The 652043-nt window shown below is 56.7% G+C and carries 553 protein-coding genes, 14 tRNA genes, 2 rRNA genes, 2 other RNA genes, 9 pseudogenes, 1 CRISPR repeat array and 2 riboswitches (2 of these 583 cut by a window edge); of the genes and pseudogenes, 226 read left to right on the top strand and 354 right to left on the bottom strand.

Annotation, left to right across the window (positions count from 1 at the left end):
• The 3 genes from ACUZ79_RS12930 to ACUZ79_RS12920 form a co-directional block, all read left to right on the top strand.
• Window positions 1–1676, top strand: a 23S ribosomal RNA gene (locus tag ACUZ79_RS12930); it begins 1258 nt to the left of the window's first position.
• A gap of 46 nt (window positions 1677–1722) precedes the next feature.
• Window positions 1723–1837, top strand: a 5S ribosomal RNA gene (gene rrf, locus ACUZ79_RS12925).
• 1062 nt (window positions 1838–2899) lie between these two features.
• Entirely contained in the window at window positions 2900–3403 is a 504-nt protein-coding gene (locus ACUZ79_RS12920; RefSeq protein ID WP_449251837.1) for a prolyl-tRNA synthetase associated domain-containing protein, read from the top strand.
• Between the two features lie 161 nt (window positions 3404–3564).
• On the opposite strand, the gene ACUZ79_RS12915 is transcribed toward ACUZ79_RS12920, so the two are convergent.
• Window positions 3565–4698, bottom strand: coding sequence for a DUF362 domain-containing protein (locus ACUZ79_RS12915; protein ID WP_449251836.1), 1134 nt, complete (start codon window positions 4696–4698; stop codon window positions 3565–3567).
• A gap of 515 nt (window positions 4699–5213) precedes the next feature.
• On the opposite strand from ACUZ79_RS12915, the gene ACUZ79_RS12910 reads away from it, so the two are divergent.
• Window positions 5214–5753, top strand: a complete 540-nt coding sequence (locus ACUZ79_RS12910) for a flavin reductase family protein (protein WP_449251835.1) — start codon at window positions 5214–5216, stop codon at window positions 5751–5753.
• 36 nt (window positions 5754–5789) lie between these two features.
• Window positions 5790–6287 (top strand): nitroreductase family protein, encoded by a 498-nt coding sequence (locus ACUZ79_RS12905; RefSeq protein ID WP_291445033.1) that lies wholly within the window; start codon window positions 5790–5792, stop codon window positions 6285–6287.
• Window positions 6288–6400: 113 nt separating this feature from the next.
• Here the strand turns inward: ACUZ79_RS12905 and ACUZ79_RS12900 are convergent, their stop codons facing one another.
• The 4 genes from ACUZ79_RS12900 to ACUZ79_RS12885 all read right to left on the bottom strand — a co-directional run bounded on the left by ACUZ79_RS12900 (window position 6401) and on the right by ACUZ79_RS12885 (window position 10246).
• Entirely contained in the window at window positions 6401–7066 is a 666-nt protein-coding gene (locus ACUZ79_RS12900) for a type 1 glutamine amidotransferase domain-containing protein (protein ID WP_240825196.1), read from the bottom strand.
• A gap of 126 nt (window positions 7067–7192) precedes the next feature.
• The gene (locus ACUZ79_RS12895; protein ID WP_449251834.1) at window positions 7193–7777 is read right to left on the bottom strand and encodes a TetR family transcriptional regulator C-terminal domain-containing protein; all 585 of its coding nucleotides are present in this window, start codon (window positions 7775–7777) and stop codon (window positions 7193–7195) included.
• Between the two features lie 299 nt (window positions 7778–8076).
• Entirely contained in the window at window positions 8077–8898 is an 822-nt protein-coding gene (locus ACUZ79_RS12890; protein ID WP_449251833.1) for a phosphodiesterase, read from the bottom strand.
• Window positions 8899–8902: 4 nt separating this feature from the next.
• Window positions 8903–10246, bottom strand: coding sequence for an MFS transporter (locus ACUZ79_RS12885; protein ID WP_449251832.1), 1344 nt, complete (start codon window positions 10244–10246; stop codon window positions 8903–8905).
• A gap of 309 nt (window positions 10247–10555) precedes the next feature.
• On the opposite strand from ACUZ79_RS12885, the gene ACUZ79_RS12880 reads away from it, so the two are divergent.
• Entirely contained in the window at window positions 10556–11653 is a 1098-nt protein-coding gene (locus ACUZ79_RS12880; RefSeq protein ID WP_449251831.1) for a LacI family DNA-binding transcriptional regulator, read from the top strand.
• A gap of 66 nt (window positions 11654–11719) precedes the next feature.
• Here the strand turns inward: ACUZ79_RS12880 and ACUZ79_RS12875 are convergent, their stop codons facing one another.
• Window positions 11720–13438 carry a hypothetical protein gene (locus tag ACUZ79_RS12875; RefSeq protein WP_449251830.1) on the bottom strand — a complete coding sequence of 573 codons (1719 nt, stop codon included), beginning with the start codon at window positions 13436–13438 and terminating at the stop codon, window positions 11720–11722.
• 271 nt (window positions 13439–13709) lie between these two features.
• On the opposite strand from ACUZ79_RS12875, the gene ACUZ79_RS12870 reads away from it, so the two are divergent.
• Window positions 13710–14069: an ArsR/SmtB family transcription factor gene (locus ACUZ79_RS12870; protein ID WP_276612909.1), complete on the top strand. Its 360-nt coding sequence runs from the start codon at window positions 13710–13712 to the stop codon at window positions 14067–14069.
• Complete coding sequence (locus ACUZ79_RS12865; protein ID WP_449251829.1) at window positions 14066–17983, top strand: MFS transporter; 3918 nt, start codon at window positions 14066–14068, stop codon at window positions 17981–17983. Before ACUZ79_RS12870 ends, ACUZ79_RS12865 begins: the two co-directional genes overlap by 4 nt.
• A 165-nt stretch (window positions 17984–18148) precedes the next feature.
• Here the strand turns inward: ACUZ79_RS12865 and ACUZ79_RS12860 are convergent, their stop codons facing one another.
• Window positions 18149–18790, bottom strand: coding sequence for a LysE family translocator (locus ACUZ79_RS12860; RefSeq protein WP_449251828.1), 642 nt, complete (start codon window positions 18788–18790; stop codon window positions 18149–18151).
• Between the two features lie 331 nt (window positions 18791–19121).
• On the opposite strand from ACUZ79_RS12860, the gene ACUZ79_RS12855 reads away from it, so the two are divergent.
• Window positions 19122–19802: an IS1595 family transposase gene (locus ACUZ79_RS12855; RefSeq protein ID WP_449251827.1), complete on the top strand. Its 681-nt coding sequence runs from the start codon at window positions 19122–19124 to the stop codon at window positions 19800–19802.
• 8 nt (window positions 19803–19810) lie between these two features.
• Here the strand turns inward: ACUZ79_RS12855 and ACUZ79_RS12850 are convergent, their stop codons facing one another.
• The 3 genes from ACUZ79_RS12850 to ACUZ79_RS12840 form a co-directional block, all read right to left on the bottom strand.
• Complete coding sequence (locus ACUZ79_RS12850) at window positions 19811–20089, bottom strand: hypothetical protein (RefSeq protein ID WP_449251826.1); 279 nt, start codon at window positions 20087–20089, stop codon at window positions 19811–19813.
• A 312-nt stretch (window positions 20090–20401) separates the two neighbouring features.
• Window positions 20402–20935 carry a lysozyme inhibitor LprI family protein gene (locus ACUZ79_RS12845; RefSeq protein ID WP_449251825.1) on the bottom strand — a complete coding sequence of 178 codons (534 nt, stop codon included), beginning with the start codon at window positions 20933–20935 and terminating at the stop codon, window positions 20402–20404.
• A gap of 71 nt (window positions 20936–21006) precedes the next feature.
• Window positions 21007–21696 (bottom strand): LexA family transcriptional regulator, encoded by a 690-nt coding sequence (locus tag ACUZ79_RS12840; protein WP_240825184.1) that lies wholly within the window; start codon window positions 21694–21696, stop codon window positions 21007–21009.
• A 209-nt stretch (window positions 21697–21905) separates the two neighbouring features.
• On the opposite strand from ACUZ79_RS12840, the gene ACUZ79_RS12835 reads away from it, so the two are divergent.
• The 5 genes from ACUZ79_RS12835 to ACUZ79_RS12815 all read left to right on the top strand — a co-directional run bounded on the left by ACUZ79_RS12835 (window position 21906) and on the right by ACUZ79_RS12815 (window position 27028).
• A complete protein-coding gene (locus ACUZ79_RS12835; protein WP_449251824.1) occupies window positions 21906–22352 on the top strand; it encodes a LexA family protein in 447 nt (148 codons plus the stop codon).
• The gene (locus tag ACUZ79_RS12830; protein WP_240825181.1) at window positions 22333–23661 is read left to right on the top strand and encodes a Y-family DNA polymerase; all 1329 of its coding nucleotides are present in this window, start codon (window positions 22333–22335) and stop codon (window positions 23659–23661) included. Before ACUZ79_RS12835 ends, ACUZ79_RS12830 begins: the two co-directional genes overlap by 20 nt.
• Window positions 23662–24110: 449 nt before the next feature.
• A complete protein-coding gene (locus ACUZ79_RS12825; protein WP_449251823.1) occupies window positions 24111–25319 on the top strand; it encodes a quaternary amine ABC transporter ATP-binding protein in 1209 nt (402 codons plus the stop codon).
• Window positions 25309–26148, top strand: coding sequence for an ABC transporter permease (locus tag ACUZ79_RS12820; protein ID WP_240825179.1), 840 nt, complete (start codon window positions 25309–25311; stop codon window positions 26146–26148). The genes ACUZ79_RS12825 and ACUZ79_RS12820 overlap by 11 nt, the downstream gene beginning before the upstream one ends.
• A gap of 13 nt (window positions 26149–26161) precedes the next feature.
• Complete coding sequence (locus tag ACUZ79_RS12815; protein WP_449251822.1) at window positions 26162–27028, top strand: glycine betaine ABC transporter substrate-binding protein; 867 nt, start codon at window positions 26162–26164, stop codon at window positions 27026–27028.
• 76 nt (window positions 27029–27104) lie between these two features.
• On the opposite strand, the gene ACUZ79_RS12810 is transcribed toward ACUZ79_RS12815, so the two are convergent.
• The 12 genes from ACUZ79_RS12810 to ACUZ79_RS12755 form a co-directional block, all read right to left on the bottom strand.
• A complete protein-coding gene (locus ACUZ79_RS12810) occupies window positions 27105–29762 on the bottom strand; it encodes a ComEC/Rec2 family competence protein (RefSeq protein ID WP_449251821.1) in 2658 nt (885 codons plus the stop codon).
• Window positions 29763–29864: 102 nt separating this feature from the next.
• On the bottom strand, window positions 29865–30320 hold the full coding sequence (gene smpB, locus ACUZ79_RS12805) for an SsrA-binding protein SmpB (RefSeq protein ID WP_192113878.1): 456 nt from the start codon (window positions 30318–30320) through the stop codon (window positions 29865–29867).
• Entirely contained in the window at window positions 30317–32089 is a 1773-nt protein-coding gene (gene ptsP / locus ACUZ79_RS12800) for a phosphoenolpyruvate--protein phosphotransferase (protein WP_449251820.1), read from the bottom strand. The genes smpB and ptsP overlap by 4 nt, the downstream gene beginning before the upstream one ends.
• A 1-nt stretch (window position 32090) precedes the next feature.
• Window positions 32091–32381: an HPr family phosphocarrier protein gene (locus ACUZ79_RS12795; RefSeq protein WP_449251819.1), complete on the bottom strand. Its 291-nt coding sequence runs from the start codon at window positions 32379–32381 to the stop codon at window positions 32091–32093.
• Window positions 32382–32453: 72 nt separating this feature from the next.
• A complete protein-coding gene (locus tag ACUZ79_RS12790) occupies window positions 32454–33203 on the bottom strand; it encodes a PTS system mannose/fructose/sorbose family transporter subunit IID (RefSeq protein ID WP_240825175.1) in 750 nt (249 codons plus the stop codon).
• A gap of 180 nt (window positions 33204–33383) precedes the next feature.
• Window positions 33384–34241: a 16S rRNA (cytidine(1402)-2'-O)-methyltransferase gene (gene rsmI / locus ACUZ79_RS12785; RefSeq protein ID WP_449251818.1), complete on the bottom strand. Its 858-nt coding sequence runs from the start codon at window positions 34239–34241 to the stop codon at window positions 33384–33386.
• Entirely contained in the window at window positions 34183–34572 is a 390-nt protein-coding gene (locus ACUZ79_RS12780; RefSeq protein WP_240825205.1) for a YraN family protein, read from the bottom strand. The genes rsmI and ACUZ79_RS12780 overlap by 59 nt, the downstream gene beginning before the upstream one ends.
• Before the next feature lie 62 nt (window positions 34573–34634).
• Entirely contained in the window at window positions 34635–35408 is a 774-nt protein-coding gene (locus tag ACUZ79_RS12775) for a ribonuclease HII (RefSeq protein ID WP_240825173.1), read from the bottom strand.
• A gap of 288 nt (window positions 35409–35696) precedes the next feature.
• Entirely contained in the window at window positions 35697–36044 is a 348-nt protein-coding gene (gene rplS / locus ACUZ79_RS12770) for a 50S ribosomal protein L19 (protein ID WP_022658201.1), read from the bottom strand.
• Window positions 36045–36122: 78 nt separating this feature from the next.
• Window positions 36123–37430, bottom strand: coding sequence for a tRNA (guanosine(37)-N1)-methyltransferase TrmD (gene trmD / locus ACUZ79_RS12765; protein ID WP_324835481.1), 1308 nt, complete (start codon window positions 37428–37430; stop codon window positions 36123–36125).
• Window positions 37431–37485: 55 nt separating this feature from the next.
• The gene (locus tag ACUZ79_RS12760; RefSeq protein WP_449251817.1) at window positions 37486–38334 is read right to left on the bottom strand and encodes a 4'-phosphopantetheinyl transferase superfamily protein; all 849 of its coding nucleotides are present in this window, start codon (window positions 38332–38334) and stop codon (window positions 37486–37488) included.
• Window positions 38335–38445: 111 nt separating this feature from the next.
• The gene (locus ACUZ79_RS12755) at window positions 38446–40509 is read right to left on the bottom strand and encodes an elongation factor G (RefSeq protein ID WP_449251816.1); all 2064 of its coding nucleotides are present in this window, start codon (window positions 40507–40509) and stop codon (window positions 38446–38448) included.
• A 223-nt stretch (window positions 40510–40732) separates the two neighbouring features.
• Between ACUZ79_RS12755 and ACUZ79_RS12750 the strand changes: the two genes are divergently transcribed.
• Entirely contained in the window at window positions 40733–41464 is a 732-nt protein-coding gene (locus tag ACUZ79_RS12750) for a hypothetical protein (protein ID WP_449251815.1), read from the top strand.
• A gap of 114 nt (window positions 41465–41578) precedes the next feature.
• On the opposite strand, the gene ACUZ79_RS12745 is transcribed toward ACUZ79_RS12750, so the two are convergent.
• Window positions 41579–41965: an acyl-CoA thioesterase gene (locus ACUZ79_RS12745; protein WP_240825204.1), complete on the bottom strand. Its 387-nt coding sequence runs from the start codon at window positions 41963–41965 to the stop codon at window positions 41579–41581.
• 99 nt (window positions 41966–42064) lie between these two features.
• Here ACUZ79_RS12745 and ACUZ79_RS12740 point away from each other — a divergent pair, with 99 nt between their 5' ends.
• The 3 genes from ACUZ79_RS12740 to ACUZ79_RS12730 all read left to right on the top strand — a co-directional run bounded on the left by ACUZ79_RS12740 (window position 42065) and on the right by ACUZ79_RS12730 (window position 45281).
• A complete protein-coding gene (locus tag ACUZ79_RS12740; RefSeq protein ID WP_240825164.1) occupies window positions 42065–43168 on the top strand; it encodes an MltA domain-containing protein in 1104 nt (367 codons plus the stop codon).
• A gap of 752 nt (window positions 43169–43920) precedes the next feature.
• A complete protein-coding gene (locus ACUZ79_RS12735; protein ID WP_240825162.1) occupies window positions 43921–44280 on the top strand; it encodes a helix-turn-helix domain-containing protein in 360 nt (119 codons plus the stop codon).
• Between the two features lie 242 nt (window positions 44281–44522).
• Window positions 44523–45281 carry a DNA alkylation repair protein gene (locus ACUZ79_RS12730; RefSeq protein WP_276612913.1) on the top strand — a complete coding sequence of 253 codons (759 nt, stop codon included), beginning with the start codon at window positions 44523–44525 and terminating at the stop codon, window positions 45279–45281.
• Window positions 45282–45427: 146 nt separating this feature from the next.
• Here ACUZ79_RS12730 and ACUZ79_RS12725 read toward each other — a convergent pair whose 3' ends face one another.
• The 3 genes from ACUZ79_RS12725 to ACUZ79_RS12715 all read right to left on the bottom strand — a co-directional run bounded on the left by ACUZ79_RS12725 (window position 45428) and on the right by ACUZ79_RS12715 (window position 49697).
• On the bottom strand, window positions 45428–46813 hold the full coding sequence (locus tag ACUZ79_RS12725; protein ID WP_240825159.1) for an aminopeptidase: 1386 nt from the start codon (window positions 46811–46813) through the stop codon (window positions 45428–45430).
• 39 nt (window positions 46814–46852) lie between these two features.
• Window positions 46853–48289, bottom strand: a complete 1437-nt coding sequence (gene selA / locus ACUZ79_RS12720; protein WP_449251814.1) for an L-seryl-tRNA(Sec) selenium transferase — start codon at window positions 48287–48289, stop codon at window positions 46853–46855.
• A 115-nt stretch (window positions 48290–48404) separates the two neighbouring features.
• Window positions 48405–49697, bottom strand: a complete 1293-nt coding sequence (locus ACUZ79_RS12715; protein WP_449251813.1) for a bifunctional folylpolyglutamate synthase/dihydrofolate synthase — start codon at window positions 49695–49697, stop codon at window positions 48405–48407.
• A gap of 215 nt (window positions 49698–49912) precedes the next feature.
• Here ACUZ79_RS12715 and ACUZ79_RS12710 point away from each other — a divergent pair.
• Window positions 49913–49989 (top strand) — tRNA-Arg (locus ACUZ79_RS12710).
• A gap of 210 nt (window positions 49990–50199) precedes the next feature.
• Here the strand turns inward: ACUZ79_RS12710 and ACUZ79_RS12705 are convergent.
• A complete protein-coding gene (locus ACUZ79_RS12705) occupies window positions 50200–50634 on the bottom strand; it encodes a YqaA family protein (RefSeq protein WP_449251812.1) in 435 nt (144 codons plus the stop codon).
• Window positions 50635–51227: 593 nt separating this feature from the next.
• Here ACUZ79_RS12705 and ACUZ79_RS12700 point away from each other — a divergent pair.
• Both ACUZ79_RS12700 and ACUZ79_RS12695 read left to right on the top strand, forming a co-directional pair.
• Window positions 51228–53129, top strand: a complete 1902-nt coding sequence (locus ACUZ79_RS12700; RefSeq protein ID WP_449251811.1) for a methyl-accepting chemotaxis protein — start codon at window positions 51228–51230, stop codon at window positions 53127–53129.
• Between the two features lie 444 nt (window positions 53130–53573).
• Entirely contained in the window at window positions 53574–54353 is a 780-nt protein-coding gene (locus ACUZ79_RS12695; RefSeq protein ID WP_227118222.1) for a DUF169 domain-containing protein, read from the top strand.
• Between the two features lie 104 nt (window positions 54354–54457).
• Here ACUZ79_RS12695 and eutC read toward each other — a convergent pair whose 3' ends face one another.
• The 5 genes from eutC to ACUZ79_RS12670 all read right to left on the bottom strand — a co-directional run bounded on the left by eutC (window position 54458) and on the right by ACUZ79_RS12670 (window position 59977).
• Window positions 54458–55285 carry an ethanolamine ammonia-lyase subunit EutC gene (gene eutC, locus ACUZ79_RS12690; RefSeq protein ID WP_449251810.1) on the bottom strand — a complete coding sequence of 276 codons (828 nt, stop codon included), beginning with the start codon at window positions 55283–55285 and terminating at the stop codon, window positions 54458–54460.
• Between the two features lie 70 nt (window positions 55286–55355).
• On the bottom strand, window positions 55356–56714 hold the full coding sequence (locus tag ACUZ79_RS12685; RefSeq protein ID WP_449251809.1) for an ethanolamine ammonia-lyase subunit EutB: 1359 nt from the start codon (window positions 56712–56714) through the stop codon (window positions 55356–55358).
• A 14-nt stretch (window positions 56715–56728) separates the two neighbouring features.
• On the bottom strand, window positions 56729–58069 hold the full coding sequence (locus ACUZ79_RS12680; protein WP_449251808.1) for a TRAP transporter large permease: 1341 nt from the start codon (window positions 58067–58069) through the stop codon (window positions 56729–56731).
• Between the two features lie 59 nt (window positions 58070–58128).
• Window positions 58129–58779 (bottom strand): TRAP transporter small permease subunit, encoded by a 651-nt coding sequence (locus ACUZ79_RS12675; RefSeq protein WP_240825152.1) that lies wholly within the window; start codon window positions 58777–58779, stop codon window positions 58129–58131.
• A 142-nt stretch (window positions 58780–58921) separates the two neighbouring features.
• The gene (locus ACUZ79_RS12670; protein WP_192112831.1) at window positions 58922–59977 is read right to left on the bottom strand and encodes a TRAP transporter substrate-binding protein; all 1056 of its coding nucleotides are present in this window, start codon (window positions 59975–59977) and stop codon (window positions 58922–58924) included.
• 672 nt (window positions 59978–60649) lie between these two features.
• Here ACUZ79_RS12670 and ACUZ79_RS12665 point away from each other — a divergent pair.
• Complete coding sequence (locus ACUZ79_RS12665; protein WP_240825149.1) at window positions 60650–61429, top strand: DeoR/GlpR family DNA-binding transcription regulator; 780 nt, start codon at window positions 60650–60652, stop codon at window positions 61427–61429.
• Window positions 61430–61578: 149 nt separating this feature from the next.
• Complete coding sequence (locus ACUZ79_RS12660) at window positions 61579–62586, top strand: phosphotransferase enzyme family protein (protein WP_449251807.1); 1008 nt, start codon at window positions 61579–61581, stop codon at window positions 62584–62586.
• A gap of 112 nt (window positions 62587–62698) precedes the next feature.
• On the opposite strand, the gene ACUZ79_RS12655 is transcribed toward ACUZ79_RS12660, so the two are convergent.
• The 5 genes and pseudogenes from ACUZ79_RS12655 to ACUZ79_RS12635 all read right to left on the bottom strand — a co-directional run bounded on the left by ACUZ79_RS12655 (window position 62699) and on the right by ACUZ79_RS12635 (window position 69913).
• Window positions 62699–64126 carry a sodium:proton antiporter gene (locus tag ACUZ79_RS12655; protein WP_449251806.1) on the bottom strand — a complete coding sequence of 476 codons (1428 nt, stop codon included), beginning with the start codon at window positions 64124–64126 and terminating at the stop codon, window positions 62699–62701.
• A 270-nt stretch (window positions 64127–64396) separates the two neighbouring features.
• The gene (locus ACUZ79_RS12650; protein ID WP_449251805.1) at window positions 64397–66136 is read right to left on the bottom strand and encodes a HAMP domain-containing methyl-accepting chemotaxis protein; all 1740 of its coding nucleotides are present in this window, start codon (window positions 66134–66136) and stop codon (window positions 64397–64399) included.
• 487 nt (window positions 66137–66623) lie between these two features.
• Window positions 66624–66875, bottom strand: a pseudogene (locus ACUZ79_RS12645) (IS3 family transposase); the annotation flags it as partial.
• Window positions 66876–67169: 294 nt separating this feature from the next.
• Complete coding sequence (locus ACUZ79_RS12640; protein ID WP_240825145.1) at window positions 67170–68207, bottom strand: EF-hand domain-containing protein; 1038 nt, start codon at window positions 68205–68207, stop codon at window positions 67170–67172.
• A 269-nt stretch (window positions 68208–68476) separates the two neighbouring features.
• Complete coding sequence (locus tag ACUZ79_RS12635) at window positions 68477–69913, bottom strand: histidine-type phosphatase (RefSeq protein ID WP_449251804.1); 1437 nt, start codon at window positions 69911–69913, stop codon at window positions 68477–68479.
• 257 nt (window positions 69914–70170) lie between these two features.
• Here ACUZ79_RS12635 and ACUZ79_RS12630 point away from each other — a divergent pair, with 257 nt between their 5' ends.
• The 8 genes from ACUZ79_RS12630 to ACUZ79_RS12595 all read left to right on the top strand — a co-directional run bounded on the left by ACUZ79_RS12630 (window position 70171) and on the right by ACUZ79_RS12595 (window position 77650).
• Window positions 70171–70719, top strand: a complete 549-nt coding sequence (locus ACUZ79_RS12630) for an N-acetyltransferase (RefSeq protein ID WP_240825143.1) — start codon at window positions 70171–70173, stop codon at window positions 70717–70719.
• Window positions 70720–70779: 60 nt separating this feature from the next.
• Entirely contained in the window at window positions 70780–71802 is a 1023-nt protein-coding gene (gene argF, locus ACUZ79_RS12625; protein WP_449251803.1) for an ornithine carbamoyltransferase, read from the top strand.
• A 507-nt stretch (window positions 71803–72309) separates the two neighbouring features.
• Window positions 72310–74265, top strand: a complete 1956-nt coding sequence (locus ACUZ79_RS12620) for an NADH-quinone oxidoreductase subunit 5 family protein (protein ID WP_449251802.1) — start codon at window positions 72310–72312, stop codon at window positions 74263–74265.
• Window positions 74265–75116, top strand: a complete 852-nt coding sequence (locus tag ACUZ79_RS12615) for a respiratory chain complex I subunit 1 family protein (protein WP_192112842.1) — start codon at window positions 74265–74267, stop codon at window positions 75114–75116. The genes ACUZ79_RS12620 and ACUZ79_RS12615 overlap by 1 nt, the downstream gene beginning before the upstream one ends.
• Before the next feature lie 12 nt (window positions 75117–75128).
• Complete coding sequence (locus ACUZ79_RS12610) at window positions 75129–75689, top strand: NADH-quinone oxidoreductase subunit B family protein (protein ID WP_022658252.1); 561 nt, start codon at window positions 75129–75131, stop codon at window positions 75687–75689.
• A gap of 18 nt (window positions 75690–75707) precedes the next feature.
• Window positions 75708–76184, top strand: coding sequence for an NADH-quinone oxidoreductase subunit C (locus ACUZ79_RS12605; RefSeq protein WP_022658253.1), 477 nt, complete (start codon window positions 75708–75710; stop codon window positions 76182–76184).
• Complete coding sequence (locus tag ACUZ79_RS12600) at window positions 76181–77263, top strand: hydrogenase large subunit (RefSeq protein ID WP_215647835.1); 1083 nt, start codon at window positions 76181–76183, stop codon at window positions 77261–77263. The genes ACUZ79_RS12605 and ACUZ79_RS12600 overlap by 4 nt, the downstream gene beginning before the upstream one ends.
• A 3-nt stretch (window positions 77264–77266) precedes the next feature.
• A complete protein-coding gene (locus ACUZ79_RS12595; RefSeq protein ID WP_240825140.1) occupies window positions 77267–77650 on the top strand; it encodes a 4Fe-4S binding protein in 384 nt (127 codons plus the stop codon).
• A gap of 181 nt (window positions 77651–77831) precedes the next feature.
• Here the strand turns inward: ACUZ79_RS12595 and ACUZ79_RS12590 are convergent, their stop codons facing one another.
• The 8 genes from ACUZ79_RS12590 to ACUZ79_RS12555 form a co-directional block, all read right to left on the bottom strand.
• Complete coding sequence (locus ACUZ79_RS12590; RefSeq protein ID WP_449251801.1) at window positions 77832–78338, bottom strand: Fur family transcriptional regulator; 507 nt, start codon at window positions 78336–78338, stop codon at window positions 77832–77834.
• On the bottom strand, window positions 78316–78954 hold the full coding sequence (locus tag ACUZ79_RS12585; protein WP_449251800.1) for a DUF3299 domain-containing protein: 639 nt from the start codon (window positions 78952–78954) through the stop codon (window positions 78316–78318). The genes ACUZ79_RS12590 and ACUZ79_RS12585 overlap by 23 nt, the downstream gene beginning before the upstream one ends.
• A gap of 14 nt (window positions 78955–78968) precedes the next feature.
• Window positions 78969–80240 carry an ABC transporter permease gene (locus ACUZ79_RS12580; protein ID WP_449251799.1) on the bottom strand — a complete coding sequence of 424 codons (1272 nt, stop codon included), beginning with the start codon at window positions 80238–80240 and terminating at the stop codon, window positions 78969–78971.
• The gene (locus ACUZ79_RS12575) at window positions 80237–81025 is read right to left on the bottom strand and encodes an ABC transporter ATP-binding protein (RefSeq protein WP_449251798.1); all 789 of its coding nucleotides are present in this window, start codon (window positions 81023–81025) and stop codon (window positions 80237–80239) included. The genes ACUZ79_RS12580 and ACUZ79_RS12575 overlap by 4 nt, the downstream gene beginning before the upstream one ends.
• Window positions 81026–81030: 5 nt before the next feature.
• A complete protein-coding gene (locus ACUZ79_RS12570; RefSeq protein WP_449251797.1) occupies window positions 81031–81660 on the bottom strand; it encodes a DUF2796 domain-containing protein in 630 nt (209 codons plus the stop codon).
• Window positions 81661–81816: 156 nt separating this feature from the next.
• Entirely contained in the window at window positions 81817–83076 is a 1260-nt protein-coding gene (locus ACUZ79_RS12565; RefSeq protein WP_449251796.1) for an MFS transporter, read from the bottom strand.
• Between the two features lie 77 nt (window positions 83077–83153).
• On the bottom strand, window positions 83154–85718 hold the full coding sequence (locus ACUZ79_RS12560; protein WP_449251795.1) for a PEP/pyruvate-binding domain-containing protein: 2565 nt from the start codon (window positions 85716–85718) through the stop codon (window positions 83154–83156).
• Between the two features lie 78 nt (window positions 85719–85796).
• The gene (locus tag ACUZ79_RS12555; RefSeq protein ID WP_449251794.1) at window positions 85797–88508 is read right to left on the bottom strand and encodes a sigma 54-interacting transcriptional regulator; all 2712 of its coding nucleotides are present in this window, start codon (window positions 88506–88508) and stop codon (window positions 85797–85799) included.
• Window positions 88509–88760: 252 nt separating this feature from the next.
• Here ACUZ79_RS12555 and ACUZ79_RS12550 point away from each other — a divergent pair, with 252 nt between their 5' ends.
• From ACUZ79_RS12550 to ACUZ79_RS12505, 10 genes are all read left to right on the top strand, one after another.
• Window positions 88761–89066: a DVU0150 family protein gene (locus ACUZ79_RS12550; RefSeq protein ID WP_192112853.1), complete on the top strand. Its 306-nt coding sequence runs from the start codon at window positions 88761–88763 to the stop codon at window positions 89064–89066.
• A gap of 17 nt (window positions 89067–89083) precedes the next feature.
• Entirely contained in the window at window positions 89084–90148 is a 1065-nt protein-coding gene (locus tag ACUZ79_RS12545; protein ID WP_449251793.1) for a sulfite exporter TauE/SafE family protein, read from the top strand.
• Between the two features lie 13 nt (window positions 90149–90161).
• The gene (locus ACUZ79_RS12540) at window positions 90162–90758 is read left to right on the top strand and encodes a DUF4881 domain-containing protein (RefSeq protein ID WP_240825129.1); all 597 of its coding nucleotides are present in this window, start codon (window positions 90162–90164) and stop codon (window positions 90756–90758) included.
• 92 nt (window positions 90759–90850) lie between these two features.
• Window positions 90851–91162: a hypothetical protein gene (locus ACUZ79_RS12535; protein ID WP_192112856.1), complete on the top strand. Its 312-nt coding sequence runs from the start codon at window positions 90851–90853 to the stop codon at window positions 91160–91162.
• Between the two features lie 59 nt (window positions 91163–91221).
• Entirely contained in the window at window positions 91222–92127 is a 906-nt protein-coding gene (locus tag ACUZ79_RS12530; RefSeq protein WP_449251792.1) for a hypothetical protein, read from the top strand.
• 169 nt (window positions 92128–92296) lie between these two features.
• A complete protein-coding gene (locus ACUZ79_RS12525; protein WP_022658268.1) occupies window positions 92297–92809 on the top strand; it encodes a YchJ family protein in 513 nt (170 codons plus the stop codon).
• Window positions 92809–93195: a hypothetical protein gene (locus tag ACUZ79_RS12520; RefSeq protein WP_449251791.1), complete on the top strand. Its 387-nt coding sequence runs from the start codon at window positions 92809–92811 to the stop codon at window positions 93193–93195. The genes ACUZ79_RS12525 and ACUZ79_RS12520 overlap by 1 nt, the downstream gene beginning before the upstream one ends.
• A gap of 41 nt (window positions 93196–93236) precedes the next feature.
• Complete coding sequence (locus tag ACUZ79_RS12515; protein WP_449251790.1) at window positions 93237–94577, top strand: glucose-6-phosphate isomerase; 1341 nt, start codon at window positions 93237–93239, stop codon at window positions 94575–94577.
• Between the two features lie 263 nt (window positions 94578–94840).
• Window positions 94841–96331, top strand: a complete 1491-nt coding sequence (locus ACUZ79_RS12510) for a sensor histidine kinase (RefSeq protein WP_449251789.1) — start codon at window positions 94841–94843, stop codon at window positions 96329–96331.
• 8 nt (window positions 96332–96339) lie between these two features.
• Window positions 96340–97719 (top strand): sigma-54-dependent transcriptional regulator, encoded by a 1380-nt coding sequence (locus ACUZ79_RS12505; protein WP_192112861.1) that lies wholly within the window; start codon window positions 96340–96342, stop codon window positions 97717–97719.
• A gap of 568 nt (window positions 97720–98287) precedes the next feature.
• Here the strand turns inward: ACUZ79_RS12505 and ACUZ79_RS12500 are convergent.
• A complete protein-coding gene (locus tag ACUZ79_RS12500; RefSeq protein ID WP_449251788.1) occupies window positions 98288–99544 on the bottom strand; it encodes an NAD(P)-dependent malic enzyme in 1257 nt (418 codons plus the stop codon).
• Between the two features lie 327 nt (window positions 99545–99871).
• On the opposite strand from ACUZ79_RS12500, the gene ACUZ79_RS12495 reads away from it, so the two are divergent.
• On the top strand, window positions 99872–100660 hold the full coding sequence (locus ACUZ79_RS12495) for an FCD domain-containing protein (RefSeq protein WP_449251787.1): 789 nt from the start codon (window positions 99872–99874) through the stop codon (window positions 100658–100660).
• 145 nt (window positions 100661–100805) lie between these two features.
• On the opposite strand, the gene ffs is transcribed toward ACUZ79_RS12495, so the two are convergent.
• The 9 genes from ffs to tolQ all read right to left on the bottom strand — a co-directional run bounded on the left by ffs (window position 100806) and on the right by tolQ (window position 108534).
• Window positions 100806–100891, bottom strand: an RNA gene (gene ffs, locus ACUZ79_RS12490) — signal recognition particle sRNA small type.
• A gap of 32 nt (window positions 100892–100923) precedes the next feature.
• Window positions 100924–101757 carry an amidohydrolase family protein gene (locus tag ACUZ79_RS12485; RefSeq protein ID WP_449251786.1) on the bottom strand — a complete coding sequence of 278 codons (834 nt, stop codon included), beginning with the start codon at window positions 101755–101757 and terminating at the stop codon, window positions 100924–100926.
• A 9-nt stretch (window positions 101758–101766) separates the two neighbouring features.
• Complete coding sequence (locus ACUZ79_RS12480) at window positions 101767–102735, bottom strand: D-2-hydroxyacid dehydrogenase (RefSeq protein WP_449251785.1); 969 nt, start codon at window positions 102733–102735, stop codon at window positions 101767–101769.
• A gap of 347 nt (window positions 102736–103082) precedes the next feature.
• Complete coding sequence (gene pal / locus ACUZ79_RS12475; protein WP_192112865.1) at window positions 103083–103550, bottom strand: peptidoglycan-associated lipoprotein Pal; 468 nt, start codon at window positions 103548–103550, stop codon at window positions 103083–103085.
• Between the two features lie 231 nt (window positions 103551–103781).
• The gene (locus tag ACUZ79_RS12470) at window positions 103782–105095 is read right to left on the bottom strand and encodes a translocation protein TolB (RefSeq protein WP_240825117.1); all 1314 of its coding nucleotides are present in this window, start codon (window positions 105093–105095) and stop codon (window positions 103782–103784) included.
• A gap of 32 nt (window positions 105096–105127) precedes the next feature.
• Window positions 105128–106354 carry a TonB family protein gene (locus tag ACUZ79_RS12465; RefSeq protein WP_449251784.1) on the bottom strand — a complete coding sequence of 409 codons (1227 nt, stop codon included), beginning with the start codon at window positions 106352–106354 and terminating at the stop codon, window positions 105128–105130.
• Window positions 106355–106403: 49 nt separating this feature from the next.
• Complete coding sequence (gene tolA, locus ACUZ79_RS12460; protein ID WP_240825115.1) at window positions 106404–107375, bottom strand: cell envelope integrity protein TolA; 972 nt, start codon at window positions 107373–107375, stop codon at window positions 106404–106406.
• A 9-nt stretch (window positions 107376–107384) separates the two neighbouring features.
• Window positions 107385–107837: an ExbD/TolR family protein gene (locus tag ACUZ79_RS12455; protein ID WP_022658281.1), complete on the bottom strand. Its 453-nt coding sequence runs from the start codon at window positions 107835–107837 to the stop codon at window positions 107385–107387.
• 1 nt (window position 107838) lies between these two features.
• The gene (gene tolQ, locus ACUZ79_RS12450) at window positions 107839–108534 is read right to left on the bottom strand and encodes a protein TolQ (RefSeq protein WP_192112869.1); all 696 of its coding nucleotides are present in this window, start codon (window positions 108532–108534) and stop codon (window positions 107839–107841) included.
• Between the two features lie 553 nt (window positions 108535–109087).
• On the opposite strand from tolQ, the gene ACUZ79_RS12445 reads away from it, so the two are divergent.
• Both ACUZ79_RS12445 and ACUZ79_RS12440 read left to right on the top strand, forming a co-directional pair.
• Window positions 109088–110521 (top strand): TolC family protein, encoded by a 1434-nt coding sequence (locus tag ACUZ79_RS12445; RefSeq protein WP_449251783.1) that lies wholly within the window; start codon window positions 109088–109090, stop codon window positions 110519–110521.
• A 43-nt stretch (window positions 110522–110564) separates the two neighbouring features.
• Window positions 110565–112223 (top strand): ribonuclease J, encoded by a 1659-nt coding sequence (locus ACUZ79_RS12440; protein ID WP_449251782.1) that lies wholly within the window; start codon window positions 110565–110567, stop codon window positions 112221–112223.
• Between the two features lie 312 nt (window positions 112224–112535).
• Here ACUZ79_RS12440 and ACUZ79_RS12435 read toward each other — a convergent pair whose 3' ends face one another.
• The 6 genes from ACUZ79_RS12435 to pdxR all read right to left on the bottom strand — a co-directional run bounded on the left by ACUZ79_RS12435 (window position 112536) and on the right by pdxR (window position 119002).
• Window positions 112536–113240 carry an ABC transporter ATP-binding protein gene (locus ACUZ79_RS12435; RefSeq protein WP_022658285.1) on the bottom strand — a complete coding sequence of 235 codons (705 nt, stop codon included), beginning with the start codon at window positions 113238–113240 and terminating at the stop codon, window positions 112536–112538.
• Complete coding sequence (locus ACUZ79_RS12430; RefSeq protein WP_324835390.1) at window positions 113233–114018, bottom strand: ABC transporter ATP-binding protein; 786 nt, start codon at window positions 114016–114018, stop codon at window positions 113233–113235. The genes ACUZ79_RS12435 and ACUZ79_RS12430 overlap by 8 nt, the downstream gene beginning before the upstream one ends.
• Window positions 114018–115238: an ABC transporter permease subunit gene (locus tag ACUZ79_RS12425; RefSeq protein WP_240825112.1), complete on the bottom strand. Its 1221-nt coding sequence runs from the start codon at window positions 115236–115238 to the stop codon at window positions 114018–114020. The genes ACUZ79_RS12430 and ACUZ79_RS12425 overlap by 1 nt, the downstream gene beginning before the upstream one ends.
• 2 nt (window positions 115239–115240) lie before the next feature.
• The gene (locus ACUZ79_RS12420; RefSeq protein WP_240825111.1) at window positions 115241–116149 is read right to left on the bottom strand and encodes an ABC transporter permease subunit; all 909 of its coding nucleotides are present in this window, start codon (window positions 116147–116149) and stop codon (window positions 115241–115243) included.
• A gap of 120 nt (window positions 116150–116269) precedes the next feature.
• Window positions 116270–117400 (bottom strand): branched-chain amino acid ABC transporter substrate-binding protein, encoded by a 1131-nt coding sequence (locus ACUZ79_RS12415; RefSeq protein ID WP_449251781.1) that lies wholly within the window; start codon window positions 117398–117400, stop codon window positions 116270–116272.
• Window positions 117401–117580: 180 nt separating this feature from the next.
• A complete protein-coding gene (gene pdxR, locus ACUZ79_RS12410) occupies window positions 117581–119002 on the bottom strand; it encodes a MocR-like pyridoxine biosynthesis transcription factor PdxR (RefSeq protein ID WP_449251780.1) in 1422 nt (473 codons plus the stop codon).
• A gap of 156 nt (window positions 119003–119158) precedes the next feature.
• Here pdxR and ACUZ79_RS12405 point away from each other — a divergent pair, with 156 nt between their 5' ends.
• Window positions 119159–120178 carry a DMT family transporter gene (locus tag ACUZ79_RS12405; RefSeq protein WP_449251779.1) on the top strand — a complete coding sequence of 340 codons (1020 nt, stop codon included), beginning with the start codon at window positions 119159–119161 and terminating at the stop codon, window positions 120176–120178.
• A 295-nt stretch (window positions 120179–120473) separates the two neighbouring features.
• Here the strand turns inward: ACUZ79_RS12405 and ACUZ79_RS12400 are convergent, their stop codons facing one another.
• The 3 genes from ACUZ79_RS12400 to ACUZ79_RS12390 form a co-directional block, all read right to left on the bottom strand.
• The gene (locus tag ACUZ79_RS12400; protein ID WP_449251778.1) at window positions 120474–122069 is read right to left on the bottom strand and encodes a (Fe-S)-binding protein; all 1596 of its coding nucleotides are present in this window, start codon (window positions 122067–122069) and stop codon (window positions 120474–120476) included.
• A gap of 11 nt (window positions 122070–122080) precedes the next feature.
• Entirely contained in the window at window positions 122081–123019 is a 939-nt protein-coding gene (locus ACUZ79_RS12395; protein ID WP_449251777.1) for a respiratory nitrate reductase subunit gamma, read from the bottom strand.
• Between the two features lie 496 nt (window positions 123020–123515).
• Window positions 123516–123932 carry an RrF2 family transcriptional regulator gene (locus ACUZ79_RS12390; protein WP_449251776.1) on the bottom strand — a complete coding sequence of 139 codons (417 nt, stop codon included), beginning with the start codon at window positions 123930–123932 and terminating at the stop codon, window positions 123516–123518.
• A gap of 333 nt (window positions 123933–124265) precedes the next feature.
• Here ACUZ79_RS12390 and ACUZ79_RS12385 point away from each other — a divergent pair, with 333 nt between their 5' ends.
• The gene (locus ACUZ79_RS12385) at window positions 124266–124814 is read left to right on the top strand and encodes an RrF2 family transcriptional regulator (RefSeq protein ID WP_022658296.1); all 549 of its coding nucleotides are present in this window, start codon (window positions 124266–124268) and stop codon (window positions 124812–124814) included.
• Window positions 124738–125091: a response regulator gene (locus ACUZ79_RS12380; protein WP_240825102.1), complete on the top strand. Its 354-nt coding sequence runs from the start codon at window positions 124738–124740 to the stop codon at window positions 125089–125091. Before ACUZ79_RS12385 ends, ACUZ79_RS12380 begins: the two co-directional genes overlap by 77 nt.
• A 186-nt stretch (window positions 125092–125277) precedes the next feature.
• Here ACUZ79_RS12380 and hmcF read toward each other — a convergent pair whose 3' ends face one another.
• The 10 genes from hmcF to ACUZ79_RS12330 all read right to left on the bottom strand — a co-directional run bounded on the left by hmcF (window position 125278) and on the right by ACUZ79_RS12330 (window position 143057).
• Entirely contained in the window at window positions 125278–126663 is a 1386-nt protein-coding gene (gene hmcF / locus ACUZ79_RS12375; protein ID WP_192112877.1) for a sulfate respiration complex iron-sulfur protein HmcF, read from the bottom strand.
• Window positions 126664–126705: 42 nt separating this feature from the next.
• A complete protein-coding gene (gene hmcE, locus ACUZ79_RS12370) occupies window positions 126706–127386 on the bottom strand; it encodes a sulfate respiration complex protein HmcE (protein ID WP_192112878.1) in 681 nt (226 codons plus the stop codon).
• Between the two features lie 47 nt (window positions 127387–127433).
• Window positions 127434–127841, bottom strand: coding sequence for a cytochrome c3 family protein (locus ACUZ79_RS12365; protein ID WP_240825100.1), 408 nt, complete (start codon window positions 127839–127841; stop codon window positions 127434–127436).
• A 117-nt stretch (window positions 127842–127958) separates the two neighbouring features.
• Complete coding sequence (locus ACUZ79_RS12360) at window positions 127959–128243, bottom strand: hypothetical protein (RefSeq protein WP_022658301.1); 285 nt, start codon at window positions 128241–128243, stop codon at window positions 127959–127961.
• A gap of 839 nt (window positions 128244–129082) precedes the next feature.
• On the bottom strand, window positions 129083–133252 hold the full coding sequence (gene rpoC / locus ACUZ79_RS12355; RefSeq protein WP_240825099.1) for a DNA-directed RNA polymerase subunit beta': 4170 nt from the start codon (window positions 133250–133252) through the stop codon (window positions 129083–129085).
• Window positions 133253–133370: 118 nt separating this feature from the next.
• Window positions 133371–137507: a DNA-directed RNA polymerase subunit beta gene (gene rpoB, locus ACUZ79_RS12350; protein ID WP_240825098.1), complete on the bottom strand. Its 4137-nt coding sequence runs from the start codon at window positions 137505–137507 to the stop codon at window positions 133371–133373.
• A gap of 481 nt (window positions 137508–137988) precedes the next feature.
• A complete protein-coding gene (locus tag ACUZ79_RS12345; protein ID WP_449251775.1) occupies window positions 137989–139329 on the bottom strand; it encodes a hypothetical protein in 1341 nt (446 codons plus the stop codon).
• Window positions 139330–139453: 124 nt separating this feature from the next.
• Window positions 139454–141697 (bottom strand): SpoIIE family protein phosphatase, encoded by a 2244-nt coding sequence (locus tag ACUZ79_RS12340; RefSeq protein ID WP_449251774.1) that lies wholly within the window; start codon window positions 141695–141697, stop codon window positions 139454–139456.
• Between the two features lie 77 nt (window positions 141698–141774).
• A complete protein-coding gene (locus tag ACUZ79_RS12335) occupies window positions 141775–142071 on the bottom strand; it encodes an STAS domain-containing protein (RefSeq protein WP_240825091.1) in 297 nt (98 codons plus the stop codon).
• 170 nt (window positions 142072–142241) lie between these two features.
• Complete coding sequence (locus tag ACUZ79_RS12330) at window positions 142242–143057, bottom strand: MerR family transcriptional regulator (protein WP_449251773.1); 816 nt, start codon at window positions 143055–143057, stop codon at window positions 142242–142244.
• A 123-nt stretch (window positions 143058–143180) separates the two neighbouring features.
• Here ACUZ79_RS12330 and ACUZ79_RS12325 point away from each other — a divergent pair, with 123 nt between their 5' ends.
• The gene (locus tag ACUZ79_RS12325; protein WP_449251772.1) at window positions 143181–144407 is read left to right on the top strand and encodes an efflux RND transporter periplasmic adaptor subunit; all 1227 of its coding nucleotides are present in this window, start codon (window positions 143181–143183) and stop codon (window positions 144405–144407) included.
• 3 nt (window positions 144408–144410) lie between these two features.
• Window positions 144411–146924, top strand: a complete 2514-nt coding sequence (locus ACUZ79_RS12320) for an efflux RND transporter permease subunit (RefSeq protein WP_449251771.1) — start codon at window positions 144411–144413, stop codon at window positions 146922–146924.
• Here ACUZ79_RS12320 and ACUZ79_RS12315 read toward each other — a convergent pair.
• From ACUZ79_RS12315 to ACUZ79_RS12285, 7 genes are all read right to left on the bottom strand, one after another.
• A complete protein-coding gene (locus ACUZ79_RS12315) occupies window positions 146906–148141 on the bottom strand; it encodes an ISL3 family transposase (RefSeq protein WP_096152604.1) in 1236 nt (411 codons plus the stop codon). The genes ACUZ79_RS12320 and ACUZ79_RS12315 overlap by 19 nt on opposite strands.
• Entirely contained in the window at window positions 148083–148832 is a 750-nt protein-coding gene (locus tag ACUZ79_RS12310; protein WP_449251770.1) for a PAS domain-containing protein, read from the bottom strand. Before ACUZ79_RS12310 ends, ACUZ79_RS12315 begins: the two co-directional genes overlap by 59 nt.
• 301 nt (window positions 148833–149133) lie before the next feature.
• The gene (locus tag ACUZ79_RS12305; RefSeq protein WP_449251769.1) at window positions 149134–149877 is read right to left on the bottom strand and encodes an energy-coupling factor ABC transporter ATP-binding protein; all 744 of its coding nucleotides are present in this window, start codon (window positions 149875–149877) and stop codon (window positions 149134–149136) included.
• Window positions 149870–150631, bottom strand: a complete 762-nt coding sequence (gene cbiQ / locus ACUZ79_RS12300) for a cobalt ECF transporter T component CbiQ (RefSeq protein ID WP_346770015.1) — start codon at window positions 150629–150631, stop codon at window positions 149870–149872. Before cbiQ ends, ACUZ79_RS12305 begins: the two co-directional genes overlap by 8 nt.
• 9 nt (window positions 150632–150640) lie before the next feature.
• Window positions 150641–151345 (bottom strand): cobalamin biosynthesis protein CbiL, encoded by a 705-nt coding sequence (locus ACUZ79_RS12295; RefSeq protein ID WP_449251768.1) that lies wholly within the window; start codon window positions 151343–151345, stop codon window positions 150641–150643.
• Between the two features lie 17 nt (window positions 151346–151362).
• Complete coding sequence (gene cbiM, locus ACUZ79_RS12290) at window positions 151363–151974, bottom strand: cobalt transporter CbiM (RefSeq protein WP_192111358.1); 612 nt, start codon at window positions 151972–151974, stop codon at window positions 151363–151365.
• A 127-nt stretch (window positions 151975–152101) separates the two neighbouring features.
• Window positions 152102–152872 (bottom strand): DUF4198 domain-containing protein, encoded by a 771-nt coding sequence (locus ACUZ79_RS12285; protein WP_240824777.1) that lies wholly within the window; start codon window positions 152870–152872, stop codon window positions 152102–152104.
• Between the two features lie 469 nt (window positions 152873–153341).
• On the opposite strand from ACUZ79_RS12285, the gene ACUZ79_RS12280 reads away from it, so the two are divergent.
• Entirely contained in the window at window positions 153342–154040 is a 699-nt protein-coding gene (locus ACUZ79_RS12280; protein WP_240824776.1) for a glutamine amidotransferase, read from the top strand.
• 80 nt (window positions 154041–154120) lie between these two features.
• Window positions 154121–155098 carry a glycosyltransferase gene (locus tag ACUZ79_RS12275; protein WP_449251767.1) on the top strand — a complete coding sequence of 326 codons (978 nt, stop codon included), beginning with the start codon at window positions 154121–154123 and terminating at the stop codon, window positions 155096–155098.
• A 100-nt stretch (window positions 155099–155198) separates the two neighbouring features.
• Here the strand turns inward: ACUZ79_RS12275 and ACUZ79_RS12270 are convergent, their stop codons facing one another.
• Window positions 155199–155654 carry a hypothetical protein gene (locus tag ACUZ79_RS12270; protein WP_240824774.1) on the bottom strand — a complete coding sequence of 152 codons (456 nt, stop codon included), beginning with the start codon at window positions 155652–155654 and terminating at the stop codon, window positions 155199–155201.
• Between the two features lie 236 nt (window positions 155655–155890).
• Window positions 155891–157174 carry an O-acetylhomoserine aminocarboxypropyltransferase/cysteine synthase family protein gene (locus tag ACUZ79_RS12265; RefSeq protein WP_449251766.1) on the bottom strand — a complete coding sequence of 428 codons (1284 nt, stop codon included), beginning with the start codon at window positions 157172–157174 and terminating at the stop codon, window positions 155891–155893.
• 234 nt (window positions 157175–157408) lie between these two features.
• Here ACUZ79_RS12265 and ACUZ79_RS12260 point away from each other — a divergent pair, with 234 nt between their 5' ends.
• Window positions 157409–158680 carry a competence/damage-inducible protein A gene (locus ACUZ79_RS12260; protein ID WP_449251765.1) on the top strand — a complete coding sequence of 424 codons (1272 nt, stop codon included), beginning with the start codon at window positions 157409–157411 and terminating at the stop codon, window positions 158678–158680.
• 94 nt (window positions 158681–158774) lie between these two features.
• On the opposite strand, the gene ACUZ79_RS12255 is transcribed toward ACUZ79_RS12260, so the two are convergent.
• The 5 genes from ACUZ79_RS12255 to ACUZ79_RS12235 all read right to left on the bottom strand — a co-directional run bounded on the left by ACUZ79_RS12255 (window position 158775) and on the right by ACUZ79_RS12235 (window position 163126).
• The gene (locus tag ACUZ79_RS12255) at window positions 158775–159107 is read right to left on the bottom strand and encodes a DUF190 domain-containing protein (protein WP_233482686.1); all 333 of its coding nucleotides are present in this window, start codon (window positions 159105–159107) and stop codon (window positions 158775–158777) included.
• Between the two features lie 9 nt (window positions 159108–159116).
• The gene (crcB, locus tag ACUZ79_RS12250; protein ID WP_240824771.1) at window positions 159117–159506 is read right to left on the bottom strand and encodes a fluoride efflux transporter CrcB; all 390 of its coding nucleotides are present in this window, start codon (window positions 159504–159506) and stop codon (window positions 159117–159119) included.
• A gap of 152 nt (window positions 159507–159658) precedes the next feature.
• A riboswitch (Fluoride riboswitch) is annotated at window positions 159659–159717 on the bottom strand.
• A 65-nt stretch (window positions 159718–159782) separates the two neighbouring features.
• The gene (locus ACUZ79_RS12245) at window positions 159783–160724 is read right to left on the bottom strand and encodes a symporter (RefSeq protein ID WP_449251764.1); all 942 of its coding nucleotides are present in this window, start codon (window positions 160722–160724) and stop codon (window positions 159783–159785) included.
• A gap of 154 nt (window positions 160725–160878) precedes the next feature.
• On the bottom strand, window positions 160879–162510 hold the full coding sequence (locus tag ACUZ79_RS12240; RefSeq protein ID WP_449251763.1) for a bifunctional metallophosphatase/5'-nucleotidase: 1632 nt from the start codon (window positions 162508–162510) through the stop codon (window positions 160879–160881).
• Window positions 162511–162577: 67 nt separating this feature from the next.
• Window positions 162578–163126: a cysteine hydrolase family protein gene (locus tag ACUZ79_RS12235; protein ID WP_449251762.1), complete on the bottom strand. Its 549-nt coding sequence runs from the start codon at window positions 163124–163126 to the stop codon at window positions 162578–162580.
• Between the two features lie 167 nt (window positions 163127–163293).
• Here ACUZ79_RS12235 and ACUZ79_RS12230 point away from each other — a divergent pair, with 167 nt between their 5' ends.
• The gene (locus ACUZ79_RS12230; RefSeq protein ID WP_449251761.1) at window positions 163294–163953 is read left to right on the top strand and encodes an FmdE family protein; all 660 of its coding nucleotides are present in this window, start codon (window positions 163294–163296) and stop codon (window positions 163951–163953) included.
• Between the two features lie 10 nt (window positions 163954–163963).
• Complete coding sequence (locus tag ACUZ79_RS12225) at window positions 163964–165250, top strand: glycoside hydrolase family 3 N-terminal domain-containing protein (RefSeq protein ID WP_449251760.1); 1287 nt, start codon at window positions 163964–163966, stop codon at window positions 165248–165250.
• A gap of 332 nt (window positions 165251–165582) precedes the next feature.
• Here the strand turns inward: ACUZ79_RS12225 and ACUZ79_RS12220 are convergent, their stop codons facing one another.
• The 4 genes from ACUZ79_RS12220 to ACUZ79_RS12205 form a co-directional block, all read right to left on the bottom strand.
• Window positions 165583–167142, bottom strand: coding sequence for a c-type cytochrome (locus ACUZ79_RS12220; protein WP_449251759.1), 1560 nt, complete (start codon window positions 167140–167142; stop codon window positions 165583–165585).
• Between the two features lie 2 nt (window positions 167143–167144).
• Entirely contained in the window at window positions 167145–168497 is a 1353-nt protein-coding gene (locus ACUZ79_RS12215; protein ID WP_449251758.1) for a cytochrome C, read from the bottom strand.
• A gap of 3 nt (window positions 168498–168500) precedes the next feature.
• Window positions 168501–169364: a c-type cytochrome gene (locus ACUZ79_RS12210; RefSeq protein WP_449251757.1), complete on the bottom strand. Its 864-nt coding sequence runs from the start codon at window positions 169362–169364 to the stop codon at window positions 168501–168503.
• 352 nt (window positions 169365–169716) lie between these two features.
• Window positions 169717–171777, bottom strand: a complete 2061-nt coding sequence (locus tag ACUZ79_RS12205; protein WP_449251756.1) for a sigma 54-interacting transcriptional regulator — start codon at window positions 171775–171777, stop codon at window positions 169717–169719.
• A gap of 34 nt (window positions 171778–171811) precedes the next feature.
• On the opposite strand from ACUZ79_RS12205, the gene ACUZ79_RS12200 reads away from it, so the two are divergent.
• The gene (locus ACUZ79_RS12200) at window positions 171812–173053 is read left to right on the top strand and encodes an ISL3 family transposase (RefSeq protein ID WP_449250523.1); all 1242 of its coding nucleotides are present in this window, start codon (window positions 171812–171814) and stop codon (window positions 173051–173053) included.
• An 8-nt stretch (window positions 173054–173061) separates the two neighbouring features.
• Here ACUZ79_RS12200 and ACUZ79_RS12195 read toward each other — a convergent pair whose 3' ends face one another.
• The 53 genes from ACUZ79_RS12195 to ACUZ79_RS11935 all read right to left on the bottom strand — a co-directional run bounded on the left by ACUZ79_RS12195 (window position 173062) and on the right by ACUZ79_RS11935 (window position 221502).
• The gene (locus tag ACUZ79_RS12195) at window positions 173062–173295 is read right to left on the bottom strand and encodes a hypothetical protein (RefSeq protein WP_449251755.1); all 234 of its coding nucleotides are present in this window, start codon (window positions 173293–173295) and stop codon (window positions 173062–173064) included.
• A 63-nt stretch (window positions 173296–173358) separates the two neighbouring features.
• On the bottom strand, window positions 173359–174642 hold the full coding sequence (locus ACUZ79_RS12190) for a molybdopterin molybdotransferase MoeA (protein ID WP_449251754.1): 1284 nt from the start codon (window positions 174640–174642) through the stop codon (window positions 173359–173361).
• Window position 174643: 1 nt separating this feature from the next.
• Window positions 174644–175357 carry a formate dehydrogenase accessory sulfurtransferase FdhD gene (locus ACUZ79_RS12185; RefSeq protein WP_449251753.1) on the bottom strand — a complete coding sequence of 238 codons (714 nt, stop codon included), beginning with the start codon at window positions 175355–175357 and terminating at the stop codon, window positions 174644–174646.
• 68 nt (window positions 175358–175425) lie between these two features.
• Window positions 175426–177624 carry a formate dehydrogenase subunit alpha gene (gene fdhF / locus ACUZ79_RS12180; protein ID WP_449251752.1) on the bottom strand — a complete coding sequence of 733 codons (2199 nt, stop codon included), beginning with the start codon at window positions 177622–177624 and terminating at the stop codon, window positions 175426–175428.
• Between the two features lie 394 nt (window positions 177625–178018).
• Entirely contained in the window at window positions 178019–180217 is a 2199-nt protein-coding gene (fdhF, locus tag ACUZ79_RS12175) for a formate dehydrogenase subunit alpha (RefSeq protein ID WP_449251751.1), read from the bottom strand.
• A 108-nt stretch (window positions 180218–180325) separates the two neighbouring features.
• Window positions 180326–180832 carry a 4Fe-4S dicluster domain-containing protein gene (locus ACUZ79_RS12170; RefSeq protein ID WP_449251750.1) on the bottom strand — a complete coding sequence of 169 codons (507 nt, stop codon included), beginning with the start codon at window positions 180830–180832 and terminating at the stop codon, window positions 180326–180328.
• A gap of 252 nt (window positions 180833–181084) precedes the next feature.
• Entirely contained in the window at window positions 181085–181558 is a 474-nt protein-coding gene (gene hycI, locus ACUZ79_RS12165) for a hydrogenase maturation peptidase HycI (RefSeq protein ID WP_449251749.1), read from the bottom strand.
• Window positions 181555–181974, bottom strand: a complete 420-nt coding sequence (locus ACUZ79_RS12160) for a formate hydrogenlyase maturation HycH family protein (RefSeq protein ID WP_240824756.1) — start codon at window positions 181972–181974, stop codon at window positions 181555–181557. The genes hycI and ACUZ79_RS12160 overlap by 4 nt, the downstream gene beginning before the upstream one ends.
• A complete protein-coding gene (locus ACUZ79_RS12155; protein WP_449247433.1) occupies window positions 181967–182785 on the bottom strand; it encodes an NADH-quinone oxidoreductase subunit B family protein in 819 nt (272 codons plus the stop codon). The genes ACUZ79_RS12160 and ACUZ79_RS12155 overlap by 8 nt, the downstream gene beginning before the upstream one ends.
• 2 nt (window positions 182786–182787) lie before the next feature.
• Complete coding sequence (locus ACUZ79_RS12150; protein WP_240824754.1) at window positions 182788–183312, bottom strand: formate hydrogenlyase complex iron-sulfur subunit; 525 nt, start codon at window positions 183310–183312, stop codon at window positions 182788–182790.
• Window positions 183306–183440, bottom strand: coding sequence for a hypothetical protein (locus ACUZ79_RS12145; protein WP_324837183.1), 135 nt, complete (start codon window positions 183438–183440; stop codon window positions 183306–183308). The genes ACUZ79_RS12150 and ACUZ79_RS12145 overlap by 7 nt, the downstream gene beginning before the upstream one ends.
• A gap of 17 nt (window positions 183441–183457) precedes the next feature.
• Entirely contained in the window at window positions 183458–185197 is a 1740-nt protein-coding gene (locus ACUZ79_RS12140; RefSeq protein ID WP_240824753.1) for a hydrogenase large subunit, read from the bottom strand.
• 1 nt (window position 185198) lies between these two features.
• Window positions 185199–186839 (bottom strand): hydrogenase 4 subunit F, encoded by a 1641-nt coding sequence (locus ACUZ79_RS12135; protein ID WP_449251748.1) that lies wholly within the window; start codon window positions 186837–186839, stop codon window positions 185199–185201.
• A gap of 3 nt (window positions 186840–186842) precedes the next feature.
• Window positions 186843–187502: a hydrogenase 4 membrane subunit gene (gene hyfE / locus ACUZ79_RS12130; protein WP_227117667.1), complete on the bottom strand. Its 660-nt coding sequence runs from the start codon at window positions 187500–187502 to the stop codon at window positions 186843–186845.
• A 2-nt stretch (window positions 187503–187504) separates the two neighbouring features.
• The gene (locus ACUZ79_RS12125) at window positions 187505–189001 is read right to left on the bottom strand and encodes a hydrogenase 4 subunit D (RefSeq protein WP_240824751.1); all 1497 of its coding nucleotides are present in this window, start codon (window positions 188999–189001) and stop codon (window positions 187505–187507) included.
• 18 nt (window positions 189002–189019) lie between these two features.
• Window positions 189020–189997 (bottom strand): respiratory chain complex I subunit 1 family protein, encoded by a 978-nt coding sequence (locus ACUZ79_RS12120; protein WP_276612869.1) that lies wholly within the window; start codon window positions 189995–189997, stop codon window positions 189020–189022.
• A gap of 8 nt (window positions 189998–190005) precedes the next feature.
• Window positions 190006–192042 (bottom strand): hydrogenase 4 subunit B, encoded by a 2037-nt coding sequence (gene hyfB / locus ACUZ79_RS12115; RefSeq protein ID WP_449251747.1) that lies wholly within the window; start codon window positions 192040–192042, stop codon window positions 190006–190008.
• Complete coding sequence (locus ACUZ79_RS12110) at window positions 192035–192664, bottom strand: 4Fe-4S dicluster domain-containing protein (RefSeq protein ID WP_449251746.1); 630 nt, start codon at window positions 192662–192664, stop codon at window positions 192035–192037. The genes hyfB and ACUZ79_RS12110 overlap by 8 nt, the downstream gene beginning before the upstream one ends.
• Before the next feature lie 183 nt (window positions 192665–192847).
• Window positions 192848–193738, bottom strand: a complete 891-nt coding sequence (gene focA / locus ACUZ79_RS12105; RefSeq protein ID WP_240824748.1) for a formate transporter FocA — start codon at window positions 193736–193738, stop codon at window positions 192848–192850.
• A gap of 846 nt (window positions 193739–194584) precedes the next feature.
• On the bottom strand, window positions 194585–194965 hold the full coding sequence (rplL, locus tag ACUZ79_RS12100) for a 50S ribosomal protein L7/L12 (protein ID WP_240824747.1): 381 nt from the start codon (window positions 194963–194965) through the stop codon (window positions 194585–194587).
• A 51-nt stretch (window positions 194966–195016) separates the two neighbouring features.
• Window positions 195017–195541, bottom strand: a complete 525-nt coding sequence (rplJ, locus tag ACUZ79_RS12095; RefSeq protein ID WP_022658432.1) for a 50S ribosomal protein L10 — start codon at window positions 195539–195541, stop codon at window positions 195017–195019.
• Between the two features lie 168 nt (window positions 195542–195709).
• Complete coding sequence (gene rplA, locus ACUZ79_RS12090) at window positions 195710–196417, bottom strand: 50S ribosomal protein L1 (RefSeq protein WP_240824746.1); 708 nt, start codon at window positions 196415–196417, stop codon at window positions 195710–195712.
• A 170-nt stretch (window positions 196418–196587) separates the two neighbouring features.
• On the bottom strand, window positions 196588–197010 hold the full coding sequence (gene rplK / locus ACUZ79_RS12085; RefSeq protein WP_022658434.1) for a 50S ribosomal protein L11: 423 nt from the start codon (window positions 197008–197010) through the stop codon (window positions 196588–196590).
• Window positions 197011–197076: 66 nt separating this feature from the next.
• Window positions 197077–197649 (bottom strand): transcription termination/antitermination protein NusG, encoded by a 573-nt coding sequence (gene nusG, locus ACUZ79_RS12080; protein WP_240824745.1) that lies wholly within the window; start codon window positions 197647–197649, stop codon window positions 197077–197079.
• An 8-nt stretch (window positions 197650–197657) separates the two neighbouring features.
• On the bottom strand, window positions 197658–197897 hold the full coding sequence (gene secE, locus ACUZ79_RS12075; RefSeq protein WP_022658436.1) for a preprotein translocase subunit SecE: 240 nt from the start codon (window positions 197895–197897) through the stop codon (window positions 197658–197660).
• A gap of 22 nt (window positions 197898–197919) precedes the next feature.
• Window positions 197920–197996, bottom strand: a tRNA-Trp gene (locus ACUZ79_RS12070).
• Window positions 197997–198040: 44 nt separating this feature from the next.
• Window positions 198041–198190: a 50S ribosomal protein L33 gene (rpmG, locus tag ACUZ79_RS12065; protein WP_008684737.1), complete on the bottom strand. Its 150-nt coding sequence runs from the start codon at window positions 198188–198190 to the stop codon at window positions 198041–198043.
• 3 nt (window positions 198191–198193) lie between these two features.
• Window positions 198194–199387, bottom strand: coding sequence for an elongation factor Tu (tuf, locus tag ACUZ79_RS12060; RefSeq protein ID WP_240824744.1), 1194 nt, complete (start codon window positions 199385–199387; stop codon window positions 198194–198196).
• 215 nt (window positions 199388–199602) lie between these two features.
• Window positions 199603–199678, bottom strand: a tRNA-Gly gene (locus tag ACUZ79_RS12055).
• Window positions 199679–199778: 100 nt separating this feature from the next.
• Window positions 199779–199864: transfer RNA gene (locus ACUZ79_RS12050), tRNA-Tyr, on the bottom strand.
• 46 nt (window positions 199865–199910) lie between these two features.
• A tRNA-Thr gene (locus ACUZ79_RS12045) sits at window positions 199911–199986 on the bottom strand.
• Window positions 199987–200121: 135 nt separating this feature from the next.
• Window positions 200122–200988: a peptide chain release factor N(5)-glutamine methyltransferase gene (gene prmC, locus ACUZ79_RS12040; protein ID WP_449251745.1), complete on the bottom strand. Its 867-nt coding sequence runs from the start codon at window positions 200986–200988 to the stop codon at window positions 200122–200124.
• Window positions 200989–200993: 5 nt separating this feature from the next.
• Entirely contained in the window at window positions 200994–203594 is a 2601-nt protein-coding gene (lon, locus tag ACUZ79_RS12035) for an endopeptidase La (RefSeq protein WP_449251744.1), read from the bottom strand.
• A 26-nt stretch (window positions 203595–203620) separates the two neighbouring features.
• Entirely contained in the window at window positions 203621–204313 is a 693-nt protein-coding gene (locus ACUZ79_RS12030) for a JAB domain-containing protein (RefSeq protein WP_240824742.1), read from the bottom strand.
• Window positions 204314–204500: 187 nt separating this feature from the next.
• Window positions 204501–205544 carry a DNA polymerase III subunit delta gene (locus ACUZ79_RS12025; protein WP_240824741.1) on the bottom strand — a complete coding sequence of 348 codons (1044 nt, stop codon included), beginning with the start codon at window positions 205542–205544 and terminating at the stop codon, window positions 204501–204503.
• A gap of 234 nt (window positions 205545–205778) precedes the next feature.
• Entirely contained in the window at window positions 205779–208301 is a 2523-nt protein-coding gene (gene leuS, locus ACUZ79_RS12020) for a leucine--tRNA ligase (RefSeq protein ID WP_449251743.1), read from the bottom strand.
• 14 nt (window positions 208302–208315) lie between these two features.
• Window positions 208316–208813, bottom strand: coding sequence for a transcription antitermination factor NusB (gene nusB / locus ACUZ79_RS12015; protein ID WP_449251742.1), 498 nt, complete (start codon window positions 208811–208813; stop codon window positions 208316–208318).
• Between the two features lie 3 nt (window positions 208814–208816).
• Window positions 208817–209287, bottom strand: a complete 471-nt coding sequence (ribH, locus tag ACUZ79_RS12010) for a 6,7-dimethyl-8-ribityllumazine synthase (RefSeq protein ID WP_022658445.1) — start codon at window positions 209285–209287, stop codon at window positions 208817–208819.
• Between the two features lie 77 nt (window positions 209288–209364).
• Complete coding sequence (locus ACUZ79_RS12005) at window positions 209365–210045, bottom strand: riboflavin synthase (protein ID WP_449251741.1); 681 nt, start codon at window positions 210043–210045, stop codon at window positions 209365–209367.
• Window positions 210046–210054: 9 nt separating this feature from the next.
• The gene (ribD, locus tag ACUZ79_RS12000; RefSeq protein ID WP_449251740.1) at window positions 210055–211197 is read right to left on the bottom strand and encodes a bifunctional diaminohydroxyphosphoribosylaminopyrimidine deaminase/5-amino-6-(5-phosphoribosylamino)uracil reductase RibD; all 1143 of its coding nucleotides are present in this window, start codon (window positions 211195–211197) and stop codon (window positions 210055–210057) included.
• Window positions 211190–211681, bottom strand: coding sequence for a deoxycytidylate deaminase (locus tag ACUZ79_RS11995; RefSeq protein ID WP_240824736.1), 492 nt, complete (start codon window positions 211679–211681; stop codon window positions 211190–211192). The genes ribD and ACUZ79_RS11995 overlap by 8 nt, the downstream gene beginning before the upstream one ends.
• Before the next feature lie 457 nt (window positions 211682–212138).
• A complete protein-coding gene (glyA, locus tag ACUZ79_RS11990) occupies window positions 212139–213377 on the bottom strand; it encodes a serine hydroxymethyltransferase (protein ID WP_449251739.1) in 1239 nt (412 codons plus the stop codon).
• A 92-nt stretch (window positions 213378–213469) separates the two neighbouring features.
• Window positions 213470–214717: a beta-ketoacyl-ACP synthase II gene (gene fabF / locus ACUZ79_RS11985; protein WP_240824734.1), complete on the bottom strand. Its 1248-nt coding sequence runs from the start codon at window positions 214715–214717 to the stop codon at window positions 213470–213472.
• Between the two features lie 61 nt (window positions 214718–214778).
• The gene (gene acpP / locus ACUZ79_RS11980) at window positions 214779–215012 is read right to left on the bottom strand and encodes an acyl carrier protein (protein ID WP_022658452.1); all 234 of its coding nucleotides are present in this window, start codon (window positions 215010–215012) and stop codon (window positions 214779–214781) included.
• Between the two features lie 69 nt (window positions 215013–215081).
• Entirely contained in the window at window positions 215082–215846 is a 765-nt protein-coding gene (gene fabG, locus ACUZ79_RS11975; RefSeq protein ID WP_240824733.1) for a 3-oxoacyl-[acyl-carrier-protein] reductase, read from the bottom strand.
• Between the two features lie 164 nt (window positions 215847–216010).
• Window positions 216011–216997, bottom strand: coding sequence for a beta-ketoacyl-ACP synthase III (locus ACUZ79_RS11970; RefSeq protein ID WP_449251738.1), 987 nt, complete (start codon window positions 216995–216997; stop codon window positions 216011–216013).
• Between the two features lie 15 nt (window positions 216998–217012).
• Window positions 217013–218047, bottom strand: a complete 1035-nt coding sequence (gene plsX, locus ACUZ79_RS11965) for a phosphate acyltransferase PlsX (RefSeq protein WP_192111392.1) — start codon at window positions 218045–218047, stop codon at window positions 217013–217015.
• Window positions 218047–218229, bottom strand: coding sequence for a 50S ribosomal protein L32 (gene rpmF, locus ACUZ79_RS11960; protein ID WP_022658456.1), 183 nt, complete (start codon window positions 218227–218229; stop codon window positions 218047–218049). The genes plsX and rpmF overlap by 1 nt, the downstream gene beginning before the upstream one ends.
• A gap of 107 nt (window positions 218230–218336) precedes the next feature.
• Entirely contained in the window at window positions 218337–218906 is a 570-nt protein-coding gene (locus ACUZ79_RS11955) for a YceD family protein (RefSeq protein WP_449251737.1), read from the bottom strand.
• Between the two features lie 46 nt (window positions 218907–218952).
• The gene (gene bla / locus ACUZ79_RS11950; protein ID WP_449252179.1) at window positions 218953–219864 is read right to left on the bottom strand and encodes a class A beta-lactamase; all 912 of its coding nucleotides are present in this window, start codon (window positions 219862–219864) and stop codon (window positions 218953–218955) included.
• A 109-nt stretch (window positions 219865–219973) separates the two neighbouring features.
• Entirely contained in the window at window positions 219974–220621 is a 648-nt protein-coding gene (locus tag ACUZ79_RS11945; RefSeq protein ID WP_449251736.1) for a LysE family translocator, read from the bottom strand.
• Window positions 220615–220890 (bottom strand): GIY-YIG nuclease family protein, encoded by a 276-nt coding sequence (locus ACUZ79_RS11940; RefSeq protein WP_449251735.1) that lies wholly within the window; start codon window positions 220888–220890, stop codon window positions 220615–220617. The genes ACUZ79_RS11945 and ACUZ79_RS11940 overlap by 7 nt, the downstream gene beginning before the upstream one ends.
• Before the next feature lie 21 nt (window positions 220891–220911).
• Window positions 220912–221502, bottom strand: coding sequence for a hypothetical protein (locus ACUZ79_RS11935; RefSeq protein WP_449251734.1), 591 nt, complete (start codon window positions 221500–221502; stop codon window positions 220912–220914).
• 166 nt (window positions 221503–221668) lie between these two features.
• On the opposite strand from ACUZ79_RS11935, the gene ACUZ79_RS11930 reads away from it, so the two are divergent.
• Both ACUZ79_RS11930 and ACUZ79_RS11925 read left to right on the top strand, forming a co-directional pair.
• Window positions 221669–222343: a tetratricopeptide repeat protein gene (locus tag ACUZ79_RS11930; protein ID WP_449251733.1), complete on the top strand. Its 675-nt coding sequence runs from the start codon at window positions 221669–221671 to the stop codon at window positions 222341–222343.
• Window positions 222344–222595: 252 nt separating this feature from the next.
• On the top strand, window positions 222596–224692 hold the full coding sequence (locus tag ACUZ79_RS11925; RefSeq protein ID WP_449251732.1) for a methyl-accepting chemotaxis protein: 2097 nt from the start codon (window positions 222596–222598) through the stop codon (window positions 224690–224692).
• Window positions 224693–224779: 87 nt separating this feature from the next.
• Here ACUZ79_RS11925 and recJ read toward each other — a convergent pair whose 3' ends face one another.
• The 7 genes from recJ to ACUZ79_RS11890 all read right to left on the bottom strand — a co-directional run bounded on the left by recJ (window position 224780) and on the right by ACUZ79_RS11890 (window position 230396).
• The gene (recJ, locus tag ACUZ79_RS11920; RefSeq protein ID WP_449251731.1) at window positions 224780–226513 is read right to left on the bottom strand and encodes a single-stranded-DNA-specific exonuclease RecJ; all 1734 of its coding nucleotides are present in this window, start codon (window positions 226511–226513) and stop codon (window positions 224780–224782) included.
• 4 nt (window positions 226514–226517) lie between these two features.
• Complete coding sequence (locus ACUZ79_RS11915; protein WP_240824723.1) at window positions 226518–227372, bottom strand: tetratricopeptide repeat protein; 855 nt, start codon at window positions 227370–227372, stop codon at window positions 226518–226520.
• Window positions 227373–227391: 19 nt separating this feature from the next.
• The gene (gene pyrF, locus ACUZ79_RS11910) at window positions 227392–228102 is read right to left on the bottom strand and encodes an orotidine-5'-phosphate decarboxylase (RefSeq protein ID WP_240824722.1); all 711 of its coding nucleotides are present in this window, start codon (window positions 228100–228102) and stop codon (window positions 227392–227394) included.
• Between the two features lie 172 nt (window positions 228103–228274).
• Window positions 228275–228883, bottom strand: a complete 609-nt coding sequence (gmk, locus tag ACUZ79_RS11905; protein ID WP_240824721.1) for a guanylate kinase — start codon at window positions 228881–228883, stop codon at window positions 228275–228277.
• A complete protein-coding gene (locus tag ACUZ79_RS11900) occupies window positions 228883–229137 on the bottom strand; it encodes a DUF370 domain-containing protein (protein ID WP_136400130.1) in 255 nt (84 codons plus the stop codon). The genes gmk and ACUZ79_RS11900 overlap by 1 nt, the downstream gene beginning before the upstream one ends.
• A 2-nt stretch (window positions 229138–229139) precedes the next feature.
• Window positions 229140–230021, bottom strand: a complete 882-nt coding sequence (locus ACUZ79_RS11895) for a YicC/YloC family endoribonuclease (protein WP_240824720.1) — start codon at window positions 230019–230021, stop codon at window positions 229140–229142.
• Window positions 230022–230135: 114 nt separating this feature from the next.
• On the bottom strand, window positions 230136–230396 hold the full coding sequence (locus tag ACUZ79_RS11890) for an FmdB family zinc ribbon protein (protein ID WP_192111405.1): 261 nt from the start codon (window positions 230394–230396) through the stop codon (window positions 230136–230138).
• Window positions 230397–230705: 309 nt separating this feature from the next.
• Between ACUZ79_RS11890 and ACUZ79_RS11885 the strand changes: the two genes are divergently transcribed.
• The gene (locus tag ACUZ79_RS11885) at window positions 230706–231287 is read left to right on the top strand and encodes a DJ-1/PfpI family protein (protein WP_240824719.1); all 582 of its coding nucleotides are present in this window, start codon (window positions 230706–230708) and stop codon (window positions 231285–231287) included.
• Between the two features lie 125 nt (window positions 231288–231412).
• Here the strand turns inward: ACUZ79_RS11885 and ACUZ79_RS11880 are convergent, their stop codons facing one another.
• Window positions 231413–232885 carry a MiaB/RimO family radical SAM methylthiotransferase gene (locus ACUZ79_RS11880; protein WP_240824718.1) on the bottom strand — a complete coding sequence of 491 codons (1473 nt, stop codon included), beginning with the start codon at window positions 232883–232885 and terminating at the stop codon, window positions 231413–231415.
• A gap of 59 nt (window positions 232886–232944) precedes the next feature.
• Here ACUZ79_RS11880 and ACUZ79_RS11875 point away from each other — a divergent pair, with 59 nt between their 5' ends.
• Window positions 232945–234054: a M15 family metallopeptidase gene (locus ACUZ79_RS11875; RefSeq protein WP_449251730.1), complete on the top strand. Its 1110-nt coding sequence runs from the start codon at window positions 232945–232947 to the stop codon at window positions 234052–234054.
• Window positions 234055–234251: 197 nt separating this feature from the next.
• On the opposite strand, the gene pgl is transcribed toward ACUZ79_RS11875, so the two are convergent.
• From pgl to ACUZ79_RS11850, 5 genes are all read right to left on the bottom strand, one after another.
• Window positions 234252–234998, bottom strand: coding sequence for a 6-phosphogluconolactonase (gene pgl / locus ACUZ79_RS11870; protein ID WP_240824715.1), 747 nt, complete (start codon window positions 234996–234998; stop codon window positions 234252–234254).
• A gap of 118 nt (window positions 234999–235116) precedes the next feature.
• Window positions 235117–236175: a translation initiation factor IF-2 gene (locus ACUZ79_RS11865; RefSeq protein ID WP_449251729.1), complete on the bottom strand. Its 1059-nt coding sequence runs from the start codon at window positions 236173–236175 to the stop codon at window positions 235117–235119.
• Window positions 236172–236933, bottom strand: coding sequence for a class I SAM-dependent methyltransferase (locus ACUZ79_RS11860; protein ID WP_449251728.1), 762 nt, complete (start codon window positions 236931–236933; stop codon window positions 236172–236174). The genes ACUZ79_RS11865 and ACUZ79_RS11860 overlap by 4 nt, the downstream gene beginning before the upstream one ends.
• 193 nt (window positions 236934–237126) lie before the next feature.
• Window positions 237127–237507: a RidA family protein gene (locus ACUZ79_RS11855; protein WP_449251727.1), complete on the bottom strand. Its 381-nt coding sequence runs from the start codon at window positions 237505–237507 to the stop codon at window positions 237127–237129.
• A gap of 198 nt (window positions 237508–237705) precedes the next feature.
• Window positions 237706–238644, bottom strand: coding sequence for a bile acid:sodium symporter family protein (locus ACUZ79_RS11850; protein WP_240824711.1), 939 nt, complete (start codon window positions 238642–238644; stop codon window positions 237706–237708).
• A 199-nt stretch (window positions 238645–238843) separates the two neighbouring features.
• Here ACUZ79_RS11850 and ACUZ79_RS11845 point away from each other — a divergent pair, with 199 nt between their 5' ends.
• The 11 genes from ACUZ79_RS11845 (at window position 238844) to ACUZ79_RS11795 (ending at window position 251900) form a co-directional block, all read left to right on the top strand.
• A complete protein-coding gene (locus tag ACUZ79_RS11845; RefSeq protein WP_449251726.1) occupies window positions 238844–240292 on the top strand; it encodes a sigma-54 interaction domain-containing protein in 1449 nt (482 codons plus the stop codon).
• Window positions 240293–240657: 365 nt separating this feature from the next.
• Window positions 240658–241638, top strand: coding sequence for a TAXI family TRAP transporter solute-binding subunit (locus ACUZ79_RS11840; RefSeq protein ID WP_449251725.1), 981 nt, complete (start codon window positions 240658–240660; stop codon window positions 241636–241638).
• Window positions 241638–243623, top strand: a complete 1986-nt coding sequence (locus ACUZ79_RS11835; RefSeq protein WP_449251724.1) for a TRAP transporter permease — start codon at window positions 241638–241640, stop codon at window positions 243621–243623. Before ACUZ79_RS11840 ends, ACUZ79_RS11835 begins: the two co-directional genes overlap by 1 nt.
• A 25-nt stretch (window positions 243624–243648) precedes the next feature.
• A complete protein-coding gene (locus ACUZ79_RS11830; protein ID WP_240824707.1) occupies window positions 243649–244572 on the top strand; it encodes a dihydrodipicolinate synthase family protein in 924 nt (307 codons plus the stop codon).
• Window positions 244573–244620: 48 nt separating this feature from the next.
• On the top strand, window positions 244621–245013 hold the full coding sequence (locus ACUZ79_RS11825) for a PPC domain-containing DNA-binding protein (protein WP_192111415.1): 393 nt from the start codon (window positions 244621–244623) through the stop codon (window positions 245011–245013).
• Between the two features lie 17 nt (window positions 245014–245030).
• Entirely contained in the window at window positions 245031–245216 is a 186-nt protein-coding gene (locus ACUZ79_RS11820; RefSeq protein ID WP_240824706.1) for a hypothetical protein, read from the top strand.
• Between the two features lie 125 nt (window positions 245217–245341).
• Entirely contained in the window at window positions 245342–246256 is a 915-nt protein-coding gene (gene trxB, locus ACUZ79_RS11815) for a thioredoxin-disulfide reductase (protein WP_449251723.1), read from the top strand.
• 91 nt (window positions 246257–246347) lie between these two features.
• A complete protein-coding gene (locus tag ACUZ79_RS11810; RefSeq protein ID WP_240824704.1) occupies window positions 246348–246668 on the top strand; it encodes a thioredoxin family protein in 321 nt (106 codons plus the stop codon).
• A gap of 128 nt (window positions 246669–246796) precedes the next feature.
• Window positions 246797–248059, top strand: a complete 1263-nt coding sequence (locus tag ACUZ79_RS11805) for an L-cysteine desulfidase family protein (RefSeq protein ID WP_449251722.1) — start codon at window positions 246797–246799, stop codon at window positions 248057–248059.
• A 482-nt stretch (window positions 248060–248541) separates the two neighbouring features.
• Window positions 248542–250224 carry an energy-dependent translational throttle protein EttA gene (ettA, locus tag ACUZ79_RS11800; RefSeq protein ID WP_240824702.1) on the top strand — a complete coding sequence of 561 codons (1683 nt, stop codon included), beginning with the start codon at window positions 248542–248544 and terminating at the stop codon, window positions 250222–250224.
• Between the two features lie 68 nt (window positions 250225–250292).
• Complete coding sequence (locus ACUZ79_RS11795) at window positions 250293–251900, top strand: DUF4139 domain-containing protein (protein WP_449251721.1); 1608 nt, start codon at window positions 250293–250295, stop codon at window positions 251898–251900.
• A gap of 146 nt (window positions 251901–252046) precedes the next feature.
• Here the strand turns inward: ACUZ79_RS11795 and ACUZ79_RS11790 are convergent, their stop codons facing one another.
• The 3 genes from ACUZ79_RS11790 to ACUZ79_RS11780 form a co-directional block, all read right to left on the bottom strand.
• On the bottom strand, window positions 252047–252760 hold the full coding sequence (locus tag ACUZ79_RS11790) for a LysE family translocator (RefSeq protein WP_449251720.1): 714 nt from the start codon (window positions 252758–252760) through the stop codon (window positions 252047–252049).
• A 33-nt stretch (window positions 252761–252793) separates the two neighbouring features.
• Window positions 252794–253675: an AraC family transcriptional regulator gene (locus tag ACUZ79_RS11785; RefSeq protein ID WP_449251719.1), complete on the bottom strand. Its 882-nt coding sequence runs from the start codon at window positions 253673–253675 to the stop codon at window positions 252794–252796.
• 94 nt (window positions 253676–253769) lie between these two features.
• Window positions 253770–255059, bottom strand: coding sequence for a molybdopterin molybdotransferase MoeA (locus ACUZ79_RS11780; RefSeq protein WP_449251718.1), 1290 nt, complete (start codon window positions 255057–255059; stop codon window positions 253770–253772).
• Between the two features lie 599 nt (window positions 255060–255658).
• On the opposite strand from ACUZ79_RS11780, the gene ACUZ79_RS11775 reads away from it, so the two are divergent.
• The 10 genes from ACUZ79_RS11775 (at window position 255659) to ACUZ79_RS11730 (ending at window position 265676) form a co-directional block, all read left to right on the top strand.
• Window positions 255659–256549 carry a formate dehydrogenase accessory sulfurtransferase FdhD gene (locus ACUZ79_RS11775; protein WP_449251717.1) on the top strand — a complete coding sequence of 297 codons (891 nt, stop codon included), beginning with the start codon at window positions 255659–255661 and terminating at the stop codon, window positions 256547–256549.
• 31 nt (window positions 256550–256580) lie between these two features.
• On the top strand, window positions 256581–257348 hold the full coding sequence (locus ACUZ79_RS11770; protein WP_240824696.1) for a 4Fe-4S dicluster domain-containing protein: 768 nt from the start codon (window positions 256581–256583) through the stop codon (window positions 257346–257348).
• A gap of 81 nt (window positions 257349–257429) precedes the next feature.
• Complete coding sequence (locus ACUZ79_RS11765; protein WP_449251716.1) at window positions 257430–259538, top strand: aldehyde ferredoxin oxidoreductase; 2109 nt, start codon at window positions 257430–257432, stop codon at window positions 259536–259538.
• A 13-nt stretch (window positions 259539–259551) separates the two neighbouring features.
• Complete coding sequence (locus ACUZ79_RS11760) at window positions 259552–260562, top strand: hypothetical protein (RefSeq protein ID WP_449251715.1); 1011 nt, start codon at window positions 259552–259554, stop codon at window positions 260560–260562.
• A gap of 97 nt (window positions 260563–260659) precedes the next feature.
• On the top strand, window positions 260660–261670 hold the full coding sequence (gene hmcB / locus ACUZ79_RS11755) for a sulfate respiration complex iron-sulfur protein HmcB (protein ID WP_449251714.1): 1011 nt from the start codon (window positions 260660–260662) through the stop codon (window positions 261668–261670).
• Window positions 261664–262842: an NrfD/PsrC family molybdoenzyme membrane anchor subunit gene (gene nrfD, locus ACUZ79_RS11750; RefSeq protein WP_297145638.1), complete on the top strand. Its 1179-nt coding sequence runs from the start codon at window positions 261664–261666 to the stop codon at window positions 262840–262842. Before hmcB ends, nrfD begins: the two co-directional genes overlap by 7 nt.
• 13 nt (window positions 262843–262855) lie before the next feature.
• Complete coding sequence (locus ACUZ79_RS11745; protein WP_022658500.1) at window positions 262856–262981, top strand: hypothetical protein; 126 nt, start codon at window positions 262856–262858, stop codon at window positions 262979–262981.
• Window positions 262982–262994: 13 nt separating this feature from the next.
• The gene (locus tag ACUZ79_RS11740; protein WP_449251713.1) at window positions 262995–263567 is read left to right on the top strand and encodes a hypothetical protein; all 573 of its coding nucleotides are present in this window, start codon (window positions 262995–262997) and stop codon (window positions 263565–263567) included.
• 35 nt (window positions 263568–263602) lie between these two features.
• Window positions 263603–265249, top strand: a complete 1647-nt coding sequence (locus tag ACUZ79_RS11735) for a cytochrome c3 family protein (RefSeq protein ID WP_449251712.1) — start codon at window positions 263603–263605, stop codon at window positions 265247–265249.
• The gene (locus ACUZ79_RS11730) at window positions 265242–265676 is read left to right on the top strand and encodes a cytochrome c3 family protein (protein ID WP_449251711.1); all 435 of its coding nucleotides are present in this window, start codon (window positions 265242–265244) and stop codon (window positions 265674–265676) included. Before ACUZ79_RS11735 ends, ACUZ79_RS11730 begins: the two co-directional genes overlap by 8 nt.
• A gap of 95 nt (window positions 265677–265771) precedes the next feature.
• On the opposite strand, the gene ACUZ79_RS11725 is transcribed toward ACUZ79_RS11730, so the two are convergent.
• The gene (locus tag ACUZ79_RS11725) at window positions 265772–266830 is read right to left on the bottom strand and encodes a 4Fe-4S binding protein (RefSeq protein ID WP_449251710.1); all 1059 of its coding nucleotides are present in this window, start codon (window positions 266828–266830) and stop codon (window positions 265772–265774) included.
• A 354-nt stretch (window positions 266831–267184) separates the two neighbouring features.
• On the opposite strand from ACUZ79_RS11725, the gene ACUZ79_RS11720 reads away from it, so the two are divergent.
• Genes ACUZ79_RS11720 through ACUZ79_RS11710 form a run of 3 tightly spaced genes read left to right on the top strand, consistent with a single transcriptional unit; the run spans window position 267185 to window position 269685 of the window.
• Window positions 267185–268165, top strand: coding sequence for a methionine ABC transporter ATP-binding protein (locus tag ACUZ79_RS11720; RefSeq protein ID WP_449251709.1), 981 nt, complete (start codon window positions 267185–267187; stop codon window positions 268163–268165).
• Entirely contained in the window at window positions 268162–268857 is a 696-nt protein-coding gene (locus ACUZ79_RS11715) for a methionine ABC transporter permease (RefSeq protein WP_449251708.1), read from the top strand. Before ACUZ79_RS11720 ends, ACUZ79_RS11715 begins: the two co-directional genes overlap by 4 nt.
• A 51-nt stretch (window positions 268858–268908) precedes the next feature.
• Window positions 268909–269685 carry a MetQ/NlpA family ABC transporter substrate-binding protein gene (locus ACUZ79_RS11710; protein ID WP_240824687.1) on the top strand — a complete coding sequence of 259 codons (777 nt, stop codon included), beginning with the start codon at window positions 268909–268911 and terminating at the stop codon, window positions 269683–269685.
• Window positions 269686–269793: 108 nt separating this feature from the next.
• On the opposite strand, the gene ACUZ79_RS11705 is transcribed toward ACUZ79_RS11710, so the two are convergent.
• Complete coding sequence (locus tag ACUZ79_RS11705; protein ID WP_240824686.1) at window positions 269794–270015, bottom strand: YgdI/YgdR family lipoprotein; 222 nt, start codon at window positions 270013–270015, stop codon at window positions 269794–269796.
• 212 nt (window positions 270016–270227) lie between these two features.
• On the opposite strand from ACUZ79_RS11705, the gene ACUZ79_RS11700 reads away from it, so the two are divergent.
• Window positions 270228–271106 (top strand): PhzF family phenazine biosynthesis protein, encoded by an 879-nt coding sequence (locus tag ACUZ79_RS11700; protein ID WP_449251707.1) that lies wholly within the window; start codon window positions 270228–270230, stop codon window positions 271104–271106.
• Between the two features lie 124 nt (window positions 271107–271230).
• Here ACUZ79_RS11700 and ACUZ79_RS11695 read toward each other — a convergent pair whose 3' ends face one another.
• From ACUZ79_RS11695 to ACUZ79_RS11575, 25 genes are all read right to left on the bottom strand, one after another.
• Entirely contained in the window at window positions 271231–271800 is a 570-nt protein-coding gene (locus tag ACUZ79_RS11695; RefSeq protein WP_449251706.1) for a hypothetical protein, read from the bottom strand.
• 99 nt (window positions 271801–271899) lie between these two features.
• The gene (locus ACUZ79_RS11690; RefSeq protein WP_240824683.1) at window positions 271900–272931 is read right to left on the bottom strand and encodes an acyltransferase family protein; all 1032 of its coding nucleotides are present in this window, start codon (window positions 272929–272931) and stop codon (window positions 271900–271902) included.
• A gap of 151 nt (window positions 272932–273082) precedes the next feature.
• Window positions 273083–273325: a thioredoxin family protein gene (locus ACUZ79_RS11685; protein ID WP_240824682.1), complete on the bottom strand. Its 243-nt coding sequence runs from the start codon at window positions 273323–273325 to the stop codon at window positions 273083–273085.
• A gap of 18 nt (window positions 273326–273343) precedes the next feature.
• Window positions 273344–274486, bottom strand: a complete 1143-nt coding sequence (locus tag ACUZ79_RS11680; RefSeq protein ID WP_449251705.1) for a permease — start codon at window positions 274484–274486, stop codon at window positions 273344–273346.
• A gap of 71 nt (window positions 274487–274557) precedes the next feature.
• Window positions 274558–274908 carry an ArsR/SmtB family transcription factor gene (locus tag ACUZ79_RS11675; protein WP_240824680.1) on the bottom strand — a complete coding sequence of 117 codons (351 nt, stop codon included), beginning with the start codon at window positions 274906–274908 and terminating at the stop codon, window positions 274558–274560.
• Window positions 274909–275053: 145 nt separating this feature from the next.
• Window positions 275054–276985 (bottom strand): methyl-accepting chemotaxis protein, encoded by a 1932-nt coding sequence (locus tag ACUZ79_RS11670; protein ID WP_240824679.1) that lies wholly within the window; start codon window positions 276983–276985, stop codon window positions 275054–275056.
• A 124-nt stretch (window positions 276986–277109) separates the two neighbouring features.
• Window positions 277110–277586 (bottom strand): multiheme c-type cytochrome, encoded by a 477-nt coding sequence (locus tag ACUZ79_RS11665; RefSeq protein WP_449252178.1) that lies wholly within the window; start codon window positions 277584–277586, stop codon window positions 277110–277112.
• A gap of 834 nt (window positions 277587–278420) precedes the next feature.
• Window positions 278421–278852, bottom strand: a complete 432-nt coding sequence (locus ACUZ79_RS11660) for a EutP/PduV family microcompartment system protein (protein ID WP_449251704.1) — start codon at window positions 278850–278852, stop codon at window positions 278421–278423.
• A gap of 7 nt (window positions 278853–278859) precedes the next feature.
• Entirely contained in the window at window positions 278860–279207 is a 348-nt protein-coding gene (locus ACUZ79_RS11655; protein ID WP_192111443.1) for a BMC domain-containing protein, read from the bottom strand.
• A gap of 138 nt (window positions 279208–279345) precedes the next feature.
• Entirely contained in the window at window positions 279346–279897 is a 552-nt protein-coding gene (locus ACUZ79_RS11650; RefSeq protein ID WP_192111444.1) for a BMC domain-containing protein, read from the bottom strand.
• A 17-nt stretch (window positions 279898–279914) separates the two neighbouring features.
• Complete coding sequence (locus tag ACUZ79_RS11645) at window positions 279915–281240, bottom strand: 4Fe-4S dicluster domain-containing protein (RefSeq protein ID WP_449251703.1); 1326 nt, start codon at window positions 281238–281240, stop codon at window positions 279915–279917.
• A 201-nt stretch (window positions 281241–281441) separates the two neighbouring features.
• The gene (locus ACUZ79_RS11640; protein ID WP_108702565.1) at window positions 281442–281720 is read right to left on the bottom strand and encodes a BMC domain-containing protein; all 279 of its coding nucleotides are present in this window, start codon (window positions 281718–281720) and stop codon (window positions 281442–281444) included.
• A 45-nt stretch (window positions 281721–281765) separates the two neighbouring features.
• Window positions 281766–282095: a hypothetical protein gene (locus ACUZ79_RS11635; protein ID WP_449251702.1), complete on the bottom strand. Its 330-nt coding sequence runs from the start codon at window positions 282093–282095 to the stop codon at window positions 281766–281768.
• Between the two features lie 29 nt (window positions 282096–282124).
• Window positions 282125–282697, bottom strand: coding sequence for a BMC domain-containing protein (locus ACUZ79_RS11630; RefSeq protein ID WP_240824675.1), 573 nt, complete (start codon window positions 282695–282697; stop codon window positions 282125–282127).
• Window positions 282698–282700: 3 nt separating this feature from the next.
• Window positions 282701–282988: a EutN/CcmL family microcompartment protein gene (locus ACUZ79_RS11625; protein ID WP_022658524.1), complete on the bottom strand. Its 288-nt coding sequence runs from the start codon at window positions 282986–282988 to the stop codon at window positions 282701–282703.
• A 7-nt stretch (window positions 282989–282995) separates the two neighbouring features.
• On the bottom strand, window positions 282996–283589 hold the full coding sequence (locus tag ACUZ79_RS11620) for a hypothetical protein (protein WP_449251701.1): 594 nt from the start codon (window positions 283587–283589) through the stop codon (window positions 282996–282998).
• Between the two features lie 58 nt (window positions 283590–283647).
• Window positions 283648–284469 carry an ethanolamine utilization protein EutJ gene (gene eutJ, locus ACUZ79_RS11615; protein WP_215647776.1) on the bottom strand — a complete coding sequence of 274 codons (822 nt, stop codon included), beginning with the start codon at window positions 284467–284469 and terminating at the stop codon, window positions 283648–283650.
• Window position 284470: 1 nt separating this feature from the next.
• Window positions 284471–285142: a phosphate propanoyltransferase gene (locus tag ACUZ79_RS11610; RefSeq protein WP_192111450.1), complete on the bottom strand. Its 672-nt coding sequence runs from the start codon at window positions 285140–285142 to the stop codon at window positions 284471–284473.
• 210 nt (window positions 285143–285352) lie between these two features.
• Window positions 285353–285640 (bottom strand): BMC domain-containing protein, encoded by a 288-nt coding sequence (locus ACUZ79_RS11605; protein WP_022658528.1) that lies wholly within the window; start codon window positions 285638–285640, stop codon window positions 285353–285355.
• 127 nt (window positions 285641–285767) lie between these two features.
• Entirely contained in the window at window positions 285768–287279 is a 1512-nt protein-coding gene (locus ACUZ79_RS11600) for an acetaldehyde dehydrogenase (acetylating) (protein ID WP_449251700.1), read from the bottom strand.
• Between the two features lie 3 nt (window positions 287280–287282).
• The gene (locus tag ACUZ79_RS11595) at window positions 287283–287822 is read right to left on the bottom strand and encodes a BMC domain-containing protein (RefSeq protein WP_276612867.1); all 540 of its coding nucleotides are present in this window, start codon (window positions 287820–287822) and stop codon (window positions 287283–287285) included.
• Between the two features lie 56 nt (window positions 287823–287878).
• Complete coding sequence (gene cutD / locus ACUZ79_RS11590; protein WP_449251699.1) at window positions 287879–288811, bottom strand: choline TMA-lyase-activating enzyme; 933 nt, start codon at window positions 288809–288811, stop codon at window positions 287879–287881.
• 57 nt (window positions 288812–288868) lie between these two features.
• Window positions 288869–291427, bottom strand: a complete 2559-nt coding sequence (gene cutC / locus ACUZ79_RS11585; RefSeq protein WP_240824670.1) for a choline trimethylamine-lyase — start codon at window positions 291425–291427, stop codon at window positions 288869–288871.
• A 58-nt stretch (window positions 291428–291485) separates the two neighbouring features.
• Window positions 291486–292937 carry an aldehyde dehydrogenase family protein gene (locus ACUZ79_RS11580; protein ID WP_240824669.1) on the bottom strand — a complete coding sequence of 484 codons (1452 nt, stop codon included), beginning with the start codon at window positions 292935–292937 and terminating at the stop codon, window positions 291486–291488.
• A gap of 20 nt (window positions 292938–292957) precedes the next feature.
• Complete coding sequence (locus tag ACUZ79_RS11575; protein ID WP_192111456.1) at window positions 292958–293554, bottom strand: BMC domain-containing protein; 597 nt, start codon at window positions 293552–293554, stop codon at window positions 292958–292960.
• A 495-nt stretch (window positions 293555–294049) separates the two neighbouring features.
• Here ACUZ79_RS11575 and ACUZ79_RS11570 point away from each other — a divergent pair, with 495 nt between their 5' ends.
• Window positions 294050–294898, top strand: coding sequence for a MerR family transcriptional regulator (locus tag ACUZ79_RS11570; RefSeq protein ID WP_240824668.1), 849 nt, complete (start codon window positions 294050–294052; stop codon window positions 294896–294898).
• Between the two features lie 184 nt (window positions 294899–295082).
• Here the strand turns inward: ACUZ79_RS11570 and ACUZ79_RS11565 are convergent, their stop codons facing one another.
• The gene (locus ACUZ79_RS11565; protein WP_449251698.1) at window positions 295083–296657 is read right to left on the bottom strand and encodes an outer membrane homotrimeric porin; all 1575 of its coding nucleotides are present in this window, start codon (window positions 296655–296657) and stop codon (window positions 295083–295085) included.
• 659 nt (window positions 296658–297316) lie between these two features.
• Between ACUZ79_RS11565 and ACUZ79_RS11560 the strand changes: the two genes are divergently transcribed.
• The 3 genes from ACUZ79_RS11560 to ACUZ79_RS11550 all read left to right on the top strand — a co-directional run bounded on the left by ACUZ79_RS11560 (window position 297317) and on the right by ACUZ79_RS11550 (window position 301458).
• Complete coding sequence (locus ACUZ79_RS11560) at window positions 297317–299203, top strand: alkaline phosphatase family protein (RefSeq protein ID WP_240824666.1); 1887 nt, start codon at window positions 297317–297319, stop codon at window positions 299201–299203.
• Window positions 299204–299294: 91 nt separating this feature from the next.
• Entirely contained in the window at window positions 299295–299843 is a 549-nt protein-coding gene (locus ACUZ79_RS11555; protein WP_449251697.1) for a hypothetical protein, read from the top strand.
• A gap of 610 nt (window positions 299844–300453) precedes the next feature.
• Window positions 300454–301458 carry a hypothetical protein gene (locus ACUZ79_RS11550; protein WP_449251696.1) on the top strand — a complete coding sequence of 335 codons (1005 nt, stop codon included), beginning with the start codon at window positions 300454–300456 and terminating at the stop codon, window positions 301456–301458.
• Window positions 301459–301484: 26 nt separating this feature from the next.
• On the opposite strand, the gene ACUZ79_RS11545 is transcribed toward ACUZ79_RS11550, so the two are convergent.
• Window positions 301485–302903 carry a sigma 54-interacting transcriptional regulator gene (locus tag ACUZ79_RS11545; RefSeq protein WP_449251695.1) on the bottom strand — a complete coding sequence of 473 codons (1419 nt, stop codon included), beginning with the start codon at window positions 302901–302903 and terminating at the stop codon, window positions 301485–301487.
• A 205-nt stretch (window positions 302904–303108) separates the two neighbouring features.
• Here ACUZ79_RS11545 and ACUZ79_RS11540 point away from each other — a divergent pair, with 205 nt between their 5' ends.
• From ACUZ79_RS11540 to ACUZ79_RS11495, 10 genes are all read left to right on the top strand, one after another.
• A complete protein-coding gene (locus ACUZ79_RS11540; RefSeq protein ID WP_298992649.1) occupies window positions 303109–303546 on the top strand; it encodes an OsmC family protein in 438 nt (145 codons plus the stop codon).
• Between the two features lie 8 nt (window positions 303547–303554).
• Window positions 303555–304982, top strand: coding sequence for a dihydrolipoyl dehydrogenase (lpdA, locus tag ACUZ79_RS11535; protein WP_449251694.1), 1428 nt, complete (start codon window positions 303555–303557; stop codon window positions 304980–304982).
• A 4-nt stretch (window positions 304983–304986) separates the two neighbouring features.
• Entirely contained in the window at window positions 304987–305388 is a 402-nt protein-coding gene (gcvH, locus tag ACUZ79_RS11530; protein WP_022658546.1) for a glycine cleavage system protein GcvH, read from the top strand.
• A gap of 11 nt (window positions 305389–305399) precedes the next feature.
• On the top strand, window positions 305400–306464 hold the full coding sequence (locus tag ACUZ79_RS11525; protein WP_449251693.1) for a DMT family transporter: 1065 nt from the start codon (window positions 305400–305402) through the stop codon (window positions 306462–306464).
• Window positions 306461–306718, top strand: coding sequence for a hypothetical protein (locus tag ACUZ79_RS11520; protein WP_449251692.1), 258 nt, complete (start codon window positions 306461–306463; stop codon window positions 306716–306718). Before ACUZ79_RS11525 ends, ACUZ79_RS11520 begins: the two co-directional genes overlap by 4 nt.
• A 558-nt stretch (window positions 306719–307276) precedes the next feature.
• The gene (locus ACUZ79_RS11515) at window positions 307277–307978 is read left to right on the top strand and encodes an ABC transporter ATP-binding protein (protein ID WP_022658549.1); all 702 of its coding nucleotides are present in this window, start codon (window positions 307277–307279) and stop codon (window positions 307976–307978) included.
• A 16-nt stretch (window positions 307979–307994) separates the two neighbouring features.
• Window positions 307995–308807 carry an ABC transporter permease gene (locus tag ACUZ79_RS11510; RefSeq protein ID WP_240824658.1) on the top strand — a complete coding sequence of 271 codons (813 nt, stop codon included), beginning with the start codon at window positions 307995–307997 and terminating at the stop codon, window positions 308805–308807.
• 4 nt (window positions 308808–308811) lie between these two features.
• Window positions 308812–309684: an ABC transporter permease gene (locus ACUZ79_RS11505; protein ID WP_449251691.1), complete on the top strand. Its 873-nt coding sequence runs from the start codon at window positions 308812–308814 to the stop codon at window positions 309682–309684.
• 18 nt (window positions 309685–309702) lie between these two features.
• Window positions 309703–310470, top strand: coding sequence for an ABC transporter ATP-binding protein (locus ACUZ79_RS11500; protein WP_449251690.1), 768 nt, complete (start codon window positions 309703–309705; stop codon window positions 310468–310470).
• A gap of 203 nt (window positions 310471–310673) precedes the next feature.
• The gene (locus tag ACUZ79_RS11495) at window positions 310674–311762 is read left to right on the top strand and encodes an ABC transporter substrate-binding protein (RefSeq protein WP_192111468.1); all 1089 of its coding nucleotides are present in this window, start codon (window positions 310674–310676) and stop codon (window positions 311760–311762) included.
• Window positions 311763–312052: 290 nt separating this feature from the next.
• On the opposite strand, the gene tolR is transcribed toward ACUZ79_RS11495, so the two are convergent.
• From tolR to ACUZ79_RS11440, 11 genes are all read right to left on the bottom strand, one after another.
• Window positions 312053–312484: a protein TolR gene (gene tolR / locus ACUZ79_RS11490; RefSeq protein ID WP_449251689.1), complete on the bottom strand. Its 432-nt coding sequence runs from the start codon at window positions 312482–312484 to the stop codon at window positions 312053–312055.
• Between the two features lie 2 nt (window positions 312485–312486).
• Window positions 312487–313176, bottom strand: coding sequence for a MotA/TolQ/ExbB proton channel family protein (locus tag ACUZ79_RS11485; protein ID WP_240824655.1), 690 nt, complete (start codon window positions 313174–313176; stop codon window positions 312487–312489).
• 118 nt (window positions 313177–313294) lie between these two features.
• Window positions 313295–315880, bottom strand: coding sequence for a dipeptide ABC transporter ATP-binding protein (locus tag ACUZ79_RS11480; protein WP_449251688.1), 2586 nt, complete (start codon window positions 315878–315880; stop codon window positions 313295–313297).
• Complete coding sequence (locus ACUZ79_RS11475; protein WP_240824653.1) at window positions 315877–316947, bottom strand: ABC transporter permease; 1071 nt, start codon at window positions 316945–316947, stop codon at window positions 315877–315879. Before ACUZ79_RS11475 ends, ACUZ79_RS11480 begins: the two co-directional genes overlap by 4 nt.
• The gene (locus tag ACUZ79_RS11470) at window positions 316944–318041 is read right to left on the bottom strand and encodes a microcin C ABC transporter permease YejB (protein ID WP_449251687.1); all 1098 of its coding nucleotides are present in this window, start codon (window positions 318039–318041) and stop codon (window positions 316944–316946) included. The genes ACUZ79_RS11475 and ACUZ79_RS11470 overlap by 4 nt, the downstream gene beginning before the upstream one ends.
• Window positions 318041–319975: an extracellular solute-binding protein gene (locus tag ACUZ79_RS11465; protein ID WP_449251686.1), complete on the bottom strand. Its 1935-nt coding sequence runs from the start codon at window positions 319973–319975 to the stop codon at window positions 318041–318043. The genes ACUZ79_RS11470 and ACUZ79_RS11465 overlap by 1 nt, the downstream gene beginning before the upstream one ends.
• 21 nt (window positions 319976–319996) lie before the next feature.
• The gene (locus ACUZ79_RS11460) at window positions 319997–322501 is read right to left on the bottom strand and encodes a hypothetical protein (protein ID WP_449251685.1); all 2505 of its coding nucleotides are present in this window, start codon (window positions 322499–322501) and stop codon (window positions 319997–319999) included.
• Window positions 322502–322707: 206 nt separating this feature from the next.
• Window positions 322708–324021 carry a DUF4857 domain-containing protein gene (locus tag ACUZ79_RS11455; RefSeq protein WP_449251684.1) on the bottom strand — a complete coding sequence of 438 codons (1314 nt, stop codon included), beginning with the start codon at window positions 324019–324021 and terminating at the stop codon, window positions 322708–322710.
• Complete coding sequence (locus tag ACUZ79_RS11450; protein ID WP_449251683.1) at window positions 324021–324689, bottom strand: hypothetical protein; 669 nt, start codon at window positions 324687–324689, stop codon at window positions 324021–324023. The genes ACUZ79_RS11455 and ACUZ79_RS11450 overlap by 1 nt, the downstream gene beginning before the upstream one ends.
• 66 nt (window positions 324690–324755) lie before the next feature.
• On the bottom strand, window positions 324756–325652 hold the full coding sequence (locus ACUZ79_RS11445; RefSeq protein ID WP_449251682.1) for an ABC transporter ATP-binding protein: 897 nt from the start codon (window positions 325650–325652) through the stop codon (window positions 324756–324758).
• Window positions 325652–328564, bottom strand: a complete 2913-nt coding sequence (locus ACUZ79_RS11440; protein ID WP_449251681.1) for a M16 family metallopeptidase — start codon at window positions 328562–328564, stop codon at window positions 325652–325654. The genes ACUZ79_RS11445 and ACUZ79_RS11440 overlap by 1 nt, the downstream gene beginning before the upstream one ends.
• A gap of 1288 nt (window positions 328565–329852) precedes the next feature.
• On the opposite strand from ACUZ79_RS11440, the gene ACUZ79_RS11435 reads away from it, so the two are divergent.
• Complete coding sequence (locus tag ACUZ79_RS11435; protein WP_449251680.1) at window positions 329853–330140, top strand: hypothetical protein; 288 nt, start codon at window positions 329853–329855, stop codon at window positions 330138–330140.
• Window positions 330141–330304: 164 nt separating this feature from the next.
• Window positions 330305–330517 carry a hypothetical protein gene (locus ACUZ79_RS11430; protein WP_449249585.1) on the top strand — a complete coding sequence of 71 codons (213 nt, stop codon included), beginning with the start codon at window positions 330305–330307 and terminating at the stop codon, window positions 330515–330517.
• A gap of 339 nt (window positions 330518–330856) precedes the next feature.
• Here the strand turns inward: ACUZ79_RS11430 and ACUZ79_RS11425 are convergent, their stop codons facing one another.
• On the bottom strand, window positions 330857–331123 hold the full coding sequence (locus tag ACUZ79_RS11425; RefSeq protein ID WP_022658563.1) for an RNA recognition motif domain-containing protein: 267 nt from the start codon (window positions 331121–331123) through the stop codon (window positions 330857–330859).
• A 304-nt stretch (window positions 331124–331427) separates the two neighbouring features.
• On the opposite strand from ACUZ79_RS11425, the gene ACUZ79_RS11420 reads away from it, so the two are divergent.
• Window positions 331428–331724: a hypothetical protein gene (locus ACUZ79_RS11420; RefSeq protein ID WP_240824645.1), complete on the top strand. Its 297-nt coding sequence runs from the start codon at window positions 331428–331430 to the stop codon at window positions 331722–331724.
• 290 nt (window positions 331725–332014) lie between these two features.
• Window positions 332015–332695: an outer membrane protein gene (locus ACUZ79_RS11415; protein WP_240824644.1), complete on the top strand. Its 681-nt coding sequence runs from the start codon at window positions 332015–332017 to the stop codon at window positions 332693–332695.
• A gap of 331 nt (window positions 332696–333026) precedes the next feature.
• Here the strand turns inward: ACUZ79_RS11415 and ACUZ79_RS11410 are convergent.
• From ACUZ79_RS11410 to hisD, 5 genes are all read right to left on the bottom strand, one after another.
• Window positions 333027–333118 (bottom strand) — tRNA-Ser (locus ACUZ79_RS11410).
• A 308-nt stretch (window positions 333119–333426) separates the two neighbouring features.
• Window positions 333427–333567: a hypothetical protein gene (locus ACUZ79_RS11405; protein ID WP_449251679.1), complete on the bottom strand. Its 141-nt coding sequence runs from the start codon at window positions 333565–333567 to the stop codon at window positions 333427–333429.
• A gap of 83 nt (window positions 333568–333650) precedes the next feature.
• Window positions 333651–334421 carry an enoyl-ACP reductase FabI gene (locus ACUZ79_RS11400; RefSeq protein WP_449251678.1) on the bottom strand — a complete coding sequence of 257 codons (771 nt, stop codon included), beginning with the start codon at window positions 334419–334421 and terminating at the stop codon, window positions 333651–333653.
• A gap of 224 nt (window positions 334422–334645) precedes the next feature.
• Window positions 334646–335527, bottom strand: coding sequence for a phosphoribosylaminoimidazolesuccinocarboxamide synthase (locus ACUZ79_RS11395; RefSeq protein WP_192111476.1), 882 nt, complete (start codon window positions 335525–335527; stop codon window positions 334646–334648).
• Between the two features lie 27 nt (window positions 335528–335554).
• Window positions 335555–336859, bottom strand: coding sequence for a histidinol dehydrogenase (gene hisD / locus ACUZ79_RS11390; RefSeq protein WP_240824640.1), 1305 nt, complete (start codon window positions 336857–336859; stop codon window positions 335555–335557).
• 206 nt (window positions 336860–337065) lie between these two features.
• Between hisD and grpE the strand changes: the two genes are divergently transcribed.
• Window positions 337066–337719, top strand: a complete 654-nt coding sequence (gene grpE, locus ACUZ79_RS11385; RefSeq protein WP_449251677.1) for a nucleotide exchange factor GrpE — start codon at window positions 337066–337068, stop codon at window positions 337717–337719.
• Between the two features lie 66 nt (window positions 337720–337785).
• On the opposite strand, the gene ACUZ79_RS11380 is transcribed toward grpE, so the two are convergent.
• Complete coding sequence (locus tag ACUZ79_RS11380; RefSeq protein WP_449251675.1) at window positions 337786–338766, bottom strand: LysR family transcriptional regulator; 981 nt, start codon at window positions 338764–338766, stop codon at window positions 337786–337788.
• 105 nt (window positions 338767–338871) lie between these two features.
• Here ACUZ79_RS11380 and ACUZ79_RS11375 point away from each other — a divergent pair, with 105 nt between their 5' ends.
• On the top strand, window positions 338872–339258 hold the full coding sequence (locus tag ACUZ79_RS11375) for a carboxymuconolactone decarboxylase family protein (protein ID WP_449251674.1): 387 nt from the start codon (window positions 338872–338874) through the stop codon (window positions 339256–339258).
• A 99-nt stretch (window positions 339259–339357) separates the two neighbouring features.
• Here the strand turns inward: ACUZ79_RS11375 and ACUZ79_RS11370 are convergent, their stop codons facing one another.
• The 5 genes from ACUZ79_RS11370 to ACUZ79_RS11350 are packed head-to-tail and all read right to left on the bottom strand — an operon-like array spanning window position 339358 to window position 344044.
• Window positions 339358–340455, bottom strand: a complete 1098-nt coding sequence (locus ACUZ79_RS11370) for an HD-GYP domain-containing protein (protein ID WP_449251673.1) — start codon at window positions 340453–340455, stop codon at window positions 339358–339360.
• On the bottom strand, window positions 340452–341048 hold the full coding sequence (locus tag ACUZ79_RS11365) for a PqiC family protein (RefSeq protein WP_240824635.1): 597 nt from the start codon (window positions 341046–341048) through the stop codon (window positions 340452–340454). The genes ACUZ79_RS11370 and ACUZ79_RS11365 overlap by 4 nt, the downstream gene beginning before the upstream one ends.
• Complete coding sequence (locus ACUZ79_RS11360) at window positions 341048–342016, bottom strand: MlaD family protein (protein ID WP_240824634.1); 969 nt, start codon at window positions 342014–342016, stop codon at window positions 341048–341050. Before ACUZ79_RS11360 ends, ACUZ79_RS11365 begins: the two co-directional genes overlap by 1 nt.
• Complete coding sequence (locus ACUZ79_RS11355) at window positions 342013–342933, bottom strand: ABC transporter ATP-binding protein (protein WP_449251672.1); 921 nt, start codon at window positions 342931–342933, stop codon at window positions 342013–342015. The genes ACUZ79_RS11360 and ACUZ79_RS11355 overlap by 4 nt, the downstream gene beginning before the upstream one ends.
• A 1-nt stretch (window position 342934) precedes the next feature.
• Window positions 342935–344044, bottom strand: a complete 1110-nt coding sequence (locus ACUZ79_RS11350) for an MlaE family ABC transporter permease (RefSeq protein ID WP_449251671.1) — start codon at window positions 344042–344044, stop codon at window positions 342935–342937.
• Between the two features lie 112 nt (window positions 344045–344156).
• Between ACUZ79_RS11350 and polA the strand changes: the two genes are divergently transcribed.
• Window positions 344157–346943 carry a DNA polymerase I gene (gene polA, locus ACUZ79_RS11345; protein ID WP_449251670.1) on the top strand — a complete coding sequence of 929 codons (2787 nt, stop codon included), beginning with the start codon at window positions 344157–344159 and terminating at the stop codon, window positions 346941–346943.
• 882 nt (window positions 346944–347825) lie between these two features.
• Here the strand turns inward: polA and tilS are convergent.
• From tilS to ACUZ79_RS11320, 5 genes are all read right to left on the bottom strand, one after another.
• Window positions 347826–348956, bottom strand: coding sequence for a tRNA lysidine(34) synthetase TilS (gene tilS, locus ACUZ79_RS11340; protein WP_449251669.1), 1131 nt, complete (start codon window positions 348954–348956; stop codon window positions 347826–347828).
• 288 nt (window positions 348957–349244) lie between these two features.
• Window positions 349245–349583: a hypothetical protein gene (locus ACUZ79_RS11335; RefSeq protein WP_449251668.1), complete on the bottom strand. Its 339-nt coding sequence runs from the start codon at window positions 349581–349583 to the stop codon at window positions 349245–349247.
• On the bottom strand, window positions 349583–350875 hold the full coding sequence (hemA, locus tag ACUZ79_RS11330) for a glutamyl-tRNA reductase (RefSeq protein ID WP_449249599.1): 1293 nt from the start codon (window positions 350873–350875) through the stop codon (window positions 349583–349585). The genes ACUZ79_RS11335 and hemA overlap by 1 nt, the downstream gene beginning before the upstream one ends.
• A gap of 13 nt (window positions 350876–350888) precedes the next feature.
• The gene (ccsA, locus tag ACUZ79_RS11325; RefSeq protein ID WP_192111486.1) at window positions 350889–351716 is read right to left on the bottom strand and encodes a cytochrome c biogenesis protein CcsA; all 828 of its coding nucleotides are present in this window, start codon (window positions 351714–351716) and stop codon (window positions 350889–350891) included.
• Complete coding sequence (locus tag ACUZ79_RS11320; RefSeq protein WP_449251667.1) at window positions 351703–352398, bottom strand: precorrin-2 dehydrogenase/sirohydrochlorin ferrochelatase family protein; 696 nt, start codon at window positions 352396–352398, stop codon at window positions 351703–351705. The genes ccsA and ACUZ79_RS11320 overlap by 14 nt, the downstream gene beginning before the upstream one ends.
• Before the next feature lie 232 nt (window positions 352399–352630).
• Between ACUZ79_RS11320 and ACUZ79_RS11315 the strand changes: the two genes are divergently transcribed.
• Together ACUZ79_RS11315 and ACUZ79_RS11310 are read left to right on the top strand one after the other, a co-directional pair.
• Window positions 352631–353911 (top strand): glycosyltransferase family 9 protein, encoded by a 1281-nt coding sequence (locus tag ACUZ79_RS11315; protein ID WP_449251666.1) that lies wholly within the window; start codon window positions 352631–352633, stop codon window positions 353909–353911.
• Window positions 353911–355197 (top strand): CgeB family protein, encoded by a 1287-nt coding sequence (locus tag ACUZ79_RS11310; protein WP_449251665.1) that lies wholly within the window; start codon window positions 353911–353913, stop codon window positions 355195–355197. The genes ACUZ79_RS11315 and ACUZ79_RS11310 overlap by 1 nt, the downstream gene beginning before the upstream one ends.
• 122 nt (window positions 355198–355319) lie before the next feature.
• Here the strand turns inward: ACUZ79_RS11310 and ACUZ79_RS11305 are convergent, their stop codons facing one another.
• Entirely contained in the window at window positions 355320–356339 is a 1020-nt protein-coding gene (locus ACUZ79_RS11305; protein WP_449251664.1) for a hypothetical protein, read from the bottom strand.
• A gap of 461 nt (window positions 356340–356800) precedes the next feature.
• Between ACUZ79_RS11305 and ybgF the strand changes: the two genes are divergently transcribed.
• From ybgF to ACUZ79_RS11285, 4 genes are all read left to right on the top strand, one after another.
• Window positions 356801–358126 carry a tol-pal system protein YbgF gene (ybgF, locus tag ACUZ79_RS11300; protein WP_449251663.1) on the top strand — a complete coding sequence of 442 codons (1326 nt, stop codon included), beginning with the start codon at window positions 356801–356803 and terminating at the stop codon, window positions 358124–358126.
• 42 nt (window positions 358127–358168) lie between these two features.
• Window positions 358169–359569, top strand: a complete 1401-nt coding sequence (gene dprA, locus ACUZ79_RS11295) for a DNA-processing protein DprA (RefSeq protein ID WP_449251662.1) — start codon at window positions 358169–358171, stop codon at window positions 359567–359569.
• Complete coding sequence (locus ACUZ79_RS11290) at window positions 359566–360684, top strand: tyrosine recombinase XerC (RefSeq protein ID WP_449251661.1); 1119 nt, start codon at window positions 359566–359568, stop codon at window positions 360682–360684. The genes dprA and ACUZ79_RS11290 overlap by 4 nt, the downstream gene beginning before the upstream one ends.
• A gap of 185 nt (window positions 360685–360869) precedes the next feature.
• Window positions 360870–361787, top strand: a complete 918-nt coding sequence (locus tag ACUZ79_RS11285; protein ID WP_240824625.1) for a manganese-dependent inorganic pyrophosphatase — start codon at window positions 360870–360872, stop codon at window positions 361785–361787.
• Window positions 361788–362254: 467 nt separating this feature from the next.
• On the opposite strand, the gene ACUZ79_RS11280 is transcribed toward ACUZ79_RS11285, so the two are convergent.
• Window positions 362255–362977: a hypothetical protein gene (locus ACUZ79_RS11280; protein ID WP_192111493.1), complete on the bottom strand. Its 723-nt coding sequence runs from the start codon at window positions 362975–362977 to the stop codon at window positions 362255–362257.
• A 175-nt stretch (window positions 362978–363152) separates the two neighbouring features.
• On the opposite strand from ACUZ79_RS11280, the gene ACUZ79_RS11275 reads away from it, so the two are divergent.
• Entirely contained in the window at window positions 363153–364343 is a 1191-nt protein-coding gene (locus tag ACUZ79_RS11275) for an HlyD family secretion protein (protein ID WP_449251660.1), read from the top strand.
• A gap of 779 nt (window positions 364344–365122) precedes the next feature.
• Here ACUZ79_RS11275 and queD read toward each other — a convergent pair.
• The 4 genes from queD to ACUZ79_RS11255 all read right to left on the bottom strand — a co-directional run bounded on the left by queD (window position 365123) and on the right by ACUZ79_RS11255 (window position 368982).
• Window positions 365123–365479, bottom strand: coding sequence for a 6-carboxytetrahydropterin synthase QueD (gene queD / locus ACUZ79_RS11270; protein WP_449251659.1), 357 nt, complete (start codon window positions 365477–365479; stop codon window positions 365123–365125).
• 8 nt (window positions 365480–365487) lie between these two features.
• Complete coding sequence (queE, locus tag ACUZ79_RS11265) at window positions 365488–366126, bottom strand: 7-carboxy-7-deazaguanine synthase (RefSeq protein WP_449251658.1); 639 nt, start codon at window positions 366124–366126, stop codon at window positions 365488–365490.
• A 334-nt stretch (window positions 366127–366460) separates the two neighbouring features.
• Complete coding sequence (locus ACUZ79_RS11260) at window positions 366461–368209, bottom strand: YcaO-like family protein (RefSeq protein WP_449251657.1); 1749 nt, start codon at window positions 368207–368209, stop codon at window positions 366461–366463.
• Entirely contained in the window at window positions 368206–368982 is a 777-nt protein-coding gene (locus tag ACUZ79_RS11255) for a class I SAM-dependent methyltransferase (RefSeq protein ID WP_449251656.1), read from the bottom strand. The genes ACUZ79_RS11260 and ACUZ79_RS11255 overlap by 4 nt, the downstream gene beginning before the upstream one ends.
• 225 nt (window positions 368983–369207) lie before the next feature.
• Between ACUZ79_RS11255 and ACUZ79_RS11250 the strand changes: the two genes are divergently transcribed.
• Entirely contained in the window at window positions 369208–370056 is an 849-nt protein-coding gene (locus ACUZ79_RS11250) for a 50S ribosomal protein L11 methyltransferase (RefSeq protein WP_449251655.1), read from the top strand.
• 2 nt (window positions 370057–370058) lie between these two features.
• Window positions 370059–370388 carry a hypothetical protein gene (locus ACUZ79_RS11245; protein WP_449251654.1) on the top strand — a complete coding sequence of 110 codons (330 nt, stop codon included), beginning with the start codon at window positions 370059–370061 and terminating at the stop codon, window positions 370386–370388.
• 99 nt (window positions 370389–370487) lie between these two features.
• Here ACUZ79_RS11245 and ACUZ79_RS11240 read toward each other — a convergent pair whose 3' ends face one another.
• Window positions 370488–371339, bottom strand: a complete 852-nt coding sequence (locus tag ACUZ79_RS11240) for a M23 family metallopeptidase (protein ID WP_449251653.1) — start codon at window positions 371337–371339, stop codon at window positions 370488–370490.
• A 122-nt stretch (window positions 371340–371461) separates the two neighbouring features.
• Between ACUZ79_RS11240 and ACUZ79_RS11235 the strand changes: the two genes are divergently transcribed.
• The 4 genes from ACUZ79_RS11235 to ACUZ79_RS11220 all read left to right on the top strand — a co-directional run bounded on the left by ACUZ79_RS11235 (window position 371462) and on the right by ACUZ79_RS11220 (window position 375228).
• Complete coding sequence (locus tag ACUZ79_RS11235; RefSeq protein ID WP_449251652.1) at window positions 371462–372322, top strand: pirin family protein; 861 nt, start codon at window positions 371462–371464, stop codon at window positions 372320–372322.
• 87 nt (window positions 372323–372409) lie between these two features.
• Window positions 372410–373456: a metal ABC transporter solute-binding protein, Zn/Mn family gene (locus ACUZ79_RS11230; protein WP_449251651.1), complete on the top strand. Its 1047-nt coding sequence runs from the start codon at window positions 372410–372412 to the stop codon at window positions 373454–373456.
• Complete coding sequence (locus ACUZ79_RS11225) at window positions 373446–374372, top strand: metal ABC transporter ATP-binding protein (RefSeq protein ID WP_240824614.1); 927 nt, start codon at window positions 373446–373448, stop codon at window positions 374370–374372. Before ACUZ79_RS11230 ends, ACUZ79_RS11225 begins: the two co-directional genes overlap by 11 nt.
• Window positions 374365–375228, top strand: coding sequence for a metal ABC transporter permease (locus ACUZ79_RS11220; protein WP_240824613.1), 864 nt, complete (start codon window positions 374365–374367; stop codon window positions 375226–375228). The genes ACUZ79_RS11225 and ACUZ79_RS11220 overlap by 8 nt, the downstream gene beginning before the upstream one ends.
• 118 nt (window positions 375229–375346) lie before the next feature.
• On the opposite strand, the gene tpx is transcribed toward ACUZ79_RS11220, so the two are convergent.
• Complete coding sequence (gene tpx, locus ACUZ79_RS11215; RefSeq protein WP_240824612.1) at window positions 375347–375850, bottom strand: thiol peroxidase; 504 nt, start codon at window positions 375848–375850, stop codon at window positions 375347–375349.
• A 255-nt stretch (window positions 375851–376105) separates the two neighbouring features.
• On the opposite strand from tpx, the gene hslU reads away from it, so the two are divergent.
• Window positions 376106–377419 (top strand): ATP-dependent protease ATPase subunit HslU, encoded by a 1314-nt coding sequence (hslU, locus tag ACUZ79_RS11210; protein ID WP_192111507.1) that lies wholly within the window; start codon window positions 376106–376108, stop codon window positions 377417–377419.
• Window positions 377420–377579: 160 nt separating this feature from the next.
• On the opposite strand, the gene ACUZ79_RS11205 is transcribed toward hslU, so the two are convergent.
• Window positions 377580–377655 (bottom strand) — tRNA-Lys (locus tag ACUZ79_RS11205).
• Window positions 377656–378152: 497 nt separating this feature from the next.
• Here ACUZ79_RS11205 and ACUZ79_RS11200 point away from each other — a divergent pair.
• From ACUZ79_RS11200 to ACUZ79_RS11180, 5 genes are all read left to right on the top strand, one after another.
• Window positions 378153–378239 (top strand) — tRNA-Leu (locus ACUZ79_RS11200).
• 175 nt (window positions 378240–378414) lie between these two features.
• A complete protein-coding gene (locus ACUZ79_RS11195) occupies window positions 378415–379062 on the top strand; it encodes a hypothetical protein (protein ID WP_256267551.1) in 648 nt (215 codons plus the stop codon).
• Window positions 379063–379222: 160 nt separating this feature from the next.
• Complete coding sequence (locus ACUZ79_RS11190) at window positions 379223–379507, top strand: hypothetical protein (RefSeq protein ID WP_449251649.1); 285 nt, start codon at window positions 379223–379225, stop codon at window positions 379505–379507.
• Window positions 379508–379561: 54 nt separating this feature from the next.
• On the top strand, window positions 379562–380302 hold the full coding sequence (locus tag ACUZ79_RS11185) for a hypothetical protein (RefSeq protein ID WP_449251648.1): 741 nt from the start codon (window positions 379562–379564) through the stop codon (window positions 380300–380302).
• A gap of 29 nt (window positions 380303–380331) precedes the next feature.
• Window positions 380332–381567 carry an ISL3 family transposase gene (locus tag ACUZ79_RS11180; RefSeq protein ID WP_096152604.1) on the top strand — a complete coding sequence of 412 codons (1236 nt, stop codon included), beginning with the start codon at window positions 380332–380334 and terminating at the stop codon, window positions 381565–381567.
• Window positions 381568–382356: 789 nt separating this feature from the next.
• On the opposite strand, the gene ACUZ79_RS11175 is transcribed toward ACUZ79_RS11180, so the two are convergent.
• The 40 genes from ACUZ79_RS11175 to ACUZ79_RS10980 all read right to left on the bottom strand — a co-directional run bounded on the left by ACUZ79_RS11175 (window position 382357) and on the right by ACUZ79_RS10980 (window position 422136).
• Window positions 382357–393300: a PLxRFG domain-containing protein gene (locus ACUZ79_RS11175; protein WP_449251647.1), complete on the bottom strand. Its 10944-nt coding sequence runs from the start codon at window positions 393298–393300 to the stop codon at window positions 382357–382359.
• A gap of 24 nt (window positions 393301–393324) precedes the next feature.
• On the bottom strand, window positions 393325–395010 hold the full coding sequence (locus tag ACUZ79_RS11170) for a hypothetical protein (protein WP_449251646.1): 1686 nt from the start codon (window positions 395008–395010) through the stop codon (window positions 393325–393327).
• A gap of 9 nt (window positions 395011–395019) precedes the next feature.
• Window positions 395020–395916 carry a hypothetical protein gene (locus ACUZ79_RS11165; protein WP_449251645.1) on the bottom strand — a complete coding sequence of 299 codons (897 nt, stop codon included), beginning with the start codon at window positions 395914–395916 and terminating at the stop codon, window positions 395020–395022.
• Window positions 395917–396001: 85 nt separating this feature from the next.
• Complete coding sequence (locus ACUZ79_RS11160; RefSeq protein WP_449251644.1) at window positions 396002–396667, bottom strand: hypothetical protein; 666 nt, start codon at window positions 396665–396667, stop codon at window positions 396002–396004.
• 3 nt (window positions 396668–396670) lie between these two features.
• Window positions 396671–397219, bottom strand: a complete 549-nt coding sequence (locus ACUZ79_RS11155) for a hypothetical protein (protein ID WP_308586267.1) — start codon at window positions 397217–397219, stop codon at window positions 396671–396673.
• Window positions 397209–397826, bottom strand: a complete 618-nt coding sequence (locus tag ACUZ79_RS11150; protein ID WP_308586269.1) for a hypothetical protein — start codon at window positions 397824–397826, stop codon at window positions 397209–397211. Before ACUZ79_RS11150 ends, ACUZ79_RS11155 begins: the two co-directional genes overlap by 11 nt.
• The gene (locus ACUZ79_RS11145) at window positions 397816–399600 is read right to left on the bottom strand and encodes a hypothetical protein (RefSeq protein ID WP_449251643.1); all 1785 of its coding nucleotides are present in this window, start codon (window positions 399598–399600) and stop codon (window positions 397816–397818) included. Before ACUZ79_RS11145 ends, ACUZ79_RS11150 begins: the two co-directional genes overlap by 11 nt.
• Entirely contained in the window at window positions 399600–400001 is a 402-nt protein-coding gene (locus tag ACUZ79_RS11140) for a hypothetical protein (RefSeq protein WP_449251642.1), read from the bottom strand. Before ACUZ79_RS11140 ends, ACUZ79_RS11145 begins: the two co-directional genes overlap by 1 nt.
• A complete protein-coding gene (locus tag ACUZ79_RS11135; protein WP_308586277.1) occupies window positions 399998–401047 on the bottom strand; it encodes a reverse transcriptase/maturase family protein in 1050 nt (349 codons plus the stop codon). Before ACUZ79_RS11135 ends, ACUZ79_RS11140 begins: the two co-directional genes overlap by 4 nt.
• A 289-nt stretch (window positions 401048–401336) precedes the next feature.
• Window positions 401337–401750 carry a diversity-generating retroelement protein Avd gene (gene avd, locus ACUZ79_RS11130; RefSeq protein WP_449251641.1) on the bottom strand — a complete coding sequence of 138 codons (414 nt, stop codon included), beginning with the start codon at window positions 401748–401750 and terminating at the stop codon, window positions 401337–401339.
• 10 nt (window positions 401751–401760) lie between these two features.
• Complete coding sequence (locus ACUZ79_RS11125; protein ID WP_308586282.1) at window positions 401761–402078, bottom strand: pseudouridine synthase; 318 nt, start codon at window positions 402076–402078, stop codon at window positions 401761–401763.
• 9 nt (window positions 402079–402087) lie between these two features.
• Window positions 402088–402492 (bottom strand): hypothetical protein, encoded by a 405-nt coding sequence (locus ACUZ79_RS11120; RefSeq protein ID WP_449251640.1) that lies wholly within the window; start codon window positions 402490–402492, stop codon window positions 402088–402090.
• Window positions 402485–402754 (bottom strand): hypothetical protein, encoded by a 270-nt coding sequence (locus ACUZ79_RS11115; protein ID WP_308586289.1) that lies wholly within the window; start codon window positions 402752–402754, stop codon window positions 402485–402487. Before ACUZ79_RS11115 ends, ACUZ79_RS11120 begins: the two co-directional genes overlap by 8 nt.
• 71 nt (window positions 402755–402825) lie before the next feature.
• Entirely contained in the window at window positions 402826–404718 is a 1893-nt protein-coding gene (locus tag ACUZ79_RS11110; RefSeq protein ID WP_449251639.1) for a tail fiber protein, read from the bottom strand.
• Window positions 404719–404803: 85 nt separating this feature from the next.
• Window positions 404804–406453 carry a hypothetical protein gene (locus tag ACUZ79_RS11105; protein WP_449251638.1) on the bottom strand — a complete coding sequence of 550 codons (1650 nt, stop codon included), beginning with the start codon at window positions 406451–406453 and terminating at the stop codon, window positions 404804–404806.
• The gene (locus ACUZ79_RS11100; RefSeq protein WP_449251637.1) at window positions 406450–407010 is read right to left on the bottom strand and encodes a hypothetical protein; all 561 of its coding nucleotides are present in this window, start codon (window positions 407008–407010) and stop codon (window positions 406450–406452) included. The genes ACUZ79_RS11105 and ACUZ79_RS11100 overlap by 4 nt, the downstream gene beginning before the upstream one ends.
• A gap of 8 nt (window positions 407011–407018) precedes the next feature.
• Window positions 407019–407732: a phage adaptor protein gene (locus tag ACUZ79_RS11095; RefSeq protein WP_449251636.1), complete on the bottom strand. Its 714-nt coding sequence runs from the start codon at window positions 407730–407732 to the stop codon at window positions 407019–407021.
• On the bottom strand, window positions 407732–408184 hold the full coding sequence (locus ACUZ79_RS11090) for a hypothetical protein (RefSeq protein WP_291442779.1): 453 nt from the start codon (window positions 408182–408184) through the stop codon (window positions 407732–407734). The genes ACUZ79_RS11095 and ACUZ79_RS11090 overlap by 1 nt, the downstream gene beginning before the upstream one ends.
• 15 nt (window positions 408185–408199) lie before the next feature.
• Window positions 408200–409231 carry a N4-gp56 family major capsid protein gene (locus ACUZ79_RS11085; protein WP_449251635.1) on the bottom strand — a complete coding sequence of 344 codons (1032 nt, stop codon included), beginning with the start codon at window positions 409229–409231 and terminating at the stop codon, window positions 408200–408202.
• Between the two features lie 21 nt (window positions 409232–409252).
• Entirely contained in the window at window positions 409253–410158 is a 906-nt protein-coding gene (locus tag ACUZ79_RS11080; RefSeq protein WP_449251634.1) for a hypothetical protein, read from the bottom strand.
• Window positions 410159–410386: 228 nt separating this feature from the next.
• Window positions 410387–412504 (bottom strand): hypothetical protein, encoded by a 2118-nt coding sequence (locus tag ACUZ79_RS11075; protein WP_449251633.1) that lies wholly within the window; start codon window positions 412502–412504, stop codon window positions 410387–410389.
• Window positions 412505–412702 (bottom strand): hypothetical protein, encoded by a 198-nt coding sequence (locus ACUZ79_RS11070; protein ID WP_308584454.1) that lies wholly within the window; start codon window positions 412700–412702, stop codon window positions 412505–412507. It abuts the gene before it with no gap.
• Window positions 412702–413244 carry a hypothetical protein gene (locus ACUZ79_RS11065; RefSeq protein ID WP_449251632.1) on the bottom strand — a complete coding sequence of 181 codons (543 nt, stop codon included), beginning with the start codon at window positions 413242–413244 and terminating at the stop codon, window positions 412702–412704. The genes ACUZ79_RS11070 and ACUZ79_RS11065 overlap by 1 nt, the downstream gene beginning before the upstream one ends.
• Window positions 413244–413831, bottom strand: a complete 588-nt coding sequence (locus ACUZ79_RS11060) for a glycoside hydrolase family 108 protein (protein WP_449251631.1) — start codon at window positions 413829–413831, stop codon at window positions 413244–413246. The genes ACUZ79_RS11065 and ACUZ79_RS11060 overlap by 1 nt, the downstream gene beginning before the upstream one ends.
• A gap of 110 nt (window positions 413832–413941) precedes the next feature.
• The gene (locus ACUZ79_RS11055) at window positions 413942–414169 is read right to left on the bottom strand and encodes a MerR family transcriptional regulator (RefSeq protein WP_449251630.1); all 228 of its coding nucleotides are present in this window, start codon (window positions 414167–414169) and stop codon (window positions 413942–413944) included.
• Window positions 414170–414171: 2 nt separating this feature from the next.
• Window positions 414172–414735, bottom strand: a complete 564-nt coding sequence (locus tag ACUZ79_RS11050) for a hypothetical protein (protein WP_449251629.1) — start codon at window positions 414733–414735, stop codon at window positions 414172–414174.
• A 111-nt stretch (window positions 414736–414846) separates the two neighbouring features.
• Window positions 414847–416316, bottom strand: coding sequence for a phage terminase large subunit (terL, locus tag ACUZ79_RS11045; RefSeq protein WP_449251628.1), 1470 nt, complete (start codon window positions 416314–416316; stop codon window positions 414847–414849).
• Window positions 416316–416879, bottom strand: coding sequence for a hypothetical protein (locus ACUZ79_RS11040; RefSeq protein ID WP_449251627.1), 564 nt, complete (start codon window positions 416877–416879; stop codon window positions 416316–416318). Before ACUZ79_RS11040 ends, terL begins: the two co-directional genes overlap by 1 nt.
• Window positions 416872–417036 (bottom strand): anaerobic ribonucleoside-triphosphate reductase, encoded by a 165-nt coding sequence (gene nrdD, locus ACUZ79_RS11035; protein WP_449251626.1) that lies wholly within the window; start codon window positions 417034–417036, stop codon window positions 416872–416874. Before nrdD (ACUZ79_RS11035) ends, ACUZ79_RS11040 begins: the two co-directional genes overlap by 8 nt.
• Before the next feature lie 132 nt (window positions 417037–417168).
• Entirely contained in the window at window positions 417169–417468 is a 300-nt protein-coding gene (locus ACUZ79_RS11030) for a hypothetical protein (protein ID WP_449251625.1), read from the bottom strand.
• Window positions 417452–417706 (bottom strand): hypothetical protein, encoded by a 255-nt coding sequence (locus ACUZ79_RS11025; protein ID WP_449251624.1) that lies wholly within the window; start codon window positions 417704–417706, stop codon window positions 417452–417454. The genes ACUZ79_RS11030 and ACUZ79_RS11025 overlap by 17 nt, the downstream gene beginning before the upstream one ends.
• Window positions 417700–418248 (bottom strand): RusA family crossover junction endodeoxyribonuclease, encoded by a 549-nt coding sequence (locus ACUZ79_RS11020; protein WP_449251623.1) that lies wholly within the window; start codon window positions 418246–418248, stop codon window positions 417700–417702. Before ACUZ79_RS11020 ends, ACUZ79_RS11025 begins: the two co-directional genes overlap by 7 nt.
• Window positions 418249–418259: 11 nt before the next feature.
• Window positions 418260–418778, bottom strand: a complete 519-nt coding sequence (locus ACUZ79_RS11015; protein ID WP_449251622.1) for a hypothetical protein — start codon at window positions 418776–418778, stop codon at window positions 418260–418262.
• A gap of 38 nt (window positions 418779–418816) precedes the next feature.
• Complete coding sequence (locus ACUZ79_RS11010) at window positions 418817–419806, bottom strand: hypothetical protein (RefSeq protein WP_449251621.1); 990 nt, start codon at window positions 419804–419806, stop codon at window positions 418817–418819.
• The gene (locus ACUZ79_RS11005) at window positions 419799–420062 is read right to left on the bottom strand and encodes a hypothetical protein (RefSeq protein WP_449251620.1); all 264 of its coding nucleotides are present in this window, start codon (window positions 420060–420062) and stop codon (window positions 419799–419801) included. The genes ACUZ79_RS11010 and ACUZ79_RS11005 overlap by 8 nt, the downstream gene beginning before the upstream one ends.
• Window positions 420063–420070: 8 nt before the next feature.
• Window positions 420071–420409 (bottom strand): hypothetical protein, encoded by a 339-nt coding sequence (locus ACUZ79_RS11000; RefSeq protein ID WP_449251619.1) that lies wholly within the window; start codon window positions 420407–420409, stop codon window positions 420071–420073.
• Window positions 420409–420687, bottom strand: coding sequence for a hypothetical protein (locus tag ACUZ79_RS10995; RefSeq protein WP_449251618.1), 279 nt, complete (start codon window positions 420685–420687; stop codon window positions 420409–420411). Before ACUZ79_RS10995 ends, ACUZ79_RS11000 begins: the two co-directional genes overlap by 1 nt.
• Before the next feature lie 2 nt (window positions 420688–420689).
• Window positions 420690–421163 (bottom strand): hypothetical protein, encoded by a 474-nt coding sequence (locus tag ACUZ79_RS10990; protein ID WP_449251617.1) that lies wholly within the window; start codon window positions 421161–421163, stop codon window positions 420690–420692.
• A complete protein-coding gene (locus ACUZ79_RS10985) occupies window positions 421130–421663 on the bottom strand; it encodes an XRE family transcriptional regulator (RefSeq protein WP_449251616.1) in 534 nt (177 codons plus the stop codon). Before ACUZ79_RS10985 ends, ACUZ79_RS10990 begins: the two co-directional genes overlap by 34 nt.
• Window positions 421664–421893: 230 nt before the next feature.
• Entirely contained in the window at window positions 421894–422136 is a 243-nt protein-coding gene (locus tag ACUZ79_RS10980) for a hypothetical protein (protein ID WP_449251615.1), read from the bottom strand.
• 98 nt (window positions 422137–422234) lie between these two features.
• Between ACUZ79_RS10980 and ACUZ79_RS10975 the strand changes: the two genes are divergently transcribed.
• The 4 genes from ACUZ79_RS10975 (at window position 422235) to ACUZ79_RS10960 (ending at window position 424016) form a co-directional block, all read left to right on the top strand.
• A complete protein-coding gene (locus ACUZ79_RS10975) occupies window positions 422235–422597 on the top strand; it encodes a hypothetical protein (protein WP_449251614.1) in 363 nt (120 codons plus the stop codon).
• A 23-nt stretch (window positions 422598–422620) separates the two neighbouring features.
• Window positions 422621–423100, top strand: a complete 480-nt coding sequence (locus tag ACUZ79_RS10970) for a hypothetical protein (protein ID WP_449251613.1) — start codon at window positions 422621–422623, stop codon at window positions 423098–423100.
• A 28-nt stretch (window positions 423101–423128) separates the two neighbouring features.
• The gene (locus ACUZ79_RS10965; protein WP_449251612.1) at window positions 423129–423575 is read left to right on the top strand and encodes a hypothetical protein; all 447 of its coding nucleotides are present in this window, start codon (window positions 423129–423131) and stop codon (window positions 423573–423575) included.
• A gap of 111 nt (window positions 423576–423686) precedes the next feature.
• Window positions 423687–424016, top strand: a complete 330-nt coding sequence (locus tag ACUZ79_RS10960) for a hypothetical protein (RefSeq protein ID WP_308584401.1) — start codon at window positions 423687–423689, stop codon at window positions 424014–424016.
• A 15-nt stretch (window positions 424017–424031) separates the two neighbouring features.
• Here the strand turns inward: ACUZ79_RS10960 and ACUZ79_RS10955 are convergent, their stop codons facing one another.
• A complete protein-coding gene (locus tag ACUZ79_RS10955; RefSeq protein WP_449251611.1) occupies window positions 424032–424400 on the bottom strand; it encodes a hypothetical protein in 369 nt (122 codons plus the stop codon).
• 505 nt (window positions 424401–424905) lie between these two features.
• Between ACUZ79_RS10955 and ACUZ79_RS10950 the strand changes: the two genes are divergently transcribed.
• The 19 genes from ACUZ79_RS10950 to ACUZ79_RS10860 all read left to right on the top strand — a co-directional run bounded on the left by ACUZ79_RS10950 (window position 424906) and on the right by ACUZ79_RS10860 (window position 441180).
• The gene (locus ACUZ79_RS10950; protein ID WP_449251610.1) at window positions 424906–425112 is read left to right on the top strand and encodes a hypothetical protein; all 207 of its coding nucleotides are present in this window, start codon (window positions 424906–424908) and stop codon (window positions 425110–425112) included.
• A 334-nt stretch (window positions 425113–425446) separates the two neighbouring features.
• Window positions 425447–425668 (top strand): hypothetical protein, encoded by a 222-nt coding sequence (locus tag ACUZ79_RS10945; protein WP_449251609.1) that lies wholly within the window; start codon window positions 425447–425449, stop codon window positions 425666–425668.
• On the top strand, window positions 425665–425916 hold the full coding sequence (locus ACUZ79_RS10940; protein WP_449251608.1) for a hypothetical protein: 252 nt from the start codon (window positions 425665–425667) through the stop codon (window positions 425914–425916). The genes ACUZ79_RS10945 and ACUZ79_RS10940 overlap by 4 nt, the downstream gene beginning before the upstream one ends.
• Window positions 425917–426155: 239 nt before the next feature.
• Window positions 426156–426232 (top strand) — tRNA-Pro (locus tag ACUZ79_RS10935).
• A 20-nt stretch (window positions 426233–426252) separates the two neighbouring features.
• Window positions 426253–426432, top strand: coding sequence for a hypothetical protein (locus tag ACUZ79_RS10930; protein WP_449251607.1), 180 nt, complete (start codon window positions 426253–426255; stop codon window positions 426430–426432).
• Window positions 426433–426650: 218 nt separating this feature from the next.
• The gene (locus tag ACUZ79_RS10925) at window positions 426651–427427 is read left to right on the top strand and encodes a PD-(D/E)XK nuclease-like domain-containing protein (protein WP_449251606.1); all 777 of its coding nucleotides are present in this window, start codon (window positions 426651–426653) and stop codon (window positions 427425–427427) included.
• Between the two features lie 10 nt (window positions 427428–427437).
• Window positions 427438–428625: a recombinase RecT gene (locus ACUZ79_RS10920; protein ID WP_449251605.1), complete on the top strand. Its 1188-nt coding sequence runs from the start codon at window positions 427438–427440 to the stop codon at window positions 428623–428625.
• A 3-nt stretch (window positions 428626–428628) separates the two neighbouring features.
• On the top strand, window positions 428629–429552 hold the full coding sequence (locus ACUZ79_RS10915) for a DUF1351 domain-containing protein (RefSeq protein WP_449251604.1): 924 nt from the start codon (window positions 428629–428631) through the stop codon (window positions 429550–429552).
• 84 nt (window positions 429553–429636) lie between these two features.
• Entirely contained in the window at window positions 429637–431070 is a 1434-nt protein-coding gene (locus ACUZ79_RS10910; protein WP_449251603.1) for a hypothetical protein, read from the top strand.
• A 203-nt stretch (window positions 431071–431273) separates the two neighbouring features.
• On the top strand, window positions 431274–431858 hold the full coding sequence (locus ACUZ79_RS10905; protein WP_449251602.1) for a 3'-5' exonuclease: 585 nt from the start codon (window positions 431274–431276) through the stop codon (window positions 431856–431858).
• A 108-nt stretch (window positions 431859–431966) separates the two neighbouring features.
• Entirely contained in the window at window positions 431967–432965 is a 999-nt protein-coding gene (locus ACUZ79_RS10900) for a hypothetical protein (RefSeq protein WP_449251601.1), read from the top strand.
• A gap of 74 nt (window positions 432966–433039) precedes the next feature.
• Window positions 433040–434131 carry a DUF5131 family protein gene (locus ACUZ79_RS10895; protein WP_308584368.1) on the top strand — a complete coding sequence of 364 codons (1092 nt, stop codon included), beginning with the start codon at window positions 433040–433042 and terminating at the stop codon, window positions 434129–434131.
• A complete protein-coding gene (locus ACUZ79_RS10890) occupies window positions 434128–434562 on the top strand; it encodes an ASCH domain-containing protein (protein WP_449251600.1) in 435 nt (144 codons plus the stop codon). The genes ACUZ79_RS10895 and ACUZ79_RS10890 overlap by 4 nt, the downstream gene beginning before the upstream one ends.
• Window positions 434563–434817: 255 nt before the next feature.
• A complete protein-coding gene (locus ACUZ79_RS10885; RefSeq protein WP_449251599.1) occupies window positions 434818–435213 on the top strand; it encodes a hypothetical protein in 396 nt (131 codons plus the stop codon).
• A gap of 229 nt (window positions 435214–435442) precedes the next feature.
• On the top strand, window positions 435443–435784 hold the full coding sequence (locus tag ACUZ79_RS10880) for a hypothetical protein (protein WP_449251598.1): 342 nt from the start codon (window positions 435443–435445) through the stop codon (window positions 435782–435784).
• Window positions 435738–436259 carry a phosphoadenosine phosphosulfate reductase domain-containing protein gene (locus tag ACUZ79_RS10875; RefSeq protein WP_449251597.1) on the top strand — a complete coding sequence of 174 codons (522 nt, stop codon included), beginning with the start codon at window positions 435738–435740 and terminating at the stop codon, window positions 436257–436259. Before ACUZ79_RS10880 ends, ACUZ79_RS10875 begins: the two co-directional genes overlap by 47 nt.
• 395 nt (window positions 436260–436654) lie before the next feature.
• Window positions 436655–437749, top strand: a complete 1095-nt coding sequence (locus ACUZ79_RS10870; protein ID WP_449251596.1) for a tyrosine-type recombinase/integrase — start codon at window positions 436655–436657, stop codon at window positions 437747–437749.
• Window positions 437750–438111: 362 nt separating this feature from the next.
• Entirely contained in the window at window positions 438112–439911 is a 1800-nt protein-coding gene (locus ACUZ79_RS10865; RefSeq protein ID WP_449251595.1) for an AAA family ATPase, read from the top strand.
• Window positions 439912–439944: 33 nt separating this feature from the next.
• Window positions 439945–441180, top strand: a complete 1236-nt coding sequence (locus ACUZ79_RS10860) for an ISL3 family transposase (protein WP_096152604.1) — start codon at window positions 439945–439947, stop codon at window positions 441178–441180.
• Between the two features lie 644 nt (window positions 441181–441824).
• On the opposite strand, the gene ACUZ79_RS10855 is transcribed toward ACUZ79_RS10860, so the two are convergent.
• The 4 genes and pseudogenes from ACUZ79_RS10855 to ACUZ79_RS10840 all read right to left on the bottom strand — a co-directional run.
• Window positions 441825–442712 carry a ParB/RepB/Spo0J family partition protein gene (locus tag ACUZ79_RS10855; protein ID WP_449251594.1) on the bottom strand — a complete coding sequence of 296 codons (888 nt, stop codon included), beginning with the start codon at window positions 442710–442712 and terminating at the stop codon, window positions 441825–441827.
• Between the two features lie 523 nt (window positions 442713–443235).
• On the bottom strand, window positions 443236–446142 hold the full coding sequence (locus tag ACUZ79_RS10850; protein WP_449251593.1) for a DUF927 domain-containing protein: 2907 nt from the start codon (window positions 446140–446142) through the stop codon (window positions 443236–443238).
• A gap of 723 nt (window positions 446143–446865) precedes the next feature.
• Window positions 446866–447138: a winged helix-turn-helix domain-containing protein gene (locus tag ACUZ79_RS10845; protein WP_449251592.1), complete on the bottom strand. Its 273-nt coding sequence runs from the start codon at window positions 447136–447138 to the stop codon at window positions 446866–446868.
• Between the two features lie 175 nt (window positions 447139–447313).
• Window positions 447314–448397 (bottom strand): annotated as a pseudogene (locus tag ACUZ79_RS10840) (ISL3 family transposase); the annotation flags it as partial.
• A 28-nt stretch (window positions 448398–448425) separates the two neighbouring features.
• On the opposite strand from ACUZ79_RS10840, the gene ACUZ79_RS10835 reads away from it, so the two are divergent.
• Together ACUZ79_RS10835 and ACUZ79_RS10830 are read left to right on the top strand one after the other, a co-directional pair.
• Window positions 448426–449142 carry an efflux RND transporter permease subunit gene (locus ACUZ79_RS10835; protein WP_449252177.1) on the top strand — a complete coding sequence of 239 codons (717 nt, stop codon included), beginning with the start codon at window positions 448426–448428 and terminating at the stop codon, window positions 449140–449142.
• 46 nt (window positions 449143–449188) lie between these two features.
• On the top strand, window positions 449189–449725 hold the full coding sequence (locus ACUZ79_RS10830; protein WP_449251591.1) for a GNAT family N-acetyltransferase: 537 nt from the start codon (window positions 449189–449191) through the stop codon (window positions 449723–449725).
• A 94-nt stretch (window positions 449726–449819) separates the two neighbouring features.
• Here the strand turns inward: ACUZ79_RS10830 and dpaL are convergent, their stop codons facing one another.
• The 3 genes and pseudogenes from dpaL to ACUZ79_RS10815 form a co-directional block, all read right to left on the bottom strand.
• Window positions 449820–451037 carry a diaminopropionate ammonia-lyase gene (gene dpaL / locus ACUZ79_RS10825; RefSeq protein WP_449251590.1) on the bottom strand — a complete coding sequence of 406 codons (1218 nt, stop codon included), beginning with the start codon at window positions 451035–451037 and terminating at the stop codon, window positions 449820–449822.
• Window positions 451038–451779: 742 nt separating this feature from the next.
• A complete protein-coding gene (locus tag ACUZ79_RS10820) occupies window positions 451780–453015 on the bottom strand; it encodes an ISL3 family transposase (protein ID WP_096152604.1) in 1236 nt (411 codons plus the stop codon).
• A 60-nt stretch (window positions 453016–453075) separates the two neighbouring features.
• Window positions 453076–453869, bottom strand: a pseudogene (locus ACUZ79_RS10815) (IS3 family transposase); the annotation flags it as partial.
• Between the two features lie 307 nt (window positions 453870–454176).
• Between ACUZ79_RS10815 and ACUZ79_RS10810 the strand changes: the two are divergent.
• From ACUZ79_RS10810 to ACUZ79_RS10770, 9 genes and pseudogenes are all read left to right on the top strand, one after another.
• Window positions 454177–454878 (top strand): ERF family protein, encoded by a 702-nt coding sequence (locus tag ACUZ79_RS10810; protein ID WP_449251589.1) that lies wholly within the window; start codon window positions 454177–454179, stop codon window positions 454876–454878.
• 160 nt (window positions 454879–455038) lie between these two features.
• Entirely contained in the window at window positions 455039–456013 is a 975-nt protein-coding gene (locus ACUZ79_RS10805; protein WP_449251588.1) for an IS30 family transposase, read from the top strand.
• A 31-nt stretch (window positions 456014–456044) separates the two neighbouring features.
• Window positions 456045–457207 (top strand): IS3 family transposase gene (locus ACUZ79_RS10800; RefSeq protein WP_192113970.1). Its coding sequence is split into 2 segments (ribosomal slippage): window positions 456045–456320 and window positions 456323–457207, totalling 1161 coding nucleotides; the frame shifts between segments, so codons are not numbered across the junction.
• A gap of 116 nt (window positions 457208–457323) precedes the next feature.
• The gene (locus ACUZ79_RS10795) at window positions 457324–458484 is read left to right on the top strand and encodes a hypothetical protein (protein WP_449251587.1); all 1161 of its coding nucleotides are present in this window, start codon (window positions 457324–457326) and stop codon (window positions 458482–458484) included.
• Between the two features lie 133 nt (window positions 458485–458617).
• Window positions 458618–458839 carry an AbrB/MazE/SpoVT family DNA-binding domain-containing protein gene (locus tag ACUZ79_RS10790; RefSeq protein ID WP_449251586.1) on the top strand — a complete coding sequence of 74 codons (222 nt, stop codon included), beginning with the start codon at window positions 458618–458620 and terminating at the stop codon, window positions 458837–458839.
• Window positions 458840–458841: 2 nt separating this feature from the next.
• Entirely contained in the window at window positions 458842–459270 is a 429-nt protein-coding gene (locus ACUZ79_RS10785) for a putative toxin-antitoxin system toxin component, PIN family (RefSeq protein WP_209819096.1), read from the top strand.
• A 69-nt stretch (window positions 459271–459339) separates the two neighbouring features.
• Window positions 459340–460332 (top strand): annotated as a pseudogene (locus ACUZ79_RS10780) (AAA family ATPase); the annotation flags it as partial.
• 369 nt (window positions 460333–460701) lie between these two features.
• Entirely contained in the window at window positions 460702–461739 is a 1038-nt protein-coding gene (locus tag ACUZ79_RS10775; RefSeq protein WP_449251585.1) for a DUF3150 domain-containing protein, read from the top strand.
• A 4-nt stretch (window positions 461740–461743) separates the two neighbouring features.
• Complete coding sequence (locus ACUZ79_RS10770) at window positions 461744–463366, top strand: cobaltochelatase CobT-related protein (RefSeq protein ID WP_449251584.1); 1623 nt, start codon at window positions 461744–461746, stop codon at window positions 463364–463366.
• Between the two features lie 331 nt (window positions 463367–463697).
• Here the strand turns inward: ACUZ79_RS10770 and ACUZ79_RS10765 are convergent, their stop codons facing one another.
• From ACUZ79_RS10765 to ACUZ79_RS10755, 3 genes are all read right to left on the bottom strand, one after another.
• Entirely contained in the window at window positions 463698–464933 is a 1236-nt protein-coding gene (locus ACUZ79_RS10765) for an ISL3 family transposase (protein ID WP_096152604.1), read from the bottom strand.
• Window positions 464934–465164: 231 nt separating this feature from the next.
• Complete coding sequence (locus ACUZ79_RS10760; RefSeq protein WP_449251583.1) at window positions 465165–466961, bottom strand: tyrosine-type recombinase/integrase; 1797 nt, start codon at window positions 466959–466961, stop codon at window positions 465165–465167.
• A gap of 137 nt (window positions 466962–467098) precedes the next feature.
• Window positions 467099–467183: transfer RNA gene (locus ACUZ79_RS10755), tRNA-Leu, on the bottom strand.
• Window positions 467184–467300: 117 nt separating this feature from the next.
• Between ACUZ79_RS10755 and ACUZ79_RS10750 the strand changes: the two are divergent.
• The 5 genes and pseudogenes from ACUZ79_RS10750 (at window position 467301) to ACUZ79_RS10730 (ending at window position 473706) form a co-directional block, all read left to right on the top strand.
• Window positions 467301–468358: pseudogene (locus tag ACUZ79_RS10750) on the top strand (DUF1786 family protein).
• An 86-nt stretch (window positions 468359–468444) separates the two neighbouring features.
• A complete protein-coding gene (locus ACUZ79_RS10745; protein WP_240825551.1) occupies window positions 468445–469743 on the top strand; it encodes a phenylacetate--CoA ligase family protein in 1299 nt (432 codons plus the stop codon).
• 18 nt (window positions 469744–469761) lie between these two features.
• Window positions 469762–470370, top strand: a complete 609-nt coding sequence (locus ACUZ79_RS10740) for a DUF456 domain-containing protein (RefSeq protein ID WP_449251582.1) — start codon at window positions 469762–469764, stop codon at window positions 470368–470370.
• Window positions 470371–470377: 7 nt separating this feature from the next.
• Window positions 470378–471118, top strand: coding sequence for an RNA methyltransferase (locus tag ACUZ79_RS10735; RefSeq protein ID WP_240825692.1), 741 nt, complete (start codon window positions 470378–470380; stop codon window positions 471116–471118).
• 557 nt (window positions 471119–471675) lie between these two features.
• On the top strand, window positions 471676–473706 hold the full coding sequence (locus ACUZ79_RS10730; protein WP_449251581.1) for a methyl-accepting chemotaxis protein: 2031 nt from the start codon (window positions 471676–471678) through the stop codon (window positions 473704–473706).
• 178 nt (window positions 473707–473884) lie between these two features.
• Here the strand turns inward: ACUZ79_RS10730 and ACUZ79_RS10725 are convergent, their stop codons facing one another.
• Both ACUZ79_RS10725 and ACUZ79_RS10720 read right to left on the bottom strand, forming a co-directional pair.
• Window positions 473885–474637 carry a translation initiation factor 2 gene (locus ACUZ79_RS10725; RefSeq protein ID WP_449251580.1) on the bottom strand — a complete coding sequence of 251 codons (753 nt, stop codon included), beginning with the start codon at window positions 474635–474637 and terminating at the stop codon, window positions 473885–473887.
• 13 nt (window positions 474638–474650) lie between these two features.
• A complete protein-coding gene (locus ACUZ79_RS10720; RefSeq protein ID WP_240825557.1) occupies window positions 474651–475889 on the bottom strand; it encodes an HD domain-containing protein in 1239 nt (412 codons plus the stop codon).
• Between the two features lie 370 nt (window positions 475890–476259).
• Here ACUZ79_RS10720 and rplM point away from each other — a divergent pair, with 370 nt between their 5' ends.
• The 12 genes from rplM to nrdG all read left to right on the top strand — a co-directional run bounded on the left by rplM (window position 476260) and on the right by nrdG (window position 490876).
• Window positions 476260–476694: a 50S ribosomal protein L13 gene (rplM, locus tag ACUZ79_RS10715; protein WP_192111561.1), complete on the top strand. Its 435-nt coding sequence runs from the start codon at window positions 476260–476262 to the stop codon at window positions 476692–476694.
• A gap of 13 nt (window positions 476695–476707) precedes the next feature.
• Window positions 476708–477100 (top strand): 30S ribosomal protein S9, encoded by a 393-nt coding sequence (rpsI, locus tag ACUZ79_RS10710; protein ID WP_192111562.1) that lies wholly within the window; start codon window positions 476708–476710, stop codon window positions 477098–477100.
• Window positions 477101–477272: 172 nt separating this feature from the next.
• On the top strand, window positions 477273–479087 hold the full coding sequence (locus ACUZ79_RS10705; protein ID WP_449251579.1) for a YcaO-like family protein: 1815 nt from the start codon (window positions 477273–477275) through the stop codon (window positions 479085–479087).
• A gap of 117 nt (window positions 479088–479204) precedes the next feature.
• A complete protein-coding gene (locus tag ACUZ79_RS10700) occupies window positions 479205–480350 on the top strand; it encodes an ABC transporter substrate-binding protein (RefSeq protein ID WP_240825558.1) in 1146 nt (381 codons plus the stop codon).
• A 123-nt stretch (window positions 480351–480473) separates the two neighbouring features.
• A complete protein-coding gene (locus ACUZ79_RS10695; protein ID WP_240825560.1) occupies window positions 480474–481367 on the top strand; it encodes a branched-chain amino acid ABC transporter permease in 894 nt (297 codons plus the stop codon).
• Entirely contained in the window at window positions 481367–482404 is a 1038-nt protein-coding gene (locus tag ACUZ79_RS10690) for a branched-chain amino acid ABC transporter permease (RefSeq protein WP_240825561.1), read from the top strand. Before ACUZ79_RS10695 ends, ACUZ79_RS10690 begins: the two co-directional genes overlap by 1 nt.
• A complete protein-coding gene (locus ACUZ79_RS10685; RefSeq protein WP_449251577.1) occupies window positions 482401–483222 on the top strand; it encodes an ABC transporter ATP-binding protein in 822 nt (273 codons plus the stop codon). The genes ACUZ79_RS10690 and ACUZ79_RS10685 overlap by 4 nt, the downstream gene beginning before the upstream one ends.
• Window positions 483223–483378: 156 nt before the next feature.
• Entirely contained in the window at window positions 483379–484101 is a 723-nt protein-coding gene (locus tag ACUZ79_RS10680) for an ABC transporter ATP-binding protein (RefSeq protein ID WP_192111566.1), read from the top strand.
• A gap of 266 nt (window positions 484102–484367) precedes the next feature.
• Window positions 484368–486983: a M16 family metallopeptidase gene (locus ACUZ79_RS10675; RefSeq protein ID WP_449251576.1), complete on the top strand. Its 2616-nt coding sequence runs from the start codon at window positions 484368–484370 to the stop codon at window positions 486981–486983.
• Between the two features lie 605 nt (window positions 486984–487588).
• Window positions 487589–487767: riboswitch (cobalamin riboswitch) on the top strand.
• 121 nt (window positions 487768–487888) lie between these two features.
• Window positions 487889–490144, top strand: a complete 2256-nt coding sequence (locus ACUZ79_RS10670) for an anaerobic ribonucleoside triphosphate reductase (RefSeq protein WP_449251575.1) — start codon at window positions 487889–487891, stop codon at window positions 490142–490144.
• 53 nt (window positions 490145–490197) lie between these two features.
• A complete protein-coding gene (gene nrdD, locus ACUZ79_RS10665) occupies window positions 490198–490368 on the top strand; it encodes an anaerobic ribonucleoside-triphosphate reductase (RefSeq protein ID WP_034605181.1) in 171 nt (56 codons plus the stop codon).
• Window positions 490361–490876: an anaerobic ribonucleoside-triphosphate reductase activating protein gene (gene nrdG / locus ACUZ79_RS10660; RefSeq protein WP_240825696.1), complete on the top strand. Its 516-nt coding sequence runs from the start codon at window positions 490361–490363 to the stop codon at window positions 490874–490876. Before nrdD (ACUZ79_RS10665) ends, nrdG begins: the two co-directional genes overlap by 8 nt.
• Window positions 490877–490967: 91 nt before the next feature.
• Here the strand turns inward: nrdG and ACUZ79_RS10655 are convergent, their stop codons facing one another.
• The 8 genes from ACUZ79_RS10655 to ACUZ79_RS10620 form a co-directional block, all read right to left on the bottom strand.
• Window positions 490968–491972 (bottom strand): bacteriohemerythrin, encoded by a 1005-nt coding sequence (locus ACUZ79_RS10655; protein WP_449251574.1) that lies wholly within the window; start codon window positions 491970–491972, stop codon window positions 490968–490970.
• Window positions 491973–492005: 33 nt separating this feature from the next.
• A complete protein-coding gene (locus tag ACUZ79_RS10650; protein WP_449251573.1) occupies window positions 492006–493265 on the bottom strand; it encodes an HD-GYP domain-containing protein in 1260 nt (419 codons plus the stop codon).
• A gap of 246 nt (window positions 493266–493511) precedes the next feature.
• Entirely contained in the window at window positions 493512–494666 is a 1155-nt protein-coding gene (gene nifS / locus ACUZ79_RS10645; protein WP_240825573.1) for a cysteine desulfurase NifS, read from the bottom strand.
• A 5-nt stretch (window positions 494667–494671) separates the two neighbouring features.
• Entirely contained in the window at window positions 494672–495508 is an 837-nt protein-coding gene (nifU, locus tag ACUZ79_RS10640; protein WP_240825576.1) for a Fe-S cluster assembly protein NifU, read from the bottom strand.
• A complete protein-coding gene (locus ACUZ79_RS10635; RefSeq protein ID WP_027180794.1) occupies window positions 495492–495935 on the bottom strand; it encodes an RrF2 family transcriptional regulator in 444 nt (147 codons plus the stop codon). The genes nifU and ACUZ79_RS10635 overlap by 17 nt, the downstream gene beginning before the upstream one ends.
• Window positions 495936–495977: 42 nt before the next feature.
• A complete protein-coding gene (gene metA, locus ACUZ79_RS10630; RefSeq protein ID WP_240825577.1) occupies window positions 495978–496913 on the bottom strand; it encodes a homoserine O-acetyltransferase MetA in 936 nt (311 codons plus the stop codon).
• Window positions 496914–497121: 208 nt separating this feature from the next.
• On the bottom strand, window positions 497122–497829 hold the full coding sequence (locus ACUZ79_RS10625; protein WP_449251572.1) for an ATP-binding protein: 708 nt from the start codon (window positions 497827–497829) through the stop codon (window positions 497122–497124).
• A 1-nt stretch (window position 497830) separates the two neighbouring features.
• Complete coding sequence (locus ACUZ79_RS10620; protein ID WP_449251571.1) at window positions 497831–498493, bottom strand: HAD family hydrolase; 663 nt, start codon at window positions 498491–498493, stop codon at window positions 497831–497833.
• A gap of 262 nt (window positions 498494–498755) precedes the next feature.
• Here ACUZ79_RS10620 and ACUZ79_RS10615 point away from each other — a divergent pair, with 262 nt between their 5' ends.
• Genes ACUZ79_RS10615 through ACUZ79_RS10605 form a run of 3 tightly spaced genes read left to right on the top strand, consistent with a single transcriptional unit; the run spans window position 498756 to window position 501061 of the window.
• Window positions 498756–499649: an ornithine carbamoyltransferase gene (locus tag ACUZ79_RS10615; protein ID WP_449251570.1), complete on the top strand. Its 894-nt coding sequence runs from the start codon at window positions 498756–498758 to the stop codon at window positions 499647–499649.
• A gap of 3 nt (window positions 499650–499652) precedes the next feature.
• Window positions 499653–500555: a threonine/serine exporter family protein gene (locus ACUZ79_RS10610; RefSeq protein ID WP_240825584.1), complete on the top strand. Its 903-nt coding sequence runs from the start codon at window positions 499653–499655 to the stop codon at window positions 500553–500555.
• Window positions 500552–501061: a threonine/serine exporter family protein gene (locus tag ACUZ79_RS10605; RefSeq protein WP_240825586.1), complete on the top strand. Its 510-nt coding sequence runs from the start codon at window positions 500552–500554 to the stop codon at window positions 501059–501061. The genes ACUZ79_RS10610 and ACUZ79_RS10605 overlap by 4 nt, the downstream gene beginning before the upstream one ends.
• A gap of 213 nt (window positions 501062–501274) precedes the next feature.
• Here the strand turns inward: ACUZ79_RS10605 and ACUZ79_RS10600 are convergent, their stop codons facing one another.
• The 10 genes from ACUZ79_RS10600 to ACUZ79_RS10555 all read right to left on the bottom strand — a co-directional run bounded on the left by ACUZ79_RS10600 (window position 501275) and on the right by ACUZ79_RS10555 (window position 513171).
• Window positions 501275–502249, bottom strand: coding sequence for a rhomboid family intramembrane serine protease (locus ACUZ79_RS10600; protein WP_449251569.1), 975 nt, complete (start codon window positions 502247–502249; stop codon window positions 501275–501277).
• Window positions 502250–502306: 57 nt separating this feature from the next.
• Window positions 502307–502516, bottom strand: a complete 210-nt coding sequence (gene rpmB, locus ACUZ79_RS10595; protein ID WP_027180796.1) for a 50S ribosomal protein L28 — start codon at window positions 502514–502516, stop codon at window positions 502307–502309.
• 269 nt (window positions 502517–502785) lie between these two features.
• Window positions 502786–503301 carry a nitroreductase family protein gene (locus ACUZ79_RS10590; protein WP_192111579.1) on the bottom strand — a complete coding sequence of 172 codons (516 nt, stop codon included), beginning with the start codon at window positions 503299–503301 and terminating at the stop codon, window positions 502786–502788.
• 110 nt (window positions 503302–503411) lie between these two features.
• Entirely contained in the window at window positions 503412–506576 is a 3165-nt protein-coding gene (locus tag ACUZ79_RS10585; protein ID WP_449251568.1) for an Hpt domain-containing protein, read from the bottom strand.
• A 69-nt stretch (window positions 506577–506645) separates the two neighbouring features.
• Window positions 506646–507014, bottom strand: a complete 369-nt coding sequence (locus ACUZ79_RS10580) for a response regulator (RefSeq protein ID WP_449251567.1) — start codon at window positions 507012–507014, stop codon at window positions 506646–506648.
• 111 nt (window positions 507015–507125) lie between these two features.
• Window positions 507126–507827 carry a chemotaxis protein CheW gene (locus ACUZ79_RS10575; protein WP_192111581.1) on the bottom strand — a complete coding sequence of 234 codons (702 nt, stop codon included), beginning with the start codon at window positions 507825–507827 and terminating at the stop codon, window positions 507126–507128.
• Entirely contained in the window at window positions 507821–508597 is a 777-nt protein-coding gene (locus ACUZ79_RS10570) for a ParA family protein (RefSeq protein WP_240825595.1), read from the bottom strand. The genes ACUZ79_RS10575 and ACUZ79_RS10570 overlap by 7 nt, the downstream gene beginning before the upstream one ends.
• Before the next feature lie 10 nt (window positions 508598–508607).
• Entirely contained in the window at window positions 508608–509486 is an 879-nt protein-coding gene (locus ACUZ79_RS10565) for a CheR family methyltransferase (RefSeq protein ID WP_449252176.1), read from the bottom strand.
• 665 nt (window positions 509487–510151) lie between these two features.
• Window positions 510152–512083, bottom strand: a complete 1932-nt coding sequence (locus tag ACUZ79_RS10560; RefSeq protein WP_449251566.1) for a HEAT repeat domain-containing protein — start codon at window positions 512081–512083, stop codon at window positions 510152–510154.
• A 23-nt stretch (window positions 512084–512106) separates the two neighbouring features.
• A complete protein-coding gene (locus ACUZ79_RS10555) occupies window positions 512107–513171 on the bottom strand; it encodes a protein-glutamate methylesterase/protein-glutamine glutaminase (protein WP_449251565.1) in 1065 nt (354 codons plus the stop codon).
• A gap of 126 nt (window positions 513172–513297) precedes the next feature.
• On the opposite strand from ACUZ79_RS10555, the gene ACUZ79_RS10550 reads away from it, so the two are divergent.
• A tRNA-Pro gene (locus ACUZ79_RS10550) sits at window positions 513298–513375 on the top strand.
• A 332-nt stretch (window positions 513376–513707) separates the two neighbouring features.
• On the opposite strand, the gene ACUZ79_RS10545 is transcribed toward ACUZ79_RS10550, so the two are convergent.
• The 6 genes from ACUZ79_RS10545 to ACUZ79_RS10520 all read right to left on the bottom strand — a co-directional run bounded on the left by ACUZ79_RS10545 (window position 513708) and on the right by ACUZ79_RS10520 (window position 522099).
• Entirely contained in the window at window positions 513708–514934 is a 1227-nt protein-coding gene (locus ACUZ79_RS10545; RefSeq protein WP_227118498.1) for an LL-diaminopimelate aminotransferase, read from the bottom strand.
• A 14-nt stretch (window positions 514935–514948) separates the two neighbouring features.
• The gene (gene dapF, locus ACUZ79_RS10540) at window positions 514949–515806 is read right to left on the bottom strand and encodes a diaminopimelate epimerase (RefSeq protein ID WP_022658687.1); all 858 of its coding nucleotides are present in this window, start codon (window positions 515804–515806) and stop codon (window positions 514949–514951) included.
• 325 nt (window positions 515807–516131) lie between these two features.
• Window positions 516132–518324: a glutamine synthetase III family protein gene (locus tag ACUZ79_RS10535; protein WP_240825601.1), complete on the bottom strand. Its 2193-nt coding sequence runs from the start codon at window positions 518322–518324 to the stop codon at window positions 516132–516134.
• Between the two features lie 48 nt (window positions 518325–518372).
• Window positions 518373–518711: a P-II family nitrogen regulator gene (locus ACUZ79_RS10530; RefSeq protein WP_022658689.1), complete on the bottom strand. Its 339-nt coding sequence runs from the start codon at window positions 518709–518711 to the stop codon at window positions 518373–518375.
• Between the two features lie 29 nt (window positions 518712–518740).
• Entirely contained in the window at window positions 518741–519949 is a 1209-nt protein-coding gene (locus ACUZ79_RS10525) for an ammonium transporter (RefSeq protein ID WP_240825698.1), read from the bottom strand.
• 542 nt (window positions 519950–520491) lie between these two features.
• On the bottom strand, window positions 520492–522099 hold the full coding sequence (locus tag ACUZ79_RS10520; protein WP_240825603.1) for a sigma-54 interaction domain-containing protein: 1608 nt from the start codon (window positions 522097–522099) through the stop codon (window positions 520492–520494).
• Between the two features lie 384 nt (window positions 522100–522483).
• Between ACUZ79_RS10520 and ACUZ79_RS10515 the strand changes: the two genes are divergently transcribed.
• Both ACUZ79_RS10515 and cas3 read left to right on the top strand, forming a co-directional pair.
• Window positions 522484–522560, top strand: a tRNA-Glu gene (locus tag ACUZ79_RS10515).
• Window positions 522561–522746: 186 nt separating this feature from the next.
• The gene (cas3, locus tag ACUZ79_RS10510; RefSeq protein WP_449251564.1) at window positions 522747–525005 is read left to right on the top strand and encodes a CRISPR-associated helicase Cas3'; all 2259 of its coding nucleotides are present in this window, start codon (window positions 522747–522749) and stop codon (window positions 525003–525005) included.
• A 6-nt stretch (window positions 525006–525011) separates the two neighbouring features.
• Here cas3 and ACUZ79_RS10505 read toward each other — a convergent pair whose 3' ends face one another.
• The gene (locus ACUZ79_RS10505; protein ID WP_096152604.1) at window positions 525012–526247 is read right to left on the bottom strand and encodes an ISL3 family transposase; all 1236 of its coding nucleotides are present in this window, start codon (window positions 526245–526247) and stop codon (window positions 525012–525014) included.
• Between the two features lie 342 nt (window positions 526248–526589).
• Here ACUZ79_RS10505 and cas5c point away from each other — a divergent pair, with 342 nt between their 5' ends.
• From cas5c to ACUZ79_RS10480, 5 genes and pseudogenes are all read left to right on the top strand, one after another.
• The gene (gene cas5c, locus ACUZ79_RS10500) at window positions 526590–527381 is read left to right on the top strand and encodes a type I-C CRISPR-associated protein Cas5c (protein WP_449251563.1); all 792 of its coding nucleotides are present in this window, start codon (window positions 526590–526592) and stop codon (window positions 527379–527381) included.
• A gap of 5 nt (window positions 527382–527386) precedes the next feature.
• Window positions 527387–529404, top strand: a pseudogene (cas8c, locus tag ACUZ79_RS10495) (type I-C CRISPR-associated protein Cas8c/Csd1).
• Window position 529405: 1 nt separating this feature from the next.
• Window positions 529406–530257: a type I-C CRISPR-associated protein Cas7/Csd2 gene (gene cas7c, locus ACUZ79_RS10490; protein ID WP_449251562.1), complete on the top strand. Its 852-nt coding sequence runs from the start codon at window positions 529406–529408 to the stop codon at window positions 530255–530257.
• A pseudogene (gene cas4 / locus ACUZ79_RS10485) lies at window positions 530257–530583 on the top strand (CRISPR-associated protein Cas4); the annotation flags it as partial. The gene cas7c and the pseudogene cas4, both read left to right, overlap by 1 nt.
• Before the next feature lie 28 nt (window positions 530584–530611).
• Window positions 530612–532105: direct repeats of the CRISPR family, unit length 32 nt; unit sequence GTCGCTCCCCGTGCGGGAGCGTGGATTGAAGC.
• 390 nt (window positions 532106–532495) lie between these two features.
• Window positions 532496–533185 (top strand): PDC sensor domain-containing protein, encoded by a 690-nt coding sequence (locus tag ACUZ79_RS10480; RefSeq protein WP_449251561.1) that lies wholly within the window; start codon window positions 532496–532498, stop codon window positions 533183–533185.
• Here ACUZ79_RS10480 and ACUZ79_RS10475 read toward each other — a convergent pair.
• Window positions 533167–534402 (bottom strand): ISL3 family transposase, encoded by a 1236-nt coding sequence (locus tag ACUZ79_RS10475; RefSeq protein ID WP_096152604.1) that lies wholly within the window; start codon window positions 534400–534402, stop codon window positions 533167–533169. The genes ACUZ79_RS10480 and ACUZ79_RS10475 overlap by 19 nt on opposite strands.
• A 64-nt stretch (window positions 534403–534466) precedes the next feature.
• On the opposite strand from ACUZ79_RS10475, the gene ACUZ79_RS10470 reads away from it, so the two are divergent.
• From ACUZ79_RS10470 to ACUZ79_RS10445, 6 genes are all read left to right on the top strand, one after another.
• Complete coding sequence (locus ACUZ79_RS10470) at window positions 534467–535936, top strand: methyl-accepting chemotaxis protein (RefSeq protein ID WP_449251560.1); 1470 nt, start codon at window positions 534467–534469, stop codon at window positions 535934–535936.
• Between the two features lie 312 nt (window positions 535937–536248).
• Window positions 536249–537628 (top strand): FAD-binding oxidoreductase, encoded by a 1380-nt coding sequence (locus ACUZ79_RS10465; RefSeq protein ID WP_449251559.1) that lies wholly within the window; start codon window positions 536249–536251, stop codon window positions 537626–537628.
• Window position 537629: 1 nt separating this feature from the next.
• Window positions 537630–538781 (top strand): (Fe-S)-binding protein, encoded by a 1152-nt coding sequence (locus ACUZ79_RS10460; RefSeq protein ID WP_449251558.1) that lies wholly within the window; start codon window positions 537630–537632, stop codon window positions 538779–538781.
• A gap of 253 nt (window positions 538782–539034) precedes the next feature.
• Window positions 539035–540162, top strand: coding sequence for a transglutaminase-like cysteine peptidase (locus ACUZ79_RS10455; RefSeq protein WP_449251557.1), 1128 nt, complete (start codon window positions 539035–539037; stop codon window positions 540160–540162).
• 100 nt (window positions 540163–540262) lie between these two features.
• Window positions 540263–542383: an HD domain-containing phosphohydrolase gene (locus ACUZ79_RS10450; protein WP_449251556.1), complete on the top strand. Its 2121-nt coding sequence runs from the start codon at window positions 540263–540265 to the stop codon at window positions 542381–542383.
• 37 nt (window positions 542384–542420) lie between these two features.
• Window positions 542421–543419: a hypothetical protein gene (locus ACUZ79_RS10445; protein WP_449251555.1), complete on the top strand. Its 999-nt coding sequence runs from the start codon at window positions 542421–542423 to the stop codon at window positions 543417–543419.
• Window positions 543420–543618: 199 nt separating this feature from the next.
• On the opposite strand, the gene ACUZ79_RS10440 is transcribed toward ACUZ79_RS10445, so the two are convergent.
• The 14 genes from ACUZ79_RS10440 to ACUZ79_RS10375 all read right to left on the bottom strand — a co-directional run bounded on the left by ACUZ79_RS10440 (window position 543619) and on the right by ACUZ79_RS10375 (window position 559868).
• Window positions 543619–545427, bottom strand: a complete 1809-nt coding sequence (locus tag ACUZ79_RS10440; RefSeq protein ID WP_449251554.1) for a flagellar hook protein FlgE — start codon at window positions 545425–545427, stop codon at window positions 543619–543621.
• Between the two features lie 83 nt (window positions 545428–545510).
• Window positions 545511–546254 carry a flagellar hook assembly protein FlgD gene (locus tag ACUZ79_RS10435; RefSeq protein WP_449251553.1) on the bottom strand — a complete coding sequence of 248 codons (744 nt, stop codon included), beginning with the start codon at window positions 546252–546254 and terminating at the stop codon, window positions 545511–545513.
• A 24-nt stretch (window positions 546255–546278) separates the two neighbouring features.
• On the bottom strand, window positions 546279–548288 hold the full coding sequence (locus ACUZ79_RS10430; RefSeq protein ID WP_449251552.1) for a flagellar hook-length control protein FliK: 2010 nt from the start codon (window positions 548286–548288) through the stop codon (window positions 546279–546281).
• Window positions 548289–548411: 123 nt separating this feature from the next.
• Entirely contained in the window at window positions 548412–549827 is a 1416-nt protein-coding gene (locus tag ACUZ79_RS10425; protein ID WP_449251551.1) for a glycosyltransferase family 9 protein, read from the bottom strand.
• Between the two features lie 2 nt (window positions 549828–549829).
• The gene (locus tag ACUZ79_RS10420) at window positions 549830–551608 is read right to left on the bottom strand and encodes a CgeB family protein (RefSeq protein ID WP_449251550.1); all 1779 of its coding nucleotides are present in this window, start codon (window positions 551606–551608) and stop codon (window positions 549830–549832) included.
• Window positions 551605–552738 (bottom strand): FapA family protein, encoded by a 1134-nt coding sequence (locus ACUZ79_RS10415; protein WP_449251549.1) that lies wholly within the window; start codon window positions 552736–552738, stop codon window positions 551605–551607. The genes ACUZ79_RS10420 and ACUZ79_RS10415 overlap by 4 nt, the downstream gene beginning before the upstream one ends.
• 41 nt (window positions 552739–552779) lie before the next feature.
• Window positions 552780–553133, bottom strand: coding sequence for an STAS domain-containing protein (locus tag ACUZ79_RS10410; RefSeq protein WP_240825671.1), 354 nt, complete (start codon window positions 553131–553133; stop codon window positions 552780–552782).
• A gap of 33 nt (window positions 553134–553166) precedes the next feature.
• The gene (dtd, locus tag ACUZ79_RS10405) at window positions 553167–553649 is read right to left on the bottom strand and encodes a D-aminoacyl-tRNA deacylase (RefSeq protein ID WP_449251548.1); all 483 of its coding nucleotides are present in this window, start codon (window positions 553647–553649) and stop codon (window positions 553167–553169) included.
• Window positions 553649–555406 carry a long-chain-fatty-acid--CoA ligase gene (locus ACUZ79_RS10400; RefSeq protein ID WP_240825674.1) on the bottom strand — a complete coding sequence of 586 codons (1758 nt, stop codon included), beginning with the start codon at window positions 555404–555406 and terminating at the stop codon, window positions 553649–553651. The genes dtd and ACUZ79_RS10400 overlap by 1 nt, the downstream gene beginning before the upstream one ends.
• Window positions 555407–555454: 48 nt before the next feature.
• Window positions 555455–556666 (bottom strand): 2-C-methyl-D-erythritol 4-phosphate cytidylyltransferase, encoded by a 1212-nt coding sequence (ispD, locus tag ACUZ79_RS10395; protein WP_449251547.1) that lies wholly within the window; start codon window positions 556664–556666, stop codon window positions 555455–555457.
• A gap of 17 nt (window positions 556667–556683) precedes the next feature.
• Window positions 556684–557046: RNase P RNA component class A (gene rnpB / locus ACUZ79_RS10390), an RNA gene on the bottom strand.
• A 58-nt stretch (window positions 557047–557104) separates the two neighbouring features.
• The gene (locus tag ACUZ79_RS10385; protein WP_449251546.1) at window positions 557105–557881 is read right to left on the bottom strand and encodes a zinc ribbon domain-containing protein; all 777 of its coding nucleotides are present in this window, start codon (window positions 557879–557881) and stop codon (window positions 557105–557107) included.
• Window positions 557882–557900: 19 nt separating this feature from the next.
• Window positions 557901–558692, bottom strand: a complete 792-nt coding sequence (locus ACUZ79_RS10380; RefSeq protein ID WP_449251545.1) for a Nif3-like dinuclear metal center hexameric protein — start codon at window positions 558690–558692, stop codon at window positions 557901–557903.
• 366 nt (window positions 558693–559058) lie between these two features.
• Window positions 559059–559868, bottom strand: coding sequence for a phosphoribosylformylglycinamidine synthase subunit PurQ (locus ACUZ79_RS10375; protein ID WP_227118514.1), 810 nt, complete (start codon window positions 559866–559868; stop codon window positions 559059–559061).
• Window positions 559869–560142: 274 nt separating this feature from the next.
• Here ACUZ79_RS10375 and ACUZ79_RS10370 point away from each other — a divergent pair, with 274 nt between their 5' ends.
• The 9 genes from ACUZ79_RS10370 to ACUZ79_RS10330 all read left to right on the top strand — a co-directional run bounded on the left by ACUZ79_RS10370 (window position 560143) and on the right by ACUZ79_RS10330 (window position 566986).
• On the top strand, window positions 560143–561786 hold the full coding sequence (locus ACUZ79_RS10370; protein WP_192111658.1) for a CTP synthase: 1644 nt from the start codon (window positions 560143–560145) through the stop codon (window positions 561784–561786).
• Between the two features lie 27 nt (window positions 561787–561813).
• Window positions 561814–562005: a hypothetical protein gene (locus ACUZ79_RS10365; RefSeq protein WP_240825682.1), complete on the top strand. Its 192-nt coding sequence runs from the start codon at window positions 561814–561816 to the stop codon at window positions 562003–562005.
• Between the two features lie 76 nt (window positions 562006–562081).
• Window positions 562082–563506 (top strand): RNA polymerase factor sigma-54, encoded by a 1425-nt coding sequence (gene rpoN, locus ACUZ79_RS10360; protein ID WP_449251544.1) that lies wholly within the window; start codon window positions 562082–562084, stop codon window positions 563504–563506.
• A 36-nt stretch (window positions 563507–563542) separates the two neighbouring features.
• The gene (hpf, locus tag ACUZ79_RS10355) at window positions 563543–564082 is read left to right on the top strand and encodes a ribosome hibernation-promoting factor, HPF/YfiA family (RefSeq protein ID WP_240825685.1); all 540 of its coding nucleotides are present in this window, start codon (window positions 563543–563545) and stop codon (window positions 564080–564082) included.
• A 185-nt stretch (window positions 564083–564267) separates the two neighbouring features.
• Window positions 564268–565218 carry an RNase adapter RapZ gene (gene rapZ / locus ACUZ79_RS10350; RefSeq protein WP_449251543.1) on the top strand — a complete coding sequence of 317 codons (951 nt, stop codon included), beginning with the start codon at window positions 564268–564270 and terminating at the stop codon, window positions 565216–565218.
• A 33-nt stretch (window positions 565219–565251) separates the two neighbouring features.
• Window positions 565252–565695, top strand: a complete 444-nt coding sequence (locus ACUZ79_RS10345) for a PTS sugar transporter subunit IIA (protein WP_022657414.1) — start codon at window positions 565252–565254, stop codon at window positions 565693–565695.
• Window position 565696: 1 nt separating this feature from the next.
• Window positions 565697–566155: a PTS sugar transporter subunit IIB gene (locus ACUZ79_RS10340; RefSeq protein WP_192111661.1), complete on the top strand. Its 459-nt coding sequence runs from the start codon at window positions 565697–565699 to the stop codon at window positions 566153–566155.
• Window positions 566156–566353: 198 nt separating this feature from the next.
• Entirely contained in the window at window positions 566354–566830 is a 477-nt protein-coding gene (locus tag ACUZ79_RS10335) for a hypothetical protein (protein ID WP_449251542.1), read from the top strand.
• A 79-nt stretch (window positions 566831–566909) separates the two neighbouring features.
• Window positions 566910–566986: transfer RNA gene (locus ACUZ79_RS10330), tRNA-Arg, on the top strand.
• 308 nt (window positions 566987–567294) lie between these two features.
• Here ACUZ79_RS10330 and ACUZ79_RS10325 read toward each other — a convergent pair.
• The 8 genes from ACUZ79_RS10325 to ACUZ79_RS10290 all read right to left on the bottom strand — a co-directional run bounded on the left by ACUZ79_RS10325 (window position 567295) and on the right by ACUZ79_RS10290 (window position 578233).
• A complete protein-coding gene (locus ACUZ79_RS10325) occupies window positions 567295–568485 on the bottom strand; it encodes an IS256 family transposase (protein WP_449250312.1) in 1191 nt (396 codons plus the stop codon).
• Window positions 568486–568613: 128 nt separating this feature from the next.
• The gene (locus ACUZ79_RS10320; protein ID WP_096152604.1) at window positions 568614–569849 is read right to left on the bottom strand and encodes an ISL3 family transposase; all 1236 of its coding nucleotides are present in this window, start codon (window positions 569847–569849) and stop codon (window positions 568614–568616) included.
• Window positions 569850–569882: 33 nt separating this feature from the next.
• The gene (locus tag ACUZ79_RS10315; RefSeq protein WP_449251541.1) at window positions 569883–570908 is read right to left on the bottom strand and encodes a TerC family protein; all 1026 of its coding nucleotides are present in this window, start codon (window positions 570906–570908) and stop codon (window positions 569883–569885) included.
• A 347-nt stretch (window positions 570909–571255) separates the two neighbouring features.
• The gene (locus ACUZ79_RS10310) at window positions 571256–573709 is read right to left on the bottom strand and encodes a response regulator (protein ID WP_449251540.1); all 2454 of its coding nucleotides are present in this window, start codon (window positions 573707–573709) and stop codon (window positions 571256–571258) included.
• Window positions 573710–574057: 348 nt separating this feature from the next.
• Window positions 574058–574540, bottom strand: coding sequence for a hypothetical protein (locus tag ACUZ79_RS10305; protein ID WP_449251539.1), 483 nt, complete (start codon window positions 574538–574540; stop codon window positions 574058–574060).
• Between the two features lie 71 nt (window positions 574541–574611).
• Window positions 574612–576057: a vWA domain-containing protein gene (locus ACUZ79_RS10300; protein ID WP_449251538.1), complete on the bottom strand. Its 1446-nt coding sequence runs from the start codon at window positions 576055–576057 to the stop codon at window positions 574612–574614.
• Between the two features lie 3 nt (window positions 576058–576060).
• Window positions 576061–577053 carry an AAA family ATPase gene (locus ACUZ79_RS10295; RefSeq protein WP_449251537.1) on the bottom strand — a complete coding sequence of 331 codons (993 nt, stop codon included), beginning with the start codon at window positions 577051–577053 and terminating at the stop codon, window positions 576061–576063.
• A gap of 226 nt (window positions 577054–577279) precedes the next feature.
• A complete protein-coding gene (locus tag ACUZ79_RS10290) occupies window positions 577280–578233 on the bottom strand; it encodes an AraC family transcriptional regulator N-terminal domain-containing protein (RefSeq protein ID WP_449251536.1) in 954 nt (317 codons plus the stop codon).
• A 340-nt stretch (window positions 578234–578573) separates the two neighbouring features.
• On the opposite strand from ACUZ79_RS10290, the gene ACUZ79_RS10285 reads away from it, so the two are divergent.
• The 9 genes from ACUZ79_RS10285 (at window position 578574) to ACUZ79_RS10245 (ending at window position 588693) form a co-directional block, all read left to right on the top strand.
• On the top strand, window positions 578574–579110 hold the full coding sequence (locus ACUZ79_RS10285) for a flavodoxin family protein (protein WP_449251535.1): 537 nt from the start codon (window positions 578574–578576) through the stop codon (window positions 579108–579110).
• 161 nt (window positions 579111–579271) lie between these two features.
• Complete coding sequence (gene larC, locus ACUZ79_RS10280; RefSeq protein WP_449251534.1) at window positions 579272–580123, top strand: nickel insertion protein; 852 nt, start codon at window positions 579272–579274, stop codon at window positions 580121–580123.
• A gap of 93 nt (window positions 580124–580216) precedes the next feature.
• Entirely contained in the window at window positions 580217–580981 is a 765-nt protein-coding gene (gene larB / locus ACUZ79_RS10275) for a nickel pincer cofactor biosynthesis protein LarB (RefSeq protein ID WP_449251533.1), read from the top strand.
• Between the two features lie 313 nt (window positions 580982–581294).
• The gene (locus ACUZ79_RS10270; protein WP_449251532.1) at window positions 581295–582464 is read left to right on the top strand and encodes an aminotransferase class I/II-fold pyridoxal phosphate-dependent enzyme; all 1170 of its coding nucleotides are present in this window, start codon (window positions 581295–581297) and stop codon (window positions 582462–582464) included.
• Entirely contained in the window at window positions 582454–583134 is a 681-nt protein-coding gene (locus ACUZ79_RS10265) for a pimeloyl-ACP methyl esterase BioG family protein (protein ID WP_449251531.1), read from the top strand. Before ACUZ79_RS10270 ends, ACUZ79_RS10265 begins: the two co-directional genes overlap by 11 nt.
• Complete coding sequence (locus ACUZ79_RS10260) at window positions 583131–583883, top strand: methyltransferase domain-containing protein (protein ID WP_449251530.1); 753 nt, start codon at window positions 583131–583133, stop codon at window positions 583881–583883. The genes ACUZ79_RS10265 and ACUZ79_RS10260 overlap by 4 nt, the downstream gene beginning before the upstream one ends.
• An 83-nt stretch (window positions 583884–583966) precedes the next feature.
• Window positions 583967–584716 (top strand): hypothetical protein, encoded by a 750-nt coding sequence (locus ACUZ79_RS10255; protein WP_449251529.1) that lies wholly within the window; start codon window positions 583967–583969, stop codon window positions 584714–584716.
• Between the two features lie 137 nt (window positions 584717–584853).
• Complete coding sequence (locus tag ACUZ79_RS10250; RefSeq protein ID WP_449251528.1) at window positions 584854–586692, top strand: glycosyltransferase; 1839 nt, start codon at window positions 584854–584856, stop codon at window positions 586690–586692.
• Between the two features lie 3 nt (window positions 586693–586695).
• On the top strand, window positions 586696–588693 hold the full coding sequence (locus tag ACUZ79_RS10245; RefSeq protein WP_449251527.1) for a hypothetical protein: 1998 nt from the start codon (window positions 586696–586698) through the stop codon (window positions 588691–588693).
• A 147-nt stretch (window positions 588694–588840) separates the two neighbouring features.
• Here ACUZ79_RS10245 and ACUZ79_RS10240 read toward each other — a convergent pair whose 3' ends face one another.
• On the bottom strand, window positions 588841–589881 hold the full coding sequence (locus ACUZ79_RS10240; RefSeq protein ID WP_209817615.1) for an IS630 family transposase: 1041 nt from the start codon (window positions 589879–589881) through the stop codon (window positions 588841–588843).
• Window positions 589882–589895: 14 nt separating this feature from the next.
• Between ACUZ79_RS10240 and ACUZ79_RS10235 the strand changes: the two genes are divergently transcribed.
• From ACUZ79_RS10235 to ACUZ79_RS10225, 3 genes are all read left to right on the top strand, one after another.
• Window positions 589896–594740, top strand: a complete 4845-nt coding sequence (locus tag ACUZ79_RS10235) for a hypothetical protein (protein ID WP_449251526.1) — start codon at window positions 589896–589898, stop codon at window positions 594738–594740.
• A gap of 78 nt (window positions 594741–594818) precedes the next feature.
• The gene (locus ACUZ79_RS10230; RefSeq protein WP_449251525.1) at window positions 594819–595850 is read left to right on the top strand and encodes a glycosyl hydrolase; all 1032 of its coding nucleotides are present in this window, start codon (window positions 594819–594821) and stop codon (window positions 595848–595850) included.
• 3 nt (window positions 595851–595853) lie between these two features.
• Window positions 595854–597959, top strand: coding sequence for a right-handed parallel beta-helix repeat-containing protein (locus ACUZ79_RS10225; protein ID WP_449251524.1), 2106 nt, complete (start codon window positions 595854–595856; stop codon window positions 597957–597959).
• A 123-nt stretch (window positions 597960–598082) separates the two neighbouring features.
• Here ACUZ79_RS10225 and ACUZ79_RS10220 read toward each other — a convergent pair whose 3' ends face one another.
• From ACUZ79_RS10220 to ACUZ79_RS10205, 4 genes are all read right to left on the bottom strand, one after another.
• A complete protein-coding gene (locus ACUZ79_RS10220) occupies window positions 598083–598835 on the bottom strand; it encodes an iron-containing alcohol dehydrogenase (protein ID WP_449252175.1) in 753 nt (250 codons plus the stop codon).
• A gap of 53 nt (window positions 598836–598888) precedes the next feature.
• Window positions 598889–600124 carry an ISL3 family transposase gene (locus ACUZ79_RS10215; RefSeq protein ID WP_096152604.1) on the bottom strand — a complete coding sequence of 412 codons (1236 nt, stop codon included), beginning with the start codon at window positions 600122–600124 and terminating at the stop codon, window positions 598889–598891.
• A gap of 33 nt (window positions 600125–600157) precedes the next feature.
• Window positions 600158–600838: an MCP four helix bundle domain-containing protein gene (locus ACUZ79_RS10210; protein WP_449251523.1), complete on the bottom strand. Its 681-nt coding sequence runs from the start codon at window positions 600836–600838 to the stop codon at window positions 600158–600160.
• Window positions 600839–601660: 822 nt separating this feature from the next.
• A complete protein-coding gene (locus ACUZ79_RS10205) occupies window positions 601661–602020 on the bottom strand; it encodes a methyl-accepting chemotaxis protein (protein WP_449251522.1) in 360 nt (119 codons plus the stop codon).
• Between ACUZ79_RS10205 and ACUZ79_RS10200 the strand changes: the two are divergent.
• The 4 genes and pseudogenes from ACUZ79_RS10200 to ACUZ79_RS10185 form a co-directional block, all read left to right on the top strand.
• Window positions 602012–603144 (top strand): annotated as a pseudogene (locus tag ACUZ79_RS10200) (ISL3 family transposase); the annotation flags it as partial. The gene ACUZ79_RS10205 and the pseudogene ACUZ79_RS10200 overlap by 9 nt on opposite strands.
• Window positions 603145–603180: 36 nt before the next feature.
• Window positions 603181–604296 (top strand): annotated as a pseudogene (locus ACUZ79_RS10195) (methyl-accepting chemotaxis protein); the annotation flags it as partial.
• A gap of 312 nt (window positions 604297–604608) precedes the next feature.
• Window positions 604609–605679, top strand: coding sequence for a 2,3-butanediol dehydrogenase (locus ACUZ79_RS10190; RefSeq protein WP_449251521.1), 1071 nt, complete (start codon window positions 604609–604611; stop codon window positions 605677–605679).
• A 391-nt stretch (window positions 605680–606070) separates the two neighbouring features.
• Window positions 606071–607513 carry a S8 family peptidase gene (locus ACUZ79_RS10185; RefSeq protein ID WP_449251520.1) on the top strand — a complete coding sequence of 481 codons (1443 nt, stop codon included), beginning with the start codon at window positions 606071–606073 and terminating at the stop codon, window positions 607511–607513.
• On the opposite strand, the gene ACUZ79_RS10180 is transcribed toward ACUZ79_RS10185, so the two are convergent.
• Window positions 607495–608730: an ISL3 family transposase gene (locus ACUZ79_RS10180; RefSeq protein WP_096152604.1), complete on the bottom strand. Its 1236-nt coding sequence runs from the start codon at window positions 608728–608730 to the stop codon at window positions 607495–607497. The genes ACUZ79_RS10185 and ACUZ79_RS10180 overlap by 19 nt on opposite strands.
• Before the next feature lie 166 nt (window positions 608731–608896).
• Here ACUZ79_RS10180 and ACUZ79_RS10175 point away from each other — a divergent pair, with 166 nt between their 5' ends.
• Together ACUZ79_RS10175 and ACUZ79_RS10170 are read left to right on the top strand one after the other, a co-directional pair.
• A complete protein-coding gene (locus ACUZ79_RS10175) occupies window positions 608897–610621 on the top strand; it encodes an autotransporter outer membrane beta-barrel domain-containing protein (RefSeq protein WP_449251519.1) in 1725 nt (574 codons plus the stop codon).
• Between the two features lie 318 nt (window positions 610622–610939).
• Window positions 610940–614503 (top strand): alpha/beta fold hydrolase, encoded by a 3564-nt coding sequence (locus tag ACUZ79_RS10170; RefSeq protein ID WP_449251518.1) that lies wholly within the window; start codon window positions 610940–610942, stop codon window positions 614501–614503.
• 5 nt (window positions 614504–614508) lie between these two features.
• Here ACUZ79_RS10170 and ACUZ79_RS10165 read toward each other — a convergent pair whose 3' ends face one another.
• The 7 genes from ACUZ79_RS10165 to ACUZ79_RS10135 form a co-directional block, all read right to left on the bottom strand.
• Entirely contained in the window at window positions 614509–616449 is a 1941-nt protein-coding gene (locus tag ACUZ79_RS10165) for a hypothetical protein (RefSeq protein ID WP_449251517.1), read from the bottom strand.
• 211 nt (window positions 616450–616660) lie between these two features.
• On the bottom strand, window positions 616661–617902 hold the full coding sequence (locus tag ACUZ79_RS10160) for an ISL3 family transposase (protein ID WP_449250523.1): 1242 nt from the start codon (window positions 617900–617902) through the stop codon (window positions 616661–616663).
• Between the two features lie 296 nt (window positions 617903–618198).
• Window positions 618199–618274: transfer RNA gene (locus ACUZ79_RS10155), tRNA-Val, on the bottom strand.
• Window positions 618275–618411: 137 nt separating this feature from the next.
• Complete coding sequence (locus ACUZ79_RS10150) at window positions 618412–618720, bottom strand: c-type cytochrome (protein ID WP_449251516.1); 309 nt, start codon at window positions 618718–618720, stop codon at window positions 618412–618414.
• A 313-nt stretch (window positions 618721–619033) separates the two neighbouring features.
• Complete coding sequence (locus ACUZ79_RS10145; protein WP_449251515.1) at window positions 619034–620647, bottom strand: aldehyde dehydrogenase family protein; 1614 nt, start codon at window positions 620645–620647, stop codon at window positions 619034–619036.
• 102 nt (window positions 620648–620749) lie between these two features.
• On the bottom strand, window positions 620750–622315 hold the full coding sequence (locus ACUZ79_RS10140; RefSeq protein WP_449251514.1) for a carboxylesterase/lipase family protein: 1566 nt from the start codon (window positions 622313–622315) through the stop codon (window positions 620750–620752).
• Window positions 622316–622586: 271 nt separating this feature from the next.
• Window positions 622587–624311 carry a methyl-accepting chemotaxis protein gene (locus ACUZ79_RS10135; protein ID WP_449251513.1) on the bottom strand — a complete coding sequence of 575 codons (1725 nt, stop codon included), beginning with the start codon at window positions 624309–624311 and terminating at the stop codon, window positions 622587–622589.
• 734 nt (window positions 624312–625045) lie between these two features.
• Between ACUZ79_RS10135 and ACUZ79_RS10130 the strand changes: the two genes are divergently transcribed.
• The 5 genes from ACUZ79_RS10130 to ACUZ79_RS10110 all read left to right on the top strand — a co-directional run bounded on the left by ACUZ79_RS10130 (window position 625046) and on the right by ACUZ79_RS10110 (window position 631334).
• A complete protein-coding gene (locus ACUZ79_RS10130) occupies window positions 625046–626047 on the top strand; it encodes a glutamate synthase (RefSeq protein ID WP_449251512.1) in 1002 nt (333 codons plus the stop codon).
• On the top strand, window positions 626035–627666 hold the full coding sequence (locus ACUZ79_RS10125; RefSeq protein ID WP_240824256.1) for a glutamate synthase-related protein: 1632 nt from the start codon (window positions 626035–626037) through the stop codon (window positions 627664–627666). The genes ACUZ79_RS10130 and ACUZ79_RS10125 overlap by 13 nt, the downstream gene beginning before the upstream one ends.
• Window positions 627667–627686: 20 nt before the next feature.
• A complete protein-coding gene (locus ACUZ79_RS10120; RefSeq protein ID WP_449251511.1) occupies window positions 627687–629984 on the top strand; it encodes an FAD-dependent oxidoreductase in 2298 nt (765 codons plus the stop codon).
• 242 nt (window positions 629985–630226) lie between these two features.
• On the top strand, window positions 630227–630736 hold the full coding sequence (locus ACUZ79_RS10115) for a nitroreductase family protein (RefSeq protein ID WP_240824258.1): 510 nt from the start codon (window positions 630227–630229) through the stop codon (window positions 630734–630736).
• A gap of 34 nt (window positions 630737–630770) precedes the next feature.
• Window positions 630771–631334, top strand: a complete 564-nt coding sequence (locus ACUZ79_RS10110; RefSeq protein WP_449251510.1) for an N-acetyltransferase family protein — start codon at window positions 630771–630773, stop codon at window positions 631332–631334.
• 160 nt (window positions 631335–631494) lie between these two features.
• Here the strand turns inward: ACUZ79_RS10110 and gdhA are convergent, their stop codons facing one another.
• Both gdhA and ACUZ79_RS10100 read right to left on the bottom strand, forming a co-directional pair.
• Window positions 631495–632844 carry an NADP-specific glutamate dehydrogenase gene (gdhA, locus tag ACUZ79_RS10105; protein ID WP_449251509.1) on the bottom strand — a complete coding sequence of 450 codons (1350 nt, stop codon included), beginning with the start codon at window positions 632842–632844 and terminating at the stop codon, window positions 631495–631497.
• A 214-nt stretch (window positions 632845–633058) separates the two neighbouring features.
• Window positions 633059–634432 carry a dihydrolipoyl dehydrogenase family protein gene (locus ACUZ79_RS10100; RefSeq protein ID WP_449251508.1) on the bottom strand — a complete coding sequence of 458 codons (1374 nt, stop codon included), beginning with the start codon at window positions 634430–634432 and terminating at the stop codon, window positions 633059–633061.
• Window positions 634433–634887: 455 nt separating this feature from the next.
• On the opposite strand from ACUZ79_RS10100, the gene ACUZ79_RS10095 reads away from it, so the two are divergent.
• On the top strand, window positions 634888–635316 hold the full coding sequence (locus ACUZ79_RS10095; protein ID WP_240824262.1) for a TOBE domain-containing protein: 429 nt from the start codon (window positions 634888–634890) through the stop codon (window positions 635314–635316).
• A gap of 281 nt (window positions 635317–635597) precedes the next feature.
• Complete coding sequence (gene brnQ / locus ACUZ79_RS10090) at window positions 635598–636899, top strand: branched-chain amino acid transport system II carrier protein (RefSeq protein ID WP_449251507.1); 1302 nt, start codon at window positions 635598–635600, stop codon at window positions 636897–636899.
• A 69-nt stretch (window positions 636900–636968) separates the two neighbouring features.
• Here brnQ and ACUZ79_RS10085 read toward each other — a convergent pair whose 3' ends face one another.
• The 11 genes from ACUZ79_RS10085 to ACUZ79_RS10035 all read right to left on the bottom strand — a co-directional run.
• Window positions 636969–638132, bottom strand: coding sequence for a bacteriohemerythrin (locus ACUZ79_RS10085; RefSeq protein ID WP_449251506.1), 1164 nt, complete (start codon window positions 638130–638132; stop codon window positions 636969–636971).
• 727 nt (window positions 638133–638859) lie between these two features.
• On the bottom strand, window positions 638860–640719 hold the full coding sequence (locus tag ACUZ79_RS10080; protein ID WP_449251505.1) for a carbamoyltransferase family protein: 1860 nt from the start codon (window positions 640717–640719) through the stop codon (window positions 638860–638862).
• Between the two features lie 48 nt (window positions 640720–640767).
• On the bottom strand, window positions 640768–640917 hold the full coding sequence (locus ACUZ79_RS10075; protein WP_192111728.1) for a DUF5989 family protein: 150 nt from the start codon (window positions 640915–640917) through the stop codon (window positions 640768–640770).
• Window positions 640918–640941: 24 nt separating this feature from the next.
• Window positions 640942–641352, bottom strand: a complete 411-nt coding sequence (locus ACUZ79_RS10070; RefSeq protein WP_449251504.1) for an SxtJ family membrane protein — start codon at window positions 641350–641352, stop codon at window positions 640942–640944.
• Complete coding sequence (locus ACUZ79_RS10065) at window positions 641352–642485, bottom strand: SGNH/GDSL hydrolase family protein (protein ID WP_449251503.1); 1134 nt, start codon at window positions 642483–642485, stop codon at window positions 641352–641354. The genes ACUZ79_RS10070 and ACUZ79_RS10065 overlap by 1 nt, the downstream gene beginning before the upstream one ends.
• A 298-nt stretch (window positions 642486–642783) precedes the next feature.
• Window positions 642784–644403 (bottom strand): peptide chain release factor 3, encoded by a 1620-nt coding sequence (locus ACUZ79_RS10060; RefSeq protein WP_449251502.1) that lies wholly within the window; start codon window positions 644401–644403, stop codon window positions 642784–642786.
• A 397-nt stretch (window positions 644404–644800) separates the two neighbouring features.
• Window positions 644801–645475, bottom strand: a complete 675-nt coding sequence (locus ACUZ79_RS10055; protein ID WP_449251501.1) for an HD-GYP domain-containing protein — start codon at window positions 645473–645475, stop codon at window positions 644801–644803.
• A gap of 308 nt (window positions 645476–645783) precedes the next feature.
• Window positions 645784–647280, bottom strand: a complete 1497-nt coding sequence (gene glpK / locus ACUZ79_RS10050; protein WP_449251500.1) for a glycerol kinase GlpK — start codon at window positions 647278–647280, stop codon at window positions 645784–645786.
• Window positions 647281–647371: 91 nt separating this feature from the next.
• The gene (locus ACUZ79_RS10045; protein ID WP_240824271.1) at window positions 647372–648097 is read right to left on the bottom strand and encodes an MIP/aquaporin family protein; all 726 of its coding nucleotides are present in this window, start codon (window positions 648095–648097) and stop codon (window positions 647372–647374) included.
• 406 nt (window positions 648098–648503) lie between these two features.
• Entirely contained in the window at window positions 648504–650261 is a 1758-nt protein-coding gene (locus tag ACUZ79_RS10040; protein ID WP_449251499.1) for a methyl-accepting chemotaxis protein, read from the bottom strand.
• A gap of 354 nt (window positions 650262–650615) precedes the next feature.
• Window positions 650616–652043, bottom strand: the 3' portion of a protein-coding gene (locus ACUZ79_RS10035; protein WP_240824273.1) for a methyl-accepting chemotaxis protein. It continues 117 nt past the right edge of the window; only the last 1428 of its 1545 coding nucleotides appear in the window; the start codon falls outside the window, past its right edge; the stop codon is at window positions 650616–650618.

The raw sequence follows: 652043 nt of genomic DNA, 5'->3' as shown, positions 1-652043 counted from the left end.
GTAAAGCATGCTGGACTGTGGAGAAGTGATTATGCTGACATGAGTAACGATAAAACGGGTGAAAAACCCGTTCGCCGTAAACCCAAGGTTTCCTGGGTAAAGGTAATCTTCCCAGGGTTAGTCGGTCCCTAAGGTGAGGCTGAAAGGCGTAGCTGATGGGAAACGAGTTAATATTCTCGTACTTGTACATCTGTGCGATGGAGGGACGCAGAAAGGTAGACAGGCCGGGTGTTGGTTGTCCCGGTGCAAGCAGGTAGACGTGTGGTACAGGCAAATCCGTACTGCTCTACGTCGAGACGCGAGTCCGTGACCGTAAGGTCTGAAGCTGTTGAGCCTATACTGCCTAGAAAATCTTCTAAGTTTAGGATGTGCAAACCGTACCGCAAACCAACTCAGGTGGGTGGGATGAATAATCCAAGGCGCTCGAGAGAACTCTGGCCAAGGAACTCGGCAAAATAACCCCGTACCTTCGGAAGAAGGGGTGCTCCTCCGGGTGAAGTTAATTCACTTAACGAGCCTGAGGGAGCCGCAGAGAAATGGTGGTGGCGACTGTTTACTAAAAACATAGGTCTGTGCGAAGTCCTAAAGACGACGTATACGGACTGACGCCTGCCCGGTGCCGGAAGGTTAAAAGGAGAGGTCAGCGCAAGCGAAGCTTCGAATTGAAGCCCCGGTAAACGGCGGCCGTAACTATAACGGTCCTAAGGTAGCGAAATTCCTTGTCGGGTAAGTTCCGACCTGCACGAATGGCGTAACGATCTCCACACTGTCTCGGCCAGAGACTCGGTGAAATTGAAGTCGCGGTGAAAATGCCGTGTACCCGCAGAAAGACGGAAAGACCCTGTGCACCTTTACTATAGCTTGACATTGGGATTTGGAACTGCATGTGTAGGATAGGTGGGAGACTGTGAACTCTGTACGCTAGTATGGGGGGAGTCATTGTTGAAATACCACCCTTGTTTTTTCAGGTCCCTAACCCTCGACCGTTATCCGGTGAGGGAACAGTGTCTGGTGGGTAGTTTGACTGGGGCGGTCGCCTCCTAAAGAGTAACGGAGGCATGCAAAGGTTCCCTCAGGCTGATTGGAAACCAGCCGTCGAGTGCAAACGCATAAGGGAGCTTGACTGCAAGAGAGACATCTCGAGCAGGTACGAAAGTAGGTGTTAGTGATCCGGTGATCCCGAATGGAAGGGTCATCGCTCATTGGATAAAAGGTACGCCGGGGATAACAGGCTGATCGCATCCAAGAGTTCACATCGACGATGCGGTTTGGCACCTCGATGTCGGCTCATCACATCCTGGGGCTGAAGCAGGTCCCAAGGGTACGGCTGTTCGCCGTTTAAAGTGGTACGCGAGCTGGGTTTAAAACGTCGTGAGACAGTTTGGTCCCTATCTTCTGTGGGCGCTGGAGAATTGAAAGGGCCTGTCCCTAGTACGAGAGGACCGGGATGGACGCACCCCTGGTGGACCTGTTGTCGTGCCAACGGCACAGCAGGGTAGCTATGTGCGGAAGGGATAACCGCTGAAAGCATCTAAGCGGGAAGCCTGCCTTAAGATAAGTTCTCCCTGGAGCAATCCCTAAAGGGCCGAGGTAGACTACCTCGTTGATAGGCTGGAGGTGGAAGCGCCGCGAGGTGTGGAGCTGACCAGTACTAATAGCCCGTGCGGCTTGTGTTTGAAAAAAATCCTTCCGTCCCTGTCAATTAATATTTTGACAAATTTCGTTGATAGCCATGGAGGAGAGGGTACACCCGATCCCATTCCGAACTCGGAAGTTAAGCTCTCCATCGCCGATGATACTGCATAACGTCATGTGGGAAAGTAGGCCGCTGTCAACGATTGCTCCAAAGCCCCTTGCTGCTACTAGCGCAAGGGGCTTTGTCGTTTCCCCCCTTGCTCCTTCCTCGCGGCCTTCTCGCCTGCCAACATCCCTCCGCTTTACCGCAACGCCACCTTGGGCGTGGCCTTCTTCTTCCTTCTCCTTCTTGCTTCACAGCCTCCCTCTGCCCGAAATCCCTTGAACCTCACCGCTTGCAGTTCTGCCAGAGCCTGTCAGCCGCATTTACGCAAACCCGTCTTTTACGCCCTGAATGCGTCAGCGCCGAAATTTTGATGCTCACGTACTTGAGTACGCTGCGCTCAAAATCCCGGCGCTTCCTTTTCAGGCCGCAAAATGCGTATTTTGCAAATTCGTCCAACACCCGCACATCGCCTCCACTCACGCTCCGGCGAGTCTAAGGAAGTCAACGCCACAACCACCTTTTGATGGCAGGCCGTAAGAAAGGCTGGGATGGAAGGCGGCGTCACAACCATTTCACATCATTCCCGCGATTGTGGCGAGACATCTTGAGCCAACGACCAGCTTTAACAGTATAATTGTTGTCAGGGGAGTTGGCTGAAACGGACTTTATCCAAGCAAATGCGCCATCTGGCATTTACGCGGCGCGGAGGGAGATCGCCTGACCGAGCGCAGCGAGGGAAGGAAGCTCCCGGAGCTTCAGCCGCGTTGCCCTCGCCATGCTGGGGTAATTGGTAGTCCCTCTTCGGGGTGCTTCGGGGGGGATGCAAGGGGGGCCGAGAAGGGGGCGTAGCCCCATAACAGGCCCCGCCTTGCTGCGCGCCGCACAGGCGTACCAAACTCCGCCGGACGGCGGAATCCCATGCCCGAAGGGCAGTTAATATTAAATAGATCATCGCAGCCAAGAGGTAAATCCCAGGCCGTTGAGGTGAAAGCGCACTACACGCGTTCTCTGCAGGAGAAAATGCTCTTCCTTGCATCAGCAGAAGCTTGGATTTAAACTAATTTTCTGTATGATCCTATATGACGTATGGGCAATATTTAAACGTGTATGCCAGTCTCTGAGAACACGTATTTTTTGATATGCTGCTATGGAGATGCAATGTCTAATCTTGAGAAACGACAAAAAGTCTATGACTACTTGAAGCGGCTTGGAGTGGAGTACACAGTGACGGAGCATCCGGCCGTTTTCTCAATTGATGAAATGAAGGCCCTGAAGATTAATCTTAAAGGTGACGTCTGCAAAAATCTTTTTTTGCGAGATTCCGCTGGGAAGCGGCATTTTCTCGTGACCATGTCCAATGTTAAAGCTGCACCCTTGAAGGTCTTGCAGCAAAAACTGGGTACTTCCCGGCTAAGCTTTCCCTCGCAAGAGCGCCTCGCCAAGTATCTGGATTTGGCCCAAGGGGAAGTAACTCCTTTTGGCATTCTCAATGACGACGGCTGCGAAGTTGAGCTTGTATTTGATTCTGCCCTTGATGGTAATCCCTGCCTTGGCGTTCATCCCAATGACAATACGGCAACTGTCTGGATTTCTTTTGACGACCTTTGCCGTTCTGTTGAGGCACATGGAAACCGCATTCATCTGGTCGCGCTGGATGGCTGACTTTGGCAAATTCTATATGCCCACCCCAGTAATGCTGGTTAAGGAGCCTTTGGCGTTTACCTGTGCATTGCCTCTTTGTTGACTACGGCTTCTAACTCATGCGGCATTACGCAAAAAGGCCGGGTTGCCCCGGCCAGTTTTGTGCTTGCAATAATTGCTGCCTACTTCACCACAATCAGATCATATTCGCGCGTGCCAAGGCCGATTTTTTCGGCATGCTCCATGCAAGTGCGCCACTCGGATTCAGGGCCAGAATTTTTAAAGTGGTCGTGGTGGTCCACAAAACCTTTTTTCGCAATATTTTCAGCAAGCTGACTGCCGGGCAGGGGTTTTGCCTTCATACAGGCATCCACGCAGGCCTGATCAAGCGCCAGCGGGTCAAATGAGGCGAACATGCCGATGTTGGGCAAAATGGGCGCGTCATTTTCGCCATGGCAATCGCAGTTGGGTGAAACATCCACAATCAGCGAAATATGAAAGTGTGGGCGACCGTCCAGCACGGCCTTGGTGTATTCCGCCATTTTGTAGTTGAGCATTTCAATGGCGGCATCATGCGCGAAAGAAATGGCGTCGAAATTACACGCGCCCAAGCAGCGGCCACAGCCCACGCAATTATTGTGATCGACCGTGGTTTTCTTGGTTTCAGCGGAGTAGTGCAGGGCGTCATTGGCGCATTGTTTGATGCAGGCCTTGCAGCCAACGCATTGCGATTCGTTGATATTGGCCTGACCGTTGCTGTGCTGCTCCGTTTTACCAGCGCGCGATCCGCACCCCATGCCGATGTTCTTGATGGCTCCGCCAAAGCCGGTCATTTCATGCCCCTTAAAGTGGGTGAGGCTGATGAAAATATCTGCATCCATAACGGCGCGGCCAATCTTTGCTTCTTTGACATATTCGCCGCCCACCACGGGGACCAGGGCTTCGTCCGTGCCTTTGAGCCCGTCGCCAATGATGATGGGGCAATTCACCGTAAGGGGTGTAAAACCGTTCTGCCAGGCGCATTCCAGATGTTCCAGGGCATTTTTGCGGCTGCCGGGATACATGGTGTTGCAGTCGGTCAAGAACGGTTTACCGCCAAAATCCTTGACCGTGTCAACAACAGCGCGCGCATAGTTGGGGCGCAGGTAACTGATGTTGCCAAGCTCTCCAAAGTGCAGTTTGATGGCAACAAAGCGACCCTTCATATCAATATGTCCGATGCCTGCCTTTTTGATCATTTTCTTTAACTTGGTGGGCAAGCCATCGCCAAAAGCCTTGGTGCGAAAATCTGTAAAGTACACCTTTGCTTTTTCCATAAGTATTCACCTTTGCGTTTAGCTGTATGAACCGGAAAGATTGTATTGCACAATTGAGCGTGAGCCAAAAAGTGCAGCAACTTGTGCGCGGTTACAAATTTTTTGTTTCTCGCTTTCATGGGTGCGGGCTGCCATGAGGAGAATTCCGTATGCGACATGGGGCTGCCAAGAGCGGGCAGGCCTTAATTCCGACATTTTCATACCCCTGGCAAGGGGTTGGTCGCTAGCACGATTCTCCTGTTTGTTTGCCTTATTCTCCAAAATCATAATATTGCAGATGGTTATGCTGCCGAATATGCCCACGTGGCGCGTACAAATAAATCTGCTTGACTTATTATACGACCGGTCTAATAATGATTTCACAACACGGGAAACAGGCAAAATTTTTTTCAAGGTAATGCAAACCGATTCGTAAGAATCCTCAATGCTCCACCAAACCCGTTCTGGCTGCACCCGCAAATTGCCTAGGGGCTTTTAAGCCCGCAGAATATCACCACCCCAATGAGGACAGAATTATGGAAAGAAAAAAAATTATTGTTGCCGAATACGCCAAAAATATTCTTGAAGCTCTGCCCAAGGGTATATTGCTTACCTCAAAGGCAGATGGCCGGGTAAACAGCATGACTATTGGCTGGGGAACCCTTGGCATTGACTGGTCCAGCCCGGTATTTGTGGCCTATGTGCGCGAGCACCGCTTTACACGCGAATTGCTGGATAAAAATCCAGAATTTACGGTCAATGTGCCCTTTGGCGAATACAGCAAAAAAATTCTCGGCATTTGCGGCTCCAAATGCGGACGCAACCTGGACAAGATTTCTGAAGCAGGCCTGTCTCTTGTGGACTCAGAACTTGTTTCTGTGCCCGCCATCAAGGAGCTGCCTCTCACCCTTGAGTGCAAGGTAGTTTACAAGCAGAAGCTGGATCTCCCCAGCCTGATCACCGAATACCAGTCAAAGTTTTACCCTCAGGATGTTGACGGCTCGGCAGTTGGGGCAAACCGGGATGCGCACATCGCCTATTATGGCGAAATTGTCAGCGCATACATTCTGCAATAAGTTGAATTTGGCAGCACAATAACCGAGGGGGTTCCCATGAAGGAGATTTTCCACAGGGTCAGCGTGCGCAAGTTTGAAGACCGCGCCGTTGAAAGTGACAAGGTCGAGCAGATTTTGCGTGCCGCCATGGCCGCACCTTCTGCAGGCAATCAACAGCCGTGGGATTTTTATGTGGTGACATCCAGAGAAAAGCTGCACGCGCTTGCTCAGGTCAGCCCTTATGCTGGGTGCGCCGCAAATGCCCCCCTGGCCATTGTGGCTGCCTATCGGCAGGAGGGCTGCCGCTTTCCACAATATGCGCAGATCGATCTTGCCATCGCTATGCAAAACCTTTGGCTGGCGGTGGATTCGCTGGGGCTGGGCGGCGTATGGCTTGGTGTTGCCCCTGACGAAGACCGAATGGAAAAGGTGGAAAAAATTCTGCCTGTGGCAGCAGGGCAGAGGGCCTTTGCCATTTTCCCCATAGGCTATCCTGCGGAGCAAAAAACGCAGCAGGACAGGTTTAATGCAGAGCGCATCCACTACGTGAAATAACTTTTGGCCTGGCTTCCGCACTTTGCTGTCGAAGCCAGACCAAAATCAACGACAAACGCCCGGTTCCCCTGAGCAATGGGGAACCGGGCGTTGATGTATTTGTGCGTGATCACTTACCGCAGACGTTCAAGAACCGCCTGGGCAATGGGTTCGCTGGAGGCCGGGTTTTGCCCGGTTATGAGCTTGCCGTCCACTTCCACGTGCGGTGTCCACATGGGGCCGACCACAAAGTTCGCGCCTTCGTTGCGCAACGTTGTTTCGAGCATAAAAGGAACTGCCTTTTCCAGCTGCATGGCAATTTCTTCATCATCGGTAAAGGCCGTTATGGTTTTACCCGCCACAAGGGGGGAGCCGTCAGCTTTTTTTGCCCCTACCAGCCCAGCCGGGCCGTGGCACACTGCCGCGATTATCTTGTCTGCTTTGGCAAAATCGTTGAGCAGGCGTTTCAGCTCGGCATCGGTGGCAAAATCCATCATGGTGCCGTGCCCGCCAGGCAGGAAGATGGCGTCAAAGCCTTCGGCCTGAATATCCTTGAGCAGTGCAGAATTTTTCAGCAGTTCAAGGATGTCGGGCCATTTGGCAACAGAGGCATCATCAAGGCTGTGGGGATCAACTGGCACTGCGCCGCCCTTGGGGCTGGCAACGGTTATGGAGAGGCCGGCCTTTGCCAGCGCAAGATAGGGAACCGCGATTTCTTCAAGCCACACGCCTGTTTTTCTGCCGTTGGTCAGGGCATCGGCGCTGGTCGTAACCATGAGTATTTTTTTCTGCGCGTTCATAAGAATGCTCGCTGTTGTAAGTGTGGTGTGGGTTGGGATGCCGCAGATTTGACTTGGCAGTGCCCCTGGCATGCGCGGGCTTGGCCCGCTGCTTCAGGCTCAGTCGGTTTTGCTGCGGCGTAATAATTACCCTGCTGTTAAAACCCTTGAGAACAGCACGGTCACAAATTGTTTCAGTGGCTCGGGCGAGCGCATGACCTTTGCCCGCAAAATGGCTCCTTCCCAGCCAGAGAGGAGAAAGCCTGCAAGCGACTGGGGATCAAGCCCCGGATTCAGTTCGCCAGCCTGTTGCGCTTCGTGCAGGCACTTGGCAAACAGGCCGAGCCAGTCGTGGAAGACTTCTTCCAGGCGGCATCTGAACCGTTCACTCTGAGCGGCCAGCTCCTGTCCCAGATTTCCGATGAGGCAACCCTTGCTGAAGTTGTCCTGCACTGTACGTCCAATGCTTTCTTCCAGATACCTGCGGATGCGCTGGAGCGGGGGCAGCGTTTCATCATCAAGGTAGCCGTGCAGTTTTTTTGTATAGTTTTCAGCAAAGAGGTTGATGACCTCAATGCCGAAGTTTTCCTTGGTGCCAAAATGGTGGTAGAACGAGCCTTTCGGCACGCCCGCCGCCTTGAGTATGGCATCTATGCCTGTGGCGTTGAAGCCGGAAACAGCGACAATTTCAACACCTACAGCAATGATTTTTTCTCGTGCGCTTTCTTTCATAACTAAAAAATTAGACCGGTCTGCTGGTGATGTCAATATCTGCTGCGCTCAGTCTTGTAGCAACTTTCAGCGGGCAACGTGACCAAGATTCAGCACTTGTTCTGTGCATGGAGACTTGGGCAGAGAAATTTATCTGAACTTGCTAACGCTGGCTCAAAATAAGCGATTTGGCAGAAAAGGGGCAGAAAAAAAGAGGAGAAGGCAGATATGGCGGCGTGATTTTGGGAGGGTGCCGGGGCTTGCCGACCCGATGTCGGCAGCCCCGGCCCGCTTGCGCGGGTGTTTCATGTCGGGAAACACTATTGGGTAGGATTCACCGAGCCAGCAAAGGGATACGGCCCGGCAAACGTAGCCTGCACTGCAATCTGGCAGATGTGGGAATTCCACACGCCCTTGTCAAAGTGGTGGAGGAGATAGCCCGGCGTTTCCATGCGGAAGTTGTCGCCGCCCTCGGGGGAGAGATCAAGGTCTATCTGCATGGAAACCGCAGGTGCCGTCATGGCTATCCGCCCATGCCACTCGGTGACGATGGGGCGGTGCATGTGGCCGAAACTCAGCCGCATCTGCGGGTTGCGCTCTACAATTGCTGCAAAGCGCTCCACGTTTTCAAAAGGTTCGTCCATGGCGCCCATGCCCGTAACAAACGGGGGGTGGTGCATGAAGAACATGGTTGGCGTATCCGGGCGCTTTGACAGTTCACGCTCCAGCCAGTCGCCGGTTTCGGCGGGGAAGTGGCCGGAATGGGAGCCGGGGCTCATGCTGTCCATCATGATCAGCCGCAGGTTTTCTTCTTCCACCGTATAGCAGAGGTAGGGCGCAATATCTTCCTTGGCCGGGCACCAGTGGGGCATTACCTCGCGCAGGCGGTCGCGCCTGTCGTGGTTGCCGGGCACGGCGTACACGGGCACCCCAAGGGGCGAGAGTTCGTCGTGCAGGATGTGATATGCGTTAAGGTCTCCGCTGTCGGCAAGATCGCCTGTGATGACAATAATATCCGGCTGTTGCGTCAGGCTTTTTACGTGAGCCACGGCTTCGTCCAGGCAACGCCGGGTATCTACCACCCTGAAAGACAGGCTGTGGTCGCCCCGCAGGTGCGTGTCTGAAAGTTGCAATATACGCATGATGCTAAACCTGTGCGGTTCCCGCAGCCTGCGCAGCCAATCTGTTGTGCCGCGCCTGGATGGTAAAGGCCGAGAACGCGCTGGTTGCTGCGGCTACGAGTACGAAGATGCAGATGTAGAAGGGATCGCCGTCGTTCCACTGGATCAGGGCGGTGCACACGCCGGGCACTATGCCCGCAACCAGAAAGCCCGGGAACTGGTACACGATGGAAATACCCGTGTAACGCACTTCAGCAGGGAAGAGGTCAGAGAACAGCGCGGCCTCTGGCCCAAAAACACCAGCGTAAAAAATGCTCAGCGGGATGGCGATGGCAAGGCCAACCAGAAACATGTTGCCGCCGCTGCTCTGCATAAGCCAGAACGAGGGGAAAATGGAAATGCCGCAGGCAAGGCTGGCAAGGCCGTAAATGCGGCCCCGGCCAAAGCGGTCTGCCAGGCGGCCAGCGATCAGAATAAAGGGGCACATGAGCAGGGCCGCAAACATAACCGCCGTAAGTGCTTCGGTGCGCGTGGTGTGGATCTGCTGCACGAGGTAGGTGATGGAAAACACGGCCAGCACGTTGAAGAACACGCCGTCAATCCACCGTGCGCCAACGCCCAGGGCAATGTTGCCAGGGTAGTTTTTGCATACTGTCACGATGGGCAGGGCCTTTTTGCTGGTATCGCCCTTGGCTTCGGCCTTGCGGAATTCGGGGGTTTCCAGAATATGCGTGCGCACATAGAGGGCAATGGCGATGAGTACCACGCTCACAAGGAAGGCAAAGCGCCAGCCCCACTCCAGAAACTGCTCGTTGTCCAGCAGCCAGGAGAGCAGGGCGACCATGCCGGAAGAAAGGCACAGACCAGTGGCAAGGCCCATCTGGGGAATGCTGGCGTAAAAGGCTTTTTGGCGATCACTGGCATATTCATAGGTCATGAGCACCGCGCCGCCCCATTCGCCGCCAAGGCCAAGGCCCTGACACAAGCGCAGCGTTTGCAGGATGATGGGCGCGGCAATGCCAATGGAGGCATAGGTGGGCACAAGGCCAATACCCATTGTGGCAATACCCATGATGAGCATGGTGAGAATGAGCATGCGCTTACGGCCCAGCTTGTCGCCGTAATGGCCGAAGATAAAGCCGCCAAGGGGGCGTGCCAGATAGCCGATGGCAAAGGTGCTGTAGGCCATGATGGTGCCGATGAAGGGGTCGGCGGTGGGAAAGTAGAGCTTGTTGAACACAATGCCCGCCACAACGCCGTAGAGGAAAAAGTCGTACCATTCAATGGTGGCGCCAAGCAGGCTGGCAATTACGACCTTGCGCATTTCCTTTTTGGAAGGAACGTATTTTTGCTGTGAGCTGTCGTCCATACAGACACCCTCCGTGTGGGCTGTCAGCACCGCAACTTTTTTGCGGGTGCAATTAAAATTTTAATTGAATTTTAATCATGCGGTGAAATAAAATTTTAATATAAAATTTTTTAATTGCCTCCACTTCAAAAATAATGTTGAATATGGCTAAATTTAGGGTTTGATATCACGCTGAAAAAAATTGTGTCAATTGAATATTTATTAAATAAAAAATAATTCTTTTGATGCATAAAAATCTGAATAAAGCCTTAGGCCTGGTTGCCATGCGTCTGCCGCGTGGAATCGCCCACGACTGAACAGGAGGCTGCCATGACGGCAGAAACAAGCAGCAAGAGCCGCAGCAGGCATACCGCCGCAAAAAAAGTTACGCTTGCCCATGTGGCAAAGGCAGCCGGAGTTTCTCAGGCTACGGTTTCGATGGTGCTCAACGGGCGAGAAGGTGTTTCGTTTGCAGACGAAACCATTGCCGCAGTTTTTGCGGCGGCGGAGAGTCTTGGCTATCGGAATGCAAGGAGAGCCGTTGGGTGTGCAAACGTTCCCTCAGTGCTTGTGGTGGCCCCCAATGTCACCAATCCATATTATTCCACCGTTATTCAGGCCATGCAGCAGGCCGCCGCGCTCAAGGGCTATGCCACCAGCATCTATACCACCTACCGCAGCCTTGAGAGCGAGCTGGCGGCCCTGCGCCTTGCGCGCAATATGGGCATGGCGGGCATTATTTTTGCCATGCTGGCCCATCCCGAAGAAGTGCTTGAAAAGGCTGACCGCAAGTTGCCCATGGTTGTTATTGGCGACAGGCGGCAGGATCTTAACGTGGATACGGTGGAATTGAACAATTACGATGCAGGCAGCCTCATTGCCCGGCATATGCACAATCTGGGGCATCAGCATCTGGCCTACATTTCCACAACGCTGGATCAAGCCAACCCCATCCGCATGCAGCGATTGCAGGGCCTGCGCGATACCTTTGCCCAACTGTGCCCGCAAGGCACGGTGCTGGTAAAAAGCCGGGATATCACCCCCGAGACAGAGCTTGAGAATTTGCAGATCGAACATATTGTGGGGCTTGAACTGACGCGCAAATGCCTTGATGACAAAAAAATCACCGCCTTTGTGGCGGTGAACGACATGGTGGCCTACGGCGTGATAGACGCCGTGCGCGGAGCAGGCTTTACCATTCCCGGCGACTACAGCGTTTGCGGCTTTGACAATATCTTTCCATCAGGATTTGCGGGCGTGGCACTGACCACGGTAGAGCATTATATGCGCGACAAAGGCCGCAACGCGCTGGAAATTTTGCACAATAAAATCAGCGGTGCGGCCTCTGACCGAAATATCACCCGCGTGGAATACAGCCATAAGCTCATTACGCGCACCTCTACTGCTGCGCCGCGCGCTGGCGGCTAGGGGCACGTGCAAGAGTCTGAAAATGCGTCATGCCAGGCTGCGTATCCCGTGCGGGCTGTGAGCTGTCTAGCCAAAATTACTCTTGCGCCAGTTGTCCATAAAGGTCTGATTTGCATCGTTGCGTGCCTGTATTTCGTTTTGCGTCATTGTCCAGTTGAGGTAGGTGTTGTTGCCTGAGCCGTGCTTCACTTGCTCGCCGTATCCCCCTAAAAAGATAGTGTTCTGACCATTCCCCAAAACGTTGCTGGCGATGTGGGTATATCCCGCGTTGTTAGAAGAAAGTTCCAGTGTGTTGTTGCCGTCCCCCAGCACAAGGTTATCAAAGGGGCTTTGGGATCTGCCAATAACCGTATTGTTGCCATTGCCTATCTTGATGGACGCATCCATGGCTGAATCCCATCGAAGGGTATTGTTGCCGTCACCTATCTGAATATTTCCGCTCGTGGAGCGCATCGTGACCGTATTGTCGCCATGCCCCAGTACCATGGCGGAAGAGTTGGATGATGCCATGGAGTCTACGTTGATGGTATTGTTGCCGTTGCCTGCGATAATATTTCCATCAAGAGAACGAATACGGATATGATTGTCTCCTTCGCCCGCAGTAATGCTCCCCCCAAGCCATGAGTCACCAGTAATGGTATTGTTTCCTTTGCCCAATGTCACATTGCCGCTACCGGTACTTGTCGTAACCTGGTTGGCTCCATCGCCAAAAATCATTGCCCCTAGGATGTTAGTTGCTGTTACGGTATTGCTGCCGTCTCCTGCGCTCAGGCGTCCTGCCGCGTAGTGGGCAGTCAGGGCATTATTGCCCTGGCCAAGGTTCATATTGCCTGCATACGACTGCACATCAACCGTGTCGTCTCCATCACCCATTTCAATGGAAAGGCTCCGTCTGAGTTCGTTACCGCGCAGCGTGTCATTGCCGCTTCCGGCATCGATTGATGTTGTTCCCCCCACGGTTTTGCCAACAACGATGGTGTCGTTGCCTGCCCCAGCGCTGGTTGTTCCGCCGCTTGCCAGTACAAGGATGGAGTCGTTGCCGTTGCCAGCGTCAATGGAGCTGGCTGCCGTAAGCTGCAAAAATACATCATCGCCATCTGTTCCTGAGAGTGCACCTGCGGTTCCCTGTTCGCTGGTAACAGAACCGTCCTGCGCAAAGATGCGCGTTTCGCCTGTGTCCGCAAAGGTCACTGCAAGGGAGCCGTCTTCCCGTTCGTTCAGACGCACATTGCAGGCTGCATCAAATGTGACTTGTTGGCCATTGGCACGGGTTACAGAAACGGAAGACCCTGTAACCACAGCGTTCTGATAGCTGGCGGATACGTCTACGCGCATGCCCTGGGGGGATGTCAGCGAGTCTTGCGTTTGCGTTATGTTGCCTTTTTGATAGCCGGGGCAGGCAGAGGGGACGATGCCCGTGTCGAGATATTCCTGCAGGTACTTCCCGCTTATCAGAATATCCTTGAGCGCATCCTGCAGGCTGCAGCCCTTGGCTTTGAGAATCTGCTCAAGACTGGTTTGTTCCTCTTCCATTTTTTGGCGGGAGGATTGCCCAAGAGAAACAGAATCGCCTGATGAGGTTGCGGCAGCGCTAGATGCCGCCTGCGTCGAAGTGCTGTCATATGACCAGCCAAGGCTGTTCGGTATCACAAATTCATATTGTCGAAGGTCTATTTGCATGATCGCTCCCGTGTACTGATATGTAGTAAAAAAATCAGTTTTACTGGATGATTTGCGCTTGTGGAATAATTTTCCTTGTATAAAATATAGCAAATTTGATGCCATTTCGGGCAGTAATGTAGAGTAACAGCTTTTTCATATCGGTGTGGCGGGGCTTTATGCTGATCTGTGGTATATGTTGCGCAGTTACAATGGGCTGATAATACAGATAAAATAGGGTAATTATTGAAGGTGCTCGCTTGCAGGTGTCAGTTGTTCTGCCAGCAGCAGGCATTGAGAAGAACCTGGCAGTTTTTTGCACCTCACCTACTGGGGTGCCGGAGCTGGGTAAAAATTTCCTTTGACATGTTATAACTAAAAAACTAGTTATGTGGTTATGAGAACGACGTACCTGAATACCCTTCCTGAACATTGGCAGCCCGTGGCCGCAGTATTCGCAGCCATGGGGGATACCACCCGTCAGCGCATCCTGCTTTTGTTTGAGCCTGGCGAGGAACTTTCCATCAAGGATATTGCCGCAGAATTTGATTTTGGACGTTCCACCATTGTGCACCATCTGGCAGTGCTGGAAAAAGCCGGAATCCTCGCCGTGCGGCGTGAGGGCAGGCAGGCCCTGTATTCTGTATGTCACAATGTTGTGCTGGATTCTCTGGAAAAACTCCGTCTCTTTATTGAAGAAGACCTGCAAGAAGGGGCTGCTGCGCAGCCCCAAGCTGAGAAGGGAACAAACGCATGAACCAGTCGCCCGAATCACTCCCGGCAGCCAGTGGAAAAAAAATACTGCTGAGCATGGGCACCACCTATGCTATGGGCACATTTAACGATAATTTTTTCAAACAAGCCGCATTGTTGCTTGCCGCCAGCGCGGGGCTTGAATCCATTCAGGGCATTGCCTCCGCCATGTTCGCCCTGCCGTTTGTGGCCTGTTCTGCCTGGGCAGGGTGGCTGGCAGATCGCATGCCCAAGAATAAGATGGTCATCTGGTCCAAATTTATGGAACTTGCGGCCATGCTCTATGGCGTGTGGGCGCTCGTGGATATGAACTGGGCCGGCATGGTGGTCGTGGTTTTTTTGATGGGCCTGCAATCCACAATATTCAGCCCCGCCCTTAACGGAGCCATTCCGGAAAACTTTCCTCCGCAGGAAGTGCCACGGGTCAATGCACTGCTCAAGCTGGCAACCACTGCAACCATTCTGCTGGGTATTGCCGCTGGCGGCGTTGTGCTGGATCTGCCCGAATTTTCTGCAGTTGCCGCATTCATCCCGCAGGGGGAGCATGGTTTTGGCCGACTGGCAGTGGGGGCTGTGGCTGTATTTATAGCTGTTATCGGGCTGGCCTCTGCCTTTGGTATTGGCAAAAGCGTTGTTTCTGTCGGGGCAAATGCTCCCTTTCCCCTGCTGGGCCCGGTGCATTCCGTGCTCCATGCGCTGGAGTGCCGCAGGCGTGACCCGCATCTATTTCTCACGCTGGCAGGGGAGGCCTTTTTCTACTGCCTGTCATCCTTTGCCCTGTTGTGCATCAATAATCTCGGCATCATCCAGCTGGGCTTTTCGCTTACCGTTACGAGCCTGCTTTCCGTGGCGATGATGATTGGCATATGCGTGGGTTCCGTTCTGGCCGGGCGGTACGAAGCCACAAGCTGGCGGCGCATTATGGTTCCGGCTGGCGCAGGGCTTGGCCTTGGCCTTATGCTTTCCGGCCTTGCCCCACTGCTGCCGGAGGCGCTGCAATTTCCCTGGCTTTTTCTGCTGCTGACGTTTTCCGGCGTTTGCGGCGGCCTGTACCTCATACCGCTTGTGAGCTTTATTCAGGTAAGGCCAGCCGCCACGGAAAAAGGAAAAACTCTGGGGATTTCCAACTTTTCGTGCTTCAGCGGCATCCTTCTTTCTGGTTTGATTTTCGCATGGCTGGGCAAGGTGCCGCCAGCATGGCTTTTGGCTGGCAGCGGTCTTGCGGCGCTGGTTTTCATCAGCTGGGCCGCAGTGCGAATTAGCCGCATGTTTTCTTGCGGCAAGCGTTTCAGCCTTGCGGGGCTGTGTTTGCGCCTGCTGCTGGGCCTGCGCTACCGCGTGACCGCGACCGGGCTTGAAGCCATATCCGGCCCCGGCCCAATCCTGTTTATGCCAAATCACCCCGCGCTGATGGACCCTATCATTGTATATTCGTTGCTGGCGAATCATGCGCCGCGCCCCCTTGCAGACGAGCGCCAGATGGAAGGCCCGCTTGGACGGCTGGCGGCAAAGGCCCTGCGTGCAGTGCTTATTCCCGACGCCATGAAGGATGGAGCCAAGGCGCGACAGGGCGTTGAGGCTGGTATGCAGGCCGTGCTGGATGCCTTGCAGGCCGGGGACAACGTATTGCTGTACCCCGCAGGGAGGATTTATCGCTCAGCAAGGGAAAGCCTTGGCGGCAATTCCGGGGCAGCGCTTATTCTGCAAAAAATGCCCGGCCTGCGTGTGGTGCTGGTGCGCACAACCGGATTGTGGGGCAGTACTTTTGGCTACGGAGCCACAGGGAAAGCCCCGCATTTTGGCAAGGTGCTGCTGCGTGGCGCACTGGCGGTAGTTGCCAATCTGCTGTTCTTCACCCCGCGTCGCCCCGTGACTGTGGAGTTTGTGGAGTCTGATGATCTGCCCCGCACGGGCGAAAAACGTGTGCTCAACCCCTGGCTGGAGCAGTTTTATAATCAGGCGGAGCGCCCGGCGCAGGAATTTCCCCGTTTTTTCTGGCAGGGAAGCGAGGCCCGGATTCTGGATGCCGTGCCGCAAAACCGAACGGCAGAGGAGGCGGATATTCCTGCGGAAGTGCGCGCCGCTGTGTATGCGGCCCTGCGTGAGGCGGCGGGCCTGCCGGAAAATCAGCCGCTCTCGGACGACATGACCCTTGGCGGCGATCTGGGGTTGGACAGCCTGGCCCTCATGGATCTTGCCCTCAGCCTTGAAGGCGCGCAGGGCGCAACCATCGCAAATCTGGAATTTCTGGTTACTGTGCGCGATTGCCTGCTGGCGGCGAGCGGTCAGCTCGGCGAGATCAATGCAGACGCCCCCGCGCCCGCAGGCTGGTTTGCGCCTGCCGTCGGTCAGAAGTTCGCCATACCCGAACACGCCGCAACCATTGCCGATGCCTTTCTGACCCAGATGCGTTCCGCCCCTGCCCAGCCATTGCTGGCTGACCGCGCAAGCCTGCGCAGCCGGAGGGACATCCTCATGGGCGCACTGATTCTGGCTCGCCGTTTACGGACGCTGCCCGGCGAGCGCCTGGGTATCATGCTGCCCGCCGCGCCAGCGGTGGTTACGGTGTGGCTTGCCGCACTGCTGGCAGGCAAGACGCCTGTGCTGTTCAACTGGACGGTGGGGCAAGCCAACCTCCGTCACTGCATTACTATAACCGGGGTCAGCCATATTCTCAGCGCGACGGCCTTGCAGGAACGGCTGGAACGTCAGGGGCTGGGCCTTGCATCCCTGCCTGTGCAGTGGGTGCTGCTGGACAAGCTGGCGGCATCGCTGACCATCTGGGAAAAACTCTGCGGCGCGTTCAAAGCCCGCCTGCTGCGCAATCTGGAAAAATACGCGGTGCCGGAAACAGCGGCGGTGCTCTTTACATCCGGCTCGGAATCTCTGCCCAAGGCCGTGCCCCTGAGCCACGCCAATCTTCTCGCCAATGCCCGCGACATTGTGGAGGTGCTGCACCTTGAGCCGGACGACAGCGTGCTTGCCATGCTGCCGCCATTCCATTCCTTCGGCCTTATGGTGAATATTGTATTGCCCCTGTCGCTGGGCATCCGGGCGGCCTTCCACCCCAACCCCACAGAGCCTGGCCCGCTGACGGCTTTGGTGCGCGATTACAGACTCTCGCTCATGGCCGCGCCGCCAACCTTTCTTGGGGCAGTGCTTGACCGGGCAGCAGGGACAGAAAATCTGGCAAGCCTGCGCTGCGCCTTTGTGGGGGCGGAGAAATGCCAGGACCACGTCTACCGCGCTTTTGCCGCGCAATGTCCGCACGCCGCGCTTTGTGAGGGCTATGGCGTTACGGAATGCTCCCCGGTGGTTTCCGTCAACAGGCCGGGCGACATTGTGTGCGGAACCATAGGTCACGCAATGCCGTCGGTAACACTGGCCCTGGTGCGCGAAGAAGACGGCAATATCTGCGGGCGTGTGGAGGCGGGGCAGACCGGCATGCTTCTGGTGCGCGGCCCCAGCATCTTCGGCGGTTATCTGAGTGATGCGCCCTCGCCCTTTGTGGAGTTTGAAGGTCAAACATGGTACCGCACAGGCGACCTTGTGCGCATGGATGAAACTGGCCGCCTGACCTTTCAGGGGCGGCTCAAGCGCTTTGTGAAGATTGGCGGAGAAATGATTTCTCTGCCGCAGATCGAATCCGTACTGCTCGAAATATTCGGCAAGCGGGGCGACGCGCCGGAGCAAGGCCCAGCGCTGGCTGTTGAAGCCACAGCGGAAGAAAGCGGCTCGGCAATTATGCTCTTCACCCCGATGGCACTCTCCTTGCCGGATGTGAATGCCGCCCTGCGTGGGGCGGGGCTTTCATCCTTGTATGCCATAAAGCGCATTGTGAAGGTGGAGGAGATCCCCTTGCTGGGCAGCGGAAAAACGGACTACAGGACGTTGAAAGGGAGTGTTGACGCGGTTTAGTTTGGAAACTTGCCATGCTGCTAAGCAAAGGGTCGCAGGACTGATACATGTTCCTGCGGCCCTTTCTGTGGTCTTTTCAATAGGCACTGGCAGTGGTGGGGGAGCCGTGCTTACGTTTGCACCTTGCCCCGCTATGGCGAGGAACGTTCCGAGAGCGGTTGCATCTCAAGGTTGCAGAATTATCGTGTAAAGCAGAGAGCCGAGCGCATAAAAACCGAAACCCATGAGGACCACCCCGGACATTCGTGATACGCAAAGGGAAAATCCTTCGGGCAAGCGGCGCTGAGCCAGCGCAACCCCACCGCTCAACAAGAACCACCACAACAAAGACCCCAGAAATACTCCAGCAACAACGGCAAGAGCATTGGTTGCTCCCGGCGTGTCGGTCAAGCCGAGGCCAGCGAACAGTGCCGCAAAGGAGAAGATGGTCACGGGGTTGGTGAGCGTAAGAAGGAATGTTGCGGCGATAGTGCCGGAGAGTCCCCTGAATTCACTGGTGCGGGCAGGCGCTGCCGCCCGCCGGAGATTTGACCGCAGGCTTTTCCAGCCAAGCCACAGCATGAACAGACCGCCTGCAAGCTTGAGCCACGGGGCAAGCGTTGCCAGTGTTGCCGTTAAGGTTGAAAAGCCGATCGCCGCAAGGCTCGCGTAGATTGCATCGGCCAGGGCCGTTCCCAGCCCTCCGGCTACTCCAGCCCAAAAGCCCCGCTCAAGCGCGCGGTTTATGCACAATACGCCGATGGGGCCAAGGGGAGCTGCCACGGCCAGGCCAAGAAGCATGCTTTTACAGAATAACAGGAGTTCCATCAGTTGGTCTTTTTGCTGCGTTGACAGTATATTATTGATGATCGGGCGTCTTGATTGCTGAGTCTTGATCTACGGGGTTAGCCAATCGCCCGTGCCATGGTCCCTGTGGTAGCCGCCGGAATATCTGGCCCACGTGCAGCCATAAATTTTACCGTTTCTGTCCGGGTACAGATTGAAAACAGTCATGCGTTTGACTGTAACAGAGTCCATTCTGCTTGGTGCAGCAGGGGAATCGTAGTAATAGTAATATGCCCAGATTTTGTCCCCATCATCATTATATTTTTTGGGTCTTGCCTAGCTGAGCCATTCATGATTGGCTTCAAAGCTAGGTATGCCAATGAAAAACAAGTATGCAATTCGTTCAAAAATTTCTGAGGCCAAAATCCGGCAAATCGTGAGACTGTTTGCCGTTGACTTGGATGCCTTGCAGATTGCGCAAATCGCAGGTGTTAACCGAAATACCGTAAACAGGTATTTGGCTGCATTTCGCGAACGCATTGCCCATTTCTGCGAGGCAGAATCTCCTGTAAAGGGAGAAGTTGAGGTTGATGAAAGCTACTTCGGCGCTCGCCGAGTTAGGGGCCTTCGAGGCCGTGGAGCCAGAGGGAAAACTATTGTTTTTGGCCTGTTCAAGCGAAATGGCCGAGTCTACACAGAGGTTGTCCCCGACTGCTCAAAGGCCACGCTCCAAGGCATTATTCGCGGTCGGGTAGAACTCGAAAGTATTATCCACTCTGACGGCTGGCGTGGCTATGATGGCCTGGTCGACTTGGGGTATCAGAAGCACTTCAGAGTGCAGCATGGCAACAATGAATTTGCCAATAAACACTCACATATTAATGGCATTGAAAGCTTCTGGGCCTTCGCCAAGACGCGCCTTGTGCGCTTTAGAGGGTTGGCAAAACACACTTTCTACTTCCATTTGAAAGAATGCGAATTCCGGTTTAACCACAGAAACGAGGACATTTACAAACTTGTCCTCAAAATGCTCCGGGAAGCACCTCTCTGCTAGGCATGACCCTATTTTTTATATATTGATCTTTGGAATGAAGATAACTCATCAATGTGCTTGCCCAGATAGTCACCATCTGAACACATTCGCTCCTCGGCTCTGGCGATATATTTCCACGTTTCAACCCGGCGCATTTCTTTTGGAATCCACATATTGAGGACTTTCCCGGTATTGACATCTATGACAGGCTTGCTGGGAGGTGGGTCAGTCGAAATAGCAGCCAAATCTGGAAGGCACCCGGAAAGAATGCCTATAATGGAGGCAAGCATTAGCATGTTGCGCAGCATGTTAGACTCCCCCCCATATTTTGCATCGCGGGAGTATACTGGTAACTGATAATAGGCGCAACGATATGTAATTGCTAGATTATTGGTCTGTTTTGCGTAGCCTGTGAAAGGTGAAAAGTGCTAACTTTCTAAGATAATAATTTGAAATTATTGAATTATTTATGTATATACGTGTGGCAAGTTGTTGTTTGCGTATGGAGCGCCCTTGGTTTGCCTGTCGCGCGAGAGGCCGGGTACAAAAAAGCGCACCACCAAGGATGCGCTTTTGCCTGTCATTGATCTGCACCAGCCGTGATGCTGGATTCCGTGCCGCTACTGCTCGGCGCTTTCCTGCAAGACGTCAACCCAGCGCGCCATGCGGGCAGTTTGTTCCAGATACCAGAGCGAAGCCATAAGCGGCGAAAGGGTGCCGCCGTTGGGGTCAAACATGGCAAGGGAGCCGCTCTTGCGCAGGGCATCCCACGCGCTCAGGGCGTCATTAAAAGCCTTGGCGCGTTCCGGGTTCAGGGTGGCGGCAACGCGCGCGCGTTGCGCGTTCAGGCGGGTTTCAAGGCGTTCCTGTTCCGCACTCATGCAGTCCTGCATGCCGGTTGTCACCCCAGCAGCTTCGTCCATGCAGGCCTGATAGGTCTGACTGAACAGATTCTCTGCCGGGAGGGCGGAATCCTGCTGGTCAGGGCTGTCGGCGGCAGTGGCGGCGCTGGCGTCCTGCTGCACCGGGGGCGCCGCTTGCGGCGCGGCCTCTGCGGCAAGGGCGGGGTGGGCAACAAGCAGCACGGCACAGAGCGCACTGAATGCGGCAAGATTGGCAAAGAACGTTGCAAAGGATCGACGAGCAGACGACATCCCAGACTCCTTGGCGAAAAAACCTTATATGTTGAAAGTGTACGCGCGCCGGGTGCCGTGCGCAAGCATTCTTACCTGTATTCCCTTCCAGACCACAGCACGCGGCCAATAACCCTGAACTGGTCGGCGCAGTCGCCGCGCAGGTCAAGGCTCACAGGCGGATAGGCCGGGTTGACGCTGTTCAGAACAATCTTGCCGGGAAGTTTATCAATGCGTTTTATATAGATGGCGTCTTCAAAGCCAACGGCATAAAGCCGCCCAGGGCTGATTTCCGTCTGGCCCCGATCCAGCAGCACCAGATCGTTGTCAAAAATTTCCGGCACCATGCTGTCGCCAGAAACACGCATGAGCACCATACGCCGGGGGTTGCCCTTGCGGCGTAAAAAATCGCCTCTGAAGGCATAGCTGCCTTGGCTGTGACTGTTGACCTCAAGACTGCCCGTTCCGGCAGAGAGCCGCGCTTCCGCCAGCGGCACACTGATGAGATCCGTCTCGCAATCCGCCTGAATGCTGGGCAGTTCGCCATCTGCCGCTTCCGGCAGCCGCATGGGGCCGCTGCCAAAAAAAAGCCAGTGGGCGTTTACGCCTGTCTGGGCGGCGCAGGTCTGAATCCACGCAGGCGGCACTTCGCCGCGTTTGCGCGCTCCGCTCACTGATTGCGGGGTGATGCCCAGCGACCTTGCCAGTTCCGCATCGCTCACCACGCTGAGGGCTTGCATAAGCCTTTGCAATGTTTCTTTGAAGTCTGATTTTTCAGGCATGGCGTTCCTCGCTTCCGCGCGAATGGGTGATTGCCGCACACGCTTTCGGCGGGGTTGTTTCAACTTTTCATTCAGGGTATCAATCTCAGGCGTTGCTTGCAAGGATAAAATAAGCTAAAAGCTGATGGTCGCGCGGTTTTGTCCGCATATTTGCAGATTTTGCCATCCGCACCCGTCGGGCTGCGGTGAACCGATCCACAGGAGGCGGTATGGCTTTCATTTCGTCTTCGCTGGAACTGCTGGCTCCGGCAGCGGTCATTTCTGACCACAGGGCGGGGCTGCCCCTGTATCTTGCGCCCGTGGAGGCGGGTTTTCCTTCTCCGGCGGAGGATTACCTCGACTGCAAGCTGGATCTGCACAGGTACATGGTGCGCAATGAGGCTGCCACCTTCTTTTTGCGCGCGCATGGGGAATCCATGCTGGGGGCGGGTATCCATGACGGCGATCTGCTGGTGGTTGACCGCTCGGTCGATGCCGGGCACCGCAAGGTGGTTATCGCCGCGCTGGAAGGGGAGCTGACCGTCAAGCGTCTGCTGCGCCGCGAAGGGCGCGTCTTGCTTGCCCCCGAGAACCCCCGGTTTGACCCCATCGATATCACAGAAAGCGAATTCGTGCATATATGGGGCGTTGTCACCTATGTCGTTCACAAGCTCTGATTCACCTGCGTCCCTGTGGGCGCTGGTGGACTGCAACAATTTTTACGCCTCGTGCGAAAAACTGTTCCGGCCCGATCTTGCCGACCGCCCTGTGGTGGTGCTTTCCAACAACGATGGCTGCATTGTGTCGCGCTCGGCTGAGGCCAAGGCTCTGGGCATTCCTATGGGCGCGCCGGAATTCAAGCTGCGTTCCCAGTTGCGCGCGCTGAACGTGGCGGTATTTTCCTCCAATTACGCGCTGTACGGCGATATTTCCGCGCGGGTAGTCGATATTCTGGAGCAATGCTGCGCTCAGGTGGAGCCGTACTCCATTGATGAATCCTTTTTGCGCCTTGAGGCCCCCCATCGGGCCAACCTGCCCGAATTCTGCCGCGATGTGCGGCAACGCATCCAGCGCTGGACGGGGATCACAGTTTCCGTCGGGGTTGGAGCAACGCGCACCCTTGCCAAGATTGCCACACATGTGGCCAAAAAGCATCCGTCCTACGGGGGGGTGTTTTCCCTGGCACGGCAAGAGCGTGATATCGACCGAGTGCTTGCGGGTACGCCCGTTGAGGATGTTTGGGGCGTGGGGCGGCGGCAGGCGCGGCGCTTGTGGGCCGAGGGCATCTGCACGGCCCTGCATCTGAAAAACGCTGACGATATCATGCTGCGCCGTCTGCTCACCGTGACGGGCTGGCGCACGGCTCTGGAATTGCGCGGCGTTCCCTGCCTCGGCAACGATACAGCTCCTGTGGCGCGCAAAACGCTCATGTCCACGCGTTCTTTTGCACAGCGCATCCACGACAAGGCCATGCTGGCGCAGGCGCTTTCCACCTTTGCCGTGCGCGCGGCCACGCGGCTGCGGCGCGAGGGTCTTGTGGCCAGCGGGCTTGGCGTTCACATCCGCACGGCGCGCCCCGGTCAGGCGGCAGTGGGGGAGCGGCTTTACGACCAGTCAGCCCAGTGCCCCCTGCCTATTCCTACGGCTGACAGCCAGATGTTCATCCGCACGGCGCTGGAAGGGCTGGAGCGCATATTTTTACCCGGTTTTGCCTATGCGAAGGCCGGAGTGATGCTCTACGGCCTTGAACGGGCCGATGCGGTGCAGGGCAGTTTGTTGGCCCTTGCGGCCGGGCTTGAATCCGGCGGTGATGGACGGCGGCAGAGCCTCATGCGCTCGTTGGACAATATCAATAACCGTTTTGGCCGCGATACGGTTATCTTTGGCGCGCAGGGCATGGGCGAGGCCCCCTGGCATATGCGGCAGGAACACCGCTCCCCCCGCCTCACAACCTGCTGGGATGAACTCCCGCTTGCCCGCTGCTGAAGCTCTCCCCTTTCTTCATTTTCTGCCCTTGAGTACATCTGCTCGTCATGGTGAAAGTGCCATTTTGCCATTTGCATGCTTGCATAAATTTATGATGCAATACATTGTTTATGGTGTGTTGCATCGTAGCGAATTTCGAGATTTGCACAAAATTTTAGTTTATAGTAAGGTGTCGCTACTGGTACAAAAATTACATATATTATTGGTATATGGCATGTCATGCTCTGTGTAGAGTTGTGATTTTTACTGTTGTGGTTGTTTAACGATTTTGTCTTAACATTATGGAAGTTCGGTAATAACCGAGGAGGCGTTCAAGAGCTGGTGCTGTCTGCGCTGATGACTCCAGCCCGTTCGTTTTGACGGCCATATTGGGGCCGTGCTTCCATATACTCGTCCCTCCCCAGGGGCTACACCCGCAGCGATTTTCTGCTGCGGCAGAAGGAGAGTATATGGCGAAGATTTCCGTCAAGAATCTGTTCAAGGTCTTTGGGCCAAACCCGGAGCATGCCCTTCAGCTGGCATCCAAGGGGCGTTCCCGCGAAGATATTTTGCGGCAGACACGCTCCACCGTGGCGCTGCGTGATGTTTCCCTCGATATAGCGGAGCGTGAGCTGCTCGTGGTCATGGGGCTTTCCGGCAGCGGCAAGTCCACACTGCTGCGCTGCCTCAACGGGCTCGTCATGCCCACGGCTGGTTCCGTGCTGGTGGATGATCAGGACATCATGCGGATGAAGCCGCGCGAGCTGCGTCGTGTGCGGCAGCGCTGCTTTGGGATGGTTTTTCAGAATTTTGCCCTTTTCCCACACCGCACTGTGCTGCAAAATGCGGCCTTTGGCCTTGAGGCCATGGGGGTGGGCGAGCCCCTGCGCCTGAAAAAAAGCGGCGAGATGCTTGAGCGCGTGGGCCTTTCTCAATGGGCCAATGCCTATCCCCGGCAGCTTTCCGGTGGCATGAAGCAGCGGGTGGGCCTTGCCCGCGCTCTGGCAATGGAGCCGGAAGTGCTGCTCATGGACGAAGCCTTCAGCGCGCTTGATCCGCTTATCCGGCAGGAAATGCAGGAGGAACTCCTGACGCTCCAGCAGGATATCCACAAAACCATCATCTTTATCACCCATGATCTGAACGAGGCCTTCCGACTTGGCGACCGCATTGTGCTGCTGCAGGACGGCGCGGTGGTGCAGACCGGCACGCCGGAGCAGATACTGCAATCGCCCGTCAACAATCACGTGGCCCGCTTTGTGGCCTCCGCCGACGTCACCCATGTGCTCACGGCGGGCGGCATCATGAAAAGGTCGGAAGACTGGGCCGTGCTGGGCCATGACGGGCCGCATTCCGTTTTGCGCAAGATGGCCGCGCATTCCATAAGCTCCCTGTTTGTTCTTGATGCGCAGCGGCGTTTTGCGGGCATTCTGTATGCCGCCGATGCCGAGCGCATGGTGGCCGAAGGCAAGGCGGATATTGCCGCCATCACCCAGCGCGACATAACAACCGTCGCGCCCTCGACCCCCATTGCAGAAGTGATGCCCATCATGGCTGAGCTTCCTTATCCGCTGGCAGTTGTTGATGATCGGCAGAAGCTTCAGGGCGTCATCGTACGCGGCCTGCTGCTGGCGGCAATGGTGGAGGGCATGGAAGCAGGAGGTCAAAATGCTGCCTAGAATCCCCCTGGCCGAGAGCATTGACGCCTCCGTAGACTTTCTGGTGGAAACCTGTTCGGATTTTACTCGCGCCGGTTCTGCTGTAATGGGTAAGCTGCTGGACGGGTTTGAAAACCTGCTCATGCTGCCTCAGCCCTGGCTGTTCATCATCCTGCTGGGTCTTGTGTGCTGGTGGGCCACGCGCAGTCTGAAACTGCCCGCCTTTTCCATGCTGGGCTTTGCCCTGCTGTGGAATCTTGGCTTGTGGGAACCGACCATGAGCACGCTGGCCCTGGTGCTTTCCGCAACCTTGCTTTCCGTGTTGCTGGGGGTTCCCTGCGGCATCCTGGCGGCAGTGTCGGGCTGGGGGAGGCAGATCATCATGCCCGTGCTGGATGTTATGCAGACCATGCCCGCATTTGTGTATCTTATTCCCGCCATTCCCTTTTTCGGCATCGGCAAGGTAAGCGCAGTGGTGGCAACAGTGGTCTTTTCCGTGCCGCCAGCCATTCGCCTTACCTGCCTGGGCATCAGGCAGATTCCCGCAGACCTTGTGGAATGCGCCGAAGCCTTTGGTCTCACGCGTGTGCAGCGTTTGCGCAAGCTTGAACTTCCCCTCGCCATGCCCACCATTGTGGCAGGCGTAAACCAAACGATCATGCTGGCACTTTCCATGGCGGTCATTGCCGCCATGATTGGCGCGCGGGGCCTTGGCGGCGAAGTCTGGAAAGCAATTCAGAGATTGCAGATAGGAAATGGCTTTGAAGCCGGGCTTGGAATTGTTATCGTGGCAATCACACTTGATCGCCTCTTTCGTGCGTTGGCGCAAAAATGCGCCGGACAAAACTAGACGGGAGGACGCAATGACACGCAGACTTTTTATAATGGTGCTTGCCATCATGGTTTTGTGGGCGTGGCCTGCTCAGGCCGCTGCTGGCAGCAAGCAGAACAAAACCCTTAAAATTGTCTATGTCGAGTGGGATTGCGCCACTGCCTCCAGCAATCTTGCCAAGGCCGTGCTGGAAGACAAGCTCGGTTACAAGGTGGAATTGCTGCCCGTTACACAGCCAATATTATGGACGAGTATTGCTACCGGCGATGCCGACGCCATGGTGACGGCATGGCTGCCCGATACCCACGCCGCCATGTACGGCAAGGTGAAAAATCAGGTGGAAATGCTGGGCAAGCTTGCGGGCGGCGCGCGTCTGGGGTTGGCCGTGCCGGACTATGTGCCGCTCAAGTCCATTGATGAACTGGATGCCAATGCGGACAAGTTCAAGGGTCGCATTGTGGGCATTGATCCGGGTTCTGGTCTGATGCAGCTTACGGAAAAAGCTCTGAAAGATTATGATATAAAGCAGTTGCAGCTTGTGGAGGGCAGTGGAACCATCATGACCTCCAGTCTGTCCGAGGCCATCCGCAAGCAGGAGTGGATTGTGGTGACGGCATGGTCGCCCCACTGGATGTTTGGCCGCTGGCAGATGCATTATCTGGATGATCCGCTGGGCAGCCTGGGCAAGGAAGAAGGCATTTTCAAGGTTGGCCGCAAAGGGCTGAAAAAGGATCATCCTGATGCCTGGGCCTTTTTGACCAACTTCCGGTACGAAGATCCAAGCCAGCTCCAGAGGCTCATGAACTGGAATCAGGAAAAGGGCGCAGATCCTCTGGAAAACGCCCGCCGCTTCATGAAGGAAAATCCCCAGATGGTAGAAGCCTGGCTTAAAAAATAGGTAAGACCTGCAAGAGGCGTTATTGTTTCTTCTGATGCACCCCGGTTGCCCGCAAAGGCCGCCGGGGTGTATGCGTTCAGGGCCGCGCGGAATGAACGGCTGGCGGGCCAAGGCTGCCGCCGCGCGCGGGCCAGATAATCCGCACAGCGCCGTCACGCCCTGTGTAATAGAGCGGGGCGTTCGCGGCAGCGCACCACTCGCGCAGCGGTTGCGAAGGGTAGCCGTAGCGGTTTTCAAATCCGCACGAGGCGACCACAAGGTCGGGCTGCGCAGCTGCATAAAATTCCGGCAGAAACCCTGTGGCGGAGCCGTGGTGCGGCGCAACAACGACCTCGGCCCGCAGGTCATCTCCGTTATCCAGCAGGCGGCGCAGCACCGGGCGTTCCGCATCGCCCAGAAACAGGGCCAGACCACGGCCATGCTGGGTCAACCGGGCCACCACCGAGGCATCATTGCCTTGCCATGCATCCCATTCGCCTATTGGCGGGTGCAGAACTTCCAGGCGCAGACCCAGAGACGGTTTACCCAGCGTCAGAACATCCCCACGCACAAGGGCGCGGCTGTGGTGGACCGTGCGCGCCGCGCGCCACTGTTCGCCCCAGCTGCCCTTGCCTTCGCGCCCGTTATCCAGCAGGTGATCCACACGAAAAACGCGCAGTATGTGCAGCAAGCCGCCCATGTGGTCAAGGTCGGGGTGGGTGTTGAGCACAGCGGCCAGATGCGGCGCGTCATTGTAGGTCAGGGCCGGGGCCACCAGCGCCTGCCCCGGATCAAAACGCGGCGAGGCGCTGCCCCCGCCGTCCAGCAGCAGACGCACATGCCCCGGTAGACGCAGCAGCAGGGCCTGACTCTGGCCCACATCCAACACATCAAGGCGAACATGGTCTGACAGGCGCTCTGCGGTGCGCAGGGCCGGGCCAACGCATAACAGCAGCGCCCCGGCCAGCAGCAGACGTTGCGCCGCGCGGGGCAGGTCTGCGCGTCCCGCCTTCAGCGCAAGCGCCCCAAGCAAGGCCGCAAAAGCTGGCAGGGCTGTCCAGTGCGGGCGCAGCAGGGCCGGGGGCTGCAACAGGTTCGCGCCAGCCAGCCACGCAAGGCAGTCTGTAATCCATTGGCAGGGCAGAGCCGCCATGTCCAGCACTGCCCGCGCCGCAAGGTCAAGGCCCAGAGCGGACAGGAGCAGGCCGAGCACCGAGGCGGGCAACACCAGCATGTCGGCCACGGGAAGCCAGAGTACATTGAGCCAGAACCAGTGCCCCATATTGTTGAACAGCAGCATGTTCAGAGGCAGCAGGGCAATCTGGATGCCCAGGGAAACCAGAAAGATCCGCGTTAATGCCCATGCTCCCCGTCTGAGCCTCTGATTCACATGCCCGCCAAAACCTCCGTTCCGCCGTTTCAGTGCAGCCGGATCCGGCTCCGGAGCCAGTACCCGCAGCCAGGGCAGGCTCACGCCGATGACCGCCACGCACAGCACGGAAAGTTGCAGGCCTGTATCCAGCATGCTCAGCGGGGAAGCCACGCTGATGCAGAGCAGGGCGGCGCAGAGTACATCAAGCGTTGTGTGGGGCCGCCCGCGCAAAAAATAGACGGCAAGAAGCAGCAGCATGACGGCGGCCCGCAGCAATGACGCCGGGGCATCGCCCAGCCACAGATAGGCCAATGCTGGCGGCAGTGTTGCCAGCAGCGCCCATACGGCGCGGGGGCGGCACAGATAGATGCCGGGGCGAACCCGCGCGGCGGCAAGCACGCAGAGCAGGCCCACAAGGCCCGCCACGGTGAGGTGCTGGCCGGAAAGGGCGAGACTGTGCACCAGCGTGGCCGAGGCAAAATTGTTCAATGTCTGCTGGTTCAGGTATTGCCTGTCGCCAAAGAGCAGGGCCAGCAAAATGGCCTTGCCCTGCGTGAGCTTGCCTTGCGCGAGCTGGTTGTGGGATGGCGGAGCGGAAGCGCCAGCAGCTATGGTTTCGTCTGCCCCTCCCGCATGGGTTTGTGCAGCCTCCTGAGCCGGAAACAGCGCGCCCACAAAATCCTGCCGCAATGATTCGCGCCAGCGGGCGGAAAGGGTCGGCTGGCCGGAAATGCGCGGCTCCCCCTGATTGCCCAGAGTCCACATGCGCCAGCGCACGCCTTGAGCAGCCAGCCACAGGCCCCAGTCAGTCTGACCTTCATTGGCAAAGCCCTGTGCGGGCATGGGCCGCCGCGTCAGGCAGACTGTCTGACCGGGGAGCGGAGGAGAAAGGGCAATGGCGGCTGTGGGGGCTTCCCATGTCCAGGCCAGTTTGCCGGGCAGGGGGCGAACAGTTGAATTTGCGGCGTCTGGCGGTATTGCGGCAGCATTAGAGGCAGAGGGCAGGCCATCCTTGCTGTCTGCATACGTCGGGCGCACATCGCTCAGCAGCAGGCGCAGGCGGTTGTCGGGGAGGCCCTGCATATCGCGTACAATGCCGCACACTCGCGGCGGCTGGCCCGTTTGCCTTGTCTGCTCTTCTGTTGCGAGCAGCGCTGGCCACGGGCAGCCATAGAGTTGCCAGTATCCGGTCAGAAATCCCGCCAGCAGGCACAAGGCGGCAAGAGCCGTGCGTGCGGCGCGCCACAGGCGGGCATCCGCAAAAAACAGCAGCAAGGCACAGCAAAGCGAGGGCAGGGGCCAGGGTGCTGCGGTAATGCCCGCTATCCAGAAGCCCAGATACGTCTGCCAGAGCAGGGGGGCTTGCAATGGAGGGTGCCGCATGACGAACCTTGTAGAAGAGATGTACCGCGCGGTTGCGGCGGAGCAGTGCGCGTAAAAAAAGAGCGCCCTTGCAGCAAGAGCGCCCTTTTGAACAGCAGGAGGCTAGGACAGCTCCCGGGCCATATCCCGTTCTTCTGCCCTGCGTTTGAGTGTTTCGCGGTGGTCGTGCAGTTTTTTGCCCTTGCCGAGAGCAATTTCTACCTTGATCTTACCCCTCTTGAAGTAGAGGCGCACGGGCACAACCGTCAGGCCCTGCTGGGCCACCAGCCCTGCGAATTTGGAAATTTCCCGCTCGTGCAGCAGCAGTTTGCGCGCGCGGTCCGGCTCCTGCGACACATAGCCCGCGTTGGCGTAGGGCGCGATGTGCAGCGAAACAAGCCAGGCTTCTCCCTGGCGAAAGTCTACATAGCTATCAATAAAGTTGACCTTGCCCGCGCGGATGCTTTTGACTTCCGGGCCGGTCAGTACAATGCCCGCCTCGGTGAACTCGGAAAGTTCATAGAGGTGGCGGGCCTTTTTATTCAGGGCCACAGTGGATGGGGGTGTTTTCTGGCTCATGGGTGACTGTATGTGAAAAGGCTTGTGGTGTGAAAGGCCAGTTCCTGTCCCAGTGACTGTTGCAACGCTTCGCGCACCATGCGTTTGGAGGCGGCCACATCCGTGCTGAGCAGCACGCTGTTGGCCAGATCCATGCAGGTCTGGGCGTTGAACTGGCGTATAAGGTGCTTCATGCCCGGTACAAATCGGGGGGCGGCGGACACAGTGTCCACGCCCATGCCCAGCAGCAGGGCAAGGCCAAAGGGGTCAGAAGCAAGCTCGCCGCAGACGGAAACACCTATGCCCTCGCGGTGGGCGGCGTCAATGATGTGCTTGAGCGAGCGCACGATAGCCGGATGCAGCGGCTCGTTGAGGTAGGCCACATGGCGGTTGTTGCGGTCAATGCCCATTATGTAGTGGATAAGGTCATTGGTGCCGATGCTGAAAAAGTCGCATTCCCGCGCCAGGGCGTCGCAAATAAGGGCCGCAGCCGGGGTTTCAACCATGACGCCAAGGGGCAGCAGGGGGGCGTGGGGCAGGTTTTGCGCTGCAAGCTCCTGATGCAGCTCCTGCATGATGCGGCGCACCTGCTGCACTTCATCCAGGCAGGAAATCATGGGCAGCATGATGGCTACGTTGCCCATGGCCCCGGCGCGCATGAGCGCCCGTAACTGTGTGCGAAAAATGCCCTGATGACGCAGGCAAAAGCGAATGCCGCGCAACCCCAGCGCCGGGTTTGGCTCCTTGAGCACTGCCTGGGCGTGGAGCATTTTGTCCGCGCCCACATCAAGCGTGCGAAAAACCACACGGTCCGGCGCGGCCCGCTGGGCCACTGCCGCGTATTCTGCCAGCAGGTCTTCTTCCGACGGCAGGCGGTCGGTAAAATAGGCGAATTCGGTGCGGTAAAGGCCCACGCCGTCGGCTCCGCACTGGGCAAGAGCAGACAGCTCATTGGTGCCTTCAAGATTGGCCTGCACTTCCACACGCACGCCATCGCACATTTCGGCAGGCCAGCGGGCAGATTTGAGCGTGAGGTCTTCCCACGCCGTATATTCCTCGCGCCGGGCCGCAAAGCGGGCCTCGTCAGCCTCATCGGGGCTCAGCAGCACGCTGCCGCCGAGTCCGTCCACTACCAGGGTCTCGTTTTCGCGGGCAATGTCCATAAGCCCGGTAACGCCCGCAAGGCAGGGAATGTGCAGCCCGCGCGACAAAATGGCCGTGTGGGAGGTGGGGCCGCCTTCTGCGGTCAGAATCCCCAGCACACGGTCGAGGTTGAGTTCCATGACATCGGCGGGGGAGAGGTCTTCGGCCACAAGCACGCCGGGGGTTTCATCTTCGCCCTTATGGGCCGGATCCGCCGCCAGATGCTCGCGCAGGCGCAGGCCCACGGCGCGGATATCCTGAGCTCGGTCGCGCAGGTAGGCGTCGTCCATGCTTCTGAACAGCGCGCACAGTTCATCCACCGTGAGTTTGAGCGCCCACGAGGCGCACACAAGGTTGCTTTCTATGCGGGCCAGCGCAGCTTTAAGCAGCTTGGGGTCGCGGGCCATTTCCATCTGGGCGGCAATGACGTCGCGGTATTCCGACAGGTCTTCCGGCACATTTTCCATGGTGGCGGCCAACGAGGCGCGCACGCTTTCAGCGGCGACGCGCAGGGTCTCCTGCTCCGCAGCCACTTCGGCGGCAGAGATGCGGCGTTCGTCATCCTGCCGTGCCTTGTGCATGAAGCGCACCCTGCCTATGGCTATGCCAGGCGAAACAGGTGTGCCGAAAAGTACCGCGCGGGCCATGTCAGTCCTGTAGATTTGTTAAAAATTGGGCCAGGCCGCAAAGGGCCTCGCGGGCATCGTCACCCTGAGCCACCAGGGTCAGTTCCGCATTGGCGGGGGGCGCAAGAGAAAGTATGTCGAGCATGCTTTTGGCGTCTACCTCGCCGGTGTCGCTGACAAGCAGTATATCCGAGGCATAGCGCTGTGCCTCTTGCGCCAGCCGGGCCGCCGGCCGGGCGTGCAGGCCGTTGCGCAGGCCGATGCATACCCGTAGCGCCAGCCCTCGCGGCGTTTGTTCTATGACTTCTTCCATCATCCTACCTTATGAGCGTTTTATCGGCCAAAGGGGGACAAAGCGTGTCCACTACCGAAAAACACGTATATTCTACATGCCTATGAAGCCCAAGTCCACGAGAATAAGGGCTCCTGTTGTCACAACCCACAGCAGCAGCCTTGGCAGGCGCATCCGTCCCACGAGCCATGCGGCGGCAAGCACCGCTGCTGCGCCCATGGCGTAGGCTGTCCAGGGAAAGGGCTTCATGGTGCTGATGGGCAGGTGCCAGATAACCAGCGCGGCCAGAGCCGCATTGACCATCTTGAGCCTGTCCACCCAGTTGATGAGGTTGAGCTTGCGCAGGCGGGCGAGCGTGGTCAGCCCGTATCGCAGGCCGGAAACAAAACAGATGGATCTGAACAACAGCAGGGAACCAAACAGGATCACCGCCAGCAGCATGGCCACGTTGGTAAAGCCAGCCAAGAGCAGGCTGATGCTGAGCAGCGACCACAGGGGCAGCAATGTGCCGCTGAAAAATGAGTCGCCCAGGGCGGAAAGGGTTGTGGCCAGTGTTTCGCGCACGGAATTCAGCGCGCCTTCCGGGAGCGTCCCCTTGGCAATGGCCTGCTCAAGCGAGAGCAGGATGCCCACAAAAAGGGGAATCATGAAGGGGTGGGTGTTGCTGTGCCCCGCATAACGGCTCATGGCGCGGGCAAATGCCTGCGGCTCGGGATACAGCTCACGCAGGGCAGGCTCCAGCACGTAGGCCAGGCCTATCTGCTGCATCCCCCGGGCGGTCATGGCTGCATTGATGCAGCCTGTGCGTGCCAGGCAGGCAAGTACAACGCGTGTGGGATACATGGCAACCCCGTGGCATGCCGGTTTGGCAGTTGCGGCGAGGGCGCGTCCAAAAGGAAAGCGCCGCCTTATGAACACTCGGTCACGATCTGCTACGGCAAGCTGATTCCGCAGCGTGCGCAACTGCTGGCCTGATGCAAAGCCCGTCTTGCAGAGAGCAAAGAGCCACAGAGCGAACAGTCCCTAAGCTTCCGGCTCCGCCTCCGCCTGTTCCGTGCCTGTCAGCAAGGCGTATATTTCCTTGCCCGACCAGCCGCGCACGGCGTCCTGCACCCTGCGGGCAACCTGACGGGGCTTGCCGCCCTGGGCAAGTTCCTCTTGGGCCAGCAGCAGCACATCTTCCCTTGGGGTTCGCTCCGCCTGTTCCGGCGGGCCGACAACCACGGTGATTTCGCCCAGCAGTTCATCGGGCAGCAGGTCGCTGTCTTCCAATCGCCCTATTATAAATTCCTCGTGTTCCTTGGTCAATTCCCGGCACACGGCCACCTCGCGGGGGCCAAGAATGCGCGCGGCCTGAGCGAGGCTTTCCTTGAGACGATCCTTGCGCTCAAAAAAAATGAGCGCGCCCGGCACATGGGCAAAGGCGACAAAAAGGGCGTCGCGTCCTGCGGCATCGCGCGGCAGAAATCCCAAAAAACTATGCGGCAGCGGGGGAATGCCAGCGGCGGAAAGGGCCGTCACAGGAGCCGAAGGCCCCGGCAGCGGGGATACGGCAAGACCTTCCTTGCGGCAGGCCCGCACCAGACGGTAGCCGGGGTCTGCCAAGAGCGGCGTTCCGGCATCGGAAACAAGGGCAACAGTCTGGCCTTCGCGCAGCATGCGCAATACGCCTTCCTGCCGTTCGGCCTCGTTGTGATCGTAAAAACTCAGCAGGCGGCGGGCTTCAATGCCGCAGTCGCGCAACAGGCGGGCAGTGCGGCGGGTATCCTCGGCCAGCACAAGATCGGCGCTTGCCAGCACCTCGCGCGCACGAGGCGAAAGATCACCAGGGTTGCCAAGTGGCGTTGCCACTATCCACAGACGGTTCGCATTCAAAGGCATGGCGGCAGTGCTCCAGGTGCAGGGTATCGCCCTCGCGCACAACGCAGACCACATCAAACCGGCAGGGGCTGCTCCATGCATCGTGGGCCGCAAGCCACGCCCTGGCCGCCCGGCACAGGGTACGCTGCTTGGCAGGGGTCAGTGCGGCGGCGGGGCCGCCGTAGGTTGAACCGCTGCGGGTTTTTACTTCGACAAAAACAACGGTGTCGCCATCGCGGCAGACAATATCGAGTTCAAGCCTGCCGCTGCGCCAGTTGCAGGCCAGCAGTTCCATGCCGCTGCGTTGCAGCAGCTTGCGGGCGGCTTCCTCGCCTTTGCGCCCAAGGTTCAGATGGGCCGGGGCGGCGGCTGTTTCATCCTTGCCGCCAAAAAGCGTTTGCAGCCAGCGCGGCGTCACAACAGGCTGCCCTGCTGGGGGCTTGGCTTTTCGGGCAAAACGCCCCGAAAGGTCAGGCGGTGCTGCGGGCAGGGCCCAAGGCGGCGCAGGGCTTCGTAATGATCCTCTGTGCCATAGCCCTTGTGCGCTTCAAAGCCATAGCCGGGCCAGCGTTTTTCCAGCCGGGTCATGAGCTTGTCCCTGTATGTTTTGGCAAGGATGGACGCGGCGGAAATGGCAGGTTCGCTGGCGTCGCCGCCAATAATACTGCGCTGCGAGGGCAGGGGGGCTGTATGCCCCTTGCGCCAGTGGAAGGCAAAAACCTCGCCGGGAACAGTTTTGTTGCCGTCAATGAGCAAATGCGCCGGGGCGCAGCGCAGGCAGCGCACGGCCCTGCTCATGGCTTCAAAAGTTGCCTGTAAAATATTGATGGCGTCAATCCGGGCGGGCCACACCACACCCAGACCCCATGCCACCGCGCACTGGCGTATGCGCGGGGCGAGCATTTCGCGGGTTTTGGCGCTGCATGCCTTGGAATCGTTGAGGCCCGGCAGGTCGTAGCATTCCGGCAATATGACCGCAGCAGCTACTACAGGCCCGGCCAGACAACCGCGACCGGCTTCATCTATGCCAGCGGTAAAAAATTGCGGGACGGCCTGGCTGTTTGCCTGCAAGAGGGGAGAATCATCCAGGGGCAGCGGGGCGCTCAAGGTACTCACCAGCTGGACAAGGCTCGCCTGTGTCTGCTGGTTGCGCGGCTTTGCCGTACGGCTCAATGCTTTTCTGCCCATGATCTCTCCGCTGCGCAGCAAGGGCCGCGACCCCATGGTCAATGCGTGATGGTCAGCGTGTCAGTCTAGAGCCGTTTACGCATGAAATGAGTTGGCTGCTCCGCAAGAATTTTTCTGAAAATCCTCGCCGCAAAATACGAGCAGGCAGGCTCTGTCTGCCGTAAGCGAGCACTTCAAGCGCTAACTGTTCTAAAGACGCGCGAACAGCGCGCCAGGGATTTTGCAGTTGCCTGCATGCCCTGGCGCGCCGTAAAAACGCTCGCTGCGATTCTGATGCCTAAAAATGGATCAGAAGCGACCACGCGGCTTGATGCGCGCGGCTTTGCCCTTGAGGGCACGCAGGTAGTACAGGCGGCTGCGGCGCACGCGGCCCTGCGTGATCAGCTCAACGCGGTCGATGAAGGGCGAGTTGAGCGGGAAAATACGTTCCACGCCCACGCCGTCGGAGACCTTGCGCACCGTAAAGGTGGCGCTGGTGGTGCCGCGCTTGATGCGGATAACGTTACCCTGGAAGACCTGGATACGTTCTTTTTCGCCTTCCACAATGCGCAGGTGCACTTTCACCGTGTCGCCGGAGCGAAACGCGGGAAGATCCATGCGCTGGTTTTCCAGTTCAATTTTCCTGATGATGTCCATCGTGAACTCCTTGCAAATCCGGGCGGATTGTTGCGTCGTTGCAAAGCGGCGCCGATGCGCTCAGGCCGCCGTGTTGCGTCAGTAGTAGTCGCCTAATATCCTGTCGGCCAGAATGGCGGCCGCGCTGCGCACCGAAAGATGGTTGTAGCCCAAAAAACGCACCGGCCTCAGAGTGCCTTCGCACTGTTCGAGGACCTCCGGCGCAAGCCCTTGCGCCGTGCCCAGGCAGAGCATAACCGGCCCCTGGTCGCACCAGCGCCGCACGTCACGCGGAGTCATGGGCATGCGCCCCGGTTGGGATGCCTTGCCCTTGGCAGGCCAGACGGCAGAACTAGCCACCAGTCTGGGTCGCGTTCCATGCTGCGCGGTCATATGCGCCACCGCTTCTTCAAGCGAAGTCGCGGGTTGCACCAGGCCGAGGGCCTGAGCGCGGTCGGCGTTTCCTGTACCGCCCGGCCCCCGCGTCCAGTGACGCAAAATTTCTTCCAGCACCCGCAACTGGTCGCGAAGAGGGGTCACCGGATAAAAGGAACCCATCGCATAGCTGCGGGAAATTCGGGCTATATCGTGTATGTCCAGATTTGTCAAAGAGGAAGCGCCGATTTTTTTTGGCCCAAGGGAAACCGGGTAGTGAACAAGGCAGAACGAAAGGTTGCGTCCGGGCCTGTCACGCGGGGTTTCAGCCAACGTCTGCACATCTTCGCGATAGAGCGGCGCTTCATTCAGCATTTCCGGGCGCATGCGCAATGTGGCGCGCACGGATTCCTGCCTGCGCCATTGGGCGATGCGGGCATGGTCGCCGCTTTGCAGCACCTCGGGAACCGACAGGCCTTCCAGTGATTCTGGCCGCGTGTAGTGCGGATATTCCAGCAATCCGTGAGAAAAACTTTCGTCGTCGCCGGATTCTTCCTTGCCCATAAAGCCGGGCATGAGGCGGGCCACGGCTTCCAGTACGGAAAGAGCCGCGCTTTCGCCGCCGTTGAGCACTATATCGCCCACGCTCACTGGTTCAAGCGGAAAAAGCTGCAACAGCCGCGCGTCAATGCCCTCATACCTGCCGCAAACAATGGTCAGGTCTTCCTCGCGCGCAAGGTCGCGCACCATGTCCTGCGTCAGGGGGCGTCCGCCGGGGGCCATGAACAGCATGCGGCCGGGCCGCTCAATGGAGCGCAGGGCGCGGGCCAGCGGCTCGCCCTGCATGACCATACCGGGGCCGCCGCCGTAGGGGCGGTCGTCCACGTGGCGGTGTTTGTCGGTGCTGAACTGCCGGGGATCATGAAGGCTGCATTCCACAATGCCAGCCTCCCGCGCACGGCCCATGAGGGCGGTGGACAGGGGCGATTCGAAAAATTCGGGAAAAAGCGTGACAAGGTGAAAACGCGGCATGGGCGGAGAGTGCCGTAAAAACGTTTGCCTTGCAAGAAAATGTCTGCTCGGGCGCTCAGGCGGGTGGGGATAAGGCTGAAAGGGCGCGCAGCAGGGTGGACGGACTCTGAAGGAGCACCTGTGGACGAAAAAATTCTGGCAGGGAGTCTGTTTTGGCGCTCATCTGTTGTGCCAGACAAAGCCAGTGCCCGGGATGGGGCAGACTGCGCCAGTAAAATATGCCTAGTGGCCCGTGCCAAATCCCGGCCCTTTGCCCGAAGCTTCCTGTGGGAACCCTGGCGGGATCCATGCCCAGCCCCAGACCGGATGCCTTGAGCAGGGCCTCCTTGATTGTCCAGCGGCGCAAGGCCTCGCGGTTGATGCTCTGCGGCGAAAGGCTGGCCTCGCGCTGGGCTTCGCGCCGGGCCAGTTCTGCCGGAGCAAAGGCATTGGGGGCTGGCGGCGGTGAAAGCAACGACTCCGCATCCAGCGCGTGAGGGGGTATGACATGAGGGGCAACGGCGGTATCTGCTGGCGCAGGGCAAAGGGCGCAAAAGGCCGCCTCACCGCTGTGGCTGAAGGCCGCATGCCAACCGGGGAACAGGGGGCGCCCCTGAGTATCCATGCCCAGTTGCGACAGCGGCCCTGCGGGGGATGAATCTGCTGCCTTGGCCTGCTGTGCGGTATGCGTCACCAGTTGGGCGCGCGCGAGCAGGCGCGACAGAGCCGCCCGCAGTAGGTCCTGCTGTGCCTCCCCCGCCTCGGTCTGCCCATTGGGCGAGCGGCCAAAGCGGCGCACATGGGCAAGCTGCCTGTCGTCCAGCCATGGTTCCAGCATCGCTTCAAGGGCACAGCGCCAGACTTCCAGCTCTTTACTGGAGCCAGCGGGCAGGGGGGTGCAGAGTATTGTGAGCGTGCGTTCCATGATCTTCCGTATTCTGTTGCTTGCGGCAAGGACGCGCAAACCGGCTGTTTTACAGAAAACAGCCGGTTTGTCATCTATAAGGGGAAGAGGTGGTCTGCCCCACCTCCGTTGTTATTCGGCAGCCTTGTGCTTCTGGTGCTCGGCAATGACCTTTTCCGCCACGGGTTGCGGAGCTTCTTCATAATGGGCAAATTCCATGGTGAAAAATCCCTGCCCGCCGGTCATGGAGCGCAGGTCGGGCGCGTAGCGCAGCACTTCGCTCATGGGCACATGGGCCTTGATTTCCGTGCTGCCGCCCTGCGAATCAGAACCCAGCACCTTGCCCCGGCGGGAGGAAAGGTCGCCGATGACATCGCCCATGCTTTCATCGGGCACGGAAACGGTAAGCAACACAATGGGTTCAAGCAGCACGGGCTTGAGGCCTTCCATGGCCTTTTTGAAAGCAATGGAGCCAGCCACCTTGAAGGCCATTTCTGACGAGTCTACCGTGTGGTAGCTGCCATCGTAGACCTTGACGCGGAAGTCCACCACCTGACATCCAGCCAGAAATCCGCGCGCTGCGGCTTCCTGAACGCCCTTGTCGATGGCGGGAACATACTGGCGGGGGATAACGCCGCCCACGATGGCGTCTTCAAACACATAGCCGGAACCGCGCGGCAGGCCTTCCATCTCGATCCAGCAGTCGCCAAACTGCCCACGCCCGCCGGACTGTTTTTTGTGACGGCCCTGCACCTGGCATTTGCCGCGCACGGTTTCGCGGTAGGGAACCTTGGGCGTTTTGAGGATGATATCCACCTTGAAGCGGCGTTTGGCCTTTTCGACCGAAAGCTCGATATGCAACTGCCCCATGCCGGAAAGCAGGATGTCGCCGGTTTCTTCATCGCGCCCCAGACGCAGGGTGATGTCTTCATCAAGCAGCCGCTGCATGGCTGCGTAGACCTTGTCTTCCTCGCCTTTTTCCTTGGGGGCGAGGGCATAGGTGATGAGCTGCGGGGGCAGGGCGGGCATGGGCAGGGCAAAGGGGGCCTTTTCATCACAGAGGGTGTCGCCCGTGCGGGTGTTTTTGAGCTTGGCAACGGCCACGATGGCGCCGGGGCCAATGGGTTCCTTGCAGGGGGTCTGCGTTTTGCCCTGAATGTACAGCAGGTTGCCGAGGCGTTCGTTTTCTTCCGTGCGGGAGTTTTTCAGCGTGGCGTCACCGTTGATGGTGCCGGAAAGAATCCGCAGAAGGGAAAGCTGCCCCGAAAAAGGATCGGCCAGGGTTTTGAAAACAAAGCAGGCCACCGGCCCATTCGGGTCAGCGGCGCGTTCTGCGCCATCGCGGCCCGGAAAGGGCGGGCGATCAAGGGGCGAGGGCAGCAGGGCTTCAATGGCGGTCAGCACGGATTCGCCGCCCTTGTTTTCAAGGGCCGAGCAGGCCAGCACCGGCGTAAGCTCACCCTTGAGCACGCCCGCACGCAGGCCGGTTTTGAGGTCATCTTCTGAAAGAATGCCTTCTTCCAGATATTTTTCCATGAGCTGCTCATCGCTCTCGGCGATATTTTCCACGGTCACATCGCGCAGCAGGCTGACATCGTCAGCCAGGGCAGCGGGGATTTCAGCCTCTGCTGCGGCGCCGTTTTCGCCAAACATACGGGCCTTGCCCGTCAGCACATCGGCAACACCCACAAAGGATTCGCCCTGGCGAATGGGCAATTGCAGCACAACGGGCTTGACGTTCAGGCCCGAGAGCCCGTCAAGGGCCATCTGAAAATCGGCGCGGTCGCGGTCAACCTTGTTGACCACAATAATGGAAGGCAATCCGGCTGCGCGGACCAGATTCCAGAACTTTTTGGCAAGGGGGCGCACACCGTCCACAGCGTCCAGCACAAAAACAACGCTGTCCACGCCTTTGAGCAGGCATTCCATGTCGCCTGTAAAGTTGCCATCACCAGGGATATCCAGAAGGAAATGGCGGTTTTTATTCCAGAGATATGTGGCGCAGGAGGGTTGAACGGAGCCGCGTCGGCGGGTTTCTTCTGGTTCGTAGTCAAGGCATGTGGTGCCGTCTTCTACAGCCCCCAGGCGATTCACCGCCCCGGCCTTGTAGAGAAGCATCTCTGCCAGGGATGTTTTGCCGCAACCGCCGGTTCCGACGATGGCGAACGTGCGTTGCATTTCCAGTGGAGTAGGCATGGTTTTCTCCCTTCGTAAGCGATATGGCGCGCCCTTGGCGGCCTGGTGAACGAAACTAGGGAAAGGAACAAGTCTTCCATCTGCTATTGGTTCCCACGTTACAGGCTTGTCGCAAAAAAGGAAAGAGGCCGCGACTTTTAATGTAAGGCTTAACGCTTGACAGCAGAGGCCGCCACTGTGACAGTTATTCGGATATATATTGGAGCAGGCGGAGGGAGCGACCATGGCGCTATGGGAATGGGCCGGCGCTGGTGCGGTTTTTTTGGCGGCTGTGGTTTTTTGCGTGCGGCTGATGAAGCGGGGTTTGACCACGCTTGAGGACGAGCGCGCCCAATGCCTTGAGCGCATTCGCCAGATGGAAGAAAAAATTCAGGAAGATCAAAAAAATATGGCTTCCAGCGAACACCTGCGCGTAGCCCGCGCCGGGCTGGAAGACCTTTTGCGGCTGGCTGGCAATCCGCCCGGCATGTGGCTTGAGTCTGTAGCCAGAGGGCTGGGCGAAGCGCAGGGCGAGGCCCTTGTGTTGCACTTGCCCGAGGGCGAGGTGCGCATCAGCCTGAGCATGCGCGAACGGGAGCTTAAAGGGGTGCGCAAGGTTGTCCACGGGCATGGGCGGTGGCACCTTAACGGTTTGGGCCTGAACGAGGAGTATACGGACCTTGTGCCGCTCATGCGCGCGCTCAGCGCCAGGCTTGCCATGTACCTTGGCGGAGGGGAGATCACCAGTGCGCCGTATTGCCCCCTTGGGGACCCCGCAGCCGATGTGCCCCCGGAGTTCCCACATCTTGCGCGGCGTTTCAGCAGCGCGCGGCCCGTGCGGCAGAAGCGCCTGCCCGTGGTGCGACACGATGAGGAAGAGGGCCGCCTCGAAAGGCTGCGACGGTTGGAAGACGCCCGTGCCGCGCGCAAGCAGCTGCGGGCCAACCCCGGCCCCACCGGGAGCAGACACCGTTAACGTATTAGAAAAAATATTTTTCTGCCGCCGCAAGTAATTGCGGCGGCAGGTCGAACCGCCATCCGTGCGGTAGCGTGGCTCGGCATCTTCGCAGGCAAGGCAGAGGGCTGGCGGTTACACTGTAAAGGTGAGATTACGGAACCAGTCCGGCACAGGAACAGGGCGACCTTCGTGATTGACCAGCGCGTGCTGGGTCATACCCGTGGCCAGAAGTCTCGTCTTGTCCTCGTTCCGTATCTCATATACAAAGCGCAGGGATGCGCGCGCCCATTCGGCAATGCCCGCGCGCACAAGTACAAGATCATCATAGCGGGCGGACGAGCGGTAACGGCACTGGGCCTCGCGCACAGGCAGGATAAGGCCTTTCTTTTCAACTTCCGCATAGCTCATGCCGCAACGGCGAATGTATTCGCTGCGCGCCCGCTCGAAGAGATGCAGATATTCCGCATAATAAAGCACGCCCATCGTGTCTGTTTCGCCATACGACACGCGGTGCGGCATCCAAATATCAGGGGTGGGAAATTGGTCATGCACGAAACGGCTCCTTGTTACGCGTTTTCCGGGCGTTTTTGCAGCGGATTTGCAAACCGTGCAGGCGGCATGTTGCGCCTGTTGCTTCTGCTGGCGGCTACAATGGCTTTGTTTGCCTGCGCCAAGCAGGCTCCGCCGCCAGTGGTGGAAAGAACCCTGCCACCGGTGGGGTTTGAAAGCCCGGAATTTTTTGTGAGCAATCTTATTCCTGCCAGTCAGGATCTGACAAGCTGGAAGGATATGGCCCCCAGTGTGCGTAAGTCGTTGCGTTACGTCAACAGCAAGCCCAAGGACGCCATCGCTGTGCAGCGCCCCGGCCTGACCGTGACGTGGGGCGACCTGTCGCGCACGCTTGAGCGTTTGCAGGAACTATTGCCCCGGCTGGACAAGGAACCGGAACTGCTGCTGGCAAACTTCCGCTGGGCGGAAGTGACGGGCGGCATCAACTACTCCGGTTACTACGAGCCTGCCGTCCCTGCCAGCCGCACCCGCAAGCCTGGGTACACCCAGGCTATCTATGGCCTGCCCCCGGATCTGAACAAGGTCATTGCCAAGCGTGGACAGTACTATGACCGCCGCACCATCGAAGAAAAGCAGGTGCTGGCGGGCAAGGGGCTGGAACTGGCCTGGGCCGCAGACCCTGTTGACGTGTTTTTTCTTGAAATTCAGGGGTCTGGCCGCCTGATCTTTGACGACGGCACTCAGGCCTATGTCAACTACGCGGGCCAGAACGGGCACAAATACAAAAGCTCCGGCCGCATCATGCGCGAAAAAGGCCTGCTCAGGCGCGGCGATATTTTTGAACAGCGCGAGTGGTTCAAAAACAATCCGGGCCGCGTACGCGAAATTCTCAATGATAACCCGAGCTATGTCTTCTTTAAATACGGCATGCGCGGCCCCACGGGAGCCATGGGCTACCAGGTGGACGACTGGCTGACGCTCGCAACGGATCGCGGCTTTATTCCGCTCGGCTCCATAGTGGCCTACGGCGTCAATATCCCGGATGAAACCAAGGGCAAGATGCCCCTGCGCGGCATCGGTCTTGCCCAGGACGTGGGTGGAGCCATCAAGCGTAACCGCATAGATATTTTCTGCGGTGGCGACCAGCGCGCCAACTACGTGGCAAGCCATCTGGACGCCAAGGGGCCTGCCTGGGTACTGCTGGTGCGCTAGGGTTGGGCAATAGGCCGTTTTTGCCGCCGGCAGCAATGCTGACGGTCTTGGTTGAAAATTCAGAAGCATATGGGGCCGAAGCGGTTGAAAGCTGCTTCGGCCTCTCTGGTTTTCACGGTTATTTTTGAAACCGTGTATTTTTTTTATTGTTCTGCTATCAGATATTTTTCTTTCATATCTTATTAATTTTACACGCAGCCTTGTCTGATTGGCGGACACTTCAGCCCCCTACGCGGCCAAAAACACGCATATCTGATAATTAAACTCCTTGACTTATCTCATGTTGTGAGTATTTTTTAAGCGTACACCGGCAGTCTCTCCAGAGTTGCGATAATTTCCTTCCGCTGGTTTGGCTCAACGTGTACGGGAACAGCTTGTGGGTTCCCCCTACTCTCCCCTTGGGGCTGAAAATTTATTTCTGCCTCACCAAAACCCGGTTGCGACCTGCAGGGCTACGAAGCGTTGGCGTATTGTCACGGCTTTTTAGGCAACTGTGATGGCTGCACGGAGTCTATGCCAGTTCTCCCGGCTGCTGCACTATCCTTTGTGCAGCATCAGTTGGCCTCTTCCACTGTCCAGACCGCTCCCTTTCAGAAAAGCATCCTCGCGTCCGTTTTTATGGGTTTGCCATATCCAGGCCAACACAATAAACGCGCATCAGAGCATCCGCTCGCCGCACCCGGTTCCTTCGTTTCAAGACGTTGATAATTCCGGGCATTTTGCACGCCTAGCGTACAGAGGAGGCTCTTCCAATGAGTGGAAAGGTATTTGAGTACATGGCCATTATGGACCGCATCAAGAATGTCACCCAATGCAGAACCCAACAGGAACTTGCACAGTTTTTTGATGTTTCCCAATCTTGCATTTCTGATTCCAAAAAGCGGCTGGCCATCCCTTCCAAGTGGCTGCTCAGCCTGCTGAAGAAAAAGGGCATCAACCCTGAATGGGTTCAGAAAGGCGTTGGCCCGAAGTTTTTGCTTCCCTACGATGAAGACAGGGGAGCCGTGTGCAGCATTTATGCTAGAACGCCCGACAAGTGCCCGCTGCAACATATTGTTTCGGACATCGGCAAGCTGGTTACACGGGCTGAGGGTATGGGGCGCAGCGCGTAGGGCGGTGAGGCTGACGCTCCCGCAGGGGAATTGTTCGATGAGTGGGGCAGGGCCTGCCCCAAATTGAAGCAGCCCTGTGCATGTCGGGTCAAGGCCAGTTATTTTTTTGTCCGCATGTGTTTGGGGCAACAGAGCTGCATCGTGCATTTGACTTTTGTGGGGATAGTTTTGATTTGCAAAGACCTGCGCCAGTTTGACGCAGGTCTTTGCATACCGTGAGCATTGGTGTCGCCGGGAGTGCCATGACCATTTCTTCCACGCGTCTGGTCCAGCTCAACAGCGGGCAGGACGCTTCTAAAAATCTGGCAGAGGGGCTGGCGGTGGATTTTGCCGCCCTGATGGCTGTTGCCTTGCCGCAGGTTGATGTCTCATTGCTGGGCGAAATGCGCGCTGCCGCATCCCTTGGGATTTCAAAGCGCATGCTGCTGGCTGGCGAGCTGGTGCACCGGGCCGTGGGCGCGCAGGGATTGGCAAGGTTTGCCGTGCACAGGTCGGATACTGTTCGGGGTTGGATATGTTATGCTCTGGCGCACGAGCATACCCTGCATTCTCCGGCGGAGCCGCTGGAAGATCTGCTGGAAGCCGTGCGTCCCTTTGCGGATGATGCACATTTTGGCGTGCGTGAATGGGCATGGATGGCTGTGCGACCTCATCTGGCAAAGCAGCCGGAACGCGCCCTAAGCCACCTCGCAGGCTGGACCGCCGACCCATCGGAAAGGGTGCGCCGTTTTGCCAGCGAAAGCACCCGCCCGCGCGGCGTGTGGTGTGCCCACCTGAATATCCTCAAGGAGAATCCGGCGCTGGGCTTGCCTGTTCTTGACCCCTTGCAGGCTGACCCCTCCACCTATGTGCAGGACAGCGTGGGCAACTGGCTTAACGATGCCGCCAAATCACAACCACAGTGGGTGAGCGAGCTCTGCGATGCGTGGCTCGCACAAAATCCGGGTAAGGCGACCGCGCGCATCTGCAAAAGAGCGCTTCGCAGCCTGCATAAAAAATAGAGCGTATCCGTAAACGCCATACAGAAACTGCCCTTGCGGGCTGGCTGATTTTCGTCAGCCCGCAAGGGCAGTCTGTTATCTATGCAGCTTTGCAGACAGAACGCAAATCACCTGTTGCGTAGTTGTCCGCTGCGCGGGCTTGCGTGCTATAACTGGGCTTCCAGAAATGCGCGGAAGGCCTGCTTGGTGGCGAAGAGGTCTGCGCTGCTTGCCAGTTCAAAGGGGCTGTGCATGGACAGGATGGCAGGGCCAAGGTCAATAACCTGCATGCCGTAGGCCGCAAGGAACAGCGCCACGGTGCCACCGCCGCCAAGGTCGACCTTGCCAAGTTCCGCAGTCTGCCATGCGATGCCCTTGCCATTGAAAAGCCCACGCAGCGCGCCGAAAAATTCGGCGTCGGCCTCGCTGGCCCCGTACTTGCCGCGCGAGCCGGTAAACTTGGAAAATACCGGGCCGTAGCCCAGCAGGGCGGCGTTCTGTTTTTCGTGCACATCCTGATAATCGGGATCCAGCGCTGCGGAAACGTCGGCAGAAAGGGCGCGGGTCTCAAGCAGCACATGCGAGGGCGGGACGTCCTTTTCCCACGCGCGGGTGAGGTCTTCCACGCAATACTGCATAAAGCGCGAGGCTGCGCCAGATGCGCCGTCCGAGCCGATTTCCTCTTTGTCCCAGAAAATAACAGCCATGCTGCGGCCTGTGGCTTCGGCCTCAAGCAGGGCCTCCAGCGCGGTAAACACGCAGATGCGGTCGTCCTGCCCATAGCCGCCGATCATTGCCTTGTCAAAGCCCACAAAGCGGGCCGGGCCAGCGGGCACAGCCTGAAGCTCGGCAGTGATGAGGTCTTCTTCGCAGATGCCGTATTTTTTGTGCAGCAGTTCGAGCAGCTGGGTTTTGATGGGGTCTTTGGGCGCATCGTCCTTGCCGGATTTGCCAGCCTTGGGCGTGCTGTGGGCCAGAATGATATTGAGTTTTTCGGCCTCAAAGGCTTCGCTGACCGGCTGCGTAACCTGCTTCTGGGCCAGATGGGGCAAAAGGTCGGCAATGCAGAACACGGGTTCGCCGGGTTTTTCGCCGATGGTTACGGTCAGGGTTTCGCCATTTTCACGCACGATAACGCCGTGCAGGGCCAGGGGCCGCGCCAGCCACTGATATTTGCGGATACCGCCGTAGTAGTGGGTTTTTGCCTGAGCAACGCCGGGCTGTTCGATGAGCGGGCGCTGCTTGAAATCAAGGCGGGGGGTGTCGGCGTGGGCCGCCAGCAGCGAAAGCCCCTGGCTCAGGGGCAGTGCACCCTTGCGGGCCGCAAAAATGGCCTTGCCGCGCAGGGAACGCATAACGCGGTCGCCGCTGAAATCTTCCGCGTAACCATGCTCGGCAAGGCGCTGGCGCACGTATTCCACTGTTTCGCGCTCTGTCTTGCAGTGGGTGATAAAGTCGATATAGCGCTGGGCCAGAGCTTCCATTTCCTTGCGGGTTTTGGCGTCGGCGTTGTCCCAGATGCTTTTGGGCTTGTAGGCAAGATTCTTTTCCATGATGCTGTTCCTTTTATCTCACGCAATGGGTTGCGCGTATTATGCCTGTTGAGGGTTTGCAGCGTTCAGCGCCTGACGCAGAACGCGTAGTACCTCGGGGTATTCTTTGACATCAAGTGTGCGCGGGTCAAGGCAGAAGGCATCGCCTTCCAGCCGCCCAATGAGCGGGGGAACCGTCTCAAGCAGGGCAGCCTTGAGGGCCGTGGGGCTGCATGCGGTGGGCCTGAGCCGTACAAGGGTCGTGGGCAGGTCGTATTGCGGAAACGCGCCGCCGCCCACGCGCGACACATCCTCGCGCAAGCCTACCTCGCACAGGGTGCTGTCTGCATTAAGCCCCTTGCGCAGGCGGTTTGCCAGATTGCGGGCTGCCTTGGCAAGTTCATCGGGGGGGCAGGTTATCATGCGCAGGGTCGGTACGCTTTTGCGGGCTTTTTCCGGGTCAAGGTACAGGCGCAGGGTGGCCTCAAGAGCGGAGAGGCACAGCTTGTCGCAGCGCAGCGCCCGTGTGAGCGGATTGCTTTTGAGTTTTTCCACCATGCTCTTGCGCCCGGTGATGATGCCAGCCTGAGGGCCGCCAAGCACCTTGTCACCCGAAAAAGTCGCGATATCCGCGCCCTGCGAGAGTACTTCCGGCACGGTGGGTTCGTTGGGAAGGCCGCAGGAAGAAAAATCCATAAGACTGCCGCTGCCGAGGTCTTCAATGAGCGGCAGGTTGTGCTCGCGAGCCAGTTCCGCCAGCTCGGGCAGGGCCACGGCGGCATGAAAGCCCACAATCCGGTAGTTGGACGTGTGTACGCGCATGAGCGCGCGCGTGTTTTCGTTGATGGCGGCGCGGTAATCGCGAAGGTGTGTGCGGTTGGTGGCCCCCACCTCGCGCAGGGTGGCCCCGCTTTTTTCCATTACTTCAGGAATGCGGAAGCTGCCGCCTATTTCCACCAGCTCGCCGCGTGAAACAATAACCTCGCCGCCCTTGCAGAAGGTGTCGAGCACCAGCAGCACGGCGGCGGCATTGTTATTGACCACAAGGGCCGCCTCGGCCCCGGTGACGCGGCAAATGAGTTCTTCCACCAGTGCGTGACGGCTGCCCCGGCCACCTGTGGCAAGATTCAGTTCCAGATTGCAGTAGCCGGTAGCTGCCCGCAGCACGGCTTCTCGGGCTTCTTCGGCCAGTACGGAGCGCCCCATGTTGGTATGCACCACAACGCCCGTGGCGTTGAGCGCCGACCGGAAACGGGGCCGCAGCCCGCGCTGCACAAAGGCCAGCAGGCCTGGCAGATGGCGTTCAAGGTGCAGGTCTTCGGGGGTGGTGCAGCGCCCGGCGCGGATGTCATCCCGCCGAATATCCCAATAGGCGACCACAAGATCGCGCAGCAGCGCGTGCGGCGTTTGCTGGCTGTCGCCCAGTGCGGCATCCGCGCGGTGCAGCGCGGCAATGCTGGCGTCTACGGCGGGAATGGCGCGAAAAAGATTTTGCATGGGCGTCCTTTATACTGCGTTAACCGCAAAAAATGAAAAATACGCGAGCACGGCGGCTTGGGCTTTGTCTGCCATGCTGCGCCGTAAGCCATGACTGCGGAGGGTTTGTCTGCGCTTAGTGAAGCTGCGCTTGCAGCAGCCATTGGGGGTGCTGCGTAAAAAATTCCGAAAGCAGGTACAGCGAACCTGTCATGAGCACCGGGCGGGCCTCGGTGGCGGCGGGCAGGGCGCGTGCCAGTTCAAGAGCCTTTGCCAATCCCTGTGGGCCTTCGGGCAAGGCCTGCGCCGTGGCCGGGGGCAGGGCGTTGCAGGCGGCGGCTATGTCTTGCGCTGCTGCGGCCCGGTGGTTGCCCAGCGTAACCACAAACATGGGGGCTTCGCCCAGATAGTGCTTGAGCATCTGGGCGGCGGGCAGCCAGTCTTTGTCTGCAAGGCAGGAAAACACCGCTCCGGCGGGTTGCAGGCCTTCGGCGCGCAGGGCCTTGATAAGCGCGGCCATGCCGTGCGGATTGTGGGCGCCGTCAAGCAGCAGCGGAGGATACTGATCTGTACCCGGCACCCGCTGCAAGCGACCCGGCATAAAAGCTTGCGCCAGCCCTTGAGCCTGCGCCGTCGTGTCGTCCGTATTTTTGCCCAGCATGGGGGCAAGCTCGCGCCATGCTGTGAGGGCCAGGCCTGCGTTGGCGCGTTGGTGAGGGCCGCTGAGGCCAAGGCTGGTATCTGCGGCAACCGGGCAAGCCCTGATGAAGGGCGCGTTGTGGCTGCGGGCCTCGCGTTCAAGGATTTTTGCGGCTTCGGGAAACTGCGCGACGCTGCACACGGGCGCGGCGCTACGTATGGCTGCGGCCTTGTCTGTCGCAATGTCGACAAGGGTGGGGCCAAGGATGTCCTTGTGGTCAAGGGCGATGGGCGCATAGCACATGAGGTCGGCGGCAACGGCGGTTGTGGCGTCGTGTTTGCCGCCAAGGCCAGCCTCAAGCACGGCAAGCTCCACGCCCTTGTGCGCAAAACCCAGCAGGGCCAGTACTGTAAGAAATTCAAAGTAGGTCAGATCGGGCGCGGCAGTCATGACCTGATTGGCTGGCTCAACCCAGTCATCCGCAGGCCAGGGGGCACAGGCGGCATCATTGGGCCCGCCAATGCGGATGCGCTCAGTGGGGCTGACAAAGTGCGGCGAGGTGTAGAGGCCCACCCGGCAGCCGTGAGCAAGCGCAAGGGAAGCAAGAAAGGACGATGTTGATCCCTTGCCGTTGGTGCCGAGCACCTGAGCCACCACAAAGGGCGGGCGTGTCAGGTCAAGGGCGGCAAGAGCCCGGCGCATGCGGCCCAGGCCCATATCCATATGAAAAAGCCCCAGGCTGTCCAGATGGCGCTGGATATCTGCGGGAGTGCTGAACGTGTTGCTCATTTCTATATGGTAGCGCAAAGCGCGCTGTCTGTCAGCGGGCGCGCACGTGCAAAACCTGCGCAACCTTTGCCCGTCGTGCGTAAAAAAACGTGCAAGCCGCAATATAAACCCCGTTGCGGAGGCATGTACGCCAGAATGCGCGGGAACGCTTGACGCAGTGGGGCGCTATCACTATATTGGCCGCCACACGGCTGGGCACTGCGCCCTTGCCATGTGCGCCCGTAGCTCAGTTGGATAGAGCAGGAACCTTCTAAGTTCTTGGTCAGGGGTTCGATTCCTCTCGGGCGCGCCAATAAATAAATCAGGATGTTACATGGTTCTTTCATGTGACATCCTTTTTGTTTTTGGGGCAAAAATTTCTGTCTGGTTGCCCGTCAGTCATCCACCTGTCACCCCCCCTGCCTGTTTTACATGATCGCGGGGCGGTTGGCACTGATTGGCGCACGCATTGGCACAACAATTCTGTTTAGCTCGGCCTGCTTCAATCCACTATTCTTCATCCTCAGGTGAACTGCAAGGTGATCAGCGCAACCACAATGTAGCGGGCTGTTTTTGCCACGGCCACAATGGCGATAAATGAGGGAAAGGGTTCGCGCAGAATTCCCGCCACAAGCGTGATGGGGTCGCCCACAATGGGCATCCAGCTCAGAAGCAGCGACCAGCGTCCGTATTTGCCATACCACGCTTCGGCTCTGGCAAGGCTGCTGCGCTTTATGGGAAACCACGAGCGATCCTGATAATGGATGAAGAACCGCCCGAGCAGCCAGTTGGTGGCAGACCCTAGTGTGTTGCCAAGGCTGGCGGCGGCGATCATTGCCCACAGTGGCGCGTAGTCTTTTGCCAGCGCTCCTGCCAGAAAAAGCTCTGACTGCGCAGGAAAGATCGATGCTGCCACAAATGCAGAAATAAATAATCCCCAAAGTACGCTCCCGCTCATTTCCGCATCCTGCTTGCAAGGCTTTATTGAGTGCGCTGCGGCATGGCAGCACCGCACAATATAAAAGTGCCGCGCAGCGCACAAGTAGCATGAATCCTTGCCATGAATAGCTGATGTCTTTTCTCATTCATCATTATTTCTTCTGCCGTTGATAGCGATTCTGATCCCATGCCTCTTTCTTATATGCTGATGCTGGGGGATTGTATTAAATGTTTTAATTGTGCATGTAAAAAATGGCTATTTTATGAGGATTTGATGTGAAGATCTGTCGTTGTTTCATGTTGCACCTTTGCAACATTGTGTTGCAAAAATACAACATTTGGCGATATTTTTGCTGTGTTTTTGCAACAGCATTGACTGAATAAAAAAATTATATAGTGTTTATGGGTTGACTCTAAAGAATTTTAGCGAGCATTCGATACTATGCAGTGATTTGTTGAAAATAAGTTGATGCTCAATAAGGAGAACGTGACGTGGCAATGAGTGCAAAAAATAAAATCCTCCTAAGCGTAGTAGCATTCTTTTCGCTGGTCATCGTCGCGATGGCCTACAGCTCGTATCGGAGTTTCTGTGCCTCGTCATACGACTCTGAGATGGAGCAGCTTGATACCATGTCCCAGGCAGTGGGTAAGGCTGTTTCAGAAAAGATGGACGTATATTTCAATGTGCTTGAGCTGAGCTCGCGCATGCTGACGAATCCTGTGGGCGCATCCCCGGATGAAGTGTATGAATATAAGCGTAATGTTCTTGTACAATTGCTAAAACAGGTAAATCTTGTTGAAGCCTATTATGCTTTTGACAGCGGCGAAACGCATAATAACAAAGGCGTGATCAATAATTTCAACGCCAAGAGCCTTGGCCGCGAGTGGTTTGTGCGCATGTTTAATGGCGAAAAGAGGGTTGTAACAACCCCCTATACTTCGTCTATCGGCGCGACTGTTATGGCTGTGGGCGTGCCTTTGATAGATAACGGCAAGATGGCGGGCACGCTCTGCATCAACCTGGGCCTGACGGACATAACCAATTTTACCAATCATGTTCTTGAGTTCGACAATATTTTTCTGACGCGGGCCGATGGCTACATCATGGCCAACAGGGATGAAAAACGCATTGGCAAAAGCCTGTGGGAAGTTATCCCGGATATGAAAAAATACAGCGGGTTACAGCAGAACGGCCGCATCCAGTTTACCAGCAGAGACAGGGTGTTTGAGGGGAGCCTGTACATTATTCCGGGTCTTGGCTGGAAAGTGTGGACGTACAAACCGCTGGAGGAAATCCAGCGTGACTCCACCGCCAATCTGCACTCCAGTGCCATAACCGCCGTTGTCGCCCTGGTGCTTTCTGCCCTGATGGTGCATTTTCTGGTATCCATGCTGATCTTCAAGCCGCTGGGCAAGGGTGTTGTTTTTGCCGCAGCGGTTGCCGAGGGTAATCTTGATGAAACCCTCGATATCAAGAGCAAAGACGAAGTGGGGACGCTTGCCGATGCCCTGCGCAACATGGTTGCGCGGCTGAAAGATATGATCCGCACGACAGAAGAAAAGGAACGGCACGCCCTCTCCGAAGCCGAGCGTGCGCAAAAAGCGGTTGCCGAGGCGGAGGAAGCCCGCAAAGAAGCAGAGCTGGCCACCCAGCGCGGTATTTTGCAAGCTGCCGGCCAGATTGAAGGCGTTGTTGCGCGCATTGCCTCCAGCACGGAAGAGCTGGCGGCACAGTCCGAGCAGATATCCCATGCTGCGGAAATCCAGCGGCAACGCATGACGGACACCTCTGCCGGTATGGAGCAGATGTCCGCCTCCATTGTTGAGGTGGCGCGCAACTCCGGTCAGGCTGCTTCCAATGCTGTCAAAACGCAGCAGGAGGCAGGGCAGGGCGCGACTCTGGTTCGGCAGGTCATTAACTCGGTAAATCATGTGCATGAACAGACGCAGGCCATGAAGGTTGACCTGACAGCCCTTGGCAAACAGGCCGACAGCATTGGCGCTATCATGGACGTCATCAACGATATCGCTGACCAGACCAACCTGTTGGCGCTCAATGCAGCCATTGAGGCGGCGCGGGCTGGCGAAGCTGGCCGTGGTTTTGCCGTGGTGGCAGATGAAGTGCGCAAACTGGCAGAAAAGACCATAGGTGCCACCAAACAGGTGGGCGAGAATATCTCCGGTATGCAAACCGCCGCCAGGCAGAGCATCTCTTCCATGGACAAGGCCAGCCTTGTGGTGGAGGAAACAACCTCCCTGTCGCACAAATCCGGCGAAGTTTTGGATGCCATTCTGGTGCTTGCCAAAGAAAATGCCGATCAGGCGCAATCCATAGCAACAGCGGCAGAAGAACAGTCTTCCGCGTCGGAAGAAATCAGCCGCAGTCTTGATGAGGTTTCCCGTCTGACCACAGAGACCACACGCGGGCAGGCGGAATCCGCAACAGCTATTCAGCAGCTTGCTGAAATGGCTGGAGACCTCAACAGTATCGTGGATAAGCTGAAAAAGTCCTAGACAACGTCATTGTTAAGAATAGGCCGGGGTGGAAGCACTCCGGCTTTTTTTTTATATGACGCGACCCGCTGCGCGTTAATTCCAGTCCTGCCCATTATGATAAAACTGCTCGCCATTTTTTGCACAGCAAGGCAGATAGTGCCGCTGCTGATACTCCGCAAAAGCATAAAAAATCCGCGCTGATCAAGAAAAAATCGCAAATATCTAACCATATGAAAATAATAACTTTCACAATCTAATTGCGAAATGGAATTAGTAATGCAAAAAAATATCACATGCAAATTGTTGTTTTGTAATGATAAATTTTAAGAATAAAACAAAACAAGGGGCAGTTATACCACTTGTGAAATTAGTGGGATTATATTGACATAAACGGCATAAAGAAATAAGTACAAGGCCGTACCAATGGACTCTTGTATAATAGCATCTAGACCAGAGGATTATATGAACACATTTGAAAAGCTTAGTGAAACGTTGATGCGTGAGCTGCGCCTCATTCATGCACCCGTTGCAATCAAATATTTCTACGACCAGAAAGAGCTTGATTCCTTCAAGGAAACTCAGCCCCACTATTCTCCCATGAAGCCGCTGACCTTCTGCCAGAGCGAAGTCGGCGCGCGCATGGAAGGTATTACAGTCATTGTTGAACGCGACAAGATGGGCTGTACCAATGCTAGTTTTGTGTTCGGCTGGAAAGAACTGGACGAACCCGAAATCAAAAGCCACCTCAAGTACTGCGCCGATGCCGACCATGCCCGCAAGGTGCTTGAAGCCAAGCCGCATGTTCCGGCCAATCTGCTGGCCATAGCCGTGAGCCCGCTTGCGGCAGCTACCACCCAGCCCGATGTGGTGCACTTTGTGTGCGATACAATGCAGGCCTACCACATCATTGGCGATTGGATGGCTACCCAGCGCATCGACAATTTCCACCCGTCCATGAGCGTCAACTCTGCCGTCTGCTCCGGCAATGTCTACACGCTGAACACCAAGCAGGCGAACCTGTACCTCGCTTGCAGCGGCAGCTACAATTCCGGCAAGACGGAACGGGGCGAAATCAACGTATCCATCCCCGGCGAGCACATGGAAGCTCTGGTGCAGCGCCTTGAAGACCGCGTCACCAACAAGGGCGGCGCGTCCATCACCCGCCTTGGCGAACCCTTCCCCGGCGCAGCCGTTTGCAAAAACTGCCCCCTCATTGTTTTCAAGAAAGAACGCGACGCCTAAAAAGGCTCTCGCACAGAGGTATACAACAACAGCCGGGCTGCCTTGCGCAGCCCGGCTGTTGTACTATGAGCACGGGGCAAGTTTGCCCACTGAACATAAAGATCCTATACAATCGCAGTCGTATCCTTACCAAAGGGCAAATATGTTGCGGGCATGTCGTCCTTGAGGTTCACCCCGGTCAATTGCCGCGCAAAGGCCCCCTGCACCAGATAGCACAGTTTGCGCACGCCGTCTTCAATGCTCAGGCCCGCAGGTCGCACATTTGAAATACAGTTCCGCGCTTCATCGGTGCAGCCGGGAAAGGGCGCGTAGGTCAGATAAACTCCCAGAGAGTTGGGCGAACTCAACCCCGGCCGTTCACCAATAAGAATCACCACCAGCCTTGCCTTCATGAGCGAAGCAACCTCGTCCGCCACGGCAACCCGCCCAAACTCCACCAAAGCCACGGGGGTTGCGCTATAGCCGGCATCTGCCGCGCAGGCCAGAAAAAGCCGGGCAAAGAGGGCCGCGTTTTCATGCACAGCGCGGGCCGAAAGCCCATCGCTGATAACAAGGCAAATGTCCGCCCCCTTATTGTCAGCCCTTGCGTACTGGCTTGCGAGCAGCTCGTGCGAGGCTTCTGAAAGTCGCCGCCCCTTGTCGGGCCTTGCCAGAAAATCCTCCTTGCTTGCAGCAGCGCTGGCAAGCTCAACGCAGTGCAACCCTGCACTTTCAATTTCTTCGCGCACGCTTGCCTTGTCAAAAGGCGTCAGTACCGCATCGCGCGCTCTGGCATGCGCCAGACGAAATCGCAGCCATTCCGTCTGCGGCAGGCTGACGCCGCAACGCCCAAGGGCAATACGGGCATCCGTATAGCGTTTCAGATCGGCCCAAGGGTCTTCCAAAACTGTTGCCGCTGATGCTGGCAAATACTCCTGCTTCATGACGTTCATGGCACCATCCTTTGGGACAGTTCAAGTCTGCTTTGCGCGGATTCTGAGAAAACCCGCACCGCAAAAGGCTCTATATGACCTGCCTGACACGCTGCTCAAGCCCGCGCAACGCGCCCGCCGGTGGCAGCAATGCTCCGGCATCGTTGTGAATGCCCATGCTTTCAAGCCACGTTTCAAACTCCGGTGCAGGCCGCTTGCCCAGCAGCTTGCGCAGATAGGCCGCATCGTGGAACGAGGTGGATTGATAATTGAGCATGATGTCGTCCGCACCAGGAATACCCATGATAAAATTGCAACCAGCCGCGCCCAGCAGGGTTAGCAGTGCATCCATGTCGTCCTGATCGGCATCGGCATGGTTGGTGTAACAGATGTCCACCCCCATAGGCAGACCCAGCAGTTTGCCGCAGCAATGGTCTTCCAGCCCCGCACGAATAATCTGCTTGCCATTGAAAAGATACTCCGGCCCAATAAATCCCACCACGGTATTCACCAGTAATGGGCGGAACCTGCGGGCCACAGCGTAAGCGCGGCATTCCAGGGTTTGCTGATCGACCCCGAAATTGGCGTTGGCAGAGAGGGCGCTGCCTTGCCCTGTTTCAAAATACATCACATCCTCGCCCACGGTACCGCGCCCAAGTTCAAGCGTTGCCTGCCACGCTTCTTCCAGCAGGGAAAGGTCTATGCCAAAACTGGCATTGGCCTTTTCTGTTCCTGCTATGGACTGAAAGCACAGATCCAGCGGCACCCCCCTGCGGATAAGCTCCACTGCATTGGTTACGTGGGTCAGCACGCAGCTTTGGGTGGGTATTTCATAGCGCGCAATAAGCTCGTCCAGCAGACACAGGAGCCTTGCGATGTTTTCCAGACTGTCGGAGGCCGGATTGATGCCGATAACCGCATCGCCGGAGCCGTAATACAGCCCGTCAATGGTCGATGCCAGGATTCCCCGCGCATCGTCCGTGGGGTGGTTTGGCTGCAGGCGGACAGAAAAATGCCCCGGCAATCCTATGGTGTTGCGAAAACGCGTTACCACGCTGCACTTGGCTCCCACCAGTATGAGATCCTGCAAACGCATGAGTTTGCTGGCTGCCGCGACCATTTCCGGCGTGATGCCAGCCGTCAGCGCCGCAAGACTTTCTGCATTGGCTGCATCGGTCAGCAACCAGTCTCGGAACTGCCCCACGGTAAAGGAACTTATGGGCGCAAAGGCCGCAGCATCGTGGCTGTCGAGAATAAGGCGCGTGATCTCGTCCTTTTCATAAGGCACCACATCCTCGTTCAAGAAGCGCTTGAGAGGCACATCGGCCAGCACCATCTGGGCGCGCACGCGCTCCTCGTCGTTGGCTGCCGCCACCCCGGCCAGCACGTCGCCCGATCTGAGGGGCGACGCCTTGGCCAGGATTTCGCGCAGGGTGCTGTGGGCATTCATGCTGTCCGCCTCTGCTACAGGAATGTTCTGGGCAGGAACATGGCGATATCAGGGAAGAGCATAACCAGCACCAGCCCCACCAGCATTATTATGACCATTGGCACAATGGAGGCGTAGATGTCGTTCAGCGTGACTCCCTTTGGAGCCATGGCCTTCATCAAAAAGAGGTTGTACCCGAATGGCGGCGTCATGTAGGCGATCTGACAGGTGATGGTGTAGAGCACGCCATACCAGATGGGGTCAAAACCCAGCGCCTTGACCAGCGGAATATACAGCGGGGCCACAATGATCAGCATGGCCGTATCGTCAAGGAACATCCCCATGAAAAGATACGAAAGCTGCATGACGATAAGCACGCCCCAGGGGCTGAGATTCCAGCCGTCAATGAAGAGCTTCTTGATGGCATGCACTGCCCCAAGGCCGTCAAAAACAGAGCTGAAACACAGGGCAGCCATGATAATCCACATGAACATACAGCTCACGCTGAGGGTCTGCACCAGGACAACGCGCATCACCCTGGCCGTGAGCCGCCCCTTGACCAGTGCTGCGATGGTCGCCACCAGAGCGCCCACGGCGGAGCTTTCCACCAGGCTGGTGATGCCGGTCATGAACGCGCCGGTCACAGAAAAAATAATGGCAAGCGGCAGCAGACCAGCCCAGAGGCTCTTCCACTTTTCCGCCGAGGTGATGGATTCGCGTTCTTCCTTGGGCAGCGCGGGGCCCATTGCGGGATTGAGCTTGCAGCGGATGACAATGTAGCCAATGAGTATCACCGCAAACATGAGGGCGGGGCCGATGCCGGCCATCCAGAGGCTGCTGACAGGCTGACGGGCGATCATGCCGTAGAGCACCATAACAACGCTTGGTGGCATCATGATGCCCAGCGAGCTGCCTGCCTGAATAACGCCCGAAACCATGCGCTTGTCATATCCGCGCTTGAGCATTTCCGGCATGGCGATGGTTGCGCCGATGGCCATGCCCGCGACGCTCAGGCCGTTCATGGCGGAAATGGCCACCATCAGAATGACCGTGCCGATGGCAAGGCCGCCGGGCAAAGGCCCCATCCAGACGTGGAACATGCGGTAAAGGTCGTTGGCGATGCCCGATTCCGAGAGCATGTAGACCATGTAGATGAACAGGGGCAGAGTGATCATGGGGAACCACTTCATCAGCGTGATGCTGGCGTTGAACGCCATCTGCGAACCGCCGGTACCCCACAGAAAGAGGGCCGCGATGGCCCCGGTGAAGCCGATGGCCGCAAACACCCGCTGCCCGGTGAGCATGAGCATTCCCATGGATGCGAAGAGCATCAGGGCAATGCCCTCGTGAGAAAGAGTGAACGTAAGATCGAACATGTCCTCGCGTCCTTTACGGCGCTCGCATACGCCGGAGCTGGAAAATGAAAATTGGGGCGTTACCGCGAGCCGCCAAGCGCTTGCGCCGGAGCAAGAACCTGCGGCGAAGCAACCGGATCAGCCACAACACCAACAAGCTGAGGCTCCGCTTCTGGTTCCACATAACCGCTTTCTACAATAAGACGCTCGGGCACTTCCTCGCCAAGCAGCAGGCCGCGTGAGCGCGCCAGCGCCTTGAAAAATTCTGAAAAGGCCTGCAACAGCGTAAGAAAAATGCCAATGCCCATGATGATCTTGATGGGGGCCAGAGCAGGAGCCCAGGCAGAATTGTTATGCTGGTCAAACTCTATGGAATACCATGTGCTTGAAACACAGCCGTAGAACAGGAGGGCAAGGTATGCGACCAGAAAAACAGACGTGAGCACGTCCATCTTTGCCTGTTTTCTCCACTTCCAGCGGCCATAGAACACATCCATACGCACGTGCGAATTGGTAAGCAGGGCAAAACCGCCACCAAGGATGTAGTAGGCCACCATGGTGAACTGGGCCATTTCCACGCCCCAGATCACCGGAGCATCAAAACAGTAGCGGGATATGGCCGAGTAGAGCAAAATGCCCATCATGACGAACACAAGATAAAGAACCCCCCGCCCCACCAGGCGGTTAACCGCATCCACATACCTGACAAACAGCTTGATCCAGTTTGGCATGACGCTCTCCTCCCAAACCTTTATTCCGCAAATTTCCTGCCGCTTGATTTAACTGGGGGCAGGCTTTGATGCGCCGCCGCCGAAGGATTCGGACGACGGCACATCGGGCAGACGGAAGGTTCTGCCCCCAGAGGGTTTGCAATCAATAACGGTACGGGCGGCCCGCAACAGCCATTTCGGCATTGTACTTTTTGAGGATATCCACAACCTTGGCACAGCGCGGGCTTTTCTTGGCTGTTTCGTCCCAGAACTTGTGGGCGGCCTCTTCAACAGTGCCCCATTCAGCATCGGGAATGGAGGTCAGTTCCATCTTGCCGCCGGTGGCGCGGTAGTGAGCTTCGCCCCACCAGTACCAGTGCTGGCGAAAATAGTTGGAGCTGTCGCAGGTGAGCTTAAACAGAGTTTTAAGGTGTTCCGGCACTTCAGCCCACTTTTTGCTGTTGGCAAAGTACGAACCGATCCACGCGCCGCAGATGTTGTTGGTGAGGTAATACTTGCACTGCTCTGCCCAGCCGGAGGTGTAGTCTTCTGTAATGCCCGACCAGCACACGCCGTCCAGCTCGCCGGTTTGCAGGGCCACCTGAATGTCTTCCCATGGCAGGGTAACAGGCACCACGCCAAACTGGCTCATGAACTTGCCGCCCGTGGGGAAGGAGAACACGCGCTTGCCTTTCAGGTCGGCAAGGCTGCGGATAGGCTTGGTGGTGGCAAAGTTGCAGGGATCCCAGGAGCCTGCGCCAAGCCATTCAACGCCCTTGATCTCGCCGTAGGCTTCTTTCCAGATGTCGTTCAGGCCCCAGTGTTCAAAAAGAGCGGGCACATCGAGCGAATAGCGGGTGGCAAAGGGAAAATACGCGCCAAAGATGGCCACATCGGCAGGGGAAGACATGGAGTCTTCGTCGCACTGCACGGCGTCAATGGTGCCGTTCTGCACAGCGCGGAAAAGCTCACTGGTGGGAACCAGCTGGTCGGAGGTGTAAAGTTCGATGACCATTTCGCCATTGGCGGCCTTGTTGAAGGCGTCGATCTGCGGCTTGATGACAAACTCGGCAAGCGCCGCACCCGCGTAGGTCTGCATGCGCCACTTGATGGGAGCCTTGGCGGCCTTTGCCTCAGTGGCCCCCATGATGCCAGTTGTGGCGGCAACCGCCGCCGTGGCGCCCATACCCGCTGTCTTCAAAAATTCACGCCTCTCCATACTTACCTCCTCAAAACAAAAACTGTTTATTCACCGCAAGCGCCTACGCCTCAAAAATGCACTTAACTCAGGCTACTGCCCTAGCCTTGCACTCATGAAATGCCATTAAGCAAATAGCGAGCCAGAGGATGGATGAGCAAAATTATTTTTTATAACATGCTAAAATATAAAATTTTTGTATTTTCATTCAGTATATTTTTATATTCAAAGCAAAGGAGAGCGGCTCATTTTCTGAAACAATTTTGTAATGATTAGCACATTTTTGTTAGTCAACTTTTTACACAAAAACACACTAATACAATTAAACACTAGGGCATCCAGATAAAAAACAGAGGCATGCGGCTTTATTGCCAATACAATTTTGAAAAAGCGCATTGCCTGACGTGTATGGGGCAACTTGCCAAAGGGGGCTGCATTACCCATACTAAGGTGGTTCTGGCCCCTGAAAATATTGAGGAGACAAGCCGCGCGGCCTGACGGGGCTTTGCCGGGCATCCCAGGTCTGGCATCCTTTAGACACGGGCCGTCCAGAATGCCCAAACCCAACAAATTTACCGCGTTCAGCCACTGCAACAGCAAAATACACAAACACACAAAAATGCATATTGCAGACGCAGCAAAAAGCTATATGCTAACCAGAATGTCAGCGTATATCTAACAAGGTTGAAACACATGCTGCGCGAAACCCGCCTGCACCGCATACTTGCCCTCATAGCCGCCAACGGTCATATCAGCACGGAGCGGCTTATCAATGAGCTGGGAATTTCCCGGGAAACAGCCCGCCGGGATATTATCGAGCTGGAAAACCAGGGCGCGGCAAGGCGTGTACATGGCGGCCTTGTGGCGCTGGATTCCTCTACTTCCGAACCCTCACTCAAAGAGCGCAGAACCCGGCTGGAACGGGAAAAGCGCGCCATTGCCCGCGCCACGGTGCTGCAACTGCAACAGGGGCAAACAGTCTTTATGGACGCAGGTACCACAACAACGGCTCTGGCAGAGGAACTCTGCACCATGCCTGGGCTCACCATCGTGACCAACAGCCTGCGCGCCGCCATCATTTTGAGTGAAAGGGACGAAGATAAAAAAAACGACAGCACAGTGGTGCTGGTGGGAGGCCGCATCCTTGCCGGACGGGAGCAGACCTGCGGCGAGGGTGTGATTGAAGAAATTCAGCGCTGGCGGGTAGATATGGCAATTCTTTCGCCCGTGGGGCTGGATGCACACCACGGGGCAAGCAGCTTTTTGCCGGAAGAAGCCGCCGTGGCACGCTGCATGGCGCAACGCGCCAGCAGGCTGTGCATACTCGCTGATCACACAAAGCTTGGCGTTATCAGCCGGATAAACTACGCCTCACCTCGCGAAATTTCCATGCTCATTACCGATGCCGCAGCTTCGGATTTGCCATGTCTGAAGGAGCTGAAAGAAATTTTGCCCAAAGTCATTCTGGCCTGAACATCTGTTTTTACCATCCGCCGCACGCCGCAAAACTGTTTTGAAGCAACTGCTTGCGGGGCATGAAAGGCGATGCCGGTTATGATCGCACTGCTCCCCCCTGACAGCAGATGGAACCGACTGGCACGACATCCAACGCAGGGGGGAATATGTCACTCCAGCAAAATGACTCGCTCAGCGATCAGGCCGTGACACAACTGGCACGGCAGGCATTGCAGCAGTACCCCCCGGAAATGCAGGGAAGCCTGCACCTGCTCTGCCGTTCAGAAAACGCCACATTTCTTGTCCAGACCAGCAACAGCCGTTACGCCCTGCGTGTGCACCGCGAAAATTATCACTCGCACATCAATATAATGGGCGAGCTGATGTGGCTGGATGCCTTGCAGCAAGATACTGGCATGGTCACGCCAAAAGCCTTGCCGACCATCAAGGGCGAAAGGGTGCTGACTATGCGCCTTCCAGACGGATCACACAGAAATATCGTTCTTTTTCAGTGGATTGACGGCGAAATGCCAACAGTGCAGCTAGACCCACGCGCCTTTCGGCAGCTTGGCGAAGTGGCGGGGCGCCTCCACCAGCATAGCCGGCAATGGCAAAAACCGGCAGGCTTCCAGCGCATCGTCTGGAACCACGAAAGTATGGTTGGCCCGTGCGCCCATTGGGGGGACTGGCGGGCAAGCCCCGGCCTGCCACGCGAGGACGCCCTGCTTCTGGAGGCGGCCGTGAACTGTATTGGGGGAAAACTGCGCGCCTACGGCCAGACCGCCCGGCGTTATGGCCTGATTCACGCTGACCTGCGCTTGACCAATCTGCTGCTGCACAAGGCCGGTACGCGCGTCATTGATTTTGACGATTGCGGCATGGGCTGGTTTGTTCACGACATTGCTGCGGCCATGAGCTTTGAGGAACACTGCCCGCTGGCCCCCCTCTGGCTGGAAAACTGGCTTCAGGGATATGAGCTGGTCAGTCATCTGGATGCTCAGGATGAAGCCATGATCCCGCATATGGTCATGCAGCGGCGTATCCAGATGACAGCATGGATGGCCACCCACGCCAATACCGAGATCGCCCGCAACCTCGGCGCACACTGGCTTGAACACACGGTGCGCCTTTGCAGGCGCTACCTTGAGGGAAGCATGCCCTTGGGCGCTGTATGAGCTGGCGCGGGAACATTGTATTTTGGCAGACAGCAAGCAAGCCCCTCTACCTTAAGGTAGAGGGGCTTGCTTTATACTGATGACAAATCCCGCCTCGCGGGTGTTGCATCGGCTAGATAAAGAACAGCCAGGTCAACAGTCCAAACAGGGGTACCAGAATGCCTACCGACCATGCCATGTAGCCAAAGAAGCTGGGCATAGGCACGCCGTCGCTTTCCGCAATGGAGCGCACCATGAAGTTGGGCGCGTTGCCAATGTAGCTGTTGGCGCCCATAAAAACGGCACCCGCAGATATGGCGGCCAGGGTGGCGGGCATATCGTGCATAAGGTGCTGCGCATCGCCGCCTGCAGTGTTGAAAAACACAAGATAGGTCGGCGCATTATCCAGAAAACTGGAGAGAATGCCCGTAAGCCAGAAATACATGGAATTAACCGGCTGCCCATCGTGCGAAACAAGGTGAATCAGGGGAGCAAGCGCACCATCAGCTCCTGCGCGCAAAATGGCAATGGCGGGAACCATGCTGATAAAAATGCCAAAGAACAGCTTGGCAACTTCTTCAATGGGGGCCCAGGAAAAGCCGTTGAGTTCCCGGCAGCGCCGACTCGTAAACTTGAGCGAAAGCCCGGCCAGGCACAGCAGCATCACATCGCGCAGCAGGTTCTGTCCTTCAACCGACACGCCGAAGACCGAAACCAGTTCGCCCAGAGGGTAGAGGCCGGAAAGCAACACGGCCACAACAACGCCCAGAAGAAACAGCAGGTTGATCTTGCCGTCAAGGCCGAGCTTTTCTTCTGCCGCGCCAGCTTGCGCTTCAGGCTTGGGGCTGCCTTCTTTCTTGAACAGCACGGTATCAAGGACAAAAAATATACCCAGCAAAATTGTGGCAATGAGGCTTGTTTTCATAAGCAGGTTGGTTGTGGTCCAGAAGAAATCCACTCCCTTCAGAAAACCCAGAAACAGCGGCGGATCGCCCAGAGGCGTAAGCGAGCCGCCAATATTGGCCACAAGAAAAATAAAAAAGACAACAGAATGAACACGGTATTTACGGTGCGCGTTTGCCCGAAGCAAGGGGCGGATAAGCAGCATGGCCGCGCCGGTTGTTCCCATCCAGCTGGCCAGCACAGTGCCCACTGCCAGCAGCCCGGTATTGATCGCGGGTGTCCCAACCAGCGAACCGGTAAGCCGCACACCGCCTGCGATGGTAAAGAGCGTGAACAGCAGCACCAGAAAAGGAACATAATCCAGAAGGATAATGTGCAAAAACTCGTAGAGGGCCACATTGAACCCATAAACCAGAAGACAGGGCGTCAGAAAGGCCAGCCCCCAGAAGGCCGCGATTTTACCAAAGTGTTTTTCCCAAAAATGGGGCAATGCCAAAGGCATTATGGCAATCGAAAGCAACATGCACACAAAGGGGATTGCCCAAAGGACTGAGAGCTGCGCACCAGGGATATTGGGATGTCCCTCCCCTGCGAGAACGACACCGGGCACAAGAAGCGCGGCGCACAGGGCGCCAAGCACCGTTAGAAATCTTGCCATATGCACTCCTGAGAATATAAGCATTACATGCCATAGGATATTGGGAGACTCTATACCAAACCTCAAAAAAAAATACAATCAATACATGTACACAATGCCAATTACAATTATAAATCACAGCAACACAATGGCAATTGTCGTATTATTACATCTTAAAAAGCGATATGTGTTGTAATTATGCACCGTAGTTCAAAGCATAAAGGCGGCCTGTCGCGCTAATGCAACAGACCGCCTTTATGCTTATATTTATGAATAAAGTAGTAATTTTGCCTATTCCTGACGCATTTCATTAATCAGCAGCCCGAGATCCTGCGACTGACGCGCCAGTTCTGCCACTGCGCTTGCGGCCTCGGCCATGGCGGTGGCGGTCTGCTTGGCCATTTCGTTCACGTGCTCGATCGACAGATTGATTTCGTCACTGGCGGCAGACTGCTCCTCGCTGGCAGTGGCAATGGCATTGACCTGATCTGCCATACCCAAAACAGTTTCCAGTATTTCATTGAGAGCCTGCCCGGACTGGCTGGCGTATCCCGTTGCCTGGTTAACCTGCTCAAGAGCATTATCCGTGGAGGCCATGCTCTTTGAAGTGCTCTCCTGTATGGCATTTATGGCATTGCCCACATCATGGGTCGAGGCCATGGTTTTTTCTGCCAGTTTACGCACCTCGTCGGCGACCACGGCAAATCCCCGCCCGGCATCACCCGCACGGGCGGCTTCAATGGCGGCATTGAGCGCCAGAAGGTTTGTCTGGTCCGCAATATCTGAAATGACGCCCATAATCTGGCTGATGGCCTGGGCGTGCGTGTTCAGTTGCAGCATATCCTGCTTGAGTTCCTGCGATACTGTCTGCACCTGACCGATACTGACAAGCGATTTTTGCACAATGTCGGCCCCGGCTTCGGCTTTGTCCTTTGTATCGGTGGATGCCACAGATGCCTGGCCGGCATTGCGGGCCACTTCCTGCACTGTGGCGTTCATCTGGTTCATGGCCGTGGCAGCTTCCGCAAGCCTTTGCGCAGCATGCCCGGCCCCCTTGCCTGCCTGTTCGATCTGGGCAGAAAGCTGCGTGGAAGCCGAGCTGACAATCTGTACGACCTTTTCAAGCTTGCCTGCGGCACGCACCATTGCTTCCGTTTTATGCTGCGCCTCATCCTTTGCCGCATTGGCGCTATCCATGGCTTCGTGCGCCTGACGCGATTGTTCTCTGGCGTTTTCTGATTCGCTTCTGGCCTTTTCGATATGGCCTTTCAAGGCTTCCACCATGGCGATGATTGAGCCATACACGCCAATTCTGGCATGGCCATCGTCAATATTAAAATCCCCGTCCACCACACGCTGAGCGACCACCAGCAATTCCCCAGGGTCTCTGCCAAGCTGTCGGTTTGTTTCGCGCGCAATTAGAACGGCCGATGCAGCAGCAAGCACAATGGCAAAAAGGGTCAGGCCGATGCCCATGGCGTTGCTTGTGGCGTACAGGCTGTCCCCTTTAAGGCCACGCGCGTGGGCGTTGTCGTGCGAAACCTTCACCAGGAGTTCAATGGAAGCGGTCATAGCTTCGTAATCAGCATGCGACTTGCCCGTAAGCAGGGCCAGGGCCTCATCTACCTTGCCGTTTTGCCGCAGGAGCAACACTTCTTTGGAAGTATCCAAATATTTTTTCAGGCCGCGTTCAATATCCAGCACACATTGCTTGGCATTGCCAGAAATGCAGAGGTCACCAATTTCTTTAATTTCCCGATCAAATGTTTTTCGCACTTCATCAAGTTTTGCTTTGATCGCAGAAGCCTTTTGCGCATCATTTTCAATGAGGTAACGGAATTCCATTATTCTGTATTCTGCAGTGTCAGTATTGATTTCGCCAGCAAGCTCCGACACTGGCACATTGCGATGCGCCAAGACAGAGGTGATGTTGTTGAGTTCCGACATTTGCCAAAGCATATATCCGGCTAATAAAGCCATCAAAACACCCAGCATCCCCATCCCGCAAGAAATTTTTGTTACAAGCTTCATTGCATTCTACTCGGCGCTAAAGTTTAAATACACACGATGGAGATCAAGAGCGTCACACCGACATCGATATAGTCTATCGGCTATATCTCTGCTCGCATTATGCCGCCTTGTGATTTTTTTCAATACTTCTTTGAAAAATAAAAAATAAAAATATCAGCAATATATATTAATACTAAAAAGTACCGCACTGGCAAATGCCAATTTGCCGACTACAACCCTGTAAAATCGATTACCAATTTTAACAGCAACAGACACAACAAATACACGGATAAAAATAAATTTATCTGTTGCTATTCCAGATTAATATGCCATCATATAACATATACTATTATAACATTGTGATAGCAAAGAACACGTTTATACCGCAGGCTTACATATTGTTTAAAAAATTTTCCCAAGCGTTGAGCATGCACTCAATTTTCTATTTTCATTATCTGCTATTAATTAGTGTGCTATTGATTGCCAGTGTTCGCATTATCCATGTCGGCTAACGGCAACACCATAAAGGGTATTTCGCGCTCACGGCCATGATATTGCATGTGAAGGGCACAAAAAATATCCCCCGGCATATGGTCTGCACCTCAAGTAGACAGTTAATAATATCTCCGTGGCGAAGATTAAGCGGCCAGTTTTCCCGGTATTCTATCGGGGAAAGCTGGTCGAGCTTTTGGGGGAGTCGTTCTGTGTTGTAAAAACGTATGTATTCTTCAATCAGAGTGCTGGTTTCCTCTTCGCTCTGAACCGTTTTTCCAAGAAAACTTCAGCCTTCAAATTGGAGAAGAATAGTGCAACACATGCATTATCCAAAGAGTTGGCTTTACGTGAACGTATTCCTTAGGCCATAAAAAAGCCCATCATGTTTTCAAAGTTTAAGCATGATGGGCTTTTTTACTTCGTCTACCTGATGGGGGGCATGTTACTATGCAAGGGGCTACATGGCATAAGCCCGGCTGTTTTGCGCAGCCGGGCTTATGGTTGTGGGCATAATGTGTGAGCGTCTTCTGCGTGGAGGAGGCTTTGTTCCTGGTGGGGATCAGGCCACTGCTTCCACACTCTGGGCAGCGGCGGTAGTTTGGCTCACGCTCTGGTAGGCGCTGTTGGCAATGGCTGACAGAAAACTGCGGGCCATGGCGGTTCGGCTTGTGCTGGTCTGGTCTGTTCCCATCGCTGCGCGTTGTTTTTCAAGTGCGGTTGCAAGCTCGTCAGCAGAAACGGAGCCATCCTGATTCGCGTCCATGGAGTCGAATACAGACTGGCTGAGGCCTGTTTCGTCAACGCTCAGGCCATCGCTGCTGTCGCTGTCCAGGCTCGAAAAAAGCTTGGAAGCCACGTGGGATGATCCTGTCTGACCAGACGAAGCAGACTGCCCCTGCGAGGGAGGCGGCGGGGGCATCTGGCCGTTCATGATGGAAGACAGCAGGGTTTTTGCGTCCATTTCGCCTGAGGAATTCTGTTCGCTGGACTGGTTTTGCGGATTCTGGGAGCCGTTGTTCATGGCTTCGCGCTGTTTTTTCAGCGCTGCCGCCAGTTCATCGGAAGAGACGGAGCCGTCCTGATCGGTGTCCATGGCGTCAAACACGGACTGGCTGAGGCCCGTTTCCTCGGCGCTCAGGCCGCCGCTGCTGTCACTGTCCAGCGAAGAAAAGAGTTTGGACGCAAGGTCGTCACCCTTGCCGCCGCGCCCTGCGCCCTGCATGCCGCCGGGAACCTGCCCGCTCATAATGGCGGAAAGCAGATCCTTGGCAGTGGGCTGAGTCGACGCCGCTGTCTGTGCTGCCTGGCTCTGCCCCATCTGCATGTTGGTGAACATGGCGTTGCGCTGGGTTTCAATGGCTTTTTGCAGTTCTGTCTGCGAAACGGCCCCATCGCCATCGGTATCAAGTTTGTTGTAGAGTTCGCTGCTTAGCCCGGTTTCATCAAGGCTTAACGCTCCGTTCCCGTCAGAATCCAGATCCCCGAAAAGCTTGCTTGCCAGATTGTCCTGCGATTGCGCCTCGCTGGAGCCTTTCATCTGCGCAAGCATCTTCTCCCAATAGGAGGAAGAGGATGATGATAACGCACTGACGCTCATACTGTCTCCCAGTCCTTGCGGACATTGTCGGCAACACCTGCAATCCACTGCGGGCGAAGCCGAATACTGTAAGCGCACCTCCCTGTGTCGCGTATCAGCCGGGGAATTTTTTTCCCAATCTGATTATGCAAAAGACATTCCGTTTTGCGTGGGGGAAATTTTTGCCGCCAGCCTTTCTTGTCGCGCCAGAAGGCACTATGCGATGCTGTAAAATGAAAAACCGCCGCATCACATGATGCGGCGGTGTGGAGTGCAGGGGGCCTATGGGGTCAGCGGTTTTTTACTGGTGGAGAAGCCTCAGCGGAAGTGGCCGTGGCAGGGCGGCTGTCCACATCGCTGTCCACCCGCAGGCGTAGCGGGGGAACCTCTTGCGGAACCAGGGATGCATTGCGCAGTGCCTTGTCGACCCTCTGGGAAAAACTTTCAAGGCTGAAGCGGGCCTCTCCCACAACAGGCGGCGCTGTTACCAGAGCCGCAGTTGCCTTGTGGGTTCTGGCCGGGTCGGTAAACTGGGGGATGGCCAGGCCGCTCACAGGCTGCGGCGGATCAACAAAGGGTTCATGCAGGGCTTCCAGCGACTGGGCAAAAAAGCGCACGCGCACTTCTTTTTTACCGCCCATATCCCACAGCTCAAGCATAAGAGCTGATCCTGGCGGGGTGGCGTCATCGGGGTAGCCGGGCAACTGCCAGTGCACGCCCAGCAATTCGCCCACATTGGCAAGGTTGGTGTCGTGCCCCACAAAAACAACCAGGGAAGCCGCGTTGCAGCGTTGATCCCTATGAGTGCCGTCAAGGGCTGCGGCCATTTCTGAAAGCAGCGATGCCCCCTTGAAAAGAGCCACAACCGGAGAACGGTTCACTGTGTTGAACACGCTGGTGTGTACGGGCAGCACTTCACGCAGAACGTGCGCGTCCACCTGGCCCCATCCGGCAGAAATTTCAGGCCACTGCGCATATTCCAGCAAAAAAATTTCCGCCATGCTTGATGCTGTTGCCAGTGCGCCGGAAAGTCCTGCGCCCTTGCCGTCAGCATCAACGCTCACAGAATTTGGCAGGTCTGCGAGCCCGCAGGTGGGCGGCAGATTGTAGCGCGAGCACAATGTGGGGGCCACCGGGGCGCTCAGGTGCTGGATGTGGGTCAAGGCCCCTGCATTGTCCTCATGCAGTCGATCAAGATCGCCCCCGGCCGTGGTCATGATGCTGGCGGCTACCGAGGCTGGGTCAAAACGCTGAAAACCCGCCTGCACGGGATGAAAAAGCGGATCGGGCGTCTGGCTTGAAACGGCATAGGTCTGCCCGCCAGCGGGGCAGAGGCCATCAAGCAGGGCTTTGGCTGTTGCTCTTGTGCGCTGATCCACGTCGGCGCGCACAAAGACCTTGCCGGGCGGTGGGCAGGCGCTGTCGGGCAGCAGGCCAAGATTCAGCATTTGCCCGCGCATGTCTTCCCACATGGCGGTTACCAGCCGCGCACCGCGCGGCGTGAGGAACCCCCTCGGCACAGGCCACTGGGGCCAGTTACGGGTGCTCCACTGCGAAAGCGTATCGGGAGCCTGCGTAGGCGAGCGCACCCCGTGGCGGGAAAGCGCTACAACTTTCATAAGGCGGGGTTGTTCGTCCCCCTGCTGCGCCGCAATGCCAGGTAGGGGCAAATGGCAGAGCAGTGCGCAGGCAAGGCAGACAGTGATTAAGCGTGGTGCAGTGCGCATGCGTTCTCCTTGATGGGGGGTACCATAGCCATAAAGGCCTGCGCGGGCAACGCCGATTTGCACGCGTGAGGGCTGCGGGCCTTGCGCCAGTGCAAATTTTGCCCGCCTCTCGGGCCGTAATTGCTTGCACAGTGCGGGGCTTGTTATTATGCTTATTCTTTGCGGCAGAGTTTGGCTCTGGCTGCTTTGCGCGTAACCTTTTGGGGCTTCTTTCCCTTCACAGGGGGCGGAGCGTAATCCAGATATCGAGGCGTATGATGCCCATTGCCGTTCCACGCGTTGGCGTAGAAGACAAACCCCTTGTTCAGGATATCCGCGTAGAAGATCTTTCAGCGCTGGTCATCCGTTCGGCCACGGTACGCGACGTGCACGGCATGTCTGCGCTTATCAACCACTATGCGTCCTCCAACGTCATGCTGGCGCGCGGGCCGCAGTATCTCTACCAGCATATTCAGGACTATATGGTTGCCACGGCTCCCTCGGCTGAGGACGGGCATGAGGTTGTGGTGGCCTGCGGCGCTGTGCATGTGCTGTGGGAAGACCTGGCGGAAATTCGGTCGGTGGCGGTTCACCCACTGTGTCAGGCGCAGGGCTTTGGCAAAAGGCTTGTGGCCGCGCTGGTTGGTCGATGTCGTGATCTCGGCTTGCCGAGGGTTTTTGCCTTTACTCTGGCTGCGCCGTTTTTTTCCAAGTGCGGCTTCAGCGAGTTTAAACGCGATGATATGCCCGCCATTGTGTGGGTTGAATGCAGTAAATGCCCCAAGTTTTACTGCTGTGACGAAATTGGAATGATACTCGAATTATAGTTTTCAACCTGTGATATATTCGCAGGGATTCACACTGTCTGCAAAGGGTGGGAATGCGTCATGAGCAATAGGCTGTATCACCGGGATTTTCTGAAAGAAATAGACTTCACGCCGGAAGACCTCACATATCTGCTGGATCTGGCGGCCCAGCTCAAGCAGGCCAAAAAGGTTCGGCGCGAGCCAAAGTTTCTGCAAGACCGAAATATTGTCATCCTTTTTGAAAAGGATTCCACGCGTACCCGCTGTTCTTTTGAAGTTGCAGCCTATGATCAGGGCGCGCGCGTGACCTATCTTGGCCCCTCCGGCTCGCAGATGGGCAAAAAGGAATCCATGGCCGATACCGCCCGCGTGCTTTCCCGTTTTTATGATGGTATTGAGTATCGCGGTTATGAGCAGGCGAGGGTAGAGGCGCTGGCAGAACACGCTGGTGTGCCGGTGTGGAACGGTCTCACCAACGAATGGCACCCCACGCAGTTTCTGGCCGACATGCTGACCATGCGCGAGTGCTGCGAAAAACCTTTGAATCAACAAACACTGGCATATCTTGGGGATGCACGTTATAATATGGGCAATTCCCTGATGGTTGGTTCGGCCCTGCTTGGGTTGGATTTCCGTTCTGTTGCTCCCAAAGCTTTGTGGACGTCGGACGAAGTTTTTGAAATGGCCGTTCACATAGCCAAGAGCACTGGCGCGCACATTACGCGCACGGAAAGCGTGCCCGAAGGCGTTAAAGACTGCGATTTCCTCTCCACTGATGTCTGGGTGTCCATGGGCGAGCCTGATTCCGTATGGAAAGAGCGCATTGATCTGTTGACGCCGTATCGCGTGGACGCGGCAGCAATGGAACTGACGGGCAATCCCCAATGCAAGTTTTTGCATTGTCTGCCGAGCTTCCATAATCGTGATACCGCAGTTGGCGAAGACATTTATCAGCGCTTTGGCATTGAATGCATGGAAGTGAGCGATGAAGTCTTTGAATCGCCCCGCAACATGGCTTTTGAAGAGGCGGAAAACCGCCTGCACACCATCAAGGCCGTCATGGTCGCCACCATGGCTGAAGGCCCGCTGGTGTTCAACCCCTGATCCCATATCTCCTCCGGCACTGCCCGGGGGAGAGTGCAGTTGTTTGAGTCAGCCCTTACGGCTGGCGGCAAGCGCCCTTGCAGCACAAGGCCATGTTTTTCGCATGGCTGCGCCGCAGGGGCGCTTGTGTTTTTTTCTGGGGGGCGGGGCACGGCCTGTGCGACCATCTGTTGTTTCCGGCAGTTGTTCTGAAAAGCAATCTGGTCAGGTTTTGTCTGCGTTTTCTAGAAATCACCCGTGTGCGCGGAAGGACACGCCCGTTTGGCTCTTTGGCAATTGGGCCAGAAATCAGAATGTTAAAAAAGCGAGTAATCTACTATGAATTGTTCTTTGAACAATCAATGTAGGCAAATTAATCAAATATGTTGACGCAAAAATGTACATAGATTAACTCTAGTAAAAATGGTGTGATGAAAGAATGTAAGGAGGGAGTCTGTTTTTTTATGTTGTGAGGAAGTTATCAAGAGTGAAGTTTTTCACAACTCGCAATGTAGTGGGGCAAAGAAGATGAGTACACTTGTTTTTTGTTGTGTAGCACTGCCGTTTATTATGGCGCTTGTGCTGTATTTCACGCAAAGCAGCAGCGCTCGCAAGTTGATAGTGTCTGCAGCGGTCACAGTCATGGCGGTGGCAGCCGTGATCCTGGGAGCCAACGGCGCTTTTCGGCTTGAGATAGACACCATATTGGGTCTGTCTGCCGACTCTGTGTTCAGCGTGCTGGACTTGCTGTTGCTGGTTTACATTCTTGGCATAGGTTGGAAGCTGGGCAGCCGCCTGATTATGGGCATGACCCTGCTGCAACTGATTGGTCTGTTATACCTTAAATTCGTTCTTCCCGGGCATGAAGTGCCCATCACTGCCTTTGTGGCAGACGGCCTGTCGCTTATCATGGTGATCATCATCAGCGTGGTTGGCGGGCTTATTACCATTTACGGCATGGGCTACATGGATCTGCACGAAGAGCATCTCCATCTGCGTGTTTCGCGCCAGCCCAGATTTTTTGCCATTATTTTCTGCTTCCTCGGCGCCATGAACGGCCTGGTGCTCTGCAACAACCTTTCATGGATGTTCCTGTTCTGGGAAATCACAACGCTGTGTTCCTTCATGCTCATAGGGCATGACCAGACAGACGAGGCCAAGGCAAATGCCCAACGCGCCTTGTGGATGAACGTTCTGGGCGGGCTGGCCTTTGTTTCGGCCATGCTGTTTATTCAGAAAAGCCTTGGAACGCTTTCGACCGAGCTCGTGCTGCAAAAGATGACCTCAATGGACGTAAAGAACACGGCCATTCTTTTGCCCTTTGCTTTCTTCTGTCTGGCGGCCTTTACAAAGTCGGCGCAGGTTCCTTTCGAGAGTTGGCTGTGCGGCGCAATGGTTGCGCCAACGCCAGTTTCGGCCCTGCTGCACTCGGCTACCATGGTCAAGGCGGGCACCTACCTGCTGTTGCGCATGGCTCCGGCCTTTGCGGGAACCACCATGTCCACCATCGTGGCCCTGTTTGGCGCATTTACCTTTGTGGCCACATGTATCCTTGCGGTCAGCCAAAGTAATGCAAAAAAGGTTCTGGCGTATTCCACAATCGCCAACCTTGGGCTTATCATCGCCTGTGTGGGCATCAATACCGCTGCATCCATGATGGCGGCAACGACCATCATCATTTACCACTCCGTATCCAAGGGCCTGTTGTTCATGTGCGTCGGCGCCATTGAACAGCGTATCGGTTCGCGCGATATCGAAGACATGCGCGGCCTCTACGGCATAATGCCCCGGACGGCCATTATCACCGTGATCGGCATCTTCACCATGATGTTGCCGCCCTTTGGCATGCTCATCGGCAAGTGGATGGCTATAGAAGCCATTGCCCGCGCCACGCAGGCCATGACGCCCATCGTTTTCTTTGTGGCGCTTGGCTCGGCCTTTACCGTGCTCTTCTGGGCGCGCTGGGCAGGTGTGCTGGTGTCGTCTTCCAAGATGCACGAGCACGCTGCTCACGGTAATCCCAAGCCCTCGGTCATGTTTGCGCTGCGTTCGCTGTGCGGGCTTGCCGTGGTGTTTTCATTCATTTCGCCCCTGGTGCTGAAGACCTTTGTGGAGCCTTCGGTTTCGGGCGTCTACGCGCGCTTCAACCTGCAGATTGAAGGCTTTATCCCCGGCGCAACCCTGACCAGCGCTGAAGGATATGTGTGGATTTACCTGTTGTTCATTCTGCTTGGTCTGGGGGTGTGGTTCGCATGGCGGGAAGCCCGCAGAACACCAGAGTCTGCCCATGCGCAGCCCTATTTTTCGGGCCTGGCGGCAGAAAAGGACGGCGTGGTCGGCTTCAAGGGCCCCATGAATGTCTTTGAACCCGTGCGCGTGGCCAACTTCTATCTTTGCCAGTATTTCGGCGAGAGCAAGATCACGCGGGCCATCGACATGATTTCCATTGCATTCCTGGTCGTTCTGGTAGGAGGTCTGCTGTAATGCTCACCATCTTCAGCGCTATCGGCGGGTTGATCCTGTCGCCCCTGGTGGGCGGCCTGCTTACCGGTCTGGATCGCCGGATCACGGCACGCCTTCAGTCGCGCCTTGGCCCTCCACTGCTCCAGCCATTTTACGACATCTTGAAACTGCTGGGCAAACAGCCCCAGGTTACCAATGCCTGGCTGGTGTTCAGCGCGTATATCACGCTGATTTCATCGGCGCTTGCCCTGCTGATTTTCTTCATGGGCGGGGATTTGCTGCTGCTGTTCTTCGTGCTCACAGTGGGCGCGGTGTTTCAGGTGGTTGGCGCGGTATGCGTGCCTTCACCTTACAGTAACGTGGGCGCGCAGCGCGAGCTGTTGCTCATGCTGGCCTATGAGCCTATTCTGATTCTGGTGTTCGTTGGCTTTGCCATGTGCACAGGTTCGTTCTCCATTGCCGCAGTATTCCAGCTCGAGCAGCCGCTGCTGCTCAAGATGCCTCTGCTGTTTCTGGCGCTGGGTTACGCCCTGACAATCAAACTGCGCAAGTCGCCCTTTGATATCGCGGCCTGCCATCACGGCCATCAGGAACTGGTGCGAGGCGTGCAGACCGAGTATTCCGGCCCGTACCTTGCGCTGATTGAAATTGCCCACTGGTTTGACCTTGTGCTTATTCTTGGGCTGTGCGCCATGTTCTGGCACACCAGCTTTGTGGGAATGGCCGTTCTTGTGGGCGCGTCGCTGTTCACGGAAATTCTTATCGACAACATCACCGCCCGTCTGACGTGGCAGTGGATGGTGCAGAAGAAGTCTCTGCTGCTCGGCATGGGCCTGGCCCTGGTTAATCTTTTATGGCTGTACGTGGCGTAAGGAGGCCGGAATATGGGTTTCGTCGACAATATGATCAAGCGGAGCCGCCTGAAGTCTCCGTGGATAGTTCATTTTGACTGCGGTTCCTGCAACGGCTGCGACATCGAGGTGCTGGCCTGTCTGACGCCCATGTATGACGTAGAACGTTTCGGGGTGGTCAACGCGGGCAACCCAAAGCATGCCGACGTGCTGCTGGTTACAGGCACGGTCAACCACCGCAACCAGCATGTGCTCAAGCAGATATACGAACAGATGCCTTCGCCCAAGGCCGTGGTTTCCATCGGAGCCTGCAACCTTTCCGGGGGCGTGTTCAAGGATACCTATAATGTGCTGAACGGAGCGTACAACATCATTCCTGTTGATGTGTTCGTGCCCGGCTGCCCGCCCAAACCCGAGGCCATCATTGACGGCGTGGTGCAGGCCCTTGGCGTGCTCAAGGCCAAGATGGGCCTTGGCCCAGAGCCTGTGCCCACCTTTATGCCGGGCGATGAGGACGGCACTCCCGACATGACGCCGCAGGCGGAGTCCGCGCCGGAAGAAGCCCCCGACAAGCCACAGCAAAACGCGGGTTAACCCGGAAAGGATAGAGCCATGTTTTTTGAAGCCAAGGAAGTGACGCCGCAAACGCTGCTTTCAGAAGTGCAGCAGCTTGCCAACGCCAAATACCGTTTTGTGACCATGTCGCAGACCGTCATGGACGAAAACACGCTGCGGCTTTTCTATCACTTTGACGTAAACCTCACCATGTCCGACCTGCGCCACAACGCCGAGCTGTGCGTGTGGGAACCCACTGACGCCAAGGGCATGGTGCATCTGCGCATGGATGTGAACAAGAACGACGCCATCCCCAGCATCACGCCCGTATATTTCTGCGCCGTGCTCGTCGAGAACGAAACGCAGGATCAGTTCGGGGTGCATTTTGCTGATCTGCCTCTGGATTACCAGGGGGCCATGTATCTGGAGGGCGAAGTCACCCACGCGCCGTACTTTACCATGACCACGGTCCGGCGGCCCGCCGCCAAGGCCGAGGCCGCCAAGGATGACACGGCCAAAGGAGAGAAGGCATGAGCAACCGCACAACCGTGATTCCTTTCGGGCCGCAGCATCCCGTACTGCCCGAACCGCTGCACATCAAGTTTGTGGTGGAAGATGAAACCGTGGTCGGGGCCGTGCCCCAGCTTGGTTTTGTGCATCGCGGGCTTGAAAGCCTCGTGCGGCTCAAGGACTACAATCAGATGGTCTTTGTGGTCGAGCGCATCTGCGGCATCTGCTCGTGCATCCATGCCAACTGTTACTGCAACGCCATTGAAGACATGATGGGCATTACAGCGCCGCCGCGTGCGCAGTTTTTGCGGGTTATCTGGTCAGAACTGCACCGGATACACTCCCACATGCTGTGGCTCGGCCTGTTTGCCGACTCGTTTGGCTTTGAAAGCGTGTTCCAGCAGTTCTGGCGCATCCGCGAGCATGTCATGGACATCTGCGAAGCCACGGCGGGTAACCGCGTTATCCTTTCGGTCAACGTGGTTGGCGGTGTGCGCCGCGACCTCAGCCCCGATCAGATCCGCTGGATGCATGGTCGTCTGGATGAGCTGGAAAAGGGTATGCGCGAGCTTACCCGCACCATGCTTGACGACTACACCGTGCAGGAACGCACGCGCGGCATCGGCTACCTGAGCAAGGACGATGCCCGCCTGCTTGGCGCTGCCGGCCCCACCCTGCGCGGCAGCGGCTGGGAAATCGATGAGCGCATGCACGGCTACGCCGCTTACAAGGATCTCAACTTCATTCCCGTGGTTGAGAATGACGGCGACTGCTACGCCCGCTCCAAGGTACGCTTCTATGAAGTGCTGCACTCCATAGAGCTTATCCGCGAAGCCTTGAACCGCCTGCCCGAAAGCGAGCTGACCGTAAAAGTCACCGGCAACCCCGAGGGTGAATCGGTCTTTCGTGTGGAGCAGCCCCGTGGCGAGCTGTTCTATTACATACGGGCCAACGGCACCAAGAATCTGGAGCGTATGCGCGTGCGTACGCCCACCTTTGCCAACGTGCCGCCCCTGCTGCACATGCTGCCGGGCTGCAAACTGCCCGACGTGCCGGTTATCGTGCTGAGTATCGACCCGTGCATCTCCTGCACAGAGAGGTAGCCCATGTATATGCTCCCAAACGTGCTGCGCAATCTTTCGGGCAAGCCAGCCACGCGGCTGTATCCTCTGGAAGAGCGCGAACCCTTCCCCGCCTATCGTGGCGTGATCACCAACGAGGTTGAAAAGTGCATATTCTGTAATTCCTGCGCGAGAGTATGCCCAACCGATGCCATTACCGTGGATGCAAAAGCCGGAAAGTGGAATTATGATCCCTTCCTGTGCGTGTATTGCTCCGCGTGTGTGGAAAAGTGCCCCACAAAATGCCTGCATCAGGAACCAGTGCATCGCAAACCTTCCATCAGCAAGTTTGTCGTGCACCGCACCGGAACCCCGCGCGTCAAAAAAGCCAAGGCCGAGGCCAAGGGTGGGGAAGACACGGAAAAATAAATAAAAGCGAAGGGCCTGCAAAGGCCCTTCGCTTTATGACTCACTGGTTTCTTGTTTCCGCTCTTGTTGATTTTACCAGCACTCTCACCCCGTCTATTTGCCGGGCGGGGCAAGGTGGCGCGTTTTTCCTGCGATGGAGATCCGCGCCGCCTTTTGCGTGTGCGGGGGGCACTCCAACCCGTTACGCGCCAGCATGCGCGTCCATTTCTGCGCACTGGGGGCAGATGCCTGTCAGTTCCACGGTGTCGCCCTGAAGCTGAAAGCCCTGCTGCTGCATGGTGGAAAAGATGGTCTGATACAGCGCGGGATTGTCCACCTCCCGGCTCTTGCGGCAACCGGGGCATACCAGCATGAATACGGGCGCATGTGGCTCCTGGCAGGCTTGCGCGCAGGCCACAAAGGCATTGAGTGAGCCGATTTTGTGCACAAGACCCTGACTGAGCAGAAATTCAAGCGTTCTGTAGACGCTTGCAGGCGTGAGGGCCTTGGAGGATCGGCCGCGCAGGGCATCAAGAATGTCATAGGCCTTGACGGGTTCCTTGGCCTGTTGCAGATAGGCAAGCACCATGCGCCGCAGGGGCGTGAGCCGCAGGTTGGACGCCGCGCAGGGGTTGTTTGTGGGGCACGATGGCGTGTCCTTCTGACAACAGGCGGGTTCAGCCTGATCAGTTGTTTTCGTCTTCCACATAGGGTTCCACCGCCTCAGCCTTGATGCGGTATCCCGCATCGCCGATGTCGCTTTCTGTTTTTTCGATTTCAAGCTTTCCATAAACCCACACGGTGTCCATCATCTGTATGCCGCGTGGTTTGTCCAGTGTGACGTAGATGATCTGGTTGGCCGGGGGCGGCGGCACGTGAATGCACGCGCCGAAATAGGGAACCAGCAGAAATTCGGCCAGTTCATCGCCACCCAGAAAATCAAGGGGAGCCACAAATCCGGCTATGCGTACCAGCTTGCCGCCCAAGGCCTTGTTGGCGGGCGCGTTGCTCCACATGGCCTGAAATTCTTTCAGGGCCTTGTCCGCTCTGGGGTCGTCATCGCTGAACTTGTCAAAATTGAATTTGTCGAAAACTTTTGCGGGATTCCATGATGGCGGAATCAGCTTGTCCCAGGTGATTTCGGAGTATTTTCCGCTCTTTTTCGCGGCAGCGGCGGTTTCCGCATCTTCGCGTGAGGGCTGCCAGTGTTCGATTTTTTGCCGCTCGTAATCGTCAGTCAGGGCAAGGGCGGTTGCGCTGTGCCAGCCGCACAGCAAGGCTGCCAGCATACAGAGGATGCGCCCTGTGGACGAGGCTGTTTTCATGGCAGGTTCCTTTATTATGCAGAGGCGTTGAGGCCGTCAGCCAGACTCATGCGGTAGGCGCGCCATGCCGGGATAAGCCCGGCAAAGAAACCAGCAGCTACAATCCCGCCGAGCAAACGCCATTCGGCGGTTGTGGGCTGCGTGAGCGTGAGATTCAGTCCATAACCCGAAGCCAGCACCGGGCCAAACACTGCAAGCAGGGCGGCCAGAGCGGCAGCACCCGCCAGGGCGCCCGTGAGGACCAGCAGCGTGCCTTCAAAAGACAGCAGGGCCACAATATCCAGAGGGCTGGCCCCTGCCGCGCGCAGCACAGCCAGCTCGCGCCGCCGTTCACCCAGCCCTGCCAGAATGGCGGCCACGAGGCCAGCGAGGCCAGCCACCGTTACCAGCCAGGAAAGGACGCGCAAGGCATTTTCGCCCGAGCGCAGCAGGCTCCACAACTGATCCAGCGCCACCCCGGGCATAACGGCCATGAGGGCCTCCTGCTGGTCGGCGTTGATTTCCCTTTGCGCAGCAAAAACGCGGGCGCGGTTTTTCAGGCCAACCAGCACCGCTGTAATGCTCTTGGGCGTGAGGCTGAACTTGCTTACCTGATCTGGGCGTACATGAAAACCCGGCGTAGGCGCGCCGCCCTGCCAGTCGATATGGATGGCCTCCATAGCGGCAAGGCTGATGTACAAAGCCCTGTCCACAGGGGTACCTGTGGGCGCAAGAATGCCGCACACAGTAAAGGGCTTGTCCGTATGCTGGGTAAGGTGGGCGCTGCCCGAGCCGTGGCTGAGCACCAGCCTGTCGCCAAGCTTGTAGTGTTCTTTGCTGGCAACATCTGCCCCCAGCACAACATCAAAGATGCCGTCAAAGGGTGCGCCCTGGGCAAATTGCAGATGCATGCGCCTGCTATATTGGTACTGGGTAAAAAAATCGTCCGTAGTGCCCACTACGGCAAATCCCTTGTGCGAATCGCCGAGCGAAAGGGGAATCGTCCAGGCCACGTCCTTGCGCTGGGCAACGCGCTGGGCGCTGTCCCACCCCATATTGTTGGTGGCTTTGCCCATGTGAAACACGGCATAGAGCAGCAGTTGCAACTCGCTGCCGCGTGCTCCCACCACCATATCCGTGCCGGAAACTGCCTGAATAAAATTATCGCGCACCTGAGTACGCACTCGCTCCATACCGAGCAGCAAGGTGGTGGAAAGCGCTATGGAAAACACCACAAGGCTCAGGGTTCCCCGGCGGTTCCAGGCGCTAGACCAGGCAAGCCCCAACAAAAAACGCCAGCGGCTCATGCGGTTTCTCCCTGTGGAATTATCCCTTTGTCTGCCCTGCTGGCATCGGCCCGGTTAATCTCAGCCAGCCTGACACGACGTTCAAAAAATTTTGCCAGAGACAGGTCATGGCTGACAAACAGCAGGCTTGACCCGGCTTCGGCGCTTTCGCGTAGCAGCAGGCGCAGAAAATCTGCCCGCCGTTCCGCATCCAGCGCAGAGGTGGGTTCGTCAGCCATGACCAGCGGGGGCGAGCCTACAAGGGCGCGGGCAGCGGCAACCCGCTGCTGTTGCCCCACAGAAAGACGGGTTACGCTTTTGCGCCACAGTTCCTGCCCAAGGCCAAGGCGTTCAAGCAGGCGTTGCGCGGATTGCTCCGGGCTTCCATCCTTTTCCGTCGCACGTGCGGCGCGTATGGGCGAAAAGCGGCAGGGCAGCAGCACATTATCCAGCATGGAGAGATGCGGAACAAGATTAAACTGCTGAAATATCAGGCCGATGGTGCCGCCGCGAAAGGAATCTCTGGCGAATCTTGGCAAGGTGTCCACACGAATTCCGTTGACGCATACACTGCCGGAAGCTGGTTGCAGTATTCCCGAAATAAGGCTGAGCAGGGTGCTTTTGCCCCCGCCGCTGGGGCCGGAAAGAAAGACCGTCTCCCCTTTGCCCACGCGGAACAGGGGGATACGCAGGGTTTCTTCCTTTTGGCCGGGCCAGCAAAAGGTGCAGTTTTCAAGCAGAACTGCCTGTTCGCCCGCATTCATGCTGCAAGGCGCTTGCGGCGCTGTTGGCGTAACGGAATTCATGGGATTTACCACTTGAGGGTGTGGGCTTGTTCGTTCAGCTCGGCGGCGTGCTGCCCAGTGGGGCTGACTATCTGAACGCGCAGTTCATGCAGGGCTGGCCATGCGGAAAAAAGACGCACGTCCACGCCGTGCAGGGCTTCGGGCTGCGCGCATTCAAAAGTAAAAGACGCGTCCAGATCTGCATGCCCGCCGTGTTCATCGTGCCCGGTATCTTCGTCATGGTCTGCATGCGGCTTGGGTTCAACAGCAGGTGCGGTAGACGCGTTCTGCTGTGATGTTTGCGTTTTTTCCGGCTGCGCGGTGGTATTTGCTCCCAGCAGGGCCTCGGGCAGGGCTTCGGATTCCAGTTTTACCTTCTTGATGCGGCACTGGGCAGCGGCGGGAAAAACAAAAATATTTTCCGCCTTATGCAGGGTTGCCGCCATATTCTGTACTGCCTGACGCTGGGCTGCATCGCGTGGAGCGTGTTCAAAGGGCAGGGCGTTTGCAAGGGGACTTTCGAGGCTGATTTCTACAAGATTGCCTTCCACAGCCACGTCCAGGCGGGCCGCGCCGTGTTCGTGCGGGCCATGCGCAAGCGCGGGGGCGGCTGTGAGCAAGACCGAGCAGGCCGCCAATAAAATTAGTTTTTTCATCATTTCTCCCATGTTTCTGGATCAGGATGCCAGCGTTTTTTGAGTCAGAAACTGAAATGATATATTATTGCATTTTTGTCAAAGGCAACACTTTCTCTCGCCATCGCAGGGCTGCTGTTGACCGGATTCTTGCCATGCGTTTGCAGAGACTGGAGGCTAAGCTATGTGGCGGCCCTGCCGTTGCCAATGGGCAACGCGCAGCTTGTCAGCCACCATGGAAAGGCCGCACAGGCCGATGGAAACAGCCGTGGCCACAAAAACACCCCGGTAACCGAAGCCCTCGTACATAACCAATCCTCCGATTATAGGGGCAAAAATACCACTGGAATCGAAGGTTGCCATCATTACATTGGAGTTGATGGAGCGTGTAGTGGGTGTGGAGCGGTCATAGACCATGGCCGCCAGCAGGGGATAGAGCAGCCCCAGGCCCAACCCGTACAGGAAGGTGAGGGGAATGAAAGCCCACAGCGGCCCCCAGGCCAGCCCCAGCATGCAGCAGACCAACAGAACGCTGCACAAAATGGTAATTCTGTGGCGCGGCAGCGTATCAAGCCTGTTGCTGCCCACCAGACGCACAAGAATGATAGTGAGCGTATAGGTGCTGAAAAACCACGCCGGGTGCGCGCCGGTGATGGAGCACAAACCCTTCATGAAAAAGATGGCCAGCACTGTCATGATGCTGAATGTCATGCAGGCCATATACACAAAAAAAAGGCCGGAATGACTCACCGCATGCCATAATTCCCGACCAGACATACCGCCTTCTGCCTCCTGGGCCATTTCTGGCTTGCGCAGGCGTGGCGCCAGCGGCACCAGCATAAGCAGGGAGGGAATGCCCAGCAGAGCCGTGAAGGCAAAGAGGTGAGGTTCGCCCCCGAGCAGGGCAAGTATCTGTTCCCCTACTGCCGGAATGATGGAATAGGGCAGCAGCAGGGTGAGCGAAAAGATGGCAAAACCGCGCGCGCTTTGGCCCTTGGGTATGCAACTCACCAGCACGGACACCGTGCAGCAGGAGAAAAAAGCAAGGGCAATGCCCTGTACCACCCGCAACAGCAGAATCAGCTCAATAATATGGGAGCCGCCCACATAAGGGTAGGCCAGCATGACGCCGCTTGAAATGATGATGGCGGTGGCCATGGGCAGGAGTTTGCCACGGCGCAACAGAACCACGCTTGCCACCTGCCTGAAAATCAGAACCATGACAAACATGGAAGAGAGCAGCACTCCCCGCCAGTTGGGGCTGACAGAGAGGGCTTCGAGCCATTGCTCAAAGCAGTAAAAAACGGCCACAAAGCTGTTGCAGCACATGGTCATGCAGAACAGCAGAACAAAATCACGGCTTAATAACGTCTGCGGCGGATCAGGGAAGGCAGTGCCTTCCGGGGTTTGCGCAGACGATGCGGCTAGGGGCGGCATGGGGCCTCAATCGTGTTGTGCCGCGTTGGCTCAGGCCGCCGTGCGGGGCCGGGCCCACCCCCGCAAAGGGTGTGCGGCTAATGATATTCGCCATTCAGGAACTTGGTGGCGTAGGATTGCACTGCTGCATCGTCCACCATAAGCATGTCCATCTGACGGGTCATTATCAGGAGTCGTCCCAGTTGATCCAGACGCGCGCACAGCTCATGCCTGGGGTATTTCTGGTAACGTGCCCGCAGTCTATCACCCGTTATCTCGACGGTAAAGCCCAGCTCTTTGAGGATCAGGCCTATGCACTGCACGCGTCTTTCGCGCTGGGCATTGGCAGCGGCACCCCCGGCAAATTCAAAACGGATGTAGTTCTTGCTCAGGGTTTCGCCGCACCAGCAGTCAAGAATGGCGTAGTGATAGCCCACGCGGGACGAAAAATTGAGATAGCGGTCAGAAACTATGGCGTAGCTGCGCTGGCCAAAGCGTGAACAGCCCTCCTCATTGCAGCCAATGGCGGTCTGCCCCATGACTGAAAGAAAACCGCGCATATTTACAGGCCGTGGGCCACGAGCCTGCACCGCCGGATTGAGCATGCCGTCAAGCACGCACTTGAAAGGCACGCTCAGCACATCATTGGGTGTTACCTGGCGAGACTCAGGATTGCGCAGCCCGCCGCCCAGATCAATCACGTGCAGATCAAGCGGCACCGTGCAGACAAGCTTGCTGGCAACGCCCGCGCAGTGATCCGTAACCCTATCGGATATCTGGAACATCTGGGAATAGCTCAATTCGTGCACATAGCGCATGATGTCGTGCAGCGATGTGCAATGACGGGGCGTGAAGGTATCCGCGCGCGGATCCACCAGATGCAGTGGCAGAATATAGGGAGAGATGCGCCGCAATAGCACCAGGGCCGGGCTGCTGGGTCTGGTCTGGGGTTTCACCAGCCGCAGGGTCAGCAGTTCCTGCACTTCTCCGTCAAAAATTCTGCCGGTGAGCGCATCAACAGTGATGATCTGCTCTTCGGCCAGGATGCTGTTGGCGCCCGGAAGGTTCATGATGGTAGGCACGCCAAATTCCCGGCAAATGGAAGCCATGTGACCGGTAAGACTGCCTGTTTCGGCAATAATGGCAGAGGCGCGGCGCATGGCCGCCATGGCGTTGGGCGAGGAGTGGGCAAGCAGCATGACCGCCCCTTCGGGGAAGTGTGTCATGTCTTCCCCTTCGCCCACATGGACAACAGGGCCGCAACCAACGCCCCGCGCGGCAATATCGCCGCCTGAAAGCAGGGGGCGCAGGTGCCGCAGGGCCGGGGCAGAATGTTCCTCGGAGGCGCTGTCCAACCCCATGGGGCGGGTTTGCAGCAAAATAATCTGGTCGTCTTCGTCCACGGCCCATTCCATATCCTGCGGATACTGGTAGTGCCGCTCCAGTTCCATGACCATTTCTGCCAGTTTGCGCACCTGATCATCGCTGAGGCAGGGAACATCGCGCAGGGGATCGGGCACGGATTCGAGCGAGCTTTCCACAAGGCCGGTCTTGGTGCGCACAAGGCGCAGCCGCACTGTTTTGTGGGCAATGGTGGCCATGGTGATCTTTTTTGTGGCGCGGGAAACAAGCCACTGGTCGGGGGTTCCCGATCCGTCCACGACCATTTCGCCCAGACCCCACAGGCCGTTGATAACAGTGGCGTTGGAGCGCAGGTCTACCGGATGGCGGGAAAAAGCCACGCCAGCGGCCTTGGCCCGCACCATTTCAACACAGCACAGCCCCATGCCCGTGGCGTCCAGATCGTAACCGTGCTCGGCGCGATAGGTCAGGGCGCGGGGCGAAAACAGGCTGGCAACCACCTTTTTGAAGGCGGACAAAAGATCCTGGCGGGTAACGCCAAGGATACTGCGGTACTGACCGGCGAAGGATTGCACGCCGTCCTCGGCAATGGCGCTTGAGCGCAGGGCCACAACCACATCTGCGTTTTTGCCGAAAGCCGCGTCCCATTCTGCAAAAAGAGCCTGCTCAACTTCTGTAGGGATGGGGGCCTCCTGCACAAGCCGCTCAATGCTCTGGGAAATTTCTGCAATCCGCGCGGGTTTTTCCGGGTCAATGGATTTCAGCAGCCGGAAGAGGTTTTTGAACAAACCCGGTGTGCGCAGCAAAAAATAGCTGCAAGCCCGGATAGTGATGGAAAATCCGCGTGGCACTGGCATATCAAGCATGTTGCGCAGTTCGCCAAGGTTGGCGTTTTTGCCGCCGACACTGTAAGCCATGCTGGCGTCAACCTCTGAGAGGGGCAGGGTAAACTGCGGCACGTCGCCGCGTGTGTGCTGATCCAGCTCGTGTTCAATGCGTGCGGCAATGGAATGTACGGCGCTGCCCAGGGAGATGTCGCACTGGCCCGACATTTCGCTCAGGGTCGAGGCCATGCGCTCGCAGTGGAATATGGCCCGGCGGGCCTGCTTGCGCACTTCGCTGGTTTCCATGTGCTTGTCGCCGCGCAGTGTGGCGTCCAGCCCCGCCATTACCCCGGCCAGATCAGCATTGGCCTGGAGCAGCTCCTTGAATGAGGCATAGCGTTTGTTGAAGGCGTCCATGGCCGCCTCGCGGCCAACACGGGGGGCAATGCCAAACAGTTTTTTCAGCAGAGAGGCCATACGGATATCCTTGATCGCAGATTTTCGTCATGCCCTGAAACTGACGATGCTGAATGCCTGATGCGTAAATGTCGCTTGTTAGCGTCCCTGCCCGATCACAATATACCTTTGCGCAGGGCCGCGTCCGTCCTTGCGCACAAGGCCCAGCTGCACAAGCAGTTGCAGGTCGTACTGGGCCGTGCGCATGGAAATATTTTTTCCGGCAAGGGCCTGATATTCCTGCCTGCTGATGCTGCCCGAGGCCGCGATGGTCGGCCAGACCTCCATGACGCGCCGGTTGAGCTTGTCTGCAGCGTCCTTGCCGCGCAGCAGGGTATCCAGTTGCGCAGAGGCCTCGTTTTGCGGCTGAGGGGCAAGGTCGCCCACTGCGGCCTGCACGGGAATATCTGCGGCCGCAGGGCTAACCAGCCAGCCGGGCAAACCTTCTGCCGATGCAGGATCTTCGGCAGGGGGTGTTGCGCAGAATCCCTGCTCGCAAGGATCCTCCTGCGGCTTGCGCGATTCCTGCGCCGGAGCTGTCGTAGTATCGCTCTGGCCTGCCGGAATGGCGTCGTTTTGCGGTTGGGTAGTCGCGCCAAGCTGAATATCTTCTGCAAGTAAAATGCCACCTTCGCAGAATGTCAGGGCCCGGGTGAGGGTGTTTTTCAATTCGCGCACATTGCCGGGCCAGTCGTAGTCCATCAGTTTGGCCATTGCTCCTTTGCTGACCTGCGGCATGGCAGCGGTCATGCCCGTCAGCGCGCCAGCGGGCTGCGCCCCGCCTTCTGCCTTCAGCCTGGCCTTGGCCTTGAGAGCTTCCGAGAGAAAATAGACCGCCAGCGAGGGAATGTCCGTCTTGCGCTCCCGCAGCGGCGGCGTGTTGATGGTGATGACGGCCAGCCGGTAGTACAAATCTTCGCGGAAAGAACCCTTCTGCGAATCATCTAAAAGGGAAGCATTGGTCGCGGCAATGATGCGCGTGTCAAAAGGCACGTCTTCATCGCTGCCAAGCGGCCGGATTCGCCTGGTGGAGAGCGCCCGCAGCAGGGCCTGCTGCACCTTTGGGGCCGCATTGCCCACTTCGTCCAGCATGAGGGTACCGCCCTGCGCCGTCAGAAAAGCCCCCTTGCGCGGCGCGCGTGCCTCGGTGAATGCGCCTTTCACATGCCCGAAAAGGGTATCCATGAGCAGATTTTCGTCCAGCGCGCCGCAATTGATGGTAATGAACGGCCCTGCGGCCCGAGCACTGAGCCTGTGGATGGCCTCGGAAACCAGCTCCTTGCCTGTGCCGGTTTCGCCCACAACCAGCACATCGGCCATCACCTGCGAAGCCTTGCGAACATTGTCGCACAGGGCAAGCATGGCTGGCGATGTGCCAATAAGGCTGTTGACTGGCAGGTCTTCGGGATGCGGCAGATCTTCCACTGGCTCGCGCTGCTGCTGGGCATCATCCTCAGCGGCGCGCAGGCGGCGCGCCTCGGCGGCAAAGCGCAAGCGCTCAAGCAGGGTGTTGATGCCAGCCTTGAGTTGTTCCAGTTCTCGCGGCAGTTGGGGCATATCTATATTCTTGTCGGTCCCTTCGGCGTTGCAGCGTTCAAGCTCCGCTGTTACGGCGTTGAGCGATCTGCCCGTCTGCCGCGCCAGCCACCAAAGGCTCAGACCCAAAAGCAGCATGCCGCCAACAAAGGCCCCAACATAGATGCCCATGAGCTGTACGCCGGTGCGTGTGGTGGTAAAGCTGGAGTCCAATACCGCCAAACCGCCCAATATTATTGTTTCCTGCGAAGCAGGGCTGAAGGTTACAGGGACATAACTGACCCTCTCCACCCTCATCTGGCTGCTGCTCCACAGAGAGCTGTTTTCAGAAAGGGGAAGCTGGCCTGACTTGCCCTCCTGCACATCGGATACCATGCTCCAATAATTGATGTGCTCAGGGCCAGGCCGGAATGCGGTGTTAAATCCCGGCCTGCCAAAATCACCAAGAAAGCCTGCGCGTACTGCATCTGTGCCCAGGCTGCGCTGAGCCAGACCAGCATCCGGAGCTTCGGACTGAAAGAGCATCCAGCCATCGCGGTCAAAAAAAAGTGTACGCACGCGCCCCTCATCGCCTGATGCGGCAATGGGGGCATTGGGGCCGGAGTACGTGGACAGGATATCCCGCAGCTCCCTCAGATCCAGAGAAAGCATCAGGTAGCCGACAAACGTGCCTTCCGCATCATGAACCGGAGTGGAAAAGCGCAGCACATACAAGGTGATATTCTGGTTGCTGCCCTTAACCGGCACCATGGAGTAGGTCACTTCAACGGGCTGGGCAACGCTGACGTGCCCGGTACGGTGTTCCGAGGCAATGGAGTGGAAGGGACCGGTGGGGCTGGCAAGTGCCTGCCGCATGGGAACATTGATGATATCCCCGCCCGTGTTGACAAGCAGATAGCGGTTGTCTGGTGCCAGACCCTCAAAAGCCAGTTCCCTGTATCGCAAGCCACCGGCCTTGGCGCGGAATTTGAGCCGGTTGGCCATGTCTTTTTGATCCATGGAACCAGCGGCGAGAATAAGAAGCTGATTGCGCGTTTCGTCCAGTGCCTGCTCCAGCGCAAGGCTCATTGCCTGTGATTGAAGCTGTGCATTGCGCGCAATTGCGCGATCAAGAATGGCCTCGATGCTGCTGCCCGTGGCAGTAAAAATAATCAGCAGCACGAGCGCCAGCAGGGGCAAACCCAGCATCAGCATACGGCTTGCAAGGCTGCGATTCATAAAGAATGCCGTGAACTCCAGCGAGCTGCCTTGGGGAAGTGTTCTGTGTAAGCGCATGGTGCTCCCCTGTTTTGTGCAAAAAAGCGCAATCTTGGAGCTGAGTATAAAAAACATTCCCCCACGTGACAAGATTTTTCGCGCAAAAATAGAAAAAAAGGCGCAATTTCAGGCAATAATTATGCAATGGCACAGCCTTTGCTAATACTTTCACATTCGAGGCAACGAGGCGGTGCCTGCCCCCGACGGGAGTCATCACAACATGGGTAAGTGGTTGAAGTGGAGATGTCACATTTTGATGTGGAGGAAGTTATGAAAAGGATGCAGAGGCTCTGGACATGGCTTACAGGTTGCGCGCTGCTGGTTGCGGCATTGCCCGGCGCGGCCCTGGCTGCTGGCGGCGGCAAGGTTGCCAACGTTGTGGTGGTCGCCGATACGCGCAAGCTTGACGGCATACTGTACTGGTGGGCTGAAATGTACAATGAAAGCCACTTCTTTTTTGCCATTCTGACTATGGCCATTATCCCGGTTACAGGTTGCATACTGGGTTGGCTGGCGGATGTCGTCATGACGCACATCGGCATTGACCTCAAGCACCGCGAATTGTCCGAAAAGTAGTCGGAAGGAGGCAAGTTATGGAATGGTTGTATATTTTGATGCCCATTTCCGGCGTGTTCATTTTCTGGCCGGGCCTTGTCATTCTTGGTTTGGGCGTTGGCATTATCGGCGGCTTTTTCGGCATGGGCGGCGCCTGGATGGTTACCCCAGGTCTGAACATTCTTGGTTTCCCCATGGCCTTCGCCATTGGTACCGACGTGGCGCAGATGGCGGGTAAATCGCTTATCTCCACCATGCGGCACGGCAAGTTCGGCAACGTTGACTACGGCTTGGGCCTGACCATGCTGGTTGGTACCATCGTGGGCGTGGAAGTTGGCGCGCAGATGGTCATGTGGCTGGAACGCCTTGGTTCCGTCGACAAGGTTGTGCGCTGGTTGTACGTTGTCCTGCTTGTGCTGCTGGCATGGCTTGTATTTCACGATATCGCCGCTCGCCGCAGAAAGGAACGCGAAGCCAAGGCCCAGAACAAGGAACTTGATCACGCGGCAACTGGCGTTGACTGGGCCTCCCGCCTGCACGCCATCAAGATTCCGCCTGTGTTCCACTTCAAGCAGGCCAACATCACCTGCTCCGCATGGCTGCCCATCTTCGTCAGCTTCTTCACCGGCTGGCTGGCTGGTATCCTCGGCATCGGCGGCGGTCTTATCCGCATGCCCGCCCTGGTGTATCTTGTCGGCTGCCCCACCCATCTGGCGGTGGGTACGGACCTCTTTGAAGTCGCTATCTCCGGTCTCTACGGCACGGCTTCGTACGCATACAAGGGCCGCGTGGAACTGCTTGCCGCTCTCATCATGCTGTGCGGCGCGGCCATCGGCGCGCAGATCGGCGTTGTCGCCACCAAGTATGTAAAGGGTTACGGCATCCGCTTCGTGTTCGGCCTGGCCGTTATCGGCTGCCTCATCTCGGTTGTGTGCAAGCTGGTTGAAGCTGAATTCCCGGCATGGGGCTGGCTGCTTGGCCCGGCTGCTACGATCGACGTGCTCGGCTTCGTGTCGGCTATCTCCCTTTACATAACCGTCAAGATGGTACAGGGCGCCAAGGCGGAAATTGCCGCCAAGAAGAACCAGCCCGCGGCCAACTAGAAGGAGACCCGCCATGAAGATTCGTAACCTGATGCTTATGCTGGCGATGGCCTTCTCTGTTGCACTGCTCACCGGCTGCAACTTCGACGGAGGCGTGGAACAGGGACGCTGCGTGGCCTTTGATGCCACAGCCAAAACCCTCACCATTGTGGTGGACGTGACGCACGATCAGTTTAACCCGCACTACAGCGGCGGCACGCATACCTTCAAGCTGCCTGTGGAATCCAAAGACATGGGCCCGACCCCCAGCGTGGGTGGCCGCCTGATGATCGATCTGGTCAAGAACACCGTGCTTATCTATGACCAGAAGACCAACAGCGTGCGCGAGCTGGCCGTGCAGTTCACCGATGTGGAAAAGAACGTCGGCTCCGACCATCCCAAGGTCAAGGGCAAGACCTTCCCCATTATCGACAAGGATCAGCAGACCGTCACCGTGTACTCTGGACGCCAGAAGTCTTTGATCACCTTCAAGATTCCTGCTGAAGCTCAGGATTACCCGGCCTATGTATGGACCGCTGGCGACGAAATGCGCATTGCCTACCGCAACGCCGACAAGGCCCAGTCCATGCGTATCATGAACGTGTCCAAGACCAACATCTTCAAGAAGTAAACCCCAGGGTGCCTACCCCCACCCTGCGCGCCGGAGCGGTTCGCCCCGCTCCGGCGCACCTCGGGTGGACAAACACACTCAGGAGAGCATCAATGAACAGTTACCGTCAGACCCTCTATTCCAGCATAATCCGGGTTGCGGCCAACGCAGTCATGGTTGGCGCGATCTTTGTGGGCATGTATCAGTCGGCCCACAGTTCTGGGGCCTCGGAACTGGTGTTCTGCGCATGGTTTTTTGGCATCACGGTGCCTACGTGGGCAGGGGCCTTCTGGCTTACCAAAAAGGTGCGCCAGGTATATCCCGCCGAGTTTCAGAGCCTTGTGGAACTGCCGCGCCTCGGACAGCGGCTCGTAAGCTGGCACGTGGCCGAAACGTCCATGTGCCCCGTCATTGATCGCCGATAAACGGGAGCAGCAGCATGTCGTGTGTCATGACCATACCACAGGCGGGCAGGAAGGAACCTATGGGGGAATTCATCAAAAGCCAGGGTTGGCAGAACTGCCTCCAGACCCGTGCCCGGCAGCGTTATTGGGGCGCTCTGTGCGCCCTGTTGCTGGGTTTTGCCCTGCTGGGAATACTTGACGGCCTGCAAGGCCTTGCAAGGTCTGGCGCGGATGTGATCGAATTGCTGCCCGGCGGCAGCGTGTCCATATCCGGGCCGCTGACCATCAAAAATCCCGTCAACAGCGACCTCAAGGCGCAATTTGCCCCGGAAAATCCGGCCCTTTTTTATGATCTGGAAGGATTCTTTGCGGGCTACTGGTTTGGCAACGGCATGTGGCGAGGCAGTGTGCGCGCCGATGCCGTGGCGGAACCCGGCAGTTACGGCCTGAAGGTTTCCTTCAGGGGGGCGGCTGCCAGCACCACGCAGCACTATACTGTTGTCGTGCATGCCGATGAAACTGCCATGCGGGCTGCGTCCACCTCGTATTTGCGCCGCATTACCGGCTATAACCCCTTTGTGCTGGCTGCGGGATGCTGCGGTCTGGCCCTGCTGGGCGGGGTTGTGGTGTTCAGGCTTGGCAGCAAGTACATACGCCAGCTGACAACACTTGGCTGCGGAGAAATCGTGCGCGTGGAACAGAATGCTGACACTGCCGCGCAAGGGCAATCCGGCCACATCTGGTGCCTGCTGTACGGCCTGCGCGCGCCCGCAAAGGGAACGCCCTGCGCCGTTTATGATGCGCAAGGCATGCCCCTTGGCACCGCTCGCGCCCAAGAAGCAAAGAACGGTACGCTTGAACTGAATTTTGACTCAATCACAAGCCCGGCAGCAGAAGTCGGTGCGACCAATACCGCCGTTCGTCCTGGCTGTCTTGTCCAATTGCGGCCCCCAAGGCCGCTCTCTCCTCCGGTCACAGACAGATAAGGTCGTTCGGTCTCCTGCGGCATGCACTTGGCGCGTCACCTGTGCATGCCGCTTTTTTTTTGCCCGCCGCATTCATCCCGCCTTGCCGCTCTTGCCGCCTGCTTTGCCATAAGCTATGCTTATTGTGTTGCATATGCCCCCTGAGGGCTTAAACCAAGGCGGAATTTTCATGTCTCAACTTTGCCCCTGCGGCAGCGGCCAGTCTCTGGACCAATGCTGCGGCCCCCATATTGAAGGTGCGTCCTGGCCCCAGAACGCAGAAAGCCTCATGCGTTCGCGGTATTCGGCCTATGTGCTTGGCCGTCATCAGTGGCTTGTGGAAACCACGCATCCCGACTACCGGGAAAATGTGGACGCCGACAAACTGGCCGAGCAGACCAGGGATATCACCTGGCTGCGTCTTGATATTGCCGCGACAGAAAACGATGTTCCCGCCGGAGAACACGGCGAGCTTTTTGATGTTGTTGAATTTTATGCCTATTATGAACTGGAGGGCATCCCCCGCCAGTTGGGCGAGCGCAGCTTTTTTCAGCGCAAGGACGACAAGATTTATTATGTGGACGGCGTGGCCCTGCGGCCTGACGCTTACCGCAGGCAGGAACCCAAGGTGGGTCGTAATGATCCCTGCCCCTGCGGCAGCGGCAAAAAATACAAGAAATGCTGCGGGGCTTCCAAATCCTGATGACCACGGATGCCGAACACGCAAAAAATTCCGGCAGGGGCAAGAATGGTTCTCTGACAGCCATCCGGCAGTTTTGTCTGGAGTGTCAGGGCGCGTCTGCCAAGGCGGTTCGCGCCTGCGCTGATGAAGAGTGCCCCCTTTGGGCCTGGCGGCTTGCCACGCTGGCGGGCGAGGAATGCCCCGCCCCGGCGGAACAAGCCGCGCGACAGGCCTTGCGGGCCATTCGCAGGCAGTGCATGGGCTGTGCTGGCGACAGGGTGGAGGTGCGCGCCTGTGCGGCTCGCGATGCCTGTGCCCTGTGGCATTGCCGGTTTGGCGTGCGTCCGCAGACATACAAGGCCGTGCGGCGGCGTTTTTTTGCTCCCAAACCCTTGCGACTTTTGTAATGCGCCACCAAGAACGCGGCGCAACACCACAGGAGGTATCCATGCCTCATTTGCTCGAATGGTCGAGAGCATATGCTCATCGCCTTGACGCTGGTTCTGCTGCGGCCCTGAAGGCGCGCGCGCCGGAAGTGGCCCAGAGGCTTCAGCGCGAGCTGGCATCCGGCGAGCTGCCCTTTATTTCCATGCCCTTCCGCGCCAAGCTGGAAGTGGAAATGGCCCCGCTGATTCCCCGCATCAAGGCCTACAAGCATATGCTGGTGCTGGGCATCGGCGGCTCTGCCCTTGGGGCGCGGGCCATGCAGCAGGCCTTTGCGCCGGGGCAGGACGGCCCCGGGCATCGCGGCCCGTGGCTCTGGATTGCGGACAATGTCTGCGCGGAGCGCTTTGAAGCCCTGCTCGGCAAGCTCAATCCCACGGAAACCGTGGTGGTGTGCATCAGTAAATCTGGCGGCACCATTGAGACTATCTCGCAGTATTTTCTTGTGCGCGATTGGCTTAAGGCCAGCGTGGGCGAGGGCTGGCAGGATCAGATGATCGTTGTCACCGACGAACGCAAGGGCTACCTGCGCGAAGAAGCAAACCGCTATGGGCTGACCGCCCTTGAAGTGCCGGATTATCTTGGCGGGCGCTATTCGGCCCTCTCTGCGGTGGGGCTTTTGCCTGCGGCCTTTTTGGGCATAGACTGGCAGGCCCTGCTGGACGGCGCAGCCGATGTTGCACGCCCCCTGCTGCAAAATCCGGAGCACGTGGCCGAGCATCCTTCGTTCGCCTTGGCCTGCTGGGCCAAGGCTCTGGAAGACAAGGGCTACAGCCAACTGATATTTTTCAGCTATATTCCGCAGTGGGCCGCCTACGGCGACTGGTTTGCCCAGCTTTGGGCCGAAAGCCTGGGCAAGGACGGGCAGGGCAGCCAGCCTGTGCCAGCGACCGGTGTGACGGATCAGCATTCCATCAACCAGATGTTTTTGAGCGGCCCGCGTAACAAGGGCTGCATTTTCCTGACCAGCTGCGACCAGGCACAGGGGCCCAATTTCGGCATGGATGTACCGGATCAGTGGGCCTGGCTGCGCGCCAAACCCTTTGGCAGCCTGCTTGAAGCCGAGGCCCTGGGAACCCGTATGGCCCTGTGCCAGAGCGGCGTACCCCTGCTGCATGTGGAAATGCACAACAAAGGCCCCCGCGCCGCTGGTTCGCTCATGCTGCTGCTTGAGGCGGCCACCCTGTTTACGGGCTGGCTCATGGGCATCAATCCGCTGGATCAACCCGCAGTGGAGCTGGGCAAACGCCTTGCCAACGCGCGGCTTGGGGCTGGCGGCTATGCGCAGGAAGAAGCAGATCTGGCGGAATACCTTGCCGTACCCAGAATGGAACAGAAGTTTTAAGCAAGTGAAGGGCGCGGGACCGTTGCCAAGGGCAAAAAAACGGTATCCCGCGCTGGTTGCAACCCTTTGCCTGTGTGCCGAAATGTGCTTCAGGAATGGCGGTGGCCGTCAGGCGGCGGCTTTCGGATATGCCTGGGGTTTTTATAACCTGTCGCGTAGCGGCGGCTTTGCGGCGGGGCGTAGCGGTCGTTTTCCCTGCGCCCCGGCGGCGGTGGCAGAAGTGCCGCGCCGCCCGGAGCCGCCGTGCGCGCAAAGGCATTGTCATGTTCAGAAAAAAGCAGCGTAACGAAGCCTGCATCCGCCAGTGCGAGGATGTCTGCGCCCAGACCGTTGACGCGGATAGCGCGTTGCCAAGTTACGCCCGCACATTATCCTGGCTCTCGCTTGTGGTCATTTTGCTGACCAGCCTGGGGCTTTCTTTCTTCATTTCCAACTCTGCGCGCGAGACCCTGCTCACACGGCAGGAGAACTTTGCTCAGCAGCTTGTGGAAAATCTCAACAGCCAGATATTCCGCCGGTTCGCCTTGCCCACCTTGCTGGGCTACGGGCGTATCGCCCTGCGCCAGCCCGAACAGTATGACAGGCTGGATCAGGTGGTGAAGTCCGTCATTCACGGCTTGCCGGTCGAGCGGCTGCGTATTTATGATTTTTCGCGTCTGGTGGCATATTCCACCAAGAAGGAAGATCTGGGCCGCGCCGGGTTATCCCCGCCATATCTGGACGACATTCTGGGAGGCGGAGCGCCGAGGTCGGAAATCATCTCGACCATGCCGGGCTGGCAGGCTCCTTTCCGTGTGCCGTTGCAGGAAGGCTCGTTTGTGCTGCGCATTCTTTATCCCCTGCGCGGCGAACCCCTGCACCCAGGGGAGGAAGCGCCCATCATGGGCGCGCTGGAGCTCACGCAGGATATTACGGGCGACTATGAGCAGGTGCTGACGTTTCAGGGCATCATTGTTGTCATGTGTCTGCTTTCGTCTGTGATCATGTTTGGCCTGCTGCTCATGCTGATCCATCGGTCGGAGCGGGTGCTGGCGGCGCGCATGTATAAGAACCGGGTTCTTGAAAACCAGTTGCACAGCAATGAACGGCTGGTGAGCATGGGCAGGGTGGTGGCCAGCATCGCGCACGAAATCCGCAATCCGCTGGGTATCATCCGTTCAAGCGCCGAGCTGCTGCAACGCCGTACCGACAAGGCCGACGCCAGCACACGCCGTATTCTTGGGGCCATTTATGACGAGGCTGTTCGCCTTTCGCAGACAGTCAACGACTTTCTGGACTACGCCCGTCCCCGCCAGCCCAAGCAGGACGTTGTGGACGTGAATGTGGTGCTGGATCAGGTTCTGGCCTTTCTTGAAGGCGAGATGGGGCGCTTTGGCGTGGCGCTTGAGCGGCAGTGCGAGAGTGGGCTTTTTACACCCGGCGACAAGGATTTGCTGTACCGGGCTTTTTACAATATCCTTGTGAACGGCCAGCAGGCGATGGATGGGCCGGGCGTTGTGCGCATAAATGGGCGCATTGACGACAACGGCCACGTTTGCATTGAATTTCTTGATTCTGGCCCCGGTTTTGACCCCGCTACGCTACCTAACCTGCTGGATCCCTTTTTTACTACCAAGGATGGCGGCACAGGGCTTGGTTTGCCCATTGTGCAGTCGATCATCTCAAGCCACGGCGGTGTCATCAAGCTTGAAAACGGCCCCGAGGGCGGGGCGCTGGTGAGGGTTCTGCTGCCCAGAGCCCAAACTGGCGCATAGGATACATAATGAGTGAAAAAGCGCATCTTCTGATCATTGACGACGAAAAAAACTATCTGCTGGTTTTGCAAACCCTGCTTGAAGACGAGGGCTATGCAGTCACGGCCATCAGCGACCCTGAAACCGCATTGGCATTTCTGGACGAAAGCGAAGTGGACGTTATTGTGACCGACATGAAAATGCCCAAGGTCACAGGGCGCGAAGTGCTCGAGCGGGTTAAAAAGAACTGGCCGTACATTCCGGTGCTTATCATGACGGCCTTCGGCTCCATTGAAAGTGCCGTCGAGGTCATGCGCTACGGCGCATTTGACTACATCACCAAACCTTTTTCCAATGACGAACTGCTGCTTTCCATCCACAATGCCGTGGAGCTTTCGCGGGCGCACCGTCAGTACCGGTTGTTGCAGGAAGTCATGGAAGACCGCTACGGCGTCCACAAGATTGTGGGCCGCAGCAGGGCCATACGGGACGTTTTGCTCATGGTTGAGCGTGCTGCGCCCAGCCGCTCCACGGTGCTCATTACTGGTGAATCCGGTACGGGCAAGGAGCTGGTTGCCCGGGCCATCCACTATACCAGCCCCCGTAAGGACAAGCCCTTTGTGTCGGTGAACTGCATGGCTCTGAACCCCGGCGTGCTTGAGAGCGAGCTTTTCGGGCACGAAAAGGGGTCGTTCACGGGTGCTGTCGCCATGCGGCGCGGGCGCTTTGAGCAGGCAGACAGCGGCACCCTGTTTCTGGATGAAATTGCGGAGCTCACGCCTGACCTTCAGGTCAAGCTGCTTCGCGTCTTGCAGGAACGGCGTTTTGAACGCGTGGGCGGTGGCGAGGAAATTGAGGTGGATATTCGCGTGGTGGCGGCCACCAACAAGGATCTTGCCGCGCTGGTGGAGAAGGGGGCATTCCGCGATGACCTCTACTACCGCCTTAACGTTGTGCAGGTTCCCCTGCCGCCCCTGCGCGAGCGCAGGGAAGACATCCCCCTGCTTGTGGCGCACTTTGTGGAAAAGGTCTGCACAGACAATTCCATGCCGCCCAAGACCTTCAGTACGGAAGCGTTGAACTACCTCACGGGGTACGAGTGGCCGGGCAACATTCGCCAGCTTGAAAACGTGGTGGAAAGCTGCCTTGTGCTGGTGCCGGGCAATGTCATTGACGTGGACAATCTGCCCGCCGAGATCCGCGATGAAGAATCGCAGTTCAAAAGCGCGGTGGATCTGCTGCCTGTACAGCTTGATCTGGCTGATACGCTTGAAAAGATTGAAGCCGCGCTTATCCGCCGTGCCCTGGTGAGGGCGGAGCTTGTGCAGGTCAAGGCAGCGGAATATCTTGGAATTTCAAAAAGCCTGCTGCAATACAAGCTCAAAAAATATGGCATCACTGGCCATTAATTAGTTTTTGGGGCAGGGCAGGAGGCGAGCGTTTTTGTCTGCTACAGCCAAAACACAGTTTTCGCAGACATGCTGTCTGTGTTTCAGCCCCTCCATCAATAGGAAAAACAGGGGCGTCCTGGCTTCGGCTGAGGGCGCCTTTTTTATTTTTTTCATGCCTTGCTGAGTAGAAAAACTATTTAAATACCGCGATGGTATGTTGGGAAAAAAGGGGCGAAGATGCCAGACCTGTTGCAAATTTGCGTCAGAGGTCTTTACAGAAACGATAAATTTTTATAGGTTGAGCAACCAGTCAGTGATCTGGCGAATTATGAAATACATAGGGCCGCAGCAGGTATTTGCCCACAGGCATATTGCGTGGTATCACTTCTTAAAATGCTGTATTATCGACAGAACGAGTGATCAAACAGGGAGTTGTTTTTCCTGAATGTTTTTTCTGTCGAGGTTTAAACATGGTTCGTGCCGGATTTGCACTGCGCAGGATCTTGGCCCGCTAGACAGGCAAAAAAAGGGCCGCGCTGCATGCGCGACCCCTTGAATGGTGATAACCAGCCAGCGATCAGAAGTTTTACCCCCGGCGCTTGGCGAGACGCTTTCTGAGGTTTTCCGCCACATCGTCAGGATTCATGTGGACGCGGGCAATGCCGCTTTCCATGGCGGCCTTAGCTGTGGCAGCCGCCACCAGCGGAGCCACGTCCGGGTTCAGGGTCGAAGGAATGATCATGCTGGGGCTGAGCTCTTCAGGTTTGACGAGTTCGGCAAGGGCCGTGGCGGCAGCGATCTTCATGGCATCGTTGATGTCGGTGGCGCGTACGTCAATGGCACCCCTGAAGATGCCGGGGAAGGCCAGCACGTTGTTGATCTGGTTGGGGCAGTCGGAGCGGCCCGTTGCCACCACTTTTGCGCCGCCATCAAAGGCGCGCTGCAGGGGCCAGATTTCGGGGATGGGATTTGCCTGGGCAAAAACAATGGGATCCTTGGCCATGCTGCGGATCATGTCTTCGTTCAGGGAGTTGGGCGCGGAAACGCCAATAAAGACATCGGCGCCCTTGATGGCCTCGGCCAGACCGCCCTTGACCTTGTTGGGATTGGTGTGCTTGGCGATTTCATCCTTGTAGGGATTCATGCCTTCGGGGCGGCCCTGCCAGATAGCGCCTTTGGAATCGCACATGATGACGTTTTTGAGGCCCACGGCCATGAGCAGCTTGATGATGGCAATACCCGCAGCGCCAGCGCCGCTGGTGACAACGGTCACTTCATCAAGTTTTTTGCCAACAATTTTCAGAGCATTGATAAGACCGGCCAGGGTAACAACGGCGGTGCCGTGCTGGTCGTCATGGAAAATGGGGCCTTTGAAGATGCCGTTCTTTTTCAGGGTGTCTTCAATGACAAAGCATTCAGGGGCCTTGATGTCTTCAAGGTTCACGCCGCCAAAGGTCGGGGCCATGAGTTCAACCAGCTCCACGATCTTGCCGGTGTCCTTGGTGTCCACGCAGATGGGGAAGGCATCCACATCGCCAAAGGTTTTGAACAGCAGGGATTTGCCTTCCATAACGGGCATGGCAGCGGCAGCGCCGATGCTCCCAAGGCCAAGCACGGCAGTGCCGTTGGAAACAACGCAGACAAAGTTGGAGTGGTTTGTATAAACATCAAGCATTGCGGGATCTTTATGAATTTCCATGCAAGGCTCGGCAACGCCGGGCGAGTAGGCCAGGGTGAGGTCGTCGTTATCGCGCACAGGGGCTTTGACCCGAACCTCAATTTTCCCCTGATATTCCTTGTGCATGGCCAGGGCTTCTTCCCGCAGGTTCTTGATACGTGACATCACTTGCTCCTTCATCTGTTTGTCTGCCGTGACAGTGTAAAAAATGCGCCTGTGGGCGCTGGGCAGCCTCAGTTGAACATGCTCTCAAAAAAGTTTTTGGGCCAGCAACAATGTGGCATTGCGGGCAATAGCCGGAAGTAACCGGTCAGCCGCAGCATTTTGTGTCGGCCTTCTTGTATAAGTATACAGAAATTCATGGGGTAAGGAAATATCTTATGAAAATTTTGTAAAGGTTTATGGGATTACTGCTTTTTTGACTCATACAAATTCTTGTTTTTTCAAAAAGATGCGGCGTACCGCAGACCTCAAGGAGAAACGAATTTCGCCATGAATACCGAAAATTCAAAAAATATGGATGCCGATGCACAGGCCGGAAGAAAGCGCAGCATTCAGCGGCCCAGAGTGCACACTGAAGTGCTGAGTTGCCTGCTGGATGACATTCAGAGCGGCGTTTATCAGGTAGGGCAAAAGCTGCCCTCCGAGCGCGAGTTGATGGACGAGTTCGGCGTGGGCCGGCCTGCTGTGCGCGAAGCTCTTTCCGGTCTGGCGCGCATGGGCCTTATTGAGGTCTCGCCCGGCATGCGCGCCCGCGTGTGCCGCCTGACGCTCAAGCCCCTGCTGCGCGAGATGAGGGCTACACTCGAGATTTACTCCAGCTCGCCTGACGGCTGGCGTCAACTGCACGATCTGCGGCTCTTTTTTGAAACCGCCGTGGTGCGGCGCATGGCCCTTGAAATAACTGATGAGCAACTGACCCGCCTTGACGAGCATCTGCAAAATCAGCGCAGATTGCTGGACGCATCGGAAATACGCGCTTTTGCCGAAGCGGATATTGATTTCCATCGCTATCTTGTGGAATGCATGGGCAACAACTTTCTCGGGCTTTTGGCCGAAGGCTTTGCCGGTTGGCTGATCACGCCTCTGTACGCCTCTTTGCAGGTGCGCAAGCAGAGCGAGCGTTCATACCGCGCCCACGTTGGCGTGTACGAAGCGCTCAAAAAGCGTGACCCAGACTTGGCGGAAAAGGCCATGCGCGCTCACCTGGACGAAATGCGCGGTATTTATCAGGTGGATGTGATGGTTGATGAGGACGAGCCGTCTAAGGACCAGAATTAGCAAGGCTTCTGCCCGCATAACTGGAGCAGAACCGGAATTGCCGCTGTGCCCTCTGGGGGCGGCGGCAATTCCTTTTTGCAGGGTCTGTGATTGTCGCGATTTTTCAAGGACGCAAAAAACCGCAACGGGGTACCGTTGCGGTTTTTTGTGGGCCGGACACCCGGCAACGTCTGTTGCCGCTGCTTCCTTTCGGACCTGACGGGGTTGGCAGTGCTGCCGCCGTCCGGCTTGGCAAGACACTTACCCGCAAAGAGGGTCGGCTGTCAATGGCTGAGCTGGCTTTTCGCCTGCGGGGCACTGTCGCACAGCAAGGACGTGGCGTTGCTCATGATGGTTTCCATCTCCGCATCCTTGAGGCTGGCAAGGCGTTGCAGGCGTTGTCGTTCTTCCACAGGGTCGTACAGCGGCCAATCTGTGCCAAAGAGAATACGTTCTCGCGGAAAAGCCCCAAGAAGTTTTTTGGCAAGCAGCGGGGTGGCAAAGGGCGTTGTACTTGAGGTGTCAAACCAAAGGTTTTCAAACCTGTTGCCAGCAAGAGCATCAAGCGCATGCGCCCACATACGGTAGCCGCCAAAATGGGCCGCAATCACCCTCATGCGGGGGAACTGACGCAGAATAGCCGCCAGTTTGTAAGGGCAGGAGGGGTTTTGGGCTGGCGTTGTTCTGTCGCCTATGTGGATTTCAAATACAAAGTCTTTTTGCGCTGCTTCAAAAATGGGCAGAAGGCGAGGGTCGTCCAGCCAGAAGCTCTGAAAATCAGGGTGCAGCTTGATGCCACGGATGCCCGCGCCCTTGATGCGCTTAAGCTCCGCCTCCCAGTTTTCATAGCCCGGGTGCACCGTACCAAAGGCGATGACCCTGTCCGCATGCTCCTTTTGCAAGGTGATGGCGTAGTTGTTTGCCGGAATAACCTGGGCCGGTGCTGTGGCTGCGCACAAAACCACGCACTTTTCCATCTCGGCCTTACGTTCGCGCTCCAGCAGGTGGGCGATGGTGCCATCGCCCGCGCAGTTGACGCTATAAAATTCATTCAGGTGATCCACTGCCTTGTGCGCTATCTTGGGATGAAAGGCGTGGGTGTGTATATCGATGTACATGATTGGCGCTTATTTTACCCCATTCACCACATTGACGGGAGTTCCTGCCTGCCAGCGCCGGATGTTCTCCGCCATGAGGTCAATGATGTTTTGCCGCGCACGTGTGGTAGCCCAGGCAATGTGCGGCGTAATCAGCGTGTTGGGCGCTGAAAACAGGGGATTGTCGTCCTGCGGAGGCTCCTGTGCAAGCACGTCAGTTCCAAGACCTCGCAGATGCCCGGATTTCAGGGCTTCAGCAGCGGCGGCTTCATCCACCAGCGGCCCACGCGAGGTATTCAGCAGAATAGCCCCTTTGCGCATGGACGAAAGTGTTTTGGCATTGATGATGTTGCGTGTTTCCTTGGTCAGCGGGCAGTGCAGCGAAACCACGTCCGATGCGCAAAGCAGATGCTCAAGCGTGGCAAAGGCAAAGGGGCCGTAGGACGGCGGATCCTTGGGGGTGCGGCAGTAGGCGAGTACGCTCATGCCAAAGGCGTGGGCCAGTTCACCCATACGGCGGCCTATGGAGCCAAAACCAATGAGGCCCATGGTCAGGCCTTCCAGGCACAGAGGCGGGATCTTCCAGTAGCACCAGCTTTTGGATTTGAGCCAGTCGCCGTTTTTGACGCTTTCGGAATGCAGGCTCGTGTGGCGGCACAGTTCAAGCAAGAGTGCCATTGCATGCTGGGCCACATCGCTCACGCCGTAAGCAACAACGTTGCATACAGGAACATTGCGTGCGGCCAGCGCATCAACATCAACAATATTATAGCCGGTGGCAAGAACGCCAACCATGCGGACATTGCTGTCCAGTTGCGCAAGATTTGCGCCAGTCAACGGGGTTTTGTTGACAAGCACCACGTCTGCCCCCTGGGTGCGCTCTGCAACCGCTTCGGTGGGAGTGGTTTCATAAATGGACACATCGCCAAGGGATGTGATCGGGTCCCAATCCACATCACCGGGATTGAGCACCGCACCGTCAAGAATGGCAATTTTCATGCAGGTAACCTCTGTTGCCTGCACTGTATCCTGTGATGCCGCTGCCCGCAAGTTCCTGGCGCAAAGTCATATATCTGTAACAGTTGGGTATTTTTTTGCTCTGCTGACAGGACGTTGCGGCGGTAAATAGGACTGGGCGCGCACGATGGGGCGGCAATGCTTGCACGCAATGTTCCTACGCAGTGTGGAACAAGGGGGCGAAGACAGCGCAGGCCGTAACAACGCCAGATGCTGATGCAGATATGTGTGCAAAGGTTGTGCTGGGTAAAGCCCTTTGCTGGCCGTACGCAGGGCAAAAAAAAGAGCCGCCCCAAAGGGCGGCTCTTTCAGTACTAATCTTAAAAAGACTAGTGGGCGATCACGCGGAAGTCGTCGCGGCGGTTCTTGGACCACGAAGCTTCGTTGTTACCCTGCACGGCGGGGTTTTCCTTGCCGTAGCTGATCATTTCCAGCTGGCTGGGATTCACGCCAAGCGTAACCAGGTATTCGTAGGAAGCGCGGGCGCGGCGTTCGCCGAGGGCGAGGTTGTATTCCTGGGTGCCGCGTTCGTCGCAGTTGCCTTCGATGCGCACGCGGATAGAGGAGTACTTCTTCAGCAGATCGGCCTTGGTCTTCAGCATTTCTTTGTATTCGGGCTTGATGTCGAATTTGTCGAAAGCGAAGTAGACGCGGGCGTCAGTGATCTGCTGGATGGCCGCACGCATTTCGGGGGTCAGGCCATCGTCATAGCCGGGTTCGCTGGTGGTTTTCTTTGCGCAACCGAAGCCGGCGGCAAGGGCCATAACCAGAGCGAGAATAAGAGCATAGCGTTTCATTGTGTGTCCTCCTGAACAGCTCATTCTCCAAAAAAATTGATACCTTTCCTTTCTGCACACGCGAGGCCGTTTCGTCCTCGCATAACAGATGGTATCTGGCCCGCAATTTTTGTCAAGGCGTGGAAGGGGGTTTCGACGCACTTTCGTAAAATATTTTTTACCCATTTCGTCCCCTGAGGGCCGGAAAATCGAGTAAAAATGCGGGTAAGAGGCCTATCTGTTAATTTTTAGCTATTTTTGCTGACCGGGCATGCCCCAGCGCGGGAAGTAGACGGAACCACCACCGGTGGGTACCTGCTTCGCATCGCCGCCATGGCGGGTGGTCAGGTAGATGCCGTGACCGCTGCGCGTGGACGAGAACGCAATAAAGTAACTGTCGGCGCAGAAAGCGGGCTGTTCATCGCTGCCGGGGCCGAAAGTAACCTGACGTTCCATGCCGGTAAGCATATCTTGCACAAAAATACGGTGACCATAATCGGTCATGCGGCTGTACACCACCAGGGTTCCGTCAGGCGACAGATTGGCCTCGGTGTTGTACGTGCCGTTTTTGCTCACGCGCGTGACCGATCCGCTGCTCAGATCCTTGAGGAAAATCTGCGGGCCGCCAAGGCGTGAAGAGGTAAATGCCATCTTGGTGCCCGTGCTGTCAAATGTGGGCGAAACGTTGATGGAGTCGTTTTGCTCAAGCACGCGTTCTTTCTGGAAAACGTGGTTCAGCTGGAAGATAACAGGGTACTTGCCGTTGGAAAGCGCCACGGCCACCTTGTTGTCAGGCATAAAGGCAGGGCCGATAACCACGTTGCCGGGAAAGCGGATACGCTGCACTTTGCCGCTGGAGCGATCCCAAACGCCGAGGGCATGGGATTTTTCGTCAATGTGGGTAAAGACCACAAAGCGACCATCAGGCGACCATGCGGGCGACATGGACTCGCCGGGCATGTTGGTGATCTGCCGCAGGTCGCGCCCGGTGGGCTTGACCAGCCATACGTTGGCGCTCATCTTGCCCGTCTTTTTTACAAAGGCAAGCGTGGAGCGGAAGAAGGCGCCATTGCCCGTAAGGGCTTCAAGCAGGTCGGCGCAGAAGCGGTCGGCCACTTCGGGCAGGTCTTTGGAAGTAACCTTGGGGTACTCCTTGCCGAAAAGTCGCCCGCCAGTGTTGGTTTCAAATGCGCGGATCTGCACGGGGCGGGTGCCGCTGTCGCCCTCGGGCCAGTAAGTCGTTACCACAATGTCCGACCCGGCAAGCTGGAAGCGCTTGAAATCGAGGGACGGCGGCTCATACCCGGGCAGAACAACGCCGCCAAGCACTGCTCTGGGATCGGTAAGACGCATAAAGGGCAAAAAGCTCAGGTTTTCCTGCACGATTTTTTGCAGGTCTGTGCCCATGCTGTTCGCTTCAGCAGAGGGGCCCTTGATGGGGGCCGCCAGGGCAAGGTTAACAATGTTTTGCCCCGGACCGTAAATGTCCACGCGCATGGCGGCCTGCGCCCCGCTTCCGAGAGCCAGCCAGAACCCCAGGGTCAGGAGAAGAAGCTGTTTTTTCATGGCGTCAGTATTCCTTGTTCAAGCAGCACGCCTCAGCGGCGCACCAGTGTAAGGGTGATGTCCAGCGTTCCCCCAAGTTCGGCGGGCGGAGGGGGCAAGCTGCCTGCTCGGCGTATGCCTCGCTGCACATATTTGTCAAGAAGCTTGTCGCCCGTGGGCGATATTACCTTGAAATCTGTGATTTCTCCTTGGGGGGAAATCGTAAGCCTCAGGCGTGTCTGATATTCGCCCGGCTCTGTTTCGGCAGGGATCAGGATAGCGTCGCGAACCTGCCGGGTAGCGTCACGCCGATATTTTACACGATCAACGCCGGATGCGCCAGATGCCGTTGTGCCAGCTGCCGTTGCCCCTGGCGCAGGGGCCCCCGGCGCGGCCACCGTGGCCCGGGCAGAGGGCGTGGGGGCTGCATCGGTTTTTGCCGGGGGTTGTGCTTTTGCCTGAGTCTGAGCCTGAGCCGACGCTGCCGCTAATGCGGCCTCCATGTCCGGGTCACCATAGGTGGGCAGATTGTCCACCTGCCGGGCTGGCTTTTCTTTTGCCGCAGGGGCAGCCTGTTCTCCAGCGGTGGGGCTGCTCCTGCCGATAAGCTGCGTGGCCGGTGCGTTGTCAGCCTGAGCCGTGGCCGGAGCCTTTGCGCCCTTTTTCTTGCTTTCAGCATTCGCCTTGGGGGCCGATGCAGGGGCCACCGGCGCGGCCCTTACTTCCGGCGCGTCCTTGCCGTTGGCCCTGGCAATGGCTTCGGCTCTTTCTCGGGCGCGGTCTTCAGCTGCTTCGGCTCTTGTGTCGCCAAGCGCGGCTTCGGCCTTGTTTCTGGCCTTGACCTCGGCCCGCAGCGCTTCTTCCGAACTGAGGGTTTCCGCCTTGGGCTTGCCCTTGGGGGTGCCGTTCCAGAATGTCAGGTGCACGTCCATGGGCGCGCCGTAAGGCGGTGTTCCAAAAGAACCAACCTGCCGCACCGCACCGCATACAGAACTGTCAAAAGCCTCCAGACCCGAGGATTTGACTGGTTTGCAGTCTTCAACCTGCCCACGCCCGTTAACTGTGACCTTGAGGCGCACCCTGAAATCGCTTTTAAGCGCCGGGGGCGGGGCCCATATCTCAATAATTTTGTCCAGCATGTTTCCGGCATAGGTGCTTTGATCCGCACTGGCGGCAGAAGCGGCAAAAGCCCCGATCGCCGTGACGTAAAAGAACGTCACGGCGATGAGGCTTGAGCATATGCAAAGACTGCTGAGGTTCGTGCGCGGTTGGGAAGGCATATATCCTCCTGAATGCGCGCGTTACCAATTGCGCGTTTAGGTGGCCGCCTTAGCGGCCCATGAGTTCGTCAAGCGTAAACACCAGATCAAGGTCACCGTAGTCCGCTGAAGGCGGAGGCGGGAACTGGCCGCTATTGGCAGTGCGCACAATGGCGCTTGCTGCGGAGGCGTCAAACTGCGCGTTGCCCGAGCTGTGTGTGACTACGGGATTCTGCAACAGCTTTCCCTGCGCGTCTACCTTGACGTTGATGATGCAGCGCAGGTTCAGGCGGCTGGCCGAGGTAAAGCCCCAGTTGGGCCGTACTGCCAGCATGACCTGTCCCATGTACACATCGCCAAGGCCGCCGCCGCCAGGGCCGGCGCCTTCGCCGCCACCGCCGCCCCTGTTGCCGCCTGCGCGGCGCTGGGCCTGGGCGAGAGCCTGCTCCACGGCATTGCCTCTGTCGCCGGAATCAGCCCGCGAGCTGGCTTTGCGCGCCTGTTGCAAGGCTGCTGCCACAGGGTCAACGTTGGACTTGGCGTCCTTGGATTCCTTGGCGTCCTTCTTGGCGTCCGCCTTGGGAGGCTCCGGCTTCTTCTGATCCTTGGGAGCTTCCTTCTGCGGTTCTTCCTTGGGCTTGGGCTTGTCTTCTTTTTTCTGCGCGATGGGTTTAGCTTCTTCCTTGGGTTCCGGCTTGGGCTGCGGTTTCGGCTCGGGCTTGGGCTCGGGCTTTTTCACAGCCGCTGCATCCTGCTTGGGCTGCGGCGGAACAGGTTTGGGCTCTTTGACTTCAACGCGCTCGGGCGCGGCCACTTCCGCCTTGGGGGCGGGCGGCGTAGGCGCAAGGGGGCCATCGCCGGGCTGCCCCATATGCCCGAGAATGGGCGAGGGGGTGCGGTTGCCGCCTGTGGCGCCCTCGACCAGACTGATCATGACTGGAGGCGTGTCCAGCTTGATGGGCGGGCTGCTGGGCCAGAACCATATCAGCAAAAATATGGCTGCGTGCAGGCAGAATGAAAGAACGTATGAGGCCAGGCGCATAGAGCAATCCTATTTTCGGGCGCGTGCGGGCTTGCCGCCCTTGGGCGAGGCATCATCGGGCTGTTCGGCGATCACGCCGAGCTTTTCGATGCCTACGGCCTTGATGTGACCCATGACTTCCACAACGGTGCCGTAAGGCACTGCCTTGTCGGCCTGCAGAAAGAGCGTCTTGTTCTTTTCCTTGACCAGACGCTGCAAGTACCCCTCAAGGTCTTCCATGGTGTCCACGGGGTACTCGTCAAGGTACATCTTGCCGTCATTGCGCACGGTCAACACCATGTGGTCGGCCTCGGTAGAAAGCACTTCCACCTGCTTGGTCTGCGGCAGATCCACGTCCAGCCCCTGACTCATCATGGGGGTAGCCACCATGAAGATGATCAGCAGCACCAACATGACGTCCACAAAGGGCGTGACGTTGATGTCCGAAACAAACTTGTTGCCGCCGCCAACACTAGCGCCCATGCTACATCTCCGTTGCGCCCGTGCGCTGCACGGGGCGGTGGGCGTTGATTTCGCGCTGGACGCGGTTGAGGAACACGCCGGCAAAGTTCACCAGCAGCGTATCAACCTGCGAAAGCTTGCCCATGAAGATATTGAAGCCGATGGTGGCCGGAACGGCCACAGCCAGGCCGATGGCCGTGGCAACCAGAGCTTCCGAAATACCGGGGGCAACGGTGGCCAGGGAGGCCGACTTGAGCATGCCGATGGAGTGGAAGGAGCTCATGATGCCCCAGACCGTGCCAAACAGGCCGATAAAGGGGGCCGTGTTGGCGCAGGTGGCCAGAATAGACAGCGAGCTTTGCAGCCGGGCCAGTTCCGTGCCCACACCCTGACGCAGTGCGCGGCGAACGTTGTCGACCACCACTTCACTGCTGTTGCCAAGTTCTTTAGAACGGTTGAATTCAAGAACGCCCTGGTGGGCGATGTAGTACAGCGGGGAAGTTGGGTCGGAACCCAAGGACTGCACGGCTTCGCGCAGATTGGCCGCCTTCTCGAACCTTTCCGTGCCGCTGAGAGCCTTTTTGTTAGCTGCGCTCAAGCCGATGAATTTCTGGATCATCAGCCCCCAGCTCCCAATGGACATCATGACCAGAAACGCCAGCACCGCCTTGGCCACCAGGCTTGCCTGGGCGATCATCGAAAAAAAACTGAATTCCATGAGGTTCTCCATATCTGCGCAACAACTGTGGTCTGTTTCAGTGCGCCGCAAAAAATGCCAGCACGGCAGACGCAAAGATGCGCCAACCGTCACGGCGGAGCTGCGGAATCCCGCAAGGACTCTGCTGCGCAGCATGCTACGACTGAGGTAAACTTTCAAGAAATTTTTTAGAATCCCCTTGCGGCTCCTTAGGGCCAGGGAATTTTAGGTGTCACTGCAATCTTGTTTGGCGGGGTTTGAAACAGATGCGGCAATCTTATCTAAAATTCAATTTTATACGCACGTCTGTTTGTTGTTGAAATTGAACTCATTTGATGTATACTAAGGCGCGATAGTTACGCCTTATGGTTCTTTATTCTGTAAACAGTATATGTAAAAATAGTTATTATTCTGCAGGAGCTGAATAAAAATATCTTTGAAATAATGCCTGTTTTGTCGTTTTGCGTAAAATTATCTTTTTCCATGAAGTGTTGCCAATGCCGTCTTCTGCGGTGTATGTAATCCGGGTCGAAGTAATTTTTAACGGTAACGGAACCATTCCGTCTGTAAATATATGAAACGCATTCCTGAACTGGGCCTCGTGTTTCTTGTTGTTGGTGCGCTTGCTGGGCCTGTGGGCAGCAACGCCGCGTTTGCCGATTCTTCTGTTGCAGCGCGCCCCTCGGGCAGCGCCGCCGTGCCCGTTTTTAGCGGAAGAACCTTGCCTTCGGGCAAGGACAATGCTTTGCCTTCCGGGGCAGTTTCCATGCCCGATGCTGTGGATCGCGCTTTGCGGCATAATCCGAGCCTTGGTTCGCAAGAGGCGCAGGGGCAGTCTTCTGAAGAGGCGCGCAAATCTGCGCGCGGGGCTTTTGGGCCCAAGCTTGGCACAACGTATTCCGCCTCCAAGCAGGAAAGAAAAACATCGCCCGCCTTGCCCAGCAGTAGCAGACCAGCGGAAAAAGGCACCTACACTTGGGCCGTTGAAATTTCTCAGCCCGTGTTTCAAGGGTTTCAGCTCCTGGCCAATTATCAGAAAGCGGCCCTTCAGGCTGACAGCGATAAAGCCTCTGTGCGTAATGCCGAACTGTCCATGACAGAAAACGTTCAGACCCAGTTTCTGAATTATCTGCGGTACGAAGAAAGCGTGCGCAGCCAGCGCGATGCTCTGGCCCGGTTGCAGGATCAGCTGCGCATCACCACTGCCTTTTTTGGTGTGGGGCTTCGCCCCCGGCTGGATGTGCTCCAGGCAGAGGTGGACGTGCGTCAGGCCGAGAATACCTTGATTCAGGTCGAAAACAGCCGCGACACGAGCCTTGCCAAGCTGAATACTCTGCTGGGGCTGCCCGCCACGGCCAAGATCAAGTTTACCGGCACGCTTGCCCATGTGCCCTTTACCCGTTCACTGGAGCAGTGCCTTGAAGCGGCCTACCGCCAGCGGCCCGATCTCTACATGGCGGCGCGCTCGGTAGAAATTGCGGGCAAATCGCAGCAGGCCGTGCAGAGCGCGTATTATCCGCAGGTGGAAGCCTATTACAATATTTCGCAGAGCGGTAATTCGCTTGATCTGCAGGAAAAGGGCGACCGGGGTTCACGCAGCTCCGTATGGGAAGTGGGCGCCCGTGCCACCTGGGACGTTTTTCAGTGGGGAACCACGTATTATGCCGACAAAGAGGCAGGCTGGCTGGTCACAAAGATGCGCTATGCCGAAGAAGACCTGAAACTCAGCGTTGGCTACGACATCAAGTCGAAACTGCTTGCCGTGCAGGAAGCCGCCAAACGGATAACCGTGGCGGAAAAGGGCGTGGAGCAGTCTACTGAGGCATACAATGTGGCATTGGCTCGTTATCAGGAGCAGGTGGGCACCAACTTTGACGTGCTGGACGCTTCGTCCAAGCTCACCACCGCTCAGGCGACGTTAACAGGAGCAAAAGCCGATTATCTGACCGCTCTGGCGCAATTATATGTGGCCATGGGCGAATTTCACCCTGATCTTATGCGGCGTTGAGCGACGGCACGACCTCAGCCGCGCCGCCCAAAAGCGATTACGAATGAATGAACCTTATTTGAACATTACCCCCCTCGGGGGGCTGGGAGAGATCGGCCTCAACTGCCAGCTGTGGGAAACCTCTGGCGGTGTGGTGATGGTTGATTGCGGCCTCATGTTTCCTGACGACGCCCACCTTGGCGTGGACGTTGTCATTCCGCACTTTGGCGCGGTCAGCGGCATCAAGGACAAGCTGCTCGGCATTGTGCTGACGCACGGGCATGAGGATCACATTGGTGCGCTGCCCTGGATTGTGCCTGAAATCAAGGGAACCCGCATCTATGGCTCACGTTTTACCTTGGCGCTTGTGGAACACAAGCTCAGGGAGCGGGAAATTCTGGATTGGGTGGAGCTGTGCCCCGTTGATATCAATACCGTGCTGCCTCTGGGCGATCTGACCTTCCACTTTTTCCCCGTCTGTCACTCCATTCCCGAAGGCTTTGGTCTGGGAGTAGAAACGCCTGTGGGGCGTGTGGTGCACAGCGGCGATTTCAAGATTGACCCGCATCCCCTCGACACCACAGGTCCCGACCTGAATCTTTTCCGCAACTTTGCCGGGCCGGAAGGCGCGCGGCTGCTGCTTTCGGATTCCACCAACATCGTGCGCGAGGGGCGTTCCCTCACGGAGCGCGAGGTCAAGGACTCGCTGGACAAAATATTTGCCAAGGCCGAAGGGCGTATCGTCATCACGCTCTTTTCCAGCCATATTCAGCGTATTCAGGAAGTTTTTGACCTTGCCCGCGAGCATGGGCGCACGGTGGTCATCAGCGGCAAGTCGCTGGCGAACAATATTGAAATGGCCCGGGATCTTGGCATTGCCAAGTTGCCGCCTTCGTTTTTCAACGCGCACAACGGCGTACCCGACCTGCCGGACGACCAGATTGTGCTGGTGGTGACAGGCGCGCAGGGCGAACCGCTCTCCGCCTTGTCGCGCATGGTGCTTGGCGGCCACAGACAGCTGGAGATCCGCAAGGGCGACACCGTCGTCATGAGTTCGCGCATGATCCCCGGCAATGCCAAGGCTATCTCCCGGTTGATCAACGAAATGTACCGTATCGGCGCGGAAGTGCTGTACGAAAGCGTGCACGCCATCCATGCATCGGGCCACGGCCAGCGCGAAGAACTGCGCGACATGCTTGAAGCCGTGCGGCCCACGCTGTTTGTGCCTGTCCACGGCGAGTACCAGCATTTGGTCAAGCATGGCCGTCTTGCTGTTGAATGCGGCGTGGAGCAGGACAATGTCATCTTGCTGGAAGACGGCCTGCCCCTTACCCTGCTCAAAGATTCCTTCCGTCTGGAACAGCGCGTTCCTGTAGAGTGTACGCTCGTGGACGGCAAGGGCGTGGGCGATGTGGGCTATGCCGTGCTTAAGGAGCGCCGCATTCTGGGTGATGAGGGCATGGTCATTGTGGTGCTGGTGGTTGATTCAGAAACCGGCAGTATACTGCACGGTCCGGAAATGATCTCCAAAGGCTTTGTGTTCGAGCAGCACTACAGTCATTTGCTGGAAGACGCCAAGTGCCTGGTGCTGGACGAAATTGAAGCGGTCCGCCCCGGTCAGCTTGGACGCTTGCAGGAAGGCATTCGTTCTTCGCTGCGGCGCTTCTTCCGCCGTGTGCTGGAGCGTGACCCCGTGGTCGTGCCCATCATCAGCGAAGTCTAGGGCAAAACTACAGATAACTTTCAGATTATTGCGGGGTTGAGGGATAATCCTCCCCCGTGAATAGCTTCGATACTGCTCCAAAGCCGTTTCCGACTGCCAGTCGGCAACGGCTTTGCTTTTGAGGAAAAGGTAGACTGTAGGCTGTGGTGGGGCAGGACGCGTGTTCGGTACTGCGTCACGAGGATGCGCAAGGAGCATGCACGTTACAGTTTGACATTGCACATAAAAAGCGGCGCGTTTGTCAGGCAAACGCGCCGCTTTACTATCTGTCGCGGCAAGGGCACAGGTTTGTACCGCTATGGGGATTGCGGTCTACATGCCCAGATAGGCAGTGCGCACTTCTTCGCTAGTGAGCAGGTTGGCGGCTGTGTCGTGCATGACTATGCGGCCATTTTCCATAACATATCCGTGGTTGGCGATGCGCAGGGCCTGGTTGGCGTTCTGCTCCACCAGAAAGACAGTGGTGCCGTTGGAATTGACCTTCTGGATGATGGAAAAGATCTGCTGGATGATGATGGGGGCGAGGCCCAGTGAAGGCTCGTCCAGCAACAGCAGCTTGGGGCGGCCCATGAGGGCGCGGCTGATGGCAAGCATCTGCTGTTCACCGCCGGAAAGCGTCCCGCCCGCCTGCTTGCGGCGCTCGGACAAAATGGGAAAAAGGCTGAACACGTAGTCCAGATCGTCCTTTACGCCTGCCGGATCACGCCGCAAAAATGCGCCGAGGTCGAGATTTTCGCTGACGCTCAGATCAGGGAAAATCAGGCGGCCTTCCGGTACCTGCGAAATACCCAAGGTCACAATTTCGTGCGGGGGCAACTGATGAATGGGCTTGCCGTACCAGAGTATCTCGCCTTTTCTGGGGCGGTTGATGCCGCAGATGGTCATGAGCGTGGTGGACTTGCCCGCGCCGTTGGCCCCGATCAGGGTGACAATTTCGCCTTCTTCAATATTCAGCGAAATATCGCGCAGGGCCTGAATGTTGCCGTAATAGGTGTCTACGTTACGCAGCTCAAGCATCGCTTTCTCCCAGATAGGCCTTGATGACGCGGGGGTTGGTGCGGATTTCAGCGGGGGTGCCTGTGGCGATGCAGGAGCCGTATTCCATGACGTAGATGCGGTCGGAAAGCGACATGACCATGCCCATATCGTGCTCGATAAGCAGGATGGAGAGCTGCTGGTTGTCGCGGATGGAGCAGACCAGCTCCTTGAGTTCGTTGGTTTCCTGGGGGTTCATGCCCGCTGCGGGTTCGTCCAGCAGCAGCATGCGCGGCTCGGTCGCCATGGCGCGGGCGATTTCAAGCCGCCTCTGCGCGCCGTAGGGCAGGTTGTTGGCCGTTTCATTCCAGAACTCCTGAAGTTTCACCAGTTCCAGAAGTTCATAGCTGCGGTCAATGCAGTCCTGCTCTTCACGACGGGTGCGGCCATCGCGCACGATCGCGCCAAAAATGCCCGCCTTGGTGCGGCAGTGGCGGCCGATCATCACGTTTTCAAGCACGGTCATTTCGCTGAAAAGGCGAATGTTCTGGAACGTGCGGGCCATGCCCATGGCCGTGATGAGGTGGGGCTTTTTGCCGTTAAGCAGTTGCTTGTCGCCCGAGGCGTCGTGCAGAAACATCTGCCCCTCTGTGGGGGTGTAGATGCCGGTCACGCAGTTGAAAAACGTGGTCTTGCCCGCGCCATTGGGGCCGATAAGGGCAACAATCTCGCCGCTGTTCACGGTGAGCGAAAGCTCATTAAGCGCGCGGAGTCCGCCAAAATCCTGAGAAAGATCCTTTACTTCCAGCACCGGTTTCATCAGCGGCCTCCTTCAGCACCGTGCAGGTTGCTGATGCGGTAGCGGCGTCGTTCGCCGCTGATGAGGCCCTGTGGCCGGAAGAGCATCATAATCACCATGATCGCTCCGAAAAGCAGCATGCGGTAGTCAGAGAAAGCCCGCAGATATTCCGGGGCAAGAATGAGAATCAGCGCTGCAATGACCACGCCCGCAATGGAACCCATACCGCCCAGCACCACCATGGAAAGAATCATGGCTGATTCCATGAAGGTGAAGCTGGAGGGATTGATATAGGTGGTCTTGGCGGCAAAGATTACCCCGGCAAAGCCAGCCCAGCAGGAGCCGAGCGCAAAGGCCGAAAGCTTCACCCGCGTGATGTCCACGCCCATGGCCTCGCAGGCTATTTCGTCTTCCCGCAGGGCTTGCAGGGCCAGCCCCACGCGCGAATTCTTGAGCCGGGTGATAACCACAATGGTAACCACCACTGCGGCCAGCACCAGATAGTAGATGTAGGTGGTGGACTGGGTGATGTCCATGTTCATGCCAAAAAAGGCAGGGCGGGGAATATCGCTGACGCCGCGCGGGCCGCCGGTGACGGTGTTCCAGTTTTGCAGCGTGAGGCGCACGATTTCGCCAAAACCCAGGGTCACGATGGCGAGGTAGTCGCCACGCAGCCGCAGCACGGGAAAGCCCAGACCCAGGCCGAAAAGGACTGTAAGGAAACCGCCAATGGGCAGGCAGGTCCAGAAACCCAGGCCGAAGTACTGGTGCAGCAGGCCGTACGTGTACGCGCCAATGGCGTAAAAAGCCACGTAGCCAAGCACAAGCTGGCCCGCCAGCCCCACGACGATGTTCAGGCCCAGCGCGAGCATGACATACAGCAGAGCGGAGATCATGATGTTGGTCTGATAGAAGGAACTGACCAGAGGCATGCCGATGAGCACAACGGCCAGCGCGGCAAGCCCGCCAAGGCGGAGGCCAGCGCGATTTCTGAATGCTTCGATGATCTCTGCCAGGTTGAGGCATTTGGGCAGGGTGATGATCTTCATGCCCGATGCCTTGCGGCTGAAGCACCAGTCCCAGATAAGGGCAAGTACAAATATGCCTGCGCCCAGAGCGAAGATACGGTCAAAACGCCAAACAACGGTTTTTGCCGCCACGTTCAGCTTGATGCCCAGCACCGGCAGGGTGAGGAGCATGAACCACAGGGCGGCGATGGCGGCTTTAAGTATGCGCTGCATGGCTACACCTTCTGCACTGTGGCTTTGCCCAAGATACCGTCGGGCCTGAAAATGAGAATAAGGATAAGAATGCCGAAGGCCAGCATGTCTTCGTAGTTGCCGGAAAAATAGCCCGTGGTGAAGCTTTCGGCCAGGCCAAGCACAAGCCCGCCCACCATTGCGCCGGGGATGGAGCCGATGCCGCCGAGCACTGCGGCGGTAAAGGCCTTAAGCCCAGCCAGAAAACCGATGCCAAAGTTGACCTGCCCCATGTGCGAGGCAATAAGCACGCCGCCAAGGGCCGCCAGGGCGGAACCGATGATGAACGTGAGGGAGATGATGCGGTCGGCATTGATGCCAAGCAATAGAGCCATCTTGCGGTTTTGGGCCGTGGCGCGCATGGCTTTTCCCATGCGGGTGTAGCGGATAAAGAGAGAGAGAGAAACCATGGCAAAGGTGCTGACCATCAGAATGAGAAAGTCGCTGGCACCCATGACGTAGTCGATGTGCTCAAGAAAATTCATTTCTGGCAGCAGGTTCGGGAAGGGCACAAAGTCGGACGTCTGCGCAAGCAGCACATAGTTTTGCAAAAAGATGGACATACCGATGGCAGAAATAAGCGGCGACAGACGCGGCGCGCCACGCAGGGGCTTGTAGGCGACCTTTTCCAGCGTATAGCCGTAGGCGGAACACCAGACTATGGCCGCAAGAGCCGCCACAATAAGAATGCCGCCAGCAGGGAAGCCGTAGACGCCAAGCGCGCCAGCTATAAGCAGGGCCGTGAATGAGCCCAGCATATACACTTCGCCATGGGCAAAATTGATGAGCCCGATAATGCCGTAAACCAGCGTGTAGCCGAGGGCGATCAGCGCATAAATGCTGCCTCGGGTCAAACCGCCGAAAAAGAGCTCTATAAAAAATTGAATGTCCATGCAAACTCGCGCGCGGTACGGGGGGTGTCCCTGTTCGTTCCGCCTGTCCCGTTAATGCCGTCAGCTTCCGGCGATGCGTGAAAAGCCGGGGCGCGGCCATGGCCGCGCCCCGGTAGACGTTTAGTCCAGGGTAATGCTGTGATTAAGCTCTACGAACTTGCCATCTTTGATCTGGTAGATGGAAAGGCCCATACCGGCGGCATCGCCGGTCTTGCTGAAGGTCAGCTTGCCCAGCGGGGTTTCCACGGGGTTGGTGTGCAGGGCTTCCACAACCTTGGCGGCGTCTGTGGAGCCAGCCTTGGCAATGGCGTTCACCAGAGCCTGGGTAGCGGCGTAGCCGTTGTAGTAGAAGGAACCGGGATCGCTGCCGAACATCTTCACATGGCCTTCGTGGGCATGCTTGTAGGCGGGCAGGTTACTGGTGTCCTTGGGATAGGAGGCGTACACGCCCTCGGCGTCCTTGCCAGCCATCTTGATGAAGGCATCGTCCTTGAGGCCGTCGGGGCCGATCATGGCGGTGGTCACGCGGTCGCGGCGCATCTGCTGCAACAGCTTGGAAGCGGTGGGCTGGTAGCCGCCGAACACGAGGATGTCGGGCTGGGCGCGGCGCAGTTTGCGCACAACAGCGGAGAAGTCCACAGCATCAGGCGTAACGGCTTCGTACAGAACGGTTTCCACGCCAGCCTTTTCAAGGGTTTCGCGGTTGTTGTCCACAAAGCCCTTACCGTAGTCGCCATTGTCATGCAGGTAGGCGACCTTCTTGGCCTTGAGGCCGTTCAGGATAAAGTCGCTGGTCAACTTGGCCTGGGCCTTGTCGTTGGCGATGGTGCGGAAGAAATAGGGGTTGGTACCGCTTTCGGTAAGGTTGGGGGTCGTGGCAGAAGGCGACATGGAGACAATCTTGGCTTCGGTGTACAGCGGCAGGGTAGCCTTGGTCGCGCCGGAGCAGATGTGGCCCATGACCACGTTCACCTTTTCGGAAATAAGCTTGGTGGCCGCGTTGGTGGCCAGTTCGGGCTTGCACTGGTCATCCTGGGCGATCAGTTCAAGCTGACGGCCAAGCACGCCGCCGTTGGCGTTCACTTCGGCAATCACAACCTTGGCGGCGTTCAGGCTGGGAACACCGTAGGAGGCCAGGTCGCCGGAGTGCGCGCCGGCAACGCCGATTTTAATGGGATCCGCAGCCATTGCGGGCGCGGCAATTGCCACGCAGAATGCCATTGCAGCAAGCCAAGTCATACCTTTTTTCATCTCCGCCCTCCGCGAGAAAAGATGTGCGCACAAATGATGCGCCGCTTGTGGATGAAGGCTTTTCTATTGCCTCATTGCGGGCATCCTGTCAATGCGCGCACGGCGCGGCGATTGAAAGGCCGCAGGGCGGCAAGCCGCCGAATGCCTTGCAAAAAAAGATATTCCATTAAAACTCTCTGCTCACTGCGCAATGGCCCCTCGCAGGGCATGCACCCCGCGCTCCATGGACTGCTCCGAAAGGTGCGCATAACCCAGTATCAGTTCGTGCGCGTGCGCGCCGTTGCGGCACAGAGAATGGTGTTCCACCGGTACGGCCCGAACGCCCTGCGCGCGCATGGCCGCGAGTACTCCGTCTGAAAAGCGGATACCGGGAAATCCCGCCACCAGATGCAGCCCGGCAGCCTGCCCGCTGACTGTGAAGTTGTCGCCAAAGTACCGCCGCAGGCATTCCAGCAGGAAGAGCCTTTTGCGTTTATACAGCTTGCACATTTTCCAGATATGCCGCTCAAGCCCGCCGCTTGAGATAAAGGCGGCCAGCGTGCGTTGTGACAGCGCGTCGGTGTGCACATCCGTGTACTGCTTTTCTTCGGCCCATGGGCGCACCATATCCGGGGGTATCACGGCAAAGCCCAGCCTCAGGGCTGGAGCCAGAATCTTGCTGAATGAACCAATATATATGCCCCTGTCGGGCGCAAGCTCGCGCAGGGCGCTGACGGGCGTTCCCTCAAAACGGAATTCGCCATCATAGTCGTCCTCCACCACCATGCAGTCGCGCTGTCGGGCAAAATCCACCAATCCCTGACGCCGCTGCGCTGAGAGGATGCCCCCGGTCGGATACTGGTGCGAAGGGGTCACATAGACAAAGGCGCATCGGCGGGCGGTTTGCTCAGAGATGTTTTGCAGGAGGCTGATGTCCATCCCCTGCGCGTCTGCGGCAATGCCTTCAATAGCGTACCCGGTGCGCGCTATCACTTCCACCAGCCCCCGATGCACTGGGTCTTCCACAATTGCCAGAGCATCCGGGCGGTTGAGCAGGCGCGCCACAAGCCTTAGCCCCTGGGTTGCGCCTGTGGTAATCATAATCTGCTCCGGTGCAGCGCGCAGGCCCCGCATGCGCAGCAGCCATCCGGCAATGGCCTCCTGCAATTCGGCAACGCCTGGCGGTCTGCAATAGCGCAGAGCCGAGGCTGGCAACGTATCACACACCTGCCGATAGAGTCTGCCCCATTCCGCCGTTGGAAAATGCTCCAGAGCCGGAATGCCGGACTGAAAGTTCACAAGCCCTGGCGGGTCGGCGCGGGCATTATCGAGCGCATGATTATCTGCCGTTGTTTTTTGTCCGTACACGTGCGGCTGGGGCCGTATGCCCTGCGCCACGTGCGTTCCGGAGCCGCGCCGCGATTCAAGATAGCCTTCGGCAAGCAACTGATCATAGGCTTCAATGACTGTGCTGCGGGCCACATGCAGATCTTTGCCCAGTTGCCGGGTGGAAGGCAGGCGGTCGCCCGCAGCCAGATGTCCGCGCAAAATCAGCTCCCTGATCTGTGAGCTGATCTGGCGGTTCAATGAAAGCGGGCTATCCGCATCAAGGCTGATCCACATGGCGCACCTATAATTGGTATGGTAAAAAATATCAAAAAGTGGCGCTTATAAAAACCACTTTAACTACGCTAGCCTCTCAAACGTCAGATGACAATACGTGCCGGAAGACGCTCAACATGCCGATGCATTGTGCGGGCATCACAAGGAGAGGAAGTAATGAGCGTGTGTGAAAACAGTGCGCAAGGTACTGCGGCTGCGAGATCTGCTGGGGAAGTGGAACAATCAGCGCAATTGGGGCAAGCGCGCCCCTGGGGAGCATGGATCAGCCTGACCCTTGCCATGAGCATCGCTGGCAGTGCGGTGGTGGCGGGAAAACTGCTGGTGGGCAGCCTGCCTGTGTTTCTTGCTGCGGGCCTTGGCCTTGGGGTCGGGCTGCTGGTGATGCTGCCGCAGTTGTGGCTGCGGAGTGAAAAAGGGGCGCTTGACGGGCGCACCCATGCGACATTGGCCCTCCAGGCATTGTGCGGCATTGCACTGTACCGCATCTGCACCTTTGAAGGGCTTCGCTTCACCAGCGCTGCTTCTGCGGGTTTGATGAGCAGCGCCGCGCCAGCGGTTATCGGTTTGCTGGCTTGGGGCATGCTCCGGGAGAGGCCGCCGCTGCGGCGCATTGCGGGCATTGCTTGCGTGAGTCTGGGCCTGCTCGCCATTAATCTTACGCCCTTTCTAGCAGCGCAGGGTGCCGTGGGTGTGGAAACCACGCCGGCAAGCGGAGGCGAGGCCTGGCGCTCATTGCTGGGCAACGGCCTTGTGCTGGCGGCTGTATTGTGCGAGGCGGCATTTTCCGTACTCAGCAAGGCGCGCTGCTGCCCTATGTCACCCTTGCGGCGTACGACAATCGTATCATTCTACGCCTTCATCATGCTGCTGCCCATGGCTTTGTTTGAGGCTCGAGACTTTGACTTCACCTTCTTGTCTGTCGCAGCAATCTGGGGGCTTGCCTATTATGGCGCAGCGGTTTCCTATCTGTCGTATGTGCTGTGGTTTCGTGGGATTGCTCAGGTGCAGGCCAGTGCCGCCGCTGCCTTTACGGGTTTGGTGCCTCTGAGCGGCGTGGCGCTTTCGTGGTTGGTGCTTGGTGAGCAGATTTTGTGGACACATATTGCAGGTCTGGCCTGCGTGACGGTGGGCATATGGCTTTCGTGCGCAGCAACCAATGCGCCGGATGGCAAGTAGGGCGCGGACAAGCCGCAGCCTGCTCCTGATTTCTGATCGCATTGCCGATGGCAACGCTCATAAATAGAAAAGGGGGCTTGCGCCCCCTTTATCATTCAGATGACAAACCCCGTTGCACGGGTTTTGCGCTGCCAGCGGCGGCAGACCGCCGGGCAGAAAACACAGAAATCAGTCGCTCGTCGGCGCGGGCAAGCCGCAGCCTGCTCCTGATTTCTGATCGCATTGCCGATGGCAACGCTCATAAATAGAAAAGGGGGCTTGCGCCCCCTTTTCTATTTATCCCACGGCTGGGAAACTATTCTTCTTCGCCTTCAAACTTGATGAACCCGGGGTTCACGTTGACCATGGCGTTGACGATGAGTTCCACCAGGCCGCCGTAAGCGAAGTTGTTCTTGGTGTACAGATCGTTGTGTTCCAGCATTTCGCGGATCTGGCCCTTGCAGTTGGAGCAGGGAGCGCAGATGTACTTGCGGGTTTCCGGTCCAAGGCAATCCTTGAAGGCTTCGGCGATCTGCCACATCTTTTTGCGGCCAGAGATGTTGCCGCGCCATTGCTCGATGTTGTTGCGGGTCATGATGGCAAAGCCGGAGCCGCCGCCGCAGCAGTAGTTGTCCACACCGTGGCAGGGCATTTCGCGGAACAAGGGCGCAATCTTGCGCACGATTTCGCGCTGGGGTTCAACAATGCCCATGAGGCGCACGATGTTGCAGGGGTCGTGCAGGGTCACGGGGAAGTTGTTGCGCGAAGGATCAAGCTTCAGGCGGCCCGACATGACGATGTCGTGCAGGGTCACGTAGCAGCTTTCACGCGGCACCTGATATTCAAAGGGAATAACGCGGTCGGCGATAACGGTCAGGGCCTTGTGGGCGTGGCCGCATTCACCGATGACGATCTTTTTCACGCCAAGTTCCTTGGCGGCCATCATGTGCTGCAGGGCAATACGGGCGGTCTGGGCGTCGTCGTAGAACACGCCGTAGTTCACGCCGTCATATGCCAGTGCCTTGCTCGAGAGCGTCCAGGAAAGACCGGCTTCCTGGAAGATCAGCGAGAAGGCGGCGATGTTTTCAGGCCAGGCCATCACTTCGCCAGCGTTGTGCAGCAGCATGATGTCTGCACCCTGCACGTCGAAGGGAGTATGGATGCCCACGCCGGTGATTTCGGTGTAGTCCTCGTCGATGAACTCCACGTTTTCTTTCACCACTTCAGGCGTCATGCCGGTGGAAGACCCGCACTTCATCTGGTTCATGGTGCCTTTTTCGTGCAGTTCGCGGGCGTAGATGCCCATCTCCTGGCTGAAAAGCTTGCGGATTTCGCGGGCCAGCAGGCCGTTGTCCACACCGATGGGGCAGGTCTGCGCGCAGCGACGGCAAAGGTTGCAGCGGTAGGCCAGTTCGCCCAGGCGGGCCACGGTCTTCCAGTTCAGGCCCATGTCGCCGTAGCGCCATTTGGCAAAGGGTTCTTTCTTCACATACTGCTTGTAGATGCGGCGGAAGATTTCAGACCGGAAGTTGGGCCGGTACATCTCGTTCTTGCCCGACATTTCGTACAGATGGCAGGCGTCAGAACAGGAGTTGCACTGGGCGCAGTAGTCCATGCTGGTTTCGAGCATGGGCAGGAAGGTCCAGTTGTTTTCCTTGCTGAACAGCTTGCGCATGCCGTTGAGGAACTTGTTGACCAGTTCCTCTTCTTCTTCCTTGTTCTTGGGCACAGGGATGTTCAGCACGCACACATCGTCAAGGATGCAGGCGGTGTTCTGCTTCTGTTCATCGGTGAAGGGCTTCCAGGGCATGGTGTGCACGTCCAGGGGAAGCTCAGGAATATCCTTGAGGTCAATGCTGACCATCTGCCCTTCGGCAGTGGAAACATCTTTCAATTGCAGATTATCTTTCATTGCGGAACTCCCTAGTCTTCCTTCTTGGGGGCTGCGGGATTTGTGGTGGCCACGTCCACCCAGGTCTTGGGCTGGCCATCGCCATTGATATGATCGGCAGACCACGTGACGTTGAACTTCAGGGCGTCCATGATCTTTTGCTGGTTCTTGGGGCTGAAGTTGGTGGGTTCGTCACCCCAGCGGATGTCGTGGTAGGTGAAGTACTTCATGAAGACGTGGCCCATGTGGGTCATGGGAATCCAGATCAGCAGGAAGAAACCCACCAGCAGGTGCAGGCTGAACAGCACGTTGGTCTGCGGGGCAAAGTGGAACGTGATCAGGTTGTACATGAAGGTGCGGGCCAGCTCGAAGTAGGAAGGAGCGGAAGCCCAGGCAGCCAGGCCCAGCACGCCGAAGAGCACGAAGACGAGCAGGTTGAAGTAATGCTCGGGGGTGCTGTAGCGGCGCAGGCCTTCATCGGCGCGACGGCGCAAAACAAGGCTGACGCCGCCCACAATGATGCACAGCGTGCCAGCAAGAGCACAGGCGCTGATAACGTTGCCGACAAAGATCATCAGACCGCCCTGGGGGTTGAGGCCCAGAACCTGCGCGATGGCGGCAAACAGCACCACGATGGTGCCGCCCATGAGCATGTACATGCCCACATGGAAGGGGTAGGTGCGCACCCAAAGCTTGAGGTTGTGTTCAAAAGTGGCATGCAAGAAAAGCACTTCGGTCAGCAGCGCCTTGACGTCGCCCATGTGAGCGATGTGACGAGGCTTGGTCCACCAGTCCTTTTCTTCCATAAAGCTGCCGCCGTACACCGTCTTGGAGCCTTCGTGAGGCACGGGGTACAGTTCCCAGCGTACGTGCAGGGGGCTGGCTGCAAGATACGATTTGATCTTGAGGTAGGCCATGCAGAAAAAGCCGGCTACCGCCAGATAGCCAAGAATGTAAAAAAGTGTGGTCATGCGTTTACTCCCGTGGGGTCAAGATGCCGCTAGATCGTGGGTTAGTTGCGGCCGGCACAGCCGACACGCTTTCAAGCCCGGCATGCGTCTGCCTGCCTGCAACCTCTCCTTTTAGTGGGCCGACGCCTGAGTCAAATCTGACCGTTGTAATCAGGAATTGATCACAATAGTCGACATAGTCAAGGTGTACGGTGACCCCCCTGATACTCAAAATTACAAAAAATGCAAAGATGTCAGATGGAAACAATACAGTAAACTTAATCAGGATTAACCTAATTTTATTTAACTAAATCAAGTAGATTACACCTATAAAAATTTTTTTTCAAGCAAACTAAAAAATTTTTTTAACAAGCTTGGGATGAAAAATTATATACTTTTTTGGTATGATAAAATTTATCAGTAATATTGAGATAATAAAAAAGGTCGGCGTAGGCCGACCTTTGTGTGTCAAGTGGTATGCTTGTATAAACGGATTCTGCGATTGAAATCGTGCTTCCTACAGGAGAATGTGCGGGTCATGCATGAGATCGCGCAGGGTAATTGACTCAAAAACGCCATCAAGCTTTGCCTGCAGGTTCTCCCAGGCTTTTCGGACTTCACATTCATCAAAGCGCGCGCACTCGCCGGGCTTTTCCATGCAGTTTGTCAGTTCAATGCCGCCTTCCATCAATTTGACAATGCACCCAAATGTGAGTTCTTCGGGCTTGCGCAAAAGCACATGGCCGCCCTTGGCCCCACGGATGCTGCCCGTTATGCCAGCCAGACGCAGCTGGCGCAAAATCTGTTCGCTGAATTGCGAGCTTATGCCAGTTTGTGCAGCCAACTGGCTTGAAGAGACCGGTTTCTCAAGACCGTTTTTTGCCAGAAATAGCAGGATTCTGGCGGCATACCGGGTTTTTGCAGAAAGCTTCATTGCGGGTCCCTCTTGTGTGCAGATTGAATAATTTCCATCTGCCATGACTGCCGGCGTCTCTGCGCCGATGCTGCGGCTAGCTATGACTAATGACGCACAAATCTAACACATTATATTTGCTATGGGCAGTATTTTTTTTTCTTCGTCAAAAGGTTGCGAAACTATTCACATCATTGAAAGCATGACGAAATTTTGCCAATGGCGTTCATTTTGGCAGGCAGGCACCCGCTTGACGCCATAATTATGGTGCGCTAAAAAGTTGAGTAGAACAGTCTAAATTAGACGGATACGGTTTAGAGATAGTTATTGTCTCCTGCAAAATAAGGAATGACTATGCGTATTTCGACAATGGCCTGCCATGCCTTGCACTTGTTATTGTGCCTTTCTGAACAAGATGACGAAATCCCTGCCTCTGCGTCCGAACTTTCGGTCTGCACCGGCATATCTGAAAAGTTTGTTCAAAAAATCATGCGGCTGCTTCAGTCAGAGGGCATTGTCAAAAGCGTTCGTGGCATTGCCGGAGGGCACATGCTGGCGCGCACTCCTGACGAGATAACGCTGGCCGACATAATTATTGCAGTTGAAGGCGGCATTTCCCTGCCTGGTGTCAGCAATGTTGCCCCCAGGGGCAAAACTGCGCTGGACGCTTGGGATATGGTCGCCCGTTCCATGAACAGTTCGCTCGAAGCTGTGACTCTCAGTTCCGTTCGACAGAGTAGTGCTTCAGCGCCCCGGCAAGCCACCCGCCGCAGGGTGGCGCAACCCTCTTCTCCGCTTCTGCCGGAGACCGACTTCGGAGGCACCAATGCAAAAGCATATTCTCTTGGTAGACAGCGATGCCGAAAGCCAAAGCAGACTGTCTCAAACCCTTCAGCAGTGTGATTACCGGGTAAGCACCGCCAGCACCTGTGCTGAAAGCCTGGCCAAGATTGCCAGCGACAGGCCCGACTGTGTTGTTTTTGATGTGGAGCTGGAGGGAACGTCCGGCACCATCATGTACAGTCGTTTGCGCCGCAATGCGAGCACCAGGTCGCTTCCGGCGGTGGTGTGCACATCTGTTGGGCCCCGGCCTGTGAGCTTTGGAACGGGGATTCCCGTTCTTTCAAAAAACTGTTCGAGCGAAGCGCTGCTTGCTACCGTCAGCGCCGCAATGGCATAGCTATCGTATTTGATACTCGCCTGACGGTCGGGCTGGGATAGTACCCGACCGTCAGGGCTGTGGTTCGCTCCGTTATCCGCGCCAGGCAAAAGGACAAATGCTGGCGCGGCAGACGGCGAGTTTTTTCAGGTTCTTTTGGGGAACCCTTGTTTTGTTGGGCCGTCTGCCGCACAGACGGCCCATTTTTTATACTTCGTTGTGGTTGATGTGATCCGGAATAATCATCATATCAACCAGCAGCGGCTTGAGGAACGACCACTTGATGTTGTGTTCCTCGTAGACTTCCATCATATCTCGGATGGCGTCCCAGCAGTTGTGGCAGGGGCTTATGACCAGTTCCGCGCCGGTTGCCTTGATCTGGTCCAGCTTGTTTTTCAGGCCCACGTTGCGTTCTTTGCGGTACAGGCCGATGCCGTTAAGGCCGCCGCCGCCACCGCAGCAGAAGTTGTGGTCGCCCTTGGGGTCCATTTCGCGGAAGTCTTCCGCAATGTAGCTCATGATTTCGCGCGTGGCCTTGCCAAGCCCGTGGCTGCGCACATAGTTGCACGAATCCTGAAGAGTGCAGGGCATTTTGAGCTTTTTGGCAGGATCAATCTTGATCTTGCCTGTACGCAGCATCTCTGCAATCCATTCCACATAGTGCATGAAGCGCACCGGCGGATCACCGCTTTCGCGTCCTGCCCAGTAGGGGCCTTCAACAACTGTTGCACGGTGGGCGTGGCCGCATTCCGTACCCACAACAACCTTGGGCTTGATGCGCTCAATGGCGGCGTAGATGCGTTTGACGTTCTGCGCGCAGCCTTCCCAGTCGCCCGCAAACATGGTGAGAGAGGTGTTTTCCCAGCCTTCGCGCGGCACAGTCCAGTTGGTGTCCGTCACATGAAAGAGAATGGCGGCCTGAGCGATGTCTTCAGGATAGTGCTTCACTTCGCGGGCGTTAAGAATGTACATGACGTCCGCGTTTTCTTTTTCAACAGGAATTTCCAGGTCGGGCCATTCATCCTGTTGCTCTTCGACCATCCATTCGCAGGTTTCAACCCAGTCTTCTTCGGTCACGTCCATCTGCGCCCCGTAAACGCGGTGCATGCCGGAGCCGATTTTCATTTCCCACGGGATGAAGCCGTGCTTGAAGAGAATGCCGCGCAGATAGCTGAACATAACGCCCGTATCAATGCCGTGAGGGCAATAAACGGCGCAACGGTTGCAGCAGGTGCACTTGCCCCAGGCAGCGTCCATACATTTGATCATGAACTCGGCGTCAACCTTGCCTTTACGGCGCAGCAGCTCACCCAGCGTTGCCTGAATCTTGTACGAAGGAATCTGCGTGGGGTCGTTGTTGTTGGTGCGGTAGAAAAAACAGCTGTCCGCGCACATGGCGCAGTGCGCACAGACGCTGAGCCATGTGCGGGTGCGCGATTTGCAGGTTTGCTCCAGGTCGCGGGCCAGGGCTTCCTGGTCGACCTTCATTTCCTTCATCTGGGCATAGTATTGCGCCCCGCCCTTGTCCTTCAGCAGATCAAGGATGCCTTCCTTGGTGGTGACGGGGGTTGGGGTGCACAGCAATTCGGACATGGTTCGCTCCTTTCTGGCGAAAAGATAATTCGTTTGCCCCGATTACCAGGGGAAAGCGCCGCCGCGCGTTGCGCCGCCTCTTTTGATGGCAAAGTCCATGCCGATCTGCGCACGAGACATAAAGAAGAGGACAATGTGCGAAAGCTTGGTGAAGGGGGCCAGCAGAAGAAACAGTTCGCCGCTGAGCACATGGGCTATCATCCACGTCTGGTAGGCGCCGCCGTCAAGGCGCGCCATAAGACCCGTGGCAAAGGGCAGAAAGGTCAAAAGCAGAATAAGCCAATCCTGGCCGCTGTTGAGCTGCCTGAGCGCCGGTGAGGAAAGACGCCGCAAGGCAAGCAGAACAATGCCGGAAAGAGCCATGATGGCAAGCACATCGGCAACGCCGCCTGGAAGCGACGGCAGGCTTATCCCCACATAGGTTTCAAGCAGAACCGTGTGCCCAAGAAGAAACAGCGGTATAAGCACAGCGCCGAAATGCAAAAGAAAGAAAAGGATGGTTGCAACCGGCTGGGCGCGCCAGCCGCTGGTTCCCCCAGGGATAAGCCATTTGAAAATGGAAGCAAGCGCACCGGGGATGGAGCGCTCGGTATGATAGCTGTATGCCACGCGTTCAAGGCGTGCATCCAGGCCGCGCACGTATAAAACCGCGCGTACAAGCAGGCCGACGACAAATACGGCAATTGAAATAATGAAAAGTGGTCCGGTAATGAAATCCAGCATCTGATCTGCCTCCTAACGTATTCTTCGGTGTACCATGAGCCTACTGGCTATTTCTTCTTGCCGGCAAACTCAGATGCGGTGCGTTCGCTGTGGCAGACTCGGCAGTCCACAAGACGCGGGCCCTTGCCAGCTTTGACGTGGCAATCGGTACAGGCTGTGTGCATGTAAGCAACCTGCTTTTTCGCCGGAACCGATGTTACGTCCTTGAGGGTTTCAGACATGCCTGCATCTGTCATGTTGTGGCAGGATGAACAGTCGCCGTTTCTGGCCTCCACTGCGTCCACATGCTTGTCATGGGGAAAAAAGACCTTGGGCATCTCTGGCTTGCTCACGGCGGGCGTGGTAACGGGCACAAGCTCGTTGCCAAACGCCGCGCCGGGCAATGCCGCCAGGCCGCAGATCAATAATAACAGGCAGGGGAGAGTGGTTCTGAATCTGATAAGTTTTTCCCGCATGATGGATCCTTGCTTCCTGACAAAATCCAGATGGTGTTTTCCCGGCTTGAATTGTGCCGGGCACAATTGGGGAAATCCCGCGCACATGCGTCGGGATTTCCCGTTGTCGACATTCGCCTAGTCCTGGGGCTGGCTAAGGGCCTCGGCCGCGCTGCGCATGAAGACGGCGCACTTGTAGGGTTCCCCCTTCATGCAGCGCATGGCAAAAGCCGCCGCCATGTACATGAAGAGGCGCGATTCGTAGTCAAGCCTGGTGGTGTGCAGCCAGTGATCGTGAGGGTTTCCCCCTTCGGCCAGCTTGCGCGCACGTGCCATGTCTTCGGCATACGCATCGCCTGTGAGCTTGGTGAACAGTTCGCAAATTTCATCGGCCAGATAATCGCGTTCTGACAAAGCTGACATAACAACCCCCTGCGTCTTCCGCAGTCGCGCCCCAGTTTATATGAGGCGGTTAAAAAGAGCAATTAATTAATAAAAAACTTGATGTAATTAATCCGTACAAAACTATTCTCATATTAAACATACTGTGTCAACGAGGTATGGATTTTTTTATGCAAAAAAATGCAAGTTAAGCTCAAGTATTGAAAGGATTAACAATCTATCTTAAATGAGAAAAATTGCACAATCGGCATAAAAGCTAATGTATTGATATTGTAATAAACAATGCAATTGCATAGTAAAACAATACAATTAATGTTTTAAAAAATATTTTTAGGAAAAGGTGCATATGATTTACATATAAACGTAGCTAAAAGATTGCTTATTGTTTCTATAAGTAATGGTGTTTGTGTGTACAATCTCTAAATATCCGCAACACAAATGACCGGTTAGCCTCTTGATAACCTGCACAACGCACAACGGTAGGCGCTTGCGCTGTATAAAGGGGTGCGGCGTACTTGCGGGGTTTAAATATGGATTGTGGTTCCTGTGAAGCTGACTGGACTCTTCCAGGGGCAGTATGGGGCGTGAGAAGGCCTTGGTTGATGCGGCTGGCATCTTCGGCGGGAGAAGACATGTGTGGTGGGATTTTGGGAATAGTGAAGTTTAGTGCGGGAAAGGGGGTATCCGTGTGTGAAACTGGCCCGTGGATGAAGCAGGCCGGAAACAGGCGTGGACAGTCCAGTGCGTAGACATTGATGTCCCGCTGGCCCTCACGCGCGCCAACGCAAAGCCCCCTTCGGAAGCGAACTTCCAAAGGGGGCTGTCAGTCTCCGGGCCATGGCCCGGTTTATTCTGTCTGTCTAGTTGTTCAAGTCAACCAGCACAGGATTTTCTTCAAGGTCTTCAAGGAACTTGTCGGGACGTTCCTTCTGGTCGGGAACCACGATATCGCCGTTGACGTATTCGCGGTAGCCGGTACCGGCAGGAATGAGGCGACCCACAATGACGTTTTCCTTGAGGCCGCGCAGGTAGTCCATCTTGCCCTTGAGCGACGCCTCGGTGAGCACCTTGGTGGTTTCCTGGAAGGAGGCCGCCGAGATGAACGAGGAGGTAGTCAACGAAGCCTGGGTGATACCCAGCACCAGCGGTTCCGCTGTAGCTGGCACGCGGCCTTCGGCAATGACCTTCTGGTTTTCGGCCTTGAACTCGGCCTTGTCCACCTGCTCGCCCACAAGGAAGCTGGTGCCGCCGCAATCGAGAACCGTAACCTTCTTGAGCATCTGACGCACAATAACTTCGATGTGCTTGTCGTCGATACCCACGCCCTGGAAGCGGTACACTTCCTGGATTTCGTCCACAAGGTAGCGGGCAAGGTATTTTTCGCCACGGGTGCGCAGGATATCGTGCAGTTCGGGGTAGCCTTCGGTCAGCGGATCGCCCGCTTCCACAAAGTCGCCGTCAGCAGCGGTAATGTGCTTGCCCTTTGGCACCAGGTATTCCTTGGCTTCGCCGATTTCGGGCGTGACCACCAGCTTGCGCTTGCCCTTGGATTCGCCAGCGTAGGTGACAGTGCCCGCGATTTCGGAAACCACGGCCATGTCCTTGGGCTTGCGAACTTCAAAGAGCTCGGCAACGCGCGGAAGACCACCCACGATATCCTTGGTCTTGGATGTTTCGCGGGGCTTACGGGCGATGATGTCGCCGGCCTGGATGTCTGCGCCGTCCTTGATCATGATGATGGAGCCGACGGGCAGGGTGTAGACCGCCGCCGTGCCGCCGTGGCTGCGCTTTTTGACGCTGCCGTGTTCATCGCAGATGGAGATGGACGGGCGGAAGTTGGTGGTGCGGTATTCCATAATGGTCAGGGATGCCTGACGGGTGATATCGTCCACCTTTTCCTGTACGGTCTTGCCGTCGATGATGTCCGTAAAACGGATAACGCCTTCTTCTTCGCAGACAAAGGGTTCGTTGAACGGATCCCATTCGGCCAGCACAACGCCCTTGGTCACTTCCTGCCCGTCATGGACAAGCAGGCGTGCGCCGTTGGGCAGAATGTATTTTTCGCGTTCGCGGCCCTGAGCGTCCACAATGGTGAGCTGACCGCTCTTGCCGAGGACCAGTTCCACGCCGTCGCGGTTGGTGACGGCGCGTACGCGGTTCAGGATAACGCGACCCGCGTTCTGGGCTTCAAACTTGTTCTTTTCAATGGTGCTCGAAGCCGTACCACCAATGTGGAAGGTACGCATGGTAAGCTGCGTACCAGGTTCACCAATGGACTGGGCCGCGATGATACCCACGGTTTCGCCCGTGTTGACCAGGTGCCCGCGAGCAAGGTCGCGCCCGTAGCAGAGGGCGCAGATGCCGCGTTCGGCCTGGCAGGTAAGGGGCGAGCGCACGGTGATGGAGGAAATGCCCTTGTCGCTGATAAGCTGGGCTTCCTTTTCCTCGATAAGCGTGTTTTCGGGCATGAGCACGGTGTTCGGATCGTCGGGATCAAACACGGGGTAGAGCAGCACACGGCCAATGACGCGCTCGGCCAGCGGGGTTTTGATGTCGCCGCCGTCCTTGAGGTGGGTCAGTTCGATGCCGTCCACAGTGCCGCAGTCGTGTTCGCAGACAATAACGTCCTGCACAACGTCAACCAGACGGCGGGTAAGGTAACCGGAGTTGGCCGTCTTGAGGGCGGTATCGGCAAGACCCTTACGAGCACCGTGGGTGGAGGTGAAGTACTGCAACACCGACAGACCTTCGCGGAACGAAGATGTGATAGGCGTTTCAATGATTTCACCTGAAGGCTTGGCCATAAGACCGCGCATGCCGGCGAGCTGACGCATCTGATCCTGGTTACCACGAGCGCCCGAATTGGACATCATGAAGATCGGGTTGAAGCTCTGGTTCTTTTCCTGCTTGCCGGTCTTGGGGTCGGTAAGGATGTCGTAGGAGATATCCTTGATCATCTCTGCCGAAACGTCCTGTGTGGCCTTGGTCCACACGTCAACCACCTTGTTGTACTTTTCAGTACGGGTGATGATACCGTCGCGGTACTGATGTTCAATGTCGTCCACTTCCGCCTGCGAGGCAGCCAGAATGTGCTTCTTGCTTTCAGGAATGGTGAGGTCTTTCACGCCGATGGTTACGCCCGCCCTTGTGGCGAATTCGTAACCCATGTCCTTGAGGCGGTCGCACAGAATGACCGTGGCCTTGATGCCGCAGTGGCGGTAGGCCGCGCCCACGAGACGCGCAATGTTCTTCTTGGTGAGCACGCAGTTGACGTTTTCGAAGCCCAGCTTTTCAGGCAGGATGTCGCTCACGAGCACACGGCCGGGGGTCGTGTCGTACACGTGCCCATCGGGCATGCGCACCTTGACGCGGGCATGCAGTGAGACCTGTCCGGCGTCATAGGCGGCTTCCACTTCCCAGGGGGCGCAGAAGCTCATGCCTTCGCCCTGCTCAAAGCTGCGCTCGGCGGTCATGTAGTACAGACCAAGCACGATATCCTGAGAAGGAACGATGACAGGGCCGCCGTTGGCGGGCGAAAGAATGTTGTTGGTGCTCATCATGAGCACGCGGCATTCGATCTGCGCTTCCACCGAAAGGGGAATGTGCACGGCCATCTGGTCACCGTCAAAGTCGGCGTTGTAGGCCGAGCAGACGAGCGGATGCAGACGGATGGCCTTGCCTTCAACCAGCAGGGGTTCAAAGGCCTGGATGCCCAGACGGTGCAGGGTAGGGGCGCGGTTGAGCAGAATGGGGTATTCGCGCACCACTTCCGAAAGGATATCCCACACTACCAGCTCTTCGCGCTCCACCATCTTTTTGGCGCTCTTGATTGTGGAGGCGTGGCCTCTTTTTTCAAGCTCGGCATAGATGAAGGGCTTGAACAGCTCAAGCGCCATCTTTTTGGGCAAACCGCACTGGTGCAGCTTGAGGTAAGGGCCAACGGTAATAACCGAACGGCCGGAGTAGTCAACGCGCTTGCCGAGCAGGTTCTGACGGAACCGGCCCTGCTTGCCCTTGATCATGTCGGAAAGCGACTTGAGCGGGCGACCGTTGGTGCCCGCAATGGCGCGACCACGACGACCGTTGTCGAAGAGCGCGTCCACAGCTTCCTGAAGCATGCGCTTTTCGTTGCGGATGATGATTTCGGGCGCGCCCAGTTCCATCAGCCGTTTCAGACGGTTGTTGCGGTTGATCACACGACGGTAAAGGTCGTTGAGGTCAGAGGTGGCAAAGCGGCCACCGTCCAGCGGCACCAGAGGACGCAGTTCCGGCGGGATGACAGGAATGACTTCCATGATCATCCATTCGGGCTTGTTGTCCGACTCAAGGAAGGCTTCAACAATCTTGAGGCGCTTGGTGATCTTTTTCTTCTTGGTCTGGCTCTTGGTGGATTCGCCTTCTTCGCGCAGTTCTGCGCGCAGCTTTTCCAGCTCCAGCTCTTCCAGCAGGCTGCGCACGGCTTCCGCGCCCATGCCCACGGTCAGAACTTCGTCCGTGCCGTAGTGGTCAAGAATCTGGAGGTACTGGTCTTCAGAGATGACCTGACGCTTCTGCAGATTGGTCTGACCGGGATCAAGAACAATGTAGGAGTCGAAGTACAGTACCTTTTCCAGATCAGCCATGGTCATGTCGAGCAGGGTGCCGATCTTGGAAGGCAGGGTCTTCAAAAACCAGATATGGGCAACGGGCGCGGCCAGCTCAATGTGGCCCATGCGCTCGCGGCGTACCTTGGAGGCAATAACTTCAACGCCGCACTTTTCGCAGACGATGCCGCGGTGCTTCATGCGTTTGTATTTGCCGCAGTTGCATTCATAGTCCTTCACAGGGCCGAATATCTTGGCGCAGAACAGGCCGTCGCGCTCCGGCTTGAAGGTACGATAATTGATGGTTTCCGGCTTTTTCACTTCGCCATATGACCATTCACGAATGGCCTCGGGCGATGCGATGGAAATCTGGATGGCTTTCAGGTTGCGGATGTTCGTCACGTTGGTCGACGCGCCGCGTGCGGTGAAAAGATCGTCCAGGCTCATAGTATACCTTGCTTTGTAAAAAGCTCGTTGAAATCGTTAGCCATGCTGTCGTTGGCCGTGAGAGGCATAACCGCTCACGGCCAACGCAACGCGTTTCCGGGGCCGCAGAAAGGGGCTGTTACGCCTCTTCCTCGCGTTCTTTCATATAGCCCACGCGTTTGGGCTTTTTCTTGCCTTCTTCCTGATGCAGGGTCACGTTGAGGCCAAGGCTCATGAGTTCCTTCACCAACACGTTGAAGGATTCGGGCAGACCGGCTTCAAGGAAGTTGTCGCCCTTGACGATCTTCTCGTACATCTTCACGCGCCCGGTCACGTCGTCCGACTTGACCGTGAGGAATTCCTGCAGCAGATAGGCCGCGCCGTAAGCTTCCAGAGCCCACACTTCCATTTCACCAAGACGCTGTCCACCGAACTGGGCTTTACCGCCGAGGGGCTGCTGCGTCACCAGCGAGTAGGGGCCAGTGGAACGGGCATGGATTTTTTCATCAACCAGGTGGTGCAGTTTGAGCATGTACATGACGCCCGTGGTCACGCGGTTCTTGAAGGGAACACCCGTGCGGCCATCGTACAGGGTGGTTTTGCCGTCGTTGGCAAGACCAGCCTTGTCCATCCAGCCCCAGATTTCTTCTTCGGTGGCACCGTCGAACACCGGGGTCTTGGTAACAATACCGTTGCGCAGCTTGAGGGCGGAGGCCTTGAATTCCTCATCGCTCATGCTGTCCACCAGGGCGCTGATTTCAGGCGAATTGTAAACGCCCTTCAGTTCCTCGCGCACAACCTGCATGGCCGCGCCGGAGTCAACCAGTTCGGCCAGCTGCCGACCCAGTTCCTTGGCGCCCCACCCAAGGTGGGTTTCCATGATCTGCCCGATGTTCATACGTGAAGGCACGCCCAGGGGGTTCAACACGATGTCCACGGGGCGACCGTCGGCAAAGAAGGGCATGTCTTCTTCCGGCAGAATGCAGGAAACAACACCCTTGTTACCGTGGCGGCCAGCCATTTTATCGCCCACAGAGAGCTTACGCTTGATGGCGATGTGCACCTTGACCATCTTGATGACGCCGGGGGGCAGATCGTCGCCTTCCGTAACCTTTTCGCGCTTGGAGTCGTAAATGGCCTTCAGGTATTCAACCTGCTGGTCGTAAGACTTGAGCACGTCGGCCACGGAGTCGTTGACTTCCTTGCTCTTGAACAGGCCCGCGAGTTTCTTCACGGGGATCTGCTCAAGCACATCTTCGGTCAGGGCTGCGCCCACTTCGGCCAGCACTTCGCCCTTCTTTTTGCCCGGCACTGCGGCGGCGATCTGTTTGCCCAGCACATGCGGGGCAATCTGAACGCGGGTACGGTCGGACAAAGCGCGAAGGTGATCAGATTCCTTCTGGTCCAGCACGGACGTGTCGTGGCTTTCAATAGCCAGCGTGCGGTCGTCCTTCTCGCCGGAGCGGCGGTTGAAGACCTTCACGTCAATGATGGTGCCTTCCACTCCCGGGGGAACCTTGAGGGAGGTGTTTTTCACATCCCTGGCCTTCTCGCCGAAGATGGCGCGAAGCAGCTTTTCTTCAGGCGTAAGCTGGGTTTCGCCCTTGGGCGTGATCTTGCCCACAAGGATATCGTCGGGCTTGACCGCTGCGCCGATGCGGATGATGCCGCTTTCGTCCAGATTGCGCAGCATTTCTTCGCTGACGTTGGGAATATCGCGGGTGATTTCCTCCGGTCCAAGCTTGGTGTCGCGGGCCACTACCTCGAATTCTTCAATATGAATGGAGGTAAAGGTATCCTCGCGAACGGTGCGCTCGGAAATGAGGATGGAGTCTTCGTAGTTGTAACCGCACCAGGGCATGAAGGCGACCACCAGGTTTTTGCCGAGGGCCAGTTCGCCTTCGTCAATACCTGGGCCGTCAGCCAGAATCTGGCCCTTTTTCACGGGCATGCCGGGGTAGCAGGTGGGCTTTTGTCCAAAGCAGGAGTTCTGGTTGGACTTGTGGAACTTCAGCAGGTCATAGGCGCGCACGCCGCCCTGCTTGGGGAACACATCGCCTTCGTAGGAAACGATGAGGCGGTCGGCGTCCACATATTCCACCTTGCCCGGAGCGGGAGCCACGATGCACGCGCCGGAGTCGCGGGCCACGTCCACTTCCATGCCGGTGCCCACCAGGGGCTTTTCGGCGCGCAGAAGCGGCACGGCCTGACGCTGCATGTTTGAACCCATGAGCGCGCGGTTGGCGTCGTCGTGTTCCAGGAAGGGAATGAGCGCGGCAGAGATGGAGACCATCTGGCTGGGCGAAATGTCCATCAGGGTCACTTCTTCACGCGGGTTCATTTCCACTTCGCCCTTGACGCGTACGGTAACGTATTCGTCAAGCAGGTTGCCGTCGGCATCGGTGCGGGCGTTGGCCTGAGCCACAACCTGACCACCTTCGCGGGATGCATCAAGGTGCACCACGTCATTGGTAACGCGGGCATCGCGCACAACACGGTAAGGCGTTTCGATAAAGCCGTAGTCGTTTACCTTGGCAAAGGTGGTCAACGAAACGATCAGACCGATGTTCGGGCCTTCAGGCGTTTCAATGGGGCAGATGCGGCCATAGTGCGAGGTGTGCACGTCGCGCACTTCAAAGCCCGCGCGTTCACGGGTAAGACCGCCGGGGCCCAGGGCCGAAAGGCGGCGCTTGTGCGTCACTTCGGAGAGCGAGTTTGTCTGATCCATGAACTGCGAAAGCTGCGAGGTGCCGAAGAATTCTTTCAGCACAGCCGCCACAGGCTTGGGATTGATAAGGTCGTGGGGCATGAGCGTGGAAATTTCCTGAAGGCTCATGCGCTCCTTGATGGCGCGTTCCATACGCACAAGGCCGATGCGGTACTGGTTTTCCACCAGTTCGCCCACCAGACGCACACGGCGGTTGCCAAGGTGGTCGATATCATCGGCGGGGCCGTGGCTGTCCTTCAACTGCACCAGCACCTTGATGGCGGTGAGGATGTCGTGGTCGGTCAGCGTGCGCAGGTCGTCAGCCTCATCCAGGCTCAGACGCTGGTTGAGTTTGTAGCGGCCCACGGGCGACAGGTCATAGTAGTCGCCGTTGCGGAACAGGTTGTCAAAAAAGCTGGCCGCAATTTCCGGGGTAGGCGGAGAAGACGGACGCAGACGACGGTAGATTTCTTCCTGCGCTTTCTGCTGGTCGGGGATGCGATCCTGAACCAGGGTGTCGCGGATGGACGAAGACGTATCCGTACCCTTGGTGTGCAGAACGGCAATGCGCGTGATGCCCGCTTCGCGGAAGCGGTCGAGCAGGCCTGCGGTGATTTCGTCCGCAGCTTCTGCCAGCACTTCGCCCGTCTTGGGGTCGGCCACGTCCAAAGCCAGGAACATGGCGTCCAGCGTGTCGGGTCGAACCTCGATAGCTTCAATGCCCGCTTCGCAGATCAGGCGCCAGCTGCGCTTGGTGATGGGCTTGCCAGCCTTGACAATGACATTGCCCTGCGCGTCGATGATGTCGGCGTAGGCGTTGTCCTTGCGGTACAGATCCTTGCGCACTTCCCAGAACAGGCTGCTGGCCGACTCAATGCGGTAGTGCTCCTGCGAGTAGAAGTATTCAAGAATCTGCTCCTTGCTCATGCCCATGGCCTTGAACAGGATGGTGGCAGGCATCTTGCGGCGGCGGTCGATGCGGACGTACAGAATATCCTTGTGGTCGAAGTCAAAGTCGAGCCACGAGCCGCGCATGGGGATGATGCGGCAGGAATAGAGCACCTTGCGGCTGGTGTGAGTCTTGCCGCCGTCGTGCTCAAAGATGATGCCCGGCGAGCGCTGCAACTGGTTAACGATGACGCGCTCGGTGCCGTTGATGATAAACGTGCCCTTTTCCGTCATCAGGGGCAGGGTGCCAAAATAGATATCCTGCTCTTTGATGTCGCGGATGGTGCGGTTGCCCGAAGCTTCATCGGTGTCATAGACAACCAGACGCACCTTGATGCGCATGGGTGCCTCGTAGGTCAGCCCCTTGGAAATGCACTCGGCCTGGTCGTACTTGGGTTCGCCGATTTCATAGCTGACGAACTCAAGACTGGCGGTCTTATTGAAATCCTCAATGGGGAAGACGGTGTGGAACACACCTTCCAGCCCTTCCTCTGGGCTGCGGTCGGCATCTGAAACGCCTTCCTGAAGGAATTTCTGGTAAGAATCTATCTGCAGATTCAGCAGATGTGGGATAGGGAGGGAAACCTTGATCTTGCCGAACTGTTTGGTGAGCTGGCCCATGGGTACCTCAAGATAGGTAGCGGTTGCGCCCCGGCTGCGCGAGACAAATCAGCATGCCTAAGCCGGCGGGCAAAAAACTTGCTGTCACTGCACCCTGAAAGCGTAATCTGGTGGGAAGGCTAAAAAGAACCTACTGCGGGCAAGGCGTAAAAAACCCATCCCTGTCTGGGTAAACAGGGCTGGGGTCAGGGCATTACCTTTAATATATATGCTTGGTCAGTAAGTTATTGAAAAACAGAAAGGAGCCTCCCGCACCAATCGTTGAAAGAGGATGCATACTAGGAATCCGAGTCCTTGGCAAGCAAAAAAAGCGGGAGAGAAAAATAAAAAAGCCTCTGTTCACTAATTTACCTCAGTGGGAACTTCATGACAAGACAAAAAAATTGCCGGGTAGAGCGGCTATTCTCGTTTGAGCACACAAACCACACTGGCAGGCGCACAAAAAAACGTTTTTTCCTGCCTCCTCAGAATTTGCCGCCGCTTAGCCTATTTCAAACAGGGCCTGCCCATCTTCGGCTCTCCGGCTCCAGGCCGTGATATGCCCATCGTTGGAAACCTTGATGCCAATACCGTGCTCTGCCAGGGTCATGGCTGCCGCCTTGCGCCCGCCGCTGCTGCTGCCGCCGGGAATTTTAAGGATAGCCCCCACCGCAAAAACGCTGCCATCGTCAAAGATCAGGGTTGCGCCATCAATGGAAAGAAGCTCGGCCCGCAGCTTGCGCGGGATTTGCGCAAAATTCAGGCTTGGCAGGGCCGAGCGCAGCAGCGCGGCTTTGCTGCTGGCCTCGCGCGCCAGCATGTCGCCTTGGCTGACTATTTCGTTCAGGTAGCCGTGCAGCCTGTCTTGCGAAATACGAACCAGTTCATCCTGGGAAATGTTCTGTCCAATGCGCTGGTTACGGCGCTCGTTTATCATCCACGGGGTAACGGCGTTTGTGCGGAAAAAGCCGATACACGCGCCTTTGCGCCGGAATGAAACATCGAGCAGGCTCAGGTACAGCGCCTCAATGGTGCCCCTGCTGCCGCCCTGCCCCTGATAGCCAAGCTCGGCAAGGTAGGCCTGATGCGAAAAATGCAGCCACTTGCCGCGCCTTTTGGCAAAAAATAGCTGCCTGTTTTTGAAGATGAGGATGTCGCCGTTTCTGCTGAGGCAAAAGGCGCACCTGTTTTGTGATGTCCAATAGGCCACGGGCAAAAAGGCCAGAGGCGCGTAAACGTGGGCCGCCTCGGCCTCTGCTGGCAATGCCGCCTCGCAGTAGGCGGTTATGCCGCCCTCTGCATTGCACACAAGCAGGGTATCGCAGCCGGAGGTGAGCACCTTGGCGTAGTCCTCCTTGCTGGCATCAAAAAAATTCACGCTGCCGGGGCGGAGGTCGTCTTCGTCAATGCCCACGCAGAAGGATATCTTGTCGCCTTCATACGTTTCGCTCGACCAGAACGACAGCAGATTCAGCATGCGCAGCACCGTTGTGTGGCGCTCTGGCGAGAGTATTTTGGCAATGCCGATGATCTGCGCCTGCCGTATGCACACGGCGGCGTAATCATCAATGTGGGGCGTGGTGAAGATTTTTTCCCATTCATCAAGGATGTTGCGGGCAATGGCCTGCTCCGTTTCCGTAAACGGAATGGCGCGGAAGAGGTACACTTCATCCTCCGGCTGACCGGTAAGGGCGACCCGCAGCATAAAGCGCCTGCCGTTCATTTCGGCGAGGTCTTCAAAATTTTCCCTGGTGTAGTCATCGTCCAGAATTTCGGTGGCTGGGCCGAAGAGGGGGGCAAGATATTCTGCCACGGTCTCGATGATGGCTTTTTTTGCTTCCATGATGCTACTCCCTATGGGCATTGGCAGAATCGGCAACCACGCGGTGAAGATGCCGCCCTAATGCAGGAGGCTGGCGCGAGCTGAATCGGACGGGCCGCGCCCGGCCCCGCGCCCTGCCCCGCGCTCAGGCGTCTTCCTGCTTCCAGAGGGTTAAAATGTTCTTGCCGTCCGCAGTGCGGGCATATTCCATCCGGCTCATGATCTTGCGCATCATGGCGATGCCCAGCCCGCCCTCGCGACGCTGCTCGGCGGGCAGGCTTGTATCCGGGTCCGGCTGGTGCAGGGGGTTGAATGGGCGGCCTGTATCCTGAAACTGCATCACGGCCTGAAACGGCTCGGAACGCATCCGACAGCGCACCAGCACTGTTCCCTGATCCGGGGCGTAGGCATAGTGGGCGATGTTTGCAAAGACTTCTTCCGCAGTAACCAGCAGCATGGGCAGTGTGGCGGCGGGGCACTGGGCGACCTTGAGTTTTTCTTCCAGAAAGGCCAGCAGTGTTTCCAGATGAGCGTCATCCGCCGTTATGAGCAGTTCATCCCAGGCCAGACCAGTAAATTCCAGCGCCAGGATGGTAATATCGTCCGCCTGTTCCACGCCTGCTGCAAAGTCGTCCACCCGGCGCAGCAGGGCCTGCACGGTCTGCTCCGCATCCATATCTTCGGTACCCAGCACGGCGTTTTCTATGCCGCTGAGGCCAAGGCGTTCGCCCCGGCTGTTTTCCGCCTCGCTGACGCCGTCAGTATAGAGCAACATACGGTCGCCCGGGGCAATCTGAAAGGTCTGCTCCCTGTAGCGGGAATTGGGCATGGCCCCAAGCGGCAGGCCGTGGCCTGCTTCAAGCCATGCGTAGCGGCCTTCGGCGCGTCTGAATATCAGCGGATGCTCATGCCCGGCGTTGGCGCAGATCAGCCGCCCGGTTGTAAGGTCAAGCACCGCCAGAAAGGCCGTAAGAAAGATATCCTGATCGTTCTGCGCGGTGATGCGTTTGTTGGCCTGCGTGAATATCTCTGCCGGGGAAAGGCCCGATTCCGCAAGGCTCTTGATGAGGGTCTTGGCCGTCATCATAAACAGGGCCGCGCCGATGCCCTTGTCCGCCACATCGGCCACCACAATCACAAGCTGGTTTTTATCCCGCAGATAGAAGTCGTAAAAGTCGCCGCCCACCACCTTGGCGGCGCGCATGACGGCAAAAATATCAAAGTCTTCCCGCTCTGGATAGGCGGGGAAAACGCTTGGCAGCGAGGAGCACTGGATGGCGCGGGCAAATTCCAGCTCCGCGTCTATGCGGCCCGCTGCGGCGCTGATGGCCGCCTTGAGGCTCTGCACGGTTTTGTTGATGCCGTCAGAGAGCAGCCCGAACTCCGGCGTGGTGCGCTCGTTGAGCACCACATCCAGATTGCCGGACGTGATTTTTTGCAGGTCTTCGTTGACGCGGTACACATCGTTGATGACCAGCCGTTTGACCAGATGCGACACCATCCAGAAAATCACGGCAAACAGCACCACATTGCAGGCCGCGATGTACAGGAGCATGCTGTCGCGCGAGAAAAACACCTCGCTGCGCGGCAGCAGGGCAAAGAGGGTGTAGCCCTCCACCTCGATATTCTGGCAGATGTACTGCTTGCCGAGAATGGAAACCAGCCCCTTGCCGTCTGTCTGTATGAGGCCGAGGGCCTTCACATTCGCCCCAAGGGGGACAGCGGTCTCGTTGCCCGTGCTGATGACGGCCCCGTAGATGGAGATGACCATGAACCCGTTGGAGCCAATATGGTATCGCGGGGCGATCTGATCCACCGCAGCGGAACGCAAGGCGGCTGTCAGACGCTTGGGCGAGTAGCCGATCTGCACAATGCCCGTGCAGTCGCGGCGGGCCACACCGGCATACTGAAAGGGCACGCGGTCCGCGCCGCGCTCTTCAATATCCTGCACAAGGGCAAAATCCAGATCGCGCAGGGCTGGCAAAAATGCCGCAGACTGCGGCGAGGACGCCATATCATAGCCCACAAAGGGACCCGTGGAGGCGATGATCACGCCCCGGTCGTCCGCAACGTTCAGCTCTTCCACGTCCAGTAGTTTGCGCAAAAAATGTAATATTGTTGGGATGTTAAGAATGTTTGGGTTTTGCGTGATTATGGCCGCAAAGGCCCGTGCCTTGGTCAGCGCGCCAGCATCCGAAATTTCGCGGATGTAGGCGGCATTGGTAATGACCATGCGCAGATATTTTTCCCCATCGCCCAGATTAGTGGAAAGCATGTGGCGGGCGTTTTCTTCGGCCTGCCGGGTCTGCAACAGATAGGATGCGGCAAGCGTGAGGCAAAAGGCGGGGAAAATGCAGATAAAAAGCCATTTGTGAAATAACTTGTGCATGGCGGCCCGCCTTTGCGGGCTTGCCCGCTCAGCATGAGGAAAACCCGAACCGGCGGCGCGGGCTTGCGGGTGTGCGGCTATTCTATGGTAAACAGATCCACAAAACCTGTGATGCTGAACACTTCCCTCACGGTTTCATTGGCGTGGATGATGCGCATGCCCTTACGCTGAACCATGCGCTTGTGCAGGCGCAGCAAAATGCGCAGGCCTGCGCTTGAAATATAGTCTACCTCGCTGAAATTGAGCACAAGCTCATCCGCAGCGCCGCAGTCTTCTTGCAAATCCCTGTCCAGCGCCGGAGCCGTCACTGTGTCGATCTTGCCCGCTATGCTGACATGCAAAACGCCGTCAGCCATTTTTTTGCAAACCTGCATGTGGGCCTCGTAGTTATTTAGGTGGAGCAAAAGTATAGCTCTTGCATATCTCTACGATTACAGCGCCCCGCCCGCAAGAGGAAAATACGTACCGGCGACTGGGGCGAGGGCACGCGGCCCTTGCTGGGTGCCCCTGATTACGGGGACCCGTAAATTGAGGCAGTATGCCACTATTCCACACGGATGGCGTATTTCACCGCGTAGCAGTCCCCGCCCTCCTGCATGACGTAACTCATCATGTCGCACACATAAACATTGCTTTTCATGGTCAGGCCGGCGGCGTTGACCTTTTTCAGCATATCGTCAAGGGCCAGCCTGTGCGAGGCGTCCGTGCCATTGTGGGCCAGAATGGCGTATTTTCCCTCTGGTTTGATATGGAGGAGGGAGGGCGGCGTGGAGCGCCGCACCCTGGTGAAGTAATACCGCTCAACATAGCTGCCCTGCCGTATGTCATCCAGGCAAAAGACAACGCCAAAGGGATAGCGCGGTTTTTCTTCCTGCTGCTCATATCCCCGATTATATTCCACAAAGCGCTGCACAAGTTCCCATTGCGACTCTGATGGGCTTGCGCCTGTGGGCGTCATTTCCAGCCGTTCTGCCTTTTGGTGCCGCACGGTCATGGTGTCGTATTCAAAATCCAGGGCTTCGCGCAGGCAGGCGGTCATGTCCTTGAGCATCAACCTGCGCTGGGCCAACTGGCGCAGTTCCTTTTCTGTGTTGCGCTGTTTTTCCTGCAAGAATGACAGGAAGTCCTCGCCGTTCATGTTGTGCAGGTGCGCCTTGATTTCCTTCAGCGAACTGCCGACCTCCTTGAGCATGGAGAGCAGGTCAAATTCAAAATACTGCTCAATCCCGTATCGGCGGTACCTGTTTTCTGAAACGTGCTTGGGTTTCAGCAACCCCTCTTTTTCGTAGAACAGCAGGGTGCCTTTTTGCGTGCCGCACAGGCTGGCAAATTCGCCTGAGGTGAGCAGATTCTTTTTCATTTCATTTTTCTCTTGACTCTAAAGTAACTGTATAGTTTACGCTGGCAAATTACAGGCAAAAGGGCAAGCCCGAGGTTGTTTGCCCATACAAGAGCAGAGGTGTTTGTAATGCGCTGGTTTAGTATGAAAAAATTTCGACTGTGGCTGCTCGTGCCCTTGGGGCTGACGGTGCTCGCCCTTGGCTGCACCAAGGCGGAGGAGTCTGGCCCAGCTCATGCCGAGGTGCAATACCTTGTGCTGGGTGAAGAAAAGCTGACCCTGAGCAGCACACTGCCGGGCCGGGTTTCCGCGCTGGTGACGGCGGAGGTTCGGCCTCAGGTTGACGGCATTATCATTGAGCGCCTGTTTGAAGAGGGCGCCGATATAAAAAAAGGGCAGGTCTTGTACCGCATAGACCCGGCCATCTATCAGGCGGCCCACGCCACAGCCAGAGCATCGCTTGCTGAGGCAAAGGCTGCTGTTACCGCCATTGCCCTGCTGGAAAAACGCCAGCGGACGCTGATCAAGCAATACGCCGTCAGCCAGCAGGAGCTGGACAATTCCATCTCGCAGCACGGTCAGGCCCGCGCCCGCGTTGCCAGGGCGGAGGCCGAGCTTGAAACAGCGGCCATCAACCTCGCCTATACGGAAATAAAAGCCCCGGTGTCAGGCCGCATTGGGGCCTCTGCCGTTACGGTCGGCGCTCTGGTTACTGCCAACCAGTCGTCCCCTCTGGCCGTCATTCAGCAGATTGACCAAGTCTATATTGATATGACGCAATCCAGCGCGGAGGCTATCCGCCTGCGCCGCGCCCTTGCGCAGGGCCGCATATCCGCCAACGGCGATACAGCAAAAATCCGCCTGACGCTTGAAGACGGCTCGCCCTATACGCCAGTGGTCACAGCAGCGCATGCTGGCGAATCGGCCTGGATACAGGGCGACCTGCTGTTTTCTGAAATATCTGTGGCGCAGAGCACGGGGAGCATAAGGCTGAGGGCTGTGGTCGATAATCCTGACGGGCTGCTGCTGCCGGGCATGTACGTTAAGGCCGCTATTGAAGAAGGCTCGGTGGACAAGGCCGTGCTGATCCCGCAGGGGGCCGCCTTTGTGAACAACACTGGCGGGCACTCTGTTTACGTCTTGCAGAAAGAGGGCGCGGAAGACGGGATTTTTCGTCTGACGCGGCGCGATGTGAGCATTGACCGCGCATACGGCAACCGCTGGATTGTGGGCGCGGGCCTCAACGCTGGCGACCTGCTGGTGGTTGAGGGCTTCCAGAAAGCGGCCCCCGGCGAGCTTGTTCGGGGCGTACCTGTGCAAGCATCGCAGGCCAAGGGCGCCCCTGCGGCGTCTGTCACCGAGGTGCGGTAGGGTATGGCAGCTTTTTTCATCAATCGCCCCATCTTCGCCTGGGTGATTGCCATCATCATTATGCTGGCCGGGCTGCTGGCTCTTGGCAGGCTCCCCATTGCGCATTACCCGGATATTGCCCTGCCGCAGATATCCATCTCGGCCCAGTACACAGGAGCGACCGCGTCCATTGTTGACCGCAGCGTAACGCAGATCATTGAGCAGCAGATAAAAGGCCTGGACAATTTGCTGCACATGAAATCAACCAGCAGTTCCTCCGGCGATACGGAAATTATCCTCACCTTTGCAGCGGGCACGGATGCCGATACGGCGCAGGTGCAGGTGCAGAACAAGGTGCAGCAGGCTCTTTCCCTGTTGCCAGATACCGTGCAGCGGCAGGGCATTCAGACGTCCAAAGCCGTGGACAATTCGTTCATGACAGTGGCTTTTTACGATGCCAGCGACACCATGCGCCCCAATGACATAAGCGACTATGTGGCAAGCTCGCTGGTTGACCCCTTGAGCCGCGTTCAGGGCGTTGGCGCAATCACCCTGTATGGTTTTCAAAATGCCATGCGTATCTGGTGCGATCCGGACAAAATGCGCCAGTACAAGCTGAATCCGCAGGACGTTGTTGCTGCCGTGCGCGCCCAGAACGCCCAGGTTGCTGGCGGTCAGGTGGGGGCTGCGCCAGCCATGCCGGGGCAGGAGATCAATATTGCCATCAACGCCTCATCCAGCCTGGAAACAGCGGAACAGTTTGAACAGATTCAACTGCGGGTGGAAGAAAACGGCTCCGCAGTACTGCTCAAGGAGGTTGCCCGCATCGAACTGAATGAAGAAAGTTCCATGGGCACCACATTTTTCAACGGGCATGCGGGTACGGGGCTGGCTTTCAAGCTTTCATCGGGGGCCAACGTTCTGCAAACTACCAGGGGCATCAAGGCCGAATTGCAGTCGCTCGCCAGCTTTTTCCCGCCGGGGCTCAAGTATGCCTATGCTGATGACCGCGCGCCTATTGTGGAAAAATCCATACGCTCGGTTGTGCGTACCCTGTTTGAGGCCATCGCGCTTGTGGTCGCGGTGATGTTTGTGTTCATGCAGAGCTATCGCGCCACGCTTATTCCGGCCATTGCCGTACCTGTGGTGCTGCTCGGAGTGTTCGCGGTATTTGCGGCAACGGGTTTTTCCATCAACACGCTGACTATGTTCGGCATGGTGCTGGCCATCGGCCTTTTGGTGGATGACGCCATTGTTGTGGTGGAAAATGTGGAACGCCTCATGCGCGACGAGGGGCTTGCCCCAAAAGAGGCCGCGCTCAAATCCATGCGGCAGATAACCGGGGCGCTTGTGGGCGTTGCCGTGGTCATATCCGCCGTCTTTGTTCCCATGGCCTTTATGCCCGGTTCCACCGGGGCAATCTTCCGGCAGTTTTCCGTGACCATTGTTGCGTCAATGGTACTTTCCGTGGTGGTCGCCATTGTACTCACGCCTGCCCTGTGCGCCACCATGCTGCGCGCGCATGTGAGTGGAATGGGGGAGGGCTTCTTTGGGCGCTTCAACCGATGGTTTGCGGCCTTTACGGAACGCTACAGCCTTGGCGTGAGCGGCATGGTGCGGCGGCCCTTGCGGTGGGGCGTAGTGTTTGCGGCATTGGCGGCAGGGTGTCTGGCCTTGTTTCTGCTTTTGCCTTCGGCATTTTTGCCGGATGAAGATCAGGGAATACTGTATGTTGACGTGCAGTTGCCGCCGGGCGCGTCACTGGAGCGCACGGAAAAGATTGTCAAAGAGGTCGATGCCTACTTTCGCAACGACGAAAAGGATTCCATAGAAAGCGTCATGAGCGTTATCGGCTGGGGATTCAGCGGTACCGGCCAGAACTCGGCCATGGTGCTTCCCCTGCTCAAGGACTGGAGCAAACGCGGCCCGGGGCAGAGCGCCTCTGACGTGATGGAGCGCGCCACGGAACGGTTTTCATCCATAGCCGGGGCGGAAATAGTTGTGATGTCGCCCCCGGCGGTCATGGAGCTTGGCACTTCCTCCGGCTTTGAGCTGGAACTGATGGATCGCGGCGGCAAAGGGCACGCGGCCTTGCTCACGGCCAAGGATGCCCTGCTGGAAAGTGCGGCAAAATCCGCTGCTGTTACCAGCGTAAGGTATAGCGGCATGGCCGATACCGAGCAGTATGATCTGGTCATCGACAACAGCAAGGCTGGCGCTTACGGCCTGACCAGAGCTGAAATAAACAGCGCCATCAGCGCCTACTGGGCGGGCGAATATATCAACGATTTTTCGGATAAGGGCAGAACAAAAAAGGTTTACTTTCAGGCGGAGCCTTCGGTTCGCTCCGGAATAGGCGATTTCAGCCGTTTTTATCTGCGCAACACCAAGGACGAGATGGTGCCGTTCTCCAGTTTTATCGGCGTAAAGTCTGTTCTGGCTTCCCCAAGCCTGACCCGCTATCAGGGCATACCGTCCGTAAAGATTGGTTCTTCCGGGTTTTCCGTGGGTAACCCCTGTCAGGAACTGGCCGGGTAGAGGTTTAGACCGCCACAGAAGAAGTAGATGGCTGTCTTGAAATGCTCCCGGTTCCTATAACCGCAAGCCTTCCTCTTGATGGCCATGATCTTGCTGTTGAGGCCCTCGGCCACGCCGTTGGTGATCCTGTGGCGGCAGAAGGTCAGGATGTTCTCAAGATGTCTCTGAATCAGTCCGCCCACTTTGCGCATTGGGGCAAGATCTGACCTGTTCACCCAGACCAGCCATCGCTTCACAAAACGTCTGGCCCATCCCGTGCTCAGGTACTTCCAGACGTCGTTCAGGCTTTCCTTCATGGCCCAGGCCTTGGCCACCTTGAGGTTCGCTGTCTTCAAGGCCTCCAGGGCTGGCCGGTGTTTGTCCGGCAGATTCTCCTCCCGGTATAGCCAGAGGAATTTCGTGCCCTTGAGTCGATGGTCATCCTGACTTGTGAGTTCGCGGTGCTCTTGCTTGCGTACCCGGTCCACAGCCTCGCCTACGTGTTTCATGACGTGGAACCGATCGTGAACGATTTTCCCCGCCGCGTCCGGCACATGTTTGAGCGTAGCTTTAAAATAGGGCTCCCACATGTCCATGGCCACGGCCTTGATCCGCTCCAACTGCGCCTTGGTGAACTGAAGGTAGTACCCCTCAAGGCTTTCGGCCTTACGCTCGTCGGCCACATACTCCACCGTGCTGCCGATCAGATCACAAACCACGGTCACATAGTCGTGCCCCTTGCGGAATGCCTTCTCGTCAACGCCAAGATACCGCGAGGGATTCGATTGCTTGCGCTCCCGGCCCCGGCGCACCGCCCTTTCCATGACACCCCATGCTTCGTCCCAGGTGATGCGCAGGATGCGCCGCGCTCCTGTTACGGTGGCGCACTCGGTCAGCACGTCGATGATCAATCGCTCCATCAATATGGTGAAACGTGCCTTGGACTCGGCCCAAGGCACGTTGACCTGAAGGACGCCATGCTCGGGGCAGTCCACTCGGGGAATCCGAGCATGCAGGAACGTCTTGAACTGGCACGTGTCCAGATGGCGCCAGACACGAGGCTCGGCATGGTCGCGGCAAGCCAGCTCTCGACCACAAGTAGGGCAAAACCAGCGAACACCAGGACCATGCTCCACGCGGATGTCTACCCGACCTTCCGCCGTGTCCAGTTCAACAGCCTCAACAAACCAGGGCTCGGTCAGCCCGAGAATCCGAAAATATAGGTCCGTATCCTTCATTGGTGCCCTCCGGGAAGGACATTAGCAGATCAGCTACCCACGGAAAACCCGGAAGAGCCTCTTTTTGTATGGGCACCACATGGGCGTAATCTTCTGGATGGATCTTCTCTTCCCAGCTGCGCAACGTTGCGGGGAACGTCTCGGCAGTGTAGCCCAGCATTTCGATGTAGCGGGGGCTGTAGTAGACGGTATTGGTGTTGGCGTCCCAATCCCACAGTCCATCGCCGGAAGCATTGAGCGCCAGCATCAGGCGGGCCGCATCCTGCGTGGAGTGCGGCGTAGCAAGGTGCTGCATGGAAAAACGCGCGGATGGCAAAATTTGCTGCGTCTGACGTTCCACCGCGCTGATGCAGCCAACCACATGCTCTGCCTGCCCCGCGCCGTTGCGCGCAAGGGTTATAAGCTGGGTTCGCGCCACAAGAGCATTGAGAGGGAAGCATATTTCCATATGCCCGCCTATGTGCCCTTCGAGAAACGTCTGCAACGATTGCCCAAGCATATCCCTTTTATCTTCATGACATACGCCAAGAAATGCCGCCATGCTGCAAGGAGTTTTTGCTTCAATGCCAAGCAGCCGCTTGGCCCCAAGGCTGAAGCGGAGAATGTCTGGGGCAACGCGCCATTCCAGCACGGCATCGGTTGTGTCCGTCTGGATAAGCGGCAGAGGGCGGCTGGGATGGGGTTCGCGCATGGCAATCCTTGGGAGGCCAAGATCTTGTGCCAAAAGAGAGGAATCTGACGCAGAGCATAAATTGCTGCGCGACCCTACTATTGTTTAGGAAAGAATGCTACTATCATTTTATATATGCAAGTAGATATCAGGTGCGGAGATTAAAATGCGCGGCGACCAGAGGCGAGTCAAAGGGTAACGCCAGCGCAGCGTTACCGAAGGACGGTGCAAGGCGGCGTGCTGGAAAATTATTTCATAGCAGATAGTTTATGGCGTATTAGTCTAGCATTGTTGAAGATTTAAGCTGGAAAGATTGTTTTGGCTAATGCTCGTGGGGTTCGTTGCCCAGCGGGTGAGCATGCATATGGGCGTGGGCAAAGGAGGGGGCGCAGGCGCTTAGCCGATTGTTGGCTATGGTGAGGTACTGGGTGGATGTTTGCGCCAGAAAATCCCAGTCATGGGAAATGGTTATGCGCGCTGTGCTCAGGCTGCCCAGAATGTCGATGATGCGCTGGCGGGCATCGTTGTCGAGACCGTTGGTGGGTTCGTCGAGCAGTAGCGCCTCGGGCTTCATGGCCATCACTGAAGCCAGGGACACGAGCTTTTTTTCGCCGCCGGAAAGCCGGTGGGTAAGGCGGTTTTCAAAACCTGCCAGACCGAGATCGCGCAGGGTGTCCAGGGCGCAATCTCTTGCCTCGTCGGCTGAAAAGCCGAGATTCAGCGGGCCAAAGGCCACGTCCTCCAGCACGGTGGGGAAAAAGAGCTGGTCTTCCGCGTGTTGCAGCACAAAGCCCACCTTGCAGCGCAGATTGTAGAAATCTTTTTCTTCCTTGAGGGGGGTGCCGTGGAACAGCACCTGACCTGCCTGTGGCCGTGCCAGCCCCGTGATGCAGCGAAAAAGCGTTGTTTTGCCGCTTCCGTTGGGTCCATAGAGGCCGATACGCTGACCGGGATGCAGTGAAAAATCCACATCGCACAGCACTGTGCGCGGCGAGCTGCCCTGCCCGTAAGCAAAGCAGATGCCCTCGAGGCTGAAAATGGCTGCATCGTGAAGGTGGTCAGACATTGAGGCCTCCCAGGCATTCAACCGCGATTATCCCCGCCATGCACAGCAGCAGGCCCAGTGCGAAAATACAGTCGCCCCTTTGGGCGTGGAATACCGTCACCGATCTGAAATGGCCGGAAAATCCCCGCAAGACCATAGCCTCGCGCACGCGCAGCGAGCGTTCGTAGCTGCGCACCAGCAACAGACCCAACAGGGATGCCATGGTACGGTAGGTATGCATGTTGGTACGCGGACGAAAACCGCGCAACCGTGCCGCCACCAGCAGGGTGTGCCATTCCTGGGCGATAACGTGAACGTATCTGGCTGTGAAAAGAAAGAGAAAAACGAGCTTGGCCGGGCAGTGCAGCCGCTCCAGCGCATGACCGGCGGTGGGGGCGTTCATGGTGGCGACAAGCGCCAGAAAAATGCAGGCAATGGCATTGGACTTGATGCTTACCAGCAGCGCAAGGCGTACGCCTTCGGCACTCACTGTGAGCATTCCCCATTGCGCCAGCGGGGTTCCCGGCGTGGTCAGGGGCGTGACGCACCACAGAAAAACAATGAAGATATTGATGGCACCGAGGCGTTGCAGCAGCGCGCGGGCAGGCGGATTGGCCGCCGCCAAGAGCGCCAGACCCAACGCAAGGGCCATGCCGCAGGCGGTCAGGCTGTGCAGCAGTGATATGCATACCGCAAGCCCCCCCGCGAAGGCCATGCGAACGCGGGGGTCAATACGCTGTATGAGCGATGGGCGGACAAAGGGCTGGTCAAACACTCCCAGCCATTACCCCCGACGTCCCTTGAAGTAAAGGGCAATACCCGCCAGACCCACCAGCCAGCCGATGCCGCCGAAAATTTCAGAAAAGCCGGGGCGGGACACGCGCATTTCGGCAAGTTCCCGGCGGATGGGCCCAAGCTTTACATCCAGCGCCGCGTTGACAATGGTTTGCAGCTCCCCGGAGCTGACGCCGACAGCGCTTGGGGTGGGTGCAGCCGCGCCTTTTGCTCCGGGGGTTGCCGTGGATACTGCGTGTGTAACCGGAGATGTTTTTTCGGCAGCAGGAGCCGCCGCGTCCTTTGCTTCGGAGGCGCTGGCGGGAATGGCTGGCGTCTGAACCGCCGCCAGTTCGGCGGCGTCCATCATCCATTCATTCTGATGGCCTTCGCCAGCCTTGACGACAATGCGCAGGCCGTGGGCCTTGCCCTCAGCGGGAACAGGAAAACGGTACACGCCCTGATCATCGGTGCGGCCTTCCTGTAGCTTTGCGCCAGTGGCAGCATCGTACACCACCACCTGTCCCTGCTTGACCTTGTTGCCGCCGTTAAAGCCGCATTCCGCAACAACCTGATCCCCTTCTGTCCAGGCAAAAATATTGACCCGGTGGGCCTGAGCCGCATGGGGCAATGCCAGCGTGAAGAGCAAAAACAGCGTGGACAACAGTACGGGCAGTGTGGGCGAGAATGCCCTGCGCGAACAAATGGAAAGCATGGAGACTCCTTATGGCCTCAGGCCGCGCTCAGGCGCAGCATTTCAGGGCGCACCCTGGCGATAAATCCCACGGTCAGCATGGTGATAAGCCCTTCGGCCAACATGATGGGCAGATGCGCCAAAAACAGTAGCCGCGCAGCAGTGGCAAAGCCTTCATCACTGGAGGCCAGAGCCACCGCCGTCAGCAGGCCCGCGCCCAAAACGCCCAGCGCACCGCCGCAGAAAGCGGCAATTTTTTGCCCTGCTGGTGTGGGCCACGCACGGCACAGGCCGCGAAACACATAACCCGCCACGACGGCTGAAAATCCCATGGTGAAGGTGTTGACCCCCAATACCACAAGGCCGCCAAACTGGAACAGTAACGCCTGAAGCGCCAGAGCCGCCAGGATGGCCGGAAAGGCCGCCCACCCGAGTATCACGCCCAGAAGGCCGTTGAGAATAAGGTGCGCGCTGGTAATGCCGATGGGCACATGGATAAGCGAACCCACAAAAAAAGTCGCGGCCAGAATGGCCACGGTCATGAGCCGATCATAATCGAGTTTTTTCAGGCCCAGAGCCGTTCCGGCGGCGGTAAGGGCGTAACCCGTGGCAAGCACGGCAGGGGAAAGAACGCCTTCGGCAATATGCATGATCAATCCTTTGTTGGGTCTTTGCTTGCCCTTTGCCCGGCTTCACCTTGCAAGGCCGCATGCGCAGAGGCCGAACCGGAAGGGGCAATTTCCGGCCCGGCCTGCCGCAGCAATGCTTGGCGCAGTATTACTTGGTCTTGGGTGCGGCAAAATTCACCCACATCACAGCGCCCAGTTCCACTTCCTTGGCTTCACCCTTGTATTCCATTTTTTCGGCGGAGGTGTTCAGGGCCGCAAAACCCCACCATCCCGCCCAGGGAATGCCATAGCTGAAGACGCCGTTTTCATCGGTCTTTACTACCTGGGTGACATAAAAATCGTTGGGAGCGGTGTGCGCCTTGCCCTTGTTGTAGCACTCCACTTCCACGTCAGCTCCGGCAACGGGCTTGCCGTCAAGCAAAACGCGGCCACGGAATACATTGCCTGTATAATTGGCAAAGGGGCGGGTAAGGGGCACGATTTCCGTTTTCAGGCCAAGGGGGGCATCCCAGCCTTCTTCTTCGCCAAAGGCGGCTACCACGGTCTTGGTGTAATGTACGATGAACTTGTCTTCTGCAGGTTCAAAATAGGGGGCGGGCTCAACGGCAAACTGGTACACGCCAGGCTTTTTGATCCCGTAGGTTGTTTGCCATGCCTTGTGGCCCAGCACCGTGGCGGGCTTGAGCGTTGCCTTGATGTCTTCTGTTTTTCCGTCATGGGTGACGGTAGCCGCCGCAGGCGCGGCCATATCCATACCCTGCATCTCCATGGGGTGCACAAAGGAAATCTCCAACTGCACGTTGGCGTCCTTCTTGTCTGCAACCGTGGGGGTGGAGGGGATGACCATGCCGAAATGGGCCTGGGCCTGGGTTCCCCACATGAGCAGCAGAGCAAGGCTGGCGCAGCAAATTTTCCACATAGAAAGTTCCTGTTGGTTGAGGTGGAGGGGGGTGCCGCCATGGCATGACGTAGCTGGATGTTTAGTAACAAAAAAAATAAATTTGTAGCAAGATGTTTTTGCCGGGAAGGCTCGGCATTCTTGCGCTTCATCCACAAGCTGCGTACTATGTGAGATGGAAAACTGCTGGTGCAGACCGTTGGCCTCGCTCATTCAGGGCAGAGTTTTTTTGAAATTGCCCTGAAGATTGTGCGGGCAGACGCAGCAAAAAAGCGCAGGCGCAGTACGATTGCGCGTGCGCCATAGGCTGCGGCGCAGAATGTTGAACCTGTGTATGTTCAGCTGCATTGCTCTAATTTGGTTTCCTGGGCGCGTACAACTTCCCCCCGTGGCGTTCAGAATGCCCGCAGAGTGGCGGGCGCAAGCGCTGCGTGCCGTATTTGTCCATATGGCATCCAGTGTAAAAGGTATTTCAGCATCGGGAGAAAGCATGAAGCGTTGCGTTGCTATCCAACATGTGGCTTTTGAAAATCTGGGTGTGTTTGTGCAGCCGCTTGAAGAAGCGGGTTTTGCGATCAGCTATGTACAGGCCGGAGTTGTGCCCCTGGAGCCGGAACTGTGGAAGGATGCCGACCTTGCCGTGGTGCTGGGCGGTCCCATTGGCGTGTATCAGGAAGATGTGTATCCCTTCCTTGCCGATGAAAAGGTGCTTGTGGCAAGCCGTCTTGCTTCGGGCCGACCTCTGCTGGGCATCTGCCTTGGCGCGCAGCTTATGGCCAGCGCCCTTGATGCCGACGTATACCCCGGAACCGCCAAGGAGATTGGCTGGGGCCAGGTTGAACTCACCCCGGCGGGATTGAGCGGCCCTCTGGCTGAGCTTGCGGGCGCGCCTGTGCTGCACTGGCATGGCGATACGTTTGATCTGCCCCGGGGCAGCGATCTGCTTGCCTCAACGGCTATCACCCCGCATCAGGCCTTCCGGCCCGGGCCGGGGCAGCTCGGTTTGCAGTTTCACGCAGAAATGGACGCGGCCCTGATGGAAACATGGCTTGTGGGTCATTGCTGCGAACTTGGCGTCAACGGCTTTGACCCCCGCGCCATACGTGAAGACGCCCAGAGGCTCGGCGCTCAGGCGCGGGCCGCAGGGCTGGCCTTCATGCGCCGCTGGTTGATGGAAGAGGTGCGCTAGATCAGTTTGGAAATGCAATGCGTTAACTGTTCCAAGTCCGTGCATTATCCTGAGTCACTGATCGGTACAGGAGCGTTCAGATGTCCAACCCTGTTGTAAACATTACCGTGCCTGTTTTTAACAGGTATCATCTTACGCAGAAGACACTGTTGGCCCTGCGCAAAACAGCGCCCGGCATTCCATTTGCGGTTACAGTGGTGGATAACGGCAGCGAGCAAGCCCTGCGTGATCGGCTAGTGGAACTGCACAAAGACGGGATTATCGACAATCTTTTTTTGCTGCCGCGCAATATGGGCATATCCTGCGCCTGCAATATCGGCTGGCGCGCTGTGGACGCCCCCTATTACATGAAGCTCGACAACGATATGGTGGTCATAACACCACACTGGCTGGAGAATCTTTTCAGGCTGTGGGCGCACGGGGACCCTGTTTCTACACTGGGGCCGACGTTCATAGCGCATGACATGGTGAAAAATCCCGGCACGATCACCAGTGAAGACGGCAGGCTTGGCATTTGCACATCCACGCTCATGGGGAGCGCCATTATCATCCCCAAAAGTGTTTCAGACATATTGGGCTACTGGAGCGAGGATTACGGTCTGTACGGCGCAGATGACGGGGATTACGGCTCACGCGTAAACTGTGCCGGATTGCCGCAATACTATTATGACGCCAATGATTTTTTTGTAAACGGCGGCAAATACGACAATTCGGAATACGAAGATACAGACCTGAATAAAGGCAAGGAACATGCCCGCCTTTTCAAGGATGAATCCGGCGGCATGGGATTGTTTTTGGTGAATTACTATCTGTACAACATGTGCGTTCGCAACTGGAAGGTGCCGCTGCGCTACCGCATCAAGGATGTGGATGGCTATAACGTGGTGCTGGAGGAAGATCCCGCCTATGCGCCCATTCAACAGGCCTTGAGCCGCAGTAAGGATCTGCTGGACAATCTGGTTGCGGCAGGCCGCAATAACGACATGTATTCAGATGCCGTGGTGGATCGTCTGAAAAGAATCTGGAAAGGCTGCGGGCAGGAATGCACTCCCTTGTGAATGCACTTTGGGGGCGTCAGTAAATAACATCAGGGGCTGTCAGCAATGCCGACAGCCCCTGATGTTTTATCTAGCCTTAAAATTGACCGAGAGAATTTGCCTATTTAGGCAGTAAACTGGCGTATTCCGCACTTTTTACGTACCTTTTGATAAAAGCCAGGCCAAGCTTGCGGTCGCCGGTGATGGTCGTGACCATAAAAATATCGCCAGACGCCGCTACCCAGGATTGGCAAGGGGTCTGCTGCTGGGTGAAGGCAAAGGTGTATTGTCCGTTTTTTTCCACCGGGGGCTTGAGCGCCTTGAACTGGTTGGCGAACATTTCGGCAACAGTTTTGGTGTCCGCGCCACCGGTGGGGCCGGTCACAAAACCCACCGTAGAATTGCCCGAAGCATTTGAAAAAATAACGGTGGTAGTTCCCTGATTTTCTGTGGGAGCCATAACGGCCTTCCAGTTGTCGGGAAGGTCAACGGAAATATACTTTGTACTCACCTCATCTGCCAGCACGGGCGTGGCCAGGAGCATGACAAAAAGAAGAACCGCAATTTTTCTGAACATGAAAAGTCTCCTGCTTGAGAGCGCACAGTTAACGGCGGGCGGCTTGCCCAGAGGGGGTAGGCTGTCCCGGTCGCAGAGCATTACAATGGATCAGCCAGTTGTATGCAATGGCCCCTGAAAAGACAATGCCTTTTACTCGAAGCTGCAAGCTAAAAAGGCCCCGCCGCGTATTGTGGCAGGGCCTTTGAAACCGATGTGGTTCCGGGTGCGCTGTGCGCGCCCTGCACCGGGCGGGCTTAGCCCAGTGCCTGTGCAATGTCTTCAATAATGTCATCCACGTGTTCAATGCCAATGGAGAGCCTGACCGTGTTGGGCCGGATGCCCGTTTCGGCAAGCTCTGTGGCAGTGAGCTGAGAATGCGTAGTGGAGGCGGGGTGAATGACCAGCGATTTTGCATCCGCCACATTGGCCAGCAGGGAGAAGACCTGCAACCTGTCGATGAATGCCCTGGCTTCGGCCGCGCCGCCCTTGACCTCAAAGGTAAAGATGGAGCCGCCCCCCTTGGGGAAATAGCGCTGATACAAGGTATGGCTGGGGCTGCTGGCAAGGCACGGATGGTTGACCCGCTCAACCTTGGGATGCTTGGCCAGATATTCCACCACTGCCAGCGCATTGCTGACGTGGCGCTCAACCCGCAGCGAAAGGGTTTCCAGCCCTTGAAGCAGGATAAAGGCGTTGAAGGGCGAAAGCGTAGCGCCAAGATCGCGCAGCAGTATGGCCCGGACGCGCACCGCAAAGGCCGCCGCGCCCACTGCCTTGGTAAAGCTCAGGCCGTGGTAGCTCGGTTCCGGCTCGCACAGCCGGGGGAACTTGCCCGAGGCCTCCCAGTCAAATTTGCCGCCGTCCACAATCACACCGCCAAGGGTTGTGCCGTGACCGCCAATAAACTTGGTTGCCGAATGCACAACAACGTCCGCCCCGTGTTCGATGGGGCGCAGCAGCCAAGGCGTGGCAAAGGTATTGTCCACCACCAGGGGGATGCCGTTTTTGTGGGCCAGATCCGCCAGCGCTTCAATATCCACAATATTGCTGTGCGGGTTGCCCAGGGTTTCAATAAAAATGGCCTTGGTGCGGGGTGTGATGGCGCGCTCAAAAGCGCCGGGTTCATCAGGGTCCACAAAGGTGGTGTCTATGCCCCAGGCCTTGAGCGTGTGCGCCAGCAGATTGTAGGTGCCGCCGTAGAGGGTCTTTTCGGCCACAATGTGGTCGCCAGCTTCAGCCAGATTTTGCAGGGCATAGGTAACGGCTGCTGCGCCGCTGGCCGTGGCCAGGGCCGCAACGCCTCCTTCAAGTGCTGCAACGCGCTGTTCAAAGGCGTCCTGCGTGGGATTGGTCAGGCGGCTGTAAATGTTGCCGGCATTGCTGAGGTTAAAGCGCGCCTCAGCGTGCGCACAGTCGTCAAAAACAAAGGATGTTGTCTGATAGATCGGTACTGCGCGCGCACCGGTCGCCAGATCCGGCTGTTCCTGCCCGGCATGAACTTGCAGGGTTTCAAAACGTGGTTTCTTTTTTTCGCTCATTTCAGTCCCCTGATTCTTTTGCAGTTTGTATTATCCTAGTCGACAAATCATTTCTTAGTAAATTGGTAAGAAATGATTGGCCCAGATATTCGGGCTTGTCAAGCAAGTCCTGCCGGGAAATCTTGCGTGCGTGGCGCGTCAGTCTTGCGCCGTGCAGGCTGGGAGATTAGGATGCTCAACGGCACGTCCCAAGCCTTTGCGGGCGGGGCGTGCATCAAGCAAAACGGAGGCCGCATGAAGGCGGAAATAATATCGGTCGGCACAGAACTCCTGCTGGGCCATACGGTCAATACGGATGCGACACATGTGGCGCGGGAGCTTTCCGCACTGGGGATGGATCTTTTGCAGGTGCATACCGTGGGCGACAATCCGCAAAGGCTCGAGAAAGCTCTGCGCGAGGCGCTGGAACGCGCGGAGGTGGTCATCACCACCGGCGGCCTAGGCCCAACGGAAGACGATCTGACCAAGGAAACTGTAGCTCTGGTGGTCGAAGCGCCGCTTGAGGAACATGCGGACAGCATGGCGCGGCTGCGGGAATATTTTGGCACGCGCCCCATGTCGGCCAATCAGGCCAAGCAGGCCATGTTGCCGCGCGGATCCGTGGCTTTTCCCAATCTGGCGGGTACCGCCCCCGGCTGCGCCACGCCTGCGGGCGAGGGGCGCTGGGTGCTCATGCTGCCTGGGCCGCCATCCGAACTGCTGCCCATGCTGCACGACAGCGCCGTGCCCTTTTTGCGGAGCATGAGCGGGTCGGTCATTTCATCGTTCATGGTAAAGACCTTTGGCATAGGCGAGGGCGTGGCTGCCTTGCGCATTGCGGGGCTGACTGGCGGGGCCAATCCCACGGCGGCAACTTATGCGGGCGATGCGGAAATGTTCGTGCGGGTAACAGCCAAGGCGCAGGATGCCGCCGCTGCCGAGGCTCTGGCTGCCCCCATGGTGGCGGAGGTGCGCAAGCTGCTGGGGCACTTTGTGTACGGCGTGAATGTTGCGGGGCTGGAGGCAGTGGCTGTGCAGGAGCTGGCGCGTCAGGGCAAAACCCTTGCCACTGCGGAATCCTGCACCGGTGGCCTGCTTGCCAAGCGCATCACTGACCAGCCCGGTGCATCGGATGTTTTTGGTTACGGCATGGTAACCTATGCCAACGAAGCCAAGGAGCGGCTGCTCGGCGTGCCGCACGATATGCTGTGCGCGCACGGGGCTGTCAGCCCGGAGGTGGCGCGGGCCATGGCCCAGGGCGTGCGCGAGCACAGCGGCGCTGATTACGGCATTGGCATCACCGGCGTGGCTGGCCCTGGCGGCGGTACGCCGCAAAAGCCTGTGGGTCTTGTATATATTGCCCTGAGCGATGCGGAGCATGTCTGGCTGCGCGTCATGCGCCCGCAGGGACGTTATCTGGGCCGCGAATGGACGCGCCGCCTTGCCTCAAGCCATGCGCTGGACATGCTGCGCCGCCGTCTTGCCGATCTGCCGGTGGAAGATCAGTGGAGTTTGGATCAGGCCTAGTTTTTTGGCTGCCGAAGTTTGAACCCCCGGCGGATGTGGTCTGAGAGGCCGTTTCCGCCGGGGGGTTCTTTATTGGGAGGGGGGCCGTCTGGGGTCAGGCGGGCTGATTTTTCCCCGAGCAGGTGATGCCAAATTCCACAGGGATTTTCATGTAGAATATCTGCAGATTTTCCTGCTCAATGCGGGCAAACAGCTGCTCGCTGTGTTCCGGGCTCACGGCCATGGTCACTTCCATGGGCTGCTCGCCCACATCAAAAAAGCGTGCGCTGTGGTATTTGCCGTCGCGCCCGTAGCCGCCTTGCGCTGCGGCAAAGGTCGCGCCCTCAACGCCAATGGCCTTTGCTTCCTTGAGCAGCCATTCCGCAATGCTCATGTGCCCGTGCGAGCGCCCCTGCTGCGTATAAAATGTCAGTCTGTAGCCGTTCATGGCCTGCTCCTAACGAAAGAGGGATTTGAGAAGCGAAACTGCGCCAAGGCCCATGAAAAAACAGATCAGCGAGCCGCAGACGTGCAGGGCTATGGCCCCGGCGGCCATGCCTATGCGTTGTTCCTGCAGCAGGGTGCCGATCTCTGCCGTGAAGGTGGAAAAGGTGGTGAGGCCGCCCAGAAAACCAGTGATGACAAGCAGCCGCCATTCGGGGGCCAGACCGGGCAGCGAGTTGAACACGCCCAGCGAAAGCCCGATGCCGAACCCGCCGAGGAAATTGGCGGCCACCGTACCAAGCGGGATAGCCGGAAAGATGGAATTGAGCAGCATTGAAAGCACCCAGCGAAGGCAGGCCCCGGCCCCGGCCCCCAATGTGATGACAAGAACGTTTTTGACCATGCGTCAATCCGTTATGCGGTGCAAGTACGGCTGTTAAAGGCCCACGCTGCCCGCGTTTTCATGCTTGCCGATGGCAGCGGTAATGCCCCGGCGTTGAATAAAAAAAGCAACCGCGCTTTGGCGCGGTCGCAAAATAGTCTACCAACGCCCTGGCCCTGGTAGGAGTTATCAGCAAATGCGGTTCAAGGGGAACTCCATCCCCTGGGTAATTTCTACATCTGCCGGGGCCGCAAGTAAACCCGTTTTTGCCGCCGGAGTAGAGCATTCCCTGCCATGTCAGCCCTGCTTTTTATCCCGGCTGCACAGGCGGTAATAAAACAGCAGCACGTACAGGGGGGCCAGATAGGCGGCGGCCATGATCGCCTCTGTGGCGCTGAAAAATTCCATGCAGACGATCATCACCAGCACATTGTTGATAACGCCGAACGAAATCTGAAAGGCCATGCCCACCTGCCTGCTCATGCGGCGGGCCAGGGGGATGGCGGCAAGCGTCATGATGAGGCAGAGCAGGGAGGCTGCGCCCAGCGATTTGAGCAGCAGGTCGGGCGATTGCCGCAGCAGATCGCCGTAGTGGCTGAAAATGGCAATGTTGGAAATCACGATGGACACGGTTATGAGCGGGAACTGCCAGCGTAAAAGCAGGTTGCGGAGCCCGTCAAGGTGAATGCGCGTAATATGCGCGGCGGCAAAGGGCACAAGAATGGTCACGCAGAGCGACAGGCTCATGTGCCCCAGTTCCAGGTGCGCAGGCATGTTGAGCGGCTCAAGGCCCAGCAGGCGTAGCGCGGCATCGGTAGCGGAAAGCACGGCGGGCAGGCTTGCGGGCAGCAGCAGGGACGTGGCGATGTTGGCCACAAGAATAAGCGCTGTATTGGCCCCCACCATGAGCGAAAAAACAGCGGCCATGACCCCCACTGGCGCTGCGCCCAGCAGAAAGGCCCCCAGCGCAAACTGGGGCATGCACAGGCGGAAAACCGCAAGGCACAGCAGCGGCAGCACCGCAAGCCGCAAGGCTACCAGAAAACAGAGCGTGCCCTTCATGTGGCGTATTTCGCGCATCAGGGCTTCCATGCCCACAGCCAGAAAACTCATATAAAGCATGAAAATGAGAATAAGGCGCGGCATTGCGGCAAGCGGTTCTGCCGCCTGGGGCAGAAAAACGCCCGCCGCCATGGAAAGCAGCGAAGAAAGGACCATGATAAGGTCGCGGGAATTCATAAGGCCTCAACTTTTTCGCCACACTGCCCAACATGCCCGCCCTTGGCAAGTCCCAAGGGCGGGCATGTTACGGCATGTTCAGACTCTCTCAGGCATGATCAGGTTGCAGCGGGCATGGAGCCTCGCGTTGGTTCTGCCTGCGCCCATGCAGCAATCAGTTTGTCTGGCGGATCAGTCGGTCAGGCGGCAAGGCTGTCAGCGGGCTGAATTTTTTGATGTATGCCGCCAGCACGTCCACATCCACCGGGTCGGGGGCTTCCACGGGCGATCCCTTGGCAAGCATGGCGTAGCCATCGCCCCGGCGTTCCAGATAATCCACAAGAACCACCCGGTAGCGGGCGGCAGGGTCAAGGGGGCGCGCGGTCCCGCCCGCGTCCAGCAGCTCTGCGCGCACAATGCGTTTGCCGGACGGCAGAGCGGGATTATACACGTAGCGCAGCCCCGCCGTGTGCAGCAGGGGCGATCCCACGCCTTTGTAGTCGGCCACGCCGTGTTCCAGCGCTGCCAGCAGTTGCTCGCCGCTGAAATCGCGAATGATGACCTTGTTGCCAAAGGGCAGCACGGCCAGCATGTCGCCAAGGTTCAGCGCTCCCTGCCGCAGAGGGGCGCGCAGCCCCCCGCCGTTGATAATGGCGGCCTGCGCTCCGTAGCTGCGGCCATAATCCAGCATGGAATCGGTCGCGATGAGGCCGGAAAGGCATTCACCTATGCGGCACTGGTGCAGGCCATCAGGCGCATTCAGGTTGTTCTGCCCCACGGTAACGGAGGTGAAGGCTTCCAGCTTTTGAGCATACTGGGCGATCTTGGCTTCCACATCCGGGTCGGGCGGAATGGAGGCATCCAGCGGCAGGGCCTCGCCCTGCCAGCGCACAGGGACGCCCTGCGCGTCAAAGGTCACGTCGAGCTGGCCCAGATACTTGGCAAGCGCCCCGGCAGTGACCACCAGAACAGTCTTGCCCGAGGGCGAGTGCTCCACAATGGGGTACGGCCCCTTGGATGATTTGGGGCCAAGGTAGTCGTGGGTGTGCCCGCCCACAATGATATCCACGCCGTCCACCTTGCGGGCCAGTTCCAGATCCTTTGGCAGGCCAAGATGCGTCACGGCTATGATGTGCCGCACTCCCTGCTTTTCCAGCTCAGCCACGGCCTTTTTCAGCGTTGTTTCGCTCTTGTAGAACCACGTTTCGGGGCAGGCCGCAGAAAGCGTGCGCACGCTGGGGTTGGCAAGCCCCACAATGCCCACCTTGACCCCGCGCACATCCTTGATGATCCATGGGCGGAAGGGTGTTCCGCGCAGAGGGCAGCCGGGGCGGGCATCCAGATTGGCGGCCAGCACCGGGTAGGGCTGCGCCCGTACAAATCCGGCTGTGGCCTCGCAGCCATCGTCAAATTCGTGATTGCCCAGCGTCATGGCGTCATAGGGCATCAGGCTGTTGATGTCGGCCAGCATGGGCCATTTGTTGGCGGTAAAAAACAGGGTGCCCTGAAACTGGTCGCCAGCGTCCACGGCCAGCACGTTGTCGTGCTCCGCGCGGGCGCGCTTCATGGCTGTGGCAAGGCGGGCAAAGCCGCCCGTGCAGCCCTCGGATTTCAGGCAGGCGTTGCCGTGAGCATCCCTGCCCGCAAGGTAGGAGTGCAGGTCGTTGGTGTGCAGCAAGAGCAGCTCGAGGCCCGCCTTTTCCTGCGCATGGCAGGGCAGGGAAACCAGCGAAAAGCCTGCAAGCAGGCTGGCCCACAAAAACAGAGCCAGTGCGGAAAAACGGAATCGCAACAGGAATGACGCCATGATATTCCCCCTGATGGAGTGTGCAGCGCGGTTTAAAGCAGTTTGCGAATGAAGTGGCTTAACTGCTCTAGCTGATGGCCGCGCACAGTTCCTGCGTGCTGCGCACCTGAGCGAATACCTGCCCAAGGGCAGCCATGTAGGCTGTTTGCACATGGGAGGCGCTTATTGTTTTGCCATTGTGCGCAAGATCGCGGGTGGCGCAGGCATCGTGGGCAAGATGGCAGGTGAAGCCAAGGTCAAAGGCAGCGCGTGTGGTGGTATCCACGCACATGTGGGTCATCATGCCCGCTATGGCAATGTCCGTGATATTCTGCGCCTGAAGCAGGCCAAGCAGGGTTGTGTCGCGGAAGGAATTGGGAAAGTGTTTTTCCACTACGGCTTCGCCCGAAAGGGGGGCAACGCTGCCATGAATGAGCGCACCTGTGGTGCCGGGCAGAAAAAAAGTGGCAGTGGGCGCAAGAGAAATATGCTGCACATGAAAAACGGGTTTTCCAGCCTTGCGAAAGGCCTTGAGCAGCAGGGCGGCATTATTGGCCGCTGCCTCGCTGCCGCAAAGTTCCATCTTGCCGCCGGGGAAGTAATCGTTCTGAATATCTATGATTATAAGAGCCTGCATGTGAGGTGCCTCATGCGGTTATGCCGCCCGTACAGGTTAGCGCGGAATGCTGATGCATGAATCTGACCGTGCTCAACCGATAGCAGTCCGCGCTCTGCCGGGTCAAGCACAGCTGCCGTGCGCACTTGACGCTGGGCGGCAAATGATGCCAAGTGACAGGAGGAATTTTGCCTCTTGGCGCAGCCATCCTGCCTGCGCATCCCACCTTACCTTCCGCACACGGCGGGCAGCACGACGGAATATCCATGAATATCGGCGCGTATACGTTTTCGCAATTCCACGGGATCGCAGAGGAGTTTCACGGTTGCGCGGCTCCTGGCCTGCTTATCGGTGGCTATATGGTCGAGCTTGCCAAGGGTATGCTGCCCGAAGGAACCCTTTTTGAAGCACTGGCGGAAACCAGCAAATGCCTGCCGGACGCGGTGCAGCTGCTCAGCCTGTGCAGCACGGGCAACAAACGGTTGCATGTGCGCGACCTGGGGCTTTACGCGGTTTCGCTGTACGACAAAAAAACAGGCCTGGGCGTGCGCGTGAGCATAGACCCGGCAAAACTCTTCGCCTATCCGGAAATCCAGGGCTGGTTCATGAAGGAAAAGCCCAAGCATGCGCAGGATATCGTGGAGTTAGAACGGCAAATTGAAGAAGCCGGGCACAGTATCTGTAAGGTGCAGCGCGTGCAGGTGGACAAGATTTTTCTGGGGCATGGGCACATGGGCACCATCGGCATTTGCCCCCGCTGCGGCGAGGCCTATCCTCTGGATCATGGCCCGCAGTGCCTTGGTTGCCAAGGGCAGGCCCCTTACACAACGCTTGATCCTGAAAGCTGAGGCGAAAGTCGTGTCTGATACTGTAAACAGGGGCAAATCCCCCTTGGTGAGGCGCTGTTCCGCCAGCCAGAGTTTTTTTGCTGCCGCGCGTAAGGGCGGGGCTGCACTTTGTCTGCTTGCATTTGCTCTGGCCCTCTGTTTTTCGCCCCTGCTGAGCGCCGAAGCCTCGGCTGCGCAGGCCGCGCCCGCTAAAACAAATACGGGCAGTGCCGCGCCATCGCTGGATGTCATGATCGGCTCCATGCTCATGCTGGGCTTTCGCGAAGCGGATCTGCCCCAGGGCGATGCCTTTCTTGTCCAGGTGCGCGCCGGGCATGTGGGACATATTATCCTGTTTGACCGGGATGTTACCACAGGCGGCGAACGCAATATCATTTCGCCCCAGCAGGTGCGGCGGCTCACAGCCTCGCTGCGGGCCGCGTCCCCCTGCCCCCTGTTCATAGCTGTTGACCAGGAGGGCGGACGGGTGCGGCGGCTCAAGCCGCAACGCGGTTTTGCCGATCTGCCTTCCGCCCAGAGCATGGGCGCGGCCAGCCCGGAGAAAACCCGCGCCATTGCCCGGCAACTGGGCGTGGAACTGGCCTCGCTGGGAATTTCTGTTGATCTGGCCCCGGTGGCGGATGTGAACAGCAACCCCGCCAATCCGGCCATTGGCGCGCTGGAGCGCAGCTTCAGCCCCAATCCGGCCCTTGTGGCCGCGCACGCTCTAGCCTTTGGGCAGGGGCTGGCGCAGAGTGGCATCATCCCCGCGCTCAAGCATTTTCCCGGTCAGGGCGGCGCGCAGAAGGATTCGCATCTGGGGCTGACGGACATCACCCGCAGCTGGAATGCCAAGGCCGACCTTGCGCCCTATGCGCAGGCTTTTGCACAGGGCTGGCCCGGTATGGTGATGCTTGGGCACCTGTACCACAAGGGGCTTGATCCGCAGTATCCTGCCACGCTTTCCCGCGCTGTTGTTACCGACCTGTTGCGCGGGCGCATGGGCTGGCAGGGCGTGATCATCAGCGACGACATGCAGATGAAGGCCATTACCGACCATTACGGCATGGAGCAGGCAATGCTGCTGGCGGTTAACGCCGGGGTGGACATTCTGCTGTTCGGCAATAACTTGTATTGGGACGAAACCCTGCCCAGCAAGGCTTTTGAGACCTTGCGCGGGCTTGTGGAAAGCGGGCGCATTTCGCGCCAGCGGATCATGGAATCATGGCTGCGCATCACTAACCTGTACGCAAGCCGCGCCACTGCCGCCAGGGCCGCCGCCGATGGATCATCGGCGCTCTATCCCTGGACCAGATAAAGCGGCGGAGGTTTTATGGATACTTTGATTCTCCTGCTGGTGTTTGGCGGTATTGCCGCCATATACCTGCTTGCCCTCAAAAAAGGCTGGCTGCCCACAGACCGCCTGAACTGCGGTTGAATTCCCTTTGACAAGCAGCGTGCCCTGCTTGATGACGAAGAACGGCGTTTACGCAGCAAGGCCAGAAAAGCAGCCCGCAAACAGCGCAAGTAACTGATTGAAATCAAAGCCCCCGATCCATTATGGAACGGGGGCTTTGTTATGGGATTCTCAGAAACTGGTCAGGCAATTCTCTATGGCAGCAACGAGGCCGGGGGCAGCCCGCGCCAAGGCTATTTTTCGTTCTTGTTATGCGCGGCGCGGAAACTGTTGCAGATGATGGCGAGGTCTTCGCGCACAGTCTGAGGCTGATTCCGGTAGCCGGGCATGCCTGTTCCGGGATAGCCCTCAGTAATGATTTTCAGGGCCTGCTCATGGGTCAGGCTGCTGCGCCTAAAATCGGGGGGCGGGGGCTGCATGGCCCGCCCCGAGGGGCTGCCGCTGCCGTTGGCCGCATGGCATTTGGCGCAGGTGCCTATCCATACTTCAAGCGAAACAGGGCTGATATCGCGGGGGGGGGGCGGCGTGGCCGCGTACATGCCAAAGCGCTTGCCCATGGCGTCCAGCAGGCTCTCCAGCTTTTCGCGGTCGAACATGCGAAAATAGGGCATGCCTGTACCGGGGGTGCCGTCGCGCACCATTTCATACACGTAATCCCGGTCTGTGCGCATGGTGGTCAGGTCTGTGGCGGGGATGCGCAGCCGTGAGGCTTCCGGCCCGTCGCCGCGTCCGGTGAGGCCGTGGCACGGCTCGCAAGCGCCGTCGTAGATGGTGTCTCCATTGTCGTACACGGTGCGCAGTTTGACGGCAAAGGCATCCAGAGCCTTCTGGCTGAAGGGGGCCAGTTCCCGAACGCGCTGTTCGCGTTGGGCCGTAGCTTCCGCCTGCCCGGGGGCCAGCGCCTCGTTCTGCATGAGCTGGCGGGCCAGCAGCATGGAGACGAAGATAAGGGGCAGCAAGGCCAGCAAGCGGTAATCGGCGGTTGACGATTCCGGCCTCAGAATCCAGACCGCAGCGCCAAGGGCCAGTGCGCCAAGGCTTATGAACGACAACACCGGAACGGACAGTTGCGGCAAAATGGTTGCCAGCAGGGCCAGCCCTATGACGGCCTGAGCCATCAGAGCGCCAAGCAGCCACTTGCGCAGCAGAGGGGCCTTCTGTTTTTCATTTCTGGCGGAGAAAAACAGGTGAAAAGCCGCGCCAAAGGCCACAGCCGCGCCCAGCACGTGCAGGTAGCGCAGCACCCAGTGCGGCATCCACTGCGCATCAAAGCGGAAGCCGCTGGCGGCAAAGTCGGCCCACTCCGCAGGGCGTTCCATGAGGGTCAGCGCCCCGGTAAAGATGGCGGGCACAGTCATGAGGGCCGCAACGCCCACCAGTCCGCAGATGAGGGCCAGCCATGCGCTGGTGCCAATTTTGTGCGCAAAGCCGTCAAACAGCAGAAATGCCGTGATCAGCAGCGGAATAATCGCCAGCCACGCATACGAAAAAAGCCCCGTAACTGTAAAAAAGGCATGCGGATGGCTTATCTGCATGAGCAACAGCGGGCCAACGCCCAGCACCACGGCCAGACTTTTGAGGCCCATGTGCGAGTGGGCCACGTGCTCGTTCCAGTGCTGATCTGGCGAGGGCTGACGCAGCAGATCACGCAGAAAGAACAGCAGACTCAGGATGGCCGTGCCAAGCATGAGCAGCACGAAGAGCAGATGCAGGCCAAAAGTTATGAAGAGCAGCCCCTGCATCCAGCCTTCGGGCAAGGGTTTGTTGAGAAACAGGTCTGTCCACTGCTGCATGGCTACTTCTCCCTGGCGGCTTGTTGGGCGCGGCGGGAATAGTTGGAGGAAAGCTGGAACAAATATTCCGTAAGCAGTGCGCGTTCCTGCTCCGAACCCACAAAGGGCGTCATGTAGGGGGCCAGCCTCTGCGTAATGCCCAGCATGGCGTTGATGCCGTCTGCCGAGCGCCCCGCAAGGCGTTGATCAATGCCATTGATGCCACTTTCCGCGTGGCATACGCCGCAATTGGCCGCAAAAAGCGTTCTGGCGGCCTGGGTTGCCGGGGGCAGATTGCCGCTGGTGTTGACCCAGCGCAGCCGGGGCAACAAAGGGGCGTTCTGGGCTGCCAGCGCCTCGCTTTCCACAAGGGTTATCTGGCTGGCGTGCATATAGCCCGGCATCAGGTACGGGCCGCGAATAAATTCGCGCACGCGCTCAAATTCCATGACAAAGCACAGGCTCATGATCAGGGCCGGGAAGCACAGCAAGCGACATGCAAGCCGCGAGCGCGCCATTGCCGCCAGGGCCGTCAGCAGGAGCACAAGCGCGGCAACCGCGTTGACCGCTGGCAGAAAGTCCGGCATTTGCGAGAGGTAGGATGTGGCGACCGAGAATTTCCAGTGCGTGAGGTAGGTTTGCGGCACCCGCATAAAATACACGTAGGTCGCCGCTGCCGTCACAACCAGAGAGAGCAGCAGGGCTGTTCCGCAGACCCGTAAGGCTCTACCGCGTTCCTCTGCAGTGCCCTTGAAGCGCCAGGCAATCCAACTCATGAGCAACAGTATGCCCAGCGCCATGCCGCCGCTGACACGTAAAAAGCACTGCGGCACAAATGTGGGGTTGAAATAGGCCTCGGTAAAGCTTCTGGCCCACGGCCAGCCTTGCGGGGTGAGCATGAAGCCCAGAATGCCGGTGATAAGAACCGCAGAGATAAAGGACGCCCCCACATAGCCCCAGCCAATGGCGGCCAGGGTGCCGGGTTTGCGCGTTATCAGCCGATCCCACTGGTAGTAGTAGCAGAGCAGCAAAATGACTTCGGCGGTGAAGGCGAACCACTCAATAAACCAGGGCCAGAAAAACAGGTGGATGAGCGCGCCGATGCCTTCCGGCGCGAGGCTCCCGGTCAGAATCCAGATGCCCACGCCTGTGACCGCGCCCACAGAGGTGGTAATTACCACCAGCGGCCCCAGCAACCGGCGGGCAATGTCGGCCCAGAACGCGCCCTTGCCCTTCCATGTGAGGGTTTGAAAGATCACCAGCATGGTCATGAGGCCTATGGCCAGGCCGTGGCTGATATAAACGTGCAGCACCGCATTGAGGGCAATGGTCATGCCGTCGCCCACCACAGGAATATGCAGGATGGGAAAGTTCATGGCCTACTTCCCCTGCGGCGCTTTGGGTGCGTCCGCTGTCGTTGCGGGCTTTGCGGGCGCGTAATGGGGGCGGGGCTGGCCGTCCACATAGGCCGCCACGTCAAGGGCCTGTTCCGGCGTGAGGTTGGCTGCCTTCGGGGGCATGAACCGAAGGGTGAACACGGCAAAAGTGTTTATGTCGTGCATGGTGGAGCCGTCAGTGTACGCGCCATTGCCCCAGAGCGGGGGTGAACCGTCGCCCGTATCGCCGTGGCAGGAGGCGCAGTTGTCTGCATACACGCTGGCTCCGCTGGCGGCATCGGGCTTGTGGCTGCTGTCGAGCTTTGCGGGAAGGGTCCACGGCAGCTTGGCATAGACGGGAATATCTTTTGAAATCCAGTGCAGATAGGCAAGCACAGCCTGCATGGTGCGGCTGTCAAGGGCCGGGGGCGCGGCGTTGAGGTTGCGCGCAAAGCAATCCTGCACTTTCTGAGCAAGATCTGCGCTGTAGCCGTGGCTTGGCAGAAAACGCGGATAGGTTGCCGCAACGCCCACAAGGGTGATGCTTGCCTTGCTGGTGCCGCCCTCGAGATGACAGGTGGCGCAGGCAAGTTCGTTGCCCACGTGCTCGGGGGCGTACTGCGCCGTATCGTTGATAATATTGTAGCCGAGCAAGACGGCTTCGCGCATGTCTTCCGGCGCGTCCTGCGGCTTTGGCGGATTGAACTGCGGCTCGGCTGCCGGGCCTGCCTGCAAGGTTGCCAGCGCCTGCGGCGCAGGGGTTTGCCGCACGACAGCCCCGTAATGGAAAAAGGCCAGCGTCCACGCGCCAAATATCAGCAGAATACAGGTGAGCGTCAGGGCGTAAAGCAGAGTGCGGTTGTTCATGGCGGCTCCGGTTAGAGCATTTTCACGTTGAAGTACTTGCGTGACGATAGATTGTCTTCGTCATGCAGGCACTTCGCAGTGCGGATTTTTACAAAAATCCATGCTGAACAGACAAACATGCTTAATGTTGGTCTGCTCCTGCGGTGACGGTGACAGAAACAGGCCAGCTTGAAGCCAAAAAGAGGGCAGACCGGCCACAGGCTGAGGCCGCGAAATTTCAAGATATATTGTAATGGGTATCAGAACTTCCCGCTATGTCAACAAGGCGGGACAAGCGTTTTTTTTATATCCAACTGAAATCTGAGGCCAAATTGGCATGGGGCAACGGGTTAGGGAGGGGGGCTGGCAGTGTCTAGGCAGGCAGGGACTGACCGCGTGATTCCAGCACGTCCTTGATGTCTATGCCCATACGCTGCATGCGCGAGAGCAGGGTTGTACGCTTGAGGCCCAGCATGGCGGCCACCCCGCGCGAACCCGCCATCACGCCATTACAGGCCAGAATTGCTGCCACAATGCGGTCGCGCTCGCTGAGGGTTTCGCCGGGCTGGTGGTGGGCATCCGTATACACGGGCCGGCTGGGCTGCGCGGGCGCGGGCGGCGCGCTGGCCTCCTGCTTGCGCTGGGAAATGGCCGCAACTGGGGCTGGAACCTCCAGCGGGCAGATATTCAGGCTAGGGCCGCTGGAAAGAATGACCGCGCGTTCGATGACGTTGGCAAGCTCGCGCACGTTGCCGGGCCAGGGCTGGTCGCAAAGCCAGCGCAGAGCTGCGGAAGGAATATTGGTTATGTTTTTCTTCATCTGCCGCGCCATCTGCTGCGTAAAATGCTTTGCCAGCAGGGGGATATCTTCGCGGCGTTCGCGCAGCGGCGGAATGGCGATGGGAAAGACATTGAGCCGGTAGAACAGATCATCCCTGAACGTTCCGTCGAGCACCATTTCCTGCAAGTTGCGGTTGGTGGCGGCCACGAGGCGCACATCCACGGAAATGACCTTGTGCCCGCCCAGGCGTTCAATCTCGCGCGATTGCAGCACACGCAGAAGTTTAGGCTGCAATTCCAGCGGGATGTCGCCAACTTCGTCCAGCATCAGCGTACTGCCCTGAGCCAGTTCAAAGCGCCCCTTGCGTTGCGCGCCAGCACCGGTAAAGGCCCCTTTTTCGTGCCCGAAAAGTTCGCTTTCCATAAGCCCCGCAGGCACTGCGGCGCAGTTCATCTTGACCATGCGCTTGGATTTGCGCGGGCTGCTGTTGTGGATGGCCTGGGCAAAAAGCTCCTTGCCGGTGCCGGTTTCGCCCAGCAGCAGCACGGTGCTGTCGCTGGCGGCCACCATGTCCACCTGTTGCAAAACGCGCATGATGGCATCGCTCTGTCCAATGATGACGCCCATGTCCGACTGATTTTGTATCTGTTCAGAAAGATACAGGTTTTCTTGTGCAAGGTCGTTTTTCTGCACAGATATCGTGGTGTAGTCCAGAGCATTGCGCACGGCAATGGCCACGCGCGAGGCGATCTGGGCCAGCAGGCTGACGGATTCATCGGTAAAGACGTCGGGGTGGCGGTGGGCAAGCAGCATGGCCCCGAGGCAGTGCTGGCCGAAATGCAGAGGAAACAGCCCCGCAGCCTGATTGCCGTTGCCAAGAATGAATTCCGAGGCCGGGTCTTTGCGCGAAAGTCTGGCTAGATCGCCCTGCCGCGCCAGCAGCGGGGCGTTGATGTCGTGGCAGCGCTTGAGCAGGGTGTTGGACAGAGAAAATGTACCCGCTGGCAGCACGGGGTTTTCTGTCGATTGCGGCGGGCGGGCGCAGTGGAAGGAAAACGTGTTGTCCGTTTCGTGCAGCAGCAGGGCAAAATCGCGTATGCCGAAGAACCGCCGTATCTCGCCCGCAACCACGGCCACCATGTCGTTCATTTCAAGGGTGCCGATAGCCGTGTTGGTCACATCAACGAGGATGCTGAAGTGGTCGCGTTCGCGGCGCAGGTGTTCGGTTTCCTGCCGCACATTGTCCATGCAGAGGATGGCTGTGATGGCAGCCGTGACCACCCCGGCCAGTACGCGAAAAAAAACAAGTGATTCGTCGCTGAACACGCTGCCGTCTGTTTTGACAAAGTCCATGGCGCAGTGGCAGCCGCCCTGCATGGAAATGGGAACAAAAAGGCAGCCGCTGGCATTGCGGTACTGATCAAGATCAGCAATATCGGGAAATTCCCGGCGCAGCTGCTCGCCTTCAAAGCAGGCAACTTCGGTTTGGCTCCAGAACTGGCGCAAACCCTGCTGGGGCGTCAGGTCTTGTTCTGAAAGGGCAGAGCGGTCAGCGTGCGCATCAAGCATGTAGAGCCGCGCCTTTTCCTGCATGGGCGCGGCAATGACAATGTGTGGTTCTTCGTCGTTTGATGTGGAATTGACCGACCTCAATCAGTTTGGATAGCCCTCCTTTAGGAGGACTGCCATGCAAGCTGAAGAAATCTTTGCCTTGGGCCTCGGCCTCACGCCGCCCTGGAAAGTTATGAGCCAACGTCTTGATACCGACCATACGCCAACCAAGCTCCACCTGGAGATCGGTGCCGACCGCGGAGCGCTGTATCCGTGTCCCGAGTGCGGAGCCGCGTGCAAGGCTCACGACTTCAAGGAATTCACGTGGCGGCATCTCAACTTCTTCCAGCATCACTGTTACCTCACAGCCCGACTGCCGAGGATCAATTGCCCGGAACATGGAATCCGACGCGTCGAAGCCCCATGGGCCAGGGAAGGCAGCCGGTTTACCCTGCTTTTTGAGCAGGTTGTCATGAGCCTCGTTCGAGAGATGCCGGTCAATGCCGTAGCGCGTCATGTCGAGGTCACGGATACCCGCCTGTGGCGCATCGTCCATCACTATGTGGCCAAAGCCATCAATGCGCTGAACTTGAAAGACATCAAGGCCATCGGTCTGGATGAGACCGCGTCCAAGCGTGGGCACAATTACATCACCGTCTTCATTGACCTGGATCGTTCCGACAGGCCCGTGATCTTCGCGACTCCAGGTAAGGGCAAGGAATGCCTGACTCAGTTCTGCGCGTTCATTGAAGCCCATGAAGGCTGTCCTGAAAACATCGTCGAGGTAGTTTGCGACATGTCGCCTGCGTTCCTCTCCGCCGTCGAACAGAAGTTCAAGTCTGCCTCGGTGACAGTCGACTGGTTTCATGTCGTCCAACTCTTCACCAAGGCCGTCGATGACGTCAGAAAGCTTGAGGCCAGGCAGTCAAAGCTGCCGGACCACACCCGTTGGGCCGTACTCAAGGGCGCCGAGACAATACGCACGCAGAATCAGGAGAGTGCTCTCCTGGAACTCGTCGAGCAGGGCTTCGCTACCGCCAAGGCCTACCGTGTCAAAGAACTTCTGCGCTGGGTTCGACGGGCCGAATCGAAGCAGGCCGCCAAGTGGCGCATAACCCATTTTCTCAAGCATGCCGCCGAGTACGCGGCCGACTGCCCGCTATTGGAACCCGTGCGCGGAGCATTGGCCAGCTTTGAGAGGCATTTGCCGCGAATCCTTCATCGTTGGCATTCCTTGCACACCAATGCGAGGCTCGAAGGCTTCAATGGCCTGTTCCAGGCGGCAAGGGCCAGGGCCCGAGGATACCGGAACGTGGAGAACTTCATCACCATGGTCTACCTGATTGCGGCCCCGATTCAGGTCGTAGTGGCTTCATGAATTCCACATCAAACGACGAAGAACCCAATGTGTATGCGCTGAAAAGCCATGAGCGAATCACAGCAGTTTTTCAGCATGCGCAAAAGGCTGGGAATGTCTTTTTGCAGGGGCAGCACCCGGCTGGCTGCGAGCAGGGCTTCCTGCCAGACAATAGCTGTACTTTTTACCATCTCGGAAGCGCTGGCTGTAAAAAACCCGGCTGGCGGCGTGCGTCCGGGGGGGATTCTGGACGGGATATCCACAACATTTCTCCATGCACCATAGGGCAGGATTATAGGACTGTCTACCGAGCTTGCCCGAGGGGGTCAGGCAAGAATGACGTCTACCTCCATGCCTCTGCGCAGGGGCGCGCTGCCTGCGGGAATATCCACAAAACAGTTGCAGTCGTCGCACAAGGCTGGTTGCCCCATGCGTTGCGCATCGCGCGCAAAATACACGTCCCTGCCTTCAAGGCGCGCCAGCACAATGCGGCGCTCGTCCTTACGGCAGGAGCCAAAATCATTGCGGGCCACGGCCTTTTGCCGCAGGGGCGTAAAGCGCGTTGCGCCGCTCATTTTTTTCAGCACCGGAACTGCCAGCAGGCCAAAGGTCGCTGCAGCAGCCACAGGATTGCCCGAAAGGCCCAGCAGCAGGGTTTGCGGCAGCGCTGCGGCCAGCGTCATGGAGCCGGGTTTGAGGCGCAGGCTCTGAAAAAGCATGCTGCCGCCCTGTTCCGCCACAATTTCTGAGGCAATCCGGGGCACAAGGTCTTTGGGCCCCACAGAAGCCCCCCCCGTGGTGATGACAAGATCGCTCTCGGGCAGCATTTCAGCCAGATGCTCCTGCAATGCCTGCCGGTTGTCGCCTCTGGTCATCATGCGCAGTATGCGCGCGCCCATTTTGCGCAGGCGCACGCCCAGCAGGGTGCTGCTGATGTTGTAAATGCCGCCCTGCGGCAAAGGAGCGCCGGGCAGCACAAGCTCGCTGCCCGTTGCCAGCAGGCTGACCCGTGGGCGACGGAATACGCGTACATGGGTGTAGCCCTGACCAGCCAGAAGGCTGAGGGTGCCGCTGTGCAGCACATCGCCGCTCTCGGCCAGTGTGCTGCCGCGTTCCATATCCTGCCCGCACATGCGGCAGTTGCGCATGGCCGCAAGACTGCGGGAAACAACCACGGTCTGGTCATCTGCCAGCGTGTCCTCCTGCCACACCACGCAGTCCGCGCCCGGAGGCAGAACTGCGCCTGTGGTCACGCGTGCCGCCTGACCGGGTTCGAGTGGCTGGCCTGGTGCATCACCGGCATAGAGGTGCTGCGTTACCAGCAGCATGGCGGGACGTTCCGCCGTGGCGCTGGCAATGTCGGCGCTGCGCAGGGCATATCCATCCACCTGAACCCGGTTGTAGGGCGGCTGAGGCAACTCGGCGCGCATATGGGCAAAACATATGCGGCCATCGGCGTCAAAAAGCGGTACTTCTTCCGACTCTGCAACTGTGGGCGTGTGCTGTAAAAGAAGCTCCAGAGCTTCCTCCAGCGGCAGACTTTCCCGCTCCGGCGGGGTAGAAATATGGGGCTGCGCGTCAGCCTTAAAGGAGTGCAGAGCGCGGTTCATCTCAGCAGATCCTTTGCGGGCAAGTGTAAATGTTGATGTTGTCGCGGCGTACAAATCCCAGCAGAGTGATGCCGTGAGCTTCGGCCATTTCTACTGATGTGAGCGAGGGGGCCCCCGGCGCAATAAGCAGCCTGACCCCGCAGGCCACAACCTTTGAGAGCATGTCGGAGGCGAGCCGCCCGCTGAAAATGAGGATCTTTCCATCCGGACTCAGCCCTTGCAGCAGCATGGCCCCAATGACTTTGTCCAGCGCGTTGTGGCGGGCGATATCCTCGCAGAAAAGCAGCAGGCCTTCCGGGGTTGCCAGGGCGCAGCTGTGGGCCGCACCTGTGGCGCGGAAAAGGTCGCAGCGCTCGTTGAAGGCCAGTTGCAGCGCATGCACCTGCTCGGCGGCAAGCCGCACATCGCTTGGGGCGTTCACGGCTGTCGCGGAAAATTCCGCAACAGATGCTTCTATGACGCGGTTTTGCTCATCAATGGAAAGCGCCCGCAAGGCGGAGATTTCATGTAAAAGCCCCAGAGTGCGGAGCCGCCCCACGGCAAGCTCGCGCAGCAGGCTTGGCATGCAGTGCAGCTCGGCCACGCAATTGCCGTTGCAGAAGAGTTCGTAGCGTTCTTCGCGCAGGAGCACGTCCATGACCTCGCGGCGGCCCTGAGGCCCGATGCGGGTAATGGCGCGTTCAATACTTATGGAAGCATCTGGCGGCTGTTTCATGGTTGTGGTTCCCCGCGCGGTTGCACCTTGGGAGTGGCCGCGCGGGGAGTTGTTGAGGGTTATCGGAGTCAGGCAGGGATCTTGGATGCAGAGCCGTCTGTCAGTTCTTTGCGCAGGCGTTGCCTGAGGTTGGTATACGTCTCAACCAGATATTGTTCCGCCCACTTTTGATCTTCAATTTTTTCAATCCGCACTGCGGCATATTTGTACTCCGGCGTTCTGCTGATGGGACTCAGTACTTCGCCGATCAGTTCATTGCAGGCGCCGATCCACCACTGGTAGGTCATGTACACCGCGCCGTCATTGGTGCGCGGGCTGACCTGAGCGCGGCTGATAACCTTGGAGTGGCGCGATGCGACCCACACCAGCTCCTGATCTGCTATGTGCAGCCTTGCCGCATCCTTGTCGTTCATCTGCACAAAACCGGGTTCGTCCGCCAGTGCCGCCAGTGCCTTGCAGTTGCCTGTCATGGAGCGGCAGGAGTAGTGGCCCACTTCGCGCACGCTTGAGAGCACCATGGGGAACTTTTCATTGATCTGGTCCACTGGCGGAACCCATTCCACCGTGTAGAGGCGGCCCAGCCCATCGTCTGTTTCAAACTTGATGCTGCCGTCCGGCTGTGCGTAGAGTACCTGTGTGCCATTGGGGGCATCCTTGGTGCAGGGCCACTGGGCATAGCCAAGCCCGCCGTTTGCATCGAGCTTTTCATAGGTCGCTTCCGCATACTTGGGCGAGAGCGAGATAAGTTCGTCCCAAATTTCCTTGGTGTTGTTGTAGTGCATGGGATAGCCCATGGCTGTGGACATGCGGCTGATGATGTCCCAGTCCACCTTTACGTCCCCCTGCGGTTCCACGGCCTTGTAAAAGCGCTGGAAACCTCGGTCGGCAGCCGAATACACGCCCTCGTGCTCACCCCACGTGGTGGTGGGGAAGATCACGTCTGCCACGGCTGCGGTCTTGGTCATAAAGCAGTCCTGCACAATGAGCAGGTCAAGCTTGCTGAAACCACTACGTACGGCGGAAAGTTCCGGTTCCGTCTGCAAGGGGTCTTCTCCCATGCAGTAAAAAGCCTTAAGCTGCCCGGCTGTGGCAAGTTTTGCCACTTCGGTCAGATAGTGACCAACCTTGTCAGAGAGCTTTTCAACAGGCAGGCCCCAGGCTTTTGCAAATTTCTTGCGGGCTTCCTGATCCACAACTTTCTGGTAGCCTACGTATACGTTGGGCAGCGCCCCCATGTCGCAGGCGCCCTGAACATTGTTTTGCCCGCGCACCGGCGCAACGCCTGTATTGGGCTTGCCGATGTTGCCGGTGAGCAGCGCCATGGAAGTGAGCGCCCGCACCGTCTCCACACCCTGAAAAAACTGGCATACGCCCATGCCCCAGAAGATCCCCGCTCCCTGCGGCGCGGTCGCATACATGCGGGCCGTCTTGCGGATTGTTTCGGCGTCAATGCCCGTTATTTCCGTTACGGATTCGGGCGTGTATTTATCAACAATGGCCTTCAGTTCCTCAAACCCGGATGTGTACTTGGCGATATAGTCCTTGTCTGTGAGGCCCTCATTGATGATGACGTTCATCAGCGCGTTGACAAAAGCCACATTGCAGCCGTTTTTTATGGGCACGTAGAGGTCTGCGATGCGCGCGGTTTCAATCTTGCGCGGGTCGCACACAATGATCGTTGCGCCTTTTTCCTTGGCCTTGATAACCCTGCGGGCAATGATCGGGTGTGAATCCGCTGGGTTCCATCCAAAGATGAATATGCACTTGGTGTCTTCAACCTCGACAATGGAGTTGCTCATGGCACCATTGCCTACGGACATCTGAAGCCCGGCAACAGAGGGGCCATGACAGACCCGCGCGCAGCAATCGACATTATTGGTGCCCACTGCGGCGCGGGCGAACTTTTGCATCACGTAGTTGGTTTCATTGCCCGTTGAGCGGGAGGAACCAGATATCATGATGGAATCAGGGCCGAATTCTTCCTTGATGGCCATGAGGCGCGACGATGCGTAGTCAATGGCCGTATCCCACGAGACAGCCTCAAACGAGCCGCCGCGCTTACGGCGGATCATGGGATTTTTAATCCGTGGGGTCAGTATCTTGGTGTCATTGATAAAGTCCCAGCCATACAAACCCTTGAGACACAAGGCCCCCTGATTGGTCAGGCCGTTGGCGCCTTCTGCGCCAACTACACGGCCATTTTCAACCAGCAGATTGATTTTGCAGCCTGAAGCACAATAGGGACATACTTCTATAACCTTTTTCATGGTCTTCCTTATGTGTGTCCATCTTGGGCAACGGCGGGCATTCCGTTGATCCGGCAGAAATTCTTTTTTCGCGCCTGCTGTATTGGCAGACCGGCATGTTACGAAAAAAAGCAATGGTATTTTGCAGTTTCCGCAATACTGGCTTGATGGCGCACTCGCATTGCCTTGCGGTGCTGCCGGAGCAAAGCCCTCAGTTCGCCGGGTACGCTCTGTTCTCCATCCTGCAACAGGCTGGTATAAAACAGATAAATTTTATTGTTCCCTCAAGTTGCGCTGCCTGTCCCGCCGTGTGGCAGTCGCACTCTGGCAGCGCGCTTGCAAAAAATCTTTTGGTTTTTCCTTTTTAGGGGTTCCCCGCGTCTTGCGCGGGGAACCCCGATGTAAGGCTTATTTATCAGGCTGTTACGGACATTGCTGTGCCGTTGGCCTTTTCCTTGCGCAGGCGTTGCTTCAATTCGCTGTATACCTGCACCACATGGCTTTCAGCCCATGTCTGATCTTCTATTTTTTCAACTCGAACAGGCACATACTTGTATTCCGGCGTCTTGGTGATGGGGCTCAATACCTCCCCCACCAATTCGTTGCATGCGCCAATCCACCACTGGTAGGTCATGTACACCGCGCCCTTGTTGGTGCGCGGGCTGATCTGCGCCCTGGTGATGACCTTGGAGTGGTGCGACTGCACCCACACAAGCTCATGGTCGCGGATGCCGAGGGCTTCCGCATCCTTGTCGTTCATCTGCACAAAGCCGGGTTCGTCCGCCAGTGCCGCCAGCGCCTTGCAGTTGCCTGTCATGGAGCGGCAGGAGTAGTGGCCCACTTCGCGCACGGTAGAAAGCACCAGCGGGAACTCGGAGCTGATTTTTTCCACAGGCGGGACCCATTCCACCGTAAAAAGGTGGCCCAGGCCGTCCGGGGTTTCAAACTTGATGCTGCCGTCGGGCTGTGCGTAAAGAACCTGGGTGCCGTTGGGGGCATCCTTGGTGCAGGGCCACTGGATGTAGCCAAGCCCGCCGTTTGCATCGAGCTTTTCATAGGTCGCTTCCGCATACTTGGGCGAGAGCGAGATCAGCTCGTTCCAGATCTCTCTGGTGTTGTTGTACTGCATGGGATAGCCCATGGCTGTGGACAGGCGGCAGATGATGTCCCAGTCCACCTTTACATCGCCCTGCGGTTCCACAGCCTTGTAGAAGCGCTGGAAGCCACGGTCGGCAGCCGAGTATACGCCTTCGTGTTCGCCCCACGTGGTGGTGGGGAAGATCACGTCGGCCACGGCTGCGGTCTTGGTCATAAAGCAGTCCTGCACAATGAGCAGGTCAAGCTTGCTGAAGCCGCTACGCACGCCAGAAAGGTCGGGTTCTGTCTGCAAGGGGTCTTCACCCATGCAGTAGAATGCCTTCAGCCTGCCAGCAGAAGCGCTCGCGGCGACTTCACTCAGGAAATGCCCCACCTTGGGGGACATTTTTTCAACAGGGACACCCCAGGCCTTGGCGAATTTTTCGCGCACGGCCGGGTCTGTCACGCTCTGGTAGCCCACAAACACGTTGGGCAACGCGCCCATGTCGCAGGCGCCCTGCACGTTGTTCTGCCCACGCACCGGAGCAACGCCGGTGTGAGGTTTGCCTATGTTGCCGGTAATCAGAGCCATGGAGGTAAGTGCCCGTACGGTCTCCACACCCTGATAGAACTGGCAAACGCCCATGCCCCAGTATATGCCTGCGCCCTCTGGGGCCGTGGCGTACATACGGGCGGTCTTGCGGATGGTTTCGGCATCAATGCCCGTGATTTCCGTAACCGCTTCAGGAGGATAGTTGTCCACAATGGCTTTAAGTTCTGCAAAGCCAGTCGTGTACTTTTCTATGAACTCCTTGTCCGCGAGTCCCTCGTTGATAATGACGTTCATCAAAGCATTGACGAAGGCCACGTTGGAACCGTTTTTCAGGGGAACATACAGGTCGGCGATGCGCGCAGTTTCAATCTTGCGCGGATCACAGACAATGATGGTTGCCCCTTTTTCTTTCGCCTTTACCACCCGGCGGGCGATAATGGGGTGCGAATCTGCCGGATTCCACCCAAAGATGAACAAGCATTTAGTATCTTCAATCTCCACAATGGAGTTGCTCATTGCGCCATTGCCGACCGATTGTTGCAGACCTGCAACTGATGGGCCGTGTCAGACCCGCGCGCAGCAGTCGACATTATTGGTGCCGAGAGCCGCGCGGGCGAATTTTTGCATTATGTAGTTGGTTTCGTTGCCGGTGGAGCGGGAAGAACCGGACACCATGATGGAATCTGGGCCGAATTCTTCCTTGATGGCCGTAAGACGCGATGCGGTGTAGTCGATGGCCGTATCCCAGGAGACAGCCTCAAACTCACCGCCACGCTTGCGGCGAATCATGGGGTTTTTGACTCTGGGAGTCAGGATTTTGGTGTCGTTGATAAAATCCCAGCCATACAGACCCTTGAGGCACAAGGCCCCCTGGTTGGTCAGGCCGTTGGCGCCTTCTGCGCCAACCACGCGGCCATTCTCAACCAGTAGGTTGATCTTGCAGCCCGAAGCGCAGTACGGGCAGACTTCTATTACTTTTTTCATGATAACCTCTTGTATTCATTTTAACAGCGGCGAGCACTCCGCTGCTCTGGCAGGCATGTAGCGCCGCATTTCAAACCGGGGACAGGTGCCGTAAGCACCAATGCCCGCTTACTGAAATGCTGCTGTTCCCTCGGGCTGCACTGTTTCATCCTCCACCACGAACAACACATCGGTGGGGCAGGCCCGCACGCAGGATGGGCCTTCGGGCACGCTGGCGCACAGATCGCATTTCTGCGCCAGGGCCTTGTGGCTGAATCCCATCGGTCTGCCACATACGGTGCGGCGCACCTTGTGGCTTGTGACCCGCATGACCCCGTAAGGACAGGCCATGATGCAGGCCTTGCAGCCTATGCACTTGTGCCGCAGCACGGTGACGCTCTCGCTGTCGGCAACAATGGCTCCGCAGGGGCAGGCCGATGCGCAGGGGGCGTCTTCGCACTGGCGGCAGGCAACCGGAGTGCTGATGTCTTCGTGCTTCAGGATGGCGACTCTGGCTTTGAAGTCAGAGGCGGTCATGTCTTCAATACGCAGTTCACTGTGCGCCAGGGCGCAGGCTATCTCACAGGTGCGGCAGCCTATGCAGCGCCCTGGATTGGCCGCTATGCGTTTTTTCATAGAAAGCCCTTGCTTGTTTTACGGCTCGGCGTGGGGCCGGCCTGTATTCGTTAAATTGCAACAAGAATGCCAGTATGTTGCAAAAATGATCTGGCATTCTATATTGTTACGATTGCTGTAAAAACCGTGTTCGCGTTGTTTCGTCAAAAATGTCGAACTGTCGAATGGCAAACATGTGTGAAATTTATAACAATCGCTGTTACTCCAGACGGTTAGCTGGACTTATTCTTTTTCGTCATTTTTGACGAAGCTTCAGGCCAGCCAGGGAATGTCGCCAAGGCCCTCCGCCAAGCCCGCGTGGATACGCTCCACCGCATGCTGCACAGCATCGGTAACAGGCAGGCAAAAGCCCACTTCCTGCGGCTGGATGCCCAGAAACACAACCTGCTCAATCTCCCGCTCCAGTTCGTCCATAATGAAAGAGAGGGGCATGTTGTGGGTGCTGGCTATGCCCATGGAGCGGATGCGTTCCTTGTCCACAAAGCGCATTTCACCGGGGGCAAGCTCCAAGGTGGCAACGTCCACAATAAGAACACGCCGGGGCTTCATGGCTTTGACCGCGTAGGTGACGTTTTCGGGCATGGAGCCGCCGTCCACCACAGTCCAGCCCGGCACAGGGCTTGCCTCCATGCGTTCGCACAAAAGCGGGCCTGCGCCGTCATCGCCCATGAGGCTGTTGCCCACGGTCAGCACCACGTTGCAGTCTTGGGGGGCGGGGGCACTCATTCCATCCTCCGGGGCAGTTGCACCATGAGATAGAGCGCAGGCTCGCGCTGAATGGCGGCCAGTTGCTCCATGAGTACAGCGCTCCAGCCCTTGTATGGCTCGTCCATGCCGGGCATGGCTTCGGCAAAAGCCTTGCCCAGCATGCCCGCGTGGTTGGCGTCAATATGGATTTCGCCAAAAGTCAGCAGCCCGCTCATCTTGCGGCGGGCCTCGCCCTCGGGCAGCAGGCCCACCCATGTTTCATAGGCGTCTCTGGGGCATTCCAGCACTTTGACGAGGCAGTCGATAACCCCCACGTGATGCCCAATGGCAAGGGAGTAGTACATGACCTGCTTGGTAGCGTCAGACTCGGGAAGATCCTTCTGCGTATCCAGAAACTTTCGCCGCAGTGCGTGGAAGCTGACCATTTCAGTCATGGCAGATCCCCTGATCCTGCCCAACGTTCAGGCTGTCGAAAAACACTTCGCGCAGGCGGAAAAGAATTTCCGTCAGGCGGGGGTCTTCGGCATCGCGAATCCATTTTTGCAGGTTGGCTTCAAGGGCGGCGGTGCTCCCGGCCTCAAGGCACTGGAAGAACCTGTCGCTAATTTCCCTGCCCTGGCGGTAGCCAGCCAGCAGACGCGCCTCGCGTTCAATCCGCACGCGGATGTCGAGCGGGGCATCAGGCAGCAGGGGCGCTGGAGCGGCTGCCCCGGATTCCTCGTGATTGCGTTCCTTGAGTTTCTGATCCAGCAGGCCAAGGGCCATGGCAAATCCATAGATGGTGGCCTGCGGGGTTGGCGGGCAGCCGGGAATGTACACGTCAATGGGCACAATCTTGTCGCTGCCGCCCCACACGGAATACATGTCGTGGAAGATGCCGCCGCTACACCCGCAGGCACCGTAAGAGACGCATATCTTGGGGTCAGGCGCGTTGTGGAAGGCGCGCAGGGCGGGCATGCGCATGGCGCGGGTAACAGCGCCCGTGAACAGCAGAATATCCGCATGGCGGGGCGAGGGAACCACCTTGATGCCGAAACGCTCGGCATCAAAAATGGACGTGATGGACGCGAAGATTTCAATTTCGCAGCCGTTGCAGCCGCCGCAGTCGATACGGTAGACGTAGGCGGAGCGCTGAATGCGTTGCAAAAGCGCACCCTTGAGCGCGGCTATGGAATCCTCAACGCTGACGGGTTCGGTTTTGTAGTGCGAGATACCGGGCGCGTAGGCATAGGGAACGATGGACATGGCTATACCTCCTGCCGGGGCTTGAGGCCGAGGGTCTGCTTGCGCTTGCACTGGGGGCAGGTTTCAAACTGCCGCCGCTGGTCGGGGTCTTCTTCTGTAACGCCGTCAGCCTGCATGGTCAGGGCCAGCGCGTAGTCCACCTCTTTTTGAGGGGCAAAGGGGGTGCCGCACTGACGGCAGTGGCACAGGCTGAAGGTGCAGCGTTCATAAAGGTCGTCCTTGCGCATGACGGCAAGTTCAAACTCCTGCGAAAGGTGCAAGGCCCTGGTGGGGCAAACCTCTTCGCAACGGCCGCAGAAGATGCAGCGTCCGGCGCAGAATTGCCAGGTGCGCACGCCCTTTTCCAGATCCGTTTCGATGGTCAGGGCATTGGGCGGGCAGGCGATGGCGCAGGCTGCACACGAAATGCAGCGTTTGGGATCATATTCCGGCTTGCCACGGAATGTGGGCGTGAATTCGGCAGGCGCGAAGGGATACTTGATCGTTACCTCGCCTGCATCACGGACTATTTTGAGTAATTTCAGCATGACAGCGCCTCCTCAAGCATGTTGCGCATGTGCATGGCCGCCGCTGCGGCACAATGCCGGGCCGCCCATGTGGCGGGGGCCGTACTGCGCTGCCGCGCGCGGTTCTGGTGAATGTTCGTGGTTTTCATACGCGTTGCCACATGCTTCAGGGCAGGGGTGAATGTTTGCGGTCAATGCCGTACTGCTCAAAGTCTTGATACGATACGGTCTTGGCCTTCTTTTTGCGCACATCCACAAGGGTGACGCGGTCTGTGCAGGAATAGCAGGGGTCAAGGCTGCCGATGATGAGGGCGGCGTCCGAAACCGTATTGCCGCGCAGGGCGTAGCGCAGCACCGGCCAGTTGGCGTAGGTGGCCGCGCGGCAGCGCCAGCGGAAGATCTTCTGGTTGTTGCCGGTCATGCTCCAGTGCACGTCTTCGCCGCGCGGGGCTTCGGTAAAGCCCAGGGCAAACTTGTGGGGCGTGTAGGTGAAGCCTTCGGTCAGCACCGGGCCGCCGGGCATGTTGTCCAGCACGTAGCGGCACTGGGCGATGGAGTCGAACACTTCCTTTACCCGCACAAGCGCGCGGGAAAAGATGTCGCAGCCGTCAAAGGAGAAGACGTTGACGGGAATATGGGCGTAGCCTTCAAAGGGATGGTCGGCGCGCACATCGCGGGCAAAGCCGCTGCCGCGAATCATGGGGCCAACGGGGCTGTAGTCGCGGGCCACCTTGCGGTCTAGTATGCCCACCCCCTTGGTGCGCTGCTCAAAGTTGGTGGTGCCGAGGAGCATGTCCACCAGCTCGGCCACTTCCTTTTCAATGGAATTGAGCAGGGCGGTGGTGGTTTTGCGCGCATCGGCCAGAATGTCGTTGCGGATGCCGCCGATAAGGTTGAGGCCGTATGTCTTGCGCGAACCGGTGAGCAGCTCGGCAATGGTCATGGATTTTTCACGCACGCGGAAGAACTGCTGGAAGCCGGAGTCAAAGCCAGTAAAGTGGCAGACAAGGCCAAGGTTCAGCAGATGGCTGTGCAGGCGCTCCGCCTCGAGCAGCAGGGTGCGTATCCAGCGGGCGCGCATAGGCACGTTGATGTCCAGGGCGTTTTCCACCGAGTTGGCGTAGGCGATGCTGTGGGCATAGCCGCAGATGCCGCACACGCGCTCGGCCAGAAAGGTGATTTCGTGGTAGCCCATGCGTACTTCTGCGGCTTTTTCCATGCCGCGATGCACATAGAACATGCGGTAGTCGGCATCCACCACGTTTTCGCCGTCAACAAACAGGCGGAAGTGCCCAGGTTCGTCAGAAGTGACGTGCATGGGGCCAATTGGCAGAATGCGGTTTTTACTGCTGCCCAGCTCGTTGATGAAGTCGTAGGTTTCCGTGTCCGTGGTGGGCGCAGGGCGCTGGCGGTAGTCCATGCAGTCCTTGCGCAGGGGGTGCAGGTTGTCCGGCCAGTCATCGGGCAGCACCAGACGGCGCGCATCGGGCAGGCCCACAGGGGTAAGCCCATACATGTCGCGGATTTCGCGCTCGCCCCACACAGCGGCGGGCACCCTGGCCGTTACGGAAGGAAACTCCTGCCGGTCGGCGTCCACAAAGGCGCGCACAACTATCCAGCATTTTTCGCCTTCTTCCATGGAAAGGGCGTAGTAGATGGCAAAACTGCCATTGAGCGTGCGTTCGTCGTTGCCAAAAACAACCGGCAGCCAGCCGCCCTGCTCGTAATAAAGGTAGGAAACAACATCGGGCAGAGCCTCCAGCTTGACCGTGATGGTGAGTTGGTTGCTGGTTTGCCGTTCTTCATCAAGAACAGCATAGGGAAAGCGCTGCCGCACGTTTGCCACATACCCTGCGCCGCGATTGCCGCTGGCGGGGTGTTGGGTCTGTTCCGTGGTCGTGCTCACGTTATATCTCCTGACGGGAAGAAGTTTGCTTTGCGTCTTCGGCTTCCGCCGCATCCGCCGTATTGTGGGAAGCGGCGCGTACCATGTCGCGCAGGGCGGGCTGCACCTGAGCGGTGGCGGTATTTTTATCCAGCACGATGCTGGTGGCTGCGTTGAGCATGTTCACCACAGGGGCGGGCGTGCAGGTGCCCATAACAAGCAGCAGGCCCAGCAGCACAGCGGCGGGGATGAGGGTCATGCTGCCCTGCTCGCCTTTTGCGATGGATTCCGGCGCTTGGCCGGAGAGCGTCACCGCCACCAGATGCACCAGCGCACCCAGAGCGACCATGAGCAGCACGGCCAGAGCCGCAACCAGATACATATGACCGGCGGTGATGCCGGAAACGACCACCATGAATTCGCTCAGGAACACGCTGAACGGCGGCAGGCCGCCCAGAGCCAGGGTTCCCGCTGCCAGAAACACGGCGGAAACAGGCATGACCTTGAGCATGCCGCGCACGGTGGCCATGTCGCGCGTACCGTACTTGAGCAGCACGTTGCCCGACACGCAGAACACCAGACCCTTGGCAAGGCTGTGGCTGATAACGTGGAACAGGGCGGCAAAGATACCCAGCGGGCCGCCAAAACCGAGGCCCACGGCAATGATGCCCATGTTTTCAACACTGCAATAGGCGTAGCGGCGTTTGATGTCGTTTTGCGAGATCATGCTGAACGCGGCCACAAGTATGGAGAGAAGGCCGAAAACCAGCAGCATGTTTTGCGGCACAGCGCTTGAGATGCTGCGGCTGATAAGGATGTAGTAACGCAGGATGACCAGCATGGCCGCCTTGAGCAGCACGGCGGAAAGCAGGGCGCTGGTGGGGCTGGGGGCTTCGCTGTGGGCATCGGGCAGCCATGCGTGCATGGGGAAAAGCCCGGCCTTGGTGCCAAAGCCGATCAGCACGAACACAAAGGCCAGATACATGAGGGTGTGGTCAAGGCCGCCCGCATAGCGCAAGGCTTCGGTCCAGAAGATGGCGTCCGAGGGGTCGAGCCCCTGGGCGGTCATGGCCGCAGAGGCGTTGGAATACACCAGCACCGTGCCGTAGAGGCCAAAGGCCACGCCCACGGTGCAGATGACAATGTACTTCCAGGCCGCTTCAAGCGAGGAATTTTGCCCGTAAATACCCACCAGAAAGGCCGAGGCCAGGGTGGTGGCTTCCACGCCAGCCCACATGAGGATCAGGTTGTTGGTGGTGATCACCGAAACCATGGTGAAGATGAACAGGTGGAAGAATCCGTAATAGTTGCAGAGCGTGGGCACGGAGACTTCGCCGTGATCCACTTCCTGCTTCATGTATCCGTAGGAATACAGTCCGGTAATGGTGCCAAGCAAGGCCAGCACGGCCAGAAACATGGCCGAAAGGCTGTCGAGGTACAGCCATTTGCCAGCGGCAAAAAGAGCGCCATGCTCATATACACTGCTTACAAGCCCGTAGGCCGTGACCAGAAGGGCCGCACAGCCTGCCGTATTGATGATGTTGACCACGGCGCGTATGCCGCGCCCGCAGAAGGCGCAGGCAAAGCAGAGCAGCGACGTGATCAATGGCGCGGCGAGCAGCAGGTAAAAAAGCATGGGGTTGCTGTTGGTCATGACATTCATGGCTCACCCCTTCAGCGCGGAAAGATCATGCGCGCGCAGCGTGTTCATGGTGGTGAAGATGCGGCGCACCATGTAAACCATGATGATAACCGCGAAGATGGCGTCTGTGGAAATGCCAATTTCCACAAGATGCGGGGCCTGGTTGGCCAGCAGGGCCAGGGTCATGTGCGCGCCGTTTTCCATCAGGCAATAACCGAATATCTGCTTGATGATGTTGCGCTGCACCACAATGCACATGACGCCGATCATGAAGTGACCAAGCGATACGGCCAGTACAGGTTCAAGCCCGTGCTGGGTGATGATGGGCACCTGAACCGTGCTCACCACAAAGTGGCACAAGAGCAGCAGAACGGCTGACAGTATGACGACCACAGATGTGGGAATGACCATTCCTTGAGCTTCAGGGTCGCTCATCTTGCCGAGGGCCTTGTACATTATCAGCGGCACAAGGATGACCTTGGTCAGAACGGCAGTTCCGGCCCAGGTGTACAGCTCGTGCGCCTGCATCAGGCCACCCAGCGCTATGAACGAGAGCACCAGCACGGCAGACTGCACAGCGTACAGCAAGGCGGATGTTGTGGCTTTTTTGCAGGTGACCACCATCAGGGATGTGACCACCAAAAGCCCCGCGAGATTGTTGATGATTATGCTTGAACTCAACATGCTTAGCCTCCGTGGTTCAACCAGTAAACGGCCATGATGCTGGAACAGAACGACATGAAAACAAGGATGGCCAGCACCAGCTTCATGGCGGCGGGCACAGGCTGCGCCTGCGCCACAACCTCAGAGGGTTTGCCGGGAACAGTCTTGCCGAACCAGTAGAGGAACCAGGCAAAGCTGCCCACGGATTCGATCATGACCAGCACCGTCAGCACCAGCACCAGCCAGTGGGTTGAGCCAAGGGCAAAACCGGTGGTGAAGATGGGGTACTTGCTGAAAAAGCCATTGAGCGGCGGCACGCCGGTGATGGCAAGTGCCGCCACGCAAAAGCCCACGCCCAGCAGAGGCAGGCGTGACAGGATTCCTTGCAACTGGGTGAGGGTACGCGTGCCGCATGTGTAGCTGAGCGCGCCAGCAACAAGGAAAAACAGACTCTTGGCAAAAGCGTGGTTGAAAATGTAGGCGATCGCGCCAAACAACAGCACCGTATTACGCAGAACAGGGTCCGTGCAAAGGGCTGCCAGAGAAATGGCAAAGAAGATGTACGAAAGCTGGGTGATGGTGGAATAGGCCAGCAGACGCTTCATGTCTGTCTGCGGCAGGTACATGATAAAGCCGTAGATAAGGGTTATCACGGCCATGACCATGCCCACCTGACCAACAACCGGGGGAATGTCCCCGGCAGCCATGACGGCGCGGGCAAAGATGAACACGCCCACCTTGACCATGGATGCCGCGTGCAGATAGGCGCTCACCGGGGTGGGCGCTTCCATGGCGTCGGGCAGCCACATGTGCATGGGAATCTGGGCGGACTTGCCCCAGGCCGCAAAGAGTACGCCGCCCACGACGATGATCTTGGCGGTATCGCCAAGCCCGGCAATGCCGGAGAGGGCGAAGGAGCCTGTTTCATGGAACAGCCATGCCGCAGCCACATACAGGCCCAGAGCGCCAAGATGTGTCACCAGCAGGGCCTTCATGGCAGAGCGCAGCGCCTTGGGTGTCTGGTAGTAACCGATCAGACCCCACGAGCAGCCGCCGGTGATTTCAAAGAACAGCAGCTGGCCAAAGAGGGTGGAGGACAGCGTAAGCCCGGCCATGGCGCCGATAAAGGCCAGCATGATGGCGTAAAAACGGGTAGTGCCTTCGTGCGGATGCTCGCGGTTGCCCTTGGTCAGATAGGCTGTGGAATACAGCACCACCAGAAAACCGAGAAAAACCACGGCAAAGCAGATGAGCGTGCTTACCCTGTCTACGAGTACGCCGAATATTTCCACTGTGTGCCCAGCCCCGCCAAACATGGCGGAATTGTAGCTCACAAGGTTGAATGTGCAGTTTTCGGGCATACCTGCGTTGAAGTATGCCAGACCAAGGGCCGCGCTGCCTGCCGAAGCGGCAAGGGCAACCACCAGCGCCAGCGCCCGTGCCGCGCGATACGGCAAACAGGCGGCGAGCAACGCGCCGATGAACGGTATCAGGATTGTTGCCAGTGCAATTTTATCCATGACTTCTTCCTCGACGCCCTAGAGCTTGCTGAAGTAAAAGACGAATGCCAGGGCCGCCACGCCGAAACCGGACCAGGTGACGCGCGGGGTCAGCAAAAAGCGCCCGCGTGCAAGGCTGTTTTCGTACAGCGAGGCCAGGACAAAGATGACCAGCAGCTTCAGAACGAATATGACTGTGGCGGTAAGCACGGATACAAGGCTCAGGCTCTCGGGCGTTACATTGCCAAAGGGCAGAAACACGCTGATGAACACGCTGGCCACAACTGCCTGCTTGAACTTCACGCCAAGGCAGACCAGGGCAAGACCGGGGCCGGAATACTCGGTCAGCGGGCCTTCCTGAAGTTCCTGTTCCGCTTCTGGGTAGTCAAAGGGGATCTTGCCCATTTCAATAAACACGGCAAAGGCGCAGGCCACCATGGCCAATGCCGCCGCCGTGGGCATGGATCCGCCCCAGTTCTGGCGGAATATCTCGCTGATGATGCCAAGGTTGGTCGAACCCGCAATAAGGGCCGCCACCAGCAGGGCCAGCATGAGCACAGGCTCCACCAGCACTCCCAGCAGCATCTCACGGCTTGCGCCCATGCCCGCAAAGGGACTGCCGGAATCAAGCCCGGAAAGGGCAAAGAAAAAGCGGTAGAGGGCGAAAAGATACAGCAAGGTTATCAGATCTGCCGCGCTCGCCATCTGGGAGCCGGTCACGATCAGGGGTAGCGTCATGGCAATGGCCGCTGCGCTGGCAATGAGCACAAAGGGCATGATGCGGAAAATGATGCCCGACTGCGCAGGGGCCACTTCCTGCCGGGTCATGAGTTTGGCCAGGTCACGGTAGTCCTGCAACACGCCAGCGGCACCCAGAGGGCCAAGGCGCGAGTGCATTCTGGCCCGGATTTTACGCGAAATGCCGGACAGCAGAGGGGCCAGCAAAAGCAGAAGCAAGGTCTGCGCTGCGGCCAGCAGCAAGGATACCGGCCAGGACAAGGATTGCATGGTGAACATGATTCCCCCTAGGCGGCTTTGATGAGAAGCAGCGCGATAAGCGCGATGATGATATACAGGCAGTAGACGCGGAAATCGCCCTGCTGCAGCCGCTGCACACATACGCCGATTTTTTGTGCGGTGCGGACGATACGGGCAAGAATGCCGTCGTCCCACATGGGCTCCACACGCCGGGCAGTACGGATGACCGAGTCAAGCGCGCGCGACATGGCCGGGGCCGGATCAAGCGCCTGACGAAGGCGGTACAGCCCCGCAAACACGTGGCGCAGACCCTGTGTAAAGCTGCCGGCAGAAAGGGCCATGCGTTCTTCGTAACCATAACCGCAGGCCCAGGGATCGTTTTTGCGGCGCATGGGCAGGCGGTCGGCCTTGCCAGCCATAAAGAGCAGTATGGGTAAAAGCATGCCGCCCAGCAGCAGAAGCATCACCAGCGTGGGCGAAAGCCCGGTGGCGGCATCTGCGCCGGGAACAAGCACACCCTGCCGTACGGCTTCAAAGTGCTGCTGGCTTGTGGTGAGTGAGTCGGCCACGGCGCTGATGACAGGGGCCACGCAAGCCGCGCCTACGCCCAGCACCACGCACAGCGCGGCCAGCCCAAGCATGGAAAGCGTCATGGCTGCGGGAACTTCCGTGGCTTCCGCAGCCTTGGCGCTGCGCGCCTGCCCGCAAAAGCTGATGCCGTATACCTTTACAAAGCACATGGCGGCGAGAGCGCCGGTGATGGCCAGCATCACGATTGCCACAGGGCCGGAAAGGCGGGCAATGGCGGACGAATGCTGGCTGATGCTCACAAGGCCCTGATAGGTGTACCATTCACTGACAAAGCCATTGAGGGGCGGCAGGGCCGAAATGGCCATGCAGCCAACCAGAAAGGCCAGGGCCGTGCGCGGCATGCGCTTGCCAAGGCCGCCCATCTTTTCCATGTCCTTGGTGTGCACCTTGTAGATGATGGCGCCAGCGCCGAGGAACAGCAGGCCCTTGAACACGGCATGGTTCAGCAGGTGATAGAGCGCGCCCAGAAATCCCAGAGCTGCCAGCAGCGGGTTTTTGAGGGCCAGACCCATGAGTCCCACGCCCACGCCCATGAGGATGATGCCCACGTTTTCAACAGTGTGATAGGCAAGCAGACGCTTGATGTCGTGTTCCGCCAAGGCGTACATAACGCCCAGCACGGACGAAACAGCGCCGAAGGTCAGCACCACAACACCCCACCAGACAGGCATATCCACGCCGCCCAGCAGGTCTGCGCCCACCTTGATGATGCCGAACACGCCAATTTTGACCATCACGCCAGACATCATGGCCGAGGCGTGCGAGGGAGCAGCCGGGTGCGCTCTGGGCAGCCAGCCGTGCAGGGGCAGCATGCCCGCCTTTGCGCCGAAGCCGAAAAATGCCAGCAAAAAGGCGACTGAGGCCATGAGAGGCGAAATCTGCGCCTGACGGAAGGCCGCAAAATCAAGGCTGTTGTTGGACGTGTGGCAGTACATGATGAAGAACGATGCCATGATCAGCACAGATCCAGCATGGGCGATGAAAAAGTAAAGCAAGCCAGCGCTGACGGCTTCGCTCTCCTGATCGGCAATGACCAGAAAGTAGGAAGACAGCGACATGACTTCAAAAAAGATGATGAAGTAAAAGGCGTTGTCCATGACCATCAGCGCCACCATGGAAGCGATGAAGGTGTTCATGAAAAAACCCATGGCGGACGCGCCCTTGCCTTCATATTCCCGCACATAGGCAATGGAATAGATGGAAGCGGCAACAGCCAGCAGGGAGATGACGCCCGTCATGAAGGCTCCCAGCATATCCAGCCGCACGGCCAGATGCGCAAAGGGGAACGGCCCCGCGTAAACATGGTTGAGGGCATCTGCACGTTGCAGCAAAAAGGGCAAAACGGCGTACAGCCCAAGTGCGCCGCCAAGCGCGCCAAAGAGACCGTTGATGGTGATGGCGGCCCGCTCGTTGCGGCCCAGCAGCAGGGAAAGCACGCCACCCGCCATATAGGCCAGCACAGCCCAGAGCAGGATTTCAAGTGGATCACGCATGCTGCACCCCCGACATGGTTATTGCCGCCGGGGCGGCATCATCGCCGTGTGTTTCCTGCTCAAGCGCGGCAACACGTTTGCTGTTTTGCAGTTCTGCCAGCGTTTTTTCATCCACAAGCTGCAAGGCCGTGGTGGGGCAGGACTCCACGCAGGCCGGGCGCGGGCGGAAGTAGCACATGTCGCATTTAACGGCGACGGTACGGCGGCCCACATTCCAGGCCAGAAAAGGCGGCATGGAGTAATTGCTGCCCGGAGCGTCGGCCAGTTCTTCTTCCGGCACGTAATGCTCGTATACTTCCGGGTGCCCGGCGGGCCTGTCGGCAGCGGGGGCAATGGCCCCTAAAGGACAGGCAAGGCCGCACAGTTTGCAACCAATGCAGTTGCTTTCATTGATGTGCACCGAATGCCCCGTGGACGTGATGGCGTTCACCGGGCAGACTTTGGCGCAGGGCATGTCTTCGCAATGGCGGCAACTCACAGGCGCTGTGCCGTTGCCGTAGCGCATGACCTCCAGCCGGGGCCTGCTGAGCAGCCCTTGCTGCTCATGCGCGAGCGAACATGCCGCCATGCAGGTATTGCAGCCGATGCACTTGACCGGATCCGCAAAAATGAAATGGTTCATAACCTTCCTCGTTACGCAAGGGATCGTGATAATGGCCCCTGTTCAGCAGAATACGTGCCATTATGCACAAACCAAGTATTCATGCGCATTTTGGGGAATATATCTGCCCGCTGCCCGTGCGGCGGGGTATCCATAAAGCCGTGTTCGACACTTTTGACGAAGGGCTTCGACAGCTTCGACAATTTAGCCGATGGTCGGTGACTGCTTTTGCGGAGCGGGCTTGGTGGCAGCCTGATGGTCGTCGTGCCCGTGCTTCAGGTAGATGAGCCAGTGGAACAGACCCACAAAAACGCCGCCGCCAAGGATGTTGCCAAGCGTCACAGGAATGAGATTCTTGAAGATGAAGTTCTGCCAGTTGAGCACAGAGGCGATGTGCGCGGGATCGGCCAGCTTGGCGGCCACTTCGGGAGGCATCATGTTGTTACAGAGAATGCCGATGGGAATCATGAACATGTTCGCCACGCTGTGCTCGAAACCGCAGGCAATGAAAAGACCCACAGGGAACAGACAGGCGATCATTTTGTCGAACAGCGAGCGCCCGGCGTAGCTCATCCAGACGCCCAGGCAGACCATCAGGTTGCACATGGCACCCAGAAAGACCGCTTCAATAAAGGTGTGGGTGAGTTTGTGCTCTGTGGTGTTGATGTAGAAGATCGCTATGCTGCCGCCGTTTTCCCACGGATGACCGCTCAGCAGGATAAGCGCCACAAGAAAGATGCTGCCCACAAAGTTGCCTGCGTAAACCACGCCCCAGTTGGAAAACATCTGCCCCCAGCTGATCTTGCCGCTGGCACGGGGAATAAGCGTCATGGTCGTGGAGGTGAACAGATCAGCCCCAAGAACAACAACCAGCATGAGGCCCAGGCTGAACACCAGCCCGCCGACAATTTTGCCCGCGCCGGTTGCGTTGGCTATGGCGCAATACACAAAACCCAGACCGATAAACACACCTGCCATTATGGCAAGAAGAAAAGCCTTGCGGGCTGGTTTGAGCGCCTTGCCCTCCATGACAACAGCCGCCTTGTCGCACATCTGATAGGGATTCAGCGCCTCGAAGGAGGAAGAGTCAGCCATAGTATTCTCCTTTGCATGGGTAAATTGTTGAGCTTGGGAATTTTTACACATATTGCAAAGTAGATGCCAAATAAATCAAAAATATTACAGATAGTTATGCCAATATTTTTTACCCGTAATTTGGGGCAAATGTGTCGAAGCGCACAATTGAGATCGAAGCAAAGGTGCGATCTTGGTTAAGTCTACTATATAAGTATGAAATTCTGTAAAATTGAGAAGTTGGAAATGAGGTTGAGTTGTTTTCCCCAGAAAATTGCAGAAAACTGCTCCGCTTCTGCACGTAAAGGGAGTGTCGATAATGTGAATTTGGGCGCAATTTGGAGAAGGCTTTGTAAGGACGGATGAAAAGGCTAGAGAAGCGGATAACATCAGGGCGGTAAGATTCGCGGAGGGAAATACTGTCTGCTCGATGAGCACAGAATGCTCATTCATTTCAGGGCAGGCAGATCAGATCAGGATCCGTGGCATACAGGGCAATATGCACTGATTATAGGCTGCATGCCTGTCGCCGAAATGGCAGGTGTACCGACGCAGCAGCGCCCTTTACGCAATTGTCAGATCTGCGTAGGCGAGATTGCATTGGGCCTTAGCTCTGGAGGAATACAGGAAACTGACCAGATAACGGCTGGGAACGCGGCTTCGTTGTGAACGTCTGGCTTTGGCGCAGAACCTGACTTGCTGGGGATAGCCATGCATAGAGAGCCAGCGTGTTCGAGGGGGATGTCTGAAGGGGACTGAACGTGGCAGGTGTCAGGGCATCAGCAAAACAGCTCCAGCGTCCTGTAGAAGGTAATAAAAAAGGCGGAACCCGAAGGTTCCGCCTCAAAAGCACGGTATAAACCGAACTTACTTCACTTCGACGGTGGCGCCAGCTTCGGTCAGCTGCTTCTTGGCGTCTTCAGCTTCTTCCTTGGACACGCCTTCCTTCAGGGTAGCGGGGGCGCCGTCAACCTTTTCCTTGGCTTCCTTGAGGCCCAGGCTGGTCAGAGCGCGCACAACCTTGATGACGCCGATCTTGTTGGCGCCAGCTTCCTTCAGGATAACGTCGAACTCGGTCTTTTCTTCAACGGCTTCAGCAGCGGCAGCGGGGGCAGCCATCATCATGGCGGCGGCAGGCGCAGCGGCGGAAACGCCGAACTTTTCTTCGAGTTCCTTGATGAACTCAGAAAGTTCGAGAACGGTCATATTGGAGATAAATTCAACAACTTCTTCTTTGGTAACGGCCATGATAAGTCTCCTGATCTTTGGCTTTAGTGCAAATAATTCGATGGTTGCTTGCTATGCGGCGTTGGATTTCTGATCTTCGATGCCCTTGAGGGCATAAAGCAGACCACGCACCACGTTGGCGAACAGCGAAACAAAGTTGGTGGGCACGGCGTTCATGGTGCCGAGCAACTGACCGAGGAGCTGTTCCCTTCCGGGCAGCTTGGCCAGCGCGTCAATCTGGGCGGCAGTCATAGCCTTGCCGTCCAGGCTGGCGCAGCGAAGCTCAAAGAGCTTGCTTTGCTTGGCAAAATCGCTGAGCGCCTTGGCCACCGCCACGGGGTCATCGAACCCAAAGGCTACGCCGCAGTTATCATGGAAGTTATCCTTGATAGCATTGTGCGTACCGTCGGTCAGAGCAATACGGGCAAGCGTGTTTTTAACGACGAGATATTCGCCGCCTGCATTACGCAGAGAAACGCGCAGGTTCGTCAGCTCTTCCACCGTCATGCCCTTGAAGTCCGTGATAACCGCAAAAGAAGCCTTGTCGGCGCGGGCCTTAACGGCTTCAATAATTACGGCTTTTCCAGACCTGTTCACGTGATACCTCTCACGTTCGGGGTTGCCAGGTGGAATGCCGAGCCAAAGAAGAAGTGTCTGGACAGGGTATTAAGAGCTTGCGCCCACCTGTCGTCTTCGACTCGAATTCCGTATCCTTAGACAGATTGTGGGCGCACTGACATACAGCACGCCCACAGCCTTGAGAGCTTAGCCCTCAAGAAATTTTTTAACCTGAGTCATGTCAACCTTGAAGCCAGGGCCCATGGTGGTGGACACTGCCATGGAGAGCATGTAGCTGCCCTTGGCGGCGGAAGGCTTAAGGCGGTTCACGGCGTCAAGCAGGGCCTTGAGGTTGCCCAGAATTTTTTCGGGGCCAAAGGAAACCTTGCCAAGGGGGGCATGCAGCACGCCAGCCTTGTCAACCTTGAAGTCCACGCGACCGGCCTTAAGTTCGGTAACGGCCTTGGTCACATCAAAGGTGACGGAGCCGGTCTTGGCGTTGGGCATGAGGCCACGGGGTCCAAGCACGCGACCGATCTGGCCCACAAGAGCCATGACATCGGGGGTAGCAACGGCGGCGTCAAATTCGAGCCAGCCTTCCTTGACCTTGGCGACCAGGTCTTCGGCACCCACAACGTCTGCACCGGCTTCGCGGGCTTCCGCCTGCTTTTCGCCCTTACAGAACACGGCCACGCGAACGGTCTTGCCAAGCCCGTGGGGCAGGGTCACAGCGCCGCGAACCATCTGGTCAGAATATTTGGGGTCAACGCCGAGGCGCACGGCCACGTCAACAGTTTCGTCAAATTTGGCAAAGGAAGCGCCAAGCGATTTGCTGACGGCGTCTTCAATGCTGAAGCGTTCCTGAAGGTTGCTACCTTCAAGCGCCTTGCGGAAATTCTTGCCATGTCTGGGCATGAGATAATCCTTTCGTTTTGCATCTCCTGCCGAACTTTGTCTTGCGCAAAGGCGGCAGTACAATTGATTTCAACGATGGCTGCATAGCGTTTAAAAGCAATCGCAGCCGTAAGACCAATGTGCCGTATATGCAACGAGCGCCCAAGGGCGCTCACGGCTTTGATAGGGCCTTACTTAACGTCAATGCCCATGCTGCGAGCGGTACCAGCAATGGACTTCACCGCAGATTCAATGCTGGCAGCATTCAGATCGGGCAGCTTCAGCTTGGCGATTTCTTCAATCTGCGCCATGCTCAGGCTACCAACCTTGTTACGGTTGGGTTCGCCGGAACCCTTTTCGATCTTGGCGGCTTTCATGATCAGCACCGAGGCCGGAGGGGTCTTGGTGATGAAGGTGAAAGAGCGGTCGGCGTACACGGTGATGACCACAGGAATGATCGTGCCCTTCTGTTCCATGGTGCGGGCATTGAATTCCTTGCAGAAACCCATGATGTTCAGGCCGTGCTGACCGAGGGCAGGACCAACCGGCGGCGAGGGGTTAGCCGCGCCAGCGGGGATCTGCAGTTTGATTTTGGCAACTTCTTTCTTGGCCATTTGAGTTATCCTTCATCGCTGCTCGCGCAGTTCAAGGCAAAGCCCTGTCGCGCGGGGGGCAAGTCATTAACCTTTGGATACCTGCACGAAATCCAGTTCCACTGGGGTCTGACGACCAAAAATGGAAACGGAAACGCGCAGTTTCCCCTTGTCGTAGTTGACGTCTTCCACAACGCCATTGAAGCCGCCAAACGGCCCTTCAATAACGCGTACTTCGTCGCCGCGGTCAAAGTTGAACTTGGGCCTTGGCGTTTCCTGGCGAGACTCCATCAGGGTGAGAATGCGCTGTGCTTCACTCTCACGCATTGGGGTAGGACGGTTTTTGCCGCCCACAAAGCCGGTGACCTTGGGGATGGACTGTACCAGATGCCAGGAAAGATCCGTCATGGTCATACGTACCATGACATACCCGGGATAGAACTTGCGAGTAGAGGTGCGCTGCTGTCCACCCTTGGTAGGTTCAATAACCTTTTCAGTGGGAACAACAACTTCCTCAATAAGCCCTTCATCCTGCCCGGTGCGGCGCAACTCGTTAATGGTCTTCTGCACACGCTGCTCGAAACCCGAGTAGGTGTGCACGATGTACCAGCGAGCTTTTTTGCAGAGCTCGGAAGTTTCGTCGATAACAGGGTCTTTCATATCGGCCTTCAGGACAATAGGGTCTTGATCAGGGAAGACAGACCAAAGTCCACCAGCCCCAGGATGACAGCCATCACGGCTACAAAGCCCAAAACGGCCAAGGTGGCTTTGCGCGTTTCCTGCAACGTAGGCCAGGTGACCTTGCGCAATTCGGCCTTGGCGTCCTCAACGTAGCGAGTAAACCGTACGACAGGGTTCGGGCCTTTGTCCGCCTTAAGGTCGGCAGCTTGAGCTTGTTTTTTTGCCATGGTGTAATCCGGAGATAAAAAATGGCAGGGCAGGAGGGATTCGAACCCCCAACATGCGGTTTTGGAGACCGCCGCTCTAGCCGTTAGAGCTACTGCCCTGCACACCGTCCGGGGGGCTTATCGCCCCCCGGCGGAAGTTTATTTTACCTGGTTTCGCGATGCACTGTGTGCTTCTTATCCCAGGGACAATACTTTTTCATTTCCAGCCGACCGGTAGTGTTTTTCTTGTTCTTCCGGGTGCTGTAGTTGCGGCGCTTGCACTCAGTGCAGGCCAGTATGATATTAACTCGCATATGCTACTCGATGATTTCGGTCACCACACCGGAGCCAACGGTGCGGCCACCTTCGCGGATGGCGAAGCGCAGACCGGATTCCATGGCGATGGGGGCGATGAGTTCAACGATGAACTGGGAGTTATCGCCAGGCATAACCATTTCAACGCCTTCGGGCAGGTTGATGATGCCGGTGATGTCAGTGGTACGGAAGTAGAACTGAGGACGATAGCCAGAGAAGAACGGGGTATGACGGCCACCTTCTTCCTTGGAGAGAACGTACACTTCAGCCTTGAACTTCTTGTGGGGCGTGATGCTCTTGGGAGCGGCAAGAACCTGGCCGCGTTCCACGTCGTCACGCTTGGTGCCGCGAAGCAGGGCGCCGATGTTGTCGCCAGCCTGACCCTGGTCAAGCAGCTTGCGGAACATTTCAACGCCGGTGCAGGTGGTCTTCTGGGTGGGCTTGATACCCACGATTTCCACTTCGTCGCTGACCTTCAGAATACCGCGTTCCACACGACCGGTAACAACGGTACCACGGCCGGAGATGGAGAACACGTCTTCGATGGGCATCAGGAAGGGCTTGTCGATGTCGCGTTCCGGTTCGGGAATGAAGTCGTCGCAAGCCTGCAGAAGGTCAAGAATGCACTTGGCTTCGGGCGCGTCGGGGTTGTCGCATTCCAGCGCCTTGAGGGCGGAACCGCGGATAACCGGAACGTCATCGCCGGGGAAGTCGTAGCTGGAGAGCAGTTCGCGAACTTCGAGTTCCACGAGTTCCAGCAGTTCTTCGTCGTCAACCAGATCGCACTTGTTCAGGAACACCACGAGCTGGGGCACGCCGACCTGACGGGCAAGCAGGATGTGCTCACGGGTCTGGGGCATGGGGCCGTCAGTGGCGGCCACAACGATGATACCGCCGTCCATCTGGGCAGCGCCGGTGATCATGTTCTTGATGTAGTCGGCGTGGCCGGGGCAGTCAACGTGGGCGTAGTGACGGGTAGCGGTTTCATATTCCACGTGTGCGGTGGAAATGGTGATGCCGCGTTCCTTTTCTTCGGGGGCCTTGTCGATTTCGTCATACGAAATGAACTTGCCCGAGCCCTTCAGGCCGGCGATCTTGGTGATGGCGGCGGTGAGGGTGGTCTTGCCATGGTCGATGTGGCCGATGGTGCCGATGTTTACATGGGGCTTTTTGCGTTCAAATTTTTCCTTGCCCATTGTACGTCTCCCTGGAGAAAAAAATGTTTGCGTTTTACCTGCGTTACTAAATTCGTTTTGAATTCTTAGAGCTGTAACGCCTGCTCCTCGCGTAACGGCTGCGGCAGTGGGAAGTTCCGTTGGGCGGCCCGCTATCCGCATTCAGTCCCTGGACACCAGGGAACGTGCATTGGCGGACAAGGTGACTGAGGGGGAGGCGGAATCAGGCAGGATTTTGGAGCGGGAAACGGGATTCGAACCCGCAACCCTCAGCTTGGAAGGCTGATGCTCTAGCCGTTGAGCTATTCCCGCACGCTACCGTAGTTCCCCGACAGGCGTCCTGTCTCCTACAGCCAAGGCAGTTTATTCAAACCAGCCACCAACCGTCCAGTATTTGGCGACGGAAAAGTGGTGGTGGAGGGGGGTGGATTTGAACCACCGAAGTCTTACGACGACAGATTTACAGTCTGTTCCCTTTGGCCACTCGGGAACCCCTCCACTCTTGCCGAAAAGTCGGAAAGTCCGATCTTCGTTCAGCTTCTTGTGGAGCTGGCGATGGGACTCGAACCCGCAACCTGCTGATTACAAATCAGCTGCTCTGCCAGTTGAGCTACGCCAGCGGCAACACAGCTTATTAGCGATTTTCAATTTGCTTTGCAAGCAAAATTTTCGCTTTGGCTCAAATTTTTTCAAATTATAGTGAGCCGTGCTGCTTTTTACCGTTTTTCGCGCCTTTGCGCGGAAACGATTTGGCCTTATAGCCCTTTCCTCGCTAATGTGCAACGGTTTAATTGGGCAATATCCCGTTTATTTTCAATTTTTTTGAAAATTCCTGTGGCCGTCAGCATTTCTCGCACGGCATCCGCCTGATTTGCGCCGTGCTCCAGCAAAACCCAACCGCCATTTTGTAGTGCAAGCGCGGCTGCATCCACTGCTGCTTTTAGGTGGAGCAGGCCGTTGTTTTCAGAGAACAGGGCGCTGTGCGGTTCGTTGTGCAGCACTTCATCCATGACCATGTGCCGCTCGGCATCCGCTATATATGGAGGGTTGCTCACAAGCAGGCGCAGTGATTCCGCCTTGAGCGGCGGGGTGCGCATGTCTGCCCGCAGCGCCGTAATCCTGCTGCCCACACTGTGCCGCTCCGCATTCTGCGTGGCAACGGCAATGGCATTGGGGCAGATATCCAGCAGTATGCCGTTCCAGTCGGAGCGCTCCGCCGCCAGAGTGATGCCGATGCAGCCAGTGCCAGTGCCCAGATCCGCAAAACTGAGGCGCTCTTCCGGCAGTAGCTCCAGAGCATTGTCCACAATGAGTTCCGTTTCTGGTCTGGGAATGAGGGTGTGCTGCGTAACAACAAAGTCGCGGCCATAAAATTCCTTGCGCCCGATGATCTGGGCCAGAGGTTGCCCTGTGGTTCGGCGGGCCACCAGCGCCAGAAACGCATTCTCTTCACTAGCCGTCAACTCCCGCCCTGTCTCCAGAATGCAAAACAGGCGGGCGGAGCCGGAAGGATCGCCCTTGAGTGTTTCGCGCGCCAGCACTTCTGCGCAAAGGCGGGGGCTGTCCACCCCCGCCTTTGTCAGTTGCTCTGTCGCGTTATCTATATATTGCTTGAGGCGCACGAATGTCAGGCTCCAGCTTCCGCAGGCCGCTTGGGTTTTCTTGCGCCAGCGCTTTTGCCTGTTTCCGCACTCTTGGCAGCAACGCCCGTGGATTCTTCCACCTTGCTTTTGCCGCCCTTGCCCGTTGTGGAGCTGCCGCGCCCGCCCTTGGTTTCAAACACGATGGACAGCAGCTCGTCATAATGGTGCACAGGGTGCACGGTGATACGCTTGAGCAGTTCCTTGGGCACATCCTCGAGGTCTTTGACGTTCTGGTGCGGAATAACCACATGCTTGAGGCCGCGCGCCACGCCCGCCAGGATTTTTTCCTTGATGCCGCCCACGGGCAGCACCCGGCCTTGCAGGGTTATCTCGCCGGTCATGCAGAGGTCTGCACGCACACGCCGTCCGCTCAGGGCGGAGATGAGGGCCGTGATCAGCGTAACGCCAGCCGAGGGGCCGTCCTTGGGCGTCGCGCCCGCAGGCACGTGTACGTGCAGGTCGTATTGCGACACAAAGCCGGGGTCAACGCCAAGGTCTTCCGCACGGCTGCGGATGTAGCTCAAGGCCGCCTGGGCGCTTTCCTTCATCACATCGCCAAGCTGTCCGGTGAGGGTGAGGCCGCCCTTGCCCTTCATGACAGTGGCTTCAACCGTCAGCACTTCGCCGCCAGCGGGCGTCCAGGCCAGGCCCAGAGCCATGCCGGGCATGAGCTTCTTTTCCTTTTCGTCTTCAATAAAGCGGGGCGCGCCCAGCAGCTTTTCCACATCGGCCACGTCAACCATAAAGGGCGGCTTTTTGCCCTCGGCCTTGCGTCGGGCCAGTTTGCGGCAAATGGAGGAAAGCTCGCGTTCAAGGTTGCGCAGCCCGGCCTCGCGCGTGTATTCGCGAATGATCTTTTCCAGGGCTTCCTCCGTCAGTTCCACATCCTTGGGGGCAAGGCCGTTGTCTTCCACCTTCTTGGGCAGCAGATGCTTGCGGGCGATCTGTGCCTTTTCCTGCAAGGTGTAGCCGGGCAGTGAAATGACTTCCATACGGTCGCGCAGGGCCGCCGGGATGGTTTCCAGATGGTTGGCCGTGCAGAGGAACATAACCTTTGAAAGATCAAAGGGCACGTTCAGGTAGTGGTCGCTGAAGGTGTAGTTCTGTTCCGGGTCAAGCACTTCCAGCAGGGCGGACGAAGGATCGCCCCTGAAATCCGCGCCCAGCTTGTCCACTTCGTCCAGCACGATAACGGGGTTGCGCGTGCCCGCCTGCTTGAGGGCCTGAATGATGCGCCCTGGCATGGCGCCGATGTAAGTACGCCGATGCCCGCGAATTTCCGCCTCATCATGCATGCCGCCCAGCGAAAGCCGCTGGAATTTGCGGCCCAGCGCCCGCGCAATGGAGCGCCCAAGCGAGGTTTTGCCCACGCCGGGAGGGCCCGCGAAGCAAAGAATAGGCCCCTTGGACTGCGGATTGAGCTTGCGCACGCTCAGGAATTCAAGGATACGGTCCTTGATTTTATCGAGCCCGCAGTGGTCTTCGTCAAGAATTTCCTTGGCATGGACAATATCCAGCCTGTCGCGCGAAAGTTTTTTCCACGGCAGTTCCACCAGCCAGTCAAGGTAGGTACGCACCACGTTGGCCTCGGAGGAATCAGCGTGCATGCCCGATAGGCGGCGCAACTGCTTGTCAGCTTCCTTGCGCACGTCCTTGGGCAGGCCTGCTTTTTCAAGGGCCTGCTTGAGGTTATCAAGGTCTTCCTCTCCGTCTTCGTCCTTGTCGCCAAGTTCTGTGCGGATAGCCTTGAGCTGCTCGCGCAGAAAGTAATCCTTCTGCGCCTTGTCCATGCCCTCGCGGGCCGAACTCTGGATGCGCGCCTGCACGGTGGCGACTTCAACCTCGCGCTGCAACTGGGTGTTGACAAGCATGAGGCGGTCAATGGGATTCTCCGCCTCGAGAATACGCTGTGCATCGGCGGTTTTCATGCGCATGTTGGCGGCGATGAGGTCGGCCAGGCGGCCCGGATCGTCCACGCCCTGCAAAACTGCAAGCACGTCTGGCGAAGAAAGACCGCGCAAGGTCAGTACTTTTTCGCTCTGCTCGCGCACGGAGCGCAGCAGGGCCTCCACAGTGGCGTCCACCACGGGGATTTGCTCGGGCAGGGTTTCGATGCGCGCTTCAAGGAAGGGCTCCACCTGGCGGTAGCCCGTAACCCGAGCGCGGCTGACGCCCTGCACAAGAATTTTCACCCGCGAATCGGGCATCTTGAGCATGCGCATGACCTGTACCACCGTGCCGACCTCGTAGAGGTCTTCCGGCTTGGGGTCTTCGGTGGCTTCTTCTTTCTGCGCGCACACAAGCAGATGCCGCCCGTTCTTCAGGGCAGCGTCCACGGCCTGCACGGATTTGTCGCGCCCGATGAAGAGCGGCAGGATCATATAATTGAAGATAACCACGTCTCGAACGGGCAACACGGGCAGCGTGTCGGGAATGCTCTGCGCCGCCGTATTGAGGCTGCCCTCGTGATCCAGCGTTTCTGGCGCGTTCATTTCCGATTTGTCCGTTTCGCTGTCGATGGCAGGTTCTGCCTCAGCGGGCCCTTCCTGATGCAGCAAAATGTCTTTTTCATTGATGTCAGCCATATATATTCTCCCCGACTGCTTTCGATTCAAATGCGTTGTGATTGCGTTATGCTGTAGCAGTCTCCATCCGTAACGATGACGTGATCCAGAAAGCGCAGCCCCATACGGGGCGCCAGTCTTTGCAGTTCTTCTGTCAGCAGGCGGTCTTCCTGCGAAGGCCCCGGATTGCCGCCGGGGTGGTTGTGCACCAAGATTATGCCGCTTGCCTTTCGGAACAGGGCCGCTTCAAGAACGTCCCTTGGGTAGATTGAAACTTCTGCAATGCCGCCTCTGCGCAGGCGCTCCCAGGCCATGAGGCGGTTGCGCCTGTCTACCAGCGCCAGCCAGCATTCCTCGTGGGGGCTTGTGCCAAGCCGGGCCTGCGCCATGCGGGCCACGGCCTCCGGGGTTGCCAGAACTTCCTTTTGCCGCAGATCTGCTGCGGCGTAGCGCGCCCGCGTTTCGCCCAAAACACGCCATAAGGCGAGCAATCCCGGCCCGAAACCGGGCACCTGCAAGAGTTCGTCTGGCCTTGCGTCCAGCGCACCTCGAATGCTGCCAAACTTCTGTATCAGTTCCTTGGCGAGGGGCTTTGTGTCCTTGCGCGTCAGGCCATATCCCAGAAGCAGCTCCAGCACTTCATAATCCGCCACTGCCGTGGGTTCCAGTTCCAGTCTTTGCCGCAGCCGCTCACGATGCCCGAGGCTTGTGGGCGGGGTGGATGTTGGCTTTGCTGTCATAAAATAAGCAGTCTTGGAGGTTGCGCAAGGGGGCGGGCGGATAAAGGCGCATGCATTCCCGCAAATCCTTTGCCGTTTTTTACGTGAGCGAACATGATAAAAGCGGGCCGCAACGGAATATGGGCCGCAATGGTTGCATTTGCTCCGTCCATGGCTGGCGCGGCGATGTTCTGCCTGCGGCTTTACGTCAGGCGCGGGTGCGGCCTGCGGCAAACAGGTCTGTCATACGTGCCGCAAGGTAGTCCAGGCTCTGGCTTGGCGATCGGCGGCCGCTCTTTACCTGCAACTCCGCATCCATAACAGTTGACATGCACTCCGCAAGCACCGAGGGGCCGAGTCGGGTTGCCAACTGCTTTTTAAAGGAGGCCTCGTTGGGATGCACGCGCACCTTTTCGCCCGCCCACAGTTGCCAGAGCAGGCGCAGTTCGCGCGCCAGCAGGGCCAGCAAAGAAAACAGCAGGCTGTCTCCGTCCTGACTGCGGGAAAGTTCCTTCCACACGGCGGTGAGGTTGCCTGCCTCCATGTGCCGGATGCAGTCAAAGACATTGCACTCTGGATTCCACGAAGCCGTGGCAGTCATGGCCAGGGTAATGGTGCCCTGGTCGGGAAGGTGATCCGCCCCGTGAGAATCTGCCTGTGATTTTTCCCGGGCAACATCCTGCGCGGTATTGCGCAGCAGTTGCAGCTTGATCAACTCGTTTTCAATGGCCAAGGCATCGGGCGGCACAGATGCGCAGAACTGCTCCAGGGCGTCCTGTTCAAAGCGCAGCCCCATTTCGTGGGAGCGTTGCAGCACGTGCTTTTTGACCGCCCTCTCGTTCAGGCCGTCCTGCCGCCATATCCAGCCTTGCTGATCGGCAAAGGCCATGCAGCGCAGCTTGGCAATGTGCGCGGGAATCTTTGGCTGGCCTTTGTCCCAGGCCACTTCCATACAAAAAAAAGGCCAGCATTGTTCCGAGGGCCGGGCCAGCGCATGCGATACCTTTTTCCACACCGCTGCGGGCCACAGGTTGGCCTGCCGCACCACCAGCACACGCGGCGCACCGAACAACCCTTGCAGGGTAAGCTGCTCCCAGAAGCGCGGCGAGGGTTCCTCGTCGCCCCAGTAGACGTGCCTTTCCCATTGCCCGCTGGCGGGCGGAAAGGAAGAAAGCAGCTGCTCCATGCGCGCGCGCAGCAACTGCCCGTCAGGGCATACAAGAAAACTGAATCCGGGATGTGCCGCGCTCATGATGTTCCATGGTTCTGAAAATTGATAAAAAAAAGACTGCCGTAGCAGCCTCGGAATAAAACCCGTCCGGAATAAATTCCGCCTTGGAATAAATCCCGTAAATCCAGGTTCGTCATCTGGTGAAACTGCCAACGCTGTCAGTATAGGTACAAAAGGGGGAACGGGGAAGGGGTATACAGGCGGAAGGGGCGTTTTTCATCTGCGCAAAACAGCCCCTTCCGCCATGATAATCAATTAGTTGGCAACGATGTTGACCAGTTTTCCGGGAACCACCACCACCTTGCGGACTGTCAGGCCATCAATGTGGCGCTGCACGGAGGAATCAGCAAGGGCGGCCTGTTCCATGGCGGCTTTGTCCGCCGCTGCAGGAATCTGCACTGTGCCGCGCAGCTTGCCATTGACCTGAAGGGCCACGGTGAGCATGTCCTGAACGGTTGCGGCATCGTCCCATTTGGGCAGAAGCTCGCTGGCAAGCTGGGTGCCATGCCCCAGGTGCTGCCAGAGTTCTTCGCAAACATGGGGCGTGATGGGCGAAAGCAGCGTAAGCACGGAGGCCATGGCCGAAGAGAACACGCGGCGGTCGCCTTCAGTGACGCCAAGCTTTTCGCGCGAAAGGTACATGGCGTTGACCAGTTCCATTACAGCGGCAATGGCCGTGTTGAACTGGAAGCGGTCGCCCATGTCTTCGCTGCATTTCTTGACCGTAAGGTGTTCGCGGCGGCGCAGGTCGCGGGCTTCTTCGCTCTGAGCGTCCTCAGCCGTGGACTGGCAGGCCTTGAGGGGCAGCAGGCGGTCTTTTTCTTCATCAAAAAGACGCCACACGCGGCCAATAAAGCGCGACGCGCCTTCGATGCCAGAATCCGACCAGTCAAAGTCGCGCTCGGCAGGAGCGGCAAAGAGGCAGAACAGCCGCACCGTATCCGCGCCGTATTTGGCGATCATGTCGGAAGGCGCAACCACGTTGCCCTTGGATTTGGACATTTTGCTGCCGTCTTTCAGCACCATGCCCTGGGTGAGCAGGTTGGCGAAAGGCTCGTTGAGCTCGGCAGGGAAAAAGCCCAGATCGCGCAACACCTTGGTGAAAAAGCGCGAGTAGAGCAGATGCAGGATGGCGTGTTCCACGCCGCCAATGTACTGGTCAACGGGCAGCCAGTACTTGAGGGCCTCCGCATCAAAGGGGCCGTCTTCCTTGCGGGCGCTGGTGTAGCGGGCGAAATACCACGAGGATTCCACAAAGGTATCCATGGTATCGGTTTCGCGCCGGGCGGTTCCGCCGCACTTGGGGCAGGTGCACGAGGCGAATTCCGGCGTTTCCGGCAGGGGAGAGCGCCCGTCTTCGCGGATTTTCACGTCCATGGGCAGCAGCACGGGCAGGTTTTCTTCCTTTTCAGGCACCACGCCGCACTTGTCGCAGTAAATAACGGGGATGGGCGCGCCCCAGTAGCGCTGGCGCGAAATGTTCCAGTCGCGCAGGCGGAACTGCGTGGTGGCCTTGCCTTTACCTTCCTTTTCCAGCGCCTGAGCCACGGCCTTTTTGCCGTCTTCATTGGCGGTGCCGTCAAATGAGCCGGAATTAACCATGAAACCTTCAGCGGTGTAGGCTTCGGTCATGGTTTCAGGAGCAATCTGCTCATCCTTGGGGCTGATGACCACGCGCACGGGCAGGCCGTATTTGCGGGCAAATTCAAAATCGCGTTGGTCGTGGGCGGGTACGCCCATGACCGCGCCCGTGCCGTAATCAGCCAGGACAAAGTTGCCCAGCCACAGCGGCACGCGCTGCCCGGTAAAGGGATGCACGGCGTAGGCACCAGTGAAGATGCCTTCTTTTTCCAGAGAATCAGACTGGCGGTCGATGCGGTCCATATTGCGGATGCGCTCCACAAAGGCGCGCACTTCATCGGCTTTTTCGTAGCCTTCAATGAGCTTTTCCACCAGCGGGTGCTCGGGGGCCAGCGTCATGAAGGTCACGCCAAAGAGCGTGTCGGGCCGCGTGGTGAACACGTCTATGCCCGTGACGCCTTCTGCCTTGAGAGCCGGGTTTTCCAGACCAAAAGTGATGGCCGCGCCTGTGGATTTGCCAATCCAGTTCCGCTGCATGGCAATAACTCGGTCGGGCCAGTCGCCTTCAAGGCTTTGCAGGTCTTGCAGCAGTTCATCGCCGTAGGCAGTGATCTTGAGGAACCACTGGGTCAGATCCTTCTGCTCCACGCGGCTGTCGCAGCGCCAGCAAAGGCCATCGACTACCTGCTCGTTGGCAAGAACCGTGTGGCACGAGGGGCACCAGTTCTGCGCCGCCTTTTTGCGGTACACGAGGCCTTTTTCCAGCAGGCGCAGAAAGAACATCTGCTCCCAGCGGTAGTATTCGGGGCGGCAGGTGGCGATCTCGCGATCCCAGTCGTATGAATATCCCAGACGTTTCTGCTGCGCCCGCATGTTGTCAATGTTGGCGTAGGTCCACTTAGCGGGGTGGGTATTATTTTTGATGGCCGCGTTTTCCGCAGGCAGGCCAAAGGCGTCCCACCCCATTGGGTGCAGCACGTTGAAGCCCTGCATGCGCTTGCTGCGCGCCACCACATCGCCAATGGCGTAGTTGCGCACATGGCCCATATGGATATTGCCCGAAGGATAGGGGAACATTTCAAGCACATAATACTTGGGCTTGTTGCTCTTGTGGGTGCAGGCAAAAGCGTTTTCGGCCTGCCAGCGAGACTGCCACTTTTCTTCGATAGCTTGCGGATTATAGCGTTCGTGCGTCATGGGGCTTTACCGGATTACTCGGATATGGTTGAAGGATCGGCAGCGGGCCGGGAGATTCCGCCGGTTTCCAGAGCCTTGGCCACGGCATCAAGAATGCCGTTGATAAAGCTCTTGGCATTGCCTTCGCCAAACTGGCGGCTGAGTTCCAGCGCCTCGTTGATGGCAACCTTGGGCGGCACATCACTGCGGTACATGATTTCAAAGACGGCAAGGCGCAGCAGGGTCAGTTCCACACGGCCCATGCGGTCAACGCGCCAGTTGCGAGAAAAATTGGTGATGGCTGCGTCCAGCTCGTCGCTCTTGCTCCACACGCCTGCCACCAGTTCCCAGGCAAAGCCAGAGGGATGGCTGGGCGGTTCCTGACCTTCCCAGCGGGCAAGATAGTCCGGAGAAATGCGAAAGATGCGCCGCAGATCGTCAATATCACGGGCCGGGGTGAAGGAAAGGCCGTACAGAACCTGAAAGGCCAGTTCGCGTTCGCCGCGGCGTGTGGCTGATTTGGCTTTTGCCATGGGTTACAACTGCTCCATAACGCGGATGGTTTCCAGCATGGCTGCCGCTGCTTCCACGCCCTTGTTGCCGCCCTTGGAACCTGCGCGTTCAATGGCCTGTTCAATGGTGTCGCAGGTCAGCAGGCCAAAGCCGATGGGAACGCCGGAATGCATCATGGCCTGGGCAATGCCCTTGCTGGCCTCGGCGCACACGTAGTCGAAGTGGGGGGTGCCGCCGCGAATAACCGCGCCAAGCGCCAACACGCCGTCATACTTGCCGGAATTGACCAGCTTCTGGCAGACCAGCGGCATTTCAAATGCCCCAGGAATACGCACAATGGTGATGTTGGCGGTATCAAGGCCGTGACGTTCCAGATAGTCCTGCGCGCCGCCCACAAGGCGATCTACGATAAAATCGTTGAAACGGGTGGCCACAATGGCGATCTTGAGGCCTTTGGCGTCCAACTGTCCGGCGATGGTGGTAACAGTGCTCATGGCAACTCCTTGGCGCGTTTGCGCAAGTGCCCGCGCGCTAACGCGTTTTTTTGTAATATTTCTGTAAGCGGAAATGTTCAGATAAAGCCGTTGCGCAAGAGCATATCGCGGCTCAACCCGCTGGTCTGCGCGGCGACAGTTTGCTCAGCCGGGCTCTTGCCGCCTGGAGCCCATGCCCCCAAAAGGCTGCGTACATATTTGCCGATGAGGTCGGTTTCCATATTCACCAGCGTTCCCGGCCGCCAGTTGCGCATGGTGGTACGCTTCTGCGTATCGGGAATGATGTTGACCTCAAGAAAATCAGGCCCGCAATCATTGATGGTAAGGCTGATGCCGTCAAGGGCCACAGAGCCCTTGGCAATGACCTCCACCCCGTATTCCTTGGGGAAGACAAGGCGGCAGCACAGCGACTGGCCCGCGCCCGTAACGCTACGCACCGTAGCAAGGCAATCCACATGCCCGCTCACCAGATGCCCGCCAAGTCGGTCGCCCAAGGCCAGCGCCCGTTCCATGTTCACGCTGTCGCCGGTCTTGAGCCTGCCCAACGTGGTACGCGAGAGTGTTTCTGTGGAGGCGTAGGCTGTGAACACGCCTTCGCCGTGGGTTTCCACAGAAAGGCATGCGCCGTTGACGGCAATGGATTCGCCATCGACTATGGAGGGCAGACTGAACAGGGGGCGCAGGGTGAACCTGCGTTCCGTGCCGGAGTCGCGCAGGGCGAGAACCTCGCCCTGACCCTGGATAATGCCGGTAAACATGCAGCCCGCCTAAGCCTTGGCGGCTTCAAGAGGCCGCAGGTGAATATGTATGTCTTCGCCGCACAGGTGCGTATTGCTCACGCGCATGCGCAGTGCGTCTTCCAGGCTCAGGGGCGCGCGACCGGAAAAGAGCGGCAGGGCGTCTTCGTCGCCAAGAATCATGGGCGCAAGGTGCAGGCGGAAGTCGTCCACAAGGCCCGCTTCCAGCAGGCTCAGGGCCAGATGCCCGCCGCCTTCGCAAAGCATGTAGGGGCAGTTCAGTTCTTCCCATACGGCGCGCAGCAGATTGGGAAAGTCCGGCCCGCCGTGCATGCCGGGGCCAAGCGCCAGAACTCTCACACCGATGTCGCGCAGGGCCTTGGCCGTGGTGGAGGCCGCCGCAGCGGGCGAAACCATAAAAACGGTCTGTTCCGGGCGGTCTTTCAGTAGGTGAAAATCCGCATCTGGCTGGGGTAGGCGTGAGGTAAGCACGCAGGCCAGAGGCTGCGGCCCGGCATTTTCGCCCCGCACGGTAAGCTGCGGATTGTCGGTGCGAAAGGTGCCGCCGCCCACGAGGATTGCGCCGCCGCACAGGCCGATGCCCGCGCGCAGTTCCTGCACTTCTTCTCTGGATTTATCGCAGCTTATCCACTTGGACTGGCCCTTGCGGGTGGCGATGCGTCCGTCAAGGGTGGCGGCCATTTTCAGCATGACGTAGGGGCGCTTGTGCTGCTGCCAGATCAGAAAATCGGCCACAAGATCGCGGCATTCCTGCTCGCAGACGCCTTCAATAACTTCGACGCCGCTTTCGCGCAGCTGGCAAGCTCCGCCGCAGGCAACTGGATTGATGTCCGCAAGGCCCACGACCACCTTTTTGATGCCCGCAGCCTTGATGGCTTCGGTGCAGGGTGGCGTTTTGCCCTGATGGCAGCACGGTTCAAGCGTGACAACCAGGGTGCACTCCGCCGGATTTACGCCGCGCGAGGCCGCATCCTTGATGCAGTCCACTTCAGCATGATCCTCTCCGGCGGCGTGGTGCCAGCCCCGAGCCACAATCTGCCCATCGCGCACCAGTACCGCCCCCACCGTGGGGTTGGGGCAGGCATGCCACCGACCTTTTTCTGCAAGGTCAATGGCTTCACGCATAAAGGGAACAAAATCCAGTTCAGACATGGTAGTCTACTCCGGCTTGGGCGCTGATAACAGGCGGTGCAAAATCCAGCTTTTCCGCAATGACCCCGGCTTCCTTGAGCATCTGCTCCGCAAGCTCGTCAGGGTAATATTCCGCATAATAAATGTGGCGTATGCCGCAATTTATCAACATCTTGCTGCACAGCACACAAGGGTGCGTCGTGCAATAAATCTCTGCGCCACTGATATTGATGCCATGCACGGCAGCCTGAATAATGACATTCTGCTCCGCATGCAGCCCCCGGCATATCTCGTGCCTCTGCCCCGAAGGAATGCCCAGCTGCGTACGCAAGCATCCCACCTCAAGGCAGTGCGGAACCCCCGCCGGAGCCCCGTTGTATCCCGTGGCTAAAATGCGCTTGTCCTTAACCGCCACCGCACCCACCTTGCGCCGCGTGCACGTAGAACGCCCGCTCACCAGGTACGTGATGTTCATAAAATATTCCGGCCACGGCATTCGCTGCATAACACACCCGTATGTTGATTGGTGGTAGTGTACAGGCGGCTGGTGAAAATGCCAAGTTGCCTGTCGGGCTATTTTGCCGTGATGCTGCGTCAGGCAGCACTTGCGGTTCCGGTCGCGTACCAGAAGAGTACACTCCCATCACCGCGCCCTTGCCTTCCTTGCCTGACGTCAAAATATCCGCGACAGGCAGGGCCGAGGCTATTTTGCCGTGATGCTGCGCCAAGCAACACTTGCGGTTCCGGTCCGCCCCCGCTGCATCGACCGTGCATTCCTGCTGTGAAACAGCTGTTTTTAACTGCCTGTCTGCGCAAGGCAAAGCCCCTGTTTTTCTCAAAACCGGGGCTTTGTCAAAGGGGGCGCAGCCCCTCTATGATTATATCTGGCGGTTTTTCCGGTACCAGCCCCGAAGTTGCCTGCGAGGCCGAAGCGTCAGAAAAACCGCCCGAAAATCAGCCCGTTACCAGGCGAATAGCGGGAACTGACGCGCAAATTCTTCAACGTTCTTGCTGATCTTTTCAAGAGCGGCGGCGTCCTCGCGCTTTTCAATGGCTTCCACGATGAACGCGCCCACGGTGCGCATGTCGTCTTCCTTCATGCCGCGCGTGGTCAGGGCGGCAGTGCCAAGGCGCACGCCAGATGTCACAAAGGGCGAACGGGTTTCAAAGGGCACCGTGTTCTTGTTGACGGTGATGCCCGCCTGATCAAGAGCGTGTTCCGCGTCCTTGCCCGTGACGTCCTTGTTGGTCAGGTCAACCAGCATCAGGTGGTTGTCCGTACCGCCGGAAACAAGGTCGTACCCGGCATCCATAAGATACTTGGCAAGTACGGCGGCGTTGGTCACCACGCGCTGCTGGTATGTTTTGAAAGCGGGGCGCAGGGCTTCGCCAAAGGCCACAGCCTTGGCAGCAATGACGTGCATGAGGGGGCCGCCCTGAATGCCGGGGAAAATCTGGCTGTTCAGGGTCTTGCCCATATCTTCGGTAGAAAGAATCATGCCGCCACGGGGACCGCGCAGGGTTTTGTGCGTGGTCGTGGTGGTGATGTGGGCGTAAGAAAGCGGGCTCTGGTGCAGACCGGCGGCCACAAGGCCAGCGATGTGCGCCATATCCACCACCAGCTTGGCGCCGACTTCGTCAGCGATCTGGCGGAAACGGGCAAAATCAATGGCGCGGGGGTAGGCGCTTGCGCCGGCAACGATGGCGTTGGGCTTGTGCTCGCGCGCCAGGGCGGCGACTTCGTCATAATCTATGCGGCCCGTCTCGCGCTGCACGCCGTAAGAAACGATGTTGAACAGGCGGCCAGAGAAGTTCACCGGGCTGCCATGGGTAAGGTGCCCGCCGTGCGAAAGGTTCATGCCAAGGATGGTGTCGCCGGGCTTCAGAAAAGCGAGGTAGGCGGCCATGTTGGCCTGCGAGCCGGAGTGCGGCTGCACGTTCACGTATTCGCAGTTGAAAAGCTGTTTGGCGCGATCCTGCGCCAGGGTCTCGGCTATATCCACATATTCGCAGCCGCCGTAGTAGCGCTTGCCGGGATAGCCTTCGGCGTACTTGTGGGTCAGCACGCTGCCCTGAGCTTCGCGCACGGCGCGGGAAACAAAGTTTTCAGAAGCGATGAGCTCAAGCTTGCTCATCTGACGGTCGGATTCAAGCGTGATGGCTCGCGCCAGTTCCGGGTCTTGCAGCAGGATTTCGTCCATGACGTCGCATCCTTTTGAAATGTTCTGCCCGCCACAACGGCGGGCAGATGATTGTCAAACAGGGAGGGCAGAGGCCGAGTAAAAACTGTCGGCTACTGTTGCCACTTCTTGAAGATCACGCTGGCATTGGTGCCGCCAAAGCCGAAGGAGTTGCACATGGCGTATTCGCAGGCGATGTGCTTGGAGCCGTCGGCCATGTAATCGAGGTCACATGCGGGATCGGGGTTTTCAAGGTTAATGGTGCCGGGCAGCATTTCGTCATGCAGGGCAAGGGCCGTGAAGACGGATTCAATACCGCCCGCCGCGCCAAGCAGATGCCCGGTCATGGATTTGGTGGCCGAAATTTTGACATTCTTGGCATGCGCGCCAAAAACGGTCTTGATGGCCTTGGTTTCCGTGCTGTCGTTCAGCATGGTGGACGTGGCGTGGGCATTAATGTGACCAATGGCCGAAGCGTCAATGCCAGCTTCGCGCAGTGCGTTCTGCATGGCGCGGGCCATGCCCTCGCCGTCGTCGCGGGGGGCGGTCATGTGGTAGGCATCGCCAGACGCGCCGTAACCCACCATTTCCGCATAAATTTTGGCACCGCGCGCCTGCGCGGATTCCAGCGTTTCCAGCAGCAGCAGGCCTGCGCCTTCGCCGATGACAAAACCATCGCGATTGGCAGCAAAGGGCCGGGATGCGCGGGAAGGCTCATCATTGAACTGGGTCGAGAGGGCCTTGAGAGCCGTAAAACCGGCCACGCCAAGAGGTGTAACCGTGGCTTCAACACCGCCGGAAATAACTGCGGTCGCGCGGCCCAGAACCATTTCGCTGTAGGCGGTGCCAAGAGCGTGGATGGCAGAGGCGCAGGCCGTTGTGGTGACGATGTTAGAACCCTTGGCGCCGGTGAAGATGGAAATCTGTCCCGGCCCCATGTTGGAAATCAGCATGGGGATCATGAAGGGCGAAATTTTGTGAGGCCCGGATTCCAGCAGCTTGGCGTGGTAGGTTTCGATGGTATGCAGGCCGCCCAGGCCGATACCGAGGATCACGCCCGTATCGTAGGCGTTGGCATCGGTGATCTCGTACTTGGCGTCTTCAAGCAGCATCTTGGCAGAGGCCACTGCAAACTGGGTGAAGCGATCCATGCGCCGAGCCTGCTTCATGGGCATATAGTCTTCGGCGACGAAGTTTTTTACTTCACCGGCAATGCGGGAATCGTAGGCGGAGGCGTCAAAAAGCGTGATGGGCGCGATGCCCGACTCGCCTGCGAGCAGTTTTTTCCAGGTGCTCTCAATATCATTGGCGAGGGGCGTAACGCCGCCTATGCCGGTGATTACTACGCGGGGACGGGTCATGCATGCTCCTTTGAGGCGGGGGGCAGACCCCCCCGCGCTGCATATACTATAACAAGCGCTATTACTGCTTGTTTTCGATGTAGCTGATGGCATCCTGAACTTTCAGGATCTTCTGGGCGTCGTCGTCGGCGATTTCGATGTCGAATTCTTCTTCCATGGCCATGATCAGTTCGGTCAGGTCAAGGGAGTCGGCGCCGAGGTCTTCCACAAAGGAAGCTGCGGGCTTCACTTCTTCAGCGGTCACGCCGAGCTGGTCAATGATGATTTTTGTAACTTTTTCAGTAACGTCAGACATGGTATCCTCCAGATAAATTAGTGGTCTGCTTAACCCCGGCCCTGGCCGGGTGTCTTCCGTAGTAAATGCCTAGCAGTACATGCCGCCGTTCACTCCCAGCACCTGCCCGGTGATGTAGGCCGCCTTGTCCGAAGCAAGAAAAGCCACGGCCTCTGCCACATCTTCGGCGCTGCCCATGCGTCTGAGCGGGATGCTGTCTGTGTAGCTCGCCCGCACGTCGGCATTGAGTGTCGCGGTCATGTCCGTTTCGATAAAACCCGGCGTTACGGCGTTGACCGTAATCTGGCGGGCGGCCAGTTCTTTGGCGCAGGACTTGGTAAGCCCCAGCAGGGCGGCTTTGGCCGAAGCGTAATTGGCCTGCCCCGCGTTGCCCATCTGCCCCACCACGGAAGAAATATTAACAATGCGCCCCTTGCGGGCCTTGCTCATGATTTTTGCGGCTTCGCGCGTGCAGACGAACGCGCCGCGAAGGTTGACGGCGATAACTCGGTCGAAGTCTTCGTCCTTCATGCGTATAAGAACGCAGTCCTTGGTGATGCCGGCATTATTGACCAGCACCGCAAGATCAACCTTGTCTTTGATCTGGGTAGCGAAAAAGTCGGCCACGGATTCGCTGTTGCTGACATCAAGGGCAAAGGCCTTGGCCTTGCCGCCAGCTGCGCAGATGTCGGCCGCGACTTTTTCCGCTTCTTCGGGTTTGCTGACGTAGGTGAGAAATACCTGAAAGCCGTCACGGGCAAGGGTTTGGGCAATGGCCCGGCCAATGCCGCGCGAACCGCCGGTAACCAGGGCTGTCGGCAGTCCGGCTGCAGGGGAGGATTGCGCTGTGCTCATGCTTATATCGCCTTTGTCTGAGTCCTGTAAAAAAGGAGACCGTATCCCAGGGATCGCCTTTTTGCGTTATTTTGGCAGCGGCGCTGCCCGGCTTACGGCCTGGCCTGACTGAAATTCAGTATACATGGCGCTGTGCTGCGGGGCAATCCCGCAGGCGTATTGCCTCAAAAGCGTAACAATGCGGCACCCCAGGTAAGGCCTGCGCCAAAAGCCGTCATAAGAACGCGACTGCCGGGGCGAATGCGGCCTTGGGCACGAGCTTCGCTCAGTGCCAGGGGAATGGAGGCGGAAGATGTGTTGCCGTATTTTTCCACATTGGTGAACACGCGATCGCCCGTCAATTCAAGGCGGCTGCCCACGGCTTCAATGATGCGCATATTTGCCTGATGCGGCACCAGCAGGTCCACATCTGCGCCAGAAAGGCCGTTGCGCGCAAGCACTTCCTCGCACACGTGCACCATGTTACGTACTGCATGCTTGTACGTTTCGCGGCCTTGCATGGTGATGAAAAAGTCTTCACCAACAGGTTCGCCAAGGCCGTACTGGCAGCGGGTGCCGCCGCCGACCACGATAAGGTCGCGCTGCACGCCGTCGCTGTGGCAAACCACGTCTTCAACGCAAGACATGGCATTGTTGGAAGCGCTGCTCACAATGCAGGCCGTGGCCGCATCGCCAAAAAGCACGCAGGTGGAACGGTCTGCCCAGTTTACGCGGCGGGTAAGCGCCTCTGTGCAGACAAAAAGAATTTTGGCGTCAGGATCCTGCGCCAGCAGGGCGCGGCAGATGGAAAGGCCGTACAGAAAGCCCGAGCAGGCCGCGCTGATGTCAAAAGCCATGACCTTGCCCGCGCCAAGCTGCCCGGCAATGATGCAGGCCACGGAGGGAGAGAGCACGTCAGGGGTGCAGGTTGCACCAACTATATGGGTGAGCTCCCCTGCGTCCATTCCGGCTTCCACAAGCGCCTTGCGGGCGGCCTTGAGGCCGAGATCCGAGGCATTTTCCGCATCGTTCAGCCTGTGGCGCTGTTTGATGCCGGTGCGGGAAACAATCCATTCGTCATTGGTGTCCACCACCTTGGCGAGATCGCTATTGGTCAGCACCGTATCCGGCACATAGGCGCTCAAAGCGAGCAGATGACAGAGTGGATTCATAGAAATACCGTAGGGTTATATAGCGCGGGAGAAACGTGTGAGTTCCTCGTTGGCAAGAATTATTTCACCGAGGCGGCTGCTGGTTCCCTTGCGCACAAAGGTTCCGCTCATCTTGATGGCGTTTGTCATGGCCTTGGCGCTGGAGCGCCCGTGGCAGACAATGGCCAGACCCTGAAGGCCCAGCAGGGGCGCGCCGCCGTATTCTGCATAGTCAATGGTGCTGGCAAAGCGTTTGAAAGCGCCTTTGGCCAGCATGCCGCCAATGGCGGGCAACACGCCGGACGTAAACACCTTTTTGAGCATGCGCACCAGAGAGGTCGCCAGCCCCTCGCTCATTTTGACGACCACGTTACCGACAAAACCATCGCAGACAACCACGTCGATATTACCGATAAAGATGTCGCGCCCTTCGGCATTGCCCGCAAAGTTGAGGTTTTGGGCCATTTTAAGCAGGTCGTAGGCTTCCTTGACCTGACTGTTGCCCTTGCCCTCTTCTTCGCCAATGCTGAGGATGCTCACACGTGGGGAGGCATAGCCCAGCAGGTCACGGGCAAACGCATCGCCCATGAGGCCGAACTGGAACAGATGATAGGGGCGGCAATCCACATTTGCTCCCACATCAAGCACGACCACGGGATTTTTTTCCGTGGGCAGCAAGGTGGCAAGAGCTGGGCGCTCCACCCCGGGCAAACGCCCCATGATGAACATGCCGCAAGCCACCGTAGCGCCGGAATGCCCGGCGCTGACAACAGCATCCGCCGCGCCATCCTTGACCTGACGGCAGGCCACCTGGATGGACGCGTTTTTCTTGCGGCGCAGAATGTCCGAAGGCTTTTCGTTCATATGCACCACATCATCGGCATGAACTATGTCGAAATGCACATTGGTGAGATCGAGCTTTTCGAGCTCGGCCTCCAGCTTGGGGGTGTCGCCCACAAGCTGGACATGCAGATCATAAAGCCTCGCAGCTTCTATAGCTCCCGGCACAACCACAGAGGGGCCAAAGTCCCCGCCCATGGCGTCCACGGCAATGATGGGGCGCTCGTTCATTATTCGTTTTCGCTTTTGGCGATCACCTGGCGGCCTTTGTAGGTACCGCAGTTGGGGCACACGCTGTGCGGAACGGTGGGTTCGCCGCAGGAGCAGTAGATAACGGCAGGCACGGCCACGCGATCATGGGAGCGGCGCATGCCCTTGCGGGAACGGGATTTCTTGTTTTGCTGAACGGCCATGGTAGTCTCCTTTTCCTGTCTTGCGGAATGTTTGTGCGGGTTTGGGCGGCTTGGCGCACTTGCCCGCCCGCAAGACACAGCAGATTAGTAAAAAAAATTGTGATTGTCTAGTTTTTGTGCAGAGTGAGGCCGCGCAATGCCGCCATGCGGGGGTCGCCTTCTTCTTCCGTGCAGGCGCACATGCCTTCATTAAGATTAACCCCGCACCCGGCGCACAGGCCTTTGCAGTTATCGCGGCAAAGGGGTGTCGGGGGCAATGCCAGCATGAGTTCTTCCCAGCAAATGGCGGCAAGATCCAGCATGGGGGCGTTGCGTTCAAACACGATGCGGCCTTCGGTCACGCCATCCATATCGGGCAGGGGGGCGTAACTTTCTTCTTGGTCTTCATCATCGCTGCCGCCAGGAAGACTCTCAAAATCTTCAAAGCGCGCGGCAATGGTCACGGTGGAATCTTCCGCGCAACGGCTGCAAGGCAGAACAACTTCTCCCTCAAGCGTGCCACGCACAAGCCAGCCGCCGTCCGTGGGCAAAACCAGAATGCGCGCGCACAGCGGTTTGCTCACGCGGCAGTCCAGGTGGAATTCCTCCATGGGTTCCTGCCAGACGGCGGGGTCGTCCAGAGTAAATTCCTTGCCCTCGGGGGAAAGGTCATTGAGAGAAATGCGATAGTTCTGCATGTGATACCTCGAAAGTCGGACTTCATACCTTTGCTCGTCAATCATGTCAATACATATTGTCAAGCGGCGTCGCAAGCCCTTCTGCGGCGCAGACCAGGCGAGTCGCCTGGGCAAGGATTTTGTCGTTTTCCGGCCCGGTCAGTTTTGATCCTGTGAGGTAGAGGGCCACAACCAGCGGCTTGTTTTTGCCCCTGCGGGTCGTGGCCTGTTCGGGATTGCTCGGCGGCAACAGTACGCCCACATCGTTGGCGGTGCCGTTTTCTCCGCTGCCGCTTTTGTGCGCCGAGCGCCAGCCCTGCGGCGCACCAGCTGGAGTGCGTCCTGCCCCGGTAGCGCAGCCCAGCATCCAGTCTGTCAGCTGCTTTCTGGCAGGCGCTTTCAGCAGGTTGCCGCAAAGCAGACCGTTCAGAGTGCGGCACATGGCAAGGGGCGTTGTGGTATCGCGCGGATCGCCGGGGACGGCAGTGTTCAACTCCACCTCCCAGCGGTCGAGGCGAAACGTGGTGTCGCCAAAGCTGCGGGCAATGGAGGTCAAGCCCGCAGGGCCGCCCAACTGGGCAAGCACAAGGTTGGCAGCCGCATTGTCGCTGTGCTGGAGCATGGCCGCGCACAATTCTGATACCGTCATGCCGTCTTCAAGGTGCTTTTCTGTAACGGGCGACCATGGTTGGATATCGCTTTTGGCAAAATGGATTCTCTGTTCAAGAATGCCCGGTTTGTCCCGCAGAACAGCTGACGCCGCCAGCACTTTGAATGTGCTGCACATGGGGAAGCGTTCGTTCCCACGGTACGACAACACGTTGCCTCCATTGCTGACACTGGCTGCCACGCCAAGCCTGCCGCCGCTTGACGCCTCAAGCTCGGCCAGCATTTTTTGCTGGGATTTTGCGCTGATGTCGGGGCTGGCAGCGGCCAGTGCGCTACTGATGACTGGCGCGCCCATAGCGGCCCCAAACATGGCAACGGGCAGGGCGCAAAGGCCAGCCAGAACAGAGCGGCGGGAGTAGCGGGGGCGTGAATACATCAGCACTCCTGTAAATTTATAAACGAGCGGCCCGCGTTGCGCATCAGCGCCCGCTGAGCAGCAGGGCGGAAGCCAACCCCACAAACACGCAGCCCGCCACACGCTGCATCATGATCTGCCCGCGCTTTGAGCGGTTGAACCAGACGGCCAGACGGCCCCCAAGGGCGGCCACAGTCCAGAAAACCACGATGGTAGCCAGCATGAAAAGACCGCCGAGGCTCAGCACCTGCAAGGCCACACTACCGCGAGCGGGGTCGCAGAATTGCGGCAAGAATGCCAGAAAAAATAGTGAAACCTTGGGGTTGGTGACGTTCATCACTATTCCCCGGCGATAGAGCGTCATGTAGCCGGGGAAGTTGCTGCCAGTGCTACTGGCAGCTCCATCCGCCACAGCGGCTGTGGATGCCCCGGCGCGAAACGAGAGCCAGGCAAGCCACAGCAGATAGCCCGCGCCCGCGACTTTGAGCAGGGTAAAGGCCAGGGCCGAGGTCTGGAAAATGGCGGCAACACCCAGTGCAACTGCCGTAGTATGAACGCACAGGCCTGTAACAAGCCCTAGCGTGGTGATTATGCCAGCGCCTACGCCAAAAAGAGCAGACTGGGTGAGCACAAAGATATTGTCCGGGCCGGGCGCGATACTAAGCAGCAGGGCGGCGGCAAAAAAGGCCATCATTGCATCAGGTGTCAGCATGAAACACTCTCTCCATCAAGCAGAAATTGTATTTTTTGGGGGCGCGGGCGTGATTTGACGGCCAGTTCAAGCCGTAGCGCGTCACCTTTGCAGCTGCAGGCCCGGCTGGCAATGAGCCGCACGGGCCGCCGCCCCTGCGTGTAGCGCGCCCCGCCGGGAACCTGACCATTGTGCTGGCCCAGACGGCGCTCAATATTTGTGGTGATGCCGCAATACAGCGTACCGTCAGCGCATTCCAGCAGGTAGACGAGCCAAGGGCTGTTAGACATTGCGCGTAACCTCGGCGCGGTTCAGTCAAAGGCTCCGGCAAACCATGCCGTCAGCAGAAAGGAAACAGCCCAGTTGCCGATGCGCCATGTCCACGGATTGGGCAGGCGGCCCGCGCTGAATTGCCGCAGATCGCGCATAACGCCCATGACCGTGCCTATTATATGGAAGAAGACAAAGCCGATGCCCGCAAGAAAACCAAACTGGGCAAGGCAGACCATGAAGAGCGCAAAGGTCACGCTGGCTGCAAGGCAACCTGTCTGATCGTTGCCGCCCATCCACACGCGTCCAAGGTTCATGCCGCCGAGGCCTCCGGCCTGGCCGAAGGTTCCCTGGTAAAAAAATCTGCTGCGGGACTCCTGACGCTCAGACTCTGCCTGGCCTGAACCTGTGCCTGCTCCATCCCCATAGGGGCCGAAGCCTGGGGCGCTATTCCACCCGTTGCCTTGCCCTGTTGCATGCTGGCCGGCATTGCGTGAGTCTTCATGGTCGTGCAGAATTTCCACGTCAACTACGCGCGGCGCGCCCGTTTTGCCCGCTTCACCCTCGGGCAGCGCAGCCTGTTCAGAAGTATCGGGTTGGTCATGCCGAGGGCCGTTTGGGGGAAAAGTCATGCAAAATCTCCTCAGAGCGCAAAAAAGGTTGGGCAAGCCCTGCGCCTGCTGTGTTTGTGCCTTCTGCCAGCTACGGCGTCAAGGGGCGGCTTGCCAACAGCCCGCGCTGGTACTACTGTCTGGCCGTGCAACTCCGGCGGCAAAGCCGGAATCAAAGGAGACGTTTATGAAAAAAATAGGTTCTGCAATCCTTTTGGCCGCAGCGCTGGCCCTGGGTTCAGGAATGGGTGCTACAGTTCAGGCGGCTCCCGCCAAAAGCGCCGAGCAAACGCTGGATGAGGCATGGACTGCCTATAATATAGGTCAATACAACAAGGTTGTGCAGATGGTGCAGCCTCTGGCCAGCGAGGGTAATCCCCGCGCTCAGGTGCTGCTGGGCCGTTGCTACGAAAACGGCCTTGGCGTGACGCAGGATATGGAAACCGCAGCCAAGTGGTTCCACATAGCTGCTGAGCAAAATTACGCCGAGGCGCAGGTGCAGTTGGGCTACCTGTATGAACTGGGGGCCGGGGTTCCCAAAAACGACACCGCCGTGGCCGATCTTATGAGCCGCGCCGCCACTGCTGGCAATGCGGAAGCCCAGTTCAACATTGCGCTTTATTACAGCCAGGGGCGGTATGGGTTTGCCAAGGATCCGGATCAGTCCTTTGCCTGGGCCAAGCGTTCCGCCGATCAAGGCTTTGCGCAGGCGCAGCGTTACGTGGGCGCATGCTATGAATTTGGCGTGGGCGTGCCTGTAAATCCGTCTGAAGCCGCTGCGTGGTATAGCAAGGCAGCGGCTCAGGGGCTTGAAAAGGAAGGCAATATCTTTAACACTGAACGCGTATACACCATGCCGTAACGGGTAATGCTTCTTTATTGCAAGACGATGCCCCCGAGTTATCCTGACCGGGGGCATCTTGTTTTTTTTTAAGCAATCATTGAACAGACTCTGCCCATTGCCATGAAGGGCAGAATCGTTCATGTTGAGGTATCCGTTAGTCTTGGCTTGTGCAGGCATGAGAGCGTTTTGCCCTATTGCATATCCGAAACATGACGATAAAACTGAAAACTGCTCCTTTTTCAGAACGGGCGTCAGGTACCGGGAGGCACTATGAAGCTGGGTCTTTTGACGAAGATGTCGCTGTACATCCTTATTCCGTCCATGCTTGGCCTGGCCCTGGTGGCTGGCATAAGCCACCATATGTCTGAAGACGCATTGCGAAAGCAGACCCGGCAGGACATTGCGGCCATTCTGAAAGGGCAGGAAGTGGGCTTGAACGCCGTCTTTGTATCCATGAAGGAAGCGCTTGCCCTGATTGCCGAGAATCGCCGCCTTCGTCTCTTTCTTGAAGCTTACGCCAGTGGCGCGCCCATTGACCGTAGCGACGAGCTTTTTCTCCACGCCCATGACGCCCTCAAGAACTTTACCGATGTGAACAGCAATATTGCCACATGCGGTCTTATTGCTCCTGACGGCAAAGTTATCATGCACAGCAAAAAGGGTGATACGCAGAAGTTCAGCAGCACCATTGGCGAAGATTTTTCAAAGCGTAGCTATTTTATCAACGGTATGAAGGGCGTGGTCAGCTCTGTGGGGCTGGTCAGCGTGGCCACCCAAAAAATGACCACTATCATTGGCATGCCCGTTAAGGACAAAGGCAAGATCGTAGGCGTTATTTACGGAGGCACAGACAACGACAAGCTGGCCAACGCCACCACAAACAAGATTAATCTTGGTGATGTGGGCTTGGCTTTTGTTATCAATACGGAAGGGGTGATTGTACAACACCCCGATCTGAAGCGCATCGGGCAAAAAGAAACAGGCTCGGCCTGGGTCGCGGAAATTCTCAAAAACAAAAAGGGCCGGCTTGAATTTGTGAATGCCGAAGGGCTTGAAAAAATTCTGTACTATACAGATATGCCCGATGAAGGTTGGATATTGTGTCTGGAGCTGGACAAAACCCTTCTTTACGAGCCCATCAGCGACATGCTGGTCAATAACGTGCTGACGGCAGTGGCTTGCGCCTTTGTGGTAGGCATCGTCATCTTCTTAAGTGTGCGAAGTATCGTGCAACTCCTGGGGGGGCTTTCCGGCATTGCCGAGGCCATTGCTGGCGGCAGGCTCGAATGCTCTGCAGAGGAGGAGCGGCTGCTGCGCACCTCTGAAAAAAGAGGCGATGAGTTCAGCGTACTTTCATTTGGCATGGAGCGTATGATGGCCAACATCAAGCGCCTGCTGGGCGAGAGCGAGGAAAAAACCGCTGCGGCGCACAAGGCCACAGAAGAAGCCCGCCAAGCCACCGAGCGCGCAGAGCAGGCCGCCATCCAGGCGGAAAACGCGCGCAAAGAGGGCATGCTTGCAGCTGCGGGGCAGCTTGAAGGCGTGGCGGATATTCTTGCTTCGGCTTCAGCGCGGCTTTCCGAGCAGATAGGGCAGTCAGAGAAGGCTGCCTCCGAATCTGCGCAACGCCTCACTGAAGCGGCCACAGCCATGAACCAGATGAACGCCACGGTGCAGGAAGTGGCCCGCAATGCTTCGGCTGCTTCGTCCACCTCGGAGGAGACGCGCAGCAGCGCCGAAAACGGTTCAACCATTGTGCAGCAGTCCCTGCAAAGTATAGGACAGGTGCGCGAGATTTCGCACGGGCTCAAGAGCGACATGGCGGAACTGAACGACCACGCTCAGGCCATTAACCGCATCATGAACGTGATCTCTGATATTGCCGACCAGACCAACCTTCTGGCCCTCAACGCCGCCATAGAGGCCGCACGTGCAGGCGATGCCGGGCGCGGTTTTGCCGTGGTGGCAGACGAAGTGCGCAAGCTGGCAGAAAAAACCATGGCCTCGACGCATGATGTGGGCAATGCCATCAAGGCCATCCAGACCAGCACGGCCAAGAGCGTGGATGTTATGGAAGTTGCCTTGCGGCAGGTGGAGGTTGCCTCCGATTTTGCCGGGCAGTCTGGCGAAGCGCTCACCCACATTGTCGACAGTGTGGTACTTGCGGCAGATCAGGTACGCGCCATTGCCACTGCCAGCGAGCAGCAGTCTGCCACCAGCGAAGAAATCAACCAGACTATTGTGAAGATCAACGATATTTCCATGCAGACCGCCAGAGCCATGGACGAAGCGGCTCAGGCGGTGACGGATCTTACGCGTCAGGCAAAGGCTTTGAGCGACCTGATTGCAGAAATGAAGCGGGGATAGCGTGCCCGGCATATTGTGAAAAGGGGCAGCCCGGCGGAGTGTTGCCGGGCTGCCCCTCTATGCTTTTATAACAAGAAGGCTGGACGATCAGGCTGGCCGCCAGTCCTTGATGGCGATATCCACCGAGGCAATGCCATTGTAGGTGTCTATGCGCGGGGTGTAGGCCACAAGAATATGCTTGTTGATGAGGGAGGCGGGCAGTTCGTCAGCCATGCGCCAGGCTTTTGCAGAAAGGGTAATACCGCTGGCGCTGTCTGTCAGGCGCAAAAGCACGTGTTCCCTGCTGCGCCCAAGAAAGGAACGTTCCTTGACCAGCAGCGGGGGCGACTGAAATACCGGCTCGGGATTTCCAGGGCCAAAGGGTTGTAACAGTTCAAGTTCCTTGAGAAAGTTGTGATCACCCGCCAGCTTGAAGCCCAGCTCGCATTCCAGCGTGATGCTGGGGAGCAGTGGGTTGGGGCCAAGCACTTCTTCTGCCACAGCATCGAATCGAGCGCGAAATTCCTCCAGCCTTTCTGGCGCAAGGCGCACCCCTGCCGCCTGACGGTGCCCGCCAAAGTTCAGCAGGCAATCTGCCGTGCGGGTCAGACCGCCGTGCAGATCAAATTCGCGCACGGATCGGCCCGAGCCTTTGAGGCTGCCCTGATCGTCGCACACAATGATGGTGGGGCGGTAGTAGTCTTCCACAATGCGCGAGGCCACAATGCCCACGATGCCGGGGTGCCAGTCCTTGCCATAGAGTACAAGGCCAGCGCGCGGCCCGCGCGAAAGTATGTCTGATGCCTGCGCCTTGGCCTCTGCGTAGATGCGTTCTTCTTCCTGACGGCGGGCCAGATTGAGTTCGTCCAGTTCCTGCGCCATGCCTGCGGCGGCAACGTGATCTTTTTCGCGCAGCAGGCGCAGGGCCAGTTCGCCCTTGCCCATGCGCCCGGCGGCGTTGATGCGCGGCGCAAGGCGAAAAACCGCCTGTCCGGCGCTCAGTGCCGCAGCGGCGTTCATGCCGCTGGCAACTTTCAAGGCCGCCATGCCGGGCCGTTCTGCCCGCGCAATGCGGGCAAGCCCGCCGCGCACGAGCACGCGGTTTTCTCCGGTGAGGGGCATGACGTCCGCCAGAGTGCCCAGCGCCACCAAATCAAGGCAATCGCCCATGTTGTGCTTTTTGCCCGTATGCGGGGCAAGGGCGGCGTTGACGCCCCCCATAAGATAAAAGGCCACGCCCACGCCAGCAAGGTGCGGGTAGGGCAGATCTTCTGCGGCGAGGATGCGGGGGTTGCAGATGGCGTGGGCAGGGGGCAGCTCTTCGGGCGGCAGGTGGTGGTCGGAAACCACCACGGTCATGCCAAGTTCCCGAGCGCGTTGCACGGCCTGCACGTCTGAAATGCCGCAGTCCACCGTGAGCAGCACGCCGCAGCCCTGGGCAGCCAGTGCCTCGATGTGCGGCACGTTAAGGCCGTAGCCCTCGCTGCGCCTGTCGGGGATATGCCAGTCCGCGTGGATGCCGTGGCTTTCAAGCACATCCAGCACCAGAGTGGCGGCTGTCACGCCGTCCACGTCATAATCGCCCCAGACTGCCAGCTTTTTTCCAGCCAGCAGTTCAGAAGCCAGCAGGCTGGATGCCTCGGGCAATTGGGGCCAGCGGTCAGGGGGCGTGAGGGAATCAAGCCGGGCGGACAAAAAGGCGTCCATGGCCTCCCTTTCGGAAAGGCCACGCCGCCAGAGAATTTCAAGAAGAAGGGGCGAGATGGAGAGAGCATCTGCCCATTGCCGGGGCGGCGTGGGGCAGATGTTTTGCGCAGGCTCGCGGATCAGCCAGTTTTTCAATGCCTTAGCCCGCCGTTTTAGGTTTTTGCGCGGCCCCGTTTTGTGCGGCCTGAAGTGCGGCGCGTACACCTTCTATGCGGTCGGCAGGTACGAGCTGTTTTTGAATAAGCCATGCCAGAAATTTGAGAGAGGTTTCGTGCCGGGGGGCCAGCTCAAGCGCTTTCAGCAGATAATCAACGCACTGGCCGATGTCCTTGAGCTCAAGCAGCACGCGGGCCATGTTCATGTACAGGTTTTCGTCAGTGGGCGAAAGCTCAAGGGCGCGCTGGTAGTATTCAAACGATTCCTGCAGCATCTTGCTTTTGCGAAGATTGATGCCGAATTCATTGAACAGGTGCTTGTGCTCTGGTTCGAACGCTGCTTCGAGTTTTACCAGGCGCTGAAAAATGTCCTGCGCCTTGGCGTTGTCGCCCCGCTCAAGATAGGTCAGCCCAATGCCAAAGTTGGCCCGCACGTTTTCTTCATCCACCTTGAGGGCACGCGTGTATTCAAATTCGGCGGCAAAGTTCTCGCCATTTTCGCGATGTTCGTCGCCGCTATCAATACTGCGCTGGATCTCCTGCATTTTGGGGAAAACGGAATTGAGGTAAAATTCCGGCTCGGGCGAGAATTTGGCAATAAGCTCGTCCAAGGTGATTTTGCGTTTGGGGCCGCTGGGCACATAGTTGGTATTGAGCGGCTGGCAGTCAATTTCCTTGCCGTGCTGCTCTATGAACCAGAAGGTTTTTTGAACGGTCTTGCGCGTGGTTGTGCCAGTACCCACCCTGCGGACTTCCTGGGTGGAGAAGACCCCGCGAACATCGGTTTTGCCGTTGTTGTGGGAATCGCCTTGCGCGTTTTTGGGCGTTTGACCGGCCATGCTCATCCTCAATACTTCTTTATGTGTGCGCGGAGGTCATTTCCTCCGTAATCTGCCGGGCCATTGCCAGCGGGTCCGGCGCAGCCGTGATGGGCCTGCCCACAACCAGATAATCAGCTCCTGCCGCAATGGCCAGAGCGGGCGTCATAACGCGGCGCTGGTCGCCAGCAGCGGAACCCGCAGGGCGGATCCCGGGGCAAAGGCAGCGCAGGCCAGGGCAACTGGCCTTGATGGCTGTGGCCTCATGACCGGAGCAGACCACGCCGTCAAGCCCCCATGGCCCGGCCTGACGGGCCAGAGCCAGAGCAAAATCAGCAGGGGAGGCCTCTATGCCGGGCATTTCGCCGGGTGCAAAACTTGTAAGCACGGTTACGCCAAAGAGCAGGGGGCGCTGCCCGGAAACCCCGGCTGCCGCCTCTGCCGCAGCGCGGCACATGCGCTCGCCGCCCTGACAGTGCAGGGTCAGCATGTTTACCCCAGCCGCAGCCGCAGCTTTGACAGCCTGCGCCACAGTGTTGGGGATATCGTAGAACTTCAGGTCAAGAAAAACACTGAAGCCCATTGCGGACAGTTCTTCCAGCAGGCCGGGGCCTGCATGGGTGAACAGCTCCATGCCCACCTTGCACCAAGGCACCGTGCCGCGCAGTTTGCGCGCCAGCTCAAGTGCAAGCTGTTTTTCGGGCAAATCCAGAGCTACCGCCAGTTGCGGCCTGTACTGCTGCGTGGGCATGTTGCTTCCTGTGCTGCTGCTCGCGGCCAGAAGCCCGGCTGCACGAACAAACTATGCGGTTTCAGGTCTTTTGCCCCAACACGCATGCCGTGCTGCGGCGGGAGCGGATCATTCTTGCTGGCGGTCTGCGGAGCAGCCCACAGCAGAATCTGTCAGTACAGATCAGCGCGTATCAGCGGTTGAGAATCTCATCCAGCAAGTGCGGATTGCGCGCAGGTGCAAGCCCCGCAGCCACATACACCGCCCGCAGGGTATCGTAGGCCTGATCCAGATTGTCGTTCACAATGACAGAATCATACCAGCGGGCCTGAAGAATCTCTGACCTCGCGTTGACAAGGCGGCGCGCAATGGTTGGCTCGTCATCCAGCCCGCGCCCGCGCAAACGGTTTTCAAGTTCGTGCAGGCTGGGGGGCAGGATAAAGGCAAACGTGGCTTCCGAAAGGGAAAGCTTGAGTTGCGCCGCGCCCTGCACGTCAATGTCAAAAAGCACGTCCTGACCCTGATGAAGTTTTTCCTTCACCGGGGCAAGCGGCGTACCGTAAAAATTGCCGTGAACCTCGGCCCATTCCGCAAAATAGCCCTGGACGCGCCGTTGCTCGAATTCTTCGTGGCTCAGAAAAATGTAATCCTCACCATCCACTTCGCCCTGGCGCGGTTGCCGCGTCGTGCACGAAACCGAGTAGCCAATATGCGGAAATTCCGCCAGCAGGCGTTTGACCAGTGTGGTCTTGCCTGCGCCAGACGGTGCGCTCAGCACCAGTGCTATGCCTTCGCGGGGCATCAGTCCCCTTCCTCTTGCGCAAAGCGCTGACTGATTGTTTCCGGCTGGATGGAGGAAAGAATGACGTGGTTTGAATCCGTCACCAAGATGGAGCGCGTTTTGCGCCCCTGGGTGGCGTCAATGAGTCTTCCCTCTGCCCGCGCGTCTTCACGAAGGCGTTTCATGGGCGAAGAAGCAGGGCTGACAATGCCCACAACCCGGCCCGCCAGCACATAGTTGCCAAAACCAATATTGATAAGACGTTCGCGAGGCATGTTTATTCCAGATTCTGAACCTGCTCGCGGCATTTTTCCAGTTCGTTTTTAAAATCAACCACCATGCGCGAAAGCTGCACATCAGGCAGTTTGTTGCCGCAGGTGTTGATCTCGCGGAAGCACTCCTGCAAGGTAAAGTCGAGCCGCCGCCCGGCATCGCCGCCGGTTTGCAGCAGGTCGTGCAGGCGCGCCAGATGCGTGTTAAGCCGCGTGAGTTCTTCGCTCACATCCAGGCGGTCAGCCAGAATGACGGCTTCCTGCAAAAAGCGTCCTTCTTCCAGCTCCTGCCCGTTCTGGGACAGGGCTTCACTCAGGCGCTCGCGCAGGGCATTGGCGCGTTCTTCCTTGATATTGGGCGCGCGGTCGGCAATAAGGCCTGTCCATTCTTCCATGCGCAGAATACGGGAGTGCATGTCGGTGGCAAGGGCGCGGCCCTCGGCGGAGCGGGCCTCGTTCCAGTCTTCCAGTGCAAGGGCTAGGCCTTCTTCAAGGCAGCGGGCTGTATCTTCGTCCAGCTCCTCGCCGCTGTCGCCCCAAAGCGAAGGGATCTGCAACAGCGCGTTGAAGTCGGGAACATAGGCCTCGCCGCGCGCATCAGCCAGTGCCTGCAAATTATCAAGCATGGCAGCGGCCTGCACCATGTCAAAACGCATGGCGGGGGTGTTGCCCGGCGCGTACTGCAAGACCAGGCTCACATCCACGCGCCCGCGCGAGGCAAAGCGCCGCACCACTTTTTCAAGGCGCGGTTCAAGGCTGCGTATAGAGAGAGGCAAACGCCACTTGAGGTCAAGATGGCGACTGTTGACGCTTTTAACCTCCCACTGCTGGGTGGTGTAGTCGTTTTCCACCAGGCAGCGGCCAAAGCCGGTCATGCTGCGGAGCATAGCTTCCTTCCTGCTAAAGATATGCGTCAGTGTAGAGCAAGGGGCTTGCGAATGCAACAAATGCCCTTGGCCCGGCGCTGTGGGTATACATTTTTTATTTTTAAAATCAGCGTATTATGCCTGCGATCCACCGGAATTTCCGCTGCAGCCGCCGCAGCCGCCACCAGCGGCGCAGGAGGGCGGCATGCCTTTGCCCATGGGGCGCACAGGGCCGGGCTTGTAGGGGAAAGCCCCGGTTTTCAGCGGGCTCGGCACGCACATCTGCTTTTCTGTGGCGGGGGAGTTGCACTTGGGGCAGGCGGGAACTTCGTCGCCAAAAACAAGATCTTCAAACTTATTGCCGCAGGCCGTGCAGACAAAATCGTACATTGGCATGATTATTCTCCTGATTCGTTGCCGGAATGAAACCCTTGCGGCGGCATACCGCAACATGGGGGGCGCTAGAATACTTGCTATTGAAAATGTTCTGAAGCTTGCGCAGGCTGCTGCGGTCAGAAAGTGACCAGCCTCCCCGGCCGCTCAATTGTGCGGGCCAGGGGGCGTCAGGGGCTTGCCCACATGCTTTGTGTGCATATATAAGTATATATACGGTCAAGGCAAGGGCGGTGTTTTGCCGCCCGGCCGCCGCGCAACAACCGGTCTTGGCGACCGCGTTAACGGGCCGCTCCCCGTTTGGAGGAAAATATGAAAAAAATTCTGGTGCTGGCTGGCGACTATGTTGAAGATTATGAAATCATGGTGCCTTTCCAGATGTTGCAGATGCTGGGCTATGAAGTGCATGCCGTCTGCCCCGGGAAGAAGGCCGGCGAAAGTGTGCGTACGGCCATCCATGACTTTGAGGGCGACCAGACCTATTCTGAAAAACGCGGACACAACTTTGGCATCAACTACGACTTCGACAAGGTAAACACCGCTGACTACGCGGGCCTTGTTATTCCCGGTGGCCGCGCCCCGGAATACCTGCGCCTGAACCCTCGCATTCTGGAAATCGTGCGTGAATTCAACGACGCCAAAAAGCCCATCGCCGCTGTGTGCCACGGCCCGCAGATCCTTGTGACGGCTGGCGTGCTGAAAAACCGCAGCTGCACCGCCTACCCGGCGGTGAAGCCCGATGTGGTGGACGCCGGGGCCACCTGGTGCGACTTTAACGAAACATTCACCAGCGCTACTGTGGACGGCAACCTTGTTTCCGCACCCGCGTGGCCTGCACATCCCGCCCTGATCGCCGAATTTGTGAAGCTGCTGGGCGCGAAGATCAGCATCTAGCCTGCTTGCGGGGGGCCTGTAAGGGGTTCACCGAAAGAGCAGCGGGTTTTATACAGATAAAAGAAAAGGAGAGCCATGCTCTCCTTTTCTTTTATGCAGTGTACAGAGACACTGCGGCACTGCATTTATTTTTGTTCTATCAGCTCCACCACCAGCCCCTTTTCGGTAAGGGCCACGGGCCGCGCGGGCAACAGTCCGGCATCCGCATCGGGCCGTTTGCCTTGTGCGGGCAGGCGGATGGAGCAGGCGGCGTAGTATTCGTTCACGCCCTTCACGGAGTTTTTCTTGGGCTTGCCCGCAGATTCCGGCATGGGGGCGGCATCTGTTGCGGAGTCCGCAAATGCCTGCGGATTGTCAGCCGCCACCAGCATGCGGGGCAGTTTGAGCTGCTCTGCCAGAAAGGCCTGCTGCTTGCGGCCCACGGCTTCGCGCAGGCGGGCAGCGCGTTCAAGCTTGAGGCTGTGGGGGATCTGCCCGTCAAAGCGGTCTGCCGCCGTGCCGGGCCGCCGCGAATAGGGGAACACGTGGGCGTAGCTCATGGGCAGGCGGTCGATCAGTTCCAGTAACTGGCGCATGTCGTCTTCCGTTTCGCCGGGAAAGCCAGCGATGATATCCGCGCCCAGGCCCATGATGGGCCAGTGCGAGGCCAGAGCGCTCACGGCATGCTCCAGCATGGCCGGGGTGTAATGCCCGCGCCCCATGCGTTTGAGCACCGCCTGACTGCCGTGCTGCAAAGAAATATGCAGGTGCGGGCAGAGCATGCGGCAGGCAAGCAGGGCGTCCAGCCCATGCTGATCGAGCTGACCGGGTTCCAGCGAACTGATGCGCAGGCGGGCCTGCCCGGCAAATTCCGGCGCAAGGGCCGCGTCAAGCGTGCGCAGCAGGTTCCAGAAGTCGCCCGTATCCGTGCCGCGTCCGTACTGGCCCAGATTGATGCCGGAAACCATGATTTCCGCATGGCCTGCCTGCAACAGCCGGCGCGCCTCGGAAACGATTTCGTCCACCGGGCGGCTGCGCGGTTTGCCGCGCGTCGAGGGAACAATGCAGTAGGTGCAGCGGTGGGCGCAGCCATCCTGCACTTTCAGTACCGGGCGAGCGCGCTTGAAGGCGGAAATCTGAAATGGCGGAAAGGCCTGCTTGCTTGCTTGCGCCTCGGCCTGTGCGGGCGTCGAGGCGGCAACAGTGGGCGGAGGTGTGGTAGCATCCGGCATCCCTGCAGACGGGGCGACGCCCTCTCCGTCAAGGTCGGCCCACGGGCCATGCAGCAGGCGGCTTTTTTCTTCCTGCGGCACCAGCAGGTCCGGGGCGGCCCAAATGGCGCCGGGACGCGGTTTGTAATCGGCAAAGAGCCGCGCTGCGCAACCGGTGAGAATCAGGCGCGAGGAGGGAGCCTCTCTGCGCAGGCGGAACACGGCATTGCGTGCGTCCCTCTCGCCCTTGGAGGTGATGGCGCAACTGTTGACGCACACCACATCCGCCTCGGCAGGGGCGCTGCATTCCTCGCCGCCCTGGGCAAGCCAGGCTTCGCGCAGTGATTGGGTTTCGTACTGATTGACCTTGCAGCCGAACGTGACCAGATAAAATTTCCAGGCAGACATGGCGCAGATGTACGCAAAAGCGCTTGCCTTGACAAGCCAGGGGCAGCTAGGGTGCCTTCATGCCAATATTGCTGCTTTTTATTTTTTTGTGCTGTGCCCATGTCGCGCAGGCCGAGACGGCAGTGTCATCCAGTGCGCCCTCCAGTGCGCCGATAGCGGCGTCTGCCAATGCAACGCCTGCAAGCCGGACCACTGGGGCTGGCAACGGCCTCATTGACGCCGCAGATCTGCCCGCAGGGCTCGATGATGCCGCGCAGGTGGATTTTTATTGCCTGCGGCGGGCCTATCCGCAGATCACAAACATGACGACGGACGCGCAGGGCCAGTGGCTGGTGTTTAACGATGGCCGGCGCGTGCTGTATAACGTTGCGCCGGGTGCGGCCCCCTTGGCTGGTTCGCAGGAATCCGAGTGGGTAGTGAGCGTGCGGGCGAGCATGGCTGAGCCCTATCCTCTGGAGCCGCAGCGGCCCGATACCCCTCTGGGTGTTTCGCCGGGGCGGCGGCGTTCCTACGATCTGCTGCAAGCCCTTTACGGCTCAACGCCCAAGGCTGTTGGAGGGCACTTGGTTCAAGCCCGCCTGCTGGGGCAACATCTGCATCTTTCACCCGCAGCGGCGCATGCCATGAATAGAGCAAACGCCAATCTTGCCCCGCAAGCCGCTCAGGATCCTCGCCTGAAAACCCTGCTGAAAATGGACGGCGGGTTCGCGTGGCGGCGCATTGCGGGCGAGAACCGCCTGAGCCCTCACGCGTTCGGCATTGCCTTTGACATCAGCCCCGGCATTGCCACCTACTGGCGCTGGAGCAAACTGCGGCCGCACCCCTTGCAACAAAGCTATCCCTCCGCCATCGTGGCAGCCTTTGAAAACGAGGGCTTTATCTGGGGCGGCAAATGGCACGAATATGATCTGATGCACTTTGAATACAGGCCGGAAGTCATCTGCAAGGCCCGCGTGTGGCAGGGCTTGGAACCCTTGCCCATACAGGAACTTTCACAGGAACCCGTACAGGAGGCAGCCCCGGATATTGCCCGGAAGCCCGCGCACAAGACAGTACGGAAGCCCGTGCAGAAACCGGACAAGGCCGAAACGCCGCCTTCAGAGCAGCCGCCCGTCAGCCCTGCTGTAGAGGCAAAGCCTGCTGGTGACGATGCTGCCGTTGCTCCATAACGCAGGCAGAAAGAACGTTTTTTCGCTCATGCAGCTTGCAGGCTGATAATAAAAAGCTCCTTGAAAAAGGAGCTTTTGCGTTTTCAGTATTGCCACATTTGATGGAATGTGCAGGGCCTGCATTTGCTTGGCAGGGATCAAATCAAAGCCACCCGGTGGCGGGTGGCTTTGATTGAGATATCCGTGAATGGGGTGGCTTATTCGCCTCGGGCGGCGGCCTCGTCCACAACCCAGATCAGTTCGCCAAATCCGGGGCGCACCTTTTGTGCGGGCAGGGTGGGTTCGGCCAGGAGGTTGAGCGCGCGCGAAAGCACATCGTGCTTTTCCTTGCCGGTCACGAGGAACATGCAGCAGCGGGCGTTATTGATGACGGGCAGGGTGAGCGTGAGGCGGTCGGCCTTGCGTTCGGGCACGTACTGGTCAATGACAAGGCGCTTGCGCTCGGCAAGAGCGGGCGAATTGGGAAAAATTGAGCCAGTGTGACCGTCTTCGCCCATGCCCAGCAGCATGAAGTCAAAGCGGGGCAGTTCCTGCGGGCCGAGATTGAATTCGGCGCGGATCTGCTGCTCGTATTTGACGGCTGCTTCAACGGGGTCTTCCTCACCGCGCATGCGGAAAAAGTGCATGGCAGGAACCATGCTCAGCAGTTCGCGGCGCGCCAGCCCGTAGTTGCTGTCAGGATGGTCAGGGCCAACGCAGCGTTCGTCTACCCAGTAAAAGGTCATTTTGTCCCAAGGGAGGCGATCTGCCCAGTCTTTGCCCGCCAGCAGGCGGAAAAGCGGCGTGGGGGTCTGCCCGCCGGAGAGCGCGATTCTGAAAACACCCCTGTCGGCAATGGCTTCTTCGCAGGCTGCCGCCAGAATGTGGGCGGCGCGTTCGGCCATGGCGGCAGGATCTTTATGGATATGCACCGTAAGGTGTATGGAACGGCTGAGGCCCGACATTTTGCGGCTCCTTGAGTTTATGTAGGCTGGCACGGGCGTTGTGCGGCCCGCCAACCGCATCACTATGACACATTCGCCTGCGCGAGAAAAGGGCATAGTGGACAGGTGACTGTGAAAACTACTGAAATTCTTCCAGCAGATCAGGCGCTATGGTAAAGTGCAGCATCTCTCCATTGGCGAGGCCCAGAGTTTTCCACGAAGCTTCGCAGGTGAGTTTGCGCGCTGCTACAATGGATTTGCCAAGCGGGCTTGTACCGTCAACTTCAATTGTCCATCTGCGTTCAAACGTATCACCAGGGAATGTGGGCTGCACGGCGTTAAGAAAACGCTGCATCAGCTCCTTGCCGTCCGGCGCAAAAATTTTGACCGAAAGATCCACGTTGTTGACGGGGATCGTGCTGATATTCTTGCTTTGCACGTCCACCACGACAAGAAGCGTCTTTCCGTCTGAAATCAAACCTGCGCTGGCGGTGCAGGCTTTGAGAGGAAGTGTATCTTCCATGCGTTTTTTTATCTTGGCATTTTTGTCAAGAAGCAGTTGCCGTTGCGCGACCATGCGCTCCATCTGGAACTCGCGGAACTGGCGAACAAGCTCCTCGGCATTGACCATGTCGTCCAGCTTCCATCCCTCTGGGGTTTTGTCCATGCGCAGCAGCACTGAAAACTGTTTGTTCAGCACGGGGTGGCGAATCTGCGCTGCTATCAGCGCTGTATTCTCCGTGGAATTCTGCAAGGTCATGGTTGTAAAAAGCTGGGTAAAAAAGTTTGGCGGCAGAACGTACAGGGGGGTTCTGAGGCGCACCAGTTCATCAGTTTCTTCCTTGACGGGCTCTTCCTTGACGCGCGCCTGCTTGAGCAGACCAACCTGAATCATGTCGCTCAGATCACGCAACTGGTTCGGCCCCTTTTTTAAAAAGGGGTAATGCTCTGCAATGGCCTTGGCCAGGGGCAGGGAAATGGCGTCAAAGTTTATGCCTTGCGCAAGTTCTGAGGGTTTGGCCGGGTGCAGGGCGTCCTTTATCTGCGCAAAGGCAAATTCGGCAGTCTGCCTGTACTGGTAGTACCGCCAGCCGCTGAATCCGCCCACCGCCGCCAGAATCACAAGCAGCACTGCGGCCAGCGCCAGCAGGTGCTGGCGTATGAATGCCACAAGGGGGGCAATAAAGGGCAGGTTCATGGCGCTTTCCTCTCTGTGTCGGCAGCCTTGGCCTGAGATTTGTGGCCGCATTCCAGAACAGGCTCTGCGCGGCGCATACGTCTGCGTCCGAGCCGTAAAGGCAGCGGCGTGACCGGGCGGGATTTTGCCATGTCGATACGGATAATGCCCCATGCTCCCATGGGCAGCCAGGGCAAGACCCTGTTACAGCCGGAAAGGGCGCATGATGCATTCCAGGTGCCCTGCGGCGCGGCAAGAACGCTTGCCCCGCTGATGCGGCCAGCCGAAAGGCTCCTGAGCGTCCGCCATATCTGCCACCAGCAGAAGGTCGGGCCGGGCCATGCGTTTTTGCGACCACCAAGCAGGTGGAGCATAAAGGGAAGCGAAGCCGAGTTCCAGAATGTGAGGGCAAGGCCTGCGGAGGCCACGCGCAGCGACTCGGCTATGGCCTTGCGTGTGCTTTCGGCGCTGGGTGAAGCAAGGTGCAGCACAACCCAGTCAAATTCGTCATCATCAAAGGGCAGGTGATCATCAGCGGCGGCCAGCACTTCTGCGCGGTCAGCCATGCGGCTCGCCTCTGCCCGCAACTCGGGGTTGTGCTCCGTGGCGGTCATGTCAAAACCGTATTCCCACAGCAGGGGCAACAGCTCGCCGCGCCCGCAGTTCACCTCAAGCAGGGTGCGGCCACGGCGGGGCCAGGGGGCAAGGCAGTGCTGCACAAGCTGCTTCTGCATATGCAGGGCATACTGCCTAGTGATATCCGACTGTCGGTCATCCATACCGCGCCTCGCATTTGCCGTTAATCTTCTGTATATTCCACTATTTTGCAGCATCTGTAAATCAACAAAGCGCTCAGATGCGGCTGTGTTGCCGTTGCGGCGTGCCACAAACAAACCGCAACGCGGCGGCTTGCAAGCAAGAGCCTCGTTGCGGTTGAATGCCGGGGCATGCCGCCCGTGTTGCCGCTGAAAATTACAGCGTGGCAATGGCCTCAATTTCAACCTGCGCGCCAAGCGGCAGCTTGCAGACCTCAACGCATGAACGCGCGGGGCAGGGAGCAGTGAAATACTTTTTGTACACGTCGTTGACAGCCGCAAAGTTGCCCATATCGGTGATGAATACGGTGGTTTTGACCACATTGGCGGCGGTCAGGCCCTGAGACTCCAGCAATGCCATAACGTTTTTGCAGGCCTGTTCCGCCTGAGCGCTCACATCGCCTTCCACCAGCTTGCCGATGGCGGGATCAATGGGAATCTGGCCGGAAAAGAAGAACATGTTGCCGGTCTTGATGCCCTGGCTGTAAGGGCCGACTGCCCCGGGGGCTTTGCTCGTGCTGATGACTTCCTTGCTCATGGCGCTTCCTTCTTCAAAATTGCTGGTAAGGGTTCAAGGTACTGGGCCGTTGGCCTGCTGTGAGGTTAGCCAATGATATATGACCTGCCAGCGGCGGACGGCTGCGGACAACTTGGCACAGCACCGCGCCGGAGTCAAAGCCCGGCAGCTCGTGGAGGGGCGTTCGGTCTGGTGAGGCGACTCTGCTCAGGGCTTCTGTTACTGGTTAGGTTTCAGTTTTTTACCGTGAAAGTAGTTTGAGACCAGCGCGCCGGAAATATTCTGCCATACGCTGAACAGTGCGCCCGCAATGGCTGAAATCGGGGAAAAATGCGCCAGCGCGAGGGCCGTAGCCAGACCGGAGTTCTGTGTGCCGACCTCAAAGCAGAGGGCGCGGCAGCGGGGTTCATCAAATTTCCAGATGCGGCCCACGGCATAGCCAAAAGCCAGACCCAGCAGGTTATGGCACACGACCACCAGAAAAATATTGGCGCTGGCGCGAAGGATGCTTTGAGCATTGATGGCCATGATGCCAGCCACCACCAGAGTGATGGTAAGCGCCGAGATCGGGGGCAAAAAGGGGATGGCCCGCTCTGTAAGCCTGCCGCAGTAACGGTGCGCCGCAATGCCCAGAATAACCGGGATCACCACGATTTTAAGGATGGAAACGAACAGGGCCCCCATATCTACAGGAACCCACACGCCGCCCAGCAGCCATGTGAGCACCGGCATGAGCGCCAGTGCAACAACGGTTGTCAGCGAGGTGAGCGCCACGGAATACGGCACGTCGCCTCTGGCAATAAAGGTCAGCACATTGGAGGCGGTACCCCCCGGGGCTGTGCCCACAAGGATGACGCCCATTGCCAGATCGGGCGGCAGGGCGAACAGATGGCACAACGCAAAGGCCAGCAGCGGCATGCAGCCGAACTGGGCCAGCAGGCCCAGCAGCAGGGCGCGCGGCTGGGAAAACACCAGGCTGAAATCCTTGAGTCGCAGGGTCATGCCCATGCCAAACATGATGCATCCCAGAAGCGGCGTAACATGCGGGGCCACCCAGCGGAACAGCTCCGGCTTCCACAAAGCCAAAGCCGAGCAAGTCAGAATAAGCACGCCCATATAACGGGTAAGTGCATTGCCAGCGCGCTGTAAGATACTCACCTTTGTCTCCTGTTGCGCGGTTTTCTGCCGCGATGGTGTGAGGCGCATACTGGCAGAGAGAGTACCCGGTTGCAAGCGGGCAAGACTTGTGCTTGGCTTGGGCAAAAGGTATCGCTCAGGTACTTTAAGATGCTGCTTCGACGTGGCGCGCCATGCGTTCTGCATCCTCCAACTAGTTTTTTACCCAAGAGCAGCAGGAATGGCAGAACTTTCCAGCCTTATGCAAATCCAGCCTTTTGTGCAGGCCTATGTGCTTGCGGTTGCTTCCATTCTGGACGCGCCCGTTACCGTGGTTGACTGCAATCTGGTGCGCGTGGGCGGCACAGCGGAATATGAGTCGCTCATCAGCCAGAAGATCGCGCACAGTGCTTTTTTCGACAAAGTATTCAAGACCGGCAAGCCAGCCTTTGTCAAAAACGTGCAGAAGGATCAGGCTTGCAGCGTGTGCGCCAATCGCGAAAACTGCAATGAACTCGCCGACATGGCCTATCCCATCTTTTTGAACAACAAGGTGGCTGGCGTTATTGGCATTGTTGCGTTTAACGAGGACGAGCGAGGGCGGCTGCTGGGGAATCAGAAAAAACTTCAGGAATTCCTCAAATATATGAGCATGCTGATTGAAAGCAAGCTTGTCACGCAGCAACGGTCGCGCATTCTTGAGCACCAGCTTGATGCGGTCGTGAGCGGTGAACGCAAACAACTGGAAGAAACCCCCCTGCTGGGCAACAGCGCTGCCATACGCGATATTCTGGCCCTGGTGCAGAAGATCGCCGCATCAGATTCCACCGTGCTGATCAGCGGCGAAAGCGGCACCGGCAAGGAGGTTCTGGCCCGCACCATCCACAGTATGAGCGGGCGTGGCAAGCGGCTGATGACGGCTGTAAACTGCGGGGCCATTCCTGAAAACCTGGTTGAGAGCGAGCTGTTTGGCTACGAAGAAGGCGCATTTACTGGCGCCAGAAAGGGCGGAAGCATGGGCAAGTTTGAATTGGCTCATGAAAGTACGCTGTTTCTGGACGAAGTGGGCGAGATGCCCTTGCCCGTGCAGGCCAAACTGCTGCGCGTGCTTCAGGATAAATGCGTGCAGCGGGTGGGCGGCTCCGCGTCCATCCCGGTGAATGTGCGCATTGTCTGCGCCAGCAACCGCAATTTGCAGGAAATGGTCGCTCAGGGGACCTTTCGCAACGATCTGTATTACCGCCTGAATGTCATCCCCATCCATATACCGCCATTGCGTCAGCGGCGCGAGGATATCCCTGTTTTTATCGAGAGCTTTCTTGCCCGCTACCGACGTGAGCTGCGCCGCGACATACGCGGGCTTGACCCTGCGGCTTTTGACGCGTTTATGAGCCATGACTGGCCGGGGAATGTGCGTGAATTGCGCAATATCATTGAATATCTTGTTAACGTTGTTGAAGGCCCGCTGATACGGGCCAATGATTTGCCGCAGCATTTTTTTGCTAGGCGGTCGGGAGCATCGTCTGCAACAACGCTCAAGGAAATGCTCGCAGCGCACGAAAAACAGCTTTTGAAGCGCCTGATCTGCGCAGCTGCCAGCACGGAGCAGAAAAAACTTCTGGCTCAGCGTCTGGGCATCAGCAGCGCCACATTGTATCGTAAACTGCAGGAATATAATCTGCTGCATTAGTCCAGCGAAATAATACAACCGCCAGGCTCGTCTTTTCTGACCGTTTCCATGCAGCTGCGGCAAGTGTTTCTCGAATTTGAGAAACCTATTCTCATATTTGAGAACGCAATAATGCCTTGAAATACTAACTAATTTAACTATATTTGTTCTGAATGTTTTCAATTTTGCATCTGGCAGCTCATTGCCCCGGTGTGGGGTGAGTGCAGTAAATGCTAGAGCCGCAAGGTCTGGGAAGGGGTATATGATTTTGGAATGAATTTTGATAGGGTGCTAATGATTTTGGTCCCCCCCCAGAGTATTGCCAAGACCAGCGACGCTGCCGCGCCTTACTAAAGGCCGGGATAAACCGTACACAGGAGTATGCTATGAAAAAGGGTTTGATTTCGCTGTTGGTTGCCGTGGTCATGCTGGCGGCTGGGCTGGCCCAGATGCCCCAGGCGGCGGAGCTGAAAACGTTTACCATTACCTCTGGCCCGCTTGGCGGCGATTTTTACGCCCTTGGCGGCGTTGTCGGCGAGGCGGCACGTTCGGTCATGCCTGGCGCTACCGTGAGCGTCAACACTGGCGGCTCGGTGGAAAACCTGCTGAAGATCGATGCGGGCAAGGCTGATCTTGGCACAAGCATGATCAAGCTGTATGAAGAAAGCCTCAAGGCCGAAGGCGTGTTTGCCAACCGTAAGCCCGTGCAGAATGTAAAAATCATGATGTATGTGGCGCCCATGCCCATGAGCTTCTTTCTTGTGCGTGAGGATTCCCCCTACACCTCCATTGCGGATATTGCCCGCACCAAGCCTAAAATCCGCCTGCTGACCTCCAAAAAAGGCTCCTCGCCCGCTGTTGCCTCTGAGAACATGCTCAAGCAGTACGGTCTCTCGTTTGAAGACATCAAGGAATGGGGCGGCTCCGTGAGCTACGTTTCCTATGCGGAAGCCTCCTCCCTCATTCAGGACGGTCACGCGGACGCCTATGTGGGCCCCATCGTTTCGTCCATCAACGAGTTGATCACCACCGTCAAAATGAAGATGCTGCCCATTGATCAGGCGGTTCTCGACAAGCTGAGCAGCGATGGCTACATGACCTTCACCCTCAAGGCCGGGCAGTATTACTTTATCACAAAGGATACGCCGCACATGGCCGAAACCGTGGTTTTGCCCGTGGGTGCGAACCTGCCTGACGATGCCGTGTACGCCCTGACCAAGGTGCTTTGCGAAAAGCCCGAGATGATCCGTAATGTGCACCAGACCTATTCGGTCTTTGACCCCAGCAAAAGCGCAGATCATATTGCCGTGCAATACATTCATCCCGGTGCCCTGCGTTATTACAAGGAAAAGGGCTGGGTGAAATAATGGCTTCTTCCGAACAAAAGGACGCCACAGGAGCGTCAACCAAGGTCAATCTGGCCCGCAGTGCTGTGGAAAAAGAACTTGCAGGCGAAGCCAGCAATGACTTTGACGAAGTTGCGGGCCAGCAGGGTTTCGCCAGACTTGTGCAATACCTCATATTCTTTGGCTGCCTGCTCTTTGCGGGCTACCATTGTGTCACCACGATTTTTGGCATGCCGGTGGCCTATGTGCATCGGCCCATCCACGTCATGTTTGCTGCATCACTGGCCTTTCTGGTGTACCCATCCAGCAAGAAGCGCGGGCCAGCGCCCCTTGATCTCGTACTGGCGCTGGTGGCTCTGGCGGCTTTTGCGCTGCCTGCCATTCAGGCAGACCAGATTGCGGAACGTCTGGTCATGGTTGACGACCTTACCCTTAGCCAGACCATCAGCGGTATTACTGCCCTGGTGCTGGTTCTGGTGCTTATCCAGCGCGTAGTTGGCATGTCGTTGCTGGTGGTCTGCCTCCTGTTTCTTGCCTATGCGTTGTGGGGGAACCATATCCCCGGCATGCTCGCGCACAAAGGCTTTTCGTGGAACGAAGTGGTGGATTATCTGGGGTTCGGGCTTGAGGGCCTGTATTCTTCAGCCATTGGTGTCTCGGCTACCTACATTGCTGCCTTCATTGTATTCGGCACCTTTCTTGAGAGGTGCGGCGCGGGCGATGTGCTCATGGATCTCGGCCGTGCGCTGACAGGCCATTATCGCGGCGGCCCTGCAAAGATTGCTGTTATTACCAGCGCTTTTTTCGGCACCATTTCCGGTTCGGCTGCCGCCAATGTTTACGCAACGGGCGCGTTCACCATCCCCATGATGAAAAAGGCCGGGTACAAACCTGTGTTTGCCGGCGCGGTGGAGGCTGCGGCCTCCACCGGCGGGCAGATCATGCCCCCTGTCATGGGCGCAGCTGCATTCCTGATGGCGGATACGCTGGGCATACCCTACCTTGAGGTATGCAAGGCGGCGGTGATCCCGGCCTTTCTGTACTTTTTTTCCATCCTCATGATGGTGGACTTTGAGGCTGCCAAGCTGGGCCTTTTGGGGGTTCCCAAGGAAGAACTGCCCCGCATGAAGGATGTTGTCAAAAGACTCTATCTTCTGCTGCCCATTGTGGTGCTGCTTGTGATCATGATGCTCGGCTACACGCCCTTCAGGGCGGCGATTGCTGCCGCTGCGTCTGCCGTGGTTGTTTCGTGGGGCGATAAAAAGTTTGCCATCGGGCCGCGCCGCTTAGTTGAAATACTTTCCACCGCCGGGCGGCGCATGATCCTGATTGCAGTTGCCTGCCTTGGCGCGGGTATTGTCATCGGCGTTGTGTCGCTTACGGGCGTGGGGCTTAACCTCGCCTCGGTGGTCATTTCCATATCCGGCGGCAGCACCATAGTCGCGCTGATTCTGATCATGCTTGCCTCGCTCCTCATGGGCATGGGCACGCCCACCACCGTGGCCTATGTGCTTGTGGCGACCCTGGGGGTTCCCGCCTTGCGCGAGCTTGGCTTCAGCGTGCTTTCCTCGCATTTCTTCGTATTTTATTTCGGGGTGATCTCAATGGTTACTCCTCCGGTGGCCGTTGCCGCTTACGCTGGCGCGGAAGTGGCGGGCGCCTCCATGATGCGAACGGGCCTGATCGCCTCGCGCTTGTGCAGCGTGGCCTTTATTGTGCCGTTCTTCTTTATGTATGACCCGGCTCTGCTCATGCAGGGCGAGTGGCAGAACATCCTCCAGGTTTTTGTTACCGCCACCATTGGCACCATTGCCCTGGCTGGCGGCATGGAACGCTGGTTTTTCCGCCCCATACCGTTGCCGGTGGCCCTGCTGTTGATTGTGGGCGCGTGTCTGCTGATTATCCCCGGCACCATTACAGACATGATTGGCCTTGGCATTGTGTTTGTTACCGGCGCATATTGTAAAATGAGCAGCAAGGCCGTGCAGGCCCGTGCTGTTGCCTGAGGCAGAGCATTAAAGGAGATTGAAGATGGGAAAATTGATTTATCCTGAAGGTTCCTGGGTAGCGATTGTTACCCCCTTTACCGAAAATAACACCATTGACCTCGGTGTAATGCATGATCTTGTGGATTTTCACGCCGCCAACGGCACCAGCACCCTGCTGGTGCTGGGTTCCACCGGCGAACCCACAACCCTGACCATTGAAGAAAAAAAGACCGTCATCAAGGACATGGCCAGCTACTGCAAGGGCAAGATCCATGCGTTTTTTGGCGTGACCCACGGCGACACCGAAAAAACCATCGAACTTGCGCGCTATGCGCAGGAGCAGGACGCGGACGGCATCGTTGTTGTGGTGCCGCCCTATCTATGCCCGGATCAGGCGTCCGTGCTGGAATACCTCATTGATGTCTGCCTTTCTGTTGATATCAGCGTGGGCCTGTACAACAACCCCGCCAGAGTCGTGGCCAACGTCAATGCGGAAACAGTCATCACCCTGTTCAATTCCGTACCTAACCTGGTGGCCGACAAGGAAGCCATGCCCAACGTGGGCCAGATTGCCACCATTCAGGAAGGCACCCACGGCGAACTGCCCATCCTGTGCTGCGATTCGCCCGCCTACGCCCTGACCCTGCCCGTGCTGGCCTTTGGCGGCGCGGGAACAGCCAACGTGACGGGCAATATTCACCCCCGCGCCATGGCTGAAATGTCCCGGCCCTGGAAGAATTTTGAAGACGTGCAGCGTACCCGCAGGATTTACAACGAGCTGCTGCCCATCATGGAGGCCTGCTACGCTGCCACCAACCCTGTGGCGGTCAAGACCTTTGTGCGCCTGCTGGGCTTTCCTGTCGGTCACTGCAAGCGCCCCATGCGCGATGTCAGCCCCGAGATTCAGGAAGGCATGAAGTGGCTGATTGAAGAATTTGAGCTCAAGAAAATCTACAACCTCAAGTGATGCCCTGTAGTTACAGCTTATAACTTCATGGTGAGCATCGAGGATTTCATGCAAGTAACAGAACTGACCCAGCCCAAGTGGTACAAATTGCGCCTTGGCCCAGGCTCTGACCTGTTTCAGGGCTTGCGGGATTTTTTTGAGCAGCAGAAGCTTGAACGGGCCTTTATTCTTTCAAGCATTGGCTCCCTTGAAAAAATTATCTGCAACTATCCCGTAACATGTACAACCATGCCGCCGCCGGTGAAATCCAAAACCATTGAAAAGTTCTTGGAAGTCAACGGCATCACGGGCGAAATGTGGCGCGAGAACAATCAGGTGCGCGTTCACCTGCACGGCTCTGTAACCCACGAGGGCGAAACGCTTTTTGGGGGCGGCATGGCTGATGGCGCCAAGGTGCTGGTTCAGGTTGAGATGGTGGTCATGGGACTGCTGGAACAATAAATTTCTGGAGAAAGATCATGCCTTTTCTTACCTTTACCTGCGAACACTGCAACAAGGTATCTCACCGGTTTCTGCGCCCCTCGCAGGTGCGCGGCACGGTTCTTTGCCCCCATTGCAAAAAGCCCATCACTTCGGGCGGCAAATCTGCATCCAGTTCGCCAGCGCCCGCCAGCGGCCAGCAGGTAACCTGCGCGAAACTGTAGGCGCGTACACTCTTCATTTAATTGGGCGCACCCCTTCCGGCGCAATGGATTTGCCGGATATCCGCTGCGGGAAACCGCAGCGGCAGGGGGAGCGCGCCCCGAAAAACCAAAATTTGGCGGATACCATGCAGGAGCATGAACTTGTCGTTATCGGTGCTGGCCCTGCCGGAGCCAGCGCAGGCATATACGCCCGTAGGGCGGGCCTCAACGTGCTGCTGCTGGAAAGCGGTAATGGCGGCAGCCAGATATGCAATACACTTGATGTGGAAAACTGGCCCGGTCTGCCCAATGTGAGCGGGCCGGAACTGGACAAATCCTTTCGCGAGCATGCCGGGCATCTGGGGTGCACTTTTGCCAGAGGCGACGTGCTCGGGCTGGAAGGGCAGGGCGACCGCCAGATTATCCGCACCACCAAGGGCGACTACGCGGCGCAGGCTGTCATCATCGCCAGCGGCGCTACCCACCGGCGGCTTGGCTGCCACGGTGAAGACACGCTGACCGGGGCAGGCGTGAGCTACTGCGCCGTTTGCGATGCGCCTTTTTATGAAGGCGAGGCTGTGGCTGTTGTGGGCGGCGGCAATACAGCGGTGGAGGAAGCCCTCTACCTGACGCGCTTTGCCAGCAAGGTGTACATTGTTCATCGGCGGGATGCCTTCAGGGCGGACAGCGTGCTGACAGGCCGCGCCCTCGCCAATGACAAAATCATTCCAGTCTGGAACAGCGCAGTGGCGAGCGTCAACGGCAGAGATATGGTCGAAGGCATGACCCTTCGCAACACGGTCAGCGGTGACTGCACCGAGCTTGAAGTGGCGGGCGTGTTTGTATGCGTGGGCATTGAACCCAATACGGCATTTCTTGATGAGCGATTTCTGCGCGCGGATGGAGGCTGGCTGGCTACGGATGTCCACCTGCGCACATCTGTTCCGGGTGTTTTTGCAGCGGGCGACGTGCGCGACACCCCTTTGCGCCAGATTGTCACGGCGGCGGCAGACGGTGCGCTGGCTGCCATTTCCGCCTATCACTGGCTGCAATCCCGGTAGCGAGTTTTCAGCCTTCGCGGCCCGCGTGGCCTGCGGCTGTGCAGAAAAATAAACGCCGTCTGCGGTACGGCAGATCGGCAAGGAGATTCCCATGCTTGCAATAGACAGAGACAGTTTTGAACAGGAAGTGCTGCAAAGCAGCGAGCCGGTAGTTGTGGAATTTTGGGGCGAGCAGTGCTCCGTTTGCGTGGCCATGATGCCGGAAGTGGAAGAACTGGCGAAAAATTTTGAAGGCCGGGTCAAGTTTTGCAAGATTCCCATTGCCGGAAGCCGCAGGCTCTGCATTGAACTCAAGATCATGACCGTGCCTGTGTTTCTGTTCTACAAGAATGGAGAACTGGTTGACCGCATCGCCAATCAGGATCTGAGCGTGGAAAACATCCGCGCCAAGGCGGAATCCCTGCTGAAATAGCCTTAATGGGCGGCGCGACGGTGCTGGCTGAGTTTTCTCCCTGACCGCAGGCAGACCAAGGACAATACAAACTGACATGGGGCATAGTTGCGTTCGCTTACTGGGCGCGTATGACCATGATGGATACTATGGATACTTACGTAAAATATCTCGAAATTCTGCGCGAAGAGCTGATCCCGGCCCAGGGTTGCACCGAACCCATCGCCATTGCCTTTGCCGGAGCGCTGGTGACAAAGGTTCTTGGAACCTTTCCCGATCGCCTGACGGTGGCTTGCAGCGGGAACATGATCAAAAACGCCAAGAGCGTAGTTGTGCCCAATTCCGGCGGGCAGAAGGGCATTGCCGTTGCCGCCACGCTCGGCGCAGTGGGGGGCAACCCCGATTTGCAGTTGCAGGTGCTCACTCCGGTTGCCCCTGAGGATGCCGAGCGCGCCCGGCAGCTTACGGCGGCGGGATTTTGCACGGTGGAGCTGCTCAAGAGCATTGTTAACCTGCACATTCTGGTGACGGCGGTGGCTGGCGACAGCAGCGCCGTGGTGGAAATTGCCGAGGAGCACACCAACGTGGTGCGCATTGAAAAGAACGGCAAGATTCTTGAGGGCGGGGAATACAAGCCTGATGTGCAGGGCCATGAAGAAAGCCGCGCTTTTATGAGCATAGCCGGGATTCTTGATTTTGCCGAAAACTGCAATATTGAAGATGTGCGCGATATTCTGGACAAGCAGATTCTGTGCAACAGCAATATTGCCGTTGAAGGCCTGAGCCACCAGTATTCCATGGGGGTTGGCCGCTCCCTGCTTGATTCGCGCGGCAGCGATGTGCGCACCCGGGCCACAGCGGTGGCAGCCGCTGGCTCCGATGCCCGCATGGGCGGCAGCGATCTGCCGGTTATCATCAATTCCGGCAGCGGCAATCAGGGCATTACGGTTTCGCTTCCGGTCATTGAATACGCCCGCGAGCTGGGCCTGCCGGACGAAAAGCTTTACCGGGCGCTGCTCATCAGCAATCTTGTGGCCATACACAACAAGTCGGGCATTGGCAGGCTTTCGGCCTACTGCGGGGCTGTCAGCGCAGCCTGCGGCAGCGGGGCCGCCATTACCTGGATGCACGGCGGCAGCTATCAGCAGATTGCCGACACCATCATCAATACGCTGGTCAATGTGTCGGGCATTGTGTGCGATGGCGCCAAAAGCTCGTGCGCTGCCAAAATATCCTCGGCAGTGGATGCCGCCATCACCGCGCACGATCTCTCCATGCAGGGCAAGGTTTTTCCTGCGGGCGAGGGCATTGTGAAAGGGGATGTGGAAGAAACCATCCGCAGTGTTTCCCGTCTTGCCCGTGAGGGCATGCGCGAAACGGATATTGAAGTGCTGCATATCATGATTGATTAGGCGGCGGGGCTGGGCCTGCTTCTGATTGGGGCGCGCTGTGTTTGCTGCGCGCTTGCCGCGCCTGTCGGTTTTGGCCTGACAGGCGCGGTTGCTTTTGTGGTGGATGGCAGCATATCCTAGTTCTGCTCAGAGTGTGCCGTTGCTGTAGCGCGAGGCCACTTGAAAAAGAATCCGCTAACGGATAGGCTCATATATTACACGAGCGCCCAGTGCATTGGCGAGTCTGGCGGGCCTGCGGGCCTCTCTGTCTGACCAAAGGCTTTCTCTGTACGCTGTGCGCGGCAAACCGCAGAAATCTGCGGCCTGCCCGCACAGGGCAATCGTTTTATCCGCCTGACGGAGCTGCCGTTTTGGCGGCGCAAACCCTTGGCCTGCATGGCCGGGTTTGTCATCAATCCAGCGCGCCCATTTGGCGCGCGCTTCGCCCCGCGCTATCTCAAACGGCGCAGGGCCGGAAGCGTCACCAAATTTTGAGGAGCATCATGAGTAACGAACCGGACAAGATTATTTATTCCATGATCCGCGTCACCAAGCGCCATGGCCAGAAGGAAGTGCTGAAAGACATTTCTCTTTCGTACTTCTACGGGGCCAAAATCGGCGTGCTTGGTCTGAACGGCGCGGGTAAATCCAGCCTGCTGCGCATTCTGGCGGGCGTGGATCAGGCCTTTGACGGCAAGACCGTACTGGCCCCGGGCTACACCATCGGCTATCTGGAACAGGAGCCGCTCAAGGACGAAACCCGCACAGTGCGCGAAGTGGTGGAAGACGGCGTGAGCAACCTCACCGCCATTGCCCGCGAATTTGAAGAAATCAACGCCAAGTTCGCCGAGCCAATGGAAGCGGACGAGATGGACGCCCTCATCGCCCGTCAGGCCGAAGTGCAGGAACTCATGGACGCCAAGAACGTCTGGGATCTGGATTCGCGCCTTGAAATGGCCATGGACGCCCTGCGTTGCCCCCCCGGCGACATGCCCGTTGCCCAGATTTCGGGCGGCGAGCGTCGCCGCGTGGCCCTGTGCCGCCTGCTGCTGGAATCGCCCGACATTCTGCTGCTTGACGAACCCACCAACCACCTTGACGCCGAGTCGGTGGCCTGGCTGGAGCGCTTCCTCTCCACCTTCCCCGGTACAGTCATTGCCGTTACCCATGACCGCTACTTCCTCGACAACGTGGCGGGCTGGATTCTGGAACTTGACCGTGGCCGTGGCATTCCGTGGAAGGGCAACTATTCTTCCTGGCTGGAGCAGAAGCAGAAGCGCCTTGCCAACGAAGAAAGAACCGAAGCCGACCGTCAGAAGACCCTGCAACGCGAGCTGGAATGGGTGCGCATGTCGGCCAAGGGCCGTCACGCCAAGGGCAAGGCGCGCCTTAACGCCTACGAGGCCATGCTTTCCCACGAAAGTGAAAAGCGCGCGCCTGATCTGGAAATCTACATTCCGCCGGGACAGCGTCTGGGCAAGGTCGTTTTTGAGCTTGAGGGCGTCAGCAAGGGCATGGGCGAAAGGGAACTGATGGAAAACGTCAACGCCATCATCCCCCCCGGTGCCATTGTGGGTATTATCGGCCCCAACGGCGCGGGCAAGACCACCCTGTTCAAGATGCTCGTGGGGCAGGAAAAACCCGACACAGGCACGCTCAAGGTGGGAGAAACCGTGCAGTTTGCCTATGTGGATCAGGGCCGTGAATCGCTCACGCCCGGCAAGACGGTGTATGAGATCATCAGCGATGGCGCTGAAGTCATCAAGCTGGGCGGGCGTGAAGTCAACGCCCGCGCCTATTGCACGCGTTTCAACTTCCACGGTGCCGATCAGCAGAAGAAGGTGGACGTGCTTTCGGGCGGTGAACGCAACCGCGTACATCTGGCCTGCATGCTCAAGTCTGGCGCAAACGTGCTGCTGCTTGACGAACCCACCAACGATATTGACGTAAACACCATGCGCGCCCTTGAAGACGCGCTGGACAACTTTGCCGGTTGCGTGCTGGTTATCAGCCATGACCGCTGGTTCCTGGACCGCGTGGCCACGCACATCATGGCCTTTGAAGGCGATTCCAGCGTGGTGTTTTATGAAGGCAACTATACGGACTACGAAGAAGACCGTAAAAAGCGGCTCGGCAAAGACGCCGACACGCCGCACCGCATCAAGTACCGCAAACTGACGCGTTAGCCGCCCGCCGCCGCGCTGCATCTTGCGGCGCGGCGGCTTTGTATGCGGCGGTTTTCGCCGGAGGGCCAATGTCGTACACCGTCCTTTCTCCCCTGCGTTTTTTTCTTTCCGGTCTTGGCATTTGCCGCAGATCTGCCAGCGGGCGGCCTGCCTTGCTTGCTCTTACCCTCTGCTTTTTGAGCGGATTGTTTTCTTTGAGCGCTCTGGCCGCAGCCTTGCCCAACACGCCAGCAGTGCCGAAGGCCGCGCGCCTCACGCCTTCCGGCGGGTTGCTTGAGGTGGAGCAGCAGGCGCCTGTGGTTTCCACCGATGGCGCAAGTCAGGTGCGCGTAGTGCTGCCCGCCGGGGCCGAGAATTTTCAGGTCTCCATACCGGGCCATACCATCGTGCGCTGGGCGTTTTTGCCCCAGACTCTCGATCAGGGCGGCAATCTTGCAAAACTGCGCGAAGAGCGCCAGCACGCGCTGATGACCCTCGCGGGCAAGCTTGAGGCCGTAAAGGCCCAGTTGGCCCTGTGGGAAGGCGCGCCCGCCGAGGGCAGCTTTCAGGATATGATCCAGCGCGAAAAGCGCGTGGCCGAGGTAGTGCCAGCCCTCAGCTACGAAAAGGCCGAGCTGGAGCGCCGTCTGGCACTGTTGAAGCAGGAGTTGCAGCAGTTGCCGCCAAGCCCCGAGCTTGGGCAGACAGTGCTGATCACCCTGCAAAAGCAGGTATCCGCAACAACGCTGCCTGTACGTTACAGTTATACGCTGCGCAATTGCGGCTGGCGGCCCGCCTATGTTTTTGACGTGCAGCCCGACAAGGGCAAGGGCGATGCCGTGAGCGTGCGCTTTATGGCCGAGGTGTGGCAGTTCTCCGGCATGGACTGGACAGACACGCGCCTGACGCTTGTTTCCCGTGGGCAAGGCCCGCGTGAACCCATGCCTTTGCCGCACTGGGTGATTGACTCGCAACCTCAGCCCGTGGCCCAGCCCCTTGCCAAGGCGGCCCCGCGTATGCTGATGACAGCCGATGCCGCCATGTCCGAAGCTGCTCCTGCCCCTGCCGCGCCTGTAGAAGCCGACACCAGTGGTATGTACGCCGCCTGGACGCCCGGAGAAAAGGGCTTGCCTGAAGGCCGTTCGCGTCTGCTGGTGCTGGCGGACGAATGGAAGGCCCCCTTGCAGTGGCTGGCGCGTCCCTCCGTGGGCGACAGCCGCGTGTGGCTCATGGCGCGCCATACCCTGCCCGAGGGACAGGCCTGGCCTGACGGCCAGGCGGAGTTCAGCGTGGACGGGCAGAGCGTGGGTATGGGGCAGTTCCGCCCCAAGGGCAACGAGGTTACGCTCTACTTTGGCGCTGACCCGCGCGTGCAGGTCAATGCCGCCGCCGATCTGCGCCAGCGCGGCGAAAAGGGCTTTATCGGCAAGAGCCGTACCTGGACATGGGGCTGGACGTATACCGTGCGCAACACCCGCGACAGGGCCGTGACCGTGCGCCTTGAGCGGCCCATGCCCATGCCGGTGGATCAGGGCGTTACCGTGACCTACCGCGACAAACCGCAGGCCCAGCAGGATGCCAAGGAACATCTGCTGTTCTGGAATGTGGATGCGCCTGCGGGCGGCAAGGCCGAGGTCAAGCATGAGTTGACCATCACCTCGCCTGTTGAGATTGAGCTGAATCCCGATGCACCCTAGTTTTCGGAGGCGGTAAGATTCGTTACGGGGGCGGATTCCTTCCCCGAAAGTCCGCGTCCCTGAACCATTATCCTGAGATATATCTGTCTGATACAAAGAAAGCCCGCGTTGCAGTGACGCGGGCTTTCTGTCTTTTTTCGGCATGCTCAGTAAAACAGGGGCCGTAGCGCCAGCCAGAGGGCAATACTGGCAAGCGTCAGCCCTGCCAGCCCTTCAATGAGTGGAATGCGCTTTTCCAGCGCCCGCTGCGCGCCGGGCAGGGATATGGCGGCGGCAAGGGCGGCGTCCCAGGCAAAGACCAGCAGGGTCATCCACAGTCCGGCAAAGGCCTGCTGCGGCAGGGTGGCGGTGGGGCCGAGGATTACTGTCATGAGCGTGAGGTAAAAAACGGCGTTCTTGGGGTTGAGCAGGGCAGAGCCTAGCCCCGTGAGCAGTTGCCTGCCGGGAGAAAGGGGGCTTGCATGGCCTGTGGCGAGGCTGCCTGTCTGGTTAGGCGAAGGTTGGCTTGGCGCATGCTGGTCTGGTGTGGGCTGGTCTGGCGAGGGCTTGCTGTTGGCGGCCTTCCGGCTGGCCCGCAGCAGCAAAAAGCCCAGCCATGCCAGATAGGCCGCGCCTGCAAGCTCCAGCAACCGGTACAGGGCGGGCATCTGCCGCATGACCGACCAGCCGGAGACCGCCAGGCAGATATACAGGGCATTGCCCAGGGCGATGCCTAAACAAATAAACAGCGAACCGCGCAGCCGATGCCTCACGGCGTGCCCAATGATAAGGAAAAAATCCGGGCCGGGGCTGAGCAGGGCCAGAAAGTGCGCCAGCGCAAGGGCAGGGAAAGCAGCGGGAATCAGTGTGGAAACAGGCATGGGTGGCCTCCTTGCGGACAGCACACCCTCTTTTTATTTGCGCGTATTGTACGAATGTGACCGCCCCCGCTGATAGCAGCCAGGCGTGACGGAATAAAATTTTACAAACATGCGGTGAAAATGGCTTTGATCGACATAGCCAGCCGCAAGGGCCGCATCGGCAATGCTCTTGCCCTGCCGCAGCATGGCGCGGGCCTTTTCCAGCCGCAGGCAGTGCAGCCACGCCTTGGGCGGCAAGCCCGCCGTGCGGCGGAATGCGCGCGAAAAGCTCTCGCGCCGCAGGCCAGCCCTGCGGGCCAAAGATGTAACGGGCGCATGGTCTGTGGCATCCGAGCCGTTTTCACCTGCCATGGGCGCGCTGTCGGCGGCCAGCAGAATGTTTGTGGTGGCAAGGGGATAGTCCGTCTTTTTGCCAGCATGTTCAGATATGTTGGCGAGGCAGCCGTATCCCCATTGAAGCTGCCTGAAAAGCGCCGCAATGAGTATTTCCGCATCATCCGCACCACTGCAAAAAGCCTCCATGGCGGCAATCCCCTGTTGAAAGAGCGCCGGGTCGCGCACAACGGGCAGCGTTACTTCATACGCATCGGCAATCCCCATGGGGCGGCAGATATTGCGCGCAAACCATGCCGCGTCAAAATAGGCCATAAGGTAGCTGCGCGCTTTTCCGTGCAGAGGATTGCAACTATGCGGCAGCCCGGGGGCAATCAGGGCGATGTCGCCCTTGAGCGCTTCATGCCTTTGCCCCATGAGCGTAAAACAGGTGCCGCCCTCAAGAATCAGGCCAAAAGAAAAAGCTGAATGGAAATGCTCGGCGTAGGGCTGGGTGCTTTGCAGCGTGGTGCGCACTTCAAGATACGGATACTTGTCCGGAGAAATGAAGGTTTGCTGTGGGGTAGAAGGGCGGGGAGGCATGGCTTTTCACCGTTTGCAGTTGATGTGCCTGCAAGTGTAGCCACAGCCATGCGGCATGGCAAGCTGGTGGCGTGCTGGGCAGACGGACAGGGGGTCAGGCAAAGAGGCGCACACGCACGGCAGCGCCACGGCGTAAACCGCCTCTGGACATATCATTGCTGCCGGGCATGGTTATCCAGCCGTCCATGTCGCGCAGCACGGCGGTTTTGCCAGTGCCAGCGGCAACGGGCCAGGCCGTCACGCGACCATGCTCACGCCGCAATATCACGGGGTAGTGGGTGGGGGCGTTTCCCTCCACAGGCAGGGCAATGCCAAGGCGCGCCAGCACAACTGGTTGCCAGTTCATATGCTGCGGCGAGCCCTGCTGCCCGGCAAGCCTTTGCAGCAGGGGCACCAGAAAAACCTGCGCAGCCAGCGCAAGGCTGAGGGAATGCCCCGGCAAACCCCAAATAGTTGTCTGCCCCCTGCGGGCAAGGGTGAGAGGGCGGCCACTGCTTACCCGCTGGTCATGCCCGCACATCTCGCAGCCCGGCAGGCCTGCTATGGTCTGGGCGCTGAAATCGCGTTTGCCGCCGGAAGAACCGCCAATAACCACAATGACGTCGCAAGGCGTGGGGCCATCGGGCAAGGCCGCGCGCAGATGCTGGCCCAGAGCCTGCACATTGTCCGGCGCAGTGCCAATGTGCAGGCAGTTTGCGCCCAGAGAGGCGGCAAGCCCCTCCAGAAGCAGGGCATTGGTATTGCTCTGGCAAGCGGAAAAGCCGTTCTGCAGGTCAGAACCGCAAAATTCGTCGCCAGTGGAAAGAATGCCCATCACTGGCTTGCGGCGCAGCGGCACCTCTTTGAAAAATTGCGCCAGCAGGGCCATGTGGTGCGCCCCAAGCTTCGTTCCAGCCTGTGCCAGCAGCGCGCCCTGAGGCATGTCCGCACCGGGTGCAAGGATATTTTCCCCCGCTGCGCACGGGGCGGAAGCTGCCACGATCGGCGGAGCATCCTTTGACCCTGCCGACGGATCCACTAGTGTCGCAAATTCCTGCATAAGCACGGCGTCAGCGCCTTCGGGCAAGGTGCTGCCCGTGTAGACGCGCCATGCCTCGCCTTTTTGCAGCGTGCCGCCGCAGGACCTGCCCATGCGGCTTTCACCTGTCATGTGCAGCAGCACCGGGGTTGCGGGGCATGCCCCGGCAACGTCTGCGGCGCGTAGCGCGTACCCATCGCGTGTGGAGCGGCGGGTGGAGGGGCAGGGAACGGGCGCGTGCATATCTGCGGCAAGCACTCTGCCAAGGGCAGCGCTTACAGATACAGGCTCTGCCTGCAAAGGATTTGCTCCGGCAATAAAGGCGGTAATATCCGCAGTTTCCCGCAGGCAAAAATACAGGGACACGCCGTGACCTTCCTTGTGGATTGCACTCCACTGGTTGATTTTTTATTTTTGTAACTATAGTAATTTACAATGGAATTGTAAATATCGTTATATTTTAGTATGTTAAAAAATATTTAAGGTGGTGAAAAATAACACATGAGCTTGACTGCATAAAGCGATTTACCTAAGCTTTGTTCACGCAAACAATAAAAACCATGAAGGTTGTCAGGTAATTGTTGCGCAGAGCCAACCAGTTGCGCGAGTTAATACGTTTTCCACGCGGTATCCCCCTCACCGTTTACGGGCAACATCTGGCTCAGGGTTATCCGCTCCATCTGTTACCAGCGTACAAAATATCAGCCAGAATTGAAAAGGGCACATTGTTCATTGCGGGAATGATGTGAAAAAAAGAACAAATTTGTATCAACTTTCAGTCTGAAGTTTTGAGCCGGTCTTGGCTCATATTTGGCCCAGATTCGGCCTTTGCCTGGCCCAGATATTGCTTCGGCTTGGACCAGGCCGCCAATGAGCTCTGGTGCACACGGGCAGATAGTTGTGGATTGCCGGAAGTTGCCGCCTCCGTAACGACAGCGGCTCCGCATAGTAAAGGAAGGGGTGCTATGGCTTTGTTCAAAAACTTAACCGCAGGCGATGTTCTGCCGCAGGCTTCTCCCCCGGCCACGGTGCGCAGTTACGATATCCTGACCTACAGCAACGGCAAGGTTGCTCCGTCCGTATTTTTGTCGTGCCGGGAGCAGACGCTGACCATGCATGTCAACGGCGTGCCCTTTGTGCGCGTGGCCTGTTCTGGGCAGCATTTGCGCTACCTTGTGCCGGGATTTCTCTATTCCTGCGGCCTTATTGAAAGCCTGCATGATCTCGCCGGGGTGGACGTAACGCCATTGCCTGCCGCCGCCTCTGCGGCAACGTCTCCCGATGGGGCGGAAGAAGTGCGGGTGGACGTGCTGCTGCGCGGGGCCTGCTGTAGCAAGGCGGCTGGTTCTACGGAGCAGGCCGCCCCCAAGCTCACCATCACTTCGGCCATGGGCTGGAACATTCCCCTGGCTGCCCGAAAACTGCGCTGTATGCCGCGCGCGGAAGCTCCCAGCTGGGAGCCGCGCGTCATTCTGCGGGCCGCGCAGGAGCTGGAAGAACGCTCCGAAGTATTCCACCAGACCGGCGGCTGCCACAACGCAGCTCTGCTCAACAGGCAGGGCATGGTTTTTTATTGCCTTGATATTGGCCGCCACAACGCCATTGATACCCTTGTGGGCTACATGCTTGTGGAAGGTCTGAATCCCGCTGACCATATGATAATCAGCAGCGGGCGCATTGCCTCTGAAATCGCGCAAAAGGCCGTGCGCGCTGGCGTGCCGGTTTTTGCCTCCCTTTCTCGTGCCATGTCGCGTGCCGTGGATATGGCGCGCGCAACCGGGTTGACTCTGCTGGGCAATGTTAAGTCCGGCAGCATGCACATATATCATGAAAACGGGCAGCTTGTGCTGCCGTGATGCCGTTGTCGATCATGACAAGGAGCGCTGTATGGCTGATATGCTGAGCAAACTGAAACGTGCCGATGAAGATATGCTGCTCGAAAACCTTTCGCGCCGTGGATTCATCAAGGTAACTTCCTGCGCGGCCCTTGGGCTGGCCACGCTGCAAGCTTCCGAGGCTCTGGCCACCATGAAGGCCTCGCCGCTGGTGATTATGGAAAAAGCAGCCGGCATGATCGTGGGCGACCCCACCTTGTGCGTGTGCTGTCAGCGGTGCGAGCTTGCCTGTACGGAGTTTAACGATGGCAAGGCCGACCCCAAACTTGCGCGCATCAAGATAAGCCGCAATGCCATGTTTGGGCCGGAGGGCGGGCTGGAAAACACCACCAAGGGCATCTACGGCTCCGGTTCGCTGGTGATCCAGGATACCTGCAAGCAGTGTCCGCACCCGGTGCCCTGCGCCACGGCCTGCCCGCAAAATGCCATCATCGCTCAAAAGGGCACGGGCACGCGCATGGTACTCAAAGACCGCTGCGTGGGCTGCCGCCTCTGCCAGAAGGCCTGCCCCTGGGGCGTGATGACCTTTGATGAAGAGCAGGGCAAGGCCGACAAGTGCTTTTTGTGCAATGGCGCGCCCAAGTGCGTGGATGCCTGCCCGGCAGCCGCCCTGCGCTATGTGCCGTGGAGCGACCGCACCCGCGAGGCCACCACGCGCGGTTCGTTTTCGCTTATGGTGCCCGATGACCGCCGCGCCGCCTGCAACGCCTGCCATGTGGAATCGCCCGGCGGGCCGCGTAACCTCAAATACGAGCAGTAGCGCGCACCCCTTGCACCTTGCAGAGCGAGGCGCAGCGGGCATTCACAGGAAGTACGCTCCATCAGCGAGCCGGAGGAATTTATGGCAAGGAAATTTGGCGGTTATCAGGGCAAGGGCCTGCGGGTCAATCTGAGTACGGGCCGCATCACTGTTGAAGACACCTATCAGTATCTTGACCTTATTGGCGGCACGGGCCTTGGCTACAAGGTCTTTTGGGACGAAGTCCCACCCAAGACCAAGGCTTATGACGAAGCCAACAAGATAGTTTTTGCCGTGGGGCCGCTGGCCGGTACGGGCGCTTTGTGCAGCGGACGCACGGCGGTTACAACCATCATGCCTGTTTCGTGGCCGCAGCACCTCATCGGTTCCGGTCACATGGGCGGCAACTTTGCAGAGCACCTGAAATACGCGGGCTACGACTTCCTCATTATTGAGGGCAAGGCCGAGCGCCCCGTGTGGTTGCATGTGCGCGATGGCAAGGCATGGCTCAAGGATGCCAGCCACGTGTGGGGTCAGGGCACCCGCCGCACCACCCGCGTTATCAGCGAAGAAGTGGGGGCTGACGGTACCGTTGCCGCCATCGGGCCTGCCGGTGAAAATCTGGTTCCCTATTCCGTGGTGGTCAACAGCCGCGCCCACACCGCAGGCTGCGGCATCGGGGCTGTCATGGGCTCCAAGATGCTCAAGGCCATTGCCCTTCAGGGCAGCCAGCCCGTGCACATTGCGGGCGACAAGGCCGACTGGGAAAAACTCATCAACTATCACCGCACCATCATTGGCGCCAACAACCAGCACGTGGTTCCCAATTTCCCCAGCCCGCTTTTTGAGTACTGGGATGCCGGTTCCCGCTGGGTGGGCGCGCCGGGCAAGCGCTGGGGCGCATCTGAAGCCCCTGTCACCCTCACAAGCGATGTGCGTTCGCTCAACCGCATTTCGTACCGCACCAACAATGCCGCCTATTTTCTGGGCGACAACGTGTGGCAGTACACCGTGCGCAACAACGGCTGTTTCTCCTGTCCCATCCGTTGCTATACAGTGATGAAGGATGAAGACACGGCTGCCAAGTTCGGCGTCAGTCCCATTCAGTTCAATACCTGCGTGGGCATGTTTGGTGGACGCGAATGGTTCCCCAAGCTCTCGCGCAAAAAGAGCGATCTGGCGCGGCAGGCCGGTTTTGTGGGCATTGAACTCATGGACGATCTGGGCGTGTGGGAAAACTACGGCCAGCTGTTCCGCGATTTCAGCAACATGTATGAAGACGGCATCTGGAAACAGAAGCTCGGCGCGGACGAATACAAGTCCATTCCCTGGGAAATGGTGGACGCCTGCAATCCCGAATTCATCAAGACTGCCGTACACCGCATTGCCTACAAGGAAGGCGAGTTCGGTCAGCTTCTGGGCATGGGCACTGGCTACATGCTTGAAAAAATGGGCATCCCCGAAGAAAAATGGAAGGACGACCACCGTACCGTCTACTGGAAGATGGGGCACCCCAAGCACCACGCCAACGAGGACGACGGCCAGACCGGGTGCGTCATCAACACCCAGTACAACCGCGATCCCATGTGCCACTCCAACTGCAACTTTGTGCGCAGCGGCCTGCCCATTGATGTGCAAAAGCGCCTTGCCGAGCACTTCTGGGGTTCTGCCGACGCGGTGGACGCCATCGGTGACTACAAGCCCACCAACAAGTACAAGATGATCCGCGCCAAGTGGTCCATCGAGCGCAAGGAACTGCACGACATGCTTTCATTCTGCAACTGGATGGGGCCGTGGATTTCCTCCCCCAACAAGCAGGATGGCTACATGGGCGACAACAGCCTTGAGAGCAAATACTACCGCGTCCTCACCGGGCACAACCTGGACGTCAAGGAACTGGACCGCTGCGCAGAGCGCGCCTTTAACCTGCACCGCGCCTACACAGCGCGCCAGATGCAGACCACGGACATGCGCAAAAAGCACGACCAGTATCCCAACTGGCTGTTTGAAGACAAAAAGAACAAGGCTCCCTTCACCAAGGGCACCATCCGCATGGACAAGGCCGATATCGAAAAGAGCCTCGACCTGTTCTACGAAGTGCAGGGCTGGGATGTGAAATCCGGCCTGCCCAGCGCGAACCATTACCGTTCGCTTGGCCTCAATGACGTGGCCGATACCATGACCAAGGAAAAGCTGGTTCCCGGCGCGTAACCTTGGAGAGCCTATGAACGATCAGAATCAGGCCCAGAATCAGGCGCAGAATCAAGCGCAGGCGGCCGCCCCCTTTGACGGGGGCGGCGCAGCCGCCCCGGAAACGGGGCCGATCGGTACCACCCATCAGGTAGAAGAGGCCGAAAGCCGCCGACTGGTGGATCAGCGCAAGGCCGACAAGGTGCTGCTGGCGGAAACACTGGCTGATTTCAGTAGTGATGAACGCCTTGTGACCGCCGATGAATTGCTGGCCGCATTTATGGAGCGCGCGGCGCTTGCGCCGCCCGTTACCGTTGCTCAGGTGCGTCAGGAGCTGGAAGCTTTGCCCGACCCGCGTTTTGAAGGGCCGGATTCCCAGACCGTGACCGCAGATATGGCCCGCATCAAGGCCATGGAAAAGGCCCAGCCAGGCTCGGCCCCAGACCCGGAAGTGCCGGGCCTGCGCAAAACCCGCCGTCTGCTGAGCCGCAGGCAGTTGCTGAGTTCGCTGCTGCATCCCGCTGAGGCGCTGGCGGAGCCAGGAGCTGACCCGGCGCAGGCAAGTGAATCTGCACCAGCAGCGGAACCCGCAGAGGCCGCAACCGCTCCCCGCGTGGTGGAGCGCGAGTACGCGGCGGCTCTGCTGACAGAACTGCTGGCGGAAGATGAAGACGTGGTGGCTTTTACCGCCTGGGACAGCAAGGAATACTATCATTACAGGCCGCAGATGAGCAGCCTGTATGCGGGTATTCTTTCTACAGCCAACAACCGTATGGTGCAGGTCGCCAGCGTGGTGCGCGACAGCTCGCGCGACTACCCCCGGCCTGTGCCCCTTGAGATATTTGAATACCCGCCTTTTCTTTTTGAGGCCGAAGCCTTGCAGCAGTGCCTGCGCGATATGGCGGAAACAGAGGAATACGCGGACATCAGTTTTACGGAAAGCTCCGTGGGCACGGTGTATCTGTATTCCACCCGCTACCTCGATGAAGATTACGCCGCCTTTCTGGCGGAAAAAGAGGACGTGGGGGCCATTGCCAGCCCATAGGCCGCAGGGGCGTGTTTACGGCGCCGCCTTGGCGGCTTGCCCCACGGCAGACATGGGGCATGAAAATGATGCAATGCGCAAGCAGGGGAGGATCGCCATGCGGCGCAGACAGTTTTTGAAAATATTGGGCCTCGGCAGTGTGGCCGGAGCAGCGCTTCCCGGTGCTGCCGGGGCAGCCCCCTTTGCCTATGACGGCAGCCCCGATGCCGTGGGCGTGCTGCACGATTCAGTGCGCTGCATCGGCTGCCGCAAGTGCGAGGAAGGCTGCCAGAAGGTCAATGCCGACGTGCTGCCGCCTCTGGAAAAGCCCGTTGACGACAGTTCGGTATTTGAGCAGACCCGCAGGCCCACATTCAAGGCCTATACGGTGGTCAACAAATATCAGCCTGAAGGGCATGCCCCCGTGTTCCGCAAGTTGCAGTGCAATCATTGCCAGGAACCGGCCTGCGCTTCGGCCTGTTTTGTCAAAGCCTTTGTAAAAACAGAGGAAGGCCCGGTAGTGTACAACCCCAAGCTCTGCGTGGGGTGCCGCTACTGCATGATGGCCTGTCCTTTCTACGTGCCAGCCTACGATTACAACAACGCCTGGAATCCGCTGGTGTACAAATGCACCATGTGCGCCCCGCGCCTCAAGCAGGGGCTGTTGCCCGGCTGCGTGGAGGCCTGCCCCAAGGAGGCGCTGGTCTTTGGACGTCGCAGCGACCTTGTCAAACTGGCCCGCCGCCGCATCATGGACAATCCCGGCATGTACGAGGACCACATCTATGGCGAACACGAGATGGGCGGCACAAACTGGCTCTACCTCTCGCCCGTGCCGCATGCCGATCTGGGGCAGCCGGATGTGCCCGCTGTTTCCGCGCCGGAACTTACGCGCGGCATGCTTGGCTCCATTGCCGTTATTGCCGGAATATGGCCGGTGATTCTGGGCGGCGCGTATTCCATGAGCAAGCATTACAAAAAAATGGTGGAGCAGGCCCGTTGCGACGGTGCGCAGCAGGCAAAAGGCCAGAGCTGCGCTGACGCCCATGCAGAACACAGCGCACAAGCCTGCGGCTGCAAGCCCGCTGACCATAATCCTGAAAAGGGCCAGGGAGGCGGACAATGCTGAAGCCTTCGGAACTGCTGAAAAATACGCTTGGCCTGCTCAACACGCCGGGCAACATCATCACCGCCGTCATATTGTTCTGCGGAGCCGTAGCCACGGTCATGCGCTTTGGCTGGGGCATCGGCGCGGTTACAAATCTTGATGATTACTACCCCTGGGGCCTGTGGATCGGCTTTGACCTCTTGTGCGGCGTGGCCCTTGCTGCTGGCGGCTTTACGCTGGCGGCGGGCTACTACATCTTCGGCTTCAACAATCTGCGTTCCATGTGGCGGCCCGCGCTGACCACGGCTTTTTTCGGCTACGCCTTTGTCATTGCCGACCTGCTGTACGACGTGGGCCAGCCCTGGCGGCTGCCGTATCCTGTCTTTGTTTCACAGGGCACCACGTCGCTCCTGTTTACCGTGGGCGTGTGCGAGTTCTTTTACCTCTGCGTCATGGCTGTGCTGTGGTTTGTGATCCCCTGCGAGTGGCTGGGATGGAACAAGCTGCGCGCCATGCTCATGAAGCTGATCATGCCGCTGGTGGCGCTGGGCATCATCCTTTCGACCCTGCACCAGTCTTCTCTGGGCGGGCTGTATGTGATGGTTCCCTCAAAGATGCACCCCCTGTGGTACTCTTCATGGCTGCCCGTGTATTTCTTTGTGTCGAGCCTCTATGCCGGGCTGTCCATGGTGATCTTTGAAGGCACGCTGGCCCACGCCGGCATGCACAAGTACATGGATGAGAACCACGCCAAGAGCTTTGACGGCGTGAGCCTGAGCCTTGCGCGGGGCGCTTCGCTCGTGATGATGGGCTATTTTGTCATCAAGATCGGCGGCCTCACGCTCGACAATGGCTGGAAGTACGTGTTCAGCGGTTACGGCCTTTTGTGGCTGCTGGAAATGGCCCTGGTCATCGTGCCTGCCTTCATGTTTGCCGTGGGCGTGCGCGAACGGCGCTACGGCATGATCCGCCTTGCGGCGGGGCTGTCTGTGTTTGGAGTCATGCTCAACCGCATGGATGTGAGCCTTGTGGCCTACAACTACAATCTGCCCACGCACCTCAAGTATTTTCCTTCGCTGGGCGAGATCACGCTTTCGCTGTTCATGCTGGTGGGGCTTGTGACGGTGTACCGCTTTGTGTGCGCCAAGATGCCCGTATTGCGCGATCACCCTGACTACAAACCTGAAGCCTGACAGGGAGGATGCCATGCAGACGGTATTTTATTCGCTTTACGCATCCCTGATGTCTGGCACGGGCTGGATGTTTATTTTCATCTGCTTTGCCCTGTTCGGCCTGCTGGGCTTTTACCTCTTTCTGAACGGCAAGGATTAGGCTGGAGCACGTTATGACAACGCTGATATCCTTTCTCACTGGCTGGGGGCTGCTCATATCCCTGCTGGGATGTCTGGCCGGGTGCGTGCTGCGCCTGCGCCAGTGCAAGGCCAGCGGCTGCAATCCCTCGGATTTCGCGGCCCGCTGGCGCGCGCGCCTTGTGCCGCTCGATCTGCTGCGCGGGCAGTGGCCCGTGCGGGTGCTGGTCAACGACGCCATTTTCTGGCTGCTGTTCATGGCTCTGGTGGTGCTGCTGTTTGCCCCCGGCCATGCGGTGCTTATCGGGCGCGGCCTTGGTTTTGACTGGCCGGGCATGGCCTTTCGCTGGGCGGACGGCCTTGCTGTGCTGTTGACGCTTGGGGCGCTGGCCCTGCCGTTGCGTCACCTGCTGCTGGCCGATCTGCGCGCCGCCGCCACCAAGGCGGACTGGCGGCTTATGGCCCTGTTGGTGCTGCTGCCGTTTACAGGCCTGCTTGCCCGCTCGGGCATACCGGGGTATGGACTCTGGCTCTTGCTGCACCTTGTTGCCGGGCATATTTTTTTGTGGTGTGCGCCCCGTTGCCAGTTTGCACGGTTGCTGCGCTGATGGTTTTTCTGATCAAAGTCCCCAAGGGGGAGTTAATGCGAACCATATGTAGTACAGCCCTCGTTTCTGCTTGCGCCATGCGGTTTGTGGCCGCCACTGCAGTGTTTGCCGTGGCGCTGTGTTTTTCTGCTGTTGGTGTCCAGGCAGCTTCCGCGCCTCTGGCGGGCAACACCATCTACCTTGGCGGTCAGCGCGCCAAGGAGCTTAAAATGCCTGTTGTGGCCTTTGACCATGCGGCCCATGCCAAGGCCAACGCCTGTGCGAGCTGCCATGCGGCTGGCCCCGGCGTGGAGAAGAACAGCGCGGGTCTGCCGGTCAATATTATGCAAACGCCGGTGTTCAGCGCCTTTGCTGGAGTAAATTCCAGTGATCCTGCCGCGCGCAAGGAGGCCTTTCATGCGGCCTGCGCCACGTGCCATGCGCAAAAGGGCGCTGGGCCGTCCCTGGCGCAGTGTCGTGACTGCCACACTATTGCCGATGCCGCAAAGCTGCCCGTTCAAAAGGCTTACAAGCCGCAGATGGACGCCTCCCTGCACCAGCGGCATCTGACCTCCGGCGCATTCCCCGTAAAGGCGCAGCCCGGTCTGGCCCCCGGTGCAATCCTGGCGGAGAACGATCCTCAGCGTTGCGTGACCTGTCACCATGCCAAGGATTTTTCACCCACCTTGCCGCCAAACATTGATTCGTGCCGCACCTGTCACGAAAGTGGCCCCGGCTCGGCCCTTGCCACCAGGGATGCCGCTTATACGCCGCCGCCCCTGCGCGCCGCCGCGCATGAAGTGTGCATGAAGTGCCACGCTTCGCTTGCGGAGCAGAAGCTGCCGCACGGCCCTGTGGACTGCGCCACCTGTCATGACAAGGCGCGCTTTGAGGCCTTGCCCCGCTTTGAGGCCAGCCCCTCCATCATGACCATGGACAGACCCACGGGCGTGGTGCTGACCGACAAGGTCACGCCGCCCCAGGTGCCGCTTTCTCCCCTGTATCCGCAGGGGCCCAAATGGCCTACGGTCATGCCTGCCGTGCCTTTTGACCACGGCCTCCACGAAAGGGCGCTCAACTGCGTGGATTGTCACCACACCAGCGTCAAGCAGTCGTGCATCACCTGCCATACGCCCAGCGGCGACCCCAAGGGCAAGAATATTCCGCTGGCGCAGGCCATGCACTCTGTTACGTCCAAAAATTCCTGCGTGAACTGCCACACCAGCCTGACCACCTCCGCGCCGGAATGCGCGGGCTGCCATACGCCAAGGCCCGTGAGCAAGAGCGGCAGCAACTGCGCCTTCTGCCACCGCGCCGCCCCCGGCGTGAAGGGCACCATGGGGCTGATGCTGCCCAGCAATCTGCCTTCGCCTCAGGCCGCTGAGAAGGCAAGCGGAACTGCTGGGCTGGATGCCCCGGCCCTGCCGCAAAGCCTGCCTGTCCAGCAGGCTGCACAGCAGAACGCCAAACTTGCCCCTTCGGCCATTCTGTTGCCAGTGGACGCAGCGGTGAAGGCTGCGCAGCAGTCTGCCGACGCGTCAGAAGCCGCGCTTGCGTCTTCTGCCATTCTGTTGCCGCCGCCGGACAAAAATCCCGCCGCAAAGCCCGACCCGGCAAGCCAATGCTGCTGCGACCAAGGCCTTGCAACCTGCTGTAACGCCGCCTCCCGCTCAGGGCGATCAGCCAGCCGTAGATGTGTCTGACGCGCCCAAGCTTGGGCCTGTCCCTGACGGTTTGCCCGAAAAAGTACGCATAGAGCTCATGAGCAAGGAATTCCGCCCAGTGGACTTTGCCCATGCGCAGCATCTGCAAAAGCTCCGGGCTGGCATTGGCCGCAAGGCCGCAGGCCTGCAAGGCATGCATGCCAAGGATGGCCTGGAGTGCGCGGCCTGCCACCACAACAGCCCGCGCCTTAAAGAGGGTATGACGCCGCCGCGCTGCGTTTCGTGTCATCCCGCAAACCTGCCCGCTGGCGTAACTACCATGCCGGACGGCAGGCCCCTGCTCAAGGCTGCCTATCACCAGCGCTGCATGGACTGCCACACCCGCATGAAGCTTGAAAAGCCCCGTGCAACGGATTGTCAGGCCTGCCATATCAAGCGCGATCCAGCAGAAGCCCCGGTCTGGTAAAAAGGGCAAGGCCCAATCATAAATGACAGCATGGCGGCAAAGGGAATACCTTTGCCGCCATGCTGTTTTTATAAACCCCTGAGGCGAGCGGCCGTCTATCCGCCAAACTGGACCATGTGGAAGCGCCGCAGCATGCCCGGGGGAATTTCTGAAACCCAGTGACCGGTGCTCACGGCCCATAGGTAGGCGGCAAAAAGCAGCACAAGGCAGCCAGCGGCAACCGTCCATAAGGGTACGCGGCTGCGGGCCGCAGAAAGGTGGAGGCAGTCTTTTTGCGGGCAGGCTTCAATACAGGCAGTGCAGCCAAGGCATTCCGGCGAATTGACGCGCCTCTTTTCGTGTACGGCGATGGCTGAAGGGCAGGCGCACTGGCAGCGGCGGCAGCTCGTACAGGTAGCCGCGTTGCGGCGCACCGCCACAGGGCTTGCCAGAGCCAGAATGCCCAGAAACGCCCCGTAAGGGCAGAGGAAACGACACCACGCATTGCGCGCCACCAGCGAGGCCGCCACAATGACGCCAACTACAATCAAGGTGGTGGTTGAAGCCCGCAAAAAGAAAAACAGCATGCTTGAATCTGCAACCATATTGAATGGCGCGCCCATGAAGGCATCAATTTCGTCCACGCTCATGGCAAAAAAACTGAAATAACACAGCAATACCAGTGGAATATACTTGATGGCCTGGAGCGCCAGCTCCAGCTTGCGTGGCGGGTTGCGGTTCAGGCCCAGGCGCTCGCCAAGGCGGCCCAACAGGTTGGAGGCAAGGCCCACAGGGCAGATATAGCCGCAAAATCCCTTGCGGAACAGCAGAGCCATGAGGGCGATTGCCAAAAAGAGCGTCAGCCCGGCAGGGTGCACAACGTCCCACATGCCGGTTTCAAACAGGCGGCGCGCGGCCATGAGTTCACTGATGGGCAAAAAGCCCTCCACCGAGGGTGGTTTGGGCGTGAACGTCTGGCTTTTTCCCGTGGCCCACTGCACGTAGAGGTAAAAATTCCAGCCCACCCAAACAAGAAAAATGGCGAATGCGCCCTGTATGCCGCGCCGCAGCAGAGTGGGGGTGATGCGGCGTTTGGGAGGTATGGTTGCGAGGGGGGTATACGCTGGTGCTGTGGGCTGTGCAGCCCTTTGCGCGGAATCGGCAGATTGGTTCATGGCGGAATATCCTTTCAGACTGTTCAGGTAAACAATTGCGTCACTGGTTGTGTCACCATTGCGCATGGCTGTCCATGATCGGCATCACATGCTGGATGCCTTCCATCTGCGCAGAGGTTCAAGGGGGAGTGCGGCAAAGGAGATAGAGGATAAACCCTTACGAGGTGAGCCAATCGCGGGCTTGTTTACCCCTGCGCGCCGCCGTATGCGGGGCCTCCGCTGGCAGCTTGATTTTGAACGCCGCCTTGGGGTAGAATGCCGGGTTATTCATGCTGTGCCTGCGTGAATTCTTTACTTTCGCGGACAAATATCGCATTGTCTGGCGACACCGAAAACAGGCTCAGGAACCATCGCATGATTCAGGTAACCAATCTTGGCAAGCTCTACGGAAGTCACCTTGTGCTGCAAGAGATCAATATGCACGTGCACGAGGGGGAGATTTTCGGCATAGTGGGGCATTCCGGCGCGGGCAAGTCCACCTTGTTGCGCTGCCTTAACGGCCTGGAACCCTACCAGATGGGCAGTGTCAAAGTCATGGGCGTTGAAGTTGCCTCCCTTGAAGGCACGGCCCTACGTATGCTGCAAAGCAAAATGGGCATGATTTTTCAGAATTTCAATCTCATGTCCCGCAAAAACGTGTTCGACAACGTGGCCTTTCCGCTTTCGCTGTGGGGAGTTGCCAAGCGCGAAGAGCGCGTCATGGAGCTGCTAGAGCTTGTGGGCCTTGCCGACAGGGCCAAGCAGCGTGTGCAGAGCCTGAGCGGCGGGCAAAAGCAGCGCGTGGGCATTGCCCGTGCCCTGGCGCTCAACCCGCGTGTGCTGCTGTGCGACGAGGCCACCTCCGCCCTTGACCCCAAAACCACCTCGTCCATTCTGGATCTGCTGGAAGATATCAACAAGCGGCTCAACCTCACCATCATCATGGTCACGCACCAGATGGAAGTGGTCAAACGCCTCTGCCACAGCCTGCTCATGCTGGATGGCGGCAAAACTGTGGCCATGGGCAAGACGGAAAATCTCTTTCTGTCCCCCACCAAGGAGATGCAGGCCATGGTGGAGGACGAATATACGCTTATTCCCGGCGGCACCAATATCCGCCTCATGTTTCCGCGCGAAATTTCGCAGCAGAGCGTCATCACGCAGATGGCGCGTACGCTGGGCATTGATTTTTCCATCGTTGGCGGCAAGCTTGAACGCTACCTCGACGATGTTTTCGGCTTTCTTATCATCAACGTGCAGGACAAAGACCTGGACGCAGTGCTGCAGTATCTGAAAACGCAGAACCTGTTCTGGGAGATTCTGGCCTATTCTGAAAACGCGGGTGAACAAGCATGATTGAGAACATGAGCGGCCTTTCGGCCTACTACCCGCTGTGGGAGCGGTTTCTGGACAAGCTGCCGGAAATTATTACGGCAACGTGGGAAACGCTGGACATGGTGCTGCTCTCCACGCTGTTTTCGCTCATTTCGGGCTTTTTGCTGGCTATCCTCATGATCGTGACCAATCCCATCGGCCTCAAGCCCAACCGTTCAGTCTATCAGGCCGTGGATTTTGTGGTCAACCTGCTGCGTTCGTTCCCCTTTATCATTCTGCTCATTGCGCTCATTCCCTTTACCCGTTTTGTGGTGGGCACCTCCATTGGCAGCGCGGCGGCCATAGTGCCGCTGACCATCGCAGCCGCCCCCTTTGTGGCGCGGCTTATCGAAACCTGCTTTCTTGAGGTGGACAGGGGCGTTATTGAGGCTGCACGGTCTTTTGGGGCCAGCAACACGCAGATCATCTTTCGCGTGCTGATTCCTGAAGCCTTACCTTCCATTGTGCTGAACGTGGCTGTTATCGCCATTACGCTGCTGGGGTATTCGGCCATGGCCGGAACCGTTGGCGGCGGCGGGCTGGGCGATCTGGCCGTCAAATACGGCTACAACCGCTTTCAGGTCGATATCATGGTGTATTCGGTCATTATTCTCTGCCTTCTCGTGCTGCTCATTCAGGGCGTCTGCAATTTTCTGTACAAGATTTTGCGGTAGGCCTGCGGCGGCGTGTGAACTTTTTTACCCTTTACCCTTGCAGGAGCGCTTATGAAACGTCTGCTTTTGTCTCTGGCCATGGTTCTGGCGCTGGCCGCCCCTTCGTTCGCCGCTGAAGACATTGTTGTCGGCGTGACCCCCTTCCCGCATAAGGATATTATGCTGGCGGCCAAGCCCCTTCTTGCAAAGGAAGGCTACAACCTGGTCATCAAGGAATTTACCGACTACGTGCAGCCGAACATGGCGCTGGCCAGCAAGCAGCTCTTTGCCAACTTCTTCCAGCACGAACCCTACCTTGACAACATGAACAAGGAAAAGAAGCTTGACCTTGTTTCCATCGGCAAGGTGCATATTGAACCTCTGGGCGTGTATTCCAAGAAGATCAAAAAGCTTGCCGATCTCAAGAAGGGCAACAGCGTCTCCGTGCCCAACGACCCCACCAACGAAGCCCGCGCCCTGCGCCTGCTCGAAGCCAACGGCGTGATCACCATCAAGCCCGGCGCGCTCGTTACCGTGGCCGACATCACCAAGAATCCCCTTGGCCTCAAGTTCCACGAGCTTGACGCAGCCCAGCTGCCCCGCACCCTGGACGATGTGACCGCTTCGGTCATCAACACCAACTTTGCTGGTGAAGCCGGTCTGGTGCCCTCGCGTGACGCCCTTGTGATGGAAGGCAGCGAATCCCCCTACGCCAACATCATTGTTGTGCGCAATGAAGACAAGGACAGCCCCAAGGCCAAGGCCCTTATGAAGGCCGTGCAGTCCCCCGAAGTGAAGGAATACATCCAGAAGAATCTGGTTGAACGCGGCATCGTGCCTGTGTTCTAAGATTCGTTCTCTGCGTAAATCAAGGCAGCCGCCTTACGGTTCCTGATGGAGCTGTAAGGCGGCTGCTCTTTTGCATACTTGCCGCGCTGGGCGGTCAGGCAAAAAATGCTAGGGCAGGGGACGAACCTGCTTCAAGTCTTCGCGGGGGATGGTGTGGGTTTTGCCTGTGTCGTCCTCAAAGCTCACGGAATCGTTTTCAGGATTGATAACGGGCTTCTTGGTGCCGATGTAGATAGTGTAATCCTTCGTAACGGCAATGTACTTGGAGCCACAGGCGGTGAGCATACTGGTGCTCATCATCAGGGCAAGGATCAGGGCGATTTTTCTCATGCGTAACATCCTCGGCTGTTGCAAAAAAATATGGGCCGTTGGCGGGCTCGTTCATGACGCGGTAAAGCGCATACACCCAATCGGAATGCTTGCCAATACGCAATGCGCGCAGTATTTTTCATGGCGAAAAATATTCACACCGAAACAGCTTGCGGGTGCCTCGACCCATAATGGTCAGCCCCCCCCCAGTCCTTTTGCCATAAGGAGCAAAAGTGAGCAGTTATCCGTATAAAAAGATAGATGCCTTTACCTCGCATTTTTCGTCTGGAAATCCGGCAGCATGTCTATACCTTGAAAAAGGGCGGCCCCTGGCGGATAAGGACATGCTGGCTGTGGCAAAGGAACATGAGGGCTTTGTATCAGAAATGGTATTTTGCACCCCGGTTGAAGATGCGCACTATCATTTGCGCTATTATTCTTCCGAGTGCGAGGTTGCGTTTTGCGGACACGGCACCATTGCCTGCATGTACGATCTGATCGCCAACGACCCAAAGCTGCTGCAAAAACCGGAAATAACCATCACCACAAGCAAGGGCTGCCTGAGGGTTTATAACGAAATTTCCACCTCTGACGCGGTGTTTATTACAGCGCCAGACAAGGTTGAACTGCCTGTAAAGCCACACATGGACGCAGTTGCGCAACATCTGGCTATTTCCAAATCAGAAATCAGAAATGATCTTCATGTGGAATGTATTGATGCTGGCTTGCGTACATTGATTGTGCCCATTGCCTCGCTGGAAACAGTCCTCGCCATGCACCCGGATGAAGCAGCGCTGAAGCAGTTTTGCATCGAAAGCGAAGTGGATATTATTCTTGTTTTCAGCTCAGAGGTTGCATGTAGCCAAAATATAATGCGCACAAGGGTTTTTGCGCCCCGCTTTGGCTATCTTGAAGACCCGGCGACAGGGTCGGGGAATTCGGCTTTTGGTTATTATATGCTTAAAAATTCCCTGTGGAACGGCAGCGCTGTTTCAGTCGAGCAAAATGCAGAAAGGGCGGCGTTCAACGTGGTCAAGCTGAAGGAAGCAGCGGGGAAAGTGCTGTTTGGCGGTAGTGCGACAACCAGAATTGAAGGCAGATATTTACTCTGATCAGTCCGTTTTTGTTGCCGAAAGCGGCACCTGCAAAAAAACAAAGGACTGCGCCTGATCATGGGGCAGTCCTTTACTTATTATTGGGGGGGCTGTGCGTGATTTGTAAAATGCGTATGCGGAGTTACGCCGTCGTTTGCTGACTGGCCCTCAACTGTCGCAGATAGGCCGGGTACCATTGGGTAAATACGGCCACACCTATGAGCAGGGTGTAGGAGATCAGCTCATAGGTAAGTTCTGAAAAAAAGAGTTCCTTCATTTTCAGCCACGCCAGCAGGGCATTGCAGGTGAAGGCCCCACCCCAGACAGAAGTAATAATCATGTTTGTGCGCAGAAAAATAGGGGAATCCCAGAGCGCCGGATCGGTGTGATCCTTCGCGTAATCTAGGGTAAAAGGCTTGCGCATGACGACTCCTGCCCATGTGCCAAGCGCCAGCGCACCATTGGCCAGCACACCCATGTACCGCACTGTCCAGATGTTCTGAAAGCCGATCACAAGTATGGATGCCGCGCTGAAAAAGGCCAGCCCCACCCACAGTATCACCCCACGATGCAGCTTGAGCACACCCATGAGGATGCTGAGGGCCAGAGCGATGCCAAGGCCAAGCTCCAGCCGAAACATGCTGCCGTGCGCGATGATCAGAAACGACAACCATGGTGCAAAGGCCAACACCAGCTTCAAGAACCCCATCATGGTATTTCCTCCAGAAAAATTTTGACGCAGTGCCGCAATACATGCGCGTTAGGAATTATGATCCAATGCACAGGGGGAAAAACCTGATCCTGAATATTGTTACAGTCTTATGCCCAGCTTTTCTTCCAGCTTGCGGCTGGCAATAACAATGACCGTTGTTACGGTCAGGGTAATGGCAATGTTCAGCAGCACAAAGGCAACAGGTGGTAGCTGCAAGGGCTTGTAAAGCCACATGAAGACCAGCAGGGGCGTTGGCAGATGAAAAAGATAAAAGCGAAAGCCGTTGCGCTCAAACCAGGCAAAGGGAGCAAAAGACTGCAACAGAGGGTACAGCCCTGCTGTGAGCAAAAACATATGGTACACCAGCAGGGCGCAGAGCAGGGACACGATCCAGCCGCTCACCGGCGCGCCCGCATAGGGCCACAGCAGAACGATCAGCGCCGTGAGCCCAAGCCCCAGGGCCAGCGGGCGGGCGCGGCACAGGGCATTAAGGGCCTCGTGATTTCTGAAAGCCACAATGCCCATGTAGTAACAAAGAATGAACGAAGGCGCTTCCCACAGGCAATACCACTTGAGCCAGCCGCCATAGTTCTGCAGGCACAGTGCGGCCACCAGGGCCACCATGCCGCCGGTAAGTGCCGTGTCGCGCCCCAGCTTTTGCAGCACCCTCAGGGCGATAATCCAGAACAGGGTGATCCAGAACAGCACCAGTAAAAACCACAGGTGGTCTGTAAACAGGCCGAGCGAAACGGATTTCCAGGTTTCAAGCAGTGTTGCGTCCGCCGGATGCCCAAACGCGGGGATGGAAAAGAGCGTGTAGAGCGGGGCTACCCAGAGCATGCCCACGCCAAACCAGGGCAGCAGGAGCCTGCGCCCCCTGTGCAGCGCGTGTTGCAGGGGGGTGCGCTTGCCGGCATCCCACGAGGCGGCAAACAGAAAGCCCGAGGCAAACATGAAACACTGGATAAGGGTAGAGCCGGAGATGGCCGTGAACAAATCTGCCCAGGGCTGCGGGGTATCCGCATAGAGCTTCCAGAACGGAAAGGGCGTGGCGTAAAACATGACGCAGTGCATGACCACAACCAGAAAAAGGCACTTGGTTTTAAGCAGGGCAATGTGGGGATAGTGCATGGAGGTCGCCTTGGTGGAAGTATGCGAAATAGCACCCGGAACATTACCAACAATAACTTGACCCGCCGCGCAGGGCAAGCAGATTGCTCCTGTGTGGCGGGCCGAAAATATCTGAATATGTGTTGGCAATGGCCGGGGAGGGAGCCAGGGATTAAGCGCTGGCCTCCGCAATCCAGCTAGCGACCTCATCCACTGTAGGAACCCTGCCCGTGCATTTGATCTGGTCGTTGACCATCACCGCCGGAGTGGAAATGATGCGCGCCGCCATGATTTCTCTGAAATCAGATACCTTGATCACCGAAATTTCACCGCCAGCCTGTTCCGCAGCCTGACGCACCACGTTTTCCGCCTCTACGCAACGCGCGCAGCCGGGGCCGAATACCTTGATTTCCATTTGTTTTGCTCCTGAAAGTTACGCCAGAAATGATCCGGTCAGATTGAACAACCAGCCCACCAGAGTGAACATAAGCAAAAGATAACCCACAAAAAAAGCCAGCAGTTTGCCTGTCATGACCTGCCGCAGCATGAGCATTTCCGGCAGGCTGACCACAACCGTGCTCATGCAGAAGGCCAGAGTGGTGCCGATGGGCAAGCCCTTGGTCAACAGGCTTTCCATAACCGGGATGATGCCCGTCACGCTGGAATACAGAGGGATGCCCAGCAGGACGGAAAGCGGCACAGACCACCACTCCCCGGCGCCAAGATGCTCGGCAAACCAGTTTTCCGGTACAAAGCCATGCAGGGCCGCGCCCAGCCCAACACCAATGATCACCCACTTCCACACACGGCGAAAGATGGTGGATGTTTCAGACCACGCAAAATCGTGCCGATGGCGCAGAGTGATCTGCGGGGAGCAGGCCGGGGCGGCATCCGTCCCGCTGGCCCCTTCTGCCTGCGCGGGCATGTTGGCCATGGCCTCAAGAATAAAGGGGTGCAGCCAGCGCTCGGCCTTGATGGCGTCCATGATGCAGCCGCCAATGATGCCTGCAATCATGCCCACAGCCACGTAGGCTACGGTGATCTTCCAGCCCAGCAGGCCCCACAGTAAAACAACGGCCAGCTCGTTGATAAGCGGCGAGGTGATGAGAAAGGACATGGTAATGCCCATGGGGATGCTGGCCGTGGTGAAGCCAAGAAACAGCGGTATGCTTGAGCAGGAGCAAAATGGCGTAACCGCGCCAAAGGCGGAGCCGAGAAAATAGCCTACCCCCTTTGCCTTGCCGCTCAGGTAGTCGCGCACCCTCTCCACGTTAAGTCCCGCCCGCGCCCAGGCAATGGCGTAGATAAGCGCTGCCAGCAGGAGCAGGATTTTTGCCGTGTCATAGAAGAAAAACTCCACGGATTCCGCAATGGGCGAGCCAGGGGCAAAGCCTATGAGGCCCACAGTCAGCCAGTGCGCCGCAGGCTGGATGACGGAATAGGCCAGCCACCACAGTGCAGCGAGGACAGTAATGACCGCAGTATATTTGAGGTTCCAGCCACCAGCCACTGGCTTTTGGGGGGCCTGCGAGGAGCTATTTTTGCAGCAGCATTGTTGTTGAAGAGGCGCGTTCATGGCAGATGCCTATAGTTTGATATTTGTTGAATAGTTGACATGTTGAAGCCAAAAAAAAGAGACACTTTCCCCTATAACTTCGGCAAGATACCTGGTGCAACGCCGCTTGCTGCCCGGAACCTCTGGCATTCACCGGGGTTGGCGGAGCAGCATTCTGACGTGAGGTAGGCGATCACCTCAAGCATCAGGGGGATGCTGGCCTTGTAGCGCATAAACCGTCCTTCCTTTTCAACCGTCACCAGCCCGCTGTGCACAACGGCCTTGAGATGAAAAGATAGGTTGGTGGAGGGGATATCCAGCTGACGGGCAATTTCTCCAGCCACCAGCCCCTGCGGAGCATTTTTGACCAGCAGCCTGAACAGATCGAGGCGTACCTCGGACGACAGGGCTTCAAAGATGTTGGCGGCAGTTTTGCTTTCCATGAAATGATATTTCAACATTAATTGATCAGTGTCAAGAGGGCGAAATAAAAGCTGCGGCAAACAAACGTTCGCCGCAGCTTTTAATGAATTGATCTATCTGGGCCGGTTGCACGCCCGGCGCGCCATTGGCAGAGGTTGTGCCTTTCTAGGAACCGCTGTGTCCGTTGCCGTTTCCGTTGCTCATGGAGGCAATGGTTTCGCGCAGGTCGGCGGCCAACTGGGCCACCTCACGGGCGGTGACGCCAAGCTCCGTCATGGCGTTGGAAATATCCAGCGCGATGGAATCAACCGTGCCAATGTTGCCGTTGATTTCTTCAGAAGCGGCAGACTGCTTTTCAGCCGTGGTGGCGATTATGCCGATCATGTCGGCGGTCTGCATGACCTGGGTGACAATTTCCTGCAAGGCTTCCCCGGCCTGCGTCACAAGCTCCACACCCTGCTGTACGCTGGCGTCTGTTTCATCCATCAGCGCAATATTGCTGTGAGCGCTGTCCTGAATGCCTTTGACGGCGGAGGAGACTTCCATGGTGGCCTGCATGGTTTTTTCCGCCAGTTTACGCACTTCATCGGCAACCACGGCAAATCCGCGCCCGGCATCACCAGCGCGGGCGGCCTCAATGGCGGCGTTAAGGGCCAGCAGGTTTGTCTGGTCTGCAATATCGCTGATGATGCCAAGGATTTTGCCCACGTCCTGCGCCTTGCTGCCAAGATCGTGCAGGCCGGTGCTCATGGTCGTGGTGTGCTTGCGCACATCGGCTATGGCCTCAATGGACTGGTCGGTGATCTTCTGACCGCTCTGGGCGCGCTGCCGGGCCTGATCTGCATTGCCGGAGGCATCGCCAGCGTTACGCGCCACATCAACTATGGAGGCGTTCATGGCTTCGATGGCGGTGGCGGTTTCGCGTATTCTGTTTTGCTGGTTGGCCGTGCCTTCGCTGGTATGGCCGATGCGTTCCAGCAACTGGTCGGATATATGGGCAAGGTGGGTGGCAATTTCGCCAGCGTTTTCCGCGACTCTGGCAACCATTGCGCCGTTCTTTTCAATCTGGCGCTGATTTTTTCTGATCTCGGTAATGTCGTTCCAGAATGTTACCGAACCCATGAGGGTATTATCCATGTCAAAAAAAGGCGTGGCAGTAACAGTGACGTGGCGCAGATTGCCTTTTTCCGTCGGGAGCTCCCTCTCGGCCACAAACTTTTTGCGGTGCAAAACGGCGCGTACGGCGGTGGTTTCGCGGTTTTCGTCATTCCACAGAAATTTGCCAGATGTCAGACCGAGAAAACTCTGCGGCTTTGCGGTTTTTTCCAGAAGATCGCACAGATGCTGGTTAAGCCAGAGAATTTTTTTATCCGCGCCAATGATCAGGCAGGGGGCGGCAATACCGTTGAGCACGCCTTCTGAAAAGCCAAGCTTGTCTTTGAGCTGCGCCACCATTTTGCCAATGTCGGTGGAGAGCGTGGCAAGTTCGTCCTTGCCCTGCTGGTCAAATTCCACGGCAAGGTTGCCTGCTGCCACCTGTCCGGCATTGGCAACAAGCCGCGAAATCCGGCGAATGAGAAAATGGCGGATCGCCAGCACCGTAAAGACAATGAGGGCCAGCAGACCCAAAGCCCCCATGATGGACGTGCGCAGCAACTGGTTTTCCATGGCGGTCCAGGCATTGGTGACGTCAAGTTTCATCACCAGCTGGCCAAGGATTGGTTCTGATTCGCCGTGACAGTGATGGCACCTGCGCTGGTTGGCAATGGAAAAAACGCTGCCCAGAAGTTTTTTTCCGTTCTGGTCAATAAAAACGGCTTCCTCGATGGGCTGCTTGAGGCCGCGCATATGCAGGCCCGCCAGCTCCTTGTCCGTTTCTACCGCTGCAAAATCTTTGCGCAGGGTGGTGTCGTCCGTGCTGTAGGTGATATTGCCCGTGTATGAAGTCATATAGGCGGCAATATGCCCGAATTTGCTTTTGATCTTGCCGAATTCGTCTGCTGTTCCCTTGTTGTCGCCCACGATCATGGGCTTTTCAATGCCCATGTAGATCAGCCCTGTTTCCATGTGCGCGCTGGAGCGGATTTCATCAGTCATAAGCTTTTTAACTCCAGCATATTCCAGAGACATTATACAGCTTATGACGAGAAACGTAATAGTGACAATGGATACAGTGATTTTGAAATTAAGCGATCTGGATAAAAGCATTGTTACCCCCGAACTAGTGCGCGCCGGAAAAGATCAGTGGCTTGAATTTGAAATCCTGAATCCGCTCGGAATTATGGCATGCCGTGCAGGTTTCCACGGCAGGCTTTCTGCTGATGGATTGAGGGTCCTGATTTTCCGCGTGTTCGCTGCCTGGGCCGTGGCAGGTCTCGCAACCAACATCGGCCAGCTCGGGCGTTGTTTCTATGCTTTTGAATCCGCCCTTGTTGTAGCCTGTGGTGTGGCATTCGTAGCATTTTTGAAGCTCGTGCTCCTTGAGTTTGGGCTTCATGATGGCTACAGAATTCCATGAATGGGCTTTTTTAGAATGCTTGATAAAAGAATTGTACTGCTCTTCATGGCAGGGAGCGCAGTTTTTAGAGCCAATGTACGTTTTTGAATTGTCTGCATTGCCTGCTTGGACAAAAAATAGCTGAATAAATACTATGAACAAGGCTGAAATAATACATTTTTTAGCTAAATACAGCATCATCACGTTCTCTTTGATGGTTGTTTTTGTAGCCAGCCAGTAGCGCCAGTGAGGAGCGGGACTTTGTCACTTCAAAAAACGTAAAACCAGGAATCGTGAATCAGTGCGGAAACCCTATATCTTTCGCAGGGCAATGCCGCAGTAACGCAGAGCCTTTCGGCACATTTTATTAAATGATTATGCCTTGTTTGGAATTTGTGCGGTTTTTCTCATTTTCGTGGGTGGTAATCTTTCCAATGCCGCGCCAGTTATGGGATGCAGTACGCACCCTATAATGCTGTGAACTGACGTTGTTATACATAAAAATTTTGAAATTGCACTCACTGATTAAGCAATGAACACGTTAAAAAGCGATAATATGATTGTTTATAGGTTGGGAATATGGGATCAATTAATCATATTTTTTTTTATACGTATTGGCCTTTTTGCGAAAATTTCTCCAAAAACAGGCCTAGATTTGAATGGTTAGCACAAAAATTTTTTAAAGTGAATACGCTCACGAAAACAGGAAAGATCATGTCATGTGCGGCAATATTTATAAGTTGCAGTTAAATGGATTTTTTTACTCCAATACATAAGTAATAGATGCATTTTTCATTGAGCACTGCTGTTTGTTCTTAATGAATAAGAAAATGATTGTCAGTTTTGTCCTTTTTTTATGCAGCAGGTATAAATCTTAACTCTAGAGTGCGGGTGTGCGCATCTTTGCGCCAAGATCATGCTAGAGAAAACAATCTCTGCATGAATATTGACTGAATTGGTACATATTGCGGGGTCGGATAATACAGGGGAATGGCAGGCAGCGCGGGACTTACGGTGGCAGTATCTTTGAAGGAATCAGGCTTTGAGGGGCAGAGCGGCGCGCAGTTCGTCCACGCCAGCGAGGGTGACGGAGCTCAGCGCAACGATTTGCGCTGTCCCCGCGCTCTGCAGAAAGCGTCGGGCGCGTTCCGTGTTGGCTGCGTCCATGTCTGTCTTGCTGATGACGCCAACGATGGTGCGATTGAATATGCGGGCAAAACCCGGCGGAAAGGCGGAGGTTGGGCGGGTGGCGTCCTGCACAAAAAGAATGGCCGCACATTCCGTGGCCAGAGTGATGAGGGCGCAGTAAAAACGGCGGTTTTCAAGAAATTCCGGCGGGGGAAAAACAAACTCTCCGGCGTATTCCACGGCCATGGTACGCCGCAGATCCGGCACGGTGCAGCCCAGCAGGCGGGCAACGGTGCGCCGGCCCACCCCCCGTTCGCCCATAAGCATAATACGGCGCACGGCTGGCCTATGACCGGGTGCAATCGGTCAGGGCGTAGTGGAGCACATCGCCAAAATAGCGCAGCACTTCACGCAGACCGGCTTCCACGCTGGCCACATCGCCTGTGAGCAGCAGGGAGCCGCCAAACCTGTCCAGAAAGCCGATCTGCACATCTGCGGCCTTGGTGGCTATATCTGCGGCAATGATCACGCCTTCGCTGGGCGTGATGGTGAGTATGCCGATGGCGTCCGTTGCGCTTTCGTCAAGGCCGAGCTTGAGGGGAATGTCGCGCTGGGGGCTGGCGATGAGGTGCGCCAGAGTGATCTGCCTGCCGGGCACATACTCCTGTATGACGCGCTGTTTCGCTTCTTCCATGGTGCGGCTGCCTGTTTGCTTGAGGGGGTGTGATGCTCGCGCGGGGAGTCTGGCTCCCCGCGCAAGGGGTTGCCCGGGAGTAAACTGGTTAGAGCATTTCAACTTTGAAATGCTTCACATTTCAAAGTTCGTCTACTTCTAGAGCAACTGCTTTTTGAGATCGTCGCTGGGCGAGGGGATCACAATCTTGCTGACCACCGGGCCGCCGTCCGTCACGTTGGCAGCGCCAGCGTCCACAGAAGACTGCACGGCGCTGACCTCGCCCGTCATGAGCACAAAGGCTTTGCCGCCCAGGCCCGCAGAAAGGCGCAGTTCCACAAGGTGCACATCGCCAGCCTTGGCTGCGGCATCCGCCGCCAGCACGCAGGAGGCTGCGGTATATGTTTCAATAATGCCGAGAGCGTTGATCTTTTCCCTGATGGCGGTGCCGTTCATGGCTGGGATGACGCTTTCGTGCACGTTGGGGATGATAAAGGAATCCACCACCAGATCCGCGCCCAGGTGCAAACCGGTCTGCACGGAGCTGGTCACGGCTCCGGTATCGCCGGTGATGACCACAAGATAACGGCCAGGGCAGGTGGGGCGGGAGATAACCAGCTCCACATTGGCGGCTTTGACCATTTCGTCCGCCGTCTGAATGCCCACGCCGATGCTGTTCAGTTCCACACAGCCAATAGTGCGTAATTTCATGCCGCTCACCTGTTGCCTCACGCCTTGATGGTTATGATGCCGTTTTCAACGGCAGTGACCACGCCGTCAATGCTGGCGTGTACGCGCGCACCCATGGCCCCCTCGGGAATTTCACCGATGAGGTCGCCTGTTTTGACGTGATCGCCCGCATGCACCACGGCAAGAGCGGGCGCGCCTATGTGCTGGCGCAGGGGAATACGCACTTCCGAAGGCGTGTAATCGCCTGCAAAGTGCGGGTGCGCTTCATAACCCGCAAGCCCAAGCCTGCTTACAAGGCGGCTGGTGGGAATCCTGCGGTCATCGCGAAAACGCGAGGCCACGAGGGGTTCGCCCCTGTTTTCCCACTTGACCCCGGCGGCCATGAGTTCCTTTTTGAGCTGCGCGTTCACTTCCCTGGGCGAAAGGCCCATGGGGCAGGCGAACTTTTCGCAGATGCCGCATTCGGAGCAGAGCAGGGCCTCGCGCGCAATGGGCGAATCCACGGCCTGCCCGTCAAGCACGCGCATAAGCCGGTGCGGGTGCAGGCTGTGACCAAGCAACTGCCGGGGGCAAAGATCGGTACACTGCGAGCACTGACAGCAAATGGTGTTGGTAAGGCGTTTGACCGTGTGCGGGTCCATGACCTTGCGGCACACCACGTTGTGGTCGGGCGGCAGCACAAGGAGGCCGCTTGTGGTTTTGGTGACGGGCTGATCCGTATCGGGCAGTACTCGGCCCATCATGGGGCCGCCGTCCACCACGCGATATTCGTCAATGGTCGGCCCGCCCGCAAATTGCAGCACCTCGGCAACCCGCGTACCCACCGGCACGCGCACCACCATGGGCTTGCGCACCTCGCATCCCACGGTGAGGTAGCGGTGGGTCACAGGTTTGCCGTCCAGCGCGTGGGCCACATTGCAGAGCGATTCCACATTGCTTACCACCGCGCCGATCTGCAACGGAATGCCACGCTCGGGCACAATGCCGCCCAGCACTTCATACACCATCACCTGCTCGTCGCCGGCGGGGTAGAAGTCGCCCAGTTCAAAGGCCTCGATGCGACCCTTGCCAAGGCGGGCAACGCCCTCGCGCACACTCTGCATGGCATGGGCGTGTTTGCCCTTGAGGCAGATGATGCCGCGCCCGGCCCCTGTGCAATCCATCATGGCCTCGAGGCCGCGCACCAGAGTGTCCACCTGTGTTTCCATCAGATACGGATCGCTCATCAGCAGCGGTTCGCACGAAGCCCCGTTGACCAGCACCGTCTGCGCGGCGGCGTCGGCCTTGACGTGCGTGGGCAGGCCTGCGCCGCCCGCACCTACCACGCCAGCCGCGCGAATGGCGTCAACAATTGGTTTTCCCATGATGTCCTCTCACTGGAATTATCGCAAAGCGGGCCGCCAGAGCATTTCACTCCTGAAATGTTCGCTTATGACAGGCAAAGCCTGTCTGCTCGCATTTCGTGGCAAGGATTTTCAGAAAAACCCTTGCAGAGCAGTTACCCCATTTCCTTCGTAAACTGCCCTAACCGCACCCGCCGCAATCACATAGCCCGGCTTCAGGCTTTATTTGCACTTGGGCAGAATCATTTCCACTTCTTCATGGGGACGGGGGATCACGTGCACGCTCACAAGTTCGCCCACGCGCGAGGCGGCGGCAGCGCCCGCATCGGTGGCGGCCTTAACAGCGCCCACATCGCCGCGCACCATCACGGTCACCAGACCGGAACCCACCTGTTCGCGACCGATGAGGGTCACGTTGGCAGCCTTGACCATGGCATCGGCAGCTTCCACAGCGCCAACAAGACCACGGGTTTCAACCATGCCGAGAGCGTCAGTCATTATAGCCATTGTAATCTCCTTTTATGTTTGCGTATGCGCGGCAGAGGCTTAAGCGTGAAGGCTCTTGCCGATCACTGCCACGGTTTCCAGCGTCACTTTCCGCAGTTCATCGGGATCGGTGATGCCATAGTGCTGTTTGATGATGGCGGCCACGCCGATGAGCAGGTCATCGCAGTGTTCGTCGTGCCCGTCATGCGCGTGCTGCGAGCATTCGCCGTGTGCGCAGTGCGCGGTGGTCTCGTCGTAGCTTATCTGGACGCCGCGTTTGCAAAGTTCATCGCGTGCGCCGGGGGTCAGAATCTTAGCGGAGTCCATCACAAGCTTGTTGCCGTGGATGAACTGATCAAGATTATCAATGGTTATCAGCGTTTTTCCCATATGTGCCTCGTTCGTTCCGCAGGCGCGGGTTATTGTTGGGCGTCATTGGCGTTACGCCGCGCCGTGCCCGCCAGCGCGCTGACCACTTCCGGGTCGGGCTGGGGAATGACCACCATACGCATCAGATTGTTGCCCAGCACGTCAGCGGCTGCGGCTGCGGCTTCACGCACGGCGGCCACATCGCCTGTCAGCACAAAGTACGATTTGCCGCCGATGCCCTGGCCAAGAACCATGCGCATCAAAGATACCGCCGCCTGTTTGACGGCCTTGTCTGCCGCTATGACGCTGTCTGCCGCGTTGCGGCATTCCACAACGCCCAGGGCCGCGCCGCCGATTTCAGCGGGCATGCGTCGCAGAACATTGAGTACCTGGCTGGACACATTGGAAACAACATAGCTGCCCGCAAGGCGCGCTTCCGTTGCTCTGGCGGCTTGCACCGAGGCGTCTACCGCCTCTCTGTCTCCCCCCACAAGGATGAGAAAGCGCCCTGCGCACACAACGGAAGCGCGCACCAGCGTGACCGGAGCGGCCTTGAGCATGATGTCGGCCAGCTCCGCCCCAGCGGCTATGCTGCGGCTGTCCACAATGCCCAGCGTATCCATGAGCTATTCGCTCTCCGGGCTTTTGCCCATCATTTCTTCCTGATCCAGAATGCCCACAATGGCTGCATCAACAGGGGATTCCTGATTGTACAGAGCCTTGCGGGCCGGGCTGCCGGTGGTGATAAGCACGCGCTCGCCAATACCGGCTCCCACGCAGTCCACCGCCACAAAACTTTCGGCCAGCCTGTTGTGGGCGAGGTCAAGGCGCTGTACCACCATGAGCTTGAGCCCGTTGAGGGAATCTTCCTTTCGCGTGGCCCATACGTTACCGACGACAATGCCTATCAGCATGCGACACCTACAGATCTTTCAAAATGGTCATGTTGCGTTCCGCCGCCGCATCCTGCGCCAGCGGTGTTACAACGGCCCCTTGGGGAGCACGCAGGGTGCGCGCGCCCGTTGCGGCGGCCTCGGCCACATGGTTTGCGGTTATAAGACAATCGCGTGTGCGCGACGCCTCCGGCGCGGCCTCGACGAGTTCTGTCAGGCCAAAGGCCGCAAGCCGCGCTTCATATTCTTCATACAGGCGCAAAAGCGCGTCCGGGGCAGTGGCGGCGTGTGCGCGGTAAGCAAAGCCAAGGGTGCGCACCTGTTTGCCCTGCAAGAGCAGGTCAAGCACTTCGCGCTGGGCAAGGCTTGAGCCGCGCCCCAGCGCCAGATCCGCCATATCCGGGCAGGAAAGCTCAGGCAGGATGTAGAGGGTCGGTTCCTGCCCGGCGCTCTGCCCCTGAAAGCACACCTGCATGGCGCTGCCGAGGCGCTTTTCCACCTGGCGGGCGAGGGCTTCGTCCCTGGGGGCCAGCACCAGAGCCACAGACGCGGGCCTGGTATCAAGCTGATCCAGCACGGCCCGCACCACGGCGGTAATAAGTGTGTTCAGTTCCACGGGCATAAGCCGCGCTCCTATAATCATTTAAGGCTTTGAATTATATTCGTAAAAGCAAAATGCTCTAGTCTGTGCAGTTGAGGGCTATGCCAAGCGGCGTCACCAGAAAAGGATTGGCGGGCTTGAATGTGGGCACGCCGGTGTCTTTCTGGATGATGGATTCCATATCAGCGAGGCAGCAGGTGCCGCCCACAAGGTACAGGGCCGAAACCTTGCGCCCCTGAATGTGCTTCTTGACGATGGCCGCCATCTTTTCAATCACGGGCCGCACCACGGGCAAAAGTTCCTTGTGGCGGCTCGCGTCCTTTTTCAGGTCTTCAGCTTCGTCAAAAGGAATGTCGTAATTACCCGCCAGCACAAGCGAAACGTGCGTTCCGCCCGTGGGTTCGTCCGCCACGTACACAACCTTGCCGTCCTGCAACAGGGCAATGCCGGTGGTGCCGCCGCCGATATCCACGATGGCGCCGTCGCGCACCTGCAAAACGCTGTTGGCCGCAGTGGGTTCGTCAAGCAGGGCGGTAACGCGGTAGCCAGCGGCCTCCGCCACATGGCGATGGGTTGCGCAGTCGCGCTCGCTGGTGCCGGGCGGAACGGCGATGGCGGCATTTTCAAGCTTGCGGCCAAGGCGTTCTTCCAGCTCTTCGGTCAGCTCGCGCACAATGCGCGCGCCGCCCGCGTAGTCCACCACCAGACCGTCACGCACCACCTGGGCAAAGCGCATGGCACAGGCCACAGGCTCGCGTTTGGCGTTGACCACAACCACCACAATGTACGCGGTGCCAAGGTCTACGCCCACATAAAGGGGTTCCGTGGGGCTGACCTTGCGGGGATTTTCCCGGCACTGGTCAAGCGTGGCGATCAGTTTGTCCGCTGCGGCAAAGTCCATATCAGCCCCTTGAGCGCCGCACGATGACGCCGGTGACGCCGGGCTTCCATCCTGCGCTGTTGCCTTCGTCCGCATCTATGTGCATGGCAAGTTTAAAGGAGTCGCTCACGCGCACCAGCACGTCTTCAAGAATCATGGGCCGTTCCGTATCAAGACGCACGGCTACCTTGTCCTTGTCCTTGAGGCCGAAGCGTTCGGCATCATCGGTGTGCATGTGGATGTGGCGGGCGGCAACAATCACGCCCGATTCCAGGCCCACAATGCCCGTGGTGGATGCAAGCACAATGCCAGGGGTGTCCTTGGTGTCGCCGCTCTGGCGCACCGGAGGATTGATGCCCAGAATGCGGGCATCGGTCTTGGAAAGCTCGATCTGCGAAACGCTGCGGGCGGGGCCGAGAACGGCCACTTTGTCCATGACGCCCTTGGGGCCGATCAGCCGCACACGTTCAACGCACAAAAATTGTCCCGGCTGCGAGAGCGGCCTTTCGGGTCGCAGGGCCTCACCGTACAGCGACAGCGCATCTTCGACGCTCAGATGGACGTGACGGGCGGAAATCTCCACCGGGATGGGTCCGGCGTTCATGGTTTCTTCCCTGTCGCTGCTGGCGCACTGCTCTGTCAGCACCTTGCGCACAACATCTGTCACAATGTCCTTGATCGCTTGTTCGTTCATCTTGGCTCCAGCATGCAACGGCTGCGCATTGGGCAACCGCCTTGTAAATACGCGGGAATCGGGCCGCAGGCTCAAATTCCTTTGGCGGGCGTTTTTTATGGGCAACGCCGCGCCGTTTCCGTAGAGGCGTTCTGCCTGTGGCTCCCCCGGCGCTGCTCGCGTGCAGCGCGCTGCCCGTCAGTGTGCGCCGGGGGCCAGATACGGCAAAGACTAGGCTTCGCGCTTGGGCAGAATCATTTCCACTTCGCTGTGGGGGCGGGGGATCACGTGCACGCTCACGAGTTCGCCCACCTTTTTGGCAGCGGCGGCGCCGGCGTCAGTGGCGGCCTTAACAGCGCCCACATCGCCGCGCACCATCACGGTGACAAGGCCGGAACCCACCTGGCTGCGGCCAATAAGGGTTACGTTGGCGGCTTTCACCATGGCATCGGCGGCTTCAATGGCGCCCACAAGACCACGGGTTTCGATCATGCCCAGAGCGTTGGCGGAAGCGGTCATAGCTATTCTCCTTGCGTTATTTGCGTATGTTGTTGTGCCCCTGAGCGGGTCATGCCGTTGGGGGCATTCCGCAATAACGGGCTGTTACGGTTACATTGGGCGGGCACTGGCCAGCCCGGTGTAGCTGCTAAAGAACCTTCTTCAGCTCGGCCACAATCAGTTCGGTGACGGCGTTGATATCAATGTTGCCAGCGCCAGCTGCCGGAGCAGACGTGCCATGCCCGCTGCCGGAGCAGCAGGAGGCGGCAGGGGCAGCATGGCTGTCCGCGCCGTGCCCGTTGCCGGAGCAGCAGCACTGGGAGTTGAGGTCATAGGCCACACGGCGGATGTTGATCAGGTTCATGGGCGTGACGTTGTCGGAAGTGGCGCTGCCGCCAACGGCCCCGCAGCCCAGGGTGAACGAGGGGAACAGCCCGGTGCTGAGGCCCACCGCGCCCTGCGTGGCGGGCGTGTTGACCATGATGCGCGAAACAGGCTTTTTGAGGCCGAATTCGCGGATGATTTCTTCGTTGTTGGAGTGGATGGCAAGGGTGTGGCCCGCGCCGCAGTTGTGCAGCAGGGCGGTGCACAGTTCGCAGGCTTCATGCCAGTCTTCCACCACGTAAAAGCCGAGCAGGGCCGTGAGCTTTTCCTTGGAGAAAGGATACTTGTGGCCAACGCCCTTTTCGTCCGAAACGAGCAGGCGCGTACCCTGGGGTACGTCGATGCCGGCGATGCGTGCAATGGTCAGGGCGTCGCGGCCCACAATGGCGGGGTTCATGCTGCCATTGCCGCGTTCCATGACGTTCTTGACCTTTTCCAGCTTTTCGCCCTGGAGGAAGTAGGCTCCCTGGGCTTCCAGCGTGGCGCGCACCTTGGCGGCGATGCAGGATTCGGTGACGATGGACTGCTCGGAGGCGCAGATGGTGCCGTTGTCGAAAGTTTTGCTGCTCATGATCTTGGTCACGGCGCTTTCGATATCAGCGGTGCGTTCAATGAAGGCGGGCGTATTGCCAGCGCCCACTCCCAGTGCGGGCGTGCCGGAGCTGTACGCGGCCTTGACCATGCCGGGGCCGCCAGTGGCAAGGATGAGATCGCAGATCTTCATCAGTTCGTTGGTGCCTTCAATGGTGGGAATGGTGATGCAGCTCACCAGATCGGGTGACACGTTGCAGCTGCGCAGCGCGCCCTGAATGATTTCCACCGTCTTGGCAATGCACTTGCGGGCGCTGGGGTGAGGCGTAAACACAATGGCATTGCCCGACTTGAGCGAGATGAGCGACTTGTAGATGGTGGTGGACGTGGGGTTGGTGGAGGGCACAATACCCGCAATCACACCCACGGGCACGGCCACTTCCACAACCTTGGTCTCGTTGTTGGTGGAAAGAATGCCCACGGTCTTCATGTCGCGAATGCAGGCATAGACCTTTTCGCTGGCAAGCAGGTTCTTGGTCTTTTTGTCCTGCGGTTTGCCAAAGCCGGTTTCTTCCGCAGCCATTGCACCCAGCGTTTCAGCCTGGGCAGCGGTGGCTTCGGAAACGGCCTTGATCACGGCGTCCACACGTTCCTGGCTCATCTGTGCGAATTCCGGCTGCGCCTTGCGCGCAGCGCGAACCAGTGCGCGCACCTCCTGAATGGAGAGCAAATCCTTATCGACCATTTCTTACTCCTTTTCCTTCAGAGCCGCCCGGCAAATGGCGTCTATCAGCGTTTTCTTGTCGGAGGAGACAATCTGCCCGCGCGTGAGCGGAACCTGAAGGTCTCTGGCCAACTGCCGAAGTTTGTTTATGCTCATGCCCGCGAGCTTTTCCTTGCTCGGGGGCGCGGCCTGCGTGGCGGGCTTCGCCTTGTCGGCGGGGTCAGTCATGCTTGTCTGGCCTTCCTGTGCGGCCTCTGCCGGGGCCGCCGCCTCAATCTCAATGCTGCGCGGTTGCAACAGCAAAATATGTGCAAGCTCCGCATCGGGGCGGGGGATGACATGCCGCGAAACGCACTCCGCGCCTTCAATGCGCGCAATGGAGGCCACTGCTGCGTCCACGGAGGACTGTACGGCAGCCACCTCGCCCGCAATGGTGATGGTCACAAGCCCGCCGGAAGCAAGGGACTTTTCGAGCAGGCGCACGTCTGCCGCCTTGAGCATGGCGTCGGCAGCCTCAATGGCTCCAATCAAGCCCCTCGTTTCCACAAGTCCTAATGCCAGCATGCTGTTTCTCCTTCACTGCGCAAGTACGCGGCGCGGGTTTGTCCGTATTGTCTGCGTTAATGCCTGATGGTCTTCACATCGAGGTCATAGCCACGCAAAATGCTCTCCATGGTCGCCATATCCCGGTCATCAAGCACAGGGTTGTCCTTGATGGGGTATTCCATGTCGAGCTGGGCGTACTTGCCGACGCCCATCTTGTGGTAGGGGAGCAGATCAACACCCTTTAAATTTTTCATACCTTTGTAATTATACAGAAATTTCCCTACTGCGTGCAGTTCTTCCGCATCGTCGTTGTATCCCTTCAGCAGGGGCATGCGGATACGCACGTTGCAGCCGTTTTCAAGCAGCCAGCTCAGGTTCGCCAGTATGGTCTCGTTGCGCACGCCTGTGAGGGCATAGTGCTTTTCCGGATCCATGTGCTTGATGTCGAAGAGGAAGAGATCAACCACTTCGGCAAGCTGGCGCACCACTTCGGGGCGGGCATAGCCGCACGTTTCCATGGCGGTGTTGATGCCTTTGTGCTTACAGGCCAGGAGCAGGTTTGCCACGGCTTCCGGCTGGAGCATGGGCTCGCCGCCGCCAACGGTAACTCCCCCGCCGGAGCTCTGGTAAAAGGGCCAGTCCTGTTCCACCACTTCCAGCAGTTCAGAAATGCCCTTGCATTCGCCCGCAATGGCCAATGCCCCCTGGGGGCAGGCCTTGACGCAGCGCCCGCAGGCGATGCAGTCAAGCTCCCTGTTGACGGTATGCTGGCCTTGCTCTCCTGCGAGCGCGTGAATGCCTGAGGGGCAGACGGGCACGCACGCGCCGCAGGAGATACAAAGGTCTTTTTTGTACAGCACATCACAGCGCCGACGTTGGCTTTCAGGATTTGAGCACCATTTGCAGCGAAGGGCGCAGCCCTTGAAGAAAACGATGGTGCGTATGCCCGGACCGTCATACATATTGTATTTCTGTATGTTGAAAACGATGGCTTTTCTTTCGATCACGGTGCTTTTCCCCTGCCGTATGCCGTTACGCTTGTGTTGCCGCAAGTACCGGGCGGCCTAGAAGTGGCGCAGCACGGTTCTGCTGATGATTTCGTCCTGAACGTCCTTGCACAGCTCGATGAAGAAGGCGCTGTAGCCAGCCACGCGCACAACCAGATCGCGGAAGTCCTTGGGGTTCTTCTGCGCATCAAGCAGGGTCTGGTTGTCCAGGTAGTTGAACTGCATTTCGCCGTTGCCCAGGATGCTGGCCGTGCGGATGAGGGTGATGACGCCCTGTTCGCCTTCGGGGGTATCCAGCAGACCGGACATGAGCTTGAAGTTGTGCACCATGCCGATGTTCATGTTGTCGTTGGACATCTTGGACACGCTCTTGATGATGGCGGTGGGACCTTTGACGTCCGCGCCCTGGGTGGGGCTGATGCCGTCGGAAAGGGGCTGCCATGCGCTGCGGCCGTTGGCGGATGCGCCAAGCAGCTGGCCGAAGGGCGTGTTGTTGGAGATGGACAGGGTGCCGTGGCTCAGGATGGAGTAGAGCGTGCGGTACTTGCGGTGCTCCTGCTCGGTGAACGACACGAGGTCGGCGGCGATGTCGTCGGCGTAGTCGTCGTCGTTGCCGTACTTGGGCGCGGCAAGGCAGTCTGCCAGCACAGCGTCGTAACCCTTGAAGTCGGCCTTGAGGGCTTCGTTCATGTATTCAAGCGTGTACTTCTTGTCTTCGTACACAAGCTTCTTGATGGCGGCCATGGAGTCCACGTAGGTGGCAAGACCGCTCCAGACCACGCCAGGGCCGAAGTTGTACATGGCGCCGCCGGAGGCCACGTCGCAGCCGTGTTCCATGCAGCCTTCGTACATGATGGACATGAGCGGCTTGGGCGCAAAGTCGCGGTGCACGCGCTGGGAAATGACCGTGGCAACGCTGGACCACTTGGTGATGTAGCGGATCTGCTCCTTCACCGCAGCCTCGAACTTTTCGTAGGTGTCAAACTGGCTCAGGTCGCCGGAGTCGGGGCAGACCTGCTTGCCGTACCACAGCGGCACGCCGTGGTTGAGCACCAGTTCGATGCAGATGGGCCACTGGGTGTAGGCAGTGGAGGTCCACTGGTAGAGGCGGCCCGCTTTCTGCGGTTCCACGCAGCCCATGAGGCAGTAGTCGCGGGCGTCTTCAATGCTCACGCCCTTGGCCAGCATCATCTTGATGTGGGTGTCGTCAAAATGCACGGCGGGGAATCCCATGCCCGAGCGGATGACGGCCACGATCTTCTTGAGGTATTCCTGCGGCGATGAGTTGTGCACGCGGGTTGCCAGCGAGGGCTGGTAAATACGCACGTGGCGCACGGCGTCCATGAGCAGGTAGGTCAGCTCGTTGGTGGCGTCGCGTCCTTCGCGGGTAACGCCGCCCACGCACATGTTCACGAAGGGCTGGTATCCGGCAAAGAACTTGGAGCTGCCTTCGCTGGTGAGCCACATCATTTCAGACATCTTGATGAGCATGCAGCCCGCAAGGTCAAAGGCTTCGCAGGGGGTCATGCGGCCCGCTTCGATATCGGCCTTGTAGAGGGGGTACATGTACTGGTCAACGCGGCCAATGGACATGCCGGTCTGGTTTTCTTCAACCACCAGCAGGGATTCCACGGTCCACACAGCCTGAATGGCCTCCCAGAAGGTGGTGGGAGCGTGGGCGGGAACGCGGGCGTTGACCTCGGAAATCTTGAGCAGTTCGGCCTTGCGCTTGGGATCGTGTTCTTTTTCCGCAAGCTGGGCGGCGTATTCCGACATGCGCTTGGCATAGCACATGACGCCTTCGGTGGTTTCGATAACCGACTTGTAGAAGTAGATTTTGTCGATATCTTCAGGATTGGCGTAATCCAGGTGCGTCAGGTGCTCCTGCGCTTCATGCTGAATGTCCAGCATGCCCTTTTTCATCAGGATGACGTCATAGCCGGGGTTGGAGTCGCCGCCGCCGTTGAGGGCGTGGTAGGAGCAGTCGGACACGTAGGATTCGCCCGAAAGTTCCCACAGGCCAGCTTCGCGGTACTGGGCCTCGCAGTATTCGTCCACGGACTTGCCTTCCCAGTAGGGGAAGATTTCTTCGCGCAGAACTTTCTTGTCTTCTTCAGCAAGATAGAAGGGGTCCTGCGGGCGGGAGCCTATGGTGTCCAGCTCGTCGCGCAGCCAGCGCCAGGAAATATCGGGCGAGAAAGCGCCAGCGCGCGGCGCGCCGTTGGGAGCGCCCACGATGAGTTCGTTATCCTGAATGACCAGGGGCGCGGTTTCGCAGCAGTAGCGGAAAGCCTTGGCGCGCAGCAGAATGCGCGGCATGCCGGGGTTTTCGCTGTCAATCTTGGTAATGGCGCGCGCACGGTGAATGGTGATGCGCGGCATCTGCAAAAGATAGTTGGTCTTGAGCTTGAGATGGCGTTCGGTGGGGCCGTCAGGCACGTTGACGCCGTCAGACACGCCAGCCTTGGGGCCGGAATGCTGCGCGGGGGCAGTGGGCGTGAGGGTAACAGCCGAGCCGGAAGACGTGGCAAATATCTTGCGCAGCGTTTCGCGCTCTTCGGGCGTCAGGCTTTTGGTGACTTCTGCTATCTTTTGAGTAAAATCATGAAGATCCACGTTGATTCCTCCATGGTTTGCGATGGCGGCTCCGGCTGTGACCGGGGCTTGTTCCGCATCACCTGTTCAATTCATTGAGAGCCTTGCGCAAAACGCGCCGCAGTGCGTCTGAAACGGGGTCGGCCTGGTCGCTCTGCTGTTCCCTGAACGAGAATCCGCGAACGCCGTAACCTACCTTGCGCCGATAAATGAGATTCATTGGTGAAATGTTGTCGGAGCTGAATCCGTGCCCGGCCAGACCGCTGCCCTGCGTCATGGAAGGGAAAAGGTCGGTGGTGAGGCCCATGCCGCCAAAAGCGGCGGGGGTGTTGACCAGCATGCGGGCCACGGGCTTTTTGAGCGCGAACTGCTGGATGATCTCTTCATCCTGGCTGTGGATGGTCATGGTCTGGGCGTGACCCTCGCGCAGCAGAAGTTCGAGGCATTTTTCGCAGGCATGCCGCCAGTCCGGTTCAACATAATAGGCAAGCACAGGGGCCAGCAGTTCCCTGATAAAGGGATCGGCGGGGTCCACGTAGCGGCGTTCAACCAGCAGCACGCGCGTACCCTGCGGCACGGCAACGCCCGCCTTCTCGGCAAGCACGGTTGCCGATTGCCCCAGCATGGCGCGGTTGCGGCGGCCATTGGGGTGAAACATGGTTTCGCTCAGGGCCTGGGCCTGCGCCTCGTTGATAAAACAGGCTCCGCCCGCCTCAAATGCCCGGCGCGCCTGCGGCTCGATCTTGCCGTCCACGATGACGCACTGCTCGGCAGAGGGGGCCAGCCCGTTGTCAAAGCTCTTGCTGGCAAGGATATCGTCCACGGCCTTGCAAATGTCGGCGGTGGCTTCAATAAAGGCAGGGCCGTTGCCCATGCCGCCGTAGATGAAGGGCTTGCCGCTGTGGCGCGCCGCTTCAAGCATGCTGTCCCTGCCGGTTACAAGAACCAGAGCCACAAGGCGGTGGCGCATGAGTTCTTCAATGCCGCTGTCGGCGACCATGGTCAGGCAGGTCACAGAACCCTCGGGCAGGCCGTGGGCCTGACCGGCGGCAGACATGGCCGCCACCACGCGGCTGGTGCATTCCACGGCGTGCTGGTGGGGGCAAACCACAATGGAATTGCCCGCCTTGACCGCCGCAAGCACATTGCAGATGGTGGTGGAAACCGGGTTGGTGCAGGGGCTGAGGGCGGCTATAACGCCCACGGGCACACCCACTTCAAACACGTTTTGCGCGGCATCGGCGCTCTGGGGCAGTCTGCCCACGCAGCGCATGCCCCGCACGCTCTGTATGACGCGGCGGCAGGCAAAAAGGTTTTTGGCCATTTTGTCCTGCCACACGCCACATCCGGTTTCTTCGTGGCTCATGACGGCAAGCGACTGGGCCTCAGCGGCGGCGGCTTCAGCCATGGCTTCCACCACCGTGTCCAGCGATTCCTGAGGCATGGCGGAAAGCCGCGTCTGAGCGTCAGCCGCGTTTTCAGCAAGGATGCGAGCCTGCTGGATGGAAATAAGATCCTTGTCGCCGATCATGTTTCCTCCGATGAACCCGGTCAGCTCAGGGCGTAGCGCCTTACAAGCCTGACAAGACGACGGTGGGGCGTGGGAATCACAGCGGAGCTGTAAACGGTAGCGCCCATATTGTTCACGGCCTTGATGCCGGCGGCCACGGCGGCCTGCACAGCGGCCACATCGCCCTGCACAAGGGCGGAGCAGTAACCGGAGGCCACGTTTTCGTAGCCGATCAGTTCCACATCGGCGGCCTTGATCATGGCGTCCGCGCCTTCCATAAGAAAGACAATGCCAAAGGTTTCAATCATGCCCAGAGCGCGCAGCCCGGGGTCGTCTTCCGCCACTTCGTCCAGCGTATGCGCACGGACAATACCGCTCATACCGCGCGCGGGGCGGGGCATGACGTTGGTGGCCGTAAGCTTGCCCACAGAGGCGGCAGCAGCGGCTCCAGCGTCAACAGAGGCCTTAACTGCGGCCACATCGCCCCGAACCATGATGGTAACGAGCGTGGAGCCAACGTTTTCGTAGCCGACAAGATCAACATCTGCTGCTTTGAGCATGCTGTCCGCGCCGTAAATGGACGGAACCATGCCAAGAGTTTCAATCAGGCCAAGGGCTTCTTCACCTGTATACTGCATACAACTCACCTCGTGGGGACCCGTGTTCGTGTCCGGGCATAGCCGGGCGGAGCAAATCTCCTAGTTCCTTTCTAGCCGTTCCCCTATAGGGAAAAGTCAAGCCATATCCCGATTTTTTTCGTCTTGTGTGTGAAATTTGTTGCAGCCCTTGTGGTGCGCGGGTTTGGGCCCCTTACAGGGCTTTTTTTTGATTTTTCCGCCTGCTGCGCGGCTATGCGAGCGCATGGCAGCTGTGGGGCGCGCAGAGGGATCGGCGGCATTTTTGCGTTTAATTACGGGCCTGTCGCAAAAATGTCTGCTTTTTGCGGCAAAAGGCGGCGACCTTCCCTAAAACTGGAACCTTGGACCAGATTGGGGGAAGCGGGCGCAGACAGATGGTTCAGATTGCATGAGCGCCTTGAGGGTGGGTGCAATGAGAGGAAGAAGCAGGAACGACTTTTGCACTATCAAGGAGAGTACGCCCCAAGCCGGACACCGCACATTCAGGAGAGCTTCATGAATTCTCAGCGCTACACCATAAGCGAAATGAGCGAGACTTCGAATATTTCAAAAAAAGCCCTGCGTTTTTACGACAAGCTGGGCCTTATCACGCCACGCCTTCGCGGGGCCAACAATTACCGCTATTACACGCATGAAGATGTGCTCTCCGTGCCGCCTCTCAAATATTACAAGCAGATGGGATTCCGTCTTGAAGAAATCCGCGCGGCCTTTGATGCGGACAGCAACGCCTCGCTGAGGGCTCTGCGCGAGATGTTTACTACCAAGATGCAAGACCTGCGGCAGGAGGAAGACGTGCTGCGTTTGCGCTCGGCTTCCATTCATGACTGGCTTGAGCTGCTGCACGAGGCGGAAATGGTGCTGGATAACGACCTGCGGCAGGTCTCGGTCAAATATGTTCCGCCGCAGAATCTGCTGTTTCATGACGAGGTGTTCTCTCTGGACATCAAGTCCACCATCATCAATATGGGCTTTACCAATTATGTTGAATCGCTGGACAACAATATTGCCGGGCCGGTCATTGTCCATTTTTCTTCGGTAGAAGACAGGCTGAAAAGGGTGGAGCAGCCCATACAGATTTTGCAGCGCCCCATGCGCCCATGTAAGCAGGAGCTGATGCAGACACTCGGGGGCGTGCTCATGGCGAGCTGCTATCACATTGGCCCTTACGAAACCATCAGCGATACCTACCGCAAGCTGCAACGCTGGTGTGCATCCAACAGCTATGTGCATGCCCCAGATGCCTTTGAACGGTATGTCACCGATTACTGGACAACCAACAATGAAGCGCTTTTTGTGACCGAGGTTCTTGTGCGGGTGCGCCGCCCCAACGACACATTCGTTTAAGCGGCACCATGCCGCCGGGCGGTGTTTGGCACAGCCCAACAAAAGCGAAGGCCGTTGCCTGGGAGAGTCCGGGCAACGGCCTTTTTGTGCACTATTTACAGCACGGGCATAAAAATGGGCCTGCCGCAGACCAGTATGCGTGGTCGGCAGCAGGCCTGTACCGGAGGAAGGAACCGCCGGATCTTTAGAACTTGTACTGGAAGACCACCTGACCCTTCCAGGCATCCTGCTTGGAGTAGGAGCCGAAGTTCTGGTAGCTCTTGTTCCAGGTGCTGCTGTCCATGTAGTTGGCCACGTAGCCCAGTTCAACGTTCATCTCAAGATTGTCGTAAATCTTGTAGGAAGAAATCACGTTGAATTCCAGCAGGCCATCGTTGGTGGTCATGTAAGGGCCGTCAAACATGTTGGATGTGGAATCCCACGCATTGGCATGGTCCATGTACTTGACCATGGCGGGGCTGTTTGTGCCGCCCCAGTATGCCACGCGGAAGGTGTGGGTGAGTTTGTCGAGGAAGCTGACATCGCGGATCTGCGCGCCAAAGCCCCAGGTGCCCGCGTAGGACAAGGACTTGTCCATGAAGTTGACGTTGGGGCTCCAGCCGAGGTTGCCATCACCCATGAAGGACGTGAAGTTGCCGTAAGCACACACGGAAGGCAGGCGCTCGGAACCGTTCTTGACGTTGCCGTCATCGCCGGAGGCGTACCAGCCGAACACGCCGGGCACGCCCCAGTCGAGCTTGTATTCCACAAGGGCCTTGGCCAGCCAGCCCTGACGCTGGGTGCTGCCGCGCACCACGTCATTGGCGTTGTTGCGGCGCATTACGTTGAAGCTGCCCATCTGCTCGACAAAGCCGTAGTTGGTGTCGAATTCAATGTTCCAGGGTTCCAGAGCCGTAACCTTAACAGGCAGGCCAGCCCAGAACACGGTGCCGTATTCCTTGGAGGCATTGGTCACGCCGGTCACGTTGAGGCCGTGGCCCGCACCGATCTTGTTCAGGTAGGGGTACAGGGTGGTGGCGGGGGAGCCGTCTCCCAGGTTGTAGTTGGTGAACGCGCCAAACTTGCCAGTGTTGCGGCCCATCATGCCGGGCATGACCCAGGGGGTGATGCTGATGCCGTCAAAGGTCAGGGGCATGCTCAGGGCAAACAGGTCCATATTATCAAGATAATTGGCCTTGTCGTTGCTGATCACGTTGTTGTAGGTGCCGCCCTGATAGTTGTCGTTGAAGGGGCGCATCCACAGTGCGGTGAGGCCCACGTTTTTGTTGAAGGCATAGTTGCCAACCACAGCGGCAGCCTGGGTGTCAAACACCGCAGAGCCGCCAGCGGCGTTAGGCAGGGCCAGATACTGCAAACCCATCTTGAACTTCAGATCGGTCTGCGGAACCGACCACTGCATGTTGGCCTGGGTCACGCGTATCAGGGTGCCGTCCGCACCAAGGGCGGAACCCTGACCGGATCTGCCCCAGTCCATCGGGCCAAGCTTGAACTGCACGCTGCCCATCAGGTTTTCAGAGGCGACAGCGTCAAGGAAGAGCAGAACGCGCTGACGCGAAACAAACTGGTCAGAGTTGTTGGCCTTCTGTTTTGCCCCAGTGGTCGTAACGTCCTTGGTCAGGCTGGAATCGCCCACGCCAAAGCCCATCGACCAGATGCCCCTTGCCTTGAAATCCACCGCTTCGGCAGACTGCCCAAACGCCAACCCCAATGTAAGCGCAAGAGCTGCTGCGGAAAGAATGGTTTTCCGTTTTAAAGACATAGTACCTCCCAAGTTAAACGTTATCCATTTGCTACAGCCTGATCCATAAGAGAGCGCGGGCGAAATTGTCCGCGCTCAAGGGAAGCGTATTCGATCCAGCCGGGCGAGGCCTGGCCCGGCTGGTCTTGTGCAGGGGGGTAAATGATGCGAGGGGATGATGCGGCGCTTTGCGCAAAGCGGTTTCCGCAGGGCGCAATGCCGTGCAGGCGTTTTTTGTGCAAAAAAGGAGCTGCGGAAAGCAGCAACAGGCATGGGTGCAGCCAAGGACGCCTCACATGGTGTTTGGTCGAAAACAGGTTTGTTGCATAATTGCATCCTGTGTGCCAAATTTCACCATGCTGAAATAATTTACTTTTTCATGTTATAGTCTGCATATTCGGTAAATACGCGGCAGAGTTGTCGTGTGTTGCGACAAAAAAATTTTTCATAAAAATTTAATGATTTTAGCATGATAACAATTTTGATTGAAAAACGCGACACATTTGTCGCTGATTTGGACGGCCCAGTATGTTCCGTAAAGAACGGATCGGAAAAAAGTGAGGTCTGGCGGGCATGGCGAAAGGGCAGGAGGAGTTGTGAATCATTTGGCATGTAAATTGAAAGGAGGGGCGCGTTAATATCACAACAGTGCCCGTCGGTACTACGAAGGAGTTTTAATCATGGCTGCAAAAGCAAAGCGCGCCGCCCTTATAGGTTACGACTGCCTTATTCCTAAAAGGCTTGAAGTAATGCTCGCTCAGGGGGGGCTCGATAACTTCAGAAAGTTCATGCAGGAGGGCAGCTACATTCCCGAAGGTTTCAATCTGCCTACGGTCACTCCGCCGTCCTGGGCCACTATCTGCACGGGCGCATGGCCCCGCACCCACGGCGTGGAAGACTACTATTACTACCATGAAGGCCGCAGCCTTGATTACAAGGAAACCTCGCAGGCTTTCGGCTCCAGCATCCTCACCGCAGAGACCATCTGGGACGCGTGGGACAAGGCTGGCAAGAAGTGCCTCGTGGTCAACTACCCCATGTCGTGGCCGTCCAAGATGCAGCACGGCGTCATGATCATGGGCGAGGGCCTCAGCCCCGCCGAAACCCGCTGGCCCCTGCACGGCAACGAGCACAAGGAATATTTGTGCTCTGAAAGCGTCATTTCCACAGATTTCTATCCCATGGGTTCGCAGGGCACCTTTGACGATGCCGAAGGCTGGGCCAACCTGCCAGAAGGCGAAGAACCCCTTGAAATGAATGTGCGTATGCACTTCAAGGAAGCCATCGAACCCCTGGAAGACCAGACCTGGCACTGCCTTGTGTGGCAGAGCGGCGATGAAGGCTATGACCGCATGGCCCTTTGCCCTGAAAAGGACTACGCCAAGGCCTTCTTTACCATTCAGCTTGGTCAGTGGAGCGAACCCGCCCAACACGACTTTACCGTGAAGGGCGATGGCCGCACCGAAAAGGGCGTATTTCGCGCCAAGCTCATGCAGCTTTCTGACGATGCCGAAGAATTCAAACTGTATATTTCCGGCATTGCTGGCCGTTGCGGCTTTATCGCTCCGGCTGAAGCCGCCGCGCAGATTGACTTCAGCAAGCACATTACGGCCAATGATATTGGTCTGGTTGCCTATCTGCACGGCATTATTGATACTGATACCGTGTGCGAACTGGTGGACTTTCACAGCGCATGGCTCTGGAACACCATTGAATCGCTCATCAAGGCCAATGCGGACTGGGATCTTTTCTACATGCATTCCCATCCCATTGACTGGTTCTACCACGGCTGGCTCAGCGAGCTGGACAGTGCGGACGATGCTGTTCGCACCAAAGCCGAAAAGATGGAACGCTACATATACGAAGTGGAAGACCGTCTGCTTGGCCGCCTCATGGACATCATGGGCGATGAAACCGTCATGTGCGTGTGCTCCGACCACGGCGCAACGCCCCTCGGCCCCATCCTCAACACGGCCCACGCCCTCAAGGAAGCCGGACTGTGCTCTTACGAGCCCAAGAAGTCTGAAAACTACTGGGATATCTACGAGGAAACCGAAGGCTTCAACTACGTGCTTGATGTGAGCAAGTCGCTTGCCGTGCCGCAGCGCTACATGTTCGTGTACGTAAACCTGAAGGGCCGTTATCCCGGCGGTATTGTTGAGCAGGAAGACTACGAAAACGTGCGCGACCGCATTATCAACGCCCTGCTGGACTACAAGCATCCCGACACAGGCGACCGGCCCGTGCTGCTGGCCGTGCGCAAGGAAGACGCGCACGTGTTTGGCATGGGCGGCGCGCAGGCTGGCGATGTGGTGTACGTGCTCAAACCCGAATACATGGCCGAACACGGTTACGGTCTGCCCACCGGCGAATCCGGCTGCGGCAGCCTCAAGAACCTGCTCATGTTCCGTGGCCCCAACATCCGCAAGGGCTACCGTTATACCCGCCCGCGCTGGCTGGCCGACATTGTGCCCACCTTCTGCTACATCACGGGCAATCCTGTCCCCGCCGACGCCGAAGGCGCGCCCATTTACCAGATCATGGAAAACCCCAATCTGGTTGATTAATTCACCATGCCGGGGCAAGTGCGCGGCTTTTGCCCCGGCGCGATAAAACACAAAGCCCCGCATCAGCGGGGCAGACGACAAGGATAAGATCATGGCTGAAAAGAAAGCGATTCTCCTGATGCTGCCTTCCGTTGCGCTCAGCGGCGCATCCGAAGCGCTGGACAAGCTGAAGAAAAAGGCCGTTCTGCTGGCCAATGCCGAACACGCTGGTCTGGAAGCTCTGGCCCTCGAACTTGGCGGCAAAAAGGTTGAAGCTGCCGCCCTTGAAGGCGCGGAAGACGCGCTGCTGGTGGTGCAGGGTGATGAAGCCGCTCTTGCAGCCGCTCTGGAAGCCGCCGACCGCCGCACCCTGGTGGTGGTTGCCGCCGCTGACGGCGTGGCCTTCTATGGTCTGGCTGTGGACAGCAAGGCCGGGGCCGTTGCCCGCGCCGTTAACGCGCAGGATATTGCCGTTACCATTGCCACCATTGCGGATCTGCCCGTCAGCGCCCAGTGCACCGGCGGTATCATTTATCAGGCAATGAAAAATCCCAACCTCAAGCTTGATGAAATCAGAAAGCTCAAAGAAGCTCTCGTGCGTATGGAATCGGTTATCCAGCGTGATAACCGCGAACCCTGGGACAAGCACGACTGCGCCTAAATTTCTTGCCGCTGTGACCGCGCCTGCCGTGTGGGGGCATGGCTTGCGCGGTTATCTGGAACCGCAGCCGTGCTGCGGTTCCGACCAATACCTTCCTCCAAGCGCCTGCGGGGATTGAGCTTCATGTTCAGTCTCCGCAGGCTGTTGTTTTATCGGCATGCGGGCAACCTAAACCTGTTTAACGCAGCTTTGCTGCTGATAAAAATTTGCAATAACTGTTGATTGTGATTTTTTTTATGTGACAATTAAAATATAGCTATATGTATGTGTCAATGGTTCGCATTATTGTATTGTTATAACGGCTTGTTGTAGCGTAACTATTTGTATTTTGTGCTGCATTGTTGCCTGTGTACTTGTTATTTTCTGATAAATTTGAAATCATTAAAATGAAGTAATCAGAAGTGCTTTTGAAATTATGGCTGTTATTTTTTTTGATAATAGTCAGCATTTATTATTAACAGCGTATCTGCAAATAATAAATGAAGAAGTAATTGTGCCATTGATAGTGTCATGCAAAGTCACGGTAGGTTGAGTATACCGCGAAAGTTTGCCAGGTTTGAATGCAAAGTAGTATGCGATTGTGCATTTAAGTTTGACAATTGGGGGATACATGAAGTTTCTCAGAACAATTGTTGACTTTTTCTGGAGGGCATCTCTACGGTTTAGATCTGTTCAGCCCGGTAAAATATTTGTGGTCGCACAAAGGGACTTTTTGTTATTGCGGCTCTTTTTTGTAGACAGACAACGCCAGCTTGAAAACGTTGCCTGTGATGTTCTTTATATTTCTCCACAAAAAATATTGCTCAAATCAAACAAGCGCTTTTTGCCTGATGTTCTTAAAGGAGAGCGCTGTAGTCTGTATGTGAAAGTACCTCATGCAATAGCTGAAAAATGTCTTGGAATTTCATATCCTGCTATCAGGCATGGTTTTATTTTTAAAACACGGATCATCACGAATCATATAGATACTGAATCAAAGCAGTGCATTGTTGAAGTTTCCATGCCTAAAACATATGTGCAGCGTGATCTTCAACGACATGAGCGCGTAGGTCTCACGCCCTTGATGCTCAAAAAAATTTCTCTGTGGATTTGCAACAAGCAGTTGCCTAAATCTGTGAATGATCTGGATGAGACGCGTTCTGGATTTGTGGGTGAAAAGATCTGTTCTGCTGTGCATGTGGTTAATATGTCCGCAGGCGGATTAAGAGTGCAACTTGATAATCTTAAGGGTTATGAAAATCCCCGCAGTGAGTTAAACAAACCAGTTGTGTTGCATCTTGTATTGTACAAGACCTCGCGCAAGGAATTGTCAGTGTGGGCAGTATGTTCTTGCGTCAAAGTCCATTTCAGCCCGAGCCTGAAAATACTGACCTTTTTCTTGAAATATGTGCGGGAATGGGATGATCCAGATGCGGGAGGCGTGGGCTGGAAGGCCATCGACCATGACGGAATCTCAGACATTGAGTCCTGGGTGGACAACGACTATTGTATGCTGCTTGATAAAAAACATATGATTTCTGATGAGTTATGTCGCTGTTTTGGTCTTGATCCTGCCAGCATGCATAAAAAATCCCGCACGCCGTTCATGACAGGCATGCGGGATAAGCAAAAATAGCTTCCGGTATTGCAGATAATAGCCTTCTAGCCGTGCAGTTTTTCACTCCCACCGGACATTCTGCGCATCTTGCGTTGCAGGGTGCGCAGGTTCAGCCCCAGCTCTTCCGCAGCTTTGCCCCTGTGCCAACGGCACTTTTCAAGCGCCTGCCGGATCATGCGTTCTTCAAGTTGCAGCACGGCCTGATCAAGGCTGATGCCCTGGGGCGTGTTAAGCAGCAGGTCGGCCCGTCCGGCATCCCCCAGCGAAAGAAGAGCCTCGTCGCCAAAGGCGAGGTAACGGTCAAGAAAGTTGTGCAGTTCACGCACGTTGCCGGGCCAGTCGTACTGCTCCACGGCGAGACGCACATGGGGCGGCAGAATAAGGTTCAGGCCGCGCTTTTCAAGCCAGGCCTCCACCAGCAGGGCAATGTCGCCGTGACGTTCGCGCAGGGGCGGCAGGGTGATGGAAAGCACGTTGACGCGGTAATAAAAATCGGAGCGCATGGTTTTTTCGCGCACCATTTTTGCAAGATCCTGGTTGGTTGCGGCAATGAGGCGGAAGGATGATTCCTTGGGCGTATTGCCGCCCACGGGGGTATACATCTTGTTTTCAATGGCCCTGAGCAGCTTGACCTGAAGGTGCAGCGGCAGCTCGCCTATTTCGTCCAGAAACAGCGTGCCGCCATTGGCCGCGCCTATGTAGCCCTCTTTATTGGCATGCGCGCCGGAAAACGCCCCTTTCACATGCCCGAAAAATTCACTCTCCAGCAACTGCTCTGGGATTGCGCCGCAGTTTACCGGCACATAACGGCCCTTGCGCCCGCTGTATTCATGAATGCTCTTGGCGGCAAGGTCTTTGCCGCAGCCTGTTTCACCGTAAATGATGACGTTTGAATCGGTTTCTGCCGCTTTGAGAATCTGGCTGTATACGCGGCGCATGGGTTCGCTTTTGCCCACAATGTTGCCCAGACCGTAAAGATTGATAACAGAGGTTCGCAGCTCGCGATTTTCTTCGCGCAGGGCCATTTCCTGAAATTTTTGCTCGCTCACGTCCATAATCAGGCCTTCGAGATACCGCAGAACGCCCGAATCGTCGTAGACGCCTTCCCCCTGATCCCACAGCCACTTGACGCGCCCTGAGGGCAGCAAAAGCCTGTACATGACCTGATACGGCTCATGGGCGACAATACTGTCGCGTATGGCTTTGCGGCTGGGGCCGAGGTCATCGGGATGGGTCATCAGTTCAATGGTGTTGTGGTGGTCAAGCACCATGTCTTCGGCTGGCACCCCCAGCAAATCGTAGCTGCCACGGCTTACAAACTCCAGTTCATACTGAAGATAATCACTTTCCGGTGCGTCGATATTGAGAACGCGGCACCGATAGGCCATGCCCGGCAGGTGATTGAGCAGGCGGCGATAGCTTTTTTCCACATTAATGGGGGGAACTGGGGGCGATGAAAGCATGTGGCGGCAACCTTGCAAAAAATGTCGTTTGTCGCGACACAAATGTCGCTTCCGGGCCGGGATACTAGCTGCATGTGCCATAAAACACAAGCGCGGATGGCGTTGTAAGGCCAAGGGCAATCTGATGGCACTATTAGTGCAATAGGCAGGCCAAATCGCGCGAGGGCAGGGTGCTCTTGCGTTTTTTCAGCCTGGAGGCTTTGAAATGTCACATGAACTCAGTGTTTCTCTCTGCCGCCGTGGCGGCAAGGTGGATCTGGATATGGAGAGCGGCGCGTTTGGCGTGCTCACCATAGACGGTGAAAAGATACCGCCTGAAGAACGTTCCGGCACGGCCAAAAAGCTCCTGGCCGCCTCTGCCCTGTACTGCTATTGCGCCGCTTTGGACAAGGCCCTGGATACGCGCAATGCCAAGTACGACAAAATCGAGGCCAAGGCCACGCTGCACACAGGCACCGATGATCTGGGCCGGGGCCGGGTAACGGGCATTGATATCGATGTTACCGTGCATCTGGATGAAGAGTACGAATTCATTTTTGACCGTGTGGAAAAGATCATGCGTCAAGGCTGCCTGGTCACGGGCTCGCTGGAGGCCGCCTTCCCCGTGAAGTACAACCTCAGGCTCGCCGACGACGAGGATTAGGAGCCCGCATGTCCGACCAGAAAAAAAGCATGATCGTTGTGGGCGGCGGCCCTGGTGGTTACACGGCGGCTTTTGCTGCCGCCAAGGCCGGAATGGCCGTAACCCTTGTGGAGTGCGCCGAACTTGGCGGCACCTGCCTTAACAACGGTTGCATCCCCACCAAGACCATCAAGTCATCTGCGGAAGCTCTGGAAATTGCTCAGCAGGCGGTGCAGTTCGGCGTCAAGATTGAAGGCGGCGTCAGCATTGACCCGCAGGCCGTCTACGAGCGCAAGGAGCGCGTTTGCGCCACCCTGCGTTCTGGCCTTGAAAAAACCTGCGCCGCCCTGGGCGTAACCCTGGTGCGCGGCAAGGGGCGCCTGCTTTACGGCGGCGCGGTGGAGGTGACCGGCAACGGCGCAAGCTCCAGCCTGTCAGCAGATTACGTCATACTGGCAACGGGTTCGCATCCTGTGAACCTGCCGGGCCTCACAGCCGACCACAAGCGCATTCTCACCAGCGACGATGCCCTCAAGCTCACCCATGTGCCTGCCTCCATCATCATTGTGGGTGGCGGCGTCATTGGCTGCGAGCTGGCCTGCATCTATCGGGCTTTTGGCTCCGCTGTCACAGTGATTGAAGGGCAGGACAGGATATTGCCCCTGCCTTCGGTGGATGCCGACATCAGCACATTGCTCCAGCGCGAGATGAAAAAGCGCCGCATTGCCTGCGAACTCGGGCAAACGCTCACCCACGTGCGCGTGGATGAAAACGGCGTCAGCGGCGTGCTTGCGCCGTCGCCCTTTGTGAGCGGCGCGCCAGCGAGGCCCGAACGCCCCATCAGCGCCGAGATGGTGCTTGTCTCTGTGGGCCGCGCCTCCATGACCGCCGGGCTTGGCCTCAAGGAAGCCGGTGTTGCTACGGACGAACGCGGCTGGATTCGCGCTGATGAATACATGCGTACATCCCTGCCCGGCGTGTATGCCATTGGCGATGCCCTTGGCCCCGCGCGCGTCATGCTGGCGCATGTGGCTGCCGCCGAGGCTCTTTGCGCCGTTAACGACTGCCTGACCGGCGGCAAGGGCGCTCCCATGGATTACCGTTTTGTGCCTTCGGCCATCTTCACCTCGCCAGAAATTGGCTGCGTGGGCATGAGCGAGCAGCAGGCACGCGATGCGGGCTATGAGGTCAAAACCTCTGTTGTGCAGGTCCGCGAACTTGGCAAGGCCCAGGCCATGGGCGCACTGCCCGGCTTCTGCAAGCTGGTGGTGGATGCCAGCGACGGCACCCTGTTGGGCGCGCACATGGCTGGCGCGCACGCCACCGACCTTATTGCCGAAACAACTCTGGCTTTGCGCATGGGCGCTTCCATCAACGACATAGCCACCACCATTCACGCCCATCCCACGCTGGCCGAAGCCATTGGCGACGCTGCCCTGCGTATGGAAGAGGAGTAGTATCATGAAAGATCTTGACCAATTGGCTTTGCCCGAAAATCTGCGCTATACCGACGAACATGTGTGGCTGTGCGTGGAAGGCGAAACCGCCACCGTAGGCATCAGCGACTTTGCCCAGGACCAGCTTGGCGAAATCGCCTTTGTTGACCTGCCTGCCGTGGGTACAACCTACAAAAACGGTCAGGAATTCGGCACCGTTGAGTCGCTGAAGTCCGTCAACGCCCTGTTCATGCCTGTTGCCGGGTCTGTGCTTGAAGTGAATGAAACTCTGGAAAGCACGCCCACCCTCGTCAATGCCAAGCCCTACAACGAAGGCTGGATGCTGCGCATCCGCATGGACGACCCCGCCGAGGCCGCAACGCTGGCCGACAGCGCCGCCTACCTCAACCTTTTGCGCAAGGGCTAAGAGGCAAAACGGTGAAAGGCCCTTCCGGCAACGGCCCGAAAAGCAAAAGGGGCGCGTGCAGCACCTCTGCGCGGGATGCGGCATATGTACGCAAAGGGCTTTTTCTCGCTGCGCTGACTGGGGTAATTTTCAGTCTGGATGGCCCTATTCTGAAGCAGGGGCTGGTAAAAGAGCCGTTCAGCATACCTGAATTCTGGCTGTTGGCCCCCCTGTTTGCCGCAGGCTGTCACGACATCAGCGCGGCCTGTCTTTCTCTTGTTCTCAATGTGGCTCAGGGCAAGGGGCGGGAGGTGTTCCGCACCTTTTGCAGCAAGCCCGGCAGGTACTGCATCATGGGCGCTTTTATGGGCGCTCCCCTTGGCATGGGCGGCTATCTGATGGGCGTTTCGTTGGCAGGGCCAGCCTATGCCTTGCCCATTTCCACCCTGTATCCGGCCATCGCGGCGGTGCTGGCGCGCTTTTTTCTGAAAGAGCGCATTTCCGCAAGGGCCATGTGCGGCCTTGCGCTTTGCGTGGCGGGCGCGTTTACCGTGGGCTGGTCTGCGCCCCAGGGCGGCGTGGGCGGTCAGGCCTTTTATCTGGGGCTGGGATTTGCCTTTCTGGCCGCCTTTGGCTGGGCCTCGGAAGGCGTGTGCGTAACGGCGGGTATGGACTTTATTGAGCCTGTTGTGGCCCTGAATGTCTATCAGATCGTTTCCAGCCTGTTGTATATGCTGGTGATCGTGCCTGCGGCCTTTGTGCTGCTGGAACGTGGCAACCCCGGCCTGAACGCGGCTGACCTGCTGATGCAGGCTCTTGCCAGCCCCGGTTTGCCTTTTTGCATAGCGGCTGGCCTGGTGGGCTGCGTTTCGTACCGCTGCTGGTACACGGCCATGAACATGACCGGCGTATGCCGGGCCATGGCCCTGAACGTGACCTATGCCCTCTGGGGTATATTGTTCAGCGCCATTTTTACCAACATTACCGTTACCCGTAATCTTGTGGCGGGCGCGGTGGTGATAGTGGCGGGCATTGTGCTGGTTGTCATGCAGGGCAAGGGGCGAACCGCCTTGCATCAATCGCAGGAGGGGCTGTGATGCGCGTTCGGCTGCCTTTGCGGCTGGCTGTGGGCAGATTGTTGCTGGACGGCGCGCCCCGCACGGCCTGTGATGTGTGCGCCGCCCTGGAGCAAGAATACGCAGGCGAAAGGCAGATCAATGTGGCGAATATTGAAGCTCAGCTGCGAGCCCTCAAAGGCGTGGGTATTGTGACCGTTTGTAACGAATCCGATCAGGGCGGTGCATACGGAATCACCCCGGACGGCAGGCAGCGGGTTCTGCGCAATCTCTAGTGCAAGGCAGGCCGTGCAAAACGGCAAGCCCAGGCAAACCCGGAAAGATCAAACCATCCCCTGCGGAGGAAAGTACGACGTAATTGTCGCCTCCCTTGCGTGGAGAGGTGGGGAGTCGAGGGCATCCCAACAGGTGTTGTTCTTTTATTCCCTAGCATGGCTTGGAAAAAACGGGTACAGCGGCCCGCGCAAGCCCAAAATATGCGCGCCAATGGCGGGTGCGTCACATGTGTCGCAAAATGCGCGTTCATGTCGCAACCTGTGCCGCAACATAGGCATGTTAAGTAAAAAATATCCTGTAATAGCTGATGAAAAGCGGTTTTTTGCAGGAGTTGTGAAAAATGGTATATATTATGCAAAATGACTCACAAAGAATTTCGAAGCACGCGCAACCATCCCGGCAGCCCATTGGCAGCTTTCAGGGGCGTTTGGCTTCTTTTGCGAACCCGGACGGCAGACCGGGACATTTAACAACTCTCACCAAGGAGTGCAGCCGTGCAGCAAACCGATGACTGTGCCTGTTCCGACGCTAAAATAGCAGTCAGGGATCTAACGAAAATGTATGGGGACCTTACCGTTCTGGACAAGGTCAACTTTACCATCAAGCGCGGAGAGCTGGTTTGCATAGTCGGGCCTACGGGATGCGGCAAGACAACCTTTCTCAACTGCATGTCCAAACTTACGGAAACCACCTCCGGCAACATCTACATTGATGGTGAAGTGGCAAATCCGCGCAAGCATAACCTGGCCTTTGTGTTTCAGGAACCAACGGCTCTGCCGTGGCTCACAGTGGAAGAAAACGTGGCCTACGGCATGCGCATAAAAAAGGTTCCGCCCAAACAGCTCAGGGAACGTCTTGATATGATTCTGGAGATGGTGGGGCTGGAAGATACGGCCAAGCTGTATCCCAACCAGGTTTCGGCCAGCATGATGCAGCGTATCGCCGTGGCGCGCGCCTTTGCCGTGAACCCCGATCTGCTGCTCATGGATGAACCCTATGGACAGCTTGACGTGAAGCTGCGCTTCTATCTTGAAGACGAGCTTGTGAAGCTGTGGCAGACCCTCAAGAGCACCGTGCTTTTTGTTACGCACAACATTGAAGAAGCCGTGTATGTGGCTGACCGTATCCTGGTGCTGAGCCCCAAGCCCACCAAGGTGAGGGCGGAAGTGGTTGTTGACCTGCCGCGCCCGAGGGATTTCAGGGATCCGCGTTTTGTCGAACTTCGCCGCCAGGTCACAGACCTCATCCGCTGGTGGTAGGAAAAAGGGACAGCTTATGCAATGCAATGAAAAAGTAACCTACCGCAAGCCCATGAGGCTTCGCATCCTGCCGGTTTTGAGCGTTTGTATTTTTCTTGGCGTGTGGCAGATGTGCGTTGGCCCGGCTGACAGTAACGACTGGCGTATTCCCAGCACGTTGCTCAGCTCGCCCTACGACATATTGAGCCTCATGGTCGACAAGCTCACCAATCCCGCTCCTGACGGGGCAGTGCTGCTGGAGCATGCCTGGACAAGTATGCAGGAAGCCTTTTTGGGCTATGTGCTGGCCCTGATTGTGGGCCTGCCCCTGGGCCTTGCGATGGGCTGGTTCACCACGGTACGCGGCCTTGTGCGCCCCATATTTGAAATCATCCGGCCCATTCCGCCGGTTGCCTGGATTCCGCTGACCATTTTCTGGTTCGGCATCGGTCTGCCCGGCAAGGTATTTATCATCTGGCTTTCGGGCATCGTGCCGTGCGTCATCAATACATATACCGGCGTGCGCATGACCAACCCCGTGCACATCCAGATGGCCAGAACCTATGGCGCTTCCGACTGGCAGATATTTACCTCCATCTGCGTTCCCTCCGCGCTGCCCATGGTGTTTGGCGCCTTGCAGATCGCCCTGGCCTACTGCTGGGTGACCCTGGTTGCCGCTGAACTGCTGGCCGCAGACAAGGGCCTTGGCTATCTCATCACCATTGGCCGCATGCTTGGCCGTACCGACCTTGTGATGGTGGGTATGGTGAGCGTGGGTATTGCTGGCGCCATCATCGGTTTCATCATTGACAAGATCGAATCCCGGCTGCTGGCCGGCATCAGGAGATAGCGCCATGCAGTCTTCCTCGGCGTCCAACGGGCAGACCCAGAGCGTCTGCAATGAAACCATCAAGAACACGAAAAAGTACGAGTTTTCGCTGATCCGTGCCCTCAAGAGCGAATACTTCTTGTACATCGTTTCGCTGGTATGCTTTTTCGGCCTGTGGCAGTGGGCTGCCACGTCCAACGTGTTCGGTTACAGCAGCGCACTGGCCACGCCCTTTCAGGTGGTGGAAAGCCTGCACGACCTGAGCGTCAACAAGCTTTCCGGCCTCGGCCTGCTCGAACATCTGTGGATCAGTACGCGCCGCGTTATCATCGGCTTTTTGATCGCCGCTGGCTTTGGCATCCCGCTGGGTCTGTTCATGGCCTTCAACGAAACGTTCCGCGCCATTGTGAAGCCCATTTTCGACATGTTCAAGCCCATGCCGCCCCTGGCCTGGATTTCTGTGGTCATTCTGTGGTTCGGCATTGGCGAAGCACCCAAGATTTTCATCATCGTCATTGGCTCCTTTGTGCCGGTGGTGCTCAACTCTTACAGCTGCCTGCAACTCATCGAACCCGAATTTTTCGATGTGGTGCGCATCATCGGCGGCAAGCGCTGGGACGAAATCCGCCTTGTGTGCATTCCCGGCGCGCTGCCCGCCATTACGGCAGGTTTGCAGATCGCCATGTCCAGCGCCTGGACATGCGTTGTGGCTGCGGAGCTTGTGAATTCCCGTTCCGGCCTTGGCTACATCATTGTGCAGGGTATGAAGCTGTCCGACCCCGGCATGATTATCGGCGGCATGCTCATTATTACCGCCGTGTCGCTGGTGTTCACCCTGGGGATGGATCTGCTGACCCGCAAGCTGTGCCCCTGGCAGCGTGAAATCGAGAATCTTTAGAGAGCCAAGGAGCTGAACGTGAAAGACACGCAGCCAAAAATTGTCTGTGACAATATAAGCAAAACCTTCATCCAGAAGGGAACCCAGGTGGTTCCGGTTCTGGAGAACATCTCCCTTGAGGTGCGCGATCAGGAGTTTCTGGTCATCCTCGGGCCGGGCCAGTGCGGCAAAACAACCTTGCTGCGCATCCTCGCCGGGCTTGAATCGCCTTCGTCCGGCGCGGCTTATCTGGACGGCAAGCAGATTGTGGCCCCAGGCCCGCAGATCGGCCTGGTGTTTCAGAGCTACAAGCTCTTTCCGTGGAAGACCGTGCGCCAGAACTTGGAAATCGGCCTTGAAGTACGCGGACTTGAGCCTGCGAAGATCCGTGAGATTTCCAATCACTATCTTGGCATGGTGGGTCTGCAAGGCTTTGAGGATTACTATCCTCACCAGCTTTCGGGCGGCATGAAGCAGCGTGTGGGCATTGCCCGCGCCTATGCTCTCAACCCCGAGGTGCTGCTGCTTGATGAACCCTTTGGTCAGCTTGACGCCCAGACCCGCTTTTTCATGGAGCAGGAGACCGAGCGCATCTGGCACATGGACAAGCGCACCATGATTTTTGTGACCAACAACATTGATGAAGCCCTGTTCCTCGCCGACCGCATCGTCACCATGGAAGACAAGCTGCCGGGGCATGTGCACACTTCGTATGATGTGCCCCTGCCGCGCCCGCGCGACACCATGGATCCCGCGTTCCTTGAACTGCGGGCCAGAATTACGGAAGAACAGAAGCTTACGCTCTAGGACTGCGCACAGCAGCAAGGGCCGCGCCGTACATGAGTGCGCCTGCCAGCGGTACGGCCCTTGCCGCGCATGCGAGAGCATGGATTTCTCGGCAAACCTGTATGCACTTGCCGAGGTTGCTCAAGTGGTTTGTTTGAAGGTTCAAGCAGTTGAAAGGTTTTTTGTAAAAGCGGATCTGTCCACTAACCAATTAGGAGTCATGCATGAGAAAACTGCTTCTGGTCGCGCTTCTGCTTTGCATGGGCGCTGTCATCTGCGGCGGCCCCGTCGCCACTCTGGCAGCCGACAAGCCCGTTGAAATTTCCACCTGCTGGATGGACGAATCCCCGGGCTTCAACATCTGGTACGCCAAGAAAATGGGTTGGGACAAGGAAGAAGGCCTGGACATCAAGATGTTGCTGTTCAACAGCGGCCCTGCCCAGATGGAAGCCCTGCCCGCCAAGGAATGGGTGCTCGGTTCCACGGGCGTTGGCGGTCAGCTGATCGGCGGCATCCGTTACAATATTTACTCCGTGGCCCCCATCATCAGCGAAGGCGAAGTGCACGTGCTTTACCTGCGCCCCGACAGCCCCGCCGCCAAGGTCAAGGGCTACAACCCCAAGTATCCCAATGTGTACGGCAGCCCTGAAACCGTCAAGGGCATGAAGATCCTGTACACCTCCCAGACCACCGTTCACTATATGATCGGCAAGTGGCTGAGCATCCTTGGCCTTACCGAAGCCGATGTGACCCTGGTGAACATGGAACAGCCCTCTGCTGTGCCTGCCTTTGAAAAGGGCATTGGCGACGCCGTGTGCCTGTGGGCGCCCTTTACCTTTGTGGCTGATTCCCGCAAGTGGCAGCGCGCTGGCTCCATGACCGATATGGACTGCATCACTGTGTCTTCGCTCGTGGGCGACAAAAAATGGTGCGATGAAAACCCCGAACTGGTTGCCAAGTTCCTGCGCGTGTACCTGCGCGGTTCCAACATGCTGCGCGAAGAAGGCCCCAGCCCCCGCATCATCAAGGAATACCGCCAGTACATGAACGAATTCGCCGGTATCCGCATGACAGACGAAGAAGCCAAGCTCGACATCCAGATTCACCCCCGCTGGTCTTATGAAGAAACCATGGCTCTGCTCGACAGATCCAAGGGCGAATCGCAGGCCGACAAGTGGCAGAATTCTGTGGCCGACTTCTTTGGCAGCATCAAGCGCTTCTCGCCTGCTGAAATCAAGAAGTTCAAGGACGCCCAGATCAATACCGACAAGTTCCTGAAGCAGGTTCAGCTGCCCATTCCCAGCTGGAAGTAGCTCCTCCCCCACGGACACGCGCCGGATGTAAATCTGGCAGTACCGGGCCTGTTCTTTGCCTATTGCCGGGCAGGAACAGGCCTTTCATTTTTTATGACATGGCAAGGGGATTACAGGAGATTACAGAGAATGGCTGGGCATGCTGGAAATGGCAGTAAGTGACCGTGTGCGGGGGGCAGGGCAGAACGACCTTGCCCCCGGGTACTCTTGTGGAAAATTGCTGTGGAAATTGTTGTTGCGGGAATTGTGCGGGTATCCGGTCTGCGATCTGCGATTGGTCTGACCGCTGATCATTTGCCTTTATCTTCAGCTCCATCATCCGGAACGGAGGTGGTCACAAGGCCCACATCCTTGATGCCAGCGCCGCGCACCCTGTCCATCACGCTCATAACCATGCCGTAGGGAACATCCTTGTCGGCCCGAACAAAGAGTTGCCGCCCGCTGTCCTTAACCCGCGCGCCCAGAGCATCCGGCAGATTGTCCATGTCTGTTTCCTGCTCGTTGAGAAACAGCGCGCCGCCATTTTTGACCGTCAGGATAACGTGGTCGTCATCAGTGGGCAGCACTTCTGAGGTCTCCACCTTGGGCAGGGCCACATCAAGCCCTTCGGTCATCATGGGGGCTGTGACCATAAAGATGATCAGCAAGACCAGCATCACGTCCACAAAGGGCGTGACGTTGATGTCGGCAACAAAATCGTCGTCGGCGGAAGATGCGGCCATGATTAGCGCTCCTCTGAAAAGGCTATGCCGTCAGCGTGTTGCGGTGCTTCGTGTTGCAGGCGATTGAGCATCTGGCCTGCAAAGTTGATGCATACGCCCTCAATATGGGCCAGCTTGGCGCGGAACACGTTGTAGCCGCACACGGCGGGGATGGCCACAAACAGGCCCACAGCGGTGGCGATGAGCGCTTCGGCAATGCCGGGCGCGACTGTTGCCAGCGAAACGCTCTTCATCTGGGCAATGGCGGTGAAGGAATGCATGATGCCCCACACCGTGCCGAACAGGCCGATAAAGGGGGCAGTGTTGGCTGCGGTGGCAAGCAGAGCCAGAGAAGATTTGAGAACGGCGATTTCTTCCGCCACGGCAAAGTGCAAGGCCCTGCGCACATTGTCGTTCAACAGGCGGTCAACGTCGCCCGTGCGGGAAATACGGTTGAATTCGCGGATGGCGCGGCGCGCAATGCCAAAAAGGGGAGAGTGTTTGTCATTTGCCAGCACAGGCAGCGCCCGGCTCAGTTCCCCGGCCTCGTCAAACGCCGCCAGCCCCGCCTGCGTGCGTTGCTGGGCGGTGCGCAGCAACATCCATTTGCTGCACATATAGGCCCAGCTTGCCACAGACATGCACAAGAGCAGCGCCAGCACGCACTTGGAAACAAATGTTGCCTGCAACACCGCCTGAATCATGGAATCCATTATATCCCCCAAAAGAATATGAAATTGAAATTCAAAGCTATAGTGTGGTAGTACGCTGCGCAAGCTTTGTCAACATGACAGCGATAAACTCAAGCAAAACAGTATAATGTTTAACATGTTATCTGCTGATGCTGAAATCGACGGGAAATTCCACCACGCACATCACAGGTTTGCCGCCCACCTTGCCGGGGGCAAAGCGCCAGCGCTGTACGGCTTCAAGGGTTTCTTCCTTGAAGTGCTGCGTTTCCTTGCCCGGCAGAACCACGGCGCGCACCACCTTGCCCTGGGCGTCAATGACGGCCCGCACAATGACGGTGCCTTCCTTGCCAATGCGTTTAGCCGCAGGCGGGTAGTTGGGTTTTACCCGGTGGATGGGCACTGGCGACTGATCCCACTGGTTGAAGCCGTATACCGAGCCAGCGCCCTGACCACGCCCCTGATGCATGCCAAGCCCGCCGCCGCTGCCGCCGCCCTGTCCTCCATCGTTTCTGCCGCTGCCCTGAGCTTCGGCGGCGCTGCCTCCGGACTCACTATCCGGCCCTTGCCGGGCTTCACTGCCCAGTGAGGGCGGCGGTGTTTCCATGGGGGGGCGGTCTTCTGTTTTGGCCGTGAGCCGTTTTTGCTGATGCTCCTTTTTGGGCGGACGCTTTGGCTCGCACTTTTTTTTGAGTATCAGATCCGGCTGTTCAACTGGCTGCTCGGCCTGCGGCGTTTTTTTGTCCTTGGGCCGTTCTTTTTCCTCAACCGGGGCGTTGCGCTCCTCCCTGGCTGTGGCGGTGGGATCAGTGCCGTTGGTGGCCGAGGCTTTGCTTGCACCTTGCGTGGCAGTGCCCATGCCCATGCCCACAAGGGAAACCCGCATGGACGATTCTCCGCCGCCAGAGGCCTGCAAGGGAATGCCCCACAGACATATAAATAGCGCGGCGTGTACGCCCAGCGAGAACAGCAGGCCTCTTTTGTGCGTTTTCCGGGATGCGGCAGAAGCAGCGCCCAGTTTTTGAGGATTGATGCGCCGCAGGGTGGGGCGCGCCGCCACAGGGCCAGCGGGGGGCAGATGCTGGTCTTCGCTCTGGGCGGAAGCTTTGAGCAGTTCGCGCAATTTGGCCGACTGCGGCTGACAAAAGACCTCACGCACTGGCCCCTGTTCCACGCATTTGCCCTTGTCCAGCACGAGCACCCGCTGGCAAAAGCCTTTCACCAGTGTGAGATCATGGCTGATAAAGATCAGCGACATGCCAAAGCGTTGCTGCAAGCCGCGCAGTAGTTCAATGATCTGAAATTGCAGCGCCCTGTCCAATGATGAGGTGGGCTCGTCCAGCAGCAGTACGCGGGGGCGCAGCACAAGGGCGCGCGCAATGGCTACGCGCTGGCGTTCACCGCCGGAAAGTTCGTGCGGAAAACGGCTGGCATATGCCGGGGAAAGCCCCACATCCCGCAAGGCCTCAAGGACGCGCTGCGGCCTGTCCTGCACTCGCGGGGCGTGCACACGCAGACCTTCCTCAACGAGGTCATGCACGCACATACGCGGATTGAGCGAAAGATAAGGATTTTGAAAGACCACCTGGATGCTGGCGCGCAGGGGCGCCATTTGCGCATGGGTCAGGTTCTGGATTTCTTTGCCCATAAGGAGAATTCCGCCACGGCTGGTCACAAGCCGCAGCACTGCCAGGGCCAGACTTGATTTGCCTGACCCGCTCTCGCCCACAATACCCAGGCATTCGCCCTGATGCAGGGCAAAGTTTACGTTGTCCAGCGCTGTAAAGGGCGGCTGCGCACGCTGGAAAAGCCGCGTTTTCGGGCGGCAAAAATCCACGCTCAGACCCTGCGCCTCCAGAATGGGGCTGCCGCCATGCCGGGGGGCGTCCTCGGCCCACTGACGGCTGCCTGTGTGGAGCAGGGCGCGGGTGTATTCGTGCTGTGGGTCTGCAAAGAGCGAGGAGGACGACTCCACAATTTCGCCGTGGCGCATCACGTGAACCGTATCCGCAAAGCGCCGCACCATGCCCAGATCATGGCTCACAAGCAGCAGGCTCATGCCCAGTTCCGCGCGCATGTCGCGCAAAAGTTCCAGAATGGCCTGTTGCACGGTGGCGTCCAGAGCCGTTGTGGGTTCATCCGCAATAAGCAGGTCGGGCTTGTTGGCCACAGCCAGGGCAAGCATGATGCGCTGCCTTTGCCCGCCGGAAAGCTGGTGCGGGTAGGCCCCGTAGCGTTCCACAGCATGGTCGAGCCGCACAAGGTCAAAGAGATCCAGCACTCGCGAGCGCACCTGTTCCTCGCTCAGGCTTTCGTGCGCGCGCAGGCATTCGGCCACCTGATCGCCCACACGGTGCAGGGGATTGAGCGCGGCCAGCGGATCCTGAAAAACCATGCCGATTTTGCGTCCGCGCAGGGCCATGACGGCCTTGTCCGGCAGGCTGAGCACGTCCTCGCCCTTAAACAGAATGCGCCCCTGGGTTACGTGCGCCCCGCCGGGGAGCAGACGCACGATGGAACGGGAGGTGAGGGTTTTGCCCGCGCCGCTCTCGCCCACAAGGGCAACGCACTGGCCTTTCTCCACTCTGAACGAAACATCGCGTACCGCTGTGCCTCTAGCTGCGCTAAGGCCTACCGGGGCGGATACGCCATTTCCATTTTGCGCATTGCCTCTTGCATCAGCTCTGGCAAAGGCCACATGCAGGTTTTGAACGTCAAGAAGGCTCATGCCTGCTCCCTCCATGTGTTTTGCGTGTTCTTTGCGTCTGCCGTGCCGCCGCTCAAAAACACGCCGGGGTCAAAGGCATCGCGCAGGCCCTCGCCAATGAAAACGAGGCAGGTCAGCATGCCCGCAAGGGTAAAAAAGGCGGCAAGGCCTATCCACGGGGCAAAGAGGTTGTTTTTGCCCTGCACCACCAGTTCGCCCAGCGAGGGGTATTCCGGCGGCAGGCCAAAACCCAGAAAGTCCAGTGATGTCAGGGTGACGATGGAAGCATTGACCAGGAAGGGAAGAATGGAGATCAGGGCCACAACAGCGTTGGGCAACACATGGTGCAGCATGATGCTTTTATCCGGCACGCCCAGCGCGCGGGCCGCCCGCACGTATTCCATGTTGCGCGCCCGCAGGCTCTCGGCCCGCACCACGCCCACCACGCGCATCCAGCTGAAGGCCAGCATGAGGGCAAGCAGCGCCCAGAATCCCATGGTCATGACGCTGGAAATGATGATGATGAGGTACAGCACGGGAATTCCGCCCCACACCTCCATGAAGCGCTGAAACAGCAGGTCTGGCAGCCCGCCGTAATAGCCCTGGGCAACCCCTGCGGTCATTCCCACAGCGCAGCCGAAAAAAGAGAGGCACAGACCGAACAGTACGGAAATGCGGAATCCATAAAGCAGCCGCGCCAGTATGTCCCGCCCCTGATCATCCGTGCCCAGCCAGTTGCCGTGCCCTGGCGGCGCGGGAAAGGTCGTGCCTTCCTGCCGCGAAATGGTGTTGAAAGAATAGCGCACCGGGGGCCACAAGGCCCAGCCGCGCTCCGCAATGGCGGTCTGGATGAATGGGTCTGCAAAGTCGGCGGCAATGGGCAGGTCGCCCCCAAAGACGCGCTCGTCCAGAGTGTGAAACATGGGAAAGTAGAGCCGGTTTTCATAGCTCACCACCAGAGGACGGTCATTGGCCACAAACTCGGAGCACAGGCTGGCGGTAAAGCACAGGCAGAACAGGCACAGGCTGACGAATGCCCGGCGGTTGCTGCGGAACGTCTGCCATCTGCGGCGTGTGATGGGGTTCATGCCTTGCTCCTCCCGCTGAAATCGATGCGGGGATCAACCTTTGTCATGGTCAGATCTCCAATGATGGACGTCACAAGGCCGATGAGCGTGAAAATGTAGAGCGTGGCGAACATGACGGGATAATCCCGCTGCATGGCGGCCTCAAATCCCAGCAGCCCCAGCCCGTTGAGCGAGAATATGGTCTCTATCAACAGCGACCCGGCAAAAAACATACGCACAAACGCGCCGGGCAGCCCGGCAATGATGATCAGCATGGCGTTGCGAAACACATGCCCGTACAGCACGGTTCTTTCGCTCAGGCCCTTGGCGCGCGCTGTTTCAACATACTGCTTGCTCAGTTCGTCCAGAAAGGAATTGCGGGTCAGCATGGTGAGCCCGGCAAAACCGCCGATGGTCATGGAAAGCACGGGCAGGGCCATGTGGTGCATATAGTCCAGCACCTGCCGCCAGAAGGGCAGGCTCTCGTAACCAAGGGTGTGCAGGCCCCGCAACGGGAATATCTGCCAGTAGGAGCCGCCCGCAAACAGCACGATCAGCAGCACGGCAAACAGAAAACCGGGGATGGCGCTGGCCGCCACCATGACGGCCCCGGTGGCGAAGTCAAAGGTGCTGCCCCGGCGCACGGCCCTGGCTATGCCTACGGGTATGGACACAAGGTAGATGAGCAGGGTGCTCCACACGCCGATGCTTATGGAAACAGGCAAGGCGTTTACAAGCAGCCCAGCTACGCTGTCTGCCTTGAACAGACTTTTGCCGAAATCAAACATGGCAAAGTCGCGCAGCATTTCCACATAGCGGGTGAGGATGGGCTTGTCGAAGCCATAGAGCTTGCGGATGGCGTCCAGCGTTTGCGGGTTAAGCCCGCGCGCGCCGGAATAGGCACTTTCAGCAGTATCTGCCATGCCTGCTGCGGGCAGGTCGGCTCCGGCGCTGCCCACCCGTTCCATATAAGCGCTGCCGCTGCCTTCCAGCATGGCGATGAACTGCTCCACGGGCCCGCCGGGCGCAGTCTGCACGATAAAAAAGTTGATGGTCAGAATGCCCAGCAGAGTCGGGAATATCAGCAACAGACGGCGAAGAGTGTAACGCAGCATCAGCGCGCCTCCCTGTCGGTTTGCGCAGCGGCGGCGGGCACAACCTGCGCTGGCGGCGTAGCCCCGGTTGCCGGAACATGCCATGCCATGATGTCCACGCCTTCATTGCCTTGCTCTGCTGGCGGGGTGATGCGGTCTTTCCACCATGCAATGCGCATGCTGCCGCTGTACCATGCGGGGATGACGTAGCAGCCGTGTTGCAGCAGCCTGTCCAGCAGTGCGGCGCGGGTGTGCAGATCCTCGCGGGTGGGGGCCGCTACCAGTTCGTCCACCAGCGAATCGATCACAGCATCGCGTATGCCCGCATAATTGCGCGAACCCCGCGCCCCGGCAGCCGCTGAAGACCAGTAGTTGCGCTGCTCGTTGCCGGGATTGGACGACTGCCGCACCGTGGCCTGAATAAGGTCAAAGTCGAATGCCCGCACGCGGCTGACATATTGGGTCTGATCCACCAGCCGCACGTTGAGCGTGATGCCCAGCCTTTTGAGCGTATTGCGAAAGGGCGTGTACACGCGCTGCATGGAGGGCGAACTGGTCAGGATGGTCAGGCTGAGGGACTGGCCCTGAGCGTTGAGCATCTCGCCGTTTTGTATGCGCCAGCCAGCTTGTTCCAGCAGATGCAGTGCGGCGCGCATTCTTTGGCGTTCGGTATCGCGTCCGCCAGCGGGCTGCGCTGGCAGCGGGCCGAAAACTGCGGGATCAAGCCTGTCGCGCCAGCGCTCCATGAGTTCAAGCTCCCCGGCGGAAGGCAGGGGCTGCGCCGCAAAGGGGGAGCCGGTGAAAAAACTGCTGTAGCGCGTGTAGGCATTGTAAAAGAAGGCGCTGTTCATCCAATCAAAATCAAACAGCAAGTTCAGCGCCTGACGCACGCGCCTGTCTGCCAGTGCCGGGCGGCGGGTGTTCATGAAAATGCCGCCCATGCCCATGGGGCTGGCATACTCCTGAAGCTGTCGTGTAATGCGTCCATCGCGCACGGCGGGCACGTTGTAGGCATTGGTCCAGTCCTTGATATTGCTTTCGCTGTAAAAATCCGCTTCTCCGGCAAAAAAGGCTTCGCGCGCAACGGAAACATCACGGTAATAATCCACCTGAACCGTATCAAAATTGTAGCGGCCCTGATTGACGGGCAGGTTTTGCCCCCACCAGTCATTGCGGCGCTCGTAAATGAGGCGCGAGCCCATAACGCTGCCTGTAAGGCGGTAGGGGCCGCTGCCGGGCATGATGTCCGTCTGCGGGTCGCCCAGATTGCGGCCTTGCCACCAGTGGGCGGGCAATACGGGCATCTGGCAGACAATGAGCGGCAGTTCGCGGTTGGTGCCGGAGGCAAGCTTGAAGATGACCTCATGTTCACCCGTAATTTCCACTCCTTGCACCTGTTCGTAATAAGAGCGGTAGACGGGCGAGGCCTGCTTGATGAGGGCTGTGAAGGTAAAGGCCACATCCTGCGCTGTAACAGGGACGCCGTCAGAAAACCGGGCTTGCGGACGCAGGCGCACACGCAGGGTTGAGCGGTCAGGCGAGAGGTCAAAGCTTTCGGCCAGCAGCCCGCGCATGATGAATTCCTGCGTACCGCGCTGGCTCACGCCAAGGGTTTCGTAAGTCAGGCCAAGCTGCGCCGCGCTGACGCCACGGGGGCTGAAGGGATTGAAGCTGTCGAATGTGCCAATGGCGCTCAGGCGGAGCCTCCCGCCCTTGGGCGCGTCCGGGGTGACGTGGGCAAATGGCGGGAGAGAGTCGCTTTGCTGAGCATCCTCCCACAGACCCAGAACCTCATGGGGCGCGCCCAGGGCGGGCGAAACTGTGACGGCGGCCAGCAGCGCCGCGCACACGCCAGCCCTGAGCGCAGCCAGACTACCGCGCAACGGCCCGTAAGGCGCGCGATTCATGGCTGGATGACGTGGGGTGGCGGCTGCCGCTGCCGTTTCAGCATGCATGACGTGGTGGCTCCAGATGCGTTAGAAGGTGTATTTTACGCCAAAGTAAAACTGGCGGCCCAGGGCGTAGGTGCCCTGCGATGTGGCGGTTGTGCTGAGGTTGGACAGGTTTTTTCTGTCCAGCAGATTGAGCGCTTCCACTTCCAGCGTAAGGGTCTGATCCTTGTACTTGATGGCGTCAAAGCTCAGCTTGGCGTCAACGTTGAGGCTGTCTTCCTGATAGGCCGTTCTGTAGGACGAAAGGATAAGGCCGGAAGGCCCGACCACATTGGTGGAGCCGGAATCATTGTAAAGGCGTTTTCCGCCCTGTTCCCAGCGCAACTGGCCCATGAGGCGCAGGCGGTCTTCCCAGAACTGGGCGCTGTGGGTGTAGGCGATAACCCAGGGAGAGTTGAAGTTACTGGCAGGCATGTCACCCTTTGGAGTGACCACGCCGTTGAGCAGCACAAAGTTTGGATCGCGGATGGTGGAGTCCGTTTCATTGTAGGAATCGTTTGTCCAGTCCGTATAGTTGCCTTCGGTTTTGGACCATGTGGCGGAAAGCTCGCCCGTGTGCTTGCCCCAGTCGCCAAAATCAAAGGTGCGCTCGGCAGAAAGCGTGATGCCCTTGTAGTCGGTCTTGCCCTCGTTGGAATACTGGGAGTAGCTAATCCCATTTTCCTTGACCATGGCGCCCTTGAGCTGATTGCGGTAGTCGCGTTTGACGTAGGTGGCCTTGAACAGCGTATCCCACACGTCAGCCGAGGCGCCAAACGTGTATTCATCGTTGTACGGGGTTTTGAGGGACCCAAGGCGGAACGCCCCAGGAGGCGCTTTCGGGCCAGCAATCCATGGGGTGTTCCAGTTCGCGCGCGTGAAGGTTTGATAATATGAGCTGCCGCGCAGGGCCCGTTCCATTACCTGGGTTCCGTAATAGCGGTTGTAACCGCCGAAAACATTAAACCGGTTGTCGTTGAGCAGGTCGATATTGACAAAAAAGCGCGGAGCCACATCGGTGTTTTCGGTCAGCGAATCATAGGAAACGCGCGCACCGGGGCGGATGGTAACCCGCTCAACCTTGATGGTGTCCTGTAAATAAAATGCCGGGGCAAACACGCTCTCGCGGCGCTCGAGGTCGTTGTAAACCTGCTTTGTCCTGGCAAACTGCTCGCCCGTTATGACGCCGTTGTCGTAGGAGCCGGATGCTCTGGCGTCCTTTTTGGCGCTGGTAAAAACCGTGTACCCGCCGCGTTCGCTCTCCAGCATGATTTTTTTGAGTTCAAAGCCGGTTTCCAGCTGATGGGTGAAGTACTTGGGGCCAAAGGCCTTGAAGTCCATGCTGCTGGCCCAGCTCAGGGTAGTCTGCTGCTGGGTGTAGTTGCCGTAGCCGCCTTCCGTTGCCAGATTGTTGTTATAGGCCCAGCTTTTGGTGGAAGGGGTTATTAGCCAGACATAATTGACATCTTTGCTGTTTTTGCGGTCGAGATTGTTTTTGCTGTAGGTGATATCGTTGCTCCAGCGTCCGATGGGGAAGTCGTAGTGGCTGTTGAGCATCATATCAACGCCGCCGCCGTTTACGCTGTATTCGCCGCCGTCCTTGAAGTTGGCGTTGAACAGGGTTGCCTTGTAGGGCGCGTAAATGGTGGTGAGGCTCAGATACAGCGGGCTGGTCTCCGGCGTGTTGATCTTGAAGAGGTAGTTTTCATTCAGTCGGCGTTCGGTCACGGAGCCATTGCCAGCCTTGAGCTTGAGCGGGATGATGGATGTTGTGTTGGTGTAGGCCATCATGACGCCAGGGCCGTTTTGCCACAGGGGACCTTCCAGCCGCAGCGAAGGATAATACTTGTAAAATTCCGGTTGGTAATTGTTGCCTGCAAGGGGTTGAGCGTTGCTGTCACTGTTGGTGTAGTGAAATTGCGTCAGGTTGCTGTCCGTATAGCGAAAGGCCGCCATGCCGCGCCATCTGTCCGAAGCGGCGTCGCGCAGCTTGGCGTCAATCACGCCGCCAAGAAAGTCGCCGTACTTGGCGGGCACGTTTTCCGTGTAAACCTTCACGGTGTCCAGCATGTCGGTGCTGAGCATGATGGACTGCGAATCGCCGGATGGGATGCCGCTATTGGCGGTGTGTTCATACCCGCCGGGGTTAATGAGATTGTTGTTGCCCAGACCGTTGATGATGAAGTTGTTTTCGTAGTGTTTTGCGCCACGAATGGAAATTTTGGGCGGTGTGATCTCGCCGCCGAGCATGCCGCTACGTGAGGACGAATCAAACTGCACGTTGGATTGCCCGCGCAACAGGTCATTGATGCTATTGGTCGCCGATGGGGTCATGTCCATGGTGCGGCGGTCGATCAAAATTTCGCCGGGCTGTTCTGTTTGGCCGCGAACCTGTACCCCTTCCAGCCGGTGTACTTTCCCGGCTGGTTCGCCCGCAGCTGGGCCTTCTGCCGATTTGCCCTGCTGAGCTTGGGCGGGTGCGCCATTGCTGCGCAAAGCCTCTTCAATGGCTGCGTCATCTGGTGATTCCGATTCAACAGCAAGTGCCATGCGTGCTGAGGGGAGTTGCGCCAACGGTGCCGCAGCCAGCAGCATGAGCTGCACACAGAGCGCTTTTTTCTTAAAAAAAGAATGCAATTTCCTTTTCATCTTTAAGGCTACCTTTCTTCCTGTGACAGACAAACCGAAAGCCCGTGCGCCCTTAATGCTGGCGCACTGCCTTTCGCGCGCGTGAGCGCAGCATCAACCCGTGTATGTTAAGCGGCGCTGCCGCAATGACAGCCCTGCGGCAGCATTCGTGCCAGAGGGCCTGCAACCAGAAGCGTCAGCAGGGCAGGCAGACCAAAAACAAGTACAAGCAGAATTTCGGGGGCGCAGGTGCGCAGCAGCGTGCCTGATTCCATGCGTCTGTTGTTCTGCCGTTTACGGATGGAAAGGAGCAGGAACAGGCTTAGCAGGTTTCCGCCAGCGGCCCAGAGGGGATATTCCGGCAAGGTGATTTTCAGGCTGGTTCCGGCAATATGCGGTTCAAACTGCACTACAATCAGCGGGCAGAGGAATGAAAGCCAGCGCTGCTGGTTTATCTGCCGTTCAACGACAGTTGCAGGCGGGCTGAGCAGCAGGTTGCGGATGATTTTAAGGTCGCCGTCAGCGGCGATCACAAGCACATCCTGCGCCATGTGCGAGCCAAGGGTGTTCACGTTAAAGGTCGCGTCCAGCGGGGTGGCCCACACCGAAACATTCTGCACGTCAGGCTGGTACTGCAAGGGCAGACGCATGGGGGCCTGACCGCGCCTGTTTATGTACAGACCTGTTTCTGTGGCGATAGTGCCCAGCAGGTCGCTGTATTTGTTTTCGCGCACATCCACGCGCAGCGCTTTGCCGGGGATGACGTGCCCGGTGTTGCGGCATTCGGGCTTGCCGCGCACCATAAGCAATTGAAGGAGCGTGCCCTTTGCATCCACAAAGAAGAGGCCTTCATCCAGACTTTTGAAGGGGTCGACATTGCTGCCTGCGGCCTGAAGGGGAAACTGCGCCCCGGCGGCGAGCACGGCGGCGGTAAAGGCGGCTCCCTTGGCGGTGTTTTCCTTGCCGTCGGCGCAATTCACAAAGCGCAGACGGGTGTCGTCCAGCAGCAGGATATCCGGCGGCAGGGAAAAGGAAGCGGTTTCAGGCGCGGATTCCATAAGCACAAGAACACGGGACTGCGGAAGCATGACCTCGCGCGGGGTTGCCCGCAGGCGCACGCCTTCCTGTGCATCCCTGAAGGTGACGGAGCGTCCGTTGATGCTCATGGGGAACCCTCCCCATTTTTCCACATCGCGCGAAAACATGTAAGGCAGGGCCATGCGGCCATCACGCTGGCTGATGCGGTTGCCTTCCTCGTCCCTGAACTGGAACACCGAAGGCCCTGTTTCAAAAATGATAAAGTCATTTTTTACCGAACTGTATACAGCGCTTAGCTGAAGATAATCCGCCCGCGTGGCCCGCAGATACAGTTGCGGAACAAACCAGGCCAGAACAAAAATACCCAGAAACACCGGGGCAAGGCGAAGCCAGTAAATACGCATTATTCTCCCTCCTTGACCCGCAGGGCGGCTGCGGCCACAGCCGGAATCCAGGGCAGACAGGCTGCGGCGTAAAGCCATATGCTGTTGTTCATGGGCGCAAAACCTCGCCCCCCTGTCAGCATGGTCACATAGGCAAACCCCGCCAGAGCAAAGCATATCTTGCGTTCGAACGAAGGGTCGGCAATGGCGGCGGCAGTGGCGCACCAGCTTGTGAGGCCAGCCAGCCCCCAGGGCAGCAGGGTTTTGAACATGGGTACGGAAAGCTCCGGCGGCAGGCCATGGTGATTGTTTATCAGGGCAAAGCCTGCGGAAGCGGCGCAGAATACAAGCGCCATCAGGCCCAGACCGGTGACGGCCTGAACAGCAAGAGCAGGGATGGCGTTGACCGGTAGGTGAAAGAGCAGGCGCAGTCTTTTGCCCACGCATTCAGGGGCCATCTGCACCGAGGCAAGCCAGATGCCGCCAAGAATGAAGGCCCACTGGAGAGAGGTAAAATAGATGCTTTCCTTGAATATCAGCCCGTTCCAGGTGTCCACGGCTCCGTGCATGGAAAGCACGCCCTTGAACGTCAGGTGGTAATCCGCAAGGGCCGCGCCAGCGAAAATAAAGGGTATGCACCAGAAGTAGCGCAGTTTGATCCATTCCTTAAAAAACAGTGCCTTGATCATGTCCTTCCTGCTTTGCTGTATGCCGTATTACTGCGCCGTTCAGAGCAGATTGCCGCATAAAATGCCCTAGTATCTGCCCGTCAGGCCCACAAATGCGTCTTCAAAAGTCATGGGCACGGGTTGGGGCGCGCCATCAGGGCAAGCCACCCCTCGTGCTTCAAGAAAAGTTCGCATTTCATCCGGCTGGGCCCGGCTGAACAGCATCAGCCTGTCTGCGCAACGCTCGACCCGCAGCAACGGGCCATCGTTATTGCGCAACTCGTCTGCGGCAGTGCAAAGCGGCAGGTCATAGCGCAAAAATGAACGCATGAAATCCGCCTGACGTTCTTTGGCCAGAACTGTTCCCTTGTGGATAACCACCAGCGAATCAAGCAGGTTTTCCAGTTCCTGCACCACGTGCGAGGTCAGTAAGACCGTGGTGCCGTAGCGGCGCACATGATCCCGCAAAAAGTCGAGAAACAGCCGGCGGTAGCCCACATCAAGGCCAAGGGAATAGTCGTCAAGAATCATCAGTTCGGCCCGTTGCGCCAAAATGAGGCCCAGCGTGACCTGCGAGCGCTGCCCGCAGGAAAGCCTTGTGATGCGCCGGGTAAAGGGGATGTCCATGCGGCCCACCACATCATAATAGATGCCCTTGTCCCACTGTGGATAAAAGCAGGAATAGAAGCGTTCAATTTCGCCGATGGTCATGAAATTATACTGGATGAAACCTTCGTGCAGCAGGCCGATACGTGCGCGCACCTGCGGTGGTATGGCGTGGCTTGGGTGCCCCATGACCATGCACCGGCCTGAATCCGGCTGCATGAAGCCCATCAGGATGTTGATGCTGGTGCTTTTTCCCGCGCCGTTTTTACCCAGCAAGCCCACAATCTCGCCACGTGACACGCTGAAGTCCACACCGTGCAACACCTCTGTGCCGTGGTAGCTGTGACGAAGAGCCTTGCATGAAATGAGTTCATCCATCACTTGCTCTCCTTGGCGGTATTGCTCTGGTCGACGCTGGTTTGGGGATGCGCTGCAACTGTCCACATGGCGGAGGGAGCTGCAAGAAGGTCTTTCAGGGCTTCTGCTACCGCTTCTTTTGTGCAGTTTTGCAGGTTGCTCTCTGTTGTTTTGCTCCATTCAAGATAGGGGTAGCCTGTAGCCAGTTCCGTCAGCAGCATGCGTTGCCAGTACTGGGTGCTGCTGCGGCTGGTCTGAACCTGGGTGAGCATGGGCAGGCGCAGTCTGTCCAGTTCCTGCTGGCTTACCTTCCAGGGGGCGAGAGTTCCAAGATATTCCGTAACCTGCCCCATCTGTTCCCGGTTGGTGTGTACATCGATCTGGAGCAGGGAATAACCGTCCTCATTGGGCATGGTGCGGTAAAAGGCGCTGGGGCTGTAGCTTGCGCCCATGCGCTCCCGCAGATCGCGGCGCAGTTTGTCGCGCAGCAGCGCTGACGCAAGCTGCCGGGCAGCCAGAACCTCCCTGTTGCCCTGCGGTGCGAAATCAAGACGCCATGCCTTGCGGACAACGGCCTGATCTACAGAATCCGGAACCTGAATGCTCGCGGATTTATCAGCAGGAAATTCCAGCGGGGCGGGGTTTTCTTCTACAGCCGCAGGCTGGGTTGTGATGTGGCTGAAGTAGCGTTTTGCCAGTGAAATAGATGTGTTGGGGTCGATATCGCCGCTGATGATTACACGCACAGGCTCTTTTTTGCGGCTGGCGGCGATAAAACCGCGCACATCGTCAATGTCAAGGCTGGCCGCTTCCTCGGGCCTGAGGGGCTGATATCTGCGCGCATTGCCGTAAAAAAAGGCCTGCCCTGCTATTTTTGAAACTTCTTCAACTGTTTCAGTCTGTTTGCGGTTTTGAGCCTCAAGCTTGCGCAGGGCGCGCTGGAGGCCGTCAGTCTCAGGCTGCGGATCACTGAATTGCGTCCATACCGCCTGCACCAGCAGCTCAAGCTGCCGGGAGTCACCTTCAACGCTGATGATTGCGTTGTTGGGGCCGTGCACCTCGCCGACCCTGCCGCCCATGCGCTCTGCCAGCTTTTGCGTTTCAAGGCGCGAGAGCGCGCCAAGGCCGCTTTCTGCCAGAGTTGCGTTGGCTGTTTGGGCAAGGGTGATGACGCTGTCGGGCAAGTTGGCGTATCCCTTGCCAAAGAGAAGCTGCACCGAGGCCTTGTTGGGTTCAAAATTCAGCGGCAGTACGTAGCACTCAACGGCATCGCTCAGGCGAGTCTGGAGGAGGGTTACGGCTGGGTTGCCCGGCAGGGAGAGATCGCGGCTGGCTATGGGCGCAACTGTGGGGGCCGCAGTTGCCGATGCCGCCGGCGGAAGTTCAAGGTAGGGGAATGCAATGGATTTTGTCGGCGCTGTGGGCGCTTGCTGCGCAGCAAGGCCCTCTTGCCATGCGGCGAGGATGACGGCTGCATCGGGTGGCGTGGCGCTGCCCACGGCAAGGAAAACATCTTCCATTGCCAGCATGGAGCGGAGCGCAGCATTAACCGTATCTTCCGTGATGGAGGGCCGCAACTGGCGGAAGAGGTCCAGATCAAAGGCGGGCGCGGTTTGGACGTAGTCCGCATTGGCGGTGCGCACAAACTGATCTGCCACATCGGCATTGCTCATGCCCGGGCGCTGTTCCTTGAAGCGTGAAATTCTTTTTTCTGCAAAATCAAGTGCCTGAGATATTTCCTGCCGTGTGAAGCCGTGCGTTGCCGCCCGCTTCAGCTCTTGCGCCAGGGCAGGCAGCGCCTGTTGCCAGCCGCCGGAGTGCGTTGTCAGGCCGATGGCGGCAGAAGGAGTAAGGCCCTGCCGCCAGTTGGCGGCAAAGCGCGCGTTGTTCCAGAGATTGTCGCGCTGGTCGCGCTCCAGCAGGCGACGTTGCATGCAGTAGCCAAGCACAGAATCCACAAGCTGGTTTTGCTGATTCTGGCGCGTATCACGTTGGTGCATGCGCGGAAAGCGCATAATTACGGAAATTTCCTCGCCGCTGATTGCTCGTTGCTCCCCTTGCGCCTGGATGCCGCCAAGCCGCGCCTCGCCCCAGAACGGGGGAAGCGGCGCCGGGCCGGGGTTCACCATATCTGCAAAGCTGTTTTTCACAAGCTGGCTGACTTGAGCGGCAGTGACGGAACCCGCAATGACCAGAATCATGCGTTCCGGGTGGTACCATTTGCGGTAAAAGGCCTTCAGGCGCTCGGAGGTTGCCCCCCGGATGCAGTCTTCCGTGCCGATGGGCTGGTTCACAAAGGCTGTGCCCGCATAGAGCTGGGCCGTGCGCTGGCGTTTGCTTGCCATGGCTTCGCTGTCGCGCACATTTTTTTCTGCCAAAATAACGCCCAGCTCCTTGGCGACTTCTTGCGGGGCAAACTGGATGCCATCCGCAAAGTCGCGCAGAATTTTCATCCCCAAGGCAAGCGTGCTGGTGTCGCAGGATGTGAGGTTGAGCTTGAAGACGGTTTCTGCCCATGCTGTATGGGCATTGGTGTCGCCGCCAAAACTCATGCCGTGGCGCTGGAAAAAGGGAATGAGCGAGCCGGGCGCAAAATTGCGCGTTCCGTTAAACGCCATATGCTCAATGTAGTGGGCATATCCTAACTCACTGGGCGTTTCCATCAGCGAACCGGCCTGAACATTCAGATACATGGAAACGCGACCAGCTGGCTTGGCATTAGGGATGACCGCATAACGGAATCCGTTGGGCAGCCGCCCAAAGGTGATGGCAGGATCTGGTGGCAGATCAGAGTGCTCGTGCGCCCATTTGCCGTCGTACCAGAACGCTTCCTTGGGGCCGCTTGCAAGGGAATTTTTTGCAAATGATGTGGAAGTTAAAGCTGTTAAGATCATGCACAAGGCAAGAATTGATTCGGTCAAAAATATGGGCATGTCTTCAAATCCCCATGTTTGAGTGCTTGGAGTAATGAACGTTGGTATCTGGAAATGAAATTGAATTTCTTTTGACTTAGCTAAGTAGTCTGAAATCCAAATAGTGTCAATTATAATGAGATGTTATTTGTAAAACGTTACAATTAATGAAAAATATCAGAAATTCTGCTTGGTTGCATTTCTTGGTGCTGCTTACTAACTAGCTAAATTAAAATAACTTTTATAAAGATATTTACTGTGGGCAACAAAAGGAGGGGAGTCCCCTTTGAAATTCGGAAGGCGCAGAGATGCGGCGGTGCCCGTTGAAGAGGGGCAGGTTGCGTTGGAGGCGGTGGGGGGGGCGTGTGTGGCGGATTATTTGTGGTTGCTAGTAGCTTTGCGCATAAAAAAAGGAGGAGTTGTGTTTCTCCTCCTTGCCTGTTTAGGGCTAATTGGCTGTACCGCCTTACCCGGCATCAATCTTGAAACTGCTGGCAGCGCAACACTGATAGCATCCACAGAAAATGTATCTGATCTGCCAAAAACTACTGCACACTCTCTCAATTTATTAATAATCTGCATTAATACAATAAATACATAATAACGCAAGGCATGCAGTGTGTCATGCATGATTCAGTTTATTGTCTGTTTTTTGCAGACTCCCCCAAAATTGGAGCACCACAGATTATCAGGATGCAACGTATGAATTCCACAGCCTGATAGCAGCAGATTCGCTGACAGACCACTGCAAGGGGCAGTTTCCGCATTCGCAGACAAGCCGATATATGTCGTTGATTCTGCCTTCGGGTCTGGATACTTCGACCTTTGGGGCCTTTCCACATTTGATACAGGGATGAATGACAGGAAGGTTTTCTTTGTTCATGCGGGCAACATAATCTTCTTGTTGCCGGTAGTCAAAAGGGATTAGCCATGAATGCCCGCCAAGCGCTTGCTTGGGCACAATGGCTGCTTGCGAATGGGCGCGCCGTGGTTTTTGTTTCCCTGTCATTAAAATATATGCGTGACCGCATCCGTTGCCCGAGTTTTCAAACATGCCCGAAAGACTTGTGATTCAAAATAATATATAATTATTATAAATAATTAAGCTGTCTGCGCAAAATATCGTAGAGAGTAGTTTCAACGTCTCCCCATGCGTACAGTTGCGTGCAACAGGGCTAATTGTATATGCAACTTGTGTAGTTTTATTGTTACTATATATTTTTGTTGATTTTTTAATTATAGCAATTTTAGAGACACTGTTAATTTGTTGTGATATTCTGTGGGTAGATATTGATTGATGGGAGTAGCTGTGGAATATCAATTTGATCTTGTCTCTGTGGCTCTCAAGAGCGAGGGTGAAAAAAGCTTCACCCTTGCAGATGGACATGAAATGAAAATATTGCCATCGGGAAATGGCAAAACAATGTCTATCATTATTGATGACGGTGCGTCATACAAGACAACAGGAGCTAACGATTTTGTAAAAATAATCAGACAGATATTAGATGGTAGAGGCATTGCCGGATGGGATGAAACTCGAGAAGGACAAGACCATGTTGATCATGTACTTTTCATGTACAAAAATGATATTGAGTGATGATTCCTGAACAGTTTGTAATATATAATGCTTGAGAGCATCATGTGCAAAGTATGAATCATTTTACAAGCAATCCGCACCATGCTTTTATTTTGCCATGGGTAAAGTTTATTTGCCCATGTGAGGAGGTACAATTTTTTTGAACATGAACAGGAGAATGAATTATGCAAATTAACTCAAAACAACGTGCCGAAATAGAAAGAATTTTATCTAATTGGAAAAGATATCTTGATAGTCTTCCACCAGCATCAGATGATTTAAAATTACATAAATGGCTCGGTATGAATACATCGTTAGTGAAAAAAGATACTTTTAGTAATAACTTGCGCTTTGTTGCAGATGAGCTGAGAACGCGCCTTGACGCAACGGCGTTATAAAGCGTGGTAATAAAATAGGGGGTAGTAGAGCTGTTCTTGGCGGGGGGGGGCAACGTTATTGGGCTGCAAGAGCCGAGTGTTGCATTCCTGGGCCAGTTTGTCCTCCCCCCCCCATTTTTTGATGGTGAATGACTCCATGTGATTGCCAACTGGGGAAGCCGGATTGCGGGGAGAGGCTGTTTTTTTTGCAAGCTGCTCCCCATCTGACAGCAGCTTGAGCAGGGCCCTGCGATTTTTGAGGGCGGTTGAATTTACTTAGAGCAGGCTGTGGCATGACTCAGGTAAAAAAAGAAGGCCGTGATAATCACGGCCTTCCTGCATTTTAAATGCTTGCTGGGCTTACCAGCGACGGGCGGCGGGCTTTTTGGGCTCAGCCTTGTTCACGCGCAGGGCGCGACCGTCAACTTCTTTGCCGTCAAGAGCGGAAATGGCGTTGATGGCGCTGCTTTCGTCCATTTCGACAAAACCGAAGCCACGGGCGCGGCCGGTTTCGCGATCAGAAATCAGGTTGACGGAAAGAACATCGCCATAGGGCTTGAAGAGAGCTTCAACGCCGTCCTGGGTAGCAGACCAAGACAAATTACCGACATAAATAGAAGTAGCCATGTGAGACTCCAAGGGGTTAAGGGGAGGTAGACTTTCTGCTTGAAGCCTTACCCATGTAAAGTCTCTGGCGAAAAATTTACTATACCCAATCAGTGATGTGGCAACATAGGGCGGGGTGCAGAAAATGTCAATCAATGTTATTTTAAAATAAGTACCGTGACGATAGAAATTTACAAATTTTATAGAACTATTATCAGGCCGAACAGTGGGATACCAATGAAAAAAATATTTTTCATTATTCATTTAGACACCATGATTTTATGTTGATATGATAGTTGATTGATATTGAAAAATTGGAGTATGTATGAATTATAAATTACGGCTTGTCGCAAATGTTCTTACAAGCAAGGAAGAAAAAGTTTTTACATTTCATGATGGGCAGAGAATGTCCATCGAACCCGTGGGCGATGGTAAGACAGTGAATATCACCCTGGGTGAAGCTGAGACGTACAAGACTAAAGGTGCCGATGCTTTTTTGAAAAGGGCGGAAAAAATACTCAAGCAGCGGGCACAAAGTGAGTCTGAGGAGTCCTCAGAGAATCATGACGATATATTCAAGATTCTTTCCCTGTATGAGGGCTGCGGCCAACGCCGCAGGTGATCTGCTGCTGAAAATTGCCAAGGTGCAGATAGTGTAATTCAATTTTTTATTACGCTTCTTTTGTGGTAAAAAACTGGCCCTGCCTCTTAAGGCATAGCCAGTTTTTTACGTTCAGGTGCTGAAGTTGTCTTGAGCAGAGCTTGCCACAGAGGTATGGCGCACACGATGGCTTTGGGGGACTGCCGATTGAAATTTAAATATATAGACTAAATGTTAATTGATCTATAATTGAATATGTCTTAATGCTATGTGCAAGGGAAGGTTATGAGAAATGAATTTTTGGAGGAAATATGTTTAAGCGGATTGCTCTTGCTGTTGCCCTGACTCTGGCACTTTCGGTTCCTGCTCTGGCTGAAAATTCTGGATTTTATGTGGGCTTGAAGTTCCTTGACTCCATCCAGAGCACGGGTTCCATGTCCAGAAGCGGTGCAGTTGTTAACGCCTTTGACGTCAAGAACTACTCGCAAAATACTGTGGGCGGCGGCATATATGCTGGCTATGACTTTTATTCCCTGAATCAGGTTCCCTTGCGCGCGGAAATTGAATACGACATTCGCACCAACTCGACCACCAGCTGGGAACTCAAAAATGGTGGCAATGCTGCTGACCTCAAAGGCACCTGGGGTCTTCAGACCCTCTTCCTTAACGCGTATTGGGATTTCCACAATAGCACGGCCTTCACACCCTATGTTGGCGCGGGCCTTGGCATGGGCTTTCTCAAGAGCAAGTACGAGATTGAAATCCCCGGCGTGGGAAGCGAAAGCACCACCAATCTGAACACGGTTTTCGCATGGAATGCCGGCGCTGGCGTTTCCTACGCTTTTACCGACAACATTTCTGCTGATCTTGCCTATCGCTTTGTGGGCCTGGGGTACTCGGAAACTGAAAAGACCATTCTGGGCGAAAAGCAGAAGCTTGGCATGGCTCCTTATGCCAACGAGTTCAGCCTCGGCCTGCGCTACACATTTTAAGCACATTACTTCATGACTACCTCCCTTCCTGTGGCCGTCCTGTGTGGCGGCCATTTTTTGTGTGCGAGGGGGCGCAGGGATGGCATTCCGGATGCGAGCGCGCCTGTTTACTGGCGCTCGTTGAGTGGCTGGCATCTGTCTTTGGCAAGGACTTGCAGGTTGTGCAGCTTGCCCTAGACATGAGTTGTTCGGTCATCGCTGAAAGAGAGCAGACAGAGCAGCTTCTGGGGCAGGGGGAGCAATTTTCGAATCGGTCACAAATAGAATCGCGGAGACTTATGGCTCGCCAAAAGAAAAAGGGGTTACTGTTTTTCAGTAACCCCTTGAAATCTGGCGGAGAGGGGGAGATTCGAACTCCCGGTACGCTGTTAACGTACACACGATTTCCAATCGTGCTCCTTAGACCAGCTCGGACACCTCTCCATTCGGTGTTGTGCACCGCTCAAAGCCGAATACCTATATAGCAGGCATTTAGGAATTGCAAGAGAAAAAATTGAATCAGGGCAGTTTGTTGCAAAAAAAGTTGCCGTGAGGCAGCAATCGGCCCAATGCGGTGCCCCTTCCTATGTCGCCACACGGCGTCTGTTCTGACAAGGCCACAGCACAGCCAAGCCCCAGAGCAAAGGGCACAGACCAAAGTCCCACAGCTCCCCAAGAGGAAAGGCCCACCCGGAATCCCAGGTGGGCCTTGCATGATATATCAAACAGGGCTGCTTGCCGATTGGCCTTGGCTAATCGTCTTTGCGGTCCTTGTTTTTTGTCTCGTCATCTTTGCGTTTTTTCTTGGTGGTCTGCGCGGCGCGGTAAAAAGCCCACAGGCCAAACATCGCCATAACGGTAATGCCCACAGCGTTGAGTGTCAGGATGTCCATTATCTGATCCTTCTGACGGCATCAGGCTGCTGAGGCCGCGCCATTGCGCAAGCGCGCGTTCTGTTGTGATCTTCAGCAGGGGGTTAGCCCATCACGCCCATGGTGCTGAAGCCGCTGTCCACATAAATGACCTGGCCCGTCACAGCGTGGGCAAGGTCAGAGGCGAGGTACAGGGCCGTGCCGCCCACGTCGCCTGTGGTGACATTGCGGTGCAGCGGGGCGTTGCGGTCAACAATGTTGCACAGATCCTTCATGCTGGAAACAGCAGAAGCGGCAAGGGTCTTGATTGGGCCAGCGCTGATGGCGTTGACGCGGATGCCCTTGGTGCCGAAGTCGCAGGCAAGGTAGCGCACGGAGGCTTCAAGAGCTGCCTTGGCAACACCCATGACGTTGTAGCCGGGGATGACCTTGGTGGAACCGTGATAGGTCATGGTCATGACGGAAGAACCCTCGTGCAGCAGGGGTTCAAATGCACGGCAGACACCGGTGAGCGAGTAGGCAGAAACGTCCAGGGCAAGGCGGAAGCCCTCGCGGGAGGTGTCCACAAAGCGGCCACCCAGATCTTCACGATTTGCAAAGGCCACGGAATGCACAAGAATGTCCAGATCGCCCCACTTCTCTTTGACAAGGTCGGCGGCGGCCTGAATCTGCGCGTCATCGCATACATCACACTGGAAGGTGAATTCACCGCCAAGCTCTTCGCTCAGGGGATCAACGCGTTTTTTGATGGCATCGCCCACATAGTTGAACGCCAGTCGGGCACCTTGTTCCTTAAGGGCATTGGCAATGCCATAAGCGATACTTCTATTATTGGCCAAACCCAGTATAAGAGCTTTCTTTCCTTGCAGCAGCATGGATCCTCCTGAAAAAACAATGCAAGCCGAACGAGTCAGCACTAAAGTGTATCAAAACAGCGGCAGCGCGCGCCTGGGCGAAAAAAACCGCACAATATACGCGGCGCTGTCGGACAGTGGACGGCAGGTCGATGGTACAGCTTCGGCGCTTTTGTGAAAAAAATGCCTAGGCTGCCACGCCAAAGGCGCGTCCGGCACTGTTGTACCGGACGCGCTCAATTTTTTTACTTTGTAAGGATGTCGTAAGCTTCCTGGTAGCGATTCGCCGTGGCCTTGATGATTTCTTCCGGCAGGGCGGGCGGCGGGGGCTGCTTGTTCCAGGGCTGTTTTTCCAGCCAGTCGCGCAGGTACTGCTTGTCAAAGCTGGGCTGACCCTGACCGGGCTGATACTGGTCAGCGGGCCAGAAGCGGGAAGAATCGGGCGTGAGCACTTCGTCAATGAGGTGCAGCTTGCCGTCAATAAAGCCGAATTCAAACTTGGTGTCGGCCACGATGATGCCGCGCCCGGCGGCATAGGTACGCCCGGCCTCGTAAATGGCAAGCGTGGTGCGTTCAACCTGGGCGGCGGTTTCCGCGCCGAGCAGTTCCGCAGCCTGGGCCACGCTGATGTTTTCATCGTGCTGGCCCAGTTCGGCCTTGGTGGAGGGCGTAAACAGCGCAGGTTCCAGCTTGTCTGATTCGCGCAGGTTGGCGGGCAGCTTGTAGCCGCACAGGGTGCCGGTGGCCTTGTAATCTTTCCAGCCGGAGCCGGTGATGTAGCCGCGCACAATGCATTCCACAGGCAGGGGCTTGGCCTTGCGCACGATGACGGCGCGGCCTTCAAGTTCGTCCTTCCAGGGTGCCAGAGCGGCGGGGAAGCGGTTCACATCGCTTTCAATCAAGTGATTGGGGATGATGTCCTTGAACTTTTCCATCCAGAACAGGGTGATCTGGTTAAGAATCACGCCCTTGTAGGGGATGGGTTCGTTCATGATCACGTCAAAGGCCGACATGCGGTCAGTGGTGACAATGAGCAGTGTTTTTTCGTCCACATCATAGATGTCGCGCACTTTCCCGCGAGAAAGAAGGGGATAGGCGCTGATCTCGGTTTTTACCACGACTTTCATGATGGCTCCTGATTCCTCTGGCTCTTGCTATTTCTTCCCGCGCACTTCAACGGAGCGGGCGTGGGCTTCCAGGCCTTCCAGCCGGGCAAGGGCGGCTATGGACTGCATATTCTGCTGTAAAAAGGTTGAAGAAGCGGCCACGATGCTGGTCTTTTTGCAGAAGGTCTGCACCGAAAGGGCCGATGAAAAACGCGCCGTTCCCAGTGTGGGGAGCACATGGTTGGGCCCGGCAAAATAGTCGCCCACAGGTTCAGGGCTGTGCTGACCCATGAACACGGCCCCGGCATGGCGAATAAAGGGCAATACGGCCCAGGGGTCGCGGGTGCACAGTTCAAGGTGCTCCGGGGCTACCATGTTGGCAACCGCCACAGCTACGGAAAGATTGGGCGTAACCACAATGGCGCTCCAGTCTTCCAGCGCGCGGGCGGCGGTGGTGGCTCTGGGCAGGGCGGCGCACTGCTTTTTCAGCTCCTGCTGGAGGGCATCGGCCAGGCGGGCATCGTCAGTGATGCAGATAGCCGAGGCCAAAGCATCGTGCTCCGCCTGCGAAAGCATATCCGCTGCAAGCCATGCGGGATTGGCGGAAGAATCGGCCAGCACGAGCACTTCGCTTGGCCCGGCGATCATATCAATGCCCACAGTGCCCTGCACAAAGCGCTTGGCAGTGGTGACAAAAATATTGCCCGGCCCGGCAATAACATCCACAGGCTTAATGGTTTGTGTGCCGTAGGCCATGGCCGCAATGGACCATGCCCCGCCAACGCGGTAAACTTCATCAATATCAAGTAGATGCGCAGCGGCAAGAATGTGGGGATTAACCGTGCCATCCTTGCGGGGCGGCGTAAATACCGCCAGACGCGGCACGCCGGCCACCTGGGCGGGTATGGCGCTCATGAGCAGGCTGGAAACAAGGGGCGTATTGCCGCCCTGGCCGCCGGGAACATACAGGCCGCCCGCGTCAACAGATGTAACCTGCTGGCCGAGAATGCTGCCGTCCGGGCGGGTGAGAAACCACGATTTCTCAACCTGCGCTTCATGGAAAGAACGTATATTGGACGCAGCCTCGCCGATGATTTCGCGGCTTTCAATGGTGACGGAGGCTGCCGCCTTGGCGATTTCCTGCTCGCTCACGCGCAGGGGCGGGGCAAAGTCAGGGCAGTCAAAATTGCGCGTGTACTCCACAAGGGCGTCGTCGCCCTTTTGCCGCACAGCGTTGATAATGTCGGTTACGGCGCTTTCCACCCCGTTGCCAGGGTTGTGCCGCCCTTGCAGCCACTGGGCCAGCGCGGGCCATTCCTGTTCATGTTGCAGCGTCAAAATTCGGCATGTCATAGTGCTGTTCCTCTTCTGGTTCGCGCAATATACAGAAGCCGCCGCAGAATGTCGAGGCGCAGATGTCTGCCAACGGGTGCAAGTGCTGGCGCTGTGGAGCCGGAACAAAACTTTTTGCAGTGACGGCAGCGCCTTGACAGGGTGGACAAGCATACTTACTTAACGGAAAGCATCGTGACCCCGCCGGGGTCGATTCAGGAGGAAGCATGCAGCGTCATAAAATGAACCACTCATTCGGACAGCAGGGCAGTCAGCAGGGCGGCCAGGCGGATAACCGGGCAGAATGCCAGCCCGAAAGACCGGAAGATGGTTTTCTTGAAGAAGAAGGTGTTCTGTTCGGTCAAAATGCGGGTAAAAATCCCGCTGCCGATTCCGCGCAGGAGGCTGATACTGCCCCGTCAGACAAGGCGGCTTCAGCCGAAAGCCTTGAAGAACGTTGCAAGGCAGAGCTGACAGAAATGCGCCTGCGCAATGCCGCAGAAATGGACAATTTCAAGAAGCGCCTCACGCGCGAGCATGAAGAGCAGATGCGCTACGCTGCTGAAAAGGTCTTGGGCGATCTGCTGCCCACGCTCGATAACCTTGATCTGGCCCTGCGTTACGGCAGTAAGAGCGAAGCCTGCAAAGACATGTTGCAGGGCGTAGCCATGACACACAAGCTGTTGCTTGATGCGGTGGAAAAGCACGGCCTCAAACCTTTGGGCGAGGAAGGCGAAGAATTTGACCCCAACGTGCATGAAGCCGTGGGGTTTGAAGACCGCCCCGATTTTGCCCCCAACTCTGTGGCGCGTGTGCTGCAGCGTGGGTTCAAACTGGGTGATCGTTTGCTCCGCCCCGCCAAGGTGATGGTAAAACAGTAAATTTTTTGTGCGCGTCTTTTGGGCCCGGCGGCTTCGGCTGCCGGGCTTTTCTGTTTTTTGCGCTGGTTATGCCGTGCCCAGAAAATGGGCGGCTTCAGCAATGATCTGACGTAATTGTGATGCCGTTTTCGGTTCGTCATCCTCCTGGGAACTGCCTGCCGGGCCGTAATCACCACCCATTTGCAGCGCCAGGCCCAAGCGTAGTTCCAGCAGTTCCCCTTCCGCCAGCGGGCAAAAGACAACACCTCTTCGCCCAATGGCGGAAAATGAACGCGGCAGCATCCCCATACCATCCCCTTGGGCAATGCGGGCCAGCAGCACATCATGCTCTTCTGGTTCTTCCAGATAAACAGGTGCAAAGCCCATATGGGTGAAAATACCGCGCATATGGTCAAAGTACGCGGGATTGTTCTCTCGTCGAAACCAGAAAAGAGGTCTGCCGTTCAGATTTTGCAGGCGTATCGGCTCCAGACTGTCATGATGCAGGCCTGCAAGCCATGCTGCGGGCAAAGCTGCCAGCAGAGGCTCTGCATACGGCAGCGGGCTTACGCGCACTCCCGGAACCTCAAGCGGCAGGGCCACCAGTGCCGCATTCAGTCTGCCCCGGCTTATACCGCGCGCCAGTTGGGGCGAGGACTGGCGTACATAGCGCACCGGATTATCTCTGAGAGTATCAAGCTTTTTCATGAAGCCTGAAAAAATGCCCTGTTCAAAAGCTGTTGTCAGACCGATCGACAAGGGCGCTTCTGATCCATTCCCGCCATGTCCGAGCCTCCGCAAAAGCAGCCTTGCGGCGTCCTGTGCTTCCAGTACCGGGCGGGCAATGCGCAGCACTTCCAGCCCTGCCTTTGTGAGTGTCAGCCCTCGGCTGTGGCGCTCAAACAGCGTGATGCCCAGCATTTCTTCCAGATGCCGCATATGGCGGCTCAGGGGCGGCTGGGTCATATACAGCTTGTCAGCTGCGCGGCGAAGGCTGCCTTCTTCTGCAACTACAGAAAAATAGCGCAGCAGCCGCCAATCGGGGATGTCAAAAAGATCGTTAGCCATGCTTTAAAGGTATCACCAAAAAGGCAAGAGGCAAAGCGCGGGCATGGGCATAAAAGTCTGATCAGGGCCACAGCATTGAGCCAGGCCATTACACAGGAGAATGTCATGCAGACTGATCGTTATGCCACAGGGCTTGCCATGCTGGAACAGGTTGACGGACGCGGCGGGGAAGAAGTGCTGGAAAGCGTGCGGGCCATTTGCCCAGATTTTGCGCAATACCTTGTGGAATTTCCGTTCGGAGATATCTATTCAAGGCCAGGGCTGGATTTGAAAAAGCGGGAGATTGCCGTTGTGGCGGCCCTGACAGCAATGGGCAACGCGGTTCCGCAACTGCGCGTACATATTGCGGCTGCCCTGCATGTGGGCTGCACCCGTCAGGAAATACTGGAAGTCATTATGCAGATGGCCGTGTACGCTGGGTTTCCCGCCGCGCTGAACGGCCTGTTTGCCGCCAGGGATGTTTTTGACGGGCAGGATGGGCAGAAAGTGTAGGGCTGGTGCGGCGGTTGCTGTTGGCAGCCGCTGCGTCAGAACAGGGAGAAATGTCGGGCAGAAGCAGAAGATCGCCATTACGCGGCAAAGTTTAGGGGGCTACATGTCTGAATATTTCGCGGCAATACTGCGGAACTGCTCCTGCATGGCCAAAAAGGCGTCCACCACTTCGGGGTCAAACTGGGTGCCGCGTCCTTCCACAATAATGCGCATGGCTGTTTCGTGCGGCATGGCGGGTTTGTATACACGCTTGCTGCGCAGGGCGTCATACACGTCGGCCACGCTCATGAGGCGGGCGGAAAGCGGAATGTCCTTGCCAGCTATCCCGCGCGGATAACCCTTGCCGTCCCAGCGTTCGTGGTGGCAGTAGGCAATATCGCTGGCGATGCGCAAAAAGGAATTTTCCCCCAGAAACTTGTCGGCCGAGGCCAGCACTGCGCGCCCGAGCGTGGTGTGTTCCTTCATGGCCTCGTATTCCTCATCGGTGAGGGGGCCGGGCTTGTGCAGCACTGTATCTGCAATGGCGACCTTGCCCACATCATGCAGCGGTGCAGAAAGGTAGAGCCACGAAATGGCATCGGCATCCAGTTCGTCCCTGTACTCTGGCAGTTGCGAAATATAGACGGCCAGCGCCTTCACGTAGTTCTGCGTGCGTTTGATGTGCGCGCCGGTTTCCGTATCGCGCCATTCCGCAAGACTTGCCATGGCGTGAATGGTGGCTTCCTGCGTGAGGGCAAGCTGGCGTGTGCGGGCAAGCACCAGATCGTTCAGATGGTCGCGGTAGAGTTTGAACTTGAGCTGGTTGGCTACGCGGTTGCGCACCAGCGAGGAGCGGAAAGGTTTGGTTATGTAATCCTGCGCGCCCAGCGAGAGGCCCTTGGCCTCATCGGTTTCTTCATTCTGCGCCGTAATGAACATAACCGGGATGTCGCGTGTCTGCGCATCGCTGCGCAGGCGCTTGCACACTTCGTACCCGTCCATGCCGGGCATGATGACGTCAAGCAGGATCAGGTCTGGAGGGGGCTGCCGCAGGGCCAGACGCAAGGCGTCTGTACCGTTTTTGGCAAACATGATTGTGTATTTGTCGCGCAGGCATTCACTGAGAATGCGCAGGTTTTCAGGCGCGTCATCCACAAGCAGGATGATGTTGCGCCTGTGTACCTGGGATGGATCGGCGGTTTCTTCTGCCCAGTTCATGACTTGCCCCGTGTGAGCACGGGCAGGCGGGCGGCTAGATGTTCGCCCATGCGGCGTACCATGCGGCTTTCTGCCGCTGTGAGCACGTCATAGGTTTTGCCCGCCACAGGCTCTGCATCGGCATAAATTCCCCGGGCGATGACTTCATCGTGGCGATTTTTCAGTGTCCAGCGCGCCTCAAGCACGGCCTTGGAGTCGAAATTGCCGTCCAGTCTCTGCAAATCCACAAGCAGCACATAGTCAGCGCGGGTGTCGTCGCCCGGCGCCAGCACGTTCAGCCCCACAGCCAGCAAGGGCGGGGTCAGCACTTCCTGCACCACGCGGCGCACGCCATGCCCAACGGGCTCCGCCCAGGCGTGAAATTGCGAAACAACAAGCTCTGTTTCGCCGTTCACACGGCTGACAATGCTGTTGCGGTCAAGATAATCCGGCACGGTAACCTGCGCCACACGCAGGTTTTTGGTGGGCAGCGTGTCGGCCTTGACCGGGTCAAGGGCGCTTTCAAGCAGATAATAGCGCGTGGGGGTGCTGCGCGCACAGCCGCTCAAAAGTGTGAGCAGCACCAGCGAAAGAAGAAGGATTTTGCGTTGCATCAGCGTGTTCCTTGCTTGCCCCGCAGCAGAGCTTCGGGATTACGTTCAAGCATTTCGGCCAGGGCGCGCATGGAGCGCATGGTATCGGTGCTCTCTTTGAGAAGGCGGCGCAGATCGTTCATGGTGGGCGAATCACGCCCCAGAATGCCCTGGGCCGAAGCTGTGACCACACGCAACTGATCTGCCGCAACCGCCATGCTCTGCATGGCTTCGCGGAAGGAAACCAGCGTGGCTGGCAGTTCCTTTTCAACAGAGACGCTGGCTGTGCTCAGGCTTTTGAGAACCTGTTCCGTATTGGTGCGTATGGCGCCCTCGTGCAAAATGCTGTGGGCTTCCTGAAAGGTGTTGGTGAATGCCGTAAGCGCCTTGCCCAGCTTGTCGTCGCTGAGGCCGAGGGCAAGGTTTTGCAGCACGGCGCTGAAAGAATTTACCATCTGCTCCAGTGGCATCTGCGAGAGCGTGCTTTGCAGCGTATCAATGGGTGAAGGAATGGTGGGGATTTCCATATCCGGCGTAGCGGAGCGGAAGTTGGCCGCCGTTGCGGGATAAAAATCAAGCTCCACGCGGTATTGCCCGGTGATAAGGCTTTGCAGTTGCAGCCGCCCGCGCAGGCCGCGCTGCACCATGCGGCGTATGATTTCCTGCTGGAAAGATTCGGAGGGCGCGGCAGCGCCGCTGGCGCGTACAAAGCTGCGTTCGTCAATGCGGATATAGACGGGGATGGTCACGTTGGAATCGCGCGCGTTGGCAACCAGATTGATGCGCGTGACGCTGCCCATGGGCACGCCCCTGAACACAACCGGCGCGCCCGTGGAGAGCCCGCTGACCGAGCCATCAAAGTACATCACATATTCAAGATCATTGCTGAAAAGGCGGCCACCGCCGAGCAGCATGATGCCCAGCACCAGCAGGGCCAGGCCCCCCAGCACAAAAGCGCCGACAGTTGTTTTGTATGACTGCGAGTTCATCGGGATTGTTCCTTGTGCGAAGTTGCAGCGCGCGAAGTTGCCGATGGGGCGTTTTCGCCTGCGTCTTCATTCTGCTCGCGCATGCCGCCTCTGGTCAGAAAGAGCTTTGCGCTTTCGTCTGTATTGGGGTCTTTCACCAACTCGCTGGGATTACCGCTGGCAGTGACCGTTCTGCTCTGCGCATCCAGAAAGATGCTGTTTCTGGCTATGGTGAAGATACTCGGCAACTCGTGAGAAACAATGACAAACGTTGTACCCAGGCTGTCGCGCAGCTCCAGTATCAGGTCGTCCAGCAGCCGGGAGCTGACAGGGTCAAGCCCTGCGGAAGGCTCGTCCAGAAAGAGAATCTGCGGATCAAGCGCCAGCGCCCGGGCAAGCCCCGCGCGTTTGCGCATGCCGCCGCTGATCTCCGAGGGATAATAATCCTCAAATCCGGCCAGACCCGCAAGAGCCAGTTTGAGCGAAGCCTGTTCCCTGATTTCATCATCGGTGAGGTCAGTATACTGTTGCAGGGGCAGCCCCACATTTTCCGCCAGCGTCATGGAACTCCACAGCGCGCCGCCCTGAAAGAGCACGCCTGTGTTGCGCATGATGCGGCTGCGGCTTTCTTCCGTGCCAGCCCAGAAATCTTCGCCATTATAGCATATCTGTCCTTGCTGCGGCTCCTTGAGGCCCATGAGCACGCGCAAGAGTGTACTTTTGCCGCAGCCGGAACCGCCCATGACCATGAAAATGTCGCCCACGCGCACGTCAAACGACACATTGCGCATGAGCACAAAGGAGCCGAAGGCCACCGTAAGATCACGTACCCTGATGCGCACGTCTTCATCCGGCACGGCAGAGGCCGGGCAGGACGGAGCAGCGCTGGTCGCGTCCGTATTTGGCAGGATAATGGAGGGCTGGTCGGCGTCAGGCATGTTACACCTCCAGCACGTTGCAGATAACGGTGATGATGGCGGTAGCCACAATAATGCCCACAATGGCCTGCACCACTGCCGTGGTGGTGGCCTGGCCCACAGCCTGGGCGCTGCGTCCGCAACGTATGCCCTGATAGCAGCCTGCCACGGCCACAATGGCCCCAAAAACCGTGCCGTACACAAGGCCGATAATCATATGCTTGAAGGGCACCATCTGTATGGTAGCGTTGATGTATTCCATCGGGTTCAGGCGCAACATGGTGGTGCCCACCAGAAAACCGCCGATAACGCCCATGAGGTCGGCATACAGGGTCAGCAGGGGGATCATGGCCATGAGGGCCAGCACGCGCGGCAGCACAAGAAAGTCGTGGGGAGAAATGCCAAGGGTGGAGAGAGCGTCCACCTCTTCGTTGACCTGCATGGTGCCGATAAGGGCGGCGTAGGCAGCGCCCACCCGGCCCGCCATGACCACACCCACCATGATGGCCCCCATGACCCGCAGCATGCCGATACCCACAAGGCCCGCAACATAAATCTGCGCGCCAAACTGGGTGAGCTGCACCGCGCCCACAAAGGCCAGAATCAGGCCAAACAGCAGGCTCGTGAGCGAAATGATGGGCAAGGCGGCCACGCCGCATTCGTGCATGGCGGCAAACAGGTCCATAGGGCGCATCTTGGCCCTGCCAAGAAACAGCCGCCAGATGGAAAGTACAATCTCGCCAAGAAAATTAAGAAAGTCCTCGAGCTTGGGCCGCAGAGCCAGCACGCATTCGCCCACGCGGGTCACAAAGCCCGCATCGGTTTTGCTGCGTTCGGAGCCTGCCTTGGCAGGAATAGCAAAGGCCAGTTTGATAAGGCGCTCAAGGCCTTCGGGCAGTTCCGTATGCACCGGCAGATCACGGGCGCGCGCCGCCTTGACCATCTGCACCAGAAAAACCAGCAGGGTGCTGTCCCACTGTCCAAGGGCGGCGCTTTCAAGGCACACCTCGCGGATGCGCTGGTCGGCTATCTGGCTCAGGGCGGCCATGGCCTCCAGAGGCCATGGTTCGTCCAAATTCCAGCGCCCGCCAACGCTCACGCGCAGCAGCGGCCCCTGAACAGATACGGTCACTTGCGGACTTGTTTCCATCACTATACTATACGCGTAGCACAACATCTTCGCAAGCGTCCTGGCCTGCGAACCGTTTTGAAATCTTTTTGAAACCCCAAACCACCGGGCTGTCATGTCGCTGAAACAACGCCTCAATCTTTCTGCCGAGCCTGTCTTTCTTATGGACGGCTCTGCCTTTATATATCGCGGTTTTTTTGCCAACAAGAACATGCAGCGCTCCGACGGCTTTCCCACCAACGCGCTGGTGGTGGTAACGCGTGTATTGCTGCGCATTCTGCGTGATGAGCGGCCCGCCCATTTTCTCTTCGTCAAGGATGGCAAGGGCAAGAACTTCCGTCACGATCTGTACCCGCTGTACAAGGCCAACCGTGACGCTACCCCCGAAGATCTGGTGCGGCAGATGGATCCCATCGTGCGCATGGTCAAAGCTCTTGGCATTCCAGTCGAGATTTCTGACGGCTGCGAGGCTGACGACTGCATTGCCTCGCTGGCGGCGCGTTTCTCCGCCCAGCGGCCCGTGATTATTGTGAGCGGCGATAAAGACCTCAAGCAGTGCCTCGGCCCCAACGTGTACATGTGGGACCCTGCATCCAAGGAAGAAAAGCTGCTTTCTGCCGCAGATTTTACGGCAGAAAGCGGCCTCAGGCCCGACCAGTGGGCCGATGTGCAGGCCCTTGTGGGCGACACGAGCGATAATATCCCCGGCGTACCGGGCATTGGCCCCAAGACGGCGCAGAAAATTTTTGAAATATGCCCGACGCTTGAAGACATACGCGATCATTTTGCTCTGCTTGGGCCCAAGATTCAGGACAAGCTGCGTGACCACCTTGAAAATATGTTTTTGTGGCGGCAGCTCACGTCCCTTTCGCTGGATGTGTGCACCGGGCTGACCATTGACGACATGACCGTCAATCCGCTGAATGAAGCCCTGTGCGCCAGCATGGCGGACGAATTTGAACTGCACGCCCTGCGCCGCGACATGGCAACTCTGGCTCGTTTGCAGCGCAGCGCCCCCACAGGTTCGGCAGTGTCTCCGTCCCCGGCCCCTTCTGTCATTACATCTGAGGGGGCAGCATCAAATGCTGGCTCAAATACTGGTGCGGATGCTGGCGCTCCCCGCTCCGCTGCCCAGGGTTCGCTGATGGCTGCCGCCGAAAAATCTTCTTCAAAGCCCCGCCCCGCAGCTGGGGCTGGCCCGCAGATGAGCCTGCTGGATGTGGCCGATGAACCCGAGGCTCCGCTGCTGAGCGAAGCAGGGCAGTTGCCCCCCTGCGCAGGGCTGGAGGCCGCAATCATCTGGCCCGGCGGTATGGGCAAGCCGCCCCACGTGGCGGTGGCTGGCGGTGATGATTTTCGCTGGGGCGGCAGTGTGGAAGACCTCTGCACGTGGCTTGCCGGGGCGCAAAGGCTGGTGACGTCTGACCTCAAGGCCCAGCTGATTGCCGCCGCGTGCTGGCGCAAGCTGCCGTCCGAGGCCAATCCTCCGTTCTTCTTTGATCTTGGCCTTGCCGCCTACCTCATTAATCCCGAGGAAAGCGATTATGGCTGGCCCCGTCTGGCTGTGCGCTGGGGCATACCCCTGCGCGAAGGGCAGGGCGGCAATGGCCCTGCCAGCATGGCCCAGCGCATGGCCGCTTCCATGGAGCAACGGCTGGAGGCTGACGGCCTGCTCGAGCTGTATCGCACGCTTGAACTGCCGCTCACGCCCGTGCTGGCCCAGATGGAGGCGCGCGGGGTCGCCATTGACGCAGCGGCCTTTCAGTCCTTTCTTTCAGATGTGCAGGGCGAGATCGACAGGCTTACGCAGGAGGTTTTTACCGCAGCGGGAACCACGTTCAACATCCGCTCGGCCCAGCAGCTTGGCGAGGTATTGTTCAACACGCTCAAGCTGCCCTCGCCGCGCAAAACCCGTGGCGGGCAGGCATCCACCAATCAGGAAACGCTGGAAAAACTGGCCGGGCAGCATCCCGTGGTGGAGAGCATCCTCCAGTTCCGCAAACTGGAAAAAATGCGCTCCACCTATCTGGACCCCCTGCCGCGTCTTGTGGACCCGCGCGGGCGCATCCATACGACCTTTAACCAGAAGGCCACGGCCACGGGGCGGCTTTCGTCCAGCAATCCCAATCTTCAGAACATCCCCGTGCGCGGGCCGCTGGGCAAGCGCATGCGCTCGTGCTTTATCGCCGGGCCCGATCATGCCCTTGTTTCCGCCGACTATTCGCAGGTTGAGCTGCGCGTGCTGGCGCACATGTCGCAGGATACTGCCCTGATTGAGGCCTTCCGCAACGGCGAGGACATTCACGCCCGCACGGCTGCGCTTGTGTACGACCTGCCGTCCAGCGAGGTCAGCCCCGACCAGCGGCGCAACGCCAAGACCATCAACTTTGGCCTTATCTACGGCATGGGCGCGCAAAAGCTGGCTCAGGAACTGAAAATCACGACCAACGAGGCCAAGGAATTCATTGCGCGCTATTTTGAACGGCTTACAGGCCTGAAGCAGTTTTATGAAGAGGTGGAGGCCATTGCCAAGCGGCAGGGCTATGTGACCACCCTTGGTGGGCGGCGGCGCTTGCTGCCCGATATACATTCCGCCAACGGGCAGAACTACGCGCTGGCGCGGCGGCAGGCTATCAATACCGTGATTCAGGGGTCAGCGGCGGATATCATCAAGCTTGCCATGCTGGCTGTGGCCCATGATGCGGAGTTGAAGCGTCTGGATGCCCGGTTGCTTTTGCAGGTGCATGACGAGCTTTTGCTGGAAGTACCCACGGAGGCTGCGGCTGCTGCGGGTGAACGGGTGGCGGCGCTGATGGGCGGGGTTATGCCGGGCGGCGTGGCTTTGTCTGTGCCGCTGGTTGTGGATTGGGGGCAGGGGCGTGATTGGGGCTCCGCCCACTAGGGCGCAAGATGGATTTTGTCCTCAGGCTGCGTCAGACTGCGGCGGCTTTTTCGGTCGAGTGCCAAAAGCACACTCCCTCAAAGCCGCCTTGTCTTCCTTGCCTGAGAACAAAATCCATCTTGCGCCAGGAATGAACCCCTCCATGCACTGGTTGCCTTTCGGTTTGGGGTGAGCCTGTCAGGCTGATTTACGCAAACCCGACTTTTGTGGCCTGAATGCGTCAGCGCCGGGATTTTGATGCTCACGTACTTGAGTACGCTGCGCTCAAAATCCCGGCGCTTTCTTTTCAGCCCGCAAAACGCGTATTTTGCAAATTAGCCCAACACCAGCCATCGCCTCCGCATTCGCTCCGGCGAGTTTAAGGAAGGCAACTCCACGACCAGCTTCTGATGGCGAAATTTTATTAATACGGAAGTTGTCGGCCCACTTATGAGCGAATTGAATTCAACATTAGTGCAGGCAAAGTAGCAAAAGGTTATGCCTAGTATTGCAATTTGGAGTTTTTTGAACGCCTCACAATGATGAAAAGTCCTGAAGCGACAGAAATGGCAGCGAAGCAATTACCTAAAGTACTAACTGTATCAAAGGTATTTGGCTGAAGCGGACTTCCGCTCGAAGCGAAAGCTTACTCTGGCATTTACGCGGCGCGGAGGGAGATCGCCTGAGCGAGTGGAGCGAGGGAAGGAAGCTCCCGCAGCGATAGCCGCGTTGCCCTCGTTACCTGACGAGAATTGAAAACCCTCTTAGGGGGTGTTCCGGGGGGAGTGCAGAGGGGGCCAAGGAGGGGCGCAGCCCCTAACAGGCCCCCTTTGCCCCGCGCCGGGGAGGCGCATAACCTTCGCCAGAAGGCGAAATATCGTGCCCGAAGGCGGCAAAATCCAGTTATCTGCCAGCCGCGCAGCGGCGAAAAACAATACTTCCACCCTTAAGATACGCTTCCAGCCCACCGGGCAACTGAAACCGCGTATTCCCCCGCCCCTTGGCAAGGGCATCATCCAAAGCCAGCAGGGTGCGTGCCCGAGCCTGACCGTGAATCTGCCCCGAGCTGTCAGAATCCTCACCACCACACCCCGCCGCAGGGCGGCACAAAAAACGCACCGCCCGCACATACAGGCGCAAGCGGGCCGCAGGGTGCAGACTTGCCAGCAACTTTGCGGGCAATGTCAGGCTGGGGCCTTCAGCAATATTTTTCTTTGCTGAAAGCTCCGCTTCACTCCCCCCCACAATCCACGGATGCTCAGCCAGAGCCGCATCCAACGCGGTATTCCAGTAATCCTCATCCATGCGCGCCATTTGCCAGAGATCGTGCAGGGTGCGGTCAAGGGATGGGTTCTCTTCGCGCAGCAGGGGCAGCACATCCAGCCGCAGCCTGTTGCGCTTGTATTGGCGGCTCTGGTTGCTGGCATCCTCGCGCCAGTCAATGCCGCATTCGACCAGCAAAGCTCTCAGCGCTTGCGCGTCCGTTGCCAGCAGCGGGCGGAGCAGATGGCGCTCGTCATCGCGGGCGGCCATGCCGCCAAGGGCGGGCCAGCCTGTGCCGCGCGTGAGGCGCAGCAATACGTCCTCGCTCACATCGCCTGCGTGGTGCCCCAGGGCGATAAAGTCGGCCCTCACGGCAACGCGTTCCTGCTCAAGCAGGGCATAGCGCAAGCGCCGGGCGGCATCTTCAATGCCAATGCCGCTGTTTTCGGCAAGCTTGCGCACATCGGCTTGCCGCACTGTGCAGGGAATGTTCAGAATATTGCATAACTGGAGTGTAAATACAGCGTCTTGCGCAGATTCTTTCCGCAAGCCGTGGTCAACGCTCAAGGCGTGGAGGCTCAGCCCCAGCCGTGGGGCCAGCAGGCGTAGTACAAAGGCCAGCGCCGTGGAATCGGCTCCGCCGGAGAGGGCCAGCAACAGCCGCGAACCTTTTGCAAGCCCAAGCTGCGTCAGGCAGAAGCGCTCCACCTCAAGGCAAAGACGGGCCGTAGCGGGTGGGAGATTTTGCAGCGCAGGCGGGGATTTGATCATGGCATGTCCGCGTCAGCGAAAGTGTGGGGCAAAAGATCGCCCGGAGAGATTGGAACTTGTGAAACCGGGAGTGACCGATGCAGGAAGGTTTTTGGGGGGCAGGCGCCGCCCGCAAATCCGTATCAAAAAGCCGTGCCTGGGGGCTGTCTCTATCTCAATGATTTTGCGCCAAGGGCAAGGAAAAAGGCTTTTTTTACGAAAGGAGTGTACTCTTACGGTACATGACTGGAGTAAAAAATACCCTTTTGACGCAGCCAGTTGGACAAAAGAATGAGTTAGAGGCTGACCCTAAGCTGGATTGATGCCCAGTTCAACCAGCAGGTTCTCAAGCCATACGATCATGCGGTCGCGCAGTTCGGGCGAGGCATAGTGCACACATTCGCAGCGCATGCGGCCACGCGCGCGCACCAGCAGTTCAAGGCGCACAAAATTTTCTTCAATTTCAAGGCCCATAACGTGGGGGCCGCAGCTTTCCTCATGCTCCTGCTGCACAGGCGAGAGCATGTCGATGGGAACGGGCAGCCAGAAGAGGCCGTCCATGCCCGAGGTAAGCTCCATCTCGGTGAGGGTGGCACTCAGTTTTGCGGTATCTTCTTCTGTAATGTCGTCAATTCCGTACCAGCGCATCAGTGTTCCTCCGAATAAGGGCAGCCAGTTTTATCCAGATTGAAAATACGGCGCGCAATGCTGATGCGCGGGCCGTTGCCCTCTTGGGACATGCTGCCGCGCTTGAGAAACATGATGGGATCATGGTTGAGCTTGCGCACCAGCGCACCCACCAGAGCCTCAAGGGCATCGCGGGTTTCATCGTTCACCGGGCCGAGCCTTTTGAGGGTCTTGACCAGTTCTTCCTGCCCCATGCGTTCGCCGCGCTGGATGAGGTCAACGATGGTGGGCTGGACGTCGAGGCTTGAAAGCCAGCGGGAGAACAGCAGCACTTCCTCGTTGACGATATCGGCGGCCTTGGCGGCTTCGTCACGGCGGGTGGCGAGGTTTTCTTCCACCACTTCCTTGAGGTCGTCAATGTCGTACAGATAGACGTTGTCGAGGCCGTTGACGTCCGGGTCGATGTCGCGCGGCACGGCAATGTCGATAAAGAACATTGGCCTGTTCTTGCGGGCCTTGAGCACGGCGCGAATGTCGCGCGCGCGGATGATGGGTTCCTGCGAGCCGGTGGAGGTGATGATGATGTCCACCTCGGTCAGGTGCTCTGCCATGTCTTCAAAGGGGATAGCCCGGCCTTTGAACTGCTTTGCCAGCTCCTGCCCGCGTTCAAGAGTGCGGTTGGCAACCAGAATTTCATCAATGCCCGACTGCAAAAGGTGCATGGCGGCAAGTTCAGCCATTTCACCCGCGCCCACCAGCATGGCCTTGTGGGTCTTCATGTCGCCAAAAATGCGTTTGGCAAGTTCCACGGCGGCATAGCTGATGGAAACCGCGCTGGAGGCCACCGCAGTTTCTGTGCGTACCCTTTTTGCTACGGAAAAAGCCTTGTGCACCAGCCTGTTAAGTATAACGCCCGTGGCGTGGCATTTGACGGCCTTGCGGTAGGCGGTTTTGAGCTGGCCCAGAATCTGCGGTTCGCCCAGCACCATGGAATCAAGGCTGGACGCCACAGAAAACAGATGGCGCACCGCTTCCAGATTTTTGTGCACGTAGACGTAGGGCTTGAGCTCCTCAGGCTTTGCGCCACGCGCAACGGCCCAGTTTTCAAGCACCTGTCCGGCCACGTCGCCGTTGCCGGCGGCCAGCAGCTCCACGCGGTTGCAGGTGGAAAGGATCACACTTTCGCTCACCGCGCCAACACACGGCACGGCCCAATGCTCTTCATCGCAGTGGTTGACCAGGGCAAAGCGTTCGCGCACGTCCACGCTGGCAGTGCGATGATTCAGGCCGACAAGAAAGATATCACAGTCCATGATGATAGCCCGGTCAGCGCCGGATGAATGCGTGGTGTGTTTCCATGAAGGTATTCACCACAATGATTGAAAAGAGGCAGAGAATAAATACAAAAACAGCCAGTTGCGCTGGCTTGCGGCCCTTCCAGCCCTTGGTGAGGCGGTTGTGGAAAAGCACGGAGTAGAACAGCCAGATCACAATGCTGATAACTTCCTTGGGGTCGCCCGTCACCGTGCCGCCAAATACCGGCTTGGCCCAGATAAGCCCGGAAACGATGCCCAGAGTGTACATGGGAAAGCCGATCATGGTCGTGATGGCGTTGATTTTATCAAGCATGGAGAGGGCGGGCATGTCGAGCCAAAAGCCCTTCATGGTCAGCTTGCTCTTGATGCGCCCCTCCATGAACAGAAACAGCGCCCCGGCGGCAAAGGCCAGCGCCAGCAGGGCAAGGCTCAAAAAGAGCGAACCGATGTGCAGGGCGTAAAACGAGGTGTTGAGAGAGGGCGGAACCTGCACCACTGAGGCCAGATACGGGGCCGACATGGCAAAGAGCATAAGCCCGAGCGGCGTGGCGAATACCAGCGGAATCTCCTGCCGCAGCTTGGCCCAGGCGGCAATACCGCAGAGCACCACAAACCAGGCCATGAGCTGAAAGTACGCGCCAGCGCTCAGGCCGCCGGGCAGGGCCTTGTGAAAGCCCAGAAAGAGCATGAGCGTCTGACAGGCAAAGCCCGCCAGCGCCACGCTACAGCCTATCTTGCGCCACAGGGCGCTGCGCGCGGCAACGCCCGCAAGCCCTGCAACACTGGCGGAGCCATAGAGCAGCAGGGTTACGGCGGTGGAAAATTCAGGGGAGATCATGGAGCAACTCCGCTATATTGGCGTGCAGTGCGGGCGGAAGCGCCGCCTGCAAATAACGCGTACAGTTTTCATGGTCGTGTTCTTCCAGCCACTGTTGCAGGGGGGACTCTGCCAGCTTGCGGAACAATCCGGTATTCTGCCCTGTATCGTGCCCCAAGGCAAGAACCAGAGGCCGCAGCCGACCCATCAGGGTTGCCATGCGCGAACGCGGTTCAAGCCAGTGCTCAAGTTCGCCCTTCCAGCGGCGGGCCAGCGCGGGGCTTGCGCCGCCAGTGGAAAGCGCCGCCGCAAGCGGGGTGCTGCGGGCCACCGCTGGCACCTGAAAACAGCCTTCATCCGGATTGCTCGCGCTGTTGCACAAAATACCCGCAGCGGCGCACAGGGCGGCAATGCGGCTGTTTTCCGCAGCGCTGCCCGTGGCGGCAAATACCAGCCCGCAGCCATTGAGGTCGGCAGCCTCGCAGGCGCGGCGTTCAAAGCGTACCCTTGGGTCGCGCAGCAGTTCCGCTGCTTCCGGTGCAGGTCCGGCAAGGTCGAGCACCAGCACGGATGCCGGATTGCAGGCCAGCAGGCCGGAAAGTTTGCGTTGCCCCACCTGACCAAGGCCGACCACCAGGCAGCGGATGCCCGAAAGCGAGATAAATATGGGGTAGAGCGGGGCGGAGGGCTGTTGTGCGCGCATGTGTGATCCAGATGGTGAAAGAAGCTTGAAGGTGAGCATACAGCAGCGCGAAATATTTTGCAAAGGGCCAGCGCGTTGCCGTCTTTGCGCAGCTTCAATTGTTGTGCAGCGCAGTTGCGCCCCACATTGCTTGCCTCGGTGGGCAGATTGCCTTAGATTGTGGGCAATTGGCAGTTTTACGCATGTTTCGGCCATTAACTGACTACTGCCAGCAACAACCATACGGAACGACATGCCCAAATTTTTGGTCATACAAGCGGCGCGCTTTGGCGATCTGGTGCAGACCAAGCGCCTGTTGTTGAGCCTGGCCTTGCGCGGCGAGGTTCATCTCGCCGTGGATGCCAGTCTGGTTCCGCTGGCCAGGGTGCTCTATCCCTTTGCCGAGCTGCACGCCCTGTCGGTGCACGGCAGGCCCGAGGCAGAGGCGCTGGCGCGCAACACCGCTGTGCTGGACCGTTGGCTGGGCTTGCCCTTTGAAGCCGTGTACAACTGCAATTTTTCCGGCACTACTGCGGCATTGTGCCGAGTTTTTGAGGCAGAGCAGGTTCAGGGGTATCGACCCGAGGCCGGAGGAATTTCGCGCTCGCCCTGGGCGCGGCTTGGCTTCCGCCTCAGTGAGCGGCGCGCGCTGGCAACTATGAACCTTGTGGATTTTTGGGCGCATTTTGCACCAGATCCTGTTGAGTCCCGCAGGGTCAACCCTGTGGCGACCCCCGGCGGGCGAGGGCTTGGCGTGGTGCTGGCAGGGCGGGAATCTCGCCGCTCGTTGCCCGTGCCCGTGCTGGCCGAGGTTGTGCGCACGGCCTTTGGGGCATTGGGCGGCCCGCGCATTCTGTTGCTGGGTTCAAGGGCGGAGCAGCCCGCTGCCCGTCAGCTCATGCGGCAGTTGCCCGGCAAGATGCTCGACAGGGTGGATGATTGCAGCGGCAAAACAGACTGGCCCTCCCTTGTGGACGCCGTAGACGAGCTGGACGCGCTGATCACGCCGGATACGGGCATCATGCACCTTGGCGCGCACCTTGGCGTGCCTGTGCTTGGTTTTTTCCTTTCTTCGGCCTGGCTGCACGAAACCGGGCCATACGGCGAGGGCCATCATGTGTGGCAGACGGCGCGCACCTGCGGGCCGTGCCTTGAAACAGCCCCTTGCCCCTACGATGTGGCCTGTGGTCGGCCCTTGGCGCAGGTGGAACTTTTGCGTTCCGTTGCCGCCGTACTTGCCCGCCCAAAATCGGGCGCGCCCTTTGCCGCCGCACAGGCGGAATCGTGGCCGCCTCTGCCAGCGGATTTGCAGTTGTGGCGCACGGGCATGGACGCCTTGGGCACGTTGCCTTACCTGCTCGCGGGCAGTGACCCGCATGCACGGGAACGCGGGTATGTGCGCGATTTTCTGGCTGCGCGCCTGCATCTGTCCATGACGGACGAAAGCGCCATCCTTGCCCCGCAAGCGCCGAATCTTGACGAATGGCTTTACAACGATGCGGACTGGATGTTGCCGCCAGGGAGATACTGCTGATGCCCGTCGCTCCTCTGCGAATTCTTGTGGTGCTGCCCATGTACGGCGGTTCGCTGCCCATCGGCCGTTACTGTGCCAGCGCTCTCAGCGGGCTGGGGCACAGCGTGCGCGTGTTTGAGGCTCCCTTGCTGCATCCGGCCTTTACCGGGCTGCGCGGCCTTGGATTGGCCCCGACGCAGACTGCCCAGCTGGAAAATTCTTTTTTGCAGGTGGTTTCGCAGGCCGTGTGGGCGCAGGTGCAGGCGCAGGAGCCGCATCTGGTGCTGGCCCTGGCGCAGGCTCCCATAGGGCGCAGCCTGTTGCAGCGTTTGCGCAGGTCGGGCGTGCGTACGGCCATGTGGTTTGTGGAAGACCATGAGGTTTTTGATTACTGGAAGGCCTACGCGCCACTGTACGATGTTTTTGCCGTTATCCAGAAAGAGCCTTTTTTATCCATGCTCTCGGGCATCGGGCAAAGCAACGCCCTGTATCTGCCGCTGGCGGCCCAGCCGGATTTTCACAAGCCTCTGGAACTGACCGAGCAGGAAAAGCGCGAATACGGGGCCGATATCGGCTTTCTTGGCGCGGGTTACCCCAACCGTCGGCTGGCTTTTCGTCAGCTTGTGGGGCGTGATTTTAAAATCTGGGGGTCGGATTGGGACGGCGAGAGCCTGCTTGCGCCCCACGTGCAGCGCGGCGGCGCGCGCATTGATGCGGATGAGAGCGTCAAAATCTACAATGCCACGCGCGTCAACCTGAATCTGCACTCGAGCCTTGGCACTGCGGAACTTGTGAGCAAGGGTGATTTTGTCAATCCGCGCACTTTTGAACTGGCGTGCATGGGGGCCTTTCAGCTTGTGGACAGGCGGGCGCTCATGCCCGAGCTGTTCGCGCAGGATGAACTGGCAACCTTTGGCACGCTGGAAGAATTTTACGCGGGCATTGAGTATTTTCTGGCCCATCCTGACGAGCGCCATGCCTTTGCCGCCCGCGCACGGGAGCGGGTGCTGCGCGATCATACGTATGAGCAGCGCATGGCCGCCCTGCTTGGTTTTGTGGAGCAGCGCCTTGGCCCATGGCCGCTGGAACTGGAGTCTTCCGGCGGTATGCCGCCCGATGTTGAGGCCGTGCTTTCGCCAGAGATTCGCAGGGACATGGCGACGATGTTGCAGGGGCTTGGCCTTGGCCCCAATGCCGGATTTGACGATGTCATCAATGCCTTGCGCGCCCGTAGCGGCGTATTGACGGAAACCGAGGCTGCCCTGCTGTTTCTGGATGAATGGCGCAGGCAGTACGGCAAAAAATAATACACTGATATTGCTGAAAAATCCTTTGCGCACCACGCCCGGTTTTGCCAGCAGCGCGCAGATACGAAAAACCCTGCCGTGGAGGCGGGGTTCTTACGTCATATACGTGCGGCAATCTGCCCTTATTGCACAATATCGGCCATGGACGGGGGCAAGGTGATTTCCGTCATGTTGAGGTAGAAGGGCAGCATGATGGCAACTGCCAGCACCAGCGCGGCCAGCAGGGTGATCTTGTGGCGCATGGGGGTGGCGCTGCGGGCCACGAATGTCCAGAGCAGGGCCGGAGCAAGCCAGAGCAGCAATTCTGCGCTTTCCATAATGGCGTCAGTGGCGGTAAATGTGTCGTTTTGCCAGGCGTTCTGAACGTCAAACACCGAGGATGCCAGCAGAACAACCCAGAAAACAGCCCAGGCGTTGCGCGCCCATGTGGCGCACCAGGGGAGCATGGTATTGTAGTGGTCGCGGCCAAAGTCGTCATATTTGCGGCGCAGCACAAGCCAGAAAGCGCCCATGCCGCCAGCCACGGCCAGCATCAGGGGCAACGACCAGAAAAGGGCGCACCAGAAGGGCGTGCCAAAACCGGGAACATAAATGTGCCCAAGGGTCAGCAAGTCCGCATCGGGGCGGGCCAGTGCCGTGAGCAGGCGGGCCGCAGCCAGGGACGCCACGGTGGCGATGATGCCCTGAATGCCGCTGACCACGCCCATGCCCACATGCAGCATGGGCAGCTTGAGCAAGAATTTCCACAAGGCGAAATACATGCTGTTGATAAGCACGGCCAGCCCGAGCATGATCCAGCTCATTTCAACCATGAAGTCGGAGATGGAGTCGGGCGTATAGGAGCTTTGCGTAAAGAAAAGCCAGACCCTGCCACAGATGAGCAGCGTCCAGCCAAGCAGCAATGAGAGCAAGGCCAGCTGGCGCGCGCATTTTTCATAAGAAGCGCGCTTGCGCGTAACTGCCAGCGCCCGTGCGGCGGCAGACATGAAACCCAGGCCCGCAAAGGCCAGCAGGGCCGCGAGCGGCAGGGCAATGCTCAGGGCGTCAAGGCCCATGCGCGCCATGGGAAAGGACTGTCCAAGATGCCGCAACGCGTCCATCCAAGTTGTCAGGGCCGCTGCCATTTCCTGGAAAAAATTCATCTGGCTTCGCCTCCGGTCTGGCTTGATGCCGGATAGGAACTGTTCATGCGGATTATTGCCGTCCTTCGCCTGCCGTGTTTCGGGTAATCCCCTGTGTACGTGCGGATGAAGGCAAAATCCCGTTTTGCAACCGGGGGGCAAGGCACATCAACAGGCCGTTAAACAGCCCTATGGATGTTGCGACGCTCCGGTTGTCCGTATCTGTTATGCTGTACGAGCGTGAGCAAGCCTGTTCTTGCCTGAAAAACGCTGCCGCTGCAAGAGTTCTTGAAATATGGCCGGGGTTGAGGCACAAGAAAGGTTGGCAGGTTGATGGGCTTGTGCGTTTGCAGTTCTGGCAGCTATAGCAGCCGGGCAAGCGGCAAGGCTGGGCCGAATTTTTTTTGATGGGCGTCTGTTGCGGGCTTTTGATGCATTGAGCGATATTTCAACGCAAGAATGCTCTTGTGCTGGAGACCGGGATGAAAACACTGATTGTTGTGCCGTTGGCCTGCGTTGCGCTGGTTGCCGGGTGCGCTTCTTCTGACAAAATGCGTCAGGTGGAATCGACCAGCGAAACCAACCAGAAGCTGCTGCGCGAGACCGACCAGCGGTTGCGCACGCTGGAGCATAGCGTAAACACGCTTGATACTCAGGTTGCCCAGCTCAATAACAGGGTTTACGAAGTGCGCACCCGTGGCGGACAAAAAACCGGCATGACAGTGGTGCCCATTATTCCGCCGCAGCCCCATAAAAGCGCCGTGGTTGCGTCTGCCCAGCCGGAAAGCGCCCAGCTTACCGCGCACGGCCCGGTTGCAACCAGCTCCGAGCATCCCGCAAGCCAGCCCCCAGTGAATCCTGCGAATACGGCATCGACAAATTCCGCAACGCCCAACGCCCGCGCCATTGATCCTGCCGCCACAATCAGGCCCATTCCCGCTGCCACCCCGCGTGAGGCAGCCAAGGTCGAAGCCGAGGCAATGCCCAAAACTCCTGCGGCAAAGACTACTGCTCCGCAAAGCCCAGCAGAAAAGCCGCAAGCCGCCGCCAAGGGCGCGACGGGTTCTGCGTCTGCTTCATCCACTGCGTCTTTCGCTCTGCCGCCCGAGTCGGCGTCTCCTCCTGCGGCATCCGCTGCCGGGAAAGGGGCGGTTCAGCCCATGCTGCCGCCCGTTGCCGCAGCCGGGGGCAATCCTGATGTTCCCGTGCCTTCCGTGCCGGTCTCTGATCTTGCTCTGCCGCCCGAGCATCCGGGGTTGGGCCTGCCGCCCCTGCCTGGTGATGCCGTCGCCAAGAACGGCGCAAAGGGCAAGGCTGCCAAAGCCGCTGCCGCACCTGCATCTGCTCCTGCCCCAACTCCTGCTCCGGCGGCAAGCGCTGCCGCCACGCCTGCTGTTACGGCGCAAGCCCAGCCCGCAGCCTTGCCCAAGAGCGGCAAGGGCGAGGAGGCCGCATACAAGGCTGCCTTGCAGCCTGCCATGTCTGGCCGGGCCGCAGACAGCATAGGCCGCTTTCAGACCTTTTTGCAGGAATATCCTCAGGGCCGCTTTGCCGCCAATGCGGAATACTGGATTGGCGAGGGCTACTACGCCCAGGGGAAATACAAGGATGCGCTGGCGCAGTTTGAAAAGGTCAACAGCCAGTGGCCGCGCCATCATAAAAACGCCGATGCCCTGCTGAAAACCGGCATGACCTTGAGCCGTATGGGTGACAAGGAAGGCGCCGCACAGGCCTACAAAAAGCTGCTGTCGCAGTTTCCCAACTCTGAAGCGGCGGGGCTTGCCCGGTCGCGAGGTCTGGCCCGGTAAAATGGGTTTTGCAGCGGCCTTGGGCCATACAGCGGTGGCGGCATGAGCCAGCCGTGTAAAACTCTGGCTGTAATGGACGAGGCCGCCCGCAAGGAATACTGGGCCAGCCTTGCCCTGCGGCATTGTCGTGGGCTGGGCGCGCGTTCTGCCGCACGTCTGGCGCGGCACTTTGGCTCGGCCTACGCCGCCGTGCAGGCGCGCGAACTCTGGCATGAGGCGGGCGTCAACAAGGGGCAGGCCGCCGAACTGGCTACGGGTTCGTGGCGTGTCACTGCCAGGGAAGAATGGGATCGCGCCCGCGATCTTGCCGCGTCCATAGTTCTGTGGACAGACCCTGAATATCCCGTGCTGCTGCGCCCGGTTATTGACGCGCCCCTGCTGCTCTATTGTCGGGGTGATCTTTCCCTGCTGCAATCGCCGGGTTTTGCCGTGGTTGGCTCGCGCAAGGCCACCAAACATGGTCGTTCTGTGGCCGAATACATGGCGCGCTGCCTTTCGGCCTGCGGCATTGCCATTATTTCCGGCATGGCCCTGGGCATAGACAGGGTTGCCCATGAGGCCGCCCTTGCGCGCATTGGGCGCAGCATCGGCGTATTGGGAACGGGCATTGATATGCTTTATCCTATTGGCAACATGACTGTTTTTGACGAAATGGAGCGCCGGGGCCTGCTGATCTCTGAATTTGCGCCCGGTACGTTGCCACATGCGGGCAATTTCCCCATCCGCAACCGCATCATCAGCGGGCTTTCGCTGGGCGTGCTGGTGGTGGAGGCCGCCCAGCGTTCGGGCAGCCTTATCACGGCGCGGCTGGCGCTGGAGCAAAACCGCGAAGTGTACGCCGTGCCGGGGCCTGCACTGGATGCCCATTGCCTTGGATGTCAGGATTTGGTGCGTCAGGGCGCGCATGCCGTATTCAGCGCTGAGGATGTGTTGCGCGATCTGGCGGAGCAGTTGCGGCCCTTTGGCATCAGCGAGGTCGGGGTGCCTGCTGAAGAGGAAGGACTGCTGGAGGATGTGCCCGCGCCGGAAGCACCCAAGGCGGCAGGTGCGCCCAAAGCATCAGCAACAGGTGCCGCAGATCAAGGTACCGCAGGCCGGGACGCGACGGCGGGGAAACCCGGCAGGGCCAAGGCCAATGGGCAGGATGCCCCAACCGGGGAGCATGCCAGCGAAAACGCATCCATTATAAATGATGCCAGCAGCAAGGCGGGCACCGTGCAGCCCCTCAACGCGGGCGAGCGCGCAGCTGCGGAAAACGTCGCTGCCGCTGATGGCAACGCTGGCCTGCTTGCGTATCTGCGCCAGCACGGCCCCACCCATGCCGATGTTCTGGCTGATGCCGCAGGGCTGAGCGCTGCGGCGGCCAATGCCGCTCTTGTGGGGCTTGAGATGCTGGGCAAGGTGCGGCGTCTGCCCGGCGCGCGTTATGAGGTAATGGCATGAGCAGGGCACAGGGCGGGCAAAAAAGCCCGGTTGGCGCGACCGCCAGCCCAAAGGCCGGGAGCGGTGCTGCTGCCAAAACGACAGCGCGCAAAAAAACTGTAGGCAAGCAAACGCAAGCCTCGTTGACCGAGGCAGCCACGCCAAACACGCAGCAACAGGCCGCTGGCGGGCAGCGCAAACCCGCCCCTGACCGGGCAAAGCTCTTTGTTGATGCCTTTCTGGCCTGGATGGAAGTGCAGAAGGGCGCTTCGCCCGCCACTCTCAAAGCCTACGGCAGCGACCTTGCGCAACTCATCGAGTTTCTGCGCGGGCAGGATGCTGACCTCGGAAGGCCCGAAACCGTCACCCGGCGTCACGTGCAGGCCTATCTGGCCTGGCTGTTCCGTCAGGGCGAGGCCAAAAGCTCCATGGCCAGAAAACTGGCGGCTGTGCGTTCATTCTTTCGTTTTCAACAGCGCAATGGTGTGGTAACAGAAAATGTGGCCGCGCAGGTGCGCAATCCCCGGCAGGAAAAACGCCACCCCCGCGCTCTGAATGTGGACGAAACCTTTGCCTTGCTGGATGCGGAGCATGGGCAGGCCGGAGCAGAGAGCGCCGAATCCGCGCGCCTGCTGTGTCGCGATCTTGCCTTGGCGGAACTGCTCTACGGTTCTGGCCTGCGAATTTCAGAGGCGCTTGGCCTCAATATTGATGATGTGCAGCTTTCATCGCGCGTGTTGCGCGTTATGGGCAAAGGCTCGCGGGAACGGCTTGCACCGCTTTCCGACACATCGTGCGAGAGCCTCAGGGCATGGCTTGACGAGCGTCCGCTCCTGGCCCTGCCCGAAGAGCAGGCCCTGTTTGTGGGTTCGCGCGGTTCGCGCCTGAACCGCAGGGAGGCCGCGCGCATTGTGGAGCGCCTGTGCCGCCGAGCCGGGCTGGACTTTACAGTGTCGCCGCACAGCCTGCGCCATTCGTTTGCCACGCACCTGCTTTCGGCAGGGGCCGACCTGCGCAGTGTGCAGGAGCTGCTGGGGCACCGCAGATTGACCACCACACAGCGCTACACGCAGGTAAGCCTTGAGCATTTGATGGAAGCCTATGACAAGGCCCATCCCAAGGCGACGAAAAAATAAAAAAATCACTAAGTTAAAAATATTGTTTATTTTCAAGTAGATGTGTTTTGTGGGGTAGAGTGTCTACTAATCTGTTTCGGGTTTTTTTGTGCGAAGACCTTGGCATGGACAGGACTTTGTGCTAAAGAGAACAAAGCGGTCGCACTGAACCGCATACCCGAACAATACCGGAAGGAGAGACTGTCATGTCCGCATTAGTTATTGGTCACATGAATCCTGATACCGACAGCATCATTTCTGCCATTGCCGCCGCCGACCTGTACAGCAAGCGCGGTCTGGACGTTACCCCTGCCGCTCAGGGCGCGCCCACTCCTGAAACCGAATTCGTGCTCAAGAAGTTCGGTCTCACCGCTCCCCAGGTTGTTGCCGACGTGGCTGGCAAGAATCTGTACTTGGTGGACTATTCCGATCTGGCTCAGGCCCCCAAGGGAATGGATTCCGCCTGTGTGCTCGGTATCGCTGATCACCACAAGCTTGGTGATGTGACCACCTCCGCGCCCCTGGAAGCCTGGATCTGGCCCGTGGGCTGCACCTGCACCGTGCTGAAGAACATGTTTGACTTCTACGGCGTGGAAATTTCCAAGGGCATCGCTGGCGGCATGCTGTGCGCCATCCTCTCCGATACCGTTATCTTCAAGTCCCCCACCTGCACCCCCGCCGACAAGAAGGCCGTTGAAGAACTGGCCAAGATCGCGGGCGTGAGCGACGTGATGGCTCTGGGCATGGAAATGTTCAAGGTCAAGAGCGCCGTTGAAGGCACCTCCATGAAGGACCTGGTCTTCCGTGACTACAAGGACTTCGACATGGGCGGCAAGAAAGTTGGCATCGGCCAGCTCGAAGTGGTCGACCTTTCCATTCTGGAACCCGTCAAGGCTGGCCTTCAGGCCGAAATCGCCCGCGTGAAGGGCGAAGGCCGTCACAGCGTGTTCCTGCTGCTCACCGACATCATGAAGGAAGGCTCGGAAATGCTGATCGTTTCTGACGATCCTTCCGTGGTGGAAAAGGCTTTTGGCGTGAAGGCCGAAGGCGAATCCGTGTGGCTGCCCGGCGTGATGAGCCGCAAAAAGCAGGTCGTGCCCAACTTTGAAAAGGCTTTCAAGTAAGCTTTAGCTTAGCTTGAAATGTTTTGCCCCGCCGGGGCAGGGAAGCAGGTTCTTGCGAACCGAACCCCTGCCCCGGCGGGGTTCTTTTTTGCCGGGCAGCACTTGGCTTTTTTGAGCGGCAGGTGCTGCCTTTTGCGCTGGGTGAGGCGGCGTCATAACAGTGCCGCACTGGCTGGCGATTTGTGCGGTTGCGGGCTGTGGAGATACGGCTGAACAATGCCGCACTGTTGCGTTTATTCCTTAGCGGCACTTTGCCCGCGCCCTGGCTGATAACGGTGCGCAACCTGCGGCAAAAGCGGGGTAAACAATCAGCCCTGTGCGGGCTACTCGACCCCAGCGCGTGTATGTTGCCGCGCAATTCAATTGCGTGCCAGATACTACTGATGCTCGGACCAACAAAGGCTGCCAGTTCTGTGCGAACTGACAGCCTTTGTTTTTTATACTACAATGGTTGGCGAGTGTGCGGCCTACAGGCTGCGCTCTTCCAGACCTTCGCCGCTCTTTTGCTTGGCCTTGTTGGGCGGGGTGGTGACAGGCTGCAAGCCGGGCACCACGTCATGCACTTCTGTAGGCGGCAAGAGCGGATCGGCGGCATCGCGCTGAATAACCTTGCTGTCGCGCACATACAGCGTGCAGGAAAGGCCAAAGCACTCGTATACCGCAGCAACGGTGCCTTTGAGTTTTTCCTGATCATTGAGCGGCGGCGGGACCAGCACATAATAAATGCGGGTGCGCCCACCCCTCTTGGGTTCCACAAAGCAGGAAACTATCCATTCATCCTGTCCGTCCCCGTTCCAGTCCGCAATGCCGACCATATTGACTTTAAGCTTCTGCGTGGCATGATTGATGCTGAAACCGTTGGGGAAACGCTGCACGCGGCTGTCGGGCAGGATGGTGGCGGAAAATGTTTCGCCAAGATACACATCATGCGCCGTATCGTTTTGCAGCATAAATGAGGGCGAAAGGCGGGTGAAAAGTATGTCGCCGTAGTCTTTCAAGCCCTTGAACGACATGGGGGCCGTGTAGGAGCCGTCCTTGTCCAGCAGGTCACGGGCCTGGAGTTCCTTGGGCATGTTATGCGCCATTTTCATGAATTCGTCTTTTTCCACCACAACTACAGGGCGGGTGGTACCGCAGCCAGCAAGCAGACAGCCCAGGCAAAGCAGGGCGCAGATTCGCGATAAGACCATGATATGTGTAGACTCCCCTGGCGGAGATTTGACGGCAAAAAGCCGCTTCTCCGTGAATGCAGCTTTTGTAAGCGTCTGCGAGCGGCTTGTAAAGAGCATTGCAGGCAATGTGGTACGGTATCTGCATGTTTTTATGATAATGTCATGAAAATGCTCCAACCCCACAGGACACAACATGCCCGAACCAATATACTTGCAAATGCCCGAACCAAGGCTGAAAAAGCACGGCCGTATGTTTTTGCGCCTGCTGCCCCTGTGGGTGATGGGCTGTCTGGTTGCCGCCGGGTGGTGGTGGATTGAATCTGGCCGCGTAACAAGCACCTGGGCCATGCTTGACGGCATGGTGTACGCGGTTTCGTCCGAATTCCCCGCCAAAGTTGAATCCGTAGCTGTTCGCGAGGGCGACCGCGTCAAAAAAGGGCAGGTGCTGGCCCGGCTGGACGCCAAAGCATACGCTGGTCGTGTGGGCGAGGCCGGGCGCGAAGCCGCCGCTCTGCGCGTTATGGCTGGCCCGCCGAGCATTGAAGAAACGACAGCGCGTCTCAAGCAGGCGCAGGATTCGGAACAGGAGATGGTGCGCCGTATCGCACTGGCGCGGCACGATGAAGACCTCAAACAGAAAGCGCGCGAAGAACGCGTGGCAGAGCATGTGCGCGCCCAACTGGCCTTGCGCACACTTGATAGCCAGGGCGGTGAACGCGCCGTGGGCAGCGCGCGCTACGCAGCCGTCAAGCAGGCGGAAGCTCAGACCCGCCTTGCCAAGGAGCGGGCCATTGTGGAATTTGAACAGGTCAGCCTTGTGCGCGCTGCAATCGATCAGGAGCTTGCCCGAGTGCGCGCGGAAGCGCTGCGTTACAAACAGTTGGCCTCAAGCAACCGCTATACGACCAAGTACGTGGCAGGCGCCCTGGGCGCTGCCATGAATGCCGTGCCGCAAAATGCTGTGGACGGCAATCTCTACGCCCCGCAAGATGGGCGCATTCTGCGCGGTATTGCCATGCCGGGGCAGTCTGTGCAACGCGGCGAACCCGTGGTCCTGCTGCTGCCCGAGGGCAAGGAAGCGCAAAAATCCTTCTGGCTGTTGGCCTTTTTTACGCAGGATGCCGCCAATGCCCTCAAGCCGGGCCAGAAATGCGCCATAACCCTGAAAAACGACACCAAGCTTGAAGGGCGCGTCTATGACAGGCTCGACCCCCAGCCCCTGCCGCCCAATGCCATCGCGGACAACAAGGATGCCAGGGAAACTGCGGCCCGCCCGGAAGTTTACGTGCCTGTGCGCATAACCATCAGCGATGGCGAGGGCAAGCAGTTTGAACCCGGCATGCTGGGGAAGTGCGAGGTCATGACACGGGTTTTCTGGAATTAGGGGGATGCTGCGTATCTGTGCGGCAGGCGACCTAGTTGATGAATCTTGTCGATTGAATTTATTGCCCTTTGGGTATGATATTTCGCCCTCCGGCAAAATTGGGGACGCCTGCGCGGCGCGCGGTTTCGCCTCCCCGGCGTGGGGCAAAGGGGGCCTGTTAGGGGCTGCGCCCCCTTCATCCTGATGCCAAATCCCGTTTTACGGGCTTTGGGCCGCCATCGGCGTCTACGCCGCCGGGCGGTAAGGCACGAAAATCTGTCGCTTACGGCGCGGCAAAGCCGCGACCTACTCCTGATTTCCGGTCGTGTTGACGTTGCCAACACTCCGCCGGGGCTGCGCCCCTTTTGCCCCTCTGCACTCCCCCCGGAGCACCCCCAAAGAGGGCTTTCAACTATCTTTATGCTACGAGGGCAACGCGGCTATAGCTGCGGGAGCTTCCTTCCCTCGCTCCGCTCGCTCAGGTGATCTCCCTCCGCGCCGCGTAAATGCCAGTGAACGCTTCCGCTTTGGATTAGAGTCCGTTTCAGCCCATGTTTGAAGATTTTTCTTTAAGGCTGAAAACAGTACTCTTGCCCATTCTGCCTTCTCGCCAAAACTAAATTGTGATGCCCCAAATTGTATGGTTTTTCATTATCAACCATCACCAAGAACCGGGCGCGGAGTCTTGCGACATAACGATCAAGGAATATTTCGTTCAGCCATGATCAAATGGATAAATTGCAAGTCAGAAAAATCCGCCCGCCCCTCATATGCGTCCGTGGCTATCTTTTGCCTACTTCTTACTTCCCCGTGTACACGGCGCCAGAGGTGGGGCTCTCCTTAACCACGATTTTTGAAAGCCCCTTGATCTGGGAATTCAGCTTGCCCCAGAGCCAGATGGCGATATTTTCGCTGGTGGGATTTTCAAGCCCTTCAATATCATTCAGATACGTGTGATCCAGCTGGTCAACATACGACTTCGCAATCGATTTAATGTCGCCAAAATCAACAACCCAGCCATTGGTTTCAGACACTTCGCCCTGCACATAAACTTCAACAACAAAAGTATGCCCATGCAGATTGCCGCATTTGTGGCCTGCCGGAACAGCGGGCAACCGGTGCGCTGCGTCAAAGGTCAAAGTAACGTAAATATCCATATGTTCTCCTACGAAATCCCGATAAACTTGTGTGTCTGAAGGCTGAGCTTCCACAGCGGGCGATCCTGGCAGATTCTGACAGCATCTTCTGTTGCCTGTGACTGACCTGCATAGTCGCGCGGTTGCAGAAAAAAATGTTTGAAATCCAGTTGCTCAAAATCCTGAACGGAGATGCCCTCTTGAGGCCAGACAAGCTTTAGCTCGCTCCCGGATGTAACAACCAGTTTTGTTCCCGCCTTTGGGCTGACCGTAACCCAGTCCAAGCCTTTGGGCAGGGCGAGCGTCCCGTTGGTTTCTATTCCCGTCTCCACACCGCAGCGGCCCAACTCCTGCAACAATTCTTCGGTAAGTTGCAGGGCAGGTTCCCCCCCTGTAAAGACCACGTAAGGCCGATAGCCCGGATGCGTATAGCTGGGGAAAAAAGAGCAGATCGCCTGGGCCAGCGTAGCGGCGTTTTTGAATTCTCCGCCCGATTTCTCGGCCCCGAGAAAGTCTGTATCGCAAAATAGGCATTTGGCAAATTTGCGATCTTCTTCTCGTCCTGACCACAGGTTGCAGCCGGAAAAACGGCAGAAAACTGCGGGGCGGCCTGCGTGGAAACCTTCCCCCTGCAACGTATAAAAAATTTCCTTGACTGCAAAGCTCACTATATTTCTCCAGTTTCACCGCACAGTTGCCGTGCACTCGCTTTTACGCAACAGGCAGGCAGCCGCAATCCTACTGCGTGAAGCGCGTATTCTTATACCCTCAGAGCCATGTTGAGGCAAAATATGTATTTTATCAAGAATATCAGTGGGGTGTTGGCAGCGTCCTGGTAAATGATTTGCTGCTTTTGAAAAACAAGCGCCGGGATTTTGCGCGTCCGTACTCCTGCACGGTAGCATCAAAACCCCGGCGCTGACGCATTCAGCGCGGCAAAATCGTATTTGCGCCATCAGGCCTGACAGGCAAGCCAATTCCCGGTTGGGGGATGGAGCCAGTTCAGTTAGCCGATCCTTCCAGCTCCGCCAGATGGTTGCGGGCAAAATCCAGGCTGGCGTCAAGCTCCAGCGCGGCGCATAGATATTCGCGGGCCTGTTCGGCATTGCCCATGAATTTTTCACACAGGCCGAGGTTGGCGAGGTCCATTGCAGAGCCTTTGTCCACCCGCAGCACAGCCTTAAAGGCCTCAGCCGCCTTGGCATAGTCGCCAGTCTTGAAGTGGGCCACACCAAGCAGATTGCCGTATTCCTTCATGTCCGGGCAGAGCTTGGCAGCGGCTGCCAGCGCGGGCAGCGCCTCCTGCCAGCGGCATTCAAGGGTATCTGTATAGCCAAGGTAAAAGGAGGCCAGGGCCTGAGAATCGGTGTCCGGTTGCAGGGGCACGGCTGCGGCAAAGGCGCTGCGGGCAGTGTTGAAGTCTTCCGCGCGCAGGGCCAGCATGCCTTCAAAGAATGGCAGAAAATGCGCGCCAGGATAGCATGATTCCAGCACTTTCAGGCCATGCAGTACAGTTTCCGCATCGGCTTCTTCCACGAGCTTGCGGCCCACAAAGAGGCCAAGGCTCTGGTTGCGGTCGCGCTCGCGAAAATGCAGGCCAGGCACAATGCTGTAGTGGGTGGGGATGCCGAGGCGCGGATGCGTGGTTTCAACCGCGTAAAGCTCCAGCGGGGCAAGGCCGCGCAGAGCTGTGAGCAGTTCTTCACGAATATCGGCGTCCTCCACGGTGGGCAGGCTGGCAAGGGAGACGGTTGGGCCTTCGATAAGCCAGTTGATCTGCTCAAGGGCCGTGTACTTGGAAAGGCCTGAGGCCTCGTAGCAGGCGCGTGTGCAGAAATCGCCTGCAAGCTGGGCAACTTCCGTAACCGCGCGGATGGCCGCCTTGGCAGGGGAAGCCGCTGTGCCGGCGGTGTAGACGATTTCAGAGCTGTCGGGAAAGGTTTTGGGATCCCAGGCCACGGCGGCAACCGTGGGCAGGGGCATTCCCTGCGAAAAATCTTTCAGCACAATATGCACGCCTTCGCGCTCAAATGCCGCCAGCAGTTCGACCAGCACCGGGTCAAAGGCGCAGGACGCCGGGTCGATGGTGGGCGTGGTGGGCAGGTTGCGGTCAACGCGGCAGCACACGTGGCGCTCGATCAGTTCGCTCAGGCCTTGCAGCAGCGATTCTTCGCGACAGTTGCCAGCCGAGGTGCCGTTAAATTCGCCAAGCAGCTTGAACCAGTCCAGCGGGAGCCACACGGTTTTGCCGTCCAGCAGGCGGGTGGCGGGGTAGAACTGCCAGCGCGTGAGGTCAAGCACACGGCGTGCATCCTGCGGCGAAAGGGTGTCGTCCACCGAGCGCAGCATGGCCTCAATGGGCAGCAGATCACTGCCAAAACGGGCCTCGGCCTCGCTCCATGTGGCGCTGACCATGTGGGGGCGCTCTTCCCAAAAGCTGAAAAAGGCAAAACGCTCCATCAGTTCCATGAGGGCCGAAGCCTCGGCCTGTTCGGCGGAGGAACCTTTGCCCATCTGCTTGCGGGTAGGCATGATACGCCGGGCATCAGCCCCGCACACGCTCAAAAACACGGGGATGCCAAGCCTGCCCACGTCCACGCGGCGCGTTTTTGACAAAATGTCGAGGCGGGAGGAATCCAGCCGTTCCCGCACGCGGGCGATGGTCTGCGCGGGACTCATGGTTTTGTCCAGATCGCGCGTGTAGCCCTTGGGGCAGGGGGCCAGGGTTATGGTGGGCAACTGCTCGTTCATGGCCGCTCCAGAATCAGAATACTGTACAGACGGCGCTGTTCTTCGCCGTTTTCGTCGTGGGATTTAACACCGATGCGACCTTCGGTTATCTTGAAGGTCTTGGCCGCTATTTTGCCAAAATGGGGTTTGGCGCGGGCCACGTCGGTGCAGAAAAAGGCCTTGCCGCCGGGTGCGAGGTGGCGATCCACAAATTTGACCAGCGGCCTGTGCAGCTCGTCCAGATAGAGGATTTCTGAGGCGGCGATAATGTCAAAACCGCTGGCAAAGCGCGGGTCGCGGCCCGGCGCGGTCACGTCCACATGGGTGACTTCAATCTGGTCGCCCAGGCCGTTGCGCAGCACGTTGGCCCGAGCAAAGCGCAGGGCCTGCTCCACCACATCGCTCAGCACCACACGCGCAAATCCGTAGCGGGCAGCCACAAGGCTCAGCGCGCCGCAGCCAGCGCCAAGCTCCAGCAGGCTTTTGCCCTGCGGTTCATATTTGCGCAGCAGGCGGCCCAGCACAAACGAACCGGGCCACAGCTTTGCCCACAGGGGCAGATCCTTGAGCGGATCGTGGATGGCCTTGCGTTGCAGCAGCTTGTCCAGATGGGCGCTCATGTTCTGTATGGAGAGCACCTGAAGGGGATTTTCGTCCACATGCAGCGGTTCGAATTCCACATCAAAATCGGTGCGGATGCGTTCCAGCAGGGTCTCAAGTTCGGCGGCATGGGCCGGGGAAAGATTGGTCGATGTTTCCTCGGGCGACAGAGGCGAGCACTGGGAGTCAGACATGGATGTTCCTTGCAAAGGGGAATACAAAGGCTTCAATAAGTTAGTCACTATACCCGCATTTGAGGCGCATGGCAATCCTTATTGATTAAGTAGGTATTGCGAAGGGCAGCGCCACGCAAAAGGGGGGGCCACCAAAGGGACTCGACCCGGCAGGGGAAGTCTGGCATTGTTGGCAGGTCGGCTGGTGTGCCAGTGGCCCCGCCGCAAACACTGAGCGAGAGGATTATGAAGCAGATTTTTCGTTTGGAAATGGTTGTGGCCGAAGAAGATGCAGACCGCGCCACCGGCTTGCTGACCCTGGGGGTGCCCTTTGGCTGGGAAGAAGAAACCCTGCCCACGGGTGAGACCCGCTTTCGCGTGCATTGCGAAAACCCCGAATTCATCAACACCTTGAAAAGCGACCTTCAGGCCCGCATTCCCGCAGCGGAATACACCCTGACCACGCTTGAGGATCAGGATTGGCTGGCAGCATGGCGGCAGTTTTTTACGCCTGTGCCGTGCGGCAACCGTTTTGTGGTGCTGCCCCCCTGGCTTGCCGACAGCAATGATTTTCCCGGTCGGGAAAAGATTGTTATTGAACCCAAGAGCGCGTTTGGCACGGGACACCATGCCACTACGGCCCTGTGCCTCACTGTATTGAGCGAGCTTGTGGAAGCCGGACGCGTCAAGCCGGGCCAGCATTTTCTGGATCTCGGCACTGGCTCGGGCGTGCTTGGTATTGGCTGCTGCAAGAGCGGCCTGACCGGCGAAGGCTACGACATCGACATGCTGGCCGTGGAAAATGCCATTGAAAACAGGCAAATCAACGGAATCGAGGGTTTTGAAGTGGGCCTTGGCAGCATAGACGCGCTCGAAGGCCGCACCTATGATCTGGTGCTGGCAAATATTCTGGCCCGCCCGCTGATTGATCTTGCCCAGCGCATCGTGTGGGCCTGCAAGCCCGGCGCATGCCTGGTGCTCTCCGGCCTGCTTGAAATTCAGGCCGACAGCGTGGAAGAAGCCTACATGGCCCAATGCCTGCCCAAGCCCCGCCGCGTTATCGACGGCGAGTGGTGCGCGCTGGTCTGGGATTAGCATTGACGGTATTTGCTTTGGCAACTGTGGCGGCGCAGGCGGATATTTCGTCTGCGTTGTCCGGTTTGCCCATTGTTCTTGCGCCGGAAACTGCCCCGGCACTGCTCTTTGCCATAGTGGTCGGGCTTGGCGTGATCTTGCAGCTTGCGGGCAGGTTTTACGCCAGCCGGGGCGCAGCTCTGCTTGGAGCGGGCCTTGTGCTCGGCGCGGGGCTGTTTGACCGCGACCCGGTACTGGTGGTTGGACAGCTTGTGCTTATGGCGGCCCTGTGGCCCAAAGGGCGCAAAAAGTCCCGCAGGGCGGAAGGCCCGAGAAACCGTCGTTCGGCCTAGAGTCAGGTCATTGCTTTGCGGGCGTTTCCCCTGATCGGGGTGGAATCTGCCCGGAACTCAGCCCGGAATTTTGTGCAATGCGAGGGCAGACTGTTCCTGCTATTGGCGCTGATCCCAGGTGGGGATGGGCGGCGGGGTATAGTTATCGAGATCTTTCAGCGTAGTGCCCATGCGCGTATTGCCCATGCGAATGGGGCGTCCGTTGGGGCCGCGCAGCACTGGCCCGCAAGACTGCGCTTCAATGACGGGCGGTATGCTCGCCGGGTCGGGACGCAGCACTTCATCCGCAGAATGCAGGTAGGGCAGGGGGTCAACGGCCTTGCCTGAAGCGTCCAGCAGGCCAAAGTGCAGGTGGGCCCCGGTGGTTCTACCAGTACACCCCACAAGCCCTACGGCTTCGCCTGAGGTGACGCGCTGCCCGGTTTTTACGAGAGTGTTTGACATGTGCCCGTAGCGCGCCGTCATGCCATCCTCTTGCCGGACATCAACGGAGATGCCCAGTGGCCCGTTTTCTCCGGCGCGGATGACTGTGCCGGACTTGAAGGCCGTGACAGGCCAGCCCATGTGCGCGCGGATATCTATACCCCCATGATCGCGCATGACCACGCCGCGCCTGCTGAGCCAACCGGGCATGCGGCGGTTGCCAAAGGGGGATGTGATCAGCTCGCGCAATGGCGGCAAGGCGCGGTTGGTCTCGGTATTCTGGACGGTTTTTGACTGGGTGGGTTTCGGCATTGCTGGCGAAGATTCAGGCTCTGTATACTGGCTGCTGGCAGATGTTTTTTGCGCGTCTGTTTGTCCGGCTTCTGGTTCCGCAGCAAGTTCCGTGGCAGGTTTTGCGGTGTCGGCAACGGGCGCGACCGATGCGCCCTCGGCAACAAGTTCCATGGGCGGGCAGCCAAGGGCTATGCAGAGGGCGGCAAGCGCGAGTCTGCTTAGAAATTTCGACACGTATTCTCCCCGTCTGTAGCTGCGTTTTGAGCGCGAACAGGTCGGCAGCATACGGAGCACTGTAAAAAATGCAAGCCAGGCTTATGCACATACGGCGAAAGCCCGGCACAAGGAGGCAGCACATGCAGTTACGATCCATCACCGGAGACGTCACGGGGCGTCCCACCATTGATGGCGCAGGTGTGCGCCTTGTGCGCGTGCTTGGTTCGCCCACAGTCAAAACATTTGATCCCTTTCTTATGCTTGATGCCTTTGATTCCGTAAATCCGGAGGATTACGTAAAGGGTTTTCCCATGCATCCTCACCGGGGCATTGAAACCTTCACCTATCTTGTGAATGGCGTCATCGAACACAAGGACAGCCTGGGCAATGCTGGCGTTATCCGCGATGGCGGCTGCCAGTGGATGACCGCCGGGAGCGGTATTCTGCATCAGGAGATGCCCCTTGCCTCGCCGCGCATGCTCGGCCTGCAACTCTGGATCAATCTGCCGGCCGCCCACAAGATGACTGATCCCAAGTACCGCGACATCACCATTGATATGGTGCCGCGTGTTGAGGAAGAGGCCGCTTACGTGGCCGTGGTCGCGGGTGAATACAAGGGCGTTGAAGGCGCGGCAAAGGGTGATTATGTGGACGTGCGCTTTCTTGACGTGCGGCTCAAACCCGGGGGGCGCTGGCAGGTGGAGACCAACCCCGCGCACACGGTTTTTGCCTATCTGTATGCTGGCGACTGCTTCTTGATGGAGGGCAGGGAGCCAATGCTGGCCCGCCACTCCTACCTGCTGGGCGAGGGAGACACCGTGGCCTTTGAAGGTGGCGAAGAAGAATGCCGCTTTGTGCTGGTTTCCGGCGCGCCCCTGCGGGAACCGGTTGCCTGGGGTGGCCCCATTGTCATGAATACAGATGAAGAGTTGATGCAGGCGTATTTTGAAATTGAAGAAGGCAGATTTATCAAACACTGGCTTCCGTCTGCACAGAATTAGCCGTTGACGGATTGAAAATATCCGGCTTGACACGGCTGCTGCGGGGTCTTATCTGACCATTTTGCTTTGGAAACAGGAGTAAGTACCATGAGCAATTGTATTTCTGTCTTGTTTCGCAAGGGCAAACATCACGGCCTGGCGCTTTTATGCACGCTGCTCGTAGCCGCTTTTGCGGTTACTGGCGCGTTTGCCGCCGAGCCCAAGGTGCGCGTTCTTGCCACCACCTATCCCGTATATATGTTGACCCGCGCTGTTGCCCAGACAAGCCCGGATGTGCAGGTTGATCTGCTCATTCCCGCCCAGACAGGCTGCCCGCACGACTACGCGCTGACCCCCAAGGACATGCAAAAACTCTCCAAGGCCAATGTTGTGATCATCAACGGCCTGGGTATGGAGTCCTTTCTGGAAAAACCGCTTGCCGCCGCAGGCAAGAAGATAGCCGTCATCGACAGCAGCAAGGGCATTAACGCCATTGTTGAAGAACATGACGAAGACCACGATGCCGATCACGGCAAGGCGGACGCCGCCCATAAGGACGACCACAACCCTGTGGCAGCGGCAAAAGGGCATGATCACGAACATGGTCACGCCCATGACCATGGGCACGACCACGGCGGCCTGAATCCGCATGCTTTTTCCAGCCCGCTGCAAGCTGCTGTGATGGCGCGCAATATTGGCCGTGGCCTTGCTGCGGCTGCTCCGGTTGCCGCAAAAAATTGCCCGCAGGCGGCGGATGCCTATGCCGCCAGGCTTGAGGCTCTGGGCCAGCGCCTTGCCGCAGTAGGGGCCAATGCCGCCAACAAGAATGTGGTGGCCCTGCACGATGGCATGGCCTACCTTGTGCGCGATGCCGGGCTGAACCTTGTGGATGTGATTCAGGAAGATGAAGAGGCTCAACCCTCTGCGGCGCGCCTGCTTGATCTGGTGAAAAAAATAAAAGAATCCAAGCCGGTTGTGCTCATTGGCGAGCCGCAGTATTCGGACAAGCCCGTGCTCGCCCTTGCGGCGGAAACGGGTGTTCCGGCAGTGCAGCTTGACCCTCTGGCCTCGGGGCCGTCTGACGCGCCCCTTGATTATTACGAAACCGTCATGTCCAAAAATCTGGACACATTAGAGAAATATTTTGGCAAATAACAGCTTGCTTGCCCCCTCGGTCTGCTTTGAAAATGTATGCCTCAGCCGAGGGGGCAATAGTATTCTGAACAATATCTGCGCCACTGCGCCCGCTGGCGGCAGCACGGTTCTTGTGGGGCCCAACGGGGCAGGCAAGACCACGCTGCTGCTCTGCCTTATTGGCGAAATGGCCTATACAGGGCGTATCCAGTTCGCTGGTTTAGAGCATCAGCCCCGCATGGCCTATGTGCCGCAGCATCTGATTATGGATCGCAGCCTGCCCCTGCGCGTGTGCGAATTTTTGGCCCTGAGCCGCCAGCGCCAGCCCTTGTGGCTGGGCCTGCGCCCTTGGGCGCGCAGCGAGGGACGGCAGCTTTTGCAGATGGTCAAAGCCGAGCATCTGGAGCAGAGCCGCATGGGCGACCTTTCTGGCGGCGAACTGCGCCGTGTGCTGCTGGCTGCGGCTCTTGGCCGCAATCCGGAACTGCTGGTGCTGGACGAGCCTGCGGCAGGCGTAGACGTGCGCGGCGAGAGGCTCTTTTGGGAATTGCTGGATGCCGCCCGGCACGAGCGCGGCTTTACGCAGATCATGGTCAGCCACAATCTGCCGCTGGTGGCGCACTACGCAACCCACGTGATCTGCCTCAACAAAACAGTATGCGCCACAGGCGCGCCGCGCGCCACGCTGACATCTTCCACCCTCATGGAACTTTTTGGCGTACCTATCCACCTGTATCCGGACCAGTGCGACCCTGAAGACCCCGGCTGCCCGCAGTGCGGCGTGGTGAGCGAAGCCGAGGGCCTGCTGCCCAACTATGCGGCCATTGAGCGGCGCGAGGCCGCCCGCCTGAACGCGCGCCTGTCTGCCCGCCTGAGCGCCTCACAAAGTGAACCCTGCGGTGAAAAAGCGCCGGATCAGGGAGGTTCCCGTGCCTGATCTCAGCCCCGTATATGCGCTTATCTCCATGATTCCGCTTGATTGCCTGCAAATGCGCTTCATGCAGCAGGCCTTGCTCGGAGTGCTGCTGCTGGCCCCCATGGCCTCTGTGCTCGGGGTGGAAGTTATCAATTTTCGCATGGCCTTTTTTTCAGACGCCATCGGGCACTCGGCCTTTGCCGGGGTTGCGCTGGGGTTGATACTGGCTGTGCCGCCGCGTCTTGCCATGCCCCTGTTTGGCATACTGGTGGGGCTTGGCATCATGGCTGTGCGGCGCAAGAGCGACCTTTCGTCCGACACAGTCATCGGCATTGTGTTTTCTGCCGTGGTGGCCTTTGGTCTTGCCGTGGTGAGCCGTGCCGAGGGCATAGGTAGGGACATGCAGCGCTTTTTGTACGGCGATATCCTTACCATCACCGATGGTGAAATTGGCTTTCTGGCCCTGCTCTTTGTTGCCCTGCTTCTGTTTCAGGCCGTAGGCTACAACAGGCTGATGTATATTGCCCTGAATCCGGTTATGGCGCGGGTTCACGGTGTACGCGTGGCAGTGTGGCAGTATGCCTTTGCCGGACTGCTGGCACTGGTGGTGATGTTTTCTGTATGGGCGGTGGGCGTGCTGCTCGTGACGGCCATGCTCATTGTGCCCGCCGCCACGGCCCGCAATTTTGCCCGTTCTGCCGGGGGCATGTTCTGGTGGGCGCTTTTGGTGGGTACGTCATCCGCATTCGCAGGGCTGACCCTTTCGGCTCAGGAATGGCTTGCTACGGCCAGCGGGGCCACCATTATTCTTGTGGCCTGCTGCTGGTTTGCTGTGAGTCTGTTTGCCGCTCAGGCTACGGGTCGCAGACGTTCCTGACGGCAAGGCCGCTGTACATCTCTGCGTTTGCTCTGGCACTCTTTGGCGCGACATCACAAAAAAACGCCTTCCCCTTTCAGTGGGGAAGGCGTTTTGGCTTTTGGGTAGCTTTGATGAGCTAGGCCAGCTTTTTAACAGCTTCCAGAGCGGCTGCGTAGTCAGGCTCGTGGGTAACTTCGCCCACAAGCTGGCTGTAAGCCAGGGTGCCGTCGGGGGCGACCACAAAGACCGAGCGGGCCAGCAGATCCAGCTCCTTGATCAGGATGCCATAGGCCTTGCCAAAGGCGCCAGCGCGGTAGTCGGAGAGGGCTTCAACAGCGGTTACGCCAGCAGCTCCGCACCAGCGGGCCTGCGCAAAGGGCAGGTCGCGGCTCACGGCCACAATACGCACCTTGTCGGACAACGCGGCGGCTTCGGTATTGAAGCGGCGAACTTCCATATCGCATACGGGAGTATCCAACGAGGGAACGCATACAAGCACAAGCACCTTGCCAGCATAGTCTTTCAGGCTGCGGGGGCTCATATCGTTGGCGGTCAGCGTGAAGTCGGGAGCCTTGCCGCCAACGGCGGGCTGGGTGCCTTCAAGATGCATGACATTGCCTTTGAACGTAACTGTATCCATAGGAAACTCCTTATTGTTTCAGGGTTCTTGGATTCTGTGCTATCAAGGCTTTATTGTCAATGATTATTGTTAGCGAGATCGGATTTTCCAGATTTCTCGCTCTCACTTTTTCAGTGTATCGTTGCAGGAAAGTGTTCGCAAGGGCAGTACGCGCAGGTACGCTGCTGCGGTGGAGAAAACCTTGTGTGCCTCCATTGCCATGTGCGCGGCAATGCCTATATTTACATAAGAATGTGCCTACAGCAGGAGAATTTGATGAGTACTTTGACACCTCGCGGCATAGTTGCCGAGCTTGATAAATTTGTGGTGGGACAGGAACAGGCCAAGCGCATGGTTGCCGTGGCGGTGCGCAACCGCTGGCGGCGGCAGCACCTTGCGCCGGAGTTGCGTGATGAGGTTTCGCCCAAGAATATCATTATGATGGGCCCCACGGGCGTAGGCAAGACGGAAATTGCCCGCCGCCTGGCCAAGCTCTCAGGAGCGCCCTTTGTAAAGGTTGAAGCCACCAAGTTCACGGAAGTGGGCTATGTGGGGCGCGATGTGGAATCCATGGTGCGCGACCTCATGGAAATAGGCATCAACCTTGTGCGCGATGAGGAAAATGCCCGTGTGCGCAAGGCTGCCGAGGCTGCTGCTGAATCACGCCTTATGGATTTGCTGTTGCCCAGTTCTTTTGGGTCGGAAGAGCGCGCCTCCACGCGCGAAAAGCTTTTGCAGCAATTCCGCCTTGGCTTTCTGGATGACCGGGAAGTGGAAGTGGAAGTGACCGAGCAGGGCGGCGGCAGTGTTGATCTGTTTGCCATCCCCGGTATGGAGCAGATGGGCGGACAGGTTAAGGACATGTTCAGCAAGGCCTTTCCGCCCAAGCACAGCCGCCGCAAAATGAAGGTGCGCAATGCCTTTGCCGTGCTTGTGCAGGAAGAATCTGGCAGGCTTGTGGATCAGGAAGCCCTGGTGGACAAGGCCCGCGAAAGGGTAGAGCAGACGGGCATCATCTTTATTGATGAAATCGACAAGATCGCCAGCTCCTCGCAAAACCGCACGTCAGACATTTCGCGCGAGGGCGTGCAGCGCGACCTGCTGCCCATTGTGGAAGGCAGTGCGGTCAACACCAAGTATGGCATGATCCGCACGGATCACATCCTGTTTATTGCGGCGGGCGCTTTCCATTTCAGCAAGCCATCGGACATGATACCCGAATTGCAGGGACGTTTTCCCTTGCGGGTGGAATTGCAGCCTCTGGGCAGGGAAGAGTTTTTGCGCATCCTCAAGGAGCCGGACAATGCCCTGACCAAGCAGTACGAAGCATTGCTGGGTACGGAGCAGATTCGCCTGAGCTTTACGGATGACGGGCTGGAAGAAATCGCGGCCTTTGCCGAGGACACCAATACCCGCACGGAAAATATCGGCGCGCGGCGGCTCTATACCATCATGGAAAAAATTCTGGCTGACATATCCTTTGACGCGCCTGAAATGCCCGGTGCGCAGGTGGTGGTCAACAAGGCCTATGTGGAAGAGCATTTGCAGGATGTGCGCGACGATCAGGACTTGAGCCAGTATATTCTGTAAGCGCTCGGCCTGTGCGCTGCTTGGGTGCATGACAGCGGAAGCAGAGCATAAGAAATCAGAGCATTGAAGATCAAAAAACCGGCCACTGGCCGGTTTTTTTGTAACTGCTGATAGAACAAAAGAAAAAAGGTTCGCGGTGTAACCGCGAACCTGGATTTTCTGGTGGGCCATCAGGGACTCGAACCCCGAACCAACTGATTAAGAGTCAGCTGCTCTACCAATTGAGCTAATGACCCGCATTGCGTGAAGAGGTGTTTACGCAAATGGGGGGCAAGTGTCAAGCAGATGCGATTTTTTTTGTAAAATTATTTTTCGAGTCAGGCCATTACCTGTAAATGTCAATGCGGCAGAATCGGTGGAATTCAGCTCTGGGCGGGGAAATTTCACGTTGTGAACTCAAAGGAAAGTTTTTTGGCCTGCGCGGCATGGCAATACCGCCACAGGTGACTTCATCGTGAATCCGCTCAGTAAAATTACATAGCCTGATTGGTGAGCCTGACAGAAGTGTGCATAACAAAGCCGTGATTCTGATTTACCGAAGCGCAGTCTGTTACATTGGCTCCAAATCAAAGACGGCAGGCCGGGAGTGGGAGCCGCATGGTGCGGTGTCGAGCTGCTTTTGGCCTAATCAGAGAGGCAACACTGCTGAGGGCTTGACGAATCGGCGTACCTTGGGCTACAAAGCCACTCACGCCATGCATATGCGGCATTGCCCATGTGCCTTGGCTAGTCTGCCGGGATGGTGGAATTGGTAGACGCAGCGGACTCAAAATCCGCCGAGGGCAACCTCTTGCGAGTTCAAGTCTCGCTCCCGGTACCAAGTTAAATCAAGGGTTTGTGAAGATGGCTCAAGGCCGCTCACAAACCCTTTTTTGCGTCTTTTTGTCGTTTATCCCGCTCCTATCCCGCCCCTCTCAGGTTTGTTTTGTGTATTCCAGTGCTGGTCTAAGAACTATTTTGTTGACAAAATAGTTCTTAGACCATAGCTTTGACCCATGGCAAAAACTAAACACAAAATAGCATTCGCTTACCAGCTCCTGGAAACGTGGCTCAATCTTAATGAGCCTATTGAATCCATTATTCAAATTTCTGGTTTTGAGCCTTCTCCACTTTTTGCTCTGGGATGCCCCAATATAGCTGTAAGGGGATTGGCGAATACGCGACTTTGCTTGTCAGAGGATGACCGTAGGGGCGCCTTCTTGAAGTGCAAAAAACCTTATGGCTACCAAAAATTTTGCGCAGTATATGTGATACCTGGCGAGAAGAAATTTGAACTTGGAAGGGATATTCTTGAAAGATGTAGGAAGCGACATGAGTTCTTTTTCTCATGGGCCATCAGAAATTGTAGTCTTCCACAGCAAGATTTTAATAATATTGTTGAACAGAATCATTCCATTGGATTTCGAGTGGAAGGATTGCATGCTATTCCGTCCGTGCTGGCGATTTCGTCTCCGATGAGTATTCAAGAGTATATAGAAGTAAATTACATTTTGACGCCAGCTTGGGATATTTCTAATCGGCTTTTCTTGTTAATGAGAATCTGTCCAATCTGTGGAAGAATTTTTTATGGAAAAACTCAAAAAGCAGTATTTTGTTCCACAAAATGTAGATTGCTAGATTATAGGCAGAAAAAAAGAACATAAAAAAACCCGGCATCCATGAAGAGAGGCCGGGCTTGCGCAGGGGAAACCGCGCCAACGGTTTCGGCCTGACTGACGTATCAAGCTCAGTTTGCCACATCCCCTTTTCTTTCGCAAGCCTCCTCCAAACACTGGTCGCCTGACATATTGGCGTCTTTAACATGTGCCTGAATTTAAGGCGCATCTCGCTTCACGTGCAAAAATGGTGTGGCTTATGACTACTATGCTAATTGAACAATACTATGCAACATTGCCTGAATCATTTCCAGGAAAGATGATTGACTGCTTGACAAGTAATGTATTGCGTTGGCGTACGATTCAGAATCGTAGATCACGCGGAGAAATTCCCGCTCAATGCTTCATTAAAGTATCGCCTCGTAAGGTTATTATTTTGCGCGATGCTTTTTTGAAATGGCTTGATGCGGACATGAAACGTGCCAATCGTTAGTACAAGATCTATTAAAACTGCAAATGAAAATTTTTAAGCTTGGGAGGCAGGTTCATGCCTGCCTCCCTTGGAGGAATTATGTTCCAATATACTCCGCGTTATCCAAAGGCATTCGGCCATCCTGCCTGGAAGCTGTATGGCTCTGTAAATGATGCGCTTCTGCAAGACTTATTTTGGCGTAAAGTTCAGACAGACCCCGATCTTGTGGCAAGATTGGCAAAAATTCTTGATCCTAATGCAACGCAAGAAAACGAAGATATTTTTCTATCTGATAATACTGCTATTTCTTTGCATCCTGAAAGCTTCGGTGCATATTCTACAATAAGAAACCGCTTTTTGAATTACCTGCATGGAAATAGTGAAGATAAAAAAATTATTTCCGAAGCAGAAGAATATTCAGCCGGGGGTGGATTATATCTTGGCCCACTTTTCCGCCAGAAATGGGGGTGGCTTCCAGAAAATATCTGTTCGAATATCATCAGGGAAATAGAGTTGCCTCTGACCAAAGAAGATCGTTGTCTCTTCAATAGAAAAGCTTGTCACAACAGCGTGCTGATGACGGACATAGACAAGCAGCATGCGCAACAGACTATTAAAAATTTTCCGATAAATTTTGGATTCAAACAATTTAGAGTGTATTGGTACTCCACAGAGAATGGAAGTACAGCGTTTGGTATTGTGTATTTTTTTAATGAATCAGGAATGGTTGCTAAGCTTCCCATATCGGCTTGGCAGCGTGCTGGTAACTCTACTGGCAATGTTGTTGGCTCTTCCGGGTTTTCCGTGGGTAGCTGATCTGCTAATGTCCTTCCCGGAGGGCACCAATGAAGGATACGGACCTATATTTTCGGATTCTCGGGCTGACCGAGCCCTGGTTTGTTGAGGCTGTTGAACTGGACACGGCGGAAGGTCGGGTAGACATCCGCGTGGAGCATGGTCCTGGTGTTCGCTGGTTTTGCCCTACTTGTGGTCGAGAGCTGGCTTGCCGCGACCATGCCGAGCCTCGTGTCTGGCGCCATCTGGACACGTGCCAGTTCAAGACGTTCCTGCATGCTCGGATTCCCCGAGTGGACTGCCCCGAGCATGGCGTCCTTCAGGTCAACGTGCCTTGGGCCGAGTCCAAGGCACGTTTCACCATATTGATGGAGCGATTGATCATCGACGTGCTGACCGAGTGCGCCACCGTAACAGGAGCGCGGCGCATCCTGCGCATCACCTGGGACGAAGCATGGGGTGTCATGGAAAGGGCGGTGCGCCGGGGCCGGGAGCGCAAGCAATCGAATCCCTCGCGGTATCTTGGCGTTGACGAGAAGGCATTCCGCAAGGGGCACGACTATGTGACCGTGGTTTGTGATCTGATCGGCAGCACGGTGGAGTATGTGGCCGACGAGCGTAAGGCCGAAAGCCTTGAGGGGTACTACCTTCAGTTCACCAAGGCGCAGTTGGAGCGGATCAAGGCCGTGGCCATGGACATGTGGGAGCCCTATTTTAAAGCTACGCTCAAACATGTGCCGGACGCGGCGGGGAAAATCGTTCACGATCGGTTCCACGTCATGAAACACGTAGGCGAGGCTGTGGACCGGGTACGCAAGCAAGAGCACCGCGAACTCACAAGTCAGGATGACCATCGACTCAAGGGCACGAAATTCCTCTGGCTATACCGGGAGGAGAATCTGCCGGACAAACACCGGCCAGCCCTGGAGGCCTTGAAGACAGCGAACCTCAAGGTGGCCAAGGCCTGGGCCATGAAGGAAAGCCTGAACGACGTCTGGAAGTACCTGAGCACGGGATGGGCCAGACGTTTTGTGAAGCGATGGCTGGTCTGGGTGAACAGGTCAGATCTTGCCCCAATGCGCAAAGTGGGCGGACTGATTCAGAGACATCTTGAGAACATCCTGACCTTCTGCCGCCACAGGATCACCAACGGCGTGGCCGAGGGCCTCAACAGCAAGATCATGGCCATCAAGAGGAAGGCTTGCGGTTATAGGAACCGGGAGCATTTCAAGACAGCCATCTACTTCTTCTGTGGCGGTCTAAACCTCTACCCGGCCAGTTCCTGACAGGGGTTACCCACGGAAAACCCGGAAGAACCTTTTAGGTAAAGGAAGGCAGGAAGCTTGGCAGGGGAGAGGTGATTATTGGGGGCATACTTGCACATAGTCGGAACTCCTGTGACCCAGTGAGTGCCCCAAAAGGGCATCTGCAAAGGGGAATGGGGTCACCAACTACGGAAAGCTTATCAAGCGATAGAAAAAGAAAAAGGAATTGAGCTTGTTAGCTCAATTCCTAAATTCGTGGTGCCGAGGGCGGGACTCGAACCCGCACGAGAACAAAGCCCCAGCGCATAGGCTTTAAAATCAACGGTTTAATCTTCCGTTAAGTTCATTTTAAGCCCACACTTTGACACCAAGTCCCACACACAGGCCCACACACTTTTCCCGCCATCAATCCCACCTCGTCCATGTCTGGCTTTAAATCACCAACTTGAATTTTCCGTTCTCTATTCTGATCTTGCCACTGGCAACCAACTGCTGAACTGTCCTTGGAATGCAACCAGGATTTACGTCCAGTTGCATGAGGAGCAACCTTTCATACCGTTTTAGCAACGCCTGCGCCCGTTGCTGCGCCTTATGCGTTGATGATCTCGCAAAGGTCAGTGTGACATTTTTTGAACCGTCTGTACTCACCTCAAGATGGGGGTATGCCCCAAGCGCTGCGAGCTTCACGAGAGGGTCAATCATTGTTGCCATGAAGCAAAAGCTAAATGATCCTGCAAAAAAAGCAAAGGCCGGAGGCGTTGTGTCCCCCGGCCCCAAATTGACAGATTTCGCAATTTGGCAATGTTGCGTTTAGTTCCAAGACGCCTGCAGCCGTGCCTTTTCGCGCAGGTTCTTTGGCGTCGGCCTGTTCTCGCGCCTGCGTGCCTTCACCCTGCGAATAACTTCTTTGGGTGCAATGAGCATATTGGGCTTGCCCTCTTCCTTCATGCGGCTGTTCCAGTCTTTGAGGTCCTTGAGCATTTCCTTTCTGCCCGCCGGGTCCCCGGTATCGACTGTTTTCAGCGCCATGGCCGTAAGGTCATCAAGCTTGTCGTCGCGCACCTGTTTCGAATGCTGCGATGCGGCATACGCATCATAGCTCTTTGTGCTACTGACTGGCTGGAATCCAAGAGCCTTGCCTATGGCCTCGCTTGACGAAAGCTTGCGCGCACCTGGCGTGCCAGGGTCATTGATTGGCCGTCCAGACATGGTTGTTTGCCCATGGGTGTACAGCCGCCAAGCCTGCATGCCGCTCTTGAAGGCAACAGGCATAGCCTCTTCAACCATTCTCCAGGTATTTCCTTTGCTGTGGGCATCAATCATCTTGGAGGGCTTTTCGATCAGTAAATCGTATGGGATGCCGATTATATCCCCAATGCTCTGGGTAAGCACTTCCTTGGGCGTTTTGCCCTTGGCAAGGCCGTTTGTGATTGGCGTTTCCATTTTGAGCGAGCCGCCAATGTTCACCCCGGCCATGGCGGGCGTTCCGTAACACACAACATCCCGCAGCAAGTTGTTCTTGGGCAGCCAGGAGCGAAGCTTTTCCGTCCAGTCGTCATCGTCGCCGGTGGCAGCCTGGCACAAGGCCATAATGGTTGCGTAGAAGGGCAGGGCGGTAACGCCGCCAAGGGCCATTGTGGCCCCTATGCTCTTCGCCACAAACGCAGCGCCTTCTTTGCCTTGCGATTCCAGCGCCCATGCCCACATGGCAATCATGTTGTGTGTGAACGTGCGGAACGTATAGAGCGAAGCCATTGACCGCCCGGCAGTATTGCTGCGCATGAACTCTGGCAGGTTGGACTTGCCGTACACAAAGTGGGCATCTCGCACTACATCCGTGGCAAATTCTTTCGCCTGGTCATAATTCGCCTGTTCGCCCCTGACACCATACTTCTCTTTTGCCTGCTGCTTGAGCTTGCCGCTGCGCGCAGCGCGGAAGGCGGCCAAGGCCAAGCTGGCCCGGTTAAATCGTTCCACTTCGCTCATGGGCAGGCCCAATGCCTTAGTGAACTTGTTCCAGAGGGTAGCCCCGGTGAAGCCCTGCAAATGCCCGCGCACTTCTTCCATGAAAGCGTCAGTGATCACGCTTTCTCCGTAAAGTTCATGCACGAGCTTTGCTTCCTCGTCCGAAAGGCCTTTACCCTTGCTGCCTGTCACTCGGTCAATGATTGCCTTTTGCGCGCCATCGAGCCAGAGGCGGCCGCCGCCGGTTACATCCATCTGCAAGCGCGGCACACCCACTACAAGGTTCTGGGTGGCGTTCACAAACGCAGTTTTGATTGAGCCGCCAAGATACCAGGCAAAGGCAACAGACTTGATATTGCCGGTGATCCTGTCTACGCGATCAGAGTTGCGCAGCATGTCTTTGACGTATTGAGCCGTGTACTTCCAAAGGTTCGGAGTGCGCCGCGCATCAATGCCCGACAACGCCTCGCTGAAATCCTTTGCGGCCTCCATCTTGGTAAGCCAGCCATTCAGGCCGGATTTGTAGTCGTAGAGCACCCGCGTGATGTCCTCACGCTCAAAGCCAGGCACACCCTTTCGCTGTATGCCGTGCGCGCCCCAGCCGCGCGCCTTGAGCACATCGGCTACACCGGACGTGAGCAGTTCATTGATTTCGGCAGCGCGCTCCTTGTCCGCAATCTTCGATGTTGCCGCACGGATGATTTGCTCCATAGCCTCAGTGTCAATTGGTGCTCCAAGAATTTCATCTGGAAGGCGGTCATTTTTTCCGTCAGTCCAGCTGGCACCAGGGTAATTTTCTTTTTGTTCTGCAGCGATCATGGCGGCACGCTGTTTTGCAGCCTGTGTGTTCAGCGCATCAAAGTGCTGTCGGAAAACAACTTCATCACCGATCTTCGCCTGAATGAAGTAGTTCCCATAGCGGTGGTGGGGGAAATAGTTCGGCACATGGCCAATGCTTTGCCGGAACTCCCTGATTGCATCGTCGCTCATTTCAGACATATTGGCCATGCGGTTATGAGCCCGCACCAAGTCCTCATCAAGGCTCTTGCGAATTTCAAGCATTGCGTCCTTGGCAGCCTTTGTGCCTTCCAGGCCGCCGAGCCATTTCTTGTACTCCCGATAAAATTCAGGGTTCACAGAAATTAATTCTCGCCCGTTGGCCAGAGTTTCCTTGGTGACAAACTTGTCAACGCCGGAAGCGTCAATCTGCCATGCGTCGCGGCCCTCATGCTCCCAAAGCAGCTTTTTCAGGCTGTCCATGTCGGCAGGCTTGAGTCTGTCCTTGCCGAAAATGCTCGGCGCGGTTTCAAGGCTTTCCTTGAGCGCGGATGACCGATCATCCAAGCGTTGCAACTGCCGTTCATAGACTTTGGCAAAGGCCGGCGCTTTTTTGGCAATCCAATGCGGCAGATTAAAAATGCTCTGCATCAAGCTCAAGTCATCCTTCTTGAACATATGGTGAATCTCTGGTGCGTCAGCAATCTTTGCGGCCTGCATGCCAGTAAGGCCGAGAATGTCTTTCAGTGAAAGGGATGCCAATTCAACGCCATCGTTGCCTTCCTTTGACATCGACGCTGGCGCAGCCGCCTGTTCAAACGGCCCGGCCTTCTGGGTGATGCCGGAAGATTCCCCGTCAATCACATGGCGTCCGAGTGCGGAGAGCAGGGCATCAATGTTGTCCAGGTTCATAGCCCCTTCGCGCCCAGAAACGGCGCGAACGAGGCTATTCCATGCACGGCCCAAGGCGGCAACAATCCTGCGCCAAAGATTACCCTCGGCATGCTCCAGAAGCCCCTGCCCCTTCTTTTCTGCCAGGGCAGCAATGACTTCTTCCATAACCGTTTGACGGTCTTGCAAGCTTCTGGTGGGGGCCAAGCCGTAACGGCTGGCAATGTCCTTCACCATGCCGTTCTTCATGCCGCCAGCACCAAGCCAAAGCTGGTTAAGCACACGCCTTCTGGCATCAGCCGGAAGCAGCCCGCGCAGGCCATGGTGAACAATCTGTTCATGGGCCCACACCTCGGCCGCGCGCGTTGGATCACTGAGGTTGTCGGCCACCATCCAGACCACGCCAGAACGCGGATCAAAAACGCCCTCGACACTGTTTTTAGCGTCCGAATAACGCTCCCTGATCGAATATGGCAGTTCGTCAAAACTTTGCACTACACGCGACGTGGCCGCATTTTTTGCCACCTTCCCGATCTTGTCAGCAACGGCCTGCACATCTTCGAGACGCATACCCTTTTCCCCATCAACGGGTGGAAGGTATTCGCCAGGGTTCACCCTTGAGGCCATAAGGTCATTGTCGCTGTCAGCTTCATTGCTGATCACGCTGGCATCCTTTGACGCAGACAGGCCGAGTTCTTCATCAAGCTCTTTGCTTCTGGCCAGGGCAGCGTCAAGTTCTTCCTGTCTGTCGAATGCTTTATTATTGGAAAGCCACTTCATTGCTCCTTCAAGTTTGCGGTTTGCTCTGGATATGGCATCTTCCGTTGCAGCAATTCTGGTGGCGTTGTTTTCTGGGGATGCGCCTTTAACGATGCGCGTCACGGCTCCTTCAGAGGAGGTTGTTTCGCCGGTGCTGAACGAGGATTCTCCAGATAGGGAAAATTCGTAGCCCGTTGCCTTACGCCACATGGTAATGTCGAAACCGCCAGCCTTGCCCACAACTGCCCCGCTGGAAATACTCTTGTCTGAAACAATGCTGACGATCGCAGCTGCTGCATCTGTGGACTTCGTGTATTCTTTACCGCGCAGGGTAAGCGCAAAGTTCTTCCCCGTAAGCGTTGCCGCCAGGGCTGAATCCTTCTTTTCCGCTGCAAGCATGCTCGTCAGTGTGCCGAGGCGCGATTTTGCTTCAGCTACCTCGCGTCCCTTGGACCACTGGTTGCGATCAAATTCACGCTTCAACACGGTCAACCTGGATATGGTGTTGTCCAGGCCAACCTTTTCAAGGATGCGCTTATCGCCGGTGGCTGCGGCCTTTGCCTCCGCTGCGGAAAGCTCGGAAACGCTGATATCGTCCATATCTCGCTCGGTGACACCGCTGCGCATGGATGTGGCCACAAAGCGCGCCTTCGATTCCAGCAATTGCCACATATAGGCATCAAAGCTGTTCTCGGTCACATAGGTGTATATCTGCACCTCTTTGTTCTTGTTACCCTGGCGCAGAATTCGCCCTTCACGCTGTTCAACTGCCGACGGTTTCCACGGTGCGTCCAGATGGTGCAGAGCCACAAGTCGCTCCTGCACGTTCGTTCCCTCGCCCATCTTGGCGGTCGAACCAAGAAGCACCCGCACCTTGCCCGCCCGCACGTCTTTAAAAAGCTGGGCCTTTGCCTTGTCGCCGTTGAAGTCATGAATGAAGGCAATTTCGTCTGCAGGAACACCCATGTCGACGAGGTTTTTCTTGATCTCGTCATAGACGCTGAATGAACCGCGCGATGTGGCGGCCAGCAAATCATCGGGGCTTGCCTCTGGCTTGGCAGTTTCGCCGTCCTGATCTTGGCTTTCCGTCTCCTTCAGACCTTTGACCTTCTGCTTCGATGGCACAGAGAGGTCGCAGAAAACCATCTGGGCAAGACGGTCTTTCGAAGTGGCTTTCCAGATGTCGTAGATGTTGTCAGTTGCGCGCGCCACTTTGCCATTGGGGTCAGCAGGGAGCGTGTCGTCAATCAGGCGCATGTCCAGGGCCGCAAGGCGACCTTCGCTTGTAACCTTGAGCATGTTGTCTTCGCGCGGGTCAACGGAACCACCGCGAATTCTTTCGGCCCTGGCCACAAGCTCATCGACGTAGTTTGTGAGGGTTTCAGACGGCTTTACAGACACAACTTCAGGCTTTCCGCCCTTGAGGTCAGGAAGCGGCAGGTCGAGGTCTTCCTTGGTCTTCACGTCAGCAAAGCTGCGGAACATGGTCAAAAGTTCCGGCACGTTTGTGAAGCGTGAGAAGCGGGTATTCTCGCGGAAGTTTCGCCCGTCGGGCGATATCTCCATGCCGGTGACGGTGCGCCCAAACTGACGCGCCCATGAGTCGAACATTTCCAGGCCGGATTCGCGCAACAGGTGCGGAGCCACATACCTGGTCATGGTGTACATTTCGGCCACGGTATTGGAGATTGGCGTGCCGGTGGCAAACACAAGGCTCCTGCCAGGGTGCAGTTCGTCGAGGTATTGCGTCTTCAGAAGCATGTCCTCAGCGCGCTGGGAATGACTATTGGGCAAACCGGCAATGCGCTGCATCCGAGTGACGTAGCTCAGGTTCTTGAAGTTGTGACCTTCATCAACAAACATGAAGTCCACGCCAAGCTCTTCAAAATTAACCTGATTGTCCTTGGCATTTTTCCCGTCTTCAAGCAGCGTGCGAAGCTTTTCTTCCAGGCGCATTTTCTGCTTTTCAAGCTGCTTAACAAGCCTGTTTTCAGAACGCCCGCGCCCGGCCTTCTTTTCTTCGTTCTCGGCGCGTAGGGCAGATTCATACTGCTCAATCTGGTCGCGGATGTGCTTTTCTTTCCGCTCCACAGAAACAGGAATGCGGCCATAGGATGAATGAGTCATGACCACGGCGTCCCAATTGCCAGTTGCTATACGGCTCACAAACTTGCGGCGCTTCTCCTTTTGCAGGTCAGCCTTGGACGCAACGAGGATGTTTGCGGCTGGATAGGCCTGCAAAAATTCGCGCGACCACTGCTCAAGCATGTGGTTGGGAACGACGTAGAGCGGCTTGTTGATCATCCCAAGACGCTTCATTTCCATGCCTGCGGCAATCATTTCATAAGTTTTACCCGCGCCTACAGCGTGGGCCACAAGCGTATTGCCCTTCTGAATAATCCTCCACACGGCGCTTTTCTGGTGCGGACGCAGGGCAAAGTGTTTCCCCTCTATGGTGTCGGCAATGCCAGGCAACACCAAGTGAGAACCATCTGCTTCATAAAGGCGCATGGCGTTGTAGGTGTCGTTGTAGATGCGGGCCAGTTCCCCAGCGCGCTTTTCATCCTCAAGAATCCAGCGCGAAAACTCTTCACGCAATTTTCGCTGCGCTTCGCGTGCGGCAATGGTGGCTTCCTTGTTTACGATCACGCCTTCCGAGGTTTCGATCAGGATTTTTGCCTGTCTCAGATTAAGAGAATCATTGAGCAGTTCCAGGGCGCTGCGCTCTGGCGTGCCATACTCATTGCTCAGGCCGCTTTTTTTGACGTTCAGCGACCACTGCGCCAGTTCCTTTGAATAGCGTGCAGATACGTCTGAAGGAGATATGCCAAGGACTTTTGCCGCAAATTCTTCAACGCGCGCCGAGGGAACCCATCCGGCGCCCAGATCAACGCGGATGTCCTGCGGTGGAACATCCTGCGGCTGCACGGCTTCAAGGGCCTTAACGTTCTCCTTGAACTTCTCGTCCTTTTCGGCGGCCTTCTTTGCCTCGGAGAGCTTTGTGCGGACGTTTCCAGAGAGATAGTCGTCGGCAGTTTCCCACTGGTTCCCCTTGGGGTTCTGGAAGATAGTTCCGTGCAAATCGTCAATAACGGCCTGCTCAGAAAGCCCCGTCATCTTCACAATGCCAGGAATATCAACCCGGCCTATATCCGCAAGCTGAGCGTGCAGGGCATCCTGCGGCGTCTCTGCGTGCTCAATAATCTTGGGTTCAGCGATTGTCCGGCGGGTGAAGATGTCGGCCTTTTCAGCCGTGGATTGAGCACCGTTTTTGCCCTTGGTGTAGTTGTTTTCCAGGGCCTGCAAGAGGGGAAAGTCAGGGTCTTCAGACATGGCAAGGCGGTTGGCGTTGTCATTTAAGAAGCCGTGCTGCCTCACAAATGCGTCGTAAGCGTCGTTGAGAGCCGTGCGGGAGTGCGCAATGCTGTCTTCGTCTCCGTTCATCTGCGCCCGCAGGTTTGAACGCAGGGCATCACGAACCCCGATCATCCCGGCAATACGCGCAGCTTTCTTCCCGTCAGCAGCATATGGCTTCAGTTCTCCGTCAGATACCTGAACAATGTTGCCTTTGCCATCCAGCAGTAGCTGGCCCTCTTTCGCGTCCTGCATCTGCACATTGGCAGTTGCTTTCTGATCCTCATGGCGCAGACCTTCACCAGAAAACACCCCTTCTGGGAGAGTTTTCAGCGCGTCACCCAAAGCGGCCGGCATGTCCCTGCCGTCATCCTTAAGCGCCGTCCTGCCTGGGTAGAGCTTATCGTCTGCCAGCTGCCCCAGCATCATTTCTGGGTGCGCAGAATAGTATTCGTTGTTCCGCAACGGCTTGCCCGTCTTCTCCGAAACAACGTCGGTATCAACCACATCCTTCCATGCGGGGCTGGTGTTGGTTTCACCCTCACCAAGGCGTTGCAAAAACAGAATGTCCGTTATCACGTCCGTGAGGGCATTCTTGCTGAATGATGTGCCTGGCAGGCGAATAGCGCCGAGCAGGCGCGCCTTGTCGGCGGCCAGCAGGCGCATATTCATGGAGCGTCCGCTGTTCAGCGAGCCGGAAGTGGTGATAAAGGCTACCACGCCGCCCGGGCGCACAAGGTCGAGCGCGCGAGTGATGAAATAGTCGTGGATGAAGAGATTGTGCTTCGCGTAGCGGGTGTCGTGCAGTTTGTAGTCACCGAAAGGCACATTGGATATGGCCAGGTCAAAGCTGCCATCGCGCAGCTTGGCGGTTTCAAATCCCTGCGAAAGAATGGTCTGCTTTGGATAAAGCTGCTTTGCGATCCGCGCGGTAATGCCATCAAGCTCAATACCGGTGACGTGGGACTTTTTGTAAACGTCATCGGGCATCAAGCCAATGAAATTGCCAACGCCCATAGAAGGCTCAAGGACTTTGCCGCCCTTGAAGCCCATGCGCTTGATGGCATCCCACATTGCCGTGATGATTTGCGGAGAGGTGTAGTGAGCGTTGGCAGTGGATCTGCGCGCTTCTTCAAACTCTTTTTGCGAAAGAAGTTCGCGCAATTCGGCGCGTCTGCGGGTCAGCGCAGGGTCGGCCTTGCCGCCTTCGGCAAACACTTCTGGAAGGCCACCCCAGCCAACATACCGGGCAAGGGTTTTCTGCTCGTCTTCGGTAGCCTGACGGCCAGACTGCTCAATTTCCTTGAGCGTGCGAATGGCAGAAAGATTGTCGTTGAATTTTGCGACCTTTCCACCTTCCCCAATATGGTCATCTGGGGAAATGCGATAATCTTTTACCCCTCGCGCCCCGGCTCCGCTTGCGGCCAAAAGTCCTGCATCGCCACTTCGCGCGCCGTCGGCCACGCCTCGGCCTCGCTCATTCCCTTGTCGATCAGCTTCTTCGCCGTATCGTCCCGCGTGCTTTCCGCGCTCGCTACCTGTTCCTGAATGAAGTCCGCGAGCGCCTTCGGCCCGTCGTCCGTCAGCCATTCCTTCACCTGGTTCGGCGTGTACTTCTTCATGTGATCCATCAGCTGGGTTTCCAACGGCTTCGTCAGGGTTGCGTACACCTGGTTCAGCTTTTCCTTCATTTCCGCGCGTTCTTCCTTCGTTTGCTTCTGCATGTTCGCCCTCCTTGGCATGGTTAGATTCTACCACGCCCGGCTGATCTTCGGAAGCAGTATTGACCTCTGAAAGCTGGCGAACTCGCTCCAACAGCTTTGAGTTTGGAAGCTTGCGGGCATCAGCCTGCTCTTCTTTGGGGAGTTGGCGAATGAGCTCTATGCGGCTTGGCTTTTTGCTCTCAGGCTCACTTGTGCCACCAGAAAGGCTTTTAACCTCGTCGTTGGTCAGGTACTCCTGCTTTCCGCTCTTATACAGCGCGTCAGGGCCATCAAACGTTATGCCATGGCCGGGGATAACACCAACGCTCTGCGAAACTCGCACGCCGCCGTCAGCATAAGAGCGCACTCCATTTTTGTCCTCGAACACTTGCTGCCCGCGGCTGTTCTTTCCAATTGGGCGCGAGTCATCTGCACGCCCTGCAGGCTGACTCTGCAGCGGCCGAGGCTTTGCTTTGGGGGCAGAATCGCCAATATGAACCACTTCAAGCCACGGACCTCTTGAATTTTGTTCTGCCTGCGGCTGACTGGTTAGCGTTTGCTGTGGGGCTGGTGCTGGCTGCGCAGGCGCAGCGCCTATGCCCTGCATTATTGGAGGCAAAGCCTGTGTCTTTTGCGGGGCCATTGCCTCCTGTGGAACAGCCTGCGGCGCGGGCATGCCAAGGGCATTGGCGGCGGCCGTGGTGTCTGAGCGCGGCGCGGCCTGTGTATTGCTGATTTGTGCCGACGTGGGCATTGCCTGGGGCTGAACTGGTGCGCTCTGCTGCGGCATGATGCCCAATCCCTGCATCATCTGCGGCTCAGACTTCGGCCCGTAGGCAAGCTGCGAGCGCCCGCCAGCCCACTGGCCCATGCCCGCAGATTGGGAAGTTTGTTCAGGGAGGGCAGGGCGAGGCGTATATGGGGTCGCAATGGGCTGACCTGCATAGTCAGTTGGCGGGGCAATGGGCGCGCGCCCGGTTTCTTCAGTACCCATGGCCATGGCCGCATTGCCCTGTGGGAGCGAAAGCAGGTCGACGTTTTCGCCCTGGTCAAGCGCAAGCTGAGCGGGTGAGCGCGCTTGGCGCTGGCCGTACTCTATAAGGGCCTCCTCGTCATCCCTGTTCCGCTCACGCTCTTCAAAGGCGCGCACAAAGGCCTCAGTATCGGCATGGTCAGCGTCGCTGAGAAAAGGCTTTGGCTGCTGGCCAGCTACAACGCCTGCGGCAATGGGCCCCCGGCCCGTATCTGTGCTGCCCATGGGAATTGAGCCGTCGCCCTGCGGCAAGGCAAATATCCCCTGCGCCATTGGCAATGCGGCTTGGTTCGTCAGTCCCGTTGTGCCTTGCCCCTGTTGCTGCGTCTGGTCGACATTATTTTCAACCTGTTGCGAACGTGCGCGCATGCGGTTGGCAAGCATGTCTGCACCTTTCTTGCCGCCAGCCATGAGCGTGGTCTGCCAGAACGTAGCAGGGCCGATTTCCTTGAACGCATCCCAGACGCCCGGCGCTGTGTCGCGCAAGCCCACATTGGCCTCTTCTTGGCCTTGTCCCATCTGGGTTGCTGTTTCTGTGGCAAGCTCTTCACCATACAGGCCGCCAATCCTCTTGATGCCCTGGCCCACGCTGCCGCGCAACAGGCCCTTTCCAAGCGGGCCGAGAATTTTTGCCATAAAGAGGTTGCTCAGGGCTTCCGGGCCTGCTTCCCATGCACCGTAGCGCGTTGCCTCGCCGTCAAACTCTGTGGCGATCTTGTCCCACTCGTCCTGTGTTGGCAGGCGGCCAAGAACCTTTTCCGTCTCGCCAAGCATTTGCTGCAAAAACTGCTGCTTTGTTGCCCTGTATGCCATGGCGCCAGAGGCGGCCATGCCTGCTGCGCCAGCGGCAATCGGCCCGGCAGGGGAAGCCAGGGCCGCAGCGCCGAGGCTTGCACCCATTGTTCCCATGGAATAGCCCATGGAATTCATGGCATCGGTTACGCCCTCAAAGGCCTTGCCATCATACTTTTTACCGTAGTCTGCGCGCTCTTGCTCGCGTGCCTGGCGCGCGCGGATGGCATCAGTATCGGTAACATCCACATCGCCGCCATGGTAGGCATCCCTGAGCGTATCAGCTATCTGGCCTGGCAGCATGGTTGCACCTTCAGCAATTGCCTGGGCAGAACTGCCAATCTTGCTCATAAGTCCAGGTTCTTCTTCCTGCTGCTGCGCCTGCTGGCCGCCGAACTGGCTGAAGTCTGTCCCGTCGAAATCAAGCAGGTAATCGCCTGTATTGGTCTTCGTAGGCCGTGGGGCCTTTTGTTTGGGCATGTCGATATCTCCTTTGAAATTCGATTACCTGTTGAAATGCTGCCGCCATTTTTGACTTTCTGTCTGCCCAAACGGTGACGGCCTGAGGCCAATGCCACTCAGCATGCCTTGGCCGCGAACATTGTCGCCCTCAACAAGAGCGCCGCTGTTAATGCCCAGCCCCGGCAGCCCAACAATTTCCGTTGGGTAATCGCCGCTCTCGGCGAGTGCCTGTCGAGTATTTGCCTGGCGCTCTAGATTGTCGCGGTAATTTCCGCTAAGCGTTGCAGGCGCGCCGCCTGAACCGCCGTTTCGCGCTTCCTGCGCGTTTCCCTGCAACCCAAGGCCTAGAACTTCCTGTATCCTTCCTTGGGCTTTGGGGTTCTGTTGCTGAGGCTGCTGGGCTGGTGCTTGTTGCGCGGCCTGCGGAGACTGTCCTTGCTGCCCATTAGAAGTGGGCCTTGAAAGCAGAGACATTGTGGCCCGTTCTGCCTGCTCGCGGGTTGCACCTAATTTCATGGCGCGCTTCACGTTTTCATCGAAAACGTAAATCGCTTGAGTTGGTGATAGCCCCTTACTGCGGACAAATTGCTCAAGAAATGCGGCCTTGCCATAATCTACAGTTTTTTCGCCCATCTCATTTTCAGAGGTGGCATACTTCTGCAGCATGCTCATGTCGCCCTGCGTCAGAGAATAACCGCCGCCTTCCCCAGCGGCCCCGCCTTTTGCACCCCCCTTACCCTTTGGGGGGGCAAAGGGTGACAAACCATATTTCATGACACCGTCATACCCATCGAAAACGCCAAGGCTTTGCCCGTCATGCCCGAATGCAAAAACCTTTGAATTTTCTGTGTAGGCATAAGGGTTGTCTTTCGTTGGAATAGGGTTTTGGATGCGCGCAAACCCACCAACGTTTCCGTTTTTATCATACAACGGAATAAGCTTCCGTGGATCAGTGCGGTTATCAGCGTTTCCGTTATCTGTTGCCAGAAGGTTGCGCACAACGGATAGATTAAAATCCCTGTTAACTGGCAACAGTTCTCCAGTCAGCCCCCTTGCTATAACTTGCTCGCCGCGCAATACGCTATTTACTTGTCCTATGGCTTCTTGCGGTGTCATCAGCCTGCCGGTGTCCGTCCAGCCACCTTTTTCATCGGAGCGAAACAAAACCTTGAAATTCCCGCTTTGATCTGGTTCGAGCTTGTATGGCAGCGGGGACTGTTCTGAAAGCTGTTTCATAAGTGGCATGAACTGCTGCATATCACCGTTTTGGTAGGCCTTCGCCACGCCTGAGGCTTGGATTCGCCAGTCTTGGTATATTTTGTCGGCCACGGCATCGGCGTTTTGCATCATTTCAAGACGGCCTTTTTCGTTGTTTGCCCTATCCTTCATGAATTGACCGATTGCCGTGCTATGCCAAACATTTGTATCCAACTGTTGAACCGCACTCATGCCGCCTTCACGGTATGCTTTATCAACATCATCGTAGGCATTTTTAAGTTTATGATTATCCCAGAGGTTAGTCGCCGTTTTAGCGGCGTCCGCAAGACCATCAAGACCTTTACCAACATAGGCGACTGCGGCAGCGCCTTTGTATATATCATCGAGGACGCTCGTATCTTTTTCTGTGCGTGTTCCTGTTTGCTTGGTTTGCGCAGCGGCTGCCTGTGTCGCACCATTCATGGCAGATTGGGCCAATTCAGCTGTATTGCTTGGCTTGTAAAGAGGCATGACAATCTCCTAGAGGAAAAAAGACGCAAGGACGCCGACGCCAGCGCCAATAAGCGTTCCGACGCCTGGAACCACCGAGCCAGCCGTTGCGCCAGCAGCAGCGCCGCCAGCCGCCCCGGCACCAGCGCCCGCTGCCGTACCTGCTGCGGCACCACCAGCAGCGCCTGCGGCAACGCCAGCCCCTGCACCGGCTGCTGTGGTGGCCGCCGTGGTCGCTGCGGATGTCGCAGCTGCGGTTGCGGCTGTTCCAGCCACTGTTCCTGCAGACGCGCCGAGGCCGCTGCTTACCGCAGACCCCGCTAGACCGCCGAGATAGCTGCCGCCGAGACTGCCAGCAATGCCGCCAATCTTCCCGCCAGTGTCGCCGCCGATGGCCTTACCAAGCTCACGCCCCGCGAGGCCACCACCAACACCGCCAGCGAGAGAGCCAGCGGTAGAAGCCCAGGGGTACGCCGCGCTGCTTGATGCGGCAGATGCGCCAGATGATGCCCCGCCTTCTGTGGCGGTAGTGCCAGCAGCAGGCGTACCAGCAATGCCCTGCATTGCCTGCTGTGATCCTGCCGTAATGCCTTCCTGTGCTGTTGCTCCAGTTGCTGCCGATGTTGCGTCCGTGGCCGCTGCATGCGCCCCTGTCTGAAGCTGTACGCTGGGAGCGACAGCATCCGCGGCTTGTTGAGCTTGAACAGCACCCCCAGCAGGAGCAGCGCCAGACCCAGCGTTTGCGGCCTGTGAAGCCGCATCGGGGGTACCCCATTTTGATTGCAAAAAATCATATCCCTTGCTGCCGTACTTCCATGCCTGCTCACCGGCACCAAGCAAAGATAGGCCTGTCATGCCCATCTGTCCGGCTGACGGAGAGGATGCCTCGACTTCAGTGCGGGGCCCTTCCTTCGTTTGCGATGCCATGGTGCTGCTCGCTTGGCCCATGGCCTTTTGGCCCATCGAATAAGGATTTTCTGGTCTATATAAAGGCATAATTGCACCTCACGGATTAGCTTTTCAGCAGGTTAATGCCCTGCAACACGCCGCCAGTGGCATTGTACGACGCAGCGCTTTTCAGCCGGTCATAGTTTTCCTGTTCCGCGCCAACCCTGGCTTGCGTCCGCGCGCCAGCAAGCTGTGCTGCCTGCGTGGTTTGCTGTGCAGCAGCAATGCCCTGGTACCTGCCGGAATTGGGATTTACCCCAAGCCTTGCCTGCGCCCTGTTGCTGGCTGCAGTGGTGTCCTTCCATGCGTTGGCCGCATCCGCTGTTGCCAGAGCCATGCGCTCATTGACATCAACGCCGGTTGTGGATGCCGTCAAAAACTTCTGGGCGGCTTCCGTCTGCTGCGGCAGCAGTTGCGTGGCAGAAGTAAGAGCCTGCTTGTAGAGATTCGTTTCCATAGGCAGCGTTTCAAGGTTTGCCTGCGCCTGCGCGATCTCATACGGCTTGGTGTATGTAGACCACATATTATAATAATCGCGCGCCCATGTTTGCTGTTCTTCTGAAAGGGCGGCCATGCGCGAGTTATACGCATAGTCCACAGTGTTGGTTGTTGAACTGCCACCACCGCTGCCGCCGCCGCACTGAGAAACGACTCCGTCATACTCAAAAGATTCTTCGTGCATGACCGCCATGGTTTCCATGTCGATTTCTACTCTGGTGTATATCTTCATGAATTATGCCTCTGCGCCAATGATTTCTCGCGTGGCAACGGTGAGCACCGCGTCAATGCTTTCACCGCGTTCAGCGTCGAACAACGCCTTTGGGATCACGCCAATTTTTGAAGCCCCGCAAGCAACCGCACCGCGCCATGCGAGCGGGTTGTTTATGGGCGTCAGGCCCATCACGCAGTCAAACAGGAAACCCATTCCGTCACTGTATGAAAGAAGCTGCCTGTAAACTTGCTTTCCGAATTGGCGTGCATTGCCCCAAGCTTCTTTGAAAAACACAACATGCCCGATGCACGATTTTGCTGCGAAGGCGTCGTACCAAGCGAAGCCAATGAGGCGATCTCCATCCATAAGCAGATAAGGGAGGGTGCCATTCCTGAGAACGAGGGCTACAAACGCATCAACGTTCCTATTGTGCATCCCGTAAAGTGTTGATTTGAGCAGGTTTTCGTCTTCCATCCGCATGTAAACGCAACGAACTACAAGCTCGCTGTTACTGTCGAGATAGTTCAGGTATTGCATGAAGAAATCTTTGCACACGTCGTTATTGCTCATTCGCATTCCCCAGTGCCAGCCAAGCAAAACTGCCCGCGGCTGTGAATTTCCATTCGCCTGTTCCCTTTCCATCCATATCCAAAATTTCTTGGAGCCCAGTTGCCCCGAATGCCCCTGTCGTTGCCTGGGGCTGGCTTACGGAAGAAAGCATTATCCATGGCTTTGAAAGCCATTTACCAGGTATCAGCACTTCCTCTCCGTCAACGGCTTCCCCATCAACCACCGTCGGCAGTACGCCATCGGCAATCTTTTCTGCGGTAATGCACATCCCGGCCAGGGCCATGGTTCCCACCGCGCCTGCGGCGAGGGCTCTGCCAGTTACGGAGCTTGCGGAAAGCTTCGTGTCTGTGACCGCGCCGTCCGTAATCTTTGCCGATGTAATGGCATTATCCGCTATGTGCTGGGTAAGGATCGCTCCCTGACCAATGCTGGCAGTGGCAGTGCCGGTTGATACCGAGCCGTCTGAAACGCGCACCGCTCTAGACTCGTCAGACCCGCGCACCATGCCTGATAGGCGTAAGACAATGCTTTGCAGCGATTGCAGGTAGTTCGTAAGTGTGCGGTCAAGCCCACGCGGGACGGCCGGTATTCCGCGATCAGTTGCCATATTCGACCCCCTCAACACTCCCGCCAATCCGAACTTCATAGGCGGTTGCAGTCCCAGTGAGCTCTAGGCTCCATACTTTTTCAGCGCGCCCAGTTGGAAGGCGTTTCGCCCTGCTGTCAGAAACCTTCATGCGCGCACGAGGTCTGTTCTCGTTTGGGCCAAACAGGGATGCGCGGACAGAAGCGCCGGCAGAAAAGTCACCTTCAATACGGATAACGGACATGCACAGGAGCGAGGAGGTAAAGAAAGGCTTTGAGCGCCATGTGTATGTCATGGGCGCGCCAGCCTCTAGCTGGTAGATTTGGCTCCCGTCTTTGGTGTCCACGGCCAGGTAAACGGCATCGTCCTCTGAATGGTGGTAAACGGCGCGGACCTTCCAATCTTCTGGGAGTTCAACGCGCACCAAATCCTTTGCGCCGACGCTGATAAGCATCCCCGTATTCGTCCCAGAAAAGAAAGCGACATACCGCCCGTCATGCACAGTTCCCATAAGGTTCTCAGGGTGCATTGCTTGCCATTGGTCGCGGGTGAAGGTCTGAGCAGTAAGAAGGCTCTGGTCGCTGCTGGTGAACAGCATGAGGCCATCAGGGCTTGCATACACAACGCCGCCAGGCAGGCTGCCAACGCTTCCCGCTGACACACAACTTTGTTCAATGGGAAGGTGAGTGAATTGCAGGCTTTCAGGTTCTGAGCCTGTTGCCAGGTACGGCCGCCCGGTGGTCAGCACGACAATCGTGCCATCGACATGCCCAAGGGCCACAATGGGGTCCTCGGTTGTTAGTCGGTAGCTCTCTGGGAAGACATATCCATAGAACGGTTCAGAAATAAGAAGCTCATTCCCGCGAAATGCCGCGTAGATGCCGTTGTCAGTCTTGATAAGGCCGCGCGCGTCATCGGGTATCGCGTCCCATGTCGTTGTGGCCATAACGTCAGTGGAGATGTCCACGTCATTTACCGTGTCCACATGGGATGTGACGGGCAGTGGAAGCTCAACTAGGAAATGAAACTCGCTCGTCGTGGTGCCGGATACCGTGCGGTAAATGCGGATGTGGGTAATGGACAGACCTTCAAGCTCTGGGATTTCAAAGCCGCTCACGGTCACGCCATCACCGTCAAGTACATCAACCACTGCGGATGCTGGTGAAGGTGCTGATTCTTGCTGGAAAACCCCGTCTGCAAGGGATTGGACAATCGTGTAGCAGTAAGCGGATGAACGGGCTATGCCGCTATCCGTCGATGTTGTGTCCTCAACTGTTTCAGCCGTAACAGCCACGCTCACGTTGTCTTCCTGAACGGTCGAAAGGGTGTCTTCATACCCGTAACGTGGCGGTATTTCTGATTCTGAGTTTGCGCCAAAGGCATAACAGGCGACGGTAGCATCTGCCGCGCCCTTGGTTACGGCCACAGACGGCGCCTTGCCAGGCCTGGGAATGCCGAGGCGGTGTATCTTGCCACCGCTCATGTATTGCGTCGGGTAGGCCCTGTCGCCGGTTATAAAGAGATGGCCAAGAGGGGTTTCACCGGATATATCCGTCACGGCAGACTTGACCACATCGACTGCACCGGGCCATGACAGCCAACCGTCCTGGGCATGCTTGAAGATTGTTTTAGAACTGGCGCTCAAGCCTGCGACCTCCACCGGGCCGCGCAAGGCTTCAAGGGCTCCGCGTTGCAATTGGCAGTTAACGGCAACTGATGCCTGCGTGTCCTCAAGCAGCCTTGGGGCCGTGCGGGGTATCTCGCCGCCAAAAGTTGGTATTGTGATAGTGGCCATTAGCTTGATCCGTAGTTGGTATTGCTGCCAGTTCCGAGATTGTTGATTCTGTCTTCAAGGCTTGAGATACGACTGCTCAATGAGCCAAGGCCTGCAATTGACAATGCACACGCAACGCTTGCAGATCCATCGAAGCTCACGCTTCCAGAAACATCACCCGAGAACGTGATCTTCACTTGGTTCTTGAGCCTTCCCGCTGCGTCCGCTGATTTCGCGTGCGTTGCCTCTGTCACTTCTTCTGCCAGGGTGCCGTCCAAATTTCGTATTACGTCAAGCCTGCGCCATTCAGTCCATTCGCCGTTGGGTGCTGACCGCGCCCATATCTGCTGATTGCTGGTGCTTATCCGCACTTGAACTGGAACCTTGTCGTCACCGACAAAGTGAAGCCCGTAAAAAATCATTCTGCACCTCCACCGCGCTGCAAAACTAATTCGTCGAGAACTCCCTTTACGGTTCTCGAGGCCTTGCAGTGCTTTGTGTATCCAACAAAAGAGGCGACCCTTGACCTTACCTGCGCCACGTCCATCCTTCCTTCGGCATAAAGTTTCCTGATCTCTTTGAATTTTCTGCGAGTCCGCTTGATATTTCGCTTTCGCGGGAGGCGGTACGATACCCAGTGGCGATACCCGGCGAAGTCAATTCCGTGCGACGCAGGGAAGATGCTCGTCTTAGGGTTGAACTGAAGCTTCAACCGCTCCCAAAGAACAGAGCCGATAAGTGTTTGGAGATCGTGAAGGTGGCGCTTGTCGGTATGCAGGATGATGAAATCATCCATATACCTGACGTAGAAACGAACGCCGAGCTCGTCCTTGACGTAGTGATCCAGAACGTCCAGGTAGGCGTTTGCGAAAAGTTGGCTTGTCAGTGCACCGATAGGTAGGCCGCGCTGCTCAAACCCATTGTCTTTGACAATTTTCTCTATGAGCCATAACGCGCCCTCGTCGCCCACTGTGCGCTTCAAAACGCCAAGGAGGATGTCGTGGTCAATGTTCGGGAAATACTTCCGCACATCGGCCTTGAGAGCGTAAATTTTACGCCCAGACTTTCTCGTTTCAGACGTTGAAGCCCTGAGAAAATCAGTAAGCCGGTCACTGGCCGACAAATTACCAAGCCCCTTGCGGCAAGCGTAGCTATCATTGATGAATCTGCGCTCAAATGCCGGGCCTATAACCCGCACGAGCGCATGGTGCACAACGCGATCCCCAAACTGGGGGGCTTGAATGAGGCGTGGCTTTGGATCGTTGGATATGAACTCGCGCCATGGGCCAGGCCGCCAAGTCCTGTGGAGGAGTCTGCCTTGAATATCGAGTAGATTCTCTTCAACGCTGCCGCTGAATTTGAGGACAGACGGAAGGAACCTCTTTCCGCGCCGTGCATCCTCCCAGGCAGCAACGAGATTGTCGAAGCAGGTTATGCGCGGCCAGATGTCCCTGATTGTCTTTGGCATACGTTCATACCCCTTGAGGGTGTGGCAGGCCGCTTTTGCAGCAGCTACTTGCCGCCTGCCACGGTTTTGTTCTTTTCCCGGCTTACCGAGAAGGACAGCGGCCCCAAATAAAGCACTGGATGAATACCCTTGGGCATTCGCCTTCTGGCTTGTGGGCTATATTTGCGAGGCGGCACCCGATGTTCGTGTTCGAGTTGGAAGCAACGTTGTTGAAGTTGCAGTAGAACAGGCCTGCGGCTGAACCATTGTCCCAGTTGCCGCCGGATGTAGGTCGCTGCCCTTATCCCACTTACCCGTCGTTCGGGTTCAATGGGAAAGTTGTGCGACCACCTCTCTGACCAGTTCGCGCGCTGGATTCCTGTGCGCTTCGCATCTTCTTCATCCATGCCCCGGTCATTTTGCAGACTTCGCTTATTTTCAAAGACCAGACCTCATAGCGGTGTACGTCTATGTATTTGAGCTTTACTGCCTCTCGTATGAGAGAGCGGAGCAGTTCAAGCTCAATGTCCAAGTCTTCCAGTGTGGTTTTTTTGTAATAACGTTTCGCAGCCCGTATGAGCAGGCGCTTTATTTCAGAGATTGCCGTCCTGATCTCGGCGGCCAAAAGAAACTTCTCGTAGCGTGGGAACTGTCGCATGGCGATTCTGGAATATGCGCTGACGTCTTCCATCTTTTCCAGCATTGCCAGGCTTTCACCGCTCATGTGTCCTTCTTTATTTTGATGTTCGTTCTTCAGGCGGCAGTTGCCGCCCGAGGCGTTCACTCTCATAGCTCTGTTGGCAGTGGTCCTTGTCGCCAAACAGGAGCGCCAAAGCATCTACAACCTTGCGTGGCCAACTGCGCACGCCGTTAATATGCCACCGCCAGCAATGGGCGCTGATTGTTTCATCTGCCCACCACAGCCCGGCCTTTGGGATGAAAGGGATCATGCAGAGCGTGGCAATCATGAGGCCGAATGCGGCGTTGGCACCCTGATCTATGGAGATCAACATCTGCCGTCCGTTGTGGAGCAAGACTTGAAAGCGGTTCATGGCCAAGCCCTACAGCGCGTAATCCACAAAGATTGATTCAACGGCCTGGATGCTTGTGCAGCCGTCAAGCGTATCTTCAAACTTCTGGCGTGTGCCAATGAGCGCACCAGATGCCTTTGAAAACGCTGCTGCTTTTTCCAGAACCCTGACTGCCAAATCTTCAATCGTTATCCCGCGCGCCTGGGCAAGCGTGGTAAGCATCGGGCAGGATGCAGTAGTGTTGTTGGCCTGGTAGGCTGCCGCTTCTGCTTTCTGCTGGTCAAAGGTCAGGCGTTCCGTGTCGGGGTAATTGTCCGTGAGGCTGCGCAGGGCGAGCTCGCACTTGTTGTTTATTTCGTTGAGCTTCACAGCCTTGGCGCTTTCAATCCCGCCAAGCATGGTCACATGGTTGATCCCTGTTTCTGTCTTAGGCATGGCAGTCGGCCCCCTCGGTGGTCTTGACAGTTTTCAGCACAAAGTTTTCCCGATCCTTCTCGATGTTGACGTGGCAAAGCAGGTGAGCGTCACTCACGGCGCATGCCGGAGCGGGCTCGATTTCGGTTTTTTGCCATGCGGAAACGTAATACCCGTCGTCGCTGTAATCAGTGGGAACACCGTAAAGCTTCGCTTCACCATTGCCCGTTCCCATGTATTCAATTTCGAGGGTCTTTCCGTTGTGGGTAAAAATGATCTTCATATGGCAATCCTTTTCCCTGGTCATGGCCGCCTATCGGCGGCCAGAGCAGGAAACGTGTTTCAGGGTTCAGGCTACACTTTTGCGAGGCGGCACCCGATGTTCGTGTTCGAGGTGGAAGCAACGACGCTGAAGCTGCAGCAGAACAGGCCTGCGGCTGAACCAAGGTCCCAGCAGCCGCCGGTATAGCAAACGCCGTTCGCCACTGCGCCCCACATGCCATCGCTGTAGGTGCCGTTCGTTTCTGTCGCGTCCAGTGTTTTGGGAATGAAGGCGTCGCGCATGTCGTAGCCATCAGCCACATCGCTCAGCATATCCACCGTCCACCCGGTCATGCCGGAGCCAAACACAGGAATGGTGAGATTCGTTGCGAGATATGCCCGAGTGCCGTCATTGCGGTAGATTTCAAGCTTTTTGCTTCCGTCTGCGCGAACGCCATCGACCATTTCCCAGACGTTCCCGTACACGCCATGGAAGTTTCGCCAGGGCTTGTGGTTTGCGGCGTTGTCCACCGTCACGGCAGCAGAACCGGCTGTGTGCCCGGCGCCAAGAACCGACTGCATGTTGGAATTGGCAAATTCTGCAAGCATGAGCAGTTGCAGGGCAGCGCGCTGATACACATCCTGCATCATGAATCCTGCAACGCCGCTGACGTTTCTGTTTGTGCAAAGGGCCTTGAATGTGGAGAAGTCCTTGGACACAGCAGGATATACGCCGGGGACGCTCTGAACCTTCGTGAGCGTACTGTCCAAACTGCCCTTGTAGCAGCCGAGCATAAACTTGCTGATCTGGGCGCTGTTGTTCATGAACGCAGGGTGGATGTGGAACCCGTCAGCGGCAACGGGAGAGATCATGGTGATAGGGCAGTTGGCAAACGTTCCTTCCGTAGGGGTGTAGTTCTTCACGAAGAACTGAGGAATCTCGTTCATTACCTGGCCGTCAACGATGACGCGCTTGATGGCGCTGTAAACCGGGTGCCGGTCAAAATAATCCGTAACGAGGTTTTGCGGGTTGCCCTTGTCGTCAGTCTGGAAGAACAGGCCGCTACCACCGCCAGTGCGAACGCGGCAGATACCAAAGATCGGGCTCGCAGAAACAATTTCGAGGCTGGCCACTGCGTCAGCCGCGGCCTTTTGGGCCTGAGCCGCAGCAATGGCTACGATTGAAGCGCGGAAGCCGCTTTCGGGATTGTTGATCCCGTGTGCGTCAGAAGCCGCGTTATGTGTGTCCGTCGCGTCCTTGACTGCCTTGGAGCTTGCCGCCTTGGTGCTGTCGCTGGAGTTTATTGCGTCCGAAAGGTTGGTCACTGCGCCGTCAATACCTGCAGCGCCGGTATCGCCCTTGTCACCCTTTTCGCCCTTGAGGTTGACGCCTTGGGCTGGCCACGAGCCATCCGCTTTCTGGAACATGACGGACGTTCCGTCCCACAGATGTTCTGGCATCGGGCCGGTATCACCCTTATCGCCTTTGTCACCCTTGGGGCCGCCCGCTGGCCCTTGGATGCCAGTGTCGCCTTTGTCGCCCTTGTCACCTTTCTCGCCCTGATCTCCTTTCTCACCCTTAAGATCAGTGCCGGTTTCAGGGTATGTCCCATCGGGCGACTGGACGAACAGGGACGTGCCAACCCATTTATGGGCAGGGCGCGGGCCAGTCGTGCCCGCTGTGCCTGCGTCACCCTTATCGCCTTTGTCCCCCTTTTCCCCCTTGAGTTCGACAGATGGCGTTGCAATGCTGCCATTGTCGCTCGCAAAGGAAAGGCGCGTTCCTGCCCATATGGGTTTGGGTACAGCGGCCTCAATGTTTGATTTCGTTTCTGCGCCGTGCGCGTTGGGGTCAGAAAGGTGCGTCGTAAGATTTTTGGTGGCATTCACCACCGTCGTCTGAGCATCCTGCACAGCGCTTACAGCGCCGGTAACAGCTGCAACCAATTCTGCATTGGTCGGCTGATCTTCTGTGGTTTGGCTCATATGAACTCCGTTGCTTGTTGAAGCCGGGGCCACTGGCCTCAGCTATGAAATAGCGGCATCAATTCAGGGTCAGCCTGATCAGTATTTAGGATGCCCCTTGCAGTTCCAGGCGCGTTACCCTGCCGGAAAGGCGCGCAAGCTCAGTGGCCATATCAACCCCAGACACAGAAGCAGTGAGGTTATCAACCTGAAGCTGCGTTGAGTGATTGGTGAGTCGTATGACCGATGCGGCCATTTCGATTGTCGACTTTTCAACGTTGAGCCCCAGGGTCATTTGTCCGGCGATATCAACCACCCTTGCGGTAGCCGTTGCGACCTCAGCGGCGTGTGTTTCGACGGCAGAAGCAGCTTGCCCAGCAGACGTTGCAGCATTGGTTGCCGTTGTCGCGGCAGTGGTTGCGGCAGAGGTCGCCTGGGATACTGCTGCATTTACAACGTCTTCGTTCACAAGCTTGCCAGCCGCAGCCGCTATGGACTGTTCCATGTTGGCAGTTGCTGTGGACACTGCCTCGGCATTGGCTGCGGTGGCATTCTTCGCTGCCGTGGCCACCTGTGCGCTGGCAGCTGCAGACTGCTCACTTTGAGATATTGACTGGTGGGCTGTGGCCACTTCCGCTGCGGCATTCACGGCCAAGGTTGCTTTGGCCGTGGCTGTGTTTGCTGCCGCGTCAACGGTTTGTGCAGCAGCAACGGCCCTGGTTGCAGCAGACAAAGCCTCGTCCCTGTGCCTCTCGAGCCCTTGCGCCGCACTTTCAGCGCGCGAAGCCGCGGATGTTGCTACGCTTTCAGCATTTGCCGCTGCGGCAGATGAACACCCGGCTTTCTTCGCTGCGGATTCCGCGCGCTCGGTGAGGTTTTCAAAGTCCTCGCCAAAGAGTGCGGCCTCATTGCGCAGCGCCAAAAGCTGAGTGGCACCGGCCGTTGATATTTGATCAAGGCCAGCCTGCTTTGCGCCTGATACGGCCTGCATTGATTCTGATCTGGCCTGCGTCAAAGTGGCTATGGATTCATCCATAGTCGCTTCAACCTTGGCGCCGATCTCGTCGAGGGCAGAGGCTTTGTGCTGGCCGATGGAAGTTGTCGCATCAACCGTAAGCCGTTCCACTGTTTCTGCGGTTTGTTCGACCACAGAGTTTTGGAAGTGGCTGATGGTGCTTGAAACCCCATCAACAAGATTTTTCGCCCGCGTAGCGGACGCGCTTGCAGACTGAGCGGCTTCTTGAGCCGCCAGCCTTGAGGCAGATGCAACGTCAGCCGTGGCATTAAGCCTGGTCTCAACGGACTGCGCACCCTGCATTGAAGCCCTGGCACCTTCCGAATACTGGGCAGCCAAAGACGCCCAGTGCGCGACCTCTGTTTCTACAGCCTGTCCAGCACTGCGCGGCTCGTAAGCGGGCAATTCCATTATGTCTTGCAGGTTGCAATCTGCGTTTGGGACAACGCAGTTTCCCCTGATGCTGCGCATTGGCGCTATGCTGCTGTTTGCAGCGCAAGCATCTGGGAATGTGACAGAAACGGCATACTCGCTGCTTTCAGTGCCCAGTTCATTGGGCCATACCTGCAGCACGGCAACGCCCATTACATCGGTCACAGCCCGCGCCTCGCGCGGAACAATGTACCCGGCATAGCGTTCCGTTGTAGTAAGCCGCATTGTCACAACAGCCTTGCAGACAGGCGCGCCAAGCTGGTCAACGAACCTCGCGGTTACTTTGACTGTGGGTATTGTGTTGCTCATAGGTCCCCCACAAAAAGGCTGTCGCCGTGCTTGCGGCGTATCATCTTGGCCCTCGCTCGCGCGCAGCCCTCGTTGTATAGTTCAAGGGCTAATTTTGCCCCTTGGGCATCTGTCCACTCGATATTGTTTCCGCTCATGGCCTTAACTTTTGCCAGGGCCCCATATGCGATTGCGTCGCCCCATTCCTCGGCAATCTCTTCTGGTAAGGATTCCGCATTACGAGACGGCCTTACGGTGCACATGATTGTGGCAATGGCATCACGCTGTGGCACAAATCCAAGCAGAATGTCGTTTGCCGTTGAGCGATACTCATCTTTGTCAATGTGCGAGCCATCAATGTAGACAGACTCGACTCTGGAAATAGCAACGCCCTTGGGAGGATTGAGCCGTATTCCGCTATCCCCTTTGATTGCGTCTTCTTGCAGGGTCATGGACCACACGCCAGTCTTTCCGCAAAAATCGCCCGCAATGTATTGCAGGGCATCAATAACCATGCTGCGGGGGCAGGGCAGAACTTGTGGCAGAACCCTTGGTACAAGGACTCCAAGCTGTTCCATTCTGTTCATCATGCTGAACCTCCGGCGGGCGCGGTTGATTTTGCCTTTGGCCATCCAGCGTCCACCTGCAACTTGATCCCGAGGATCTGCGCATAGAGTTGCAGGTGGAGGGATGCCTTGCTGGCGTTACTGCTTTCGTTATCCCCAGACAAAATACTCGCCAGAATATGGTGTTTCAGCGCCGCTGCGTAGCCCTCTGGCAAACCAATCTCCTGCTCTGGGCTGGTTATGGCTTCCGGGGCCGCGCTGTATGTGGCTTCGACCCACACATCAGCGTCTTCACATGCGGCTGGGTAGACGTAGTAAATATTGGGGTTAGTGAGACGGTCATAGGCGAAATTTTCCACACTGCGCGCAGCGCGTGTGGCATCGGCCCATGCCAGCAGCAGGGATGGCTGCGCAGACACAATGGCCTGTCCAGGGGTGTCCCCGTCCTGTCCAAGGTTGCGCACAAGCTCAATAAGCGTTGCAGCGTTGCGCGATGCCGAGTTGCGCTTTTTGCTCGGCATGCGTTGCCGCATACCAGGCTCGAGCCGGATGGGCTCTGTAATCGCAAAGGCGTCTGGGCGTTGCATGACGACAACGCGCATGGACTCATTGAGGAAATCAAGGAGTCCAATACGTCCGTCGTCTCCACCTTCCCAGGGCCATCTTGATTCGAGGCCCGGTTCGAGGTCTTGCAGCGCGCCAGAAACCAAGCGCAATACCTCGGCGGCGCGCATTACTGGCTGTCCTTCGCAGCTTCCGCAGCCGCTTCGGCTTCGGCCTTGGTGTCGTAAGTGCCGACAACCATGTACGAAAACCGCTTGATCTTCTTCCAGGTAACTTTGCGGGAGCCGCCTTCTTCGACGACAACCGGGCGCGTTTCAACTGCGTCTTCAAGCACGTTCAGAAGGGATTCGGGAATAATCCCCTCCTCGTCGCGTTTGAGCAGGCACTGGTAGCCGTTAACGGCAATCGGCACTGGGGCGCGCTCGGCTTCTTCCTGGCCGCTTGCCAGAACGATTCTTACCCAGCGTCCCTTGCGAACCTGGTTCGTTGACATCCGTTCGCGCTGCGCAACCGTTGCATCGGTAGACGGGGCATCGTCCACGCCCTTCACTTCTGCGCTGGTGTCGGCGGCACCCGTTTCGGTTCCTTCCTGGGTGTTGGTCATATCTTTGTCCTTGGGCATGATTCGATCCTTTGCCTAGAGGGCGGAGGCGGCCACTTCAACGCGCGCCATGTAGAAGTCGTAAAGGATGACGGCGCCGTGGTAAGCCTTCCAGCTTACGCTTCCGCGCTGACCGAGGGGGTCGCCACTGCGGGGAACGCCGGGGTTAAGAACCATGGGAGTGATCGGGGATGCGCCACTCTTTTCACGCGCCAGAGGGATGACGCCAAAAGCGTCCTGGCCGAAGAAGAGAATGGGGTAGACGTCGGCGCAGGCACCGCTCGTAGAAAGAACGGCCTTCTGGCCAGCTTCGCTCGCAGCGCCAGCGTCAGCAAACGGCTCAAGGAGCGTGGTGCCGACGTAGCGGATGTTTTCCACGGTGCCGATTTCGCCAGGGAGGATCTGCTGCTGGGCGTATTTTTCCACAGGGATGAAGCCGGGCATGTCGCGGATATCGGAGTCCAAATCCGTATGACAAACGGCGATAAAGCCCTGGGGAATAGGCGACGTGTTGAAATTGGGAGACGCGCTCACAATCTTGGTGATCGGCTTTGCCAACTGCCGTTCAAGGCCACGGCGCACGCTGCGCTGCAGATTGATGTTCAGGGGCTTGTTGACGCTGCTGCGCTTCGTCGCAATCACGCCGCCGGTGGTCCCGCTGTAGTAGACGTTGGTACCGGCAAGCACCTTGCCTATGGTGACGCGCTCCAACATGATGGCGCTCTGTTCGCCAAGCATGTCAGTGAATTCGTTGAGAATAGGGTCTTCGTGGGTGTCCTTGATGACGTCAGTCAATTCAACCCAGTCGCCATACTGCTCAACGGTGCAGAACACATCCCTGAATTCAGGCTTGCTGGCTTCAGGGGTCACGCCTTCAACCAACACTTTGGGCTGGCTGGTAATGTGCTGATAGCCGCGGAACTTGATGGTTCGGGTGGAGTTCTTGGGCAGCGGCTTGGGATGCCCAAGGCGGGTTACACAGAGCAGGGGCTGAGCCCGCTTGAGAAGCTCTTTCGACATGTAACCAGCAGTGCGGTACGAGATGTCGCCGGTGGTAGTAATAGGCATAGCTGAACTCGCTTTCTTGGACTATTTTTCGAGGTTCCATCCAGCATCGAAGTCGTCCTTATCTCCGATGCCTGCGGGCGCGGCGGGCGCACCCCTTCCTGGCACAGCGAGAGCTCCCGTTGGATCAGCCTGCTTCGGCTTCGCCTGACGTTCGCTCTCAAATTGGGTGAGCAGGGCGCATATTTCGTTCGGGTCGAGCCCCGACTTTGCAACCTGCATAAGCCTTGCGCCTTCAGCGTATGGCTTGCCGTTGATCCATCCGATGATTTCGTTCTGCTTTTTGACCGCTTCGTCGCGCCTGGCCGGGTCAGTAATCATGGCTGCATAGTCAGGGTGCGTTTGCTTGAGCGTGGACAAGAAGCGATTATTGTGTTCCTGCACCGCCTGCTGCTGGCGCTCAAAGTCAGCCTTGCGCGTGGCAACATCCCGGTTGCGCTTATCAAGAACGACTTCAGCGCGATCAAGGGCCATCTCGGCCCCGTATTCTTCCATTCGGCTTCTGAGCCGTTCGCCTTCTGGCGAGTCCTCAAGCGCAAGCTCTGCTGCGGCCGGGTTCAGTTTTTTGAGGGTCGCAAATTCCTCAGTGAGGTTTTCAGGGACTTCAATTTTTTTCGGCGGCTCAGGTTCTGCCGGTGCGCTTTCGCGCGGCTGTTCCATCTGCGGTTGCGGCCGTTGGGGCTGCTCTGCGGCCGGTGGCTGTTCATTCTGAACATTGGTCTGCTTGCCTTCATCAGCCTTGGCGGGTTCCTGGGAACCAGCGGCTTCATTTCCTTCGCTGTTGGCTTCCTGCTCCTGACCTTTTTCGGCACTGCCCTTGGCTTCTGCTTCGTCTTCGCCGATGGAAAAGCCCTGATCGAATTGGGTCTCTTCGTCGTCAACGGGGGTTTCAACTCCCTGCTGCAGATCGTTTTCATTAACCTGGCTCATGATCTCCTCCTTATTCCGCGTCACGCGGTTTTATGGCGGTTATAAGGTCTCTGGCTGCGGTGGCCTTACCCTGAGCGCGCCAAATGGTGATATTGTCAGTTGCCGATTCCATCTCTTCATGGGCCTCGGCAATTACTGAACTCAGCAAATCTGTGATTGCTGTATAGACACCTTGCCCATTGCATGAGCGAAGCGTTCTTATGGACGCATCCTTTGAGCTTCGAGCGCTCATTGCATCGCTCCTTGCGGCGGCATTGCTGCGCCTGGCTGCTGGCCGCCTGGGCCCATTGTGGCTGGAACGGTTTTCGATAGGAGCATCAACAGCTGCTGCTGGATTTGTTCAGGGGGCAGGCCTTGGCGTTCAAGCTGTTCAACAAGCGCCGAGGCCTGGGCCTGAGCTTGGGCCTTAGCCTGGTCGAGCATCATCTGTTGCTGATATTGCTTTGCCTCGTCATCGGAGCGCAGGAGCCGTTCTGCTGGCAGGTCTGTCTGCTCAAGGGCAACCTCAAGTAGCTCTTTGGCCTTGAGGTATGGTTCAAAGGCGGGGATTCCGAGATAGCCGATCAGCGCCGGAACCTGTTGCGCGCGCACCTCTTTGGCTATGAGCGACTGGCTGCCAGAGGCGACCACTTCAAAGTCGCCCTTGATGTCCTCGCGCGGGTTCCACTGCATATTCCAGCGGAACATGGCCCGAATGAAGGGAGCCACAACGAAGTCGTCAAAATCTTTGACGTGATCCTTGAGCAGGATGTTGGACGCGCCCATGAGCATTGAAAGGCCGCTGGCTGTCTTACCTGCGCCCGCGATGTTGCCGTCGCCCTGATTGAAGCGCGGCGTGGAAACCTCGTCACCAACCTGCTGCCAAAAGTTTTGCAGGGTCATGTTGTGTTCAATCGCTGACGGGACCGTTACCGCTTGGAATGCCTGAGAAAGGTTGATGCCAGACTTGGCAAACAGGAACAGCTTATTGGCGCGCATCTCGTCAACGGACTGAGTGTCGTCAAGAGCCTGCGTGTTGATTCCATAAATTGGGCCGGAAGAGGCACCAGCATTATCTTGCATGGCCCTGACGGCAGCATTGATGCCGGATTGCGGCGTGCGCAGTTGGTAGGCGATACCCTCAGGCCAAAACGATGAATCGTCGTCTTGGTAGGGGTAGAAATGGTAAGGGATATCTACGCCTTCCAGCGGGTTCACCGAGGCCTTGATAATGGAGTTGCCGAGAATCCAGACGCAGGAGGAATAAATCTTGGTCATATCCTCTGCGGCAATCTCGACACCGGCAGACGCGAGGTCTTTGCCGGACAGGAATCCCCACCGTTCGTAGACGCGAAACCGCTTTTTAAGTGGCTGGCCGTTGGAAATATTGTCGTCATTGAGCTCGCGCACCTGCACTTCCCAATCAGAAAGCTGCGCGTCGCCGTCCTCGTTGGCCGCCATGTGGTCTTTGATCAACTCTGCGTCAAATCCTGGGAAGTTTCTCAGGTCGGCCAAATCCTTGTCAGCCATTGTGTGGATCTGCCAAACATATCTGAGCTCGGAAGGAAGGCGCGCGCCGGGGTCAGGGTAGATTTCCCAGATGCTCACAGCCTCATGATATGGGCGCAAATCCTGCGAGTATTCCTGCTCCTTCCACGAAACGTTGCCAGAGGCATCCTTGGTCGGAACGAAGCGTTTTGTAACGACACGCTCGATCAGGGGGCCTTTAAGGACACCCATGCCATAGAGGCAGGAGCTTTTGACAATCGTGCGGCAATTTTGGCGCCAGCTTGGGCGGCGCTGTCCGTTGGCATTGCATTCCTTCAGCTGGTCATCGATCACGTTTTCCATGGCCTTGGCGCGATCCTGAGCAATCCTGATCCTTGCAGGCTCTGTGTCTGCCTGAGCAAAAGCCTGATTGTAAGCCTCGGTTTGAATGTTTTGTGCCGCCCATGCGTCAGGGATTACGTTCTGCGCCTGCAGCTTTTGCATCATCTCGCCCATGATCTGCTGTGCGGCTTGGCCTATCTCGTCCTTGAGGGCATCCATCACGACATCATCTGGCAACATCGGGTCGGGAGTTGGGGATATGGACCAGTTTTTTGTGCGCTGAGGAAACAGCAAGTCCATAAGCCTGGCCGTCATGGTATTAACCTTGGCAGTCGTCAGCCGGTAGAACGCACGCGAAGACTTGTTCTTCTTGAGCCTCTTGGACACATCACCGGCATAGATGCCGCGATATTGCCGCAAATCCTCAAGCCAGCGTTCATTCACCATTGCGCGCGACCGCTGCGCCTCGCTGAATTCAGCCATGAGTTGAGACGCGAGGGCGCCAATGTTCGGGGCTTGCTGTTGTTCTGTGTCCATTTAGCTTTCCTTTCGCAACGCATCCAGTTGTCGTTGGAAGTGCTCTCTGTGCGCCTTGCAGGTCTCTTGACGAACATATTCGCGCAGTTCAGCTCTCCAACTTTTTATTTCGCTCCAGATGAGTTTCACTCCCCAGCCCACAACGGTCACAGCAATGGGGGTAAGGATTTGCAGGATGTCCATAATATCCACGGTCATCACTTGCCCCCGGCGTTCGTGTTGTTGCCGAGGAAGCGATCTTTTGCCGCCGAGCCAATGGACGAGCCGAGGTAGTAGTTAATGACCGCGCCAAAGCCGGTAGCCAGTGTGCCAAGCAGCATGAGCCCGGCGTCACCCAACTCGGCCTTGCCGCCGCTTATGACGAGGTAGAGCATGACGAAAAAGCCAATGGTCACGATGCACGACACAATGCTGGTGGCCCAGCTTGCACCGTGCCCGGCTTGGGCAAGCGCAACTTCGCGCTCTCGCGCCGACTTGACGTTCTCAAGTTCCGCATTGAGTTGTGTGGACTGCCATTCAAGCAGGCGCTGGCGTTCATCACTCTCAATCTGCTTGATCTTCACCAGCGTTTCAGGGTCAGCTAGGGCCTTTGTTACAGCCTCTGGATCAGAGTCCACGCCAAGTACAGAACCAAGCAACGCTCCAGCGGCTCCAGCAATGGCCCCAACAGGGCCGCCAAGCACACCACCCAATACAGGGGCAACTTTTGCAACGGCCTTGCCGACATCAGCCCAGCTCATTACAGCCCCCGCACGTAGCGCCGCAGGTCAGTAACGCGATTGAGCCAGCCCTTGAGAAACACTTCCTGGCTTGGCTTGGCTGCCACAAGATCGCGGTAGAACTGCTCACGCTGATCGAGCATGGACATGAGGATTTTTTCCGTGTCGGCCTGCTGCATGGCCTTTCGAGTTGCCGGGCCCATAATGCCGTCGGCATCCAAAGGCTGACCGTAGGTAACGCAGGCGTTGTAGCCACGCTGGGCAAACTTCACGGACTGCCGTGGGCCGCTGTTGACGGCAGCGTCGTAAAGGATGACGGCGGGTCGCAGGGGGATGAGATCAAGGTTTAGAGTATTCCACATCTGCCAGCGGAACAGGCCTGCAGCCTGTGTCTCGGTCAAGTTGCGGATGGTATTGCGAGTGACGGGCAGGATAACGCCCATGCGGTCGAGGGTGTCGCGGTTAGCCTGGGATTCGGCGGCCAGCTCCTGAAGAAATTTCAGGCTGACGCCAAACTTGGTGAAGCCGCCACGGTCTGCGGCATCGTCAGATTCACCACCTTCCCATGTGATGGTGAACTTGTGTGCAATGCTGAAATTGTCGGCCATGGCCTACGCTCCTGTTTGCGTGGAAGCGTAGCATGGCCTTTTATGCCCGAGTGGGCGTATGGGGGGCGTATGGGGGGGTATTGGGGGGCGTATTTGGGGGTTGACAGGTTTTAGCCGTTTTGTGAGGTTTTTTGTAACCGTATGAATTTACTGTATTCAGCCCTCCACATGAGAAGCGCTGCCAATTCCGACGAGTAACGAGCGTTTGCACCGTCCCCTTCAACGGCGATTGGTGCACCGGCGTCAACCCATTCCTTGACCCTTGCCTCGCCTACACTCAGGTGCTTACGGATGTCGGTCATGGAATTCAGCGGCACAGGTATGTAGGCGAGCACCATGCTTAATATCCCCCGATGAGATCGGCAGGGCCGCCATATGACGACACGTTTCCGCGATCAGCCCAATCGGTCATGGGGTTCAGGTCAATCTCTGCCAGGGCAAAACACAACGCGGCAGCAGCGGGAAAATCAGTGGGCTTGCACGTCATGTCTTCTGCCTGCATTTTCTCTATGTTGTTCCTGCCTTCACAGTTCTTCCCCAGGAAGAGAGTCTTTTCTGAGAGCGTGCGGCGCTGCACAAGGGCGTGGTAAAAGGCCATAAGCCCCTCTCCCTTTCCGTGCCAGCCCTGAGGATCGTCAAATCGTATGATTGGAAGGCGCACCTTGCGACGGTCATCATTGGTGTCGTCGAGCATGAAGGCTCGCGTGTCGGAGAGTGGGGTCGCCCACGAGCGAACCATGAGCAGCATGGTGAATTTCTCCACGGCAGATATGAGTTTGCTCACGTCTGCGCTGCATTCCTCCGCAAGCAGGTGCACGTCGTGCCGGCCGCCGAGGATGTTCTGGCGTGACCGTGTTTCTGCCAGCACGGCAACACATCCGTTCCGTTCACCAGATGGCCACACAAGGCTTCCTGCTGTCCTTCGGTATGCAATGCCAGTTGCTGCGTCTCGGACGTACCGCTCTCGCGTCACTGCGTCTATGAGGCTTCTAAGTCTTGCCATGTGTGCATTCTCCTACGAAAGGTCCATGCCTTCGCTGACGCCACCACCTGACTGAAGCAGTTCGTCAAGGGCATCAACGGTTACGTCAACTTGGTCATCGTTCTGATGGGTCATTGCTGGCGAAAATGCGGCAAGCTCACCAAGGTATGCAGGCAGCCATGGGGCATGTTCGGCAGTTTCTGGAACCCACAGTTGCCCTGCGCGAATGAAGGATAGGATGTTGTTTACCCTGCTTACCTTGTCCGTGCTGCGTTGCTTCGCAATGATCGGGATGTCGCGCAGTGCTGTTTTGCGCCTCAGGCCTTGAATCAGACCCGTTCCGCTGGCCTTGTCTTCGATAACTGCCCCACGAATCCTTGCGCGATTAAACCCTTTGGGCCTGTGGCTTTCCAGAAATTTGATGGCTAACGGCTCAAGGTCTGGCACCTCCCATTTGCCGCGCAGAACGTCGAGCAGATAGACGTTGATTCCATTCAGCCCCCAAAAGCTCATTACTGAGAAGTCGTTGGTCTCTGCGGCTTTCAAAGCGGTATCCAAAACATACAGGACGGTGTGCACAGCTGGCGGCGTGGAGTATTGCTGCAGCCACGATGTCTTGATCATGGCGCCACCGGCAGGGGTGGGGCGTTGCTGATACTGCGCGCTCAGTGTGTAGGGGTCCTTCTGTTTCAGGTCATTAAGGGACTCAAGACTTTCTTTTTCTTGCCAATAGCTGCGTTCGTTTTCAGTCCCTTCGTCAATGATCGCTTGAATTTCAAGGTGCTTGAACTCTGCTGCAAAATCCCCTGAAAGGGCATGGGCTGCCGGGTCATCCTCGTGCAGGCGCTGCATGACCATGATGATTGGTGTATGCTCTGAACTGGCTCGGCGGCTGCGGATAGTACCTGTCAGCTTGCGGTTAACGGCTTGGCGCTTGGCCTTGCTCCAGATGTCGTCAGCCTTGAGTGGATCGTCGATTATGATTGCGCCGCTGAACCCTGGTCGGATGTAACCGGCGCGGAAGCCCGTCACCTGGCCGCCTGAACTGGCAGCATACAGGCCGCCGGTGGTGCGGTTCATAAACTCAAGATTCCAACGGTTCTTGGCTCTGCTGTCGTTCTTAATCTGGCGTGGCCACAACGCCTGAAATTCTTCGAGCGTGACAATTTCGCGTACGGTTTCGGAGTTGAGTAGGGCCAATTCCTTTGAGCCAGAGAGGTGCAGGAATCGGCAGCTTTGGCTACGCGCAAAACACCACGCCATGAAATGGATTACGGCCAACTCTGTCTTGGTGCCGCCTGGGGGCATGGTAATCAGCAGGTTTTTTGTTTCGCCGCGGTACACAGCCATCAACTCGTCAGCCATTTTGGCATGATGCCAGTTGACCAAAAACGGCTGGCACATGCGCGCCTGGAACATGACCGCTGTGAATGTCAGCAAATCAGCTTCGCAGGCCTGCCGTATGGCGGCTAGTTCGGACTCTGACGCCTTGGCAAACAGCATCAGTCATCATCCCCTGAAAGATCACCGGCCAGCACCGCGCGCACAACACGATCTGGCGTGGGGGCGGCAACGGGTGCCGCAACTGCATCAGCAGCTGCACCTGCCTTGGCCTCAGTCTGCTGGGTGACAGTGACAGTCGTCTGTGGGGCAGGAGCATGCACAGAGGGTGCAAGGTTCTTACGCGCGCGGGAAAGCGTTTCAATGTCGTCTGGGCTCGTTGCCTCCATGGCTAGGGCAATGGCCCTGTCTGCCAAGGCTATGTCCAGTGAAGCCAGCATTCCCTCAGCCTGTAACCGCTCCTGCACGACGGTTTGCAAGGTGTGCCTTGTGCGCAAGGGTAACTCTTGCGTTTGCATTTCTACGGCGGCCATTTCTTTGACTGCCGCAACTTTTCGGGCGGCGAGCTCTTGCATTTGCCCCTGAATCCATCCTTCGGACTTTGCACGCCGGGACACACTGCTGACGTTGACGCCAAACTTCTTTGCCACGTCACCGAGGCTGATGCCGCGCACCTCATATTCGGCCTTGGCTGCCTGCCACTGGTCCTCAGACAGTCTAGCCATGGTCATAACCTCCAAGCCCATGTTTTACGCGGTCACGCTCTTCTGCGCGCTTGGCATTGTTAAAGCGGTCAACGCTCCCAACAAGGTATCCAGTGATCCGGCGGGTGCGTTCAAAGCCGACGCCCTGGCCGATCATTTTGTCGTCAGCTTCAGTCATGTCGATCCCCGCTAATCAGGATGGTTACAAAAAGCAGCCATCCCCATCCGTCTTTTCCGGCCATCATCAAGCCGAACGCGCATAGTACGCAGATTACGACGAGGCAGAATTTTGCCCAATTTTTAGGACTCATCATGCTTCCTCGCGGTTAAATTTGCGTACGCCAGTTGCTAGGACATCAAGCGTTTCGTCTTCTACACGCTCTTGGCTTTCCAGCATGACGGCAAACCGCAGTTCTTTGACCTCGCCTTCGATAGCTTCAAGCCCATATTCTTCGCCCCTGCCTGCCCATTCGCTTGCCGGGTGTTTGGTTCGGGCATGTATGAGCCTGCGAGCTATAGCCTCAATGCACTTGCGCCCCTGGGCGGCATTGCCGTTGCCAAAAATCAACCTGATTGTGAGCCATGGCATGCGCTCAGTTTCTGCGGCCATTTTGCGCCTCCATGAGCTCAACAATCCACCTGCGCTGTGCAGTCAGAAACGCGCGCTCCTGGCGATGAATTAGGACGTCTGAGCGCAAGCTGGGAAGCTTTGCGTCAATGAGGGCAATTCTTGCGGCCAGGTCTTCATCGGAAGTCGTTCCAGGGGCAGTGCAAAGCTCGGCGGCAAACGTAAGGGCCACGAGGATACAGAAGCCAAAGAATGCAGAGATGATAAAACCTTTCAGCATAGCAAAGCTCCCTGACCTGGTGTGCTGGCCGATTTCTTGCGGGAGACTTTGGCCTTCGTGCCGGGGATGCAATAGCTGTCAGGGTTCAATTCCTGAATCTCAATCTCCCAGCGCGGCGTGCCGTCGGTGTAGTATTTGCCTGTGCCGCTGAGGTAGCCCACAACGAGGGAGTCGTCCCGCCAGATCTCCATCTGGGTTATGCAATCTTGAATTTGCTTCAAAAAGTTATCAGCGTCGGGCTTGGTGATGGGTCGAACAATGTGCTTTAACGCCGCTGCGTGAAATTCTTTGGTGCTGCCATTGAACCAATCCGGCGCAGTCTTTTGCACCTGGAGAAAAACTTTAACTCCAAGCATGACTGCGCAGTTTATCTGGCGTTCTGGCTTATGCTGGGCCAAGAACGCCTTGATGGTCTCCTCGTTGGAAACCTGCTCTTTCTTCTTGTGGGCATTGCCGCGCACCTTGCCGTTGCCGAGCTTGATAGCGCCGACGGCGGTTCGCATCTGTGCGGTGGGCTTGATGGGGATGATAAATTTAATCATGGAGCACACCTCTACTGGGTTATTTCGAGGACGCGGCCAAGTATGGCGCGAGAGGATTCGGGTTTGGATGAAACCAGCGCAGCAATTCCCTGAGATCCAAGCTCCATGACATGCTCTTTGCCGTGCGCCAGCTTCCACGATTCTACAAACTCGCGGCGGCGCCATTCAAGTTTCTCAGTTTCCCATGAGCAGGCTGCATCCCAACCGCCCATGCCACGCAACACATATGCCGTTGTTGCGCAGAACTGAGGGCAGTTGTATCGGCCATATTTTCCGATGTCGGCAATAAGCTTGTTCCATTCTGCCAACGCTGCCATATCCAGAGCATGCTCAGGCTGAACAAGGCCAATGGCTTCATCGATGCTTATGCGCAGCACGGCATAGGGTGGAAGCGTTTTATACACATACTTTTCTATGACTCTGCTCACGCCAGCATCTACCGCGTCGGCTGAATAATGCGAAAGCAGATTAAGCCAAATCCCAAGCAAGCTTTCTGAAAACTCTTTCCCAAAATTGGCAGCAAGGGCCATTAGGGCTGCAAGTTTCCTTTCGTCTTCTGTCTGCTGTCTCATTGCTGTGCTCCCTCAGTTGTGCCTTCGCGTCTTGCCAATATCCGCTGTCCAGCCTCGAAGGTGAGTCTGGCAGCCCTGTCTGCTTGAGATTCTTGCACTGGCGAATCACGTCCACCCTGGGCACGTTGCTTCGGAGGAGGGGGAGTCCTCTTCCAGTAACCCTTGCCTATGAAGTTGCTTGCGAGTGGAATGAAGGCTCCGTTGTCGGTATTCCACTGTTCGGACTTTCCCCACATTTCCAACGCCGCAAAAAGATCGCACAGGCCAGGCAAGGCGCGCTTTTTGCGTTGCGTCTTCCATGCAACCCACGCTGCATCGTCGTCCCTGTGAGTGTCAGGATATGCGTCCATGAACTGGACAAAGGTGATGTCTGGGGTGTCGTCGTCTTGCGGTTGACCCCCTGCATCGTTTGGCACGGTATCTGCTACGCGCGCGTCCGCGCCCGCAGTAAGATATATATTCTTATTCTTATCCTTCTCCTTATCCTTATCAGGCGTAGGGGCTTCTGTAGCCCCTTGGAAGGGGCTTTGAAGGGGCTTCGAAGGGGCTTCGGTAGACCCTTTGCAAGGGGCTTCTGTCATTCCGAACGCATAACCATATTTCTCAATAAAAGCAGATAGTAATGAGCACTTTGGAAGTCGTTGCCACTCTGAGGCGATCCACTTGGCGCGATTGTCGGTAGGCTTAACAGTTTCACCGATCTGAAACTTTGCCATGTTGAACACCCAGACAACTTCGGCTTCTTCGTCGTAGGTGCAGAATTTTGCATCTATGCACTGGTGCATGGCCGCCTGAGCGCGTTCTACGGGTAAATTAAGATCGTGGGCAACGTACATGATTGGCATGTAGTACAGGCCAAACACATTACTGTGCGGCGATGTAAGCAGATACATGGCCACAAGCATTCCGTCAGGGCCAGCCTTGCGAAGGGTTCGCCCGGTGTCTCCTGTCCAGAACTGGGGGGCAATCATCGCAAAATCACGCATAGTTTCCCCCGCGTCTCTGTCGCCACTGGTTGAATGACGGAACGCCATCAAAGAGTTCCTTAACTTTGGGAGGGCAGGCGTGCTCAAGGCAAAACTTGCGTTCAAACGCCTTTTTCTCCATCAGTTCCGGCTCGGCCTTGTTTGGGTACTGCACAAGCCACCCGTCGCGGTCTTTGACGCAGTATGCGACGACATACGGGCGGCAAAGGGTTATTGCGCGGACGACGGTGCGAGGATTGAATTTTGTGATATCCATGGAATCTCCTATGCCATTCCATACGCTTCATCGTACGTCGGCCCCCAGCATGCCCCGTGATACCCCGCCAGGTGCTTCTTCTGACATTCAGGGCAACGCCTGGTGGGCGACACGCGGTCGCAGTCCACACAGTGATTCTCCAGGGGTGGCGTTGCCGGGCCAAGGTCGGGGTCTTCGAGCTTTTCCTTCGCAAGGCGATTCTCTGCTACCACAAACCAGCTCTTGACCTTGAGCGACACGCTGCTGCGTCCACGGCCGAGTTTTTTTGCGCACCATGTTGCTGTGTGCTCCGGGTAATGTTCCCGCAGGAACTGCAGCTCGGCGTCTGTCCATGGGCGGCCACACATTATGCGTCTCCCCTGGGCAAGCTGCGTTCAATCCCGCAGGCAGATGCAGGAGGGCAGAACAGCGCCTCAACGCCACGGCCTACGGCTACAGTGCGGCCAGATATTGCCCGCGCCTCCCCGGCCATGAGGTCAAATCCCAATGCCTGAGCTGCGGCCATGCCCTCAGACAACACGGAGCAGATCGGCTTTCCGGCTGGCAGGCTGGAGCGGTGGCCTTCCAGTGCATGCACAAGCAGGCGTACGGCGCGCAGATGTTTTTGTTTTGTGCGGGTGTCCATAGCTATTTTGCCTCCTTTCTGCGGGCGCTGCGTGTGTATTCGCGCGCCTCGTCAGGGTTGCGCAATCCAAGCGAGTTTGGGTCCTCGCCGGTCTCGCGCATGAAATATTCCATCCAGGCAGTGGGGTGTTGCGGGCTTTTGAGCATTTGCCCGTCTTCGGTAGACGAGGGCCAGTGCTGGCGCGTGTCGTATTCGTAGGCCTGCGGGGATATGCCGGCCTTCCATGCGCCGCGGTAGTCGTAATCGGCATTGGGGCCAATCATGTCTTCAAGCAGATCCGCATTGCTCAACTGTTCGCCCGAGGCGGCAACGTCGTCAGCAACGTCTGCAAACCACTTCGTTCCGGCAATCCAGGAGCGGAATTTTTGCTCGTCTTCGGGGTTCAGTTGTGTTGGAGACCAGTCGGAAGAGGCATGCGCCTGATAGGTGTCGTACCAATCGCTCATGACCAGAACCTCCACCAGGGCTTGCGGCATTCAGAACCGCTGTGCGCCTTGCTCAGAAGCGGATAACAACGTGTCCTGTCCCTGAACTGGGCAATGGGCAGGAGCAACGCCATTACGACGCGGCAGTCTTCGATCACATCGTTCATGAGGCCGCGCACGTCGCGGGCGCACTCAGGATCAATGCCGCTGAGTTCCGAGTCTGCAAGCCTGCGCTGCGCATCGCCAAGAGTGGCAGACACGCGGGCAACAGCAGTCAGCACCTCAGCGCGGGAGGTAGCAGGGGGAATATCGCAGAGGGCGCGGGGGTCGGCCTGGGCCTGAATCCAAGAAAGAAGAATGTTGTTGCCCATGACGCGGCACAGGGTTGGAATTTTGTCGAGGCCAGGGGCATATCCGTCGCGCGGGCGCTGATACTGCCGCACCGCATGCACAGAAATGTTGGCCGCCTTTGCAATTTCTTCGTCCGTCATGCCGCTGGCAGCTTTTGCCTCGCGCATGGCGTCGACATGGCTCATTGTTTGGTAGTCCATAGGGTTAAATTCCACTGATATTAGATGGTTTCATGAGCCTTTGGCCATGCCATTATGGGACATGGCAGAATCCAAACTTTTATTCCGAGCCCACATCACGCCCAAACGCGGACGCCTGCTTGTCACCGTTGTCTCGCCGCTCATGCCCACACCTCTGTACCGAAGCTACCCCGGCGATATGCCGCAGGATGCCGCCGTCGAAAGGGCGGTGGGACATGCTGCTAATCAGCTTACGGGTGGGCAGCCCGTGCAGGTTCGTGCGGTATGGCAGGCGCTGTTGAACTGATCTCGGGCATATCCTCCACAGCCTCTTTCGCCTTGAGCAGAATGTAGTCGGCGGTGCGCTGGGGAATGTTTGCCCGGCCGTTCCTCAGGGCTCGATAATGATCTCTGGAGATCCCCAAAGCGGCGGCAGCTCGAGAATGTGTCCCATAAAAATTTTCAAGTGATTGAAACGCGGTTTGAATATCCATAGTGGTACCTCTTGGCTAATGATAAGAGATTATAGCTTATCAATCAACAGACAAACTAGCCAATTGAAAATCTCTTACCCTAACGTAGGGTAACGCTTATGAAAGGATTTCAATTTGAAAGGGCTCTTGTGGAGCTAGTGAGTGAAATTTCCCTGAAGAAGGGAATCAAGGCTAAGCCTTTGGCTGAAAAGGCCTGGCCAAATAGAAAAGATGCTGGGACAAAATGGCGAAAAATTAGGAATGGAGATCCGCCGCAAGAACTATCAGTGCGCGATGCCTATGACTTGGCTTGCGCTATGGGGATATCAATTACTGACCTGTGCGGAGCGGCGCAGACGAAGGTGTTGGGTATGGACTTGACTGTTCGCCAGCAACCTGAAGAAAAAAATACGGCACAGGGTTCGCAGCAAATCCAACCTATTGTCACTCCTGTCGAATTTAGTCCCACCTACAAAAATTAAACAATAAATTTGTTGAGGGGAAAATGGGGATAAAAAGTTGGCTTGGAGAAAACTTCGGGGGTCCCGAATCAATATGTAAATCATTGCTCAAGGTATATAATGGATACATTTTACGAGGATGCTCAAAAGAAGAAGCACGCAGACTTTCGTTAGAAAGCCGTTATTCACTAATCAAGACAATTCCAGAGTCTAGTTTCGATTCAATTCTTGTTGAATGCAGCGACCTTGGCCAACTGGCATATGTTTGTATTGTCTACGAGCAACCGCAATATGGTGGGGATAATATTATTGAAACAATGATCAGAGTCGGCGAATTCTACGCAAAATACGCTCCAGAGCATGCTAACGGGATTGTAGGCTTTATTGCGAGAGTTACTTCCTATATCAAGTGTGTGAAAGATGGCGACTGGGCAGGAAAGGCCGCTTGTGGTTTAGATGACCCGCCATTAAAGTCACTTTTGTATAAAACATTCAGCGATATTGATCAGAAGCTTGGTCTTTAGTGCAAAATGCCTTTAGGCAAAGAGTGCCATGAGAATAATCAAATGCATAATGTGTGCTGTTGTGGTGTCTATTGTTGCGTTGATGCCTATCTATAGCCATGCAATGCTTACTCTTGATGATTATCGGCGCATTTACCCTGAATATAACGATATGACTGACTACAAATTGACTGTAGCAATACATGAAAAATATTTTAATAGGACTCCGTTTGAAAAATTTGCTAAAGAGTTTAATGGCCCGATATCTGAAAACAATGTGTTTACAGTATTTATAATATCTTTAACTTATAGTAGGCAGTTTTTCCCACAATATAATGCTATGAGCGATGAAGAACTTATGAATTTTTGGTATAAACAACGATACCAAATGATGAATTTTCATGATTTTAGAGATAAATTTTATGATGGAAAAGTAACTATGCCTAAATATAAAATTGATGAATACAGAAATATGGTTGAAATATTGCTGAATTAACTCCCCCCTCCCAAAGAGTCCCAAGCCGGACAGAATCCAAGAGTATGAGAACTCTGTGCTGGCGCTGCTGGGGTAGCCTGAAATTATTCAATCATACATGGAGTAAAAACCATGCCACACACTGGATACACGATTTTTAATGGCGCATCGGGCGAAGGATATCCCTTTGATATTTATACCCGAGGCTCTGATCTTGATTCAACCGGTGGAGTGTATATTTTCGTCAACAAAAAAAATTGCCTTGAGCGATCCTCAGAAGTTCCATGCGACCCAATTTTAATTGGTGAAACCGATGATCTAAGCGAGTTGGATGAAAATTGTGAATGCCTGAATGAGCACGGCGCCGACCTTCTGTGCGTTCTCGTTGAGAACAATGAAGATCAGCGCCGTAAAATATATGACGACATTTCAGAAGAATACCAGGATGTCCCATGCGAGTAACATCAAATGTTCGAATTAAGACGGGAGCCTTGGGCTTCCTTGATTGACCCAAAAGAACAGCAATTTTCGTGAAAATTCTGACCATTCAGGTGCAAATCTCGCCAAGTCTTCAACGTTCCCACTGGCTGCTGATAAACTAAATCTCGCCGCAGATTTGGATATTTTATTTCTTATCTCTTCACTTTCCCGTTCAACTTCACAGCCACCGCCCTCGCAGGGCGTGAACCACTTTTCCAGGAAGGCATCAAGTTCTTCCTGGAATTTTTTGTTTGATTCAGCGGAGCCGTAGCCTGTGGGGATAAAAACCCCATCATCGACCGGGCAAATGTGACTGCACCCCATATCTATGTGGATACCGCGCTTGACCCAGATTGGTGAACTCATACCTTTCGCCCTCCTTGCCCCCGCCTGGGGGCTTTTTTGTGGCTTTCTATTCTTCAGTGATTCTGATCTGGCAAATTTAAATAAGAGATTAACACCTATTTTTTTCTTGCACAGTAGGCTAAATTCTCTTATATTGATTTTGCCAACGAGGAAGAGGTTGCGAGCGCAGGTTTCGGCCCAGAGTAGCGAACCGAATTCTCAATCGGCAGCAACTTGGCGGCATGAAGGCCCGGCCACAAGTCGGGTGCTGGGAGCAAGAGGCCCAGCCGTAAGCTCGAATAGAGGCCATTCAAAAGTTGTCAAAAATGCCCACTTGGGCGGGTTCTGTAGATCCGTCGCGGAAGATCTAACGGCGTCGGGGAGGTTCGGGGGAGGTGACTAACCCCCAGGGTGACAACCTGCAACCGAGTTCGGCAATTATTCAGGCACAACGAATTTCTTTCATATACCGCCAGCGTTACGGCGTTGGCGGCAATGAAGGAACTTCTAAAAGGTGGAGGAAGCCATGCTTAATGCACAAGAGGAACAAGTGATTCGTAACCTGATCATAAGGTTGCGCTGTGAAGACAGCAGTCAGGTTTCGCGAGAAGTTTTTGAATCAATGAATAGCCACCATTTGCGTTTATGGCTCAACTCGTGGGTTATTCCCGGCCTTGAACTTATGCTCCCTGAAAAGCGCGACCTCAAAACCGCGATTGGGCTTACTGAATGAATCTTTCCCCACCGTTAGCGACCAATTTCGGGACTACCCGCAAATGGTCGCCGCCGGTGATGGAGAGGTTCTCCATAGTAAGTGCAGGTTCGATTCCTGCTCGTTTGCCGAGGACTGGCGTGAAGGGAGGCCGTGGTCAGGTTCATGGCTGATATGTCTACGGGGCAATAACTCCGTGGTAACTCTGGAGAGACAAATGGCACGGGCGGCCCGCCCGATAAACGCGCCCCGGAATGGGCCGAGGGGCAACATTTGCGCCGCGTTGGATGGCTTCTGTCGCGTCGCTGGGGCCGTGAACATCGGGTTCGCGGCCTTTTTAAATTTTGGAGGGCCCATGAAAACATTCTTCCTGCTGATCACGTTTTACCTGTCGAACAACACGCCCTTGCATGTCGAACGGCAAGCCACCTTCCTTGAAGGCGCGCGTCCGGTCAGAACCATGGAAGAATGTCTCAGTGTGGCCGCAGATCAGGAGGCACGGTTCAAGATGGCCTTTGCCAAGAGCAACGGCTTGCTCAAGAAAAAGGTCAAAATCAAATGCCGGGAGGGCAAATGAGCACCAACGAATCCTCGCCTGTTTCCCTAAAATTTGTCGGCAAAGACTATTGGGGAAGGGCGGTTTTCAAGGGAAGCAATGGGCGATGGTACAAAACCACAGACTTGCTTCTTCCTGAAGCTCCGCACCAGATGACTGCGACTGAGCAAGCACTGCTTCTTGCAAGCCTGCATTCCACAGACAGCAGAGATGGTGAACCTGGCTGGCCAGTGGCTGTTTCCCGGTTCACGTTTTCAGAAGGCATCTAGCCAGGGCTCAACGCTCAGGCATTCCACATACACTTCACATACCGGGTGAACCCGTCAGGGAGGAATCAATGGTCATCCGCGTCGGCCCTCGGCAATCGAGGGAACAGTCCTCCCATGGCTCTGTAGCAGTGAGGCACACCGTTAAGGCCGGTGGATAGCCGCTGAACAGAACAACTGCCATGGGGGCAATCGAAGGCCGGGGGTGTTTCCCTTCCCCCGGCCTTTTCCATTTTTAGCGACGGGGCGTAGCGCAGCCAGGTAGCGCAGCGGCGTTGGGAGCCGAAGGTCGCTGGTTCGAATCCAGTCGCCCCGACCAATTTTCAAATGGAGTCTGCCATGTGCGAGCACAGCTACGAATACAAGGGGTACCGTTCATACGGTGCTGACGTTCCTGATCTTATGCAGGGCTGCTTTTATCCAGGTGACGAGCCTGGATTGCGTTGCAGACTGACTGACGATCCGTGCGACCTGGATGAATGCCCGTTGAAGATCAACAGTGAGGAGGGCATGCAATGAGCGTGCGAGATATTCTGATCGTTCTGTTCGGCCTCATGTCCATGCCCATTGTCATTGCTATCGGCGCACGCCTCGGAGGATAACATGACAATGTTCGTCTGCCGCAATGGCGTACTTATTACGCTCAGGGGAACAAAAAAAGAAATCATGGAACAGATTCGTTCCTGGTGCCCCTCAGGTTTTCTCATTGAAATTTTCAGGCGGGGGAGGTTGGCGCAGTGACAGAAGCCGAATATCACGCAAACAAGTCCCTTTCCAAATCTGCGATAGACCTGATCCTTGAATGCCCCGCGCTGTACAAGGCATGGATAGAGGGGGTTGGTGATGAAGAATCAACCTCCTCCCTATCTTTCGGGGGTATGTTCCACAAGCTCACTCTTGAACCTCACAGGTTCGGCATTGAATACGCTGTGACCGAGCACAATCTATCCACCAGGGAAGGCAAGGAATTTAAGAAAGAAGCCGCGGGCAGAATAATTTGCAAACAGCCCGACTATGAATCGGCACTTTTGATGTCTGACGCCGTGCGTGACCATCCACAGGCGAAGTACCTGTTTAAGGATTACGATGCGGAAAGGGCTATTTTCTGGGAGCGAGAGGGCATTTCCTGCAAAGCGAAGCCTGATATTGTCTCAAGAATTTCAACTCCAGAATATTCAGCCAGGTACATAGCTGATCTAAAAACGACAGACAGTGCAAATCCAGCCCATATTCGCAGAAGCATAGCGAAATACACATACTATCGACAGGCAGCGTGGTACTTGGATGGAATGGCCGCCATTGGTGAACCATGTGACGCATTCCTCTTCATCTTCGTCGAAAAATCATATCCACACCTCGTTACCATGTGCCAGCTTGATAACGCTGCCCTCGAAGCAGGACGAGCCGATTGCGCCCGCGCAATTTCAAAACTCAAAGAATGCCGGGAAACAGGTCTGTACCCCTGTTATACACAGGACATTTTAACAATAAGCCTGCCGCCGTGGGCGGCGTAGGAGAATTGGGATGAGCACCGCACTCAATCTTGCGAAGCCACAAGCACCGGCTCAAAGAGAGCACAAATCATTTTCTGATTTGGTCAGGGCGAAGGTTTCCAGCGTTTTGGTTGGAAAAAAGGCCGATGACTTCGTTACGTCATTGGTAAGCCTTATGAACCAAGACCCCGCTCTCAAGAATTGTACACCTATGAGCCTCATTTCGGCAGCGTTGCAGGCTCAGAGCCTTAATTTGTCGCTCAATAAGGTGCTTGGGCAGGCTTGGGTTGTTCCCTTTAAGGATAAAAAAATCAGCGAGATCAACCCCGCCACTGGTGAGCCTTTCCTCATGGCTTCATTCCAGATTGGCTACAAGGGTTATCTTCAGCTTGCGATTCGCAGCGGCCAGTACCGTAAGATCAACGTGCTTTCCATAAAGGATGGTGAGCTTCTTCAGTATGACCCTCTGAACGAAGAACTACACACTGATCTTATCCAAGATGACACCATCCGCGAGGAAACGCCCACAATCGGCTATTACGCCATGTTTGAATATATGAACGGCTTCAGGAAGACGATGTACTGGAGCAAGGCGAAGATGGCCGCGCACGCCGACAGATTCAGCCCAGCATTTAGCTTGAAGGCCAAAGGGGGGAGATACCCAAAAGTCTCTTTTGCGGACTTTGAAGCTGGCAAAGTCAATGAGCGTGATATGTGGCTCTATTCAAGCTTTTGGTACAAAGACTTCGACGGCATGGCCTATAAGACTATGCTGCGGCAAATACTCAGCAAGTGGGGCATAATGTCTGTTGAAATGCAACAAGCATACATTGCCGATATGCACGCCGTTAACGAAGGCGGCGTCACGTCCGATATCGTGGACGCTGAATACAGCGAGGGGGATGATTCCAAGGCTGAACTGCCCCCGGCTGCCCCCGGCGAACACATAGACATGGATACCGGGGAGGTTACGCCGAAAGAACCTGTCCCGGCCCGAGCGAAAGCGCCTGTTCAGGCACAGCCCCCTGTTCAGAAAGAAGAACGTGCGGTTCCCACGGAACCAGCGCCGCAACCCCAGCAGCAGAACAGCCAGAATCCCAATGCTTTCCCATGCCCGCGCACGGATGGGGCCACGATGGTAACGGAAGCCGACTGCGAAAAGTGCAATCAGCGCACCCGCTGCCCTGAATGGGCCGTTGATCTTCCTGAGGAGGGATAAGCCATGGCACTGGCAGATTCTCGAATGAAGCTCCATGCCAGCCCGCCAGCAGTCAGTTTTGATTTTGCTGGTCTGGTTTCGTGGGCCAGGGGTATGACCGGGAAATTTGAAAATCTGGTTGTGACGGAAGATCAGGTTCCTGAGATCAAGGACTGCATGACCGAACTGAACAAGGCCAAGATCAGCCTGGACAACTCCAGAAAGGAGACGGTCAAAGAGTTGAGCGCGCCTCTCAAGGCATTTGAGGGGCAGATCAAACAGGTCATGGCCATCTTCGACGAAACCTACAAGTTCTTGGGCGATCAGGTTCAGCATTTCGTCGAGCAGGAGCGCGAAAAGAAAAGGGAGGTTGTTCAGGGTATCATTGCCGAAGAGCTTGAGAAACGGAAGGGCGAAGTCCAACCCTTTGCAATCCCCATACAGGACAAGTGGCTGCTTAAATCAACTACCCTGAAATCCATCCGCGAAGCTGTCCAGGGCATCATTGACCAGCGCATTGAGTCGCTGCGGTTGCAGCAGCAGGCAGATCAGGCGAGAGCAGAGCGGGCCTCGGCCATTGAACAGGCGGTTAAGGCGGCAAACGCTGAATATCAGCTTGAACTGTCAGTCGCCCAGTTTATGACCCAGTGGCACACAAGCTTGTCGACGCCGCTCGATGATGTCTGCAAGGACATTACAAGTGCCGCACAGCGGGCGCTGGCGCGCCAGGCAGAACGCAGTGTACCAGCCCCAGCAGCCAGGCGGTGGGTCGCTCCTCAAACGTCTGCGGCTCCCGCCGTTACCACGGCCCCTGCGGCTGAAGCAGGGCCGGACAAAACCATGTCCATCATCATCACATACAGCCCTGCCAAGGAGGGCGAAGTGCGCCTTGCCTTGGCAAAGCTGAGGGGCCTGTGCACGACATTCAGTGCTCGCGCCCGCCAATAGTTTTCCTCCAACTCACACACCCTCCACAGTGCCCGCGGCGTTCTCATTGCGTCGCGGGCGCAACCATTTTTTAAGGAGCACAACATGCCCAGGAAGAAAGCCAAGGCGCTCCCGCGCCCTGAACCAGAAATGTTTACGGTCTGCGGCGACATCGTGCAGGAGACCGAGGATGCCATTCTGCTTATGTGTGCTGGCGAAAAAGTATGGCTGCCCAAGAGCCAGATTGAATACGTCGGCGAACGCGATGACACGAATGTTGAAGTGACTCTGCCTGATTGGCTGGCCGAGGGCCAAGGATTGGTCGATGGCCAAGGGTATGCAATTGCTGAAAGCGGTGGAAGCCAGCAGGAACAGCCGCTGGAAACCACGTCCGAGCCTGAGCCTGATCCCAACGCTACCATGGCGATCACCCTCACCATTCACGCCTTTTCGGAAGATGGCGAAACGGCCACCGTCGAAGACCGCCACGCCAACACCGCCGACATTTCCACGGCCTCCTTTACCCACAACGAAAGCGAAATCAACGTGGGCGATACCGTTTTGTGCAACGTCCTGGCCAGCGCGGTTGAACCGACAGACCTTTGCCCTGACGACGTGCCCGATGAAAGCGCCTGCACCTCTGATGATGGCCCCGAAGCCGCTGAGGAATGCGATCCCCGCGAAACGTTGCCGGTTTGCCTGCGGGGCCGGGATGTGCACTGGCTCAAGAAAGAAACCTGCACAAAGGCTTTCCCTCTGTCCGACGAGGACAAACTGGAACTTGGTAGCAAAATGGCTGCTGCGCAGGCCAAGATCGACCAGCTTGAAGATGAACTCGCCAGCGTGCGCAAGAGCTTTAAAAACCGCATAGAGGAACACCAGGAGGCCTTGAGCAAGGCTGCCGAGGAGTTCCGCTTCGGCAAGACTGAGCCACAGGACGTTGAATGCGACGTCTACCAGGACTTTGATTCCGGCGAAGTCGTGTACGTCACTGCCGACGATGCCGCAGAAGAAATTATGCGCCGCCCCATGACTGCGGACGAACGCCGCCCGACGTTGTTTGACGGCCCGCCTTCCATCAAGGGGCATTCCGCACCGCTCGGTGAAGACCCGCGCAACCGGATCGTGACGACGGAGCCCACGCCTCAGACTTGGGGGCATACCTGCGTTGACTGCGGACACATGCCCAACGCTGACGACGGCACACAAGCTGATGAATGCGCCAACTGCTCACAGACCGTTGAGGGCGGCGTGGATAACTGGAAGCCGCGCCGCGAGTGCGCCACCTGCAACTACAAGAGCATGGCCGTCAACATGCCCCCTTGCAACACCTGCATGCTTAACCCCCAGGCCGATGCCAGCGCCGATGACGACAACTGGATCTCTGCCGGAAACAAGCCCGCAGAAAGCCCTGAAATGGATGAATCCACGGCAGAAGAACTTCAGGCCGGTGAGTCCCTCGATGAAGAAGCGGCAGAGCAGCCCCCGCTTGCCCTCGGCGGCGACCATCAGCCCGCTTCTGGAGCCGCCATACAATGAGCGGCTTCGATGATCCGAATCGTCCTGAATGGCGTGGAAAGCGCAAGGTAAAAAATTTTGCGCATATCTACGCATCATGCAAGGGCGAGCGGCTCAGTGACGGCAAACCGTCCCGCGCCTGCAAAAAGTGTGGGACGGTTTCAAAAAAGAAGAAGTGCCCCATCTGTGGGTGCGAACAATTCAAAAAACTGTAGGGGCCCGGCATGAGGGACAAGAAGATACTCTGGGTAGACACAGAGACAACCGGAACAGACCCCGGCAAGAACGGCCTTATTCAGCTTGCTGGCGTACTTGAAATAAACGGCCATGAAACCACCAGCTTCGATTTCAAGATTCGTCCTTTCGCTGATGACGTTATCGAAGACACGGCACTCACTGTGAACGGCTTCACGCGGGAGGATATCGCCGGATTCATCCCCCCGCATGACGTACATAAATACTTCGTTCAGATTCTCTCTGCTCACGTTGACCGCTACGACAAGCGCGATAAGTGCTTCTTCGCAGGCTACAACGGCATTTTCGACCTCAACTTCTTGCACGCCTTTTTCAAAAAGTGCGGCGACCCGTACTTTGGCTCTTACGTCTGGTGGCCCAGCATCGACGTATCCGTCATGGCCGGACATGCCCTCATGGGCGTTCGGCATGAGCTCCCGAACTTCAAACTTGAAACCGTTGCCTCCCACTTCGACATCAAGCCTCAGGGCGAGGCCCACGACGCCATGACCGACATCCGTATGACCATGGAAATATACCGCCGCTTGGTATCAAGCGGCCCTGCAGGAGCATAAGCGCATAAATAGATCCCCACTTTCTTACCGCGCCCGTCTACGGACGGGAGCGGAATAGGGCGGGGGAGCCTCGCTCAAGATTACCACACAAAACACCTTGGAGGGACAATGAGCATCATAGGCATCAGCATAGAAATCGGAAATGGCGATCGCAAATGCACCAGAATTGACGCGGCAGGAAACCCCGTTGAAGTGAGCAGCGACTTCTTCGAAAAGCACCCCACCTATGCGGGCATTAAGCCTGCAACCGTAGACGGGCAGCACATGGTTTGCATTCCGGCGTTCTATGTGCGCCAGGAGCGTTCCAGCGAGAATGGCAAAACCGCATACCGATACTGGATCAGCCCCGAGCCCGCCGACGGCTTTCACCTGCACTCTGCGTTCATGTACATCGGAATGCCTACAGAGGCCTTCTGGATCGGTGCCTACGAAGGCAGCTTCGGTGCTGATGGCGAAATATGCTCCATGCCTGGCGTAATGCCTGCTGGCAATAATGATTTCTTCGACATGCGCGCAGCGTGCGCCGCCAGAAACCGCGATGAAGCTATGGGCTGGCGTATGCAGAATATCCGCATGCTGGCCGCCGTTCAGCGACTTATGATTATCGAGGCCGGCACAACAGACAGTCAGGCCGCATACGGCATGGGCAACGTCCAGTGCGATTGTCTCAAAAAGACCGGCAAAAGCGGGCTGTGCTGGCGCGGAATTTATGACCTCTGGGGCAACTCCATAACCATGATTGACGGCATCATCCTCGATGAACAGCACGTCATCCATATCGAGGACGCCAAGGGGCTTGGTGAATACATCAACACTGGCGTCCATGCTGCCAGCGACACCGGCTGGCCAACGGACATTGCCTTTGCTGACGGAAAATTCTTTTCCCTGTCTGACTGCTTCATTCCTGCCGACGCTGACATCGGAGGTGAACCTTCTGCGGCCTTTGCCCCTGACAAGACGTGGCGCTCATGGCCCGATGAAAAGAACGTGTTCTACTCCGGCGGCTCCTGGGACAATGGTTCAGCCGCGGGCCTGTTCTACTGCAGCTTCGCCAGCGTTGCTTCCGGCTCGAACACGTACATCGGGTGCCGCCTCGCAAAAGTGTAGCCTGGAACCTGGACCTTGTTTCCTGAACGGCTCCGCGAAAGCGGAGCCGTCGCTTTTTATGAGGAGAACGCAACATGGCTACAACAACGCGCATTGAATGGGCAGACGCGACCACAAATACCGCCGTGGGCTGCTCGCACTGTTCCCCTGGCTGTGACCACTGCTACGCTGAAAAGTTTGCGCACCGCCTGTCAAAGCATCCGATTGCCGCAAAGGTATATGCCGGTGTTGTCGATGAAAGGGGCAAGTGGACGGGTAAAATAAATTCTAACTTTTCCGAAAAGATGTACCCGCATCGGGTGCCCGGCAAAGGCAAGAGGGTGTTTGTCGGCAGCATGACCGACATTTTCCATCCGAACTATCCAGCCGAGAACCGTGACGAGCTCTTTGCATCTATTCTTGCAGACTACATTTTTGCAAACGGGCATGGCCACACATTCATCATCCTCACAAAGCGGCCGCAGGCTATGGAAGAATATTTCGCCGCTGGCCCTGGAACGCTACTGCGCAGGTGGGGTAGGGCTGGCAATGGCTGGATAATTGTTGGCGATGGCGACAGCGAGACATTTGAAGAATATGCCGATGGTCAAACCATCCCGCAAGAAATGACAAGCACCCGCGACAATCTGCGACAAGATTACCTGTGGCCGCTGCCTAATTTGTGGCTTGGCGTAACTGTCTGCAATCAGGCCGAGGCAGACGCCAAAATTCCCGCGCTGCTTGCAACGCCTGCCGCAAAGCGTTTTGTCAGCATTGAGCCCATGCTTGGCCCTGTGGATTTGACTTCTATCGATTATCCGTCGGGCCGTATCGAAGGGGCTGAAGAAAGCGGAATGATTGACGCGCTGCGCGGTCTGACAATGGACGATGCGCCGACACATCCGGCACTCGACTGGGTTATCTGCGGAGGCGAAACCGGATCAGGCGCACGGCCAATGAACCCAGACTGGGTGAGGAGCCTGCGCGATCAGTGCCAGGAGGCAACTGTTCCGTTCTTCTTCAAGTCCTGGGGCGAATGGGCACCTGATTGCTTGTGCGGCACAAAGAAGCCTCACCCAGAAACGCCACGTCCCACCCCTGGCCATATGGGCTGTATGTTCAAATGCGGCAAGGCCAACTCTGGCCGCAGCATTGATAAAAGAACGTGGGACGAGGTGCCGCAATGATTTTCCCGGCCATCACAATACGTCAGCCGTGGGCGGCCCTGATCGTCAGCGGTCACAAGGACATAGAAAACAGGGATTGGCGGCTGCCGGACAAGTTTCGCAACTGCACCGTGCTGATCCATTCAAGCGCGAAGCCAGCGTTTGATCCGCATGCAGCCCAACTTGAAATGGTTGCGCGCGGCTGGCCCATGGAAATTTTGCATCCCACGACACTTTGCGGCTGCATCATCGGGGCTGTGCAATTCATTGGCTGCTTGGCGTCAAGCACTGACAACGCTCCATCAGAATGGGCTGACCAAGGCTCAAAGTTCTGGTGGATGATCGGTAAGGTTCTGCCCCTGCCGACAACGCCCGCCATTGGCAAACTGAAATTCTGGCAATTCGATTACCCCCACAGAGTTTCGTGGCCACAGGAGGCATGCAATGCCTGAGCAGCTAAACCTCATACCAACTCTCAATTCAGCCGACGCTCCACCGGGGCACTACGCCGTGCTTAAATCCAGCGTTGTTGGTCCAGACAGCAACGAAAATATATGCCGCCATTGCGATTGGCGTCCTGAATGCCAGAAGAACAACAATCCCGTTCGGTGCATGTCGTATGGGGTAGTAAAAAATGATGGTCGTATTTGGCGGCGTGCGGACGGGTGCAGTGTGGTTTTTAAGCTAAGGCCGAAGGAGTCCAGCAGATGAGCACCGTTGAAATATCCAAGGAAGAACGCGACCTGTGGCGCTTTGAAGCCTCAGACGAGTGCGGCACGCCCAGCGAAGAAGATGAACGCATCTTGCGGCTGCTCGCAACGCTTGAGGCCTGCGAGGCAGACCTTGAAAGGTCATGCGAAGAAACCAGGGCCAATTTTTCAGAACTGTACCGCATGGCCAATGATGTAGTTCCAGAACTGAAGAGGCGCGCCGAGAAGGGCGAGGCCATGGTAGATTGGCTGGCTGGCCAACTGCATGGATTGGGGCCGAAGTATGGTGATGTGATCTGCCCACAGGAAAAGTGTCACGCCACCAGTGATTGCATTGATTGCTGGAAAGAAGCCGCCCGCCGGGCCGTGGCTGCAAACGAGGTGGGGGTATGAAAAAAAAGCTGCTGACAATTGCACAATTGGCACAAAAAATAGGAACACCTCCCAAATGGGTATCCAACGCCGCGTATAATCATAGGTTGGGGATGTCTTACCTTCCCCATTCTCAAGTGGGACAAGTTAACGTGCTCATGTCCGTACATGATGTCACATGGGCAGATGTTCGCTGCCGGGGAAGAAATCACTCAAAACGCCGGGCAGTGGCTGCGGGGGAGGGATAGTTGTGGCTGTCATCCGTCAGGCAAGTCTACCAGGTTACGACCTGGGCGACTACATCCGCGAGAGCATTGATTTCCTGCGCCAGCATGAGCCGCCTGAGGGCTATTTTGTGGGTTTCAGTGGCGGCAAGGATAGCATCACCTCTCTGCAACTTTGCGCACTGGCGGGTGTGAAGCATCAAGCATTTTACACGTACACCACCATCGACCCGCCAGAGGTTGTGAGGTTCATACGGGCGCACTATCCGCAAGTGCAATGGCTGAGGCCCGCAAAGAGTTTTTTCGCCTATGTGTTGAGATTTGCCCCCCCCCCTACGAACACAGCGATGGTGCTGCCCAGCAATTAAGGAGAAGCCGAGTTGGGGGATACCTCTTGCAAACAGACTGTTCGGAATTCGCGCGGAAGAAAGCGCTGGGCGTGCCGAGCGCGGGCGCATAAATATGCGAGTTATCCGCAAAGGGCGCGGACGCGAGCAGAGGGGGCGGAAGGTTCACACGCACTATCACCCAATATTCCGATGGCCTGAATGGGCTGTATGGGAGTTCCTCGATGCGTATAACGTCCCTTGCCCATCTCTATATGCCGAAGGCTTCCACCGCATTGGCTGCGTGGTTTGCCCGTATATAATGGGCAAAACACCTGGGGCTAGATATCAGCGATCAATAAGCATGTCCCGCTGGCCAGGGATGTGGAAAGCATTTGAACATGCCGTAAAAAGATACTGGACGGAAAGCTCTGCCAATGGCGTTCGAAACAAATCGCACCCAAGCGAAACAGCCGACGATTACTGGCAAGCCTACCTAAACGGGTTTGAAAAATAGGAGCACAAACAATGCCTGACATTGAACCGTGCGCAGAATGTGGTCGCCCTGCAAAGACCGTCGCAGGGCCAGGCAGTTTGATCTCAATCGGATGCTTCAGGACAGGATGCCGGTGCGTGCCCGTCACATACTGGGTTGGAAATAATCGCTCAAGGTCTGCGGCTATCAGGTCTTGGAATTTCAGGTGGAAAAAGAAGCATCCCGATGCCGCAATAGAGAATTATGAGGAGGTAGCATAATGCAACTTACCGCCGAACAGGTCGCTGACCGCTTGAACCGAACTGTCAAATGGGTTTACAGACATAAGCATGCGCTTGGGGCTGTTCGCGTGCCTGGCTCGCGTCTGCTCTCGTTCCCTGAAAATGTCATAGAGAAAATAGAGAAAGGAGAACTGTATGCCGTACCCTCTCAAATCAGGAAAGTGGAGGGCGGAAAGGCAGATAGACGGCAAGCGATACTCCAAAGTCTGCGCAACCAAAAGGGAAGCGCTGGATTGGGAAAGCGCGGTGAAAAAGGCAGTTCTGGCACAGCCGGAAACAAAAACTCCAACCGTCACGGCCTTGGAATGGTTGAATCAGTTCCTGGACTTTTCCAGTGAGCGCCATTCCAAAATCTGCTACCAGCAGCGGACGCGCTCAGCGCGTCTTTTTTTGTCCGCTGTTTCAGGCGAAACGGACGTTGAGGATATCACCCCTCATATTGTCCTTGAAGCCATGAGGTACGCCGCTCAGCGCATGAGCAATGCGGCGTCCAATGCGATTAGAAAAAACTTGGGTGCTGCGTGGGCCTGGGGAATCAAGTACCTTGGCCTCCCAGTGCAAAATCCTTTTCGTGTTGTTGAGCCATTCCCTGTTGACCAATCCCCAAGGAGAGTTCCAACTGAGGCAGAGTTCAACCTTGTTCTGGATGTTGCCCAGCCAAGGGACAGGCTCTTTTTGCAAGCCTGCCTCCACACGGCGGCGCGAAAAAGTGAGCTGTTCAAGCTCAAATGGTCAGACGTGGACTTTGAGCGTGGGGTGGTCATGCTTGGCACCCGCAAGAGAAAAGGCGGTGGAATGGAGTATGACCCTGTGCCCATGACCAGCACGCTACGGGCGTTATTGCTGGAACAGCGCAAGGAGGGATGGAATAAGGAATATGTTTTTTGCCACTGCAACGGTGAGCCCTATACAAACAGGATCAGGCTCACCAGGAGATTGTGCGTAAAGGCAGAGGTTGAACATTTTTGCCTGCACGCCATTCGTCATCTGACGGCAACCCTTCTGGCTAAGGAAGGCGTACCAATGAAGGATATTCAATCCATCTTGCGCCACAAGAGGCTTGCTACAACGGAGAATTATATAGCACGGATGATGCCGCGTGAAAACGTCTTGGAAAGCGTTCTCGTGAAACGAGAAAGGCCCGAAACGTTGCAGCGTTTCGAGCCTGAAAAATCAGAAGTCCCACACGGAGGCCCACAATTTAAAGCGTCATCCGTAAAACTTCAATAGAATCAATGGTGCCGAGGGCGGGACTCGGCAGCGGAGCGAGAAGGACTAGAACCAACTGGCTGTATTGCTTGATAAGTTAAAAGAGCAGGGTAGTTATGGTGGCCCAGTGAGTGGCACACCCATACGCTGTGCCAGATGTCTTATTTAACCCATCTCGCCTTCACCAGCAAGGGCACACGTCTCATGTCTGCCGAACCCTATTTATGGATCATGGCGGACATAACCCGACAATCTTTGTTACTTCTCCTTGCCGACGGTCTATGTTCCATTTCTTGCATCAGTTGACAAGGCTAGGTTATATAGCCTGTAGAAGCTGTTGAAATATTTCAGACAACAAATGAAACTGCGCCGTTGGGGGATCCATGCTCCAATATACTCCGCGTTATCCAAAGGCATTCGGTCATCCTGCCTGGAAGCTGTATGGCTCTGTAAATGATGCGCTTCTGCAAGACTTATTTTGGCGTAAAGTTCAGACAGACCCCGGTCTTGTGGCAAGATTGGCAAAAATCCTTGATCCTAATGCAACGCAAGAAAAAGAAGATATTTTTCTATCTGATAATACTGCTATTTCTTTGCATCCTGAAAGCTGCGGTTCATATTCTACAATAAGAAACAGATTGTTGAATTACCTTCATGGAAACAGTGAAGATAAAAAAATTATTTACGAAGCAGAAGAATATCCAGCAGCGTGTGGATTATATCTTGGCCCACTTTTCCGCCAGAAATGTGGGTGGCTTCCAGAAAATATCTGTTCGAATATCATCAGAGAAATAGAGTTGCCTCTGACCAAAGAAGATCGTTATCTCTTCAATAGAAAGGCTTGTCACAACAGCGTATTGATGTCGGAAAGAGACAAGCAGCATGCGCAACAGACCATCAAAGACTTTCCGATAGATTTTGGATTCAAAAAATTTAGAGTGTATTGGTACTCCACAGAGAATGGAGGTACAGCTTTTGGTATTGTGTATTTCTTTGATGATTCAGGAATGGTTGCTAAGCTTCCCATATCGGCCTGGCAGCGTGTTGGTAACTCTGCTGGTAATGTTGTTTTTGATCTGCTTCACCCTGCCAATAAAATCCCTCTTTATAATCTTAGTGATATCATAAAGTTTAGATCTAGATCTATATCTCAATATGCCATCATATGTCCAAATGAAGCGGTATGCGAGACTATCAGGCGGGATCACGCATGGATACTACAATTCTATCCCCTGACGACATATAGCGCGGTTGAGGGGAGCGATTGGGCATCCTTGGGTTCAATGACGCCACTTATCTTTCCGGATAATTCGCCTGCAGGGTGCCATGAGGCTTTTAAGGTGTTCTCTGCATTGAAGACATATGGATTGTCTCCCTATTTCTTTAAACGGCAGAGGGAAAATAGTATATTTGCATTCGTTCAAGACCTATCTGCCGCAGGCCGACTATACGGTGAATGTAGCCTTCCTGACTTTGCCGAACATTGCCGCCGTGAATTTGGCGTGGAGCCTCCACAGGGAATTTTACCTAAAGGGCAATCATTGCAGGAGTTGTCTGGTGGTGACAGCGAGCCAGAGATGCTTCTGGATGGGTTACTTTCCTTGGGTGACCAGATGACCTTGTTTGCGTGGCGTGGTGTAGGAAAGAGTTTATTTGGCTTGTTATTGGCACTGTGTTTAGCTAACGGGCACAAGGCGCTTGGCGGGCGAGTGTGCCCTTCACGTAAATTCCGTGTACTGCTAATTGACGGGGAAATGCCCTCCCGCAGCCTGCAAATGCGTGCTCGCTCAATCATCAATGCGCTTGGATTGCCGGAGGATGCTGCGAATAAACTCCAGGTCCGCTCATCCGTGGTAGATAAAAAGGATTTGGTGCTGGACACGGAAGAAGGGTGGATAGATTTGTTACCCGATCTTGAGGCTGCTGATATCATCATAGTGGACAGCCTCTTTAAAATTATTCCGTCAGCCATGAGTTCAGATTATACTGCCACAAAGGAATTAAATAATTTTTATAGCTGGTGCAGGCGACATGGTAAAACTGGCATCGTAGTTGATCATCAGGGGAAAAATGGACATGCCGCTTTTGGCTCAATGGGGAAAGACATCGGTGTGGATGCTGCGTTGCAGCTGTCGCGACCGAAAAATAAAAATATAAGGCTCTTCCGGGTTTTCCGTGGGTAGCTGATCTGCTAATGTCCTTCCCGGAGGGCACCAATGAAGGATACGGACCTATATTTTCGGATTCTCGGGCTGACCGAGCCCTGGTTTGTTGAGGCTGTTGAACTGGACACGGCGGAAGGTCGGGTAGACATCCGCGTGGAGCATGGTCCTGGTGTTCGCTGGTTTTGCCCTACTTGTGGTCGAGAGCTGGCTTGCCGCGACCATGCCGAGCCTCGTGTCTGGCGCCATCTGGACACGTGCCAGTTCAAGACGTTCCTGCATGCTCGGATTCCCCGAGTGGACTGCCCCGAGCATGGCGTCCTTCAGGTCAACGTGCCTTGGGCCGAGTCCAAGGCACGTTTCACCATATTGATGGAGCGATTGATCATCGACGTGCTGACCGAGTGCGCCACCGTAACAGGAGCGCGGCGCATCCTGCGCATCACCTGGGACGAAGCATGGGGTGTCATGGAAAGGGCGGTGCGCCGGGGCCGGGAGCGCAAGCAATCGAATCCCTCGCGGTATCTTGGCGTTGACGAGAAGGCATTCCGCAAGGGGCACGACTATGTGACCGTGGTTTGTGATCTGATCGGCAGCACGGTGGAGTATGTGGCCGACGAGCGTAAGGCCGAAAGCCTTGAGGGGTACTACCTTCAGTTCACCAAGGCGCAGTTGGAGCGGATCAAGGCCGTGGCCATGGACATGTGGGAGCCCTATTTTAAAGCTACGCTCAAACATGTGCCGGACGCGGCGGGGAAAATCGTTCACGATCGGTTCCACGTCATGAAACACGTAGGCGAGGCTGTGGACCGGGTACGCAAGCAAGAGCACCGCGAACTCACAAGTCAGGATGACCATCGACTCAAGGGCACGAAATTCCTCTGGCTATACCGGGAGGAGAATCTGCCGGACAAACACCGGCCAGCCCTGGAGGCCTTGAAGACAGCGAACCTCAAGGTGGCCAAGGCCTGGGCCATGAAGGAAAGCCTGAACGACGTCTGGAAGTACCTGAGCACGGGATGGGCCAGACGTTTTGTGAAGCGATGGCTGGTCTGGGTGAACAGGTCAGATCTTGCCCCAATGCGCAAAGTGGGCGGACTGATTCAGAGACATCTTGAGAACATCCTGACCTTCTGCCGCCACAGGATCACCAACGGCGTGGCCGAGGGCCTCAACAGCAAGATCATGGCCATCAAGAGGAAGGCTTGCGGTTATAGGAACCGGGAGCATTTCAAGACAGCCATCTACTTCTTCTGTGGCGGTCTAAACCTCTACCCGGCCAGTTCCTGACAGGGGTTACCCACGGAAAACCCGGAAGAACCAAATTATATTTAAAAATAATCTCTTTGTACCGTTTTCCTGCACTGGGGAACTCATTCACATTTTGAGAATCAAGCCCTGCTGCAGGTGAGCCATTCTCATCTAGAGATTCCAGTTTAACGTCTCGCGTAGCATCATTGCATGCCTGTACGATTCGTTTTCCTTCTAGATATTTTCGGCGATATAAATAACTAAATATTAATACCGTGCCTAGGCAATACATAAATGTAAAGTACTGGTTTTGTGTAAGCTGAGCCGCATAGTGCGCAATCTCGCTTAATAAATCACAAATTTCCACATCTTCCCCCAAGAATAGATAGTGTCATGAAACCTTGATAGCAATCGAGCAATGGAATTGAATTTTCTAGATAGTCACTCTAGCCAAGCCAATTCCCCAAATACCAAATAGACCATTGGTAGAGTGGCCAGATTTTTCACAAAACCTCACCAGCTAAAAAACTTTAACTTTTTCCACAACACGCTTCACGGTTGTATCCAAGGGAAATCAACTTCCATCCCCATGAGGCTCTCACTGTCAAATTTCCCATTAAGTTACGGCTGACGAAGTGAAAGAATGTCGCAATGATACTAGCTTTCCGCAGATTCTCAAATATCTATAAAGAGACATTTGCATCAACGTCTTCAAATTTCATACAGTTTTCAGAATTCGATAGATTCTGGGCACTTTCAAAGGAATTCAGAAGAACATCAATATCTGCACGCATGCCTTCAAGTGCCATTATCAGGCCCTGTTTATCTTCATCCGTAAGCTCAGCCTTTATCTTTGAAAACATTTTTTCGTGAGATGCATTGAGTTCCACAGCCATACTTTCAATTTTACGGATCTGCGCATTAACAAAACGATTCCCAGTTTCATTGGTGCCTTGAGAGGTGTTAGAAGGTTTACGGGGTTTATGCGATTTATTTTCAAGCATATTGCGCAGCTTACTGTAAACTTTCCGCTGGGCATCTACATCCTTCCTCCGCGCGACCTTCAACAGACGCTCACGGGTCATATAGGGCTTTGTTCGTGCGTCATTGCGAATATCTTCTGGCAGCGATGCAATTTTTAATATTTCGCTTGTCGTGCTCTCTTTTTTACCAATTATTCCTGCAATAACACTATTTGAGCAACTCTTCTGTTTTTGCAAGGCCGCTACAGACTCAGCAAATTCAACAGCTGTTAGGTCAGATCGAAGGATATTTTCCATCAAAGCTAGGGTCAACAGATCACCTTCAATATATTTACCTTCTATAGTTTCCTTCTTCAACTGTTTGTGCGCACGCACACGTCTTTCCCCAGAGATGATTATCAGCTTGCCCTCATGACAGGTAAACGTGATGTTTTGCAGAAGGCCATTTTCTTTAATGTCAGCTGCAAGGGCTTTGATCTCATCTTCGTCAAAATACTTCCTGGGCTGCTCAGGGTTAGGCATCAAATTGTTTATATCTATTGAGTATATTTTCCCGATTTCATATTCACGATCTTGAGATTCAGACATAATCCCTCCGATAATCAATGAATACAGCTTATTGTAGCAGTTCGGCCAACCGAACTGCTACTGAGTGTAGGTAAAATTTGATTCAAATCATAGTAGGTGTCAATCCTTATGGACTTGGCCTGGATCACGCGCTGAGTCGTTTTCGCAGCCAGTGCATAAAGCTTGTGCGCTCATATGCAATTTTTTTCCCCAGTCGAACTCGTATAGAGGGGCCTGTGCCCAGTGCGTCTGCATTGGACATCGTTTTGGGGGTCAGCAGCCCCCCCATACACTTTGAAGCTACATCCCGAGTGAACACCGGCGGAAGTTCTTTTTCCAAAGCATTAAAAAAACTGTCGGTACCATACATATCCATAACTCTGGAGTGGCTTATCTTCATATTAGCCTCATTGGGTTGAAAAGTATTAAATTGGGCATAATATAGGGGGCAGTGAAAATAATAATTTCACTGCCCCTGCTATGAGTGTTTTCGCACACTCGCACACTTCGCACGCGATAATTTCTGCTATTTCTGAAATAGCTCTCAGAAAACATTATCGTCCATGTCTTTACCTTCGTAGTCAATTTTTTTGCCCAAAGACTGATGAACTTCTGTTGTATCTGGATCGTCATATAGATTTTTTCTGATAATGGCGAAACCTCTAGGCCGGTTGCTGTTATCGCCCTGCCAGAATTGTTCCCGAATTTCACCGTCTTTAGTCAGTGCCAGCAGCCCCTTTTCCTTCAGATTTGCCACAAAAGACTTGTACTGATACTCCTTGCAGATTTCAGGCACAGCGTACGTACGCGGTATAAAGAAACAATCTTTTCCATCAGACGTGAGTTTCTTAATTGGATAGTCATCACCGCATTTCCCATAGAACCCATTGCGAGCTAGAGACAAAAGTTTTTCTGTGGCTTTTTCAATCTCAAAATCAACAGCGCCATTCCTGTCCCGCAGCCACCACTCAAAGCAACTTTTCATTGCTGTCATTGATTCCCCTGTTGACCAAGGAAGTATGCCGAGATCTATAGCGACTTCACCCACACCAGCCAGCAACGCAAAATGGTCGGCCACACGCTTCGCCTGGGAAGATAAGGCCGTACGGTCAAGACCATCAAGGAATTGCTCCATATGCCTATATATCTCATCACAAATTTTATCCCGATCATCTTTGAGGTGCTGAATCATAGCTCGCAAGGGGGCACCACGATATTGATTGCTGTTTTGCACCAACATGTCGGACAACCCACCAGCCGACATCCCTTTCGGGACAGTTGAAAATATGCCGCTATCAAAACCGCCGTCTGCAAGAAGGCTGATGACACGCACCTCATGCCCGGCCATGGCTTTATTTCTATAACCCTGGTCGGCACGGTCAGATATGGACACTTCACCTGAAGACAAAAATGTCAAATCCCACGTCGGCACGCGACGGCTGACCCCGGTCTTTGAGGAACGTGATTTACCTTGTCCATTGGCAAGCATATAGGCCACCTGCGCCACCACGTCAGGGTCACACTGACTGATTTCGTCAAGCAAAAGGCAATTGTCGTTATGTTGCTCTGCGATGCCTTCCAGCCCATTATCCGTTGTCCGCCATGATTTCAGCTCACCACCGGTGACAGAACCCGCTATATGAAGACTCGTAGTTTTGCCACTGGAAGAATTACCGTAGAGATGAATGCCAAAGCCAGAATGCCCCATGAACGCTAGCAGGGGGCCGGAAAGGGCCGCAACAGTCACCACCTGCAGGAGCGGATTGCCCTTGCAATATACGCCCACGTGCTTTTTCCATTCTTCAAGCGTACCTCTTTGCTCAAATAGCTTGGACGCAACTGGAAAGCGTGAGCAAAGGTATTCGCTGCAACCATCCAGCCCCCCTAAATCGAACGGCACAAATTTATTGGCTTTTTCAACCCAGCCATTCTTTTCAACGATCAATGCCCGCTGTTTAGGGGCTGCCTTGTTGAGATATTGAAGGAGCCGTTGACGGGCCTGCCTGCCTGGTTCCAGTTGCAATCCCGCTTCCGACAGCAGTACAAGCGCTTCATCGCCAGAACCATTCAACGATGTGAAAGGAACGCGGCATTGATGCAACACTCCATCTGGATCACGGACTTCGATGATTTTTGACCATCCGCAACTTTCGGCGTCCCGAGCAGAGGCTTTTACGTCAACATAGGAACTGACCAGCTCAAAGACAGTTTTGTCAGTGGCATCAGGGTAAAACACAAGCCCCTCATCCAGCACGGCAAAGGCTCCCTCTTCAGTGGTGGCAAGTTTTCTTCGATAAATGTCCATAGGACATTTTACCCGACAGCAACCTGAACAAAGAAATACGTTTTGAATTTCCTTGCAAGTGACGGGTGGATAGCTGTAGGCATTGCGTAGCTTTTTACGTGCCCCATCCTCATTATAGCGCAGAGGATCAAGCTGGCTGTACACGTGAAATAGCTTTTGCCCTAATGCACCACAGTGGGCCATAATTCTGGCGAGAACAAACCACTGAGGCTCTGTAACTTCACTCGCATGCTGAGCGCAAAAAGACACGAACTCGCACTCCGTTTCAATGCTTGCAATCTGGCTGCTGGCATTCCGCCTGTCTGCGGGAAGGCAAACGAACTTTTTGGCTTGTAAATAAGCTTCTTCCAGCAGAGGAGCGCATGTGATACCCTCACGAATGCCTTCCCCATCAATATGCCGGTCTGACTTGACGACTTTTTCAAAAAACGCGGCATCATCGTGCATGATTTCGTCATATGTGACAGGCACCTTGTAATTGCCATCCGCCCGCTGGATATGGGGCAGCCTGATGAGCTGGCCTTTACCGCCCTTGAACCCGTTAGGGTCAATGCAAATGCCTTCTAGTGCCTGTGTATGGCTTTCTTTGAGTGCACCAATGACGGCACCGTCCCACAGTTCCTTAGTTGTGACCACGTTGAGAATTTGACTAAGCATATGCCGATAAATGGCAGGCAGTTCAATATCACCTGCTTCCGAGCCAATTAGTTCTCTAGGAACAACAACATGAAAGCCCTTTCCTCCGCTGGCGTAATAATGCAGGTCTTGGGGATTTACCCCGTACTTATTAAAAATTTGAAGAAAAGTGCGAACAGCTTCCAGGGCTTTGTCAATATCGCCAACTTTGCCCAAAGGATTGCCATTGTTGTCACGCAGCTCTTTCTTGGCGTCAAAATCTAGCACCATATCTCCATAGCGCATGGGCTGGGCTTTGCCTTTTTCAACAGGGTGGCTAAACTCAAAGATTGAGATAGCCGTATAACCATCAAGTACTGCTTCTTTGATGCCTTCTTCTGAAGCAGGGTACACGCTCCATTGGCGAGACATTTCCGCAAAATCTGCGTGCTCTTGGTCGGCATGGCCCGCGTAGACTATCCTATTTTCCTTCTGTCCAGTTGGCGTAAGTGAACAACTCAAGCTTTCCATGATAAATCCTACTGAGTATGCGTGTGATAGTCGTTCAGGGCCACAATGGTCTGCATCGGGCTATTACACATATACTAACCAGCAGAAATGTATTCTTTAATTTTTTTTGGAAATGCGTGCTTCTGTGCTGTGCGGGGTGTGCGAACTGTGCGATTAAACGGGATAAACATTTGCTTTCTGCCAGCGTCATAGTTCAACAAAATCCAATTAGAGTGATTTTCTTGGACTAACAGCAGTCACCATACCGGTGGCATACGGGGGCAAAATCTGACGATGGTTCTGTTTTATGGACAGGCGGTGACATCGATCACCGCACCCTCAAAAAGGCTTTTATTTTTTTGCTTTGGTCTTATCTTGGATTCTTTTTTGATGTTATAGGCTTTCTCCTCCTTGATAAGTAGGTTGGCAGATTAGATCCATCCATCCACAAACAGTCCCTCTTAAGAGGGACTGTTTGTGGATGGATGGATAATAAATATGCCTGCCAACCTACTTAATAAAAGAAGAGAAAGAATGCCACAGAATACAGGAAAGAAGCTATGCGGAAATAGATGAGATTGACGAAATATGGCCTGTGCCTCAAGGCGTGAGGCTGCAAATCCCAAACCTATACACCACAAAAAAGGCCGCTCAAAATGGCGACCTTTTTCTGTGAAAAATTTTCAACACTCATCTGGGCCTAATTCACTGTTCTGTTTGACATAGAAATGATAAAAGCCATTGCTATGAGTTCCCTTTAAATGGTTCAACCGAAGCTGAGGATGTCACTTCTCGCTTGCCCTTAGCAGGTGAGTTTGCCCAGAAATCAAGTTGACCAGCCTCACGCAGTTGCTTGATACGCTCTGAAAGGGTACTGCGCCCAAGAGACAACTGTTCCATCAGTGCCTTAACGATATCGCCCTGTGACTGATCTGAATGGCTTGTGATATATTCAATTATGGCCTGATCGGTATCCGGCTTGTTGGGGGCAGATATGTTGTCATACAAATTTTTCATACCTTCGCCCTCACCAGCCGGAAGGGCGTTGGTAGACGATGATATTGCCGCTTGGTCATTGAACTGGAAGGTTAACCTACCGGATTCGTTTTTGATGCTGTATCTGACCCAACACGGATCATTGAATTCAAAATTACGATTTTTTGTTACTGTTGCTTCAATTATATTTGGTTCTGCGGCAGAAGGTCAGGATGTTCTCAAGATGTCTCTGAATCAGTCCGCCCACTTTGCGCATTGGGGCAAGATCTGACCTGTTCACCCAGACCAGCCATCGCTTCACAAAACGTCTGGCCCATCCCGTGCTCAGGTACTTCCAGACGTCGTTCAGGCTTTCCTTCATGGCCCAGGCCTTGGCCACCTTGAGGTTCGCTGTCTTCAAGGCCTCCAGGGCTGGCCGGTGTTTGTCCGGCAGATTCTCCTCCCGGTATAGCCAGAGGAATTTCGTGCCCTTGAGTCGATGGTCATCCTGACTTGTGAGTTCGCGGTGCTCTTGCTTGCGTACCCGGTCCACAGCCTCGCCTACGTGTTTCATGACGTGGAACCGATCGTGAACGATTTTCCCCGCCGCGTCCGGCACATGTTTGAGCGTAGCTTTAAAATAGGCTCCCACATGTCCATGGCCACGGCCTTGATCCGCTCCAACTGCGCCTTGGTGAACTGAAGGTAGTACCCCTCAAGGCTTTCGGCCTTACGCTCGTCGGCCACATACTCCACCGTGCTGCCGATCAGATCACAAACCACGGTCACATAGTCGTGCCCTTGCGGAATGCCTTCTCGTCACCGGCACGATACCGCGAGGGATTCGATTGCTTGCGCTCCCGGCCCCGGCGCACCGCCCTTTCCATGACACCCCATGCTTCGTCCCAGGTGATGCGCAGGATGCGCCGCGCTCCTGTTACGGTGGCGCACTCGGTCAGCACGTCGATGATCAATCGCTCCATCAATATGGTGAAACGTGCCTTGGACTCGGCCCAAGGCACGTTGACCTGAAGGACGCCATGCTCGGGGCAGTCCACTCGGGGAATCCGAGCATGCAGGAACGTCTTGAACTGGCACGTGTCCAGATGGCGCCAGACACGAGGCTCGGCATGGTCGCGGCAAGCCAGCTCTCGACCACAAGTAGGGCAAAACCAGCGAACACCAGGACCATGCTCCACGCGGATGTCTACCCGACCTTCCGCCGTGTCCAGTTCAACAGCCTCAACAAACCAGGGCTCGGTCAGCCCGAGAATCCGAAAATATAGGTCCGTATCCTTCATTGGTGCCCTCCGGGAAGGACATTAGCAGATCAGCTACCCACGGAAAACCCGGAAGAGCCTAAAGATTGAAGGGGCCGCCGCACCGGGGCAAAGCACCGGGCAGGCTATGGCGGCAATGGAAAAAAGCGCGGCAAGTCTGCCCTCCGGCTTTGACTATGCCTGGACGGGGCTTTCCTATCAGCAACGTGTGTCCGCAAGCCAGGCCCCTTTGCTCTACGCTGTTTCCATTATCGTGGTCTTTCTTTGCCTGGCTGCCCTGTACGAAAGCTGGACTATCCCGCTGGCGGTGCTGCTGGCGGTGCCCACCGGCATTGTGGGCGCCTTGGGCGGCGTGTACCTGCGCGGCATGAATAACGACATCTACCTGCAAATTGCACTGCTGACGATCATTGGCCTGTCGGCCAAGAACTCAATCCTGATCGTGGAATTTGCCAGAGAAATGCACCGGGGCGGCAAGGATCTGGTTGCAGCCACGGTAGAGGCCTCCCGGCTTCGCCTGCGGCCTATCATAATGACTTCGCTATGCTTCATCCTTGGTGTGGTGCCGCTGGCGCTCAGCAGCGGGGCGGGCTCCGGCGCGCAAAACGCCCTTGGTACAGCCGTGCTGACAGGCATGATCACCGCAACAGGCCTGGGCATTTACTACACGCCGCTGTTCTTCATTGTAGTGAACCGTTTTTTCAGCGGAAAGCTGCGGCGGAAAGGACCTTCTGCCGAGCCTGCGGCCCAGCAAGAACAACATTGAGCATGCCATGATCAGAGATGATGATTTTGAAATACAGGAGGTTGCTGTGGCAAAATTTGAAACGGAACGTCTTGTCCTGAGACCTTTTGAAGCCAAGGACGCGGCAGGCCTCCTTGAAATGCTTTCGCACCCACGCGTCCACTGTTTTGCGTCTGACCGTCTGGACTCGATGGACGCGGCGGTTGCCGATGTTGCGCGGCGAAGCGCAGACCCCGTGCAACTGGCGGTTTGCCTCAAAGAGCAGGAGGAGATAATCGGGCTGATGTTTGCCGCGAATGATGAACCGGATACCTATGGCGTGGGCTGGCATCTGAACGCCAGCCATGAGGGAAAAGGATACGCAAGCGAGGCCGCAAGGGCGTTTCTTGATATTCTTTTTACCCGCAAGGGCGCACGGCGGATATATGCCTATGTGGAAGATGACAACATCCGCTCGCAAAAACTGTGCGAGCGGATGGGCATGCGCAGGGAAGGGCTTTTCAAGGAGTTCATTTCATTTGTCAGCAATGCCGATGGAACGCCCAAATACGAAAACACATGCCTTTATGCGCTGTTGAAAAAGGAATGGGAAAACAACCGCTAATGGGCGCAGGGGCTGCATATACACACCCGTTGCGGTGTGGTCTGCGCATGGATGCCGCATCTGACGGATGTGTGGTTGACGGGGGCGGCTGCTGTCAGGCGCACTCCTTATCAGCATACGCGCCCTGCCAGACAATCTTTTTGTAGATGTGCGGCACAGTGTCGCCCTCGGTGCTGATAAGCAGAACCGAGGCTTCGGCGTTCAGGCCTAGAGCTTCGCGCTGGTCTGCCGCAGCAGGGCTGCTCATGAGCCAGTGCAGCGCACCCGCGCCAGCCGCGCCAGATTCGCCGGAAACAATGGGCTGATCGCCCCTCACGGGCGCCGCCAACAAACGCATGCCATTGGCTGCCATGTAATCCGGGCAGGACATGAAGGCCGTGCTGTAATCCTTGAGGATGCTCCAGGCCAGACTGCTCGGTTCGCCGCAGGCAAGCCCGGCCATGAGGGTTTGCAGGTCGCCGCCCACGGCATGGGCCTTGCCGTTGCCCGCCAGCGCGGAGCGGTAAAAGCAATCGGCGGCGTGCGGTTCCACCACAATGAACCGTGGGGCCGCCTCGCCAAGGGCCGCCACCAGAAAACCCGCCACAGCAGCGGCAAATGATCCTACGCCCGCCTGAAGAAAACAGTGCGTCGGGCGAATGGCGGCTGCGTCCATCTGCTCCAGAATTTCTGCGGCAAGGGTCAAGTACCCCTGCATGATCCATGCGGGAATCTGTTCGTAGCCCTCCCACGCGGTGTCCTGCACCATTACATAGCCTTTTTCCTGCGCCAGATTCCAGCTCATACGCACGGTGTCGTCATAATTGAGATCCGTGATGTTGCACTGCGCGCCAAGCGCCAGAATGTTGTTCTGGCGGGTTTTGTCCGACCCTTTGGGCATGTAGATGATGCAGGGATAGCCCAGCTCGCGGGCTGTCCATGCCAGCCCCCTGCCGTGGTTGCCGTCCGTTGTGCTGATAAAGGTGATCTGCCCTGCGGCTGCTCTGGCGGCGGGGGCCTCAAGCATGCCCCGCACAAGGCCTTCGGCTGGCAGGCGCATGTGCTCGGCAAGGCAGCGGGCCACGGCGTAGGAGCCGCCTAGCACCTTGAAGGCGTTGAGGCCAAAGCGGTGTGACTCATCCTTTACGCAGACGTTTTTTAGGCCAAGGCTTGCCGCCAGCCCCGGCAGGCTCACCAATGGAGTGGGGTGGTACTGGCTGAAAGAGGCGTGATACGCGCGGACATGCCGGGCCACGGCGGGTGAAAAAGCGGTAACGTCCACGCCCTGAGCGGGCGCGGTGCGAAAGGGATTGAGCAGCAGGGATGCGGGCATGGGCGGTTTCCTTTGGGCTTGCCTTGCGGCGTCAGGGCCGGGCAATGGCAAGTATAGCGGCGGCTTGCCCATCTGGGCAAGGGGGAAACTGCCCCAGAAGGTCTGGCTTACCCTAATAAAATGGGCATACCATGCAGGCCAGCTTGCCCTTTACGCGAGAAGGTGCCGGAGTAAAAGAAAAATGAATGCTGCGGGGAATGCCCCCGTAGGGCAGTAGAAAGCGCACGAAAAAAGGGTTACATTTTTCAATGTAACCCTTTATTCTCGAGTGGCGTCCCCAAGGGGATTTGAACCCCTGTCGACGGCGTGAAAGGACAGACTCAAAAGTTGTGAATTCAATAAATTAGCAATGTTAGAGTGCATCCAGAAACATCAAAAGACATCCGCATACACCCCGAACTAACCCCCTTTTAACCCTCCACAAAAGAGCAACTTTGCTCAAGCCCGAAGGGAGTAGGTTCAAATCCTCCCCCCCCCCACACAAACCTCATCATCCTGCTTTTTCGTTCCAAAGTCTGGGCTTGCCGAAATATCCCAATAATCTGCTCTTCGGCGAATCTGCTTCGTTTCATTCGTATGCTCCTATGTCAGGAACACTAACTTTTCAGGGGCATACTTTTCGGGGGGAGGGTCAAATTGGCTTGCGGGATTTTGCTATTAGAAAAAAGGTCAGTCACGTCCCCCAGAGTTTATCCGTTCATTGTAAAACAGGTTCTTCCGGGTTTTCCGTGGGTAACCCCTGTCAGGAACTGGCCGGGTAGAGGTTTAGACCGCCACAGAAGAAGTAGATGGCTGTCTTGAAATGCTCCCGGTTCCTATAACCGCAAGCCTTCCTCTTGATGGCCATGATCTTGCTGTTGAGGCCCTCGGCCACGCCGTTGGTGATCCTGTGGCGGCAGAAGGTCAGGATGTTCTCAAGATGTCTCTGAATCAGTCCGCCCACTTTGCGCATTGGGGCAAGATCTGACCTGTTCACCCAGACCAGCCATCGCTTCACAAAACGTCTGGCCCATCCCGTGCTCAGGTACTTCCAGACGTCGTTCAGGCTTTCCTTCATGGCCCAGGCCTTGGCCACCTTGAGGTTCGCTGTCTTCAAGGCCTCCAGGGCTGGCCGGTGTTTGTCCGGCAGATTCTCCTCCCGGTATAGCCAGAGGAATTTCGTGCCCTTGAGTCGATGGTCATCCTGACTTGTGAGTTCGCGGTGCTCTTGCTTGCGTACCCGGTCCACAGCCTCGCCTACGTGTTTCATGACGTGGAACCGATCGTGAACGATTTTCCCCGCCGCGTCCGGCACATGTTTGAGCGTAGCTTTAAAATAGGGCTCCCACATGTCCATGGCCACGGCCTTGATCCGCTCCAACTGCGCCTTGGTGAACTGAAGGTAGTACCCCTCAAGGCTTTCGGCCTTACGCTCGTCGGCCACATACTCCACCGTGCTGCCGATCAGATCACAAACCACGGTCACATAGTCGTGCCCCTTGCGGAATGCCTTCTCGTCAACGCCAAGATACCGCGAGGGATTCGATTGCTTGCGCTCCCGGCCCCGGCGCACCGCCCTTTCCATGACACCCCATGCTTCGTCCCAGGTGATGCGCAGGATGCGCCGCGCTCCTGTTACGGTGGCGCACTCGGTCAGCACGTCGATGATCAATCGCTCCATCAATATGGTGAAACGTGCCTTGGACTCGGCCCAAGGCACGTTGACCTGAAGGACGCCATGCTCGGGGCAGTCCACTCGGGGAATCCGAGCATGCAGGAACGTCTTGAACTGGCACGTGTCCAGATGGCGCCAGACACGAGGCTCGGCATGGTCGCGGCAAGCCAGCTCTCGACCACAAGTAGGGCAAAACCAGCGAACACCAGGACCATGCTCCACGCGGATGTCTACCCGACCTTCCGCCGTGTCCAGTTCAACAGCCTCAACAAACCAGGGCTCGGTCAGCCCGAGAATCCGAAAATATAGGTCCGTATCCTTCATTGGTGCCCTCCGGGAAGGACATTAGCAGATCAGCTACCCACGGAAAACCCGGAAGAGCCGAAATAAATCTGCCAAAACGTGCATTACTTGCTCTGCACGAATTGTGCGGGCCACATGTAGTGCCAAGCATTCACGGCTATATTCATCAATGACTACCAGCACACGAAAAGATTTGCCATTGGCCGTGCGGCAATGCACAAAATCATAAGCCCAGACGTGATTTTTCCACTCAGGCCGGAGCCGAATGCAGGAACCATCATTCAGCCACAAGCGCTTTCTTGGGCGCTGCTTTGCTGGGACTTTTAAGCCTTCCTGTTTCCAAATCCGTTCTACGCGATTATAGCTGATACCCCACCCGTCTGTCCGCAAGAGGTCGGTCACCGCTCTGTAGCCGTACCGGCCATACTCCGAGGCATAGTTGATCACCGCCTGGCGCACGAGCACTGAAAACTCACAAACAGAGGACGTATACCGTTGAGTAGTCCGATGTTGCCCCAGAACAGCGCATACCTTGCGCTCACTGCTCCCGGTCTGCTCACGGACATACTCCGCACATTGACGACGGCGGGTGGGGCTCAGAAGTTTCCCTTTGCCGCCTCCGCAAGAATAATTTTTTCAAGGCTTAAATCAGCGACGGCTCGCCGCAGCCTAGCGTTTTCCTTTTCTAGTTCTTTCAATCGCTTGAGCTGCTCAGTACCCATGCCTCCGTATTCCTTGCGCCATCGATAATACGTCTGCTCGGTTACAGCAATTTTGCGGCAAGCCAGCGCAATGCTTTCACCTTGTCCTACAAGAACTTCAACCTCACGAAGTTTGAAAATGATTTGCTCTGGAGTGAATGCTTTGCGACCCATTTGATGCCCTCCATGGCTCCACCTTATACTAACTTTTTAGGCGGACCAGTTTTTTGGGGGCAGGTCAACCTAAAAAGTTTTTTGAAATCAAACATGCTACACCTTTATTGAATGGACTTGAGCTCTACATACACACAAACACTGAGATAAACTTAGTAGTCAGTTAGAGAAAGTTTTGTTCACGGGCACGGTCGTGTTTCTCAATTAAAATTAAGTACATATTACATCACTGAATAAGAGAGAGCAATCCCTTAAACGCATCGATCAGCAATGTACTATCAAGGATTACTTCACTTCAGGAGGTAACATGCAGAAATACCAATCAGAAAACATTACCGATTTAGCTAAGGCCCTGCTCTGCGTACAGCGAACCGTGCAACCTGCAACAAAAGACGCTGAAAATCCGTTCACCAAAAGCTGGTACGCAAGTCTCAACAGTGTCATGGACGCCTGCCGCAACGCGCTCATCGAAAACGGCATCTGGCTGTGCCAGTACCCTGTGCCTGTGGAGCAGCCCAACTCCTTAGGGCTGGTTACCAAGCTGACACATGCAGAGTCTGGCCAGTGGCAAAGCTCTCTTGCTGTGGTTCCTTTGCCCAAGGCCGACCCGCAGGGCATGGGATCGGCAATGACATACGCTCGTCGCTACGCTCTTACCGCCATGTTGGGCATGGTAACCGAAGATGACGATGGCGAAGGGGCTAAAAATGGCAAAAAATCGCCTACACGGCCCAAATTGCCCGTAATTGCCCCTGAGTCACAAAAAGAGCGACAATGCGAGTCAGCCACCGCAAACAACCTTTCAAGCCCTTCAAATCGCCCGTCAGCCAGCCTTGAAAGCCTTCCACCGCTTGAAGGTGTCACCTACCAGCAAGTTACAGCCCAGGACGGACGTCCTTGCATCATTGCCACCGGCAACACGCAGGCCAAAAAGGAATTACTGGCCGGTTCGGGCTTCCGCTGGAACCCGCAGAGAAAATTGTGGTGGAAGTATGTTGACGCCGCATAGCAAAAATAGAAGTGCCGAGTGAGAGGGCTGCCTGATGGCGGCCCTCTCGTTTTTATGGAGGGCGGATTCAACTTGCAAGTGCAACACCCTCAAAGTTGAATGAAAAGGCAAGGTGGTATAGCCCTTTAGCCTCTCCATCCAACCAAAGATTGAGGGGCGTATGGGCTATGCACACCTTGCCAGGGAAGAACGGTACTACATCTGCCAGGCAGTGAAAAGTGGAACGTCACTGAGGGCCATAGCCAAAGCGATAGGCCGTAGCGTCTCAACTGTAAGCCGCGAACTTGCGCGAAATACCGGGGCGCGTGGCTACCGCTACAGGCAGGCACACAAGCGCAGTCAGAAAAGGCAGACCAGTAAAGGGAAGAAGCGCATTGGCCTTGAGGTATGGACGTATGTTGAACAGTGTCTGCACCAGGACTTCAGTCCGGAGCAAATCTCTGGAGTTCTCAAACGCAAAGGTTTTGCCCTCAGTCATGAATGGATTTACCAGTACATTCTGGCGGACAAAAAACGAGGAGGAACGCTGCACAGCCATTTGCGCTGCCAGCGCAAACGCAAACGACGATATGGCAAACCCGACAGACGAGGTCAAATCAAGGGGCGTATCAGCATAGACATACGCCCGTCCATTGTTGCCGAGCGCTCACGCCTTGGTGATTGGGAGGCTGATACCGTTGAAGGCAGTAAAGGAGGCCCCGTTTTGGTGACACTTGCAGAGCGTAAAAGTCGTCTTTTCCTGTTTGGCAAGGCTCCCAACAAAAGCGCCAGCGAAGTAAGGCGGGTCATTGAAGGACTCTTGACACCCATTAAGGACTTTGTTCAGACTATTACCTATGATAACGGCAAGGAGTTCAGCTACCATGCCGATGTGTCAGCTACACTCGAGGCTCAGGGATTTTTTGCGCACCCCTACCATTCGTGGGAGCGTGGCTTGAACGAGAACTCCAATGGCCTTCTACGCCAATACTTCCCCAAGGGGGTAAGCTTGGCATCGGTCACGCAAGATGAGATCATAGCGGCAATGTGCCGCTTGAACTGGCGGCCTAGAAAATGCCTTGGGTTTAAGACACCCTATGAAGTTTTTTTAGAAGACGCCAAAGAAGTGGGTTCGGAAAACTGGACCGTGAGCTAAGGTGGACGTAAGAAGTCAAAGGAGGCTTTTTATGTCCAAATCGAGAAGGAAGTTCACCGCCGAATTCAAGACCCGCGTCGCCCTTGATGCCCTGTCTGGCGAGCAAAGCTTGTCCGAGCTTGCCAGCAAGCATGGCGTGCATCCAAATCAGATTTCTCAGTGGAAGCAGCAGGCCAAGGAGCAGATTGCAGCTGGCTTTGCGGGCAAGTCCCAGAAGGCTCAGCAGAATGATGAAGCCCGCATCAAGGAGCTTCATGCCAAGATTGGCCAACTTACTGTGGAGAAGGATTTTTTACAGCAAGCCTTCGCCAAAATTTGAGCTGCGAGCGAAGGCGTAAAATCGTCGACTTGGGGCATCCAGTGCTCAGTGTTCGGCGGCAGTGCGAAATCCTCAAACTGCAACGCTCAACATACTACTACCAACCGATCGGTGAGTCCGCGTACAATTTGGTGCTCATGAAGCGCATAGATGAATTGTTTCTGGAGTTGCCGTTCTTCGGTTCCCGGCAAATGCGCAACGTTCTGCGTGATGAAGGGCATCTAATTGGGCGTAATCGCGTGCGACGGCTTATGCGCAAAATGAGTCTGATGGCGGTTTACCAGAAGCCGAAGACAAGCCAACCGCATCCGCAGCACAAGACGTATCCGTACCTGCTGCGGAGCAAGGCGATCACAAGGCCAAACCAGGTGTGGTGTGCCGACATCACATACATTCCGATGCGGCGCGGTTTCTTGTACCTTGTGGCGATTATGGACTGGCACAGCCGAGCGGTGCTCGCCTGGCGCGTGTCGAATACAATGGATGCTGATTTCTGTGTGGCCGCCCTGGAAGATGCAATGAATCGCTACGGTGTACCAGAAATCTTCAATACGGATCAGGGTTCTCAGTTTACGAGCTACGAGTTTACGAAGACGCTCAGGGAGGCCGGAGCACGCATCTCAATGGATGGCCGAGGCCGCTGGATGGATAACGTGATGATCGAACGTCTCTGGCGTTCTCTGAAATATGAATGCCTGTATTTGCGAGAGATAGAGACAGGGAGCGAGCTCTGCCGGGTCCTGGCATGGTGGTTTGGCTTCTACAATAACCGGCGTCCGCATAAGACCTTTGACGGCCGAAAGCCGATGGAGATATATCAGCAGTACAAACCAGAGGGAGTGCCACCTCTGATTAGCCCTAGATGGGCGGCATAACCAATAAAACTGTCCACCTTAGTTTTGCCGTTGACTGGTCCAAAGAAGTGAACCCACTTCTCAATACCCAAGGACTGGGTGTTGCACTTTGAACTTGAAACCGCGGAGACTAAACCATGGAACAGGACCGAACGGAAGGACTGAGGGCGCTAATCAGACAGGGCCTGCAAGCTGTCGCCCACAAAGACACACTTGCCCATCTGGGCGACCGCTCCAGCTATGTGGGAATGAGCGACATTGGCCAGCACTGGGAATGCCCACGGGCGGCCTTGGCCAGAAAGGTGCTGCCCACCACAAACAGCCTGGAGCGTCTGCTTACGCTGCAGCGCGGGCACTGGTTCGAATCCGGGGTTGGGCAAGCTCTGGCATCGCGGGGCCTGCATGTATTTCCCCAGCTTGAGATCAACTGGCAGCATCAGGGCGTGCCCATCAAAGCCCATCTTGATTTTGTGCTGGTCTGGGGCGCGCCCGTTAACGCCATTCGCATTCTGGAAGTAAAAAGCACCGACAAGCTTCCCAGCACCCCGCACGATTCCCATCTGCTGCAACTGCACGGACAGATCGGCCTGCTAACAAAAGCATGGAACAAGCCCGTCTTCAGCCTCCGTGCTGAGGACGGTACGCTTCTGCATGAGAAGATGACCTTCCCTCAACTTTGCCGTGTCCAACTTGGCCTTAACTTGCCCGCAACGGCTGCCGAGGCAAGCGTGGAGGCATGGTTGCTCTGCCTTTCTATGAAGGAGGTAAAGGCGTTCGGCCCTTATGGTTTCAATCAGGCCATGTTGGATACGGCCCTTGACCATGCGGTCCAACTCTGGGGCGACCTCACGGCCCACCGTGCCGGGAATTTGTCCCTTTCACAGGTAACCTGCGCCCAAGGTTTTTACCCAATCTGTTCCTACTGCGAATATAATGGCGATTGCCCCAAATTCCCACAGGGAGTGCAGATGCCGCAATGGGAACCGGCACTTGAAAAGCTGGCGGCCCTCAAGGAACAGCGCACGGCTTTGGATAACGAAATCAAAGAAATGGAGACGGTGCTTAAGCTGGTTCACCGGCAGTCTGGCACACGAGATTGGGTAGACACGGGAAACTACCGATTCCGCATGTCAGTGGCAGCAGGGCGCAGCACGCTTAATCGCGAAGCCCTACATGAAGAACTGACTGCCATCTTCCGCTTTGAAGGCTTGGGTAACATTGACGTAGATGCCTTGCTTGCCCGCTGCGAGCGCGTTGGCTCTCCTTTCGAAAAATTAAGTATTTCACCTATAAACTGAATCTGGAGAAACAAACTCACAGAGCGCGATAACGCAAGGAGGATAAGCTGAGAACCACGTAGCTTGACAAATAATTTGCAAGACGTATCCTTTAATCACGGATTCTTTACTCTAGCGAAAAAAGGAGGCCGCGATGCTTGCCAAACTTACCTCTAAGAATCAGCTTACGCTTCCAAAGGCCATTGTGCAGCAGATTGACCAGCCCGAATATTTCGATGTGTCGCTGGAAGATGGTCGCATAGTCCTCACGCCCATGCAGGTACGGTCAGTTGACGCCGTACGCAACAAACTAGCGGCTCTTGGCATCAGTGAGCAGGATGTAACGGATGCTGTCCAGTGGGGGCGTAGAGCATAGCTATGGCCCCTCGTGTAGTTTTAGACACAAACTGCCTTGTTTCCGCGCTTATTTTCTCAAAGGGAAGAATAGCTGAGCTCCGTCAAATATGGCAGACTGAAGGAATCATCCCTGTAGTTTGTCGTGAAACCGTCACTGAATTGATCAGGGTGTTAAGTTACCCAAAGTTCAAGCTGGAACCCCAAGAAATTGAGAGTTTGCTCGCTGAATTTCTGCCCTGGGCTGAGACTTTCCCACTTGAAATTCCTCTTGAAGAAGTTTCAGAACTTCGTGACAGGGATGATGCAGTCTTCATTCATTTAGCAAAAGCAGCCAATGCCGCTTTTCTAGTGTCTGGGGATAAACACTTATTAGAACTGCGGCATATATTTCCAGAACTGCAAATAACAACCCCCGCAGAGCTTTTAAGGCATATTTCAAAACATAACTAACAGTCATTATAATAAATTTACAGGAAGGCGTACCCATGAGGGTGCGCCTTTCTGTTTTTGGAGGCAATAATGAAAGGCACGAATATTTCTGAACTTGACTCTCTTCAGCCCACCGACCTTAATGCCGGTCAAGTTTTCAGCGGCAAGCCCTCTGGCACCACGGTCAGGGGCTATGCCGTTCCTTCGGCCTACACCCCGGCAATTGATCACGACTATATCTTCCATGAGTCGAGCCGCGACATGGTGGTCTGGTTCGTAAATCTTCAAGGGGCACAGGGGGCACATGAACCGCTCTATGTCTTCGGCCCCACAGGTTGTGGCAAAACAAGTTGCATCAAACAACTGGCAGCCAGGCTCAACTATCCGATCTTTGAGGTCACCGGCCATGGGCGGCTGGAGTTCGCCGATCTGGTGGGGCATCTGACGGTCAAAGACGGCAATATGACCTTTGAATATGGCCCTCTTGCCCTTGCCATGCGGTATGGGGCAGTTCTGCTGCTTAATGAGATCGACTTAACCTCACCAGAAATAGCCGCTGGCCTGAACAGCGTTTTGGACGGCTCCCCCCTGTGCATTGCAGAAAATGGGGGTGAAATTATCCAGCCGCACCCCATGTTCCGTTTCGTGGCCACGGCCAATACCAATGGCGCTGGCGATGACACGGGCCTGTACCAAGGCACACAACGCCAGAATCTCGCCTGGCTCGACCGCTTCACCATCTGCGAAGTGGGCTACCCTGATGCAACTGTGGAGAAAAAGCTGCTGTCCCAGCGCTTCTCTTCGCTGCCCGAAACGCTCTGTGCCACTATGGTGGACTATGCCAATGAAGTCCGCAAACTGTTCATGGGTGAGGCATCAACCGGCAACCTCACCAACACCATAGAAGTCACCTTCTCCACGCGCAGCCTGCTGCGCTGGGGGGATCTGACCGTGCGCTTCCAGCCTCTGGCCCACCAGGGCATACAGCCTGTCACCTATGCCCTCGACCGTGCCCTGGCCTACCGCGCCAGCCGCGAAACTCGTGCCATGCTGCACGAATTGGCACAGCGCATGTTCCCGCAACAGGTGGAAGCTGAAACCCTCAAAACCGAAACGACTGAAGCAGAAACCCTGCAAGGTGAGCAAGCCCTGCGCTTCATGCGCAGCAATTTGAGGAACACTCCCACGATAGCAAAGCCCCGTGTCCATCTGGAGGTAGTTCATACCCTTCCTGGCAAAAAACAGAGCGGTAAGTTCTGGATCGGCGAGGCTCGGCCTGAAGGCCTCATGCTTCATTGGGGCAAGCCGGACACTGCCGGGCAACAACACGTTATCTCCGCTGAAAATTGTGCGGGCAACAATTCCGTACTGGAGCTTGAAGCCCGTGCCGCCAAAAAGCTCACGGAAGGCTACGTCCTTAACACTACAAAAAGTTCATTCTAGGAGACTTTTATGACACCGATTGTTTCTGACATTCGCATTCTGGACAATTTGCTGGCCCTTAACCTCAATGTCAGTCTGTGGTCAGCCCGACGCAAGATGAGCCAGGATGACCTGGGGGGAGCGGAACTGCCACCCGAAGATCTGGCGTCCCTTGGTTCCAAACGCATTGCCGACCCGGAGAACCTCAAGGTGTTTGGCACACTCAAGGCCCGTGCCTTCAACTATCTGGACAGACACGGAGTGCGCTTCATGTCCGGCTGGGCCATTCCTGAAGAAAAAGCCGGTGAAATCGTGCAGGAGCTTTGCAACATCCGCAACGACTTCCAGAAAGAAAAGGAATCCTTTCTGGCTGGCTATGATCAAAATGTGCAGAGCTGGATAGAGAAGCATCATCAGTGGGGTGAAATTATACGTAATTCCATCGTGGGGCCGGACTATGTCCGCGCCCGAATGGATTTTCGCTGGCAGTTGTACAAGGTGTCTCCGTTGGAACAGCATGCGGACAACACAGCCGTGCTGGAAGCCGGGCTGGCGGAAGAGGTGCAGGGCCTCGGCGGCACACTGTTTGATGAGGTGGCCAAGTCGGCTGACGATATCTGGCGCAGGGTTTATCACGGCAAGACGGAGGTAACCCACAAGGCGCTCTCACCGCTGCGTACCCTGCATGCCAAGCTCACGGGCTTGTCTTTCGTAGAGCCACATGTGGCTCCTGTAGCAGATGTCGTGCAGGCTGCACTGCTGCGCATGCCCAAGAAGGGCAACATCATCGGCACAGACTTGCTCTTGCTCCAGGGGCTGGTCTGCCTGCTCAAGGACAGTGATGCCCTAGTGGCGCACGCGCAGAAGGTCATTGAAGGCTATGGTCCGGCCTTTGTGCTGGACGCCTTGCTGGCTGGTCCAGCGTGCGTATCCGAGCCGGATGATCCTGCTGGACGGGTGGACAGCACCGTGGATGGAGAACTGGACGATGAACCCATCCTGCCTGAGATTCCCGTGGTTGACAGCCCGTTGCCTCATCCTGCCATCCCCAGCCTGGGCCTGTGGTGACGCCATGGTACGCACAAAAGACGTTCTCAACTGTCTGCCCCTGCTGGCGTCCATCCTTGGCGATCGCTATGGGGTGCAGGTACGTATCGGCGGCAAGGAAGCCTGCACCAACGGTAGGGTTATCCACTTGCCATCGTTGCCCATGGATTGCGAGCCGGAATTGCTGGCACTCGCCAAGGGGTTTACAGACCATGAGGCTGCCCATATACGGCACACAGATTTTAGTGTGCTAAAAACTGCAAACCTTGATCCTGTGACCTTCAACCTGTTTAACTGTCTTGAGGACTGGCGTGTTGAAAAGAAGCTGTCGGGTATTTTCCCCGGCTGCCGGAGAAACTTGAACTGGCTGATACGACGATTCTTTGTAGAGCAAGCACAGCCAAGGGCCGGGGACGATTCCCCGGCCCTTGCTGTTTTGGACTATGTGCTGTTGACAGTGAGAGCTTGGGATGTGGATGAGGTGACCCCGGCACGCCAAAACGCAGCGAATATCATGGAGCAGCATTTTCCCGGCTTGAAAGCGGCAATGGATGCCATTTTGGTCAGGGTCTACATCCATTGTCCAGATACAAAGGCAGCAGTCGAATACGCTCGACAAATTGCCATATGCGTCAGGCAGTGGGAACCACATCAGCCAGCTGCAACCAGCGAAGGCACGAATAATAATGGTCAGGGAGCCACTCCAAGGGCGACAGGGGAGGCCAACGATTCTGCCACACAAATTGACCAGCAATCTGAACCGGTCCAACTGTCGAGTGCTTTACCGCTCAAGGCCTTGTTTCATGCAGAGGCGCAGGATCTCCCCAAGCAACTCGGCGAAATCATGTCGATTGAGCTTGCCAATAGCAGCGCAGAATCCGCTGGTGACGCACTGACCGTGGCCGTGGAAGGCACCCGACATGCAGCCCCCTTGCCAGCAGAGCAGAAGCTGCAAGCCCTTCAGGCCAGCGTTGCCCTGCGCACTCGCCTTCAGGGACTTCTGCAGGCGCAAACCCAGAGGCGTTGCAGCATCGGGCGCAGAGGAACACTGCATGCCAATTCGCTACACCGTCTGCGGGTTGGCAATGATCGGGTTTTCCAAAAAGAATCTGAGCAGCAAGGGCTAAACACCGCTGTCCACGTCCTGCTGGACGTAAGCGGCAGCATGGCTGGTGCACCGATTAATCTTGCCAATCGGGCCTGCTATGCAGTGGCAACTGCCCTGGGTCGTATCCGTGGCGTGAATCCTGCAGTTACGGCTTTCCCCGCTACTGCGGTCACAAACTCTGTATTCCCCATCATGCGGCATGGGCAATCGGTGCCTGATTTGTTCGACATTCGGGCTTCTGGCGGAACCCCCTTGGCTGGGGCCTTGTGGTGGATTTTGCAAACCATGTTGCCCCTCAAAGAGCAACGCAAGATGATCTTGGTGATCACGGATGGCATGCCGGACAACCCGTTTGCAGCAAACAATGCCATAGGGGTGGCCCAAAAACTTGGTTTTGAAGTTTATGGCCTTGGCATTCGGGATGAACACATCACGCACCTGCTGCCACACACAAGCCGGGTGGTCAACGATCTGCCCGATCTAGTGCCTGCCATGTTCACGATGCTGCAGGTAGCCTTGCTTAAAGGCGGTGCTGTATGATGGCTCCTCTCGATTTCAGCCCTTGGTACCGAACGGGAATATTTCGTTTCTTCTTACTTAACAAAAAGCGGCGCATCCAGCGCTGCTAAATGAAGGGAGGGTAAATGAATTACCTGAACTGGATACCTGTTGTTATTGCGGTGCTTCAGGCCATCAAAGATAACTGGGACGATTAGCTTGTACTCGGCTAACAAGAAGGAGCATGGACATGAGCTGTAAATGGGCATTTATAGGCGGCATACTGGCAGGGATCGCAGGAGTATTCACAGCGGCTGCGGTTTCGGTGGAATTGGAAAATCGGTTCTTCCGGGTTTTCCGTGGGTAACCCCTGTCAGGAACTGGCCGGGTAGAGGTTTAGACCGCCACAGAAGAAGTAGATGGCTGTCTTGAAATGCTCCCGGTTCCTATAACCGCAAGCCTTCCTCTTGATGGCCATGATCTTGCTGTTGAGGCCCTCGGCCACGCCGTTGGTGATCCTGTGGCGGCAGAAGGTCAGGATGTTCTCAAGATGTCTCTGAATCAGTCCGCCCACTTTGCGCATTGGGGCAAGATCTGACCTGTTCACCCAGACCAGCCATCGCTTCACAAAACGTCTGGCCCATCCCGTGCTCAGGTACTTCCAGACGTCGTTCAGGCTTTCCTTCATGGCCCAGGCCTTGGCCACCTTGAGGTTCGCTGTCTTCAAGGCCTCCAGGGCTGGCCGGTGTTTGTCCGGCAGATTCTCCTCCCGGTATAGCCAGAGGAATTTCGTGCCCTTGAGTCGATGGTCATCCTGACTTGTGAGTTCGCGGTGCTCTTGCTTGCGTACCCGGTCCACAGCCTCGCCTACGTGTTTCATGACGTGGAACCGATCGTGAACGATTTTCCCCGCCGCGTCCGGCACATGTTTGAGCGTAGCTTTAAAATAGGGCTCCCACATGTCCATGGCCACGGCCTTGATCCGCTCCAACTGCGCCTTGGTGAACTGAAGGTAGTACCCCTCAAGGCTTTCGGCCTTACGCTCGTCGGCCACATACTCCACCGTGCTGCCGATCAGATCACAAACCACGGTCACATAGTCGTGCCCCTTGCGGAATGCCTTCTCGTCAACGCCAAGATACCGCGAGGGATTCGATTGCTTGCGCTCCCGGCCCCGGCGCACCGCCCTTTCCATGACACCCCATGCTTCGTCCCAGGTGATGCGCAGGATGCGCCGCGCTCCTGTTACGGTGGCGCACTCGGTCAGCACGTCGATGATCAATCGCTCCATCAATATGGTGAAACGTGCCTTGGACTCGGCCCAAGGCACGTTGACCTGAAGGACGCCATGCTCGGGGCAGTCCACTCGGGGAATCCGAGCATGCAGGAACGTCTTGAACTGGCACGTGTCCAGATGGCGCCAGACACGAGGCTCGGCATGGTCGCGGCAAGCCAGCTCTCGACCACAAGTAGGGCAAAACCAGCGAACACCAGGACCATGCTCCACGCGGATGTCTACCCGACCTTCCGCCGTGTCCAGTTCAACAGCCTCAACAAACCAGGGCTCGGTCAGCCCGAGAATCCGAAAATATAGGTCCGTATCCTTCATTGGTGCCCTCCGGGAAGGACATTAGCAGATCAGCTACCCACGGAAAACCCGGAAGAGCCGGAAAATCGAAAAGACAGCAGATGCAATGCGGAAGAGGAACTGAAAAGGCTGGCCTTGCCTGAAAGCGAAGGCAGGTAAACAAGTTGATCACTGGGCAAGGATTCAGGCTATTCCTGCTTTCTTGCCCAGTGATGCCATTTCCTGAATGAAGCGAAGAGAATATCGATTCTTTCATTTCGATTTCTCGAAAGAAATTTTTGAGATAAGTTCCTCGTAAATTTGTTTTATTGAAAACTTATCTCCATATTGCCTGCCGGCCAAATTTTGTATTTCATGCCCAAATACCTGTCGAAACATGTCAGTATGCATGTTTCTGACTTTGAAAAAATTTGAAAAAGAGTGTCTGAGTGAATGAAAACTTTTTCCATCAACAATATTTTTTTCTTTCAGAAGTAAACCAAATGCTTTCCCTACTTGCTTTCCATATTTAGGTGATTTTTCAGTTTTATTTAATAATGGAAATAGTCTGATCTGATTGCTTTTTATCATTGCATTCCTGTATGATATCAATCCTAATTTTATCAGCTGCTCATGTATTGGTATCTTTCGTTTTGCATTTTTCGTTTTTAAGATTTTATCGCATAAACCGTCAGTGCTGTCTTCTCGAATATCAATCAAAAATATGCCATCTTCTTCATAGATATCCTCGCAGTGAAGCTGACATATTTCTTCAAGCCGCATCCCAGTATAGAGGGCAATCAAAGGAACCCAATAATAGGCTGGATTCTTGAAAGCACTAGGTTTATAGCCAGCGCAAAAGAATATCCGTTTTATATCATCATCAGTGAGTGGGAGTCTCTTTTCTATGTCCTGCTGTGTATCTTTAAGTCCAAGTCCTTGCGCAGGATTACGCTCAATCAAATTCTCACGCATAGCCCAAGTAAACATTCCTGAAACAGCTTCAACAATTACATTGATGCTTTTTATACTCAATGGAGTTTTATTTTTGTATTTTTCAATGAACTCTTTTATGGAAAGCCCAGATTTATCTAATTGTTCTCGCCATCGCGGAGGAAGTTTTTGAAGTGTATCTCTAAAACTACGCATATCCTGTCTGGTAATAGAATTTATTGGTTTGTTCCCAATGATTCTTAAGAGACTTGTAACTCTGTTTTTATGATCTGCAAGAGAACGTTCGGCCCATGCGCCGTCTTTAACTTTTATAACGCAATAGCGATCTATGAGTTCATCAAGATTTAGATACTTTTCTTCTGCTGGGCTTAGAGATTGTTGATATGGAGTATATTCTGCTTGGTGGTAGGGTTGTTCATAAGAAAAATCTCCTCGTAGTCTTGCTGCCCTAATTTTTTGAAGGCTGATTTGCATGGCCAGATAACTTCTGGTGAGTCCATCTACATTGTCGCGGGAAATTTCTGAGATATCAAATACACCGTTCTTAACAAGGTCAAAGACACAACGTTGAACATCGTTATCGAAATTATTTCCAGTGTTGAGATTGTTAAGGTGCATTGATGCTATGTTATCGTTGATATGTGCAATATCAACATTTTCAATGTTACCTTCGTCATCTTCAGTCTGGATTATATCCGGTGGAGTAGGCGATACAGCCTCATCATCAATCTGATACTTTAAATATCCGTTCAATCGTTTACGAATATCAGAAGGGCTCAATTCTCGTTTGTCTGGAGCATCAAGGATTTTATTCAGCTCATCCTGAAGGAATTTACGAAGTTCCTTAATTCGCTTCATGTTTTCAGCAAAATCAGTATGTCCGCTCATCGTCCAGTGCTCCAAGGATTCTTTGGTCAAGGCGTGTAGCTGCGCAGCTATGCGTGATGCCTGAAATTGATAGGCCGTACGCAGGCTGATCCGGATTTCTTTCGCGGGACAGCCTGGCGTGTGCTGCTTGGGAAGCTTATAGCGATAGTAAAATATCCTTCCTTTTAGGTAAAGGAAGGCAGGAAGCTTGGCAGGGGAGAGGTGATTATTGGGGGCATACTTGCACATAGTCGGAACTCCTGTGACCCAGTGAGTGCCCCAAAAGGGCATCTGCAAAGGGGAATGGGGTCACCAACTACGGAAAGCTTATCAAGCGATAGAAAAAGAAAAAGGAATTGAGCTTGTTAGCTCAATTCCTAAATTCGTGGTGCCGAGGGCGGGACTCGAACCCGCACGAGAATCCTCACTACCCCCTCAAGATAGCGTGTCTACCAGTTCCACCACCTCGGCGCGAGAAGATGTACTACGGCAAACTGAAACCCTTGGCAAGCTTTTTTTTCAAAAATTTATCAAGACTTGCGCTTGAAGGTTGATACAGGTAGATTTTTTCGTTCATGAGAGGTGAGTATGGACGAGATTGTTCAAAAGTTTTTGCGCGGCACAGGGCCTGTGCTGTGCGTGGATATAGGCAGCGGCACGCAGGATGCCCTTTTGGCCCGCCCCGGCCTTGAATGCGAGAACTGGCCGCGCTTTGTTTTGCCCGCGCCCGCGCGGCTCGTTGCCCAGCGCATCCGCGAGTTGACCCTGCTCAAACGCAATATATGGCTTTACGGCGCCAATATGGGCGGCGGCTTTACCCAAGCCATCAAGGAACACCTTGCAGCGGGGCTTTCCGTCAGTGCAACTGCCTCGGCCACGCGCGGCATTCATGATAATGAAGAAGTAGTGCGCAAAATCGGCGTAGAGGTGCGTTCCAATTGCCCTGATGGCAGCGTGCCGGTTTTTCTCACCGATTATTCGCCGGAATTCTGGGGCGGGCTGCTGCGCCATGCCGGGCTGCCCTTGCCGCATCTGGTGCTGACGGCTGCGCAGGATCACGGCTTTCATACCCAGGCAACCGTCAGGCGCGCATGCGCGCATGGACGGAACTGCTGGGCGCATCTTCCGATCCCAGGCGCTGGATATACGAAACGCCGCCGCCATCGTTGACGCGTCTTGTGCCCCTGCACGATAAAACAGGCGGCCCGGTTGCCGACACCGGGGCCAGTGCGCTGCTTGGCGCATTGTGCGACAAGGAAGTGATGGACCGCAGTTATCGGCAGGGCATCACGGTCATCAACGTGGGCAACGGGCATACCGTGGCTGCTCTGGTATATAAGGGACAGGTGCGCGGAATTTACGAGCATCACACTGGCATGCGAACTCTGGAGCAGTTGCTGGGCGATCTTGAACAGTTCCGCAAGCACTGGCTGCCCACAGAAGAGGTGCAGGCCTCAGGCGGGCACGGCACGGCTTTTGGCCCGTATTGTGAAGAAGCCGGCGGTTACGAGCCAACCTACATCACCGGGCCAAAGCGCGCATTGCTGCAAGGGCAGGGGCGTTTTCTTGCCCCGCACGGCGATATGATGATCGCCGGATGTTTCGGCCTTATTTGGGGATGGGCGCACACCCGGGCCGGAGAGTAGCTTTTTTGTTCCCGTCACGGCGGGTGAACACGCATTACAAGCTGACGCGCCTCGGGGGCGTTGCGGCATGAAGCTGAGGAGGCGGCATGGAATTCTTTGATGAGGCGGAGTGTTGGAGCAGGGATCAGATTGAACAGACTCAGCTTTCGCGGCTGAGAAGCACGGTGGCCCAGACGCGCAAGTGCGACTTTTATCGTCAGCGCCTGGACGAAGCGGGTGTTGGGCCAGATTCCATCCGCAGTCTGGATGATCTGCGGCGCATCCCCTTTACCACTAAGCAGGATCTGCGCTCCCAGTACCCCACGGGGCTTTTGTGCGTGCCGCAGTCCGAGATAGTGCGCATGCACTGCTCCAGCGGCACCACCGGTTCGCCCGTGGCCATTTGCCACACGCAGAACGACATCAACTCCTGGGCCGACCTCATGGCGCGCAGCATCCACATGGTTGGCGTGCGCCGGGACGACGTTTTTCAGAACATGTCCGGCTACGGGCTGTTCACGGGCGGCCTTGGCATCCATTTTGGCGCGGAGCGCCTGGGCTGCATGACCATCCCCGCCGGGGCTGGCAACTCGCGCCGCCAGATCAAACTTGCCAAGGATTTCCGTACCACGGTTGCTCACATTCTGCCTTCATACGCTCTTATTCTGGGCGAGCACCTGCGCAACATGGGCGAAGATCCGCGCCAGTTCCCCTTGCGCATCGCCCTTGTGGGTGCGGAGCCGTATACCGAGGAATTCCGCCGCCGCATAGAAGACCTTTTTGACATGAAGGCCTACAACTCCTACGGATTGTCTGAAATGAACGGCCCTGGCGTGGGCTTTGAATGTCTGCATCAGGCGGGCATGCACCTGTGGGAAGACGCCTATATTCCAGAAATCGTCGATCCCGAAACTGGCGAGCCCATGCCCGAGGGCGAAGTGGGCGAACTTGTCATGACCTGCCTCTGCCGCCAGGGCATGCCCATCCTGCGTTACCGCACCCGCGACCTTACGCGCTTTTTGCCGGGCGAATGCGCCTGTGGCCGCAAGCACCGCCGCATAGACCGCATTCTTGGTCGTGCGGACGACATGTTCATCATCAAGGGCGTCAATATCTACCCCATGCAGATTGAGCAGGTCATCATGACCTTTGCGGAAGTGGGCCAGAGCTACCTGATCCTGCTTGAGAACGACGGTCTTGGCGATGTGATGCGCGTACAGATCGAAATCCGCGACGAGCATTTTGTGGAAGACATGCGCGTGCTGCAAAACCTGCAAAAGGCCATTGCCGCGCGCCTGCGTGATGAAATCCTCATCACGCCCAGGGTTGAGCTTGTGGAAAGCAACAGCCTGCCCCGTACCGAGGGCAAGGCCGTACGCTTGCAGGACATGCGCAACAAAAACTAACAGCGACCGGAGGGCCGCATGGATTTTCTGCCTTTTCCCCTGGCTTCATTGCTGGCCGGGGCATTCATAACGCTGCTGTGCTTTGTGCTGCTGCTCAACATTTTTGGGCTGCCCGCCAACTGGGTGCTGCTGGGGCTTGTGGCGTTGTGGAAGGTGGTGCATCCCGGCGCGACCTCCATGGATATCTGGTTCTGGATCATGATGGTGGGCTTAGCTCTTGTGGGCGAAGCCCTGGAAATGGGCATGCAGATACTCAAGGCCAAACGCTATGGCTCCAGTTCTTCCGGCACATTCGCGGGGATGATTGGGGCCATAGCGGGGGCCATTCTGCTTGCGCCGCTCTTTTTTGGGCTTGGGGCGCTTATCGGCGCGCTGGCTGGGGCGTGGACAGGCTGTTTTGTTGTGGAGCACCTCAAGGGGCGCCCTCTGCGCGAGGCTCTGGACGCGGCTTTTGGCGCCATGATGGGCCGATTCCTCGGCACCGTGTGCAAGTGCGGCGCAGGCGGGGCCATGCTGGCTCTGGCTGCCGGGCGTATCTGGCCCAAGCTGCCGCCCCAGATGCCCCCGGCTTTTTCTCCCGAAGCTCCCACGCAGGTCTTGCTGACGCTGCTGCGGGGCCTGTGCTGAGGTTATGATGCTGCTGCAAGGTCTTGAAGTTGTATTGGTCAAAACGCGCTTTCCTGAAAATATTGGCATGGCTGCCCGCGCCTGCGTCAACATGGGTTGCCCCACATTGCGCCTTGTTGACCCGGAGCGGTGGGACAGGGAAAAGGCGCGTCCTCTGGCTACGCCCAAGGGGCAGGATATCCTGGATGCCGTGGAAGTGCATGAAGACGTGGCACAGGCTGTAGCCCAAAGCGCACTGGTGTTTGGCACCACCGCGCGCGTGGGCGGCTGGCGTCAGGCTTTGCTTTCGCCGGAGCAGGCCGCGCGCGAGGCCGCAGCCGTGCTCGCCAAGGGCGAGAAGGTTTCCTTTGTTTTTGGCCCGGAAGACCGTGGCCTTAACAACGATGAGATCATGCATTGCCACCGCTTGGTAACTATCCCCACGGATCCGGCTGCCAGTTCGCTCAACCTTGCCCAGGCCGTGCTGCTGCTCAGTTACACCTGCGCCAATGCCGTGCGTGCCCTGCAACACGGCGAAAGGCAGATAGAAATACCGCGCGGCGGCAAGGTGGCAACTGCGGCAGAGCAGGAGCGCTTGGTGGAATCGCTTAAGGATGTGTTACTGCGTCTTGATTATCTGCACGGTGACAACCGTGATTATTTTTTGATGCCCTGGCGCAGGCTTATTAGTCGGGCAGGACTATTACGGCACGAATATGATGCCCTCATGGGACTGTGCCGTCAGGTGCGTAATAAACTGCCAGATTAATTTTTTTTATGCAGGCTTTTAATAAGCCCGTTCTTGCTCTCCATGCATGGTTCAATGCTGTGAGGACGCAGGAACGGGCTTTTTCTATTGGGTGCAATGCTGACTTGCAACTTTTTTTCTTTTTTCTTCGACACAGGGCAGCGCCCGCTAATGGCTCAAAAAGTCTGACTAGTTGAAAAAAAATTCACAATCACTAGGGCGAGGGATTAGCTATAACACTCCAGATTTAAACGTGATTTTTTTTCTACGCAACAAGCAAACAAGTTGAACCCATTGACCATACTCAAGTATCTGATACTATAAACGTATATTTTGTGTTATCTGTTTTGTGTAGAGGAAATCGTTTTTTCGTAATTAACTTGACCTGTGGCCTATTAATTTTTTTAACCATGCCGTTAAGGAGAGTGAAGATCACTTAGTCTTAAATGAAGCTGGCCGTAAGCCCAGTGCAGAGTTTTTGCACTCCGAGGTGAGCGCTGGCGGCTGGTCATGCACCGGCCACATGGCGTTATGATACGGTAAATTTTGTGGTGGACGTTTCTGGCAAGGAGAATGGCATGCGTTGGACTATTGCGCACACATATGTCGGATCGCTATTCGGCGCGCTGATTACATGCTGTGGCGTTGTGCTTTTTGTCTCAATCTACTTCATGAAAGTTCCGATCGAAGACGAACTGAACAAGGGCATCGTAAGGATGCAGCAGGTCATCAGTTCTGCCAATGAAACCACAGCTCAAAAGTTTTTACAAAGTGCCGATCTTATTGCAGAAGATGATGATTTTGCCCGGGCTGTCGCTGAAAAAAATACTGATGCGGCGGTCAAGCTTGGTTCAGTCCTGATGAAAAAGGCCGGGTCGGACTTTATGACCATCACCGATGAAAAGGGGATAGTCATAGGCCGTGGGCACTCCAAAAAGCACGGCGACAGCGTTACCAATCAGGAAACCGTGGTTATTGCCCTCACGGGCAAGCCCGCCGTGGCCGTGGTGGCTGGCACAGAGGTGCCGTTCACCATCCGGGCCAGCTTTCCTGTAATGCACGATGGCAAGCTTGTGGGCAGCGTGTCCATTGGCACCTCGCTTGTTACGCCTGCCTATCTTGACTGGCTCAAAAAGCTTTCTGGCGTCAACGTCACCATTTTCAAGGGTGATACTCGCGTCATGACAACCATCATGCTGCAAGATGGAAAACGCGCCATTGGCACCAAACTGCAATCGCCTGAAATTCTCAAGGCCGTGCTTGAGCGTGGCGAAACGGTGTTCTCTCATAATAATATTCTTGGTATCGACTATAATTCTGCCTACTGGCCGGTCAAAGATGCCAATGAAAAAATTGTGGGTATGTGGTTTGTGGGCATGCCCATTGATGAATTGCAGCGCCTGGAACGCGTGGCCATAAGCAATTCCATATGGATTGGCGTGGGCCTGCTGGTCTTTCAGCTGATTCTTTCGTTTGTTCTCGGCCTCAAGATCAGTGCCCCCATTCGCAAAATAACCGCCTATGCGCAGGCTGTGGCCGATGGCAACAACGAAGCGCAGCTTGACGTATACAGCCGTGACGACATGGGCCAACTGGCTGATTCCTTGCGCACGATGGAAGATAATCTGCGTAAGCTGGTGCACGATGCCAGAGAAAAGGCCGAAGAAGCCCACAAGATGGGCGAAGAAGCCAAGGTCGCTATGGAAGAGGCCCGCGTGGCCCAGGCGCAGGCGGAACAGGCCAAGCGAGAGGGCATGATCAGCGCTGCTGCCCAGATAGAAGAGGTAGTGGGGCAGCTGAACGCCTCCATCAATGATATCTCCGAGCAGGTGGAAAGCACCAGTGGTGCTCTTGACCATGCTGCAAGCCGATTGGCGGAAACCGCAACCGCCATGGAAGAAATGAATTCCACGGTGCTTGAAGTCGCCAAAAATGCCGGCGGGGCGTCTGATATCTCCAACGCCGCCAAGCGCAAGGCCGAGGTTGGTTCCGATATCGTGTCCAGAGCCGTGGTGGGTATTCAGGAAGTGCAGCGGCAGTCGCAGGCCCTCAGGGACGGCATGACCCAGCTGGACGACCACGCCAAGGCCATCAGCCAGATCATGGGCGTCATTTCAGATATCGCGGATCAAACCAATCTGCTGGCCCTGAATGCGGCCATTGAAGCCGCCCGTGCGGGCGAGGCTGGGCGTGGATTTGCCGTGGTGGCTGACGAAGTGCGCAAACTGGCGGAAAAGACCATGTCCTCCACCACCGATGTGGGCAACGCCATTGCTGCCATTCAGCAAAGCGCCGGGCAGAGTATTCAGCAAGTGGAAAAGGCCGTTGGCAACATTTCTGAAGCCACGGAGTATTCCAACAAGTCTGGAGAAGCCCTGAAAGAAATCGTTGGCATGGTGGATCAGACAGCCGATGAAGTGCGGGCCATTGCCGCCGCAAGCGAGCAGCAGTCTGCCACCAGCGAAGAGATCAACAGGTCTGTTGCTGATGTTAACCACATTGCGGCCAGCACATCGCAATCCATGCAGGTCGCCATGAAGGAACTGGAATCCCTGCGAGCCCTGGCCCGCAGCCTTATGGATCTTATAGATCATATGAAGAAGGGCTAAGGCCCAGCGGCTTGCTCCCATGACGAATAAAGGCTCTGTTCCTCCGGGAACAGAGCCTTTGCTTTTTGAGGTAGGCGCTCTCCGCCCAGTTCGGGCTGTCTGGGAAAAAGGATTGGAGCGCATACCGCCTCCTCCCGCTTTTGCTCAGCTGTTCCCGTTAATCTGCACCTGTCGTGGTCTATTTACGCAGAATTGTTTTCAATGTTTCAGCCTCAGCCCCGTTGCAATTTTTAAGAAACTGTTCAAGGCGGGCTTGCACGGCAGGGTGCCTTGGAGCGAGGTCGTACAGTGAGGCTGCCGCCGCTGCGCTGCCGGAAAATGTGTCGTCATTGCGCAGCCCTTCTGAATTCAGCTTGGCGTAGTGCAGGGCCGCGCGGATAATGGCATCCAGAAATTCATTGCTGCCAGAGGCCATAAAGGCCGCCCAATACATCTGCAATACGGATTTCTCCGAATAGATGTCCCAGTTGGTCAGCGGGGCGGGGCTGTTCCGAATCTGCTGGAGCAGCAACTTCTCCTCCGGTTGCAGCAGGGTGGCAAGCAGCGCTTCTTCATCAGGCAATTGCGCAAGATGGGCCATCCAGGCCAAAGTGCGCCGTCCATCGCGGCTCAGACCGGGCTGGGGCGGCAACAGGCGTTGCCGGGCAGACGGATCATCGCGCAGCACCTGCGCAAGAAAGGTTGCCAGCATGATCTGCTTGAGGCTGTCTTTCAGCACGCCTTGCCCGTCAAACGTGCGCAGAATGCCTGGCAGCGTCTCGGCGCGGCGGTGCTGGTAATAATATTCCAGGTCATTGGCATAAAAGGATAATCCCTTGGAAATGGCAAGCGCATTGCAGGGGCGGGGCCATGCAGCGGGCAACAGGCAGGCGAGGGTTAGCGTTATAAGCAGAAAAAACGGGAAACGGGCAGGGGGAGTAGCAATTTTCATAGGAGGGGGTGGGTTAATCAAAGTCGGCAAGCAGGGCATCCAGCCCCAACACATTGGGGGAACTTTCGCGCAGACGATTCAATAGGCGCACTCGGGCTTCCAGCAGGTGGGGGGAGGACACGCCGTTGCGGATTGAACTGTGCGCCTCCAGAAAAGCCGCCAGATTGTCGCAGACTTTAACAAGCTGACCGTCCTTGGGGTCCAGTTCGTCCCGGTTGCATGCGGCAAGAGCCTGAAAGCCCTCAACAGCGCGAACTGCGCCATTTTCGCGTACACATTCCTGAAATTCGGAACCGACAGCCGCGCCAAGGTAGTATTCGATGCGCTCCACCAGAGAGGTGAAGCCCTCAGCGCGCAAGGGGCCATACACGCGGCGCTCCAGCTCTTTATCCTCGTATTCTTTAATGATTTTTGGCAGGTCTGAAATGGATTGCTTGACCGGCGAGATAATGTCGCGGGTGAGCACTTCCGGCAGGTCGTGGAACAGTCCGCAAAAAAAGTTGTTGTTGGCGCGCGCCGGGCAGGCATCGACAGCCAGGCTGAAACAGTAGGCGTAGCTGGCCACAATAAACATATGCCCGAGAACAGACGTAGCCGGAATGCGCGGAGCCTGCGTCCACCGCACCTGAAAGCGCAACTGCCCGCACAGGTTGGCGAGGCGCGAGAGGGCCGTGCCCTGGCTGCGCATGGAGGCAAGGCCACGCAAATCCGTGAACGTATCCAGCCGATCGGGAAACGACTGGCCTATGTCGCCCATTTCATCATCAAACGGCGCGTTAAGCGGCTCTATGAGCCTGAATTCCCATTGCGAGGCAAACAGGTGGGCAGCAGTAAGAATACGGCGCGCAAGCGTGTCATCATCCGGGCTGGTATGCCACTGGCGCATGCGTTCCCAAAAGGGGCCAAGAGGCGCAAGCGAAGGCTCAAGCCTGTCGAGCACATGCTCGGTCAACTGGCGGAACTGTTCAGGGTTTTCCTTGATTCTGTAGTAGATGGGAGGCTTGATGTCTGTGATGATGAGCCGGTAGAAATAATCAAACAGCCCGCCCTCAATGATTTCTGTTGCAAGCGCCGTGCGTTCCGGGTCCGTCATGTGTCGGGAGTTTTCGTGCCAGAGCACGCAGGCCAGGAGCATTTTGTGGGCCTGCTTGTCAATTTCTAGCAGTTCCACGGGCCGCAGCTTGTCATTCCAGCGTAACAGGTACGCGCCGGAAAAAATAAGCTGTAGAAGATTCTTGCGAATTACAGGCATGAAAAGCCTCCCCCAAAAATGGCTGCGCAAAAAACAGTTTGCACTATAGGGCGGAGTGGGGTAAAGCTCAAGAGCTTCAACGCTGTTGCCGGGAAAAAGCCGCATATGCCAAGGGCATGTGGGGTTGCGCCCCGATTGAGATGAGCGGTTGCGCCTGCAACCTGCGAGGTCTGGTGCTGCGGTGTACCGCCAAAGTAGTCAGTTTTTCGTCCCCAATGGGGACGAATGCTTGACAGCTATTGGCGTTTATAGTATTGAGGCTGCCTTTACTGCGATATTGTCGTCATCCCCGTTCGACGGCACATCGCGCAATGGATCTTTTTGCTGCCGTTATGGCCGCTGATATTTGCAGATGTGAGGAGTCACTCCGATGAAGACGTTCAGCCCCACCCCCAAAGACATCAACCGTGAATGGTTCGTGGTTGACGCTCAGGATCAGGTGCTCGGTCGTCTGGCCAGCCAGATAGCCCACCGCCTGCGCGGCAAACATAAGCCCGAATTCGCTCCCCATATGGATAACGGTGACTTTATCGTGGTTGTTAACTGCGAAAAGATTAAAGTTACCGGTAAAAAGATGACTGACAAAAAGTACTACCGGCACTCTGGCTGGGTGGGCGGCCTCAAGACCACCCAACTCGGCGACATGCTGGCCGACAAGCCCGCCCGCGTGCTGACCGCTGCGGTGCGCGGCATGCTGCCCAAGAATCGTCTGGGCCGCGCCATGCTGAAGAAACTGAAGATCTACGCCGGGACCGAACATCCGCATACGGCCCAGAATCCCCAGCCGCTGACGCTGCCGCATTAAGGAGTAAAGAGCCATGAGCGAGAAATTTGAATACGGCACTGGCCGCCGCAAGACCGCTACGGCCCGTACCCGCATCTACGCCGGTTCCGGCGGCATCACGGTGAACGGCCGCAACTTTGAGGATTATTTTCCTCGCAAGACCCTGCAGATGATCATCCGTCAGCCCCTGGTTCTTGCCAAGCTGTCCGACAAGTTTGACATCCGCGTGAACGTTGCCGGTGGCGGCGTTACCGGTCAGGCCGAAGCCGTGCGCCACGGTATTTCCCGTGCGCTGCTTCTGGTTGACCCGGCCCTGCGCCCCATGCTCAAGAAAGCTGGCTTCCTTACCCGCGATGCCCGCAAGAAAGAACGTAAAAAGTACGGCCTGCGCGCTGCCCGCGCCCGGTACCAGTACTCCAAGCGTTAATATGCCTTTATGGAAGCCCTCTCTATGGGAGGGCTTCCTTTTTGTCTTTGAGCGGGTCGCATGTCGGCCCGCTTTTTTTTTGGCGGAGTTCCCGAGCAGTTTTGTAGGAATGCCTGGGCGCTCTTGCTCCAACCCCGGCTGCTCTGCGGAGTGCCACATCTGTGGTGGTGTTATGGAAAACGAGAATACTTCAAATTTTTCTTCCGCATCTGATGTGTTGCCGATGCTGGACTATGCCTACACCCATGAGCAGACGCAGGCCACAACCGGCTATTTTTCCTGTGTTCCGCCTGAAGATCTGGATTTTGACCGTGCGCTGGAACGGCTTGAAGTTGCGCCGATGGACGACTTTCTGCACCTGCATCTGCTAAAGTTGCTCGCAGGCAAGGCGCACGATGAGCTGAACCTTCTGGCTGCCAGTTGTTATGACGCGGTCAGCAACGAGTTTACCCGTCCTGTGCTGGCGGCCCTGCTGGCTGAGTGCGCATTGCTCGGCGCGGAATCGCCCGGCAAGGGCCAAGGCTTTTGCTCGTCCTTTCCGCCTGATGCCGCAGAGCGTCTGGCTTCTTACAGCCCCGCTGTGTATCTGCGGGCTGCAACACTGCCTGACCATGGCATTGCCGCTGCCTGGAGCGCCCTGTTCCGCGCCAATATCTGCGAGCATCATTCCCTGCCGCGCCCGGACGAGGCAGGCATAGCCCCCCTGTTCAGCGCGGAAGTGCTTGATGCCACAGCTCGGCGCATGGCTGCGCATGCAGACGCTCTGGCCCGGCAGCACGAAAAATTCAAGGCCAAAGCATGGGAACCCTGGCAGCGGCCTCCGGCGCAGGAAACATACCTGCGCGCCGTGGACGCGCTTATGGAAAACGGTGTTGTGGATGGCCCGGAAATGCGCCATGAGGCTTCGCTTTCGCCCATTGCACTGCTGCGCGGCTGGCAGGTGGATATTGCCGTAACCAGTGGTTCCGTGCGCCATACCTTACAGGGCAAGGCAACAGCCTACGGGCGCGGCCTGTCCCTGGCAGCGGCCCGCGCATCCTACGCCATGGAAATTGTGGAACGCGCCAGCACCTATGTGAGTGTTGGGCCGGGGGACGGCACTGCCGTCCATGCCGGAACAATCCTTGGCCGCAAAACAGAACTGCCTCTGACGCTTGCGCGTTTTTCCGAGCTGGCGGAGCAGGGCAGAGTGGCGCTCGACCCCAATCTGCTGCCTCTGGAAGCTCCATACGCTGATGCCCCCCTGCACTGGCTCCCGGCCTCGGACGCATCTGGCGCGACCGTTCTTGTGCCTGCGCAGGCGGTTTTTCTGTTTTGCAATCTGGACGAGCAGTCTTTGTTTATTGCTGGCGGCTCCACCGGTCTTGCATCTGGCAATATTATGGATGAAGCTGTGGTTGCCGCCCTAACGGAAATTGCCGAGCGCGACGCCGAGGCCACAACTCCTTACAGCCGCACGCGCTGTTTTATGCTGCGCAGCCGTGATCAGCTCATTCAGTCGCTGCTTGACGATTACGCAGCCTGCGGCATTCGAGTACAGTTTCAGGATCTGACCACGGAGCTTGGCCTGCCTGTGTACCAGTGTTTTGTCACCGGGCGTGACGGTACCGTCGCACGGGCCACAGGAGCCAACCTTTGCGGCGCGCGGGCCGCCCTGGCGGCGCTCACTGAAACCCCGTGGCCCTATTCAACTGCACAAAACAAGCCGCCATGCCCCTCAGCTTCGGGACTAGCGGGATTGCCCGTTCGTGTGTTAGAGGATTTGCCGGATTACAGCCTGCCCTCCCCCCGCGCCAACCGCCGCCTGTTAGAGTCGGTGCTGTCAGCGCACGGCAGAAGTCCTCTCTATGTGGATCTGACCCGCAAGGATTTTGATATCCCGGTGGTCAGGGCCATTGTTCCCGGTCTTGCCCTCACGGCAGAGTGGGACAGGTTCTCAAGGCCGGACGCGCGCCTTTTTGCGCGTTATGCCGCGTGTTGTCTATGAGTTGCCGTAAGTACGGCTAATTACAATTGCAGCCCGGCGGCAACTCGGGTATAGTAGGGAGCGACCGGCCCATAAGTGAACAGGCCGCTCTGAACGCACAACCTTTGGAGGGTTAGGATGAAACTGGGTAAATTTCTTGCCGCGCTGGCTGGTCTGGCGCTGACCTTCGGCGTTGCTGGCCAGGCGCTTGCCGCTGATGCCGGTCCCATCAAAATCGGCGTGTACCTTCCCCTGACCGGGCAGAATGCCTTTGGCGGCCAGCTCGAACTTGAGGGCGTGCGTCTCGCCCATAAGGAAATGCCCAAGGTTCTTGACCGCCCCGTTGAACTGGTGGTGGTTGACAACAAGTCTGACAAGGTCGAAGCGGCAAACGCCGTGAAGCGCCTTGTGGAACGCGACAAAGTCGTGGCCCTTATCGGCACCTATGGTTCCTCGCTGGCCATGGCCGGCGCAGAAGTGGCTGAAAAGGCCGCTGTTCCCGGCGTGGGCACCTCCTGCACCAACCCCCTTGTGACCCAGGGCAAGAAGTACTACTTCCGCGCCTGCTTCATTGATCCTTATCAGGGCGCTGCCGCCGCTACCTATGCCTATGAAACCCTCGGCTTCCGCAAGGCCGCCGTGCTCATGGACATGACCAGCGACTACGCCGTGGGCCTCTCCAGCTTCTTTACCCGCGATTTCAAGAAGCTCGGCGGCGAAATCGTGGCTACCCTCAAGTACAGCTCCGGCGATCAGGACTTCACCGCCCAGCTGACCGAACTTATTGCCAAAAAGCCTGACATCGTCTTCATGCCCGCCTACTTTGCCGAAGGCGCCATCATCATGAAGCAGGCCCGCGAACTGGGCGCCAAGTTCCGCCTCATGGGCGCTGACGCCATGGACAACCCCGACACCCTCAAGCTGGGCGGCAAGGCTGCGGAAGGCTTCCTGCACACCACCTTCCCCTACGACCCCGCCATGCCCAACATGAGCGCCGAAGCCAAGCGCTTCACCGAAGCCTGGAAGACCGCCTATCCTGACAAGGAAACCAACGTTAACGGCGCTCTTGGCTACAACACCTATTTCCTGATTCTTGACGCCATCAAGCGCGCCAACTCTTCTGATCCCAAGGCCATTGCCAAGGCTCTGGCTGAGACCAAGGATCTGCCCACCGCACTGGGCCTGTTGAGCATCAACAAGACCCATGACGCAGAAATGCCCGTGGGCATCATCGAATACAAAGATGGCAAGCGCGTTTACGTGGGCGAAGTTACACCCAAATAAGTAAACAACAGATCAACCCCGCAGCGATATTCGCTGCGGGGTGCTTTTTTCATTTTTTTGCCGCTGTTCGAGCGGAAGGGCCAAGTGTGGCCTTTTGTCCGTTGCGAGGCGCTGAGGTGGCCCATGAGCCTTGATATGTTTTTGCAGCACTGCTTTAACGCCCTGACCCTTGGGTCGCTGTATGCGCTGATTGCCATCGGCTACACCATGGTTTACGGCATCCTGCGCCTGATCAACTTTGCCCACGGCGATATCCTGATGATCGGCGCGTACTTTGTATTTTTTGGCACGTTCGCCTTTGGCTGGCCCTGGGGCGTAGCCGCTGTTGTCGCCGTTCTTGGCGCCAGCGTGCTCGGCATCCTTGTAGAAAGGATAGCCTACAGACCCTTGCGCGATGCCCCGCGTATTTCGGCGCTTATCAGCGCCATTGCCGTGTCATTCTTTATTGAAAGCCTCGCCGTGGTGGTCTTTACCGGCCAGCCCCGCCCTGTGTTGCAGCCCGAATGGCTGGTTTCTGAATGGCAGATTGGCGGGTTACGCATTCTGCCGCTCACCGCCTTTGTGCCGATCATGACCATTGTGCTTGTGGCCGTGCTTTTGTATGTGGTGTACCGCACCAAGCCCGGCCTCGCCATGCGCGCCATTTCAAAAGATATTGAAACCACACGCCTTTTGGGCGTGCGGGTGGACAACATCATCGCCCTCACGTTTGGCATTGGCTCTGCGCTGGCGGCGGCCTCGGGCATAATGTGGGCCTTGCGCTATCCGCAGGTGCACCCCTACATGGGCATCATGCCTGGCCTCAAGGCCTTTATTGCTGCGGTATTCGGCGGCATCGGCTCCATTCAGGGCGCTGTTATCGGTGGCGTTGCCCTTGGCTTTGTTGAAATCATGACCGTGGCCTTCATGCCTGAGCTTTCGGGGTACCGCGACGCCTTCGCCTTTGTGCTGCTGGTGCTCGTGCTGCTGTTCAAGCCCACAGGGCTGCTGGGTGAGCGAATGGAGGAGAAAATCTAATGCGCCTGAACAGAAGCACCATTCTGAGCATCATGGTCATGCTGCTGTTTGGCCTTGTGCTCTCCCAGGCAGAAAGCTTTCTCGGCGACTACCAGATTTATATCGCCAAACTCATTTTCATCAACGCCATTTTGGCGCTTTCGCTCAACCTCATTTACGGATTTACCGGCCTCTTTTCGCTGGGGCATGCAGGGTTTATCGCCATCGGGGCGTATGTTTCGGCCCTGTGCATCCTGAGCCCCGAGCAAAAAGAAATGATGTGGATTCTTGAACCCATCATCTGGCCTTTCTCCGACCTGTTCACGCCTTTCTGGGTTTCTGCGCTGGCTGGCGGGCTGGTGGCCACCATCTTTGCCTTTATCATCGCCGTGCCAGTGCTGCGGCTTGGCGATGACTACCTCGGCATTGCCACCCTTGGCTTTGCAGAAATCATCCGCGTCCTGATCGTCAACGCTACCTCCATTACCAACGGCTCGCTGGGCATCAAGGGCATTCCAGGTCATGCCAGTCTGCTTTCGTGCTATATCTGGATGCTCTTTACGCTCATAGTGCTTTCGCGGCTCATATTCAGCAATTACGGAAACGTGATGCGCTGTATACGCGATAACGAAATTGCCGCCAGGGTCATGGGCATCAACGTGTTCCGTTACAAGGTGCTTTCGTTCTGCGTGGGCGCGTTTTTTGCCGGTGTGGGCGGGGCGCTGCTTGGCTCCCATCTTTCCACCATCGACCCAAAGATGTTCAACTTTCTGCTGACATTCAACGTACTCATGTTCGTTGTGGCTGGCGGTCTTGGCTCGTTGACGGGCAGCCTGCTCGGCGCCACGGTCATCACCATCCTGCTTGAATGGCTGCGCGCCATTGAAGAACCCATGGATCTGGGCTTTATCGAAATCCCCGGCATCCCCGGCATGCGTATGGTGGTGTTTTCGCTGGTGCTGCTGGCCATTATTCTTTATCGGCGCGAGGGCATCATGGGTACCCGTGAGCTGACCTGGAAATCAATGGGTGCGTTCTTCAGGAGGGGCAAGGCATGAGCGGTTTTAATCTGCCCAAAGCTCCCCATTACGAGGGCGCACTGCTGCTGGCCAAGGACGTGACCATGCGTTTTGGCGGCGTGACCGCCGTGAGCGATCTTTCCATCGCACTGCCCAAGGGCGCCATTGCGGGCATTATCGGCCCCAACGGCGCGGGCAAAACCACCGCATTCAACGTTCTGAGCGGTTTTTATACCCCGCAGGAAGGCGACGTGGTTTTTGACGGCAAGAGCGTGAAGGGCCTTGGCCCCTCGGAAATCTGCCGCATGGGCATGGCCCGCACTTTCCAGAACATTCGTCTGTCGCAGCAGATGACCGTGCTTGAAAACATCATGGTCGGCTGTCATGTGCGCCGCCGCTGCCCCTGGTGGATGGCCCCTCTGGGCATCCCCGCTTTTTATAAGGAAGAAGCGGCCATTGTGGAAAAAAGCAAGCAGCTTGCCGACCGGGTGAGCCTGAGCGGCAACCTCAACGATCAGGCAGGCAGCCTGCCTTACGGCGCGCAGCGCAGGCTTGAGATAGCCCGCGCTCTGGCCACCGAACCCAAACTGTTGCTGCTTGATGAGCCTGCAGCGGGCATGAATCCGCAGGAAAGCCTGGATCTCATGCATTTTATCGGTCATATCCGTGACGAATTCGACCTCACCATTCTGCTGATCGAGCATGACATGAAGGTCGTCATGGGCGTGTGCCAGTACATCTGGGTTATGGAATACGGTGCCTTGATCGCCGAGGGCGAGCCGGAATCCATCCGCAACAACCCCGTGGTCATCCGCGCCTATCTGGGTGAGGACGCCACGCTGGAAAAAGTCATTTAGCCGTGGCAAGGGCGGCGGAGCCTTGCTCCTGCTGCCCGTTGCGGCTTGCAAAGGCGCTGTTTGCCGCTTCTGTGCAGGAGCAAACGGCCATACGCAGCAGATAGACATGCCCGGAAAGCTCTTCCGGCGCAGACCGACATATGGACAGGGTGCATCATGCTTGAAATTCGTAATCTCCATGTGCGCTACGGCGGCATTCAGGCCGTTCAGGGCGTAAGCCTGAATATCCCGCGCGGCAGTATTGTGACGCTTATCGGGGCCAACGGCGCGGGCAAGAGCAGTATCATCCGCTCCATTGCCGGCCTGAACAAAACCATCAGCGGCGACATCCTGCTGACCCGGCACGAGGGCGACGCTCCGGCTTCGCTCATGGGCCTCAAGCCCGAAGACATGGTGCGCAAGGGCATTTCTCTTTCGCCGGAAGGGCGGCGTATCCTGCCCCATCTGACGGTGGAGGAAAACCTGCACCTTGGCGCGTATTCGCGCAGCGACAAGGCAGAAATAGCCCATGATATCGAGTGGGTTTACAGCTTGTTTCCCCGGCTCAAGGAACGGCTCTGGCAGAAAGGCGGTACGCTCTCCGGCGGCGAGCAGCAGATGCTGGCCGTGGGCCGCGCGCTCATGAGCCGTCCTGATCTGCTCATGCTGGACGAACCTTCACTGGGGCTTGCTCCGCTGCTGGTGCGCGAGATTTTCGACATCGTCAAGCGCATCAACGAAGAGGGTAAAACCGTCCTGCTGGTGGAGCAGAACGCCTTTGCGGCGCTTTCTGTGGCGCACTATGCCTATATTCTTGAAGTTGGCAGGGTGGTACTTGAAGGCCCGGGGCGCGAACTGCTCGAAAACCCCAAGGTCAAGGACGCCTACCTCGGCGGCTAGACCTGCTCCTGATTTCAGACCGCGTTGATCTGGTCAGCGCTCAAACCGGCAGTCGTACGATTGCCGGTTTTTTGTTGCTGAAAGCTTCGGAAATTCAGCAGGGCGCAACATTATACCGTCGGGCCGCCGGGGGGGGAAAAGACTACGCCTTGCCACCCCGTGCTGGGGGTATTAGTATTCAGGTTGGTTAAAAACAGTCCGGGGAGCAGGGCGGTTACTGCCTTTGCCTCTGCCTTCTTGCGACTGCAAATCCATAAGGAGCAAACATGCAACGCATACTTCTGTTATTGCCCCTCCTGCTGGCCTTGCTGGCTGGCGCGGCCTCTGCCGCACCGGGCGAACAGCGAACCCTGACCAAACTGCCCAACGGGCTTTCCGTGTATATCATCAAGGACAGCCGCTTCCCTCTGGTGGCAACGCGTCTTTACGTGCGCACCGGTTCGGCCAATGAGGACGCCAAGCAGGCGGGCATCAGCCATCTGCTGGAGCACATGGTCTTCAAAGGTACAGAGCACCGGCCCAAGGGCCAGGTGGCGCGTGATGTGGAAGCCCTTGGCGGCTACCTCAACGCGGCCACCAGCTTTGACAAGACATGGTACATGACGGACATGCCCGCTGCCCACTGGCGCATGGGCATGGACGTGGTGAAAGAAATGGCCTTTCAGGCCGCTCTGGACCCCAAGGAACTAGAGTCGGAAAAAGAAGTGGTGATTTCCGAGCTTGAGCGCGATCAGGATTCGCCCATGAGCAGGCTGTTTGAAAGCCTGCAGGTGTCCACACTCCAAAACACCCCCTACGGTCGGCCCATCATCGGCTTTAAGGAAACCGTGCGCGCCATTACCGCCGACGACCTGCGCGCCTATGTGCAGCGCTGGTATCAGCCGCAGAATATGATGCTGCTGGTGGCGGGCGATATTGACCCGCAGACGGTGCTGCAACACGCGCAGGAACTTTTTGGCGGCATGGCCAACACCAACGATTTCGTTACGCCGCCGCAAGTTGATTTGCTCGCGGCTCCCGGCGGTCAGCGCGTTGAAGTGGTGCGCGGCCCCTGGAACAAGGTCTATCTGGGCATGGCCTTTCCTGCGCCAGCCCTGCGCGATCTACGCTCTGTGGATCTGGACGTGCTGAGCTACCTGCTTGGCGGCGACGGAACTTCGTTGCTGAGCCGCAAATATGAGTATGAAAAGCAGCTTGTGGACAGCATCAGCGTTGGCAATATGAGCCTTGAGCGCGCGGGCATGCTGTACATTACAGCCAATATGGCTCCGGAAAAGCTGGAGGCCTTTTGGCAGGGGCTGACCACAGACCTTGCCAATCTCAAGGCCGCAGACTTCAAACCCGAGGCCCTCAAGCGCGCCCGCTACAACCTTGAAGACAGCATGGATCGCTCGGCGGAAACGCTCAACGGTCTGGCCTCCTGGCTGGGCAGCGTCCAGTTTGAGCTGGGCGGCGATGTGGCGGAACAGAACCTGCGCTTCACCCAGCGCAATGTTTCGCAGCCGCAGGTACAGCAGGCCATTGACCTTTGGCTTGACCCCAGCAGGGCGCGGGTGCGTGTGCTCGCGCCTGAAAATGCCAAGCTATCCGATCTGGAAGCCGTGCTGCAAAAGAACTGGCCCGGCAGTGCCGCTGCCAAAACCGCGCAAAAGGCTTCGTCCACGGCGGGGCAGCAGGAAGTGGTCGACCTGGGGCAGGGGCGCACCGTCATTCTTATCCCTGATGCCACAGTGCCCTATGTGGCGGTTGATCTCATGCTGCCCGGCGGCAACGCCCTGCTGAAGCCCGACCAGCAAGGGCTGGCAGAACTGACGGCCAGTACCCTTGGCGATGGCAGCGGCAAACTGGACGCCCAGGCCATGGAACGCTATTTCGCCGACCGCGCGGCTTCTCTCTCCGCCAAGGCGGGCCTGCAAACCTTTACCGTGTCCCTGACCGGCCCGGCCCGATTCAATGCCGATTATTTCTCCATGCTGGGCGAGGTGCTGGGCAAGCCCCGCTTTGAAGCCAAGGAAATCAAGCGTGAAGCGGAAAACATGAAGGCAGCCATCCGCCAGCGGGCCGACAGGCCTACCTCCTTTCTGTTCTCACGCGTGAATCCCTTCATCTTCCCCGGCGGTCAGCCCTACGGCTACGATAGTCTGGGGACGGAAGCGAACCTTTCCAAGTTCACTCCCAAGGATGTACGCTCGTTCTGGGACAAGCAACTCGTACAGCCCTGGGTGCTGGCCGTTGCTGGCGATTTTGACCGAGAGGCCGTGCTGGCCTTTGCCCGCACATTGCCCACGCCAGGCAACAAGGATTTCTCCTTGCCCGCCCCCTCATGGGGTGATGCCCGCAACCTTGATCTGCATCTGCCGGGGCGCAATCAGGCCCACGTGCTCCAGATGTTCAAGGCTGTGCCTTACACCAGCCCGGACGCCCCGGCGCTCATGCTTTTGCAGTCTGTGCTTTCCGGCCAGAGCGGCCTGCTGTTCAGCCAGATGCGCGACGAGCAGGGCCTCGGGTACACGGTCACGGCCTTTTATCGCGCCATGCCTCAGGCTGGCATGATGGCTTTTTACATTGGCACCACGCCCGACAAGGTGGCGCAGGCGCGTGAAGGCTTTGCCAAGATTATTGCCGATATCAAGGCAAAACCCTTGCCTGCGGAATTGCTTGAGGCCGGGGCTAACCGTCTGCTTGGTGAATACTACCGCGACAAGCAAAGCCTTGATTCCCGCGCGGGCGTGGCAGCCACAGACGCCGTGCTGGGCCTGCCCCGGGATTTCAGCAAGTCGCTCATCGACAAGGCGGCCAAGCTGACCCCTGCGGATATTCAGGCTGTGGCGCAGAAGTATCTGGACGACAAAAACCTCTACAACATGATCCTGCTGCCGTAGGCGGTGTTTCGGTTTTATTGATGGGCCGCATCGGATACACGATTGCGCTTCCCTGCATAATGGCGGTGGGAGCGGAGTTGGGCCGATGCGGCCCCTTGTGTTTATTGGCTGTTACGGAATGCTCAATCCCTGTTTGCGTGTACAAAAAAAGTTTTTATAAACGATATGTTCGGCAAGGGGCGGGCAAATAAAAATGTCAAGCCCGAGGTAAGTCCTCTTACGTGGGCGAGGCCGTCTTGAAAACCCGGCGTGGGTAGAGTAAGTTCTTGCCTGCGTTACGGGAACTGCTTTCCGAGGAAAGCTCGCCAGGTATCGGCTGCGGTCGCAGTGCCGGGGCCTGGGCGGCAGCGTCATGTGGGCATGATGCCTGAATTCATGGCGAAATGTTTCAGCAGCGCCAATCAAAGCCACACATGTTGCGGGTCAGGTTGCCTGATCCGGCTCTAGCCAGGGCGAACATTTTTGTTCACGCCCTCACTGTTTTGCGGCCTAGATGTAGTGAAAAATTGGGCAGGCAAGAAAATTCAATAGTGAATTCGTAGTGTTACTACGGCACTAGGAGAGCTTTTTTGCGTGCATTTATTGACAGGGTGCAATTCTTTTGAGATTTTCTAGACATTGAAAGCGCCATGGAGCTTAATAGGGAATTCCCGTGAAAATCGGGAGCGGACCCGCCGCCGTGAGCCTGTTTAACACCGCTTTTCCACGGGTGCCACTGGATAAAACCGGGAAGGCCGAAAAGCGGCAGGCAAGCCGGAAGACCTGCTTTCAACCGTTCTAAGAAAGTGGAGCATCTGCAACGGGCTTTTGCAGATGAACCGTCAGAAAAGGCCATTGATGGCCTCTCCGCCCGTTTTATTCGGGCGGCCTTTTTGTTCATAGCCCACACGTTTGGAGCGAAGTTCATGCTCGCCAGCATTATTAAGCGCGACGGCACGGAAGTGCCTTTTGATTCGGTCAAGATTCTCAATGCCATCACCAAGGCCAATCAGGCCGTTGGCGGTGAAGACATGTCCCCCACTGACCTGCTGTTTGTCACCGAAAAGGTGTGCAAAAAGCTGGAGTCGCGCAGCCTCAAGCATGTGGAAGAAATTCAGGATGTTGTTGAAGAAACCCTGATTCAGTACGACTACGCCAAGAGCGCCAAGGCTTACATCCTGTACCGGGCCGAGCATACGAAAATCCGTAATGCGGAATCGTATCTCATGGATATCTATAAAAAACTTACGTATTCCCCGGCCCTTCAGGAAGACATCAAGCGCGAGAATGCCAATATCGATGGCGATACGGCCATGGGCACCATGCTCAAGTATGGTTCCGAAGGCTCAAAATTCTTCATCGACAACTACATTCTGCCCAAGGATGCCTCTGCCGCGCACCTTAACGGCGATATCCACATTCACGACAAAGATTTTTACATGCTCACGGAAACGTGCTGCCAGATTGATCTTATCCCCTTGTTTAAAAATGGTTTTTCCACGGGGCACGGGCATTTGCGCGAGCCCAATTCCATTGAGAGCTATTCGGCCCTTGCCTGCATTGCCATTCAGGCCAACCAGAATGAAATGCACGGCGGCCAGAGTGTGCCGCATTTTGACTTTGCCATGGCCGAAGGCGTTATCAAAACCTACCGCAAGGAATATGAGCGCGCCTTTGCCGCCTTTTTGCGCATTGCCCAGAATCTGGAAGAGCAGGCAGCCATTGACGCAGCCAGAGAAACCATCGCCCTGTTGCCAGAAGGCCCGCGCCTTGGCACCTGCGATGCCTTTGGAGAGGCCCTTGTGGCGGCTGTCCCCGAGGCCCGGCGCGAGCTTGTGACGCGCGCGCATGCCTACGCTGCCGGCGAAGCCCTCAAATACACCGAGCGCCGCACTTACCAGGCCATGGAAGCCCTGATCCATAACCTGAACACCATGAATTCGCGTGCAGGCGCACAGGTGCCTTTCAGCTCCATCAACTATGGCACGGATATTTCTGCCGAGGGGCGCATGGTTGTCAAAAACCTGCTGCGCGCCACCAAGGCCGGGCTTGGCAACGGGGAAACCTCCATTTTCCCCGTGCAGATATTCAAGGTGAAGTCCGGGGTCAACTATAATCCTGAAGATCCCAACTACGACCTTTTCAAGCAGGCCATGGATGTTTCCGCCATGCGGCTTTTCCCCAATTTCAGCTTTCTTGATGCGCCGTACAACCTTCAGTACTACCGCCCGGGCGACTATAATACGGAAGTTGCCTACATGGGCTGCCGCACACGCGTACTTGGCAACGTGTACGACAAGGACAGGCAGGTCACGTGCGGTCGCGGCAATCTGAGCTTTACGTCCATCAACCTTCCCCGGCTGGGGCTGGATGCGCGCGGTGACATCAGCCGTTTTTACGCTCTGCTGGACGACAAGATTGATCTGGTGTTCCGCCAGCTGCTGCATCGGCTCAAGATCCAGAGCGCCAAGAAGGTGCGCAACTATCCCTTCCTCATGGGCGAGGGCATCTGGCTTGATTCCGACAAACTGGGTTGGGACGACAGCATTGAAGAAGTGCTCAAGCACGGCACACTGACCGTGGGCTTTATCGGCCTTGCCGAAACGCTCAAGGCTCTTGTGGGTCAGCACCACGGCGAAAGCGAGGATGCCCAGAAGCTTGGCATCGAGATTGTTACGCATCTGCGCAAACGGTGCGATGACGAAGCTGAAAAGACAGGACTCAACTTTTCACTCATAGCCACCCCGGCGGAAAGCCTGAGCGGGCGCTTTGTCAACCTCGACAAGGAAAAGTTCGGCAGCATCCCCGGCATCACTGACAGGGATTACTACACCAATTCGTTCCACGTGCCGGTGTACTGCCCTATCAAGGCCTTTAAAAAAATACAGATCGAGGCTCCATACCACGCGCTGACCAATGCGGGGCACATCACCTATGTGGAACTGGATGGCGATACCTGCAAGAACCTTGAGGCCTTTGAGAGCATCATCCGTTTTATGCACGATAATGGCGTTGGCTACGGCTCCATCAACCATCCCCTGGATCGCGACCCTGTCTGCGGCTATGTGGGTGTGATCAACGGCGCCTGCCCCCGCTGCGGCCGCAAGGAAGGCGAAGGCGTGAGCGCCGAGCTGCTCAATGAATTGCGTAGAAAATTCCCGCACACCCCCAAGTGGGACTAGCGGTCAAATACATTTTTTCCATCAATTTTGCTTTAAGAACAAGGAGAGCGAAAATGCTAATGAAATCGCGTCTGTTCGAGGAAACCAAGCCCGCGCAGAAACTTGTGGGTCAGGATGTGGGCTTTGAACGTACCCGCCGCATCACCGGTTACCTTGTGGGAACGCTTGACCGTTTCAACAACGCCAAGCGCTCGGAAGAGCGCGATCGTGTCAAGCATGCCTGAATCCGGTAATGCCGGGGTCATGCGGCTGTCAGGCATTGTGGAGGAATCCATAGTGGACGGCCCGGGCCTGAGGTATGTCTTGTTCACGCAGGGTTGCCCGCATCACTGCAAAGGGTGCCACAATCCGCAGACGCACGACTTTGAGGGCGGCTTTCCGTTTACGGCGGAGGCCGCCCTTGCCCAGATTGGGGAGAATCCTCTTCTGGCGGGTGTGACGCTGTCTGGCGGGGAGCCCTTTGAGCAGGCCCAGGCGCTCTGCGCCGTGGCCGAGGGCGTACAGGCCATGCGCAAAAATGTGATGACCTACACGGGGTACACATTTGAAGCCCTGCTTGCCCGCAATGACTATTGGACAAGTCGGCTGCTGGAACTGACGGATGTTCTTGTGGATGGCCCCTATGTGGAAAGCCTCCGCGACCTAGAATTACTGTTCAGGGGCAGTTCAAACCAGCGCCTTCTTGACCGCTCCGCCCGGGAACGAATAGCGGCAGCATTGCTTGGCCGTTGAACTTTTTGCGAGTCCTGACAGGTTGCTCTGTCGGCCACGTTTGTTCCCCGCTTTTTGCGGGGTTTTTTATTAGGGGCTGGCCGCAGAGGGCTTACTGCTTCGGCGTGGGGGTTGTGCCGATCACATAGGAGGCAAACCCCCCATCCATCTGCTGTATATGATCCACCAGCCAGGTTTTCAGGTATTCCAGCAGGGCAATATCAATAAAGGCCTTGTCGTCAAGCACGGCCTCCCTGAGTTCTGTCACTGTTTTTCTGAAATTCTGGTGCACTTCAATGTGCCGTGCCGTGAGCGGATAAGCCGTGCGGCTGAAGAAAATTTCTTCTGTGGCAAAATGGCTGAAGGCATAGCCCGTCAGATCATCAAGAATTTCCAGCAGCAGTTTTTTATCGCAGCCCTTCTGCATGCCACGGTGCAGCTTGTTGATGTACGAGAGCAAGAGCTTATGCTGGCCGTCAATGACCGGAATGTTCGTATTGTAACGGCTATCCCAGGGAAAGGCCTCTGCAAGCGCAGTATCTGCTTCGTTTTTGTCAGTGGTGTCTGTGTCCAAAAGCTGGCTGGCGTGCAGCAATATGCATTCGCTACGGTGCAATGCCGCAGAAAGGTCAAGAATCTGGCCCCTAGTGTGCGGGCGGTCCACAGCCAGCCCATTGTCCGCACCAGCAGCAGTTGCCATGTCATTCAATTCAGATTGGGCTTTGCGCAGGGCCGCAAGGGCAGTCTGCTGCGTCTGCATGTCCACAACGCGCCTTTCGCGCAGTTCCTGAATTTCCTGCCGGAGTTTGTCTGCTGTTTCGTGCGCCTCGGCAAGATCGTGGCGAAGCGTGGCCTCTCTGGCATTGAGGCTGTCTTCCAGAGCGCGCACAACATCACAGGCCGTGGGTATGGACGGGATTTCAGCGCAGTCCGGTTGTGCAATGGCAGCCACGAACGTGCGCAGGGGCAACAGGAGGTATCGGTAGAGCAGCACAAGGCCGCAGAGGGAAAAAATCAGGGAGAGGACAACAGCAAGCCGAGAAAAGGGCGGGGTGAGCTGCATGGCGATAATGCCAGCCAAGGGAGCAATAATCAGAAAAATGATTGGAACGCCCATGATTCCCCCTGTCAGCGGGTATGGCTACCCAGTTCAAGGTTGCCTGGCAGCCTTTGCCGCCTCATCGCACAGCCTGCGCATAACCACAAAGTTTGCTGCGGCCTTGCGCTGGGCGCGTATGCGCTCTTTGTTGACGCGTAGCACATTATCGGCCAGGAGCGCTACCACGCCGTTGTCCAGATAGCCGAGTTCCGCCATGGATGTGATGATTCTCATGGCTTCGGCCAGAGGCATGCCGTTTCGGTAGGGGCGGTCTTCTGTGAGCGCTGTAAATACATCCGCCACAGCGATGATACGTACAGGAAGCGTCAGGCTGCTTCCTTCGATATTGTGGGGATAGCCTGTGCCGTCGATGCGTTCATGGTGTCTGCCTCCCCATTCACGCACACAGGTAAAACCGGGTATGGAACCCAGCAAATTCATGCTGATTTCAGCGTGCTTTTGAATCTCCCGCACTTCGTCGGGCGTGAGCGCCGCTGGTTTTTCCAGAATTTCGAGCGGCACCGCGAGTTTGCCAATATCATGCAGCAGACCGGCCACAAACATGGTTGTGAGATCGTCGGCGTCGGCCATGCGGGTCAGCCTGAGCAGCATGCGCGCCGTATAGGCCACGCCAAGGGAGTGGGTGGCGGTAAAGGGGCTTTTGGAGTCAATGGTTTGAGAAAAAAGGCCACACAGGTCCACAAGTTGCACCGGGCCAAGAATCACAGCGCCAAATGCCTTGGCCAGGTATTCTTCCATGCGCTTGTGGCTACCCAGAAGCGCGGAAATTTCCGCATCATGAGCCAGGGTTGCCAGCGCCTCCAGACAGGCTGGGGCATATTCCCTGTCTCTTGCCTGCAGAGTGAGGCAGATGCTGTGCATGTCAGGAGCCTGCTTGCCGCGCAGGGCAACATCAACCCGGTCAGCCATGTGGATGCAGTTGGCTGGCAGTGCGTGCTGGTCGGATGCCTCATAACTGCACCATTCCGTATGGTGATGCAGCACCATATCGCACACAGGCGTGGGCAGCCCCGCAGTTTTGCAAAAGGCCCAGCCAGCCCGACAGTGCAGGGCTTTGTTGCGCTCAAAGATGAGGTCGCGCGTATCGCTTTTGAGCGGCACTGCTCCAATATCGTGCAGCATGCTGGCCATAAGCATGTACTTGCGCGTGGTGCGGGGTAACCGCATGCGTTCTGCAATAACCTGACTCAAAAAGGCAACCCGCAGATGATGTCCGGCAAGAAGTGGTGTAACCATGTCGAGCGCGCGCGAAAAACCCATCAGCAGATCAAAAAGGCGAATTGAACGCATGAAACCTCACTCACACCAATCAGGGCAGGTATTCAAAGTGAAATGATAGGACAACCGGCCCCAGGAGGCAATAGGTTCATTTGCGTAGCGGTCGGCAGAAAGGGTACTTTTTTGCATCATGGGCGTTACTTATGCCGCGTGTGCAATTGCACAGAATTTTTGCCGCAGACGTAAATGTGCCGCACCCAGACGAGTGCGGCACATAATCTACAAACATTGGAATCTGCGTCAACTGCTGAGCCAGGATTAATCCTTGAAGGGAGAAATCATGCGCAGGGTCTTGATGACATCAGGGAAGTTCTGGATGACAAAGTCCACTTCTTCCTGCGTGGTGTAGCGGGAGAGGGAAAGACGGATGGAGCCGTGGGCGTAAGTAAAGGGCACACCCATGGCGCGCAGCACGTGCGAAGGTTCAAGGCTGCCAGAGGTGCAGGCAGACCCGGAGCTTGCGCAGATGCCGAGCCTGTCGAGCATGAGCAGGATGGCTTCGCCTTCCACGTTTTTAAATGCAATATTGGTGGTGTTGGGCAGGCGGTTATCCACATCGCCGTTCACCATGCAGTCGGGGATACGTTCAAGCAGGCCCTGTTCAAGTCTGTCGCGCAGCATGGCCACGCTGACGCGTTCTTCCTGCATGTGCGCAATGGCAAGTTGAGCCGCTGCGCCAAGCCCTGCAATATATGGCACGTTTTCCGTACCCGCACGGCGGCCCCGCTCCTGATGGCCGCCCCGCAAAAACGGGCGAAAGCGTACACCCTTGCGCACATACAGCACACCAATACCCTTGGGGGCGTGCAGCTTATGACCGGAGAGCGAAAGCATGTCCGCAGGCAGGTGGGCAAGGTCAATGGGCGTTTTGCCCACGGCCTGCACGGCATCCGTATGAAACAGCACGCCGCGTTCGCTGGCCATTTCAGCCATGCGCTGGATGGGATAGATATTGCCCACTTCATTGTTGGCAAACATGATGGACGCCAGCGCCGTATCGGGCGTAAGGGCGGCTGCGTATTCGTCCAGGTCAAGGCGTCCCTTGTTGTCCACGCCAAGGTAGGTCACTCGGTAGCCTTGGCGTTCCCAGTGCTGCATGACGCTGAGTACGGCGGGGTGTTCCACCCGGGTGGTGATGAGGTGGCGCTTTTCAGGCTGGGTCTGGATGGCCGACCAGATGGCGGCATTGTCGCTCTCCGACCCGCAGGAGGTAAAGATGATTTCGTCCGGATTTGCGCCCAGCAGCCCGGCCATCTGCTCACGGGCAGTTTCGACCGCATCGGCCACCTGACCGCCAAATGTGTGCATGCTTGAAGGGTTGCCGTACAGCTCGTTCAGATAGGGCAGTATGGCATCGCGTACTTCAGGCGCAACAGCCGTGGTGGCGTTGTTGTCAAGATAGATGGTTTTCATGGCGGTTAGGCCTCCTCAACCACGATGTCGGCTTCAACATGTTCGCGCAGCAGACGCTGCACCAGATCGCGGATGGTCACTTCGCTCGAACGGCACTGGGCGCAACGCCCGCGCAGGGAGACCACAACGCGCAGACCGTCCACATCCACCAGCTCAATATCGCCGCCGTCAGCAGCAAGCTGCGGACGGATTTCTTCGTCAATGGTCTTGAGCACCTTCTGCATGCGCTGCACGTTGGTGAGGCGCGGCTTGGGCTTGAGTTCGATCAGGGGCTTTTGCTTGAGCTGGGCGGCCAGAATTTCGGCGATTTCATCAAGGCATTCGCCGCATGCGCCGCCAGCCTTGGTGTAGTTGGTGATTTCTTCAACTGTCTTGAGGCCGTTTTCGGTGATGGCGCGGATAATCTGGGCATCCGTGATGCCAAAGCACTTACACACCAGCTTGCCGTCTTCATGGGCATGGGGCACGGGCGGTTCGCCCTTCCATTGGCGGATGGCGGCTTCAAGCGCCTCCTGGCCCATGACGGAGCAGTGCATCTTCTGCTTGGGCAACCCGCCCAAAGCATTGGTGATGTCCTTGTTGGTGATCTTGAGCGCGTCTTCAACAGACATGCCCTTGACCATATCGGTCAGCACAGAGCTTGACGCAATGGCGCTGGCGCAGCCAAAGGTTTCAAAGCTGGCGTCTTCAATGATGTGCTGGTCGTTGATCTTGAGATATAGCTTAAGGGCGTCGCCGCAGGTCAGGCTGCCCACTTCGCCAATGGCGTTGGCGCCTTCAAGGGGACCCACATTGTGCGGCCGCAGAAAGTGGTCGTGTACTGCTTCAGTGTAATTCCACATGGTTGCCTCCCGTTACGGAGCATTTCTCTGAGTCGATGATTTCCTGCAAGGTGCGCTTTTGCAGGAAGGAGCGGATATGCCCGTCCAGTTCTGTCCAGAAGCCCCGGGTGGAGCAGTGGGATTCGCGCTGACAATGGCGACCCTTGCTCAGACAGCGCACAGGGGAAATTTCACCCTCAAGGTGCTGAAAGACTTCTTCAATGTTAATATCTGTTGGCGACTTGGCAAGTGAATATCCACCGCCAGAACCGCGCACAGCACGCAAAATGCCCATGGGGCGCAGTGCCCGCACTATCTGTTCCAGATAGCCCGACGAGATGTTTTCTTCACGGGCCACTTGCCCCAGTTGCAAAAGAGAGCCCTGGGGCTGGGCCGCCAGACGCAGCAAAAAGCGCAATCCGTAACGGGTTCTGGTAGAAAATCGCATAGGCATCCTCGTATCCTGTAGGGGGTTCAGGATTATGAACTCTTACTTGCCCTGCCGGTCACGGGCAATGGCAGTAAGGCTGAAGGGCGTTTCCTGATAAACGTAGTAGTTGAGCCAGTTGCAGTAGAACAGGTGCGCGTGCGCCCGCCAGTTCATATTGGGCAGGCGGCTGGGATCGTTGCCGGGATAGTAGTTGTTGGGCGGTATGGGGTTCATGCCCCTTTCCTGATCGCGGCGGAATTCCGCATCCAGGGTGCCCCTGTCGTACTCAAGGTGCCCGGTCATGAAAACCTGCGAGTGGTCGCGGCTCTCAACCAGGGCAAGCCCGGCCTCTGGTGATTCGGCAAGAATGCGCAGCGCGGACTGTTTGCTTACATCCTCGGCGCGAACTTCTGTATGGCGCGAGTGGGGCGCGGCAAAGGTATCGTCAAAGCCGCTGAACAGACGGCAGCCGGGTTGCAAAATGTCGTGCTGGAACACGCCGGAAACTTTGGCAGGCAGGGCGTACTTGGGGATACCGTAAAAATGGTACAGGGCAGCCTGCGCCGCCCAGCAGATGTACAGGGTGGAGTACACGCGGCTTTGCGCAAAGGTCATGATGTCCAGCAGCTCGTGCCAGTAGTCCACATCCTCAAAAGGGAGATGTTCTACCGGAGCGCCGGTAACGATCATGCCGTCAAAGCTGCCATGGCGAATTTCTGAAAATGTCTTGTAAAAGCGCTCAAGATGCTGTGCGGGAGTGTTTTTGGATTCATGAGCTTCTGTGCGCAGCAGGGTGATGTTGACCTGAAGGGGCGAATTACTCAAAAGCCGCAGCAACTGGGTTTCTGTGGCGATTTTGGTGGGCATGAGGTTGACGATGGCGATTTCCAGCGGACGAATGTCCTGCTGGACAGCGCGATCTTCTGTCATCACAAAGATGTTTTCGCTTTCAAGCGCAGCACAGGCGGGAAGATCAGCAGGAATCTTGATGGGCATGTCTATGATCCTTTACAGCAAAGCAGTCTTACCTGGCAGTGCGGTCACTGCCCCTTACGGCCCGTCTGCGGGTTACGGTTTTTGGGCAAAGTCTCAGTTAATAAAAGCCCGCCCCTAAAACATAGCATTACACTATGTTTTGTCAAGGCGGACTTTAGGTATTTCCTACATGGGCATTTCTTGCCCGCGTATACTGCTTGTAAGATATCTACAATTGTACAATATGCGTCTCCGGCGTCAAGGTGCTGTCAGCGGCCTCGATGGCGCGGTGCGCCAGCCTGTCCAGCCCGCCGCAGCAGGGTACGCTCATGCGCAGTACGGTAATGCCCGAAATGCCGCCCTGTTTGATGATGGCTGTGAGTCTTTCGACCAGTACTTCATTGTCTTCAAGCTTGGGGCAGGCAATGATGGGCACGCGCCCGCGCATCCAGTCCGCATGCAGATTGGGCAGGGCAAAGCCTGCGCAATGGGCGGCCAGCAGGATGTTGGCCCCGCGCAGATAGGGCGCAGTGGGCGGCACCAGCCGCAACTGGATGGGCCAGGTGGGCACCTGCGCCCGCAGGTCTTGCGAACCGGCGGGGGCCATGGTTGCTGGGCCGCCGGTCAGCGGGGTGAACGTGCGCGCCATGCTGCCGGGGCAACCGCCGCCGTGCGGGCGGTGAGGCTGGGCGGTTCCATCCCTTTTTGCCTTGGCGGCAAGGGCCGCCTCCTCGTCAAATTCGGGCGCTTCCCTTTCCACAAGGCGCAGCGCGCCCTCGGGGCAGTTCAGACACGCACCGAGGCCGTCGCAGTAAACGTCGCTGACAAGTTTGGCCTTGCCGTCAATGATGGCAAGCGCGCCCTCGGCGCAGTCGAGTACGCATTGTCCGCAGCCGTTGCACTTTTCTTCGTCAATCTCAATGATGGGACGTTTCATACTATGCCTCCTTTGCCATGCGCGTCAGCGCCTCGGGCGTGTCGATGACATGGTCGGCCTGGGCTGCGCGCAATTCGTCCGCGCCGCGAAATCCCCAGGCTACGCCGATTGAGATCATGCCCGCGTTGCGAGCGGTGAAGATATCCACGTTGCTGTCGCCCACGTAAAAGCTGCGCTCTGGCAAAAAGTCCATGTGCCGCAGCATGTCGAGCGGGGCGTCCGGCTCCGGCTTGAGGGGCACCCCATCCCTGCCGCCGCGCACAAGGGTAAACGGCACATCAGGAAAGTAGCGGCGCACCAGCTCAACCGTGAGGTCATCCGGCTTGTTGGAAAGGACGGCCAGGGCGTGGCCGTCAGCTGCGAGTTGCTGCAGCGCCTCGGTGATGCCGGCATAAGGCTTGGTGCGCACGCACATGTTTTCGCCATAGCGGGCGCGGGCCTCTGCAATCAGCGCTGTCAGCTGGTCTGAAGAAAGCTTTGCTGCTTCACCCTCGGGGAGGGCGTCATTCACAAGTTTGTGAAAGCCTCGGCCCACATAGAATCTGTACGCTGGCAAGGGATGGACTGGATAACCGTGACTGGCCAGAACATCGTTGCAGGCCTGACCAATGTCTTCCAGGCTGTCCACCAGTGTTCCGTCCAGATCAAAAATAAATGCTCTCATGTATACTCCTGTGGGCCCTGCAAGCGGGCACCCGTACTGTAGCTGAAAAGTGGATTAAATCACAAGTATTCAATGGGTATTAATGCGACAAGATCCACTATTCTCTTTTTTTTCAGCGTGTTAAAAAAATGTTTCGCAAAAGGCGCATAAGGGTTTGTGATGCATGCTGCTTTTTGTACTTTGCTGGACAGAATTTTCACGCATTGATAGAACAGTATCGCGGGTTCAAGATGCTGTATGTGACGACCGTCACGGAGGATCTATGGCAAGACATATTTTAAATATCAAAAGTCTTGGTGAAAAGGCGTCCTGGCTGCTGGTGCAGCAGGCATTGGGCATGCCGGAACCGAAGCTGCAAACAGACTTTATGGCGCAGCGCGTGGCCCTGCTGATGTTTTCGCAGCACTCCCTGCCTGAGAGGCTTTGCGTTTCCGCCGCTGTGCGGCAAATGGGCGGCAATGTCGTGTACGAGGGCAGCCGTGGCAGCTGGCGCAATGAAATGAACGATTATCAGGAACAGCTCCTGCCCGTTTTCAGCTACTACATTGACTGCATGTACATGTACGGCATGCCAGTGAGCGGGTGGGACATGGAGGCATCGTGCCTGCGCTTCCCGCTTATCAATGCGGGCAGCCCGGATGCGCATCCGGCGCATGCGCTGGCCGACATCGCCTGCATGTTGCGCAATTCGCGCTATCTTGACGGCGTGACCTGCGGCTGGCTGGGCTGCGTCAACGGTACGCTGCATTCATTGATGGCGGCAACGGCATGGTTTCCCATTTCACTGCGTATTGCAGTGCCGTCCCGCGTGGATCCCGCGCCGCTCAAAGAAGCTGCGGAGCGCTACGGGTCGCGCATTACCATTGTGGATAGTGTGGAAGAGGCCGTGCGCGGCGTCAACTATGTTTTTGCGGGCTGCCGTAGCGGCCTGACGGACGAAGAGCGCGAAAGCTGGCAGGTGTCGCCGGAACTGCTCGCCAAGGCGGCGCATGACGCGCATCTTATGCTGAGTGCTTCGCCCATAGCGGCGATTCGTGTTGACGATTCCATTCTGGCCAGCAAGGCCTCACTGCTGGTGCAACAGGCAGAATACCGTTTGCGGGTTCACAAGCGCATGCTGCACTGGGTTTTTCTTGATAATGAAAGCGGGATCTAGTTTATGGGTTTGCAAAACGGGCAGGGCGGTCTGAATACGCTGTCTGCATTGGCGGCGGATTCGACTGAGGCGGGCGGGGCAGAGGCCAGTACCGAGAAGGCCGATGCCGCTTGCGGAACAGAACATAACGTTCTGACTGCCAAAGAGCTTATTGAGTTCATACAGGTTTATGCTTCCACATTGCTTGCGGCGGGCGGGCAGACTTCACGAGTTGACCGCACCGCCTGCCGCATTGCACAGGCATATGGTTTTGAGGTGGAACTGGCCATATTCCCCAAGCACCTCATGCTTTCGGTCATCAAGCCTGCCGAAGGGGGCATTCCGGCGGAGCGACGCACTGCGGTCAGCTCCATTGTGTCTGGCGCGCCCAATTTTCAGCGGGTGGCGGCGCTCAATGCCCTGAGTTGGAGCATTGCCGATGACAACCTCAGCCTTGCCAAGGCGCGCGAGCATTTCAGCGCAATCTGCGCGGTGCCCACGCTTAATTCCGGGTTGCTGCGCTTTCTTGTGGCCTGCGCCAATGCCGCCTTTTGCGGTTTGTTCAACGGCGACGCAGTGGCTATGGGGCTGGTTTTCTGCGCAACCTTTCTGGGCTTTTATCTGCGGCAAAAGTTGCTGCACTGGGGCCTTGACCTGAAGGTCACGTTTTTTCTCTGCTCGTTCGCTGCTTCTCTGGTGGCGTCGCTGGGCGTGCTGCTGCATCTGGGCAACACGCCGCAAACGGGCATGGCTGCAAGCGTGTTGTTTCTCATCCCCGGCATTCCCCTGATCAACGCCATGCTGGATATTCTTGACGGGCATGTGCTCATGGGCGTTTCGCGGCTGATTCAGGCCAGTACGCTCATTATCTGCATTGCTCTGGGGCTGGCTACAACCATGCTGCTGATGGGAGTGGATTCGTTATGATGCTGGTTGACTGTCTTGCGGATGGCGCGCTCGCAGCTGTTGCCGCAGTTGGGTTTGCGGCCATTTCGCGGCCCACCAAGCGGATTGCCGTCATGGCTGGCCTGCTTGCCGCCACAGGCCACATGAGCCGTTTTTTGCTGTTGCAGGCCGATATGGGGATTGCCAGCGCCTCGCTCTGCGCCGGGTTGATTATTTCCTTTTGCAGCATGCCCATTGCGCGCCGCTGCCATACCCCGGCGGAAATGTTTGTGTTCCCCGCGCTGCTGCCCATGATTCCCGGCATGTTCGCCTACAAGGCCATTCTGGCGACCTTGCAGTTTCTCAACACTGCCGGAACGCCTCAGGGCCAGACTGTGCTTGTCAGTGTTGTCTACAACGGACTCACTGCATTTTTCATCATGTGCGCCCTGGCTATCGGGGCCATACTGCCTCTGCTCCTTTTCCACCGCGAAGCGCCGCTTGGGCGTACATTGCACAAGCTGAGCCAGGGGGGCAACGCGGTCTGAATCAGGCGTTTTGCCTTGGCAAGAACAGTGTTGCCGTGCTGCTCAGGGCAGGCATAAAGAGGGTGGGAGCTGGTCTGGCGGAAGGATAGTGGGTGAGAAGGCGCTGGTCTGCTCTGATTTGGGCTGATTCTGGCAGATATGCGGCGATCAAAAATACAGCCAAAAATCATGATCCTGATGTGCGAGTTCACGTCAGGATCTTTTTTTGCTCAGTCAGTTGCGCATGGCGGCAAAGGCCCACCACCATGCAGCGGCGCAGATCAGGGCCGTGAGCGCCCCCGCCATCCATTGGTTCAACCTCTTACGGCAGTTCCGCACCTGCCAGGCTTCAAGCGCGCCCAGCGCCAGCCCACAGCCAAGCCCGGCAAGATGCGCGGCATAGTCGGTATTTTCACCTTCAGTGCCGAGCATGGCCAGCAAGGCGGCTGCGGCAGCCACTGGCAGCATGGCCTTGCGTTTGCCTTGTTGCTGGCAGGCCATGTAGCCGGAAATAACCCCAATGCTGGCAAACAGCGCCGTGGAAAATCCCATGCTCAAAACCGGGCGGGGCCGCAACAGCACGGTCAGGGCATTGCCCAGCGCGCCTCCCAGCAGCGTGAGCCACAAGGCTCTGCCAACGCCGGTCATACGGGCCAGCAGGGTCATAAATATAGCCCCGAAGGCTATGTTGCCGCAAAGGTGGGTAAGGCTGGCATGAAGGGTAAGGGCGGTGACGGTTCTGTACCATTCGTTGAAAACGCGAACCCGCACGGCGTCAAGAATGCCCGCGCTGCTCCACATGTCTGGCGGTGGCAGCACTGCGGGGACAGGCCACCAGCCCACGCGCCAGCCGTGCCAGAGAATGAGCGGCAGCAGCGCTAGTATTGCCATGTAGGCATGAGGAAAAACCCGCAGCGGCAGAGGCTGGGCAACTGGTGCGGCGTTCTCGCGTACAAAGTCCCCCAGTTCCATGAGGGCAATGTTTTCAAACAGCGCGGGCACATAAATGTATTCCCTGCCGTTCATCTGGACGGTCTGGTGCGGGATATTGCAGGCATTGAGCACAAGCAGCCATTCACGAAAGCGTGCGTAGCCCGTGGTGCCTTGCAGGCTGGCAACCGGGCGCCAGTCGAGAGGCAGGCTGTTGGGCCTGCGGCGGGCGCGCCAGTGGCGCGAAAAGGCAAAAATTTTCGGTGGAATTGTGCGCATATGCAAAAAAGCCCCGGCAGAAACCTGTCGGGGCTGAAAGCTGCAAAAGAAGGTCAGTTAGGCCTGCTTACGCACCGTGGGCTTAACAACAACGCCAGAGCGCAGGCAACGGGTGCAGACGGAAAGGGTCCGCACGCTGCCGTCGGGGAACTGGTGACGCACGCGCTGCAAATTGGGATTGAAGCGACGCTTGGTCTTAATGTTGGAGTGGCTCACAAGATTGCCGACCTGGGGCTTTTTGCCGCAAAAGATGCATTCCTTGCTCATACATTCCTCCGTATATGCAAAAAAATAGTTCAATTCAAATGCGGCAAGAACAAAGCCCGCGCCGAAAAATGACAGCGTTGCATGTGGGCATAACCGCGCGAAAAGGTCATATAGCTCATGCAGCATAGAAAGGCAAGAAATTTTCTCAAAAAAAGGCGACTGCGCTTCAAGTGCGGGCTTGCCAGCCCGTCATTGAGCTGGGAAGACTTTAACACTCTGGAACAACGCAATTTTTCAAGCCAATCCGCAGGAGCAGGCTACTGTGCAATTCAGAAGTAATCCCGGTGAGTACGCGCCCAGTCAGACGCGTCAAGCTCTCGCGGCTTTTTTACTTCGTCCTTGTGCCCAATGGCCACGAGGCAAAGTACGCCATAATGACCGGGAATGCCAAGTGTTTTTCTCACTTCAGCCTCGGCGGAAGCTGCGCCGTTGGTGCGCAGGCGCATCTGCACCCATGTGGAGCCAAGGCCCAGACGCTCCACTTCCAGTTGCACCAGAATGGCAACAATGGAGGCATTTTCAACCCATACGTCCGATTTGTCAGTATCGGCCACCACCGCCAGTACCAGAGGGGCAGTGCGCAGGGGCATGGTGCCGGAATCGCGGCAATCTGCCAGCGCGGCAATAACAGCCTTGTCGCGTACGGCCACCAGCTCCACAGGGCGGGTATCCTTGGATGAAGGGGCCAACAGGCCGGCCATAAGCAGTTTTTCCAGATGTTCATCGCTTACGGCTTGATCGGTGAATTTGCGTATGCTGCGGCGGTTGCTCAACAGTTCCAGCATGACTTTATCCTTTTGTGGCAGGTGCGGCATGGCGCCGCCGGCTGAAAAAAAGCACGGGCGGCGGGCGCGGATATCCAATGGAAAAGGGGGCCTTGTGGCCCCCTGTAGCATTACATTCTTACTGAAACCGGCTGCTTGCCCTGTTCGCCCCCAGCGCCGATGGAGGGAGCTTTGGAGGTTGCCATTATGTATATTTCGTGCGGGTCAAGAATCAGGATGACCGAACCATCGCCCATGATGGTTGCGCCCGAAATACCCTTGAGATCGCCAAGGTATGCGCCAAGGGGTTTGATAACGATTTCCTGCCGTTCCAGAAGCCGATCGACCACAAGGCCCAGACGGCGGTCGTTGTCGTGGATGACAACCACGGAAAGCACATCTGGCAGAGGATCAGTGCGGGGCAGGCCCAGCATTTCTGAAAGCTCCACAACACCAAGCACTTCACCGCGCAGGGTTACGGCCTTGCGACCCTTCACATCCGTGAGGCGTTCGGCTTCAATCTTGGTGGTTTCAGAGACAGCATCAAGGGGGATGGCGTACATCTGTCCGGAAACATTGACCATAAGCGCATCAATGATAGCCAGGGTCAGGGGCAGACTCAAGGTGAAGCGCGTTCCCTTGCCAACCTCTGAATACGTGCTGACGCTGCCCTTGAGGTTCTTGATGTTGGTGCGCACCACGTCCATACCCACGCCACGGCCTGAAATATCAGTGATTTTTTCAGCCGAGGAGAAACCGGGGGCAAAGATAAGCTCCAGCGATTCGCGGTCATCAAGTTGTGCGGCTTCCTCAGGGGTGATGACGCCCTTGCGGATGGCAACTTCGCGCATTTTTGCGGGGTCAATGCCCTTGCCGTCGTCTTCGATTTCAATGGCGACAGAGTTGCCCTTGTGGAAGGCGCGCAATACGACCTTGCCCTTGGCGGGCTTGCCCGCAGCGAGGCGCTGGTCTTCTGGCTCAATACCGTGGTCAACAGAGTTACGGATAAGGTGGACAAGCGGATCGCCGATGACTTCAACAACGCTCTTGTCCAGTTCTGTTTCTTCACCTTCCATGACCAGATCCACTTCCTTGCCGCTTTTGCGCGAAAGGTCGCGCACCAGCCGGGGGAAGCGGGAAAAGACCGAAGAAACCGGCACCATGCGCACCTTCATGATGGTGTCTTGCAGATCGTCAGAAATGCGCGCCATGGCGTAGGTGGTTTCAGAAAGGCTCTGGGCGACCTGAGAAATATCCACGTCATGCCCGGTGTCTTCAAGCGAACGGGCGATGAGGGTGTACCTGTTACGGTTGATGATGAGTTCGCCAATAAGATTCATCAGGTGATCAAGGCGTTCATGGTCAACTCGGATGGTGGACGAACCCTTGTGGTTCTCGGCAGCCGGGGCCGCAGCTTGCGCCGCAGGCTTTGCCGCAGCCGGAGCCGCTGGTTTGGCTGGCGCCGCAGGCTTGGCAGGTGCAGCGGGCTTGGCAGCTTGCGCCGCAGGTTTTGCGGGCGCAGCGGGCTTTGCCGCCGCAGGGGCGGCGGGTTTGGCAGGTTCGGCGGGCTTGGGTACCGGGGCCTCCTGCTTTGGGGCAGCCGGAGCCGCCGCAGGCGCGCTCTGTTCTGCTGTGCTGGCCGGGGCGGCCTGTTCTTTTTCGATCTTGGGTTCGGCTTCAGATGCAGCAGGCTTTTCGTCCGCTGGTGAGGCCGGGCTGGGAGCCGCAGCAGGCGCAGCAGCCGAGGGGGCGGCCTTGGCCGGGCCGTCCAGCGCAAGCTGGACCATGTCCTTGATGATGGAAACTTCCTGATCCAGCAGGTCAACCATCAATTCAAAATCAATACCGCTGATGCGTCCCTGGTCCACTATGCCAGCCGTGCGCTCAGCGTAAACCTTGATGTCTTCAAATTCCATGAAGGCGCAGGCGTTCTTGACCGCAATCAGGCAGCGGTACAGGGCATCAATGGAATCTTTGTGGCTGCCGTCTTTCTTGAGTGTTTCCAGAGCGGCATGAATAATTTCAAACTGCTGGCGCACCGTGACGCGAAAGGCCTCGGTATCATCGTTTTCAGCGCCAACGGCAAAAAATGTCGGCGTGACCACTTCAACCGGAGCGTGGGGTTCTGCGGCGGCAGGAGCTTCCTGCTCGCTGGCCTCCTGCTCTGCGTTTTCCTGGCTCTCGTCAGCTTCGTGGCTACCGTTGCCGTTCTGGCTGGCCTGAGCGTCAAGAAGTTCTTGAGGCAGGGAAATGGGACCGCCTGTCTGGGCTTCCTGAAGCTGCTTGACCACGGGAGAGATGTTGAAAGGCGTGGCTGAACCCGCTTCAATATTGATGCGCTGTACCAGAGCTTCCAGCACGTCAACCACGAGAAGCAGAAGGTCTATCAGCTCGTGGGTGGGCGTGATTTTGCCCTGGCGGACATTGTTGAGCAGGGTTTCTGCTTCGTGCGTGAGCGAATTCAGTTCGCTGTAGCCGATAATGCCGCTGTTGCCCTTCATGTTGTGGAAGAAGCGGAAAATATCGTTGACCAGTTCATCTCGTCCAACGGGATTTTCTTCCAGATCCAGGAGGGAACTTGTGAGGTTTTCGATGGTGTCGTTGGACTCATCGATGAAATCTTTCAGGTGCCCTTCACCAAAGGCGGTGAGGGTATACGTGGGCAGATCAGGCAGCGTCTGCACCCAATCCTTGCCAGACATGGCCGTAAACTCTGCTTCGTCTCCGGCTGTGGCGGCTGCGTCATCGTTGCTGCTTTCGCTATACGTTTCCGCAGCTTCATCCGCCGTGGGCAGTTCATCACTAATGGCAGGGTCTTCAACAACCGAGGCAGGTTCGACAATCTCTTCTTCTGGTTGCGGCTCTGCTTCAGGCTCAGCCGCCACAGGCTGCGGCGCTGTTTCGCCAGCCATGATGGCATCAATCTGAGCCATGATGTGCCCAATCTCCACTTCGCCTTCGGCATTGATGGATTCAAGATTGTCAATCATCTGGCGCAGGGCATCGGTGGATGCCAGAATGACATCCATGATCTCCGAGGTGACAACCATGGTGCCTTTGCGCAGTTCGTCCAGAATATTCTCAGACTTGTGCGCAAGCTGATTGATGCGGTTCAGCCCCAGAAAACCCGATGCGCCCTTGAGGGAGTGCATGGGCCGAAAGATATCATTCAGCAGAGCAAGATTGTCCGGCGCCTTCTCAAGCTCAAGAAGGTTAGGCTCGATGGTTTCGAGATGTTCTTTGGCTTCCGCGATAAAATCGGCGAAAAGTTCCGGATCAAAAAATTCCTGGCTCATAACCTGTACCTTTATATGGCTGAAAGCACACTATTGTCCGAATTGGACACATACTGTCTTTCTTATCGGCTATCCCAGAAGCATCTTTATATTACGAACCATTTTTTCAGGCTGTGCCGGTTTTACCATATACAGGTTGGCGCCGAGGCTCATGCCGGTCTGGATGTCCTTTTCCTGCCCTTCGGTTGAAAGAACAATGATAGGAATATCCTTATAGGCTTCCTGAGCGCGGATGGTCTTGATAAACGTGAAACCGTCCATGCGGGGCATGTTCACGTCCGAAACAATCAGGTCGACCGGCTCAAGGCTGTAAAGCTTTTCAATAGCGTCAAGGCCGTCCTCAGCGGTGCTTACCTTGAAGCCTTCGCCCTTGAGAACAAAGGCTACCAGGTTACGGATAGTCTTGGAGTCGTCTACGACCATAATATGTTTTTTCATAGGTGATCCTGTCCGTCTGTTGTTGGCTGCCGTACAAAATTTCACCGAACTCTAGAGATTATTCAGACTATTGGCAAGTCGGAGCGTGTGCTATTTCAGCTGGGCAGACGATCAGACTTCAATAAGTTTGTCGACAATCAGTTCCGGGTCGATAATTCCGTGGAGGCGCTCCTTGATATTGGCGAGGCCGCACAGAAAATCTGCCCCTTCGCCAAGTTGCGCCTCTATATTCCAGCTGATGCTGTCTTTTGAAACCATGTACATGGTGTGTATTTTGTCTATAATAAGGCCAAGCTGCATATCTTCTGTGCCGCAAACGATGATAAAGCTTTTTTCGGTATAGCGCTTTGTCTGGTCTGTGGTCAGCAATGCATCCAGGTGAAGCAGTGGCGTAACCTTGCCGCGCAGATTGACAACGCCAGCAATAAAGGGCGGTGCCATGGGAAGCCGGGTCAGCGGCATGTAACGCAGTACCTCAACAATTACCGGTACTGGCAGCAAAAAAACCTGTTCGCGCACATAGAACGAAACCATCTGTACCTGTTCTTCTGCCGCAAGCCTTGTGCGCAATGAAGGCCGGGCGGTTTCTGCCTCTGCATGCCCGGCATGATGGGCTGGGCGCGCATGGTCTTTTGCTTCTCCTGCTGCGCCAGCCATCACCTGCTCTGGTTCAAGCACCGGCATGGTCTGCAATGCATCGCTGCCCAGATATTTTTGCACAAAGGCCTGTTCCGCAGCGCTCAGCGTTGCGTCTGCCGCTTGCGGCACGGCCAGGCATTGGTCTGCAAAGTACTCTTCGGGCGTTTTTACCATAGTTTTACCACTTCTTCTGCAAGCGAATTATACCCGAGCGCTCCCTTTGAGCGGGCGTCGATATCATAAATGGTGCACCCCTGGGCGCTGGCCTCGCGAAAGTGCGTGTCCACCCCAATGACCGTTGAGAACATGGATTGCCCCATTTTGCGCCGCATCAGTTCAAGTACCCGTGTGCAGGCCTTTGCTCTCCTGTCGTACATGGTGGGCACCGCCCGGTAGCGTACGGGCCTGCCCAGGGCCTTGTTCAACGTGTGCAGCGTGTCGAACAGCAGCTTGAGTCCGTGCAAGGCAAGAAAATCTGTCTGGATCGGAATTATCAGCAGGTCTGCGGCAACCAGCGCATTGACCAGCAGAATGCCCACATGGGGCGGACAATCCAGAATTATGTAATCGTATTCATCGCGCACATGCGTGAGGCTGCGGAGGAGCACACTCCCTTTGGCCTGGCGCTCGCGAAAGTCAACTTCAAGCTCTGAAAGCCGTATGCTGCCCGGCGCCACGTCCATTCCCGGCAGCGCCTGCACATGGATAAGATCGGGCCAGATCACGGGCCAGGCATCTTCCTGCGCAAGAAAAAGATCGTGCAGGCTGCAAGTGATGCCTTCGGGGTATATTCTCGCATGCAGCGTGGCGCAGGCGTGGGGGTCAAGATCAAGAACAAGAACTTTTTTCCCCATGCGGGCAAGCGCGCTGCTCAGCGAAATGGATGTCGTGGTTTTGCCGACGCCCCCTTTTTGATTGGCAATAGCCAGAACTTTTGCACACATGGTATCAGCATCAGCTCATTTTTCTGTAAACGATGGTTCCCTTGTGGTGCTCAAGCTGGAACGCGCGGCTGATGTTGTGCAGGGATTCGGAATGCCCGATAAGCAGCGCGCCGTTGATTTCAAGGTTGTCGTAAAAGGCGTTGATGACCTTGCGCTTCATCTCATCGTCAAAGTAGATGATAACGTTGCGGCAGAAAACAATCTGCGATTTTTCAACGCGTTTGAGCTGTTCTCTGTCATTAAGGTTAATGGGCCCAAAGGAAATGAGCGACTTCAGTTCCGGCTTGACCCTGTACTGCGTGTCTTCCTTGATAAAGTAGGCATCCACAATTTCCTTGGGGGTCGTGCGCAGAGCATAATCGTTGTAAACACCCCGGCGGGCAGCGGCCAGTACGGCCTCGGAAAGGTCGTTGGCTGTAATTTTGATGTCCCAGCTGGAAAGTTCACTTTTCAGAACCTCACACAATATGATGGCAAGCGTGTAGGGTTCTTCGCCCGTGGAACAGCCAGCCGACCAGATGCGCAGCTTTTTGCGCCCAGCCTTGCGGCACTGGTCAAGAATGTCGGGCAGCACGCTTTTTTGAAAAACTTCAAGCTGCGGCGGATTGCGGAAAAAGCTTGTTTCGTTGGTGGTCACCACTTCAAAAAGCTTTGTTAGCTCTGTGCGGCGGCTGCCGTCAAAACGCAGAAAGTTGTAATAGTCGCTGTAACTTTTGAGATTCAGTTCCTTGATGCGGTTTGAAAGCCGATTTTCAACAAGGTACTTTCTGTTTTCAGCAATGAAAATACCGCACTGCTGATAGATGAAATCGCGCAGTTGCAGAAATTCTTCGTCAGATATCTGCAGATCCTTGCGGAAGGGCGATGCTGCGCGGGCGTTGTCTGCCATTTGCGTGGGCGAGCGAAAAGCCGCAGCAGGGGTGAGCGGTGGGCGCATGGCGCTGGTTGCGGGTGTGGCTTGCGCGGGCCGTGTGGCTCCAAGGCCGCCCGCAGCAGGTGCGGGGCTTGCAGTGCGCGTGGGCAGGGCCGACCCCAACGGAGGCCGTGCTGTTTGCCCCAGGCCTGACTGCCCTAGCCCAGTTTGCCCAAGCCCAGTTTGCCCGAGAGGCGGCCGCGTTGTCGCACCAGACAGCCCGGTTGCTGTCTGACCAAGCCCGGATTGTCCAAGGCCGGATTGACCAATTCCAGATTGTCCAAGGGGCGGTCGCGTTGCCGCAGGCGCAACGGGGCTGGTGGAACCGCCTGCTGGCGATGTGCCTCCCAAACCTGTGCCAGCGCCTGCACCCGCAGGTGTGCGGAATGCAGAACCTGTCAGGCCTGCGCCTTGCGCCGGGCTTGCAGGGGCAGGAGCCGTTGTTCTGAATGGCGAGGCCGGAGCGGGCGCAGCTGGTCTGGCAGTCGGAGCGGCCGGCGCTGCCCCGGGCGTTGGCGTCACGCCAAGCCGTGGACGTTGCTCTGCGGGAGTAGTCGCGCCGCCAGCAGATGAGCCGTTGCCGCTGTTCTGGGCAGAGCCGAGCGGGCTTTTGGGAAATAACGTAGGGGGCTGAGACATACCTACTCCTGTTCGGCCTGGATCGTTGCCACCGCTTCTTCCGCTGCATGCTGGATATCCGGGTCTTCATGATTCATCAAACCCAGCAGCACGCTAAAGGCCACATTGCCGCCGATCTTACCAAGAGCCTCAATAATTTTGAGGGCCACCATGGGGCTTGAACTCTCAAGCATTTGCGCCAGTTGCGGAACGGCATTGGCTACCTTGTGCATGCCCAGCGCATCAACGGCGCGTATGCGAACCCATTCATTTTCATCATCAAGCCCATTGAGCACATAGGGCAGCACAGTTGGGGAAGCGATTTGCCCAAGCAGGTCAATTACTGCAAGGCGAACATCCTTGTCTTCATCTGTAAGGCGGGGCAGCAGCAGGGGCAGGTATCCCTCGGCCTGTTCGCCAAGACTCTGGAAGGATTCCACCGCCACCTGCCGCGTGCGGGGCGATTCATCTTCAAGCGCTGCCGTTATTTCAGGCAGATTTTCTACAATGCCGTAACGGCCAAGGGCGTACACGGCCATCATGCGCTGCAAGGGATCTTCGCTCTTGGCGCGCTCCTTGAAGCGTTCGTTCAGCTTGGCGCTGTGCAGGTTGATGCAGGCTTCCAGCGCCATTTCCTTAACATCCACATAGCGGTGATCCAGCTGGGCGAAGACAAGGTCTTCCACATCAGGGCAGGTGGGCTGGTTGCCAAAGAAAACCAGTGCACTCTTAAGAACTTCCGCGTCTTCTGAATCATTCATGATGGTGATGAAGAACGGGGAGTCTGCGCAGTCGCCAAGCTGGGCCAGTTCCGCTGCTGCCATGCGCTGTAGTTCCGGGCTGGCATCCCAGAAAATATTCTTGAGATCAGGCACGCAACGGCGGTCTGCCATAAGATGGCAGGCCTCCATTGCCAGCAGGGTGCGCGATTCATCAACGCTGTTCAGGGCATCGCGTACGGAGTCATTGTAGCCGATGGCGGCTATGGCCTTGATGGCGGCTTCATAGAGTTCATCCTGGCGTTCCCTGTCGAGTGTGGCGGCCATGTTGATGATGTCCTCGGTGCACGCGTCCGAGCCGATGGCGCTCAGGCCTTGCAGGGAGGCCAGCAAAATGTCTTCATCATTGTCTGTAAGGGCGTCAAGCAGGTAGGAACGCAGCCTCTCCTGCGATTTGCCAGCCAGCAGCGACAAGCCCCGTCCGTTGAGAATCTGCACTATAGCTTTGACAATCTTGTGCCGCAGGGCTTCGCGAACATTTTCAAGTGAACTGAAGAGCAGGGGAATGGACTTTACATCGCCCATGTCGCCAAGGGCGTCCACAATGGCCGAACTCACAAGGGACGAGGCCTGGGAAAGCAGTTTCACAAGAGCGCTGGCGGCGGAGTAGTCCTTGATTTTCGCAAGGGCTTCCACAACGGCAAACTGCACCCATTCCTCATCGTGCATGGCCTGGCACAGGGAGTTGACGGCTTCGGGAAAAGCCAGTGTGCCAAGGCTCACAGCAGCCTGATAACGCACGTTCACTTCCGGATCTTTAAGCAGGGCGCGGCAGAGCAGCAGACAGGACTGATGCGTACGGCAGTATCCCAGAATATCTGTGATAAATATCCGCAAATCTGCATCGTCGTGCTGCAGGTAGGGCTGAATGCTCTCAATGCTGTCCGAGCCGATTTCGCGCAGAATGTCCATGGCCACGTTGCGCACAGGGGCTTCGTCGCTGCTCAGGAGCGGCAGCAGAGCTACAACCACCTGAGGCCCGCGAATTTTGCGCAGGGCGTATTCCGCTGCTTCCTGTACGCCCACACTTGGGCTTTTGATGTGTTCGCAGAGCATGGGAACGGCATCCTGGAGGCCCTGATCGCCAGCGCTGAATGCCGCGTCACGAACCGCGTCATTTTCGCCCGACTTCAGGGCTTCAAGAATTGCTTTGTGCTGTGGATTTTCCATGTTCATAGTCATGTCCTGCTACGGTGGGGTCAGCCTCTGACCGTTGTTATGATGGCGTTGGCAATATCATCCACATCGAGAATGAGGTTGGCGAGCTTGTTGTCTACAATCGCCTTGGGCATACCGTAAACGACACAGGAAGCCTCATTTTGCGCTATGAGGCAGCCGCCCTTCTCTTTAAGAACCTTGGCCCCTTCGCATCCGTCTGAACCCATTCCGGTAAGAATCGCGCCAAGCGTGCGTCTTCCCATTGCTTTGCCCGCAGTTTCAAAAAGCACGTTTGCCGAAGGTTTGTAAAGGGCATCTCGTGGTTCTTCTGCAACAAAGATTTCTGGCAACGGGCCGCGCATGCGAATACCCAGATGTTTGCCGCCAGGGCAGACATACGCATGGCCAGTTTTGAATTTGTCGCCGTCCTGGGCTTCGGTAACGCCGATCTTGCAAACACTGTCGAGGCGCTTGGCAAACGGATTTGTAAAAGCCGCTGGCATATGCTGCGCAATAAGTATGCAGGCCGGAAGATCCGCAGGCAGTGCCGAAAGAATCTTTTGCACCACTGGCGGCCCGCCGGTGGATACGCCGATTACAACCAGATCGCGCGGCCCGGTGCAGGGCGTTTGCATATAATCCGCAGGCTGCGAAGGCTGAGGGCGTGGAACTGGAACCTGAATTTGATTGATGCGCCTGTATTTAAGTTTGATGATGGTTTTACGCCGTGCGATAGCCCGCACTTTGCGCTGCAGTTCCGCCCCAAAACACTCCCGGTCGCAGCTCATGGTTTTGGGAATAAAATCAAGTGCGCCGTACTCTAATGCCTTTAATGTGCTTTCCGCGCCGCTCTGCGTGAGAGAGCTGACCATCAGCACGGGAATAGGAGTCTTTTTCATCAACTGCTGCAAAACTCCAAGGCCATCAAGCCTTGGAAGGTCAACATCAAGCGTCATTACGTCAGGATCAAGTTCTTCGGCTTTTTCCAGGGCCTCCTGACCGTTGCGGGCTGTGCCCACAACCTTGATTTCAGAATCCTGCTCAAGAAGTGAAGTAATGGTGTTGCGCATAAAGGTTGAATCATCAACCACGAGGACACTGATCATAGGATAAGCTCACTCCAAAAAATTCTCTCTCTATCTAGTTTTTGTATGCTACGTCAGGCATTATTTTTTTACAAATAAAAAATTACTTGCCAAACTACTCAGTCTCGCTTATGTTCCCTCTCTCAACGGGATGTGGCTCAGCTTGGCTAGAGCGCAGCGTTCGGGACGCTGAGGCCGCGCGTTCAAATCGCGCCATCCCGACCAGCAAAATCAAGGGTTTACGGTAACCGCCGTAAGCCCTTTTTTGTTTTTACATCAAGCGAATCTTTCCTTTAGAGGATAAAGAGGCGATCCATTGAAGAATGCGGCAAGCTGGAAGCAGAAATTATGCATCAGCGACAGGCCGTTATTGTCTCGCCATGATGTTTCGTAAAAATAATTTTGCGTGAATAGTATGTATTCTTATCGGCAAGAAAGCCCATTTCTTGAGGGATGCTCATTACATCCCCCAAGAAACGGGCTTTCTTCTATTTTACGGCAACCGAGGTGGGCCTCGGATGCTTTTGGTTTCGTTGCTCTAGAGGTGCGCTGCGCGCCTAGCTCAATGAAGCAAGGCGTTTAATGGCTTCTTCTGTATCAGCCGGGGAGCCAAAGGCTGTCAGGCGCACATAGCCTTCGCCAGAAGCGCCAAAGCCAGCGCCGGGCGTGCACACAAGAGCCGTATTGTTCAGCACGTGGTCAAAGAATCCCCAGGAGGTCATGCCGTCAGGCACGCTCACCCAGATGTAGGGAGCATTGACGCCGCCGTAGACGGAAAGACCCATGCCGGTTACAGCTTTGCGCAGGCTTTCTGCATTGCGCTGGTAGCCGTGGATAACGTCCATGACCTGCGCCCGGCCTTCCGGACTGTAGGTGGCGGCAGCGGCCCGCTGCACAATGTAGGGGCAGCCGTTGTACTTGGTGCACTGGCGGCGGTTCCAGAGGCCGTTGAGCGCAACCTTGCCGCCCTTGCCATCGCTGACCTGAAGCGCCTTGGGCACAACAGTGTAGGCGCAACGCAGGCCGGTGAAGCCGGCGGTTTTGGAGAAACTGCGGAATTCCACGGCCACTTCCTGCGCGCCTTCAAGCTCGTAGATGCTGTGGGGAACAGAGCTGTCGGTGATGTATGCCTCGTAGGCGGAGTCATACAGAATGACGCAGCCTTCGCGGCGGGCGTAGTCCACCCAACCCTGAAGCGCCTGACGCGAAAGCACAGTGCCTGTGGGGTTGTTGGGGTAGCACAGATAGATGATATCGGGCCGGGTTTTGGGAAAGTCCGGCACAAAGTCGTTTTCCTTGAGGCAGGGCAGGTACACGAGCCTGTCCCACTGCTTGCCGTCAAATTCGCCGGAACGGCCCGCCATGGCGTTGGAATCCACATAGACGGGGTAGACTGGGTCTGTCACAGCCACAATGCTGTCAGCGGCAAAAAGTTCCTGAAAATTGCCCACGTCCGACTTGGCGCCGTCGCTGACGAACACTTCATCGGCGCTCAGGTCAACGCCGCGCGCCTTGTAGTCGTGTTCCGCGATGATTTCGCGCAAAAAGGCATAGCCCTGTTCCGGGCCGTACCCGTGAAACGTGGCGGCATCGCCCATATCGTCAGCAGCCTTGTGCAGCGCCGCAACAACGGCAGGAGCAAGGGGACGGGTCACATCGCCAATGCCCAGGCTGATGACGCGCTTTTCGGGGTTGGCTTCCTTGAAGGAGGCGACCTTGCGGGCTATTTCCGCAAAAAGATAGTTGCTTTGCAGCTTGAGAAAATTGCTGTTTACGCTGGTCATCACATTCCTCTGAATCAGATGTGGTACGTGCCGGTGAAGACGGTGACGGCTCCGCCGGTCATGTAGACATGGTTGGAAATTTCGTCCCAATGGATGTGCAGGGTGCCGCCTTTGAGCTCCACGTCAAGCTCGCGCCCGGTAAGGTTGTTGAGCACGCATGCAACCGCAACGGCGCATGCGCCGGTGCCGCAGGCAAGGGTTTCGCCCGCGCCGCGTTCCCACACGCGCATTCTCACCTTGGTGGAAGAGATCACCTCCACAAATTCGGTGTTGGTGCGCTGCGGAAACAGCCTGTGGTGCTCAAAGCTGGGGCCGATCTTGGGCAGATCAAGGTCGTCTATGCCTTTCATGAACACAACCGCATGCGGGTTGCCCATGGAAACTGCGGTAATATCATAGCCAGCGCCGTCAACCTCGACAGGGCGGGCCACAAAGCGCTGGGCGCTTGTGTCGCCCTCGACCAGCACGGGAATGTTGGCCGGGGTCAGCACGGGTTCGCCCATATCAACCGTTGCGCCGCAAACCTCGCCGCCTTCAAACAGCAACCGGACGATTTTTTCCCCGGCGCGGGTTTCAACGCGGATAACATCCTTGGAAAGGATGCCGTGGTCGTGAACATATTTGCCCACGCAGCGGATGGCATTGCCGCACATTTCAGCCTCGGAACCATCAGAATTGAACATGCGCATGCGCACGTCTGAAGTGCCGGAAGGCAGAATCAGTACGAGACCGTCAGACCCGACGCCGAAATGGCGGTCACTGATCTGTCGGGCAAGGTCGTTGGGGTTCTCGACACGTTCTTCAAAGCCGTTCACATAGACATAATCGTTGCCGATGCCCTGCATTTTTGTAAAGCGCAGTGTTGCAGCCATATATACTCCTTATCATACGGGGGGCCGAAACAGGCTGCCCATAATTATCTTGGCAGTATCACAAATAAGTATTTATTCTGATTCAAGGCAAAAGTAAACACAGTGCGGCGCACCTGCCGTGAATCCAACGTGCGGCGGCGATTTAAGACGCAAAAAAAGCGGAGAGCCGCCAGACTCTCCGCTTGATGACCACTGGCCTTCGCCGTCCGTTGCGGCGAACGGCGAGGCCTGTGGCTCCCTGCGGCAGAACCGCAGGGGCCGGAGGCAAGGGGACCATCTTCCCCCCCGGGATGAGACCCCCTGCCCCCAACTATTTCTTAACGACCTAGTGAGCCCAGAGCAGTTCCGCGTACTTGGGCAGAACCCACAGGCTGTCCTCAACCAGGCGCTCAAGAGCGTCTGCATGGGTGCGGCATTCGGCCATGGCGGGCAGGATGCCGTCACGAGCGGCCTTGGCCTGTTCCAACGCGCCTTCGGTGCACTGGGCTTTTTCCACGGCCTTTTCCAGCACAGTCACACCCTTCTGGAGTGCGACAATGTGGCCGCGCAGTTCGTTAAAGTATTCCTCTTCGCTTGCAGCGCCCTTGTCGCCAAGCACGGCGCGGGTCTTGATAACCGCATCGGCGGCCTTGGTCTGGGCTTCCATGCTGGGCGGCAGTACGGAAGAGCGGATCATGTCGGCCAACAGGTTGCCTTCAATGCACACGGTCTTGCTGTAGTTTTCCAGCAGGATGTCCTGACGGGAGAGAATTTCACGCTCGGTCAGGATGCCGTGACGCAGGAAGACGTTCATGACGTCGGGATCGCTGTAGTGTTCAAGAGCGGTAACGGTGTTGTTGTAGTTGGGCAGGCCGCGGCGGGCGGCTTCTTCAGCCCAGGATTCAGCGTAACCATTGCCGTTAAAGACGATGGGCATGTGTTCCTTGAACAGGCGGGGCAGCAGGGACTGCAGGGCCGTGTTCAGATCGGTGCCGCCGGCAACCGAAGCTTCAAGTTCGGTGGCAATGTCATCCAGAGCGCTGGCAACAGCCGCGTTCAGGGCGATATTGACCGGAGCCACGGACTGCGAGGAACCCACGGCGCGGAATTCAAACTTGTTGCCAGTGAAGGCAAAGGGGCTTGTGCGGTTACGGTCGGAAAGATCCACGGGCAGCGGAGGCAGGGTGGAAACGCCCACTTCCATGACCGCGCTCTTCTTGTTCTTGGAACCCTTGCCGTTGATGATGGTGTCAAGCACATCGGTAAGCTGTTCGCCAAGGTAGACGGACAGGATGGCCGGCGGGGCTTCGTTGGCGCCAAGGCGGTGGTCGTTGCCAGCGCCCACGGTGCCGAGGCGCAGGGCCGCGCTGTGCATGTGCACGGCGCGCAGCACGGCGGCCAGGAATACCAGGAACTGGGCGTTGTCCACCGGCGTGGAGCCGGGGTTGAGCAGGTTGGAGCCATCAGAATCGCTGATGGACCAGTTGTTGTGCTTGCCGCTGCCGTTCACGCCCGCAAAGGGCTTTTCGTGCACCAGGCATACAAAACCGTGCTTGCCAGCCATGTGACGCATCATGTTCATGCAGAGCATGTTGTGGTCGCAGGCGATGTTGGCTTCTTCGTACACAGGGGCGATTTCAAACTGGCCGGGGGCCACTTCGTTGTGGCGGGTCTTGGCCGGGATGCCCAGCGAACGCAGCTCGTTTTCCAGATCCTGCATGAAGCTCATCACGCGGGGAGGAATGGAGCCGAAGTAGTGGTCTTCCATCTCCTGACCCTTGGGCGAGGTGGCGCCAATCAGGGTGCGGCCAGCCATCAGAAGGTCAGGGCGCAGGGCGGCCAGGTTTTTGTCCACCAGGAAGTATTCCTGCTCGGGGCCGACGTTGGCGCGCACATAGCTGGCCGTGGTGTTGCCGAAGAGCTTGAGAATACGCATGGCCTGACGCGACAGGGCCGATATGGAGCGAATGAGCGGGATCTTGCGGTCAAGAGCTTCGCCCGAGTATGAGTAAAAGTACGTCGGAATGTGCAGGGTGGCCCCGTAAGGAGCGGGGATGATGAACACCGGCACGGAGGGATCCCACGCGGTATAGCCGCGTGCTTCAAACGTGGAGCGGATGCCGCCGGAAGGGAAGGAGGAGGCGTCCGGCTCACCGCTGATCAGCATCTTGCCAGAGAATTCGCTGATAACCTGACCATCAATGGTGGGCGACAGAAAGGCGTCATGCTTTTCGGCAGTGAGGCCGGTCATGGGATGGAACCAGTGCGTGTAGTGCGTGGCGCCGTTCTCGATGGCCCAGTCCTTCATGGCGTTGGCGACAACATCAGCGATTTCGGGGTTCAGGCGTTCGCCGTCGCGGATGGTCTTGGCCAGCTTTTTGAACACATCCTTGGGAAGGCGCTTACGCATGGTGGCCAGGCCAAACACGTAGCGGCCAAAGATGTCTTCCGCGCTGCGGCCTATTTCATCAGCGCTGGTGGGGATGACCGGTGCAGTGTTCACTGCTTTGAACAAAGCCTTTTTACGGGGGGAACTCATACCCTCGTCTCCTTTCTCATGTTGTTGCTAGAATCAGGCATAGCCCGACTAAAGAGCCTCATCGCCGCGCTCACCAGTGCGGATGCGGATGGCATCCATCACATCACTGATGAAAATTTTTCCGTCGCCAACCTGTCCTGTGCGGGAGATGGACACCACGGCATTCAGAACAGTTTCCAGCATGTCATCGTGCAGCACGACCTCGACCTTGATCTTGGGCAGGCAGTCAACCTGCATGGTGGTGCCGCGATACACTTCAGTGTGCCCGCGCTGGCGACCAAAGCCCTTGATTTCAACGTAGTTCAAGCCGTGGATGCCCATGTCGGTAAGCGCGTCCTTAACCTTGTCAAACATGCTGGGCCGGATGATGATTTCAAGCTTTTTCATAGGTCGTTCCTTTGCTGTTTCCCGTTGGACTACAAGGAGTAGCCGCGTTCGTTGTGCTCGCTCAAATCGAGACCGGTAAATTCCTCTTCAGGCGTAACCCGCAGGCCGACAACCGCGTCAACCACATAGAGGATTATCCGGGAAACTATGTAGCAATAACCCCAGGTAGCCACAATGGACACGATCTGGATCCAGGCCTGCTCAGGATTGCCGTAGAACAGACCGTCCGAGTTGTTGATGGCCGCGCAGGCGAACAGGCCGGTGGCAAGCGCACCCCAGGTGCCGCCGATGCCGTGAATGCCGACCACGTCAAGGGCGTCGTCGTAACCGAACTTGTTCTTCAGGAGCACGCCGCCGTAGCAGATGATGCCGCCAACAAAACCGATCAGCATGGCGGGCAGCACTTCCACAAAGCCCGCGCCGGGGGTGATGGCCACGAGGCCCGCCAGTGCACCGGAGATGGCGCCAAGGCTTGTGGGCTTGCCAGTGCGAATCCATTCAACGAGCATCCAGCCAAGAATACCGCAGGCGGAAGCCATGTGAGTTGTTACAAGGGCCTGACCAGCAAGAGGACCGGAAACCAGGGCGCTGCCAGCATTGAAGCCGAACCAGCCGAACCACAACAGGCCGCCGCCAAGCAGGGTAAGGGGCAGGTTGTTAGGCGTTGCATGCGAGCTGCCAGTGGAAAGCCGCGGTCCAAGAGCCTGGGCACAGGCAAGAGCCGCCGCGCCGGAAGACATGTGCACAACTGCGCCGCCAGCAAAGTCCAGAGCGCCCATCTTGCTCATCCAGCCGCCGCCCCAGACCCAGTGGGCCATGGGCGAGTAGACGAAGAGCAACCACAAACCAGAGAATACAAGCATGGCGGAGAAGCGGATGCGCTCAGCGTAGGCACCGGAAATAAGGGCTACGGTAAGAGCAGCAAACATGCACTGATACCCCATAAAAACCGTGTGGGGCAGCTGGGTGGCGGCAGGAGCCGATTCGCCGCCCACGCCTTTGAGGAAGAGGTAAGAAAGATCGCCGATAATGCCGCCAACATCTTCGCCAAAGGCCAGAGTGTAACCCACAACGGCCCATAATACGGAGATGAGAGCCAGCGCGCCGTAGCTGTGCATGTGGGTGGACAGGATATTGCGGGAGCGAACCAGGCCACCGTAAAAGAGGGCCAGCGCCGGGGTCATCAGCATGACCATGGAGGCGCAGATCAAAATAAATGCAGTATCCGAGGCGTTCATACGGACATCCTTCAGCGTAGTTCGGACCGGCGAGGGAGGCAGGGTGCCGCACAGTGCAGCAGGCTGGTTTCCGTCGTTCCGTTCCGCGTTTAATAGAACCTCATCCTCGTGGGCTGGCGCCATGCCCACACTGCGGCACAATGCCGCAGCAATACCCTGCTTAGGCATGAAGTGTGCCAAATGTGTTTCACTGCGGGGTTCAATTGTGTAACAGTATGATTTTATGAATGATTTTATTTTTATGGGCAGACGGGAAGAATTGCAGGGTGTTGGCGCCGATGGAATATTTCTACGTTGATGTAGAAAAAAAGACACCCCCCGAAGCGCCGTTTCGTAGCGCTAGGGGGATGTCTTTAATAATTGTGTTATTTCGGTGTGTTATATAAAAAAATCAAAAAAATGCAAAAATGTAGAAATTATTGGTACATCTTTGTAATGCTGGTGATCTTCTTTAATAACATACTGAAATAAATTATGAAAAATTTATTTTTGAAGCAAATACTGGCCATTTTTCAAATTACCGTTTTGTAGAAAACGAGAATCTACTCGGTTTCGTCCTTACGGTATACGGGGCGAAAAGCCTTGTAGGTTATGCCGTACTTTTTCATGCGCAGGGCCATGATTCTTTCCGTCAATCCAAGGCTTGCGGCGGCTTTGCCCATCTGGCCCTGGCTGAACTCAAGCGCTTCGGTGATTGATGCGCGTTCCAGCTCGTCCAGCTGCTCCTGCAAACTGCCGGAAAGCCCCTGGCGGATCAGCCCGGGCGTGAGGCCGGAACTTGCCGCAACGCGGCTGCCGTGCAGGGCAGGGGGCAAGTGCTGGGGCAACACAAGGCCCTCGCGGCCCAGTAGCAACACGGCGCGCTCCATGACGTTTTCAAGTTCGCGGATGTTGCCCGGCCAGGTATAGCGTTGCAGCATATCCATGACAGAAAGGGAGAGGCGCACGTTATTACGACCGTTGGCCAGCGCGTATTTTTTGATAAAGTGGTTTGCCAGCGGCAGAATGTCCTCTGGCCGGAAACTCAGGGGCGGAAGGAAAATGGGGAAGACATTGAGGCGGTAGAACAGATCACGGCGGAAGGTTTCTTCCTCTACCATTTTTTCCAGATCGCGGTTGGTGGCGGTGATAAAACGCACATCAACATAATGCGTTTCCATGCCGCCAAGACGCTCAAAGGCCCTTTCCTGCAAGACGCGCAGCAATTTTGCCTGGGTCATGAGCGAAAGCTCGCCAACTTCGTCCAAAAACAGCGTGCCGCCGTTGGCAAGCTCAAAGCGCCCTTTGCGCGTGGCGTTTGCGCCGGTAAAGGCCCCACGTTCATGGCCGAACAGTTCGCTTTCAATAAGGTTTTCTGGCAATGCGGCGCAGTTGAGCGAAATAAAAGGCTTGTTGGCGCGTGTGCTGCCCGAATGGATGGAGCGCGCAGCCAGTTCTTTGCCCGTGCCGGATTCCCCCTGTAAAAAAACTGTGGTGCTGGACGGGGCCACCTGCGCAATCTGCGCGTAGACCTTTTGCATCACTTCAGAATTGCCCACAAAGCCGCGCGGCCTAAGGGGCGAGGAGGCTTCTTCATCCATGCGGCCCTGCGATTCAAGGGCCGCATGCCCAAGCAGGGTTGATATAATGGTAAGCAGGCGCATTTCGTCTTCAAGCGTGGCATCGTCCACCAGCAGATGGTCAACCGATAGCGCGCCCACAACCTGGTCGTTAAGGCAGATGGGTACACAGATGAACGAAATCCCCTCCTTGCCCAGATCGCGAGAGCGGGTGCGGTTCAGAAACAGGGGCTCTTCAGATACATTAGATATGTACATGGAACGCCCGGTTTCGATCACGCGCCCGGTGATACCCTCGCCGCGCACGTAGCGGCCCCGGCGGGCCTCAGCGGGTTTGAGGCCGTAGGCAGCCTCAATGCGGATCTCGCCGCTGTTGGGCGAAATAAGCGTGATTGCGCCGCGCATCATGTGCAGATGCTCTGCCATAAGCTGGAGCGCCTTGTTCAGGGCAACCCCCACATCCGTGGCGGAATTGACCACATTGGAAAGATCCAACAAAAGGCGCAGCTGCTCTTCGCGGTGGCTGTCTGCGTTAGCGGGAGAGCGCGACACGGTGCCGGGACGGGGAGATGTATTGCTGGATTTTTGCATGCCGTGCTTATACCTCAGGCCGGGGCAAACATGCAATCCGTCAGGGGGTTACTAGCCGCAAGAAAGGGCTGCCGGGGGGAGGACTCTTGCGCGGGCTGGAAAGCTGGCTTGGATATAGTGGGGGAGTGGAAGGATGGGCTTTGCGGGCAAGAGGAGCAGATCAGATAACGGTCTAACTGATTTGGCGGCGCAATAGGCTACGATATCAGCAAACGCCCCTGGTTCATGTGATAGCAGCCAACAGATTAGAGGCGCAACAGGATTAGGGAACTCCCAGCTCTGAATATGACCATTGGGAAGCCCCTGACCGCTGAATTTTATGCCAATTTTAAAAAGTCGCTTGACACCTGCCCCCTATTGCCGTAGATACACCCTTCACAGCGCGTCCCCATCGTCTAGCCGGCCCAGGACAACGGCCTTTCACGCCGTCGACAGGGGTTCAAATCCCCTTGGGGACGCCAATCAAGAAAGCAAGCTCTTACGAAAAATCGTAGGAGCTTTTTTCGTTTTTGAATTATTGTCAGTCTTGGGCGCGCGGACGGCTTCATATCACTTGAAAACAACATAACAATACTAATAGTATTCCATATAAAAAGAAGGTAGTAAATTTTTAGAGAATTCCTTGGATTTTGACCTAGAGGGCCATTATGTCAAACCTGCCTGATAGCTGCGTGGCTCATGTCTATTGCCCCGAGAATGGGGCACCTTTCCGCGCACAGCCTCTTTCTGAACATTTGCGCAACGTCGCTGACCTGGCATCATCAGCGGCAGCCAAGGTCGGCTTGCCCCTGACAGGTCATCTGGTTGGCCTGCTGCATGATTTTGGCAAGTATTCAAAAGAATTCCAGAATTATATTCTTTCCGCTGCTGGCTGCATTACTCCTAGTGAACCGGGCTACACCGATCCCATAGCTTGCAAAGGGAAGATCAATCATGCTTTTGCGGGAGGGCAGCACCTATGGGAGCGCCTGCAAGGCAATGATTTGAAAAAAGCGATTGCCCGGATGCTTGCACTGTGCATTCTGTCCCACCATTCAGGGCTAAAAGATTGCATATCCCCGGACGGCAAGGATGCATTTACACAGAATTACATGGCCCGTCCGGAGGAAAAAACGCACCGTGACCAGTGCGTTGAGCGCTGCGATCAAGCATTCCTTGAAGAAATAGAAAATGAAATATCGAATGCTCTTTTATTGGAAGTGCGAGCAGTTATGATGAAGCTGCGTGACCGAGTCATGAGCAAGCAACCAGCAAGTGCGGATATCAATGACCAACGGGATTGCGCAAACAGTCGTGATTTTCAGCTTGGATTGCTGGCGCGTTTTTTATTCAGTTGCCTGATTGATGCGGATCGTACTGACAGTGCAGATTTTGAAGATCAGAAAGGGGCGGAAATTCGGCGCAGCGGGGTCAGGCGTCCTTGGGATGCTCTGGTGCAGCGTTTTGAAGCAGCCTTGGCCCAAAAGACCCCGCAACACGCCATCGACCATATCCGGGGCGATATTTCTGCCCATTGCGCCCAGCGTGCCCATGATGCGCCGGGAATGTTCACTCTCACTGTGCCCACTGGCGGGGGCAAGACGCTGGCCAGCCTTCGTTTTGCCCTGCTGCACGCGCAAAAGCACCAGATGGACAGAGTCATCTATGTTATTCCTTATACATCCATTATTGACCAAAACGCCGATGTAGCCCGAAAAATTCTTGAGCAGGGTGAGGCCCCTGGATCCATAGTGCTTGAGCATCATTCCAGTTTTATGCCCGATGAAGATTCTAACGCTGAAGAAGTCGCCAGCCGGTGGGAAAAACTGTCTGAAAATTGGGATGCCCCCGTGATCTTCACCACCATGGTGCAGTTTCTTGAGAGCCTGTTTGGCGCAGGCACGAGCTCCGCCCGCCGCATGCATAATCTTGCACGTAGCGTGATAGTGTTTGATGAAGTGCAGACTGTCCCTGTGCGCTGCTTGCGTATGTTTTGCAACGCTGTGGATTTTTTGACCGGGCAATGCGGTTCTACCGCAGTGCTATGCACTGCCACGCAGCCGAGGCTGGGCAATCTGCCGCATCCGCTGCGCGGCAGCCTTGATATACAACTCGACATGGAAATTGTGCCAAATGTGCCAGACCTGTTCACACGCCTCAAGCGCACGACATTTTTTGACCACTGCCATACCGCCATGGGGGCAGAAGATGTGGCCGCGCTGGCGCAAGAAGAGCAACAATCCCACGGCTCATGCCTGGTGGCTTGCAATACCAAGCGAATGGCAGAAAAGATTTATGCGCTTTGCGACAAACAGGAAGGTATAAACTTCTACTACCTTAGCACCAACCTCTGCCCGGCGCACCGCATGGAAAAGCTTGAAGCCATGCGAGCCGATTTGAAAAACGGGCGTCCTGTGCTTTGCGTAAGCACGCAACTCATTGAGTGTGGCGTGGATATCAGTTTTCGATCTGTTATTCGCATGGCCGCTGGTCTGGATTCCATCCTTCAGGCGGCAGGGCGCTGCAACCGACATGGGGAAAATGAGCCGGGCAGGGTGCATGTGGTACTGGTGAAGGCAGATGCAGAAAATCTGGACTGGCTGAAAGACATTAAAGATGGTCGGGATATCTTTCTTGATACAGTGCGCCTAAAGTATGCACAAGAACTTCTGGAGTCTGGCTACGATTTCACCATGCCGCAGTTGGTTGCAACATATTTTGACCATTATTTTCATCGCAAGGGCGCCGTGCTTTCTTACGCGGCAGGCGATTGCAATTCCTTGCTTGATATGCTGGGCAGTAATCGAGGTGCTGGCAATAACAATCTATTCCCCATATTGGGGCAATCATTCAGCGCCGCAGCAAAAATTTTCAGGTCTATCGACTCAGCATCAAAAAGTAGGTTCTTCCGGGTTTTCCGTGGGTAACCCCTGTCAGGAACTGGCCGGGTAGAGGTTTAGACCGCCACAGAAGAAGTAGATGGCTGTCTTGAAATGCTCCCGGTTCCTATAACCGCAAGCCTTCCTCTTGATGGCCATGATCTTGCTGTTGAGGCCCTCGGCCACGCCGTTGGTGATCCTGTGGCGGCAGAAGGTCAGGATGTTCTCAAGATGTCTCTGAATCAGTCCGCCCACTTTGCGCATTGGGGCAAGATCTGACCTGTTCACCCAGACCAGCCATCGCTTCACAAAACGTCTGGCCCATCCCGTGCTCAGGTACTTCCAGACGTCGTTCAGGCTTTCCTTCATGGCCCAGGCCTTGGCCACCTTGAGGTTCGCTGTCTTCAAGGCCTCCAGGGCTGGCCGGTGTTTGTCCGGCAGATTCTCCTCCCGGTATAGCCAGAGGAATTTCGTGCCCTTGAGTCGATGGTCATCCTGACTTGTGAGTTCGCGGTGCTCTTGCTTGCGTACCCGGTCCACAGCCTCGCCTACGTGTTTCATGACGTGGAACCGATCGTGAACGATTTTCCCCGCCGCGTCCGGCACATGTTTGAGCGTAGCTTTAAAATAGGGCTCCCACATGTCCATGGCCACGGCCTTGATCCGCTCCAACTGCGCCTTGGTGAACTGAAGGTAGTACCCCTCAAGGCTTTCGGCCTTACGCTCGTCGGCCACATACTCCACCGTGCTGCCGATCAGATCACAAACCACGGTCACATAGTCGTGCCCCTTGCGGAATGCCTTCTCGTCAACGCCAAGATACCGCGAGGGATTCGATTGCTTGCGCTCCCGGCCCCGGCGCACCGCCCTTTCCATGACACCCCATGCTTCGTCCCAGGTGATGCGCAGGATGCGCCGCGCTCCTGTTACGGTGGCGCACTCGGTCAGCACGTCGATGATCAATCGCTCCATCAATATGGTGAAACGTGCCTTGGACTCGGCCCAAGGCACGTTGACCTGAAGGACGCCATGCTCGGGGCAGTCCACTCGGGGAATCCGAGCATGCAGGAACGTCTTGAACTGGCACGTGTCCAGATGGCGCCAGACACGAGGCTCGGCATGGTCGCGGCAAGCCAGCTCTCGACCACAAGTAGGGCAAAACCAGCGAACACCAGGACCATGCTCCACGCGGATGTCTACCCGACCTTCCGCCGTGTCCAGTTCAACAGCCTCAACAAACCAGGGCTCGGTCAGCCCGAGAATCCGAAAATATAGGTCCGTATCCTTCATTGGTGCCCTCCGGGAAGGACATTAGCAGATCAGCTACCCACGGAAAACCCGGAAGAGCCAAAAAGTATTTTGGTGCCTTATAAAGATGGAGAGGGCATCATTGCCGCACTTTGTTCATCAGATTTGCTGTATAAAAAATATGAGCTTTTACGTAAGGCTCAGCGTTTTTCCGTAAACATTTTTCCACATACAGAACGCGATCTTATACAGAAAAATGCCTTGTATCCCATTCAGGATAGTGGCATGTTTGCTCTGAGACCCAACTTTTACTGCAATGAACAGGGCGTTAGCACGCAATCAGGGCAAAAACTGCGTCTTTGTAATTACTGATAGGAGGATTGAGTGAATAACGACATATCCTTTACTGTTTATGGGCGATATGCCCTGTTTTCTGATCCTGTAACTCGAGTCGGCGGCGAAAAATGTTCTTACCACATCCCCACCTACGAGGCTCTCAAGGGTATAGTAAAATCTATATATTGGAAGCCAACGCTGATTTGGGTGATTGACAAGGTACGCATTCTGCATCCCTTTCGCACGCAAACCAAGGGCGTAAAACCAATCAGGCCCACCACAGGCGGCAATGATCTTTCCATCTATACCTATCTGGCTGATGTTGCCTATCAGGTAACGGCCCGATTTGTATGGAACGAGCACAGGCCGGAACTGAAGCAAGACCGGATTGAAGGCAAGCACTACGAAATAACCAAGCGTATGCTGGCGCGCGGTGGCCGACAGGATATCTTTTTGGGTACGCGCGACTGTCAGGGGTATGTGGAACCTTGCAGGTTTGGCGAAGGCCCCGGTGCATATGATGACCTGGAAGAGTTGCCCTTTGGCCTCATGTTTCACGGGTTTGATTATCCTGATGAAACCGGAAACTCCAGTTTTGGCGCACGGTTCTGGAAGCCTGTAATGCGCAAGGGGATAATTGAATTCCCTTCGCCGGATGATGCCTCCCTTTTGCGCAAAGAAATCCGCCCCATGAAGCCCAAGGCGTTCCACCCCGGCAAAAACTACGCTGGTTGTGATGAAGAAGCGCTATCCCTCCTTTTGCAGCAGCCCGAAACCGTGGCATATCCTGATGCCCGCAGCCTGCTTTCTGACGGCGGGCCGCAAGGGGGTACGCTGTGAGCTGGATGCAAAAGCTTTTTGAAACGTATGAAGCCTGCTCCCAAAATCCCGCCTTTGTGGACCCGCCACAGGCGGAGAATGGCGGCAAAGAAGCCCCGGCGCTTATGCCCGTGAGCCATACCAGCCAACAGGCGCATATTCATGTTGTCATTGACGGGGCTGGTAATTTTGTGAGGGCAGAGCTGTTGCCGTTGAAAATGCAGTTTATTATCCCGGCAACCGAAGATTCCGCAGGTCGTACCAGCGGAGATTCCCCGCATCCTCTGGATGATAAAATTCATTATTGCGCCAAAGACTACTCTGGCGGCAAAAAGAATCTTTATAGCTTGTATGCCGCTCAGTTGCAGGCATGGTGCGATTCTCCCCACAGTCATCCAAAGGCCAAGGCTGTATATGCCTATGTTTCGCAGGGGCATCTGGTGAATGATCTGCTGAAATGTGGAATTTTGCGCGGCGAATCAGCCAGCTCCTTGCAGACGGAACCAACCGAGGCAGACAAAGAGAGCGGCGCAGACAGCATCATTAACAGATTGCAGCCCAAAAAAATTGGCAACGCCACGGTGCGCGACCAGGGGGACGCCCTGGTGGTATGGAGCGTGGTAAACCTGCCTGATGACATGGAACCGCGCACATGGAAGGACACCAGCCTGCAACAGGCATGGATGGCCTACGATGCATCCATGATGGAGCAAAAAGGCCTTTGCATGGTGCAAGGGTGGAATGCGCTGTTGCCGCAAAGCATCCGCGCAATATCCGCCGCCCCGGTGATGGTGCGAAGCTTATTTCCTCCAACGATTCCGCAAATTTTACCTACCGGGGGCGCTTTCTGGAGCCTGAGCAGGCCTGCACCGTCGGCTATGAGGTGAGTCACAAGGCGCATAATGCGTTGCGCTGGCTCATAGCGCGGCAAGGCTACCGCAACGGGGATCAGGCTGTTGTGGCCTGGGCTGTGAGCGGCGCGCCCGTGCCTAATCCTTGTGAAGATTTGTTTGATCTGAGCGCCGCCGACTTCCTGCTTGATGACGCGCCTGAGGTGCAGGCAGAGAAGGACGCCGCCCAGCCTCCTTTTGTTCCTCCCGTAAATATGGGGTTGGCCTTTGCAAAAAGGCTGAACAAAGCCCTCGTGGGATACAAGGCTGATCTCAAGGAAACTGACGGCATCGCCATCATGGCTATGGATGCGGCCAGCCCTGGTCGGCTTTCTGTTACGTTCTATCGCGAGCAGATGCTTAAGGATTACCTGTACAATCTGGAACGATGGCAGGAAGAATGCGCATGGGTCTTGCCTGTGCGCATAGAAGATGCGCGCGAAGGCCAGAGCAAACCCAAAACGCGCACTGTTTACGCGCCCCTTGCCCCCACGCCAGAAACCATTGCCCGCGTTGCATACGGCAGGCGTATTGACGACAAGCTGCTCAAGGCAACTGTAGAGCGGTTGTTGCCATGCGTTGTTGATAGGGCAGCTTTGCCGCGCGATATTGTTGAGAGCTGCGTGCGCCGAGCCTGCAATCGCGCGGCGCATGAGGCATGGGAGTGGGCTGAAGTGTTGGGCGTTGCCTGCGCCATGTACAGGGGCTATTTCGCCAGACACATAAAAGAAGGGGAATACAGCATGGCACTTGATGAAACGCGTAACTCCCGTGACTACCTCTTTGGGCGGCTTCTGGCGGTTGCGGAATATATTGAACGTTCCGCTTTGAATTGCGCGGGAGAAAAACGTCCCACCAATGCCGAGCGGTTGATGCAGCGCTTTGCCGACCATCCTTTTGCCACATGGAAACAGCTTGAGCTTCAGTTGCAGCCGTATATACAGCGGCTGAAAAGCAGTTCCCATGCCGGGCTGCTTAAACGGCCCCAAAAGGCCTGGAAAGAAATTTACGATAAATTTGACCCCGAAGAATTCACTTCTTCAAACAAGCTCAGTGGCGAATTTCTGCTGGGCTACCATTGTCAGATGTCAGCCTTGTACGCCACGGCTGATAAAGAAAGCACCACTGAAGCCAATGACCAGCAAGGAGCGTAACATGAGTCTGCAACACAAGATCGACTTCGCCGTTATTCTCACCGTAGATCACGCCAACCCTAACGGCGATCCGCTCAACGGCAACCGTCCCCGTACCGATTATGATGGCTATGGGGAAATCAGCGATGTTTGCCTTAAGCGCAAGATCCGTGATCGGCTCATGGAGCAGAAGGGGACGCAAGTTTTTGTGCAGTCGGACGACCGCAAGCTGGACAACATGGCCTCGCTCAAGGAAAGAGCCGAATCTGCGGAGCACGGCCTTGGCAAGGATGCTTTTAATCCCAAAAAATGCAGCAAGGAAGAAACCGCCCGAAAGGCCTGCGCCAAGTGGTTTGACGTGCGCGCTTTTGGGCAGCTTTTTGCTTTTGGCAAAGATGGTGATGCGGCGGGGGTTTCCATTGCTGTGCGCGGCCCGGTGAGCATTCACTCGGCCTTCAGCGTGGAGCCTTTCAACGTTGCAAGTATTCAGATCACCAAAAGCGTCAGCGGCGAGGGCGATGGCAGCAAGCGCGGTTCGGACACCATGGGCATGAAGCACCGTGTGGACAAAGGCGTGTATGTTTTTTACGGCAGCATGAATCCGCAGCTTGCCGAACGCACTGGCTTTAGCGATGAAGACGCCGCAGTGCTCAAGGCCATCCTGCCCAGGCTGTTTGAAAATGACGCTTCGTCTGCCCGTCCGGAGGGCAGCATGGCAGTCAGTCAGGTGTTCTGGTGGCAACACAACTGCGCTTCCGGGCAGTATTCATCCGCAAAAGTGCATAAAAGCCTCACGGTTAACCCCGATGGCAGCTATACGCTCAACGGCGAGGCAACTCCGGGGTTGAAGGCTGAAACCATTTCAGGTTTCTAATGCACCCCCCAGCCGATTCCATCCCCATATCGGCTTTGCAGCATTACCTGTTCTGCCCCCGGCAGTGTGCGCTCATCCATCTGGAACAACTCTGGACGGAAAACGTGTACACTGCCGAGGGCCGTCAGCTGCACGAAAAAGCCCACAGCAACGCATCTGAAAGTCGCGGCGACTGCAAAACAGTTTCAGGGCTGTTGCTCTGTTCGCGCGCTCTTGGCCTGACAGGGCAGGCAGACGTTGTGGAGTTTCATCGGCACGGCAATGTCTGGCAGCCATACCCTGTTGAGTACAAGCGGGGCCGTCCCAAAAGCATGGCGGCAGACCGCATTCAGCTTAAACTGGATCGGGAGGATGGTCGCTCCCCGTGCGGGAGCGTGGATTGAAGCTGCGCAGGACATCCCATCGAGCGCGACCAGATCAGTCGCTCCCCGTGCGGGAGCGTGGATTGAAGCAAATCGTTCCTGAGTTATTGGGACGATGCCATCGCGTCGTTCCCCGTGCGGGAGCGTGGATTGAAGCTCGTGCTTCGGCGTGGTGAAGCCGTCTGGCAAGGTAGTCGCTCCCCGTGCGGGAGCGTGGATTGAAGCGCGCCGTAAACGGCGGTACGACCATCGTTGAAAACGTCGCTCCCCGTGCGGGAGCGTGGATTGAAGCACTGAAATCGCCGTGGACTTTTACGACCTCCTGCAAGTCGCTCCCCGCGCGGGAGCGTGGATTGAAGCAACTTTTATCGGAGTAATGCGAATGGAGAAGAAAGTCGCTCCCCGTGCGGGAGCGTGGATTGAAGCCAAAGAAGACATCCTAAAAGTCTATGCTAACCGCAAGTCGCTCCCCGTGCGGGAGCGTGGATTGAAGCGTCCTCTGAAAGTGCTTCTGAACGACTATCAAAAAGTCGCTCCCCGTGCGGGAGCGTGGATTGAAGGTACGTCAACCATACCATAGCCAGCCATTGGAACGGTCGCTCCCCGTGCGGGAGCGTGGATTGAAGCCCAACTAAAAAGCCGGGAGCACAACGCCCCCGGCAGTCGCTCCCCGTGCGGGAGCGTGGATTGAAGCGCAAAAATCATTGAAGGCAAGTACAGCCGCAGGGGTCGCTCCCCGTGCGGGAGCGTGGATTGAAGCAGGGTGTGCCTGTGTCGGGAGCACCAGCGGGAGGTCGCTTCCCGTGCGGGAGCGTGGATTGAAGCCCTGACGTGATGAAGCTCAGTCAGGCTGTGGTGGGTCGCTCCCCGTGCGGGAGCGTGGATTGAAGCATACCCACAATAAACCATTAGTTTTAAAACGCTAGTCGCTCCCCGTGCGGGAGTGTGGATTGAAGCATTGTCGTTCTCGGATCTGCACAAAATGGACAGTGTCGCTCCCCGTGCGGGAGCGTGGATTGAAGCATCAGCGCCGTACCCTTGCCATGAGGTATGGAGTCGCTCCCCGTGCGGGAGCGTGGATTGAAGCAAGTAACATCGCACGATATAAAGTCGTTGCTTGGAGTCGCTCCCCGTGCGGGAGCGTGGATTGAAGCCAGCCAGTCAGCAGCACAAAGAGCTATGACGCCGTCGCTCCCCGTGCGGGAGCATGGATTGAAGCTCCGTGAATCGCGACCGAAAGCTGAGGGTCCGCCAGTCGCTCTCCGCACGGGAGCGTGGATTGAAGCATGGCGTACCCCCATGTTGTTGTTTGGGCCTTCTGTCGCTCCCCGTGCGGGAGCGTGGATTGAAGCTTCAATTCGCACAACTACTGGCCCGCACTTTCAAAGTCGCTCCCCGTGCGGGAGCGTGGATTGAAGCTTGTGAGCATTGCCGCGCACCTTGCCGTTGCCGGCGTCGCTCCCCGTGCGGGAACGTGGATTTTATGGATTTATATTATCATGGTCATAACCAAAACATGCCGCAGCAACTGGAACCTGCTGTTCTGATTTATCTATTGCTTAGTTTTAAAGATGTCTTGCGTAAAATATATAACCTATTTTTCAGGTTTGTTATAAATATTGTGCTGATATTAATCAGATTTCTATTCCTTGATTTTTATCCCTGACGCCATAATCCTTTTTTGATGTCTTCCGATTAATACAGAATCGGCATCTCTGCATTTTGCCACCCTCAATATTCTCCATTGAAGGGGCTGATCTTGCAGGCAAAATTTTGTATGAGCAAAAGTGTCCCAGAACTGTATGATGGCTGCAATAATAGCAACGTACCTTGCGGATACTGTAAGCAGAATTCTACACTTGCAAAAGGGCTTGTTATGAACAGATCCATATCGCTTAAGCTCATGCTTGGCATTGCGGCAATCATCATCATACCCATGGGCATACTGTTTGCCCTTACGTCGCGGGGCATTGCAACGCTTTCAGAAGAAAGCTTTGCCAAGTCCGCCATAGGCGAACTGCGGCAGGTCAGCAATGTTGTCACAGCCATGTTTGATGAATACAAGCTCAACGTTGGCATGCTGGCTGTTGATCCCCTTATGGCGCAATTGCCGCAGATGACCACAAGTCACGTAACAGCGACGGAACCCACTCCATCAAGTGCTGCTGCGGACGATTCTGCTGGCAAGGCGCTGGATGCCCTGTTCCGTTTGTATCGGGAATCGCACCCCTCATATACCAATGTTTATGCGGGTAACATGGAAGGCGCATTTGTGCTCAACAGCCCCGTAGTCGGTAAAACCCAGCCCGGTGGTTACGATCCGCGCAAACGCCCATGGTGGGGCATGGCCGTGTCTGACCCATCCAAGAACTACATCACCAGCGCCTACAGAAGCACCGATGGTCAGCCAATGGTCAGCGCCTGTCGCGCCGTACGCGACAGCAGCGGCAAAGTTACCGGCGTCGCGGCCATAGATATTACGCTGGGCACCCTCACAGACCTCATTAAAAATGTGGGTTCTTCCGGGTTTTCCGTGGGTAACCCCTGTCAGGAACTGGCCGGGTAGAGGTTTAGACCGCCACAGAAGAAGTAGATGGCTGTCTTGAAATGCTCCCGGTTCCTATAACCGCAAGCCTTCCTCTTGATGGCCATGATCTTGCTGTTGAGGCCCTCGGCCACGCCGTTGGTGATCCTGTGGCGGCAGAAGGTCAGGATGTTCTCAAGATGTCTCTGAATCAGTCCGCCCACTTTGCGCATTGGGGCAAGATCTGACCTGTTCACCCAGACCAGCCATCGCTTCACAAAACGTCTGGCCCATCCCGTGCTCAGGTACTTCCAGACGTCGTTCAGGCTTTCCTTCATGGCCCAGGCCTTGGCCACCTTGAGGTTCGCTGTCTTCAAGGCCTCCAGGGCTGGCCGGTGTTTGTCCGGCAGATTCTCCTCCCGGTATAGCCAGAGGAATTTCGTGCCCTTGAGTCGATGGTCATCCTGACTTGTGAGTTCGCGGTGCTCTTGCTTGCGTACCCGGTCCACAGCCTCGCCTACGTGTTTCATGACGTGGAACCGATCGTGAACGATTTTCCCCGCCGCGTCCGGCACATGTTTGAGCGTAGCTTTAAAATAGGGCTCCCACATGTCCATGGCCACGGCCTTGATCCGCTCCAACTGCGCCTTGGTGAACTGAAGGTAGTACCCCTCAAGGCTTTCGGCCTTACGCTCGTCGGCCACATACTCCACCGTGCTGCCGATCAGATCACAAACCACGGTCACATAGTCGTGCCCCTTGCGGAATGCCTTCTCGTCAACGCCAAGATACCGCGAGGGATTCGATTGCTTGCGCTCCCGGCCCCGGCGCACCGCCCTTTCCATGACACCCCATGCTTCGTCCCAGGTGATGCGCAGGATGCGCCGCGCTCCTGTTACGGTGGCGCACTCGGTCAGCACGTCGATGATCAATCGCTCCATCAATATGGTGAAACGTGCCTTGGACTCGGCCCAAGGCACGTTGACCTGAAGGACGCCATGCTCGGGGCAGTCCACTCGGGGAATCCGAGCATGCAGGAACGTCTTGAACTGGCACGTGTCCAGATGGCGCCAGACACGAGGCTCGGCATGGTCGCGGCAAGCCAGCTCTCGACCACAAGTAGGGCAAAACCAGCGAACACCAGGACCATGCTCCACGCGGATGTCTACCCGACCTTCCGCCGTGTCCAGTTCAACAGCCTCAACAAACCAGGGCTCGGTCAGCCCGAGAATCCGAAAATATAGGTCCGTATCCTTCATTGGTGCCCTCCGGGAAGGACATTAGCAGATCAGCTACCCACGGAAAACCCGGAAGAGCCAAAATGTGCATATTGGCCGCACGGGCTTTGTTATTCTGGTGCAGGATGACGGGGTGGTTATTTCCGACCCCAAAACGCCGCAGCACAATTTTCAGAAAATAGACGGCATCGGCAACGATGCTCTGGCTGCGCTGTTCAAATCCGGCTCAGCCACGGGCGAGGCCGCCATCAGCGGCAAGCAGTATGAAGCTGTGGTGTACAACTCGCCGGAGCTTAAGTGGAAGTTTATCGGCCTCATTGAAAAAAGCGAACTCATGGAGCCTGTCAACGCCGCCTTGTGGCAGTTTGCCACCGGCATGCTGGCAAGCCTCATAGGCATTTGCATCGGTATCTGGGTTCTGGCAGGGCGGCTTATCATTACACCTTTGAAGACCGTGGGCGTGTTTCTCAAGGATATTTCCGCTGGTGTGTATGGCAGCCTCGTCAACCGCCGCGTTGACGAAATGGGCGTAATTTTTGAGTCCCTTAATTCCATGAGCGCCACCCTTAAATCCAATATTTCCGAGATTGAAGCCAAAACTGTTGAAGCACAGCAACAGGCCGCAGCAGCAAATGACGCCACGCGAGAGGCCGAGGCCGCCCGCCTGCACGCCGAACGCGCCAAGGCCGAAGGCATGCTTGAAGCAGCGCGCCAGCTCGAACATATGGTGCAGATGCTCCACCAGGAAGTGAGCACTCTTTCGAGCAGTTCAGAAGACATCCGCGAGGCCACGCTCGTGCAGCGGCAGCGCATCCACGAAACAGCCACGGCCATGGAAGAAATGAATTCCACCGTGCTTGAGGTTGCCAAAAACGCCTCGCATGCCGCCGCTCAGGGCACGGATGCGAGAGACAAGGCCAATCAGGGCGCAGAGGTCGTGGGGCGGTCGCTTGAGGCCATGCGCGCCTCGGAGCAGAAGGCTCTTGAACTGCGCGAAGCCATGGGTAATCTGGATAAACAGGCCCACGGCATCGGCGCGATCATGACGACCATTGAAGACATAGCCGATCAAACAAACCTGCTGGCCCTGAACGCGGCCATTGAGGCCGCTCGCGCTGGCGAGGCGGGCAGAGGCTTTGCAGTTGTGGCCGATGAAGTGCGCAAACTGGCGGAAAAGACCATGCATGCCACCAAGGAAGTGAGCGACTCCATCCTCTCCATCCAGCGGGTAGCCGGAATCAACGTGCAGTCTGTGGAAGAAGCCGTGCAGGGGCTTGACCATGCCTCATCGCTGGCGGGCGAATCCGGCGCGGCGCTGGGCGACATTGTCACCAGCACAAACCAGTCGGCAGGGCAGATTCAGTCCATTGCCACTGCGGCAGAGCAGCAGGCCGCCACATCTGAAGAAATCAACAAGTCCATTGACGAAATCAACGCCATCGCCGGGCAGACGGACGAGCGCGCCGAAGCCTCGCTCCAGGCCACCCGGCGGCTGGAAGATCTGGCTCTGTCGCTTTCCGGTCTTATCAAGGAGCTGAAAGACCAGTCGGCATAGTCTGTCAGGGTTCAATCGCCAGAAAAGGACAACGGCAACCGTTCTGCGGTTGCCGTTTTTCGTGCGGGAGTGACATCATTTTCGTCCTGCGCTATGTTGTCGCAACTGGTCAGCGTCTGATAATTTGCCGCCAATGGCCCGTAATCAGAGGCTTTTCTGCTGCCCGTTGGCTCATCCTCCACAGTGGCGCTGCATGGCAGATTGCGCCCTGTGCGGCAGGCGGGGGCATGCAGAGCAGGTTTTTTGTGTATCCCTTTCGGCAGCCCGCCGAATGAATATTACTGCGCAGCAATAACCGCACTGGAGTATGACATGACAGGGGAGTTTTTGACCTCGCTCACCCCTGAGCACAAGAAATTTCTTGTGGATCTGTTTGAGGACGGCGTGTCCTTTGACCCCAAGGTGCTGCGCGTTTACGCATCGGATGCCAGCCTGCTCACGGGTACGGTGCTGGCCATGGTTCGGCCCGAGAGCGCCGGGCAACTGTGCAAATTTATGCGATGGGCAGATGCGGAGCATGTGGCAGTGCATCCGCGCGGGCGCGGCACCAGCCTTTCCGGCGGGTGCGTGCCCACGGTTCCCGGCATTGTTGTTTCCATGCTTGGCATGGATAAAATAATCGAGATCAATAAAGAAGATTTTGTTGCCGTAGTGGAACCGGGCGTTACTACGGCTCTGCTTCAGGCAGAGTGCGAAAAGCTGGGCATGTTTTACCCGCCGGATCCGGCCAGCGGCAAGGCAACCAGCGTTGGCGGCAATGTCATTACCTGCGCCGGGGGCCTGCGCGCCGTAAAATACGGCGTCACCCGCGATTACGTGCTTGGGCTGGAGGCCGTGTTGCCCGGCGGCGAACTGGTGAAGTTCGGCGGCCGCGCCCACAAGGATGTCATAGGCCTTGATCTCGGGCGGCTTTTTGTGGGCAGCGAGGGCACCCTTGGCATTGTGACCAAGCTTATTCTCAAGCTTTTGCCCCGGCCCGAGGCTTCGGCATCGGTGCTTGTGGGCTATCCTTCGCTGGATGCGGCCCTGGCCTCCATGAGCAAGGTTTTTGCCGCTGGTATCCTGCCCTGCGCGGTGGAATTCATGAATGAAACCGTGCTGGAAATCCTTGCCAAAACCGGTGATGTGCCGTGGCCGGACAGCGTCAAATCGCTGCTGCTGTTTCAGGTGGACGGCAGCAAGGAGACTGTGCCGCTGGAGAATGCCCGCCTCGCCAAACAGCTTGATGACGCCCTGTGGCGCATGGAAGGCGTGGGCAAGCAAGAGGAAGACAAGCTGTGGGCCTATAGGCGCAGGGTTTCAGCGGCCTCCTATGTGCTCGGGCCAGACCGTATCGGCGGCGACATGGCCGTGCCGCGCGGCTCCATTCTCAAGGCCGTGCGTAAATTTGAAGAAATTTCCGCCAGCAACGGCAAGCGCCTTATCGCCTTTGGGCATGCGGGCGACGGCAACATCCACGCCAATCTGCATTACGATGTCTCTGACGCTGACGATGCCCGCCGCACACTGAAAACCCATCATGAGCTGGATGCGGCAGCGCTTGAGTGTGGCGGTAGTCTTTCTGGCGAGCACGGCGGCGGATGCCTGAAAGAAGTTGGCAAGCAGCTCGGGCAGAAGGAACATGCCCTCATGCTGCGTCTGCGCCGTGTCTTTGATCCCAACCGCATTCTCAATCCCGGCAAGGGGTACTGAAATGAAACGCGGCTGTACACAATGCGGTGAATGCCTGAATGTCTGCCCTGTGTACGCGCTCTTCAAGCGCGAGGAATACGCGCCCAAGGGCAAGCGCCTGCTTCTGGAGCAGATTGATCCCGAATTCGGCGGCAGCCCGGATTCCCCCCTGCCCTGGGAGGATATCCGCGAACTGGCCCGTCTCTGCGCCGGGTGCGAGCGGTGCCAGCAGGCCTGCGCGCGCAAGCTTTCTACCAGCGATCTGCTGGCCGAGGCACGGGCACGTAATCCTCACTGGACGCAAACGCTCTGGGACATGTGGATTCGACGCGCAGGCCCACTGTGGCCCATGGCGGGCAAAATTGCCATGCTTGCGCCAGATTTCGTTATTCCCGGCGTGTTGCGGTCTTCTGTGGAAACCGCCCGAGCGCTGGTTGATCTGGAGCCTTGCGAACCGTGGATGACCCTGCGCCCCCGCAAAAAGGTCAGCGGCGTAAAAGTCGCCCTGTTCAGCGGCTGCACGGCAAAAAATGCGCGTCCCCACTGGATATCCAATGCCCGGCAACTGCTGGCAGGCTGGGGATACGACCTTGTGGACATTGCGGATTTTGCCTGCTGCGGCGGCACGTTGCACCATGCCGGGCAGTTGGGGGCCCTGGCAGAAGTGCGAGAGCGCAACCTTGAGCTGTGGCGTAGGGCTGACAAACCACTAATGGCGAGCTTTTGCGCCTCGTGCAAGCACAGCCTTGATGGCTACACCGCCGTTATGTCGGCGGAGGAGGGCAAGGAGTGGAAGCAGAAGTGCGTTGGGCTTTCCTCCCTGCTTGTGGGGCCGCAGATCAGCCCCACGGGAACGGCCCCGGCAGTGGTGGGTTATCATCAGCCTTGCCACTGGGGTTCTGATGATCCTGATTTGCCCCTGCTCACGGCGGGGCTGCCGGGCTTGAAAAAAGGCACTGGCCTGTGCTGCGGCATGGGCGGCATACTGAAAATGTCCAACCCCGATCTTTCAGCAGACATGGCGCGCAAATGCCTGAAAGGCTTTGCCCCTGAAATCCGGCACATTGTCACCGGGTGCAGCGGCTGCGTCATGCAGCTTTCGGCTACAGCGGGCAAGGATGTACAGGTGCGGCACTGGCTTGATGTGACAGCACTGGCAGATTCCCGCACTTAGGCGCATCCGCTCCCATACGGACTTGAAGCAGCGTTTGTGCAACTTTGCAGCTCTTGGGCGGGCATGGTTGCCCCTGCGGGTGTGGCCGCAATATTCTGCAATGGCTTATTGAGGAATGGTGCATGGTGTTCGGTACGAGGTGGAACTTGGGCATAGCATGCCGAAAAATAAGCCGAAACACCTCTGACCACTGGACGCCCCATAAGCGGCAGTATAGTATGCCGCAACATGCACACCTGTAATCGGTGAGCCTATGCCCAAACTTCGATACTCCAAATTTGCTCTGGTCGCGGCCCTTTCCGGGGGCATGGCGGCCCTTTTGGCGTGTCTGCTGTTCTGGGCCTATGGCTGTAACCCCGCACTGGCAGGTTCGCTCAATCTGCAACCCCGCGCAGCCATTGGCAATGCCGAAGTTTCCGAGCCGCCTGCCGTGTCTTCCGCCGCTGCGGAAAATAATACAGCGCCGCCTGCTGCGACACCTGATCAGGCGAATACGGGGGCAGAACAGAACGGCAATACTGGGGAAAACGCTGCTTTGCCCCCTGCTGACCAGCAATCAGGGCAGGAATCAGGACAGCAGTCGGGGCTGCAATCGGGTCAGCAAACTGGCCCCCAGACAATCCAGCAGACCGGTGTTGATTCCAGCGTTCAGCCACAGACGGAGGCTGATAATGCAGATCAGCCCCCATCCACGCATCCTTCGCAATCAACTGAAAAGCCAGATCCTTCCGCAGCCGATGCCCCAGCAAAGAGCGCGGCACCGGATGCCGCAAAAGGCGCGGCGCAATCCGCAGCACAGCCCGCAGCACCTGCGCACGATTCCAAGGTGCAGCTTTTCGGCACTGTGGAGTTCAAGCGTCCCCTGTCCACTCTGCCGGGCTGGCTTGATCTGCTCAAGCGCAACCAGATGGATCCCATATTCATACCCGGCAAGGTGTTCAAAAAGGGCGTTACCTGGGACATGTTCAAGTCCAAAGCTCCGGTGAACAACAAGATGGAACTGCTGCGCTACGTAAATTCTTTCTGGAATACGTGGCCCTATGTGGAAGACATCGTCAACTGGCGGCAGGAAGACTATTGGGAAATTCCGGCGGAGTTCCTGAAAAAGTCTGGCGACTGCGAAGACTATTCCATTATCAAGTATTTTTCTCTTAAGGAATTGGGCATTCCGCCCGAAAGCATGCGAGTTGTGGTTGTGCGCGACACAATCAGAAATTTTGCCCATGCTGTTCTGGTCGTATATCTGAACGACGATGCCTTTATTCTGGATAATCTCAGTAATTCAGTGCTTTCACACACCAAGGTGCGGCAGTACAGCCCGCAGTATTCGGTCAATGAATTCGGTCGGTGGGCCCATATGAAGGGCCGCAAGATAGACTAAAGCCGCCGCAGGCATGCGGCATGCAGCGCGCAGCCCACACCCTTGTGGGGTTTTCACCGCAAACGGTACGTTAATGCGCAATGTACTATAGGATAAGCCTATGAAAACGCAGGAACTTAATGAGCAGTCCGTTGCTGGTCGCTATCGTCTGAAAAAAGCCGCCGTGGCTGCTGTCAGCCTGTCGCTTTTTGTTGTGGCGGCAGCTGTGGCCTACGGCCTCTGCACCTTGCAGCTCAAGAACGTTACGCAGGATATTCTGAATAACCAGCGTGAAATGCAGCAATCGTGGGTGGATAAATCGCTGGAATCCATCCGCGCATGGCATGCAACCGTTGTTGAGCAGGCGCGGCTTGTGAGCAGCGCGGAGATGTTCCGCCTGTTTGCCGTGGATGTGCGCAACCTTGGCTCCGATGGCGAGGCGCGCCTTTCTGCCCCTGATGCCATGGAAAACGGCGATGAATCGCTGCGTAATCTTGCCGAGCAGATGGGCTATATGCAGGATCTGCTGCGGGATTTTGCGCGCGGCAAAAACTGGGTTTCTGCACGGATTGTTTCGCCCAAGGGCAATCCCTTTGTGGTGGGCAAAGGGGATGCGCCCCTTGGCGAAGCCCAGGTGGCCCTTGTGACCAGCGCCGTTGACAGGAAAACTGTTGTTTTTGGCCCTGTGCGCGCTCTTGGCGACACAATGGTGATTGATCTGGCTGATCCCATGTACGAAGTGCTGGGCCGGGGCGAGAGCGCCCCCATTGCTGTGCTTTTTGCCACCATTCCTGTGGACAGGGTGCTGACGGCATTTCTTGCCCAGCGGCAAGACCAGTATGGCGGGCTGCTGCCGCGTATTTTGCAGGCCGTTGGCAACGGCACAGAGGCCGTGCTGCTGCGCGATGCCAAACCTGCGCTTGAGCCAGTGCAGCACTTGGCCCTGGCTGACGGCCTTGGTTTCAAGCGTCGGCAGGGGCTTGTGGGCGGCGGCGAGGCTTATTCCCTCGGCAGTTACATGAGCAGCATGGGCTGGCTTGTGACCATCGAGGCTCCGGCAGACATGGTTGATGCGCTGGTGGAAAGCCAGGCAAAGCAGATATACGGTCTGGGCATTCTTGGCAGTCTTGGCACGGCGCTTTTGCTGGCCTTTATCTGGGCTTCGCTGGTAAGTCGTTCGCACAGGGCCACTGCCCAGCATTTCAAGCATTTGTACACGCTTATCCGCCAGCAGAAGATCATGCTCGACAGCGTCAACGCCTCATTGCAGGCCGGGCTTATGCTCATGGACAAAAACGGTCGCTTGCAGATGTGCAACCCGGCCTTCTGCCAGATAGCGGACAAGGACGAGAAGTCCCTCAAGGGAACTCCCGTGGGTGAAGCCCTGCCGGAAGATGCCGCCCTTCGGCTCATGGAGGGCATGGCTCAGGTGAGCGCCAGCGGCAAGGAAGGCAGCATCGAGATTTCTGTTCCCCAACCCGGGGATGTGCGCCTTTTCCGCGTGACCCTGTTTCCCTTTGAAGATCACGATAATTCAGGGGAAGAAGGCAAGGGCGGCTGCGTGGGCATTTTTCAGGATATTACGGAATTCCGCCGCCGTGCCGAGGCCGCGCGTGAACGTCAGGCCAACAGTATTGCCGCCCTTGTGAGGGCCATTGAAAGTGTGGACGTGAACCTCATCGGGCACTCCATGAAGATGGAGCATGTGGCGGAGCTGCTCTCCGGCGCTATGGGCCTGCCCGACAAGGACAGGGAAACCCTGCGGCTTGCGGCCCGCCTTTCGCAGGTGGGCAAGATCTTTGTGCCGCGCGAGCTGCTCACCAAGAAGGGCAAGCTTACCCCCGAGGAACAGGCCGAGGTTATGCGCGCGCCGGAGTATGCCTATGGCATCCTGCGCGACATGCAGTTCAACCTGCCAGTGCCGGACGCCGTCTTCCAGATGGGCGAACGCATGGACGGCTCGGGCCTGCCCCAGCATCTGGCCGGGGAGGCCATCAATCACAATGCGCGTATTCTGGCCGTGGTCAACGCTTTCTGCGCCATGGTCAGCCCACGTTCCTACCGCGCTGGCATGCAGCCCGAAGAAGCCGTTGCCCTGCTTATGAAGGACAAGGGCTTTGACAGCCAGATTGTGAGCGCTCTTGCCAATGTTGCTGCGGCAGATTTGCAGCAGGCCATTGCCACAGCCGATGCGGCCAGCGAAAAATCTGGTCCTGCCGCAGAATCTGCCGCAGCCGAATAGAGAGTCGGATATGACGGGCGCAGTGCCGCAGTTCTCGATGCAGCAGGACAGCTCTGAAAAGATAGACGTGGCGATAAACATTTTCGCCAAGCCGTATCAGACAGCGCTCTCTGTTCTGTCGCTGCTCAAGCACAGTGGCAACCATGTGGGCACTATCTGGTTGCAGTTTGAGCCTTATGGTTCGCAGTATGATATCGTCAGCCCCTATGCGCTGGTGCAGTATCTGAGCAGCCAGATAGGGGAGAGGTTGCGGGTTTTTCAGCCAGACCACTGGCTTGATCTCAATGCCGCTGACCCGGCGCGCTTTGCCGATGATGCCTACCGCTACAGCGTCCGCTACCAGTACGCCTTTGAGCACAGCACGAGCAGCAGGCTGTTTCTCATGCACAACGATATCGTTGTGTTCAAGGATGTGCTTGGCTATCTGGGCGGCCTTATGGGTGATGCCGTGGTTGTGGGCCACCTTGGCCAGTGCTGGAATTGCCCGGCTCGTGTGGCGGAGCTGACGCGCGAGGTTATGGGCTGTGAACCGTGTGGGCCTGAGCGGTATCTGGATTTTCGGCCCACCTACAGTCAATTGCAGCAGCTTTATGCGCTGGCGCACCAGAGGGGCATTTTTGCAAGGCCGTATGACCGTGGCTTTGCAGGCATTTTTGATGCCCAACCCTGGCCCCTGCCGGAATGCCGCGTCAATGAATGGGCCTGCCTGCTTGATCTGAAAAAGACGCGGCCCCTATGCGTGCCGCATGGCCCAATATTGCCGCCAGGCGCGTTCAGGCAGTGTGGGCCTGTCTGCCTTGATACTGGTGTGGAGTGGTTCCGGGGGGTGCATGCGCACGGCATGACTGCCCGGCATGCCGATCTTTCCCGCCACCTCAAGCATTGGGTAGGCACGGGCAAGGTAACGGCCCGGTTATATGCTCTGGCAGAAGAAAATGCCCTCAAGATATTGCTGACCACCTTTCCCGATTACTGCGATTGGCTGCGCGGCACCATCGGCAACAAGCCGCTCGGCGTGAGCGACAGAGGCCGATAGTTTTTTCGCATTTGTTGAATTCCTTTCCTCTAGCTTCCTGTTTTTCCTTTCACGCTGACGCGGCAGGCTTGTTTGCAACGCGAAAAGGCGTCGGCCAAATGGCCGACGCCCGACACGGGAAAGAAAGGTTTGCAGCGCTATCCCCAACGCTGGGAGGGCCTTGTGGCCCCCCGGCCTTCTTTCTACTGCAATCTCTATGTTACCGCTTCATGCCGATAACGGTTTCCAGCATGCTGTCCACCGTGGTGATGGTCTTTGAGTTGGCCTGGAAGCCGCGCTGTGTAGCAATCATCTGCACAAATTCGCGCGACATGTCCACGTTGGACTGTTCAATATTATAGGCCTTTGTGGTGCCAAAGCCGTTATCGCCCGCAACGCCCTGCCGGGCAAATCCAGATTCTTTTGTTTCAGAGTAAAGGTTATTTCCTTCTCTGTATAAGCCTTGCAGGTTGTCAAAGTCATACATGGAAATCTGGTACAGGGCCAAGGTCTCGTTGTTGTCATATTTGCCGTAAAGTATGCCGTTAGCGTCAATGTTAAAGTTGTTAAGTACGCCTGATGCATACCCATCAGCTTTTGATGACTGCACAAGTGAACTGCCGCTTGTCACGATGGAGGCACCGTTTCTGCGCGAGGTTGAAGACATGGTGCACGGAGCGGTATTGTAGTCAATGGTGCCCTGAGTGGCAGGCGCAACCGGGGGGACAACTTGTAAATCATCCAACGTCTTGGTGGAATTGTTCCACGGTGTGGCACTTGTATCCCTCAGGCCAAAATCCAGCTCGATGATACTTTTCTCAGAGAGGCTGTGGTTGCTGCCGCCGTAGGATGAAATTTCGGACACGCTGTTGCTGAGGGCCGAGCCTGAGAAGTTGGCGTTGAACACAGGCAGGCCATTATTGGAAATCTTGGTCGGTTGCCATGACGTGGAAAGCGTCGGATCAAGATCGCACTGATAATCAGCAGTAGCGGTATCCTGAGCGCCATACGTATAGGCAGTCTGGTTGACCAGTTGCCCACTGACGTTGAAGATCAACTGCCCGGTCATGAGCATACCGGCCTTATCGGTGCCCTGAAATGTATGACTGTTTGCCGGGAGGATCGGATTGCCAGAAGAATCGTACGTCACCGGGGTGGGCGTAACGCTATCACCATATGTCCGGTTGTCTTCTGACGGAGGAATCGTCACAATATATTCGTACACTGTGTAGCCGGAAGGCAGGTTATCAATTTTGTACGAGCTGTTGCTGGTGTCAACCTTGTCGTAGTAGACCGTGAGCTGGTGCTTTGTACCACCCTCGTCATAGACGGTAATGGGGGAACTGGCAGCATATGCATTGTCGGCCAGCGGCGTCGCCTTGGAGCCGTCCCACTGGTCGAACAGCGCTGTCATGGGGCTGGTGGTACTGGTCGTTTTGTCCATGCCAGCGTCGTTCGACAACTGCATGGTGAACGAAACACTCTGTGTGAGCTTGGGGGGAAGGTTCCAGTTGTCAAGCACGATATCCTTGGGCGAACCAGTGCCCTTGTATGCGGTTGTTGAGGCCGAGCTGCTGCTTGTAGTTGTAGAACCAGAGTTGAAAACAACAGAAGAACTGTTATTGTCAACTTCCCATCCCTGCAGAATCATGCCCTGAGGATTTTGCAACTCGCGCTTGTTATTGAAATAGAAATCGCCGGCACGGGTGTAGTACGCCTGCTCACTGTCTGGCTGGCGAACTTTGAAGTACCCGTTGCCAGAAATGGCAAGATCTGATCCTGAATTGGTGGATTCAAGAGAACCCTGCGAGTAGTCGCCGAGCACCGCGTAGGTGCTGACGCCCTGGCCAATCTGGGTGGTGCCGCTGACGCTGCCGCTATCGGTGTAAAGATAGTCGCTGAAGTCCGCGCGCTGGCCCTTGTAAGCCAGGGTGCTGACGTTGGCGATATTGTTGCCGACGACGTTCATTTTGTTTCCGTGCGCCATAAGGCCGGAAACGCTTGCCCACATGCTGGATGAGAGACTCATATCTTCCTCCGTGTCTTGGGATAGGGGATATTTTTTCCGGGTAATGCAGTGGGGACTGCCTGCCCGTTGTTACTTCTGTACTGTTAACCCGTTGTCGTGCCCGATCCGGATGTGCTCGTGCTGGTGGTCGGCTGTGTGACCTGCCGCACTTTTGAAAGCTCCATCAACTGACCGCCATCAAGCCCCAGATACACTGTGCCATCGTTGTTGACCACGCCCGTCACCCTGGCGTCCACCACCTGGTCGGCAAGCACAGCCTCGCCGCTGGCGTTGAGCAGGGACAGGTTGACCGTGTACACGCCATCCGGGGCAACTGTTCCGGCGCCGTTTTTGCCGCTCCAGTTGAACTCGTAGGTGGTTCCTGCTGCCTTGGGCGTCACGGTTTCCGTGTAGATGACGTTGTTTTCGGCATCCCGCACCGTGATGGTGCCGCTGGCAACGGCATCGTTGGGCGCATAACGGAACTTGGTGATGGATGTCGTCTTTGTGGTTGCGTCCGTAACCTTGCCTATACTGTTGCCAGAGACTGTCACTTCCTTGCCGATGTACGACGTGGCGTTGATCATCTGCTGGTTGTTGGTGGCAGTAGTCAGCGAACCCATGCTGGTATTCAGGTTGATGAGCTGTTCAAGACTGGAGAACTGCGCCATCTGGGAGACAAATTCCTTGTCGTCCATAGGGTTCAGCGGATCCTGATACTTGAACTGCGTCACCAGAAGCAGCATAAAGGCGTTTTTATCAAGGTTAGCGCCACCATTCTGCTTGCCGACAACGGCATTGAACTCGTTGTTCGCCTGGGTGATAGCGGATGCTACGCTGCTGGCCATACTTCATTCTCCTCACAGCCCGGTTCAGGCAACCACGTTGAGGTTGCTGGTGGTATATCTTGCCGTGTTGCCAAGAGAATGCACAGGCTGTTCCAAAGTTGAAATATTCATATTTGAGCTGGAATTACGTACAGTTGCAAGATTCTTCAGTCGGGAAAGTTCTTCCCTGCGGGCATCTTCTTCCTGCCGGGAATTGTGCTGGCTGAAATCCTGCCAGGATGCGCTGTTCTGCTCCTGCCGCGTTTCCTGCCGCACTTCGAGCTTGTCCACCTTAAGGCCCTGCTGCTCAAGATTCATGCGGATTGCATCGACCTGACGGCTGATTATGTCGTTGGTTTCCGACTTTTCAGAGCGGATTACCGCGCTGACTTCGCCATTGCGAACCGAAAGGGAAACCGTGATGGATCCCAGCTCCTGAGGGTTCAGTTGCAGATCAAGCCGGGTGCCGCCGCCCTTGACGGTTGAAAGCATGCCCTGTTCAACCTGCTGCGCCACCTGCCGTCCGATGGGGGCAACGGCTGAGGGATCCTGCACGTCAGTTGTGTTCTGGGTCGCAAGGGCAGTTTGCATGGCCTGCGCTGCCGCGTAGGCAGGTGTGGTGCCGCGCCCTGTAACAGCCGCTGATTGCGTATCAACCTTGCCCAGCAGATCGCTCCAGGCGGACTTGCCCTTTTGGTCTTTATCAGATTCGTTCTGCCCGGAATTGCTGTCAGCATTCTTCTGACCCTTGTCGTCCAGAGCGGTTGCCTGCTGTGTGGCAGACTGCGCGTGAATCTGATTGGCAGGAGTATTTGGGGACGATTGCGTGCCCGCCTGCGTGCCTGTCTGGGGTTCTGCCTGCGCGCTTGCGCGAGAGACTGCCTGCGAACCAGACTGCTGCCCCGCCTGCGTGTTTAATTGCTGCGCGGCTGTGCTGCCGGCGGTTCTTTCTGCGGGCATGCGCTGGGTCGCTGTGGCCTTGTTCTCGGTGATGCTGCGATCATCCTCATGCTTTGCAGCGGTCGCGTCCTTGCCGATGGCTTCGCTCTGCGCAGCGATCTTGATATCGCCCGGCTCGGCCTTCTGGCCCGCTTCAAGGGTTTCACCAAGAATATTGCTGCTTTTTTTCTGAACGGTCTTGTCTATGAGAGTCTTGCTCTGTTGCACCGTGCGGTCGAGCAGCGAACTGGCCTGCTTCTCTTTTTCCGTGCGAGCCCGCGCCTTGCTAATGATTGGCTGCAACGTTGTTTTGAGGGCAGTATCAAGCGTTTTTTGCGCAGCGGCCTGCGTGGTGAAAAAGTCTGTCACCGGGGCCATGAGCGTGCCGAACTGTTCGTTCAGGCAGGTGACGGAGGCGCTGTTGCCAAAGCTGTTTGCCAGGGTTTGCAGGTTGGCAGTGCCAAGGCCAAGGCCGCGCCCGAGCGAAATGGCCTCACCCTGGCTCACTTCAAGGGTGCCCGCCGGGTCAAGCTTGCTCACAAAGGCCGAGATGGTGTTGAATGCCTGCTGAGTGTTGCCCTGCAACATCATGGCCTGAACATTGGTATCCAGAACGCCCGTTGGATCAATCTTTTTAAGCAGCGAGGTGATGTTGGCCTTGTCCTCATCGCTAAGAACAGGGATGTCCCCGCCGCCCTTAACGCTGGCCGTTATCTGCGCGAGGGTTGCGCCGTCAGGCATTTCCGCCAGTGCCGCAAGCTTGACAAGGCTTTCAGGCGTGGCGCCAGCCTTGATGAGCTTGCTGTGCATGTCCTGCACTTCCTGCTTGGTAAAACAGACTTCGTTCAGCGTGTAGGTGACGCCGTTGCTGGTGTTGCGTGAATAAGGGCTTTGCACCTGCGCGGCGGCTCTGGCGGTGGGCGTAAAAGGAGTGCTGGGCTTGGATTCTGACGTGTCCCCAAAAACATCGGCAGATGCGTCAGCCTCTTCAACGGCCTTCAAGCTGGAGTTGAGGGCGTCCATAAAGGAAGACGTCCGCTCGTCAGTGGGGCGGTTGTTGGTGGCAACGTTCCAAAGCGTTTCGTTAGTGCTTACGCTTGTGGGAATAATCTGCATGGTTCACTCCTTGCGCGCTGAGTTATACAAGGAGTGTTCCAAAATTGTTGATCTAATTAATTCAGCATGTTATGTGGATATAGATTGAGAGGAAAGGGCAATACTTGCCGAATGGGGAGTGCGCTAGGAGGATGGGTTGGCAAAAAGCGGAGCCAGGGCAGCAAGCCTGTGCACTGCTGTGTGCCAGCCCTGCTCGCTGAAGCCTTCATTCTGCAAAAACATGTGCAGGTGCCCGGTGAACAGGCGGATCATGCCTGGCTGGACGCGCCAGAAATCATCGGGCAGGGGAGTACGCTTTTTCAGATGATCGCTGCACAGGCCGCAAAGGTGGGCAAGACGGGCCGCAAGACGCTCAGCAAGCGCGGGATGTTCCGCGTGGAGGCGTGTCAGCCGTTGGCGCAGCATGGTTTGTTGGCCTGGATCATACAGAAAAAGAAAGGCTGCCTGCCATACGTCTTCAAGCTGGGGACGACAGGAATTGCCGCGTGGCTCAGGGTAAGGTTTCAAGGTGTGCAGCCCAAGAGCATCACGCCCGGTTCGGTAGAGGGTAAGGCCATTGTCTGGAGCCTTGCTGCTGGGCCTGCCAGTGGCAAGTTCCTGATGGATTTGCAGCGCAAGCTGGGCTACAGCAGCGGGCATGAAGGCCTGTTTGCAAAAAAGACGGTTGCGTCTGCACTGCCAGCAGCCTACGCAGCTCATGGCTGCGCGCAGTACCCATTGACCGGGGGCGGATGGGCCTGTTTCGCGGGCGTGTACCGGCCCCATAGAGAGATTGAGCACTGGTACGCCAAGGTAATCGGCAAGGTGCATGGGGCCGGTGTCAGGCGTTATGCACAGGTCAAGGGTGCCCATGAGGGCCGCAACTTCGCGCAGTGTAAGCTTGCCGCACAGGTTAGCCTGCGCAAGGCCGGAACGCCGCGCCACTTCATCGCCCAGTTCCTTCTCGGCCTTGCCGCCCACAAAAACCGGGGCCAGGTCTGCCGCCGCGAGGCGCATGGCAAGTCGTGCCCAGAAGGCCGCATCCGGTCTTTTTGCTGCCTCGCTGGCCCCAAGCACCAGACCAACACGGCGCGTCCCCGCTGGTTCGGGGCGCGAATGCCCTACAACGGCAAGGTTGGGAGCGGGGGAAAGGTCCAGCAGGTGCAGATCGGCCCAGTGAAAGGCATTGGCGTGGTTATTCTGCGTCAGGGCCGCGCGGTACAATTGCCAGAAGCCCTGAACGCGTAATCCATCGCTGTCGGCTACAGGCCCTAGCTTGAGGGGTGACTCAAGCCGCGCCATGAGCTGGGACGCAACCGGATTGCTGCTCAGATTGATCGCCGCCGCGTATGTTTGGCGGGCAAGCTCTGCGCAGTGTGAAGGAGGAAAAAACACGGCATCCGGCGCCAGGGGCATGAGCTGCTGAAAAAACGCCGGTTCTGCCACAATCCACAGGGGATTGTGGGGCCAAAGCTGGCGCAGGCGGATAAGCAGGGGAAAGGTGAGAATCAGGTCACCCATGCGGTGCAGTTGCAGCACCAGAATCGGATCAGCAGCCATTATCAGCCCCGAACGGCCTGACGGGCCGCAGGTGTGCCGTAAACCTCGCGCATGCGTTCCAGCATGGTTTGCAGTCTGTGTTGCCATGTGTGGCAGGCAAGCACGCGCTGTCGGGCCGCCTGCGTAATGCGGCGGCGTTCTGCTGGGCGGGCGAGGTAGTGGCGCGCCAGTTCAGGGGCTTCATCCGGCTCATGGTAGCAGACGATTTCGTGCGGCTCAAAAAGCTGCTCCATCTGCTCGCGCCAGTCGGTAAGTACAAAACTGCCTGCGGCGGGCACGTCAAATACCCTCTGGTTGACCGCGCCCTTCATCTGCTTGCTGGTGCAGTTGAAGTTGATGGCCGAGTGCCCGTAAAAGAGGGGCAGTTCCGTGTAATAGCTCAGGGCATCCAGATAGCGGGGCTGCAAGGGTTCGTGGCGAAATTCCACCTTCTGCCAGCCTGCGTCGCCCACAATAAGCGGGCGCAGGGGCAGCAGGCGCCGCACGCAGCCATTGCGGTACAAGCGGGTGGCCTGCCAGGTGACGGCGGTTTCATAGGCCAGCTTGGCTTCGTTGTCCGGCAGGGCCAGATAGTGCGCGTAAGCATCGGGCTGGCAGTCGCGCAGAAAATCAGCAACCGAGCGGTGGTGGCTGTCCATGAACTCCTGGGCCACGGCGTAAAAGGAAAGCAGCAGGGGGCGGGGAAAATGCCCGTTTTTCAGCCTGCCGCCAACCTTGTAGACCATGGAATTACCCACAAAGGAGATGTCTGCCTTCCATGCGGCTGGTGCGGATGCTCCCTTGGAGGGGTGAAAGCGATCAGGGTCTGTGCCCAGAGGCAGGTAGAACACATGCTCAAAACCCGTCGCGCGCAGGGATGAAATATTGTCAGAATCCCAGGTAAACAGGGTCGTCCAGGGGCTGACGCAACGGGAATACAGATGGATGATGAGGTGGGGATTATCCACAAACCATGAGGCGAGGGGCAACTGCAAACGGGCCAGCAGGTCCATAAGCACACCCTCTACATCCACGCCCATATGGTTGAGCGTAATGCAGCAGTCTGGCCTGAAAGCAACCACGGCTTCCAGCAGCTGCTGCACAAAATCCGCACGGGCCACGGCTTCATCGCCGATAACAACCAGCTTGTATTCAATACCAAGCTTGCGGCATGCGCCCTCGATTTCACCCATGAGGAAGTATTTGCTGGTCAGCAGCAGTACGCGGGGGCTTGCATCGGCAAAGCGCGGCCCTGCGGCGCGGCTCCAGAAGTCAAACCTGGCGCTGGCGAGCAGATCTTTTTGCAGCGAACCGTAATACTCGCGGTCAAGGCGCAGATAAAAGGGCAGAGCCAGAGGCAGCAGACGCAGGCCGCCGTGGCGCATCTGCCAGTGGGTCAGCTCTGTAAGGGCATCCTGAGAGCACGGGCTGGTGATGAGTGTAATGCGCGCACGTTGTTCAGGCGGCAGGCTTTGCAGCACGGCTGTGATGGCCTGAAGCCCGGCTTCCTTTTCCACCACGGCCACAGGCCCGTCAAGGCACTCCAACACCTGGCGCAGTGCGTGCCCAAGACCACAGCCAAGCAGAACCGGCAGGCAATCACGCTGCAATTCCTGCATCTGCCCTGTTACAACTGCGGTTTCACGCTCTGCGCCGCCGGGGCGCAGCATGTAAAAAATGCGCTCGCCCAGCCTGACTTCAATATCGTCTGGTATCCCGGATTGTTGTGCGTTCTGGCCTTGATGTAGGGAGTGATCGGAATACACCGCCACAAAATGCGGCGTTTCAGTCTGCTTCATCATTTGGGGCTCATCTGCGAGGGCTGCATGGGTTCCGCAATGATTTCGTTGTCCACCAGGCGGAACAGCGTGCACTTGTATACCTGTTCAACAACCATAAACGCCCGCCCGATGGAGATTTCCACACCGGGGTATACGGTGCCCTGGCAGAGCAGACGGCAGTTCTGCATGTAGTTTTCGTCCTGAGCCAGTCTGCTCCACAGTTCGTCGCGTCTGTTGATGAGCTGCCTGCGCTGTAGCCGCAGGGCTTGCAACTTGCGGGACGCATCGTTGGTTTCCGGCTGCAGATGCCCGGCGATGGCATTGAGGTGGGTAATGGTTTGCGACAACTGTGCGATAATTTTGTCTATTTTTTCAAGCTGGCGGATACTCAAGGGGTCGTACCCCAAATAAATCTTGGTGCTCAGAGCCGCCTTGTTGCCAAGCTGGCCGCCAACATAAACGCTGCCGTAGGCATTGGTTGTGCCGCCGTAGAGCTTGTCGCGTACAACCATGTTGCTGCCAGCGTATACTGTGCTGTACAGGCAGGTTTTTTCAATAACCATGTTGCCGCGCGCGCGGGCGTCCACGCTTTCCAGAAAGGGGGTCATGAGCTTGTCGCCGGCAACAACCTTGCTGTGCTTGCCTGCGCCGCCCCGCACCCCGCCATCGATCATGAGATCACGGCGGGCTCGTACAACGCCGCCTTCAACCATGCCCATGATGCGTACGTTGTTGGCCTGAACGGAAAATCCGGCGCGCACGGAACCGTGCACGGCCATATCGCCCACAAAAAAGATGTTGCCAGTCTGAAAGCTCACGTCCTGACGCACGTTGAGCAGGGTCTTTACGGTAATTTTGCCGTTAAGGTAAAAAACATAGCCCTTGGCGGCGGCAAGCAGATAGTTGGGATAGCGCGGATCTACGCGGGTGTTGCCACCCATGGGGAAGGCTTCATTTTCAAGTATGAAGCGCTGGTCAACCTTGGGCCCGGCGGCGTCCAGAGGGACAAGCTCAGCAAGCACTTGTCCGGCGATGACATTCTGGACGTAGCCCAGACTGTATACGTCGGACTTTCCATTATCTCCACCCGGCTTGAGATTGAGATAATCGAAATCGGGATTGAAGTAATGCCTCAGATAGTATTGCACCATGCACCATCCGTCGGGCTGAAGGGCAAAACCCCGTGATATTGTTATTCAGCAGTATCGGGAATATAGCCTTTCAGTTCATCTTCGCTCTCGAATGTGGGGAAAAACCCCTCGATCTCGGCTTTGCGCAGCAATTCGGCCACATGTGGCGCGGGCATCAGCAGTACAAGCCTGCGCCCCCGCCCCCGGCCCTTTGTGCTGGCGCTTACCAGCACTCCCAGCCCGGAAGTATCCACTTTTTCAACGTGGCTCAGATCAAGCACCACCTGACGAATATTAGGCGCCAGCAGATGCTCTTCAAGCTGTTTGCTGAACTCGGCCACATCGGGCAGCAGAAGATTGCCAGAAAAACGCAATACCGTGACGTTGGTGTGCGATTCCGCCTTCAGCTCAAACATGGCTGTATTTCCTCCGTAAGGCAACAGGTCGCTTCAACGGGAAAACAGGTTGGCAGAGTCCAGAAATATGGTCACAGGGCCCCAGTTGCACAGGCGCACATCCATGTCCGCTCCGAAGATGCCTGACGATACGCTGACGGCGCAAGTTTCGTCAACCATTTGAACGAAATCCGCAAACATGTCTTTGGCCCAGGCGGGGTCGCCTGCATCGGTAAAGGAAGGCCTGCGGCCCTTGTGGCAATCGGCGTACAGGGTGAACTGCGGCACCAATAATATCTGACCACCGATTTCATCCAATGAAAGGTGGAACTTATGGGCATTCTCTCCTGTGCCGGGAAAGATGCGCAGTCCCACAAGCTTGCGGGCCATGCCCGTAAAAGCCGGAGAGGAGCGAAATTCTGGCCCGTCCTCCTGCCCAAAGGCAACAAGGGCCATAATGCCAGTGTTGATGACCGCCACAAGACGGCCATCAACACTTACTGAAGCTTCTTTAACTCGTTGCGCAATAATCCGCATCAGGCATGGCCTACTTGGTCATCCTCGCCGTTGGCGGCAGGAGCACTGGCAGCGGCGCGCCGATTCTTTCTGTTGGCCATCTTTTGCTCTTCTTCTTCGCGCAGAGCACGTCGCAGAACCTTGCCCACAATAGTTTTGGGCAGCTCTTCGCGAAATTCCACAAGGCGCGGCACCTTGTAGCCAGCCAGTTTCTGGCGGCACCAGGCGATGACGTCAGCCTTGGTCAGTTCTTCGTCAGGGCGGCGCACCACAAAGGCTTTGAGTATCTCGCCGCGCATCTCGTCGGTAATGCCAACAGTGACGGCTTCAAGCACCTTGGGGTGTTCCAGCAACACTTCGTCCACTTCGCGGGGGTACACGTTGTAGCCGCCCACAATGACCATGTCTTTTTTACGGTCAACTATATAAAAATAACCGTCTTCGTCCATGGTGGCAAGGTCGCCCGTATACAGCCAGCCGTTGCGCAGGGCGCTGGCGCTTTCGTCAGGCCTGCGCCAGTAGCCATGCATGACCTGCGGCCCCTGCACGATGAGTTCGCCCATTTTGCCGGGGGGCAGGGTGAGGGAGCCGCCTTCCATATCCACAATGCGGGCATCAGTGCCGGGTACGGGCATGCCGATAGAATTAGGGCGTTGCCCTTCCTGACCAAGGGGATTGCAATGGGTGATGGGCGAGGCTTCTGTAAGGCCGTAGCCCTCCAGAATGGCGGCGCCTGTGGTTTCCTGAAATTTGCGGAATATTTCGCGCGGCAGCGGCGCGGAGCCGGAAACGCAGATTTTGATGCTGCGCAGGTCAAACTCCGCCAGATTCTTCTGTTGCAGCAGCGAAATATAGACCGAGGGGGCACCGGGAAAGACCGTGGGCTTGTACTTGGCAATAAGGCGCAGCACATCCTGCGGCACATAGCGCGGCAGGGGCAGGGTGGTGGCCGCCAGGGCAATGGGAATAATCAGGCCTGTGGTGAGGCCGTACACGTGGAAGAAGGGCAGCAGGGAAATGAAGGTGTGCTTGTCCTCCGCCTTGACGTGGATGATATCCAGCACCTGACGGCAGTTGGTGCCCACGTTGCTGTGCGTCAGGGTAACGCCCTTGGGCAGACCCGTTGTGCCGCCAGTATACTGCAACATGATGGGGTCGCGCAGTGGGTCGGCAATGGGGGCGGAATAACGCTCCGCGCCCTTGAAGAAGTGCTTCCACTCATGAATGTTTTTGCCGTCGTAGGGTACGGGTTCCTTGACGCTGCGGCTCTTTTTGAGGCGGTAGAGCCAGTTGAGCGGGAAGGAAAGGGCATCCGCAGCGCCGGTAACGATGAAGTTTTTCAGGGGCAGGCGGTCGCGCAGGGCAGAAACGCGGGGCCAGAGCAGATCGAGCAGCACCATGTGCTCTGCGCCCGAATCCTGCATGTTGGCCATGATTTCCTTTTCCATATACAGGGGGTTGGTCATGACCACCACGCCCCCGGCCTTGATGATGCCCCAGAAGGCCACCACAGTCTGCGGCATGTTGGGCATCATCAGGGCAACGCGGTGTCCTGTCTTAACGCCGATGCGGCGCAGCGCCCCTGCAAAACGCTCCGCCTGCTCGCGCAACTGCTTGTAGGTGATGCGCGTATTCTGGAAAATGACAGCCAGTCTATTGGGATATTTGTCTGCGGCCTCATCCAGCAAGGCATAGAGCGGCTTGTTCCACACCTCGGAAGTGCGCGGAACGAAGGAGTCGTAGTGGGCAAACCAGGGCCTGCTGAGTTCTGTGTTCATGTCCTTCCTTATGGTGTCGAATCGTTATGGCAGGGGAGGCGGAGCTAATCAGCGCCCCCGCGCGGTCACAACTGCATATGCCTTGATGCCTTCGGAACGCCCGGTAAAGCCCAGATGTTCCTCTGTGGTAGCCTTGAGGTTCACGCAGGATGCGGGCAACCCCATGAGCCGAGCGACGTTCTTTCTGATTTCTTCACGGTAGGGCGCGAGTTTGGGAGCCTGCGCCACAATGGTCATATCCACGTGACAGGGCGTACAGCCCGCCTCGCGCACCATGTCCAGGACCTGATGCAGCAGAATGGCGGATGAAATGCCGTCAAAACGGGGATCCTTGTCTGAAAAGTGCTGACCAATGTCGCCAAGGCAGGCGCAGCCGAGCAGAGCATCGGACAGGGCATGCAGAAGCACATCGCCGTCAGAGTGGGCCAGGACTTCGGGCGCGTTGGGAATGCTCACGCCGCCAAGGCGCATGGGGCGGCCCTGACCGTAGCGGTGAACATCGTAGCCCATGCCCGTGCGGATGGAAGGAAGGAGATTTTCGTCTTGCAGCAGGTCAAGATCTTCAGGGCGGGTAATCTTCACGTTGGCAGCCTCGCCTTGTATGACGCGCACTTCAAGGCCAAGCGCCTCCAGAAGCGATGCATCGTCGGTTACGGCAAGCCCCGCCTCAACCGCGTGGGCGTGGGCCGAGAGCAGCGCTTCAAGCTGAAAGCCCTGCGGGGTCTGCACAGCCGCGAGCCCATCGCGCGGCAGGGTGGCCGTCACTCGGCCATTTTCCACCGTCTTGATGGTGTCGGTCACTGATATGGCGGGGATAACGCCAGCAGCACCCTCAGCAAGCGCCTCGCACACGCGGCGCACAAGCGCCGGGGAAAGAAAGGGACGGGCTGCATCGTGCACCAGCACGCTGGCGGGGCGCAGGGGCAGGGCAGCCAGGCCAAGGCGTACGGAATCCTGGCGCAAAGGCCCGCCGCAGGCCGTAACCCAAGGCAGCCCGAGATCATCGCGCCTGTGCAGGTCGGCCAAAAGTTCGCTGGCTTCGGCAAGCTGGCTGGGTGGAAAAACAAAGACAATTCCGGCCACACAGGCGCTGCGGCTCATGGCGCGGGCGGCATGCCAGAAAAGCGGCGCGCCCTGCCAGGGCAAAAACTGTTTTGCCGTGCCGCCAGTGGCATCGGCCATGCGCGTACCCTGCCCGGCAGCCAAAATGAGGGCCCAGGGCTTTGCCGCAACAGATAATGTGCCGGAACTTTCTGACATTACATACCTTGTTAACAAGCGGGAGTCGGACGATAAGCCGGGTTCTGTCATGCGGTTGCCCGCACCAGACCGTCATTCCTCTAGGGGCGCAGTTACCTGCGCCCTCAAGCAACCTACCCGGAAGGCAATGGTCGGGCCGACCACCTTCCCTATTTGGTCTTGCTCCAAACGGGGTATGCCTAGCATGCCGCGTCACCACGGCATCTGGTGGGCTCTTACCCCACCGTTTCACCCTTACCCCGCCGCGAGGCGGGGCGGTTTGCTTTCTGTGGCGCTGTCCGAGGGTCGCCCCTCCTGGGTGTTACCCAGCGTTCTGCCCTGTGGAGCCCGGACTTTCCTCCCCGGGCCTTGCGGCCCGCAGCGACGGTCTGTCCGACTCCCACTTGTTGATCTTGTTTCCGGCGCGGTTTGCGGTACAGGCCGCGCCGGAAGTGATTCTTAGTCGGTAAGGGGCACCGGCTTCTGAGCGCACTGCGGGGCGTCTTCAATAGAGAAGTGCTCGCACCAGAAAATGAGGCGCTGGCAGTTGGGGCAGCTCAGAATCTGCTGACCGCGCTGCAATTCAATGAAAGACTGCGGCGGCACGGCAATGTGGCAACCGGAGCAGATGCCTTCTTTCACGGCAACAATAACGGGGTGCTCAAGACGCCTGCGGATAAATTCATAGCGCATGAACACGGGCTGGGGAATATTCTTGCTGGCTGAAGCACGCTTTCCGTTCAGGCCTTCAAGGGCGGTGTTGCCCTTTTGCAGCTTTTCTTCAAGGCCGTCGCGCTTTACTTCAAGCTCGGCCTTGATGGCGGTGTAGGTCAGGTCGATTTCGGCCAGCGCGTCGTTCTGGTATTGCAGTTCCTCAAGAAGGGTCATTTTTTCTTCTTCACGGGAACGGTTGACCTTTTCCATGCTGTCCATTTCGCGCATCATGGCGTGGTATTCACGCTGATTGCCCACTGCCATGAGCTTGTTCTTGCTCTTTTTGATGCGCGCGGAGTCGTCATCAATCTCGAGCGAGAGGCGTTTTTGCTGATCCTGAAGGTGCGAAAGCTTGTCCAGAATGTAGTTGCGCTGGGTTTCGATGGCGGCAAAGCGCTGCTCAAGGGAATCAAGCTCGCTCGGGGCGCTGCTCAGGTCCTGCTTGACGGCGTGGATGGCGTCATCGACCTTCTGCAACTCAACAAGCTGCTTGATCTGGTCAAAATATACGGCATTGCTCATGAGAGTCCTCCTGATAAAATCATGACAGGGCAACAGGGCGGAAGGGCGAGGCGGAAGGCACAAAAAACACTTCCGTCTCTGGCAGGCGCTGTTGCAGCAACCGGCTCATGCGCAGCATCATTTCTTCCTCAAGGCTGTGGTGACCCACATCCAGAAGGCAGATTTCAGCGGCAAGCGCCGTGTGGTATTTGACATCACCGGTTATGAAAAGCTGCGCATGGGCAGCTTGCGCCGCGCCGAGCAGCGATGAACCCGAACCCGTGCAGTAGGCCACGCGGGTAATTGTTTGCGGCTCCGGCCCGCTCACTGTGGCTGTGGCAAGGGGGGCGTTGCGTGCAACGATGCCTGCAATCTGCGCCACTGTCATGGCCTTGGGCAGATCGCCCGCAAGGCCGAAGCCCAGAGGCAGATCATTGCCCACTGCCGGGGCCACAGGCTCCAGCACTGCAAGATTGCGCAGCTCAAGCGCACGGGCCAGCCAGCCCGCCGGGCCGTAAGCGTTGACATCCAGCGAGGTATGGGCCGCATACAGCGGCACATCGGCCTGGAACAGCAGGCGCAGCACCTCGTGGTAGTCGTCAAGCCTGTTGGGCAGCACGGCCTTGAGCAGCAGCGGGTGATGGCTGAGCACAAATTGCGCGCCCTTTTCCAGCGCTGCACGCACGGATGCGGGCGTTGGGTCGAGGCAGACGGCAAGCCTGGCAACATCCTGCCTGTGCGCCGCCACCTGTTGGCCCGAAACGTCCCAGCCAGCGGCAGCGGCCAGAGGTGCAATTTCTTCTATCGCCTTAATAATTTCAATAGGTTGCATAGATATCACCCACCATAAAAAAAGGCACTTTCTTGCTGGTGCAGAGAAAGCGCCTCGTTGAATACGGCGTAAAAAAATGTGCAACGTGTTGTGGCAATGTTGTTTCGCACCTTGTCTGACGCGTGCGCGCAGGAAAAACCAAAGGGGGTTCAGCTCTTCGGAATCAGCGAATCTATCGAAGGCCTTGTGCTTTGTCAATAAACATTGCGCAGGAGCTGCTTGCAGCAAGGCCGCGCCGTGTCGCAAAATGTATACGGAAAGGGGAGGCTTCGTAAAGCCTCCCCCAAATAATCATGGCGACAACGTGAGCCGGACTGTGCAGAGCATTATATAATGTCAGTCAGCATCTGGCTCAGCTGAATCTCTCTATTGACCGCGCAGGTAGCGCACGGCATTCACAAAAATGAGCGTACCGGGGGCATCCAGCTCGCCGCGCGTCCAGCCGGGGTGGTTGGTCACGTGGTGGAAAGCCTCGGGGTGGGGCATAAGGCCCAGCACCCGGCCCGTGGGGTCGGTCAGACCCGCAATGGCAAGGGTGGAGCCGTTGGGGTTGAGCGGATATTCCTGTGTGGGCTTGCCCGTAGCAGGGTCGGCGTATTGCAGGGCAATGAGGTTTTCTTCCTCCAGGCGGCGCAGGCAGTCCGCATCGCGGGCAACGAGCTTGCCTTCGCCGTGGCGCACGGGCATGGAGAGCAGGGGCAGGTTTTTGGTGAACACGCAGGGGCTTGCCGCATTGGGCAGCAGATGCACCCAGCGGTCTTCAAAGCGGGCGGAATCGTTGTTGCCCAGTGAAACCTGGCGCTCAAAGCGCTGACCGCCAAGGGCCGGCAGCACTCCCAGTTTGACCAGCAGCTGGAAACCGTTGCAGATGCCCAAAATCAGCTTGCCCTCATCCAAAAACTCGCGCAAGCTCTGCAACAGGGCCGCGCCCGCGTCGTCCTTGAGGTAACGCCAGCGCATGGCCGCAGCCTGGGCCGCGCCGAGATCGTCGCCATCCAGAAACCCGCCGGGGAAAATCAAAAAGTGATAGTCGGCAAGGCGAACCTTGGCCGCCACCAGATCGGAAAAATGCACCACATCGGCCTTGTCGGCACCGGCCAGACGGGCCGTGTGGGCTGTTTCCATGTGCGAATTTGTACCGTAGCCGGTGATGACCAGTGTGTTGACCGTACCCATGCGGGGGAAGCCTCCTTGGCTTTGCAACGCGGATAATTCCGGCCATGCCTTGCGGTGTGCGCCGGACGTGCTTTTGCCTTGGAAACCTTGGCTGACCCGCGCCGGGCATAACAGATGACCGGCGCGCGGGCCGCTTGTGGTGGGCACGCACGCTGAAAAGGGAATAACACATTACTTAGCTTGTTTTACTTAGTCAATGCTAGCCAAAAAATTCAATTTGGGTTAAGACTGTTTGGTTGAACTATTCAACATACCCAAGTACAGGTGGAAGTGCATGAAAACTAAATACATTTTTGTGACGGGCGGCGTTCTGTCGTCGTTAGGCAAGGGCCTCGCGGCTGCGTCTTTGGGCGCGCTGCTGCAAACGCGCGGGCTTACGGTAACCATCCAGAAGCTTGATCCTTACATCAATGTTGACCCCGGCACCATGAACCCGTTCCAGCACGGCGAGGTATTTGTTACCGATGACGGCGCGGAAACGGATCTGGATCTCGGGCACTACGAACGTTACCTTAACGTGCCCATGTCGCGGAAGAACAACACCACTTCCGGCGCTATTTACAACCACGTTATCGCCAAGGAACGTCACGGCGATTACCTGGGCGCCACGGTGCAGGTGATCCCGCACATTACTGATGAAATCAAGAGCGTGGTGCTCTCCCTTTCCGAAGGCGAAGACGCGCCTGATGTCGCCATTATCGAAATAGGCGGCACGGTGGGCGACATTGAAGGCCTGCCCTTTCTTGAGGCCATCCGCCAGTTGCGTTCCGACCTTGGACGCGACAACTGCCTGAACATCCACCTTACGCTTGTGCCTTACCTTCGCAGCGCTGGCGAGCACAAAACCAAGCCCACCCAGCACAGCGTCAAGGAACTGCTCTCCATCGGCATTCAGCCCGACATTATTCTGTGCCGTTGCGAGCAGAGCATCCCCGAAGAACTGCGCCGCAAGATCGCCCTGTTCTGCAATGTGGATCAGGACGCCGTGTTCTCTTCGGTGGACGTGAACAATATTTATGAAGTGCCGCTCAAGTTCTATGAGGAAGGCTTTGACCAGAAGGTAGCCATCATGCTGCGCCTGCCCGCGCGCAATGCCCACCTTGAAGCTTGGGAAAAGCTCGTGAGCGACTGCGCCAACCCCAAGGGCAAGGTCACCATTGCCATTGTGGGCAAGTACGTTGACCTCAAGGAAGCCTACAAGAGCCTGCACGAAGCCCTCATTCACGGCGGCGTTGCCAACCGCGTTGAAGTGGAGCTGCGCTACGTCAATTCCGAGAATGTGGACGAAAGCAACTGTGCGGAATCCTTCAAGGGCTGTCATGGTATTCTTGTGCCCGGCGGCTTTGGATATCGCGGTGTGGAAGGCAAGATTGCCGCCATCCGTTATGCGCGTGAAAACAACATTCCTTTCTTCGGCATCTGCCTTGGCATGCAGTGCGCGGTTATCGAATTTGCCCGCCACGTGGCAAACCTTGATGACGCCAACTCGGAAGAATTCAACCCGCTTTCTGATCACAAGGTCATCTACCTTATGACCGAGTGGTTCGACTTCCGCACCAAGAACGTTGAAAAACGCGACGCGGGCAGCGACAAGGGCGGCACCATGCGCCTTGGCTCCTACCCCTGCAAGGTGCAGCCCGATACCAAGGCCTTTGTGGCCTATAAGAAGGGCATGGTTGATGAACGTCACCGCCATCGTTACGAATTTAACAATGCCTTCAAGGAAATGCTGGGCGAAAAGGGCATGGTTTTCAGCGGCACCGCCCCTGACGATTCGCTTGTGGAAATCATTGAGCTGAAGAACCACCCCTGGTTCCTTGGCTGCCAGTTCCATCCCGAATTCAAGTCCCGGCCCATGAACGCGCATCCGCTGTTCCGCGAATTTATCGGAGCGGCGAAAAAGTTCGCCAAGGTGTAATTTGCGGCTCTAACGCAGCGAGGCTTTTTGATTTTCACCAAGCTTGGGTATCGCAAAATCGCGCAAAAAGGGGAGGGCATTGCCTTCCCCTTTTTTGGTGCGCAGATTATTTTCAATGGCGCAAATGCTGCGCCAAATCTGGATTTTTGGCGCTGGCAGCCCTTGCTGCTGGTTGGCGATACCGCGAACCTGATCTTGCAACTGTTAGCTATTGCATAATTTTTGCAGATGTGGCACAGTACTTGTAAACAGATAAGTCTATAGTCCTATGGCTAGTTAATGCAAAAGAGCACACATGGCACTGGAACTACGGCAGCAACTTAAGCTGTCACAGCAACTGGTAATGACCCCGCAATTGCAGCAGGCAATCAAGCTGTTGCAACTCTCACGCGTGGAACTTCTGGAAACTGTGCAGCAGGAACTGCTTGAAAACCCCTTTCTCGAAGAATCTTCACTTACGGACGATGCCTCCCAGGAGCAGCACGAGGAAAGCCGCGAAGCCCCAAAGGAGGAAGTGTACGACAGGGAACTGGCCAAGGACGCCGACTGGGAAGATTACCTCGGTGAGTTTGCCAGCACCCCCCGCCTATCGCAGTCGCGCGAGTTTGAACTTGCCGAAGAAATTTCGCCTCTTGAAGCCCGATATGCGGCCAAGCCCACCCTTGAGGGGCATCTTTTCTGGCAGTTGCGCCTTTCGTCGCTGACAGAAGAGCAGAAGGCCATTGGCGAGGTCATTATCGGCAACCTCTCCTCCGCCGGGTACCTGCAAGCCAGCATTGAAGAAGTGGCCGAAATGGCCCAGGTCGCGCCCGAGGCCGTGCTGCCCGTGCTTGAGAGGGTGCAGCTTTTTGATCCCATCGGCGTTGCCGCGCGCGATGCGCGCGAATGCCTGATGGTGCAGATCAAGAGCCTCAATTACGCCCGCGACCCAATCCTCGTGGAGCTGGTAGAATCGCACCTCGAAGACCTCGAGGCCAAGCGCTACAAGCCCCTGCTGCGCAAGTTCAAGCTCGATATGGAAGAGCTCAAGGAGTATCTGGATATCATCCAGAGCCTTGACCCATTGCCCGGCGCAAGTTTTGGCGGCGGCGAGCCAACCTACGTAAGCCCCGATGTATTTGTGTACAAGATGGGCGACGAATTTGTGATTTTGCTCAATGATGACGGCCTGCCCCAGTTGCAGCTTTCGGCCATGAGCCAGATGAACATTGGCGGCTCTGAGAAGGAAAAGGACTACTGCGCAGAAAAGATCCGCTCCGCCTCATGGCTTATCAAGAGCCTGTATCAGCGCCAGCGCACGCTTTATAAGGTTATGGAAAGCATTGTGCGCCACCAGCAGCCATTTTTTGAGGACGGCGTGACCAAGCTCGCGCCGCTCATTCTCAAGGATATTGCTGACGACATCAGCATGCACGAATCAACGGTGAGCCGCATTACCACCAACAAGTATGTGGCAACGCCCCACGGCATCTTTGAATTGAAGTTTTTCTTTAACAGCGGCCTTGAACTCGATGACGGAAGCCAGGTAGGCTCAGAAAGCGTCAAGGCTCTGATCAAGAAATTCATCTCTGAGGAAGATACCCGATCCCCCCTCAGCGATGAGCGTATCGGCGAAATGCTCAAGGAGCGTCTCAAGGTCAATATTGCGCGGCGCACGGTGGCAAAATACCGCACGGCGCTTGATATTCCATCTTCGTCAAGGCGCAAGGAGCATTTCTGATTCCCCGTCGAGTGGCTCAATACTTAGGAGGAACTTATGAACATCTCATTTGCTTTCAAGAACTTTGAAGCCTCCGAACATCTGAAGAAGTATGCCCGTCGCCGCATGGAAAAGCTGGGACGGTTTTTTGGCAAGGCCTCTGGCCTTGAAGTTGTCGTTGTGCTGACAGTCGACAAGTTCCGTCATCGCTGCGAAGTGACCGTTACGGGCGAAGGCCTGCACATCAACGCCACGGAGCAGACTTCGGACATGTACGCCGCCATTGACCTTGTGACAGACAAGGTTGAATCGCAGATCAAGCGCCAGGTGGCCCGCGTAAAGGCCCAGCGGCGGCACGCCCGCAATACGGATGTGGACGTGTTTACCTACAACCTCGATGCCGAAGCCGACGTGCAGCAGCCCGTTGACGGCACCGACCGCCTCGCCACCAAGCCCCTGCATCTGGATGAAGCGCTCATGCAGCTTGATTCCATCGGCAGCGAGTTTCTGGTGTTCTTTAATGCAGAAAACAACCGCATCAATGTGGTATACCGCACCAAGGTGAACGGCTATGCCCTCATTGACCCCGTGTTGTAATCGTTCATAATGAGGGGGCGGGCTGGCAACGGCTCGCCCCCGTCTCAGGTGCACCCCCTGCCGGTTGCCGCGCAATGGCCCTCACCTGGGCTTGAGCGCGGCGCGGATTTGGCAACGTCCGTCAGAAGCCTGTGGCGTACAACCCCGGCTGCAAACGGCGATCTGACCCCGAAGAGGCGAATGTCATGAAGGATTCCGCGCAGATACCCGCCACAGATTCCACCCTTGCCGCACAGCCTGATGCGGACGCGCCCGTTCCCGGCGTGGATGTGCAGGTGTGCATTGTCACGGGCCTTTCAGGCGCTGGCAAAAGCACAGCGCTCAAGGTTTTTGAAGACATGGGTCATTTTGTGGTCGATGGGCTGCCCGTGAGCCTTGTCATGGAAATGGTGGACATGATGTCGCGCCCCTCCATGAGCCACTTCAAGGGTATTGCTCTGGGTATGGATCTGCGCCAGAGCAATTTTGTGGAAGATATCAACGATTGCCTGAGCATGCTCGCGGGCAAAAACATCCGCCCCATGCTGCTTTTTCTTGAGGCCAACAATCAGGAACTCATTCGCCGCTATGCTTCGACCCGCCGCCCGCATCCGCTGGAGCGCGAGGGCATGGGCCTTGAGGCGGCGCTGCTGGCAGAGCGCAGCAGTCTGCGCCCCCTGCGTGAAATGGCTGATCTGGTCATCGACACCTCGCGTTTCTCCATCCACGACCTGAGGCGCGCCATTCAGAAGCGCTGGAGCGGCAACAAGGGCAAGCTGCGGGCCATCAGGGTCAACGTGATTTCTTTCGGTTTCAAATATGGTGTGCCGCGTGAGGCTGATCTGGTTTTTGACCTGCGTTTTCTGGCAAATCCCTATTTTGTGGAAGAGCTGCGGCCCATGAGCGGCAAGGACAAACCCGTTGCCGACTATGTGTTCAATTCGCCCCATGCCCGCGAATACCGCGACAAGCTGGTTGATCTGCTGTTTTTTATGCTGCCGCTCATGGAGGCCGAAGGCCGCTACCGCATAACCGTGACCGTGGGCTGTACCGGCGGCCGCCACCGCTCGGTGGCAATGGCCGAAGAAATTTTACAGGCGCTGCGGCAGGCTGATTATCCGGCTTTTCTGGAGCATCGGCACCTTGAACTTGGCTAAAAAAGCTGGCACGTTCTGTTGCGTGAGGTTGTCATGACGGACGAAAACAAGAAGACTCAGGTTGGAATCATTCTGGTTTCGCATGCCGACTATGGTTCGGCCATGCTGCGCACCGCCGAATTCATACTCGGGCAGCAGAGCGATTGCAGCTCCATCAGTGTTGACGTGGCGCACGAGGTTTCCGAAACCGTTCGCCGCCTTACGGACGCAACCCAGCGGCTCGACAAGGGCGCGGGCGTCATTATTCTTACCGATATGTTTGGCGGCACGCCCACCAATCTTGCTCTTTCGCTGCTGGCAACCCACAAGGTCGAGGTTGTTACCGGCGTGAACCTGCCCATGCTGCTCAAGGTGTTTACCTCGCGCGACAAGGAGCTTGAAGAAGTGGCCCGCATCGCTGGCGAGGCAGGGGCAAAAGGTATTGTGGTTGCGGGCAGCATGCTGCGCAACAAAGCCCGTGACAAAGCCGATAGCTAGTATGTGGTTTCGCGTGGACAATCGCCTGGTTCACGGCCAGGTCATCGAAGCCTGGTTACCCTACACAGGGGCGCGACATCTGGTGGTAGCCAACGACGAACTTGCAGACGACATAATGCGGCAGCAGATAATTGAACTGGCAGTGCCGCAGCGCGTGATGACCCACTTCATCAGCGTAAAGGAACTGGCGGCCACGCTCAATTCATGCGGCGATGACTGTTTTGTGCTGTTTGCCAATTGTCAGGATGCGCGGCGCGCCTGTGACGCGGGTATCCTCATGCAGGTGCTGAACATGGGCAACCTGCACTACGCGCCGGACAAGCTACAGGTGCTGCCCCATGTGGCCCTTTCCGCACAGGACAGGGAAGACCTGCACGTTATACAGGATCATCTTGTGCAGCTTGATTTTCGCTGCGTTCCCACAGAGACAGTTCGAGGCCCCAATGACCAACTTTTCTGATGTATTCGCTGCTGGGGCTCCCTACGCTTTTTTTTTGCCCTGGCTGGCGCTGCGCGTTCAACCTGCATCGTTGGCCTTGTAGACCGTCCCATCTGTCTGGCCCTGTTCGCGGGCTTTTTTACCGGCGACTGGTCGCTGGCACTCCCCCTTGGCATAATCATCGAACTGCTCTGGCTTGACGCTCTGGAGCTTGGCAGCGTGGTGCCGCCGTATGGCAGCCTGAGCTTTCTGCTGGTATTTCCCCTGTGCAGACAGTTTGGGCTGGATCAGCCCGGTATGGCGCTGTTGCCGCTCATACTTGCAATGATGGCGGCCTACACGGCGAGCTGGTGTGAACAGCGCCAGCGCATCAGCCTGAACCCGATGGTGGATGCCGTGGTGGCGTGGGGGAGCGGCAGCGGGGGAGTATCGCCGGGGCGCGTTATTCTGCGGGCCGGGCTGTGCCGCGCCTTGTGGCAGGCGGCGTTGTATGTTGCGTGCTTTGGGCTGATTTATATGCTGCTGGCGGTGCTGTCGGCACATCACGCCATACCGGCCCTGCGGGCGGTGACGTGGTCGGCCCTGTATGTGGCGGCCCTGCTTGGGGCGGTGCTGTCGTTGCGCACGCGTCAGGCCTACGCCGTGCTTGTGGGCACGCTGGGCGCGCTGGCACTGCTCATTTGGGGCGGCAACTAGCCGGGGAGTTGGGCTGTAAGAGCATCTGCGCCATGCCCAGCTTGACATGACCATAAAGAATTACTACAAAATCCGGATTGCGCTCGTAGCTCAGTTGGATAGAGCGACAACCTCCTAAGTTGTAGGCCACAGGTTCGATTCCTGTCGGGCGCACCAGCAATTTTAAAATGGTCACACGGAATTTCCGTGTGACCATTTTTTCTTAAATATCCCCCGAATTATCGGCGGCACCCCCATCTGTGTTAAGAATCCTGTGCTGCACCGGTAGTCGTTTTTTTGTGTGTTAGGTGCTCTTTTCATCCTTTGGTTCTTCCGGGTTTTCCGGTAGTGTCCAGAATTTTTCGCACATTTTGTAGCTGTCAGTCAGTGTGAGTTTTGGCGGTGTCTTGAGGAGCCGGCGCGGAGCCTTGCGAGCGATACCCCACAAAGATATCGCGGCTGCAAGGGGCGTGACGGCTCCGGTTCTATATCAACACTTCTTGCTTCATATTCATGTACCGTTGTGTTCCCCACTTTTGACCCGCCATATACCGCAGGCGAGCCGATACCAGCATGAGCGCTGCATGACCATCCGGAAAGCTGCCTACCACACGTGTCCGTCGGCGGATTTCCCGATTCAGGCGTTCAAGCGGGTTATTTGTCCGGATATGCCGCCAATGCGTTGAGGGAAAGGCATAATAGGAAAGTGTTTCATCGCATCCGGATTCCAAAATCCTGGCTGCTTTATCAAGGCGTAATGCCTGGAGTTTTTTCACCACCTCAATCGCTTTCTGGCGGGCGGCTTCTTTGTCTTCTTGCGCGTGGATAGCCTTGAGCATCAAGGCGACCTCCTTGGCTTTGCCGCGAGGCGTTGCGTGCAATACGTTACGGTAGAAGTGCACCACGCAACGTTGCCATTTCGCATCGGGATAAAATTCTCCAAGCGCATCCAGAAACCCAAGACTTTTGTCTGATATCATCAGGTCGACCCGCTCAAGACCGCGCTCGCGCAAATAGCGCAGGAATTGCCGCCAGCTCTCGCTGTCCTCTCGGGAGCCTTCAGCTACACCAAGAATTTCACGAAAACCGCTTGTATTCACACCGATAGCCACAAGAACAGACACGTTCTGCACTTCCCCGCCCCAGGAGCGCTTCAGCCAGATGCCGTCCACGAAAACATAAGGGTACCTTGGTTCAAGCGGACGATTGCGCCATTCTTCTACACGTTCAAAAATTTTCTGATTCAAGTCACTTATGGTACTTGGACTGACACGGCTGCCCCACAGCGCTTCTGTGATGTCTTCCACACGACGTACGGAGACGCCCGCCAGATACATTTCCACCAGCGCTTCTTCCACGGAACTTTCACGACGACGATACCGCTCGATTATCGCGGTTTCAAACGGTACATGCCGCAGCTTGGGGACCTTAAGCTGAACCGTTCCGGCTTTGGTCTGCAAATCCCGTTCATAGTGACCTGCTCGGGTGCTGGCACGTTGCGCATTACGTTCATAACGCCTGGCCTGGCATAAAGCATCCGCTTCTGCATCAAGTAGGCCGTTTAGTGTTTCCTCAACGCTCTGGCGCACTACCTCGGACACATGCGACCGCAATTCTTGCTCATCAACCTCAATAACCGGAACTTTCCTTTTCTCACGCTCACTGATAATTTTCATCTGTAGCCTTCCTTGATGGAGTGTTTTGATGGTGGTTCACCAAAACATAACCAACTTGGCGGGCTACTTCCATTTTTTAAATGTGCGAAAAATACCGTACGTTATCGGTTTTCCGTGGGTAACCCCTGTCAGGAACTGGCCGGGTAGAGGTTTAGACCGCCACAGAAGAAGTAGATGGCTGTCTTGAAATGCTCCCGGTTCCTATAACCGCAAGCCTTCCTCTTGATGGCCATGATCTTGCTGTTGAGGCCCTCGGCCACGCCGTTGGTGATCCTGTGGCGGCAGAAGGTCAGGATGTTCTCAAGATGTCTCTGAATCAGTCCGCCCACTTTGCGCATTGGGGCAAGATCTGACCTGTTCACCCAGACCAGCCATCGCTTCACAAAACGTCTGGCCCATCCCGTGCTCAGGTACTTCCAGACGTCGTTCAGGCTTTCCTTCATGGCCCAGGCCTTGGCCACCTTGAGGTTCGCTGTCTTCAAGGCCTCCAGGGCTGGCCGGTGTTTGTCCGGCAGATTCTCCTCCCGGTATAGCCAGAGGAATTTCGTGCCCTTGAGTCGATGGTCATCCTGACTTGTGAGTTCGCGGTGCTCTTGCTTGCGTACCCGGTCCACAGCCTCGCCTACGTGTTTCATGACGTGGAACCGATCGTGAACGATTTTCCCCGCCGCGTCCGGCACATGTTTGAGCGTAGCTTTAAAATAGGGCTCCCACATGTCCATGGCCACGGCCTTGATCCGCTCCAACTGCGCCTTGGTGAACTGAAGGTAGTACCCCTCAAGGCTTTCGGCCTTACGCTCGTCGGCCACATACTCCACCGTGCTGCCGATCAGATCACAAACCACGGTCACATAGTCGTGCCCCTTGCGGAATGCCTTCTCGTCAACGCCAAGATACCGCGAGGGATTCGATTGCTTGCGCTCCCGGCCCCGGCGCACCGCCCTTTCCATGACACCCCATGCTTCGTCCCAGGTGATGCGCAGGATGCGCCGCGCTCCTGTTACGGTGGCGCACTCGGTCAGCACGTCGATGATCAATCGCTCCATCAATATGGTGAAACGTGCCTTGGACTCGGCCCAAGGCACGTTGACCTGAAGGACGCCATGCTCGGGGCAGTCCACTCGGGGAATCCGAGCATGCAGGAACGTCTTGAACTGGCACGTGTCCAGATGGCGCCAGACACGAGGCTCGGCATGGTCGCGGCAAGCCAGCTCTCGACCACAAGTAGGGCAAAACCAGCGAACACCAGGACCATGCTCCACGCGGATGTCTACCCGACCTTCCGCCGTGTCCAGTTCAACAGCCTCAACAAACCAGGGCTCGGTCAGCCCGAGAATCCGAAAATATAGGTCCGTATCCTTCATTGGTGCCCTCCGGGAAGGACATTAGCAGATCAGCTACCCACGGAAAACCCGGAAGAGCCCATCCTTTTTATCTCGGATTGCTTTGATCGATGGTGTGCCAGGAATCCACCCAGAGTAAGCTTCCTTGGTTTCCTCTGAGCTAGCCTTGCGTGTTTTAATGACTGAAATACCAATTGAACTAGCAATTATGGCTGCGGTTATTATTAAAGCCATCTCAGTTGGAATTATTTTGGCCTCAAACCACGCGTTGAGTATCATCTTTGTACCAATGAAAACCAAAACCAGCGACAAGCCATACTTCAAATATTTGAAGCGATGGATTATGCCCGCCAGTGCAAAGTATAAGGCGCGTAAACCAAGTATTGCAAAAACGTTTGAAGTATAAACTATAAAGGGATCCTGAGAAACGGCAAAAATTGCGGGGATTGAATCCAAAGCAAAAACAAGATCAGCAAGTTCTATTACTACTAATACCATAAGAAGCGGGGTTGCATAAAGTTTCCCGTTGCGTCGTACTATAAACCTGCTGCCTTCAAAATCGTCTGTAACAGGAAATACTCTCCTGAATACTCGTGCAACAATACCACCTTCAATGTCAGGTGTGCTATTGGCTGCAAGAAGCATCTTAACGCCAGTGACAGCTAAAAAGCCGCCAAAAATATAAATTACCCAGTGAAAAGCGTTAAGGATTGAAACGCCAGCAAAAATCAATCCGGCGCGCATTACAAGTGCCCCCAAAATTCCCCAAAATAGAATGCGATACTGAAATTGCTGAGGCACTGAAAAATGGGAAAATACTAATATAAATACGAATATATTATCAATACTAAGGCTTTTTTCAATAAGGTATCCTGTTAAAAATTCGAGGCCTTTTTGATCCCCAAGACTCCAAAAAATTCCACCACAAAAAACAAGAGCTAGAAAAAAATATAAAAGGCTCATCCACAACGCTTCAGAAACAGTTGGAGCTTTAGATTTTTTATGCAAAAATCCAAGGTCGAAAGCAAGAAGTAATGCAACAAATGCGTTAAAGCCAACCCACATTATGGTAGAGCTCATAACTCCTCCAGAGCATGTTAATGAAGATTAATTTGTACAGAAATAATTTTTTGCATATGTGTCATGCATTTTAATGCTATTAAAAAAATAATTTTTCAATATGTTTTTTGGATTCTGGGAAAAAATTTTTTGCGCAGGAAATTGCAGGCTGTAATTGAATCATGCCAGCAATTGCATAGCATCAACAAAATTCATTTATTATAAATTACTTTATAATGCTTTATTAGAAAATAATACACTAATGTATGACGTGATTACCCCATGCACAGTTGTTTCATCAATAGATAACGTCCTTTAAAAGCAGTATAATTTAAAAAAATAATTTTAAATACTTGGTGTTTCCCCCTTCACCTCTTCTGCAACCACGCGCAGAGCTTCTGGTAGAGCAGCGACACTGAAACGGGCTTGGCGATAAAGTCGTTCATGCCAGCTTCTATGCACAGTTCGCGGTCTTCGGCAAAGGCGTTGGCAGTCATGGCGATAATGGGGATTGCGGCCCCTTGGGGAAGCAGCCGTATCTGCCGTGTGGCTTCCAGGCCGTTGATGTGCGGCATCTGCATATCCATAAGAATCAGATCATAGGTAGCGGCCTGCACCCGTTCAATGGCCTTGCCCCCGTCCTCTGCCAGATCAACGATAAAGCCCACGTCTTCCAGTAGGGCTTGTGCGATCTCGCGGTTGATGGGTTCGTCTTCCACCAGCAGAATGCGCTTGCCGCCAAGCTTTTGCCGGATAGTGCGTTCCGCCTCGCCAGCATTGACTCTGGATGGTTCGGTATGCGGGGGGGCATCTTTACGCAGAACGGCAGTGAACCAGAATGTGCTGCCCTTGCCCTCCACGCTGGTCATCCCCGCCTTGCCGCCCATGAGTTCCGCAAGTTTTTTGGTTATTGCCAGCCCAAGCCCCGTGCCGCCGTATTTGCGGCTCATGGAGTTATCCGCCTGTTCAAAGGCGCTGAAAAGGCGTGGCTGCATCTCCGGGCTGATGCCAATGCCTGTGTCTTCCACTTCAAAACGGTATGTTACGGTGCTGGTGTTTTGTGATTCTTCCTGCACGCGCAATTTTACATAACCATGATCGGTAAACTTGATTGCGTTTGTTGCAAGGTTGAGCAATGCCTGCTGCAACCGGCTGTCATCGCCATAGATTGGACAGGACTCTTGCAAAGCATCCATAATAAGCTCAATGCCTTTATCCTGCGCTTTCTGGCCTAGAATGGAGGTGATATTTTCAAGCAGTGTAGAAATATGCACAGGAACATTTTGCAACACGAACTTTCCGGCTTCAATTTTTGATAACTCAAGAATATTATTGATTATTTCAAGTAGATGGTTGCTGGCAATCTCGATCTTGGCGAGTTTTTCCACCTGATTTTGCGTAAGGCCCGATTTGCGCAAAATATGGATCATGCCAGTGATGGCGTTCAGAGGGGTGCGTATCTCGTGGCTCATGTTGGCGAGGAAGGCACTCTTGGCAACACTGCCAGCCTCTGCCGCGTTTTTGGCAATAATCAGATCCTGGGTTCGCGATTCCACCAATGCCTCCAATCGTTCGTGATGAGCCGCAAGCTCGGCCTCAACCTGCTTGCGCTCGGTGATGTCTCTGACCAGCCCGATGGCAACCCACTGGCCCTGCATGTTTGTGGAGGACAGGGAAAGCTCAATGGCAAATTCCTGTCCATTTTTGCGCAGGGCTGTCAGTTCAATGCCAGAACCCCCAAATAATCCCTGACCACTGCGGCAGAATTCTTTCAGTCCTTCGACCATCTTTTCGCGGTTGTGGGGTGGTACCAGAAATTCGTGCAATACACGCCCCATGACCTCGTCTGCCGTATAGCCCAAAATTTTCTCCGCAGCCTTGTTCCAAAAGATGATGCGCCCTGTGCAGCTAACCAGAATAAGCGCATCTCTGATGCTGTTTGTGGTCAGGCGGAAGCGCTCCTCACTTTCACGAAGCGTCTGTTCGCGCTTCTGAATTTCTCTGCCCATGGTGTTGATGGATTCGGCCAGATCGCCAATTTCATCGTTATCCGTTGGGAAGGCGCGCGCGGAGTAATCGCCCTCGGCAAGTTTTCTTGTGCTTTCCTCTAGCTTTATCAGTCTGGCGCCAATGTATCTTCTAAACAGGCTACCAAGCGCAAGTAAAAGAACAACATAGCCAACAATACGCATTGCAAGCTGAAAGCCCCATTCAGAATAATATTTATGGCGAAGTTCATATGTGGGCATGATAATGCTCAGCACGCCTTTCAGGTCGCCGATAGTATAATCGTAAGCAGTTGCGTAGGCAGCAGCAATAGATGGCGGGGCTTGCTCACGACTGCCGTGGCATGTAAGGCAATACTCCTCAACCCGTATGGGGTAAATGTACTGGTAGTAGTCGGAACCGTTTTCTGTAATTTCAAATAATCGGCAAGTCGCTGAAGGGTTGGCCTTGAACCATGCCTGAGCTTCAAGCTCAGTCGGGCTTGCCATGTTGTCAGGATTACGCGGCCTGTCAGATACATTGCGAAACCTGAGCCCGCTTGTACTCCAGTTTTCGAAGTCTTTTGAAATTCTGGACAGTGTGTGTGCTGGCAAGAGGTCTACTGTTTTGTCGTTTACAGGCAAGCCGCTTTCAATAAACTGCTCCTGATAAACATGACGGATAGACATGAGCAATGCGCGGATATCTTCTGCATCACGCCGCAGCTCATTCTGTATGGAAGTCTCAATTTCGCGATAGCCAAAGTATACGTCAAAACATATAATTATACTTATAATAGCCCCTGTGAGGCACCAAACCTTGTGCTTAATGCGCATAGCAACCTCTCAGTCAGTCTATGGCACCTGATCAGTATAAGGCCTGTGTTCTTGTAATTGAGTCTTCTCTAGTGAGGCATGGAAGGAAAAGCAAAGGAACAGACTAAATAGATTTTGCGCGAAAAAATGTTAATTGTATGGTTTATATTGATAAAAATACATAAGAGATGGTGTAGCATCAATATAATCATACATTATTAGTTCAGTGCATTATTCAATAAGTCATGCACATTTTGGTTATATTTTTATGATAACTTTTGTGTAAAAATAGTAAAGCTTTTTTTATTGTTAGTTTGCTAACAAAAAGTATTTTTCTACTTATGTATCTGTAGTAACACGCTCTTGCATTTATTGCCCTGCAGTTTCTGCCCCGGCGGCAAGGCGCAAAAAGCGCTCAGCAAGCAGGTTGGGGGCAAGCATTACCTTGGCGGCAGCAGAGGTTTGCACGCAGCCGCTCACGTCAATAGGCTGGCTGTTGTCTGCCCTTTCAATTTCTGTTTCCAGGGCGGCGCGCAGGCGTTTAAAGGATTCTTCCACTTCCGGGTATTCATTGGTTTCGCGCCAGGGCAGGGTAAGGCTGCGCGTCCACGAATGCCCCTTGTGCGATGGGGCTTCAAGTGTGTGAAATCGGGTGGGGGTGTAGCCCTGCGCCCGCTCGAACAGGCCGGGATAGCAATAATCCTGCCGTTCTTCATCCGGCTGCGGAATGGTTGAAACTATGCTTACAATGGGCAGGGCCAGAGCTTTTTCGTGTTCTTCAAGCCGCACGGAATATTGCAAGGTGGGCCGCAGGTAGCCGCGTTTTTTGGTGATTTTCCATTCAATATGCATAGCGCCCTCGTGTGGGGATGGGGTGTTGCTGGGGTTGGTATCAATTAAGAAACCTGATTAACGCGGTTGGGTCAGACCGTACCCAGTGCGGCTCCGAATTCCGGTGCGGATTCCGTCAGGCATATCACCTGACCGAATGGCGGCTGCTGCTCGTGCAGGGCGCTGCAAATCCACAGCACAGGATATTCCGGCTCGGCGGGGTAGCGGTCGCATTCCAGATCGGTGAACCAGATCAGGCAGGTGGGGGCCAACCGCTCGTCTTCAATATGGGCGCACACAGGGCGGTAATCCGTACCGCCGCCGCCCACGGGCGCCAGGCTGGCGGGCATGTCCATACGCGTAAGCGTGAGGGTTTTCTGCACCTTGGTATCGTGAAACAACACTGTGAGCGTGGTGTCGTAGGCCTCAAGCACGGTCGCAAGCTCTGCGCAAAACATGGCCAGCGCATGCTCGTCCACCGAGCCGGAGCAGTCCACAGCCAGCGCCACGTGGGGCAGGCGGGCCTCCCGCCGGGCAGGCAGGTAGATGTTCTGGTACAGGTAGCGGCGGTTGGGCGTTGTCCACGAATAGTCGTTTTGCGCGCACTGCTCCAAAAAACGCTGTAAAAGCGTGCGCCAGTCCAGCTTGGGCCGCCACGCCCGGTCAAGCTGCCGGGCCAGCCCTGCGGGCATGCTGCCCATGTTGCGGGCGCGCTGCATGGCCTGCATCATGGCTATATCCGCCTCCTGTTCGGCGGCCTTGAGGGCCTGATCGTTCTGCATGCCTTGCGCATCGGGGTGATCCTGCACCTCGCCGGTGAAGCTGGTTGTTCCCTCTGCTTGCTCCGGGCGACCTTTTTCGCGCTTGGCTGCGGCCTTGTTGCCAGCAGAGGATTGCGGGTCGGCGTCTTGGTCCTTTTGCTGCTTGCTGTTTTGCGCGCCTTGCGGCGGGGTGGGCTGCTCAGGTTGCTCTGTCTGCTTGCCGCCATCAAAGGCCGCTGCGCCAGCGCCTTCTGTCTGTTCCGCACCCTGCGCAACCTGCGCATTTTGCGCGCCTTTGTTGGTGGGGGCGTCTTGCAGGCTTGCCAATGCGTCAAAGATTTCATCCGCATTCATGCCCGCATAGGCTGGATTGTGCGCAAAGCCCTGAGGCAGGGTAAAGCCTGACTCCACCAAGATGTGATTGATTGCCAGATCGCAGGCTCGGTTCCACAGTTTTGCATCGCGGCCCTTGCGGCGCAGATGATGCCCGAAGGCCAGATGCAGAACCTCGTGCGCCATTGCCCCCACCAGCGATTTTTGCGAAAGGGCCGTGGAGAAGGCCGGGTTGTAGCCAAGGGTTTTGCCGTCTGTCCACATATCCGCGCAGGAGGGGTCTGCCTTGTAGCGCAGGCGCAGAGCCAGAGAACCGAAGAAGGGATGCTCCATGACCAGTGCTGCGCGGGCGCGCGTGATGCAGTGATGGGCCGCCAGGGATGCATCTGTGATGGTCGGATCTGCCTTTTGCTGGTCTGGATGCTGGTTTTCGGGTGAGTGCATGGCTTAAAGCAGAACTTCCGCGTTTTTTTCCGCCCAGCGGTTGAAGGCCGGGGTGTTCACCACATCCGTATTCTGGCAGACGGCGTCGCGCATCAGCAGTACGCTGAATTCAGCGGGCAGGCGCTCGGCATAGGCGGTGAGGGCATCCATGGTGTCTTCTGCCGCGCGCAGGCTCAGGGCCTCACATGTGGCGTACAGGGCGGCTGGCTCCTGCGGCACTGTGGCGGCCTCTGGCTGCGCCAGGATGGAATCCACAGTGGGCAGTTCGCGCCATACGGAGAGAAAGCCCATGAACTCCGCTGCGGCTGCGGGGCCTACGGTGCCCTGAAACAGCTCGTATTCCACCTCGCGGGCAGGTGCGGCTTCCAGCATGCGCGAAACAAATTCCCATGAACGGGGTGAGGCAAAAGCTTTTTCCATGCGCTGCGGGTCAAAATCGTGCAGCAAGCGGGGGCGAAAGCGCAAAAAGGCGCAAACCTCGCGGCGAATGCCAGCCCCCTGCGCCCAGGCGAGCCAGTCGTCAAGGCTGGCGTCAAATTCCAGATGCACCATGCGGTTAGCCAGGGCAGAAGGCATGCGGTACGAGACAGCCTTGTCCTTTTCCCGATTGCCTGCGGCAATGATGGACCAGCCATCCGGCAGGCGGTATTCACCAATGGCTCTGTCGAGTATGAGTTGGTAGCAGGCCGCCTGCACCAGCGGCGGGGCGGCGTTGAGTTCGTCAAGAAAGAGTATGCCTTGCGGTGGGTCGCCCGCCCCTGGCAAAAAAGCAGGCGGGCACCATACGGCGGTTCCCGCATCTGTAAGTCGCGGCAAGCCGCGCAGATCAACAGGATCAAGCAGCACGGCGCGGATATCGCGCAGGGCCATGCCACGCATGGCTGCAACCTGAGAGACTATCTGGCTTTTGCCCACTCCCGGCGCGCCCCACAAGAATACGGGCTGATGAATACTGGTGAGGGTCTGTAAAGCGGAAATAACCTGTGAAGGCGTCATGTTTCTTCCTGAAATAGCAGTGATTGGAGGAGGGCCAAGTGCGCGCGGTCGCTGCTGAGGCACGATGAAGTCGAAGATGAAGGAAAAGAAATTGAAAGTCAATATCAGTCTGGGTCCGTAAGAGCGATACGAGAAAATGGAACGGGGGGAGGTTTTTCGCTACAACGCATGCCTTGTCAGCACATGAACAGGATAGCGAAGTGCCCCCGTAGGGAGGGGGCTTGCTTCACATTGTTTTGTGGCTGGCGGAAGGGCAGTTGCTTTGGGTGCTTATCAGCCCTTTGATGTCGCGCAGGGGCGGCGTGCCAAACTGGCGGCGGTATTCACGGCTGAATTGCGAGGGGCTTTCGTATCCCACCTGAAAGGCCGCGCTGGTGGCGTCCAGATGTTCCATGAACATGAGGCGTCTGGCCTCGTGCAGACGCATCCACTTTTGGTATTGCAGCGGGCTCATGCTGGTCATGGCGCGAAAATGAAGATGGAAGGTCGAGGTGCTCATGCCTATCTGTCTGGCAAGGCTATCTATTTTCAAGGGCTGCACGTAGTTTTTCTTGAGCCAGTCAATGGCCTGAGCAATCTGGAATCCATGGCTGCCAGCTGCCACGATCTGACGCAGATAATGCCCCTGTTCGCCCAGCAGCAGGCGGTAGAGTATCTCTTTGTGGATCAGAGGCGAGAGCACAGCGATATCCTGCGGGTTATCGTGCAGGTCAAGCAGCCGCTGAAAGGCGTTGAGCAAGGGCATGCACACCTCGCTAACCCGCATACCCCGTCCTGATTTTGCCGCGCGCGAAACCGGCAGGTTGCTGTCCACCATCATCTGGGCCAGCATGCGCATATCAAGCTTGAGCACCATGCCCAGCAACGGCACTTCCGGGCTGGCCTCCACCACATTTGCCACCACGGGCAGACCGACAGATGAAATCAGGTAGTGGTTGGCATCGTACAGATATTCTTCGTCCCCCAGCATAACGCGCTTGGCTCCCTGAGCAACAAGGCAGATAGTTGGCTCATACATGCAGCTTGCGGGCTGGGTCGGCGCTTCGTACCGCACGAGTACAAGCCCCGGCACTGCCGTTTCCAGACGATGGTTTTGCTCGGTCTGGCGGGCAATGTTGCGGGCCAGCGCCTGCCGCTGAATATTCAGCATGTCGCAGTTATCTTTGTCTTGCTGAGGCATGGTCGTTCTCCCTTTCTGGCTTTTTACCAGAAGAGGACGGAGAAAAACAACACAATAGTTTGAATCGTCGGACAATCGGGCAATAATTTGAGAGAATCGGACTATACGTTTTTAGCCAAGGCTCTTAAAAGATTAAAGCAGCGGCCAGGGCAATGTGAGCACGTTTGCGTGTCTGGAGCAAAGGCATTTTGCCCGGTAAAATGCTTGAGAAAAAGTTAAAGTGATAGTTTAAATGTTCAGGTTGAAGTTTGCCAAGAGGCATTTAACCTACTGAAAATATGTGTCTTGTCTGTAGCTGACATGGGATGAGATACCTACAAATCAGCATATGGAGCGAGTAATGAAAAACATCCTGATTTTTTGCGGCAGCCCACGCAAGGGCGGTAATTCTGATCTCTTGTGCGAGCAGTTTATGGCTGGAGCGCAGGAGGCAGGCCATACGGTGGAAAAGATTTTTGTGCAGGACCATAAAATTGCTCCGTGTCTTGGCTGTGGATACTGTCAGAGTCATAAGGGCGTTTGCGTGCAAAAGGACGGCATGGAAACCATGCTGGAAAAAATGATAGAGGCTGATGTTCTTGTGCTGGCTTCGCCCGTGTATTTCTATTCTGTGAGCGCGCAGATAAAAGCCCTCATGGACAGGACAGTTGCTCGCTATACTGAAATCAAGAACAAAAGCATGTATTATATTATTGCCGCTGCGGATACTGATTTGTCGCACATGGAGCGAACCATCGAGTGTTTCAGGGGTTTTGCCTACTGCCTTGAAGGATCGGTGGAAAAGGGCGTTGTGTACGGCGTTGGCGCGTGGAATAAGGGCGATATAAAGGGCTCTCCCAGCATGGCGCAGGCTTTTGAGATGGGCAAGAACGTGTAGTAGCAGCCCCTATGGTGTGCCGGATAGCCGCCATCATGCAGAAATAGGCAAGAATCAGGTCGTATTGGCTATTCCCTGTTGCGGGCAAAATACCTATATTGCGCACGGGCGGCGACAGTCTGCCCCTCTTTTTTCAGACGTACATTTCTTGCCGGGGCATTATGAAGATACTGTATTACGATTGTTTTGCCGGAGTCAGCGGCGACATGAATCTGGCTGCCCTGATTGATCTTGGGGTCAGCCCCGATTATCTCAAGGCAGAATTGGCAAAGCTCGCCATTGATGACGAGTTTGCGCTCCAGTGTCAGCCAGAAAAATGTAACGGCATTCAGGGGATGCAGGTTCACGTGCACTTGAACGGCCAACAGCACGGGCACAGCCACAGTCATGAACACACCCACGGGCATGACCATACGCATGCCTGCGCGCCTGCTCATGTGCATGGGCACAGCCTTGTGGAAGCCGGGTACCTGCCTCACAGGAATCTTGCTGACGTCACAGCAATCATCATGCAAAGCGCGCTGGCAGACCCGGTCAAACAGACGAGCCTGAGCATTTTCCGCCGTATTGCCGAGGCAGAAGCCAAGGTGCATGGCAAGTCTCTGGAAGACGTGCATTTTCACGAAGTTGGCGCAACGGATTCAATTGTGGACATTGTGGGCGCGGCCATCTGTTTTCATGCTCTTGGCGTTGATGCCGTGTGGTCTTCGCCCCTGGAGCTTGGTGGCGGCTTTGTGCATTGCGCGCACGGCATGGTGCCTGTTCCTGCCCCGGCGACGGTCGAGATACTTCATGGAATCCCCACCTCGCGCGGCGGGGTGGAGCATGAGGCCACAACCCCAACGGGGGCGGCCATCATTGCCGCTCTGGTTGACGCCTTCACGGCAGCCCCGGTCATGACCACCCTGAGTACGGGGTACGGCATCGGGCATCGCCGTACAGAGCGGCCCAATATGTTGCGGGTGCATCTGGCGGAAGTTGACGAAGCTGCGGGCGCTGGCCCAGCCAGATAATTCTGCCCGTTCTGGCGTAATCTTGACGCTACATAGTGTACGGGGCAAATTACGGTCGCGGGTAATGAAACCCGACCATGTTGGAGTAGAGAAATGTCAGGTGGTTCACTGGAAAAGCTGCTCACTGAAATCAGGGACGGAAGCCTCTCTGTAGCCGATGGCATGAATCTGCTGCGCGAGAGTTCGGTGCTTGATCTTGGGCACACCAAGTTTGATTTGCAACGCCCGGCGCGCAATGGCTTTCCTGAGGTCATTTACGGCGAGGGCAAAACCCCCGAGCAGGTGGGCGAAATATTCCTCCGTGTGGGCGACCGCAGCAATGTGCTGGCCACAAGGGTTTCGGCCGAAATGGCGGCCCACGTGCAGTCGGTGTGCCCCAATGCCGAATACAATGCTCTTGGGCGCACCCTCACGCTGGTCGTCAAGCCCATTGCCTGGAAGCAGGGCGAAGTTGCCATTGTCACTGCGGGCACCTCTGACCTGTCCGTGGCGGAAGAAGCCCGGGAGACCTGCCGCATGCTAGGCGTGCGCGCAAAAATCATTGCCGATGTGGGCGTGGCGGGCATTCACCGCCTGATCAACAACCTGCCAGAGGTGCTCGCCGCCCGTGCCGTCATTGTGATTGCGGGCATGGAGGGCGCGCTGGCGAGCGTGGTCGGCGGTCTGGTGCCCCAGCCCGTTGTGGCGGTTCCTACGTCAGTGGGCTATGGGGCATCATTTGCGGGGCTGTCCGCCTTGCTTGGCATGCTCACCTCCTGCGCCAGCGGCGTCACTGTTACCAATATCGACAACGGCTTCGGTGCTGCCTGTGCGGCCTGCCGCATTATCAATGCCTGCGAGGGCAACAGCAAAACCTAAGAATCCGATTGCCCGACAGCGGGTACCTGCTTCTATATCCTCCACAACATCTGTCAGGCGCCATTACGCTGTACTGTCAGGCCATGCGTCTTTGTTTCCGGCAATATGCCGCACAGGCGCAGGGCTTGGCATGACCCAGCGTGATTGACTTGTTGCCCTTTGCGGGTGACGATATCCTGTTGCGGGAGCGACAGCTTTTTTGTAGAGCCGCTTTTCTGGTGATCGCTTGCGCCGCTATTTTCAATGCTTTCTGCATGCCTTGATATGCGTCTGGCCCCTTGCTGCCAGCCGCGATATGCCTAACGGACAGAGAATGATGCAATACACACAGTGGCTTGATGAAAAGAAGCAGAACGGCAGCCTGCGCGTCCTGCGCAATATTGACGCAGTGCAGCGCGAGAGGGAGCGGGCCGGAGCGCCCTTTATCAACCTCAGCTCCAACGATTATCTCTCTCTTGGCGACGATGCCGCCCTGCGGCAGGAGTTCTGGTCGCAGCAGGATGTTCCCGCCCTGCGCATGAGCGCGTGTTCCTCGCGTCTGCTCACAGGCACCTGCGACCAGCAGGAGGCATTTGAGCGGGAATTGGCAACGGCCTATGGCGCGGAGGCCGCCCTGGTGTTCGGCAGCGGCTATCACGCCAATCAGGGCATTCTGCCTGCCGTGTGCACGAGCCGCACGCTTGTTTTAGCAGACAAGCTGGTGCATGCCAGCCTTATTGACGGCATCCGCATGAGCGAGGGCAAGTGCATCCGCTTCAGGCACAATGACTACGCCCAGCTCGAAATGCTGGTGGAAAAGCACGCTGCGGACTACGAAAACATCATCATCGTCACCGAATCCATTTTCAGCATGGATGGCGATGCCTGTGATCTGCCCCGGCTGGTGGCGTTGAAAAAGGCCAATCCCACTGTGCAGCTTTATGTGGATGAGGCCCACGCCGTGGGTGTGCGCGGCGCAAAGGGCCTTGGCTGCTGCGAGGAGCAGGGCTGCGCGGCGGACATTGATTTTCTGGTGGGCACCATGGGCAAGGCCTGGGCCTCGCTGGGCGCATATGTGATCTGCTCGGCAGCCCTGCGGGAATACCTTGTTAATACCGTGCGCCCGTTTATTTTTACCACGGCCTTGCCCCCGGTCAACATTGCCTGGAGCCGCTTTGTGCTTGCAAAGTTTGCCAGTGTGGAGGTGGCGGCCCGCAGGGAGCATCTTGCCGGGCTGGCGGGCATGATGCATGCCTTTACTGATGGCCTTGGGCAGTCGGTGCGCAGCACCTCGCAGATCGTGCCCGTCATTACGGGCGAAAACCAGCGCACGCTTGCTATTGCCGGGCATTTGCAACGCGAGGGTTTTTACATTATGGGCATACGCCCGCCCACGGTGCCTGCGGGCAGCTCGCGCCTGCGCATTTCGCTCACAGCGGGAACCACGCGTGAGGAGGTTGAATCCCTCATAGCCCTGCTGAGCAGGTTGCTGCATGAATATTGATTTTCTGCGGCGTGCCGATTGTCCGACCCTGGAACTGTTTTTTGCCGGGTGGGGCATGGACAGCCGCCCCTTTGCCTGGGCTGCGGATTCGCCGCATACGGCGCACTGCGATTTTGCCGTGTGCTACGACTATACCGATATGACGCTGGATGCGGAGGCTCTGCGTCCTTACAGCGAGGTACGGGTGCGGGCATGGTCGCTTGGCGTGTACGCGGCATCCCTGGTCTTGCCGGGCCTGCAGTGCGCTGTGAGCCGCGCCATGGCCATTAACGGAACGCTCACGCCTGTTGATGATAGCCTTGGCATACCGGTGGCAGTCTATGATGCCACGCTTCAAAACCTTTCCGCCGAAAGCGTGGAACGGTTCAACAGGCGCATGTGCGGGGCGCACCGGGCCGTGTTTGAAGCGCGCAGATATTCACGGAATTCATCAAGCCGTTCAGCACGCAGTGTGGACTCTCTGCTGGCGGAGCTGCTGCATATCAAGGAATGCGCTGCCCACAAGGGCAAGGCGCAGTTTACCGGCTGGAACATGGCAATTCTGAGCAAAAAAGACAGAATATTTCCCATTGCAAACATGCGCAAAGCCTGGTCTGCAATCCCGGTGCTGGAGCTGGACGAGCCGCACTATATGCCGGATATTCCTTTTGTCGATGTAGAACTGCCATGAGTGCTTCATTTGTCAGGCGGCGCTTCAGCGCTGCTTCCGCAAGTTATGATGCCGAGGCTCAGGCCCAACGGCAGATTGCTTCGCACCTCTGGGCGCTTGCAGCGCCGCACATTCCCAGTGGTACAACCATACTGGAAATAGGCGCGGGTACGGGCCTGCTGACGCGGCATATTTTGAGCGCGCAGCCCAAAAGCCTCACTGTCAACGATCTTTATACCAGCCCGCAAGTGCAGGCCCTTGCGCAGCAAGAGCCAGACGTGCTTACTGTGCGCGAGGGCAACGCGGAAACACTGGACTTCTGCGGCCCGTTTGGCGCCATTTGCAGTGCTTCAACCGTGCAGTGGTTTGCGGATATTGAGGGATTTTTACATCGTTGCGCCCGTTATCTGCCCAAGGGCGGGCTACTGGCCTTCAGCAGTTTTTTGCCCGGCAACCTGTGCGAAGTTGCCGAGCTTACGGGTGTTGGGCTGGACTATGCCGATGCTGCCGCCCTGCAAAGCTATCTTGAGCAGGATTTTAATCTGGTTGCAATGGAGCAGGGCGAAATCACGCTGGATTTTGCCAGCCCGCATGACGTGCTGCTGCACCTGAGGCATACTGGCGTAACGGGCATCAGGTCTGTTGGGTGGAACAAGCGCAGATATCTTGAATTTGTAGACAGTTACATTTCCCGTTACGGCACAGGGCAGGGCGTCAGGCTGACTTATCGGCCCGTGTATGTTGTTGCCCTGCGCAAGAGACTAGGCTAGTTATTTAGTATCAATTTGTGCCCTTTTTGTTTTGTCTCTTATCTTTTTAGTATTGTTGCCTAAACAGTAAGAGGAGGCGCTGGATGAAACCTACGGCAAGATTTCTTTACTGGTGCGCCACCCTGTTGATCTTCTGCCTGGGCCAGAGGGCTTTAGCCGCATCATCCCCGCAGGGGGATACCGTTGCTGGTGGAGCCTATGGCTTTGAATCTGCCAAGGCATATCTTGAAATGCAGGAGCGTGACCTGGCAGACGCTCAAGGCAAATTTGAAAAGGATCTTTTTCAAAACCTCGATGAAGCAAACGTCATTAATATCAAATATAGGGCGTTACCTCCAAACTATGTGCTGTACAGACTGAAACTGGCGGACAATATCGAGAAAAACGCCAGCAAGCCAGACAAACAGGACGCATATTGCAAGGAATTTTTGTATATTGACAATGCAGAAAGAGAAAATGCGGATAAATTTTTGGCCTATAACGAATCAATGACGGAAAAATTCATTCCGCGTGATACATATCAGGTCATGGATGAAGATATATTACGCAACGTACTTGTGCGGTATCTTGAAACGTACAGCATGGTGTATGGTTTTAAAAATCCTGATTCCATCAGGATTCGGATTGAAAAGGCCATTCCCTTTAAAAATGCCGAAGGCGACTTTGGCATTTTGTATTCCATCGCCCTGACGGAAAAGGACGATGCTGACGATTCTGCGTCGGAAAAAATGTTTCAGGTTTCATACTGCAATGGAGAAATTGTCAGCTTTGAGCCGTCAGCAAATGACGCGGCGGATGCCGCAGTGCTCAAGATTTGCAAGTCACGGCAGTAGCGGCAAGGCTGGCGGGGACATGCGGACAGATAGCATTTTTTTGACGGGGTATGGAATTTGCTTTAAGTATTTATTATCAAAAACGTGACGATTTGTGATGCTATTTTTCGCCACCGCAACCGAACCGGGTTGACCGAATGCTGCTGTCCACCAAACTTTTTTCCAAGCTCACTCCCCAATTGCCCTTGGACGGTGAAATTTACCCCAAGGCCAAGAGTGATCGCCGTCTCGCCCCCAATATCCCCGGGCGGGGCGGGTCGAGGCGTGGTGCCCATCAGCGGTATGAAGCAGAGCTTCAGGTTTCGGTGTACGATGCTTCGGAAGAATCCGCCCCAATACGCTGCCTGAGCGAAGACCTTTCGTCATCTGGCATGCTGCTGCATTGGGCTGATGATGCGCCGCTCCCTGCCGAGGGGCAAAAGCTTGTGCTGCGCTTTACCATGCCGCCGGGCACCTTGCCGGAAGGGTATGAATCACGCGTGCGTATCCCCGCAGATGTTGTGCGTATTGTGGAAGGCGAGGATGGTGAAAAAAAGGTTGCCGTCAATTTTGTGCGCAATCTGGATAACTATCTGCGCCTGAGAAAGTGGCTGCGCCTGGTTGCAACTTCTGTAATTCTGCTTGCAATTTCTGTATATGCCGTTGCCTACATGCGGCAGGAAAGCCTGTTTTACTTCATGTTTGACGTGCCCGTATTTACCTATGGGATTGTTGCGTCCGTTTTTCTGGTGAGCAGATTTGTATTTTCCTTTTTTTACCGCAATGTTCCTGTTGATCCCGACTTTACGCCCGGGGTCACTATTGTCATTCCCTGCTTTAACGAAGAAGAATGGATTGAAAAAACCATCCAGTGCGCCATCAATCAGGATTACCCTCAGGAGAAACTCGAAGTTATCCTTGTGGACGACGGCAGCACGGATAAATCCATGGAGCGTGTGCGGCGCATCGAAAAGCAGATTCGTAAGGAAATAACCGGCGACCGCTTTGTGGTCATTGAACAGCCCTACAACATGGGCAAGCGCCACGCCCTTGCGGCGGGGGCCCAGCATGCCAAGTTTGAGCTGCTGGTCTTTGTGGATTCGGACAGTTTTCTGGAGCCGGACGCCGTGCGGGAAGTGGTGCAGCCCTTCCGCGACCCCAAGATGGGGGCTGTCTCCGGCAGAACAGAAGTGCAGAACAAATGGACAAACGCTCTCACCAAGATGCAGGCCGTGCGCTACTATGTGGCCTTTCGGTTCATCAAGGCGGCGGAATCCGTTTTTGACGGCGTGACCTGCCTTTCCGGCCCCCTTGCCTGTTACCGCAAGGATCTTGTGCTGCACTACCTTGATGAATGGCTCAACCAGAAATTTTTTGGCTATCCGGCCACGTTTGGCGACGACAGAAGCCTGACAAACTATATCCTTGCCCACCACCGCACAGGCTATCAGGATGCGGCGGTGTGTTCCACCATTGTGCCTTCGAGCATGCGTACCTTCATCCGGCAGCAAATGCGCTGGAAGCGCTCGTGGCTGCGTGAAACCCTGCGCGCCAGCTCCTTTATGTGGAGAAAAGAGCCCTTCATGGCGCTTTCTTTCTACATTGGCTTTTTGCTGCCGGTGCTGGCCCCGCTGGTTGTTGTGCGCACCATGGTGGTTATTCCAATTGAGCTTGGCCTGTTTCCCTACAAATACCTTGCGGGCATTCTTGTCACCAGTATGCTCATGAGCGCCTCCTATCTGTTGTTCAAACGCAGCAATCTGTGGCCTTACGGCATTGTTTTTTGCGTTTTCTATCTGGGGGTGCTGTTGTGGCAACTTCCTGTGGCAGTGCTCACGTTCTGGAAGTCGGAATGGGGCACGCGCAATACGTCTGCCGACGTGGCCGCACAGGAAAAGCTGCGCTACGAGCAGAAGATGTTCGTCATGCCCTCTGAAAGCGCCGTTGCCGCAGGAGCAGGGCAGCCCGCCGATCATGGCAAGCACGGTGAGGGCTAGGGCATGCGCGCGCTTTCCAAAGATACCTGGAAGATCCTGCGGTCATGCCTGCAATGGGTATTTCTGATTGGCCTGTGCGTATTTATTGTTCAGCTCTTTATTGAGAGGGGCAGGCCGCCGCAGTTTGACCGTGAATCGTGGACGCAACGCGATGGTTTTACGGCCATTTCTTACGGTTCTCTCACACGCGATGAAAAGCCGGGGCTGAACTCGCGCCAGCAGTTTGCGGAGCACGTGGCAGCCATTGAAAAGGCTGGCTATCAGTGGATAACTTCTGACGATGTCATCAGTTTTTATCGCGATGGAGAACCGCTGCCAGAGAAAGCCCTGTATCTTATGATGGAAGGGGGCCGCAAGGACTCGGTTATCTTTGGGCAGGAGATCATGGGTAAAACAGGGGTGCATGCCTCACTTTTTACAACCACCACCTCACTCAAAAGCTGGAACAACTTTTTTGTCACCAAGTCCAATGTGGCGGCGCTGGCAAAGAGTCCTTTCTGGGATGTGGGCAGCCAGGGGCGGGGGCTGTTGCCCATCAACGAAAACATGCCCAAGGTGACGCCCGGCTACTTTTTGACAGATTTTTTGCGCGATTCCACTGGATTGCCAGCAGAAACAGAAGAGCAGATGCGCGACCGGTTGGCGGCGTATTATAAAGAATCGTTTGAGCCGCTGGCAAAGCTCATGCCCGAGCCGCCCAAGGCTTTTGTGATGATGCCCGCCAACTCCTTTAACGGTTCAATGCCGCATGCGGTCAAAGAGGCCAACCGCGATCTGGTGCAGCAGTATTTTCAGATGGCTTTTTCCAGAGAAGGGGCGGCGTTCAATTCCGCAGTGGATGACCGTTTTGCGCTTACACGCCTACAGATCAAGCCGGATTGGACGGAGCAGCACCTTATGGAAGTGCTCTCGCTCAGAACCGCCAAACGCACACGGTTTTCATTGGCAGAGGGCGACACCGCCGATAGCTGGGTGTCATTTCGCACCAGGGTGGAAGCCTCGGGGCAGGATATTGTGCTGACCCCGCAGGAGGGCAGGGCTGACCCGGTCATCCTGCGCGGCAGCAACCTGTGGGATAATGTTTCGCTGTCCATGACCATTGCGCAGAAGGAAAACGTAGATCGCTACGTCTACCTGCGCTATGCAACGCCCAGTGCCTTTTTGCGCGTGACCCTGCACGGGGCGCGTCTGCTGGTGCAGGAGCGCGTTCCCGGTCAGGGGCTGTATACTATTGCGGATGAAACCATTTCCATCCAGCCGCCCTGGCGCTTTGATATCCTGCTCAAGGGCAACAGACTTAAGGTGTTGCTTGATGGAAAGGCGCTTGGCCCAGGATTTTTGCCAGTTTCACCCACATTGCGGCTTGGGGCGGTCGCTCTGGGTACCGACGATGTGGAGGGGTTCGAGGGACGCTTTGGTTCGCTGAATATCGTGCGTATTCCTTCGCTCTGGCGCATTGAATCCACGGGCAACGTCAGTTCTGGCAGTGTGGCTTCAGCCAGGGCGCAAGAGGTCACTGCATGCGTGGTGCCGCTGGCAGCCAGGGTCAGTGCTGGCAACGCAGATGCCGAAAGGGTTTCGCGTCAGGTGCTGCGCGCTAGGGCGGAGGGCAGCATGACCATTGCCGCTCTTGCCCCCGGCAATCTTGTTCTGGACGACAGCATGCTGCTGATTGCGCCCTTCAGCATAGAACAGAGCCGCAGGCTGTGGGACGGTATAATGGTGCAGCCCCTTGCCCAAAGCTCATGGAAGGATGTGGCGGCGACCCTCAAGGCCATTGCCGCCGCAGGCTATCGCCCCGTGGTGCGCCTTACGCGCGAGGCGGCGGCAGCGCTTGCGGCCTCGGACATTACCCTGCCCGCAGAGCATTACCTGCTTGATTTTACGCGGGCGGAAATCCCCGGCTCTCTTTGGACGCCGCTTGCCCATAGGCATAACCGAAACAATTTCCTTTATGCTACCGCTGAAAAGGGCGTTCTGTACGCTGCGGGGGGCAACTGATGCGCGCCAGTCTCCTTTATTCCAGTCTGCTGTTGACCCTGTGCTGCGGCTTTGCCGCAGGCGCTGTCTGTGCGCAGGAATTTCCGGCTGGGGATAACCGGGCGCGCCTCGATCAGCCTAGTGTTGCGTCCACGAAATTGATCCATATCAAGCGGTCAACGGTTTTCCCGTGTAGGTCCACTTGAATGGTTTGGCCCAGAGCTGGTTGTAGCTCTTGATGTAGTCCATGATCTGATCAACCAGTTCCTGTTTTGACTTCCAAATTCCGCCTCGAATCACGTCTCGGCTGAATATATTGAACCAGATTTCTATCTGATTCAGCCAGGAAGAATATGTTGGCGTAAAATGCAGCGTGATCCGCCTCTTGCCTGCCACCCAGTCTTTGATTTTCTGGTGCTTATGGACAGCCAAGTTGTCTACGATCACGTGCAGATGTCTGCCAGGATTCTTTCGATATAACTGCTTCAAAAACAAAAGAAATTCTTCATGGGTTGCGCTGTCAACACAGCGACCTGAGACGGCACCACTGTGGACAGCCAAGGCCGCCAACAGGCAGGTGGTGCCGTTTCTTTTGTACGTTGCCGTTAGCCTTCGGCTTGCGCCGGGCTTCATGGGTAACAAGGGCTGCGTCCTGTCCAGAGCCTGTATCTGAGATTTTTCGTCAACCGACAGAACCAGCGCGTTTTCCGGCGGATTCATGTAAAGCCCGACAATTGCCGCCTGCTTTTCTTCAAACTCGGGATCAGGACTTTTTCCACACCAATAGGCGGTCTTGTGCGGCTTGATGACAGCCTCAGACAAGATTTTCTGCACTGTGGACTTCCCGTGTCCCGTCACCTCCGCCAATTTGCGCACACTCCAACGAGTGCTCCCATCAGGCGGAGTGGTGCACGCCAGCGCAACTACGCTCACTCGCTCATCTGCTGAAATTTCTTGAGGTCTTCCACGGCCTTGCTTGTCTTTGAGCCCATCAAGGCCTTGCTCCAAGAAGCGTTTGCGCCATTTCAAGCAGCTTTGCCAGTTCAGTCCGGTTTTTTCAGCAATATTATGCAGGCTCAAACCTTCTGAGGCCAGCAAAATCACCTTCGCCCGCAAGGCAAGTCGTTGCTCTGTTTTTCCTGAACCAACCCACATCGTCAGCGTACTTGCTTGCTCCTGATTCAAATCGACCCGGACTCGTGCAGCCATAAACACCTCCTTGGATGGGAGGCATTATTATCTATTTATTTGAAGGACGCAACACTAGAGGGCTGGAACCTGTCAAAAACCCCAATTCCGCAAAGGGGCAGGAGCAGACAAGAGGCGCGGAACCGGAAAAGCTCTCGGCAGCCTACTATTACAATCGCGCCAACTATGCCATCAGCCGCGAAATGTACGCGGAGGCTCTGGGCGAAATCGACAAGGGCATGGATCTGGATCCTGGTTTTCTGCCCTTCATCACGCAAAAGGCCCTTGTGCTTTCGCGCCTGTCGCGGCACGAGGATGCCGCGCGTTTCTATTCGCTGGCGCTTGAAGCCAGGCCGGACGATGCGCGGCTTGCGGCCCTTGCGGCAGAAAATATCCAGAGCAGCCGGGCCAGCGATCCAGCGGCCCTTTCCGCTGATCTGGCAAGGTTTTTCAGCGGTCTTTCCGTCCAGGTGACGCCGGAGCTTCTCAAACTGCTGGCCGAGCGGCAGGATCAGAACAACGCTGTCTTTTTGCCCGCCCTGCGCGCTGCAGGGGCCGTTGGCAAGCTCACGGACGAGGAGCAGGCGGTGCTCAAGGCCTGCCTTGCCAACAACGGCACCGTTGCAGCAGCTCTGTTGCGCCGGCAGAACGACTGGCCACATGGCTCGGAACCGTTACGGGCCGTGTTTGAGGCCATGACCGCCCGCGCCCTGCAACTGGCTGGCAAGCAGGACGAAGCCGAGGCTTTTTATCGGCAGGCAGCCACGCGGGGCTTTAGTCAGGAAACCTTGAACGCCATCAAGGCGCAGGCCTACCTGAACCTTAACGAGCAGAAAAAGGCCGCCACGGTTTACGAGCAGGGCTGGCGAATGGCTTCCAGCCCGCAGGTCTGGGCCGTGCGCGCTGCAGATGCCTACGCCGCCTCTGGCGGCATCAAGGATGCCTGCGATATACTTGAAAAGGCAGCAAAGATTGCCCCGCACGACCTGTATTTGCAGGGGCAGCTCTATTACCGCCTCGCCCAGGCCGGAAAAACCGCCGAACTCAAGGCGCTTGAGCAGAGGCTTGAGGCAAGCGGCAATGACATTGCCGTAAATTTTGGCAAATTCCTGTTCGCCCGGCAGAGCAAAAACCGGGATGCCATGCAAAAAGCCCGGCAGGCCGTTGTGGAGCATGTGGACGATGTCAGCGCTGTTCACGCGCAGGACGACATCCGGCTGATTGTCGCCAGCCTTGGGTTCAGCGGTGCGCAGGCCCCGCAGGAGCAGCAGGCAGAACTCATGCGCAACAACGGCTGGGAGCTGTGGGACAGCGGAAAAATAGACGATGCCTATGTTTCGTGGCGCGATTCCATTGCTCTTGACCCCCAGCATGGGCAGAAGGCTGGCCCCTCCATGTGTGCGGTCTTGTTGCAGCAGGGCAGAACTGCGGACGCCATGGAACTTTTCCGCATGCAGTACCCTGAAATGCCCGTATTCTCTCTTGCCTTGTATCTGATAAAGGACAAGCAGTGGTCTGCGGCTTACCCGCTGTTGCGGTCTATGGCTGCCCCCTCGGGCGCCAATGCCCCATGGTACGCGCTGGCCCTTGCCGCAGGCGCGCTTGAAGGCGGCGACATCCGCGCAGTGGAAACCAGCGCCAGGGCCTTGCTCGCCCTTGATCCGCCGCAGGAAAGCCACACGGTCAGTATTCCCGCCGCTGATGCGGGGGCAGGGCAGTTGCAGTTGAGCAGGTCGCTCTATCTCTCCATGCTGTCGGAATATCTGGGCAAGCTGCTGGATCAGCAGAATGTTGCCTTGATCCCCGAACTTCTGGCCAGCAGGCAGCTTCAAGGCATACCCGCGCCTCAGGCCGCTAAAATGTTGAGCGAAGCTGGTTTCAGCCTTGCAGTTGGCGACAGCGCGCAGGCTGCGGTGCCTTTGTGGCAGCGTGCGCTTGCGCTCAGCCCCGATCTGCCCGAGGCGCATCTGGGTATGGCCCTTGCCGCCGCCATGCAGGGAAATATGACAGCTGCGGAGATTCATCTGAACGCGGCCCCTGTCAATACTTCGGCCCGGCATGAATTCATTCTTGGCCGCATCAGGATACTTGAAGGGCAGACGGATGTGGCTCTGCGTCATTTTGACAACTTTTTGCGCGCGGAACCCGGCAATCTTGCCGCACGGTACGCAGTTTTCAATATTTTTATGTCGCTGGCAGACTACACCCGCGCCCGCGCGCTTTATGGCGAATTTAAAAATGCCGCAGGGCCTACCGCCCGGCTGTATGAAGGGCAGTGCGCCCTTGCCTTGGGCGATGCCGGTCGGGCAGAGGCGATTTTCCGTTCTCTCATGGTCAAGGGTGCAACCACAAGGCCTGTGGCGCCACTGCTTGTGGCAGCTTTGCGCGCCCAGAACCGCTGGGCGGAGGCGGCTTCCATTTTGCAGCAAAGCGGCCTGCCAGATCCGGAAAAACTTACGGCTCTGCGCCGTCAGGCCGAAGACGCACTGGCTGAAGCCCGCTACCCTGCGGCGCGCGGCTACGCGCAGACCTATCTGGCCGATGATCCGGATTCCGCCTATGTGCAATCGCTGTACAACAGCTCCCTGCGCGATGAGTACAGGATGCAGGCTGACCGCCTTGAAAAGCTCAAGCGCGAACAGATACGAATTGCCCGAGGCACGCTTGATCCTGAACGCCTTGCCCCGCAGGAAAGGGAAAAACTGGCGGAGCTGCGCTCCGGCGGTCAGGCTGCGCTTGAGCCCGACAGATCGCTCCTTGATGATGCGCAGACGCATGCCGAAGGCCTGCTTGCCCGCAACACCATACAGCGCGACGCGCTGGAAAGCGTGCTGGATATTTCTCTGCAACGCCATGACTACAATGAAGCGGCCAAAATCTCCCGCCATATGGCGCAGGAATATCCTTACGACATGCACTATCAGTTGCAGTCTGCCGTGCATTCCGGCGCAGTGTCGCGTTTCGACCGTGCTCTGCCTGTGGTGCAATCCCTTTCGGCCCGTGGGCCAAACGGGGCGGGCATGGCCCTGTGCTTTGCCAACATAACCTCGCAGTCGGACGGCAAAAGTTATACCCCGCAGGATGTTGCCGCTTATCTGGATCAGCTTGGCGCAAACTATCGGCCGGTTTCCCTGCCGGAGTTTCTGGCTCCTGCACCCACTGACGCGGCCACTGTTGCGCCGGGTAAAATACCTCTGCTGCTCGTCATCGGGCAGACGCGGCCTGAAGAACTGCAAGCCATAGACGCCGCTCTGGCTCAACGTGGCGGCAGGGCCGTACTGTTGGTGAGCAGGCAGTCGTTTATTCCCGGCACGCCGGACGACCTGCCCAATACTGCGCTCTTGCGCAGGCTTGTGGCCACAGGCCGCTGGGAACTGGCGCTCACGGATACCTCGGGCCGCACCATTGTGGATGTAACAGGCCGCAGGGGCGGCTTCTGGGCACGGCGCGCAATGGTGGACGGACGGCCTGAAACTGTCGAAGAAATGAAACACCGCTGGGCTTCAGCCATGGCCGAAGCACGCCAGCTTGCGCAGTCTCAGGGCTTTGCGGTGACGGCGTGGATGTACCCCGGTGGCGATTACGGGCAGATCAGCCTCAACGGCGATGCGGACATCCGGCAGGCCTATACCGAGGCTGCCCGCGAGGTTTTTGCAGTGGCCTTTGTGCCCACTGCCAACGGCTATCACACCAACAGCCTTGATCCGCTGTTTGTGCCAGTGCGCAACGTGTATGCGCAGCTGGACGCCAAGGCCATAGCCTCCATGCCGCAGAACCATCCCACGCGCCTCGCTGTGCAGACAGAGGGATTGCTGGCAAGCTGGCACGGGCAGTTGCCGCGTGCGGAAATGCTCTTTGCCCGGGCGGCCTCGCTTGGCCTTTCGCCTGCGGATAACGCCTATTACCGCGCCAGCAACGCGCTGTTTGACGAAGATGCGCCCTATGCCAACGAGCTTGCGCGCGAAGCAAAGCGGCTTGATCCGGATAACCCGCGAACGGACGAACTCCTTGATCGCGCGCAGCGGCTTTTGCGGCCCAGGGCCACGTTCAGCCCCCACGGATGGACAGACAATGCCGGGCGCAGTTTTGCGGAATACGAACTTAAGGCTTCCACCTTTTTGCAGGAGAATCTCTCTGCCCAGGCTTCGGTTTCCGATCTGTGGTGGAAGAGCGACCACAATTCGCTGCACGGTCACGCCATCGGCATCGGGCTGCGCTACTTCCCTTTCAAGCAGCATTGGCTTGATCTGATGGTGCGCGATGTGCAGCCGGACAGCGGTTCTTCCTTTATGGAAGCCCGCGCTGCCTGGCGCGGCGTGTATTCGGTCGATCCCTTGCGCATCAACGGGCCGTACACCCTCAGCTACAGCCGACAGTCAATCGAGACGGCGGAAAGCGTCAAAAAGGGTGTGTACGCCGACAGGCTGGGCCTGAATACCGAGGCCCGCATACTGGACTGGGGCGTGCTTCAGGCCGAAATCTTCGGCACCCAGCGCACGGATGGCAACCGCACTGTGGGCGGCACCGTCAGCCCCCGCTATATTGTGTGGGACAAGCCGCAACTCCAGGTGGGCTATCTGTTCAGTGCAGCCGACAGCGACAGGAATCCTGCCGACTATTACGCCCCTCAGGAATACGTCAACCATATGGCTGTGGCCTCGTTTGACGTGGCGCTTTTTGACCAGATGCACGTGCGCGGCTTTGCCGGATATGGTACGGCCATATCCAAGAACAAAAACTGGGAGCAGGTTCTGCGTTACAGCCTTGATCTGAACTGGGTTCCTGCCGATAACTGGAGCCTTGCCCTTGGCTACAGGCGTATGGAACTGCCCGACTACAACATGGATGAATATTCACTGAACCTGCAATACGTTTTTTAAGAGCTGTTCAGTGTTCTGCGCCGGGCCGTCTGGCCCTTGCGTTAAATCCGTCCGGGCCAAAGCGCCGGGGAGGTTGTTATGAAATGTCTGCGTTCTGCCGCTTCTGCGGGACTGCTTGTGCTGTGTTGCGCATTTCCGGCGGTGGCAGCCGATGCATGGGTGGCGGATTGGGACATGCCCAACGGGCTTGCTGAACTGCGTCAGGGCAACTTTAAAAACGCGCTCATGTTTGCCGCGTATTTTGACAGGCAGGGCAGACCCTTCCTCACCGATGACATGAAAAAGGCCTTGCGCGGCGGGCTTGGGGCTTCGCTGGGCCAAAGCCCCAATGCACAGGGCGTGTTCCTTTCAGTCGTTAATGACGTGGTTGAAGCCCCCGGTAAATCTGTGCAAAAGGACCCCTCCCTTGTGAGCCGGCTCATGGCTACGGACGCCAGCCGCGCCGCGCACCGCAGCGATCTGCTGGCCCTGCTGGCGGCCTATCCCTTTACAGGGCTGGAACTTGATTACGAAAGGGTCAATATGGATGACTGGCCCCGGCTGCTGCAATTTGCGCAGGAGCTTTCCGCCACGCTGGCTGCTCAGGGTAAAAAACTGCGGCTGGTCATGGAGCCAAAGCAAAAGTACCTGCAAGGCAATCTGCCCGCAGGCCCGCAGTATGTGGTGATGGCCTACAACCTGCACGGCAATCACAACGGGCCGGGGGCCAAGGCTGACGATGCCTTTTTGCGCCAGTTGGCCCAGTGGTGCGCTCACTGGCCTGTTAAGCCTGGGTTGGCGCTTTCTGCGGGCGGTTTTGCCTGGACGGGCAGGGGCGTTGTGGATCTTACCGAGCGCAAGGCCGCCGCATGGGCGCAGGGCGCGGGCGTACAGCCCAAGCGCGACCCAGCCAGCCATGCCCTGTACTTTAAGGCGGCGGACAACACCCCAGGCAGCCCCCTGCTTGCCAAGGGGGGAACCACTGGCGGCAGTTGCGAAATCTGGTATGCGGATGGTGAAACCCTTGCCCATTGGGCCGATGTGGGGCGCAGCCTTGGCTTTGGCGATGTGAGCCTGTGGCGTCTTGGCGGCAACACGCCGGAATCTCTGGCTAAAATTTCAGGAAAGTAAGTGATGACGCCGCAAAGCAGTGATATGCAGGTGCGTTTGCACACCTTTGGAACCATTGTGTGCCTGGCGGTATTGCTGCTGTGCGCCAGTTTTTGCACGGTTTTTGCGGCCGTGGTTCAACCCTCGCGGAGCCTGTATGTGGGCGCGGGATTCAGCGGTGGTGACGGACTCAGCGCAGACAGGCCGCTAGGCAGCATCAACGCCGCGCTGCAAAAAGCCCGTAAAGGCGATGTCATCGTTGTTGCGCCGGGAGTATACCGGGAATCCATACGGGTTTCCACAGCGGGGCTTACCATTTTGGGCAGCGCACCCGGCAAAGATGCGCTTCAGGTTGTTATCGCCGCTCCGGCTGGCAAATCAGGGTATGTGCTTGCCGACAGCGCCGATACCATATGGCGCGGCATTGCCTTTCGCATCGGGGACAGCGCCGCAATAAATTTGCGTGGTTTTACCGGGCGGTTTGAATTTTGCCATTTTACCTCTGAAAGCCCGGTGCCGGGCATTGAAGTATATGGCGGCGATTTTGTGTTTCAGGGCTGTACCTTTTCGGGCGGGGCCGAGCCGACAGCCATGCTGGCGCTCAATGGGCAGGCAGGGCGCAAGAGCCGTGTGACTCTGGCTTACTGCCTGTTCCGCGATAACCCCGGCGGCGCTGTGCTGCTGCGGGGTGAGCAGGATGTGCGTTTTGTGAACTGCCTCTTTGCCGCCTGCCGTTTTGTCGCCATGCGTCAGGCCGGGGTAGGAGCGCAAATTTCTGCCGTCAACAGCATATTTTTTCTCAGCCCGGAGCCAAGTCTGTTTTTACAGTCGCCCTCCGCTCCCAAAGCGCGCCTTGAAAGCTGCCTGTACGCGCCAGCGCCCGGCGATTTCATGAAATGGCAGGCCAGGCCTCTCGACCAGCAGCCGGAAGTTACCGCTGTGAACTGCATCACGGCCTCTCCCCGTTTTGTGGGCGGGCGCAATGCCTTGATAAACCTCTGCGTGGACGACACTGTTAATGCCCCGGTATGGCGTTCGCTCACGCCAGCTGCTGCAAAGCTGGGGCTGAAAATCACCCTTGCGCTGAATACGGACGCGCTCTCTCCGCAATACTGGCAGATGATTGTTCCGGAGGTAAACGCGGGATTTGAAGTGGCCTCCCACGGTGCCGTGCATGCCAGCATTACATCTGCCGAGGTATTGCGCGTTGGCTGGTTTGATCCGGCGGGCACATCAGCCTCTCTGTCCATAGATCAGGCAGAGCAATTGCGGGTGGTTGCGGACAGCAAGGAGCTGTGTGTTATTGACCTTGCAGTCCAGCCCTATCTTTCCATGGGGGCGCTGGTGCGTCAGTTGCAGGAGAAAGGCCTCAGGGCGGAGCTTGTGAGCCTGAGCCACGAGAAAATTCCCGCCTATCTGCTGGCCCCGGTACAGGAGCAGGATATCTTTTTTGCGCGGCACAATGCGGAACTGGTCATGGATACCAGGGCATACATGCACTACATGCTGTCTGAATCGCGCCGTAAGATTGAGCAAGGCCTGCGGGAGTATCATGCTGCGCAAAAAAACTGCACGGCTTTTGTGTGCCCCTACAGCGAGAGCAATACAAATATCCGGCAGGCCATGCAGTCTACGGGTTTTCAGGTTGCGCGCAGCCATATGGCGCAGCGCTTCCTATCTGCCGTTGAACGCGTCGATCTCTCTGCCCTGCAAAGCATTTCTCTGAAAGATATCGTGCCCGGCGCGCCAACGCCCAATCTCAAGGAAATGCTGCGCATGTATCTGGATTATCTGAAGTACCACGGTTCCATCATGGGGCTATACAGCCACGGAGCCAACGAATGGACAGCCAATCAGTGGATAGACCTCTTTGAGGTCTTGCGCGAAAACCGTTCTGTAAAAACAGCCGGGCTTGCGGAAATAGCCGCCATAGTCAAGGAACAGTGCGAATCAACAGGGCCGTGGACATACCGCTGCCCCTCGCAATCTGGCCCTGTGGGCGGCGAGACATCGTTCAGGCCTGGGCAGGATTCACCCCTGATTGGCGCTGGCGTGCCGACAGAATTTAACACGGATTATGCGGGCAGGCCTTTGCAGGCAGGGCAGAGGCCCAATATCGGCTTGTACTGACGGCAAACAAGACTATCGCTGCCATCAAGCGCTCTCAGGCGCAAAAAAAGGAGTCGCCTTTTGGGTAACTCCTTTTTTGTGGGCGTTTGCAGAAAATCCGGCAGACCAGCTCTTACGCCTGTGCTACCAAGCCTGTTCGAGCAGGGTGACGATATCATCGTGCGAGGGCATGCGCGGGTTGCTGCTGGTGCAGATGTCTTCCAGCGCGTTGGCGGCCATGGAATCCAGGCTTTGACGGTAGACCTGTTCGTCAACTTTAAGCTCGCGTACCCGTGCGGGAATCTTCATGGACGTGTTGAGGTCGCGCACGGCGTTTATCAGGTTGCGCGTGCCTTCTTCCACCGTGGTGCTTTCAAGGCCGATAAAGGCAGCAATTTCTGTGTATTTGACGCCTGCGTCAAAGCTGTTGAAGCCTATGACAAAGGGCAGCAGCACGGCATTGGCAAGGCCATGCGGAATGTGGAACAGGCCGCCCAGGCTGTGGGCCATGCTGTGGGTAACGCCAAGGCCGCTGTTGGTAAATGCCAGCCCGGCCATGCACGAGCCGATGAGCATGTTGTCGCGCGCGGTCATGTCGTCGCCGTGGTCATAGGCGCGCTTGAGGTAGGAAAAAACATTGCGGATGGCCTGCTCCGCGTAGATAGCTGTAAACACGTTGCTGTAGCGCGAAGTGTAGGCTTCCACCGCATGGGTCAGCACATCCATACCGGTTGCGGCGGTCACGTGCGGGGGCACGGTACGCGTAAATCGGGCGTCAAGGATGGCGGCGTCAGGAATGAGCATTTCGTCATTCAGCGGAATTTTCACCGAATTGACCTTGTCGGTGATGACCGCAATGGAGGTCACTTCCGAACCTGTTCCGCTGGTGGTGGGGATGGCGACAAGCGTTGTTTTTCTGGTTCTTCCGGGTTTTCCGTGGGTAACCCCTGTCAGGAACTGGCCGGGTAGAGGTTTAGACCGCCACAGAAGAAGTAGATGGCTGTCTTGAAATGCTCCCGGTTCCTATAACCGCAAGCCTTCCTCTTGATGGCCATGATCTTGCTGTTGAGGCCCTCGGCCACGCCGTTGGTGATCCTGTGGCGGCAGAAGGTCAGGATGTTCTCAAGATGTCTCTGAATCAGTCCGCCCACTTTGCGCATTGGGGCAAGATCTGACCTGTTCACCCAGACCAGCCATCGCTTCACAAAACGTCTGGCCCATCCCGTGCTCAGGTACTTCCAGACGTCGTTCAGGCTTTCCTTCATGGCCCAGGCCTTGGCCACCTTGAGGTTCGCTGTCTTCAAGGCCTCCAGGGCTGGCCGGTGTTTGTCCGGCAGATTCTCCTCCCGGTATAGCCAGAGGAATTTCGTGCCCTTGAGTCGATGGTCATCCTGACTTGTGAGTTCGCGGTGCTCTTGCTTGCGTACCCGGTCCACAGCCTCGCCTACGTGTTTCATGACGTGGAACCGATCGTGAACGATTTTCCCCGCCGCGTCCGGCACATGTTTGAGCGTAGCTTTAAAATAGGGCTCCCACATGTCCATGGCCACGGCCTTGATCCGCTCCAACTGCGCCTTGGTGAACTGAAGGTAGTACCCCTCAAGGCTTTCGGCCTTACGCTCGTCGGCCACATACTCCACCGTGCTGCCGATCAGATCACAAACCACGGTCACATAGTCGTGCCCCTTGCGGAATGCCTTCTCGTCAACGCCAAGATACCGCGAGGGATTCGATTGCTTGCGCTCCCGGCCCCGGCGCACCGCCCTTTCCATGACACCCCATGCTTCGTCCCAGGTGATGCGCAGGATGCGCCGCGCTCCTGTTACGGTGGCGCACTCGGTCAGCACGTCGATGATCAATCGCTCCATCAATATGGTGAAACGTGCCTTGGACTCGGCCCAAGGCACGTTGACCTGAAGGACGCCATGCTCGGGGCAGTCCACTCGGGGAATCCGAGCATGCAGGAACGTCTTGAACTGGCACGTGTCCAGATGGCGCCAGACACGAGGCTCGGCATGGTCGCGGCAAGCCAGCTCTCGACCACAAGTAGGGCAAAACCAGCGAACACCAGGACCATGCTCCACGCGGATGTCTACCCGACCTTCCGCCGTGTCCAGTTCAACAGCCTCAACAAACCAGGGCTCGGTCAGCCCGAGAATCCGAAAATATAGGTCCGTATCCTTCATTGGTGCCCTCCGGGAAGGACATTAGCAGATCAGCTACCCACGGAAAACCCGGAAGAGCCACTGTTTGAGCACACTCCGAGTTAGCAGAATGCCAAGAGCTAAAGAAAACAAAACGCCAAAGCCAATAGCTCCATACAGCAACCTGGCCGAAAATTGAGCAAGTTCTCTATTGTCATCGGCTTGCCGCTTACCATTGCTAACCTTTGTAGCGACCATCTCTTTGATCTCTTTTTGGAGATCAAGACCAGTTCGCGACGTATCACTTAGCATAAAATCTTTAGCTTCAATGTAGTTACGGTTAGTGGCAAGGTTAACAAGCTTGTCGGCGCTGCTCCTGTAAGCGAGCAATACCTTCATAAAGCGTTCATACTGTTCCCGGCTATTGGCTGAGATGAGAGTTACTTCAACATTTTTTAGGTTTACACTAAAAGTGGAACGCATAGTAGCAATTTCTTCAAGGTAAGGCTTAAAATCCTTAATTTCTTCATCCAAAACTAATTCCCGAAGAAGTATGCGCATCTTCATAAAATTTTCCATCATGGAAACAAGATCTTTCATCGGCTCAGTTGCACGAGTGTAAAGCCGTGCATCTGCTTCCTCCATCTGCTCCATTTTTGAAATCGCAAACACACCCACACATATTGTGATAAGGGTGACCGCCATAAATGCCATCAACATCTTACCCTGAAGCTTCATGGAAAAAAACTGACTCATCATATCCCCCAATATGTACTTTATTGCGAAGAAAACTGGCCATCAGCACAACGCCAATAAGCAGATCGCCAAAATATCTCTGCATTTACAAATTCAATATATGTTATTTTACTTACATCCAACATCCTAACAAATTAGATAATAACATATTTCTAATGATTTTAAATGACAATTATTAAACCTCAGCATTACCCCATACCTCTGATAGTAAACTTAATGTTAATAAATAGAGACAACACAGCAATATAAATTAATATTATTTTTTTACAGATAACCTTACTATAGATCAAAACACTTCAATTTTATTCATAGGAAAGTATTTTACAAACATGCGTAGACCACCTGACTTACAACATAATATAAATTAAACTTATTTATCTTCAACATCAATAAATAATCCTTATTGTATTATTAAACATCAAAACAGTATGCAACATACTCTAAATATACTCTCAAATTATTCTGCGAAACATTGCAATGCCACACTCACACAAAACTACCGCATGTCTTCAAAAATTTGCATCACTGATGCAACGTTGATTAATATTTCTAGTTACATGATTTTTATGAAAAATTGCAATTCACTCCAAACGCAAACTAACTCCATTCCACTTCCGGCAGTTTCTTCCACAAATCACATGCATGAGTTGTTATTCAAATTGGGAAATATAAACATAACCAATTGACACAATTAGCATTACATACGTTACCCCTGCCAATTGCCATCCATGCCACCAGCAATGGAGGAGCGTTAACGAGGTGCGACGCATAAAAACACCGCCCATTTCTGGGCGGTCTTCCAAAGGAACGGGATTGAGAGGGTCATCCGTTCTTCATTTCAACTATGAGCCGCTGTAATGCCTGGGACTGCTGCGCAAGATCAGCTACAGCTGTAGATGCCTGTTCCATTGCCTGAGCTGTTTCGGCAGAAATAGTAGCTACCTGCTCCACAGAATGGTTAATTTCCTCACTTGCAGCGGATTGTTGTTCACTGGCGGTTGCAATAGATTGCACCTGGTCATTTACCATGTGAACAAATTCCAGAATCTGCTTGAGCGATTCGCCGGACTTGGCCGAGAGCTTTGCGGCTTCTTCAATGGACACGCCAGCCTGCTCTACGTTGTGGATATTCTTGCGCGTCCCCTCCTGAATACCCAATATTGTTTGGGCTCTTTGGAGCATGGTCCTGGTGTTCGCTGGTTTTGCCCTACTTGTGGTCGAGAGCTGGCTTGCCGCGACCATGCCGAGCCTCGTGTCTGGCGCCATCTGGACACGTGCCAGTTCAAGACGTTCCTGCATGCTCGGATTCCCCGAGTGGACTGCCCCGAGCATGGCGTCCTTCAGGTCAACGTGCCTTGGGCCGAGTCCAAGGCACGTTTCACCATATTGATGGAGCGATTGATCATCGACGTGCTGACCGAGTGCGCCACCGTAACAGGAGCGCGGCGCATCCTGCGCATCACCTGGGACGAAGCATGGGGTGTCATGGAAAGGGCGGTGCGCCGGGGCCGGGAGCGCAAGCAATCGATCCCTCGCGGTATCTTGGCGTTGACGAGAAGGCATTCCGCAAGGGGCACGACTATGTGACCGTGGTTTGTGATCTGATCGGCAGCACGGTGGAGTATGTGGCCGACGAGCGTAAGGCCGAAAGCCTTGAGGGGTACTACCTTCAGTTCACCAAGGCGCAGTTGGAGCGGATCAAGGCCGTGGCCATGGACATGTGGGAGCCCTATTTTAAAGCTACGCTCAAACATGTGCCGGACGCGGCGGGGAAAATCGTTCACGATCGGTTCCACGTCATGAAACACGTAGGCGAGGCTGTGGACCGGGTACGCAAGCAAGAGCACCGCGAACTCACAAGTCAGGATGACCATCGACTCAAGGGCACGAAATTCCTCTGGCTATACCGGGAGGAGAATCTGCCGGACAAACACCGGCCAGCCCTGGAGGCCTTGAAGACAGCGAACCTCAAGGTGGCCAAGGCCTGGGCCATGAAGGAAAGCCTGAACGACGTCTGGAAGTACCTGAGCACGGGATGGGCCAGACGTTTTGTGAAGCGATGGCTGGTCTGGGTGAACAGGTCAGATCTTGCCCCAATGCGCAAAGTGGGCGGACTGATTCAGAGACATCTTGAGAACATCCTGACCTTCTGCCGCCACAGGATCACCAACGGCGTGGCCGAGGGCCTCAACAGCAAGATCATGGCCATCAAGAGGAAGGCTTGCGGTTATAGGAACCGGGAGCATTTCAAGACAGCCATCTACTTCTTCTGTGGCGGTCTAAACCTCTACCCGGCCAGTTCCTGACAGGGGTTACCCACGGAAAACCCGGAAGAACCCAAACAGTTAGGGGAAGATCCCGGTTACCTGCATCAAGTAGCCTCTGAAATTGCTTCAGGCCAGCTTGATCTGACTTTCAAGCCGTACTCTGGGGATGGTGGTGTTTACGGTGTGCTGATCAAAATGGTCAGTAACCTTAAAGCCAAGATTGCTGAGGCAGATAGCAAGTCCCAACAAGCAGAGCAACAGGCGAAAGCTGCGCAAGAAGCTACTGTGCTCGCAGAAGAAGCTACGCGAAAAGCTGAACGGGCCAAGGCAGAAGGTATGCTTCAGGCTGCGCAGCAACTTGAGGGCGTTGTTCAGGTGGTATCTTCCGCTTCGGAAGAACTCTCAGCGCAGATTGAGCAGTCAAGCCGTGGTGCAGATGAGCAGTCGGGCCGTGTGCGCGAAACAGCAACCGCCATGGAAGAAATGAATGCAACAGTTCTGGAAGTTGCCCGTAATGCCCAACAGGCTGCAGATGTTTCTCATCAGGCTCGCCAGCAGGCCCAGGAAGGATCTAAAATTGTCACTGACGCTGTTAAGAGCATCGAAGCTGTGCACGCCCAGTCCATCGCGATCAAGGAAGATATGGATGTTCTTGGTAAGCAGGCTGAAGGTATCGGGCAGATCATGGGGGTGATCGCTGATATCGCTGATCAGACCAATTTGCTGGCTCTCAATGCTGCCATTGAAGCCGCTCGGGCTGGTGATGCCGGACGCGGTTTTGCTGTGGTTGCCGATGAAGTACGCAAGCTTGCTGAAAAGACCATGACCGCTACCCAGGAAGTGGGCAATGCCATCACAGGTATTCAGGAGGGTACACGCAAGAATATCTACAACGTAGAGCAGGCTGGCGTGTCCATTGAAGAAGCCGCAAAGCTCTCGGCCAAGTCCGGCGAATCGCTCAAGCAGATTCTGGAATTTGTTCACATGGTAAATGACCAGGTGCAATCTATTGCAACCGCCAGTGAACAACAATCTGCTGCTAGTGAGGAAATTAACCATTCTGTGGAGCAGGTAGCTACTATTTCTGCTGAAACAGCTCAGGCAATGGAACAGGCATCTGCATCTGTAGCTGACCTTGCGCAGCAGTCCCAGGCATTACAGCGGCTTATAGTTGAAATGAAGAACGGATAACCCTCTCAATCCCGTTCCTTCGGAAGACCGCTCAGAAATGGGCGGTCTTTTGTGTGGCAGCCACTTGCGTATACCGCCTCGCGACCTGTTGATCTCTCTGTTCCACTTCCGTCCACCATGGTCTTTCCTTGTTCCACTTCAGAACACTGTCAGTGGCTCCGGCATGCCTGTCTGCATGTGCAAATTTTCTCAATTGAGCAGGGCCAAGGCCTGCCGGGTATGTCCGCTCATCCGCTACTGTCGCGAATTTTGCGGCATGACCTGTGCAAAGAAGGAAGCATTCGGATTCAACATCTAACAAGCGAGGCAGTTATGGCGCAAACCATGCAGGCGGCAGTTTGGCACGGCAAAAAAGACATCCGTGTTGAAACTGTACCCGTTCCCCCCGCTCCGGCTCCCGGTTGGGTTCAGGTCAAGGTCGATTGGTGCGGCATCTGCGGCTCGGATCTGCACGAGTACCTGGCTGGCCCCATATTTATTCCCACCGAGGCCCCGCATCCGCTTACGGGCAAGCAGGGGAGCGTCATTCTCGGGCACGAGTTCAGCGGCAAGGTTGTGGCGGTAGGCAGCGGCGTTGCCAATGTGAAGGTGGGCGACATGGTTGCACCAGATGCCTGCCAGCACTGCGGCGAGTGTCAGCCTTGCCGCGAAGGGCGTTACAATGTTTGTGAAAAGCTTGCCTTTACGGGCCTGCACAATGACGGCGCATTCGCTCCCTATGTGAATGTACCTGCGGAATTGTGTTTTATCATGCCAGAGGGTGTTTCGCCCGAGGCCGGAGCAGTCATGGAACCCCTTGCCACCGGCTTTAAGGCTGTGCGGATGGCGGGTAGCATTCTGGGCCTCAATGTGGTGGTGCTTGGCGCGGGAACCATAGGCCTAGGCACCATTATGGCTGCCAAAGCCGCTGGCGCGGGCAAGATTATTGTGCTTGAAATGTCCCGTGCGCGCATTGCCAAAGCAATGGAGTGCGGGGCAGACATTGTGGTGAACCCCAAGGAATGCGACCCTATTGCAAAGGTGAAAGAACTGACAGGCGGCTCCGGGGCCGATGTTTCCTTTGAGTGCATCGGCAACAAGCACACAGGGCCGCTGGCCATAGATGTGCTGCGCAACACCGGAACGGCCATTATTGTGGGTATTTTTGAAGAACCCAGCTCTTTCAACTTTTTCAGCCTCAGCGGCACGGACAAAAAGGTCATGGGTACGCTGGCCTACACCATTGAGGATTTCAAGGGCCTTGCCGCGCTCATGGCCAAGGGCGTCATCAAGGCCGAAAACCTGATTACCGGTAAGATCGAGCTGAAGGACATCATGGAAAAGGGCTTTCTTGAGCTGATCAACAACAAGGACGAAAACATCAAGATACTTGTGCGTCCCTGACGCGCTCGACGGCGCGTATGAGGGATAATCCTGCTGTTTTGCCACAGTTATTTGTGCGCGGGGCAGGATATGAAAGAGGGGTTGCGGAATGGTCCGGAACCCCTCGGTTAGTTTGAAGGCAGTGCAAAAATTGAACAGTGTTGTTTTCAGGGCAGAGTGATCAGCCGCAAAAAGTCGTCTCGTTTCAAACAGGAAGCAGAAAAAAATTTGTAAAAAATAATCTATTTAAATAAAAAGATATTTTTGATAGTAAGCGTCATCGACGATGGCGCAAGTATTCTGCCGCCCCGTCTGGAAACCAATCAGTCAACGGCATGAACCTGAAGTAAGGAGCGAATTCTCGCAACACCTTAAAGGACAAAAAATTCCATTTAGCCCTGCCGGAGCATTCATGGTTCAGTATTTGTGCGGATATTGGGTGCGTTTTTGTCCTGCGTTGTTTCAGATTCTCCTTTTGTTTCTGTTTACATTAAGTATATCGGTTTCTAGCAATGCAGCGAGCGCTGACAGTTTTAAAACCAGTGAATACTGGAACAGCACAGGGTTGGATTTCATTCACGCTGCCGATGCATACGCTCTGGGATATACCGGGGCTGGCACCACGATGGGCATGATTGACACTTCCGTACGCGGCGACCACCCGGAATTGGCTGGAAAAGTCATAATGATGGCCTTGCCTCTCGATGAGACAACAGGTCTGCCATACGTGCCAAACTGGGCATACGATACGCATGGCAGTCATGTGGCGGGCATCATGGCTGCTATGCGTAATGGTGTTGGCATGCACGGTGTGGCTTTTGACGCCGACCTTGTTTCGGCGGTCACACTTGGGAAAGCTTCAGCCAGCAACGAGAATCTTGTTTCGCCTGATTTGTTGAGCCTCTTTGCTGCGTATCCGGATATTCGCGTCATCAACAACAGTTGGGGTACGGATTTTTATCCATCGCTTGACCCTGCCAAAGACATTCCAGCAGATGTCATATCTGGCCAGAATGGTGAAATCAGAGCACTCCGCAAGCTCAGTGACGATTACGGCAAAGTCATTGTGTTTGCCGCCGGCAACAACAGTATGATCGCTCCCAGTGTTGAGGGCATGATGCCGCGTTATGCGCCGGACCTCACAGGCTGGATCAGCGTGGTTTCCCTTAATATTGCCGGGATCACTACAGCGACGGACGGAACACGCACTATTGGTCCGTCTGGGGTCAGTTATTTCAGTAACCTTGGGAGCAAAGCCTATCTTTGGACCGTTGCGGCTCCCGGCAGCGATATCAATTCGCTCAATGCCGCCACCAACGGCTATATGCTGGACAGCGGCACCAGCATGGCAGCGCCTTATGTGAGCGGCACTGTGGGCCTGGTGGCGCAGGCTTTTCCCTGGATGACCGGCAAACAGCTGGCTGATGCTGTGTTGACCTCTGCGGATAGTAATTATGTAGCGCCCACGCACCTTGTTCAATATACTGTTGATAAAGATGGTAATCCCAATAAGGTTATTATTGCTGTTATAGATCACAGTGTTCCTGCTCCGAATGATGTGACAATCAAACAGTGGATTGAACAAGTTTATCAAGGCGCAACGGCAGATGCTTTGAAAGCGCTGGTTGATCAGGGCAAGAAAGCAGTGAACGACCTGACAAAGGAAGACGTGTTTGGTCAGGGGTTGCTGGACGCGGGCAAGGCCGTGCGTGGCATCGCCCGGCTGGATGCCAACCGCATGTCAGCTACGGATGTGGTGACGTTGTCTGAACTGGGCCCTGGCAATTATGCGCTTGAAACGTTTGGTTCTTCCGGGTTTTCCGTGGGTAACCCCTGTCAGGAACTGGCCGGGTAGAGGTTTAGACCGCCACAGAAGAAGTAGATGGCTGTCTTGAAATGCTCCCGGTTCCTATAACCGCAAGCCTTCCTCTTGATGGCCATGATCTTGCTGTTGAGGCCCTCGGCCACGCCGTTGGTGATCCTGTGGCGGCAGAAGGTCAGGATGTTCTCAAGATGTCTCTGAATCAGTCCGCCCACTTTGCGCATTGGGGCAAGATCTGACCTGTTCACCCAGACCAGCCATCGCTTCACAAAACGTCTGGCCCATCCCGTGCTCAGGTACTTCCAGACGTCGTTCAGGCTTTCCTTCATGGCCCAGGCCTTGGCCACCTTGAGGTTCGCTGTCTTCAAGGCCTCCAGGGCTGGCCGGTGTTTGTCCGGCAGATTCTCCTCCCGGTATAGCCAGAGGAATTTCGTGCCCTTGAGTCGATGGTCATCCTGACTTGTGAGTTCGCGGTGCTCTTGCTTGCGTACCCGGTCCACAGCCTCGCCTACGTGTTTCATGACGTGGAACCGATCGTGAACGATTTTCCCCGCCGCGTCCGGCACATGTTTGAGCGTAGCTTTAAAATAGGGCTCCCACATGTCCATGGCCACGGCCTTGATCCGCTCCAACTGCGCCTTGGTGAACTGAAGGTAGTACCCCTCAAGGCTTTCGGCCTTACGCTCGTCGGCCACATACTCCACCGTGCTGCCGATCAGATCACAAACCACGGTCACATAGTCGTGCCCCTTGCGGAATGCCTTCTCGTCAACGCCAAGATACCGCGAGGGATTCGATTGCTTGCGCTCCCGGCCCCGGCGCACCGCCCTTTCCATGACACCCCATGCTTCGTCCCAGGTGATGCGCAGGATGCGCCGCGCTCCTGTTACGGTGGCGCACTCGGTCAGCACGTCGATGATCAATCGCTCCATCAATATGGTGAAACGTGCCTTGGACTCGGCCCAAGGCACGTTGACCTGAAGGACGCCATGCTCGGGGCAGTCCACTCGGGGAATCCGAGCATGCAGGAACGTCTTGAACTGGCACGTGTCCAGATGGCGCCAGACACGAGGCTCGGCATGGTCGCGGCAAGCCAGCTCTCGACCACAAGTAGGGCAAAACCAGCGAACACCAGGACCATGCTCCACGCGGATGTCTACCCGACCTTCCGCCGTGTCCAGTTCAACAGCCTCAACAAACCAGGGCTCGGTCAGCCCGAGAATCCGAAAATATAGGTCCGTATCCTTCATTGGTGCCCTCCGGGAAGGACATTAGCAGATCAGCTACCCACGGAAAACCCGGAAGAGCCAAACGTTTAACACCAAGGGCTACTTCGCCGAATTCAGCAATGATATCAGCCAGCGCCAGTGGAATGATGCCTACCATCATGCCAGTTTTCTGGCCGGGGCGGACGCCATGGCCCTGCGCGGCAAGGACGTGGGCTTGCGTAAAACGGGGGCTGGCCTGCTGGTTCTCAGCGGCATCAATAGCTATTCCGGGGCTACCGTGGTTGACGGCGGAGGCCTGGCCGTGAGCAAAAGGGCAGACGGCACTGGCGGCGTACTGCAAAACAGCGATGTGCTCGTGCGCCAGGGCGGTGTATTGCTGGGTGATGGGGTAATACAGAAGAAAGTCGTCAATTACGGCACTGTTGCTCCGGGCTATCGCGGCCTGACGCTCACGGTAAATAATTACACCCAGTCAGGTCAGGGCACGCTGCAAATCGGTTTCAATTCCAATAATCAATATTCTGTGCTCAGTGCAAACTCTGCAACTCTTGACGGAGCCCTGCGGTTTTCTCCTTCGCCGGGATTTTATGCAGAAAACTATTCAATAAGTATGAACAGTGTGCAGGCAACAAGCTCCACAGGCGCATTTAACAGCGTTGGGGTTAGTTCTTCTTCGCCAACACTAAATTTCAGTGTTGCATCAAGCAATGGACTCGGGGCGGCATCATTGGGCCAGCAACGTGCATCAAACGCGTACAGCCGCTATGCCGACAGTACCACAACAAGCCGCGTTGGACGCGCTCTTTACCAGATAGCAGGGCAGGCAACAGGCGACATGCAAAACCTGTTTCAGGCTCTGGACTGGAGCGATGCATCCGGCAGCGGCATTGCTCCGGCAATGGAGCAGTTGAGCCCCAACAGCTATGATGCCGTGGCTCGGGCCGGGCTTGAAGCGCAGCGGCAACTTAACCTGCTTATGGTGCGGCGCTTCTTGGGGGCCAGCGGCCCGCAAGGCGTGAACGGCACTGGCGTGTCCAGCGGTGATGAAGCTGCTGGCTGGCAGGCATGGGCGCTGCCCTTTGGCAGCTACAGCAACATGAACGCCAATGGCGGCTCAGCGGGCTTTACGGCGTCTGGTGCGGGGTCGGCCCTTGGTGTTGACCGCCTGTGGGAGAGCGGACTGACAGCAGGATTTGATGTGGCGCTCGCAGGCCGCCGCACGGAAATCCATAGTGCGGGCGAGGCAAGGGCGGAAACTCTGGCCGCATCTGTTGGCGGGCACGCGCTGTTCAAGCCTCGCTGGTGGGATGGTGCCTATGTGATGGGCATGGCCCGCGTGGGCTTTGAGGATGTGCAGATGCAGCGGGCCGTCAACTTCAATGGCTATGCGCGCAATCACAGCAGCAGATGGACGGGCCTGACAGCAGATACGCTTGCTGGCGGCGGCAAGGACTGGAACTGGGCAACCTCCTGGGGCGGCGTGGAAGCTGGCCCTCTGACATGGCTGGAATATAGCCTGAGTTCCAGGCCGGGATTTACCGAGGGCGGCTCCGGGGCCTCAGCACTCAGGGTTGATGCCGCCACTTACAACAATCTCTCGTCAGTCTTGGGGGCGCATGCAAATCTTGCCCGCACCCTGGATAATGGCACAACGCTCGCATGGGATACTCTGGCAGGCTGGCGGCATGACTGGCTCGAGGGAACGTTCAGCAGCAGCGCCAGATTCAAGGGATACAGTCCTGGTTTTGAAAGCCGGTCAGATATGCCGGGCCGGGACGCCATGCTGATTCATAGCAGTGTGCGGGGGAGCCATACCAGTGGTTTTTTTGCTCAGGTTGAGCTTGGAGCGGAGTTATTTCGATCTCAGAGTTCTTCCTGCTTCGGCGGCTTCAGTTGTGGCCTGGAATTTTAGCGGCTGTTTGCATGATTCATCCATGCCATTGGACTTGTCGTTCTCCTCTACCGATCTACGTTATATGTGCTTTTGATTATCCGCTCCACGAGCTAATCCATTGAAAAAATACTGTTCCTGTCTTAGAGAAAAAAAGGAATAAAGTCGGTCATCGCCCCCGATCAACTGGGGCGGCACTGTTTTGTTTTGTGCATAATAAAGATAGCGCAATCATACTGCGTTGTAACCACAATTCCCCCCGAAAGTGGCTTTTGCGATGGCGCAGGACTAGCTTAAGTAACAGATAAGCTTTCTGGAAGGTATTGAGGAAAACGCACAATGAAGATTGCCGACATCACCTTTGGGATGCCCAGAAGCAAGGCGGCGGCGCAGAATCCGGCGGGAGCTGCTGCCGAAGGACAACCAGCCACGTTGCCTTCGAACCTCTCCGCTGCTGGCCATGCCATACCGTGTTCATCCAGTTTGTCTGGCTTGCCTGGCAGATGGGCCAGCTTTGAAGCCCTGTTTTGCTCTGTCGCGGAAGAGAATCCGGATAATATCGCCATTTCTGGTGGCGGCAAAAACCTGAACTTCAGGGAACTGAAGGATTTTTCCGCGCGCATAGCCGCCTTTGTACTGGCGCAAAACTATGGGCCGGAAGCGGCAGTAGGGGTGCTGTGCGAGCGCGGGGCCATGTATCTTGCCGCCGCCATTGGCATCATGCGGGCCGGTGCGGTGTATGTTCCCGTGGAGCGCGAACTGCCGCGCCCCCGGCAGGAAGCCATGCTCAGGCCCGTGCGGTTGCTGGTGACGGACAGAGCTTCACTGCCCCAGGCAGAATACCATCGCTACCGTAACCCCACCATTGCCCACGTGCTTTGTCTGGATGCGCCATCCTTTGCGGATGCTCTGGAAAGTGGCGGTCTGAGCAGCACGGAATACTGGGAGCACCTTGCAGAGCCGGGCAGCGACCGGGGGTGGCTGGACGATGTGGACGCCCGCCCCCTTGATCTGGCGCAACGTTGCAGGATGGCAGACCGCCTGCTGCAAAAAACGGGTCTTGCATCCAATCGCGCCCCCGGCAGCCCCCCAGGAAATACACAGGGCAGGGGTAAAAGCGTGCTTGATATCGGCAGCGGCTCGGGCGTGATGGCGCAGGCGCTGGCCTCTGCCGCCAGTCGGTACGTAGCGGTAGACATAGCCCGAAATGAACTGGACAGGATGCAGGCCTTGCCCTGCGGCGCTTCCGTGAGCATCCACCGCATGGAAGCCATAGACATCTGCTTTTTTGAAGACGAGCGTTTTGACCTTGTGGTGCTCAACGGCGTTGTGGATTGCTTTCCCGGTTACAATTATCTGCGCAGGGTGCTTGACCACGCTGTAGAACGCCTCACGGCGGGCGGCAGCATTTTTGTGGGCGCTGTGCGTGATATGGACCGCAAGGACGACCTGCGGGCAACCATCAGGGAACATGCTCTTGCCACAGGCGATCAATCGGCCTTGCTGCGTTTTGAGGGCTCGGCAGAGCTGTTTGTGCCACGGCGTTTCTTTAGTGCCTGGGCGGCAGAATGCCCATATCCTGTTGAAGTGAAATTTTCACCCACTGCGGCCTCTGCGCCCTCTGGCAATGGTCAGGCGGATGCCTTTCGCTATGACCTGCAGATTTTCAGGAGCGCCCACGATACCAAAGCACAAGGTACCAAAGCCCTGCGTGAGAGCTTTGGCTTGAAGGATCTGGAGGCCTGCCCCGTAGCCCCTCTTGCGGCGGTCAGGCCGGACGCAGCCGCCTATATTGTCTACACCAGCGGTTCCACAGGGCAGCCCAAGGGCGTTGTGGTGGAGCACCGCCACCTCCTGCACATAATCCATGCCCTGCGGGAATTTTCAGATGGGTGCGGCATTGTGGGCCTGGTTGCGCCGCTCTCGTTTGATGCGTCCATCCAGCAACTGGCGGTTTCCCTGTTTTGCGGCAAACCTCTGTATGTCATGGCAGACGAGGAACGCAAAAATCCTGCGGCATTCTGCGCCGCTGCCCGCAAGAGGGGTATTGACCTGTGCGACATGACCCCGGCCTTTTTTAATGTGCTGGTGGACTATTTGCAGGAGCACCGCCAGCCCCTGCCGCTCAAACGCCTGCTGCTGGCGGGCGAGGTGCTGCGACCAGATGTCATTCAGAACTTTTATGCCATACCCGGCAATGAAGATGTGGTGCTGTTCAATGTGTACGGCCCCACAGAATGCACGGTAGACAGCAGCGCCTTTCGCATTGACCGCGCCAATTATGCTGATTTTACTGCCTTTCCCATTGGCAGGCCGCTTGAAGGCGTGAGTATTTTTGTGCTGGATAAACATCAGCACCCGGTGCCGGACTCAGTTGCCGGTGAACTATGGATCGCGGGAGCGGGCGTTTCGCGCGGGTATCTGAATGGCGTGAACGCCGATGTTTTTACCGAATATGCCGGGCGCCGCTGCTATCGCACTGGCGACAATGGCTTTATCCAGAACGGACTTGTCTATTACCGGGGCCGGGAGGATCAGCAGGTCAAGATCAGGGGCAACCGGGTCGAGATCGGCGAGGTGGAAAAGGCCGTGGGGAGTTTCCCTGGTGTGCGGCAGGTGGCCGTGGCGGCGGACTTTTATCAGGCTGGCAACGACAAAAGTCTCGCTGCCTATGTGGTGGGTGCTGTGAATCCAGCGGATTTGCGCAGCTATCTTGAGCAGCAGTTGCCGCCCTTTTGCGTGCCGGATTATATTGTGCCGATGGTGGAGCTGCCCCTCTCGCCCAACCGCAAGGTGGATAAAAGGGCGCTGCCGTCCCCGCTGGGCAGGGCCGAGGCCGTTGCAGGGCGCTGCCCGCAAGGGGCTGTGGAGCAGACGCTTGCCGCCATCTGGAAGCGGCTGCTGGGCGTGGATGTAGGCGATGCGGAGGCCAGCTTTTTCAGCATTGGCGGGCACAGCATCATGGCCGTGCGTCTTGTTGCCATGATTGAAAAAGAGTTGCGCGTCCATATTGCCGTCAACGAGCTGATGGCCCATTCCAGCATTGCGCGGTTGGCTGAACTTGTAGAAGGCAAAACCGGCACCCGCACTAGCCCCATCATCAAACTTTGTCATAGTGAAGGTGGAAAAAATCTCTTTCTGTTTCATCCAGTGGGCGGCAGCGTGTTTTGCTACAGCGATCTGGCCCGGCTGCTGGATGGTCGCTACACCCTCTATGCTGTGGAGCCTGCGGGCTTTCAGGCTGAAAAAACTGCTCTGAATACAGAGCTGTACAGGGTTCAGGATTTGGCCGCGATTTATCTTGATGAAATCCTTAAGGTAGCCACGGAGAACATTGTTTTTGGAGGCTGGAGTTTCGGCGGCCTCCTGGCCTATGAGGCGGCCTGCCTGTATGCAGCGCGCGGGGGCGAACCATGCCCGATTTTGATTTTGGACACAGTGCTCGACAACACAAGGGACAAGCAGCTTGCAGCCAAGGACGATGTGGAACTGCTGAAAAACCAGCTCGCGGAAGCGCTGGCCTTTGATGTGGAAAAGCTGCGGGCCATGAACAGGGCTGAAAGAATGGCGTATCTGGTAGAATGCGGTGAAAAAGCCGGATTACTGCCGCCCAATTTCAGCCCCGCGCATATGGAAAACCTGTTGCAGACTTACAGGCTTAATGCCATTGCCGCAGCACGTTATGACAACCCAACGCCGTCTGATCTGCGTATTCTGTATATTCGCGCGCTGGATTTTGCCAGTAATCCTTACATTGATTTTAATGACCAGTATCAGGGCTGGAGCCGCTGTTTGCCTGAAAAAAACATCACCCTCCGCTGGACGGCGGGCACGCATCAAAGCATGCTTTCCCCTGGCCTTGCAGATGGCGTGGCAAAGCTTATTCGCGACTTTTTGAGGTAACTATATTACACTCTGGTAGATTGAGTTGTGGCGGTGCCTTTCCAGCGAGCCAGGAATCGGGCCACGGTATCCCGCGCAGCATTCTTTTCCTCTTCAGAGACATTGGCACCAGTATCACCATTGACCGTGCTGTCAATCACAAGCTTGTTCAAGTTCAGGGTGTTGTTGCCTTGTCCGGTAAATATCTGACTGTCGAGTATGAAACCCTTGATGCTCAATGTGTTATCGCCATTGCCAACCGCAATTGAACTACGTGCAAGAAAGCCCTCAATGGTCACATCGTCCTTGCCGTTGCCGCCTATATACTCAAGAAGAGCTGCGTTGCCGTCAACGGTAAACTGGTTGTCGCCGTTGCCGAGATTGATATACAAGCCGATGGCATCACTGTGGATATGGACACTGTCGTTTCCTGCCCCCGTAATGATGCGGTTTGCGCTGGGGATTTCGTCAATAACAATGGTGTTATCTCCGTCTCCCGTTTTGATAGAGCCATTTTGCAAGGCAATATGGATATTGTTTTTCCCATCGCCCATCTTCCATTCGCCAGTATCCATAAGAAAGCCCACATCAAAACTGTTGTTTCCATTCCCTGCGGTCAGGTTTTGAATGGTATTTCCAGATATGCGGTTGTCACCATTGCCAAGAGTAACGTCTGAGGCGTAGTTTGCAATCAGAGTATTATTGCCATCGCCAAGCTGAATTTTTTGTCGCACACCAGTCAAATAATCGCCATGAAAAGTGGCAGCATGGCTGTTGAGTTTGACCGTGTTATTACCATTGCCAGTGCTAAGAATATTTACAGCTTCAGATTCAACCTTGTTATTGCCGTCGCCAAGCTGGATAACAGGTTGGTACTCGCTTTGTGCTATCAAAGGGGAAAAATCATCTTGTGTAACTTTTGTGACCCTAACAGTGTTATCGCCATTGCCAGCAGTGATAGATTTCGTTGTGCCAGTTACAATATTATTATTGCCGTTTCCGGCTTCTATGTGATGACCAAATGCAACATCAACAGAATTGTTGCCATCACCTAGATTGATGAAGTTTGCTCCTCCACCAGAAATAGAATTGTTGCCATCACCGAAAGAAATCTTCCCTGCACCAACATCAACAAGCTTGTTATTGCCGTTTCCCGCCGATATGAGGCTGATGCCTCCGCCCTGCGCTTTCAGGGTATTATCGCCTTCACCCAGATCAACCTTATTTGCATAGTCAAAAGAAATGACCGTGTCATTGCCCGTGCCTGCATGGATTTCATCAACCCCATTGAGATTGATAATCACATCGTTGCCGTTGGTTCCCTGCAAAATCTCGGTGGGCTCTATTCTCATAAAGTTATCATCAAAGTAATCATTGCCTTTTTTTTCTGCCCCGGACCACACAAGCAGGTTCCCCTGATCATCTTCGCTGATGACCGTGTTGGCCTTGATAGCCAAGGTTTGTGTGCTGCCGTCTGCCTTGGTGATTTCGGCGGTAATTTTTTGATCTGGCGCAAGATAAAAGGGTTTTTCTTCGCCATTGGCATAGGCGCTGGCAGTGATGGAAACTGTTGCGCCGGAATTAAGCGTAGCGGTGGCAAGAACATTTTTAGCCGGTTTGGCTGATGCGTCTGCGGTCTGGCCCGTGGCCGCTGTTGCCACCTGTTCTGAGGCAGGACTTCCAACCTGTGAAGCTTTCAGGGCTTCCTTACCCATTTGCGAGATGGTTACGCTGTCGCCCTGAACCGTTGTTTTTTCTGACGTGAGCGTTGGGGCAGGGGTGTCAGTTGCAGTCTTTGTTGCGTTAATGCGTTGGCCCAATACCTGCTCCGCCCGCATGGAAAACTCCACAGAATCACCAGCAGTCAGCGCCGCGTTTTGTTCCACTTCTGTGCGGGAGGACTCTTTCAGAGATGAGAGTAAGGAGCCAGTTATCGGAACCAGACTGTTGAGCGGTGATAATGCCATGACGCACCTCCTGCTTGCTGGTGAAATCTGCACGGGGGCCGTCATTGGCCCAGCGTGGGGCAACGCACCGGCTTATTCGCGCGCCGCTCAGCGTTGTTGCCTGCGCCCTTTGGTGGAACATTTGTTTGGGCTTAATCAAATATTATATTTAATGACTAAAAAATATATATTTTAATAAATAATAAAGGTTCTTCGTCGTTTGATGTGGAATTCATGAAGCCACTACGACCTGAATCGGGGCCGCAATCAGGTAGACCATGGTGATGAAGTTCTCCACGTTCCGGTATCCTCGGGCCCTGGCCCTTGCCGCCTGGAACAGGCCATTGAAGCCTTCGAGCCTCGCATTGGTGTGCAAGGAATGCCAACGATGAAGGATTCGCGGCAAATGCCTCTCAAAGCTGGCCAATGCTCCGCGCACGGGTTCCAATAGCGGGCAGTCGGCCGCGTACTCGGCGGCATGCTTGAGAAAATGGGTTATGCGCCACTTGGCGGCCTGCTTCGATTCGGCCCGTCGAACCCAGCGCAGAAGTTCTTTGACACGGTAGGCCTTGGCGGTAGCGAAGCCCTGCTCGACGAGTTCCAGGAGAGCACTCTCCTGATTCTGCGTGCGTATTGTCTCGGCGCCCTTGAGTACGGCCCAACGGGTGTGGTCCGGCAGCTTTGACTGCCTGGCCTCAAGCTTTCTGACGTCATCGACGGCCTTGGTGAAGAGTTGGACGACATGAAACCAGTCGACTGTCACCGAGGCAGACTTGAACTTCTGTTCGACGGCGGAGAGGAACGCAGGCGACATGTCGCAAACTACCTCGACGATGTTTTCAGGACAGCCTTCATGGGCTTCAATGAACGCGCAGAACTGAGTCAGGCATTCCTTGCCCTTACCTGGAGTCGCGAAGATCACGGGCCTGTCGGAACGATCCAGGTCAATGAAGACGGTGATGTAATTGTGCCCACGCTTGGACGCGGTCTCATCCAGACCGATGGCCTTGATGTCTTTCAAGTTCAGCGCATTGATGGCTTTGGCCACATAGTGATGGACGATGCGCCACAGGCGGGTATCCGTGACCTCGACATGACGCGCTACGGCATTGACCGGCATCTCTCGAACGAGGCTCATGACAACCTGCTCAAAAAGCAGGGTAAACCGGCTGCCTTCCCTGGCCCATGGGGCTTCGACGCGTCGGATTCCATGTTCCGGGCAATTGATCCTCGGCAGTCGGGCTGTGAGGTAACAGTGATGCTGGAAGAAGTTGAGATGCCGCCACGTGAATTCCTTGAAGTCGTGAGCCTTGCACGCGGCTCCGCACTCGGGACACGGATACAGCGCTCCGCGGTCGGCACCGATCTCCAGGTGGAGCTTGGTTGGCGTATGGTCGGTATCAAGACGTTGGCTCATAACTTTCCAGGGCGGCGTGAGGCCGAGGCCCAAGGCAAAGATTTCTTCAGCTTGCATGGCAGTCCTCCTAAAGGAGGGCTATCCAAACTGATTGAGGTCGGTCAATTCCACATCAAACGACGAAGAACCAATTTTTTTGAACTGGAGAAGATGGATTGGCGTTGCGGAGGGCTATTACGCAGTGTTTGCGAACTATTTGAAGTGCAATGCTTGATGGGCAGTCGATAATAAATCAAACGTATGCGCAACAATGCTTAATTTGAAGTAATTTATTGTTAATTTAATGTGTTATGTGGATATTCTTGCCTGAAATAAAAAAGGGGCTATCCATTAAGGATAACCCCTTTCATATTTGGTGGGCAGTACAGGACTTGAACCTGTGGCCCCCGCCTTGTAAGGGCGGTGCTCAACCAACTGAGCTAACTGCCCGAGACAGCGCAGCACAGCCAGCTATATGCCCTGTTATTCAGCACATTGCAAGCGCAATTTTGCCGATACACCAGAGCAGCCCCGGTCACTATGCCGGGCTGTCAGAATACCAGCCTGATACTTTGCTGCGATTACTGTTATTTCATCTGGTTAAGATACGTTGCAATATCCTTCATCTGCGCGGGACTCAAGCCCTGCACCGTCTGTTGCATACGGGCTGCGGCGCCTGTGGCATTGCTCAGGTTCTTGACCCTTTCCATGCCCGCCACCAGCGCATCTACAGGTTTACCCTTCATTGCGGCAGGGGTGGCCGAATGACAGCCCGAGCACAGCTTGTTGTACATCTCCTGCCCTGTACCAGCGCTATCCTGAGCCGCAACCGCAGTACCAGTCAGCAACAGCCCGACAGTCAAAAGAATTTTCAATGAGTTAGCAGAAAAGGTCATGGAACCCTCCTGTGGGTTACTCTGTTTGAAAAGCCAGCCAGACCGCACAGCAGCTAGGCTTTTGGGTCACGTTGAGCATATGCTCCAAGGCCAGCAGACCACAAGGGGTATTATGCGGCTTTACTGCTCTATCGCTTTACAACACAGAGAGATTTCAAAAAAGGAGTGGCCAGCTCTCCCCGATAAAATTTTGGAAAAAGCTGGCCGCTTGAGTAGGCGCATGCCTTTTATTGTCCTGTCCACTTGTCGGAGCCGGTCGCAAACGGCCTTTCATGTGTTACTTCAAGGGTTGGTTCTCCAGCAATTCCAGCATCTAGAACAGAAAATCCGTGGACAGGAAGTTGGATTTTCTGTTGCGCACGATGTCGGAAATCAGTTCCTTGTTGGGTGCGGAACCCTTGGCAGCCACCAGTGTGCGGATGGAGAAGGCGCGCAGCGCGTCGCTGACAGAGAGCGTGCCCTCCGCAGAGTCCTTGCGGCCTGTGAAGGGGAAGGTATCCGGCCCGCGCTGGCACTGGCTGTTGATGTTGACGCGGCACACCTGATTGACCATGGGGTCGATGAGCGCGGCCACGGCATCGGGATCAGTGCCGAATATGCTGGCCTGCTGACCGAAGGGCGAGGCTATCACCGCCTCTGCGGCTTCCGACACGTCGTTGTACGAAACTACTGGCACCACAGGGGCAAACTGTTCTTCCGTGTGCAGGCGCATGTCTGCGGTGACGCCCGCAACCAGCGTAGGATGATACAGGGTGCGGTTAAAGGTGCCGCCGCGCGGGTTGGCAATGCGCGCGCCCTTGGCAACAGCTTCGTCCACCAGTTCACGGAGGTCGTCTATCTTGCCGGGCACGGGCAGTGGGGTGATTTTGACCCCCGGCTTCCAGGGCAGGCCCATGGGCAGGGCGGCAATGGCCTCGCTGAATTTTGCCAGAAATTCCTCGGTGCGCGAGGCGTGGACGTAAAAGATCTTCAGGGCCGTGCAGCGTTGCCCGTTAAAGCTCAGCGCCCCGGTCACGGCCTCGGATACGGTTAAATCCATGTCGGCGCAGGGCAGCACAATGGCGGCATTCTTGGCGTCCAGCCCCAGCACGCAACGCAGCCTGTGGGGCGAGGGATGGTGACGGCGCAGGGCATCGGCAGCACGGCTTGAACCAATAAAGGCCAGTACGCTGATGCGGCCCGACTCCAGCGCGGGAATGGCCACGCGCCTGTCGCCAAAGAGGATGTTCACCACCCCGGCGGGGAAGCAGTCGGCAAAGGCCTCAAGCAGGGGCGCATAAAGCAGCTTGCCGATGCGGGGCGTTTTGACGATGACCGGGTTGCCCATGATCAGGGCCGGAATAAGGGTGGTGAAGGTTTCGTTGAGCGGATAGTTGAACGGCCCCATGCACAGCACCGGCCCCAGAGGCGCGCGGCGGATCTGGGCGTAAATGCCGCTCTCGATCACAAATCGGGAGGACGCCCGGTCGAGGTCTTTAAGGGCATCCACAGTGGCGCGGATGTAGTCGATGGTGCGGTCAAATTCCGCCCGGCAATCGTTGAGCGGCTTGCAGATTTCCCATACCATCAGGCGCACCACCTGATCGCGCACAGCCAGCATGCGGCGGGCAAATTCTTCTACGCGGGCAATGCGGTCTTCCACGCGCATGGTGGGCCACGCGCCTCGTCCATTGTCCCACGCCTTGGTTACGGCTTCCACAGCCGCCAGAGATTCCGCCTCGGTCAGTTCCGGGCAGGAGCCGATGACGCGTTGCTCGCCGTTCACATACAGGGGCGAATGCACGGTATGCACGGGGCCATTCCACTCAAGCAAGCGCCCGCCCACAAGATAGCGGCGCTCGTGAAGCGGCTCAAGAACGCAATCTTCAGGTATATTGTCCACATCCGGCGAAAAATCAGCGCCGGTCTGGGTATTGGCTTCGGTCATGTGTGTCTCCTGAACTTTCAGCAGGTGAAAGCAGTGAAAAAGTTGTTGTCGTGTGGAGGGTAAGAAGCCAAGCGCTTCATGTCAATGAAGCCGACACGCAACTTACTGGTACAGTTGAATATCTTTCCACACTTCATAGACTGCGCCGTGGGGATTCGATTCCACGGTGTTGGTCTGGTCAAAAATGTAGGTGAGCCGTCGTCCGGCTTCGTATTGCGGCCACAGGGGCGTAACGCCGGGGCCGTTGGGATTGCCCGTTTTTACAAAGTTCAGCCACGCCCCGTGCATGGACTGCGTAAGCTCCTTCCGGCGCGATGCGGGCGTGAGCAGCCAGAAGGGATGATCATTGGTGGCAAGCGCGGTGGAGATTTCCGTTGAATGCGCAGCTCCCAGCAAAAAAAGTTCCGGCAGCAAGGGGGCGTAGTCAAAACGATAGACGTAGGTGCTGCTAAAGGCGCTTTGGGCATCGGCGCTTTTGACCATGTCCACCACAAAGGCCCGGTCGCCCGCGAGGGTCGTCAGTTTTTTCATGCCCTTTTCGCTGGCGTACAGCTCCGAGACCGCAGGGATACTGGCAGCCGCGCCATTGTCGCGCAACATCTTTTCCACCTGTTGCCAGTCCTTGGGCAGCAGGCCCAGCAGGGCAAACAGCGTGCCTTCGTTGCGGTTGGTGCCAAGAATGACTGTAACGTCGCGGGCATTGCCCTGGGCCATGGCTTCCCACGGGTGCAGGGGTAGCAGATCGTCCTTGACCGGGCCAGGCATAAAGATACCAGGGTGGCGGCGCGGGCCTTCCTTGAGCGTGAACGTGGCCGCCGCAAGCATGTCCTGCGCGGGCATATCCAGCAATTTGGCTATGTCTGTGCGCGGATTTAGGCCCAGCTTTTCAAAAAAGATGGCGTTGTTCATCTCGACCATGCGGCGGGATTCGGTATTTCCTGTGACGCCGCTCTCCGCGATGGCTTTCTGGAACAGCCCCCTTGCGGCGGGCGATGCCAGCATGTTGTACACGCCCGTGCCGCCTGCGGATTCGCCCGCTATGGTCACGTTGTTCGGGTCGCCGCCAAATGCGGCTATGTTGTCGCGCACCCAGCGCAGGGCGGCAATCTGGTCTGAAACGCCGCAGTTGGATTCAAACCGCTTGTCGTACATGGAAAAATCATAAAAGCCCAAGGGGCCGACGCGGTAGTTGAAATTGACAAATACCACGCCGTCCCTGGCAAAGGATGCGCCGTCATACATGGGGTCGCTGCCTTCGCCCATGTGGTACGCGCCGCCGTATATCCATACAAATACAGGCAGCTTGGCATCTTTGGCGGCGGTCAGGGGGGCCCATACGTTGAGGTACAGGCAATCCTCGCTGGCGGGAACCCGCGAACGCTCAAGCCCGAACATGTTCATGTACTGGATGGGTTTGTTGCCAAAGGCCACGCACTTTTTAACGCCCTGCCAGGGCGTAGGCGGCTGATTGCGCCGAAAGCGCAGTTCGCCCACAGGCGGCGCGGCATAAGGAATGCCAAGCCATGTTTTGACGTCAGCCGCCGCAAAACCTTGCACCTCGCCATACTGCGTGACTGCAAGAGTGTCGGCGGACGTTTCATGCCGGGATACTGGACGGGCACAGGCACACAAGAGCAACACCACCAGGATGAGGATGCGGTTTTTCATGAATGTTCCTGAAAAAGGACGTTGGGACGCTTCACAGGGTCACGGGCCTGTACAGGGCTTGCCTCGAACAGGCTTATTGCAACAGGCCGCCTGTTGCCGAACGTTTTGCAAATGTGGCGTGTTGCGAACAAAAACGCAAGAAGCGTTTGCCATTGCGCGCGTTATCGAACTTGCATGCCGCCGCATGCCGTTCCACCCGCAAAACAAAGGTTCCCGGTCTGCGCCGTGCATGCGCAAACCGGGAATCTGAATGACAAAGGGGAGCAGTAGCCTAGCCCTGCTTCATCTCCTGAATAAGAGCGGCGAGCTTTTTGGCCTGCTCGGTGAGGTCGGCAACGGCAGTGGAAGCCTGTTTCATAGCTTCAGCCGTGAGCTGTGAAACCTCGTTGACCTCAACAATGCTGCGGTTGATTTCTTCGCTTGCTGCCGACTGTTCTTCGCTGGCGGCGGCAATGGCATTGACCTGATCAGCCGTGGCCGTAACCACTTCCACAATGCCTTGCAGGGCTTCGCCGGATTGCCCGGCCAGATTCGTGGCCACGCCGATGGAGCCAACCGCGTTTTCAACGCCCTGCATGCTCTTGGCGGTGCTGTCCTGAATGGCCTGAATGGCCTTGGCCACATCGCTTGTGGAAACCATGGTCTTTTCTGCCAGCTTGCGCACTTCGTCCGCCACAACGGCAAAGCCCCTGCCGGCATCGCCAGCTCGGGCGGCCTCAATGGCCGCGTTCAACGCCAGCAGGTTGGTCTGGTCGGCGATGTCGGAAATAACGCCCATAATCTGGTTAATGGCCTGCGCGTGCTCGTTCAGGCGGTTCATGTCTTCCTTGAGCGAAAGCGAGTGGGTCTGCACTTCTGTGATGCTTTCCACGGCGTTTTGCACGATCTTAGCGCCAGCAAGAGCCTTGTCGCGGGTTTCGAGCGATGCGCCCGATGCCAGACCTGCGTTTCTGGCAACGTCCTGAACCGTGGCGTTCATTTCATTCATGGCAGTGGCAGCGCCAGAAAGCATCTTGGAAGATTCTTCCGCACCTTCATCAGAGCGTTTGATCTGGTGCGAGAGATCAGATGAAGCGGAGGAGAGCGCCTCGGCAATGGATTCAAGCTGATGGGCGGCGGCAAGCATGCCTTCTCTGCGGGCAGATTCTGCGCGGAGCTTGGCTTCTTCGGCAGCGGCCTGCGCCTCTTTTGCATGATCCAGAGCTTCGGCGGCCTGACGGGTTTTGTCTGCTGCTTCCTCAATACGGCCGTGCAGATTTTCGATCATCATGGTCAACGAGCTGTTAAGCCGCCGGATTTCGAGCGGACAGGATGCCTTGAGAGTGGGCAGGGCAGCTTCCTGACCCTGAGCGACCTTTTCCGCTTCGCCGGTGATTTGCCGCAGGGGCAGACAGATAATGCGCGTAATCAGCCATGCAAAGCCGAGAATGACAACAAGGATGCCACCGCAAATGAGCAGTTCAAGATTATCATAGTGGTCGTTTCGTTCAGAAACCAGATTGGCAACACGGGTGCGCTCGGCCTCAACGCTGTCAATATATACGCCGGTGCCGATAACAACGTCTGTTCCCGGTATCATGCGAGCATAGGCCAGCTTGGGCTGTACGCCTGCACCGGGTTTGTCGAAGCGGTAGGCCACAAAAGCGCCGCCCTTTTTGCCAGCCTCGATCAGCTCCCGCACCATGTAGACGCCATCGCTGTCTTTGAGATCAATAACGTTTTTGCCGTTCTGCGCTTTGTTGGTGGGTACATTAATGCGGGTGCCGTCTGTTTTGTAGGTAAACAGATAGCCCTCATCGTTGGGAAAGAAACGCTGATAATCAGTGTATTTTTCAATCAGCGCGTACTGCTCCTTGGGATCGGTGACGCCCTTGAGCCTGTCCGCAAGGTCTTGCGCAGCGACATCGATAACACTTTTCAGGCCGTACTCATACTTTGACTGCAATGCTGACGAAAGCTGGGGAATGGTTACTTCCGTAAAAACAAGTGTGGACATGTGCGTGCTGGTGAAAAAAAGGGTCGCCATGCCTACGACAAACCCACAGCAAAGGGTAACAAGCCACATTCTCACATTCATCTTTTACCTCGCAGGGGAGAATAACCATATTTTATGAAATGCGTTATCAGATGCCTTTTAAAAGGGCATAAATTCAGAACAGCTACGACTGATTCTAAGAAAAATATCGGACAATGCCAATATTATGTTATGGCAATATGTCAAATTTGCAAAAAAAATTGCACAACATGAGATATTTGCAGAACTTTACGTGATTTTTCACATACAAACACCAGTTTTTATGAGTGGTATCAAAACTTAAACACTGTAACTTTTTTTTGATGCAGGGCATCAATTTATTCTTGCCCATCGAAAAGGTTTGTAGCAAACTCAATTTCCCCCCTGCGCCAGAGGCCGAACGCAACCGCCAGTGTGGATCCGCCGGTTGGAGCGCAGAGGCTGTCTTTTGACAGTCCCATGCTTCAACTCGTGGTGCGTTTTGGTCATGTCTTCAGACTATACCAAAAGGTCAGTCAACATTGCACCCTACGAGAGGGTTCATTCGCGTCCCTGTAGCCCAGTTTTGCGGGCTGGTCTTCAAGTGACGCATTTTCCCGAGGTTAACAGCTATGTGCAGAATTGGTTCCATCAAGAGCAAGACGCCTGTACCCCCCTCAATGGCGCTCAATCTAATGCTGCCGCAGCAGGAAGGGCATGACAACTCCGGTTTTGCTATGGTTATGCAAGACCTGGAGGGCGTGTTCAGCCACTACAAAGACAAACCCCTGCTTTCATTGGCCTGCACCCCCGAGGGAGTGCAACTGGTCAACGATTACATGGAAGAAAAGGGTTTTGTGCAGGTTGCCCAGTGGGTGCCTGAAGTGGACAAACGCCCCGGTCTCAAGATTGAGGCCATGCCCCGTTACGTCTTCCGCAACTATGACTACCCGGAGGAATACCGCTCCCGTAGCCAGGAAGAACGCGAAAACCTGCTGCTGGACACGCGCCTTGAGCTGCGGGACTTATTGGCCGAGAAAAAGAATGGCTTTGTCTATTCGTTCTGGCCCGATGTGCTGACCCTTAAAGAAATCGGTGATCCTGCCGACATAGCTGTCTATTTTCGACTATGGAAAGACGATGGCCGCCTGACCGCGCGCAATATCGTGACCCAGTGCCGCCAGAATACCAACTACGCCATCGTGCGTTACGCTGCGCATCCCTTCTTTTTGCAGGGCTACACTGTGTGCGCCAACGGCGAGAACACTTTTTTCACCAAGAACAAAGAGTTCCAGAAGTCGCTGCACAGGGGCTATGTGGGTTTTGAATCCGACTCGCAGAACTTTCTGTACACCTTGCACTATGTCTTGCATGAGCTGGGTTGGCCCATCAAGTATTACAAGCACGTTATCACGCCCCTGCCTTTTGTGGAGGCCGAACAGCGCGCTGACCGCAAGGTTCTGAATCTTATTCGCGAATCCCTCGCGCATCTGGAGATCAACGGCCCCAACACCATCATCGGCCTTCTGCCCGACGGCAAGATGATTACCTGCTGCGACTCCAAAAAGCTGCGGCCCGTTGTTGTGGGCGTAAACTCGGACATGGTGGCCATCGCCTCCGAGGTTTGCGGTCTGAACGCCATCATGCCCGACCGCGACATCTCCAACGACATCTATCCCAATGAACGGGAAATGGTGGTTATTGACAACGATCTGGCGGTGCAGCGATGGAATCAGTAAGAACTCAGGACGTAAGTGTTAACGACCTGCGCTGGAAGATAGAATACCGCCCCGATTTGTGCACCATGTGCGGCTCGTGCGTGGCGGCCTGTACTTTCAACGCCATTGAAGTGGGCATGATGCGCCGCAGCATCACGCTTTCGCGCAAGGCCTTTCCCGACCCGACGCAGGAACATTCCGCGCGCCCGGTCATCATGCAAAAGGCCAGCATCCCCAACGCCTGCGTGGGGTGCGGCATGTGCGAAAAAATCTGCCCCAACGCGGCCATCAAACCCGTGCGCAACCAGGATAATCGGTTCCCCGTGCTGGCGCGTCACCATGGCCCCGTCAAACGGGGCGGGCGCACCAACCTGAACCCGCCGCGCACGCTCGATTCCATCTTTGTGGGCCGCATCAGCCAGATGACCGACCCCGCGCTGGATTCCGAGCGCCATACCTTTGATATCCGCTCGCCCCTTGGCCGCGTCATGCTTGCCAAGGAACTGCCCCTGCGCGTTGACGGCGACAGCCTTGTGCTGACCGAGCGCACCCCCCCGGTGCACTGGATTTACCCCGCCATCTTCAGTGACATGAGCATCGGCGCGCTCTCCACCCGCGCGTGGGAAGCCATTGCCCTTGCCGCAGCCTATCTTAACGAACACTGCGGGATGCCTGTGCGCATGTGCTCGGGCGAGGGCGGCATGCCCATCAAGTTGCTGGAATCCGACCAGCTCAAGTACATGATCTTGCAGATAGCCTCCGGTCACTTTGGCTGGAACCGCATCATCAAGGCCATGCCCCGCATGAAAACAGACCCGGCGGGCGTGCTCATCAAGATTGGTCAGGGTGCAAAACCCGGCGACGGCGGCCTCTTGCCCGCAGCCAAGGTGGCTCCGCACATTCAGGCCATCCGTGGTGTACCCAAGGCGACCCTGCATTCGCCGCCGAACCATCAGGGCCTGTATTCCATTGAAGAATCCGTGCAGAAAATGCACCTTTCGCTCAATGCGGCCTTTGGCTTCCGCGTGCCGGTGGCCATCAAGTGCGCGGCATCTGCCACGTCTGTTTCCGTATACAACAACCTGCTGCGCGATCCCTACAAGATTTGCGGCGGGTTCTTCATCGACGGTATTCAGGGCGGCACCGGCGCTGCCAACGAGGTTTCGCTGGAGCATACCGGGCATCCCATTGTTTCCAAGCTGCGCGACTGCTACATGGCTGCCGTTGCCCAGGGTCTTCAGGGGCAGATTCCCCTGTGGGCTGGCGGCGGCATAGGCCTGACCGGCAACGCGGCTGCGGATGCCTTCAAGATGATCTGCCTTGGCGCCAACGGCGTTATCATTGGCAAGATCCTCATCCAGTTGCTGGGCTGCGTCGGCAATGAGCACGGCCGCTGCAATGCCTGTAATACCGGCAAATGTCCCACGGGCATATGCACCCAGGATCCCCGTCTGGTCAAAAGGCTGGATGTGGACAGGGGCGCGCAGAACATTGTGGACTACATGCTGGCCTTTGACTCCGAACTGCGCAAGCTGCTGGCCCCTGTGGGCAACAGTTCGCTGCCGGTTGGGCGCTCCGACGCCCTGGTTACCACGGACAAGGCTGTGGCCGACAAGCTGGATATCCAGTACGCCTGTTAGACTTTGGCGAGGAGCAGAACATGCTGCGCGTTAGCACGGTAGACGAACACAAGCGCATGTCCACCCAGGATTTGCTGCTGGCCATTGAGGCGGCGGTAGAGAAGGGTGAGACTGACTTTTATATTGAGGCCTCGGGCCAGCACGATATCGGCGGCCCCCTGTGGAACAAGGAAGGAAAAAAGCTGACCTTCAAGGTCAGCAACCCCGGTCAGCGGGTAGGCTCCATGTGCCTGCCCAACACCGAGATTCTGGTTGAAGGCTCCGCTTCGGCGGACGTAGGCTGGTTGAACGCGGGCGGGCGTATTGTGGTGCGCGGCGACGCGGGCGACACTGCGGCCCATTGCGCGGCAGCCGGTACTGTTTACATTGGTGGCCGCGCGGGTACCCGCTCTGGCTCACTCATGAAGCACGACCCCCTGTATGAAGCCCCGGAACTCTGGGTGCTCAAGAGCGTGGGCAGCTTCTCTTTTGAATTCATGGGCGGCGGCAAGGCCGTTGTGTGCGGCCATGACAGCCAGGGCATTGCCTCGGTTATGGGCGAACGCTCCTGCGTCGGCATGGTTGGCGGTGCTGTTTACTTCCGTGGGCCTGTTGGACAGCTGCCCAAGGACGTGCGCCTCAACCCCCTGGACGATGAAGACATCGCCTGGCTTGATGCTGGTCTTGACGATTTTCTGATGGCCATTGACCAGCCCAGCCTGCGCAGCGAACTGTGCGACTGGAGCCAGTGGCAGAAGATCACGCCGCTGCCGTTTGAGGAGCGCGGTCAGAAGGAAGTCTTGAGCCTTGGGCAGTTCCGCAGCAAGGAATGGATACCCAGCGGCATTTTCAGCGACGTGGCCCCCGATGACTTTATGGTCAACGGGCTGGTGGCGCGCGGTGATTACCGCCTGCGTGTGCCCATGTGGCAAAACGCCGAGTATGCCGCCCCTTGCGAATTCAACTGCCCGGCGTCCATCCCCACCCAGCGCAGACTTAACCTTCTGCGTGAAGGTAATGTGGAAGAAGCCTACCGCATGGTGCTGGATTACACGCCGTTCCCCGGTTCCGTCTGCGGCAGCGTGTGCCCCAACCCCTGCATGCAGAGCTGCACGCGCACTGATCTGGACAGCCCCGTGCAGATCGGCAAGCTCGGTTCCTGTTCTGCGGATATCACGGTTGATAAGCCCAAAAACCGCACCGGCAAACACATTGGCGTGATCGGCGGCGGTGTTGGCGGCCTCACGGCTGCCTGGCAGCTCGCCCGTCTGGGACACGACGTCACCGTGTACGAAGCCGACTCCGTCATGGGCGGCAAGCTTGAGCAGGTGATTCCCCGTGCACGTCTGAACCATGACCTGCTGCGCAAGGAACTCAAGCGTATTGAGGACATGGGCGTGGCCTTTGTGAACAATTGCCCTGTTGACGCCAAAAAGTTCGAGGAACTGCGCAAAAAGCACTCTGCTCTGGTGGTCGCCACCGGCGGGCATGTGCCGCGCATCTTCCCCTGGCCCGGTCACGAAAAGATCGTGGCTGGCATCGACTTTCTGAAAGCCATCAACAAGGGCGAAAAGCCCGCCGTGCCCGACAGCGTGATTGTTATCGGTTGCGGCAACGCTGGTATGGACGCCGCTGTGGGCGCATACGCCATGGGCGCCAAACAGGTGACCTGCATCGACGTGCAGAAGCCCGCCGCCTTTGCTCACGAAATTGAGCATGTCGAAGGGCTGGGCGGCAAGCTTGTGTGGCCCGTGCAGACCAAGGAAGTCACTGATAACGGCATCATCAGCCAGGAAGGAACGCTCATTCCCGGCAAGATGGTCATTATCACCATTGGCGAATCGCCCGACCTCTCCTTCCTGCCGGAAGGTTTGGAAAAGTTCCGCGAATGGATCGTGCCCAAGCCCGACCTCAGCATCATGGATGGCGTTTTTGCAGTGGGCGACGTTATCAAGCCCGGCCTGCTGGTGCATGCCATCGGCACGGGCCGCGATGCCGCCTTTGCCGCAGATGCCTTTGTGCGCGGCGAAACTTACACGCCGGAAAAGAAAAAGCTCGTGCCTTCCACGCGTCTGCATACGGCCTATTTTGCCAAGTGTCATGACCGTGAGCTGCCCACGCCGCAGGATGAATTCTCCCGTTGCGTGAGCTGCGGCACCTGCCGCGACTGCAAAATGTGCCTTAAATCCTGCCCGGAAAAGGCCATTGACCGCAAGGAAACCGCTGGCGGCGGATTTGAATACGTTTCTGATCCTACCCGTTGCATCGGTTGCGGCATCTGCTCCGGCATCTGCCCCTGCGGCATCTGGACCATGTATCCCAACTGGGACATGAGCTAGGCCTCTGGCGGGCTTTTGCCTGCCCAGAATGAACGCAAAGCCCCCTTTCTCCCGCAACACGGGCAAGAGAGGGGGCTTTTCTGCGCTCGGATGCCCGGCATCCTGCACTTTTGCTTAAAGCAAAATTATTGCATACTGGCAGAAGGCACAGTTTATCTGTATTCAGTCCGCGCTGCATTCGCCGTGCTTTGCGCGCAATAGCAGTATGCGGTTTCACTGCCAGCATTTTCAGGAGAATTTCAATGGATGTTTTTGAAGCGCTGTTTACCCGCCGCAGCATACGTAAATTCACGGCTGAGCCTGTGAGTGATGAAGACTTGCAGCTCGTACTCAAGGCCGCCATGTGCGCGCCCAGCGCACACAACAAGCAGCCCTGGCACTTTGTGGTTGTGCGCGACAAAGCCCTGCTGGCCTCCATTGCCGAGCGGCACCCCTATGCTAAGATGGCCGCTGAAGCGCCTGTGGTGATTGTGGTTTGCGCCAATCCGGAAGAAGCCAAAGCCCCCGGCTACTGGCAGCAGGATTGCACGGCCGCTCTGGAAAACATGCTCATTGCCGCGCGCGGCCTGAACCTTGGCACCGTGTGGTGCGGCATGTACCCCTTCGAAGACCGTGTTGAACCCATCCGCGAACTGCTCAATGTTCCGGCCCAGATCAACATGCTCGGTCTTGTGGTCATGGGGCACCCTGCGCAACCCTTTGCCGAGGCGGACAGATTCAACGAAAGCAAGGTTCACCTGAACGGCTGGTAAACAGCCTTACTCCGCAACATCGAGGCCTGAACTCATGGATTCACAACCTTTGCGCTCCGGCGCGGGCTGTGCGCCGCACATTGTTGTGGATGACGCGCAACCGGGTGATATGGCGGCAGTGCAGGGCATTTACGCCTGGCATGTGCTGCACGGGCTGGCAACATTTGAAGAACTGCCACCCGCTGCGGAAGAAATGGAGCGCCGCCGTCAGGCCGTGCTTGCTCTTGGTTTGCCCTATCTGGTGGCCCGGCAGGACAATACTGTTGTGGGCTATTGTTACGCCGGGCTGTACGGCACGCGGTCTGCTTTCAGATTCTGTCTGGAAGATTCCATCTATGTTGCCCAACAGGCAATGGGGCAAGGGCTTGGGCATGCGCTGCTGCAAGCGCTCATTGCGCGGTGCGAGCGCGGTCCCTGGCGGCAGATGGTGGCTGTTATCGGCCACAGCGGCAACGCTGGTTCCATTGCCCTGCATGCGGCGCATGGCTTCAGGCACAAGGGAGTGCTCCAGTCTGCGGGCTACAAGCTCGGCCAATGGGTGGATGTTGTGCTGATGCAGCGGCCACTGGGTCTCGGCGACACCGCCAAGGCTCTGTAATCGCGGGGCTGCTGCGTCAAAAAATTGAGGCAGCATAGCGTATTACAAAAAAGCCTGTTGCGGTACGGAATGTGTCCTTCTCAGGAATATTCCGCCACGCAGCAGGCTTTTTGTTATTCTTGCGGGCAGGCACGCTTAGGCATGACTGCCAACCGTAGTGTTACACGCCCAAGGCGATCATGGCGTCAGCAACCTTGCGGAAGCCCGCAATGTTAGCGCCCATCACAAGGTTGCCCTTGTGGCCGAATTCTGCGGCAGTGGCGGCGGCACGCTGGTGAATGTCATACATGATGTGCTTGAGCTGGTTGTCCACCGCTTCAAACGTCCAGCGCTGCATGCTGGCATTCTGCGCCATTTCAAGCTGGCTGACAGACACGCCGCCAGCATTGGCTGCCTTGGCGGGGCCGTAGGCGATGCCGGAAGAAATAAAGGCATGCACTGCGTCAAGCGTAGAGGGCATGTTTGCACCTTCCGCCACGCAACCGCAGCCGTTGGCAAGCAGGGTTTCCGCGTCCGCGAGGTTCAGTTCGTTCTGCGTCGCGCAGGGAAAAGCCGCAAAGCAGGGCACGTTCCACACGGCATTGCGCCCGGCGGGATAGGACGCCACAGGTGCGTACTTGGCGGAAGAAACCAGCTCCGCATAGCGGGTGAGGGGGCCGCGCTCAATTTCTTTCACCTGCTTGAGCACGTCCAGCCTGATGCCCTCAGGGTCATAGATCATGCCGCGCGAGTCGGAAACGGTCACGGGCTTTGCGCCCACCTGAATAAGCTTCTGGCAGCAATGGATAGCTACGTTGCCCGCGCCGGAAACCGTGCAGACCTTACCTTCAAGGCTTTGGCCGCGCGCATCGAGCATGGCCTGGGCAAAATACACAGCGCCGTAGCCGGTGGCTTCAGGCCGCGCCAGCGAACCGCCAAAGAGCAGGTTTTTGCCGGTGAGTACGCCTTCGTAGCGCCGGGTCAGGCGCTTGTACTGCCCAAAAAGAAAGCTGATTTCCTGACTTCCCACGCCAATATCGCCAGCAGGCACGTCAACGGTTGCGCCAATATGCGTCCAGAGTTCCGTCATGAATGCCTGGCAGAAGCGCATGATCTCCGTCTTGGATTTACCCTTGGGGTTGAAATCAGAGCCGCCCTTGGCGCCGCCGATGGCAAGGCCCGAGAGCGAGTTTTTGAAAATCTGCTCAAAACCAAGAAATTTCAGCACGCCCTGATTCACGCTGGGGTGAAAGCGCAGGCCGCCCTTGAACGGGCCGAGAGCCGAGTTGTACTGAACCCGATACCCCCGGTTGACCTGAACCTGCCCTGCATCGTCCATCCATTGCACGCGGAAGGAGACGCAACGTTCCGGCTCCACAATCCGCTCAAGGATTTTCATTTTTGCGTATTCAGTTTGCTTGTCCAGGATGGGTTGCAGACTTTGCAACACCTCTTGCACTGCCTGCAAAAAAACAGGTTCATGGGGATAGGTTTCTTTAAGGTTATTTAACACTCGCTCAACATAAGGCATGTTGCTCTCCTGATAGGGGGGATAAGGATTGCATGAAAAAACTTCCGCATAACATTGATTCAAGCAGGTTTTTTTTAGACAAGATGATGCAGTTTGACAAGAATTTAAAAAAATACGTAATCCGATATGGGGGATATGGCACTTGCGACAAAAAGCCCCGGTCGGCTAACAAGCTGACCGGGGCTGAATGGCCGGAAAAGCGGAAATTTCTGGATCAGCCAGCAAAAGGTTCTGGTGTCGCTTCCAGGGCAGCGTGCAACGCTTCGTCCAGTGTCGGGTGCGCAAACATGAAGGCATCGAGCGCAGAGCCGTGGTATTGCCCTATGAGCAGCAACTGCGCCGCTGTGACAAGGTGCGAAACCCCGTGCCCCAGAGCCGCAATGCCCACAATGCAGCCGTTCTGCCACACAATCTTGATAAAGCCCGACGCATCGCCCCCGGCCTGAGCAATGGCATTGCCCATGAGTTGCGCCCTGGAAACAGCCACCGGGCCGCTCTGGGCCAAAGCCTGCCTGGCGGTAAGGCCCACACGCATGATTTCCAGGCTGCCGTAAACGCAGGAAGGCACCGGCCCGGAAGCGTAAGGGCCGCTTTGCGCGCCAACAATGCGCCGCGCCACATACGCGCCCTGATGCTCCGCAGCGTGCGCCAGCAGGGTTTGCCCGTTGATGTCGCCAATGGCGTAAACATTGGGGGCAGCCATCAGATGCTCATCAACTGCGATGAATCCGCGCGACTTAAGCGTGCATCCGGCTTTTTCCGCTCCAAGATCATCGGTGTTGGGCGTTCTGCCCACAGCCACAAGGGCCTTGGAGGCGGTCAGTTCTCTGCCGTCCTCAAGCACAAGCACAGCAGCGCCCTCACGCGTTGTGAGCGATGCAGCCTTAACGCCCGTGATGCAGGTTATGCCGGTTTTGCCAAGGAGCTTTGCCATTTCCTGACCAAGATCGGCATCTTCAGTGGGCGCAAGGTGGGGTGCGGCTTCCACTATAGTGACCTTGCTGCCCATGGCGTTGAAAAAGTCGGCCATTTCAAGGCCGATGGCCCCCGCGCCCACAACAATCAGGTTTTCCGGCACAGCAGGCACGCACAACATGTCTGTGCTGTCCAGAACGGCATCATGGTCGGGCGTCATGCCGGGGAATGCGGCGGAGCGGGAACCGCCAGCAAGGATGATGTGCTCTGCTCGCAGATTCTGCACGGTGCCGTCTGCGGCTGTCACCACAACTTCCGAGGGGCTGGCGCAAGCGGCGCGGCCTTCAATAAGCGTTACGCCAAGCTGCTCCAGGCCCTTGCTCAGGGTCTGGGACGAGGCTTTGACAAAACGCTGAATGCGTTTTTGCAGCGCATCGTAGTCCACCTCAATGCTGCCCTTGGCAACGCGTTGGCGCTCAAGACCACGCAGCAATCCCTTGGGAGCGGTTGCGCCCAGCAGCAGCTTGGTAGGGATGCAGCCGCAGTTAAGGCATACGCCGCCCATATGGGTGCTTTCAATCAGCGCAACAGATTTTCCGCCACGGGCAAGTATGCCTGCCGCCTTGGCTCCGCCAGGCCCGCCGCCGATAATGACAACATCAAACGTATTCATGATTTTCTCCAGATATTGGCAGTTGGGCATGTGCTCACACGCACGGTTAATCACGGCGTGGCTGTCATGGCCCCACTGAAGGCTGCTGTTGTAGGGAAAGGCCGCTGGCTCCGCGCCAGGCGCAGTAGAACTCGGCTTGTGGCTGAGCATAGTACGGTGTCTTGAGCATATTGTCACCATGCGCGCTCTGGCGGCGGCGATAGACTGCATGTTCTGTGTATCGAGGTGGCGTTGTGCTTTTGCCGGAACATCTTAAAAATAATTTTTATAATCACGCATTTAATAAAAAACGGGATGATTTAATTGCATGAAATAACAGCATATTAATATTTATCTGTGTAACGCTGCGAGTGGTTGGCTATTTTACTGCGAAACCTGTAGTCTTGCTCCATACAAAGCGGAGGTTGTCCTCCCCCCGAATATTCCAGTCACTCCGCAAACTGAAGGAGAACCATATGGAAACCAGCGCAAGAAACGTTTTTTGTGGTAAAGTTGTTGCCGTTAATTCTGGCGCAGTCAACGATGAAGTAGAATTGTCCGTTGAAGGCGGCATCAACATCGTTGCTTCCATTACCAAGGTGAGCACCAAGAATCTTGGTCTTAAGCCCGGCGCCAGCGCAATGGCTCTCATCAAGGCCAGCTTTGTGCTGCTGATGAACGATGCAGAAAACTACCTGCTCTCTACCCGCAACCAGTTTGCCGGTACTGTGAGCAAGGTCACCCCCGGCGCGGTCAATGCCGAGGTTATTGTTGAACTGCCCGGCGGCGCTTCCATCGCCTCCATTGTGACCATGGGCAGCATCAAGAACCTTGGCCTGGAACCCGGCAAAAAGGTTACCGCCATTGTTAAGGCCTCGCAGGTTATTCTTGCTGTAGCCAAATAGATCGATTCATCAAGTTTAGGTTAGGGCCATTTTTACAGGCCTTGATCTGTAGCGGCTCTGCTGTTTGCAATAAACGGCAGAGCCGAATTTTTGCTCTGGCCTGCGTATATAACGTGCTGAAAGGTTATTATTTTTGAACTATTGCCGCGCCTGAGCCAAAAAAATATGACCTGACCATATAGCCTGCGGCCTCGCCTTCTGATATTTGAGGCGGCGCGGGTGGCTTGCGCCGTGCCATGGCAGAGGACAGGCCCCCGTAATACTCGTACTACTGGAATTTTATGAACAAAAAACTCGTGCGCGATTCCTTTGTGGTTGGGGCGGCCTTGTTCGCCATGTTTTTTGGCGCGGGAAACGTTGTGTTTCCCCCTTACATCGGCCTGACGGCAGGAACGCAGTGGTTCACGGGTTTTTTGTGCTATTACGCGGCAGATGTGGGCCTTGCCCTGTTGACCATATACGCCTTGCTGGCTTCTTCTTGCATTGACAGAAAGGAAGGGCTTTTCCACAGGCTTGGCGGAACTCCTGCCATGCTCATGATGCTGGCAATCATTCTGTGTATTGGGCCGTTGCTGGCTATTCCACGTACCGGGGCCACCGCCTTTGCCATTTCTTTTGCGCCGCTTGGCTACTCTTCCAAGGGGTTCAGCCTTGCAAAAGTGCTTTATTCTGCTGCTTTTTTTGGTATTTCGACCTTGCTGGCATACCGCGAATCCAATATGGTTGACGCCATCGCCCGTTACCTTTCGCCCATCAAGATCGGCGGTTTTTTCCTGATTGTGTGCGCCGCCGTTGTGTGGCCGCTGGGAGAAATCAATCCCAACGTGCGCGATGCGAGGGTCGCCTGGAACAGCATCCTCGCCGGATACCAGACGCTTGATGTCATGGCCTCGCTGGTGTTCGGATATATCATTGTGAATGCGCTTAAGGGCAAGGGCTATACATCCGGCAGCCAGAAGGCGCTCTCTGTTGGCTTGTCGAGCCTTGTGGCAGGAGTGCTGCTGTTCATAATCTATGGCGGGCTGTGCTACCTTGGCGCGACAGGCTCCGGCCTGTATCCTGCTGATACGGAAAAAGGCGCGCTGGTATCCGGCCTTGTGGGCGGGCTTTTTGGCCGTGCCAGCAATGTGCTGCTGGCTGTGATCATGACTGTTTCGTGCATGGCAACGGCTGTGGGGCTGATCGGCACCACGGGCACCTTTATTTCGCAGTTCAGCAAGGGGCGCTTCAGTTACCGGGCTGTGGCCGTTACCACCGGCCTGTTCAGCATGGTGATCTCCAACGTGGGGCTCGACAGCATCATTTCCCTTGCGGCCCCGGTACTGATTTTTCTGTACCCCGGCACTCTTGCTGTTATCGTGCTTTCACTGTTTGACAAGTTCATCAAGAATGACAACATCTTCCGTTTTGCCACCGTAGGCGCTTTGCTGAGCAGCGGCCTGAGCGTGCTTGAAGATTTTGGGCTGCCCATCAAACTGACAGCCTTGCTGCCTTTTGAATCGGTGGGGCTTGGCTGGATATTGCCCTCCCTGATTTTTGGCATTGCGGGCTTTTTTGTGCGTCAGGACAGGGGCAGGGCGTAGTTTCAGGAGCTATTGCTGACTGGCGCTTTGCGCCGCGCATATTTTTTGCAGAAACAAGATCTGTGCTGGTTAGCCATGATCGGCAGAATGCGACGGAGCCGGCGCTCCATGGGCTGCTGTGTCGATTTTGCCAAAGCATCTGTCGTCAATCATGATGTGCTGGGCTGTCAGCTCGTAAATCATAAAGTGCAGCAAGGCCGCGAGGTCTGCGCCATCGCGCTGGAACTGCGCCAGCAGAATGTTGGCTCTGTCCAGCAGGCGCTGGTGGGCCTGTATGTGCGCGGGTGCATCCGGGTATTCGATCTGATTCAGGATGTGCTCCTCAAACTGAAAATGCTCTACTGTGTCTGCCAGCAGGCTTTCAACAGCAGTGCCGATTGCTTTTTTGTCAGCACCGGAGCTATCCAGTTGCAGCAGGTTGTTGACTGTCGCAAACAGATTGCGGTGCTGCTGATCAATTTCCTCATGCCCGCATTCGTAAGTTTCGCTCCACTGAAGGCGCAATGCGCTTGAAGGGCTGCAAATAAAATTGCTGATGCTGCCGTCCAGATCCTCCACCCTGACCTGATTGCGCCCGGCAAGTTTAGCTCTGTACAGGGCCAGATCTGCGCGTTGCATCCATTCGTCCACAGTGTCGGTTGCCCGGCAGGCAGCCACGCCAATACTTACTGTAACCCTTGCATCAAAAGAAAAATGTAGTTTTTCAAGGTGATGGCGGATGTGCTCCGCCAGGGTTACGGCGTCAAAAAAAGTTGATGAAGGTAAAACCACAACAAATTCTTCCCCACCCCACCGTCCAGGCACGTCAGTTGCGCGTATGTCTGTGCGCAGCAATCTGCCAAAACCTCGCAGCACTTCATCGCCGGCAAGGTGCCCGAACTGGTCATTGATGCGCTTGAAGTTGTCCAGATCCAGCATCAACAACGTAACCGGATGCCCATAGCGGTGCATGCGCGCCATTTCCTGCTGCAATATTTCTTCAATGCGTACACGGTTCCAGCAGCCGGTCAGTCTGTCCAGCAGGGCAGCCTTGCGCATGGCCGCATCCGAACGCTCCTTTGCCATGAGCGCAAAGCCAGTTGATACCATGATCAAGGAAATAAATGTGACAAGGTAGAGTGTTACCTGAACCGGTGTGTTCAGAAAAATGCTCATTATCTGGTCTGGGGCAATAATGGCTGTGCAAAACTTCCATGCAAGCGCAATAATTGATAACCCAATGCCAAATACCATCAGGTTCCGCCCGCGCACAGAAAAATCAAACCTGTAGCTTAGCAGTGCCTTTTGCACGAGAAAACCCTGAAATGCCAGCAAGGCATTGATCATCAGAACGCGAAAGATGACAGAATCAAAGAAAACGAGCACGCCAATCGTTGTAACCAGGGGTGGCCCCCAAAACAGAAAACGGCTGCGCGGGTGTATGCCAAGAAAAATATGAACAGCATAGTAAAAAATTGCATATGAAAGAGAAAAAAGAGTATTTGCGACCACCACAGAGAAAAAGTCTGGAATATTTCCGCGCATGGCAAAGAGAATATAGCTTGTGGCGTGAATGCAGAGCGCCAAACCCCATTCGCGTAAACCATCGCCTGCATGACGTTCAGAAGCCGCAAGCGCAGATGCCGCAAGCGTAATACAACCGGCGACCAGCATCACGAACATTGTTGGAATATGAAATTCCACTTTAGCTCCAAATTTATCATCTCACGTTCAAGTGATGTGGTAAGGGTCTAGTACATTATAGTAATAAAAATATATCAACAGTCAAATTATATAATATTTTCTAAAACGGCAACAAGATTACCAGTTTACATGAGCAGTTATTAATAGCATTTATTAATACTTGTGGACATGCCAAGGCGATGCTGGCCGCGCACCATTTGCAGCGCATAAACTACGAGCGGAACTCCATCTAGGAGTTCCGCTCGTAGTTTATGCTTTTTTGCAATGCAGCAGCACGTCAATCGAGGGTGAAAATGGACTTGAAGTCTACATTTTCCTGCCACTCTGGCTGATTGCGCTTGTCAAAAATCATGTCGCCAAGCACAAGAAAGTCCATCTCTGTACGCATAAAGCAGGTATAGGCATCCATGGGAGTGCAGACAATAGGTTCGCCGCGCACGTTAAAGCTGGTGTTAACGACCATGGGGCAGCCCTGTTCCCGCCGGAACGTGTCTATCAGCCCCCAGTAACGGGGATTGGTGCTGCGCGAAACGCTCTGGATGCGGGCAGACCAGTCCACATGCGTGATGGCCGGGACAGAAGAGCGTTGCAGATACAGCCTGTCGTAGAGCGGCAGCTCACGCACGTTTTCCGGCAGCGCCGTGCGGTGCTTCTGCGCCACTGGGGCGCACACAAGCATGTAGGGCGACTTGGCGTCAAGATCAAACCATTCGGCGCAGTATTCTTCAAGCACAGAGGGCGCAAAGGGGCGGAACCCCTCGCGAAACTTGATCTTGAGGTTCAGCTTTTTTTGCATTTCAGGTCTTCTGGGGTCACCCAGAATCGACCTGTCGCCCAGAGCACGGGGGCCATATTCCATGCGGCCCTGAAACCAGCCGACCACAGCGCCGTCCGCTAGGTGCTGGGCCACCGTGGAATACAGTTCTTCAATGTTGGTGTATTCGGTATAGGGCGCGTCAAAACGGCGCGCGACCCGCAGAACGTCGTTGCGCGAAAACTCCGGCCCAAGGTAGGAGCCTTGCATTGCATCAATACCGTTGGGGGATGGGCGCTCGTTGCCGCCCCAGATGTGCCAGGCAGCCTGTGCAGCCCCAAGCGCGCCGCCAGAGTCGCCGGAGGCGGGCTGGATCCATACATTCTTGAAAATGCCGCTGCGTATCAGCAGACCGTTGGCAACGCAGTTCAGGGCCACGCCGCCCGCCATGACAAGATTGTCGCAGCCGGTCAGCGCGCGGGCTGTGCGGGCCAGCTTGAGCACGATGTCTTCCGTCACCTGCTGGATAGCCAGCGCCAGGGCCATATACTCCTGACCGATTTCGCTCTCCGCATCGCGAGGAGGAATACCCAGCAGCTTTTCCCACTTGTCGCGCTTGTACATGCGCAGGCCGGTGGCATAGTCAAAGTATTCCATGTTCAGCAGCAGGGAGCCGTCTTCGCGAATATCCACCAAGCTGTCGCAGATGGCTTTTTTGAGCCTGCCCACAAGCTCCATGTCGCCATCGCCGTACGGCGCAAGCCCCATGAGCTTGTATTCGCCCGAATTGACCTTGAAGCCGCAGTACGCGGTAAAAGCCGTGTAGAGCAGACCCAGCGAGTGGGGAAACTGCTGCTCTTTGAGAATGCGAATACTGGCGTTTTCGCCAAGGCCAATGGTGGTGGTCGCCCATTCGCCAACGCCATCAATGGTCAGGATGGCGGCCCTGTCAAAGGGCGAAGGATAAAAGGCGCTGGCAGCGTGCGAAAGGTGGTGCTCTGGAAAAAGCATCTTGGGCGAGCCGGGGCCGAGCTTGGCTATGGCCTCGCGCAGCATGGAGCGCATGAACAGCTTTTCCTTGATCCAGACGGGAATGGCGGAAAGAAAGCTGCGCAGGCCAGCCGGGGCAAAGCCGTTGTAGGTTTCAAGCAGGCGCTCGAACTTGAGGTAGGGCTTGTCGTAAAAGGCCACAGCCTCCAGATCGGCAATATTCAGACCGCCCTCGCGCAGCACGTAGGCCGCAGCGTGACTGGGAAATCCGGAATCGTGCTTGATACGTGAAAAGCGCTCTTCGTGAGCGGCTGCCACAATTTTGCCGTCCACCAGCAGCACGGCTGCGGAGTCGTGGTAATAGGCAGAAATGCCAAGAATGGCTCTGGGCATGAAGGCTCCCATATGTCGTTGGCGCTGGGTGCGCCTGACCCGATACTGTTAAAAAACAGAGTAAATAAAGGGCGCTATGGCCGAGCCGCTGGTCATCACCACAAGCACGCCAAACAGCAGCAGAACGAGCACAAGGGGAAGCAGCCAGAATTTTTTGCGCTGCATAAAAAATTGCAGCAAGTCTTTAAGAAAATCCATTGATATCTCCTGAAGGAACAAATCCTAAAAAGGATGTTCCAGATCTTTTGTTTCAAAGGTGTGATCGCGCGAGACAAAGGTGGAATCCGAGCTCTTTTTCCAACCTTTGCGACGCATGGGGTCATGGCCGAAAAGGCGCATGACAAGCGCCAGCGGGGTCACAACAATAAAAAATATGACGCTCAACAGCAGACGCGACATGACGGAGCCAAGCAGCAGGGAAAGCCCCAGCCAGAGCTTTGCCACGGGCGAATACATGCGGGGCCAGATCATGCCCGCCAGCAGCAGCCCCAGAGCAAGGGGCAGCAGGGTGAGCGACTTGGTAAACATGACGGCCAACAGACATATCAATGTCATGGCCATAGCGGTATCGGCGCATTCCTTGTTGCTCACGGCAGCAGGTAAAAAGCCGAAATGTAGTTTGCGGTTTTGCATCAGTTTCCTCTTGCAGCGGGGGATGATTGCAGGGCGGCGCGCACGTATGGCTCAAGAATGTCTGCGGCAACAGCGTTGCCAAAGGCGTTCCAGTGCTTGTCGCAACTGAAATACAGGTCGGGGTATTTGACGCCGCGTGCAAGCATGGCAGGCATCAAGTCCACATAGGTCGCGCCGGTGCGCCCGGCCAGTTCGCGCAGCTTGCGGGCAAGGGGCGGTTCCTTGCCGTCATAGTGCTCAAAATCCTGATAGGCAGGGATGGTGAACAGAATAACCTTGCGGTTTCCCGCTTCGGCCACAAGCTGTTCAATGGAATAGCGCATGATGTTCCATTCGTTCTCGGGCACGGAATAGTACATGGATCCGCCCGAAGGATCACCTATATTTTCAGGTGTCCAGCGGGGGACAAGCTTCATGTTTTCGATTTTGAAATCATTCAGATAAATAGCAACCCGGTACAGGCAGCTCCATTCCAGCAGGGTGAGCTTAAAGCTTTTGGCCAAGGCCTGAACCTTAGTCGGCTGGGGCAGTTTTTTAACCGGGTAAAACAGCTTGTAATCAGGATAATCGCCAACCAGATATGGGCGGTAATCGTCCGTGTCCTGAGTGTAGTAGAAATCCAGGCTGTTATCTTCAAAATCATTGCGGGGCAGAATGCCCAACAGAACAACATCATGCTTGAACTGTTTAACCAGATGCTTGTATTGCAGCCATTCCTGAATGGTACCAAAACCGCCGGAAGTGCCAAAATTGAGCATTTCCTTGCCGGTCGACGCCTCAAGCAGGTTGGAGAGCCTGTCTTCCGAGCTGTTGCCCCATCCTTCAATAAAAGAATCGCCCAGTATAACCACGCGCGGCTGGTCTGCATCCTTGGTGCGCTCCTTGTCGCGCATGCCAAAGGCGTTGGAAGCATACTGGGCCGTAAAGCAGGGCTTTTTGTGAAAATATGTGGAAGAAGGGTGGTGCCATACGCCAAAATGCTCGTCGCTGAACGTCCAGAACTTGCTGTTAACGTTCACCAGACTGTAAGACGGCATCTGAATATTTGTGTTTATATACTTGATGTAAAAATAGGATGCCACCTCAAGCATGGCTACCAGCATAAACAGAAAAATCAGGAATCTTTTTAGCATAAAGAAGTGGTTGAAAGAAAGTTTCGGGGTTCAGGCGTGTTGGCTTCCTCACCGAAGGCGGCACCTGAACAAAAAGGGCAAAGCGCGAACATAATCAAGTAGAGCATATATGCCTGCTTTGCCAACTTTTCAAGCATGGGTTTGTGGGGGGAGAAACTCTATATCCCCGTATGGCGCGGCCTGCGGCACCTCACTATGTAATCAGAATTGAAAATAGCCGCACAAAAAACTGTTTTTGCAGGATTTTGTGCGGCTATTTAATTTTATGCAGATGCGAACAGATGAAGTTTTTGCCCGGCTATCTGATTTCACGTGTGGTGTGGAATGTTATCTGCGGCCATTCTTCAATAACCCTTGAGAGCCGCCATTCGCTGCTGGAAAGGATGGCAAGGCAGTCGTCGCCGTCGTAGGCGAGGTTTGACTGCTGGTCGGATTTAAAGGACTCCAGCGCCGCCCTGTCATTGGAGGTTATCCAGCGCGCGGCAGAAATGGGGCAGGGCTCGTACACGGCAATAACGCCGTATTCGGCCTTGAGCCGGGCAATGATAACGTCAAACTGCAGCACACCCACTGCGCCAAGAATGTGCGAGCTGTCTGTGATCGGGCGAAAAACCTGGATGGCCCCTTCTTCCGCAAGCTGTTTCAGGCCTTTGGCAAGCTGCTTGGAGCGCAGGGGGTCTGCCAGCTGCACGCGGCGAAAATGCTCGGGCGAGAAGTTGGGAATACCCGTAAACTTGAGCACCTCTGAAGTTGTGAGCGTGTCGCCGATTTTCAAGGTACCGTGGTTATGCAAACCGATAATGTCGCCGGGCCAGGCATCTTCAACGCCTTCACGGTCTTGCGCCATAAAGGTGATTGCCCGCGAAAGCTGCACCTCTTTGCCGATGCGGTGGTGCTTGACCTTCATGCCGCGCTCAAACCTGCCGGAACATATGCGCATAAAGGCAATTCTGTCACGGTGGGCGGGGTCCATGTTTGCCTGAATCTTGAAAACAACGCCGGAAAAATCTTCTTCAAGCGGATTGACCACGCGTTCGCCCGTGGCGCATTCCGCCACGCGGGGGATGGGGCCGGGGGCAAGACGCACAAGAGTGTCGAGCAGTTCCTGAACGCCGAAATTGTTGACCGCACTGCCAAAAAACACCGGGGTCTGCTTGCCCTTGAGGTACAGTTCCTTGTCAAAAGGAAAGCCCGCGCCTTCCAGCAGGTCAATCTCGGTGCGCAGTTGCTCGGCGGCGTCTTCACCAATCAGTTCGACGAGTTGCGGATCGTTCAGTCCGTTGATGACCAGAGCTTCCTTGGGGCGGGAGGTCTTTTTGCCGTCCTCCGCAAAAAAGCGGATGGCCTGCCGCTCGATGTCATACACGCCCTGAAAGCTCTTGCCCATGCCAATGGGCCAGGTCATGGGCGCGGCCTGAATGCTCAGGGTCTGCTCAATATCGCTCAAGAGGTCAAAGGCATCACGGCCTTCGCGGTCAAGCTTGTTGATAAAGGTCAGAATGGGCGTGTCGCGCATGCGGCACACTTCCATGAGCTTGCGGGTCTGCGTTTCAACGCCCTTGACCGAGTCAATGACCATGAGGGCGGAGTCCACAGCCGTGAGCACGCGGTAGGTATCTTCTGAAAAGTCCTGGTGACCAGGCGTATCAAGCAGATTTATGATATGGTCGGCGTAGGTGAACTTCATCACCGAGGATGAAACGGAAATACCGCGCTCGCGTTCAACTTCCATCCAGTCAGAAGTGGCATGGCGCTGGGCCTTCTTGGCTTTGACCGCGCCCGCCATCTGGATGGCTCCACCAAACAGCAGCAGCTTTTCCGTGAGGGTTGTCTTGCCTGCGTCAGGGTGGGAAATAATGCCAAAAGTGCGGCGTCTGAGCGCTTCGCGACTCATGGCCGATGATATGTTTGTTTGCATAAATCTGCCTGGAATTCAGAGGTCAGGAGTGTGCCGGTGGGTCGGAATCCGGCTGCATAGCGGCGCAAAGGCCTGCCGCATAATAAGATTGCTGGCTGATTGCGCGGGCCTGGCAAAAAAGCAGCACGGCATCTGCCGTGCGTTTGCGCTGCGCTGCAACGATCAGCATACACACCGCGAGGACAAAACCTCACGAAACACAGCGTGGGCCGTGCATTTGCCAAAACGGCAATTTAACCACTTATGTTAAGGCAGTCAAACAGTTTGCATGGGGGTGACTGCTTGAATTGCAGATGCCCGGAAGCAACATGAGCCGCAGTTCCAGCTGGTTACAAACCGTTAAGGATGCTTCGCACAACACCGCATGCTGGATTTTCTGGCGCATTTTGATGGATGTTCACTCCACACGCAGCATGGCAACAAGGTCACGCAGTCTGTCCCTGATGCTCATAAAGGCTTTGACCACATCCGGGTCAAACTGGCTGCCAGTGCCTTTGATGATTTCTCGGCAGGCCTCGTCGAAGCTCTTGGCCTGGCGGTATGGGCGTGATTGCAGCATGGCTGAAAGACTATCTGCCACGGTGATGATGCGTGCGCCCAGCGGAATGTGCCCGCTTTTAAGTCCCTGCGGGTATCCGTTGCCGTCAAAGCGTTCGTGGTGGGCGCGTACCATATCCACAATGCCGCAATCCCGCAGGCAGGCTATGGGAGCAAGAATGTCGGCCCCCATGTCTGGATGCTTGCGGATCGCCAGCCATTCCTTGGGAGTAAGAGCGGATGCTTTGGCCAGAATGTCGTCAGGAACGCCAATTTTTCCAAGGTCATGCAGGTGACCAGCCACATGGATTATGTCGGCAACCTGGTGTCCCAGCCCCATTGCAAGGGCCAAAGACTGCGAGATGATGGCAACTTCTTCTGAATGGGCGAGGGTATAGGTATCTTTGGCATCTATGGCTTTGCCGAGTGATTCTGCAAGTTGGTGGATGATTTCTGTCACAGCAGCGCTGCAAGGAACGAGTTTCTCGTGGCGGGTGGCGCTTTCGGCAAGGTTAAGGCGGGAATGACACAACATTACGTATCCTTATGGTCGGCGAAATGCGCCGTTCACGTTCAGACGTGCGGGCAGGGTTGAAAACACTTTTCAGATGAGGACACGGATTAGCAGTTTTGAAATCTAATTTCAATGTCAAATTAGCGGCATTCGTAAAAATTTGCAAGGTAGATAATGCACATGATTATAATAAATATCATTTAATAATAGTATGTTATAAGTATATAACAACATAACCTGCGAAGCTGATTAGTACGCAAAACAGGGCCGCCCCAATGGAGCAGCCCTGTTATTCTGTATTGTGCGTCCGGTTCTAGCCGGGGCCAAGTTTATTCTTCAATCCAGCTTCTGGCCCGCTCCACAGCGCGGTGCCACTGGTGCAGCAGTTCCTGCCGACGGTCTTCTGGCATGTTGGGTTCAAAGCGGCGGTCAAGTTTCCACTGGGCGCAGAGCTGTTCTTCGCTTTCCCAGAAGCCTACAGCCAGACCGGCAAGGTAGGCCGCGCCAAGCGCGGTTGTTTCCGTAACCATGGGACGCTCAACAACAACGCCGGTGAGGTTGGCCTGGCACTGCATGAGCATGTTGTTACGGCTTGCGCCGCCGTCCACGCGCAGGGTGGTCAGGGGAACGCCAGCGTCTTTCTGCATGGCCTCCATGATGTCGAGGGTTTGCAGGGCAATGGATTCAATCGCCGCCCTGGCAATGTGTCCGCGATTGGTGCCGCGCGTGATGCCCACCATGGTGCCTCGGGCGTACTGATCCCAGTAGGGAGCGCCCATGCCCACAAAGGCTGGCACAAGGTACACGCCGCCGTTGTCCGGCACGGTGATGGCAAGGCTTTCCATTTCGGAAGAATCGCGGATAAAGCCAAGACCATCGCGCAACCACTGCACCACTGCGCCGCCCACAAAAACGCTGCCTTCAAGGGCGTAATAACGGCCCTTGGGCGTTTCCCACGCCACGGTGGTCAGCATGTTGTTTTTGCTTTCGCGGGCCTTGGTGCCCGTGTTGAGCAGCAGGAAGCAGCCAGTGCCATAGGTGTTTTTGGCCATGCCTTCGGTCATGCAGGCATTGCCGTAGGTAGCGGCCTGCTGGTCGCCAGCCACGCCCGCAATGGGCACAGCCTGACCGAAAAATTCGGGGTGGGTCTGAGCCATAACGCTGGAGGAGGGTGCCACTTCAGGCAGCATGGCGCGCGGCACGCCGATGATTTTAAGCAGTTCGTCATCCCACTGGCCGGTGTGGATGTTGAAGAGCAGGGTGCGGCTGGCATTGGAAGGGTCGGTCACATGCGCGCCGCGCTTGCTGAAGTTCCAGATAAGCCAAGTATCAATGGTGCCGAAAAGCAGTTCGCCAGCTTCGGCCTTGGCGCGTGCACCGGGCACGTTGTCGAGTATCCAGCGTACCTTGGTGCCGGAAAAATAGGCATCAAGCACAAGGCCGGTTTTCGCACGAATGACCTCAGCCTTGCCCGCAGCGCGCAGCTGGTCGCAAAAACCTGCCGTACGGCGGTCTTGCCACACAATGGCATTGTATACGGGGGCGCCAGTGGCCTTGTCCCACACAACCGTGGTTTCGCGCTGGTTGGTGATGCCAACGGCGGCCAGTTCGTTGCTCTGCACGTTGGCGTGTTTCAGGCATTCCTTGGCAACATGCGACTGCGTGTCAAAGATTTCATTGGGGTTATGTTCAACCCAGCCGGGCTGGGGGAATATTTGGGTGAATTCCCGCTGCGCAACCTGAACAATGTTGGCGTCGCGGTCAAAAAGAATAGCGCGTGAGCTGGTTGTGCCCTGATCAAGAGACAGAATGTATTTATGAGCCATATAATCCTCCGAAAGCATTGTTGGTGTTTGTTGCCGCAGCGCACAGGGGAAATCTGTACGCCGCAGGCAGCACGGAGTTGCTCAAAACGGTCTAAAGCAGGCCTATGGCCTTGCCCACAACATAGGCAAGCACAGCGCCGACCATGGGAGCGCACACCGGAATCCAGGCATAGGCCCAGTCAGAAGACCCCTTGCCGGCAATGGGCAGCACCGCATGCGCAATGCGGGGGCCAAGGTCACGGGCGGGGTTGATGGCGTAACCGGTGGGGCCGCCAAGGCTAAGGCCCAGAGCCCACACAAGGATGCCCACCATGTAGGGGCCGTAACCAGAAGGCAGGGTGCCATTGTTGGTGTGGAAAATGGCGAAGATGCCAAAAAGCAGCATGAAGGTACCGATAACTTCGCACAAAAAGTTCTGGCCGTAGCTGCGGATGGCAGGCGCGGTGCTGAAGACAGCCAGTTTGAGGCCGGGATCTTCAGTGGGAGCCCAGTGGGGCAGGTAGGCAAGCCAGACAATGGCAGCGCCGGTGAAACCGCCAGCAATCTGCGCCAGCATGGTTGCGAACGCCTGGCTTGCGCCGTAAACGCCAAGCATGGTCTTTGCCAGGGTTACTGCGGGGTTGAGGTCAGCCTGAGGCGCGCCAAGCGCCACCGAAGTAAACACGCCGAGCATGACGCCAAAAGCCCAGCCCGCCGTGATAACAATCCAGCCGCCGCCGTTGCCCTTGGAGTCTTTAAGCAGAACGCAGGCAACAACGCCAGCACCAAAGGTAATCAGTATCATCGTTCCAAAAAATTCACCAAGAAGGTTGGTCATGGGCATATCCTTCACAAGTTGTTGATATAGTGCGAGTCTTACGACTTGCCATCGCCTGTTCCAATAGCTTGCTGGTAAAAATGGGGGGACTGCTTGGCGCAATTTTCCTTTCTGCTTGGATGCCGAAGGCTCTATGATATTTGAATGTCGTTTTACAAAACGTGCGTGTCTGATGCAGATATTGAGCCGGAGCATCACAATTGGTTATATGTTTGTAAGGAATACTAATCCTATATTTGATATATAATGGGATGGAAAAAAGATTGCAAGTACATTGCAATTGTTACAAACAATAAAAATTATCATTATCATAAAGTGAGTTATTCCGATTACCATATTATAAATCTGCCCGAAAAGTAAAAAAGCCGCCCGAAGGCGGCCATGAACAGCGGGAAGAAAAGGTGCATCACCCGTGAGTTTTCATGTCGCGTATTAGCCCTTGCAGTGCAGCCGTTTGCCTGGAGAGGGCATCCACTGCCTTGCTTGCGTGATCCATAGCCTGCGCAGTTTCGGCAGAAATGGTTGCGACTTGCTCGACTGATCTGTTGATTTCTTCGCTGGTTGCCGATTGCTGCTCACTCGCAGCGGCAATTGCCTGGATTTGATCGTTAACATGCTCTACATACTCAAGTATTTGCCGTAGTGCATCGCCAGAGCGGGCAGAGAGCGTGGTTGCTTCTTCAATAGCTGCGCCCACGTCTTCCACATTATCGATATTTTTTCTTGTGCCTTGCTGAATACCGGTGATGGCGTCGCCAACTTCACGGGTGGCTGTCATGGTTTTCTCTGCAAGTTTGCGCACTTCATCAGCAACCACGGCAAAACCACGGCCCGCATCGCCAGCCCGGGCAGCTTCAATGGCAGCGTTGAGCGCAAGAAGGTTTGTCTGGTCGGCAATATCCGCAATAACGTTCATGATCTGGCCGATGGCTTCGGCCTGTTTGCCCAATGCTCCCATATCCTGCTTGATTGCTAATGATTTTGCATGAATGGACTTAATGTTCTCAACCGCAGTGGTGACAATCTGTACGCCTTCAATGGTCTGTTTTTGAGCGTTGTCAGAAACACCTGCTGCGAGTTGGGCATTTTTGGCGACTTCAAGCACTGTCGCATTCATTTCTTCCATGGCGGTGGCTGTTTCGTGCACGCGGTTTGACTGTTCGTCCGCACCACGGCTGGATTGGGTTATCTGCGTAGAAAGCTGCTCCGCTGCGCCAGAGATTACTTCAACCACTTCTTCAAGTTGTTGAGCTGCCTGCAACATGCCTTCTGCCTTGGCTCTTTCAGCCATCAGCTTTGATTGCTGGGCTTCAGCAGTTGCCTTGCGGGCGGCTTCGGCTTGCAGTTCTGCCTCAGCCTGCCGCGTTGAGGCCTGGGTGAAACTTTCGCTGAGCTTGTCACGCATTTCGCGCATGGCGGCAAACAGACCGCAGTTTTTACGGCTGCCGTGCAGGCTCATATCCACTTCGAGGTCGCCGTGGGCGATTTTGCGCGCCACTTCCGCCACATCGGCAGGTTCCGCTCCAAGCTGCGCCATGAATGACCGGATTGTAAAAAATGCCCCAAGCGAGCCCGTGATAATTGAAATTCCGGTCAGAACCCATTGCAGCATCAGGCTTGTGGCAAGCTCGTTCTTTAACGTGCCCAAGTTGTGGCTTGCCACGCCGGTCTGTTCTTCAATAAATGGTTCCAAAGCGGTTGTGAGGGCTTCTGTGGCATTGTCGAAATCTTCCATGAGTTCGTTGCCGGCCTCTATGCCCTGGTTGATGTAAGTATCGGCCATCTTGCGGCCCAGCGCGTACATGGCGTCAAATGACGTGACCAGTGCGGCAAGTTTTTCCTGCGATTTTTTGTTGTTCTCAAGAGCGAATTTGTTTTTGAATTTCTGCGCATGCTCATGAAAGGTATCTGCGGCTTCCTGCGCCTCTTTATAGCCATCTGGGCTGTGCGTTGCGGAAACGTCAGACAGAAATTGCTGCACCTGCACTGTTTGCAGCTTCATATCCGCTGCCAGCATGGCCAAGGGCATGCTTTCATCAGCCGTTGTATCGGCAAGAAGGTCGGCCTGGCTCAGGTTGTGGCGCATAATCAAGGCGCTGAGCAGTATCAGAAAAAAAATGGAACCAAAGCCCAGCCAAAGCCGAGTCGCTACTTTCAACTGCATGTCGCGCCTCCCCCAAAAGTATGAGGTTGAATGGCCGCAAGTGCGGATATAAGTATTGCACAATTATACATATTGAAATTGATATGTTAAACGTGGGAATGATTCTAGCAGCTCATAGCCCACGGAGTCTGGCTCTCCTGCAAAGCTGCTTGGAATGCAGATGGAGCCATTCCAAGCATTTTGGTTATAATCACCCTAATGCGCCTTGCGGACTGTGTCCATACGCCACGGCGTAAAAATATTGCTTATTGGTTTCACCAATGGCGGGATGCGCGCGCAAAAATTGCTGCACCAACGCAAAAGGCCGCCCGGTGATGGACGGCCTTTCACAAAGGACGATTGCACTCAGGAGCGTCAACCCTGATTTTTCATGTCGCGGATAAGCCCTTGCAGCACCTGCGCCTGCTGCGCAAGGCCGTCAACGGCATGCGCGGCATTTTCCATTGTTTGAGCCGTTTCGGCAGAAATGGTTGCAACCTGCTCAACAGACTTATTAATTTCCTCGCTGGCGGCAGATTGCTGCTCGCTTGCCGCTGCAATAGCCTGAACCTGATCATTGACAAGGTGCACAAGCTCAAGAATCTGTTTGAGCGAATCGCCGGAGCGGATTGAAAGTTTGGTCGCTTCTTCAATGGCGCTCGCGCTCTGTTCCACATTCACGATATTTTTTCGCGTTCCGGCCTGAATATCGCCAATGGCACGACCCACCTCCTGGGTGGCAGACATGGTTTTTTCCGCCAGTTTGCGCACCTCATCAGCAACAACGGCAAAGCCGCGCCCGGCATCGCCCGCCCGGGCAGCTTCTATAGCAGCGTTGAGCGCAAGCAGGTTGGTCTGGTCTGCAATGTCGGCAATAACGCTCATAACCTGCCCGATGCTTTCGGCCTGCTTGCCCAGTACGTCCATATCCTGCCGGATGGCAAGGGATTGCGTGTGCACAGACTCAATGCCCTTGACCGCATCGTTGACAATCTGCGCGCCTTCCAGAGCCTGCTGCCGGGTTTGGTCTGCAATGCCAGCAGCCTGCTGCGCATTTTGGGCAACTTCGCGCACGGTGGCATTCATTTGCTCCATGGCCGTTGCGGTTTCGCGCACGCGGCCAGACTGATCGTCAGCTCCGCTGCGGGATTGGTCTATCTTAACCGCAAGATCCTGCGAAGCGCTGGAGACAATTTCAACCACATGTTCCAGTTGGCTGGCAGCGTGGAGCATCCCTTCGCTTTTGGCGTTCTCTGCAAGAGCTTGCGCCTTTTGGGCTTCCACAAGGGCCTTTCTGGCTTCTTCGCGGTCATGTTCCGCTTCGGCCTGAGCGGTAGAAGAAGCCTTGCGGTAGTTTGCCAGATTGTCTGCCGTGCTGTTCAGCGCCAGAGCCAGAGTGCTCAGACTGGCAAAGCTTCCGGCAGCGAGGCGTTCATCTGACTGCTGGGTGCCAAGGGTGGAGGCAAAAGACACACACTGGCGCATGGCGCGCAGATCCCTGTTGGTCAGGAAATATCCTGCGCAATACACCAGACATATGGCAAAAATAAATTCAATCCACATCAGGGTGCGCCGCGATGCGATGTCCTCATTCATTTCAGCCATGGCTGTTTCAGCAAGGGCGGTAATATTTGCGTCAAATTTTTCAAAATGTTCGCGAAAAGCCACGGCATAGGGAGTGGCTTCCTTTTCATAGGTTTTGTAGGTGAGGTAGCGCTGGTCTGCGGGGATATCCTTTAAGGGAGCAACAAGGCTCTGGCCGTTGTTCATAAATGCAATGGCCGCCTCATGGGCCTTGTCAGT

The organism is Desulfovibrio faecalis, from assembly GCF_053570625.1.
The sequence above is the reverse complement of the archived record's forward strand: the minus strand, read 5'-3'. Positions and strand labels throughout refer to the sequence as shown.

Coding starts and splice junctions, on each gene's coding strand:
- ACUZ79_RS12920 (WP_449251837.1), top strand. CDS start 2,900: ATGTCTAATCTTGAGAAACGACAAAAAGTCTATGACTACTTGAAGCGG.
- ACUZ79_RS12915 (WP_449251836.1), bottom strand. CDS start 4,698: ATGGAAAAAGCAAAGGTGTACTTTACAGATTTTCGCACCAAGGCTTTT.
- ACUZ79_RS12910 (WP_449251835.1), top strand. CDS start 5,214: ATGGAAAGAAAAAAAATTATTGTTGCCGAATACGCCAAAAATATTCTT.
- ACUZ79_RS12905 (WP_291445033.1), top strand. CDS start 5,790: ATGAAGGAGATTTTCCACAGGGTCAGCGTGCGCAAGTTTGAAGACCGC.
- ACUZ79_RS12900 (WP_240825196.1), bottom strand. CDS start 7,066: ATGAACGCGCAGAAAAAAATACTCATGGTTACGACCAGCGCCGATGCC.
- ACUZ79_RS12895 (WP_449251834.1), bottom strand. CDS start 7,777: ATGAAAGAAAGCGCACGAGAAAAAATCATTGCTGTAGGTGTTGAAATT.
- ACUZ79_RS12890 (WP_449251833.1), bottom strand. CDS start 8,898: ATGCGTATATTGCAACTTTCAGACACGCACCTGCGGGGCGACCACAGC.
- ACUZ79_RS12885 (WP_449251832.1), bottom strand. CDS start 10,246: ATGGACGACAGCTCACAGCAAAAATACGTTCCTTCCAAAAAGGAAATG.
- ACUZ79_RS12880 (WP_449251831.1), top strand. CDS start 10,556: ATGACGGCAGAAACAAGCAGCAAGAGCCGCAGCAGGCATACCGCCGCA.
- ACUZ79_RS12875 (WP_449251830.1), bottom strand. CDS start 13,438: ATGGCATCAAATTTGCTATATTTTATACAAGGAAAATTATTCCACAAG.
- ACUZ79_RS12870 (WP_276612909.1), top strand. CDS start 13,710: ATGAGAACGACGTACCTGAATACCCTTCCTGAACATTGGCAGCCCGTG.
- ACUZ79_RS12865 (WP_449251829.1), top strand. CDS start 14,066: ATGAACCAGTCGCCCGAATCACTCCCGGCAGCCAGTGGAAAAAAAATA.
- ACUZ79_RS12860 (WP_449251828.1), bottom strand. CDS start 18,790: ATGGAACTCCTGTTATTCTGTAAAAGCATGCTTCTTGGCCTGGCCGTG.
- ACUZ79_RS12855 (WP_449251827.1), top strand. CDS start 19,122: ATGCCAATGAAAAACAAGTATGCAATTCGTTCAAAAATTTCTGAGGCC.
- ACUZ79_RS12850 (WP_449251826.1), bottom strand. CDS start 20,089: ATGCTGCGCAACATGCTAATGCTTGCCTCCATTATAGGCATTCTTTCC.
- ACUZ79_RS12845 (WP_449251825.1), bottom strand. CDS start 20,935: ATGTCGTCTGCTCGTCGATCCTTTGCAACGTTCTTTGCCAATCTTGCC.
- ACUZ79_RS12840 (WP_240825184.1), bottom strand. CDS start 21,696: ATGCCTGAAAAATCAGACTTCAAAGAAACATTGCAAAGGCTTATGCAA.
- ACUZ79_RS12835 (WP_449251824.1), top strand. CDS start 21,906: ATGGCTTTCATTTCGTCTTCGCTGGAACTGCTGGCTCCGGCAGCGGTC.
- ACUZ79_RS12830 (WP_240825181.1), top strand. CDS start 22,333: ATGTCGTTCACAAGCTCTGATTCACCTGCGTCCCTGTGGGCGCTGGTG.
- ACUZ79_RS12825 (WP_449251823.1), top strand. CDS start 24,111: ATGGCGAAGATTTCCGTCAAGAATCTGTTCAAGGTCTTTGGGCCAAAC.
- ACUZ79_RS12820 (WP_240825179.1), top strand. CDS start 25,309: ATGCTGCCTAGAATCCCCCTGGCCGAGAGCATTGACGCCTCCGTAGAC.
- ACUZ79_RS12815 (WP_449251822.1), top strand. CDS start 26,162: ATGACACGCAGACTTTTTATAATGGTGCTTGCCATCATGGTTTTGTGG.
- ACUZ79_RS12810 (WP_449251821.1), bottom strand. CDS start 29,762: ATGCGGCACCCTCCATTGCAAGCCCCCCTGCTCTGGCAGACGTATCTG.
- smpB (WP_192113878.1), bottom strand. CDS start 30,320: ATGAGCCAGAAAACACCCCCATCCACTGTGGCCCTGAATAAAAAGGCC.
- ptsP (WP_449251820.1), bottom strand. CDS start 32,089: ATGGCCCGCGCGGTACTTTTCGGCACACCTGTTTCGCCTGGCATAGCC.
- ACUZ79_RS12795 (WP_449251819.1), bottom strand. CDS start 32,381: ATGGAAGAAGTCATAGAACAAACGCCGCGAGGGCTGGCGCTACGGGTA.
- ACUZ79_RS12790 (WP_240825175.1), bottom strand. CDS start 33,203: ATGTATCCCACACGCGTTGTACTTGCCTGCCTGGCACGCACAGGCTGC.
- rsmI (WP_449251818.1), bottom strand. CDS start 34,241: ATGCCTTTGAATGCGAACCGTCTGTGGATAGTGGCAACGCCACTTGGC.
- ACUZ79_RS12775 (WP_240825173.1), bottom strand. CDS start 35,408: ATGGGCAGAAAAGCATTGAGCCGTACGGCAAAGCCGCGCAACCAGCAG.
- rplS (WP_022658201.1), bottom strand. CDS start 36,044: ATGGACATCATCAGGAAAATTGAACTGGAAAACCAGCGCATGGATCTT.
- trmD (WP_324835481.1), bottom strand. CDS start 37,430: ATGCCGCGTTTTCACCTTGTCACGCTTTTTCCCGAATTTTTCGAATCG.
- ACUZ79_RS12760 (WP_449251817.1), bottom strand. CDS start 38,334: ATGGAACGCACGCTCACAATACTCTGCACCCCCCTGCCCGCTGGCTCC.
- ACUZ79_RS12755 (WP_449251816.1), bottom strand. CDS start 40,509: ATGCCTACTCCACTGGAAATGCAACGCACGTTCGCCATCGTCGGAACC.
- ACUZ79_RS12750 (WP_449251815.1), top strand. CDS start 40,733: ATGGCGCTATGGGAATGGGCCGGCGCTGGTGCGGTTTTTTTGGCGGCT.
- ACUZ79_RS12745 (WP_240825204.1), bottom strand. CDS start 41,965: ATGCCGCACCGCGTGTCGTATGGCGAAACAGACACGATGGGCGTGCTT.
- ACUZ79_RS12740 (WP_240825164.1), top strand. CDS start 42,065: ATGTTGCGCCTGTTGCTTCTGCTGGCGGCTACAATGGCTTTGTTTGCC.
- ACUZ79_RS12735 (WP_240825162.1), top strand. CDS start 43,921: ATGAGTGGAAAGGTATTTGAGTACATGGCCATTATGGACCGCATCAAG.
- ACUZ79_RS12730 (WP_276612913.1), top strand. CDS start 44,523: ATGACCATTTCTTCCACGCGTCTGGTCCAGCTCAACAGCGGGCAGGAC.
- ACUZ79_RS12725 (WP_240825159.1), bottom strand. CDS start 46,813: ATGGAAAAGAATCTTGCCTACAAGCCCAAAAGCATCTGGGACAACGCC.
- selA (WP_449251814.1), bottom strand. CDS start 48,289: ATGCAAAATCTTTTTCGCGCCATTCCCGCCGTAGACGCCAGCATTGCC.
- ACUZ79_RS12715 (WP_449251813.1), bottom strand. CDS start 49,697: ATGAGCAACACGTTCAGCACTCCCGCAGATATCCAGCGCCATCTGGAC.
- ACUZ79_RS12705 (WP_449251812.1), bottom strand. CDS start 50,634: ATGAGCGGGAGCGTACTTTGGGGATTATTTATTTCTGCATTTGTGGCA.
- ACUZ79_RS12700 (WP_449251811.1), top strand. CDS start 51,228: ATGGAGCAGCTTGATACCATGTCCCAGGCAGTGGGTAAGGCTGTTTCA.
- ACUZ79_RS12695 (WP_227118222.1), top strand. CDS start 53,574: ATGAACACATTTGAAAAGCTTAGTGAAACGTTGATGCGTGAGCTGCGC.
- eutC (WP_449251810.1), bottom strand. CDS start 55,285: ATGAACGTCATGAAGCAGGAGTATTTGCCAGCATCAGCGGCAACAGTT.
- ACUZ79_RS12685 (WP_449251809.1), bottom strand. CDS start 56,714: ATGAATGCCCACAGCACCCTGCGCGAAATCCTGGCCAAGGCGTCGCCC.
- ACUZ79_RS12680 (WP_449251808.1), bottom strand. CDS start 58,069: ATGTTCGATCTTACGTTCACTCTTTCTCACGAGGGCATTGCCCTGATG.
- ACUZ79_RS12675 (WP_240825152.1), bottom strand. CDS start 58,779: ATGCCAAACTGGATCAAGCTGTTTGTCAGGTATGTGGATGCGGTTAAC.
- ACUZ79_RS12670 (WP_192112831.1), bottom strand. CDS start 59,977: ATGGAGAGGCGTGAATTTTTGAAGACAGCGGGTATGGGCGCCACGGCG.
- ACUZ79_RS12665 (WP_240825149.1), top strand. CDS start 60,650: ATGCTGCGCGAAACCCGCCTGCACCGCATACTTGCCCTCATAGCCGCC.
- ACUZ79_RS12660 (WP_449251807.1), top strand. CDS start 61,579: ATGTCACTCCAGCAAAATGACTCGCTCAGCGATCAGGCCGTGACACAA.
- ACUZ79_RS12655 (WP_449251806.1), bottom strand. CDS start 64,126: ATGGCAAGATTTCTAACGGTGCTTGGCGCCCTGTGCGCCGCGCTTCTT.
- ACUZ79_RS12650 (WP_449251805.1), bottom strand. CDS start 66,136: ATGAAGCTTGTAACAAAAATTTCTTGCGGGATGGGGATGCTGGGTGTT.
- ACUZ79_RS12640 (WP_240825145.1), bottom strand. CDS start 68,207: ATGAGCGTCAGTGCGTTATCATCATCCTCTTCCTCCTATTGGGAGAAG.
- ACUZ79_RS12635 (WP_449251804.1), bottom strand. CDS start 69,913: ATGCGCACTGCACCACGCTTAATCACTGTCTGCCTTGCCTGCGCACTG.
- ACUZ79_RS12630 (WP_240825143.1), top strand. CDS start 70,171: ATGCCCATTGCCGTTCCACGCGTTGGCGTAGAAGACAAACCCCTTGTT.
- argF (WP_449251803.1), top strand. CDS start 70,780: ATGAGCAATAGGCTGTATCACCGGGATTTTCTGAAAGAAATAGACTTC.
- ACUZ79_RS12620 (WP_449251802.1), top strand. CDS start 72,310: ATGAGTACACTTGTTTTTTGTTGTGTAGCACTGCCGTTTATTATGGCG.
- ACUZ79_RS12615 (WP_192112842.1), top strand. CDS start 74,265: ATGCTCACCATCTTCAGCGCTATCGGCGGGTTGATCCTGTCGCCCCTG.
- ACUZ79_RS12610 (WP_022658252.1), top strand. CDS start 75,129: ATGGGTTTCGTCGACAATATGATCAAGCGGAGCCGCCTGAAGTCTCCG.
- ACUZ79_RS12605 (WP_022658253.1), top strand. CDS start 75,708: ATGTTTTTTGAAGCCAAGGAAGTGACGCCGCAAACGCTGCTTTCAGAA.
- ACUZ79_RS12600 (WP_215647835.1), top strand. CDS start 76,181: ATGAGCAACCGCACAACCGTGATTCCTTTCGGGCCGCAGCATCCCGTA.
- ACUZ79_RS12595 (WP_240825140.1), top strand. CDS start 77,267: ATGTATATGCTCCCAAACGTGCTGCGCAATCTTTCGGGCAAGCCAGCC.
- ACUZ79_RS12590 (WP_449251801.1), bottom strand. CDS start 78,338: ATGTGGAAGACGAAAACAACTGATCAGGCTGAACCCGCCTGTTGTCAG.
- ACUZ79_RS12585 (WP_449251800.1), bottom strand. CDS start 78,954: ATGAAAACAGCCTCGTCCACAGGGCGCATCCTCTGTATGCTGGCAGCC.
- ACUZ79_RS12580 (WP_449251799.1), bottom strand. CDS start 80,240: ATGAGCCGCTGGCGTTTTTTGTTGGGGCTTGCCTGGTCTAGCGCCTGG.
- ACUZ79_RS12575 (WP_449251798.1), bottom strand. CDS start 81,025: ATGAATTCCGTTACGCCAACAGCGCCGCAAGCGCCTTGCAGCATGAAT.
- ACUZ79_RS12570 (WP_449251797.1), bottom strand. CDS start 81,660: ATGAAAAAACTAATTTTATTGGCGGCCTGCTCGGTCTTGCTCACAGCC.
- ACUZ79_RS12565 (WP_449251796.1), bottom strand. CDS start 83,076: ATGCCGCCCCTAGCCGCATCGTCTGCGCAAACCCCGGAAGGCACTGCC.
- ACUZ79_RS12560 (WP_449251795.1), bottom strand. CDS start 85,718: ATGGCCTCTCTGCTGAAAAAACTGTTTGGCATTGCCCCCCGTGTTGGC.
- ACUZ79_RS12555 (WP_449251794.1), bottom strand. CDS start 88,508: ATGCGCTTACACAGAACACTTCCCCAAGGCAGCTCGCTGGAGTTCACG.
- ACUZ79_RS12550 (WP_192112853.1), top strand. CDS start 88,761: ATGAAAAGGATGCAGAGGCTCTGGACATGGCTTACAGGTTGCGCGCTG.
- ACUZ79_RS12545 (WP_449251793.1), top strand. CDS start 89,084: ATGGAATGGTTGTATATTTTGATGCCCATTTCCGGCGTGTTCATTTTC.
- ACUZ79_RS12540 (WP_240825129.1), top strand. CDS start 90,162: ATGAAGATTCGTAACCTGATGCTTATGCTGGCGATGGCCTTCTCTGTT.
- ACUZ79_RS12535 (WP_192112856.1), top strand. CDS start 90,851: ATGAACAGTTACCGTCAGACCCTCTATTCCAGCATAATCCGGGTTGCG.
- ACUZ79_RS12530 (WP_449251792.1), top strand. CDS start 91,222: ATGGGGGAATTCATCAAAAGCCAGGGTTGGCAGAACTGCCTCCAGACC.
- ACUZ79_RS12525 (WP_022658268.1), top strand. CDS start 92,297: ATGTCTCAACTTTGCCCCTGCGGCAGCGGCCAGTCTCTGGACCAATGC.
- ACUZ79_RS12520 (WP_449251791.1), top strand. CDS start 92,809: ATGACCACGGATGCCGAACACGCAAAAAATTCCGGCAGGGGCAAGAAT.
- ACUZ79_RS12515 (WP_449251790.1), top strand. CDS start 93,237: ATGCCTCATTTGCTCGAATGGTCGAGAGCATATGCTCATCGCCTTGAC.
- ACUZ79_RS12510 (WP_449251789.1), top strand. CDS start 94,841: ATGTTCAGAAAAAAGCAGCGTAACGAAGCCTGCATCCGCCAGTGCGAG.
- ACUZ79_RS12505 (WP_192112861.1), top strand. CDS start 96,340: ATGAGTGAAAAAGCGCATCTTCTGATCATTGACGACGAAAAAAACTAT.
- ACUZ79_RS12500 (WP_449251788.1), bottom strand. CDS start 99,544: ATGTCACGTATCAAGAACCTGCGGGAAGAAGCCCTGGCCATGCACAAG.
- ACUZ79_RS12495 (WP_449251787.1), top strand. CDS start 99,872: ATGAATACCGAAAATTCAAAAAATATGGATGCCGATGCACAGGCCGGA.
- ACUZ79_RS12485 (WP_449251786.1), bottom strand. CDS start 101,757: ATGTACATCGATATACACACCCACGCCTTTCATCCCAAGATAGCGCAC.
- ACUZ79_RS12480 (WP_449251785.1), bottom strand. CDS start 102,735: ATGAAAATTGCCATTCTTGACGGTGCGGTGCTCAATCCCGGTGATGTG.
- pal (WP_192112865.1), bottom strand. CDS start 103,550: ATGAAACGCTATGCTCTTATTCTCGCTCTGGTTATGGCCCTTGCCGCC.
- ACUZ79_RS12470 (WP_240825117.1), bottom strand. CDS start 105,095: ATGAAAAAACAGCTTCTTCTCCTGACCCTGGGGTTCTGGCTGGCTCTC.
- ACUZ79_RS12465 (WP_449251784.1), bottom strand. CDS start 106,354: ATGCCTTCCCAACCGCGCACGAACCTCAGCAGTCTTTGCATATGCTCA.
- tolA (WP_240825115.1), bottom strand. CDS start 107,375: ATGCGCCTGGCCTCATACGTTCTTTCATTCTGCCTGCACGCAGCCATA.
- ACUZ79_RS12455 (WP_022658281.1), bottom strand. CDS start 107,837: ATGGGCGCTAGTGTTGGCGGCGGCAACAAGTTTGTTTCGGACATCAAC.
- tolQ (WP_192112869.1), bottom strand. CDS start 108,534: ATGGAATTCAGTTTTTTTTCGATGATCGCCCAGGCAAGCCTGGTGGCC.
- ACUZ79_RS12445 (WP_449251783.1), top strand. CDS start 109,088: ATGAAACGCATTCCTGAACTGGGCCTCGTGTTTCTTGTTGTTGGTGCG.
- ACUZ79_RS12440 (WP_449251782.1), top strand. CDS start 110,565: ATGAATGAACCTTATTTGAACATTACCCCCCTCGGGGGGCTGGGAGAG.
- ACUZ79_RS12435 (WP_022658285.1), bottom strand. CDS start 113,240: ATGCTTGAGCTGCGTAACGTAGACACCTATTACGGCAACATTCAGGCC.
- ACUZ79_RS12430 (WP_324835390.1), bottom strand. CDS start 114,018: ATGAAACCGGTGCTGGAAGTAAAGGATCTTTCTCAGGATTTTGGCGGA.
- ACUZ79_RS12425 (WP_240825112.1), bottom strand. CDS start 115,238: ATGCAGCGCATACTTAAAGCCGCCATCGCCGCCCTGTGGTTCATGCTC.
- ACUZ79_RS12420 (WP_240825111.1), bottom strand. CDS start 116,149: ATGGACATTCAATTTTTTATAGAGCTCTTTTTCGGCGGTTTGACCCGA.
- ACUZ79_RS12415 (WP_449251781.1), bottom strand. CDS start 117,400: ATGAAAAAAGGTATGACTTGGCTTGCTGCAATGGCATTCTGCGTGGCA.
- pdxR (WP_449251780.1), bottom strand. CDS start 119,002: ATGTGGATCAGCCTTGATGCGGATAGCCCGCTTTCATTGAACCGCCAG.
- ACUZ79_RS12405 (WP_449251779.1), top strand. CDS start 119,159: ATGAGCGTGTGTGAAAACAGTGCGCAAGGTACTGCGGCTGCGAGATCT.
- ACUZ79_RS12400 (WP_449251778.1), bottom strand. CDS start 122,069: ATGAAAGATAATCTGCAATTGAAAGATGTTTCCACTGCCGAAGGGCAG.
- ACUZ79_RS12395 (WP_449251777.1), bottom strand. CDS start 123,019: ATGACCACACTTTTTTACATTCTTGGCTATCTGGCGGTAGCCGGCTTT.
- ACUZ79_RS12390 (WP_449251776.1), bottom strand. CDS start 123,932: ATGAAGCTTTCTGCAAAAACCCGGTATGCCGCCAGAATCCTGCTATTT.
- ACUZ79_RS12385 (WP_022658296.1), top strand. CDS start 124,266: ATGCGTATTTCGACAATGGCCTGCCATGCCTTGCACTTGTTATTGTGC.
- ACUZ79_RS12380 (WP_240825102.1), top strand. CDS start 124,738: ATGCAAAAGCATATTCTCTTGGTAGACAGCGATGCCGAAAGCCAAAGC.
- hmcF (WP_192112877.1), bottom strand. CDS start 126,663: ATGTCCGAATTGCTGTGCACCCCAACCCCCGTCACCACCAAGGAAGGC.
- hmcE (WP_192112878.1), bottom strand. CDS start 127,386: ATGCTGGATTTCATTACCGGACCACTTTTCATTATTTCAATTGCCGTA.
- ACUZ79_RS12365 (WP_240825100.1), bottom strand. CDS start 127,841: ATGCGGGAAAAACTTATCAGATTCAGAACCACTCTCCCCTGCCTGTTA.
- ACUZ79_RS12360 (WP_022658301.1), bottom strand. CDS start 128,243: ATGTCAGCTTTGTCAGAACGCGATTATCTGGCCGATGAAATTTGCGAA.
- rpoC (WP_240825099.1), bottom strand. CDS start 133,252: ATGAGCCTGGACGATCTTTTCACCGCACGCGGCGCGTCGACCAACGTG.
- rpoB (WP_240825098.1), bottom strand. CDS start 137,507: ATGGGCCAGCTCACCAAACAGTTCGGCAAGATCAAGGTTTCCCTCCCT.
- ACUZ79_RS12345 (WP_449251775.1), bottom strand. CDS start 139,329: ATGGAAGCAAAAAAAGCCATCATCGAGACCGTGGCAGAATATCTTGCC.
- ACUZ79_RS12340 (WP_449251774.1), bottom strand. CDS start 141,697: ATGCACAAGTTATTTCACAAATGGCTTTTTATCTGCATTTTCCCCGCC.
- ACUZ79_RS12335 (WP_240825091.1), bottom strand. CDS start 142,071: ATGCAGGTTTGCAAAAAAATGGCTGACGGCGTTTTGCATGTCAGCATA.
- ACUZ79_RS12330 (WP_449251773.1), bottom strand. CDS start 143,057: ATGAAAAAGAATCTGCTCACCTCAGGCGAATTTGCCAGCCTGTGCGGC.
- ACUZ79_RS12325 (WP_449251772.1), top strand. CDS start 143,181: ATGAAAAAATTTCGACTGTGGCTGCTCGTGCCCTTGGGGCTGACGGTG.
- ACUZ79_RS12320 (WP_449251771.1), top strand. CDS start 144,411: ATGGCAGCTTTTTTCATCAATCGCCCCATCTTCGCCTGGGTGATTGCC.
- ACUZ79_RS12315 (WP_096152604.1), bottom strand. CDS start 148,141: ATGAAGGATACGGACCTATATTTTCGGATTCTCGGGCTGACCGAGCCC.
- ACUZ79_RS12310 (WP_449251770.1), bottom strand. CDS start 148,832: ATGCGCGAACCCCATCCCAGCCGCCCTCTGCCGCTTATCCAGACGGAC.
- ACUZ79_RS12305 (WP_449251769.1), bottom strand. CDS start 149,877: ATGTCTGACCACCTTCACGATGCAGCCATTTTCAGCCTCGAGGGCATC.
- ACUZ79_RS12295 (WP_449251768.1), bottom strand. CDS start 151,345: ATGCTTTCCATTTGTTCGCGCAGGGCATTCTCGCCCACACTGCCCGTA.
- cbiM (WP_192111358.1), bottom strand. CDS start 151,974: ATGCATATTGCCGAAGGCGTTCTTTCCCCTGCCGTGCTTGCCACGGGT.
- ACUZ79_RS12285 (WP_240824777.1), bottom strand. CDS start 152,872: ATGTGGAAAATTTGCTGCGCCAGCCTTGCTCTGCTGCTCATGTGGGGA.
- ACUZ79_RS12280 (WP_240824776.1), top strand. CDS start 153,342: ATGAAGCGTTGCGTTGCTATCCAACATGTGGCTTTTGAAAATCTGGGT.
- ACUZ79_RS12275 (WP_449251767.1), top strand. CDS start 154,121: ATGTCCAACCCTGTTGTAAACATTACCGTGCCTGTTTTTAACAGGTAT.
- ACUZ79_RS12270 (WP_240824774.1), bottom strand. CDS start 155,654: ATGTTCAGAAAAATTGCGGTTCTTCTTTTTGTCATGCTCCTGGCCACG.
- ACUZ79_RS12265 (WP_449251766.1), bottom strand. CDS start 157,174: ATGAGCGAAAAAAAGAAACCACGTTTTGAAACCCTGCAAGTTCATGCC.
- ACUZ79_RS12260 (WP_449251765.1), top strand. CDS start 157,409: ATGAAGGCGGAAATAATATCGGTCGGCACAGAACTCCTGCTGGGCCAT.
- ACUZ79_RS12255 (WP_233482686.1), bottom strand. CDS start 159,107: ATGAACGGCTACAGACTGACATTTTATACGCAGCAGGGGCGCTCGCAC.
- crcB (WP_240824771.1), bottom strand. CDS start 159,506: ATGGTCAAAAACGTTCTTGTCATCACATTGGGGGCCGGGGCCGGGGCC.
- ACUZ79_RS12245 (WP_449251764.1), bottom strand. CDS start 160,724: ATGAATTCCCGCGACCTTATCATGGTCCTTTCTTCGCTGCTTTCCATG.
- ACUZ79_RS12240 (WP_449251763.1), bottom strand. CDS start 162,510: ATGGCGTCATTCCTGTTGCGATTCCGTTTTTCCGCACTGGCTCTGTTT.
- ACUZ79_RS12235 (WP_449251762.1), bottom strand. CDS start 163,126: ATGCAGGCTCTTATAATCATAGATATTCAGAACGATTACTTCCCCGGC.
- ACUZ79_RS12220 (WP_449251759.1), bottom strand. CDS start 167,142: ATGCAGCAGTGGACAGACCTGTTTCTCAACAAACCCTTGCCCGAAGGC.
- ACUZ79_RS12215 (WP_449251758.1), bottom strand. CDS start 168,497: ATGAACTTTCCCATCCTGCATATTCCTGTGGTGGGCGACGGCATGACC.
- ACUZ79_RS12210 (WP_449251757.1), bottom strand. CDS start 169,364: ATGAACAACCGCACTCTGCTTTACGCCCTGACGCTCACCTGTATTCTG.
- ACUZ79_RS12200 (WP_449250523.1), top strand. CDS start 171,812: ATGCAAGCTGAAGAAATCTTTGCCTTGGGCCTCGGCCTCACGCCGCCC.
- ACUZ79_RS12190 (WP_449251754.1), bottom strand. CDS start 174,642: ATGAACCGCGCTCTGCACTCCTTTAAGGCTGACGCGCAGCCCCATATT.
- ACUZ79_RS12185 (WP_449251753.1), bottom strand. CDS start 175,357: ATGAAACAGCCGCCAGATGCTTCCATAAGTATTGAACGCGCCATTACC.
- fdhF (WP_449251752.1), bottom strand. CDS start 177,624: ATGAAAAAGGTTATAGAAGTATGTCCCTATTGTGCTTCAGGCTGCAAA.
- ACUZ79_RS12170 (WP_449251750.1), bottom strand. CDS start 180,832: ATGAAAAAACGCATAGCGGCCAATCCAGGGCGCTGCATAGGCTGCCGC.
- hycI (WP_449251749.1), bottom strand. CDS start 181,558: ATGAGTGCCCCCGCCCCCCAAGACTGCAACGTGGTGCTGACCGTGGGC.
- ACUZ79_RS12160 (WP_240824756.1), bottom strand. CDS start 181,974: ATGACTGAAATGGTCAGCTTCCACGCACTGCGGCGAAAGTTTCTGGAT.
- ACUZ79_RS12155 (WP_449247433.1), bottom strand. CDS start 182,785: ATGTCCATCGTTCCCTATGCCTACGCGCCCGGTATCTCGCACTACAAA.
- ACUZ79_RS12150 (WP_240824754.1), bottom strand. CDS start 183,312: ATGCTGAAATTACTCAAAATAGTCCGTGATGCAGGCGAGGTAACGATC.
- ACUZ79_RS12145 (WP_324837183.1), bottom strand. CDS start 183,440: ATGAAAACCACGAACATTCACCAGAACCGCGCGCGGCAGCGCAGTACG.
- ACUZ79_RS12135 (WP_449251748.1), bottom strand. CDS start 186,839: ATGAATGTCATGACCAACAGCAACCCCATGCTTTTTTACCTGCTGCTC.
- hyfE (WP_227117667.1), bottom strand. CDS start 187,502: ATGTTGAGTTCAAGCATAATCATCAACAATCTCGCGGGGCTTTTGGTG.
- ACUZ79_RS12125 (WP_240824751.1), bottom strand. CDS start 189,001: ATGGATAAAATTGCACTGGCAACAATCCTGATACCGTTCATCGGCGCG.
- ACUZ79_RS12120 (WP_276612869.1), bottom strand. CDS start 189,997: ATGTTCACCATGCAATCCTTGTCCTGGCCGGTATCCTTGCTGCTGGCC.
- hyfB (WP_449251747.1), bottom strand. CDS start 192,042: ATGCGTGATCCACTTGAAATCCTGCTCTGGGCTGTGCTGGCCTATATG.
- ACUZ79_RS12110 (WP_449251746.1), bottom strand. CDS start 192,664: ATGAACCATTTCATTTTTGCGGATCCGGTCAAGTGCATCGGCTGCAAT.
- focA (WP_240824748.1), bottom strand. CDS start 193,738: ATGGCTGACTCTTCCTCCTTCGAGGCGCTGAATCCCTATCAGATGTGC.
- rplL (WP_240824747.1), bottom strand. CDS start 194,965: ATGGCCGTTACCAAAGAAGAAGTTGTTGAATTTATCTCCAATATGACC.
- rplA (WP_240824746.1), bottom strand. CDS start 196,417: ATGCCCAGACATGGCAAGAATTTCCGCAAGGCGCTTGAAGGTAGCAAC.
- rplK (WP_022658434.1), bottom strand. CDS start 197,010: ATGGCCAAGAAAGAAGTTGCCAAAATCAAACTGCAGATCCCCGCTGGC.
- nusG (WP_240824745.1), bottom strand. CDS start 197,649: ATGAAAGACCCTGTTATCGACGAAACTTCCGAGCTCTGCAAAAAAGCT.
- secE (WP_022658436.1), bottom strand. CDS start 197,897: ATGGCAAAAAAACAAGCTCAAGCTGCCGACCTTAAGGCGGACAAAGGC.
- rpmG (WP_008684737.1), bottom strand. CDS start 198,190: ATGCGAGTTAATATCATACTGGCCTGCACTGAGTGCAAGCGCCGCAAC.
- tuf (WP_240824744.1), bottom strand. CDS start 199,387: ATGGGCAAGGAAAAATTTGAACGCAAAAAGCCCCATGTAAACATCGGC.
- lon (WP_449251744.1), bottom strand. CDS start 203,594: ATGGCTGACATCAATGAAAAAGACATTTTGCTGCATCAGGAAGGGCCC.
- ACUZ79_RS12030 (WP_240824742.1), bottom strand. CDS start 204,313: ATGACAGCAAAGCCAACATCCACCCCGCCCACAAGCCTCGGGCATCGT.
- ACUZ79_RS12025 (WP_240824741.1), bottom strand. CDS start 205,544: ATGAGCGCGGCACATCCCGGATTCAGTTTTCTTGTATGCCCTGACGGG.
- leuS (WP_449251743.1), bottom strand. CDS start 208,301: ATGACGCACGAACGCTATAATCCGCAAGCTATCGAAGAAAAGTGGCAG.
- nusB (WP_449251742.1), bottom strand. CDS start 208,813: ATGGCAAAAGCCAAATCAGCCACACGCCGCGGCGAACGCGAACTGGCC.
- ribH (WP_022658445.1), bottom strand. CDS start 209,287: ATGAGCACTGTTACCACCATCGCCGGACAGTTGGACGCCAAAGGCCTC.
- ACUZ79_RS12005 (WP_449251741.1), bottom strand. CDS start 210,045: ATGTTTACCGGCATTATCCAGGGTCAGGGCGAGGTTCTCGCCCTGCGC.
- ribD (WP_449251740.1), bottom strand. CDS start 211,197: ATGTCTGAACTGGATTTTGTTCCCTTTATGCGTGAAGCCATTGACCTT.
- ACUZ79_RS11995 (WP_240824736.1), bottom strand. CDS start 211,681: ATGCAGCGAATGCCGTGGCCGGAATATTTTATGAACATCACGTACCTG.
- glyA (WP_449251739.1), bottom strand. CDS start 213,377: ATGGACGAAATCCTGCTGCAAGACCCGGAACTGGCGCGAGCCATCACG.
- fabF (WP_240824734.1), bottom strand. CDS start 214,717: ATGACCCGTCCCCGCGTAGTAATCACCGGCATAGGCGGCGTTACGCCC.
- acpP (WP_022658452.1), bottom strand. CDS start 215,012: ATGTCTGACGTTACTGAAAAAGTTACAAAAATCATCATTGACCAGCTC.
- fabG (WP_240824733.1), bottom strand. CDS start 215,846: ATGAGCACAGCGCAATCCTCCCCTGCAGCCGGACTGCCGACAGCCCTG.
- ACUZ79_RS11970 (WP_449251738.1), bottom strand. CDS start 216,997: ATGAATCCACTCTGTCATCTGCTCGCTTTGAGCGCCTATGTGCCGGAT.
- plsX (WP_192111392.1), bottom strand. CDS start 218,047: ATGAACGAGCGCCCCATCATTGCCGTGGACGCCATGGGCGGGGACTTT.
- rpmF (WP_022658456.1), bottom strand. CDS start 218,229: ATGGCCGTTCAGCAAAACAAGAAATCCCGTTCCCGCAAGGGCATGCGC.
- ACUZ79_RS11955 (WP_449251737.1), bottom strand. CDS start 218,906: ATGCAGAACTATCGCATTTCTCTCAATGACCTTTCCCCCGAGGGCAAG.
- bla (WP_449252179.1), bottom strand. CDS start 219,864: ATGTTTGGGGCCGCTATGGGCGCGCCAGTCATCAGTAGCGCACTGGCC.
- ACUZ79_RS11945 (WP_449251736.1), bottom strand. CDS start 220,621: ATGCTGACACCTGATGCAATGATGGCCTTTTTTGCCGCCGCCCTGCTG.
- ACUZ79_RS11940 (WP_449251735.1), bottom strand. CDS start 220,890: ATGTCTAACAGCCCTTGGCTCGTCTACCTGCTGGAATGCGCTGACGGT.
- ACUZ79_RS11935 (WP_449251734.1), bottom strand. CDS start 221,502: ATGACTTTTCCCCCAAACGGCCCTCGGCATGACCAACCCGATACTTCT.
- ACUZ79_RS11930 (WP_449251733.1), top strand. CDS start 221,669: ATGAAAAAAATAGGTTCTGCAATCCTTTTGGCCGCAGCGCTGGCCCTG.
- ACUZ79_RS11925 (WP_449251732.1), top strand. CDS start 222,596: ATGAAGCTGGGTCTTTTGACGAAGATGTCGCTGTACATCCTTATTCCG.
- ACUZ79_RS11915 (WP_240824723.1), bottom strand. CDS start 227,372: ATGGCCGGTCAAACGCCCAAAAACGCGCAAGGCGATTCCCACAACAAC.
- pyrF (WP_240824722.1), bottom strand. CDS start 228,102: ATGCCCACGCAGCAGTACAGGCCGCAACTGGCGGTAGCTCTGGATTTG.
- gmk (WP_240824721.1), bottom strand. CDS start 228,883: ATGCCCCGCGAAGGCATAGCACTGGTGCTGAGCGCACCGTCTGGCGCA.
- ACUZ79_RS11900 (WP_136400130.1), bottom strand. CDS start 229,137: ATGCCTCGCGAACGTCTTATCAATATTGGTTTTGGCAACTATGTGCTG.
- ACUZ79_RS11895 (WP_240824720.1), bottom strand. CDS start 230,021: ATGCTCCGCAGCATGACCGGCTTTGGCCGCTGCCTGGTGGAAAACGAC.
- ACUZ79_RS11890 (WP_192111405.1), bottom strand. CDS start 230,396: ATGCCAATGTACGATTTTGTCTGCACGGCCTGCGGCAATAAGTTTGAA.
- ACUZ79_RS11885 (WP_240824719.1), top strand. CDS start 230,706: ATGAAAAAAATTCTGGTGCTGGCTGGCGACTATGTTGAAGATTATGAA.
- ACUZ79_RS11880 (WP_240824718.1), bottom strand. CDS start 232,885: ATGTCTGCCTGGAAATTTTATCTGGTCACGTTCGGCTGCAAGGTCAAT.
- ACUZ79_RS11875 (WP_449251730.1), top strand. CDS start 232,945: ATGCCAATATTGCTGCTTTTTATTTTTTTGTGCTGTGCCCATGTCGCG.
- pgl (WP_240824715.1), bottom strand. CDS start 234,998: ATGTCGGGCCTCAGCCGTTCCATACACCTTACGGTGCATATCCATAAA.
- ACUZ79_RS11865 (WP_449251729.1), bottom strand. CDS start 236,175: ATGAACCTGCCCTTTATTGCCCCCCTTGTGGCATTCATACGCCAGCAC.
- ACUZ79_RS11860 (WP_449251728.1), bottom strand. CDS start 236,933: ATGGATGACCGACAGTCGGATATCACTAGGCAGTATGCCCTGCATATG.
- ACUZ79_RS11855 (WP_449251727.1), bottom strand. CDS start 237,507: ATGAGCAAGGAAGTCATCAGCACGAGCAAAGCCCCCGGGGCAGTCGGC.
- ACUZ79_RS11845 (WP_449251726.1), top strand. CDS start 238,844: ATGGCAGAACTTTCCAGCCTTATGCAAATCCAGCCTTTTGTGCAGGCC.
- ACUZ79_RS11840 (WP_449251725.1), top strand. CDS start 240,658: ATGAAAAAGGGTTTGATTTCGCTGTTGGTTGCCGTGGTCATGCTGGCG.
- ACUZ79_RS11835 (WP_449251724.1), top strand. CDS start 241,638: ATGGCTTCTTCCGAACAAAAGGACGCCACAGGAGCGTCAACCAAGGTC.
- ACUZ79_RS11830 (WP_240824707.1), top strand. CDS start 243,649: ATGGGAAAATTGATTTATCCTGAAGGTTCCTGGGTAGCGATTGTTACC.
- ACUZ79_RS11825 (WP_192111415.1), top strand. CDS start 244,621: ATGCAAGTAACAGAACTGACCCAGCCCAAGTGGTACAAATTGCGCCTT.
- ACUZ79_RS11820 (WP_240824706.1), top strand. CDS start 245,031: ATGCCTTTTCTTACCTTTACCTGCGAACACTGCAACAAGGTATCTCAC.
- trxB (WP_449251723.1), top strand. CDS start 245,342: ATGCAGGAGCATGAACTTGTCGTTATCGGTGCTGGCCCTGCCGGAGCC.
- ACUZ79_RS11810 (WP_240824704.1), top strand. CDS start 246,348: ATGCTTGCAATAGACAGAGACAGTTTTGAACAGGAAGTGCTGCAAAGC.
- ACUZ79_RS11805 (WP_449251722.1), top strand. CDS start 246,797: ATGGATACTTACGTAAAATATCTCGAAATTCTGCGCGAAGAGCTGATC.
- ettA (WP_240824702.1), top strand. CDS start 248,542: ATGAGTAACGAACCGGACAAGATTATTTATTCCATGATCCGCGTCACC.
- ACUZ79_RS11795 (WP_449251721.1), top strand. CDS start 250,293: ATGTCGTACACCGTCCTTTCTCCCCTGCGTTTTTTTCTTTCCGGTCTT.
- ACUZ79_RS11790 (WP_449251720.1), bottom strand. CDS start 252,760: ATGCCTGTTTCCACACTGATTCCCGCTGCTTTCCCTGCCCTTGCGCTG.
- ACUZ79_RS11785 (WP_449251719.1), bottom strand. CDS start 253,675: ATGCCTCCCCGCCCTTCTACCCCACAGCAAACCTTCATTTCTCCGGAC.
- ACUZ79_RS11775 (WP_449251717.1), top strand. CDS start 255,659: ATGGCTTTGTTCAAAAACTTAACCGCAGGCGATGTTCTGCCGCAGGCT.
- ACUZ79_RS11770 (WP_240824696.1), top strand. CDS start 256,581: ATGGCTGATATGCTGAGCAAACTGAAACGTGCCGATGAAGATATGCTG.
- ACUZ79_RS11765 (WP_449251716.1), top strand. CDS start 257,430: ATGGCAAGGAAATTTGGCGGTTATCAGGGCAAGGGCCTGCGGGTCAAT.
- ACUZ79_RS11760 (WP_449251715.1), top strand. CDS start 259,552: ATGAACGATCAGAATCAGGCCCAGAATCAGGCGCAGAATCAAGCGCAG.
- hmcB (WP_449251714.1), top strand. CDS start 260,660: ATGCGGCGCAGACAGTTTTTGAAAATATTGGGCCTCGGCAGTGTGGCC.
- nrfD (WP_297145638.1), top strand. CDS start 261,664: ATGCTGAAGCCTTCGGAACTGCTGAAAAATACGCTTGGCCTGCTCAAC.
- ACUZ79_RS11745 (WP_022658500.1), top strand. CDS start 262,856: ATGCAGACGGTATTTTATTCGCTTTACGCATCCCTGATGTCTGGCACG.
- ACUZ79_RS11740 (WP_449251713.1), top strand. CDS start 262,995: ATGACAACGCTGATATCCTTTCTCACTGGCTGGGGGCTGCTCATATCC.
- ACUZ79_RS11735 (WP_449251712.1), top strand. CDS start 263,603: ATGCGAACCATATGTAGTACAGCCCTCGTTTCTGCTTGCGCCATGCGG.
- ACUZ79_RS11725 (WP_449251710.1), bottom strand. CDS start 266,830: ATGAACCAATCTGCCGATTCCGCGCAAAGGGCTGCACAGCCCACAGCA.
- ACUZ79_RS11720 (WP_449251709.1), top strand. CDS start 267,185: ATGATTCAGGTAACCAATCTTGGCAAGCTCTACGGAAGTCACCTTGTG.
- ACUZ79_RS11715 (WP_449251708.1), top strand. CDS start 268,162: ATGATTGAGAACATGAGCGGCCTTTCGGCCTACTACCCGCTGTGGGAG.
- ACUZ79_RS11710 (WP_240824687.1), top strand. CDS start 268,909: ATGAAACGTCTGCTTTTGTCTCTGGCCATGGTTCTGGCGCTGGCCGCC.
- ACUZ79_RS11705 (WP_240824686.1), bottom strand. CDS start 270,015: ATGAGAAAAATCGCCCTGATCCTTGCCCTGATGATGAGCACCAGTATG.
- ACUZ79_RS11695 (WP_449251706.1), bottom strand. CDS start 271,800: ATGATGGGGTTCTTGAAGCTGGTGTTGGCCTTTGCACCATGGTTGTCG.
- ACUZ79_RS11690 (WP_240824683.1), bottom strand. CDS start 272,931: ATGCACTATCCCCACATTGCCCTGCTTAAAACCAAGTGCCTTTTTCTG.
- ACUZ79_RS11685 (WP_240824682.1), bottom strand. CDS start 273,325: ATGGAAATCAAGGTATTCGGCCCCGGCTGCGCGCGTTGCGTAGAGGCG.
- ACUZ79_RS11680 (WP_449251705.1), bottom strand. CDS start 274,486: ATGAACGCGCCTCTTCAACAACAATGCTGCTGCAAAAATAGCTCCTCG.
- ACUZ79_RS11675 (WP_240824680.1), bottom strand. CDS start 274,908: ATGGAAAGCAAAACTGCCGCCAACATCTTTGAAGCCCTGTCGTCCGAG.
- ACUZ79_RS11670 (WP_240824679.1), bottom strand. CDS start 276,985: ATGACTGATGAAATCCGCTCCAGCGCGCACATGGAAACAGGGCTGATC.
- ACUZ79_RS11665 (WP_449252178.1), bottom strand. CDS start 277,586: ATGATGCTGTATTTAGCTAAAAAATGTATTATTTCAGCCTTGTTCATA.
- ACUZ79_RS11655 (WP_192111443.1), bottom strand. CDS start 279,207: ATGGAAGAAGCGAAACAGCGCGTCATACAGGAGTATGTGCCCGGCAGG.
- ACUZ79_RS11650 (WP_192111444.1), bottom strand. CDS start 279,897: ATGAAATTACGCACTATTGGCTGTGTGGAACTGAACAGCATCGGCGTG.
- ACUZ79_RS11645 (WP_449251703.1), bottom strand. CDS start 281,240: ATGGGAAAACCAATTGTTGACGCCATTCGCGCGGCTGGCGTGGTAGGT.
- ACUZ79_RS11635 (WP_449251702.1), bottom strand. CDS start 282,095: ATGGGAAAAACGCTGATAACCATTGATAATCTTGATCAGTTCATCCAC.
- ACUZ79_RS11630 (WP_240824675.1), bottom strand. CDS start 282,697: ATGGATACGCTGGGCATTGTGGACAGCCGCAGCATAGCCGCTGGGGCG.
- ACUZ79_RS11625 (WP_022658524.1), bottom strand. CDS start 282,988: ATGCTGATAGGCATTGTCGTCGGTAACGTATGGGCCACGCGAAAGGAA.
- ACUZ79_RS11620 (WP_449251701.1), bottom strand. CDS start 283,589: ATGCCCGTGGAACTGAACACACTTATTACCGCCGTGGTGCGGGCCGTG.
- eutJ (WP_215647776.1), bottom strand. CDS start 284,469: ATGGACTTTGCCGCAGCGGACAAACTGATCGCCACGCTTGACCAGTGC.
- ACUZ79_RS11610 (WP_192111450.1), bottom strand. CDS start 285,142: ATGAACGAACAAGCGATCAAGGACATTGTGACAGATGTTGTGCGCAAG.
- ACUZ79_RS11605 (WP_022658528.1), bottom strand. CDS start 285,640: ATGACCGCTTCCGCCAACGCTCTGGGCATGATCGAAACCCGTGGTCTT.
- ACUZ79_RS11600 (WP_449251700.1), bottom strand. CDS start 287,279: ATGGTCGATAAGGATTTGCTCTCCATTCAGGAGGTGCGCGCACTGGTT.
- ACUZ79_RS11595 (WP_276612867.1), bottom strand. CDS start 287,822: ATGCTGGCATTAGGACTTGTGGAAACGAGGGGCTTGATTGGAGCCATT.
- ACUZ79_RS11580 (WP_240824669.1), bottom strand. CDS start 292,937: ATGATCGGCGACAAGGATCTTATTTCCATCCAGCAGGCTCGCATCCTT.
- ACUZ79_RS11575 (WP_192111456.1), bottom strand. CDS start 293,554: ATGCAGTATACAGGTGAAGAAGCCCTTGGCCTGATTGAAACTCTTGGC.
- ACUZ79_RS11570 (WP_240824668.1), top strand. CDS start 294,050: ATGAATTCTCAGCGCTACACCATAAGCGAAATGAGCGAGACTTCGAAT.
- ACUZ79_RS11565 (WP_449251698.1), bottom strand. CDS start 296,657: ATGTCTTTAAAACGGAAAACCATTCTTTCCGCAGCAGCTCTTGCGCTT.
- ACUZ79_RS11560 (WP_240824666.1), top strand. CDS start 297,317: ATGGCTGCAAAAGCAAAGCGCGCCGCCCTTATAGGTTACGACTGCCTT.
- ACUZ79_RS11555 (WP_449251697.1), top strand. CDS start 299,295: ATGGCTGAAAAGAAAGCGATTCTCCTGATGCTGCCTTCCGTTGCGCTC.
- ACUZ79_RS11550 (WP_449251696.1), top strand. CDS start 300,454: ATGAAGTTTCTCAGAACAATTGTTGACTTTTTCTGGAGGGCATCTCTA.
- ACUZ79_RS11545 (WP_449251695.1), bottom strand. CDS start 302,903: ATGCTTTCATCGCCCCCAGTTCCCCCCATTAATGTGGAAAAAAGCTAT.
- ACUZ79_RS11540 (WP_298992649.1), top strand. CDS start 303,109: ATGTCACATGAACTCAGTGTTTCTCTCTGCCGCCGTGGCGGCAAGGTG.
- lpdA (WP_449251694.1), top strand. CDS start 303,555: ATGTCCGACCAGAAAAAAAGCATGATCGTTGTGGGCGGCGGCCCTGGT.
- gcvH (WP_022658546.1), top strand. CDS start 304,987: ATGAAAGATCTTGACCAATTGGCTTTGCCCGAAAATCTGCGCTATACC.
- ACUZ79_RS11515 (WP_022658549.1), top strand. CDS start 307,277: ATGTATGGGGACCTTACCGTTCTGGACAAGGTCAACTTTACCATCAAG.
- ACUZ79_RS11510 (WP_240824658.1), top strand. CDS start 307,995: ATGCAATGCAATGAAAAAGTAACCTACCGCAAGCCCATGAGGCTTCGC.
- ACUZ79_RS11505 (WP_449251691.1), top strand. CDS start 308,812: ATGCAGTCTTCCTCGGCGTCCAACGGGCAGACCCAGAGCGTCTGCAAT.
- ACUZ79_RS11495 (WP_192111468.1), top strand. CDS start 310,674: ATGAGAAAACTGCTTCTGGTCGCGCTTCTGCTTTGCATGGGCGCTGTC.
- tolR (WP_449251689.1), bottom strand. CDS start 312,484: ATGGCCGCATCTTCCGCCGACGACGATTTTGTTGCCGACATCAACGTC.
- ACUZ79_RS11485 (WP_240824655.1), bottom strand. CDS start 313,176: ATGGATTCCATGATTCAGGCGGTGTTGCAGGCAACATTTGTTTCCAAG.
- ACUZ79_RS11480 (WP_449251688.1), bottom strand. CDS start 315,880: ATGAGCCTTCTTGACGTTCAAAACCTGCATGTGGCCTTTGCCAGAGCT.
- ACUZ79_RS11475 (WP_240824653.1), bottom strand. CDS start 316,947: ATGAACCCCATCACACGCCGCAGATGGCAGACGTTCCGCAGCAACCGC.
- ACUZ79_RS11470 (WP_449251687.1), bottom strand. CDS start 318,041: ATGCTGCGTTACACTCTTCGCCGTCTGTTGCTGATATTCCCGACTCTG.
- ACUZ79_RS11465 (WP_449251686.1), bottom strand. CDS start 319,975: ATGCATGCTGAAACGGCAGCGGCAGCCGCCACCCCACGTCATCCAGCC.
- ACUZ79_RS11460 (WP_449251685.1), bottom strand. CDS start 322,501: ATGGCACTTGCTGTTGAATCGGAATCACCAGATGACGCAGCCATTGAA.
- ACUZ79_RS11455 (WP_449251684.1), bottom strand. CDS start 324,021: ATGCGTATTTACTGGCTTCGCCTTGCCCCGGTGTTTCTGGGTATTTTT.
- ACUZ79_RS11450 (WP_449251683.1), bottom strand. CDS start 324,689: ATGATCAAGGCACTGTTTTTTAAGGAATGGATCAAACTGCGCTACTTC.
- ACUZ79_RS11445 (WP_449251682.1), bottom strand. CDS start 325,652: ATGGATGAACTCATTTCATGCAAGGCTCTTCGTCACAGCTACCACGGC.
- ACUZ79_RS11440 (WP_449251681.1), bottom strand. CDS start 328,564: ATGCCCATATTTTTGACCGAATCAATTCTTGCCTTGTGCATGATCTTA.
- ACUZ79_RS11430 (WP_449249585.1), top strand. CDS start 330,305: ATGCAAATTAACTCAAAACAACGTGCCGAAATAGAAAGAATTTTATCT.
- ACUZ79_RS11425 (WP_022658563.1), bottom strand. CDS start 331,123: ATGGCTACTTCTATTTATGTCGGTAATTTGTCTTGGTCTGCTACCCAG.
- ACUZ79_RS11420 (WP_240824645.1), top strand. CDS start 331,428: ATGAATTATAAATTACGGCTTGTCGCAAATGTTCTTACAAGCAAGGAA.
- ACUZ79_RS11415 (WP_240824644.1), top strand. CDS start 332,015: ATGTTTAAGCGGATTGCTCTTGCTGTTGCCCTGACTCTGGCACTTTCG.
- ACUZ79_RS11405 (WP_449251679.1), bottom strand. CDS start 333,567: ATGGACATCCTGACACTCAACGCTGTGGGCATTACCGTTATGGCGATG.
- ACUZ79_RS11400 (WP_449251678.1), bottom strand. CDS start 334,421: ATGCTGCTGCAAGGAAAGAAAGCTCTTATACTGGGTTTGGCCAATAAT.
- ACUZ79_RS11395 (WP_192111476.1), bottom strand. CDS start 335,527: ATGAAAGTCGTGGTAAAAACCGAGATCAGCGCCTATCCCCTTCTTTCT.
- hisD (WP_240824640.1), bottom strand. CDS start 336,859: ATGACATGCCGAATTTTGACGCTGCAACATGAACAGGAATGGCCCGCG.
- grpE (WP_449251677.1), top strand. CDS start 337,066: ATGCAGCGTCATAAAATGAACCACTCATTCGGACAGCAGGGCAGTCAG.
- ACUZ79_RS11380 (WP_449251675.1), bottom strand. CDS start 338,766: ATGGCTAACGATCTTTTTGACATCCCCGATTGGCGGCTGCTGCGCTAT.
- ACUZ79_RS11375 (WP_449251674.1), top strand. CDS start 338,872: ATGCAGACTGATCGTTATGCCACAGGGCTTGCCATGCTGGAACAGGTT.
- ACUZ79_RS11370 (WP_449251673.1), bottom strand. CDS start 340,455: ATGAACTGGGCAGAAGAAACCGCCGATCCATCCCAGGTACACAGGCGC.
- ACUZ79_RS11365 (WP_240824635.1), bottom strand. CDS start 341,048: ATGCAACGCAAAATCCTTCTTCTTTCGCTGGTGCTGCTCACACTTTTG.
- ACUZ79_RS11360 (WP_240824634.1), bottom strand. CDS start 342,016: ATGAACTCGCAGTCATACAAAACAACTGTCGGCGCTTTTGTGCTGGGG.
- ACUZ79_RS11355 (WP_449251672.1), bottom strand. CDS start 342,933: ATGCCTGACGCCGACCAGCCCTCCATTATCCTGCCAAATACGGACGCG.
- polA (WP_449251670.1), top strand. CDS start 344,157: ATGTCGCTGAAACAACGCCTCAATCTTTCTGCCGAGCCTGTCTTTCTT.
- tilS (WP_449251669.1), bottom strand. CDS start 348,956: ATGATCAAATCCCCGCCTGCGCTGCAAAATCTCCCACCCGCTACGGCC.
- ACUZ79_RS11335 (WP_449251668.1), bottom strand. CDS start 349,583: ATGCGCTGGTACGGAATTGACGACATTACAGAAGAAGATACCGCAAAA.
- hemA (WP_449249599.1), bottom strand. CDS start 350,875: ATGGACTGTGATATCTTTCTTGTCGGCCTGAATCATCGCACTGCCAGC.
- ccsA (WP_192111486.1), bottom strand. CDS start 351,716: ATGATCTCCCCTGAATTTTCCACCGCCGTAACCCTGCTGCTCTATGGC.
- ACUZ79_RS11320 (WP_449251667.1), bottom strand. CDS start 352,398: ATGCGCGCACAACAGCCCTCCGCCCCGCTCTACCCCATATTTATCTCG.
- ACUZ79_RS11315 (WP_449251666.1), top strand. CDS start 352,631: ATGCCCAAATTTTTGGTCATACAAGCGGCGCGCTTTGGCGATCTGGTG.
- ACUZ79_RS11310 (WP_449251665.1), top strand. CDS start 353,911: ATGCCCGTCGCTCCTCTGCGAATTCTTGTGGTGCTGCCCATGTACGGC.
- ACUZ79_RS11305 (WP_449251664.1), bottom strand. CDS start 356,339: ATGAATTTTTTCCAGGAAATGGCAGCGGCCCTGACAACTTGGATGGAC.
- ybgF (WP_449251663.1), top strand. CDS start 356,801: ATGAAAACACTGATTGTTGTGCCGTTGGCCTGCGTTGCGCTGGTTGCC.
- dprA (WP_449251662.1), top strand. CDS start 358,169: ATGAGCCAGCCGTGTAAAACTCTGGCTGTAATGGACGAGGCCGCCCGC.
- ACUZ79_RS11290 (WP_449251661.1), top strand. CDS start 359,566: ATGAGCAGGGCACAGGGCGGGCAAAAAAGCCCGGTTGGCGCGACCGCC.
- ACUZ79_RS11285 (WP_240824625.1), top strand. CDS start 360,870: ATGTCCGCATTAGTTATTGGTCACATGAATCCTGATACCGACAGCATC.
- ACUZ79_RS11280 (WP_192111493.1), bottom strand. CDS start 362,977: ATGGTCTTATCGCGAATCTGCGCCCTGCTTTGCCTGGGCTGTCTGCTT.
- ACUZ79_RS11275 (WP_449251660.1), top strand. CDS start 363,153: ATGCCCGAACCAATATACTTGCAAATGCCCGAACCAAGGCTGAAAAAG.
- queD (WP_449251659.1), bottom strand. CDS start 365,479: ATGGATATTTACGTTACTTTGACCTTTGACGCAGCGCACCGGTTGCCC.
- ACUZ79_RS11260 (WP_449251657.1), bottom strand. CDS start 368,209: ATGAACGAGCAGTTGCCCACCATAACCCTGGCCCCCTGCCCCAAGGGC.
- ACUZ79_RS11255 (WP_449251656.1), bottom strand. CDS start 368,982: ATGTCTGACTCCCAGTGCTCGCCTCTGTCGCCCGAGGAAACATCGACC.
- ACUZ79_RS11250 (WP_449251655.1), top strand. CDS start 369,208: ATGAAGCAGATTTTTCGTTTGGAAATGGTTGTGGCCGAAGAAGATGCA.
- ACUZ79_RS11235 (WP_449251652.1), top strand. CDS start 371,462: ATGCAGTTACGATCCATCACCGGAGACGTCACGGGGCGTCCCACCATT.
- ACUZ79_RS11230 (WP_449251651.1), top strand. CDS start 372,410: ATGAGCAATTGTATTTCTGTCTTGTTTCGCAAGGGCAAACATCACGGC.
- tpx (WP_240824612.1), bottom strand. CDS start 375,850: ATGGATACAGTTACGTTCAAAGGCAATGTCATGCATCTTGAAGGCACC.
- hslU (WP_192111507.1), top strand. CDS start 376,106: ATGAGTACTTTGACACCTCGCGGCATAGTTGCCGAGCTTGATAAATTT.
- ACUZ79_RS11195 (WP_256267551.1), top strand. CDS start 378,415: ATGGCAAAAACTAAACACAAAATAGCATTCGCTTACCAGCTCCTGGAA.
- ACUZ79_RS11185 (WP_449251648.1), top strand. CDS start 379,562: ATGCCTGCCTCCCTTGGAGGAATTATGTTCCAATATACTCCGCGTTAT.
- ACUZ79_RS11180 (WP_096152604.1), top strand. CDS start 380,332: ATGAAGGATACGGACCTATATTTTCGGATTCTCGGGCTGACCGAGCCC.
- ACUZ79_RS11175 (WP_449251647.1), bottom strand. CDS start 393,300: ATGCCCAAACAAAAGGCCCCACGGCCTACGAAGACCAATACAGGCGAT.
- ACUZ79_RS11170 (WP_449251646.1), bottom strand. CDS start 395,010: ATGCCTCTTTACAAGCCAAGCAATACAGCTGAATTGGCCCAATCTGCC.
- ACUZ79_RS11165 (WP_449251645.1), bottom strand. CDS start 395,916: ATGGCATCGCAAACGAAGGAAGGGCCCCGCACTGAAGTCGAGGCATCC.
- ACUZ79_RS11160 (WP_449251644.1), bottom strand. CDS start 396,667: ATGAAGATATACACCAGAGTAGAAATCGACATGGAAACCATGGCGGTC.
- ACUZ79_RS11155 (WP_308586267.1), bottom strand. CDS start 397,219: ATGAGCAATAACGACGTGTGCAAAGATTTCTTCATGCAATACCTGAAC.
- ACUZ79_RS11150 (WP_308586269.1), bottom strand. CDS start 397,826: ATGGCAACTGATCGCGGAATACCGGCCGTCCCGCGTGGGCTTGACCGC.
- ACUZ79_RS11145 (WP_449251643.1), bottom strand. CDS start 399,600: ATGGCCACTATCACAATACCAACTTTTGGCGGCGAGATACCCCGCACG.
- ACUZ79_RS11140 (WP_449251642.1), bottom strand. CDS start 400,001: ATGATTTTTTACGGGCTTCACTTTGTCGGTGACGACAAGGTTCCAGTT.
- ACUZ79_RS11135 (WP_308586277.1), bottom strand. CDS start 401,047: ATGCCAAAGACAATCAGGGACATCTGGCCGCGCATAACCTGCTTCGAC.
- avd (WP_449251641.1), bottom strand. CDS start 401,750: ATGAGCGGTGAAAGCCTGGCAATGCTGGAAAAGATGGAAGACGTCAGC.
- ACUZ79_RS11125 (WP_308586282.1), bottom strand. CDS start 402,078: ATGAACCGCTTTCAAGTCTTGCTCCACAACGGACGGCAGATGTTGATC.
- ACUZ79_RS11120 (WP_449251640.1), bottom strand. CDS start 402,492: ATGCCTAAGACAGAAACAGGGATCAACCATGTGACCATGCTTGGCGGG.
- ACUZ79_RS11115 (WP_308586289.1), bottom strand. CDS start 402,754: ATGAAGATCATTTTTACCCACAACGGAAAGACCCTCGAAATTGAATAC.
- ACUZ79_RS11110 (WP_449251639.1), bottom strand. CDS start 404,718: ATGAGCCAAACCACAGAAGATCAGCCGACCAATGCAGAATTGGTTGCA.
- ACUZ79_RS11105 (WP_449251638.1), bottom strand. CDS start 406,453: ATGAGCAACACAATACCCACAGTCAAAGTAACCGCGAGGTTCGTTGAC.
- ACUZ79_RS11100 (WP_449251637.1), bottom strand. CDS start 407,010: ATGGAACAGCTTGGAGTCCTTGTACCAAGGGTTCTGCCACAAGTTCTG.
- ACUZ79_RS11095 (WP_449251636.1), bottom strand. CDS start 407,732: ATGCGCGCCGCCGAGGTATTGCGCTTGGTTTCTGGCGCGCTGCAAGAC.
- ACUZ79_RS11090 (WP_291442779.1), bottom strand. CDS start 408,184: ATGCCCAAGGACAAAGATATGACCAACACCCAGGAAGGAACCGAAACG.
- ACUZ79_RS11085 (WP_449251635.1), bottom strand. CDS start 409,231: ATGCCTATTACTACCACCGGCGACATCTCGTACCGCACTGCTGGTTAC.
- ACUZ79_RS11080 (WP_449251634.1), bottom strand. CDS start 410,158: ATGAGCCAGGTTAATGAAAACGATCTGCAGCAGGGAGTTGAAACCCCC.
- ACUZ79_RS11075 (WP_449251633.1), bottom strand. CDS start 412,504: ATGGACACAGAACAACAGCAAGCCCCGAACATTGGCGCCCTCGCGTCT.
- ACUZ79_RS11070 (WP_308584454.1), bottom strand. CDS start 412,702: ATGACCGTGGATATTATGGACATCCTGCAAATCCTTACCCCCATTGCT.
- ACUZ79_RS11065 (WP_449251632.1), bottom strand. CDS start 413,244: ATGAGCTGGGCTGATGTCGGCAAGGCCGTTGCAAAAGTTGCCCCTGTA.
- ACUZ79_RS11060 (WP_449251631.1), bottom strand. CDS start 413,831: ATGGCCGACAATTTCAGCATTGCACACAAGTTCACCATCACATGGGAA.
- ACUZ79_RS11055 (WP_449251630.1), bottom strand. CDS start 414,169: ATGGTGCTCGCCTACATACCTGTGCCGCTGAATTCCATGACCGACATC.
- terL (WP_449251628.1), bottom strand. CDS start 416,316: ATGCTGTTTGCCAAGGCGTCAGAGTCCGAACTAGCCGCCATACGGCAG.
- ACUZ79_RS11040 (WP_449251627.1), bottom strand. CDS start 416,879: ATGGCTAGACTGTCTGAGGACCAGTGGCAGGCAGCCAAGGCCGAATAT.
- nrdD (WP_449251626.1), bottom strand. CDS start 417,036: ATGACTGAAGCTGACGACAAAATGATCGGCCAGGGCGTCGGCTTTGAA.
- ACUZ79_RS11030 (WP_449251625.1), bottom strand. CDS start 417,468: ATGGCCGCAGAAACTGAGCGCATGCCATGGCTCACAATCAGGTTGATT.
- ACUZ79_RS11025 (WP_449251624.1), bottom strand. CDS start 417,706: ATGCTGAAAGGTTTTATCATCTCTGCATTCTTTGGCTTCTGTATCCTC.
- ACUZ79_RS11020 (WP_449251623.1), bottom strand. CDS start 418,248: ATGATTAAATTTATCATCCCCATCAAGCCCACCGCACAGATGCGAACC.
- ACUZ79_RS11015 (WP_449251622.1), bottom strand. CDS start 418,778: ATGGCCCTTGCTGCCAATTTTGGGAAAGAGTTTTCAGAAAGCTTGCTT.
- ACUZ79_RS11010 (WP_449251621.1), bottom strand. CDS start 419,806: ATGCGTGATTTTGCGATGATTGCCCCCCAGTTCTGGACAGGAGACACC.
- ACUZ79_RS11005 (WP_449251620.1), bottom strand. CDS start 420,062: ATGGATATCACAAAATTCAATCCTCGCACCGTCGTCCGCGCAATAACC.
- ACUZ79_RS11000 (WP_449251619.1), bottom strand. CDS start 420,409: ATGTGTGGCCGCCCATGGACAGACGCCGAGCTGCAGTTCCTGCGGGAA.
- ACUZ79_RS10995 (WP_449251618.1), bottom strand. CDS start 420,687: ATGGACACCCGCACAAAACAAAAACATCTGCGCGCCGTACGCCTGCTT.
- ACUZ79_RS10990 (WP_449251617.1), bottom strand. CDS start 421,163: ATGCCGCAAGCCCTGGTGGAGGTTCTGGTCATGAGCGATTGGTACGAC.
- ACUZ79_RS10985 (WP_449251616.1), bottom strand. CDS start 421,663: ATGGACTACCAAACAATGAGCCATGTCGACGCCATGCGCGAGGCAAAA.
- ACUZ79_RS10980 (WP_449251615.1), bottom strand. CDS start 422,136: ATGGATATTCAAACCGCGTTTCAATCACTTGAAAATTTTTATGGGACA.
- ACUZ79_RS10975 (WP_449251614.1), top strand. CDS start 422,235: ATGAAAGGATTTCAATTTGAAAGGGCTCTTGTGGAGCTAGTGAGTGAA.
- ACUZ79_RS10970 (WP_449251613.1), top strand. CDS start 422,621: ATGGGGATAAAAAGTTGGCTTGGAGAAAACTTCGGGGGTCCCGAATCA.
- ACUZ79_RS10965 (WP_449251612.1), top strand. CDS start 423,129: ATGAGAATAATCAAATGCATAATGTGTGCTGTTGTGGTGTCTATTGTT.
- ACUZ79_RS10960 (WP_308584401.1), top strand. CDS start 423,687: ATGCCACACACTGGATACACGATTTTTAATGGCGCATCGGGCGAAGGA.
- ACUZ79_RS10955 (WP_449251611.1), bottom strand. CDS start 424,400: ATGAGTTCACCAATCTGGGTCAAGCGCGGTATCCACATAGATATGGGG.
- ACUZ79_RS10950 (WP_449251610.1), top strand. CDS start 424,906: ATGCTTAATGCACAAGAGGAACAAGTGATTCGTAACCTGATCATAAGG.
- ACUZ79_RS10945 (WP_449251609.1), top strand. CDS start 425,447: ATGAAAACATTCTTCCTGCTGATCACGTTTTACCTGTCGAACAACACG.
- ACUZ79_RS10940 (WP_449251608.1), top strand. CDS start 425,665: ATGAGCACCAACGAATCCTCGCCTGTTTCCCTAAAATTTGTCGGCAAA.
- ACUZ79_RS10930 (WP_449251607.1), top strand. CDS start 426,253: ATGTGCGAGCACAGCTACGAATACAAGGGGTACCGTTCATACGGTGCT.
- ACUZ79_RS10920 (WP_449251605.1), top strand. CDS start 427,438: ATGAGCACCGCACTCAATCTTGCGAAGCCACAAGCACCGGCTCAAAGA.
- ACUZ79_RS10915 (WP_449251604.1), top strand. CDS start 428,629: ATGGCACTGGCAGATTCTCGAATGAAGCTCCATGCCAGCCCGCCAGCA.
- ACUZ79_RS10910 (WP_449251603.1), top strand. CDS start 429,637: ATGCCCAGGAAGAAAGCCAAGGCGCTCCCGCGCCCTGAACCAGAAATG.
- ACUZ79_RS10905 (WP_449251602.1), top strand. CDS start 431,274: ATGAGGGACAAGAAGATACTCTGGGTAGACACAGAGACAACCGGAACA.
- ACUZ79_RS10900 (WP_449251601.1), top strand. CDS start 431,967: ATGAGCATCATAGGCATCAGCATAGAAATCGGAAATGGCGATCGCAAA.
- ACUZ79_RS10895 (WP_308584368.1), top strand. CDS start 433,040: ATGGCTACAACAACGCGCATTGAATGGGCAGACGCGACCACAAATACC.
- ACUZ79_RS10890 (WP_449251600.1), top strand. CDS start 434,128: ATGATTTTCCCGGCCATCACAATACGTCAGCCGTGGGCGGCCCTGATC.
- ACUZ79_RS10885 (WP_449251599.1), top strand. CDS start 434,818: ATGAGCACCGTTGAAATATCCAAGGAAGAACGCGACCTGTGGCGCTTT.
- ACUZ79_RS10870 (WP_449251596.1), top strand. CDS start 436,655: ATGCCGTACCCTCTCAAATCAGGAAAGTGGAGGGCGGAAAGGCAGATA.
- ACUZ79_RS10865 (WP_449251595.1), top strand. CDS start 438,112: ATGCTCCAATATACTCCGCGTTATCCAAAGGCATTCGGTCATCCTGCC.
- ACUZ79_RS10860 (WP_096152604.1), top strand. CDS start 439,945: ATGAAGGATACGGACCTATATTTTCGGATTCTCGGGCTGACCGAGCCC.
- ACUZ79_RS10855 (WP_449251594.1), bottom strand. CDS start 442,712: ATGTCTGAATCTCAAGATCGTGAATATGAAATCGGGAAAATATACTCA.
- ACUZ79_RS10850 (WP_449251593.1), bottom strand. CDS start 446,142: ATGGAAAGCTTGAGTTGTTCACTTACGCCAACTGGACAGAAGGAAAAT.
- ACUZ79_RS10845 (WP_449251592.1), bottom strand. CDS start 447,138: ATGAAAAATTTGTATGACAACATATCTGCCCCCAACAAGCCGGATACC.
- dpaL (WP_449251590.1), bottom strand. CDS start 451,037: ATGCCCGCATCCCTGCTGCTCAATCCCTTTCGCACCGCGCCCGCTCAG.
- ACUZ79_RS10820 (WP_096152604.1), bottom strand. CDS start 453,015: ATGAAGGATACGGACCTATATTTTCGGATTCTCGGGCTGACCGAGCCC.
- ACUZ79_RS10810 (WP_449251589.1), top strand. CDS start 454,177: ATGCAGAAATACCAATCAGAAAACATTACCGATTTAGCTAAGGCCCTG.
- ACUZ79_RS10805 (WP_449251588.1), top strand. CDS start 455,039: ATGGGCTATGCACACCTTGCCAGGGAAGAACGGTACTACATCTGCCAG.
- ACUZ79_RS10795 (WP_449251587.1), top strand. CDS start 457,324: ATGGAACAGGACCGAACGGAAGGACTGAGGGCGCTAATCAGACAGGGC.
- ACUZ79_RS10790 (WP_449251586.1), top strand. CDS start 458,618: ATGCTTGCCAAACTTACCTCTAAGAATCAGCTTACGCTTCCAAAGGCC.
- ACUZ79_RS10785 (WP_209819096.1), top strand. CDS start 458,842: ATGGCCCCTCGTGTAGTTTTAGACACAAACTGCCTTGTTTCCGCGCTT.
- ACUZ79_RS10775 (WP_449251585.1), top strand. CDS start 460,702: ATGACACCGATTGTTTCTGACATTCGCATTCTGGACAATTTGCTGGCC.
- ACUZ79_RS10770 (WP_449251584.1), top strand. CDS start 461,744: ATGGTACGCACAAAAGACGTTCTCAACTGTCTGCCCCTGCTGGCGTCC.
- ACUZ79_RS10765 (WP_096152604.1), bottom strand. CDS start 464,933: ATGAAGGATACGGACCTATATTTTCGGATTCTCGGGCTGACCGAGCCC.
- ACUZ79_RS10760 (WP_449251583.1), bottom strand. CDS start 466,961: ATGTGCAAGTATGCCCCCAATAATCACCTCTCCCCTGCCAAGCTTCCT.
- ACUZ79_RS10745 (WP_240825551.1), top strand. CDS start 468,445: ATGGAATTCTTTGATGAGGCGGAGTGTTGGAGCAGGGATCAGATTGAA.
- ACUZ79_RS10740 (WP_449251582.1), top strand. CDS start 469,762: ATGGATTTTCTGCCTTTTCCCCTGGCTTCATTGCTGGCCGGGGCATTC.
- ACUZ79_RS10735 (WP_240825692.1), top strand. CDS start 470,378: ATGCTGCTGCAAGGTCTTGAAGTTGTATTGGTCAAAACGCGCTTTCCT.
- ACUZ79_RS10730 (WP_449251581.1), top strand. CDS start 471,676: ATGCGTTGGACTATTGCGCACACATATGTCGGATCGCTATTCGGCGCG.
- ACUZ79_RS10725 (WP_449251580.1), bottom strand. CDS start 474,637: ATGAAAATTGCTACTCCCCCTGCCCGTTTCCCGTTTTTTCTGCTTATA.
- ACUZ79_RS10720 (WP_240825557.1), bottom strand. CDS start 475,889: ATGCCTGTAATTCGCAAGAATCTTCTACAGCTTATTTTTTCCGGCGCG.
- rplM (WP_192111561.1), top strand. CDS start 476,260: ATGAAGACGTTCAGCCCCACCCCCAAAGACATCAACCGTGAATGGTTC.
- rpsI (WP_192111562.1), top strand. CDS start 476,708: ATGAGCGAGAAATTTGAATACGGCACTGGCCGCCGCAAGACCGCTACG.
- ACUZ79_RS10705 (WP_449251579.1), top strand. CDS start 477,273: ATGGAAAACGAGAATACTTCAAATTTTTCTTCCGCATCTGATGTGTTG.
- ACUZ79_RS10700 (WP_240825558.1), top strand. CDS start 479,205: ATGAAACTGGGTAAATTTCTTGCCGCGCTGGCTGGTCTGGCGCTGACC.
- ACUZ79_RS10695 (WP_240825560.1), top strand. CDS start 480,474: ATGAGCCTTGATATGTTTTTGCAGCACTGCTTTAACGCCCTGACCCTT.
- ACUZ79_RS10690 (WP_240825561.1), top strand. CDS start 481,367: ATGCGCCTGAACAGAAGCACCATTCTGAGCATCATGGTCATGCTGCTG.
- ACUZ79_RS10685 (WP_449251577.1), top strand. CDS start 482,401: ATGAGCGGTTTTAATCTGCCCAAAGCTCCCCATTACGAGGGCGCACTG.
- ACUZ79_RS10680 (WP_192111566.1), top strand. CDS start 483,379: ATGCTTGAAATTCGTAATCTCCATGTGCGCTACGGCGGCATTCAGGCC.
- ACUZ79_RS10675 (WP_449251576.1), top strand. CDS start 484,368: ATGCAACGCATACTTCTGTTATTGCCCCTCCTGCTGGCCTTGCTGGCT.
- ACUZ79_RS10670 (WP_449251575.1), top strand. CDS start 487,889: ATGCTCGCCAGCATTATTAAGCGCGACGGCACGGAAGTGCCTTTTGAT.
- nrdD (WP_034605181.1), top strand. CDS start 490,198: ATGCTAATGAAATCGCGTCTGTTCGAGGAAACCAAGCCCGCGCAGAAA.
- nrdG (WP_240825696.1), top strand. CDS start 490,361: ATGCCTGAATCCGGTAATGCCGGGGTCATGCGGCTGTCAGGCATTGTG.
- ACUZ79_RS10655 (WP_449251574.1), bottom strand. CDS start 491,972: ATGGGCGTTCCAATCATTTTTCTGATTATTGCTCCCTTGGCTGGCATT.
- ACUZ79_RS10650 (WP_449251573.1), bottom strand. CDS start 493,265: ATGCGTTCAATTCGCCTTTTTGATCTGCTGATGGGTTTTTCGCGCGCG.
- nifS (WP_240825573.1), bottom strand. CDS start 494,666: ATGAAAACCATCTATCTTGACAACAACGCCACCACGGCTGTTGCGCCT.
- nifU (WP_240825576.1), bottom strand. CDS start 495,508: ATGTGGAATTACACTGAAGCAGTACACGACCACTTTCTGCGGCCGCAC.
- ACUZ79_RS10635 (WP_027180794.1), bottom strand. CDS start 495,935: ATGCGATTTTCTACCAGAACCCGTTACGGATTGCGCTTTTTGCTGCGT.
- metA (WP_240825577.1), bottom strand. CDS start 496,913: ATGCCCATCAAGATTCCTGCTGATCTTCCCGCCTGTGCTGCGCTTGAA.
- ACUZ79_RS10625 (WP_449251572.1), bottom strand. CDS start 497,829: ATGAAACGTCCCATCATTGAGATTGACGAAGAAAAGTGCAACGGCTGC.
- ACUZ79_RS10620 (WP_449251571.1), bottom strand. CDS start 498,493: ATGAGAGCATTTATTTTTGATCTGGACGGAACACTGGTGGACAGCCTG.
- ACUZ79_RS10615 (WP_449251570.1), top strand. CDS start 498,756: ATGGCAAGACATATTTTAAATATCAAAAGTCTTGGTGAAAAGGCGTCC.
- ACUZ79_RS10610 (WP_240825584.1), top strand. CDS start 499,653: ATGGGTTTGCAAAACGGGCAGGGCGGTCTGAATACGCTGTCTGCATTG.
- ACUZ79_RS10605 (WP_240825586.1), top strand. CDS start 500,552: ATGATGCTGGTTGACTGTCTTGCGGATGGCGCGCTCGCAGCTGTTGCC.
- ACUZ79_RS10600 (WP_449251569.1), bottom strand. CDS start 502,249: ATGCGCACAATTCCACCGAAAATTTTTGCCTTTTCGCGCCACTGGCGC.
- rpmB (WP_027180796.1), bottom strand. CDS start 502,516: ATGAGCAAGGAATGCATCTTTTGCGGCAAAAAGCCCCAGGTCGGCAAT.
- ACUZ79_RS10590 (WP_192111579.1), bottom strand. CDS start 503,301: ATGCTGGAACTGTTGAGCAACCGCCGCAGCATACGCAAATTCACCGAT.
- ACUZ79_RS10585 (WP_449251568.1), bottom strand. CDS start 506,576: ATGAGCCAGGAATTTTTTGATCCGGAACTTTTCGCCGATTTTATCGCG.
- ACUZ79_RS10580 (WP_449251567.1), bottom strand. CDS start 507,014: ATGAAAAAACATATTATGGTCGTAGACGACTCCAAGACTATCCGTAAC.
- ACUZ79_RS10575 (WP_192111581.1), bottom strand. CDS start 507,827: ATGGTAAAAACGCCCGAAGAGTACTTTGCAGACCAATGCCTGGCCGTG.
- ACUZ79_RS10570 (WP_240825595.1), bottom strand. CDS start 508,597: ATGTGTGCAAAAGTTCTGGCTATTGCCAATCAAAAAGGGGGCGTCGGC.
- ACUZ79_RS10565 (WP_449252176.1), bottom strand. CDS start 509,486: ATGGCAGACAACGCCCGCGCAGCATCGCCCTTCCGCAAGGATCTGCAG.
- ACUZ79_RS10560 (WP_449251566.1), bottom strand. CDS start 512,083: ATGAACATGGAAAATCCACAGCACAAAGCAATTCTTGAAGCCCTGAAG.
- ACUZ79_RS10555 (WP_449251565.1), bottom strand. CDS start 513,171: ATGATCAGTGTCCTCGTGGTTGATGATTCAACCTTTATGCGCAACACC.
- ACUZ79_RS10545 (WP_227118498.1), bottom strand. CDS start 514,934: ATGACCAGCGTAAACAGCAATTTTCTCAAGCTGCAAAGCAACTATCTT.
- dapF (WP_022658687.1), bottom strand. CDS start 515,806: ATGGCTGCAACACTGCGCTTTACAAAAATGCAGGGCATCGGCAACGAT.
- ACUZ79_RS10535 (WP_240825601.1), bottom strand. CDS start 518,324: ATGAGTTCCCCCCGTAAAAAGGCTTTGTTCAAAGCAGTGAACACTGCA.
- ACUZ79_RS10530 (WP_022658689.1), bottom strand. CDS start 518,711: ATGAAAAAGCTTGAAATCATCATCCGGCCCAGCATGTTTGACAAGGTT.
- ACUZ79_RS10525 (WP_240825698.1), bottom strand. CDS start 519,949: ATGAACGCCTCGGATACTGCATTTATTTTGATCTGCGCCTCCATGGTC.
- ACUZ79_RS10520 (WP_240825603.1), bottom strand. CDS start 522,099: ATGCAAAAATCCAGCAATACATCTCCCCGTCCCGGCACCGTGTCGCGC.
- cas3 (WP_449251564.1), top strand. CDS start 522,747: ATGTCAAACCTGCCTGATAGCTGCGTGGCTCATGTCTATTGCCCCGAG.
- ACUZ79_RS10505 (WP_096152604.1), bottom strand. CDS start 526,247: ATGAAGGATACGGACCTATATTTTCGGATTCTCGGGCTGACCGAGCCC.
- cas7c (WP_449251562.1), top strand. CDS start 529,406: ATGAGTCTGCAACACAAGATCGACTTCGCCGTTATTCTCACCGTAGAT.
- ACUZ79_RS10480 (WP_449251561.1), top strand. CDS start 532,496: ATGAACAGATCCATATCGCTTAAGCTCATGCTTGGCATTGCGGCAATC.
- ACUZ79_RS10475 (WP_096152604.1), bottom strand. CDS start 534,402: ATGAAGGATACGGACCTATATTTTCGGATTCTCGGGCTGACCGAGCCC.
- ACUZ79_RS10465 (WP_449251559.1), top strand. CDS start 536,249: ATGACAGGGGAGTTTTTGACCTCGCTCACCCCTGAGCACAAGAAATTT.
- ACUZ79_RS10460 (WP_449251558.1), top strand. CDS start 537,630: ATGAAACGCGGCTGTACACAATGCGGTGAATGCCTGAATGTCTGCCCT.
- ACUZ79_RS10455 (WP_449251557.1), top strand. CDS start 539,035: ATGCCCAAACTTCGATACTCCAAATTTGCTCTGGTCGCGGCCCTTTCC.
- ACUZ79_RS10450 (WP_449251556.1), top strand. CDS start 540,263: ATGAAAACGCAGGAACTTAATGAGCAGTCCGTTGCTGGTCGCTATCGT.
- ACUZ79_RS10445 (WP_449251555.1), top strand. CDS start 542,421: ATGCAGCAGGACAGCTCTGAAAAGATAGACGTGGCGATAAACATTTTC.
- ACUZ79_RS10440 (WP_449251554.1), bottom strand. CDS start 545,427: ATGAGTCTCTCATCCAGCATGTGGGCAAGCGTTTCCGGCCTTATGGCG.
- ACUZ79_RS10435 (WP_449251553.1), bottom strand. CDS start 546,254: ATGGCCAGCAGCGTAGCATCCGCTATCACCCAGGCGAACAACGAGTTC.
- ACUZ79_RS10430 (WP_449251552.1), bottom strand. CDS start 548,288: ATGCAGATTATTCCCACAAGCGTAAGCACTAACGAAACGCTTTGGAAC.
- ACUZ79_RS10425 (WP_449251551.1), bottom strand. CDS start 549,827: ATGGCTGCTGATCCGATTCTGGTGCTGCAACTGCACCGCATGGGTGAC.
- ACUZ79_RS10420 (WP_449251550.1), bottom strand. CDS start 551,608: ATGATGAAGCAGACTGAAACGCCGCATTTTGTGGCGGTGTATTCCGAT.
- ACUZ79_RS10415 (WP_449251549.1), bottom strand. CDS start 552,738: ATGGTGCAATACTATCTGAGGCATTACTTCAATCCCGATTTCGATTAT.
- ACUZ79_RS10410 (WP_240825671.1), bottom strand. CDS start 553,133: ATGTTTGAGCTGAAGGCGGAATCGCACACCAACGTCACGGTATTGCGT.
- dtd (WP_449251548.1), bottom strand. CDS start 553,649: ATGCGGATTATTGCGCAACGAGTTAAAGAAGCTTCAGTAAGTGTTGAT.
- ACUZ79_RS10400 (WP_240825674.1), bottom strand. CDS start 555,406: ATGAACACAGAACTCAGCAGGCCCTGGTTTGCCCACTACGACTCCTTC.
- ispD (WP_449251547.1), bottom strand. CDS start 556,666: ATGTCAGAAAGTTCCGGCACATTATCTGTTGCGGCAAAGCCCTGGGCC.
- ACUZ79_RS10385 (WP_449251546.1), bottom strand. CDS start 557,881: ATGAGCAATGCCGTATATTTTGACCAGATCAAGCAGCTTGTTGAGTTG.
- ACUZ79_RS10380 (WP_449251545.1), bottom strand. CDS start 558,692: ATGCAACCTATTGAAATTATTAAGGCGATAGAAGAAATTGCACCTCTG.
- ACUZ79_RS10375 (WP_227118514.1), bottom strand. CDS start 559,868: ATGGGTACGGTCAACACACTGGTCATCACCGGCTACGGTACAAATTCG.
- ACUZ79_RS10370 (WP_192111658.1), top strand. CDS start 560,143: ATGAAAACTAAATACATTTTTGTGACGGGCGGCGTTCTGTCGTCGTTA.
- rpoN (WP_449251544.1), top strand. CDS start 562,082: ATGGCACTGGAACTACGGCAGCAACTTAAGCTGTCACAGCAACTGGTA.
- hpf (WP_240825685.1), top strand. CDS start 563,543: ATGAACATCTCATTTGCTTTCAAGAACTTTGAAGCCTCCGAACATCTG.
- rapZ (WP_449251543.1), top strand. CDS start 564,268: ATGAAGGATTCCGCGCAGATACCCGCCACAGATTCCACCCTTGCCGCA.
- ACUZ79_RS10345 (WP_022657414.1), top strand. CDS start 565,252: ATGACGGACGAAAACAAGAAGACTCAGGTTGGAATCATTCTGGTTTCG.
- ACUZ79_RS10340 (WP_192111661.1), top strand. CDS start 565,697: ATGTGGTTTCGCGTGGACAATCGCCTGGTTCACGGCCAGGTCATCGAA.
- ACUZ79_RS10325 (WP_449250312.1), bottom strand. CDS start 568,485: ATGAAAATTATCAGTGAGCGTGAGAAAAGGAAAGTTCCGGTTATTGAG.
- ACUZ79_RS10320 (WP_096152604.1), bottom strand. CDS start 569,849: ATGAAGGATACGGACCTATATTTTCGGATTCTCGGGCTGACCGAGCCC.
- ACUZ79_RS10315 (WP_449251541.1), bottom strand. CDS start 570,908: ATGAGCTCTACCATAATGTGGGTTGGCTTTAACGCATTTGTTGCATTA.
- ACUZ79_RS10310 (WP_449251540.1), bottom strand. CDS start 573,709: ATGCGCATTAAGCACAAGGTTTGGTGCCTCACAGGGGCTATTATAAGT.
- ACUZ79_RS10305 (WP_449251539.1), bottom strand. CDS start 574,540: ATGCATATTGAATGGAAAATCACCAAAAAACGCGGCTACCTGCGGCCC.
- ACUZ79_RS10300 (WP_449251538.1), bottom strand. CDS start 576,057: ATGCACTCACCCGAAAACCAGCATCCAGACCAGCAAAAGGCAGATCCG.
- ACUZ79_RS10295 (WP_449251537.1), bottom strand. CDS start 577,053: ATGACGCCTTCACAGGTTATTTCCGCTTTACAGACCCTCACCAGTATT.
- ACUZ79_RS10290 (WP_449251536.1), bottom strand. CDS start 578,233: ATGCCTCAGCAAGACAAAGATAACTGCGACATGCTGAATATTCAGCGG.
- ACUZ79_RS10285 (WP_449251535.1), top strand. CDS start 578,574: ATGAAAAACATCCTGATTTTTTGCGGCAGCCCACGCAAGGGCGGTAAT.
- larC (WP_449251534.1), top strand. CDS start 579,272: ATGAAGATACTGTATTACGATTGTTTTGCCGGAGTCAGCGGCGACATG.
- larB (WP_449251533.1), top strand. CDS start 580,217: ATGTCAGGTGGTTCACTGGAAAAGCTGCTCACTGAAATCAGGGACGGA.
- ACUZ79_RS10270 (WP_449251532.1), top strand. CDS start 581,295: ATGATGCAATACACACAGTGGCTTGATGAAAAGAAGCAGAACGGCAGC.
- ACUZ79_RS10265 (WP_449251531.1), top strand. CDS start 582,454: ATGAATATTGATTTTCTGCGGCGTGCCGATTGTCCGACCCTGGAACTG.
- ACUZ79_RS10260 (WP_449251530.1), top strand. CDS start 583,131: ATGAGTGCTTCATTTGTCAGGCGGCGCTTCAGCGCTGCTTCCGCAAGT.
- ACUZ79_RS10255 (WP_449251529.1), top strand. CDS start 583,967: ATGAAACCTACGGCAAGATTTCTTTACTGGTGCGCCACCCTGTTGATC.
- ACUZ79_RS10250 (WP_449251528.1), top strand. CDS start 584,854: ATGCTGCTGTCCACCAAACTTTTTTCCAAGCTCACTCCCCAATTGCCC.
- ACUZ79_RS10245 (WP_449251527.1), top strand. CDS start 586,696: ATGCGCGCGCTTTCCAAAGATACCTGGAAGATCCTGCGGTCATGCCTG.
- ACUZ79_RS10240 (WP_209817615.1), bottom strand. CDS start 589,881: ATGGCTGCACGAGTCCGGGTCGATTTGAATCAGGAGCAAGCAAGTACG.
- ACUZ79_RS10235 (WP_449251526.1), top strand. CDS start 589,896: ATGGGAGGCATTATTATCTATTTATTTGAAGGACGCAACACTAGAGGG.
- ACUZ79_RS10230 (WP_449251525.1), top strand. CDS start 594,819: ATGAAATGTCTGCGTTCTGCCGCTTCTGCGGGACTGCTTGTGCTGTGT.
- ACUZ79_RS10225 (WP_449251524.1), top strand. CDS start 595,854: ATGACGCCGCAAAGCAGTGATATGCAGGTGCGTTTGCACACCTTTGGA.
- ACUZ79_RS10215 (WP_096152604.1), bottom strand. CDS start 600,124: ATGAAGGATACGGACCTATATTTTCGGATTCTCGGGCTGACCGAGCCC.
- ACUZ79_RS10210 (WP_449251523.1), bottom strand. CDS start 600,838: ATGAGTCAGTTTTTTTCCATGAAGCTTCAGGGTAAGATGTTGATGGCA.
- ACUZ79_RS10205 (WP_449251522.1), bottom strand. CDS start 602,020: ATGCTCCAAAGAGCCCAAACAATATTGGGTATTCAGGAGGGGACGCGC.
- ACUZ79_RS10190 (WP_449251521.1), top strand. CDS start 604,609: ATGGCGCAAACCATGCAGGCGGCAGTTTGGCACGGCAAAAAAGACATC.
- ACUZ79_RS10185 (WP_449251520.1), top strand. CDS start 606,071: ATGGTTCAGTATTTGTGCGGATATTGGGTGCGTTTTTGTCCTGCGTTG.
- ACUZ79_RS10180 (WP_096152604.1), bottom strand. CDS start 608,730: ATGAAGGATACGGACCTATATTTTCGGATTCTCGGGCTGACCGAGCCC.
- ACUZ79_RS10175 (WP_449251519.1), top strand. CDS start 608,897: ATGGCCCTGCGCGGCAAGGACGTGGGCTTGCGTAAAACGGGGGCTGGC.
- ACUZ79_RS10170 (WP_449251518.1), top strand. CDS start 610,940: ATGAAGATTGCCGACATCACCTTTGGGATGCCCAGAAGCAAGGCGGCG.
- ACUZ79_RS10165 (WP_449251517.1), bottom strand. CDS start 616,449: ATGGCATTATCACCGCTCAACAGTCTGGTTCCGATAACTGGCTCCTTA.
- ACUZ79_RS10160 (WP_449250523.1), bottom strand. CDS start 617,902: ATGCAAGCTGAAGAAATCTTTGCCTTGGGCCTCGGCCTCACGCCGCCC.
- ACUZ79_RS10150 (WP_449251516.1), bottom strand. CDS start 618,720: ATGACCTTTTCTGCTAACTCATTGAAAATTCTTTTGACTGTCGGGCTG.
- ACUZ79_RS10145 (WP_449251515.1), bottom strand. CDS start 620,647: ATGACCGAAGCCAATACCCAGACCGGCGCTGATTTTTCGCCGGATGTG.
- ACUZ79_RS10140 (WP_449251514.1), bottom strand. CDS start 622,315: ATGAAAAACCGCATCCTCATCCTGGTGGTGTTGCTCTTGTGTGCCTGT.
- ACUZ79_RS10135 (WP_449251513.1), bottom strand. CDS start 624,311: ATGTCCACACTTGTTTTTACGGAAGTAACCATTCCCCAGCTTTCGTCA.
- ACUZ79_RS10130 (WP_449251512.1), top strand. CDS start 625,046: ATGGTTATGCAAGACCTGGAGGGCGTGTTCAGCCACTACAAAGACAAA.
- ACUZ79_RS10125 (WP_240824256.1), top strand. CDS start 626,035: ATGGAATCAGTAAGAACTCAGGACGTAAGTGTTAACGACCTGCGCTGG.
- ACUZ79_RS10120 (WP_449251511.1), top strand. CDS start 627,687: ATGCTGCGCGTTAGCACGGTAGACGAACACAAGCGCATGTCCACCCAG.
- ACUZ79_RS10115 (WP_240824258.1), top strand. CDS start 630,227: ATGGATGTTTTTGAAGCGCTGTTTACCCGCCGCAGCATACGTAAATTC.
- ACUZ79_RS10110 (WP_449251510.1), top strand. CDS start 630,771: ATGGATTCACAACCTTTGCGCTCCGGCGCGGGCTGTGCGCCGCACATT.
- gdhA (WP_449251509.1), bottom strand. CDS start 632,844: ATGCCTTATGTTGAGCGAGTGTTAAATAACCTTAAAGAAACCTATCCC.
- ACUZ79_RS10100 (WP_449251508.1), bottom strand. CDS start 634,432: ATGAATACGTTTGATGTTGTCATTATCGGCGGCGGGCCTGGCGGAGCC.
- ACUZ79_RS10095 (WP_240824262.1), top strand. CDS start 634,888: ATGGAAACCAGCGCAAGAAACGTTTTTTGTGGTAAAGTTGTTGCCGTT.
- brnQ (WP_449251507.1), top strand. CDS start 635,598: ATGAACAAAAAACTCGTGCGCGATTCCTTTGTGGTTGGGGCGGCCTTG.
- ACUZ79_RS10085 (WP_449251506.1), bottom strand. CDS start 638,132: ATGGTATTTGGCATTGGGTTATCAATTATTGCGCTTGCATGGAAGTTT.
- ACUZ79_RS10080 (WP_449251505.1), bottom strand. CDS start 640,719: ATGCCCAGAGCCATTCTTGGCATTTCTGCCTATTACCACGACTCCGCA.
- ACUZ79_RS10075 (WP_192111728.1), bottom strand. CDS start 640,917: ATGGATTTTCTTAAAGACTTGCTGCAATTTTTTATGCAGCGCAAAAAA.
- ACUZ79_RS10070 (WP_449251504.1), bottom strand. CDS start 641,352: ATGCAAAACCGCAAACTACATTTCGGCTTTTTACCTGCTGCCGTGAGC.
- ACUZ79_RS10065 (WP_449251503.1), bottom strand. CDS start 642,485: ATGCTAAAAAGATTCCTGATTTTTCTGTTTATGCTGGTAGCCATGCTT.
- ACUZ79_RS10060 (WP_449251502.1), bottom strand. CDS start 644,403: ATGCAAACAAACATATCATCGGCCATGAGTCGCGAAGCGCTCAGACGC.
- ACUZ79_RS10055 (WP_449251501.1), bottom strand. CDS start 645,475: ATGTTGTGTCATTCCCGCCTTAACCTTGCCGAAAGCGCCACCCGCCAC.
- glpK (WP_449251500.1), bottom strand. CDS start 647,280: ATGGCTCATAAATACATTCTGTCTCTTGATCAGGGCACAACCAGCTCA.
- ACUZ79_RS10045 (WP_240824271.1), bottom strand. CDS start 648,097: ATGACCAACCTTCTTGGTGAATTTTTTGGAACGATGATACTGATTACC.
- ACUZ79_RS10040 (WP_449251499.1), bottom strand. CDS start 650,261: ATGCAGTTGAAAGTAGCGACTCGGCTTTGGCTGGGCTTTGGTTCCATT.